At 62.6% G+C, this 922,746-nt stretch carries 843 protein-coding genes, 20 tRNA genes, 2 other RNA genes, 1 pseudogene and 4 riboswitches (1 of these 870 only partly in view); of the genes and pseudogenes, 576 read left to right on the top strand and 290 right to left on the bottom strand.

Annotated features, from left to right (window positions below):
• Positions 1–51 precede the first annotated feature (51 nt).
• The 4 genes from LDN85_RS16445 to LDN85_RS16430 all read left to right on the top strand — a co-directional run bounded on the left by LDN85_RS16445 (position 52) and on the right by LDN85_RS16430 (position 4,830).
• Positions 52–264, top strand: coding sequence for a DUF4177 domain-containing protein (locus LDN85_RS16445; protein ID WP_011775776.1), 213 nt, complete (start codon positions 52–54; stop codon positions 262–264).
• Positions 265–627: 363 nt separating this feature from the next.
• Positions 628–2,256: a TROVE domain-containing protein gene (locus tag LDN85_RS16440; protein ID WP_223943544.1), complete on the top strand. Its 1,629-nt coding sequence runs from the start codon at positions 628–630 to the stop codon at positions 2,254–2,256.
• Complete coding sequence (locus LDN85_RS16435; RefSeq protein WP_026541193.1) at positions 2,246–2,458, top strand: hypothetical protein; 213 nt, start codon at positions 2,246–2,248, stop codon at positions 2,456–2,458. The genes LDN85_RS16440 and LDN85_RS16435 overlap by 11 nt, the downstream gene beginning before the upstream one ends.
• A 164-nt stretch (positions 2,459–2,622) precedes the next feature.
• Positions 2,623–4,830, top strand: coding sequence for a S8 family serine peptidase (locus LDN85_RS16430; protein ID WP_223943543.1), 2,208 nt, complete (start codon positions 2,623–2,625; stop codon positions 4,828–4,830).
• 42 nt (positions 4,831–4,872) lie between these two features.
• Here the strand turns inward: LDN85_RS16430 and LDN85_RS16425 are convergent, their stop codons facing one another.
• The gene (locus tag LDN85_RS16425; protein ID WP_223943542.1) at positions 4,873–5,085 is read right to left on the bottom strand and encodes a hypothetical protein; all 213 of its coding nucleotides are present in this window, start codon (positions 5,083–5,085) and stop codon (positions 4,873–4,875) included.
• 78 nt (positions 5,086–5,163) lie between these two features.
• Positions 5,164–6,198 (bottom strand): type IV toxin-antitoxin system AbiEi family antitoxin, encoded by a 1,035-nt coding sequence (locus LDN85_RS16420; RefSeq protein WP_223943541.1) that lies wholly within the window; start codon positions 6,196–6,198, stop codon positions 5,164–5,166.
• 156 nt (positions 6,199–6,354) lie between these two features.
• On the opposite strand from LDN85_RS16420, the gene LDN85_RS16415 reads away from it, so the two are divergent.
• The 5 genes from LDN85_RS16415 (at position 6,355) to LDN85_RS16395 (ending at position 12,610) form a co-directional block, all read left to right on the top strand.
• Positions 6,355–7,227, top strand: coding sequence for an MBL fold metallo-hydrolase (locus LDN85_RS16415; RefSeq protein WP_051421556.1), 873 nt, complete (start codon positions 6,355–6,357; stop codon positions 7,225–7,227).
• A 307-nt stretch (positions 7,228–7,534) separates the two neighbouring features.
• A complete protein-coding gene (locus LDN85_RS16410; RefSeq protein WP_223943540.1) occupies positions 7,535–8,557 on the top strand; it encodes a hypothetical protein in 1,023 nt (340 codons plus the stop codon).
• Positions 8,558–8,654: 97 nt separating this feature from the next.
• Positions 8,655–10,250, top strand: coding sequence for a cell wall anchor protein (locus tag LDN85_RS16405; protein WP_223943539.1), 1,596 nt, complete (start codon positions 8,655–8,657; stop codon positions 10,248–10,250).
• A 150-nt stretch (positions 10,251–10,400) separates the two neighbouring features.
• Positions 10,401–11,618: an MFS transporter gene (locus tag LDN85_RS16400; protein WP_223943538.1), complete on the top strand. Its 1,218-nt coding sequence runs from the start codon at positions 10,401–10,403 to the stop codon at positions 11,616–11,618.
• Positions 11,619–11,677: 59 nt separating this feature from the next.
• Complete coding sequence (locus LDN85_RS16395) at positions 11,678–12,610, top strand: hypothetical protein (RefSeq protein ID WP_139183422.1); 933 nt, start codon at positions 11,678–11,680, stop codon at positions 12,608–12,610.
• 88 nt (positions 12,611–12,698) lie between these two features.
• Here the strand turns inward: LDN85_RS16395 and LDN85_RS16390 are convergent, their stop codons facing one another.
• The gene (locus LDN85_RS16390) at positions 12,699–14,240 is read right to left on the bottom strand and encodes a M28 family peptidase (protein ID WP_223943537.1); all 1,542 of its coding nucleotides are present in this window, start codon (positions 14,238–14,240) and stop codon (positions 12,699–12,701) included.
• Between the two features lie 105 nt (positions 14,241–14,345).
• Positions 14,346–15,692 (bottom strand): acyltransferase, encoded by a 1,347-nt coding sequence (locus LDN85_RS16385; protein ID WP_223943536.1) that lies wholly within the window; start codon positions 15,690–15,692, stop codon positions 14,346–14,348.
• A gap of 221 nt (positions 15,693–15,913) precedes the next feature.
• Here LDN85_RS16385 and LDN85_RS16380 point away from each other — a divergent pair, with 221 nt between their 5' ends.
• Positions 15,914–16,186, top strand: a complete 273-nt coding sequence (locus LDN85_RS16380; RefSeq protein ID WP_026541185.1) for a hypothetical protein — start codon at positions 15,914–15,916, stop codon at positions 16,184–16,186.
• A 137-nt stretch (positions 16,187–16,323) separates the two neighbouring features.
• On the opposite strand, the gene LDN85_RS16375 is transcribed toward LDN85_RS16380, so the two are convergent.
• Positions 16,324–17,235, bottom strand: a complete 912-nt coding sequence (locus tag LDN85_RS16375) for a phosphatase PAP2 family protein (protein ID WP_223943535.1) — start codon at positions 17,233–17,235, stop codon at positions 16,324–16,326.
• A gap of 154 nt (positions 17,236–17,389) precedes the next feature.
• Here LDN85_RS16375 and LDN85_RS16370 point away from each other — a divergent pair, with 154 nt between their 5' ends.
• The 4 genes from LDN85_RS16370 to LDN85_RS16355 are packed head-to-tail and all read left to right on the top strand — an operon-like array spanning position 17,390 to position 22,123.
• Positions 17,390–18,808, top strand: a complete 1,419-nt coding sequence (locus LDN85_RS16370) for a sugar ABC transporter substrate-binding protein (RefSeq protein WP_026541183.1) — start codon at positions 17,390–17,392, stop codon at positions 18,806–18,808.
• Positions 18,805–19,770 (top strand): sugar ABC transporter permease, encoded by a 966-nt coding sequence (locus LDN85_RS16365; RefSeq protein ID WP_026541182.1) that lies wholly within the window; start codon positions 18,805–18,807, stop codon positions 19,768–19,770. Before LDN85_RS16370 ends, LDN85_RS16365 begins: the two co-directional genes overlap by 4 nt.
• Positions 19,771–19,778: 8 nt before the next feature.
• Positions 19,779–20,651, top strand: coding sequence for a carbohydrate ABC transporter permease (locus LDN85_RS16360; RefSeq protein WP_223943534.1), 873 nt, complete (start codon positions 19,779–19,781; stop codon positions 20,649–20,651).
• A gap of 32 nt (positions 20,652–20,683) precedes the next feature.
• Positions 20,684–22,123, top strand: coding sequence for a glycoside hydrolase family 32 protein (locus LDN85_RS16355; protein WP_223943533.1), 1,440 nt, complete (start codon positions 20,684–20,686; stop codon positions 22,121–22,123).
• A 311-nt stretch (positions 22,124–22,434) separates the two neighbouring features.
• Here the strand turns inward: LDN85_RS16355 and LDN85_RS16350 are convergent, their stop codons facing one another.
• Both LDN85_RS16350 and LDN85_RS16345 read right to left on the bottom strand, forming a co-directional pair.
• Positions 22,435–23,487, bottom strand: coding sequence for a LacI family DNA-binding transcriptional regulator (locus tag LDN85_RS16350; protein ID WP_223943532.1), 1,053 nt, complete (start codon positions 23,485–23,487; stop codon positions 22,435–22,437).
• Positions 23,488–23,545: 58 nt separating this feature from the next.
• The gene (locus tag LDN85_RS16345; protein ID WP_026541178.1) at positions 23,546–24,187 is read right to left on the bottom strand and encodes a DUF2510 domain-containing protein; all 642 of its coding nucleotides are present in this window, start codon (positions 24,185–24,187) and stop codon (positions 23,546–23,548) included.
• Positions 24,188–24,289: 102 nt separating this feature from the next.
• Between LDN85_RS16345 and LDN85_RS16340 the strand changes: the two genes are divergently transcribed.
• The 5 genes from LDN85_RS16340 to menD all read left to right on the top strand — a co-directional run bounded on the left by LDN85_RS16340 (position 24,290) and on the right by menD (position 30,920).
• Positions 24,290–24,898, top strand: coding sequence for a hypothetical protein (locus LDN85_RS16340; RefSeq protein ID WP_223943531.1), 609 nt, complete (start codon positions 24,290–24,292; stop codon positions 24,896–24,898).
• A gap of 61 nt (positions 24,899–24,959) precedes the next feature.
• Positions 24,960–25,976: an o-succinylbenzoate synthase gene (locus LDN85_RS16335; RefSeq protein ID WP_223943530.1), complete on the top strand. Its 1,017-nt coding sequence runs from the start codon at positions 24,960–24,962 to the stop codon at positions 25,974–25,976.
• A 78-nt stretch (positions 25,977–26,054) separates the two neighbouring features.
• Entirely contained in the window at positions 26,055–28,145 is a 2,091-nt protein-coding gene (locus LDN85_RS16330; protein WP_223943529.1) for a PhoX family phosphatase, read from the top strand.
• 243 nt (positions 28,146–28,388) lie between these two features.
• On the top strand, positions 28,389–28,964 hold the full coding sequence (locus LDN85_RS16325) for a heme-binding protein (RefSeq protein WP_223943528.1): 576 nt from the start codon (positions 28,389–28,391) through the stop codon (positions 28,962–28,964).
• Positions 28,965–29,210: 246 nt separating this feature from the next.
• On the top strand, positions 29,211–30,920 hold the full coding sequence (gene menD / locus LDN85_RS16320; protein WP_223943527.1) for a 2-succinyl-5-enolpyruvyl-6-hydroxy-3-cyclohexene-1-carboxylic-acid synthase: 1,710 nt from the start codon (positions 29,211–29,213) through the stop codon (positions 30,918–30,920).
• Between the two features lie 88 nt (positions 30,921–31,008).
• On the opposite strand, the gene LDN85_RS16315 is transcribed toward menD, so the two are convergent.
• The 4 genes from LDN85_RS16315 to LDN85_RS16300 all read right to left on the bottom strand — a co-directional run bounded on the left by LDN85_RS16315 (position 31,009) and on the right by LDN85_RS16300 (position 35,005).
• Positions 31,009–31,797, bottom strand: coding sequence for an amino acid ABC transporter ATP-binding protein (locus LDN85_RS16315; protein ID WP_026539661.1), 789 nt, complete (start codon positions 31,795–31,797; stop codon positions 31,009–31,011).
• Positions 31,798–31,808: 11 nt separating this feature from the next.
• Positions 31,809–32,600, bottom strand: coding sequence for an amino acid ABC transporter permease (locus LDN85_RS16310; protein ID WP_026539662.1), 792 nt, complete (start codon positions 32,598–32,600; stop codon positions 31,809–31,811).
• Between the two features lie 93 nt (positions 32,601–32,693).
• Complete coding sequence (locus LDN85_RS16305; RefSeq protein WP_026539663.1) at positions 32,694–33,491, bottom strand: ABC transporter substrate-binding protein; 798 nt, start codon at positions 33,489–33,491, stop codon at positions 32,694–32,696.
• A gap of 158 nt (positions 33,492–33,649) precedes the next feature.
• Positions 33,650–35,005 (bottom strand): isochorismate synthase, encoded by a 1,356-nt coding sequence (locus LDN85_RS16300; protein WP_223943526.1) that lies wholly within the window; start codon positions 35,003–35,005, stop codon positions 33,650–33,652.
• Between the two features lie 91 nt (positions 35,006–35,096).
• Here LDN85_RS16300 and LDN85_RS16295 point away from each other — a divergent pair, with 91 nt between their 5' ends.
• Genes LDN85_RS16295 through LDN85_RS16285 form a run of 3 tightly spaced genes read left to right on the top strand, consistent with a single transcriptional unit; the run spans position 35,097 to position 38,344 of the window.
• The gene (locus tag LDN85_RS16295; protein ID WP_026539665.1) at positions 35,097–35,858 is read left to right on the top strand and encodes a demethylmenaquinone methyltransferase; all 762 of its coding nucleotides are present in this window, start codon (positions 35,097–35,099) and stop codon (positions 35,856–35,858) included.
• 29 nt (positions 35,859–35,887) lie between these two features.
• Complete coding sequence (locus LDN85_RS16290; protein ID WP_223943525.1) at positions 35,888–37,231, top strand: geranylgeranyl reductase family protein; 1,344 nt, start codon at positions 35,888–35,890, stop codon at positions 37,229–37,231.
• A gap of 9 nt (positions 37,232–37,240) precedes the next feature.
• Positions 37,241–38,344 carry a polyprenyl synthetase family protein gene (locus tag LDN85_RS16285; RefSeq protein ID WP_026539667.1) on the top strand — a complete coding sequence of 368 codons (1,104 nt, stop codon included), beginning with the start codon at positions 37,241–37,243 and terminating at the stop codon, positions 38,342–38,344.
• A 126-nt stretch (positions 38,345–38,470) separates the two neighbouring features.
• On the opposite strand, the gene LDN85_RS22010 is transcribed toward LDN85_RS16285, so the two are convergent.
• The 4 genes and pseudogenes from LDN85_RS22010 to LDN85_RS16270 form a co-directional block, all read right to left on the bottom strand.
• Positions 38,471–38,935 (bottom strand): DUF559 domain-containing protein, encoded by a 465-nt coding sequence (locus tag LDN85_RS22010; protein ID WP_346347068.1) that lies wholly within the window; start codon positions 38,933–38,935, stop codon positions 38,471–38,473.
• Between the two features lie 324 nt (positions 38,936–39,259).
• Positions 39,260–39,340 (bottom strand): annotated as a pseudogene (locus LDN85_RS22005) (hypothetical protein); the annotation flags it as partial.
• A gap of 385 nt (positions 39,341–39,725) precedes the next feature.
• Positions 39,726–40,151 (bottom strand): hypothetical protein, encoded by a 426-nt coding sequence (locus tag LDN85_RS16275; RefSeq protein WP_026539669.1) that lies wholly within the window; start codon positions 40,149–40,151, stop codon positions 39,726–39,728.
• Between the two features lie 13 nt (positions 40,152–40,164).
• Entirely contained in the window at positions 40,165–40,836 is a 672-nt protein-coding gene (locus LDN85_RS16270) for a trimeric intracellular cation channel family protein (protein WP_026546391.1), read from the bottom strand.
• Between the two features lie 63 nt (positions 40,837–40,899).
• On the opposite strand from LDN85_RS16270, the gene LDN85_RS16265 reads away from it, so the two are divergent.
• The 10 genes from LDN85_RS16265 (at position 40,900) to LDN85_RS16220 (ending at position 51,497) form a co-directional block, all read left to right on the top strand.
• A complete protein-coding gene (locus LDN85_RS16265; RefSeq protein ID WP_026539671.1) occupies positions 40,900–41,604 on the top strand; it encodes a CbiX/SirB N-terminal domain-containing protein in 705 nt (234 codons plus the stop codon).
• 153 nt (positions 41,605–41,757) lie between these two features.
• Positions 41,758–43,500 (top strand): nitrite/sulfite reductase, encoded by a 1,743-nt coding sequence (locus tag LDN85_RS16260; protein ID WP_026539672.1) that lies wholly within the window; start codon positions 41,758–41,760, stop codon positions 43,498–43,500.
• Positions 43,497–44,237, top strand: a complete 741-nt coding sequence (locus tag LDN85_RS16255; RefSeq protein ID WP_223943523.1) for a phosphoadenylyl-sulfate reductase — start codon at positions 43,497–43,499, stop codon at positions 44,235–44,237. The genes LDN85_RS16260 and LDN85_RS16255 overlap by 4 nt, the downstream gene beginning before the upstream one ends.
• Positions 44,234–45,241, top strand: a complete 1,008-nt coding sequence (gene cysD / locus LDN85_RS16250) for a sulfate adenylyltransferase subunit CysD (RefSeq protein WP_026539674.1) — start codon at positions 44,234–44,236, stop codon at positions 45,239–45,241. The genes LDN85_RS16255 and cysD overlap by 4 nt, the downstream gene beginning before the upstream one ends.
• Entirely contained in the window at positions 45,242–46,660 is a 1,419-nt protein-coding gene (locus LDN85_RS16245) for a GTP-binding protein (RefSeq protein ID WP_223943522.1), read from the top strand.
• Positions 46,661–46,758: 98 nt separating this feature from the next.
• Complete coding sequence (gene mmuM / locus LDN85_RS16240; RefSeq protein ID WP_223943521.1) at positions 46,759–47,712, top strand: homocysteine S-methyltransferase; 954 nt, start codon at positions 46,759–46,761, stop codon at positions 47,710–47,712.
• Positions 47,713–47,867: 155 nt separating this feature from the next.
• Positions 47,868–49,019: an ABC transporter substrate-binding protein gene (locus LDN85_RS16235; RefSeq protein WP_223943520.1), complete on the top strand. Its 1,152-nt coding sequence runs from the start codon at positions 47,868–47,870 to the stop codon at positions 49,017–49,019.
• 95 nt (positions 49,020–49,114) lie between these two features.
• Positions 49,115–49,846, top strand: coding sequence for an ABC transporter ATP-binding protein (locus LDN85_RS16230; RefSeq protein ID WP_211712002.1), 732 nt, complete (start codon positions 49,115–49,117; stop codon positions 49,844–49,846).
• Entirely contained in the window at positions 49,836–50,780 is a 945-nt protein-coding gene (locus tag LDN85_RS16225) for an ABC transporter permease (protein ID WP_223943519.1), read from the top strand. The genes LDN85_RS16230 and LDN85_RS16225 overlap by 11 nt, the downstream gene beginning before the upstream one ends.
• A gap of 177 nt (positions 50,781–50,957) precedes the next feature.
• Positions 50,958–51,497: a hypothetical protein gene (locus tag LDN85_RS16220; protein ID WP_223943518.1), complete on the top strand. Its 540-nt coding sequence runs from the start codon at positions 50,958–50,960 to the stop codon at positions 51,495–51,497.
• Positions 51,498–51,607: 110 nt separating this feature from the next.
• Here LDN85_RS16220 and LDN85_RS16215 read toward each other — a convergent pair whose 3' ends face one another.
• Positions 51,608–52,225, bottom strand: coding sequence for a DUF305 domain-containing protein (locus LDN85_RS16215; protein WP_223943517.1), 618 nt, complete (start codon positions 52,223–52,225; stop codon positions 51,608–51,610).
• A 692-nt stretch (positions 52,226–52,917) separates the two neighbouring features.
• Between LDN85_RS16215 and LDN85_RS16210 the strand changes: the two genes are divergently transcribed.
• Positions 52,918–53,475 (top strand): dihydrofolate reductase family protein, encoded by a 558-nt coding sequence (locus tag LDN85_RS16210; protein WP_026539682.1) that lies wholly within the window; start codon positions 52,918–52,920, stop codon positions 53,473–53,475.
• Between the two features lie 50 nt (positions 53,476–53,525).
• Here LDN85_RS16210 and LDN85_RS16205 read toward each other — a convergent pair whose 3' ends face one another.
• From LDN85_RS16205 to LDN85_RS16190, 4 genes are all read right to left on the bottom strand, one after another.
• A complete protein-coding gene (locus tag LDN85_RS16205; RefSeq protein ID WP_026539683.1) occupies positions 53,526–53,942 on the bottom strand; it encodes a hypothetical protein in 417 nt (138 codons plus the stop codon).
• Positions 53,943–54,162: 220 nt separating this feature from the next.
• Positions 54,163–54,690, bottom strand: coding sequence for a hypothetical protein (locus tag LDN85_RS16200; protein ID WP_026546380.1), 528 nt, complete (start codon positions 54,688–54,690; stop codon positions 54,163–54,165).
• 107 nt (positions 54,691–54,797) lie between these two features.
• On the bottom strand, positions 54,798–55,328 hold the full coding sequence (locus LDN85_RS16195; protein ID WP_155854051.1) for a hypothetical protein: 531 nt from the start codon (positions 55,326–55,328) through the stop codon (positions 54,798–54,800).
• A gap of 17 nt (positions 55,329–55,345) precedes the next feature.
• A complete protein-coding gene (locus tag LDN85_RS16190; protein ID WP_026539686.1) occupies positions 55,346–57,265 on the bottom strand; it encodes a hypothetical protein in 1,920 nt (639 codons plus the stop codon).
• 143 nt (positions 57,266–57,408) lie between these two features.
• Here LDN85_RS16190 and LDN85_RS16185 point away from each other — a divergent pair, with 143 nt between their 5' ends.
• On the top strand, positions 57,409–58,446 hold the full coding sequence (locus tag LDN85_RS16185; protein ID WP_223943516.1) for an LLM class flavin-dependent oxidoreductase: 1,038 nt from the start codon (positions 57,409–57,411) through the stop codon (positions 58,444–58,446).
• On the opposite strand, the gene LDN85_RS16180 is transcribed toward LDN85_RS16185, so the two are convergent.
• Together LDN85_RS16180 and LDN85_RS16175 are read right to left on the bottom strand one after the other, a co-directional pair.
• Positions 58,443–61,160, bottom strand: coding sequence for an aminotransferase class I/II-fold pyridoxal phosphate-dependent enzyme (locus tag LDN85_RS16180; protein WP_223943515.1), 2,718 nt, complete (start codon positions 61,158–61,160; stop codon positions 58,443–58,445). The two genes, LDN85_RS16185 and LDN85_RS16180, sit on opposite strands and share 4 nt — an antisense overlap.
• Before the next feature lie 28 nt (positions 61,161–61,188).
• Positions 61,189–62,619 carry an amino acid permease gene (locus LDN85_RS16175; protein WP_223945477.1) on the bottom strand — a complete coding sequence of 477 codons (1,431 nt, stop codon included), beginning with the start codon at positions 62,617–62,619 and terminating at the stop codon, positions 61,189–61,191.
• Positions 62,620–63,006: 387 nt separating this feature from the next.
• On the opposite strand from LDN85_RS16175, the gene LDN85_RS16170 reads away from it, so the two are divergent.
• The 6 genes from LDN85_RS16170 (at position 63,007) to LDN85_RS16145 (ending at position 70,673) form a co-directional block, all read left to right on the top strand.
• Positions 63,007–64,623 (top strand): helix-turn-helix domain-containing protein, encoded by a 1,617-nt coding sequence (locus LDN85_RS16170; protein WP_223943514.1) that lies wholly within the window; start codon positions 63,007–63,009, stop codon positions 64,621–64,623.
• 5 nt (positions 64,624–64,628) lie between these two features.
• Positions 64,629–65,540 carry a glutaminase gene (locus tag LDN85_RS16165; protein WP_026539691.1) on the top strand — a complete coding sequence of 304 codons (912 nt, stop codon included), beginning with the start codon at positions 64,629–64,631 and terminating at the stop codon, positions 65,538–65,540.
• Positions 65,541–65,555: 15 nt separating this feature from the next.
• Entirely contained in the window at positions 65,556–66,365 is an 810-nt protein-coding gene (locus LDN85_RS16160; RefSeq protein WP_223943513.1) for a DNA alkylation repair protein, read from the top strand.
• Between the two features lie 90 nt (positions 66,366–66,455).
• A complete protein-coding gene (cobA, locus tag LDN85_RS16155; protein WP_026539693.1) occupies positions 66,456–67,733 on the top strand; it encodes a uroporphyrinogen-III C-methyltransferase in 1,278 nt (425 codons plus the stop codon).
• 20 nt (positions 67,734–67,753) lie between these two features.
• The gene (locus LDN85_RS16150) at positions 67,754–69,220 is read left to right on the top strand and encodes an FAD-dependent oxidoreductase (protein WP_026539694.1); all 1,467 of its coding nucleotides are present in this window, start codon (positions 67,754–67,756) and stop codon (positions 69,218–69,220) included.
• 88 nt (positions 69,221–69,308) lie between these two features.
• The gene (locus tag LDN85_RS16145) at positions 69,309–70,673 is read left to right on the top strand and encodes an MBL fold metallo-hydrolase (RefSeq protein ID WP_223943512.1); all 1,365 of its coding nucleotides are present in this window, start codon (positions 69,309–69,311) and stop codon (positions 70,671–70,673) included.
• Between the two features lie 9 nt (positions 70,674–70,682).
• Here LDN85_RS16145 and LDN85_RS16140 read toward each other — a convergent pair whose 3' ends face one another.
• The 3 genes from LDN85_RS16140 to LDN85_RS16130 all read right to left on the bottom strand — a co-directional run bounded on the left by LDN85_RS16140 (position 70,683) and on the right by LDN85_RS16130 (position 74,192).
• Positions 70,683–71,363: a FadR/GntR family transcriptional regulator gene (locus LDN85_RS16140; protein WP_026539696.1), complete on the bottom strand. Its 681-nt coding sequence runs from the start codon at positions 71,361–71,363 to the stop codon at positions 70,683–70,685.
• On the bottom strand, positions 71,360–72,634 hold the full coding sequence (locus tag LDN85_RS16135) for an MFS transporter (RefSeq protein WP_026539697.1): 1,275 nt from the start codon (positions 72,632–72,634) through the stop codon (positions 71,360–71,362). The genes LDN85_RS16140 and LDN85_RS16135 overlap by 4 nt, the downstream gene beginning before the upstream one ends.
• Before the next feature lie 115 nt (positions 72,635–72,749).
• Positions 72,750–74,192, bottom strand: coding sequence for a PucR family transcriptional regulator (locus LDN85_RS16130; protein ID WP_026539698.1), 1,443 nt, complete (start codon positions 74,190–74,192; stop codon positions 72,750–72,752).
• Positions 74,193–74,336: 144 nt separating this feature from the next.
• Between LDN85_RS16130 and LDN85_RS16125 the strand changes: the two genes are divergently transcribed.
• Together LDN85_RS16125 and gabT are read left to right on the top strand one after the other, a co-directional pair.
• A complete protein-coding gene (locus tag LDN85_RS16125) occupies positions 74,337–75,767 on the top strand; it encodes an aminobutyraldehyde dehydrogenase (protein WP_026539699.1) in 1,431 nt (476 codons plus the stop codon).
• Positions 75,768–75,826: 59 nt separating this feature from the next.
• A complete protein-coding gene (gabT, locus tag LDN85_RS16120) occupies positions 75,827–77,182 on the top strand; it encodes a 4-aminobutyrate--2-oxoglutarate transaminase (protein ID WP_026539700.1) in 1,356 nt (451 codons plus the stop codon).
• A gap of 180 nt (positions 77,183–77,362) precedes the next feature.
• Here gabT and LDN85_RS16115 read toward each other — a convergent pair whose 3' ends face one another.
• Positions 77,363–79,774 carry a polysaccharide lyase 8 family protein gene (locus tag LDN85_RS16115; RefSeq protein WP_223943511.1) on the bottom strand — a complete coding sequence of 804 codons (2,412 nt, stop codon included), beginning with the start codon at positions 79,772–79,774 and terminating at the stop codon, positions 77,363–77,365.
• Between the two features lie 307 nt (positions 79,775–80,081).
• Positions 80,082–81,152, bottom strand: coding sequence for an EamA family transporter RarD (rarD, locus tag LDN85_RS16110; protein WP_026539702.1), 1,071 nt, complete (start codon positions 81,150–81,152; stop codon positions 80,082–80,084).
• Positions 81,153–81,270: 118 nt separating this feature from the next.
• Here rarD and LDN85_RS16105 point away from each other — a divergent pair, with 118 nt between their 5' ends.
• The 6 genes from LDN85_RS16105 (at position 81,271) to LDN85_RS16080 (ending at position 89,078) form a co-directional block, all read left to right on the top strand.
• Positions 81,271–82,719 (top strand): FAD-dependent oxidoreductase, encoded by a 1,449-nt coding sequence (locus LDN85_RS16105; protein ID WP_026539703.1) that lies wholly within the window; start codon positions 81,271–81,273, stop codon positions 82,717–82,719.
• Positions 82,720–82,868: 149 nt separating this feature from the next.
• The gene (locus LDN85_RS16100) at positions 82,869–84,212 is read left to right on the top strand and encodes a GAF domain-containing protein (RefSeq protein WP_223943510.1); all 1,344 of its coding nucleotides are present in this window, start codon (positions 82,869–82,871) and stop codon (positions 84,210–84,212) included.
• 96 nt (positions 84,213–84,308) lie between these two features.
• Positions 84,309–85,832: an aldehyde dehydrogenase family protein gene (locus LDN85_RS16095; protein ID WP_026539705.1), complete on the top strand. Its 1,524-nt coding sequence runs from the start codon at positions 84,309–84,311 to the stop codon at positions 85,830–85,832.
• A 95-nt stretch (positions 85,833–85,927) separates the two neighbouring features.
• A complete protein-coding gene (gene adhP, locus LDN85_RS16090) occupies positions 85,928–86,950 on the top strand; it encodes an alcohol dehydrogenase AdhP (RefSeq protein WP_026546362.1) in 1,023 nt (340 codons plus the stop codon).
• On the top strand, positions 86,950–87,366 hold the full coding sequence (locus LDN85_RS16085) for a DUF779 domain-containing protein (RefSeq protein WP_026539707.1): 417 nt from the start codon (positions 86,950–86,952) through the stop codon (positions 87,364–87,366). The genes adhP and LDN85_RS16085 overlap by 1 nt, the downstream gene beginning before the upstream one ends.
• A gap of 158 nt (positions 87,367–87,524) precedes the next feature.
• Positions 87,525–89,078: an amino acid permease gene (locus tag LDN85_RS16080; protein ID WP_223943509.1), complete on the top strand. Its 1,554-nt coding sequence runs from the start codon at positions 87,525–87,527 to the stop codon at positions 89,076–89,078.
• Positions 89,079–89,163: 85 nt separating this feature from the next.
• Here LDN85_RS16080 and LDN85_RS16075 read toward each other — a convergent pair whose 3' ends face one another.
• The 4 genes from LDN85_RS16075 to LDN85_RS16060 all read right to left on the bottom strand — a co-directional run bounded on the left by LDN85_RS16075 (position 89,164) and on the right by LDN85_RS16060 (position 92,736).
• Positions 89,164–89,799: a DUF2461 domain-containing protein gene (locus tag LDN85_RS16075; RefSeq protein ID WP_223943508.1), complete on the bottom strand. Its 636-nt coding sequence runs from the start codon at positions 89,797–89,799 to the stop codon at positions 89,164–89,166.
• A gap of 130 nt (positions 89,800–89,929) precedes the next feature.
• Positions 89,930–91,411: a catalase gene (locus LDN85_RS16070; RefSeq protein WP_026539710.1), complete on the bottom strand. Its 1,482-nt coding sequence runs from the start codon at positions 91,409–91,411 to the stop codon at positions 89,930–89,932.
• A 14-nt stretch (positions 91,412–91,425) separates the two neighbouring features.
• Positions 91,426–91,902, bottom strand: coding sequence for a Fur family transcriptional regulator (locus LDN85_RS16065; protein WP_026539711.1), 477 nt, complete (start codon positions 91,900–91,902; stop codon positions 91,426–91,428).
• Between the two features lie 30 nt (positions 91,903–91,932).
• Positions 91,933–92,736, bottom strand: coding sequence for a hypothetical protein (locus LDN85_RS16060; protein WP_223943507.1), 804 nt, complete (start codon positions 92,734–92,736; stop codon positions 91,933–91,935).
• A 92-nt stretch (positions 92,737–92,828) separates the two neighbouring features.
• On the opposite strand from LDN85_RS16060, the gene LDN85_RS16055 reads away from it, so the two are divergent.
• Entirely contained in the window at positions 92,829–94,100 is a 1,272-nt protein-coding gene (locus LDN85_RS16055; protein WP_026539713.1) for an MFS transporter, read from the top strand.
• A 109-nt stretch (positions 94,101–94,209) separates the two neighbouring features.
• Positions 94,210–95,079 (top strand): zinc metalloprotease HtpX, encoded by an 870-nt coding sequence (gene htpX / locus LDN85_RS16050; RefSeq protein WP_026539714.1) that lies wholly within the window; start codon positions 94,210–94,212, stop codon positions 95,077–95,079.
• A 5-nt stretch (positions 95,080–95,084) separates the two neighbouring features.
• On the opposite strand, the gene efeB is transcribed toward htpX, so the two are convergent.
• From efeB to LDN85_RS16030, 4 genes are all read right to left on the bottom strand, one after another.
• Complete coding sequence (efeB, locus tag LDN85_RS16045; RefSeq protein WP_026539715.1) at positions 95,085–96,515, bottom strand: iron uptake transporter deferrochelatase/peroxidase subunit; 1,431 nt, start codon at positions 96,513–96,515, stop codon at positions 95,085–95,087.
• Positions 96,512–97,684, bottom strand: coding sequence for an iron uptake system protein EfeO (efeO, locus tag LDN85_RS16040; RefSeq protein ID WP_026539716.1), 1,173 nt, complete (start codon positions 97,682–97,684; stop codon positions 96,512–96,514). The genes efeB and efeO overlap by 4 nt, the downstream gene beginning before the upstream one ends.
• 107 nt (positions 97,685–97,791) lie before the next feature.
• The gene (gene efeU / locus LDN85_RS16035; protein WP_026546354.1) at positions 97,792–98,646 is read right to left on the bottom strand and encodes an iron uptake transporter permease EfeU; all 855 of its coding nucleotides are present in this window, start codon (positions 98,644–98,646) and stop codon (positions 97,792–97,794) included.
• Positions 98,647–98,842: 196 nt separating this feature from the next.
• Positions 98,843–99,334 (bottom strand): YajQ family cyclic di-GMP-binding protein, encoded by a 492-nt coding sequence (locus LDN85_RS16030; RefSeq protein WP_017200185.1) that lies wholly within the window; start codon positions 99,332–99,334, stop codon positions 98,843–98,845.
• Between the two features lie 182 nt (positions 99,335–99,516).
• On the opposite strand from LDN85_RS16030, the gene LDN85_RS16025 reads away from it, so the two are divergent.
• Both LDN85_RS16025 and LDN85_RS16020 read left to right on the top strand, forming a co-directional pair.
• On the top strand, positions 99,517–99,783 hold the full coding sequence (locus LDN85_RS16025) for a hypothetical protein (protein ID WP_026539718.1): 267 nt from the start codon (positions 99,517–99,519) through the stop codon (positions 99,781–99,783).
• A gap of 128 nt (positions 99,784–99,911) precedes the next feature.
• Positions 99,912–99,993: transfer RNA gene (locus tag LDN85_RS16020), tRNA-Tyr, on the top strand.
• 88 nt (positions 99,994–100,081) lie between these two features.
• On the opposite strand, the gene LDN85_RS16015 is transcribed toward LDN85_RS16020, so the two are convergent.
• A complete protein-coding gene (locus LDN85_RS16015; RefSeq protein WP_223943506.1) occupies positions 100,082–100,855 on the bottom strand; it encodes a potassium channel family protein in 774 nt (257 codons plus the stop codon).
• 136 nt (positions 100,856–100,991) lie between these two features.
• Positions 100,992–101,213 carry a hypothetical protein gene (locus LDN85_RS16010; RefSeq protein ID WP_223943505.1) on the bottom strand — a complete coding sequence of 74 codons (222 nt, stop codon included), beginning with the start codon at positions 101,211–101,213 and terminating at the stop codon, positions 100,992–100,994.
• Positions 101,214–101,389: 176 nt separating this feature from the next.
• Here LDN85_RS16010 and LDN85_RS16005 point away from each other — a divergent pair, with 176 nt between their 5' ends.
• Positions 101,390–101,935, top strand: coding sequence for an acyl-CoA thioesterase (locus LDN85_RS16005; protein ID WP_026539721.1), 546 nt, complete (start codon positions 101,390–101,392; stop codon positions 101,933–101,935).
• Here the strand turns inward: LDN85_RS16005 and LDN85_RS16000 are convergent.
• From LDN85_RS16000 to LDN85_RS15990, 3 genes are read right to left on the bottom strand one after another with little or no spacing between them, the layout of a single operon-like run.
• Positions 101,932–102,732, bottom strand: coding sequence for an ABC transporter permease subunit (locus LDN85_RS16000; protein WP_223943504.1), 801 nt, complete (start codon positions 102,730–102,732; stop codon positions 101,932–101,934). The two genes, LDN85_RS16005 and LDN85_RS16000, sit on opposite strands and share 4 nt — an antisense overlap.
• Positions 102,725–103,801 (bottom strand): ABC transporter ATP-binding protein, encoded by a 1,077-nt coding sequence (locus tag LDN85_RS15995; protein WP_223943503.1) that lies wholly within the window; start codon positions 103,799–103,801, stop codon positions 102,725–102,727. Before LDN85_RS15995 ends, LDN85_RS16000 begins: the two co-directional genes overlap by 8 nt.
• Positions 103,798–104,475, bottom strand: coding sequence for a TetR family transcriptional regulator (locus tag LDN85_RS15990; RefSeq protein ID WP_223943502.1), 678 nt, complete (start codon positions 104,473–104,475; stop codon positions 103,798–103,800). The genes LDN85_RS15995 and LDN85_RS15990 overlap by 4 nt, the downstream gene beginning before the upstream one ends.
• 135 nt (positions 104,476–104,610) lie before the next feature.
• Here LDN85_RS15990 and LDN85_RS15985 point away from each other — a divergent pair, with 135 nt between their 5' ends.
• Positions 104,611–106,449, top strand: a complete 1,839-nt coding sequence (locus LDN85_RS15985) for a GDSL-type esterase/lipase family protein (RefSeq protein WP_223943501.1) — start codon at positions 104,611–104,613, stop codon at positions 106,447–106,449.
• Positions 106,450–106,531: 82 nt separating this feature from the next.
• The gene (locus LDN85_RS15980) at positions 106,532–106,909 is read left to right on the top strand and encodes a thioredoxin family protein (protein ID WP_026539724.1); all 378 of its coding nucleotides are present in this window, start codon (positions 106,532–106,534) and stop codon (positions 106,907–106,909) included.
• Between the two features lie 104 nt (positions 106,910–107,013).
• Here LDN85_RS15980 and LDN85_RS15975 read toward each other — a convergent pair whose 3' ends face one another.
• Positions 107,014–107,292, bottom strand: coding sequence for an antibiotic biosynthesis monooxygenase (locus tag LDN85_RS15975; protein WP_026539725.1), 279 nt, complete (start codon positions 107,290–107,292; stop codon positions 107,014–107,016).
• 83 nt (positions 107,293–107,375) lie between these two features.
• Between LDN85_RS15975 and LDN85_RS15970 the strand changes: the two genes are divergently transcribed.
• Positions 107,376–109,052 (top strand): AMP-binding protein, encoded by a 1,677-nt coding sequence (locus LDN85_RS15970; RefSeq protein ID WP_026539726.1) that lies wholly within the window; start codon positions 107,376–107,378, stop codon positions 109,050–109,052.
• Positions 109,053–109,061: 9 nt separating this feature from the next.
• Here the strand turns inward: LDN85_RS15970 and LDN85_RS15965 are convergent, their stop codons facing one another.
• Positions 109,062–110,033 (bottom strand): 3-methyladenine DNA glycosylase, encoded by a 972-nt coding sequence (locus tag LDN85_RS15965; protein WP_026539727.1) that lies wholly within the window; start codon positions 110,031–110,033, stop codon positions 109,062–109,064.
• A gap of 141 nt (positions 110,034–110,174) precedes the next feature.
• Between LDN85_RS15965 and LDN85_RS15960 the strand changes: the two genes are divergently transcribed.
• From LDN85_RS15960 to LDN85_RS15945, 4 genes are all read left to right on the top strand, one after another.
• Positions 110,175–110,567, top strand: a complete 393-nt coding sequence (locus tag LDN85_RS15960; protein WP_026539728.1) for a VOC family protein — start codon at positions 110,175–110,177, stop codon at positions 110,565–110,567.
• A 51-nt stretch (positions 110,568–110,618) separates the two neighbouring features.
• Positions 110,619–112,004, top strand: coding sequence for a cystathionine beta-synthase (locus LDN85_RS15955; RefSeq protein WP_026539729.1), 1,386 nt, complete (start codon positions 110,619–110,621; stop codon positions 112,002–112,004).
• Positions 112,005–112,079: 75 nt separating this feature from the next.
• Positions 112,080–113,249 carry a cystathionine gamma-synthase gene (locus LDN85_RS15950; protein ID WP_223943500.1) on the top strand — a complete coding sequence of 390 codons (1,170 nt, stop codon included), beginning with the start codon at positions 112,080–112,082 and terminating at the stop codon, positions 113,247–113,249.
• 4 nt (positions 113,250–113,253) lie between these two features.
• Positions 113,254–114,516, top strand: a complete 1,263-nt coding sequence (locus LDN85_RS15945; RefSeq protein WP_223943499.1) for a glycosyltransferase 87 family protein — start codon at positions 113,254–113,256, stop codon at positions 114,514–114,516.
• An 89-nt stretch (positions 114,517–114,605) separates the two neighbouring features.
• Here the strand turns inward: LDN85_RS15945 and LDN85_RS15940 are convergent, their stop codons facing one another.
• Positions 114,606–116,723: a phospholipase C, phosphocholine-specific gene (locus tag LDN85_RS15940; protein ID WP_223943498.1), complete on the bottom strand. Its 2,118-nt coding sequence runs from the start codon at positions 116,721–116,723 to the stop codon at positions 114,606–114,608.
• A gap of 184 nt (positions 116,724–116,907) precedes the next feature.
• On the opposite strand from LDN85_RS15940, the gene LDN85_RS15935 reads away from it, so the two are divergent.
• Positions 116,908–117,441, top strand: coding sequence for a helix-turn-helix domain-containing protein (locus LDN85_RS15935; protein WP_223943497.1), 534 nt, complete (start codon positions 116,908–116,910; stop codon positions 117,439–117,441).
• A complete protein-coding gene (locus tag LDN85_RS15930; protein WP_223943496.1) occupies positions 117,438–118,865 on the top strand; it encodes an MFS transporter in 1,428 nt (475 codons plus the stop codon). Before LDN85_RS15935 ends, LDN85_RS15930 begins: the two co-directional genes overlap by 4 nt.
• A 132-nt stretch (positions 118,866–118,997) precedes the next feature.
• Here LDN85_RS15930 and LDN85_RS15925 read toward each other — a convergent pair whose 3' ends face one another.
• Genes LDN85_RS15925 through LDN85_RS15910 form a run of 4 tightly spaced genes read right to left on the bottom strand, consistent with a single transcriptional unit; the run spans position 118,998 to position 125,294 of the window.
• Positions 118,998–122,084 (bottom strand): glycoside hydrolase family 2 TIM barrel-domain containing protein, encoded by a 3,087-nt coding sequence (locus LDN85_RS15925; protein ID WP_223943495.1) that lies wholly within the window; start codon positions 122,082–122,084, stop codon positions 118,998–119,000.
• Positions 122,084–122,998 (bottom strand): carbohydrate ABC transporter permease, encoded by a 915-nt coding sequence (locus LDN85_RS15920; protein ID WP_026539736.1) that lies wholly within the window; start codon positions 122,996–122,998, stop codon positions 122,084–122,086. The genes LDN85_RS15925 and LDN85_RS15920 overlap by 1 nt, the downstream gene beginning before the upstream one ends.
• A complete protein-coding gene (locus LDN85_RS15915; RefSeq protein ID WP_026539737.1) occupies positions 122,995–123,963 on the bottom strand; it encodes a sugar ABC transporter permease in 969 nt (322 codons plus the stop codon). The genes LDN85_RS15920 and LDN85_RS15915 overlap by 4 nt, the downstream gene beginning before the upstream one ends.
• Positions 123,960–125,294 carry an extracellular solute-binding protein gene (locus LDN85_RS15910; protein ID WP_026539738.1) on the bottom strand — a complete coding sequence of 445 codons (1,335 nt, stop codon included), beginning with the start codon at positions 125,292–125,294 and terminating at the stop codon, positions 123,960–123,962. Before LDN85_RS15910 ends, LDN85_RS15915 begins: the two co-directional genes overlap by 4 nt.
• 149 nt (positions 125,295–125,443) lie before the next feature.
• Here LDN85_RS15910 and LDN85_RS15905 point away from each other — a divergent pair, with 149 nt between their 5' ends.
• Positions 125,444–126,055 carry a TetR/AcrR family transcriptional regulator gene (locus tag LDN85_RS15905; RefSeq protein ID WP_223943494.1) on the top strand — a complete coding sequence of 204 codons (612 nt, stop codon included), beginning with the start codon at positions 125,444–125,446 and terminating at the stop codon, positions 126,053–126,055.
• Positions 126,056–126,085: 30 nt separating this feature from the next.
• Here LDN85_RS15905 and LDN85_RS15900 read toward each other — a convergent pair whose 3' ends face one another.
• A complete protein-coding gene (locus LDN85_RS15900; RefSeq protein WP_223943493.1) occupies positions 126,086–127,261 on the bottom strand; it encodes an acyl-CoA dehydrogenase family protein in 1,176 nt (391 codons plus the stop codon).
• A gap of 132 nt (positions 127,262–127,393) precedes the next feature.
• Between LDN85_RS15900 and LDN85_RS15895 the strand changes: the two genes are divergently transcribed.
• Complete coding sequence (locus LDN85_RS15895) at positions 127,394–128,773, top strand: glycosyltransferase 87 family protein (protein WP_223943492.1); 1,380 nt, start codon at positions 127,394–127,396, stop codon at positions 128,771–128,773.
• A 246-nt stretch (positions 128,774–129,019) separates the two neighbouring features.
• On the opposite strand, the gene LDN85_RS15890 is transcribed toward LDN85_RS15895, so the two are convergent.
• Genes LDN85_RS15890 through LDN85_RS15880 form a run of 3 tightly spaced genes read right to left on the bottom strand, consistent with a single transcriptional unit; the run spans position 129,020 to position 132,542 of the window.
• On the bottom strand, positions 129,020–130,546 hold the full coding sequence (locus LDN85_RS15890) for an APC family permease (RefSeq protein ID WP_026539745.1): 1,527 nt from the start codon (positions 130,544–130,546) through the stop codon (positions 129,020–129,022).
• Entirely contained in the window at positions 130,543–131,748 is a 1,206-nt protein-coding gene (locus tag LDN85_RS15885) for a glutathionylspermidine synthase family protein (protein ID WP_026546336.1), read from the bottom strand. Before LDN85_RS15885 ends, LDN85_RS15890 begins: the two co-directional genes overlap by 4 nt.
• Before the next feature lie 2 nt (positions 131,749–131,750).
• Positions 131,751–132,542 carry a Tat pathway signal protein gene (locus tag LDN85_RS15880; protein ID WP_223943491.1) on the bottom strand — a complete coding sequence of 264 codons (792 nt, stop codon included), beginning with the start codon at positions 132,540–132,542 and terminating at the stop codon, positions 131,751–131,753.
• 152 nt (positions 132,543–132,694) lie between these two features.
• Between LDN85_RS15880 and LDN85_RS15875 the strand changes: the two genes are divergently transcribed.
• From LDN85_RS15875 to LDN85_RS15835, 9 genes are all read left to right on the top strand, one after another.
• Complete coding sequence (locus LDN85_RS15875; protein WP_223943490.1) at positions 132,695–134,209, top strand: ATP-binding protein; 1,515 nt, start codon at positions 132,695–132,697, stop codon at positions 134,207–134,209.
• On the top strand, positions 134,206–134,880 hold the full coding sequence (locus tag LDN85_RS15870) for a response regulator (RefSeq protein ID WP_223945476.1): 675 nt from the start codon (positions 134,206–134,208) through the stop codon (positions 134,878–134,880). The genes LDN85_RS15875 and LDN85_RS15870 overlap by 4 nt, the downstream gene beginning before the upstream one ends.
• Positions 134,881–134,940: 60 nt before the next feature.
• Positions 134,941–135,594: an MOSC domain-containing protein gene (locus LDN85_RS15865; RefSeq protein WP_223943489.1), complete on the top strand. Its 654-nt coding sequence runs from the start codon at positions 134,941–134,943 to the stop codon at positions 135,592–135,594.
• Between the two features lie 391 nt (positions 135,595–135,985).
• Complete coding sequence (locus LDN85_RS15860) at positions 135,986–138,205, top strand: DEAD/DEAH box helicase (protein WP_026546331.1); 2,220 nt, start codon at positions 135,986–135,988, stop codon at positions 138,203–138,205.
• A gap of 195 nt (positions 138,206–138,400) precedes the next feature.
• Positions 138,401–138,919, top strand: coding sequence for a LysM domain-containing protein (locus LDN85_RS15855; protein ID WP_026539752.1), 519 nt, complete (start codon positions 138,401–138,403; stop codon positions 138,917–138,919).
• Positions 138,920–139,080: 161 nt separating this feature from the next.
• Positions 139,081–139,152: transfer RNA gene (locus LDN85_RS15850), tRNA-Thr, on the top strand.
• 62 nt (positions 139,153–139,214) lie between these two features.
• Positions 139,215–139,288: transfer RNA gene (locus tag LDN85_RS15845), tRNA-Met, on the top strand.
• A 65-nt stretch (positions 139,289–139,353) separates the two neighbouring features.
• Positions 139,354–140,010, top strand: a complete 657-nt coding sequence (locus LDN85_RS15840) for an NAD(P)-binding oxidoreductase (RefSeq protein WP_026546330.1) — start codon at positions 139,354–139,356, stop codon at positions 140,008–140,010.
• A gap of 116 nt (positions 140,011–140,126) precedes the next feature.
• Entirely contained in the window at positions 140,127–141,698 is a 1,572-nt protein-coding gene (locus tag LDN85_RS15835; protein WP_026539754.1) for a Na+/H+ antiporter, read from the top strand.
• Positions 141,699–141,767: 69 nt separating this feature from the next.
• Here the strand turns inward: LDN85_RS15835 and LDN85_RS15830 are convergent, their stop codons facing one another.
• Positions 141,768–143,000 (bottom strand): ROK family protein, encoded by a 1,233-nt coding sequence (locus LDN85_RS15830; RefSeq protein ID WP_223943488.1) that lies wholly within the window; start codon positions 142,998–143,000, stop codon positions 141,768–141,770.
• A 272-nt stretch (positions 143,001–143,272) separates the two neighbouring features.
• Here LDN85_RS15830 and LDN85_RS15825 point away from each other — a divergent pair, with 272 nt between their 5' ends.
• From LDN85_RS15825 to LDN85_RS15805, 5 genes are all read left to right on the top strand, one after another.
• Positions 143,273–144,550 carry an extracellular solute-binding protein gene (locus tag LDN85_RS15825; RefSeq protein WP_223943487.1) on the top strand — a complete coding sequence of 426 codons (1,278 nt, stop codon included), beginning with the start codon at positions 143,273–143,275 and terminating at the stop codon, positions 144,548–144,550.
• A 23-nt stretch (positions 144,551–144,573) separates the two neighbouring features.
• Positions 144,574–145,548: a sugar ABC transporter permease gene (locus LDN85_RS15820; RefSeq protein WP_026539757.1), complete on the top strand. Its 975-nt coding sequence runs from the start codon at positions 144,574–144,576 to the stop codon at positions 145,546–145,548.
• The gene (locus LDN85_RS15815; protein WP_091549877.1) at positions 145,548–146,423 is read left to right on the top strand and encodes a carbohydrate ABC transporter permease; all 876 of its coding nucleotides are present in this window, start codon (positions 145,548–145,550) and stop codon (positions 146,421–146,423) included. Before LDN85_RS15820 ends, LDN85_RS15815 begins: the two co-directional genes overlap by 1 nt.
• Positions 146,424–146,499: 76 nt before the next feature.
• Positions 146,500–148,254, top strand: coding sequence for a glycoside hydrolase family 13 protein (locus tag LDN85_RS15810; protein WP_223943486.1), 1,755 nt, complete (start codon positions 146,500–146,502; stop codon positions 148,252–148,254).
• A 23-nt stretch (positions 148,255–148,277) separates the two neighbouring features.
• Entirely contained in the window at positions 148,278–149,237 is a 960-nt protein-coding gene (locus tag LDN85_RS15805; protein ID WP_223943485.1) for an aldo/keto reductase, read from the top strand.
• Between the two features lie 96 nt (positions 149,238–149,333).
• Here LDN85_RS15805 and LDN85_RS15800 read toward each other — a convergent pair whose 3' ends face one another.
• The 4 genes from LDN85_RS15800 to LDN85_RS15785 all read right to left on the bottom strand — a co-directional run bounded on the left by LDN85_RS15800 (position 149,334) and on the right by LDN85_RS15785 (position 153,180).
• The gene (locus tag LDN85_RS15800; protein WP_026539761.1) at positions 149,334–150,266 is read right to left on the bottom strand and encodes a TauD/TfdA family dioxygenase; all 933 of its coding nucleotides are present in this window, start codon (positions 150,264–150,266) and stop codon (positions 149,334–149,336) included.
• A gap of 87 nt (positions 150,267–150,353) precedes the next feature.
• Positions 150,354–151,265, bottom strand: a complete 912-nt coding sequence (locus LDN85_RS15795) for an ABC transporter permease (RefSeq protein ID WP_223943484.1) — start codon at positions 151,263–151,265, stop codon at positions 150,354–150,356.
• Positions 151,265–152,152, bottom strand: a complete 888-nt coding sequence (locus LDN85_RS15790; RefSeq protein WP_223943483.1) for an ABC transporter ATP-binding protein — start codon at positions 152,150–152,152, stop codon at positions 151,265–151,267. Before LDN85_RS15790 ends, LDN85_RS15795 begins: the two co-directional genes overlap by 1 nt.
• 2 nt (positions 152,153–152,154) lie before the next feature.
• On the bottom strand, positions 152,155–153,180 hold the full coding sequence (locus tag LDN85_RS15785) for an ABC transporter substrate-binding protein (protein ID WP_223943482.1): 1,026 nt from the start codon (positions 153,178–153,180) through the stop codon (positions 152,155–152,157).
• Positions 153,181–153,550: 370 nt separating this feature from the next.
• On the opposite strand from LDN85_RS15785, the gene LDN85_RS15780 reads away from it, so the two are divergent.
• From LDN85_RS15780 to LDN85_RS15750, 7 genes are all read left to right on the top strand, one after another.
• Positions 153,551–154,414, top strand: coding sequence for a CoA ester lyase (locus LDN85_RS15780; RefSeq protein WP_026539765.1), 864 nt, complete (start codon positions 153,551–153,553; stop codon positions 154,412–154,414).
• 2 nt (positions 154,415–154,416) lie between these two features.
• Complete coding sequence (locus LDN85_RS15775) at positions 154,417–155,328, top strand: DUF2797 domain-containing protein (RefSeq protein ID WP_026539766.1); 912 nt, start codon at positions 154,417–154,419, stop codon at positions 155,326–155,328.
• 148 nt (positions 155,329–155,476) lie between these two features.
• The gene (locus tag LDN85_RS15770) at positions 155,477–155,701 is read left to right on the top strand and encodes a DUF3188 domain-containing protein (RefSeq protein WP_026539767.1); all 225 of its coding nucleotides are present in this window, start codon (positions 155,477–155,479) and stop codon (positions 155,699–155,701) included.
• Between the two features lie 75 nt (positions 155,702–155,776).
• Positions 155,777–156,226 carry a MaoC family dehydratase N-terminal domain-containing protein gene (locus LDN85_RS15765; protein WP_026539768.1) on the top strand — a complete coding sequence of 150 codons (450 nt, stop codon included), beginning with the start codon at positions 155,777–155,779 and terminating at the stop codon, positions 156,224–156,226.
• A gap of 2 nt (positions 156,227–156,228) precedes the next feature.
• Positions 156,229–156,666 (top strand): MaoC family dehydratase, encoded by a 438-nt coding sequence (locus tag LDN85_RS15760; protein ID WP_026539769.1) that lies wholly within the window; start codon positions 156,229–156,231, stop codon positions 156,664–156,666.
• On the top strand, positions 156,663–158,033 hold the full coding sequence (locus LDN85_RS15755) for an MFS transporter (protein WP_223943481.1): 1,371 nt from the start codon (positions 156,663–156,665) through the stop codon (positions 158,031–158,033). Before LDN85_RS15760 ends, LDN85_RS15755 begins: the two co-directional genes overlap by 4 nt.
• A 9-nt stretch (positions 158,034–158,042) precedes the next feature.
• The gene (locus LDN85_RS15750) at positions 158,043–159,110 is read left to right on the top strand and encodes a UDP-N-acetylmuramate dehydrogenase (protein WP_026546318.1); all 1,068 of its coding nucleotides are present in this window, start codon (positions 158,043–158,045) and stop codon (positions 159,108–159,110) included.
• A gap of 177 nt (positions 159,111–159,287) precedes the next feature.
• Here the strand turns inward: LDN85_RS15750 and LDN85_RS15745 are convergent, their stop codons facing one another.
• Positions 159,288–159,767 carry a hypothetical protein gene (locus LDN85_RS15745; protein WP_026539772.1) on the bottom strand — a complete coding sequence of 160 codons (480 nt, stop codon included), beginning with the start codon at positions 159,765–159,767 and terminating at the stop codon, positions 159,288–159,290.
• 85 nt (positions 159,768–159,852) lie between these two features.
• On the opposite strand from LDN85_RS15745, the gene LDN85_RS15740 reads away from it, so the two are divergent.
• A complete protein-coding gene (locus LDN85_RS15740; RefSeq protein ID WP_026539773.1) occupies positions 159,853–160,983 on the top strand; it encodes a winged helix DNA-binding domain-containing protein in 1,131 nt (376 codons plus the stop codon).
• 100 nt (positions 160,984–161,083) lie between these two features.
• Here LDN85_RS15740 and asd read toward each other — a convergent pair whose 3' ends face one another.
• The 10 genes from asd to LDN85_RS15690 form a co-directional block, all read right to left on the bottom strand.
• Complete coding sequence (gene asd, locus LDN85_RS15735; protein WP_026539774.1) at positions 161,084–162,238, bottom strand: aspartate-semialdehyde dehydrogenase; 1,155 nt, start codon at positions 162,236–162,238, stop codon at positions 161,084–161,086.
• Between the two features lie 117 nt (positions 162,239–162,355).
• Positions 162,356–162,580: an NF038396 family protein gene (locus LDN85_RS15730; RefSeq protein WP_026539775.1), complete on the bottom strand. Its 225-nt coding sequence runs from the start codon at positions 162,578–162,580 to the stop codon at positions 162,356–162,358.
• Positions 162,581–162,582: 2 nt separating this feature from the next.
• Positions 162,583–163,200 (bottom strand): dihydrofolate reductase, encoded by a 618-nt coding sequence (locus LDN85_RS15725; RefSeq protein WP_026539776.1) that lies wholly within the window; start codon positions 163,198–163,200, stop codon positions 162,583–162,585.
• Complete coding sequence (locus LDN85_RS15720; RefSeq protein ID WP_026539777.1) at positions 163,197–164,000, bottom strand: thymidylate synthase; 804 nt, start codon at positions 163,998–164,000, stop codon at positions 163,197–163,199. Before LDN85_RS15720 ends, LDN85_RS15725 begins: the two co-directional genes overlap by 4 nt.
• Positions 163,997–164,389, bottom strand: a complete 393-nt coding sequence (locus LDN85_RS15715) for a GntR family transcriptional regulator (protein WP_026539778.1) — start codon at positions 164,387–164,389, stop codon at positions 163,997–163,999. The genes LDN85_RS15720 and LDN85_RS15715 overlap by 4 nt, the downstream gene beginning before the upstream one ends.
• Positions 164,386–166,038, bottom strand: a complete 1,653-nt coding sequence (locus tag LDN85_RS15710) for a hypothetical protein (RefSeq protein ID WP_155854554.1) — start codon at positions 166,036–166,038, stop codon at positions 164,386–164,388. The genes LDN85_RS15715 and LDN85_RS15710 overlap by 4 nt, the downstream gene beginning before the upstream one ends.
• Before the next feature lie 73 nt (positions 166,039–166,111).
• Positions 166,112–167,080 (bottom strand): NUDIX hydrolase, encoded by a 969-nt coding sequence (locus LDN85_RS15705; protein ID WP_026539779.1) that lies wholly within the window; start codon positions 167,078–167,080, stop codon positions 166,112–166,114.
• A 9-nt stretch (positions 167,081–167,089) separates the two neighbouring features.
• A complete protein-coding gene (locus LDN85_RS15700; protein ID WP_026539780.1) occupies positions 167,090–169,339 on the bottom strand; it encodes an RNA degradosome polyphosphate kinase in 2,250 nt (749 codons plus the stop codon).
• A 103-nt stretch (positions 169,340–169,442) separates the two neighbouring features.
• A complete protein-coding gene (gene mshD / locus LDN85_RS15695) occupies positions 169,443–170,414 on the bottom strand; it encodes a mycothiol synthase (RefSeq protein ID WP_026539781.1) in 972 nt (323 codons plus the stop codon).
• A gap of 257 nt (positions 170,415–170,671) precedes the next feature.
• A complete protein-coding gene (locus tag LDN85_RS15690) occupies positions 170,672–171,370 on the bottom strand; it encodes a response regulator transcription factor (protein ID WP_026539782.1) in 699 nt (232 codons plus the stop codon).
• 260 nt (positions 171,371–171,630) lie between these two features.
• Between LDN85_RS15690 and LDN85_RS15685 the strand changes: the two genes are divergently transcribed.
• From LDN85_RS15685 to LDN85_RS15655, 7 genes are all read left to right on the top strand, one after another.
• Positions 171,631–172,365 carry a hypothetical protein gene (locus LDN85_RS15685; protein WP_026539783.1) on the top strand — a complete coding sequence of 245 codons (735 nt, stop codon included), beginning with the start codon at positions 171,631–171,633 and terminating at the stop codon, positions 172,363–172,365.
• 166 nt (positions 172,366–172,531) lie between these two features.
• The gene (locus LDN85_RS15680) at positions 172,532–173,131 is read left to right on the top strand and encodes an FABP family protein (protein WP_026539784.1); all 600 of its coding nucleotides are present in this window, start codon (positions 172,532–172,534) and stop codon (positions 173,129–173,131) included.
• Positions 173,132–173,194: 63 nt separating this feature from the next.
• Positions 173,195–173,917, top strand: a complete 723-nt coding sequence (locus LDN85_RS15675; RefSeq protein ID WP_026539785.1) for a flavodoxin family protein — start codon at positions 173,195–173,197, stop codon at positions 173,915–173,917.
• Positions 173,918–173,972: 55 nt separating this feature from the next.
• The gene (locus LDN85_RS15670) at positions 173,973–175,058 is read left to right on the top strand and encodes a folate-binding protein (protein ID WP_223943480.1); all 1,086 of its coding nucleotides are present in this window, start codon (positions 173,973–173,975) and stop codon (positions 175,056–175,058) included.
• Positions 175,055–175,480 carry an ankyrin repeat domain-containing protein gene (locus LDN85_RS15665; protein ID WP_035760456.1) on the top strand — a complete coding sequence of 142 codons (426 nt, stop codon included), beginning with the start codon at positions 175,055–175,057 and terminating at the stop codon, positions 175,478–175,480. Before LDN85_RS15670 ends, LDN85_RS15665 begins: the two co-directional genes overlap by 4 nt.
• A gap of 122 nt (positions 175,481–175,602) precedes the next feature.
• Positions 175,603–176,232: a PadR family transcriptional regulator gene (locus LDN85_RS15660; RefSeq protein ID WP_223943479.1), complete on the top strand. Its 630-nt coding sequence runs from the start codon at positions 175,603–175,605 to the stop codon at positions 176,230–176,232.
• Positions 176,216–177,736, top strand: a complete 1,521-nt coding sequence (locus LDN85_RS15655; protein ID WP_091549903.1) for a DHA2 family efflux MFS transporter permease subunit — start codon at positions 176,216–176,218, stop codon at positions 177,734–177,736. The genes LDN85_RS15660 and LDN85_RS15655 overlap by 17 nt, the downstream gene beginning before the upstream one ends.
• Before the next feature lie 71 nt (positions 177,737–177,807).
• Here LDN85_RS15655 and LDN85_RS15650 read toward each other — a convergent pair whose 3' ends face one another.
• The 5 genes from LDN85_RS15650 to LDN85_RS15630 form a co-directional block, all read right to left on the bottom strand.
• The gene (locus tag LDN85_RS15650) at positions 177,808–178,557 is read right to left on the bottom strand and encodes a GNAT family N-acetyltransferase (protein WP_223943478.1); all 750 of its coding nucleotides are present in this window, start codon (positions 178,555–178,557) and stop codon (positions 177,808–177,810) included.
• Positions 178,558–178,574: 17 nt separating this feature from the next.
• Positions 178,575–179,600, bottom strand: a complete 1,026-nt coding sequence (locus tag LDN85_RS15645; protein WP_026539790.1) for a 6-phosphofructokinase — start codon at positions 179,598–179,600, stop codon at positions 178,575–178,577.
• A 193-nt stretch (positions 179,601–179,793) separates the two neighbouring features.
• Positions 179,794–180,042, bottom strand: coding sequence for a PspC domain-containing protein (locus LDN85_RS15640; RefSeq protein WP_026539791.1), 249 nt, complete (start codon positions 180,040–180,042; stop codon positions 179,794–179,796).
• Between the two features lie 31 nt (positions 180,043–180,073).
• Entirely contained in the window at positions 180,074–180,475 is a 402-nt protein-coding gene (locus tag LDN85_RS15635; RefSeq protein WP_223943477.1) for a hypothetical protein, read from the bottom strand.
• 1 nt (position 180,476) lies between these two features.
• Positions 180,477–182,066, bottom strand: a complete 1,590-nt coding sequence (locus LDN85_RS15630) for a PspC domain-containing protein (protein ID WP_223943476.1) — start codon at positions 182,064–182,066, stop codon at positions 180,477–180,479.
• Between the two features lie 125 nt (positions 182,067–182,191).
• Between LDN85_RS15630 and LDN85_RS15625 the strand changes: the two genes are divergently transcribed.
• The gene (locus LDN85_RS15625; protein WP_223943475.1) at positions 182,192–183,955 is read left to right on the top strand and encodes an ATP-binding protein; all 1,764 of its coding nucleotides are present in this window, start codon (positions 182,192–182,194) and stop codon (positions 183,953–183,955) included.
• Positions 183,952–184,626 (top strand): response regulator transcription factor, encoded by a 675-nt coding sequence (locus tag LDN85_RS15620; protein WP_026546303.1) that lies wholly within the window; start codon positions 183,952–183,954, stop codon positions 184,624–184,626. The genes LDN85_RS15625 and LDN85_RS15620 overlap by 4 nt, the downstream gene beginning before the upstream one ends.
• Positions 184,627–184,923: 297 nt before the next feature.
• Here the strand turns inward: LDN85_RS15620 and LDN85_RS15615 are convergent, their stop codons facing one another.
• Positions 184,924–186,153 (bottom strand): pyridoxal phosphate-dependent aminotransferase, encoded by a 1,230-nt coding sequence (locus LDN85_RS15615; RefSeq protein WP_026539795.1) that lies wholly within the window; start codon positions 186,151–186,153, stop codon positions 184,924–184,926.
• A 252-nt stretch (positions 186,154–186,405) separates the two neighbouring features.
• On the opposite strand from LDN85_RS15615, the gene LDN85_RS15610 reads away from it, so the two are divergent.
• From LDN85_RS15610 to rplL, 9 genes are all read left to right on the top strand, one after another.
• A tRNA-Trp gene (locus LDN85_RS15610) sits at positions 186,406–186,478 on the top strand.
• Between the two features lie 80 nt (positions 186,479–186,558).
• Positions 186,559–186,840, top strand: a complete 282-nt coding sequence (gene secE, locus LDN85_RS15605; RefSeq protein ID WP_024817604.1) for a preprotein translocase subunit SecE — start codon at positions 186,559–186,561, stop codon at positions 186,838–186,840.
• A gap of 114 nt (positions 186,841–186,954) precedes the next feature.
• A complete protein-coding gene (nusG, locus tag LDN85_RS15600; protein WP_026539796.1) occupies positions 186,955–187,809 on the top strand; it encodes a transcription termination/antitermination protein NusG in 855 nt (284 codons plus the stop codon).
• A gap of 130 nt (positions 187,810–187,939) precedes the next feature.
• Entirely contained in the window at positions 187,940–188,371 is a 432-nt protein-coding gene (gene rplK, locus LDN85_RS15595; protein WP_011775609.1) for a 50S ribosomal protein L11, read from the top strand.
• A gap of 132 nt (positions 188,372–188,503) precedes the next feature.
• Positions 188,504–189,211 carry a 50S ribosomal protein L1 gene (rplA, locus tag LDN85_RS15590; RefSeq protein WP_026539797.1) on the top strand — a complete coding sequence of 236 codons (708 nt, stop codon included), beginning with the start codon at positions 188,504–188,506 and terminating at the stop codon, positions 189,209–189,211.
• 120 nt (positions 189,212–189,331) lie between these two features.
• Positions 189,332–190,438 carry a GNAT family N-acetyltransferase gene (locus LDN85_RS15585; RefSeq protein WP_026539798.1) on the top strand — a complete coding sequence of 369 codons (1,107 nt, stop codon included), beginning with the start codon at positions 189,332–189,334 and terminating at the stop codon, positions 190,436–190,438.
• Positions 190,417–191,586, top strand: coding sequence for a GNAT family N-acetyltransferase (locus tag LDN85_RS15580; RefSeq protein WP_081733226.1), 1,170 nt, complete (start codon positions 190,417–190,419; stop codon positions 191,584–191,586). The genes LDN85_RS15585 and LDN85_RS15580 overlap by 22 nt, the downstream gene beginning before the upstream one ends.
• Before the next feature lie 301 nt (positions 191,587–191,887).
• Entirely contained in the window at positions 191,888–192,490 is a 603-nt protein-coding gene (gene rplJ, locus LDN85_RS15575; RefSeq protein ID WP_026539800.1) for a 50S ribosomal protein L10, read from the top strand.
• Positions 192,491–192,566: 76 nt separating this feature from the next.
• The gene (rplL, locus tag LDN85_RS15570; protein WP_011775604.1) at positions 192,567–192,944 is read left to right on the top strand and encodes a 50S ribosomal protein L7/L12; all 378 of its coding nucleotides are present in this window, start codon (positions 192,567–192,569) and stop codon (positions 192,942–192,944) included.
• Positions 192,945–193,077: 133 nt separating this feature from the next.
• Here the strand turns inward: rplL and LDN85_RS15565 are convergent, their stop codons facing one another.
• Together LDN85_RS15565 and LDN85_RS15560 are read right to left on the bottom strand one after the other, a co-directional pair.
• Positions 193,078–193,563, bottom strand: a complete 486-nt coding sequence (locus tag LDN85_RS15565) for a YbaK/EbsC family protein (protein ID WP_026539801.1) — start codon at positions 193,561–193,563, stop codon at positions 193,078–193,080.
• A 47-nt stretch (positions 193,564–193,610) separates the two neighbouring features.
• Positions 193,611–194,810, bottom strand: a complete 1,200-nt coding sequence (locus LDN85_RS15560) for an acetyl-CoA C-acetyltransferase (RefSeq protein WP_026539802.1) — start codon at positions 194,808–194,810, stop codon at positions 193,611–193,613.
• Between the two features lie 487 nt (positions 194,811–195,297).
• On the opposite strand from LDN85_RS15560, the gene rpoB reads away from it, so the two are divergent.
• From rpoB to tuf, 6 genes are all read left to right on the top strand, one after another.
• Positions 195,298–198,804, top strand: a complete 3,507-nt coding sequence (rpoB, locus tag LDN85_RS15555; protein ID WP_026539803.1) for a DNA-directed RNA polymerase subunit beta — start codon at positions 195,298–195,300, stop codon at positions 198,802–198,804.
• A gap of 103 nt (positions 198,805–198,907) precedes the next feature.
• Entirely contained in the window at positions 198,908–202,807 is a 3,900-nt protein-coding gene (locus tag LDN85_RS15550) for a DNA-directed RNA polymerase subunit beta' (RefSeq protein ID WP_026539804.1), read from the top strand.
• A gap of 416 nt (positions 202,808–203,223) precedes the next feature.
• Positions 203,224–203,598 carry a 30S ribosomal protein S12 gene (gene rpsL / locus LDN85_RS15545; protein ID WP_009358312.1) on the top strand — a complete coding sequence of 125 codons (375 nt, stop codon included), beginning with the start codon at positions 203,224–203,226 and terminating at the stop codon, positions 203,596–203,598.
• 1 nt (position 203,599) lies between these two features.
• Entirely contained in the window at positions 203,600–204,070 is a 471-nt protein-coding gene (gene rpsG / locus LDN85_RS15540) for a 30S ribosomal protein S7 (protein WP_003803829.1), read from the top strand.
• A 69-nt stretch (positions 204,071–204,139) separates the two neighbouring features.
• A complete protein-coding gene (fusA, locus tag LDN85_RS15535; RefSeq protein WP_026539805.1) occupies positions 204,140–206,254 on the top strand; it encodes an elongation factor G in 2,115 nt (704 codons plus the stop codon).
• Positions 206,255–206,485: 231 nt separating this feature from the next.
• Positions 206,486–207,676: an elongation factor Tu gene (tuf, locus tag LDN85_RS15530; protein WP_011775598.1), complete on the top strand. Its 1,191-nt coding sequence runs from the start codon at positions 206,486–206,488 to the stop codon at positions 207,674–207,676.
• A 169-nt stretch (positions 207,677–207,845) separates the two neighbouring features.
• On the opposite strand, the gene LDN85_RS15525 is transcribed toward tuf, so the two are convergent.
• A complete protein-coding gene (locus tag LDN85_RS15525) occupies positions 207,846–208,040 on the bottom strand; it encodes a hypothetical protein (RefSeq protein ID WP_223943474.1) in 195 nt (64 codons plus the stop codon).
• Positions 208,041–208,268: 228 nt separating this feature from the next.
• On the opposite strand from LDN85_RS15525, the gene LDN85_RS15520 reads away from it, so the two are divergent.
• Together LDN85_RS15520 and LDN85_RS21940 are read left to right on the top strand one after the other, a co-directional pair.
• Positions 208,269–212,462 carry a hypothetical protein gene (locus LDN85_RS15520; protein ID WP_223943473.1) on the top strand — a complete coding sequence of 1,398 codons (4,194 nt, stop codon included), beginning with the start codon at positions 208,269–208,271 and terminating at the stop codon, positions 212,460–212,462.
• A gap of 28 nt (positions 212,463–212,490) precedes the next feature.
• On the top strand, positions 212,491–212,616 hold the full coding sequence (locus LDN85_RS21940) for a hypothetical protein (protein ID WP_256378464.1): 126 nt from the start codon (positions 212,491–212,493) through the stop codon (positions 212,614–212,616).
• 33 nt (positions 212,617–212,649) lie between these two features.
• Here the strand turns inward: LDN85_RS21940 and LDN85_RS15515 are convergent, their stop codons facing one another.
• Entirely contained in the window at positions 212,650–214,083 is a 1,434-nt protein-coding gene (locus LDN85_RS15515) for a GH1 family beta-glucosidase (protein ID WP_223943472.1), read from the bottom strand.
• Between the two features lie 395 nt (positions 214,084–214,478).
• Here LDN85_RS15515 and rpsJ point away from each other — a divergent pair, with 395 nt between their 5' ends.
• The 28 genes from rpsJ (at position 214,479) to map (LDN85_RS15375) (ending at position 232,995) form a co-directional block, all read left to right on the top strand.
• On the top strand, positions 214,479–214,787 hold the full coding sequence (rpsJ, locus tag LDN85_RS15510) for a 30S ribosomal protein S10 (RefSeq protein WP_003803825.1): 309 nt from the start codon (positions 214,479–214,481) through the stop codon (positions 214,785–214,787).
• A 17-nt stretch (positions 214,788–214,804) separates the two neighbouring features.
• Complete coding sequence (gene rplC, locus LDN85_RS15505) at positions 214,805–215,455, top strand: 50S ribosomal protein L3 (RefSeq protein WP_026539807.1); 651 nt, start codon at positions 214,805–214,807, stop codon at positions 215,453–215,455.
• Between the two features lie 4 nt (positions 215,456–215,459).
• Positions 215,460–216,077, top strand: a complete 618-nt coding sequence (gene rplD / locus LDN85_RS15500; RefSeq protein ID WP_026539808.1) for a 50S ribosomal protein L4 — start codon at positions 215,460–215,462, stop codon at positions 216,075–216,077.
• Entirely contained in the window at positions 216,074–216,379 is a 306-nt protein-coding gene (gene rplW / locus LDN85_RS15495) for a 50S ribosomal protein L23 (RefSeq protein ID WP_011775593.1), read from the top strand. Before rplD ends, rplW begins: the two co-directional genes overlap by 4 nt.
• A gap of 29 nt (positions 216,380–216,408) precedes the next feature.
• Positions 216,409–217,248 carry a 50S ribosomal protein L2 gene (gene rplB, locus LDN85_RS15490; RefSeq protein ID WP_011775592.1) on the top strand — a complete coding sequence of 280 codons (840 nt, stop codon included), beginning with the start codon at positions 216,409–216,411 and terminating at the stop codon, positions 217,246–217,248.
• A gap of 12 nt (positions 217,249–217,260) precedes the next feature.
• Entirely contained in the window at positions 217,261–217,542 is a 282-nt protein-coding gene (rpsS, locus tag LDN85_RS15485; protein WP_011775591.1) for a 30S ribosomal protein S19, read from the top strand.
• A 38-nt stretch (positions 217,543–217,580) separates the two neighbouring features.
• Positions 217,581–217,946: a 50S ribosomal protein L22 gene (gene rplV, locus LDN85_RS15480; RefSeq protein WP_223943471.1), complete on the top strand. Its 366-nt coding sequence runs from the start codon at positions 217,581–217,583 to the stop codon at positions 217,944–217,946.
• The gene (gene rpsC, locus LDN85_RS15475; protein ID WP_011775589.1) at positions 217,947–218,768 is read left to right on the top strand and encodes a 30S ribosomal protein S3; all 822 of its coding nucleotides are present in this window, start codon (positions 217,947–217,949) and stop codon (positions 218,766–218,768) included.
• Complete coding sequence (gene rplP / locus LDN85_RS15470; protein ID WP_003803795.1) at positions 218,769–219,185, top strand: 50S ribosomal protein L16; 417 nt, start codon at positions 218,769–218,771, stop codon at positions 219,183–219,185.
• A gap of 2 nt (positions 219,186–219,187) precedes the next feature.
• Positions 219,188–219,508, top strand: coding sequence for a 50S ribosomal protein L29 (rpmC, locus tag LDN85_RS21970; protein WP_014922387.1), 321 nt, complete (start codon positions 219,188–219,190; stop codon positions 219,506–219,508).
• Positions 219,505–219,801 (top strand): 30S ribosomal protein S17, encoded by a 297-nt coding sequence (rpsQ, locus tag LDN85_RS15460; RefSeq protein WP_011775587.1) that lies wholly within the window; start codon positions 219,505–219,507, stop codon positions 219,799–219,801. Before rpmC ends, rpsQ begins: the two co-directional genes overlap by 4 nt.
• A 353-nt stretch (positions 219,802–220,154) precedes the next feature.
• Positions 220,155–220,523 carry a 50S ribosomal protein L14 gene (gene rplN / locus LDN85_RS15455; RefSeq protein ID WP_003803789.1) on the top strand — a complete coding sequence of 123 codons (369 nt, stop codon included), beginning with the start codon at positions 220,155–220,157 and terminating at the stop codon, positions 220,521–220,523.
• 3 nt (positions 220,524–220,526) lie between these two features.
• Positions 220,527–220,886, top strand: coding sequence for a 50S ribosomal protein L24 (rplX, locus tag LDN85_RS15450; protein ID WP_026539810.1), 360 nt, complete (start codon positions 220,527–220,529; stop codon positions 220,884–220,886).
• Positions 220,886–221,464: a 50S ribosomal protein L5 gene (rplE, locus tag LDN85_RS15445; RefSeq protein ID WP_026546299.1), complete on the top strand. Its 579-nt coding sequence runs from the start codon at positions 220,886–220,888 to the stop codon at positions 221,462–221,464. Before rplX ends, rplE begins: the two co-directional genes overlap by 1 nt.
• A 78-nt stretch (positions 221,465–221,542) precedes the next feature.
• On the top strand, positions 221,543–221,941 hold the full coding sequence (gene rpsH, locus LDN85_RS15440) for a 30S ribosomal protein S8 (protein WP_011775584.1): 399 nt from the start codon (positions 221,543–221,545) through the stop codon (positions 221,939–221,941).
• 18 nt (positions 221,942–221,959) lie between these two features.
• A complete protein-coding gene (rplF, locus tag LDN85_RS15435) occupies positions 221,960–222,496 on the top strand; it encodes a 50S ribosomal protein L6 (RefSeq protein ID WP_026539812.1) in 537 nt (178 codons plus the stop codon).
• Positions 222,497–222,499: 3 nt separating this feature from the next.
• The gene (rplR, locus tag LDN85_RS15430; protein WP_011775582.1) at positions 222,500–222,883 is read left to right on the top strand and encodes a 50S ribosomal protein L18; all 384 of its coding nucleotides are present in this window, start codon (positions 222,500–222,502) and stop codon (positions 222,881–222,883) included.
• Positions 222,884–222,912: 29 nt separating this feature from the next.
• On the top strand, positions 222,913–223,584 hold the full coding sequence (rpsE, locus tag LDN85_RS15425) for a 30S ribosomal protein S5 (RefSeq protein WP_026539813.1): 672 nt from the start codon (positions 222,913–222,915) through the stop codon (positions 223,582–223,584).
• Positions 223,585–223,586: 2 nt separating this feature from the next.
• Complete coding sequence (gene rpmD / locus LDN85_RS15420; RefSeq protein ID WP_026539814.1) at positions 223,587–223,793, top strand: 50S ribosomal protein L30; 207 nt, start codon at positions 223,587–223,589, stop codon at positions 223,791–223,793.
• Positions 223,793–224,275: a 50S ribosomal protein L15 gene (gene rplO, locus LDN85_RS15415; RefSeq protein WP_035760461.1), complete on the top strand. Its 483-nt coding sequence runs from the start codon at positions 223,793–223,795 to the stop codon at positions 224,273–224,275. Before rpmD ends, rplO begins: the two co-directional genes overlap by 1 nt.
• Positions 224,276–224,462: 187 nt before the next feature.
• Positions 224,463–225,773, top strand: coding sequence for a preprotein translocase subunit SecY (gene secY / locus LDN85_RS15410; protein WP_026539816.1), 1,311 nt, complete (start codon positions 224,463–224,465; stop codon positions 225,771–225,773).
• 5 nt (positions 225,774–225,778) lie between these two features.
• Positions 225,779–226,348 carry an adenylate kinase gene (locus tag LDN85_RS15405; protein ID WP_172324492.1) on the top strand — a complete coding sequence of 190 codons (570 nt, stop codon included), beginning with the start codon at positions 225,779–225,781 and terminating at the stop codon, positions 226,346–226,348.
• Positions 226,349–226,628: 280 nt separating this feature from the next.
• Positions 226,629–227,501: a 3-oxoacyl-[acyl-carrier-protein] synthase III C-terminal domain-containing protein gene (locus tag LDN85_RS15400; protein WP_238324843.1), complete on the top strand. Its 873-nt coding sequence runs from the start codon at positions 226,629–226,631 to the stop codon at positions 227,499–227,501.
• Entirely contained in the window at positions 227,498–228,310 is an 813-nt protein-coding gene (locus LDN85_RS15395) for a glycosyltransferase family A protein (RefSeq protein WP_223943470.1), read from the top strand. Before LDN85_RS15400 ends, LDN85_RS15395 begins: the two co-directional genes overlap by 4 nt.
• A 2-nt stretch (positions 228,311–228,312) precedes the next feature.
• Positions 228,313–229,491 (top strand): cytochrome P450, encoded by a 1,179-nt coding sequence (locus LDN85_RS15390; protein ID WP_035760462.1) that lies wholly within the window; start codon positions 228,313–228,315, stop codon positions 229,489–229,491.
• Positions 229,484–231,226 carry a class I adenylate-forming enzyme family protein gene (locus LDN85_RS15385; RefSeq protein ID WP_026539821.1) on the top strand — a complete coding sequence of 581 codons (1,743 nt, stop codon included), beginning with the start codon at positions 229,484–229,486 and terminating at the stop codon, positions 231,224–231,226. The genes LDN85_RS15390 and LDN85_RS15385 overlap by 8 nt, the downstream gene beginning before the upstream one ends.
• Positions 231,223–232,134: an NAD-dependent epimerase/dehydratase family protein gene (locus LDN85_RS15380; RefSeq protein ID WP_026539822.1), complete on the top strand. Its 912-nt coding sequence runs from the start codon at positions 231,223–231,225 to the stop codon at positions 232,132–232,134. The genes LDN85_RS15385 and LDN85_RS15380 overlap by 4 nt, the downstream gene beginning before the upstream one ends.
• A 33-nt stretch (positions 232,135–232,167) precedes the next feature.
• Positions 232,168–232,995: a type I methionyl aminopeptidase gene (gene map, locus LDN85_RS15375; protein ID WP_026539823.1), complete on the top strand. Its 828-nt coding sequence runs from the start codon at positions 232,168–232,170 to the stop codon at positions 232,993–232,995.
• A gap of 117 nt (positions 232,996–233,112) precedes the next feature.
• Here the strand turns inward: map (LDN85_RS15375) and LDN85_RS15370 are convergent, their stop codons facing one another.
• The 3 genes from LDN85_RS15370 to LDN85_RS15360 all read right to left on the bottom strand — a co-directional run bounded on the left by LDN85_RS15370 (position 233,113) and on the right by LDN85_RS15360 (position 236,445).
• A complete protein-coding gene (locus LDN85_RS15370; protein ID WP_223943469.1) occupies positions 233,113–234,459 on the bottom strand; it encodes an ABC transporter substrate-binding protein in 1,347 nt (448 codons plus the stop codon).
• A gap of 61 nt (positions 234,460–234,520) precedes the next feature.
• Entirely contained in the window at positions 234,521–235,462 is a 942-nt protein-coding gene (locus LDN85_RS15365; protein ID WP_223943468.1) for a carbohydrate ABC transporter permease, read from the bottom strand.
• A complete protein-coding gene (locus LDN85_RS15360) occupies positions 235,459–236,445 on the bottom strand; it encodes a sugar ABC transporter permease (RefSeq protein WP_223943467.1) in 987 nt (328 codons plus the stop codon). Before LDN85_RS15360 ends, LDN85_RS15365 begins: the two co-directional genes overlap by 4 nt.
• A 377-nt stretch (positions 236,446–236,822) precedes the next feature.
• On the opposite strand from LDN85_RS15360, the gene LDN85_RS15355 reads away from it, so the two are divergent.
• The 8 genes from LDN85_RS15355 (at position 236,823) to LDN85_RS15320 (ending at position 242,177) form a co-directional block, all read left to right on the top strand.
• Positions 236,823–237,839 (top strand): P1 family peptidase, encoded by a 1,017-nt coding sequence (locus tag LDN85_RS15355; protein ID WP_223943466.1) that lies wholly within the window; start codon positions 236,823–236,825, stop codon positions 237,837–237,839.
• Positions 237,840–238,033: 194 nt separating this feature from the next.
• The gene (gene infA, locus LDN85_RS15350; RefSeq protein WP_011775571.1) at positions 238,034–238,255 is read left to right on the top strand and encodes a translation initiation factor IF-1; all 222 of its coding nucleotides are present in this window, start codon (positions 238,034–238,036) and stop codon (positions 238,253–238,255) included.
• A 72-nt stretch (positions 238,256–238,327) separates the two neighbouring features.
• Entirely contained in the window at positions 238,328–238,441 is a 114-nt protein-coding gene (gene rpmJ, locus LDN85_RS15345) for a 50S ribosomal protein L36 (RefSeq protein WP_011775570.1), read from the top strand.
• A 196-nt stretch (positions 238,442–238,637) separates the two neighbouring features.
• Complete coding sequence (rpsM, locus tag LDN85_RS15340; RefSeq protein WP_011775569.1) at positions 238,638–239,015, top strand: 30S ribosomal protein S13; 378 nt, start codon at positions 238,638–238,640, stop codon at positions 239,013–239,015.
• Positions 239,016–239,066: 51 nt separating this feature from the next.
• Complete coding sequence (gene rpsK, locus LDN85_RS15335) at positions 239,067–239,468, top strand: 30S ribosomal protein S11 (protein WP_014922380.1); 402 nt, start codon at positions 239,067–239,069, stop codon at positions 239,466–239,468.
• A 149-nt stretch (positions 239,469–239,617) separates the two neighbouring features.
• Entirely contained in the window at positions 239,618–240,628 is a 1,011-nt protein-coding gene (locus LDN85_RS15330; RefSeq protein WP_011775567.1) for a DNA-directed RNA polymerase subunit alpha, read from the top strand.
• Between the two features lie 66 nt (positions 240,629–240,694).
• Complete coding sequence (gene rplQ, locus LDN85_RS15325; protein WP_223943465.1) at positions 240,695–241,255, top strand: 50S ribosomal protein L17; 561 nt, start codon at positions 240,695–240,697, stop codon at positions 241,253–241,255.
• Between the two features lie 31 nt (positions 241,256–241,286).
• Positions 241,287–242,177 carry a tRNA pseudouridine synthase A gene (locus tag LDN85_RS15320; RefSeq protein ID WP_223943464.1) on the top strand — a complete coding sequence of 297 codons (891 nt, stop codon included), beginning with the start codon at positions 241,287–241,289 and terminating at the stop codon, positions 242,175–242,177.
• A gap of 125 nt (positions 242,178–242,302) precedes the next feature.
• Here the strand turns inward: LDN85_RS15320 and LDN85_RS15315 are convergent, their stop codons facing one another.
• The 9 genes from LDN85_RS15315 to LDN85_RS15275 all read right to left on the bottom strand — a co-directional run bounded on the left by LDN85_RS15315 (position 242,303) and on the right by LDN85_RS15275 (position 250,283).
• Complete coding sequence (locus LDN85_RS15315; protein WP_223943463.1) at positions 242,303–243,181, bottom strand: type II secretion system F family protein; 879 nt, start codon at positions 243,179–243,181, stop codon at positions 242,303–242,305.
• Between the two features lie 11 nt (positions 243,182–243,192).
• Positions 243,193–244,137, bottom strand: a complete 945-nt coding sequence (locus tag LDN85_RS15310) for a type II secretion system F family protein (protein WP_223943462.1) — start codon at positions 244,135–244,137, stop codon at positions 243,193–243,195.
• Positions 244,137–245,456, bottom strand: a complete 1,320-nt coding sequence (locus tag LDN85_RS15305) for a CpaF family protein (protein WP_223945475.1) — start codon at positions 245,454–245,456, stop codon at positions 244,137–244,139. The genes LDN85_RS15310 and LDN85_RS15305 overlap by 1 nt, the downstream gene beginning before the upstream one ends.
• 119 nt (positions 245,457–245,575) lie before the next feature.
• Positions 245,576–246,775 (bottom strand): AAA family ATPase, encoded by a 1,200-nt coding sequence (locus LDN85_RS15300; protein WP_026546286.1) that lies wholly within the window; start codon positions 246,773–246,775, stop codon positions 245,576–245,578.
• A complete protein-coding gene (locus LDN85_RS15295; protein WP_026546285.1) occupies positions 246,772–247,539 on the bottom strand; it encodes an RcpC/CpaB family pilus assembly protein in 768 nt (255 codons plus the stop codon). The genes LDN85_RS15300 and LDN85_RS15295 overlap by 4 nt, the downstream gene beginning before the upstream one ends.
• A 55-nt stretch (positions 247,540–247,594) precedes the next feature.
• The gene (locus tag LDN85_RS15290) at positions 247,595–248,539 is read right to left on the bottom strand and encodes a pilus assembly protein TadG-related protein (protein WP_263422065.1); all 945 of its coding nucleotides are present in this window, start codon (positions 248,537–248,539) and stop codon (positions 247,595–247,597) included.
• A gap of 80 nt (positions 248,540–248,619) precedes the next feature.
• Positions 248,620–249,027, bottom strand: coding sequence for a TadE family protein (locus LDN85_RS15285; RefSeq protein WP_026546283.1), 408 nt, complete (start codon positions 249,025–249,027; stop codon positions 248,620–248,622).
• A 94-nt stretch (positions 249,028–249,121) separates the two neighbouring features.
• The gene (locus tag LDN85_RS15280) at positions 249,122–249,316 is read right to left on the bottom strand and encodes a Flp family type IVb pilin (RefSeq protein ID WP_026546282.1); all 195 of its coding nucleotides are present in this window, start codon (positions 249,314–249,316) and stop codon (positions 249,122–249,124) included.
• A 322-nt stretch (positions 249,317–249,638) separates the two neighbouring features.
• Entirely contained in the window at positions 249,639–250,283 is a 645-nt protein-coding gene (locus LDN85_RS15275) for a prepilin peptidase (RefSeq protein ID WP_026546281.1), read from the bottom strand.
• 287 nt (positions 250,284–250,570) lie between these two features.
• Between LDN85_RS15275 and rplM the strand changes: the two genes are divergently transcribed.
• From rplM to glmM, 3 genes are all read left to right on the top strand, one after another.
• On the top strand, positions 250,571–251,014 hold the full coding sequence (rplM, locus tag LDN85_RS15270; RefSeq protein WP_024817563.1) for a 50S ribosomal protein L13: 444 nt from the start codon (positions 250,571–250,573) through the stop codon (positions 251,012–251,014).
• A 39-nt stretch (positions 251,015–251,053) separates the two neighbouring features.
• Positions 251,054–251,560, top strand: a complete 507-nt coding sequence (rpsI, locus tag LDN85_RS15265) for a 30S ribosomal protein S9 (protein ID WP_035760464.1) — start codon at positions 251,054–251,056, stop codon at positions 251,558–251,560.
• A gap of 156 nt (positions 251,561–251,716) precedes the next feature.
• A complete protein-coding gene (glmM, locus tag LDN85_RS15260) occupies positions 251,717–253,081 on the top strand; it encodes a phosphoglucosamine mutase (RefSeq protein WP_026539840.1) in 1,365 nt (454 codons plus the stop codon).
• A gap of 66 nt (positions 253,082–253,147) precedes the next feature.
• Here glmM and LDN85_RS15255 read toward each other — a convergent pair whose 3' ends face one another.
• Together LDN85_RS15255 and coaA are read right to left on the bottom strand one after the other, a co-directional pair.
• Entirely contained in the window at positions 253,148–254,017 is an 870-nt protein-coding gene (locus LDN85_RS15255; RefSeq protein ID WP_026546279.1) for a M15 family metallopeptidase, read from the bottom strand.
• 1 nt (position 254,018) lies between these two features.
• Positions 254,019–254,990 carry a type I pantothenate kinase gene (gene coaA, locus LDN85_RS15250; RefSeq protein WP_026539842.1) on the bottom strand — a complete coding sequence of 324 codons (972 nt, stop codon included), beginning with the start codon at positions 254,988–254,990 and terminating at the stop codon, positions 254,019–254,021.
• Positions 254,991–255,129: 139 nt separating this feature from the next.
• Here coaA and glmS point away from each other — a divergent pair, with 139 nt between their 5' ends.
• The 8 genes from glmS to LDN85_RS15210 all read left to right on the top strand — a co-directional run bounded on the left by glmS (position 255,130) and on the right by LDN85_RS15210 (position 267,818).
• Complete coding sequence (gene glmS / locus LDN85_RS15245) at positions 255,130–257,013, top strand: glutamine--fructose-6-phosphate transaminase (isomerizing) (protein WP_026539843.1); 1,884 nt, start codon at positions 255,130–255,132, stop codon at positions 257,011–257,013.
• A 4-nt stretch (positions 257,014–257,017) separates the two neighbouring features.
• A complete protein-coding gene (locus tag LDN85_RS15240) occupies positions 257,018–257,365 on the top strand; it encodes a holo-ACP synthase (protein WP_011775548.1) in 348 nt (115 codons plus the stop codon).
• 17 nt (positions 257,366–257,382) lie between these two features.
• A complete protein-coding gene (locus tag LDN85_RS15235) occupies positions 257,383–258,960 on the top strand; it encodes an NAD(P)H-hydrate dehydratase (protein WP_223943461.1) in 1,578 nt (525 codons plus the stop codon).
• A 68-nt stretch (positions 258,961–259,028) separates the two neighbouring features.
• Positions 259,029–261,311, top strand: a complete 2,283-nt coding sequence (glgX, locus tag LDN85_RS15230; protein ID WP_223943460.1) for a glycogen debranching protein GlgX — start codon at positions 259,029–259,031, stop codon at positions 261,309–261,311.
• Entirely contained in the window at positions 261,308–263,620 is a 2,313-nt protein-coding gene (gene treY / locus LDN85_RS15225; RefSeq protein WP_223943459.1) for a malto-oligosyltrehalose synthase, read from the top strand. The genes glgX and treY overlap by 4 nt, the downstream gene beginning before the upstream one ends.
• A 54-nt stretch (positions 263,621–263,674) precedes the next feature.
• Complete coding sequence (gene treZ, locus LDN85_RS15220; protein WP_223945474.1) at positions 263,675–265,444, top strand: malto-oligosyltrehalose trehalohydrolase; 1,770 nt, start codon at positions 263,675–263,677, stop codon at positions 265,442–265,444.
• Positions 265,445–265,524: 80 nt separating this feature from the next.
• Positions 265,525–266,562 (top strand): L-glyceraldehyde 3-phosphate reductase, encoded by a 1,038-nt coding sequence (gene mgrA, locus LDN85_RS15215; protein ID WP_223943458.1) that lies wholly within the window; start codon positions 265,525–265,527, stop codon positions 266,560–266,562.
• Between the two features lie 170 nt (positions 266,563–266,732).
• Complete coding sequence (locus LDN85_RS15210; protein WP_026539849.1) at positions 266,733–267,818, top strand: inositol-3-phosphate synthase; 1,086 nt, start codon at positions 266,733–266,735, stop codon at positions 267,816–267,818.
• A 224-nt stretch (positions 267,819–268,042) separates the two neighbouring features.
• Here the strand turns inward: LDN85_RS15210 and LDN85_RS15205 are convergent, their stop codons facing one another.
• Complete coding sequence (locus LDN85_RS15205) at positions 268,043–269,731, bottom strand: formate--tetrahydrofolate ligase (protein ID WP_223943457.1); 1,689 nt, start codon at positions 269,729–269,731, stop codon at positions 268,043–268,045.
• Between the two features lie 102 nt (positions 269,732–269,833).
• Positions 269,834–271,078 (bottom strand): D-inositol-3-phosphate glycosyltransferase, encoded by a 1,245-nt coding sequence (mshA, locus tag LDN85_RS15200; RefSeq protein ID WP_026546274.1) that lies wholly within the window; start codon positions 271,076–271,078, stop codon positions 269,834–269,836.
• Between the two features lie 137 nt (positions 271,079–271,215).
• Here mshA and LDN85_RS15195 point away from each other — a divergent pair, with 137 nt between their 5' ends.
• Positions 271,216–271,734, top strand: a complete 519-nt coding sequence (locus tag LDN85_RS15195) for a GNAT family N-acetyltransferase (RefSeq protein ID WP_026539852.1) — start codon at positions 271,216–271,218, stop codon at positions 271,732–271,734.
• On the opposite strand, the gene LDN85_RS15190 is transcribed toward LDN85_RS15195, so the two are convergent.
• Entirely contained in the window at positions 271,715–273,109 is a 1,395-nt protein-coding gene (locus LDN85_RS15190) for a 6-phospho-beta-glucosidase (protein WP_223943456.1), read from the bottom strand. The two genes, LDN85_RS15195 and LDN85_RS15190, sit on opposite strands and share 20 nt — an antisense overlap.
• Before the next feature lie 66 nt (positions 273,110–273,175).
• On the opposite strand from LDN85_RS15190, the gene LDN85_RS15185 reads away from it, so the two are divergent.
• Genes LDN85_RS15185 through tsaD form a run of 6 tightly spaced genes read left to right on the top strand, consistent with a single transcriptional unit; the run spans position 273,176 to position 278,498 of the window.
• Entirely contained in the window at positions 273,176–274,270 is a 1,095-nt protein-coding gene (locus LDN85_RS15185; protein WP_223943455.1) for a carbohydrate kinase family protein, read from the top strand.
• Positions 274,271–274,329: 59 nt separating this feature from the next.
• A complete protein-coding gene (gene alr, locus LDN85_RS15180; protein WP_223943454.1) occupies positions 274,330–275,601 on the top strand; it encodes an alanine racemase in 1,272 nt (423 codons plus the stop codon).
• Positions 275,598–276,182: a tRNA (adenosine(37)-N6)-threonylcarbamoyltransferase complex ATPase subunit type 1 TsaE gene (gene tsaE, locus LDN85_RS15175; protein WP_223943453.1), complete on the top strand. Its 585-nt coding sequence runs from the start codon at positions 275,598–275,600 to the stop codon at positions 276,180–276,182. The genes alr and tsaE overlap by 4 nt, the downstream gene beginning before the upstream one ends.
• Positions 276,182–276,853 carry a tRNA (adenosine(37)-N6)-threonylcarbamoyltransferase complex dimerization subunit type 1 TsaB gene (gene tsaB / locus LDN85_RS15170; protein WP_223943452.1) on the top strand — a complete coding sequence of 224 codons (672 nt, stop codon included), beginning with the start codon at positions 276,182–276,184 and terminating at the stop codon, positions 276,851–276,853. The genes tsaE and tsaB overlap by 1 nt, the downstream gene beginning before the upstream one ends.
• On the top strand, positions 276,853–277,356 hold the full coding sequence (gene rimI / locus LDN85_RS15165) for a ribosomal protein S18-alanine N-acetyltransferase (RefSeq protein ID WP_223943451.1): 504 nt from the start codon (positions 276,853–276,855) through the stop codon (positions 277,354–277,356). Before tsaB ends, rimI begins: the two co-directional genes overlap by 1 nt.
• The gene (gene tsaD, locus LDN85_RS15160; RefSeq protein ID WP_223943450.1) at positions 277,353–278,498 is read left to right on the top strand and encodes a tRNA (adenosine(37)-N6)-threonylcarbamoyltransferase complex transferase subunit TsaD; all 1,146 of its coding nucleotides are present in this window, start codon (positions 277,353–277,355) and stop codon (positions 278,496–278,498) included. Before rimI ends, tsaD begins: the two co-directional genes overlap by 4 nt.
• 48 nt (positions 278,499–278,546) lie before the next feature.
• Here tsaD and LDN85_RS15155 read toward each other — a convergent pair whose 3' ends face one another.
• Positions 278,547–279,698 (bottom strand): glutamate--cysteine ligase, encoded by a 1,152-nt coding sequence (locus LDN85_RS15155; protein WP_026539860.1) that lies wholly within the window; start codon positions 279,696–279,698, stop codon positions 278,547–278,549.
• Positions 279,699–279,880: 182 nt separating this feature from the next.
• Between LDN85_RS15155 and LDN85_RS15150 the strand changes: the two genes are divergently transcribed.
• From LDN85_RS15150 to LDN85_RS15140, 3 genes are read left to right on the top strand one after another with little or no spacing between them, the layout of a single operon-like run.
• Positions 279,881–281,029, top strand: a complete 1,149-nt coding sequence (locus LDN85_RS15150; RefSeq protein ID WP_223943449.1) for a GTP-binding protein — start codon at positions 279,881–279,883, stop codon at positions 281,027–281,029.
• A 29-nt stretch (positions 281,030–281,058) separates the two neighbouring features.
• Positions 281,059–281,181, top strand: a complete 123-nt coding sequence (gene ykgO, locus LDN85_RS15145; RefSeq protein ID WP_223943448.1) for a type B 50S ribosomal protein L36 — start codon at positions 281,059–281,061, stop codon at positions 281,179–281,181.
• A gap of 51 nt (positions 281,182–281,232) precedes the next feature.
• The gene (locus LDN85_RS15140) at positions 281,233–282,045 is read left to right on the top strand and encodes a shikimate 5-dehydrogenase (protein WP_223943447.1); all 813 of its coding nucleotides are present in this window, start codon (positions 281,233–281,235) and stop codon (positions 282,043–282,045) included.
• A 4-nt stretch (positions 282,046–282,049) separates the two neighbouring features.
• Here LDN85_RS15140 and LDN85_RS15135 read toward each other — a convergent pair whose 3' ends face one another.
• The gene (locus LDN85_RS15135; RefSeq protein WP_223943446.1) at positions 282,050–283,279 is read right to left on the bottom strand and encodes a class I SAM-dependent methyltransferase; all 1,230 of its coding nucleotides are present in this window, start codon (positions 283,277–283,279) and stop codon (positions 282,050–282,052) included.
• A gap of 67 nt (positions 283,280–283,346) precedes the next feature.
• Here LDN85_RS15135 and LDN85_RS15130 point away from each other — a divergent pair, with 67 nt between their 5' ends.
• From LDN85_RS15130 to LDN85_RS15110, 5 genes are all read left to right on the top strand, one after another.
• Positions 283,347–283,709, top strand: coding sequence for a hypothetical protein (locus tag LDN85_RS15130; RefSeq protein ID WP_223943445.1), 363 nt, complete (start codon positions 283,347–283,349; stop codon positions 283,707–283,709).
• 191 nt (positions 283,710–283,900) lie between these two features.
• On the top strand, positions 283,901–284,197 hold the full coding sequence (gene groES, locus LDN85_RS15125) for a co-chaperone GroES (RefSeq protein ID WP_011775524.1): 297 nt from the start codon (positions 283,901–283,903) through the stop codon (positions 284,195–284,197).
• Between the two features lie 86 nt (positions 284,198–284,283).
• Complete coding sequence (groL, locus tag LDN85_RS15120) at positions 284,284–285,897, top strand: chaperonin GroEL (protein WP_026539865.1); 1,614 nt, start codon at positions 284,284–284,286, stop codon at positions 285,895–285,897.
• Positions 285,898–286,072: 175 nt separating this feature from the next.
• Positions 286,073–287,707, top strand: coding sequence for a helix-turn-helix transcriptional regulator (locus tag LDN85_RS15115; RefSeq protein WP_091549983.1), 1,635 nt, complete (start codon positions 286,073–286,075; stop codon positions 287,705–287,707).
• Positions 287,708–287,880: 173 nt separating this feature from the next.
• Positions 287,881–289,041, top strand: a complete 1,161-nt coding sequence (locus LDN85_RS15110) for an FAD-dependent oxidoreductase (protein ID WP_223943444.1) — start codon at positions 287,881–287,883, stop codon at positions 289,039–289,041.
• Here LDN85_RS15110 and LDN85_RS15105 read toward each other — a convergent pair.
• The gene (locus LDN85_RS15105) at positions 288,954–289,931 is read right to left on the bottom strand and encodes a DUF389 domain-containing protein (protein ID WP_223943443.1); all 978 of its coding nucleotides are present in this window, start codon (positions 289,929–289,931) and stop codon (positions 288,954–288,956) included. The two genes, LDN85_RS15110 and LDN85_RS15105, sit on opposite strands and share 88 nt — an antisense overlap.
• Positions 289,932–290,169: 238 nt before the next feature.
• Here LDN85_RS15105 and LDN85_RS15100 point away from each other — a divergent pair, with 238 nt between their 5' ends.
• From LDN85_RS15100 to LDN85_RS15085, 4 genes are all read left to right on the top strand, one after another.
• Entirely contained in the window at positions 290,170–292,227 is a 2,058-nt protein-coding gene (locus LDN85_RS15100; protein ID WP_223945473.1) for an acyltransferase family protein, read from the top strand.
• Positions 292,224–294,302 carry an acyltransferase family protein gene (locus LDN85_RS15095; protein ID WP_223943442.1) on the top strand — a complete coding sequence of 693 codons (2,079 nt, stop codon included), beginning with the start codon at positions 292,224–292,226 and terminating at the stop codon, positions 294,300–294,302. The genes LDN85_RS15100 and LDN85_RS15095 overlap by 4 nt, the downstream gene beginning before the upstream one ends.
• Positions 294,303–294,502: 200 nt before the next feature.
• A complete protein-coding gene (gene guaB, locus LDN85_RS15090; RefSeq protein WP_026539869.1) occupies positions 294,503–296,014 on the top strand; it encodes an IMP dehydrogenase in 1,512 nt (503 codons plus the stop codon).
• Positions 296,015–296,102: 88 nt separating this feature from the next.
• Positions 296,103–298,001, top strand: a complete 1,899-nt coding sequence (locus LDN85_RS15085) for an ABC transporter ATP-binding protein (protein WP_223943441.1) — start codon at positions 296,103–296,105, stop codon at positions 297,999–298,001.
• Here LDN85_RS15085 and LDN85_RS15080 read toward each other — a convergent pair.
• Positions 297,998–298,648, bottom strand: a complete 651-nt coding sequence (locus tag LDN85_RS15080; protein WP_223943440.1) for a hypothetical protein — start codon at positions 298,646–298,648, stop codon at positions 297,998–298,000. The two genes, LDN85_RS15085 and LDN85_RS15080, sit on opposite strands and share 4 nt — an antisense overlap.
• Before the next feature lie 182 nt (positions 298,649–298,830).
• On the opposite strand from LDN85_RS15080, the gene LDN85_RS15075 reads away from it, so the two are divergent.
• The 7 genes from LDN85_RS15075 (at position 298,831) to LDN85_RS15045 (ending at position 310,283) form a co-directional block, all read left to right on the top strand.
• Positions 298,831–299,967 (top strand): GuaB3 family IMP dehydrogenase-related protein, encoded by a 1,137-nt coding sequence (locus tag LDN85_RS15075; protein ID WP_026539871.1) that lies wholly within the window; start codon positions 298,831–298,833, stop codon positions 299,965–299,967.
• Between the two features lie 167 nt (positions 299,968–300,134).
• A complete protein-coding gene (locus tag LDN85_RS15070; RefSeq protein WP_091549996.1) occupies positions 300,135–301,889 on the top strand; it encodes a glycerol-3-phosphate dehydrogenase/oxidase in 1,755 nt (584 codons plus the stop codon).
• Positions 301,890–301,937: 48 nt separating this feature from the next.
• On the top strand, positions 301,938–302,426 hold the full coding sequence (locus tag LDN85_RS15065) for a PTS sugar transporter subunit IIA (protein WP_026539873.1): 489 nt from the start codon (positions 301,938–301,940) through the stop codon (positions 302,424–302,426).
• Positions 302,427–302,838: 412 nt separating this feature from the next.
• Positions 302,839–303,747, top strand: a complete 909-nt coding sequence (locus tag LDN85_RS15060) for an SURF1 family protein (RefSeq protein ID WP_026539874.1) — start codon at positions 302,839–302,841, stop codon at positions 303,745–303,747.
• Positions 303,744–304,244 (top strand): DUF3817 domain-containing protein, encoded by a 501-nt coding sequence (locus LDN85_RS15055; protein WP_017200326.1) that lies wholly within the window; start codon positions 303,744–303,746, stop codon positions 304,242–304,244. The genes LDN85_RS15060 and LDN85_RS15055 overlap by 4 nt, the downstream gene beginning before the upstream one ends.
• A gap of 119 nt (positions 304,245–304,363) precedes the next feature.
• Entirely contained in the window at positions 304,364–305,953 is a 1,590-nt protein-coding gene (gene guaA, locus LDN85_RS15050) for a glutamine-hydrolyzing GMP synthase (protein WP_223943439.1), read from the top strand.
• Positions 305,954–306,119: 166 nt separating this feature from the next.
• On the top strand, positions 306,120–310,283 hold the full coding sequence (locus tag LDN85_RS15045) for an AAA family ATPase (protein ID WP_223943438.1): 4,164 nt from the start codon (positions 306,120–306,122) through the stop codon (positions 310,281–310,283).
• Positions 310,284–310,309: 26 nt separating this feature from the next.
• On the opposite strand, the gene LDN85_RS15040 is transcribed toward LDN85_RS15045, so the two are convergent.
• The 3 genes from LDN85_RS15040 to LDN85_RS15030 form a co-directional block, all read right to left on the bottom strand.
• Positions 310,310–311,116, bottom strand: a complete 807-nt coding sequence (locus LDN85_RS15040) for an RcpC/CpaB family pilus assembly protein (protein ID WP_026539877.1) — start codon at positions 311,114–311,116, stop codon at positions 310,310–310,312.
• A 69-nt stretch (positions 311,117–311,185) separates the two neighbouring features.
• Positions 311,186–311,458, bottom strand: a complete 273-nt coding sequence (locus LDN85_RS15035) for an FmdB family zinc ribbon protein (protein WP_026546253.1) — start codon at positions 311,456–311,458, stop codon at positions 311,186–311,188.
• A 154-nt stretch (positions 311,459–311,612) separates the two neighbouring features.
• A complete protein-coding gene (locus LDN85_RS15030; RefSeq protein WP_223943437.1) occupies positions 311,613–312,263 on the bottom strand; it encodes a 5-formyltetrahydrofolate cyclo-ligase in 651 nt (216 codons plus the stop codon).
• 128 nt (positions 312,264–312,391) lie between these two features.
• On the opposite strand from LDN85_RS15030, the gene galU reads away from it, so the two are divergent.
• From galU to LDN85_RS14995, 7 genes are all read left to right on the top strand, one after another.
• On the top strand, positions 312,392–313,297 hold the full coding sequence (galU, locus tag LDN85_RS15025; protein ID WP_026546252.1) for a UTP--glucose-1-phosphate uridylyltransferase GalU: 906 nt from the start codon (positions 312,392–312,394) through the stop codon (positions 313,295–313,297).
• Positions 313,298–313,304: 7 nt separating this feature from the next.
• Positions 313,305–313,916: a GNAT family protein gene (locus LDN85_RS15020; RefSeq protein ID WP_026539881.1), complete on the top strand. Its 612-nt coding sequence runs from the start codon at positions 313,305–313,307 to the stop codon at positions 313,914–313,916.
• 145 nt (positions 313,917–314,061) lie between these two features.
• The gene (locus LDN85_RS15015; protein ID WP_035760470.1) at positions 314,062–314,946 is read left to right on the top strand and encodes a hypothetical protein; all 885 of its coding nucleotides are present in this window, start codon (positions 314,062–314,064) and stop codon (positions 314,944–314,946) included.
• 6 nt (positions 314,947–314,952) lie between these two features.
• Positions 314,953–315,753: an NAD(P)H-binding protein gene (locus LDN85_RS15010; protein WP_223943436.1), complete on the top strand. Its 801-nt coding sequence runs from the start codon at positions 314,953–314,955 to the stop codon at positions 315,751–315,753.
• A 37-nt stretch (positions 315,754–315,790) separates the two neighbouring features.
• Positions 315,791–315,863 (top strand) — tRNA-Ala (locus LDN85_RS15005).
• A 252-nt stretch (positions 315,864–316,115) separates the two neighbouring features.
• Positions 316,116–316,802 (top strand): helix-turn-helix domain-containing protein, encoded by a 687-nt coding sequence (locus tag LDN85_RS15000; protein WP_223943435.1) that lies wholly within the window; start codon positions 316,116–316,118, stop codon positions 316,800–316,802.
• Entirely contained in the window at positions 316,795–317,613 is an 819-nt protein-coding gene (locus LDN85_RS14995) for a hypothetical protein (protein WP_223943434.1), read from the top strand. The genes LDN85_RS15000 and LDN85_RS14995 overlap by 8 nt, the downstream gene beginning before the upstream one ends.
• Before the next feature lie 171 nt (positions 317,614–317,784).
• Here the strand turns inward: LDN85_RS14995 and LDN85_RS14990 are convergent, their stop codons facing one another.
• Positions 317,785–318,432, bottom strand: coding sequence for a hypothetical protein (locus LDN85_RS14990; RefSeq protein WP_051420676.1), 648 nt, complete (start codon positions 318,430–318,432; stop codon positions 317,785–317,787).
• A gap of 682 nt (positions 318,433–319,114) precedes the next feature.
• Here LDN85_RS14990 and LDN85_RS14985 point away from each other — a divergent pair.
• The 6 genes from LDN85_RS14985 to LDN85_RS14960 all read left to right on the top strand — a co-directional run bounded on the left by LDN85_RS14985 (position 319,115) and on the right by LDN85_RS14960 (position 323,393).
• A complete protein-coding gene (locus LDN85_RS14985; RefSeq protein WP_026546247.1) occupies positions 319,115–319,657 on the top strand; it encodes a PadR family transcriptional regulator in 543 nt (180 codons plus the stop codon).
• A gap of 4 nt (positions 319,658–319,661) precedes the next feature.
• Positions 319,662–321,374, top strand: coding sequence for an AarF/UbiB family protein (locus tag LDN85_RS14980; protein ID WP_223943433.1), 1,713 nt, complete (start codon positions 319,662–319,664; stop codon positions 321,372–321,374).
• Positions 321,375–321,485: 111 nt separating this feature from the next.
• On the top strand, positions 321,486–322,010 hold the full coding sequence (locus tag LDN85_RS14975; RefSeq protein WP_091550009.1) for a universal stress protein: 525 nt from the start codon (positions 321,486–321,488) through the stop codon (positions 322,008–322,010).
• On the top strand, positions 321,997–322,440 hold the full coding sequence (locus tag LDN85_RS14970; protein WP_223943432.1) for a CrcB family protein: 444 nt from the start codon (positions 321,997–321,999) through the stop codon (positions 322,438–322,440). The genes LDN85_RS14975 and LDN85_RS14970 overlap by 14 nt, the downstream gene beginning before the upstream one ends.
• Positions 322,437–322,808 carry a fluoride efflux transporter CrcB gene (gene crcB / locus LDN85_RS14965; RefSeq protein WP_223943431.1) on the top strand — a complete coding sequence of 124 codons (372 nt, stop codon included), beginning with the start codon at positions 322,437–322,439 and terminating at the stop codon, positions 322,806–322,808. The genes LDN85_RS14970 and crcB overlap by 4 nt, the downstream gene beginning before the upstream one ends.
• 54 nt (positions 322,809–322,862) lie before the next feature.
• Complete coding sequence (locus LDN85_RS14960) at positions 322,863–323,393, top strand: ferritin (protein WP_026539891.1); 531 nt, start codon at positions 322,863–322,865, stop codon at positions 323,391–323,393.
• Positions 323,394–323,431: 38 nt separating this feature from the next.
• Here the strand turns inward: LDN85_RS14960 and zapE are convergent, their stop codons facing one another.
• The 4 genes from zapE to LDN85_RS14940 are packed head-to-tail and all read right to left on the bottom strand — an operon-like array spanning position 323,432 to position 326,603.
• On the bottom strand, positions 323,432–324,640 hold the full coding sequence (gene zapE / locus LDN85_RS14955; RefSeq protein WP_223943430.1) for a cell division protein ZapE: 1,209 nt from the start codon (positions 324,638–324,640) through the stop codon (positions 323,432–323,434).
• Positions 324,637–325,632, bottom strand: a complete 996-nt coding sequence (gene corA / locus LDN85_RS14950) for a magnesium/cobalt transporter CorA (protein ID WP_026539892.1) — start codon at positions 325,630–325,632, stop codon at positions 324,637–324,639. Before corA ends, zapE begins: the two co-directional genes overlap by 4 nt.
• A gap of 10 nt (positions 325,633–325,642) precedes the next feature.
• Positions 325,643–326,068, bottom strand: a complete 426-nt coding sequence (locus LDN85_RS14945; RefSeq protein WP_223943429.1) for a DUF1761 domain-containing protein — start codon at positions 326,066–326,068, stop codon at positions 325,643–325,645.
• A 10-nt stretch (positions 326,069–326,078) separates the two neighbouring features.
• On the bottom strand, positions 326,079–326,603 hold the full coding sequence (locus LDN85_RS14940; protein WP_026546240.1) for an Lrp/AsnC family transcriptional regulator: 525 nt from the start codon (positions 326,601–326,603) through the stop codon (positions 326,079–326,081).
• Positions 326,604–326,775: 172 nt separating this feature from the next.
• On the opposite strand from LDN85_RS14940, the gene LDN85_RS14935 reads away from it, so the two are divergent.
• The gene (locus LDN85_RS14935) at positions 326,776–328,011 is read left to right on the top strand and encodes an MFS transporter (RefSeq protein WP_223943428.1); all 1,236 of its coding nucleotides are present in this window, start codon (positions 326,776–326,778) and stop codon (positions 328,009–328,011) included.
• A gap of 22 nt (positions 328,012–328,033) precedes the next feature.
• On the opposite strand, the gene LDN85_RS14930 is transcribed toward LDN85_RS14935, so the two are convergent.
• Genes LDN85_RS14930 through LDN85_RS14920 form a run of 3 tightly spaced genes read right to left on the bottom strand, consistent with a single transcriptional unit; the run spans position 328,034 to position 330,507 of the window.
• Complete coding sequence (locus LDN85_RS14930; RefSeq protein WP_026539896.1) at positions 328,034–328,540, bottom strand: Lrp/AsnC family transcriptional regulator; 507 nt, start codon at positions 328,538–328,540, stop codon at positions 328,034–328,036.
• A gap of 46 nt (positions 328,541–328,586) precedes the next feature.
• A complete protein-coding gene (locus tag LDN85_RS14925) occupies positions 328,587–329,246 on the bottom strand; it encodes a TMEM175 family protein (protein ID WP_223943427.1) in 660 nt (219 codons plus the stop codon).
• 31 nt (positions 329,247–329,277) lie between these two features.
• The gene (locus LDN85_RS14920; protein ID WP_223943426.1) at positions 329,278–330,507 is read right to left on the bottom strand and encodes an MFS transporter; all 1,230 of its coding nucleotides are present in this window, start codon (positions 330,505–330,507) and stop codon (positions 329,278–329,280) included.
• Between the two features lie 124 nt (positions 330,508–330,631).
• On the opposite strand from LDN85_RS14920, the gene LDN85_RS14915 reads away from it, so the two are divergent.
• The gene (locus tag LDN85_RS14915; protein WP_223945472.1) at positions 330,632–331,606 is read left to right on the top strand and encodes a LysR family transcriptional regulator; all 975 of its coding nucleotides are present in this window, start codon (positions 330,632–330,634) and stop codon (positions 331,604–331,606) included.
• On the opposite strand, the gene LDN85_RS14910 is transcribed toward LDN85_RS14915, so the two are convergent.
• Positions 331,581–332,612, bottom strand: a complete 1,032-nt coding sequence (locus LDN85_RS14910; RefSeq protein ID WP_223943425.1) for a nitronate monooxygenase — start codon at positions 332,610–332,612, stop codon at positions 331,581–331,583. The genes LDN85_RS14915 and LDN85_RS14910 overlap by 26 nt on opposite strands.
• A gap of 41 nt (positions 332,613–332,653) precedes the next feature.
• On the opposite strand from LDN85_RS14910, the gene LDN85_RS14905 reads away from it, so the two are divergent.
• The gene (locus LDN85_RS14905; protein ID WP_026539901.1) at positions 332,654–333,589 is read left to right on the top strand and encodes a BadF/BadG/BcrA/BcrD ATPase family protein; all 936 of its coding nucleotides are present in this window, start codon (positions 332,654–332,656) and stop codon (positions 333,587–333,589) included.
• A gap of 81 nt (positions 333,590–333,670) precedes the next feature.
• On the opposite strand, the gene LDN85_RS14900 is transcribed toward LDN85_RS14905, so the two are convergent.
• Positions 333,671–334,702: a pirin family protein gene (locus LDN85_RS14900; protein ID WP_223943424.1), complete on the bottom strand. Its 1,032-nt coding sequence runs from the start codon at positions 334,700–334,702 to the stop codon at positions 333,671–333,673.
• A 50-nt stretch (positions 334,703–334,752) separates the two neighbouring features.
• Between LDN85_RS14900 and LDN85_RS14895 the strand changes: the two genes are divergently transcribed.
• The 10 genes from LDN85_RS14895 (at position 334,753) to LDN85_RS14850 (ending at position 344,364) form a co-directional block, all read left to right on the top strand.
• Positions 334,753–336,549 (top strand): beta-galactosidase family protein, encoded by a 1,797-nt coding sequence (locus LDN85_RS14895; RefSeq protein WP_223943423.1) that lies wholly within the window; start codon positions 334,753–334,755, stop codon positions 336,547–336,549.
• 30 nt (positions 336,550–336,579) lie between these two features.
• Positions 336,580–337,032: an NUDIX hydrolase gene (locus tag LDN85_RS14890; RefSeq protein ID WP_091550025.1), complete on the top strand. Its 453-nt coding sequence runs from the start codon at positions 336,580–336,582 to the stop codon at positions 337,030–337,032.
• 36 nt (positions 337,033–337,068) lie between these two features.
• A complete protein-coding gene (locus LDN85_RS14885; RefSeq protein WP_167332876.1) occupies positions 337,069–337,227 on the top strand; it encodes a hypothetical protein in 159 nt (52 codons plus the stop codon).
• Positions 337,228–337,254: 27 nt separating this feature from the next.
• Positions 337,255–338,436 carry a ribosome small subunit-dependent GTPase A gene (rsgA, locus tag LDN85_RS14880; RefSeq protein WP_223943422.1) on the top strand — a complete coding sequence of 394 codons (1,182 nt, stop codon included), beginning with the start codon at positions 337,255–337,257 and terminating at the stop codon, positions 338,434–338,436.
• A 154-nt stretch (positions 338,437–338,590) separates the two neighbouring features.
• Positions 338,591–339,685, top strand: a complete 1,095-nt coding sequence (locus tag LDN85_RS14875; RefSeq protein WP_026546230.1) for an ABC transporter ATP-binding protein — start codon at positions 338,591–338,593, stop codon at positions 339,683–339,685.
• A complete protein-coding gene (locus LDN85_RS14870) occupies positions 339,685–340,425 on the top strand; it encodes an ABC transporter permease (RefSeq protein WP_026539907.1) in 741 nt (246 codons plus the stop codon). The genes LDN85_RS14875 and LDN85_RS14870 overlap by 1 nt, the downstream gene beginning before the upstream one ends.
• Complete coding sequence (locus tag LDN85_RS14865) at positions 340,422–341,165, top strand: ABC transporter permease (protein WP_026546229.1); 744 nt, start codon at positions 340,422–340,424, stop codon at positions 341,163–341,165. The genes LDN85_RS14870 and LDN85_RS14865 overlap by 4 nt, the downstream gene beginning before the upstream one ends.
• Positions 341,162–342,118, top strand: a complete 957-nt coding sequence (locus LDN85_RS14860; protein WP_026539909.1) for an ABC transporter substrate-binding protein — start codon at positions 341,162–341,164, stop codon at positions 342,116–342,118. The genes LDN85_RS14865 and LDN85_RS14860 overlap by 4 nt, the downstream gene beginning before the upstream one ends.
• Before the next feature lie 120 nt (positions 342,119–342,238).
• Entirely contained in the window at positions 342,239–343,459 is a 1,221-nt protein-coding gene (locus LDN85_RS14855; RefSeq protein ID WP_026546228.1) for a pyridoxal phosphate-dependent aminotransferase, read from the top strand.
• A gap of 47 nt (positions 343,460–343,506) precedes the next feature.
• Positions 343,507–344,364 carry a polyphosphate kinase 2 family protein gene (locus tag LDN85_RS14850; protein WP_223943421.1) on the top strand — a complete coding sequence of 286 codons (858 nt, stop codon included), beginning with the start codon at positions 343,507–343,509 and terminating at the stop codon, positions 344,362–344,364.
• Between the two features lie 145 nt (positions 344,365–344,509).
• Here LDN85_RS14850 and LDN85_RS14845 read toward each other — a convergent pair whose 3' ends face one another.
• Entirely contained in the window at positions 344,510–344,761 is a 252-nt protein-coding gene (locus tag LDN85_RS14845) for an exodeoxyribonuclease VII small subunit (RefSeq protein ID WP_026539912.1), read from the bottom strand.
• 42 nt (positions 344,762–344,803) lie between these two features.
• A complete protein-coding gene (gene xseA / locus LDN85_RS14840) occupies positions 344,804–346,081 on the bottom strand; it encodes an exodeoxyribonuclease VII large subunit (RefSeq protein ID WP_091550029.1) in 1,278 nt (425 codons plus the stop codon).
• 178 nt (positions 346,082–346,259) lie between these two features.
• Between xseA and LDN85_RS14835 the strand changes: the two genes are divergently transcribed.
• Complete coding sequence (locus LDN85_RS14835) at positions 346,260–347,123, top strand: hypothetical protein (RefSeq protein WP_223943420.1); 864 nt, start codon at positions 346,260–346,262, stop codon at positions 347,121–347,123.
• A 24-nt stretch (positions 347,124–347,147) separates the two neighbouring features.
• Entirely contained in the window at positions 347,148–348,233 is a 1,086-nt protein-coding gene (locus tag LDN85_RS14830) for a 4-hydroxy-3-methylbut-2-enyl diphosphate reductase (RefSeq protein ID WP_223943419.1), read from the top strand.
• 73 nt (positions 348,234–348,306) lie between these two features.
• Here the strand turns inward: LDN85_RS14830 and LDN85_RS14825 are convergent, their stop codons facing one another.
• The gene (locus LDN85_RS14825) at positions 348,307–349,587 is read right to left on the bottom strand and encodes a DNA recombination protein RmuC (RefSeq protein ID WP_223943418.1); all 1,281 of its coding nucleotides are present in this window, start codon (positions 349,585–349,587) and stop codon (positions 348,307–348,309) included.
• Between the two features lie 125 nt (positions 349,588–349,712).
• Here LDN85_RS14825 and ychF point away from each other — a divergent pair, with 125 nt between their 5' ends.
• Positions 349,713–350,798 (top strand): redox-regulated ATPase YchF, encoded by a 1,086-nt coding sequence (gene ychF, locus LDN85_RS14820; RefSeq protein ID WP_026546223.1) that lies wholly within the window; start codon positions 349,713–349,715, stop codon positions 350,796–350,798.
• A gap of 31 nt (positions 350,799–350,829) precedes the next feature.
• Here the strand turns inward: ychF and LDN85_RS14815 are convergent, their stop codons facing one another.
• The gene (locus LDN85_RS14815; RefSeq protein WP_223943417.1) at positions 350,830–351,936 is read right to left on the bottom strand and encodes a site-specific integrase; all 1,107 of its coding nucleotides are present in this window, start codon (positions 351,934–351,936) and stop codon (positions 350,830–350,832) included.
• Positions 351,914–352,534, bottom strand: a complete 621-nt coding sequence (locus LDN85_RS14810; RefSeq protein ID WP_223943416.1) for a helix-turn-helix transcriptional regulator — start codon at positions 352,532–352,534, stop codon at positions 351,914–351,916. Before LDN85_RS14810 ends, LDN85_RS14815 begins: the two co-directional genes overlap by 23 nt.
• A 63-nt stretch (positions 352,535–352,597) precedes the next feature.
• On the opposite strand from LDN85_RS14810, the gene LDN85_RS14805 reads away from it, so the two are divergent.
• The 11 genes from LDN85_RS14805 to LDN85_RS14755 all read left to right on the top strand — a co-directional run bounded on the left by LDN85_RS14805 (position 352,598) and on the right by LDN85_RS14755 (position 358,612).
• Positions 352,598–352,819, top strand: coding sequence for a helix-turn-helix domain-containing protein (locus tag LDN85_RS14805; protein WP_223943415.1), 222 nt, complete (start codon positions 352,598–352,600; stop codon positions 352,817–352,819).
• Positions 352,820–353,070: 251 nt separating this feature from the next.
• Positions 353,071–353,343 (top strand): hypothetical protein, encoded by a 273-nt coding sequence (locus LDN85_RS14800; RefSeq protein WP_223943414.1) that lies wholly within the window; start codon positions 353,071–353,073, stop codon positions 353,341–353,343.
• Between the two features lie 2 nt (positions 353,344–353,345).
• The gene (locus tag LDN85_RS14795; RefSeq protein ID WP_223943413.1) at positions 353,346–353,693 is read left to right on the top strand and encodes a hypothetical protein; all 348 of its coding nucleotides are present in this window, start codon (positions 353,346–353,348) and stop codon (positions 353,691–353,693) included.
• A gap of 85 nt (positions 353,694–353,778) precedes the next feature.
• Positions 353,779–354,921, top strand: a complete 1,143-nt coding sequence (locus LDN85_RS14790) for an AAA family ATPase (RefSeq protein WP_223943412.1) — start codon at positions 353,779–353,781, stop codon at positions 354,919–354,921.
• Entirely contained in the window at positions 354,918–355,109 is a 192-nt protein-coding gene (locus tag LDN85_RS14785; RefSeq protein WP_223943411.1) for a hypothetical protein, read from the top strand. The genes LDN85_RS14790 and LDN85_RS14785 overlap by 4 nt, the downstream gene beginning before the upstream one ends.
• Before the next feature lie 2 nt (positions 355,110–355,111).
• Positions 355,112–355,285 (top strand): hypothetical protein, encoded by a 174-nt coding sequence (locus tag LDN85_RS14780; RefSeq protein ID WP_223943410.1) that lies wholly within the window; start codon positions 355,112–355,114, stop codon positions 355,283–355,285.
• Positions 355,282–356,223, top strand: a complete 942-nt coding sequence (locus LDN85_RS14775) for a hypothetical protein (RefSeq protein ID WP_223943409.1) — start codon at positions 355,282–355,284, stop codon at positions 356,221–356,223. The genes LDN85_RS14780 and LDN85_RS14775 overlap by 4 nt, the downstream gene beginning before the upstream one ends.
• Positions 356,220–356,642 carry a hypothetical protein gene (locus tag LDN85_RS14770; protein WP_223943408.1) on the top strand — a complete coding sequence of 141 codons (423 nt, stop codon included), beginning with the start codon at positions 356,220–356,222 and terminating at the stop codon, positions 356,640–356,642. Before LDN85_RS14775 ends, LDN85_RS14770 begins: the two co-directional genes overlap by 4 nt.
• Complete coding sequence (locus LDN85_RS14765) at positions 356,642–356,848, top strand: hypothetical protein (protein WP_223943407.1); 207 nt, start codon at positions 356,642–356,644, stop codon at positions 356,846–356,848. The genes LDN85_RS14770 and LDN85_RS14765 overlap by 1 nt, the downstream gene beginning before the upstream one ends.
• 9 nt (positions 356,849–356,857) lie before the next feature.
• A complete protein-coding gene (locus LDN85_RS14760; protein WP_223943406.1) occupies positions 356,858–357,616 on the top strand; it encodes a hypothetical protein in 759 nt (252 codons plus the stop codon).
• Positions 357,617–357,835: 219 nt separating this feature from the next.
• Entirely contained in the window at positions 357,836–358,612 is a 777-nt protein-coding gene (locus tag LDN85_RS14755; RefSeq protein WP_223943405.1) for a hypothetical protein, read from the top strand.
• Here the strand turns inward: LDN85_RS14755 and LDN85_RS14750 are convergent.
• A complete protein-coding gene (locus tag LDN85_RS14750) occupies positions 358,609–359,064 on the bottom strand; it encodes a hypothetical protein (RefSeq protein ID WP_223943404.1) in 456 nt (151 codons plus the stop codon). The two genes, LDN85_RS14755 and LDN85_RS14750, sit on opposite strands and share 4 nt — an antisense overlap.
• Positions 359,065–359,119: 55 nt before the next feature.
• On the opposite strand from LDN85_RS14750, the gene LDN85_RS14745 reads away from it, so the two are divergent.
• Together LDN85_RS14745 and LDN85_RS14740 are read left to right on the top strand one after the other, a co-directional pair.
• Positions 359,120–359,386, top strand: a complete 267-nt coding sequence (locus tag LDN85_RS14745) for a hypothetical protein (RefSeq protein ID WP_223943403.1) — start codon at positions 359,120–359,122, stop codon at positions 359,384–359,386.
• Between the two features lie 120 nt (positions 359,387–359,506).
• The gene (locus LDN85_RS14740; RefSeq protein WP_223943402.1) at positions 359,507–359,671 is read left to right on the top strand and encodes a hypothetical protein; all 165 of its coding nucleotides are present in this window, start codon (positions 359,507–359,509) and stop codon (positions 359,669–359,671) included.
• Between the two features lie 56 nt (positions 359,672–359,727).
• Here LDN85_RS14740 and LDN85_RS14735 read toward each other — a convergent pair whose 3' ends face one another.
• Positions 359,728–360,303, bottom strand: a complete 576-nt coding sequence (locus LDN85_RS14735; protein WP_223943401.1) for a hypothetical protein — start codon at positions 360,301–360,303, stop codon at positions 359,728–359,730.
• A 64-nt stretch (positions 360,304–360,367) separates the two neighbouring features.
• Here LDN85_RS14735 and LDN85_RS21935 point away from each other — a divergent pair, with 64 nt between their 5' ends.
• The 6 genes from LDN85_RS21935 to LDN85_RS14705 all read left to right on the top strand — a co-directional run bounded on the left by LDN85_RS21935 (position 360,368) and on the right by LDN85_RS14705 (position 367,870).
• The gene (locus LDN85_RS21935; RefSeq protein WP_263422064.1) at positions 360,368–360,502 is read left to right on the top strand and encodes a hypothetical protein; all 135 of its coding nucleotides are present in this window, start codon (positions 360,368–360,370) and stop codon (positions 360,500–360,502) included.
• An 842-nt stretch (positions 360,503–361,344) separates the two neighbouring features.
• The gene (locus LDN85_RS14725; protein WP_223943399.1) at positions 361,345–362,043 is read left to right on the top strand and encodes a hypothetical protein; all 699 of its coding nucleotides are present in this window, start codon (positions 361,345–361,347) and stop codon (positions 362,041–362,043) included.
• 349 nt (positions 362,044–362,392) lie between these two features.
• On the top strand, positions 362,393–364,030 hold the full coding sequence (locus LDN85_RS14720; protein ID WP_026546220.1) for an ABC transporter substrate-binding protein: 1,638 nt from the start codon (positions 362,393–362,395) through the stop codon (positions 364,028–364,030).
• 210 nt (positions 364,031–364,240) lie between these two features.
• The gene (locus tag LDN85_RS14715) at positions 364,241–365,170 is read left to right on the top strand and encodes an ABC transporter permease (RefSeq protein WP_026546219.1); all 930 of its coding nucleotides are present in this window, start codon (positions 364,241–364,243) and stop codon (positions 365,168–365,170) included.
• A complete protein-coding gene (locus tag LDN85_RS14710; RefSeq protein ID WP_051420672.1) occupies positions 365,160–366,143 on the top strand; it encodes an ABC transporter permease in 984 nt (327 codons plus the stop codon). Before LDN85_RS14715 ends, LDN85_RS14710 begins: the two co-directional genes overlap by 11 nt.
• A gap of 11 nt (positions 366,144–366,154) precedes the next feature.
• Positions 366,155–367,870 (top strand): ABC transporter ATP-binding protein, encoded by a 1,716-nt coding sequence (locus LDN85_RS14705; RefSeq protein WP_223943398.1) that lies wholly within the window; start codon positions 366,155–366,157, stop codon positions 367,868–367,870.
• A gap of 194 nt (positions 367,871–368,064) precedes the next feature.
• Here the strand turns inward: LDN85_RS14705 and LDN85_RS14700 are convergent, their stop codons facing one another.
• Positions 368,065–368,907, bottom strand: coding sequence for an SGNH/GDSL hydrolase family protein (locus tag LDN85_RS14700; RefSeq protein ID WP_223943397.1), 843 nt, complete (start codon positions 368,905–368,907; stop codon positions 368,065–368,067).
• Between the two features lie 283 nt (positions 368,908–369,190).
• On the opposite strand from LDN85_RS14700, the gene typA reads away from it, so the two are divergent.
• The 5 genes from typA (at position 369,191) to LDN85_RS14675 (ending at position 374,881) form a co-directional block, all read left to right on the top strand.
• The gene (typA, locus tag LDN85_RS14695) at positions 369,191–371,107 is read left to right on the top strand and encodes a translational GTPase TypA (RefSeq protein ID WP_026539952.1); all 1,917 of its coding nucleotides are present in this window, start codon (positions 369,191–369,193) and stop codon (positions 371,105–371,107) included.
• A 33-nt stretch (positions 371,108–371,140) separates the two neighbouring features.
• Complete coding sequence (locus LDN85_RS14690) at positions 371,141–371,557, top strand: hypothetical protein (protein ID WP_223943396.1); 417 nt, start codon at positions 371,141–371,143, stop codon at positions 371,555–371,557.
• Positions 371,558–371,876: 319 nt separating this feature from the next.
• Positions 371,877–372,203, top strand: a complete 327-nt coding sequence (fdxA, locus tag LDN85_RS14685; protein ID WP_018776555.1) for a ferredoxin — start codon at positions 371,877–371,879, stop codon at positions 372,201–372,203.
• A 14-nt stretch (positions 372,204–372,217) separates the two neighbouring features.
• A complete protein-coding gene (gene dapC / locus LDN85_RS14680) occupies positions 372,218–373,366 on the top strand; it encodes a succinyldiaminopimelate transaminase (protein ID WP_091550039.1) in 1,149 nt (382 codons plus the stop codon).
• A gap of 231 nt (positions 373,367–373,597) precedes the next feature.
• On the top strand, positions 373,598–374,881 hold the full coding sequence (locus LDN85_RS14675) for a citrate synthase (protein WP_024817462.1): 1,284 nt from the start codon (positions 373,598–373,600) through the stop codon (positions 374,879–374,881).
• An 88-nt stretch (positions 374,882–374,969) separates the two neighbouring features.
• Here LDN85_RS14675 and galE read toward each other — a convergent pair whose 3' ends face one another.
• Positions 374,970–376,013, bottom strand: a complete 1,044-nt coding sequence (galE, locus tag LDN85_RS14670) for a UDP-glucose 4-epimerase GalE (protein WP_223943395.1) — start codon at positions 376,011–376,013, stop codon at positions 374,970–374,972.
• Positions 376,014–376,093: 80 nt separating this feature from the next.
• On the opposite strand from galE, the gene LDN85_RS14665 reads away from it, so the two are divergent.
• Together LDN85_RS14665 and LDN85_RS14660 are read left to right on the top strand one after the other, a co-directional pair.
• Complete coding sequence (locus tag LDN85_RS14665) at positions 376,094–376,720, top strand: TetR family transcriptional regulator C-terminal domain-containing protein (RefSeq protein ID WP_223943394.1); 627 nt, start codon at positions 376,094–376,096, stop codon at positions 376,718–376,720.
• Between the two features lie 107 nt (positions 376,721–376,827).
• The gene (locus LDN85_RS14660) at positions 376,828–377,439 is read left to right on the top strand and encodes a hypothetical protein (protein WP_026539957.1); all 612 of its coding nucleotides are present in this window, start codon (positions 376,828–376,830) and stop codon (positions 377,437–377,439) included.
• A 19-nt stretch (positions 377,440–377,458) separates the two neighbouring features.
• On the opposite strand, the gene LDN85_RS14655 is transcribed toward LDN85_RS14660, so the two are convergent.
• A complete protein-coding gene (locus LDN85_RS14655) occupies positions 377,459–378,301 on the bottom strand; it encodes a hypothetical protein (RefSeq protein WP_026546212.1) in 843 nt (280 codons plus the stop codon).
• Between the two features lie 14 nt (positions 378,302–378,315).
• The gene (gene dapD / locus LDN85_RS14650; protein WP_026546211.1) at positions 378,316–379,341 is read right to left on the bottom strand and encodes a 2,3,4,5-tetrahydropyridine-2,6-dicarboxylate N-succinyltransferase; all 1,026 of its coding nucleotides are present in this window, start codon (positions 379,339–379,341) and stop codon (positions 378,316–378,318) included.
• Positions 379,342–379,428: 87 nt separating this feature from the next.
• On the opposite strand from dapD, the gene dapE reads away from it, so the two are divergent.
• Complete coding sequence (gene dapE / locus LDN85_RS14645) at positions 379,429–380,583, top strand: succinyl-diaminopimelate desuccinylase (RefSeq protein ID WP_223943393.1); 1,155 nt, start codon at positions 379,429–379,431, stop codon at positions 380,581–380,583.
• Between the two features lie 76 nt (positions 380,584–380,659).
• On the opposite strand, the gene LDN85_RS14640 is transcribed toward dapE, so the two are convergent.
• The 4 genes from LDN85_RS14640 to LDN85_RS14625 form a co-directional block, all read right to left on the bottom strand.
• Positions 380,660–381,553, bottom strand: a complete 894-nt coding sequence (locus LDN85_RS14640; protein ID WP_026539961.1) for an amino acid ABC transporter permease — start codon at positions 381,551–381,553, stop codon at positions 380,660–380,662.
• Positions 381,550–382,200, bottom strand: a complete 651-nt coding sequence (locus LDN85_RS14635) for an amino acid ABC transporter permease (protein ID WP_026539962.1) — start codon at positions 382,198–382,200, stop codon at positions 381,550–381,552. Before LDN85_RS14635 ends, LDN85_RS14640 begins: the two co-directional genes overlap by 4 nt.
• A 92-nt stretch (positions 382,201–382,292) precedes the next feature.
• Positions 382,293–383,168: a glutamate ABC transporter substrate-binding protein gene (locus LDN85_RS14630; RefSeq protein WP_026539963.1), complete on the bottom strand. Its 876-nt coding sequence runs from the start codon at positions 383,166–383,168 to the stop codon at positions 382,293–382,295.
• A 74-nt stretch (positions 383,169–383,242) separates the two neighbouring features.
• Entirely contained in the window at positions 383,243–383,998 is a 756-nt protein-coding gene (locus tag LDN85_RS14625) for an amino acid ABC transporter ATP-binding protein (RefSeq protein ID WP_026539964.1), read from the bottom strand.
• 163 nt (positions 383,999–384,161) lie between these two features.
• Between LDN85_RS14625 and LDN85_RS14620 the strand changes: the two genes are divergently transcribed.
• The 4 genes from LDN85_RS14620 to LDN85_RS14605 all read left to right on the top strand — a co-directional run bounded on the left by LDN85_RS14620 (position 384,162) and on the right by LDN85_RS14605 (position 387,051).
• The gene (locus tag LDN85_RS14620) at positions 384,162–385,001 is read left to right on the top strand and encodes a TIGR00730 family Rossman fold protein (RefSeq protein WP_026539965.1); all 840 of its coding nucleotides are present in this window, start codon (positions 384,162–384,164) and stop codon (positions 384,999–385,001) included.
• Between the two features lie 26 nt (positions 385,002–385,027).
• Positions 385,028–385,360: a DivIVA domain-containing protein gene (locus LDN85_RS14615; RefSeq protein ID WP_026539966.1), complete on the top strand. Its 333-nt coding sequence runs from the start codon at positions 385,028–385,030 to the stop codon at positions 385,358–385,360.
• Positions 385,361–385,437: 77 nt separating this feature from the next.
• Complete coding sequence (locus LDN85_RS14610) at positions 385,438–386,655, top strand: hypothetical protein (protein ID WP_223945471.1); 1,218 nt, start codon at positions 385,438–385,440, stop codon at positions 386,653–386,655.
• Between the two features lie 228 nt (positions 386,656–386,883).
• Complete coding sequence (locus LDN85_RS14605; RefSeq protein WP_064721643.1) at positions 386,884–387,051, top strand: DUF3117 domain-containing protein; 168 nt, start codon at positions 386,884–386,886, stop codon at positions 387,049–387,051.
• Positions 387,052–387,115: 64 nt separating this feature from the next.
• Here the strand turns inward: LDN85_RS14605 and LDN85_RS14600 are convergent, their stop codons facing one another.
• The gene (locus LDN85_RS14600; protein WP_026539968.1) at positions 387,116–387,748 is read right to left on the bottom strand and encodes an O-methyltransferase; all 633 of its coding nucleotides are present in this window, start codon (positions 387,746–387,748) and stop codon (positions 387,116–387,118) included.
• 239 nt (positions 387,749–387,987) lie between these two features.
• Here LDN85_RS14600 and sigE point away from each other — a divergent pair, with 239 nt between their 5' ends.
• From sigE to LDN85_RS14585, 3 genes are read left to right on the top strand one after another with little or no spacing between them, the layout of a single operon-like run.
• Positions 387,988–388,611: an RNA polymerase sigma factor SigE gene (gene sigE / locus LDN85_RS14595; protein WP_026539969.1), complete on the top strand. Its 624-nt coding sequence runs from the start codon at positions 387,988–387,990 to the stop codon at positions 388,609–388,611.
• 7 nt (positions 388,612–388,618) lie between these two features.
• Positions 388,619–389,530, top strand: coding sequence for a hypothetical protein (locus LDN85_RS14590; RefSeq protein WP_223943392.1), 912 nt, complete (start codon positions 388,619–388,621; stop codon positions 389,528–389,530).
• Between the two features lie 31 nt (positions 389,531–389,561).
• Positions 389,562–389,963, top strand: a complete 402-nt coding sequence (locus LDN85_RS14585; protein ID WP_223943391.1) for a Sec-independent protein translocase TatB — start codon at positions 389,562–389,564, stop codon at positions 389,961–389,963.
• 86 nt (positions 389,964–390,049) lie between these two features.
• Here the strand turns inward: LDN85_RS14585 and LDN85_RS14580 are convergent, their stop codons facing one another.
• From LDN85_RS14580 to LDN85_RS14570, 3 genes are read right to left on the bottom strand one after another with little or no spacing between them, the layout of a single operon-like run.
• Entirely contained in the window at positions 390,050–391,177 is a 1,128-nt protein-coding gene (locus tag LDN85_RS14580) for a P-loop NTPase (RefSeq protein ID WP_223943390.1), read from the bottom strand.
• A gap of 4 nt (positions 391,178–391,181) precedes the next feature.
• Positions 391,182–391,910, bottom strand: a complete 729-nt coding sequence (locus LDN85_RS14575; protein ID WP_026546205.1) for a DUF1003 domain-containing protein — start codon at positions 391,908–391,910, stop codon at positions 391,182–391,184.
• Positions 391,891–393,174: a CBS domain-containing protein gene (locus LDN85_RS14570; protein ID WP_026539974.1), complete on the bottom strand. Its 1,284-nt coding sequence runs from the start codon at positions 393,172–393,174 to the stop codon at positions 391,891–391,893. The genes LDN85_RS14575 and LDN85_RS14570 overlap by 20 nt, the downstream gene beginning before the upstream one ends.
• Before the next feature lie 76 nt (positions 393,175–393,250).
• Here LDN85_RS14570 and LDN85_RS14565 point away from each other — a divergent pair, with 76 nt between their 5' ends.
• On the top strand, positions 393,251–394,090 hold the full coding sequence (locus LDN85_RS14565; RefSeq protein WP_026546204.1) for a general stress protein: 840 nt from the start codon (positions 393,251–393,253) through the stop codon (positions 394,088–394,090).
• A 101-nt stretch (positions 394,091–394,191) separates the two neighbouring features.
• Here LDN85_RS14565 and LDN85_RS14560 read toward each other — a convergent pair whose 3' ends face one another.
• Positions 394,192–395,775: an aminopeptidase P family protein gene (locus tag LDN85_RS14560; RefSeq protein ID WP_223943389.1), complete on the bottom strand. Its 1,584-nt coding sequence runs from the start codon at positions 395,773–395,775 to the stop codon at positions 394,192–394,194.
• 80 nt (positions 395,776–395,855) lie between these two features.
• On the opposite strand from LDN85_RS14560, the gene LDN85_RS14555 reads away from it, so the two are divergent.
• Together LDN85_RS14555 and LDN85_RS14550 are read left to right on the top strand one after the other, a co-directional pair.
• Entirely contained in the window at positions 395,856–396,701 is an 846-nt protein-coding gene (locus LDN85_RS14555) for a PHP domain-containing protein (protein ID WP_223943388.1), read from the top strand.
• Between the two features lie 13 nt (positions 396,702–396,714).
• A complete protein-coding gene (locus tag LDN85_RS14550; RefSeq protein WP_223943387.1) occupies positions 396,715–397,323 on the top strand; it encodes a MarC family protein in 609 nt (202 codons plus the stop codon).
• A gap of 82 nt (positions 397,324–397,405) precedes the next feature.
• Here the strand turns inward: LDN85_RS14550 and LDN85_RS14545 are convergent, their stop codons facing one another.
• From LDN85_RS14545 to thiE, 5 genes are all read right to left on the bottom strand, one after another.
• On the bottom strand, positions 397,406–398,284 hold the full coding sequence (locus tag LDN85_RS14545; RefSeq protein WP_026539979.1) for a site-specific DNA-methyltransferase: 879 nt from the start codon (positions 398,282–398,284) through the stop codon (positions 397,406–397,408).
• An 8-nt stretch (positions 398,285–398,292) separates the two neighbouring features.
• Positions 398,293–400,023 carry a DEAD/DEAH box helicase gene (locus tag LDN85_RS14540; RefSeq protein WP_026539980.1) on the bottom strand — a complete coding sequence of 577 codons (1,731 nt, stop codon included), beginning with the start codon at positions 400,021–400,023 and terminating at the stop codon, positions 398,293–398,295.
• 278 nt (positions 400,024–400,301) lie between these two features.
• Positions 400,302–401,810, bottom strand: a complete 1,509-nt coding sequence (locus LDN85_RS14535; protein ID WP_223943386.1) for an RNB domain-containing ribonuclease — start codon at positions 401,808–401,810, stop codon at positions 400,302–400,304.
• Between the two features lie 110 nt (positions 401,811–401,920).
• Positions 401,921–402,877, bottom strand: coding sequence for a TM2 domain-containing protein (locus tag LDN85_RS14530; RefSeq protein WP_223943385.1), 957 nt, complete (start codon positions 402,875–402,877; stop codon positions 401,921–401,923).
• Positions 402,878–403,047: 170 nt separating this feature from the next.
• Entirely contained in the window at positions 403,048–403,731 is a 684-nt protein-coding gene (gene thiE, locus LDN85_RS14525) for a thiamine phosphate synthase (RefSeq protein ID WP_026546199.1), read from the bottom strand.
• Positions 403,732–403,758: 27 nt separating this feature from the next.
• Positions 403,759–403,877, top strand: a riboswitch (TPP riboswitch).
• Here thiE and thiO point away from each other — a divergent pair.
• From thiO to LDN85_RS14510, 3 genes are all read left to right on the top strand, one after another.
• Positions 403,870–405,126: a glycine oxidase ThiO gene (thiO, locus tag LDN85_RS14520; RefSeq protein ID WP_223943384.1), complete on the top strand. Its 1,257-nt coding sequence runs from the start codon at positions 403,870–403,872 to the stop codon at positions 405,124–405,126. It overlaps the preceding riboswitch by 8 nt.
• 37 nt (positions 405,127–405,163) lie before the next feature.
• The gene (gene thiS, locus LDN85_RS14515; protein ID WP_026539984.1) at positions 405,164–405,400 is read left to right on the top strand and encodes a sulfur carrier protein ThiS; all 237 of its coding nucleotides are present in this window, start codon (positions 405,164–405,166) and stop codon (positions 405,398–405,400) included.
• A gap of 3 nt (positions 405,401–405,403) precedes the next feature.
• Positions 405,404–406,201 (top strand): thiazole synthase, encoded by a 798-nt coding sequence (locus LDN85_RS14510; protein WP_223943383.1) that lies wholly within the window; start codon positions 405,404–405,406, stop codon positions 406,199–406,201.
• Positions 406,202–406,288: 87 nt separating this feature from the next.
• On the opposite strand, the gene LDN85_RS14505 is transcribed toward LDN85_RS14510, so the two are convergent.
• The 3 genes from LDN85_RS14505 to LDN85_RS14495 are packed head-to-tail and all read right to left on the bottom strand — an operon-like array spanning position 406,289 to position 407,640.
• A complete protein-coding gene (locus tag LDN85_RS14505; RefSeq protein WP_026539986.1) occupies positions 406,289–406,591 on the bottom strand; it encodes a hypothetical protein in 303 nt (100 codons plus the stop codon).
• A gap of 39 nt (positions 406,592–406,630) precedes the next feature.
• Complete coding sequence (locus LDN85_RS14500; protein ID WP_026539987.1) at positions 406,631–406,855, bottom strand: DUF3107 domain-containing protein; 225 nt, start codon at positions 406,853–406,855, stop codon at positions 406,631–406,633.
• Between the two features lie 50 nt (positions 406,856–406,905).
• Positions 406,906–407,640 (bottom strand): TetR/AcrR family transcriptional regulator, encoded by a 735-nt coding sequence (locus LDN85_RS14495; RefSeq protein WP_026539988.1) that lies wholly within the window; start codon positions 407,638–407,640, stop codon positions 406,906–406,908.
• A 6-nt stretch (positions 407,641–407,646) separates the two neighbouring features.
• Between LDN85_RS14495 and moeB the strand changes: the two genes are divergently transcribed.
• Positions 407,647–408,849: a molybdopterin-synthase adenylyltransferase MoeB gene (gene moeB / locus LDN85_RS14490; RefSeq protein WP_026546196.1), complete on the top strand. Its 1,203-nt coding sequence runs from the start codon at positions 407,647–407,649 to the stop codon at positions 408,847–408,849.
• A gap of 37 nt (positions 408,850–408,886) precedes the next feature.
• Positions 408,887–409,873, top strand: a complete 987-nt coding sequence (locus LDN85_RS14485) for an SDR family NAD(P)-dependent oxidoreductase (RefSeq protein ID WP_223943382.1) — start codon at positions 408,887–408,889, stop codon at positions 409,871–409,873.
• Between the two features lie 9 nt (positions 409,874–409,882).
• Here the strand turns inward: LDN85_RS14485 and LDN85_RS14480 are convergent, their stop codons facing one another.
• A complete protein-coding gene (locus LDN85_RS14480) occupies positions 409,883–411,205 on the bottom strand; it encodes a glutamyl-tRNA reductase (protein WP_026539991.1) in 1,323 nt (440 codons plus the stop codon).
• Between the two features lie 158 nt (positions 411,206–411,363).
• Here LDN85_RS14480 and hemE point away from each other — a divergent pair, with 158 nt between their 5' ends.
• The 9 genes from hemE to hemL all read left to right on the top strand — a co-directional run bounded on the left by hemE (position 411,364) and on the right by hemL (position 421,269).
• Positions 411,364–412,479 (top strand): uroporphyrinogen decarboxylase, encoded by a 1,116-nt coding sequence (hemE, locus tag LDN85_RS14475; RefSeq protein ID WP_026539992.1) that lies wholly within the window; start codon positions 411,364–411,366, stop codon positions 412,477–412,479.
• Positions 412,480–412,511: 32 nt separating this feature from the next.
• On the top strand, positions 412,512–413,954 hold the full coding sequence (gene hemG, locus LDN85_RS14470; RefSeq protein WP_026546194.1) for a protoporphyrinogen oxidase: 1,443 nt from the start codon (positions 412,512–412,514) through the stop codon (positions 413,952–413,954).
• A gap of 72 nt (positions 413,955–414,026) precedes the next feature.
• Positions 414,027–414,728, top strand: a complete 702-nt coding sequence (gene hemQ, locus LDN85_RS14465) for a hydrogen peroxide-dependent heme synthase (RefSeq protein ID WP_026539994.1) — start codon at positions 414,027–414,029, stop codon at positions 414,726–414,728.
• Positions 414,725–415,948 carry a ferrochelatase gene (locus LDN85_RS14460; protein ID WP_223943381.1) on the top strand — a complete coding sequence of 408 codons (1,224 nt, stop codon included), beginning with the start codon at positions 414,725–414,727 and terminating at the stop codon, positions 415,946–415,948. The genes hemQ and LDN85_RS14460 overlap by 4 nt, the downstream gene beginning before the upstream one ends.
• Positions 415,945–416,943: a hydroxymethylbilane synthase gene (hemC, locus tag LDN85_RS14455; protein ID WP_223943380.1), complete on the top strand. Its 999-nt coding sequence runs from the start codon at positions 415,945–415,947 to the stop codon at positions 416,941–416,943. Before LDN85_RS14460 ends, hemC begins: the two co-directional genes overlap by 4 nt.
• Positions 416,930–417,808, top strand: a complete 879-nt coding sequence (locus tag LDN85_RS14450; RefSeq protein ID WP_223943379.1) for a uroporphyrinogen-III synthase — start codon at positions 416,930–416,932, stop codon at positions 417,806–417,808. Before hemC ends, LDN85_RS14450 begins: the two co-directional genes overlap by 14 nt.
• Entirely contained in the window at positions 417,805–418,785 is a 981-nt protein-coding gene (gene hemB, locus LDN85_RS14445) for a porphobilinogen synthase (RefSeq protein ID WP_223943378.1), read from the top strand. Before LDN85_RS14450 ends, hemB begins: the two co-directional genes overlap by 4 nt.
• On the top strand, positions 418,785–419,897 hold the full coding sequence (locus LDN85_RS14440; RefSeq protein WP_223943377.1) for an LLM class flavin-dependent oxidoreductase: 1,113 nt from the start codon (positions 418,785–418,787) through the stop codon (positions 419,895–419,897). Before hemB ends, LDN85_RS14440 begins: the two co-directional genes overlap by 1 nt.
• Positions 419,898–419,949: 52 nt before the next feature.
• Positions 419,950–421,269, top strand: a complete 1,320-nt coding sequence (gene hemL / locus LDN85_RS14435; RefSeq protein ID WP_026546189.1) for a glutamate-1-semialdehyde 2,1-aminomutase — start codon at positions 419,950–419,952, stop codon at positions 421,267–421,269.
• A 101-nt stretch (positions 421,270–421,370) separates the two neighbouring features.
• Here hemL and LDN85_RS14430 read toward each other — a convergent pair whose 3' ends face one another.
• The gene (locus LDN85_RS14430; protein ID WP_026546188.1) at positions 421,371–421,640 is read right to left on the bottom strand and encodes a hypothetical protein; all 270 of its coding nucleotides are present in this window, start codon (positions 421,638–421,640) and stop codon (positions 421,371–421,373) included.
• Between the two features lie 43 nt (positions 421,641–421,683).
• On the opposite strand from LDN85_RS14430, the gene LDN85_RS14425 reads away from it, so the two are divergent.
• Positions 421,684–422,673: a glycoside hydrolase family 3 N-terminal domain-containing protein gene (locus tag LDN85_RS14425; protein WP_026546187.1), complete on the top strand. Its 990-nt coding sequence runs from the start codon at positions 421,684–421,686 to the stop codon at positions 422,671–422,673.
• 113 nt (positions 422,674–422,786) lie between these two features.
• Here the strand turns inward: LDN85_RS14425 and LDN85_RS14420 are convergent, their stop codons facing one another.
• The 4 genes from LDN85_RS14420 to LDN85_RS14405 all read right to left on the bottom strand — a co-directional run bounded on the left by LDN85_RS14420 (position 422,787) and on the right by LDN85_RS14405 (position 426,285).
• Positions 422,787–423,524 carry an amino acid ABC transporter ATP-binding protein gene (locus tag LDN85_RS14420; protein WP_026540002.1) on the bottom strand — a complete coding sequence of 246 codons (738 nt, stop codon included), beginning with the start codon at positions 423,522–423,524 and terminating at the stop codon, positions 422,787–422,789.
• Positions 423,521–424,285, bottom strand: coding sequence for an amino acid ABC transporter permease (locus LDN85_RS14415; protein ID WP_026540003.1), 765 nt, complete (start codon positions 424,283–424,285; stop codon positions 423,521–423,523). Before LDN85_RS14415 ends, LDN85_RS14420 begins: the two co-directional genes overlap by 4 nt.
• A 12-nt stretch (positions 424,286–424,297) precedes the next feature.
• Positions 424,298–425,248 (bottom strand): ABC transporter substrate-binding protein, encoded by a 951-nt coding sequence (locus LDN85_RS14410; RefSeq protein WP_026540004.1) that lies wholly within the window; start codon positions 425,246–425,248, stop codon positions 424,298–424,300.
• A 326-nt stretch (positions 425,249–425,574) separates the two neighbouring features.
• Positions 425,575–426,285 (bottom strand): 3'-5' exonuclease, encoded by a 711-nt coding sequence (locus tag LDN85_RS14405; protein WP_026540005.1) that lies wholly within the window; start codon positions 426,283–426,285, stop codon positions 425,575–425,577.
• A gap of 66 nt (positions 426,286–426,351) precedes the next feature.
• Here LDN85_RS14405 and LDN85_RS14400 point away from each other — a divergent pair, with 66 nt between their 5' ends.
• The 3 genes from LDN85_RS14400 to LDN85_RS14390 are packed head-to-tail and all read left to right on the top strand — an operon-like array spanning position 426,352 to position 433,645.
• Positions 426,352–426,768, top strand: coding sequence for an MGMT family protein (locus LDN85_RS14400; RefSeq protein WP_223943376.1), 417 nt, complete (start codon positions 426,352–426,354; stop codon positions 426,766–426,768).
• Positions 426,765–430,115, top strand: coding sequence for an ATP-dependent DNA helicase (locus LDN85_RS14395; RefSeq protein WP_223943375.1), 3,351 nt, complete (start codon positions 426,765–426,767; stop codon positions 430,113–430,115). Before LDN85_RS14400 ends, LDN85_RS14395 begins: the two co-directional genes overlap by 4 nt.
• Positions 430,112–433,645, top strand: coding sequence for an ATP-dependent DNA helicase (locus LDN85_RS14390; RefSeq protein ID WP_026540008.1), 3,534 nt, complete (start codon positions 430,112–430,114; stop codon positions 433,643–433,645). The genes LDN85_RS14395 and LDN85_RS14390 overlap by 4 nt, the downstream gene beginning before the upstream one ends.
• A 49-nt stretch (positions 433,646–433,694) precedes the next feature.
• Here the strand turns inward: LDN85_RS14390 and LDN85_RS14385 are convergent, their stop codons facing one another.
• Entirely contained in the window at positions 433,695–434,996 is a 1,302-nt protein-coding gene (locus LDN85_RS14385; RefSeq protein WP_035760484.1) for a macrolide 2'-phosphotransferase, read from the bottom strand.
• A 171-nt stretch (positions 434,997–435,167) separates the two neighbouring features.
• On the opposite strand from LDN85_RS14385, the gene nudC reads away from it, so the two are divergent.
• Genes nudC through LDN85_RS14370 form a run of 3 tightly spaced genes read left to right on the top strand, consistent with a single transcriptional unit; the run spans position 435,168 to position 438,894 of the window.
• Complete coding sequence (gene nudC, locus LDN85_RS14380) at positions 435,168–436,157, top strand: NAD(+) diphosphatase (protein WP_026546183.1); 990 nt, start codon at positions 435,168–435,170, stop codon at positions 436,155–436,157.
• Positions 436,154–438,286, top strand: coding sequence for an ATP-dependent DNA helicase UvrD2 (locus LDN85_RS14375; RefSeq protein ID WP_026540011.1), 2,133 nt, complete (start codon positions 436,154–436,156; stop codon positions 438,284–438,286). Before nudC ends, LDN85_RS14375 begins: the two co-directional genes overlap by 4 nt.
• Complete coding sequence (locus tag LDN85_RS14370) at positions 438,286–438,894, top strand: YgjP-like metallopeptidase domain-containing protein (protein WP_223943374.1); 609 nt, start codon at positions 438,286–438,288, stop codon at positions 438,892–438,894. Before LDN85_RS14375 ends, LDN85_RS14370 begins: the two co-directional genes overlap by 1 nt.
• A gap of 63 nt (positions 438,895–438,957) precedes the next feature.
• Here the strand turns inward: LDN85_RS14370 and LDN85_RS14365 are convergent, their stop codons facing one another.
• Positions 438,958–440,406 (bottom strand): zinc-dependent metalloprotease, encoded by a 1,449-nt coding sequence (locus tag LDN85_RS14365; protein ID WP_223943373.1) that lies wholly within the window; start codon positions 440,404–440,406, stop codon positions 438,958–438,960.
• Between the two features lie 210 nt (positions 440,407–440,616).
• Between LDN85_RS14365 and LDN85_RS14360 the strand changes: the two genes are divergently transcribed.
• From LDN85_RS14360 to LDN85_RS14340, 5 genes are all read left to right on the top strand, one after another.
• The gene (locus tag LDN85_RS14360; RefSeq protein WP_223943372.1) at positions 440,617–441,753 is read left to right on the top strand and encodes a S16 family serine protease; all 1,137 of its coding nucleotides are present in this window, start codon (positions 440,617–440,619) and stop codon (positions 441,751–441,753) included.
• 126 nt (positions 441,754–441,879) lie between these two features.
• A complete protein-coding gene (locus LDN85_RS14355; protein ID WP_026540015.1) occupies positions 441,880–444,876 on the top strand; it encodes a UPF0182 family protein in 2,997 nt (998 codons plus the stop codon).
• Positions 444,877–445,038: 162 nt separating this feature from the next.
• Positions 445,039–445,112: transfer RNA gene (locus LDN85_RS14350), tRNA-Met, on the top strand.
• Positions 445,113–445,611: 499 nt separating this feature from the next.
• Positions 445,612–445,685, top strand: a tRNA-Met gene (locus tag LDN85_RS14345).
• A 123-nt stretch (positions 445,686–445,808) separates the two neighbouring features.
• Entirely contained in the window at positions 445,809–446,621 is an 813-nt protein-coding gene (locus LDN85_RS14340; protein ID WP_091550088.1) for a GntR family transcriptional regulator, read from the top strand.
• A gap of 98 nt (positions 446,622–446,719) precedes the next feature.
• On the opposite strand, the gene LDN85_RS14335 is transcribed toward LDN85_RS14340, so the two are convergent.
• Complete coding sequence (locus tag LDN85_RS14335) at positions 446,720–447,508, bottom strand: PspA/IM30 family protein (protein ID WP_026540017.1); 789 nt, start codon at positions 447,506–447,508, stop codon at positions 446,720–446,722.
• A 98-nt stretch (positions 447,509–447,606) separates the two neighbouring features.
• Entirely contained in the window at positions 447,607–449,673 is a 2,067-nt protein-coding gene (locus tag LDN85_RS14330) for a TPM domain-containing protein (RefSeq protein ID WP_026540018.1), read from the bottom strand.
• Between the two features lie 320 nt (positions 449,674–449,993).
• Between LDN85_RS14330 and LDN85_RS14325 the strand changes: the two genes are divergently transcribed.
• The 6 genes from LDN85_RS14325 to LDN85_RS14300 all read left to right on the top strand — a co-directional run bounded on the left by LDN85_RS14325 (position 449,994) and on the right by LDN85_RS14300 (position 456,610).
• Positions 449,994–451,757, top strand: coding sequence for a trypsin-like peptidase domain-containing protein (locus LDN85_RS14325; RefSeq protein WP_223943371.1), 1,764 nt, complete (start codon positions 449,994–449,996; stop codon positions 451,755–451,757).
• A gap of 276 nt (positions 451,758–452,033) precedes the next feature.
• The gene (locus LDN85_RS14320) at positions 452,034–452,837 is read left to right on the top strand and encodes an electron transfer flavoprotein subunit beta/FixA family protein (protein ID WP_035760560.1); all 804 of its coding nucleotides are present in this window, start codon (positions 452,034–452,036) and stop codon (positions 452,835–452,837) included.
• Positions 452,838–452,851: 14 nt separating this feature from the next.
• Complete coding sequence (locus LDN85_RS14315) at positions 452,852–453,805, top strand: electron transfer flavoprotein subunit alpha/FixB family protein (RefSeq protein ID WP_026546178.1); 954 nt, start codon at positions 452,852–452,854, stop codon at positions 453,803–453,805.
• A gap of 5 nt (positions 453,806–453,810) precedes the next feature.
• Entirely contained in the window at positions 453,811–454,590 is a 780-nt protein-coding gene (locus LDN85_RS14310) for a PIG-L deacetylase family protein (RefSeq protein ID WP_026546177.1), read from the top strand.
• A 74-nt stretch (positions 454,591–454,664) separates the two neighbouring features.
• Positions 454,665–455,210 carry a gluconokinase gene (locus LDN85_RS14305; RefSeq protein ID WP_026540023.1) on the top strand — a complete coding sequence of 182 codons (546 nt, stop codon included), beginning with the start codon at positions 454,665–454,667 and terminating at the stop codon, positions 455,208–455,210.
• Positions 455,207–456,610, top strand: a complete 1,404-nt coding sequence (locus LDN85_RS14300) for a gluconate:H+ symporter (RefSeq protein ID WP_091550093.1) — start codon at positions 455,207–455,209, stop codon at positions 456,608–456,610. Before LDN85_RS14305 ends, LDN85_RS14300 begins: the two co-directional genes overlap by 4 nt.
• An 83-nt stretch (positions 456,611–456,693) precedes the next feature.
• Here the strand turns inward: LDN85_RS14300 and LDN85_RS14295 are convergent, their stop codons facing one another.
• The 4 genes from LDN85_RS14295 to LDN85_RS14280 all read right to left on the bottom strand — a co-directional run bounded on the left by LDN85_RS14295 (position 456,694) and on the right by LDN85_RS14280 (position 459,803).
• Complete coding sequence (locus LDN85_RS14295; protein ID WP_223943370.1) at positions 456,694–457,542, bottom strand: anti-sigma factor; 849 nt, start codon at positions 457,540–457,542, stop codon at positions 456,694–456,696.
• Position 457,543: 1 nt separating this feature from the next.
• Positions 457,544–458,260: an ECF RNA polymerase sigma factor SigK gene (gene sigK / locus LDN85_RS14290; protein WP_091550095.1), complete on the bottom strand. Its 717-nt coding sequence runs from the start codon at positions 458,258–458,260 to the stop codon at positions 457,544–457,546.
• Between the two features lie 76 nt (positions 458,261–458,336).
• Positions 458,337–458,804 (bottom strand): tRNA (cytidine(34)-2'-O)-methyltransferase, encoded by a 468-nt coding sequence (locus LDN85_RS14285; protein WP_026540027.1) that lies wholly within the window; start codon positions 458,802–458,804, stop codon positions 458,337–458,339.
• Positions 458,805–458,858: 54 nt separating this feature from the next.
• Complete coding sequence (locus tag LDN85_RS14280; protein ID WP_026540028.1) at positions 458,859–459,803, bottom strand: J domain-containing protein; 945 nt, start codon at positions 459,801–459,803, stop codon at positions 458,859–458,861.
• A 120-nt stretch (positions 459,804–459,923) separates the two neighbouring features.
• Between LDN85_RS14280 and LDN85_RS14275 the strand changes: the two genes are divergently transcribed.
• The 4 genes from LDN85_RS14275 to LDN85_RS14260 all read left to right on the top strand — a co-directional run bounded on the left by LDN85_RS14275 (position 459,924) and on the right by LDN85_RS14260 (position 463,627).
• A complete protein-coding gene (locus LDN85_RS14275) occupies positions 459,924–460,853 on the top strand; it encodes a YegS/Rv2252/BmrU family lipid kinase (RefSeq protein ID WP_223943369.1) in 930 nt (309 codons plus the stop codon).
• Between the two features lie 134 nt (positions 460,854–460,987).
• A complete protein-coding gene (locus LDN85_RS14270; protein ID WP_035760488.1) occupies positions 460,988–461,662 on the top strand; it encodes a hypothetical protein in 675 nt (224 codons plus the stop codon).
• Positions 461,663–461,697: 35 nt separating this feature from the next.
• The gene (locus LDN85_RS14265) at positions 461,698–462,375 is read left to right on the top strand and encodes an ArsR family transcriptional regulator (RefSeq protein WP_026540031.1); all 678 of its coding nucleotides are present in this window, start codon (positions 461,698–461,700) and stop codon (positions 462,373–462,375) included.
• A gap of 22 nt (positions 462,376–462,397) precedes the next feature.
• Positions 462,398–463,627 carry a cysteine desulfurase family protein gene (locus tag LDN85_RS14260; protein ID WP_026540032.1) on the top strand — a complete coding sequence of 410 codons (1,230 nt, stop codon included), beginning with the start codon at positions 462,398–462,400 and terminating at the stop codon, positions 463,625–463,627.
• A gap of 11 nt (positions 463,628–463,638) precedes the next feature.
• Here LDN85_RS14260 and LDN85_RS14255 read toward each other — a convergent pair whose 3' ends face one another.
• A complete protein-coding gene (locus LDN85_RS14255; RefSeq protein ID WP_026540033.1) occupies positions 463,639–464,874 on the bottom strand; it encodes an FAD-dependent oxidoreductase in 1,236 nt (411 codons plus the stop codon).
• Positions 464,875–465,048: 174 nt separating this feature from the next.
• Between LDN85_RS14255 and mnmA the strand changes: the two genes are divergently transcribed.
• Complete coding sequence (gene mnmA, locus LDN85_RS14250) at positions 465,049–466,170, top strand: tRNA 2-thiouridine(34) synthase MnmA (RefSeq protein ID WP_035760489.1); 1,122 nt, start codon at positions 465,049–465,051, stop codon at positions 466,168–466,170.
• Positions 466,171–466,294: 124 nt separating this feature from the next.
• Complete coding sequence (locus tag LDN85_RS14245; RefSeq protein ID WP_155854571.1) at positions 466,295–467,920, top strand: hypothetical protein; 1,626 nt, start codon at positions 466,295–466,297, stop codon at positions 467,918–467,920.
• 38 nt (positions 467,921–467,958) lie between these two features.
• Here LDN85_RS14245 and LDN85_RS14240 read toward each other — a convergent pair whose 3' ends face one another.
• A complete protein-coding gene (locus LDN85_RS14240) occupies positions 467,959–468,786 on the bottom strand; it encodes a caspase family protein (protein ID WP_026540036.1) in 828 nt (275 codons plus the stop codon).
• Between the two features lie 247 nt (positions 468,787–469,033).
• Between LDN85_RS14240 and LDN85_RS14235 the strand changes: the two genes are divergently transcribed.
• From LDN85_RS14235 to LDN85_RS14220, 4 genes are all read left to right on the top strand, one after another.
• Positions 469,034–470,662: an ABC transporter substrate-binding protein gene (locus tag LDN85_RS14235; protein WP_026546165.1), complete on the top strand. Its 1,629-nt coding sequence runs from the start codon at positions 469,034–469,036 to the stop codon at positions 470,660–470,662.
• Positions 470,663–470,789: 127 nt separating this feature from the next.
• Positions 470,790–471,881: an ABC transporter permease gene (locus LDN85_RS14230; protein WP_223943368.1), complete on the top strand. Its 1,092-nt coding sequence runs from the start codon at positions 470,790–470,792 to the stop codon at positions 471,879–471,881.
• 2 nt (positions 471,882–471,883) lie between these two features.
• The gene (locus LDN85_RS14225; protein ID WP_223943367.1) at positions 471,884–472,906 is read left to right on the top strand and encodes an ABC transporter permease; all 1,023 of its coding nucleotides are present in this window, start codon (positions 471,884–471,886) and stop codon (positions 472,904–472,906) included.
• On the top strand, positions 472,903–474,609 hold the full coding sequence (locus LDN85_RS14220) for an ABC transporter ATP-binding protein (protein ID WP_026546163.1): 1,707 nt from the start codon (positions 472,903–472,905) through the stop codon (positions 474,607–474,609). The genes LDN85_RS14225 and LDN85_RS14220 overlap by 4 nt, the downstream gene beginning before the upstream one ends.
• Before the next feature lie 82 nt (positions 474,610–474,691).
• Here LDN85_RS14220 and LDN85_RS14215 read toward each other — a convergent pair whose 3' ends face one another.
• Complete coding sequence (locus tag LDN85_RS14215) at positions 474,692–475,348, bottom strand: NAD(P)-binding domain-containing protein (protein WP_223943366.1); 657 nt, start codon at positions 475,346–475,348, stop codon at positions 474,692–474,694.
• A 182-nt stretch (positions 475,349–475,530) separates the two neighbouring features.
• Here LDN85_RS14215 and LDN85_RS14210 point away from each other — a divergent pair, with 182 nt between their 5' ends.
• Entirely contained in the window at positions 475,531–475,920 is a 390-nt protein-coding gene (locus LDN85_RS14210) for a chorismate mutase (protein ID WP_026540041.1), read from the top strand.
• 2 nt (positions 475,921–475,922) lie between these two features.
• A complete protein-coding gene (locus LDN85_RS14205; RefSeq protein WP_223943365.1) occupies positions 475,923–476,957 on the top strand; it encodes a hypothetical protein in 1,035 nt (344 codons plus the stop codon).
• Between the two features lie 51 nt (positions 476,958–477,008).
• On the opposite strand, the gene LDN85_RS14200 is transcribed toward LDN85_RS14205, so the two are convergent.
• From LDN85_RS14200 to LDN85_RS14175, 6 genes are all read right to left on the bottom strand, one after another.
• Positions 477,009–477,740 (bottom strand): DUF4166 domain-containing protein, encoded by a 732-nt coding sequence (locus LDN85_RS14200; protein WP_223943364.1) that lies wholly within the window; start codon positions 477,738–477,740, stop codon positions 477,009–477,011.
• A 24-nt stretch (positions 477,741–477,764) separates the two neighbouring features.
• A complete protein-coding gene (locus LDN85_RS14195; RefSeq protein ID WP_223943363.1) occupies positions 477,765–479,057 on the bottom strand; it encodes a DUF58 domain-containing protein in 1,293 nt (430 codons plus the stop codon).
• A gap of 194 nt (positions 479,058–479,251) precedes the next feature.
• Entirely contained in the window at positions 479,252–480,370 is a 1,119-nt protein-coding gene (locus LDN85_RS14190) for a MoxR family ATPase (protein WP_223943362.1), read from the bottom strand.
• Positions 480,367–481,581, bottom strand: a complete 1,215-nt coding sequence (locus tag LDN85_RS14185) for a DUF4350 domain-containing protein (protein WP_223943361.1) — start codon at positions 481,579–481,581, stop codon at positions 480,367–480,369. Before LDN85_RS14185 ends, LDN85_RS14190 begins: the two co-directional genes overlap by 4 nt.
• The gene (locus LDN85_RS14180; protein WP_223943360.1) at positions 481,578–482,267 is read right to left on the bottom strand and encodes a DUF4129 domain-containing protein; all 690 of its coding nucleotides are present in this window, start codon (positions 482,265–482,267) and stop codon (positions 481,578–481,580) included. Before LDN85_RS14180 ends, LDN85_RS14185 begins: the two co-directional genes overlap by 4 nt.
• Positions 482,264–483,430 (bottom strand): glycerophosphoryl diester phosphodiesterase membrane domain-containing protein, encoded by a 1,167-nt coding sequence (locus tag LDN85_RS14175; protein WP_223943359.1) that lies wholly within the window; start codon positions 483,428–483,430, stop codon positions 482,264–482,266. Before LDN85_RS14175 ends, LDN85_RS14180 begins: the two co-directional genes overlap by 4 nt.
• Before the next feature lie 498 nt (positions 483,431–483,928).
• Between LDN85_RS14175 and mtrA the strand changes: the two genes are divergently transcribed.
• The 7 genes from mtrA to secA all read left to right on the top strand — a co-directional run bounded on the left by mtrA (position 483,929) and on the right by secA (position 494,443).
• Complete coding sequence (gene mtrA / locus LDN85_RS14170) at positions 483,929–484,603, top strand: MtrAB system response regulator MtrA (RefSeq protein ID WP_035760565.1); 675 nt, start codon at positions 483,929–483,931, stop codon at positions 484,601–484,603.
• Positions 484,575–486,581: an MtrAB system histidine kinase MtrB gene (mtrB, locus tag LDN85_RS14165; protein WP_223943358.1), complete on the top strand. Its 2,007-nt coding sequence runs from the start codon at positions 484,575–484,577 to the stop codon at positions 486,579–486,581. Before mtrA ends, mtrB begins: the two co-directional genes overlap by 29 nt.
• A gap of 2 nt (positions 486,582–486,583) precedes the next feature.
• The gene (locus tag LDN85_RS14160; RefSeq protein WP_223943357.1) at positions 486,584–488,296 is read left to right on the top strand and encodes an LpqB family beta-propeller domain-containing protein; all 1,713 of its coding nucleotides are present in this window, start codon (positions 486,584–486,586) and stop codon (positions 488,294–488,296) included.
• Between the two features lie 84 nt (positions 488,297–488,380).
• Positions 488,381–489,466, top strand: a complete 1,086-nt coding sequence (locus LDN85_RS14155) for a phosphoribosyltransferase family protein (RefSeq protein WP_081733248.1) — start codon at positions 488,381–488,383, stop codon at positions 489,464–489,466.
• 143 nt (positions 489,467–489,609) lie between these two features.
• Entirely contained in the window at positions 489,610–490,338 is a 729-nt protein-coding gene (gene raiA, locus LDN85_RS14150; RefSeq protein WP_026540050.1) for a ribosome-associated translation inhibitor RaiA, read from the top strand.
• Between the two features lie 29 nt (positions 490,339–490,367).
• A complete protein-coding gene (locus LDN85_RS14145) occupies positions 490,368–491,615 on the top strand; it encodes a crosslink repair DNA glycosylase YcaQ family protein (protein WP_091550115.1) in 1,248 nt (415 codons plus the stop codon).
• 86 nt (positions 491,616–491,701) lie between these two features.
• Positions 491,702–494,443 (top strand): preprotein translocase subunit SecA, encoded by a 2,742-nt coding sequence (gene secA / locus LDN85_RS14140; RefSeq protein WP_026540051.1) that lies wholly within the window; start codon positions 491,702–491,704, stop codon positions 494,441–494,443.
• 132 nt (positions 494,444–494,575) lie between these two features.
• Here the strand turns inward: secA and LDN85_RS14135 are convergent, their stop codons facing one another.
• Complete coding sequence (locus LDN85_RS14135; RefSeq protein WP_223943356.1) at positions 494,576–494,998, bottom strand: Rv3235 family protein; 423 nt, start codon at positions 494,996–494,998, stop codon at positions 494,576–494,578.
• Positions 494,999–495,136: 138 nt separating this feature from the next.
• The gene (locus tag LDN85_RS14130) at positions 495,137–495,907 is read right to left on the bottom strand and encodes a LysM domain-containing protein (protein ID WP_026546155.1); all 771 of its coding nucleotides are present in this window, start codon (positions 495,905–495,907) and stop codon (positions 495,137–495,139) included.
• 149 nt (positions 495,908–496,056) lie between these two features.
• Between LDN85_RS14130 and LDN85_RS14125 the strand changes: the two genes are divergently transcribed.
• Positions 496,057–496,623, top strand: a complete 567-nt coding sequence (locus LDN85_RS14125; protein WP_026546154.1) for a hypothetical protein — start codon at positions 496,057–496,059, stop codon at positions 496,621–496,623.
• A gap of 18 nt (positions 496,624–496,641) precedes the next feature.
• Here LDN85_RS14125 and LDN85_RS14120 read toward each other — a convergent pair whose 3' ends face one another.
• Positions 496,642–496,863 carry a helix-turn-helix domain-containing protein gene (locus LDN85_RS14120; RefSeq protein ID WP_026540055.1) on the bottom strand — a complete coding sequence of 74 codons (222 nt, stop codon included), beginning with the start codon at positions 496,861–496,863 and terminating at the stop codon, positions 496,642–496,644.
• Positions 496,864–497,016: 153 nt separating this feature from the next.
• Between LDN85_RS14120 and LDN85_RS14115 the strand changes: the two genes are divergently transcribed.
• From LDN85_RS14115 to LDN85_RS14100, 4 genes are read left to right on the top strand one after another with little or no spacing between them, the layout of a single operon-like run.
• Entirely contained in the window at positions 497,017–497,661 is a 645-nt protein-coding gene (locus LDN85_RS14115) for a flagella basal body P-ring formation protein FlgA (protein WP_026540056.1), read from the top strand.
• A complete protein-coding gene (locus LDN85_RS14110) occupies positions 497,658–498,968 on the top strand; it encodes a P-loop NTPase (RefSeq protein WP_223943355.1) in 1,311 nt (436 codons plus the stop codon). The genes LDN85_RS14115 and LDN85_RS14110 overlap by 4 nt, the downstream gene beginning before the upstream one ends.
• 57 nt (positions 498,969–499,025) lie before the next feature.
• The gene (locus LDN85_RS14105; protein ID WP_223943354.1) at positions 499,026–503,882 is read left to right on the top strand and encodes an NAD-glutamate dehydrogenase; all 4,857 of its coding nucleotides are present in this window, start codon (positions 499,026–499,028) and stop codon (positions 503,880–503,882) included.
• Between the two features lie 31 nt (positions 503,883–503,913).
• The gene (locus LDN85_RS14100) at positions 503,914–505,383 is read left to right on the top strand and encodes a PAS domain-containing sensor histidine kinase (RefSeq protein ID WP_026540059.1); all 1,470 of its coding nucleotides are present in this window, start codon (positions 503,914–503,916) and stop codon (positions 505,381–505,383) included.
• A 161-nt stretch (positions 505,384–505,544) separates the two neighbouring features.
• Here LDN85_RS14100 and LDN85_RS14095 read toward each other — a convergent pair whose 3' ends face one another.
• Positions 505,545–505,793: a WhiB family transcriptional regulator gene (locus tag LDN85_RS14095; RefSeq protein WP_003804966.1), complete on the bottom strand. Its 249-nt coding sequence runs from the start codon at positions 505,791–505,793 to the stop codon at positions 505,545–505,547.
• Between the two features lie 238 nt (positions 505,794–506,031).
• Here LDN85_RS14095 and LDN85_RS14090 point away from each other — a divergent pair, with 238 nt between their 5' ends.
• Positions 506,032–506,532: a hypothetical protein gene (locus LDN85_RS14090; protein ID WP_026540060.1), complete on the top strand. Its 501-nt coding sequence runs from the start codon at positions 506,032–506,034 to the stop codon at positions 506,530–506,532.
• 64 nt (positions 506,533–506,596) lie between these two features.
• Here the strand turns inward: LDN85_RS14090 and LDN85_RS14085 are convergent, their stop codons facing one another.
• Positions 506,597–510,769, bottom strand: a complete 4,173-nt coding sequence (locus tag LDN85_RS14085; protein WP_026546151.1) for an FtsK/SpoIIIE domain-containing protein — start codon at positions 510,767–510,769, stop codon at positions 506,597–506,599.
• 216 nt (positions 510,770–510,985) lie between these two features.
• On the opposite strand from LDN85_RS14085, the gene LDN85_RS14080 reads away from it, so the two are divergent.
• From LDN85_RS14080 to LDN85_RS14035, 10 genes are all read left to right on the top strand, one after another.
• Positions 510,986–511,576: an acyltransferase gene (locus LDN85_RS14080; RefSeq protein ID WP_223943353.1), complete on the top strand. Its 591-nt coding sequence runs from the start codon at positions 510,986–510,988 to the stop codon at positions 511,574–511,576.
• Positions 511,573–512,664, top strand: a complete 1,092-nt coding sequence (locus LDN85_RS14075) for a DegT/DnrJ/EryC1/StrS family aminotransferase (protein WP_026540063.1) — start codon at positions 511,573–511,575, stop codon at positions 512,662–512,664. Before LDN85_RS14080 ends, LDN85_RS14075 begins: the two co-directional genes overlap by 4 nt.
• A complete protein-coding gene (locus LDN85_RS14070) occupies positions 512,664–513,650 on the top strand; it encodes a Gfo/Idh/MocA family oxidoreductase (RefSeq protein ID WP_026540064.1) in 987 nt (328 codons plus the stop codon). The genes LDN85_RS14075 and LDN85_RS14070 overlap by 1 nt, the downstream gene beginning before the upstream one ends.
• Before the next feature lie 186 nt (positions 513,651–513,836).
• Positions 513,837–515,021, top strand: a complete 1,185-nt coding sequence (gene glf, locus LDN85_RS14065) for a UDP-galactopyranose mutase (RefSeq protein WP_026540065.1) — start codon at positions 513,837–513,839, stop codon at positions 515,019–515,021.
• On the top strand, positions 515,018–517,021 hold the full coding sequence (locus LDN85_RS14060; protein ID WP_026540066.1) for a glycosyltransferase: 2,004 nt from the start codon (positions 515,018–515,020) through the stop codon (positions 517,019–517,021). The genes glf and LDN85_RS14060 overlap by 4 nt, the downstream gene beginning before the upstream one ends.
• Before the next feature lie 2 nt (positions 517,022–517,023).
• Positions 517,024–517,881 carry an ABC transporter permease gene (locus tag LDN85_RS14055; RefSeq protein WP_026540067.1) on the top strand — a complete coding sequence of 286 codons (858 nt, stop codon included), beginning with the start codon at positions 517,024–517,026 and terminating at the stop codon, positions 517,879–517,881.
• On the top strand, positions 517,882–518,613 hold the full coding sequence (locus LDN85_RS14050; RefSeq protein ID WP_026540068.1) for an ABC transporter ATP-binding protein: 732 nt from the start codon (positions 517,882–517,884) through the stop codon (positions 518,611–518,613). It abuts the gene before it with no gap.
• Between the two features lie 72 nt (positions 518,614–518,685).
• On the top strand, positions 518,686–520,794 hold the full coding sequence (locus LDN85_RS14045; protein WP_223943352.1) for a DUF6541 family protein: 2,109 nt from the start codon (positions 518,686–518,688) through the stop codon (positions 520,792–520,794).
• 2 nt (positions 520,795–520,796) lie between these two features.
• Positions 520,797–521,282 (top strand): GtrA family protein, encoded by a 486-nt coding sequence (locus LDN85_RS14040; protein WP_026540070.1) that lies wholly within the window; start codon positions 520,797–520,799, stop codon positions 521,280–521,282.
• Positions 521,283–521,285: 3 nt separating this feature from the next.
• Positions 521,286–522,242: a glycosyltransferase family 2 protein gene (locus LDN85_RS14035; protein WP_026540071.1), complete on the top strand. Its 957-nt coding sequence runs from the start codon at positions 521,286–521,288 to the stop codon at positions 522,240–522,242.
• A 65-nt stretch (positions 522,243–522,307) separates the two neighbouring features.
• Here LDN85_RS14035 and LDN85_RS14030 read toward each other — a convergent pair whose 3' ends face one another.
• A complete protein-coding gene (locus tag LDN85_RS14030) occupies positions 522,308–525,643 on the bottom strand; it encodes a chitobiase/beta-hexosaminidase C-terminal domain-containing protein (protein ID WP_223943351.1) in 3,336 nt (1,111 codons plus the stop codon).
• Positions 525,644–525,958: 315 nt separating this feature from the next.
• Between LDN85_RS14030 and LDN85_RS14025 the strand changes: the two genes are divergently transcribed.
• The 3 genes from LDN85_RS14025 (at position 525,959) to LDN85_RS14015 (ending at position 528,946) form a co-directional block, all read left to right on the top strand.
• The gene (locus tag LDN85_RS14025) at positions 525,959–526,774 is read left to right on the top strand and encodes a hypothetical protein (protein ID WP_051421467.1); all 816 of its coding nucleotides are present in this window, start codon (positions 525,959–525,961) and stop codon (positions 526,772–526,774) included.
• A gap of 185 nt (positions 526,775–526,959) precedes the next feature.
• Positions 526,960–527,403, top strand: coding sequence for a hypothetical protein (locus tag LDN85_RS14020; protein ID WP_223943350.1), 444 nt, complete (start codon positions 526,960–526,962; stop codon positions 527,401–527,403).
• A gap of 196 nt (positions 527,404–527,599) precedes the next feature.
• Positions 527,600–528,946, top strand: a complete 1,347-nt coding sequence (locus LDN85_RS14015) for a hypothetical protein (RefSeq protein WP_223943349.1) — start codon at positions 527,600–527,602, stop codon at positions 528,944–528,946.
• Positions 528,947–529,026: 80 nt separating this feature from the next.
• Here LDN85_RS14015 and LDN85_RS14010 read toward each other — a convergent pair whose 3' ends face one another.
• Complete coding sequence (locus tag LDN85_RS14010; protein ID WP_223943348.1) at positions 529,027–531,417, bottom strand: GH25 family lysozyme; 2,391 nt, start codon at positions 531,415–531,417, stop codon at positions 529,027–529,029.
• 644 nt (positions 531,418–532,061) lie between these two features.
• Here LDN85_RS14010 and LDN85_RS14005 point away from each other — a divergent pair.
• The 14 genes from LDN85_RS14005 (at position 532,062) to LDN85_RS13940 (ending at position 543,654) form a co-directional block, all read left to right on the top strand.
• On the top strand, positions 532,062–533,285 hold the full coding sequence (locus LDN85_RS14005; protein ID WP_026540076.1) for an ATPase, T2SS/T4P/T4SS family: 1,224 nt from the start codon (positions 532,062–532,064) through the stop codon (positions 533,283–533,285).
• Positions 533,285–534,139: a type II secretion system F family protein gene (locus tag LDN85_RS14000; RefSeq protein ID WP_026540077.1), complete on the top strand. Its 855-nt coding sequence runs from the start codon at positions 533,285–533,287 to the stop codon at positions 534,137–534,139. Before LDN85_RS14005 ends, LDN85_RS14000 begins: the two co-directional genes overlap by 1 nt.
• Positions 534,136–535,092, top strand: coding sequence for a type II secretion system F family protein (locus LDN85_RS13995; RefSeq protein ID WP_026540078.1), 957 nt, complete (start codon positions 534,136–534,138; stop codon positions 535,090–535,092). The genes LDN85_RS14000 and LDN85_RS13995 overlap by 4 nt, the downstream gene beginning before the upstream one ends.
• Before the next feature lie 67 nt (positions 535,093–535,159).
• A complete protein-coding gene (locus LDN85_RS13990) occupies positions 535,160–535,399 on the top strand; it encodes a hypothetical protein (RefSeq protein WP_026540079.1) in 240 nt (79 codons plus the stop codon).
• A 39-nt stretch (positions 535,400–535,438) separates the two neighbouring features.
• Positions 535,439–535,828, top strand: a complete 390-nt coding sequence (locus LDN85_RS13985; RefSeq protein WP_026540080.1) for a TadE family protein — start codon at positions 535,439–535,441, stop codon at positions 535,826–535,828.
• 124 nt (positions 535,829–535,952) lie between these two features.
• Positions 535,953–536,345 (top strand): hypothetical protein, encoded by a 393-nt coding sequence (locus tag LDN85_RS13980; RefSeq protein WP_309803149.1) that lies wholly within the window; start codon positions 535,953–535,955, stop codon positions 536,343–536,345.
• Positions 536,342–536,815, top strand: a complete 474-nt coding sequence (locus LDN85_RS13975; protein WP_223943347.1) for a pilus assembly protein TadG-related protein — start codon at positions 536,342–536,344, stop codon at positions 536,813–536,815. Before LDN85_RS13980 ends, LDN85_RS13975 begins: the two co-directional genes overlap by 4 nt.
• 63 nt (positions 536,816–536,878) lie before the next feature.
• Positions 536,879–537,997: a peptide chain release factor 2 gene (prfB, locus tag LDN85_RS13970; protein ID WP_026540083.1), complete on the top strand. Its 1,119-nt coding sequence runs from the start codon at positions 536,879–536,881 to the stop codon at positions 537,995–537,997.
• 275 nt (positions 537,998–538,272) lie between these two features.
• A complete protein-coding gene (gene ftsE / locus LDN85_RS13965; protein WP_026540084.1) occupies positions 538,273–539,037 on the top strand; it encodes a cell division ATP-binding protein FtsE in 765 nt (254 codons plus the stop codon).
• Positions 539,034–539,948 carry a permease-like cell division protein FtsX gene (gene ftsX, locus LDN85_RS13960; protein ID WP_026540085.1) on the top strand — a complete coding sequence of 305 codons (915 nt, stop codon included), beginning with the start codon at positions 539,034–539,036 and terminating at the stop codon, positions 539,946–539,948. The genes ftsE and ftsX overlap by 4 nt, the downstream gene beginning before the upstream one ends.
• 55 nt (positions 539,949–540,003) lie before the next feature.
• Positions 540,004–541,419, top strand: coding sequence for a M23 family metallopeptidase (locus LDN85_RS13955; protein WP_026540086.1), 1,416 nt, complete (start codon positions 540,004–540,006; stop codon positions 541,417–541,419).
• 75 nt (positions 541,420–541,494) lie between these two features.
• Entirely contained in the window at positions 541,495–541,965 is a 471-nt protein-coding gene (gene smpB, locus LDN85_RS13950) for an SsrA-binding protein SmpB (protein WP_026540087.1), read from the top strand.
• 91 nt (positions 541,966–542,056) lie between these two features.
• Positions 542,057–542,425, top strand: a transfer-messenger RNA (tmRNA) gene (ssrA, locus tag LDN85_RS13945).
• Positions 542,426–542,670: 245 nt separating this feature from the next.
• Positions 542,671–543,654 (top strand): trypsin-like peptidase domain-containing protein, encoded by a 984-nt coding sequence (locus LDN85_RS13940; protein ID WP_223943346.1) that lies wholly within the window; start codon positions 542,671–542,673, stop codon positions 543,652–543,654.
• Between the two features lie 8 nt (positions 543,655–543,662).
• Here the strand turns inward: LDN85_RS13940 and LDN85_RS13935 are convergent, their stop codons facing one another.
• Positions 543,663–544,037 carry a hypothetical protein gene (locus LDN85_RS13935; protein WP_223943345.1) on the bottom strand — a complete coding sequence of 125 codons (375 nt, stop codon included), beginning with the start codon at positions 544,035–544,037 and terminating at the stop codon, positions 543,663–543,665.
• A gap of 37 nt (positions 544,038–544,074) precedes the next feature.
• Between LDN85_RS13935 and LDN85_RS13930 the strand changes: the two genes are divergently transcribed.
• Positions 544,075–545,523: an MFS transporter gene (locus LDN85_RS13930; protein ID WP_223943344.1), complete on the top strand. Its 1,449-nt coding sequence runs from the start codon at positions 544,075–544,077 to the stop codon at positions 545,521–545,523.
• A gap of 51 nt (positions 545,524–545,574) precedes the next feature.
• On the opposite strand, the gene LDN85_RS13925 is transcribed toward LDN85_RS13930, so the two are convergent.
• The 7 genes from LDN85_RS13925 to LDN85_RS13895 form a co-directional block, all read right to left on the bottom strand.
• Positions 545,575–546,288: a metal-dependent transcriptional regulator gene (locus LDN85_RS13925; RefSeq protein ID WP_026540092.1), complete on the bottom strand. Its 714-nt coding sequence runs from the start codon at positions 546,286–546,288 to the stop codon at positions 545,575–545,577.
• Positions 546,289–546,297: 9 nt separating this feature from the next.
• Positions 546,298–547,122: a class I SAM-dependent methyltransferase gene (locus tag LDN85_RS13920; RefSeq protein WP_223945470.1), complete on the bottom strand. Its 825-nt coding sequence runs from the start codon at positions 547,120–547,122 to the stop codon at positions 546,298–546,300.
• Between the two features lie 204 nt (positions 547,123–547,326).
• Positions 547,327–548,736 carry an aminotransferase class V-fold PLP-dependent enzyme gene (locus tag LDN85_RS13915; RefSeq protein ID WP_223943343.1) on the bottom strand — a complete coding sequence of 470 codons (1,410 nt, stop codon included), beginning with the start codon at positions 548,734–548,736 and terminating at the stop codon, positions 547,327–547,329.
• Positions 548,737–548,767: 31 nt separating this feature from the next.
• Positions 548,768–548,881: riboswitch (SAM riboswitch) on the bottom strand.
• Positions 548,882–549,063: 182 nt separating this feature from the next.
• Positions 549,064–549,876: a histidinol-phosphatase gene (hisN, locus tag LDN85_RS13910; RefSeq protein WP_223943342.1), complete on the bottom strand. Its 813-nt coding sequence runs from the start codon at positions 549,874–549,876 to the stop codon at positions 549,064–549,066.
• A gap of 55 nt (positions 549,877–549,931) precedes the next feature.
• Positions 549,932–551,047 (bottom strand): ribosome small subunit-dependent GTPase A, encoded by a 1,116-nt coding sequence (locus tag LDN85_RS13905; protein ID WP_026540096.1) that lies wholly within the window; start codon positions 551,045–551,047, stop codon positions 549,932–549,934.
• 2 nt (positions 551,048–551,049) lie between these two features.
• The gene (gene aroA / locus LDN85_RS13900) at positions 551,050–552,429 is read right to left on the bottom strand and encodes a 3-phosphoshikimate 1-carboxyvinyltransferase (protein ID WP_223943341.1); all 1,380 of its coding nucleotides are present in this window, start codon (positions 552,427–552,429) and stop codon (positions 551,050–551,052) included.
• A gap of 6 nt (positions 552,430–552,435) precedes the next feature.
• Positions 552,436–552,951: a DoxX family membrane protein gene (locus LDN85_RS13895; protein WP_026540098.1), complete on the bottom strand. Its 516-nt coding sequence runs from the start codon at positions 552,949–552,951 to the stop codon at positions 552,436–552,438.
• Positions 552,952–553,132: 181 nt separating this feature from the next.
• Between LDN85_RS13895 and LDN85_RS13890 the strand changes: the two genes are divergently transcribed.
• Both LDN85_RS13890 and rsrA read left to right on the top strand, forming a co-directional pair.
• Complete coding sequence (locus LDN85_RS13890) at positions 553,133–553,927, top strand: sigma-70 family RNA polymerase sigma factor (protein WP_026540099.1); 795 nt, start codon at positions 553,133–553,135, stop codon at positions 553,925–553,927.
• A complete protein-coding gene (rsrA, locus tag LDN85_RS13885; RefSeq protein WP_026540100.1) occupies positions 553,924–554,184 on the top strand; it encodes a mycothiol system anti-sigma-R factor in 261 nt (86 codons plus the stop codon). Before LDN85_RS13890 ends, rsrA begins: the two co-directional genes overlap by 4 nt.
• 309 nt (positions 554,185–554,493) lie before the next feature.
• Here rsrA and LDN85_RS13880 read toward each other — a convergent pair whose 3' ends face one another.
• The 5 genes from LDN85_RS13880 to LDN85_RS13860 form a co-directional block, all read right to left on the bottom strand.
• Positions 554,494–555,108 (bottom strand): PadR family transcriptional regulator, encoded by a 615-nt coding sequence (locus LDN85_RS13880; RefSeq protein WP_223943340.1) that lies wholly within the window; start codon positions 555,106–555,108, stop codon positions 554,494–554,496.
• The gene (locus tag LDN85_RS13875; RefSeq protein WP_223943339.1) at positions 555,108–555,962 is read right to left on the bottom strand and encodes a DUF4097 family beta strand repeat-containing protein; all 855 of its coding nucleotides are present in this window, start codon (positions 555,960–555,962) and stop codon (positions 555,108–555,110) included. The genes LDN85_RS13880 and LDN85_RS13875 overlap by 1 nt, the downstream gene beginning before the upstream one ends.
• A 73-nt stretch (positions 555,963–556,035) precedes the next feature.
• On the bottom strand, positions 556,036–557,310 hold the full coding sequence (locus LDN85_RS13870; protein WP_223943338.1) for a serine hydrolase domain-containing protein: 1,275 nt from the start codon (positions 557,308–557,310) through the stop codon (positions 556,036–556,038).
• Between the two features lie 2 nt (positions 557,311–557,312).
• A complete protein-coding gene (locus LDN85_RS13865; RefSeq protein ID WP_026540104.1) occupies positions 557,313–557,912 on the bottom strand; it encodes a GDSL-type esterase/lipase family protein in 600 nt (199 codons plus the stop codon).
• Between the two features lie 139 nt (positions 557,913–558,051).
• Positions 558,052–561,864, bottom strand: coding sequence for a multifunctional oxoglutarate decarboxylase/oxoglutarate dehydrogenase thiamine pyrophosphate-binding subunit/dihydrolipoyllysine-residue succinyltransferase subunit (locus LDN85_RS13860; RefSeq protein ID WP_026540105.1), 3,813 nt, complete (start codon positions 561,862–561,864; stop codon positions 558,052–558,054).
• 489 nt (positions 561,865–562,353) lie between these two features.
• Between LDN85_RS13860 and LDN85_RS13855 the strand changes: the two genes are divergently transcribed.
• The 5 genes from LDN85_RS13855 to LDN85_RS13835 all read left to right on the top strand — a co-directional run bounded on the left by LDN85_RS13855 (position 562,354) and on the right by LDN85_RS13835 (position 567,738).
• Positions 562,354–563,703, top strand: a complete 1,350-nt coding sequence (locus tag LDN85_RS13855) for a hemolysin family protein (protein ID WP_223943337.1) — start codon at positions 562,354–562,356, stop codon at positions 563,701–563,703.
• Entirely contained in the window at positions 563,700–564,770 is a 1,071-nt protein-coding gene (locus tag LDN85_RS13850; RefSeq protein WP_026540107.1) for a hemolysin family protein, read from the top strand. The genes LDN85_RS13855 and LDN85_RS13850 overlap by 4 nt, the downstream gene beginning before the upstream one ends.
• A 103-nt stretch (positions 564,771–564,873) precedes the next feature.
• On the top strand, positions 564,874–565,878 hold the full coding sequence (locus tag LDN85_RS13845; protein ID WP_223943336.1) for a zinc ABC transporter substrate-binding protein: 1,005 nt from the start codon (positions 564,874–564,876) through the stop codon (positions 565,876–565,878).
• 135 nt (positions 565,879–566,013) lie between these two features.
• A complete protein-coding gene (locus LDN85_RS13840; protein WP_175493331.1) occupies positions 566,014–566,847 on the top strand; it encodes a metal ABC transporter ATP-binding protein in 834 nt (277 codons plus the stop codon).
• Complete coding sequence (locus tag LDN85_RS13835) at positions 566,848–567,738, top strand: metal ABC transporter permease (RefSeq protein WP_223943335.1); 891 nt, start codon at positions 566,848–566,850, stop codon at positions 567,736–567,738.
• An 11-nt stretch (positions 567,739–567,749) separates the two neighbouring features.
• On the opposite strand, the gene LDN85_RS13830 is transcribed toward LDN85_RS13835, so the two are convergent.
• Positions 567,750–568,217 carry a Fur family transcriptional regulator gene (locus LDN85_RS13830; protein WP_026540111.1) on the bottom strand — a complete coding sequence of 156 codons (468 nt, stop codon included), beginning with the start codon at positions 568,215–568,217 and terminating at the stop codon, positions 567,750–567,752.
• 94 nt (positions 568,218–568,311) lie between these two features.
• Here LDN85_RS13830 and LDN85_RS13825 point away from each other — a divergent pair, with 94 nt between their 5' ends.
• The gene (locus LDN85_RS13825) at positions 568,312–568,965 is read left to right on the top strand and encodes an MBL fold metallo-hydrolase (protein WP_223943334.1); all 654 of its coding nucleotides are present in this window, start codon (positions 568,312–568,314) and stop codon (positions 568,963–568,965) included.
• Here LDN85_RS13825 and LDN85_RS13820 read toward each other — a convergent pair.
• A complete protein-coding gene (locus LDN85_RS13820; protein WP_223943333.1) occupies positions 568,962–570,044 on the bottom strand; it encodes a PLP-dependent cysteine synthase family protein in 1,083 nt (360 codons plus the stop codon). The genes LDN85_RS13825 and LDN85_RS13820 overlap by 4 nt on opposite strands.
• A 75-nt stretch (positions 570,045–570,119) precedes the next feature.
• Between LDN85_RS13820 and LDN85_RS13815 the strand changes: the two genes are divergently transcribed.
• From LDN85_RS13815 to LDN85_RS13805, 3 genes are read left to right on the top strand one after another with little or no spacing between them, the layout of a single operon-like run.
• A complete protein-coding gene (locus LDN85_RS13815) occupies positions 570,120–571,058 on the top strand; it encodes a sulfurtransferase (RefSeq protein WP_223943332.1) in 939 nt (312 codons plus the stop codon).
• Positions 571,058–572,206: an NAD(P)-dependent alcohol dehydrogenase gene (locus tag LDN85_RS13810; protein ID WP_223943331.1), complete on the top strand. Its 1,149-nt coding sequence runs from the start codon at positions 571,058–571,060 to the stop codon at positions 572,204–572,206. Before LDN85_RS13815 ends, LDN85_RS13810 begins: the two co-directional genes overlap by 1 nt.
• Entirely contained in the window at positions 572,203–572,631 is a 429-nt protein-coding gene (locus tag LDN85_RS13805; RefSeq protein WP_223943330.1) for an HIT family protein, read from the top strand. The genes LDN85_RS13810 and LDN85_RS13805 overlap by 4 nt, the downstream gene beginning before the upstream one ends.
• A 60-nt stretch (positions 572,632–572,691) precedes the next feature.
• Here LDN85_RS13805 and hrpA read toward each other — a convergent pair whose 3' ends face one another.
• The 3 genes from hrpA to LDN85_RS13790 all read right to left on the bottom strand — a co-directional run bounded on the left by hrpA (position 572,692) and on the right by LDN85_RS13790 (position 577,977).
• On the bottom strand, positions 572,692–576,645 hold the full coding sequence (gene hrpA, locus LDN85_RS13800; RefSeq protein WP_263422063.1) for an ATP-dependent RNA helicase HrpA: 3,954 nt from the start codon (positions 576,643–576,645) through the stop codon (positions 572,692–572,694).
• A gap of 13 nt (positions 576,646–576,658) precedes the next feature.
• Complete coding sequence (locus LDN85_RS13795) at positions 576,659–577,651, bottom strand: WYL domain-containing protein (protein WP_223943329.1); 993 nt, start codon at positions 577,649–577,651, stop codon at positions 576,659–576,661.
• Positions 577,652–577,806: 155 nt separating this feature from the next.
• Positions 577,807–577,977, bottom strand: coding sequence for a hypothetical protein (locus LDN85_RS13790; RefSeq protein WP_167332875.1), 171 nt, complete (start codon positions 577,975–577,977; stop codon positions 577,807–577,809).
• Positions 577,978–578,058: 81 nt separating this feature from the next.
• Between LDN85_RS13790 and LDN85_RS13785 the strand changes: the two genes are divergently transcribed.
• A complete protein-coding gene (locus LDN85_RS13785) occupies positions 578,059–579,027 on the top strand; it encodes a helix-turn-helix domain-containing protein (RefSeq protein WP_223943328.1) in 969 nt (322 codons plus the stop codon).
• A 31-nt stretch (positions 579,028–579,058) separates the two neighbouring features.
• Here LDN85_RS13785 and LDN85_RS13780 read toward each other — a convergent pair whose 3' ends face one another.
• From LDN85_RS13780 to LDN85_RS13755, 6 genes are all read right to left on the bottom strand, one after another.
• The gene (locus LDN85_RS13780) at positions 579,059–579,361 is read right to left on the bottom strand and encodes a protealysin inhibitor emfourin (protein WP_026540119.1); all 303 of its coding nucleotides are present in this window, start codon (positions 579,359–579,361) and stop codon (positions 579,059–579,061) included.
• 78 nt (positions 579,362–579,439) lie between these two features.
• Positions 579,440–580,480 carry a M4 family metallopeptidase gene (locus LDN85_RS13775; protein WP_035760499.1) on the bottom strand — a complete coding sequence of 347 codons (1,041 nt, stop codon included), beginning with the start codon at positions 580,478–580,480 and terminating at the stop codon, positions 579,440–579,442.
• Between the two features lie 156 nt (positions 580,481–580,636).
• Positions 580,637–580,709, bottom strand: a tRNA-Arg gene (locus tag LDN85_RS13770).
• Between the two features lie 118 nt (positions 580,710–580,827).
• Positions 580,828–582,330: an oxidoreductase gene (locus LDN85_RS13765; RefSeq protein ID WP_223943327.1), complete on the bottom strand. Its 1,503-nt coding sequence runs from the start codon at positions 582,328–582,330 to the stop codon at positions 580,828–580,830.
• Positions 582,327–583,199, bottom strand: a complete 873-nt coding sequence (locus LDN85_RS13760; RefSeq protein ID WP_223943326.1) for an FAD:protein FMN transferase — start codon at positions 583,197–583,199, stop codon at positions 582,327–582,329. Before LDN85_RS13760 ends, LDN85_RS13765 begins: the two co-directional genes overlap by 4 nt.
• 4 nt (positions 583,200–583,203) lie before the next feature.
• A complete protein-coding gene (locus tag LDN85_RS13755) occupies positions 583,204–583,689 on the bottom strand; it encodes an FMN-binding protein (RefSeq protein WP_223943325.1) in 486 nt (161 codons plus the stop codon).
• A 217-nt stretch (positions 583,690–583,906) separates the two neighbouring features.
• Between LDN85_RS13755 and argS the strand changes: the two genes are divergently transcribed.
• From argS to LDN85_RS13630, 25 genes are all read left to right on the top strand, one after another.
• Entirely contained in the window at positions 583,907–585,571 is a 1,665-nt protein-coding gene (argS, locus tag LDN85_RS13750) for an arginine--tRNA ligase (RefSeq protein ID WP_026546124.1), read from the top strand.
• A gap of 4 nt (positions 585,572–585,575) precedes the next feature.
• Entirely contained in the window at positions 585,576–587,048 is a 1,473-nt protein-coding gene (lysA, locus tag LDN85_RS13745) for a diaminopimelate decarboxylase (protein WP_223943324.1), read from the top strand.
• On the top strand, positions 587,041–588,357 hold the full coding sequence (locus tag LDN85_RS13740) for a homoserine dehydrogenase (protein ID WP_026540126.1): 1,317 nt from the start codon (positions 587,041–587,043) through the stop codon (positions 588,355–588,357). Before lysA ends, LDN85_RS13740 begins: the two co-directional genes overlap by 8 nt.
• The gene (thrC, locus tag LDN85_RS13735; protein WP_026540127.1) at positions 588,358–589,461 is read left to right on the top strand and encodes a threonine synthase; all 1,104 of its coding nucleotides are present in this window, start codon (positions 588,358–588,360) and stop codon (positions 589,459–589,461) included. It abuts the gene before it with no gap.
• Positions 589,462–589,463: 2 nt separating this feature from the next.
• A complete protein-coding gene (thrB, locus tag LDN85_RS13730) occupies positions 589,464–590,438 on the top strand; it encodes a homoserine kinase (RefSeq protein ID WP_026546120.1) in 975 nt (324 codons plus the stop codon).
• Between the two features lie 304 nt (positions 590,439–590,742).
• Positions 590,743–592,941: a transcription termination factor Rho gene (rho, locus tag LDN85_RS13725; RefSeq protein ID WP_026546119.1), complete on the top strand. Its 2,199-nt coding sequence runs from the start codon at positions 590,743–590,745 to the stop codon at positions 592,939–592,941.
• A gap of 252 nt (positions 592,942–593,193) precedes the next feature.
• Entirely contained in the window at positions 593,194–594,267 is a 1,074-nt protein-coding gene (prfA, locus tag LDN85_RS13720; RefSeq protein ID WP_014922181.1) for a peptide chain release factor 1, read from the top strand.
• Positions 594,268–594,299: 32 nt separating this feature from the next.
• Positions 594,300–595,172: a peptide chain release factor N(5)-glutamine methyltransferase gene (gene prmC, locus LDN85_RS13715; RefSeq protein ID WP_026546118.1), complete on the top strand. Its 873-nt coding sequence runs from the start codon at positions 594,300–594,302 to the stop codon at positions 595,170–595,172.
• 12 nt (positions 595,173–595,184) lie between these two features.
• Complete coding sequence (locus LDN85_RS13710) at positions 595,185–596,129, top strand: L-threonylcarbamoyladenylate synthase (RefSeq protein ID WP_223943323.1); 945 nt, start codon at positions 595,185–595,187, stop codon at positions 596,127–596,129.
• Positions 596,126–596,911: a WecB/TagA/CpsF family glycosyltransferase gene (locus LDN85_RS13705; protein WP_223943322.1), complete on the top strand. Its 786-nt coding sequence runs from the start codon at positions 596,126–596,128 to the stop codon at positions 596,909–596,911. The genes LDN85_RS13710 and LDN85_RS13705 overlap by 4 nt, the downstream gene beginning before the upstream one ends.
• Positions 596,912–597,868 (top strand): glycosyltransferase, encoded by a 957-nt coding sequence (locus tag LDN85_RS13700; RefSeq protein WP_223943321.1) that lies wholly within the window; start codon positions 596,912–596,914, stop codon positions 597,866–597,868. It begins immediately after the preceding gene.
• Between the two features lie 282 nt (positions 597,869–598,150).
• Positions 598,151–599,263: an MraY family glycosyltransferase gene (locus LDN85_RS13695; protein ID WP_026540134.1), complete on the top strand. Its 1,113-nt coding sequence runs from the start codon at positions 598,151–598,153 to the stop codon at positions 599,261–599,263.
• Positions 599,264–599,382: 119 nt separating this feature from the next.
• Positions 599,383–599,874, top strand: a complete 492-nt coding sequence (locus tag LDN85_RS13690; protein WP_091550167.1) for a hypothetical protein — start codon at positions 599,383–599,385, stop codon at positions 599,872–599,874.
• Positions 599,861–600,196: a hypothetical protein gene (locus tag LDN85_RS13685; RefSeq protein ID WP_223943320.1), complete on the top strand. Its 336-nt coding sequence runs from the start codon at positions 599,861–599,863 to the stop codon at positions 600,194–600,196. Before LDN85_RS13690 ends, LDN85_RS13685 begins: the two co-directional genes overlap by 14 nt.
• Positions 600,197–600,277: 81 nt before the next feature.
• Positions 600,278–601,078, top strand: a complete 801-nt coding sequence (atpB, locus tag LDN85_RS13680; protein ID WP_026540137.1) for a F0F1 ATP synthase subunit A — start codon at positions 600,278–600,280, stop codon at positions 601,076–601,078.
• A 78-nt stretch (positions 601,079–601,156) separates the two neighbouring features.
• Positions 601,157–601,360 carry an ATP synthase F0 subunit C gene (gene atpE, locus LDN85_RS13675; RefSeq protein ID WP_009356484.1) on the top strand — a complete coding sequence of 68 codons (204 nt, stop codon included), beginning with the start codon at positions 601,157–601,159 and terminating at the stop codon, positions 601,358–601,360.
• A 56-nt stretch (positions 601,361–601,416) separates the two neighbouring features.
• Entirely contained in the window at positions 601,417–601,974 is a 558-nt protein-coding gene (locus LDN85_RS13670; protein WP_026540138.1) for a F0F1 ATP synthase subunit B, read from the top strand.
• A complete protein-coding gene (locus tag LDN85_RS13665; RefSeq protein ID WP_026540139.1) occupies positions 601,974–602,801 on the top strand; it encodes a F0F1 ATP synthase subunit delta in 828 nt (275 codons plus the stop codon). Before LDN85_RS13670 ends, LDN85_RS13665 begins: the two co-directional genes overlap by 1 nt.
• An 85-nt stretch (positions 602,802–602,886) precedes the next feature.
• The gene (gene atpA / locus LDN85_RS13660; protein WP_026540140.1) at positions 602,887–604,524 is read left to right on the top strand and encodes a F0F1 ATP synthase subunit alpha; all 1,638 of its coding nucleotides are present in this window, start codon (positions 602,887–602,889) and stop codon (positions 604,522–604,524) included.
• A 76-nt stretch (positions 604,525–604,600) separates the two neighbouring features.
• Positions 604,601–605,491, top strand: a complete 891-nt coding sequence (locus LDN85_RS13655) for a F0F1 ATP synthase subunit gamma (protein WP_026540141.1) — start codon at positions 604,601–604,603, stop codon at positions 605,489–605,491.
• A gap of 84 nt (positions 605,492–605,575) precedes the next feature.
• Positions 605,576–607,027 carry a F0F1 ATP synthase subunit beta gene (atpD, locus tag LDN85_RS13650; protein ID WP_026540142.1) on the top strand — a complete coding sequence of 484 codons (1,452 nt, stop codon included), beginning with the start codon at positions 605,576–605,578 and terminating at the stop codon, positions 607,025–607,027.
• 1 nt (position 607,028) lies between these two features.
• Positions 607,029–607,313 (top strand): F0F1 ATP synthase subunit epsilon, encoded by a 285-nt coding sequence (locus LDN85_RS13645; protein ID WP_026540143.1) that lies wholly within the window; start codon positions 607,029–607,031, stop codon positions 607,311–607,313.
• 10 nt (positions 607,314–607,323) lie between these two features.
• Entirely contained in the window at positions 607,324–607,755 is a 432-nt protein-coding gene (locus LDN85_RS13640) for a DUF2550 domain-containing protein (protein ID WP_026540144.1), read from the top strand.
• A gap of 5 nt (positions 607,756–607,760) precedes the next feature.
• The gene (locus LDN85_RS13635) at positions 607,761–609,059 is read left to right on the top strand and encodes an alpha/beta hydrolase-fold protein (RefSeq protein ID WP_223943319.1); all 1,299 of its coding nucleotides are present in this window, start codon (positions 607,761–607,763) and stop codon (positions 609,057–609,059) included.
• Entirely contained in the window at positions 609,041–611,557 is a 2,517-nt protein-coding gene (locus tag LDN85_RS13630) for a DUF2156 domain-containing protein (RefSeq protein ID WP_026540146.1), read from the top strand. The genes LDN85_RS13635 and LDN85_RS13630 overlap by 19 nt, the downstream gene beginning before the upstream one ends.
• Positions 611,558–611,722: 165 nt before the next feature.
• On the opposite strand, the gene LDN85_RS13625 is transcribed toward LDN85_RS13630, so the two are convergent.
• The 3 genes from LDN85_RS13625 to nucS form a co-directional block, all read right to left on the bottom strand.
• Positions 611,723–611,926: a cold-shock protein gene (locus tag LDN85_RS13625; RefSeq protein ID WP_018776337.1), complete on the bottom strand. Its 204-nt coding sequence runs from the start codon at positions 611,924–611,926 to the stop codon at positions 611,723–611,725.
• Positions 611,927–612,185: 259 nt separating this feature from the next.
• Positions 612,186–613,439, bottom strand: coding sequence for an N-acetylglucosamine-6-phosphate deacetylase (gene nagA, locus LDN85_RS13620; RefSeq protein ID WP_223943318.1), 1,254 nt, complete (start codon positions 613,437–613,439; stop codon positions 612,186–612,188).
• A 45-nt stretch (positions 613,440–613,484) separates the two neighbouring features.
• A complete protein-coding gene (gene nucS / locus LDN85_RS13615) occupies positions 613,485–614,180 on the bottom strand; it encodes an endonuclease NucS (protein WP_026540148.1) in 696 nt (231 codons plus the stop codon).
• A gap of 57 nt (positions 614,181–614,237) precedes the next feature.
• On the opposite strand from nucS, the gene LDN85_RS13610 reads away from it, so the two are divergent.
• On the top strand, positions 614,238–614,570 hold the full coding sequence (locus LDN85_RS13610) for an ATP/GTP-binding protein (RefSeq protein ID WP_223943317.1): 333 nt from the start codon (positions 614,238–614,240) through the stop codon (positions 614,568–614,570).
• 18 nt (positions 614,571–614,588) lie between these two features.
• Complete coding sequence (locus LDN85_RS13605; protein WP_223943316.1) at positions 614,589–615,383, top strand: alpha/beta fold hydrolase; 795 nt, start codon at positions 614,589–614,591, stop codon at positions 615,381–615,383.
• Positions 615,384–615,401: 18 nt separating this feature from the next.
• On the opposite strand, the gene LDN85_RS13600 is transcribed toward LDN85_RS13605, so the two are convergent.
• Positions 615,402–616,694 carry an AI-2E family transporter gene (locus LDN85_RS13600; RefSeq protein WP_026540151.1) on the bottom strand — a complete coding sequence of 431 codons (1,293 nt, stop codon included), beginning with the start codon at positions 616,692–616,694 and terminating at the stop codon, positions 615,402–615,404.
• A gap of 202 nt (positions 616,695–616,896) precedes the next feature.
• Here LDN85_RS13600 and LDN85_RS13595 point away from each other — a divergent pair, with 202 nt between their 5' ends.
• The 8 genes from LDN85_RS13595 to LDN85_RS13560 all read left to right on the top strand — a co-directional run bounded on the left by LDN85_RS13595 (position 616,897) and on the right by LDN85_RS13560 (position 626,463).
• Positions 616,897–618,657 (top strand): hypothetical protein, encoded by a 1,761-nt coding sequence (locus tag LDN85_RS13595; RefSeq protein ID WP_223943315.1) that lies wholly within the window; start codon positions 616,897–616,899, stop codon positions 618,655–618,657.
• Positions 618,658–618,694: 37 nt separating this feature from the next.
• Positions 618,695–619,708 (top strand): tetratricopeptide repeat protein, encoded by a 1,014-nt coding sequence (locus tag LDN85_RS13590; RefSeq protein WP_026546113.1) that lies wholly within the window; start codon positions 618,695–618,697, stop codon positions 619,706–619,708.
• Complete coding sequence (locus LDN85_RS13585) at positions 619,708–620,808, top strand: NADH:flavin oxidoreductase/NADH oxidase (RefSeq protein ID WP_223943314.1); 1,101 nt, start codon at positions 619,708–619,710, stop codon at positions 620,806–620,808. The genes LDN85_RS13590 and LDN85_RS13585 overlap by 1 nt, the downstream gene beginning before the upstream one ends.
• A 40-nt stretch (positions 620,809–620,848) precedes the next feature.
• The gene (locus LDN85_RS13580) at positions 620,849–621,805 is read left to right on the top strand and encodes an ABC transporter ATP-binding protein (protein WP_035760501.1); all 957 of its coding nucleotides are present in this window, start codon (positions 620,849–620,851) and stop codon (positions 621,803–621,805) included.
• The gene (locus tag LDN85_RS13575; protein ID WP_026540156.1) at positions 621,787–623,358 is read left to right on the top strand and encodes a hypothetical protein; all 1,572 of its coding nucleotides are present in this window, start codon (positions 621,787–621,789) and stop codon (positions 623,356–623,358) included. The genes LDN85_RS13580 and LDN85_RS13575 overlap by 19 nt, the downstream gene beginning before the upstream one ends.
• An 87-nt stretch (positions 623,359–623,445) precedes the next feature.
• Positions 623,446–624,228 (top strand): glucosamine-6-phosphate deaminase, encoded by a 783-nt coding sequence (gene nagB, locus LDN85_RS13570; RefSeq protein ID WP_026540157.1) that lies wholly within the window; start codon positions 623,446–623,448, stop codon positions 624,226–624,228.
• Between the two features lie 8 nt (positions 624,229–624,236).
• Entirely contained in the window at positions 624,237–624,575 is a 339-nt protein-coding gene (locus LDN85_RS13565; protein ID WP_026540158.1) for a DUF3039 domain-containing protein, read from the top strand.
• Positions 624,576–624,687: 112 nt separating this feature from the next.
• Complete coding sequence (locus LDN85_RS13560) at positions 624,688–626,463, top strand: DEAD/DEAH box helicase (protein ID WP_026540159.1); 1,776 nt, start codon at positions 624,688–624,690, stop codon at positions 626,461–626,463.
• Between the two features lie 100 nt (positions 626,464–626,563).
• On the opposite strand, the gene LDN85_RS13555 is transcribed toward LDN85_RS13560, so the two are convergent.
• The gene (locus LDN85_RS13555; RefSeq protein WP_223943313.1) at positions 626,564–627,190 is read right to left on the bottom strand and encodes an isochorismatase family protein; all 627 of its coding nucleotides are present in this window, start codon (positions 627,188–627,190) and stop codon (positions 626,564–626,566) included.
• Entirely contained in the window at positions 627,190–628,518 is a 1,329-nt protein-coding gene (locus LDN85_RS13550; protein WP_026540161.1) for a nicotinate phosphoribosyltransferase, read from the bottom strand. The genes LDN85_RS13555 and LDN85_RS13550 overlap by 1 nt, the downstream gene beginning before the upstream one ends.
• A 37-nt stretch (positions 628,519–628,555) precedes the next feature.
• Between LDN85_RS13550 and clpS the strand changes: the two genes are divergently transcribed.
• The 6 genes from clpS to rdgB all read left to right on the top strand — a co-directional run bounded on the left by clpS (position 628,556) and on the right by rdgB (position 632,923).
• On the top strand, positions 628,556–628,918 hold the full coding sequence (gene clpS, locus LDN85_RS13545) for an ATP-dependent Clp protease adapter ClpS (protein ID WP_026540162.1): 363 nt from the start codon (positions 628,556–628,558) through the stop codon (positions 628,916–628,918).
• Positions 628,911–629,477 (top strand): DUF2017 domain-containing protein, encoded by a 567-nt coding sequence (locus tag LDN85_RS13540; protein ID WP_026540163.1) that lies wholly within the window; start codon positions 628,911–628,913, stop codon positions 629,475–629,477. Before clpS ends, LDN85_RS13540 begins: the two co-directional genes overlap by 8 nt.
• A 64-nt stretch (positions 629,478–629,541) precedes the next feature.
• Positions 629,542–630,612 (top strand): glutamate racemase, encoded by a 1,071-nt coding sequence (gene murI / locus LDN85_RS13535; protein ID WP_035760504.1) that lies wholly within the window; start codon positions 629,542–629,544, stop codon positions 630,610–630,612.
• Positions 630,609–631,406, top strand: a complete 798-nt coding sequence (locus tag LDN85_RS13530) for an MBL fold metallo-hydrolase (protein ID WP_026540165.1) — start codon at positions 630,609–630,611, stop codon at positions 631,404–631,406. Before murI ends, LDN85_RS13530 begins: the two co-directional genes overlap by 4 nt.
• 99 nt (positions 631,407–631,505) lie before the next feature.
• Positions 631,506–632,264 carry a ribonuclease PH gene (gene rph, locus LDN85_RS13525; protein WP_011775233.1) on the top strand — a complete coding sequence of 253 codons (759 nt, stop codon included), beginning with the start codon at positions 631,506–631,508 and terminating at the stop codon, positions 632,262–632,264.
• Entirely contained in the window at positions 632,261–632,923 is a 663-nt protein-coding gene (gene rdgB / locus LDN85_RS13520; protein WP_026540166.1) for an RdgB/HAM1 family non-canonical purine NTP pyrophosphatase, read from the top strand. The genes rph and rdgB overlap by 4 nt, the downstream gene beginning before the upstream one ends.
• 99 nt (positions 632,924–633,022) lie before the next feature.
• Here the strand turns inward: rdgB and LDN85_RS13515 are convergent, their stop codons facing one another.
• Positions 633,023–633,781, bottom strand: a complete 759-nt coding sequence (locus LDN85_RS13515) for a VTT domain-containing protein (protein ID WP_175493349.1) — start codon at positions 633,779–633,781, stop codon at positions 633,023–633,025.
• A 131-nt stretch (positions 633,782–633,912) separates the two neighbouring features.
• Between LDN85_RS13515 and LDN85_RS13510 the strand changes: the two genes are divergently transcribed.
• The 5 genes from LDN85_RS13510 (at position 633,913) to LDN85_RS13490 (ending at position 637,688) form a co-directional block, all read left to right on the top strand.
• Positions 633,913–634,314, top strand: a complete 402-nt coding sequence (locus LDN85_RS13510) for a GntR family transcriptional regulator (protein WP_223943312.1) — start codon at positions 633,913–633,915, stop codon at positions 634,312–634,314.
• Entirely contained in the window at positions 634,311–635,243 is a 933-nt protein-coding gene (locus LDN85_RS13505) for an ABC transporter ATP-binding protein (protein ID WP_026540169.1), read from the top strand. Before LDN85_RS13510 ends, LDN85_RS13505 begins: the two co-directional genes overlap by 4 nt.
• Positions 635,240–635,926 (top strand): hypothetical protein, encoded by a 687-nt coding sequence (locus tag LDN85_RS13500; protein ID WP_091550187.1) that lies wholly within the window; start codon positions 635,240–635,242, stop codon positions 635,924–635,926. Before LDN85_RS13505 ends, LDN85_RS13500 begins: the two co-directional genes overlap by 4 nt.
• 97 nt (positions 635,927–636,023) lie before the next feature.
• Positions 636,024–637,034, top strand: a complete 1,011-nt coding sequence (locus LDN85_RS13495; RefSeq protein WP_223943311.1) for an exonuclease domain-containing protein — start codon at positions 636,024–636,026, stop codon at positions 637,032–637,034.
• Positions 637,035–637,127: 93 nt separating this feature from the next.
• The gene (locus LDN85_RS13490; protein WP_223943310.1) at positions 637,128–637,688 is read left to right on the top strand and encodes a DUF4395 domain-containing protein; all 561 of its coding nucleotides are present in this window, start codon (positions 637,128–637,130) and stop codon (positions 637,686–637,688) included.
• A gap of 6 nt (positions 637,689–637,694) precedes the next feature.
• On the opposite strand, the gene LDN85_RS13485 is transcribed toward LDN85_RS13490, so the two are convergent.
• The gene (locus LDN85_RS13485; RefSeq protein ID WP_223943309.1) at positions 637,695–638,765 is read right to left on the bottom strand and encodes an ADP-ribosylglycohydrolase family protein; all 1,071 of its coding nucleotides are present in this window, start codon (positions 638,763–638,765) and stop codon (positions 637,695–637,697) included.
• An 83-nt stretch (positions 638,766–638,848) separates the two neighbouring features.
• Between LDN85_RS13485 and LDN85_RS13480 the strand changes: the two genes are divergently transcribed.
• From LDN85_RS13480 to LDN85_RS13455, 6 genes are all read left to right on the top strand, one after another.
• Positions 638,849–639,205, top strand: coding sequence for a DUF202 domain-containing protein (locus LDN85_RS13480; RefSeq protein ID WP_026540174.1), 357 nt, complete (start codon positions 638,849–638,851; stop codon positions 639,203–639,205).
• Positions 639,206–639,218: 13 nt separating this feature from the next.
• Positions 639,219–639,569: a DUF202 domain-containing protein gene (locus LDN85_RS13475; protein ID WP_223943308.1), complete on the top strand. Its 351-nt coding sequence runs from the start codon at positions 639,219–639,221 to the stop codon at positions 639,567–639,569.
• Positions 639,570–639,753: 184 nt separating this feature from the next.
• Complete coding sequence (locus LDN85_RS13470) at positions 639,754–640,701, top strand: aquaporin (protein WP_223943307.1); 948 nt, start codon at positions 639,754–639,756, stop codon at positions 640,699–640,701.
• 71 nt (positions 640,702–640,772) lie between these two features.
• A complete protein-coding gene (locus LDN85_RS13465; RefSeq protein WP_026546098.1) occupies positions 640,773–641,945 on the top strand; it encodes an exonuclease SbcCD subunit D in 1,173 nt (390 codons plus the stop codon).
• Entirely contained in the window at positions 641,942–644,971 is a 3,030-nt protein-coding gene (locus LDN85_RS13460; RefSeq protein ID WP_223943306.1) for an SMC family ATPase, read from the top strand. Before LDN85_RS13465 ends, LDN85_RS13460 begins: the two co-directional genes overlap by 4 nt.
• Before the next feature lie 86 nt (positions 644,972–645,057).
• A complete protein-coding gene (locus LDN85_RS13455) occupies positions 645,058–646,419 on the top strand; it encodes an MFS transporter (RefSeq protein ID WP_091550199.1) in 1,362 nt (453 codons plus the stop codon).
• A 6-nt stretch (positions 646,420–646,425) separates the two neighbouring features.
• Here the strand turns inward: LDN85_RS13455 and LDN85_RS13450 are convergent, their stop codons facing one another.
• Positions 646,426–647,403: a helix-turn-helix domain-containing protein gene (locus LDN85_RS13450; protein WP_026540180.1), complete on the bottom strand. Its 978-nt coding sequence runs from the start codon at positions 647,401–647,403 to the stop codon at positions 646,426–646,428.
• 236 nt (positions 647,404–647,639) lie between these two features.
• Here LDN85_RS13450 and LDN85_RS13445 point away from each other — a divergent pair, with 236 nt between their 5' ends.
• Complete coding sequence (locus LDN85_RS13445; RefSeq protein ID WP_026540181.1) at positions 647,640–649,115, top strand: APC family permease; 1,476 nt, start codon at positions 647,640–647,642, stop codon at positions 649,113–649,115.
• Between the two features lie 76 nt (positions 649,116–649,191).
• Here LDN85_RS13445 and LDN85_RS13440 read toward each other — a convergent pair whose 3' ends face one another.
• Together LDN85_RS13440 and LDN85_RS13435 are read right to left on the bottom strand one after the other, a co-directional pair.
• Positions 649,192–649,992, bottom strand: a complete 801-nt coding sequence (locus LDN85_RS13440; protein WP_223943305.1) for a MoaF C-terminal domain-containing protein — start codon at positions 649,990–649,992, stop codon at positions 649,192–649,194.
• A 123-nt stretch (positions 649,993–650,115) separates the two neighbouring features.
• Entirely contained in the window at positions 650,116–650,862 is a 747-nt protein-coding gene (locus LDN85_RS13435) for an IclR family transcriptional regulator (protein WP_035760506.1), read from the bottom strand.
• 130 nt (positions 650,863–650,992) lie between these two features.
• Here LDN85_RS13435 and LDN85_RS13430 point away from each other — a divergent pair, with 130 nt between their 5' ends.
• Positions 650,993–652,327 carry an MFS transporter gene (locus tag LDN85_RS13430; protein WP_223943304.1) on the top strand — a complete coding sequence of 445 codons (1,335 nt, stop codon included), beginning with the start codon at positions 650,993–650,995 and terminating at the stop codon, positions 652,325–652,327.
• A 71-nt stretch (positions 652,328–652,398) separates the two neighbouring features.
• Here the strand turns inward: LDN85_RS13430 and LDN85_RS13425 are convergent, their stop codons facing one another.
• On the bottom strand, positions 652,399–653,067 hold the full coding sequence (locus tag LDN85_RS13425; protein WP_223943303.1) for a phosphoribosyltransferase family protein: 669 nt from the start codon (positions 653,065–653,067) through the stop codon (positions 652,399–652,401).
• Positions 653,068–653,153: 86 nt separating this feature from the next.
• Here LDN85_RS13425 and LDN85_RS13420 point away from each other — a divergent pair, with 86 nt between their 5' ends.
• Entirely contained in the window at positions 653,154–653,567 is a 414-nt protein-coding gene (locus LDN85_RS13420; protein ID WP_026540186.1) for a MarR family transcriptional regulator, read from the top strand.
• Positions 653,568–653,665: 98 nt separating this feature from the next.
• Here the strand turns inward: LDN85_RS13420 and LDN85_RS13415 are convergent, their stop codons facing one another.
• The 5 genes from LDN85_RS13415 to LDN85_RS13395 all read right to left on the bottom strand — a co-directional run bounded on the left by LDN85_RS13415 (position 653,666) and on the right by LDN85_RS13395 (position 658,461).
• A complete protein-coding gene (locus LDN85_RS13415; RefSeq protein WP_026540187.1) occupies positions 653,666–654,493 on the bottom strand; it encodes an alpha/beta fold hydrolase in 828 nt (275 codons plus the stop codon).
• Between the two features lie 4 nt (positions 654,494–654,497).
• Entirely contained in the window at positions 654,498–654,827 is a 330-nt protein-coding gene (locus tag LDN85_RS13410) for a biotin/lipoyl-containing protein (protein ID WP_223943302.1), read from the bottom strand.
• Entirely contained in the window at positions 654,820–655,893 is a 1,074-nt protein-coding gene (locus tag LDN85_RS13405; RefSeq protein ID WP_223943301.1) for an alpha-ketoacid dehydrogenase subunit beta, read from the bottom strand. The genes LDN85_RS13410 and LDN85_RS13405 overlap by 8 nt, the downstream gene beginning before the upstream one ends.
• Positions 655,886–656,938: a thiamine pyrophosphate-dependent enzyme gene (locus LDN85_RS13400; protein WP_051420653.1), complete on the bottom strand. Its 1,053-nt coding sequence runs from the start codon at positions 656,936–656,938 to the stop codon at positions 655,886–655,888. The genes LDN85_RS13405 and LDN85_RS13400 overlap by 8 nt, the downstream gene beginning before the upstream one ends.
• 137 nt (positions 656,939–657,075) lie before the next feature.
• Positions 657,076–658,461, bottom strand: a complete 1,386-nt coding sequence (locus LDN85_RS13395; RefSeq protein ID WP_223943300.1) for an amino acid permease — start codon at positions 658,459–658,461, stop codon at positions 657,076–657,078.
• A 174-nt stretch (positions 658,462–658,635) separates the two neighbouring features.
• On the opposite strand from LDN85_RS13395, the gene LDN85_RS13390 reads away from it, so the two are divergent.
• The 6 genes from LDN85_RS13390 (at position 658,636) to LDN85_RS13365 (ending at position 665,186) form a co-directional block, all read left to right on the top strand.
• Positions 658,636–659,109: an Lrp/AsnC ligand binding domain-containing protein gene (locus tag LDN85_RS13390; protein WP_026540192.1), complete on the top strand. Its 474-nt coding sequence runs from the start codon at positions 658,636–658,638 to the stop codon at positions 659,107–659,109.
• 137 nt (positions 659,110–659,246) lie between these two features.
• A complete protein-coding gene (locus LDN85_RS13385; protein ID WP_026546087.1) occupies positions 659,247–659,957 on the top strand; it encodes an NUDIX domain-containing protein in 711 nt (236 codons plus the stop codon).
• Positions 659,954–661,261: a quinolinate synthase NadA gene (gene nadA, locus LDN85_RS13380; RefSeq protein ID WP_223943299.1), complete on the top strand. Its 1,308-nt coding sequence runs from the start codon at positions 659,954–659,956 to the stop codon at positions 661,259–661,261. Before LDN85_RS13385 ends, nadA begins: the two co-directional genes overlap by 4 nt.
• 35 nt (positions 661,262–661,296) lie before the next feature.
• Positions 661,297–663,144 carry an FAD-binding protein gene (locus LDN85_RS13375; protein ID WP_223943298.1) on the top strand — a complete coding sequence of 616 codons (1,848 nt, stop codon included), beginning with the start codon at positions 661,297–661,299 and terminating at the stop codon, positions 663,142–663,144.
• Positions 663,137–664,009, top strand: a complete 873-nt coding sequence (nadC, locus tag LDN85_RS13370) for a carboxylating nicotinate-nucleotide diphosphorylase (RefSeq protein WP_223943297.1) — start codon at positions 663,137–663,139, stop codon at positions 664,007–664,009. Before LDN85_RS13375 ends, nadC begins: the two co-directional genes overlap by 8 nt.
• A gap of 7 nt (positions 664,010–664,016) precedes the next feature.
• Positions 664,017–665,186: a cysteine desulfurase family protein gene (locus LDN85_RS13365; protein WP_223943296.1), complete on the top strand. Its 1,170-nt coding sequence runs from the start codon at positions 664,017–664,019 to the stop codon at positions 665,184–665,186.
• Positions 665,187–665,240: 54 nt separating this feature from the next.
• Here LDN85_RS13365 and LDN85_RS13360 read toward each other — a convergent pair whose 3' ends face one another.
• From LDN85_RS13360 to LDN85_RS13350, 3 genes are all read right to left on the bottom strand, one after another.
• On the bottom strand, positions 665,241–665,726 hold the full coding sequence (locus LDN85_RS13360) for a GtrA family protein (protein WP_223943295.1): 486 nt from the start codon (positions 665,724–665,726) through the stop codon (positions 665,241–665,243).
• Positions 665,727–665,743: 17 nt separating this feature from the next.
• Entirely contained in the window at positions 665,744–666,592 is an 849-nt protein-coding gene (locus LDN85_RS13355; protein WP_223943294.1) for a fumarylacetoacetate hydrolase family protein, read from the bottom strand.
• A gap of 133 nt (positions 666,593–666,725) precedes the next feature.
• A complete protein-coding gene (locus tag LDN85_RS13350) occupies positions 666,726–667,337 on the bottom strand; it encodes a DM13 domain-containing protein (protein ID WP_223943293.1) in 612 nt (203 codons plus the stop codon).
• Positions 667,338–667,500: 163 nt separating this feature from the next.
• On the opposite strand from LDN85_RS13350, the gene LDN85_RS13345 reads away from it, so the two are divergent.
• Positions 667,501–668,697, top strand: a complete 1,197-nt coding sequence (locus LDN85_RS13345) for an SLC13 family permease (protein ID WP_223943292.1) — start codon at positions 667,501–667,503, stop codon at positions 668,695–668,697.
• On the opposite strand, the gene LDN85_RS13340 is transcribed toward LDN85_RS13345, so the two are convergent.
• Positions 668,694–669,362: a DUF1684 domain-containing protein gene (locus LDN85_RS13340; RefSeq protein ID WP_026540202.1), complete on the bottom strand. Its 669-nt coding sequence runs from the start codon at positions 669,360–669,362 to the stop codon at positions 668,694–668,696. The two genes, LDN85_RS13345 and LDN85_RS13340, sit on opposite strands and share 4 nt — an antisense overlap.
• A gap of 54 nt (positions 669,363–669,416) precedes the next feature.
• On the opposite strand from LDN85_RS13340, the gene LDN85_RS13335 reads away from it, so the two are divergent.
• A complete protein-coding gene (locus tag LDN85_RS13335) occupies positions 669,417–670,286 on the top strand; it encodes a hypothetical protein (RefSeq protein ID WP_223943291.1) in 870 nt (289 codons plus the stop codon).
• Between the two features lie 71 nt (positions 670,287–670,357).
• Positions 670,358–671,164, top strand: coding sequence for a transglutaminase family protein (locus LDN85_RS13330; protein WP_223943290.1), 807 nt, complete (start codon positions 670,358–670,360; stop codon positions 671,162–671,164).
• On the opposite strand, the gene LDN85_RS13325 is transcribed toward LDN85_RS13330, so the two are convergent.
• The 7 genes from LDN85_RS13325 to bcp all read right to left on the bottom strand — a co-directional run bounded on the left by LDN85_RS13325 (position 671,161) and on the right by bcp (position 680,257).
• The gene (locus tag LDN85_RS13325) at positions 671,161–671,628 is read right to left on the bottom strand and encodes a MarR family winged helix-turn-helix transcriptional regulator (RefSeq protein ID WP_026540205.1); all 468 of its coding nucleotides are present in this window, start codon (positions 671,626–671,628) and stop codon (positions 671,161–671,163) included. The genes LDN85_RS13330 and LDN85_RS13325 overlap by 4 nt on opposite strands.
• The gene (locus LDN85_RS13320; RefSeq protein WP_223943289.1) at positions 671,628–672,752 is read right to left on the bottom strand and encodes an LLM class flavin-dependent oxidoreductase; all 1,125 of its coding nucleotides are present in this window, start codon (positions 672,750–672,752) and stop codon (positions 671,628–671,630) included. Before LDN85_RS13320 ends, LDN85_RS13325 begins: the two co-directional genes overlap by 1 nt.
• 149 nt (positions 672,753–672,901) lie before the next feature.
• Positions 672,902–676,138: an efflux RND transporter permease subunit gene (locus LDN85_RS13315; RefSeq protein WP_223943288.1), complete on the bottom strand. Its 3,237-nt coding sequence runs from the start codon at positions 676,136–676,138 to the stop codon at positions 672,902–672,904.
• A 67-nt stretch (positions 676,139–676,205) separates the two neighbouring features.
• A complete protein-coding gene (locus LDN85_RS13310) occupies positions 676,206–677,711 on the bottom strand; it encodes a malate:quinone oxidoreductase (RefSeq protein ID WP_091550236.1) in 1,506 nt (501 codons plus the stop codon).
• Positions 677,712–677,790: 79 nt separating this feature from the next.
• A complete protein-coding gene (locus LDN85_RS13305; RefSeq protein ID WP_175493351.1) occupies positions 677,791–679,443 on the bottom strand; it encodes an ABC transporter substrate-binding protein in 1,653 nt (550 codons plus the stop codon).
• A 204-nt stretch (positions 679,444–679,647) separates the two neighbouring features.
• Positions 679,648–679,729: transfer RNA gene (locus tag LDN85_RS13300), tRNA-Leu, on the bottom strand.
• Between the two features lie 54 nt (positions 679,730–679,783).
• A complete protein-coding gene (gene bcp, locus LDN85_RS13295) occupies positions 679,784–680,257 on the bottom strand; it encodes a thioredoxin-dependent thiol peroxidase (protein WP_026540210.1) in 474 nt (157 codons plus the stop codon).
• Positions 680,258–680,342: 85 nt separating this feature from the next.
• Here bcp and LDN85_RS13290 point away from each other — a divergent pair, with 85 nt between their 5' ends.
• Positions 680,343–680,819 carry a MarR family transcriptional regulator gene (locus LDN85_RS13290; protein ID WP_223943287.1) on the top strand — a complete coding sequence of 159 codons (477 nt, stop codon included), beginning with the start codon at positions 680,343–680,345 and terminating at the stop codon, positions 680,817–680,819.
• 103 nt (positions 680,820–680,922) lie between these two features.
• Here the strand turns inward: LDN85_RS13290 and LDN85_RS13285 are convergent.
• The 4 genes from LDN85_RS13285 to LDN85_RS13270 all read right to left on the bottom strand — a co-directional run bounded on the left by LDN85_RS13285 (position 680,923) and on the right by LDN85_RS13270 (position 683,712).
• Positions 680,923–680,998 (bottom strand) — tRNA-Lys (locus tag LDN85_RS13285).
• A 190-nt stretch (positions 680,999–681,188) separates the two neighbouring features.
• A tRNA-Lys gene (locus tag LDN85_RS13280) sits at positions 681,189–681,264 on the bottom strand.
• A gap of 118 nt (positions 681,265–681,382) precedes the next feature.
• Positions 681,383–682,492 carry a PQQ-dependent sugar dehydrogenase gene (locus LDN85_RS13275; protein ID WP_223943286.1) on the bottom strand — a complete coding sequence of 370 codons (1,110 nt, stop codon included), beginning with the start codon at positions 682,490–682,492 and terminating at the stop codon, positions 681,383–681,385.
• Positions 682,493–682,545: 53 nt separating this feature from the next.
• The gene (locus LDN85_RS13270) at positions 682,546–683,712 is read right to left on the bottom strand and encodes a hypothetical protein (protein ID WP_223943285.1); all 1,167 of its coding nucleotides are present in this window, start codon (positions 683,710–683,712) and stop codon (positions 682,546–682,548) included.
• Between the two features lie 181 nt (positions 683,713–683,893).
• Here LDN85_RS13270 and LDN85_RS13265 point away from each other — a divergent pair, with 181 nt between their 5' ends.
• From LDN85_RS13265 to metG, 9 genes are all read left to right on the top strand, one after another.
• Positions 683,894–684,826: a LysR family transcriptional regulator gene (locus LDN85_RS13265; protein WP_223943284.1), complete on the top strand. Its 933-nt coding sequence runs from the start codon at positions 683,894–683,896 to the stop codon at positions 684,824–684,826.
• Positions 684,827–684,950: 124 nt separating this feature from the next.
• Positions 684,951–686,669 carry a dihydroxy-acid dehydratase gene (gene ilvD / locus LDN85_RS13260; RefSeq protein WP_223943283.1) on the top strand — a complete coding sequence of 573 codons (1,719 nt, stop codon included), beginning with the start codon at positions 684,951–684,953 and terminating at the stop codon, positions 686,667–686,669.
• A 294-nt stretch (positions 686,670–686,963) separates the two neighbouring features.
• The gene (locus LDN85_RS13255) at positions 686,964–688,868 is read left to right on the top strand and encodes an acetolactate synthase large subunit (RefSeq protein WP_026540215.1); all 1,905 of its coding nucleotides are present in this window, start codon (positions 686,964–686,966) and stop codon (positions 688,866–688,868) included.
• A gap of 2 nt (positions 688,869–688,870) precedes the next feature.
• Entirely contained in the window at positions 688,871–689,383 is a 513-nt protein-coding gene (ilvN, locus tag LDN85_RS13250) for an acetolactate synthase small subunit (RefSeq protein ID WP_021470923.1), read from the top strand.
• A gap of 67 nt (positions 689,384–689,450) precedes the next feature.
• Complete coding sequence (gene ilvC / locus LDN85_RS13245) at positions 689,451–690,476, top strand: ketol-acid reductoisomerase (RefSeq protein ID WP_026540216.1); 1,026 nt, start codon at positions 689,451–689,453, stop codon at positions 690,474–690,476.
• Between the two features lie 290 nt (positions 690,477–690,766).
• Positions 690,767–692,365: a phosphoglycerate dehydrogenase gene (serA, locus tag LDN85_RS13240; protein WP_223943282.1), complete on the top strand. Its 1,599-nt coding sequence runs from the start codon at positions 690,767–690,769 to the stop codon at positions 692,363–692,365.
• Positions 692,366–692,580: 215 nt separating this feature from the next.
• Positions 692,581–695,391 carry an FtsX-like permease family protein gene (locus tag LDN85_RS13235; protein WP_223943281.1) on the top strand — a complete coding sequence of 937 codons (2,811 nt, stop codon included), beginning with the start codon at positions 692,581–692,583 and terminating at the stop codon, positions 695,389–695,391.
• Complete coding sequence (locus tag LDN85_RS13230) at positions 695,388–696,143, top strand: ATP-binding cassette domain-containing protein (RefSeq protein ID WP_026540219.1); 756 nt, start codon at positions 695,388–695,390, stop codon at positions 696,141–696,143. The genes LDN85_RS13235 and LDN85_RS13230 overlap by 4 nt, the downstream gene beginning before the upstream one ends.
• Positions 696,144–696,177: 34 nt before the next feature.
• Complete coding sequence (gene metG, locus LDN85_RS13225) at positions 696,178–697,737, top strand: methionine--tRNA ligase (RefSeq protein WP_091550243.1); 1,560 nt, start codon at positions 696,178–696,180, stop codon at positions 697,735–697,737.
• 101 nt (positions 697,738–697,838) lie between these two features.
• On the opposite strand, the gene LDN85_RS13220 is transcribed toward metG, so the two are convergent.
• The 4 genes from LDN85_RS13220 to LDN85_RS13205 form a co-directional block, all read right to left on the bottom strand.
• A complete protein-coding gene (locus tag LDN85_RS13220; protein ID WP_223943280.1) occupies positions 697,839–700,307 on the bottom strand; it encodes an ABC transporter permease in 2,469 nt (822 codons plus the stop codon).
• A 2-nt stretch (positions 700,308–700,309) separates the two neighbouring features.
• Complete coding sequence (locus tag LDN85_RS13215; protein WP_223943279.1) at positions 700,310–701,104, bottom strand: ABC transporter ATP-binding protein; 795 nt, start codon at positions 701,102–701,104, stop codon at positions 700,310–700,312.
• A gap of 88 nt (positions 701,105–701,192) precedes the next feature.
• Positions 701,193–701,906 (bottom strand): response regulator transcription factor, encoded by a 714-nt coding sequence (locus LDN85_RS13210; protein WP_026546067.1) that lies wholly within the window; start codon positions 701,904–701,906, stop codon positions 701,193–701,195.
• A gap of 3 nt (positions 701,907–701,909) precedes the next feature.
• Positions 701,910–703,094, bottom strand: a complete 1,185-nt coding sequence (locus LDN85_RS13205; protein ID WP_026546066.1) for a histidine kinase — start codon at positions 703,092–703,094, stop codon at positions 701,910–701,912.
• A gap of 124 nt (positions 703,095–703,218) precedes the next feature.
• Between LDN85_RS13205 and LDN85_RS13200 the strand changes: the two genes are divergently transcribed.
• From LDN85_RS13200 to LDN85_RS13155, 10 genes are all read left to right on the top strand, one after another.
• Complete coding sequence (locus tag LDN85_RS13200; protein WP_223943278.1) at positions 703,219–704,271, top strand: 3-isopropylmalate dehydrogenase; 1,053 nt, start codon at positions 703,219–703,221, stop codon at positions 704,269–704,271.
• Between the two features lie 118 nt (positions 704,272–704,389).
• Entirely contained in the window at positions 704,390–705,502 is a 1,113-nt protein-coding gene (locus LDN85_RS13195) for a branched-chain amino acid aminotransferase (RefSeq protein ID WP_223943277.1), read from the top strand.
• Positions 705,503–705,830: 328 nt separating this feature from the next.
• On the top strand, positions 705,831–706,631 hold the full coding sequence (locus tag LDN85_RS13190) for an MBL fold metallo-hydrolase (RefSeq protein ID WP_091550252.1): 801 nt from the start codon (positions 705,831–705,833) through the stop codon (positions 706,629–706,631).
• A gap of 23 nt (positions 706,632–706,654) precedes the next feature.
• A complete protein-coding gene (locus tag LDN85_RS13185; protein WP_091550253.1) occupies positions 706,655–707,431 on the top strand; it encodes a fumarylacetoacetate hydrolase family protein in 777 nt (258 codons plus the stop codon).
• A 132-nt stretch (positions 707,432–707,563) separates the two neighbouring features.
• Positions 707,564–709,084, top strand: coding sequence for a glutamate--tRNA ligase (gene gltX / locus LDN85_RS13180; RefSeq protein WP_223943276.1), 1,521 nt, complete (start codon positions 707,564–707,566; stop codon positions 709,082–709,084).
• Positions 709,085–709,098: 14 nt separating this feature from the next.
• A complete protein-coding gene (locus LDN85_RS13175) occupies positions 709,099–709,827 on the top strand; it encodes an HAD family hydrolase (RefSeq protein WP_223943275.1) in 729 nt (242 codons plus the stop codon).
• Positions 709,828–709,984: 157 nt separating this feature from the next.
• Positions 709,985–710,056: transfer RNA gene (locus LDN85_RS13170), tRNA-Gln, on the top strand.
• A gap of 126 nt (positions 710,057–710,182) precedes the next feature.
• Positions 710,183–710,258 (top strand) — tRNA-Glu (locus LDN85_RS13165).
• Positions 710,259–710,364: 106 nt separating this feature from the next.
• Positions 710,365–712,146 (top strand): dynamin family protein, encoded by a 1,782-nt coding sequence (locus LDN85_RS13160; RefSeq protein WP_223943274.1) that lies wholly within the window; start codon positions 710,365–710,367, stop codon positions 712,144–712,146.
• Positions 712,143–713,771, top strand: a complete 1,629-nt coding sequence (locus LDN85_RS13155) for a GTPase (protein ID WP_223943273.1) — start codon at positions 712,143–712,145, stop codon at positions 713,769–713,771. Before LDN85_RS13160 ends, LDN85_RS13155 begins: the two co-directional genes overlap by 4 nt.
• Positions 713,772–713,800: 29 nt before the next feature.
• On the opposite strand, the gene LDN85_RS13150 is transcribed toward LDN85_RS13155, so the two are convergent.
• Both LDN85_RS13150 and LDN85_RS13145 read right to left on the bottom strand, forming a co-directional pair.
• Positions 713,801–714,337, bottom strand: a complete 537-nt coding sequence (locus LDN85_RS13150; RefSeq protein ID WP_223943272.1) for a DUF1697 domain-containing protein — start codon at positions 714,335–714,337, stop codon at positions 713,801–713,803.
• A 7-nt stretch (positions 714,338–714,344) separates the two neighbouring features.
• Positions 714,345–715,064, bottom strand: a complete 720-nt coding sequence (locus tag LDN85_RS13145; RefSeq protein WP_014922101.1) for an IclR family transcriptional regulator — start codon at positions 715,062–715,064, stop codon at positions 714,345–714,347.
• Positions 715,065–715,186: 122 nt separating this feature from the next.
• On the opposite strand from LDN85_RS13145, the gene leuC reads away from it, so the two are divergent.
• From leuC to LDN85_RS13115, 6 genes are all read left to right on the top strand, one after another.
• The gene (leuC, locus tag LDN85_RS13140; protein WP_223943271.1) at positions 715,187–716,638 is read left to right on the top strand and encodes a 3-isopropylmalate dehydratase large subunit; all 1,452 of its coding nucleotides are present in this window, start codon (positions 715,187–715,189) and stop codon (positions 716,636–716,638) included.
• 10 nt (positions 716,639–716,648) lie between these two features.
• Positions 716,649–717,257: a 3-isopropylmalate dehydratase small subunit gene (gene leuD, locus LDN85_RS13135; protein ID WP_026540234.1), complete on the top strand. Its 609-nt coding sequence runs from the start codon at positions 716,649–716,651 to the stop codon at positions 717,255–717,257.
• Positions 717,258–717,466: 209 nt separating this feature from the next.
• Positions 717,467–718,792 carry a UDP-N-acetylglucosamine 1-carboxyvinyltransferase gene (murA, locus tag LDN85_RS13130; RefSeq protein ID WP_026540235.1) on the top strand — a complete coding sequence of 442 codons (1,326 nt, stop codon included), beginning with the start codon at positions 717,467–717,469 and terminating at the stop codon, positions 718,790–718,792.
• An 11-nt stretch (positions 718,793–718,803) separates the two neighbouring features.
• The gene (locus LDN85_RS13125) at positions 718,804–719,577 is read left to right on the top strand and encodes a lysophospholipid acyltransferase family protein (protein WP_026540236.1); all 774 of its coding nucleotides are present in this window, start codon (positions 718,804–718,806) and stop codon (positions 719,575–719,577) included.
• A complete protein-coding gene (locus LDN85_RS13120; RefSeq protein ID WP_223943270.1) occupies positions 719,574–720,626 on the top strand; it encodes an NAD(P)H-dependent glycerol-3-phosphate dehydrogenase in 1,053 nt (350 codons plus the stop codon). Before LDN85_RS13125 ends, LDN85_RS13120 begins: the two co-directional genes overlap by 4 nt.
• A complete protein-coding gene (locus LDN85_RS13115; protein ID WP_223943269.1) occupies positions 720,626–721,762 on the top strand; it encodes a D-alanine--D-alanine ligase family protein in 1,137 nt (378 codons plus the stop codon). Before LDN85_RS13120 ends, LDN85_RS13115 begins: the two co-directional genes overlap by 1 nt.
• 40 nt (positions 721,763–721,802) lie before the next feature.
• Here the strand turns inward: LDN85_RS13115 and LDN85_RS13110 are convergent, their stop codons facing one another.
• On the bottom strand, positions 721,803–722,312 hold the full coding sequence (locus tag LDN85_RS13110; RefSeq protein ID WP_026540239.1) for a DUF3515 domain-containing protein: 510 nt from the start codon (positions 722,310–722,312) through the stop codon (positions 721,803–721,805).
• 122 nt (positions 722,313–722,434) lie between these two features.
• Here LDN85_RS13110 and LDN85_RS13105 point away from each other — a divergent pair, with 122 nt between their 5' ends.
• From LDN85_RS13105 to rsmD, 4 genes are read left to right on the top strand one after another with little or no spacing between them, the layout of a single operon-like run.
• Complete coding sequence (locus LDN85_RS13105) at positions 722,435–723,448, top strand: thiamine-phosphate kinase (protein ID WP_223943268.1); 1,014 nt, start codon at positions 722,435–722,437, stop codon at positions 723,446–723,448.
• 22 nt (positions 723,449–723,470) lie between these two features.
• The gene (locus tag LDN85_RS13100; protein WP_026546053.1) at positions 723,471–724,544 is read left to right on the top strand and encodes a DAK2 domain-containing protein; all 1,074 of its coding nucleotides are present in this window, start codon (positions 723,471–723,473) and stop codon (positions 724,542–724,544) included.
• Positions 724,534–726,789 (top strand): ATP-dependent DNA helicase RecG, encoded by a 2,256-nt coding sequence (locus tag LDN85_RS13095; RefSeq protein ID WP_223943267.1) that lies wholly within the window; start codon positions 724,534–724,536, stop codon positions 726,787–726,789. The genes LDN85_RS13100 and LDN85_RS13095 overlap by 11 nt, the downstream gene beginning before the upstream one ends.
• 51 nt (positions 726,790–726,840) lie before the next feature.
• Positions 726,841–727,407, top strand: a complete 567-nt coding sequence (rsmD, locus tag LDN85_RS13090; RefSeq protein ID WP_026546051.1) for a 16S rRNA (guanine(966)-N(2))-methyltransferase RsmD — start codon at positions 726,841–726,843, stop codon at positions 727,405–727,407.
• Between the two features lie 12 nt (positions 727,408–727,419).
• Here rsmD and LDN85_RS13085 read toward each other — a convergent pair whose 3' ends face one another.
• Positions 727,420–728,055 carry a fused MFS/spermidine synthase gene (locus LDN85_RS13085; RefSeq protein WP_223945468.1) on the bottom strand — a complete coding sequence of 212 codons (636 nt, stop codon included), beginning with the start codon at positions 728,053–728,055 and terminating at the stop codon, positions 727,420–727,422.
• Here LDN85_RS13085 and LDN85_RS13080 point away from each other — a divergent pair.
• Positions 728,023–728,181: a hypothetical protein gene (locus tag LDN85_RS13080; protein WP_223943266.1), complete on the top strand. Its 159-nt coding sequence runs from the start codon at positions 728,023–728,025 to the stop codon at positions 728,179–728,181. The genes LDN85_RS13085 and LDN85_RS13080 overlap by 33 nt on opposite strands.
• Before the next feature lie 29 nt (positions 728,182–728,210).
• Here the strand turns inward: LDN85_RS13080 and LDN85_RS13075 are convergent, their stop codons facing one another.
• Entirely contained in the window at positions 728,211–729,476 is a 1,266-nt protein-coding gene (locus tag LDN85_RS13075) for an aminotransferase class I/II-fold pyridoxal phosphate-dependent enzyme (protein WP_026540245.1), read from the bottom strand.
• 35 nt (positions 729,477–729,511) lie between these two features.
• On the opposite strand from LDN85_RS13075, the gene coaD reads away from it, so the two are divergent.
• From coaD to LDN85_RS13030, 9 genes are all read left to right on the top strand, one after another.
• Entirely contained in the window at positions 729,512–730,012 is a 501-nt protein-coding gene (gene coaD, locus LDN85_RS13070; protein ID WP_026540246.1) for a pantetheine-phosphate adenylyltransferase, read from the top strand.
• 166 nt (positions 730,013–730,178) lie between these two features.
• Positions 730,179–730,706, top strand: a complete 528-nt coding sequence (locus LDN85_RS13065; RefSeq protein ID WP_081733237.1) for a DUF177 domain-containing protein — start codon at positions 730,179–730,181, stop codon at positions 730,704–730,706.
• Between the two features lie 33 nt (positions 730,707–730,739).
• Positions 730,740–730,943, top strand: coding sequence for a 50S ribosomal protein L32 (gene rpmF / locus LDN85_RS13060; protein WP_011775139.1), 204 nt, complete (start codon positions 730,740–730,742; stop codon positions 730,941–730,943).
• Between the two features lie 23 nt (positions 730,944–730,966).
• Positions 730,967–731,677 (top strand): ribonuclease III, encoded by a 711-nt coding sequence (gene rnc / locus LDN85_RS13055; RefSeq protein ID WP_026540247.1) that lies wholly within the window; start codon positions 730,967–730,969, stop codon positions 731,675–731,677.
• A 6-nt stretch (positions 731,678–731,683) separates the two neighbouring features.
• Positions 731,684–732,667, top strand: a complete 984-nt coding sequence (gene mutM, locus LDN85_RS13050; RefSeq protein ID WP_026540248.1) for a bifunctional DNA-formamidopyrimidine glycosylase/DNA-(apurinic or apyrimidinic site) lyase — start codon at positions 731,684–731,686, stop codon at positions 732,665–732,667.
• 46 nt (positions 732,668–732,713) lie between these two features.
• Entirely contained in the window at positions 732,714–732,866 is a 153-nt protein-coding gene (locus LDN85_RS13045) for a hypothetical protein (RefSeq protein ID WP_155854572.1), read from the top strand.
• Positions 732,863–733,582 carry a hypothetical protein gene (locus LDN85_RS13040; protein WP_223943265.1) on the top strand — a complete coding sequence of 240 codons (720 nt, stop codon included), beginning with the start codon at positions 732,863–732,865 and terminating at the stop codon, positions 733,580–733,582. The genes LDN85_RS13045 and LDN85_RS13040 overlap by 4 nt, the downstream gene beginning before the upstream one ends.
• An 84-nt stretch (positions 733,583–733,666) precedes the next feature.
• On the top strand, positions 733,667–734,890 hold the full coding sequence (locus LDN85_RS13035) for an MFS transporter (RefSeq protein ID WP_223945467.1): 1,224 nt from the start codon (positions 733,667–733,669) through the stop codon (positions 734,888–734,890).
• Positions 734,887–735,915 carry a hypothetical protein gene (locus tag LDN85_RS13030; protein WP_026546045.1) on the top strand — a complete coding sequence of 343 codons (1,029 nt, stop codon included), beginning with the start codon at positions 734,887–734,889 and terminating at the stop codon, positions 735,913–735,915. Before LDN85_RS13035 ends, LDN85_RS13030 begins: the two co-directional genes overlap by 4 nt.
• A gap of 164 nt (positions 735,916–736,079) precedes the next feature.
• Here the strand turns inward: LDN85_RS13030 and LDN85_RS13025 are convergent, their stop codons facing one another.
• Positions 736,080–740,969 carry a DUF4082 domain-containing protein gene (locus tag LDN85_RS13025; protein ID WP_223943264.1) on the bottom strand — a complete coding sequence of 1,630 codons (4,890 nt, stop codon included), beginning with the start codon at positions 740,967–740,969 and terminating at the stop codon, positions 736,080–736,082.
• A gap of 356 nt (positions 740,970–741,325) precedes the next feature.
• Between LDN85_RS13025 and smc the strand changes: the two genes are divergently transcribed.
• A complete protein-coding gene (smc, locus tag LDN85_RS13020) occupies positions 741,326–744,904 on the top strand; it encodes a chromosome segregation protein SMC (RefSeq protein WP_223945466.1) in 3,579 nt (1,192 codons plus the stop codon).
• A 20-nt stretch (positions 744,905–744,924) separates the two neighbouring features.
• Positions 744,925–746,130: a signal recognition particle-docking protein FtsY gene (gene ftsY, locus LDN85_RS13015; RefSeq protein ID WP_026540254.1), complete on the top strand. Its 1,206-nt coding sequence runs from the start codon at positions 744,925–744,927 to the stop codon at positions 746,128–746,130.
• A gap of 77 nt (positions 746,131–746,207) precedes the next feature.
• On the opposite strand, the gene LDN85_RS13010 is transcribed toward ftsY, so the two are convergent.
• The gene (locus LDN85_RS13010; protein ID WP_223943263.1) at positions 746,208–747,428 is read right to left on the bottom strand and encodes an MFS transporter; all 1,221 of its coding nucleotides are present in this window, start codon (positions 747,426–747,428) and stop codon (positions 746,208–746,210) included.
• 261 nt (positions 747,429–747,689) lie between these two features.
• On the opposite strand from LDN85_RS13010, the gene LDN85_RS13005 reads away from it, so the two are divergent.
• On the top strand, positions 747,690–749,021 hold the full coding sequence (locus tag LDN85_RS13005) for an ammonium transporter (protein WP_223943262.1): 1,332 nt from the start codon (positions 747,690–747,692) through the stop codon (positions 749,019–749,021).
• A complete protein-coding gene (locus LDN85_RS13000; protein WP_011775128.1) occupies positions 749,018–749,356 on the top strand; it encodes a P-II family nitrogen regulator in 339 nt (112 codons plus the stop codon). The genes LDN85_RS13005 and LDN85_RS13000 overlap by 4 nt, the downstream gene beginning before the upstream one ends.
• 91 nt (positions 749,357–749,447) lie before the next feature.
• On the opposite strand, the gene LDN85_RS12995 is transcribed toward LDN85_RS13000, so the two are convergent.
• Complete coding sequence (locus tag LDN85_RS12995; RefSeq protein ID WP_223943261.1) at positions 749,448–750,848, bottom strand: glucose-6-phosphate dehydrogenase; 1,401 nt, start codon at positions 750,846–750,848, stop codon at positions 749,448–749,450.
• Between the two features lie 167 nt (positions 750,849–751,015).
• Here LDN85_RS12995 and ffh point away from each other — a divergent pair, with 167 nt between their 5' ends.
• Complete coding sequence (gene ffh, locus LDN85_RS12990) at positions 751,016–752,596, top strand: signal recognition particle protein (protein WP_091550278.1); 1,581 nt, start codon at positions 751,016–751,018, stop codon at positions 752,594–752,596.
• 65 nt (positions 752,597–752,661) lie between these two features.
• Positions 752,662–753,384: an alpha/beta hydrolase gene (locus LDN85_RS12985; RefSeq protein ID WP_223943260.1), complete on the top strand. Its 723-nt coding sequence runs from the start codon at positions 752,662–752,664 to the stop codon at positions 753,382–753,384.
• Here the strand turns inward: LDN85_RS12985 and thiC are convergent.
• Positions 753,367–755,241, bottom strand: coding sequence for a phosphomethylpyrimidine synthase ThiC (gene thiC / locus LDN85_RS12980; protein WP_026540260.1), 1,875 nt, complete (start codon positions 755,239–755,241; stop codon positions 753,367–753,369). The genes LDN85_RS12985 and thiC overlap by 18 nt on opposite strands.
• Positions 755,237–755,344, bottom strand: a riboswitch (TPP riboswitch). (Overlaps the previous gene by 5 nt.)
• Before the next feature lie 84 nt (positions 755,345–755,428).
• On the opposite strand from thiC, the gene LDN85_RS12975 reads away from it, so the two are divergent.
• The 17 genes from LDN85_RS12975 to LDN85_RS12895 all read left to right on the top strand — a co-directional run bounded on the left by LDN85_RS12975 (position 755,429) and on the right by LDN85_RS12895 (position 768,907).
• Positions 755,429–756,508 carry an amidohydrolase family protein gene (locus LDN85_RS12975; protein WP_026540261.1) on the top strand — a complete coding sequence of 360 codons (1,080 nt, stop codon included), beginning with the start codon at positions 755,429–755,431 and terminating at the stop codon, positions 756,506–756,508.
• A gap of 121 nt (positions 756,509–756,629) precedes the next feature.
• Positions 756,630–757,457, top strand: coding sequence for a VOC family protein (locus LDN85_RS12970; protein WP_051421479.1), 828 nt, complete (start codon positions 756,630–756,632; stop codon positions 757,455–757,457).
• 101 nt (positions 757,458–757,558) lie between these two features.
• Positions 757,559–757,996, top strand: coding sequence for a hypothetical protein (locus tag LDN85_RS12965; RefSeq protein ID WP_026540263.1), 438 nt, complete (start codon positions 757,559–757,561; stop codon positions 757,994–757,996).
• Between the two features lie 236 nt (positions 757,997–758,232).
• Positions 758,233–758,652 carry a 30S ribosomal protein S16 gene (rpsP, locus tag LDN85_RS12960; RefSeq protein WP_017199647.1) on the top strand — a complete coding sequence of 140 codons (420 nt, stop codon included), beginning with the start codon at positions 758,233–758,235 and terminating at the stop codon, positions 758,650–758,652.
• A 1-nt stretch (position 758,653) separates the two neighbouring features.
• The gene (locus LDN85_RS12955) at positions 758,654–758,896 is read left to right on the top strand and encodes an RNA-binding protein (protein ID WP_011775119.1); all 243 of its coding nucleotides are present in this window, start codon (positions 758,654–758,656) and stop codon (positions 758,894–758,896) included.
• A gap of 131 nt (positions 758,897–759,027) precedes the next feature.
• Positions 759,028–759,582, top strand: a complete 555-nt coding sequence (rimM, locus tag LDN85_RS12950) for a ribosome maturation factor RimM (protein ID WP_026540264.1) — start codon at positions 759,028–759,030, stop codon at positions 759,580–759,582.
• Entirely contained in the window at positions 759,583–760,383 is an 801-nt protein-coding gene (gene trmD, locus LDN85_RS12945; RefSeq protein WP_223943259.1) for a tRNA (guanosine(37)-N1)-methyltransferase TrmD, read from the top strand.
• A gap of 264 nt (positions 760,384–760,647) precedes the next feature.
• The gene (gene rplS, locus LDN85_RS12940; RefSeq protein ID WP_014922079.1) at positions 760,648–761,001 is read left to right on the top strand and encodes a 50S ribosomal protein L19; all 354 of its coding nucleotides are present in this window, start codon (positions 760,648–760,650) and stop codon (positions 760,999–761,001) included.
• A 79-nt stretch (positions 761,002–761,080) separates the two neighbouring features.
• Positions 761,081–761,755: a signal peptidase I gene (lepB, locus tag LDN85_RS12935; protein ID WP_223943258.1), complete on the top strand. Its 675-nt coding sequence runs from the start codon at positions 761,081–761,083 to the stop codon at positions 761,753–761,755.
• Complete coding sequence (gene lepB, locus LDN85_RS12930) at positions 761,756–762,640, top strand: signal peptidase I (protein WP_223943257.1); 885 nt, start codon at positions 761,756–761,758, stop codon at positions 762,638–762,640.
• 197 nt (positions 762,641–762,837) lie between these two features.
• Complete coding sequence (locus LDN85_RS12925; RefSeq protein WP_223945464.1) at positions 762,838–763,494, top strand: ribonuclease HII; 657 nt, start codon at positions 762,838–762,840, stop codon at positions 763,492–763,494.
• Positions 763,495–763,585: 91 nt separating this feature from the next.
• Positions 763,586–763,930, top strand: coding sequence for a DUF2469 domain-containing protein (locus tag LDN85_RS12920; RefSeq protein WP_026540269.1), 345 nt, complete (start codon positions 763,586–763,588; stop codon positions 763,928–763,930).
• A gap of 103 nt (positions 763,931–764,033) precedes the next feature.
• Entirely contained in the window at positions 764,034–764,399 is a 366-nt protein-coding gene (locus LDN85_RS12915) for a YraN family protein (RefSeq protein WP_175493332.1), read from the top strand.
• On the top strand, positions 764,400–765,947 hold the full coding sequence (locus LDN85_RS12910; RefSeq protein WP_223943256.1) for a YifB family Mg chelatase-like AAA ATPase: 1,548 nt from the start codon (positions 764,400–764,402) through the stop codon (positions 765,945–765,947).
• A complete protein-coding gene (dprA, locus tag LDN85_RS12905; protein WP_223943255.1) occupies positions 765,944–767,176 on the top strand; it encodes a DNA-processing protein DprA in 1,233 nt (410 codons plus the stop codon). The genes LDN85_RS12910 and dprA overlap by 4 nt, the downstream gene beginning before the upstream one ends.
• 62 nt (positions 767,177–767,238) lie before the next feature.
• Positions 767,239–768,165: a tyrosine recombinase XerC gene (locus LDN85_RS12900; protein WP_223943254.1), complete on the top strand. Its 927-nt coding sequence runs from the start codon at positions 767,239–767,241 to the stop codon at positions 768,163–768,165.
• Positions 768,166–768,403: 238 nt separating this feature from the next.
• Positions 768,404–768,907, top strand: coding sequence for a DUF3145 domain-containing protein (locus tag LDN85_RS12895; protein WP_026005636.1), 504 nt, complete (start codon positions 768,404–768,406; stop codon positions 768,905–768,907).
• A 137-nt stretch (positions 768,908–769,044) separates the two neighbouring features.
• Here LDN85_RS12895 and LDN85_RS12890 read toward each other — a convergent pair whose 3' ends face one another.
• The 6 genes from LDN85_RS12890 to aceE all read right to left on the bottom strand — a co-directional run bounded on the left by LDN85_RS12890 (position 769,045) and on the right by aceE (position 777,154).
• The gene (locus tag LDN85_RS12890) at positions 769,045–770,280 is read right to left on the bottom strand and encodes a beta-ketoacyl-[acyl-carrier-protein] synthase II (RefSeq protein ID WP_026540274.1); all 1,236 of its coding nucleotides are present in this window, start codon (positions 770,278–770,280) and stop codon (positions 769,045–769,047) included.
• Positions 770,281–770,412: 132 nt separating this feature from the next.
• Positions 770,413–770,658 (bottom strand): acyl carrier protein, encoded by a 246-nt coding sequence (locus LDN85_RS12885; protein ID WP_011692310.1) that lies wholly within the window; start codon positions 770,656–770,658, stop codon positions 770,413–770,415.
• A gap of 118 nt (positions 770,659–770,776) precedes the next feature.
• Positions 770,777–771,838: a beta-ketoacyl-ACP synthase III gene (locus tag LDN85_RS12880; RefSeq protein WP_026540275.1), complete on the bottom strand. Its 1,062-nt coding sequence runs from the start codon at positions 771,836–771,838 to the stop codon at positions 770,777–770,779.
• On the bottom strand, positions 771,835–772,764 hold the full coding sequence (locus LDN85_RS12875; protein ID WP_223943253.1) for an ACP S-malonyltransferase: 930 nt from the start codon (positions 772,762–772,764) through the stop codon (positions 771,835–771,837). The genes LDN85_RS12880 and LDN85_RS12875 overlap by 4 nt, the downstream gene beginning before the upstream one ends.
• Positions 772,765–772,852: 88 nt before the next feature.
• Positions 772,853–774,097, bottom strand: a complete 1,245-nt coding sequence (locus tag LDN85_RS12870; protein WP_026540277.1) for a helix-turn-helix domain-containing protein — start codon at positions 774,095–774,097, stop codon at positions 772,853–772,855.
• A 255-nt stretch (positions 774,098–774,352) separates the two neighbouring features.
• Positions 774,353–777,154 carry a pyruvate dehydrogenase (acetyl-transferring), homodimeric type gene (gene aceE, locus LDN85_RS12865; RefSeq protein WP_223943252.1) on the bottom strand — a complete coding sequence of 934 codons (2,802 nt, stop codon included), beginning with the start codon at positions 777,152–777,154 and terminating at the stop codon, positions 774,353–774,355.
• Positions 777,155–777,535: 381 nt separating this feature from the next.
• Between aceE and LDN85_RS12860 the strand changes: the two genes are divergently transcribed.
• From LDN85_RS12860 to LDN85_RS12830, 7 genes are all read left to right on the top strand, one after another.
• Positions 777,536–777,955 (top strand): DUF3052 domain-containing protein, encoded by a 420-nt coding sequence (locus LDN85_RS12860; protein WP_026542347.1) that lies wholly within the window; start codon positions 777,536–777,538, stop codon positions 777,953–777,955.
• Positions 777,952–778,455, top strand: coding sequence for a peroxiredoxin (locus LDN85_RS12855; RefSeq protein ID WP_223943251.1), 504 nt, complete (start codon positions 777,952–777,954; stop codon positions 778,453–778,455). Before LDN85_RS12860 ends, LDN85_RS12855 begins: the two co-directional genes overlap by 4 nt.
• The gene (locus LDN85_RS12850; RefSeq protein WP_223943250.1) at positions 778,452–779,408 is read left to right on the top strand and encodes an NAD-dependent protein deacetylase; all 957 of its coding nucleotides are present in this window, start codon (positions 778,452–778,454) and stop codon (positions 779,406–779,408) included. The genes LDN85_RS12855 and LDN85_RS12850 overlap by 4 nt, the downstream gene beginning before the upstream one ends.
• A gap of 55 nt (positions 779,409–779,463) precedes the next feature.
• A tRNA-Val gene (locus LDN85_RS12845) sits at positions 779,464–779,536 on the top strand.
• Positions 779,537–779,655: 119 nt separating this feature from the next.
• Entirely contained in the window at positions 779,656–779,946 is a 291-nt protein-coding gene (locus LDN85_RS12840; protein ID WP_035761159.1) for a hypothetical protein, read from the top strand.
• A 232-nt stretch (positions 779,947–780,178) separates the two neighbouring features.
• On the top strand, positions 780,179–780,973 hold the full coding sequence (locus tag LDN85_RS12835; RefSeq protein WP_026542351.1) for an IclR family transcriptional regulator: 795 nt from the start codon (positions 780,179–780,181) through the stop codon (positions 780,971–780,973).
• A 175-nt stretch (positions 780,974–781,148) separates the two neighbouring features.
• The gene (locus tag LDN85_RS12830) at positions 781,149–782,507 is read left to right on the top strand and encodes an MFS transporter (protein ID WP_223943249.1); all 1,359 of its coding nucleotides are present in this window, start codon (positions 781,149–781,151) and stop codon (positions 782,505–782,507) included.
• Positions 782,508–782,615: 108 nt separating this feature from the next.
• Here the strand turns inward: LDN85_RS12830 and LDN85_RS12825 are convergent, their stop codons facing one another.
• On the bottom strand, positions 782,616–783,119 hold the full coding sequence (locus tag LDN85_RS12825; RefSeq protein WP_223943248.1) for a hypothetical protein: 504 nt from the start codon (positions 783,117–783,119) through the stop codon (positions 782,616–782,618).
• A 100-nt stretch (positions 783,120–783,219) separates the two neighbouring features.
• Entirely contained in the window at positions 783,220–784,287 is a 1,068-nt protein-coding gene (locus LDN85_RS12820) for a D-2-hydroxyacid dehydrogenase (RefSeq protein WP_223943247.1), read from the bottom strand.
• Positions 784,288–784,357: 70 nt separating this feature from the next.
• Between LDN85_RS12820 and LDN85_RS12815 the strand changes: the two genes are divergently transcribed.
• From LDN85_RS12815 to LDN85_RS12805, 3 genes are read left to right on the top strand one after another with little or no spacing between them, the layout of a single operon-like run.
• Positions 784,358–785,269, top strand: coding sequence for an NAD(P)-dependent oxidoreductase (locus LDN85_RS12815; RefSeq protein WP_223943246.1), 912 nt, complete (start codon positions 784,358–784,360; stop codon positions 785,267–785,269).
• 32 nt (positions 785,270–785,301) lie between these two features.
• Positions 785,302–786,072, top strand: a complete 771-nt coding sequence (locus tag LDN85_RS12810; protein ID WP_223943245.1) for an SDR family oxidoreductase — start codon at positions 785,302–785,304, stop codon at positions 786,070–786,072.
• Positions 786,072–787,118, top strand: coding sequence for an L-idonate 5-dehydrogenase (locus LDN85_RS12805; RefSeq protein ID WP_223943244.1), 1,047 nt, complete (start codon positions 786,072–786,074; stop codon positions 787,116–787,118). Before LDN85_RS12810 ends, LDN85_RS12805 begins: the two co-directional genes overlap by 1 nt.
• A gap of 3 nt (positions 787,119–787,121) precedes the next feature.
• Here the strand turns inward: LDN85_RS12805 and LDN85_RS12800 are convergent, their stop codons facing one another.
• The gene (locus tag LDN85_RS12800; RefSeq protein ID WP_223943243.1) at positions 787,122–787,850 is read right to left on the bottom strand and encodes an FCD domain-containing protein; all 729 of its coding nucleotides are present in this window, start codon (positions 787,848–787,850) and stop codon (positions 787,122–787,124) included.
• 251 nt (positions 787,851–788,101) lie between these two features.
• On the opposite strand from LDN85_RS12800, the gene gndA reads away from it, so the two are divergent.
• On the top strand, positions 788,102–789,538 hold the full coding sequence (gndA, locus tag LDN85_RS12795; RefSeq protein WP_014922062.1) for an NADP-dependent phosphogluconate dehydrogenase: 1,437 nt from the start codon (positions 788,102–788,104) through the stop codon (positions 789,536–789,538).
• 163 nt (positions 789,539–789,701) lie between these two features.
• Positions 789,702–790,541 (top strand): oxidoreductase, encoded by an 840-nt coding sequence (locus tag LDN85_RS12790; RefSeq protein ID WP_223943242.1) that lies wholly within the window; start codon positions 789,702–789,704, stop codon positions 790,539–790,541.
• On the opposite strand, the gene epsC is transcribed toward LDN85_RS12790, so the two are convergent.
• The 3 genes from epsC to msrA all read right to left on the bottom strand — a co-directional run bounded on the left by epsC (position 790,538) and on the right by msrA (position 792,690).
• A complete protein-coding gene (gene epsC / locus LDN85_RS12785) occupies positions 790,538–791,122 on the bottom strand; it encodes a serine O-acetyltransferase EpsC (protein WP_026542360.1) in 585 nt (194 codons plus the stop codon). The genes LDN85_RS12790 and epsC overlap by 4 nt on opposite strands.
• Positions 791,123–791,163: 41 nt before the next feature.
• Complete coding sequence (cysK, locus tag LDN85_RS12780; RefSeq protein ID WP_024817121.1) at positions 791,164–792,099, bottom strand: cysteine synthase A; 936 nt, start codon at positions 792,097–792,099, stop codon at positions 791,164–791,166.
• 66 nt (positions 792,100–792,165) lie between these two features.
• Positions 792,166–792,690: a peptide-methionine (S)-S-oxide reductase MsrA gene (msrA, locus tag LDN85_RS12775; protein ID WP_026542361.1), complete on the bottom strand. Its 525-nt coding sequence runs from the start codon at positions 792,688–792,690 to the stop codon at positions 792,166–792,168.
• A gap of 135 nt (positions 792,691–792,825) precedes the next feature.
• On the opposite strand from msrA, the gene LDN85_RS12770 reads away from it, so the two are divergent.
• The gene (locus LDN85_RS12770; protein ID WP_035761162.1) at positions 792,826–793,755 is read left to right on the top strand and encodes a Nif3-like dinuclear metal center hexameric protein; all 930 of its coding nucleotides are present in this window, start codon (positions 792,826–792,828) and stop codon (positions 793,753–793,755) included.
• 90 nt (positions 793,756–793,845) lie between these two features.
• Positions 793,846–794,583, top strand: a complete 738-nt coding sequence (locus LDN85_RS12765; RefSeq protein ID WP_223943241.1) for a C4-type zinc ribbon domain-containing protein — start codon at positions 793,846–793,848, stop codon at positions 794,581–794,583.
• A gap of 31 nt (positions 794,584–794,614) precedes the next feature.
• Here the strand turns inward: LDN85_RS12765 and LDN85_RS12760 are convergent, their stop codons facing one another.
• Positions 794,615–795,376, bottom strand: a complete 762-nt coding sequence (locus tag LDN85_RS12760; protein ID WP_223943240.1) for a peroxide stress protein YaaA — start codon at positions 795,374–795,376, stop codon at positions 794,615–794,617.
• Between the two features lie 58 nt (positions 795,377–795,434).
• On the opposite strand from LDN85_RS12760, the gene rnpB reads away from it, so the two are divergent.
• From rnpB to LDN85_RS12740, 4 genes are all read left to right on the top strand, one after another.
• An RNA gene (gene rnpB / locus LDN85_RS12755) (RNase P RNA component class A) lies at positions 795,435–795,826 on the top strand.
• Positions 795,827–796,125: 299 nt separating this feature from the next.
• Positions 796,126–797,577, top strand: a complete 1,452-nt coding sequence (locus tag LDN85_RS12750) for a glyceraldehyde-3-phosphate dehydrogenase (RefSeq protein WP_263422097.1) — start codon at positions 796,126–796,128, stop codon at positions 797,575–797,577.
• 74 nt (positions 797,578–797,651) lie between these two features.
• Positions 797,652–797,861 (top strand): hypothetical protein, encoded by a 210-nt coding sequence (locus tag LDN85_RS12745; protein ID WP_026542367.1) that lies wholly within the window; start codon positions 797,652–797,654, stop codon positions 797,859–797,861.
• A gap of 116 nt (positions 797,862–797,977) precedes the next feature.
• Entirely contained in the window at positions 797,978–798,778 is an 801-nt protein-coding gene (locus tag LDN85_RS12740; protein ID WP_026548225.1) for an HNH endonuclease family protein, read from the top strand.
• On the opposite strand, the gene LDN85_RS12735 is transcribed toward LDN85_RS12740, so the two are convergent.
• The 4 genes from LDN85_RS12735 to orn form a co-directional block, all read right to left on the bottom strand.
• A complete protein-coding gene (locus LDN85_RS12735) occupies positions 798,763–799,602 on the bottom strand; it encodes an acyltransferase domain-containing protein (RefSeq protein WP_223943238.1) in 840 nt (279 codons plus the stop codon). The genes LDN85_RS12740 and LDN85_RS12735 overlap by 16 nt on opposite strands.
• Positions 799,603–799,605: 3 nt before the next feature.
• Positions 799,606–800,178, bottom strand: coding sequence for a peptide deformylase (gene def, locus LDN85_RS12730; RefSeq protein WP_223943237.1), 573 nt, complete (start codon positions 800,176–800,178; stop codon positions 799,606–799,608).
• 124 nt (positions 800,179–800,302) lie between these two features.
• A tRNA-His gene (locus tag LDN85_RS12725) sits at positions 800,303–800,378 on the bottom strand.
• Positions 800,379–800,510: 132 nt separating this feature from the next.
• Complete coding sequence (gene orn, locus LDN85_RS12720) at positions 800,511–801,104, bottom strand: oligoribonuclease (RefSeq protein WP_026542371.1); 594 nt, start codon at positions 801,102–801,104, stop codon at positions 800,511–800,513.
• A 189-nt stretch (positions 801,105–801,293) separates the two neighbouring features.
• Between orn and mptB the strand changes: the two genes are divergently transcribed.
• On the top strand, positions 801,294–802,847 hold the full coding sequence (gene mptB, locus LDN85_RS12715; RefSeq protein WP_026542372.1) for a polyprenol phosphomannose-dependent alpha 1,6 mannosyltransferase MptB: 1,554 nt from the start codon (positions 801,294–801,296) through the stop codon (positions 802,845–802,847).
• Between the two features lie 25 nt (positions 802,848–802,872).
• On the opposite strand, the gene LDN85_RS12710 is transcribed toward mptB, so the two are convergent.
• Positions 802,873–803,556 (bottom strand): DNA alkylation repair protein, encoded by a 684-nt coding sequence (locus LDN85_RS12710; protein ID WP_223943236.1) that lies wholly within the window; start codon positions 803,554–803,556, stop codon positions 802,873–802,875.
• A gap of 150 nt (positions 803,557–803,706) precedes the next feature.
• Here LDN85_RS12710 and map (LDN85_RS12705) point away from each other — a divergent pair, with 150 nt between their 5' ends.
• The gene (gene map, locus LDN85_RS12705) at positions 803,707–804,474 is read left to right on the top strand and encodes a type I methionyl aminopeptidase (RefSeq protein WP_223943235.1); all 768 of its coding nucleotides are present in this window, start codon (positions 803,707–803,709) and stop codon (positions 804,472–804,474) included.
• Between the two features lie 144 nt (positions 804,475–804,618).
• Here the strand turns inward: map (LDN85_RS12705) and LDN85_RS12700 are convergent, their stop codons facing one another.
• Positions 804,619–805,218 (bottom strand): single-stranded DNA-binding protein, encoded by a 600-nt coding sequence (locus tag LDN85_RS12700; protein WP_223943234.1) that lies wholly within the window; start codon positions 805,216–805,218, stop codon positions 804,619–804,621.
• 219 nt (positions 805,219–805,437) lie between these two features.
• Between LDN85_RS12700 and LDN85_RS12695 the strand changes: the two genes are divergently transcribed.
• A tRNA-Arg gene (locus LDN85_RS12695) sits at positions 805,438–805,513 on the top strand.
• Positions 805,514–805,552: 39 nt separating this feature from the next.
• On the opposite strand, the gene LDN85_RS12690 is transcribed toward LDN85_RS12695, so the two are convergent.
• Positions 805,553–805,990 (bottom strand): SRPBCC domain-containing protein, encoded by a 438-nt coding sequence (locus LDN85_RS12690; protein ID WP_223943233.1) that lies wholly within the window; start codon positions 805,988–805,990, stop codon positions 805,553–805,555.
• A gap of 90 nt (positions 805,991–806,080) precedes the next feature.
• Positions 806,081–806,314 carry a hypothetical protein gene (locus LDN85_RS12685; protein ID WP_223943232.1) on the bottom strand — a complete coding sequence of 78 codons (234 nt, stop codon included), beginning with the start codon at positions 806,312–806,314 and terminating at the stop codon, positions 806,081–806,083.
• Here LDN85_RS12685 and LDN85_RS12680 point away from each other — a divergent pair.
• Together LDN85_RS12680 and ettA are read left to right on the top strand one after the other, a co-directional pair.
• The gene (locus LDN85_RS12680) at positions 806,304–806,573 is read left to right on the top strand and encodes a hypothetical protein (RefSeq protein ID WP_043433339.1); all 270 of its coding nucleotides are present in this window, start codon (positions 806,304–806,306) and stop codon (positions 806,571–806,573) included. The genes LDN85_RS12685 and LDN85_RS12680 overlap by 11 nt on opposite strands.
• 56 nt (positions 806,574–806,629) lie before the next feature.
• Entirely contained in the window at positions 806,630–808,312 is a 1,683-nt protein-coding gene (gene ettA / locus LDN85_RS12675; RefSeq protein ID WP_026542378.1) for an energy-dependent translational throttle protein EttA, read from the top strand.
• A 109-nt stretch (positions 808,313–808,421) separates the two neighbouring features.
• On the opposite strand, the gene LDN85_RS12670 is transcribed toward ettA, so the two are convergent.
• A complete protein-coding gene (locus LDN85_RS12670; protein ID WP_026542379.1) occupies positions 808,422–809,327 on the bottom strand; it encodes an acyl-CoA thioesterase II in 906 nt (301 codons plus the stop codon).
• A gap of 63 nt (positions 809,328–809,390) precedes the next feature.
• Here LDN85_RS12670 and LDN85_RS12665 point away from each other — a divergent pair, with 63 nt between their 5' ends.
• Positions 809,391–810,062, top strand: a complete 672-nt coding sequence (locus LDN85_RS12665; protein ID WP_223943231.1) for a hypothetical protein — start codon at positions 809,391–809,393, stop codon at positions 810,060–810,062.
• 3 nt (positions 810,063–810,065) lie between these two features.
• Here the strand turns inward: LDN85_RS12665 and LDN85_RS12660 are convergent, their stop codons facing one another.
• Both LDN85_RS12660 and LDN85_RS12655 read right to left on the bottom strand, forming a co-directional pair.
• Complete coding sequence (locus LDN85_RS12660) at positions 810,066–810,542, bottom strand: globin (protein WP_026548215.1); 477 nt, start codon at positions 810,540–810,542, stop codon at positions 810,066–810,068.
• Positions 810,535–811,233: a mechanosensitive ion channel domain-containing protein gene (locus LDN85_RS12655; RefSeq protein ID WP_026542382.1), complete on the bottom strand. Its 699-nt coding sequence runs from the start codon at positions 811,231–811,233 to the stop codon at positions 810,535–810,537. The genes LDN85_RS12660 and LDN85_RS12655 overlap by 8 nt, the downstream gene beginning before the upstream one ends.
• Positions 811,234–811,320: 87 nt before the next feature.
• Here LDN85_RS12655 and LDN85_RS12650 point away from each other — a divergent pair, with 87 nt between their 5' ends.
• A complete protein-coding gene (locus LDN85_RS12650; protein WP_223943230.1) occupies positions 811,321–812,346 on the top strand; it encodes an epimerase in 1,026 nt (341 codons plus the stop codon).
• On the opposite strand, the gene LDN85_RS12645 is transcribed toward LDN85_RS12650, so the two are convergent.
• Both LDN85_RS12645 and pepN read right to left on the bottom strand, forming a co-directional pair.
• Positions 812,343–812,822 (bottom strand): OsmC family protein, encoded by a 480-nt coding sequence (locus LDN85_RS12645; protein WP_026542384.1) that lies wholly within the window; start codon positions 812,820–812,822, stop codon positions 812,343–812,345. The genes LDN85_RS12650 and LDN85_RS12645 overlap by 4 nt on opposite strands.
• A gap of 57 nt (positions 812,823–812,879) precedes the next feature.
• Positions 812,880–815,441 (bottom strand): aminopeptidase N, encoded by a 2,562-nt coding sequence (pepN, locus tag LDN85_RS12640; RefSeq protein WP_223943229.1) that lies wholly within the window; start codon positions 815,439–815,441, stop codon positions 812,880–812,882.
• Between the two features lie 134 nt (positions 815,442–815,575).
• On the opposite strand from pepN, the gene LDN85_RS12635 reads away from it, so the two are divergent.
• From LDN85_RS12635 to LDN85_RS12625, 3 genes are all read left to right on the top strand, one after another.
• Positions 815,576–816,580, top strand: coding sequence for a hypothetical protein (locus LDN85_RS12635; protein ID WP_026548211.1), 1,005 nt, complete (start codon positions 815,576–815,578; stop codon positions 816,578–816,580).
• A 121-nt stretch (positions 816,581–816,701) separates the two neighbouring features.
• The gene (locus LDN85_RS12630) at positions 816,702–817,142 is read left to right on the top strand and encodes a ribose-5-phosphate isomerase (protein ID WP_167332905.1); all 441 of its coding nucleotides are present in this window, start codon (positions 816,702–816,704) and stop codon (positions 817,140–817,142) included.
• Positions 817,142–818,029: a DNA-formamidopyrimidine glycosylase family protein gene (locus LDN85_RS12625; protein ID WP_223943228.1), complete on the top strand. Its 888-nt coding sequence runs from the start codon at positions 817,142–817,144 to the stop codon at positions 818,027–818,029. Before LDN85_RS12630 ends, LDN85_RS12625 begins: the two co-directional genes overlap by 1 nt.
• 111 nt (positions 818,030–818,140) lie before the next feature.
• Here LDN85_RS12625 and LDN85_RS12620 read toward each other — a convergent pair.
• Positions 818,141–818,214 (bottom strand) — tRNA-Gly (locus tag LDN85_RS12620).
• 128 nt (positions 818,215–818,342) lie between these two features.
• Here LDN85_RS12620 and LDN85_RS12615 point away from each other — a divergent pair.
• The 6 genes from LDN85_RS12615 to LDN85_RS12590 all read left to right on the top strand — a co-directional run bounded on the left by LDN85_RS12615 (position 818,343) and on the right by LDN85_RS12590 (position 823,610).
• Positions 818,343–818,417: transfer RNA gene (locus LDN85_RS12615), tRNA-Pro, on the top strand.
• Between the two features lie 69 nt (positions 818,418–818,486).
• Positions 818,487–819,869 (top strand): trigger factor, encoded by a 1,383-nt coding sequence (gene tig, locus LDN85_RS12610; RefSeq protein WP_026542389.1) that lies wholly within the window; start codon positions 818,487–818,489, stop codon positions 819,867–819,869.
• A gap of 239 nt (positions 819,870–820,108) precedes the next feature.
• The gene (locus tag LDN85_RS12605) at positions 820,109–820,732 is read left to right on the top strand and encodes an ATP-dependent Clp protease proteolytic subunit (protein ID WP_026542390.1); all 624 of its coding nucleotides are present in this window, start codon (positions 820,109–820,111) and stop codon (positions 820,730–820,732) included.
• Between the two features lie 39 nt (positions 820,733–820,771).
• Positions 820,772–821,431 carry an ATP-dependent Clp protease proteolytic subunit gene (locus LDN85_RS12600; RefSeq protein WP_026542391.1) on the top strand — a complete coding sequence of 220 codons (660 nt, stop codon included), beginning with the start codon at positions 820,772–820,774 and terminating at the stop codon, positions 821,429–821,431.
• Positions 821,432–821,613: 182 nt separating this feature from the next.
• On the top strand, positions 821,614–822,903 hold the full coding sequence (gene clpX, locus LDN85_RS12595) for an ATP-dependent Clp protease ATP-binding subunit ClpX (RefSeq protein ID WP_026542392.1): 1,290 nt from the start codon (positions 821,614–821,616) through the stop codon (positions 822,901–822,903).
• Between the two features lie 80 nt (positions 822,904–822,983).
• Positions 822,984–823,610 (top strand): DsbA family protein, encoded by a 627-nt coding sequence (locus tag LDN85_RS12590; RefSeq protein ID WP_026548209.1) that lies wholly within the window; start codon positions 822,984–822,986, stop codon positions 823,608–823,610.
• A gap of 34 nt (positions 823,611–823,644) precedes the next feature.
• Here LDN85_RS12590 and LDN85_RS12585 read toward each other — a convergent pair whose 3' ends face one another.
• Entirely contained in the window at positions 823,645–824,520 is an 876-nt protein-coding gene (locus LDN85_RS12585; RefSeq protein ID WP_026548208.1) for a DNA-formamidopyrimidine glycosylase family protein, read from the bottom strand.
• A 338-nt stretch (positions 824,521–824,858) separates the two neighbouring features.
• The gene (valS, locus tag LDN85_RS12580) at positions 824,859–827,480 is read right to left on the bottom strand and encodes a valine--tRNA ligase (protein ID WP_223943227.1); all 2,622 of its coding nucleotides are present in this window, start codon (positions 827,478–827,480) and stop codon (positions 824,859–824,861) included.
• Between the two features lie 71 nt (positions 827,481–827,551).
• Between valS and LDN85_RS12575 the strand changes: the two genes are divergently transcribed.
• A complete protein-coding gene (locus LDN85_RS12575) occupies positions 827,552–828,343 on the top strand; it encodes an SDR family oxidoreductase (RefSeq protein ID WP_223943226.1) in 792 nt (263 codons plus the stop codon).
• Here the strand turns inward: LDN85_RS12575 and LDN85_RS12570 are convergent.
• The gene (locus LDN85_RS12570; RefSeq protein WP_223943225.1) at positions 828,340–829,383 is read right to left on the bottom strand and encodes an endonuclease/exonuclease/phosphatase family protein; all 1,044 of its coding nucleotides are present in this window, start codon (positions 829,381–829,383) and stop codon (positions 828,340–828,342) included. The two genes, LDN85_RS12575 and LDN85_RS12570, sit on opposite strands and share 4 nt — an antisense overlap.
• A gap of 329 nt (positions 829,384–829,712) precedes the next feature.
• Here LDN85_RS12570 and ileS point away from each other — a divergent pair, with 329 nt between their 5' ends.
• From ileS to ndk, 4 genes are read left to right on the top strand one after another with little or no spacing between them, the layout of a single operon-like run.
• Positions 829,713–833,021, top strand: a complete 3,309-nt coding sequence (gene ileS, locus LDN85_RS12565; RefSeq protein ID WP_223943224.1) for an isoleucine--tRNA ligase — start codon at positions 829,713–829,715, stop codon at positions 833,019–833,021.
• Between the two features lie 3 nt (positions 833,022–833,024).
• Positions 833,025–834,386 carry a folylpolyglutamate synthase/dihydrofolate synthase family protein gene (locus LDN85_RS12560; RefSeq protein ID WP_223943223.1) on the top strand — a complete coding sequence of 454 codons (1,362 nt, stop codon included), beginning with the start codon at positions 833,025–833,027 and terminating at the stop codon, positions 834,384–834,386.
• Positions 834,387–834,388: 2 nt separating this feature from the next.
• Positions 834,389–834,841 (top strand): DUF4233 domain-containing protein, encoded by a 453-nt coding sequence (locus tag LDN85_RS12555; RefSeq protein ID WP_026542400.1) that lies wholly within the window; start codon positions 834,389–834,391, stop codon positions 834,839–834,841.
• A 54-nt stretch (positions 834,842–834,895) separates the two neighbouring features.
• On the top strand, positions 834,896–835,315 hold the full coding sequence (gene ndk / locus LDN85_RS12550) for a nucleoside-diphosphate kinase (protein WP_026542401.1): 420 nt from the start codon (positions 834,896–834,898) through the stop codon (positions 835,313–835,315).
• Positions 835,316–835,395: 80 nt separating this feature from the next.
• On the opposite strand, the gene LDN85_RS12545 is transcribed toward ndk, so the two are convergent.
• Positions 835,396–836,076: a vitamin K epoxide reductase family protein gene (locus LDN85_RS12545; protein ID WP_026542402.1), complete on the bottom strand. Its 681-nt coding sequence runs from the start codon at positions 836,074–836,076 to the stop codon at positions 835,396–835,398.
• A gap of 485 nt (positions 836,077–836,561) precedes the next feature.
• Here LDN85_RS12545 and LDN85_RS12540 point away from each other — a divergent pair, with 485 nt between their 5' ends.
• The 12 genes from LDN85_RS12540 (at position 836,562) to LDN85_RS12485 (ending at position 850,093) form a co-directional block, all read left to right on the top strand.
• A complete protein-coding gene (locus LDN85_RS12540; RefSeq protein ID WP_223943222.1) occupies positions 836,562–839,786 on the top strand; it encodes an Rne/Rng family ribonuclease in 3,225 nt (1,074 codons plus the stop codon).
• A gap of 137 nt (positions 839,787–839,923) precedes the next feature.
• A riboswitch (TPP riboswitch) is annotated at positions 839,924–840,021 on the top strand.
• The gene (thiD, locus tag LDN85_RS12535) at positions 840,012–841,529 is read left to right on the top strand and encodes a bifunctional hydroxymethylpyrimidine kinase/phosphomethylpyrimidine kinase (RefSeq protein WP_223943221.1); all 1,518 of its coding nucleotides are present in this window, start codon (positions 840,012–840,014) and stop codon (positions 841,527–841,529) included. (Overlaps the previous riboswitch by 10 nt.)
• A gap of 378 nt (positions 841,530–841,907) precedes the next feature.
• Positions 841,908–842,216 carry a 50S ribosomal protein L21 gene (gene rplU, locus LDN85_RS12530; RefSeq protein WP_018777818.1) on the top strand — a complete coding sequence of 103 codons (309 nt, stop codon included), beginning with the start codon at positions 841,908–841,910 and terminating at the stop codon, positions 842,214–842,216.
• Positions 842,217–842,278: 62 nt separating this feature from the next.
• Positions 842,279–842,542 (top strand): 50S ribosomal protein L27, encoded by a 264-nt coding sequence (gene rpmA / locus LDN85_RS12525; protein WP_003803426.1) that lies wholly within the window; start codon positions 842,279–842,281, stop codon positions 842,540–842,542.
• Between the two features lie 155 nt (positions 842,543–842,697).
• The gene (obgE, locus tag LDN85_RS12520; RefSeq protein ID WP_026548199.1) at positions 842,698–844,284 is read left to right on the top strand and encodes a GTPase ObgE; all 1,587 of its coding nucleotides are present in this window, start codon (positions 842,698–842,700) and stop codon (positions 844,282–844,284) included.
• A complete protein-coding gene (proB, locus tag LDN85_RS12515; protein ID WP_026542407.1) occupies positions 844,274–845,455 on the top strand; it encodes a glutamate 5-kinase in 1,182 nt (393 codons plus the stop codon). The genes obgE and proB overlap by 11 nt, the downstream gene beginning before the upstream one ends.
• Complete coding sequence (locus LDN85_RS12510; protein ID WP_026542408.1) at positions 845,452–846,816, top strand: glutamate-5-semialdehyde dehydrogenase; 1,365 nt, start codon at positions 845,452–845,454, stop codon at positions 846,814–846,816. The genes proB and LDN85_RS12510 overlap by 4 nt, the downstream gene beginning before the upstream one ends.
• An 82-nt stretch (positions 846,817–846,898) precedes the next feature.
• A complete protein-coding gene (locus LDN85_RS12505; protein WP_026542409.1) occupies positions 846,899–847,141 on the top strand; it encodes a hypothetical protein in 243 nt (80 codons plus the stop codon).
• A gap of 55 nt (positions 847,142–847,196) precedes the next feature.
• On the top strand, positions 847,197–847,820 hold the full coding sequence (nadD, locus tag LDN85_RS12500; protein ID WP_026542410.1) for a nicotinate-nucleotide adenylyltransferase: 624 nt from the start codon (positions 847,197–847,199) through the stop codon (positions 847,818–847,820).
• Between the two features lie 7 nt (positions 847,821–847,827).
• Positions 847,828–849,438: a hypothetical protein gene (locus LDN85_RS12495; RefSeq protein ID WP_223943220.1), complete on the top strand. Its 1,611-nt coding sequence runs from the start codon at positions 847,828–847,830 to the stop codon at positions 849,436–849,438.
• Positions 849,439–849,497: 59 nt separating this feature from the next.
• Positions 849,498–849,902, top strand: coding sequence for a ribosome silencing factor (rsfS, locus tag LDN85_RS12490; RefSeq protein WP_026542411.1), 405 nt, complete (start codon positions 849,498–849,500; stop codon positions 849,900–849,902).
• Between the two features lie 115 nt (positions 849,903–850,017).
• Positions 850,018–850,093, top strand: a tRNA-Ala gene (locus tag LDN85_RS12485).
• A gap of 129 nt (positions 850,094–850,222) precedes the next feature.
• Here LDN85_RS12485 and LDN85_RS12480 read toward each other — a convergent pair.
• Positions 850,223–850,813, bottom strand: a complete 591-nt coding sequence (locus LDN85_RS12480; RefSeq protein WP_026542412.1) for a ScbR family autoregulator-binding transcription factor — start codon at positions 850,811–850,813, stop codon at positions 850,223–850,225.
• Between the two features lie 388 nt (positions 850,814–851,201).
• Between LDN85_RS12480 and LDN85_RS12475 the strand changes: the two genes are divergently transcribed.
• A tRNA-Ala gene (locus tag LDN85_RS12475) sits at positions 851,202–851,274 on the top strand.
• A gap of 62 nt (positions 851,275–851,336) precedes the next feature.
• Here the strand turns inward: LDN85_RS12475 and LDN85_RS12470 are convergent.
• The gene (locus LDN85_RS12470) at positions 851,337–851,714 is read right to left on the bottom strand and encodes a cupin domain-containing protein (protein ID WP_026548197.1); all 378 of its coding nucleotides are present in this window, start codon (positions 851,712–851,714) and stop codon (positions 851,337–851,339) included.
• A 202-nt stretch (positions 851,715–851,916) separates the two neighbouring features.
• Here LDN85_RS12470 and LDN85_RS12465 point away from each other — a divergent pair, with 202 nt between their 5' ends.
• From LDN85_RS12465 to LDN85_RS12445, 5 genes are all read left to right on the top strand, one after another.
• Positions 851,917–853,047: a class I SAM-dependent methyltransferase gene (locus LDN85_RS12465; protein WP_051420994.1), complete on the top strand. Its 1,131-nt coding sequence runs from the start codon at positions 851,917–851,919 to the stop codon at positions 853,045–853,047.
• Between the two features lie 224 nt (positions 853,048–853,271).
• Positions 853,272–854,471 carry an ROK family protein gene (locus LDN85_RS12460; RefSeq protein ID WP_035761165.1) on the top strand — a complete coding sequence of 400 codons (1,200 nt, stop codon included), beginning with the start codon at positions 853,272–853,274 and terminating at the stop codon, positions 854,469–854,471.
• A gap of 88 nt (positions 854,472–854,559) precedes the next feature.
• Positions 854,560–855,888 carry an extracellular solute-binding protein gene (locus LDN85_RS12455; RefSeq protein WP_223943219.1) on the top strand — a complete coding sequence of 443 codons (1,329 nt, stop codon included), beginning with the start codon at positions 854,560–854,562 and terminating at the stop codon, positions 855,886–855,888.
• The gene (locus tag LDN85_RS12450) at positions 855,885–856,754 is read left to right on the top strand and encodes a sugar ABC transporter permease (protein WP_026548194.1); all 870 of its coding nucleotides are present in this window, start codon (positions 855,885–855,887) and stop codon (positions 856,752–856,754) included. Before LDN85_RS12455 ends, LDN85_RS12450 begins: the two co-directional genes overlap by 4 nt.
• The gene (locus tag LDN85_RS12445; RefSeq protein WP_026548193.1) at positions 856,751–857,629 is read left to right on the top strand and encodes a carbohydrate ABC transporter permease; all 879 of its coding nucleotides are present in this window, start codon (positions 856,751–856,753) and stop codon (positions 857,627–857,629) included. The genes LDN85_RS12450 and LDN85_RS12445 overlap by 4 nt, the downstream gene beginning before the upstream one ends.
• A gap of 38 nt (positions 857,630–857,667) precedes the next feature.
• On the opposite strand, the gene LDN85_RS12440 is transcribed toward LDN85_RS12445, so the two are convergent.
• Entirely contained in the window at positions 857,668–857,871 is a 204-nt protein-coding gene (locus LDN85_RS12440) for a hypothetical protein (protein WP_223943218.1), read from the bottom strand.
• 176 nt (positions 857,872–858,047) lie between these two features.
• Between LDN85_RS12440 and LDN85_RS12435 the strand changes: the two genes are divergently transcribed.
• Genes LDN85_RS12435 through LDN85_RS12410 form a run of 6 tightly spaced genes read left to right on the top strand, consistent with a single transcriptional unit; the run spans position 858,048 to position 863,121 of the window.
• Positions 858,048–859,055: a MoxR family ATPase gene (locus LDN85_RS12435; RefSeq protein ID WP_026542420.1), complete on the top strand. Its 1,008-nt coding sequence runs from the start codon at positions 858,048–858,050 to the stop codon at positions 859,053–859,055.
• 12 nt (positions 859,056–859,067) lie between these two features.
• Entirely contained in the window at positions 859,068–859,997 is a 930-nt protein-coding gene (locus LDN85_RS12430) for a DUF58 domain-containing protein (protein WP_026548192.1), read from the top strand.
• Positions 859,978–860,448, top strand: a complete 471-nt coding sequence (locus LDN85_RS12425) for a hypothetical protein (RefSeq protein ID WP_223943217.1) — start codon at positions 859,978–859,980, stop codon at positions 860,446–860,448. The genes LDN85_RS12430 and LDN85_RS12425 overlap by 20 nt, the downstream gene beginning before the upstream one ends.
• Positions 860,439–861,419 carry a vWA domain-containing protein gene (locus tag LDN85_RS12420; RefSeq protein WP_026548190.1) on the top strand — a complete coding sequence of 327 codons (981 nt, stop codon included), beginning with the start codon at positions 860,439–860,441 and terminating at the stop codon, positions 861,417–861,419. Before LDN85_RS12425 ends, LDN85_RS12420 begins: the two co-directional genes overlap by 10 nt.
• Entirely contained in the window at positions 861,416–862,420 is a 1,005-nt protein-coding gene (locus LDN85_RS12415) for a VWA domain-containing protein (protein ID WP_026548189.1), read from the top strand. The genes LDN85_RS12420 and LDN85_RS12415 overlap by 4 nt, the downstream gene beginning before the upstream one ends.
• A complete protein-coding gene (locus tag LDN85_RS12410; protein WP_026548188.1) occupies positions 862,417–863,121 on the top strand; it encodes a hypothetical protein in 705 nt (234 codons plus the stop codon). Before LDN85_RS12415 ends, LDN85_RS12410 begins: the two co-directional genes overlap by 4 nt.
• Before the next feature lie 96 nt (positions 863,122–863,217).
• Here LDN85_RS12410 and LDN85_RS12405 read toward each other — a convergent pair whose 3' ends face one another.
• Together LDN85_RS12405 and LDN85_RS12400 are read right to left on the bottom strand one after the other, a co-directional pair.
• Positions 863,218–863,721, bottom strand: coding sequence for a DUF2004 domain-containing protein (locus LDN85_RS12405; protein WP_026542426.1), 504 nt, complete (start codon positions 863,719–863,721; stop codon positions 863,218–863,220).
• 50 nt (positions 863,722–863,771) lie between these two features.
• Entirely contained in the window at positions 863,772–864,737 is a 966-nt protein-coding gene (locus LDN85_RS12400; protein ID WP_026542427.1) for a LysR family transcriptional regulator, read from the bottom strand.
• Between the two features lie 396 nt (positions 864,738–865,133).
• Between LDN85_RS12400 and nrdH the strand changes: the two genes are divergently transcribed.
• The 4 genes from nrdH (at position 865,134) to nrdF (ending at position 869,161) form a co-directional block, all read left to right on the top strand.
• Positions 865,134–865,376 carry a glutaredoxin-like protein NrdH gene (nrdH, locus tag LDN85_RS12395; RefSeq protein WP_011775022.1) on the top strand — a complete coding sequence of 81 codons (243 nt, stop codon included), beginning with the start codon at positions 865,134–865,136 and terminating at the stop codon, positions 865,374–865,376.
• Positions 865,377–865,439: 63 nt separating this feature from the next.
• The gene (nrdI, locus tag LDN85_RS12390; protein WP_026548187.1) at positions 865,440–865,910 is read left to right on the top strand and encodes a class Ib ribonucleoside-diphosphate reductase assembly flavoprotein NrdI; all 471 of its coding nucleotides are present in this window, start codon (positions 865,440–865,442) and stop codon (positions 865,908–865,910) included.
• A gap of 32 nt (positions 865,911–865,942) precedes the next feature.
• Positions 865,943–868,063, top strand: a complete 2,121-nt coding sequence (gene nrdE / locus LDN85_RS12385; RefSeq protein WP_026542429.1) for a class 1b ribonucleoside-diphosphate reductase subunit alpha — start codon at positions 865,943–865,945, stop codon at positions 868,061–868,063.
• A 123-nt stretch (positions 868,064–868,186) separates the two neighbouring features.
• On the top strand, positions 868,187–869,161 hold the full coding sequence (gene nrdF, locus LDN85_RS12380; protein WP_011775019.1) for a class 1b ribonucleoside-diphosphate reductase subunit beta: 975 nt from the start codon (positions 868,187–868,189) through the stop codon (positions 869,159–869,161).
• 67 nt (positions 869,162–869,228) lie between these two features.
• Here the strand turns inward: nrdF and LDN85_RS12375 are convergent, their stop codons facing one another.
• Positions 869,229–870,590 carry an HNH endonuclease signature motif containing protein gene (locus LDN85_RS12375; RefSeq protein WP_223943216.1) on the bottom strand — a complete coding sequence of 454 codons (1,362 nt, stop codon included), beginning with the start codon at positions 870,588–870,590 and terminating at the stop codon, positions 869,229–869,231.
• A gap of 238 nt (positions 870,591–870,828) precedes the next feature.
• On the opposite strand from LDN85_RS12375, the gene LDN85_RS12370 reads away from it, so the two are divergent.
• Positions 870,829–871,422: a dienelactone hydrolase family protein gene (locus LDN85_RS12370; protein ID WP_155854159.1), complete on the top strand. Its 594-nt coding sequence runs from the start codon at positions 870,829–870,831 to the stop codon at positions 871,420–871,422.
• 18 nt (positions 871,423–871,440) lie between these two features.
• Here LDN85_RS12370 and LDN85_RS12365 read toward each other — a convergent pair whose 3' ends face one another.
• Positions 871,441–872,529, bottom strand: coding sequence for a PDDEXK nuclease domain-containing protein (locus LDN85_RS12365; RefSeq protein WP_223943215.1), 1,089 nt, complete (start codon positions 872,527–872,529; stop codon positions 871,441–871,443).
• A gap of 60 nt (positions 872,530–872,589) precedes the next feature.
• On the opposite strand from LDN85_RS12365, the gene LDN85_RS12360 reads away from it, so the two are divergent.
• Together LDN85_RS12360 and LDN85_RS12355 are read left to right on the top strand one after the other, a co-directional pair.
• Positions 872,590–873,084 carry a DNA alkylation repair protein gene (locus LDN85_RS12360; RefSeq protein ID WP_223943214.1) on the top strand — a complete coding sequence of 165 codons (495 nt, stop codon included), beginning with the start codon at positions 872,590–872,592 and terminating at the stop codon, positions 873,082–873,084.
• 67 nt (positions 873,085–873,151) lie between these two features.
• The gene (locus tag LDN85_RS12355) at positions 873,152–874,666 is read left to right on the top strand and encodes an FAD-dependent oxidoreductase (protein WP_223943213.1); all 1,515 of its coding nucleotides are present in this window, start codon (positions 873,152–873,154) and stop codon (positions 874,664–874,666) included.
• Here LDN85_RS12355 and LDN85_RS12350 read toward each other — a convergent pair.
• Positions 874,663–875,655: a hypothetical protein gene (locus tag LDN85_RS12350; RefSeq protein ID WP_223943212.1), complete on the bottom strand. Its 993-nt coding sequence runs from the start codon at positions 875,653–875,655 to the stop codon at positions 874,663–874,665. The two genes, LDN85_RS12355 and LDN85_RS12350, sit on opposite strands and share 4 nt — an antisense overlap.
• 135 nt (positions 875,656–875,790) lie before the next feature.
• Between LDN85_RS12350 and LDN85_RS12345 the strand changes: the two genes are divergently transcribed.
• Genes LDN85_RS12345 through LDN85_RS12335 form a run of 3 tightly spaced genes read left to right on the top strand, consistent with a single transcriptional unit; the run spans position 875,791 to position 877,863 of the window.
• The gene (locus LDN85_RS12345) at positions 875,791–876,279 is read left to right on the top strand and encodes a VTT domain-containing protein (RefSeq protein WP_026548182.1); all 489 of its coding nucleotides are present in this window, start codon (positions 875,791–875,793) and stop codon (positions 876,277–876,279) included.
• 31 nt (positions 876,280–876,310) lie between these two features.
• Positions 876,311–877,114 (top strand): thioesterase family protein, encoded by an 804-nt coding sequence (locus tag LDN85_RS12340; protein ID WP_223943210.1) that lies wholly within the window; start codon positions 876,311–876,313, stop codon positions 877,112–877,114.
• The gene (locus LDN85_RS12335) at positions 877,114–877,863 is read left to right on the top strand and encodes a lipoate--protein ligase family protein (RefSeq protein WP_223943209.1); all 750 of its coding nucleotides are present in this window, start codon (positions 877,114–877,116) and stop codon (positions 877,861–877,863) included. The genes LDN85_RS12340 and LDN85_RS12335 overlap by 1 nt, the downstream gene beginning before the upstream one ends.
• Positions 877,864–877,912: 49 nt before the next feature.
• Here LDN85_RS12335 and LDN85_RS12330 read toward each other — a convergent pair whose 3' ends face one another.
• From LDN85_RS12330 to LDN85_RS12320, 3 genes are all read right to left on the bottom strand, one after another.
• A complete protein-coding gene (locus LDN85_RS12330) occupies positions 877,913–878,545 on the bottom strand; it encodes an MBL fold metallo-hydrolase (RefSeq protein ID WP_223943208.1) in 633 nt (210 codons plus the stop codon).
• The gene (locus tag LDN85_RS12325) at positions 878,542–879,627 is read right to left on the bottom strand and encodes an S-(hydroxymethyl)mycothiol dehydrogenase (protein WP_026542440.1); all 1,086 of its coding nucleotides are present in this window, start codon (positions 879,625–879,627) and stop codon (positions 878,542–878,544) included. The genes LDN85_RS12330 and LDN85_RS12325 overlap by 4 nt, the downstream gene beginning before the upstream one ends.
• A gap of 149 nt (positions 879,628–879,776) precedes the next feature.
• On the bottom strand, positions 879,777–880,037 hold the full coding sequence (locus tag LDN85_RS12320) for a mycoredoxin (RefSeq protein ID WP_223943207.1): 261 nt from the start codon (positions 880,035–880,037) through the stop codon (positions 879,777–879,779).
• Positions 880,038–880,205: 168 nt separating this feature from the next.
• Between LDN85_RS12320 and LDN85_RS12315 the strand changes: the two genes are divergently transcribed.
• Positions 880,206–880,952: an SOS response-associated peptidase gene (locus LDN85_RS12315; RefSeq protein ID WP_026548178.1), complete on the top strand. Its 747-nt coding sequence runs from the start codon at positions 880,206–880,208 to the stop codon at positions 880,950–880,952.
• 2 nt (positions 880,953–880,954) lie between these two features.
• On the opposite strand, the gene LDN85_RS12310 is transcribed toward LDN85_RS12315, so the two are convergent.
• On the bottom strand, positions 880,955–881,344 hold the full coding sequence (locus LDN85_RS12310) for a hypothetical protein (RefSeq protein WP_223943206.1): 390 nt from the start codon (positions 881,342–881,344) through the stop codon (positions 880,955–880,957).
• Positions 881,345–881,390: 46 nt separating this feature from the next.
• Positions 881,391–881,927, bottom strand: coding sequence for a TetR family transcriptional regulator (locus LDN85_RS12305; protein ID WP_026548176.1), 537 nt, complete (start codon positions 881,925–881,927; stop codon positions 881,391–881,393).
• A 52-nt stretch (positions 881,928–881,979) separates the two neighbouring features.
• On the opposite strand from LDN85_RS12305, the gene LDN85_RS12300 reads away from it, so the two are divergent.
• The 7 genes from LDN85_RS12300 (at position 881,980) to pdxS (ending at position 891,537) form a co-directional block, all read left to right on the top strand.
• The gene (locus tag LDN85_RS12300; protein WP_223943205.1) at positions 881,980–883,041 is read left to right on the top strand and encodes an FAD-dependent monooxygenase; all 1,062 of its coding nucleotides are present in this window, start codon (positions 881,980–881,982) and stop codon (positions 883,039–883,041) included.
• An 82-nt stretch (positions 883,042–883,123) separates the two neighbouring features.
• Complete coding sequence (locus tag LDN85_RS12295; RefSeq protein WP_223943204.1) at positions 883,124–883,468, top strand: DUF6504 family protein; 345 nt, start codon at positions 883,124–883,126, stop codon at positions 883,466–883,468.
• A gap of 4 nt (positions 883,469–883,472) precedes the next feature.
• Positions 883,473–886,973, top strand: coding sequence for a DNA polymerase III subunit alpha (dnaE, locus tag LDN85_RS12290; RefSeq protein ID WP_223943203.1), 3,501 nt, complete (start codon positions 883,473–883,475; stop codon positions 886,971–886,973).
• Positions 886,974–887,115: 142 nt separating this feature from the next.
• A complete protein-coding gene (thrS, locus tag LDN85_RS12285) occupies positions 887,116–889,125 on the top strand; it encodes a threonine--tRNA ligase (protein ID WP_026548172.1) in 2,010 nt (669 codons plus the stop codon).
• 19 nt (positions 889,126–889,144) lie between these two features.
• Complete coding sequence (locus tag LDN85_RS12280; protein ID WP_026542449.1) at positions 889,145–889,738, top strand: HIT domain-containing protein; 594 nt, start codon at positions 889,145–889,147, stop codon at positions 889,736–889,738.
• Positions 889,728–890,363 carry a phosphatidylinositol phosphate synthase gene (gene pgsA, locus LDN85_RS12275; protein ID WP_026542450.1) on the top strand — a complete coding sequence of 212 codons (636 nt, stop codon included), beginning with the start codon at positions 889,728–889,730 and terminating at the stop codon, positions 890,361–890,363. The genes LDN85_RS12280 and pgsA overlap by 11 nt, the downstream gene beginning before the upstream one ends.
• A gap of 247 nt (positions 890,364–890,610) precedes the next feature.
• Entirely contained in the window at positions 890,611–891,537 is a 927-nt protein-coding gene (pdxS, locus tag LDN85_RS12270; protein WP_017197521.1) for a pyridoxal 5'-phosphate synthase lyase subunit PdxS, read from the top strand.
• A gap of 155 nt (positions 891,538–891,692) precedes the next feature.
• Here pdxS and LDN85_RS12265 read toward each other — a convergent pair whose 3' ends face one another.
• A complete protein-coding gene (locus tag LDN85_RS12265) occupies positions 891,693–893,705 on the bottom strand; it encodes a M3 family metallopeptidase (RefSeq protein ID WP_223943202.1) in 2,013 nt (670 codons plus the stop codon).
• A gap of 73 nt (positions 893,706–893,778) precedes the next feature.
• On the opposite strand from LDN85_RS12265, the gene LDN85_RS12260 reads away from it, so the two are divergent.
• Positions 893,779–895,044 (top strand): CapA family protein, encoded by a 1,266-nt coding sequence (locus LDN85_RS12260; protein ID WP_223943201.1) that lies wholly within the window; start codon positions 893,779–893,781, stop codon positions 895,042–895,044.
• Between the two features lie 3 nt (positions 895,045–895,047).
• Here the strand turns inward: LDN85_RS12260 and LDN85_RS12255 are convergent, their stop codons facing one another.
• Both LDN85_RS12255 and LDN85_RS12250 read right to left on the bottom strand, forming a co-directional pair.
• A complete protein-coding gene (locus LDN85_RS12255; protein WP_026540838.1) occupies positions 895,048–895,791 on the bottom strand; it encodes a glutamine amidotransferase in 744 nt (247 codons plus the stop codon).
• The gene (locus tag LDN85_RS12250; RefSeq protein WP_223943200.1) at positions 895,788–897,119 is read right to left on the bottom strand and encodes a Mur ligase family protein; all 1,332 of its coding nucleotides are present in this window, start codon (positions 897,117–897,119) and stop codon (positions 895,788–895,790) included. The genes LDN85_RS12255 and LDN85_RS12250 overlap by 4 nt, the downstream gene beginning before the upstream one ends.
• 102 nt (positions 897,120–897,221) lie before the next feature.
• On the opposite strand from LDN85_RS12250, the gene pdxT reads away from it, so the two are divergent.
• The 9 genes from pdxT (at position 897,222) to LDN85_RS12205 (ending at position 907,057) form a co-directional block, all read left to right on the top strand.
• Positions 897,222–897,923: a pyridoxal 5'-phosphate synthase glutaminase subunit PdxT gene (gene pdxT, locus LDN85_RS12245; RefSeq protein ID WP_223943199.1), complete on the top strand. Its 702-nt coding sequence runs from the start codon at positions 897,222–897,224 to the stop codon at positions 897,921–897,923.
• A 3-nt stretch (positions 897,924–897,926) separates the two neighbouring features.
• Positions 897,927–898,682, top strand: a complete 756-nt coding sequence (locus tag LDN85_RS12240) for a YebC/PmpR family DNA-binding transcriptional regulator (RefSeq protein WP_026540835.1) — start codon at positions 897,927–897,929, stop codon at positions 898,680–898,682.
• 44 nt (positions 898,683–898,726) lie between these two features.
• Positions 898,727–899,305 (top strand): crossover junction endodeoxyribonuclease RuvC, encoded by a 579-nt coding sequence (ruvC, locus tag LDN85_RS12235; protein ID WP_026540834.1) that lies wholly within the window; start codon positions 898,727–898,729, stop codon positions 899,303–899,305.
• 93 nt (positions 899,306–899,398) lie between these two features.
• Positions 899,399–900,046 carry a Holliday junction branch migration protein RuvA gene (gene ruvA, locus LDN85_RS12230; protein WP_026540833.1) on the top strand — a complete coding sequence of 216 codons (648 nt, stop codon included), beginning with the start codon at positions 899,399–899,401 and terminating at the stop codon, positions 900,044–900,046.
• Positions 900,039–901,115, top strand: coding sequence for a Holliday junction branch migration DNA helicase RuvB (gene ruvB, locus LDN85_RS12225; protein ID WP_026540832.1), 1,077 nt, complete (start codon positions 900,039–900,041; stop codon positions 901,113–901,115). The genes ruvA and ruvB overlap by 8 nt, the downstream gene beginning before the upstream one ends.
• A gap of 145 nt (positions 901,116–901,260) precedes the next feature.
• Positions 901,261–901,644: a preprotein translocase subunit YajC gene (gene yajC, locus LDN85_RS12220; protein ID WP_026540831.1), complete on the top strand. Its 384-nt coding sequence runs from the start codon at positions 901,261–901,263 to the stop codon at positions 901,642–901,644.
• A 114-nt stretch (positions 901,645–901,758) separates the two neighbouring features.
• Entirely contained in the window at positions 901,759–903,510 is a 1,752-nt protein-coding gene (gene secD / locus LDN85_RS12215) for a protein translocase subunit SecD (protein ID WP_026540830.1), read from the top strand.
• Positions 903,511–904,500, top strand: coding sequence for a protein translocase subunit SecF (gene secF, locus LDN85_RS12210; protein ID WP_026540829.1), 990 nt, complete (start codon positions 903,511–903,513; stop codon positions 904,498–904,500).
• 163 nt (positions 904,501–904,663) lie between these two features.
• On the top strand, positions 904,664–907,057 hold the full coding sequence (locus LDN85_RS12205; RefSeq protein ID WP_026540828.1) for a bifunctional (p)ppGpp synthetase/guanosine-3',5'-bis(diphosphate) 3'-pyrophosphohydrolase: 2,394 nt from the start codon (positions 904,664–904,666) through the stop codon (positions 907,055–907,057).
• On the opposite strand, the gene LDN85_RS12200 is transcribed toward LDN85_RS12205, so the two are convergent.
• The 3 genes from LDN85_RS12200 to LDN85_RS12190 form a co-directional block, all read right to left on the bottom strand.
• Entirely contained in the window at positions 907,054–907,683 is a 630-nt protein-coding gene (locus tag LDN85_RS12200) for a hypothetical protein (protein WP_026546890.1), read from the bottom strand. The genes LDN85_RS12205 and LDN85_RS12200 overlap by 4 nt on opposite strands.
• A gap of 98 nt (positions 907,684–907,781) precedes the next feature.
• Positions 907,782–909,437 (bottom strand): DUF349 domain-containing protein, encoded by a 1,656-nt coding sequence (locus tag LDN85_RS12195; protein WP_223943198.1) that lies wholly within the window; start codon positions 909,435–909,437, stop codon positions 907,782–907,784.
• Between the two features lie 66 nt (positions 909,438–909,503).
• On the bottom strand, positions 909,504–910,304 hold the full coding sequence (locus LDN85_RS12190; RefSeq protein WP_026540825.1) for a peptidylprolyl isomerase: 801 nt from the start codon (positions 910,302–910,304) through the stop codon (positions 909,504–909,506).
• Between the two features lie 209 nt (positions 910,305–910,513).
• On the opposite strand from LDN85_RS12190, the gene hisS reads away from it, so the two are divergent.
• The 3 genes from hisS (at position 910,514) to LDN85_RS12175 (ending at position 914,715) form a co-directional block, all read left to right on the top strand.
• Complete coding sequence (gene hisS / locus LDN85_RS12185; RefSeq protein ID WP_026540824.1) at positions 910,514–911,869, top strand: histidine--tRNA ligase; 1,356 nt, start codon at positions 910,514–910,516, stop codon at positions 911,867–911,869.
• Positions 911,870–911,993: 124 nt separating this feature from the next.
• Positions 911,994–913,787, top strand: coding sequence for an aspartate--tRNA ligase (gene aspS, locus LDN85_RS12180; RefSeq protein ID WP_026546889.1), 1,794 nt, complete (start codon positions 911,994–911,996; stop codon positions 913,785–913,787).
• 88 nt (positions 913,788–913,875) lie between these two features.
• A complete protein-coding gene (locus LDN85_RS12175) occupies positions 913,876–914,715 on the top strand; it encodes a GNAT family N-acetyltransferase (RefSeq protein WP_223943197.1) in 840 nt (279 codons plus the stop codon).
• On the opposite strand, the gene LDN85_RS12170 is transcribed toward LDN85_RS12175, so the two are convergent.
• A complete protein-coding gene (locus LDN85_RS12170; protein ID WP_026546887.1) occupies positions 914,712–915,308 on the bottom strand; it encodes a Vms1/Ankzf1 family peptidyl-tRNA hydrolase in 597 nt (198 codons plus the stop codon). The two genes, LDN85_RS12175 and LDN85_RS12170, sit on opposite strands and share 4 nt — an antisense overlap.
• Before the next feature lie 42 nt (positions 915,309–915,350).
• Between LDN85_RS12170 and LDN85_RS12165 the strand changes: the two genes are divergently transcribed.
• The 6 genes from LDN85_RS12165 to ruvX all read left to right on the top strand — a co-directional run bounded on the left by LDN85_RS12165 (position 915,351) and on the right by ruvX (position 921,947).
• Positions 915,351–916,892, top strand: a complete 1,542-nt coding sequence (locus LDN85_RS12165) for a replication-associated recombination protein A (protein WP_026546886.1) — start codon at positions 915,351–915,353, stop codon at positions 916,890–916,892.
• Positions 916,893–917,126: 234 nt separating this feature from the next.
• The gene (gene rpsD, locus LDN85_RS12160) at positions 917,127–917,747 is read left to right on the top strand and encodes a 30S ribosomal protein S4 (RefSeq protein WP_026540819.1); all 621 of its coding nucleotides are present in this window, start codon (positions 917,127–917,129) and stop codon (positions 917,745–917,747) included.
• 156 nt (positions 917,748–917,903) lie between these two features.
• Complete coding sequence (locus LDN85_RS12155; protein WP_026540818.1) at positions 917,904–918,278, top strand: DUF948 domain-containing protein; 375 nt, start codon at positions 917,904–917,906, stop codon at positions 918,276–918,278.
• Positions 918,279–918,330: 52 nt separating this feature from the next.
• Entirely contained in the window at positions 918,331–918,561 is a 231-nt protein-coding gene (locus tag LDN85_RS12150) for a hypothetical protein (protein WP_026546885.1), read from the top strand.
• Positions 918,562–918,675: 114 nt separating this feature from the next.
• Positions 918,676–921,354 carry an alanine--tRNA ligase gene (alaS, locus tag LDN85_RS12145; RefSeq protein WP_026546884.1) on the top strand — a complete coding sequence of 893 codons (2,679 nt, stop codon included), beginning with the start codon at positions 918,676–918,678 and terminating at the stop codon, positions 921,352–921,354.
• A gap of 2 nt (positions 921,355–921,356) precedes the next feature.
• Positions 921,357–921,947, top strand: a complete 591-nt coding sequence (ruvX, locus tag LDN85_RS12140; RefSeq protein ID WP_026540815.1) for a Holliday junction resolvase RuvX — start codon at positions 921,357–921,359, stop codon at positions 921,945–921,947.
• Between the two features lie 365 nt (positions 921,948–922,312).
• On the opposite strand, the gene LDN85_RS22000 is transcribed toward ruvX, so the two are convergent.
• The gene (locus LDN85_RS22000; RefSeq protein ID WP_346347049.1) at positions 922,313–922,651 is read right to left on the bottom strand and encodes a hypothetical protein; all 339 of its coding nucleotides are present in this window, start codon (positions 922,649–922,651) and stop codon (positions 922,313–922,315) included.
• On the opposite strand from LDN85_RS22000, the gene mltG reads away from it, so the two are divergent.
• Positions 922,634–922,746, top strand: partial view of an endolytic transglycosylase MltG gene (mltG, locus tag LDN85_RS21995; protein WP_346347048.1) — the beginning only. 1,027 nt of this gene lie beyond the right edge of the window; only the first 113 of its 1,140 coding nucleotides appear in the window; the start codon lies at positions 922,634–922,636; its stop codon lies beyond the right edge, outside the window. The two genes, LDN85_RS22000 and mltG, sit on opposite strands and share 18 nt — an antisense overlap.

Here is a 922,746-nt window from a genome sequence, read left to right as displayed (position 1 = left end):
GCAACCGGCCACTAAAGAGTTGGCTGGCCAGCAAAGAAGGAAGTGGTGCAAATGCAGCAATACGTCGTTCTCCAAGTGATTCTGAAAGAGAAAATGTGGGGCGCCGGTTCCGGCAATCTTCCCTCTTTGGAAAAGGCCATCAACGATCAGGCCGCCAAGGGCTACCGGCTGCACACCATCACCACTGCCAGCAGCGGGAGTAAGGGCGTGATCGGCGGGGGCGACCGCATTCAGGCGACCATGGTGTTCGAACGCATTGGGTAGGGCCTTCCGACCGTTCCGATTTACCTCGCTTTGCCCCTTCCGCCCGGGGGTGTAATGCATTACACTCCTATTAGTGAGTGGGCCGGAAATTGTCGGTTAACTGGTTTGCAGGTTCGATCCCTGCCCTTGCCGCCTTGACTTGTCGGGGCGGTAAGAGATCCGGCGGTTACCAACACGTCTACTCGCGCGAAACTGAAAGTGGCGGCGGGCCGGAGAGACTCGGTTACCTCTGTTATAGGACCCAAAGGTCGCGGGTTCGAATCCCGCCCGGAGTTCGCTCCGGTAGCTCAGATGGTTAGAGCGCTGGGCATCCCGGGACTCACAAACATGCCCGCCGCCACTTTCACTAATGGGAGGATTACTGTGGCCGATGCACTAAGCGCAATTAACCTACGGGCTACGCCCCAGTCGCAGCCCTCTGATTCACGCCAGGTTCCCAACAGCGCCGGCGGTCATGCCTTCATAGTTGCGCCCTTGGAGCGCCTGCGTCGCTTTCTGGTACTTGGCACCGACGGCGGCACATACTACGGTTCCGAGCACGCCCTGACGGTGGAAAACGCCGACGTCGTTCTCGGATGGGCTCGCGAAAGGACCGCCGAACTTGTGGACGAGGTTGTCTCGATCTCCACGGCCGGGCGCGCACCGCGGAACAATCCGGCACTCTTCTGCCTGGCAGCTGCCACGGCTCTGGGCGATCCGGATGGCCGGCAGCTCGCGTTGTCGGCTCTGTCCAAGGTGGCTCGTACCGGAACCCATTTGTTCCTCTTCGCCGGATATGTGGAGCAGTTCAGGGGCTGGGGACGGGGCCTGCGCCGCGCAGTTGCTGACTGGTACGTCGCCAAGCCAGTGGACGAGGTTGCCTACCAGGCTGTGAAGTACAGGCAGCGCGGCGGGTGGACGCATAGGGACCTTCTACGCCTGGCGCACCCCTCTACAACAGAAGCGGACCGGAAGCAGCTCTTCGACTGGATCTGCGGCCGCGGCACTGATGGCCCGCAGATCATTGAGGGGTTCGAGAAGGCTCAGGCTGCCTCGACGCCCACCGAATGGGTCGCCCTTCTGGAGGACTACCAGCAGTTGTCATGGGAAATGCTGCCAAACGCTGCCCTGAGGGAACCGGCTGTGTGGACCAAGCTTCTGAATAACGGCATCCCGCAGACGGCACTGATGCGGCAGCTACCTCGGCTGACGCGCCTCGGCCTCCTGGCGCCGATGTCCGAAACGCTCGACGCCGTCACCGGCCAGCTTACGGACAGCACCAGGCTGCGTAACGCCCGGGTCCATCCAGTCAATGTGCTGGTGGCTGCCCGTACCTACGCTTCTGGCTCGTCTGCACGCGGAAAGTCCTCGTGGGAACCGGTGGGACAGGTAGTTGATGCCCTTGACGCTGCCTTCTATGCTTCCTTTGCCACCGTAACGCCTGCCAACAAGCGGACGTTGCTCGCCTTGGACGTATCAGGCTCAATGACCATGCCCGTCTCGGGTTTGCCAATTACAGCCCGGGAAGTCTCGGCGGCGATGGCTTTGGTGACAGCAGCAACGGAGCCGAAGACCACCACTCTCGGCTTTACGTCCAACTCGAGCAATGCGAAAAAGGGTCTGTTCCAGCGCAATGTGCCACTGGATGGGATCTCGCCGCTGCCAATTTCGTCCCGGCAGAGGCTGGATGACGTTCTCAACACGATCTCAGGGCTGCCGTTCGGCGGTACCGACTGTGCCCTCCCGATGTTGTGGGCCATGGCCAACAAGGTCAAGGTGGACACGTTCGTCATCTATACGGACAACGAGACGTGGGCAGGACGCATTCATCCACATGAGGCTCTGCGCAGGTACCGGGAATGGTCCGGGATTGATGCCCGACTGGCCGTGGTCGGATTGACGTCCACTGACTTCAGCATCGCCGATCCTTCCGATCCGGGCATGCTGGACATTGCCGGCTTCGATGCGTCGTTGCCCACATTGTTGAGCGACTTTTCGGCCCGTGTCATCTGACTCAAGCATTCAACAGGCCCGCGAGCATCACCGCCGCGCTGCCGATGCCCTTGCGCTCGCGGAAAGGCATCGGCAGCAGCGGGATGCATTTATTCGCCGCGCCCGCCAGGAAGACCCGGCCCGCTGGTCCTACGCAGCCTTGGCTGCGGCCGTCGGCTGCAGCAAAGAACTGATCGCCGCCATCGTCAAAGGCCGTGTCTGAAGCCTCGGCTTTATGGGCCTCGCTTCGCCGGCACAGTCACAAACTGCGATTCTTACCACTTAAAGCCGGGAGTCAGCATACAATTCCTTGGGGGTCAACTGGTGGTCTCCAGTTGCCCGCAATCAGCCGCTCAGGGTTTGTTGCGATGTCCCAAGGATGCCCCGATGGTAAATGACACCCGAATCCGGTCCCTGAGAGCTGCAGGTCTGGCGCTCACTACTCTTCTGATCGGTGGTGGCTTGGCGGTCCAGCCGGCCGCAGCAGACACCGTGGACATTGTTCCGGCAGGGCCCCAGGTCCTGAAGCCCGCCCCCGAATCTCCCACGGATCAGTTCATTGTGGGAATGAAGGATGCAACAGCCCAGTCCGCCGACAAGGCAGTGCGCGATGTTGCCGGCAAAGCCGCCACCGCCCTTGGCGCTGTGGCGGAGACCTCCCGCCTGAACGCCACTGGCGGACATGTCATCAAACTGGACAAGTCGCTTTCGGCCGCCGAATCTGCCCAATTCGTCAAAACTTTGCGCACGGATCCATCGATTTCCTACGCGGAGCCCGATGACATCATGCATCCCACTGCTGATGCGAGTGACCCCGGGTTCCCCGAGCAGTGGAACCTGAAGGGTCCGAACAGCATCAATGCCGCGGGGGCTTGGGATTACGTCAAGGGCGAGAACGTTGTTGTTGCCGTGGTGGACAGTGGGATCACCCGGCACGAGGATCTGGATGCGAACGTCCTGCCCGGCTATGACATGATCTCCTACGCCGAAGACGCACGGGACGGCGATGGCCGTGACCCGGACCCCACCGATCAGGGTGACTGGGAGCCTGCCGGCGTGTGCGAGGTTGGAAGTCCGGCTCAGAACTCGTCCTGGCATGGCACCCATGTGGCCGGGATCATCGCCGCTGTTGCCAACAACGGTCAAGGCGTCACCGGTGTTGCACCGAATGCGAAGATCCTTCCCGTCAGGGCGCTGAGCTACTGCGGCGGCTACACCTCCGACATCGCGGACGCCATCATTTGGGCCGCGGGCGGAGTTGTTACCGGAGCGCCGGCCAACCCCAACCCGGCCCGTGTCATTAACCTGAGCCTCGGCGGTATCAAGCCCTGCTCTGCTACGTACCAAAACGCCATCAATTTTGCGCGCAACGCTGGCGCTGCTGTTGTGGTTTCGGCAGGAAACTCCAACCGTCCCGCTGCCGATGCAAGCCCGGCCAACTGCGAAAACGTCATCACCGTGGCCGCCAGCAACGCCTCCGGTGCCCGCGCCCAGTACTCAAACTACGGTAGTGCAGTGGACGTCACGGCCCCTGGCGGCGACATGAGCCAGGCTGCCGAAAACGGAATCCTGTCTACCTTCAACTTCGGAAAAACCACCAGCGCCGGATCTGCCTACGCCTGGATGCAGGGAACCTCCATGGCGGCTCCCCAGGTTGCCGGGCTGGCGGCGTTGCTGATCTCGGCCGAGGGCAGCAGCCTCACACCCGCGCAGATAGAGCAGCAACTCAAAGCCACCTCACGGCCACTTCCGGCGGGATGCCCTGCCGGCTGCGGTGCCGGCCTTGTTGATGCGAATAAAGCACTCGCCACGTACGGCGGCGGCGCCCCGGTCAACAGGAGGAAAATCACCGATTTCGACGGCGACTCCCGCAGCGACGTCCTGGCCCGCGACTCCAGCGGCCGGTTGTGGCTGTACTCGGGCAACGGGTACCTCGGCTGGCTCGGCGCCCGTCAGATCGGTTCGGGCTGGAATTCAATGACCGCTATCGAGTCTCCCGGTGACTTTGACGGCGACGGCAATGCCGATGTCCTGGCCCGCGATTCCAGCGGTCGGTTGTGGCTTTACCCGGGCAACGGATCCGGCGGTTGGCTTCCTGCCCGACAAATCGGATCCGGCTGGAACGTCATGACGGCCATTGAAGCTCCCGGAGATTTCAATGGGGACTACAAGGCCGATGTTATTGCCCGCGACTCCGCCGGCGTCCTGTGGCTCTACCCGGGCAATGGCTCGGGTGGTTGGCTTCCTGCCCGCCAGATCGGCCAGGGCTGGAACGTTATGACGGCCATTGAAGGTGTGGGTGACTTCAACGGAGACGGCAAGGCAGACGTTGTGGCGCGCAACGGCTCCGGAGCGCTTCTGCTGTACCCGGGCAATGGCTCCGGTGGTTGGCTTGCAGGAGGCCAGATCGGCCAGGGATGGAACATCATGACCGCCATCGAATCTCCCGGCGACTTCAACGGGGACGGCACCGTGGACCTTCTGGGCCGCGCCAGCAACGGGGACCTGGTTCTCTACGGTGGCAACGGATCCGGCGGCTGGATCTATGCCACTCAGGTGGGATCCGGATGGAACATCATGACGGCAATCCTCTGAAATACCTCCGTCGGCGCCATTGGCGCCGACGGAGGTATTTCGCTAATAGCCCAGGCCCTTCGTCAGCGCCGAGAATCGGTCGACGGCTTCGGAACGCCTGTCGATTAGCATTTCCGGGAACAGTCCGCGGTGAAGGTCGTTGACAAACCGGTCAACGTCGAGACCATGGACCTTGTCCATGAGCCTGGCGTGTTCTTGGAATTCAAGAACAGATGCCAGATGCCTCCCGAACAGTTCAGTCAGAGTCTTCGACATGTCATGACCGTAAGCAGCGAGTAGATCGCGGTTACGTCTGTTTGTTGGAGTATGGACTCTAAAACCAAGCCCAACGGATCAAAGTGAGCCGCCGCGTAGCCACTGAAGTTCAGGTTCCTCTTGGAGGTAAGCACGGGCTGCCTCCTGTTCACGTTGATCGAGTGATGAGCTTAGATCGGCGTACACAAGGAGGGGCGGCGCCGTGTTTTGTTCGCCGGCTCTATGTGGCCCTTCGAGGAATTCGGCTGGTGGGCTTCTCCAGAATTTTTTGCGTACCTCGACGTTTGGCGATTCGCTCTTCCTAAGTCTGGAAGCTCGAACCAAATCGTCACTGAGCTCAGCAACGTAGGCGGCTCCTATGCGCGGCCTGATGAGCCATGGAACTGCGAATCCCCCTCCGAGAGTCGTGTTGGCCTCCAAAACCTCAAGAAGCGGTGTTTCCATTGTGGCTATGTGCAGCGACGGACCGAGTCTATTGCGATAGGCAGCCAGCCAAGCGTGGGCGATGATTGACCGTCCCGAACCCATCCAGCGGCGGCCATGCACCATCTCGATTTCTTCAAGGTGGCGGAGGGTGCGCGGGACGAGTCCGAGGGAGACCCCGGCGACATCAGCAATGAGCCTGGACGGTGCAGCAAGAAGCTTGGGCCAATTAAGTATGCAAAAGACCAGCTGGGCAGTTTTCGTTGAGGTGAGGTCAATGCTGCGGCCCTTATTGTGCTCTCGAAGCCAGGCTTTGGATACCCCATCCGAGTTGCCCCCCGGGAGGCCTTCAACTTCAAGTACTACGCCGGGAGAACGAAGACTCAGCCGTCCAGTGAGATCGGCGTGGTTGATGGAGAGTCTGCGAAGTTCCGAACTCGTGGTCGGCCCGATTTTGGGGGCCAGTACGAAGTCGGCGTCCGCATCGCGAGCAACCTTCGTGATGAGGCTGATCGGCAGGGGGTATTGAGCGATTTCGATACAGGTTTGGGTGAAAGCGAGTCCATCGAGCGAAAAGAACAGCAGATAGGTTGGAAGATCTGCGCTGGTCTTCGGCGGACCCAGATCAACCCGCCACCCTCTTTGGCGGAGCACCTCTTGGAAGGAGTGGAACATCGAGCCTGTATCCATGTTCAATATTCTAACTCGTTCAATGGCATTGAACAGTGAGAAATTTTGAACAGGTACCTGCCTGCGATTCCGTCCTATGTTCCGCTCCCTCCCAGCTTTCCGTGGGTAGAGTAGAGGCCTGAACATCGCCGGATTGCACTGTAAACGGAGAATCAATTGTCAGCTTGGCTAGAACTCGGTCCCAACAACTACGTCCTGGAAACCGAGGGGTCTTTACTGAACACCGGCCTCGTGGTGGGCTCTGAACTTGCCATGGTCATTGACACCGGCTGCGGCCCTCGCCAAGGCAGGGAGATTCTCGCAGCAGTCCGCGAAAAGACGCAGTTGCCGCTGGTGGTTGTGAACACCCACGCCCATTACGACCACTTCTTCGGCAACGCCGTTTTCGCGGACGACGGCGTCACCGAGTTTTGGGCACACGCCAACTGTGCGGCGACTATCGAGAAAGACGCCGACAACCAGCGGCGTTTCGTAGCCACCAACGAACCCGAGATGGCAGCGGGGGAGGGTGACGCCGTCGACGTCGTTGTTCCCAACGCCCTGGTGCACGACCAGCCTGTACTGGTGGACCTTGGCGGGATCACCGCCACGCTCTTCTACCTGGGCAGGGCCCACACCGACGGCGACCTCCTGGTCGGTACCAGCACCACTCTTTACGTGGGCGACTTGGTGGAGCAGGGGGCGCATCCGTCGTTCGAGGACTCATACCCTGAAGAGTGGGCAGACGCCTTGCGCCACATCTCGGCCCTCCGCCACCGCTACGAGTTCCTGGTCCCGGGTCACGGCAAGCCCGCCAGCGACGAGTTCGTCAAGACCATGGCAGACACCATGAGCACGGCTGTCCGCCAAGCCACTCAGTCCATTCGGGACATGCCATCGGACGCAACCAAAGCCATCCCAGTCCTGCCCTATGGTCCTGAACAGTCGCGATGGTTCATCAAGAGGCTTCAGGAAACCAACGCCCAGGGACGGGCATCGCTGGCTGCCCCCGACTTTGGACCAGGCAAAACAGGTTCATATCCTTCGTAGCAAGGTTCCTTACAAATTTGTCACTTGTTTACTCCCGGCCATGGACTATTCGGTGACTCCCGTCCTAGGATGAAGGCGACCATTCGGTTCGCGACTACCTGGGGGTGTCGAGATGAAGGGCACACGCGTATTCCCGCGTGCTACCACCATTCTCCGCTCAGTCATGATCGCTGGAGCCGGAACGGCACTCTGGATGACACTCTCCGCAACAGGTGCCAGCGCTGACTCTGGGGCCGCGGATAACCACTCACTTCTTGGCGGGATAACGTCCTCCACGTCGTCCGCTCTATCCTCAACGACCGATACTATGAGCAGCACCATCACCAAAACGACCAAGACGGTGGGTGCTGCCACAGTAGTGGCTACGGACGCCGTCGGGTCTGTTCAACAAGCAACTGTTGCCCAAGCGACGGCGTCCGCCATCAGTGTTCCGATCCCGGACGTACCGCTGCCTTCGCCACTTAAGGCAGTGGTGGCTTCACAGCCGGTTCCCGTTCCTGTTCCAGCCGTAACGCCAACCGTGGAGCGCGTGGGAGGGGCTGTAGACGAAATCGTCGGAGCCGTGCCGGCAGTCAACCGGGTGGTTCCAGGGCAGACCGTCGGAAGCGTTGTGGATACCGCCCTGGTGCCAGTGACCGGAACCGTGGACCAGGCAGTCTCTGCAGTTGTTCCGCCGGTCAACGAAGCACTGGAAACTGTTGCCCTGGAACCCGTCACCGACATCACCAAACCCATCGTTCAGCCCATCATCGACGTAGTGGACGATGTGGTTGACCAAGGGCTTCCCCCGGCCGGCTCCGTCATTTCGCCGACTGTGCCGGCCCTTCCACCTTTGCCCGGGGACACCGTCACTGTGCCGCCGGCAGCACCCTCGGGAGACGCGGCGCCAGGCGAAGGCGTCCTTCCGGATTCTGCCGTAGTCGGTTCCCCGCACGTACCGGCAGCGCTCGAAAGCGTTGTCGACGAGCGTGCAGCTGCGGGAACTGAACCCGCTGCTCGAATCAGCGCTTTGGGTTCAGCCAGCACGCTGGCACCGACGCAGTCCATTTCCCGCACGTTGGGTTCTGCGGGCCAGGAACATGCCGTCGAAGTCCGTTCGACCCAGGAGCCTGCAGCCCCCGTAGGCTTGCCGGCCGGCCCCGGAGCAGTGCCCGCCGCCCTCGCAGGAGCGGGGTCCGGCAACTCCCAAAATGGTCCGCCCAGCCCCGCGGCTGCCTTCCTTCATGGCGCATTGATCATCCCAGCAGATTCCCTCGCCGGCCTTCTTGGGGTCAGCGATGAACAGCATCCAAAGCCGGTTTCATTTGATCCCGGCTCCTCTCCTGACTAGTTCCCCAGCCCGCTGCGCAACAGCACGCAGCCGACGGCAATTCGGGCGATCCGTCAACGGACGCCTTCGGGAACAAGACCTTCAGGAGAAGATCACAATGAATACGACCCTACGCAAGTGCCTCCTCGGCACGTGCTTTGCCGGGGGCATGATTGTCCTCAGCGCAACCGCGGCCAATGCTGCGGACACCACCTCCGGGAAAGATGGACTCCTTTCCGGTACACAAGTCATAGCGCCGGTTACAGCGCCGATCACCACTGGCGCCACCTCTCTGGGACTGTTGGGGGATTCAGCAGCTACGGCGTCCACGCCGGGAACTGCAGGAGGTTCGGGCAAGGCGCCTTCCGCTACTACCAATGGCTCCAACAGCATCGGCTCCGGGACGCAAGTCATTGCCCCGGTCACGGTGCCCATAAGCCTGGGCTCGTCGTCAGTGGGTCTGCTGGGGGGCTCCACTGCGACGAGCTCAGCCACACCTGCCGCGCCGGCAGCGGCAACAGGTTCGACGCCGGCCGCCGGGACAAGTGGTTCCGGCGGCATCGCTTCGGGAACCCAAGTGGTGGCGCCGGTAACGGTGCCTGTCACGGTTGGGTCTACGTCTGCCGGTGTTCTGGGGGATTCATCAGCCGGCACTGTCCCAGCGGCATCAAATCCAGCACCAGCTCCTGCACCGGCTCAAGCGCCGGCGCAGGCAACCACGTCGGGGGGAGAGTCAATTGCATCCGGCGCTCAGGTAGTGGCTCCGATATCGGTCCCTGTTAACATCGGAGCCACTGCCGTGGGAATAGCTGGCGATTCTGCAGCTGCCTCCGGTTCTTCTGCCGCTGCCGCTCCCGCTGTTCCCGCTGGATCTTCTTCGGGTGCATCGACAAGTGGTTCGGATGGGGTTGCTTCGGGGACGCAGGTGGTTGCCCCGATTACTGCTCCGGTGAACTTGGGGTCCACGGCTGCCGGTGTGCTGGGTGATTCGTCGGCCACGAGCACCGGCACCAGTGGTGGTAGTGCTCCTGCCGGTACGACCGGTGGCAGCACAACCTCCGGCAACGGCGGAATTCTCTCCGGTACGCAGGTGGTTGCCCCGGTTACTGCTCCGGTGAACCTGGGTTCCACGTCTGCCAGTGTGCTTGGTGATTCGTCGGCCACGAACGCTGGCACCAGTGGTGGTAGTGCTCCTGCCGGTACGACCGGTGGCAGCACAACCACCGGCAACGGCGGAATTCTCTCCGGTACCCAGGTTATCGTTCCGATTAGCGCACCGATCACCGTAGGGTCCACCGCGGTGGGTGTCGGTGGTGGCTCGACCGGCACAGTGAATCCTCCGGTTGTGACCCCTCCGGTTGTTGCGCCTCCGGTTGTGACCCCTCCCGTTGTTGCTCCTCCTGCAGTGAACCCGCCGGTTGTGACCCCGTCGGTTGTTAGCCCTCCTGCAGTGAACCCGCCTGCCAGTGGCCTCGTCCCCGGTGGTAACCCCGGGATCGTTACGGCGGGTGTCGGCACCCAAGCAGCCACAATTGTCGCCGCTGGTTCCACCCAGGGTGCGATGCCCGCGGCAGTCTCCACCGCCGTCGGAAGTTCCACAGCACTGGCGGCTACCGGAGTAAACGGAACGTTTGTTCTGTGGGCAGGAGCCATGCTCCTGATGGGGCTCGTGTTGGCAGCAGGTGGACGCCGGAAGGCAGCCAGCCTGCGGTAACCCGGGGCAGGTGATTCCACTTCGTAAGCAGTTGTTGCGGCTCCGACTCCCGGAGCCGCAACAACTGCGGGCCGCACTGCCGGCCGGGTACGCATTGAGGAACGTAATGCTGGGCCCGACTGCAGTTACGGCAGTCCTAGGATGAAAGGGATGACCAAGACCCAGACGACCCCAACGTTCAGCCTACGCAGTGTTGCCTTGCCGGCCTTTGGGCCCGCGCTGCTTTTCTGCATTGGTGAAGGGGCGGTCTTGCCCGTTATTGCCCTTTCGGCCCGTGACCTTGGGGCTTCCGTCGCAGTCTCGGCCTTGATCGTGACCCTGATCGGGCTGGGTTCCTGGATTTTCAACATTCCGGCCTCGATCATCACGGAGAAGTTCGGCGAACGATGGTCGATCGTTGGCGCCGGAGCTTTGGGTGCCATCGCGCTGGGTGCCGCAGCGTTCGCACCGCAGATTGACGACGGCCTGTGGCTGTTGGCAGTCTCCATGACCCTCGTGGGAATGTCGGCCAGCGTCTTCAATCTGGCGCGGCAGAAGTTCCTCACAGAGGCGGTTCCGGTTCTCTACCGAGCCCGTGCGCTCTCCACCCTTGGAGGCGTGACCAGGATCGGCATCTTCATTGGACCCTTTGTTGGTGCCGGCGTTATGCAGTTCGCAGGGATCAGCGGCGCCTACTGGGTGGGCTTTGCGGGCATGATGGCGGCCGCGGCTTTGTCGCTCACCATCCCGGACCTGGTGTCTCCCGGAGCGTCCGACGGCGGCCCCCGGCCTCCAGCGTCCACGTTGCGGAGCGTCGCGGTTTCCCATGCGGGCGTGTTCCTTTCCGTGGGATTCGGGATCCTGTTGCTGAGCGCCCTGCGGGCCTCGCGGCAGGTGGTCATCCCGTTGTGGGCGGATCATTTGGGGCTCGATGCGACCCACGCTTCACTGCTGTTCGGACTATCCGGTGCGATCGACATGCTGGTGTTCTATCCAGCCGGGAAGCTCATGGACAGGAAGGGCAGGCAGTGGGTGGCCATCCCATCCACGCTGATTATGGGCTCGGCCCTGATCCTGATTCCCTTCACCGCAGGGTTTGTGCCATTGCTGCTGGTTGCGCTGTTGATCGGGTTCGGCAACGGCATCAGTTCCGGACTCATTATGACCCTGGGCGCCGACTTCTCCCCGGACAACGGGCGGAGCCACTTCCTGGGAATATGGCGCTTCATCGCCGACTCGGGTGCGACTGGGGGACCGGTGCTGCTCTCCGGGCTGACGGCCGCCATTTCGCTGTCAGCAGGGATCTGGGCAACAGGCGTCCTGGGCTTCGCAGCGGCAGTGGTGTTCGCCGTCGCAATTCCAAGGTTGAAGCACCGGCGGAACTACTGACAGGCTTGGAGGGGGGACGGAATTCCGGGGTCCTTGGCCGTCGCGGCTAGACTACCGTGGTGCCAGAAAACCCAGTTGTCCAAACTCCGACACCCGCCAGCTTCCCGGACCTCCAGACTTTCCTTTCCGCTGACGAGGTTCCAGCAGGGCAGATTGAGATCCAGCACCAGGGCTTGCCGCTTGAGATCCTGAACATCCCTGCCGACTCCGATACCACCTTGGTGTGTTTTCACGGAGCGGCAGAAAAAGACGTCCGACTCCCGTGGTTCCTGGGACAAGGAGTTACGGCCGGCCTACCCGTCAACCGCATCTTCATCTCAGACCCCAGCTTGCGTAAATCCGCTGACTTCAATCTGGGTTGGTACGCGGGCTCAAAGGAGCAGCCGGACCTACAGGAGACGTTGGCCGATGTTGTGCGGCGCGTTGTAAGAGACACTGGCGGGTACAACCTGGTGTTCTTCGGCAGTTCCGCAGGTGGTTATGCCAGCCTGGCCTTGTCGAGGTTCTTTCCCACATCGCTGGCGCTCGCCGTCAATCCGCAGACATCCATTTCCCGCTTTTACCCGGGCGCGGTGGAGCGCTACATGAAGTATGCCTGGGAGATGGACGGCCAGGATATGTCCGAGTTGCCGGCCAGCGTGGCTCATAACCTGATTCCGGCGTACTCTGCCGGCTTCAGCCACACCGTGGGCCTAATCCAGAACGCCAAGGATTGGTTCCATATCCAGAAACACCAACTGCCGTTTGTTGATGTGGTTGGTGACTCCGAAAATCTTTTCATGCTGATGGACCGGTGGGGGCCTGAGACTGGAGATGGACACATCCCCCCGCCCAAAGAACTCATCAGGGCCGTCTTCGAAGAGTTGTCGACCTGCCACGGAGACTGGCGGGCTGGCCTTGCTGCTGCAGGCTTCCAGACCCAAACGACTCGTCAGGACGTCAAGCGTCGAGTGTTGGATACCGCTCCACCCAAGGCCGCTACTGAAGCTTAGGTCTTTCCCGAAAAGCACGAACAGCAATCGGCCGCAGCGCAACCCCGTAGGGCTGCGCCGCGGCCGTTGTCGTATCGATCCAGAGCGACTAGCGGACTGCCTGGTTGCCCTTGAACTCGAGCTTCAGGTTGCCCGTGCCCTTAGCGGTGCCGTTCACCGCGGATTGGGTTTGCGCGAAGACCAGCGTGGAGTGGGCAATAGCGTCGGCCATCTGCTCCAACACCGCGGTGTCGAGGTTGGTGATGTCATCGCATGCCTGGTGGTAGCAGGGGTCGTAGGCGGCCCCTGCCGTGCCGCCATAGATTGCCGCCTGCTCCGCTGACTTGATTTCTTCGGCACCGGTGAAGAGGCCTCCGGCCGGAATACCGTTTTCGATGAATCCGAAGTAGTCGGACCGGCCATCAAACTCGGTAGGCTCCGTTGCCAGGCCCTGGGATGCGAAGTAGTCCAGGAACACCTTCTCGATCACCGCCGAGCCGTTGGGGCCAGCGGTCCCAAGCGGTTTGCCGTCGCCGTCGTAGACGAACCGGACCGGGTTGGGTGAAGCCACCATGTCGAAGTTGAGGTTGACGGCATGGGCTTTCAGTTCACTCTTGCTCAGCTGGGAGACGTAATAGTCCGAGCCAATCAAGCCGTCTTCCTCGCCGCTCCACCAGGCAAAGCGAACACGGTTTTCGGGGGAAATTCTGAGCGCAGCAAACTGGAGGGCCGTCTCAAGGATGGCTGCTGACCCGGAACCGTTGTCATTGATTCCGGGGCCTTCAGCCACGGAATCGAGGTGGGCTCCCACCACCACCGTGCGGTCTGCACGGCCGGCTGTATCTGCCAGGACGTTGAAGGTTTCGATCGGCTGCGTAGTGCCCTCAACCACGATCCGTACCGAGGCCCCGGTGAGGCCGGCCAGTTCCTCGCCCACAGCGAAGCTTGTGCCTACTGTTGGCACGGTCACTTCGGGGTTGTCGGCCGTCGGAGCACCAAGCGTTCCATCCAGCCGCGACAGCCTGTCATCGGCGTCGCCCTGGTTAAAGATGATGACGCCCGCGGCCCCGGCGGCCTGGGCGTTCGCGGCCTTGGTGTTGAAGGGGCACGTTCCGCGCTGGATGAGGGCGATGTTTCCTGCCACGAACCCGCTGAAGTCTGCAGCCTCACATCCACTGGTAGACGCACGGTCACCCGTGAGATTAATGTCCACTGGAGTCACCGTTGCTGTCACATCACCGAAACCCGAGTAGGACATTGCCGCGAAATCATCCTCGGTGTACGTCCGTGGGGTAGGTGTAACCCGCGCGAAGGATTCACTGGCCAGGTTGAACTTAAGATATTCGAAGTACTGGCGTTGCGGCACGTAGCCTGCCGCCCTCAGTTGCTGCTCGATGTACTCTGCCGAAGCCACATGCCCCGTGGTCCCTGCTGATCGCGTGCCGCCATTGGCATCGGCAATCGCTTGGAGTTCTTCGAGGTGGCCAACTATCGCCTGGGCGGTGACGGCATCGCGGAGGGCCTGGCTGTCCGTCCCTTTGGCAGCCAGGGCGGGCGGCGTTATTGCTACGGCAAGAATGGCGACGGTGGCCATTCCTGCCGCGAGGGCAGAGGTTCGGTTTTCAATGCGTGGTTTTTGCCTTGTATGCATTTCATGCATCTCCCTGTGGGGACCCGGTAATTGGGTGGCCGGGTGCGGTAGCGCAGAATCTACCCCGCAGGAGCGCGCTGGTGAAGGCTTGTTTTTTCGCGCTGCTCAGGCTTCGGTGCGTCCGGCAGGATGCGTCGACTTCCATGACCGGCTGGGGACTTTCCCGGTGACAAGAGCCACGGCGATCACCAACAGGACCATGCCCCACGTCGCATTGGTGACATCGAGGCCCTGCCGCATCACCACGAAGGGCGGGATGATCGCCAGGATGGTTCCGACCGCAATGCGCCACATGGAGGGACGCAAAGCTCCCGGAGCCAAGGCGGTGCCGGCCAGCTCCAACCTGACCAGGGGCGTGGAAACAAGCAGCACCAGAGCCCACGCCGCAACATAGAACAGCGGCCGGCTGAGCCACCACTCGGTGCTGGCGGGCTGGGGGAATGGCAGTCGCAGAACCAATGCGATCCCGAACATGGCAATGATCAACGGCAGGTGCCACAGGTAGATGGTCATGGCCCGGCTGCCCACGACGAACATCACTTTCTGCACCCAGCCCACCTGCACGCAGCGTTGCAACACCGGATACACGGCCTTCACCAGCAGAACGTGCGCCAGGCCCACCAGCACCAGCGGGAACATCGGCGGGTTTTGGCTGGTCAGCATGTCCACAGGGTAGGGACCCGAGTAAGTGAGCGGAACCAACGCCCCATAGCAAGCAACTGCTGCCAACAGCAGCTTCCAGCCGGCAAAGCGGTCAAAGAACCCATCCGCGTAAAAGAAGCCCAACTGCTGCAGAAGTCCCCACACAAACACCATGTTCAGCAGCCCGATCGGATTGGAGTCGAAGCCCCAGGGGTTGTGCTCCAAGCCCAAGCGAAGGACATCGACGACGACGGCGCCCGCGGCCAGCGCCGCGATGGTCCGGTAGGGTGCCAGGCCGTGGAGCTTCGCCATGGTGGGAACCGTTGCCTGGCAGATCAGGTAGGCAGCAAGGAACCACAGCTGAACTCCGGCGCCCGAGGCGATAACCGAAAGAAGGTCGCCTGGCACGCCCGCCGCCGTCGCGCTCCACAGCGCAACCGTGAGGAACGCATAGAGGGCAACCGTGGGGCGAACCAGCCGGAGCACCCTGTTCCGCAGGTAGTCTCCGGCGTCGCCACCCTTGCGCTGTAAGCTCCGCCATGAGGTGAGCGAGGCGAAGCCACCAACCACGAAGAAGAGCGGCATGACCTGGCCGAACCACGTACCTTGAGCGAACCAGCTCAGGGACGTCAGCGGATTGCCGACGCCGATGCCTGCGGAGTCCACGCTGATTCCCATCATCAGCAGATGGACGGCAACCACCGCAAACATGCAGGCCACGCGGATGAAATCGACCACGAGGTCCCGGGACCCGGGAATGTGCGCAGAGGCGGCTCTGCTGTTTGAGGCGGGCTTGAGGGCGGAAGACATGGGGTTCTCCTGGGAAGTGCCATTGTTAGTACATCGAGTGGACTAACTGTAACCCATGGTGGCCGGTGCGTCGACCTCATTGGTCAAATATCTGGCCGGGGCCGGGTCAAGATCGCCCCGACCGGGCTTAGCCTTGAAGAGGGCACGCGGCCCTGACAACCCGGGCATCACTCCGGTGCACCTGCGCACTCCACGAATCCACCCCCGACCAATGAAGGGCAGTGCTGATTGTTGTGCACATCAAAGAATTCTGGGACCAACTCTCGCCGGACACGCGACAGTGGCTCATCGACAATCCGGGAACCATGATTGTGCCGCGGACCGTCACCGCCATCATTAATGGCGAGACGGGGGAGGGGAGTGCGGTTGACGCCCACGGCGGCACGCAGCTCACCGATGAGGACCGGCACTTTATTCAGGAACAGGCCAGGGTTCACGGCTCCGCTTCTCCAGGGGAGCCAAAGTTTTTCGATTCCGTCGGTCCGGAGGACTAGGCTCCTGACGCTTCGCACCCGTTGACGCTCCCTGCTCCCGCGACCACTGGTGCGGTGGGCGGTTAAGGGTGCGTCGCCGTCGTGGTTGTGGTGCGGTGGGCGCCTAGGGGTGCGCCGCCGTCGTGCGTGAAGAGGTTCTAGTTCTTCCGGGCGGCCAGGCCGAAGAGCCAGGTGCCGCCGAGGGCCGAGAGGTAGCCGGCGATCACGATGAAGGCGGTGCCGGCCCAGAAGTAGTCGATGGTGCTGTCGGTGCTCAGGCCGGGCATGACCTGCAGCAGTGAGTACGCGGCCACAACGCCTGCCACCACCAAGGCGATCACTGTCAGCCACACCCACAGTCGCGACGCGGCCCAGTGCTCGCCGTAGCCTTTCCAGACGTTCCAACTGCTGCCCGTGCGGAGGATCAGCCAGCCGGCGGGGAGCATGACGGCGCCGACCACAAGGAAGGCTGCGACCACATCGGCCGGACGGTGCCATTGGTTGATCAGGGTGGAGACGCCGGTTGCAACGGCGAAGGTGCTGCCGAGGAAGCCGGCCAAGGGGCGCCATCGTGGCGAAACCATGAGGAACACCGCAGCCGCGGCGGAGGCGGCAAGGGTGGTGTGCCCGGAGGGGAGCGAGTTCAGTTCCAAGGTCTGGACGCCGCGATCGGGCCGGTCCGGGATGAGGAACTTGAGGATCTGCGTGGCGGCGTTTGCTGCGACACATGCAGCAACGGCGATGCCGGCAGCCTTCCAGCGGCGGCGGGCGATGGTAACGAAGAGAACCATGATCGCAGCGATAGCAAGGGACATCATGGGGAGCATGTCCAGGAATTCCGTGGAGGCCCTGCCTGCTGTTCCGCCCAAAACGGTGGCTTCTACCAGTGCCGACTCGTCAATGAACTGGCCCATGGTGGTGCGCACAAAGAAGTAGTACGTCGCGGCCAGGCCCACCATGCTGGCGATGGTGGCCAGGATGAAGAGAAATCCTGTTCCTACGCCTGCAGTGGGCTTGTGAACCGGCCGGTTGCTCGACCTCCCGCTGGTGCGGAATTGCTGGGAACTCATTCTGTCTAGGGTGCCACAGTTCTCTGGAAGGCCCGTGTGAGTGGCGCCCCAGCGTGGCGGACAAAAGTGAGATTCTTGCAACATTCACGTGACGGTTGACACGTGTTAGGTCCTGGTTTAAGCTTCCTAACACGTGTTAGGGAAGGGAAGCTACATGTCGGGAACCAATGGGGCTTTGCGTCAATTCACACGCAGAAGTGCCCTTACAGCCCTCGGCGCCGGGATTGTTGGAGTAACCGCGGCGTCGTGGCCGCGCTTGACCGGTGCTGACATCCCCGGCCGCGGAGACAACAGCCTCAGCATCGCCATCATGGGCACCGCGGCAGATGCGGCAGCCCGCCAGAAGGTCATTGACGCTTTTGCCAAAGTCCACCCCGAAATCAAGGTCAAGGTCCAGGCGATCCAGGCCGTGGACTGGAAGGACTTCTTCACCAAGATCCTGACCATGGTAGCCGCGGGCACTCCGCCGGACGTGGTGTATGTGGCAACCGAAGGCGCCCAACTCTTCGCGGAAAAGCTCGCCCATCCCCTGGACGAGTACCTGCGCCGGGACGCGGACCACATGAAGGAGTACTTCGAAGACGTCCACCCCAGCCTGGTGGAAGCGTTCATGTACAAGGGCAGCCTTTTCCAGCTCCCCATCGACTGGAATGCCGCGAACATGTACTACAACACCACCGCGCTCACTAAGGCAGGCCTGGAACGCCCTGCCGACAACTGGACGCACACCGATTTCCGCAGCACCCTCGCTGCGATGAAGAAGGCCAATCCCAAGGACTTCACGCCGTACTACTGGACCAACCGTCTCTTCGGCGGCGTAGTGCCGTGGCTCTACGCCAACGACACCAGCTTCCTGAAGGAAACCAAGTCCCCGGGCGGCGAATGGCTCTGGGACGGCTTCTACGCCAACCACCCCTCCCGAGGCCTCCGCTCCGGCGGCTACCAATGGCTGGAGCCCAACGCCGACGATCCCCGGGTCTTCGAATCCTTCGACTACCTCCGCGGACTGGTCAAGGATGGACTGGGTGTCCGGCCGGAGGAAGGCGGCGGCAGCGCACTGATCGGCCTCTTCGCCTCCAACAGGATAGGTACGACGCCGGCGGGCGGTTATTGGGTGCAAGGCCTCCACGAGGCGGGGATGACCAAGGACGACTTCGACGTTCAGTTCTTCCCGAAATGGCGGGGCCAGCGCCACCAGTTCGGCACGGCCGGCTACGCAATCATGAAAACCGCCAAGGATAAGGACGCCGCCTGGGAATGGGTGAAGTTCAGCTCCAGCCGCGAAGCGATGCAGATCGTCTTCCCCACGCCGAACACCACACCCGCGCGACGCTCCATGGTCAATGAGCAGCTTTACGCAGGAACCGGTCCACGGAACTGGAAGGTCTTCTACGACACCCTGGACAAGTTCCCCACCACAGGTCCCATTCCGGCGCCACCCCAGCAGGCCGCCGTCGAAACCGCCCTGATGAAAAACGTGAGCCTGGCGGTCAGTGGAGACGAGCGTCAACTCAAGGACGCCCTCAACTCCATGCAGCGTGACCTCGAACTCGCCCTGAGGAGGCAGCCATGAGCACCGCAACCAGTACGCCTACGGGCACGGGGAGCGAGCCGGGCCGTCGCCAGGCCGCCCACAAAGACGGACAAGTCTCCAAGCGTGGCCGCGTGCAGCAACGCTGGCTGCCGTGGGCTTTCCTGGCACCGACCATCGTGGGCATGGGCATCTTCACCCTGCTGCCGATCGTCGCATCGATTGCGCTCGCATTCTTCCGCTGGGACATCATCTCAGCGCCAACGTTCGTGGGTTTCGACAATTTTGCCGAGGTAGTCCAGGACCCCACCGTCCGGGTTTCGTTCCTGAACACCATCGTGTTCGTGGTGGTGGCCGTGGCACTCCAGCTTGGACTGGCACTCGGCCTGGCCATCATGGTCCAGGAGAAACTTCCGTCATGGCTCCGGGTCTTCTTCCGCTCCGCCTTCTTCTTCCCGCTGATCCTCTCAGCAGCCTCGGTATCGATCTTTATGCGGTACCTCTTCAACGAGCAATTCGGCGTGGTGAACTGGCTGCTTTCCCTTATTGGCATCCCTGCGGTCCCGTGGCTGACGACGCCAACCGGGTCGGCCGCCGTCGTGATTCTTGTCTATGTGTGGCAGAACTTCGGGTTCTCGTTCCTGCTGTTCATCGGTGGACTCGCCTCCATTCCGGTGGAGACGTATGAGGCGGCCTCGATCGATGGGGCCACCGGCTGGCGCAAGCACTGGTTTGTCACCCTGCCGCTGCTGAGCCCCACCACCCTGGTGGCCTCGGTCATGGCCATCATCAACGCGCTGCAGGTGTTCGATCAGCCCTATGTCCTCACCCGCGGCGGACCCGGTGATTCAACGCGGACAGCCGTCATGGTCATTTTCGAGTCCGCATTCCAGCGGTTGGAGTTCGGCGAGGCCTCAGCGATCGGCGTGATCCTGACCCTGATCATCATGGCCATCACTGCCGCGCAGTTCCGGCTCAGCAAACGATTCGTCTTCTACCAGTGAGGCCCGCCATGACCACCATCCAAGAACGTGTCACCACAACGGCACCTCTAGTCACGCGGAAGAAGCGCGACTGGTCTGTGGCCATCCGCGTCGTTGTCCTGCTGATCGCGTCCGTCTTTATCCTGGGGCCGGTGTTGTGGACGCTGTCCACCTCGCTGCGACCGCCGTCGGAATCCTTCCAGCTGCCGCCGGCGTTCCTGCCGCTGAATCCGGACCTGACGTCCTACGAGCAGGTGTTCAAGCAGCTCAACATCGTGGCGCTGGTAGTGAACAGCGCGCTGGTAACCGGCCTGATCGCGGTGGGGCAGATGATCACCGCAGCCCTGGCCGGCTACGCCTTTGCACACCTTCGCTTTCGCGGACGCGGTGCACTGTTCTCGATCGTGCTGGCCACCATGATGGTGCCCGCGCAGGTCACGATCGTGCCCGTGTTCATGCTGATCCGCGGCGTCGGACTTTCCGACACGCTGCTGGCACTGATCATTCCGGCCATCCCGACGGCGTTCGGCACCTTCCTGATGCGCCAATACTTCATGGGGTTGCCGGGTGAGCTCGCTGAAGCGGCCGCGATCGACGGCGCCTCGCCTTGGCGGACCTTCCGCTCCGTGTACGCGCCGTTGGCCATGCCGGGCCTGGCGATCGTGGGCATCCTGGCGTTCAACTTCCACTGGAACGAGTTCTTCAGGCCGCTCATCATGACCATTTCCGAGCAGAACTTCACCCTGCCGCTGGGCCTGGTCTCACTCCAAGGCAACCTCGGCACCGGAAGCATCTCGGTGGTCCTTGCCGGCGTTGTCCTCTCCATGATTCCCGCGCTGGTGGTGTTCATGTTCGGCCAGCGCGCGCTGCAGGACGGGCTCACTGCCGGTACGGGCAAGTAGGTTCTTTTTCATCGCTTTTGAAAGGGGTTCCGTTGACGGACCTTGCATTCTCTTCCTCCCTGGCTGCTGCTGCCACACACCCGGATCCCGCGTTCCCGCGCTTTCACCCGCGGCCGGCCCAGGGCTGGATCAACGATCCCAACGGCATCAGCTACATCGACGGCCGGTATCACGTGTTCTTCCAGTACAACCCTTTGTCCGCGAGGCACTCGCAGATCACCTGGGGGCACATGAGCTCCGTTGATTTGGTGCGATGGGAGGAGCATCCCGTGGCCCTTTCGCCCCAGGCCGGCGGGCCGGATTCTGCGGGTTGTTGGACGGGCGTCGTAACGCTGGACGATGGCGTACCCACTGCCTGCTATTCCGGCGTCAAGGACCACGGCGGACACTCACAAGTGGTGATTGCCCGGGGTTCTGCCGATCTGGTGACGTGGGAGCAGGACGGGCACGTTGCCGCGTCCATGCCCTCCGATCCCTTGGTGACCGCAGTCCGCGATCCTTTCATCTTCCACTTCAACGGCGCCCGCTACGCCATGCAAGGTGCGGGTCTGTCCGATGGCCGCGCGGCTTTGCTGTTGTACACCGTGGACTCCCTTGACGATTGGAAGTACCAGGGGATCTGGCTGACCACCGCTGATCCCGTGGCCGCTGCCCACACCCCCGCTGAGATCTGGGAATGCCCGCAGCTGGTGGAGGTGCCACTCTCTTCAGGCGGCTCCACTTGGGTCATGATGTTCTCCTTGTGGCTCTCCGGAGACGACCACGAGCACGCCAATGGTGTGGGGTACCTGACCGGCTCCTTGTCCGAGGATCCTTCGTCCGGGCTGCCGGTATTTGCGCCGTCCTCCGGTGGGAAGGCAGACCTTGGCCGCGACTTCTATGCCCCGCAAATTGTTCAGCTTTCCTATTCCGCTGGTGGTGAGGCTGCTTCTGCTCTCTTGTGGGGGTGGGCCAACGAAGGTCCCGGCCGTGACGGGCGGCGGGGCCGCACCCAGGAAGAAATCGACGACGCCGGGTGGTCGGGTGTGTTGACGCATCCCCGCGTTTTGTCGGTGGCTGAGGGGGTGCTGGTGGTTGCTCCTGCGCCCGAAGTTCTCGCATACCGGGGTGCTGCTGTGGCTTCGGGGGCTACGGGATCTGTTGCTGTGCCTGCGTTTGCCGAGGTGCTGGTGCGGGGTGGTGCTGGTTCCGTGGCTGGAGCCGCTGCCGGTGCCTTGGCCGGTGCTGGCGCCGCTGCCGGTGCCGTGGAATTGGTCCTGGGTTCCGGTGCCGACGCGCAGGTGGTCTACTCAGGATCCGTTGTTGCAGGGGAGGAGCTCCGGATCTTCATTGATGCTTCCCTCGTTGAGGTGTACCGCTCGGGCTCTGTGGTCACCACTGTTCGTGCCTACCCGGCTCCGGGGGAGGAATGGCAGCTCACCCTGCCCCACGGCGAGACTGCCGACGTGTGGGAGTTGAGCCTTCCCGCCTAGGCGGCAGGCCGGCGTCGTGCGCTGTTAGCTCCTGACCCCGGCGCGCTGCTGTGTTGTGGGGCCTGGTGTGCTGGGTTTGGGGGTGTCTTTGGGTGCGGAGTGGGCCTCGCAAGGTCCGCGGGTGTGTTGTGGGGCCCGGTGTGCAGGGTTTGGTTGTGTCTTTGGGTGCGGAGTGGGCCTCGCAAGGTGGGCGACTGTGTTGTGGGGCCTGGTGTGCAGGGTTTGGGTGTGTCTTTGGGTGCGGAGTGGGCCTCGCACGGTGGGCGACTGTGTTGTGGGGCCTGGTGTGCAGGGTTCGCGACGCGAAAGCCTCAGCGAGTAGGCGCCGGCCCGGTCGATTCCCGGGTGACCAAGCGGCAAGGGACCATCGTTTCAACGGTGGTCCCTTTTCCGGTGTGGTCCGTGGCTTCGATCATGTCCAACAAGGTTGTCATGGCTGCACGCCCGATCTCCCGCAACGGCAACGCCATGGTGGTGAGTGCGGGAACCATGGTGTCGGCGATCCGGGTCTCGTCGTCGTAGCCCATGATCGAGAGGTCCTCGGGAACGCTGAGTCCCAGACGCGCTGCGGCGAGGGTTACCCCGATAGCCAGGCGATCATTCGCGCACATGATGGCCGTGGGCCGATCGGCCGGGGACACGCCGTCGAGCAGTTTCATGGCGCCGCGGAAGCCGGCGTCGATATCCCAACCGGCCATGAAGATCCGGTCCCCCCGAACCGGGATCTCGGCCGCGGCATGTGCATCGCGGTAGCCCTGCACACGGAGCGGTGCGGCCGGAGAATCTTCGGATCCGGCTAGGAGGGCAATGTCCCGGTGGCCAAGCTCCAACAAATGCTCAGTGGCCTCCCTGCCGCCAGCGACCTCGTCCGGAATGACGTGATGCAATTGCGGCTCAGGTTGGTCGTCGTAGCAGTTGGCCAGGACCGAGGGGACACGGAGCATGCCGTGCGGAATCTCGATGGGTTTCAGGCCCACCGTGACATACATCAGCCCGTCCACCTGCCGGTCCAGGAGGGTTTCAATGGCGCTCGCATCCCTGGCGGCATCGCGCTCGGTATCCATGACCACGGTGACAAAGCCGCGGCTGCGGGCGACGTCGTCCGCCCCGCCAATGATGTTGCCGTCGAAGGGGCTGACCACCACTTCATCGGAGAGGATGCCGATCACCCGTGAGCGCTGGTTGCGCAGGCTGAGCGCGATCGCGTTGGGGGAGTAGTTCAGCTCAAGTGCCGCTGCCCGGATGCGATCCTGGCTCTCCTTGGCTACGTTCCCATCCCCCCGGCCGTTCAGAACCAGTGAGACTGCGCTCCTGGAGACGCCCGCCCGTTTGGCGACGTCCAGTGCGGTGGCCTTGCGGTTCATGGGTAGTCCTTCCGTCTTTGACAGCAGTCTACCTAACGCGTGTGAGGCTTCCCGGTGCCTAGGTCGGCAGTGAAGAACCGAAGGAAGACATCATGTTCTGCATCATGTTGGAGGTCCAAATGCCGGCCACCACCATGCTGATCACAAAGACGCCAATGGTGATCCAGACCGGCAGCAGCCCTCGTTTGGGAGCCACTTTGTTGACGATCACCGAGCGGCCAATCACGTAGACGGCCGAGTTCAGGAATGCCCAGGCCCAGTGGAAAGGACGCACGACGCCGGACCTCGCCAACCGCTGATAGTCCAAGTACGCGAAGAACACCGACAGGCCATAGATCACGAGGCTTGAGCCCATCAGCAGGAAATACCCGGGCGTGTACATCGAGAACGGGTCCATGGTGGTGACACCCTGCCGCGTGGTGATGACACGGAACTCAGGCTGCCAGGTCAACATGAACAGCACCGAGACCAGAGGGAGCAACGTGATGGCCCAAATGAAGGGGTTGTAGACAGGTGTCTGCTCGCTGATCGGGGTACGCGGAGCCTTGAACGGCTGTTGGTACTGCACCTGCTGCGGAAACTGCTGCGGAGCCTGGTGGGCAGTCCAGGCATGGCCGTCCCACCAACGGACCAGGCGCGGATCCGATGGGTCCGGGTACCAGCCGGGAGGTGTCGCGGAGCCGGGCGTTGATTGAGTCATATCTCCCCCACATTGAGTCGTCTTCCGAGAATATCGCGATTGCCCTCTCTCGGTTGCCACCCGCCCCTCCCCAGTGCCACCAAGGTGGTGTATGGATGGAGCATGAGCTTCTTCGACGACCTCCCTGAGCCTCCCGAGCGGGCCCGTCAACCGCAGCCGCTCCGGCCGGGGTGGGCCGGACCGCCGTCGGACGAACTGCCTGGTGTGGTCACGGCAGGTGGGTTTGTCCACCAGAGCCAGCGGATGGTGGCGGCGCTGAAACTGGTGGAGGTCTACTCCACCGGATGCCTGCTGGATCTTGTCTGGTCCGTTCGGCGCAGGGACGAATCAGACCAGGAATGGCGGGAGATCGTGGAGGAGAGCTACAACCACCCGCGCTCAAGCCTGGACACCAGGGCGGGGTTGGAACTTGGAGTGGCTTTGGCGGACGGACATAAAGCTGTTGCGGCGATTCACGGACCGGCCTCCTTCGAAGATACCGGGGACGTCACCGGGCCGGTGCTGACAACCCTGGGTGGGGGCGGGGGAAGCAACAACACAGACTACGTGCAGTTCACCGGCCGCTACTGGCTGTGGCCGTTGCCGTTGGACGGGGACACTACCCTGGTGGCCCGGTGGGATGCGTTGGGAATGCCGGAAAGCTCCCTTGAATTATCCGGTGTCCAACTGGGCGAGGCATTGGGCAGGGTCCGGAACTACTGGATGGAATAGCTTATCCACATAGCCTCATCGGCCTGCCCGGGGGCCAAGTGGGCGCCGGTACAGTGGCAACATGCCTGCACTTCCCTCCCTCAAAGAACTCATCGATTCCGCCCACGTAGTCTCTCTGCCCATGCGCGTGAAATTCCGCGGCATCATGGAGCGCGAGACCCTCATCCTTCGAGGGCCGCTGGGCTGGGGCGAGTTCTGTCCCTTCCCCGAATACGACGACGACGAGTCTTCCCGCTGGCTGGCCGCAGCCTTGGAAGCTGGGTGGATTGGGTTCCCTACTCCTCTAAGGGACTCCATCCCGGTCAACGCGACGGTCCCCGCCGTTCCGGCAGAGCGTGTGCCGGAGATACTGGCCAGGTTCGGGCGCGTGGATGCGGTCAAGATCAAAGTAGCCGAGCGCGGACAGTCGCTAGGGGACGATCTTGGACGTGTACGGGCAGTTCGCGAGGCACTGCCGGAGGCCGCCATCCGCGTCGATGCCAACGGGGGATGGGACGTAGGGCAAGCAGCAGAGGCCTTGGGCAAGCTCTCGGCTTTAGGACTTGAGTATGCCGAACAACCGGTTCCCACCATTGAAGGACTGGCCGAGGTCCGTCGCCGGCTCTCGGACGCCGGAACACCGGTCCTTATCGCTGCGGACGAGAGCGTACGCAAGGAAGAGGATCCACTTCGGGTAGCCAGAGCCGGTGCCGCGGACCTGATCGTGGTCAAAGTCGCTCCGCTCGGGGGAGTCCGTCGGGCGTTGGAGATCGTCGAGCAGGCCGGACTTCCCGCCGTCGTCAGTTCTGCCCTGGACACTTCCGTGGGCATCCGCGCCGGGCTCGCGCTCGCAGCTGCACTGCCCACCCTTCCCTATGCCTGCGGGCTTGGGACTGTTTCGCTGTTCACCTCGGATATCACGCTGGACCCGCTCGTGGCCGACGACGGCGCCATCCACGTGCGCGAGGCCGTCGCCGATCCCGGGCTGCTTGAGCAGTATGCGGCCTCAGCGGAACGTCGCGAATGGTGGCTGGAACGGCTTGGCCGGGTGTACGCCGTCCTGGCGGGAAACAAGCACCCTTTGTTCACCGTTTCTTAACCGGGGAGACCTCTCAGCTTCGGTTTCCGCTGAAAAGCTCAGCGGGAACCTCGTACATCCTCTGGAAGGTCTTCCCCCATGTCTGAAACCACCGGACGCACGTTTCCGCTGCTCCCCATGCTCGGCCACACCAAGGGCAAGCGCAGCGCGGTCACCTGTGCACTGAAGTGCGACAACGCCTGCTCGGGCGATGTCTGCAACACCAGCGCCAACGGCTACTTCCGGGACATCGCCTCAACAGCCATGTCCCGTCGGGCCGCCCTGGGCCTAGGCGCCGCAGGTGCGCTCGCCGTCGTGTTCGGTGGTGCCTTGACCGGTGGAGATGCCGCTGTTGCCGACCCTGGCAACGGACTCGCCGATGCCGCCAAGAAGGGCTTTGATAAGTCCAAGCTCAAGTTCACAGCCATCAAGCCCGTGGATGCTGCAGTGGACGCTTTCACGGTCCCCGAGGGGTTTGACTGGAAGCCCGTCATCCGTTGGGGCGATCCGCTCTTCGCCGACTCTCCGGCCTTTGACCTGAACGCACAGACGGCTGCAGCCCAGTCACGCCAGTTCGGATACAACAACGACTACACCGACATCCTGCCCATCCCGGGATCCAAGGACCGCCGCGCCCTGCTGTTCACCAATCACGAGTACACCAACGAGAACATCATGCTGCCCGAAGGCTTCGACCCCGCCGAGGGACGTGCCATTGGCCGCGCCGGTCACGGTCTGGCTGTTGTTGAACTGGAGCGCAAGAACAAGAACAAGCCGTGGAACTACATCCAGGGCGCACCCTTGAACCGCCGCTTCCTCACTGACACCGTCTACGAGCTGACCGGCGCCGCAGCAGGCACCAACCTGGTCAAGACGATTGACGACCCGGCAGGCCGCTGGATCAAGGGAACGCTGGGCAACTGCTCCGGTGGCACCACCCCGTGGGGCACCATTCTCTCCGGCGAGGAAAACTTCAATGGCTACTTCGTGGCCCCTGGAACCAGCGACGGCGACAAGCGGTACGGTCTCTCCGCCAAAGCAACCGCCCGCCAGTGGGAACTTGACGAACCCCGTTTCGATACCCGCAACTCCGGCTACGCCAACGAAACCAACCGCTTTGGCTGGATCGTGGAAGTGGACCCGTTCGACCCCACGTCCACGCCCAAGAAGCACTCGGCAATGGGGCGCTTCAAGCACGAGGGCGCCAACGTCATCGTGGCTCCTTCCGGACGCGTAGTGGCCTACATGGGCGACGACGAGCGCTTCGACTACCTCTACAAATTCGTCTCCAAGGGCAAGTACCGGGCCGGCGACTCCAAGGAAGCCCGCAAGAACAACATGGGGCTCCTCTCGGAGGGCGACCTCTACGTAGCCAAGTTCACCGGAGATTCGCCTGCTGCCGAGATCGATGGCACAGGAAAGCTCCCCGCTGACGGCGCTTTCGACGGCACAGGGGAGTGGCTGCCGCTGGTGGTCGACGGTAAGTCCGCTGTGCCGGGAATGTCCGTCCCCGAGGTCCTGGTTTACACCCGCCTGGCAGCCGACAAAGTTGGCCCCACCAAGATGGACCGTTGCGAAGACGTCCAGCCCAACCCGCTCACCGGCAAGGTCTATGTTGCCTGCACCAACAACTCAGACCGCGGCAAGGCAGGCAAGGAAGGTGCAACGGAGGTCAACCCGCGCACCCTGAACCGTGATGGACACATCGTGGAGATCACCGAGGGACGCGAGCAGACGGGTACCAAGTTCAACTGGAACCTCTTGCTGGTGGCCGGTGACCCCGCCAAGAACACCTCCACCTACTTCTCCGGATTCCCGGTGGAGAAGGTCTCCCCGATTTCCTGCCCCGACAACGTGGCTTTCGACTCTGTGGGCAACCTCTGGATCTCCACCGACGGCGCCCCCGGCACCATCGGGTACGCGGACGGCCTGTTCAAGGTCACCCTCGAAGGTCCTGAGCGCGGCAAGGTGGAGCAGTTCCTCGCCGTTCCCCGCGACGCCGAAACCTGTGGCCCTGTCATTCACGACGAAGAGCGCACCGTGTTCGTCGCCGTGCAGCACCCGGGCGAGGACGGCTCGTTCGCTGCTCAGAACTCGTTCTTCCCGGATTACGTCCCTGCCGGTGGTGTCCCGGCTGCCGGTGCGGTTCGGGCTCCGCGTCCCTCGGTGGTTCAGGTCTTCCGGAAGTAGGGTCTGCCTCTTTCGGCGGTGAGGTCTGCTTCCGAAAGCAGGGTCTGCCTGATTCTTGAATGACGAATGCTCCCCTCCCTGGAATCCCGGGAAGGGGAGCATTCCCATTTCCGACCCAACCCCTCTTTCACGTCCCCCGTGTTTGGGCCAATCCCTCTTTCAGGTCCCCGGTGTCTGGGCCAAACCCTCGCTCACGTCTACCTCTGCCAAGACAAGCGACTGCGGCGTAAGCTCGGTTGCACCATGACTGAACAGCAGCCGTACGATCTGGTCCAGAAGTATCCCCACTTCGAACTGCGTCGCTATCCCGCGCATGTTCTCGCCGAGGTTCAGGTGCACGCCACTTTTGATCGCGCCGCCAACCAGGCCTTCCGATACCTCTTTAATTACATCAGCGGCAGCAACACGGCTCAGCAGAAGTTATCCATGACCGCCCCCGTTATCCAGGAGTCTGGTTCCTCCGAGGAACTGGTCATGACGGCACCGGTACTGCAGACAGGCCCTGCCCCGGGAAGCCAAGACGAAGACTACGTTGTAGCCTTCGTCTTGCCGGCCGGACTGAAGGCGGAAAATGCCCCTGTCCCGGATGAACCCAAGGTCAAAATCCGCGAGGTGCCCGGGGCGTTGTCTGCTGTCGCCCGATTCACAGGCAATGGAACTGCCTCGGCCTTTCAACGCCACACCGCGGCACTGCACGAGGCCCTTCAACTGGCTGGTCTGACACCCATCGGTTCGCCCAGGTTCGCGCGTTTCGACCCTCCCTTCAAACCCTGGTTCCTGCGCCATAACGAGGTAGTCCTCGACGTCGAAGAACGCTAACGGCTGGGATGTGAGTGAGGGTTGGCTGGTGGGGCAGGGGATGTGAGTGAGGGTTGGCTGGTGGGGCAGGGGATGTGAGTGAGGGTTGGCTGGTGGGGCAGGGGATGTGAGTGAGGGTTGGCTGGTGGGGCAGGGGATGTGAGTGAGGGTTGGCTGGTGGGGCAGGGGATGTGAGTGAGGGTTGGCTGGTGGGGCAGGGGATGTGAGCGAGCGTTGGCGGACTGGCTGCCCCAATAGACTGGAGCGGTGACTTCCCAGTACTCTCTGACATCCATCGGTGCCGCCAGGATCGCCGTTAAGGCACTGCTCGACGGCGGTGTGCGGCATACGGTGGTGTCGCCGGGTTCGCGCTCGGCACCCATGGCCTACGCTCTCGCGGAAGCAGAAGCTGCGGGCAAGATTCAGCTCCACGTCCGTATTGACGAACGCGACGCTGGATTCACAGCGCTGGGCCTGGCCCTTTCCACCCAGGCTCCGGTTGCCGTGCTGACTACGTCCGGAACTGCAGTGGGCAACCTCCTGCCGGCCGTCATGGAAGCCAACCATTCCGCCGTTCCCGTGGTGGTGATTTCCGCGGACCGCCCGGAAGAGCTCCACGGAACCGGGGCCAACCAGACCACCATCCAACTGGACCTTTTCGGCGATCACGTGAGATTCGCCGTCGACGTCCCGGCAGGTGACGATCCCCAGAAAGCCGTTGCCACCGCGCTCTACGCAGCAACCGGCGCCCTCGCGGACACTCCTCCCGGTCCTGTCCAAGTGAATCTCGCCTTTCGCGACCCACTGACACCGGCCGACGACGACGCACTGTCGGCCGCTGCTGGACACGGCGTGTTCCACTACGACGCCGGTCCTCAAACGCTGGATCTTCCGGCGGCACCGGAGCACTTGGCAGAGCGACGAACCGTGGTCCTCGCCGGTCACGATGCCGGCCCGGTGGCGGAAGCGTTTGCCCGTGCCCATGGTCTGCCGCTGCTCGCCGAACCGTCCTCCAACGCACGTTTCGGACCGAACGCCGTGGGTCCGTACCGGGTACTGCTGGAACACTTCGGACCCGGATCAAGATCGCCGATCCAGCGGGTTGTCCTGTTTGGCCGGGCCACCCTTTCCCGGCCCGTGGCTGCCCTTCTTGCCCGGGAATCTGTGGAGGCGGCGATCTACCAGCCTGTTCCTGTGGCTTGGTATGAGGCCGGGCGCCGTCGCGAAACGCCGATCGAGACCCTTCCCGAGCTCGCTGAATTCGCCGGCCGAGGCTCCGCGGAATGGTTGGACTCCTGGCTCTTGGCTGGTGCCGCGGCCCAACACGCCCTTGACGGAGTGCTCGCGGGGGAGGTCCTCGCCAACGGGCCATCGGTTGGCGCCGCTGTTTGGGAGCACTCCCGCGGACAACTGGTGCTTGGGTCCTCCAACGGAATCCGTGACGTTGACCTCGCCGGACAGCCCCATACCCAACCCATCGCATCGGTGTATGCCAACCGTGGCCTCGCCGGCATCGATGGCACCATCGCCACCGCCACCGGAGTCGCCTTGGGCAGCGGACGCGAAACCACCGTCCTCCTGGGCGACGTTACGTTCCTCCACGACGCCGGGGGACTGCTGCTCGGCCATGGCGAACCGGTGCCGGACCTGCGGATCGTGGTGCTCAATGACTCAGGTGGGGCCATCTTCAGCCTCCTGGAGCACGGTGCCGTGGAGGACTCAGGCGCCTATGGCACCGCCGTCGAGCGTCTCTTTGGCACCCCGCACTCAGTGGACATTTCGGCACTCGCCGCGGCCTACGGCGTCGGACACCGAACGGTAAGCACGACGGCGGATCTCACCGAAGCGCTCAAGCCGCCGCTCAAGGGGCGCACCATTGTGGAGGTTCGCGTGGACCGCGGGGGCCTGCGTGCGCTTCATACGAGGATCAAGGAAGCAATTTCGGCTGCGGTGGGCCAAGTCCTGACAGCTGGCTGAGCCCGCCCGGAATGGCCACCTACGCAGAAACGGGCGGGCACCACCCAAGAAGAGTGTTGCCCGCCCGTCAGCGTGGGAAACGAATGAACTAAGCTTCCTCGACACCAATGTGCGTGGGGTCCAGGACGCGGCGCAGGAATTCCTTGGTGCGCGGCTGGGTGGGGGCGCTGATGACGTTCTCCGCGGGCCCTTCTTCCACAACAACACCGGCGTCCATGAAGACAACGCGGTCGGCCACTTCGCGGGCGAAGCCCATCTCGTGGGTAACAACCAGCATGGTCATGCCTTCCTGGGCCAACTTGCGCATGACGGCCAGGACGTCGCCCACGGTCTCGGGGTCCAGGGCGGAGGTGGGTTCATCGAAGAGCATGAGCTGCGGGTCCATGGACAGCGCACGTGCAATGGCTACGCGCTGCTGCTGGCCGCCGGAGAGCTGGTCCGGGAATCGGTCGGCGAGGTGTCCCAGGCCAACGCGCTCCAGGTTGTGGCGGGCCACTCCGGCTGCCTCGGACTTGGATCGCTTGAGGACCTTCATCTGCGAGATGGTGCAGTTGTCCAGGACACTCAGGTGCGGGAACAGGTTGAAGTGCTGGAACACCATGCCAACACTCTGACGCATTTTGTTGAGGTCCACGTCGGGGTCCGTTGCCTCGAACTTGCCTACGTTGATGGTGCCCGCGTTCGGGTGCTCCAGCAGGTTGACGCAGCGCAGGAGGGTGGACTTTCCCGAACCCGATGGCCCGATCAAGCAAACTACCTGGCCCGGCTCAACGGTCAGCGAGATGCCCTTGAGGACTTCGTTGCTGCCATAGGACTTGCGAAGGTCCTTGATGTCCACGCCCGCGGCGCGGACTGTGCTGTTTACGACGTCGTTCATGACTGTCCTGCCTATCGCTTCGTCCGCGCGGAGCGGCTTTCGAACTTCCGTGCCAGGAGGCTCAAGGGGATGGTGATGACCAGGTAGAAGGCACCGGCGACGAGCAGCGGAGTCAGGCCGGCACCGAGGCTTGAGATGCCGTCGCGGCCAAATTTGGTGAGCTCGTACTGCGAGGCGGTGAGGCCCAGGACGTAGATCAGCGAGGAGTCCTTGGTGAGCAGGATGATCTCGTTGGTCAGGGGCGGCAGGACGATCTTGAACGCCTGGGGGATGACGATGGAGATCATGGCCCGCCAATGCGGCATGCCCAGGGAACGGGCGGCTTCCATCTGGCCTTTCGGCACAGCCTGGAGGCCTGCGCGGAGGGTTTCAGCAATGTAGGCCGAGGCCACCATGCCCAGCGAAACCATGACCACGATGTTGACGTCCCACTGGACGCCGAAGGCCAGGGGAACGCCGTAGCCGAAGGCAATGAAGACCAGCAGTGCCGGGACGCCGCGGAAGAACTCGATGTAGCCGGTGGCAAGCCAGCGGTACAGCGGGAACGATGAGAGCTTCATGAGGGCAAGCAGGAGACCGCCGGACAGGCCTACCACGAACGCCAGGGCCGTGTAGATAAGGGTGTTTTTGAGGCCCACCAGGAAAATGTCCGGGAACATCGGCCCGATCTTGGCGAAGTTGAAGACGCTGGTGCCAATCGTCTTCCAGTCCACAGCAAGGATCACTGCGGCCAGGACGACGACGAAGATTCCCGCCTGGACGTACAAACTGACTTTGGCTCGTTGACGTGCAGTCATTGCCATGGTGTTCTCACATTCATGTTGCGCAGGTGGGGCCCCGAAACAACGTGTCGTTTCGGGGCCCGCCTGCGTGGATCTCGGGAGCCGGGGCTCGGACTACTTGGTGGCTTCGCCGAACCAGGTGGTCTCGAACTTCTTCAGTGAGCCGTCGTCGGTGATGCGCTTCAGCGTGGCGTTTACAGCGTCCGCCATGGCCGTGTTGCCCTTCTTGATGGAGATGCCCAGCTTCTCGCCCGTTGCGTAGTCTTCAACGCGCTTGAGGTTGGAGTCGTCCTTGATGGCGTAGCCGAGGACGGACTGGTTGCCGATGGCGGCGTCGATGGTGCCGGCCTTGAGGGCCTGGACCAGGAGGCCGGAGTCTTCGAACTGCTGCGCGTCGATGCCCTTGTCCTTGGCGTACTGGGCGCCGGTGGTGGCCTGCTGGACGCCCACCTTCTTGCCCTTGGCACCATCGATGTTGCTGATGCCGGAGGACGAGGTGGCCACGAGGGTCAGGTCGTCGTCCAGGTACGGGGTGGAGAAGTCCATGACGCTCTTGCGGACGTCCGTGATGGAGATCGAGGAGATGGAGACGTCGCAACCGGTCAGTGCGGTGCCGGTCTCGATTGCTTCGAAGGAGCTGTCCACCACGTTGAGTTCGGCCTTGACGTCCTTGGCGATCTCTGCGGCGATGTCCATGTCGAAGCCTACGATCTTGCCGTCCTTCTGGAACTCGAAGGGTTCGTAGGGAACGTCCGAGCACACCGTGAGCTTGCCGGCGTTGATGAGCTTCAGGCCCGAGGCATCCGAAGCCGCCGGGGTGGACGAGCCGCCACAAGCGGTGAGGGCCAGGGCGCCGGCCGCGAGTACGGCGGCAATCTTGGTGCCGGACAGAACCGAACGGGAGATCTGCATGTTGTTTACCTTTTGTTGCGGTGGATGCTGAACTGAGTCGGTTTTAGTGTATCGCCGAACGTGAGATGTGCATCACAGGAAACTTAGTTTCACTATTGGATAACTAGTTTACGCACTTATCAACCAGTAAAGCAGAAGCGCTGTCCGGGATCCCAGATTCAGCGGCGAATACCCAGGGCCTCAAGCATCGGGCGGAACTTCGCCCACGTCTCGGCCAGTTCGGCCTCGGGCTGCGAGCCTTCAACAATTCCGCATCCCGCGTACAAACGAACCGTGTTGGCGTCTTCGATCACTGCACCGCGCAGGGCGATTCCCCACTCGCCGTTGCCGGCGGCGTCGAGCCAGCCCACCGGTCCGGCGTACGGTCCCCGGTCCAGGTGTTCGAGCTTGCGGATCAAGGCGCCGGCAACCAATGTCGGCGTTCCGCAGACGGCGGCGGTGGGATGCAAAGCGTTGATCAGAGCCAGGCATGTGGGCACGTGGCCCTCAATATCGGCCAACTCCGCCTTTACGTCAGAGGCAAGGTGCCACACATTGGGCAGTTCCAGAATGAAAGGCTCACTGTGCGAATTCATCGCCTCCGAGAAAGGAGCCAGCTGCCGGGTCAGGGAATCAATCGCGATCTCGTGCTCGTGCCGCTGCTTCTCCGATCCGGCCAGGACGCGCTCCGCGTACTCCATGGGGGAGCCGTCCAAACCGTCAGCGTCGCGGCGGTCGAGGGTTCCTGCCAGCACGCGGGCCTGGGCTGTGCGGCCCTCCACTTGAATCAGCATCTCCGGCGTTGCGCCCACCAGGCCGTCCACGCCGTACGTCCAGCATTCGCGGTACCTGGCTGCCAGTTGGCGGAGTACCTCCGCAGCGTTCACGCCCTCCGGAAGGGTAGCGACGACGTCGCGCGCCAAAACAAGCTTCTCCAGGTTCCCGGCGCGGATCTCCTCCACGCCGTTGGAAACAGCCTGCATCCAGGCGGCCTCGCTCAGGGAACCTGAACTCAAATGACCGGCGGAACCGTCCGCCATGACCGCCTCCGGTGAGGGCACGACGTCGGAGCCTCCTGCCGCTGAGTCCTCGCCGTTTGGTTCCGGCTCGGTCAGCCAGCGGTGCACGGAGGCGAGGACGCCCGCCTCGGTAAGGGGTGCGCCGTTGAACGTTAATTGGGTAGCCCAGGCGCGGCCATCACGAATCCCCACCACCAGCTCAGGGAGGATCAAACGGGAGACGTGCGGGGAGGTTTTGGAGAAGGCGAATGAGCCGAATGCCACAGGACCGGTGCCTGGAAGCTCCACGTGGTCAGTGATTTCGGCCTCAAGAATGAGGTGCCGCCACCAGATATCGGCCTCGAGGAAACGCTCGGGGCCGGTGGCATTGAAACGGGTCAGCTCGCCGTAGCCCACCAGACCGGCTTCGCGCCGGGACCAGCAAAGGACGTCGTCCCGGACCAGAAACGACGGCAGCCCCCCGGAGGATGATTCAACATCGAGGGGGACTGTCAAGGTGCGGAGCGTGCTCGTCATGATGGAACAACAGTACTCCCGCCGACAACCAGAATCTGAGCCGACTTCTACAGCGCAGCAAAGTCGGCTGAATGTCTGAGACAATTACAGGGTGAACCGAGCATCCTTGGAAAAGCGTCCGGACGAAGTTGCGACGATGTTTGATGATGTCGCCCCAAAATACGATGTCGTCAATGATGTCCTGTCCATGGGGCAGACGCGCCGTTGGCGCCGGATCGTCGTTGATGCGGTGGATGTCAAGGCGGGCCAGAAGGTCCTGGACCTTGCCGCCGGAACCGGAACCTCAAGCGAACCCTATGCGGATGCCGGCGTGGACGTAGTGGCCTGCGACTTCTCCCTGGGCATGCTCAAAGTCGGCAAGCGCCGCCGTCCGGACATCGACTTCATTGCCGGTGACGCCACCAACCTGCCGTTCGCTGACAACAGCTTCGATGCCTCCACCATCTCCTTCGGCCTGCGGAACGTCGTAGAACCCCGCAAGGCCCTGGAGGAAATGCTGCGCGTCACCAAGCCGGGCGGACGCCTGGTCATTGCCGAGTTCTCGCACCCTGTGGTGCCGCTGTGGCGCAACCTCTACACCGAATACCTCATGCGTGCGCTCCCCGCCATCGCCACCAAGGTCTCCTCCAACCCGGACGCCTACGTATACCTTGCCGAGTCCATCCGCGCCTGGCCGGACCAGGACCACCTCGCCCAGTGGCTCAGCGAAGCCGGTTGGACGGACATCACGTACCGCAACCTCAGCGGCGGCATCGTCGCCGTGCACCGCGCACAGAAGCCCGCCGAGCACCGCGAAAGTGTTCCCGTGGCCAAGCTTCGCCGCCAGATCAAGCCGCGCCAACAGGCCGGCTGACCCCGTACAGCCTGCTGATTTAGGACGACGTGAAAGTACTGATTGTTGGCGCGGGCCCGGCTGGGTCCACCGCCGCGTATTACCTCACCCAGGCGGGCATCGACGTCACGGTGCTGGAAAAGACCTCCTTTCCCCGTGAAAAAGTGTGCGGCGACGGCCTCACGCCCCGTGCCGTCCGGGAGATCCAGAAGCTTGGACTTTCCCACGCTGTGGAGGACGGGTGGCGCCGGAACAAGGGCCTTCGCCTCATTGCCGGCGGACGCACCATTGAGCTGCCCTGGCCCGAGGTTTCCGACTTTCCCACTTACGGCTTGATTCGAACACGGCTTGGCTTCGACGAGTCCCTGGCCCGGCACGCCGAGGCCGCCGGCGCCGTCGTGCTTGAACGCCACAGCGTTACTTCCGCCCTCACTTCCGACGACGGCCGTGTCATCGGCGCCCGGGCCGCCATCCTTGACGAGTCCGGACGTAAGACGGGTGAAACGCGCGACTTCCACGCCGACGTCGTACTCGCCGCCGACGGTAATTCGACCCGAACCGCAGTGTCGCTGGGGATGCATAAGCGCGACGACCGTCCTCTGGGCGTCGCGGTGCGAACCTACTTCACCTCCCCGCGCCACAACGACGACTGGATGGAAGGCTGGCTGGAACTTCCCGGCAAATCCGGCAAACCGCTGCCCGGCTACGGCTGGGTCTTCGGTGTCGGCGACGGTACCTCCAACGTCGGGCTCGGGATCCTGAACTCTTCCAAGGAATTCGGCAAGCTCGACTACAAGCAGGTCCTGCGCGAATGGACCGCCGGCATGCCCGCCGAGTGGGGCTTCACTCCCGAAAACCAAGTGGGCGAAATCCGTGGTGCCGCGCTGCCCATGGGCTTCAACCGCACCCCGCACTACTCATCAGGCCTGCTTCTGCTGGGCGATGCCGGCGGCATGGTCTCCCCGTTCAACGGCGAGGGCATTTCCTACGCCATGGAGTCCGCACGCTTCGCGGCCGAGTTTATTGTTGACGCTTCCGCCCGCTCTGCCTCGGCCGGTTGGTCAACGCACGACGCCGACGCTCACCTCTCACGGTACGCAGACTATGTGCGGGACCAGTGGGGATCGCACTTCACGCTGGGCCGCGCCTTTGCCTCCCTCATCGGCAAGCCGGCAGTGATGAAGCTCGCCCTGCGCACCGGGATGCCGATACCGGTGCTGATGCGCTTCGTGGTCCGCATGCTTGCCAACCTCACCGACCCTGCTGCGAAAGGCTTCGAAGACCGTGTGATCCGGGTCCTCGAGATGCTGGTTCCGGCAACGTCCAACACTTCATCTGCCCGTGCGCTGACGCCGGCAGGCTCCAACACCGCGGTTTCCGCACCAACTAGTTAGGGTTAACCCGTGACGAACTCTGCCGAACACAGCTGGACGCATGCCGGGCACGGTCTGCGGGACACTGTGGAGCCTGCTCCCAACACCACCGCGATCGCAACGGGACTCCAGCTGCCCGCCGGTTTCGCCGCAATTGCCGGCGATGCCGAACTCGGGCCTGCCATCACCACCAACCTCGCACGGGTGGAGAAGAAGCTTCGCGAAGCCATCTCCAACTCGGACCCCCTGGCTGATGCGACGTCGCGTCACCTGGTGGAAGCCGGGGGCAAGCGCATCCGTCCGCTGCTCACCCTGCTGTGTGCCCACCTTGGCGATGCCTCACGCCCCGAGGTTGTCCAGGCGGCAGTAGTTGTTGAACTCACGCACCTCGCAACGCTCTACCACGACGACGTGATGGACTCCGCCCCCTTCCGCCGCGGTGCTCCCACGGCCCACGAAGTCTGGGGCAACTCGGTGGCCATCCTTACCGGCGACCTCATCTTCGCCCGTGCTTCCATCCTTGTTTCCGAGCTCGGCTCCCGTGCCCTGGGCATCCAAGCCCGCACCTTTGAGCGTTTGTGCCTCGGCCAGCTCCACGAAACGGTGGGCCCGCGCGAAGACGAAGATCCCGTGGAGCACTACCTTTCCGTCATCGCGGACAAGACCGGTTCCCTGGTGGCAGCGTCCGGGCAGCTCGGTGCGATCTTCGCCGGTGCCGATGAAGCCTATGAGGACCTGCTGGTTGAGTACGGCGAGAAAGTGGGTGTGGCCTTCCAGCTTGCCGACGACGTCATTGATGTCACCGGGGTAAAGGTCAAGTCTGGAAAGTCCCCGGGCACCGACCTCCGCGAAGGTGTGCCCACCCTGCCTGTGCTGCTGCTCCGCCGTGACGCCGCTGCGGGGGATGCCTCGGCCATTGCGTTGCTTGAATTGATCGACGGCGACCTGTCCTCCGACGAAGCCTTGGCTGAGGCCGTTGCCGGCCTGCGTGAGCACCCCGTCACCAACGAGTCCTGGAAAATCGCGCGCCAGTGGTCCGCCGAGGCCGTCGCTGCCCTGGCTCCGCTGCCCGAAGGCGTAGTGAAGGCCTCGTTGACCAACTTCGCACATGCCGTGGTGGACCGCAGCAGCTAGTCCTTCCTTCAAGGCGTGTCTTCCTGACCTTGTTTAGGCTCTCGGCGGCCGCTATGCACCCTCTTTGGGTTGCGTAGCGGCCGTCCTCGTTCCAAAGAAGGTCAAGTCGTCACGGCAAAGCCCGGATCACGACGCCGGCACCCACTTTGGCGTCCAACGCGAGGGTCCGAAGTGGCCGGCTTCCCTGATGGTCAGGACTTCAAGCACCTCAGCCACCATCCTTTCTGGATGGTGAACGACGTCGGAGTAGTAGTAGCGAAGGACAAGGAAGCCGCCTCGCAGGCTTGCATTGTTCCGGTAGTGGTCCTTCTTCACTTGCCTGCCTTCCAAGTGGGTGCCGCCGTCGAGCTCGATCACCAAGGAACCGTTGATAAGGCAGTCGACTTCACCGACTCCGGGTAGCTGAACGTGCATCTTCACCGTGAGTCCTGCCGCGGTGAAGTGGGTGTGCGCCAAGACTTCCAGCAATGAATCTGCCCTGGGAAGGACCAGCCCCAAGATCGCCCGGGCCCGCCCATTCCGAGGTCCGGTCAGCTTCGACCTCAGGTAATCCGGGCTCAGCAGCGCCTGACTCACAGCGCTCTGGACCATGACCAAGGACTCAAGCTTCGGCCTGCAACGGAGTGCGTGCATCAGAACGTCGGCAACGCCGGCAACTGGTAGGTAGGAATGCGGGGGATGGGTTATACAGGCGTGGTCAACAATGCCGGGCTTGGGGAGGCCGTTGCCGCAGCTCAGGTGTAGGGCTTCAGGTTTTCGAAGTGTCCAAAGGCCATGGAACCTTGCCGCCGAGACGCAGGTAAGGCGGCCATTCGCGCGAAAGGCGGCGACGACGTCGGAGTCCGCTCCTTGAGTGACGTAGACGCCTCGCTGCAATTTTGTGATCGACCCTGAGCTCAACGCTGAGGCCAGAGTCCTCTCAGAGAAGCCGGCACGCTTCAAGTCTGCAGTCCTGGCTACACCGTGTCGGGAGCGAAGGAATTGAGGGAGGTCCATCAAACCATGGTTGCTGCGAAGACGATGCCCCAGCACCTGCTTTTCAGCCTATGTGGACAACTGCACTGGAGCGTAAAAAGAACCCGCCATCCTTGAATATTCATTGACCCCAAGAGTTGCGCTTGTGACAGGATTGTCATAAGCTATTCACGGATCCACTAAATGCCTCCGGTGGGTCTGATGCGAACGGAGATTGTGGTCCCGGTTCGGTGCAGCGTATGACTCGTAACGTTGCAACGAACCGGGGCCATTCCGTTTTAACTTCAAAACTCCGTGGCGTCCTGACCTTCTTTGAACACAGAACAGCCCCTATGCAACCAATTGCGGGTGCATAGGGGCTGAAAGTACTTCAAACAGGGTCAGGAACCCACGTGGGCACTGAAAGTTAGTCTTCGTCGTCGTTGAACGCCCACTCGAACATGTCGAACACGAATTCAGAGAAGGTGCCCTCTTCACTCTTCCACTGGCCGCGGGCGTTGTTGCGGCGCCACACGATGGGGTCCGGGACGCCGAGGTCGGCCGTGCGGAAGCCCCAGGTGAACTGCTCTTCCTCGTCCTCAAGGAACATGAGGAAACCTTCGTCGTCCACCTCGAGCTCTTCGGGATCCCAGAAGTAGTGGTAGGCCTCCATGAGGTCCTCGCAGCCACCGATCGCGAGGTAGAACTCGCGCAGGACCAGCGGGATGGTGAAGGAGTGATCGGCGAGGGCGTCATCCAGTTCGTCCGGTGTGAGGCCGTCTTCTTCCTGCCATTCATCCTCGAGATACTTTGGGACCAGCGCGCGGAACTTCTCGAGGAACATGTCAGTCATGCTCTTATCCTAGCTAATCCCGGGCACCCGAAATTGCGCCCGGCCCGGCGCCGGGACGGTGCCATCCGCGGACGGCCAGTGGTACGTGCCAGCTGCGTCGCCAGGCTGTGACACGGAAGGCGAAAACAACGCCGGCAACTACGCACGCCGTGAGCCCGGTAAAGGTCCCCAAATTCCACAGCAACGTGGTGAGCCCGGCCCCAACAAATGCGGGGAGCGCATAGAGATCGCGGGCATTGAACAGCGTAGGGATTTCGTTCGCCGTGATGTCGCGCAGGAGCCCTCCGCCCACAGCAGTGGTGACTCCCAGGAGGATCGCTGCCACAGGATTCATCCCGGCAGTCAGTGCCTTGAGCGTTCCAGTGATGCAAAACAAAGCCAGCCCGCCGGCGTCGAACAAGGTCAGCAGCGACGTGAAGCGCTGGACCGAGGAGAACAGGAAGTAGACCAGCATCGCAGCGAGCAGCGGGGGAGCGAGGTAGGCCGGATTGGTGAAGGCTATGGGCGGCCCGGCGTTGATGATGATGTCGCGGATCACGCCGCCGCCCAGGGCCACGATGGAGCCCAGGAGCACGGAGCCCACAATGTCGAACTGTTTGCGGGCAGCCAGCAGGGATCCTGAGACCGCGAAGAAGAACACGCCAACCAGGTCGAGCCAGAGAAGGACGATGTCGATGGAAATCAAGTGGACGGGTTCTTTCTGGATACGACTCTCAATGGATGCTGGCTCAACGTTACGCTAGCTCCCATGAACAGCCCCGTTTTGATCGCTTGCGCCCACGGAACCCGGAACGCCGAAGGGCAAGCTGCCATCCGGCAGGTCATGGCCGACATCGAAGCCCTCCGCCCCGGGTTGCAGGTGGTAGAGGCATACGTTGACGTGCAGGAACCTGAGCTGGGCGGCGTGGTGGAGGGCCTGCCCGAGGGGACTCCCGCCGTCGTCGTACCGCTTTTGCTCTCCACCGGCTTCCACATCAAGGTGGACGTGCCCAAAGCCATCAAGGCCCGGCCCGAGGTCGTGGCTGCCAGGCCGCTTGGACCCGATGCGCGGCTGGCTGAGTTGTTGGCCACCCACCTGCGCGCGGCCGGGCTGCAGGAGAACGACGGCGTGCTGCTGGCTGCCGCTGGATCCTCCCTACCGGACGGCTCGGTTGATTCGGAGGAGCAGGGGCGGCTGCTCGGAGATCTGCTGCCCAACAAGGTGCGGGTGGCCTATGGCGCCAGTGCCCAGCCCACAGTGCCCGACGGCGTCGCCTCCTTGCGCGAAGAACTCGCCGCCGACGGTGGGACAGGCAGGGTCTTCATTGCCTCGTACCTGTTGGCTACCGGCTATTTCCACGACCAGTTGGCGAAGGCCGGCGCGGACGTTGTTGCGGCGCCGCTGTTGCCGTCGAAGGTGCTCGCTGAGATCGCGCTGGAACGGTATGACGCAGTGTTGGAAAGGCTCTCCTAACCTTTATCCGCGCGGAAAAGTGGCTGTAAAGGCCTGCACAAACCAGGCCCTCCGGACAAGGCCGCGGGCGTGTTCGTGACGAAATGTTTCCCTAGGTGACTTAGCATTTCCGGACCTTTGCTGGCTAAATCTGGCCAGACCTACAGTCGATGTATGACAGATACAGCTGTAGCCGGTGCGTCCTCGGACACCGCAGTTCCCTCGCGTCCGGCGCGCACCCGCCCTGCCGCCAAGCCCCACGGCCAGTGGAAGGTTGACGGCACCGCTCCACTGAATGCCAACGAAACCTGGAAGCAGGAAGACAACGGACTGAACGTCCGTGAGCGCATTGAGTCTGTCTACTCCAAAGAGGGCTTCGATTCGATCGACGGGACGGACCTTCACGGCCGCTTCCGTTGGTGGGGCCTCTACACCCAGCGCAAGCCCGGGATCGACGGCGGCAAGACCGCAACGCTTGAACCGCACGAGCTCGAAGACAAGTACTTCATGCTGCGCGTGCGCATCGACGGCGGCGCCCTGACCACCGAGCAGCTTCGCGTCATCGGCCAGATTTCCGTGGACTTCGCCCGCGGCTCGGCCGACCTCACGGATCGCCAGAACATCCAGCTGCACTGGATCCGAGTCGAAGACGTGCCGGAGATCTGGCGCCGCCTGGAGTCCATCGGCCTGTCCACCACCGAAGCGTGCGGCGACGTTCCCCGCGTCATCCTCGGCTCCCCGGTTGCGGGTATCGCCAAGGACGAAATCATCGATCCCACACCGCTGATCCACGAGCTCGCCGAGCGGTTCATCGGTGACCCCGAGCTGGCCAACCTGCCGCGCAAATACAAGACCGCCATTACGGGCCACCCGTCCCAGGACGTGGTGCACGAGATCAACGACTTCGCCCTGGTGGGCGTCGTCCACCCCGAACTTGGCGCCGGCTACGACCTTTGGGTTGGTGGCGGACTCTCCACCAACCCGCGCCTGGCCGAACGCCTCGGTGTGTTCGTTTCGGCGGATGTTGCCGCTGAAGTATGGCTCGGCGTGACCAGCATCTTCCGCGACTACGGCTACCGCCGCATGCGCACCAAGGCCCGCCTGAAGTTCCTCATGAACGACTGGGGACCGGCCAAGTTCCGCCAGATCCTTGAGGATGAGTACCTCGGCTTCAAGCTTCCCGACGGCCCCGCCGCTCCCAAGCCCACGGCTCCCGGTGACCACATCGGCGTTCACGAGCAGAAGGACGGCAAGTTCTTCATCGGTGTGACCCCCACTGTTGGCCGCACCTCCGGCGAAGCGCTGGTCACGTTGGCGGACACCTTGGAGAAGCACGGTTCATACCGCCTGCGCACTACTCCTCACCAGAAGCTGGTCATCCTGGACGTCGCCAAGGAGCAGGTCGAGCCGCTGATCGCCGAACTGGACACCTTGGGCCTCTCGGCACGTCCGTCCGTGTTCCGTCGCGGCACCATTGCATGCACGGGCATCGAGTTCTGCAAGCTGGCCATCGTCGAAACCAAGGTCACCGCGGCAACGGCCATCGCTGAGCTGGAGCGTCGCCTGGCCGACCTCGTGGAAACCAAGCAGCTGCCCTCGGCACTGTCCCTCCACATCAACGGCTGCCCGAACTCCTGCGCACGCATCCAGACGGCCGATATCGGCCTGAAGGGCATGATGCTGCCCACGCCCGACGGCGACCCCACCCCGGGTTTTCAAGTCCACCTCGGTGGCGGGCTGGCCAACAACGAGCGCGAGGAAGCCGGTCTGGGACGTACCGTCCGCGGCCTCAAGGTCACGGTGGAAGACCTGCCCGATTACGTGGAGCGCGTGGTCCGTAAATTCGTCGCCGTGGGCGCCGAAGGCCAGACCTTCGCAGAGTGGGCACACTCGGCAGATGAAGGAGATCTCCAATGAGCACAAATCAGCGAGTGGCGGCATCGCCTGCCGCTGCCCTCCGCTCCCACGAGGAACTCAAGGCACTGGCTGAGGCCGGCGCCGCTGAACTCGGTTGGAATGCCCCTGCCCAGGACGTCATCGCCTGGGTTGCCCGCAACTTTGAGCTGCCCACGGTAACGGTGGCCTGCTCCATGGCCGACGCCGTCCTGCCGGCCTTGGTCGCGGACCAGCTTCCCGGCGTCGACGTCTTGTTCCTGGAAACCGGCTACCACTTCAAGGAAACGTACGAGACCCGCGACGAAGTCGCAGCGAATCTCCGCGTCAACGTGGTGGACGTCCTTCCGGAGACCACCGTTGAACAGCAGGACCGCCTGCTCGGCAAGGACCTGTTCGCCCGCGACCCCGCCCAGTGCTGCGCGCTGAGGAAAGTCCAGCCCCTGCGCCGCTCGCTGGCCGGCTACGAGGTCTGGTTCACCGGAGTTCGCCGCGACGAGGGACCCACCCGCACCAATACCCCGGTGGTCACCTGGGACGAGGGCTTCGGCCTGGTCAAGGTGAACCCGATGGTGGACTGGACCTTCGATCAGCTGATCGAGTACTCCGAGGACAACATCCTTCCCGTCAACCCCCTCCTGAGCCAGGGCTACCCGTCCATCGGCTGCCAGCCCTGCACCCGCAAAGTGGCCCCGGGTGAAGACCCCCGAGCCGGCCGCTGGGCAGGTTCCGACAAGACAGAATGCGGACTACACACATGAGCACCCAAACAACCAGCGAGGACCTCGAGTTGAACCAGTTGCAGAGCGAGGCTGAGGGGTCCGCCGCGGCGTGGCGGGCATCGCGAAGCGGGCACGGCGGACCCTCAGGCGAGCGACTCTCCAGCTTGGACACCCTCGAGTCCGAGGCCATCCATATCATCCGCGAGGTGGTTGCCGAGTTTGAGAAGCCTGCGCTGCTGTTCTCCGGCGGCAAGGACTCTGTGGTCATGCTGCACCTGGCCACCAAGGCGTTTTGGCCGGGCAAGGTTCCTTTCCCCGTCCTGCACGTGGACACGGGCCACAACTTCCCCGAGGTCATCGACTTCCGGGACCGCACTGTTGAGCGACTTGGTTTGAAGCTGGTTGTTGGTTCAGTCCAGGAATTCATTGATAGCGGCGAGTTGGCCGAGCGTGCCGATGGCACCCGCAATCCGCTGCAGACTGTTCCGTTGCTTGATGCGATCCAGAAGAACAAGTTCGACGCCGTCTTCGGCGGCGGCCGCCGTGACGAGGACAAGGCCCGCGCCAAGGAACGCATCCTGAGCCTCCGCGACGAATTCGGCCAGTGGGACCCGCGCAACCAGCGCCCCGAGCTGTGGAACCTGTACAACGGCCGCCACACGGTGGGCCAGCATGTCCGCGCGTTCCCCATCAGCAACTGGACCGAGTTGGACATCTGGCGTTACATCGAGCGCGAGAACATCGAGCTCCCGGGCCTCTACTACGCCCATGAGCGCGAAGTTTTCGCCCGCGACGGCATGTGGCGCGCGGTGGGCGAAGTCTCCCAGCCGCTGCCCAACGAGGAAGTCATCACCAAGCTCGTGCGCTACCGCACAGTGGGTGACATGTCCTGCACAGGTGCCGTCGAGTCCGACGCCCGCACCGTGGCCGACGTCGTAGTTGAAGTCGCTGCCTCCACCCTGACCGAACGTGGCGCCACCCGAGCAGATGACCGCATCTCCGAGGCCGCCATGGAAGACCGCAAGAAGGACGGCTACTTCTAAATGAGCACCGAAACACTGGCTGCCGGGCTCGAAACCGCCCTGCCCACAACACTGTTCCGTTTCGCCACCGCCGGATCGGTCGACGACGGCAAGTCCACTCTGGTGGGCCGCCTCCTTCACGATTCCAAGGCAATTCTTGCTGACACGCTCGACGCCGTTGCCCGCACCTCTGCGGACCGCGGCTTCGGCGGCGAGAAGGGCGGGATCGACCTCGCCCTCCTGACCGACGGCCTACGTGCCGAGCGTGAGCAAGGCATCACCATCGATGTGGCCTACCGCTACTTCGCTACCGACCGCCGCAGCTTCATCCTGGCGGACTGCCCCGGCCACGTTCAGTACACCAAGAACACGGTGACCGGCGCGTCCACTGCGGATGCCGTCGTCGTACTCATTGACGCCCGCAAGGGTGTGCTGGAGCAGACCCGCCGCCACCTTTCCGTTTTGCAGTTGCTGCGCGTTGCCCACGTGATTGTGGCCGTGAACAAGATCGACCTCGTGGACTTCAGCGAGCAGGTGTTCCGCGACATTGAAGCGGATGTGCAGAAGGTTGCCCGCGAGCTTGGCTTGGGTCGTGAAGATTCAAATGCTGGCGGGGTTACAGATCTTTTCGTGGTTCCTGTCTCCGCCCTTGACGGCGACAACGTGGTGGACCGCTCAGAGCGCACGCCTTGGTACACCGGTCCTGCGTTGCTGGAGGTCCTCGAATCCCTCCCGGCCGCTGACGAGCTCGAGGCCGACCTGGAGAGCTTCCGCTTTCCGGTCCAGCTGGTGATCCGTCCCCAGGGTGCCCTGGCTCCGGATGCCGTTGCTGCCGGCCTGGATGTTGAGGCGTACCGCGATTACCGTGCGTACGCCGGCCAGATCACGGAGGGTTCGGTCAAGGTTGGCGACGAAGTCAGTGTCATCAGCCCGGGCCACGAACCGCGCACCACCACGGTGATCGGCATCGACTTCGCCGGCCAGTCGTTGGATGAGGCCGCAGCTCCGCAGTCGGTGGCTGTCCGCCTGGCTGACGAGATCGACATCGCTCGCGGCGACACCATCGCCGCTGCCGGTACGGTCCGCGAAAGCACTGCAGACCTGTATGCGTCGCTGGCTTGGCTCTCACCGAAGCCTCTCCGTGAGGGCCAGAAGGTCCTGGTGAAGCACGGTACGCGCACTGTCCAGGCCTTGGTCCGCAACGTCACCGGCAAGCTGGATCTGGCCACATTCAACGTGGAGCCGGCATCCAACCTTGAGCTCAACGACATCGGACACGCACAGCTCCGGCTCTCTGCTCCGCTGCCGTTGGAGAACTACCTGCACCACCGCCGCACCGGCGCTTTCCTGGTGATCGACCCCATCGACGGCAACACCCTTGCCGCCGGCTTGGTGAAGGACCACCCGGGCGACCACGAAGACGAACGTTACGTCATCTAGGGTCACACGTAGTCACAAAACCGCAGCTTGTTCGCGACTCCTCACGTTGTACGGCGGGAATTTCGGACAAGCTGCGGTTTTCTTTTTGGGAAGGACCCATGCCACAGAACACCACGCTCAGCACTCTCCTCAACGCCGGCAAGGACCTGGTCCTGGATGGAGCTTTGGCCACGGAATTGGAGGCCCACGGCTGCGATCTGGAAGACGCTTTGTGGTCCGCCAAGGTCCTGCTGGAGCAGCCGCATCTGATCAAGCAGGTCCACCGCGACTACTTCGACGCCGGTGCCTCCGTAGCGATCACGGCCAGCTACCAGGCCACTCCGCAGGGCTTCGCGCGGCGTGGGCTGTCCGTTGACGAATCGTTGGAGTTGGTGGCGTTGAGTGTCCGGCTGGCCGACGAAGCCCGGTGCGAAGCCTTGGCGGAGGGGTCTGCGAGCGGCCCTTTGCTGGTGGCCGGATCCGTAGGTCCCTACGGCGCCTACCTTGCCGACGGCTCTGAATACCGCGGGGATTACACGCTTTCTACCGCGGAATTCCAGAATTTTCACCGCCCCCGTATTGCGGCGCTGGTGGAGGCCGGCGCGGATTTCCTGGCGTGCGAGACGCTGCCGTCGTTCGCCGAAGCGGAGGCCCTGTTGGCGCTCGTGGCGGAGTTCGACGTCGAATCCTGGTTTACGTTTACGCTGCGGGACAGCGGCCACATCAGCGACGGAACGCCCCTTGCGGACGTGGCAGCGCTGCTGCGCGCGGAACCGCGGGTGGCCGCCGTCGGGGTTAATTGTGTGCCGCTGGAACTGGTGACTGACGCGCTGGGCGCTCTGCAACAAGCCTCCGATAAGCCGTTGGTGGCCTACCCGAATTCCGGAGAGACCTACGACGCCGTGACCAAAACATGGAGTCCGTCGGAGGGCGTTCAGGGCACTGGAACCTTGGCCGGCAACGCAGCTGCTTGGCAGGACCGGGGCGCCCATCTCATAGGTGGCTGCTGCCGCACAACTCCGCGCGACATTGAAGCCCTCGCGGTGAATATGACGTCACGTGAACCTGCGTGAACCTTGATTTCTACGGGATTGAAGCCGAAATATGACAGTCCCTACTGTGAAGGCATGACCTCTCCGGAATGGTCCTTGCTTGCCCTTGACGGGCGATGTCACGGGGCCTGATCTTCGCCCCGCTCGCATCCCACATCTTCTAAGGACCCACCCTCATGTCGAACACTCCCGAGTCACCGAAACCCGATTCCGGTACCACCCGCATTGTCGCCGGTGAGACCGCATCCAAGCCCAAGCGCCGCCGCACAGTAGAGATCGCCCTGGCCGTCGGCTTGGTGCTGCTGATCGGTGCAGGTGCCGCGGTTGCTTCCGCTGTTTCGCAAAACAACCAGGCGGCCCCGGCGCCCACCACGTCCCCGGCAGCTGAGCTCAAGCTCGGCTACTTCAGCAACGTCACGCACGGACCGGCGCTGGTAGGTACCAGCAAGGGCCTGATCGCCAAGGAACTCGGCGATACCAAGCTCAGCACCCAGGTCTTCAACGCCGGGCCCGCCGCGATCGAAGCCCTGAACGCCGGCGCCATCGACGCCACGTACATCGGCCCGAACCCGGCCATCAATTCCTTCGTCAAGAGCAACGGCGAGTCCATCAGCATCATCGCCGGCGCAGCGTCCGGCGGTGCGCAGTTGGTGGTCAAGCCGGAGATCAACTCGGCGGCCGACCTCAAAGGCAAGATCCTCAGCTCCCCGCAGCTCGGCGGAACCCAGGACGTCGCGCTCCGGGCCTGGCTTGATGGCCAGGGCTTCAAGACCAGCACCGATGGCAGCGGTGATGTGAACATCAACCCGACCGAGAACGCCCAGTCGCTGAAGCTCTTCCAGGATGGAAAGCTCGACGGCGCGTGGTTGCCGGAGCCTTGGGCCTCCCGACTGGTGCTTGAGGCCGGGGCTAAGGTCCTTGTGGATGAGAAGGACCTGTGGGAAAACGGTGACTTCACCACCACCATCCTGATCGTGAACAAGAAGTTCGCTGCAGAACACCCTGAAACTGTGAAGGCACTGCTCAAGGGCCACGTGGAATCCGTGAACTGGCTCAACTCCGCCTCAGCGGCAGACAAGGCAACCACCATCAACGCTGTCCTGAAGGACACGGCCGGCAAACCGCTTCCGGCCAACGTGATTGAGCGGGCGCTGCAGAACATCAAGTTCACCACCGACCCGCTGGCCGGAACGTACAAAAAGCTCCTGGATGACGGCGTGAAGGCCGGAACCACCAAGCAGGCCGACATCAACGGCATCTTCGACCTCCGCACCTTGAACGAGGTTGAAGGCAAGAAGACCTCGGCTGCAGGTCTCGGCCAGGACTAAGCAGTAACAGGCTGGTCCGCTTCCCTCCCCTTGGGCGGGAAGCGGGCCGGCCTTCAGCCACATCAGCTCTACCAATCAACATGAAGGACGGGACCATGCCAGTCGTACTCGAGAACCTGGGCAAGCGCTTCGGCGACGGCGCTCCGGTGCTGGACGACGTCAACGCCACCATCGCCCAAGGCGAGTTCGTGGCCCTCCTCGGTGCGTCCGGCTGCGGCAAGTCCACCCTGCTGAACATCATGGCGGGACTGGAAAAGCCGACGTCGGGCGCCCTTGAAGTCCCCAGCGACGGCGCCGCCTTCATGTTCCAGGACGCGTCCCTCTTTCCGTGGTTGACCGCCCGCGGCAACATCGAACTCGCGCTGCAACTGGCCGACAAGTCCAGCACCAAGGCGAGCCGGCGTGCCCGCGCCACGGAGCTGCTCGACCTGGTTCACCTGGGCGGCGCCGGCGATAAGCGTCCCCACGAGCTTTCCGGTGGCATGAGGCAGCGCGTGGCGTTGGCCCGTTCACTGGCCCAGGACCGGCAGTTGCTGCTGATGGACGAGCCCTTCGCTGCCCTGGACGCCATTACCCGCGACCTCCTGCATGATGAGCTCGAGCGGATCTGGAAGGAAACCGGCCGGACCATCGTGTTCGTGACCCACAACGTGCGCGAAGCCGTGCGACTGGGTCAGCGCGTGCTGCTTTTGTCCTCCCGCCCCGGCCGTGTGGTGGCCGAGTGGGAGGTCACCGAGGAACACCGTACCGATGCCGGTCGCGCTGGGGAACTGACCGGAGTAATTACCCGCCGCCTTCGCGAGGAGATCCGCCGCCATGCCAAGTAACCCCCTCACCACCGAAGAGCGGACCCTTCCCGTGACCGAATCCAAAGAGCACATCACTTCGCCGCTGCTGAAAGGCAACGCCTCGGAGCTCCGCGACCTTGAAGCCGGCCTGGACAACCTGCAGTCGGACAATGGCCGGAAGAGGGGCATCGAGTGGAAGCGGGTGCTGCTGCCCGTCGCCGCGTTGGTGGTCCTGATCCTTGCGTGGCAGCTCTACGTTTCCTTGGAGTTCAAGCGGCGCGACCTCGTGCCCGGGCCCCTTGACGTACTCACCCAGTTCGTGACGATGTGGGGAGAAGGCAAAGTCCAGGAAGCGGTGTGGACTTCCCTGCAGCGTGGTGTCATCGGCTTCCTGATCTCGGTGGTCATCGCGACGCCCGTTGGTCTGTTGCTCGCCCAGGTTGCTCCTTTGCGCCGGGCGTTCGGGCCGCTCATTTCCGGGCTGCAGGTCCTCCCGTCCGTGGCATGGGTTCCGGCCGCCATCATCTGGTTCGGCCTGACCGATGCCACCGTCTACTTCGTGGTGTTCATGGGTGCCATCCCGTCCATCATCAACGGCCTCATCTCAGGTGTGGACCAGATCCCGCCCCAGTACCGGAGCGTCGGAACGGTGCTTGGCGCCAGCCGGCTCCAGATGGCGTTGCAGATTGTGCTGCCCGCAGCACTTCCCGGCTACATCAGTGGTCTGAAGCAGGGCTGGGCTTTCTCCTGGCGCTCCCTCATGGCCGCCGAGATCATCGCGGTGGGCGGCACCATTGGCTTCGGGCTGGGCTCACTGTTGGATCAGGGCCGGCTGTTGTCTGACATGACCATCGTGATGTCCGCGATCCTGCTCATCCTGTTCGTAGGCATCCTGATTGAGCTTCTGGTGTTCGGACCGATCGAGAAGCGCCTCCTGCAGCGCCGGGGCTTGCTGGCGGGCAGCAGCCGCTAACCATTGGAGTTTTTGTACACGTAATTCCCTTAAGAGTGCTTCTTAGGGGCATTACGTGTACAAAAACTCGCCCTTCCCGGCCGGATCTGGTTTCGACCCGGACCACATGCTACGTTGCCACCAGCCTTTGCATTTGGGGGAGGCGATTCCCGGGAGTCGTGTGAAGGGTGGCAGGTCATGACCAGGCAGCAAAGAACACTGGTGTCGGTTGCTGTAGCTGCACTGCTTTCCGTGACGTCGTGTGCAGCGCCGGCCCCGCAGCCGGATGCGGAAGCTAAGGCCGCTGTTCAGACTCTTATCGAGCGGGCAATCGACCGCAGGAATCATCAAGTTGTCCCCGGCTTCTCCTCCACTCAGGAGGAGATCAGTCAGGATTTCGTGCCGGACGCAGTTGAGCGTATTGAGCTGGAGTACGGACAGCTCCACCAACGCAGGGACGCGATTGCTCCCCATGGCGTCCTTTTGACGGACAGCGGCTCGGAGATCACCATCAAGAAATTCACCATCACCGATGCCGGCGCCAACATAGAGATTTCGGAGCAGACACAGCTGGAACACGGTCCGGTGAACGGCGTGCAAGGCCCCAGCGAAGGCTACGTCTACGACCAAAAAGTTGAACTGGCAAAATCCGGGGAAGGCTGGAAGATCGTCAGTATCTCCCCTCTCAGGCCGGGCAAGCCTTACCCGACGACAATTGTTGATCCAGACACGCTTTAGGCGCTCGGCACTTCGCGTCGGCCGCTGCATAACAGTCGACTTCCGGACGGCGAGCAAAGGCTCGACGGCGACCTCCCGCCGTCGAGCCCTTGCGTCGCCAGACGGTGAGGTTAGAGTCCGGTCAGCAGATCCCGCATTTCCCGAATCTCTGCTTCCTGCGCCGTGACGATGTCCTTGCCTAGCTGGACGGCCTCCGGGTTCTTGCCCTGGGCTATCTCGGTTTTGGCCATGGTCACAGCACCTTCGTGATGCGCGATCATCTGCGTGAGGAAGAGCTTGGCCGCGTCCACACCCTGGGCATCCCTAAGCTTCTGCAGGTCCGCCTCGCTCAGCATGCCGTCCATGCCGTGGCCGCCATGCGCCGAGGATCCCATGACAGGCACGTTCCAGCTGTTCAGCCAGCCCGTCATCTTCTCTATTTCGGGTGCCTGCGCGTCTTTGATCTTCACGGCCAAGGCGGTTACTGAGGCCGGGATGTCAGCCTTTGCCAGCATGGCATCGGACATCTCCACCGCTTGGGAGTGATGGGGGATCATCATTTGGGCGAACATGGTGTCCGCTGCGTTGTGCCCGGCGTCGCCGCTGTTCGCAGAGGGGCTGATGGAGGGGCCGGAACTTCCATGGTCCATGCCTGGCATGGAACCGGAGCCAGGGTTCGAAGCGCAACCAGCCAGGGCAAGCAGACCTGCGAGAGCCGCTCCGGTCACAGTGAAGTGAGTTCTGTTCATGAGTAAAAGTCCTTTGCATTTCGGGCGGCGGTGATAATCAGCCGCCCGGTAGTCAGCAGATGGTGAATGGATGTGCGGTCCCGGCTGTTACCGGACCATCCAGTGCTCACGTACGGCTGATGCAGAGTAGCCCGGGTGTAGGACCGTGGGGTTGGTAGGACCAGGACGGAAAAATGGTGGGCAGTTCCCACGCTGCAGGGGTGACTTCGCCTGTCGTGCCGGGTGGGGGAGCGCTCAGGGAAGCTGTTGTGAGGGATGGGATGCAACTGGCAGCCTGAGTGCAGGAGCAGGTTCCAAATTCCGTGCCGTGATCGTCGCCAGCCGAGGCGCCGCTCACCTCAAGAGAAGAGCCGTGCGCATGGTGGGACGATGAGGTGCCCACTACAGGTGATGCCGCATGAGTCCCATGCGATCCACCTGCCCCATGGGAACCGCTGATGATGTGCATTCCGAATATGCCTGCAATGACGGCCGTTACCAGAAGTAGAAGCAACGCCCGCCCGAGGAGGGCGGCACGAGGTTGAGGGGACAGCTGCTTGCTCATGATGCTTCACCACCTTCGTCCACTTCCAGTGGTGACAGTATACCCCCATAGGGTATCTGAGAGCGATGCGTTATTGTTGGCGATCCTGGCCCTATGCATTCCTCCGATTTCCGGTGCGCTATTGCGATTCGAGGCCTAGAATCGTCGAATGGGCCTTCTAACGTTCAGCATCAACGTCACGCTTGATGGTTGCGTGGACCATCAGGAGGGCATCGCCGACGACGAGACGCACGCCCACTTCACGCGTCTCCTGGATCAGAGCGGCGCAATGCTCTGGGGCCGGACTACCTACGAAATGATGGAGGTCTACTGGCCCTTGGTTGCCCGCGGCGAAGTAGAAGCGCCGCCAGCCCTACGCGAGTGGGCGATCACCTTGGAGGGAAAACCCAAGTACGTCGTTTCCACAACGCGGAGCGACTTCCCCTGGACGAACAGCCACCGGCTCGTCGGCGAACTGGGTACGGCCGTTCAGGAACTCAAGGACAGGACTCCCAAGGGGGTGCTTGTCGGCAGCGGGAAACTAGCAACAGAGCTGGACCGACTGGGCTTGATCGACGAGTACAAATTCCTCATCCACCCCATGATCACAGGCCACGGACCCACCCTTTACCAAGGCGGACTGCCCAGCACCCGGCGCCTTGAACTGATCTCGGCCGAGCCGCTCAGTAACGGAGCGGTGGCGATGCATTATCGCCGGGCTGTCTGACGAATGTGCAGGCAACATGACAACGCCAAACATCCCCATGAACTCCGGTTCTAGAAATCTCCACCGGGATAGATGCCCTCGGGCAATGTGAAGCACTCAGATCCTGATGCAATACGGATTTCGTTTGGAGACAATCCTTCGGAGACGATGTAACTCTCCCCTGGAGCAGGCGGGTCGATTTGGATTCGATAGTTCTCGTTTATATTTCTATCTACGGACACATTTAAGCCATTCGCACGGTAGTGGGCTTCGATGTCCTTCACGACCAACTCGATTTTGGTTCCTTCAGCTACCGTGACCGTGGTTGAAGCATTCCAGTTGTGCTGCGTCTTGTCGCAGGACAGAAGCACGCCCTTCTTCTTCTGATCAATCGAGATGACAGCATCTTTTGGGATCAGCGCGACGATCTCCAGTTGTATGGCTTGTGTGTGGGCTTTAGCTTCCTGCCAGGTCAGTTCAGATTTCATCGGTTCACCCTGTGTTACAGCAGGCGTTGGCACAGTCGACTGGATTGAACCCGTGTTGGGGTTTCCAGCACAAGCGGCGAGCCCGATCGAACCTGCCACCAGCCACAACGCCATGGCACCGCGACGCGCTCTCATCGAGCCGTACTTCCCAGCATGCACTTGGGCACTTGCCCGTTGTCCACGCTGTACGAGGTGATGAGGTTGTGGTTGTTCATCGGATCTAGAAATCCCCGCCTGGGTAGATGCCCTCGGGCAGTGTGAAGCATGGCGAGCCCGAATCGATCCAAATCTCATTAGGTTTTACGCCTCCACCGACGAGGTAATTCTCCCCAGGAGCAGGTGGATCGATTTGGACCAGTATCATTCCGTCTATATCCGCATCGGCTGACACCTTGAGTCCATTCGCCCGGTAGTGGGCTTCGATGTCCTTCACGATTGAATCGAATTTGGTTCCGTCGGCTACCGTGATGGTCGTGGAGCCCTTCCACTTGTGCTGCGTCTTGTCGCAGGACAGAAGCACGCCCTTCTTCTTTTGATCGATCGAGACAACCGTGTCTTTCGGGATCAGGGCGGCGATCTCCAATTCCATGACTTGGGCTTTGGCCTTCGCTTCCTGCCAGGTCAGTTCGGCTATCAACGGTTCCTCCTGTGTATCACTGGCAGTTGGCACGGTTGACTCCGTCGAACTCGCGCTTGGGTTTCCGGCGCAGCCGGCAAGCCCGATTGAAACGACCAGCATCAACGCCACGGCGCCGCTCCGAATCCTCACCGAATTGCACTTCCCAGCATGCACTTGGGCACGTGCACGTTGTCCTCGCTGTACGAGGCGAGGAGGTTCTGGTTTTTCATGAGGATCTAAAAATTCCCGCCCGGGTAAATACCTTCTGGCAACGTGAAACACTCAGAGCCCGAATCAATGCGGATCTGGTTTGGGGCTAACCCTTCGGCGACAATGTAGTTTTCATCGCTCGTATTGTGAGGGCTTATCTGGACTTCGTATGATCCTCTGATATCAAGCCTGTCCTCGACGACGTATTGTCCACTCTGATAGTGGGTTTTGATTTCTTTCAGGATCGGCTCGATTTTGGTTCCTTCGGTGACCGTGATTGTCGTTGAACCATTCCAGCTGTGTTTGGTTCGGTTGCAGGACAGAAGCATGCCCTTCGTCTTCTGATCGATCGAGATAACGGCGTCTTCAGGGACTTGGGCGGCGATCTCCAGTTCCAGAGCTTGGGTATGAGCTTTGGCATCCTGCCATGTCAGTTCAACTTTCACCGGTTCCTCCTGTGTTTTGGTGGCGCTTGGCACAGTTGACTCTGTCGAACTCGTATTTGGGGTTCCGGCGCAACCCGTAAGCCCCATGAGGCCCGCCAGCAACAACGCCATGGTGCCGCGTCGCCCTATCATCGAGTCACAATTCCAAGCATGTCTTTGAGCGCTTTCTTGTTGTCTTTGCTGTCGGAGGCGATGAGGTTGTGGTTTTCCATGAGGATGTTCCCTTCTTCGACGGTGTTAATCGCCCTAAGTTGGTCGTCGTGGGGGCCGCGGTAATAGTGCTGTTCGAACTCATCCCGATGAATGGGGTTATTTCCATCCCACACCACCCCTCTCTTCGTGATGAGGTTGGGAACTCCCTGACCATGGACGAGCAGATCATAGTAGTACAGGTTCGAGTATTCCGTGGTTGGCTGTGGTTTCCAGTCCGGGAGCATTCCGGCCCCGGCGAGGGATATTACTTTGTCATATCGGGCTCCGGCGACTTCGGAGCTGGTGAGGTTCGCCAGGCCCCAGCTGTGTCCGATGCCGGTTTGTTCGGCACCGTTCAGGTAGGGGTCAGTGCGCATCCCGGTCTCGAAACCTGCCAGTTGCTGCCCCGAGGTGCGTGCGAGTTTCTCATCGTTCGCCTCACCAATTCTCGCCAGGTTGGGGCCGCCGGCGGTGTCCGCCTCTCCGGGGAACCGCCCATCCTTGTAGACGAATGCCACCGTCCCCGGCACGTTGTTATTGAGGTATCTCGAGACCTGCTGTACGCCGCCTGTGTAGAAAATGTTCATTCCGGTGAAGGTTCCTGGAACGTAGGTGATCACGTGCCGTGTGTCGGGGCCCGGGGTGCCGATCATTTCCACGATCCGGGACTGGTCCCGGTCATAGAGGTAAAGCTGAACTTGCCCAGCTTCCGCCTGCTTCAGATAGGCGACCTCATTTTCCAGCATTTTTGTTCGGTTCGGGTCGTGGTGTGCTTGCCCGATCCCCGACAATTTCCGGGCTGTTTCCAGGTCTTTCTCCGCCGCGCGGAGCAGGCTTGGCGCGTTCAACTGGTTCGCCCGGACCCTAGCCAGTGCGGGCATCCCGTCCAAAGCGCCGAACATGGCCGGAGCCGCAGCCAGCAGCAGCTCCTGTACCTGCGTGAACCCGGACTCGTTCACTGCAGTGTGGGCTCCCGTTTTCATGCCCGCCCACCAAGCCCCGATTTTCGATGGGTCCATGCCTCGCAGGGTCTGCTGCCATCCGGGTATTGTGGCCAATGCCTTCACGTCAGCCTCGGAGGCAGTGGACAAGTAGCTCAGCAGAGCCACACCCGATAAGGACATCGGCACCGTGGCAAGCACCAGAAGGCCGTTCGATACCGTTACCTGTCCGACGTCTCCGCTGCCACCGGCAGCGCGGAACGTCGAAGCGATGTCGGAAAGCCGGGTCGCGTCCTGATGGTTGTCTTCCAAGAACCGTCGCAGCCCGCCACGGACAGCGTCGAGATCAGAGTGCACCCAGGAGCACTTGTCCTCGAACTCGGACCCAGCTGCACTGACTCTGTCAGCCGCACCCCGGTCTGAGCCGTCCTGGATCCTGAAGGTTGACACTGCGGATTCCAAGGTGTCCGGATCAGCGGAACTCGCCCCAGCAGTGCTTCCACTCGCCCAGACACGCAACCCCTGCCGCACAGTGTTCACGCTCACCACCGGACGGTCAGTCTCCTCCATCGACGGGCGCGGCCCCACATTCACTCCAACACCCCCGCCAGCACGCACCCAGCCGGAGGCAAGCACCCACTCCGTCACGTCATCCAAGCGACGCTGCTCAACCTCCGCGGCGCTCTTCGCATCCTGGACCTGACGGGCAACATCTTCCAACATATGGACCAGCTCCGAACGGGCCGCCCGTTCAGCGGCAACGTTCTCCCGGAAACAGTCAGCGAACACGCCCCGGAATTCCGTAAGGGCAGCCGTCGAGAGCGATTCCCGTCCGCCGAGTTGATCCTGCAAGGTACGCGCTGCGTCTCGACATGCACCGATCAAACGATCGGCAACCCCCGTGTCGAAATTCATTTTACTCCATCAAATAGATAAACCGCCGAGGGCTCCACTATACCTAATGCACTCGACGGATTCTTAATCACTTTCGGAAGACGCTGAGAGGCGGACGAGGGGGTCCGTGGAATTCTCCGGGCCCTCGCGGAGTTGTCCCGAACATGCACAACAAACGGATCGGTTTCCTCTCCTTCGGTCACTGGGCCCGAGTCCCGGGTTCCCTCGTGCCAACGGCCGGCGAGGCCCTCAAACAGGGAATCGAACTGGCGGTAGCTGCCGAGGAACTGGGAATCGACGGAGCGTTCTTCCGGGTGCATCACTTCGCCCGGCAGCAAGCATCGCCCTTTCCACTGCTGAGCGCTATTGCGGCACGGACCAGCCGGATCGAAATGGGCACCGGCGTGATCGACATGAGATACGAAAACAGCCTCTACATGGCCGAGGAAGCAGCAGCCACGGACCTCATCAGTGATGGGCGGCTGCAGCTCGGAGTGAGCCGTGGTTCACCCGAACCCGCACGGAACGGAGCAGCCAACTTCGGCTACGTCCCCGAGGACGGTGAGGACGGTGGCGACATGGCCCGCCGCCACACTGCATTGTTCCGCAAAGCCATCGCCGGGCACGGGGTGGCCGAAGCGGACCCGCATTACGCCGGCGGGGCCACAGGTTTGCTGCCCATCCAACCCCAGTCACCCGGCCTCCCTCAGAGAATCTGGTGGGGCGCCGGAACCCGGAAGACTGCAGTCTGGGCAGCAGAGCAAGGCATGAACCTCATGAGTTCAACCCTCCTCACCGAGGACACCGGTGTTCCTTTCGACGAACTGCAGGCAGAGCAGATCCGGATGTTCCGCGAAGCCTGGGCGGCCGCAGGGCACGACTTTGAACCAAGGATTTCCGTCAGCCGCAGCGTGATTCCGATCGTCGATGAGCAGGACAACCACTACTTCGGTCTGCGTGCCCAAGCGGACAGCCAGGACCAGGTAGGAATTCTCGACGGCGCGTTGTCCCGCTTCGGGAAAAGCTACATCGGCGAGCCGGATCAACTGGCGGACGAACTGGCGAAGGATTCAGCCGTGCAGGCAGCCGATACGGTCTTGCTCACAGTGCCCAACCAGCTTGGCGTCGACTACAACGCCAAGCTGCTGGGCAATGTCGCCAAGCACGTCGCCCCTGCTTTCGGTTGGAGCGACAAAGTCTAGGACGCCACCGCCACCAGCTCGAGAACAGAAGACGAAGCAGGCTCCGCGAACACCCGGTACCCCCGTTCATGATCGAACCCGTGTATTTCACGCGTATCCAAAGCAGCCATGAATTCGAGGGTTTGCCGGGTAATCACCTGCCCCGGGACCAGGATGGGGAACCCGGGCGGATACGGCGTAACGAACCCTGCCGAGACCACTTCCTGTCCTTCGGCCACGGCGGAAGCCACCTCAGCCGCGGACAGGTACACCGTGGAATCGGGCTTGTAACTCTCAAAGTAAGCGGCCCGGATGTCCCCGTCCTCACAGGAATCATCCACACGGAAGCGTGCGGCAAAGGTGCTGAAATCCGGGAGCGGGGGAGTCGGGCGGGAAGCGTCGGAGGCGCCAGGTAGCGTCCGAGCCCGCGCCGAAGGATGCGGGTTCTCAAAGCCTTCAGCGAGTTTCACCAGGACCTCGATCAGGTACGCCACGGAGCTTCGGGACGTGCCGATGTTGGTCATGAACAGCACAGTGTTCCGTGAGGTCTTGTTCACCTGGATGCCGTGATCGTCCATGAGGTAGCTGTGGCGGAAAGTGTCGCCGTCGATCCCTGTTTTGCTGATGTCCAGCGTGAGGCGGCTGGGATCGATGACGAACTCGTCCCGCTGCCAGGCGTCCTCCAGCTCTGCCAGCCCATCCCGCAGCGGCATGCTGGAGCCGGTTTCCCTATAGCGCGGACCGATGAGGTCCCGCGAGGAAAGCACCCGGAAGTACTTCTTCAGCAGGGGATGCCGGGCCACGGCTTGGGCCACGGATACGGCAAGGTCGGATTGCCGTTGCACCAGGCCGAAGCCTTCCAGTTCCACCTGTCGTCTGCCAATGTCCAGGGACGCCAGAATCTGGTAGTTGGGGGAGGTGGACGTGTGGGTCATGTACGCCTCGCGGAAGGACTCCCGGTTGGAGCCGGCGAAGTCCTGGTCATACACGTGGATCATGGAACCCTGCCGCAGCGAGGTCAACGTTTTGTGGGTTGACTGCGTTGCGTAGACCCGGAGGCGTGCCTTGGCAGGATCCGGAATCAGCCTGGTGTTGAGCCAGGCTTCGTCATCAACGGGTTCGCCGGTGACCGGGTCATGAAGGGCGGCGGCCTGTTTCGCATACCGTGCGGCGTAGGCAGGATCGCTGAAGGAAGCTTCCAGGGCGGCTGCTGCCGCCATGCCGGTTCGACGGCGGTACACCGGATGGGAGCGGGCGAAGGCAAACCACGCCTCGTCCCACAGGAAAACCAGATCCGGTTTGATGGCCAGGCATTCCTCCATGACCCTTTCGACGTCGTACACAACGCCGTCAAAGGTGCAGTTGGTGAGGGTCACCATTTTCACCTCGTGAAGCCGGCTTGCCCGCCGGTACTCCAGGAGCCTGCGCTTCAGGCTGGCCAGCGGGACAGCACCATAAAACGCGTACTTGTCCAGGGGATAGGCATCCAGGTACGAAACGCGGGCACCGGCAAGCACAAAGGCGTAGTGGTGCGATTTGTGGCAGTTGCGGTCCACCAGCACAACATCGCCCGGGGCAAGCAGGGACTGGTGCACGATCTTGTTGGCCGTGGATGTGCCGTTGGTGACAAAGTAGGTTCGTTGCGCACCAAAGGCCCGGGCGGCGAGTTCCTGTGCGCGTTTGATGGACCCGTGCGGATCCAGCAAAGAGTCCAGACCGCCCGAGGTGGCGGACGTTTCGGCCAACAGCAGGTTTGTCCCGTAGAAATCGGCCATGTCCCGGATCCACGGTGACGTTCCTACAGACGCACCCCGGGAAATCGGCAAGGCGTGGAAGACGCTGGCCGGGCGGCGGCTGTAGTCCTGCAGCGCCGTGAAGAACGGTGTTTCGTAGCGTTCGGCCACGCCGGACAGCAGTGACAGATGCAGGTCCAGATGATCCTGTCGCCGGAAAATCCGCCGGAACTTCCTGGTGAGGGATCCCGCCAGGGACTCGATGGAAACCCCTGCCACCAAGTAGACGTCCAGTTCCGGCCGCAGCCCGGAAATTGCATCGGCCAGCGCAAGAATCCGTCTGATGGGTCGCGAGTCCTGCAAGTCTGCGGAGGTATGCCGGGCCAGGAACCTCCGGAGGTCGCTGCCCAACAGATGGGAGCTGCGGAGGGAGAAGCCCGGGCGAAGAACAACGGACTGGATATCGGGGTTCAGCATGATGGCCACCAAGGCATCCTCATAGCTGGGAACCACGTTGACCGTGTACGTGAACGCATCCGAAGGGCGGCGCTGCGCAGCCATGGTGTTCTTGAGCGCTTCGGCTTCTTCAGGCTCCATGGTGTCCACCACCAGGACCTCAAAGCGTGGCCGCTCCGCCGGCTCGGACTGGTCGACAACTTCCTCGTCCACCGTTTCCCCGCGCGGCACCGCAGCTGTTTCCCCAGCAGAGGCGAGCGGAAGGTGATCCAAACCGCCCAGAAGCTGGAGCGCGGCCTGGGGTTCGCCGTCGTCGATTAATTGGCGCAACTGGGCCACGGCGTTGACTCCGGGCTCTGCCCAATACGGTTCCACCGCTGCCAGGAGGGCAAAGGTCCTATCGATCTGGGACAGCAAACCGGACTCCTGGTGTCGGGCCGAGGCGAGCTGCCTGAGGGCGTATCCCAAAAACTCCCAAGCGTCGGCACGGGAACGCCAGGCCCTGCTGGGGGTGCCGATTTTGGGGGACGGGGAAGGGGTGCTCATGTGTTTCACTTTCAAACTGAAAAGGGGTCTAGGACGTCAGGGCTGTACGGATGCGGCCGCGATACGCATACCAGCCGGCTATCAGCAGTGGCGCCAACACCAGCAACGAGGCCAGCACCCAGCGGCCCGTTTCCGAGAACCCCATGGTGACCAGGACAAAGGCCAGGAATCCGAGGGTGAGATAGGAAGTGAAGGGCGCTCCGAAGAGCCTGAACGCAGGCCGCACCACTTTGCCGTTGCGGACCCAGTGCTGGAGCTTGATGTGGCACAACATGATGGTGGCCCAGCCGCCGATGATGCCCACCGCCGAGACTTCCAGCACGATTTCAAAGACCTGGGATGGAACGACGGCGTTCAAGCCGACACCCACCAGAGTGATGACCGCTGTCAGTAGGATGCCGCCGTAGGGCACCCCGGACTTACTGATCCGCCCTGTGAATTGCGGAGCCGAGCCATTGACCGCCATGGAGCGGAGGATGCGGCCGGTGGAATAGAGGCCGGCGTTGAGGCTGGACAATGCCGCGGTGAGGACCACGAAGTTCATCACGGATGCGGAGATGGCTCCGGCCTGTGGATCACCGAGATGCGAGAAGAAGGTGACAAACGGAGATTCGCCGGCTTTGTAGGACGTGAAGGGAAGCAGGAGCGAGAGCAGCAGGACTGAGCCCACGTAGAAGACCCCGATGCGGATCACCACGGTGTTCACGGCCTTGGGCATCACCTTGTGGGGTTCGGCGGTTTCGCCGGCCGCGGTGCCCACCAGTTCCACAGCTGCATAGGCAAACACCACGCCGCTGATGGCCAGGAGCGGTGCCACTGAGCCCATGGGGAACATGCCACCGTTCTCAGCGATGACGTTGAAACCCGGAACGCCAACATCCGTCCGGCCGCCGAAAACAATGAAGCAGATTCCCACCACGAGGAACGTCACCAGGGCGCCCACCTTGATCATGGCGAACCAGAACTCCATCTCACCAAAGATCTTCACGGACACCAGGTTCAGGGAGAGCACCACTACCAAAGCGATCAATGCGATCAGCCACTGCGGGACGTCGTTGATGGGTGCCCAATATTGGCCCCAGAACTTCACGTAGAGGGCTACGGCGGTGACGTCCACAATGGAGGTCATGGCCCAGTTCAGGAAATAGAGCCAGCCCGCGGTGTAGGCCATTTTCTCGCCGTAGAACTCGCGGGCATAGGAAACGAACGAGCCGGAGGTGGGGCGGTACAGCACCAACTCGCCGAGTGCCCGCAGGATCAGGAACGCGAAGAATCCGCAGACGGCATAGACCAGGACCAGCGCGGGTCCGGATCCGTTCAGGCGGCCTCCGGCGCCCATGAAGAGCCCGGTGCCGATCGCACCGCCAATGGCGATCATCTGGATCTGCCGGGGCTTAAGGGTTTTGCGGTAGCCGCTTTCCTCCGGGGCGAAAGCGTTCGACGGCGGACTGGCAGCCAGGTCTGTTGGGGAAGAAAGGGTTTGTGTGGACGCAGGGGTGGGTATCACTTCGGGGGTCTCCTTTGACTCCGTTGCCACCTCGGGTGGCTCAATACTCCACAACGTGGGGCTGGCTGCGTCGCAGTTATGCCTGAAATTGGCCGCGCTGCAGTCAGTCTTTGTGGTGTGTGGGACAGTCACCAACTCTAGGTCGCCGCCGTCGACAACAAATTGGCTGGCGAACCAAATTCGGGGCCCGGCTCTTGTGCCGGGGGGACAACACTGGTGTTCTGAAGGGCCGGTAATGTTTCTCGCTGTGCGTGCCTGCGCACATGTACCGGCGGCGCCCTCAATGGCGAGGAAGCGTACTGCTGATGGAACTGATGTGGAGAGGAAGCGATAGCTTCGTTGAAAGCCCTGGAAATTGACGACGACGGCGTCGTCACCCTATTGAGCGATGTCCTCGAAGACCTGGGTGTCGGCAACGCCCGGTTGCTGCTGGCCCCGGCAGAGGACAACAGAACCGTTCGCGAAACTGTCATTGTTGATGCTGAAGACGACGACGAGATCCGCCCAGGGGCCTTGGTCATGTTGATCGGCGTTCGCGGGCGTGCGGCGCTCCCTGCGCTCCGCCGCATCATGGCGGGCCGTCCCACAGCAGTTGCTGTCAAGGGCAGTGAACGCGAGTTGGAAGCCGTGGCCGAGTTGCTCCAACCGACCGGCATTGGACTGGTGGCGGTCGCCCCGGGGCTCCGCTGGGATAAGTTCGAGAGCATCGCGCTGGACCGGGTCCGTGAGAACGATGTGCCCGGGGAAACCCCCACGTCAGTCCACCGCGATCTGTTCGCGATCGCCCAAACCACGGCCACACTGACCAATGGCCACGTGGTGATCGAAGATCCGGGCAACAGGGTCCTTGCCTACTCCCCGGCGTCCAATGACGTTGACGAGCTCCGCCGGTTGTCCATCCTGGCGCGGCGTGGCCCTGAAAAGTACCAGAAACTCCTCAAGGAATCAGGAGTCTACAAGCACCTCCAAGCTACTGAAGCACCTGTTCACGTAGAGGCCAACCTCGAGGCCGGGCTTCGGGAACGTGTGGCGATCGGCATTCACGCCGGCAGCCGGGTGATGGGGTACATCTGGTTGCAGGAAGGTGTTGAACCACTGGCGGCCAACACGGACCGCATCATGGTGGGTGCGGCCAGGCATGCGGCCATTGAGCTGGTACGGCACCGCAATGAGCAGTCGCAGTCGATGCGCGAGGACCGGGTGTCCAGCCTGCTCAGCGGCACGGCGCAAGTCCATTCCCAGGCCCAATCCGCGGGCATCGATCCCGCCAAGCCAGCGGCGTTGGTGTTGATCTCCGCAGGAGGGCTGAGCCAAAGCGCGGCCGGTCTGCAGCTGCGCAGGGGGGAACTGTCCAAAGTGGCATCGATCCACGCCGCTGCATACCGGCCCGGCGCGGTGGTAGGAGCCCTTGGCATGGAAACGGCCATCATCCTCCCGGACGTGGACCCGCAAAAGTCCCTGCCCGCCATCAACCGGCTGGTCAACACGATTGTTCGTGATGCCACCACGCACCTTCACTTCCAGGTGCAGGCAGCAGTGGGTCCCATCGTTCCGCGCTTGGATGCCCTGCATGCCACCCTTGATCACGTTCGCAGCGTCCTTAAAGTCATGGAAGCAACGCCGGACGTCCGTGTGGCCTCTTACAGCGACGTGGAAACAACAGTCCTGACCAGGGAATTGTTGGAGCTGCTCGAATCCCGGACCACCCTGCGTCATGCAGGAATCACCCGGCTATGCGGTCGCTACCCGGAATTCGCCCTGACCCTCCTGACCTACCTGGAGTTCTTCGGAGACGTGAACCGGTGCGCCGAGGAATTGGCGGTCCACCGCAACACTGTTCATTACAGGCTGCGTCGCGCTTGCGAAGTGGCCGGGCTGGATCTGCAATCCGCAGATGAACGCTTACTGGCACACCTCCAGATCAGGCTCTGGACCTATGCAGGGACCAAGGGCTAGGAACCATGGATATCCAGAATCTCCTCGACGACATCGTCGGGGCCGTGCAGCCGCATGTCGGCCAAGGCAACGTCGCTGACTACATCCCCCAACTGGGAGCCGTGGACGCCCAACAATTCGGCATATCCGTCGCCACTCGTGAGGGCGAGGTGTATTCAGCCGGAGACGCCCACGTGGACTTTTCCATCCAAAGCATCTCCAAGGTCTTTGCGCTCGCCTTGGTACTGGCATTCGACGGAGACAGTATTTGGAAACGGGTGTTCCGGGAGCCCTCCGGCAACCCCTTCAACTCACTGGTCCAGTTGGAGAGTGAAGACGGCATTCCCCGGAACCCCTTCATCAACGCCGGTGCAATCGTGGTGACGGACCGCCTTCTGAGCCTGACCGGAAACGCAGCGTATGCCGTGCGGGATCTGATGCGTCAGGAAACCACCAAGGACAGCATCGACACCGATCAGCAGGTGGCCGGCTCCGAACTGGCCAACAGCCACCGCAACGCTTCCTTGGCTCACTTCCTGGCAAGCTGCGGCAACCTGGAAAACCCGGTGGAGGACGTCCTGGATTCCTATGCAAAGCAATGCGCGCTCGCCATGACCTGTGAAGACCTTGCACTCGCAACCCGGTTCCTTGCCTCCAACGGCTTGGGCGCAGACGGGACGCTGTTGCTCTCTCCGGCGCAGACCAAGAGAATCAACGCGGTCATGCTCACGTGCGGGACGTATGACGCCGCTGGCGAATTCGCATATCGGGTGGGACTTCCGGGCAAGAGCGGCGTGGGCGGCGGAATCGTGGCCGTGGTCCCGAACAAGTGCTCCATCAGCGTGTGGAGCCCTGGGCTGGGACGATCCGGGAATTCCGTGGCCGGGGTCGCAGCGCTGGACGAATTCACCACCCGTACCGGCTGGTCGGTGTTTTAGGCGCATGATGGAGGCATGACCCCCAAGGACGGAAGAGGGCCCAAGGGCGGGAAGGCCCCCAACGACCGCAAGCCTGCCGCGCCGGCGCCGGGAACCGAGCCCACCGCCGTCGCGTTCTTGGAGCGCCTGAAAATCCGCCAGTCGGATGTCGAGCAAGCCAAATACCGGCGCTATTTCAAGACCGGCAAGGGCGACTATGCCGAGGGCGACTTCTTCATGGGCGTCCGCATGGGCGAGGTTTTCACACTGGCCAAAGAGTTCGCGACCATGTCCCTGGAAGATATCGAGATGCTCCTGGAGCAAGACATCCACGAGGCCAGGGCCGGTGCCGTGAAGATCATGGCTCTCCAAGCGCAGAAAAAGAAGACCACGGAAGAACGGCGTCGGGAACTTTACGGGTTGTACCTGCGGAGGCAGGATCGCATCAACAATTGGGACCTGGTGGACCTAGGCGCTGGGAACGTGGTGGGCGGATGGCTGCTGAACAAGCCGCGCGACCCGCTCTACAGCCTGGCCCGGTCGCCGAACATGTGGGAGCGCAGGACGGCCATTGTTGCCACCTCGGCGTTCATCCGTGAAGGCCAGTTGGATGACACGTTCGCGATCGCCGCCCTCCTGCTCGGAGACAAAGAAGACCTCATCCACAAAGCCGTGGGCGGGTGGGTTCGCGATGCCGGACGCAGCAGCCGCGAACGCTTGCTGGCCTTCCTGGACGAGTACGCGGCAACCATGCCCCGCACGTCTCTTCGTTACGCGATCGAGCACTTGGGCAAGGAGCAGCGGAGCTATTACCTGACGCTTAAAGACAGGGTTTCTTCCGGCTAAGCATGGAATTATGTGACGTTGGATTACCCAGCGTTACCGGGTGTTTCCGAGTCTTTGAAGCATGTTACGGGGCCGCCCTACAGTTTTTTCATGGCAATACAGGACATTTACCCCACCGCGCTGCGGCTGCTCGGCCGCCCCGTGCTGGTGGTCGGCGGCGGCCCCGTTGCGTCGCGCCGCGCCAAAGGACTGCTCGACGCCGGTGCGAAAGTCACCGTGGTCGCTCCCGTTGCCACCGAAACACTTCGCGGGCTCGCCGCTTCCGGCCTCCTTACCTGGGAGCAGCGCGAGTACCGCCAAACCGACGTCGACGGCGTCTGGTTCGTTCAGACTGCTACTGGCACTCCCGCCGTGGACACCCAGGTCGCAGCCGACGCCGAGGCGCAGCGCATCTGGTGCGTCAACGCCTCGGACCATGAAGCATCGGCCGCGTGGACACCCGCGGTTGCCGTGGTGGACGACGTCAAGATCGCCATCAACGCCGGGGGAGACCCACGCCGTGCCATGGCCCTTCGGAACGCAGTTGCCACGGCCCTCGAAACCGGGGACCTTCCGCTGCGCCGGCACCGTAAGCCGGACGCAGCTGGAAAGACTCCGGCTGGTTCTGTCGCTCTGGTGGGCGGCGGGCCCGGCGACTCAGGGCTCATCACCGTCCGCGGCCGTCGCCTGCTGGGCCAGGCCGACGTCGTGGTTGCCGACCGTCTTGGCCCACGGGAGCTGCTCAACGAACTGGCGCCCGACGTCCGGGTGATCGAGGTCGGCAAGACCCCCGGGCACCACCCCGTGCCCCAGCTTGAGATCAACAGGATCCTTGTAGAGGAAGCCCTCAAGGGCAACCGGGTGGTCCGCCTCAAAGGCGGGGACCCCTACGTCCTGGGACGCGGCGGTGAGGAAGCAGAATTCTGCCGGCAGAACGGCGTCGAGGTTGAAGTGGTGTCCGGCGTGACGTCGGCAATTTCCGTTCCCGCTGCCGCAGGAATCCCGGTGACGCATCGCGGCCTGGCCAAGGGCTTCAGCGTGGTGACCGGCCACGAAGAGCTCTCCGAGGTCCCCGCACGCCCGGATCACACTGTGGTGTTGCTCATGGGAGTGGCCCAATTGCGTGATTCCGCGGCTGAACTGGCAGGCTCGGGTCTGCCTTTGGACACACCAGTAGGTATCGTAGAGAACGGGTATTTGCCGGACCAGCGCGTCACCATCGGCACTCTGGGGACCATCGCGGACCAGGCGGAAGCCGTCGGCGTGGCCAACCCGGCGGTCATCGTGATCGGCGATGTTGTCCGTGTCAGCCCCTTTGCACCGCAGCACTTCAAGACCGCTGACTACAGCACTATTACCCCCAACCGTCCCCGCGTCCGCAGTAACTGAGAAGAAGAAGGAACACAGCCGTGTCAATTAGCACCCCCGTAGGTTCTGCGGACCGTCCGCTTCGCGTCGCCGTCATCGGCTCCGGCCCGGCCGGCGTTTACGCAGCGGACATCCTGACCAAGAGTGAGGCCGTCAAGAGCGGCGAACTCACCGTCAGCATCGACCTCTTCGACCGCTACCCGGCACCTTACGGCCTGATCCGCTACGGCGTTGCTCCGGACCACCCCCGCATCAAGGGCATCGTCAACGCCCTGCACAAGGTCCTGGACCGTGGCGACATCCGTTTCTTCGGCAACGTGGACTACGGCACGGACATCTCCATCGAGGACCTCCGCAAGCACTACGACGCCGTCATCTTCGCCACGGGCGCCATCAAGGACGCCGACCTGAACATCCCGGGCATCGAACTCGAGGGTTCCTTCGGCGGCGCAGACTTCGTCTCCTGGTACGACGGACACCCGGACGTTGCCCGCGAATGGCCGCTGGACGCCAAGGAAATCGCCGTCCTGGGTAACGGCAACGTCGCCCTGGACGTCGCCCGCGTCCTCTCCAAGCACGCCGATGACCTGCTGGTCACCGAAATCCCGGATAACGTTTACGCCGGCCTGAAGAACTCGCCGGTCACCGACGTGCACGTCTTCGGCCGCCGCGGCCCTGCACAGGTGAAGTTCACTCCGCTGGAACTGCGTGAACTCTCGCACTCCAAGGATGTAGACATCATCCTCTACGCCGAGGACTTCGAATTCGACGAAGAGTCTGATCGCCAGGTCCAGACAAACAACCAGACCAAAACCATGGTTGGCACACTGACCAACTGGATCGCCGAGCAGCCCGAGGACCTCTCCGAGCTCACCGCTTCCCGCCGCCTGCACCTGCACTTCCTGCACAGCCCGGTGGAAATCGTGGACTCCCCGGAAACCCCGGGCAAGGTTGCCGGCATCAAGTTCGAGCGCACCGAGCTGGATGGCACAGGCAACGCCCGCGGTACCGGCGAGTTCATCGACTACCCGGTCCAGGCTGTGTACCGCTCCATCGGCTACTTCGGTTCGGCCCTGCCGGACGTCGAGTTCGACCACAAAAAGGGCGTCGTCACCAACGACGGCGGCCGGGTCCTTGACGCCGACGGCCAGCACGTTCCGGGCCTCTACGCAACGGGCTGGATCAAGCGCGGTCCGGTTGGCCTCATCGGCCACACCAAGGGCGATGCCCTCGAAACCGTCACGTACTTGTTGGAGGACCGCGAAAACCTGCCGGTCGCCGAGGTTCCCGCGGCAGACGCCGTCGTGGATCTTCTCGATTCCCGCGGCGTGAAGTTCACCAGCTGGGAAGGCTGGCTGGCCCTGGACGCCCACGAACTCGCCCTCGGCGCAGCAGCCACCGAGGCGGGCACGTCCCACGGTGTTGAGGTCAAGCGTGAACGCATCAAGGTGGTGCCGCGCGAGGACATGGTCAACATCTCCCGCGATGGCGTAGCGGCACAGGTCTAGTTTTCCGTTTGCGGGCGGGGTCACTCCTTGGGAGTGGCCCCGTTTCTGTTTTTAGTCCCCTTCATTGCGCCCGGTTGTACCCTGAAGCATGGATGTCGTGGTCATCGAAACTCCCCAGTTGGGGGACCGCAGCTATTTGGTGCACGACGGCTCCGTGGCCTTGGTGATTGACCCTCAACGGGACATTGACCGGGCTGAAAAGGCTGCCCGTGACGCCGGTGTCCGGATCACGCATGTGGCCGAAACGCACCTGCACAATGACTACGTCACCGGCGGTTTGGTCCTGGCGGAGAAGCACGGTGCCGCGTATCTGGTGAACGCGGCGGATGAGGTTTCGTTTGTGAGGGTTCCCGTCACCGACGGCCAGGTCCTGCGCGTCGGCAGGCTCGCGGTTTCGGTCGTTGCGACGCCGGGCCACACCCACACGCACCTTTCGTACGTGGTGCGGGATGACACGCACGACGGCGGCCGGGAGGCTGTGTTTTCCGGCGGCAGCTTGCTCTACGGTTCAGTAGGGCGGACGGACCTGGTCTCCCCTCGTGACACTGCCAAGCTGGCCCATGACCAGTATTCGTCCGTGCGGCGCCTGGTGGATGCTTCCCGTCCGGAGGCTGCGCTGTACCCGACCCATGGCTTCGGTTCGTTCTGTTCGATCGGGCCCGCGAGCCATCAGGAATTTTCGACAATTGCTGAGCAGGCAGAGTCCAACCATGCCTTGACCGATTCCAGCGAGCACCACTTCGTCTCGGAATTGTTGGCGAACATCACTGCCTATCCTGCGTACTACGCCCACATGAGCCCGCTGAATGCGGCCGGACCGGGCCGACCGGACCTCACACTTCCGGACTCAGTTGATCCTGAGGAACTGAGCCGGCGGTTGAGGGCAGGGGAGTGGGTGGTGGACCTCCGCCACAGGGTGGCATTTGCGGACGGCCACCTTCAAGGCAGCGTGGGCTTCGAATATGGCCGCGGTGACAACTTCACCAGCTACCTGGGTTGGGTGATCCCCTGGAACCAACCGCTCACATTGCTGGGCCCGCTCAGTGAGGTTGAAAAGGCGATCCGTGACTTGGCGAGGATCGGCATCGACAGCCCGGATGCCGCCGTCGGGCCTGAAGCCGTTTTGTTGGCCGCCGACCATCCCCGGACGAGCTATGGGCACGGAGACTGGAACCTCTTTGCAAGCGAGCGGAAGCCGGAGGACTTGGTGCTGGACGTCCGGCGTCCGGACGAGTTCACCACTTCCCATATCAAGGGTGCGCTGAACGTGCCCGTCTACGAGCTCCTCGGGAGGATCACCGAACTGCCGGATCACAGGACCTGGGTGCACTGCGCCACGGGATACCGGGCGAGTGTCGCCGCAAGTCTCCTGGACCGGGCCGGACGGGAGGTTGTCCTGATCAATGCCAGGTTCAGGGACGCCGCCGGGGCCGGCGTTGAAACAGTGCCGTAAACAGAAAAGCTACCGCGGCGCCTTATCCGAGCAGTAGTCCAGGTTCCGGTACACGCTCTGGATTGCGGCCTCCGGATCATGGGCTTCAAGGGCGTCAACCAGTTCGTCATGGCCCTCGCGTGGAATGCCGTTGAAGCCGTCCTTGCGCTGCTGGCGGAGGAGGTCGTTGTGGAACACTCCGCCGAACGAAACGTACAGCTGATGCAGCAGGGGATTGCCCGATGCCAGTGCGACCCGCTCGTGGAACTCCCAGTCGGCGCTGGCCCACGTGGGGTAGTCCTCGGCCTGCCAGGCGTCGTGGCGGAGCGCAAGGAGGCGGCGCATCTCGGCCAGGTCCTCGGCGGTGGCGTGTTTGGTGGCGAGGCGGGCCGCCTGGGTGTCCAGGCCAAGCCGGACCTCAACGATATGTTCCTGCGTGTGCTCCAGGTACATGCGCTGCGCCGCGCCGGACATCTCGCTGTTTGCCCGGACATAGGTGCCATCGCCGCGACGTACTTCCAGCATGCCCGAATGGGCCAGTGCCTTGATTGCCTCGCGCAAGGTACCCCGGGAAACGCCCAAGGTGGACATCAGCTCAGGTTCCGCGGGGATCCGCTCCTGGAGCGGCCACTCGCCGGACTTGATCATGTCCCGCAGCTTGGCGGTGATCTCCTCGGCAAGGGCCGGGCGATGCGAAGGGGTCAGGGTCATGCTGTCCTCGGTCCGGTCTTGGTGGCAGTGCGCTTGCTGGTGAGCAAGTGGCAGGTAACCATGAGAGCCACGGCCACGACCGACAACAGGCTCAGGGGCAGCACCCAGCCGCCGGTGGCGCTGTGGAGCAGGCCCATGCCAAACGGGCCGATTGCCGCAATCAAGTATCCCAGCGATTGGGCGATGGTGGAGAGCGCGGTGGTTTCCGCCGTCGAGCGTCCACTGCGGCTGATGATCACCAGAACCAGCGGGAAGATGCCCAAGCCGAAGCCGAACAGGACGGCGGGAACGACCGCCAACGACGTCGGCAGCCAGACCATGGCGGCGATGGCCAGCAAGGTTGAGCTGCTGGCCAGATACAGCGCGGGGCGGAGCATGCCGGGGCGGGAACCGAAGGCGAGCAGGATCATGCCGGCAGCGACGGAGACCAGCTGCATCACGCCGAACTGGAGACCACTTTCGGAAGCGCTGAGACCCTGCGAGGTCAGAATGTAGGCGAACCAGCTCATCACGGCATATGCCAGGAAAGCCTGGAAGGTGAAGATCGCGGTGATGAGGATGCCCAGGCGGGTACGCAGCAGCGGCCACATGGAGACCCGGGGCCGATCAATCCTGGTGGCGTTCCGGTGGGTGTGCAGGACTATGGGCAGGAAACCGAGGAGGGCTGCGACACCCAGCAGGCCCCAAGCCGCCAAGCCCATGGAGGGCGAGCCGAGTTCCTGCGCCAAGGGAACACTGACGACCGCGGCAAAGGTGGCGCCGCCGGACATGGTGAAGGTGTAAAGGCCCGTCATCATGGAGGTGCGCTCGGAGTAGTGTTCGCGGATGAAGGACGGCATGGCCACGTTGCACACTGCCAGGCCGGACATTGCCAGGACCGTGCCGCCAAGCAGTGCGCCGGTCACCGGAACCCCACGCACCAACAAACCACCGGCCAGCAATGCCAAGGCGATGGCGATGGCTTTCTCTACGCCTACGCGGCGGGTCAGCCAGGACGTTCCCAAACCTGCAACCGCAAAGCACAGGAGCGGGATGGATGGCAGGATGGACGCCACCAAAGCACCGTAGCCAAGGACCTGCTGCAGTTCGTGGAACAGTGCTGCGGCGCTGGTGATGCCTGCGCGTAGATTCAAACCGATAAGGACCACGGCAATAATGCCGACGACGGCGACCACGCGCGTTTTGGGGACCGCCTGCGCAGACAGGGCCTGGGCAGGGCCAACGGTAGGAATGTTTCCGGTGCTGGGGGTAAGGGGAGTAGTCGCTGCCATATCTAAAGGTTAGACGTTTGACGTCTAAAGTCCACAGTTTTGTGGTGAAGCTCTCCGCTGGAACTCGAAGCTTTCCGTTGGAACCTATGGGGACGCTGCGGAAGTTGAGGGACGCTCAGCGGGGGTTGCGGGAACCGAGGCGCTGGACAGCCAAAGCCAGCCAAAGCTGCACGCGGTCCTGCGTCTGCGAGGGGTCGTAGCCCGTCAGTTCAGTGATCTGGGCCAAACGGTAACGGACCGTGTTGCGGTGCAAGGTGAGGGCTTCAGCCACGGCTGCCACCGAGCCGTTGTGGTTCAGGTAGCTCTCCAGGGTGGCCACCAGTTCGGCACCGTGGGCGGCGTCGAACTTCCGCAAAGGCGTAAGGGATTCGCTGGCCATGTCTGCCAGGGGAACGTCCTCACTGGCGAGCAACAGCGAGGTCAGGCTCAGGCGCTCCGGCTCGTTGACCGGCAAGCCGTGCGCCACGGCGTCGCGCGCTTCAAAGTAGCTCCAGCGCAAACCGTTCGGCTTGGTGTAGGCGCCCCCGATCCCAATGACGGCGTGGATACCGGCTTCCTGCAAATGATCGCTGAGGCTCTTGGCCAGAGCGGTAGCCGAGGTACCGTCGTCGCTGATGACCGTTACCAGGTCCTTCCCGACGACGGCGCTGACGCCCGCTTCCAGCGCCTGGGGCAGTGAGATGCTGACCAGTTGTTTGTGGTGGGCCGTGGACTCGGCAACCAGCACCACATTCTTCCGGGTGCTGTTGATGCCAACGCCGGCCAAACGCCGGGCCGCCTCAATGGTCTCCAAAGTGCCGTGGATGACGTCGTCCAGCACCTGGCCGGCCATGGCCCGCTGGGACTGGCGCTGCTTGACCATGTTGTTCAGTTCCACGCTGATGAGGTTCTGCGCATAACTGACGATTCCCGAGTCCACAAACGGCTGCCTCAACCAGAGCGTGCAGGCGTCCCTGCGGCCGGTGGGAATCGGGTAGGACGCCCAGCCATCCGCCGTCGGCGCCGGTTTTCCCGCAACACTGTTGTACAACTGCGCGCTGAACTGGGTGAGCACAACGTCCGTGCGGAGCATGCTGCCCAGTTGCTTGAGGAGTTCGTTCAGGCCACCGCCGGTGAGCAGCGAGCGGGCCAGGATCTGATGTCCCGCCAAGAGGCGCTCAAGGTTGGAGTAGTGGTCCGCCGAGTGCGACTCCGCCACCAGTTTTCCGATGGCAATGAAGGGGATCTCGTAGGGCACCTGCACCAGTGGAAGGCCCCAGCGGTTTGCTTCTGCAATCAGTGCCTCCGGAACTGCCTCATGGGTAAGGCCGATGCCGAAGCCGATGCCCACTGCGCCGGCCCGCTGGACCTGACGGACAAAGCGCCTCTGGTCCGCGGCGCTCTTGAGGCGCAGGCCGGTGGTGAGGACCAGTTCCCCGCCGCTGAGGAAGCGCTGGGGATCCTCCAATTCCGTGACGGCAACCCAGCTGATGTCCTGGTTCCAGGTGGTTTCGGCCAGGCCGGCCTGACGGAGTTTCAGGGAGGGGACAGCGACGAGCGAAGCGAGGGACATTGCCATGCTTAAAAGCCTAACCCGGCGCTGGTCAAGCGCACTAAGCCGAGGCCTCCTCTGTGTGCAGCTGACTATTCCTTGGACCCCCTCCCTGGCATAGGCTCTGATCAGCTAAAACCCATGCCCAGACACCGAAAGAGGTTGCACACCGTGGTTCAAACCTTGCAGAACTTCATCAACGGCGAATTCGTTACGCCGGCAGGTACGGGTCTTCTGGACATCGTGAACCCCACCAATGGGGAAATCGTTGCCAAGTCGCCCATTTCGGTGCAGGCCGACGTCGATGCTGCAATGACCGCAGCAGCTGAGGCCTTCAAGACGTGGAAGCACGCCACCCCCGGACAGCGCCAGCTCATGCTGCTCAAGCTCGCCGACGCCGTGGAAGCCAACAGCGACGAGCTCGTTGACGCCCAGCACCGCAACACCGGGCAGGTTCGCTCCCTGATCGCCTCCGAAGAAGTTGCCGCAGGCGCAGACCAGCTCCGCTTCTTTGCCGGTGCCGCACGCATCATGGAAGGCAAGTCCGCAGGCGAATACTTCGAGGGCCACACCTCCTACGTACGCCGTGAACCGATCGGCGTCGTAGCCCAGGTTGCCCCGTGGAACTACCCGTTCCTCATGGCCATCTGGAAGATCGGCCCCGCACTGGCTGCTGGCAACACCATCGTCCTGAAGCCCTCGGACACCACCCCGGAATCCACCTTGGTGCTGGCCCGCCTGGCCGGCGAGATCTTCCCGGCCGGTGTCCTGAACGTGGTCCTTGGCACCGGTGAGACCGGCGCCATGATGGTGGACCACAAGGTTCCCGGCCTGGTTTCCATCACCGGTTCCGTCCGCGCCGGCATCGCCGTTGCAAGCGGCGCAGCCAAGGGACTCAAGCGTGCACACCTGGAACTTGGCGGCAAGGCTCCGGCCATCGTCTTCAAGGACGCCGACATCAAGAAGAGCGCCGCGGCCATCGCCGAGTTCGCATTCTTCAACGCCGGCCAGGACTGCACCGCCATCACCCGCGTGTTGGTGGAGGACTCCGTTCACGACGACGTCGTGGCAGCCATGGTGGAACACACCAAGACTCTGCACACCGGTTCGCAGAACGACGAAGAGAATTACTTCGGCCCGCTCAACAACGTGAACCACTTCAACGCCGTCACCTCGGTAGTGGAGCACCTTCCGGCCAACTGCAAGATCGAAACCGGTGGCCACCGCGCAGGGGAGAAGGGCTTCTTCTTCGAGCCCACCATCATCTCCGGCGCCAAGCAGACCGATGACATCGTGCAGAAGGAAACCTTCGGCCCGGTCATCACCGTCCAGAAGTTCAGCACCGAAGCAGAAGCGCTCGAGCTCGCCAACGACGTCGAATACGCCTTGGCGTCCAGCGTCTGGACCACCGACCACGGAACGGCAATGCGCATGAGCCGTGACCTGGACTTCGGTGCGGTCTGGATCAACACACACATCCTCCTGACGGCAGAGATGCCCCACGGCGGCTTCAAGCAGTCCGGCTACGGCAAGGACCTCTCCATGTACGGCGTGGAGGACTACACGCGCATCAAGCACGTGATGTCTGCACTAGATGCATAACGCAGTTGCGTAGCGCGTCCGCCCCACCCGTACGAATTTCCCAGAAAGGCAACCACCCCATGACCACCACCGCGAACGAACTCTCGTACCGCATCGAGCAGAAGCGCAACATCAACGGCGCTTTCCCCGGCCCCAAGTCGCAGGCACTTGCCGAGCGTCGCTCCGCCGTCGTTGCTGCCGGCGTCGCCTCCGGCGTCCCCGTCTACGTTGAAGACGCCGACGGCGGCATCATCCGCGACGTCGACGGCAACTCCTTCATCGACCTCGGCTCCGGCATCGCCGTGACCAGCGTCGGCGCGTCCGACCCCGCCGTCGTCGCTGCCGTCCAGGAAGCTGCCGCGCACTTCACGCACACCTGCTTCATGGTCACCCCGTACGAGGGCTACGTTGCAGTTGCCGAGCAGCTCAACCGCCTCACCCCGGGCGACCACGCCAAGCGCACCGTGCTGTTCAACTCCGGCGCTGAAGCCGTGGAGAACGCCGTCAAGGTTGCCCGCCTGGCCACCGGCCGCGACGCCGTCGTAGCTTTTGACCACGCCTACCACGGCCGCACCAACCTGACCATGGCGCTGACTGCCAAGGCCATGCCGTACAAGACCAACTTCGGCCCGTTCGCGCCCGAGGTCTACCGCATGCCCATGAGCTACCCGTTCCGTGAAGAGAACCCGGAGATCACCGGTGCCGAGGCCGCCAAGCGCGCCATCACCATGATCGAAAAGCAGATCGGTGGCGACCAGGTTGCCGCCATCATCATCGAACCCATCCAGGGTGAAGGTGGCTTCATCGTCCCGGCCGAAGGCTTCCTCCCGGCATTGTCCGAGTGGGCCAAGGAAAAGGGCATCGTCTTCATCGCAGACGAGGTCCAGTCCGGTTTCTGCCGCACCGGCGAATGGTTCGCCGTTGACCACGAAGGCGTTGTCCCGGACATCATCACCATGGCCAAGGGCATCGCCGGCGGCCTCCCGCTGTCCGCCATCACCGGCCGTGCAGACCTGCTCGACGCCGTTCACCCCGGCGGCCTCGGCGGCACCTACGGTGGCAACCCGGTTGCCTGCGCCGCAGCACTTGCAGCGATCGACACCATGGAGCAGCACGACCTCAACGGCCGCGCCCGCCACATCGAAGAGCTCGCACTGGGCAAGCTCCGCGAACTGGCTGGGGAAGTTTCCGTAGTTGGCGACATCCGCGGCCGTGGCGCCATGCTGGCAATCGAGCTGGTCCAGCCCGGTTCCAAGGAGCCGAACGCCGAGCTCACCAAGGCCGTTGCCGCCGCCTGCCTCAAGGAAGGCGTCATCATCCTGACCTGTGGCACCTACGGCAACGTCATCCGCCTGCTCCCGCCGCTGGTCATCAGCGACGAACTGCTGATCGACGGCCTCGAGGTCCTCGCAGCAGCCATCAAGGCGCACGCGTAAGCTTCACCGCTTCGCACACAAGGAGGGCCGGGTTCATTCGTGAACCCGGCCCTCCTTTGTTTAACTCTCGCCGCCGTGTTCGCGGGAGACCGTCGAGATCGCTGGAAGTTTCCGGCGGTCCTCGCAGTGTTCCCGCGAACTCGGCGAACCAACCGCAGGACGCACGACGGCGGATCGCGCCTAGGTGCCCAGCGTCAGGTTCTTCTGGTGGCCGTGTCCGTCCAACTGGACCTCGATGACGAGCGGAGTGGTGCTGACCAAAGTCACTCCGGCATCGGAATCCGCCAGCTTGCTCCACGCCCCATCCACGGTGATCCGCACAGAGGACTGGGTCCGGGACGGATCAGCCACGGAGAGCCCGAGCTTGTCCCCGGTCATCTGTGCCGCCACGGTGCATGGCCCGGACACCGAGTAGCCGCCACCGGAACCTGCAGTGAAGAAGTTGGCCATGACCAGTTGATCCTTGGCTACCTCCACCATTTGGACCTCCGCGGAGTTGGCCAGGACTTTCACCCCGGGATTCGCGGACTGGGAGAAATTGTCAGAGTGGCTGGCAGCGGGAAGCACCATGTAGGCGTAGCCGGACCCCACGGGATCTTTGCCATGACGATTCGTGATGGTCACATAGTCCCGGGTCACGGGATCTTTGGTGCCGCCGGTGTCCGCCCCTGAATTGATGTCGAACCACGAGCCCGTCCGACGGATCACGGCCACTTCAGTGCTGCCGGAAACCCCTGGCGCTTCCAGGAACACGTAGCCGCCATGGCCTTCTACATGCACGGACCGCTTCACAGCCACGGCGGCGTCTCCGGCCGCCATGGTCCTGTTCCGGGAATCGGTGCGCAGCGCAGGAACGGCACCGGCCGCGAAGGACCTGTTTTCCACCGTGGTCTGCACGGCCGAACCCCCGGTACCGGTAATACCCGCACCGAGGCAGACCACTGCGTCGTCCAGGAAGAACCACGATTTCCGGCCGGACAGGGTCTTGTTGTGGTTGAGGTGGTCCATGCCGACGACGCCCCAGCGGCCATCCACGGTCAGCCCGCCGGCAAATGCTTGGAAAGCGCGGGGAATTCCGGTGCCCGCACCCCCGGCTCCGCTGACCCTCGCCTGGTCATTGACGGTGGTTCCGGGAAGTGAGTACGGATCCACAGTCGGCCAGAAGTCTGCGCTGAACTGGGACGGATCCTGCCGTGTGTAGAGGAATGTCATCCCGTCGCCCTGATACCAACCAAGGTTGTTCTCGCTGTTGCCCCATTCGAAGCGGCCTATGCGCTTGGAGGAAAGGTTCACAGTGCAGCCCCACTGGGGGCGGTGATGGACCAGCCTGTCCTGGTCAGCGAACATACGGCTGTAGACGGGCGCCGGTGCCGCAGTTACGGCAGCGTCGGACAGGACGCCCAGGGACAACAGGGACTTTGCCAGGCTCTGGGTTGGATGCCCCACGAGTTTCTGGTCCGCGCAGCGTTCCAGCCAGCCCTTGGCCAAGGCCAGGAACCGCGACTTGTAGGGTTCCTCGCAGCCCGGGGCCAGCAGCAGGACTGCTGAGATGAGCCCAAAGCCGCTGACGTAGTCGGGCTCGCGCTGCCTGGAGACAGCACGGCCGCGGATGGTGTCCATGATCCGTCCGTCCCACACGAACGGGGCATAGGTATCCTCCACGGCGTTGAGGAGCACGGACTGCTTGGGGTCGTTGACTGCCCAGGTACTGCCGCCCAACATGGCGATGATCTCAGCGATTCCGGCCAGGGCCACCACTCCGTAGGTTCCCGCGTAGGGCAGGTAGGAGTGCTGGACGTAGGAGCCGTCAGCATAGAAGCCGTCGCCGCTGGTTACGTACGTGAAGACGCTGTTGACCCCGCCACGGACGGTGTCGCTCAAGGCATCCCTGCCCAGCGCTATTTCACTATCCTTGTTGTCCAGGATGCCCCGCATGCAGCAGGCCAGCGATTTGTCCACGCGGTTGGCGCCGGTCTCTGCCAAGGATGTGGCACGTCCGCGCCAATTCGGGTTGGGCGCGAACCAACGGACGGCAGCCAACAATGACGTGCGGAGAGCTTCCGGAACTTCAGCGTAGAGGAGCGTCAGGATGTCCACGGTCTTCCGGGGCACGCCGATCTCCCAGAACCACCAGTTGCCGGCTGCCTTCACGGATGGCTTGTAGGCGGTGTCACTCAGGAGCTGCAAGCCCGCAACAATGTCAGCGGCCAGCTCCGGGCTGCCCGCATAAGGGTTCCCCGGAACGGCGTATCCAAGTGCCATGTCATAGAGGCGGTTGAAATGCAGGCCCATGTTGCCCGTGGCATCGGCCGACTGCCCAATGCCGGTCAGCGGTATGTCGCTCCACAGCGAGGTCCGGGCGGCCGACTTGTCCATGGACTCCCACCACTTCGCGGCGGTCTGGCCCATTCCTTCCAACTGCGCGGCGAGCTCGGGAATGTCTGCGGCGCTGCGGCCCCCGGTCAGCACCATCCGCCGTCGATCAATCAATTCCTGCAGTCCGGAAGCGGCAAATGATGGCACGGCCTGGGAAAGCAGCGCACCCGCGACGGCGGCGGCCGCGGCGGTGCGGAAGAGGGTCCTGCGACTCACTGCTGGTCCATTGAAGTTCAAAACTGCTCCGTTCAAAACTGTTGCCCCGGGTTCCCCGCCCACCCTTCGCACCCAGCGCGAGCTGCGCGAACCGGGCGAGCTGCAATGGCGGCGGGGGCGTCGGGTGGCCAGGGCGGGATGGGTGGACGTGGTTGGGAAAAGTTTCCGCAACCTTATGTCCGGTTCCCTGCCCTCTCAACAGAAATGAACAGAACTGCACAACACGTACTGGACTAAAACAACGCGGGGTCACTTATGGCCCCTTAAGCGCCGTCGAAGGGGCCATAAGTGACCCCGCGTTGCAGAACTACCCGGCAGCAGCCAGCCGGGCCTGCTTCTTCAGCACGGAGTTCTTCCGCGTAGTCCGCAGCATGTCGATGGTGAGCAACACCAAGGCCAACCACACCACGCAGAAGCCGATCCAGCGGGCAGTGGTCATGGTCTCGTTGAACACGGTCAGGGCGACCACGAACTGAAGAACCGGCGCGAAATACTGCAGCAGGCCTATGGTGGTCATCGGCAGACGGCGGGCTGAAGCTCCAAAGAAGAGCAAAGGCACGGCCGTGATGACGCCCGAAGCCACCAGCAACCAGAGGTGCCCCGCTCCCTGGGTGGTCAGCGTGGCAACTCCAGTGGCGCCCAGCACCACCATGGTGATCGCGGCGAACGGAGCCAGTACAACGGTCTCAACGCTCAGGCTCGTCAGGGCGTCAACCTTGGGGCCAACACGCTTCTTCACGAAACCGTACAAACCGAAACTGAAAGCCAGGATCAGGGCAATCCAAGGAAGCTGACCGTAAGAGAACGTCAGGACCCCCACGGCGACGAAGCCGATGCCCACCGCTGCCCACTGCAAGGGGCGCAGCTTTTCCTTCAGGACAAAAACGCCCAGGAGGACAGAAACCAGGGGATTGATGAAGTAGCCCAGTGAAGTCTCAACGGCATGGCCGGTGGTGACCCCGAAAGTGTAGGTCAGCCAGTTGATGGCAATAAGGCCGGCTGCCAAGGCCAAGGGCCCGAAAACTGAACGGTCCTTCACGGCTGCGCCGAACACCCGCCAAGCCCGGGTAATCGTGATGAGCAGTGCACAGAAGATCAAGGACCAGACAACCCGGTTTGCCACGATTTCCACGGCGCTGGCCGGCATCAGGACATAGAAGTAGAGGGGGAGGAGCCCCCACAGGCCGTAGGCACCGATTCCGAAGAGGATTCCCGCTGTCGACTCGCTCCGCACGGGCTTGCCGGCACCGCGGGCGGGTTTGCCGCCGACCCCGGCAGTCGTCGTCGTGGGCTGGTTTGAAGAGGAAGAGCTGGCAGTTATCTGATCCGGAGTCGACACATTGTCGCCAACACCACGTGTGCCCGCAATATTCCGCAATCTTGGTGAATTTCCGTGACTCCTGCCATATAAGCGTCCGGGCGTAGGGTCGACATCTAGAATTGGAATCTGCGCGCCCCACCAACGGGCGTGGCTCACTGCTTCGGAAGGGCTAACGGTGTCCAACTCAGCCGCAACAACCCCCAATCGTCCGCTGCGCGTGGCGATCGTTGGTGCAGGACCAGCAGGCGTGTACGCCGCGGACATCCTGACCAAATCCAACGAGGTTAAGGACGGACATGTGGAGGTCAGCATTGATCTCTTCGAGGCCTATCCGGCACCGTACGGACTGATCCGCTACGGTGTGGCTCCGGACCACCCGCGGATCAAGGGGATCGTCAATGCGCTGCACAAGGTTTTGGACCGCGGCGATATCCGCTTCCTGGGCAACGTGACCTACGGCAGGGACCTCACCCTGCATGACTTCCGGGCTTTCTATGACGCCGTGATCTTCTCTACCGGTGCCATCAAGGACGCCGACCTGAATATCCCCGGTGTTGAACTTGAAGGATCCTTTGGCGGCGCGGACTTCGTCTCCTGGTATGACGGACACCCGGATGTTCCCCGCGACTGGCCGCTCGATGCCAAGGAAATCGCGGTGATCGGCAACGGCAACGTGGCTTTGGACGTGGCCCGAATGCTGGTCAAGCACCCGGAGGAATTGCTGGTCACGGAGATCCCGGACAACGTCTACGCAGGACTGAAGAAGTCGCCGGTGACAGACGTTCACGTCTTCGGCCGCCGCGGTCCGGCGCAGGTGAAGTTCACGCCGTTGGAACTGCGCGAACTGTCCCACTGCAAGGACGTGGACATCGTCCTTTACCCGGAAGATTTCGAGTTCGACGAAGCCTCGGACGAGGCCATCAGGACGAACAACCAGATCAAGACCATGGTCAACACCATGACGAACTGGCTGGTGGAGGAGCACGCCGAGTCCGAGCAGCCCTCCTCCCGTCGCCTGCACCTGCACTTCCTGCACAGTCCGGTGGAGATCCTGGATTCGCCGGAGACCCCGGGCAAGGTCTCGGGGATTAAGTTCGAGCGCATGCAACTGGACGGAACGGGCAACGTCAAGGGCACGGGGGAGTTCATCGAGTATCCGGTCCAGTCGGTGTACCGGGCCATCGGCTATCACGGTTCGCCGTTGGAGGAGCTTGAGTACGACGCCCGCCGCGGCGTCATTCCGAACGACGGCGGTCGCGTCCTGGGTGCCGACGGCGAGCCCGTGCCGGGAATCTACGCCACGGGCTGGATCAAGCGCGGACCGGTGGGGCTGATCGGCCATACCAAGGGCGATGCATTGGAGACCATCGGATTCCTCCTCGAAGACCGGCTCAACCTGCCCCCGGCGGAGAACCCGGATCCGCAGGCCATCATTGATCTCCTGGAAGAACGGGGGATCGAGTACACCACCTGGGAAGGCTGGAACAGGCTCGATGCCCATGAGGCCGCGCTGGGTGCTGCCTGGACTTCCGCCGAAGGATCGGCTGGAGAAGGCGGGGGTGTGGTCCGAGAGCGCATCAAGGTTGTTCCGCGCGAGGAAATGATCCGGATCTCCCGCGGCTGACAAGGCGTTTTTGTACAGCTGATGCCCTTATTCGGCTGCTTTAGGGGCTTCATCTGTACAAAAACTCCCTTCCCCGAACTAGACTTCTCGATACTGTCCCGCCCACCACATGTGCAGAGCACTGTCATAGCGGACTACCAGGGAGTTCGATGAGGAATCCAGTCCATCCGCCGGTTCCAGGCAGCGAGGCCGCGGAGTTGCTGCAGAAGCGTGCCCTCTCAGGCCATGAGCGCTTGGATTCCTTGCGTCTCGGAGTGCCCGAAGACATCGCCGGATTGCGGCGCCTGGTCCGTGAATCCTGGCAGAGGTCCGCGAGCCTGCAGGCCAACCCGGACGTCGCTGAAGCTCCGCTCGCCATGGACCGCGATGAGCTGGAGGAGTACCGCCGGCAGCACCCTTTGGCCACCATCATGCCCGTGATCAAGAAGCTCCTGGTTCAGCCCAGCCATGACAGTGGCCTGTTGGTGGCAGTGGGGGACGACGTAGGACGGCTCTTGTGGGTGGATGGCGATCCTGTGATGCAGCGCCGCGCTGAAAGCATGATGTTCGTGGCGGGCGCTGACTGGTCTGAAGCGTCCGTAGGCACCAGCGCTCCCGGGACCGCGCTGGCCCTTGACCGCAGCATCCAGATCTCGGGGGCGGAACATTTCAAGCGCTCTGTCCATCCTTGGAGCTGCACTGCTGTTCCCTTCCATGATCCCGATTCCGGGGCGGTCCTGGGCGTTGTGGACATCACCGGCACTGAAACGGCGGTGGCGGCGCACACCCTTTCCCTGGTGGAGGCGACCGTTGCGGCAGCCCAGGCCCAGCTGCGCATTGAACGTTTGACGCTGGCGGCCGCAGTCAAGGACAAACCCCGACGCCGGAGCGCGGCTGCCGCTTCCAGCCACACGCTGTACCGGAACAGCCTGCAGTTGTTGGGCCGAGACCAGGCCCTGCTCAGCATCGACGGCCGGACAGTGTCCTTGTCCGCCAGGCACAGCGAGATTCTGGCCATCCTGAGCAATCATCCCGCTGGACTTAGCGCGGATGACCTCTGCGCCCATTTGTATCCGGGCGACGGCTCGGCGGTCACCCTGAGGGCTGAGATGGTCCGCCTCCGGAAAGTCATCCAGGAACTCAGCCCGGGGGCGGTCCCCGAGTCGCGGCCTTACCGTTTGCCGGTCGATTTGCTGCCCGACTCCGGGCAGGTCCTCAGTTGCCTTCAGCGCGGCGCGCACCGCATTGCCTTGGAAATCTACAAGGGCGGGCTTTTGCCACGTTCGGAGGCGCCCGGCGTCGTGCAGTTGCGTGAGAGGGTCTCGCACTTGCTGCGCGAGGCGCTGCTCAGTGACGGCAGCGTGGATTCGCTCCTCAAGTACGCGGAGCTGCCGGAAGCGAAGTACGACGTCGACCTCCGCCTGGCCGTGTTGAAGTTGCTGCCGCCGCGCTCACCCAAGCGGGCCGCCGTCGTCGCTGATCTTGAACGCATCGACAGGGAAATGAAAGCGTGAGCTGACTCACATGGTTGCAACGTAGCTGCAACCTCCCCGCTCTTAGGCTCGGATCAATGGCGACAGCCACCGTGATTCGCAGCAAAGGAGCTAGCAATGACTGTTTACGCACAGCCGGGTGCCGAGGGTTCGAAGGTCACTTTCAAGGACCGGTACGAGAACTGGATTGGCGGCGAGTGGGTTGCCCCGGTCAAGGGCGCCTACTTTGAGAACATCACTCCGGTGACGGGCAAGGCTTTCTGCGAAGTTGCCCGGGGCACGTCCGAGGACATCGAACTGGCGCTGGATGCCGCCCACAAGGTTGCGCCTTCCTGGGGCAAAACCTCCGCCACCGAGCGCGCGGCCATCCTGAACAAGATTGCCGACCGCATTGACGAGAACGTGGAACTCCTCGCTGTGGCCGAAACCTGGGACAACGGCAAGCCCGTCCGCGAAACCCTCAATGCCGACATCCCGCTGGCAGCGGACCACTTCCGCTATTTCGCTTCCGCAGTCCGGGCTCAGGAAGGCCACCTCTCCCAGTTGGATGAGGACACCACCGCCTACCACTTCAAGGAGCCGCTGGGCGTGGTGGGCCAGATCATCCCGTGGAACTTCCCGATCCTCATGGCCGTCTGGAAGCTTGCACCGGCACTCGCGGCAGGCAACGCCGTAGTTCTCAAGCCGGCCGAGCAGACGCCCACGTCAATCCTGGTCCTCATGGAGCTCATCGGTGATCTCCTTCCCGCTGGTGTAGTGAACGTCGTCAATGGCTTCGGTGTAGAGGCGGGCAAGCCGTTGGCTTCCAGTTCCCGCATCCGCAAGATCGCTTTTACGGGTGAAACCACCACCGGGCGCCTCATCAGCCAGTACGCGTCAAACAACCTCATTCCGGTCACTCTGGAACTTGGCGGCAAGAGCCCCAACATCTTCTTCGACGACGTCGCGGACCAGAATGACGCTTTCTATGACAAGGCCCAGGAGGGCTTCACGCTCTTTGCCTTCAACCAGGGCGAAGTCTGCACCTGCCCGTCCCGAGCACTGGTCCAGGAAGGCATCTACGACTCCTTCATGACCGACGTTGTGGCCCGGACCAACAGCATCATCCAAGGCAACCCCCTCGATACCGAAACGCAGGTTGGCGCCCAGGCATCCAATGACCAGCTGGAGAAGATCCTCTCCTACATCGACATCGGAAAGCAGGAGGGCGCCAAGCTCCTTACCGGCGGTGCCCGGGCCGAGTTGTCCGGCGATCTGGCCGGCGGTTACTACGTCCAGCCCACCATTTTCGAAGGCCACAACCGGATGCGCATCTTCCAGGAGGAGATCTTCGGCCCGGTAGTGTCCGTCACCAAGTTCAGCGATTACAACGACGCCATCGGCATCGCCAATGACACCCTCTACGGCCTTGGTGCCGGAGTGTGGTCGCGCAACGGAAACGTCGCCTACCGTGCAGGCCGTGAAATCCAGGCCGGCCGCGTGTGGGTCAACAACTACCACGCCTACCCGGCAGGTGCCGCCTTCGGTGGCTACAAGTCCTCAGGTATTGGCCGTGAGAACCACGCCATGATGCTGGACCACTACCAGCAGACCAAGAACCTCCTGGTCAGCTACAACGAGAACAAGCTCGGCTTCTTCTAAAAGTTTTTGTACAGCAGATGCCCTTCTGGAGTGGTTTTAGGGGCATCAGCTGTACAAAAAGTCCCATCATTCGTCCCGATCAAAGGAGATCGTCAATGACCAGCACCATGCAAGCAGCAGTAGTTACCGAATTCGGAACCGACCTGACGGTCAAGGAAGTGGAACGCCCGACGCCGGGTCCCGGCCAAGCGCTGGTCCGCCTCATCACCTCCGGGGTATGTCATACAGACCTCCATGCCGCCGAAGGGGACTGGCCCGTCAAGCCAACGCCGCCGTTCATCCCGGGCCATGAAGGAGTGGGCGAAGTGGTGGCGCTGGGGGAGGGTGTCACCGACGTTGCCGTTGGCGACATCGTGGGCAATGCCTGGCTTTGGTCTGCCTGCGGGGACTGCCAGTATTGCCGGACAGGGTGGGAAACCCTGTGTGAGTCGCAGCAAAACGGCGGCTACAGCGTGGATGGCTCGTTCGGCGAGTACATGTTGGTGGATACCCGCTTCGCGGCGCGCATCCCGGAAGGTTCGGATCCGGTGGAGGTGGCGCCGGTCCTGTGTGCCGGCGTCACGGTCTACAAGGGCCTGAAGATGACAGAAGCCAGGCCGGGCCAGTGGGTCACCATCTCCGGTATTGGCGGATTGGGGCACATTGCGGTGCAGTATGCCGTGGCAATGGGCTTCCGCGTCGCTGCGGTGGATATTGCCGATGACAAGCTGGCACTGGCCCGCGAGCACGGCGCCGAACTGACGGTCAACGCCCTGCATGAGGACCCGGCGGAGGTCATCCAGCGTGAAACGGGCGGTTGCCACGGTGTCTTGGTGACCGCAGTCCACCCTTCGGCTTTCGGCCAAGCTATCGGGATGGCACGTCGCGGCGGAACGATTGTGTTCAACGGTCTCCCGCCGGGAGATTTCCCGGCGCCGATCTTCGAAATCGTCCTCAAGGGACTCACTGTCCGTGGCTCAATCGTGGGAACCCGGCAGGACCTCGAGGAAGCGCTTGACTTCTATGCCCAGGGAAAGATCAAGCCAACGGTCTCAACCAGGGAACTCTCCGAGGTCAACGCGATCTTCGATGAGATGAAGCATGCCAAGATCGACGGCCGTGTGGTGCTGAAGTTCTGATGCACAACATCAGCTTGGAAGCCGCGGTGACGCTGCCCGGGGAGACTTTCTCCCGGGTGGCGCTCACCGCGGTGTCCGTGGAATTGCTGGGCAAGCTCTGGGAACAACACGGACCGCTTATGTTCCACCAGTCCGGTGGCTGTTGCGACGGATCGGCCCCCATGTGCTACCCGGCGGGGGAGTTCCTGACCGGCGATGCCGATGTCCTCCTGGGCCGCTTCGACATCGGAACCGGAGAAGAGCCGCGGCCGCTCGAGTTCTGGATGTCCAAGGAGCAATTCAATTACTGGTCCCACACACATCTGACCGTGGATGTTGTCACTGGCCGTGGCAGCGGATTCTCCGTTGAATCACCCGAGGGTAAACGGTTCCTGATCCGTTCCACCCTCATGGACTGGGACGTTCCCAGCCTTTGAGCAGGTGTGACGGGGGCAACGCGTCCCCGTCACATCAGCCCCAGCAGTCACGGGCTCCGTGGGTTCGTCTCACTATCTGGGATAAATATGGTCGTCCATTGGTCGGACACTATTCTTGATGAGTCCTATACCACTCCCATCCAGAATGTGGCATTTTTATGAACATTTTCAGGACCAAGTCGATCGAGCAGTCGATCGCCGATGCCGACGAACCCGGTCGTAAGCTCAAGCGCAGCCTGAGCACCTGGGACCTCATGATCATGGGCGTCGCCGTTGCTGTCGGCGCCGGGATCTTCTCGGTTGGCGCCAAGGCCGCTGCAAACTTTGCCGGCCCCGCCGTCACCATTTCTTTCGCCATCGCCGCTGTCACCTGCGCTTTGGCCATCATGTGCTACGCCGAGTTCGCCACCGCGATCCCCGTGGCCGGTTCCGCCTACGTTTTCACGTACGCCACCATGGGCGAAGTCCTTGCGTGGATCATTGGCTGGAACCTCATCCTTGAGCTCTTTACCGCAGCAGCGGTGATCGCCAAGTACTGGGGCATCTACCTCAGTACGGTGTTTGGGCTGATGGGCGTGGATATGCCGCCCTCGATCCAGGTAGCCGGGATTGACCTCTACTGGGGCGCCTTCCTCATTGTTGCGATCTTCACCGTTTTGCTGGTGCTGGGGACAAAGTTGTCCGCACGCGTTGGCAACGTCTTTACGTTGATCAAGATCGCCGTAGTGCTGTTCGTGATCGTTGTTGGCTTCAGCTATGTGAAATTCTCCAACTACACCCCCTTCGTTCCGGCTTCGCAGCCTACCGACGCCGGTGCTGCCGACGTCATGAAGCAGTCCTTCTTCGGCTTCCTGACCGGCGCTGCTCCGGCCCAGTACGGCACCCTCGGCGTCTTCGCCGGCGCAGCCTTGGTGTTCTTCGCCTTCATCGGCTTCGACGTGGTGGCAACCTCAGCAGAAGAGGTCAAAAACCCGCAGAAGACCCTGCCGCGCGGTATCTTCGGTGGCCTTGCGGTGGTTACGCTGCTGTACATCCTGGTCTCCCTCGCGTTGACGGGCATGGTTTCCTACACGCAGCTGGCCGAGGTAAAGAACCCAACCCTGACCACAGCCTTCGAGGCCGTGGGCAACACGGATGCTGCCAAGGTCATCGCGTTCGGTTCCCTGGTGGGCCTGACTACGGTGATCATGGTGCTGCTCATGGGCCTGTCCCGTGTGGTCCTGGCCATGAGCCGCGACGGTCTCCTGCCGCGTTCACTGTCCAAGACCAGCGAAAAGCGCTCCACACCGGCCCGCTTGCAGATCATCTGTGGTGCAGCCGTGGCCCTCGTGGCAGGCGTCACCAAGGTGGACCTGCTCGAGGAAATGATCAACATTGGAACACTGTCCGCATTCGTGATGGTCAGCCTGGGCATCCTCGTGCTGCGCAAGAAACGCCCGGACCTCAAGCCCGCCTTCCGGGTCCCGTTCGGCAAGGTCCTGCCCTGGGTATCGGCAGTCCTCTGCTTCTACCTCATGACCAACCTGGCCGTGGAAACCTGGATCTTCTTCGCGATCTGGCTGGTCATCGGTATGGTCATCTACTTCGCCTACGGCCAGCGTCACTCGCGGCTCAACGAGAAGTTTGCCGCCGCCAAGGCCTCGGTGAGCGGGGCTCCCGCAAGCCCCGAGCGCAAGGGTGACGAGGACGAGGACAGCTACACCAAGGTCTAGTCCAATCCCCGCAGCTTGTCAGACAGCTGCGATTGCGCAGCTTCACAAAGCGCCCGGAAACCATGGGTTTCCGGGCGCTTTGGCGTTACGGCGCCGCATGCTCGCTTACCCAATCAACCAGTGGCCTCAGCACTTCCCATCGGGCAGCGATCTCATCCTTGGCTGCGGGAGTGGCCAACCAACCAGGTTCACCCACCTCAACGCCCGCTGACAGGGACTTGTGCTTGAGCAGTTCCCCGCGGGGATGGTCCTTGTCGAAACCCCGCGGAACTGTCTTGAGTTTCTCGCCCTCGATGGCGAAGCCGGCTGCTGCCAGCGCATCGATGATCTCCTGCAGTTCCAGTCCGCTGTCAGGAGCATCCACTGCGGCCCGGAACCGCGCCAGTTGGGCCGGGGTGTGGGAGTGGTAGCCGCCACCGATCAACAGTCCGTCGGCACTGATCTGAAGGTAATAACCGACGCCTTCCTGGCCTGCAGCGAAGGCCCCTTGGGCAGTCTTGTACGGTGACTTGTCCTGGGAGAACCGCACATCACGGTTGGGGCGAAAGATCTTAGCCGGGCCGAACTGCGGCTCCAACTCCGCAAGGAGGGCAGTCAGCGGCTCCTTCACTTCGGCGTCGTACGTTGTTTTATGCTCCAGCCACCACTCACGGTTGTTGTTCTCTTCAAGCTCGGCGTAAAAGCGGAATGCGGCAGTAGGGATTCCTTCGAATGTGCTCATAGAAGGATCCTAGGGACGCCACTGCCGGCCCAGCCATAGTCCATGGCAGCTATGTGGAAAAACAAAAAGATCACCCCGCCGCGGAGATCCGCAGCGGGGTGATCAGGTAAAGCAGTGGAGCAAAAGACGCTTAGAGCTTGTTGGCTGCTTCGGCGTCGGACTCGGTCTGGCCTGCACCGAGGTTGGCGCGGAGCTTGGCGCCGAGCTCGGAGTCAACGTTGGTCCAGTACTGGATGGCACGTTCCTTGATGTCGGCGTTCTTCACGCCGCCAACGGCACCGGTGATGGTGTCCAGAAGGCGGGCCTTGGCGGCGTCATCGTAGACCTCGCGGTACAGGGTACCGGCCTGGCCGAAGTCGTCGTCCTCAGCGTGCAGGGTGTGGGCGGAGAGGGTGAGCTCGCCGTCGTTCTCCCAGCCACCGGCCGGCGAAGTGGGCTCAACAGCAGCCGGGCCACCTACAGAGTTCGGTGCGTAGACCGGGGTGGAGGGGGAGTTGAACAGGAAACGGCCCTGGCCATCCTGGCTGTAGTTGTTGACCTGGTTCTTGGGCTGGTTCACCGGGATCTGGGCGTGGTTGGTGCCCACGCGGTAACGGTGTGCATCGGCGTAGGAGAAGATGCGGGCCTGCAGCATCTTGTCCGGGGAAGCGGCAATGCCCGGTACGAAGTTCGACGGCGCGAAGGTGGCCTGCTCGATCTGCGCGAAGTAGTTCTCCGGGTTCTTGTTCAGCTCCATGGTGCCCACGTGGATCAGCGGGTAGTCAGAGTGCGGCCACACCTTGGTGAGGTCGAACGGGTTGAAGCGGTACGTCTTGGCGTCCTCGTAAGGCATGACCTGGACGTGCAGTTCCCAGGAGGGGAAGTTGCCGTCGGCAATGTTCTCCTGGAGGTCGCGGATGTAGAAGTCGGCGTCCGAGCCGGCAAGCTGCTCAGCCTGGTCGCCGGTGATGGTCTTGACGCCCTGGTTGGACTTGAAGTGGTACTTGACCCAGAAACGCTCGCCGGCGGCGTTGATCCACTGGTACGTGTGCGAGCCGTAGCCCTGCATTTCACGCCAGGAAGCCGGGAGGCCGCGGTCGCCCATGAGCCAGGTGACCTGGTGGGCAGACTCGGGGGAGAGGGTCCAGAAATCCCACTGCATGTCAGCGTCACGCAGGTGGCTGCCCGGGAGTCGCTTCTGGGAGTGGATGAAGTCCGGGAACTTGATGCCGTCGCGGATGAAGAAGACGGGGGTGTTGTTGCCAACGAGGTCGTAGTTGCCCTCGGAGGTGTAGAACTTCACGGCGAAACCGCGGGGGTCGCGCCAGGTATCGGGAGAACCGTTCTCGCCTGCAACGGAGGAGAAACGGATCAGCATGTCCGTCTCAACGCCCGGCTGCAGGAAGGCTGCCTTGGTGTAGGCCGAAACGTCCGAAGTGGTCTTGAACGTACCGAATGCGCCGCCACCCTTGGCGTGCACTACACGCTCCGGGACCCGCTCGCGGTTGAACTGTGCGAGCTTTTCCACCAGGTAGTGGTCGGTGAGGATGATGGCACCGTCAGCGCCGACGGACTTCGAGTGCGCGTCGGAGGTTACGGGGGCACCTGACTGGGTTGTTGAAATGGCAGTCATTGTTCTCCTTTTTCTTATTTCTCAGTTACGGAAGTTACGGGAAGCTGTTGTTTGGACTGGCAGTCCTGGCAGATGCCCTGGTACAGGACATCGGCGATCTGTATGGTCATGGGCTTGGAATTCTCATCCCAGTGCGGGGTGAGGCACGGTGCGTGTCCCACGGCGCAATCCACGTCCTCCACCTTGCCGCAGCTGATGCACACGGCGTGATGGTGGTTATCGCCCACCCGGGTTTCATAGAGCGCCGGGGAGTGCGGAGGTTCGAAGCGGCGCAGCATCTCCAGGTCCGTGAGGTCGCTGAGCACTACGTAAACGGACTGCGCCGTCAGTTCAGGAAGCTCTTTGCGGGCAGCGGCAAGAATGCCTTCTGCCGGAGAATGCGGATGGTGCTGGACTGCGGCGAGCACTGCCAGCCGCTGTTTGGTCACACGCCGGCCGTGGGCATGCAGGGCTGCTGCCCATTCTGCTTGCTCGGCGGTGTGATCTGTCATGCATTCATTGAAACACTTATTTTGAGGAGTTCACAATAAGGCAAGGCTAACTTCCGGTGAACTCATGAAATCTTCCAAGGGATTCTCCACTTCGGCAGCAGATCTTCCCAGCGCATGGATCCTCAGCGGGCTCCCGGAATTCCCGCCTTCCAACGCCACGCAACTGAACCCGATGGCACCCCCGGACCGGGGAAGTGCGGCCAGGGCGGCACCGATGGCCAACAACTCGGCCGTCATGACCTCGCTGATCTCATGCACCGCCCTGACAGGTTCCAGCACAGTGTGGCGTGGTCCTGCATCCACGGCCCGTACCAGCCCGGTAAGGGGCCCAGCATCAGCAACGGACCCGGCGTCAGCAACGGGCCCGACGGCGGCACCCGCCTCTGCGCCTGGGCCCAGCGCAGTTTCGGGCCGGGCCAGCCGCAAGGCCTCGCGCAAGGCCGCGTCGGTGGCCTCCATGTCGTGGTCCGCTTCGCCGGTCCGGCGGTGGGCCGGAAGCGACAACTGGTATCCCGGCGTCGTGGTTTCTCCGTCCCACCGGCCAAACAGGTGGAAGGTGGGCGTCGATGATTCCGCCACCGGCTCCCCGATTGCTGAACCCAAGGGATGCCACTGGTGGGCAAACATGATGGCGCATCGTGTGGCACCCAGGACGTCGGCCAAGGCGGCGCGGACCAAGCGGTGGCAGAAAAGCCAGTCGGCGGCTGAGGGATGGGCAAATTCGGTTGACGGGTCGGAGAGCCTGATCAGCACGTGCCCGGCGGTGAGGGGGTGGCGAGGCCTGGCAATCTCCCAAAAGGCCGAACGGTACAGCAATTGTCTCGACGTGAGCATGTCAACTCCTTCCCCCGGGTGAGCCTACCAAGCGGAGCACCGCAGGTGGGAGGAAAGCGTTGGGCGGTCCCGTTGCTCGTTAAGGTAGGACGGTGGCGAAACTACTGGCAGACATCACCCCGCTCAAGGAAAGCCCGGCGTTCCGGCGCCTGTGGCTCGGGGCATCGGTGGCGGCCATCGGAACCCAGCTGACTCTGGTGGCGGTCAGCCTGGAGGTGTACCGGCTGACCCAGGAGAGCTTCTATGTGGGCCTTCTGGGGATCTTCGCGCTGGTCCCGCTGGTGATTGCAGGGCTCTATGGCGGTTCTGTTTCCGATGCCTATGACCGTCGCAAAGTAGCCATCATCGCCTCCCTGGTCCTATGGGCAACCACCGCCGGGTTGGCCCTGCAGGCATGGCTGGAGATCGGCAATATCTGGGTCCTCTACGCTTTGGTGGCCATCCAAAGTGGAGCCCAGGGCATCAATGGCCCCGCCCGCAGCGCCATCATTCCGCTGTTGGTCCGTAAGGACCTTCTTCCCGCAGCCAATGCACTGAGCATGTTGACGTTCGGCCTGTCCATGACCGCCGGACCACTCCTGGCCGGTGTTCTGGTGGCCACCATCGGGTTCGGCTGGACCTACACGATCGATGTCATCAGCTTCACTTTCGCCCTCTGGGGGCTGTTCAGGCTCCCGCCCTTGCCGCCGTCGAAGGATGCCGTGCGGCCGGGGTTGCGGTCCGTGGTGGAGGGCTTCCGCTTCCTGGGCACCCGCCCCAACGTACGCATGACCTTCATCATCGACCTCATCGCCATGATCTGCGCACAACCCCGGGCTTTGATGCCGGCCATCGGGGCGGTCATGATCGGCGGAGGCGAAACCACAGTTGGCGTGCTCCTCGCGTCCACGGCCGTCGGGGCTTTTCTTGCCGGGCTGTTCTCCGGACCACTGGGACGGGTGCGGAAACAGGGCAGTGCGGTGGTGTGGTCCGTCGTAGGTTGGGGCGCCTCCATTGCAGGTTTTGGACTGGTGGTCCTGCTGGCCGGGGATGCAGGCCGCGACGGCGTGACGCCGTGGCTGGTACCGGCGGCCTTCTGCTGTGCCCTCGCCGGTATTTCCGACTCCATCAGCGCAGTCTTCCGCACCACCATCCTGCAGTCCGCTACACCGGACCACATGCGGGGGCGGCTCCAGGGTGTGTTCATCGTGGTGGTGGCAGGAGGACCCCGGGTGGGGGATATGCTGGCCGGCGGCGTCACCCAGTTCCTCAGCGAGGGTGGTGTCCTGCTCATCGGCGGAATCCTCTGCATTGTCCTGGCGTGGCTGGCTTCGCGGATTCAACCCGGGTTCGTTGCCTACGATGCAAGGCACCCGGTGCCATAGTTCTGCCGGCCACCCCGCCACCGTAGGCTGGGAGCGGAACACGACGACCGGCGTCGGCGTTAATCCGTGCAAGACCCTGCAAGAGCCGACGAAAGAGGCAAGAGCAACCGTGCATAAACACAACAATGGACTCAAGACCGCGGCACTCTTCGGTGTGCTGTGGGCGGTGTTGTTGGGTTTGGGCGCCATCATCGCAGCAGGGACGCGCAGCACTGCGCCGATCTGGATCATGGCGTTGATTGGTGTGGGCACCACCGCCTACGGGTACTGGAACAGCGACAAGATCGCCATCCGCTCCATGGCCGCCTACCCGGTCTCAGAGGCCCAGGCTCCGCAGCTGTATCAGATCGTCCGGGAGCTTTCCGTACGGGCCAACAAGCCCATGCCGCGGATCTACCTTTCGCCCACCATGACCCCCAACGCCTTTGCCACCGGCCGCAATCCCAAAAACGCCGCCGTGTGCTGCACCGAAGGGATCCTGCACCTGCTCGATGCCCGGGAGCTCAGGGGAGTTCTCGGCCATGAACTGATGCACGTTTACAACCGCGACATCCTGACCTCGTCGGTGGCTGCCGCGGTAGCCGGAGTCATTACGTCCGTGGGCCAAATGCTGCTGATCTTTGGAAGCGGCGACAGGCGCAACGCCAACCCCCTGGCCACCATCGCCATGGCACTGCTGGCACCGTTCGCGGCGTCGCTGATCCAGATGGCCATCTCCCGCACACGCGAGTTCGACGCCGATGAGGACGGCGCCGAGCTCACCGGCGACCCGCTGGCACTCGCCTCAGCCCTGCGCAAGATTGAATCCGGCGTCACCCAGTTGCCGCTCCCGCAAGACCAAAAGCTCGTCAACGCCTCGCATTTGATGATCGCCAACCCGTTCCGTGGCGGTGGCATGCGGCGCATGTTCTCCACGCACCCGCCCATGAAGGAACGGATCAGCAGGCTGGAGCGGATGGCCGGCCGCCCGCTCTTGTAAGAGGCCTAGGCGAACAGCCCTTCGCCAATGAAGCCGCCCTGCTGCACGCCAGGAGGCACCGCGAAGAGTCCCGAGCCAGTGTGCTTCAGGTACTCCACGGACAGTGTGTCGCCCTTGGCCAGGGCCAGCTGCATGGGGACATAGTGGGTCCGGGGGTCCTTGACGAACGCGATGAAGAACAATCCGGCGTCCAAGTGGCCCAAACCGTCCGAACCGTCCGTGAAGTTGTAGCCGCGCCGCAGCATCCTGACCCCCGCGTTCTGGTCCGGGTGGGCCAGGCGCATATGCGAGTCCATGGGGATCAGGGGCTCGTCGCCGCGTCCCTTGAGGCCGAAGTCGGGAGCGGTGAACTCGTCCCCGCCGGAAAGCGGTGCCCCTGCGCCTTTGGTCCGGCCGATCAGGCCTTCCTGCTCCCGCAGTGAAGTCCGGTCCCAGATTTCGATATGCATCTGGATCCTGCGGGCCACCAGGTAGCTGCCACCGGTCATCCATTGCTCGCCTGCGGGGCCGGCACCCACCCACACGTGCTCGTCAAGAAGTGCGTTGTCTTCGACCTTGAGGTTGTTGGTCCCATCCTTGAAACCGAACAGGTTCCGGGGCGTTACCTGTGCCCGTGAGGTGGAGGATGTGCGTCCAAATCCCAGCTGCGACCAACGGACCCGCACCTTGCCGAAGCCGATCCTGGCAAGGTTGCGGATGGCGTGGACGGCAACTTGGGGATCGTCCGCGCAGGCCTGGATGACGATGTCGCCGCCTGTCCGGCCCGGCTGGAGATCATCGCCGGGGAAATGCGGGAGATCAATCAAGGCCTCCGGACGGCGGCCGTCCAATCCGAACCGCGCCTTCCCATCCTTCTCGAACAGTCCTGCACCGAAACCGAACGTCAGCGTCAGCTTGGCTGCAGCCAGGTCCAACGCCTCGCCGGTGTCCTCCGGTGGAGCATCGTAAGGACCGTCCACGGCACCTGTCTTACCCGTGGGGCTGCCGCTGGACATGGCCTCGGCCGCGGCCGTCCAGTCCTTGAGGAGCTTGATGAGCTCCTTGCGGTCCTCCGTGGTGACATCAAAGGCAGCCATGTGCAGACGGTCCTGGGCGGGGGTGGTGATGCCTGCCTGGTGATCGCCGAAGAACGGAACCACGGCCTCCCCGGCATTGGTTTCCGCAACGGCCGGTCCTGCCGTCACAACGTCATGCCCGAGGAACCCGGCGGCCAGTCCAGCTACAGCCCCGGCACCGCCTACACCCGCCAGGGAGAGGAGGCCCCGGCGCGACATACGGGAACTGCCCGCAGCAGCGTCGGCCGGCTTGCCGCCGTCGGACGCTCCTTCAGCGGTGACGACGGCGGCAGGCGCGCCGGAACGCTCGACGCCGGTGGCCTCACCAGGGCGTTCAGTATCGGGACGCTCTTCGGTGTGCCCGAAGGGGCAGCCACTCATAGCACCACGGCTGCGGTGAGCTTGGAGAGGGGCTCACCCAGCGAATCAACCAAGGCCGCAAGCTGCTGCACCTGTTCCTGGCTCAGCTCGTTGTAGTACACGAAGCCCTCGCCCTTGGCGTGCTTCTTTAGCTCGGTTTGCAGGGCCGTGAATTTCTCGTCCAGGGACTTGGCCAGTTCAGCGTCTTTCTGCTCCAGCGCCGGCTTCAGGTTCTCGAAGGCGATGCGGGCGCCGTCAACGTTGGCCTGGAAGTCCCAGAGATCGGTGTGGGACCAGATCTCCTCTTCGCCGGTGACCTTGCCGGTGGCAACTTCATCCAGGAGTTCCTTGGCGCCGTTGCCCAGCTTGTCTGCGGTCAGTTCAACCGTGCGGGTGCGGGTCACGAGATCCTCGGTGTCGGTGACCAGCTGAGTGGAAATGGCCGTGCGCTCAGCCGGGGTCATGGCCGTGTACTCAGCGGGCGGGAAGAGGTCCTTCTCTGCGCGGTGCCAGCCGGTCCATTCCTGGCCCGGCTCAAGGTCTGCCTCGCGGGCGTCCAGCTTGGGGTCCAGGTCTCCAAAGGACTCAGCTACGGGTTCGATCCGCTCCCAGTGCATGCGGGTGGAGGCGTAAAGGTCCCGGGCTTTGGCTGCATCGCCGGCAGCGAATGCCTCAGCGAAGGCCTTGGTGCCCACGATCAGCTGCTCTGACTGGTCCTTGACGTACGCGGCGTACTGCTGGGTCCCGTTGTCCAGGAGTTTCTGGAAGTCAGCATCGACGCTGGGCTTGCTGCCGGATTCGGTGACCTCGAAGGACGCGCGGATGCCTTCGCCCTGCATCCCGGGCTTGCACGCGGTGTTGTACTTGCCGGCCGGAGCGGTGACCACCAGGTTGCGGGTGATGCCGGGGCCGATGTTCTCCACTTCGCCCAGGATCCGCAGGCCGTCCTCGGCCAGCAGGTAGAACTCGGTGACTTCGGTGCCCTCGTTCTTCACGGCAAAGGTGAGGTTTCCGCTGGGGGCGGTCCCGGTGGAGACCTTGCACTCGTTGGCCGTGCTGCTGACCTGGATGGGGCCATCCGCGGCTGCTGCCGTCTTGGTGTTGTCGGTGCAGCCTGAAAGGGCCAGCGGCACTGCAGCGGCCGCGCCGATCACGGCAAGAGTCCGGCGAAGTCTGGGTGATCCGAGCATGGGTGGGTCCTTTAGTTGAACGTAGCGCGTGGGGGAAGTTGCCAGGAAAGCTGGGGTGCCGTTGCGGCTGCTGTGCTGTTTAGGCTGCGGCGACGGCGGTTGCGCCGTTACGGCTGTGCGGCGACGGCCGGGGCCGCGGTGATGCCGGCGACCTTGGGCCGGGGCGTTCGGTTTGCCCGGACATAGAGGAAGAGCACCGGGACGACATAAAGCACCCAGGCCGCCGCTTCCAGCCACGTGGTGGCGGGGGAGAAGTTCAGTGTGCCCTTGAGCAAGGTGCCATACCAGGACGACGGCGGTATGGCTGCGGAAACGTCGAAGGCCAGGTTGTTCAGGCCGGGCAGGATTCCCGCCTCCTGGAGATCGTGGATGCCGTAGGCCAGGACGCCGCCGGCGATGATGATCAAGCCCACGCCCGTCCATGTGAAGAAGCGGCCCAGGTTTACCTTCAAAACGCCTCGATGCAGGAGGTAGCCCAAACCAGCGGCCGTGATCAGGCCAAGTAGCGCGCCCAGTAGGGGCATGCTGGTTTCACCGGTGGCCTGGGCTGCAGCCCAGATGAAGAGCGCTGTTTCCAGGCCTTCCCGGCCTACGGCCAGTGCCGCAACAATCACAAGTCCCCAGGCGGCGCCGTCGGCTGCCTTATCCACTTGGGACCGGAGTTCGCCGCCGAGGCTGCGTGCTGTGCGGGCCATCCAAAAGACCATCCAGGTGACCAGCGCGACAGCCACGATGGAAAGACCGCCACCGATCGCTTCCTGGGCCTCGAAGGTGAGACCGCGGGGGCCGAAGGTCAGCAGAGCACCAAACCCCAGCGAAATGGCGACGGCAAGGCCGACGCCCATCCATACCCGGGGGATCAGGTGCCGCCTGCCGGTCTTGATGAGGTAGGCCATCAGGAGGACCACTATCAGTGATGCCTCGAGGCCTTCGCGCAGGCCGATCAGGTAATTGGCGGTCATGGAGATTTTCTTTCGCTAAGGGGAGCCGTACTTAGGCTCGCCTAAGGAAAAAGGATACTGTGGCTTGGCTATTACGCAAACTAATCGTGTCCTAATGCGCTGGCTCATTACGACAGTCGGTGTAGTTTAGGGCAGCAAAAAGCCGGGATGCCGGCCCTGACAAGGGCCCGTATCCCGGCTTTGCGGATGACGCCCCTTAGCTGCGGAAGTTCACGAACTGAAGGTCGGCCTCTTCGAACTTCTTCAGGATGTTCATGGTCTCCTGGAGGTCATCGCGGGACTTGGAGGTGACGCGGAGTTCGTCGCCCTGGATCTGGGACTTGACGGACTTGGGGGCTTCATCGCGGATGATCTTGTTGATCTTCTTCGCGATGTCCTGGGCGATGCCCTCCTTGATGGTGCACTCAAGGCGGAATTCCTTGCCGGAGGGGAAAGGCTCGCCCTGGTCCAGTGACTTCAGGGAGATGCCACGCTTGATCAGCTTCGACTGGAAGACATCCAGGACAGCAAGGACGCGGTCCTCGGAGTTGGCCTTCATGAGGATCTTTTCGCCGCTGAAGTCGATCTCTGCACCGACACCCTTGAAGTCGTATCGCTGCGCGATTTCCTTCTGGGACTGGTTCAGCGCGTTGGCGACCTCTTGCTTGTCTACCTTGCTGACGACGTCGAATGTGGATTCGCCTGCCATGACTCTCCTTAGGTTGGGGGCCCTGTGAGGGCGGGTTGGTCTGGCATCCAGCCTAGTACGGAAGCCGCCACTTGCGACGGTGGAGGACTTTCACAGTTCGCTCACAGCGCATGCAGGGTTGGAACCGAGGTGCCGGGTTGAGAGTTGTACCTGTTGGAAGAACGCGTCGTCGGAGGATCAGCATGAGCAGCAAGGCCGTCCAGTCCATCAGCAAGTCCGCATCTGCAGCAGCGGGCTCCATCGGTACGGCCGCTGTTGCCGCCGCGAGTGCTGTTGCCGCAGCGGCTGTTGCTGCCTCGATCGTACTGAGCCCCGTGCCCGATGCCAGTGCACGCATGGACGGGGTGCACGCGGACCTGCTGCGGGCTGTTCAACTCAACCAGATCACTGCCGAGCAAGCCGAGAAGTTCGAAGCGAAACTCGCCGGCCGGATCCTCGGGGAAGCCTGAAATACCGCGAAATACCGGGTGTCTGTCCCCGATTAGATTCTTCGCAGAAAGTTCTGTAAGGTTGTCTCTGCCTTCGGTTACCGGATCTAAAAGAAACGGTGTCCGGAAGTGATCTTCTTTTGAAGTTCGGCAGATTACCCGAGCGGCCAAAGGGGGCTGACTGTAAATCAGCTGGCAACGCCTACGGGGGTTCGAATCCCTCATCTGCCACCCAGAGAAAATCCCCGGAACCACTGGTTCCGGGGATTTTTTTGTGCCCGTCAAACCGTCAGGCCACGCGTTCCAGGGGGAAACCAACCTAAACCCCGTGCTCACGCCTGAATTCGTTGGCTTCCCGGAGTTCGGCGATCTCCATCCGCAGGGCCGCAATCTCGGACACAAGGTCGGCCATTTCCGCGCGAACAGGTTCCTCGGCTGCTGCGGCTTTCACCTCGGCCGCCGCTGCCACGCCCTCGGCATTCTCCTCGATCCGCTGAACCAGCCATGAAGCGATGGAAGCTGTGACAATACCCAGCACCGCGATGCCGCTCATCATCAGGGCAGCGGCAACGATCCTGCCGATGGGGGTCACGGGGTACAGGTCCCCGTAGCCGACCGTGGTGATGGTAGTAACGGCCCACCAGGCGGCGTCACCGAAATTGAGGATCTTGGCTTCGGGATCGTTCTGTTCGACATCCAGCACGGCCAGAGCGCCGATGAGGATGAGCATCGCAGCTGCTCCGGCCACATAGGTGGCAACCCGTCCACGCAGGGTTTCGCCCACGGTGCGCTGGAGTACGGAGAGCAACGTGACCAGACGCAGCAGCCGCAGTGGACGGAAAAAGGGGAGTACCACGATCAGGAGTTCGTGCAGGTTCCAGAGGAACCAGCGCATCCTGTCCTCGGCAAGCCAGAGGTTGACGAAGTAGTCCAGCGCGAAGATGCCCCAGGTGATCCAGAGGACAATCTCGAACGGCATCGCTGCAGGGCCGTCCACCCTGCCGATGACCTGCCAGGCATAGGCGGTGAGGAAAATCAGGGCCGTGGCCATGAGGGGCCATTCCACCAGGTCCCGGTATCGCGCTTGTGTCATAGGGGAATACTAGCCACCACGGGCCCAGCTACCCCGGACCGGACCCGGGAGGGGGAGCTGCAAGGGGCGTGAAGTGGCTCAGGATGGGGCTGCGAACCGGATCTGCGGGGAACCGCAGGCAACAGCAGACGACCGCTCAGGCGGCCGGGGCTTCCAGCCAGTATCCGTCGAGGTGGTGGATCAGCTGCCTGCCGAGGCCGCCCTTGAGCTGGATCCACAGGGTGCTGCGGTCCTCTGTCATACCGTCGATGGTTCCCTCGATGCGGTTGCCGCGGGCATCCCGAAGGCAGACGCTCTGATGGCGTGAAAGTTCGGGCCAGACTTCGCCCTGTGGCCTGGTGGTTTGCAGCGTGCTCAAAGGGTCCCCCTTGTATGGTCATTCATCGGATGAGTTTCAGATATTCTGCACCTCTTTGATGAACCGGTGGTAAACGTTAGTGCAAACGTTGGACATACAGCAGGGCAAGCACTATTGACCGTCCACCATGCGGTCATGGCCTTCCACCTCAAGTTACCCGCGGGTAACATTGGGGCATGCATCTGCTTCTTCGCACCCTCATGCTGCTCTTTACCTCGGCCAAGCGCTCTCCCCTGGGAGTCTGGGAAGAGTCCTCTTTGCCCCTGAAAGTGCTGCCCACGGACATCGACATTGCCATGCACGTCAACAACGGCATGTACTTTTCGCTCATGGACCTCGGGCGTTTCGACCTCATGGTCCGCAGCGGGGTCTGGGCCAAGATGCGCAAGAGGGGATGGAGCCCGGTGGCTGCCGGCGAGACCATCGCTTTCCGGAAGTCCCTCAAACTCTGGCAGCGCTACACCATTGAAACGCGCATCATCGGCTTGGATACCAAGGCCATCTACTTTGAACAGCGGATGGTGGTGGACGGCGAGATCTATGCGCGGGCACACATTGCCACACGGCTGGTGGCCAAGGGCAAGCCGGTCACCCAGGAAGAGATCATCGCCGAATTCGGTGCGCCCCCGGCGGACCTTGAATTGCCCGAATGGATTCATGAATGGCGTGAGAACAATGCGCTCCCGGGAGCGCGTCGGCCTGCCCCGCACCTCTGGAGCTAGACACCCACATCCCGGTGGCGCAGGGCCAGGGCTCCGCACAAAATAAGGGCTGCCGAAATGCCGAAGAGCCCTGAAACTGCACCCCAGTCGGCGCCGTTGGCCACGGGAGAATTGCCGTAGGCCCAGTGGTACGGCGAGAGATTCAGCAACCACTCCACGTCAGGACTTTGCCGCCCCACGGCGTTGAACACATAGCCGAGGACGGCGACGGCGGCGCCCGCAGCCACCGCATAAATCTTCCGGCCGGTCAGCGCTCCTGCACACAGCGCGGCGGTTCCGCTGAGCAGGGCAAGTGCGGCAAACAGCAGGACTGCTCCGGCGAGATGTCCGACGTCGATGCCCAGTTGGGAGGGACCGTTCAGTCCCAGCACCAACAGGAAGACAAGGACCGAAAGAACCGCGATCCGGATCAAAATGGCGAGTGCGCGTTCCAGGACTACCTGTACACGCGTGACGCTGTGGGCGAGGGTTAGTTCCAGCAGCCCTGATTCTTCGTCGCCGCCTACTGCCGCTGCGCCCCAGCCAACGGAAGCCATGGACATCAGCAGGAAGCCGATCAGGCCGAACATGGTGGCTTGCGTATAGCCGGGACCTGAGGCGATCTGATCGTAGTTCAAGGCTTTGGTCATCTCGGCTGGAAGCGCGTTGATCAGGTCCTGCATTTGCGCGCTGCCGCCGATCGAGGGGTAGAGCGGCAGGTACAGCATGCACGCCGCCGTCAGGCCCAGTGCCCAAGCCAGCGTCGAGCGCCAGGAGTCGGTCAGGGCTTTGGTGAAGAGGGGCAGGATCCTAGGCACGGTGTGCTCCTTCGGGCCGGACGGGAGAGCCTGCATTGTCCGCCGAAACGGCCGGGCCGGGAGAACCCGTGGAAACGGCCGGGCCGGACGAACCCGTGGAACCCGCGGGCCCCGCAGCCCGCGAATCAGCGGTCCCTTTGCCGGCGCTTCCCGTGTAGAGGGTCAGGACGGCCTCTTCAAGATCGGGTTCCTCAAGGACCAGGTCCGTCAGGTTCAGCCGGGCCAACTCCTGGATGAGGGGCTGGACGTGACCGGAAAGCCTCGCCGTGGCCACCACCGTCCCGGCAGCGTGGCCGTCGGCTGGGAGCTCCCGCACCTCTGCGTTGGTGACGCCCGGCACCCGGGCCAGCAGCGCTCCGACGTCGTTCGCGGTTGTTCCTGTGCTGTTGAAGCGCAGTTGCCGCACGGCAGCCATCCGCAGCGCCTCCACCGTGGACACGGTGGCGATTTCTCCGTCGCGGAGGATGGCAACGGCGTCGGCTGCTTGTTGGACCTCGCTCAGGACGTGCGAGCTAAGGAAGACCGTTGCCCCGGCGGCCACTGCCTCGCGGACCATGGCATGGAAAACCTGCTGTACCAAAGGGTCAAGGCCGCTGGTGGGCTCATCCAGCACCAGGAGTTCGGGCTTGTGCATGAAGGCCTGCAGCAACCCCAGCTTCTGCTTGTTGCCTTTGGAGAGCTTCCGGGTTTGGCGGTCCAGGTCCAGGTTCAGGCGGTCCGCGAGATCGTTGACGTGGCGGGGGTCCACGGGCCCGCTGATGGCGGCAAAGTGATCCAGCGTGCGGCGGCCGGTGGTGCGGTTCTCCAGGTGCAGCTCGCCGGGGAGGTACCCGATCCTGCGGCGTAGGGAAGTGCCTGCTCGGCGCGGATTTTGTCCGAGTACCGAGATGGACCCCTCGCTGGGGCGGATGATGTCCAGCAGGCACCGCATGGTGGTGGTCTTGCCAGCCCCGTTGGGCCCGATGACGCCGAACACCGTTCCGGCTTCCACCGCGAAATCGAGTCCATGCAGGACCTCGCGGTGACCGAACTTTTTGCGCAAACCCTCGACGACGATTGCCTGGGTCACGGGGCATGCTCCCTTCCTTGGTTGGTGGTTCCTTGCTGCAGCGCCTCGCGGGCCCCATCAAGGAACCGCGAATCCGTGTAGAAGCCGTGGGTGTAGATCTCCAGGGCGGGCAGGGTCAGTTGCCGCAGCAGATCCGGTCCGATCCCGTGGGGTTCGGGTGTGGCGGCCCCGAGCGACCTTGAGAGGTGCCTGCCCAACATGAGGATGGACAGGCTGTTGGAGGCAATTACGACGGCGGTGGACCGGACGTCGTCGAACCGGCGGATGGTTCCTGCCTCGATGCCGGCATTGATGATGTCGTGGGTTTGCCTCACCACGGCGTCGAAGAAGGCATCTCCGGCGTCTGATTCGTCGCTCAGCGATTGGCGGATGTAGGCGATCTCATGGGCGTACTGCTCCGGGTTGCCCATGTAGTCCTGGATCAGCTGGCGCGTTGATGCGGGGTCGGACTTGTCGCGGCCCTGGCTGGCTGTTTGGGCGAGGACGTGTTGGTCGCAGGCGGCGCGAAGGCCTTCCTTGCTGCCGAAGTGGTGGATGACCAGGCCAGGGCTGACCCCCGCTGCCTGGGCCACGGCGCGGACTGTGGCGCGGGTGAAACCATCGCGGCCGAAAAGTCCGATGGCGGCGTCGCGGATGCGGGCCCGGGTGGTGAAATCCTCTGCGCTTGAACGCATGTTTAAAAGACTAAACACCTGTTCAGTCCGGATCAAGGGTTCCTGTCATAACGATGTGACACCATTGGCTGGGTCGCCGGTGTGGAGAGTGCCGGCGTCGAAGATACTTGCCTCAGCGGTTGGATGGGGCAGCAGGTGGGGGTTGATGCAGTGGGCTTGAGCAAGACGGCAGCGGGGCCGGTACGTCGGTGGTTACTGGGCGCGGTTGCCTTGGCATTGCTGGTTCCCGGCTCGCTCGGTGCCCCGGTTCCCGCGCAGGCCTCCACACCGCCTGTCACCGGCGCAATCGGCAACCTCTACAACACCAGCGCCTGGGCACGAAGCGTACTGCTCCGCCCTACCAGTGCCGAGGAATGTTCAGGCAGCGGGAGCACCAGCGGCTGCGTGCAACGGTTCGCGGGAGGGGACATTGCCTGGTCCCCGCGCACCGGCGCCCGGGTGGTAGTCAACGGACCGGTCCGCACCTCATGGTGGGCCGCGGGCGGTCCCTCAGGCTTACACGGCTACCCTAAGACCGATACCACCAGTGGGCTCCGCAACGGAGGGTCCAAGCAAAGCTACGAACGCGGCGCCATTACCTACTCACCGGGCACCGGCGCCCAGCGGACCAGCGGATCCATCCATCTGGCCTGGGGCCGTGCCGGCTTCGAGACCGGGTACCTGGGGTACCCGGTAACCGCGGAAAGCACTGGACTGCGCGACGGCGGTGCCTGGCAGGCATTCGAACGGGGCTTTGTGGTGTGGTCGCCGGCCACAGGGGCGCATCCGTCCATGGGCGCGATTCGCGAACGTTGGCGTCAGTCCGGGATGGAAGAGGGCGAGCTGGGTTACCCCGCCACGGACGAGGCACTGGGCCTGAAGAACGGCGGCTCATCCCAGCAGTACCAGCGCGGCACCATTCTCTGGTCACCTGCTACCGGGGCGAAAGCAGTCACCGGCGCAATCCGAAGCTACTGGTCCTCCACAGGGGGCCAAAACGGAGCGCTCGGATATCCAGTGGGTGAGGAAGTGCGGCAAAACAGCTTTGTTTACCAACTCTTCCAGGGTGGGACGGTTTATTGGTCCGCTGCTACCGGAGCACACTCCACCACCCATGGCGATGTCCACAACCGCTACAACGCACTGGGCGGGGCGGCCGGGCAACTCGGGCTGCCGCTCACGGACAAGCTTCCCCATGCCGGCGGACTCGTGCAGCAGTTCGCCAATGGCTGGCTGGTGTGGGGGCCGGCAACGGGTGCCCGGATCGTAGGACACCCCACGTATACAGTGTGGTCCGCCAACCCTGGCGAGTTCGGCTGGCCTGTCCGCGATACCTGGACGGACACCAGGGGAACCCATGTGGCCTTCCAGAAACTGGAAACCATCTGGAACGACGCCACCCAGGAGCTCTACTCGGCCGAAGCCGTGGACGCGTCCACGGTGGTTTTCCTGGGCGACTCGCAACTGGACCTGGACTCCTGGGGCGAGCAAGGTGCCCGCATGGCCGGGTATCCGCGCCAAGTAGTCAGAAGCATCGGTGGGATTGGTTACGTATCCGGCAGTCCCGCCGTCGGGGGTGGTTCTGCCACCGATGCGCTGGCGCAGGACCGGATCCTCCTGCCGCAGGGAAATCCCGGGCTGGTAGTGGTGACCCTGGGCGGCAACGACGCCCGGATCGGCGCCACGGATGCAGCCATCCTGTCCCAGGCAAATCGGCTGTGGGACGAACTCCGGCGCAAGTATCCGCGCAGCATCATCCTGATCAATGGAGTCTTGTCACGGTATGACGCCAGCCATGCCCAACGCCGGTGGGTGGACGGACTCGTGACCCGGGAGGCCGCACTTCGCGGGTGGCCGCGGATTTCCCTGGCCGGTACGGCAACCATCGCCGGGGCAGCCGGAGACTACCTCGACGGCAACCACATGAACCAGACCGGCCACAACAAAGTGGCTCCGCTCTACGCGTCGGCGCTGAAGTACGTGCTGGGTAAGTAGTTGCTTTATTCCCGGTAACGCGGGAAGCGAACAGGTCACCCCTGCACGGGACATAGCGGGCAGGGTCGCGTACCGTGGAACCATGGCTACAGTTGACATCACTGGAGAACAGTTCGCATCGACCATCGAGGACAATGACATTGTCCTGGTGGACTTCTGGGCTGCCTGGTGCGGCCCGTGCCGCCAGTTTGCCCCCACCTACGGGGCAGCTTCGGACAAGCACGCCGACGTCGTTTTTGCGAAGGTCGACACCGAGGCCGAGCAGCAACTGGCCGCAGAAGCCGGGATCACGTCCATCCCCACACTCATGGCTTTCCGCGAAAAGGTCTTGGTCTTCTCCCAGCCCGGTGCCCTCAACGGCCAGCAGCTTGAGCAGGTCATTGAAGCGGTGAAGGGATTGGACATGGAAGAGGTCCACGCCCACGTTGCCAAGTCGCGTGCCGAGGCCCAGGAAAACTAAGACCCAACGGCGGTTCGACACCGAATTCGCCGGAAATGCATCGAGGTCGCCGGAAAATTCCGGCGACCTCGATGCTTTAAGGCGTTCTCGCAGTTTTGCGGCGATTAGAGCCGTTCGAGCTTGACGGGCTCAGCCAGCAAAGCGCTGAGGGACTCGTTCAGGTCCTGGACGGCGATTCCCTTGGAGTGCTTCTCGAGAAGCTCCTCGGATTCCCAGCGCTCCGTGAGGACGAGCTTGTCCTCGGTAGCTTCGGTGAGCTCGTAACGGATGCAGCCGGGCTCGTTCACGACCTCGTCGATCGCGATTTCCAAAGCGAGCTTCACTCGGAAGAACTCGCCTTCGTTGGGGATGAACGTGGCCTGCAGGTCAATGGGTGCACTCATGGATCCAACCCTACCGGCAGGACACGGCCCCGCTGGAGGTGGTTACGGTTCTGTTGCGGCCCGTCCCTTGGTAGCGTTCCGTCATGTTGTCCTACACTGCCGGAGACACTGACGTCCCGTTGCTCGAAGAGACCATCGGCGCCCACTTTGAGCGCATCGCCGCACAATTTCCTTTGCGGGACGCCCTCATTGAAGCCGCAGCGACGCCTGGTGGTGACGCCCGCCGGTGGAGCTACGAAAAACTGAACGACGACGTCAACCGCCTCGCCCGGGCACTGCTCGCCACCGGCGTGGCCAAAGGGGACCGGATCGGGATCTGGAGCCCGAACTGCGCCGAGTGGACCATCCTGCAATACGCGACAGCCAAGGTCGGGGCGATCCTGGTCAACGTCAATCCGGCGTACAGGAGCCACGAGCTGGAATTCGTGGTGCGGCAGAACGGCATGCGGATGCTGGTGGTTGCTCCTTCAGATAAGCACAGCGACTACGTGGGCATGGCCAGGGACGCTGCGGCGGTCTGTCCGGAACTCCGGGAGATCGTCTTCCTCCCGGGGGACCCTGAACTGGAGTTGGCAGCGGGCGAACCCGAAGCCAGCCACGAGATGAGGTACGCAGAACTCCTCACCCGGGCCGACGGCGTCGGGCCTTCCGCTGTCCAGGACCGGATGGCCGAACTTGACCCGCACGAGGCCATCAACCTGCAATACACCTCGGGCACCACGGGGTTTCCCAAGGGTGCGACGCTGACCCACCACAACATCCTCAACAACGGGCACTCGATCGGCCGGCTCCTGAAGTACACCGAACATGACCGCGTGGTGATCCCGGTACCGTTCTACCACTGCTTCGGCATGGTCATCGGAAACCTCAATGCGCTCAGTTTCGGGGCGGCCACCATCATTCCCAGCCGCGGATTCACTGCCTCGGCAGCGTTGGAAGCAGTGCAGGATTTCGGCGGAACGTCCCTCTACGGCGTGCCCACCATGTTCATCGCAGAACTGGCCCTGCCCGATTTTGCTTCCTACGACCTCTCCACGCTGCGCACCGGCGTGATGGCAGGCTCCCTGTGCCCCATCGAGGTGATGCGCCGGGTGATCGATGAGATGCACATGGTGGACGTGGCCATCTGCTACGGAATGACCGAGACTTCGCCCGTGTCCACCATGACCCGGCCGGGGGACACCCTGGAGCAGCGGACCACCACGGTGGGACGGACCATGCCGCATCTGGAGAGCAGGATCGTGGACCCGGGGACCGGGGAAACAGTGGAACGGGGCGTCATTGGGGAGCTGTGCACCCGTGGCTATGCGGTCATGAGCGGTTATTGGGGACAGCCGGAGAAAACTTCCGAAGCCATTGACGCGGAAGGATGGATGCACACAGGTGACCTCGCCCGCATGGACACGGACGGCTACCTGGTGATCGAGGGGCGCATCAAGGACATGGTGATCCGCGGCGGGGAGAACATCTACCCACGGGAGATCGAGGAATTCCTGTATCTGCACCCGGATATCCAGGATGTGCAGGTGATTGGGGTGCCTGACGCAAAGTACGGCGAGGAACTCATGGCATGCATCATCCTCAAACCCGGGGCTGCCCCACTCACGCCCGAGGACCTGGCCGCGTACTGCCGGGGGAAACTGGCCCATTACAAGATCCCCCGCTACGTGGATGTGCGTGAAAGCTTTCCCATGACAGTCTCCGGCAAGGTCCGGAAGGTGGACATGCGTCAGGAAGCGGTATCCCGCCTGCACCTCTAAGCAACGCTTTTAGTGGCGCCGGTGATCCTGAACCGTCATCCGTGGCCCGAAGGTGGGTTTGCGGAAACCACTGAGGTACAGCATGCGGACCAGCCTCTGCCTCTGTCCGCGCCAGGGCTCCAGGAGTTCCAACATGCCCGCGTCGTCGGTCTTCCGACCTGTCAGTGCGTAGCCCACGTAAGAGGCCAAGTGGTAGTCACCCACGGAAATCGAATCCGGGCAGCCGTGTGTCCGCTGGACTACCTCCGACGCCGTCCAGATGCCGATCCCTGGAATCGTCTGCATCCCGGCGCTCGCCTGCGCCGGATCAAGGCCTGCCAGCCGTTCAAGCGCGACGGCGGACTGCAGCGCCCGCATCACCGTGGCCGAACGCTGTGGCCCAACCCCGGCCTTGTGCCACTCCCATGACGGAACTGCCAGCCACTGCCGGGCAGTGGGAGGCACCAGCAACCCCGCGGGAGCCTTGCCGGGGGCAGGGGTTCCGTACCGGTGCATCAGGTACCGGTATCCACGACGTGCCTCCAGCGTGGTGACCTTTTGCTCCAGAATGGTGGGCACCAGGGAGTCAACCATGCGCCCGGTGGAGGGCAGCCGCAAAGCCAGGTTCCGGCGTCGTGCTTCTGTGACCAGGCGGGGGAGCGTGGCGTGGAAAGCGGGCTCATCAAACGGAGACCAATCGTCGTGGGCGCCCAAAAGCCTGGGCACCCCCGCAATGGCGTCGCCGGCCCCAGGGCCCCACGCTTGGGCGTCCACGAAGCATTCGTCGCCCAATCCGCTTGCCGACAACCTCAGCGAGACCGGCCCGGAATCCGCGGTGAACGCCATCCAGAAGCCGTTGGATTGCGCGGCGAAGGACGGGTCCCCGTTGCCCCGCATGAGCGGAAACATGGTCTGGTCCAAGCGGAAGGCGCCGCCCGGATGCCACCTGACGGCCGCGTCCGCCGCGGCCGCAACAACGGGCGGGGCGTCTGCGATGGTCATGTTTTTATGGTCCCACGTCCGGCTGACAATCTGCTGTCCGGACCCCTTACGGCAGGCAGCCGCCCGGGTCTAGACTCCCTGGTGTGGCGTGGGTGGGCCGCGCCATACGCCATGAAAAACCAGGTACAAGGAGCGCGAACCATGGCCGCTATAGTGCACTTCGAGATTCCTACGGACAACACAGACCGGGCAAACACCTTCTACCAAAGTGCCTTCGGCTGGAACCTGAGCCCCATGCAAGGGATGGATTACACGATCGCCATTACGGCACCCTCCGATGAACAAACAGGTACGCCAACGGAGCCGGGGGCCATCAACGGGGCACTCTTTCCCCGGACGGACGCGCTTAAGACCCCGATCCTGACCATCGACGTTGAGGACATCGATGCAGCGCTGGCACACGTGGAATCAGCCGGCGGCACCGTGGTCCAAGCCAAGGACGCGGTGCCCACCATGGGCTGGTATGCCTACTTCAAGGACACTGAGGGCAATGTCCTGGGTGTGTGGCAGACCGACACGTCCGCAGGCACCTAGCCAACGGGGCGAAAGCAAGCCGGGCACCGGGCAGGCGGTAACTTTGTACTTATGAAGTACGCCCAGTCCGTGTTGGACCTCATCGGCAATACGCCCCTCATCAAACTCAACCACGTTACGGAGGGCATCAAAGCCACCGTCCTGGTGAAGCTCGAGTACGTCAATCCCGGCGGATCCATCAAGGACCGGATCGCCGTGAAGATGATCGAGGATGCGGAAAAGGACGGCCGGCTGCAGCCGGGCGGAACCATAGTTGAGCCGACGTCGGGAAACACTGGAGTGGGCTTGGCGCTGGTAGCCCAGCAAAAAGGCTATAAGTGCATTTTCGTGGTGCCTGACAAGGTGGGCGAGGACAAACGCGCCGTCCTGCAGGCGTATGGCGCCGAGGTCGTGGTGACGCCCACGGCAGTGGCTCCGGACAGCCCGCAAAGCTACTACGGCGTTTCAGACCGCCTGGTCAGCGAAATCCCCGGGGCTTTCAAACCTGACCAATTCTCCAACCCCGCCGCCCCCGGCAGCCACTACGAGTCCACGGGCCCGGAAATTTGGCAGGACACTGACGGCCGGGTCACGCACGTGGTCATCGGCGCCGGAACCGGCGGCACCATCACCGGCACTGGCCGCTACCTCAAGGAAGTCTCCGCTGACCGTGCGGAGTCCGACGGCGGCCCGGTCAGGATCATCGGCGCGGATCCGGAAGGTTCGGTCTACTCCGGCGGCACCGGCCGGCCCTACTTCGTTGAGGGCGTGGGCGAGGACATGTGGCCCGCCAACTACGATCCCTCCGTTGCGGACGATGTGATCGCAGTTTCCGATGCCGACTCGTTCTCCATGACCCGCCGCCTTGCCCGGGAAGAGGGCCTGTTGGTTGGCGGTTCCTCCGGCATGGCCGTCGTAGCAGCACTGCAGGCCGCCAAGGACCTGGACGAGTCCGCTGTTGTAGTGGTGATCCTGCCGGATTCCGGCCGCGGCTACCTGGCCAAGATCTTCAACGACCAGTGGATGCGCTCCTACGGCTTCCTCTCCGGCGGGGAAGAGTCCTCGGTGGGGGAGGTCCTCAAGTCCAAGACGGGCGAAATGCCCGACCTCGTCCACATCCACCCCAACGAGTCCGTCCGTGACGTCATCAACATCATGAACGAGTTCGGCGTCTCCCACATCCCGGTCCTGTCACAGGAACCGCCGGTGGTCATGGGTGAGGTCTTGGGGGCCGTGGATGAACGCAGCCTCACCAGCAAACTGTTCCGCGGCGAAGCGAAGCTGATGGACAAGATCTCCGAACACATGGGTGCACGCCTTCCGGTGATCGGCTCCCTGGAAACCATTTCGGCCGCGCGCGAGCTGCTGTCCGACGTCGATACCGTCATGGTGACGTTCGCGGGTGCCCCGGTGGGCATCCTGACCCGCCATGACCTCCTGGCCTACCTGAGCAACTAGGCGCAACCCACGCCAAGGCGTCCGGTCCCAGCCGGCGCCGTGAACCATCCGTCCCACGAACCACGAGGAGCTTCCATGTCTGCCACCAACAACACCGGGTTCAACACGCGCGCCGTCCACGCCGGACAGGCCTTCGAGCCCAGGACCGGTGCTGTGGTGCCTCCGCTGCACTTCAGTTCCACTTATGCCCAGGACGGGATCGGCAACTTGCGTTCCGGTTACGAGTACGGCCGCGGCGGGAACCCGACCCGCGATGCCCTGCAGGAGCAGCTTGCCGCGTTGGAAGGTGGCACGGCCGCGTTCTCGTTCGGCTCCGGCCTGGCGGCCGAGGACTCATTGATCCGTGCCGTGGCGCGCCCTGGAGACCACATCGTCCTGGGCAACGACGCCTACGGGGGCACGTACCGCCTCATTAACCGGGTCCTGGGTGACTGGGGCATCGGCAACACCCCGGTGGACATGTCGGATCTCGACGCCGTCGCGGCCGCCGTTGCTGCCAACAACACCAGGATCGTCTGGGTGGAGACGCCGTCCAACCCCATGATGAAGATCACCGACATTGAAGCGCTCGCCGCTGTAGCGCACGACGCCGGTGCCCTCCTGGTGGTGGACAACACCTTCGCATCTCCCTACTTGCAGACCCCGCTCGCCCTGGGTGCCGACGTGGTGGTCCACTCCACCACGAAGTACATCGGCGGCCACTCCGACGTGGTGGGCGGTGCCGTTGTGGTCAAGGACGCCGGGCTCGCGGAGAAGATCGGTTTTATCCAGTTCGCCGTGGGCGCGGTCTCGGGTCCCATGGATGCGTTTCTCACCACCCGTGGGCTGAAGACTTTGGGCGTTCGCATGGACCGCCACAGCGATAACGGCCAGGCAGTGGCCGAGTGGCTGCTGCAGCGCCCCGAGGTGGAAGCAGTGCTCTACCCGGGACTGCCTGACCACCCCGGCCACGAGCTCGCTGCCAAGCAGATGAAGAAGTTCGGCGGCATGGTCTCCGTGCAGTTCAAGGGCGGCGAGGCAGCGGCACGCACGGTGGCCGAATCAACCTCGGTATTCACGCTGGCCGAGTCCCTGGGCGGCATCGAGTCCCTGATGAACTACCCGTCGGAGATGACCCACGCCTCGGTGAAGGGCACCGAGTTGGCCGTACCCGTCAATCTCCTGCGCCTGTCCTGCGGGATCGAGGAAGCCGAGGACCTGATCGCTGACCTTGAACAGGCCTTTGCCAAGATCAGCAACGGCTGACACTGTGGCTTCTCCTTCACAAACGGTGGCTTCCACCACGCAGCGGGGCTGGATCCTCACTGTGGCCGGTGCCCTGACCCTCGCCGTGGCTGTGTGGTTCCTCTATACGGACTACGAGCCTGCGCTGAATGACTTCGAGGTCTACTTTTACGGCGGTGGCAAGGTCCTGGAAGGCGGCGACCTTTACGCGTTCCGGGAGGGGCTGCCGTTCACCTATCCGCCGTTCGCAGCGTTGCTCTTTACGGTGTTGGCGGCAATGGGCTTCTTTGGGGGCAGCATGGTGTTCATCCTTGCTGCCTTGGTGGGCGCCGCTGTGGTTGCCGCCTGGCTGGCGCGGCACTATTTCGGCTTGAAGACCTGGCGTGAGGCGTTTGCCGACTACCGCTTCCGGACCACGGCTTTGGTGGGGGCAGGTGCCATCCTGCTGTTGGGACCTTGGCGGGATACTTTTGTCTTCGGGCAGATCAATATCATCCTGATGGGCGTGATCCTGGCTGATTTCGCCCTCCACGGCAAGGTCCGCGCAGGTGAAATCCGGTGGCCCGCAGGCTTGTTGATTGGCTTGGCGGCAGGGGTGAAGCTGACTCCTTTGGCCTTTGGCCTGTATTTCCTGGTGCGCCGCGACTTCAAGGCGCTGGGGTGGATGGCTGCGGGTTTCTTTGGCTCCATCGCCCTCGCCTGGGCTGTGCTGCCCCAGGCCTCCGTGGACTTCTGGACGAAGATCCTGCCCGACACCGGCCGTATTGGCGGACCGGCGTACGTTGACAACCTTTCGGTCAAGGGACTCCTGCTGCACTTTGGAATGCCGGACTCTACCCTCACCAACGTGGTGTGGATGGTCCTGTCCCTCGGGCTGGTGGTCCTTGCCGGCCTCATCATCAAGTGGGCGGTGGACGCTGAGGAGAACTTCATTGCAGTATCGGCAACCGCCATTTTGATGCTCCTGATCAGCCCTGTCTCCTGGTCCCACCACTGGGTCTGGGTTGCTGTCGCCCTGCCCAGCATGGCTTTCGCCATGCACCGGGTACCGTCACGATCGGGCCGGATGCGCACCGCCGGATGGGTGATCGTGGCGTGCTCCACGGTGGCTTTCTTCATGACGCCCAAGAATCTTGCCGTATGGGCGGGCGCTGCCGAGTGGGGCAAGGACCCGCAGACCCGATGGCAGCTCATGATTTCCAGCCTGGGTGTGGTGTGCGGAATTGCCATGCTGGTCTATTGGGCTGTGGCATATCATCCCTCGCGGACGCGAAAGCCCGTAGCCTAGCCCTGCATCCGGCCCCTGTCCGCCAGCCCCACCCGGGGGGCAAAATGCGCGGTTTGCGCGGCGAACAAGGGCCGGAGCGGTTGGAGCCCCTAGCCTGAGATGCCGTCCCGGCCGTCTTCCTCACGCCCGGTCAGGCGCCTCCTGAACGAGGCGTCATCGGCCGAGGTGAGCTGAAGGTCGTACCAACCCTCCACGGTGTCCCAGCCAATCTTCCTGGATTGTCCGGGCTTGAGCTTCACGGTCTGGTGGTCCTCGGCGTACTGAAGGGATTCCACCTTCACGGTCACCGGCACCGTCCCGTTGTTGCCCAGCTCCAGTTCCACGGCTTTCCTGCCGCGGCGACCGGTCACGGTGACGTCGACGCCGGACGCGGCGCCCGCCGTCGTGCCTTTCAGTTCGTACTGGTACCGGTTGGGGCCGGTGACGACGACGTCGAACGCGCCGGCGGTGACGGGGAGTTCCACCTTCTGGCTTCCGAGCACGTCCACGTGCCGGGGTTCTGTGACCTCGCCGGCGTGGCCGTACACCGTGAAGTGGGTGGAGCGGGTTCCCTGGTTGGTCAGTGTCAGGGCCAGGGCTCCGGTTTGGACGGTGGCCGAAACCCGGGGCCGGTAGGGGAGCGGGCGGGCCGGGCGGCTGCCCGTTTCCTGGACGGGGGCTACCTGCTCGGAAGGGGGATTCGGGCGCCAGCGGCTGATCTTGGCAGGCACTGCCGCTGGGTGGTCAAGAACTGGAGGAGTGCCCGGGGACGTGAAGTTGAAAACGCCGGTCAGGTCACCGCAGACCTCGCGGCGCCAGGGCGAGATATTCGGTTCCGCAACGCCGGTCCAGCGTTCCAGGAAGCGGAGCACCGAGGTGTGGTCGAAGATTTCAGAACTGACGTAACCGCCAACGGTCCACGGCGAAACCACGGTCATGGGTACGCGGGGTCCCAATCCGATGGGCCGGGCGGTGGTCCAGTCCGTGGACTCGCCCGACGCCGGTCGCGGCTGGACGGGCGGTGGGACGTGGTCAAAGTAGCCGTCGTTTTCGTCGAAGTTCAGGAAAATTGCCGTGCTGTCCCAGGTGTCCGGGTTGCTGGCCACGATGTCCAGCAGGCGGTACACAAAGTTTGCGCTGCCCACAGGAGTGGAAGCGCCCGGGTGCTCGGAATCGGCTGCCGAGGGCACCAGCCAGCTGACCTGAGGCAACGTTCCATCGGAAATGTCCGTGCCGAGGCGTTCCAGAAGGGTGTTGGGACGGCCACGCCACATGGCTTTGTCGAACAGTGCGCGCTCGGCATCCGTGAGGGCGGCGCGGCCCTTCTCCAATTGCGCGAGGAGCCGGTCCTGCTCGGCGGGTGTTTTGTCCTGGAGCCGGTCGTAGAACTCCTCGGTGGTGCGAAGGTTTCCGTCCACCTGGGCAAGCATCTTTCGGCCGATTGCCTTGAAGGTCTGGAAGTACTCGACCGCGTTGTCCGTGAAATTGTCCCAATCCTGGTAGATCTTCCACCCGACCCCTTGCTGCTCAAGGCGTTCGGGGTAGGTGGTCCAGTCATAGCCACCGTGGTCGTAGCCGTAGGCCGCATTGGTGACGGCTCGTTTGGAGCTGCCTGGCTCAGTGCCCGTGGTGCCGCTCCAGAGGAAGTTGCGGTTGGGGTTGGTGGAGCCGTTGACGGAGCAGTGGTAGGCATCGCAGATGGTGAAGGTGTCGGCGAGCTCGTATTGCAGTGGAATGTCCTGGCGTTCGTAGAACGTCATGGTGGAAGCGCTCTTGGCTGGAACCCACTGATCGCACCAGCCGTTGTTCCACGCCGTGGTGGTTCCGTTGAAGGAGTGGTCCAGATCGCCCAGGTACTGGATGTCCGTACCGGGCCTGCCGGCGAGTTCGGCGGCCTTCCGCAGGGAAAAGGGCAGCACGTCCCCGCCGGTGGCACGTGGCTGTTCGAACATGGACTTGCCGCTGCGCAGGCGGGTGACGGCTTGGTCCCCATAGCCCCGCACGCCACGCAGCGAGCCGAAGTAGTGATCAAAGGAGCGGTTCTCCTGCATCAGGATGATGACGTGCTTGATGGACTGGAGGCTCCCCGGCGGGGTTGGTTTGGCCATGGCAGCTTGGACCGATGGCGGCAGGAGGGAACCGGTGGCTGCGAGCGCCGTCGCTGCAGCTGCGGTGCCGAGGAAGCCGCGGCGGGACAGTCCGGACGCATCGGTTGAACGATTAACCATATCAGGGTTGTTCGAGGACATTCAGGGGTGCCTTCGTGGTCAGAGGTGACCGGGCCAGCCTAATCAGCGCTGGTGAACCCGAGGTGAAAGCGGAGCAAACCGGCGGGGTGTGTCGCGTACGTCACATTCGGGAGGGGCGCTGGATGCCTTGGCTTTCTTGAGAGAAGTCAGCTACTTTGGGCTCATGCCTCTTCGTTCTGACTGGTCAGCACGCCCGTGCAGCCTGGCCCGTGGCCTCGATGTCCTTGGCGACCCCTGGGGAAGCCTGGTCCTGCGCGAGATCTTCTTGGGCAACGGCCGGTACGAGGCCATCAAGCAACAGCTGGAGGTTGCAGACAACGTCCTGAGCAAGAGGCTCGGCTGGCTTGTCGAGTCAGGCCTGCTGGCCCAGCGCCCCTATCACGACGGCATCCGCACCCGGCAGGAATATGTCCTCACACCCAAGGGCGAGGACGCCCTGCCCGTCCTGAACGCCATTATCATCTGGGCCGGGAAGAATCTGGACGCACCCCACGATGGGCCGCACATGAAGGTCATCCACACAGACTGCGGGGAGGCAACAACGTCAGCTGACACGTGCACCCACTGTGGTATCCACCTGACTGCAGCCAACACCAGCTGGCACAGCTTCAAGCGCAGCAACCATCCCTTGCCACTGGCCGTGGCACCACAAGAAAACCACACGAGCGATTCCCCTGAAACGGAGATCCCCGCATGACAGCTCCCGACGTCACCGGGGCACCGCCGGAAAAGAAGGCATCCACCAGCAAGCGCCGTCGGCTCCACCCGGCCTGGTTCGTGGCCGCAGTGGCATTCCTCGCTTTGGTGGGAGCTGCGGGTTTCCGTGCAGCGCCGGGCGTGCTGATGGTCCCGCTGCAGGAGGAATTCGGCTGGTCCACCACGGTGTTGTCGCTGGCGGTCAGCATCAATCTGGTCCTGTTCGGGCTGACGGCACCTTTCGCTGCAGCCCTGATGGAGCGCTTCGGCATCCGCCGGGTCACCTCGTTGGCGCTGTGCCTCATCGGCCTGGGCTCTGCCCTCACGGTGTTCGTGAACCAGTCCTGGCAGATCCTGCTCACCTGGGGGTTGCTGATCGGCCTCGGCACAGGCTCCATGGCACTGGTGTTCGCGGCCACCATCGCCAACACGTGGTTCGCCAAGAGCAGGGGACTGGTGATCGGCATCCTGACCGCAGGCAGTGCCGCGGGCCAGTTGGTGTTCCTGCCCTTCATCGCTGCGCTGGCCCAGAACCCGGGCTGGCGGGGAGCCTCGCTGCTCATCGCCGCCGGTGCGCTCGCCGTGGTCCCGCTGGTGCTGCGGTGGCTGCGTAACTCACCCGCCGACGTCGGGGTCCTGCCGTACGGGGCGGAGGAACCCGCCGTGGGCGAAACCCGGGGCAACCACAACGACGCCGGATCCACCCCGGCGCCGGCCGGAACGCCCGCCCCGGTGCTGGCTGGCACGCCGGCCGCTATTGCCGAGTCGCCTTCACTTGTCCCGCCGAAGGACTCCGCCAATGCCGCCGTCCGGGCCCTGCAAGTCCTGAAGCGGGCCAGCAAGGTGCGCACTTTCTGGGCTCTGGCTGCCGGGTTCGCTATCTGCGGAGCAACCACCAACGGACTGATCGGCACGCACTTCATCCCTTCGGCGCACGATCACGGCATGCCCGAGACCACTGCTGCCGGTTTGTTGGCCGTCGTCGGGATTTTCGACATCGTGGGGACCATCGCCTCAGGGTGGCTGACCGATCGCTTCAATCCCAAGATCCTGCTGGCGGTGTACTACCAGTTCCGCGGGATCGGGCTGCTGGTGTTGCCGCTGCTCCTGGGCTCCTCTGTTGAGCCGAGCATGATCATCTTCGTGGTGGTTTATGGGCTCGACTGGGTGGCCACTGTGCCTCCCACCGCTGCGATCTGCCGCTCGGTGTTCGGCGCGGACGGCTCAGTTGTTTTTGGCTGGGTGTTCGCCGCCCACCAACTCGGTGCAGCCGTGGCCGCCTTGATGGCCGGCTTCATCAGGGATGCCACCGGGCACTACAACTACGCCTGGATGGGAGCAGCTGCCATGTGCACCGTGGCCGCAGTGATCAGTGCCACCATCCGGAAGGACGCCGTGAAGAAGGAACCCGCCGCGGTTGCCTGACTTGCCCGGATGCTTGGTTGCCTGACCCGCCGCGGTTGCCTGACCTGCCCGGTGCCCGAATGCAGTTGTGAGGCCCGCTCTGCGCGCTATTCGCTCGATAAACCATGCAGAGCGGGCCTCACAACTGGGGTTTCAGCCCGCCTCAGTGATCCGGAACGTCAAGGTCCGCGCTTCCGGACGCAACGCGTAGTCCGGCCACACATCCGGTCCGCAAGCCCTGGACCCAAGGCCGTGCTGGGCAGCATCAAGATAGAGGTAGCTGCCCTGGCTTGCCGGCAACTCGTGCGGGTGATCCGCCGCTGAGACTTCCTGCGCAGTGTGCCTGGTGAGCGTAAAACCGGGCAAGCGGCCGCGGGAGTCCGGGACGGCGTCGAGTTTCAGCCACGGGGAACCTGCCTGCTGCAGGTCAACCGACCGGACAGCACTGCGATGTCCCGATTCCTGCGGTTTGGCGTACGGCACCGTGAGCTCGTCAATGCCCGCCGAGTATCGTCCCACCAGCGTGGCATGCATGCTGTCGGGGTACGATTCCCGAGGTCCCGTGCCGAACCAGGATGCCCCGTCAACGGATGCAGGAAGCTCAAAACGGAGCCCCACGCGAGGCCAAATGATGTCCCAGCCAGTGCTGGGGACGATGTCCACGCGCAGGAACAGTTCCCCGCCGGAGAGCTGCCAGTTTTCCTCGACCGTGACCCATTGGGAAGCATCGGCGGCGGCGTAGCGGGTCTGGACCACCACCTCGGATCCGCCGGCTGAAACCTTCTCCACCCTTGCCGTGATCCGGTCCAGGCCGGCAGCACGCCAGACCGTTTCCATGGATGGGGCAGCAGTGCCGTTTCCGTTGTTGAGCCACGGATCGGCGTGGTCGTAGCTCCCGCGGCCGGCGCCGGCGTCGTTGTCCGTAGGGGCACGCCACAGTTCCAGCCGTGGTCCGGACACGGGCAGCCCTGCGAGGGAGGCCAGCCGGCCCGCCTCGAAGACGGCCGGGCCCAAGGAAAGGGTCCCTTCCACGTCCACGTCCCCACGCGCCGCGGATGTCCCGGGACGCGGAACCCTCAATGCTGCGGGGGCTTCGGTCATCTCCAGCTGCGCCGCCGACACCACGTGCCCGGCCTCAGCCCAGCCTGTGTCCTTGCGGAGGACAGCCTCCACAGTCAGCCAGTACTCACCCGCTTCCATGGCAGCGAAATCCGGGAGCTCAATGCGCGCAGTGCTTCCCGCAGCAAGCTGGCCGCCTTCCTGTGTGAGGATGTCCAGTTCGCCGGAATCAAGCCGGACACCATCCAGCTCAGTGCGCCAACGCAGGACCACGTCCGATGCATCTGCCGTATGCCGCAGGTTGGCGACGGAGACGAAACGGCGGGTACCGGCGTCGGACGCTTCCGTGGAGAAGCCCAACCGCAGGGGAGCGACGATCTGTTTGTATTCATGGAGGCCAGGGCTGGGCGTCGAATCGGAGAGGACCATGCCGTCCATGACGAAGTTGCCGTCGTGGACAACCTCGCCGAAGTCCCCGCCGTAGGCGAAGAATTCAGTGCCATCGGCCGTGGTTGTGCGGATGCCGTGATCACGCCATTCCCACACGAACCCGCCATGAAGCCGCGGGAAGCGGTCCACCAGGTCCTCGTACTGGTCGATCGCACCCGGACCGTTTCCCATGGCATGGACGTACTCGCACAGGATGAACGGTTTGGTACGCTGCCGGGCGGACTCCGCCGCGGAACACCCGAGCAGGAGTGATCGGGAGTCATCCCGGCCGATCGCCTCAGTTTCCGGAACCGAAGAGTACATCCGCGAGTAAACGTCCGTGTACGCACCGGTGTAGTCACCTTCGTAGTGGACAGGCCTGCCGGTGTCCCGGGCATGGGCCCACGCGGACATCGCTGCCAGGTTGGCGCCGGTCCCGGACTCGTTGCCCAAGGACCACATGATGATTGAGGGGTGGTTCTTGTCCCGCTCCACCGTGCGTTCCATCCGGTCCACGTACGCCTCACGCCACGCCGGATCGTCGCTGGGATTGCCCACCCAGCTATGCCGTTCAAAGCCGTGCGTCTCCAGGTCGCATTCGAGGATCACCCAGAATCCCATCTCGTCGGCGATGTCCAGCAAGCGCGGGTGCGGTGGGTAGTGGCTGGTGCGGATCGCATTGACATTGAACTGCTTCATCAGGGCGAGGTCGGCACGGGCAAAGTCTTCGTCAAACACGCGGCCGCGGTCGGGATGGGTTTCATGGCGGTTCACACCGTGGAACACCACCCGCCGTCCATTTACCAGGAACCGGTCACCCTTGATCTCCACTGTGCGGAAGCCCAGCCGAAGCGAGATGGTCTCACCCTCGCTGTGCACGGTTGCGTTATAGAGGCGCGGAACCTCGGCGGACCAAGGTTCGACGGCGGTGATCGCCACCGGGGCGACGTCGGCCGGGGAGTTCCAGACGACGTCGACGTCCAGCTCCGGAACGGACAGCCGGACCGGGTAGGCGGCCTTGTCCGCAGTAATCTCGGGGTCGATGACCCCGGCACCCGCGGTGTAGGAGGTCCGGAGCCAGACGTCGTCGATGCCATTGTTGGGGCGGACCTGGAGTGTGACGTCGCGGAAGATGCCGGGCATCCACCACTGGTCCTGGTCCTCAACGTAGCTCGATGCCGACCATTGATGGACGCGGACCGCAATCACGTTATGCCCGGTGCGAAGGGCCCCGGTCACATCGAATTCCTGGGCCAGCCTGCTGCCGGTGCCTACACCGACTTCGATGCCGTTGAGCCACACCTTGTAACGGGATTCGACGCCGTCAAAACGCAGCACCGTCTTCTGGGCGTTGTTCCAGCCTTCCGGCACTTCGAACGAGCGGCGGTAGTCACCTGTCGGGTTCTCATCCGGGACGTGCGGGGCATTGGTGGGGAAGGGGAACTGCACGTTTGTGTAGATCGGGCGCCCGTAAGCACCCTCGCCCTCCAGTACCCAGTGCGCGGGAACCGGGATCCGGTCCCAGCCGGTGTCGTCCAGGGTTTCCTTGCCGACTCCTTCGACGGCCTCGCCCGGGGGAAGGACGCCGCGGCCGCCTGCTGTGCCGGGAGCCCCGGGGAGAAGCCGGAACCGCCATTGGCCGTTGAGGGACAGGGTGGGGGCGTCAGTGTGCAGCCAGGAGCGGGCCGGGACCCTGTTCCCGGTACCCGGAGCGGTATCGGTGATGTAGTGGACCTCGGGTGACGGGATCATTACTTGACGGCTCCTTCTGTCAGCCCACCGCGCCAGAAGCGCTGCAGGACGATCATGGCGATGCTGAGGGGAATGATGGAGAGCAGCACTCCGCCGGTGGTCAGTTCATAGAATTCAGGCAAACGGTCAACCTGGCTCAGCCAGTTGTTCAGTCCGAGCGTGATGGGGTAGAGCTCAGAGTCGGACAACATGACCAGGGGAAGGAAATAGTTGTTCCAAATGCCCACCAACTGGAACAGGAACACGGTGACCAACGCCGGGGTCAGTACCTTGAGCCCGATGGTGTGGAAAATCCGGAGTTCTCCGGCGCCGTCGATCCTGGCCGCCTCGATCAACGAAGTATCTACGGTGGCCTGGGCATAGATCCTGCACAGGAACAGGCCGAAGGGGGAGACCAGCGAGGGCAGCAAGACACTCCAGTAGGTGTTCGCCAGGCCCATCTGGCTGAACAGCAGGAAGAGCGGCAAGGCAGTGGCCGTGCCGGGCACCAGCACGCCGCCCAGGATGGTGCCGAAGACCAGGTTCCGTCCCCGGAACTGGTACTTGGCCAGCGCGTAGCCACCAGCGGCAGCAAAATAGGTGGCAAGGAGTGCGCCGACGCCTGCGTAGATCGCGGAGTTCAGGAACCAGCGGCCAAAGATGCCGTTGTCATAGCTGACCACGCGGCCTATGTTCTCCCACAGGGAGAACGTCGGGGCGAACCAGAAACCGTTGGTAGAGAAGAGATCGGCCGTGGACTTCGTGGAGGCCACGAAGACCCAGTACACGGGAATGAGGAAGTACAAGGCCACCACCACCAGAAGTGAAGTGACAATGATGGTCGATGACCGGCGTCGTCCGGCTGAGCGGTCAGGGCCTGCGGAAGGTTTGCTGCGGACGGCGGTGGAGGTGGGCTTCGTGGCGGTGGCGGTCATGAGGACTTCCTGTTCGTCAGTGCGAGGAAGGCGAAGGACAGGGCAAAGGCGGCCACGGCGATGATGACCGACTGGGCTGCGGCGACGTTGTAGTCGTTGTAGGCAAAGGCCGTGGTGTAAGCACTGAGGTTAGGCGTGTACTGGCTGTCGATGGCCGGAGCCACAGTCTTGAGTACCTGTGCCTCCGCGAAGAGCTGCAGGGTTCCGATGATGGAGAACACTGTGGTGAGCATGAGCGCAGGACGAATGAGGGGCAGCTGGATGCTGCGCGCCACGCGCCAGGTGGAAGCACCGTCCACCTTGGCTGCCTCATAGAGTTCCACCGGAATGGCCTTCAGCTGCGCCACGATGATCAGCATGTTGTAGCCCGTGTAGCTCCACGTGACGATGTTGGCGATGGACCACAGCACACTGTTCGCACCGAGGAAATCGGGAGTCAGGCCCACCACTTTGGCGGCATCGAAAAGAGGACTGAGGCCGGGGACATACAGGAAGGACCACAGGATGGTCGCGATGACACCGGGGACGCCGTAAGGCAGGAAGTAGGCGGCACGGAAGAATCCAGGCCACTTTGCCGAGGCCGACTCGAGCATGAGGGCCAACGCGGTGCACAGGACGATCATGACCGGCACCTGCACCACGCCGAACAGGAGCATCCTGCCAATTGAGGCAACAAAGCTGCCGTCAGCCAGGGCCTGGGCGTAGTTGCTGAAACCGGCAAACTCACTGCTCACGCCTGCTTCGCCGAAGAGCCCGCTGCGGGTCACTTTGGTGAAACTGGACATGATGGCCACCACGATGGGCAGCAGGAACGTGAGGACGAAGAGGGCCAGGAATGGTGCCAGCAGCACCCAGGGAGCCCGGGCGGCGGCGCCGTTCCGCTTGCCGGCCTGTTTGATCTGTTTGCCTGAGCGGTTTGCGGTGGCGGGACGCTGCACGGTAGGTGAGGTGCGGGTGGTCGTCATGCCGTTTCCTTCCGGATGGTAAGGCCCTTGTTCTTGAAAACGCTGATGATCTGCTGCTCCGAAGCGGCAACGGAATCCACCAACGAGGTACCGAAGGCCTTTTTGCGGAAACCGTCGCTCAGGATGTTGAAGGACTGCTGGGTTACCGGCCACCAGGACCAGTCCGGGTTCTGCTGCTTGGTGGCAGGGACGAATACTTCCTCGTTATAGCGTTGGCCACCGAAGAACGCCGAGGGCTGTTGGCGGTCAGTTCCGATGAAGTCGGGGTTGGGGGACCAGCCAATGCCGCTGTTCTTGATCTGGGCGTCGATGCCCTCCTTGGACGTGGTCAGCCACACCGCGAACTCAAGTGCTTCCTTGGGGTGCTTGCTGTTGGCCAGGACCGCCGCCGTGGAACCGCCGAGGTAACTTGAGCCGAAGCCCGTATCGCCCCACGTGGGCATCGGGGCGGCCCGCCACTTTCCTTCGGAACCACTGACTCCCTGGACCAGGGCATCGCCCCAGCTGCCGGTGATGGTAGAGGCAATGCCACCCTTGGCCGCGGCCGCGAACCAGCCCGGTGAGAAGGCGCCGTACGCGGTAGTGACGAGGTCGGCGTCGATCGCTTTATCGAAGAAACGCGCCGTGTTCAGCGTCGCCTCATCGGTCATGTTGATGACCCAGCCGTCCTCCTCCGGACGCAGCCACTGCGCACCGGCCTGTCCCGCGAAGGAAGCAAACGGGGAAGCATCGCTGATGGGGAAGCAGTCCAGGTAGCTGTCCACGGAACGAAGTTCGGCGGCCAACGCGGCCCACTCGTCCCAGGTTTTCGGGTTGCTGCCGCCTACCTTGTCCAGGATGGCCGGCTGGTAGAACATGCCCATGGGGCCGGCGTCCTGGGGGATGCCATAGACGCCTCCGGTGTAGCTGACCTGCTTCCACAAGGTGGGGTCGTAGAGGTGGGCGTGTTCGTTGGCGCCGTAGCGGGAGATATCCACCAGGCCATTGACCAGCATGAACTCGGGGATGGAGCGGAACTCGACCTGCGCAAGATCAGGCCCACCCCCTGCTGCCAGGGCAGAGTAAAGCTTCTGGTATCCGCCGGAGTTGCCGCCGGGGATCCACACCACATCCACCTGGATGTTCGAATTCTCAGCGTTCCAGACGTCGGCGACCTTTTGGAAATCCTTGAGCCAGGCCCAGTAGGTGAGCCGGACGGGCTCTCCTGCTGCGGGGATGGTGGGCGCGGCGTTGACGGACTGCGTTCCAGGAGTTGCGCATCCGGCCAGCAGGCCCATGGCTGCTGTGCCCAGGCCTGCGCCCAGGAGTTGTCTTCGCGTGAATGGGGTCATGAGCCTTCACCTCTTCGTGTCAGGTTGACGATGACGCAGGCCTGGATCCGAGGGTCCCGCCGCGGCAAGTGTGACCACGGTAACAGAAAATTCGAGTAGTTACTCGAATTTCATTTTTGACCCGTAACACGCATGTACACTGGCTAGCCATGACCACAAAGGACGTGGGCCGCGCAGCGCGGCGGGGCCCCTACGCAAAATCCGAAGAACGGCGCCGCACCATCCTGGACGCTGCCCACGAGGTGTTTGCTGCCCACGGGTATCGTGGCGGATCGTTGCAGGATGTCGCTGACAAGGTGGGTCTGAGCCAAACCAGCCTGCTGCACTATTTCCCGTCAAAACGCGATCTGCTGATGGCAGTCCTTGAGCGCCGCGATGAAATCACCGGCGACGCTTTCCCGGACGACATGGAAGAGGGCCTGGTTGACTCGGTCATCCGAACGGCGCTCTTCAACGAAAACATTCCCGGCGTGGTGGAGCTCTACATCGTCCTCTGCGCGGAGTCCGTCACCGATTCCCACCCCGGGCGGGTGTACTTCACCGAACGGTTCGACCGCCTGCGCAAGAGTTACGCGCTGCGCTTTGCCGAACTCGCCGCCGAGGGCAGGCTCCGTCCCGGAGTTGATCCTGATGAAGCTGCCATGTCCCTGGTTGCCCTGTGGGACGGGCTCCAGACCCAGTGGTTGCTGGCCCCGGACGAGGTAGATGTGGCGAAGGGCCTGCGCGGCTACTTCAACCTTGTGGTCCTTCCCGAACCCTGACCCAACCCAACTGCCACTTACCTGGGTGGGTCAGCCGCGGAAGGCCCCGATGCCGGTGATGTGCTGGCCCAGGATCAAGGTGTGCACTTCATCCGTGCCCTCATAGGTCCGCACGGATTCCAGGTTGTTGGCGTGCCGCAGGGGAGAGTAATCGAGCGTGACACCGTTGCCGCCAAGAATGGTGCGGGCTTCCCGGGCGATCTTGATGGCCTCGCGGACGTTGTTCAACTTGCCCAGGGAAATCTGCTGGGGTTCGAGGCGGCCGGCGTCCTTCAGGCGGCCCAGGTGCAGCGCAAGCAGGGTGCCCTTCTGGATCTCCACGAGCATGTTCACCAGCTTCTCCTGGGTGAGCTGGTAGCCGGCCAGCGGTCGGCCGAACTGAAGTCGGGTTCCGGCGTATTCCAACGCGGCTTCGTACGAGTCGCGGGCAGCCCCCATCGCACCCCAGGCAATCCCGTAACGGGCCTCGTTCAGGCAGGTGAACGGTCCGCGAAGTCCAGCGGCACCCGGGAGGATGGCCTCCGGACCCAGCTCGACGCCGTCGAACGTTACGTCGCATTGAACCGAAGCCCGCATGGAGAGTTTGGGTTCGATCGGCGTCGCTGCGACCCCGGCTGTTCCGGCGGGCACAAGGAAGCCCCGAATGCCCTCGCCAGTGTTCGCCCAGACCACCATGACATCCGCGATCGAGGCGAGCCCGATCCAACGCTTGGCACCATCCAAGACCCAGCCATCAGTCGTTTCACGGGCGAAGGTGGTCATGGACGACGGGTCGGAGCCCGCGCTGGGTTCGGTCAGCGCGAAGCACCCGATCAGTTCGCCGGCGGCCATCCGCGGCAGCCACTGCTCCTTCTGTTCCTCAGAGCCCCACCGATGAATGGCCGTCATGGCGAGGGAACCCTGCACCGAGACGAACGTACGGATCCCCGAATCGCCGGCCTCCAGTTCCATGGCGGCCAGGCCATAGTCGACGGCGGTCCTGCCCGGGCAGCCGTAACCCTCCAGATGCATGCCCAGGACGCCGAGCTCGCCCAACTCCGGGGCGATTTCGCGGGGAAAATGGGCGTCCTCGTACCAGCGCGCGATGTTCGGACGGATGCGCTGCGCGGTGAAATCACGGACTGTTTCACGAAGAGCCAGCTCGTCCACGGTCAGCAGTGAGTCCAGGGCCAGGACGTCGGAGGTGTTCGTCGTTGAATCGCTCATTCCAGCATCCTAGGGTGCAGGCCGGCGCAGTGGGTCATGGCAAGCCACCGGCACATGGAGCCCCTTCAGTAGTATGGAGGCGGGGGCAGCACACTTCCCCCGTTGCGCTTTGGTTAACTTGGGGGATTTTGCATGGCACTGCCTGACGTCGATTTAAGGTCCAAGGCGGAAGCCGCACCACCGCGCACCGGGGCTTCGCGGTCCTCTGTTGCCCTTCGCCTGCTGCCGCTGTTTGTCTTGGCTGTCCCGGTCTGGTTGATGCTCGCGGACTGGGCCAAACAAGGCCTGGACTTCAGCGTCTACTGGTTCGGTGGAAGCATCCTCAACCAGTCAGGAACCTCTCCTTCGGACCTTTACGGTCCAACCGTCGCCTCGGCAGGAGGCCCGCAACTGCCGTTCACGTATCCGCCGTTCGCCGCACTGGTCTTCGGTTTGCTGGCACGGTTGCCACAAGCGTCGGCACTGCTGGTGTTCAACGTCGCCGGTGTGGCTCTGGCTGCCTGGGTGGCGGTCACGATCGTCCGGTACTGGTCTTCCAAACCCGATCTGCGCAGCGCCCTGTCCTCGACCAAGAGCTGCTGGATTGCAGCCGGACTGTTCCTCGCGGTCCTGCTCCTGGGACCTTGGCGCGAAACCCTGGCGTTCGGACAGATCAACATCATCCTTATGGGCATGATGGTGATCGACCTCCTGGGCGGGTTGTCCAAACGGCTGCCAAAGAGGCTTTCCATTGGGTGGGGGTTCCGGGGTACAGGCTTACTGGTGGGGGTCGCCGCGGGCATCAAGCTGACGCCGTTGGTTTTCGGCCTGTACTTCCTGATGCGCAAGGACTGGCGCGGGTTGGCGAACATGGCTGTGGGTTTCGCCGGCACGGTGTTGCTCGGCTGGTTGCTGAGGCCCGCTGAATCCCTGCAGTTCTGGCTGGAAATCCTTCCCGACACTTCCAGGATTGGCGGCGCCGGCTACGTGGACAACCTTTCGATCAAAGGCGCCCTCCTGCATTTCGGTGTCCCGCACGACGCCGTCAACCTTCCCTGGATGGCATTGAGCCTGGCCACGGTGATCCTGGCGACGGTGCTGGTCAGGACGGCCAGCGCCCAGGGCGCCCGCGTTATCGCCATTTCGACGACGGCACTTGCCATGCTGCTCATCAGCCCGGTCTCTTGGTCCCACCACTGGGTTTGGATGGCCGTTGTCCTGCCGGCGTTCGCCTGGACCATCAAGGAGACGCCCGCCCGCTACAAGGCCCAACGCGCAGTGATGGGTGCCGTGCTGGCCGTATCAACACTGGTGTTCTTCTTCTCACCCAAAACCATCGGCACCGTCCTGGGTTCCCCCGACCTGAATGTCCAGACGCCGGGTCTGTGGATCATGGCCTCGAGTGCGGGCGTATTCTGTGCCGTGGCCATCCTGGTGTGCTGGTTCGTGGTGCTGCGGCGCCACGCGGTCAGGATCGAAGATGTTCCGGATGTGCCCACCCGGCTGCGTCAGTGGGCCTCGCGGCAACGCTGAGCCTGCCCGCCTTCGGGGAACGAACGCTGAGGCTGCTCTCGTTCAGGAACGGAAGCAATCGCACGGCAGGGAGTACGGAACGGTAGGGAGTACAGAGGAGTACAGAAAGGGCCGGAAACCACGCGGTACGGGTTTCCGGCCCTTCTTGTCTAAAGCGGCCCGGTCTGTCGAGGCCGGGATGCCCGGGACCTCCATGGTGTCCAGGTCATCCATGATGTCCGGGCAGGGCAGCCCGTGGAGCAACGGCTACTCGCCGCGGACCACCGCAACCTCGGGACGCTCGCCGGTGAAGTAGCCGCGGGTGGACGGAGCGAAGCGGCAGACGACGGCCAGCACCACGCCCAAAGCCAGCAGCAGTACGCCGCTGACGAACGCCCCACCGATGCCGAAGATCTGCGTATCTCCGTAAGCGGGGTCCCACATCTGCACGGCCGAGATGAAGAACGCAGCGGTCAAGGACAGCGCGCCCAGGAACGGCAGGATGCCACGGAACCAGAGGTTGCGGGCAGAGTCCCGGAGCGTCGAGCGGAAGAACCACACGCAGGAGAACCCGGTCAGGGCGTAGTAGAACGCGATGAACAAGCTGATGGCGCTGATGGAATCGGACAGCAGGTTTTCGCTGAGGAAGCTCATGGCCACGTAGTACACTACGGCCACCGCTCCCATGACCTGAGTGGAGAAGCCCGGGGTCATGAAACGCTCGTGGACTTTGCCAAAACGGGCCGGCAGCGCACCGTGCACTCCCATGGACAACGTTCCGCGCGCGGTGGGCAAAATGGTGGTTTGGGTGGAGGACAGGACCGACGCCAGCACAGCCACAACAATCAGCCAGCCCCACGGGCCCAGCACGACGTCCTTCATGGCCAGGAAGACGTCGTCCTGGTTGGCCTCGTTGCCCAGGCCAATGCCGTCGGTACCGATCGTGGCGTACATCATCACCAGCAGGGCCACGGAAACGTAGATCGCCACGAGCACGGATGCTGAGATAACAGCGCCACGTCCGGGCGTCTTGGCCGGGTTTTCCGTCTCTTCATTGAGCGCCAGGCAGGTATCCCAGCCCCAGTAGATGAACAGGGCCAGCAGGACCCCGTGGACTACGGCGCCGGGATCGGCAAATGCGCCGGCCGGGTTGAACCATTCGAAGTCGAAGGCCTGTCCTTCAGGGGCGCCACCGGCGATCCTGAAGACGATGGCCACCGCGAAGATGCCCAACGAAATGTACTGGATGTAGGTCAGGGTGCGCTGGACGTGTTCGCCCAGCCGGATGCCGCGGTGGTTCACGTACGTCATGAACACGATGAACAACACCCCGGTGGCCGTAACCAGCCAGGTGTTATCGGCCAGGGAACCGTCACCGATCAGCAGCCACAGGTACTTGCCGGCAATTTGCGCCAGGTTGGCCAGAACCACGATTCCGGCAAGGGCCACGCCCCAGCCGCCAAGCCAGCCGGCCCAGGGGCCGAACGCTTTGCGGGCCCAGAAAAACGTGGTGCCGCAGTCAGGCATGGCACTGTTGAGTTCGCGGAAGGCATAGGCGATGAACAGGACCGGGATGAAGCCGAGGATCAGGATCAACGGAGTGTAGTTGCCGTTGACGGCAACAATGAGGCCCAGGGTAGCCGCCAGGGAATAGACCGGCGCCGTGGAGGCCAGCCCCAGCATGACGGAGTCTCCAAGATCAAGGATCCCGGCGTGGAGGCCTTTGGAAGGTACGACGGCGGTACGGTCGCCGCCCGCTGGGCCGCCACCCGGCGTCGAGGTTTCAGTGCTCATAGTGCAGCTCCGTAGGAAGTAGCAGTGGGCGCGATGGGCGCCGGGGCGTCAATGGTATTGGGGACAAAGCGGCAGAAGTAATCCGTAATGGGGCCATCCGATTCGCGGATGCCGCAACCGACGGACTCGCCATCCACCACCCAGAGACCCAGGACGGGATGGTTGCCATCAAAGTCAGGCAGGGAGTGGTACTGCTGGAAGCACCAGCCTTCACGTCCGTAACCGCCGGGCTGCTGGATCTCAATGCCCGGGGCGTGGATGCGGATGTTGTCGCCCTCGCGTCCGTGCAGCGGCTTGGCCACCCATTCCTTGAGGGGACCGGGATCGCCAAGGTAGGCGGGCAGCAGGTTCTCGTGGTCAGGGTAGAGATGCCACAGGGCAGCCAGCAGCGCCTTGTTGGACAGCAGCATCTTCCAAGCCGGCTCCACCCAGCGCGGATTGTGGGCGCGCTGCAGGAGGCGCTGCCCGAATGGCTCCTTCATCATCAGTTCCCATGGGTACAGCTTGAACATGGTGCTGATCATGAAGTTATCCAGGTCCACAAACCGGTTCAGGTTGGGGTCCCAGCCGATGTCGGACATGTTGATGCCGATGGTGGTCCAGCCACCCTGGCTTGCCACGTCGCGCATATAGGCAGCCGTCATCCAGTCCTCGCCGGATTCCTCAGCCTCCGAGTGCGCAACATGGAGGGTGCTCATGCCGGTGCGGAACTGCAGTTTCTTCCATTGCCGGATCAAGGCCTCGTGGATACCGTTCCACTGGTCTTTTTCCGGGAAGACGTCCTGGAGCCAGAACCACTGGGCCACGGAGGCCTCGATCAGCCCGGTAGGGGTATCGGCGTTGTATTCCAGCATTTTGGCCGGACCGCCTTTGCCGTCGTAGATGAAGTCGAAACGACCGTAGACATCCACGTCGGCAGCCAGGAGGGACTCACCGGCCAGCTCCAGTGCTTGCTGCCCGATGCCGAGATCGCCCATGGCTCCGGTTGCCAGGTACTTGGCAGCTTCCAGGCACATGATGTGCATGTCTTCCGCGGTTTTCTCGAGGGTCTCCACCTCGTCCACGGTGAATTCGTAGTATGCCGATTCGTTCCAGTATTCGATCTTCCGGCCATTGGGCATGGTGGTAGTGGAAAATACCAGGCCCTGTTCTTCGATCTTTTGCTTCCAGTCCGGCCTGGGCACGGAGGGCAGTCGACGCACGCCTAGCCTCCCGAGCTTCCGCCGCTTTTGGAACTGCTGCCAAAGCCGCCGCGGCTGACCGTGCCGCCCTTGGTGCTGTAGCCCGTGGAGGACTTGGCTCCTGTGGGAACGTTCTTGGTGTAACTGGGGTAGGCGGTGCGGTTCTGCCCCACAGCAGGCACGCTGGCGCCCCGGGAGTAGAAGTACCAGGCGTAGACACCGGAGCTTCGGCCTGCCGAGCTGCTGTTGTCACACTGGTTGTCGTCAACGCGCTCGCCGGTTTCCTCATTGAAACAAACCTGCGCGTAGTCAGCTTCCTGCTCGTTGCTGGCAACGATTGCGGTGATGGTTCCGGCCAGCAGCGCTGTCACGCCGAGGCCGACCACTACGGTACGACGCTGCGAGCGCTTCTTCTTCTTGGCAGCCTCGGCCTCGCCGCGTTCGCGTTCCCGGGCGAAGGGATCCACTACTGGCAGTGGCTGGCCCGGCTGGGGTTGGCCTGGCCGGGGTGCTGCGCCGGAGGGGGCTCCCGCAGGCACCTTCTTGTTCTTCGCAGCCTTGCCCTGGCGGGTAGGCGGCTGGTTGCCCTGTTGGTTGCCCTGCTGGTTGCCCTGCTGATTGCCCGCTTGGCTGGGTTGCTGGTTTCCCCCTTGTCCGCCGTCCTGGACGGGGGTGAACAGCTCCGGGTGGAGGTCGGGTTTGGGCACCTGCCAGGGTGGGGGCTTGGGCGGATTGTTGCCCGCTCCAAAGTCCGGGTTGTTGTCCCTGCTGCCGCCATTATTGCCGGATGCGTCAGGGCTGTCTTTCGGGCCCATATATATCCCCCTGGATAGACCGTTGATGTGCCCGGCGCCACGCCGGACCAGAATGCTCAGAGCAAGCCTAGTCCTTGCAGGCGGCGCAGGCACGGCTGACAGACGTAATTGGGGACAACTCCCCATTGTGGCAAGCGTGTAAGGATGGAGCCATGGCGGCACCAACTGCGGAGAGCAACGGCGACGACGGCGTGTTGCTTCGGCTCCCGCCGGTGCACGGCATTGGCCGGAACCGGGTCATCGCCGGCCTGGTGCTGGCATTGCTGCTGCCGCCCGCCGTCGAAATTCTGGTGACGGTCTTTGGCTTCCGCAACTTTTCCATGATCATGCTGCTCCAACTTGCCGTGGCGGTTGCTGTTGCCGCGATCGGCGGGTTGTGGCCGGCCGTGGTGGCCGCCGTCCTGGGCAGCTTCCTGCTCAACTATTTCTCTGCCGATCCGGTGGGCTCATTGTCCATTGCCGATCCCACGACGTTGTTCACATTGGTGGTCTTCCTTGCGGTGGCCTGTGGCGTTGCACTTGCCGTGGGCCTGGCTACCAGGCGCGCGCAGGAAGCGGCGCGTTCGGAAGCCGAAGCCACTGCCTTGAGCGGGTTGGCCCTGCGGATCCTGAGTTCGGACGGAAGCCTGGAAACGTTCCTGGAGAAGGTCAGGGCCAACCTCGGGATGGAAGCGGTGACGCTGTTGGGCACTGCAGCAGCGGGGGCGCCCTCCCTTCCGGGTGCATCTCCGGTCTCGCAGGTCCTGGCCAGCGCCGGCCCGAATCCGCCGGTGACCCATGCCGCGGCCGATCATGCCGCCGTCGTTGATCCCCAGTACACGCTGTTGCTGCGCGGGGGAGCGTTGTCCCCGCAACGCCAGCGGCTGCTGGCAGCGTTCGGTGCCTTGGTGGTGGCTGTCCGGGAGCGGCAGCAGTTGGTGAAGAGCCGCCGGGACAACGTCCGGCTGTCCGAGGGCAACAAGATGCGGACATCGATCCTGCGGGCGGTGTCCCATGACCTGCGGACACCCCTGGCCGGCATCAAGCTCGCCGTCAGCAGCCTGCGGCAGGAGGACGTGGATTTTCCTCCGGACGTGGAGCGGGAGCTGTTGGAGACCATCGAGGACTATGCGGACCGCCTTGACCACCTGGTGGACAATCTCCTGGACATGTCCCGGATCACCGCTGATGCGGTGAATCCGCTGCTGGGCGGCATCGTCTGGGCCGAGGTACTGCCGCAGGCGTTGCGCGGAGTTCCAGCACGGCATCTCCGCAATGAACTTCCGCCCAATCTTCCCCCGGTCCAGGCCGATGCGGGCATGCTGGAGCGCGTGGTGGCCAACATCGTGGAGAACGCCGTAAAGTACGCGCCGGACTCGGATGTGGTCCTGACGGCTAGAACCGGCGCCGGAATTACCGTGGGAGACAGGCCGGCCGGTGAACTGCGGATCGTTGATCATGGCAGGGGAGTGGGCCGGGAAGACGTCCTCACCATGTTCCAGCCGTTCCAGCGCTTCGGCGACTCCGGGGGACCAGGGCAAAGCAGCGGCGGCGGGATCGGCTTGGGACTGGCCGTGGCCAAGGGGTTCTGTGAGGCCATGGGCGGCAGGCTCGATGCCGAGCCGACGCCGGGTGGCGGCTTGACCATGGTGGTCACGCTTCCGCTGTGGACCGGTGGCCCGCAATGACGCTGGTGCTGATCGTTGAGGACGAGGCCCGGATTGCCCGCGCCATGCAGATCACCCTCCAGGCCCATGGCTACCAGGCGTTGTCCGTGGGGAGCGGCGCCGAGGCCCTGCAGGCTGTCGCCAAGCAACCCGTGGAGATCGTGGTGCTGGACCTTGGGCTGCCGGATATGGACGGCGTGGAGATCATCCGCCGCATTCGCGGGTGGAGCAGCATGCCCATCATTGTGCTTTCCGCCAGGCACGCCTCCGAGGACAAGGTCGAAGCGCTCGACGCCGGTGCGGACGACTACGTGACCAAGCCCTTCGGTTTGGATGAGCTGCTGGCCAGGCTCCGGGTGGCCTCACGCCGTGTGGTCACGGGCCAGGAAGAACCAACGCTGGCCACCGCCGATTTCATGGTGGATTTGGCCGGCAGGAAAATCGTCAAGGACGGCGCGGAAGTCCGGTTGACGCCCACGGAATGGAACATCCTGGAGCTCCTGGTCCGCAACAAGGGGAAGCTGGTGAGCCAGCAGCAAATCCTCACGCAGGTTTGGGGGCAGGCCTATGCCAAGGAAACCCAATACCTGCGGGTCTACATTGCCCAGTTGCGCCGGAAGCTGGAGCGCGATCCTTCAGAGCCACGCCATCTGCACACCGAAGCCGGCATGGGCTACCGTTTTGATCCCTGAACTTTGATCCCTGAACCGAAAACCCGCACTTTGGCTTGGGACCGTCCGTAGACTGTTGCCATGAACGCTGCTTCCCTCCTGGCCGTCTGCCGTGTCCACCAGCTGCTGCCTGATACCGGCAACGTGGGAGTCACGGCCATGGACAAGCGTCCGGTGGAAGGGCCGGTCAAGGTCCACAAGCTGGGGCTGCACGGTGACGTCCAAGCCAACCGGGTGGACCACGGCGGCGAAGACCAGGCACTGTACGCCTACTCCCAGGCGGATGCGGACTTCTGGGCAGCCGAACTGCAGCGGGAAGTACCGGCAGGCCTCTTTGGCGAGAACCTGCGGGTGTCCGGCATCGAGGCCACCGGCGCCGTGATCGGTGAACGGTGGAAGATCGGCCTGGACGTGGAGGTTGAGGTCACGTCCCCGCGCGTGCCCTGCGCTACCTTCCAACGGGTACTGGACGAGCCGCAGTGGGTGAAGCGGTTCACGCAGGCGGGCCGGGTCGGCACGTACCTGAGGGTGATTAGGACCGGAACCATTTCTGCCGGGGACCATATCCACCGTACGTTCGTTCCCAAGCACGGCATCACCGTTGGCCAATGGTTCAGCGAACCTGATCCTGAACTGGTGCAGATCCTGTTGGACGCCGAGGCTGACGGGGAAATCCGTTTGCAGGAGGACTACCACCCGGTCTTTGAAAAAGTACTCCGGAGGAACGGACTCTAGGGCCGCATGGATGGCCGCCAGGGTGTGTGTGAACAAGCTCACCAGGAATTCGCGGACTCTGGAGTCGCGGTGACAGGCACCTGTGCCCTACACTTGAAACATCCCCCACTCCGGAAATCCCTTTCTCCTGCCCAATTCTTGAGGCAGGACTGGTAAGTGTTGGGGCCCGCAATTGTGTGCGGGCATTTTCATAGGGAGAGCCGGCTAAAGAAAACGCTGTACAGACTGCTGGGATAGCAGCCAAGAGATGCAGCGGGAAGTCCTGCCATGGGATTGCGATAGCGCCGGACTTCTTGCGAAAGCAGGGCACTTTGCCTGTTTTCGCGACGAGTAATGCGGCCAAGCCCAACCGGGCCGCGCCGACTGCCCTATGGATGAGGAATTTCCCCCTATGACCGAAAATCTCAACGAAAACTTCGACGCCCAGACCACTGAGTCCGCAGAGTCCGCTGTTGCAGCAGAGACTACCGCCGAAGCTGAAGCACCGGCTGCTGCCGCTGCCCCCGTCGAGAACGCTGCACCTGAGTCCGCAGCCCCCACTTTCACTGAAGCTCCTGCCTTCACTGAAGCTCCTGCCGCCAAGGCAGAAGCAACCGAGCCTGCTGCCCCCAAGGCAGAAGACGAGGAAGAAGAAGGCGTCCGCTTCGTCGATCTTGGCATTGATGGCCGCGTCCTGGCCGCCCTGCAGGATGTCGGCTACGAGAAGCCGTCCCCCATCCAGGCAGCCACCATTCCGCTGCTCCTGGAAGGCCGCGACGTCGTCGGCCTCGCCCAGACCGGTACCGGCAAGACCGCAGCATTCGCTGTTCCTGCCCTGTCCCGCCTGGCCGAACTCCATGACCTCAACGGCCCCTCACGCAAGACCCAGGCACTGGTCCTGGCCCCGACGCGTGAACTCGCCCTCCAGGTTGCCGAGGCGTTCACCTCCTACGCCAAGCACATAGACGACTTCACCGTCCTTCCCGTCTACGGTGGCTCGGCTTACGGCCCGCAGCTTGCCGGCCTGCGCCGCGGTGCACAGGTTGTTGTCGGTACCCCGGGCCGTGTGATCGACCACATCGCCAAGGGTTCCCTGGACCTCTCCGAACTCCAGTACCTGGTGCTGGATGAAGCCGACGAGATGCTGCGCATGGGCTTTGCCGATGACGTTGAGCAGATCTTCCAGCAGACCCCGGAGAGCCGCCAGGTTGCCCTGTTCTCTGCCACCATGCCGGGCCAGATCCGCCGCATGTCCAAGCAGTACCTGAACAACCCTGCTGAAATCTCCGTGAAGTCCAAGACCACTACGGGTGCCAACACCAAGCAGCGTTACCTCCAGGTCATGGGCCCGCACAAGCTGGACGCACTGACCCGCATCCTCGAGGTTGAAGAGTTCGACGGCGTCATCGCCTTCGTGCGCACCAAGATGGCTACCGAGGACCTCGCCGACAAGCTGAAGTCCCGCGGTTTCCAGGCTGCCGCCATCAACGGCGACATCCCGCAGCAGCAGCGCGAGCGCACTGTTGACGCGCTGAAGGAAGGCCGCATCGACATCCTCGTGGCCACCGACGTCGCTGCCCGTGGCCTTGACGTTGAGCGCATCAGCCACGTCATCAACTACGACATCCCGCACGACACCGAGTCCTACGTGCACCGCATCGGCCGCACCGGCCGTGCAGGCCGTTCCGGTGACGCCATCCTCTTCATGACGCCGCGCGAGAAGTACCTGCTGCGTTCCATCGAGAAGGCAACCCGCCAGCCGGTGGAGCAGATGCACCTGCCCACCGCCGAGACCGTGAACACGCTGCGCCTGGGCAAGTTCGCCGAGCGCATCACCGAGACCCTCGCGTCCGAGGATGTAGCAGCGTTCCGCGACCTCATCTCCTCCTACGAGGAAGAGCACAACGTTCCGGCAGCTGAGATCGCTGCTGCCCTGGCCGTCATGGCGCAGGGTGGACAGCCCTTGCTGGTCAAGGAACTGCCTGCAGCTCCCGAGTACCAGAAGCGTGAGCGCTCCAAGGACGGCTTCGGCTCCCGTGGCCCGACCCGCGCACTCACCGAGGGCAATGCCACCTACAGGATCGCCGTCGGACGCCGCCAGCGCGTCATGCCGGGTTCCATCGTGGGCGCCATTGCCAACGAAGGCGGCATTTCCTCCGCACAGATCGGCGGGATCGACATCCGCTCGGACCACTCCCTGGTGGAGCTTCCGGCAGACCTCAGCCCCGAGCAGTTGCGTGCACTGTCCCGCACCCGCATCGGTGGCGAGTTGATCCACCTCGAACTGGACAACGGACGCAAGCCCAGCGGCGACCGTGGCAGCTACCAAGGTGGCGGCGGCGGTGGACGTGGCGGCTATGGCGACCGCGAGAACCGTGGCGGCGGCAACTTCAAGGGCAACGGCGGCTTCAAGAAGGACTTCCGCAAGTCCGAAGGCGGCGAGCGTACCTCCGCTGACCGTGGTGGCCGCTCGTACAGCGACCGCTCTGAGCGCACGGCAGGCAGCTTCGGCGACCGCGACCGTGGCCAGGCCAGCGGCTCCCGCTTCGGCGGTCACGGTGACGGCGCCCGCAAGCCCCGCAGTGGCGGCGAAGGCGGACACCGCGATTTCAACCGCAAGGGCAAGTGGTAAACACTTCCAAGTGGTAAACACCTCCAAGTGGTAAACACTTTCTTGGTGATCATCACCCAGTAGTTCCCATCAGGGGGCCGGCTTTCGAGCCGGCCCCCTGACGCGTTTAAGCCCTGTTTCCGGGTTCCATGGGACGGTGCTCCGCCGTACGATCGAGTCACGGCTGAACATACGCAGAACGCAGGAGGATGCTCCATGGGATTGCTGGACAACGTGAAGAAGAACCTGGGATTCGGCGGAAAGCAGCCAGGTGAAAAGGATCACAGGGAGCACGCTGCGCCCGTTGCCCCCGAAACGGCAGGGGAGGATGCAGCAGCCCAAACGGCCGTGAACCAGGCCGCCGAGGATGCTGCCGCCGTCGAGGTTTCAACCGCGGACCGGGAGGCTGCGGAGGCTGCCGCAGCCCAAGCTGCTGAACAACAGGCGGCAGCGAATGCCGCAGCAGCCCAGGAGGCGCGTCAGGAGGGCTTGGAGCCCGAGGCCCCGGAAGTCCAGCCGCAGGCGCAGGAAGCAGCCGCAGAAGCCGCAGCAGGGGCCGGACAGCAGGGGCCGGTGGCTCCACGCGTCACGGAGGTGGTTGTGGAGCAGGGAGACACCATGAGCGGGATCGCGGCGCAGTTCGGGGTGGATCTCGGAGCGCTGATTGCCACCAACGCCGACACCGTTCCCAACCCGGACCGGATCTACCCGGGGCAGGTGTTGCGACTGCCCTGACTGGAGCAATCAAAGAGCCGTGGCAGGTGCAGCGGCACTACCAAAGGCGCGAAAAATAGATCAACAAAACCTCGTCTTCGCAAATTGTGTCGGCGCTGATTTTCCGCGTTCTTTCGCCGATTTGTAGCTTCTGAAAACGTCCGGTAGAGTATTTACTCGTTGCCCCCCTAGCTCAGTGGTAGAGCGCGTTCTTGGTAAGAACGAGGTCACCGGATCGATTCCGGTGGGGGGCTCTGAATGAGGGCCTGTGTCAAGGCGGTTTTTGACCGGCTTGGCACAGGTTTTTCTCATTCGTGGCGGTGTAGCTCAGTTGGTTAGAGCGCACGACTCATAATCGTGAGGTCGGGAGATCGAGCCTCCCCACCGCTACAGAGCAAGACCCCGCAGCTTTCGCCTGCGGGGTCTTTTTTCGTTCCGTGGGACAGAATGGGTCCATGAGCCGAATCGCAATTATTGGTGGCCACGGGAAAGTGGCCCTGCATCTGTCCCGCATCCTCAGTGGCGAAGGTCACGAAGTCACGTCGTTCATCCGAAATCCCGACCATGTGGCCGATGTCACCGAAACCGGCGCCAACGCCCAGGTGCTGGACGTGGAAAACTCGACGACGGCGGAACTCGCCCAGGCGTTCGAGGGCCAGGACGCCGTGGTCTGGTCCGCAGGAGCCGGCGGGGGCAATCCGGACAGGACGTACGCCGTGGATCGGGACGCGGCCATCCGCTCGATGGACGCGGCAGCCACGGCCGGGGTCCAGCGGTACGTGATGGTGTCCTACATCGGCGCCGCAAAGGACCACGGAGTCCCCGCGGACAACCCGTTCTTTGCCTACGCGGAGGCCAAAGCGGCCGCGGATGACTACCTGCGCGCCACCGACCTCGACTGGACCGTCCTGGGCCCGGGAACCCTCACCGACGAGCCCGCCACAGGCCTGATCCAGACTGACCCGGAGAACCCCGGCAACGGCACTCAGACCTCCCGGGCCAACGTTGCTTTGGTGACCGCGGCAGTCCTGGAACTTCCCGGCACCATCCACCGGACCATCGCGTTCAAGGATGGAAGCAACGACGTTGTGGATGCCCTCACCGAAGGCTGACCCGGCCCTGGAGCCGCCACCCCGCGTGGACTGTCCGCACCGGCGGGATATGTTTGTAGGGAACTTTTTCGGCTTCGCCCGGGGGAGGGCCTTACAACGTCTGGGGAAGCAGGAATATGGATCAGTTGGCGCTCATTGTCGGGTTGCTGCTTGCGACGGTGGTGGCAGTGGGCCTGGGGGACCGGCTCAGGCTGCCGTATCCGGTCCTGATGCTCCTGCTGGCTGTTGCGCTCACCTTCATCCCGGGCTTTCCCGAGTTTGAAATCTCGCCCGAGCTGATCCTGCCGATCTTCCTTCCGCCGCTCTTGTTTGCCACTGCCCAGAAGAGTTCCTGGGCTGTGTTCCGGGTCAGGTGGCGGACGCTGCTGCTGCTGGCCGTAGCCCTCGTGGTTGTGTCCACTGCTGTAGTCGCCGGTGCCGCCTGGCTCATGATTCCGGGCATCGGTATCCCGGCGGCGATTGCCCTGGGCGCCATGGTGGCACCTCCTGACCCCGTGGCCGTCGAGTCAGTGGCAGGCCGCGTGCACATGCCGCGCCGGCTCACCACCGTCCTCCAGAGTGAGGGGCTCTTCAACGACGCCGCGGCAATCGTCATTTTCCAGGCGGCCGTGGCAGCCACCGTATCCGGGAAGGAAGTGGGCCCCGAGGTCATCCCGCAGTTTGTCATCGGAGCCGCTTTGGCCGTCCTGATCGGCATCGCGATGGGTTGGCTGACCAAGGTCATCACCAAGCTGGTGACGTCCATGGTGGCCCGCAGCGCCGTCACCTTGGTGGTGCCGTTCGCGGCTTACATCCTGGCCGAAGAGCTTCACGCCTCAGGTGTGGTGGCCGTCGTCGTGACTGCCCTGGAACTCCAGCGCCATGCGCGTCCGCAGGACGCCGCCGAGCGCGTCACCAGGACAGCGTTCTGGGACGTCGTGGAACTGCTGGCCACCGGGCTGGCCTTCGGCTTGGTGGGGCTCGAGATCCGCCACGTCATCCGGGACGAGGGGACGGCGATCTTCGGGATGATCGGCATGGCTGTGATCATCTGCATCCTGGTATTCGTGGTCCGCTTCCTCTGGCTTGGCCTGCTTGCCTTGACGGCCCGCAGGCGCAGGAACCTCCTGCAGCCCACGTCCCCCAAGGAAGTGCTGATCCTGACCTGGTGCGGCATGCGCGGCCTGGCTACCCTCGCCTTGGCGTTGGCTTTGCCCCTGACATTGCCTGACGGCAGCGAATTCCCCGCGCGGCACGAGATCCTGGTCATTGCCTGCGCCGTCCTGCTGGCCACGCTGGTGCTCCCAGGCCTGACCCTTCCGTGGCTCATGCGGGTACTGAAAGCTACCGAAGACGGTTCACACGAGCAGGATGCTGCAAAGGTCCTGGCCAAACGGGCCCAGTCCGCGGCCGTGGCGGCGCTGAAGGACCACGACCTGATGAAAGAACTCCCGGCAGAGAAGGTGGCGCTGGTCAAGGAGAAGATGCGCCGGCTCCATGCCGAGCTCCTGGACGGCACGCTGCAGAACGAGTCGGTTGCCGAGAAGCGGAAGCGCGGACGGGAGCTCTCCATCGCAGTGCAGACCATCGCGTTGGATGCTGCCCGCCAGGAAGTGGTGGCTGCCCGGAACGAGCTGGGTACTGATCCGGAAGTGGCAGACCGCGTGCTCAGGCAACTGGACCTGCGGACGATGTCTATGCCGGAGTAGGCCTGGGCCGGGGCGGGTCTATACCGGGGGGACGCCTATACCGGGAGCAGGCTTGTACCGGGGGCAGGCCTACACCTGACTCGCCGCTGCCGCGTGCTGGGGCAATGAAGCGGGGTAGAGGTCCAAAGCGTGGTCTTCCACGTAGTCCAGGGCGTGACGTACCGCTCCCAGCGAGACGATGCCCTCGCCCAGGGTGGAGGTGGCAAGGCGCGGTGGAGTGAAGGTGAAGTCCGGCAATTGCTTTTCCATGCCGGGGATCAGGGCATGGGCGGAGGCCGCGACGGCGCCTGCGATCACCACCAGGTCGGGGTTGACCAAGGTGCTGATCGAGCCGACTGCCCGGGCCATGCGATGCGCCAGGCGTTCGAGGGTGTCCAGGGCGGCGGTGTCACCGTCGGCTGCGGCATTGAACACCATCTCTGCTGTCAGCGCTTCAGGATCATTGCCACAGAGTTCCCGCAGCTTGGAGGTTGAGGCTGAGCCCATGGCTTCCTGGCCCCAGAGGACTGCATAGTGGGCTATCCCGTAGGTGTCGCCCACGCCGTCAACGTTGTCCAGGTAGCCAAGTTCTCCAAAGCCACCGAGCTGGCCATGGAGCAGCCGGCCGGATTCGAGGATTCCGGCTCCCAATCGGTCCCCGGCGAGCATGACCACGAGGTTGTCCACTCCTTGGGCTGTGCCCAGCCAGCGTTCTGCGAGGGCAGCGAGGTTGGCGTCATTTTCCAGGAGCACATGCCAGCCATGCCGCTCGGAGACGATCCTGCGGACGTCGAAGGATTTCCAGAATTCCTGGACCGTGAGCACCTCTCCCTCGCGGCTGACAGGGGCGGCCACTCCCGCGGAAACGGCAAGAACGGTGTCGGCGGAGACCCCTGCTTTCTCCAAAGCATCAGCGGCGATCCTGTCCAGTACGTCGGCGCGTTCCTTGGCTGGGACGTTGTAGGTGCGGAAAGGCATTGTGACCTGGGAGAGTGGGGTCCCTGCCATGTCGGCCACAATCGCCGTGATCTTGTGCGCGCCAATGTCGATCCCCAGGACACTGGCTGCGCTGTCGTCGAAGATGAAGCGCCGGGCCGGCCTGCCCTTGACGTAGTCGCCGGCGCCCCGCTGGTTTTCGAGCTCCTGAAGCCATCCCAGGCGGACCAGTTCGTCGCAGATTGAGATGACCGTGGCGCGCGAGAGCCCGGTGCTGTCCATCAGTTCCGTGCCGGTAAGGACTCCGGCTCCCCGCATTGCCTTGAGCATTGCGCTGGCGTTCACTCTGCGTACCAGTTGTGTTGACGGTGCCGTCCCGGTCTGCATTCGGCGCTCCCACTTTCCCAGCCGCTCGATCTGTCTGATAGAGCGGTCTCTCTAAATTTAGTGCATAAATTTAGAGAGACCGGGCATCTCGGCAAATGACGTCAAATATCGGCAGAAGCTTGACCCTGTGGCGCCCATCACTCACCATGGTTAGCGATAGGTCATAAATTTACGTCCTATCTAAACTTCCCGCGGTGCTGTTCAGGAGTGCCGCGCGATGTCATAGCGGCCACTGAGGTCCGCAAGACGAAAGGGCTACGGTGTCGGTGAAGATGACACGCAGGAAACACTTCGCGGTGATGGGAACGGGGCTGGCACTCATAGCCGGTCTCCTCTCCGGCTGTTCCGGGGCCTCGTCCCACGAACACGAATCGGGCAGGGAAACAATCCGTTTCACGTTCAGCAAGCGGGAAGCAATTGGTTTCATGACCAAACTGGTTGCCGACTACAACGCCTCCCAAGGCGGGACGAAAGTGGTACTGGACACGTCCGGCGTCGACGTCGTTTCCGCAAGTTTCGTTCGCGGCAATCCACCGGATATCGCCCTTGCCAACTACAACATGGAGACGTCCCGCTTTGTTCAACGTGGTGCGTTGAGTGACTTGTCCGGGACGGATGCCGCCTCCCGCATCCGCGGTGACCTCAAACCCCTGATGGAACAGTACGGTTCCTACCAGGATCGGACCAGTGCCCTACCGTACTCCGTGATGGCCTCCTCGGTGATCTACAACAAGGAGATCTTCGCAGCCAACAACATCAAGGTGCCCACCACCTGGAGCGAACTGATCGCGGCATGCGAGAAGTTGAAAGCTGCGGGAGTAACGCCGTTCTATGCCACATGGAAGGACGATTGGACCATCGCACAGGGATGGTTCGACTACTCCGCGGGCGGCCAGATGGACACCTTGGACTTCTTCGACAAACTCGCTGACGAAGGCGCGGATGTGGGCCCCGGGTCTTCTGTCTCGTTCCTAAAGGACTTTGAGCAGCCCGTTGAGAAGATGTTGACCCTTGCGAAGAACTACGTCAACAAGGATGCTGCCAGCCGGGCCTACGGTGACGGGAACCTGGCTTTCTCCCAAGGCAAAGCCGCCATGTACCTGCAGGGTCCCTGGGCCTTCAGTGAGATCGCCAAAACGGCCCCTGACCTGGAGCTTGGAACCTTTCCCCTGCCGATGACAGAAGACCCGCGGGACCTGCGCGTCCGCGTGAACGTGGACCTGGCGGCCTGGATACCCGAGGCGTCCAAACACAAGGAAGCGGCGCGGGACTTCCTGGAGTACCTGTACCGGCCGGAAATCATCGAGGCCTACAACAAATCCCAGTTGGGTTTCACCCCTACCAAGGACTCCGCCGTAGTCCCCGATCCCCGGATTGAGGGGATGGTGCAGTACTACGACGCGGCCCAGGTGTACCAGGGACCATCGGTGTTGGTGCCCCGCACCATCCCGATCATGAACTACACCCAAGCACTTGTGTTCGGCGCGAACCCGGAAACCACCCTCAGCACACTCGACGCAGATTGGGCGCGCCTGGCGTTCCGCCAGTAGTGCCGGACCAGGGAGTCAACATCATGTCCATCATCACCACCTCCACGACACCCGGGCAGGGCGGCCCGCGCCAGGCGGGCCTACAGCGCGGCAGCCGGAAGCGCGGTCACTCACACCCAAATCCCCGGCGGGGAGGCAGCAAGCGCCGGGTCGAGCCCATCTTCTACATCTTCCTGCTGCCCAGCCTGATCCTGTTCACTTTGGCCATCACCGTTCCGGGCATCATCGGAATCTTCTTCAGCTTCACCAACTCGATCGGCATTGGCGATTGGGACTTCGTAGGCCTGACCAACTACATCGCGATCTTCAGTGATCCCGCCATCCTGCAGAGCTACCTCTTCACCTTCGGCTTCTCGATCGTTACGGTCATTGCCGTCAATCTGGTGGCTTTTCTGCTGGCTGTGGGTCTCACTGCGCGAATCCGGATGAAGACGGCGTTGCGGACGGTCTTCGTGATCCCCATGGTGGTCTCGGGCATCATCATCGCCTACGTCTTCAATTTCCTGTTCTCCAACTCGCTGCCCTCGCTCGGTGCCGCGGCCGGGATCCCCTGGCTGGAAAGCAGCCTGCTGGCCAATCCGGACTTTGCATGGGTAGCAGTTGTGCTGGTGACGGCCTGGCAGGCTGTGCCTGGCGCGCTGCTCATCTATATTGCGGGCCTTGTGGCAGTGCCTGGAGATGTCTACGAGGCCGCTGAAATTGATGGCGCGAGCAAATTCCAGCAATTGGTGAAGATCACTCTTCCGTTGGTGGCCGGTTACGTGGTCATCAATATCATTCTGGGGTTCAAGGGCTTCCTCAATGCCTACGACATCATCGTGGGGCTGACAAACGGAGGCCCGGGAACCTCAACCAGAAGCATCGCGATGACTGTCATCTCGGGCTTCAACGGCGGTGACTACGCCTACCAGATGGCCAACGCCACGATCTTCTTCGTGGTGGCCATCGTGATCTCTCTCGTACAGCTTTCGCTGACCCGTGGACGGAATGCACTGTAATGACCAACGAATCGATGACCACTAAGCCAGCCTCAAGCAAATCCGGCTCTGCGATGGAGCGGGTGAACTGGCCGGCCACCACCGTGCTGGTCCTGTGCGCGGTGACTGTGCTTCTGCCCCTCTACGTCACGGTCTCCATGGCGTTCAAGACGCAGGGCCAGGCTGTGGATGGCAACGCTTTCTCGTTCCCGGCCCCCATCAGCTTCGATGGCTTTGTGCAGGCCTGGACACTGACCAACTTCCCTGTGGGTGCCGGCGTGTCCTTGCTTGTGACTGCGGGGACGGTGCTGGCCACCATCATCCTGGCGGCATTTGCCTCCTACGCGATCGTACGGAACTGGGAACGCCGCCTGTTCCGGTACTCGTTCTTCTATTTGCTGGGGGCGATGTTTATTCCGTTCCCGGTGGTGGCACTGCCCCAGATTCAACTCACGGGCCGCCTGGGGCTGGACAATCCGTTGGGAGTGATCCTGCTGGCCACCATGTTCCAGCTGAGCTTCAGCGTGCTGCTCTTCACCGCGTTCCTGAGGTCCATCCCGATGGAACTGGAGGAAAGTGCCAGGATCGACGGTGCCACCACCTGGCAGACGTTCTGGAAGCTGATCTTCCCGCTGCTTGCGCCGATGAGTGCCACGGTGGGGATCTTCGCATTCCTCTATGCATGGAACGACTTCATGATGCCCTCGCTGATCATCTCCGATCCGTCCCTGCAGACGCTTCCCGTGCGGCAGAACCTTTTCCAAACGCAGTTCAGCAACAATTACCACGTGTCCTTCGCCTCCTACCTGATGGCGATGGCCCCGGCGATCATTGCCTACCTGTTCACGCAGCGTTGGGTGATGGCAGGCGTGACCCAGGGCGCTGTGAAGGGTTAGGCCTGTTGACCTGCAACGTCCGGCCGTTTCATACTGGTCCGGGATATAAATTTAGATACTAAATCAAAGGAGTTTCGTGAGCACCTCGGCCACTCAGGCACACCGTACCGAAGCAGACCGCATGACCGACCCACATTGGTGGCGCCAGGCCGCCGTCTACCAGATCTATCCCCGCAGCTTCCACGACGCCAACGGGGACGGACTCGGAGACATCAAGGGCATCACTGCCAAGGTTCCCTACCTCAAGGAACTCGGCATCGACGCCGTATGGCTGAGCCCGTTCTACCCCTCGGCGCTCGCTGACGGTGGCTACGACGTCGATGACTACCGCAACGTGGATCCGAAGCTGGGAACCCTTGAGGACTTCGACGAAATGGTCGAGGCCCTGCATGCGGCGGGTATCAAGATCGTGGCGGACATCGTCCCCAACCACTCCTCGGACCGCCATGAGTGGTTCAAGGAAGCGCTGGCTTCCCCCAAGGGATCGGCCGCCCGTGAACGTTACATCTTCCGTGATGGAAGGGGAGAGAACGGTGAGCTGCCGCCCTCGGACTGGGACTCCGTCTTCGGTGGACCCATCTGGGACCGGATCACCGAGCCCGACGGTACGCCCGGACAGTGGTACATGCACATCTTTGCCAAGGAGCAGCCGGACTTCAACTGGGAAAACCCGGAGGTTCGTGAGGACTTCCTGAAGACCCTGCGATTCTGGTCCGACCGCGGCGTTGACGGTTTCCGGATCGACGTAGCCCATGGCATGGCCAAGGACCTTTCCGAGCCGTTGCCCATGAAGGCGGATCTGGAAGCCAAAGCCCATGGCACGGATGGTTTCACCGACGGTTCCCACCCGTTCTGGGATCGCGATGAAGTGCACGAGGTCTATGCCGAGTGGCGCAAACTCTTCAACGAGTACAACCCGCCCCGCACCGCCGTCGCCGAGGCTTGGGTCCATGAGTCCCGCCGTGCCCGCTATGCAAGCCCCGAAGGGCTGGGGCAGGCGTTCAACTTCGACCTCCTGCAGTCCGACTACGACGCTGCCGCCTTCCGGAAGATCATCACCGACAACCTGGTGGCGGCCAAGGAGTCAGGGGCATCGTCCACCTGGGTCTTTTCCAACCACGACGTCGTCCGCCATGCCACCCGCTACGGCCTGCCCAAGGGTGGTTCCGTTGCCCAGGGAACCAATGCTGCACAGGACATCACCGGCGGCGAGCCCAAGGGCCAGGACGGCAAGGGCTGGTTGCTGGCCGGCGCACCGGCCGAAGAGCTCGACGTCGAACTTGGCTTGCGTCGTGCACGCGCCGCGACGCTGTTGCTGCTTGCCCTCCCCGGTTCTGCCTACCTCTACCAGGGTGAAGAGCTCGGCCTGCGTGAAGTCGCGGAGATTCCGGACTCAGAACGCCAGGACCCGTCCTTCTTCCGCAACCCGGGAGTGGAGATCGGGCGCGATGGTTGCCGTGTGCCGCTGCCCTGGACCGTAGAAGGCCCGTCCTTCGGCTTCGGTGCAGGCAAAGCGCATCTTCCCCAGCCGGAGTGGTTCAAGGATTACGCAGTATCCACGCAGGAAGGCGTGGAAGGTTCCACGCTGGAGCTCTATAAGAAGGCACTGCACCTGCGCAGCAAGCTCCAGACAGCGGAGGAACTTCAGTGGGTGGAAACCGGGAACCCGGACGTCCTGCACTTCAGCCGCCCGGGTGGCTGGCACGCCGTCACCAACTTCGGCAGTGAACCGGTTGAACTGCCTGACGGTGACGTAGTGGTAACCAGTGAACCCCTGGAGGATGGCAAGCTGCCTTCAGATACCACCGCGTGGATTGTCAGCAGCGACTAAGCGCTGAGGACAATACTGAAACCATGACGAATGCGAACGGGCGGGGACGCCTCATATACGGCTGCATGGGACTCGGCGGCCCCTGGGACGGCACATCCTACGGCGCCGCGGAGATCGATCAGGCCGCTGCGGTGGTTGAAGCTGCACAGGGGATTGGTGTTGGACTTTTCGACCATGCGGATATCTATCGCAGTGGAAAGTCCGAGGCCGTCTTTGGTGAAGTCCTCGCCCGTTCGCAAGGTCTGCGGGAAAAGATCCAGCTGCAGACCAAATGCGGAATCAGGCTGGGGGAGCGCGGACTCCAGACGCATTATGACCTCAGCCGGGAAGCCATTCTGGAACGGGTCAACGGGAGCCTCAAACGACTCCAGACAGATTACGTGGACGTGCTGCTGCTGCACCGGCCCGATCCCTTGATGGACCCCCGTGAGGTGGCGGACGCCGTCGGGCAGTTAATGTCCGAAGGCAAGGTGCGGCAACTGGGCGTGTCCAACATGTCCGGTGCGCAAATCGCGTTCCTGCAGGACCAGTTGGAGACCCCGATCGTGGCGAACCAGCTGGAAATGAGCCTGCTCCGCCGGGATTGGCTGGAGAGCACTGTGCTGGTCAACCACGCAGACGGGCTGGGGTTCAGCTTCCCGCACGGAACCCTGGAACACTGCATGGCTCAAGGAATCGAACTTCAGGCGTATGGTTCCCTGGCCCAGGGGCGATATACGGGTGCACCGGCTGCGGAGTTGTCGCCTGCGGAGTCGGCGGCCACGGAGATGCTTGAAAAATTGGCGGGGGAGAAGAACACCACGCCGGAGTCAGTGCTGCTGGGCTGGCTGATGAAGCACCCCGCCGGCATCTCGCCGGTGATCGGCACTACCAATCCCGGGCGCATCAAGGCATGCGCCGATGCCGCCTCAGTTGCCGCCACAATGACCCGTGCCCAGTGGTACGGATTGTGGGTGGCAGCCCGGGGGAGCAACATCCCCTAACCCCGGTTTTAACCCAACTGAGTCGCAGTTGTGCGCGTTATGGCCTCTGAAAACGCGCTCACTGCGACTCAGTTGGGTGGGGACAGCAACACATGGCTACGATGCGCTGCTGATCGGAGCCACCACGGAGTAGGTGCTCGAATCACCCTGCAACGCCTGGCTGGGCTTGCCATCGATACCCACCGGGATGTCCCCGGCAATGGTCACGCGGTTGAGCTTGCGCGGCTGGCCGTCGTAGTTGTCCGGGGCGTAGTGCTGGGTGATGCGGTTATCGAACAGGACAACCTGGTTGGGCTCCCAGTTCACCCGGACCACGTTCTCCGGACGCGTCACGTACGCCTGCAGCAGGCGGATGATGTCCTTTGATTCCGTATTGGACAAGCCCACAATCCGGAGCCGCTGCGCGAAGCCCCCAATGAACAATCCGCGCTCGCCGGTCAGGGGGTGGACCCGCACCACGGGGTGGGCGGTCTCGAACTTCAGGCGGGTGAACTCCTTGCGGCGCTCTTCGGCGTTGGAGTGCTCCAGGTTCTTCGGGACGGAGTAGTCGTAGTCGTTGGTGTGGATGGCCCACAGGTTGTCCGCGAAGCTCCGCAACTCCTCCGGGAGGTCCTGGTAAGCGCCGGCCGAGGAAGCAATCAGCGTCTCGCCGCCATAGGCAGGGAGATCGATGCTGCGCAGAGTTGAAGCCTGCGGCGGGTTCACCACGAAGGTGACGTCCGTATGCCAGTTATTGGCCGAGCCGTTCTCACTGTCAACCGGCAGGACATTTTCCTCGCCCTCCACCGAGGCCACCGTGGGGTGCGCTTTGGTCAGTGGCCCGAAGTGCGAGGCGAACTTCACCTGGGCCTCGTCACTGAAGATGTTGGCCTCCCGGAACACCAGTGCCTTGTGCTCGTTGAGCGCGGCCCTGATCTGCGCGACGGTGTCCTCACTGAGGTCTCCGCTGATATCCAGGCCACGGATTTCGGCGCCGATGCGGGAGCCCAGCTTGGCGAACCCGAGTTTGGTTTCGGTAATGACGGTCATGGTTCATTCCTTACTTGTTGTGACGGTTGCGGCAGATGCCGCGGGTTGGTTCCAGGAAGCCGGTTGCTTCCAAGAAGCGGGGTGGTTCTAGGAGGCAGCACCAACAGCAGTGCGCCAGCGGGAGAAATGGCGTTCAAGGGCCACCAGCAGGAAGTTCACGCCGAGGCCCAGCAAGGACACCGTAAGGATGCCGGCGTACATGTCCGGGATGAGGAAGCTGCTTTGGGCGTTGACGATCAGATAACCCAGCCCTGCCTTGGCTCCCACCATTTCCGCGGCGATCAACACCAGGATGGAGGCCGTGCCGGCCATCCGGATACCGGTGAAGATCGTGGGAACCGCAGAGGGCAGGATGACCTTCTGGAAAAGCCTGAAGCTGTTCAGTCCCAAAGAACGGGCTGCCCTGATCAGTAGCGGATCCACGGTCTTCACGCCGGCGATGGTGTTCAGCAGCACCGGGAAGAACGCGGCGTACGCCACGATGCTGATCTTCGATTCCTCGCCGATTCCCAGCAACAGCGTGAAGACCGGCAGCAGTGCAAGTGCAGCTGTGTTGCGGAACAGTTCCAGCAAGGGGTTCAGGACCGAGTTCAGCCGCCCGTACCAGGCAATGAGCAGCCCCAGGGAGACACCCGCCACCAGGGCCGCGCCGAAGCCAGCCACCGAACGGGTGAGGCTGGCCGCGATGTGCCCTTGGATTGTGCCGGCTTCGAAGAGCTTGCCCCAGGCCAGCAGCACCTCGTGCAACGGCGGCAGGAACACCCGGGTGGAAGGACTCGCCAAGTAGGTCGGTCCAAGCTCCCACAGTGCCAGGAACGCCAGGACGGCTGCGGATTTCCAGGCGGCTGAACCGGCCGCGGCGGCCAGGCGTCGCACTTTGCCGGGCGCCGGCGTCGTGCGTTCGGCTCCATCCTGCGGTGAAGATTCGACGGCGGCCGTTGGGTCGGCCGGGGAACCCGTCTTGGGCGGGGCTTCTTTTTGAATGAGCGTGGTGGTCATCAGGCCGCGCTCCTTTCCGGGGTGGCTACGGGCTCGTCGGGTGCACTGCCGTCCGGCAGGATTTTTCGGTGGCCGGCGTCCTGGGCACGTCGGACTTCGTCGTGCAAAAGGGTCCAGACCTGGTGGCGGTGTTTGACGAAGGCGGGGTTGGAACGGATGTCCTCCTCGCCGTCACGGTCCGGGATTCTGATGTCCACGATTTCCTTGAGCCGGCCCGGCCTGGCGCTCAGGACAGCAACGCGCTCGCCGAGGTAGACGGCCTCATCGATCCCGTGGGTGATGAAGACGATGGTCTTGCCCGTGGTTTTCCAGATCCTGAGGAGTTCGTCCTGCAGTTGCTCGCGGGTCTGGGCGTCCAGGGCGGCGAACGGCTCGTCCATCAGCAGGACGTCCGGCTCATAGGCCAGGCTCCGGGCGATGGCTACGCGTTGCTTCATCCCGCCGGAGAGTTCGTGCGGGTAGCGGTCCTCGAAACCGGCCAGGCCTACAAGTGCCAGGTATTCGCTGGCTTTCGCAGCCCGTTCACGGCGGTTCAGTTTCTTGCCGTCCGGCCCTGCGCCTTCCAGGCCAATGGAAACGTTGGCCGATGCCGTCCGCCAGGGGAACAACGCGTACTGCTGGAAAACGACCGCACGGTCCTTGCCCGGTCCTGTGACCGGTTTGCCATTCACCAGCACCTCGCCGGAGGTCGGTGTTGAAAGACCGGCCAGCAGGTCCAGCAAAGTGGTCTTGCCCGAACCGCTGGGTCCTACCAGGGTGAGGAATTCACCCTCGCGGACATCCAGGCTCAGGGAGTCGATGGCGGTGAGGCGGGTGGCACTCGTGGTTTTGGTGGCCCGGACCGTGAATTCCTTGGTGACGTTCCGGAGGCTGATTTTCGCGGTCATGGCTATCCCTTCTTTGCTGCGAGATCGTTGAATTCGTTGGTGTAGTACTTCGATGGCGTGAGTTTGTCCTTCACGATTCCCGACGCGTTCAGCCAGGCCTCCCAACGGGTAAAGTCCTCGTCCTTGATCACGCCCGCGTCCGGGACTCCCGGGCTTTTCCAGAACTTAAGGTTCGCGGTGCTCTCATTGCGGCCGCGGCTTTCGATGATCTTGGTAAAGCGGGCAACTACCTCGTCGCGAGGGGTTTCAGCAGCCCACTTGATCGCTTTGGCAACGCCGGTGGTGAAAGTGCGGGTGGTGTTCGGGTTCTTGGCGATGAAGTCGTTCCGGAACACGATCTGTCCGCCGGCGAAGGTGCCGAACAGCTCAACATCGCTGAAGAGGGACCTCAGTCCGCCGGCTTCGATGGCCCGGTCCTGCAGCACACCGCCGAGGGTTCCGGCGTCCACCTGTCCGCGGCGGATGGCTTCTTCGGTGTCGTTCGGGGCCAGCGGGACCAGTTGGACCTGCTTGATCTCCTCGGAGCTGAGCCCGTTCTTGGTCAGCCAGGTGTTGATGACGGCCTCATGGTGCGCGCCCAGGGTGTTGACGGCGATCTTCTTGCCGATCAGGTCGCGGGGCTCTTTGATGGTGCTGTCGGCCTTCACGTAGTACCCGCTGAACGTTTTTTCGTCCGAGCCGTAGTAGTTGGTGACGGCCTTGACGGGTGCACCGGCTTCGATGAGCTTGACCACCGCTCCGGAGAACGCGCCGCCGAAATCAGTCTGGTTGGTCGCCGCCGACTGGATGTCCTGCGGTCCGCTGGTGGTGTTGCCAACCCAGTTCAATTTGAGGTCGCCCAGGTATCCGAGGTCTGCGGCGAGTTCGGGGAACGTCACGTTGTTGGCCGAGCCTTGGTAGCGGAGTTCCTTCACTTCGTTTCCGGCCTGGTTGGCTTGTCCGGCTTCGGCAGCGCCGCCGCAGCCGCTGACCGTCAGCGCTAGTACGACGGCGGCCGCGACGCTCAGCAGGGGCAGGTGCAGTTTCATGGGAGCTACTTTCGATGGATTGCAGGTGTTGGGCGGGCCGGTTTGCTGGGAAACGTCTGCAACGGCTTGGGAACGATGAAAGCCCATTTCGACGGCGGGTGGGAAGTGTCCGGGTAACGGCCGGAAACGCTGCGAAACAGCCCGAAACAGGACGAAATCCTGGGCCTTCCCTGGCAACCCGGGGACACAAAGACGCTGCGTTGAGCCCTGTGAACAACAGCGACAAGTGAGCTGTGCATGACTGGCGCGTACCGCCGTCGTGCGTTCATACTGCGGGACTCCACAGTCATATGGGGTTTAGTTCGTATTGATCCTCACAACCGGGCTGATTTCTTCGCTCTGTGAGCCGCCGGGCGGATACGGTAGATACATGACGTCTAGCATCGCCGCCGAATCGGTTCGGCCTACCCGCAATATTCCCGCCGACATCGCCCGTTCATGGCTCCTGGTGAACGCCATGAAAACGGAGCTTTTTGACGAATCCGCGGGTTCACGGGCAGACGCCATCATCCTTGACATCGAAGACGCCGTTGACCCTTCCCAGAAGGATGCCGCACGCGAGAATGTCGTGAACTGGCTGGCCGCCGGCGGTCAGGCCTGGGTCCGCATCAACGATGCCACCAGCCCCTTCTGGGCCGACGACCTCGCCGGACTGCGCGGCACCCCGGGCTTGCTCGGCGTGATGCTGGCCAAGACCGAATCCGCAGACCAGGTCACTGAGTCCTACCACCGCATGGACGGAAAGACTCCCGTGGTCGCCCTGGTTGAGTCCGCCCTCGGCATCGAGGAAGCCAACCACATTGCCCGCGCCCAGGGTGCGTTCCGCCTCGCTTTCGGCTCCGGCGATTTCCGTCGCGACACCGGCATGGCAGCAACCCCCGAAGCCATGGCCTACCCGCGCGCCAAACTGGTTGTCGCCAGCCGCGTGGGCAACCTCCCGGGCCCCATTGACGGCCCCACGGTTGGCACCAACCACCCGATCCTGCGTGAGCAAACCGGCATCACCGTCACCATGGGCATGACCGGCAAACTGTGCCTGGCCATTGACCAGACCACCGTGATCAACGAGGTCATCAGCCCCACACCGTCGGACGTCGCATGGGCCACGGACTTCATGAACGACTTCGAAGCCAACGGCCGAGTCATCCGCGACGGCTCCGACCTCCCGCGTTTGGGCCGTGCCGAGAAGATCATGAAGCTGGCAGTGGCATTCGGAGTCCAGCCCTCCCTGTAACCATGCTGGTTCATGGAGTCGCATGGGACTCCCCGTCGCCGGCCTTGCGTTTGTTCCCGCCTGCGGGGGAGTTCACTGATGTTGCGTTGGCCCGGGGCTCAGCCCTGGGCCTGCGCGTTTTTCCGGGTCTGTGGTGCCTGGGCCACACCAAGGTCCACGGTCCGGGGGAACGCACCCATGTCCCGTGCCGCGGCAGTTCCCCGGCTGAGCGTGGGAAACAATGCGGTGCTTGCTTTGCGCGGGACGACTCCCGGCTGATGCATGATTTCCACCGGGGAAACCCCGTTCCTGCTGGCCTTCGTGCCTATTTGATGCAGCCGCACTGGCTCTATGTGGCCACCTTCGCCAACGGTGCCACCAAGGTGGGGACAGCCTCGGCCCCGCGTAAATGGAACAGGCTTGCCGAGCAGGGTGCCGTGCATGCTTCCTATGTGGCCCACGCCGGGGACGGCCGCGTTGTGCGCATTCTCGAGGACATGGTTACGCACGAGCTCGGCCTCGTTCAGCAGGTCCGGTCGGCCGCCAAAGTGGCCGGACTGGTGGAGCCGCGTGCCGCCGTCGAGCTTTTGGCGTTGAACCGCCGGCACGCCGGACGTGTTCGCGAGCTCCTGGCAGGCCTCACGATGACCGGCTACTCCGTTGTGGAGGAAGAGTGGGAACGGCCTGGGCTGGCACGGCCGCTCTGTACCGCAGGTGCGGGCCGCCACCCCTACCCGGCAACGTTCGACGCCGGCGGGCACGGCCTGAGGGTCCAAGCGTTGTCCGGTGCGATCGCCCTGGCCGGTCTTCCTGACGTTTCAGGGAACGAGGTGGAAGGCAGCTTCGTGGCGGATCTTGGCGCGTTGAAGGGCCGGAAAATTGAGTTTGGCCCGTACCTCACCGAAATCCCGGCGCTGCAGGACTCCTTGTTCTAGTTCCCCCGCCGAGGGGCGACATCTCTGCCCACCGAGGGGCGACTTCTCTGTCCGCCGAGGGGCGAGTTCTCGGCTGTATGGGCCCCTCTTTCCCTTGAGAGCCAACCCCTCGGCAACCCACCCACAACCCCACCGGTAGACTTGGACGGTGCTGGAACAATTTTGGGCTACGGCCTCTACGTCTTACAAAGTGCTGGTTTTCAGCGCCATGGGGCTGATCGCGGTCGGGCTCATCCTCTCCATTATCGGGAACACCTCCGGCAACCAAGGGCTGGCGTTGGCCTCATTGCCCGTCATCGGTGCGGGCCTGCTCCTTCACGTCACAGGACTGGTCATCCGGGGCCAGAAGATCCGCAAGAGCTACAAGAAGTAACCCGTTCGTCGAACTTCACGTTCCCCCGAATCCACGATCTGCGCCCAAGCTCCCTTGGCCCGATAGGGTTGGAGCATGAGTATCAATCCGGACCTGCAGGGCCGAAGCTACCCTGCCGCAGAGGTATACGACGTCGGTCGTGAAAAGATCCGCGAGTTCGCCAAGGCTGTCAAAGCCGGCAATCCCGCGCACTTCGATGTCGAGGCAGCCAGGGCCTTGGGGCACAGCGACCTCGTAGCCCCGCCAACATTCGCCATCATCGTCGCCCAGCGTGCTGACGCCCAACTGGTGGAGGACCCGGAATCGGGGATCGATTTCTCCCGCGTGGTTCATGCTGACCAGCGCTTCACGCACCACCGGGCCATTGTTGCCGGCGACCAGCTGGTGGCCGAACTCCATGTCGATGGCGTCCGGGCCATGGGCGGGGGAGCGATGATTACCACGCGCTCGGAGATTTCAACGGTGGACGGCGAGAAGGTCGCCACTACCACCTCATCCATCCTGGTCCGCGGAGAGGGACAGTAACCATGAGCCCCACATTCGAAGAACTGACGGTCGGCCAGGAAATCGGCAGCCGCAGCATTGACGTCACCCGCCAGGACCTGGTCAAGTACGCAGGCGCCTCCGGCGACTTCAACCCCATCCACTGGAACGAAGCCTTCGCCACCTCGGTGGAGCTGCCGGGCGTCATCGCGCACGGAATGTTCACCATGGGTGCGGCCGTGCAGCTGGTGAGCGACTGGGCAGGCGACCCCGCCGCCGTCGTCGATTACCAGACCCGCTTCACCAAGCCCGTCCTCGTAACCGACACGACCGGAACCGATGACGCCGGCGCTGTCATCGACGTCACCGGTGTTGTGGGAGCGCTCGACGCCGATGCCCGCACCGCGCGTATCGACCTCACCGTGGTTGCGGCGGGACTGAAGGTCCTCATGAAGTCACAGGCGGTTGTGAAGGTCTCTTGAATCAACAGAACACCTCGCAACACCGCAGCAAACCGCGCGCCACATCGACTGAAATGTCGCGGTGGCGCGCCGCTGTTCTTGCCTCCTACGCGGCCAGCGGCATCGCCTTTGCCACGTGGGTCTCCCGCCTGCCCGCCATTCGTGATGGATTGAACCTGACGCCGGGCGGCATTGGCCTCTTGCTCATGTGCATGACGGTGGCCTCGTTCATCTCCATCTCCGCCTCCGGCCTCATCGTGCTGCGGCTTGGCCCCAAGCTGACCACGAGGATTGGCAGCTGCATGGTGGGTGCCGGCCTTGTCACCGTGGGTGTCGGCACCTCCATTGCGGCAAACCCCTTGGTGGTGGCAGCAGGCCTGGTAATCCTTGGTTTGGGGACGGCCAGTTGGAACACCGCATCCAACGTGGAAGGTGCTTCGCTTGAGCGCGAGCTGCAGCGCCACATCATGCCCCACCTGCATGGTGCGTTCAGCTTGGGAACCGTCGCCGCTGCTGGTTTCGGTGCCTGGGCCGCGGCCATCCACATGCCGGTGTTCTGGCATTTCCTGATCTCGGGCCTGGTAGTGACGACGTCGGTGGTGACGGCAACTTTCTGGTTCCGCGCAGAAAAGACCGCTGCAGCTACGCAGACGTTCCGCCCTGAGGAAACCGACACTTTCCAGGATCCGTCAACGGGACCTCTGCCTATCATTTCCCGGAATCCGGGTGACACCTCCCGGAACCCGGACACTGGGCGGGAAGACCGCAAAGCCCCGGTTCCACTGGACAGCAAGAGGCTGGTGGCCCTTGCCTGGCGTGACCGCCGGACGCTGCTGATCGGCGTCCTGGTCCTTGGCTTGGCCTTGGCCGAAGGAGCTGCCGGGGATTGGGTGGCGCTGGCACTGGCTGACGGCTACGGTCAGACCGACGCCGCAGGTGCTGTAGGTTATGGACTGTTCGTCACGTTCATGACCATCGGCCGTTTCACGGGCACAGTGATCCTTGACCGTTTTGGCCGGGTAGTGGTGATGCGCTGGTGCTCGGCGACCGCCGTCGTGGGTTTGGCGCTTTTTGTCTTCTCGCCCGTTCCCTGGCTCGCGTTCGTTGCCTTGGCCATCTGGGGGCTTGGAGCCTCGCTGGGGTTCCCCGTGGGGATGTCGGCTGCGGCAGATGACCCCGTCCACGCCGCTGCCCGGGTCTCAGTGGTCTCCACCATTGGTTACGGCGCCTTCTTGTGCGGCCCTCCGCTGCTGGGACTGTTGGCTGAACATTTCGGCATCCTGCATTCACTGCTGGCCCCGTTGGTGTTGCTGGTGGTCAGTTTCTTCCTGGCGCCCCTGGCCGGTCAACAGGCGGCAAAGTCCGCGGAGCCCAAGGAAGCCCGTTAGGCTTGATTGGTGACCCAAACGCTGCTTTCTGAATTGACCACTGCTGCCGTTGGTGGCCCCGCGGGCACCTTTATTGAGGCCCGCACTGAGGCTGAAATTATCGACGCCGTCCGGTCGGCCGACGCTGCAGGTGAAAGACTCCTCATCATCGGTGGCGGCTCCAATTTGTTGATCTCCGACGACGGTTACCCCGGTACGGTGCTGAAGATCGCCTCGGAGGGGTTCACAGTGAATTCCGAAGACAGTTGCGGTGGCGTGTCGGTGGTTGTGCAGGCCGGACACAACTGGGACGCCCTGGTTGAACATTCCGTGCTGCATGCCTGGTCCGGACTGGAGGCATTGTCCGGTATTCCGGGATCAACTGGCGCAACCCCCGTGCAGAATGTGGGTGCCTACGGTGCTGACGTTTCACAGACCATCGCTGCTGTCCGCACCTGGGACCGCGAACGCAACGCAGTCCAGACGTTCACCAGCTCCGAACTCAAGTTCGGATACCGCGACTCCATCCTGAAGCAGACCACGGTTGAAGGATCACCGCGCTACGTGGTGCTGACCGTGGAGTTCCAGTTGCCGCTGGGCCGGATGAGCGCCCCCATCCGCTACGCCGAGTTGGCCCGGGTTCTGGGCGTGGAGCCGGGCAAGCGTGCCTACTCCAACGATGTCCGCAGGGAAGTCCTTCGGCTCCGCGCGTCCAAGGGCATGGTCCTTGATGCAGCAGATCGTGACACCTATTCCACCGGCTCGTTCTTCACCAACCCGATCGTGCCGGCAGAACGGGCCGCTGAACTGCCGGAGAACGCACCCAGGTACCCTGCCGGTGACGACGGACAGGTGAAGCTCTCCGCCGCGTGGCTGATCGACCAGGCAGGGTTCGGCAAGGGCTTTGGCCTGGAGGAAGCGAGCGTTTCGGGCGGCCGGGCGTCCCTGTCCACCAAGCACACCCTCGCCATCACCAACAGGGGGACAGCTTCGGCCGCGGACATGGTGGCCATCGCGCGGGAGGTGAGGTCCGGCGTCGTCGGGCGTTTTGGTATTGAACTCCACCCGGAACCATTGCTGATCGGCCTCTCCCTCTAAAGCGCCGCCCGCGAGGGGTTGGATCTCGGGGGAATAAGGCGATTTTTCGGTTGAGATCCCGCCCCTCGCCGCACGCCGCCCCTCGGCGCACGCCGCCCCTCGGCGCACGCCGCCCCTCGGCGCACGCCGCCCCTCGGCGCACGCCGCAGCGCGGCCAAGTGCGCGACGCCGGCGACCCTAGCGCGTCCGCCGCTCGGCGATCGGCAGGATCTTGTTGAGCAACAGGAACGTGAGGCCGCAACTGACGGAGCCCAGCAAGAAGATCTGGCTGAACGCGATACTTTGCGGCGATGGTCCACTGGGCATGAACAGGCCGGCGGCTGCGAAACCCACCAGGCCCAGGAGCATGACAATGGCTCCCAGCAGGAAGCTGCGGACCTGGGCGGCGGCGGTTGGGTAGAACCACGGCTCGGGGGCGTCGTCGTCGCGGTCGGAGACGGGTTGGCAGATCGCTGCGGTGCCGATGAGCAGGGCAGCTGCCGCGGTTGCTACGAGGCTGACTGTCTGGATGGCCTGCATCGAGGGGGAAAGGCTGACGCCCGTTCCCACCGCGACCACCAGGCCCGCACCAAGCCCCGCGAGCGTGCAGAACCAGCCGGCGGTAGCCAACCACCGGCTCATCGGCCGCACAAACGGGGCAAGATCTCCGAAAAGCATGAATCCATCCTAGGATCCGCTGCTGGGTAGGGGCTGGGAGGCGCGGCAAGGTTCCCTGTGCATGCCTGCCCTTTTAGGATGAAGCATGCCTGCAGCCCTCAAAAGTCCCAGTCCCCGTGTGATGGGCCGTTTGCGGCTCGTCAGCCAAGGCCTGCTGGGTGGTGGCTTCCCCTCGGTTGCCGACGCCGTTCGTTGGATGACCGCCATGCAGGCCCAGGACCTGGGCCATGCGCTGTGGGCTGTCGGGCAGCGGGTTCCCGGCACCCATGCCTCGGATGTCCGGGCCGCACTCGACGCCGGGAGCGTGGTCCGTTCCTGGCCCATGCGGGGTACCCTTCACCTCCTGGCCCCTGAGGATCTCCGCTGGATCCTGGGCATCACCAGTGACCGGCTCATGTCCGTGGTGGCCGGCAGGCATCGTGAACTGGGCATCACGCCGGACGACATCAGCCATTGCCGGGACATCGCCTTCAAGACAGCGGAGTCCCTGAAGGCCGGGGGTGCGCCCGGAGCGAGCCGTGAGCAGTTGTTCCAGGCCTTTGAGGAAGCAGGCCAGGCCACCAAAGCGCAGCGGGGGATCCACTTGCTGGGGAGTCTGTGCCAGCGTGCGTGGCTGGTTCAGGGGCCCATGGCTGCGGCCAGCGGGAAGGCAGGCTTGCAGCAGCTGTTTGTGCCGTTTGAGGACTGGATCCCCGAATCCAGGGAGCTTGGCCGCGAGGAAGGCATAGCAGAATTGTTGTTCCGCTACGTCAGGAGCCACGGACCGGCGACCATCAAGGACTTCTCGTGGTGGAGCCAGGTCCCGCTTCTTGAGGCGCGGGCGGCCCTGAAGACCCTGCATGGCCGGCTGGTTGAGGTGCCGTTGGGCGGCAGCAGTTATTGGGTGTCGCCGGAGACTGCTGCGATGCTCGACGACGGCGTCCCAGGGTCGCGCTCGCTGCTGGCACTTCCTGGCTTCGATGAGTACCTGCTCGGCTACCAGGACCGGAGCCTGGTGCTGGCTCCCGAGCATGCCGGGCAGGTGGTGCCTGGCAGGAACGGCGTTTTCAAACGCATCATCGTATCCGGCGGAGAAGTGGTGGGAACTTGGGTCAGGACCATGAGCGGCAAGTCAGTGGGCGTCGCACCCGAGCCGTTCGCCGGGCAATTGGGGGCTGCCGCTGAGCGCTCCTTCCAAGCCCAGGGCAGGGCGTACGTGAAATTCATGGCCGGCTGAACAGGCAACCGGGGGCCATAAATACACCGACAACGCGAAAACCCGCTGTTCCGAGGCCGTGAAGCAACGGAACAGCGGGTCAGCAGCGGGTTGGAGCAGCCTAGAGCTTGCCCGTGGCGATGTTGAGCATGCGGCGCAGCGGCTCGGCTGCACCCCACAGGAGCTGGTCGCCAACTGTGAAGGCGCTGATGTACTCCGGGCCCATTTCGAGCTTGCGGATACGGCCCACGGGGATGTCCAGGGTTCCGGAGGCTGCCACGGGGGTCAGGTCCGCCATGGAGGCTTCCTTGGTGTTGGGAACAACCTTGGCCCACTCGTTGTCCTTGGCCAGGAGGTTCTCGATTTCGGTCACGGACAGGTCTTCGCGCAGCTTGAGCGTCAGGGCCTGGGAGTGCGAACGCATGGCGCCGATCCGGACGCAGAGTCCGTCCATGGCGATGTGGTCCTTGCCGGCCGTTCCGTTGCCGGTGCCGAGAATCTTGTTGGTTTCGACGCCGGCTTTCCACTCTTCCTTGGACTGGCCGTTGCCGAGGTCGGCATCGATCCAAGGGATCAGTGAGCCGGCCAGCGGCACGCCGAACTGGGTGGCGTCAACGCCGGTGCGCTGTGCAGCGAGGACCTTGTGGTCGATTTCAAGGATCGCCGACGCCGGATCCTGCAGTTCGCTGCTGACCTCGTTGTTGAGGGTGCCGAACTGGTTCAGGAGTTCACGCATGTGACGGGCTCCGCCACCGGAGGCAGCCTGGTACGTCATGGAGGTTCCCCACTCCACCAGGTTGTTCTTGAACAGGCCACCGAGGCCCATCAGCATGCAGGAAACCGTGCAGTTGCCGCCGATGAAGTCCTTCACGCCCCCGGACAGGCCGGCGTCGATGACATCGCGGTTGATGGGGTCCAGGACGATGATCGAGTCATCGTTCATGCGCAGGGTGGAAGCGGCGTCGATCCAGAGGCCGTCCCAGCCACGGCTGCGAAGTTCGCTGTGGACCTGCTTGGTGTAGTCGCCGCCCTGGGCGGTGACAATGATCGGCAGCTTGGCCAGGGTCTCAATATCGAACGCGTCCTCGAGCTTGCCGGGGTCGCCGGCGGCAGAGTCCAGGAAGGACGGGGCCGCACCTCCCGCGTTCGAGGTGGAGAAAAATACCGGGTTGATGTTGGCGAAGTCGTTCTCTTCCTGCATGCGCTGCATCAGGACGGAGCCGACCATGCCACGCCAACCGACCAGTCCAACGGACGGATTAGCTGCTGTAGTCATTGAACAAGTCTAGACTTTCGGAGCAAACCGCCGCTGTTGATTACGTCACGCACGCAACGGGCGGGCACCACGAGTTCCCAGGTGCCGCGCGGCAGCCGGCCGCGGCTTCAGCGCTTCTTAGAGGGCGCCGGCGTCGTGCTCTTCAAGCAAGAGGGCTTTGCGCTTGCGCACGGCGAAGAAGGCACTGAACGTAAATACCTGCGTGACAACGATCAGCACGATGATTCCGGCGATCTTGTTGCCGCCCAGGATCATGGTCAGTCCCACAATGGCGGAGATCAGGGCGAAGAGCGGCAGCAGCATATAGCCCAGCACAAACAGGGTTTCGGGTTTCTTCAGCATGCTCAGCTCTCTTGGCTTTCCTGGGTTGCGTTTCGGCGCCACGTAGTGAACCGGTAGTTGGTGCCGTTCTTGGCGGTGAGCCAGCCCTCGGACGGGGCTACGGCGTCGAAGGTCCAATCATCGCCGAGTTCGGGAGCGAAGGTGTCGCCCTCCGGATCGGCGTCGATGATGGTGATGACGGCCAGGTTTGCTATCTCCATGGATTGTCCAAAGATTTCGCCGCCGCCGATGATCCAGACTTTTTGGCCACCGGGCGCGAACTGCGACTCCAGGAGGGCCGCGTCCAGTGATGAAACCACGACGGCGCCCTGGGCCTCGGGCGTGGACGCCCAGTCTGCGTTGCGGGTCACCACAATATTGGTCCGGCCCGGGAGGGGACGGTACTTTTCCGGGAAGGACAGCCACGTCTTGCGGCCCATGATGACGGGGTGGCCGGTGGTGAGTTGGCTGAAGTGCTTGAGGTCCTCGGGGAGGTGCCACGGCATGGAGCCGTCCTTGCCGATCACGCCGGACTTTGTCTGCGCCCACACCATGCCGATGCCCGTCATGCGCGCGGCGGTCTCCTGGGTGAAGATGACGCCGGGAAGCTGGGAGGGAGTCCCGGGGGAAGTCGTGCTCATACGGCGATCGGGGCCTTGATGGTGGGGTGGTGGCGGTAGTCCACAACCTCGAAGTCGTCCAGGGTGTAGTCGAAGATGGAGTCCGGCTTCCGGAGGATCTTCAGTTGCGGGTACTCGTAAGGCTCACGGCCGAGCTGCTCGGCAACCTGGTCCACGTGGTTGTCGTAGACGTGGACGTCTCCGCCGGTCCAGACGAATTCGCCCGGCTCCAGGTCCAGTTGCTGCGCCACCATCCGGGTCAGCAGTGCGTAGGAGGCAATGTTGAAGGGAACGCCCAGGAACGTGTCGGCGGAGCGTTGGTACAGCTGGCAGGACAGTTTCCCGTCTGCGACGTAGAACTGGAAGAACGCGTGGCACGGAGGCAACGCCATGTCCTTGAGCTCGGAGACGTTCCATGCGGACACGATGTGCCGGCGCGAATCCGGGTTGGCGGCCAGGTTGGCCATGAGCTCGGAGATCTGGTCGATGTGCCCGCCGTCGGGGGTTGGCCAGCTGCGCCATTGGACGCCGTATACCGGGCCGAGCTCGCCGTCGGCGTCCGCCCATTCGTCCCAGATGGAGACGCCTTGGTCCTGCATCCACTTCACGTTCGAGTCGCCGCGCAGGAACCACAGGAGCTCTACCGCCACGGACTTGAAATGGACCCGCTTGGTGGTGATCAGCGGGAAGCTCCCGGCAAGATCGAACCTCAACTGGCGGCCGAAGACGCTGCGGGTTCCGGTTCCGGTGCGGTCCGACTTGTGCGTGCCGTTGGCCATGACGTCGCGCAGGAGGTCTTCATAAGGGGTGGGGATGCTCACGAGTCCAGCTTACTGGTCAGCCTGCCTCGAACCAGATCTATGAGAGTGTCGTCACCAATGCCGGCACCCCTGGCCGTCCGGATCAAGCCGTCGACGGCGGCCATCACCGCAGCGTCCGAACGGACAGTCCCGTGGGGCGCGGGAGGCGGGCCGACGACGACAGTCCCGTTCCGGCGTCGTGATTCAATCAGTCCGCCCTGCTCCAGCTCCTTATAGGCGCGCGCCACGGTTCCCGCTGCGATGCCGAGGTCAGCGGCCAGGCTGCGCACCGTGGGCAAGCGGCTCCCCGGTTCAAGGATGCCCACTGCTATGAGGGAACTGAGTTGCCGGCGGATCTGTTCGTACGGCGGAACAGGATCGGAGAGGTCCACAGTGATCCCGGCCGTCATTGTGCGTGTTCTCCCTGCTTGGCCGCGTGACCCCGTGGAATGGTCCGGAAGAGCCGCCGCACCGGTGTCAAGGCGACCAGGGCCCCGAGGACGATCAGGACCAGGCCAATGCCCACCGCGGGGCTCGGGCCGATCGGATCCGGGCTGGGTGCGGGCGGGAACACTTCGTACCAGGCGTTTCCAGTACTGACCAGCAGTACGCCGGCCTGCGCCAGGGCATACGCCGCCAGCGTCCGCACGATCCTGTAGATGCTGATGGCACGGAGCGCGGAGTCCAGTCCTGCATTACCGCCTGCCTCGGGGATACCACGACGACGACGCACAGTCAGGATGGCACCGGCCCCGGCCAGGGCAACCACTGCGGAGAGAAGGGCGACGGCGGGCCAGGCCTTGGGACCGAACGGTTTCACTTCCCCGGCAACGGCGAAGGCAACTGCCAGTGCCAGTACCACGGCGCTGGCTATGGCAAAGGACAGCAGGCCCCTGGAGACGGGTTGCCGCGGCCAGTGGCGTGGAGCCTCGGGCGTGCCGTAGTTCCTGGCGGTCAGGAACTCGCCCGCAGCAATGGTTGCAAGGAGCAGTAAGGCCACTATGGCCGTCAGGGCGGGAAAGGACCACGCGGCGGGTGGTAGCGGAGGAAACAGGATGAGTGCGTAGCCGGCCGCCAGGGCGATGCCGCCCACCACGCCCAGGGCTGCTCCGACGGAAATGCCCAACCGGGCAGCGGGGTGGGTGCGGGGATCGGCGCGGAGGGTGGCGGCGCTGGTGGTCTTGGCCGCTTGGTGCAGCGACGGCAATTCCGGGACCCGCCAACCCCACATCATGAGGAGCACCACCATGTTGACCAGGCCCAGGATGTTGAACCACGACGATTGCCAAAGTGCTCCGGGTGCGGGCTGGGCCGCGAAGTTGCCGGCGATGGCAGCCAGGCCGGCCGCGATGGTGGCCACTGTTCGAAGCAGCCGGTTGGTGGCGATGATCCGGAGTGTTCGGTTGTCGTCGCCGTCGAGGGTTTCCAACTGGCGGCGGCGGGCGGTCAGGAAAAGTACCAGCACGGTTCCCAATGCCAGGACCAGCAAGGCCCCGCCGAGCCAGGCTGCCAGCTCTACTCCGGGAATGCGGCCGTCCTGGCCTTGACCCACGTACCCGTTGTCCGGATACGCACCGCCCTGAGGAGGCGCCTGGCCCGGGGGTGTCGGCAGTACCGGCGTGTGGCCCGGGAGGGTCCCGATCCACGCAATGACCAGCGCTGCGACTGCGAAGATTGCTGCGGTGGTCCAAGCAAGCTTTCGGGGAAGGAAGTCGCGGATCCTGCGGACGGTGAGTTCAGCGTATCTGCGCGGAGCTTTCGGTGCCGGGTAGCTCAACTGCCCCAAGGCATGAACCGTGAGGCAGGCAGCGATCGGCCAGCCCAGGGCCGTGGCGATCTGGTCCGCAGTTGCGGGGGCGCTGGATCCCATGGGATTTGCGCGCATGATCCCGGCGTTCATGGCACCCTGCAGTGAGCTGGCCATCCACCCGATGATGCCCACCCATAATCCGTGCGAGGCAACGGATTGGGCATCGGGCTTGGACCAGACCTGCATGCGCAGGAACAAGTACACGATGATGGCGCCGACTACCGGCGCCAGGAAAAACAATGTTGGCACAACAACCACAGCAAGACCCCCACATCTTTTGTATCAATCTACTGATACAAAAGTGCGGGGGTCAAGCTACTGCCTAGTCGTCGAAGGGCTTGACCTGCTCCACGGAAACAATCTTCCGCCCGGAACCACGCGCTACCTGACAGACGATCACTTCGCCCGGCGTCAGGTACGGGTCCGATGCCGGTAGCAGGGCTTTCAGGCCCTGCGACATATGTTGTCCCAGCTGTTTCAGGGCAGTGGGAAGCGCAGGGCGGTGTGTGCAGACGGCGATCGGAACCTGTTTGTCGAACAGGGCCTCCACCGCTGCCGCCGTCTTCTTGGGGGAGCGCTGGTGGCTGTGTTCGGTCAAGGCTTCCACCAGTTTGACCTTTGCCCCACTGGCCTTGGCATAGGGGGCGATGGTGGCAACGCAGCGCGCCCAGGGGCTGGTGACCACGCGCTGCGGTTTCCACACGCCCAGGAGACGTTGAACGGCAACTGCCTGCCGCTGGCCCGTCGCTGCCAACGGACGGTCGCCCTCGGCTTTGGTCCAGGAAGACCGCGGTTTTGCCTTGGCGTGACGGATCAGCACCAGCGGCCATGTGTCCAGTTCGCCCCGGACGTGCGCCTTCTCCAGGTACTCGAGCGGCTCCACATCCGTTGGGTTGCTCAGGAACGAGGCCGCCCTGTCGGGACTGCACCACATGACGCTGTCCACTTCCTTGCCGTCCGGCCTGAGCTGGGCTCCGTTGACCCGGACAGCCCAATACCGGACAATCTTCAAACCGGCAGAGACGTGGTAATGGATTGCGGGAAGGGGGATGCCCAGCGGTGCCTGGAGACCTATCTCTTCCCACACTTCACGGGCAGCGCACTCAGGAACCGTTTCGCCGGCGTCGAGCTTTCCTTTCGGCCAGGACCAATCGTCATACCGCGGCCGGTGGATGAGGAGTACCTCAAGGGCACCCTTGTTGAGCCGCCACGGAATAGCGCCGGCTGCGACAACAGCCACCGGCTCGCCGGGGTGGTCAGTCTGATCCGCCACGGGGGTATCGCTGTTCAAGTGCTTCCTCTACCGCCGTGCCGATGCGCGCTGCCGCGAGCGGGATTCCAGGAGCCAAGACTGCATGTCCAGCAACGGGTTGCCGTCCCCATCCTGGTGATGCCGCGTCCAATGGCCCTGGTTGTCCAAGTGCCAGCTGGCAGTATTGTCATCCACGTAACGGCTCATGAGGTCCATGACTGTTGCGGTATCTTCCTTGCTGGCCAACTGCACCAAGGCCTCCACGCGACGGTCCAGGTTGCGGTGCATCATGTCCGCCGAGCCGATGTACACCACGGGATCGCCGCCGTTGCCGAAGGCGAACACGCGGGAGTGCTCAAGGAAACGCCCCAGGATGGAGCGGACTGTGATGTTCTCACTCAGGCCAGGCACGCCGGGGCGCAGCGAGCAGATGCCGCGCACCACCACATCAACTCTCACGCCGGCCTGCGAAGCGCGGTACAGGGCGTCGATGATGGCTTCGTCCACCATGGAATTGACCTTGATCTGCACCAGGCCAGGGACGCCGGCGCGCGCATTGCGGATTTCGGTTTCAATCCGCTCCACCAAGCCCGCACGGACCGAACGCGGAGCAACGAGCAGCCTCTTGAAGGTGGACTTCGGCGCGTAGCCGGAAAGCTGGTTGAACAGCTTGGAAAGGTCCTCGCCCACTTGCTCGTTGGCAGTCAGCAGGCCAAGGTCCTCGTAATACCGGGCTGTGCGCGGGTGGTAGTTACCGGTGCCGATGTGGCAGTAGCGGCGCAAGCCATCCACTTCCTGGCGGACCACCAGCGACAGCTTGCAGTGGGTCTTCAAACCCACAATGCCGTACACCACGTGGACGCCGGCCTGCTCCAGCTTGCGTGCCCAGGAAATATTGGCCTGCTCATCGAATCGGGCTTTGATTTCCACCAGGGCCAGCACCTGCTTGCCCGCCTCTGCGGCATCGATCAGTGCGTCCACAATCGGGGAGTCGCCGGAGGTCCGGTACAGGGTTTGCTTGATCGCCTGCACCTTGGGATCCGCCGCTGCCTGCTCCAGGAAAGCCTGAACCGAGGTGGAGAAGGAATCGTACGGGTGGTGGAGCAGGATGTCCCGACGACGCATGGCCGCAAAGACGTTGGCTGCCTTGGACGTCTCGGATTCGTTCAGGTACCGCGAAGTGTGCGGAACGTGCTTGGGGTAGTGGAGATCTGCCCGGTCGATGTTGCTGATCGCCGACAATCCACGCAGGTCAAGGGGTGCCGGCACGGAGTAGACCTCCGACTCCTCCACTCCCAGTTCCCGGATCAGCAGCGCCTTGATGTTCGGGTTGATGTCCGTGGTGACTTCCAGGCGGACCGGGGGGCCGAAGCGGCGGCGCAGCAGTTCCTTCTCCAGGGCCTGGAGGAGGTTCTCGGCGTCGTCCTCTTCGACTTCCAGGTCCTCGTTGCGGGTGACGCGGAAGGTGTGGTGCTCCAGGACCTCCATGCCTGGGAAGAGTTTGTCCAGGTGGACGGCGATGACTTCTTCCAGGGCGATGAAGCGGGCTACCCGGCCGGGGATGGCACCGGCCCGGGGTCCGTCCACCGAAATCAGGCGCGGGAGCTGGTCCGGCACCTTCACGCGGGCAAAGAGTTCCTTGTCGCTGATCGGGTTGCTCACGATCACTGCAAGGTTCAGGGAGAGTCCTGAGATGTACGGGAAGGGGTGTGCCGGGTCCACAGCCAGGGGGGTCAGGATGGGGAAGACCTTCTCCTGGAACATGATGCTGATCCGGTGGCGCGCATCTTCATCAAGTTCGTGCCAGTGCATGAGATGGATGTGCTCATAAGCCAGTGCCGGACGGATCTGCTCGGCAAAGACCCGCGCGTGGCGTTCCTGCAGCTTGTGGGCTTCCTCGCCGATCTGCTCCAGTACCTCGATGGGGCTCAGCCCCGCGGGGGAGGGCACGGCCAGCCCGGTGGCGATACGGCGCTTGAGGCCTGCCACCCGGACCATGAAGAACTCATCCAGGTTTGAGGCAAAGATCGAGAGGAAGTTGACGCGTTCCAGCAGGAACAGGTCCGGGTCCTCGGCGAGTTCAAGCACGCGGGAGTTGAACGCCAGCCAGCTGAGCTCGCGGTCCAGGAAGCGGTCCGGGGTGATGTCGCCTTCGGGCTCAAGGCTCGGCGCGAATTCCGGAATGTCGATGCGGTCCTGGGTGGCCCGCGAGGCCGGCACTTCCGAGGATCCGAAGCGCGGGGGCAGGGTTGCCCCCTTCGAGGTGGATCCGGCGGTGCCGACGGGGTCCGGCTGCATGGGGTTCTCCTAAGCTCAGGACGGGGTTTCCTCCCACATTACAAGCAATTGGGCTGCCCGAATCATAGATGTCACCGGCTTTCCGTCCGGCAATCACCCCTGGTTAATTTTTGGTTAAAGGTCCATACATCACATCGGTATCCCAGCGGACGAAGCCGAGTTTCTGATATAGGGCTACCGCAGCCTGGTTGTCGGCGTCCACGTACAGCATGACGGCGTGCAGGCCTTTGTCCTGGAGATGCTTGATTCCGGCCACCGTCAGGGCCTTGCCCAGTCCCAGTCCTTGGGCTTCGGGAGTAACTCCCACTACGTACACTTCGCCGATGGCCGGGTGCGGTCCCTGCCGGGGATGGACCTTGGTCCAGTGGAAGCCCAGGAGCTCGCCGCCGGCATTGACGGCCAACAGGAACCCTTCGGGATCGAACCAATCTTCGGCCTTCCGGGCTTCGAGGTCCGCCAAAGTCATCGAACCCTGCTCGGGGTGGTGGGCGAACGCGGCACGGTTCGCTGCCAGCCATGCCTGCTCGTCCTGGCCCGGCACGAAGGCGCGCAGCGACACGCCCTCCGGTAGGCCGGCATCGGGCAGTACCGAAGCGGAGGACATGAGCCGCATCTTCCACAGCTCCCGCACGGCCTGGTAGCCGAATCGGGCGGCGAGTTCGGCAGCGGCCTCATGGTTCCCGTGGGACCACGCACTGAGTCCCTCCAGGCTCCGCTTGCCCTGCAACCCGCCCAGCAGCCTTCCCGCCACGCCCTGGTTGCGGTAGCTCGGGTGGACAGCCAGTTCCAGGACACCGCTGGAGTCAGGCGCTTCAACGACGACGGCGACACCCGCCAGATCGTCGCCGGTGGCAGGATCGGAGTCCTCGTCGGGGGCGTACAGTGCCAGGGTCAAGACGGAGTGGTCCCCGGAATCTGCGCCGCGCAGCATGACCAGGGTCTGCTCAGAGAAGGGCGGGTTGCCATCTGACTCCTCTGCGGCTGCGGCGAGGGTCTTGACGTCCTTGAGGAGATGGGGGTCCAAGGCGCCGGCGATGATCAGGACGGGCCAGTTTTCCGGGTGCGCGTGACTCATGATGCAAGGCTATACGTCCAAGGCAAGCCCTGTGATTTGAAGTCCGGGGGGAACGGCGGTAGTCTCGTTATCTCGCTCGGCTTTGCGGCTTCTTATGAAGTCAACCAGTCAGTGCAGGGGGGATCCACCAGTGGGGTGGCCTCGATACGTTCGACCCGTATGTCCTCCACTTTGAAACGAAAGAGGCCGGAATCCGCAGGGATTCCGGCCTCTTTCGTATTATGCTGCGGTTTCCCGTGGCTTCCGGGAGCCTGCGGTCAGGCTTCGGACAGCTCGTCATCGGGCAGTCGCACCAGCGTGAGCCGGTAGCCCACGTTGCGGACCGTGCTGATGAGGTTCTCGTGATCCACACCCAGCTTGGCGCGAAGCCTCCGGATATGGACGTCCACGGTCCGGGTGCCGCCGTAGTAGTCATAGCCCCAGACTTCGGTCAACAGCTGCTGGCGCGTGAACACGCGGCCCGGGTGCTGTGCCAGGTACTTCAGGAGTTCGAATTCCTTGAAGGTCAGGTTCAGGGGCTGGCCGCTGACGCGGGCGGTATAGCTCGCTTCGTCAATAACGACGCCGGCCGCACGGATCTCCGTTTGGGTTTCCTCTTCACCGGGAACCGCCCGGGCCATGGCAAGGCGGATACGCGCTTCAACCTCGGCGGGGCCGGCGGAATCGAGCACGATGTCATCCACTGCCCATGCATTGGAGACGGCAGCCATGCCGCCTTCGGTGAGGATGAGCATAAGGGGGGCGCTGAGTCCGGTTGCCTTGAGCAGTTGGGTCAGCGATCGGGCGCCGACCAGATCCTTGCGGGCGTCCAGGAAAACGATGTCCGTGGGATCGGTTTCAAGCAGGGCGGTGGGTTCTGCCGGGAGGATGTGTACGCGGTGGTTCAGCAACTCCAAGGCAGGCAAAATGTCCACCGATGAGCCGGTGCTGTTCGTCAGGAGCAGGATGTGCGACATAGTTCCTCCAATGGGCTGTACGCGCATCATCGGGCGTCGAAACCGGTAATTCCCGGCCGGTCACAGCGCATTGGCAGCCTCTGCCCGTTGTAACGGGATCAAGGCCAATACAGTGCGCCGTTGAAGTCTGAGTATACCCATCAGTGCCCTGCGACACATGGATTCGTGACGGGCGTGCACCGGAATTACGACATATTGGGCCGGGTTAAGGCAGGATTGTCGAGAGGTCGTAAGGCGCATCGGATTGAGGTCGGCACACAGTGAAGTCTTGGAGCATCGGGGTATTCGGACTCGTGGCGCTTACCGCCATCGTGGCCAGCACCTTCGTTTCCCGGGAGGCCATGGTGGGTGTCGGCGTTGCCGCATCGGCGGCCGTGGGTATCGGCTGGCCGCATTTCCTTGGCGTTCCCGCAAAGAAAACCCTGGCGTCAGTGATCGGGTTGGCTGGTGCGGGATCTGCCGTGTCCGCCGCCTACCTGCCGGCTCCCGGATTCCTGGAAGGAACGCCGGCCTTCATTGCCTTGGGGGTGATGGCGGTCTTCGTGGTCCAGCTCGTCCGCGGCACAGGGCAAGCGCAGCGGCTGGAATCAACCCTGGGATGCTGCGCCGGTGTGCTCCTGAACTGCCTTGGTGCAGGGTGGATTGCCGGGGCACGGTTCAACGGAGTCAAGGAAATGGTGGTGGTGGCCGGCCTGAGCGCAGCGGTCGCCCTGTTGGTGGGAATCATCCGGTGGCCCGACCGCATCGTGGCTCCGCTGGGTGTGGTCATGGCCGGACTCATGGGTCCCCTGGCCGGTCTTGTATTCTCTGATATCGCAGTACTTCCTGCGGCGTTGGTGGGCGTAGTGGTTGGCTCCGTCCTTGTCTGCTTCCGCCGGATGACCACCCTTCGGCGCGGACGCCTGAACATCCGGGCGGCAGTGGGAATGGGTGTTGCGCCTGTCTGGGCTGTGGGGGCCTTGGTGTACTTCATAGACAAACTACTCATCTACTAACGGTTAGGATGGCATCATGTCTGTACTCGCATTTGAAATCTTCTTCCTCGTTCTCCTCGGCCTGGCCAGCGTTGCCATGGCATGGTTTGCGGGCTTTGTCGTATACCGCCTTTTCAAGGGCCAGAAGTAAATTCTCTGATCCTGCTCTCCAACAGAGGTAGTCGTTGTGCCTATTGAGATCCCTACCGACCTGACGCCCGAACTCGTCCCCCTTTCCTGGCTCATTGGTGAGTGGGAAGGCCGCGGCCGGCTCGGCAGCGGCGACGAGGATTCCGAGCATTTCGTCCAGCACGTCTCCTTCACCCATAACGGGCTCCCGTACTTGCAGTACCGGGCCGAGACCTGGCTCAGTGATGACGCCGGTGAAAAGCTGCGGCCGTTGACCGTTGAAACAGGCTTCTGGGCCCTGGAGCGGAAGCTCGAAGAGGGCGACGGCGGTCCCGGACTTATCCCGGCGGACATCGTTCCGGTGCTCAAGACAGCCGACGAAGTCGAAGAACGCCGCAACAAAGACGGTGGCTTCGATATCTCGGTGTCGATTTCGCATCCCGGTGGAATTACCGAGCTCTACTACGGCCAGATCAAGGGGCCCCAAATACAGCTCAGCACCGACATGGTGATGCGGGGAAGCCACTCCAAGGAGTACACGGCAGCTACCCGGATCTTCGGCCTGGTTGATGGGAACCTTTTGTGGCGCTGGGATGTTGCCGCAAGCGGCAAAGCCCTCGAAGCGCATGCCTCGGCGTTCCTGAACAAGGTTTCCTGACACTTCCTGACCCCAGGAGCATCACCTCAAGTTCCAGCAGTCGCACGGCAGAAGGAGCAGACAGTGAACAACCACGTCAGGCCTGAGGGATATGGCGGCCTCAAAGCTGTCTTCTTCAACGGCACCCTGAAACCTTCGCCGCAAACCAGCAACACTGATGGGCTCATCAGGATCAGCCGGGACATCATGGAGAAGCAAGGTGTCACCACCAAGCTTTTCCGCACCGTGGACCATGACATCGCCAGTGGTGTCTATCCGGACATGCGCGAGCACGGTTGGAAAACGGACGAGTGGCCGGAGATCTACCCTGAGGTCCGGGACGCCGACATCGTGGTGGTGGCCGGGCCTATCTGGTTGGGGGACAACTCCTCCCAAACCAAGAAGCTCATCGAGAGGCTTTATGCCCATTCCGGCGAGCTGAACAGCAACGGCCAATGGGCGTTCTACCCGAAGGTGGGCGGCTGCCTCATCACGGGCAACGAGGACGGCATCAAGCACTGTTCCATGAACGTGTTGTACAGCCTGCAGCACATCGGCTTCACCATCCCACCCCAGGCCGACGCCGGGTGGATCGGGCCTGTGGGGCCGGGTCCCAGCTACCTGGATGAGGGATCAGGTGGCCCGGAGAGTGACTTTACCAACAGGAACACCACATTCATGACGTGGAACCTGCTCCACATGGCCAAAATCCTCAAGGATGCCGGGGGTATTCCTGCCTACGGCAACCTGCCCGCGGAATGGAAAGCCGGTACCCGGTTCGACTTCGAAAATCCGGAATACCGCTGACCGGAAATATTGCCGCACCCGGAATACCGCTGAACTGCAAGGACTTCTACTACATATGACTTACTCGAGCCCTCTCTTGTCGCGCCCTGGCGCCGTCGAGGACACCGGCCTGGATGCCGGCGTCGCTGCCCACTACGGGGAGCCGCTGCGTGAGCAGCGCGCACTGGCGGCCGGAACCGCCGTCGTCGACCTCTCGCACCGCGGTGTGGTGACCGTGTCCGGACCCGACAGGCTGAGCTGGCTTAACACGCTGTCCTCGCAGCAGCTCACCAACCTTCAGCCCGGTGTCGCCAGCGAACTGCTGCTGCTCAGTGTCCAGGGCCGCATCGAGTTTGACGCCCGGGTCATTGACGACGACGGGACCACCTGGCTGATCGTGGAAACCGCGGAAGCGGCGCCCTTGGCTGAGTGGCTCAACAAGATGAAGTTCATGCTCCGCGTCGAGATCGAAGACGTCTCGGAGCAGTGGGCAGTGGTGGGTTCCACCAAGCCGGTGGAGCAGTTCTCCCAGCGCCTGGTGTGGGAGGACCCGTGGCCGCGTGTCAGCCCGGGTGGTTATGCGTACAGCATCGTTCCGGAGGAGTCGCACCCGGGACTTGAGCGTCCCTGGTTCGAATACCTTGTCCCGGCCGCGGAACTGGAGAGCGCCGTCGAGGGCCTTCCCCTGGCAGGTGCCTTGGCGGCTGATGCGCTGCGGATCGCTGCCTGGCGTCCCCGCCTGGGTGCAGAGACCGACGAGAAAACCATTCCCCATGAACTGGATCTGCTGCGGACCTCCGTCCACCTGAACAAGGGTTGCTACAAGGGCCAGGAGACGGTTGCGCGGGTGCACAACCTGGGGCACCCGCCGCGTCGGCTTGTTTTCCTGCAGCTGGACGGTTCACAGCACACCCTTCCCGCAGTGGGCAGTGTCGTATTTGCCGGGGAACGGAAGGTGGGTACTCTGACTTCTGTGGCGCAGCACTTCGAAATGGGACCCGTGGCCTTGGCCGTGGTGAAGCGGTCCGTTTCGGCGGAGGAAACCCTGACGGTGATGGATGGCGAAGAGCCGTATGTCGCTGCCCAGGAAGTGATCGTCGCCCCCGACGCCGGCCAGGTTGTCGGGCGCCAGACCGGATTCCTGAAGGGACCCCACCGATGAGCCACTTGAACCCGACCCCAGGTTCCGAGCCCACCAACCCGGCAGTGGCCGACGACGAAACGTTGGCACTCGCCCACGCCCTTTTCGATGCCGCCCGCGAAGGCAATACCGAATTGCTCCGCGGGTACTTGGCTGCCGGGGCACCGGCCACGCTGACCAACGCCGCGGGTGATTCCCTGCTGATGTTGGCCGCCTACCATGGGCACGCCGAAGCCGTGCAGGTGATCCTCCACCACGGCGCCGACGCCAATGCAGCCAATGACCGCGGCCAGACGCCCCTTGCCGGAGCGGTCTTCAAGGGTTATACGGATGTGGCCCGGGTGTTGCTGGACGCAGGAGCAGACCCCGACGCCGGAACCCCCTCCGCGCGCGAGGCTGCGGCGATGTTCGCCAGGGCCGAGATCCTGGCCCTTCTGGGCTGACGGTTCCTCCCTGACGCCAGCCAGGAAGCAGGCCCGGTCGCTTGGCGGCCGGGCTTACTTGTGCCCATATATTCCATGTGGAATAGTTGTGGTGGAATATACGCGACGGAAAGGGGCCCACCATGCCCAGGATTTCCGATCTGACGCCCCTGGGTGTCGCATCCCTGGCCCTTCTGGCCGAGGAACCCATGCATCCGTATGAGATGTACCAACTGCTGATGGCCCGCCATGAAGACCGGCTGGTCAAGGTTCGCCCCGGAACGCTGTACCACGCAGTGGACCGGCTCGAAGACAACGGCCTCGTGGAAGCCACGGGAACCGAACGTGAAGGAAACCGGCCCGAGCGGACCTTGTACCGGATCACCGATGCCGGGAAAGACGCGCTCGATGACCGGCTCAGGGCCATGCTTTCCACCCCTGTCAACGAGTACCCGCTGTTCCCGCACGCCATTGCGGAGGCGCACCATTTGCCTGCCGCCGATGTGATGGAACTCCTGGAGGAACGGGTGGTGGCCCTGGCCGCGGACCTTGACTTCCTGCTCCGTGCGGAGGCCGTCGTCACGGCCAAGGGACTGGATCGCAAGTATTGGATAGATATCAGCTACCAGCAGGCAATGCGCAAAACGGAGATCGCGTGGATCCGCGGCCTCCTCGAGGAGTTGGGCAACGGACACCTGCCCTGGGACGAGTCCCTTGCCGCTCCACCGGAACTTTCAAACAAGCCAAAGGAATCCCTTGGAAAACGTAGCTAAGCCATGGCCCGCGCTGTGGTCACTCGTTGTGGGCTTCTTCATGATCCTTATCGACACCACCATTGTGTCGGTCGCGAATCCGCGGATCATGGAGGGCCTCAACACGGACATCAACGCGGTCATTTGGGTCACCAGCGCCTACTTGCTGGCGTACGCAGTACCCCTTCTCATTACCGGCAGGCTGGGGGACCGGTTTGGTCCCAAGAACCTGTACCTGATCGGCCTTGTAGTCTTCACGCTGGCATCGTTGTGGTGCGGCCTCTCCGGTGATGTCGGCATGCTGATCGCGGCACGGGCTGTCCAAGGCCTGGGCGCGGCAATGATGACTCCGCAGACAATGGCCGTCATTACGCGCATCTTCCCCCCGGACCGTCGTGGTGCCGCCATGGGACTGTGGGGAGCTACAGCCGGCATGGCCGTGCTGGTTGGCCCCATCCTCGGCGGCGTGCTGGTGGACAGCCTTGGCTGGGAGTGGATCTTCTTCGTCAACGTCCCCATCGGGATCGTGGCCTTCATCCTCGTGACGCGTTTCGTGCCGAAGCTGACCACCCACACGCACTCGTTCGATGTCCTCGGCGTAGTCCTGTCCGCCGTGGGCATGTTCCTGCTGGTCTTCGGTATCCAGGAGGGCCAAACCTACAAGTGGGGAACAGTCACCGGCTTCGTCACTGTGTGGGGCTTGATCATCACAGGACTTGTGGTGCTGGTGCTCTTCGTTCTCTGGCAGTGGTGGCTGGAACGCCGCGGCGGGGAACCGCTGCTGCCGCTCGGCCTGTTCAAGGACCGGAACTTCTCACTGGGCAACACCACCATCATGGCGGTTGGATTCACGGTGACCGCCTTCCCGTTGCCCACCATCTTCTACTATCAGACGGTGCGCGGCCTGACACCAACGCAGTCGGCGCTTCTCATGATTCCCATGGCAGTCATTTCCGGTGCCTTGGCGCCGTTCGTTGGCAAGCTTATTGACCGCGCCAACCCCCGGTACTTCGCATCCTTCGGCCTGGTGTGCCTGGCCGGCGCCTTGTTCTGGACCGCCTCACTGCTGGGACCGGACACCCCCATCTGGATGTTCCTGCTGCCCAGCGCCCTGCAAGGTGTTGCCAACGCCTTCATTTGGGGACCGGTGTCCAATGCCACCACCCGCAACCTGGAGCCCCGGCAGGCCGGTGCAGGTTCCGGTGTTTTCAACACCACCCGCCAAATCGGTGCAGTCCTTGGCTCGGCGGCCATTGCTGCGTTGATCCAGTCGAGGCTCTCCGCAGAACTGCCCGCAGCGCCTGCCGGCGCACCGGTGGGCGAGGCGTCCATGGGTGGGGCATTGCCGGAAGCCCTTCATGCAGGATTCTCGACGGCGATGAGCCAGTCCATCCTGCTGCCCGCCTGTGCGGTGCTGCTCGGCGCCGTGGTTGCACTGTTCTTTGGCAAACCGAAGACCGTGCAGGGCTGGGGAGGCGAGTCCGAACCAGCGGCCACAACCGCCAAGGCTGACCTGAACTCTTAAGGGTTTTGGTACACCTGACGCCCCTAAGGAGCCTTCTTAGGGGCGTCAGTTGTCTTGGAACCTGGTGGGAGTCAGCCGAGAAGGACGCTCGCATGGAGCCCGCCAGTGGCAAAGCCAAGGCTGCGGGCCATAGCGAGTGCTCCGGTGTTGCTGACATCTGCCTTCCATTGCAGGGTCAGCCCTGCGGCGAGCGCTTCGTGGGCAGCGATGGATGCAGCCAGTGTTCCCAGGCCCCGCCGACGCCAGGGGGGTGCCACCAACACACCCATGTTGGCCAGGATGCCTTCCCATTCGGTGTAGGCCCCGCAAGCCACGGGGGTGGGGGGAGCCTCGTCGGGGTGCATGATGGTGAACCGGTGTTCCAGGCCCTGGAGTCCCACCTCATTGACGTCATCCGGAGGGCACAGCGATTCGAGGCTGATCGCTTCCGGGTTTCCCTGGGAGACGGTGAGGTCCTCGGAGGGTTGCTGCAACGGCAAATCGTCGGCGAAGAACAGGGCAGTCGATCCCAACCCGTGCCCTCCGTGCGACCGCGTCAAGGTCAGCAGCGTGACGTGTTGTGCCAGTTCGGTATCGGGAAGTCCGACGGCGGCGTCCAGGGCCCATTGCGGCCCCACCAGTGCTGAAACCCCGAAGAGCCTGAGGAACACCACGGCACTTGCGGATTCGTCCACGCGGGTGATGCGCTGTGCGGGGTCGCCTGCGTCCGTCGATGAGGTGGCAAGCCTGTCCGCGGCGGTGGCGAAAGCGTCGTCGTCGAGCCCCAAATGGCGAGCCCACGCCAGCTGGATGATGGCAGCGGACGTGGGCTCAAGAGTCATGGATTCAGCCTAGCCGACTAGCCGAAAAGCACTGACGCTTCGTCGTAGCGGTGCTGGGGCACGGTCTTGAGCTTGCCCAGGGCTTCCTCGAAGCCCACGTGGGAAATGTCCGTGCCCTTGAGGGCCACCATGGTGCCCCAGCGTCCGTCCACAACGGAGTCAATCGCTGCCATGCCGAGGCGGGTTGCCAGCACACGGTCGTAGGCGGTGGGGACACCGCCGCGCTGGATGTGGCCGAGGATTGTTGCGCGGGTTTCAATGCCGGTGCGGGCCTCAATCTCGGGGGCCAGCTGGTCAGCGATGCCACCAAGCCGCGGCCGCCCAAAGGTGTCCAGGCCGCGTTCGGAGTGCGGGGACTCCATGTGCTCGGGTACGAAGCCCTCGGCAACCACCACCAGCGGTGCACGGCCACGGTCGTGGGCTTCCTGGACCCATTCGGTGATTTCCTCGATGCTGACCTTCTGCTCCGGGATCAGGATGGCGTGCGCACCGGAAGCCATGCCCGAGTGGAGGGCGATCCAGCCAACGTGGCGTCCCATGACTTCGGCGATCATGCAACGGTGGTGCGATTCGCCCGTGGTGCGGAGGCGATCGATGGCCTCGGTGGCGATCTGAACTGCGGTGTCGAAGCCGAAGGTGTAGTCGGTGGCATCGAGGTCGTTGTCCACGGTCTTGGGGACTCCGACAATCTTCAGGCCGGCGTCGGTCAGGCGTTTCGCCGCTGCCAGGGTGCCCTCGCCGCCGATGGCGATGATGGCGTCGATGCCCAGGCGTTCCATGTGGGCTTTGATGACGTCCGGTCCGCCGCCGTTTTCGAACGGGTTGGTGCGGGACGTGCCCAGAATGGTGCCGCCCTGCTTGGCAATGCCGCGGACCATGGTGCGGGGGATGTCAATGACATCACCTTCCACAACACCGCGCCAGCCGTCCCGGAAGCCCACAAATTCCTGGCCGTGGATGGCGATGCCCTTCAGGACTGCACCCCGGATTACTGCGTTGAGGCCGGGGCAGTCGCCACCGCTGGTAAGAATGCCAATTTTCATGTTTGCTCACTCATGGCTTGGAGGAATACGTGCAGAGCGCCACGCTGAGCTCCCCATGATTGTAGACGGGCATGTGGGGTGGGACACAAACGGTTACTTTTGAACCCGCCGGTGCGGTATTGGAAACATCGTCGAAAACGAAGGAAGCGCCCCGCCGGGAGACGGGGCGCTTCACAGGCTTTGTGACCGGCAGCTACCGGGAACGTTGGCTGATGAACGATTCCAGGGCGATCTTGTTGTTCTGGTCCGGCAGGAGCAGCCAGCCCAGGATGTAGACCACGAAGGCAGGGCCGGGCAGCAGGCAGAAAAGCAGGAATGCTACCCGCACATATGCCACGTCCACCCTGAGTTTGGCAGCGATTCCTCCGCAGATGCCGCCCAGCCAGCGCTGCGGTCCACGCTTCAGGCCGAAGCCCCTGACGATGCTGAAGAACTTGTCCATGGCTACAGACTTCCCTGTTGTGGTTGCTTTGTCACTTCGTAGTGGTCACTTTTTTTGAACCCTTGCGGGCCGAGAGGAGTCCTCCGACCACCAGGGCCGCTCCTGCACCGATCATCAGGCCGATCAGCACGTACGTGCCGTTCAGTGTCACCCAGCCAAGCGTTGAGATGACGATCAGGGCAGCGAGCGCTATCACGATCAGCCCCCACACCACGGTGCCGATCCGGGCCTGCCGGGGCTCGTCGTCCTCTGCAGGCTCCACCTGGAAGCTTCGCTCCAACGGTGGCGTGAGCGGGATTTCCTGGAGCCGCGGTTTGGGCAAGGCCTGTGAGGGACGGGTTTCCTTCGGCAGGGACTCCGTGGGGGTCGTCTCCCGCGGCAGGGGTGCTGTGGGCTGGGTGTCGTCGCCTTTGCCGGATTCGTTGGTGCTCATGTCAGTTTCCTTCCTGGATGGTCACGTTGCTGAACGTGCCGTCGATTTCCACCACGAGGTTGGCGCCGGGCTTTCCTGTGTTGTAGAGCGTCCGCCCGTCCTGGAACCGGCCGCCGCGGTCCGAGCCGCGTTCGTTGAGGTTGCCGAACGTCATGTCTGCCCTGACTTCAACGGGAACGTCGTCGGGAATGATCACTGTGACGTTGCTGGCCGTTGCGTCCACGGGGATCTGGACTTCAGTGACAAGCGGGGGATTCAAGGTGATATTGCTCAGGTCCAACACCCCTTGGGCGCCGGTGACGTTGATGCCCAGCCGGGCCTGGTCCAGGCTGGTGGGCGCCCAGTTCACGTCGTGGAAGGTAAAGCGGTCCCCGTCCCGGGGTACCACGTTGAAGATTCCGCCAATGATCAGGGCAACGACTGCGAGGAATCCAAGGAAACCCGAAGTCCTGCCCCGGAGCCCTGCAACCAGGATGCCCAGACCGAGGACTGCGGCGCCGGTGGCCCACACCACGGCGTTGGCGGAGTTGCCCAAGTCAATGACGTTGCCGGCGTCGAGGGCTTTCAACGTACCGCCTGCCAGCAACGCAGCACCGGCGGAAACTGCCACGATCGCAGCCCCGGGGCCCTTGCGCTTGGGGGCGGCAGGCTTGGGCTGCCAATCCTGCGGGCCGCTGGGGCCTTGCGGCGGGCGGGGGCCGGAGGTATTGGACTGGCTGCGCGACCCTGCCGGGGCATAGGCAGCTGAGGGGGTGTAGGGGCCGGAGCCGGCCGGAGTGTACGGGCCCGACGCCGGCACGGCGCCGGCACCATGTCCGTGGTGTTTGGTCCCGGGTTGGCCGGGGCCGTAGACAGGGACGCCGGTGTTGGCTGCGGCCGGGGCTCCATAGGCCGTAGAGGAACCGTAGGTGCCCGCCGGCCCATAGGCGGCCTGTGATCCGGCGGTGCGTCCGTAGGCAGCGCTTCCGTAGGCGGTGCTGCCAGGTGCCGCAGGGTAGTTCTGCTGGCTCGTGGATGGTGTCGGGCTACCCTTGGCCGTCTTGTTGCGTTGGACCAGAAAGTAGATGAGGTAAAAGATGCCGCCCATCCAGAACAGCGTCCAGAAGAGACCGGGCAGTCCATCCCATCCCCAGCCCCAGAATCCGCGGCCCAGGCTTGGAAGCCCGATGATCGTAGTGATCAACGCGCCTGTCATGCCCCCGGACCAGCGGCCCGCGGCGGCTTCCTGGACATGGATGCGCCCGTCAGGTTCAGGCAGCAGCGCCCAGGCGATGCCGTAAAGCAGCACGCCCACGCCGGCGAAGACCGCCAAAACGATGAAGATGCCCCTGACAATCAGGGGGTCGATGCCGAAACGGTGGGCAACACCGCTTGCGACGCCGCCAATCCAACGGTCCGGTCCGCGGCGGATGCCCTGGTTGCGGATCCAGTCGAAGAAGTTCTCCTGGGACGTTGCCGGGGCGGCGCCGGCCGGCGGGTAGCTGCCGGTTGCGGGACCTGTGCCCGCGGAAGTGCCGGCGGCGGGCTCATGCTGTGAGCCGGGGGCGCCTGGTGTTCCGGGTTCCTCTGGATTCATGCTGTTCGCGTTCATACTTCGATCCTGCCGTCCGGCCCGTCCTCCCCTCTACTGGGGGATACCCTGAATGATCCCTGAGTGGCCCCCGAACAACGCTGGTTTCCGGTCCGGGTCACCCTGATCCGTGTTTGGATTGGTACATGAGAACCGCTGTACAACGCCCCGTGCTGGTCCGCAGCAGCGACCGCATGATTGCCGGCGTCTGCAGTGGCCTGGCCGATCATTTGGGCTGGCCGGTCAAGTTTGTGCGGCTTGGCATGATCCTGGCGTGTTTCGCCGGCGGCGCAGGCGTGGCCTTTTATGCGTGGCTGTGGACCATGGTTCCTACCGCGGACGAGAACGCCAAGCGCAATGCCCGCCGCCCGGCGTCGCCCATTGCTCCTGCCGTGAGCCTGCCGCCCGCCGGTGGAACCCTGAATGCAGCTGGTAGAGCAGTTGCGTTCCCGCCGGGCGCGGTAAGCACCCAGCCTTCGAACGCGTACGACGCCGGACACTCACTGTCGGCGTCCGGAGCACCTCCGGTCTCCGGTCCTGTCGGTGGCCCTGTTCCTGTCGGTGGTCCTGTTCCTGTCGGTGGGCCGTTTCCACAGGTAGGCACCGGGAATCCTGGCTTGGGTGGTTCCGCCACGGGCCACGAGCCATTCATTGAAGCAGCCGGCAATTCGGGACCCGGCGGCTTGGGATCCAGTGGTTCGGTATCCGGCGGCCTGGGCTCCGGCGTCGGTTCCGTTCCGGGGGGTGGCGCGGTTTCGGCCGATGAGCGCGCAGGATTCGGCAGTCCTTCGGCCGCCTGGGACTGGGCAGGCAGAAGCGGCGAGGGCACTTGGTCGTCATGGTTTTCCACGCGGCGCGTCCCGTACGGCAAGGAAATCCTGTTGGGCGCAGCCCTGCTCCTGGTGGCCGCTATCCTGATCGCACGCCAGTTCGGCGTCGAGGTTCCATTGGGGACCCTGATACCAGCAGCAGCTATCCTGGGCGGCGCGGCCATCGCATGGATGCAGCTGGATGAAACCCGCCGTGCCGGCCTGGTGGACAAGACGAAGGCCGATCAGGCCGGCGGCTGGGTCCGGCTGGCGGCCGGCTTGGCGCTGGTGGTGGCCGGTGTCCTGGTCATGGTGTCGGGCTCGGGCTCGTGGGAACAGACGTGGCTTGCATTGCTTGCCTCGGTAGCAGTCCTCGGCGGCGTGGCCTTGGTGCTGCTTCCCTGGGGACTGAAGTTTTGGAAGGACCTGGAGACAGAACGGGCCGGCCGCATCCGTGAGACAGAGCGCGCCGAGATCGCAGCCCACCTGCACGATTCCGTGCTGCAGACACTGGCCCTGATTCAGCGCAGGGCCGGATCCGAACAGGATGTGGTGCGGCTTGCCAGGGCGCAGGAACGTGAACTCCGGTCCTGGCTGTTCAGTGATCCCGCCAAGGAATCCGGCCTTCTGGCCGACCGCATCAAAGCCGTTGCAGCGGAAGTCGAAGACTCCCAAGGCCACGCGGTGGAGGTCGTAGCGGTAGGTGACACCACCATGACCGAACGGCACGAGGCCATGGTCCAGGCAGCCCGTGAAGCGATGCTCAACGCGGCGCGGCACGGTGGTGGGACAGTATCGGTGTATGTGGAGAGCACGGCGGGCACTACGGAGATCTTCGTCAAGGACCGCGGCCCCGGCTTCGACCTCGATGCTGTTCCGGACGACCGGCTGGGTGTCAAGGAATCCATCATTGGCCGGATGAAGCGGCACGGCGGCACCGCCACCATCAACAGCAGCAGCGACGGCACCGAGGTCCGCCTGGCCCTGCCCTCCGCCAATGGCGAGGCGGGCGACCAGCGGAACAGTGAAGCCCGGAACAGTGAAACCCGGAACAGTGAAACCCGGAACAGTGAAACCCGGAATGGAGAAGCGAAATCATGAGCACCAACCCCCAGAGTGGTCCAGGACGCAGCGTACGGGTGGTGATCGTGGATGACCACACCATTTTCCGGTCGGGGCTGAAAGCCGATCTCGATGACCGCATGGACGTCGTGGGAGAAGCCGGAACGGTGGAGCAGGCCATTGAGGTGATTGCTGCAACCCGTCCCGAGGTGGTCCTCCTCGACGTCCACCTTCCCGGCGGGCTGGGCGGTGGTGGACGCGAGGTCATTGCGGGATCGGCCGCTTTGCTGGGAAACACCAGCTTCCTGGCGCTCAGTGTCTCCGATGCCGCGGAGGACGTAGTCTCCGTGATCCGTGCAGGCGCCCGCGGCTACGTCACCAAGACCATCTCCGGCAAGGAGATTTCCGACGCCGTCATCCGTGTGGCCGACGGTGACGCCGTGTTCTCACCCCGGCTGGCAGGCTTCGTGCTGGACGCGTTCGGCACCGCTCCGGCAGATATCGCGGACGACGAACTGGATAAACTCTCAGCCCGCGAACTCGAAGTCATGCGGCTCATCGCCCGCGGCTACAGCTACAAGGAAGTGGCCAAGGAACTGTTTATTTCCATCAAGACCGTTGAGACGCACGTGTCGGCCGTCCTCAGGAAGCTCCAGCTCTCAAGCCGGCACGAGCTCACCAAGTGGGCCGCCGAACGCCGCCTCCTCTAACCGGACGCTTCCTCCAAGGCTCGCTCACATCCCCCGGGGTTTTCGGGGATCCTCACTCACGTCTCCCGGGGTTTTCGGGGATCCTCTCTCACGTCCCCTGGGGTTTTCGGGGACCCTCGCTCACTTCCCCTCGGGGTTTCCGGGGATCCTCTCTCATGTCCCCCGGGGTTTTCGGGGATCCTCTCTCACGTCCCCCGGGGTTTCCCGGGACCCTCGCTCACGTCCCCCGCCTTAAAAGCAAACGCTCTTCCACCATTCACGGTGGAAGAGCGTTTGCGTTGGCTACTGGCCTACTGCCTACTTGGCCTTGCCCAGGAATTCCTGAATACGACGGACACCTTCGGCGAGGTCCTCATCGCCGAGGGCGTAGGACAGCCGGACATAGCCCGAGGGCCCGAAGGCTTCGCCCGGAACAATGGCAACTTCGACTTCGTCAAGGATGAGCGTGGCAAGTTCAGCCGAGGTCTGCGGCCGGACGGGACCGTTGGAGGTCTCGAATTCCTTACCCAAGAGTCCGCGGACGTCCGCGTAGACGTAGAAGGCGCCGGTCGGCGTCGGGCATTCAACGCCTTCAATGGCGTTCAGGCCGGCAACGATCGCTTTACGGCGGCGGTCGAACGCAACCTTCATTTCATCGACGGCGGTCAGCGGCCCCGTGAGGGCAGCGGCGGCGGCGACCTGCATGATGTTCGAGACGTTGGAGGTGGCGTGCGACTGCAGGTTGGTGGCTGCCTTGATGACGTCAGCCGGGCCAATCATCCAGCCCACGCGCCAACCGGTCATGGCATAGGTCTTGGCCACACCGTTGAGGATCACGACTTTGTCGCCCAGTTCCGGGGCTGCGGTGGCGATGGAGGTGAACTCAACGCCGTCGTAGGTCAAGTGCTCGTAGATCTCGTCCGTGACAACCCAAAGACCCTTGGAAGCGGCCCATTTACCGATCTCCGCAACCTGCTCCGGGCTGTACACGGCGCCGGTGGGGTTGGACGGGGAAACGAACAGCAGGATCTTGGTGCGGTCGGTTACAGCGGCTTCAAGCTGTTCGACGGTCACCAGGTATCCCTGTTCCGGTCCGGCGAAAACCTCAACGGGCACACCGCCGGCGAGGCGGATGGCTTCGGGGTAGGTGGTCCAGAACGGGGTGGGAATGATGACCTCGTCGCCCGGATCCACCAAGGTGGCGAAGGTGTTGTAGACGGCTTGCTTGCCACCGTTGGTCACCAGCACCTGGGAAGGGTCAACCTTGTAGCCGGAGTCCCGCAGGGTCTTCTCCGCGATGGCTTTCTTCAGCTCGGGGAGGCCGCCGGCGGGGGAGTAGCGGTGGTACTTCGGCTGGCCGGCAGCTTCAATGGCGGCCTGGACGATGTAATCCGGGGTGGGGAAATCGGGTTCCCCGGCACCGAAACCGATCACGGGACGGCCCGCGGCCTTCAGTGCCTTGGCCTTGGCGTCAACGGCAAGGGTGGCGGACTCGGCGATGGCGGAGATTCGCTGTGAAATGCGGGCGGTAGTTGTTCCGGCAGACATCTATGTACCGTTCTTCGCAGGCAGCTCGTGGGCTGGATGATGGGATTCGACGTAAACTACCTTATGCTGTTCTGCGGACCTCCCGGGTGCCTGCCGGACTTTGTGACTGATAATGCTGGTCACAGGTTTTTGGGGCTGGGAGGACCGGATTTGGGCCGGTTCGACTATCGCGAAATTCTTGCGTAGACTGGTTCACCGGTGTTGAAAAGCACCACAGGCTGAAGTGCGGCCTGAAACATGGATTCGATCCATAGGGTAGTGGCGCAATTGGTAGCGCAGCGGTCTCCAAAACCGCAGGTTGCAGGTTCGAGTCCTGTCTGCCCTGCGCAAGCTGTCCCGGCGGAAACGCCGGGGCACGCGCAGCAACCATGGCTCTGATCAGAGTCGGGTCAACGACTTTGCAAGGTGAGTGAGGATCAGGTGACCGAAACAGCTGCCAGCAGCTCTAAGGGCCGTCCCGCCAAGAAAGCCGATCGCGGCTTCTTCGCCCGTATTGCTCTCTTCGTCCGCCAGGTCATTGGTGAACTGAAGAAGGTCGTTGCCCCCACCCGCAAGGAACTGATCAATTACACGCTCGTGGTGCTGGTGTTCGTGGCCATCATGATGCTCATCGTCACCCTTCTGGACCTGGCCTTCGGCACGGGAGTCAGCTGGGTCTTTGGTGGGTCAGGCGCTACGGACCGCTAAGCGGATCTGTCCGCAAACTGTGTGGAATTCCTTGGTTATTCAGGAATTGCGCGGGGTTTGCGGAATTGAGCCATTTAAATAGGCATGTTAGGCAATGAGGAAGCAGGAGACCAAGTGTCTGAGCAGGAGCTCGAGGTAAACGAGACTGAGCTGGAAGCAGCCGACGACGCCGCAGCTGAGGCTGTGGAAGAGTCCGAGGTTGATTCTGCTGCGCCCGAATCTGCCGACGCCGACGATTCCGAAGAGGACTTCGAAGCCGACGTGGACGACGAGTCCGATGATGCGTCCGGCGATGTCGCAGATGATGACGACGCTTCGGAAGAGTCCGACGGCGACGACCTCGCAGCCGCTGCTGCTGCAGCGCCCGCTGACCCGGCTGAAGAATTCAAGGCCAAGCTGCGCCGCCAGGAAGGTGACTGGTACGTCATCCACTCCTACGCAGGTTACGAGAACCGCGTAAAGGCCAACCTCGAGACCCGCATCCAGACCCTGGACATGGAAGATTACATCTTCGAAATCCAGGTCCCCATGGAAGAGGTTGTCGAGATCAAGAATGCGCAGCGCAAGGTGATCAACCGCGTTCGCATCCCCGGTTACGTCCTGGTCCGCATGGACCTGACGGACGCCTCCTGGGGCGCCGTTCGCCACACCCCTGGTGTTACCGGCTTCGTGGGCAACGCCCACAACCCCGTTCCGCTGCGCCTTGACGAGGTCTTCTCCATGCTCGCCCCGGTCTTCGAAGAAGAGCAGGCAGAGCAGGGCAAGCCGGTCAACAAGCAGAACCAGGCTCCCGTGGCCGTCGACTTCGAGGTCGGCGAGTCGGTCATCGTCAAGGAGGGCCCGTTCGAGACCCTTCCGGCGACGATCTCCGAGATCAAGCCCGAGTCCCAGACCCTGGTGGTCCTGGTCTCGATCTTCGAGCGCGAAACCCCGGTGACGCTCGCATTCAACCAGGTCACCAAGATCTAGCTGATTCCAAAATTTCGCTCCGGTACTGCCTGCTTAGCAGTTCGGGAGCGGCCGGCCGCCTCGCCATGGCGGCCAAAAACCTGGGACGCGCTCCTGTGCCCCAGGAAGCTATTGAGAGAAGGACCCTACATTGGCTCCCAAGAAGAAGGTCACCGGCCTCATCAAGCTGCAGATCCAGGCAGGTGCCGCTAACCCGGCCCCGCCGATCGGTCCTGCGCTTGGCCAGCACGGTGTCAACATCATGGAATTCTGCAAGGCGTACAACGCTGCAACGGAATCCCAGCGCGGAAACGTTATCCCGGTGGAAATCACGGTCTACGAAGACCGTTCCTTCACCTTCATCACCAAGACCCCGCCGGCTGCAGAGCTCATCAAGAAGGCTGCAGGCGTCGCCAAGGGTTCAGCTACCCCGCACACCGTCAAGGTTGCCAAGCTGACCCAGGCACAGGTCGAGGAAATTGCTTCCACCAAGATGGAAGACCTCAACGCCAACGACATCAAGGCTGCTGCCCTGATCATCGCCGGCACCGCCCGCTCCATGGGCATCACCGTAGAAGGCTGATTCCAGCTTTTTACCCGCCGGGCAACCGGCATCTGAAACATTTGAAATGTCGCAGGATCCTTGCCGGATCCACGACTGTGGCAGGGCCCAGCGCGGTCCGCAGACCACAACTGCACAAGGAGAAACAGCAGCATGGCAAAGCGCAGCAAAGCATATGAGGCAGCCGTAGCCAAGATCGAGGCAGACAAGGTCTACGCCCCGATCGAAGCCATCAACCTCGCGAAGGACACCAACCCTTCCAAGTTCGACGCAACCGTTGAGGTCGCTTTCCGCCTGGGCGTTGACCCGCGTAAGGCCGACCAGATGGTCCGTGGCACCGTCAACCTGCCGCACGGCACCGGTAAGACCGCCCGCGTCCTCGTTTTCGCAACCGGTGACAAGGCTGAAGCAGCAATCGCTGCAGGCGCCGACTTCGTTGGTTCCGATGACCTGATCGAAAAGATCGCAGCCGGCTGGACCGACTTCGACGCCGCAGTGGCAACCCCTGACCTCATGGGCAAGGTTGGCCGCCTCGGTAAGGTCCTCGGCCCGCGTAACCTCATGCCGAACCCGAAGACCGGCACGGTTACCCCGGATGTCACCAAGGCTGTCAACGACATCAAGGGTGGCAAGATCGACTTCCGCGTCGACAAGCACTCGAACCTGCACTTCATCATCGGCAAGGTGTCTTTCGACGCCAACAAGCTGGCCGAGAACTACGCAGCAGCACTGGAAGAGGTTCTTCGTTTGAAGCCGTCCGCTTCCAAGGGCCGCTACATCCAGAAGGCTACCGTTGCCACCACGTTCGGTCCGGGCATCACCGTTGACCCGAACGTCACCAAGGTTCTCACCGACGCGTAAGCTTCGGGAGCACTGGCTCTGAGAAAAGGACCGTCCGGCTTAGCCGGGCGGTCCTTTTTCTTGCCCGGATGTTGCCGCCCGCCCTGTTCGCAGCCCAAGGTGGGCCGTAGGCTGTGGTGCGTGTCGTCGTCGAACTCTTCCGAAAATGGCGGGCTGTCCGTCGAACGCATCCGCGTGCCCGACAAACCCGGCGGAGAATCCCCGGAATTCCAGGCGTTCCATCGACTGAACGTGGAGCATCACATGGAGCTCTGGGGCAACGCTGACCGCTGTGCCACCCTGACGGAGGCAGCCGTCTTCTGGCGCGGGAGTGAATACGAGGAACGGCAGGTGTTTCTGGCGTTTCTCGGTGATGCTGTGGTGGGCAGCGGCACGCTGACGCTGCCACTGAGCGAGAACACGACGACGGCGGGCGTGGACGTCCTTGTCGCCGCACCTTTCCGGCGGCGCGGGTTTGGGTCCGGGATACTCAACGTCCTCGAACAGCTGGCGAAGGACCGCGACCGCATCTCTTTTGACGGCTATTGCGGGGAACCGATCGGGCCGGTGCTGGCGGGCGCAGAGTTGGTGAAGGCTAAATCCGGAACGGGTGGTGTCCCATCGGACAACCCCTCCACGCGTTTTGCCCTTCATCACGGATATTCGCTGGAGCAAGTCGAAACGAACAGCACGTTGGGCCTTCCCGTAGCGGAAACGGTGCTGGGCACGCTGGAAGATGAAGCGATGCCAGGAGCTGCGGGGTATAGCGTCATTACCTGGCAGGACCGGTGCCCCGAGGATCTGGTGAAGGTCTTCGCGCGCCTCAAGAGCCTGATGAGTACGGAAGTGCCCATCGCCGGGTTGGGCTGGGAAGGCGAAGAATGGGATGCCGTACGTGTCCGCCAGGAAGAGTCCACATGGAGTGCAAGCGGCCTTGATTGGGTGGTTGCGGTTGCGCGCCACGATGCCACGGGTGAATTGGCTGCCTATACCGTCCTCACTCACCGTGGGGCGATGCCGGCGGTGGTCTTTCAGGAGGACACACTGGTAGCCCCTGGACACCGTGGGCACCGCTTGGGGATGCTGGTCAAGATCGCCAACCTTCGCCGTGCGATGCAGCTTTGGCCGGACGCCACGTCGGTTATGACATGGAACGCCAATGAAAACCGGCATATGCTGGCCATTAATATCGCCCTGGGATTCAAGCCCTCCGGCTTGGAAGGCGAATGGCAGAAACGGTTGGGATGACTGTAGACGAGGCAAAGACCGTTCATGTCGAGCAGCTGTGGGTGCCTGACACCCTGGACAGCCCCGATGCCGCTGATTTCCTGGACGCCGTGGAAGTGGGCCGGCGGGTAAGGATGGAGACCTGGGGGAGTGACGATCTCGCCTATACCCCGCTGGAGAAACTCCTGGAGTTCTCCGATCCTTATGAGCGCCAGATCATCCTGGTGGCCAAGGTAAACGGAACGATTGTGGGCACCGTGGACATCGCCTTGCCCCTGACGGACAACATGGACCTGGCCGAGTTCACCCTTGACATCCTGCCTGAGCATCAAAGCCAGGGCGTCGGGCGCCAATTGCTCGAGGCTGCGGAGGAGTTGGCCCGGGCGGAGGGCAGGACCATGATCCTGGTGGACACCAACCATCCTGCAACATCCCTGACTGAGGTTCCCGAAGACCAGTTGATCCCTGGAAGCGGTGCAGGCTTTGTGCCGGTCAGCAGCCGGGAAGTGGATTTCGCCAAACGTGCCGGCTATACGCTGCAGCACATTGAGCAGTTCAGCTCCTGCATACTGCCGCTGGATTCCAAACTGGTTGGTGACCTGCAGTTGGAGGCCGAGGAAGCCAACGGTGGCCGTTATGCGCTGCACCACTGGACTGACCGATGCCCGGAACCGTGGCTTGAGGCCGTCGCCGAGTTGGAGAATGCGGCCGGTGAGGTGGTTCGCGACGAGGGGGACGAAGAAGCTCCTGAAGTGGAGGCAAGCGGCATGGTGTTCGACCCCGCCGTCCTTCGCGAAACTGAAGACGCAGCCCTGGCGCAGGGCCGGCGCACGGTGGTCACCGCCGTCGAACATGTCGAGACCGGAAGGCTGGTTGGCCTGACAACCATCAGCGTGCTGGCCCATCGCCAGGACGTGGTGTTCCAGGACGACACCTTGGTCCTCCAGGAACACCGGGGCAACAAGCTGGGCCTGCTGATCAAAGTGGCCAACATGGAGAGGCTCAGCGAGCAGTTCCCGGACGCCCGGGTGATCTACACCTGGAACGCACCGGAGAACCGTTACCTCCTTACGGTGAACAAGCAGTTGGGATTTACGACGGCGGGCGTCACCGGACTCTGGCAAAAGGAACTTCCCGGACGGGGCAAGGACACGACGTCGTCGGACTAGTCCGCCCCCGATTTGGTTTGGGGAACACTCTCCCGTAACCTTGAAGTACCAAAGACCGTCGGTTGATGGGAATCCACTCTTTCGGGCACAGCTCAATTCTGCAGTTGCGCCCGAGGGACCACAGTGAATTCCTTGACGAAGGACCCTGAACATAGGGCGGCCGGCGCAGGTGAACGAAGCAAGTCTCCACGGATTCAGTCTGTGTTGAGCCAAGCCCCGTGCATCTGCGCGGGGCGTTTTTAGTTTTAGCTCTCGTGAGCGGGGACCCGGAAGACCGGCTTTATTCCCCGGAAGGAGGGTTATGACAACGCCTAGCAAGGTTTCCGCTGTTGCGGAGATCACCAACGATTTCAAGGAATCGAACGCGGCTGTCCTGACCGAATACCGCGGGCTCACTGTTGCACAGCTCAAGGAACTGCGTGTTGCGCTCGGCCAGGACACCAAGTTCTCGGTCGTCAAGAACACCCTGAGTGCAATTGCAGCCAAGGAAGCTGGTGTTGATGCATTCAACGATCAGCTCGCCGGCCCTACTGCAATCGCCTTCATCAAGGGTGACGCTGTTGCTGCTGCCAAGAGCCTGACGGACTTTGCCAAGGCCAACAAGCAGCTGGTTATCAAGACCGGCGTCTTCGAAGGCAAGGCATTGGACGCAGCAGGAGTTGCCGCACTGGCAGCCCTCGAGTCCCGCGAACTGCAGCTTGCCCGCGTTGCTGGTGTCCTCAAGGCTCCCGCATCCGCTGCTGCACGCATCATCGACGCCCTGCGCCTCAAGCTTGAAGAAGAGGGCGGCGCATCTGCACCGGCCGCTGAAGAAGCTCCGGCTGAAGAGGCTGCTGTTGAGGCTGCTGCTGAAGAGGTTGCGGCTCCGGCCGAAGCCGCTGAAGCTGCAACCGAAGAGAACTAAGTTCTCCCCCCAATCAAACTCCGGTGCACGGAGCGGCCTGGTCCGCGCCTGTACCAACTAATGGAAGGACGCCACCATGGCGAAGCTCAGCAACGAAGAGCTCATTGAAGCTTTCAAGGAACTGACCATCATCGAGCTCTCCGAGTTCGTCAAGCTCTTCGAAGAGACCTTCGAAGTTACGGCTGCTGCTGTTGCAGTTGCCGGCCCCGCCGCTGGCGGAGCTGCTGAAGCTGCTGAAGAGAAGACCGAATTCGACGTCGTTCTCGAAGCTGCTGGCGACAAGAAGATCGCAGTGATCAAGGAAGTTCGCGCCATCACCTCCCTCGGCCTCAAGGAAGCCAAGGACCTGGTTGACAGCGCACCGAAGGCTGTTCTCGAAGGCGCCACCAAGGAAGCTGCCGAGAAGGCAAAGGCTCAGCTCGAAGAAGCCGGTGCAACGGTTACCCTCAAGTAACTCGTTCCTGCTTGTGGACGCCCCGTCCTCTCCTGCGAAGGAGAAGGCGGGGCTTCCTGCTTTTAACTGCAACGCAGGGTCACTTATTACCCGATAAACCCCCCTTGAGGGGGCCATAAGTGACCCCGCGTGGCTATTGGAGGGGTTCGCTGATGTCCGCCACCACCGCGCCGAGCGCGGCTGTGAGTGCGTCTGCATCCACGAAGGCACTGCGTCCGTGGGCGCCGGCTCCCATGGAGATGCGCCGGCCCGTGATACTGGCGTCCGCGTACACGGGCCACGGCGTCGTGCTGCCGAGCGGTGTGATGGTTCCCCGTTCATAGCCGGTAGCGGCCAGCGCAACGTCAGCATGGGGGAGTGAGAGCTTGTTGACCCCCACCAGTGCACGCAGCTTCGGCCAGGAGATCTGGCGGTCCCCTGGAACCAGGGCGAACAGGAAGCTGCCATCGCGGTGCTTGACCACCAGCGACTTCACGATGTCTGCCGGGCTGATGCCCAGGATCCCGGCGGCTTCTTCCAGGCTGCGGGCTGCTGGACGCTCGACGACGTCCACGTCCAGTCCGCGGGCGGCAGCATCGGACAGGAACCGTTCGGCCCCGTCCGTCACAGGATCATTCACGTCGTTTCTCCTCGTCTGCGGATTGGGACTCAGCCCCGGTTCGATCGTCAGTCGCGGTACAGGAGCAGGGCTTCACCTTGGCCGCCACCGCCGCACAGCGAAACAGCGGCCTTGCCTGTTCCCCTGCGCTTGAGTTCGTGGGCGGCATGCAACGCGAGCCGCGCTCCGGATGCTCCAATGGGGTGGCCCAATGCGATGGCGCCGCCATGGATGTTGCACTTCTCCAGCGGGTAGCGCAGGTCCTTGAGGGACTGGACTGCCACAGAGCCGAAAGCTTCATTGATTTCAATAAAGTCAAGGTCTTCCGCTTCCCAGCCGGCCCTTTTCAGTGCCTGGGCAATGGCATTGGATGGCTGGGAGTGCAGCGAGTTGTCCGGCCCGGCAACCTGGCCGGGCTTGCCGACCACAGCCAGGTAGTCCAGGCCGTTGTCCTCGGCGAAGCGTCGGCTGGTCAGAACCAGCGCGGAGGCTCCGTCGGACAGGGGAGAGGAGTTGCCGGCCGTGATGGTGCCGTCCGTAGCGAATGCGGCCTTGAGCGGGGCCAGGGTCTCCAGCGTGGTGTTGGGCCGGACGCCTTCGTCGGTGCTGAGTACCAGTGGATCACCCTTGCGCTGCTTGACGCTCACCGGAGCAATTTCGACGTCGAACGTTCCGTCGGCGATTGCGGCAGCGGCACGCTGGTGGGAGGCAGCGGCCACTTCGTCCTGGGATTTGCGGTCAATGCCAAGTGTCACGTTCTTGGTTTCCGTGGACAACCCCATCGACTGCCCGTCGAAAGCGTCCGTGAGGCCGTCGTGCGCGGCAACATCCAAGGCCTGGACGGCACCGTATGTCCAGCCTTGGCGCGAACCCGGCAGGAGGTGGGGCGCGCGGGTCATTGATTCCTGACCGCCTGCAACCACCACTGTGGCATCTCCGCTGCGGATCATTCGTGCGGCATCGATGACTGCAGTGAGCCCCGAGAGGCACACCTTATTGATGGTTACTGCGGGGATGTTCCAGCCCACCCCCGCGGCAATGGCGCTCTGGCGGGCCGGGTTCTGGCCGGCTCCTGCCTGGAGGACCTGCCCCATGATCACGGCGTCCACTTGTTCTGCTTTCACGCCGCTGGCCGCGAGGGCCGCGGTGATGGCATGCGCGCCAAGGTCGACGGCGGTGAATCCCGCCAGTTGCCCGTTGAGCCGGCCCTGTGGGGTGCGGGCAGCGGCAAGGATGACAACGTCATTGTCGTCAGCGGAGTTGGTCATGGTCTCTCTTCCGATCCGGGAGTGGTGTTGCAAGGCTATCGCGGGGCGTGCGCCAGCCTACCCTTTCAACGGCTGTGCCCGCTGCTGCATTCCGTGGCCGGCAGGCGGGAACGGTGAGGGATGCGTCGTCGGGACGGGACTGCCTCCTGTACTGACAGTTGGACTGCCTGCCGACGCTGCAGAGTCAGCCGGCTTAGGTGCCTGCAGCAACGGTGCTTGCAATCACGGACGATCTGGGGTAGACAGGAAGGCTGCTTTGCCGTATTGTAGATATTTGCGTCTTCCCTGTTAACCTTCAGCCTTCATATAGCGGTGGGCTTTACCTCTCAGCTGCGCCATTGACGTGCCGTTCCTTAACGTGCATAGCCAATGAGTGGACTGGGTCCGGGTCATATAGCGGAACCGGAATAAGTATCCTGCGGAGCACTCTGCGGGATGCAAACGGGGGAGATCTGAAAACGCCTGAAGGTCTGTGGAAGGATCCCTCTTGGTCGCCTCGAGCACCTCTAATAACGAAACCGCTAACACGGCAAGCACCGATGGTGCCACCCGCCGCCTCTCATTCGCAAAGATTCACGAACCGCTTGACGTTCCGAATCTTCTCGCCCTGCAGACGGACAGCTTTGACTGGCTCGTCGGAAACGAACGCTGGCAGGCGCGGGTAGCGAAGGCTGTCGAGGAGGGCGACCTCAGCGTCGCCACCACCTCCGGACTTGCCGACATCTTCGAAGAGATCTCCCCCATCGAGGACTTCCAGGGCACCATGTCCCTGAGCTTCTCCGAGCCGGAGTTCGCTGACCCGAAGTACACCATGGCCGAATGCAAAGACCGTGACGCCACTTACTCGGCACCGCTGTATGTCAAGGCCGAGTTCATGAACAACAACACGGGCGAAATCAAGCAGCAGACCGTGTTCATGGGCGACTTCCCCCTCATGACTGAAAAGGGAACGTTCGTCGTCAACGGCACCGAACGTGTTGTTGTCTCCCAGTTGGTCCGTTCGCCGGGCGCCTACTTCGAGCGCACTGCTGACAAGACCAGTGACAAGGACATCTTCACTGCGAAGATCATCCCGTCCCGTGGTGCATGGTTCGAACTCGAAATCGACAAGCGCGACCAGGTCGGCGTTCGCCTCGACCGCAAGCGCAAGCAGTCGGTCACGGTTCTCCTGAAGGCCCTCGGCTGGACCGAAGGCCAGATCCTGGAAGAGTTCGGCCAGTACGACTCCATGCGTGCAACGCTGGAGAAGGACGCCACCGAGACCCGCGAAGACGCGCTTCTGGACATCTACCGCAAGCTGCGTCCGGGCGAGCCGCCCACAGTCGAGGCTGCCCAGTCGCTGCTGGACAACCTGTACTTCAACGCCAAGCGCTACGATCTTGCCAAGGTTGGCCGTTACAAGATCAACCGCAAGCTCGGCATTGACCGCTCCCTTGGTGACAAGGAAGCGTCGGTCCTGCACGTTGAAGACATCGTCGCCATGATCAAGTACCTCGTTGCGCTTCACGCCGGCGAGAAGTCCCTCATGGGCAAGCGCGATGGCGAAGACCACGAGCTCCGTGTTGACGTCGACGACATCGACCACTTCGGCAACCGTCGCATCCGCGCCGTGGGCGAACTGATCGAGAACCAGGTCCGCACCGGTCTTTCCCGCATGGAACGCGTCGTCCGCGAACGCATGACCACGCAGGACGTAGAGGCCATCACGCCGCAGACGCTGATCAACATCCGTCCCGTTGTTGCAGCCATCAAGGAGTTCTTCGGAACCTCCCAGCTGTCGCAGTTCATGGACCAGAACAACCCGCTCTCGGGTTTGACCCACAAGCGCCGCCTGTCGGCACTTGGCCCGGGTGGTCTGTCCCGCGACCGTGCAGGCATGGAAGTTCGAGACGTTCACCCGTCCCACTACGGACGTATGTGCCCCATCGAAACTCCTGAAGGCCCGAACATTGGTCTGATCGGTTCGCTGGCCTCCTACGGCCGCATCAACCCGTTCGGCTTCATCGAGACGCCGTACCGCCTGGTTTCCGAAGGCGTCGTTTCCGACGAGGTCCAGTACCTGACCGCCGACGACGAAGCTGAGGTCCTGATCGCACAGGCCAACGCTCCGCTGGATGCTGACAAGAAGTTCTCCGAAGAGACCGTCCTTGTCCGTGCCCGCGGTGGTGGAGGCGAGCCCGTTCTGGTTCCGGCCGGCGAAGTCCAGTTCATGGACGTTTCCCCGCGCCAGATGGTGTCCGTGGCAACCGCCCTGATCCCGTTCCTCGAGCATGACGATGCAAACCGCGCACTCATGGGTGCCAACATGCAGCGCCAGGCCGTGCCGCTGGTCCGTTCCGAGGCTCCTTTCGTGGGCACCGGCATGGAGCGCGCAGCAGCCGTCGACGCCGGTGACGTTGTCATCGCGAAGAAGGCAGGTGTGGTCACCGAGGTTTCCGCCGAGCTGGTTGTCATGATCAACGACGACGGCACCGAGACCAACTACCGCATCAACAAGTTCGCCCGTTCCAACCAGGGCAACTGCTACAACCACCGCGTACTGGTCAACGAAGGCCAGCGCCTGGAAGTTGGCGGCATCATCGCTGACGGTCCCGCAACGGACCAGGGTGAACTGGCCCTCGGTAAGAACCTCCTCGTGGCATTCATGTCATGGGAAGGCCACAACTTCGAGGACGCCATCATCCTGTCGCAGCGCATTGTTGCTGAGGACGTTCTTTCCTCCATCCACATCGAGGAGCACGAAATTGATGCCCGCGACACCAAGCTTGGTGCCGAGGAAATCACCCGTGACATCCCCAACGTGTCCGAGGAAGTCCTTGCAGGCCTGGACGAGCGCGGCATCATCCACATCGGTGCCGAGGTTGAAGCCGGCGACATCCTGGTCGGAAAGGTCACCCCTAAGGGTGAAACCGAACTGACCCCGGAAGAGCGGCTCCTGCGCGCCATCTTCGGTGAGAAGTCCCGCGAAGTCCGCGACACCTCGCTGAAGGTGCCCCACGGCGAGTCCGGTACGGTCATCGGCGTGCGCGTCTTCGACCGCGACAACGACGACGAACTGCCCCCGGGCGTGAACCAGCTGGTCCGCGTCTACGTTGCAGCCAAGCGTAAGATCACCGACGGCGACAAGCTCGCCGGCCGTCACGGCAACAAGGGTGTTATCTCCAAGATCCTCCCGATCGAGGACATGCCCTTCCTTGCAGACGGTACCCCGGTGGACATCGTCCTGAACCCGCTTGGTGTTCCGGGTCGAATGAACGTTGGACAGGTCCTGGAAACCCACCTCGGTTGGGTTGCCAAGACCGGTTGGAAGATCGAAGGCGAGCCTGAGTGGGTCAAGAACCTGCCCAACCTGCCCCGTGAAACCGGCCAGACCACCGTTGCCACTCCGGTGTTCGACGGCGCCCGTGAAGAAGAAATCACTGGCCTGCTTGACTCCACCAACGTGACCCGCGACGGCGACCGCCTGATCGATTCCTCCGGCAAGACCCGTCTGTTCGACGGCCGCTCCGGCGAGCCGTTCCCGGACCCGATCTCCGTCGGTTACATGTACATCCTGAAGCTCCACCACTTGGTGGACGACAAGATCCACGCGCGCTCCACCGGCCCGTACTCCATGATCACCCAGCAGCCGCTGGGTGGTAAGGCCCAGTTCGGTGGCCAGCGCTTCGGTGAAATGGAAGTGTGGGCGCTCGAAGCTTACGGTGCCGCCTACACGCTTCAGGAACTCCTCACGATCAAGTCTGATGACATCCATGGTCGTGTGAAGGTCTACGAAGCCATCGTCAAGGGCGAGAACATCCCTGAGCCTGGCGTTCCCGAGTCCTTCAAGGTCTTGATCAAGGAAATGCAGTCGTTGTGCCTGAACGTGGAAGTTCTTTCCACCGACGGAACCACGATCGAAATGCGTGACTCTGATGACGCAGTCTTCACGGCTGCGGAAGAACTGGGCATCGATCTGTCTCGTGCAGAGCCCAGTTCCGTAGAAGAGGTCTAGCAGCTGTTCCGGCGGGCAGCCTCAACCACTGTCCGTCGGAACAACTCCCTCTTCCCGTAACCAAGACTTCAGAATTTAGAGAACAAGAGAGAACAGGGACCATATGTCCAGCGAATCCTCCTTCGGCCTCATGCAGATCGGCCTCGCCACCGCGGAAGACATCCGCGGATGGTCTTACGGTGAGGTCAAGAAGCCGGAAACCATCAACTACCGCACGCTCAAGCCCGAGAAGGACGGCCTCTTCTGCGAGAAGATCTTCGGCCCGTCCCGCGACTGGGAATGCTACTGCGGCAAGTACAAGCGCGTCCGCTTCAAGGGCATCATTTGCGAGCGTTGTGGCGTTGAAGTCACCCGCGCCAAGGTGCGCCGTGAGCGCATGGGCCACATTGAACTGGCTGCGCCTGTAACCCACATCTGGTACTTCAAGGGCGTTCCCTCGCGCTTGGGCTACCTTTTGGACCTGGCACCGAAGGACCTTGAAAAGGTCATCTACTTTGCTGCCTACATGATCACCAGCGTTGACACCGAATCCCGTCACGCCGAACTGCCGAACCTCCAGGTCGAGCACGACCTCGAGAAGAAGCAGATGGTGGACAACCGCGACAGCGACATCGCCACAATCGCCCGCGATCTTGAAGACGAGCTTGCCCGTCTCGAAGGCGAAGGCGCCAAGGCTGCCGACAAGAAGAAGGCCCGCGACTCTGCTGACCGCCAGATGGCGAACGTCCGCAAGCGTGCCGACGCCGACATCGAGCGCCTCGAGCAGGTCTGGGACCGCTTCAAGAACCTCAAGGTCGCTGACCTTGAAGGTGATGAAGGCCTCTACCGCGAACTGCGCGACCGCTACGGTCTGTACTTCGAAGGCTCCATGGGTGCCGAAGCCATCAAGAAGCGTCTTGAGACCTTCGACATGCAGGCTGAGGCTGAGTCGTTGCGCGACACCATCCAGAACGGCAAGGGCCAGCGTAAGACGCGTGCCCTGAAGCGCCTGAAGGTTGTCAACGCGTTCCTGACCACCAACAACAGCCCGCTCGGCATGGTTCTTGACGCCGTTCCGGTGATCCCGCCGGAACTGCGCCCGATGGTCCAGCTTGACGGTGGCCGCTTCGCGACCTCCGACCTCAACGACCTCTACCGCCGTGTGATCAACCGCAACAACCGACTCAAGCGTCTGCTTGACCTCGGTGCTCCGGAGATCATCGTCAACAACGAGAAGCGCATGCTTCAGGAAGCTGTTGACAGCCTCTTCGACAACGGTCGTCGTGGCCGTCCCGTCACCGGTCCTGGCAACCGTCCCCTGAAGTCCCTGAGCGACATGCTCAAGGGCAAGCAGGGTCGTTTCCGCCAGAACCTCCTCGGCAAGCGCGTTGACTACTCCGGCCGTTCGGTCATCGTGGTTGGCCCGCAGCTGAAGCTGCACCAGTGTGGTCTGCCCAAGCAGATGGCCCTGGAGCTCTTCAAGCCGTTCGTGATGAAGCGCCTGGTTGACCTCAACCACGCACAGAACATCAAGTCGGCAAAGCGCATGGTCGAGCGTTACCGTCCGCAGGTCTGGGACGTTCTGGAAGAGATCATCACCGAACACCCGGTGCTGCTCAACCGTGCACCTACCCTGCACCGCCTCGGCATCCAGGCCTTCGAACCGCAGCTTGTGGAAGGCAAGGCAATCCAGCTTCACCCGCTGGTTTGTGGCGCCTTCAACGCTGACTTCGACGGCGACCAGATGGCAGTCCACCTGCCGCTGAGCCCGGAGGCCCAGGCCGAAGCACGCATCCTGATGCTGTCCTCGAACAACATCCTGAAGCCGTCCGATGGCCGTCCGGTGACCCTGCCTTCGCAGGATATGATCATCGGCCTGTACCACCTGACCACCAAGCGCGTCGGTTCTGCCGGCGAAGGCCGTATCTTCTCCTCGGTTTCGGAAGCCATCATGGCTTACGACGCCCGCGATCTGCACCTGAACTCCCAGGTCAAGATCCGTTTGGATGACTTCGTGCCTTACGCAGGATGGGAAGCTCCGGAAGGTTGGGAGCCCGGTCAGCCGGCTCTCGTTGAGACCTCCCTGGGACAGGTCATCTTCAACCAGACACTGCCTGAGGATTACCCCTGGGTAGAGGCTGTTGCCGACAAGGGCGAACTGTCCCGGATCGTCAACGACCTCGCCGAGCGCTACCCGAAGGTTGTTACGGCGGCAACGCTGGACAACCTCAAGGACGCAGGCTTCTACTGGGCCACCCGTTCGGGTGTCACGGTTGCCATCTCCGACATCGAGGTGCCTACTTCCAAGCCTGCCATCCTGGCCGGTTACGAAGCCATGGCTGCCAAGATCCAGGGCCAGTACGACAAGGGCCTGATCGACGACGACGAGCGTCGCCAGGAACTGATCGAAATCTGGAACAAGGCAACCAACGAGATCGCCCAGGCGATGCGTGACAGCCTGTCCCCGATGAACACCATCAACCGCATGGTCTCCTCCGGTGCACGTGGTAACTGGATGCAGGTCCGCCAGATCGCGGGTATCCGTGGTCTTGTGGCCAACCCGAAGGGCGAGATCATTCCGCGCCCGATCAAGTCCTCCTACCGCGAGGGCCTGTCGGTGCTGGAATACTTCATCGCCACGCACGGTGCCCGTAAGGGTCTGGCCGATACCGCTCTCCGTACCGCCAACTCGGGTTACCTGACCCGTCGTCTGGTGGACGTTTCGCAGGACGTCATCGTCCGCGAAGAGGACTGCGGTACCGAGCGCGGTCTGCTCACGCCGATCGCCGTGCCGGATTCCAACGGTGAGCTCGTCCTGGACGAGAACGTCGAGAACAGCGCCTACGCACGTACGCTGGCTGTCGACGTCGTCGATGCCCAGGGCAACGTCCTGGCTGCCGGCGGCACCGACTGCGGCGACGTCGTTATCGACCAGCTGCTGGCTGCAGGCATCACCGAGGTCAAGGTCCGCTCCGTACTCACCTGTGAGTCCAAGGTCGGCACCTGCGCGCTCTGCTACGGCCGTTCGCTGGCCACCGGCAAGACCGTGGACATCGGCGAGGCCGTGGGCATTATTGCCGCACAGTCCATCGGTGAGCCCGGTACGCAGCTGACCATGCGTACGTTCCACACCGGTGGTGCTGTTTCCGCCGGTGGTGGCGACGACATCACCCAGGGTCTGCCCCGTATCCAGGAGCTCTTCGAAGCCCGTACTCCGAAGGGTGTCGCACCGATTGCTGAAGCAGCCGGCCGCATCACCATCGAAGAGTCCGAGCGCCAGATGCGCCTGGTCATCACTCCGGACGATGGTTCCGAAGAGATTGCCTACCCGGTACTGCGCCGTTCACGTCTCCTCATCGAAGATGGCGATCACGTCAGCGTCGGCCAGAAGCTGATCAACGGTCCGGTGGACCCGAAGCAGGTTCTGCGCATCATGGGTCCGCGTGCTGCACAGAAGTTCCTTGTGGACGAAGTCCAGGGCGTTTACCGCAGCCAGGGTATTGGTATCCACGACAAGCACGTCGAGGTTATCGTCCGCCAGATGCTGCGCCGCGTGACCGTCATCGAATCCGGCGACTCCGACCTGCTCCCCGGTGAGCTTGCAGAGCGCGCCCGCTTCGAGGACGAGAACCGCCGCGTCGTGTCCGAGGGCAAGTCCCCGGCTTCTGGTCGTCCGGAACTCATGGGTATCACCAAGGCTTCCTTGGCTACCGAGTCCTGGCTGTCGGCAGCTTCCTTCCAGGAGACCACCCGCGTCCTGACGCAGGCGGCCATGGAAGGCAAGAGCGATCCCCTGCTCGGCCTGAAGGAAAACGTCATCATCGGTAAGCTCATCCCGGCTGGTACGGGCCTGCCCCGCTACACAGAGGTCACTGTGGAGCCGACGGAAGAAGCAAAGGCAAGCCTGTTCACGGGCCCCAGCGCTTTCACCGACTTCTCCTATGACGCCCTGGGTGGCGACGGTGCTCCCGAGTTCCACGCCATCCCGCTGGATGACTACGATCTCGGCAACGACTTCCGCTAAACCGGTAAGTTGACGCTGTAAAGGCCGGACCCCGCACTCTTGAGTGCGGGGTCCGGCCCGTTAACGCGTGCGCCTTTCGCGCGTTGACCCGGGGGAGTGGAAGACGACGGCGGCAGCCCGCTTCCGCCGTCGGCCTCCATACACCCGATTAAGGCCTCAGATCAAGCCGTGCTAGACTTTTGGTAATTGTTCTGTGTGGCAGTGGATGAAGGCCGCCGCAGCATCATTTTGGTTTTGTTCTCATGGTGCTGGGTGGAGCCTGTTTCCGGGTTGCGGGCAACATGCGCAACGAATGCCGCACTTTTGCACGCCTACCGGAGTTTCGGCCGGCTGCACGAGCAACGCCAAAGTTCCCACGTTTACCCAGGCTGGCGCCTGTGTGTGGGGGCAGAGATCAAACAACGGAGAACACGAAAGTGCCTACGATTAACCAGCTGGTCCGCAAGGGCCGCACGCCGAAGGTCTCCAAGACCAAGGCTCCCGCGCTGAAGGGCAGCCCGATGCGCCGCGGTGTTTGCACCCGCGTTTACACCACCACCCCCAAGAAGCCGAACTCGGCTCTCCGTAAGGTGGCACGTGTGCGTCTCAACGGTGGCGTGGAAGTAACCGCTTACATCCCCGGTGTTGGCCACAACCTCCAGGAGCACTCCATCGTGCTCGTCCGTGGTGGTCGTGTGAAGGACCTTCCGGGTGTCCGCTACAAGATCGTCCGCGGCGCACTCGACACCCAGGGTGTCAAGAACCGCAAGCAGGCCCGCAGCCGTTACGGCGCAAAGATGGAGAAGAAGTAATATGCCTCGCAAGGGTCCGGCCCCGAAGCGGCCGCTAGTTTCCGATCCCGTTTACGGCTCCCCGTTGGTCACTCAGCTGATCAACAAGGTTCTTGTCGACGGCAAGAAGTCCACCGCAGAGCGCATCGTTTACGGCGCACTCGAAGGTGCACGTGCCAAGTCCGGCGGCGACCCCGTTGCCGCTCTCAAGAAGGCCATGGACAACGTCAAGCCTTCCCTCGAGGTGCGTTCACGCCGTGTTGGTGGCGCTACCTACCAGGTTCCGGTTGAGGTCAAGCCGGGTCGCTCCACCGCTCTCGCTCTGCGTTGGCTCGTGGGCTACTCCAAGGCCCGCCGCGAGAAGACCATGACCGAGCGTCTCCAGAACGAAATCCTGGATGCCTCCAATGGTCTTGGTGCCGCTGTGAAGCGTCGCGAAGACACCCACAAGATGGCCGAGTCCAACAAGGCCTTCGCACACTACCGCTGGTAAAAACTTTCCGGACGCCGCCGGCTCACTGAGCCGGCGGCGAACGTGTAGTCCATCCGAAAGGGAGACCCCGTGGCACAGGACGTGCTTACCGACCTTAATAAGGTCCGCAATATCGGCATCATGGCCCACATCGATGCCGGCAAGACCACCACTACCGAGCGCATCCTGTTCTACACGGGTGTGAACCACAAGATCGGCGAGACGCACGACGGCGCTTCGACGACCGACTGGATGGAACAGGAAAAGGAACGCGGCATCACCATCACGTCTGCCGCCGTGACTTGCTTCTGGGACAAGAACCAGATCAACATCATCGACACCCCGGGCCACGTTGACTTCACGGTTGAGGTTGAGCGCTCCCTGCGCGTCCTCGACGGTGCAGTTGCAGTGTTCGACGGCAAGGAAGGCGTGGAGCCGCAGTCCGAGACTGTTTGGCGCCAGGCTGACAAGTACAACGTTCCGCGTATCTGCTTCGTCAACAAGATGGACAAGCTGGGCGCTGACTTCTACTTCACCGTAGACACCATCATCTCCCGCCTTGGTGCCAAGCCGCTGGTCATGCAGCTGCCCATCGGCGCCGAGAACGACTTCATCGGTGTTGTTGACCTGCTCGAAATGCGCGCCCTGGTTTGGCCTGGCGACGCTAAGGGTGACGTCACCATGGGCGCTTCCTACGAAGTGCAGGAAATCCCGGCGGACCTCCAGGCCAAGGCCGAAGAGTACCGTGCACAGCTCGTTGAGACTGTGGCCGAGGCTTCCGAAGAGCTCATGGAGAAGTACCTCGAAGGTGAAGAACTCACCCTTGAGGAACTGAAGGCCGGCATCCGCAAGATGACCATCAACTCCGAGCTCTACCCGGTGTTCTGTGGTTCTGCCTTCAAGAACCGCGGTGTCCAGCCGATGCTTGACGCCGTTGTTGACTTCCTGCCGAACCCGCTCGACGTCCCGCCGATGATCGGTCACGATCCCCGCGACGAAGAGAAGGAACTGACGCGTAAGCCTTCTGCTGACGAGCCGTTCTCGGCCCTCGCCTTCAAGATCGCTGCGCACCCGTTCTTCGGTCAGCTGACCTTCGTCCGCGTGTACTCCGGTCACGTTGAGGCCGGCGCCCAGGTGGTTAACTCCACCAAGGGCAAGAAGGAACGTATCGGCAAGCTGTTCCAGATGCACGCCAACAAGGAAATGCCCGTTGAGGGCGCTACCGCCGGCCACATCTACGCAGCGATCGGTCTGAAGGACACCACCACGGGTGACACCCTGTGTGATGCCAACAACCAGATCGTCCTCGAGTCCATGAGCTTCCCGGAGCCCGTGATCTCGGTTGCCATCGAGCCCAACACCAAGGGTGACCAGGAGAAGCTCTCCACGGCCATCCAGAAGCTCTCCGCTGAGGACCCGACCTTCCAGGTCTCCCTCAACGAAGACACGGGCCAGACCATCATCGCCGGCATGGGCGAGCTTCACCTGGACATCCTGGTGGACCGCATGCGCCGCGAATTCAAGGTCGAGGCAAACGTCGGCAAGCCGCAGGTTGCTTACCGCGAAACCATCAAGCGCGCAGTCGAGCGTCATGACTACACGCATAAGAAGCAGACCGGTGGTTCGGGTCAGTTCGCAAAGATCCAGATCGCGATCGAGCCCATGGACACCGCCTCCGGCGAGCTGTACGCATTCGAGAACAAGGTCACTGGTGGCCGCGTTCCGCGTGAATACATCCCGTCCGTTGACGCCGGTATCCAGGATGCACTGAACGACGGCGTCCTGGCCGGTTACCCGGTTGTCGGCATCAAGGCCACGCTGATCGATGGCGCGTCCCACGATGTTGACTCCTCGGAAATGGCGTTCAAGATCGCCGGCCGTATGGCTTTCAAGGAAGCTGCACGCAAGGCGAACCCTGTTCTGCTTGAACCGCTGATGGATGTTGAGGTCCGCACACCTGAGGAATACATGGGTGATGTTATTGGTGACCTGAACGCCCGCCGTGGCCAGATGCAGTCCATGGAAGACGCAGCAGGTGTGAAGGTTATCCGTGCACACGTTCCGCTGTCCGGCATGTTCGGCTACATCGGTGACCTCCGGTCCAAGACCCAGGGTCGCGCTGTGTACTCCATGACGTTCAACAGCTACGCGGAGGTCCCGAAGGCAGTAGCCGACGAGATCATCCAGAAAACCCGCGGCGAGTAATCTCCCGGTAACGGATGCAATTCCGGAATCGGGAAGGCATCTAAGCGCGTGAGGCGGGGCTGCGGCGAGAGCCGCAGCCCGGCCCCTGCGCAAACAGGCTCGAGGAACTACTATTGGTTCCTGAATCTGCAATTTCACCAAAACCAAGCCCCCAAGTAGACTTGCTAAAGTTTCTGCCGCGAAAAGCGCGGCCGAGGAGCACTTCACTTGAAATCGTTCTAGGAGGAACCTGTGGCAAAGGCAAAGTTCGAGCGGACTAAGCCGCACGTCAACATCGGCACCATTGGTCACGTTGACCACGGTAAGACGACGCTGACTGCCGCCATTTCCAAGGTGCTGTACGACCAGTACCCGGATCTCAACGAGCAGCGCGACTTCGCGTCGATTGACTCTGCTCCGGAAGAGCGCCAGCGCGGTATTACCATCAACATCTCCCACGTGGAGTACCAGACCGAGAAGCGCCACTACGCACACGTAGACGCCCCGGGTCACGCTGACTACATCAAGAACATGATCACCGGTGCTGCCCAGATGGACGGCGCAATCCTCGTGGTTGCTGCAACCGATGGTCCGATGGCTCAGACCCGTGAGCACGTTCTGCTCGCCCGCCAGGTTGGTGTTCCCTACCTGCTGGTCGCACTGAACAAGTCCGACATGGTTGATGACGAAGAACTCCTCGACCTCGTCGAAATGGAAGTTCGTGAGCTCCTGAGCTCGCAGGGCTTCGATGGCGATGAGGCTCCGGTTGTTCGCGTTTCCGGCCTCAAGGCTCTGGAAGGCGACCCGGTTTGGGTCAAGTCCGTCCAGGACCTGATGGCAGCTGTCGACGAGTCCGTTCCGGACCCCGTACGTGACCGCGACAAGCCGTTCCTGATGCCGATCGAAGACGTCTTCACGATCACCGGTCGTGGCACCGTTGTTACGGGCCGCGCCGAGCGTGGAACCCTCGCCATCAACTCCGAGGTTGAGATCGTCGGCATCCGCCCGATCCAGAAGACCACGGTTACCGGTATCGAGATGTTCCACAAGCAGCTCGACGAAGCATGGGCCGGCGAGAACTGTGGCCTCCTGCTCCGCGGTCTGAAGCGCGACGATGTCGAGCGTGGCCAGGTTGTCGTCAAGCCGGGTTCCATCACCCCGCACACCGACTTCGAGGCTAACGTCTACATCCTTTCCAAGGACGAAGGCGGACGTCACAACCCGTTCTACTCCAACTACCGCCCGCAGTTCTACTTCCGTACCACGGACGTAACCGGCGTTATCACCCTGCCGGAAGGCACGGAAATGGTTATGCCTGGCGACAACACTGAGATGACCGTTGCGCTCATCCAGCCGATCGCTATGGAAGAGGGCCTCGGCTTCGCTATCCGCGAAGGCGGCCGCACCGTTGGTTCAGGACGTGTCACCAGCATCATCAAGTAGTCACTACTTGTAGATCTGTGACCTTCCGGCCCAGCCGGTAGTCATTCAGGAAGAACCCCACCGTTTCGGCGGTGGGGTTCTTTTTGGTACTGTTACTCTATCGATTGGATAAACGCGGGGGAGTGTGTCGACTGCCCGTGACGTCAAGGAGTGGCCCATGGAAGTCCTGCTAGTACTGATACTCCTTGCTGTCTCGTGGGCGGTGGGTAATGCCATAGGGCGGGGTCGAGGGCGGAAAGAAGCCACCGCCGCCGTAGCCATGGTTCAACAACAACGTGCCTATCAGGCGGGCTACTTGGCCGGCCATATGGCGGGTTGGCGCGATGCCGAAGCCAAGATGCAGGGAGCCGTTCCGGGGTCTCAAGCGCCTGCTCCTCCGGGGCCAACAGTTTCGCCGGCAGGCGGCCCCACCGCGCCTCCTTCGCCACCATTGCATCCTCCAACACACGTGGGTGCACCCTTCGACGCGCCTGCCCCCAGGCCGACGTCCAATCAGTCACCCCTCCTGCCTCCCGCGTTTCCGGCGGCACACGTGGGTGCGCCCTTTGCAGCCCCGGTCCCCAGTCCGGCGTCGGGTTCCCAACCTCCCTCGGTGCCGCAGCGTCCCGCGACGGTACAGCCGCAACCGGCAGTGCGCCAGCAGGTTCCCATTGCGCGGGAAACTCCGGAGGCGGCAGCCGCGCGCAAAGCCAAGCGTGACCAGCAGAACATCAACATCACGCTCTACGTCGCCAGTCTTCTGCTGGTGGCAGCCGGTGCCTTGTTCGTCGGGACAAGCCTGCCGGAACTGTTCCGTTTCGCAGGCATCTGTTTCATTACCACCCTGTTCTACGTCGCCGGGTTGATCATCCACGCCAAACTGCCGCGCCTGCGTCCTGCCGCAATTGCGTTCGTTGGAACGGGCTTGGCCCTGATCCCCGTAACAGGGCTCGCCATGTACAACTTCGTACTGCCCAACGGTCCGGCAGCATGGCTGGTGACCTCAATTTTGGGGACCGCCGTATATGCCTACACAGCAGTACGGCTGGACAACAAGGTCCTGGCCTTCCTTTCCCTCAGTTTCGTTGTCTCGACAGCCTGGTCCGGAGTGTCCGTGCTCGGCGGCGCTTTGGTCTGGTATTTCACGGCGTTGATTGGAATCGCCATTGTGCTCACGTTGGGAGCGTTGGTTCGACCCAGGTGGTTGCCGCCGCTCTATGTCCGTCCGCTGATGGTGCTCCATCCCTATGTGGTTCCCTTGGTGGCGCTGGCTGTGACGGTCACCCCACAACTCCTTGCCCGGGGCGAATACCCGCTGGTCATGTTGATGTGTGGCACCTACTTTGCCGTGATGGCCTTCATTCCGAAGGCCCGGTACAGGCTGCAGCACGTCTACGCGGCGCGCATGGCCCTGACGCTGGCGTTGTTGGGACTGGTGTGGGACACCACTTCGGATGTGAGTACGGTGCTGTTTGCGGCAGTCATTTGCTGCGGCGTTCAATCCTTGGGAGTTGCTTTTGGGGGAGGGGCCCTGAAGCTGCGGCACTGGTGGAACGACGCCGTGTCCTGCTTGGGCCTGCAGTTGGCCACCGCTGCCGTCCTCACAGTGGTGTTGGGCCTCGGGACCTATGAACTGCCAACGTATCTTCCGCTCGCTGCCACGATGGTGACGGCAATGCTGGTGGGCTGGAAGCTGGGCGCCGGAACCGAGTTTGCGCCCGCAGTTGTCCTCACGGTGGCCCTGCCGTTCATGGGCCTGCTGGGCGCGTGGCCGGTGTCGGCATTGCTGGCATCCGCCGCCCTGTATTGGTCTGTGCGGGCGGCCGTGCATCCGGTCTCCTTCAGGCCTGTGCTGGTCCTAGCAGCACGAACAGCGGCAACGGCGGCGGTGCCCATCGCAGTTGCCGGTATCTTCCCGGACAGTCCGGACAGGATTGCCGTTTCCTTGGTTGCCCTCGTTGCAGCAGCAGCTGCGCAGCAACTGGCCAGTGCGTGCCTGAAGCGTGCGGGGGTGGAACTGCTTGCTCCGCAGGCTACACTTTCCGGGTTCTGGGGGCTCGCTGCAGCAGGCTTGCTGGTTCTGCCATTGGTGGACCGTACTGCCGGTCATCCCTTCATTGTCACGGCCGTGCTCCTGGTGTTGTTTGCCGGTGTGGCCTCTGGTGCATTGTTGTTTCCGCCGTCACGGCAGGACAGCGCTGCGGCGGGGAGTTGGCGCCCTACCCTCGGCGAAGTCGTCGCCCCGGCGTCGGTCATGGTTGCTGGAGGGGTTGCGTGGGCCGCCGTCTCAATGGCGTTGGCAAACGTGGTGCTCCTGGCAGCGGTGGCGTACTTTGCCGCCACCGCCCTCCGAATTCCCGCTTCCTTCCACCGCCAGTCCTACTGGTGGCTGGCACGGGTGGCAGGTACCGTCCTGGCCGGTTCGGCCTACCTGGAGGCGCTGCGGCGTGGTTGGAGCGTTGGCGTCGCCGGCGAACTTCCCACTGTGGCGTTGGTGGTAGCAGGAGTGGCGGCTCTGCAACTGGTCCTGCCGCTGCAGCAAAATATCCGCCGACGCTTCCCGCACGCTTCCATGGTGGATGCCTACGTGGTGGTAGCGGTGATGGCCGGAGCGGCGACCATCCTGACAGTTTCCGCCGGCTCGGGAGAGCAGTTCCTGCGTGGGGGTTGGCAACCCGGGGTGGTGGCAATTTCGACTGCTCTCGCGGCAGTTCTCTGCGGCGTAGTCCTGAGACGGCACCCGGCGGCCTGGATCTTCGCGCCCGTGACCCTCGGGCTGCTCCTTGCCCTGCGCTTCGGAAGTGTCCGGGATGTGGAGATTCTCCTAGGAGTCTTCGCAGCCTACAGCGGCTTCATGGTGGCAGTGGAAAAGGGCCGCTACGTTCGTGGCGCCTACATGCTGGGCCTGCGTGTTTTGTCCTTGGCTTTCATCGGAGTCCTGGTGGGCGATCTCTCAGAGTCGACCACCACGGTTTCCATGACCATGGCCGTGGTCCTTGTGCTGCAGCACGCAATCACGTGGATCCAACGCAGCCGAGGCCTGGACATTGCCTTCCAGCAGTCGGCGGTCTGGGCTGCTTTGGCGGCCCAGCTCCTGTTGCCCGCGGTGTACCTGCTCGCGGGATCCTACGACGGCGGTGGCCGTTGGGTGGTTATCGTCCAGTTGGCGCTCTCCGCAGCCTCCGCCGCGATCGTTTGGCGTCTCCTGGGCGTCCGGGGATCCCAATACTTCAGTGCCGCAGCCATGGCAGGGGGCGTGATTGCTGCCGGACCGTCCCTGGCGTTCCCGGCGGGCACATGGTTGTTCCAACCACTTCTGGACAGGGCACAAGTGCCGGTGGTGCTTTTGGGGCTTGCCGTCGTGATTGTGGTTGCCCGGGTTGTGTATGCCGTCATCCGCGCCGGACAAACCCCAGCCCACGTTGCCGAGCGCTGGTTCTGGTTCATTGCATCGCTTGCCTTCGTCATGACCGGGGGCCTGTTGGCCCTTGACGTCTCAAACGCCCTGACCGGGCTGGCGGTGCTGGTCCTCGCAGCAGTGCTGTTCGCTGCCTCGCATGTTGAGCAGTTGCCGGCGATGTACCTCGGTGCCGCCCCGTCCGTGCTGGTGGGCGCCGTTCCCGCCGTCGACGGTTTGCTCCCGGGTGCTGCACTTGGAGTGTGGAGCGATTACGCACCTTGGCTCGTAGGTGGTGTTGGTACGGCCGTGCTTCTTTACGCGATGAAGTGGCTGGGCGGGGCTGCGGTTCTCCTGCAGCCGTTGCGGCGAAATGCCCTCGCGGCAACAGCGGCCGTAGCCCTGGCTTCATCGGCCACTGCTGGGATGATTCGTGATCAGACGTCCTGGGTGGGATTTGTCCTGGTGGTCGCTACCGGTGTGTTGATTGTTGTTGAGACGCCCTTCAATAAATGGTTGACGGGTGAAGTAGCGGCGCTGGTCTCCCTGGCAGCCCTTCAGCGGGCTGTGCTCTTCGTTGGCGACGCCGCACCGGACTGGTTCTGGGCAGTGCAGTGGTACGTCCTGGCCGCGGCTGTTTTAGCAGGGATGCGCTACATCAAGGGGCAGCGCAGCGAAGGCCTGCTCCGGCTCTGCATTGCCGCGGGTCTGCTGTCGACGACGTCTTTGGGAACCATCTTCGGCGGGACCGCCCCCCAGCAACTGTATGTCCTGGTAGGGCACGCGGTGCTTCTTGTTGCCGGGTTGCTGCTGGCCGAGAGGGCCATGGTGTGGTGGGGTGCTGCAGGCGTAGCGCTCAGCGTTATGTGGGCGCTGCGTTCGTACGCGTTCGCCATGCTTGCGTTGGTCGCCCTGGCACTGATTGTCCTGGCCGTTTGGCGCCTGAACAGGAAGCCTCAGGCACCTGCAGGAGGTGCGGCCCCGGGTAGTGGGCCGGGTGGTGCTCCGGGTGGGGTGGCTCCGCAGGGTGGTTGGTCGGGCGGTGTGCCTTCCCAGGGCGGATGGTCGGGTGGCGTGCCGCCGCAGGGTGGTGTGCCTAGTGGTGGGCCAGGTGGTGTGCCGCCGCAGGGTGGTGTGCCTAGTGGTGGGCCAGGTGGTGTGCCGCCGCAGGGTGGTTGGTCGGGCGGTGTGCCTGGTGGTGTGCCGCCGCAGGGCGGTTGGTCGGGTGGCGTGCCTGGTGGTGTGCCGCAGCAGGGCGGTTGGTCGGGTGGCGTGCCTGGTGGTGTGCCGCAGCAGGGCGGACGGCCGGATGGTGCCAGCCCGGACAGTGCATCGGCGCAGGACGGTCCACCGAACAATGCCATGCCTGGCCCCACCCCGTGGGGACAGGAGAAGGACGGAATCCGATAATCTGGCAGTCTACGAAGAGGAGCGCAGTATGGAATTCCTGATTTTCCTGGCAGTCATTGCCGCAGTCGGTGGTGGTGTGCTGTGGGGCCGCAAGAACTTTCGGAGCGAAATTGAGCGCGCCAAGCGGATCCGGCGTGCCAACAAGAACAATTAGCCCGTCGTTTTAACCTGGTTGGGTGGTGAGGGCTCACGGTTCACGGCTACGTGCCCTCTCCAGCGCGCGCAGCCAGTAATAGGATTCTTTGGGTGTCCGTTCCAAGGTGTGGAAGTCGACGTGGACCAGCCCGAAGCGCTGTGAATAGCCTGCGGCCCACTCAAAGTTGTCCAGAAGTGTCCAGACGTAATAGCCGCGCAGATCCACATCCTCGGCAATCCCGCCCGGGCCGGTTGCGGTCAGGGCGTGGCCAAGGTGCTCGGCGAGGTAGGAGATGCGGTTGGTGTCCTGGACCGGGCCGTCAACGTGGGGCGGTTCCGGAAAACTGGCACCGCCTTCGGTGATGTAGAGCGGGGGAAGGGCCTCTCCGTACCTGTCCTTCATCTCCCTTAGCAACAACGCCAGATACTGCGGTGCAACAGGCCAGCCGAATCCGGTGGTGTCGTACTCCTGGTACGCCGCCAGGTGGAACGGGACCTTGGTCATCTCGGGAGAGGTTCCCGTGGGGATCTCCGCCGGGCCCGGACCCGCAGCGACCTTGACGGGGTAGTAGTAGTTGAGTCCGTAGAAATCCAACGGCTGGCTGATCAGCTCGAGATCGCCGTCGTGGACAGTACCAAGGGAGCGGAACCAAGGTTTCATGGGCAGGGGTGGCCTGGGGTACTGGCCAAGGAGTATGGCATCGGCATAGATGCGGTTGAGGATCAGGTCCAGCGCCTGCGCCATCAGCCGGTCGCCGAGGCTGGTGCCGGCGGGCTCCACGGGGCAGTGCATGTTGGATACTCCGATCTGTCCTTTGACGCCCGCATCACGGAGGGCGCGTACCGCCATTCCGTGCCCCAGCAATTGGTGGTGTGCCGCCGGCAGGGAATCGAACAGGAGTTGCCGGCCCGGGGCGTGCACCCCCAGGGAGTACCCCTGCACCGTGACTGACACGGGCTCGTTCATGGTGACCCAATGATCCACGCGGTCTCCGAACCGTTGTGCAGCGGCGGCGCAGTAAACCGCAAAGCGCTCGGCAGTATCACGGTTCATCCACCCGCCGGCGTGCTCCAGTTCCAACGGGGTATCCCAGTGGTACAGGGTAGCCATGGGGGAGATGCCTGCGGCCAGGAGTTTGTCTATCAGCCGGTCGTAGAAATCCAACCCGCGCTGGTTGACTGAACCTTTGCCGCCAGGCTGGATCCTCGGCCAGGACAGCGAGAAACGGTAGGAGTCCACGCCGAGTTCCTGCATCAAGGCGATGTCTTCATCAGCGCGGTTGTAATGGTCGCACGCTACGCTGGGGGAGCCGCCGTCGACTATTGCTCCTGGCTTTTCCGCAAACGCATCCCAACCCGAAGGGCCACGGCCATCGGCCGTCAGTGATCCTTCAATCTGGAAAGCAGCCGAGGCCACTCCCAGCGTGAAACCGGGGCGCAGCCGCGCGGCCAGATCTTCCACCGAGCCTGAATCCTGGACCGTCATGCACCCATCTTCCTCAGGCGCAGACCGCCGGGCAATGGCCCTGCAGGGGGCTCTTCCGCCTCCGATTGGCCTTTACCCCATATTTCCGCCATACTGGATGAGTTGTTCAAGCGCTTCTTCGTGTCCCGATCCGGATAATGCCGGGTGTCAGGGTCCAGGTTGAAGCCCAAACATAACCCTGAACCCCATGGAATGCGGTCGAGTCTGCGTGGAAATCGCGACACGCCCGACCGCGGGGGTCGGTGCGCCGGCAGGTTGAGGAACCCGGAATATCCGGATTCAGCTTGTGCGGCGTGTGGTGGTAAAACCTCAAACGCTTCGGCGGCCACATCAACAGGTAAGTAAACAGAGCAGCCCTAACTAGAGCAGCACTAGCTGAAAGAGAGTCAGGCGACATGGCGGGACAAAAAATCCGCATCCGGCTGAAGTCATATGACCACGAGGTCATTGATGTTTCAGCGCGGAAGATCGTTGAGACGGTCACGCGCGCAGGCGCAACGGTAGTCGGCCCGGTGCCGCTGCCCACGGAGAAGAACGTTTACTGCGTTATTCGCTCTCCTCACAAGTACAAGGACAGCCGTGAGCACTTCGAAATGCGTACTCACAAGCGTCTGATCGACATCATCGACCCCACGCCGAAGGCCGTCGACTCGCTTATGCGTCTCGATCTGCCTGCAGACGTGAACATCGAAATCAAGCTCTAGGGAGGTGCTGAGAGACTATGACCGCAACCCGTAACGTAAAGGGCCTGCTGGGCACGAAGCTCGGCATGACCCAGGTCTGGGACGAGAACAACAAGCTCATCCCGGTAACTGTTGTCCAGGCTGACTCCAACGTCATCACCCAGCTGCGCAACGCAGAGGTGGATGGCTACGTCGCCGTACAGATCGGCTACGGCCAGATCGACCCCCGCAAGGTCACCAAGCCGCTGGCTGGTCACTTTGAAAAGGCCGGCGTCACCCCTCGCCGCCACGTCGTCGAACTGCGTACCGCAGACGCCGCATCCTACGAGCTGGGCCAGGAGCTCTCTGTTGAGATCTTCGAAGCCGGCCAGAAGATCGACGTCGTCGGCACCTCAAAGGGTAAGGGCTTCGCCGGTGTTATGAAGCGTCACGGCTTCCACGGCGTTGGCGCTTCCCACGGTGCCCACAAGAACCACCGTAAGCCTGGCTCCATCGGTGGCGCATCCACCCCGAGCCGCGTCTTCAAGGGCCTGAAAATGGCCGGCCGCATGGGCGCCGAACGTCACACCACGCTGAACCTCACCGTTCACGCTGTTGACGTTGAGAAGTCGCTGCTCCTTATCAAGGGTGCCGTTCCCGGCGCCCGCGGCCAGGTCGTACTCGTACGCACCGCCGTGAAGGGAGCCTAGTTCAATGACTAGCACTGTCAAGGTAGACCTGCCTGCAGAGATCTTCGACGTCCAGACCAACGTGCCGCTGCTGCACCAGGTCGTCGTCGCACAGCTCGCTGCTGCACGCCAGGGTACCCACAAGACGAAGACCCGCGCCGAGGTTTCCGGTGCAGGTCGCAAGCCGTTCAAGCAGAAGGGTACCGGCCGCGCCCGTCAGGGTTCCATCCGTGCTCCTCACATGACCGGCGGTGGCGTTGTCCACGGTCCGACCCCTCGTGACTACAGCCAGCGCACCCCCAAGAAGATGAAGGCTGCTGCACTCCGCGGCGCCCTGTCTGACCGCGCCCGCAACGGCCGCATCCACGTCATCGCTGAACTGGTAGCCGGCACCAAGCCGTCCGCCAAGGAAGCACTGGCTTCGCTGCGCTCCGTTACTGAGCGCAAGAACCTGCTCGTTGTTATCGAGCGCGCCAACGATGTTGCTGCACTGTCCGTGCGCAACCTCCAGGATGTTCACGTTCTGTACGCAGATCAGCTGAACACCTACGACGTGCTTGTCTCCGACGACGTGGTCTTCACCAAGGCTGCTTTCGAGGCGTTCGTCGCTGACAAGGCAAAGAACGAGGAGGCCTCCAAGTGAGCGTGACCACCATCAAGGACCCGCGCGACGTCGTGCTTGCACCCGTCGTTTCGGAAAAGAGCTACGGTCTGATCGACGAAGGCAAGTACACCTTCCTGGTGGACCCTCGCTCGAACAAGACCGAGATCAAATTGGCCGTTGAGAAGATCTTCTCGGTCAAGGTTGACTCGATCAACACCATCAACCGTGCCGGTAAGCGCAAGCGCACCAAATTCGGCTGGGGACAGCGCAAGAGCACCAAGCGTGCAATTGTCACCCTCAAAGAAGGCACAATCGACATCTTCGGCGGTCCGCTCGCGTAGCGGAGACCACTTTAACGAGGAAATAAATTATGGGAATCCGTAAATACAAGCCGACTACCCCGGGCCGTCGTGGCTCGAGCGTAGCCGACTTTGCTGAAATCACGCGATCGACTCCGGAAAAGTCGTTGCTGCGTCCGCTGCACAAAACAGGCGGCCGTAACAACTCCGGTAAGATCACCACCCGTCACAAGGGTGGTGGGCACAAGCGCCAGTACCGTCTGATCGACTTCCGTCGTCACGACAAGGACGGCATCAACGCCCGCGTTGCCGAAATCGAGTACGACCCGAACCGCACGGCTCGCATCGCACTCCTGCACTACGTTGATGGCACCAAGCGTTACATCATCGCCCCCAACAAGCTGTCCCAGGGTGACTTCGTCGAGGCTGGTCCCGACGCTGACATCAAGCCGGGCAACAACCTGCCGCTGCGCAACATCCCGGTTGGTACCGTAATCCACGCAGTTGAACTGCGTCCGGGTGGCGGCGCCAAGATGGCACGTTCCGCAGGTGCTTCGGTACAGCTCGTTGCCAAGGAAGGCCGTTTCGCCCAGCTGCGTCTGCCCTCCGGTGAAATCCGCAACGTTGACGTGCGCTGCCGCGCAACCGTCGGCGAGGTCGGCAACGCCGAGCAGTCGAACATCAACTGGGGCAAGGCCGGCCGCATGCGCTGGAAGGGCGTTCGCCCGACCGTCCGTGGTGTAGCCATGAACCCGGTTGACCACCCGCACGGTGGTGGTGAAGGTAAGACTTCCGGTGGACGTCACCCGGTTAACCCGAACGGCAAGCCCGAGGGCCGTACCCGCCGTCCGAACAAAGAGAGCGACAAGCTTATTGTTCGTCGCCGCCGTACTGGCAAGAACAAGCGATAGGAGCCTGGACACATGCCACGCAGCCTGAAAAAAGGTCCTTTCGTTGACCAGCACCTCTTTGTGAAGGTCGCACGGGAAAACGATAAGGGCACCAAGAACGTCATCAAGACCTGGTCCCGCCGTTCGATGATCATCCCCGACATGCTCGGGCACACGATCGCCGTACACGACGGACGCAAGCACATCCCGGTGTTTGTCACAGAGTCGATGGTCGGGCACAAGCTCGGCGAATTCGCTCCCACGCGGACATTCCGCGGCCATGTTAAGGACGACCGTAAGGGCAAGCGCCGCTAGGCGCCTGACTTTACGTCTTAGACGAGAGAAGGAAAGCAATGGAAGCCAAGGCTATTGCGCGTCACATCCGCGTAACGCCTATGAAGGCCCGGCGCGTCGTCAACCTTGTTCGTGGTAAGCAAGCGAATGAGGCTCTGGCAATTCTGAAGTTTGCCCCCCAGGCAGCTTCGGAGCCGGTATTCAAGGTACTTCAGTCGGCAATGGCCAACGCACGTGTCCTCGCGGACCGTGACGGCGTTGCATTCGACGACAGCGACCTCTTCATCACCGCAGCATTTGTTGATGAAGGCCCGACCATGAAGCGGTTCCAGCCGCGTGCCCAGGGCCGCGCCTACCGCATTAGGAAGCGGACCAGCCACATCACGCTGGTTGTCGCAACCCCGGAGAAAGAGGAGGCTCGCTAAGTGGGACAGAAAGTAAACCCGCACGGGTTCCGACTCGGCATCACCACCGACCACGTTTCGCACTGGTTCGCTGACAGCACCAAGCCCGGACAGCGCTACAAGGACTTCGTCCGCGAGGACATCAAGATCCGTCAGCTCATGTCCACCGGCATGGAGCGCGCCGGCATCGCCAAGGTCGAAATCGAGCGCACCCGTGACCGTGTCCGCGTGGACATCCACACGGCACGCCCGGGCATCGTCATCGGCCGCCGCGGCGCAGAAGCAGACCGCATCCGCGGCGAGCTCGAAAAGCTCACCGGCAAGCAGGTTCAGCTGAACATCCTCGAGGTCAAGAACCCCGAGATGGAAGCACAGCTTGTTGCCCAGGGCATCGCTGAGCAGCTGACTTCCCGCGTGGCTTTCCGCCGTGCGATGAAGAAGGCAATGCAGTCCGCACAGCGTGCGGGTGCCAAGGGCATCCGTGTTGCTTGCTCGGGTCGTCTGGGTGGCGCAGAAATGTCCCGCTCGGAGTTCTACCGCGAAGGCCGTGTGCCCCTGCACACCCTCCGCGCGAACATCGACTACGGCTTCTACGAAGCCAAGACCACCTTCGGCCGTATCGGTGTGAAGGTTTGGATCTACAAGGGTGACGTAACTGCCAAGGAACTGGCTCAGCAGGCAGCTGCTGCTCCGTCCCGTGGCCGTGCAGGAGACCGTCCGGGCCGCCCGGGTGGCGACCGCCGTCGTCGTAACGACCGTCCGGCAGCTGAGGCAGCACCTGCTGCCGTTGAAGCACCGGCCGCTGAAGCTGCTGCTCCTGCAGCAGAAGGAGGACAGGCTTAAATGCTTATCCCACGTCGAGTCAAGCACCGTAAGCAGCACCACCCGGGTCGTTCCGGCGCTGCTACGGGCGGCACCAAGGTCAGCTTCGGTGAGTACGGTATCCAGGCTCTGAGCCCGGCATACGTAACCAACCGTCAGATCGAGTCCGCTCGTATCGCGATGACCCGCCACATCAAGCGTGGCGGCAAGGTCTGGATCAACATCTACCCGGACCGTCCGCTGACGAAGAAGCCTGCCGAAACCCGCATGGGTTCCGGTAAGGGTTCTCCGGAATGGTGGGTCGCAAACGTCAAGCCGGGCCGGGTTCTCTTCGAACTCTCCGGTGTCAATGAAGAGGTAGCTCGCGAGGCCCTGCGCCTGGCAATCCACAAGCTCCCGTTGAAGGCACGCATTGTGCGTCGCGAAGGTGGTGAATAGAAATGGCAGTAGGGTCGAAGGATCTCGCACCCGCACAGCTGGACGGTTTCGACAACGAGCGTCTCGTTGAAGAACTCCGCAAGTCCAAGGAAGAGCTGTTCAACCTGCGTTTCCAGTCCGCCACCGGACAGCTGGAGAACCACGGTCGCCTGCGCGCGGTAAAGAAGGACATCGCACGCATCTACACCGTTCTGCGTGAGCGCGAGCTGGGCATTCGTGCCGAGGTTGCCGCACCGGTTGTGGAAGCCAAGGAAGAAAAGAAGTCCAAGAAGGCTGCCAAGGCTGAAAAGGCCGAGGTTGAAGCTGGAGAGGACGCCAAGTGAGCGAGAAGGAAACTGTGACGGAAGCAGCAGCCAGCGCTGAACAGCGCGGTTACCGTAAGACGCGTCGCGGCTACGTTGTCTCTGACAAGATGGAAAAGACCATCGTTGTTCAGGTTGAAGACCGCGTGAAGCACGCTCTGTACGGCAAGGTTATTCGCCGCACCTCGAAGATCAAGGCTCACGACGAAGAGAACACCGCCGGCATCGGCGACCTCGTTCTCATCTCTGAGACCCGCCCGCTCTCCGCTACCAAGCGGTGGCGTCTGGTGGAGATCCTCGAAAAGGCCAAGTAAATCCAACGTCAGGCTTGCCTGGCAGTGATTCACTGGAAAGGTCCGTGTTCCTTTGGGAATGCGGGCCTTTCCGCTTGTCCGGACGTTTCGGCTTCGGGCTGAAAACGTGCTAGGATATTGAGTTTGTATGGCGCCACTTGTGCGTCATCAACTACCTCGTAAACAATCGTGCCGCTGCATACTGCCCCGCGCAGAGTTTTCTGCAAGGGAAGCTGATGCTTGTGGCACGGGCGTTTAGGCCTGTACTGGCAAAATCCAGGCAGGTCAAGAGACACCCCGATCAACCGTTCCGCAAGGCTCATTCCGTATGCATGATTTCGGTCTGAGAACCGGCGCGACGCAAGGAGTAAAAATTGATTCAGCAGGAGTCGCGACTCAAGGTCGCCGACAACACGGGTGCTAAGGAAATCCTTACCATTCGCGTTCTCGGTGGATCCGGTCGTCGCTACGCAGGCATTGGCGACGTGATCGTCGCTACCGTCAAGGACGCTATCCCTGGCGGAAACGTAAAGAAGGGTGACGTCGTCAAGGCTGTCATCGTTCGTACCAAGAAGGAACGCCGCCGTGCGGATGGTTCCTACATCAAGTTTGACGAAAACGCAGCTGTGATCCTGAAGAACGACGGTGACCCCCGCGGTACCCGTATCTTCGGCCCGGTTGGTCGTGAACTTCGCGACAAGAAGTTCATGAAGATCGTTTCGCTGGCCCCGGAGGTGCTTTAGTCCATGGCTAAGATCAAGAAGGGTGACCTCGTTCAGGTCATCACCGGTGCCAAGCAGGAACGCGGCGGAGACCGCGGCAAGCAGGGCAAGGTTCTGCGCGTATTCCCGGACACCAACCGCGTGCTGGTAGAGGGAATCAACCGCGTCACCAAGCACACCAAGGTCGGTCAGTCGCAGCGCGGCACCAAGACCGGTGGCATCGAGGTTGTTGAAGCCCCGATCCACGTTTCCAACGTTGCTCTGGTTGACCCGTCGACCAAGAAGCCGACCCGTGTTGGTTTCCGTCTCGACACCGTTGAGAGGGACGGCGCTACCAAGACCGTCCGTATCCGCGTGTCCAAGGCCACCGGGAAGGACATCTAATGACTGAGACTCTCGAGACTCCAGTGAAGATCGTTCCGCGTCTGAAGACCAAGTATGCAGAGACCATCAAGAAGTCCCTGCAGGAGGAATTCAGCTACGCGAACGTCAACCAGGTTCCCCGCCTGGTCAAGGTTGTAGTGAACATGGGTGTTGGAGATGCCGCCAAGGACTCCAAGCTGATCGACGGCGCTGTCCGCGACCTCACCCTGATCACCGGCCAGAAGCCGCAGGTAACCAAGGCCCGCAAGTCGATCGCACAGTTCAAGCTGCGCGAAGGCATGCCGATCGGTGCACACGCAACTCTGCGTGGGGACCGCATGTGGGAATTCGTGGACCGTCTGGTTTCGCTGGCTCTGCCGCGTATCCGTGACTTCCGCGGCCTCAACGGCAAGCAGTTCGATGGCAACGGCAACTACACCTTCGGTCTGACCGAGCAGGTTATGTTCCACGAGATCGACCAGGACTCCATCGACCGCGTTCGCGGTATGGACATCACGGTCGTCACCACCGCCAAGACCGATGACGAAGGCCGCGCGCTGCTCAAGGCGCTTGGTTTCCCGTTCAAGACCGAAAACTAACTACGTGACAGGTCCGTCTTCGCAGGCTCTTGAGAGCCGGCGCAGCGGAAACCGGTACGAGGAAGGGCTATAGCCCAAATGACTATGACAGATCCTGTCGCAGACATGCTCACGCGTCTGCGCAATGCAAACTCGGCATACCACGACACCGTGTCCATGCCGTACAGCAAACTGAAGGCACGCGTTGCCGACATCCTGAAGGCAGAAGGCTACATTGCCGGCTGGAAGGAAGAAGACGCCGAGGTTGGCAAGAAGCTGACCATCGACCTGAAGTTCGGTCCGAACCGCGAGCGTTCCATCGCTGGCGTCCGCCGCATCTCCAAGCCGGGTCTCCGCGTTTACGCGAAGTCCACCAACCTGCCGCACGTGCTGGGTGGCCTGGGTATCGCAATCCTGTCCACCTCTTCCGGCCTCCTGACTGACAAGCAGGCCGGCAAGAAGGGCGTGGGCGGCGAAGTCCTCGCGTACGTCTGGTAACGGGAAAGGAAGAGAATAATGTCACGTATTGGACGTCTCCCCATCACCGTTCCTGCCGGAGTTGAGGTCAAGCTCGATGGCTCCGTCATCAGCGTCAAAGGTGCCAAAGGCGAGCTGAGCCACACTGTGGCCAGCCCGATCGAGGTTACCCAGGAAGAGAACACCCTGACGGTCACCCGCCCGAACGACGAGCGCAACTCGCGTTCGCTGCACGGCCTGACCCGCACCCTGATCGCCAACATGATCCAGGGCGTTACCGAGGGCTACGAGAAGAAGCTTGAAATCGTTGGTACTGGTTACCGCGTTCAGGCCAAGGGTTCTGACCTGGAGTTCGCTCTGGGCTACAGCCACCCGGTTAACGTCTCTGCACCCGAAGGCATCACCTTCGTAGTAGAGGGTCCGACCAAGCTCTCTGTTTCGGGTATCAACAAGCAGCAGGTCGGCGAGGTTGCTGCCAACATTCGCAAGCTGCGCAAGCCTGACCCCTACAAGGGCAAGGGTGTCCGTTACGCCGGCGAAGTCATCCGCCGCAAGGTCGGAAAGGCTGGTAAGTAAACCATGGCCATCGCAATTAACAAGAAGCGTTCGAACAAGAGCAAGTCTGCTGCACGCAGCCGTCGCCAGCTTCGTATCCGCAAGCGCATCACCGGTACGGCTGTACGTCCTCGTTTGGTCGTCAACCGTTCGGCACGTCACGTATTCGTCCAGGTTGTCGATGACAGCAAGGGTGTAACCGTGGCTTACGCTTCCACCCTGGAAGCTGACCTTCGCGCATTCGACGGAGACAAGACTGCCAAGGCCAAGCGCGTCGGCGAGCTCGTTGCAGAGCGCGCCAAGGCTGCAGGCGTCGAGGCTGTTGTCTTCGACCGTGGCGGTAACAAGTACCACGGCCGCATCGCCGCCGTCGCTGACGGTGCTCGCGAAGGTGGGCTGGCACTGTGACCGTTGAAAATAACGAAAAGGACATTCAGGTGACTGAAGCTGTAGCTGCTGAAGCAACTGAGACCGCACCCGCTGCCGATGACCGCCGAGGCGGACGTCGTGGCGAGCGCGGCGACCGTGGCCAGGGCCGCGGCGACCGTGGTGGCCGTGGTGGCCGCGACGGCGGTCGTGAGGCTGAGAAGAGCCAGTTCGTAGAGCGCGTTGTCACCATCAACCGCGTTGCCAAGGTCGTCAAGGGTGGTCGTCGCTTCAGCTTCACCGCTCTCGTCGTCGTCGGTGACGGCAACGGAATGGTCGGCGTGGGCTACGGCAAGGCCAAGGAAGTTCCCGCTGCTATCGCCAAGGGCGTTGAAGAGGCCAAGAAGTCCTTCTTCCGCGTTCCCCGCGTTGGCAACACCATCCCGCACCGTGTGCAGGGTGAGGCTGCTGCAGGCGTAGTCCTGCTGCGTCCGGCTTCCGCCGGTACCGGTGTTATCGCCGGTGGTCCGGTCCGCGCGGTATTGGAGTGCGTGGGTATCCACGACATCCTCTCCAAGTCGCTCGGTTCTTCCAACGCGATCAACATCGTTCACGCGACCGTTGCCGCTCTGAAGCAGCTCGAAGAGCCCGCTTCCGTGGCTGCCCGCCGTGGCCTGCCGCTGGACGAGGTTGCTCCTGCTGCTCTGGTGCGCGCGCTCCAGAACCAGAAGGCAGGTGTTTAGTCATGGCTAAGAACCTGACTCCCTCCGACGCCCAGTTGGAGATCACCCAGATCAAGGGCGTCATTGGCGCCAAGCAGAACCAGATCGCCACCCTTCGGTCCCTCGGACTCAAGCGCATCGGACACACTGTTGTCCGCACCGCTGATGCCGTGACCGTTGGAATGCTGAACACGGTTCCGCACCTCGTGAATGTAGAGGAGGCGAAGTAATGGCAGAGAACAAGACCGCCGCAGAGACTGCTGAGAAGCAGAACGCTCTGAAGGTCCACCACCTGCGTCCCGCCCCGGGTGCCAAGACCGCCAAGACCCGTGTTGGTCGTGGTGAAGGCTCCAAGGGTAAGACCGCTGGTCGCGGTACCAAGGGTACGAAGGCCCGCTACCAGGTAAAGGCTGGCTTTGCCGGCGGCCAGCTGCCGCTGCACATGCGCCTGCCGAAGCTGCGCGGCTTCAAGAACCCGTTCCGGGTTGAGTTCCAGGTTGTAAACCTGGAGAAGCTCAACGAGCTGTTCCCGGAAGGTGGCGCTGTCACCGTTGAGTCCCTGGTTGAGAAGGGTGCCGTTCGCAAGAACCAGCCCGTGAAGGTGCTTGGCACCGGCGACATCACCGTCAAGGTTGATGTTACGGCCCACGCATTCTCCGCCAGCGCCTCGGAAAAGATTGCCGCAGCAGGCGGAAGCACCACTGCTCTCTAAGAGTCAGCGGGGCTGATGCCCGTAGCAAAAAAGGATCCCGGTACGCGGGGCTTCGGCCCTGTGTACCGGGATTTTTTTCGTGGTTGTGGACTCTCGATTATTACGACGGCGTCACAAGCAGTTAGACTCGGTTGTTGGGTTTCATTGAGCCCCATCACATCCTTGTACTTTCTACTCAGGAGGACGCTTGCTAAGCGCATTCGGCCGGGCGTTTCGGACGCCTGATTTGCGACGCAAGTTGTTGTTCACGCTGGGAATCATCACAATCTTCCGCTTGGGAGCTTTCATCCCCTCGCCTGGTGTGAACTACCAGAATGTCCAGCAATGCTTGAACAACGGTGAAACCTCGCAGGGCATCTACCAGCTGGTGAACTTGTTCAGCGGCGGCGCGTTGCTGCAGGTCTCAGTCTTTGCCTTGGGCATCATGCCCTACATCACGGCGAGCATCATCGTTCAGTTGCTTCGGGTGGTCATTCCCCGGTTCCAGCAGCTCTACGAAGAGGGTTCATCGGGACAGTCAAAGTTGACCCAGTACACCCGTTACCTCACCATCGCCTTGGGCCTGCTGAACGCCACCACGCTGGTGTCGCTGGCCCGCTCGGGTCAACTGCTCCCGGGCTGCAACCTGCCCATCATTCCTGATGAGAGCATCATCGCGACCATCCTGATCATCATCACGTTGACGGCCGGTACCGGCCTCATCATGTGGATGGGCGAGCTCGTCACGGAAAAGGGCGTGGGCAACGGTATGTCGCTGCTCATCTTCACTTCCATCGCGGCCAGCTTCCCCGGCTCTCTCGGATCCATTTGGGAGACCAAGGGCCCGGGCACATTCTTTACCGTCCTGGCGGTTGGTTTGCTGACTGTGGCATTGGTTGTGTTCGTGGAACAGTCCCAGCGCCGGGTTCCGGTCCAGTATGCCAAGCGCATGATTGGCCGCCGCACGGTGGGTGGAACCAGCACCTACATTCCCATCAAGGTGAACATGGCCGGCGTCGTGCCCGTCATCTTCGCTTCCTCCATGCTTTACCTGCCCGGACTGATTGCGCAGTTCAACCAGCCGGCAGCAGGGGAGCAGATGGCTCCATGGGTTGAGTGGATCAACAACAACCTCACCCGTGGCGACCACCCCATCTACATGGCGCTTTACTTTGCCATGATCGTGTTCTTCACCTACTTCTACGTGGCCATCACCTTCAACCCTGAAGAAGTGTCGGACAACATGAAGAAGTACGGCGGGTTCATTCCGGGCATCCGGGCGGGTAAACCGACCGCGGACTACCTGCAGTACGTGCTTTCCAGGATCACCTTGCCGGGAGCCCTCTACCTGGGCTTCGTGGCGTTGATTCCGCTGGTTGCACTCGTCCTGATCAATGCCAACCAGAACTTCCCGTTCGGTGGCACGTCAATCCTGATCATGGTGGGTGTCGGCCTGGAAACCGTCAAGCAGATTGATGCGCAGCTACAACAACGTCACTACGAAGGGCTTTTGCGATGACGAGAATGCTGATCATTGGACCTCCCGGTTCGGGCAAGGGTACACAGGCTGAGCGGATTTCCGAGCGCCTCGGCGTAGTCGCCATCTCCACCGGCGACATCTTCCGTGCCAACGTCAAGGGCGAAACCCCCTTGGGCATCGAAGCCAAGAAGTACATGGACGCAGGCGACTTCGTTCCGGACAGTGTTACGAACGACATGGTTCGCGACCGCCTGAGCCAGAGCGATGTGGAGAACGGCTTCCTCCTGGACGGCTACCCGCGCACCACTGCCCAGGTTGATTACCTGGACCAGATCCTCGCCGAAGGACAGCAGGAGCTCGACGTCGTGCTCCAGCTGACCGCCGACGACGAAGAACTGGTTACCCGTCTCCTTGGCCGTGCCAAGGAAACGGGCCGCTCGGACGACAACGAGACCGTGATCCGTCACCGCCTCGATCTGTACCACGAGCAGACCGAAGCCGTTGTGGCCAAGTACGCCGAGCGTGGCATCCTCACGCAGGTTGATGGCATTGGCGGTATCGATGAAGTTACCGATCGTGTCCTCACGGCGATCGAGTCGGCCAAGGCCGTCTAGCTTGTTTTCCACATAGCCGGATTACCCGGCTCTGGAGCTAAGGGTGTGTCCCGTACCATTGGTGCGGGGCACACCCTTTTCGTTTCGCGGCTGACTATTGGGGGACCGCATGCACACTGCTTTATCCAGGCACAGCCGGATTTCGGGGCTCGAGGTTTACCTGCCGTCCGGACGGTTGGACACGGCCACTGTCGAGCGCCGTATTGGTGAGTGCAGTCCAGGGTTTCGGGTCCCGAAGGGGCTGATAGGACGCGTTACGGGCATCCGATTCCGGAGCGTCATGGCTGATACCGAACAAGCCTCCGACCTCGCGGCAAACGCTGCTGCCAAGGTTATGGCCGGGTGCGGACTTCAGGCTCCGGACGTGGACCTCCTGATTTTCGCTTCAGCCAGCCAGGACATGGTGGAGCCGGCTACAGGGCACATGGTTGCGGCAAAGCTGGGGCTCGCCTGCCCCGTAATGGACGTGAAGAACGCCTGCAACAGTTTCCTCAACGGTGTGGAGGTAGCGGACTCCCTGATCGCCACCGGACGCTACCGCCGAGTTGTGGTGGCCACTGGCGAATCCCCGTCGAGGGCGGTCCGATGGACAGTTCCGGACTTCGAGACTTTTGCGTCCGGCTTTCCGGGTTACACCATGAGCGACGGCGGTGCCGCAGTGTTGCTGGAGGCGGCAGACCCGGAGCCACAAGGACCCGAAGGAGCGGCCGGAATCCTGTCCATGGCATTCACTGCCCGAAGCAGCCACTGGTCCGTGGGAACGCTCTCGGCAGGCGGATCGGCTTTTCCCCGCGACCCGGAGGCCAGCTATTTCAGCATGGATGGCGAGAAGCTGAAGGACGCATTCCTCGATCTGGGGTCCGGGCTCCTCGACGAAACCCTTGACCGGCTTGGGTTGTCATGGACGGATTTCGCCGTGGTGTGCGTCCACCAGGTCAGTGCTCCGTACCGCGATATCTTTGCCAAGCGCGCGGGTGTCCCCATGGAATTGCTGGTCCCTTCCGTGGAGGACTTCGGCAACCTTGCCTCGGTCAGCCTTCCCCTGCAACTGAAACTGGCAATGGACAGTGGGCGGTGTGGACCGGGAGATCTCGTGGCCTTGGTGGGCCTGGCCGGCGGCGTGAGCCTGGGCATGGCTGTGGTGCGGCTGTGACGGCCGTGAACCCGCAGCCAGGAACGGTGAACATGGCGTCGGCGGGCACGGATCCCACCAGGCCGCTGTGCATCGCTGTTCCGATGCTGAACGAGGAAAAATTGGTACGTCAGACCCTGGTGTCCCTGGCGGCACAGGAGTTCAAGGACTTCACTGTGGTGGTTGTGGACAACGGTTCCACTGACAGCAGCTGCAGCATCGTGGCAAAGTTCGCCTCGGATCATCCAGAGATGGATATCCGCCTCCTGGTTGAGGAGCAGAAGGGTACCGGCGCGGCAGCGGACACCGGCATGCGGTTCGGTGTGGAGCACGGCGCCATATGGTTGGCCCGCACCGATTCCGATTGCCTCGCCGCCCCTGACTGGACTTCAAGGATCATGGCTGCGTTCGAGGACGGGCTGGAACTGATCGCCGGCCAATTGAATCCGAGGCTTGATGAGGGGATCAGCGCAGGCGAACGTCGAATGATGTTGCTTGCGGTGGAGGTCGCTTCGTTCTTTGGTCGCATCCGTCCCGGGAACAAGGGCGAGGGCTACTTGGGGCCCTACCAGATGCTCCCGGGCTGCAACATGGCCATCACTTCGGACATGTATCACCGCAGCGGCGGATTCCCCCGGTCCAGTATCGAGGACCTCCATGAGGACAGGGCCTTGTCCAACCAGGTAAGGAAGCTGACACGGAACTACGCCCTGCGACGCGATGTTGTCGTTTTCGGCTCGTCGCGCCGTGTCAAGGCCTGGGGCTTGAAGAACACCTTGGCATGGTACGCAGACCACCGGTACCGGCCCGAACATGTGGATATCCGTTGACGGTGGACCGATCCACTGCCGGGCAATGGGAACGGCGCATTCACCGGGGCGCCCATCCGCTGCTTTATCCGACGATCCGGGGCTTGGGGAGCCTGAAGCCGGTGGTGAGGCTTCCGGGTGTGGGGGTGTTGGTCAGCGAAGCGGCTTTGGTCCGTGAGGTTCTTATGGACCAACAGAGGTTTATCAAGAACGGACCCTCCGGCTCGGGTGCCCTCTGGACTCCTGTTGTTGGCCCCAAGGCCTTGGTGAACATGGATGGCGAAGAGCACAAGAGATTGCGGCAGCGCCTGAGTGATCTGTTCACACCGCGATCGGTAGCCGGGATAGTGGAACCCGCAGCGTCAGCCTTCGACTCACACTTCTGCAAGGCACTGGACGCGGGGCGTTCAGTTGATGTGGTGGACTGCGTCAAGGATCTCGCCGGGGGAGTGATCTCCCGTATGCTGGGGGTGCCGGACGACGCTCCTGGCAGGCTTCCCAACAAGGAGCTTTTCAATCTTGGCTCTTCGATCTCCTCCCTTGTCCGCCTGGGCCGCCCTACCCTGACGGTGCGGCAGATCGCCAAGGGCCGTTCCGCCGTCGGAGTCCTGGCCGGACCGGCCAGAACGGCATACCGGGAGAGTGATCCAGGGACGTTTCCCGGAAGGCTCCGGGAACTGGGAATGTCCGAGGACGAGGCCATGGGCATCATCAGTGCTTTTGTCATGGTGGGCACCGAAACTTTGGTCTCCTTTCTTCCGCGGATGGTGGCCCTCCTCAACGACAGCGGTCGGGTTGAGGAACTGGCCCGGGACCGAGCGCTGCTTCCTGCCGCAGTCAATGAGGCGCTGCGCTTCACGGTGCCTTCGCCGATGATGCTCAGGGATGCGGTAGCGCCGGGATTCATCGGGCAAACCAAGGTTCGCGCGGGAGACCGCATTCTCTTGTCCACCATCCACGCAGCCAAAAGCCTGCGTGGTTTCGATCCCGACGCGGCCGTGCCCCCGGAAGCGCGCCAGTTGTGGTTCGGTGCCGGTGCACACTTCTGTATTGGCATGCCCTTGGCCATGGCCGAGATCAATGCCGCTCTGGACGTGCTGCTGAACCGGTACCTTCAGCACCCTTGGACCATCTCCAACCGACGTATCAGCAGGGGCGTTCTCATTCCGGGATACAAGAGTTTGGAGTTGGCGAATGCCTGAGGCGACTGTTGAACCGGCACCCGCTGCCGACTTGATCGCTGCCGTGTTTTCGGCAGCGGAACGGTTCCCGGAACACCCTGCAATCACAGCCCCGGGTAAAGTCCGCCGCATCAGGGTCAGGTGGGGCGCCGATCGCGTGAAGCCCGGACACACCATCACTTACCGCGAACTCGTGGACGGGATCGAGGCTACGGCACGCAGTCTGAGGGAAGACGGGTTCGGCCCAGGGGAGCGCATGCTGTTCTCCGTGCGGCCCAGCCCCGCAGCGTTCACCCTCGCCTTGGGTGCCGTGCGTGCGGGTGGCTCGGTGGTGTTTATCGACCCGGGGATAGGTCCCGCGCTCTTCCGGGACCGTGCCGGCCTCGCATCGCCGCGCTGGGCAGCGGCTGAGTCATTACTGTATGCACTGAGCACTAAAAGCCCGCTGCATCCGGTGGCCCGGAGCAGGGGTCTCCTCCTTCCGGATTACGGTGCCATGGACGTGCGCCACTATTACTCAGGTCCGTGGCTGCCGGGTGTACCCAGGGGCGCAACCCCTGTCAGGAACCTGGCAACAAGGAACGGGGTAGAGGAAGTATGGGACGCCGGCGTTTCCAGCCACGGGCAGGGCGCATCGGCCCAGGAGGCAGTGATTATCTTCACCTCGGGGACCACCGGCGCTCCCAAAGGAGTGGTCCACACCCGGGGATCGCTCGCCGCGGGGTTTGAACAACTCACCACGCGCTGCACCTTCAATGAAGGTGACAGGGTCCACTCCGAGCAGCTCATGATGGGGCTGCCGGCCCTCATCGCGGGTGCGCACTGGACCATGCCGGCGTACGGGTTTTCCGCCCACATCGACCCTCTTCGGCTTGCCGCCGAGCTTGGGCCTGTGGCTGGCAAAAAGACAGCGTACGACGGCGCCACCCACCTTTTCCTGGTGCCGTCACAGTTGGCGCCCATCCTGGATTCGATCGAGGCCGGTACGGTCAGGCTGCCTGCTTCCCTCAGGACGGTCATGCTTGGGGCGGCGCCGGTTCTGGCACCATTCCTCAAACGCGCCGTTCACTTGCTCCCCGGCATCGACTTCAAATTGATCTACGGCATGACCGAAGCGCTCCCCATCTCCATAGCCGACGGACACGAGAAACTGGCCTTCGCCTCAGGAACAAACGCGGAAATAACGGCCCCCGACGGAAGCGGTGAAGGTGACTTCCTCGGGGAGCCGCTTCCCGCCGTCGGAATCCGGGTGGCTGAAGACCATGAACTGTTTGTTCGAGGTCCCAACGTGTGCCACGGCTATCTGGGTGAGGAGCCGATGGTGGAGCACGCCACCGGGGACCTGGTCCGGCTTGACCACGGCAGCGGCAATGACAACGGCAGCGCGCCGAGGTTGGTGATGATCGGACGGAAGAAGGACATGATCATCCGGGGGAAGACCAACATCTACCCGGCGCTTTATGAGCCCGTCATCGCCGGCGTCCCTGGGGTCCGGCAGGCAGTGATGGTGGGCGTCGCCGATGAGGTCGGAGATGAGGCAGTGTGGTTGGCCGTGGTGGGATCAACCGGCGAAAATCCGGGCACGCTGGTGTCGAGACTTGCCCGTGAACTGCCAAGGCTTATCGATGAATCCGCCCTCCCGGACCATATTGAAGTTTTGGATTCCATCCCGTCGGGCGGCCGGCACAGGAAACCCGACCGTGCAGCATTGCGGCAGGAGTTCGCAACACGCTCCCAGCCAAAGGCGGCACTATGAGGATCGCGGTCACCGGTGCCACAGGATTCATCGGAGGAGCCGTAGCCGGCGCAGCGGAGGCGCGGGGGTGGGAAGTGGTTCGCTTCGCCAGGCAGCGCACGGCCGGACTGGACTACTGGGACCTTACGGGTCTTCCGCCCGCCCGGCTTCCCCGTGTTGACGCGGTGGTGCATGCCGCAGCACATGTTGCCGATTGGGGTGCTCCTCCGGTCTTCCACCGGTCCAACGTCCTGGGTACGCGGGCCGTTGCAGAGGCTTTCGCAGGAACCCGCCTGGTCCACATCTCAAGCTCCAGCGTCTACCCATGGTGGGAAGCATGCATCAACAGGGCTGAGGACGAAGTAGCGACGCACCACCTGAACGCTTACGGACGCAGCAAGGCGCTCGCCGACGTCGAAGCCCGTCGTCACGGCAATGCCGTGGCACTGCGCCCCCACGGTGTCTACGGGCCAGGTGACCGGACGCTGTTGCCGCGTCTGATCGCCAACATCAGGCGCAGTACTTTGCTCAGCGTCGGACATGCCAGGGTCAAGCACCAACTGACCCACGTGGAGAATCTGACTGAAGCCGTCCTGGCCTCCTGTCGATCCGAAGTCCGGGGTGCAGTGAACGTGGCCGATGCTGAGCCGGTTGAACTGGGCGCAGTGCTGCGGCAGGTCCTCGACGCCTCTGGACTGGAGGGAGTGAATATCAGGTATCTCCCGGAACCTGCGGCCATGGCCATTGCCGGAGTTTCGGAGGCGATTGCCCGGCTGGGCGGCCGGAATCCGCGGCTCACCCGGTACGCGGTCAGCCAACTCGGGCGTGAGCGGACCTACTCCTTGAATCGACTCCGGCAGGAGCTGGGAGTCGAGCCAATTTCGACCACAGTGGCCGATGCGGGAAAATGGTTCAAGCACGGAGCATGATTGGCTCCATCAGCAAATCTTCCAGAGGAGAACATGGCGTTCGGTCAGCCCCGCATTGAATACAAGACCAACGAGCAAATGCGCAAGATGCAGGAGGCCGGGCTTGTCCTGAGCCGAGCACTTGACGCTGCAGTTGCGGCGGCCAAGCCGGGCGTCACCACCAAGGACCTGGACGGTGTTTTTGCCGAGGTCCTCAACGACGCAGGAGCCAAGTCCAACTTCCTCGGCTATCACGGCTTCCCCGCAACCATCTGCACCTCCGTCAACGAGGAAGTGGTCCACGGGATCCCTGGAAACAAGATCCTCAACGACGGTGACATCATCTCCATCGACGGTGGCTGCATTGTGGACGGCTGGCATTCCGACTCGGCCCGGACGGTCATTGTCGGTGCAGCCGATCCCGAAGACCAGCGGCTCTCCGACGTTACCGAGGCTGCCATGTGGCGGGGTATTGCCGCCCTCGCCAAGGGAAAGTTTGTCGGCGATATCGGCAACGCCATTGATGATTACGTGTCCTCGGTCCAAGGCAAGCCGTTAGGCATCCTTGAAGACTATGTAGGGCACGGCATTGGTTCGGAAATGCACATGGCACCGGATGTGCTGAACTACCGTACCGGCCACCGCGGACCGAAGATCCGCCCCGGTCTGTGCCTGGCCATTGAGCCCATGCTGGTCCGTGGCGGCATCGAGACCGCCACCCTCGACGACGACTGGACCGTGGTCACCACAGACGGCAAGCGTTCCTGCCAGTGGGAGCACTCCGTAGCCGTGCACGAAAAAGGCATTTGGGTCCTGTCCGCACCGGACGGAGGCGCCGCGCAGTTGGCGCCGCTCGGCGTCGTGCCTGTACCGATCCCGTAACGCCTGTACCTATGCCGTAATCCCTGCACCGCTCCCGTAAACCTGGAGCCGTACAACCCTAAGCACAAGAGCCGGGCTGCCTCAGCAGCCCGGCTCTTGTCATGCCTGAAGGAGGATTCAGCCCTTCAGCTTGGGCTGCACGTCCTTGGTGTAAATGCCCTCGAGCGTTTTCTTCAGCTCCGTCATGGTTGCCTTGACGTCGCCCTGCTGCGTGAGGATCTTGGCCGCTGCCTTGGCCATCTCCTGGTCCGCGCCCGGAAGGAATACCCGGGCGTTGTCCTGGACCTTGGTCACAGAGAGTTGGTCCATTGCGGTCTTGATCTGCGGGGTCGCTGCGAGAACAGCGGACATGTCGGCTGAAAGGCGCGTGGGCATGTAGCCGGTTGCGGCGGAGAAGGCGGCCGTGTTCTCAGGCTCGGTCATGAACTTCAGGAACGTGGCTGCAGCGAGCTGTTCCTCCTTGGTGACGCCGCTTGGGATACCGAGACCGGCACCACCGGTCGGGCACACTCCGCTGGCTACCTCGGGACCGCCTGGAAGGAAGCCGACGCCCACATTGAACTTGGCTGCCTTCAGTACACCCAACAGGGAACCGGTGGAGGAAATGGTGGATGAGGTGATACCTGCGGCGAAGTCGTCCGCGGCTTCCTTGGAGGAAACACCGGCCCACGCATCCTTATAGATCGAATCCTGGGCCCATTGCAGTGCCGCGACGGACTCAGCCGAGTCACAGGTGATGTCCCAGTCCTTGGACCAACTGCCGCCCCAGCCCCACAGGTTGTTCTGCAGGGTCCATCCCGCGTATCCGGCAAGCGCGGGATAGATGTAGGCGTACTGCGCGCCGGAGGTGGCCTTGAGCTTCGGAGCCCATTCTGCGAATTCCTGCCATGTGGCCGGTGCACGGTCCGGGATGCCCGCGGCCTTGAAATGGTCCTTGTTGTAGTAGAACAGCGGGGTGGACCTGCCATAGGGGAGGGCCCACTGCTTGTCGTCGTACTTGTAGTCGTCCACCAGCGACTTCTGGAAGTCATCGATCTTGATGTCCAGCTGCTTCACCAGTCCGTCCAAGGGGATGATGCTGCCGTTGGAGAAGTAGCGGAACCACCACACGTCCGAGAGCACCACCAGGGCCGGGAGACCGGTCTTCGCGGCCTGCGACGTCTGGAACTTCTGTGCAATTTCCTCGTAGTTCGCGCCGGCCGTGACCAGGTTGACCTTGATCTCCGGGAACTTGGCGTGGAACTTCTCAATGATTGCCTTCTCCACGTCCTGCGACTTGCCTGGGTGGTTGGTCCAGAAGTCAATGGAGGCGGCCGGCTTCACGCCATTGAAGTCGATCCCTGCAGTGTCGACGACGCCTGCCGGGCCCGCCGTCGAAGGCCCACCGCAAGCGGCAAGTGCTGCTGCTCCGGCGCCGAGTCCGGCCAGGCCCAGGAAATGTCGGCGGTCAAGGTTGGTATGCATGGTGCTTCCTCTCAATAACTCTTTACTGGTGTTTCGATGCGAATGGTGCGGAAGGGAGAAATCAGCCGGTGACGCTGCCTTGGGTCAGGCCGGCCACGATGTAGCGCTGGAGTGCTGCGAACACCAGGAGGATGGGGACGATCACCAGTACGGCTCCGGCCATGAGGATTCCCCACCCGGCGCCATTGCTTTCGGAGTTCTGCAGCAGCGTCAGGCCCACAGGCAACGTCATGGTTTCGGGGCGGTCGGTGATGATGAGCGGCCAAATGTAGTCGTTCCATTCGCTGACCACTGTTACCAATGCCACGGTGGCGATCGACGGCACCGAGACCGGCACAATGATCTGCCACAGCCGCCGCCAGTGGCCGGCCCCATCAATTTCCGCGGCTTCCAGGATCGACGGCGGCAGCGTCAGGAAGTGTTGGCGCAGCAGGAAGGTGCCAAATGCCGTCCCGAGGCCGGGGAGGATGATGCCCCATAAAGTGTTCTTGCCACCCATGCCTGCGATGAGGATGTAGTTGGGCAGGATGGAGACTTGGGCCGGGACCATGAGGGCCACCAGGATCAGCACGAAGATCACGTTCTTGAACGGGAAGCGCACGAACACCAACGCATAGGCGGTCAGAATGGCCAGGATGACTTTGATGGATGAACCGATCAGGGTCACGATCAGGCTGTTGGCGAAGAACTGCGCAAACGGGACAGTGGACAGCGCCGTCGCGTAGTTTTCCAGGTTGAGCGACTCCGGCAGCAGCTTCAGGTCCATGGTGACGATCTCGCCCGGCTGCTTGAAAGAGCTCAACAGCATCCACAGCAGGGGCAAAAAGACCACCAATGTGGCGATGATCAACGGAACGTAGCCGGTTGCCACAGTCTGGAGCAGGTTCGCGCTGGAGAAGGGACGCGGCCGCTGCTGCGGCTCCTGGCTCGCTTCCTGCTGTGGGTCCGGTGAAGGCGCGGGGTCCGGTGAAGGCACGACGGCGGTGGGTGAGGTTGCGCTCATGAGTAGTGGACCTTTCGCTCAACAAACCGCAGTTGGAGGACCGTGATGATCAGCAGGATGGCGAAGAGGACCACTGAGATGGCGGCCGAATAGCCGGCACGGTTATATGCGCCGAATGCTTGCAGGTAGGCCTCGTAGATCAACGTGCTGGTGCCATTGCCCAGCGGCGTCATGATGCGGATGAGGTCGAACGCCTGCAGGGAACTGAGCATGGTGGTGATCAGCAGGAAGAACGTGGTGGGAGAGAGCAGCGGCAGGGAGATGTTGAAGAAGCGCCGCACGCTGTTTGCCCCGTCAAGCGCTGCAGCTTCCATGACATCTTGGGGAAGGGACTGGAGCCCGGCGAGGTACACCACGGCGCAATAGCCCAGGTTCTTCCACACGTAAACGATGATCACCATCACCAAGGACAACTGGGGATCGTTGATCCACTGCGGGCTTTGCTGGCCAAACGCCTGAAGAATCCAGGCCAGCACGCCATAGCCGGGATCGAAAATGAACAACCACACCAACCCGACGCCCACCCCGGACAGTACATAAGGAGCAAACACTGCGGACCTCGCGAAGGTGGTTCCGCGGACTCTGGAGTTCAAGGCAAGGGCAACCAGCAACCCAAGGACCATGGAGCCACCGACCGTCACCAACGTAAAAATCGCCGTAGTGCCAAGAACCTTGCCTGCGTCCTCGCTGGTGAAGAACGTGACATAGTTCTGCAGCCCCACCACCGTGGCTGACGCAGAACCCAGCGTCCAATCCAGCGTGGAGTAATAGATGTTGTTGATCAGGGGCCAGTACGTGAAGGTGCCGATCAGCACGAGGTTCGGCAAAGCCATGGCAAGGAAGACCAGGAAGTCCTTCCGGCTGCGGCCTGACCAGCGTCTCCTGGCCGGGAGGTCCTTGGCCGGCTCAAGCGGCGGGGCCGGCGGTTTTGTCTCTGGCCTGCCGGCAGGCGCAGTGCTGCTGTGGATCTGTCGGGTAGTCATGGGTCACTTACGTTTTCGGGCGAACAGGGGCGCCAGCTCCCGGACCGGGGCGGCGAAGACAGGCTTAGCTCACCACATGCACAGCAGGGGATTGGGCCAAATTGGTGCCCCGTAGCGATAGTTGTCTTACACTTCCCAACCCGTTTACCCGGCGTTACTCGCTGGTTCGTATTCGAGGCCGGGCTCCCACTTTGCACCTGCGCCCACCCTGCGGTGGGGCCGAACCCCTCGGCGCGCTCGGTCGTTCCTCCCCAACGGCGCCCTAACCTCGCAAGCTCGGCCAGGGAACCCGGCCGTCGTGGGCCCACCTTGGACGCGCGCTGCCGGGGTCCAGCCCTACCGCAGTTTGTTTGGGTCCGCAGGGGGAGAATGGAGCCATGAATTCGATCACCGATGTTGCGGGCATACGGGTTGGGCATGTGCAGAGGGTGGGGGAGGGCTGGTTGTCCGGAGTGACCGTGGTGCTGCCTCCCGTGGGGACTGTTGGCTCCGTGGATGTTCGTGGTGGGGGTCCGGGGACTCATGAGACCGACGCGCTGGATCCGACCACCCTGGTTTCCACTGTGGATGCCGTGGTGTTGACCGGAGGCAGTGCTTTTGGGTTGGCCTCGGCTGGCGGGGCGCAGTTGTGGTGTGAGGAGCAGGGCAGGGGGTTTGCTGTTCCGGGGACTGTAGTGCCGATTGTGCCTGCCGCGGCCATCTTTGACCTCGGGCGCGGCGGCGACGTCAAGGCGCGACCCGACGCGGACATGGGTTACCAAGCGGCCGCCGCAGCGTTCGCCTCAGGTGACCATGCCGCCGTCGAACGTGGAAACGTGGGTGCCGGGACGGGGGCGGTGGTTGCGCGCGGCCAGTACAAGGGCGGGATTGGAACGTCGTCGATCACTCTTGATGGCGGAGTGGTCATTGGGGCTATTGCAGTGGTGAACGCGCTCGGCTCGCCGTTGTTTGGCCCTCCGGACCTGAAGTCCTCTGCGGGCTCGGTCGTTCCTCCCTTGGACGCGCGCCGCCGGGCTCCAGGCCCGGAGGGCCAACGGGAAGCGCCATTGACGGCCCCGCCGCAGGGACTCAACACCACGCTCGTGGTGATCGCTACCAATGCCGTGCTGGACGCGGCTGAGTGCAAGCGGACTGCCTCGGCCGGGCATGCGGGCTTGGCACGGGCCCTGGATCCGTCCCATACCCTGGCGGACGGTGACACCGTATTCGCCCTGGCGACCGGCGCCGTCGGGCTTGACCGCAGTACCGAACAGGCGCGGCAGATTTCGCTCATAACACTCCAAAGCGCCGCGGCGGAAGCCGTCAGGCTGGCGATACTCGACGGCGTCCGGGCTGCGGAAAGTGTCTCGACTACGGCAGGCGAATTCCCGGCTTTCAGGCCTGCGGGGGAGTGACGGCGGCCGACCCTTGCGCTACCATGGACGGATTTAACTTTCCGGCCTGATTGGCGTAGAGTTATTTGTTGGTTGTCTGTGCAGCCACGCCCTTTTTGGTGTCGTGGCTCCAAGGTGGCCAAGCAAACAAAAAACGTCCGCTGGATCTTCGGTGCCTACTGAAGGACGGCGGCAAACAACAGTTAGCGGAGGATATGGCCAAGAAGGACGGGGTCATTGAGATCGAGGGCGTTGTGACTGAGGCGCTGCCCAATGCGATGTTTCGTGTTGAGCTCACCAATAAGCACGTCGTTCTCGCACACATCTCTGGGAAGATGCGACAGCACTACATTCGAATCCTCCCCGAGGACCGGGTAGTGGTTGAGCTGAGCCCATACGACCTCACACGTGGTCGTATCGTCTACCGCTACAAGTAAATTGCTGGGCGGCCAGGCAACAGTGCCTAAGCCGCTCCAGCAGATCAACTGCAAAACACGCAAAGGAACGCCATGAAGGTCAAGCCGAGCGTCAAGCAGATCTGCGACAAGTGCAAAGTGATCCGCCGTAACGGCCGGGTCATGGTGATCTGCGAGAACCCGCGCCACAAGCAGCGCCAGGGCTAATTCCCCTTCCGGGAATCAGCGCCCGCAAGGGCAAACCTGGGTTGCTAGCCCACGCAAGTAAATAAAGGCAGCACAAGCTGTGCCAGGACTGCATTTCAGAGCCTGGTCAGCGAACCCCCGGTCGGAGGCTGGGGCCACACGGAACGTGTGGGTGTACTGCCTACGACCTCCGGTTTATTCAAGGAGTACCGCCACTATGGCTCGTCTCGCTGGCGTAGACATTCCCCGCGAAAAGCGGTTGGAAATTGCGCTTACTTACATCTACGGCGTGGGCAAGACCCGTGCACACGAAACCCTGGCTGCCACCGGCATCAGCGCTGACGTTCGCGTCAAGGACCTGACTGACGCCGAACTGGTCCAGCTGCGTGACTACATTGAAGGCAACTACAAGGTTGAGGGTGACCTTCGCCGCGAGGTAGCCGCTGATATCCGCCGCAAGGTAGAGATCGGCAGCTACGAAGGCCTGCGCCACCGCAAGGGCCTGCCCGTACGCGGACAGCGTACGAAGACCAACGCACGTACCCGCAAGGGTCCGAAGCGCACCGTCGCCGGCAAGAAGAAGGCCGGACGTTAATCCCTCGGGATTGACCTGGTTTTCCCCCGATAACTTTCTGTAGGAGAAACAATGCCCCCGAAGACTCGTGGAGCGGTTCGTAAGCCGCGTCGCAAGGATAAGAAGAATATTGCGCTTGGCCAGGCGCACATCAAGAGCACCTTTAACAACACCATCGTGTCCATCACGGACCCGAACGGTGCTGTCATCTCATGGGCTTCCGCCGGTGAGGTTGGCTTCAAGGGCTCCCGTAAGTCCACCCCGTTCGCTGCCCAGATGGCTGCCGAAGCTGCTGCAAAGCGCGCTCAGGAGCACGGTCTGCGCAAGGTTGACGTATTCGTCAAGGGCCCGGGTTCCGGACGCGAAACCGCAATCCGTTCACTTCAGGCCGCTGGCCTCGAGGTTGGCTCCATCCAGGACGTCACCCCCAGCGCCCACAACGGTTGCCGCCCGCCGAAGCGCCGCCGCGTCTAATTAGGTCTTCCCTGCCTGACCGGCCGGGCCTGCTATGGATGGTTTCGATCATCCATCAGCATGGCCCGGCTGGTCAGGCTGGAAACCGAAGCCGATTTCCACCACCTGTGTTGCGTCATATAGCGGATGCTCGCCGAAAGGAAACCTAAGTGCTCATTGCACAGCGCCCCACCCTGTCTGAAGAAGTTGTATCCGAGAACCGCTCCCGTTTCATCATTGAACCGCTGGAGCCGGGCTTCGGCTACACCCTCGGAAACTCCCTCCGCCGTACCCTGCTCTCCTCCATCCCCGGTGCCGCTGTAACCAGCATCCGGATCGATGGCGTGCTGCACGAGTTCACCACGGTTCCGGGTGTCAAGGAAGATGTCACCGAGATCATCCTGAACATCAAGAACCTTTCGGTTTCCTCCGAGCACGATGAGCCGGTTGTTGCGTACCTGCGCAAGCAGGGCCCCGGAGTCGTCACCGCCGCGGACATCGCTCCGCCGGCCGGCGTCGAATTCCACAACCCGGATCTGCACATTGCCACACTGAACTCGAAGGGCAAGTTCGAACTCGAACTGACCATCGAGCGCGGCCGTGGCTACGTTTCGGCAGCTCAGAACAAGTCCGGCGACTCCGAGATCGGCCGCATTCCGGTCGACTCGATCTACTCGCCGGTCATGAAGGTAACTTTCCGCGTGGAAGCTACCCGTGTTGAGCAGCGCACCGACTTCGACAAGCTCATTGTCGACGTCGAGACCAAGCAGGCAATCGCCCCGCGCGATGCTGTTGCTTCCGCAGGCACCACCCTGGTGGAACTGTTCGGTCTGGCTCGTGAGCTGAACACCGCAGCTGAAGGTATCGAGATTGGCCCGTCGCCGACGGACGCTGCCCTGGCAGCTGACATGGCTCTGCCGATCGAGGATCTGGACCTCACCGTCCGTTCCTACAACTGCCTCAAGCGTGAGGGCATCCACACCGTGGGTGAACTCGTTGCCCGCTCCGAGGCTGACCTGATGGACATTCGTAACTTCGGTGCGAAGTCCATTGACGAGGTCAAGGCAAAGCTCGTCGAACTGGGTCTGTCCCTCAAGGACTCCCCTCCCGGTTTCGATCTCGCAGCCCGCGCCGCAGCCATCGAAGAGGACGACGCCGCGTTCAGCGACGACGAGCTCTAAACAGCAGATCTTGGCCGCCGGGTCCAGCGATGGACCTGACCGGCTTACATAACAGGAGAAATAACTATGCCTACCCCCACTAAGGGTCCGCGCCTCGGAGGCGGCCCGGCTCACGAGCGCCTGATGCTCGCGAACCTGGCAGCTGCTCTGTTTGAGCACAAGCGCATCACCACCACGGTCACCAAGGCCAAGCGCCTTAAGCCGTACGCAGAGCGTCTGGTCACCTTCGCCAAGCGTGGCGACCTCGCTTCCCGCCGCCGCGTTCTCGGCCTGATCAGCGACAAGGGCGTTGTCCACGAGCTGTTCACCGACATCGCCGGCGCCGTTGCCAACCGCGATGGTGGCTACACCCGCATCACCAAGATCGGCAACCGCAAGGGCGACAACGCTCCCATGGCTGTCATCGAGCTCGTTCTCGAGCCGGTTTCCCCGAAGCAGGCCGTTGTTGCTGAAGCAACGGCTGCCGCTGCCAAGGCTGCTCCGGCTGCCGAAGCTCCGGCTGCTGAGGCAGAGGTCGTAGAGACCGAAGCTGCTGAAACCGAAGAGGCTCCGGCCGCTGAGGCAGAGGTTGCTGAAGCTGAAGCTGCTGAAACCGAAGAGGCTCCGGCCGCTGAGGACAAGAAGTAATTCACTGAATTCTTCACAGTAGACTTAGTCTATGAACGAACGAAAACCCGCTGCCCCCGTTTTGGGGGGCGGCGGGTTTTTGCGTGTCCGGCTTGATCTCTCCTACGACGGCGGTCCTTTCAACGGGTGGGCATTGCAGCCGGGTCTCCGGACTGTTCAGGGCTCTTTGGAAGAAGCACTGGCTCTCTTGCTGCAACGGCCGGTCCGTGTGACGGTTGCCGGCAGAACTGATGCCGGCGTCCACGCCCGCGGGCAGGTGGTTCACCTGGACCTGACCGAAGCCGAGTGGCTGTCACTGCCGCGCGGGCACGAACTCGATCCCGGCGTCGCGCTCTTGCGGCGGCTCCGTGGCGCCTTGAGCCGGATTCTCGGTGACCTTACGGGGGCCGTTGAAGTGCACGACGCCGGCCTGGCGCCCGAGGGCTTTGACGCCCGCTTTTCTGCCTTGTGGCGTAGGTACAGCTACCGCATCGCCGATGGCCCGGAGCGGTGGGACCCTGTCCTGCGGGGGATTACCCTGTGGCACAAGACTGCGCTGGATGTTTCGCTGATGAACCAAGGCGCTGCGGCTTTGCTTGGACTTCAGGATTTCCGTTCCTACTGCAAGCCACGGGAAGGTGCCACTACCATTCGTGAGCTGCAGAAGTTCACCTTTGACCGTGCCGGCGATGGTGTCATTGTTGCCACCGTTCAGGCTGATGCTTTCTGCCACAACATGGTGCGCTCCTTGGTGGGGTCTGCGCTGCGTGTGGGGGAGGGCTTGGAGTCCCCGGGCTGGTTGCACTCCCGGCTGCTGGAACGCAAGCGGGACGCCAAGTCCGTTCTGGCCGCACCCCACCCGTTGGTGCTGGAAGAAGTTGCCTATCCAACGGACGCCGAGCTGCTGGCCCGGGCTGAGCTGACGCGGGCGCGACGACAGTAGTTCTTTCCGTTGGGGTCCGGGCATTGGAGGACCCCCTCCCGGCTCTGGGTACCGGAAGGGGGCCGTTGTGGCACTCCGTGGTCTGGGATCCGCGAAGTGCCGGTCTATTTCCAGCGGGGGAGCCTTTACGAAAAGGCCTCTATGATCCTGATGACCGCTGGCCCCAGAAGGACTATGAACAGCACTGGAAAGATGCAAAACAACAGCGGAAAAAGCACCTTGACCGGCAACTTCTGGGCCTTTTCCTCGGCATTCTGCCGTCTTTTCACGCGGGCTTGCTTAGCCTGGGCGCGTAGTACGTTGGCTATTCCGATGCCGTACTTGTCCGCCTGAATGACGGCCAGGACGAAACTGCGAACGTCCGGTACCGAGCACCGATCTGCAAGAGCGTCATAGGATTCCTGTCGCGGGCGTCCTACTTGGATGTCCTGCAGTGTCCGAATAAGTTCCTCCGCAAGAGGGCCGGTTCCTTGTGCTGATGCGCGCTCCATTGCGGATTCAAAGCCGAGGCCGGCCTCTACGGAAATCAACATCTGATCGAGTGTGTTCGGAAATTCAAGCTTGATGGCATCCTGCCGTTTGATACCGACGTTGTAGATCAGGAGGTCCGGCAGGAAGTAAAGGAAAATGGTGAGGAACAGTCCAAGCCCAACGATGGCCGGGACCGGGCTCAGCAAGAACAGAAGAGTTCCGCCAACGGCTCCTGCGAGGGCCAGAGTCGGTTTCAAAGCGATGAGTTTACCCAGAGGCATTGATTGTGGACGCCCGGCGAGGGCCAGCCATTGATCCAGTTTCGCTTCATAACTGCCTGGAGTGAGCTTTCGGGCAACTTCGAGCAGGACCAGTGGGCGCCGCACGATGGAACCTGATCCTGAAGCGAAGCCCGAACCAAGGTTGGATTGAATCGCAACGATGCCTTTGCGGTCCGCAGTCGTTAGCGTCCAGATGAAATATGCCAAAGGCACAATAATGAGGGCGATAAGAGCCCACACAAATGGTGACATGACCGGGTCTCCTAGAACTTGATTTTCACAGTGCGGTTCATCCAGAAACCGCCGATGGTAAACATCAACAGGCTCAGGACGATCATGGCGATGCCTAATGGACGCTCAACGAAGAGTCGGATGTAGCCAGGGTTGATAACTGTCAGCACCAATGCCACGGCAACGGGCAACGCCATGAGAATCAGGGCAGACATTTTGCCTTCCGCGCTGAGAGAACGAACGTGCCCCTTAATTTCACTTCGTTCCCGCATGGTTCCCGCTACTTGTTCCAATACCTCCGCAAGGTCCCCACCAACTTCGCGATTGATCTGGATGGCTTGTCCTATCCAGCGGAAATCCTCGCTGTCCATACGCGCTGCGCACTCTTCGAGGGCCCGTCGAGGGTCCTTGCCAATCCTTACTTCGTTGACAATGCGGGCGAGCTCTTCCGATGTCGGCGCCTGTGATTCAAGGGCGGAAGCTTCCAAGGACCTCATGATGCTATGGCCTACCCGCAGGCCGCCGATCAGCATCTGGATCGTATCCGTTAGTTGCATCTCGAATTTGCCCCGGCGCTTCTCTGTCTTAAGGACAAGCATCAATTTGGCGCCAATAGGAGCAGCCAGGGCAAGGAGGATGCCGACAACGGGGCTGGCCAGTAACCAGCCCAGGGCGCCGAGGATCAGGGCTGCGATGACGACAATGACAGTCACGTCTGCGGGCGCCTGTTTGACGCCTGCCCTGTAGAGAACCTCGCGGTTGAAAGGACCGCCGGATTTACCGATGAAGATTTCAACGATGCGAACTGCGGACTCTGAGATGTGCCCTACTGCCGAACTGTCCTGCGGCAATTCGGCACGGCGGCGCTCGACCGGGATAGGGCCGTTCCGGGGTTTCAGTACGACGGCCACCAGGAGAACGAGAGCTGCCATGCACAACGCGATGGCTAGACCGAAGAGGGCTGGAGAATCCATCATTATCGCCTCCCTGCCGGTATTGACGTGACACCGAAGGTCGCCGGCGATACCTGGATGCCGAGTTCCCCAAAGCGGTCCAGGAAGCGGGGTCGAATACCTGTGGGAATGGCTTTGCCCAGGAAGCGGCCTTGGGCGTCCAAGCCTGCGGAGTAATCGAAGAGGAAAGCATCCTGCAGCGTCACGACGTCGCCTTCCATCCCTTGCACCTCCGTGAGGTGGGTTATCCGTCGGCTCCCATCGCGCAGGCGGGTCACTTGAACAATGAGGTCCACGGCGGAGGACACTTGCTCGCGGATTGCCCTAAGCGGGAGATCCATTCCGGCCATGAGCACCAGCGTCTCCAAACGGGCAATTGCATCGCGGGGGGAGTTGGCATGGACGGTGGACAGCGATCCGTCGTGACCAGTGTTCATTGCCTGCAGCATGTCCAAAGACTCGCCTCCACGAACCTCACCAACGATGATTCTGTCAGGGCGCATACGGAGCGAATTCCGCACGAGGTCCCGGATGGAGATGGCTCCCTTGCCTTCGATATTGGGTGGCCTGCTCTCCAAGCGGACGACGTGGCGTTGCTGGAGCTGCAGCTCCACCGCGTCCTCGATGGTGACGATTCGGTCGGATTCGGGAATGAAGGAGGACAGCACGTTGAGCAGTGTCGTCTTTCCGGTGCCTGTGCCGCCGGAGACGATGACATTTAATCTTGCCCGGACGCACGCACTCAGCAGCTCGGCGATTTCCTGGCTCATGGATCCCCATTCGATGAGGTTCCGCACAGTCAGTGGAACGTGGCTGAATTTCCTGATGGTCAGCGAAGGGCCATTGACAGCCAAGGGGGGAATGATCGCGTTGACACGGGAGCCGTCTTCCAGACGGGCATCCACCAAGGGGGACGACTCGTCAATACGGCGGCCGACCTTCGAAACGATCCTCTCGATGACTTTCCGCAGATGCTCATCTGAACTGAACTGCAGCTCTGTCAACGCCAGCTGTCCATGTCTCTCCACGTAGATCTGGTCAAAGCGGTTCACCATGACTTCGGTGACGGAGGGGTCCTCCAGCAATCGCTGCAATGGACCGTAGCCCATGACTTCGTCGGAAATCTCGCGAATAAGCCTCCGACGTTCCTCAGGGGATAGAGGTACCTGCTCATCATCGATAACGGCCGAGAGTTCCTCTACCGCAAAGGACCGCAGGTCCTCTTCAGTCGATGACGTATCGCCCATCCGGTTTCCGAGGCGTGTGAAGAGCGAAGAGGCGGCGCGCTGTTTGAGTCCCGCCAGTGCATCCACTGCCGGAGCGGTAGGGGTACCCCCCAGGATCGGTGACGAATTGGACGGTGATCCGCCCCCGTTTCCGCCTGAGGTGAAATCTCCCGATTCGGATACTGTGGAGCCAACTGCATGGAGTGGGTTGTTTTTTGAAAGCCTCTCAGACAGTTTCACGACACCACCACCCTCCGGTGCAGTTTGGTTTGGGGCGTTGATTCCAACTGAGGATCGAATCGTTGCACCAGTTTCCGCAGCCCTTTGATTGAGGCGTCCCTGGCGGTGCCTTGAAGGACAGGAATGCCGCGATTCGTGGAGTAGGGAAGTGTCTTTGAACGAGGTATCACGGTGTCAATGGGAACACCTATGGTGGCCTCAACATCCTGGACGGAAAGACCGCTCTTCCTGTCCGCGAAGTTCAGGACGGTGTGGCGTCCTTGAGGTAAGAGCTGGAGCTCCTTCAGCACACTGAAGCACTTCCGGAGACCCCTGATACTCGGAACATCCATCCCGCAGACCCAGACGCCGTCAGTAGCCAACTCCAGGGTCGCCAGGCAGTGTTCACCAAGACCCGGTGCGGTGTCCACCACGACGTACTTGAACTCGGTAGCCAATTGGTTAAGGAGCCGGGTCACGTGTTCGGCGGTGATGTAGTCCGAATCCGATGGCTTTTGAGGAGCACACAGGGCATAGATTCCAGCGGGATGGACTGTCAAGAACGCCTTCAGCACCATCGAGTCCTGGGCTGCTGCTCCGTGCACGGCTTCGGTGATGGAGTGTTCCGGTTCCAGCAAGAGGCCGGAGGCAACATCTCCGAATTGCAAATCCAGGTCCACGATCACCACGCTCATAGGTGCGACTGTGCCCAGCCCGATGGCCAGGTTGGTGGCAACGGTTGTCTTGCCTACGCCACCTTTAGGCGACATGACGGCAATGACCCGGCCACGCTCCTGCCCGGATTCGGCAGCAGGCTTCATTCCGCGTCGCCGGCTGGCAGCTGCCAAGCAAGCACGCTCCAAGAGGACGCGAAGCTCGTTGACGTCGGCTTCAGGTGCCACCACGTCCCGGACTCCGGCATGCATGGCTTTTAGGACAACGTCCGCAGTTGGTTCGGCGACCATCAGCAGGCTGATTTCGGGATACTGAAGGTCAATCACTGTGGCCAGTTTGAAGGCATCGTCGGGATTGACGCCAGGGCCGAGGATCATGACTTCAGGCGGGGCTCCAGTCAGTTGCTCGAAAATATCGTCGGTGCCGGCTTGGAGCACGGCGGGTGACAATGTTTGTAGCTCACCATGCAGGGCTCCGGAAATGGCTTGTCGAATCCGGGCTTCAAAGTCCCGGACGGCGGTGATGGCTACGAAGCGGCTCATTGGACCAGCCCTCCAAACGTGGTGGTTGGGGGATCGCTCTTGGCGGTCTTGTCTGTCTGCTTGGAAAGCCAAAGAGTGCCGAACTCTGCACCAAAAACCATCTTGGCGGCGTTGGCGTCGCTCAGGGCCACCGTGACGTACGCCGAACCGTTGGGAAGTGCGACGGCCTTTTCAGTGCCGGCTGACTTTTCGGCATCGGGGGCCGCCTGCTGAACCGCGGTGACCAGGACGTCGTGATAAAGGAGCTCAGTGAAGTCTTTCCAGCCCGTCATACCTGCGGGCAGATTGGCTCCTGCAGGGACAGCCTCGTCCAGTTTGAAGGAGGCGAAGACAGTCACTGTATCCCCGGCCTCAACCCGCCCTCCGAGCATGCGCTCCGGAGCAAGAACAAAGGTTGCTTCCTGCAAGCCCTCCGGGACAGGAACAGTTCCAGGGACAAGTTCCTTGGGGCTGACCAGCTTGACTCCCAACAACTGTTCCCCGGGTTGAAGATCCGAAGAGGTAACTTTGCCCTTTTGATCAGTGAGGGCGCTAATGGTGCCTGGTGCAACTGCTGACTGCGGCAAGGTTTCGGTTTTGAGCTTGGATTGAAGCTCCTCTGCCTTGGTGCCGGCGGGAATGCGTTCTTTAACAACAAGTACTGATACGGGATCAAGCCCTTGCTGCGCCCGCTTGTCGGCCCCCTGAACATAGGTGACCAGCAAGACGGTGCCAATGACTGCCAAAAGCAGTGCAGCAATGCCTCCCAGTAGGCGTGTTTTCACTTTGTAACTCCCTTCGAGTTCTCGTGAGGTTCCTTAGTAGACGCTCGTTGAGCATTTACTCGGTGAGCGTCACGACCGACGCTCCATAGTTGGGGATGCCGCCCGAAACCTGCGAACCTTCTTCGAGAGTCACGAAGCGGGAAAAGAATCCCTGGATAGCCCTGCAATTGTTGGTGCAGCTTGGAGCAGCCGGGTCCAGGTTTTGGCCGCCATCGAACTTGTACCCAGTCACTTGGAAGGCTGCGAAACCCACCAGTGTGTACTTCGTCTTGTTGCCGTTCTGGGCCGCCGTCTTGAAGAGCGGAATCAACGCGGGTTGATCCATGATGTGGGCAAGCGCGGATGCGCAGGTCGCCCCGTTGGGAAAGTGGTTCCCAGGTTGACCCTGGACGGCAGCACTAATGGAGATATCCGTGGTGCAGCCGGAGTTGGTTGCCAGCCATCCAAAGCCCCCGGGCTGATAGCCGTTTTGAGCAACACATCCACCAACTGCGGGTGCATTTGTGTCATATCTTAAGGTCACGTGTGTTGGAACGGGGTCACCTGAGAAGTTCCCGGTTGAGTTCAATGAGGCCAACTGGGCAGGCGACAAGTACTTCTTGAAGACACATTCGCTCACCGTCCAAGGCAACGTCGTTGCGCTGGTGGGCGCGCCCCACGAAGCCTCAGCCAAAGCCCCGACCTGTTCGGTTTCGACACCCAGAACCCGGGCGAAGAACAGTGAGAAGCTGTTTTGTCCGTTGGTGTCCCGGGCATTCGTCACAACGCGGACTGTCGTGGAAGCGGGAAATGTCACAGTTGCACCGCTGGTCGAATCGTTCGCGTTGTCATTTGCGAAGCTATTGGCAGTGGAGCTGCTGTTGGCGCAGCTGCCTTCGGCGCAATCTGTCGCAACGGCGAGGGCCGCAGCGTCCGCCCCGTTCTGGAGCTGTGCCTTCTCGGCATAGAGTGCTCCGACATCTACAGCCAGGGCTGCGAATCCCAGGAGTGCGACCATCATGCCGGCAACAATGACGGTGGTGGCGCCACGTTCACTACTGTCCTTGTCAGTTGTTGCGCGGATCCTCCGTGAAATTTGAATTAGCCACCGCATCTCATCACCCCGACCCCTGTCATGTTCAGTGGAAATATTCCGGAAGGACCGAAGAAGCCTGAGTCCAAGAATCCTGACATGGAGGGAAGTGACACGCTGGTTGTTACTTCGACGTTTGATCCAGGTGCACAACTGGACGCATTGTTGGTGACGGTGACGCCCAGGCCTTCAAGAGCCGGCGCTCCGGCCAGGGCTGCTCCTGTAACGTCCAGGGCACCTTCGTCATAGTGAACTGCGGCGTAGCGGGCGCCTTCGCGAGCTGCTTGTGTCAGGGAAACCTGGACATTGTACGCGCGCCCAAACTCCATGATTCCCAGGAGAATCAACAACAGCAGGGGAAGCACAATGGCCATTTCGACGGCAGCCGCCCCTCGTTCCCTTGTCTCCGATTTCATGTTCTCTCCAGTCCCAGATCCGGGTAGAAACCGTGTTAAAGAAGTTTGGTTGGTCTCGACTCATCGATGCCGAGACCAACCAAAGTTGATACCGCTACGGGGTGAGGTCGAGGCCGTTGAAGAGCGCCAGTACCTGGTTGCCGAGGGCAAATACGGCGAAGATGCAAAGTGCCGCGATGCCGGCGACCATGATGCCGTATTCAACCATCGTCGCGCCCTTCTCTTCGGAGGTGAGGCGGGCCTTGACGCCGGCAATGTACGAGGTAACAGAAAGCATAAAAGCAGACATTGGAAAATCCTTCCCAGAAAAATGATTTGCGAAACAGGTTATAGGTCCAGCAAATTATCGGAATTTGCTTCGACTTCCGAACTACCCCCATGTTGCCTTTAGCGGTCCGGAATTCGATGAGATAAGAATTCACCCTGGGAGGCAGCTGCGACAATGCGTAGCCGTACTCGACTTGCGGGAGGGCTCGCTACCCGCGGCCACTCAAAGAAGGTGGCCAGTACTCAGTTCTGGAGTAAAAAGGGGTCGAAACTACTTGGTTTCGAAAGCTGCCTTATTAATTGGGGGAGTGGCAGACCCGGAGTTAAGTGCGTACCCAGTCAGGTCAGTTCATGACCAGGGCAACGCTGATGGCCGCGATGATCATTGCCGGTCCGTGGGCTGTTTCCTTAGGCTTTTCCGCGCGTCGCAAGCGCAACATCAGTACCGTGAGCACCCCGCCCACCACGAATCCCAGTAGTCCCCCGAAGAGTACTTGCTGCCAACCCAAGTACCCCAAGTACAGTCCCAGGGGCGCGGCGAGCTTCACATCGCCCATTCCGATGCTTCCGGGCGAAAGAAGGCCAAGAATTAAGTAGCCTGCGAACAAAATGGCCCCTCCTGCGAGGGCCCGGAAGAGTTCCGGCCATCCAGGGGCAAGGGCCGCGGACGCCGCAAGGAGCAGCAGCCCGCCGCCAAGAAGCATCAATATAAGGGTGTTGGGCAGCAAATGCAGGGCGAAGTCGATCCGCGAAAGTTGCACGCCAAGAACGGCCAACAAAAGGAAAGCCGGCAACTCGGGAGAAAAGCCAAACCGCCATGCGAGCAAGCCGAACAGCAGCGAGGTGACAGCCGCCGTCGTGGTCCGGATCCTTAGTGGAGGGAGGCTGCCGAGCCGCGGCAGCCTCGCCGAGATGAGCCACTCGGCGGCCGGGCTTAGGAGGAAGCCGGCGAGGGCGATAACGAAGGGAAAGGCGGCCCCGTCGGTCATGTGCTCTCCCTTAATCAGCGCGCTGCCCCCAGGGGCGGTTACCCCATTTTGACCCGGACGCCCCGTTGAAGGTATTGTTTAGAGTCGTTGTGCGTGTCCTATCTCGATGACACATGCCTTGCGGGGGATCCAGTTGCAGGATCGCTAACTCCTGGGGCATATCGAGATCCTGGGATGACTGGTACATAGAGCCCTCACCTCTGCTCCGGTAGCGCATACATAGTAGGTACACGCCTCACTGCGTGTCGCCTAAAACATGAACGCCAGAACAAGAACGAGGCAAAACCGTGCGTACGTACACCCCGAAGCCCGGCGATATCAACCGCCAGTGGCACGTCATTGACGCCACCGACGTTGTCCTTGGTCGTCTTGCCAGCCAGACCGCAACACTGCTGCGCGGAAAGCACAAGCCGACCTTTGCGTCCCACATGGACATGGGCGACTTCGTCATCATCATCAACGCTGAAAAGGTTGCCCTCACCGGCGCCAAGCTGGAGCAGAAGCGCGCATACCGCCACTCCGGTTACCCGGGCGGCCTGACCTCCGTCAACTACGCCGAGCTGTTGGAATCCAACCCGGTTCGCGCTGTTGAGAAGGCCATCAAGGGCATGCTCCCCAAGAACTCTCTCGCTGCACAGCAGTTGGGCAAGCTCAAGGTCTACCGTGGCGCTGAGCACCCCCACGCTGCACAGCAGCCGAAGACTTTCGAAATCACCCAGGTCGCCCAGTAGTCCTGGCCACCAACTAAACTTTTTATTACAAGGAGAACCGTGGCTCAGAACGAAGAACTGACCGCCGAAGCCGTCGAGGCTGAGGAAACCCTCACCAGCTACACCTCTGAAAGCACATCTGCTGAAGATGCGCCCAAGAAGGAGCGCCCGGCACTGACCGTTGCCGGTGCAGCTGTTGGCCGTCGCAAGGAAGCCGTTGCACGCGTTCGCGTTGTTCCGGGTTCCGGCAAGTGGACCATCAACGGCCGCACGCTGGACAACTACTTCCCGAACAAACTGCACCAGCAGGATGTCAACGAGCCCTTCAAGATCCTTGATCTTGAAGGCGCTTACGACGTTATCGCCCGTATCCACGGCGGTGGCATCTCCGGCCAGGCCGGTGCACTGCGTCTCGGTGTTGCTCGCTCGCTGAACGAGATCGACGTCGACAACAACCGCGCCACCCTCAAGAAGGCCGGTTACCTGCGCCGTGACGCCCGCGTCATCGAGCGTAAGAAGGCTGGTCTCAAGAAGGCACGCAAGGCCCAGCAGTACTCCAAGCGTTAATCTGCTTGGCCCCCTTGCGGGGGTATCGAAAGCCCGTTCCGCCACTTCGGCGGGGCGGGCTTTCGCCGTTAAACACCCACCGTTGAAGCCCGTCCATATGACGCTCCGACACGCCCCTGAACTGATGGTGTCCCGTAGTCGTCTAAACTTGAGCCGATGTCTAGATTATTTGGAACAGATGGCGTGCGCGGTCTCGCGAACGGATTGCTCACCGCCGAGCTGGCTATGCAGCTCGCACAGGCCGCCGCCGTCGTACTCGGCCATGACCGCACAACCAATGGCAAGCGGCCGCGCGCCGTCGTCGCCAGGGACCCCAGAGCGAGTGGCGAGTTCCTCGCAGCCGCCGTGGAAGCCGGGCTTTCCAGCTCCGGAATCGACGTCTATGACGCCGGTGTTCTTCCCACCCCTGCGGCCGCTTACCTGGTGGCAGACCTCGACGCCGATTTCGGCGTCATGCTCTCGGCCTCCCACAACCCCGCGCCGGACAACGGGATCAAGTTCTTCGCCCGCGGCGGCCAGAAGCTCCCGGACCACGTCGAAGACGCCATCGAGGCACAGCTTGGCAAAGAGCCGCAGCGCCCCGTGGGAGCCGACGTCGGACGCATCCAGCGCTTCTCCGACGCTGAGGACCGCTACATCGTGCACCTGCTGGGTACGCTGCCCAAGCGCCTGGACGGCCTCAAAGTAGTCCTCGACTGTGCCCACGGTGCAGCGAGTGGTTGCTCGCCCCAGGTGTTCAAGGACGCCGGCGCTGATGTTGTAGTGATCGGCGCTGAGCCGGACGGCCTGAACATCAACGAAGGTGTGGGCTCCACACACCTGGGCCCGCTGAAGGAAGCCGTGGTCAAGCACGGTGCAGATCTTGGGGTAGCCCACGACGGCGACGCCGACCGTTGCCTTGCCGTGGACCACGAAGGCAATGAAGTGGATGGTGACCAGATCATGGCCATCCTCGCGCTGGCCCTCAATGATGCAGGGAAGCTCAAGGACAACATCCTGGTGGCCACGGTCATGAGCAACCTCGGCCTTAAGATTGCCCTCAAGAACGCCGGCATCACCATTCGTGAAACCGGCGTCGGCGACCGCTACGTCCTGGAAGAAATGCGCGACGGCGGCTACAACCTTGGCGGGGAACAGTCCGGCCACGTGATCTTCTCCGACTACGCCACCACAGGCGACGGCGTCCTGACCGGCCTGCAGCTCGCGGCGCAGGTCGCCCTGACCGGCCGCAGCCTCAAGGAACTCTCCACGGCCATGACCAAGCTCCCGCAGCTGATGATCAACGTCAAGGGCGTCGACAAGGCCCGCGCCGGCACCGACGAAGGCGTGGCAGCGGCTGTTGCTGCCGCCGAGCTGGAATTGGGTGAGACCGGCCGCGTGCTGCTCCGCCCGTCAGGTACTGAAGCTTTGGTCCGTGTCATGGTGGAAGCCGCTGATATGGAAACAGCTGAGCGCATCTGCAACAGTCTTGCCGCAGTGGTCAAAGAACGACTGGGCGTGTCCAGCGAAATGACCGTCTAGGAAGTTTGAATGAGCATCGGCCCGCACCCTGGACGCCAGGGGAGCGGGCCGACGCTGTTTAAGGGCTTAGAGGTAGTCCGGGGCTGCTTCGAGCCCGAAGTACTCTTCCAGGGTGGCAATGCCGCGCGTGGCCATGTCGGTTGCCGCTTCCACGCCGATATACCGCAAGTGCCAGGACTCGTAGAAGTACCCGGTGGTGTCGTGGAGCATCCAGGGATAGCGGACCACAAAACCGAACCTGTGGGCGTTGGCCTTGGCCCAGACCGCCGAGGGCTGCTCAGCAAAGCACGGCTGGAAGCTGCAGGCTCCACCCCCGTCGCCGATATCGAAGGACCAGCCCGTCTGGTGCTCGGAGTGACCCGGGCGGGCTGAGGCGCGGTCCGCAGCCGCCTGCCCCGTGCTGGCGACGTACCCTCCGTACGTGGCCACTTGGGTGGAGTAGGAACGGTAGCCCGAAGCCAAGGTCATGATGATGCCCTCTGTTGCCGCCGCGCCGAACATCTTTTCCGCGGCAGCCGCCGTCGTGCTGTTAAGCAGGGAAGCTTCGCCGCTGACGGCGAGTCGGACCTTCGGCTGGACCAAATCGGCCGGGACGAAGTCCTGAGGGATCAGTGGGCGGTGCTTGTTGACGATCACCCAAGGGCTGGCGGGGTCAGTGAGGGAATGCTGGGGTGCAACGGCGCTGGACGGTGCCGAACTGGATGGTGCCGCGGTGGGGGACTCCGCGCTGGGGGACGGGGAAACAGCCGCAGACTCCGTAGCGGGGGCGCTGGAGGGGGCTGCAGACGGCGCAGCGGCTTCACTGGCGGCGTTTGCAGCTACGGGGGAGGGGACAGCCTTCTCAGGTGTGCACGCAGCCAATGCCGCCATTCCAGCTCCGGCGGTGAGCAAGCCTGTAAAAACGCGCCGGCTCGGGAGCTTATGGGAGTCGGCCACGCTAGACCTTCCTCAGCAGCATCCGGCGGATGGAGTGGTCTGCGTCCTTGGTCAACACCAATTGGGCGCGCCCGCGTGTTGGCAGCACGTTTTCTTCGAGGTTTGGTTCGTTGATGCGCTTCCAGATGCCGCGTGCGGTGGATTCGGCGTCGTCATCGGACAGCGTGGCGTAGCGGTGGAAGTAGGATTCCGGCTGCGCGAATGCGGTGGTGCGCAGTTTGCGGAAACGGTCCACGTACCATTCCTCGATGTAGGAGGTTTTGGCGTCCACGTAGATGGAAAAGTCGAAGAAGTCGCTGACTGCCAGTCCCTGCTTGCCGTCCATGCGGGGACGGGCGGGAGCCAGGACGTTGAGACCCTCGACAATCAGGACGTCGGGACGCCGCACCACGACTTCCTTCCCCGGCACGATGTCGTACGTTACGTGGGAATACCACGGCGCCCGCACTTCTTCCGCGCCACCTTTGACTTCGGAGACGAAGCGAAGCAGTCCGCGCCTGTCGTAGGACTCGGGAAAACCTTTGCGCTCCAAAAGGTGCCGGCGCTTCAGCTCGGCCAAAGGATAAAGGAATCCGTCCGTGGTGATGAGTTCCACATTGGGGGTCCCGGGCCAGCGCCGCAGCATTTCGCGGAGCACGCGGGCGATGGTGGACTTGCCAACGGCCACTGAGCCGGCGACGCCGATCACGAACGGTGTGCGCTGGGTCTGTTCGCCCAGGAACGTGGTGGTGGCTGCATGGAGCTGGTGCGAAGCCTGTACATACAGGTGCAGGAGCCGGGAAAGGGGGAGGTAGACCTCCCTGACTTCCTTCATGTCCAAGGGGTCGCCGAGTCCGCGGAGACGGAAGATGTCCTCTTCGTTGAGGGGCTGCTCCATCTGCGCTGCAAGCCTGGACCACGTTTGACGGTCCAGCTCTACAAACGGGGAAGCGCCGTCGCCATTAGCTTCGGTGCGTTGCAAAGTCACGCTCATGATTCTGCCCTCCGCGAGGCGGAACAGGAAATGCGCGACGACGGGAGGGTGAATTGTGAGGGTTGGACATCATACTGGCAAGGGGAAGAGCTGGGATGTCCCACGTCAGTTGTTTGCGCTAGCCGTTAGGCTAGTACCCATGTGTGGAATCGTAGGCTATGTTGGCAATTCGTCTCGCAAGGCAGCTGGTCACAGCGCCCTTGACGTCGTCGTGGAAGGGCTGCGTCGTCTTGAGTATCGCGGCTATGACTCCGCTGGCGTCGCAGTGGTGGCTGACGGGAAAATCTCATCCCGTAAAAAGTCCGGCAAGCTGAGCAACCTGATCGGTGAACTGGAAGCAAATCCAGTTCCTGAATCCCTGACCGGCATCGGCCATACCCGTTGGGCTACCCACGGTGGCCCGACCGACCGCAACGCGCACCCGCACCTTTCCGATGGCGGCCGCCTTGCACTTATTCACAACGGCATCATTGAGAACTTCGCTGAACTCAAGCAGGAGCTCCTGGCAAAGGGCGTTACCTTCGAGTCCGAAACCGACACCGAAGTTGCCGCCGCGCTTGTTGGCGATATCTTCCGCACCCAGCTCAATGGCGACGGCGGAAACCTCACCGAAGCGATGCGCCTGGCCTGCCAGCGCCTTGAAGGCGCCTTCACCCTTCTTGCAGTCCACGCAGACCAGCCCGACGTCGTCGTAGCTGCCCGCCGCAACTCCCCGCTGGTGGTTGGCCTGGGCGAAGGAGAGAACTTCCTCGGCTCGGACGTCTCCGGCTTTATCGACTACACCCGCCGCGCCGTGGAACTGGGCCAGGACCAGATCGTCACCATCACCGCGGACTCCGTGGAAATCACCGACTTCTTCGGCGCTCCTGCCGAAGGCAAGGAATACCACGTCGACTGGGACCCGGCATCGGCCGAAAAGGGTGGCTTCAACTCCTTCATGGAGAAGGAAATCCACGATCAGCCTGACGCTGTTGCACAGACCCTCCTGGGCCGCTCGGACCTCGATGGCAAGCTGACGCTGGACGAGGTCCGCATCGACCCCGAACTCCTCAAGCAGGTTGACAAGATCATCGTGCTCGCTTGCGGCACCGCGGCTTATGCCGGCCTGGTGGCCAAGTACGCGATTGAGAACTGGTGCCGGATCCCCACGGAGGTGGAGCTCGCCCACGAGTTCCGCTACCGCGATCCGATTGTGGACTCCAACACCCTGGTGGTTTCCATCAGCCAGTCCGGTGAGACCATGGACACCCTGATGGCCGTCCGCTACGCCCGTGAACAAGGCGCCAAGACGATCTCCATCTGCAACACCAACGGTTCCACCATCCCGCGCGAATCCGACGCCGTGCTCTACACGCACGCCGGCCCGGAAATCGCGGTTGCCTCCACCAAGGCATTCCTGGCGCAGATCACGGCCGCTTACCTCCTGGGCCTGTACCTTGCCCAGCTGCGCGGCAACATCTTCTCGGGCCAGATCAAGGACGTCCTGGCGGACCTCAACAAGATCCCCGCCAAGATCCAGCACATCCTGGACAACGCAGGGCCCCTGCGCGAGCTCGCGCGCAGCATGAAGGACGAAAAGTCCGTGCTGTTCCTTGGCCGTCACGTGGGCTACCCGGTTGCCCTGGAAGGCGCCTTGAAGCTCAAGGAAATCGCCTACATCCACGCTGAAGGCTTCGCTGCCGGCGAGCTCAAGCACGGTCCGATCGCCCTGATCGACGATGGCCAGCCGGTCTTCGTCGTGGTTCCGTCCCCGCGTGGCCGCGACTCCCTGCACTCAAAGGTCGTCAGCAACATCCAGGAAGTCCGTGCACGTGGTGCGCGCACCCTGGTCATTGCCGAAGAAGGCGACGAGTCGGTCAAGGATTACGCAGAGCAGGTCTTCTACGTACCGGAGACGCCCACCCTGTTGATGCCGCTGCTCACCACTGTTCCGCTGCAGATCTTTGCCGCTGAATTGGCCGGCGCCAAGGGCTACGACGTAGACCAGCCGCGCAACCTCGCCAAGAGCGTGACCGTAGAATAACGCCATGATTGTTGGCATTGGCGTAGACGTCGTAGACATCGAGCGGTTCGGCAGGCAGCTGGAGCGGACGCCCGGGCTCCGGGATCGGCTGTTTGTTCCTGCCGAACGGGAATTGAACACCCGTTCCCTGGCTGCCCGTTTTGCGGCCAAGGAAGCCGTGGCCAAGGTTCTGGGTGCCCCCGCGGGCATGAACTGGCAGGACTGCTGGATTGGCCTCGATGAGAACGGCCCCACGGTCCAGGTCAAGGGCACGGTGCTGGCAGTGGCTGAGGCCAAGGGCGTCAAGCGCTGGCACTTGTCCATGAGCCATGACGGTGGCATTGCCACGGCCACTGTGCTCGCCGAGGGCTAAGCGGACTCTCAAGAACAATGATCAGCGCCTTCACCGGACAACAGATCAGGGATGCGGAACAACCGTACCTGGACGCCGGTGGGGGCGCTGTTCTCATGCAACGGGCAGCCTATGGGCTGGCCCAGGCCGTAGCACGCGAAGTCAGGACACGGCGCCGGCTGGCCGGTGCCAGCGTCACCGTCCTGGCAGGCAAGGGCAACAATGGTGGCGATGGCCTCTTTGCGGCAGCGCTGCTGGCACGCCAGGGAATGCGCACGACGGCGGTCCTCGCCGCTGCTGAAGTCCATCCCGAGGCGTTGGCAGCCTTCAAGGCAGCCGGTGGTCGGACCCTCTACCTCGAGCCGGGGAACGCTGAGGAACTCGCAGTCGTATGCGCAGGAAATGACGTGATCATTGATGCCCTGCTTGGCACGGGTGCCCGTGGAGGCCTCCGTGGGACCTCCGCGGAACTTATTGCTTCCCTTCAGGAACTGCGTCCCGCCTTGGTAGTGGCCTGCGATCTGCCCAGCGGGCTGGATGCCACCACAGGCGAAGTCCACTGGCCTGTGCTGGATGCGGACGTTACGGTGACGTTTGGCGGCGTCAAAGCAGGCCTCATGACCGACCCGGGGGAAGGCTGTTCGGGCCGGGTCCAGGTGGTGGACATCGGCATTGAAGAGTTGCTCGAATCCACCCGGCCGGAGCTCCGCCGCCTCACTTCTGCAGAAATTTCCGCAGTGCTGCCCCGTCCCGGACGCCGGGCACACAAATACACGCGGGGTGTCCTGGGCGTTGTGGCGGGCTCGGTGCGGTTTGCCGGTGCCGCTGTCCTGGGCGTCCATGCGGCGGCCCTCGCGGGCGCCGGGATGGTGCGTTACGCCGGTCCCCAAGCGGTAGCGCAGTTGGTGCTGGCCAAAACCCCGGAAGCTCTGTGGGAACCGGAGAAACCCGGCCGGGTCCAAGCATGGTTGCTGGGCTCCGGCGTCGATGGGGAAGAGCAGCTTGAGCGGGCCAGGTCCGCTGCTGCGACTGCCTTGGCCGCGGATCTGCCCGTGGTAGTGGATGCAGGTGCTTTAAGCCTCCTGCCGGACCACTGCCCGGCCCACTGGATCCTGACGCCACACGCTGGAGAACTGGCCACTCTCCTCGAGTCGCTGCCCTCAACCGGTGAGATGGCCGTGACGCGGGAGGACGTGGAATCGCGACCGCTGCACTGGGTACGTCAGGCCGCACAACAAACCGGCGCCACGGTGCTCCTGAAGGGAGCCACCACACTGGTGGCGTCGCCGTCGGGCGTTGTTTTCAGCCAGTCCGAAGGCACGGCCTGGATGGCGACCGCAGGCAGTGGCGATGTCCTGGCCGGTATCCTGGGCGCTTTGCTCGCCCAAAGCGCGGAATCCATCAAGGACGACGACGGCGCATATGCCGGCCTGGGCCTGGACGTTGAGGACCGCTGGGCTGCATTGGCTGCCGTTGCTGCGAGCCTTCACGGGCGGGCTGGATCGCAGGCTTCGGAAGAATTCAACGGAGGGCCCCTTACAGCTTCCGCGATCATGTCGGCGATACCGCGTGTGATTGGTTCGCTCAGCGCGGAATACGACCGAACAAGACCCTAAGGTTACTGTCGTTGTCGGGGTCATGAGTAGGCTTGCAACAGTTGTTCGCATCATCAAGAGGAGAACGCATGGAAGTCTGGCCTGGATCGGCTTATCCGCTGGGTGCCACCTTTGACGGCACCGGCACCAACTTCGCGCTGTTTAGCGAGAAGGCCGAAAAAGTGGAATTGTGCCTCTTCGACGACGACGGCGGGGAAGTCCGCGTAGAAGTTACCGAGGTTGATGGTTACGTATGGCACTGTTATCTGCCGCAGGTCCAACCCGGACAAAAGTACGGCTACAGGGTGCACGGTCCTTACGACCCCGACGCCGGCCAAAGGTTCAATCCCAATAAGCTGCTGCTGGATCCTTATGCAAAGGCCATCCACCGGCAGATCGACTGGGATCCATCCTTGTTCTCCTACAACATGGATGACCCGGACTCCCGCAATGACGAGGACTCGGCACCGCACATGATGCTGGGTGTCGTCATCAACCCGTTCTTCGATTGGGACGGCGACAAGCTGCTGCGGATTCCATATCACAAGTCCGTGATCTACGAGGCCCACGTCAAAGGCCTTACCCAGATGCATCCCGAGGTGCCGGAGGAGCAGCGCGGCACGTATGCCGGCGTCGCGCACCCGGCGGTTATTTCCCACCTGCAGAAGCTGGGAATCACGGCGATCGAGCTCATGCCGGTGCACCAATTCGTCAATGACGGCATCCTGCAGGACAAGGGCCTGAACAACTACTGGGGCTACAACACCATTGGGTTCTTTGCCCCCCACAACAGCTACAGCTCCAAAGGTGACACTGGCCAGCAGGTCCAGGACTTCAAGGCCATGGTGCGGGCACTGCACACCGCCGGAATCGAAGTCATCCTTGATGTGGTCTACAACCACACAGCCGAAGGAAACCACCTTGGACCGACCCTCTCGTTCAAGGGAATCGACAACTCCGCGTACTACCGCCTGGTGGAAGACGACCAGAAGTACTACATGGACTACACCGGCACCGGCAACTCACTCAATGTCCGCAGCCCGCACTCCCTGCAGTTGCTGATGGACTCCCTGCGGTACTGGGTCACCGAGATGCACGTGGACGGGTTCCGTTTCGACCTCGCATCCACGCTTGCCCGCGAATTCTACGATGTGGACAAACTCTCCACATTCTTCGAACTCATCCAGCAGGACCCCGTGGTTTCCCAGGTGAAGCTCATCGCCGAACCATGGGACGTTGGTCCCGGCGGCTACCAGGTGGGCAACTTCCCGCCGCAATGGACCGAATGGAACGGCCAGTACCGCGACACCGTGCGTGACTTCTGGCGCGGCGAACCCTCAACCCTGGGCGAATTCGCGTCCCGGCTCACCGGCTCCGCGGACCTTTACGAGCACTCGGGCCGCCGCCCGGTGGCATCGATCAACTTCGTCACTGCCCACGACGGTTTTACCCTGGCGGACCTCGTCTCCTACAACGAGAAACACAACGAGGCCAACGGCGAAGGCAACAACGACGGCGAATCGCACAACCGCTCGTGGAACTGTGGGGCCGAAGGTCCCACGGATGATCCCACTGTCCTTGGCTTGAGGGCGCGCCAGCAGCGCAACTTCATCGCCTCGCTGTTCCTGTCTCAGGGCGTCCCCATGCTCCTGCACGGCGATGAACTCGGCAGGACCCAGAACGGCAACAACAACGGGTACTGCCAGGATTCGGAACTGACCTGGATCAACTGGGACAACGTGGACCAGCCCCTGATCGAGTTCACGGCCGCCGTCAGTGCCCTCCGGGCCAAACATCCGAGCCTGCGTCGCAGCCGCTTCTTCGACGGCAGGCCGGTCCTGCGAGGCGAAGGCGAGCGACTGCCCGACATCGTATGGCTTGACGCGGACGCCAGCACCATGAGCCCGTCGGACTGGGATGAAGCCTTGGGTCGGTCCGTTGGCGTATTCCTCAACGGTGATGGCATCCATGGCCAGGACACGCAGGGCCGTCGCATCACGGACGTCAACTTCCTGCTCTATTTCAACGCAGACCAGGAAGAAGTCGGCTTCCGGATTCCTTCGGATGAGTACGCCGCAGCCTGGGACGTCATGATCGACACCGCCGGAGAAGGTGCTGAAGCGGGAGTGGTCAAGCCCGACCAGATCCTGATGGTCGGCGGGAAGTCCTTGGTGGTCCTGCGGGCCCACAGCACTCCGGAAATTGAACCCGACCACTCCGTGGCGGCCTCCCTTGCTGCCCTGACGCAGACCAGCACACCGGAAAACGCGTCCATCACGGCTCCTGCCGTGACATCGCTGCCTTTCGACTACAAGGACTCCGCACCCGAGGGGACCAATGACGAAGGTGACGGGAAGAAGGCGGATTCATGAAGACACCCGTCTCAACCTACAGGCTCCAAATCCGCGCTGGTTTCACTCTCCAGGACGCAGCGGATCTCACCGGATACCTGCGTTCGCTTGGCATCGACTGGGTTTACGTCTCCCCGATCCTGACCGCGGAAGAGGGTTCGGATCACGGCTATGACGTGACCGATCCTTCAACCGTCGATCCTTCCCGCGGAGGCCCTGAAGGGCTTTCGGCGCTGTCCAAGGCGGCGAAGGAAAAGGGCCTTGGCGTCCTGGCTGACATCGTGCCCAACCACATGGGTGTTGCTTCACCGAAGCAAAATGCCTGGTGGTGGCAGTTGCTGAAGGAAGGCCGCGGTTCAAAGTACGCGGAGGCCTTCGACGTCGACTGGGACTTCGGCGGAGGCAAGATCCGCATCCCTGTACTGGGAAGCGATGACGACCTTGACGGGTTGTCGGTGGTGGACGGCGAACTGCGCTACTACGATCACAGCTTCCCCCTGGCCGAGGGGACCTATACCTCCGGGGACAACCCGCGGGAAGTCCATGCACGGCAGCACTATGAACTGGTGGGTTGGCGCCGGGCGGACGCTGAGTTGAACTACCGCCGGTTCTTCGCCGTCAACACCCTCGCCGGGCTGCGTGTCGAAATCCCTTGGGTCTTTGACGAGTCCCACGAGGAGATCGTTCGCTGGTTCCGCGAAGGACTGGTGGACGGGTTGCGGATCGACCACCCGGATGGGCTCGCCGACCCCGAGGGTTACCTCGCCCGGCTGCGGGAAGCAACCGGTGGGGCCTACTTGCTGGTCGAAAAGATCCTTGAACCCGGAGAAGAACTGCCGGACACCTTCGAGTGTGAAGGGACCACCGGCTACGACGCCCTTGCCGACGTCGACAGGCTCTTCGTGGATCCGGCCGCAGAGGAATACCTGAATTCCCTCGACGCCAGGTTGCGGGACGCGGAATCCCCGGCGAACTACGCTGCGATGATCCATGGGACCAAGCGCCGGATCGCCGACGGAATCCTGCGTTCGGAAATCCTCCGGTTGGCGCGATTGGTGCCACCGTCCATGGACTTGCCGGCGGAGAAAGTTGCCGATGCGATCGCCGAAGTCATCTGCTGCTTCCCCATTTACCGCACCTACCTTCCTTACGGCAAGGATGTCCTGGCCGAATCAATCCGTCGTGCCGGGGAAAGCCGTGCTGACCTCAATGAGGTGCTGGAGCTCCTGACGCCACTGCTGATGGATTCCTCCGGTGCTTTGGCACAACGTTTCCAGCAGACCTCCGGAATGGTCATGGCCAAGGGGGTGGAAGATACCGCCTTCTTCCGTTACAGCCGGCTGGGGACCCTTACCGAAGTGGGAGCAGATCCGACGGAATTCGCGGTATCCACCGACGTCTTCCATAGGCGGATGGCCCGCAGGCAGCAGGCTTTGCCGCTCTCCATGACCACACTGAGCACCCATGACACCAAGCGGAGCGAGGACGCAAGGGCCCGTATCTCGGTCATCTCCGAGGCCGTCCCTGAATGGGAACTGTTCCTGGGCACCGTCCAGGAGTTGGCCCCCATCCCTGACGGTCCCTTGGCTGCCCTTGTATGGCAATCGATCGTCGGTGCCTGGCCTGCAGATCGCGGACGCCTGCAGTCCTACGCCCTGAAGGCTGCACGTGAGGCGGGGAATTCGACCAACTGGACCGACCCCAACCAGGAGTTCGAACGTCACCTGGCGGCCGCCGTCGACTCCGTCTTTGATTCGCCTGAAGTTGGAGCAGCCTTGACCAACTTTGTCGCTGAGCTGGAACCCCATGGAACATCCAACTCATTGTCGGCCAAGCTGGTCCAGCTGACCATGCCCGGTGTGCCGGATGTCTACCAGGGCACCGAATTCAGGGACGGTTCCCTCACCGACCCGGACAACAGGCGCCCTGTCGACTTCCAGGCTCGTATAACCGCGCTGGCGGAGTTGGACAACGGGGCCTCACCGGCTTTCACGGATGAGGCGGCCAAGCTGTTGGTGGTGTCACGGGCACTGAGGTTGCGGCGTGACCGGCCTGAACTCTTCAGCGGATACACGCCGGTAGGAGTGCACGGGGCCGCAGCCGGCCACGTGGTGGCCTTTGATCGCGGCGCTGCCGGCCGCGGTGCCCTCACTGTGGCCACGCGCCTGCCCAAACGGCTTGCCCGGGAAGGTGGCTGGCGGGGCACCGCAATCGAGGTATCCGGAAACGTCCGTGACGAACTCACCGGAGCCACGTACGGTGCCGGCAACATCTTGTTGGAGACGCTGCTGGAAAAGTATCCCGTGGCCTTGCTGGTCCCCACCGACTGACCCCACATCAAACCATCACTGCAACGCACGCTTGAACACGCATAAGGGAGCATGATGCTGGAGCACGCTGCTGGAAAAAACCGCTACGACGTCTGGGCGCCGAACGCTGATTCGGTCCGGCTTCTTGCCGACGGGCGCGAATACCCGATGGAACACCACGACGCCGCCGCCCCCGGTTGGTGGCGGGCGCCCGCTGAGGCGCCCGGCCAGGAAGGCGACGGCGTGCCCTATGGGTACATCGTGGACGGCGAGGGGCCATTCCCGGACCCGCGTTCGAGGCGGCAACCGGAAGGCGTTCACGGTTTGTCCGTCACCTTCGATCCCTCCGTCCACCAGTGGCAGGACTCCGGGTGGAAGGGCCGGCCGCTCAAGGGAGCTGTCATCTACGAGTTGCACCTGGGCACCTTCACCCCTGAAGGGACACTGGATGCTGCCGCCGCCAAACTGGACTACCTGGTGGACCTCGGTGTGGACTTCATTGAGTTGCTGCCGGTCAACGGCTTCAACGGCGTCCACAATTGGGGTTACGACGGCGTTCTTTGGTACGCGGTCCACGAGCCCTACGGCGGCCCGGCAGCGTACCAGCGCTTTGTTGATGCCGCCCATGCTGCCGGCTTGGGCGTCATCCAGGACGTTGTCTACAACCACCTTGGGCCAAGTGGGAACTACCTGCCCAAATTCGGTCCCTACCTGAAGTCGGGGGAGGGAAACACCTGGGGTGACTCCGTTAACCTCGACGGCCCCGGCTCGGACGACGTCCGGCGCTACATCCTGGAAAACGCGGCCATGTGGCTGCGGGACTACCACGTGGACGGGCTCCGCCTTGATGCGGTACACGCTTTGCGTGACGAGCGCGCCGTGCACATCCTCGAGGAGTTCGGGGCACTGGGTGATGAGGTCGAAGCCGAAACCGGGGTTCCCCGGACAATGATCGCCGAATCGGACCTGAACAATCCGCGGCTCATCTACCCGCGCAAGGACAACGGTTACGGGCTCGAAGGCCAATGGAGCGATGATTTCCACCACGCAGTGCACGTCAACCTCAGTGGCGAAACCACTGGCTACTACGCGGACTTCGACTCACTGGCCGTGTTGGCAAAGGTCCTGGAACGTGGGTTCCTCCACGATGGCAGCTACTCCAGTTTCCGTGGGCGGCATCATGGCCGGCCTATCCGGCGGGACCTTGCCCACCCGTCGGCACTGGTAGTCTGCCTGCAGAACCACGACCAGATCGGCAACCGGGCAACCGGTGATCGGCTCACGGCGTCGTTGTCATACGGAAAGTTGGCCATTGGGGCAGTGCTGACCATGACGTCCCCCTTCACGCCTATGTTGTTCATGGGCGAGGAGTTCGGAGCTTCCACACCGTGGCAGTTCTTCACCTCCCACCCGGAACCTGAGCTTGGAAAGGCCACAGCGGAAGGGCGGATCAAGGAGTTCGAACGCATGGGATGGGACCCCGCTGTGGTGCCCGACCCACAGGACCCGGAGACGTTCCAGCGTTCCAAGCTCAAATGGGATGAAGCAGGCGAGGGAGACCACGCCCGCTTGCTGCAGCTGTACAAGGATTTAGCACAGCTGCGCCGGGACACTCCCGAGTTGGTGGACGGCGGCTTCGGTGAGACTTCGGTTGAGTTCGACGACGACGAACACTGGCTGCAGATGTCCCGAGGCACTGTCCGTGTGATCTGCAACTTCGGCGACGATGCACTCGGGACGCCACTGAGCGGCAGCATCCTGCTGGCTACTGACGGCGAAGCAGTCCTGGACGAGGGGACGCTGACGCTTCCCGGCGGAAGCGCCGCCGTCGTGCGCGTCCAGTAAGTCTTCCAAACTGAAGGTGACGGCGCCCACATAGCGGACGGCGCCGTCACCCCGGTTTGCGCAGTGGCAGGATGGTACGTATGACTTATTCGGCTGCGGAAAACCGCTACGAAACCATGCCCTATCGCCGTGTTGGACGCAGCGGACTCAAGCTCCCTGCCATTTCGCTGGGCCTCTGGCACAACTTCGGCGATGACAAGCGCTTTGACGAACAGCGTGCCATCCTGCGCCGGGCGTTCGATCTTGGTGTGAACCACTTCGACCTCGCCAACAACTATGGCCCGCCCGACGGGTCGGCGGAGACCAACTTCGGGCGCCACCTCAAGGATGACTTCAAGCCCTACCGCGATGAACTGGTCATCTCCACCAAAGCCGGCTACTACATGTGGCCCGGCCCGTACGGTGAGTGGGGATCCCGGAAATACCTGATCTCCAGCCTGGACCAGTCGTTGGAGCGAATGGGCCTGGACTACGTGGACATTTTTTACAGCCACCGCCCGGACCCGGAGACGCCGCTGGAAGAGACCATGGGCGCGTTGGATTACGCGGTCCGGTCCGGCAAGGCGCTGTATGCCGGAATCTCGTCCTACACACCCGAGCAGACCATCGAGGCTGCCCGGATACTGAAGGAACTCGGCACGCCACTGCTGATTCACCAGCCCAGCTACTCCATGCTGAACCGGTGGACCGAGAACGGATCCCCCAATCTCTACGAGGCCTTGGACCAGGTGGGGGCAGGCTCCATCGCGTTCTCGCCCTTGGCCCAGGGCATGCTGACCAACCGCTACCTCAACGGTGTTCCGGCCGACTCGCGGGCGGCGAAGGAACGATTCCTCTCCGAATCCCAACTGACCGAGGAAAAGCTGGACCGGGTCAGGGGCTTGAATGCCATTGCTGAGGGACGTGGGCAGACCCTCGCCCAGATGGCCATTGCCTGGATTCTGCGTGACCAGCCCAAGGGCTCCCCGGTGACCTCTGCGCTTGTTGGTGCGTCCAGCGTCGCCCAGCTTGAAGACACGCTCAGCGCCATCAGCAACTTGGAGTTCACCACGGATGAATTGACGGCGATTGACGAATTCGCTGTGGAGTCGGACATCAACCTTTGGGCGGGGAAGTAGCCTCCAAAGTACCGCCATAAAACTGCAGGGGCCGGCCGGGAACAAAGCCGGCCCCTGCTGTGTTGGTTACAATGCAAGAGTGCGCCGAATGGCGCCGTGCCAATCAGTCGTGCCCTGGACTCAGTCAGGGCTGCGCCTGGCATATGAGGTTTAGTCTCAAGAGGAGTTCCGTGTCTTCACATCCGATTCGTGTTGCCATTGTCGGCGTAGGTAACTGCGCTGCATCGTTGGTCCAAGGTGTTCAGTACTATCGCGACGCTGACCCCAAGGCCACGATCCCGGGTCTGATGCACGTCGAGTTCGGCCAGTACCACGTCAACGACGTCCAGTTCGTTGCTGCTTTCGACGTTGACAGCAAAAAGGTTGGACTGGACCTGGCCGACGCCATCGGCGCCAGCGAAAACAACACCATCAAGATTGCCGACGTTCCCGCCACCGGCGTAACGGTCCAGCGCGGCCACACGCTCGACGGCCTGGGCAAGTACTACCGCGAGACCATCGTTGAGGCACCCGAGGAAGCCGTGGACATCGTCGCAGCGCTGCGCGAGGCCAAGGCCGACGTCATGGTCTGCTACCTGCCCGTTGGCTCGGACCAGGCTGCAAAGTTCTACGCCCAGTGCGCGATCGACGCCGGTGTGGCGTTCGTCAACGCCCTGCCCGTGTTCATCGCAGGAACCAAGGAATGGGCTGACAAGTTCACCGAGGCCGGCATCCCGATCGTGGGCGATGACATCAAGAGCCAGATCGGTGCCACCATCACGCACCGCGTCATGGCCAAGCTCTTCGAAGACCGCGGCGTGACGCTGGACCGCACCTACCAGCTCAACGTCGGCGGCAACATGGACTTCAAGAACATGCTGGAGCGCGACCGCCTGGAATCCAAGAAGATCTCCAAGACCCAGGCTGTGACCTCCAACGTTGAGGCCGAACTGCACGCGGACGACGTCCACATTGGGCCGTCGGACTACGTGGCTTGGCTGGACGACCGCAAGTGGGCCTTCGTGCGCCTCGAGGGCCGCAACTTCGGCGACGCACCGGTGTCCCTTGAATACAAGCTTGAGGTCTGGGATTCCCCGAACTCGGCAGGTGTCATCATCGACGCCATCCGTGCGGCCAAGATCGGCCTGGACCGCGGCATCGGCGGCCCGCTGCTTTCCGCGTCCAGCTACTTCATGAAGTCGCCCCCGGAGCAGTTCAACGACGACCTCGCCCGCGATAAGGTCGAAGCCTTCATCCGCGGCGACATCGAGCGCTAAACACTCCCGTTTTACCAAACGCCCCCGTATCCATTACGGGGGCGTTTGTCGTTTCCCGAACCTTCTCTCACGTCCTTCCGGTTTGGGGCCGACGCTCGCTCCCTTTTCTCAAGAGAGTGAGAGAGCGTGGGGCTGGAGGGCAGGGGGATGTGAGAGAGCGTGGGGCTGGAGGGCAGGGGATGTGAGAGAGCGTGGGTCTGGAGGGCAGGGGATGTGAGAGCGGGTTAGAAGAGGCCGGTGGGTTGACCGTCGGCGTCCACGTCCATGCGCATCGCGGCCGGTTCCTTGGGCAGTCCCGGCATGGTCATGACAGCACCGGTCAACGCCACGATGAAACCGGCGCCGGTCTTGGGAATCAGTTCGCGGACGTGCACCGTGAAACCCTTGGGAGCGCCGAGCCTGGAAGCGTCATCGGTGAAGGAGTATTGGGTCTTGGCCATGCAGACAGGGAAGTCGGACCAACCGTTTTTCTCGATCTCCGCCAGTCGCTTCAGGGCCGGAACCGAGAAGTCGACGCCGTGCGCCCCGTAGATCTCCTGCACAATGGTCCGGATCTTGTCCTCCACAGGCATCTCCAGCGGGTAGAGGTGGTGGAAGTCCGACGGCGCGGACAAGGCGGCTGCAACCTTCCCAGCAAGACCGTCACCGCCGTCGCCTCCTCCGCCCCGGCCCCAGACATCGGCGACGGCGGCCTCGACGCCTTCCGCGGCGCACCAGTCGAGCAGCCACTCCAGTTCCTCCGGGGTGTCCGTGGCGAATTTGTTGATGGACACAATGGGGGAGATGCCGAACTTGGACACGTTGCGGACATGCCTCTGAAGATTCTCCACCCCGGCAGCAACGGCCTCGACGTTGGGTTCGCTGAGTTGGTCCTTGGGGACCCCGCCCTGCATCTTCAGGGCGCGGATCGTCGCCACCACTACGACGGCGGATGGCGCCACCTGGGCGATTCTCGCCTTGATGTCCATGTACTTTTCCGCGCCGAGGTCTGCCCCGAACCCGGCTTCTGTGACCACGATGTCGGCTAACTGCATGGCCGTGCTGGTGGCGATCAGGGAGTTGCAGCCGTGGGCGATGTTGGCGAACGGGCCACCATGGACCAATGCAGGGGTTCCGGCGATGGTCTGGACGAGGTTTGGTTTGATGGCGTCCTTCAACAGCATGGTCAGTGCGCCTTCGACACCGAGGTCCGCTACGGTGACCGGCGAGCGATCGTAGGTGTAGCCAAAAGTGATCCGGCCCAGCCGTGCGCGGAGGTCGTCCAGGTCTTTAGCCAGGCAGAAGACCGCCATGATTTCGGAGGCCACGGTGATGTCGAAGCCGTCCTGCCGCGGTACGCCCTGAACAGGTCCGCCGAGGCCGATCACCACTTCCCGCAGCGAGCGGTCGTTCATATCCAGCACGCGTTTGAATGTCATGCGGCGGGGATCGATATTGAGTTCGTTGCCTTGGAAAATATGGTTGTCCACCAGGGCCATGAGCGCGTTGTTCGCGGAGGTGATCGCATGGAAATCGCCGGTGAAGTGCAGGTTGATGTCGTCCATGGGAAGCACCTGGGAGTACCCGCCGCCGGTGGCTCCGCCCTTCATCCCCAGGATCGGCCCCAAGGAGGGCTCGCGAAGGGCAATCATCACGTTGTGCCCTGCGCGGGCCAGGGAGTCGGCCAGCCCCACGGTGGTGGTGGACTTGCCTTCGCCTGCCGGGGTGGGGGACATGGCGGACACCAGTACTACCTTGCCGGGGGTCTTCCCAGCGGGAAAAACCAGCTTTGACGGATTGATTTTGGCCTTGTAGGGCCCATACAGCTCAAGGGCGTCCTCGGTGATGCCTGCGCGTCGGGCAATGTCCACGATGGGCTGGATAGTGGCTTTGCGGGCAATTTCAAGATCGGACAGGACCTTGTTTTCAGACATCGTCGTCCTTTGGCTGGGTATGCCGGCAGCGGGGTGGTGCTGCAGGCGTTGGTTCGCTGTGCGCGTCAATCTACCAGTCGAGACGGCCGAACCGGCGAAGACTCAGCGCCGGGGAACCAGCAGGCCGCCCACTGCTTCGCGGTAGCTTTCAAGCGTGATGGCTGCTGTCCGTTGCCATCCGAAGGATTCGGCGTGGGTTGCGGCCAACCGTCCCATGTCTTCACGGGTCTGGACGTCGTCGTAGAGGTCCTCCAAGGCGTCTGCCCAGTCGGAGGGGTCGTGCCCGTCCACCAGCATGCCCGTCCGGCCATCGGAAATGGCCCGTGACAGTCCGCCCACGTTGGTGGCCACCACTGGTGTACCGCACGCTTGTGCTTCCAAAGCGACCAAACCGAAGGATTCGCTGAAAGAGGGCATGACCACGACGTCTGCGGAGCGGAACCAACCCGCCAGTTCAGGTGCCACCACAGGCGGGCGGTGCGTCACGACGTCGGCCAGTCCGGCGTCGTCGATGATGTGTTGGAGATTGAAGTCCTTGGCACCGCTGAGGGAGCCCAGAATGGTCAGCTCGAGATCGATGTCGGGTCGGCGCTTGCGCAGGATCCCAGCGGCCTTGACGAACACCTGGGGGCCTTTGAGCCGCTGGATCCGCCCGGCGAAGAGGATATGGAAACTGTCCGGCCTGACTCCGCGCAGGGACCGTGACTTCCGCCGGAACGAGGGCGTAAAGACCTTGAGGTCGACGCCGGGCGGGGCCACGTCGATCCGGTCAAGATCGGCACCGTAGTGCGAAACCAGTTCCTCGGCCTCGGCTGGAGTGTTGGCGACCAGCCGGGTAGCGCCGTCGACGATCCGCTGTTCGCCCTCTTCGCGGCGCCGGGGCTCGGGGCGTTCGCCGGATTCGAGGACAAGATTTTTGACCTTGGCCATGGTGTGCATGGTGTGCACCAGCGGCACGCCCCATAGCCCTGACAGTTCCAGCCCGGCCACGCCGGACACCCAATAGTGTGAATGGATGGCATCGTAGCGGCCGTGCAGTTGGCTGCCGCGGATCATGTCGATCTGTTCCACCATCTGGTGCAGGAGGGCCGGCAGCTCTTCCTTGGGGACTTTGCGGCGAGGCCCCGCCATGACGTTATGGACGCAGACGCCGGGACCTGGATGTTCGACGGCGGGTTGGCCGGCTTTGGTGGATCGGGTGAAGATCTCCACTTCCACCCCGGTCTCCGCCAGCGCCATGGCCAGGGCCCGCACGTAGACGTTCATCCCACCGGCATCTCCGGCACCTGGCTGCTCCATGGGGGAGGTATGCAAGGACAGGAACGCCACACGACGGATCAACGGCACCGCATTCCTCCTGACACGAACAGCAAAACAGCAAACACGCCTTTGCCCTGCAGAAAACACTACTCCTGCCGTCCACTGCCTCCGAAGGTGCCAACACACAGCTGCGGGCAGCACCACCGCTGGACGGGGCTGCTAGCGTGGCGGCTGTGAGCGAAGAACAGACTTTCGACATCCGCCAAGCCATCCCCGCGGACTGGCCCGGGATCTGGGCCATCCTGGAACCGGTGATCCGTGCCGGTGAGACCTTTACCTGGGACCGTGACACGTCCGAGGAAGCGGCCCGGAGCAAGTGGATCAAAGACGCTCCCGGCCAGACGTTCGTGGCCGTAGCCAGGGACTCGGGCGTGATCCTTGGAACAGGAGAGTTCCACGCCAACCAGGCCGGCGGCGGCAGTCATGTAGCCAATGCCGGGTACATGGTGGGAGCCAACCACTCAGGCCAAGGTGTTGCCCGCGCCCTTTGCGCCTATTCGTTGACTGAAGCGAAGGCTGCAGGCTTCTACGCCATGCAGTACAACGCCGTGGTGGAGAGCAACGTCCGGGCGGTGTGGTTGTGGCAGTCCATGGGCTTCCGGATCCTGGCGACGGTGCCTGAGGCATTCGATCATCCGGAGATCGGCTACGTGGGCCTGCACGTCATGTACCGGAAGCTGTAGGCCACCTCCACAGCCGGGCGAGTTCGGGAAACGCTGCCTCGTATCCGGTGAGGAGTTGTTCTCCCAGCTCCGCCGTTCCGATCAAAGGGTGCGCCGCGAAGGCATCAACGGCAGCACTGCGCTCGCCGTGCACCACAGCACGGATGGTCAGCCGCTCCACCTCTTTGACGTGCTGCATGAGGGTGAGGAATTGGCCGCCCGGCCGTTCCTGCGCAAGCGGCCACGCGCCGTCGGGCGTCACCTCACAGGGAACCTCGACGACGGCGTCGGCCGGCAACCCGGGCACGGCCACCTTGCCCGCCGGACCAGCAGGCGAGACCGGCGCGTTGGGAACGTTCAGGATCAGCTGGGCAGATCCACCCCCGGACAACGCCCGCATCACGGACAGTGCTACCCGCTCATAGCCACCGCCGGCCAAGTCGGACTCGTCCCGTTGCTCACCGTGCGTACGGGCTTCAGCCAGGTAGCCTTCCTCCCGGGACCTGCGGGCACTGTCCCACAGCTCAAAGGGATGAGTTGCCCGCACCAGGGCAGGGTAGAGGGAACTCTGCTGGTGGTGGATTGATGCACCCCGGGTTTCCTGCTGCCGGCGGATCGCATCGGTGGCCCGGGCTGTTTGGTAGTAGTAGTACAGGTATTCGTTGGGCAGGCAGCCAAGCTGCAGCAGGGTGTGCTGCCCAAACAACCTGCCTTCTTCGATGGTCTCGAGCGCAGCGTGGTCCGCCAGCAGCCCGGGCAGCAGGTCCCGCCCGCCGGGAGCCAGCCGATACAGCCAGCCGAGATGGTTCAACCCGAAGTAGCCCACGCCGTCGAGACTTCCTTCTGCCACCGGGGTGCCGGCAGCACGTGCCGCCCGATGGACCAGGCCCCCGGCGGAATCGCAGATGCCCACCACCTTGCGTCCGAACACCGGGCCCAAAGCTTCGGTCACCATGCCTGCGGGGTTGGTGAAATTGATGAGCCATGCCTCGGGGCAATGCTGCCGCATCGCTTCGGCGAGTTCCAGCATGCGGGGAATGGTCCGCAGCGCATAGGAGATCCCGCCCGCGCCGGTGGTTTCCTGGCCCAGCAGGCCAAGATCCAAGGCCACGCGTTCGTCGGCGATCCGCCCGGCAGTGCCGCCGGGACGGATTGCCGCGAACACCGTGTCCGTTCCGGCCAGGGCCTCCGGCAGGTCAGAGGAAACCACGACGACGGGCGCGGAACCTTCCTCGGAGGCCATGTCGCGGACAACCGCTTCAATGGCTGCCAGGCGGGCCTCGTCCACGTCGTAGAGCACCAGCTCGTCCACCAGCCCCGCGAAGGGACCCACGCACAAGGCCCTGTAGATAAGGGGTACCCGGAAGCCGCCGCCACCGGCGATCATGAGCCGCATGACCGAAGTCTATGCAGGCCTTACGGATCTATGCAGCCCCGCGAGGATCGGCGTAGTCTGCGATGCATGGACGCTATGCCCCAGCGACGATTTGATCCACTGGCTTCCCTGCGCTCCGATGCCGACCAGCACTGCGACCTCCTCCTGACAGGAACGGTCTTCCAGGACATTATTTTCACTGGCCTGCCGCACTCGCCCGAACCCGGCACGGAGGTATGGAGCGAGGGGATGGGCAGTTGCCCCGGCGGGGTGGCCAACCAAGCCATCGCCGCTGCCAGGCTGGGTTTGCGTACAAACCTTGCCGCGACCTTCGGGGATGACGGCTATGGCGACTACAACTGGCAGATCCTTGAAAGCCAGGAACACGTGGACCTGTCATTGTCGCGAAAGGTTCCGGGCTGGCACTCGCCCGTCACCGTTTCCCTGTGCGTGAACCAGGACAGGTCCATGGTCACCAACGGGCACCCGGCGCCCATCAGTTCCTCCGAACTGATGGGCAAACCACCCAAGGCGCTCGCCGCCGTCGCTGACCTCGGCGAAGAACTGGAACCGTGGATGCTCGCGGCAAAGGATTCCGGCACCAAACTCTTTGGCGTAGTGGGGTGGGATCCTACGGGGGAGTGGTCCGAACGCCGGCTGGATTTGCTGGAGAACTTCCATGCCTTCCTGCCCAATGCGCCCGAGGCCATGGCCTTCACCGGCAAAGCGGACCCGTGGGCTGCGCTGTACTCCCTGGCAGACCGCGTTCCCGTAGCAGTGGTGACGCTCGGACCGCAGGGCGCCGTTGCCGTGGACTCGGAGACCGGCGAGGAAGAATGGGTGCCCTCCCTCCCGGTCTCCGCCTACGATCCCACCGGCGCGGGCGACTGCTTCGGGGCGGCGTTCATTGTGGGATGCCTGGCGGGGTGGAGGCTGGGGGACCGGCTTCGCTTCGCCAACCTGTGCGCCTCGCTGGCGGTCCAGGAGGTGGGCGGCTCGTTGGCGGCCCCCGGGTGGGGGGACATCGCCGACTGGTGGCAGCGGGCCAACGCGCGGAAGGAACGCCAGTCCAGCCAGTGGCTGCGGCGGTTCGCGTTCCTGGAACCGATCGTGAAGGACATCCCGGCCGAAGCCCAGCGCCGGGCCAGGGCAACGATCGCACATTTGTCGGACGCACAGTAGCGAGGGCCGGGAAAGCGCGCAGTTAACCCGAATTCACCGGCCCTACTAGAATCTCTAGGGTGACTTACGAAGCAGCTGCAGATATCGGTATCGGGTCGAAAGCCTCCATAGCAAAGTCGGCGGTGCTGGAACGCTCCGCCGTGATCGACCTCGAAGCCGTGCGGCACAACGTTCGCCAGTTCGTCGCCATCGCATCTCCCGCTTCGGTCATGGCTGTGGTGAAGGCTGACGCGTATGGCCACGGGGCCGTCCAAGTAGCCCGCGCAGCGCTCGACGCCGGGGCCGCCTGGTTGGGCGTCGCGCACATTTCCGAGGCACTCGCCTTGCGCGCCGCCGGGGTCGATGCTCCTTTGCTGGCCTGGCTGCACACCCGGGAGAGCAACTTCCAAGCGGCAGTCGCCGCCGGCATCGACGTCGGAATTTCCGGCTGGGAGCTGGACGCCGTAGTGGCGGCAGCGCGTGAACAGGAACGGCCTGCGCGGGTTCATTTGAAAGTGGACACCGGGCTGGGCCGTAACGGATGCACCATTGCCGACTGGGACCAGTTGGTGGGCCAGGCCATGGAATACCAGGACCAAGGCCTGCTGCGCGTGGTGGGTATCTTCTCGCACCTCGCAGTGGCTGATGAGCCGCACCGTCCCGAAACCGATGAGCAACTGGCCGTCTTCCGCGAGGCGATAGCCATGGCCGAGGATGCAGGGGTGGACACGGAAGTACGGCATATCGCCAACACTCCGGCCACACTGTCCCGCCCGGACTCACACTTCGACCTGGTCCGTGTTGGCCTCGGCATTTACGGACTTTCGCCTTTTGAGGGCGCTACCTCCGCGGAACTTGGCCTGCACCCGGCCATGACGGTCCGCACGCTGCTCTCCAACTGCAAGAAGGTGCCGGCAGGCCAGGGTGTCTCCTATGGCCTGAACTACCGCACCAGCGGGGAAAGCACGCTGGGCCTGGTCCCGCTGGGGTACGCCGACGGAGTTCCGCGCGTTGGCACCGGCGGTCCTGTCCGCATCAATGGCGTCAACTACCCTGTGGTGGGCAGGATTGCCATGGACCAGATGGTGGTTGACCTCGGAGCGCTGACGCCGGAAGAGGCAGCAGGGTTCAAGGGTGCCGAGGCCGTCATGCTTGGCGACGGTGCCGACGGCGGACCCACGGCTGACGATTGGGCTGCGGCCGCGGGAACCAACAACTATGAAATCGTCACCCGCATCAGCCCCCGGGTCCCGCGCAGCTACGTCAACGAATTGCCGCCCCCGGCCGAGGTCCACAAGGACGCCAACCAAACCAAGGCTGCCAACCAAGCCACAGAGACGGCAGCGCTGTGAGCGAACCGCAGTGGGAGCGCACTCTGACGGTCACGACGGCGGAGCAGACGCACGCCCTCGCGGCAGCCTTGGGTGAGGTACTTGAGGCCGGGGACCTCCTGGTCCTGACCGGCGAGCTGGGTGCAGGCAAGACCACGTTCACCCAAGGACTGGGCGAAGGCCTGGGCGTACGTGCGGGCATCATTTCCCCCACGTTTGTGCTGGTACGCATCCACCCCAACCTTGCTGACGGACCGCGGCCCGGTGGTCCGGACCTGGTCCACGTCGATGCGTACCGGCTGGAATCCTCAGCCGAAATCGACGACATCGATCTGGAGAACACTTTGGACACGGCTGTCACTGTGGTGGAGTGGGGCCGGGACAGGGTGGAGCACCTCTCGGACAGCCGCCTGGAGATTGACCTGCACAGATCTGTTGGTGGGGAGAGCCAGGCAACAACAAACCCACCAGGCGGCGACGTCCTGGACTTCGATACCGATGACGACGACGAGCCCCGCACCCTCGTCTTCCGTGGATACGGACCCCGCTGGGCCGAGGCCCCGCGAGTCCTTGAAACCGCGTCACAGGAGAGGAGCAACTGATGCTGATCCTGGCCATTGATACCTCAGCGGTTGCAAGTGCTGCGCTGATTTCCGACGACGCCATGGAGGGCGTGGTGGATTCCTTCGCTACGGAGGACACCCGCAGCCATGCCGAAGTCCTGGCTCCCAGCATTGAAAAGCTCCTGGCCGGAGCGGGCGTCACGGGCGCCGATATCGACGCGATCGTCACCGGCGTAGGTCCTGGCCCCTTTACGGGATTGCGCTCCGGAATCGCCACTGCCAGAACCTTGGCTTTCGTCTGGAACAAGCCGTTGCATGGCGTGATGAGCCTTGATGCGATTGCCTTGGAGGTGGCGGAGTCCACCGCTGCAGCTGCCGAGTTCCTGGTGGCCACGGATGCCAGGCGCAAGGAGGTCTACTGGGCGCGATACACGCTGGCCGACGGCCAGCTGCCGGTGCTTGTTGACGGACCGCACGTGGGGTTTGCCGCCGACCTTCCGGACCTGCCGGTTTTTGGTGCCGGAGCAGGCTTGTATGCCGATGTCCTGAAGGCCAACGAGGACTTCTCCACAGCCCAGCCTCACGCAGCCTCACTGGGCCAGTTCGCCTTGGCTAAGCTCGCGGCCGGTGAGCCGTTGCTGGACTCCACTCCGCTGTACTTGCGGGAATCCGATGCCCAGGTGCCCGGGCCCCGGAAGCGTGCGCTCTGATGGGACGAATAGTCTCACCCAAGCTTGAGCTCTCAGGGGTTTCCCTGCGGGACATGACAGAGGCCGATATCCCGGTAGTGGAGTCCTTGGAACGCCGGCTGTTCCCTGTGGATGCCTGGCCCCTGCAGATGTTCTTCGACGAACTCGCGCAGCCCGAAACCCGCCGTTATGTAGTTGCCGAGGTCGCGGGGGAGATCGTGGCTTACGCCGGATTGATGTGCATCGAACCGATCGCGGACGTCCAGACGATCGCCGTCGTGCCTGAATTCGAAGGAAAGGGCATCGGCTCCGCTGTCCTGACCGAACTCATCACCGAAGCGCGGCGCCGGCGTGCCGCTGATGTGCTGTTGGAGGTTCGGGCGGACAACCCCCGAGCCCAGCAGTTGTACCTGCGCTTCGGTTTCGAGCAGATCCATGTCCGTCCCCGCTACTACCGGGACGGCACCGATGCCCTGATCATGCGGCTTGAACTGAATAAACCCCACGAAGGAGCAACAGCGTGAGCGGCGCTAATCCGGAACTGCCCAAGCAGCCATTGGTGCTCGGCATCGAGTCCTCGTGCGATGAGACCGGCGTCGGGATCGTGCGGGGCACCAAGCTGCTGACCAACACCGTGTCCTCGTCCATGGAAGAGCATGTTCGCTTCGGCGGGGTCATCCCCGAGATCGCCTCCCGCGCCCACCTGGACGCCTTTGTGCCCACGTTGCAGGAATCGCTGCAGGAAGCCGGCGTCACCCTGGACGAGATTGATGCCATTGCTGTCACCTCGGGTCCGGGCCTTGCCGGTGCGTTGATGGTGGGTGTCTGCGCGGCCAAGGCGCTGGCCGTTGCCACCGGCAAGCCGCTGTATGCCATCAACCACTTGGTGGCGCATGTTGGTGTGGGGCTCCTTGATCGCAAGTCGGCGCAGGATGGCAAGCACGACGCCGGTGCTGCCGCCGGCCTGGGTGCCGGGAGGTTGCCGAAGAACCTCGGGGCACTGCTGGTATCGGGTGGGCACACGGAAATCCTGCGTATCCGGAGCATCACTGACGACGTGGAGCTGCTGGGTTCAACCATCGATGATGCCGCAGGGGAGGCCTATGACAAAGTGGCCCGCATCCTCGGCCTCGGGTACCCGGGTGGACCGGCCATCGACAAGCTGGCACGCCAGGGCAATCCCAAAGCCATCCGTTTCCCGCGGGGCCTCTCGCAGCCGAAGTACATGGGCACTGCCGGGGAGAAGGGACCGCACCGCTACGACTGGTCCTTCAGCGGCTTGAAGACCGCCGTGGCCCGATGCGTTGAACAGTTCGAGGCCCGGGGCGAGGAAGTGCCCGTGGCAGACATTGCTGCGGCTTTCCAGGAAGCCGTGGTGGACGTCATCAGTTCCAAGGCCGTCCTGGCGTGCAAGGAACATGGCATCACTGATGTCCTGCTTGGTGGTGGAGTGGCAGCGAACTCCCGGCTAAGGGAACTGACCGGGCAGCGCTGTGCTTCAGCCGGGATCACCCTCCACGTCCCTCCGTTGGACCTGTGCACGGACAACGGCGCCATGGTGGCTGCCCTTGGGGCCCAGCTGATCATGGCAGGTGTTGGGCCGAGCGGAATTGGCTTTGCCCCCGATTCCTCCATGCCGGTAACCACGGTGTCAGTGCCCGCTTAGGTTCCGCTCCCTCGCAGGACGGTACCGGCGGCCGCGTGATCCGGATAATTACGCGTCCGGGCCCTTGCGCATCTGCTGTACCAGGTCCATGACCACGGCCTGCAGGTCGCCGTTGTGTTCAGCAGCGACGCGGCGTTGGCGCTGGTAGCTGGCTCCGCGTTCGATGATCTTCAGGACGTCGGCGAGCTCTTCGGAACACCCGAGCTTTGCTGCCACCGGTTCCAGCCGGGCCACCGTTTCCGCGAGGTGTTCGGTGACCAACTGCTCGTTGCCTTGGGCATCCAGGATGATGATGGCTTCCATGCCGTACCGGGCGGCACGCCATTTGTTTTCCTGCACATGCCAGGGCGGCATGGTGGGGATGCTGCCGCCGGCGTCCAGGGTGGAGGAGAACTCGTCCACCAGGCACTGGGTCAGCGCGGCAATGGCGCCCACTTCTTCCAGCGTTGCCAAGCCGTCGCAGATGCGCATTTCGATGGTGCCCAGGTTGGAGACGGGCCGGATATCCCAGCGGATCTCGGACGTGGAGTCGATCACTCCCGTGGTGAACATGTCCTGGACGTAGGACTCGTACGCCTCCCAGGTTTCGAACTGGAAGGGCAGCCCGGCGGTAGGGAGCTGCTGGAACATGAGGGCGCGCTGTGAGGCATACCCGGTTTCTTCCCCTGCCCAGTACGGGCTGGAGGCGGACAGTGCCTGGAAGTGCGGGAAGTAGTTGACCAAGCCGTCCAGGATGGGGAGGACTTTGTCGCGGTGGTCGATGCCCACGTGGACGTGGACGCCGTAAATGACCATTTGCCGGCCCCACCATTGGGTCCGTTCGATCAGTTTGGCGTAACGCTCTTTGTCCGTGACGGGTTGGAGCAGCGGCGGGCTGAAGGGGTGGCTTCCGGCGCAAAAGACTTCTACGCCCATGGGATCCGTGACTTCGCGGACCGCGGCGAGGGACCTGCCAAGGTCTTCCTTTGCGTCCTTGACGGTCTCGCAGATGCCGGTGACCAGTTCCACGGTATTGAGGAGAAGCTCGCGCTTGATGTGGGGGTGTTCGTCGTCCTCATTGAGGTCCGGGTGGTTGGCGGCGACGCCCTTCAGGACATCGTTGGCTACCGATACAAGTTCTCCGGTGCGTGCATTGACGAGCGCCAACTCCCATTCCACACCCAGTGTCGATTGCCTGGATGGCGCAAAATCAATCTGCACGTAGTCCCCTCAGTCCTTCAGTCCCCGCATTGGTTTGTCACAGCCGGGCACGATTCCCCGCTGTGGGGCCGCCAGCGGTCGGATCAAGTCTAATGCAGCGTGAACCCCCGGGATATCGGCGTGAACCAGCCCGAAATCCTTGACTATTTGCTAATGAGAACAATTAGCAATACACTCGACCCATGCACCTCACAGTCGTCAGTTCCCTGGACAGCCAATGCCGTGAGGCCGCCACCATCCGGCTTGGCCGGACCCACCAGAACTCCGTGGTGGTCCTCCACGATCTCCTTGACGGTTCCCTTGTCCTCCGACGCGTCTATCGGGACGGACGCCTCTTCGAGCGCGAAACCACGGTGCTGGAGCACGGTTGCCTCAGCTGCACCGTCCGGCTTGATGTTGTTCCGACGGCGGAACGGCTCGGCGCGTGCGGCTTCGACCACGTGGTCCTTGGCCTGCCCCCGGGAGTTGCCGCGGGGATGGCCGTCGCAGAGCTGCACCGTGGCCTCAGCCGGCCGGCCGTGATCGACAACGCGGTGCTCGCCATTGATGCGGCGGACCTGGATGACCACATCTGGGATCGCCACACGCTCTACGAATCCGGCTTTACGTCCACGCCCCAGGACGAGCGCACCAGCGGCGAATTCCTGATCGGTGAGTTCGGCCAGGTCGATACCGTAATGGTCTTCCCGGGACTCGGAGCGGTGCTGACGGGAGATCAGCGTGAAGGATCAGGCCCTTGGCGTGTTGGTCTGGAACTGCTGGGGCAGTTGGCACCCCACGCCAACGTCGTAGGGCCGGCCGGGGAATTCCGGCCGGGATGCTTTGACCATGCCGAAGCAGCGGCACGCAACCGGCCCGGCGTCGTGCGTGTGCCGTTGGACGAAACGCCGGGTCCCTTCCGGACCGTGCTTCACAAAACCGTCCGCCCCCTGCACCCGGGGCGCTTCCGGGACGCACTGCCGCAACTGGCGATCGGAACCCACTGGCTGCGTGGCCGCCTGTGGATCGCGTCCGCACCCACGCGGCGCATCGCCGTCCAGGGGATAGGACCCAGGGTCTGGCTGGAAAGTACCGGAAACTGGCTGGCCGATTCTGTTGATGCGGCCCGTGGCACGGAATCCGCCAAGGAAACCGGCGACGTCGACGCCTTCCTGGACTGGCACCCTCACCACGGTGACCGCGGCACCGTGCTGGCCATCACCGGACGCTCCGAAGACATCGACCCGGCGGAAATCCGCGGGCTTCTGGACAGATGCCAACTGACGGAAGCCGAAATGGAGCTGGACTCCGGGGTCTGGGAGGACCCCCTGGAACTCAGCGACGCCCTCTGAACCAAACACCCAACAGAAGGAGAAACACCATGAAGGTCAAGAACTCACTGCGTGCCCTCAAGAAGATCCCGGGCGCACAGATTGTGCGCAGGCGGGGACGTACATTCGTCATCAACAAAAACAACCCGCGGATGAAGGCGCGTCAGGGCTAACCCGGCCGCGGGATCAACGCGGGAGCGTGAAGGCCGTTGTTTAATGGGGGAATGCCAATCCTGAACAAAGACATGTCCCTGTGCATTTCGCTGGCGGCCAGGCCCAGCAACATCGGGACCAGGTTCCATAACTATCTCTACGATCTGCTCGGCCTGAACTTTGTCTACAAGGCATTCGCCCCGGCGGACATCACGCTCGCAGTGGCTGGCATCCGCGGCCTCCCCATCCGGGGTGCCGCGGTGTCCATGCCCTACAAGGAAGCCGTCATCCCCCTGGTTGACGTGATGGACCCATCAGCCAAAGCGATTGATTCGGTGAACACCATCGTCAACAACGACGGCGTCCTCACCGCCTACAACACCGACTACATCGCTATAGCCCGGCTCCTGAAGGACCATCAGGTCCCCAACAGCCACACCGTGCTGCTCCGCGGTGCCGGGGGCATGGCCAAGGCCGTCGCCGCCGCCCTCAGGGACGCCGGGTTTACTGCAGTGACCATCGTGGCGCGCAACGAAACCAGTGGCCGCGCGCTCGCGGACCTTTACGGATTCGGCTGGCAGGACGACGTCAACGGCTCAACAGCGGATCTCATCATCAACGTCACCCCGCTGGGCATGGCTGGTGCGGACGAAATGGCCCAGGCCTTCGACGACGCCACCATCGCCGCAGCGCAGGTGGTATTCGACGTCGTGGCACTGCCCTCGGAAACGCCGCTCATCACCGCCGCACGGAACACCGGCAAGAAGGTCATCACCGGGGCCGAGGTCATCGCCATCCAGGCCGAAGAACAGTTTGTGCTTTACACGGGTGTACGCCCCAGCGCCGGGCAGGTCCGCGAGGCCTCGGAGTTCTCGCGGCGCTGACGGCTCAGGCTTTTACCGGGTCCACCACGACAACCACTTTGTCCTCGCCGATCCTGGTGAGGACCAGGGTGGCTGTTTTCGCGCCCTTGCCCTTGACGGGTTTGGCTGGAAGCAGTTGCTTTCGCAGCTCTTCGGGAGTCACGGCCGTGCCGCGCTTCTTGATGTCCAGCACGGTGATGCCCTTGGTCTTCACCCAGGCTTTGAGGGCCTTGACGTTGTAGGGCATCACTTCGAGGACCTTATAGGCGCGGGCAAAAGGAGTGTCGTGCAGTTCCGGCGCGCAGATGTAGGCGATGTGCTCGTCCAGCAGGTGCCCGCCCAGGCGTTCGGCGACGTCGGCCACCAACCCTGCGCGGATCACCGCACCATCAGGTTCGTAAAGGAATCCCTCAACGGGCCCGACGCCGGCTGCCGGGCCGCCGTCGAACTCCTCGCCGCTGGTGATTTCCGCGGCGCCCTGGCTGCCGATGACCAGTGCCGCCCGACGCACGCCGGGGCGGGCCACGGCATTGAACCACAAAGTCACTTCGGTGACGTCGCCGCCTACTGAAACCCACTGGGCCTCACAACCGGAGGGAACGGAGTCATGGGGGATGCCGGGCCCCATTTTGACGCCGATGGCGCGTCCGGTAGTTGCCAGCTTTTCAACGAAGGACAGCGGGGGAGAGAAAGCCTCAGGGTCCCAGATGCGTTTTGTTCCCGAGGTTGAGGTGGTCCGGCGGGCAGGGTCCAGCCACACGCCGTCGATCCCGTCCATCTCTACGGACGTCGCATCCGAGTGCACCACCGTGGCGTGCGGGAAAGGCATGAGGTTGATGGTGGCGCAGGCAGCCGTGGTTTCATCCATTTCAACGGCGGTGACAGCAATGTCCATGGATGCCATGGCCATTGAATCAGCGCCGAGCCCACAACCGAGGTCTGCAACGTGGGAGATTCCGGCTTTCACGAAGCGTTCGGCGTGCCGGGCGGCCACGTTCAACCGCGTTGCCTGCTCCAAGCCGGCCTGGGTGAACAGCATCTGCCGGGCAAACTCTCCGAACTTTGCCTCTGCCCGGGTGCGCAGCCGGGATTGCGTGAGGACTGCGGCCACCAATTCGGGGGAGTGGCCGGCCTTGCGGAGGTCGGCGTTGACACTGAAGGCATCAGCCTCGCGGTAGGGCCCCAACGAGGCCAGGAGTTCCCATCCTTCAGTAGTCAGCAAGGGTGCGATCTGTTCCTGCGGTGCGTGGGGCATGCCATCAAGCCTAACGGCGCGGCACTTGGGAACGTGACGGACGAATCAGCCGGATAGGGTTGTTTGCATGGAAGATACCGCAGCCCCGCAGCCCTCCACCGTGATGAAGTTCGCGCGACCCGCCCTGATAGCGGGGGTCGTGATTGCCGTGGTCTGCATCGGCCTGCTGATCATCATCTTTGCGCTGGATTCCTTCAACGCGGCCACCTATTCGGTTGCGGGCAAGAGCGTCAATGATGCCACGGACGAGGCCCGGGGCATCCGCGAGCTCTACAGCGGCGCCCGTACAGGCGGGATTATCACCCTGGTGATTTCCGGCGTCGTTGCTGTTGCGGCCGGAGTGCTCCTGTACCTGAACCGCGGCAATACGCCGCTGGATGAGGATGACGACGGCCAGAACTACGATTTGGACGACCTCACAGGCCGGTGACCGACGTTCACCCATGACGAAATGCTGGCACTCACCTTGACCGAGTGCTAACGCTTACATAGAGTCTTGTTAGCACTCTCCCCCGGAGGGTGCTAATCACGCCAAGCGTCTTCCGGCACCGCGACGACGGTTGTACGCTCCGGCACCCTAGTTCTTAGTCCATGAATCAGCTCATGAAAAGGAGAGTCCGAGTGTCGGTCTCGATTAAGCCTCTTGAGGATCGTATTGTTGTTCGCCCGCTCGAAGCAGAGCAGACCACGGCTTCCGGCCTGGTCATTCCGGACTCCGCACAGGAGAAGCCGCAGGAAGGCGAAGTTGTTGCAATCGGCCCCGGCCGCTTCGATGACAACGGCAACCGCGTACCGGTTGACGTAGCTGTTGGCGACGTCGTCATCTACTCCAAGTACGGTGGAACCGAAGTCAAGACCGGCGGCAACGAGTACCTCGTTCTGTCCGCCCGCGACGTCCTTGCGATCGTCGTAAAGTAACTTCCCGGAGCCCCGCGCCGCCGTCACGTTGGAAATCACTTCCGACCGCCGGCGGTGCGGGTTTTCTGTCTTGAAAGGACACAACCATGGCAAAGCAGCTTGCTTTTAACGATGCTGCCCGCCGGTCTCTTGAGGCCGGTATCGACAAGCTCGCCAACACTGTCAAGGTGACGCTTGGCCCGCGCGGCCGCAACGTCGTGCTGGACAAGAAGTGGGGCGCTCCCACGATCACCAATGACGGCGTGACCATCGCCCGCGAAGTCGAACTTGATGACCCCTACGAGAACCTTGGCGCACAGCTGGCCAAGGAAGTAGCCACCAAGACCAACGACGTCGCAGGCGACGGCACCACCACGGCCACCGTGCTGGCACAGGCCCTGGTCAAGGAAGGCCTGCGCAACGTTGCTGCCGGCGCCGCTCCGGGCGAGATCAAGCGCGGCATCGAGGTTTCCGTTGAAGCCGTCGCAGCCCGCCTCCTGGAGAACGCCCGCGAAGTCGAAGGCACCCAGGTTGCCAGCGTCGCAGCCATCTCCGCGCAGAGCGACGAAGTCGGCGAGCTCCTCGCCGAAGCGTTCGGCAAGGTTGGCAAGGACGGTGTCATCACCATTGAAGAGTCCTCCACCACGCAGACCGAACTGGTACTGACCGAGGGCATGCAGTTCGACAAGGGCTACCTGTCCCCGTACTTCGTCACCGACGCAGAGCGCCAGGAAGCCGTCCTCGAGGACGCCCTCATCCTGATCAACCAGGGCAAGATCTCCTCGCTGCAGGACTTCCTGCCACTGCTGGAGAAGGCCCTGCAGGCCAACAAGCCGCTCTTCATCATTGCCGAAGACATCGAAGGCGAAGCCCTCTCCACACTGATCGTCAACCGCATCCGCGGCACGCTCAACGTTGTTGCCGTCAAGGCTCCGGGCTTCGGCGACCGCCGCAAGGCCATGCTCCAGGACATCGCCACGCTCACGGGCGCACAGGTTGTTTCCCCGGACCTCGGCCTGACCTTGGACTCCGTTGGCCTGGAGGTACTCGGTACCGCACGCCGCATCACGGTCACCAAGGACAACACCACAATCGTTGACGGCGCCGGCTCGGCCCAGGACGTGGCTGACCGTGTTGCCCAGCTTCGTGCCGAACTCACCCGGACGGACTCCGACTGGGACAAGGAAAAGCTGCAGGAACGCCTGGCCAAGCTTGCCGGCGGCATCGGTGTCATCAAGGTCGGCGCAGCCACTGAGGTTGAGCTGAAGGAAAAGAAGCACCGCATCGAGGACGCCGTTTCCTCAACGCGTGCAGCCCTTGAAGAAGGCATCGTTTCCGGTGGCGGTTCCGCTCTCATCCACGCCCTCAAGGCATTGGACGAGTCCCCGGCCGTCAAGGCACTGGAGGGTGACGCAGCAGCAGCTGTGGGCATCGTCCGCCGCGCCCTGGTCCAGCCCCTGCGCTGGATCGCCCAGAACGCCGGCTTCGACGGCTTCGTTGTTGTTGCCAAGGTCTCCGAGCTGGAAGCCAACCACGGTTTCAACGCCAAGTCCGGCGAGTACGAGGACCTGATCGCCGCCGGCGTGATCGACCCCGTCAAGGTCACCCGCTCCGCACTCCGCAACGCCGCCTCCATCGCTGCCCTGGTTCTCACCACCGAGACCCTGGTTGCCGAGAAGCCGGCTGAGGAAGAAGACGCACACGCAGGCCACAGCCACTAACAGCCTGTTTTACTGAAGCCCCGGTCACGTTTGTGGCCGGGGCTTCGTGCGTTTCCGCCGGCAGCACCCCTCCCGCCTGGTGAGACTATTGTGGGCGTTCGACGGCGGCGGTAACCTGACGCTACCAAGGCGGCTCGGGCATCTACCGGGCAGCCACCACCCGCAGGGGCGGGCCATGACAGCTCCGGACACAAACTTGGACCTGGGGCGCTCCGCATTCCGTGAGCGCCGCTGGAGCGATGCACTCGATTGCCTGGCCCGCGCCGATTCCGAGGCCGGCCTCCCGCCCCAGGACATCGAGCTGGCGGCTTCGGTGGCCATGCTGCTTGGCTTGAACGCCCAGAGCATCGAATACCTGGCAAGAGCCCACGACGAATTCCTGACAATGGGCGACACCGACAGCGCTGCCCGCTGTGCTGCCTGGCTGGTCATGTTCCTCATGGACATGGGTGAACAAGCACGTGGCAACGGCTGGTTGTCCCGTGCCCGGCACCTGCTGGACGGCATGGCCGGACCATGCGCGGCGGAAGGGTACCTCCTCATCCCTGCCGCGCTGGCGTCGCTTCGTGCCGGCAACCCCCAGACCGGCCATGAGCTGTTCAGCAGGGCCCTGAATCTGGGCCAATCCTTCCATGACAACGACCTCCAGGCGCTCGGGCGGCTCGGAGTGGGTACCTCATGCGTTTCCCTTGGACAGGTGGAGGAAGGACTGCTGCTCCTGGACGAAGTGATGGTTTCGGTCACCTCAGGGGAGGTCTCTCCCATCCCTTCGGGCATTATCTACTGCGCGGTCCTGGGCAGCTGCCGACTCTCGCATGATGTCCGGCGTGCCCACGAATGGACTTCGGCGTTGGAACGTTGGTGCGGGGAACGCCCGGACATGGTGATGTTCAGCGGACAATGCCAGGCCTACCGGGCTGAGCTGCTCATCTTGCATGGCGCATGGGACGAGGCGCTTTCTGTGGCGCGTTCGGCCGAAGGCAGGGTCAGGAAGGGCGACCCCGATGCGACGTTCGGGGCCTGGTACCAGCAAGCCGAAGTCCTGCGCCTCAGAGGATTCTGGGATGAAGCGGCCAAAGCATATGCCACGGCGGCGGGGACTGGCTTTGAGCCGGTACCGGGAATCGCGTACCTGCAGTTGGCGCAGCACAAGGAATCCCAAGCCCAAACCACTATGCGGCGGGCCTTGGCCGGCGCGGACACGGTCAATCGCCGCCGTTTGCTCCCCGCCGCGGTGGACATTGAACTGGCACTGGGGGACGTGGGTGCGGCCAGGGCCCTGGCGGACGAATTATCCGAGCCACTGCATGACGAAAGCCGGCCGTTGGAATTGGCGCTGGCTTCCCACGCGGGCGCGCAAGTATCCCTGGCCGAGGGCGACCCCACAGCTGCCCTCCGTCAGTCAAGGAGTGCTTGGCGGATCTGGTACAGCCTTGAGGCCCCCTACCAATCAGCCCGATGCCGGGTGCTTGCCGGCCGTGCCTGCGCCATGCTGGGCGACCCCGACTCGGCGGCCATGGAGTTCGAAGCGGCAAAAACCGAGTTCGCGGATCTGGGAGCAACACCGGCGTTGGCGGAAGTCCTGGAACTGGCCGGCGAAAAACCCAGAGGACAGTCCTCACTGACGGGCAGGGAGATGGAAGTCCTGCGCCTGGTGGCCGCTGGACACTCGAACCGCGCCATCGCCCGGGAGCTGTACCTCAGCGAAAAGACCGTAGCCCGGCACATGGGCAACATTCTTTCCAAGCTTTCCGTGCCATCCAGGGCAGCTGCCACCAGCTATGCCTTTGAACACGGCTTGATCCACTGATCCCTCTCTCATTTCCCCTGCCGTTCGGCCGGACGCTCTATCACCTAATGCGCAGAATTACCCATGTCGTTGGGAAGCCAATGGGCCATTCTGCCGACGCGGAGGGAGGCGCTGGGATCGTAGCTTGGCTGTATCAGGACCCCCAAGATCCAAGAACGGAAGGAAGACCAGCCATGGACTCGCAGCAGCAACCAGACCAGACGAACACAGTCCAGCAGCACACCGACTTGGACACCGTGATCGTGGGCGGTGGCCAGGCCGGACTCGCACTCGCGTACTGGTTGGCCAGGGAAGGCCGGAACTTCCTCATAGTGGATCAGAACCCACGGCCAGGAGATGCCTGGCGTCAGCGCTGGGACTCCCTCAAGCTGTTCACACCCGCCAAATATGACGGGCTTCCGGGCTGGCCCTTCCCCGGAGACCGCCTTGCTTTCCCAACAAAAGACCAACTGGCCGATTATCTGGAGGACTATGTCCGCCGCTTTGACCTTCCTTTCTTGGCCGGCGTTCACGTAGAGGAAATCAGGGCCGAGGGTGGAGGTTTCGTTGTCCGGGCGGCCGAGCATACGTGGCGCTCGCACAATGTGGTGATTGCCACCGGCGGACACCGTCTGCCTCAACGGCCTGCGTTCGCAGGAGAGCTGGATCCCGGGGTTCTCCAATTCCATTCACAGGACTACAAGAACCCCGGGCAACTGCGGGACGGAACTGTGCTGGTGGTGGGTCTTGGGAATTCCGGCGCGGAGATCGCCCTGGACGTTGCCGGTTCGCACCACACGGTGCTGGCCGGAAGGCCCAGCGGCGAGATGCCTGTGAAGCACGGCCGCGCAGCAGCCCGTTTTGCCCTGCCGGTGGTCAGGTTCCTTGGCGTCCACGTCCTGACGCTCAACACGCCGATCGGGCGAAAGGCTGCTCCGGGGTTCAAGTCCATGGCTGCGCCGCTGATCCGGACCAAGACCAAGGATCTGCTGGCCGCCGGGGTTGTGTTGGGCCCGAGGCTGGCAGGGATTTCTGATGGTGTCCCGGTTCTGGATGACGGGACCCGGCTGGAGGCCGCGAACGTCATCTGGTGCACCGGCTATCACGAGGATTACTCATGGGTGAAGCTGCCGGTCTTTGACGATCGTGGCGAGCCCCTGCAGACAAGGGGCGTGGCCCACGAGGTTCCCGGCGTCTACTTCATCGGCCAGGAGTTCCTGTTCGCGGCAGCCTCGGCAACGCTGCCTGGGGTATGCCGGGACGCCCGTTACCTGGCCCGCCGACTGGCTATGGAACGTCGTCCGGAGCGGGATGGCCGCCGGGGCAGTGAAACCCGCTTGCCGATGACCCGGTAAAACAGCAACACGGCAGCGGCTGCTGAGACGATGCCCACCAGGTTGAGGACCAGTTGCATGGCGGAGCCGGCCGCCTGGCTGTATTCGCCCAGGACCAAGGCCACGGCAACGTACCCTGCGGCGGGCACAGTGGTGACAGAGATGAAGACGCCCACCAGGGCCGAGGACCTGTGGCTGATCATGGACAACATGCCTGCTGCTCCCGCCAATGCGGCCACGATCAGTGAGTACGGACCTGGATGGTAGATGAATTCCACCGCCGAACCTTGCTCCAGTGTGTTGTCCGGGAACAACCCAAGAGGCACGGAGACCCATGCGGCCAAAGCAGCAACCACCATGGCCAGGGGAAAACCCACGGCCAGGGCGAGCAGTGAGCCGCGTACCAACCGCCACTTCCGTTCCACCAGCCCCACAGCCAACGCGGCGAGCGGCCCGAACTCGGGACCCACCACCATGGCGCCCACAATGGCGATGGTTGAATCGGTCACAATCCCGATGGCGGCCAGCTGAGTCGCAATCACCAGGAACGCCAGGAAACTCCATGTCAGTTTGGAGTCTTCGCCCGTCTGCGTGGACACTTCGTCCCAGATAACGGAGTCGGCCGATTCACCGGGAGCCTCTTCCTCGGCGTGGTCGGCCCGCTCGGACAGAACGAGGTCCGGTGAGGAGATGGAGATCGACCCGTAGTCGGGCACTTTGAGGGCGTGCAGCCGTTCTATCAGTTCTTCCGCGGATTCCCGGGCAATTTGGACAGTCATCACGTCGCCGGGAGGGATCACCGAGGCGCCCTTGAAGACGGCTACCTCCGCAGTTCCGGTCTGGCCGGAGCAGCATTGAAGGACGGCATCGGCCAACTCCTCCGGCACGCAGATGCGCAACTGTACGATCATGGGGTTCCTTCCGTCGACCCGGCTCCAGCGTAGTTGCGTCCGGTTCCCTTTCCAGCCATTCAGGCACAGGCCACGCACACGCCACGCACAGGATGGACAGGGAAAATGCAGAGCGGGATCGGTCCTGATTGACCTATGAAGACCGGTCCCGGGAAGGGTCCCGACTGGGTTGGGGCCGCCAACCCGCGTATGATTGATGCTTTGTGCCACAGCTTTTGAGGAACTGCCTAACGTGACTATGCCAACGCTCCCAGCACCTGCCCGCGCCGGCAGGCGGCCTTCCGGACCCGTTGCAAAGTCGAAATTCCGCCCTGAGATCCAAGGTCTGAGGTCGCTCGCCGTCCTGATGGTGGTCAGTTACCACATCTGGATCGGCCGGGTTTCCGGAGGCGTGGATGTCTTCCTCCTGATCTCTGCCTTCCTTATGACGCTGCAGTTCACCGGCCGTTTTAAACAGGGCCGCCCCATGGATCTTGTGCGGCACTGGCTGCACCTGTTCCGGCGGCTGCTTCCCGCCGTCGTGGTGGTACTCCTTGCTACGCTGGCGGCGACGTTCGCCTTGCTTCCGCCCACACGCTGGGTGGAGGTGGTCCACCAGGCGTGGGCATCGCTGTTCTACTTCGAGAACTGGCTCCTTCAGGGCCTGGCCGTCAACTACTACGCAACCGACCACAGCCTGGCCAGCCCGCTGCAGCACTTCTGGTCCCTTTCCATCCAGGGCCAGGTGTTCATTCTGTGGCCTGTCATTTTTGCCACCGTCGCAGTTCTTTGCCGCCGGTTCAGCCTCAGGTACAGGGCCACCCTCGCCTACGTTTTTGCGGTCATCTTTGCTCTTTCCTTGACGTACTCCGTCATCTTCACGGCCACCAACCAGGCAGTGGCGTACTTCGATACCTTTGCGCGCCTCTGGGAGTTCGCCCTGGGCACGTTGCTGGCGCTGGTTCTCCCGGGTTTGAACTTCGCCAAGCCAGTGCGCGTGGTCATGGGATGGGTTGGCGTCGCGGCCATGCTCAGCTGCGGTGTCCTGCTTCAGGTGCAGACGGCATTTCCCGGGTTCGTTGCGCTGTGGCCTACGCTGGCCGCGGTTGCCGTGATTGCTGCGGGCCAGAGCGGGAGCCGTTTGGGCGTGGACAGGATCCTCAGTTCAAAGTTCCTGGTCCGGCTCGGTGACAATTCCTACGCCCTGTACCTGTGGCACTGGCCCATCCTGGTGATCGCCTTGGCCTGGAGTGGCAAGGACCATGCCGGCTGGCTCTCGGGAACAGTGATCATTGCTTTGTCCCTGGTCCTGGCGTTCCTGACCACCAAGTACGTGGAGAAGCCGTTCCGGGAATGGAAATGGCCTGAGGTCAAGCGCCGCCGTTCGGTCATCGCGATTGCAGCGTGCCTGGCCGTGGCGTGCGCACCACTGCTGGGGTTCCAATACAAGCAGGACCTGGACCTCAAAGCCGCCCAGGCGCAGGCATTCAATGACAACCCCGGCGCCCACGCGCTGGTTCCCGGTTACGTGGACCTGGTCAGCGATGGCGCCAAGACACTGCCCACCGCTGAGCAGCTTCCGGAAGACTGGGCAACGTTGTCCGGCCCGTGCGAGGGCGATGCCAAGCCCGGGGACAAGCAATTGCAGGACAAGTGCCAGCAGAACGATGTGGGGGAGGACGCTGACCGGGAGATCCTGGTGTTGGGCGACTCCCATTCCCAGCAGTGGCTTGCTGCCCTTGCTCCGCTGGCGGAGGCGGAGCACTGGAAAGTGACTGCGCTGTTGCTGGGCGGATGCCACTTCATGCCGGAGAACCCGGACGCCGACGCCGGTTGCAATGACTTCAATGCTGCCGCTTTCCGGTACGCGGCGGAAAAGTCTCCGGACACAGTTTTCATGGTGGGAACCATGGCGTCCCCGTCCTCGCCGGATGAGCAGTTGATCTACGGCTTTGACCAGACCGTGACCAACTTCAACGATTTGGGCATTGAGGTGGTGGCCATCCGCGACAACCCCCGTTACGACTACAACGTCACCGAGTGTGCCTTGTCCAAGGGCGTGGACAGTGCCGACTGCAAGTCCGACCAGCCAGAGGTCCTTGCCGCTGAAAGCCCCTTCGCGGCAGTGCAGGGAACATTCGGCAACGCGGCCTTCCTGGACATGACCGACCTCCTCTGCGACGGCATCACTTGCCCCAGCGTGGTGGGAAACGTGTTCGTGTATCTGGACGACAACCACCTGTCCAGGACATACGTCACCAGCATGGCTGAAATGTTTGAGGAAAGGTGGTTTGCCGCTACGGGGTGGCAGCGATGATGGACACGCCTACAGCGGCGGCACCCGCCGGGAAGAAACGCACGACGCCGAAACCCGGCTTCCGTCCGGAAGTCCAGGGCCTGCGCGCCCTGGCTGTGGTGATGGTTGCGGCGTACCACATCTGGCTTGGCCGCGTCTCGGGTGGAGTGGACGTATTCCTGCTCATCTCGGCCTTCCTGCTCACCCTGTCCTTTACGCGCAAACTCGAGAACGGGAAGCCATTGAGGCTCCTGCAGCATTGGCTGCACGTCTTCAAGCGGCTGCTGCCCGCCGTCGTCGTGGTTTTGTTGGGAGTCCTGACCGCCACCTGGGCCTTCATTCCGCAAAGCCGCTGGCCCGATGTCCTTGCCGAGGCGTGGGCTTCGCTGCTGTACCGGCAGAACTGGCAACTGGCTGACACAGCCGTTGACTACTACGCACAGGACCATTCAGGGGCGAGCCCGCTCCAGCACTTCTGGTCCCTGTCCGTCCAAGGACAGGTCTTTGTCCTGTGGCCGCTGGTCTTCGCCGGTGTTGCGTTGCTGCAGCCGCAGCTGGCCAGGCTATTCCCCGCCCGGAAGGCCGTCTCCCATCGGACCATCCTCTTTTGGGTGTTCGGGCTCATCTTCGCTGCGTCCCTGATGTTCTCCATCGAGGAAACCACCAACAACCAGGCGGTAGCGTACTTTGATACCCGTGCCCGCCTGTGGGAATTCGCCCTTGGTTCCATGCTTGCCCTTGCTCTTCCCTACCTCAAGCCCGGACGACGACTCCGCGTTTTCCTTGGCTGGGCAGGAATCACAGCGATGCTGGCCTGCGGGCTGGTCCTTACCGTTGACCGTTCATTCCCTGGTTTCATTGCGCTTTGGCCTACCCTGGCCGCAGCAGCGGTGATCATTGCCGGACAGAGCGGGAGCCGTTTCGGCGTGGACCGGATCCTCAGCTCACGTCCGCTGGTTGTGGTGGGGGACAACTCCTATGCCCTTTACCTGTGGCACTGGCCGGTCCTGGTGTTCTTCCTGCTGGTTTCCGGCACCACATCGCCGAACCTCCTTCAGGGGTTGGGGATCATGGCCGCGTCCATGGTGCTCGCCCTCGCGACCACCAAGTACGTCGAAGTTCCCCTGCGCCGCTGGGAGTGGCCTGACGTCCGGTCCTGGCGTGCCGCCGTCGTCATTGCCGCCTGCGGTGCGTTGCTGGCGCTGCCCGTCACCGCCTGGCAGGGGGCCATCGCCTCCGAAAGTGCCGCGATCGCCGGCCAGCCCAAGGAACTGACCCCAGGCGCGGCCGCGCTGTCTCCGGAGTTCGTCGGCGAACCCACCCAGGAGGCGATGATCATCCCGGCGCCGGCTGCGATGAAGGACGAATGGGCTGATATTGACGGGCTGTGCACGGGGGACAACGTGCCCTCGGATCCCTTGCTGGAGGGATGCCTGCAAAACGACGAACCCGAGGAAGTTACCAAGGAGATCGTGGTGCTTGGCGACTCGCACGCCCAGCAGTACATGGCTGCGCTGGGGCCGATCGCCAAACAGCACGGGTGGGAAGTAGTGACGCTGTTGAAGGGCAGTTGCCGCTTTGGCGCGGAATCTCCCGAACGGACCGCCGAATGCAACGAGTTCAACAAGGCGAGTGCTGCCTACGTCATGGAACACCGGCCCGATGCTGTGTTCACTGTGGCCTCGCTGACCCATGCCACGGCACCTTTCGAGACTGAAGTCCCTGGCTACCTCGAAGGGATCCAACCCTTCACCGATGCCGGAATTGACGTTGTGGGCGTCCGCGACAACCCCCGGTTCAGCATCAACATGCCAGAGTGCGTGCAGAAGAAGGGCCCGGATTCCCCTGACTGCAATGCCCCGCTTGAGGAGTCCCTGGCCGCGTCCTCGCCCCTGGACGACTACGTGGGCAAAGTGGACCGGCTCTACCTGATGGATATGAGCGACTTCATCTGCGAGCAAGGCACCTGCCCGGCAGTGGTGGGCAATGTCTACGTCTACAAAGATGACAACCATCTGACCAAAACCTACGTGCAAAGCATGATCCCCATGTTCGAGCAGCGGCTCCTGGCTGCCACGGGGTGGTCCGGCAGCTAAGTCCAGTGCCGTTGCTCACACTGGGCCTTCGCGGAATATGGCGATCGGCGCGAAGGTTCTAGTATTTATCCAATACCTTCTGCACACGCAATTTCCGCACAGGTACCTTATGCACAGGCCAGTCCCGTAATGACGGGCTGGTCATCAGTTGCAACCCCTACCAGTTAAGCCCCCGGAACCCAGGTAAGAGGCGCACACTCATGACCCAGCCCGAACACGATCCCTTTGGCTTTGTTGGCCTGACGTACGACGACGTCCTGTTGCTCCCGGGCCACACCGACGTCATCCCGTCCGACGCCGACACCTCCTCCCGGATCTCCAAGCGAATTTCCGTCCAGACGCCGCTGTTGTCCGCAGCGATGGACACGGTGACCGAGTCCCGCATGGCCATCGCCATGGCCCGCCAGGGCGGTTTGGGCGTGGTTCACCGCAACCTGTCCATCGATGACCAGGCCGAGCACGTGGACCGCGTCAAGCGCAGCGAATCGGGGATGATCACCAACCCGCTGACCATCGGCCCGCAGGCCACGTTGCAGGAATTGGATGAACTCTGCTCCCGCTACCGTGTTTCGGGCCTCCCCGTGGTGGACACCGACGGGCGCCTGCTGGGCATCGTGACCAACCGCGACACCCGCTTCATTCCGGAATCGGAATTCCCGCTCCGCAGCGTCAGCGACGCCATGACCAAGATGCCCCTCATCACCGGGCACGTGGGCATCAGCCGCGAGGAAGCCTCGCACAAGCTCGCCACCAACAAGATCGAAAAGCTCCCCCTGGTTGACGAGCAGGGCCGCCTGAAGGGCCTCATCACCACCAAGGACTTCACCAAGGCAGAGCAGTATCCGCTGGCCACCAAGGACGACGAAGGCCGCCTCCGCGTGGGCGCAGCAATCGGCTTCTTCGGCGACGGCTGGGAGCGCGCCATGAAGCTGATCGACGCCGGCGTGGATGCGCTGTTCGTTGACACGGCCAACGGCCACTCGCAAGGCGTGCTGGATATGATCCGCCGGCTGAAGTCCGATCCGATTGCTGCCCACGTGGACATCATCGGCGGACAGGCCGCCACCCGTGAGGGTGCCCAGGCACTTATCGACGCCGGTGCCGACGGCATCAAGGTGGGCGTGGGCCCGGGCTCCATCTGCACCACCCGTGTGGTGGCCGGAGTCGGTGTCCCGCAGATAACCGCGATCTACGAGTCCGCCAAGGCTGCGATCCCTGCCGGCGTTCCGCTGATCGCCGACGGCGGCCTCCAGTACTCGGGCGACATCGGCAAGGCGCTGGTTGCCGGCGCCGATACCGTCATGCTCGGATCCCTCCTGGCCGGCTGTGAAGAGTCCCCGGGCGAACTCATCTTCGTCAACGGCAAGCAGTTCAAGAGCTACCGCGGCATGGGCTCCCTGGGCGCCATGCAGTCCCGCGGCAAGAACACGTCCTACTCCAAGGACCGCTACTTCCAGGCCGACGTCTCCGGTGACGACAAGCTCATCCCGGAGGGCATCGAAGGCCGTGTGGCTTTCCGGGGCCCGTTGGCTTCGGTGGCTTACCAGCTGGTGGGCGGACTCCGCCAGACCATGTTCTACACCGGTGCCCCCACCATTCCCGAGCTCAAGGCCCGCGGCAAGTTCGTCCGCATCACCCCGGCCGGCCTGAAGGAATCGCACCCGCACGACATCCAAATGACGGTGGAAGCCCCCAACTACGGCTCCCGCTAAACAGATACTGTTCCCCGCGGAATTTCCGCGGGGAACAGTTGTTTAACCTAGAAGCATCAATGTCGGCGCACGGGAATAGGCTGGGCACATGTCAGAGAAGCCCGCGCAACCGCGGCACCCGGAGTCACTTCGGGTGACCCCTGTCCAACCCGGCAAACCGCCGCCGCGCAAGCTGGCCTTGCGGCCGTACGCACGCGCCGTCGGGCAGGTCCTGAAGGTCAGCTTCAAAGCCTCACCGGTGGCGGTCATCATGAAAGTCCTCGGTTCGGTCATTTCGGCCACCCTGCCGCTGGTGACCACCTACTTCGCCGCGTTGACCACTACCGCCCTGGCGGCCGGTTACGCAGGGGATCCCGACGCCGGTCCGCAGGCCATCCTGTACGTCATCATCACCGCTGCGCTGGGGTTGTTCTGGGGTGCCTTCAGCAGCGTGGACCGCTATATCCAGCAGCTCATGAGCTTCAAAGTCGGCGCGATCGTGGGCGACATGATGTACCAGCGATTCCTGGCCCTTGAATTCTGGCGCTATGACGACAAAGAGACGGTGGACCTCTACGACCGTGCCAAGCGGTTCTCCGACTCCTATGCCCGCGTCCTGGACCGGATAGCGGCCATCTTCACCCAGCTCGTCTCGGTGATCCTCGCCATCGGTGCGTTGTTGTTGGTGAGCTGGTGGATCGCCGTGATCGTCCTGGTCGCGATCGTTCCCAGCGTCTACCTCCAGTTCAAGCTCTCCCGTGAACAGATCGCCCACTGGAACACCCAGGTTGATTCCCGGCGCCAACGGCGGATGATCGAGCAGAACCTCCTGCGGCCCCAGCACATCGCCGAGATGCGGCTGTACGGCATCGTTGGATATCTGATGGACCTTCGCTCCCGGTTGAGGGACGCCGATGAGCGCAGGCGCCTGGACTTCCAAAAACGGTACATTCCCAAACAGCTCGCGGCCGATGCCCTCCAATATGGTGCCGAGGTGGTGTCGCTGATCTGGGTGGTCGGGCAGATTATCGCCAGGGCCCAGCCCGTTGGCCAGTTCCTTTATGTCCAACAGATCGTCAGCCGCGCACTGTCCACGGCCAACAACCTGGTGTCCTCGCTCAGCTCCATTGACGAAGATCTGGCCAACCTCAAGGACTACGAGTTGTTCATGGCCTTGCCGGTACCCAGCGGGCACGAACCACCGCTTGCATCCTCGCCCTCCATGGTGGAAATGCGGGACATCCGGTTCAGTTACACGGGCAGCGAGATCGAGGTCATCAAGGGCATTTCGATGACCATCAGGGCGGGCCAGCACATCGCAATCGTGGGGGAGAACGGCGCCGGCAAGTCCACGCTGATCCGGATCCTGGCCGGTTTGTACAAGCCTGATTCCGGTCAGGTCCTGTTGGACGGCAAGGACCTGGCCGGGGTTGATGTGACCAGTTGGCACCGGCACCTGGCGGTCCTGAGCCAGGAATTCCTGAAGTACGAATTCGCCACCGCGGCCGAAAACATCTACCTCGGGGACGTGGACCTGCCCCGCGATGACCTTCGTATCCGCAGGGCAGCTTCAGACGCCGAGGCCATGGAATTCATCAACAAACTGCCCAATGGACTGGAGAACCACGTCAGCAACTGGATGGAGGATCCGCGCGGGCGCAAGGGAAGCGGGCTCTCAGGCGGACAATGGCAGCGGCTGGCGATGGCCCGCAACTTCTATCGTGACGCCTCGTTCATGGTGATGGATGAGCCCACCTCTGCCATTGATGCCCTGGCCGAACACCGGATCTTCACAAGGCTTTTTGCTGACCGCAGCAGCACCATCATCGCCATCAGCCACCGCCTCGCCACCATTGAAAAGGCGGACATCGTCTACATGCTCGAAGACGGACGCATCGCCGAGCAGGGCACCCACAAGGAACTGGTTGCGCTTCGTGGCCGGTATTTCCGGATGTTCGAGTCCCAGCTATCAGTGGACGAGACCAGCCGGACGGCTCCTGAGACCTAGAGAGGTCCGTATCCTGCATCGCCGTAAGGATCACGCCACGTAGCGAGGTCCTGTTCCAGCAGCGCCCGGAAATGGGGATCGGCTGCAGCTTTGCGGCGAAGCGACTCCCTCGAACGGCCCGCGATGGTGGCCGGGACGATGATTGCCGCCACAAGGAGGCACACCATGAACGTAATAACCGCGGCCAGGGTCAGCAACGCGGCAGGATCCTGCCATGTGGACGGTTTGGCCGTGAAGGCGAACAGTCCGATGAAAACGACCAGGACGAACCCTGCGAATGACAACGCGCCACGCAAGTTCCCGGGCCCACGATTGACGATCAACCGGCCAGTTCGCGGCAACCGGTCGCGCACCCGTGCGTAGAAGACGGAGCAGAGTACGGTGATTGCCGCTCCGGGGAGGCCGAAGGAAGGAACTGGCACCAGCGTGCCCAACCGGATGGCGAGGATGACGCCCAGGAGGATGAGGACTGCCCCCATGCCAATGCCGGCGGCCCAAGCGCCCATGTAGGAACCTCTCGCATCAGCGATCTCCCGAAGCCGGGAGCGGGCACCGGCAGGGGTTATTGCCGCGAGTTCGGTCGATAGCCAATAGTCCAGGGGCCGGGCGGCGTGGGGGAGAGGGGCTGGGCCTGTCTGGTAGCTCACGCGGGATACTGCTCCAGGGCTGCCCGGAGTTTTCCGGTCGGCAATCCCGGTGGCTCAATGCCGGCTCGGTAGAATCCAGGCGTCATGGGTCCCCCTTCAATGATGTGCTTGGCACACTTTATGAAGTTTTTACTTTATTTGCCGAATCGGGGTTCCGGGAGGGGTCCAGTAAAGTAAGAGCCGTGACTTATGAGATAGAGATTGGCCGAGGCAAGCGTGGGCGTCGTGCCTACTCCCTGGATGACATCGCAATCGTCCCGAACCGCCGTACGCGTGACCCGAAGGACGTCTCTGTCTCCTGGCAGATCGACGCCTACAAGTTTGACACCCCCGTGATCGCTGCTCCCATGGACTCCGTGATGTCCCCGGACACAGCCATCGCTTTCGGCCGCCTCGGCGGCCTTGGCGTCCTGGATTTGGAAGGCCTGTGGACCCGCTACGAGGACCCGCAGAAGGTGCTCGACGAGATCGCCGGCCTTGCCGACGAAACCAGCAGCCCCGCCGTTACCCGCCGCATGCAGGACCTTTACAAGGCACCCGTCCAGCCGGAACTCATCAGTTCCCGCCTGGCCGAAATCCGTGCCGCCGGCGTCACTGTAGCCGGCTCCCTGACCCCGCAGCGCACCCAGGAACACTACAAGACCGTGGTGGCTGCCGGCGTCGACATCTTCGTTATCCGTGGAACCACGGTTTCAGCTGAGCATGTCTCGAAGAATCACGAACCCCTGAACCTCAAGCAGTTCATCTACGAACTCGACGTCCCCGTGATCGTTGGCGGTGCGGCCGGCTACACCCCGGCGCTGCACCTCATGCGCACCGGTGCGGCCGGAGTCCTGGTGGGCTTCGGCGGCGGCGCTACCACCACTACCCGCCGGGCCCTGGGCATCCATTCGCCCATGGCATCTGCCATCTCCGACGTCGCTGCGGCCCGCCGCGACTACATGGACGAGTCCGGCGGCCGTTACGTCCACGTCATTGCCGACGGCGGCATGGGAAGCTCCGGTGACATCGTCAAGGCCATCGCCATGGGGGCCGACGCCGTCATGCTCGGCAGTGCCCTTGCACGTGCGGAAGAAGCACCCGGCCGCGGCTGGCACTGGGGTCCGGAAGCCCACCACCTCGAATCTCCCCGCGGCGACCGCGTCAACGTCGGAACCGTCGGTCCGTTGGAAGAGGTCCTGTTCGGCCCCGGACACCACACCGATGGCACGTCCAACCTGATCGGTGCGCTGCGGCGTTCCATGGCAACCACCGGCTACTCGGACCTCAAGGAGTTCCAGAGGGTCGACGTCGTTGTCTCGCCTTACGCGGGCAACTGATAACCAAGCGCTGAAAGCCCCTGTTGACTGCCGATTCCGGTCGGAGCCAACAGGGGCTTTCTTGGTTGTCCGGGATTCTGCCTTCCTGGCCGGCATTGCCCTGCCCAAGGCGGCGGGCAGCAAGTAGGGTAGGGGATTACCAGCTGTTGCGTTTGAGGAGGGGTCCGATGAGCAATGCCGCAGGCGGTCCACAGGCGGGTTCTCCGGGAGCGCTGAGCCCGGAATCCCGTGCCGCATCGATCGAAGTCCTGAAATCCACTGCCGAGGCCGGCAAGGAGCTGGACATCCTCATCGTTGGTGGGGGCGTGGTGGGAGCCGGAGCTGCCCTGGATGCCGTCACACGTGGGCTTACCGTGGGTATCGTGGAGGCCAGGGACTGGGCGTCAGGTACTTCCTCCCGGTCTTCCAAGCTCATCCACGGAGGCCTCCGATACCTTGAAATGCTTGATTTCGGCCTGGTCCAGGAAGCCCTCCAGGAAAGGGGACTGCTGATTCAGCAGATCGCACCCCACCTGGTGCGCCCAGTGCCCTTCCTATACCCGCTGACGAGAAGGTTCTGGGAGCGTCCCTACGTCGGTGCGGGCATCATGCTTTACGACACCCTGGGGCTGACCTCCGGGCACAGCCGCGGCGTTCCCATGCACAAGCACCTCTTCAAGCGCGGAACCCTGCGCGCTGCCCCCAGTTTGAAGGACGACGCGTTCGTGGGTTCCATCCGCTACTACGACGCACAGGTGGACGATGCCCGCCTGGTAGTGAACGTGGTCCGGACCGCGGCCCACTACGGAGCCCATGCCGCCAACCGGCTGCGCGTGGTGGACTTCCTTCGCGAGGGCGAACGCGTAGTGGGAGCCAGGCTCGAGAACCAGGAAGACGGCAGCGTTTTTGACGTCAGGGCAAAGCAAGTGGTCAACGCCACCGGAGTCTGGACCGATGAAACACAGGCCATGGTCACCGACCGGGGCCAACTCAAAGTCCGCGCCTCCAAGGGCATCCACCTGGTGGTGCCCCGCGACCGTTTCCAGTCCACGGTTGGCTTGATCCTGCGCACGGAGAAATCCGTTCTCTTCGTTATCCCATGGGGCCGCCACTGGATCATTGGCACCACGGATACGGACTGGAAACTGGACAAGGCCCATCCGGCGGCCTCCAGCAAGGACATCGACTACGTCCTGGAGCATGTCAACAAAGTCCTCAAGCGCCCGTTGACCCGTGAAGACGTTGAAGGGGTCTACGCCGGCCTGCGGCCATTGCTTGCCGGGGAGAACGACTCCACTGCCAAACTCTCGCGTGAGCACGTGGTTGCCCATCCCGTGCCCGGGCTCGTGGTGGTGGCCGGCGGCAAGTACACCACCTACCGCATCATGGCCAAAGACGCAGTGGACGAGGCAACAAGGGCCATGGACGAGCGGGTTCCCCCGAGCTGCACGGACACCATCCCCTTGCTGGGAGCGGAAGGCTTCAAAGCCGCCTGGAACCGGCGGGGGCGTTCGGCCGAGGAAGCCGGCGTCCACGTTGCCCGGGTTGAACACCTGCTGAACCGGTACGGATCCATGACGCCGGAGGTACTTGAACTGATCTCCGCACGCCCTGAACTGGGAGAGCCCCTGCCCGGTGCCGATGACTACCTCGCCGCCGAGGTCGTCTACGCAACAACGCACGAGGGCGCCCGTCATGTCCACGACGTTTTGACGCGACGAACACGGATCTCGATCGAATCGTGGGACCGGGGTGTGGCAGCGGTCCCTGTAGTAGCTAAGCTGATGGGAGAAATCCTTGGCTGGAGCGAGAATCAGCGCGAAAGCGAAATCAAGCACTACCTGGCACGCGTGGACGCTGAACGGCTCAGCCAGCAGCAACCCGACGACGAATCGGCCGATGCCGCGCGCATGGGAGTGGATGACATCGTGCCCCTTCGCTGACCAGCTCAGGAAAATGGGGCCGGAAGGCCACACTGGAGGGAACACGACTTGGCAGAACCACTTGACCGGTATGACGCGGAACTGACCACCCCGGACACCGTCATCCTTGAACTCGTCGCAGAGGACAAGATCGACGCCGCTGCCCAGCTGGCCCATAAGCTCCACGCTGCCGGCAGGATCACCAACCTCGAAGGCTTCCTGGAACAGGTGCACTCACGCGAGCACCAACTGGCCACAGGACTTCCCGGCGGAATCGGGCTTCCGCATGCCCGAAGCGAATTCGTGGACAGGATCTCCATCGCAGTGGGTGTGACCAAGTTCGGCCACGCCCTGGACTTCGGGGCAACTGACGGTCCGGCGACGTTGATCCTCCTTATCGCCACCCCTGCCAGCTCGTTCTCCGACCACCTGGAAGTTCTGGCCACGCTGGCGCGATCCTTGTCCAAGGAATCCTTCCGCGAGTCACTCCGGCGCGCCCATGATCCCGAGGTCATCTCCGAGCTCATCAACTCCAGCCTGGTGTTCTTCGACCACTAGAGATTGGGGCAGGCCCTTTCGTGTCGACTCCGTTGCCACGCAGGGACCCGCCTGCCCCACTCTAGGGCAGGCCCTTTCGTGTCGACTCCGTTGCCACGCAGGGACCCGGCTGCCCCACTCTAGGTCAGGCCCTTTCGTGTCGACTCCGTCGCCACGCAGGGACCCGGCTGCCCCACTCTAGGTCAGGCCCTTTCGTGTCGACTCCGTCGCCACGCAGGGACCCGGCTGCCCCACTCTAGGGCAGGCCCTTTCGTGTCGACTCCGTCGCCACGCAGGGACCCGCCTGCCCCACTCTAGGGCAGGCCCTTTCGTGTCGACTCCGTCGCCACGCAGGGACCCGGCTGCCCCACTCTAGGGCAGGCTGACCTACCTCGTTTCGTTGTTCTACAGCCGGACGAAGTACGGTTAAGGGGTGTTGAAAACCGCGTTGAAACCCCGCTGGATCGCAGGACTGGTCTTTGCGCTTCTGCTGTCCGGGGTGTTTGTGCTGCTCAGCCAGTGGCAGCTCAGCCGGTCCGCCCAGCACGAGCCCCCGGCGCCGTCCAGTGTTGAAGAAGTCAAACCGCTGGTGGACGTCCTTAAACCCGGGCAGTTCTTTCCCGGTTCCGTTTCGGACCAGATGGTCACGGCTACGGGAACCTACGATCCCGCCAAACAGGTTCTTGTGGAAGGTCGCCTTTACAACAACCAAAAGGGCTTCTGGATCGTCTCGGCCTTCGCCGTCAACAACGCTCCGGCCCTGAGCGGTGTTGCGGCCTCACCCCAAACGTGGATTCCTGTGGCCCGAGGCTGGGTAGCCGACGCCGCCCAAGCCGGCCCGCCGCCGTCGGGCATCATCACGGTGACCGGCCGCCTTATTCCCTCTGAAGCTCCAGTTCCAAACGTCGACGCCGGTCCAGGCCGTGCGTCAGCAGTCTCTTCCGCCGAGCTCATCAACATCTGGGAAGTGTCCAGCTACCCGGGGTTCGTCGCAGCGACGTCGGAAGTGTCGGGCGGAGTCACCCTGCCGCTCGGCGACGACGTAAAGGCCCTCAACATCCCGCCTCAGCCGCCTGCAGAGAAGGTCAACTGGTTGAACCTTTTCTACGCCGTGGAATGGGTTGTCTTCGCCGGGTTCTCCCTCTTCATCTGGTGGCGCCTGGTCAAGGACGACTACCGTCGCGACCTCGAAGAGGACGAGGACTTCGAAGACTACGAGGATGAAGAAAGCGGAGAAGGCGACGGGCACGAAGACGGCGAACGCGTCTCCTATCCCTCGGAGCGTCCCGGGGCCACCACAGAACCTACAAGCCCAGAGCCAGAACAAAAGGTGCAGCAATGATTGAGCCAAAACCGGCCATCCAGCCCGAACAATCCGGACCCAAGCCCAAGAAGCGGCGGTTTGGCGGAACGGAAGCCCAGATCCGTTCGGCGCTGAAGTTCTACAAAGTCATGGCCTACCTCACCGGTGCCATGCTGCTGCTGCTGTGCGCCGAACTCATCGCCCGTTACGGGTTTGGAGTTTCGCTGTTCGCAGGCGGCACCAACGCCGTGACGGGTCAGCCCTTTGGTTTTGGCTTCGCCGAATCCGAGCCCAAGGGAGTGATTGGCGGATTCAACATCTCCACCTCGGTGTTGATCGTGCACGGTTGGATGTACGTGGTCTACCTGGTCTCCAACTTCCGCTTGTGGTCGCTCATGCGCTGGCCGTTCTCCAAGATGGTCCTGCTGGCCTTGGGCGGTGTGATTCCGTTGCTGTCCTTCATTGTGGAGAAGAAGTTCCACGCCCAGGTGGAAGCTGAACTGGCCGCCAACCCCCAGGCATCCAAGCGGTACTAGGACACCGCCGGCCCAACGTGCAGCAATGCATGTGAGATGCCTTACGGCAAGGGGCGTTTTGGCCCCCTGCAGGCTTCGCGGACGTGCACCGGGACGGCCCGGCAAAGTAGTCTTGTCTGGTGACTACTCCCACCGCACCCCAAACTTCCCAGAAGCCGGTGCTGGTTGTTGACTACGGTGCCCAGTACGCGCAGCTGATTGCCCGCCGCGTCCGCGAAGCGAATGTGTATTCGGAAATTGTTCCGCATACCTTCACCACCGAGCAGCTTCTGGCCAAGAACCCGGCAGCCATCATCCTTTCCGGAGGGCCCTCAAGCGTCTACGCAGAGGGTGCCCCGTTCGTGGGTGCTGACCTCTTCGAGGCCGGCGTTCCCGTGTTTGGCATCTGCTACGGATTCCAGGCTATGGCCAATGCCCTGGGTGGCAAGGTAGCCCAGACCGGTTTGCGGGAGTACGGTGCCACCGAAGCCCTGCTGGTAGGTGACGCACGCTCCATCCTCGATGGCGTCCCGGCGTCCCAGAACACCTGGATGAGCCACGGCGACTCTGTTCACGAGGCCCCCGAGGGCTTCGAGGTCCTGGCTACCACGGCCGGAGCTCCGGTAGCTGCCTTCGCCAATGACGAGAAGCGCCTTTACGGTGTGCAGTGGCACCCGGAAGTGAAGCACTCTGTCCTTGGCCAGCATGTTCTGGAGAACTTCCTGTTCAAGGGGGCCGGCCTGAGCCCCAACTGGACCACCGGCAACATCCTCGAAGAGCAGGTGGAACGGATCCGCGAGCAGATCGGGGACTCCAAAGTTATCTGTGGCCTCTCCGGTGGCGTCGACTCCGCTGTAGCTGCGGCTTTGGTCCAGCGCGCCGTTGGCGACCAGCTGACCTGTGTCTTCGTTGACCACGGCCTCCTGCGTGAAGGCGAAGCCGAGCAAGTCGAGCGCGACTTCGTGGCTGCCACGGGCGTCAACCTCTACGTCGCCAATGAGCAGGAGCGCTTCCAGTCGGCTTTGGCCGGCGTCAGCGACCCCGAAACTAAGCGCAAGATCATTGGCCGGGAATTCATTCGTGCTTTTGAAGAAGCCGAGCGGGCCATCATCGCCCAGGCTGCTGCCGAAGGCGAGAAGATCAAGTTCCTGGTTCAGGGAACCCTGTACCCGGACGTCGTCGAATCAGGCGGCGGCGAAGGTGCTGCGAACATCAAGAGCCACCACAACGTGGGTGGGCTTCCTGAGGATTTGCAGTTCGAGCTCGTCGAGCCGCTGCGGGCCTTGTTCAAGGATGAAGTGCGCGCTGTTGGTGCCCAACTTGGCCTGCCGCAGGAAATCGTCGGACGCCAGCCGTTCCCGGGCCCGGGCCTCGGAATCCGTATCGTGGGCGAAGTAACCAAGGAACGCCTGGACCTGCTGCGCAAGGCCGATGCCATTGCCCGCGCCGAACTCACGGCCGCAGGGTTGGATAACGACGTCTGGCAGATGCCGGTTGTCCTCCTGGCCGATGTCCGCAGTGTTGGTGTCCAGGGTGACGGCCGTACGTATGGCCACCCGATCGTGCTGCGTCCGGTGTCCTCCGAGGACGCCATGACGGCGGACTGGTCGCGGTTGCCTTATGACCTCCTCGCCCGGATCTCCAACCGCATCACCAACGAAGTTGATGGAGTGAACCGCGTGGTGCTGGACGTCACCAGCAAGCCACCGGGAACCATCGAGTGGGAATAGCATTCTAAAGTGGCCGGCTTCCTTTGGGAGGCCGGCCATTTTGCTTGGACCCCCGTAGTGCCGTGGTCCTCGGAATTTGGCAGGCACCTGTGAAATGACGGCGAATTTCGCGTCGGAACAGCGTTGCGGTCCGGACTGCCAAGGTATTCCCGCTACCCTCGAAGGTATGCCGGTATGGTCCAAGGCGTCTAAAGCTAGTACAGAAAAGAAGGCAGAAGTTGTGTCATTAGGTCAAGGCCAGGAAGAGGGCTCCGAAGAGCTCCGTAAATGGCTGTCTGGTCTTAAGCCCGTCACCGGGGCGGACACGATGCTGCGTTTCGTCAAGACGCCGGAGGGCGCCATCGATCTCAGCAACGCACACCCCTCGGGGTTGGCGCAGTTGCTGGCAGGTCGAAGGACGCGCCTGTCCACCTTGATCCGGGACAGGCAGCAGTACTTGGTGGCAGCCCGCGCCGCCCGAAATATCAGGTCCAAGATCTTCGAGCTGAGCAACGATCGCGGTATTGAGGCCGGATATTTGTCGGCAGGGACCGTAGTGTGGACCTCTGCTGTTGGTGGAAAGCCCCAACGCGTTTCCGCACCCGTCATGCTCGCTTCGATCATCCTGACCATCAGGCCGGGCGAAGACGACTTCGAGCTTCAGCTCACCGAGCAGGCACGGATGAATCCTGCCTTGGTCCGCCACCTGAAATCGGTCCATGGCATCGTCTTCGACGTCAACGCAGTGGCGCGCATGGCCTATAACACCGCGCGTTTCGATCCCCAGCCGGTGCTGGACCGGCTGGCAACACTCGTCCAGCCGATTCACGGTGCCGAGGTGGAGTTCAACTTGCTGGTCACCACCCTGGCTGACCTGTCGGGCAACCTCGATGATCCGTGGATCAACATGAACAATCCCACCGTTGCGGCGCTTGCTGTTGCAGCCAACGGTGGTGACATTGAGCCTGAGCCGATCAAAGCCGGCCGGTTCCCCAGCCTCGATCTTCGTGATCCGGCGGATGAACTCCTGCTGTTGGACGCCGACACGGACCAGCAGTACGTTGTGGATGCCGTCCGCGCCGGGGATTCCCTGGTTGTCAGCACCCCGCCGGGCAGCGGGCAGACCCAAACCGCCATCAATGCGATCGGTGCGCTGGTCAGCGAAGGCAAATCCGTGCTGGTGGTAGGTGACAGGCAGTCCAGCCTGGCAGGACTCTCCGCGCATCTGGAATCGCTCGGCCTTGACTCCATGCTGTTCCGCCCCGGCAACGGGACCACTCCGCAGCAGCTCAAGGGCCAATTGGTCCGGGCCATCATGCGCAACGAAAAAGCGCTTGAACCCCAGCTGGGCAATCTGCACCAGACGTTGACCGGGCACCGCCACGCCTTGATGGACCATGTGGCCTCGCTGCACAACGTCCGTGAACGGTGGGGGTGCTCTCCCTACCAGGCCATGCAATCACTGGCAGAGCTGACATCCATCCACCCCGCGCCTTCCACCACTGTCCGCCTCAAGCGCAGCGTCCTGGACAACATCAAGGACCGGGAGGAACTGGCAGGCCGCCTGCGCCGGGCAGCGGAGCTCGGCAGCTTCAGCCGGGCGTCCACTTCCAGCCCTTGGTACGGCGCACGCCTCGTCACGCGCAAGGAGACCGAAGAAGCCCAACAACTCGCGCGCCTGGCAGAGGAGAAGCTTCCTGTCCTGCGGGACAGGATGAAGCAGGTTTCCGACCACGCTGAAATCCGGCTGGGAGATACTTTCACCGAATGGGGTGCACAGCTCGAACTGCTCATCGCCGTCCGGGAAAGCCTGGATAAGTTCACCCCTGATATCTTCGACCGGCCGGTACACGACCTTATTTCCGCGACCGCCAGCTCCGCCTGGCGCCGGGAGCGGAACCTGGAGATGCCCTCCATGCAGCGGTCCCGCCTGCGCCGGGTAGCGAAGGAATACGTGCGGCCCGGCGTGCACATCGCCGATCTGCACAGTTCCCTTGTCCTGGTTCAGGAGCAGAGGGCCCTGTGGGCAGGCTACGCCACCACGCAGCGCCACCCCGCAGTGCCTTCCGGGCTCGCTGATCTTGGTGTCCTTTACAGGGAACTTGACGATGTCTTGCACCGCCTCGGTGCCTCGCTCAAGCACACCAGCGCCGGTGGCTCCCTGCACGGCACCCCGTATCTGGAACTGATGGAGCGGTTGGAACGGCTTGTTGCAGACACGGCAACACTGGAGACCCTTCCCGAGCGGACCCTCCTCATCGAGGAAATGCGCGAGCACGGACTCGGTGAATTGTTGTCCGACCTGGCTGCCCGCGAAGTTCCTGCCACTTCCGTGGCCGCCGAACTGGACCTGGCCTGGTGGCAGTCCGCTTTGGAAGCCATGATCAGCGGGGACGACTACCTTGCGATGTCCGACGGCGATTCCCTGCGTCGCCTTGAAGCCGAATACCGGCTTGCAGACCAGGCGCACATCGCCAGCGGTGCCGCCCGCCTCCGGTGGCAGTTGGCGCAGAAATGGCGCCAGGGGCTCCAAGAGCACCCAAGGCAGGCGGAATTGCTGCGTGCCCTGCTGAAGGACGGCCGGGTCACGTTGCCTGCGCTCAGTGCCCAGGCGCCGGACCTGGTGCCGCTGCTTGTGCCTGTGTGGTCGGTCAGCCCCTATCTCCTGACCGGTGTTCTTCCGGCCGAGCAAAAGTTTGACGCCGTGGTGGTGATTGACGCCGAATCCACCTCGCTGCAGGCTGTCCTCCCGGCCATTGCCAGGGCCAAGCAAGTGGTGGCCTTCGGTGATGCGAAGATTGCCCATGCACGGACCTTCAGCGTTGCCGTGGAGCCGCCGGTTGCCGGCGTTGCAAGCCACGAGAACGTCGACAGCGCCTTCAAAGCACTGGCAAGGGTCCTGCCAACCTGGCAGCTGAACTGGGTGTACCGCGCAGTGGACGAGGACCTGATCCTTCAGCTGAGCAAAAACTATTACGACGGTGGCCTGCGCCGCCTGCCCGACGGGAACTCCGTCACAGGGCTGGACCGCTCCATCCTGGTTGAGTACATTCCCGATGGCACTGGCCTTCCCGGGGCTGACCACGAGGGCGTCGAATCCGTGACAGCAGAGGTCAACCGCGTGGTGGACCTTGTGTTCGAACACGCCAGGCTGCGGCCCCGCACGTCGTTGGCGGTTGTGACGGCCAGCCTGCGCCATGCTGCCCGCATCGGCGAGGCGATCAGGCTGCAACTGCCCAACCATCCGTTGCTGTCCACCTTCTTTGGCGCCGGCCCTGAGTCTTTCCGTGTGGTGGACCTGGAGCGTGCCCAAGGCCTGGTGAGGGACCACGTGATCTTCTCCCTCGGATACGGGCGCACCCCGCACGGCCGGGCACTGCACTCTTTCGGGCCGCTGTCCGCTGAGGGTGGCCGTAACCGGTTCGCCTTGGCCATGACCCGCGCACGGCGTTCGATGCATGTCCTGAGCTGCTTCCGTCCCGAGGACCTTGACCTTGACCGGCTGGCTCACGGCGCCGTGGACTTCTACGAGCTGCTGGACAGGGAGCTTTCGGGAAACAGCAATCTTGGTACCCCCGCTTCCCGTGCGGTTGCCAGTGAGCAGGCTCTTGGCGAGGATCCTTTGGTGGCTGACCTTGGAGAACGACTGAGGGCCCGCGGTGCCCGTGTTTGGCATCTCTATGATGGCGTGCTGGACATTGCTGCTGCCGCTGATCCCGTTCATACGATTGGCCGGGAGGGCGCGGAAATCCCGACACCTGTTGCCATAGAATCCGATGGAACCGAGCGCTATCGCCGGATGAGTGTCCGCGAACGCAGCCGGCTTCGTCCGCAACTGCTGGAGCGCATGGGGTGGCGGTACATGTCCCTGTGGACCATTGAGGTCTTCACGGATCCTTCATCCTGCGCGGATCGCATCGGTTCCTACCTTGGGCTGGAGAACCACATTCCGCGGTCGACGTCGCCGGAGCATGGCTTCCTGGACATGGACGTTGAACAATTGAGTGCGGACAAAGGGCAGCCCACATTTGCTCCGAGTCCGGCGCGGGAGGACCAGGGTCAGCCTGGCGAAGCTGCCGGAAACGAAGACAGCTACGCAGACAACGGGAAAGAAGCAGTACTGATGGAACAAGCAACCGGTCCCGAAGACGAGGTTGGGGTCGAATCTACAGAACCAGTCGCCGATGCCGATGATGAGGCCTCGGAGGCTAGGAGCGCGGCAGCCAAGCCCGGCTTGAGTGGCATTCTTCCCACCAAAGCCGCGGAAGATGATCCCCGCCGATGGGGAGACGAGTCCGGCTACGACCATGAGCAGTGGTTGAAGGAACAAAAGCCTCCGCACTGGGGCTGATCTTCCACCACCATGCGGCTCGCCCGTCACGGGGTGACCAGAACAAAGAAAAGCTTGCCTTGCGTAGATGCGCCGGCAAGCTTTTCTGCTTGTTGGGGATCCGCGGCTACCACCACCAGTCCTTCCGTGTCGTTGGTGCCCAACCATTCGCCGGCTTTGCCGCCGTGGGCTGAGGTCCAGAGCACAGGTAACGGACCTGCCAGTACCTGGGGTTGCCGTGATTCGTCATAGGAACCGGACGCTGTCAGGACCACGGTGACCAACTGGCCGGGGGAGAGCAGCTGGATGGAGGACGGGTCGGCCATCCGCAGGGGAACGGCCGCCGTGCCCACCGGTGATCCGGTGAGGAGCCCGGGGCCCAGAAGGCTGGATTCCGTGGGAATCTGACCCCGGTTCAAAGGTGCAGCCAACTGGCGGCCAACAAGGGCCCCGCCATCCGAGATCGCCCCGGTTAGGGCGAAGTCACGGGGTATGCCCATGGTGGTGAAGTCAGACTCAGCGAGAGTAGCTCCCGTTGGGAGGTCGCGGGCGGCTACCAAAACGCTGACCCGCAGCTCCGGGGCCGGGGTCAGCTGTTGGACTGCGATGCCGGCGGCCAAGCACAGCAGGAGGGCAACGGTGAGGCGCCTGTTCCGGGCAATCCACGAGCCAATCCTTCGCCGCTTGCCCCGAGGGGTGGAATGATCCGGCGGGCGATGGAACCTCGTGGGCCTGTTACGGCCCGGAGATTGGTGCCCAGGATTCGCGGAGGGAACCGGGCGCGAAGGACCGGTGGTTGCTGACGCTGATCGACGGGCGCGGGCAAGGAGGGCGCTTCGAGACTGTTGTGGCATGACGCCACGCTAGCCACTCGCCGGGACGCCTGACAGGGACCCAGCGGCGTATGTGGAAAAGGTGGGGAGTCAGCTCGCTGCAGCTGCGGGGGCCGGGGTGGCTGCAGGGGCAGAGGATGCCGCAGCGGGTGCTGCCGGTGCCGCTGAGACGGTGCTTCCCTTGGCGTCACGGGAATCAGTCCGGTAGAAACCCGAGCCCTTGAAGACGACGCCGACGCTGTTGAACTTCTTGCGAAGGGCGCCTTTGCACTCAGGGCACTCCGTCAGGGAGCTGTCAGAGAATGACTGGACGATGTCAAAGGCATGGTCACAGTCTTTGCAGGCGTATGCGTATGTGGGCACTGAGTTCCTCCTTCAGGACAAAGTTCAGGTCCTGTGCAGCGTGGCGAAGATTGTACTTCGCATTAGCAGTCGCAGGGCCTGAGTGCCAATTCTATCATCCGGCTCCGTCCCGTGCGCCAGCAGATGTGCCGGACCTCACCAGCAGGCAGTCTCCTCAGGCTGTTCCTCCAGCGGTGCCCGGGTCCGCCGCGCTGCTGTGCTCTTCCCTGCTGTGGAGTTTGACCACGCCGGATGGCGTCAACACCTCCCGCACGGGGCGGTCGAAGGCCTCGGCGGGAATCGAACCTGCCGGCAAGAGGTCGTCGTCGTACACCACCGCAATGGTGGGCGGCCGCGAGCCCGAAGTGTCCAGGCCCTGGAGGAGCCGATCGTAGTAGCCCCCGCCCTGGCCAATCCGGTTGCCATCCCTGTCCACAGCCGTGGCGGGCATGAAGATTCCGGCGGCTCCTGCCACAACCTGGCTTTCCAGGCGTTCACCCTCGGGTTCGTCAATAGGGGCATAGGACGAACGGACAAAGACGGTGGACGGCGTCCAGTAGACCCAGCTCAACTGCCTGCCGGGCTCGCAAACGGGAAGGAGGATCCGGTGCCCTGCCTCGTACAGGGAGTGGATGAGGGGCTTGGTGGGCGGCTCAAATGCGACGCCCACGTAGACGGCAAAAGTGGCCGGTGCGCCGGAAGTGGCTGCTGCGGCCCATGCCGTTCCATGCTGTGCAAGGGACGTGCCTGCGGCGGCAATCTGCTCGGGGGTGAGGCCCCGCCGGTGGAGGCGCCGGGTGCTGCGGATGTCTTCCTTCGATGCCATGGGTGTCCGATCGTGAGGTTCGCCTGGTGCTGGTCCGGCAACAGAAGCTGCCGTCGGGTCCACAGAAAAGTCTTCCCGGCGCGGCGAGGGTTTAGCCGATGATGTGTTCCTTCCGTTACATTAGTCCGGTGACTCTCGATAACAATGCTGTCCGTAAGGCCGTCATCCCCGCAGCGGGTCTTGGCACCCGGTTCCTGCCTGCAACAAAGGCGATGCCGAAGGAAATGCTGCCCGTGGTTGACAAGCCAGCCATCCAGTACGTCGTCGAAGAAGCGGTCAAGGTTGGCCTGCACGACGTCCTGATGATCACCGGGCGCAGCAAGCGCGCCCTGGAGGATCATTTCGACCGCGTGCCGGCGCTGGAAGCGACGCTGGCTGAAAAGGGCGATACCGCCAAGCTTGAGGCCATCCAGTCCGCCACCAACCTCGGTGACATCCACTACGTCCGCCAAGGCGACCCCAACGGCCTCGGCCATGCAGTCCTTCGTGCAAAGCAGCACGTCGGCCACGAGCCCTTTGCTGTTCTCCTGGGTGATGACCTCATTGACGCCCGCGACAACCTCCTGAGCGACATGATCGCCGTCCAGCAGAAGACCGGCGGGTCCGTGGTTGCGCTCATCGAGGTGGAACCCTCCAAGATCAGCGCCTACGGTTGCGCCGACGTCGAAGAGATCGGCGAGGACGGCTACGTCCGCATCAAGCAGCTCGTGGAGAAGCCTTCCCCGGAAGAAGCGCCGTCCAACCTTGCCGTGATCGGGCGCTACGTGCTGCACCCGGCCGTGTTTGACGTCCTGGAGAATACAGCTCCAGGCCGTGGCGGGGAGATCCAGCTGACTGACGCCCTCGAGGTCCTTGCGGCCGGTGAAGGTGAGGGCTACGGCGTGTACGGCGTTGTCTTCCGCGGCCGCCGTTACGACACCGGCGATAAACTCAGCTACCTCAAGGCCTGCATCGAGCTTGCCTGCGAACGCGAGGACCTTGGTCCTGAACTGCGTGAGTGGTTGCCGACCTTCACTGCCTCGCTTCCCAAGTAACCTCAGGATGTACGGCTCTGCGATCTGGCCGGTGACGCTGGAGAGCGGTGACCTGCTTCTTCGACCCATCCGATACCGCGATAAGCGGGAGTGGTCCGAAGTCCGTTCGCGGAACAGCGAATGGCTTGCTCCCTGGGAGGCGTCCAACCCGGCACCGGGTGGGCGCCTGCCCAGTTATCGGCAGATGGTGGCCTCGCTGAACTACCAGGCGCGTCAGTCCACTGCGTTGCCTTTCCTCATTGTTGAAAGGACCCCGGGATTCCGGGAGCCGCTCATCGTCGGGCAGCTGACCGTTTCTTCCATTATTTGGGGATCGGCCATGATGGCCACGCTGGGTTACTGGGTGGATAAGGGCCGGGCGGGGCAGGGTATTGCTCCGACAGCGGTGGCCATGGCAACCGATCACTGCTTCAAGGTGTTGGGCCTTCACCGGATGGAAATCAACATCAGGCCCGAAAACAAACCCAGCTTGCGGGTAGTTGAGAAGCTCGGTTTCCGCGATGAGGGGTATCGGGAACGGTACCTGCACATCAACGGCGAATGGGCTGACCACCGCTCCTTCGCCTTGACAGCGGACGAGGTTCCTGAAGGCCTGCTACGTCGGTGGCTCAGGGGATAAACGGGCAGGTCATGGGCCGTTTTGTCCGTATATCCAGTCATTTGCGGACTCGACGACGACACACCGGCCGCAATGCCGGTGCACCCGGTGATTTGCTTCTACGGTTTTGAATGTGGACTTCCCTCTCAGCAGCTCAGTGATACTCGTGGTCACTGTTGCGCTGTGGATGGTCTGGGTGGCGCCCTACGTTCTCCGGAACAGGCGCCAACAAGTCCAAACGGCCACTGTTCCAGCAGAGGCGATCGACGACGAACCAGACGAACCGCAGGCAGGGGTGGTACTGACTTTGGCACCTCAGCAGGAGAAACCGATGGAGACCATGCACAGCAAAGCACAGGCGTCGCCCCAGGAATCCCGCGTGGCTGAATCGTCGCTCCGGCCAGCGCCCACCACTCCCTTCACCATCCGCTATGCCCGCCTGACCTTGGCGTTGGCAGGGCTTGCCTTGCTGGTGACTGCGGCGGTTTCGGGCATCCTCCTCATTTTCGGTGCGGGGTCGTTCTGGCTGCCGTTGGTGTCCTTCATTGGTGCGGTCCTCGCTGTCGTGACTTTGCGCAAGCTCGCCCTCAGGGATCTTCGCGAACGCCGGGCCCGCCGCGCCGCACAGGCAGCGCCCATCCCGACGCCCGCACGCTACTTGCCGAAGGAACCGGTTCTCGAGGCGAAGGAAACAACGGTCTTCGACGCCGAAGCGGCCAGCCGTGAAGCTGCGCGTTTGTCTGCTGTCGAACTCCGCCAGGCCGCGCTGGCTGTTGCCGTCGCCGCAGGGGACACCTCGGCGCAAGCCGCCGAAAACACCAAAGGTTCCAGCTGGGAGCCTGTCGCCGTCCCCAAGCCCACCTATGTTGAGGCCGCGAAGGCGCAGAGGCCTGCGCCCGAGCCCCTGGACCTTCCGGAAGCTCCCAAGCCTGTAGGCAAGCCGGTCCTGAAGCAAAGTGCGGAACCAGCGGAGCCCACGGCAGCGCAGTCCGCAAAAAGCCAGAGCGCGCTCAGCAACCTGGACGACGTCCTGCAGCGCCGCCGCGCCTAGTCCCGCATGGCCATCATCTGTGTCGCGGGCGGTACAGGCCAGGTCGGAAAGGAAGTTGTCCGGCTTGCTTCTGCTGCCGGTCACACGGTGATCTCCTTGTCCCGCCACGTGCCGCCTCCCGGTTCTGCGAAGTATTACGACGGCGTCACCTACCTTGCGGGCGACGTCACCACCGGCGAAGGGCTGGCAACCGCATTGGCGGGCGCCGACGTCGTGATTGACTGCCTTGAAGGTCAGTTCGGCAAGGCACAGCGAAAATTCGCCGACGGCGGTGCCCGGCTTCTTGCCTTGGCACACCGTGCGGGGGTCGGAAGGGCGGTGGTGCTGTCCATCATCAACTGTGACAAGAGCACCTACTCCTACTACGCTTCCAAGGCTGCCAAAGAGCGCAAGTACTCTGAGTCACCGCTGGAGACGGTGGTGGTCCGGGCAACTCAGTTCCACGGCTTGGTTGCGGCGATTTTTGCCGCTGGAGCGAAGGTGCGCCTGATTCCTGTGTTCAGGGGCGCCAGCTTCCAGACCATCTCTCCGGTGGACGTTGCCGTAGCCCTGCTCGATGCCGCTTTGGAGAGCGCGTCTCCGGAGCGTCACCGTCTTCGAACAGTAGTTGGCCCGGAATTGCTCACCATGCGGCAGATGGCGGAGTCATGGAAAAGGGTCACCGGCACGCGTGGCCGGATCCTGGAAGTGCCGCTGCCCGGTGCGATGGGCGCGTTCCTCCGTGTCGGCAACAACCTGATCCCGGGGCGGAAGGACGGCAAGGAGACGTTCGTGTCGTGGTTGGAAAAGCGTCGGGAAAGTTTGTAGCCTAGGGACACTGGCCGGTCGGATACGGACTGGTCCAGGGGCTATAGCTCAGTTGGTAGAGCGCTTCGTTCGCATCGAAGAGGTCAGGAGTTCGAATCTCCTTAGCTCCACAGATGGCGGTGCTTCTTGACCTGTCACCAGTTACGAATCCCGGAGGTCTTCGACGCGGCATCCGTGTCGGAACATGCCAGCGCCCTTCTGCTCTGTGTGCCTGCCGTCGAACCTTCCGTGTTGTGCGTCGTCGCCGTAGCGCTCACCCACAACAAGCTTCCGAGACTGTGGATGCCCCGCTGCAAACTCCGAGCGTCTGTCGCTCATCTTCAAATATTGACACTAAGCCCCACGACTGTAGGGTTTAGTGTATGTACAAGAAGGAGATGACTGTCGCGGAGGTCGGGGGCAGGCTTGGCATTACTCGTGCCTCAGTTCATGACCTGGTCGACTCTGGACAGTTGACGGCCAGTGGCAGGGCTGGCCGTATGTTGCTCATCGATCGGTCGTCGGTGGAGCGCTTGGCCATCGCCGGCACCCGTCGTGGCCGTGCTTGGACGGCCAGGACTGCCTGGGCTGCCTTGGCGCTGCTCTCTGGCCAGAACCCCACTTGGATCAGTGCCTCGGAGAAGTCCCGGTTGAAGGGCCGGTTGCGTGAGTTGGACGCCGACGCCGTTTTTGTTCTTGCCCGGAACAAGGACAAAACCCATCGCTATAGGGCGACCCCGGACGGGCTGGCGGCACTTAACGATCACCTGATCCCCAGTGGTGCATCGGCCATGCGCGAGGAGTCCATTGCAGGGACCTTCGGGATGGCAGGTGGGAGCGGGACTGCCGAAGGCTACGTCATGAGCGGAGACGTCTCCGCCCTCGCGGACGCGTTCGGCCTGGTCGAAGATCCCGACGGCAACGCCATCATTCATGAAGTCGATTTGGGCGAACCCTTCGTCGACGGCCGGGCCCCGGTGGCGGCGATCGCCGTAGATCTCATGTGCTCGCTGGCGACCCGCGAACGCAGCGCAGGGCAACGTGTCATCAATGGCCTTCTCCATGTCTGAGGCGGGACTTGACGCCGCCGAACCAGCAGGTGTCCGCGAGTCCTGGGACGTGCCCGTTCCTCCGGGAGGTTGGGGGACTCCGTGGCCACAGTGTGTGGAACTGGCCAGGGCACTGCCGTCCACTCACTGGACTTTGGTCGGTGGGCTCATGGTGCAGCTGCACGCCGCGGCCGCTGGTCTTGCCGTCTCCCGGCCAACAGCGGATGTCGACATCGTGCTGCACATTGAGACCGGCGCGGCGACGACGGCGACAGCCAGTGCGGTCCTGAACCAGCTCGGGTACACCCTGGAGAAATCCATCTCTCAAAGCGCACCAGCCCACCGTTTCCTCCGCGGCCAGCAGCAGGTCGACGTGATGGTGGCCGACCATCTGGCCCCGGCGAAGATCCCGACGCTCGGCGGTCGTAAACCGTTCCAGGTATCCGGCGGCACGCAGGCGCTGCAACGGACGGTGAACTGCCGGATGACCGTCGACGACGACGGCGAACCGGCCCTCATCAGTATCCCGAACGCCCTCGGGGCGCTGGTCTTGAAGGGAGCGGCCTACCGCGAAGACTCCCGGGAAAGGGAGCGGCACCTCGATGATGCCGTCGTTCTTTGCGCGACCATCAGAACACCCCTGGTCACGGCGGCCCAGATGAAAGGCAGCGATAGGTCACGGGTTCTTTCCCTGCACAAAGAACTGGCCGACCCGGGGCACCGATCATGGCAACTGCTGGACCCAGCCGACCGGACACCGGCCATGGACGCACTCCGCATACTTGCCGCCAATCACAGCCTCCCGCCGGCCAACCGGCTTAAATTCGGCTGATGACGTCGAGGAGCGGCTGTCGAATAGCTATGGTCAGAAAATCCCGGCCATTGCGATTTGACGCGCGGATTATCTGCCCCTGAGTTGACACCAGGTGATGAAAGTAGGCGGTCAAGGCATCCCGACCATTGTCACTCAGGAACTCCCGCGACCAGAAGGTGCTGGTGGCATCTAACCTGCGAACTCAAAGTCGATGGTGATGCTGGGATCGATGCTTGCGATGATTCCGGAATAAAACCCCCTGGTCTGTTCCTTAAGCGCTGCCTCGTTTTGTGTGATGTATTCCTGCTTGTTCTCGTCACTGAGGATGTTATTGATCATGCGAGTCTGAACAGCTGGAGGTGTCAGCCAGCTAAGCGCGTTGCTGCTCTCTAAGGGGTCCTCAAAAGCGGGATCTTCGAAGCCGATGCCAATGAATTTCGGGACAGTCACCCGGTACGACGTTGGGCCACTGGGTTCGATCTTCACCTGTGTCCCATCAATGCCTAATTTTGCGTCGAACTTGTACTGGAGCAGTGTTGTTTTCTCGCTCGCGGGTACAGCCACTCCAAAAATCTCTCCATTGCTTTCATGCCTCGCGACACCCTCGATATGAAGGGTGAGCAATGCGACCTCTTGCACACGCGTGACGGCCTGAACCACTTGCGAATCGCGTTCGTTCGAGCTGCTGGTAAACAGCGACTTGAGAGCAAGAACGTTAAGCCCACCGGATGCAAAAGATGCCCCTGTTGCTGCGACAATAATCGCGACGAGCAGCAGGACTGGCCAAAGCAGAACTTTTGCTTTGAAAAAGTTCTTGATTGCCCTAAGGAAGTTCATGTCGATTCAGTCTCCAGTTTCGTTCGACGTCGAAACGCCTTCGGAATTGAGCGGGGGAACGGCAAAAAAGATCACTGTTTGAAGTCACCTCGAACCATATACGTCAGCGGGAACTGCTCTGTCATGGCGCCCCGTTGGCCCCTGAATATGAAGCTGCGAGCCAACACTTGTGGTAGCCGGGCAACAATCGTTGGTATGGGAAGTTCGTCTCTGCAACGGCACTCCAAGCGTGAGGTCTTGGACCAAGGAAACTTCAATCCCGTGGGTAACCACTGAGGTGTGTTTGCACCGGGAAAGAGGTCAGGAGTTCGAATCTCCTTAGCTCCACATTCAGCCCTCCGGCTTTCATGCCCGGCAAGTAGTGGCCCCTTCCCAGGCAAGCAAAAGACGAGTACCAACTACTCGTGTGCCCACCCCTCCGTTTCGCCTTTACTGAACCCAGCGGAGCCCACGCAACGGCCAATGATCCCCCTCGTTCGCCGGGGCTGCCCCAAGGTTCCGCAGCGGGGGCCGGACGGCATCACCCCAGAAGTGCTGTCCGGCCCTGCCCACAAGAGCCTGAGGCTTGAGCACACGGCCTCCTCATTTCCCATTGATGGTCCTTTTCGTTGTTTTGGAACCGCGCGGGGGTATATCGTTAACTATCGTTTAGTATCGTTCGCGATTGATTGAGGTGAGCTTGATGCACAATTCATTCCCTGCAAACGGATTTATGGGCAACAACCTGGACGGCATGTGGCAGGCCGTTGAAGAGTTTCGATCCCGGTTCGAGAAACGTTCAGGAACCCGCGCCGGCCGCGGCGAACTGCGAACGGCGATCCTTGCCCTCCTCGCTGAGCGTCCCATGCACGGTTACCAGATCATTCATGAAATCGAGGACCGCAGCGGCGGCAGTTGGAAGCCGAGTGCTGGTTCGGTCTATCCCACACTGCAATTGCTCGCAGACGAGGGCTTCGTCAGCGCCGAGGAATCCAGCGGACGCAAGATCTACTCCCTGACCGAAGCCGGAAGGGAAGATGTGGCAGGTTCTGAGACCTCTGCACCCTGGGATTCCCTGGGTACCCCATCAAGCCCGGGCTTCGCCGCATTGCCCAAGGCGGGAGTGGACCTGGCACAGGCTGCGGCACAGGTTGGCCGTACCGGAACGCCGAAGCAAGTCCAGGAGGCTGTGACGGTGCTTGAGGAGGCCCGCCGCCGTCTGTATTCGATCCTCGCCCAGGACTGAGGGGGTGACGTCGGTTCGGCCCGAACGGATTGATTCCACGAGGGGCACAGGGAATCCCCGTGCCCGCTATCGTCGGATCCTGCGATTCGCCGCGTGGCATTTGGCGGTCACATGGTGGTTTGAGCTGTTTCTGCCCAGGGTGGGCTTGCGCCGCCTGACCGAACGGAACCGCGCTGCCAGGATGCGCCGCTTCGCCCGGCGGTTTCATGGCCTTGCGGTGGACCTCGGGGGACTGATGATCAAGGTTGGCCAGTTCATGTCGTCCAGGCTTGATGTGCTGCCACCGGAAATTACCGCAGAGCTGGAAGGGCTTCAGGACGAAGTTCCGCCGGTTCCGTTTCCCGCCATCCGGGCCTTGGCCGAGGCCGAACTTGGCGCGCCCTTGGAGTCGGTCTTTGCCTCGGTCGAGGAGACGCCAATCGCGGCAGCATCACTGGGACAGGCGCACCGGGCCAAGCTCCTGGCCGGCAATGCCGAGGACACCGGCCTCAGCAGTGTGGTCTTCAAGGTGCAGCGGCCCGGCATCGCCGGGATTGTCGACGTCGATCTCGCTGCGTTGCGCAAGGTGGGAGGCTGGCTGAGCCGTATCCGCCTCGTCTCCAACCGGGCAGATGTGCCCGCCCTCATCAAGGAATTTGCGCAGACCAGCCTCGAGGAAATCGACTACTTGAATGAGGCAGCCAACTCCGAGCGTTTTGCTGCTGACTTCGCCCACGACGCACGGGTGACGGTCCCTGCCGTGGTCTGGGAGCGGACCACCCGCCGTGTGCTCACCCTCGAAGATGTCACTGCCATCAAGATCACCGACGCCGGTTCGCTTCGCCTGGCCGGCATCGACCCGTCCGAGGTGGCACCGGTATTCGCTTCGGTGATGTTTGAGCAGTTGTTCACCAACGGTTTCTTCCATGCCGACCCCCATCCCGGCAATATCTTCGTCACGCCGTCCAATGATCCATCCAGCGAACATCCCTGGAAGCTGACGTTCATTGACTTCGGCATGATGGGCGAGGTCCCGGTCAAGACGCGCAGCGGCCTCCGGAAGCTCCTCATCGCCGCTGCCTCAAGGGACGGCAAGGGCATGGTGACGGCCATCAGTGATGTGGGAGTGCTGATGAAGTCTGCCGATACCGCGGAGCTTGAACGGGCCATGACGCAGCTCTTTGCCCGGTTTGGCGGCATGGGTTTCGCCGAGCTTCGCGATGTTGACCCGCGGGAGTTCCGCGAATTCGGCAATGAGTTCGGCAGCGTGATCCGCTCCCTTCCCTTCCAGCTGCCCGAGAACTTCCTGCTCATCATCAGGGCCATGTCACTGACCTCGGGGGTGTGCAGCTCGCTGGATGCCCGCTTCAACTTGTGGGACTCCGTGGAACCATACGCTGCTCAGTTGCTGCGGGACGAGCGCGGCAACCTGATAAACGATGTCGCATCCCAAACACTCGAAGCCGCCGCCATTGCCCTGCGCCTGCCCAAGAGGCTGGACGGGCTGGTGACGCGGGCCGAAGAAGGTTCGCTCCAGGTGGGCAACCGGCGCCTGGAGCGCCAGATCGCGCGGCTTCTCCTGACGGCCCGGCGGGCAGTCGCGGCGCTGGTTTTCGGCGCGTTGCTGATTGCCGGAGCCATCCTTCGGGCGGACGATCCCGGATTGGGCAACGTGCTGATGATCGGCTCTGTCCTTCCCTTGCTGTACGGGTTATGGTCGGGCCGGAGCCGGCCCTGAATCCAAGTCCGCCGCCCATCGGGAGTCGCGCGGCCTTGGCTCTGCATCGACTCCTGACCAGGCAGCATTTCCCTCACCGGGCAGCGTAGAACCACGCCGTAGACTTTCCCTGTGACAGAGACTCCTGCTCCGCGTTCCGAGGCCCCCACCAGTGCGGCCGGCCCCATCCTGGTTGGCGTCATGCCGGGGCAACACCCAGTGGTCCTCGAACAAGCGGCAAGTGTTGCAGCCAGCGCCGGGCTTCCGCTGGTGTGCGCCTACGCGGACGTTACGGTGTATCCGGTGGACGGCACCACTGGGGGGCCGGCCGCGCCGATCGACCCCGATGGGGTTGATGAGGATCCTCACGCGATTCCCGAATCCCTCACCAAAGCCCTCCACGATTATTTGGACGGCACGCCAGTTCAATGGTCGCTGGTCCATCTGGCGGGGGAGCCTGCCCGCGCCTTGGCCCGTGAAGCGGAGGACACCGGAGCGTCCATGATCGTGGTGGGTACCCGTGAGCACAAGCTGGCCGCGGCGATGAAGGAACTGACAGCTGGCTCGGTGGCCCGCCACTTGTTCCACCGCCAGGAACGGCCCGTGCTGGTTGTCCCCGTCAATCCCCGGATCCCCACCGACGATGCCGAGGACTAAAGAGCACAGCTCCGTCCATCTCCGGGGCAAGTTCATCGCGATCGTGGCAGCAGGCGGGGTGTTCGGAGCATTGGCGCGGTACGGCCTGGGGCTGGTGATTCCCGCGCCCGGTGCGTGGCCGCTTCCCACCCTGCTCATCAACCTTTCGGGCGCCCTGGCCTTGGGCGCGCTGCTTGAGGGACTTTCCCGAAGGGGGCCCGACGTCGGCAACCGCCAGGTCCTGCGGCTCGCCTTGGGTACGGGTTTCCTGGGTGCCTACACCACCTACAGCACGCTGGCCTTAGACGCAGTGCACCTGTTTACTGCCGGGGCGGCTGTTGCCGCCGCAGGGTACCTCGCGGCGAGCTTGTTGGGCGGGGCCGCAGCAACCACTGCCGGTATCTGGGTGGGCGCCTGGCACCACAGGCGCGGAATGGGGCCTCGATCGTGACGGTCATCCTTCTTGCCCTGGCAGGTGGGCTGGGCGCGGCGGTACGGTTCGTCGTCGATGGCTTCCTCCGGTCACGCCTGAAGACTGCCTTCCCGTGGGGCACGGTGGCCATCAATGTCTCGGGTTCGCTGCTGTTGGGTTTCCTGGCTGGACTGGTCATGCGCGGGCAGGCACCGGATTCCCTCCTCCTCATTCTCGGAACAGGTTTCCTGGGCGGCTACACAACCTTCAGCACTGCCAGCCTTGAGACGATCCGGCTGGTTCAAAGCGGGCGCACGGCGTTGGCGGTCATCAATGGGTTGGGGACCATGGCGGTGAGCGTCCTGGCGGTCGCAGCGGGTGTGTGGATCAGCGTGGCGCTGCCCTGAGCAGTGGCGAACCTCACCACCGGAAGAGGCATGGTCCGCCTGTAGGATCGAGCCATGGCTAAGAAGACTTTCAATGAGCTGTTGTCCGCCCAGGTCGCGAACGAGTTTGCCGCCTCCCAGCAATACATCGCAGTAGCTGTGTACTTTGATGGTGAAGACTTGCCGCAGCTCGCCCGGCACTTCTACCGTCAATCCCTTGAGGAGCGCAACCACGCCATGATGATGGTCCAGTACATGCTGGACCGCAACGTGCACGTGGAGATCCCGGGCATCGCCCCCGTCCGCAACAACTTCACCAACGCCAAGGAACCCATCGCGCTGGCCCTGGAGCAGGAAAAGGAAGTCACCCGGAACATCGAGGAGATGTTCCGCGTTGCCCGCGCCGAGGGAGATGCTTTGGGCGAGCAGTTCATGCTCTGGTTCCTGAAGGAGCAGGTTGAGGAAGTAGCTTCCATGACCACGTTGCTCAACATCACGGAGCGGGCCGAGAACCTCTTCGACATCGAGAACTATGTCGCCCGCGAAACCGTCGGCGACGGCGGACAGGACGCTGGCGCCCCGTCCGCAGCCGGCGGCGTCATCTAAGAGCAAGACCGGCATCGTTCGAAGGGGCCGCCGGAAGCTTAGCTTCCGGCGGCCTTTTCGCTGCCCGGGAGAGTGCCATGGCCACCGCCCGGTAAATTGCCCGGGGAAGTGTCCGCACCATGGTGGTCCTGGAAACGATCCAACAAGGACAGCCGACTCGCTATCCGTGCCAGGTCCACCGGCAAAACAGATGAATCACCACCGGACGCCTCGATATCCCAGTCCAAAGGTCCTTTGCCGATCAGGAACAGCGTGATGTCCTGGTCGTGCAGCACGTCCACCACGTTGCTGAAACGCTGCCAGGCAGGTGCCGAGGCCGGGTCATTCCCTGCAGGGGAGGGGACGTTATCGATCACCCAGGTCTTGTAGGTCCCGGCCAACACCAGGAAGTCCGCTGTTGAAGTCAGCCCGCCGCAGAGTTCCTCAAAATCCACCCAGAGGAGATCGGGGTCCGAATTCCTGACCACCACCGGTTGCGTGGTGGGGCTCAGCACGCGGCTTTGTGACGGTGCCGGCCTGAAAAGGCCCAGGCGCCCCAACTGCCCGGCCGTGCCGGGGGAGATGATCCGACCCGAGCGGAACGCATCAAACCCGGTGGCGGGAGCCGTTCCCTTCGCTGGAAACCGGCGGAAGTCCGAGGCGCCGCTGATTTCCACGATGTCCATCATCTCTTTGATGGCCTCGATGGTGGGAAGGAAATGCTCATGCCAGAGGGGATTGGGCAGGAGTTCCTCCGGGGCGTAGTTCGAGGTCACCACCAGGGGGACGCGACGCTGCGCAGCAGAACGCAACAACCGGGCAATAAACATGCCATCGCCAACGTCATGGACATGGAATTCGTCGAAGAAAAGCACGTCGATGCCATCGAGCAGCGCATCCACGGACTGCTGGATGGCTGTTCCGTTGCCGGTCTCCAAACCATGGGTTCCGGCATGCAGCCTGCGGAAGAAGTCGTGGAAGTGGACACGCCGTTTCCGTGCGTCCAACCGTCCATGGAAGCTGTCCATCAACCAGGTCTTGCCCCGGCCCACCGGTCCATGAAGGTACAGGCTCCGCGGCGCCTTCCGGGAAAGCGCACGACGACGGCCCGTCAGTTGGGCGCCGAAGGCCGCCAACCGCTCGGCTGCCTGCCGCTGACTGGGCTCAAGCGCAAAACCCGCCCGTCCGGCGTCGTGCTCCATGCCCTCAAGCAAGGTGCGCAGGGTGTCCCGGGCCGAACCCGGAACTGGCCTCAACAGAGGCGTCACAGCCAGCCTTTGCGCTTGAAAATGAGGTACATGAGCAGGGCTGCACCGAACATGAGCCCCACCGCCAAGGGATAGCCATAGTCCCAGTGCAGCTCGGGCATATGGTCGAAGTTCATCCCGTATACACCTGCCACGAAGGAGGGTGCAAAGAGGATGGCAGCCCAGGAGGAGATCTTCTTGACTTGCTCGTTCTGCGCGGCGCTGGCCTCGTTTTGGCGGTTGGCAGTCAGTGTGCCATCCAGGGTGAGCGCGTTCTGCAGCAGGTCCCGGAACGAGTTCACGCGGGAGATAACCCGCTGAACGTGGTCCTCGACGTCGCGGAGGGAGCGCTGCAGCTCAATGTCCACGCCATACTTTTCGAATCCCTTTTCCAGAAGCGCCATCATGTCCGGGAGGGGTTGGATGGCCCGCTGGAACTGGATCACTTCACGGGCAAGTTCGTAGATGCGGCGGGAAACGGCGCTGTCGCCGCTGAAGAGCTGGTCTTCGATTTCGTCGATGTCGTTCTCAAGACCCGCCACAACCGGCGCGTAGTCATCCACTACCTGGTCCAGGAGCGCGTACAGCACAGCTTCAGGCCCATGGCAGAGAAGGTCCGGACGCGTCTCCAGCCGGTGCCGGACCCGGGCGACCCCTCCGGTTTCAGCGTGCCGGATGGTCACCACGAAGTTTGGCCCCGTGAAGATGTGCAGCTCGCCGAATTCCACCGTCTCGGTGTCATCGAGGTATCTGGCCGGGCGGAGAACAGTAAACAGGTTGTGGTCGTACCGCTCAAGCTTTGGCCGCTGGTGCGCGGACACAGCGTCTTCGACGGCGAGGTCGTGGAGCCCGAATTCCTGGGCGACGGCGGCCATCTCGTCTTTCGTGGGACGGTACAAGCCGATCCAGGCCATGCCGCCGTGTTCCGCCAAGGTCTCGAACGTTTGCTCAAGACTGTGCGGTGTGGCTGTGCGGACGCCGTCTACATATACGGCGTTGTCAATGATGGTCACTGGTTGAACGCTACTGCATGGCTCCGATGATGGCGCCCGCAATGGTCATGGCAACGAGGTCGTGGCCCGAATCAATCACTGTTACTGCGGTGGGTCGGCCCGCGAAGCCATTGTGGATCACGTGGCCGCCGGCGCGGAAGACGAGGGCGGCGATGAGCGCGAAGAAACCGCCGGCCCAGAAAGTGTTGAGTTCCAGGGCGCTGATGAGCACAGCCAGGAGGATGCTGGTCAGGGCAGCGGCCACCATCATGGGAACCCAGATTCCTGCGCCGCCTTCAATGTTTTTGAGGTCCTCTTCGGTTTTGCCGATGGCTTGCATCCACCTGCGGCCCAGCACGGCCGGCATGTACCAAACGAAGCCGATGACCATGCTTGAGACGAAGGCCAGAAGTACAGCGAACCAGTTGATTTGGGAGATGTGTGAGAGCCAATCCATTCCTGAAATCCTAGTCTGTTCGAGCCTGGGAACCCGGGCTCTGGCTCTCCTGCCTTGTCCGTGTTGGCGCTGCGGACATCCGTTCGATCAGCGGCTCTGTCCGGTACGGAATGTGGGTATGGAGGGCGAGCACGGTTTCCGTGCGGATGACGCCTTTGGTGCGAAGGACAGACCGCAGCGCCGACTGCAGGTTGTGCGTGTCCGTGGCCACGACGCGGCACCACAGGTCGCCGCGCCCTGAAATTTCGTGGACTTCAAGGACCTGGGGGATCAGGCGCAAGGCGCCTATGACGCCGTCGAGCTCGCGGTGTGTCACCTCAATGGTGACAAAAGCGACGACGTCGTAGCCCACCTTCTCGAGGTCCACCTCCCTGCCCGCGGCATGCAGCACTCCGGACCGAAGGAGGCGCTTCACCCGGCTCTGGGCTGTATTGCGGGCAATGCCCAAAGTATCGCTCAACTCGGCGATTTGGATGCGGGGGTCCTTGATGAGTTCCAGGAGGATTTTCAGGTCCATGGGGTCGAGGGTGTTCAAATGGTCACTCCAGCTCACTTAGGTGGTCCTACTTTGATTCTTTTGCTCAATCTTTGCATCTTTTTATCGCGCGGAGATCAGCACTATTAGATTCTGTTGCCACTAATACTTTGCCGGATTGTGCTTCCCACAAGGAACCCACCATCCGGCCACCGAGCCCGAAGGCATGGAAATGACTGTCTTGAGCGAACTCCGCATGCGTCCGGTTACCGCCGACCGCTGGGGATGGGATGCCTCCACCACCGCCAGGCTGGTCCTGACCGGCGTCGTGATCTTCACCTTGCTGGTGGGCGCCAACTTGGCCACTCCGCTGTATCCGCTGTTGCAGGCCAGGCTCGGCATGACGTCATTGGATGTGACTGTCGCATTCTCCAGCTACGTCCTGGCGCTGGTCGGTGTCCTCATGGTGGCCGGCCACTGGTCGGACCACATCGGGCGCCGGGCCGCGTTGGTCCTGGCCGTTCTTGTGGGACTGGTGGGTGGCGTGATCTTCGCCAACGCCGGCTCGCTGGTTGCCTTGTCCTTGGGCAGGGCGCTTCAGGGAGTTGCAGTGGGACTGGCAACCGGAGCCAGTTCTGCGGCTTTGCGGGAGCTTCTCCCACAGCGACCCGAGTGGGCCTCACGGTTTACGTTGCTTTCCTCTGCAGGCGGCGTGGCCGCTGGTCCCGCCATCGGCGGACTCTTGTCACTCCTGCCGGACCCTACCCGGACTCCCTATTACGTTCACTCGGCGGTCCTGCTTGCAGCATTGATTCCCCTGTGGCTCTTGAAGGCCCGCCCCGCGATAGCTCCGGCGGCAGGTCCAAAGCCATTGAAGGTCCTCGCCCCGCGGAAGCCATCGATCTCCCACGATGCCCGTGGGGCATTCTGGATGGCCGCCGCCACCGGGTTCCTGAGCTTCGCAGTCTTCGGATTTTGCCTGTCGTTGGCACCCGGGTACTTCGCCGGTGTGGTCCACGTGGACTCGCGGCCACTGATCGGGTTGCTCGCAGGAGTCACACTGGGCGCTTCGGCGCTAAGCCAGTTGCTTGGTACCCGTGGACGCTTTGTGGTTCCAGTGGCGCTGGCCGTCCTGGGTGTCTCGGTTGTCCTGGTGGGTGCTGCCGCCGCCTGGACAAGCCCGTGGTTGCTGGTGGCAGCGAGCATCACGGCAGGCATGGGCCAGGGCATTGCGTTCCGGCAGGTCTTCAACGAGGTCGCCGGGAAGGTTGAAGCCGCCCGCCACGCACAGGTCATCAGCACCGTCTACGTCATCACCTACTTGGGCAGCGCAGTTCCGGTGATTGGGCTGGGACTGGCTGTCTCGGCACTTGGCCTGCAGGCCGCCGTCGTGGGCTTCACGCTCCTGTGCGGAGTTGCTGCGTTCACGCTCGCGGTCATCTCGCTGCGGAGCGCTGTTCGTTCCTGACGGTTTGCGCCGCCACGGCGCACTACTCAGGCAGCGGTCCGCGGTTGCCTGGTATGTGCTGGAAGACCATGGTGGTTTCCGTGTGGCCCACTACGGGATCCGTGGCGAGGTTGTCCAGGAGCCAATTGCGGAGGTCGTCAGTATTTGCGACGGCGATGTGCAACAGGTAGTCCACGGATCCAGTGGTGTGGAACGTGGAGATGACCGCCGGAAGTTTGGGAACGCGGGCCGTGAAGCGGTCGATCTGGTCGCGGTCGTGGGCGCGAAGACGGACAGCGATGAGGGCCTGTACGGAGCGTCCGATCGCAGGCAGGCTCAAGACGGCTTCAAAGCCTTCAATGATGCCGCGCTCGGAGAGGGCCCTGGTCCGCATCAAGGCCGTGGAGGGGGCGATTCCCACGAGCTCAGCCAACTGCTTGTTGGAGATACGGGCGTCATCGACCAATGCTGCGAGGATTCGTTCATCGATCGCGTCCAGCGGCTCTGCGCTGCCCGGGCTTGACCGAACATTCTTCGTGGGGTTGGACACCGATCCTCCTGAAATTGCCTTTCATCCATCCTAATCGGTGAAATGTTCAGCGACTATCGTGAGGCGGGCGTGGGGTGGACGTGCGGCGGACCCATCGCCGGTCCAGCCGTTGGAGTGGCTCACTGAGCAGCATCAGCAGCAGGGGCCAGTTTCCTGCACCCGGGATGACCAGGGACAGGATCAGCGAGGCCAGGAACAACGCCGAGACGATGCCGCTGGCTCGAATCCCTGATACTGCCTCGGCTTCGTCCATGGCGTGGAGGTCCGGGTGGGACCGCAAATAAGTACGGGCCAAGAGGAGCACGAAGCTGGTGGCAAAGAGCGTCCCGATGTACACCAGCGGCTGGGCCCAATCGGAGGCCATCTGGGTGGACAGCGAGGTTGCCACCGGCATCACCACGATGGTGAACATCCAAGCGACCGTCAACCACAACAATCCTGAATCCACGCGCTTGACGCTGCGGAAAAGCTTGTGGTGCTGGACCCAGAACACTGCGATGAGGACAAAACTCAACACGAAGCCGAGCACAGCGTACTGTTCTTCCTCCAGCCATTGGGCAGTGGTGCCCTGGTGGTCGGCCAGTTCACCGACGCTCTCCATCAACGGAAGAATCAACAACGTCAAGGCAATCGCCACCACGGCATCCGTAAACGCCTGCAAACGCTCCGGTGACGACAACTCCCGGCTTTTTGGGACCTGTGTCATGCCTCCGATTGTAGGGGCAGGCCGGCCGAAATCACGGGGAGTGGCGCGGCGGGCGGTGCACCACCCAGGTGACCGCCGCCGTCGTAGATGAAAGGGCGATCACTCCCAACGCCAGGGCCGGCCAGCCGAACGCCTGGAAAGCGAGCCCCCCAGCCCAACCTATGACGCTCGAACCCAGGTAATAGGAAAGGTTGTAGAGGGACGCAGCCTGAGCCCGGCCTGTGGTCGCCAAGGCTCCGGTCCACCCGGAACCAACGCTGTGAGCGGCGAAGAAGCCGCCGGTAAAGATCACGAGCCCGGCCAAGGTGGCAGCGAGGTTCTCCACCAAGGTCAGTGCCAGGCCCGCGGACATAACGCCGATTCCGGTCACCAGCATGTTGCGCCTGCCAAACCTGGTAGTCAGTCCAGCGGCACATCGTGAACTCACGGTCCCGGACAGATACGCGAGGAAGATCAGGCTCACAACGGTGGCCGGAAGTCCGAAGGGTTCGGCGTGCAATCGAAAACCCAGGTAGTTGTAGACCGCCACGAAACCGCCCATGAGAAGGAAGGCCTGCAAGTACAACGAGAACAGCTTGGGATTGCTCGAGTGCCGTTTAAGGGTCCTGAGCGCTCCCCGGAATCCCAGGGCCGGGGCGGGAGTGAAACGTCGTTGCCGGGGGACGAGTACCAGGAACAGCACAGCGGACACGGTGGCCAGCAAGGAGACAGCCAGGGTCGCGGCACGCCAGCCCCAAAGTTCCCCCACCGGGCCGGCCACCAGCCGTCCCGCCAAACCGCCCAGGGTTGTCCCTGCCACGTAGGTTCCTGCTGCCAGAGCCGTGTGTACTTTGGTCACTTCCTCATTGAGGTAGGCGATGGCTATGGCCGGTATGCCGCCCAGAGCCATGCCCTCCAAGGTGCGCAGAGCCAGCAACAGGGGCACGGTGGGCGCCAAGGGCACCAGCAGCCCCAGCAGTGTCGCTGCTGCAATGCCGATGGCCATGGCACGCACGCGGCCGATCCTGTCTGCCACAAAGGACCAGGGCAGCACTGTGACGGCAAGGCCTGCAGTGGCCAGGGAAATACTGAGCGCCGCCTCAGCGGCAGTGATGTTCAGCTCTCCGGCCATCAGGGGCAGGACAGCCTGGGTGGAGTACAACTGGGCAAATGTCGCGACGCCGGCAAGCGCCAATGCTGCAAGGACACGCCTGTAGCCACGGGAGCCTTTGGCATGGCCGTCCCAGGTTCCTGCATTGCCAGTGGCGATGGTGTTGGTCACCCGGCAAGGTTAGGACCATGGCAACTCCGCATTCCAATGCATGGTTTACCTACAATTGATGCAAGAGAGCATCAATTGAGCCTGTTGAGTCATGAGCCGGGCCGCCGGCAAAGGGGAGAACACCATGGAGCCGGACCATCATCAGCTCATCCAACTCCTTCCCCTGCTGCCGGTACTTGCCGAGCTGGGCCGCACAGAGCACATGACAGAAACCGCCGAGGTCCTCGGCGTTCCACAGTCAACGGTTAGCCGTGCGGTGGCGCGGGCCAGTGCCATTGTGGGGGCCGATCTCCTGGTTCGCGACGGACGGGGCATCCGGCTCACCCCTGAGGCCAGGACCCTGTTGCCCTACATCGAAGCCGCGCTGGAGAATTTCCAGGCCGGGCTGGACAGGGTCAGGCACGAGTCGGACGTCGTCAGGGGACGGATCGGCGTTTCCTTCCAGCACACCTTTGGCGAAGCGACACTTCCGCTGCTGATCAGTGCCTTCCGTGGGCGCCATCCGCATGCGGTCTTTGAGCTTTGGCAGGGTCCGCGTGACGATTGCCTGAAGCAGTTGGCCGGCGGTGGGATGGACTTCGCCCTGACTGCGCCCATAGCCCCCGAAGGCAAGGGCATCCGGTCCCTTCCGCTCTACCGCGAGCCGCTCAGGGTGGTCCTGCATTACCGGCACGCTTTGGCTGGGCGGACCAGTGTGCACCTCAAAGAACTGCGACACGACCCCTATGTGACACTTCCTGCCGGAGTTGGTCTGCGCGCGCTGGGCGAGACGCTCCTGCGCGAGGCCGGTTTCCGCCCGCGGATCGCGTTCGAAGTCCAGGAATCCACCTCCGCACGCGGCCTTGTTTCGGCGGGCCTGGGGTTCGCCATCCTTCCCCCTGCCGGCCCAGGGTCAGGAACAGGTCAGCTCCTGCCCGAAGCCGAACTGGGGTTGGTAGAGGTGCCCATCGAATCGGACCTGGCCTTCCGGCAGATCGGCATTGCCTGGCGGGAGAGAAGTTTCGAGCCCGAGGCCGTGCGGCTTTTCCGTGAACTGGTGGTTGCCGAGGGCGGGGAACTGTTGGCGGAGCTCGTCAGAGCCCGTTCAGGTACTCCCTGACCACGTCAGTGGCCGAGCCTTGCCGCGCCCGCTGCCAGCCGGTGCCCGCCCACAGGTTCAGTCGCTGCGGATCCCCGGCCGCCGACGAAGCCGCCCTGACCGGTGCCGTGAGGTGATGGATGGCAGGGTATCCCTCAGGGGCGTCCTGGTGGTCACGAACAAAGTCATTGACCAGTGATCGGGCCATCCTTCCGGTGAACGCACGGGTCATGGCTGTTTGCGTAAACGCAGGGTCTCCCAACGCGTCCTTGTGCGGTTGCCGGGCGCCACTCTCGGTGGTCCGCACCAGTGCCGTGCCGATCTGCGCGGCCGACGCACCGGCCTCCAGCACCTCACGCAGACCTTGGCTGTCCATGACGGCCCCGGCCGCGATCAGGGGAAGGCCGACGGCGCCACGCACCTGGGCGAGCAGTTCCGCCGTCGTGCGGGCTTCTTGTCCCCGCCGGGCAGGCAGGAAGGCCGCAGTATGCCCTCCGGCAGAGTTGTGTTGCACCGCAAGGGCGTCAGGGCCTTCCTCTGCAGCAGCAAGAGCTTCCTCGGCACTGGTAACACTGGAAATGACCCGGCTGCCCGCTTTTTGCAAGGCCCGGACCACCGGCTTTCCCGGAAGGCCGAACGCGAAGCTGACAAACTCCACGGGGTCCGCGATCAGGGCATCGATCTTGTCCTGCCAGGCGTCGTCATCGTCGAGGCGGAGGGGTGGCAGCGCCACCCCGTATCGGGCAGCCTCAGGTTCCAGCTCTGCACGGTAGGCCTCGATCCGAGCCACAGCCTCCCTGTCGGGTGGGAGCTGCCGCAGGTCAGGGACAAAGACGTTCATGCCAAAACGAATGCCCAGGGCCCTTGCCGCAGCAATCTCGGCAAGCATGGCGTCCGCTCCCTTGTAGCCCGCGGCAAGGAACCCGAGTCCGCCGCCCTCATGAACGGCGCGCACCAACGCCGGCGTCGACGTTCCGCCCGCCATGGGAGCTGCAATAAAGGGTGTATGGAACAGGGAATATGGCATGTGCAGTTTCTCCTCCGGACGCTCCAAGCTAGTCTTTCACGGTGAACAATCTTGACTCGGCCCAGCATTCCCCTGCCCCCGCGGAAACCTTGAGCGGAACGGTGATTGGGCTCGATATCGGCGGCACCAAGACCCGTGGCGTGCGGTTCCAGAACGGCACGCCCGTCCGGGATGAAAGCGCCGGCAGCTCCAATGTGCAGAACGTCAGCAGGGAACAGGCAGCAGCCAACCTTGCCGAACTGTTCGGCAAAATCGGTGGCGGCGGGATCGACGAGGTTTACGCCGGTGCCGGCGGGATCGATACGGACGAAGACGCACAGGCGCTCGCAGACCTGATCGCCCCCCATGCGCCCGGGGCCCGCATCACTGTGGTCCATGATTCCCGCTTGCTGTTGGCGGCCGGTGGCGCCAGTGCCGGTGTTGCCGTCATCGCCGGTACAGGCTCAGCCGCGTGGGGAAAGAACGACGCCGGCGAAGAGGCCCGCGCAGGTGGCTGGGGCTACCTCCTGGGCGATGAAGGAAGCGGCTATTGGCTGGGGCGTGAGGCCGTACGGCACAGCCTGAAGCGCATGAACCAAGGTCTGGAGCCCGATGAGCTCAGCCAGGCCTTGTTGGACGCGTGCGGGGTGGATGAACCCGGCAAGCTGATCGCCTTGTTCCATTCGCCGGACACCGGTCGCCGCTACTGGGCACAGCAGGCAAGGATCGTGGTGGAAGCCGCCGCTGCCGGAGACGGGGTCAGCAGGGCAATGGTGGCCCAGGCAGGCCAGGACCTGGCTGATCTTGCCGAACAGGCCGTTCGGCAACTGGGCCTGGACGGTCCAGTGATTCTCGGCAGCGGACTGGGCATGAACGTCCCGCTGCTGCAGGAAGCCTTCAAGGCAAAGCTGGCCGAACGTGGCATCACTGATGTCCGCATCCTCCAGCAGGATCCTGTGTTCGGTGTGCCGCGGCTGGTGGCCGAGCAGCGCCGTTAGGGGAGTTTTGTACCGCCGATACCCAAACATCGCGTGGGGTATCGGCGGTAGTGTGACTCAGCCTGGGACTCAGTCCTGGACTCAGCCGCGGGTTCTGGGGCGCAGCTTGACGCCTGGCAGCGGGGGAGCGGGAATTCGTCCGGCCTCCGGTCCGGCGTCGGGCCCGTGGCCTTGGACGTGCCCGAAGCGTGAGGTGGCGGCAGCGGCGTCGTCGAGCAAACCCTCTGCCTCCCATTGTTCGCGGGCCTGTTCCACTTCCTCGTGCGTCCGCCCAACGAAGTTCCACCACATGAGCAGGTCTTCACCGAACGGCTCGCCGCCCAGGAGCATGAAGCGGGTGTCGGGTTTTGCTTCCACGCTCAGAAGCGATCTACCTGCGCCCAAGTAGGCCAACGGGCCGGCCTCGACATCCTGGCCGTCAATGACAAGTTGGCCGTCCAGGACCAACACGGCGTGTTCGAACTCCGGTTGCAAAGGCAGCTCAAGGGTTCCAGTGCCGGTGATATCGGCTCCAAGAATGGGGCTGAACATGGTGGCGGGGGAGCGCTGGCCCGCAAATTCCCCCACCATCACTGTGGCGGTGAAACCCTGGCCCACCGCCACGGGCAGGTCCCGGACCTGCTCGAACGACGGCGCCCGGTGGCGATGCTCTTCGGGCAATGCAACCCACAGTTGCAGCCCACGGGAGACAGGCAGCTGTTCCACCAGCGGGCTTGAACTTGATCCGCTGGTGGCGGGCAGGACTGAGAACTCCGAGTGCGAGATTCCATGGCCCGCGGTCATGATGTTGAGCTCGCCTGGCCGGACCACGACATCGCTGCCCACGCTGTCCCGGTGCCTGACGGCCCCTTCGAGGGGCCACGTGACAGTTTGAAGGCCGCTGTGCGGGTGGGGCAGGACGCTCATGGCCACCCGGTCCGGGCCAAAACTGTCCAGGAAGCACCACGCACCCACAGTAGGCAGCCCACGTTGGGGCAGGGTCCGCATGACGTTCATGGCCCGGACACCGCCGAGGGGAACTTCGCGTTCGGGCCACAGCTGCACGCATGGCCCCTGACCTTCGTGGGCCGCCGGACATACTTCCTGGGCGGGGGAAGTATCAAGATTGGTCATGTGATCATCGCCTGTGCATAAATGTTGGAAATTGAGCTAATCTGTTCCACGTGAACAACGCCCTCCTGAGCTACCACGACGCCGTCCTTTACCGTTCGGGTGAACCGTATCGCATCCTCGCTGGAGCCATCCACTACTTCCGCGTGCACCCGGACCTGTGGCAGGACCGGCTGCGTCGCCTCAAAGCCATGGGCGCCAACACCGTGGACACTTACGTTGCTTGGAACTTCCACCAGCCTAAACGCGACCAGGCCCCGGACTTCAGCGGCTGGCGTGACATCGGGCGTTTCATGGACCTCGCTGCCGGGGAGGGCCTGGACGTCATCGTCCGTCCGGGGCCCTATATCTGTGCTGAGTGGGACAACGGGGGTTTTCCGGCTTGGTTGACCGGCATTCCCGGAATCGGCCTGCGCTGCATGGACCCCATGTTCACTGCGGCCATCGAGGAATGGTTTGACCACCTCCTGCCGATCGTGGCAGCACGGCAGGCTTCGTCAGGAGGCCCTGTGGTGGCCGTGCAGATAGAAAACGAATACGGCAGCTACGGTGACGACCACGAATACATCCGATGGAACCGGCGGGCCCTGGAAGAGCGGGGCATCACCGAGATGCTCTTCACTGCCGACGGCGGCACCGACTACTTCCTCGACGGCGGCTCGATCGACGGCACCTGGGCCACCGCCACGCTGGGAAGCCGGGGCGATGAAGCCATAGCCACCTGGCAGCGGCGCCGCCCCGGAGAGCCGTTCTTCAACGTTGAGTTCTGGGGAGGTTGGTTCGATCACTGGGGCGAACTCCACCACCGCCGCGACGCCGATGACGCGGCAGCGGAAGCACGCAAGATGCTCGATGCCGGCGGATCGCTCTGCGCTTACATGGCTCACGGAGGGACCAACTTCGGCCTCACCTCGGGCAGCAACCACGACGGCACCATGCTCCAGCCCACGGTCACCAGTTACGACTCCGACGCTCCGATCGCGGAGAACGGCGCCCTGACGCCGAAGTTCCATGCTTTCCGAAAAGAATTCTTCCGTGCCCAAGGCATCGAAGAACTCCCGGAACTCCCAGTGGAATTGCTGGCGGATTCTCCCGTTATTCCGGCCCAGTCACTGCCACTGGGTAGCGGGCAAGGCCTGCTTTCGATCGTCCGGAACGCGGGGATTGCCGTTGCCAGCGTCAAGCCGCTGAGTTTTGAGCAGCTGGGACTGGACGCCGGCTTGGTGTTGTATTCAGCTGAAGCCATCCTGCCCGGACAACCCGGGATGCCCGTTGAAAGCCGGCTCAAGATCACCGGCCTTAATGACCGCGCCTATGTATGGGTGGATGGTAATTTTGCCGGTGTCCTTGATGACGTCACCGGTGCCGAAGGGCTGTTGGTTACCGGCACGGGTGTTGCTGCCAGGCTTGAGATCCTCGTGGAGAACCTGGGTCGGATCAACTACGGTCCTTTGACCGGACATGGCAAAGGCATCCTCGGCGGCGTCCTCATCAACCAGCGATACACCTTCCACTGGACGCAGACTCCGGTGCCATTGGCCGAGTGGACGCAGGACCACCTGGATGTCCTGTCCGGAGTCGAGTTCGAGATTGGCGAGGCGGCCGATACCTACATCGCTTTGCCGGATTCGGAGAAGGGCTTCGTCTGGCTCAACGGCTTCCTGCTCGGCAGGTACTGGAACAAAGGCCCCCAAGTAACCCTTTACGCACCCGCTCCGTTGCTTAAGCCCGGCCGTAACAGCATCAAGGTGCTCGAACTCGGAAAGCCGGGGACCGTCGTCGAACTTCGCGAGGCGCCGGATCTGGGTCCGGTGGAAGCCGGCCCCATCGAGGCGGCCGAACTTCCCTAAGGGAGCCGGACAGGCAATTATGCTGGCACCATGACCCTGCAGTTCGACACCCGCCCAGCCGCGTACGCCGTAATGATCCGGGAAGGGAAGATCCTGCTGGCCTATTGGAAGCAGGATGGCAAAGAAGGGTGGACACTTCCCGGCGGAGGGTTGGACCTCGCTGAACATCCTGTGGACGGCTGCCGGCGCGAAGTTTTCGAGGAAACCGGCTACGAAGCGCGTATTGATCGCATGCTGGGTATCGACGTCGGCCACTGGCCCGGCGATGTCCGCCCGGATGGCTCAGTCAGGGACTTCCAGGCCTTGCGCCTGGTATATGAGGCCACGGTGGTGGGCGGCGAACTGACCCACGAGGTAGATGGAAGCACCACCCATGCTGCTTGGGTTCCGCTGGACGACGTCGGCAAACTCAACCGGGTTTCTTTGGTTGACACTGCCTTGCGGCTCCACCGGGAGCGCCCGGTAAATGGGAAGCTCGACTAAAACCGCGGAGCCTGGGACTAGCCAAAGTTGCGCGCCTTGGCTACTCTGAACAACGTTGCCGGCTTTTTGGTTGCCGGCCTGGATGCCGAGGAGGTGGATTTGATGATTGCCATGATCTTGCGTGCCCCGCTGCCCGTTGCAGCGCGCCGTCATCAGCCCATCATTCCTGTCCCGGCATCAGCCAGCCAAAGCTAGGCGGCCGGACCTCATCAGAGGCTTCCATTGAAAACTTACGCTTCAATAAGCGACCCATCTTTCAGCCCGGCATCAACCAAGCAACGTCCCGCCAGGGGACCAGTAGAGTACGGCTACACCGATAAAACCGCGGAGCTCTTCCGCGTCCACACTCCACCGGAACAGCAGGAAAACTCCAGCCCGGGCCGTATTGTGCGCCTGGACCGCAACCGGGTGCTCGTAGCGTCGGCCGACGGTCTGCTGCACTTGCCCTATCCAACACAGGGTCCGGTACCTGCTACCGGTGACTGGGTCTGGCTGGGCCATAACACCGCGGGTGAGCCTGCCGTCGTCGAGGTTCTTCCCCGGCAGTCGGCGCTGAGCCGGAAACGCGCCTTTGAGGCCTCCTCCGAGGAACAGGTCCTTGGCAGCAACATCGACATTGTGGCCGTAGTGGTGCCGGTGGACCGTCCCCTGACCCACAACCGTCTTGAGCGGACGTTGGTTGCGGCGTGGGATTCCGGTGCTACGCCGCTGGTGGTCATCACCAAAGCCGACCTGGCCGATCTGGCTGACGACGTCGTGGGGGAGGTCATTCTGCAGGCTGCAGGAGTGGAGGTGGTGACCACTTCTGCAGAGCAAGGGGACGGGCTCGATGAACTCCTGCAACACATACCCACTGGTGCAACCCTTGTCCTGTTGGGTCCTTCCGGTGCAGGAAAATCAACGCTCATCAATGCCCTTGCCGGCCATGAGGTCCAGCAAACCGGTGCGGTCCGGGCAGGTGACGGCAAGGGCAAACACACCACAACCTCACGTGAACTGGTGCCACTGCCCGGCGGTGCGGTGCTGATGGATACCCCGGGCGTCCGTGGTTTTGGACTCTTTGACGCGGACGAGGGCATGGAGGAGATGTTCGGCGATCTTGAAACTCTCTTCGCCCAATGCCGCTTCGGCGACTGTGCCCACCAAGCGGAGCCGGGCTGCGCGGTCCAGGAGGCGCTGGCGGAGGAAACACTGGATCCCCGGCGTTGGGCCAGCTACCAGAAACTGCAACGTGAGTTGGCTGCGCTGGCCCGGAAACACGACGCAGCAGCCCGGCGTGCGTACCAGCGCGAATGGCACCAAAAGGTCATGTCGGCGGACCGCGGCCAGCGCGCGGCGGAAAGGTACAGGCACGACCAAGCTGAGGCACGGGGAGGCAAAGCAGGCAAACGGCGGAAGCGATGAACATTGCCGATTCATTACAGAACTCGTGGCGGCGCTGACATCGTCGGTGGTGCTGGCTACGCTGGGTGAAGATTGCTTTGCAGCCAAGTAATAAGAGTGCATATGATCATGTGGCTCTACCGATGTTCTCCACCACAGATAGGTAAGCCCGGGTATGGCCGAAGCCATGATTGAGTTCAAGAGCGTCACCAAGCAATACCAGGGTGGGCAGCCGGCCGTGGACGCTCTCAGCATGTCCATCGACAAAGGCTCCATCACCGTGTTTGTTGGCCCTTCGGGCTGCGGCAAGACCACATCCCTGCGCATGATCAACCGGATGGTGGAGCCAACCAGCGGAACCATCACCGTTGGGGGCAAGGACGTTTCGCAGGTTCCCGCCCCGGAGCTACGCCGCTCCATGGGCTACGTCATGCAGTCATCGGGCCTGCTGCCGCACCGGTCGGTGCTGGATAACATCGCTACAGTCCCGCGGCTCAACGGGGTATCCAAGTCCGATGCGCGCAAACGCGCAGAGGAATTGCTCGACGTCGTGGGGCTGGCTTCGGTTCTTGGCAAGCGCTACCCGTCCCAGCTCTCAGGTGGCCAGCAGCAGCGCGTCGGGGTTGCCCGGGCGCTCGCTGCTGATCCACCCGTCCTGCTGATGGATGAACCCTTCAGCGCGGTTGATCCAGTGGTCCGTGACGAACTTCAGCAGGAGCTCCTTCGCCTGCAACGGGAACTGGCTAAAACCATCGTCTTTGTCACCCACGACATCGATGAGGCAACTGTTCTTGGCGATAAAGTTGCCGTCTTCGCCGTGGGAGGAAAACTGGCTCAATATGCTGCGCCGGAAGAAATCCTTCGGGCGCCGGCCAACGACTTCGTCGCATCCTTCGTCGGGCGCGACCGCGGCTTCAGGCACCTTGCTTTCAATACAGCCGATGCCGTCACCCTGCACCCGGTAACCATGGTCAGCCCTTCGGCTGGTCATCAGGCGGGCCGGGCATCGGGGGAGTGGGCCTTGGTAGTGGACGCCGACTCCCGCCCGCTGGGATGGTCCTCTCCGCGTGACGGCGCGGGTTTGATCCCGGGCGGTTCGTTGTTCCGCAAGGGAGACACCCTGCGCCGCGCCCTGGACGCGGCGTTGTCCTCGCCGTCGGGTCTTGGCGTAGCAGTGGACGACGACGGCCGCGTTGCCGGAGTCCTGAAGGCGCCCGAAGTCCTGGCCCTCATTGAAGAAGTCCGGCACCACAGGGAGGACGCCACCTGATGGAGTGGTTCCTCGGCAATACCGGCCTGGTTTTCGGGTTGGCTGGGCAGCATATGGTGCTCGCCATCATTCCCATGGTCCTTGGCCTCCTGATTTCCATCCCGTTGGCCCAGCTGGCCCGGGCCAACAGCACGCTCCGCTCCGTAGTGGCTACTGCCACCTCGCTGCTGTACACGATTCCTTCCCTGGCTTTGTTCATCATCCTTCCCACCATCCTGGGCACCCGGATCCTGGACCCCCTGAACGTGGTGGTGGCCTTGACGATTTACGCCGTAGCCCTGCTGGTCCGTGCAGCGATGGACGCCTTTGATTCGGTGGACGACGACCTCCGGAATGCAGCCGTGGCCATGGGCTTCAAACCCCTGGCGCGCTTCTTCCAGGTGGACCTGCCGTTGTCGCTGCCGGTGCTGTTTGCCGGACTCCGGGTGGTCTCGGTCAGCAACATTTCGCTGGTCAGCGTCGCGGCGCTGCTGGGCGTGGGAAATCTCGGCGTCCTTTTCACCGACGGGCTGCAGCGGACGTTCGTCACCGAGGTAGTGGTGGGCATCATTGCCATTCTGGTGCTGGCACTGCTGATGGATGCGGTGCTGGTGGTTCTGGAAAGGCTTCTGACTCCCTGGACCCGCGCAGCCGGTGGACAGTCCTCCCGCACCGACGCCAACACCCTGCTCACTGAGCCCAAGGCCGGACCCCGCGTGGCGAAGTCGGGCCTCCGCCCGGATCCGGGGGCGTCCGCATGAATATCTTTGCCGAGACGATTGCCTGGCTCATTGACCCCAAGCACTGGACCGGCAGCGGTGGCATTCCCACCCGCGTCCTGGAACATCTCCAGTACAGCGCACTGGTCCTCCTCATTGCGGCCGCCATCGCCGTCCCCATCGGTCTCTTCATCGGGCACACAGGCCGTGGACGCGTGGTCGCTGTTGCCGTGGCCGGTGCGCTCCGGGCGCTCCCCACGCTCGGGTTGCTGGTGCTGTTTGCGTTGCTCGCCGGCAGCGGTTTGATGCCACCGGTGTGGGCGCTCGTGATCCTCACAGTCCCGCCGCTGCTTGCAGGTACTTACGCCGGTATTTCCAGTGTGGACGCCACGGTGGTGGATGCTGCCAGGGCCATGGGCATGACCGAGCTGCAGATCCTCTTCCGCGTGGAACTTCCCAACGGCCTGCAAGTCATGTTCGGCGGAATCCGTACTGCGGTGTTGCAGGTCATCGCAACCGTTTCCGTGGTGGCTTACCTGCCCCTCGGCGGGCTGGGCCGCTATTTGTTTGACGGACTCGTCCTGCAGGATTTCCCCAGGATGCTTGGCGGTTCCCTGCTCATCGCCGGCCTGGCCATCGCGGTGGACCTGATCCTCGCCGGCGTGCAACGGCTGGTCCTCTCCCCGGGCCTTACCCTCGACTCAAACGGCAGCCACAAGGCAGCCGACGATCTCACAGCCGCGGCTCCAGCCGGGGCTGCCGTTCAAGGAGGTACACCATGAAGAACCCCGTCCCCATGACCCTTACGCGCCGTGGTCTCGGCGGCCTCGCAGCCGGACTGGGTGTGGCCCTTGCGTTGAGCGCATGTGGCGGCAGCCCGTTGGCCACACCGTCCACTTCGGCTTCGGGCGGTTCCGCTGCCGGTGGCTCGCTGGTGGTTGGATCGGCTGACTTCCCGGAAAGCCAGGTCATCGCCGAGATCTATGTTGGCGCCCTCAACGCGGCAGGACTCACTGCCACGTCCAAGCCCAACATCGGCTCCCGTGAGATCTACTTCAAGGCTGTCCAGGACGGCTCCGTGGACCTCGTCCCGGACTACTCCGGCAACCTCCTCTCCTTTGTGGATACCGAGGCAGCGGAAGTATCAGCCGAGGACGTCTACAAGGCCCTTCCCGGCAAACTTCCGGACGGCTTGGCAGTGCTGGATGCTTCCAAGGCCGAGGACAAGGACGCCATGGTAGTGACCAAGGCGACGGCCGAGAAGTACCAGTTGAAGTCCATCGAGGACCTGGCCAAGGTGTGCAAGGACTTCACCATGGCAGCTCCGGCCACGTTCGAGACGCGCTCGTACGGCTTCCCGGGGCTGAAGAAGAACTACAACTGCGAGCTCAAGGGACTGCAGCCGTTCAGCGACGGCGGTGGCAACCTGACCCTGCAGGCGCTGCTTGAGGACAAGGTCCAGGTGGCCGATATCTACACCACCACCCCGTCCATCGTCGACAACGACCTCGTTGTTCTTGAGGATCCCAAGAACAACTTCAAAGCCCAGCAGGTCCTGCCGCTGGTCAAGGAGGACAAGATGACGGACAAGGCCAAGGAAGCGCTCAACAACGTCTCCAAGATCCTCACCACCGATGACCTGATCAACCTCAACCGCGCGGTCAGCGGTGACCAGAAGCAGGCTCCCAAGGATGCCGCCGCTGCGTGGCTCAAGGACAAGGGCATCGTTAAGTAACGCCTTTTCAATACCGTGCACGACGGCGGTGACGGACCCGTGCGGGCCCGTCACCGCCGTCGTCGTATGTGTGAGTTAAGTCTCAACTGAAGTGCATCACCCGTGTGGCATATTTGAGGAATGGCGAAATTCAAGCAGTCCACCAAACTTCATAATGTCCTCTACGACATCCGTGGACCGATTCTTCAGGCCGCCCAGCAGATGGAGGCGGAGGGTCACAGGATCCTCAAACTGAACATCGGAAACCCAGCCCCGTTTGGTTTTGAAGCGCCTGACGCCATTTTGGTGGACATGATCCGCCACCTTCCCAATGCCCAGGGTTACAGCGATTCCCGCGGAATTTTCTCGGCCCGGACCGCAGTCTCGCAGTACTACCAGACCCGTGGCATCCAGAACATCCACGTAGATGACATCTACCTCGGCAACGGGGTCAGCGAACTTATCACCATGTCCCTCATGGCCCTTCTTGAAGATGGCGACGAGGTCCTGATTCCCACCCCGGACTACCCCTTGTGGACAGCTTCCGTAGCCTTGGCCGGTGGCCGCCCGGTGCACTACCTCTGTGACGAGGATTCCGGCTGGCAGCCCGATCTTGAGGATATGGAAGCCAAAATCACGCCGCGAACCAAGGGCATCGTGGTGATCAACCCCAACAATCCCACCGGCGCCGTGTACCCGGAAGAGACACTCAAGAAGATCGTCGCCCTCGCAGAGAAACACGGACTGGTCCTCTTCGCCGACGAAATCTACGAGAAAATCCTTTACGAGGACGCCGTCCACATCAACCTGGCCGGCCTCACCGGCGACGATGTCCTGTGCCTGACATTCAGCGGGCTCTCCAAGGCCTACCGCGTCTGTGGCTACCGGGCCGGTTGGATGGCCATCTCAGGGCCGAAGAAGGACGCTGCGGACTACCTCGAAGGCATCAACCTGCTGGCCAACATGCGCTTGTGTGCCAACGTTCCCGCGCAGCACGCCATCCAGACTGCCCTGGGCGGGTACCAGAGCATCAACGACCTCATCCTGCCCGGCGGCAGGCTGCTGGAACAGCGCAACAAGGCCTATGACCTCCTGAATGCCATTCCCGGAGTGAGCACCCAACAGGCCAGGGGCGCCCTGTATCTGTTTCCGAAGCTGGACCCCGAGGTCTACCACATCCGCGATGACGAGAAATTTGTCCTCGACCTCTTGAAGGAACAGAAAATCCTGGTTTCCCACGGACGGGCCTTCAACTGGGTGCGCCCGGACCACTTCCGAATGGTCACCCTGCCCAACGTCAAGGACATTGAAGAGGCCATTGGCCGCATGGCGGACTTCCTGTCGAGGTACCCGGGGAACTAGCCTGAGGTCCATGGCCGTTCCACGAGGGCGCGGCCCTGCGGAAAGGCATGCCGGTGGCTGCAGTTGAGTTTGCCAAGAGTCCTGCTGAGGTATTGAGGGTCGGGCCAGGATTCACGCTCGCCAGTGTGGACCCTGGCTCCACCCCCGGATATCCGGGCGCGAAAGCTGATGGCAAGGCCTTGCTGGGAGCCCAGGACGCACGGCTGGCAGAACTGCAGGAGAAGCTCTTTGCCCAAGGCCGGTTCGGGAGCACCAAGAGGCTGCTGCTGATCCTGCAGGCCATGGATACGGCAGGCAAGGGCGGCATCGTCAGCCACGTAGTCGGCGCCATGGACCCGCAGGGTGTTCAACTGCGCGCCTTCAAGGCTCCCACTGACGAGGAAAAATCCCATGACTTCCTGTGGCGGATCGAAAAGGAAGCTCCCGCTGCCGGGATGGTGGGAGTTTTCGACCGTTCGCATTACGAGGATGTCCTGATCCATCGGGTGCACGGATGGGCCGACGCTGCGGAGCTGGAACGCCGCTACGCCGCCATCAACGACTTCGAGGCCCGGCTCGCGGACCAGGGCACCACCATCGTCAAAGTCATGCTCAACATCAGCAAAGACGAGCAAAAAGAGCGGCTGATAGCGCGCTTGGATGACCCCAGCAAGCACTGGAAGTACAGCAGTGGAGATTTGGCCGAACGCGCGTTCTGGGACGACTACATGGATGCCTACAGCGTGGCGTTCGAGAAGACGTCAACGGACATAGCGCCCTGGCACGTGGTCCCGGCCAACAAGAAGTGGTACGCACGCATCGCTGTGCAACAGTTGCTGATCGATGCCCTTGAACGCCTCCAGCTGGACTGGCCAAAGGCCGGGTTCGACGTAGCAGCCGAACGCGCACTGGTGGTGGATTCCTAGGACTCCCCTCCGAGGGCTGCCCGGTGCTGCGCGGCTTGGCGTTAGTGCGCTGCTTGGACGTTGCTGCGCGGCTTGGACGTTGCTGCGCGGCTTGGACGCTGCTACGCGGCTGGGCGTTACTCCGCTGCTTGGACGTTAGTGCGCGTTACTGGGCGGCAGCACCGGCGTCGTTGCTTGCGTCCCGGGCTGTGGCCAGGCGTTTGCGGGCGCCTTCCAGCCAGTCCTCGCAGCGTTTGGCCAGGGCTTCGCCCCTTTCCCAGAGTGCCAGGGATTCTTCCAGGCTGGCACCTCCGGCTTCCAGGCGGCTAACAACGCCCATGAGCTGTTCGCGTGCTTCCTCGTAGCTCAAGGAATCCAAGGATTCCGGTGAAGATGCGGATGAGTTGTTCTCGGTCATGATGTCCTTTTGTGTTCGGTAGTGACGATGGTGACCGATTCATCAACGGTCCACGATGTGTCCTTGGCCTGTGGACACTGCCCTGAAGCGACCTTCGGCTACTCGAATGGCCAGGGAGGTTCCTTCAGGGGCTTCCTCAGGACTGCTGACCACTGTGTGCCCGGCTTGGTCCTCGCCAACAATCTGGACCACGGCATAGCCACGGTCCAGTGTCTTTTGCGGGGAGAGGGCCCTGACTTGTGCGCGCAGGTGATGGACCTGGTCCAGGGCGCGGGCAACGGCAGTGCTGACGGCTGAATGGGAGCGGCGCTGCAGGCGATGGATGTCTTCGGCCCGGGCGTCCACCATCGAGGCCGGGGTGGCCAGCACCGGCCGTGACTTCAATGACTGCAGCCGGTCCGATTCCCGGTCCACCATCCTGCCGATGCTCCGGCGCAAGTGGTCCCTTGCCTGCCTCACCATGGCCAGTTCCTCGGCCACGTCAGGAACTATCCGCTTGGCGGCATCGGTGGGCGTCGACGCCCGAAGGTCCGCCACGTCGTCAAGGATGGGGCGGTCGGCTTCGTGCCCGATCGCGCTGACAACCGGAGTGGTGGCCGCCGAGACCGCACGGATGAGGTCCTCGTTGCTGAACGGAAGGAGGTCTTCCAACGCGCCGCCCCCGCGTGCCATGACAATGACGTCTACCTGGGGGTCGGCGTCGAGCTTCTTTAACGCCGCGATGATCTGGGCGACGGCGGTATTGCCTTGGACGGCAACCTCACGGACATCGAACTCGACCGCGGGCCAACGCAGCGCGGCGTTGCGCAGGACGTCCTTTTTGGCGTCGGAGTCGCGGCCCGTGATGAGGCCGATCCGGTGGGGGAGCAGGGGCAGCTTGCGTTTACGGGAGTCGGCGAACAGTCCTTCGGCTGCCAGAGCCTGCCGGAGCCGCTCGATCCTGGCCAGCAAGTCGCCCAGGCCCACAGGGCGGATGTCTTTGACGGACATGTTCAGCCGGCCCGTCTTGACCCAGAAATCCGCCTTGACCAAGGCAACTACGCGGGAACCGCGTTCGAGGGGGACCTTTTGGCGATCAAGCACCGTGGACCACACCGAGGCAGGAAGGGAAATTTCGGCGTCAACGTCCCGCAAGGTCAGGAAAGCGTTGCCGCCCCGGCGGTTCAGTTCAATGACCTGCCCCTCGATCCACGCCGCGGGTGCCCTTTCAATATGGGCTTTGAGCTTCCGGGAGAGCAGTTGCAGCGGCCACGGGTTGTCCGGGCTTGTTTCAGCCGCTGTTCCCGGCAAGGTGGATTCGGGTGTGGCTTCAGCGGACATGCGTGGTCCGTGCCCGTTCCGGTCTCCGTGTCTGTTGCTGCATGATGTGTCCTTGCTCGGGGATGCGGCTTTGGTGGCGGCCGCTTTCCAACTCTATCCATAGCTTCCCAACCCGCCCCGACATTTTTCCTATCATGTGGACAGACCTAGGATGGTGGCACAGCCGACGACCCTGAGGATGACCTTGCGTACATTTGTTTCAGCATTGGGAGTGATCCTCGCCGTTCTTTTGACAGCCGTCGCTGTCCCCGCGGCCTGGGTGGACCAAAACATCGTCAAAGAAGAGGGTTTCGTCCGGATTGCCGGCGGGCTGGGCAATGATCCCGAATTCCAGAACCGTCTGGCTGCCGCGGCGGTTGGAACCTTCGAGTCTTCCGTTGATCTGCCTGGACCTCTTCAGTCCCTTGCGGCCGGAGCACTTCGGAACGCGGCCACGGGGATGCAGTCCTGGAGCGATTATCCCCAGGCCTGGGAGGAAACCGTGCGGAGCAGCCACAGGCTGAACTTTGGGACCGCGGCCCCTGGCGACGGGTCGGCTGCATCCACGACGCTCGTCCTGGATATCGGGCCGCTTGTCAGGCTGATTCGCGACCATTTCGCCGAAGCGACACGCATCCGTCTTGATGTTCCCGCCGAGAGCCTCGAATCCCTGGGCGAACCTTCACATCGGCAGCTTGTGGAGCGTGTGGCAGCCTATGCACCGTTGTGGTGGGTGGCTGCTGCCGGGGCGCTGGTTTCTGCCCTCCTGGCTTTGGTTGCTGCCCGACGACGCTCCCTGGTGTTGGCTTTCCTGGGGCTTGGCGGCCTGGCTTTGGCGGCGCTTTGGTCCGTGGGTGCAGATATGGCCGGTGGCATGGTCGGAAATCTTGCCAGCGCCAACGATGTTGCAGAACTCTTCAAGAACGAGTTCCTCACCACCGCGCGCAACGGCTTTGGTCAGTGGGTGGGGGTCGCGGCCCTGATCTCCGGAGCCATCCTGGTGGCGGGCGTCATAGCGGCAGTGCTCACAGGGCGACGAGGGTCACGTTCGGCCCGAAGCTAAAGGCTGGGCCGGTAGCATGGATGCATGACCAGCACAGCAGTTTCCATTCCTATGCCCACGGTGCCCCGCAGACGGCGATCTCCGGAAGAGGTACAGGCAGCGGCGCCCGTGACGGGTCCCAAGAAGGTTCTGCTGGCGGCCCCGCGAGGGTATTGTGCCGGCGTGGACAGGGCAGTCATTGCTGTTGAGAAGGCCCTGGAGCACTACGGTCCTCCGGTCTACGTCCGCAAACAGATCGTGCACAACGTTCACGTGGTCAGCTCCCTTGAAGAACAAGGAGCCATCTTCGTTGAGGAAACAGACGAGGTCCCGGAAGGCGCCTTGGTCATTTTCTCTGCCCACGGCGTATCTCCGGCCGTGGTCCAGTCCGCTGAAGACCGTGGCCTTCGGACCATCGACGCAACCTGCCCGCTGGTGACCAAGGTCCACAAGGAAGCCGTCCGCTTCGCCAAGGACGACTACGACATCCTGCTGATTGGCCACGAAGGCCACGAGGAAGTCGAAGGAACCGCCGGGGAAGCGCCGGAACACATCCAGATCATCAACGGGCCCCACGAGGTCGATAAGGTCACCGTGCGCGACCCCGAGAAGACGATCTGGCTTTCCCAGACAACCCTGAGCGTGGATGAAACCATGGAGACGGTCCGACTCCTGAAGGACAGGTTCCCCACCCTCCAGGATCCGCCCAGCGACGATATTTGCTACGCCACCACCAACCGCCAAGTGGCTATCAAGAAGATTGCGCCCCAGGCAGACCTCGTGATCGTGGTGGGTTCAGCCAATTCGTCCAACTCCGTGCGGCTGGTTGAGGTTGCCCTGGAGTACGGTGCCAAGAGCTCCTACCGCGTGGACTTCGCCAACGAGGTAGACGAAGCCTGGTTCGAGGGTGTCGCCACAGTTGGCGTCACCTCCGGTGCCTCCGTTCCGGAAGTGCTGGTTCAGGATGTCCTGCGGCTGCTGGCTGACTACGGCTACGGCGAGGTCCAGGAAGTGGTGACGGCTGAGGAAGACCTGCTGTTCTCGCTTCCGAAGGAGCTGCGGGCCACCCTGAAGAAGGCCGGCGACGTTACACGTGCGCTTGGCGGGCGCGGAAACCGCTCCACGACCTAGAACAACAGATGTAATCTGGCCAGCCCGTAGTGGTTGCCGTCCTAAGGACGGGAACCACTACGGGCTGCTTCGTTTAAGCGGCAGACTCGCGGTCTTCTTCATCCATGTCACTGTGATGGCCGAGCGATATCTGCTGTTCGTGGGGTTCCACGGCCAGAAGCTCCGGTGCAGCCAGAGTGCGGGGGACTGCCTCTACTGACATGGGCGCGGCAAGACCGGCTTCGTCCATGGTGTTGAGCTTGCGTGCTGTCGGAAGGACCCGTGCCTCCAGCGTTCCCACCATTGCGTTGTAGCGGTCCACGGACGTTTTCAGGGAGCTGCCCAGCTTGCCCACATTTTCGCCCAGGGTGCCCATGCGTTCGTACAGTTGCTTGGCGAGCTCGAACAGTTCATGCGCGCTGTCCGTGAGGACGTCCTGGCGCCAAGTGAAGGCTACAGACTTCAGGACCGCGAGCAAGGTGCCAGGCGATGCCAGCACAACGTTCCTGGACAGGGCATATTCCAGGAGTGCCGGATCTGCCTCCAGGGCTGAGGCCAGGATGGACTCAGCAGGGAGGAAACAAATCACCAGCTCAGGGGAGTTCCCGGGGATGTCCCAGTACTTCTTGCCCGCCAAAGCATCAATGTGGGCCTTCAAGGCTTTGGCATGGTTGGCCAGCAAAGTCTTTGAATCATGGTTATTGGCCGGCGCTACGGACTCCCCAAAGGAACCGTCGCCGTGCATCTGTTCCTGCGCGGCCAGGTAGGAAGCCAGCGGGACTTTGGCGTCAACCACCAATTGCTTTCCCCCCGGCAGCTGGACCACCAAGTCCGGGCGAAGCGTGTTCTCGGTCCGGCCCGAATGGACTTGCTCGTGGAAGTCCACATGTCGCAGCATTCCGGAAGCCTCCACCACCCTGCGGAGCTGAACTTCGCCCCACTGGCCGCGGGCACTGTTGGAGCGAAGGGCCGAGGCCAAGGCATGCGTGGACCGCAGGAGTTGCTCGTCGGACAGCCTGGCATCCTGGAGTTGCTGGGCAAGCTGGCCGTATTGTTCCACCCGGTCCCGTTCCAACAGCGACACTTGCTGCTGAACGGCCGTCAGCTTCTCAGCGACCGGAGCGAGGGCACGCAGAACACTGCCGTCCGAGTTCCTGGACGCGGTCAACTCGCGGTTCTGTGAGAACAAAAGCCGCCGTTCGGCGTCGGCTGCTGCAAGCTGCGCCGTCACCTCCGAGAGGCGCGCCGAAACGGCATCGAAGTCTTCCTCCAAGCCTGCGCCCCGGCGCCGAAAGACAACGTAGCCCGCTGCCAGGCCTACGGCGGCGCCGATCAAGAGCATCAGCAGGGCCAAAACCAATCCAAATCCATCCATGAGGCAACCCTGTCACAGGGCTACGACAGTTTTAGTGAGGCTGCATGGGTGACACTGCCCTCGTGGGCGCCCTTCGCGGCCACCAACACGCGGCGATGAGGTTCCAACGGGTAGAATCAATGCTCGTGGCTCTTACTATTGGCATCGTCGGACTGCCCAACGTCGGCAAATCAACTCTTTTCAACGCACTGACCCGCAACCAGGTGCTCGCAGCGAACTACCCGTTCGCAACGATCGAACCCAACGTCGGCGTCGTGAACCTTCCGGATCCCCGCCTGGCAAAGCTGGCTGAGATCTTCGGTTCCCAGAAGTTGCTGCCCGCTCCTGTGTCCTTCGTTGACATCGCCGGCATCGTCAAGGGTGCCTCGGAAGGTGAAGGCCTGGGCAACAAGTTCCTGGCGAACATCCGCGAGGCCGAGGCCATTGCCCAGGTTGTCCGCGTATTCGACGACCCCGATGTCATCCACGTTGATGGCAAGGTGGATCCGCGTTCCGACATGGAGACCATCAACACCGAGCTGATCCTGGCCGACCTGCAGACCATCGAAAACGCCATCCCGCGTATCGAAAAAGAAGTCAAGATCAAGAAGCGCGAAGCTGCCGAGCTCGCCGCGATCAAGGCCGCCCAGGCAGTTCTGGAACGCGGAGACACCATCTTCTCCTCGATCAAGAGCGACAAACTGGAGATGGAGCACCTCAAAGAACTCGGCCTCCTGACCGCCAAACCCTTCATCTACGTCTTCAACGCCGATGAAGGCATTCTTGGTGACCAGGAAAAGCAGGATGAACTGCGCGCTTTGGTCGCCCCGGCTGATGCTGTCTTCCTTGATGCCAAGCTTGAGTCCGACCTCGTTGAACTGGACGAGGAAGAAGCCCGCGAGATGCTGGAAATGAACGGCCAAAGCGAATCCGGCCTGGACCAGTTGGCACGCGTTGGCTTCCACACCCTTGGGCTGCAGACCTACCTGACGGCCGGCCCCAAGGAAACCCGCGCCTGGACCATTCGCCAGGGTGACACTGCGCCCCAGGCCGCCGGCGTGATCCACTCCGATTTCCAGCGTGGCTTCATCAAGGCCGAGGTTGTCTCCTTCGATGACCTCATCGACGCCGGTTCCATGGCCGAGGCAAAGTCCCGCGGCAAGGTCCGGATCGAAGGCAAAGAGTACGTGATGGCCGACGGCGACGTGGTGGAGTTCCGCTTCAACGTGTGATTTAGCCCGTTTTCCCGCTTGTTTGCTGGGGTCAGGCTTGTCGAGTCCGCAGGGAGTCCGCAGAAATGCCGAGGGCGTCATCCATCATGGCGCCGGCTGCGGATCTGGTGCGGTCTTCGGCGGTCGGCCACAGGTGCGCGTAAGTGTTTAGCGTGGTGGTTGCCTTGGAATGGCCCAATGCCCGCTGCACTGTTACGACATCGCAGCCGGCAGCAATCAACCCTGATGCATAGAAGTGCCGCAGGTCATGGAGTCTCACAGCTTCAAGACCTGCGGCCTTTACTGTTTTGCGCCACCAATAGCCCGATGTGTTCTGATGCGGAGGCAGGCCCTGATCCCCAATGAACAACCACTGCTGTTCCCCGTGGATTCCAACGTGCTGCACGTGGGCGGCGAGGATCTGCACGAGCCCGTCAGGAATGTGCACAAGGCGCTCAGAACCGTATTTCGGCAACGTGATGGTCACCTCGCCCTTGCCTGCCCGCTGGACTTGCCTCTGAACGGCCAGGGTGCGGCGCAGGAAATCAATATCTCCGAGTTGAATTGCCGCCGCCTCGCCCAAGCGCAGGCCTGCGAAAGCGCACATTGCAACGAACGGCTTGAACCACGGCTCCGCAGCTCTTAGGAGGGCGCCGACATCCGCGGGGGAGGGAATGCTCATTGCGTGCTCGGCCTTGCGGGCACGGGGCAGCGAGACGCCGTCAGCGGGGTCCGTGGCAAGCATTCTGTCATTGCGTGCACCACGCAGCACAGAGCGGACATTGTTAAAGCGTGTCTTGACCGTTCCAGGCGCCAAGCCGTCCTGACTCATCTTCTTCACCCACGCCTCAACGTGTGAGCGTTTCAGGTTGCGGAATTCCACATCAGCGAACGAGCACGAGCGGACAGCTAAGCTCATGGCCTTGGATGTTCCAGCAGCCCAGAGCTGCCTAGTGGACCAATCTTCAAAGAACGATGCTAGGGTGACGCGGCCCGACTTCGGATCCACATAGCTGCCAGTGACGACGGACGCGGTTACCTCGTCCAACCAGCGCTGAGCGTCGATCTTCCGCGGGAAGTGCCGCGCATGTTCCTTGCCGGCTTCATCTCTGTAACGGGCTCGCCAGGAGCCATTTTCACGCTTCTGGATGCTCGCCATCGGACACCTCGTCTTCGCCTACCGACACGAGCCCTGTCACAAAGCGCCGGATGAGATCCTTGAGGGCATCCGCCTCCGCTTGGTTTTTAGCAACAACAACTTCGGTGTCAGGCCGTGCATTTATCTGCTCCATTCGGCTGCCGACCCAATCAAGGTACTCATCGGCGTTTGCGGGGCGTCCCAGGTTATCGTCATCCAACTCGACCAGCAGTTCCGGATGTGCTTGAAGGTAATCGTTTACGTGCCCAAATGCCGCAAGGAAGTCTAGGGCTGCATCTGAAAGCTGTCCCATCATCAGGTTCGCGTAGCGCCGCCTTGTCCTGAACTCCTGCTTCTCCGTCCTTGCTCCGCTAATGAGTAGATCTATGTCCACATTCAGGACATCAGAGATGATTAGCGCCTCATTGAGTCGAAGGGCGCGAGACCCGCTCTCAATCCGCGAAACAGCCGACGCATCAATCGCCATGCCCCTGTCCGTTAACTTCTTCGCAAAAGCCCTTTGGCTCATGTCATTAAGGGAACGTAAACGGGCTACCTCAGCGCCAAAAGTTTGCTCAACGGTCGGCCCGGTAGTGGTTGCTTCTGATGGCTGTTGCATGTTGAACATCGTATTGCGTTGACAGCATGATTGTCCACGTGTCACCATGTTGTTAGGGGGAACATGGTGTTTCCTTTTGAACATGAAGGGGTAACTGTGGAGGTCGCAAAACTATTGACTCTGACCGAGACCGCAGAGCGACTGAGGAAAACACCAGCGTCACTTCGCTGGATGATCCATGCCGGCACGGCGCCCAAGTCAGCTCTCATCGGAAACCGCCGATTATTTCGCGAGTCCGATATCGCGGATTACATCAGCCAAGCATTCGAGCAAAGCGCCGCGTGATGTTCGATGGCTACCACGGTCAGGAGCACCACGGGGACAAGCCCCATCACTTTTGACCTCGTTGGCCCAGACCTGGTGATGATCACGTTGGAAGACCAATCCACTCAGATCTATCGGACCAGCGAAATACTCGCGGCTATCAGCCCACCAAGCTGACGCGAAAACACCTGACCGCCCCCTGCGGGGAGCGGAACAGAATGCTTTACCAAACCACCAAAAAAATCTGATCGACAAGAGAGTTTTTTATCAAAATGAATATTTCCACGCAGCACGAAGTCACCGCGGTCCCGGCTGGATACGAACTCAGCTTCGACCACACCGAGCCCGTCTGGTACGGCCCCGAGTACGGCAGCACCTCTGCCTCCTGGGACTTTTCCGGGTTTTCCATCCAGTTGGTCGCGGAACGCGGGGAACACATCGAAACCCTCACCCTCGAACAAGCGAAAGCAAAGCTGCTGCGCATCGACGAGGAAAAGGAACAACTGACAGGAATCCTCCGACTCATGGGCGAGATGGTGGCCTAACGATGATCAGCAAGAAAGTAGTTATCGACGTAGCCCGCTTCGATAACAGCATTCGCGGTTCAGTGTCCTACAACCCCACAGAACTTGACCGTCAACATGCCTGGGACATCTCGCGGCTCCCACGCGGGGCAGTCCTGGAACTCCTGGTTCACAGCTACAGGCCATTCCGGTACCCCACCGACTACGGGCCGGCGATGTACCCAAACCCCCATGCGTGGGGAAGGGCCGGTGATCTTCATTTGATCATCACCGCTGATTCGAACGAAGTTGCCAGCGATTGGGAATCCCTTTTCCTAGACCAGATAGCAAGTCCGCAACTAGACAACCAGGCCGGTGTGAAAGCGGCCTAACAACTCACCGTCCGGCCCCTGGGAGCAGCAGGGGCCGGACACCAAGACAAACCAATAGACGGTCACAACCACGACTAGGACTGCTATGCACCCGAAAGACCACCCGCTGCTCCCCGAACCAACCAGACCCCAAGAAACGCCGGACTACTTCCGCCGCGAAGCATTCGAAGACGAATCAACATCCAAGCTCAAGAGCTCCTTTACTGGCGCGTGGCTGTTGGAACAGGTCTTTCCACTGCTTGTCTATGTTGTGGACGGCATCATTCCCGAAGGGCTGACGCTCCTAGTTGCTGCCCCCAAGATCGGTAAGTCATGGCTTGTCCTTGGGATCGCCATCGCAATCAGCACGGGACAGAAGGTTCTAGGCTGCGTCGCAACCAAAGCCGCGCCCGTCCTATATCTGGCGCTGGAAGATGGTCCGAGGCGGCTGCAATCGAGGCTCCGGACATTGGGCGTGACAAGCCTCAGCAATAACCTGACGTTCCTAACGGACGTTCCCCGCGGGGACATGGTTGAAACCATCCGTGAATTCATGGATCTGCACCCCGGTAAGAACCCTGTGGTCATCCTCGACACGCTAGGCAAGGCCATGCCTTCCGCTGTGGCAGGAGAAACCCAGTACGACCGCGACTACCGGGTTATGGGAGCCCTCAAGCGTCTAGCGGATGATAACCCCGGCTCAAGCGTCATCATCGTGCACCATACCCGCAAGATGGACGGCGCCGACTTCCTGGATGCAGTGAGTGGAACCCAGGGCATCGCTGGGGCTGCGGACACAATCCTGCTGTTGAAGCGCTCCCGCCACGAAACGCAAGCGCAGCTACAAGTAACCAGTCGCGATGCAGCGGAAGGCGAATACATCTTGGAGCAGGCCGGCACCGGTAAGTGGGTGCTAGCTGGCGGATCCCGAGCTGAGGCGGCGAAAGCAGCTACCGACGCTAAGACAACCGATGGAGTAAATGACCGCATGGCCGAGGTCATCCAACTGGTCAATAGATACCCGGAGGGGATGAAGGCAAAAGACGTTGCGACACTCTTGCACCTCGAAGACTCGACAGCGCGTGTATACCTCCGAAGGGCGTTCGAAGCAGGACGGATCAGCAACCCATCAAGAGGCCTCTATACCCCTGTTACATCTGTTACAAGTGTTACTTCCGAGCCTGAACTGTTCGAAGAAGTAACACAAGAAACACATGTAACACCCCTATCTGGGGAGGTTGCGGCGTGACTAGATCCTCAGCTTCATACGAATCCGAAATCCGGTACTGGCGGGAAATGGCGCTCATCTACCATCAGCAGATTCAAGCCGCCAAGCGAACACCGGAACGCCACTACGGCAGAACCGCGCTTCATCGCGATCCCACGGGAAACGCCGCCGTCAATGCAGTCGAAAAAGAACGCAAAAGGAAGAACTGACCATGCCCTACGACTACAGCCACAAACAAATTTCCCAATACGACTGGCCGGCGATGGCGACCACTTACCGGCTTAAGTTCGAGCACGCCCAGCAGGAAGCAACCCACTGGATGCGCCGTGCACAAGCCGCCGAAGCCCAACTGTCCATGTACCAGCAGCGAGAGAGGCAAGCATGACTGAATGCACCCCCGCAGCCGGCAACCCGTGCCAGGAGTGCCCATTCCGGCAGAGTAACGCCGGCAGGGAACACACAAGCGGCAACTATGACGACCAGTTCATAGCTGACTGGCGCGGCATCGCGAACGGCGGATTTTTCGCCTGCCACGTCTTCGCCCCGGACATTCACCTCCATGACGAAAGCACGAAAGCCATGGGATACGTGACACCCATCGAAACAGGGGCACGTCCAGAATGCGCAGGCTCGACCCTAGCTATCGCACGGGAGCTGGAAGTAGCATCCACCTACAGCAGCCATGCTGAGTACATCCAGGCACGCCCTACCGGCCTCTCCCAGACAGCCCTAAAAACGCTGAGCAGCCGAATCAAGGGCGAAACCGGGCCGGAGTTCATCACCCCCGAAAGCTTCGATGCTGACCTCATCCGAGACCCAGCAACAGACGTTGACGTGACCTCGCCCTACTGGGTGTTCGGCATCGCAGGCGTGGAACGCATGTTCAATGTCATGGGTGAACCGCCAACATACGAGGCTATGCACCGGGCTAGTTCACTACGGCTGGCAGATGGCACAGATACCACCGTGGACACTCGGATACGTCCACTCCTGGCAGCGATGAGTAACGCCGGTATTCAGACAATCAGTTCATGCCAGAACTTCCGTGAAGTCATAGACGCGAGATTCCCCGAGCGGCTGCCGTTCCTCCTGGAACCCGACCCACAGGAATTCCAGGTGCACTACAAAACGGCAATGGAGACAGCCGGCGCCTATGTACGCTTCCAGATCAACACAACGGCAGGCCAACAATTCCTCGCAGCATCGAAGCAACGAGAAACAGTCACTTCCCAGCAGTCAGGCGACGTGGCACAAATCGACTTCCCACTCACCGAGCTACTGCCCCTCACGGAAATCGTGGCGGCCCATCGGAGAAGGAAATGACAAGGCGAACCCACGTTGACCCAAGCACCCCCGATAAGCCGCCCGCCGCCGAACCCTGCTACGAATGCCCATTCCGGACCACCAACGAACACAAGCAGATCACCTACGAGGTAGATGGCATCAACGAATTCGCCCGCATCTGGTGGGAGATCAGCCGCCAAGGCAGAACCTACGGATGCCACATGGCCGAACGCGACTGCGCAGGCGCCGTCAACATGATCGCCAACGAACTCGAAAAGCTTCAACGCTATGCAACCTGGGATCAGTACCACGACGCAAACCCTCTCGGACTAGCTCCCGAACTGATTGGCCCTTTTCTTGCCAAGTTCAGCGGTCGGGACAAGGGGAAGATCCCTGTCGCAGACCCCAACAGGATCATTTTGCAGATACTCGCAACTAAGCAGAAAGCCACTAACTGATGTTTACCAGCCAGCCCGATTTCTTTGACCGCAACACCCAGGACGGCAAACGCATGGCCGTGCGGCCTGCAAAGCTCACCGCACCAGACGGGCAGCAAGTCCCAGGCGTAGCGATCTTCAACGGCAAACACCTCAAGTTCTGCATCACCGCGACAGACGCCATTCGCCTCGCCAACGACATCGCAGACACCCTCGAAAACAACTAAGGACACACATTGCTTAACCCGAACCTCACAAACGTCGTCATCGCATCCCTACGGGCAGCCGGCATCACACCGCCAGAGCTGACCCCCATCCGACCATTCCCCAAATCCCAGGCAACGATGGAAGACCTCATTGAGATTCTTCTTGCCAGCGAGTACGAGGACCCCTACCAGGATCCAAAGGCCATCGCCCTCGCATCCCAGCTCTACATCCAGTCACTAGGGCACCTCGACCAAGGGCACTACCAGCGAGAACGGCAACGCCAAGCCTCCGACCTCGAAGCCCACACAGACACCTTGCTGCGGCAGCTACAGGAAGCGTTCAACAAGACGGCAAAGAGCCTCACCAAGCACGCCGAACACATCAAGGGCGCAGAACACCCCGCAATCATCGACGTGCGCACCGCCGACCGCGGCACCGCAATGGCAGCAACCAACGTCATCCAAGAACTCATGGCCCTTGAGAACATCATCAAGGCATGGGGTGACCTGTGGACCGCGCTAGGCGAGAACTCCTACGGAGTTGAACGAGGCAAGCCCTTCACATTCATGAACCCCAACGCGCAACAGTGGGAAGACCTGCGACGCAAACCCACCATCTGGGAAGCAGTCCGCAGCGGCATAGCCCTCACCCTTGCAGACAGCCCCGCACATGTCAGCGAACGCTTCCAAGCCATGATCAACAACGAACAGGCAGCACTCGAAGCACTCTGGGAAAGCAAACACACCAGCCTGCTGCCGGCAGAAGGTTACGGAACATTCAAACCCTAGCCTGACCAATTGAACCCCACCCCGGGGACCCCCCAAGCCCGTCTCTTCTGCCCCTCTGGGTGTAGGCACGGTCTCTCTCCGGGGTTTTTTTCCCAAATGAACCGGCCTCTTGGCTGTCTGGTTTGAGGCCGGTTCTGCATATCTGAACAAGCATCACCCAACGGAGCCCGCACGTGGCGGGCTTTTTAACACCCAAAATCAGAATTGGAGACATCTTAAATGGGTCAGATCAACGACCTCAGCCAGGGCAACCTTGGCGACATTTGGCGCGCGATTCGCGCGTTGCAGTATGCGACCCCTCAGAACAACATGGCTATTGGCCGGGGTAAAGGCCTGTCAATATATGACGGTGGTTCGATCACGATTGAGAATGGTGGGCTAAGTGTTACTGGCTCGGCTACTATCTCTGGGACGCTGAATGCGGACGGCGTTATTGACATGTCGGGCACGTTCACGGCCACGGGCGAGGTGAATCTGAATGGCCCTACTGACATCAACGGGCCGACGACTGTTGCCGGCAACATGACTTCGACAGGCACGTTTACTCAGAACGGCCCGACGGACCTCAACGGCATAACGACGGTTGCGGGTGACACAACCGTGGCGGGTGACTTCAGCGTAAATGGGCCGATGAAGACGACCAGCACGCTGTCTGTGGAGGGTGTGACCACGCTCAAGAACGATCTGAACGTGACAACCGGCAAGGTAAATGCAGGGGGAATGACAATCGATCCCGGATTGTTCGGTGGCAGTGTGCAATTCAGTGAAGGCGGTTACCTGTCAGGTACAGCATCAGGACCACAGCTCACTGGTCCCGCGGGTAACTCGTTCGTCTTCACCAGGAGTGGCAAAGCTGGACTGCAAGCCGCAGCCATCGACCTCATAGGGGCCGTGGAGGTTCAAGGCGCATTGAAGGTCACGAGTCCCGGCACGGTCACGGGCGTCACCCCGAATGTCTACATGGACAGCGCGGGAAACCTGCGCAAGATCAACTAAAGGTTGTCGGTGTTGTATTCGGTGCAGAAGTTCCGGCTGGCATATACGGCTACGGCGACACCGTTAGTTCGCTGAATGTCGTTTTCACCGGCCAGCGCGCCTATCTCGGTGTAGGTCATTCCTTGCGCGAACAGGCTGCACGCCTGAGCTGCACCTACAAGCAGTGTTTCGTCTGAGGGGCGTACACCGTCGCGCCAAGCATTGAGTGAGTTTTTCACGCCGTTGAGGTATTTGGCTTTGGTGCTCTCGTCCGTAAAGGCGGGCGGGAGCGCCGTAGTCGGCACTGGCGCGGCAAGGAAGGGCGCCGCAGTGGCAGTTGGTGTTGGGCTGACTGTCGGTGCAGGTTCGGGCATTGCCGGCGTAGAGACGGCGGGTGCTGCTTCATTTCCGGCAGTTGAACATCCTGTCAGGGCAAGCGACACGAGCAGGATGAGCCCCCAAGTTTTCCTCATGTTCCGAATATTAACCGGAACAGCCACCAATTAAAACCAGAAGGATCAAAAAGACATGGCGTACATCATTTACCAGGGCCAGAACATCGCGATTCCGGACAACGTGAAGATAGACGAGCTAGCTGACGGACTCAAGGCGATGCAGAACAGCGTCGCCTACTCCTGGCTGACTCTCAACCTTGCAGGGACCGAGCCAAAGCGGGTCCGTCTCATGGTTGGTCCCGGTATCCCCATCGGAATCGTCGGTGACCCCTTAGACGGTCATGAACCTAATCTCTCAGATGACAGCCTCGCTGAATTTGTAGCAGACTCCGAGGGCTAATCCTCCCTGACCGCTGGGGGAAAGCCCTCTTGGTCCGTAGCTGAGTTAAGGCTGCTACGGGCCAAGGCGGATCAGCTAGAGTGCAATGGCATCTGTAAATCTTGGGGAAAGGACCCGTCCATGCAGAAATTCACGATCAACAAAGGCTTCGACGAAGAGCAAACCGTAGAAGCAGAGACCTACGGTATCCAGGATGGGTACTTTCACTTCGCTGATGAAGAAAGGAAGCGCGTTTTCTCCATCAGGACCGAGCGCGTAGCCACAGTGGAACGAGCACAGTCCTAGTCGTCCAGACAGCAAGAAGCCCCCGCCTACAGCTACAAGGCGGGGGCTTCTTGCTCTTAAAAGGGCAACCGATTCCGGATACGCGCCCGCAGGCTCGCTGGCTTTGGGTTCCTTTTGTCGTGTTCGGCCTTGAGCGCGTCGTAGTCCCCGTTGAGTACTTGCATGCCGGCCTTGTCCCATTTGCCGCGGTAGTTCTTCCGGCCCGTGGTTACCACAGGAACGGCATGCTTGGGTTTGCGGCCATGCTCAATCAACTTCTCCGCTAGACCTTGAGAGCTGACGACGTAGGTGATACTGGCGTCAGGGGCCATCGTCGCCGGAAGCGTGACAGTGGGTTTGAAGCTCTCTTCCGTATGGACGAACACCTTTCGAGCGATCCTGAAATGGACTCCATCAACGACTGCGGAACCGGTGAGGCCCCTGTTTGTGGCACGGATGCCAATGTTCCACTGTTGACGGCCACTTGTTGTTACGAATGACGTGGCCTTCACTTTCAAGTTCGCCCTATCTCTGCGCCGTGACCACCACGTATAAGCAAACGTCGCTACTGAGATGACTATGGCTGCGATGGGCAGCGGATCGTCCCACCAAGGTTTTCCTACAAGCTCGACTTGTATAACGTCTGTCCACATAAGGCATCACTTTAACGGACCAGGGGAAAGGTGGCTGTCGTACCCCACATGTATCGTCCCAGCCATGGCGAAGTTTGATCGGGATAGTTTCCAGAAAATGATGGATGAACTCAACGCGGAGGACCGCGGAGCCGTGGTTGTGCGCAGCCCGTTTGAGGACATGGAGCCGGATCCGGAGTACCTACCGCGCAGGGAATGATGCACATTTTTGCAGATCGACTTGCGCGAGTGTGCAGATGTGTTAATGTTATTGCAGATCAGACGTGGTGGTTTGATGAAAACGCTTTGAAGGGTCCGTTGCCGTGGTAGGCGCGGACCCTTCGGCGTATCCGGGCATACTAGTTCCCGTGACTCTCCTAGACGCCCGTATCGGGTATATCATCAGACGCCAACGCAAGTACTTGAAACTGAGCCTCAATGAATTGGGGGCAATGATTGGTGTTGATCACTCGACGCTGACGCAGTACGAGGGGGGCACTCGCCGCGTACCGTACGAGCGGGCCGAACTACTCGCCCTGGCGTTGGGGTTAGACATAAGGCTGATCGACCGGACGGAATTACAGAGCGGGCCGCCCCCGAAGCTTCACCGTGAATCCAAAGTAAACGTGGGGCCTATTCACAAGGGTTGTGTGTGCAAAGGTGAGTGCACTCAGGGGGAGGTGCCCGAATTCTTGCTTTGATGGTTGCGGCAGTCCGCAGAAAGTCCGCAAGAGGTCCGCAAAAGGACGATTCCGTGCAGTCGGAGCCAACTACACGAAGCCCTAGAATCCGCGGTTCCCAACTCCCCTCAACGGCGGACCAATATATAAGGTACGTTCCGCTTCAACGTCTAAGGTCATGAGCCGCGACAGGAATCCCCGATCCACGGCTGGCCGCCGCCAGCACTCTTCGGGCACAGATGAAGTAGCTGGCTGGGCCTTCCGTGGGAGCTCCGCGATAGGCACGGCCCTGCCAGCGGTGACTACATTGCCTCCAGCGCATTGGTGGTTCTGGTCATATTTGTGGCGGTATTCCCTGCGCATATGCATCCCAGGCAGTGCCATGGGAATGTTCTTCGGGTACCTGGACAGCACCGGCTACAAACTACACACGGATGCGGAGATGGTGGCCAACATTGGCATGTTCGGCCTCATGTTCGGAAGCCTTAGCCAGATCATTGCCTTCGTGGTTGCCTTGATTGCGTTTTTCGTGGGGAGGCCCGCCCGTCGGCAGTGGGCTGCTTACCGGCGAGCGGGTTGGACCACCACCGAGTGCCGGTCCGCGTACTTGCTTCAAAAGCAGGAGGCGGCCGCTCTTAGGCTGAATTCCCGTCTCCGCGGACCCGGGCTGGCCCCTGCACAGGCTCCGCGTCCAATGACGCCTCGGCCGCGCAGGAAGCCGTCATTGATGGGTCGGGTTGGGCTTGGGCTCGCCATTCTCATGCCAGCACTCCTGATCTTCATTCTTCTTGGTCCTTGGTTGGACTCGAAGGATGTCCAGACATTGGAGTGCGAGGTTGTGGCCGCAGAGCCGGCAACGAGTTCGGGCGGGACCAGAGGGGGAGCCTCGACTGCCTCCGTCCTGGTAAAGACGTCCAACTGCGGGACGCTTGGAGTATCGCACGGCGTTACTTTCGAGAACCGGGACGAGGTGGCGTCGAGTTTCACTATTGGCGCGACCTATGGTTTCGATATCGGCTGGTATAGCCGCACGTTCTTCAGGAATGGGGTTCAGTCGGTTCGGGGGTACCGGCTCATCTGACCTGAGCCGGCACAGCACAACTGACAAGGCATTCGCAACATAAGCCACGCGGTATCTCAAAGGACCTTGGTTCGACAGAACCAGGGTCCTTTTTCGCGATTAAAGCGTCCTGTCCTGCTGTCAGACAGCGAATGCTACCACCGGGTAACGTTTGACTTGAAATCCGCGGCAATTTAGGCATGTGTAGGTTGCGGAACGGTTACAGTTTGGCCAGCAAGTCCCAATATCCGGACACAATGTGGGTAGGCTTACACTCACATGTAGGCAACGTCACAGTAGGAAACTGTGCCTGTGCCTGGGGGATGTCACGAACTTCCCCTGCTCAACTCCACGACTCATAGGAGGCGGAATGCGTTTCTCGCGCACTTCCAAAGCTCTAGGCGTAGCGGCGATCATCGCCCTCGCAGCTACCGGTTGCGGTGGCGGCGGCAGCAACGACTCCGGTACATCGGCGGGCGACCCGAACAAGGTCATCATTGCCGACGGCTCAGAGCCGCAGCGCCCGCTCATGCCGGCAGACATCAACGAAGTCGGGGGCGGCAAGATTGCCACGCTGATCTTCTCCGGTCTCGTCAGCTACGACCCTTCCGGTAAGCCCGTCAACGAGTTGGCGGAGTCCATCGAAGCGCCGGACGCACAGAATTTCACCATCAAGATCAAGAAGGACCAGAAGTTCACCAACGGCGAGGCCATCACGGCCAAGACCTTCGTGGACTCGTGGAACTACGGCGCTGCGGCTAAGAACGCCCAGTTGAGCGCCACCTTCTTCGAGAGCATCAAGGGCTACGACGAAACCAGCGCAGAGGGTTCCACTGTAGAGACCATGTCCGGATTGAAGGTTGTGGACGACACCACCTTCACCGTTGAGCTCAAGCAGCCTGAATCCGACTGGCCGCTTCGCCTTGGCTACACCGCATTCATGCCGATCCCATCAGCCGCCCTGGCCGACCCGAAGACCTACGGCGAAAAGCCGGTAGGCAATGGCCCGTACAAGATGGCCGAAAACGGCTGGCAGCACAACGTGCAGATCCAGCTTGTACCGAACGCGGACTACAACGGTCCCCGCAAGGCGAAGAACGGCGGCGTGACGTTCAAGATCTTCCAGAACGACGACGCTGCCTACCAGGATCTCCTGTCCAACAACCTGGACATCCTTCAGGTCATCCCCACGAGCGCACTGAAGAACTTCAAGTCGGACCTGGGCGATCGTTTCATCGAGAAGCCCTACGCAGGTAACCAGACCATCGCTATCCCGGAGTACCTTCCGGAATGGAGTGGCGAAGCTGGCAAGCTCCGCCGCCAGGCTATCTCCATGGCCATCAACCGGGAAGAAATCACCAAGGTGATCTTCAGCGGCGGCCGTCAGCCGGCAAAGGACTTCACTGCTCCCGTCCTGGACGGTTACAGCGACAGCATTCCGGGCTCGGACAACCTGAAGTTCGACGCCACCAAGGCCAAGGACCTCTGGGCCAAGGCAGATGCCATCCAGAAGTGGGATCCGAACACGGCCTTCACCATTGCCTACAACGCTGACAAGGGTGGCCACAAGGCTTGGGTTGAGGCTCTGACCAACCAGCTCAAGAACAACCTCGGCATCAAGGCAGAGGGACTTCCGTTCGCAACCTTCAAGGAAGCACGCGATCTTGCAACCACCGGCAAACTGACTGGTGCAATCCGTGCCGGCTGGCAGGCAGACTACCCGTCGCTGTACAACTTCCTCGGCCCGATCTACAAGACCGGCGCTGGCTCGAACGACGCCCGTTATGAAAACCCGACCTTTGACAAGGCGATTTCCGACGGACTGTCTGCACCTTCGGTTGCCGAGGGTAACAAGGCCATGAACAAGGCCCAGGAAATCCTGCTGCAGGACCTTCCCGCTATCCCGCTGTGGTACCAGGTATCACAGGGTGGCTGGAGCACTGGCGTCACGAATGTTGACTACGGTTGGGACGGCGTCCCGCTGTACTACAACATCACTGGCAAGTAACCGCGAAACGGCGGCGGAGGTGCTCAGCTGAGCGCGTCCGCCGCCGTCTCACGTTGCAAATCAATGACGCCCAACTCCGGTTGGGCGTCCTTGTGCAGGCCTACTTTGCCTCGGCATGGACCGTTTGCACATCAGACGAAAAGGTTCTTCGATGAACAACTCCGCTGCACCCCTGCACAGGGTGCCTGCTGATCGAGGTGTGATGCGCTGATGGCCACATACATCCTCAAACGATTCCTCCAGCTGATCCCTGTTTTCCTGGGAGCTACACTGCTGGTCTACTTCCTGGTCTTCAGCCTTCCTGGCGACCCCATTGCCGCGCTCTTTGGCGATAAGCCTGTTAATGAAGCGGTCGCGGCCAAGCTGCGTGCCCAGTACAACCTGGACCAGCCCTTCATCATCCAGTATTTGCTTTACCTGAAGAGCATCTTCACTTTTGACCTTGGACAAGACTTCTCCGGTCGGCCCATCGCGGCAGTCCTCGGCGAGGTTTTCCCGGTTACAGCCCGCCTTGCAGTGATGGCTCTCATCTTTGAAGCCGTCTTCGGTATCGCTTTCGGTCTTGTAGCTGGTCTTCGCAAGGGGAAGTTGTTCGACGGCACCGTTCTGATCGCTTCGCTGATTGTCATTGGCATCCCGATCTTCGTGCTGGGCTTCATTCTTCAGTTCTTCATCGGTGTGCAGTTGGGTTGGGCGAAACCGACTGTCAGTGCTGCCGCAACAGTGCAGGACCTGATATTGCCGGCAATTGTTCTTGGCCTGGCATCCTTCGCCTACGTTCTGCGATTGACTCGAACCAGCGTGATCGAAAACATGAACGCCGATTACGTTCGTACAGCGACCGCTAAGGGCTTGTCCCGTTTCAGGGTTGTCAACGTCCACATTCTGCGGAACTCGCTGATCCCAGTTGTGACGTTCCTGGGGGCAGACCTCGGCACCCTGATGGGTGGAGCAATTGTTACTGAGGGCATCTTCAACGTTCCCGGCGTGGGCAACAGGCTTTATCGGGCCGTCTTGTCGGGTGAAGGTCCCACCGTGGTCTCCATTGTCACCGTGTTGGTGTTGATCTACTGTCTCTCCAACTTGCTTGTTGACCTCCTTTACGCCTGGCTTGACCCGAGGATCCGCTATGACTCCTGAAAGTAACCTGACCGGGCAGGACACCTCCCGGCGACACATCGAGCACTTTGTTGCCGACCTGGACGAAACGCCCCTCCAGGCCACCGACAAGGTCAAGGAAGACAGCGCTCCGTCAAGCCTTTGGGGTGAGGCATGGAAGAACTTGCGCAAGCAGCCGCTGTTCATCATTTCGGCCATCATGATCCTGGCCGTCGTCGTGGTATCGCTCTTCCCTGGCTTGTTCTCGCAAATTGATCCCTCAAATGAGGCCTGCCAGTTGGCAAACTCGGATGGCGGACCTACCAGTGGGCACCCGCTGGGCTTCACACAGCAGGGCTGTGACGTCTATGCCCGTGTCATCTTCGGTACTCGTTCATCGGTTACCGTCGGTCTGTTCACTACTATCGGCGTCGTTCTATTCGGCGGCATTGTTGGTGCCCTCGCGGGTTACTACGGTGGCTGGGCGGATGCCCTCCTTGCACGCCTGACGGACATCTTCTTCGCATTGCCGCTGATCCTCGGCGCCATTGTGATGATGCAGCTCCCCGTTTTCCGTGCCAACCGCACAGTGTGGACGCTGGTGTTGATCCTGATTGTCTTTGGCTGGCCTCAGATCGCACGCATCACCCGCGGTGCTGTGATCGAGGTGAGAAACGCCGACTTTGTCGTAGCCGCTCGTTCGCTTGGTGTCTCGCGCTTCCGTTCCCTGTTGCGCCACGTGCTGCCGAACTCACTGGCTCCGATCATCGTCGTGGCAACGATTTCCCTCGGCACCTTCATCGTCGCTGAATCAACCCTCTCCTTCCTTGGAATTGGGTTGCCACCCAGCGTTATGTCCTGGGGCAATGACATTCAGGCAGCTCAGGCTTCCTTGCGCTCAAACCCCATGCCGTTGCTGTACCCGGCTATCGCGCTGTCGATCACAGTCCTGAGCTTCATCATGCTCGGCGATGCCCTCCGTGATGCCTTGGATCCCAAGGCCCGCAAACGATGAAAGGCGAAGCCATGAGCTCTCCGGTTCATATCAAGGAAGAAGTCGCCGGCTCGGAGCGTCCGCTGCTGGAGATCAGAAACCTCGCTATCAACTTCACTACGAGTAATGGTGAAGTCAACGCAGTGCGGAATGCCCACCTAACGGTCATGCCCGGTGAGACTGTAGCGATTGTGGGTGAGTCAGGCTCAGGAAAGTCCACATCGGCCCTGGCCGCGATCGGTTTGCTCCCCGGCAATGGGCGGGTCGCCGGCGGAGAGATTCTCTTTGACGGCGAAGACATTGCACATGCCAGCGAGAAGCGAATGATCGAGCTGCGTGGAAACTCAATCGGCATGGTTCCCCAGGACCCTATGTCCAACCTGAATCCCGTATGGAAAATTGGTTTCCAGGTCAAGGAAACTTTGAAAGCCAACGGGCTTCCCTCCGGGCCCGAAGATGTTGCCAAAGTACTCTCTGAGGCGGGCCTGCCTGATGCCTCACGCAGGGCTAAGCAGTATCCGCACGAGTTCTCCGGCGGCATGCGCCAACGTGCGCTCATTGCAATCGGGTTGTCGTGCCAGCCACGACTCTTGATCGCGGATGAACCAACTTCGGCGCTTGACGTCACCGTTCAGCGACAGATTCTGGATCACTTGGACAAGATGACTTCCGAACTGGGCACGGCTGTTCTGCTCATCACCCACGACCTCGGCCTTGCAGCCGAGCGCGCGGACAAGGTGGTTGTCATGTACAAGGGGCAGGTAGTGGAGTCCGGCCCGTCACTTGAGCTGCTCCGTAATCCGCGCCACCCTTACACGAAGCGACTGGTTGCGTCGGCGCCGTCGTTGGCTTCGCGACGAATCCAAGTGGCAAAGGAACAGGGCCTCGAATCGGAGGAACTGCTGGCCCCTACCGAGCCGGTAGTTGTTGAGGCGGCTCTTCCCGAGGAGGTTCTGAAGGTTGAAAACCTGACCAAAGTCTTCAAGCTTCGCGGAGGCATCGGCAAGGCTACGGATTTCACGGCTGTGGACTCTGTCTCCTTTGCCGTCAAACGAGGAACCACAACAGCGATCGTTGGGGAGTCCGGATCCGGCAAGTCGACCGTGGCGCAGATGGTTCTTAACCTGCTTGAGCCGACGTCAGGGAAGATCATCTTCGACGGCGTCGACACGTCCACGCTCAACAGCAAGGACCTGTTCAAGTTCCGCCGGCGCGTCCAGCCCATCTTCCAGGACCCTTACGGTTCGCTTGATCCGATGTACAACATTTTCCGGACCATCGAAGAGCCGTTGCGGACACACAAGATCGGCAACAAGGCCAGCCGCGAAAAGAAGGTCCGGGAGCTCCTGGACCAGGTGGCACTTCCGCAGTCCACAATGCGCCGCTACCCCAACGAACTTTCCGGTGGGCAGAGGCAGCGCATCGCCATCGCGCGCGCCTTGGCGCTGGACCCGGAAGTCATCATCTGTGACGAGGCTGTTTCGGCCCTGGACGTCCTGGTCCAGGCACAGGTGCTGAACTTGCTGGCTGATCTGCAGGACAACCTTGGCCTGACGTACCTGTTCATTACCCACGACCTTGCGGTTGTTCGCCAGATCGCGGATCACGTCTGCGTCATGCAAAAGGGCAAGCTTGTGGAGACGGGCAGCACGGATGACGTCTTCGACAACCCTCGCGAAACCTACACGCAAGCACTCCTGGATGCGATCCCGGGTGGTTCGCTGCTGTTGCCGCCGGAAGTGGCCTGACCGGCGTCGTACGTTCAAGAAGCCGTTCACAACAAGAGCCGGTGGGTTCCGAAAGGAAACCACCGGCTCTTGCCGTTAAAACGCTTGTTGCGGGGCCCGCTTTGCGCGTCTCAAGGCCCATGAACCGAGCAGAGCGGGCCTCACAACGCCAGCCGCGGACGACGCCACAACGCAGGAGACGACGACGCCGCGGGCTACTTCGCCGGGATGGCGCTGTCCGGGCGTGCAGTGAGGCCCAGGGCGCCGAGCTCCTTCGCCAGAACCCCACCAAGCTTGGCGTGGCCGGAGGGTTTGAGGTGCACCCCATCCTGGAGATCGCCTACGGCGTTGTAGCGGGTGAGCCAGTCGCCCGTGCTGACAAAGGGAATCCCGTGTTTCGCAGCGATACGTCCAAGGAGGGCATCGACTTCCGTCCGACGACCCCCACCATTGTCAGCCCCGCGTGCCAAGGTGCCGATCATGGCGACGGCTGCGCCTGGGTAGCGCTTCTTCAAGGCGGCCAGCAGGCGCTCGGCGTTACTGGTGATCTGTGCGTCCGTTGCCTTCTGGGAAGCGTCGTTGCCGCCGCCCTGCACCACGATCAACGGCGGATCTCCATAGGGGAGTATCCAGTCTCCGCGCTGCAGGGCGTCGATGTAGTTGCCTGTTTTGCCGTTGGAGGCCACAAAGCCCGTGCCGCCCATGCCCACTACCAGCAACTTGTAGCCCAGGGCTGCGATGCCTTGCTGCGGCCACGAGTCCTTGGGCATGGCCTGGGAGTCGCCGATCAGTACGGCCGTGTGGCGCACGTCGGCGAGCACCACTTCATTGCGGTTGTTCGCCGGGTTCTTGTAGAGCGAGCCGACAGGCAGGTCCAAGGCTCCGGGGGCCTGAGCGGCCCGCAGGGGCGGGGCAGCGGCTGTCTGGGCGGGCCCGGGCGCAGCAGATCGGGTGGGTGTGGAAGCGGGGTTAGTGGGGCTGGGTCCGCAGCCTGTTGCCAGAACGCCGATGGCGATCAATGGTGCGAGCAGGCGGAACGCGGCCGAAGATTGTCGCATCAATGGGTCTCCGTGTGGCACTGGTTCTGCAGCAATCATGAGGCACAACGAACAGAAAATCCAGCATCTGGAGTAGCGGTTACTAAAGCGTGACGATATGTGAGCAGCACCACATTCGGCAGGTCAATGGCTTGCTTTTTAGGCTGGGAAATGCAACTGCGTTTAGACTGGATGCAGGTGCCCTGTGTCCCGGGGTCTTTTCGCTGTGTGTTCCGATCAAGTCGATCAGGTATGCGCGCGGATACAAACAGCTGACTTCACCACTGAATCGAGTCATTAACGCATGTCTGAAACCATCACCAACACTGCGTCGCGGAGCGATCTGCGCAACGTCGCGATCGTCGCACACGTTGACCACGGTAAGACCACCCTGGTCGACGCCATGCTCAAGCAGACCAACTCCTTCGCTTCCCATGGTGAGGTTGAGGACCGTGTCATGGACTCCGGTGACCTGGAACGCGAAAAGGGCATCACCATCCTCGCCAAGAACACCACGGTTGCCTACAACGGCCCGTCGTCCAACGGCGAGACCATCACCATCAACGTCATCGACACCCCTGGCCACGCCGACTTCGGTGGCGAGGTAGAGCGCGGCCTGTCCATGGTTGACGGAGTCGTCCTGCTGGTCGACTCCTCCGAGGGCCCGCTGCCGCAGACCCGCTTCGTGCTCCGCAAGGCCCTTGCTGCGCACCTGCCGGTCATCCTCCTGGTCAACAAGACCGACCGTCCCGATGCCCGCATCGATGAGGTCGTCCACGAGTCCATGGACCTGCTCCTTGGCCTCGCTTCCGACCTCGCCGACGAAGTTCCGGACCTGGACCTCGACAAGGTCCTCGAAGTTCCCGTCGTCTACGCTGCCGCCAAGGTTGGCCGCGCGTCCCTGGACCAGCCCGAGAACGGCTCGGCACCGGAGAACGAGGACCTCGAGCCCCTCTTCAAGACCATCATCGAGCACATCCCCGCTCCGACGTACAACCCGGACGGCGTGCTGCAGGCACACGTGACCAACCTGGACGCTTCGCCGTTCCTTGGCCGCCTTGCCCTGCTTCGCATCTACAACGGCACGCTCCGCAAGGGCCAGACCGTTGCCTGGGCACGCGCCAACGGTGAGCTCAAGAACGTCAAGATCACCGAACTGCTCGCCACCAAGGCACTGACCCGCGTTCCGGCCGAGTCCGCTGGACCCGGCGAGATCGTCGCCGTCGCCGGCATCGAGGAAATCACCATTGGTGAAACCCTCACCGACGCCGAGAACCCGCAGCCGCTGCCGCTGATCACCGTGGACGATCCCGCGATCTCCATGACGATCGGTATCAACACTTCGCCGCTGGCCGGCAAGGTCAAGGGCGCCAAGGTCACGGCCCGCCAGGTGAAGGATCGCCTGGACAAGGAACTGATCGGTAACGTCTCCATCAAGGTTCTCCCCACTGAGCGTCCCGACGCCTGGGAAGTCCAGGGCCGTGGCGAGCTCGCGCTTGCCATCCTGGTGGAGCAGATGCGCCGCGAAGGCTTCGAGCTGACCGTGGGCAAGCCGCAGGTAGTCACCAAGACCATCGACGGCAAGTTGCACGAGCCGATGGAACACATGACCATCGATGTCCCCGAGGAATACCTTGGCGCCGTCACGCAGCTCATGGCTGCCCGCAAGGGCCGCATGACCAACATGGCCAACCACGGCACCGGCTGGTGCCGCATGGAGTTCATCGTCCCTGCGCGTGGCCTGATTGGCTTCCGTACCCGGTTCCTGACGGACACCCGTGGCGCCGGTATCGCTGCGTCCATCTCCGAAGGCTACGAGCCGTGGGCCGGTCCGATCGAATACCGTACCAACGGTTCGATGATCGCTGACCGTGCCGGTGTTGTGACGCCGTTCGCCATGATCAACCTGCAGGAGCGCGGTTCCTTCTTCGTCAAGCCCACCTCCGAGGTTTACGAAGGCATGATTGTTGGCGAGAACTCCCGCGCTGATGACATGGACGTGAACATCACCAAGGAAAAGAAGCTCACCAACATGCGTGCCGCTTCCTCCGATACCTTCGAAAACCTGACGCCGCCGCGCGACCTCACCCTCGAAGAGTCCCTCGAATTCGCCCGCGAAGACGAGTGTGTCGAGGTAACTCCGGAATCCATCCGTATCCGCAAGGTCATCCTGGACTCCAACGAGCGCGCCAAGGCCAACCGCGCCCGCGCCAAGTCCTAGCCCGCACTGACTGACGCAGTCAAAGGCAGCTGAATGAAGAGGGGAGCCGTTGGTACGGTTCGTGGCATTGCCGCGGCCGTACTGGCGGCTCTTTTCGTTGCCATTGCGGGAACAGGCCTGCACCGTCAGGTGGTGCAAGTGTCAGGCGTCGAGGTCCCGTGGGGTGTTGCAGCGGCCCTGCTGCTGCTGGCATCGGTGCAACTGTGGCTTGCTGCCTGGTCCCGCTCAATAGTCCCGACGGCGGTAGCCGGCGTGGTGACCTATGCCGCCGTCGGCGTCTTCTCATCAGCCGGAGCCGCCAAGCAGCTGATACTGGGCGACGCAGCAGGCAACGTATGGGTCTTTGGTATCGCTGCAGTCACGCTGGTCATGCTGGTGGCTGCGAGCCGCCTGCGTGCCGGATGGACTGCCGCCGGGGCGGTGGCGGGGGAACCTCTTTCGCCGCGATGACCATGGCCAAAGGAATTTCGACGTCGGAGGTGCGGGTCCGTACGGTGCAACTGTTTTCGCCGGCGTCCAGCAGGTAGCCCAGGGCGTCGGTCAAGCCGTCGTCGATCCTGTACCGGACCACCACCCGGATACCTGGCTCCGCGGTGAGTAGGAATTGTCTGGGCGGCAAATGCGGGGGAGTCACCGTTTCATACTAAGACGCGGGCTAGGTTGGCGTCATTGCACTGTTGGATAATAGGCTCGGAAGTTCAGTGCCCGGCATGATGCCGGCCGTATTACCCCGGTCATCGCCGGGACAAACTGTGGAGAGGTCTGGGACGTGACGTACGTAATCGCGCAGCCGTGTGTGGATGTCAAGGACAAGGCATGTATTGAAGAGTGCCCTGTCGACTGCATTTACGAAGGTGAGCGTTCCCTCTATATCCACCCCGATGAATGTGTCGACTGTGGTGCCTGCGAACCTGTGTGCCCGGTGGAGGCCATTTATTACGAGGATGACACTCCGGAAGAGTGGGCCGACTACTACAAGGCCAACGTTGAATTCTTCGACGACCTCGGTTCCCCGGGTGGAGCAGCCAAGATCGGCAACACGGGTAAGGACCACCCGTTCATCGCCGCGCTGCCCCCGCAGAACCAAGACCACTAAAGGCGGTAGCTTCGTTGATTTCCGCGGCACCGGCTTTCGGCCTGAACCTGCCTGACTACCCGTGGGAGGCCATGGCGCCGTATGTTGCCACAGCTTCGAAGCATCCGGGCGGCGCAGTAAATCTTTCCATTGGAACGCCAGTGGACCCCACTCCGGGGCTTATCAGGGATGCCTTGGCAGCGGCAGCGGACGCCCATGGCTATCCCACGGTGCATGGTACCGAAGCCCTGCGCCAGGCCGTAGTGGACTGGTTCGCCGGCCGCCGCGGAGTTCCGGGCCTGGATCCCAAGGACGTCATGCCAACCGTGGGCTCAAAAGAGCTTGTCGCGTGGCTGCCATTCCTGCTCGGCCTCAACGCCGGAGACGTCGTGGTGCGGCCTACGGTTGCTTACCCGACCTACGACATCGGCGCCTCACTGGCAGGCGCCACAGCCGTTGCTGCCGATGACCTGGATGAACTGGATCCGGCCACCCGTGCCAAGGTCCGCCTGATCTGGATCAACTCTCCGGGGAATCCAACGGGCAGCGTCCGGGATGTCGAGTCGCTGCGCAGGATAGTGGGCCAAGCCCGTGAGCTCGGTGCAGTGGTGGCATCGGACGAGTGCTATGCCGAACTGGGCTGGGGCGAGTGGGATGTACAGCGCGGGGGAGAAGCTGTCCCCAGCATTCTTGATCCCCGCGTCACCGGCGGTTCCACGGATGGCCTGCTCTGCGTGTACTCGTTGAGCAAGCAGTCCAACCTCGCTGGTTACCGTGCCGCCTTCGTCGCGGGAGATTCCGCCATCGTGGCCAACCTGGTCAACAGCCGCAAGCACGCAGGGATGATCGTTCCCTACCCCGTGCAGGAAGCGATGCGCGTCGCCCTCGGCGATGTCGGCCACGTGATGTCACAGAAAGACCTCTACCGCGGCCGCCGCGAGAGGATTGTCCCTGCCCTTGAGCAATTCGGGCTGAAAATCCACGAATCCAAAGCCGGGCTCTACCTCTGGTCCACGGCCGGCGAAGCCACCTGGGATACGGTGGCACGGTTCGCCGAACTTGGGGTCGTCGTGGGGCCGGGCGTTTTCTATGGAGATGCCGGGAACGGTTTCATCCGGGTGGCCCTGACGGGCACTGATGAACGGATTGACGCCGCAGTGGAACGGCTGGCCACAGCCTCATAACATTGCTGTGACTTGCGCCACTATCAGCGCCATTCCGCCAGTAACCCGACGGCACGGATTAGTTCCGGAGGGTTACTGGCGGTAGCTTTTAACTGACTATCAATGGTGGCCTTCTCTAAGAAAGCACTTCGGCCGTTGGAGCCCTGCAACAGCAGGGTCAAGGGCGGCGGCACCAGAAGTTGGTTGGACAAGCGTTCGATAGAGGCCCAAAGGCCTCATGAAGGGGACTCCATGACTGAGACCACCAGCGCAACACTGCGCCATGCCGGCGGCGAACTCGAACTGCCGCGCATCAAGGTTGTAGAAGGAAACGAAGGTTACGACGTTTCCAAGCTGCTGAAGCAGACGGGCGCCGTTGCCTATGACCCCGGCTTCATGAACACAGCGGCCACCACCTCGGCCATCACCTACATCGACGGCGACGCAGGAATCCTGCGTTACCGCGGTTACCCCATCGAGCAGCTCGCGCAGCACTCGAGCTTCCTCGAAGTTTCCTACCTGCTGATCTACGGCAACCTCCCCACTCCCACGGAGCTGGAAGAGTTTGACCAGAAGATCCGCCGTCACACCCTCCTGCACGAAGAGCTCAAGGGCTTCTTCGGCGGGTTCCCGCGTGACGCCCACCCCATGCCGGTGCTCTCCTCGGCAGTTTCCGCGCTGTCCACGTTCTACCAGGACTCGTTGGATCCCTTCAACGCGGAGCACGTGGAAGTATCCACCATCCGGCTCATGGCCAAGTTGCCTGTCATCGCGGCCTACGCCCACAAGAAGTCCATCGGCCAGCCGATGCTCTACCCGGACAACTCCATGAACCTGGTGGAGAACTTCCTTCGGTTGAGCTTTGGCCTCCCGGCCGAGCAGTATGAAATGGACCCGGTAGTCGTCAAGGCGCTGGATCTCCTGCTCATCCTGCACGCAGACCACGAGCAAAACTGTTCCACGTCCACCGTTCGCCTGGTGGGTTCGTCCAACGCGAACCTCTTCGCTTCGGTGTCCGCAGGCATCAACGCCCTCTTCGGCCCTGCCCACGGCGGCGCCAACGAGGCCGTGCTGAAGATGCTCCGCCAGATCCAGGCCGACGGCATCAAGCCCGAGGACTACATGGAGAAGGTCAAGAACAAGGAAGACGGCGTCCGCCTCATGGGCTTTGGGCACCGTGTCTACAAGAACTACGATCCCCGCGCCAAGATCATCAAGGCAACGGCCCACGAAGTTCTCGGCAAGCTCGGCGGCAACGACGAACTGCTGGACATCGCCATGCGCCTGGAAGAGAAGGCCCTGGCTGATGACTACTTCATCCAGCGCAAGCTGTACCCGAACGTTGACTTCTACACCGGCCTCATCTACAAGGCCATGGGTTTCCCGGAGAAGATGTTCACCGTACTGTTCGCCATTGGACGCCTCCCGGGCTGGATTGCCCAGTGGCGCGAAATGATCAACGATCCCCAGACCAAGATCGGCCGCCCGCGGCAGCTCTACACAGGGGAGCCGGAGCGCAACTACCCGGCCAACTGACACGGCAAAAAAGGTCAGTAACGACGACGGCCGCTCACCTCGCGCGAGGTGAGCGGCCGTCGTCGTTGGTAGCGGAGGCTTCTGCAGCCTAGGCGTTGTTTGCCGCGGACGTCGCAGCAGAAGCGTTGTAGCCGTAGGGGTTGTTCTTCTGCCAGCGCCAGTGATCCTCGCACATCTGGTCCACGGTCTTGGTAGTTGACCAGCCGAGGTCGGCCAGGGCAGAGGAAGCATCGGCCCAGAAAGCCGGGAGGTCTCCTGCACGGCGGCCGGTGATCTCGTACGGGATCGGCTGGCCGACTGCCTTTTCGAAGGACCGCAGGACTTCCAGGACGGAGGAGCCGCGGCCGGAGCCAAGGTTCCAACGCCGGACGCCGGCCCGCTCGGCGATGTAGTTCAGGGCTGCTACGTGGCCGTCGGCAAGGTCCACCACATGGATGTAGTCGCGCTGGGCGGTGCCATCGGGGGTGTCGTAGTCGCCGCCGAAGACCATGAGTTTCTCGCGGCGTCCCACAGCCACCTGGGCAATGAAAGGGACAAGGTTGTTCGGGATGCCCTGGGGGTCCTCGCCGATGCGTCCGGACGGGTGTGCGCCCACCGGGTTGAAATAGCGCAGCAGTGCGATATGCCAGCGGTCGTCCGCATTGCCCAGGTCCGAGAGGATGTCCTCGATCTGTTCCTTGGTCCGGCCGTACGGGTTGTTGGCGCCGATTTCCATCTTTTCGATGTAGGGGATGGGGTTGTGCTCGCCATACACGGTGGCCGATGAGCTGAAAACGATTGAACGCACGTCGTGCTTGTCCATGGCCCGGAGCAGGTTCAGGGTGCCCACAATATTGTTGTAGTAGTAGGCCAGTGGTTCCTGGACGGATTCTCCCACGGCCTTCAGGCCGGCGAAATGGATCACGGCGTCGATTTGGTGCTGCTCGAACACGGCCTCGACCGCAGGCTCGTCAACCAGGTCAACCTTGTGGAACGCGGCAGTCTTGCCGGTAAGCTCCGAGACCCGGCGGAGGGATTCCTCGCTGGAATTCACCAGGTTATCAAGCACGACGACGTCGTGGCCGGCTTCCTGGAGGGACAAAACGGTGTGGGAACCGATGTAGCCGGTGCCGCCCGTGACAAGAATTTTCATGGTCTCTACGCTATCGGAAAGTGGAGCCACGCCGCTCAGTGTTGAGCGGTGTTGAAGCACATTTGTGCTAAAAACAATTAGTGCCCAAAATTGTTGATGCCGAAGCCCGGCGCCAGGAAGTTGTCCAAGCCGTTTTCCGGATCATTGCCAGCGATGGCTTGGAACGGGCGTCCCTCCGGGAAGTAGCGGATGAGGCCGGTCTGGCCGTGGGCTCGGTCCGGCACTACTTTGCCAGCAGCGACGACCTCCTGGTGTTCTCCTTCGGCGCTGTCATTGACCGCATTGCTGCACGGCTGGAAGAATCCCTGGCACTCGTCGAACAGGAGCCGCAGGGAAGCCCGGAACAGCATTCTGCAGTGGTGAACTTCCTGGGCCAGTTCCTGCCCCTGGATGAGGAGCTCGCCGTGGACGCCTGCGTGTGGATGGCCTTCAGGCACGCAGCACGGATCAAACCTGTCCTGGCAGCCGAAGCCGAGCGCAGCCACCGCACCGTAGCTGCCGCCGTCGGGCGCTTGATCATGCTCCTGAACCCCGGAGGGGCCGATGCCCAACAAACCCTGGTTACCGAGGCTGAACGGCTCCTGGCCACGATGGACGGCCTGTGCATGCACGCCCTGCTGCAACCGGACTGGATGACAGCGGAGATGTGCAGCGATGTCATCACTGCCCATCTCCATTCCCTGTCCGGCGCACCCGCTGCCGGTTAGGGAGCGGGTGCCCATGCCTCAGCAAAGCAATGAAATCCGCCCCTGACGTCGCGTCCCAACGGGAATAGACTGGGAGATGTCGGCACCCTGCCAAGGGAGGAATTCGTATGCACGAGTCAGGTGGCCCGGGTTGGCGCATCACTATGGACACGTCCGGGCCGATGCTCATCGCCCTGTACCTGCGGGAGATTGCCGGCCTGGATGGTGCGGGAACGCCGAGCCTGTCACATGCAGCCCCCAAAGTCCGGCACGCAGACCATAGCCACCTCACCTCGGACGTCGGCGGCATCCACGCCCTCAAGACCGAATGGGAAGCCTGGTGGGAAAGCCTGCTCAAGTCCTACCCCAACCCCGCCTCCGAACTGGCGCCACCCAGCTTCAAGGCTTTCGGTAACTCCCCGGCACTGCAGCGGGTGCTGCAAGCCCACTTTGGCTCTGCTTTGGGTTGGGCCACTGACAGGATTGACGAGTACGCCGAGATCGAGGCTGCCCGTGAGGTCAACGGTGTGACCCAGGTCCTCAATGAAATGGTGGAGGACAGGCTCTTGGAAGTCGGCCGGAGTTCGCGTGACTTTGAATTAACCATCATTGAGTTGCCGCTGAACGAGCCGCGTGCCTGGTATCTGGAGCCCAGCACCATGATCATGAGCCACAAGCTCTTGTCCGAGCCGGATGTTTTCCGGAGCTATGTTCAGCCGGTGGTGGAGATCCTCGCCTAAGCAGCGGAAGTGCAAAAACCTACGTGGCAGGTGCGGAAACGGTAATGGTGACCGCCCCGGAAGGAGCCGGAGAAACCTGCCAGCCGTCACGTTTTTCCCGGTTCCAGGCCTGGCCCCCAACATCCACCTGGGTAATTGACAGCGTTTTGGCGTTTGCCACAGCCCAATGCGCAACGGCCCAAGCTTGAGTGCCGGTGATGTCCAGTTGCACCGAGCGGCCTTGGACGGTGGCCGGCAGGGTGCCGAAGGCCGTGCTGAGTTCGTCGACGACGGCGGCAGGATCGCCCGCCGCTTCGGGCATGCGCAGTTCGCAGCTCAGTGCCGCCTCGGAGTGCCCGGTAAGCGCAGAAGCGAAGGCCCTGCCCATGCCTTCGTGCTGGGCGTAGGCCCGTGGGAAGGCCGAGCGTTGAACGGCTTGGGCGGCCTGGGTGATTTCCATGGATTCATAGCCAGCGACCTTGACCAGACCGTCAAAGAACGCGTTCGCGGCGTAGGTGGGGTCCATGACCTGTTCCTCGGTTCCCCAGCCCTGGGAAGGTCTTTGCTGGAACAGGCCGCGGGAGTCAGGCCCGGCGTCGTCGCCGTAATTGATGTTCCGCAGCCTGGATTCCTGCATGGCCGTAGCCAACGCAATGGTTGCTGCCCGGGGTGGAAGTCCGCGCTGGACGGAGATGGCAGCGATCAGGGAGGCATTGGCGGCCTGATCCGTGGCCAGCTCATGGCTTTCAGTGCCGACAACAGCGAAGCAGCGCTCCGTGACCAGGGTCTCGGAGCGCTGCAGCACTGCGGCTATTGCGTAAATGGCACCTGCTACCAGTGCCAAAGCCAGCACCGCAACGATGCCGAGGCGGAACCGGCGCATTGGTTGATCTCCTGCTAGTTGGCGTGGAGGGCCTCGTTCAGCTCCACCGTCTGGCCCTTGCGCGGAAGGACTTCCACGCCGCCTGTGGTGGAGTTGCGGCGGAACAGCAGGTTGGGAACGCCGGAGAGTTCCACAGCCTTGATGATCTTGCTGGTGTCCTCGCCGTTCTCGTCCTTGGGGCCGGGAACGCGGACGCGGGTACCGGCGGTGACGTACAGGCCGGCCTCCACTACGGAGTCATCGCCGATGCTGATGCCCACACCGGAGTTGGCGCCGAGCAGCACCCGCTCACCCAAGGCAATCTTTTCCTTGCCGCCACCGGAGAGCGTGCCCATGATGGACGCGCCGCCGCCAACGTCGGTGCCGTCGCCGGCTACAACGCCGGCGGAGATGCGGCCTTCCACCATTGAGGTGCCCAGGGTGCCGGCGTTGAAGTTTACAAAGCCTTCGTGCATCACGGTGGTGCCTTCGGCGAGGTGCGCACCCAAACGGACGCGGTCGGCGTCGGCAATGCGCACGCCGGTGGGAACCACGTAGTCGACCATGCGCGGGAACTTGTCCACGCCGTAGACCACCACGTTGCCGCGCTTGCGCAGGCGTGCGCGGGTCAGTTCGAAGCCGTCCACCGCGGCCGGGCCGAAGTTGGTCCAGACCACGTTGGGCAGCTTGCCGAAGACGCCGTCCAGGTTGATGCTGTTGGGCTTGACCAGTCGGTGGGAGAGGAGGTGTAGACGCAGGTACGCGTCGGCAGTGTCTGCCGGGGCGGCGTCGAGGTCGATCTGCGCGAAGACAACTTTCTGCTCCGTACCGCGGTCAGCATCCTGGCCTTCCTCGGCAAGTGCGGTGAGCGCGGGATCGGCGTTCCCGACGTCGCGCAGGGACTCGGCGGCAACGCCCAGGGCAGGCGCGGGGTACCAGACGTCCAGCACGGTTGCTTCCCCGGAAGCCGAGGTGGCGATGGTGGCCAGGCCGAAGCCGTAGGCGGATCGGTGGTTGTCGGACGCGTTTGCGGGCGCAGCAGAGGAAGCAGTTTCAGTCATGGGGCAAGTCTATCCAGCAGGCAGAGGTCGGTTAAAACCCGTCTCATGCCAGAGAAGTCGCAATACGGGTGCAACTTGGTGGCCCGGATGACCAAGAATGGTAGATATTGTGGACGGGTGACCCTGAACCCTGCTCCCGCCCTCCTTGACCTGCGCCAGGACGTTGCCTTGCTGACGGCCGCGATCATCGACTTCAACAGCGTCTCCGGCAACGAGACTGAACTCGCGGACGCCGTTGAGGCAGCTTTGCGCGCCATCCCTGCCTACACGGTGATCCGTGACGGCGACGCCATCATTGCCCGGACCGAACTGGGCCGGCCCGAACGCGTCATCCTCGCCGGTCATCTGGACACTGTGCCCCTGCCGACGGTTGACGGTTCGCTGGGAACTGTCCCGGCCACCTGGGAATCCGGTGTTCCCGGTGAGGGTGTGCTGTACGGGCGGGGGACCACCGACATGAAAGGCGGCGTCGCGGTCCAACTCGCCCTTGCCGCAACACTGTTCGACGACGACCGCCAGCCGGACAAGGACGTCACGTTCGTCTTCTACGACCATGAGGAAGTGGAAGCGGTCAAGAGCGGCCTGGGAAGGCTGGTCCGGAACCACGGGGACAAGTTGGAGGCTGACTTCGCAATCCTCCTGGAGCCCACGCACGGTACGGTGGAAGGCGGCTGCAACGGCACCAGCCGGTTTGAGGCCACCACCATCGGCGAAACAGCACACTCAGCGCGGGCATGGATGGGCGTAAATGCCATCCATGCAGCAGCCCCCATCCTGGCCCGGCTCGCCGCTTACCAGCCGCAAACCATCAACGTGGACGGGCTCGATTACCGTGAGAGCCTCAACGCGGTGAAGATCAAGGGTGGAACCGCCGGCAATGTCATCCCGGACCGCTGCGTGGTGGAAATCAACTACCGCTTTGCCCCGGACAAGACACCGGACCAGGCCGAGGCCCATGTCAGGGACTTGCTGGAAGGATTCGACGTCGTCCGTACGGACGCTGCTGCCGGCGCGAGGCCCGGACTCAACCACCCCGCAGCCGCGTCCTTCGTTGCCGCAGTAGGTGCTGAGCCCAAGCCCAAATACGGTTGGACCGACGTCGCGCGTTTCAGCGAACTGGGTATCCCGGCGGTGAATTTCGGCCCCGGCGATCCCCTTCTGGCGCACAAGGACAACGAGCACGTCGACGCCGACGCCATCCGTGAGTGCCTCCGCGCACTGAGGACGTGGCTGGCGCCGTAGTCTGCCGGCTTCCTGAACTGGGCATAAAGAAGGTCCGCAGCCTGGTGGCTGCGGACCTTCCTAGTTTGGTCCAGGACTACTTCTTGTCCGGTCCTTCTACCGAATCCTTGGCGATGGGGTCGTTTCCGCCCACCATCAGGCCGGTGCGAAGGCTCGGGGCAGCAACGCCACCGGCTGCCTTCTTGGAACCGCGGCGCTCGATCATGATCGCAATCCGCGAGACGGTGAGGTTGATCAGGATGTAGATCGCGGCACCGACGAAGAAGGCCGGGAACAGGAAGTCCGGACCCAGGAAGTCGGCCATGATCTGGATCTTCCGCAGGAGTTCCTCATAGCCCACGATGTAGCCAAGCGAGGTGTCCTTGAGCAGGACCACCAGCTGTGCGACCAACGAGGGCAGCATGCGGCGGACAGCCTGGGGGAACTCGATGGACATCCGCGATTGGAAGCTCCGCAGGCCAATGGCGAGGCCGGCTTCGCGTTGACCCTTGGGCAGCGACTGGATGCCTGCACGGAGGATTTCGGCGAAGATGGCGGCGTTGTAGAGGGTCAAGCCCACCACTACGGCCTGGAACTGACCGGTTGCGAAGACCAGCAGCACGAACAACATCATGAGGACCACGGGCATGCCGCGGAGGAACTCAAGGACCACCTGGGTGGGAATGCGGACCCAGGCGATCAGGGAGATCCTCAGCAGGCAGAGCGCGATGCCCAACGGGAAGGCAATGACTGCTGCGACTGCGGCTGCGGCCAGCGTGGACAGGATGCCCTGGCCGATCAGGCTCCAGACATCCGGTGCCATGGGACCGTAGAAGATTTCCCAGCGGTCGGCGTCGAAAATTCCCTGCTGCGCGAGGGTCATGACCGCAATGGCAAGGATGCCAAGAATGATCAGGATGCCCGCTGCGGAGCCGATGAGCGAATAGAGGCGGGCCTTGGGCCCGGGGACGTCGTACAGGACCGAAGTCATCGGGCAATCGCCACCTTTCGTTCAACAAAGTGCGCCAGCAGGCCCAGCGGAACCGTGATCAGGAGGTAGAAGAAGGCCACCCCGAGGAGGATCCAGAGGACCTGGTCACCGTAGTCGTTGGAGAGCTTGCGGCCGTAGCCAAAAAGCTCGAGGACGAAGAACGCGCCGGCCACTGAGGAGTTCTTCACCAGTGCGATCAGGATGTTGATCAACGGCGGGATAACGGTACGGACGGCCTGGGGAAGGACAATGAAGCCCAGGACCTGGGTAAAGGTCATGCCGATGCTGCGGGCAGCTTCGGCCTGGCCCACGGGCACGCTGTTGACACCGGAACGGACGGCTTCGGCGATGAAGGCGGCCGTGTAACTGCTCAGCGCGATGATGGCGGCAACTTCGAACTGTTCGAACTTAACGCCCAGCCGGGGGAGAACGATGGCTGCGAAGAAGAAGATGATGGTCAATGGGGTGTTACGGGCGACTTCAACATAGAACATGCTGAAACCGCGCAGCGCAGCCACGGGGGAAACCCTCATGGCCGCCAGGAGTGTGCCGACAATGAGGGCAATGATTCCTGAAATTACGGAGAGATAGAGGGTGCGGAGAAATCCGTCCCAGTATTCGGGGAGGCTTGCTATGACGGCGTCCATGGCTTCCTTTGGCTGCAGCTAATCAGGGAACAGGGTCCTGGAGTCGTCAACTGCCGCCACCCGGGTGGGCGGCGGCAGTCAACGGATCCCGACTAGTAGCGGTTGATCGCAGGAAGTTCAGGAGTGGTCTTGATGACCTTGCCTGCAGTGGCTTCCCAAGCCTTCTTGTAATCGCCGTCCTTCTGGAATGCCTCGAGCTGGTCGTTGATCCAGTTGCGGAAGACGGTGTCGTCCTTCTTCAGGCCGATGCCGTAAGGCTCCTTGGTGAAGGTTTCATCCGAAGCAAGCTTGAAGGCATCCGGCTCCTTGTCCACGTAGCCGGCGAGGATCACGTTGTCCGTGGTGACTGCAACAACCTGCTTGTTGCGCAGCGGCTCCAGGCAAGCGGTGTAGGTTGCAGCGGGAACAACTTCAGCGCCGTACTTCTCCGCGATGGTCTTGGCGGGGGTGGACCCGGTGACGGAGCAGACCTTCTTGCCCTTGACGTCTTCAGGCTTGGTGATGGAGTTGTCGTCCTTGTTCACCAGCAGCGCCTGGCCTGCTTCGTAGTACGGTCCGGCGAAGGCGACCTTTTCCTTGCGGGCGTCGTTGATGGTGTAGGTGGCGATGACCAGGTCAACGCGGCCCTGCTCGATGAACGATTCGCGGTTCTGGGAGACGGTCTCTACCCATTCGATCTTGTCCGGAGCGATTCCCAGCTTGGCGGCGATTGCCTTGCCCATTTCAACGTCGAAACCGACAGGCTTGCCGTCCAGGCCCTTCTGGCCGAACAGGGGCTGGTCAAACTTGGTACCGATGGTGATCTTCTGCGCCTTGTTCAGCTTCTCCATCGTGGTGCCGGCTTCGAAGCTGGCCGAGGCAACAGGAGTGGTGGTGGTGCTGCCGCCGCCGCATGCGCTCAGCGAGAGGGCGAGGGCTGCGGATGCGGCCACCAGGAGTGATTTCCTCCGGGTAATGAAAGCCTTCATGACATTCCTTTCATAGATTGGCCGTCTTGCGGCCTGGGTGCGGTCTTTACGGCCTGGGTGCGGGCGGTAAAGAGCTAGTGGGTCAGGAGCTTGGACAGGAAGTCCTTGGCTCGGGTGCTCTTGGGGTTGGTGAAGAATTCCTCGGGGGTGGCATCTTCGACAATTTGGCCGTCAGCCATGAACACCACGCGATCGGCAGCCTTGCGGGCGAAGCCCATCTCGTGGGTGACGACGATCATGGTCATGCCCTCTTTGGCCAACTGGATCATGACGTCGAGGACTTCGTTGATCATTTCGGGGTCCAACGCGGACGTGGGCTCGTCGAACAGCATGACCTTCGGCTTCATGGCGAGGGCGCGTGCGATGGCCACACGCTGCTGCTGGCCGCCGGAGAGCTGCGCAGGAAGCTTGGGGGCCTGGTGACCGACCCCAACACGCTCCAGGAGGGCCATGGCTTCCTTGTCGGCCGTGCCCTTGGCCACGCCCTTGACCTTGATGGGACCCAACGTGACGTTCTCAAGAATCGTCTTGTGGGCGAACAGGTTGAAGGACTGGAAGACCATTCCGACGTCGGCACGTAGGTGTGCGAGGTCCTTGCCTTCTTCGGGAAGCTTCTTCCCGTCGATGGCGATGTCGCCGTCGTCGATGGTTTCCAAACGGTTGATGGCACGGCACAGCGTGGATTTACCGGAACCGGAGGGCCCGATAACCACTACCACTTCACCCTTCTTGACCTGAAGGTTGATGTCCTTGAGGACATGGAGTTGACCGTAATGCTTGTTGACGCCATTCAGGGAGACGAGGGCATCGCCGGACGCTTGAGTAGTCATACGACGAATCTAGCGAACAAAGAAGCAAATATGACCACGGTCACGGCAACTTCCCCAAGATCGTGACTGAACAGAAACCTGCCCCACAGCGAGATACCAGACTGCAATGCAAGAAGCGGGTCGCAGCAACGGGGCAGGCAGGTGAAAGCGCTAGCCTTGTGCGATGAGCATCAGCCAGCACCCAGTACCCCGCCCGGATGCCAACGGCCAGGTCAGGGCCACCCAAGTGCCCCTGCCCTCGGACATCGCTCCGGCCAAGCACAAGGGCTCCTTGGAGCTTCGCCGCAAACAAGCGGATACGGGGATGTCTGATCAACATTTGCTCGATACCAGCGGCGCCGGACAGTTCATCCACACCGATCCCTGGCGTGTCTTGAGGATTCAGAGCGAGTTCGTGGAGGGCTTCGGAGCCCTCGCGGACCTGGGTCCTGCGGTCAGCGTGTTCGGCTCTGCCCGGACCAAGCCCGGAACCGAGTACTACGAGATGGCCGTGGATGTGGGGCGCAAGCTCGCTGAAGCAGGCGTTGCCGTGATCACCGGCGGCGGTCCCGGCTCCATGGAAGCGGCCAACAAGGGTGCCGTGGAGGGCAACGGAATCTCCGTGGGCCTGGGAATCGAACTTCCCTTCGAGCAGGGACTGAACCAGTGGGTGGACCTGGGGATCAACTTCCGCTACTTCTTCGCCCGAAAGACCATGTTCGTCAAGTACGCACAGGGCTTTGTGGTCCTGCCCGGCGGCCTGGGCACCCTTGACGAGCTTTTCGAAGCCATGGTGCTGGTCCAGACCCGCAAGGTCACCTCGTTCCCCATCGTTCTTCTGGGGGTCCGGTTCTGGGGGCCCATGATCGAGTGGATCCGGGAGACCTTGGTGGCTGAGGGCATGGTGTCCGAAAAGGACCTCGACCTGATCCAGCTGGTGGATGACCCCGCGGACGCTGTGCACCGCGTTCTGCACGGCGAACCGCTGCCGCCCACCCCCAACGGAAACCAGCGCCCGGAATAGCCGGCCGTTTCTGGCACGATGGACCTGTGAGCTTTTTCCTGGTGTTTCTCGCGATCGTCATCGTCGGCGCTGTGCTGTACCTCGGAGCCGGGATCGTCCGGGGACGCCCCGTCGGGGCCGGCCTTGACGAGCCCGTACCCAACCTGCCCCCGGTGGTGCTGCCGTCCAAGGCCAAACCGTCCGACGTCGACTCCCTGCGTTTCGCCCTTGGCCTGCGCGGCTACCGCATGGACCAGGTTGACCAGGTACTCGATGATCTCCGGGACCAATTGCAGGCCAAGGACAGCGAGATCGAACGGCTCAGCGCGCTGGCACAGCCACGGCTTGAGGATGGCGGAACCGGCCGGATCAACCTGTGAACCGCCCGGCCGGGAGCAAAGCCGGGCTGGGGCCCGCGGAGCGGATCTCCCGCTCCGCAACAGCAGCCACCGCAAGAATGGCGGCATGGCCGTGGTGGGTCCAGGTGTCCTTGGTCTTCGTGGCGGCCAGGCTGGTCAGCGCGTGCATCTTCATGGCCGCGGCCATTCACCAGGGCACCAGTCCGTGGTTTCCGCCCGCACCGGATTATTGGAACTTCATCACCATCTGGGACGGGCGCTGGTACCAGGAGGCAGCGGACAAAGGCTATCCCGCAGAGCTTCCCGTGGACGCCAACGGCGTCGTCAAGGAAAACGCCTGGGCCTTCTACGCGTTGTTTCCTTTCCTGGCCAGGGGCTTGTCTGCCATCACCGGGATGGGGACGTTGCCCGCCCTGACGGCAATTGCCATGCTGGCCGGCCTCGGGGCGGCCCTGGTCATCTACCTGCTCTTCCGAGAATTCGCAGGCCGGCGGTCGGCAATGTGGGGCGTTATCTTCGTTTCCACCTTCCCGGTCTCTCCAATCCTGCAGGTCCCGTACGCGGAATCGTTGAACCTGCTGCTTCTGGCGGCATCGTTACTGCTCGTGGTCCGGCGCCGCTATCTTGCCGCCATTCCCGTGGTGCTCCTGATGTGTCTGTCCAGGCCCACGGGCGTGCCGTTTGCCGCGATGCTGGGTCTGTTGTTCGTTGGGCGGTTGTGGCAACGGTACCGGGAGTCGTCCACGGAGCTTCCAGGCAATGGCGCCACCGGAACAACGGGCAGAAACAGGGAATCGACGTCCACCCGCAGCCTGGTATCACTGGCCGTCCTCGTGGTCGCCACGGGCCTGGCGGCTGTGGCATGGCCGGCCATCGCGTGGGCCGTCACGGGAGATCCGACCGCCTATACGCGCACTGAAACGGCGTGGCGAGGCCATGATCTTGTGCCGTTCAAGCCGTGGTTCGATACCGGCCGTATGTTGTTCGGTCCGGTGCTGGGAGTACTGGCACCCTTCGTTTTCACAGGGCTCTTTGTCCTGGTGATGGTTTCCAGGCCCGTCCGGGCGATCGGAACGGAGCTGCGGCTGTGGTGCGCCTGCTACATGGGCTACCTGCTGGTCTTCCTGCACCCTCAGACCAGCACGTTCCGTATGCTCCTGCCGTTGTTCCCCCTGGCCCTCGGCGCGGCCCTGCTGTCCAAATCCAAGGCTTACCGGGGCACCGTGGCGACCATGTTCATCCTGCTCCAGATTGTCTGGGTGGTATGGCTGTGGGCATGGGCCCAGTTGCCCGGGGGAGGCGACTATCCGCCCTGACGTGGAGCTATGCCGGGGAACGGCAATATGTACAACGCCCGGACAAATGGCGTGCTGATTAGCTTACGGGCGGGTAAGTACGGGATAATGGTCTACGAGCAAGGACAAAGCACCTAAAAGTGCCCGGCCAAGGCGGCCTCCCAAGCGTTGCCGCCGGCTGCAATTGCGATGCGGATCCAGCCCGGACGGGTTGGGCGTGACTTGGGACAAATGGAGGGGATTTTCCTAATGGCGGCGATGAAACCACGTACTGGCGACGGCCCGATGGAAGTTACCAAAGAGGGACGCAGCCTGATCATGCGTGTGCCGCTCGAAGGCGGAGGACGGCTTGTTGTCGAACTCAACGCCGCTGAAGCGGAAAACCTCAAGGAATGCCTCGTAGGCGTCACCGAATAGATCTACCAAGCAGGGCCCGGCTGAGCCGGGGCCCTGCTTTTTGGTTTAAGGCAGGGCTGGTGCCTTACCTCTTGACAGCTACCAGCAGTCCATCGCCGGTGGGAAGCATCGCTGAAGCGAGCCGGTCGTCGTCGCGGATTGCCTTGCCGATCTGGCGCAGCACCACGGTTGTGGAATCGCGTGCTGCCGGATTGGCGACCCGGTCCTTGTCCAGGGCATCGTTGATCACCAGTGTCCCGCCTGACTTGAGGAGGCGGATGGCCTGTTCAACATACTTGGGGAAGTTGGGCTTGTCGGCGTCGATGAACACGAGGTCATAGGCAGAATCGGTAAGCCGCGGCAGGACGTCGGCCGCGCGGCCTGAAATGGTGCGCGTGCGGTTGGCAGGGCTGCCGGATTCAAGGAACGCCTCCCTGGCCGCCTTGAGGTGTTCGACGTCGACGTCGATGGTGGTCAGGACGGCCTGCGGGCTCAATCCGCGCAGGAGGCAGACGCCGGACACCCCGGCCCCCGAACCGACCTCGACCACGGTCTGTGCCTTGGACGCCGCAGCCAGGACGGTCAGCACCGCACCTACGCCGGGGCTGATGGGCGTGACTCCGAGCTCGAAAGAGCGTTCCCGGGCGCGCAACAAGACGTCATCCTCAGCAGGCAGATCTTCTGCATAGGACCAGCTGCTTGACTTGTCGGCACTCATGAAGGGTTTCGCTTTCCGCGGGTAGGGGTGGTTGTACCAAGACTACTGTGTAAGCACCGGGAAAGCCGCTGTTGGACGGCCGCCCCGGCCCTTGTGTCCGGGACAGTTTTCAGCCCTGCGGGAAAAACCAGCACCAGTCAGGAAATTCCCAGACAACCTTGGGATGATATTGCTCCGGCCACCCATGAGGCAGCCGGCGCCGAAGGACTCGGTGAACAACATTTTGAGGGGAGTGGACGATGCCGGCATCGCATGCTGCGCCAGTCCAAACATCGGAGAGCATTGAGGGCGTTGCCGACTGGGTCATGCCCAGCTGGGAGGAAGTGGTTTCCAACCACTCCGCCAAGGTTTATCGCCTCGCCTATCGCTTGACGGGCAACAAATTCGACGCCGAAGACCTTACGCAGGAGGTCTTTGTCCGGGTTTTCCGTTCACTCGAGAACTTCAAACCGGGGACATTGGACGGCTGGTTGCACCGCATCACCACCAACCTGTTCCTGGACCAGGCCCGTCGCAAGAGCCGGATCCGGTTCGATGCCCTTGCCGAAGACGCCGATTCCCGCCTGCCTGGCCGCGAACCGGGGCCCGAACAGAGCTTTGAACACAACAATCTTGACCTGGATGTCCAGCGTGCTTTGGAAGAACTGCCGCCTGACTTCCGCGCCGCCGTCGTGCTGTGCGACCTTGAAGGCCTCTCCTATGACGAGGTCGCAGAGGCGTTGGGTGTGAAGCTGGGAACCGTCAGGTCCCGCATCCACCGCGGCAGGACCATGCTGCGCGAGAAGCTTGCCCACCGCGATCCCCGTCCGGCAGAGGCCCGCAAGCCACGCCTGAAGATGCCGCGCATCGCAAGTATCCTCTAGGACGTCGATGCCTCGACATCCCCGCCGTCCGGGACTGTTTTCCCGGCACAAGCTGGCTGCCCTGCGCCACACACGAAATCCCGATCATGTCCGGGAATGCGCTGAGTGCCGCAGTGCCCTTCGCCGGGAACGGCAGTACCTTGAACGCCTACGGGGCGCTTCGGTGCCCGAAGCCAGCCAGGATCTTGCCACGCGGCTGATTCAGCATACTGAACGCCTCGCCAACGAGCCGGATGAACATCTGGAGGCCAGGTCAACGCCAGGCGAAATGCGCCGTGGACTTCGCGTTGCCGCAGCTGCGGCCGGTACTTTGGCTGTCAGCGCCGGCGCCCTGGCGTTGTCGGCCTACGTCGTGGCCGGCAACGACGTTCCCCAACTGAGCGCCGGCAGCGACGTCGGTGCCCTCGCCGGAGCCTGGACGGGAAACCCTGTGGGAAGCATGGCGGGCCCCACGTTCCGGGCAGGGAGCACGGTCAGCCTGGACGCTGCCCAACTGGATGCCCTGCGGGAAGAAGGGTGGGCATGCCCTGAGCTTGCGGGGATGGGCTTCACCGTGGTCTCTGCCCACAGCACCATGTACAACGGCCACCCTGCAGTGGAGATCAGGCTGGAAAACAACGGCCACTACGCCACGATCGTGGAGGAGCACCTGCCAGCCGCCCAGTCCGGGCAGGGCACCACCACGTCCGCGCGGTTATCTGTCACGCAGGGGAGCCCCTGGAAGGCCGTCTACACCATGCCTGCGGCCGTGATCAGCTACGTCTCCGACCTCCCAGCCGATGCCGCGGATGACGCCGTTCCTGAAATCGTCAGGGCAGGCGAATCCATGGCAGCTTCACACCCCAACGAAGGAACCGAGGCCTGGTACGCGCGACTGCTGCGTGGGCTCCAGACCCTTCTCCGTCCCGCTGGTTTATGAGCGGCACCACAGACAAGGTAATCTTCGTAGCGTGTTTGGAATCAACGGCCCGGAGTTCATACTCCTTCTGATTATCGGCGTACTCGTCATCGGTCCCAGCCGTTTGCCCGAATACACTCAAAAGCTTGCCAACTTGGTCAAGGAAGTCCGGCGGATGGCTTCCGGTGCGCGTGAGCAGATCAAGGAAGAAGTCGGCATCGACATCGATGAGGTCGACTGGAAAAAGTACGATCCGCGCCAGTACGATCCGCGTCGCATCATCAAGGATGCGCTGCTGGATGACGACACCAAGCCAGTGAGCGCCGGAGCGCCCGCCGTGGCCGCTACGGCAGCCGCCGCAGCATCGGTCGAGACCAAGCCAAAGGCTCCCGCCAGGGTGATTGAGCGGCTTGCAGAAGGCGAAGCTGCGCCCTTCGATACCGAAGCGACCTGATCAGAGCCATTCCCTGAGGCGAACAGGGGCGGCGGTCACCTGACTGCGGACACCAGGAAACGGTCGCCTGACTGCGGACACAGGTCCTAGCGGGGTTCGATGCCCAGCGACAATCCCGACAATCCCCGCGGCCGGGATGCAAGGCCCGAGGCGATGTGCTGCATGGCCTTCGCTGCGGCCGTTTCCGGGGCGGCCAAGACCACCGGGTTCCCGGCATCGCCGCCTTCCCTCAGCCGGATGTCCAAGGGGATCTGGCCAAGTAGAGGAACATTGCCGCCGACTGCGGCGCTCAAGCGCTCCGCCAGGATGGCACCGCCGCCGCTTCCGAACAATTCCATCCTGCCGCCGTCGGGCATTTCCAGGAACGACATGTTCTCGATCACCCCGGCCACCTTCTGCCCGGTCTGCGTCGCGATGGTTCCGGCACGCTCGGCGACGTCGGCAGCAGCAGCCTGGGGGGTGGTCACCACAAGGATCTCGGCGTTGGGCAGGAGCTGGGCCACGGAAATGGCGATGTCACCCGTCCCGGGCGGCAGGTCGAGGAAAAGGGCATCCAGATCGCCAAAATAGACGTCGGTGAGGAACTGCTCCAGTGCCCTGTGCAGCATGGGACCACGCCAGGCCACCGGCTGGTTGCCTGCCACGAACATCCCAATGGAGATGACCTTGACGCCATAGGCCACCGGCGGCAGGATCATGTCATCCACCTGGGTGGGCTTTTGCGTGATGCCCATCAGGGCGGGAACAGAGAAACCATGGACGTCGGCGTCAACTATGCCCACGCGAAGACCCTGGGCGGCCAAGGCACAAGCCAGGTTGACGGTGACCGAGGACTTGCCTACGCCGCCCTTGCCGCTTGCTACGGCGTAAACCTTGGTCAGGGACCCCGGCTTGGTAAAGGGTATGCCGCGCTGGCCGCCTGGTCCGCGGAGCTGTTTCTTCAGTGCCTCGCGTTGGGCCGGGGTCATGACCTTCAGTTCCACGTCCACGGCCGTGACGCCGTCGAGTTTGGACAGAGCCGCAGTGGCGTCCTGGGTGATGGTCTCCCGAAGGGGACAACCGGCGATGGTCAGCAGGACAGCGACGCTAACGGTCCCGGTGTGGTCGGAGGAGACCGATTCCACCATCCCGAGCTCGGTGATCGGGCGGCGGAGTTCGGGATCGATGACGGTTGCCAGGGCAGCATGGAGCTCCTCGGCAGATGGGGCGCTCATGTTCTCAAGCCCGGCTTTCAGGGGTTTCAGGCGAGGGTTTTGCCGTGGAGTGTTGTGGCCCAGTGGGCCGCGGCTGACGGACTTTGGGGATCTGTTGCGTGCGGGGACCGCGGGACTTGTCCCGTTTGTCCTTGAGTTTGTCCTTGACCTTCTCGCCGGGAGACTCAGTTCCATCACCGGCATCGTTCTCGCGCAGCTCTTCCTGGGCATCAATGATGTCCTCCAGGAGGCTGCGGAGTTCGGCGCGGACGTAGTCACGGGTGGCTACTTCGCGCAGGGCGATGCGCAGCGAGGCCAGTTCCCGGGTCAGGTACTCGGTATCGGACAGGTTCCGTTCGGCACGCTGGCGGTCCTGCTGGAGGGAGACGCGGTCGCGGTCATCCTGGCGGTTTTGGGCCAGGAGCAGCAGGGGAGCGGCATAGGAGGCCTGGAGCGACAACATGAGGGTCAGCAGGGTGAAGCCCAGCTCCATCCGGTCGAACTGCCACTCCGTGGGCGCGAACGTGTTCCAGACCAGCCAGAAGACACAAAAGATGGTCATGTAGACCAGGAAGGTCGGCGTCCCCATGAAGCGGGCGAAACCTTCCGTTGCGTTCCCGAATGCGTCCGGGTTGGGAGAGAACTTCGGCAGGATCCGCTGGCGGCCGCTCAGTGGCGTGTCAAGGCTGCTGCTGGAGCGTCCCGGCGACTTGGGGGATCGGGTGGCGTTGTTATCAGCCAATGCGGCCTCCAAGTTTCCTTATAGGGGCGTCGTCCTCATGGGCTCGCCAGTCATCCGGCAACAGGTGATCCAGCACGTCATCAACAGTCACCGCCCCGACAAGGCGGCCGTCGTCATCGACGACTGGAAGGGAATTGAGGTTGTAGGTGGCCAAGGTCCGGGCAACTTCGCTGATGTGGGCCTGGTCCGACAACGGTTCGAGGTTTTTGTCCACGAGGTTGCCCAGCGGTTCCGGTGGCGGGAAACGTAAAAGCTGCTGGATATGCACTACGCCCAGGAATCGGCCCGTGGGTGTCTCCAAAGGCGGCCGTGCGATGAAGATGGAAGAGGCCAGCGCCGGGGAAAGTTCTTCGCGGCGGACGTGGGCCAATGCTTCGGCAACAGTTGCTTCGGGCGGGAGGATGACCGGGACCGGGGTCATCAGACCGCCGGCGGTGTCTTCGTCGTACTCCAGGAGGCGGCGGACGTCCTCTGCTTCCTGGGGTTCCATGAGCTGGAGCAGTTCCTCTGCCTGGGCGGAGGGGAGCTCGGCCAGGAGGTCGGCGGCGTCGTCTGGGTCCATCTCTTCGAGGACGTCGGCTGCGCGCTCCACATCCAGGGCTGAGAGGATCTCCACTTGGTCGTCTTCCGGGAGCTCCTGGAGGACGTCGGCAAGGCGCTCGTCCTGGAGTTCGCTGGCTACCTCGAAGCGGCGTTTGTCGCTCATCTCCTGGAGGGCCTCGGCGAAGTCGGCAGGCTTAAGGTCCTCGTGTGTTGCCACGAACTGGGTTGCTGCCTGGGGTTCGTTGTGGGCCCCGGTCTGGGCGTCAGCCCAGTCAATGATCAACGTTTCGTTCCGGCGGAGCCTGCTCAGGGGCGACAACGAGTGGCCCCGGCGCACGAACAGCTTGCTGACAAACCAGTCCTTGGACCGGTGCTGGTCCATGGCGATGTCCTCGATGGTGGCGTCGCCGGAACCATCCGCCAACGTCACACGGCGGTCGAACATCTCGGCAACCACCAGTGTTTCCGCGCCGCGCTGCTCGAAGCGGCGCAGATTGACCAAGCCTGTGCAGATGATCTGCGTCTGGTCGATTGAGGTAATGCGCGTCATGGGCACGAAGACGCGTTTCTTGCCCGGTACCTCCACCACGATGCCCACCACGTGCGGAGCGCCCCGGGTCCCGCGGGAGAGCACCACGACGTCGCGCAAGCGGCCCAAACGATCACCCAAAGGGTCAAAGACGTCCAAGCCGAGCAGGCGCGCGACAAAGACGCGTGAAGGATGTGTGCTCATGTTTACAGGCTACCGAGTCTGCTCTCTTTTAGCTGAATTCCAGCCAGTTCACATGTCCATGGGACACAATGGGGCTATGTCTAACATTTTTGGTGGTCCCAAAGCCGTTGAGGAATCCCGCAGCGTCCCCCAGGGCGACACCGTGGGCTCATACACCTCGTATTTGGATGCCCAGAAGGCGGTGGACTACCTTGCTGACCAGCAGTTCCCGGTGCAGTTGGTGTCGATCGTGGGCAATGACCTCAAAATGGTGGAACGGGTGACCGGGCGCCTCAGCTACCCGAGGGTGGCGCTGTCCGGAGCGTTGAGTGGTATGTGGTTTGGCCTCTTCGTGGGTGTGATGCTGTCCTTCTTCACCCCGGCAGGCGGCCCTTTCTCCATCATCACCTCGGTCCTGATGGGTGCGGCCTTCTTCATGTTGTTCGGGATCGTCACCTACGCCACGCAGCGTGGGAAGCGCGACTTCACGTCCACCAGTCAAGTGGTGGCCACAAATTATGACGTCATCGTCGCCATGGAAGCCGCCCATGAAGCCCGCCGCTTGCTTCAGCAGCTGCCCATGAACCCGGCACAGGCAGCAACGGCGCAGGCCACCCACTACAACCCGCAGAACACGCCGGTGCAGCAACCCGGTCAAGCTCCTGAGCGGCCTTCCACGTGGAACGACCCCTACGGCCAGCGCGGTCCCGAGTCCACCGCTGGCGCTCCCCAGGGACAGAACGCACCCGCCGGGACACCGGGCCCTGCCGCCCAACAGCCCGTGCAGAACCCGGCACCGGCGGCTGTGCGCTATCCCGACCTCCCGGACGGCCGTCCGCAGTACGGCGTCCGCGTCACCGAAGGGCAGAACCCGCCGCAGAACGGGCCCCGGGAGGACGGACAGGAGTCCGGCCCGGAAGGCTCGCCCAAGCACTAGGCGATCACCCGGCAGGCCCGCCCAAGGGCTGCGTACAAGAGCACAAAGGAAGGCCACCGGATAACCGGTGGCCTTCCTTTATGCGCACTGGAGCAGGGTCTTTAGCCCTGCGCGTCCTGGTAGATGCCTGCCATCCACGCCTCGACGTCCTCTGCCTTGCGGGGCAAAGCGGCGCTGAGGTTCACGGGGCCATCAGCAGTCATGAGGATGTCGTCTTCAATGCGGACGCCGATTCCTCGGTACTCCTCGGGGATGGCAAGGTCCTCGTTCTTGAAGTAGAGGCCAGGCTCGATCGTGAAGACCATGCCTTCGGTGAGGATGCCGTCGAGGTAGAGCTCGCGCTTGGCCTGGGCGCAGTCGTGCACGTCAAGGCCGAGGTGGTGGCTGGTACCGTGCGGCATCCACCGGCGGTGCTGCTGGCCCTCGGGGCTGATGGCTTCTTCCACGGAGACAGGCAACAAGCCCCACTCGGCGAGGCGCTCGGCCAGGACCGTGGTGGCGGCCGTGTGGATGTCGCGGAACTTCACGCCCGGCTGTGCAGCCGCGAATCCGGCGTCGGCAGCGTCCAGCACGGCCTCGTAGATCTTGCGCTGGATATCAGTGAACGTGCCGGTTGCAGGCAACGTGCGGGTGACATCTGCGGTATACAGGGAATCTGCCTCGACGCCGGCATCCAGGAGCAGGAGCTCTCCGGCGTTGACGGTACCCGAGTTGCGGTTCCAGTGGAGGACCGTGGCGTTGTTCCCTGAGGCTGCAATGGTGTCGTAGCCGAGCTCATTGCCTTCCTCGCGGGCACGGGCAAAGAAGGCGCCTTCAACAACGCGCTCGCCACGCTTGTGGGTCAGTGCACGGGGCAGGGCACGGACAACATCGGCGAAGCCCTCCACGGTGGCCGCCACGGCGACCTTCATCTGTTCGATTTCCCATTCGTCCTTGATCAGGCGCAGCTCGGAGAGTGCTTCACTGAGCTTTTCATCAAGGGCGTCGAGCTCGCCGAGGTCCAGGTTTTCGGGATCCTTGGCGGTGTTGTACCGAGCGGTGTCCACCAGTGCGTCAATGTTCTCGTCCACCTTGCGGACCAAGCGGATCGAGATGCCGCCAATCTCCGGGGCGCCAACGTTCTTGGTGATGGCCATTTCCAGCTCGGAGATGTGCGCGGTGGGCAGGCCCAGGCGCGCTTCGAACTCAGCCAGGGTGGGGCGGGCGCCGATCCAGAACTCGCCTGCGCGGGAGTCCGCATAGAACTGTTCGGTATCGCGGCCGGCCAGCGGCCGGAAGTAGAGCGTGGCAGTGTGGTGACCGCCGTCGTCGCCCTTTCCTTCAGCCACCGGCTCCAGGATCAGGACGGCGTCCGGCTCGTGGTCAAGGCCCAAACCGGTGAGGTGGGCGAATCCGGAGTGCGGGCGGAAACGGTAGTCGCAGTCGTTGGAGCGGACCTTCAAGGGACCCGCCGGGACAACAAGCCGTTCGCCCTTGAACAGTTCGGAGATGGTACGACGGCGGCGGGCGGCATGGTCTGCGACGGCGTCACGCGCAGGGGTCACCTGCGGGGCCGGTGCCCAATTGCTTGCCATGAATGCCTTGAAGGCATCCGATGTGGGCCTCTGTGAGCGGTTGTTGACGCGCTCTTGCAGCGGCTGGGAATTTGAGGAATCCATGTTTTGGGTGTTTTCAGCATCGTTCACCGTTACATCGTCCCACCAGTTCGGTGAGGAGGCCAACGGCGCAACCGGCCAAGAAGGCCCACATCCCCTAGGCTGGGAAAGTGAGGATAGACCTGCATGCGCACTCCAATGTTTCCGACGGAACCGAGACCCCGGCGGGGGTGATCATTTCTGCTGTTGCCGCGGGCCTGGACGCGGTGGCGCTGACGGACCACGATTCCACCGATGGCTGGGATCCGGCCGCTGCAGCCGCCCGCGAACATGGCATTGCCTTTGTTCCGGGCATGGAGATTTCCTGCCGGACCGAACAAGGCATCAGCGTCCACCTGCTGAGCTACCTGCATGATCCCTCACACGCGGGTCTCCTGGAGGAAATCACCAAGTCCAAGGATGCCCGGCTGACCCGTGCCGAGCACATGGTCACCTTATTGTCTGAGGATTATCCCTTGACATGGGACGACGTCATCCACCACGTGGCCCCCGGCGCAACAGTGGGACGCCCCCACATTGCCGATGCCCTGGTTGCCGCCGGGGTGGTCGCGGACCGTACCGAGGCCTTTACCTCCATCCTGACATCACACTCGCGGTACTTCGTGCAGCACTATGCGCCGGACCCCGCTGTCGCCGTCGAGCTTGTACGCGCCGCCGGCGGTGTTCCTGTCTTCGCCCATCCCGTGGCGTCGTCCAGGGGAAGGATCGTGGGGGAGGGGACCTACCGGGACATGATCGATGCCGGGCTGCTGGGCCTTGAGGTTGAACACCGGGACAACCCGGAGGACGGGCGGGCCTTCCTGCGGACATTGGCTGCCCGGCACGGCCTGCTTATCACGGGGTCATCGGATTACCACGGCGCGGGCAAGCCGAACCTGCTGGGCGAGAACACTACCTCGCCCACGGTACTGGCCCGGATTGAGGAACTGGCAACAGGCAGCACCGTTATTCGTTGAAAGGGGTCCCTGAGTGGATTTGCAGCTGCTCGCCTCGGTGATCGTCACGCTGTTCGTGATCATGGACCCGCCCGGGACGGTCCCGATCTTCATGTCCTTGACGGCCCAAATGTCGGCCAGGGACCGCAACCGCTCGGCCTTCCAGGCACTGCTGGTGGCCACAGGCGTGATTGTGGTGTTCGCGATTTTTGGCCAGTCGATCCTCAACTACATGCATATTTCGCTGGCTGCCTTGCAGGGTGCCGGCGGACTGTTGTTGGTCCTCATTGCCTTGCAGCTGCTGACCGGCTCCACCAGCGGCGAGGAAAATGCGGCCAAATACAAGAATGTGGCCTTCGTGCCGCTGGGCACCCCACTCATGGCCGGTCCCGGCGCGATTGTTGCCGTGATGGTGTTCGTGCAGCAGTCCGGCCAGCTATCTGAGTACCTGGCCGTGGGGCTTGGAATTGCCGTGGTGTTGGCCTCGCTGTACCTGGCCATGCGGTTCGCGGGCGTGGTGCAGCGCGTGCTGGGCGAGAACGGCGTGGAGCTTGTCACCCGGATTGCCGGTTTGCTCCTTTCGGCCATTGCCGTCCAGATGATCGCGGATTCCGTGACAGCTTTCGTGCAAGGCGCAGCCTGACGCGCTGAAACCCCGACTCAGCCTTGCCTAAATCGGCCTCGCCATAAATCGGCCTCGCCATAAATCGGCCTCGCCAAATTGGCTAGAGGCTGCTTGGCTGGACCTCATGGAACACGGCCTTGCTGCCCAGCCGTTTCCGCATGACCTCAATGGCCTGTTCATTCTGGTCCACGCAGACAAAGCTGCGGCCAAGCTTCGCTGCCACCGCTCCCAAGGTCCCTGATCCGGCGAAGAAATCGAGGCACCAGTCACCTTCGCGGCTGGAGGCCGAAACGATCCTGCGGACCAGGCCTTCGGGTTTTTGGGTAGGGTAGCCGGTCTTCTCGCGGCCCGTGGGGGAAACGATGGTGTGCCACCAAACGTCGGTGGGCAGCTTGCCGAGCTCGCGCTTGGCGGGGGTCACCAGGCCGGGGGCCATGTACGGTTCGCGGTCCACTTCGGCGTTGTCGAAGTGGTACTTGGCGGGGTTCTTCACGTACACCAGGATGTTGTCGTGCTTGGTAGGCCAACGGTTCTTGGCCCGGGCGCCGTAGTCGTACGCCCAGATGATCTCGTTCAGGAAGCATTCCCTGCCGAAGATGGCGTCAAGCATCACCTTGGCGTAGTGAACCTCGCGGTAGTCCAGGTGCAGGTACAGGGTGCCGTCGTCGGACAGCAGCCGCCAGGCCTCGACCAGTTTGGGTTCCAGGAAGGACCAGTAGTCGCTGAAGGCGTCATCGTAGCTGTGCAGGGCACCCTTGATGGTGTCGTAGGAGCGGCCCTTGAAGCCCACGCGATCGCCGTCGCCATCAGCGTTGCGCACCATGCGGGTTTCCTGGCGGCGCTGAACCCGGCCCGTGTTGAAGGGCGGGTCCACGTAGATGAGTGTGAAGGCGCCGTCCGGCAGCGTAGGGAGGAACTCCGCGTTGTCCGCGTGCACCACCAAATTGCCGCCGTCCGGCGCCCAAACAGTTTCAGTCATTGAGGTTTTTAGGCCTCGGCGCTGCCGGACTGGGCAGCTGCGGTTTCACCGGAAACCACTTCGCCGTTGCGGCGGCGCGTGCGCGTACGACGCGTCCGGGCAGGCTTTTCTGCCCCGTCGGTCGCAGCTGTGCGGCTTTCCGAGGCGCCGGCTGCGGGGGCTGCTTCAGCGTCGGAGGTACGACGGCGGCGCGTACGGTTGCGTCCGCCCTCACCCTTGGATTCGCTTGAGTCACTGGACTCGCCGGAGACACGGTCGTTGTTCCTGGCTTGCCGTCCACGGCCGCTGTCACGACCGCCGTCGCGCTTGCCGTCACGTCCGCCGTCGCGGCCCGAACGACCGGAGCCGGCGTTCTTCTTGCCGGTCTCGCCGAGGTCTTCAAGGACCTCCGCGTCGACGCCGGCGAGGACACGCTTATTGCGCGGCAAACGGCCCTTGGTGCCCTCCGGGATGTCCAGGTCGGAGTAGAGGTGCGGCGAGGAGGAGTAGGTTTCCACCGGCTCGGGAACGCTGAGCCCCAGGGCCTTGTTGATCAGGCCCCAGCGAGGCATGTCATCCCAGTCGACAAACGTCACTGCGGTGCCCTTGTTGCCTGCGCGGCCGGTACGTCCCACACGGTGCAGGTAGATCTTTTCGTCTTCCACGCACTGGTAGTTGATGACGTGCGTGACGTCATCGACATCGATGCCGCGGGCTGCGACGTCTGTGGCCACCAGGACGTCCACCTTGTTGTTGCGGAAAGCGCGGAGGGCTTGCTCGCGGGCACCTTGGCCGAGGTCGCCGTGGATGGCTGCGGCAGCAAAACCGCGGTCAACCAGTTCCTCGGCAACTTTGGCAGCGGTGCGCTTGGTCTTGGTGAAGATGATGGTCCGGCCGCGTCCGCGGGCCTGGAGGATACGGGCTACGACCTCAGTCTTGTCCATGCTGTGTGCACGGTAGATGAGCTGGCGGATGTCCCGTTTGGTGAGGCCCTCGTCGTTGGGATCAGCGGCGCGGATGTGGGTGGGCTGCGTCATGTAGCGGCGAGCCATCGCGATGACCGGGCCGGGCATCGTCGCCGAGAAGAGCAGCGTCTGCCGGACGGCGGGAGTACCGGCAATCAGGGTCTCGACGTCCGGGAGGAAGCCGAGGTCCAGCATTTCGTCGGCCTCGTCAAGAATGACCATCTTGACGTTCTTCAAGCTCAGGTGCTTCTGCTTGTAGAGATCGATCAACCGGCCAGGGGTGCCGACAACGATTTCGACGCCCTTCTGCAGGGCATCGACCTGGGGCTCGTAGGCACGGCCGCCATAGATGGTGGCGATGCGGGCGTTGCGCTTGCGTGAGGCGGTCTGGAGATCGTTGGCTACCTGCACCGCGAGTTCACGCGTGGGCACGATGACCAAGGCCTGGGGTGCACCCGGAACGGCAAGCTTTTCAAAGCCCGCATCGTCGCGGCCGACTACGCGCTGAAGGGCGGGAATGCCGAAGCCCAACGTCTTGCCGGTACCCGTCTTGGCCTGGCCAATGATGTCGTGGCCGCTCAGGGCCACCGGCAGGGTCATGGCCTGGATGGGGAAGGGGTGGGTAATCCCGGCGTCAGCCAGTGACTCTACAATGTCCGCACGGACGTTGTAGTCCGCGAACGACTTCTCTTCGATCTCGTGGGGCGTCTCATCCGAGGTGATCGTTTCCTCGGGCTCGATGGTTTCAGTTCCGGTGGAGTCCGTCAGGACTTCATGGGTGTGCAATTCACTCACAGGGAGTTTCCTTATTCATTTGGGCATTGGCGCTGCATGCTCAACGGGGGCGGCGGAGCCGTACCGGAGCACGAACGGGCGCGCAAGCAAATCCAGTGGAAGCCGATCGCGGGCTATCTAAGTACTGGCACTGGTGACCAGTTGGTACATCTCAAGATCGCGTAGGGGCGGGCTTGTTGAATTCAAAAAATCTACTGAATCAACGACCGGGCATCCATTACTACAGTTCCAGTCTATCCTCTGGGAGCCATAAAGCCCGGATCGCCCGTCCCAACGCGTTACTGCATCAGTTCGAACCTGATTTCCCGGCTGGCAATATCGGCCTTGACCAAGCGGACGCGAACCTTGGTTCCGGATTCCAGTTCGCCGTCGCAGCGGGCCGTGACGGCGGGTTCTGCGATCTGGACAGTTCCGTAGGGGCCACCGCCGTTGGTTCTGTTGCCGTTACTGCCGTTGGCGTTATTCCCGTTGCCGTTGGCGTTGTTCCCGTTGGCGGGCTTGGAACCTGAAATCACCACGGCATCGAATTCCTGGCCAACGTGGTTTGCTACCAGTGCCGCTTCCACGGTGTCCAGTGCTGCACGCTCAAGCCGCCCCGCCAGTTGGTCCGAGGATGCCATGATCTCGGGCAAGGAGGGCAAGGCTTCACGGGCCCAGCCTGGAATGTCCCTGTTGTTGCTCAGTGCCTCGCAGATCACCAGGACGAATCTGTCGATGAGGCGCCGCAATGGTGCTGTTGTGTGGGCGTAGGGAGCTCCAATGGCCGCCTGGATGACGGTGTCAGGGACTTCGCCGTCGAAAGGCGTGTAACCGGCACCCCTGAACAGCATTCCCGCAGAGTGCAGGATGGCCAGTTGCCGGGGGTCGGACGCATCAAGGGTCCGCAAATACTCGCCGTAGGTGACGTGGCCGTCCCACGGCTTGCCCAAGGCGGTGGTTTGCCGCTTGAAGTGCTGCAGCGAACGTTCGTCCGGGGCGGGCATTGTGCGAAGGATGCCCACTTTTCCTTCGAGCATCAGTTGGGCGGCGGCCATGCCGGTCATCAAGGAGATCTGGGCGTTCCAGTCCTCCACCGGCAAGGAGGGAGCTGCGACGATCCTGTACCCGCCGCCGTCGGTTGCCTGCACGATTTCCTGTTCCGGCATGTTCAGGCTCGCGCCTCCACGCTGCCTTTCCAGTTCAACCCGTTTCAGTCCCACTTCTTTAAGGAGCTGCAACACAGGCGGGGCCGTGTTGTCATCGATTTGCTGTTGGGCGCCCTTGTAGCTCAGTTTGGCCCGGCTGCGGACCGCAGCCCGGGACAGGCCCACGGAGACGACTTCGGCCGTTGCGTTGAGGTCGAAGTTCCACACGAAGGCACCGCAATCCTGGCCGGCCAGCAGGCTGCCGGCATTTTCGCTGATGACCTCCGGGTGCAGGGGAATGCGGCCGTCGGGCGCATAGAACGTCTGTCCGCGGTGCCGGGTCTCGGCATCAAGTGCACCGCCTGGAACCACGAAGGACGGCACGTCGGCAATGGCGTAGAGGACCTTGTAGCCTTCTCCGGCGCGATCGATGAACAGGGCCTGGTCCAGGTCAGTGGAGGTCGCGGGATCGATGGTGACAAACGGAATGTCCCGCAGATCCTGCTCCGGCAACCCATGGGTTTCCACGGCCTGCTGTGCCTCGGCCACTGCCTCCGCCGGGTAGGCAGAAGGGAGTTCCAACTCCGTCCTTAGGGCCGCAAGTGCTTCAGCAAGCTGGTCCGAGGAGTCGTCTACGTTTGGCGCTATCCGATGATGTGACACGAAAATCAGGGTAGCCCGAAACCAGCGGATAGTCTTCGCCGCCGCACGCAAAAGCCCGTTGCTCCGAGGAGGCAACGGGCTTTTGGCACGGCTGTTGGCCTGGTAGGGGGTTAGCCTGCCGGGGTCAGGGTGAAGCTGGCTGCTTTGTCGCCAACGTCATTATTGATGACCACGGTGGTGGGGCCGTTCTTGATGTCGAAGGCAATGACGCCCTGCTGGATGTCTCCGGCGGCGACCTCACCGGAATTCAGGCCACCCATTTCGCTGCCAAGCAGGATCCGGTCGCCCTTCTTGCCCTCAGCGTCGAAGGCTTCGAAATTGGTGAACGTGGCGAAGCTTGATCCGGCGGTGGTCTCCCAGGAAACCTCCACCAGGAGGAACCCTCCATTAAGAGGCTTCATAAAAGCCATTTCGGGAATCTCGGTGGTGTATCCGGAGTCAAGGACTGTGACTTTGACGTCGTTGCCCTTGGAGACGGTGATGTCAAAGGAATTTCCGGCAGTGGCAGCGCCCTGGGACGGGACCGGTGCCTCTTGGGAGGCCGATGGGACGGCGGGGAGGGGCGTGGACTGTCCTTGGACGGCGGCAGCCACCAAGGTCAGGGACAACACTGTGGACAGGATTCCAAGAATCAGGCCGGCGAACCAGACGACGAGCGTGATGATCCACGCCTTCTTCTTATTTTCCGGATAGCCCTGCAGCGGGCGGCCTTCCTTATCCCGTGCGTTGCCGGTCAGTGTGATGATGAGGTCCACGATGGACCAGATGCCGAGCCCACCCGCCGTGAGCAGCTTGGCAATGCCGGTGCCGATCTTGCCCAGGTAGAAACGGTCAACACCGAGGCCACCCAGAAGCAAGGACAGGATCCAGGTGACCATGAAGGACTTTGCCGGAGCACCCGTGCCGGGAACACCGTAAGGGCTGGAGGCCGGATCAGGCTGATAAGTGGATTGCGGCCCGCCCTGGTATTGGCCCTGGTATTGGTTGCCGTAAGCACCGGGTGCGGGCGGAACTGGCGGGGCAGCATTCCCGTTCCCGGGCGCGGGAGGGTAGCTCGGATTGCTCATGGATCATCCTTCGGGGGAGTGGGTGCGAGGGGAGGACACGTGGCCTGCGGGCAGGCTGGACAGTCAACTCACTTCGACTCAGCCTAGTAGGACCACCGTGGGCGGCAGCAAATCTTCGCCAAGGGGCTTGTGGACAGCCTTCCGGGACCACCCGCCGCGCAATGGCCGGCTCAGGCGGCGTCCAAGGCCTCCAGCAGCGACTTCGCGGCCGTCGTCGGATCCGTCGCTTCGGTGATGGCGCGGACCACAACGATCCTGGTGGCTCCGGCAGCCACTACCTGTTCGACGTTGCTGAGATCAATCCCTCCGATGGCAAACCAGGGCAGGTTCACGGCGCCGCCTGTGGTCTCCCCGGCCCGTTTGCCTGCTTCTGCGGCATATGTGACCAAGTCCAATCCCACAGCTGCGCGGCCCGGTTTGGTAGGTGTTGCCCAGAGGGGACCAACACAGAAATAGTCCAGGCCACCCTGGCCCGGCGAGGCTGCGATTGCCGCGTTCACTTGCTCGGGAGAGTGGGTGGACAGGCCGATCGTGACCGGCTGCGGCAGCAATGTCCTGGCCACTCCCAACGGCAGGTCCTTTTGCCCGATATGGAACACGGGAGCCCCGGAAACACTGGCAACATCGGCACGGTCGTTGACGGCCCAGAGCCGTCCGTGGCGTTCGGCAACTCCGCGCAGGACGGCAAGGAGCTCCAACTCTTCGGCAGCTTCCAGGGTTTTGTCGCGCAGCTGGATGATGTCCACCCCACCGGCAAAAGCGGCGTCCACAAAGTCTTCAAAATCGCCTTGCCGTCTCCGGGCATCAGTGCACAGGTATAGGCGGGCGGTGGCGAGGGCGTCAGTCGGGGTCATGGAAACCAGCGTAGTTCCTCTAAACTGGGCACGTACTGCGGGAGCCGCGACGTTCGTTATATGACCGTCCGGCTGAGAGGGCTTCAGCGCCGACCGCTTGACCTGATCCGGCTAGTACCGGCGTAGGGAAGGAAACGAATGGCAGATTCCGGCCATCCCCAACTCCAGGCAGACGTGGCCGTCATCGGCGCAGGCGTGATCGGACTCGGCATTGCCCACCAAGCACGCCGGCTGGGCCGCTCAGTGGTGGTCATCGATCCCGCGCCCGCTACGGGAGCCACGTATGCTGCCGCTGGAATGTTGGCACCGGTAAGCGAGTTGCACTACCAGGAGGAAGACCTTCTGGACCTGATGCTCGAATCGTCCCGCCTGTGGCCCTCCTTTGCCGCAAGCCTGGGTCACGGAGGACGGGACACCGGATACCGCACGACGCCGACGCTGGCCGTAGGTGCCGATGCCGCGGACCGGAAGGCGCTGGCAGATCTGCGTACGGTCCAGCTTGCTGCCGGTCTTGGGGTTGAGCCCCTGACCTTGCGTGAGGCCCGCGAACGCGAGCCGCTCCTGAGCCCGCAAATTTCCTGTGCCTTCGACATTCCCGCAGATCACCAGGTGGATCCCCGAAAGCTGGCCTCATGCCTCATCGCAGGGTTGGCAGACCACGCAGCCGGCGACTCCACCTGGGTCCAGGGCGCCGGGAACGGGTTTGCCGTTGCGGCCAAGGCGACACGATTGCTCTGGCAATCCGGTCGTGTCACGGGAGCCGAACTTGAGTCCGGGGCCACAGTCCTGGCCAAAGAAACCGTAGTGGCCAACGGACTGGGGTCATCTGAGCTTGAGGGCCTTCCGGACGGGCTGACCCTCCCTGTGCGGCCGGTATACGGCGACATCCTCAGGCTCCGGGTGCCCGGACACCTGCGCCCCCTGCTCAGTTCCACTGTCCGGGGGATGGTCCGCGGAGTACCCGTTTACATCGTGCCCCGCGACGACGGCACCGTGGTCATCGGTGCTACCCAGCGGGAGGACGGGCTCTCAGCATCCTCCAATGCCGTCTCCGCAGGTGGCGTCTACCAGTTGCTGCGGGACGCCCAGGTGCTGGCTCCCGCAGTGGCCGAACTCGAACTGCTCGAAGCAACAGCCCGGGCCCGCCCCGGAACGCCGGACAACGCCCCGTTGCTGGGACGCGCGGCCGGCCCCACCGGGGACGTTGAAGGTCTGGTGGTCGCTACGGGCTTCTTCCGGCACGGTGTCCTCCTGACACCGGTAGCCGCAAAAATCGTGGGCGGGTTGTTCAACGGTTCATCAGACCCCAGGTGGGACCCCTTCCGCCCCGACCGTTTCAGTGCAACCCGGGGTCACTTGTGGCCCTTTGAAGCCTCCGCAGTGGGCCATAAGTGACACTGCGTTGCCTTAATCCCGAGAACAAGGAAGCAGCATGAACATCAAACTCAACGGTTCCGATCACGCCGTGCCGGAGGACGCGTCCGTCAGCACCTTGGTCACCGCTGTCACCGGCCGCGCCCTGGACCACAGCGGACAGGCGGCCGACGGCGGCAAGCTGGGTATCGCCGTCGCCCGCAATTCCGAGGTGGTACCGCGCAGTCAATGGGCCGCGACGGCGCTCGCCGACGGAGACGAACTCGAACTTGTAACAGCAGTCCAAGGAGGCTGAACCATGACTACGACAAATACTGAGGTCCGTACCGACGCCCTGGTGATCGACGGCGTCGGGTTCGGCTCCCGCCTGATCATGGGTACCGGGGGTGCCCCGAGCCTGGACGGCCTTGGTGCCGCGCTGCTCGCATCCGGAACCGAGCTCACCACCGTGGCCATGCGCCGCTACTCCCCGGCGGAAACGGGATCGCTCTTCCAGCTCCTGGTGGACCACGGGATCCGTGTCCTGCCCAACACCGCCGGCTGCTTCACGGCCAAAGACGCGGTGATGACTGCTGAATTGGCGCGTGAGGCGCTGGAGACTGACTGGGTGAAGCTGGAGGTCATCGCTGACGAGCACACGCTTCTCCCCGATGCCGTGGAACTGGTCGAGGCAACGGAACAACTGGTCAACCGGGGATTCAAAGTCTTCGCCTACACCAACGACGACCCCGTCCTGGCCTTGCGCCTCGAAAATCTGGGAGCTGCCGCTGTGATGCCCCTGGGCTCGCCCATCGGAACCGGACTGGGCATCCTGAACCCGCACAACATTGAACTCATCGTCTCCCGGGGCTCGGTCCCAGTGGTGCTCGACGCAGGAATTGGGACGGCCTCCGATGCTGCCCTTGCCATGGAACTGGGGTGCGACGCCGTGCTGTTGGCCACCGCGGTCACCCGGGCGCAGAACCCGGTGCAGATGGGCGAGGCCTTCAAACATGCTGTGATCGCGGGCCGGCTGGCCAGGCTGGCGGGCAGGATTCCCCGGCGTGAGCACGCTTTGGCGTCCTCGGCCATGGAGGGCCGGGCGGAGTTCCTCTAACGGTGACTGCTTAAACAACAGTGAAGGATTAAACAACAGTGACCGGCGCCCCAGGGCGTCGGTCACTGTTGTTTGTTCTTGCGGCTGCTAGAGCCTGAGCGCCTTGGTCAGGGCAGCGGTATCGTGCTGCGTGCGGACCCGGCCCAGGTAGACCACAACGCCTGCAGCTGCGGCTGTTCCCAGAACGATGGGCAGCACCCACGGAATCCAGGTGGCCCCGGGCTGATAGCCCAGTCCGGCGCTGATGAACGCAATCCAGCTCAAGGTGCCCACAGTCGCCGAAACTCCGGCAGGCAAAGCGACACCGTATTTGCCGTGCCTTTTGTCGTTGGCCCACACGATGAATCCGGTGGCAACGGTGGCCAGGACCACAACGACGAGTGAAAGCATGAAGACTCCTTAGCGGACTGCGTTGGTTGGGCCGGTGCCCTAGAGGGCGCCGAAACCGACGCGGCGGACTTCCTCGGCGCCGATCTCCACATAGCCAAGGACGCTGCCGGGAACAATGATCTGGCGGCCCTTTTCGTCGGTCAGGCGCAGTTCCGAGCCCTTGGACACGGCCTCTGCCACGATCTTGGCCACGGCGTCTGCATCCAAAGCGGATTCGAGCACGATTTCACGGCCAACGTTCTGAATGCCGATCTTTACTTCCACAGCAAGGCCTCCAAGCCAATCAAGTTGTAAGTCTGTCCTCTATTTGTAGCCTAGGACTCTTTGGGGAATCGACTGATTCCGCGCCAAGCTAAACGATAGATCAGATCACTGGCCACATCGAGGTCAAGGTTTCCGTCTGTTTCAAGCCAGTAGCGGGCGCTGACCTGCGCCATTCCGGCCAGGCCGCGGCCCAGGAGCTGGGCCTCCAAAGGAGGCAGCTTGGTGTCCTCGGCAATGACGTGGGCCACCGCATCAGCGAACGTCTTGTTGAAAGTCTCCAAGCGGGAACTGACGTCGGGATCGTTGATGAGGTCCGACTCGAAGACCAGCCGGTGGGCCTGGTCGTCATCGGCGATGAACCGGTAATAGGCGCGCATGACGGCCTTCACGCGCTCTTTGTTGTCCGAAGTGGAGTTCAAGGCGCTGAGCATCAGCTCTGTCAGCGTGGCCAGGTGGCTGTCCAAAAGGGCCATATAGAGCTCGCGCTTGGACGGAAAGTGCTGGTAAAGCACCGGCTTGCTGACGTGGGCGGCTTCAGCGATTTCGTCCATGGCCGCACCATGGAAACCGTTGGAGACAAAAACTTCAAGTGCGGCATTCAGCAACTGTGCGCGGCGCTCGTCGCGCGGCAATCTTGGTGAACGGGTTGAAACAGCCCGTTCCTGCTTGGCCGGTACCCCGTCGTGTGCCCTTGTGCCGTCAGCCACAGTCTGCCGCCTTTCCTTTGCAGTTATGACCACTCTACCGGTGGGTAATATGACCGGGCGGCATCGGCGGGCATACATTGGGGTATGGCCTCAATTGTTGCTGCCCGCCCTGCTGCGCCCGCTGTCCTGCCGCCCTTGGTTGAACCTGCCGCCGAACTCACGCCGGCCGAGGTGGAGCGATACTCCCGGCATCTCATCATTCCCGAAATCGGCGCCCTGGGCCAACGCAGGCTCAAGAATGCGAAGGTCCTGGTCATAGGCGCCGGCGGATTGGGTTCTCCGGCGCTGCTGTATCTGGCGGCGGCAGGCGTTGGCACCCTCGGAATCGTGGACGACGACGTGGTGGATCTCACCAATTTGCAGCGCCAAGTCATTCACGGCGTCAAGGACGTGGGAATCCCCAAAATCGAATCCGCCCGTGACGCAATCGCCGGGCTCAACCCCCTGGTCAACGTGGTCCTGCATAACATCCGGCTGGACTCATCCAACGCCCTGGAGCTGTTTGCCCAGTACGACCTCATCCTGGACGGCGCAGACAACTTTGCCACCCGGTACCTCGTCAACGACGCCGCTGCCATCCTCGGGAAGCCTTACGTCTGGGGGTCCATCTTCCGGTTCGACGGCCAGGTCAGTGTCTTTTGGGCCGAGCATGGTCCGACCTACAGGGACCTCTATCCTGAAGCTCCTCCTGCCGGGTCGGTACCGTCCTGCGGCGAGGGCGGAGTCTTTGGGATGTTGTGCGCAGCGGTGGGGTCGCTGATGGTGACCGAAGCCGTGAAGCTGATCACCGGCGTCGGGCGTTCATTGCTGGGCCGGGTGGCCCTTTTTGACGCGCTGGGCGGCAGCTGGCGCGAAATCAAGGTCTCCAAGGACCCGGAAGCCGAACCCATCACGGAACTGACTGACTACGAGGCCTTTTGCGGTGTGACGCCACCGGCGGCAACCGACCAGGACCATACTGTTTCGGCCAAGGACCTCTCGCGGATGCTGGCAGAGCGCCAGGCGGGGGAGAGGGATTTCGATCTCGTGGACGTGCGCGAGTCCGGCGAGCACAGCATCGTCAGCATCGATGGCTCTGTCCTCATCCCGCAAGGCCGCATTCTCTCCGGTGAGGCGTGGGCGGACTTGCCCCAGGACAAGGACATTGTTTTCCACTGCAAGGCCGGGACACGCTCGGCCGCTGTGCTGGAGGCGGCGCAGAAGGCCGGGTATACCCGCGTCAGCCATCTCGACGGCGGAATCCTCGCCTGGGTGCGGGACGTCGAGCCGGGCAAGCCAGTGTACTGATCGTTGCCCGTTCCCGGCGGATCTGCGAAGCTCAACCATGAGCGAAGAATGGACAGAAACCCCGCAGCACCCCATCGACTCCGGATTCGGGCACGGTTCAACAGCCGCAGATGTCATTGAAGGCATTGACCTGACCGGCAAGAGCGCAATTGTCACAGGCGGATACTCGGGCCTCGGTTTGGAGACTGTGCGTGCCTTGGTCTCCGCCGGTGCGGAAGTCACTGTCCCTGCCCGCCGGCCTGAACACGCCAGGGGTGTCCTGCAGGAAGCGGGCCTCACCGATGTTGGCGTGGAGCACCTGGACCTGGCAGACCAGTCCAGCGTCAAGGAATTTGCCGCACGGTTCCTCGCCGGCCATGACACGTTGGACATCCTCATCAACAACGCTGCCATCATGGCCAGTCCGGAAGAACGCGTGGGTCCTGGCTGGGAAGCGCAGTTCGCTACCAACCATTTGGGCCATTACACCCTGGTGAATGAACTGTGGCCGGCCCTGGCAGCGTCCGGTTCGGCCCGCGTCGTCTCCTTGTCCTCCACAGGACACAAGCTCTCACCAATCCGTTTTGAGGACATCAACTTTTCCGCCGGGTATGAAAAGTGGCAGGCCTATGGCCAGGCCAAAACCGCAAATGCCCTCTTCGCGGTGGAATTGGACCGCCGCGGACAGAGCTCCGGCGTGCGGGCTTTCGCCGTGCATCCAGGGGGCATCATGACAGAATTGCAGCGCCATTTGCCCAAGGAAGAAATGGTGGCCGCAGGGTGGATGGATGCCGAAGGCAACCTGCGGGAAGGGTTCAAGTCACCGGAGCAAGGCGCAGCGACCTCCGTATGGGCAGCGACTTCCCCTGCGCTGGCAGGCAGGGGCGGTGTCTACTGTGAGGATTGCGATGTCGCCAGGCCCACGGACAAGAATTCACCGCTGGCCCGCTACCAGGGAGTTGACGCTCACGCCGTGGACAGGGCAGAGGCGACAAAACTATGGAATCTGTCGGCGGAAATGACTGGCGTGAATGCCTTCGGATAAGGGGGAGTTTCAGGCGCTTTCGGAGCGCAGCTGCTGGTGGTCCACGGGGCATTCCGCGGCCGGAGCGGCAGCCTGTGGTTGTTCCACCTGGATCCCGTACAGGGCCTCGAGGGCTGCAACGTAATCGTCCTGCTGACCGTTGGCGGCAAGTTCACGCGCCCGGACGGTGGGGATGTGCAGCAGCTGCTTGACCATGCGGCGCAGCGCGAACTCCACTTCCTCGGCGGCGGCAGTGCAGCCATGCCGGGCGCGGACCTTTTCCATTTCCGCGTCCAGGACGTTCATGGTGTGGCGGCGAAGAGCCACGATGGCCGTGTCCACGGAACGGGCTTCGCGTTCAGACTCGAAGGATGCCGCAGCGCCGGTGACGATTGCGCTTGCCTGGGTCAGGGACTCTGCCTGTTCCTGCGGTGCTGCGAGCCGTACGGACTCCAGCGTCAGGAGTTCGACGCCGTCGAGTTCGCCCACCGCGGGATCGAAGTCGTGGGTGAGGGCGAGGTCAATGGCAATCAAAGGTTTACCGGAGTGGGCCCGGACGCGCGCAAGTTCTTCAGCTTCCACGCGGTTGTCCGATCCGCTGCAGCCGATCATGACGTCCGCTGCGGCAACAGCGGCGGGAAGAGTCCCGGCGTCGAGCGCTGTTCCCCCGCGGGTGGCTACGAAAGCTTCCGCACGGCCGGACGAAGAGTAGACGGAAACATCGGTGCAGCCGCGTTCACGCAAGAGCGACATGGTAGCGCCGGCGTAGGCTCCTGTTCCGAAGACCACCACTTTCTTGGCGGACCAATCGTCGTTCTCAGCGAGGTCGGTGGCAAGGTCCAGCGCGACGGATACGATCGAGAGCCCGCGGGAGCCGAGCGCGGTTTGCGCACCGACGTCCTTGGCCGTCTTGGACGCCGCCTGGAAGAGGCGCACCAGGCCGGAGCTTGCGGTGCCTTCCTGCTGGGCGGTGATCAATGCCCGGCGGACCTGGCCGGCGATCTCGCGTTCACCCACGACGGCGGAATCCAGGCCGGCGCTGACGGCGAAGAGATGCCGGGTGACATCCGAACCGGTGTTCGTGGCGAAAGAGCGGGAGACAAGTTGCTCGTTGAGGCCGCTGAGTTCGCTGATCTGCGAAACTAGGGCCGAACGGGCAGCTTCAAGGTCAGCGCCGTTGGCTGTTTCGCCATAGATTTCGTAGCGGTTGCACGTGGCCAGGACCACGGCGCCGGAAACCACGGAGGAGTCCGTCAGGGCTGCCGAGGCAAGCTCAGAGGAACCGTTGCTCAACTGAGCGACGGTTTCGAGGTCGATGTCGGCGTGTGTAGCCACCAATGAGAAAAGAACCACAGCACCCCAATCATAGCTTTTTCGTAGCCCGGTAGAACAATATGGCACCGTGGCGATCCACACGCACCGGCGTGATCACCGCCACAGCGGCCTGTGCGGAGCCTTGCATGACAGCTTGTCGTTATCTTTTGCCCCGGATTTTGGGCACAATCGAAGGCATGACTTCTAGCTCGGCAGCATCCCAGAGTACGGCCTCCAACGCCCCGGCGGGAACCCTCGGCGCCAACCACCCGCTGAAGGACGGCCGCACCTCGGATTCTCCGTTGATCACGGCCTACCGTGGCGGCACACCGACCCGCAGGCCCGTATGGTTCATGCGCCAGGCGGGCCGCTCACTTCCGGAGTACATGAAGGTGCGCGAGGGCGTGGCCATGCTCGACTCCTGCCTGCGCCCGGAGCTTGCATCCGAAATCACCCTCCAACCGGTTCGCCGCCACGACGTGGATGCGGCCATCTTCTTCTCCGACATTGTGATTCCGCTGAAGCTGGCCGGTGTCGGCGTGGACATTGTCCCCGGCGTCGGGCCGGTCCTGGATAAGCCGGTACGCACGGCCGCCGACGTCGCAGCCCTGCCCACGCTGACGTGGGAGGCGCTCGAACCCATCCGTGAGGCCGTCCGGCTTACTGTCGCCGAACTCGGCAAGACACCACTGATCGGCTTCGCCGGTGCCCCCTTCACCCTTGCCGCCTACATGGTGGAAGGCAGGCCGTCCCGGGACCACCTTGGCCCCCGGACCATGATGCACGCCGATCCTGAAACCTGGGCGGCGCTGGCCAATTGGGCCGCCGACACCTCAGGGATGTTCCTGCAAGCCCAGCTCGAAGCCGGCGCTTCGGCTGCGCAGCTCTTTGACTCGTGGGCCGGTTCCCTGGGCCTTGCCGACTACCGGAAGTACGTGGCTCCGGCCTCGGCGCGGGCACTGGACCACGTCCGCGGCCTGGGTGCTCCCTTGATCCATTTCGGTACCGGCACCTCCGAGCTCCTGGTCGCCATGCGCGATGTCGGTGTTGACGTGGTGGGAGTCGATTACCGGCTGCCCCTGGATGAGGCCAACCGCCGGCTCGGCGGCACCGTGCCGCTGCAAGGCAACATCGATCCCGCACTTCTCTCCGCTCCGTGGGAGGTTCTTGAAGCCCACGTCCGCGAGGTCATTGCGGCCGGGGCCCATGCGCCGGGCCATGTGCTGAACCTGGGCCACGGCGTGCCTCCGGAAACGGACCCCACCGTCCTGACCCGCGTGGTGGAACTCATCCACTCCATTCCTTCGGAGTAAGGCCAATGCGCGGGGGGCACCCTACGCCCGGAATGGCATCGGACGCACCGGCAGCCCTTGTGGTGGGCGGTGGCATTTCGGGACTGATCGCGGCCCGGGAGCTTGCCATGTCGGGCTTTGCCGTCACCGTCCTTGAGGCCGGCCCCGCCTGGGGTGGCTGCGTGGGAAGCCATGTTGTGGCCGGGCTGAGCCTGGACAGTGGCGCGGAATCCTTCGCCACCCGTTCCCCGGCTGTTGCAGGCCTGGCCCGCGAGCTTGGCCTGGCGGACATGATCGTGGCCCCGCACCCTGGAGGTGCGTGGGTCCAACTGCCCGATGGGCCGCAGGAACTTCCCAAGACCGGAGTCCTGGGCATTCCGGCCAATCCCTTGGATCCGGAAGTCCGCCGCTCCCTGGGCCTGGCAGGAGCGGTGCGGGCTGCGCTTGACCGTTGGCTCCCTGCCTCTGTTGGCACCTCCTCGGAGGTCACCAGTGTTTCTGCTCTGGTTCGGAAACGCATGGGCAAAAGGGTTCTTGAGCGGTTGGTATCCCCGGTGGTTGGAGGTGTCCACTCGGCCGATCCCGGTCTCCTGGACGTCGACATGGTTGCACCCGGCCTGAGGGCAGGGATCCGGAAGCATGGCTCGCTGGCTGCCGCCGTTTCGGCGCAGCGCAAGGCCGCTGCCGGATCCGTTTCCGGCCCTGCCAAGGCGGGGTCCGCCGTCGCGGGCTTGAAGGGCGGCATGAACACCCTGGTGGCTGCACTCGTGGAAGACCTGCGCGTGCGCGGCGTCGCATTGTTGGCCGGTCGGCGCGCTGACGCTGTGGCGAAGACCCAGGATGGATGGCAGGTAACGGCCGGCGGTTCCACTTACGACGCCGGCCGGCTGGTGGTGGCGCTCGACGGCCCTTCTGCCGTTGGGCTTCTGGAGCCGTCCATGCCGGAGCTGTCCGCGTTGCGGCCTGCCCCCGGACCTTTGGTGAGCCTGGTGACGATGGTGGTGGACCTGCCTGAGCTTGATGGCAGGCCGCGCGGTACGGGCATCCTGGTGGCGCCGCAGACTCCCGGCATTAAAGCGAAGGCGCTGACCCATGCAACAGCCAAATGGGACTGGTTGGCCGGCGAGGCCGGTCCGGGGACCCACGTGCTGCGGCTCTCCTATGGCCGGCGTGAAGAAGCCGGTGGGGGAGCAGACATCGTCATGGATGACGAATCGCTCCTGGCTGCGGCCTTGGAGGACGCCTCTGCCCTCTTGACGGTGCCCGTTGTACGTGCCGACATTGTGGACTGGGACGTGGTGCGATGGGCTGGTGCTTTGCCGTTCGCCGCCGTCGGTCATAAACAGCGCGTCGGGCAGGTGCGCGCGATCTGCGCTGCTGTGGATGGATTGACGGTAGTTGGGGGCTGGTTGGCGGGCAATGGCCTGGCAGCGGTGGTGGCCGATACGAGGTCCCAAGTGGCTGCTGCAACCTCCCGCGAGTCCACTGGTATGTGATTTACCTCACTTCTACGCGTTGTAGAACTGATCCGTTTCGACTTAGGGGCCGGCACGGGGCAAACTTGAACCATGAGCCACACTTCTGCCGAATCTGTCACTAAAACTGCTGAAACCGAAGAACAGTTCTACACGCTGTGGACGGTCTTCAAGCGCTCGGCCGACGTCCTGCGCAGCGGCGATGCTGCCCAGGAATTCGAAGCCCTTGCGGAGAAGCTCGCGGAGGGCGACGTGATCCTGCGCGGCAGCTACGACGTCTCGGCGATGCGCTCCGACGCCGACATCATGGTGTGGCTCCATGGCCCCAAGCCCGAGGACCTGCAGTCCGCCGTCCGCTCCATCCGGCGCAGCAAGCTCTTCGCCGGAACGGAGATCGTCTGGTCCGCCATGGGCGTGCACCGCGAAGCTGAGTTCTCCAAGAGCCACGTACCCGCCTACGCCCGTGGCGTCGAGCCGAGCACCTGGCTCTGCGTCTACCCGTTTGTCCGTTCGTACGAGTGGTACCTGCTCCCGACGGACGAGCGCGGCAAGATGCTCCGCGACCATGGCCTGCTGGGACGCGAATTCCCGCAGGTCATCTCCAACACCGTTTCCTCCTTCGCGCTCGGTGACTGGGAATGGATCCTTGGCCTCGAGGCACCGGAGCTGGTGGACCTGGTGGATTTGATGCGCCACCTGCGGGCCACCGAGGCACGCCACCACGTTCGCGAAGAAGTCCCCTTCTACACCGGCCGCCGCGTGACGGCTGCCGAGATTGCCGAGGTGCTCGCATGAACCAGCCCGTTATCTCCACAGCACCAAACGCTGTCACCGAGCGTGGGCGCCAGGAGCCCAAGCGATACGACGCCGTACTGCTGGCGTCCTTCGGTGGTCCCGAAGGCCAGGATGACGTCATTCCGTTCCTGCGCAACGTCACCCGTGGCCGGGGCATCCCGGATGAGCGGCTCGAAGAGGTCTCGCACCACTACCGCGCCTTCGGTGGCATCAGCCCCATCAACCAGCAAAACCGCGAACTGAAGGCTGCCATCGAAGCCGAGCTGGCCCGCCGCGGTATTGAACTGCCGGTCCTCTGGGGAAACCGTAACTGGGATCCGTACATCGCCCCGGTCCTCCAGGACGCCTACGACGCCGGACACCGCCGGCTCCTGATGCTCACCACCAGCATCTACTCCTGTTACTCCAGCTGCCGCCAGTACCGCGAAGACATCGGCGTTGCCCTGACGGAAACCGGGCTGGACGGCAAGCTGCAGGTGGACAAGATCCGCCAATACTTCGACCACCCCGGCGTAGTCCAGCCCTTCCTGGAAGGTACCGCAGCGGGCTTGGAAGAGATCCGTGGCAAACTCGCTGCGGCCGGCGAGGATGACCCGGATACGAAAATCCGCGTCCTGTTCGCAACCCACTCCATCCCCACGCGGGACGCCGAGGCGGCAGGCCGGTCCGAGGACGAGCCGCGCGAATTTGCCGAAGGTTCGGCTTATGCTGCCCAGCACTTGGCCAATGCCCAGGCCATCATGGATGCTGTGGCTCCCAACGTTGCCTGGGACCTGGTGTACCAGTCCCGTTCCGGTGCCCCGCACATCCCCTGGCTCGAACCGGACATCAATGACCACCTCGAGGAAATCGCCCCTGCAGGTGTCCGCGGTGTTGTCATCGTTCCGCTGGGCTTCGTCAGTGATCACATGGAAGTTGCCTGGGACCTTGACACCGAAGCGCTGGAAACCTGCAAGAACCTGGACATCGAAGCCACGCGCGTTCCCACTCCGGGAACCCATGCCGCCTTCGTGTCCGGCCTGGTTGACCTGATCTGCGAACGCACGGTGGAAAACAACATCGCCGAGCGTCCCCACGTGACGGACCTCGGACCCTGGTACGACGTCTGCCGCCCCAACTGCTGCGAGAACTTCCGCGGCGCGAAGCCGGTTATTTCAGAAGTCGGAACCACTGTGGGTCTTGGCCATGACGCCTATCCTGCAGCGGAGGCCGCCAAGTGACCGTACGCATCGGCACCAGGGCCAGCAAGCTGGCTTTGACGCAGACGCAGCAAACGGCAGACAAGCTGGCCGCTGTTGGCGGGTTCCCGGTGGAACTGGTCCACATCAAGACCGAGGGCGACGTCAAGACAGGTTCCCTGTCCCAGATGGGCGGAACGGGCGTGTTTGTTGCGGCCTTGCGTGACGCCTTGCTGGCCGAGACGTGCGATGTCGCCGTCCACTCCCTCAAGGACCTGCCCACGGGGGCAGCCCTGGGACTGAGTATCGCCGCAACACCTAAACGGGTGGATGTCCGCGATGTTCTGTGTGCACGCGAGGGGATGACACTCTCCGAGTTGCCCGGCGGGGCCAAGGTGGGCACGGGTTCACCGCGCCGTGCGGCCCAGCTCCGGGCAGCGCGGCCGGATATCGAAGTCCTGGACATCCGCGGCAACGTCGATACCCGCCTCGGCAGGGTTCCCGGCTTGCCGGGAAACCTCACGGAGGAAGTAGTGCCGGGCAAGTCCTGTGACCTTGATGCCGTGGTGTTGGCAGCTGCAGGTTTGGAACGCATGGGCCGGCTGGACACGGTCAGCGAGTTCTTCGACACCACCGTGATGCTCCCCGCGCCCGGTCAGGGTGCGCTGGCCATTGAATGCCGCACCGATGACGCTCCGCGCCAGGACGGGTCCGCTGACGGCTCGAGCGGAGTCCTGGCCCAGGCGCTTGCCGCGTTGGACGACGACGACACCCGTTTGGCCGTTACCGCCGAGCGTGCCGTGCTTGCCAGGCTCGAAGCGGGGTGCGCTGCTCCTGTAGGTGCTTACGCTTTCCGCAAGGGCAGCATGCTGCACCTTGAAGCAGTGGTCTGCGCGGTGGACGGTACCAAGACCGTGCGGGAGAAGAAAGCCACCGATGGGCTCACGGAAGTGGGCGCCACGTTGCTCGGCATCGAAGTGGCTGAGCTTTTGCTCGCTGCCGGTGCCGCGGAGATCGCGGACCTTGCCGCATCCTGAACAGCCTGATCCCCAAGGGTTGAACGGTCGGCGCATCCTGATTACCAGGAGCGCCGACCGGGCCAGGGACCTGGCCTCACTCCTGCACAGCCGCGGCGCCGCCCCCTTGGTTTTGCCACTGATCGATTTCGAGCGTGCCAAGGACCAGCGGGCCCTGGACTCCGTTCTTGACCGCCTGGCCGCGGGTGACTTCGACTGGCTGGTGATCAGCAGCATCACCAGCGCCAAAGTCCTCCTCGAAAAAGCTGCCCAGAGGGGAACGACGCCGGCAGGCCTGGTCCCTGCCACTACCAGGGTGGCCACCATTGGGCCCACCTCGGTCCGCATGCTCGAATCCATCGGCCTCACGGTTCATCTTGCGCCTGCCGGGCAGCAGTCCGCCGATGGTCTGGTGGAACTGTGGGAACCGGGGCCGTCCCGGGTGCTCCTGCCCCAAGCCGACATCGCAGCACCTGGGCTGCGCGAAGGCCTGGCCTCCAAAGGCGCGGACGTCACCGCGGCCGTCGCCTACCACACAGTGGACTACCCGGCCCGGGCGGAACTCCGCCTCGAAGCGGAACTGCCGGACGTCGTCGGGGGTTCCGGTAAGGCTCTGCCGCCGACGCTCAACCCGGAAGAGGCCCGGGATGCCCTCCAAGCCGGGGCTGTGGACGCAGTGGTGGCGGCCTCACCCAGCGCCGCGCGGCGCATTGCTGAGACCTTGCTGCCGCTGGGCAGATGCCGGCTGGTAGCCATAGGGCGTCCGACGGCGGCTGAAGCCACCCGCCTGGGCCTCACCGTAGCTGCCACCGCCAAAGAACCAACTCCGGACGGCATCGTGGCCGCCTTGGAATCTGTTTTCGCCAACGAAGGGAACCCACAATGAGCTTTCCGAACCATCGTCCCCGCCGTCTGCGCACAACTCCTGCCATGCGCAGGCTTACCGCGGAGAACCGGCTGGCACCGGCTGACCTGATCCTCCCGGCATTCATCCGGGAAGGCCTCACGGAACCGAGCCCCATCAGCTCAATGCCGGGGGTAGTCCAGCACACCACCGACTCCCTGAAACGTGCTGCGGCCCAAGCGGTGGAGCTCGGCGTGGGCGGCATCATGCTGTTCGGCATCCCAGCGGTACGCGACGCCCAGGGCACGGCTTCCCTTGACCCGGAAGGCGTCCTGAACAAGGCCATCCGCGATGTCAAGGCCGAGGTGGGCGATGACCTGGTCATCATGGGTGACGTTTGCCTGGATGAGTTCACCGATCACGGCCACTGTGGTGTCCTCGACGCCGCTGGCTACGTGGACAACGATGCCACGCTGGAAATCTACGGACAGATGGCAGTAGCCCAGGCCGATGCCGGGGCGCATGTGCTGGGCCCGTCGGGCATGATGGATGGCCAGATCGCCGTGATCCGCCAGGCTTTGGAAGAAGCCGGCCACAAGAACACCGTGGTCCTCGCCTATGCCGCCAAGTACGCTTCGGCCTTCTATGGACCGTTCCGTGAGGCAGTCGATTCCCAGCTCAAGGGCGATCGCAGGACTTACCAGATGGACGCCGCCAACCGTCGGGAAGCCGTCCTGGAAGTTGAACTTGACCTTGAAGAAGGTGCCGACATGGTGATGGTCAAACCTGCCATGAGCTACCTGGACATTCTGGCCGACGTGGCCGCGATGAGCCCGGTGCCGGTCTCGGCCTACCAAATCTCCGGCGAGTACGCCATGATCGAAGCGGCTGCGGCCAACGGCTGGATCGACAGGCGCGGTGCCATCACCGAATCCGTCCTGGGGATCAAGCGCGCCGGAGCCGATACCGTGCTGACCTACTGGGCCTCCGAACTCGCAGGCTGGCTGAAGGAGTCCTGATGACATCCGTTCCCTCTGACCCTGATGTGTCTTTGGACCCCGCTGTTTCCCCGGATCCAGTGGCGCCTGTAACGGCCAACGAAATTCTCCTGGGCTTGAATACTTTCGGCGACGCCGGTGTCGACGCCGATGGGAATCCCAAGGAACACGCCCGGGTCCTGCGTGAACTGCTCGAAGAAGCAAAGCTGGCGGACGCCGTCGGGATCCATGCCTTCGGGGTAGGGGAGCACCATCGCCGGGACTTCGCAGTGTCAGCGCCGGAGGTCTTCCTTGCCGCTGCTGCGGCTGTGACCTCCCGCATTCGGCTGGGCTCGGCTGTCACCGTGCTGAGCTCGGATGATCCGATTCGTGTATTCCAGCGTTTCTCCACCGTTGATGCGCTGTCCAACGGCAGGGCCGAGGTAATGCTCGGCAGGGGCTCGTTTGTTGAATCCTTCCCGCTGTTCGGCCTTGACCTGGCCGACTACGAAGTTCTCTTCGAGGAAAAGCTGGAGCTTTTCGACAAGGTACGTGCTCAGAAGCCGGTTCATTGGGAAGGCCGCACCCGTCCCAACGTCAATGGGCTGCAGGTGTACCCCAAATTGCAGCATCACCTGCTGCCCACCTGGATTGGTGTGGGCGGAACACCGGAGTCCGTCCTCCGTTGCGCGGAATATGGCTATCCGATCATTTTCGCCATCATCGGGGGAGAACCCCGCCGCTTTGCCCCCTTGGTGAACCTTTACCGTGAAGCGATGGCAAAGTACGGCCACCCCATGCGGCAGATCGCAACGCATTCGCCCGGTTATATTGCCGATACCGACGAAGGTGCCCGGGAAGAGCTTTTCCCGCACTGGCTCGACCAGCGGAACAGGATCGGTGCCGAACGCGGCTGGGGTCCGGGCAACCGGGGCGAATTCGAGGCCATGTGCGGCCCCGAGGGCGCGCTGTACGTCGGATCGCCGGAGACCGTGGCGCAAAAGATCGTCCTGCTCAAACGGAATCTGGGCGTGGACCGCTTCGACCTCAAATACAGCAACGGGACGTTGCCCCACCAGTCCATGATGCGCTGCATCGAGCTTTACGGTACCGAGGTGGCCCCGAGGGTCGCCGAGCTGCTGGCCTCCGCCTAGCGCGTGCCCGGCCAACCACTGCTGCTCCTGAATCACTGAAAGAATAGGAACCATGACTTCCAATACCCCTGTCTCCGATCAGCTGTTCGACCGTGCCCGGTCCCTGATGCCCGGTGGCGTGAACTCCCCGGTTCGTGCCTTCGGATCCGTAGGCGGTAACCCGAAGTTCATGGTTTCCGCCAAGGGCGCCTACCTCACCGATGCCGATGGCAAGGAGTACGTGGACCTGGTCTGTTCCTGGGGACCTGCCCTGCTGGGCCATGCGCACCCGGCCGTGCTCGAGGCCGTTCATGCAGCTGTGGACAGGGGACTGTCGTTCGGTGCTTCGACACCGGATGAGGCCAACCTGGCCGAGATCGTCAAGGAACGGGTGTCCGCCGTCGAGCGTCTCCGCATGGTCTCAACCGGCACTGAAGCCACCATGACCGCCGTACGCCTGGCACGGGGCTTCACCGGCCGGAACCTCATCATCAAGTTCGCCGGCTGCTACCACGGCCACCTGGACGGACTGCTGGCAGCGGCAGGTTCCGGCGTTGCAACCCTGGCACTCCCAGGTTCGGCGGGTGTCACCGCGGCGACGGCGGCCGAAACCCTGGTTCTGCCCTACAACGACCTCGCTGCCGTAGAGGCTGCCTTCGCCACCCACGGCAACAACATTGCCGCCGTCATTACTGAAGCCGCTCCTGCCAACATGGGCGTCGTCACCCCGGGAGAGGGCTTCAACGCAGGGCTGTCCCGCATTACCAAGGAACACGGTGCACTCCTGATCGTGGACGAAGTCCTCACCGGTTTCCGTACGGGCTACTCGGGCTACTGGGGCCTCACCGGACGCCAGGAAGGGTGGGCGCCGGACCTGCTCACCTTCGGCAAGGTCATCGGCGGCGGAATGCCGACGGCGGCCCTGGGCGGCCGCGCCGACGTCATGGACTACCTCGCGCCGGTTGGCCCGGTGTACCAGGCGGGCACACTGTCCGGTAACCCGGTAGCCATGGCCGCCGGTGTGGCAACGCTCAGCAACGCGACGCCCGAGGTCTACGCCTACGTCGATGCCCGCTCGCTTGAACTCTCCGCGGCACTTTCCTCAGCCCTGGATGCTGCCGGCGTTGACCACTCCATCCAACGGGCAGGAAACCTCTTCTCGGTTGCTTTTGGCACCTCGGCCCACGGCGTGCACAACTATGACGACGCCCAGGCCCAGGAGAGCTTCCGCTACGCGCCGTTCTTCCACTCCATGCTGGATTCGGGCGTTTACCTCCCGCCTTCGGTCTTCGAGGCCTGGTTCCTGTCTGCCGCCCACGACGACGCTGCGATGAACCGTATTTTCGAAGCCCTCCCGGCGGCCGCCCAGGCTGCTGCCGGCGCCACTGCCTGATATGGCGCCGATGCCCCGGCCACGTGCGGAAAAGCACAGGGCCGGGGCATCGCAGTCTTCACACGGGGTAGGCTCGTAGGTGGAAACCCACCCCCAACGAACTAACGGTTTACCATGCGCAAGACCCAGACATTTGCATCTTTTGGTGTGAGCATCGCAACGGCTGGAGCTTTGCTCGCCTTGGCGTCCGGCTGCTCAAGCGGCAGCGGAAGCACGGCGGCGTCCCCAACGGAAGGGACGGCGTCGACCTCTGCTTCTCCGCCCCCAAGTTCTCCCCGGCCGGTAACGCCGGCACCAGGAACCACGACGGCGACACCGGCGCCATCCGCCGTTCCCACAGCGTCTGCCGCGCCCGCTACGAGTGCGCCCACTGCTGCCGAGCAACAGTTGGCGAAGCTCAGCCTTGAGCAGAGAGTGGGCCAGCTGTTTATGGTGGCAGCCAAAGCCACCGGCGCTGAGCCGGGAACCATGCAGGCACTGAAGGAATACCACGCAGGCAATGTCTATCTGAGTGGTCGCAGCAAAGCAGGCAGCGCCGCCACCGCTTCCGTGGTGTCTTCCCTGACGGGCACAGTCTCCGCCGGGACCACCGGCGGTGTGCCGCTTTTCGTAGCCACCGACCAGGAAGGCGGGTATGTCCAGGTTCTTTCGGGTCCGGGATTCTCAACAATACCCACGGCCCTGGTTCAGGCAGGGGCCGGGCAGGCAAAACTCCGGGCTGACGCTGCCGTGTGGGGCAAGGAGCTTCGGAGCGCCGGGATCAACGTCAATCTAGCCCCTGTGCTGGACACTGTCACCAGCCCGGAATTTGCTCCTTCCAACGCCCCCATCGGCCACTTCCAACGCGAATACGGCTATGCGCCCGGAACGGTTTCGGCGCTCGGCAATGCCTTTGCCGATGGCATGAAGGATGCGGGCGTAGCGCCTGTAGTGAAGCACTTCCCCGGTTTGGGCAAGGTGGTTCCCAACACGGACGTGACCAGTGATGTCAGGGACACCTCCACCACTCGGCAGGATCCCGCCCTGGAGCCCTTCAAGGCCGCCATCTCCTCCGGCACCCGGTGGGTCATGGTTTCAAACGCCTACTACGACAAGATCGACCCCGCAAACATCGCACCGTTTTCGCCAACCGTCATGGACACGATGTTGCGGAAAGACGCCGGCTTCACCGGAATCGTCCTCTCGGACGATCTCTGCAGCGCCGCGCAATTGGAAGCCTGGTCGGATGCGGACCGCGCCCTGAACTTCTTTGGTGCCGGCGGAACCATGTTGGTGTGCGCGGATCCTGCGAGTATTCCCGCCATGCACCAGGCAGTGGTTAAGAAGGCCCAGGCAGATGCCTCGTTCCGCGCGAAGGTCGATGCCGCGGCCCTGACCGTGCTGCGGGTCAAAGCCGGGCAGTGATCGCAGCCGGGCAGTGATTGCAGGGGGCTGTGATCACAGCAGGGCCAATGCCACAGCAAAGAACCCCGTCTTCGCAACGAAGACGGGGTTCTTTGGGCTGGTGCTTTTTTTGCCTAGAGGACGTCCGACAGGAAGCCCTGCAGGCGTTCCGTTTGCGGATTGGTGAAAAGCTGCTCCGGAGGTCCGGATTCCACCACCACGCCGGCGTCCATGAAGGTCACCACATCGGAGACGTTGCGCGAGAAGCCCATCTCGTGGGTCACCACCACCATGGTCATGCCGCCTTGGGCCAGGTCGGTCATGAGGGCAAGAACGCCCTTGACCAATTCCGGGTCCAGCGCAGAGGTGGCCTCGTCAAAGAACATCACCTCCGGCTTCATGGCCAGGGCACGGGCGATCGCCACGCGCTGCTGCTGGCCACCGGAAAGGTTTGCCGGACGCGAGTCGGCCTTGTGCTTCAGGCCCACAAGGTCCAGTTGGGACAGGGCCTCGTCGCGCGCCTGCTCCTTGGACATGCCACGGAGTTTGCGCAATGCCAGCGAAATGTTCTCAGCCACGGTCTTGTGGGGGAACAGGTTGAACTGCTGGAACACCATGCCGATCCGGCGACGCAGTTCGTCCGGATTGTCCTTGAGCACAGAACGTCCGTCCAGCAGGATGTCGCCCTGGTCGGGTTCGATGAGGCGGTTCATCACGCGCAGAAGGGTCGACTTGCCTGAGCCGGAAGGGCCGATCACGGAGGCCGTGGTGCCTTTCTCGACGTGCAGGTCAATGCCCCGCAGCACGTGGTTGCTGCCAAAGGACAAGTGGATGTTCTTTGCAGTTAATGTGCCGGATGCGAATTCACTCATGCCTGCGCTCCTTTTCCTACCACGGCTGCTGCCTCATCCGGTTCCTTCTTCTCCGGCTTGCCGGAGCGCATGCGGGCGTCGATCCAGTTCACAAAATGCGTGAGCGGGATGGTCAGCGCGAGGTAGAAGATGGCGGCAGCAACGTACGGGGACAGGTTTCCGCTGTTGGCGGCGGCGTCCTTGCCGATCTGGAAAATCTCGCGTTCCGTGGCCAGGAGGCCCAGCATGAACACCAATGAGGATTCCTTGATCAGTGCAATGAACTGGTTTACCAGGGCCGGAAGGACCCTGCGGATTCCCTGGGGTACTACCACCAGGCGCATGGAGGAGCCGTAGCTGAATCCGAGGGCACGGGTCGCTTCGAGTTGTCCCTTGTCCACGCTCTGGATGCCGGACCGGAAGATCTCGCCGATGTACGCGCCGGACATCAACGACAACGCCGCGATAGCCATGGGGTAGGGGCTGGTGGAGCCCGTCAGTTCACGAATGATGGGGCCGAAACCGAACCCGATCACCAGAATGGTCAGCACCGGAGGAAGCCCGCGGAGAATGTCCGTGTAAATGCGGGCTATCCACCGTGCTGCTGCGTTCCGGGAAATCCCCATCAGGGCGAGCAGCATCCCGATCGCGGTCCCGATGATGCCGGAGACGACAGCCAGGACGATGGTATTGGGCAGGCCGACGGCGAACATCTTGGGAAGGACTTCGCCCATTGCCTCCCAGTCAAAGAAGGTCTCGGCAAGTTGATTGAGGATATCCATGGAACGCCTTGTTTACTTGGCGGGGAGCTGGACGGCCTTGCTGCCCGGCTTCCAGCCCTGGGGGGTCTGCTCGGCAGCAGTCGGACGGTCCTTGTACCACTCGGCTGTGAGCTTGGCCCAGGTGCCGTCGGCAATGACGGCATCCAAGCCGGAGTTCAAGGCGTCGATCAGCGGCTGGTTGTCCTTGTTCACTGCATAGGCGGTGAAGTTCTGGGTGTTGACAACCTTCTCGGCGATCTTGGTGTTGTCGCCTTCCTTGACCTGGCCTTCAGCCTGCTGGGAGGGAGCGACCCATGCGTCGATCTGGCCGTTCTTCACGTTGCCGTAAACGGTGTTGTAGTCAGGGAAACGGACGGGCTCGATCTTGAGCGTGTTCGTCATGTAGTCATCCTGGACGGTGCCCTGGACAACGCCGATGCGCAGGCCTTCCTTGACGTCGGCGAAGCCGCCCACCTTGGAGTCGCTCTTGGTCACGATGGCCATGTAGCCGAAGTCGTAGCCGTTGGTGAAACCGACTGTCTTACGGCGTGCGTCGGTGGTGGAGATCGAGGAGGATCCGACGTCGAACTGCTTGTTGCCCACCTGGGAGAGCAACGCGGAGAAGTCGGTGGATGCGAACTCAACCTTCAGGCCCAGCTTGTCGCCGATGGCGCGGAGGAGCTCGTTGTCATAACCGGTGAATTTGCCCGAGGGGTCAATGAAGATGTTCGGCGGGGCATCGGAGAGGGTGCCCACGCGCAGGGTGCCGTCGGTAATGAGGCCCAACTTGGACTTGTCGATCTTGTCCAGCGGGGTTACCTCGGCGGTGGTGAACGTGTCCAGGGACTTCTGGTCGCTGCCGGCCAACGCATCGGTGGGCGAACCGCTGGGCTCGGAAGTTCCACCGCCACAAGCTGCCAGGGAAATCACCAGGGCTGCGGCCACGGGGGCAACAGACAGCCACTTAGGGGCTTTGAATTTCATGAAGAAATCACTTTCATCGGGTCACGAAGACGTTTCACGGTGGGCGGGGAATGTGGCAACCGAAAGGAAGGGTGGCTGCCCTAGCAGACTTCAACCCGCCAAACTTAATTATGTCACCCGCCCACCGGGGCAGCGTGAATCGAACAAATGATTGCTCGCCATCGATTTGGCCGAACAAAGTTCCCTTGGGTGAGTCCTCGGGTTCCGGACTATTCCGCCAGCCGGTGCGTGTGTGGAATCCGCACGCGAAGTGGCTGGCCTTTGGGGTTCCCGCTGTTTCGTGTGACATGCGTCGCAGAATGCAACCCCGTGGGAGGAAGCTTTGGTTAGAAGCCGCCCCGACCCGCATCCTCAGGCGGCAGGACCGGCCACTCGCCCTCGATAACTGCGGTGGGTTTGCTGCGCCGCAAATACTGCTGGAAATCGGCGGCCTGGGACGCGGCCCAGTCTACTTGCAACTGGTGGAGTGTGGACGCAGGCATCTGCAGCTTGGGGAACTTGCCGGCCATTGCATCCAGGACGCGGAGGGTGGCGAGCGCATCCGCTGCGGAGGTGTGGGCGTTGGTCAGGTCAACCCCGTATTCCTCGCACAGGGCAGTCAGCGTGCGCTTTCCCTTGCGGTAGCGATCCACTTGTTTGTTCATGACATAGGGGTCCAACACGGGGAAGCGGCTCAGTTGCGGCACTCCATAGCGTGCAGACTCAGCGGCCAGCACGGTGAAGTCGTAACTGGCGTTGAAAGCGATGACGGGAGTGCCGGCGTCGAAAAGTTCCTGGAGAACCGCGGCAACTTCACGGGTGACTTCTGCCGCCGGACGGCCTTCTGCCCTGGCCTTCTCCGTGGACACGCCATGGACTTCACTGGCTTCAAGGGGAATCTCAACGCCCGGGTCAGCCAGCCACTCGTGCTCGGCAATGAGTTCTCCGTGGTCATCGACAACGGTGATCGAAGCGGTGACGATGCGGGCTGACCGCGAGTTCTTCCCGGTGGTCTCGAGGTCGAATGCGGCGCGGGAGAGGGTGTTCCAGGAGCTCATGTCTTCAAGCTACCGGCTGGGTCCGACAGTCTTTGGACGCGACACTCCTGCCGTTACGCTGAACACATGCGGATGGAGTATGTGACGGCGGTTTTGGCCGTTGTGGACCTCGTTCCTCCCGGTTCGGCGGTTTCCTACGGGGATGTCGCAGAGCTTCTTGGTGCCGGCGGGCCGCGACAGGTTGGGGCAGTCATGAGCCACTACGGCAGCTCCGGGGCCTGGTGGCGGGTCCTGCGGGCCAGCGGCGAGGCACCCTCCGGGCACGAAGTCGAGGCACTGAAGCACTACCTGGAAGAATCGACGCCGCTGCATGGCGCCTTTGAGGCCTTCTCCAGGACGGGAGAAGGCCGTTGGCGCGTTGACCTGGCAACGGCGCGATGGGCACCAGGGGAAGCCGATTTTGATCAACTGGATGTGATCTCGGACCAGTTGGAGCGTCAACTCCATAAATTGTCGGTGCCCGATGATGAAATGACTGTGTGACCGCCACTCCTGCCAAGACCCGCCCAGCACCAGCTGCTCTCCGCCTGCTGCCCCCGCGCGAGACCCACTACGCGGCCCCCGTTTTGTCACCGGACCAAAGTGCCGTCGTTTCGCTGCGGCAGGGCAGTGGCCCTGTTCTGGTACCCGGTGGTCCCGGAACCGGAAAATCCACCGTGCTGGTCGAATCGGCGGTACGCCGCGTCCGGGAGGACGGCCTGGATCCTGAACGGATCCTCATACTTGCCCCCGGACGGCATGCCGCCGCGGCCCTGCGGGATACTTTTACCGGGCGGCTGGACCGGAGTCTTAGTACGACGCCGGCACGTACTTGGGCGTCGTACGCGTTCGACGTCATCCGGCGGGCCAAAGCCGAGGGCGTCATACCGCTGGGCCGACCCCCTAAGCTCCTCTCCGGTCCGGAACAGGATCTCATCATCAAGGAGCTGCTTGAAGGGCACTCCCGCTCGGGATTCGAATTGCCTTGGCCGGAGGATCTCAACGCGGCCCTTCCCACCCGGGGCTTCCGGCACGAAATCCGCCAGTTGTTCGACCGCATCATTGAGTCCGGGCGTACTGCAGAGGACCTGGTGGGACTCGCCTACGAATGCGGAAGGCCTGATTGGATGGCCGCGGCCCAGCTGTACAGCGAGTACCGGGACGTCCTGGACCTCCGTATGCCCGAGGCCTTCGACCCCGCGGGAATCATCACCACGGCGCGGCAGATCTTCCAGGACTCGCCGGAATTCCTGGCTGCGGAACGGGACCGGCTCCAACTGATCCTGGTGGACGATTCCCAGGAGTCCAATCCTGCAGTATTTGAACTCCTGGCCGATGTCGCCGAGGGAAAGGACGTGGTGGTCACCTACTCGCCGGACACTGTGGTGCAGGGCTTCCGTGGTGCCCGTCCTGATCTTGTGGCAGAACTGCCTTCCCTGCTGGGAGGCATGCCGGGCGTGGTCCACGAGCGTCCTTTGTGGTTTACCCACCGGCACGAGCCCTCGGTAGCGGAAGCATGGACACGTGTTGCGGCACGCATTTCCCAACGTTCCGGCGGCCAGCTTGCCAGGCGGCTGGAGCAGCCGCCTGGCCCGGACGCCGCAGGAGAGGCCCGCGGCAGTGAAGGCAGGGTTGAAGGACATGTCCTGCCGTCTGCCGTCCATGAGCTGAGATACGTTGCCCAGCGGATCCTGGAAGCTCAACTGAGGGAGCGGCGGGAGTTCAGTGACATTGCCGTGATCGTGCGCAATGGCGGCCAGATTGCGCAGATGCAGCGTTATCTCAGCGGCCAGGGAATACCGGTGCGTGTTCCGGTGGCGGACTCGGCTGTCCGCGATGAGGTGGCCGTCCGTCCGCTGCTGGAGGCCTTTGCGATTGTCCTTGACCCGGCCAAGCTGTCTCCGGAAACGGCCGTCTCGCTGCTGACATCGCGCATTGGAGGAGCCACTGCCATTGAACTGCGCCGGCTCAGGCAATCGTTGCGACGCGAGGAACTCCTGGGTGGAGGCGGCAGGTCCAGCGATGCCCTGCTGGTCGAAGCACTGCTGGAACCCGGGGCCCTGGCGTCCTTGGGAATCGAAGGCAGCTCGGCCCGCCGGCTTGCCCGCATGATTGCGGCAGGATCCAAGGCCGCAGCCGAGCCGGGCGCCAACGCGGAGTCGGTCTTGTGGGCTTTGTGGCAGGCCACCGGTTTGTCATCACGCTGGGCCGAGATGGCGCTGGAGGGCGGCAACGCCGGCGCACGGGCCGATCGGGACCTCGACGCCATGATGGCACTGTTCCATACCGCCGAACGCTTTGTGGACCAATTGCCGGGTTCCGGTCCCGAGCAGTTCCTGGACTATCTCCTGAACCAGGAACTTCCCATGGACACTCTTGCCGCACGTGCCCAGTTGGAGGCGTGCGTGGAAATCATGACCCCAGCCAGTGCTGCGGGCCGGGAATGGCCTGTGGTGATCGTCGCCGGTCTCCAGGAAGGCGTCTGGCCGAATACCCGGCTGCGCGGCGAACTCCTCGGCAGTACCGTTTACGCCGACGCTGTGGAGCATGGAGTGGACTACGCCGTCAGCCGGGGCCCCTTGAGCAGGCTCAGGGACATCCGTTACGACGAACTCAGGAGTTTCTCAACGGCAGTTTCCCGGGCCCGGGAGGTCCTGATCTGCACAGCGGTGTCCTCGGAGGATGACCAGCCCTCGGCTTTCCTGGATTATGTTGCCCCTTTGGAATCAGGGCAGTACAAACGCGACTACACCTTTGTCGAGCGTCCCCTGACTCTCAGGGCCCTTGTTGCCGAGCTGAGGCAGCACGCACAAGCGGTCACCTCCTCTACGGGGGAAGCCGGTGGAAGCGCGGCCAGCCAGGAAGCCGCGCGGATACTGGCCCGGCTCGCCAGCTCAGAACCGCCCGTTCCCGGTGCCAACCCCGATACCTGGTGGGGCCTGGCCCCGCTGAGCTCGGGGGAGCCGGTGGTCCCCCCGGGGGCTACCGTGTCCGTGTCCCCATCCAAGGTTGAAGCTGTCCATAAGTCCCCGCTGGACTGGTTCGTGCAGGCTGCCGGGGGCGAGGCCGCCACCGACTTCGCGCGCAGCCTCGGAACCCTGGTCCACAGCATCGCCCAGGAAATGCCCGAGGCCTCTGGTTCGGAGTACGTAGCCGAACTTGTCCGCAGATGGCCAACCCTTGGCATGAAAGAGAACTGGGAGGGCAGGCTCGACTTCCAACGCGCGGAACAGATGGTGCGCAAATTGGCGCAATACGTCCTCGTCATGCGCAGCGAGGGACGCAGCTTGCTCGCTGTGGAACATGACTTCGAAGTCCAGCTTCCTGATGTCTGCCTGGATGCTTCGGGCTCTGCAGATCCTGAAGCGGACTTTACCCGGCATGCTGTGCTTCGGGGTCAGGTGGACCGCCTGGAGGTTGATGACCAAGGCCGGCTTGTTGTGGTGGACCTCAAAACCGGCAAGCGGCAACCAGGCAAGGCAGAAGTTGCCAGGCACCCGCAATTGGGTGCATATCAGGCAGCGGTGCTAAGAGGAGCCTTCAAGGACGCAGGAACCTCAGAGGAAGCCACCGACTCCGGATCCAACACCGAACATGAAGGCTTTGCCCCGGGCGGCGCGGTGCTGGCCCACCTGGGAACAAAAACAAAGACGCCGGCAGTTCAGCAACAGGACCCCTTGGATCCTTCAGCGAACTGGGCGGAGGAACTGGTCAACGAGGCTGCTGCCTTGATGGCAGGGGCCTCCTTCGAAGCACGTCATGATCCTGGCAAGAGCGGGCATGGTGGCCATGGATGCCGCCTTCCGGATGTTTGCCCGTTGTGCGCCAGAGGAAAGCAGGTCACCGAATGACAACCGAAGTCCTGGACGGAGTTGCCGCTACACAACCCGGCACTATTGGCGGCGCGTTTGTTCCTGAGCCCCGGTTCACTCCCTCTGAACTGGCTGACATCCTTGGCGAGAAAAACCATCCCACTGCCGAACAGTCGGACATCATCGCCTCTCCGCTGTCCCCACGGTTGGTGATCGCCGGAGCCGGCTCCGGCAAGACCGCAACCATGGCGGACAGGGTGGTGTGGCTGGTCGCCAATGGGTGGGTCCGCCCGGAGGAAGTGCTTGGTGTGACTTTCACACGGAAGGCTGCCGGCGAACTGGCCAGCCGGATCCGGAGCAAGCTGGCCACCCTCCAGCGCATCGCAGCAGAAGATGACGGCAGCATCGGATTCCCGGAGGGGCTGCTGGGGGCTGACGACCTCGAACCCAAGGTCTCCACCTACCATTCCTACGCCAGCGGAATAGTGTCCGATTATGGACTCCGGCTGGGCATCGAGCGGGACGTCGTCCTGCTTGGCGGAGCCCAATCCTGGCAGCTGGCCAGCGAAGTAGTGGAAGCCTACGACGGAGAGTTCGAGCATTTCACCGCCGCCAAGTCAACCTTGGTCAACGCTGTCATCCAACTGGCGGGGGAGTGCGCCGAACACCTTCAGGATCCCGGCACAGTGCGCAACTGGGTGCTGGAGCGCGTGGCCACCTTCGAACAGCTTCCTTATCTGGCGGGAGCAAGCAAGAATCCCACCACGGCTGCTGCCTCACTCTCCGCCATGCTCCGGACCCGCGCCAGTGTGGCAGACATGGTGGTGCGCTACCAGGAAGCCAAGCGGCAACGCGGTGTCCTTGACTTCGGAGACCTGGTTGCCCTGGCTGCCCGGATCGCCAGCGACATCCCTCTCGCAGCAACCACCGAGAGAGCCCGGTACAAAGTGGTTCTCCTGGACGAATTCCAGGACACCTCCCACGCCCAGTTGGTGCTTTTTTCGCGTCTTTTCAGCCAGGGCCACGCCGTCACTGCAGTGGGTGATCCCAACCAGTCCATTTATGGGTTCCGTGGGGCTTCAGCCGGACAGCTTTTCCACTTCGTGCAGGAGTTTCCCGTCAAACACGTGGGTACAGGGGATGGCGCCGAGACCTTTTCAGTGGCTCCAACCTCGTACCTGACCACCGCCTGGCGGAACGGAAGGAACATCCTTGCGGCAGCCAACACCATCGCCGCACCTTTGAACAAGGCAGCTGCAACGGACGGCCCTGCGGGGGATCGGGATGCAGCGGGAGATGTCTCCGTCCCACCGCTGGTTCCGAGCCCGGCGGCAGTCGACGGAAGTGTGGTGATTGGACGATTCAGCACCGACGAGGACGAAGCCGCGGCCATAGCCCGCGATGTCCGCCGCTATCAACGGACCGTCTTTGAGGAAGAGAAGGATGGCACGCCCATCAAGCCGACCATGGCCGTCCTGTGCCGCCGCCGTGCACAGATGGAGTGCTTGCGCCGGGAATTCGAGCTGCAGGGAATTCCGTACGAGATCGTCGGTCTCGGCGGATTGTTGGACACACCGGAAATCGTGGATCTTGTGGCCACCCTGCGTGTGCTGGCCGATCCCGGGCGGTCCGATGCCTTGATGAGGTTGCTGGCCGGGGCCCGCTGGCGCATTGGCCCGGCGGATTTGATGGCCTTTAACGACTGGTCACGTTTCCTGGCCCGCCGCCGGTCAAATCCTGGCACGGCTTCTGAACCCATGGATGAAAACGAGGAACCAGCATCGGTGGTGGTTGAAAGCGATATCACCGATGCCTCAAGCCTTGTGGAGGCCCTTGACTACCTGCCAAAGCCCGGATGGACCTCCAGGAACGGCCGTACCCTCAGCAGTACCGCCCTGGAACGGCTGGACTTCCTGGCCTCGGAGCTGCGATCCCTGCGCACATACATCGGGGATGACCTCACTACGCTCCTTGGTGAGGTTGAGCGTGCCATGCTCCTGGATATCGAAGTAGCTGCAAAGCCTGGAACCACTATCCACCAGGCCCGGCGGAACCTTGATGCATTCCAGGATGCCGCAGCGGGATTCCTGCAGACATCCCAGCGTGTCGATCTCTTGGCTTTCCTGTCATGGCTGGAGGCAGCGGCATCCGAAGAAGGTGGATTGGACCTCGCCCCCGTGGAGACCAACCGGGAAGCCGTGCAGCTGCTTACCGTCCATGCCTCGAAAGGGCTGGAGTGGGACGTTGTTTTCGTTCCGGGCCTCAACGCAGGATCGTTCCCCAGTACCAGGGATTCACGGTGGAGCAGTGGAGCTGCGGCCCTGCCATGGCCCTTGCGGGGTGACCGTGCAGACCTCCCGCAGTGGGACTTGGACCAGCCTGACCAGAAGGGGTGGCTGGATGCGGAAAAAGATTTCAAGTCCGAGGTACAGCACCACGGTGAGGCCGAGGAACGGCGGCTCGCCTACGTCGCCTATACCCGGGCAAAATTCGTCCTATGCGCATCCAGCGCTGCCTGGAACGGTTCGCGTTCCGGAATGGCCGGGATGTCCGCATTCCTTGCAGACTTGGCGCCTCTCGCGGGAGCTGCTGGAGTCGCCGCAGACGGCGGCCGGGGAACCTCTGCAGTTCAAACAGGGTCAGCGGTGGTCCATCCTGGGTCCGTGGCCGAGGAAGCACTCCCGGAGGAAAGCCCCCTGACAGCCGCGCTTGAAGTTGCAGGGTTCCCTTACGATCCCCTTGAAGGTCCTGTCGACCCCCGGACGGGCGCACGCCTCAGGTTGGTTCCCGGGCGCCGGGTCGTCATGGACCAGGCCGCAGCAAATGTCCGTGCCTATCTCGCCGATGCCTCTTGTGAGGCCCAGGTCCCTGGGCTCACGGGCCCTGCGGCGAAATGGTCTGAAGAGGCAGAACTCCTCCTGGACCGCCAACAGCGGGGCCGGACCACACAGGACGTCCACCTTCCCAGCCATATCTCTGCATCACTGTTCGTTGACCTTGGCGCCGATCCGGGTGCGGTGCTTTCCCAGCTCCGCCGGCCGGTGCCGCGTGAACCGGGCATTTCGGCCCGCAAAGGCACGGCCTTCCACGCGTGGGTTGAGGAGTATTTCGGGACTACCGGCATGCTGGACCTGGACGAGGCCCCGGGCTCGGATTCCCACATCGACGAGGCCTACGGTTTGGACGACATGGTGGCGGCATTTAAAAAGTCCGAGTGGGCCCAGCGCGCGCCCGCCTTCGTCGAGGTGCCAGTGGAAACGCGGATCGGCGACGTCGTGGTCCGAGGACGTATTGATGCCGTATTCCGCGACGCCGATGGCCGCTGGCAACTGATCGACTGGAAAACCGGACGACGCCCTGCGGGTCGGCAATTGGCGACCCGTGCCGTGCAGCTGGCCGTTTACCGGTTGGCTTGGGCGCGCCTGAAGGGTGTGCCCCTCGAGGAAGTCAGCGCCGCGTTCTACTACGTAGCCGATGACTCAGTGGTCCGGCCCCACGATTTGGGCACAGCCGAAGACTTGGAACAGATCGTGGCCACGGCGTTGGAGTCAGGCAGCCTGGGTCGGTAGATCAACGGTGGGAGTGGCAAGGACCGATGCGTTTCAGGACCGATGTGTTCTAGGAGCGATCGGCCGTATGGAGCGGAGTTACGTTCACCACGCTGATTGCGGCGGTGGACGTGTCATCCGGGTCGTTGGTTCCCGATGAGACGCGGCCTTCGGTCGGGGGCAGCCCACCCGCTTGCGCGGCGTCGTCCGCTGTTTCGGTGCCGTCGGTCGGCCCAGGCGCTGCCGGTGCCGGCTTGCTGGCGTCCACGGGCGCCGATGCGCTGGCGGCCGCCGTCCCCGGCTCCGCGGCAGGTGGTATAGCTGCCACCGTAACCGGCGATCCGGCGTCGGGAATCACCGCAACACTGACCGCAGGGATCGCACCAGCCGGAGCGCCGGCAGCCTGTGCTTCAGCCGCCTCATCCTCTGCGGCCCTTGCCGCTTCTTCGTCACGCCGCGCTTGTTCATCAATGTCATCCGAGAGCGTCTGAAGCATTGACTCCGCCTCCGCCGTCATGCTCTGGTGCCCGGCGGCCATTGCCTTGACCAAATACTGGGCCAGGGCGAACTCGGCCAACAGCGCTGCCCTGCGGAGCAGGTGCATGTCCGGTTTCTCACGCCTTGCCTGGGTGTAGTGGTTCAGTACGGCGTCCACGAATGAGGCTTCGTTGGAAGCCACCAACCATGCAAAGTCGTCCGCTGGATCACCAATACGGAGGTCGGTCCACCCTGTCAGGGCCGTGACGGAATCGTCCTGCACCATGAGGTTGTCTTCGTGGAGGTCGCCATGGACCACTGAGGTGTTGAACCGCCACAACGCCACATCTTCAAGGGCGTGTTCCCATCGCCGGAGCAAGGTGGCCGGAATCTTGCCGGTGGTAGCAGCCTGGTCCAGTTCGTTGAGCTTGCGCTGCCGGAATTCGTTGGCAGAGTAGCTTGGCAGGTCGGCGTTGGTCACCAAGGTCAACGGGAGATCGTGGATGGCGGCCAGAGCCGCACCAATCTCACGGGCAAGGGCAGGACTGCCGGCCGAGAGCTCTTCGATGGAGAGCACAGCGCCCTGGAGGTGGGTGTAGACAAAGGTGGTCAAGGCGCCTTGGCGCACGGTGCCGGCCACGGTCGGCACATGGAAGGGCAGCTCGGCACGAATGGCAGGAGCGAAAGCGCGCAGCACCATGAACTCGGTTTCCAACCGGGTGCTGGCCTCAGGATGGCGCGGCGAACGGACGCGCCAACGTTTCCCATCGGCATCGAGCAGCAACGCCGAGTCAAAGTCGGCGTCATCGTCGGGGGAAAAGGCTGTAGCCGTCGGCGCCAGGCCAGGCACCGCCGCGGTTGCTACAGCGGCCAGTTCGAGCGGTGTTCTTCTCACCTTCCCAACGGTAGATTGAGTGTGGCCTGTGGTCATGATGCAGTGCGGCGAGTCTTCAGATCCGCCATAAAACAGGACATTTCTGTGCACGATTGATGCCGGAACCGGGTGCGTCCACAAGGGGGACCCTCCCAAATGTTTTTTGTCGGTACGAGTCAGTACGGTAGATACATGAGCTATTCGGAGTCACCGGCGCTGGCAAACCACCTGATGGACACTGTTCTTCCAGTCCGCCCTGCCATGGTGGATCGTGGCTCCGGGGTGCGGATGAAGCCGGGCATGGTGGATGACCTCATCGCTTCCGGTACTGCCAAGGCCATGGTTATTTCCCAGCGCCAGGCTCTGGTGACCGGTGACGGACTCTGGTTCGGGGACGCCACGTCGCTGTGGAATGCCCTGAGCGGAGCGGATTACGGCGCCACTACCGCTGTTTACCTGGGAACCACTTTGGAATCGTCGTCTTTGCCTGAAGGCACGGCCGTCCTGCTGTTTACCTCGGATGAACCGCCCGCGCCAGGCAATGCCACAGTGCCGGCCGATGCCCGATGGGCAGGTTTCCGGGATGTCGCCGCGAGTTTGGACGCCAGTGATACTGCGCTGTTCATCGAGGCCAGTGCAATCTCCAACTGGCACGCCACACACACGCACTGCCCCAAGTGTGGACATCCCACTGACATTGAGGCAGGTGGATGGGTGCGCCGTTGCCCCAAGGACAATTCAGAGCATTACCCTCGGACGGATCCCGCCATCATCGTGACAGTAGTTGGCCCTGACGGCCGGTTGCTCCTGGGCGGTGGTGGTCCCACGGACGCCAGGAACTATTCCACGCTCGCAGGTTTCGTGGAGCCCGGCGAGTCGCTGGAACAGGCGGTTGTCCGGGAGATTGCCGAAGAAGTGGGCGTTCGCGTGTCGGCATGCCAGTACCTCGGTTCTCAATCATGGCCATTTCCCGCGTCGCTGATGCTGGGCTTCACCGCCACCACTGAAGACTCCGTTGCCCGGCCGGACGGAGTTGAAGTCACGAGGGCACGCTGGTTCAGCCGTGAAGAGTTGCAGGCAGCTGTCTCCAGCGGTGAGATCACCATCTCCACGCGCCTGTCCATTGCCCGTTCCTTGATTGAACATTGGTACGGCGGCGTCATCGAAGACCTCCAGCCGTGACAGAAGACATTTTCGACGCCGGTGGTTCACTTGAGGAACGCATCCTCGGCGGCTTGGATGAAGAACAGCGTGAAGTAGCAAGTACCTTGACGGGTCCCCTGTGTGTTCTCGCGGGGGCGGGCACGGGAAAGACACGTGCCATCACCCACCGCATAGCTTACGGAGTCCACTCCGGCGTCTACAGCCCCCAGCGCTTGCTGGCCGTGACGTTTACGGCGAGGGCAGCAGCGGAAATGCGCAGCAGGCTTCGGGACCTCGGCGTGGCGAATGTCCAAGCCCGGACTTTTCACGCTGCCGCCCTCAGGCAATTGCAGTTCTTTTGGCCACAGGCCATTGGCGGCACTTTGCCGAATCTGCTGGACCACAAGGCCAACATGATCGCCGAGGCTTCGCGCAGGCTCCGGCTCAGCACTGACCGCGCAACCATCCGGGATTTGGCCGCTGAAATTGAGTGGGCCAAAGTCTCCATGCTGACGCCCGCCAATTATCTTGAGAACGCGCAGGACCGTGGAACACCAGGCGGGTTTGACCTGACTGCGGTCTCAAGGGTTTTCCAGGCGTACGAGGATATCAAGACCGACAGGAACGTCATCGACTTCGAAGACGTCCTGCTGATTACGGTGGGAATTCTCCAGGAAGATCCGAAAGTCGCCGCCACCGTCCGCGAGCAGTACCGACACTTCGTGGTGGACGAATACCAGGATGTCTCGCCGCTGCAGCAGCGGCTCCTGGACCTGTGGCTCGGCGGGCGCAACGAGTTGTGCGTGGTCGGCGATGCCAGCCAGACGATCTACTCCTTTACGGGAGCCTCACCCAAGCATCTCTTGGGATTCAAGGCACAGTTCCCGGATGCCACCGTAGTTAAGTTGATCCGCGATTACCGGTCCACCCCGCAAGTTGTGAAGTTGGCCAATGACCTTCTTGGGTCCCGGCGAAGCGGTGGACCCGTGGCAGATGCTGCCTGGGCACCTCCGCTCAAACTCGTCGCCCAAAGACCAACCGGTCCAGAACCGCGCTTCATGGAATGCCCGGATGACGAAGCCGAGGCGGCGGTGGTGGCAGGCCGGATCCAAGAACTGCTCGATACCGGGGTCAAAGCCAGCGAGATCGCAATCCTGTTCCGCACCAACGGCCAGTCCGAAGCCTACGAACAAGCACTGGCTTCAGCCGGCATTGGATATCAGCTTCGCGGAGGCGAGCGGTTCTTCGCCCGCAAGGAAGTCCGGGACGCCATCCTTCAACTGCGTGCCGCAACCCGGGCCGTCGCCGAAGGACCCCAGGAGCCACTGGGACAGATCGTTCGCGACATTGTTGCATCGCTTGGCTACACGGACGCAGCACCGCACAACGGGGGAGCCCTGCGCGAACGTTGGGAATCCTTGGCAGCGTTGGTTGCCTTGGCAGATGAACTGGCCGTCAGCCGCGGCGAGGCCTTCACCCTGGCCGAGTTCGTCAACGAGCTTCAGGAACGCTCGGTCGCACAGCACGCCCCCACCGTCCAAGGCGTAACACTTGCATCCCTTCACGCGGCCAAGGGGCTCGAATGGGACGCCGTGTTCCTGGTGGGCCTCAGCGAAGGACTTATGCCCATTTCCTTCGCAGACACACCGGAAGACGTTGACGAGGAACGGCGGCTGCTTTATGTCGGGATCACCAGGGCGCGTGAGCACCTCAATTTGTCCTGGTCCACTGCCCGAACTCCGGGTGGCCGAGCCAATCGCAAGCCATCCCGCTTCCTTGACGGACTCCGACCCAACTCAGTGGCCTCGGCAAACGCCCGCAGCAAGACAGGTCCCGTGCGCCGAAAAGCCGCCGCACCGGCGTCGTGCAGGGTATGTGGAAGCATGCTCGCCAGCGGGGCCGAGCGCAAGGTGGGACGATGCAACCAGTGCCCGCCGACATATGAGGAACAGACATTTGATGCGCTAAGGCAGTGGCGAAAGGACGAAGCGAAGTCCGCCGACGTCCCCGCCTATGTCGTTTTCACCGATGCGACGCTCACGGCAATCGCTGAGGCGAAGCCTTCCTCGCTGGAGGAGCTGGCCCGTTTGGCGGGCATTGGGCCATCCAAACTTGAGCGCTATGGCGAGGCTGTATTGGCGGTCCTGACCGAAAGCTCGGAACTCTGATGGCTCGCCGGTCGGCTGCGGAGCCTGATGTTCCCTTGGTCACCGAGGACGGCGCTCCCGTAGTAGTGCGCCGCTCGAGCAGGAGGCGCAGGACTGTTGCTGCCTTTTGGGAAGACGGGAAAGCAGTAGTGGCCATCCCGGCCAGCTTCACCAAGTCCCAGGAACGGGAGTGGGTCCACCGCATGCTGGCCAAGCTGAAGAAGCAAGGTGAGCAGCGGCCGGGCAAGGGCCGGCAGCGTCCAGCTACCGACGAAGCCCTTGCTGAGCATGCGGCGCACCTTTCGCGGACTTATCTGGGCGGGCGTGCCGTCCCTACATCCGTGCGGTGGGTCAGCAACCAGAATTCGCGCTGGGGTTCTGCCACCCCGGCGGACGGCACCATCAGGCTATCGAACAAGCTGCAGCCCATGCCGCAGTGGGTCATCGACTACGTCATGGTGCATGAGCTTGCGCATTTGCTGGTGGCGGGGCACAACGCAGACTTTTGGCGGCTGGTGGACGCGTATCCCGAGGCGCAGCGTGCCAAGGCGTTCCTTGAGGGCGTTGCTTTTGTCACGTCAAGGGGCCTCCAGCCGGACTCAACCCCAGCGACGGAGACCGGGGTTTAAAGCAGCAACGGCCGCCATGGACATGGCGGCCGTTGCTGCGTGGTCTGCGGCTTCCGTGCTTGCTTACTTGGCCGGACCCTCGGTGTCGGTGTCTTCGGGTTCAGCTTCGCTGTCCGGCACCTCATCCGCGGCCGAACCTTCTGCCTCGGAGTCCTGTGGGTCGGTGCTGTCATAGCCGCCGCTGAGCAACTTTTGCAGGGCATCGTCCACTTCACTGTCGCTGGCTTCGGCCAGCCGGCGGCGCTCGGAGAAGCCCTTGGGGTCGTCCAGGTCTTCGCCGGTGGGCAGCAAATCCGGGTGATGCCAGATGGCGTCGCGACCCGCGATGCCGCGTTCTTCCTTGAGCGTTGCCCACAGAGTGGCGGCTTCCCTGAGCCTGCGGGGACGCAATTCCAAGCCAACAAGGGAGGAGAACGCATGCTCGGCCGGGCCGCCGGTGGCACGACGACGACGAACGGTTTCCCGAAGCGCGGTGGCAGAGGGAAGGACTTTGTCCGTGGCCTCTGCAGTGAGTTCGTCCACCCAGCCTTCAACAAGTGCGAGGGCGGTTTCGAGCTTCTCCAAGGCAGCAGTTTGAACCGGCGTGCGCTCGGGGGTGAAGACGCCTTGCGAAAGCGCCTCCTGGATTCCCTCAGGGTTGCTGGGATCAAGGTCCCGCGCCAGGTCTTCGATACGGGACATGTCGATGTGGATGCCGCGGGCATAGGCCTCAATCGCACCCAGCAGGTGGCCACGCAACCATGGCACCTGGACGAACAACCTTGCGTGCGCTGCTTCACGGACGGCAAGGAACAGGCGTACATCGTTCTCAGGGAGGCTTAGGCCTTCCCCGAACTTGGCGACGTTGGCCGGCAACAACGCCATTTCCAGGTCGGCCAAAGGAACGCCGATATCGGTGGAGCTGACAACCTCGGCAGAAAGCGCCCCGATGGCCTGTCCCAGCTGCATTCCGAAGATCGCACCGCCCATGTTCTGCAGCATGGACGAGGCGCCGCCCATCATGGATTTCATTTCCTCGGGCATCTGCTGCGTGAGCGCGTTGGACAGGGCATTGGCGACGCTGTTGGCAACGGGTTCGGTCAGGCGTTTCCAGGTGCCCAGGGTCGCTTCCACCCATTCCGCACGGGACCAGGCACGGCCGATCAGTCCGGTGGCGGAAAGATCTGTCACGGGGTCCAACCAAAGTTCGGCAAGCCTGAGGGCTTCGTCGATCTCCCGGGCCTGGACAGCGCTCACCGAAGGATCGTTACCGGCCGCTGCAACCCGGCGCGCATTCTCGTGGGCCAGCTGCCAATTCACGGGCCCGTCCGAGGTGGAGCTCATCATGGCCTGGACCTGGGCGAACATCTGCTGGAGCAGTTGGGGATCGTTGGGCAAGCCGGCGGCCTTGGCCAGCTCGGCGGGATCGATGTTGCCCATGCCCTGGCCACCCATCAGGTTCTGCAGCATTTCTGCCAGCGGGTCCTTGGGAGTGTCGTCGTCGTTGGACGGATTGTTGGGGTTGGATGTCATGGTGCCGCCGATCGTCGAACTGGCTGGTGATCTCTTTCACCGTACCCCGCGGCCGGAACGCTGTCTGCCTGCATGCGGCGTAGTTCGCTCTAGGCAAAGCAGCCCGCGAACGCCGGACCGCGTACTGTTGATGTTTGGTATGTGCCGCTGCCGTATTCGGTGGCAACAGCCGTGGAACCGGTCACGCAATGCCGGCATAGAGAGGCCTCAATGCTTACTTCGCCCAGCCCCGAGGGCTCATTGGACCCGCGTCAAACGTCCGACGCCGGTCCCTCCCCAGTGCCTCCGGCACCAGCGCGGGACAACAGGTACATGATCATGGTGATCTCGGGTCTTTTGGCGTTGGGACTCGGCATTGGCGCTGCGGCGCTTCCCGTTCCCTATGTGATCGAATCGGCCGGACCTACCTTCAATACCTTGGGTAAGGACGGCGATAAGCCAGTCATCACCATTTCCGGACGGGAATCCTTTCCGGCAAACGGCAACCTGGATCTCACCACGGTGGTCTTGACCGGCGGTCCCAAGACTCCCGCAACCATCTTTGACGTCTTCCGTGCATGGATGGACAGTTCCAAGGCCATATATCCGGAGGAACTGATCTATCCCAAGGGCACCACCGCAGAACAGACGGTGCAGGAGGGGGAGATTGCCATGGAGACTTCCCAGGAGAATGCCTTTGCTGCCGCCTTGCGTGAGTTGGACATCCCGTTCGAGCAACGACTAAACGTCGCGGGCCTCTCGGAAGCGTCCCCTGCTGCCGGCAAGATCCAGGAGGGCGACCTCCTGAAGTCCATCAACGGCAAGGCCATCACCTCGATGAGCGTGATCCAAGCTGAACTGGCCGCCGGTGCAGGGGCCCCGGCGGTTGTTGTGGTGGAACGGAAAGGCGCTGCCGTAACGGAGACCATCACTCCCACCAGGAATTCGGCCGACCGCTATGTACTGGGTGTGCTGCTCGCCAGTGACTTCACGTTCCCCTTCGACGTCAGCATCTCCCTTGAGAACGTGGGCGGCCCCAGCGCGGGCATGATGTTTGCCCTGGGTATCATCGACAACCTCACGCCGGGCGACCTTACGGGCGGAAAACACGTAGCCGGCACTGGAACGATCACAGCAGATGGTGCCGTGGGTCCCATCGGCGGCATAGCCCAGAAGATGATTGGCGCCCGGCAGCAAGGGGCCACGATGTTCCTGGCTCCGGCCGCCAATTGCTCCGATGTCGTTGGCCATGTTCCCGATGGATTACAGGTAGTCAAAGTCGAAACATTGGCCGATGCCAACTCCGCTGTGGAGCGGCTTGGGTCGGGAGAAGACACGGCGGGCCTTCCCACCTGCACAAACAACTAGACTGGCGGTGGAACTTAGCTCCACCGCCACTCGTGGCATATATGACGGCCTCCGCCATATCCCAGCGGCAGAGAATGTCAACCACTCGCATACCGACTGTTCACTGACACCAATGAGGTACAGAGTTTGTCCCGTCCCGCCAGCTCCAACCCGCCCGGAAGATCACCGCTGAGACGAGGTGCCCTGACTCCGACGCTCATTGTCGTGGCAGTGGCCGTCGTCGGGTTCATTTTCTTCGCCAATGTGTGGACCGACGTCCTCTGGTACCAGCAGCTTGGTTTCTTCGAAGTGTACATACGCGAAAACCTGGCCAGGATCATCACGTTCCTGATCGGCTTCGCCATGATGTTCGCCGCTGTTTTCTTTGCCATCAGGATCGCCTACCGCTCCCGCCCCGTCTACGCTCCGGATGCGGAATCGCGGGACAACCTCAACCGCTACCAGGCCCAGCTTGAGCCTGTACGCCGGGTTGTCATGATTGGCCTTCCCATCCTGTTCGGCCTGTTCGCGGGCAGCGCGGCGGCCAGCCAATGGCAGAAGGCCTTGCTGTTCTTCAACCAGGAGCCATTCGGCCAGACGGATCCGCTGTTCAACCTGGATATCAGCTTCTACCTGATGTCCCTTCCTTTCCTGGGCTTCGTCACCGGATTCCTGATCAGCATTGCCGTTGTCGCCGGCATTGCCGGAATCCTGACCCACTACCTTTACGGCAGCATCCGCCTGATGGAGCGCGGTATATTCACCAGCCGCGCCGCCCAGATCCACATCGCCGTGACCGGTGCGCTTTTCCTGGTCCTGCTGGGCGTCAACTTCTGGCTCGATCGGTACACCACTGTCCAGAGCAACTCCGGTCGCTGGGCGGGTGCCCTCTATACAGATGTCAATGCTGTGGTTCCCACCAAAGCCATCCTGGCGGTTGCCGCCGGGCTGGTAGCCATCCTGTTCATCATTGCCGCAGTCATCGGACGCTGGCGCCTCCCGGTGATCGGTACTGCGATGTTGGTCATCACTGCCATTCTGGCCGGCGGGGTGTACCCGTGGGTCATCCAGCAGTTCCAGGTCCGTCCTTCCGAGAACACGCTGGAAAAGGAATTTATTGACCGAAACATCAAGATGACCCGGGCCGCCTATGGCCTGGACCAGATTGATGTCTCGGCCTATAACGCAACCACTACCGCCACCACCGGCGCACTGGCGGCAGATGCGCAAACCACGGCCAACATCCGGCTTTTGGACCCGAACCTCATTTCCTCAGCGTTCGCCCAGCTGGAACAGTACCGCCCGTACTACCAGTTCCCGCAGACCCTTAACGTGGACCGCTACATGGTTGACGGCAAGGTCCAGGACACCGTGATCGCTGTTCGCGAGCTGAACCCGGACGGATTGAGCGCCAACCAGCAGACGTGGGTCAACAGGCACATTGTCTACACTCACGGCTACGGTGTGGTTGCTGCCAAGGGCAACAAGTTCACTGCTGACGGAAAACCCGAGTTCCTGCAGTCCGGCATCCCGTCCAACGGCGTGCTTGGCAACGACACCACGTACGAGCCCCGCATCTACTTCGGCGAAAACTCTCCTGAGTACTCCATTGTGGGTGCACCTGACGGTGCTCCGAACCGTGAACAGGACCGACCCGCAGGCAGGGAAGGTGGGGGAGAGACCCAGTACACCTTCAGCGGCAACGGTGGACCCAACGTAGGCAACTGGCTCAACCGGATCCTGTACTCCATCAAGTTCCAGTCCTCGGATCTGCTGCTTTCCGATGGTGTCAACGCCGAGTCCCAGATCCTTTACGAACGCAATCCGCGCGAACGCGTCGAGAAGCTGGCTCCGTACCTGACTGTTGACGGCAACGCCTACCCGGCCGTTGTTGATGGACGCGTGAAGTGGATTGTCGACGGCTACACCACCAGCCAGTACTTCCCGTACTCCCAGCCGCAGCAGTTGCAGAACGCCACGGCCGACTCCCAGACGAACGCAGGCCGCACCGTGGCCTTGCCGAACAGCTCGGTCAACTACATCCGCAACTCGGTCAAGGCCACCGTGGATGCTTACGACGGTTCGGTCAACCTGTACGCGTGGGACGATCAGGACCCCATCCTGAAAGCGTGGCAGAAGGTCTTCCCGACCGTCATCAAGCCATACTCGGAAATGTCCGGCGATCTCATGAGCCACGTTCGCTACCCGGAGGACCTCTTCAAAGTCCAGCGCGAACTTCTCGGCCGTTACCACGTGACAGACCCGGACAGCTTCTACCAGAACAACGATGCTTGGAGCGTTCCGAACGATCCCACCGTTTCGGAAGCCGTCAAGCAGCCGCCGTTCTACATGTCCCTGCAGATGCCCGACCAGGAGAAGCCGGCCTTCCAACTGACCTCCTCGTTCATTCCGCAGACCGTCAATGGCAGTGCCCGGAACATCCTGTACGGATTCCTGGCTGCCGACTCCGACGCTGGAAACGAGAAGGGCGTCAAGGGGGAGAGCTACGGCAAGCTTCGGCTGCTTGAACTCCCCACGGACACCCAGGTCCCGGGACCGGGACAGGCACAGAATAAATTCAACTCCGATCCCACCGTCTCCCAGGCGTTGAACCTCCTCCGGCAGGGTGCTTCGGATGTGCTGAACGGCAACCTGTTGACGCTGCCCGTAGGTGGTGGCCTGTTGTACGTGCAGCCGGTCTACCTGAAGTCCACGGGTGAAACGTCCTACCCGACGCTGCAGCGTGTTTTGGTGGCCTTCGGTGACAAGATCGGCTTTGCGCCCACCTTGGACGAGGCACTGGACCAACTGTTCGGTGGCAATTCCGGCGCCACAGCCGGAGATGCCGACAACAATGGCCAGACGCCTACCGCGCCTCCGGGAACCACTGCGCCGCCTACTGGCCCGACCGATGCCAAGGCTGACCTCAAGGCAGCCCTGGACGAGGCGAACAAGGCGATTACGGACGGCCAGGCCGCCTTGGCCAAGGGCGACTTTGCAACTTATGGCGCCCAGCAGGCCAAGCTGTCCGAGGCCTTGAAGAAGGCGTTGGATGCGGAAACGCGTCTTGGCGCCACAACTGCCCCGACGGCGACCCCCGGTGCCAGCCCCAGCGCCACACCGTCACCTTCTCCGAGCAGCTAGGCAGGGCAGCCACGCGGCTGCGTGGCTGAACAGCGACTGATAAGGGCCGGTGCCCGTTCCCTGCAAAGGGGGCGGACACCGGCCCTTTTTGGCGGGGGAGACGCACATCACGCAGTCAGGATTTGGTCTCCCCTTCACCTGCCGGTAATGTTGTTCTTGCGACGCGGGGTGGAGCAGTTCGGTAGCTCGCTGGGCTCATAACCCAGAGGTCACAGGTTCAAATCCTGTCCCCGCAACTGGAGAAAAGGTCCGGATCAGTAATTACTGATCCGGACCTTTTGTTTTCCCTCAAACCCTCCTTGGAAGACGCGGCCCTCGCACGTCCCCCTGGGTTTGTTGGGACGCTCTTTCATGTCTCCCGGGGTTAGGCGGGACCCTCTTTCATGTCCCCCTGGGTTTGGGCCTGACCGTCTCTCATGTCCCCCTGGGTTTGTTGGGACGCTCTTTCATGTCTCCCGGGGTTAGGCGGGACCCTCTTTCATGTCCCCCTGGGTTTGGGCCTGACCGTCTCTCATGTCCCCCTGGGTTTGTTGGGACGCTCTTTCATGTCCCCCGGGTTTGAGTCTGACCGTCTCTCATGTCCCCCCCGGAGTTTGGGCGCGACCCTTTGGCAGGATCACGGTGATGCTGCGCCCTCTTGCAGGTTGGCGGTAGGGGAACGGTGAGTGATCTAGGGCACCTTTGGTGCTATTTGGTCGGAAGGGCCGCGGAGGTGCGGTAGTGTTGTTCTTGCGACGCGGGGTGGAGCAGTTCGGTAGCTCGCTGGGCTCATAACCCAGAGGTCACAGGTTCAAATCCTGTCCCCGCAACTGGAGAAAAGATCCGGATCAGTTTTCACTGATCCGGATCTTTTGTTTAAGCGGCCTTCGGGGTAACGGGTGCTAGCATCAAGTCCGGATTCGCTGAGGCAGGAAATTGGAGGGGACGGCCCCATGGTCAATGAAGACGTCAGGTCCGGTCCCACTAGGGAAGTCCTGGAACGGGACAGCCCTGTGGCCGTCTACCAGCAGGTGGCCGACGTTCTGACGGATCAGGTCAGCCGTCTGGAACCGGGATCGCGGATACCCACGGAAGAGTCGCTGATGGACGAGTACGGCATCAGCCGGACTACAGTCCGCAAGGCAATCGAAACGCTCGTCGTTAAAGGGTTGCTGGTCCGCAGGCAGGGCAAGGGAACATTCGTGATGGCACAGCGGCCGGTCAAAATGCTGAACCGGTTGGCGCCCTTCATGGAAACGTTCACCGCGGCAGGGATGAAGACTGTCAAAGGGCTGATCGAATACAAATGGATGGAAAAAGACAGGACCGTGCCGGCAAAGCTGGTCTCCGATGACAATCTTGTCCTGGTGATCCGCCGATCATATTCAAGTGCCGGTTGGCCTTATGCCATTGCGGAGATCTTTATCCCCTCGCATATAGGACGGCACATCAGCCTCGCCGATGCAGAGAGGAACTCCATCTACCAGGTCATCCAGGATAGGACGCTGAAGCCGCTCCAGCGCGCTGAAATCACCGTGACCATGCACGAGCCCCCGGAGCACCTTGCAGACGCCCTCAACGTCCGTGGCTTCGCGATGGTGCCACGGCTGGAGCGGACGACCCTGGGCGCTCACGGGGAGGTTCTGGAATGCACGGTGACGTACTTCCATCCCAAGGGTTTCGAGATCCGCGCCGAAGTGGCAACGGACGTCAGCCCGGGGCAGGACTCCGCCGCCGTGCCCCACTCAGGGCAGCAAGCCCCGTAGTTTCGACCATTGCACCCAAGACCAATGGGCCGGATCCTTTCAGGATCCGGCCCATTGGTCTGTTCAGCGATATGTCACGGCCAAGCGGGCCGGGGGGTCTAGAGCTTGTCGAAGTCGGCTTCGTCGATGGTAGAGCCCGTTGCTGCAGGAGCTCCCGCGCCGATGGCCGGCTTGGAACCGCCGGACTTCAGTGCTGCGAGGCGGGCCTCGATCTCAGTCTGCTCTCCGAGGTCCTCGAGCTGGTTGAACTGGGCGTCGAGGCTCGAGCTTGCAAGCTCCTGCTGGCCCAGGACCTTGGCCTCTTCGCGGCGGATCTTCTCTTCGAAGCGGCCGACCTCGCTGGTGGGATCCATGATGTCGATGCTCTTCAGGGCGTCGTGGACCTGGGACTGTGCAGCCGCGGTCTTGGAGCGTGCAACGAGCTCGTTGCGCTTGGCAGTGAGCTGGTTGAGCTTGTTCTTCATCTGGTCGAGACCGGTCTTGAGCTTGTCCACAACCTCGGTCTGGGAGGCAATGCTCGGCTCAGCTGCTTTGGCCTCGGATTCCGCAGTCATCTGACGCTGAATGGCGACCTTGGCAAGGTTGTCGAACTTCTGGGCATCAACCGAATCGCCGGCGGAGCGGTACTCGTCGGCCTTCCTGGACGCGGCGAGGGCTTTGTTGCCCCAGTCCTGGGCGTTCTTGATGTCCTCGTTGTAGTCCGCCTGCAGCATCCGGAGATTGCCGATGGTCTGGGCCACGGCTGATTCGGCCTCGGCAATGTTGTTCGTGTAGTCGCGGACCATCTGGTCCAGCATCTTCTGCGGGTCCTCAGCCTGGTCCAGCAAGGCGTTGATGTTTGCCTTGGCGAGCTGTGAGATCCGACCGAAAATGGACTGCTTAACCATGGTGTTGCCTTTCGTCCTGCTCAGTGGTGCCACTGAAATCAGTGATCAGTTGTTGTACCGCTTCTATGCGGGGCATTGACCCCACTTAGTCTGTCTGGCTAGAAGCTGCCGGAGTCTCCGCCGCCGAAGTCGCCTCCGCCACCACCCCAGTCTCCGCCGCCGCCGGAATCGCCACCGAAGAAGCCTCCTCCTCCGCCGCCGTCGTTATTGCCGCCGCCCCAGCCGCCTCCGCCGCCATTGAGGATGGAGTTGATGAGGATGCCGCCAAGGATGGCGCCGCCAAGGCCACCGCCGCCTCCACCGCCACCGCCGAACATGCCACCGCGGCCGTAGCCCTGCCCCTGGTCTGCATAGCCGAACTGATCGACGTCGGACTGGGCAAGCTGGGCGGCCTGCGCGGCAAGCGAATGCGCCTGCTGGGCGTAGGTCAGCGCCGTGACGGGATCATTGCGGGAAATGGACAGGGCGTAATCCAGGTTTCGCTGAGCCTCTGCCAGCCTGGTCCGGGCTTCAGTACCAACGCCACCTCGCCGGGCAGTGATGTAATCGGACGTGGCGCTGATCTGCGCTTGGGCAGCCATGATGGTCTGTTGCAAGGATGCCTGGGCCCGGCGCGCCTGTTCCTGCTGGTCACGGATACCGGACAGCGACTGATCCAGCGCCTGGTGTGCGGACTCCACGCGGCTGAGAGTAGCAATGGGGTCGATCTTTCCACCCTGGATCTCAGTCTTCACCTGGGCCAAGGCAGCTTCCACGCCGGCCACGGGGCCGGCAAGCTCGGGGTGTTCGCCCGATTGGATCATGGCCCGTGCCTGGGCAAGGTCCTGGCTGGTCTCAGCAACAGCTCCTTCCAAGGATGCCCGGGCCTCATCCAAGCTGCCGGCAGTCTTGGAAATGGCATCGATCAGCACGTTGGTTTGGTGCAGGCTTTCCTCAGCGGCCCGAACGGCTACTGCCGCCATGCTGTTCTCGCCTGCGGTGAGCTTCTCTTGGGCTGCGGCAACGGCGTTCTGCACGAAGGCAAGACGCTCTTTGGCCTGCAGGATGTTGTCAGAAACCTGGGTCAAGGCAGACTCGGCATACTTGACCCGTAGGCCCGCGAGGGATTGTTCCGCGTTGGCGATCTTTGAATCCGCGTCCTTGGCTCCTGCCGAAACGGCGGCCAAGGCTTGGGGAGCATTCTTTTCCAGCTCGCGCAGTGAGTCGAAATCGGCCTTCTGGTCACGCAGCGATGAAAGCGCTGCCTCGGACCGGCGGATGATTTCGCCGAGCCAGCTCCGCTGCTGCTCTTCGGTGTCCGGGATATGGTCGTCCAACTGCTGCTGAAGCTTGAACGACTCCGTCATATGGGCCTTGGCTTCTTCCAGCGCTTTGGTGAAGTTGCCAATTGCGGCATCACCGTACTGCGCCTGGGCGAAGCCGAGCTCCTGCTCACTGGACTTGATGGCGTCGTCGGCCTCGATCAACAGCGAGCCGCTCTTCTGTCGCAGTTCCGGAATACTCAATCCGGCGAGCGGATCAAGCTGTTCGCCCTGTGGTCCATAGCTGGCGCTGACGGCTTTGGTGCCGCCCTTCTTGCGTCGGTTCCGGAGGTACAGGTAGGTGCCGGCACCTCCGGCGGCCACAACGCCAACCCCGACAAGGACGCCGACGCCGGCGTTCCCGCTGGGCACCGTCCCGCTTCCACCACCTGCGGCATCGCCGATGGCGGCAGCTGTGTCTATGGCTGCCTGGGCGTAGTCCTTCTTGCCGCCTGCCAGATTGGCAACGACGGCGTTCTGGGCAATTGCCGACTGCTTCGAGTAGATGGAGCTGCCCGAGTTCAGGGCGAAGTTGTACTGTCCAGCCGTGGAAATTGCCAGGATGGCGTCCGGTTTGCCCATGAGCTTTTTCTTGGCGACGGCCTCAGTCCATTGTTTGGGGTCCGTCGGGTTTTCGAAGGAGTCCACCGTGACCACGTACAGGTTGTACTTGTGGTCCTTGAGCGTCTTTTGGATGGCTTCCTGGACTTCACCTTTTCGGCTTCCCAAGACATTGGCGTCGTCCACGATGTTCTGCCCGGACGGAATGGTCACCGGATCGGTGGCCCAAGCAGCTGTCGCCGGGAACGCCAGCAATCCAGCCACGCCAATTCCGGCGAGTACGCGTTTAACTATTGACCGCATGTGCAACCCTTCAGCACGTCTGCGACTGGAACAAGGCGTACCAATCGTCACAGAATGCTCAGCGCCCCCACGCATGGTGTAAAGCCGCAGGTCGCTGTGGCAATTCCTCTTGATTCTATGGTGCACCCCATGCTCCGTCCACAGGGGTGAATATGCCACCAGCGAAATATAGGAGAGGTCGGGATTGTTCAGCCGTTGAGGACAATTCGGCAGGTCTGTTGCAGCCCGGCCGGACCTTTCAGGAAGCTCCCAGCGAACGTCCGCTTTTGTTCCAGTTACTGGGTACATAGTTGTTGGAGACGAGGACGAAAGGAAGACCCATGACGGAGAACCCAGCGCAGGGCACCGCACCGGAGAACCGCGAGCCATCCGAGCCGCGGGAGACAACCGGCGGGCACAGCGACGCCACAGCCACCCAGCAGCAGCCGGCCTGGACTTCAGGGCAGGAGAATGCCGGTCAGGAAACTGCAAATCATGAAACTGCGGGGCATGGCCACGGGGACACCCACGCCACCACCCCCTTGCCGGCCTACCAGCCGCCTGCAGCCGACCAGAGCGCCCAAACCTACCAGGGCGCCCAGGCCGGCGCGCAAGCGCACCACGCAAGCCAGCACGCTGCCCCGGCCCAGCACTCGCCGCAGCAGTACACGGCCCAGCACCCCGGACAGCACACCGCTCCCGCCCAGGCCTCCGGCCAGCCCAACGCGACCACGCAGCAGCCGCAGTACTACGGCGTTCCGCAGCAGGATCCGTCCCATCGTCCCAGCTACCCGCAGCACCAGCCGTTCTACGGCGGAGGCGCCGGCCCCCAAGGACCCCAAGGCCCCCAGGGACCTCACGGCCCGGGCACGCAGCACTCCCCGGCCACCAATGGCCCTGCCAAGCGCAAGCCCGCTTTCGGCGTGGGGACCTTGGTGGCGAGCATGCTGGCGGCGGGCTTGATCGGTGGCGGTGTGGTGGCCGGAAGCAATGTGCTCTGGGACCAGCCGGCTCCGGCAGCGTCAACGAGCGGGCAGTCCAGCACTGTCATCGTCAACAACAAGGATGACGTCAACGTCATCACCGCTGCAGCTGCCAAGGCTTCGCCCAGCGTGGTCACCATCAAGGCAACCAGCGGCAACGAGGGCGGAACCGGTTCCGGCATCATCCTTGATGACCAGGGCCACATCCTCACCAACACGCACGTCGTAACGCTCGACGGCGCCACGGCCAATGCCGCGATTGAGGTCCGGACGAGTGACGGGAAGGTCCTCAAAGCCACCGTTGTTGGCACGGATCCGCTCTCGGACCTGGCCGTGATCAAGGTCAGTGATGCGTCCGGGCTGGTTCCTGCAACGCTCGGAGACTCTTCCAAGATCAACGTGGGGGACACCGCCGTCGCAATCGGTTCGCCTTTGGGCCTGACCGGTACCGTGACGGACGGAATCGTCTCCACGCTCAACCGCACCATCAGCGTTGCCTCCTCCGCTGTTCCCGAGGGCACGCCGGACGAAAGCCAGGGTGGCGGCGAGGGCTTCCAGTTTGCGCCACCGAACGGTGGCCAGAGCCAGGCCACTGCCAATGAGGGTTCGATCGCCATCAACGTCATTCAAACCGACGCTGCGATCAACCCGGGCAACTCCGGTGGTGCGCTTGTGAACAGCAAGGGTGAAGTCATTGGGGTCAACGTCGCCATCGCATCTGCGGGCAGCGGAACCTCCGATTCTTCCACTGGAAACATCGGCGTAGGTTTCAGCGTGCCGATCAACCATGCCAAGAGGGTGGCCCAGGAGATCATCGACAACGGCAAGGCCAGCCACGGCCAGTTTGGCGTGTCGGTTCGGTCCAAGTCCTCCACCGGCAGCAACTCGGGCTTCTCTGTGGGTGCAGAGGTTGCCGCAGTGACCAGCGGTTCGGCCGCGGCGAAGGCCGGCCTGAAGGTTGGCGATGTCGTGACCAAGTTCGGCGATTACACCGTCAGCGATCCAAACCAGTTGACCGCAGCGGTCCGCGAGCAGACGGCAGGTGCCAAGGTCAAGGTCACCATCCAGCGGGGCGGCCAATCGCAAGAGGTCGAAGTTACCCTCGACGCCGCGCAGCAGTAGGCGGCAGCAAAAGCGCACGACGGCGGGCGTCACCTCACTGGTGCCGCCCGCCGTCGTGCTGCGTCGGGTAAGCCGGGGTATCGGCTGCGGCGCCGCTGGCGTCGGCAGCCGGAGGTATCGGGAGTCATCCTAAACAGTGCTTAACGCTGGGAGTGGTTTTCTGCGGGCAATATGCTTAGCTAGGACGAGCCCACGCGCTGGGCAATTCACGGCCACGCTGTTGCGGTTGGCCGTCCACAAGCATGGAAGGCTGCTTCGAAGACAGTGGAAGAGACATTGAAGATTGTCGTTCTGGTCAAGCACGTCCCGGACGCGCAGTTCGACCGGCACATCACCGGACCTGGCAACACAACCGACCGTGACGAGAGCATCTTGTCCGAGCTGGACGAGTACGCGCTCGAGGCAGCGCTGCAGCTAGCCGAAGAACGTGGCGGACCCAAGGCCGGCAACGAGGTCATTGCGCTGAGCATGGGCCCGGCAGGCGCGGTCAACGCCGTCAAGAAGTCGCTGCAGATCGGCGCGTATTCGGGCGTCCACCTCAGCGATGACGCTCTGGCAGGCTCCGATGCCGCTGCCACCTCGCTGGCACTGGCTGCCGCCATCAGGCATCTGTCAGCCGACGGCCGCCCGGTGGACCTGGTCCTGACCGGCATGGCGTCCACCGACGGTGAGACATCGTTGATTCCGTCCCAGTTGGCCGAGCGGCTGCAGTTCCCGCAGGTCACTTTCGCTTCCACCCTGGAAGTTGCAGGCAACCAGGTCACTGCCCGCCGGGATGCCGGTGCCTTCTCGGAAACCGTTGAAGCGCAACTTCCGGCCGTCGTTTCGGTGACCGATCAAATCAATGAGCCCCGCTACCCCAACTTCAAGGGCATCCTCGCGGCCAAGAAGAAGAAGATTGCTTCCCTGTCACTTGCCGACATCGGTGTGGACGCCTCGCAGGTGGGCCTGGCTGGTTCCTGGACCGTAGTTGAGGCCGCAGAGGCCCGACCGCCGCGGACAGCCGGCACCATCATCACCGACGACGGCGACGCCGGCATCAAGCTGGTCGACTTCCTCGCCGCACAGAAGCTGCTCTAAAGGGGATCGCAACCATGGCAAACGCACTTGTTTTCATTGACAACCCGGGAGCGGCTCTGAAGAAGAGCAGCCTCGAACTCCTCACCATCGCCCGCTCGCTGGGGGAGACCGCCGTCGCGTTCACCGGTGAGCTGAACGACGACGTCGCCGCCACCTTGGGTGCCTACGGCGTCGGTACGGTTTACCAGCCGTCGACGCAGGACCTCGAGAACTATCTGGTTGGCCCGAAGGCCGCTTACCTTGCTGCTGCGGTGCAGAGTTCGGGAGCCACGGCTGTTCTCCTGGACAACTCGCCCGAGGGCAAGGAAATCGCGGGCAGGCTGGGTATCAAGCTCAACGCGGGCGTCATTACCGACGTCGTAGGCGTGGAGGCTGACGGCACAGCGCACAAATCGGTCCTTGCAGGCTCGTACAACACCACCGCGAAGGCCACCACCCCGGTGACGGTCCTTTCCATCAAAGCCAACAATGTCGAGCCCGCCCCGGCCGAAACTGCGGGAACCCCGGAAGTTGCCACGGTTGAGTTGCCGGCGGATGCCGCGGCCAACTCTGCACGCATCGCTTCCCGGTCCGAGAAGCCTGTCAGCGGCAGGCCGGACCTCAGCGAAGCACGCATCGTCGTGGCCGGTGGCCGGGGCGTGGACGGCGACTTCGGTCCGGTTGAAGAACTTGCAGATGCCCTGGGTGCGGCAGTGGGCGCATCCCGCGCCGCCACGGATGCGGGCTGGATCGGCCATGACGCGCAGGTGGGCCAGACGGGTGTGACCGTTTCACCCCAGTTGTACATTTCTGCAGGCATCTCCGGAGCCATCCAGCAGAAAGCCGGCATGCAGACCTCCAAGGTCATCGTGGCCATCAACAAGGATGCCGAATCACCGGTATTCGAGATCGCCGACTACGGCATCATCGGCGACCTCTTCAAGGTTCTCCCGCAAGCCGCTGCCGAGATCAAGAAGCGGAAAGGCTGATCCCTTTGTCTACTGGCGTATCGTCAGCGAAGAGCCCGTTCGACGCCTCCACGGAGCGCGTCGAGCGGGTGCTTTGTTTTACCGCCCATCCTGATGACATCGATTTTGGTGCCGCCGGTACCATCGCCGCCTGGACGGCTGCCGGGGTGGAGGTCAGCTATTGCATCATGACCGACGGCGACGCCGGCGGCTTTGATCCGGTGGACAGGGAACGGATTACCGAGCTCCGCACCGGGGAGCAACAGCGGGCCGCTGCCCTTGTGGGCGTCAAGGAGATCCACTACCTCCACGAGCTCGACGGCTACCTTGAGCCGACACATGGCGTCATCAAGCAGGTGGTGAAGCTGATCCGGGAAGTCCGGCCGGACATTGTGCTGACCATGCATCCGGAGCGGAACTGGGACCGTCTCCAGAAGAGCCACCCGGACCATCTGGCCGCCGGCGAAGCAGTCACCCGGGCTGTCTATCCTGCAGTGGAGAATCCCTTTGCGTATCCGGAACTTGCCGAAGCAGGCTTGGATGCCTACAAGCTGCCGTGGCTGTGGTTTATCTGCAGTCCGGACGCCAGGGAGAATCACTTTGTTGATGTGTCGACCCATGTCGATGCCAAGCTGGACGCCATCCGGGTCCATGCGAGCCAGCACCCGGACATTGAGGGCATGGAGCGTGTTGTCAGGGGTCAGATGCTGACGAACGGACAGCGCGCGGGTCTGCCTGCCGGGACCAGTGCAGAAGGCTTCCATGTGGTGTCGGTCAACGGGTCCGGAACCATAGCCGGCTTTTAACATTGCCGTGGTGTTACCCGTGTCATATGCTTGATCTCGGTTAAATCATATTTATTCGAGGAAGGCAGACTTTGATGGCGAAGACTGCGCAACAACCTGTACTGGTAATTATGGGAGTTTCCGGCTCCGGTAAATCAACCGTGGCCGGAGTCCTGGCCGGAAAGCTTGGCTGGGACCTTGCCGAAGGCGACGACCTTCATCCCGAAGCGAACGTCGCCAAGATGCACGCGGGACAAGCCCTCAGTGATGAGGACCGCTGGCCTTGGCTGGGCATCATCTCGGCCTGGATTCGCGAACACGTAGAGTCCGGAACTCCGGCGATCATTACCTGTTCGGCATTGAAGAAGAAATATCGCGATGTCCTTCGCAGCGAAGGTGTGGTGTTCGTCTTCCTGCAGGGGAGCAAGGACAAGATCTCCGACCGCCTGGCCTCAAGGCACGGCCATTTCATGCCGCCTTCGCTCCTTGAGTCCCAGTTCGACGCGCTGGAGGAACCGACTGAGGACGAAAACTACATCTCGTTGTGTGTTTCGGCCTCCCCGGCTGAGGAAGCCGACGAAGTCATCGAACGGCTCGGCCTCCGCCCCGCAGCCGCTGGCAGCGAAGCGACCGCCTCGTGAGCGTCCTGGAAACCGCCACGCAAGTACAGGAATGGACCGGGCACGACACCCGGCTCCTGGTAGTAGCTGCTCTGGGCATTGCCTTGATCGTGGTGCTGATTGCCAAACTCAAGTTCCACCCGTTCCTGGCCCTGGTGCTGGGGTCTGCCTTCGTGGGCCTGGCTTCGGGCGTGGAACTGGGCAAGGTCATCACCAACTTCGAGGACGGCGTGGGCGGTGTCCTCAAGGAAGTCGGGCTGCTGATTGCGCTCGGGGCCATGCTCGGGAAGCTCCTGGCGGATTCCGGTGGTGCCAACCGCGTGGTGGATACCCTGTTGGCCAAAGCCAGCGGCAACAAGCTGGTCTGGATGATCACCCTGGTGGCCGTGATCATCGGCTTGCCCATGTTCTTCGAGATCGGCCTGGTCCTCCTGCTCCCGGTGATCGTCCTGGTGACGCAGCGTTCGAAAATGAAGCTGATGCGGATTGCGATCCCGGCACTGGCTGGTTTGTCTGTGCTGCACGGCCTGGTGCCGCCGCACCCCGGCCCCTTGATTGCCATCAGCGCCGTGAAGGCCGAGCTCGGAACGACGCTGGGTTTGGGGATCCTGGTAGCGATTCCCACCGTCATCATCTGTGGGCCGCTCTTCTCCCGGCTGGCCGCACGGTGGGTTCCGGTTGATGCGCCCGCCGTAGCAGGTGGAATCGACACCCAGCACGCTGCAGACATGAGTGAAGTCAAACGGCAACCATCGTTCCTGGTGACCCTGCTGACCATCATCTTCCCCGTAGTGCTGATGTTGCTGAAGGCCTTGGGCGGCATCATCTGGCCGGACCCTGCGACGGCACCTGCCCTTCGGATCTTCTTCGACTTTGTGGGCCAGCCTTTGGTGGCCATGACGCTGGCTGTGTTGGTGGCCATGGTGACTTTCGGGTATGCCGTAGGTTTCACCGGCAGCAGGATCACGGCAAAACTGGGCGAAAGCCTCGGGCCGATCGCGGCGATCCTCCTCATCGTGGGTGCCGGCGGAGGCTTCAAGCAGACGCTGATCGGGGCCGGCGTGGGCGACGCCGTCAAGAAGTGGGCTGAGGGCGCCAATATGTCCGTCCTCGTACTCGGCTTCATCGTTGCGGTGGCACTCCGCCTTGCCACAGGATCGGCGACGGTGGCCACAGTGACGGCAGCCGGCATCGTGGCGCCGCTGGCGAGCAGCCTGAGTCCCACTCATGCTGCCCTGCTCGCCCTGGCAATCGGCGCAGGATCCCTGTTCCTCTCCCATGTCAACGACGCCGGTTTCTGGTTGGTCAAAGAACTGTTCGGACTCACCGTCGGGCAAACGTTCAAGACCTGGTCCGTTATGGAAACGCTGATTTCGGTGGTGGGATTCGGGTTCGTCATGCTCCTGTCCCTGGTGTTATAGCTGCCTGTTGAAAAAAACAAAACGCCCGACGGCGGTCATCCCCGAGGTGGGACGGCCGCCGTCGGGCGTTAGGTGCTTTTACTTCAGGCGCTCAGTGCAACCACCAGGACAGGGTCCGTGGTGGGGGCGCTTGATCCGCCCGTGGGTTCCACGGTGATCGCTACGGACGAGGCTGAGGACAGGCCCTTCACCACGGCCGGCTTGGAGAGAGTCTGGGCATCCATGGTTCCCTGCGGTACCGGTGCTGAACCGTCCTTGGGCAGGGTCCACAATTGGTACACCTTGCCCGCCGGAGCCGGGGCCACGCCATCCATGAGGACCACGAAGGAGTCCTTGGCCGAAGAAGCGGAAATGGTAGCCGTTCCGCCGCCGGGAACCGGTGCGGACTTCTGCTGGACGTCCTGTGCCTGCAGCACCTGGTTGACGGGGTCGTTTTGGGTGGAAACGTAAGCTCCCACACCAATACCACCAAGGGCGATCACTGCTGCTGCGGCCGCGCCCACGATCCAACGACGGGCCCCACCGGCCCCGCTGCGCTCCCCGCGTTTTGCCCTCGCAGCGGCCAGCTCATCCAATACCGGAGGTGCAGGCTCAGTGGCCGCCGGTTCAGTGGCCGCCGTTCCGGCGAAGGGCTCAGCCGGCGCTTCATGGGAGATGCGCTGCATGATGGTGTCAAAAAGGGCGGCCGGAGGCTCCTCCTCGGGCGCGAAGCTGACGGCCAGGGTCTCCCTGGCTGCACGGACGCGTTCGTGGAATTCCCGGCTCTCCGGAGCATCCCGGAGGTAGGAATCGATCATGTCCCGTTCGTCATCATTGATGGCGTCCAAGGCATAGATCTCAGCAAGTTCGAGTACACGGCCCTCGGCGAGGTCGGTTGCGATGTCGTTGGCAAACATTCTGCGGATAAAGCCTCCACTGGTGTTTTCACTCATTTCAACCCACCCCCAGGCAGGTCTTCAAGCGAAGCAGCCCGTCACGGATGCGGGACTTGATGGTGGGGACGGCAGCGCCCAAGTGCTCGGCAACCTCCCGGTAGGTCAATCCGCCGTAATAAGCCAGGCGGACCGATTCGCGCTGGGTGTCCGTCAGCGTGCCGAGGCAACGGCTGACTGCTTCGGCTTCGAGGTTGGTGTCGGCTTCTTCGGCTACCAGGTCACGGTCCGGGTCCTGGCTTGCAGCGCCGTATTTGGCCTCACGATCCGTTGCGGCCTGCACGGCCCGCACACGGTCAATGGCCCGGCGATGCGCAATGGTCATCAGCCACGCCAGCGGCGTGCCTGCGGAGCGATCGAACTTGGCTGCGCCTTGCCACACTTGGATAAACACTTCCTGGGTGGCGTCTTCGCTGAGGTCGGGGTCTATGAGGACGCGCTTGGCCATGCCGAAGACACGCCGTGAGGTCAGGCGGTAGAACTCGGCAAAAGCCTGTTGGTCGCCGGAAGCCATGAGCTCAAGCAGGCCGGTGAGCTGCGAATTCACATCTGTCGCGGTGCCTGTAGCTTCAAAGACCGGTGGGCCGGGGGTGTTGGGGATGTCCATCACCGTCCAGCATATGTCGTCGCGTTTGAAACCGGCAGCACCACCGTGTGATGTTGCGGGCGCGGCGGTGCAGCGGTTCACTGATATCGCCCTGGTCTGCAGCGCGCTCACGTAAGCTCCCTCAACGAATGTCCCGGCAGGATTTGTCCTGCATCAGGTATTCGGTGCTGCGGCGCCTTTGGATGGGCTACACCTTGGCTCCGGCGAATCCGTTCTGCCGCCAGGCCTCGAACACGGCAATCGAAGCAGCGTTGGCCAGGTTAAGGGAGCGCAGTGATGGCTTCATGGGAAGGCGGACGCGGGCTGTGACATGGGGGTCGTTCTTCAACCAGTCCGGCAGGCCAACAGACTCGGGCCCGAACATCAGGACATCACCCTCGACGTAGCTGATATCGGTATAGGACGTTTCGCCGTCGGAGGTGTAGGCAAAGACGCGTTGCGGTTGCAAGGCCTCCCATGCGGAGTCGATGTCTTTGTGGACGGTGACTACGGCAAGGTCGTGGTAATCAAGGCCGGCGCGGCGCAGTTTGGCATCGGAAAAGTCGAAGCCGAGGGGCTCCACCAAGTGGAGTTCGGCTCCCGTGATGGCGGCCAGGCGGATGGCATTGCCCGTATTGCCCGGGATTTCAGGAGTGTGGAAGAGGATGCGGAACACCCGCCCATCCTATCGGTCAGTGCCGTCGGGCCCGGGCAGGAGCCCAGGTGGTGCCTAGTGCATCCCGCGCAGCAGGCGTGCCAGCACCGGCACCACTACGGTGTTCGGAGCTGGCCCCGAGCTGAGGAACTGCTTGAGCCCCCTGGCCAGTCCGGCGCCATTGACCACTTCCACGGCGTTATGGCTGGATTGGCCCTTGCCATACTGATCAATCACCGGTTCGTGCAGGTTGCCATCAGGGCTGTGCAGGACCACCCATCCGGTGACGTTGAGTTCAGGGAAGATGTCCTGCATGTGCCGGACGATGTGTGCCAGTTGCGGGGGAGCGACGGAACGGCCGCCGTGCCGAAGGGAGTGGCCGTCCCAGGAGTACGCACCCTTGGGAAGCAGCATGGAGCCTACCAAGGCCAATCGGTAACCGGAGAGCACGGCGTGGTCAATGTGGTTGTTGTCCGAGGGTGAGCGGAGGCCATTGATGAGCCGGGCTGCTGGAATGGCCGGCAGCACCTGGCGGCTGATGAGCTGGACGGTGCGCATTTCACGTTGGATCCGCGCTTCGGCTCCAAAGATGCCCCGCTTCCGGGGGAGCCCATGGACCTGTTGCGCGGCTTCGGCCTCGGAAATGAGCGGGACCTCGTTGGGATCCTCAAACGCAGGGACGTAAACGGGTGGATCACCGGCGGTGTTCCGCTGGGTCTGGGGACGCCTGACGTTCCCGGTGGCGAAGGGACCCGGTGCTGAGGTGCCCGTGTAGTCCCCGGGACGGGGCTGGCTTACCCCGGATGCTCCGCGGGCGTAGCGGCGGTCGTACTCAGCCCTGCGCCGGGGGTCGATCAGGGTTTCGTAAGCCAGGGTGACACGCCGGAACATCTCCGCTTCTCCGCCGTGGTCGGGGTGCGCCTTCCGGGCAGCCTTGCGGTAGGCGACCTTGATCTCCTTGTCCGTCGCGGTGACGGAAACACGAAGAACCTGATAGTGCGAACTGCTGCCCTCGGCCAAGCACGGGCCCTTCTCTCAAAGTGGTGCGCTCCAGGGGAGACGCGGTACTGGCAAGTTTATCCAGCCACTATGTGAACGTTGGTACCGGGGCGGGTGGTTCCCGCTGGCATAATTCACGCTGTGACCCCACCGGCAGCCGATAACCCCTCCAGCACGCGGGGAACCATCGCTCTGGCGATCAACCCGGCTGCCTCCTTTGGCCGCACCCGCCTTGCCGGGGACCATGCCGCAGCCCGGTTCCGCGCCGCCGGACGTGACGTCGTCGTTCTCCAAGCGGACGGGTACAGCGGGCTGCGGCAACTCGTCGACCAGACCCTGACCCGCCGGGAAGTGGGCGCCCTGGTGGTGGTGGGAGGCGACGGCATGGTCCATCTGGGGGTCAACGCGCTCGCCGGATCCGACATTGCCCTGGGCATAGTTCCCAGCGGAACGGGGAATGACGTTGCCCGGCTCCTTGGAATGCCGCTTCACGACACCGCCGCGGCCTGTCGCCTCATCCTGGCCTCGATGGCCGCAGGAGGAAGGCGGATCGACGCCGGCCGGGTTGTCTCGGATGGCCGGACCAGCTACTTTGCCGGAGTTCTCTCGGCCGGGTTCGATGCCGCAGTCAACGAACGGGCCAATTCGTGGAGGTGGCCGCGAGGAAAAAGCCGCTATAACCTTGCGATGCTCAAAGAGTTGGGTTCGTTCCGAAGGATCGACTACACGGTGACGGCGGACAACATGACTTGGCGCCAGCCGGCGCTGCTGATCTCAGTGGCGAACGGGCAGTACATCGGCGGTGGCATGCGGATTACACCGGAGGCTTCGCCCGAGGACGGCCTGCTGGATCTTTTTGTGGTCAAACCGTTGTCGCGGCTCCGGTTCCTTGCTGTTTTTCCGAAAGTATTCGCCGGCAAACACACCGGCCACCCTGCCGTGCAGATCACGCGCGTACAGAAGGTGCGGTTGGAGGCAGAGGGCGTAGTGGCCTACGCCGACGGCGAGCGCATCGGTCCGTTGCCGGTGGACGTGGATGTTGTTCCGGGCGCTGTGCGGGTCCTCGCGTAGGCGGGCCTGGCGGCTAGACTCGATCGCGGCAGATGGCCTGCTTTCTGTCCTGGCAGGGTGATGTCCCGGCAGGTTAATGAATCGGCATGGTGGCGTCAGGGCAGGTTGATGGATCGGCACGGTGATAAGGAGCGATGGTGACGCGAAACGTTCGACGACGGGTGGCTGGGATTGCTGCCCTGGGAGCCGCCGCCATGGTGGCCGGCTGCACCGTCAACGTTCCTGATCCGGCGGCGCCGAAGCCGTCGCCGTCGGAGTCCACGCTGGCGACGCCCACCATCACCCCCGGGCATGATGCTGCCGCGGTTGCGGCGAAAGACTTGCCCTTGACGGCTGGAGGTACGTTGGCTGCAGGGGACCCTGTGACCGTTTCCACCCGGTTGGAGGAAGTTCCGGGGTGGACTGTGGTGCATTCCGGCCTTCAAGGCGAAGTGCGGTATCGGAAGGGTGACGGCTGCACTTTGGCCATCAGGGTCAGCGTCAACCAGGGTCCCTTGGTTGTGGCGGGAGATGACGCAGCCTCCACCAAGGAACTCTTCCACTACCTTGATCCGGGCATTGCGACCGAACGGTTGAAGCCGGTGTCCCTGCGTTGGGGACAGGATTCGGATAAGCCCCAGCATGCCGTGGAGTTCCTCGGCTTGGAATCCCCGGCAGCCTCGGGCGGTAACGCCGCTGTTGTCATGGCGAGGTTGTTCAGTGCTCCTGCGTCTTCGGTGTTCGTTTCGGTGGCCTGCCCGGATGGGGCGTTGTTGGAGAAGGCGCGCGCCGAGGTGGCCGCCCAGCTTGTGGTGGTCCCGCCAAATTAAGCAGCGTTCCTTGTTTTTAGAGTTACCCTTGCTCCATGAACGGCCTCACCTGGCTCCAGCGGCTTTCGGCGGTAGCTTCGCTGAACGACACCTGCCGCAGGGACCTGTACAACTACGTCAAGCGTGCGGGCCACGCGGTGGGGCGTGACGAGGCCGCCCAAGCCATGGCCATACCGCGCAGCACAGCGTCCTTCCACTTGGACAGGTTGGTCCGGGATGGATTGCTGAGCCCGCAGTTCCGGAAAACGGCGGACAAAGCAGGGCCTGGTTCAGGGCGCCCTGCCAAACTCTACGTACCCGTGGTGGACGAGGTGGGAGTCTCCGTTCCGCCACGACACTACGATCTTGCAGGGGACCTCCTGGCCTCCGCCATTTCGCACTCGGCAACGGCGGACGTCCCTATCGCTGAGGCTCTGGCGGAAGTCGCAGCCACCAAGGGGCGGCGGATCGGAGGCGATGGGGATTTTGCAGCCACCCTGGCCGGCCTCGGATACGAGCCTGTGCCTGATGGCGAAGGCGGATACAACCTGCTGAACTGCCCGTTTCATCGGTTATCCCAGGAGCATCGGGAGGTGGTGTGCGCCATGAACGGCGCTTTCCTCTCCGGAGTCGCCGACACTTTGGCCGCTGATGCCGTCGAAGTGGTGCCAGACCTGGGACCGGGCCACTGCTGTGCGCGGATCGTGACGGCGAACCAAACCCCGCCGTCCTAGGCCCCGCCGGTAGAATGGCAAGGTGCCTGTATACCTCGACCACGCTGCCACCACGCCGTTATCGGCCGAAGCGCTCGCCGTCATGACGCGGGAGCTTGCGCGAACCGGAAATCCGTCCTCACTGCACGGAGCGGGTCGTCGTGCCCGCCGCGCCGTAGAGGACTCCCGTGAAATGCTTGCCGCTGCAGCCGGAGCGCATCCCTCGGAGGTCATTTTCACCTCCGGCGGAACCGAGGCGGACAACCTGGCTGTCAAGGGCTTGTTCTGGGCCCGCCGGGACGAGGACCCGCGCCGGACGCGGATCCTTTGCTCCGCCGTCGAACATCACGCCGTTCTGGACACCGTCGAGTGGCTGGAGCGCCACGAGGGCGCCGACGTCGTGTGGCTTCCGGTCGATGGGTCCGGCGCGGTGCGGCTCGAGGTCCTTGAGCGGGAGATCGCCAGGGACCCGGAGTCAATTGCGCTTATCACCGTGATGTGGGCCAACAACGAGGTCGGAACCATCCAGCCGGTCGCTGGGATCGTTGAGCTCGCCAAGCCCCACGGAATACCGGTCCACTCTGACGCCGTCCAGGCTTTTGGGTCCGTCCCCGTGGATTTCCGGGGGAGCGGGCTGGCGGCAATGTCGGTCTCAGGGCACAAGCTTGGCGGTCCCGTGGGCGTTGGTGCCCTGTTCCTTGGCAGGTCAGTGAAGCTGACGCCGGTCCAGCACGGTGGTGGCCAGGAACGGGATGTTCGCTCCGGAACGCTGGATACGCCGGCCATTGCAGCTTTCGCCGCAGCGGCCCAGTCCGTGACACAGAGCCTGTCCGAAGAGCGCAGGCGGCTCAGCGCCTTGCGCGATCAGCTGATCGAGGGCGTTATGGCGGCCGTACCCGAGGCAGTGCTGCGCGGTGCTGCGGGCGAGGGGCGACTGCCGGGAAATGCACACTTTACCTTCCCGGGATGCGAGGGCGATTCGCTCCTTTTCCTCCTGGACCTGGCCGGGGTCGAATCTTCCACCGGCTCTGCCTGCACGGCAGGGGTGCCGCGGCCATCCCATGTGCTGTTGGCGATGGGCCTGGATGAGGACACGGCCCGCGGGGCACAACGCTTCACCCTGGGCCACAGCTCTACGGACACGGACGTCGAAGCGCTCCTGAAAGCCCTTCCCGAGGCCTGTTCAAGGGCCCGGCAGGCGGGCATGGCCGGTCACGAGTCCAGCATCCAAACTGCGGCAACAGTGGCGCGGCAGGGATCGCACACGTCCTGACGGCCTTGCGCCTAGCCGGGAACCAGCTCTTCCAAGGGCACTCCTGGATCCGTGAGGCCTGCAACGTCAACGCGGACCCGCCCGGAAATCAGGGCTTTGACCGGCTTCTGCACCTTTGTTTGGTTGATGCTCATGCCCGCCACCACCAGGCCGTCGTTCAGCCAGAAAGCCATGAAGCCGGCATCGGCCGTCGAGCCACGGATTACTGGTTCAATGCCTGTGGCCAGGGTCGGGAATCCCCAGTACTCCATACTGAGCTCGAACTGGTCTGTGTAGAAGTAGGGGATGACGTCCAGCACGGCAGCCTGGCCCAGCATGGACTTCGCCGCAACCTTGCCGCCGTTGAGGGCATTTGCCCAGTGTTCGCTGCGCTGGTGTTCGCCCGTGAAGGGATGCAGGGCGTTCGCCGCGTCGCCGGCGGCGAAGACGTCCTGGGCGCTGCTGCGGAGCCCGGCGTCAACCAGGATCCCATTGCGGAGGGCAATGCCCGCTGAACCGGCGAGGGAAGTATCCGGGACAACCCCCACTGCGATGATGACGACGTCCGCCGGAATCGTTTCGCCCGTACTCGTACGGACCGCTGTTGCCCTGCCCTCGCGCCCCTCGATACCAGCGGCGCTCGCAGGAAGACGGAAATGCACGCCGTGGGAAGTGTGGACCCGCTGGAAGCAGGCACCAAGCGCGGGCCCGATGGCTGCGCTGAGGGGAATATCTTCCAGGCCCAGGAGCGTCACGTCGTTCCCGTAGGTGCGCGCCGCTGCGGCCAGTTCCATGCCAATCCAGCCTGAACCGATCATCACAACGTTGCGCCCGCCGTCGGCCAGCAGGCCGCGCAGCTTCAAGCTGTCCTCAAAAGTCCTGAACGTCATCACTCCCTGAAGTTCAGAACCCGGCAGCGGGATGGTCCGCGGCAGTGCCCCGGTTGCCAGGAGCAGCTTGGAGTAGCCAAGAGTTCGACCCGTTGCCAGCACTACCTCATGGTTGCGGGTGTCGACTCCGTGGGCAGGACTGGCGAGGAGGAGTTCGACGTCGTTCCGGGCGTACCAGTCCGCCGGAACCACTTCTGCGGTGTCCGCGCCGGCCTTGCCAAGGAGGAATTCCTTTGACAGGGGCGGACGGATGTAGGGATTCCGGTTTTCGGCGCCCACCAGCGTGATGGGTCCCTCGTAGCCCTCTGCGCGCAGTGTCTTGGCTGCGGTGGCACCGGCCAGTCCCGCGCCGGCAATAACCATTCGTTCCTGTGCCATGTCCACTCGTTTCTAAAACCAGTTCTCTTGACTTTAGAATCCTTGGCGGGGCCGGTCAAGGGATTTAGTGCAGCCGTGGTAAAGCACGCTAGAATAGACGGGCACGTCGGCTGGTCTGATCCGGACCAGTAGCCACAGCCCCAACAGAAAGCCAGCATGCGAGTACTTGCAGCAATGAGCGGCGGAGTGGACTCCGCCGTAGCCGCCGCCCGCGCCGTAGAGGCCGGACACGACGTCGTCGGAGTCCACCTCGCGTTGTCGCGCATGCCCGGCACCCTGCGTACCGGAAGCCGGGGCTGCTGCACCATTGAAGACTCCCGTGATGCCTGGCGGGCCTGCGACGTCCTTGGAATCCCTTACTATGTGTGGGATTTTTCGGAGCGCTTCAAGGAAGACGTTGTCCAGGACTTCATTGATGAATACGCTGCCGGCCGGACACCGAACCCCTGCATGCGATGCAATGAACGCATCAAGTTCGCGGCCCTGCTGGAAAAGGCCATCGCACTGGGCTTCGACGCAGTCTGCACCGGGCACTATGCCAAGGTGATCGAGGACGCCGACGGCAACCGTGAACTCCACCGCGCAGCCGATTGGGCCAAGGACCAGAGCTACGTCCTGGGTGTCCTGACCCATGAGCAGCTCAAGCACTCCATGTTCCCGCTGGCAGAGACCCCCTCCAAGGCAGAAGTACGTGCTGAAGCCGAGCGGCGGGGCCTGTCCGTGGCCAACAAGCCGGACAGCCACGACATCTGCTTCATTTCCGACGGCGACACCCGTGGCTGGCTGGCCGAGAAGATCGACATGACTACCGGTGACATCGTGGACGAAACCGGCGCCAAGGTCGGCGAGCACCCCGGTGCCAACGCGTTCACAGTGGGACAGCGGCGCGGTTTGAAGCTGGGAACCCCGGCCGCTGATGGCAAGCCCCGCTTTGTCCTGGAAATCCGTCCCAAGGAAAACAAAGTGGTGGTGGGGCCGGAGGCACTGCTGGCCATCGACGAGATCCGCGGCATCAAGGTTTCCTGGGCAGGCCTGCCCATCGCCGAAGTCGAGACGGGCGCAGAGTTTGATTGCCATGCCCAGGTAAGGGCGCATGGGGATCCCGTTCCGGCGCGAGCCCACGTGGAGACCGTCGATGACGACTCTGGAGTGCAGCGTGCAGAGCTGGTTGTCACCCTGACCGAGCCGCTCCGCGGCGTGGCTCCGGGGCAGACCGTAGTCCTGTACCAGGGCAGCAGGGTTTTGGGGCAGGCGACCATCGACGCCGCCCGTTCCCTTCAGCGCGTGGCTCTCTAGGAGCAATCCGGTCCAGGGCCCATTCCCGCCACAGCCATTGCCACCGGAATGGGGCGCCTCCATACTGGCCTAAGCAGCGCTTCCGCTGCGGTATTTGGGGTCCGCATTCGGGACGGCGATGACTGTGGCATTTCCAAAAAAGAGCCCGGGAGACATCAAAGCCGGGCAGATGGTCTCAGTGACCGTTCTTGCCGAGGGGCCGATTGGCGCCCCGGGAATGGCGCCGCTGACTGCACAGGTCCGGATCCCGGTAGAACGCCTGAGGCGTGGTCCCACGGGTCATCGCTATGCAATCCACATCAGGAAGTGGCGAGGAACCTCTGTGTCCCCGGTGACCCTGACGCAGCAAGGTGATCCCTGGAAGCTGGTTTCCGAACCCCCACCGGCCGGTTTGCGTGAGCTCCTTGATGACACCCGCTTCCTGGCCCAGCACGTCTATGGCGTGGCCATGAGCACCTTGGACATCTTCGAATCAACCCTCGGCAGGCGCATGCCGTGGAATCCGGAAGGGCGGGTGGTCCTCAAAGCCAGGGACCTGATCACCGCCACCGACACCGGCTACGAGCGGGGCACCAACATCATCCGCTTCGGTTCGGTGGACCGGATGGGTTATAAAGTACCCACAGCCCTCTACCGTGACATTGTTGCCCACGAGGTGACCCATGCCATCCTGGACGGATTCCGTCCCGCGTGGGCGGACCAGATGGCCACCATGGAGCAGTTGGCCATGCACGAGGCGTTGGCCGACATCGTAGCCATCCTTTCGGTCTTTTCTTCCCGGGACATCGTCTCGCGGCAACTTGAAGCGGCCGGTGGCGGCTTTGAGGCCGGGCAAGTAGTGGACGATGTGGTCCTGATGCGGTCCCTTTTCGATTTTGCCCGCGATCTCTTCGCCCGTGGACCATTGCGGGAACCGTTCATAGGCGCCGTGCCCGAAGACTGGCAGTCCCTTCCGGAACCGCATGCGAGGGGGGCCGTGGTGGTGGGGGCGGTGCTCCGGGCGGTCCAGCGGCTGTGGTCGGAGCGGAACGCGCGGTTCGGAGACAACCAAAGCCTGCAACAGAAGGCCGAATCAGGCTCGATAGTGGCTACGCGTGTCCTGCGCATGGTGATCCGTGGCCTCTCCTACATGCCACCGGTCGACGTTTCGTGGCGGGACCTGCTTCGCGGCATCATCGCGGCCGACCTCGACATGGTTCCCGAAGACAACCATGGATACCGTGAGGCACTCCAGGCCGAGTTCTCCGGAATAGGCATACGCAGGGTGTCCATTAACAACATCAGCGGCGTGGACAGCTACCAAGGGCTCCGCTACCCCATCAGGTTGTCGGCCCTCGGCTCCGATCCCCAGGAGGTGCAGCGATTCGTCTGGGAGAATCCGCGGCTTCTGGAGGCGGCGCGGCTGGAGCGCCGCACGCCCTTGAGCTCCACGCGGGTACGGACCTCGGAGCGTGTGTCCCCGGACGGTTTCATCATCTCCGAGATCGGTGCATCTTTCATCCAGACCGTCCGGATGAGCCGCAGGGAAGCTTATGTGCGCCTCGGCCTGAAAACCCGGAGGGAATTCGTTGACATCCGTGGGGGAGGGCTGTTGCGCTTCGATGCCGGGGGCAGATTGGTATACGCAGCGCTCAAACCGGTGATGGACAGGGAACGGCAAGGACAACTGTTTGGTTCGGACCAGCACCACGATGCCGAAGAGGCCGCCTCCTCGGGAGTCCGGGACAAGTTCCACGCCACCGGCAGCTGACAACCGAAATTTACGTCCGGGCGGAGAAGGAGCGGCGGTCAGGCACCCCAGGCGGCGTTTCGTGCGTGCTTGGAAGCTTCCAGCTGTGCAACCTGGTCGAAGCCGCCGGACTTGAGCCCCTTGCTGACCTCTTTGAGCAGGGCCGCACGCCCCAAGGTCCGGTCACCGTGCAGGGACTTGACCAAATTGTAGGTGAACGCGCCGTTGTAGCGGCCCTCCATCAAGGCATCGGCGGCGGTTTGATCAGACCGGCAAGCTGCCATGAGTACCGGGGTAGAGAGCTTGGCCGCTTTGACCAAGTCCCGCAGGGTCCGCGTTTCCAGATCCTCGTTGGCCACAACAGCGCGTGGCGTCGGTGCCGGCAGAAAGCGCGGACGACGACCGGGGATCAAGTCCAAGGACTTCAACCCGGTACCGCTGTGGCAGGTATCGAGGACCACGTCCATCAAAACGCCTTCCGGAAGGCGCGAAAACGCTGCTGCCAGTTCGTCGTCCGAAATGACGGTGTCGGGATCCCAGGAGTCACCGGCGTCATTGATGTCGTAGCACGCGAATGCCTCATCAAGGCTGTCGTCTTCGTCTCCGCTGTTGTCCGGGATCTGGGTCCCGTGGCTGGAGAAGGTGAAGACGATGTGGTTGGCAGCGCCCGAGACCGCAGCGTCAACCAATTTATTGAGTTCGGCCATGACGTTTTTCTTCGCAGCGCCGGCGTCGCGAAGGACCGTGATCGAGGACCGGTCGAAGCCATAGTCCTTCTCCAACATCCCCGCCAGATCCTCGGCGTCGTTCACACAGCCGTTGAGCCAACTGGCTTGGGGCAGGAACTTGAACTCGTTGATCCCTACGCACAATGCTGCCTTGCTCATGTGGCTGTCCTTTGTGCCGACTTTCAGTGAGTGGAGACTCGGAATAAACCATATTCCTGAGCTCCACCCCGGGCAATGGTTTGCCGAAGCCGGACCGAAGCTACTGGAAAGTAAATTTTGTGTCTCAAATCACTGTTTTGAGGGTTCGCCCCGTTCGAAGTCTGGTTGAATCGAGGCACTAAGAGTGTGCGCCGTCACAAATATCCCACGGCGGCGCGCCGAATCCATCGAACAGAAGGTTCACCAGATGGCAATGAACAAGAAGGCCCTGCACGGCGTTATCGCGCTGGCGGGCATCTCCGCGCTCGCCTTGACGGCATGCACGGGTCCCTCGGGCGGCGGCTCCTCGTCCGCCCCGGCAGCCGCGGGCCCCATCGCCTACGGCACCACAGACAAGGTCACGTCGCTTGACCCGGCAGGGTCTTATGACAACGGTTCGTTCATGGTGATGAACCAGATCTACTCCTTCCTATTGAACTCCAAGCCCGGTGGAGCCGAGCCGGTCCCGGACCTGGCGGAATCGTCGTCGTTCACGGCTCCGTCCGAGTACACCGTCAAGCTCAAATCCGGCCTGAAGTGGGCCAACGGCCACACCTTGGATTCCAAGGACGTCAAGTTCTCCTTTGACCGGCAGGTGGCCATCAACGACCCCGCCGGCCCGGCATCGTTGCTGACGAACATCGAGAGCGTGAGCGCACCGGACGCCACCACAGTGGTGTTCAAGTTGAAGAACGCCAACGACCAGACTTTCAGCCAGATCCTTAGCAGCCCTGCCGCGCCGATCGTGGACGACGAAGTCTTCCCGGCCGACAAAGTCCTGTCCGACGACGAGATCATCAAGGCCAATGCTTTCTACGGCCAGTACACCATCGACAGCTACAAGAAGAACGAGCTTGTCAGCTTCAAGGCGTTCCCGGACTACCAGGGCGTCCTGGGCAAGCCGGCCAACGATGCTGCCACCATCAAGTACTACGCCAGCCCCACCAACCTGAAGCTGGAAATCCAGCAGGGAGCCATCGACGTCGCCTTCCGCAGCCTCAGTGCCACGGACATCGATGACCTCCGGAAGGACTCCAAAGTCAAGGTCCTCACCGGGCCTGGCGGCGAGATCCGCTACATCACCTTCAACTTCGACACCATGCCCTATGGAACCAAGGCAGCCGGCGCAGATCCGGCCAAGGCATTGGCCGTCCGCCAGGCCGTGGCCAACCTCGTTGACCGCCAGGCCATCGCAGACCAGGTCTACAAGGGCACGTACCTGCCGCTGTACTCCAACGTTCCGAGCGGATTCCTTGGTGCGAACGAGTCGTTCAAGGATGCCTACGGTGATGGCGGAAAGCCAAGCCTGGACAAGGCCAAGAAGGTTTTGACCGACGCAGGAATTACCGAGCCTGTGGCACTGAACCTGCAGTACAACCCGGACCACTACGGCGGATCATCCGGAGATGAATACGCAATGGTCAAGGAACAGCTGGAGAAGTCGGGCCTCTTCACCGTGAACCTGCAGTCCACGGAATGGGTCACCTACAGCAAGGCCAGCCGCGCCGATGAATACCCGTTGTTCCAGTTTGGCTGGTTCCCGGACTTCAGCGATGCCGATAACTACCTCACTCCCTTCTTCCCGGAGGGCGGCTTCCTGAAGAACCACTACAACAACGCCACGGTGAACGACCTCATCGGCAAGCAGTTGACTGAGGCTGACAAGACCAAGCGGGAATCAGACATCAAGGATGTCCAGAACGCCCTCGCCAAGGACATTTCCACGCTGCCCCTGCTCCAGGGTGCACAGGTGGCGGTAGTCGGAAGCGGCGTGAATGGTGTCGACAAGACACTGGACCCGTCCTTCAAGTTCCGCCTGGGCGTCATATCCAAGTAACCGCACCAACGTGACCAGAAGGCAGGCGGGACACTGATCCGGTGTCCCGCCTCCTTTGCTGACCACCATCTTGGCCGGCACGCATGAGCCAACCCCGCGCAATCCACGGGCAGGAATACAGGTAATAATGACAACACTTATAGAGGTACCCGAGGCCGAGCCCGGGATAGTTGCTCCCAAGAGCAAGTCCAAAGCCGGGGGAGGGCTTGGCAGATACATCGTGATCCGGTTCTTCCTGATCATTCCCACCGTCTTCATCCTTGTGACGCTGGTGTTCTTCCTGATGAGGGTCATTGGAGATCCCATCACGGCATCCCAGGGTGGCCGGCTTCCTCCGGACGTCCTGGCCCAGCGCATCCACGACGCCGGCTACGACCGTCCCATCCTGGTCCAGTACTTCGAATACATTGGCCAACTCCTGACGGGCAATTTCGGCACCACCATCACTGACCGGCGTCCAGTGGTGGAAGTACTGACCACTTTCGGAGCAGCCACCCTTGAACTCTCCATCAACGCACTGATCGTCGCCCTGCTGGCAGGTATTCCCTTCGGCCTCATTGCGGCCCAACACCGGGATAAGACTCCCGACGCCGTGCTGCGGTTCTTTGCGATCCTTTGCTACGCGACGCCCGTCTTTTTTGCCGGCCTGCTCCTCAAACTGACATTTTCTGTGTGGCTGGGCTGGTTCCCGGTGGCCGGGCGGGCGTCCACCCGGACAGAACTGACCATGAGCGGCCTGGCAGCGCCTTCAGGAATTTATTGGCTGGATGCCCTCCGCAGCGGCAACTTGACCGCGTTGGGTGACATCGCTTCCCACGCCGTCCTTCCGGCCCTTGCCCTCGGCCTCCTGACGGCCGGGGTCTTCCTGCGCCTGGTGCGTACCAATGTGATCGGTACGTTGGGAAAGGACTACGTCGAGGCAGGGCGCTCCAGGGGAGTCAGTGAGTTCCGGCTCGTGACCAAGCACGCCTACAAGCCTGCACTGATCCCCATCATCACCGTCATGGGGCTGCAGATCGCGTTGATGCTGGGCGGGGCCATCCTGACGGAAACCACCTTCGAATGGAAGGGCCTGGGGTATCAATTGGTGCAGTATCTGAACGCCCGCGATTTTGTGGCCGTCCAGGGAATCGTGGTCCTGCTGGCCATCATTGTGGCCGTAACCAACTTCATCGTGGACATCATTGCCGCGCTCATCGATCCCCGAGTGAGGTACTGACCATGAGCACTCCATCGCTGACAGCACCCAAGCAGCCCCTGCTCCACCGGCTGCCTGTGGTCTCGCACTTCAAGAAAAGCGTCGGCCTCCAACGCGGCATGCTGATCGTAGGCCTCGTTCTCACAGGGCTGTTGATCCTCACCAGCATCTTCGCGCCATTGCTCGCACCCTACGGCTACTCCCAACTCAGCGACGCTTCCGGTTCCTTTCCCACGCAGGAGGCACCGGGCGGCAAGCACCTGCTGGGAACCACAGTCAGCGGCTATGACGTTCTGTCGCGGGTGATCTGGGGATCCCAGACGGCCGTTACGGTCATTGTCGTCGCCGTTGCCATGTCCCTTTTCCTGGGTGTCGCCCTGGGTTTGCTCAGCGGCTACTTCGGCGGCTGGCTGGACCGCATCCTGGTAGTGGTGGCAGATGCCATCTATGCCTTCCCCACGTTGCTCCTGGCCATCGTCATCTCGATCGTCATCAGCAAGGGCCAATCCAGTTTCTGGGGCGGTATCTTCTCCTGTGCTTTCTCCATCACCGTGGTTTTCGTGCCGCAGTACTTCAGGGTGATCCGCGCCGAGACCATCCGGCTCAAGGCTGAACCATTCGTCGAGTCTGCGAAGGTGCTGGGCGCGTCCAGCATGCGCATCATCGGGCGCCACATCTTCAAGAACGCCACGCGGACACTGCCGCTCATGTTCACCCTCAACGCCTCCGAAGCGATCCTCACCCTCGCGGGGCTCGGGTTCCTGGGGTTCGGCATCGAACCTACCTCTGCTGCCGAATGGGGCTTTGACCTGAACAAGGCGCTGGCTGATACATCCTCCGGCATTTGGTGGACCGGCGTGTTCCCGGGCATCGCCATTGTGCTCACCGTCCTGGGCCTGACCCTGGTGGGCGAAAGCATCAACGACCTCAACGATCCCCGGATCCGCGGACGCAAACGGGCAGGCGGAACGCCGGCTGCGCCATCTGCAGCCCCGGCAGCACCAACAACGGCGGCCTCAGAGCCCGAAGAGGCAGGTAAGCCATGACCACCAACCTTGGACACATGTCAGGGAAGTCCGTCAACGCTGAACCCGTTCTCAGCATTGACCGGCTCCAGGTAACGTTCGCGACGGACGGCGGGGATGTCCACGCCGTCAAGGACGTGAGCCTCACCGTGAACTCCGGCGAGGTTGTTGCGATCGTCGGGGAGTCCGGATCAGGCAAGACGGTCACCGCCAAGACCATCCTGGGCCTGCTGCCGGAAACTGCCATAAGCTCCGGCGCCGTGGTGATCAACGGCAACAACGTGATCAGTGTCAGTAAAGCCGCCTTGCGTAAAATCCGCGGACGCGATGTTGCCATGGTGTTCCAGGAGCCCTCCACAGCCTTGAACCCGGTGTTTACCGTTGGTTGGCAGATTGCTGAAGGAATCCGGGCCCACGCCACGGACGGAAAACGGGTCTCCGCCAAAGAGGCCAGGCAACGCGCTGTTGAGGCCCTGCGCAAAGTAGGAATCCCGGATCCAGAAACCCGCGTCAACTACTATCCGCACCAATTCTCCGGCGGCCAGAAACAGCGTGTAGTCATCGCGGCAGCGCTGGCCCTGAACCCCGGCCTCATCGTCGCCGACGAGCCGACGACCGCCCTGGATGTCACGGTCCAAGCCGAGATCCTGCAGCTGCTCCGGGACCTGCGGGACAACTACGGCACCTCCATTGTGCTCATTACCCACAACATGGGCGTGGTAGCCGATCTCGCGGATCGGGTAGTGGTCATGTACCAAGGGGACGTCGTGGAGGAAGCACCTTCCCGTGTCCTCTTTGCCGAACCAAAGGTGGACTACACCAAGAAGCTGCTTGCCGCCGTCCCGCACCTGGGCCGTCATTCGGCCTCCGAAGGTGCCCGTGGCCGGCTCCACCAAGACGGCAAGATCCTGGTGGAAGCCAAGAACCTCACCATTGAGTATCCGGGCAGGTTCGGGCGCAACGGATTCAAGGCCGTAGACAACGTCAGCTTTACTGTCTCGGAAAATGAGGTCTTTGGCCTGGTAGGGGAGTCCGGCTCGGGCAAATCCACCATTGGCCGGGCCATCGCGGGCCTGAACCGGGCTACGGGCGGCAGTTTGAAGGTTCTCGGCTACGAGATGCTGGACTTCAAGGAGCGTTCCTTCCGGCCGCTTCGCAAGGAGATCGGCTTCGTTTTCCAGGATCCGGCGGCCTCGTTCAACCCGCACCTGACCATCGGTGAGTGCGTCGCGGAGCCGTTGATGATCCATACCAAACCAAGCGCGGCCGAGGCGAGGAAAAAAGTCGGTGAGCTGCTCGAATCAGTCCAATTGCCGGCGTCGTACGCTCAGCGGTATCCGCACGAGCTGTCCGGCGGACAGCGGCAGCGTGCCTCCCTGGCGAGATCGCTGGCATTGAACCCCCGCCTCCTCATTGCCGACGAACCAACCTCTGCCCTGGACGTCTCGGTGCAGGCGAAAGTCCTGGACCTGTTCAAGGACATCCAGGAGCAGTTCGGCTTTGCTGCCCTGTTCATCAGCCACGACCTCGCAGTGGTGGACATGTTGTCCCATTGGGTGGGCGTGCTGTACAAGGGCCAACTTGTGGAGCAGGGGATTGGCAACCACGTGATGGGCTCACCGCAACACGACTACACCAAGCGGCTCATCGCCTCGCTGCCTGTACCCGACCCTGACGAACAAGCACGACGGCGGGAAGCCCACCGGGCGCTGCTGGGCGGCTAGCTGCATTGCCGGCGGACCCGCAAAGTCCGTGAAAGGCACGCCCCTGGTGGGGCGTGCCTTTCCTGTGCGGGAGGAGCCGGCGCTATTCAGAGACGATGCCGATGTTGAACATTTTTCCGTGGGGCTGCTGCATAAAGATCCGCAGCCACAGCGGCAACCACATCTCCATTCCGCGGGCGGCGTCGAGGCCGCCCAGATCCCTGATGTGCCCGGGCGCCCAGCCAAATTCCTGGAGGAGATCCGAAACACGGGACTTTGCGGCAGGATCGTTGCCTGCCATGAAAATATCGTGGGATCCGGGCAGCCTCGAGGGCTCCACCATGACCGGTGCGCTTACCGTGTTGAGCGACTTGACTACCAGGACATCCGGGTAAGTCCGCTGAATTGTTTCGGCGATGCTGTCGGTATTGCACACGGTCAATGACGGAGGGAACCCACTCGAAGAATCCAGGGCATTGGAGACGTCCAACAGGATTTTGCCGTTGAGGTTTGCTTCGCCGGCCTCAGCCAAGACAGCGAGGCTGACTGTCCCCGGGGTGGCATTGACCACCAATTCTGCTTGCTCAGCTGCCTCGGCAAAAGAGCCGGCATGGGCTCGTGACCCTGCCTGGGCGGCCCATTCCTGCCCCTTTGGATTGCCGGATTCGCGGGAGCCCATGGTGACTTCATGGCCCAACGACACCAGCTTGCCCGCGAGGGCGTGCCCCACCATGCCTGTGCCCAGAACAGCGATTTTCATGGTGACTCCTTTGCCGAACCTGCAGTGATGCTGTCATTGTGCTCCGAAACCGGCCTCGGGGGATACTGCCATCATTGCAGGGGCGTGCGTTCGGTTTGCCCCGGTCTGCGCCGCCCTGCGGCGGTCCGAGGCGCAAAAGTAACACCCACGTGCGCACCGTCCGGCACCATAGACTGGGACGCATGACCGAGCAGAACAACGCCCTTCCCGATGCCGCCGATTCCTTCAACCCGGCTGCGAGTTCACTGGCCGGCCAAGTGGACAGCGCCGTCATGGATGAGTTGCTGTCCATCCGGTCCAGTATCGACAACATCGACGCGACCCTGGTCTTCCTGCTCGCCGAGCGCTTCAAAGCCACGCAGAAGGTAGGAGTCCTCAAGGCCACCCATAAGCTTCCCGCCGGAGATCCGGGCAGGGAATCAGCCCAGATTGCCCGCCTCCGCCGGCTCGCCGAAGATGCGCACCTGGACCCGGCGTTTGCCGAGAAATTCCTGAACTTCATCATCAGCGAAGTGATCCGCCACCACGAGGCAATCGCCGAGGACCACCAGATTTCAAGCCAGCAGGTTTGACCATGGCAGCAGTGAATGACCCGCGCGCCAGCGCAACCGCACTGGGGCCATGGCCTGGCAACGACCCTGCGGAGGCAAACCGAATCATCCGGGGCGAGCTGGGAGATCCACACCTGCCCTTCCTTCCCGAACTTCCGGACCGTGGCGTTGGCTCGGATGCCGTGGGCCGGTCCGGGACTTTGCTGGTGGACCTTGCACTCGATGTCCAGCCACACGGCTGGCGACTCGTGGACCGACCCGGGAAGGATGCCCAGCGCGCCCGCTCCGCCCTCTCCACTGATATCAACGTCCTGGCCGATATCGCCGGCACCGAGGATGTTTCCGCAACGGAACTCAAAATCCAATTGCTTGGCCCCCTGAGCCTGGCAGCCAATTTGTACCTTCACAATGGCGAACGGGCGCTCCTGGACTATGGCGCCAGGCGCGATATTGCAGAGTCCCTGGCTGCCGGGGTCGCAGAACATGTGCGCCGCGTCGGCGCAGCAGTACCGGGTGCAGGCATTGTGGTCCAACTGGACGAACCTGACATTGCATCCGTCATGGCCGGAACCATCCCGACGGCGAGCGGGTACAGGACACTGCGATCGGTCCCGGGCGAAGAAGTCACCGGGGCCTGGCGGTTGGTGATCGAGGCACTGAAGTCCGCCGGCGTCGTCGAGGCTGTGGTGTCCTTGCCGGAAATAGAAGCACCGATCGAGCGGGTCCTGGCAGCTGGAGCCGACGGTGTTGCACTGCCCCTGCGGGCGCTGACCGCCCGTCAATGGGAACAGCTGGCCGGTGCAGTGGAAAGCGGCAAACGCCTCTGGGCCGGTGCCCTGCCTACCCATAATCCAAGCGCTCAACTGCCGCGTACCTCGGAGATCGTGGAAAGTATTTGGAAGCCCTGGCGCCAGCTCGGACTGCCGGCATCGGCTCTGACAGGGCTCCGCGTCACACCCTCCACAGGACTGGCAGGCTACAAGCCGTCAGCGGCAATGGAAGTGCTGGCCAGACTCACCCAGGTGGCTGACGGACTTGATCAACTGGCCCAAGGCTGACGTGAGCGTCCGGGAAGACCTCTTAGCAGATGCTGATGCCGTGCCCGGCGGTCAAATGCGTCGTTCCCAACGGTCCGGTTCTGCGTATCGAGGCAGCGTAGTGCCAGGAGCTGTTCCCGGCAGATAGGGCGCAAGCCGGTAATCGAAGCGGCCTGCATAGACCAGGACCAAACCGACTTGCGGCTGGATGACTTTGACCTGGATCCGGTGTTTGCCCTCGGCGCTGTCCCACCATTGCTCCGCGTAGGCGCGCGCGTCCAGGGCGGCCGGCAACGGTATGCGCAGCGGCCCGAGGAGCAGCCGGCTGGATCGGGAGACACCACGAAGCCGGCCCTCGGCAGTGACACTGACATCCAAGTCGGTCACAAGCCGCCTGTACCGCCCTACGTGGTCCACCAGGCGTGCCTGGGTGTTTCCTTCCTGCCCAGGCCCCTCGTTCCCTTGCAGCACGGCACTTGTCGTGTCATGGAAGAGCCTGGTCCGCGCTGGAAAGTAGATTTCCCGGCGCGCGGTCAGCGCAGGTCGTCCAAATGGATCCACGTGCGCATGGTTCTCGATCCTGAAGCGGATGCCCTCACCGTACTCGGGAAAAAATGCTTCTTCGCGTCCTGTGAGGGCGAGCGGGGGACGCAGCCACTTCTGCTTGCAACCCACCACATCAAAGACGCCTTCGCCTATGCCGTAGTAGCCGGAACCTGCCGCCAGTGAAAAGTACTCCTGAAGCTCGGGTGCGAGCTTGGTGAAGTCATCGCCGAGTGCCAGCTTGTAGATAGGGGTGTTCATGGCCGTCCTTTCCGGAAACGGGAACTAGAGCCTTCCGGCAGCTTTTAGCCGGATGTAGGTATCCGCGAGCAGTGGTGGAACCTCAAGGGGCTCGGCGTCCACCACTTCGGCGCCCAACTGCCGTAGCTGGGCTGTGACCGCGGCCCGTTCCAACAGGGCACGTTCGGCCGCCGCGGCCCGGAACACCTGGCTTGCCGTGGTTCTCTCCTCTTTCATTGCTGCCAGCAGTGGATCCCTGACGGACGCCACCACCACAACGTGCTGTCGCGACAACTGTGCCACCGTAGGCAACAGGCCCTCCTCGGGGGCACCGCCGTCGAGCGCTGTCAACAGCACCACCAGGGACCGGTGGGCCGAGACTGCCCTTACCTGTCCCGGGACCTGCTGCCAGTCCAGTTCAATCAGTTCAGCCTCCAAAGGGGCCATGGCCTGGACCAATTGGCCGAGCATGTTTCCTTTGGATGCCGACTCCACCCTTGCACGCAACCTGCGGTCATAGGCGAGGAAGTCAACCCGGTCCCCGCCGCGTTCGGCCAGCACCGAGAGCAGCAATGCCGCTTCGATTCCGGTATCAAGACGGGGCTCGTCCTGGATCCTGGCCGCCGCAGTGCGTGAGGTATCCAGGACGATGACCACGCGCCTGTCACGTTCCGGACGCCAGGTCCTGACCACCACCGAGGTGCGCCGGGCCGTAGCCCGCCAGTCGATGGAGCGGACGTCGTCACCGCGGACGTAATCGCGCAGGGAATCAAATTCCGTTCCTGCTCCCCGGATCTGCACGGCAGCCTTGCCGTCCAGTTCCCGGAGCTTGCGGAGCTTGGAGGGCAAGTGGCGTTTCGAGTGAAAGGGAGGCAGGACCCGCAGATGTCCGGGCAACCCACGGGTGCGCTGCCTGGCGGCCAGACCCAACGGTCCCCAAGACCGGATGGTGATGTGGGGGCTTTCCAGGTCGCCGCGGCGGCGGGGAACCAAGGCCACCCGCATGCGCCGCCGCTCGCCCGGAGGAACCACCAGCGACTGGATGTTATTGGTGGCTCCGGCAGAAGGCTGCCAGGCATCCCTGATGTTGGCCCGCAACTTCCTGCGCGTGGGGTTGGCAACTGTAACAACGGTCTCTGCCCGGCCCTCCAGCGTCACATTTCCCGGGTGCCCCCGGTCCAGGGCCAGGCCTGCAGGAGAAGCAGCCAGGAGCAGGTCGAGGATCAGCAACAGCAGCAGTCCCATGGCTACGAACAAGACAGTGTTCCAACCCGGAAACAACACGAAAGGAAGCAGCCCGGCGAGGGCCAGCAGGACGAATCGGCCGGAAACCGCCACTCAGTCCGCCTCACTCTGGGCCGCGCCGGAACCCATGCGGCAGCCGGTGGCCCCCTTCGATCCGGGGCTCCGTGGTTTGCCGGGGCGCCCTGGTGTGCCCGGGGACCGTTGCATGCCGGGGCGTCCTTGGGTATCGGGGCGCCCTTGGGTATCAGGGCTGCCTTGGGCGCCGCCATTCATGCGGGCATCCGGAGTCACCGAGGCACCGGAACCGATGCAAGGATGCTGCCCAGGACGTCGTCGACCTGGATGCCGTCCATCTGTGCTTCGGGACGGAGGCCCACACGGTGCCGCAGGCAGGGCAAAGACAAAGCCTTGACGTCGTCAGGGGTGACGAAGGACCGCCCGGACAACCATGCCCACGCCTTGGACGTATTGAGCAGCGCCGTGGCACCGCGGGGGGAAACCCCGAGTTGGAAGGACGGTGCGGACCTGGTGGCACGGACAACGTCAACAATGTACGCGAGGATTTCCGGGGCCACCGCTACGTGGGCAACGGCGGCCTGCGCGGCGGAAAGCTCTGCCGCGCCCGCCACCGGACGGACACCGGCAGCTGCGAGGTTCCTCGGATCGAAGCCGGTGGAATGGCGTCGAATGACCTCGATCTCCTCGGCCCTTCCTGGCAACGGCATTGTCAGTTTCAGCAGGAACCGATCAAGCTGCGCCTCGGGCAGGGGATAGGTGCCTTCATACTCCACGGGGTTCTGCGTCGCAGCTACGATAAACGGGCTCGGCAGCGGACGCGAGACTCCATCAACGGAAACCTGGCGTTCCTCCATGGCTTCAAGGAGCGACGCCTGGGTCTTCGGTGGTGTCCGGTTGATTTCGTCCGCAAGCATGATGTTGGTGAAAACGGGGCCTTCACGGAAGGTGAACTCCGAGGAGTGGGAGTCATAGACCAACGAGCCTGTGACATCACCCGGCATGAGGTCGGGGGTGAACTGGACCCGCTTGGTGTCCAAACTCAGTGCGGTGGACAACGCCCTCACCAGCAGGGTCTTGGCCACGCCGGGGACTCCTTCCAGCAAGACGTGGCCGCCGCATAGCAGGGCAATGAGCATGCCCGTCACGGTGGGATCCTGCCCCACCACGGCTTTGCCCACTTCGTTGCGCACATTCAGCAGGGACTGCCGGGCGGGGTTTTCCTGTGTGCTGCGGTGCCCGTTTCCTGAGGGATCCCCTTCTTGCCGCACATTTTGCTGCGCGGAGTGGTGGGGCGGCGCGACCTGGTCCGGTGCGGCACCCTGGTGGGGTGCGCCGCCACCACCCTGTTGGCTGTTGCTGTCCGTGTAGCTGTTCGGCTGGCTGCTCATCGGGTGGTCGCCTCCTGTTCGATTCGTTCGATCTGTTGTGCCCATTGCACCAGTTGTCCTTCGTTCTCCGGCCTGAAGTCGAGGAGCACGAACCTGACTTCCGGGGCCGGCTGCCCCATGTGCCCGGCCGAGGCGTCCACAATTGCCTCCGGGGTGGCCTCTGTTCCCAGGTTGAAATGCCGGGCCAGGCGGACCAGTGTGCCTGCCCGCAGGTTGTCGGCTGCGCGCTCCACTGCCCGCGAGTCCTGATAAAGACGCGCCCTGCCTTCCGCCGTCTCGGCAGCCTTCACCACCACGGGAAGTGGCTCGAAGACCAGCGGGCCCATGCGCCGGCCCCGCCACGCTATGGCCAGGAGCACCACGATTCCCATCCACGGTCCAGCGAACGCAAGCCAGCGGGGAGCCAACTCGTTGAGGGTAGGGGTTGAGTCAGTCGCGGAAACGTCTCCCACGCCGGGCAGGTACCACACCAGGTTCTGGTCCTTCCCCAAGGTCCGCAGCGCGAGTGCTGCATTGCCTTCAGAGGCCAGATGCTGGTTGTCGAGCAAGTCGGTACTGCCCAGCACCACCACCCTGCCGTCCTGGGATGCAGCATAGATGCCGGATCCCTTGGCCGCGGCCGGGTAGCACACCACAGGTCCGGAATAGATGGCGCCTTGGGCGGAGACTTTGCCGGCCACGACGGCATCGTCCAGGTCGCAGCGGGGTTCAAGAACCGTTGTCGCTTCAGGAACCACCCCGCCCGGGCGGAAACCCTGCTCCAGCGCGTTCAATGTCCTCAGCCGCGGGGTGACCAGTACCACGTGCTCCACGGCGTCCGTAATGTCTTCAAGCTGTGTTCGGTCCAAAAAACCGCGGGGGTCGTAGATGAGGACGGTAGCGTCGTCCCTGTCGGCCACCTCGTCCATGGTCTTCGCGAAGGTATCGGTCGATGCGACCGATACACCGTGATCCGCCAGGATTTCAGCCACCGCCATTGCACCATTTGGCGCTGGGTTCCGGGCGGACAAAGGACGGGGATCTTTTGCGCCCGACACACTGGAGATTGCCAGGTAGGTTACCAGCCCAGCCAGGACGACGCCGATCAGGATCCAAACCAGGTGTTTCCGGAACCAGGTACGGAGGCTTTTCCCTGCCGTCTTCCCAGCCGACTGCTGGGGAGCGGGAGCTTCACCGTGGGTCGTGGTGTCTGCCACCGTGGAAGTAGTCATCGCGGCACCGCGAAACCTGCGTGGGCCTGTCCGGCGAAGTCAGGCTTCATGTCAAGGAGGTCTGCATCGAGCCTGCGGACGGACTCATAGTCCGGAGCCGTTGCCCCCTGCTCGCCGTAACGCACGGCATCGAAAAGGAGCGCGGCTGCGTCCAGCCGGGACTGCGCGGTGCCAAACACCTGCCCCAGCTGGGTTGCCGCTTCGTCAGCGGTCCGCCCGGGACGGGCATCAACGATCTCCCGCTCTTCGGCGGAGCGGACAATCGCCCTGAACTGGTCGACGACGGCGGACGGCCAGTCGCCGTCGTCGGCTGCGGTTGCCGCGCGCTTCCTGTAGCCCTCCGAGTCCAGGCTGCTGTCACCGCCGTAGATGTCCGATCCAGCGGCTTTTCGGCGGGCGTTCAGTCGGGGCCGGACCACGATGACCGCAGCAATGATGAGTGCAAGGGCCAACGCGATCATGAGCGGAACTGCAAGATCCGGTCCTTGACCCGATGCGTCGCCTTCCAGGGACGACAACCAGTCGAGGAAGTCGCGCCACCATTGGTCCAGCCAACCGGGTTGCGCGTCCGGGTATTGGGGTTTCGAGAGTTCCTCGGCCGCCCATCGCCGCGCCTCTTCACGGTCCGGTGTCACGGGCGGCTCCTGGGCCGCCCACATGGTGGGTTGCAGTGGAATAGTCCTCATGCCGGCGGCCACGGCCCGGGAGGCGCGGCAGGGGGCTGTCCGCCCTGCGGCGGCCAGGGCCCGGGAGGCGCGGCAGGGGGCTGTGTGCCCTGCGGCGGCCAGGGCCCGGGAGGCGCGGCAGGGGGCTGTGTGCCCTGCGGCGGCCAGGGCCCGGGAGGCGCGGCAGGGGGCTGTGTGCCCTGGGACGGCCAGGGCCCGGGAGGCGCGGCAGGGGGCTGTGTGCCCTGGGACGGCCAGCCTTGATTCCGGGTCGAAGCGCCGGAGTGAGGACCCAGGACCGACGGACTGCCAGGGATTCCCTCGGGATCGTCTCCGGTTTCCATCAGCCTCATAAGCTCAACATCCAAACCATCACGGCGCATGCGCAGATCCATGTAGATCAAGGCGAACACGGAGGCCTGGAAAGCAAACGTCACAGACCCCACAAGCGCACCGATGGCTGAGGAAATCACAGTGGTGACCACCAGGCTGGAGGCTATTGCCTCGGCGTCGGGGTGGGGATTGACTACCCCGCCAACAGCCGTAGCTGCCAAGGACGCGGGGATCTGGACGATCTGGGCAATGATGCCCACCATGATCGCCACCACCAAGGTGATGCCGAAGATCCGCCACCAGTTGTTTTTGGTCAGCTGCCAGGACCTCAGGAGTCCGTCGTAGACACCTGTCCGCTCAACGACGATCGCGGCGGGCGCCAGCATCAACTTCAGCCCGATCCAGACGAACAAGACCACCGACCCAAGCCCAAGAGGCAGGACAACCAGCAAAGCCCCGGGCCCCATGGCAGTGAAGAGCAGAACGGCAATACCCACCACTGCGGCGGCGGCGAGCAGCCCGCCGAGGGTCAGGAGGACTGCGACACCCAACAGCGGCAGGATTCTCCTGCCGGCCAACTTCCACATCTGCTTGAAACCCGTCCGCCGGTTCAGGACCGAGCGCGCCACGGGCACCACCAGGACGCCTTGGAGTACCGAACCAAGAAAACCGATCAGGACCGAGACACCCAACGTGCTCGCCATGATGGCGAGGAAGGGGCCCATGGCCTCGTTGAAGTCAGCCTCTGAGTTGACTGATTCAAAGGACATGGTCAGCTGGAACATTCCCAGCGTGACAATCCCAATGAGCACGGCACCGATGGCCTGCACAATAAGCGCAGAACCGAACATGGAAGCCGCATTGCGGCGGATTGTCTGGAAAGAGCCGTCAAGGATTTCGCCGAATTGCAACGGCCGCAGCGGGATAACGCCCGGCTTGGGCGGAGCGACATAGAGGGGTTGTCCATACGGTGGACCCGGTGGCCATCCCGGCGCCGGTTGTCCTTGGCCATACTGGCCGCCGCCTTGAGGGGCTGCCCATGCCGGGGGACCACCCCATTGGGGTTGGTTTCCCCACGCTGGCTGGTTGCCTGGTGAGGCACCCCGGCCGTGCTCTGGTTGTGACAAAATATCCTCCCCATAAGACCCGGCCCGCCGACGTCCGACGTCCCCAAACGCGCCTTGGCCCCCAGCCTATAGGCCCGCCGTCGTCCCTCATAGCCTGACGCCCGGGCAGCCACGGCAGGCAGGCCACCACGCATGTGCAGTACGGTGGAACTGCCCTTGGAGCGCCATGCCGTGCGCTGTGCCCAACGGGACAAAGACTTGGTGATAAGGGAATATATAACTATGAAGGCACGCATTCTGGTAGTTGACGACGACGAAGCACTCGCAGAGATGATTGGCATCGTCCTGCGCAATGATGGTTTCGAGCCGGTGTTCTGCGCAGACGGTGGCCAGGCGTTGGAGATCTTCCGCTCTTCCAAGCCGGACCTTGTGCTGCTGGACCTGATGCTGCCCGGATCCGACGGCATCGAAGTCTGTCGCCAGATCCGCGGTGAATCCGATGTGCCCATCGTTATGCTGACGGCAAAGTCCGATACTTCCGATGTGGTCCGGGGACTGGAGTCCGGAGCCGACGATTACGTGCCCAAGCCCTTCAAGCCGGCTGAACTGGTGGCGCGGGTCCGTGCGCGACTCCGTCCCGGCGACCAGAAGGCCCCCGAAACGCTGCGCATCGCCGACGTCACCATAGACGTCGCAGGCCACCTGGTCACCCGCGGCGGCGACCGGATTTCGCTCACCCCCCTGGAGTTCGACCTCCTGGTGGCACTGGCGCGCAAACCCTGGCAGGTTTTCACCCGGGAGTTGCTCCTCGAACAAGTTTGGGGCTACCGGCACGCCGCGGACACGCGCCTGGTCAACGTCCACGTCCAGCGCCTGAGGTCCAAGATCGAACGCGACCCGGAGGCGCCCGAGGTCGTTTTGACGGTGCGTGGTGTCGGATATAAAGCAGGTTCCTGAGTCCCCGGCCGGCAAAGCCGGCATGGCAGAAGGAGACCTCGGGACCAAGGGTCCAGAGGCGGCCGGAGTCGACCATTCGACCCCGGCCTTGCCACCGACCCCCGAAGCGACTGGCGAATCGTCCTCCGGAGGCCCCGATCAACCGGACCCGAAGCAGCCGGGCCGGAATACCCGCACCTTGCCATGGCTCCTTTCCCGCGCACGGATCTGGACACGGCGCGGACTGATCCTTGTTTTGCGGGTCTCACGCCTTGTGTCCATTGGAGTCCGGCAGATCAAACCTGGGCTTCGCTACCTTTGGCGCTCGGTGCTGCGCCGGTGGCGGCGGTCCCTTGAGTTCCGTACCGTCCTGACCACCCTTCTACTGGCCGTGACATCCTTTGCGATAGTGGGCGCCTACCTGTCCAACCAAATTGCCAACAACCTTTTCCAGGAGCGGCTCGCCCAGGCAGAGTCGGAGACCCGATACAACGTCAAACAGGTCCAGGACACGTTCGACGGCGCGCAGGTCACCGATCAGTCCAGCGTCATTACGTTGGTCTATGACACCCTGACGGCCGTGGAGGGCCGGGGTTCGGTCATCCAACGGCGCTACGTGTTCGAAGCAAAGCCAGAGCAGACAAAACCCCGTAACCGCTGGGTCGAGTCGCGCGCTTCGGACCAGTTGACGGTCCGGGTCATACCTCCCGAGCTCCGGAAAGCCGTGCAGGAGGGTGGCAAGCAGCAGTTTTGGGCCTCCACGCAGTTCCCTGTAGGCAATGAGGACCGCCCGGGCATCGCCGTCGGAAACCTGGTGACGTTCAACGGCACCTCCTATGAGCTCTACCTGATTTACGACCTCAACACTGCCCAGCAAACGTTGGACGAAATCCAGAACGTGCTCTGGGCCGGTGGAGCTGCACTGGTCCTGATGATCGGGGCGATCGCCTGGTACGTGACGCGCAACGTGGTCAGTCCTGTGAGCCACGCTGCGGTGGTCTCCGAAAAGCTCGCGGCCGGCCAGCTCCAGGAGCGCATGGTGGTCAAGGGCGAGGACGAGGTAGCGAGGTTGGGCGCTTCCTTCAACCACATGGCTGCCAGCCTCCAGGAGCAAATCACCCAGCTGGCCACTTTGTCGCAAATGCAGCAGAGATTCGTTTCCGACGTCTCGCATGAGCTTCGTACCCCGCTGACCACTGTCCGGATGGCTGCCGAAGTGCTCTTTGACGCCCGTGATGACTTTGATCCCATGAACAAGAGGTCAGCCGAACTGCTCTACCACCAGGTTGAGCGGTTCCAGTCCCTGCTCTCGGATTTGTTGGAAATCTCCCGCTTCGACGCCGGGGCAGCAGTCCTGGATGCAGAACCCCAGGACATCTTCCAGGTGATCTCCCATGTCATGGAAGGTGCGGCACCTGTTGCAGCAGAATACGGCTCCGAGGTCCGGCTGAATGCCCGGCAAAAGAGCATCGTGGTGGAGATGGACTCCCGGCGGATCGACCGGATCCTTCGCAATTTGTTGCTGAACGCCCTGGAACATGGGGAAGGGAAACCGATCCACATCTCAGTTGCAGCCAACCATGAGGCCGTTGCAGTGTCGGTCCGGGACCACGGCATCGGGATGACCCAGGCAGAAGCAGCCAGGGTGTTCGATCGTTTCTGGCGGGCCGACCCCGCCCGTGCCCGTACCACCGGAGGCAGTGGCCTGGGCCTGTCCATTGCCGCAGAGGACACCAAACTGCACAATGGTTGGCTTCAGGCGTGGGGCCGCAAGGGATCGGGTTCGAACTTCCGGCTGACACTTCCCCTCCGGCAGGGAGGCACCATTGTGAAGTCTCCGCTTCAGCTTGAACCGGCCGATATTGAATTCCCCGGGACCGGGAGCGCGAACGAGCGGCACATGCTCATTCTGGACGCGGACTCCGGAGCAGGCCTGCAGCGCCAGCGCCCGGACGCCGCGAAGTCTGCTCCTGACGATCAAGCGGGGAGGGAGGCGTGAGCATGACCGGGCCAAGGCGCCGGCGGGCGTTTCTTGCGGTTCTTGCTGTCCTGATGGTGCTGCTGGCTTCCTGTGCCCAGATTCCGCGGTCCGGGCCCGTCGGTAAAAGCAAGGACGAAGGTGCGGGCAATCCCAACGCACCGGTCTTCTTTCCTGCTGCCCCGCGTGCGGGATCGAGCCCGGAGACCGTGATCGAGGATTTCTACATGGCCGGCAGCGGGTATGAGGATGACTACCCTGTTGCGCGCCAGTACTTGACCCAGGCACAGTCCGTTACATGGAAACCAGACAAGCGGGCCATTGTTTTCCGTGAAGCACAGGTAGTCAAATCAGCTGGGGAAAATGAGTACCTCTACGAATTGGACGTTGCGTATTCGGTTGACGCCGATGGCGTGGCCACGCAATTCCCGCCGGGTACCAAGGAGACCATTCCGCTGACCCTTGAGCAGGTGGAAGGCCAGTGGCGGATTTCGAAGGTGCCCGACGGTACGGCCATACCGGAAGAAACGTTCAAGGTAATTTATGGGGCATTCCCCATCTACTTCTATGACCCCACGTTTACCTATGCCGTGCCCGACTACCGTTGGTTCATCAAGAAGAACACCGTCAAGTCCATGACTTCAGCGGTGCTTGCAGGGCCGGCTCCGTACCTTCGGGGTGCAGTGGTCAGTGCCTTCCCGTCCGGGATGAAACTCGCACGCGAATCCGTGCCTGTGGTGTCCGGGTCTGCGCAGGTCGATCTCTCCGCCAAGGAACTGTTCGATGCCTCGGCAGAGGACCGCCAGAGGATGCAGAACCAATTGGCTCTGACCTTCCGGGACCAGCCTGATGTCATCAACGTCCAGCTTCGCGCCGATCAGGACCTTGTCCGGGTTGAGGACAACGGAACAGTCTTGCCTCCTGTAGTGGACAAGAGCGTTCCGGCCCGTCAGATAGCTGTCAGCAACGGCGATCTGGTGCGGTATGAAAATAACCGGATGACTCCGCTTCCGGACATGCAACCAGTGTCCGGCCTGGGCCCCCACTCGCCGGCTGAATCGCCTGTTTCCCAAACGGCGGCGTTCCTTAACGGGGACAAGACAACCCTGTATGCGATTGAACCCGGTCAGCCGGCACGCCAGTTGACCACCAGGAGCACTCTCACAGGGCCTTCCTTCAGCCCCCACGATTGGGTTTGGACAGCCGGGCCGGGCGCCAACGGAGCGGCCGAAGTGGTGGCTTTCAAACCCACGGGGGTTGCCCCGGGCATGGCCATTCCCAATGTCACCTTGACTCCGGCTTGGTTGTCCGGACGGACCGTCAAGGACTTCAGGGTTTCCCGGGAAGGGACCCGGGCGCTGGTCATTTCCCAGGCAAACGGCAAGTCAACGGTGCAGATTACCGGAATAGTCCGAAATGCCGACGGCGTTCCCAAGGACCTCACTGCGCCCATCACCTTGGTCAGCAGCGGCTCGGTTGACCAGGGTGTCTGGGTTAACAGTTCAACAGTGGCCGTGATGTCTGGATCGGCCAGTGGAACCGTGGTCCCTGAACTGCTTTCGCTGGAGTCGGGCGAACCACAACAGTTGGCTCCGTGGGACGGCTTGACCAGCCTCAGCGCCGGCAATGGCTCGGAGCAGATTTACGGTCAATCCGAGGACGGCGTGTTCCAACGGGTAGGAAACGGCTGGGAACTCCAGCTTAAAGGACCTACGGAGCCCGCTTTCCCCGGCTGACCAGGGAGCAGATAGAGTCCGCGTTGTGCACATAGGGTGGGGCATGCCTTTCCGTCGGGTTTGGTTCCCTGCATGCTTGCTGCCATGACCAGGGCAGAAAAGGAAACCAGGGACGGCTCCTTCGGGCCGCACAGCACTGCCATGGCTACCGCTCTTGACCAGCACGGCTTCCGGGAGCTTCGTGCGGCTACCCGTGCCAGGCAGCCACGGCGGGACCAAGACCCCGACCTCCACCCGGTGGATCCTGTGCAGGCTCGTCGGCGTGCTCCTGACCGACAGCCTCTTGGCCGCTTCCTGGCGGTGCTTCAAGGCACTGCCACTGACCTGCTGGGCCTGCTGGTGCCTGTGGATTGCGTTTGTTGCTCTGCGGAAGACACCGTGTTGTGTGCGGCCTGTGCCAAGCGGGTCCGACAACTCTGCAGCCGGCCGTTCCGCGCAGAACAGGAGTCGCCCGCCCTGGTTGGGTTCGATGGCGCGGCAAGGATGGGAGTTGTTGCCGCTGGGCCCTACCGTGACGAACTGGCCCAGTGCATCCTCTCTTTCAAGCACTTGGGCCAGTGGCGCTTGGCCGGGGTCCTGGCGCATTGTCTTGGCAACGCGGTGCGGCGGGCCATTGGTGATGAATCCGGATTCTTCCTTGTGCCGGTTCCTACAAGTGGCCGGGCCTACCGAAAAAGGGGATTCAGTCCGGTGCATCTCTTGCTTTTCGTCGTGCGGATACGACGCATGCTGCCCCAGTGCACAAGCCTTGACGCTTTGGAAAAGCGAGTTATTTCACCGGCATCCGCGGTCCGAAGGGACTCGCTTCGAGACCTTCTGGAGCGGACCGCCGGCTTTCCGGGCAGGAAGGGGACACGGCACTCCGGTGCAGGCCAGAAGGGACTGGGAAGAGGTGCCCGGGCCAGCAGGGTCCGTGGATCCATGCGGGTAAAAGGCCGATACCTCCAACAAATCAAGGGCAGGAAATGCCTTCTTGTAGACGATGTGCTCACCACCGGCGCGACCCTTGCCGAAGCAGCCCGGGCAGTGGAAGCTGCGGGCGGTGTGGTCTGTGGCGCCGTTGTCCTCGCGGCCACGAGGCCACCAGCCTACGCTTCCAACTCCATAGGGCGCGATCCGGATGAAGTCTTCAAGACTCAATCAAAAAATAAGCGAGCAAAGGATGAATAACGCGTGACGATGAACTAACGTCGGTTGTGGGTACCAAGAATAGATGTACCTGTCGATAGCGGCTCGGAAAGGGGCTCGACTGTCCGTCAGACAAGCCCCCAACAGCGTCGTTGTCGTGTCACCTGAGTTATTTGGAGGGCACCATGGAGTTCATGATCAGCGGACGAAATCTCACAGTTTCCGACCGCTTTCGCGAATACGCCGGCGAGAAAATCTCGAAGATTGAGTCGCTGGGGGATAAGGTCCAGCGAGTCGACGCCAAGGTTTCCAAGGAAACCAACCCGCGGCAGACGCCGGGCCAGCTCACCGTTGAAGTGACAGTCCTGGGCCGGGGCCCCGTCATCCGTGCCGAGGCCACAGCCGACGATAAATTCGCTGCCTTCGATCTGGCATACAACAAGCTTCTTGAGAGGCTTCGGCGCGCGAAGGACCGGAAAAAGGTCCACCACGGCCGCCACACGCCGAAGGCCGTGCGCGAAGCCACTGCAACACTGGAACCAGCCAGCGCGAGCGAACCGCTCTACCTCGAAGCAAGCAATCACCAGGACCCCGCGCCGGCGGCAGATGAGCGTTCTCCCTATGAGATCGAGAACGACATTCCGGCAGGCGACTCGCCCGTCCTGATCCGCCGGAAAGTCTTCCCCGCTGCTTCCCTGACGCTGGATGACGCTGTGGACAACATGGAACTCGTTGGCCACAACTTCTACCTTTTCCTGGATAAGGAAACCAATGCGCCCTCGGTCGTCTACCGCCGTAGTGGTTGGACCTACGGCGTGATCACTCTCGACTCCACCTGTGAACCCGGCGAGGAAGCCGTGGAAGAGAAAATCCACGCCTACCGTTCCGATGACCAGGCGTCCACCGCAAAGTAAGGCATTATTGCCCGTATGAAGGGACTTCCATGACCGCTTCGCTGAGCCTCTCAGAGGCACGGCGGATCGCATTGGCAGCTCAAGGATTGGCAAAAATCCGGCCCGCCGGCCCCGTGACAGCACGGGCGGTGGGCCGGACTTTTGCCCAACTCCAGCTTGTTCAGATCGATTCCGTGAACGTGGTGGCCAGAAGTCACTACCTTCCCTTCTTTTCCCGGTTGGGCGACTACGACCCCGGGATCCTGCACACGATGGCAGGTCGAAAGCCGCGCCGGATGATGGAGTATTGGGCGCACGAGGCGAGCTTTATCCGCCCGGAGCATTTTCAAGACCTTCTGGTGTGGCAAAAGCGGTCGTGGGTGGGAGCCCACCACCTTGAACCGCATGTCCGCCAGGATATGGAAGACCGCGTTCTGGCCGCCCTCAGTGCAGGACGCCCTATGACTGCCTCGGAACTTACGGCTGAACTCGGGCACGAGGAGGCAGCTGACCGTGGCAATTGGGGATGGAACTGGAACATCGTTAAGCGGGTCCTGGAGCACCTGTTTGAACAAGGACGCATCTCGGCCGCGTCGCGGACACCGCAATTCGAGCGTAAGTACACCCTGACCTCCAGGGTTGTTCCTGACATTGCCGCGCCCTCGGGAACTGCCGAGGACTCGCTCGACCGCCTGATGGATGCTGCCGCCCAAGCCCACGGAATCGGCACTGTCCGCTGTTTTTCGGACTACTTCCGGACACCTGTGAAGGCAGGAGCGGAGTCGGTCCGGCGGTTGGTCCAGGCAGGCCGCCTCCTGCCAGTGTCGGTGCGTGGTTGGGACAGGGAAACCTACAAGCACATCACCGCCAGGGTGCCACGCAGGGCTGAAGGCCGTGCATTGCTGAGCCCTTTTGACTCGTTGGTCTTTGAACGGCGGCGACTTGAGGAATTGCATGGTTTCCATTACCGGATAGAGATCTACACTCCCGCGGCCAAGCGTCAATTCGGGTATTACGTACTCCCGTTCCTTCTCAGGGACGGAATCGTGGCACGGGTGGATCTGAAGGCAGACCGCGCAACCGGCCGCCTTCTGGTGCGCTCGGCGTTTGCTGAGCTTGGTGCTCCAGCCGATACCGCCGTCGAACTTGCTGCCGAGCTGGAACTCATGGCGGGCTGGCTCAGGTTGCAGGACGTCGTGGTGTGGCCGGTGGGGGACCTCGCAGGCGATCTCGCCCAAGCCGTGGCTGATCGCGCTGAAGGACGGGGTGGACCCCTTGGCCACCGGCCAGTCCGCTGAGAGGTGAACGCGGCCACGTGGTGCTGGTCTCTCCCGTAGACTGAAACAGCCAGAATTCGGCAGCATGAGACTGGGAGCAATTTCACGTGGCATCACTAATCGAAAAACTTCTCCGCACGGGTGACAAAAAGACACTCAAGCAATTGCGGAACTATGCCGATTCCATCAATGCCCTGGAAGACTCCTTCAAGTCCTTCACGGACGCCGAACTCCGCGAGGAAACCGACCATCTCCGGTCCCGCCACCAAGACGGCGAGACCCTGGAAGCGCTCCTCCCGGAAGCATTCGCCGCTGTACGTGAGGCCTCTTCCCGTACCTTGGGCATGCGCCACTTCGATGTCCAGCTGATGGGCGGCGCTGCACTTCACCTGGGCAACATCGCGGAAATGAAGACCGGTGAAGGCAAGACCCTCGTGGCAACCGCGCCCGCGTATCTGAACGCGCTGGCGGGCAAGGGTGTCCATGTTGTCACGGTCAACGACTACCTCGCCGAATACCAGTCCGAGTTGATGGGCCGCGTTTACAGGTTCCTGGGCCTGACCAGCGGTTGCATCCTGTCCAACCAGGATCCCGCGGTCCGGCGGCAGCAGTACGCTGCGGACATCACTTATGGAACCAACAACGAGTTTGGTTTCGACTACCTGCGCGACAACATGGCCTGGGATGCCAGTGAACTCGTTCAGCGCGGACACAATTTCGCGATCGTCGATGAAGTCGACTCCATCCTGATTGACGAGGCCCGTACTCCGCTCATCATTTCCGGCCCTGCCCAAGGCGACACCAACCGCTGGTACAGCGAGTTCGCAAAAGTCGTTCTCCGCCTGCAACCCGAAGTCGACTACGAGGTCGATGAAAAGAAGCGCACGGTGGGCGTACTCGAAGCCGGTATCGAAAAGGTTGAGGACTACCTCGGAATCCAAAACCTTTACGAATCCGCCAACACCCCCCTGATCGGCTTCCTCAACAACGCCATCAAGGCCAAAGAGCTTTTCAAGCGCGACAAAGACTACGTCATCCTCGACGGCGAGGTCCTCATTGTCGACGAACACACCGGCCGTATCCTCGCCGGGCGTCGCTACAACGAAGGCATGCACCAGGCCATTGAGGCCAAGGAAAATGTCGAGATCAAGGCCGAGAACCAGACGCTCGCCACCGTGACACTGCAGAACTACTTCCGCATGTATTCAAAGCTCGCCGGCATGACCGGCACGGCCGAGACTGAAGCGGCTGAGTTCATGAGCACCTACAAGCTGGGTGTGGTGCCCATCCCCACCAACCGGGACATGCAGCGGATCGACCAGCCGGACCTTGTTTACAAGAACGAGGTCGTAAAGTTCGACGCCGTAGTGCAGGACATCGCCGAGAGGCACGAGAAAGGCCAGCCGGTGCTGGTAGGCACCACCAGCGTGGAAAAGAGCGAGTACCTCTCCAAGCTGTTGGCCAAAGAAGGTATCCGGCACGAGGTGCTGAACGCCAAGAACCATGCACGTGAAGCCTCGATCGTTGCGCAAGCCGGACGAAAAGGCGCCGTTACCGTTGCAACCAACATGGCAGGTCGCGGTACTGACATCATGCTTGGCGGCAACGCGGAATTTACTGCCATTGCAGAGCTGGCGAAGCGTGGACTCGATCCCGAGGAAAACTCGGAGGAGTATGAGGCGGCCTGGCCCGAGGCGCTTTCTGCCGCCAAGCAATCGGTCAAAGATGAGCACGAAGAAGTCCTGGACCTTGGCGGGCTCTACGTTCTGGGAACTGAGCGGCATGAATCCCGCCGGATCGACAACCAGCTGCGCGGCCGTTCAGGACGTCAAGGTGACCCCGGCGAATCCCGTTTCTATCTTTCCCTGACTGATGACCTCATGAGGTTGTTCAATTCGGGTGCGGCCGAACGGCTCATGAACAGCTCCGTGCCCGATGATGTCGCGCTTGAATCGAAGCTGGTCTCCCGTGCCATCGCCTCTGCCCAAGGGCAGGTGGAAGGTCGCAACGCTGAACAGCGCAAGAACGTTCTCAAGTACGACGACGTCCTCAACCGGCAGCGTGAAGCGATCTATGGCGACCGCCGCCGTATCCTTGAGGGCGACGACCTGCACGAGAAGGTCCAGTTCTTCCTTGAAGACACCATCAACGCACTCATCGAGGCAGCCACTGCCGAGGGAACAGGCGACGATTGGGACTTCAACCAGCTGTGGGCCAACTTGAAGACGTTGTACCCGGCCACGGTGACGGCCGAAGAGATCATCGAGGAAGCCGGTGGAAAGTCCCGTGTCACTGCCGATTTCCTGAAGGATGAGATTCTTTCCGACGCCCGACTGGTTTACCAGGCCCGTGAAGAGGCCATTGGCTCCGAGAGCATGCGCGAACTGGAACGACGTGTTGTGTTGTCGGTCCTGGGACGTAAATGGCAGGAACACCTTTACGAGATGGATTACCTGAAGGAAGGTATTGGTCTCCGGGCGATGGCCCAGCGTGATCCCCTGGTGGAGTACCAGCGCGAGGGCTTTGTGATGTTCCAGTCCATGATGGAAGCCATCCGTGAAGAGAGCATCGGATTCCTTTACAACCTTGAGGTGGAAGTAACGCCGGCCGAGGACGTGGTGGTTGCCGACGACACCGCCGCCGGGACGCACACTGAACATCATGAACCGCAGATTCGGGCAGCGGGCCTGCAGGCGCCGGAGAAGCCGGCGCAGTTGCAGTACACCGCGCCGGGTGAAGATGGTGGGACCCAAACCCGCGTCGAGGGCCGCACGTCCGGTCGTTCCGGCAATCCGGCCAAGGCAGCCGGCCAGGAGCAGCGCAAACCTGCCAAGAAGAAGCGTCGCTGATCCTCTGATGTAGTGGCCGCAACTGGCATTGCTGGTGGCATGCCATGAAAGGGCTGGTCAAAGAATAGGGCGGGCCCCGGACTTAGCGTCCGGGGCCTGCTTTTTTGTTGTCCGCGGATGGCTGCTCCGGGGTCAACCGATTTCCAAAGCCGTAACCCGCCACACTCCATCCAACCGTTCCAGTCTCATGGCCACAGCGCGGCATCTTTGTTCTTCGGCAACAACAATGCTTGCCTCGCAGATGTCCTCGGTGATTGAGCAGGCTCGAACAGAGCGGACCATAGGGCTCCGGTGGGGATGAAGGTTTCCCCGGACCCTGGCGGCGTGCTTCCGGGTGAGGGCAGCCCTGTGCTGCAGGGATAGATAGCAGTCAGGATCAAGGGAACGTGAGAGCTGGGTCAGGGCGCGGGTACCTGCCAGAACCTCCAACGCTGCCTGCGCGATACTGCGTGCAACCAGCCGAACGTCAATGTCCGAACTGTTCGAACCGTAACCGGGAGATGGTCGTTGGGAGTTCTGGCGGTCCGTGGGCCGGCTCGCGGTCGCAACGGTCATGGTCATACCTCAGGCATTCACTACATGAACCCGGGCGTGGGGACGCCCTGTTCTGGTGGCTTCTGCTGGGATGACGCTTGTGTTGCTTGTGGGGGACCCCTGAGCGGGTCACGTTTTTAGTAGTCGTTTACCGGATTGTCAGCCCGGCAAGGGCGGCCGCAGGACCTGGCCCGGGACCAACACTGAAGGATCCTCGCCAATGACCGAACGGTTGGCGGCGTGCCACTTGGGCCACAACAGCGCGACCTCGACATCGGTTGAAAGGGGACCCAGCCGTGACGCTGCAATAGACCAAAGAGTGTCTCCTGACTTCACGACGACACCGGATTCTTCTGGAGGGATCCCTTGTCTCATCGGCGACCTGCTGAGAAGTCCGGGATCGGCGAGGGGAGGCTGGGGCTTCCACCGTGGATCAAGGGAGTTTGCCTTGGCGATGGACCCGGTTTTCTGCAAATCGGGAGCGGACCCCGCAGCGGGCTTGGGAGTCCAGGCAGGGTGCGGAGAGGTTCGGCTGTTGACAGCTGTGGGTCCCCAGCCGGGCTCGGGTAGGGGAGCGGACGCCTGGGCCATAGTGGCACCCAGGAGATTCAAGCTCAGGACCGCTGCGGCAATCCGCAGCATAAAAGCAGGGCTGAACTTTGCCAGGGCATTGGCGCTGGCCTTCTTTCCCCTACGGTGCAAAAGCGATGCGAAGAATGCGAGCACAAATGAGAGAATCCACCACGCCACCAGTGCTGCACCAGCACCGTTCGCGATGAAACCGATCAGGTCCTCAATGGAGATGACTTGGTTGTGGTGATCCGCTGACCGCCATTGATCCAAGAGCATGGTGCCCACGTAGAAAAGCAGCAGCCCAAGTCCCAGGATTGTCCCGGCGAGGCAGGCGTCGCTGCGTACTGTTCTTGCCACTCAAAGCCCCCAAGCTCCGTTTGATGCAGTTTGATGCATTTTGACATCGTTAGGCCTATTCTGAACACGTTGCAGCCGTTCTGTCCAATCCGGATCGCCGGATAACGCCATATTCGCTCCGTCTTCATGTTGCAGCCTAGTCTGACTACATGAGATGGGACTCTCTCTTTGACGATCTGGACGCACAATTTTCTGCCGGGCACGCCCTTTCGGCGGAGTCCGAGATCACTGAGCGGTCCAGGGTGGAGCTTGCCGGGATCGAATTGGGTGATCGGCTCCGTGGTGCAGCTGGCTCAGTGATTACACTGCTTCTCGCCGACGACACCGTCCTGGAAGGGGTGGTGAGGCGTGTGGGCGGTGACTGGCTGGTTGTGGCTGAGGGGTCCAAGCAATGGTTGGTGCCATTCGCTGCAGTTCTGACATTCCGGGGCCTGGGGAGATTGGCCTTGAAACCCGCCTCGACGATTCTTGGGTTACCCGGGATCGCATCCGTCCTCAGGGCGCTGGCCATGGACCGGTCCGAGCTGGTACTTCACTTGGTCGCACCAGCCGGAACTGCCGTGAAGATCAGGGGTGTCATAGACAGGGTGGGCCGGGACCACCTTGATATTGCCGTTGTCCGGGACGGTGAAGCGCGGCGGGCGGGAAACGTGGCCTCGGTCATGACTGTCCCGTTCGGCGCTGTTGCAGCTCTGTGCTCATACCCCGGCTGGTAACTACCGTCGCGGATACGCCTAGGGCTGGCCGGCCTTGGCTCTTGCCTCCTGGATCATGCGGCTTGCTTCGGCATAGCGGTCCTGGATGTATTTTTCCAGCATCGTCTCCTCAATGCGCCACTGACCCCGCCCTCCTACTTGGATGGCTTTCAATTCGCCGCTGCGCACCAGGGCATAGGCCTGTGGGGAATTGATTTGAAGTTGTTCGGCGACATCCGCCAGAGTCAGGAATCGGGGCATGGCACCATTTTGCCACCGTTGGACTGCTTTTGGTGCGTTTATCCACAGTTATGGCTACTTTGTGGTCAGTGGCTTTTGCCTCGTGGGAACGGCCGGTAAGAATGAGGGAGCGGGTCCATTGACCTGCCATAAGCTCACCGGGGGTAGCAGGACATGGGTCAAGGGGCAGTGGTCGCTGCAGCAAGATTGAAGAAGCCGTCGTGGAAGGATCCCCGGCTGCTGATCGGCATCCTGTTGGTACTCGTCTCCGTTGCCGGCGTCATCGCCCTGGTTGGCTCGGCAGACAGAACGACGCAGGTCTACACGGCGCGCGAAGAAATCGCAGTTGGCCAAGCGGTCACCATGGCGGACCTCTCGATTGCCAATGTGCGCCTGGACGATCTTGAGTCCGGGTACGTCACCGTAGAGGGCGGCTGGGCCGACGGCCGGGTAGCTCTGCAACGGGTCGCGAAGAACCAGCTTCTCGCCAAGGAAAGCCTGGGGCAGGCCGATGCGCTGAACCGGAAGCCTGTCGCTGTTTCCGTCGAAGGGGAACTGCCTGTTCAGGTCGTTGGAGGTGCGCGGGTCGACGTCTGGGTTGCGTTGCCCGGTTCAAGCAGTGCGTTTGATGAGCCGCATTTGCTGCTGCCCAGCGCCGAAATTGCGCAGGTGGTGTCTGGACCCGTTGGTTTGGGAGCATCCAAAACCACCCAGATCCTTGTCCTCGTGACGGATGAGCAGATGCCCAAGCTGTTGGGTGCACAAGCGAATAAGGCCAGCATTTCAGTGGTGTGGAATCCGGCGGGACTGAACCCATGAGCATTCCCGTGGTTACTGTAGGTCCCGCGCAAGAGGCAGTAGTAGGCGGGCTGGAGGGCCTGCATGGGCCGGTGACGGTGGTCAGGCGCTGTTCGGAGCTTGCCGAGCTTATGGCAGCCTGCCAGAGCGGTCTTGCCATGGCAGCCGTTGTCGCGGAGGGCTGTGACGAACTAACCACTACCTTGGTGGATCGGCTCGGGGCAGTCGGGGTCTCGGTCGTGGCGCTCACGGATGACCCGGTCGAGGCCGGGCGGCTGCACTCCATTGGAGTTGTTGTGGCCGCTTCAGGCATAGCACCCTCCGTGCTCGCGGCAAGAATATCCGAGGCGGTAGGGGGCGGTCACGCACGGGCCCTGCTCGGCTCGGGCCAGGACTCAGGTTTCGCCGATGTCGGAGGTGGTCCGTTATCGGTACCAACTCCTGAAGTTGAACAGGACCCGCAGGAGGGTTCGGGCCAGGTGCTTGCCGTGTGGGGGCCCATTGGGTCCCCCGGCAGGACGCTGCTGGCGGTCAACATCGCTGCCGAGTTGGCGGCGGAAGGAAAATCCGTCGTTCTCGTCGATGCCGACAGCTATGGCGCCAGCGTGTCTGCTGTCCTGGGGCTGTTGGACGAAGCCGCGGGTCTCGCCCAGGCCTGCAGGCTTGCTGACCAGGGGATCCTTGACGCGGAAGCGCTGAAGGCCGCGGCGGTTCCAGTATTCACGAAAGAATTCTCCTTCCGGGTGCTGACGGGGACCACGCGTGCGGACCGATGGACAGAGCTGAGGGCTGCTGCGATGTCCCGCGTCCTTGAACGGGCCAAGGAAGTCTCGGATGTCGTGGTGGTAGACACCGGATTTTGTCTCGAATCGGATGAGGAACTGAGCTTCGACACCATGGCTCCACGCAGGAACGCGGCAACTTTGCGGAGCCTGGAAATGGCTGATGTGGTTTTCGCTGTGGGAGCGGCAGACGCCATCGGAGTACCGCGGCTGGTCCGTGGCCTGGCCGAAATGCAGGCAGCTGTTCCGGACGCATCGGTGCGGGTGGTCCTTAATAAGGTCAAAAAGTCGGCCGTGGGTTATGCGCCAAGGCAGCAATTGGCGGAGGCGTGGGAAAGGTTTGGGCCGGGGCTGGGAATCGACGCCTACCTGCCGGCGGACCCGATAGCTTGTGATGCAGCCTTGCTCTCCGGGTCCGTTCTCTTGGAATGCGCACCCGAATCGGCACTTCGACTTGCCATTGCCAACCTTGTCTGTGCGCCTGTCCAGCAAAAGGCGAATTCCTTTGGCCGAAATACCAGAGCCGCCCGCCTACATAAGCGCTAGGCTCAAAATGTGGGCTGCAGAGTCGCAGCAATCAACATGTGATGGAGGCGTTTGTAGATGTCGTCAGGATCCAGCGTGGAGGATCGGTCTGAAGCAGCAGTTGTCCGTGAAGGTTTCTTCGGTGACTACTATGAACACCTCGCAGAGGAGGACGCACGCGCCTATTCGGCTGAGCTGCTGATCTCGCGGGCGACAAATCACAAGAAAGTCGCCCAGTCGCGGATGCCGGGCAACGCCGTCGTCGAAATTTCCGGTGAAGCTGACCGAGGTGTCGTGTATATCGTCACCGACGACATGCCTTTCCTCGTGGACTCAGTGAACGCAGAACTCGTTCGTCAAAACTGCGCGATCCGGCTTGTCATGCACCCATTGTTCGTAGTCACCCGCGACCGTGTTTCCGGGGAGCTCCGGAACATCTCCCGGGTCCCGTCCAACGTCGGTATTTCCAGTGGCGACACCGCTGCACTTCCAAGCGTGGCCCATCTTTTGGGTGACGGCGACAACTCCTCGCACATGGAATCCTGGATTGCCGTTGAGATTGACCGTGTCAGCGACGACGCCCGTGCAGCATTGGTCGAAGGACTCCAGCGCGTTCTGGGCGATGTCCGTGCAGCGGTCGAAGACTGGCCCAAGATGCGCAGTAAGGCACTTGAGCTCGCCGAAGCTCTTGGGGGCATCTCACACCCTGAGCAGATCGCCGAACTTCGCCAGGCGCAGGATCTCCTGCGCTGGCTCGACAACGGCAACTTCACTTTCCTCGGATACCGCGAGTACGACCTCGTGGACCAGGATGGCGAGGACGTTCTGCAACTCCGTGAAGACAGCGGCCTTGGGCTCCTGCGCGCCGGGGACGCCACGCGCCAGGTTCAACACCTCACAGACGCCGGACGAAAACGCGCCAGGGAAAAGCGTGCCTTGGTCATTACCAAAGCCAATTCCCGGTCGACTGTCCACCGGCCCGCCTACCTTGACTACATCGGAGTCAAGAGCTTCGACGCCCAGGGCAACGTCAATGGGGAACGGCGTTTCATCGGGCTGTTCGCAACAAGCGCCTACACCGGTTCCGTGCGCAACATTCCGATTGTCCGGGACAAGGTGGATGCTGTTCTGCGCAACGCCGGGTTCCCGATCGACTCCCATTCGGGCAAGGACCTCCTGGGCATCCTTGAGACCTACCCGCGCGATGAACTGTTCCAGATCGAGATACCGGACCTGGCGGCAACCGCTACTGGAATCCAGCGGTTGCAGGAACGACGCCGAACCAAGCTGTTCCTTCGCCCTGACATCTACGGCCGCTTCATGTCGGCCGTGGTGTACCTGCCCCGGGACCGTTACACCACCAGCGTTCGCCTTCGGATCGAACAGGAACTCCGGGAAACCTTCCAAGCCGAGAGCATCGATTACGAGGCCCGGATCACTGAGTCTGCCCTGGCCCGGGTCTTTTTCAGGATCCGGCTGCCGCGCACCGCTGAGCTGGCCGAAGTCAACGTTGCCGAGCTGGAACACCGGCTCATGAGGGCATCCCGTTCCTGGAGTGAAGGTATCACCGAGGTCCTCCGCGAGCACCGGTCGGCAGAGAGCGCCGACGTCCTGTCCGCGCTGTGGGCAGAGGCATTTCCCGCAGGCTACCGCGTGGACTACGAAGTTGAAGACGCCCTGGAGGACATCGAGCGCTTCGAAAAGTACGGAGCCGAGGCTGAAAGGGCGGGGGAGGCACCGAAGCAGGTCAAACCCGGGGTACACGTGTACCTGCCTGAAGGTGCCGGCGAAGCTTTGGAGGAGGACGCCCGCGTCAAGCTCTACCTCATGGAGCCTAAGAGCCTGAGCCAGATCCTTCCCTACTTCCACAACCTCGGCCTTGAAGTTTTGGATGAACGTCCCTTCGAGATCGAAACCTCCGATCACCGTGACTTCTTCCTTTACGACCTCGGACTTAAGTACCCTGCCGGCGTCGACCCCCTTGCTACGGGGGAACTCTTGAGCGATTCCTTCGGTGCCGCCGTGACGGGATCCGTAGAGTCGGACAACTTCGACCGGCTGGTGCTGCGTGAAGGAATGCATTGGCGTCAGGTAGTGGTCCTCCGCGCCTACGCCAAGTACATGCGGCAAATGGGGAACACCAACTCCTTCGGTTTCATCGCCGACACTCTCTTGGGCAACCCCGATGTAGCCCGTGGCCTGAACGAGCTCTTCTCCGCACGGTTCGACCCCGCGGTACCTGAAGAACTTCGGTCCGAACGCCAGGAAGCGGCACGGCTGGCCTTGGCCGAATCCATCGAGCAGGTGGCAACGTTGGACGCTGACCGTGTCCTGCGTACCTTCGTGAACCTCATTGAGTCCACCCTTCGGACCAATTACTTCCAGAACAAGGAATACCTCAGCTTCAAGCTGGACCCGACGTCGATTGACGGGCTGCCTTTCCCGCGCCCCATGTATGAGATCTGGGTTTACTCACCCCGGGTTGAAGGCGTGCATCTGCGTTTCGGCAAGGTCGCCCGCGGTGGTCTCCGCTGGTCCGACCGCCGCGAAGACTTCCGCACCGAAATCCTTGGCCTGGTGAAAGCCCAGACCGTCAAGAACGCTGTGATCGTTCCGACGGGTGCCAAGGGAGGTTTCTTCGCAAAGAAGTTGCCCAAACCGGCGATCGACCGGGCAGCCTGGATGGCGGAAGGAATCGAAAGCTACAAGACCTTCATCCGGGGCCTGTTGGACATCACTGACAACCTGGTGACCTCAGCGGACGGCGAAAGGCTCGTCCCGCCGTCGGACGTTGTTCGCCACGACGGCGACGACTCCTACCTTGTGGTGGCAGCTGACAAGGGAACTGCGACGTTCTCCGACACCGCAAATGGACTCGCAGCCGAGTATGGGTTCTGGCTGGGAGACGCCTTTGCCTCGGGCGGCTCGGTGGGCTACGACCACAAAGCCATGGGAATTACAGCCCGCGGAGCATGGGAATCAGTCAAGCGGCACTTCAGTGAACTCGATCTGGATACACAGACCGAAGAATTCACGGTGGTCGGTGTTGGTGATATGTCCGGTGACGTCTTCGGCAACGGAATGCTGCTGTCCCGTCACATCAGGCTGCTGGCCGCCTTCGACCACCGCCACATCTTCCTTGATCCCACACCGGATGCCGCAGCATCATTCAAGGAACGTCAGCGGCTGTTCGAACTGCCCCGGTCTTCCTGGGATGACTACGACCGTTCACTCATCAGTGAAGGTGGGGGCGTCTACCCGCGCCAGGCCAAGACCATACCGGTTTCCGACCAAGTGCGTAAGGCGCTGGGCCTGCCCGACGGCACCACACAGCTGAGCCCGCCTGAACTCCTTCGCGCGATTTTGCTGGCTCCGGCGGATCTCCTCTACAACGGCGGCATCGGAACCTACGTCAAGGCAAGCACAGAAACACATGCGGCCGTAGGGGACAAAGCCAACGACGCCATTCGCGTGGACGGGCGTGATCTGCGGGTCAAGGTTGTGGGAGAAGGTGGAAACCTCGGCTTGACGCAGCGTGGGCGCATCGAAGCTGCCCTGCAAGGGGTCATCCTCAACACTGATGCAATCGACAACTCGGCCGGTGTGGACTGCTCCGACCATGAAGTGAACATCAAGATCTTCGTGGACCGCATGGTCGCTGCCGGCAAGCTTGAGGCAGCAGAGCGGGCCGGGTTCCTGGCAGACATGACGGACGAGGTGGGACGACTAGTCCTCCAGGACAACATCGACCAAAATATCCTGTTGTTGAATGACCGGACGCGGGTTGCCGAGTGGAGTCCCAGCTATGAGCGGCTGATGGATTGGTTGGAGAAGTCCGCCGATCTCAAGCGTGATCTCGAAGCTCTGCCCACCACAGAGACGCTTCGTGCAAGGCTGGAACAAGGTCAGGGCCTGACATCGCCTGAACTGGCAGTCCTGGCGGCTTACGCCAAGATCGAACTCGGCGCGGCACTGCGTGATAGCAACCTTGCCGACGACCCTTGGTTTGCGGAGACCATCCGGAACTACTTCCCCAAGCAGTTGCGCGAGAAGTTCGACGCCGAACTGGACACCCACCCGCTGCGCCGCGAAATCATCGCAACCGTAGTGGCCAACGACATCATCAACCTGGGCGGCATAACCTTTGCCTTCCGCGCCATTGAAGAAACATCGGCCAATGAGGTCGCAGTTGCCAAGGCATTTGTTGCCCTGCGCGAAATTTACGATCTCGATCCCATGGTGGCGGAGTTGAATGCACTGCCCGCATCGTTCCCGACTGAGCACTGGAGCGAAGTCCACCTGGATATCCGCCGGCTGCTCGACAGGGCCGTTCGATGGATCCTTGGGCAAGGAATGGCATCGCAGCCGATTTCCGAGGTTGTGGAATCGTTCAAGCCGATGCTGGCTCCTTTGCGGGCCAAATTGCTGGACTACCTCCGCGGCGAAGACAAGACACGCATCTCGGGTTGGCTTGAGAAAGCACGCAGCTGGGATTTGCCCGAACACCTTGCCCACAGGTGGGCAGAGCTGTTCGAAAGTTACGCGCTGTTGGATATTGCCAGGATCGCCCAGACCGGCGGTGGCAGCGTCGAAGCCGTCGCACACGTCTATTACACGGTGTTCAACCGCTTCCACGTCGATTCGTTGCTGGAACGGATCAGTTCACTGCCGCGTGATGACCGCTGGCAGGCCCTGGCCAGGGCTGCCCTTCGCGACGACCTTTATTCAACTGTCGCGGATATGACGATGTCGGTGCTTGAGTCTACGGAGTCAGGCGCCTCCGCTGAAGATCGCCTGAAGGCCTGGGAAGGGCAGAATGCCGAGCAACTCGGCCGTGCCAAGACCATGTTTGACGAGGTCAACGCGCTCGAAGCCGACGACATGGCTTCACTGTCGGTAGCATTAAGGCTCTTGAGGTCAATCGTTCGACGCTAGGGGCAATCCCGGCGTCGCAAATGGAGGTGCAGTGGCAATCTTTACAGACCCCATCAGGGAACACGCTGATTTCGGGCCTGGGGATGCCGAATGGCTGCACCTCCTCGTCGGTGACTGGCAGATGGTCGCCGACCTGGCATTCGCGGACCTTGCTTTGTGGTTCCCGCACCCGGAGTTCGGTTATATAGCCCTCGCCCACGTCCGTCCGTCGACATCCCATACGGTGTTTCATGCGGACTTCGTGGGTGAGGGCATCCGTTCCGATCTCCGCCCGCTGGTGGACAAGGCATGGAACAGCCGCTCGATCGAACGCTCCAGCGAAACAAGCTGGAGCAGCGAGATGGCCCTGCGTGTTGAAGCTGTTCCCATGGTGCGCAATGGCAGGACGCTGGCCGTCGTGACATCCCACATGGATTTGTCCAGCTCACGCATGCCCTCGAGGCTGGAACTGACATACCGTCAGTGTGCCTATGATCTCCTCCGCATGGGCACGCTGGGACTCTGGCCGGACTTCGCATCTCCCACAGGATCACGCCGTGGCGCACCACGCGTGGGGGACGGGCTCATCAGACTGGACGCCGAGGGGATTGTTCAGTACGCGAGCCCCAACGGTGTATCGGCTTTCAGGCGACTCGGCGAAGTTGAGTCGCTTGAGGGACGGTCACTGGCGGAAGTCACTGCCGGGCTCCTTAAGGACCGCCGGATGGTGGACGAGACACTGCCGCTGGTTGTCACCGGACGCATGCCTTGGCGGAGCGAGATTGAGTCCCGCGGCGTTAGCCTTTCCCTGCGTGCCATTCCCTTGCGCGATGAACAACACCGTTTCGGTGCCTTGGTCCTGTGCCGGGACGTCTCTGAACTGCGGCGCAGGGAAATGGAGCTCGTCACCAAGGATGCCACCATCCGCGAGATCCATCACCGGGTAAAGAACAATCTTCAAACTGTTGCGGCCCTCCTGCGCATGCAATCGCGCCGCATGGTCAGCGACGAAGCGAAGCAGGGCCTGGAACAAGCGATGCGGCGTGTGGCCACCATTGCCCTCGTCCATGAAACCCTTTCCCAGGGGTTGACGCAGAGTGTTGATTTTGATGAGTTGATAGGTCGGCAGTTCCGGCTCTCAGCCGAGGTCGCATCGCCATCCCAGCAGGTGCGAACCGAACGCTCCGGGTTGTTCGGTGAACTGCCCAGCGATTTCGCCACACCATTGGCCCTGGTCATTAACGAACTGGTAACCAATGCCGTGGAGCATGGCCTTGAGGGGCGCACAGGGACCGTATGGCTCCTGGCTGACCGGGCCGACGGAGACGGAAATGATGAATTCCTGACCGTGACCATTGCCGATGACGGTGTTGGCTTGCCGGATGGTCAGTACACCGAGGGCCTGGGTTTGCAGATTGTCCGCACGCTGGTGACAAGCGAGCTCGGTGGATCCATCCAATGGAGCCCGCGCGATGGGGGCGGGACCGCCGTCGAAATCGTATTGAACCTGGCCCGAGCCTGACTTTTGACTGTGATTGGCCACGAAACATGGGGGAGCGCACACAGGGCCAAGGTTTAACTAAAGAACCTTGCCCACCAATAATGGAGGGCGCACGCAACGCCGAGGTTTAACAAAAGAAGGCCGCGGACCAAATGGTCCGCGGCCTTCTTTAGTATTTGGGTCTAGGAAGCGCGACGAGCGCGGGCAGCGCGACGCTTCAGAGCGCGACGCTCATCTTCACTCATCCCGCCCCAAACGCCGGCGTCTTGTCCGGACTCCAACGCCCACTGCAGGCAGGTGTCCACTACGGGGCAGCGGCGGCAGACGCTCTTGGCTTCCTCGATTTGCAGAAGTGCTGGTCCGGTGTTGCCGACTGGGAAGAAGAGCTCCGGGTCCTTGTCGAGGCAGGCTGCGCGGTTACGCCAATCCATGCTGATCAGTCACTCCATTCGTGAGAACTAGATAGGCCTTTTGTGAAAACATTCACGAGAGGCTCCAAAGGAAAGGGGCCCGCATGGGCCCCCTTGGTCGTCTGAGTCAAGCGTTTCATGTTAACGCCTTGTAAACAAGGGGTGTTAGTGGTCGAAATGCCCGGAATCCGTGAGCGATGCATCACATCAGCCGCCAGTGCCCTCACTGCTAGACGACTATGTCCGGTAGTGTGCCAGTGTGTCAAGACCTCCCGTAAACCCATCCCAGCCCGCTTCCGGACAGCAGCCGGGTGAAAATTCCGATGCGCAGGCAAACGACGAAATGAGCAATTCCACAGCGGGCCGTCGGCCCCGTGGGGTCGCGGTAATTTCAGCCGTTGTCCTTCTCGAAGCCCTGGCCCTGATGGGTGCAGCGGCTTGGTACGCGTACCAACTCCTTACCGGTGCTCCGGTGCTGACCTTCTGGGGCGCCGTTTTCACGCTGGGGCTGCTCTTGGCCTTCTCCGTGTGGCTGTTCGCGGTGGGCCACTTTCTTTTCCGTGGATACCGTTGGACCCGGGCAGCGGCCCTTGTGGCACAGTTGTTCGTCCTCACCATAGGCTTTCCCACCATGACCGGCGGTCTCGTGGTGCCGGGTCTGGCCATGATCATCCCCGCCATTGCGGCGATCGTTTTCCTTTTCCACAAGGACGTCATTGCCTACGCCTCGCGCACCGGCGGCACGTCCGGGGTCCTCTAGCTTGCCCGGTTGGGGGACCTGGTGGGCCTCAGTTGCGGGGCTTGGTGGGCCTCGGTTGGGGAACCTAATGAGCCTCAGTGGGGGAACAGAAGTCGCCAATCGCAGGAACACCTGATGTAAGAACTGCTTGAAACGGCAGTATGTCTCCGCCCTCCACCACATAGCCGCGCCCGGGCCGCATTGGGCGCTCCGTTTCCAGGCGGACACCCAGGAGTTCGGCATCGTGCGGAGATCCCGGTGCAAGAACCAACCCCATCCGGGCTGTCTGGAGCTCGCGCGCCAGCGGCAGTTGTTGGATGAGCGCCGGACCGGGAGTGGCCGTCATGACGATGCCCCGGACCTTCCCGCTCAGGGCAGTGATGGCCTGACGCCCATGGGTGCCCAGTGAGTCGGCGTCGTCCACCAACAAAATACTCTGCGGGTCCAGGTTTTCAACCTCCTGTGCGGTAGTAGACCAGAAGCAGTCCGGAGACGTTCCCACCGGCGGTTCAACCCAGGAAACGGCAGGATTCAGGCGACGCAGTGATGCCAAAGCCGTGCTTTTTCCAGACCGGGCGCCGCCAAGGATGATGCTGGAACCTTTTAAGCGAAGAGGCAGCGAAACGGGCAACGCTTCGTCGCCCCCGACTCCGATCCACAGTGCACCGTCCGATATTCCTCCGGCAGATCGCACCGTAATGCCGGACTCCTTGAAACCATCACAGAATTCCTGTTCGTCCAGCCGATCAGGAAGTGGTCGCAGGCGGAAGGGCGGCTTCTTAAGGGGAAGGTGAGCGAACGGCCAGGGTCCCGCCTCCGGGGCGTCAAGAAACTGCGACACCACAACGTCTCCGTCTACGAAGTTGCCTGTGGCGATGGCCCGCCCTGGATTTGGCTCCACTTCCGGAAGCCGGGGCCAATGGAACCGTGCCTCCTCGGTGGAGCCCAGCGGAAAATAGGCCCGGTTCTGAATCGCCGCAAAGAAGCGCGCCCCGACCAGCTCCCGCTCCCCGCAAATCAACACGGTGATGCCCAGGGACCGCCCATCACGCACAATGTCCTGCAGCAGGCTTTCTGCCCAGGCCGAAGGCCCGGCGCGGAAGGCAGTTGCCCACGAGCACCACCCAGTAATGATCAAAGCGAGGGGATCGTCGGTCTTCGCGGACTCACTGATGTTGCGCCTGCGGTCCATTTCCCCGGCAAAGCGCTTCAGGACGCGGGCAGCAAGCGGCAACTGATGGAGGCCGGCCAAGGCCCCCACTTCCCTTTGCCCGAGGACGTCGCCGAGTATCCCGGCCCCATCCAGGACGTAGGAATGAGGCTGGGAACCTTGAGTTGCCAGCATGGCCGAAACCGCCCTGAAGCAGGAGTGCATTCCGCTCGTAGGGCTCCCGATCATGGCAAGATGCCCGTCCTTGGTGGGGGACCATTGCAGGGTTTCCACGACTTGCCGTGTCGGTTTGTCTACCCAGGCCAATGGACCGATGCTCCAAGGCTCTGTTTCAATGCGGGCGGGAATAGCGCTGGTGGCATCCCTGTGGACGGGAAGCTTGGTGTCGGGCACGGGGAACAGAACTTCGGCCCAGGGAATGGCTGATGGCAAGGGCGCCGCCACAGGTTGGCGGGGGAGGGAACCGCCGTGGCGGTGCCATGCGTCCTTGACAGCGGCCAAAAGCTGCCGGACACCCTCATCCGCGATTGAATCTGCCTGATCGCGCAGAGGGTCCGGCAACGGGCTCTGTTGGAGCGGACCACCGTTGAGTACGAGGGTGGTGGCATGGACCAGCCGCGGAACGCCAACTCCGGGACCACCAGTAACCAACGTGCCGTGGGGAACTGCCAGTGACGCGGACTGGAACTCTTCGGGGACACTTGAGGCCCGGACCAGATAGGCCCTTCCAGGAATGTCCGCCGGTATCGATGCTGCGACCTTGGAGTTGATGATGTCCGTGGACTCCGCTTCGGATTGCACCCTCAGGGCGATGCTTGAGGCAACGTTTGCCCGGATATCGGCGGTCAATGCGCCCTGGGGGCGCTGGGTGGCCATGACGAGGTGGATTCCGAGGGAACGGCCGATGGTGGCTACCCGCATGAGTTCGCGGAGGGCGCCGGGAGCCTCCTCAATGAGCATGCGGAACTCGTCGATGACCAAAACCAGATGAGGAATCGCAGGATAGTTGTCCGCCGCCGCGCGGTGGTATTGGTCCAGGTCCGTGACTTCAGCGGCGGCGAACAACTCCTCGCGGTACCTGATCTCGCTGCGGAGCGAAGTAAGGGCCCGATCCAAATGGTGCCTGCCAAGATCGGTCAACAGGCCAACGCAGTGGGGCAGTCCTGCGAGCGGGCGCAATCCGGAGCCGCCTTTGAAATCGATGAAAAGAAAGGTCGTGTGCTCGGGGGAGTACGTCAAGGCCATGGATGCCACCAGGGTTCTCAGCAGCTCGGACTTTCCAGAACCCGTGGTGCCGGCCACCAGGAGGTGCGGGCCGTCGCGCTTGAAGTCGAATGTCAACGGCCCGTGGCGGTCCTGGCCCAGAACGGCCGCAAGCCCTGGTACCTTGGCATTCCCTTCCCAGCGAAGAAGAACCCGTCGGGTCCCGAAAGGAAGAAGCGCAGCCAAGGCGCACTGCTCAGGAACAGACTGTTGGGGTACGGCGCCTTGGTGACGACCCTGCGACGACATGCCGCGGCAGAACGCATCGAAAACACCCATCGGGACGAGGTCCGGAACGAAGTTGCGGCGCTCGCCGGCGACTTCCAGGGTTCCCTTGGTCCCGGAGTGGGAAAGCTTGATCAGCGGGCCGGAGCGTTCATCAGATGGGCCACAAAGGACCACCTGCCACCCGTTCCGTTCTGCAGCGCCAAGAACCAGCTTCAAGGAGTTCTTGTCTTCGCTTGCCGTGTGCTCGATGATGACCAGCAATCCACGCGTACCGCTCACCGGCCGGCGAATAGAGGCCAGGGCGGCCTCGTATGTGGTCGCAAGTGTCACCCCCGGCAGGAATCGGGCGCTTAGCGGCAGCCTTCCGACACTCCCCAGGACGACTACCGGCGTCTGTGCAGCACCAGGGAAGGCGGCCATTTGCATCATCATGAAACGCAGCAAGGAATCAACGTGGTGGTGAGGCCCGTCAAGTACCACAGTGGGAAGTTCCGGGTCCAAGGTCACTGCGGCTGATCCGATTTCCGGCGCGTTGAACGTTGGATCATCAGGTGCCAACCGGATATTCGCCATGGCGTTGGCAGTTCCCAGCCGTATCCAGGTACCGGGCTCAACGAGTACGGGTGCCCCGGCGAGGCGGCCTGGCGGTTGGAAGGACGACGAACCGGGCTCCGCAGGTGCGCTCCGGGCATCTGGCGCGGCAGCTGTGGAGCCCCCGGATGCCATCACGGCCAACTCCGCCGCGGAAGGGGAACATCGTTGCCGGCGAACCAGATCCTCTTGAGCAGCCCTTGCCACAGCCGCTGCGCAGTCCCGGCGGTTCTTCCGTCCTGCAATGAAGGGGACCAGAAGGGTGAGCGCCGAGATGGCGGTGAATCCCAGATACATCCACATTCCTGTGGCAACGGCCAGTCCGATGCCCGCGATGAGCGGCAGAATCGCGGTAAGAATGATCGCCGCGCGGTTTCCCTGCCGGCCGGCATGCGCCACTTCCAGGGGTTCTTCCACGGACCGGCCGGCATCCTTGGAAATTTGTGGCAGCAGACTCGTCTCCGTGGTAACGGAGAATACGGTGTTGCCGCAGAGAATTCTTGATTGCGATGTCACGGCGGCCTGCCGGACAGGCCGCCCATCCACGAAGGTCGGGTTGCCGGCACCTTCCCGGCTAAGGGTCATGGCTGTGCTGGAAACATCCAGAACGGCGTGCTCCCTGGACATGCCGGGATCGGGCAGGGAAATCTCTGCGGTGCCGCGGCCAATCCGGAACCGGCCCCGATGAATACGGAATACAGCCCCTGCACTGGGCCCGGAATGAACGAGCAATAACAGGGGCAGGGGCAGGGGCAATGGGGCGGCGGCCTGCCGTGGTGCAGGGCCATCGACGATGATTGCGCCTGACACCAAGGGAGGACGGCCTACTGTCATCTCCGATATATCCTGTCCATCCACTTCCAGCGGACCAGTCCCGCGCTCCTCCCCGAGGATTGACTGAAGCCTGGTCCCGGATGTACCCGCCGGGACCTTGATGGTCAGCTCCTCCGGAGCCGAAGAATCCGCAGCCGCCGGTCCCCTCACCAATGTGCATTCCAACGTCATGGCTTCCGTCTTCCCTTGATCTGTGAAACTCCGGCCCTTCTTTGTGGGCCTTACACCTGACCGTATGGGTGGTCCGGCCACGCCGCAGCCCCTTGCAGGACGTATGTGGACAAACGGGCATCGATCTTCGCGGATGGCCCTTGACGCTGCGGCATGGTGTCTCCGCTAAGATGAATCTCGTTGTCGCGTGTGCTCAATGAGGAAGGACCTTCACCGGTGATAGTGGTTGCAGAGAGCGCCGATGTTTCAGACAAGGCGGTAATTGGTGATGGATCAAAGATTTGGCATCTTGCCCAAGTCCGCGAGCAGGCCGAGCTAGGCGTCAATTGCATCGTGGGACGAGGTGCCTACATCGGCACCGGGGTCAAGATGGGAGACAACTGCAAAGTCCAGAACTATGCACTTGTCTACGAGCCCGCGGAACTGGAAGCCGGTGTGTTCATTGGCCCGGCAGTTGTGCTGACCAACGACACCTACCCCCGAGCTGTAGGCCCCGACGGCAGCTTGAAGAGCGCCCATGATTGGGAGCCGGTTGGCGTCACCATCCGGGAGGGCGCCTCAATCGGTGCCCGCGCCGTGTGCGTCGCGCCCGTGACCATTGGTCGGTGGGCCACAGTTGCCGCTGGAGCGGTAGTGGCCAAAGACGTCCCGGATTTTGCCCTGATGGTCGGAGTCCCGGCCAAGCGTCATGGCTGGGTCGGCAAGGCCGGTTTCCCGTTGCAGCGCAGCGGTGAGAACTGGGTGTGTCCGGAAACCGGCGCAACGTATGTTGAACAGAACGAGACCCTTCGAGAGGTAGAGGCATGAGCCCCGAATTCATTCCCCCCGCCAAACCCATCATCGGCGATGAAGAGCGCAAGGCCGTTGATGCCGTGTTGGCTTCCGGCCAGCTCGCCCAAGGCACGGAGGTAGCCTCTTTCGAGCAGGAGTTCTCCCAGGTCCTCCTTGACGGCAGGGCAGCGGTAGCTGTTAACTCCGGCACGTCCGGCCTGCACCTTGGCCTTTTGGCTGCCGGTATCGGCGCTGGGGACGAGGTCATTGTTCCGTCCTTCACCTTCGCGGCGACCGCCAACTCGGTGGCATTGACGGGTGCAACTCCGGTTTTTGCCGACGTTGATCCCGACCACTACACGTTGGACCCGGCATCCGTGGAGTCGAAGATCACGGATCGTACCGCTGCGATTATGCCGGTGCACCTCTACGGCCACCCGTTTAACGTGGATGCAATTGGCGCCCTTGCCTCCAAGCACGGCGTCAAGGTCTTCGAGGACGCGGCACAGGCCCATGGCGCAGCGGTCAACGGACGCAAGGTTGGCACCTTCGGAGACTTCGCCATGTTCAGCCTTTACCCCACTAAGAACATGACGTCCGGTGAGGGCGGCATGGTCAGCACTGGACTGGACGACGTCGAGCGTCGGCTCCGCCTGCTGCGCAACCAGGGCATGGAGCGCCAGTATGAAAACGAACTGGTTGGTTTCAACTGCCGGATGACCAACATCCATGCCGCCATTGGCCGCGTCCAGTTGACCAAGGTCAACGGCTGGACCAAGACCCGTCAGGAGAACGCGGCATTCTTTGACGCGAACATCGAAGGCGTCGTCACGCCGAAGGTCGCTGAGGGTTACGAGCACGTCTACCACCAGTACACGATCCGCATCGCTGAAGACCGCGACGGTTTCGCCAAGGCCCTCCGCGAAGAATACAACGTCGGTTGCGGAGTCTATTACCCGATTCCCAACCATCGCCTTGCACCTTTCCAGACCTCCGATGACCTCCCCGTCACTGAAGAGGCCGCTGCCAGCGTCCTGTCGCTGCCGGTACACCCGTCACTGAGCCAGGATGACCTGGACCGGATTGTTGCAGCCGTCAACGCTGTGGCCAAGGCGGGCAGCTAGTGGCAAATCTGCGCGCAGGCCTCATCGGACTGGGAATGATGGGGCGCCACCACGCCCGTGTCATTCGTGAGCTTGAAGGCGTTGATTTGGTTGCCGTAGCCGATTCCTTCGGCGACCCCCACAACGTTGCCGACGGCCTGACGGTCTTCTCCACGGTTGAGGAACTCATCGCTCAGGGCATCGACATGGCTGTCGCGGCAGTGCCCACCATCCTGCACGAGGAAGTGGCACTCCAGCTCGCCGAGGCTGGCGTTCATTGCCTCGTGGAGAAACCGATCGCAAATGATTCCGAGTCCGGCCGGCGCATTTCTGAAGCCTTTGAATCCAGGGGCCTCATCGGCGCCGTCGGGCACATTGAGCGGTTCAACCCGTCCCTGCAAAGCCTCCGGGACCGGTTGGAGAACGGGGACCTGGGCGACGTCTACCAGATCAGCACGCGGCGCCAGGGACCGTTCCCGGCCCGCATCGCCGATGTCGGCGTGGTCAAGGACCTCGCAACCCATGACATTGACCTCACGGCCTGGCTGGCCCAGAGCAACTTCGTCAATGTCGTTGCCCACACTACGTCCCGCAGCGGCCGCGAGCATGAAGATATGGTCACGGCCATCGGCCACCTCAAGAGTGGTGTTGTGACCAACCACATCGTCAACTGGTTGTCGCCCATGAAGGAACGCACCACAGTGGTTCTCGGTGAACGCGGAGCGTTCATTGCTGACACCATTTCCGCGGATCTGACCTTCGTGGAGAACGGTACGTTCCAGACGGACTGGGATTCCGTCGCGGCGTTCCGTGGAGTATCCGAGGGATCCTCGACTCGCTTTGCGCTTGCCAAGCGGGAACCCCTCAAAATGGAGCATGAGGCATTCCGTGATGCAGTTCTCGGAAAGTCGCTGAACATCGTCACCATGGCCGAAGGCCTTGAGACCCTGAGGGTCGCAGAGGCCGTTTTGGAATCCGCGAAATCCGGCTCAGTCATCACTCTCTGAGCACTCCGGATCAAGCAAAGCACCAAGGGGAGGTTGGCCGCCGGCCAACCTCCCCTTGCCGTTTCCCGGTGCGGCCCGTCGCCACCATGCCCCGCCCCGGATACAGGGAACCCGCGTCATGTCGGGTAGCCTTGACCAGTAGACGTGGGCATTTCTGTGCCCGCACGCCAATACACAGGAGAGTTTGTGAACGCTGATCTCGTCGTCGTCGGCTCGGGTTTCTTTGGCCTGACCATTGCAGAACGCGCCGCTACCGAGTTGGGGCTGAAGGTCGCGGTGCTCGATCGCCGCCACCATATTGGAGGAAACGCCTACAGCGAGAACGAAGCGCAGACGGGAATCGAGGTCCACCGCTATGGTGCCCACCTCTTCCACACGTCGAATGAACGCGTTTGGGAATACGTGAACCGCTTCACCCAGTTCACGAGCTACCAGCACAAGGTGTACACCAGCCACAAAGGCGAGGTGTACCCGATGCCCATCAACCTGGGCACCATCAACCAGTTCTTCCGGTCGGCAATGAGCCCCACCGAAGCGAAAGCACTCATCGCGGAGCAGGCCGGTGAATTGGCCGGTACCGATCCGCAGAACCTCAACGACAAGGGCATCCAGCTGATTGGCCGCCCCCTGTACGAGGCATTCATCAAGCACTACACAGGCAAGCAGTGGCAGACGGATCCCAAGGACCTGCCCGCTGAAATTATTTCCCGGCTTCCAGTCCGGTACAACTATGACAACCGGTACTTCAACGACACCTATGAAGGTCTCCCGGTTGACGGTTACACAGCCTGGATTGAGCGGATGGCGGACCACCCCAACATCGAGGTCGTCCTGAACACGGACTTCTTCGACGACGGCGAATATGGCCGGTCTTCCGTTCTTGGCCAGGTTCCCGTCATTTACACCGGCCCGGTGGACCGCTACTTCGACTACGCCGAGGGCGACCTGTCATGGCGCACCATCGACCTCGAAGAAGAAGTACTTCCCATTGAGGACTTCCAAGGCTGTTCTGTGATGAACTACCCGGACGCTGATGCAGCTTTCACGCGCATCCACGAGTTCCGCCACTTCCACCCTGAGCGTGACTACACCAAGGACGCAACGGTCATCATGCGCGAGTTCTCACGCTTCGCTGAAAAGGGCGATGAGCCGTACTACCCGGTCAACACCTCTGATGACCGCCAGAAGCTGCTCGCCTACCGTGACCTTGCCCGCGGCGAGAAGTCCGTCCTCTTCGGCGGCCGCTTGGGAACTTACAAGTACCTCGACATGCACATGGCCATTGGCTCTGCCCTTTCCATGTACGACAACAAGATCAAGCCGCACTTCACTGGCGGCGCCAAGCTTGAAAGCGGGGGAGTGGACGCATGACGGCTACTACGAACGAAAGTCAGAAGACTGCGATGACCACCACGGATGACCTGGCACCGGCCAAGGAAAACCTGCGCATAGTTCAGCGTGTTGTTTTCCCCGCCAACCGCGACCTCGACACCCTTCCCCTGTACGTCGACCCGGACACCAGCAAGGTGAAAAAGGAAGATGGCGACAGCAGCGCCGTCGTGCAGGCCGTTGGCATGACGCGGAAGCTGCACCCCGAGGACATCCTGGGCCGTGGTTCCGTGCAGGTCCGCCGAGGCGAGCGGCTCTCCTTCGGCTCCTATTTCAACGCTTTTCCGGCCAGTTACTGGCGGAAGTGGACCGTTGCCACCAAGACAGTCCTGCACCTTGAAACAGAGGGCGAGGGGACGGTCATTGTTTACCGCTCCAACGCACGCGGCGCCTCGCAGCGTGTTGACTCCATCCTCGTTGAGGGCACGGCCAGCAATGACTTTGAGTTGACGTTGGCGCCATTCGGCGACGGCGGCTGGTACTGGTTCGACCTCATCGCAGGCGGCGATGGCATGACACTGAACAGTGCGCACTGGTCGGTTCCGGATGACGGACGCCCCCAGGGCCGCGTGACGCTGGGCGTCACCACGTTCAACCGCGCAGACTACTGCCTCGAGACGATCAAGTCGATCGACGCCGACGCCGGCTTGAGGGAGATCCTCGCCGAGCTGATCATCGTGGACCAAGGCAACAAGAAGGTCGCCGACGAAGCCGGATTCGATGCCGTCGCAGCGTCCATGGGTGACCAGCTCCGGATCATCAACCAAGGCAACCTCGGTGGCTCCGGGGGCTTCGCCCGCAACATGTACGAGATGGTCGTTTCCGACAAGAGCGACTACGTCATGCTGCTTGACGATGACATTGAGCTAGAGACCGAGGGCGTCATGCGCGCCGTGGCGTTCGCTGACCTCTGCCGCAAGCCCACCATTGTTGGTGGCCACATGTTTGACATGTACAACAAGTCAGTACTGCATGCCTACTCCGAGGTAGTGAACTTCTACCGCTTCCTGTGGGGCCCCGTAGAGGGCCTGGGCAACCATGACTTCTCATCTGCCGGCCTGCGGTCCACCCCCCAACTGCACAGGCGCTGGGATGCTGACTACAACGGCTGGTGGATGTGCCTTATCCCCAAGACCGTGGTGGAGACCATTGGCCTCTCCCTCCCCGTCTTCATCAAGTGGGATGACGCTGAATACTCACTGCGCGCCCGGGCTGCCGGATACCCCACGGTCACTCTCCCCGGTGCAGCGGTCTGGCACGTCTCCTGGGCCGACAAGGACGATTCAGTTGACTGGCAGGCCTACTACCACGAGCGCAACAGGCTCATCGCGACGCTCCTGCACTCACCGTTCCCCAAGGGCGGACGGATCCTGCGCGAAAGCTTGAACACGGATGTCAAGCACTTGGTGTCCATGCAGTATTACCCTGAGCAGGCGCGGATCATGGCCCTGCGTGACGTCCTCGAGGGGCCAGGCAAACTGCACCAGCAGTTGCCCACCACCATGCCCAAACTGCGCGCAATGCGCGAGGAATTCCAGGACTCCCAGGTCAAGACGGATCCAGGGGCCTTCCCGGAGGTCTTCCGTAAGCGTCCGCCCAAGAAACCCCAGTCCTACAAGCAGCCAGGCGCACTTGGCCTGCTGCCCTGGGCTGTGAAGACCGTCCTGAAGCAAACCCTGGCCCCTGTGCGTGACTCCGCCAAGGAGAACCCCGAGGCGCAGGTAGCGCACCAGGATGGCAAATGGTGGAGCCTGGCGCACCTGGACAGCGCCGTCGTGTCCAACGCGGACGGCACGGGAGCCTCCTGGCACCTGCGTGACCCCAAGCTGGCCCGCCAGCTCGTGGTGGAATCGGCAAAACTGCACGCCCAGCTCTTCTCCAATTGGGAGTCCCTGCGTGCGCAGTATCGTGAAGCCCTTCCTGAGATCACGTCGATGGACTCCTGGCGGGAAACCTTTGAAAAGTCGGAGCCCGGCAAGTAGCGATGTCGAACTCCACTGATACGTATGCAGTTCCGGGGGTGGGCGCCGGACTGCTGGACGTCTACCGCCGGCGGTACCTGCTCAAACTGATTGTCCGCAAGGAGCTCCGTGTCCGCTATCGCGGCTCGGTGCTGGGTTTGGCGTGGTCCTACGTCAAGCCGTTGGTCCAGTACGTGGTCCTGTTTTTCGCCTTGGGCATCGTGTTGCGCGTTGGGGACCAAATTCCCAACTACGCGCTTTACATGTTCTCCGGCGTCATTGTGATCAACTTCTTCTCCGAGGCGTTCTCGAACGCCACCCGATCCATCGTGTCGAACGCGGCGCTGGTCAAGAAGATTTATCTTCCGCGTGAGCTGTTCCCGGTGGCCTCTGTATGGGTGGCCGCCGTGCACTTCCTGCCGCAGTTGATCGTTCTGCTGGCCGCAGCCCTCCTGAGCGGATGGCATCCGGACCTCATGCAGCTCTTTGGCGCCCTCCTGGGGTTCGTCATCGTGGCTGTCACGGCTACTGGCCTCGGACTGCTGGCCGGTGCCATCAATGTCTTTTTCCGGGACGCTGAGAACATCGTCGACATGCTGATGATGATCGTCACCTGGACATCGCCGGTTCTGTACGACTGGACCATGATCCGCCGCCTGGCAGCTCCGTGGGTCTTGACGATCTACCAGCTGAACCCCATTACCGTTGCGGTGGAACTGTTCCATTGGGCGTTTTGGTACCCCACCGTCAATCAGCCAGTCGAATTGCCCCCGCACCTCCTGGTGACGGGCTTCATCGGCCTGGGCATGGCGGCGCTGTTCCTTGTTATTGGCCAGATCGTCTTCCGACGGCTCGAGGGCCACTTTGCGCAGGAGGTCTAAATGGGTGCTGCAGTAATCGTCAAGGGCCTGAAGAAGACCTTCAACCTCCGCCATTCGCACTCCTTGAAGGAAACGCTGGTGTGGCTTGTGAAGGGGCGCAAGGGGGACCTCACCAAGAAGTTCGATGCCCTGCATGATGTCAGTTTTGAGATCCAGCCGGGCGAGACCGTGGCGTTGCTGGGCTTCAACGGTTCGGGTAAGTCCACGCTTTTGAAGCTCATTTCCGGAGTCATCCTGCCCGACCAGGGGACTGTACGAACCAAAGGCAGGGTTGCCGGCTTGATCGAGGTAGGCGCCGGTTTCCACCCGGACCTGTCCGGGCGTGAAAATGTCTACCTCAACGCCGCCATCCTGGGTATGACGGAGCAGGAGATCCAAGAGAAGTTCGACGATATCGTTGCCTTTTCCGAGATCGAACAGTTCATCGATACCGAAGTTAAGTTCTATTCCTCGGGGATGTTCCTCCGCCTCGCCTTTGCAGTGGCAGTTCACACCCAGCCGGACATTTTCCTCGTAGATGAAATCCTTGCCGTGGGTGATGAACCTTTCCAGAGGAAGTGCTTGGCGAAAATCAAGCAGCTCTCGGACGAGGGGCGCACTTTGGTTGTGGTCAGCCATGACCTCGACATGATTTCCCGGATCTGCGATCGGGGCGTGGTGTTGTCCTCCGGAACAGTCCAGTTCGAGGGCCCGGCCGATCAAGCTGTGGCGTGGCTGCGGGAACGTAACTAACCGCGTCCAATTGCAAAGAGTCGTCTGTCAACGGATGGCTGGTGGAAGCATCTAAGAAAGGCGATCGTAGGAATGGGTATCGGCCCGCTGCTGTTGTGTGTACTCCTGATCGTTGTGTTGTGGTGGGGTCCAGGCTGGATCCTGGGCGAAGCTTTGGGTGTTCGCCGCGTATTGCTCCCCGTAGTGGCACCGTTGCTGGGAATGGGCGTTTTGACCGTCATCGGTGTCATGGGCAACGCGCTGGGACTGAGCTGGCAGTTGCTTCCGGTGACTGCTGTCCTGCTGGTCCTGTCTGCGCTCCTGTTTGCTGTGAGGATTGCGCTGAGGCGCTATTTCCCGGATAAGTTCGGGGTCCCTGCCCAGCCGCCTGTCTTCGGAAAACAGGGCTTTAAGGGCTCGTGGTGGATCCTCCTCGCCGGCCTGGCCGCCGGCGGTGTTGTTGCGGCGGTCTCATGGATCGTGGGTACCGAAGGCCTCCAGGGGATCAACCAGGACTGGGATATTCCCTGGCACGCCAACATGATCCGGCTTATTTCGGTGAACCACGAATGGGATCCGAGTGTCGCCGGCAACTTTGCCTACTACGACACCACAATTCCTGAGGCTCCGATCCGGAGCTACCCGATTGCCTTCCATGCGGTGTTGTCGCTTTTCTGGCCGATGAGCGGCGTCAGCATCCCGGTATTCCTGAATGTCTTTGTCCTGGTGATGATGGCAGTTCAACTCCCCTTGAGCACCATGGCCTTGACCATGCTGGTCACCCGCCGTCCGGTTGCCTTGGCTGCCGCCGCAGCCGTTTCCGGCTGGTTTACCGTATACCCGTACGATCTCCTCTGGCGTGGCCCGCTGATTCCATTCTTTGCAGGCATGCTGCTGGTGGGCCCGTTTGCCCTGCTTGCAGTCAGAGGGGCAGTGGAACGGCAGAAGTTCTGGATCCCTGGCATAGCCTTCGGAGCGGTAGGACTGATAGCAGTCCATCCTTCGCTCGCCTTCGTGGTGCTCCCCGTACTGATTTTCTGGTTGCTTTCCGCGCTGATCCGCCGCAAGGGCAGGATCCTTGGCATCACCGTTTACCTTGCAGTCTCCGGTGTTCTGGCAGTGGTCCTTGGCTGGCCGATCATCGCCCAGATGCTGAAGGAATCAGAACGCGTCTCCAAGCAGGTTTGGGCCGCGGACACCGACCGCAACGGCGCAATCCAAAACATCATCTTCCTGAACCACGGTTCCATGGCCATGCCGATCCTGACGGCCCTTGTGGCGCTCGGCTGCCTGGCGGTAGTACTCAGAATCCGGATGTGGTGGTACTTCGGTCCTGTCCTGGCTTTCGCTTTCCTCTCGGTCTACACCATGGGAACGGACAACCCGCGCTTCATGACCCTGACAGCCCCGTTCTACGACGACCAATGGCGTATTTTCGGTATCCTCGTCATGCTCCTGGTGCCCCTTGCGGGCTTGGGAGTAGCGCAGCTTGCCGAAGGCATTGCCTGGCTGATTGAAAAGGTGCGCAGCAGGTCGGCTGGCACCACTGCGGATGGAAGCAAAGCCGGTCGCAGGCCAAGCCACGTGGTCACTGCAGTTGCCGCCGCGGCAGTGCTCCTTGTCAGTGGTATTGCGGCCATCCCTTATTTCAAGCAAAACGCCCAACGCATCAACATCAATACCAAGGTGGACGGTGCCACGTTGAGCGCGTCCGAAGTCGGGCTGCTCAGCAAGATGGACCAGTACGTGCCACAGGATGCCACCGTCCTGAACGACTCCTGCGACGGTTCAGTCTGGATGTACGCACTGGGCAACCGCATGCCCATGATCCGCCACTTCGAAATCCTTCCCACGAACCGCCAGTTGTTGGTGCTTCAAAAGCTTCCCGAGCTTGCCACGGATTCAGAGGCGCGGGACGCAGCCGCTGAATTGGGCATTGAATGGGTGTACATTGCCGATGGCCGGATCCGGGCGTGGGACGAGCCAAAGGCGGGATTAACCCAGCCTGACTCCATTCCCTACCTTCAACTTGTTGTCCGGGAAGGCAATGCTGCGCTGTACAAGATCGACTGGTCGCAGCTGCCCGGAGGCAAAGAAGCATTTGACGCCGCTGCCAAGGACCGGATCCAACTCGATGGTGTCGCGGGGATCCTCGAGAACCGGAACCCCGATGGCATTGCACCGCTCGGAAGGATCTGCTGATTATGAAGGCATTCATCTCCAAGTTCCTGGCGTCCAGCCTGTTCAAGTTCCTCCTGATCGGCGGCCTGAGCTTCCTCCTGGACCTCGGTCTGCTGGCCCTGTGCTACCAGGTCTTCGGATGGCCGCTATGGCTGGCGACCGGCGCAGGCTTCTGGGGCAGCTTCTTCTTCAACTACTTCCTGCAGCGACACTTTGCCTTCAACGGCGGAGGAACAGCTTTGGGCGGCGTCCTCCGCTACTCAGGGCTGCTGGTTTTCAACACCCTCGCCGTGATGGGCATAGTTGAGCTGTTCCAGTTCATCGGTGCCGGATACGTGGTGGGTAAAGTGGTGGCGACCATCGTGACCATGGGATGGAACTACTTTATTTACAAGCACTGGGTCTTCCCGCAAAAGAAGCAAACGGACAGCGGCAGCGAACTCTCAGATGGCCAGTCGGATACCGACGCGCCAACACCGAAACTCACACCAAACAGCAGCGAAGGATAATCGATGTATCGAGGCGTTCGAATTGCCGCGGTAGTACCGGCCTATAAAGAAGAAAACCACATTGCACAGGTCATCGAAACGATGCCTGATTTTGTTGATGACATCGTGATCGTCGATGACTGCAGCCCGGACGATACCTCGGGGGCTGCACGTCGCGCCGACGACGGGAGGGTCACCTTGATCCGCCACGAAGTCAACCAGGGTGTTGGTGGTGCTGTCCTGACGGCGCACAAGGCCGCCATGGAACTGGGGGCCGACATCAACGTGGTAATGGCCGGTGACGCCCAGATGGATCCGGACTACCTGCCCCAGCTCCTTGACCCGGTGGTGGATGGTTACGGATTCGCCAAAGCCAATCGCTTCTTCTCAGGTGAATCATTCGCGGGGATGCCGGGTTACCGGATCTTCGGCAACATTGTGTTGTCCTTCATGACCAAGCTTGCTTCGGGCTACTGGCACATCTTCGACCCGCAGAACGGCTACACGGCCATTCGCACCGAGGTCCTGCGCCGCCTCCCCATGAATAAGGTGGCAGCTCGCTACAGCTTCGAAAACGATCTCCTGATCCACCTCAACATCCTTGATGTACCGATTGTGGACGTTCCGATTCCGGCTGTTTACGGCAACGAAGTCTCCAGCATCAAGCTCCGCAAAGTCATTCCTGAACTTCTTGCCATGCTTTTTGGCGGCTTCTGGCGCCGTATCTGGTGGAAGTACATGGTGTGGTCGTTCTCCGCAGTTGCCCTCCTGCTGATCGCCGGTATTGCCCTCATCGTCATGGGCCTTGTGGCCGGTATCTGGGTGCTTGCAGCAAGCGTTGGATCACCGACGGCGGGATCAGTGATGCTGGCTGTGGTTCCCTTTGTCCTCGGCGTCCAGATGCTGCTGGTCTCCCTGCAATTGGATATCCAGGCAAGCCCGAACAGGCCCACCATGCATCCGATGAAGGAACGAACCTAAGCATGTGCTGAATCAAGGAGGGGCCCGGACGCATAAGCGTCCGGGCCCCTCGTTGTCCCACCTCCCTACGGCAGGGAAGTGAAACCTCCCCAGCCCCAGCCCACCTGGCTGCGGGAGAGCCACCCGGACGTCCCGTTCCCTGGGTACAGGAACAGGTTGCCGCCGGCGTCACGTGCGAGGACGTCATTCTTGCCGTCTCCGTTGAAATCGCCCGGTCCGAGGATTGCGGTCATTCCACTCCAGCCGCTACCGACTTGGACCCGGCTGAGCCAGCCGCCGGTGCCGTTTCCGGGGTAGAGCCAGAGGATCCCCGAGGTGTCACGGGCCAGGACATCGGTCTTGCTGTCGCCGTTGAAGTCACCGGTGCTCAGGATGGCATTCATGGAATTCCATCCGGTGCCGATTTGGGCGCTCGAAGCGAAGCCGCCGGTGCCGTTCCCTCGGTAAAGCCACAGGATTCCGGCAGAGTCCCTGGCGATGACATCGGCCTTTCCGTCGCCGCTGAAGTCGCCCGGTGCCAGTATCAGTGTCATGCCTGCCCAGGCTGTGCCGGCCTGGACCCGGGGCTGGAGGCCTCCTGACCCATTCCCAGGGTAGAGCCACAGGACGCCGTTGGTGTCCCGTGCCAGGACGTCACTGCGTCCGTCACCATTGAAGTCCTTGGTGGGGACGATCGCATTCAATGAGTTCCAGCCTGTGCCGAGCGAGCGCTGGGTCAACCAACCTCCGGCACCGTTGCCCGGGTAGAGCCACAGGGTTCCTGCGTTGTCGCGTGCCACGACGTCGTTCTTTGTATCACCGGTGTAGTCCTTCCAGGTATTCGTCGGCGGTGCAGTCACGGTGTAGGCCTGCGTTGCGATGGCCGAACTGTTGTTCGAGGTGTCAACGGCAAAGTACTTCAGCGTCATGGCAGCGGTCAGCGTGATGGCCGTGGAGTACTTGTTGGCTGCTGTAGCCGTAGGATTCGTGCCGTTGGTAGTGAAGTAGATGCTGGCACCCGCCTCATTTGCCGTCAGGGTGATTTGCTGGTTGGCGGGGTAGCTGCCCGCAGGCGGTGCCACCGTAACCACCGGAGGTGTTGTGTCCAGCACCGTGTAGACCCGTGTGAGTAGTGCGGAGGCATTTCCGTAGGCGTCCACAGCAACGGCTTTCACTGTGGTGTTGCCGGTCAGCACGATCGGGTTGGTGTAGGCAGACGTGCTTCCCGTGGCAGATGTCGCCGGCGTGCTGCCATCGGTGGTGTAGAAGATGCTGCCCGGTTCGCTCGATGACATGGTCACTGGTTGTCCCGAGGCGTATCCTCCAGCGGCCGGCGCCACGGTCAGGGTGGGTGCAGTGTTGTCCAGCACGTAGGTCTGGGTTGCGACGGCCGAGGAGTTTCCTGCCGTATCCCTTGCAAAGTACTTAAGGGTCAGGGAGGTCAAGGGAAGAGGGCCGGAGTACACCGGACTCGACGTCGTAGGCGTCGTACCATCTGTGGTGACGTAAATGGTGGCGGCCTCATTGACGGACAACGTGATGGACTTACCAGCGCCGTAGGTGCCGGCAACCGGATCCGCAGTGACAACCGGCGGAGCCGTGTCGGCGGCAAACACGGTGACGTTCCTCGTGGCAGTAGAGGTGTTTCCTGCGTTGTCCCTTGCTTCAACCGTGAAGCTGACGGGACCGCTTGGAACGTTGGTGTAGGCCTTGGGCGAGGTGCAGGCCGTGTAGGCATTTGAGCCCAGCTTGCACCGGAATCCAGCAATGTCCGTAGCAGTTGAAGCGAAGGTGAATGAGGGCGAGATGCCCACCGTTGCTCCTTCTGCCGGCGAACTGATCGATACCTGGGGTGCGGTCAGATCGGCAGTCACGGTCACAGAGGCGACGGGGCTGACGTTGCCTGCCATGTCCGTGGCCCGAACCCGCAGCACATGTTGACCTGCTGTGGCCAGGCTCAGGACCTGTCCGTTGCTGCAGGCTGTAAAAGCCGTGGTGGAATCCACCGAGCAGGACAGGGTCGAGTCGGTATCTGAAGTGACCCCCAGGACAGGGGAGCCGTTGACGGTTGCGTTGGCAGTAGGTGAGGTGATAACCGGGGCTGCAGGAGCCGTGACGTCGACAGTGAATGCCCGTGATACCGGGAGGCCGGTTGGTGCCGCCCGCACTGAGAACGTGTAGGCCCCGTTGGCCAGAGCCGTGGACGGTGTAAACGTTCCGCCGGTGCACACCTGCCACACCGGCGTCGCGGTGCTCAACTGCAGACTGCATTCAAGCGCGCCGCCCGGAGGTGTTGAGGCTACCGTGAACGTTGGCGTGGAATCGTTGGTGAAGGCGGGGTTGGCAGCCTGGGTTCCGTTTGCCGCCGTCGGACCGCTGACGATGGATGGAACAACGCCTCCCAAGGCGAGCAGCCTGCCGCGTTCAGCGGGCTTCGCGGGGTCCAGCTGTCCCGGGTCTTCCATGACCAGGAGTTTGCCATCACGCATGGTCAGGCCACCGATCTTGCTGAAGCCGAGGGCCCATTGGTTGTTGACGGTGTCCGTGCTCAGGTCAATCCTGGTGATCGTGTCCTTGCCGGCATCAGCTGTGGTTGTTCCACCGCCGGTTCCCGTGTAGAGGACCAGGGGTGATTGCCAGTCGTAGAAGATCGCCGTCGGCTTACCGACGTTATAGAGGGGCGTCGGGACATAGTTGGTCAGGACACCGTCGTCCGGAGCCGTAAATACTGTCAGTCCGGTAGTTTCGGCGACGTACACCACAACATTCCCCGCGCTGTTGCGGTGCGTGGCCGCAAGGCTGAGGGATTTGGAGTTTACCGATGCGATGGATTCGATGCTCGGATGCAGCGCCGTGGGGTCCACGATCTTCACGATCGACCGGGCGTTGGCGAACGAGAGGTAGATATTGCCGTCCGGACCGTCGCTGACGGCGTTAGGCCGCAGGTCGCCGTCAAAGATGGTGAGGGCACCGTCGTATTTGAACAGCCCGCTGCCAGTATTCCAGAGCGCCCGTACGACGTCGGAACTTCCGACGGCGGCATCAGGAATGAATGCGATTTCGTCGCCATTGCCGTGGCTGGCAGGGGAGGGATCGATCATGGCCGGCGTACCGGCCAGGGCCGGACCATTGGCGTGACCTGGAAGTGTCCCGCCCAGGCAGGTGTTTGTTTCCAGTCCACCCGCGGTTGCACCGGATGCCTCTGTTACGCGACAGAATCCTGCGCGTGCATCGGAAACCCACAGGCGTCCGGCAGGATCCACCACAGTGCCGGCAGCATTGGTCAGACCGGTGGCCACAGTTTGCCGTGCTTGGTCCGCAAAAGCCGGGCCCGCCGTCAGCACCCCGGTAAGCGCCGCCGTTGCCAGGCTGGCCGTTGCCAGAATTGCCGTGAGCCTGTTGCGTTGCCGGCTTCCGCCCACCGGGCCTGCTGAAAGGTGACGAGGAGTTTTATGAGCGGTTCTTGAGCGACCGGCGAAGGCAAGACATGCCAAACCAAGCTGAAGAACACTGCGATTGCGCGTGTCCACCGAGGGATCCCCACTTCATTCGGATGCTCCCCAGCTCCGCATGCATTGGTTATTCGCCCCACGCCGTTTCCGGCTGCGTCTACGTACATCTTCCACCAATTTTCACATTTGTCACTACCAAAACCGGAAGATGTCCTCAGCGGGTCCCGGAACCAGTCAGTCTTGACCACGCAACGGGCGCACCCCACGATTGAGGTGGAGGCCATAATGCGCAGACTGTTCCTGATGGCGGTACCCATGGCGTTGGTGCTGGCGGCCTGCACGGTGCCTTCGGCCGGACCAACCGCAGGAACCGGGTCGTCGGCCACCAGCAGTGCAGGCGCCACCGCCGGACCCGGCCAGCCGCCGTCGTCCGCTCCGGCCAGCGGAAACGTCCAGGGCAGCGGTAAACCGCGCGGTGAGGCTCCGCCGGCGGGCGACGACGAACCGGGCCGCTTTTCCTACCGTTGCACGAGCCTTGATGCCTCGCCTGAAGTTCAATTGTCGAGTCTGGCGGAAGTCTGGGCTGCCACCAATTACACGCGATTGGATTCGTGCGAGGTCGCTTTTGCAGCAGACGGGCCCTTTGAACCCACACCCCGGGAAGCCGAAGCGATTTCAACAGCCGGCGCCCAAGGAGGGACGGCTGATGACGCGTTGGCAACCATGCTGGATGTCCTTCGCCTCTGCACCAGGATCAGTGACGAAACCGGTCCCGGGGGATTTGCCGAAGCAGGCAGGGGGCCATTGCTGGCAGCGGCGGAATTCTGTCCGGATGCTCCCCAGGGGAAGATCCTTGCTGCGTGGGCAGAAGGTGGCCGGGTGGGTGATGGATCCTATGTGGCAGGCGAAGACGTGGAGCCGGGGGAGCTGCAGTTGGTGAAACCATCCGATGCGGGCGGCGGATGCACCTGGTCCGTCACCGCTGCCGATGGGTCCGTTGTTGCCAGCGGCAGCCTCATCGAGGCCGGAACCACGGTGGAAGTGCAACCGGGCCAAAAATTCACTAGTGACAAATGCGGAATTTGGGGGAAGATGTACTAAGACGCAGCCGGAAACGGCTTGGGGCGAATAACCAATGCATGCGGAGCTGGGGAGCATCCGAATGAAGTGGGGATCCCTCGGTGAACATGCGCAGGCGCAGTGTTCTTCAACTCGGTGTGGCAAGTCTTGCCCTGGCCGGTTGTTCAGGAACCAAAGTAGATACGTCCCAACCAGCCGCACTCGATATGGCACCAGTCGTTGCGAACGACGACAAAGTTGCCGTTGAGCGTCCAGAACCCTTGATCCGGTACCAATTCACCTGCACGGCGGCCGATGGCAGCCTCATTGGCAAGTTTTCCAGCCTTGAAGAAGTGTGGGCTTCCACCCGGTACATGCACATCACCGACTGCCAAGTGGACTATGTCGGAAGCGGCCCGCACGTCCTGACGCCGGAAGAGCGGGCGGCTGTTAACGCGGCGATTGCCGCAGGAGCTCCGTCCGGACAAGAATCCGCTTTGTGCTTGCTCATCATCAAGGCCTGTACCCGAACGGACCACAGAACGCTGTCAGCTTCACTTGCCGGCTACGGCATACCTGTGGTCAAGGGGGCTTTGACCTTGGCGCCGCTGGCTCCGCAGGCTGCCCAACTCACCAGATGGCTTAAGACGGCGGCGCCTGGCCAGTCCTGAAAACCGGCAGGATCTTCCCACCCCCGGGGGGATTCGTCAGCCGGATTCAGTCCCTTCCAACCACACAAAACTGCGGGATCACATGGTCTAATGAAAGTGGTCTCACGTATTGGCTGTTCAGCGTATCCGGGAAACGAAATTCTGTTGGGAAGCCAACAAAGATTACCCGTTACGCACAATCAAGGAGTGATCTTTTATGGCGTTCAGAATTGGAACTGCAAGCGCTGACATAACGCCGTCGCTGAGCACCAATCCCTACATGGCCGGATATGGTTCAACCGACGGAGGACGGGAGGCCACCAGCAGTTCGCCCTTTGAACCGCTGTATGCGCGGGCGATTCTTATCTGGGAAGACGCCAATCCCCACATCATCATCAGCCTGGATGTCCTGGCGTTGCCACGGGCGATGCATCAACGGATCCGCGACAGGATCATTGACCTTGCTCCATGGTCCAGCAGCGACATCCTGATCCAGGCAACACATACGCACAATGGCCCGGCGCTGATTGATACGCTCCACCCATTCATGGCATATGGGCTTGCAGACCTGGGCTTGGTGCGTTCCTATAGTGCGGACCTTGAAGACACTATTGTGAACCTCGCGCAGGAAGCATTGGACGCGGATGAAACGGCCGTGACCTTCGACTACAAGGTGTCGTCCCAAAGTTTCTCCGCCAACCGGGTAGGGCTGCCGTACACCGAAACGGCTGTTCCCATTCTTGTGGCCCGGAGGGGCAACGGAACTCCGGCGGCAGTGATCTTCAGCTATGGGTGCCACCCCATCAGCGCCGGGCTTCGAACACTCTTTGACGGCGACTTTGCCGCGGGAGCCTGCAATTACATCGAAAACCGGAACCCAAATTGCTTTGCGATGTTCATCCAGGGTCCCGCCGGAGACCAGGATCCAGGCGGAGTTCGCAGTTGGCAACTGCGGGACCAGCATGGGGATGCCCTGGGCGCCACCGTGCACACCAATATGCAATCCGCCGGGCGGGCCTTGAGCGGGCCCATGGTTACGCGCTACCAAGAGGTCCAGTTGCCGCTGGACATCACCCCGACAGCAGGCAACCTGGCTGCAGTCCGGGCATCCTACGTAGCCCGCCTTGCCAATCCGAACGGCCAGCCACAGTGGTATCAGCGGCATGCCCAGGTCATGATCGGCCGGATCGACAGCAACAGTTTTGATACATCCGTGCCCTCACCCTTCCAAGTGTGGAAATTCAACGGAAGCCCCCAATTGAAGATCGCCATGATTGGCGGTGAACTCGTCAGCGGGTACGCTGCATATTTCCGTGGACGGAACGGCGGTACCAACGGAATCATTGTTGGCGGATATGCAAATGAATCATGCTGCTACATTCCAAGTAATGAGTTTTTCCCGCCCTTTATGCCGCTTGGCAGTTACGAGGGCGGATGGGAACCTGATTTCCCGGGAATCGCTGGCGGCTCCATGACGGTGTACGGGCATTTGGCACATTTCAAGGCGGGCACCAACGGAGTGGAGACAACGTTGGTCAATGCCATGAATGCCTTGCTCGCCTAGGAAGTGTCTGCATTGATTGCCGAAGCCGGCCCAGGAAATTCCTGGGCCGGCTTCGGCAACTTTATTTGCAGTGCCTCCCGCTACTTGGCGGCGGGCGAGAGAATTGTCAGGCTGCTCCAGCCCGTTCCGATTCTGGTTGGCGTTCCCCAGGACCTGTTGGAGCCCACGGGGTAGTACCGCAATTCCCCGTCGGTGGTCCGGGCGATGATGCCCAATGAGCCCGCTCCTGCGAAACCGCGGATGGCGCCGAAGCCGGAAATCACGTTCCACCCGGTGCCCACAACGCCGGCAGCTTCCTGAATGAAGTTTCCGGTGCCGTTCGAGCGGTACAGCTTGAGATCGCCGGTGCTCGTTTTGGCAAGGAGGTCGGCATTGGAGTCCTTGTCGAAGTCCACCTGCGTGATCTCCATGCCTGTCCATCCGACACCTATGGATATCCCGGTGGAAACGGTTCTTCCCGTGGGGTTGTTGAAGTAGTACAAACGGCCGGTGGCGTCGTACCCGACAATCCCGGGGTGTGCGTCAGCTTTCTTCCACGTACCTACGCTCAGTGTCCAGTCTTTCCAGTTGCTCCCAAGCGAGATCGCCGATCCGAAGCCGCTGCCGTTCCTGCCGGGGTATACCGTCAAGCGGCCATCGGACCATTGCGCCACGATGTCCAGGGCTCCGTCCCCGTTCCAGTCTGTAACGAAGCCTGCTTTCAGGCCCGACCATCCCGTGCCGATGAGGTCTTCCGGCATCAGCGCAGTGGTACCGGTGCCCGGGTAGCGGTAGAGGTTGGCGTCGGGCCTGACTGCCACGATGTCCTCCGGGTCGATGCCCAGGGTCGACTCAACATCAAGTGGCGCACCGCTGATGAGGCTTGCGTCATCCCACCCAACACCGATGAGGCTGCGGGTGTCCCAGGAGCCGGAGTCGGCCGGGTAGTAGTAAAGGTCGCCATTGGATGCCCGGGCGTGGAGTCCCTGGGAATCCGCGCCCTTGAAGTTTGTTGACGAGCTCACTGCCGTCATGCCGCCCCAGCCGGAACCGATGACTCGTCCGGGCTCGCTGATGAAGCTGCCTACGCCGTTGGAGCGGAACAGCCGAAGGGTTCCATCGGTGGTGCGTGTGACGATGTCCTGGTTGCCGTCTCCGTCGAAGTCGATCTGGTTCAGTTGGTGGCCACTGAAGCCGGTCCCGATCAGGACGCCGTTCCCCAATCCGCCGCCGGCAGTGTTCGAGTACCTGTAGAGATTGCCTTGGTAGTCCTGTCCGATCACTCCGGGATAGGCGTCCTTGTAGTTCCACCAGCCCACCGTCAGGGACATTTCCTGCCAGCCGGAACCGACTTGGATGGGCGCGTAGAAAGAACCTCCGGGAGCGCCACGGAAAACCTTAAGAGTCCCATCGGACCACTGGGAGAGGATGTCCTGGACGCCGTCCTGGTTCCAGTCCACTACGTAAAGCGCCTTCGCACCGGACCAACCTGAGCCTATGTTCACTGGCCCGGTGATTCTGCCGGCTCCGTTCGCCGGGAAGGCATCCAGGCGTCCTGCCGCGCTGGTGGTCAGGATGTCCGCAGCGGACTTGATGGAGGGGTTTGAGGGATCCGGGACCCCACGGGCGAAGGTCCGCAGTTGGTCGTAGCTGCCGTTGAAGATGTTCGAATCGCCCTCGAAAGGACCGGTACTGCTGTACTGCCACATGGTGTAGTCGCCCCAACTGACCGGCATGGAGCCAGGAGAGTTGGTGGGGTTGTTCCAATAGGAAGCGATCCATAGGGGGTAGCTGCCGAAGGTGGTATTGCCAACGCACGTGTTCCACCAGTCCGTGGTGCTGTAAATGACCGGGAAGCGGCCGGTAAGGGCCTTGACGGTGTTGCCAAAGTCGGCTGCCCACTGGCCCAACTGCGCTTTGGACATGTCATAGCAGGTGTTGCCGAAGTAGAACCCATTGATGGTCCGCCCTGCGTAGGGGTTGTATTCGATGTCCAGGACAGGTGGGAGGGTGTAGCCGTCATCGGTCCAGCCTCCACCGTTGGCCACGAAATACCGGGCCTGGTCGGCACCCGAGGACCAGTTGGGGATGGCGAAGTGATAGGCGCCGCGCACCATTCCAACGTTGCGGGATCCGTTGTACTGCTGGGTGTAGTTTTCGTTGAGGTAGTAATTGCCTTCCGATGCCTTGACGTACGCCCAACGGGACCCTTGGTTCCATTGGCTTTGCCAATTCACGTTCCCTTGGTGGGCGCTGACATCCTGGCCGGCCACGCCGATGGAGGGCCGCCAGTGGCCGGGGTCCGCTGCCATGGGCACGGCGGCGCTGATGGTGGCCCCTGCTGCACGGGAGCCTGGGGCTCCAGAAGCCTCTTTGCCCTGCTTGGCCGCGAGGACACGGGGAGACCTTTGCCCCATTTCCGCTCCGCCTGCCGGGATGGCGGCACGCATCGCAGCTTTCATCGCTTCTGCGTCAGGTGCGTTGTCGGGCATGGCCTGTTTCCCGGTCGGCTGCTCCCCGGACGCGCTGCCGGATCCGGCCGCGGGAAGCGGCAGTTCAGCGGGTGAAGGCACGACGGCGGGTATCGGCTGCTGCTGCCCCGGCGCCTGTGGCGTCGTCGCGGAGGGTTCACTGCCAGGGCTGGTCGCGGGGGAGGGGCCGTTAACCGGTTGGGGTCCCTGCCCCGGACTTTCTGACTGAGCCTCCGATGGTGGAGCTGGACGCGGTCCGGGGGTCTCCGCCCAAGCCGGTGATCCCAGGCAAGAGCCTGCTGCGAGGGCGATCGTCAGCGCTATGCCGGCCCGGGCCAGCCTGGTGCGGCGGGACGGTTCACTTGAACGTCTTTTCATCTTCATATCCGGCCCTGTACCGCGGCTCAGCGGCGCATGGGGTGGCTTGCGGACAAGCTCCGGGGCGGGCGCTTGCGCATGAGACCAAAGGCCAGCTCCTAACGGGCTTTACCCTAACATCCTGAAACTGGAGTGACTAGTGGGATTGAGGTTGCTGAGGTGACTGCTGATCCTCACTTATCCACATACCTCCTCCACCGGGTTGAAGGGGTGTTGGTGCTCACTTAGCGTGGGTGAGGCGGGAGGCTCCTCTCGTTTTGGGACGCTTTGTGGTGGTTGGGGAAGAAGTGGACGCTGTAACGATTGTTGAGGGAGAAGTCCGGGAGCTTATCCGGCGCAGGGGGCTGGATCCCCTCGAACAGGCCTCGGACGTGAAACTTCTGGTGGAAGCGGCAGTCAATGACTACGACGAGCGGGCGCTGCTGGGTCCACTGCCTTCCCTGGGCCACCTCGAGACAGCCCGCCGGCATATCTTCGACGCCGTCGCCGGTTTCGGACCGCTGCAGCCGCTCCTGGACGACGCCGCCATTGAAGAGGTATGGATCAATGCGCCGCACGAGGTCTTCGTTGCCCGCAACGGCGAATCCGAACTGACAGCCATCAGCCTCACCGAGCAGCAGGTCAGGGACCTTGTGGAAAGAATGCTCAAGAGTTCAGGACGCAGGCTGGACCTGTCCTCGCCGTTCGTCGATGCCGCCCTTCCCGACGGTTCACGGTTGCACGTCGCCATCCCGGACATCACCCGGAAGCACTGGGCGGTCAATATCCGGAAGTTCATTGCACGGGCAAGCCGGCTGGAGCATCTTGTCGAACTTGGAAGCCTCACGCCCCAAGCAGCGCGCTTTCTGGGCGCAGCTGTGGCCAGCGGACTCAACATCCTCGTTTCAGGTGCCACGCAAGCAGGGAAGACAACCATGTTGAACTGCCTGGCGGCGCACATAGGTTCCCGTGAACGTGTGGTCACGGTGGAAGAGATCTTTGAATTGCAACTTCCCTTGCGCGACGTCGTTGGCTTGCAATGCCGGCAACCCAACCTGGAAGGAGAAGGGGAGATCCCACTGCGGCGGTTGGTCAAAGAAGCATTAAGGATGCGTCCGGACCGGTTGGTAGTGGGAGAGGTCCGTGAAGCGGAAAGCCTGGACATGCTCATTGCCCTCAACTCCGGCCTGCCGGGTATGTGCACTGTCCATGCCAATTCAGCCCACGATGCCGTGACCAAGATCTGCACACTCCCGCTCCTGGCGGGGGCAAACATATCCAGTGCCTTCGTGGTGCCCACAGTGGCCTCATGCATCGATCTCGTGGTTCATTGCAGCCGCCATTCAACGGGACGCAGGCAGGTGACCGAGATTCTGTCCCTCGGACGGAGGGTCGAAAACGGAATCATCGAGTCTTCCGGTGTGTTTGGCATGGTTGGTTCACAACTGCTGCCGCGGGCAAACTCCATGCCTTCCGCGGAGAAGTTTGCCCGGGCGGGCTTCGACGTCGCCGCACTGCTGGAACTGAACTGATGGGGTCCCTCCTTGGCATCCTCCTTGGCCTGGGCGTCTTCCTCGTCTGGTGGTCCGCGTGGGCCATGCCGCCGACGGCCCCCAAGGAAAGTGTTCCTGGTCGCCTGGAGCTCCTGCTCACCTCAGCGGGCATCGAAAAAGTGACGGGTGGGGGACTTCTCCTCACCTGCGCCGGCGTCGGTCTTCTGGCGCTGCTGGTCTTCTTTGTCCTCACTGGATCACCGCCGGTGGCCGCCTGCTTCGGCCTCTTTGGTTCGTGGGTTCCCTTCGCTGCGGTCCGTCGGCGGGCGCGCAAGCGCCGGGCAGCGCTCCGGCAATTGTGGCCGGACGTTGTAGACCACTTGCGCTCAGCCATCCGGGCCGGTCTTGCCCTCCCCGAAGCGCTCATCCAACTGGGCTACAAGGGACCGGAGGAACTTCGCCCGCTGTTCCTGGACTTTGGGGCGGACTACAGGTCCGGCGGACAGTTCGAAGCCGCGTTGAACAGGTTGAAAGCACGGCTTGCAGACCCTGTGGCGGACCGCATCATCGAAGCCCTCCGAATGACACGCGAAGTAGGTGGCTCGGATCTGGGGCGGATGCTGGGAACGCTCTCGGGGTTCCTGAGGGATAGTGCACGCACTCGAAGTGAACTCGAAGCCCGCCAGTCATGGACAATCAACGCCGCACGCCTTTCGGTGGCAGCACCATGGATCGTCCTGGTGGTTATGGCAAGCCGACCGGAAGCGATGCAGGCCTATAACTCGGCCACAGGGGTCGTGGTCCTGCTCGGCGGCCTGCTGGTATCAGTCCTCAGCTATTCGGTGATGCTGCGTGTTGGCGCATTGCCCGAGGACCAGCGGGTGTTTCGATGAGCACCAACACTGCGTTCGCCGTGCTCTGCGGGCTGCTTCTTGGGGCGGGCTGCTGGTTGATCCTGGTTCGGTTACCCTTCATGCGCGGGAACAGCTTCTCTGATCGGATCGAGGCCCAACTAAGGTCCAGGAACCTCGAATCGCGGCTGCTCCGTACGGCAACCCACAACCTCACACCTTTTGGGCCGCTGGAAAGGATAGTTCGCCCGATCATCGGTGACGCCGTCAGATACCTGTCGAGGTTCAACGTCGGAACCGCAGCAGTGGCCAAGAGGTTGGCGCGGTCAGGTTCTTCGAAATCCCCCTTGGACTTCCGGGCAGAGCAGCTCCTGTGGGCCGGCGCAGGCTTTGTGGCTGCCCTTGTCCTTGTAGTGGCCAGCGCCGTAGTGGCCAGCGCCGCAGCCGGCCAGTTCAGCCCGCCGTTCCTTCTGGTTTGTGTCATCTCCGGCGCAGCGGGCGGGTACTTGCTCCGCGATTACGTTTTGGGTCAACGCATCAGGAAGCGGGAATCGGCGATGCTCTCAGAATTTCCGAGCCTCGCAGAGTTGATGGCGCTCGCCGTTGCAGCAGGTGAGAGTGCCATGGGAGCAATGGACAGGGTGAGCCGCAGTTCCAGCGGGGAACTCTCTGCAGAATTTGCCTTGGTCCTCGCGGATGCCCGCTCCGGTAAGTCCCTGCCCGAGGCGCTGCAGGCTTTCTCCACCAGGTCGGAGCTGCCGCCCCTGGTCAGGTTCTTTGACGGCCTCGTGGTCGCAGTGGAGAGGGGAACGCCCCTCGCCGATGTCCTCCGGGCCCAGGCCGCGGATGTCCGCGACTCCGCCAAGCGCGAGCTCATGGAGTCGGCAGGCAAAAAGGAGATAGCCATGATGGTGCCCGTTGTGTTCGGGGTGCTCCCGCTCACGGTCATTTTTGCTGCCTTCCCGGCAATTGCCGCCTTCGAAATGATCCTTTGAGCGCCCACAACCGCATCTGCCCAAACCACAAATGTATCCGCACCGCACTACTACCCGAACGGAACCCATGAATCACATTGCAGGAAGACTGTCCACAGCTTCGATCCTGGTCCTTGGCTGCATCCCGTGGCTGACGGCGATCACCCTGAGGGCGATACCCCGTCACGAAGACCGTGATCGGGGTGACGTTCCCGGTTGGGTCATGATCACACTGATGTCCGCCATTCTTGTCGCCGGACTTCTTGCCGTTGCCACACCGGCACTGAGCGGGATGTTTGAGCAGGCAATGAGCAAGGTGGGCAAGTAGGGAATGTGGTGCAGCCCCGCCGTTGCTGCATCTTTTGCCATGGATCGGCCGCCGGGAGTCCCGGAAGAGCGCGGCTCAGCCGTTGTGGACTTTGTCTTGGTCGGGGCGTTGCTGACTGTGTTCTTCATGGCGGTCATTCAGCTGACCTTGGTGCTTCATATACGCAACACGCTCATTGACGCCGCGGCTTCCGGCGCGGCTTACGGAGCGCTTGCGGACCGCACGCAGGCCGATGCCCAAGTGCGGACCACTGAACTGATTCAGACGGCGTTGAACAGCGATTACTCGCAGGACGTTTCTTCTTCCATCGTCACTGTCGAGGGCGTTCTTGCCTTGGAGGTGACGGTGAAGGCACCGCTGCCTGTAGTCGGGCTGGTGGGTCCGGGTGGAGTGCTGGAGGTGAAGGGGCATGCGGCGCTCGCCGGCTAAGGCACTCATGAGTGTGCAGGACTCCTTCCTGCGAAGGTTTCGTGAGGCAGTGTGCCGTCCCGTCCCCACGGCTGGGACGGTCTGTGACAGCTGGGCGGCTTTACAGGGACAAAGGGGCAGCGCCGTGGTGGAATTTACGTTCCTGGCGGTACTGCTCATGGTTCCGGTGGTCTACTTTGTCGTCACGGTGGGCCAGATCCAAGGAGGGGCATTTGCGGTGGTAGGGGCTGCCGACCAGGCCGCCAAGGTGTTTGTGAATCGTACGGACGCACAGAGCGCGAGGGCTGCAGCTGAAGACACGGTTCTTCTGGCCATTAAGGACTACGGTCACACAGCGGACGAAGCCGGTGTTGACATCGCATGCGATCGAGTCGACTGCTTGTCTGCAGGAGCGCACGTGACGGTGACCGTTCGTTTGGATATAGCTCTGCCACTGGTGCCATTCGCGGACCCGCTGCAGATGAACGCCGCCCGGCTGAGTGCGTCGTCGACCCAGGTTGTGGGGCAGTACCAGTGACATCGCCCCACCGTCGCGGCTGGTGGCCTCCGACGGGCAAGTCACCGGAAGAAGGCCAGATCGCCGTTCTCATCATCGGCTTCGTTGTGCTGGCGCTCCTTCTGGCAACGGTGGTCATGGCAGTCTCGGCGGTCTACCTGGAGCACAAGAAGCTTTTGTCCCTGGCGGACGGAGCTGCCCTGGCCGCTGCCGGCTCCTTTGTGGTGGCCGATCTGGGAGCCGGGAGCCGGCCCGGCCTTTCGTTGGTGGACGAGCGGGTGCGCGCCGGGGCTGCGTCCTACCTGGCCACCAGTGGCGCCTCTTCCCGTCATGACCGGCTTACGTTGGACGGCCGTACTGGCAGCGAGCCAGGGGGTACGGCCGTAGTGGTGGTCACCGCTGTGGCCCATCCTCCCGTGATCAGTTTCCTCCTGCCCGATGGAATCCTGGTTGAGGCGCGGTCTGTAGCCCGGTCATCGCTGAGCCAGTAATGGTCCGGCATGAAAGAACGGGCCGTCGGGGGAGCACGATCGATAGCGTACGCTGGGATGACCATGGCTGAGATAGATTTTCCCGCAGAAATCCGCGCACTTCGCGCAACTTACAGCTCCATCGAGAATGTCACCGATGTTGATGCCCTTAAAGCTGAGATCGCTGAACTGAGCGAGCAAGCCGGAGCCCCGGACCTTTGGGACGACCCGGCTTCCGCCCAGGTGATCACCTCGAGGTTGTCGCACCGCCAGTCCGAAGTTGAGCGTCTTTCCAAGCTCGCTTCCCGGATCGATGATCTGGAAGTCCTGGTGGAACTGGGCCAGGACGAGGGCGACGACGACTCCATGGCAGAGGCTGCAAAGGAGTTGTCGTCCATTCGCAAAGCGCTGGCGGAACTCGAAATCACCACGCTGTTGTCGGGCGAGTACGACGAACGCGAAGCTGTGGTAACCATCCGTGCAGGTGCCGGTGGCGTGGATGCGGCAGATTTCGCCGAAATGCTGATGCGGATGTACCTGCGCTGGGCCGAACGCCACGGGTACCCGACAACGGTCATGGATACTTCCTATGCCGAGGAAGCGGGGCTTAAATCCGCCACGTTCGAGGTCAAGGCTCCGTACGCGTTCGGCACTTTGAGCGTTGAAGCGGGAACACACCGTTTGGTCCGAATCAGCCCGTTCGACAATCAGGGCCGCCGGCAAACGTCCTTCGCGGCAGTGGAAGTCATTCCGTTGATTGAACAGACGGACTCCATTGAAATACCGGACAACGAAATCCGCGTGGACGTCTTCCGCTCCTCGGGGCCAGGTGGCCAGTCGGTAAACACAACTGACTCGGCAGTCCGGTTGACGCACATCCCTACTGGCATTGTGGTCTCGATGCAGAACGAAAAGTCACAGCTTCAGAACCGGGCAGCGGCCATGCGGGTGCTTCAGTCCCGCCTCCTGTTGGTCAAGAAGGAACAGCAGGACGCCGAAAAGAAGGCATTGGCCGGGGACGTCAAAGCGTCCTGGGGCGACCAGATGCGCTCCTATGTCCTCAACCCGTACCAGATGGTAAAGGACCTGCGCACGGAGCATGAAGTGGGCAACACCTCGGCTGTGCTTGATGGCGACATCGACGACTTCATAGACGCTGGAATCCGCTGGCGCACCGGCAACCGCAACGCGGCAGCCAACTAGGACCCCGGCAGCCAACCAGGACCCGGCAGCCAACGAGGGCCCGGCAGCCAACCAGGACCCGGCAGCCAAACGGCGAACCAACCTCGGGGATTCCCGGGCCGGCATCCGGTCATGCCGGGCGCCGGATTCCGCGACACGCCTGCCAAAGCCAGCTAAACCCGGCATGTGCGTGCGTATAGTCGAGTGGCCGGTGCTCTCACTTCCCCCATCGAAAGCCCGCGCTCCGGCTGTTGGACTGGGCGACTATGTCATGTCCGGCGGGGTTCTAAAGGGCCATGATCAGATTTGAGAATGTCACCAAGGTCTACGAGCAGAATGCCCGACCGGCGCTCGACTCTGTCAGCCTTGAGATCAACCGCGGCGAATTCACCTTCCTCGTAGGTGCGTCGGGCTCGGGCAAGTCCACTTTTCTTCGCTTGATCCTGAAGGAAGACAAAGCCTCGTCCGGATCTGTCTACGTTGCCGGGCAGAACGTTGCGAACATTTCGAGCTGGCGTGTACCCAAGCTTCGTCGCGGCATCGGCGTTGTCTTCCAGGATTTCCGGCTGCTCCCGCAGAAGAACGTCTTTGCCAACGTTGCCTTCGCGATGCAGGTCATCGGCAAGAGCCGCTCGATCATCCGCGAAACAGTTCCTGAAGTCCTCAAGACCGTGGGGCTGGAGGGCAAGGAACGCCGCATGCCCCATGAGTTGTCAGGTGGTGAGCAGCAGCGCGTGGCGATCGCCCGCGCCGTCGTGAACCGTCCCGGCATCCTGCTGGCGGACGAACCGACCGGCAACCTTGACCCCATCACCTCGATGGGCATCATGGGGGTCCTGGACAAGATCAATCAGAATGGCACCACCGTGGTCATGGCAACGCACGACGACGACATCGTCAATGAAATGCGCCGCCGCGTGGTGGAGCTCAAGAACGGCAAGGTCATCAGAGACGAAGCCAAGGCGCTCTACACCTCCATGATTCCGGTGGTTGGTGAATCACGCCGCCTGCGGGATGCCAGCGGCGAGGAACTCGACCGTGCACAGGGGGCGCAGCTGTGAGGCTCCTGTTTATCCTCGGGGAAATCGGCAGCGGACTGCGCCGGAACCTTTCCATGGTCATCTCCGTAGTGCTGGTGACCTTTGTTTCCCTCACGTTCGTAGGTGCGGCGGGAATGCTGCAGATGCAGATCACCCAGATGAAGGGCTACTGGTACGACAAAGTCCAGGTGGCCGTTTTCCTCTGCAACGACGGTTCGACGGCGGTCGGCTGCGCTTCCGGTCCGGCCACCAAGGAGCAGCAGGAGAACCTGCAGGCAATGCTCGAATCTCCGGCCGTCAAGCAATACATCAACGATTTCCAGTTTGAATCCCAGGCTGAGGCCTACACACACTTCAAGGAACAGTTCTCGAATTCGCCGATTGTTGACTCAGTCTCCGAGGACCAACTTCCTGCTTCGTTCCGGATCAATATGAAGAACCCGGAAAAGTACCAGATCATCAGTGAGACGTTCTCGTCACAGCCTGGCGTCGAGACGGTGAGCGACCAACGGCAGGTCCTTGAACGCATCTTCTCCTGGATGAATGGGGCGTCTGTGGCTGCGATGGGCGTAGCAGTAGTCATGATCTTCTGCGCGGTCCTGCTGATCACCACAACCATCCGGCTCTCCGCCTTCAGTCGACGGCGGGAAACCGGGATCATGCGGCTTGTCGGTGCTTCCAAGACAGTCATCCAGCTGCCCTTCATCCTGGAGGGCGTAATCGCTGCCGTGGTGGGGGCGGTCCTCGCCTCGGTGACGCTCTGGTTGATGGCGCATTTCTGGCTGAACGGCGAACTGTCGACACAGTTCCTCAACACTCCCTTTATTTCCTCTGCCCAAGTACTGGTGATTGCGCCTGTGCTGATTGCCTTGGGTGCAGGCCTGGCCGGGATATCCTCTCTTTTGACCCTCCGGCGATACTTGAAGGTCTAGCGATGACCGCCAAAGCCCGATCACCCTTCATGCTGACAATCGAAAAGGACTCCTGATGACCGCGTTGGACCCGATCTCCCTGCGCCGGCGGCTCGCGTCGGGCAATGCTCGGATTATGGGTGCCGTGCTCGCAGTGGGCCTGGCTGTCAGCCTCCTGTCGGGCGCTCCCGCTGCCCGGGCCGACAACCTTGAAGACCAGCAAGCCGCGCTTGAAGCCGAAGCTGCAAGGGTCCAGGCATCCCTGGAATTTGTTGATGCCAACATCGCCAAGGCCGCCGGCGACCTCGTCATTTACCAAGGCCGCCTTCCCGGTGCCCAGCAGGCTTTGCTTGAAGCGCAGGGACGGGTGGCAAGCGCGGTTAAGGAAGTTGAAGCTTTGGCGGCCAGGGTCGAACTTGCCCAGCAAAACAAGGCCAAGATCACCGAGCAGTTGGAAAGTGATAAGCAGAAGATCACCGACACCAAGAAGCTGATCGGCCAGATAGCGTCCCAGGCGTACAAGTCCGGCGGCGTCCCCACGAACATCGCCCTTCTCTTCGGATCCAGCGAATCGGGTAACCTGACCGAGTCCATGGACTTGGCCGACCAAGCCATGCGCAGCCAGAACGCTGCGATGACCAAGCTCACCCAGCAGAACGCCACCAACGTCAATTCCCAGGCAAGGCTCGTAGCGGTCGAGGAAGAGATCCAGGACCTCAAAGCTAAAGCAGACGCTGCGCTGCAACGCGAGAAATCGGCAAGGGACGAGGCTGCGAACAAGAAGGCCGAAGTCGATAAGCTCATCGAGGACACCACCCGCCTCAACGGGCAGCTGCAAGCGGCAAAGCCGGGAATTGAAGCCAACCTGGCCCGGGTGAAGGCTGAGCAGAACACCGTAGCTGCTGAGATCGTGGAGCGCGACCGGAAACTCAGGGAAGCGTGGGAAGCCGAGCAACGCCGTCTCGCTGAAGAAGCTGCTGCTGCCGCGGCGGCTGCCGCTGCAGCCCAGGGCCGGCCTGCTCCGCCGGAACAGCCCTATGTTCCGCCGGCAGCGGGTTCACCGTCCGCGTTCGGACTGCGTCACCCCTTTGCCAGCTACGTTCCCATCACGTCCGGATTCGGTTGGCGCGCAACGCCCCCAGGGACTATCGACTTTTACGGTACCGGCGGGTACATGCACACGGGCATCGACTTCGGTGCGGCCTGCGGTACTCCCGTCTACGCAGCGGCTGCAGGGGAGGTCTTCAATTCCGGGTGGAACTCGGCCGATGGTGGCGGATGGCGCGTGAAGTTGTCCCACGGAGTGGTCCAGGGGAATTCACTGACCACCATCTACTACCACAACAGCAGCATTGTGGTCTCAAACGGCCAGCGGGTCTCGGCCGGCCAACTTATCGCCTACTCGGGAAGCACCGGCAACTCGACCGGATGCCACGCACACTTCGAAACGTGGTTGAACGGTTCCGCCGTGGATCCCATGAACCTTCTCTAGGGCACCCAACGGCGCGGGGCTGCCTCGCCGCTGGCGTACACTAGTTGAAATCCGCATCTAACAAGGAGTTCTACCGTGCCCAAGGAAAGTGGCCGTAAGGTAGTGGCCACCAATCGGAAGGCCCGGCATAACTACCATGTCCTGGACACCTATGAGGCCGGTATCGCCCTCATGGGAACCGAGGTGAAGTCCCTCCGCGAGGGGCATGCCTCCATGGTGGACGGCTTTTGCACCTTCTACAACGATGAGTTGTGGATGGAAGGTATCCATATCCCTGAGTATCACCAAGGGAGCTGGACGAACCATGCCGCGCGCCGGCGTCGTAAGCTCTTGCTTCATCGCGAGGAATTGGACAAAATCTCGCAGAAGATCCGCGAGTCGGGTTTCACCGTGGTACCGCTCCAGCTCTACTTCCTGGACGGACGGGCCAAAGTGGAAATCGCCATTGCCCGCGGTAAGAAGGACTACGACAAGCGTCAAACCCTGCGTGAACAGCAGGACAAGCGTGAATCGCTGCGTGAACTGCGGGAACGCAACCGCCGGTAGGGAATGTACCGCCGTGTGGATGCGTTATGATGGATAGTCCGAAGGGAACTCGAAGTAATCGAGGCTTCCATCGGGTTTGGTAACAAAATACGGGGATGATCGGTTTCGACGATGTTAGTCGCGACAGGTGAAGCGGGCCGAGGATGCAGAATTATCTCGTAAACGCTGTCTGCAAACCAATAAGTGCCGAATCTAAGCGCACTGACTTCGCTCTCGCTGCCTAAGCAGTAAGACAGTCCGTCAGCCCGGGGTTGCTATCGCCCCGGTTCCTGGCGTCATTTAGATAGCCACTGCTGTTTGCCTTCGTCATTGAGGTAAACGGGACTCTTAGATGACTGGGCCCGGATCAGCCACCTGTTCGCAGGATGGCTGGGGCCGAGAAAATCCGACGCGAACTGCGCCCGGAGAAGCCCTGACAAAACGACATCGGACGGGGGTTCAATTCCCCCCATCTCCACCCCAAGGAAAGCCCCCGGATCCTCGTGATCCGGGGGTTTTCCCATGTCCGGAGCGGGAGCGGGAAGGGGAAGATCCGGAGACAGAGTCCGGAAGGACAGGACCCGCAGGGAAGTGCCGAACCCTACCCGCTGGATCCCCGTGACCCCGTTCACCCACGGCATACTGCGCCAAGGACTACGGGCGGAGGAATCCCCGTTGAAGTGGGTAAGCACCCAAACCGGGCGCAGCGGTGGCAGGAGGCATGCGGTGAACACTGGGCCTGAACTCGAATCACTGGACTCCGGGGAGGAGCCCGCGCTGGATGCCTACTCGAAGATTGTGATCGACGTTGCGGAGTCGGTGACACCCCATGTTGCAGCCATTGAGATGACCAGCACCGGCCGGCGCGGCCGCATCCTCAGGGGCAGCGGCTCTGCCGTGGTCTTTACTGCCGGGGGATACATGCTCACCAACGCCCATGTTGTGTCCGGCATCCGGAGCGGCAGGGCTGTGTTCGCCGACGGCAAGAACTCCGACGTGGAGTTGGTGGGCGCCGACCCGTTGTCCGACCTCGCTGTCATCCGCGGCCTGAAATCCACGCCGCCACCGGCAGTTTTAGGCAACGCCGAAACCTTGCGGGTGGGCCAGTTGGTGATCGCCGTGGGCAACCCGCTTGGTTTGGCAGGCTCGGTGACTGCGGGCGTGGTCAGCGGCCTGGGCAGGTCCATTCCCGTCCGGGCAGGTGAACACCGGCGGGTCATAGAAGATGTTATCCAAACCGACGCCGCCCTTAACCCGGGGAACTCCGGGGGAGCGTTGGCGGATACGCACGGACGCATCGTAGGCATCAACACCGCCGTGGCAGGACTGGGACTGGGCTTGGCGGTCCCCATCAATACCACCACCAGACGGATCATCGAATCCTTGCTGAGGGATGGCCGGGTGCATCGTGCGTACTTGGGGTTGGTGAGTACTCCCATCCCGCTGGACGCCAGTGCCGTGGTCCGGACCGGGCAAAAGGAGGGGTTGCGCGTAGTGGAGGTGCTTCCGGGGTCGCCGGCCGAGATCTCTGGACTCCAGCCCGGAGACATAGTGCTCCGCGCCAAGGGGCGGGCAGTATCGAGTGCAGAAAGCCTGCAGAAGCTGCTTTTCGAGGAAGCGATCGGGGAACCGTTCCCGCTGACGGTCCTCAGGGAGGGCCGGGCCCTTGAACTCCTGGCCGTGCCGTCGGAGATGGAACAGCAGCAATAAGCGGCAGGCTAGGCTTTGCTCTCCGGAACATCAACGACGCCCACAAAACGGCTGCCGACACCTTCATATTCGCTGCGCACTTCGCCCAGGAAGAGCTTGGGGAGGTCACTGTTCCGGTGGGTGCCGCAGTACACGAAGGAAAAGTCCGGCCACCACTTCTTGGGGCGGATAGCCTCGGAATAGCCGCAAACAGCACAGGTCAGATGGACCCAGACAGGGCGTTTACCGGTGCGGTTGGCCCTGGACTGCACCAGCCAAGCCGGCGGATTGTCCTGCATATCGCGCAACTCTGCCTCGGAGAGCCGGGACGGAATACCGTGGCGTTGGGCCATTTCCATCGAAATATCAAGGGCCAATGCGGCATCACGTCTGCTAATCACCATTCAACGATACGGGACTTACCGGGCGTAGGCTGTGCTCATGACTGACGCAGCGCCCTTGCTACCCAGTACGCCGCTACAAAAGCGCGTGTTGGCGGTAGCTATTGTGGCGTCCTTCATCGCAATCCTTGACGGATTTGTGGTGAATCTCGCACTGCCTGCCATCGGGCGGGAACTGGGCGGCGGCCTGGTTATCCAGCAATGGGTGGTGGACGCTTACCTCCTGACATTGGGCGCCCTGATCCTGGTGGCGGGCTCCTTGTCCGATCATTTCGGCAGGGCACGAATACTGGAATGGGGGCTTGCAGGCTTTGCTGCGACCTCGGTTTTGTGCGGCCTGGCCTGGACGGGGGAAGTCCTTGTGGTTTCAAGGGCACTCCAGGGAATTGCCGGCGCCCTGTTGGTTCCAAGCTCGTTGGCCATGATCATCACATCCTTCTCCGGGCCTGCCCAATCCAAAGCGATCGGCCAGTGGTCCGGATGGACCAGCGCTGCAGCCATCGTCGGCCCCTTGATTGGCGGAATGGCGGTGGACCTTCTTTCCTGGCGCGTCATCTTCTTCATCAATGTCATCCCCGCCATTGCGATCTGGCCCATGCTGGCCGGCCTCCGCGCATCCGATGCAGCGAGGGACAAGAGCAAACGCATCGACTACCTCGGGGCCTTCCTGGCCATGGTGGGCCTTGGTGGTCCGGTGTTTGCGTTTATCGAGCAAGGCCGGATGGGTTGGGGCAGTGCCCAGGTGTGGGTGCCCCTGGCTGTAGGCATCGTGGCCATGGCCTTGTTCCTGTTCCATGAAGCCAGGACAGATGAGCCGATGCTGCCGCTGAGGTTGTTCGCGATCCGCAATTTTGGCTGGGGCAACCTTGCAACGCTTGCCATCTACGGCGGAATTTCGCTGGGGTTCTTTGTGCTGGGCATCTACCTTCAGCAGGTCGGAGGAATGGCCGCTACGGTTGCGGGGATGGCGTTGCTCCCGGGCACGGTCATCCTGATGATCGGGGCATCCTATTTTGGCGGACTGGCCGGCAAGTACGGTCCCCGTTGGTTCATGACAGCAGGACCTTTGCTGTGTGGTGTGGGTTTCCTGATGTCCCTGTCCATCCAGGAGCCCTTGAACTATTGGACCCAGGTACTGCCCGGGCAGATCGTTTTCGGACTTGGCCTGGCCACCCTGGTGGCGCCGCTGACGGCCGCGATCCTTGGTGCAGTCCCGCCGGCGGAAGCGGGCATCGGTTCGGCAGTAAATAACGCGGTAGCCCGCATCGCCGGGTTGATCACCATCGCCTTTGCCGGGCTGATCGTAGGACCGGTCTTCAGCCGGGAGGGCTTGTACAACGCGCTGTTGGTCACAGCGGCACTGTTCCTGACCGGGGCGGTGGCGTCCGCCGTCGGGATTCGAAACCCTGCCAGGGTCACCGCGCCCGCCGATGATGGGGAACCGGTGGCAGCACCCGACGACGACGAAGCGGCCGGGCAGCGCGACTGACCTTCCGGAGTGCCCGGGTCAGGCCACGCCAATGCCAATCCCTGTCCAGGGTCAGCGGCCCTGGAGGACGCAGCCTTCGTGAACCCCGGCGCTTTGAACCCACAGCGCCGAGGCCACTTCGTCGGCGAGATCGAATTCACGGCCCTTGACCCCGGATCCGATCCGCACCACCAAGGCACCCCCGAATGGTTTGCGTCCCATCACTTCGACCGGGGCGTCCAGTGCAATGTCTTCGGCAGCGAGGTACCTGAGGAGTTCAGGGTTCTCATCGCTGATCCGGGTGATACGGCCCGAATGGCCTTGGTCGAGCTCGATCATGCGGTAAGCGTGTGGAAGATCAACCGAACCGTCTGCCGACGGGATGGGATCTCCGTGCGGATCCCGGACGGGATGGCCCAGTTTGGCGGACATGCGCTCAATGAAGGTATCCGAAACCGCATGCTCCAGCATCTCGGCTTCGTCATGGACCTCGTCCCAGCTGTACCCGAGTTCTTCCACCAGGTAGGTCTCGATGAGGCGGTGGCGGCGCACCATGGCCAGTGCAAGCCGCATGCCGGCAGGGGTCAGGCGGATGGCACTGTACGGTTGGTGGTCCACCAAGCCCTGGTCCTTGAGCTTCCGGACCATTTCGGACACGGAAGAATTGGCCACACCAAGGCGCTGGGCAAGCTGGGAGGAGGTAATCGGCTTGTCTTGCCACTCCGTATAGGAGTAGATGACCTTGACGTAGTCCTCGATCGAGGAGGAGGGCGTACTGGTCTTCACATCCCAAGCCTACCGTGGAAGGGGTCCGGAGTTCCTGGATGCACGCCACGTCTGGGTCACGTACGGCACCTTGATGGTCTCTTCGGCCACGAATCCGAGGTGCTCGTAGAGGTACCATTCCAGGTTCCCCATCACTTTGGCCCTGGTGGCATCGTTGGCCCGGAGGTAATAGCTCCGGGATTTGGTCAACTCCATGATGTCGTTCGGCGTCAAGGCGTCCTCCCACCGGGTGAAGTGACTTTCCAAGCCGGTGAACTCCGGGCCGACGACTGGCCGGAAGCCGGGCTTGTGGACATCCCCTGCATGCATGATGCGCGAGAGCCGATGAACCCAGGCGACCTCGGTATCCAACTGGTTCCAGATCAGGCCCAAGGTGCCATGCGGCCTCAGGATCCGGGCAATTTCCGTACTCGCTGCGAGCGGTTCGCACCAGTGCCAGGCCTGGGCGACACTGACGACGTCGAATGCTGAGTCCGCCAGTCCGGTTGACTCGGCAGTTCCCTCCAACGCGACGACGTTGGGGTGGGACTTCCGCAGCTGGTCCAGCATGTCGGTGGAAGGATCGACGGCGGCAACGTCCAGTCCGCGCTCCACGAGCAGTGCCGTGAACTTGCCCGTCCCCGCTCCGATGTCTGCGGCTGTCCCGGCTCCTTCGGGAACCAGCCACTCGACGGAGTCCAGGGGATACCCGGGCCGTACGCGATCGTAGTGCTCTCCGCCATCCTGGAAGCTTTGGCCGAATTCATGGCGGCGGTGGGCATGAAGCTTGGGTCCACGTGGTCCGGCCGGTGCGGGAATGGCGGGCCGCCCGTTCGAGGCAGCCGTAGAACGTATCGCCACCAAAGACTCCTTCACAGGCTCGCCAAAAAGGTACCCTACGAATTTACCGCAGCGGACACGACCTGATGCCCCGCGTCCGGGAAGCCCACCGGTCCCAATGGAGCGGCTTGCCCCACGGTGATGTCTTAGTCGGCGGTGATGTCTTGGTCCGCGGTGGCGCTGTAGTCGACGGTGATGTCTTAGTCGGGCGGGGGCGCTTTAGTCCACAGTGCAGGGAGCGGCACCAGCTGTGCCGGGAGTATTGGGAGCCCACTCGGGGTAGGTGCGGTGGTCATTGGCAGGTACCCAGCGGCCTTCGTCCACCACGTAGTCCCAGCCAAGTCCGTTGCCCTTGAGGTTCTCGATGCCCGCCAGCAGCCTTGTGGCGTCCTCCAAACGGGAGCCAACGCCAAAGCTTGCACGTAGGGATCCCGAGGGAAGGCCCAGGCGCTTGAGCAACGGGTGGGCGCAGAAGCGGCCGTCCCGGAGGCCAACGCCGTGCTCGGCAGCCAGGTAGGCGGCGACCAAACCGGCGTCGAATCCTTCCACGGAGAAGTTGACGACGCCAATGGTGTCCACGGAGTCGGAGAAGATCCGGTGTACCGTCACTCCCTCAATGGCCTCAAGACCGTCCACCAGGTAGGAGCGGATGGCGGCCTCGTGGGAGTGCCAGGCCTCCTGGTCCAGTCCGGCGAGGACCTGCGTCGCCCGTGCAAGGGTTGCGGCGCCGAGCACGTTGGGGGAGCCGCCCTCGTGACGGGCGGGTCCGGTGGCCCAACTGACGGAGTCCAGGCGGGCTTCACGGACGGCGCCTCCACCGGCCAGGTGCGGGGTGCCGGCGTCGAGCCAGTCCGGACGGCCCACCACTACACCGGCACCGAAGGGCGCGTACAGCTTGTGGCCCGAGAAAACGATGTAGTCGACGTCGGCTTCGGTGATGTTGATCCTGCGGTGGGGTGCCAGCTGGGCTGCGTCAACCACGATCCTGGCGCCGTACTCATGTGCCAAGGACGCGAGTTCGGCTATCGGGAGGATCTCGCCGGTGACGTTCGAGGCGCCGGTGACTGCGAGGAGGCTGACCCCGCCCTGCGCCAACTCGGCGCGGAGCTTGTCCAGCGTCGCGGCCAGCGTGGAGGCCGCTACCACGCTGCGGTGCGGTACGCCTTGCCAGGGGAGCAGGTTGGCGTGGTGCTCGATGTCCAGGTAGAGGACTTCGCCGGAGAACGTGCCATCGGTCTGCGGAAGGCAGCCGGCCAAAAGGTTCAGGGAATCGGTGGTGTTCCGCGTAAAAATGACGGAATCGTCCGGGCGCCCACCCACGAAGTCGCGCACGATGTTGCGCGAGTTCTCATAGACCGAGGTACTGATCTGTGAAGCATACCCAGCGCCGCGGTGCACGCTGGCGTAGTAAGGCAGGACCTCGTTGAGATATGCCGAGACGATGGTCAGTGCCGGAGCCGATGCTCCATAGTCCAGGTTGGCGTAACGAACGTGGCCGCCTTGGATCAGCGGGGCCTGCAGCTCGGCGCCTGTGACCGCGGCGAGCGGGCGGATTGCAGCAGCTGCCGGTGACGGGGCTTCTTCGACAAAGGAAGGAATGGCGTTGGCATCGAACGTGACAGTACTCATGGGACCTCATTCAAGAGGGACCCCCATAGGGGATCCGCGCTTGCCGCATCCGTTCCGGACCGGCCGGGTCGTCACCCGGGGCACCCCACCGCGAATGGAGGGTTGCCGGCCAGCAAACCGGGGTTTAGCGCTGGCACTCGTGACCTGTAAAAAAGGTTAGGGCACCTCCAGCGGCCCTCCAAAGTCGCTGCGCAATGTTAAGCACTTTGTTACGTCAGGCTTGTAAAACGGAACTTTGGCGAAGAAAAAACGGCAGACGCCCACCAAAGGGGGCATCCGCCGTCGAATATTCGCTGAAAGGACCTAAATGTTGCCAGCGGACTGGAACTAGAGGAGATCGTCCAAACCTGGGTTGAGACGCTTGAGTACCTCTGAGTGCAGGATTGAATTGGTCGCCAGTGCGTTGCCGCCGAAAGGGCCGTCCTCGCCTTCAAGGGAGGTAAAGCGGCCACCGGCCTCAGTCACGATCGGGACGAGGGCTGCCATGTCGTAGAGGTTCAGTTCGGGCTCGCAGGCGATGTCCACGGCACCCTCGGCGACGAGGCAGTAGGACCAAAAGTCACCGTAGGCGCGGGTTCGCCAGACGTCCTCCGTCAGTCCAAGGAACTCGTCCAGGTTGCCGCGTTCCTTCCAACCGGACAGGCTCGAGTACGACAACGAGGCATCGGAGAGCTGGGTGACGTTGGAGACCTTCAACCGCGTGGCCGCAGCCAGGGACCGGCCCATGTAGGCACCCATGTCCTTGGCGGCCCACCAGCGCTTGCCCAAGGCGGGGGCGCTGACAACACCCACTACCGGTTCTCCCTCATCAACCAACGCGATCAACGTAGCCCACACCGGTACACCCCGGACAAAGTTCTTGGTGCCATCGATGGGATCAATGATCCAACGGCGCGAGCCATGTCCGCTGCTGCCAAATTCCTCACCCAGGACTGCATCGCGGGGACGCGAACGCGAGAGTTGACCCCGGATGGCTTCCTCGGCCGCTTTGTCAGCGTCAGTGACAGGGGTGAGGTCGGGCTTGGTTTCGATCTTGAGGTCCAAAGCCTTGAAGCGATCCATGGTTTGGGCGTCGACGGAATCAGCGAGGACGTGGGCAAGGCGCAGGTCATCGTTGTAGGTGGAAACGGGATGGGTCATGCCACCAAACTATCCTGAAACACTCGTTGCAGGGGGGAGGTGAAGCCCCAAACGATCAGTTGACGGTGCCCAGTTCCTTGGTCTCTTTTGCTTCCAACCGTGGGTCCGCACCCAGCAGCCGGCGCAGCGAAGCCAACCGCGCCACACCCGACGGTCCGGCATGGCCCTCGTTCACCCATGAATCCAGTCCACAGTTGATGGCGGTGGCATCGTGCTTGCAGCCCCGTTCGCAAGCCTCGGTTCCAGGCTCGAGATCCGGGAAGGAATGCAGAATCCGGTCCGGATCCACGTGGGCAAGGCCGAAGGACCTGATGCCGGGAGTGTCGATGATCCAACTGCCGGCCGGGGCGTCGGAAAGTTTCAGGGCCAACGCGGAGGAGGAAGTATGCCGGCCACGGCCTGTGACGGCATTAACGCCGCCGGTTGCCCGCTCTGCCCCCGTCAGGGCATTGACCATGGTGGACTTGCCGACGCCTGAATGGCCGAGCATCACGGTGACTTTTCCGCCGAGGTGGGAGCGCAGCTGGGCTACGGCATCCCTGTCCAGGCGGGCTGAGAGGCCGTCGTCGGATCGGGCGTCGATGCCGCCTGCTTCGGAGTCGGCGGTGCGGCTGATGATCACCGGGAAGTCCAGGCTGAGGTAGTTGGCGAGCAGTTCCGCTGGATCCTTGACATCCGCCTTGGTGATAAGAAGCAACGGCTCAATGCCGGCGTCATAGGCTGCCACCAGGGCGCGATCAATGAACCCGGTGCGCGGTTCGGGGTTGGCGGCCGCCACCACAATGACCAACTGATCGGCATTGGCCACCACTACCCGTTCGATCGGGTCGGTATCGTCGGCACTGCGGCGCAGGAGGGTCCGCCGTTCTTCCACCCTGACCAGCCTCGCCAGGGTGTCCGGCGATCCGGAGACGTCGCCCACCAAGGCCACGAAGTCCCCGGGTACTACCGGGTTCCGCCGCAATTCGCGGGCACGGGCAGCGATAACGACGCGGGCGTTCGCGGAATCCTCGTCCACAATCGCCCTGTAGCGCCCACGGTCAACGGTGATGATCCGGCCAATAACCGCGTCATCGTAGCTGGGCCTGTCCTTGGTCCTTGGCCTGGACCCTTTTTTGTTGGGTCGGATCCGGACGTCGGACTCATCCCAGGAGCGTGCATCACGGCCCATGGTCAGTTGTTCTCCACCGTGGTGCCGGAGATGGTTCCCACCATTCGGGCCCACATTTCAGGAAACTCCGGCATGGTCTTGGACGTCGTGGCGATGTCTTCGACCTGGACGCCCTCGACGGCGAGGCCCAAGATGGCTCCTGCCGTGGCCATGCGGTGGTCAGCGTAGCTGTGGACGACCCCGGCGTGCAGTGTGGCTGGTCGGATGATGAGGCCATCGGCGGTCTCTTCTGCGTCGCCGCCCAAGGCGTTGATTTCGTTGACCAGTGCTGCGAGCCGGTCTGTTTCGTGGCCACGGAGATGGGCAATTCCGGTCAGCCGCGAGGGGCCATCGGCCAGTGCGCACAAGGCCGCCACCGTGGGCGCGAGTTCACTGGTTTCGTCGAATTCCGAGCCCTTGACCACCGGGCCGCCCGTCACCGTAAGAGTCCCGTTTTCCAGCGTGACGGTGGCTCCCATGGCAGTGAGGATGGACCGCCACATATCGCCGACCTGGGTGGTTCCGGCCGGCCAATTGGGGATGCGGACAGTGCCCCGCGTTGCCAGTGCCGCGGCCAGGAAGGGCCCGGCGTTGGAGAGGTCCTGCTCGATCCTCTGGTCGAACGCCCGGATGGGGCCGGGGGACACCCTCCAATGGTTGGGCACGGAGTCATCAACGCTGACACCAACGCTGCGGAGGACTTCCACGGTCATGGTGATGTGGTCCAGGCTGGGCACGGGCTTGCCGACGTGTTCCAGGTGGAGTCCTTCGGTGAACCGCGCCCCCACCAGCAGCAGTGCGGAGACAAACTGCGAGGACGCACTGGCATCGATCACCAAATGGCCGCCCCGGACTTCGCCGGTGCCTTCCACGGTGAAGGGAAGAGCCGACGGCGTCCTGCCGCCCTCTGCTGCAACAGGGACACCGAGGGCAATCAGGGCCTCAATGATGGTTCCCATGGGCCTGTTGCGGGCGTGGGGGTCGCCGTCGAAGACGGTAGCTCCGGCGCGCAAGGCGGCCAGCGGCGGTACGAACCGCATGACGGTACCTGCAAGGCCGCAGTCGATGGCTGTTTCAGCACTACCTGCAATGACGGCAGCAGGCTGCATCGGGGTGATTTCAAGATCCGGTCCGTAGTGGCCATCGCCGGACACTTCGGTGACGGTGGCCCCCAATTGCCGCAGTGCCTGGATCATCAGGGCTGAGTCACGGGAGTGCAGCGGAGCACGGAGGCGCGATGGACCGTCCGCCAAAGCCGCCAGCACCAGGAATCTGTTGGTCAGCGACTTTGAACCAGGTACCGTCACCGTGGCGTCCACGGGGCCCCTTGCGAAGGGGGCCGGCCAGAGTGGCAACCCGTCGGCTTTGGTAGGTCCGGTGTGTGCGGCGGTGGTACCTGTCATGCTTCCTTATGCTCCAACTGCGTTGTCTACGGCCTTGCGTACTGCTTTGTCCGCGCGTTTGATCTGCTTGCCCGTCACCTTTTTGGCATCGGCGGCCAGGTGCTCCGCCCGCCAGGCGATGCTGGGTCGTCCGTCGGTATCAACCGCGGCCAGCAGCACGCCACCAGTGAGGGAGATGTTCTTCAGCAGCTGGGCCTTGCGGGCGCTGCGGCCTTCCTTGCTGCTGATGTCCGCTGAACGCCATTCCACATAAGAGTTCAGCGCCGAGGTTACTGCCAGCACTGTGGCGGCGAAACGGGAGAGTTTACCCAAACCGAGCAGCGCTCCTGCTCCCAGCTGGGCACCGCCGATGAGGCGTGCAAGGGTTTTTTCGTCCGCTTTGAAAGGCAGGGACTCCGAGGCCCGCCGAAGAACGGGCGAGAGCTGCTTGGCGGTGTCGTCCGCGTTCCTGAGCTTGTCCAGACCTGCTACGACGAAGCTGGACGCGAGCATCGGCCGCGCGAGAAAACGGATAACAGACATGTCTTGCCTCCTGGATGGCTTGCCACACTATTTCAATGAGTGTTGTGTTCAAGGGGTGCAGTCCGCTCTAGTCTTGCACCTTTGCGGAATATTTACCCAGCGGCGGCCGTTGTGAACTAATGGTGCGGTGGAGACCGGACTGCGGCAAGGTGTTGCCGCCTTGGTGAACGGAGTTGATTTTTTGACTTTGGTTAAGGACCGTGTGGTTCTACCGGAGCACGGGTACGGCCCACAGCCGGATTCCCCGCAGCTGACAGTAGACTTGGCAACGATGAGCACCACGGAACCGGCCGCAGCGGCCATGTACCAGGCGGCCGGCGCGGAAGACGCAGCGGCCGCACCCGACGTCGACGTCGCTTCGGAGACTTCCGAGCAACGGCGGGAGCGCTTCGAGCGTGACGCCATGCAGTATGTGGACCAGTTGTATTCGGCTGCCATGAGGATGGCACGAAACCCTTCGGATGCGGAGGACCTGGTCCAGGAGGCCTACACCAAGGCGTTCTCGGCTTTCCACCAGTACAAGCCAGGGACCAACCTCAAAGCCTGGCTGTACCGCATCCTGACCAACACCTACATCAACCTTTACCGGAAGCGGCAGCGCGAGCCGCTTCAGTCCAACTCGGACACCATCGAGGATTGGCAGCTGGCCAAGGCAGAGTCGCACACTTCGGCCGGGCTGAGGTCCGCCGAAACAGAGGCCCTGGACCACCTGCCGGACTCGGACGTCAAGAACGCGTTGCAGTCCATACCGGAGGAGTTCCGGCTGGCTGTCTACTTTGCGGACGTCGAGGGCTACGCGTACAAGCAAATATCAGAAATCATGAACACTCCCATCGGCACGGTCATGTCACGGTTGCACCGCGGCAGGAAGATGCTGCGGGACATGCTGGCGGACTACGCCACCGAACGGGGCTTCAGGGCCCAAACCGAAGATCAGGCCGCGGCCGGAAGCAACAATCAGGAGAAAGAGAAATGAGCGACTGCCAGGGATTGGGCGATTGCGACGATACGCGGATGCAGCGGATCTACGAGTACCTAGACGGCGCATTGACCCGCGAGGACCTCGGAGAGATCAAGCAGCATTTGGACACCTGCGAGGAATGCTCCGAGCAGTATGACCTGGAGTGCCTCATCCGCACCATGGTCAAGCGGTCCTGCACAGAGTCAGCGCCGGAGAACCTCAAGAACTCCATTCTGGACCGGATCCATTCGATCAAGCCGGTAGAAGCCTGACCAAAGCCGCTGGCCAACACCAAAGCCTCTGGCCAACAATGCACGGCCAACGCCAAGGGCCCCGGAAACCTCATGGTTTCCGGGGCCCTCGCTCTTAAGCCTGTGACACTAAGCCGCTGGCTTAGGTGTTGGGACGCTTGCCGTGGTTCGCGCCGCCGCGCTTACGGTCACGACGCTTACGTGCACGCTTGCTCATAGCTGGCCTCCTTCAATGATTGATACTCAATAGAGCTGCCCTCCAGTTTCGCACATCAAGGTGCCGGGTCGCGAACCGGGAGCCGTCCTGCCCAGCCGGAAGCCAGGTCGGCATCAATTCCGCAGGGAATTCCGGATCGAGATACGTGCCTGTTCCAATACCGTGCGCACTGTTTCCAGCGCCAGCGGCGTCAGCGGCTCCGAAGCGCCATGCAGGCGCAACTCCACCCGGATGTCGTCCCTGAATGACTGGACCATCAATTCTGCTTCTTTCAACAGGCGTTGGCCCTCGGGGGTGTATCCCGCAGACCTGCCCCGGACGGGCGCGGAGGTTGCAGTGCTGCGCGCCGCCTCGGCGGTGGCAGCGAGGTCCGCCCGCAGCCCCCGCATATTGGTCCTGATGTCTTCGCGCAAGTTGTCGGCGAGCCGCCTGACGGAGGCAGAGATGGTATTTTCGACGTCGGCCACTTCCTCCCGCCGGCCGTTCAGCTCGGCGAGGCCGGCGTCCGTGATGAAGTACTTGGTGCGGCGCCCCTCGGTTTCGGTGGACACCAGCCCTTCTTCCTCCAGTTTCCCCAAGCGTGGATAGATGGTTCCAGCGCTGGGGGAGTATGTGCCGCCAAAACGGTCACCCAAGGCCTTGATCAGTTCATAGCCGTGCTTGGGGCCCGCTTCCAGCAGCGCCAGCAGGTACAGGCGCAAGGCGCCGTGTGCAAAGACGGGAGGCATCAGAGGCCGGCTTCCCCGGTGGCCCGCAGGTTGTTCTCCGGCGCCGGTGCCGGTGCTGAGCCGTGCATGATGTAAGTCTTGCCGGAGACCGTGTTGGTGCGCACCACCATGAGTTTCTCGTCGGGGCCAACGATCGTATGCACGTTGCTGCCTGGCTGGGCATACATCATGTCGTCGATCACGACGCTCCCGCTGGCGGATTTTGCCACGATGTCCAGGCCGACGTCGTGGGGAAGCCTGATGGTCAGGTCGCCCGAGACGGAGTTTGCCCCAAGGTCGTTGGTGAAGTCCTGGAGGTCAAAACTGAGGTCGCCGCTGACTGTGCTGGCCCTGACGTTCTTGAACTTGCCCGAAGCGGTCACCTCGCCGGAGACGCTCTTGGCGGTCAGGACGCCGTCGTGGTTTCTGACAATGACCTCTCCACTGACGGTGTTCACATGCAGTTCGCCGGTGGTGCCGTCTGACATGACGGAGCCGGAGACGGTGTTGAGGCGTGTGCGTCCGCTGATTCCGGAAACCAAGCCGTCGCCGCTGACCGTTCCGGCCTCAACGTCCACACCGGGTGGGAGGGCGATCCCGACCACCACAGAGTTGGTGCTGGTGTTGTTCACAGTGCCCATCAGGTTGCGGAACCAGCCTTGCGGACCCTGTAACTGATGGCGCACTTCAAGCCGGCCGTCCACGAGCGTCACCGTCAGCGGGTCGCCGGTGATTTCAGTGATCTCGATGCGGACGGATGGTTCGTCGTGGGTCATGACGTCGAAGCGGCCTTTGACGATTCCCAGTTTGAGCGAGCGGACGTCGTCCACGTCTATCGTTTGCGGACCCGTTACGGTCCATAGTTCTTCAGACATGATCCCTCCAGATGCGATATATCGCGTTGATGAGATCACGATATATCGCAAGTTCTCCGAAGGCAAGGCCTTGTCAGGGAGCCGATCGATACAACTTGCCGATGAGCGCCCGGGCAATGGTAGTGGCGGGGTCACGCCCGTCGGCCGCCGGCGCCAGATTGGTCCACACCACCAATGACACGGCGTTGACAGGGTCATTGCCCATGAAGGTGTTGAAGCCGGGCAACTCCCCGGTGTGCCCGTACAAGTTGCCAAACTTCGCTATTCCCAGGCCGTACGAGGCACCACCGGGTTTGTCCGGATCGGTGGGGGTGAGGCTCTCAAGACGCTTTTTCTGGAGCTCGGCTCCCAGGAGTTTGCCGTTGACAAGGGCTTCACCCAAAAGCTTGAGGTCCCGGGCAGTGGAGATGCCCGATCCGGCGGCCCAGGCCCATGACGGATTGACGTCGGTGACGTCGTTGGGTGCCAAGGTACCCGCGGTCGCTTCCTTCTGCATGTCCTCAGGAAGAGCCGGGGTGGTCATGGTCAGGACGTTGTCGCCGTAGAAATATCCTTGGGGGTGGGGTTCCGGAATGGCGTTGGAGGAAGCCTCGGGAAAAACTGTCCCCTTGAGTCCGAGGGGCTCGAAGATCCGCTCCTTGAAGAGGGTTGCGAGCGGCTTTCCCTCAGTTTTCTCGGCGATCAGGCCCAAGAGGACTGTGTTGGTGTTCGAGTAGTGAAAGCCGCTGCCGGGTGCGAAATACGGTGCGTGGGCGAACGCCAGGGCGAGGAGTTCTTCCGGCTTCCAAACTCTCTGCGGATCCTGGTCCATGGCAGTGTTGAGTTCGAGGGTTTCGGTGTAATTGAACAACCCACTGCGCATGGTCAGCATCTGTTCAAGGGTGATCGCATCCCCGTTGGGAACGTCGGGGCGGTACTTTGATACCGGATCACCCAGAGAAAGCTTGCCTTCCTGCACCAGTTGGAGGACCACCGTCGTGGTCCAGGTTTTGGTCACCGAACCTACCCGGATATGGTCCTCGGGCGTGACCTCGCGTTCAGCACCCCTGGTTCCCGTACCGTAGGACGCCGTGAGCGACCCGCCAGGAGTCTCCAACAGCACTACTGCGCCGGGCGCCAGGACCTCTTTGGCTGCCCGTTCGAATTCCGTCCGCAATGTTCCGGCGTCGAAGGCCTGGAGCGCACCGGAGCCTGAAGTGGCAGCCGATGGGGAAACAGCTGACGAAGCCTGTGACGATGATGACTCAGGGGCCGGTGGACCGGAACTGCAGGAGACTGTGGCCGCCAGGGCCACCGCGGTGACCACTGTGAATGCTGCTCTGGCAGAAACCTGCGTGTTCCGCGTCATGGCTACTCCGGTTGAGCGATATTAAGCCATTGGAACCAGCCACGGTGCAGGACAAGCCACGCTATCAATCCGTAGCCTGCCTGGCCCGGTGTTCCCCCATTGGCTGCGAGGTCCGTCCTCCACTGCTCATGATTGAGCAAGGGAGAGAACGTGTCAACGTAGTGGTGGTTGCGCCGGGTGGTCACATCGGCAAAGGCCGTGTTGAGTTCTGCCAGGCGTTTGTTCCGGACGGGATCCAGCGTGGGAGGCGGTCCCACTACGAAGACCTCCACACTGCTGTGCGAGGCGCCGTCCAGGATGTTGGCAAGGTTCAAACGGCTGCGCGCCGTGGAAAGGCCGAATTCCAGGTCACGGCCCGAAAGTCCGATGACCAGGCGGTTTTCGTGCGTGTCGCTGAAACGCCTCCCGGCTTCGTCCTGCCACCTGGCCGCCAAGCCTTCCGTGCCTTCCATGGGGCAGGGGAGCGGGAAACTTTCCACCACGACGGAGTCCTGGGGCGTACGGGCCAGCACTCGTCCGAGCCAACCCAAGGCGCGGGGATCCCCCAGGCCCGCGAGCAGTTCATCTCCTACAGCTGCTATACGCAGCTTCCTGTCTTCCACGGTTACCTCTTCACACTCGTTACGGTCCTTGCACGGTTTACCGGATCATTGGCCGGTTCTGCAACCGGATACCTGTCCCATTAAACAGAACTGCCCGGCCTGAGGGGCGCATTCACTCCTCAGGCCGGGCAGTTTCGCTTTACTTGCGTTCGAATGCCTGCTTGATCAGGGCATCCTGCTCAGCGGCGTGGCGCTTCATGGAACCGGCCGCCGTGGAGGCAGACGCCGGGCGGGAGACCAGGCGGAGCTTGCGGTCAAGCTCCGGTGCCAGGTTCAAGCCCATGAACGGCCAAGGTCCCTGGTTTGCCGGTTCGTCCTGTGCCCAGACGATGTCAGCGTTCGGGTACTTGGCCAGCTCGGCATCAATCTCGGCCTTGGGCAGCGGGTACAGCTGCTCAACGCGGATGATGGCAGTGGACGTGTCACCGGACTTCTGTCGGTTGGACAGGAGGTCGTAGTACAAGCGACCCGAGACCAGGATGACCCGGTCAACGTTTGCCGGCTGTACTTCGGGATCGGCAATGACCGGACGGAATCCGCCAGTGGTGAAATCTTCGACGGCGGATGCGGCGCCCTTGAGGCGGAGCAACTGCTTGGGTGTGAAGATGATCAACGGCTTGCGCGGACGGCTGTAGGCCTGGCGGCGCAACAGGTGGAAGTGCGAGGCAGCAGTCGTGGGGTTGGCCACGATCATGTTGTCCTCGGCGCACATCTGCAGGAAGCGTTCGATGCGGGCGGACGAGTGGTCCGGCCCCTGGCCTTCATAGCCGTGCGGAAGCATGAGCACCAGCGAGGAACGCTGGCCCCACTTTTGCTCAGCCGAGGAAATGAACTCGTCAATGATGGTCTGGGCGCCGTTGACGAAGTCGCCGAACTGCGCTTCCCACAGGACCAGGGCGTCGGGGCGTTCCACTGAGTAGCCGTATTCGAAGCCCATTGCTGCGTATTCGGACAGCAGGGAGTCGTAGATCCACAGCTTGGCCTGGTCATCGGAGAGGTTGCCCAGGGGCAGCCACTCGTTGCCGTTGGCGCGGTCGTGGAACACGGCGTGACGCTGCACGAACGTGCCGCGGCGGGAGTCCTGGCCGGCCAGGCGGACGGGTACACCCTCCATGATCAGCGAGCCGAAGGCTGCGATTTCTCCGAAGCCCCAGTCGATGCCGCCCTCACGGGACATCTGCTCACGCTTCTCCAGGAGCTGCTTGAGCTTGGAGTGAACCGTGAAGCCATCCGGAATTTCGAGGTGGGCCTTGCCGATGCGGGCGAGGGTCTCAGCGGAAATGGCAGTTGACGCCGGGGAGTTGGTGCCGAAATCAGCCTGCTGGGCAATGGGACGCTCGATGTCCGAGACCGCAGCGGAATCCGCTGTGATGATCGGGATCGGTGAGGTCTGCGCTGCGTGCGTCTCGGCGAAGACACGCTCGAGGCGCTCCTGGTAGTCGCGGAGCAACTGCTCTGCTTCTTCCTCGGTGATGTCGCCACGGCCGATCAGGGACTCCGTGTACAGCTTGCGTACGGAGCGCTTGGCTTCGATCAGGTTGTACATGAGCGGCTGGGTCATCGAGGGGTCGTCGCCCTCGTTGTGGCCACGGCGGCGGTAGCAGACCATGTCGATGACAACGTCCTTGTGGAAACGCTGGCGGAACTCGTAGGCGAGCTGTGCAACGCGTACAACGGCCTCGGGGTCATCACCGTTCACGTGGAACACCGGTGCCTGGATCATCTTGGCGACGTCGGTGGAGTACGTGGACGAACGCGATGACGACGGCGCGGTAGTGAAGCCCACCTGGTTGTTGACGATCACGTGGATGGTACCGCCGGTGCGGTAGCCACGCAGCTGCGAGAGGTTGAGGGTTTCAGCCACAACACCCTGGCCGGCAAACGCGGCGTCACCGTGGACCATGATGGGCAGGACGGGGAACGACTCGCCCTGGTCCAGCCGGTCCTGCTTGGCACGGACGATGCCCTCGAGGACGGAGTCCACGGCTTCCAGGTGGGAAGGGTTGGCGGCGAGGTAGACCTTGGTCTGCTTGCCGTTGTCCGAGGTGAAAGTGCCTTCGGTGCCAAGGTGGTACTTGACGTCGCCGGAACCCTGGACCGAGCGGGGGTCCTGGGTACCTTCGAATTCGCGGAATACCTGGGCGTAGGTCTTGCCGGCAATGTTGGTCAGCACATTGAGGCGGCCACGGTGGGCCATGCCAATGGCAACCTCGTCCAGTCCGTCGTCGGCTGCATCAGAGATGACGGCGTCGAGCAGCGGAATCAGCGACTCGCCACCCTCAAGCGAGAAACGCTTCTGGCCGACGAACTTGGTCTGCAGGAACGTCTCGAATGCCTCTGCTGCGTTGAGCTTGGAGACGATGCGCAGCTGCTCTTCGCGGCTCGGCTTGGAGTAGGGGTGCTCCAGCTGGTCCTGGAACCACTTGCGTTCTGCAGGTTCCTGGATGTGCATGTACTCGATGCCCGTGGTGCGGCAGTAGGCGTCGCGCAGGACACCAAGGATGTCGCGGAACTTGAGTTGCGGCTTGCCGCCGAATCCGCCGGTAGGCCATTCGCGGTCCAGGTCCCACAGCGTCAGGCCGTAGGTCAGGACGTCCAGGTCCGGGTGCTTGCGCTGGACATACTCCAGGGGATCGGTGTCCGCCATGAGGTGGCCGCGCACGCGGTAGGAGTGGATCAGCTGCTGGATGCGGGCAACCTTGTTGATCTCATCGGCAGGGTCCACCTGGAGATCCGGGCTCCAGCGAACGGGTTCATAAGGAATACGCAGAGCTTCAAAGATCTCGTCGTAGAAGTTCTGCGCGCCCAGCAGGAGCTGGTGGACCAGCTTGAGGAACTCGCCGCTGCCGGCACCCTGGATGACGCGGTGGTCATAGGTGGAAGTCAGCGTGAGGATCTTGCTGATGGCGTTCTGGGCGATGATCTTCTCGCTGGCACCCTGGAACTCAGCCGGGTAGTCAAGGGCGCCGACGCCGATGATGGCGGCCTGGCCCTTGGAGAGGCGGGGCACCGAGTGCACGGTACCGATGCCACCGGGGTTGGTCAGGGAGACCGTGGTGCCGGCGTGGTCGTCTGCGGTCAGCTTGCCGGCGCGGGCACGCTTGATCAGGTCTTCATAGGTGTGCCAGAACTCAGCGAAGTCCATGGTCTCGGCCTTCTTGATGTTGGGAACCATCAAGAGGCGCGTGCCATCGGGCTTGGGCATGTCAATCGCGATGCCGAAGTTGACGTGTGCAGGCTGCACGGCACTGGGCTTGCCATCGATTTCGTCGTAGTAGACGTTCATCGACGGGAACTGGGACAGTGCACGGACAACCGCGTAGCCGATGAGGTGGGTGAAGGAGACCTTGCCACCGCGGGCACGGGCAAGGTTGGAGTTGATGACCACCCGGTTGTCGATCAGGAGCTTGGCGGGAACTGCCCGGACACTGGTGGCGGTAGGTACTTCAAGGCTGGTCACCATGTTGGTGGCGATGGCCTTGGCCGGTCCCCGGAGGACGGAAACTACGTCTTCCTCAGGTGCCGTGGGCGCCTTGTTGCTCTTGGGCAGCTGGGCAGGAATGGGCTGGGCCGTGGTTCCGGCTGCGGGCTTCTTTGAACCGTCCCGGGCAACAGTGGCCGGTGCTTTCTTCGCCGGGGCAGGTGCCGCCGGGGCAGGTGCCGCAGGAGCGGCGGGTTCCGCGGCAGCGGCCGGAGCGGCCGGCGCCGATGCCGGAGCCGCTGCAGCAGGAGCTACTACGGGAAGTACTTGGGTAGGGGGATTGGCAGCTGAGGGAGCTGCGGAGGATCCGTTGGAAGAAGTGCCGTCAGCAGAAGCAAAGGATTCAAAGAGCGGCCACCACTTGGTGTCGACCGAATTCTTATCCTGTTGGTACCGCTCGTACAGTTCGTCAACGAGCCACTCGTTTCCGCCAAATTCCTCTGGTAGACGGTGGCTGGGCTGCTCTGGCACTTGAAATACGCCTCTTCCATGAGTGTTGTTTTCCCGCTGGCCAAAGTTGCTTTTCCGCAACAATGGGCACAGGGTCCGGGTCCCGCGAACTCAGACCCCTGACAGTCTAGTTAGGATCGTTGGTTAACTGCCAATAGTGGTGACCTAAATCATGTTGCGGCTGACTTAGTGGGATGTCCCGGCTTTTGGTCGCGTGGTTAAGCCCGCTGTTGGAGCCGCCGCGGGGCAGGACTGTAGACTGGAACCCTTATGGACAGTAAATCTAGGTGCCGGCCTGGGAACTGTCGGGGGAGCCAAACTGGCAACTCCGCACAGCGTGCCCGTCGAGCCGGCAATACCCGTTCACATGCCCATCACGCGCCGGCCTTCGCTGCCGGTGGTTCTTCGGACCATGCGTCCGCGGGACCCGACCAGCCTCCGCCGGGGCGAATCCCTGCGCTGAAGGCGCCTTCCCCATTGCACGTGCCCACTCTTGGAGTGATGCACTAAGTGGAATGGATACTTCTCCTCGCCGGCTTTGCTTTGATTCTGGGCACCGGCTTTTTTGTAGCAGTTGAGTTTTCCCTGGTTGCCTTGGACCAGGCGAGCGTACAGCGTGCGGTCGACAACGGTGACCAGGCTGCAGCCCCGTTGCTGAAGTGCCTCAAATCGCTGTCCACCCAACTTTCCAGTTGCCAGCTGGGTATCACCCTGACCACGTTGCTGACCGGCTTCGTCATGGAGCCGTCCTTGGGGCAGCTTCTCGGCGGCCCCCTTGCTTCCCTGGGGCTTTCCCCGGAGGCGGCGCATTCGGTGGCGTTGGTCCTGGCTATGGCTGTGGCCACCCTCTTGTCGATGCTGATCGGCGAATTGGTACCCAAGAATATGGCCATTGCACTTGCCTTTCCCTTGGGAAAGCGCCTGGCCCGCCCGCAACTGCTGTTCACGGCCGTCTTCAAGCCCGCCATCGTGGTGCTGAACGGTTTCTCGAACAAGGTCCTCAATCTGTTTGGACTTGAAGCCAAGGAAGAGATCTCAGGGGCAAGGACCCCCGCCGAGCTCGCTTCCCTCGTGAGGCGTTCCGCTGAGCTGGGGACCCTGGACGCCGGTACTGCCAACTTTGTTGCCCGAACCCTGAACTTTTCCGGGCGCACGGCAGCTGACGTCATGACACCGCGCATCCGCATGGAAACGATCGACGCCGACCAGCCGGTATCGGACATCCTGGACGCCGCACGGCGCACTGGATACTCAAGGTTCCCGGTGATTGGTGATTCCACTGACGACATCCGCGGCGTAGTCCATGTCAAGAAGGCAGTAGCCGTGCCGGCAGAGCGCCGGGGCAAGCTTGAGGCCGGCGCGATCATGACCGATGTCCTGCAGGTTCCCGAAACCATCCACCTGGATGCACTCCTCGCCGAACTGCGCGAAGGTAACCTCCAGCTCGCGGTGGTACTGGATGAGTACGGCGGAACGGCTGGGATCACTACCCTTGAGGATCTGGTGGAAGAAATCGTGGGCGAGGTCGCTGACGAGCACGACAAAGTCCGCCCGGGAGTGCTTCAGAGCGCGTCCGGCGACTGGTACTTCCCCGGGCTGTTGCGCCCGGATGAGGTGTCCGAGCAGATCCCCAACCTCACGGTTCCTGACGAATCAGCCTACGAAACGGTGGGCGGCTACGTCATGAGCCAACTTGGCCGTATTGCCCGGACAGGGGACGTCGTGGACGCGGTAGGCGGGACGCTTACTGTGACCAGGATGGATGGGCGCAGGATTGACCGTATCTGTTTCCATCACGTGGAGACGGATCAGTCCAGTCCTGAGGACGCAGAGAACCGTCATGAAGCAGGTGCCGTATGAGCGACTGGGTAGGAATTCTCTGGCTCGTCGTTCTCCTGATCGGCAACGCCTTCTTCGTTGGGGCCGAGTTCGCCGTCATGTCCGCGCGCCGGAGCCAGATCGAGCCCTTGGCCGAAGCCGGATCCAAGCGTGCGCAGACAACCCTGCGGGCCATGGAGAATGTCTCGTTGATGCTCGCCTGTGCCCAGCTGGGCATCACGGTTTGTTCACTCCTGATTCTCCAGGTGGCCGAACCTGCCATCCATCACCTGCTGGCAGAACCCCTTGAGCTGGTGGGCGTTCCTGTTGAATTGGCAGACATCATTGCCTTTGCCATTGCTTTGTTGTTTGTCACGTTCCTGCATGTGACCTTCGGGGAGATGGTTCCCAAGAACATCTCAGTCTCCGTGGCCGATAAAGCCGCGCTGCTGTTGGCGCCTCCGTTGATGTTCATTGCGCGCCTGGTGAACCCGATCATTTGGACACTCAACTGGCTGGCCAACCACATCCTGCGGCTGATGAAGATCGAGCCCAAGGATGAAGTGTCCTCATCGTTCACTTTGGAGGAAGTGCAGTCCATCGTCCAGGAGTCCACACGGCACGGATTGGTGGATGATGAAGCGGGCCTGTTGAGTGGTGCCTTGGAATTCTCAGAGCACACGGCCTCGCACATCATGGTTCCCCTGGACAAGCTGGTGGTGCTGAAAACGGCGTCCACCCCGGTGGACCTGGAGAAGGCGGTCAGCCGCACGGGATTCTCCCGTTTCCCCATGGTGGACGACGACGGCGAACTCGCCGGGTATCTGCACGTGAAGGACATCCTGTCCATCCCCGATGAGGGGCGCAGGCATCCCATTGCCGAGGGGCGTATCCGTTCCTTTGCCAACTTGGCACCGGATGACGAAATTGAGCAGGCCATGTCGGTCATGCAACGTACCGGTTCCCATCTGGCCCGCGTGATCGGTGCCGGGGGAGAGACCCAGGGTGTCCTGTTCCTTGAGGACGTCATTGAGCAGTTGGTCGGTGAAATCCGCGACGCTACCCAGGCGACGGGTATCCGCCGCTACGGAGATCAGCAAGTGAAGTAGCACCGGAGTCGGGACGGCGTCGATCGCATGGATCGGCGCCGCCCCTGTCTAAATAGGAATCATTCCCATTTAGGGCTACACTGAAGTCCGACAGTAATTGTGTTTGATTCTCATTTTGAGTAGATCCGAGGTCCTTGTGCGTCGTTCCGCCGCCCGCCTGTCCATCGCCGCTTCCGCTGGGATGGCCGCCCTGTTGCTTTCTTCCTGCGCCGGCACCGCGGGTGCCGGGAGTCCTTCCTCATCCTCCGGATCCATTGAAGTGGTCACGTCCACCAACGTCTACGGGGATGTGGTGAAGGCGGTTGGCGGCGACAAGGTCAACGTCAATGCCATCATCACCAAGACCAGCCAGGACCCGCATTCCTATGAGGCAAGCGCCCAGGACAAGCTGGTTATTTCCAAGGCCAAACTGGTGGTGGAGAACGGCGGCGGCTATGACGAGTTCCTTCACAAAATTGCCGATGAGACCAAGGTTGGCCACGACAACATGATCAGTGCCGTGGAAATCTCCGGGCTCGCCCCGGAAGAAGACGCCCACAGCGCCGAATCCCAGAGCGAAGAAGGCCATACCCACAACCACGGCGGGTTCAACGAGCACGTCTGGTACAGCCTGGACACCATGGGCAAGCTTGCCGATGCAGTTGCGGCCAAGCTCGGCAGCCTCGACGCGGGATCGGCGGCGACATTCACAGCCAATGCCGAAGCATTCAAGACCAAACTCGCTGACCTCACCGGAAAGCTTGACGCCGTCAAGGCCGCAAATGACCACGCTCCGGTTGCTGTAACGGAACCCGTCCCGTTGTACCTCCTGGAAGCCGCCGGGCTGGAAAACAAGACCCCCGAGGCCTACAGCGCTGCCATTGAAGAGGAATCCGACGTTCCGGCCGCCGTCCTGAAGGAAACCACGGACCTTCTCAGCAACAAATCAGTCCGGTTCCTTGCCTACAACGAGCAGACGGAGGGACCCCAGACCGAAACCGTCAAGCGGGCCGCTGAAGCTGCCGGCGTGCCGGTGGTGAACTTCACCGAGACGCTTCCTGACGGCAAGGATTACCTCCAGTGGATGTCCGACAACGTGGAATCAATTTCCTCCGCTCTCAAGAAGTAGCATTTCCCGACACCCGGGTGCGGTGAAGGGCCCTGTCAACGTCCTAAGATATTCAGGATGGCTGCGGGGCCTTTTGCCTGCCACCAGTACAGCCGTGAACACCAGCGGCGCAATTGACTGCGTTCCCAGCAGCGCATGGATCGAGGACATCTTTTGACACCGGTAGTGAGCCTCCGCGGAGCGAGCCTTCAGTTCGGCAAGAGGACACTGTGGCGGGACCTGGACCTCGACATCAATCCCGGCGAGTTCTTCGCTGTCCTCGGACCCAACGGCAGCGGCAAGACCAGTTTCCTCAAAGTCCTCCTTGGACTGCAGGAGCTGCATTCAGGGACTGTATCCCTGGGCGGCCACCCTGTGGAGCGCGGCAGCAAGCGGATCGGCTATATCCCCCAGCAAAAGTCGTTTGCTCCGGACACCCCCTTGCGTGCACGGGACCTGGTGGGACTGGGGATCGATGGACACCGGTGGGGCATGCGGCTCTCGGCCGGGAAGGTCAATCCGAAAATAGACGAACTGCTGGAACTGGTTGGAGCTTCCGACTACGCCAAAGTGCCTGTGGGCCAACTGTCCGGCGGAGAGCAGCAGCGGCTCAGGGTGGCGCAAGCGTTGGCAACCGAACCGCAGGTGCTCCTGTGCGATGAGCCATTGCTTTCCTTGGACCTGCACCACCAGCAGGGCGTCAGCTCCCTGATCAACAAGCAATGCCATGAGCGGAACAGTGCAGTGGTTTTCGTGACCCACGAGATCAACCCGGTGATCGACTACGTCGACAGGGTTCTTTACCTCGCCGGCGGCCAGTTCCGCATAGGTGCCCCCAAGGAAGTCATGACGACCGAAGTTCTTTCGGAGCTGTACGACAGCCATGTCGAAGTCATCCATACCAACGGAAGGATCGTCGTCGTCGGTCTTCCAGACGCCACCACGCACTTCCATGACGATGCCCATGCAACTGCCGGGGAGGAGTTCTAGTTGGACCTGGAAACCATTCTGCAAACCATCTTCAACTTCGAGAACTATGGCGAGTTGCTGGTCCTGGTCCAGAACTCCATTTGGGCCGGAGCGGTGCTGGGTCTGTTGGGCGGGCTGGTGGGCACGTTCGTGATGAAGCGGGACCTGGCTTTTGCCGTCCACGGCATCTCCGAATTGTCCTTCGCCGGTGCTGCGTTCGCCTTGCTGATTGGTGCCGACATCATTTTCGGATCACTGATCGGTTCGGTGGCTGCCGCTGTCCTGCTGGGATTCATGGGCGTCCGGGCGCGGGATAAGAACTCCATTATTGGTGTCATCATGCCGTTCGGCCTGGGGCTGGGCATTCTTTTCCTGGCACTGTATGAGGGCCGTGCGGCCAACAAGTTCGGCCTGCTCACCGGCCAGATTGTTTCAGTGGACGCCGTTCAGCTGCAGGTTCTTGCCGGGACCGCTGTGGTGGTGATGGTCGCCCTGGCGGCAATCTGGCGGCCACTGAGCTTTGCCAGCGTGGACCCGGAAATGGCTGAGGCCAGGGGAGTCCCGGTCCGGGGGCTGGCCATCGGGTTCATGGTGCTCCTGGGTGTCAGCGTGGCGCTGTCCATCCAGATCGTCGGGGCCCTGCTGGTACTTGCGTTACTGATTACGCCGGCAGCAGCCGCGCTTCGGGTCACTACCTCGCCACGATTGGTGGTGCTGCTCAGCGTGGTCTTTGCCATGACGGCGACGGTCGGCGGCATCCTCCTGGCCCTCGGCAGCCGGATTCCCATCAGCCCGTACGTCACCACGTTGTCATTCCTGATCTACGTGGTGTGCCGGGTGATCGGCCGGGTCAGGGCCAACAGGGGACTCAACGGCAGGGTCTCCCGCGACCAGCCCGCAGGCGCCCTCTAAGGGGTTCCCGCCTAAAGTGTGCCGGCAGCCTTCCGGGCAGTGCACTCAGGGCATAGGCCGAAAATTTCCACGGTGTGGGCCACCTCGGTAAAGCCGTGTTCGGCAGCGGTTCGTGCCGCCCAGGTCTCGACGGCGGGCGCCTCCACTTCCACGGCCTTGCCACAGTTGCGGCACAGAAGGTGGTGGTGGTGGCCGGTGACGTTGCATCGCCGGTAGACGGCTTCGCCTTCACCGTTGCGCAGGACATCAATCAGCCCGTCATCGGCCAACGATTGAAGAATGCGGTATGCCGTGGCCAGCGATACCGAGATGCCCTTGTTCTGCAGGAGCCGGTACAGTTCCTGGGTGCTGACGAAGTCGTCCAATTCGTCCAGTGCGGCGCTGACGGCCAAGCGCTGCTTGGTAACGCGCTGCTCCTTGACCCCGCTGGTGGCCGGCGCCGAGGGGCCGGTCGTGGCGGAATTGGTGCCGTGTGGCATTGAAGGACTCATTTCCCTGGGGATGCTGGCAAACCCCAATTTTACCAGCAGGGAAGGCTTGGAAACTCTCAGCCGGGGGTCCTAGGCTTTGGTCATGTTGCTCACCAAATACACCCACGCCTGTGTCCGGTTGGAGAAAGACGGGAAGGTCCTGGTCATCGACCCCGGTTCCTTTTCCGAGTCAGGGGAAGCGTTGACGGGTGCCCACGCCGTCCTCATCACGCACGAGCACAACGACCACATTGACCAACCCGCCGTGGTCTCCGCGCTCCGCAGCGACGCCGGGCTTGAAGTCCATGCGCCGGAGGGGGTTGCAGCGGCACTCAGGGAGGAGGGCGACATCGCAGCCCGGGTCCATACCGCCGTGCCGGGTACCGACTTTGAGGCTGCCGGCTTCAGCGTGCGCACGTTCGGAGGCCAGCACGCGGTGATCCATGCGCAAATCCCTGTGGTGGCAAACATCGGATACCTGGTGGATGGGAACGTTTTTCACCCCGGTGACTCGTTCGTGGTCCCGGATGGGATTGACGTCAAGACACTCCTGGTGCCCATCCATGCCCCGTGGTCCAAAGTGGGGGAGGTTGTTGACTTCGTGATTTCGGTCCGGGCCCCCCGGGCGTTCCCGGTCCACGATGCCCTGCTCAACGACATCGGAAGAGGCTTGGTTGAAGGCCATGTGACCCGCATTGGCGCCCGCTACGGGACCCGCTATGAGCATCTTGCCCCAGGTGGGTCCGTAGAGGTCTAACCGGTCCACGCACCTGTGTCGTGGAACCGCTCCAAGGTTGCCTCGTGCGGGGTGGGGTCCAGTCCCTTGGCAGCCAGCCACCCGGCGTCGTAATAGCTTCCGGCATAGCGGTCGCCGCCGTCGCACATCAACGAAACGATGCTGCCCCGGCGGCCCTGGGCCACCATCCCTGCCACCAACTGCCAGACGCCCCACAGGTTGGTGCCCGTGGAGGGCCCTGCGTGCAGCCCTGTGAGTTTCCGGAGGTGGCGCATGGCTGCCACGGAGGCGGCGTCCGGAACTTGGATCATGTGGTCGATGACGGCCGGCACGAAGCTCGGCTCGGACCGCGGCCGGCCAATACCCTCGATCCGTGACGGCAAGCCGGTCGCTGCGGCGGCGTCTCCGTCGCGCCATGCCGGGTAGAAGGCGGAGTTTTCCGGGTCCACCACCGCAAGGCGGGTGGGGTAGCGGTTGTATCGCAGGTAGCGGCCGATGGTTGCGCTGGTTCCGCCGGTTCCCGCACCCACCACAATCCACTCCGGGATGGGGTGTTCTTCCAGGGAGAGTTGATCGAAAATCGACTCCGCAATGTTGTTGTTGCCCCGCCAGTCCGTTGCGCGTTCCGCGTGGGTGAACTGGTCCATGTAGTAGCCGCCGGAGTTCCTGGCGGTCTCTTCCGCCACCGCGTAGACCTCCGAGGCGTGGTCCACCAAAAGGCAGGCGCCGCCGAACTCCTCGATCAGGGCGATCTTTTCCGGACTGGTGGTTTTTGTCATCACCGCGATGAAGGGCAAACCGATGAGGCGGGCAAAATAAGCTTCGGACACTGCCGTGCTGCCGCTCGAGGCCTCAACGATGGTGGTTCCCTCGGTGATCCAGCCGTTAACCAGGCCGTAGAGGAACAAGGACCTCGCGAGCCGGTGCTTGAGGCTGCCGGAGCGGTGGGTTGACTCGTCCTTCAGGTACAGCTGGACGCCCCAGTGTTCGGGCAGCGGGACCGCATAAAGGTGCGTGTCCGCCGAACGGTTGTTCTCGGCCTCGATTTTACGGATGGCTTCACTGGCCCATGCCCTGTCCTGAATGCACGAATTGCTCACCGGATAAGCCTAGGCTGGAATCCGGGCGCCGACGGCAACGCCGGCCCACCTGCGGCAGAAATGAAGGAGAAATCGATGGCCACGCTGATAAGTGCCCCGGAACTGCGGGATCGTCTCGGTTCACACGATCGTCTCGGTTCAGGGGTGCGGACTGTGCTCCTGGATGTCCGGTGGGTGCTCGGCCGGACGGATGGACACAGCGAGTACCTGGCAGCGCACCTTCCCGGCGCCGTGTTCGTGGACCTTCCCACTGAGCTGGCCGATCACGCCGGGCCGGGTTTTGGCCGGCACCCGTTGCCCCCGCCGGAACGGTTCCAGGATGCAGCGCGGCGATGGGGGATCAACGACGGCGACACCGTGGTTGCGTACGACAACAGCGGGAGCATGGCTGCGTCACGTGCTTGGTGGATGTTGCGGAACGCCGGCCTGGAGTCCGTCTACCTGCTCGACGGCGGCCTGGCCGCCTGGCGCACGGCCGGCTACCCCGTTGAGACAGGCGAGGTTAGGCCCGCCGTCGGGAATGTTTCCCTTGGCGAGGGCATGATGCCGGTCATCAGCGAAGCCGAAGCCGGGCAGTGGCACCACCATGGAGTGTTGCTTGATGCCCGGGCGGGGGAGCGCTACCGGGGCGAAGTGGAACCGATCGATCCACGGGCCGGGCACATTCCCGGCGCCGTGAGCGCCCCCACCACCGAAAACATCTCGGCCGAGGGAAAGTTCCTGCCAGCCGAAGAACTACGCCGCCGCTTTGACGCGCTGGGCCTGGGTGGGGCCTCTGCCGTGGCGGTCTATTGCGGATCCGGCGTAACGGCGAGCCATGAGATCGCCGCGCTGCACATCGCCGGGTACAAGGCCGCCCTCTACCCGGGGTCCTTTTCCCAGTGGTCCACCAACACTGGGAACCCTGTGGCTGTGGGCTGTGAGCCGTTGGAGGAGCCCGCTGATGGCGATGGCCCAACTGGCTCAACCGGCCCAACTGGCACAAGCAGCGTCGGCGGGAGTAGCGTCGGATAATGACTCCTGGACGACCAGTACCCCCGCCCCTTGCCAAGCCCATCACTCCGGACACCAGCGGAACCGGAAGCGCCACCTTGGCTGCAGCGTACGGTGCCACATCTCCGGACAGCGGCTTGGTGCCCCTGACCGTTGCCCGGCGGGCGCCGACACCTGATGACGTAGAGATCGCGATTGAGTTCTGCGGCTTGTGCCACTCGGATGTCCACGCAACGCGGGGTGAATGGCGGGTTCCGCCGTACCCGCTGGTTCCAGGCCATGAAATTGTTGGCCGGGTAACCCGCGTGGGTTCCGACGTCAAGGAGTTCGCTCCAGGGGACCATGTGGGTGTGGGCTGCATGGTGGATTCCTGCCGGGAATGCGAGAGCTGCCTGGAAGGCCTGGAGCAGTATTGCGAACGGGGCAACGTCGGCACCTACGGGGCAGCGGACCCGCGGCAGGGCGAGGCAATCACCCAAGGCGGCTACTCGACGTCGATCGTAGTGGACCGCCGTTTCGTGTTGCGCGTCCCGGAAAAACTCGACCCCGCAGCTGCAGCTCCTTTGCTGTGCGCCGGGATCACCACCTATTCACCGCTGCGCTACTTCGACGTCGAAGAAGGGGACGCCGTTGGGGTGGTGGGTTTGGGCGGTTTGGGTCACATGGCCGTCAAGATCGCCAAGGCCATGGGTGCGGAGGTTACGGTTTTCACTACCTCCGAGTCCAAATTCGACGCTGCCCGCCAGCTGGGGGCCGATCACGTGGTCCTGTCCAAGGACGCGGACGCCATGGAAACTGCCAACCGGAGCATTGACGTCATCATTGACACGGTTGCGGCACCGCATGACCTCAACCCCTATTTCCGCACGCTTCGTTTGGACGGCGCACTCTTCCAGCTGGGCCTTCCGGCCGATGACATGCCGCCTGTCAGCCCGGGGCTGCTCATCCGCCGCCGGCTTGCCTATGCAGGTTCGCTGATTGGCGGAATCGAGGAAACACAGGAAATGCTTGACTTCTGTGCTGAACACGGGGTTGCCAGCGACATCGAAGTGGTGCGGGCCGAACAGCTGAACGAGGCCTATGACCGAATGGTGGCCGGCGACGTCAAGTACCGTTTTGTCCTGGACACTTCAACACTCCAGGAACCAGCCGAAAGGGCAGACGCATGAGCACGCTGTTCACCAAGATCATCAACGGGGAGATTCCGGGGCGCTTTGTCTGGAAAGACCAGGACGTGGTGGCGTTCCTGACCATCGCGCCCATCACCCCCGGACACACGCTGGTGGTGCCCCGCGAAGAGGTTGACTCGTGGACCCACGCCAGTCCTGAACTGCTTGCCAATGTCATGGATGTTGCCCAAAGCATCGGGAAGGTCCAGGAGGAGCTGTTCGACGCCAAACGCGTGGGTGTCCTGATGGAAGGCTTCGAGGTTGACCACCTGCATGTCCACGTGTGGCCTGCCTACTCAACGGCCGACTTCGAAATCCACAACGTGGACCACAACCCGGATCCGGCTGTCATGGACGCCACCGCCGTGAAGCTCCGTGCCGCCCTGCGCTCGGCCGGCCACGGAGACGCCGTCCCACAGGATTGAGGGTCCAACAAACTTAACCCGGCGGTGCTGAATCGGCACCGCCGGGTTTTTTGTCCCCAGCTAGGCCGGAGCCAAGGCCTGGTTCAGTGCTGTCCGGATACGCTTCTCAGAGACCGAGTACGCGGTTCCAAGTTCCACTGCAAAGAGGCTGACCCGCAGCTCTTCGATCATCCAGCGCACCCGTGTTAACTCAGTGCCGGCGCGGCGTCCCGGGAGGAGTGCTGAAACGGCGTCGTCGTAGTCGTCCTCGAGCGCCTGCACGACAGCCATGTTGAGCCCATCGCGCTGGACGTTGCCGGGAAGCTTTTCCAGCCGCTTCTCGATCGCCTGCAAGTATCGCGGCAACTGGCTGAGCTGGGCATAGCCCGTCTGTGCCACAAAGCCGGGATGCACCAACTGCTCCAGCTGCGACTTCATGTCATTGAGGGCACTGATGAGCGGCAGGCTTGCGTTGGACTTCAGCTCCTTCTGGATGCGTCGCGTACTGGCCAGAACGCGTTCGACGACGGCCGTCACCGTGAACACGGTATCGATCAGTTCCGCACGGACCACTTCATACAACGCATCGAAGGACTTCCGGTCCCACGGCAGTTCCTGGGGCGTCAGTTTGTCGATGGCAGCCAGGGCGCAGTCCGCAATCAAAGCACTGACGGATCCGTGCGGGTTTTGGCTGAAGGTCAGTTTTTCCATGTTGCTCAGGTGCTCCAGCACGTAGCGGTCAGGAGGCGGAATCCGCAGGGCCAGCAGCCTGATGACGCCGCCACGCATGGCGGCTTCCTGTTCTGCCTTGGTCTGGAAGACCCGCAGGGCCACAGTGGTTCCTTCGTCAACCACTGCCGGGAAGCCTGTGACGGAGTGGCCCTTGACAGTACGCGTTACCTGCCGTTCCACAGTCCCGAAGTCCCACTCCGTGATGCCGCTGCGTTCAGCCACTGCAGCATCAGTCCGGCTTCCGGAGGCAGCAGTGGCGTCGGGTCCCTGGCCGTTTGCCGTGCGCGCCGCACCGGAAGCCTTGCCGGCTTTGGCACGTGCGGTAGTGGCCGGGGTAGCGCCAAGGGATTCGGCGATTGCGCGGCGTGTGGCAGGGGCAAGCCTTTCCTGGAGCCCGGCAAGGTCCTTGCCTTCGTCCAGGACCTTCCCCTTGCTGTCCACCACCTTGAAACTCACCCGCAAATGCGATGGCACGGCATCCCAGTTCCAGGAACCGGGGGGAATAACATGCCCACGGAGGCGGCGAAGCACCAGCTCCAAAGACGGGTCCAGCTCATCGGCAGCCGGGTCAAAGTCCGCTTCAAGGGCAGCAGTTGCCTGCCGGGCCACATCAGGGGCAGGGACGAAGTTCTTCCGCACCTGCTTGGGCAGCGACTTGATCAGTGCCGTGACAAGCTCCACGCGCTGGCCAGGTATCTGCCAACGGAACGGGGCATCGTCCAACTGGTTGAGGAACAACACAGGGACCTCGGCGGTGACACCGTCCGATGGGTTGGGGGCAGACCCCGGTGCAACGGGATGGAATTCGTAGCTCAGGGGGAGCTCGAAGCCCTTGTGCAGCCAGGTCTTGGGATAGGCGGAGTCGTCCAAGGCATCGGCGTCCTCGCTGATGAGCAGCGATTGGTCGAAGTCCAGCATTGTGGGATCGGACTGGCGGGCGTCCTTCCACCACTTGTCAAAGTGCCTCTCGGAGACCACTTCCTTGCCCACGCGTGCGTCGTAGAACTCGAACAGCGTTTGGTCGTCCACCAGGATGTCGCGGCGTCGCATGCGCGTCTCGAGTTCTTCGATTTCCTGCAGCAGTGCCCGGTTACGGTGGAAGAACTTGTGGTGGGTTTTCCACTCGCCCTCCACCAGGGCGTGCCGGATGAAAAGTTCGCGCGAGAGTTCAGGATCCACCCGGCCATAGTTGATCCGGCGCTGGGGAATGATCGGCACGCCGTAGAGGGTGACCTTCTCATGGGCCATGACTGCGCCTTGGCGGGAGGACCAGTGGGGTTCGCTGTAAGAGCGCTTCACAAGGTCCGGAGCCACCTGCTCAGCCCACAGGGGATCGAACTTGGCAGCGACCCTGGCCCACAACCGGCTGGTTTCCACCAGTTCAGCTGCCATGACAAAAGTCGGAGACTTCTTGAACAATGCCGAGCCCGGGAAGATGGCGAAGCGGCTGCCCCGCGCCCCGGCATACTCACGCTTGCGCTCATCCAGCAGGCCAATATGGCTCAGGAGTCCCGAGAGCAGGCTGATGTGGATACCCTCGTAGTTGCCCACGGGATCGGCTTCGCGTTTGTTGTCCAGGGCGATGCCCAAGGGCTTGGCCAGTTGCCTGAGCTGCGTGAAGAGGTCCTGCCACTCCCTGACCCGCAAGTAGTTGATGAACTCGTTGCGGCACAATTTCCGGAACTGGGTGGAGGACAACTCGCGCTGCTTCTCCTGGATGTAGTTCCAGAGATTGAGGAAGCCGGTGAAATCGGAAAGCTCGTCACGGAAGCGCGCGTGCTTTTCCGAGGCCAGTTGCTGCTTGTCCGTTGGCCGTTCACGGGGGTCCTGGATGGTCAGTGCCGCGGCAAGGATCATGACTTCTCGGACACAGCCGCGCTTGCCGGCCTCGACAATCATGCGGCCCAGCCGGGGGTCCACCGGCAACTGGGCAAGTTTTTGCCCGACGGCGGTGAGGCCGCTGCCGCTGCGGCCGCCGCCACTGCCGTCACCTGACTTGGGTGAACTCAACGCACCGAGTTCGCGAAGGAGCGTGACGCCGTCGTTGATTGCCCTGGAATCAGGCGGCTCCACGAACGGAAAGTTCTCCACGTCCTTGGGACTGCGGGCCACGCCCATGGCGGTCATCTGGAGGATGACGGCTGCGAGGTTTGTCCGGAGGATTTCCGGATCCGTGAACTGCGGACGCGACTCGAAATCTTCTTCCGAGTACAAACGGATGGCGATGCCCTCGGACACACGCCCGCACCGGCCCGAGCGCTGGCTGGCCGAGGCTTGGGACACCCGCTCGATCGGCAGGCGCTGGACCTTGGTCCGGTGGGAGTAACGGGAGATACGGGCGGTCCCGGTGTCGATCACGTACTTGATCCCCGGGACGGTCAGCGAGGTTTCAGCCACGTTGGTGGCCAGGATGATGCGCCGTTTGCCCCCGGGATTGAAGACACGGTGTTGCTCCTGAAGGCTCAGCCGGGCAAAAAGTGGAAGGACTTCGGTCCCGCCCAGGCGGCGGTTGCTCTGGATACGCCCGTTGATGGCTTCGGCGGCGTCGCGGATTTCGCGCTCACCGGAGAAGAAGATGAGGATATCGCCGGGTGCTTCCTTGGCGAGCTCGTCCACGGCGTCACACACCGCGTCCAGGGGATCCCGGTCCTCTTCGAGTTCATCATCCGAGCTGTCCTCGTCGCCGCCGGCAGGCTGGGACAACGGCCGGTAGCGGATCTCCACCGGATAGGTACGGCCCGAGACCTCGATGATGGGGGCGGGCTCTTCTTCGCTTCCGAAGTGCTTGGCAAAGCGCTGGGGATCGATGGTGGCCGAGGTGATGATGACCTTCAGGTCGGGGCGCTGGGGGAGGATGCGTTTGAGATAGCCCAGGATGAAGTCGATGTTGAGGCTGCGTTCGTGCGCCTCATCAATGATGATGGTGCTGTATTTACGCAGCAGTTTGTCACGTTGGATCTCCGCGAGGAGGATGCCGTCAGTCATCAGCTTGATCTTGGTGGCCGCACTGACCTCGCCGGTGAAGCGGACCTGGAAGCCCACTTCCTGGCCGATCTCAACCTCCAGCTCAGAGGCAATGCGCTCAGCCACGGTACGGGCCGCCAACCGGCGGGGCTGGGTATGGCCGATCAGGCCCTTGTCTCCAAGGCCAAGTTCGAGGCACATCTTGGGGATCTGGGTGGTCTTGCCCGAGCCGGTCTCGCCGGCGATGATGGTCACCTGGTTGGCGGCGATGGCCGCCATCAGATCCTCGCGGCGCTCGGAGACGGGCAGCTCAGCGGGGTAGGAAATATGAAGTGTCATGGCTGCTGCCAGTCTACTGTGGCTGCGGTTCCGCGTCCGCGTCCTCCGTCACAGTGCCCGCTGCGGCAGAAAGCCGGAAGGAAAGGTGGCGGGCGAAGGACCTGAATTCCTCCGGCTCAAGGATCTCAAAGTCCATGTCCAGGGCGGCAAGATAAGCCGCCGGGGCGGCCAGGTTGTCCCATCCTGAGCGCAGGATGGTTGCTCCCGGACCATCGGCGGTCAGCGTCGCGTACTGCGGGCTGACGACGGCGGCCACCTCCGCCAAGGGCTCGTTAAGCCGCACCACGACGTCAAACCTGTAGGGGGAGCGGGTGATGGACTGCTGCACGTAGGCTGCCAGGTCCTCGGCGGGCAAGGCACGGGGCGTATATCTTTTTCGTTCGGACGGCAGTGAGGCGAAACGGTCGGCGCGGAAGGTCCGCCAGTCTTCCCGGTCCACGTCCCAGGCCACCAGGTACCAGCGCCTTCCTGTGTCGACCAATCTGTAGGGTTCCACGAGCCGGCGTGCAGCCTCGCCTTCGGAGGTGACGTAGTCAAAGGAAATCTGGCGCCGGTCCGAGATCGCCGCTGAAACCACGGTCAGCTGTTGCGGATCAACCGTGGCCGCATTGCTGGGCAAGGTGGTCACCGCTGCTTTCAGCATGGCGAACCTGGGGCGGAGCCTCGATGGCAGCACCTGTTCCAGTTTTGCCAAGGCGCGTACAGAGGCCTCGCCAATCCCGGCTACGGGTCCCGCGGCTACGGAATTCAGTCCCAATGCCACCGCCAGCGCTTCGTTGTCGTCCAGCAGCAGCGGCGGCAGTTGTGCGCCCGCTCCCAACTGGTAGCCGCCTGCGATTCCCGGGGATGCATGGATGGGATACCCAAGGTTGCGCAGCTTGTCGATGTCACGGCGCACGGTCCGTTCGGTCACGCCCATGCGGTCCGCGAGTGCCGGTCCCGTCCACTCCCGGCGCACCTGCAACAAGGACAGCAGTTGAAGGAGCCGGGCGGAGGTTTGGATCATGGAAGTGAATCTAGTCCATATGCGGGATGTTGAGCCCTCGCCGCGTGGGCCGGCGAAGGAACGCCCGCCGTCTGGGGAATCTGCGCAGAATTCCGCGAACGGCGGGCGTCGGACGGGTGGTGGGCATGCGAGGAGATGCAGTTTCCCGGCATGTCCTAGTAAATGCGGGGGTTCCAGTACGGCGTGCTGGGAGCCTCGAAGGCACTCCAGGGTTCCTTGGACTCAATGGGCGGGTTGTGGCCGCGGCCGTCCTTCAACAAGGCTGAGACGGTGGCTGCGACGGAGGTGATAAGGACGATGAAAAGGATGATTCCGAAGATTTCCATGTCTCAAGCCTGCTCCTGTGGAACGCCTGGAAACAGTGGCAGAAATGCCCCATTTAGATAATTTTCTGCCACACTGGAAACATGTTGAAATCAGTGGCAGTGATCGTGGTTCCCAACTTCTCGGTCTTCGAATTCGGCACGGCTTTCGAGGTCTTTGGCATCGACCGGACGGACAGGGGCGCCGGCGTTCCGGCTTTCGACTTCCGGGTGGTTGCACCCGAGCCGGGGGATATCCTCATGAAGTCCGGTCTGTCCCTTCATGTGAACCTCGGCCTCGAAGCAGCAGCCGATGCAGACCTCGTCATCATGGCGCCCTTCGGCCGGGACCAGGAACTCCCGGAGTCGGTAATGGAAACCCTGCGCAATGCCCATGCCAGGGGCGCGTGGGTGATGTCGATTTGCTCAGGCGCCTATGCACTGGCGCGGGCAGGGCTGCTGGACGGACGCCGGTGTACCACCCACTGGCACTACTCGCAGGACCTCGCCGGCCGATACCCCTCGGCGATCGTGGATGAGAACGTCCTCTATGTACAGGACGGGACCATCATCACCAGTGCCGGGACAGCGGCGGGGATCGATGCCTGCCTGCACCTGGTCCGCGTTGAACTGGGAGCCAATGTTGCAGCCGCCATAGCGCGCGACATGGTGGTTCCGCCGCATCGCGATGGTGGTCAGGCCCAGTTCATCGACCGTCCCATGCCCCGCTGCGGGTCCGCGCCCATGGAAGAACTCCTCCGGTGGATGGTGGAACACCTCGACCAGGAACACAGCGTGAACGAGTTGGCGGCCCGCCTCCATATGTCGCCAAGGACCTTCGCCCGGCGCTTCAGGGCCGAGACAGGTACTACTCCAGCCGCCTGGTTGAATTCCCAGCGGGTGCTCAGGGCCCAGGAGCTGTTGGAGAGCACGGAGCTGAACATTGACGAGATCGCCAGGGAAGCGGGATTCGGGCATTCGGTGCTACTCCGCCACCACTTCACGAAGGTGCTGGACACGAGCCCGCAAAGTTACCGGCGCGCGTTCCGGGGCCAGTTGGCGGAGGCTATTTAGGGGCGCCAAGGACCAAGGCGGGCGGGGTCTTTCAGCGCCTTCCCCCGAGCCGGCCGCGGGACTCGGACCCCTCGGCCTTGGCACACTCCACCAGTTCCTGCCAAGGCCCTGTGACAGCGCGGTCCGGGAGGGTTGCGCGCCGCTGGCCTGCCCTGATGGAGTACATGAACCGGTCCGGCTCGTTGGCTGCCCGTGCCTGGCTTTTGGCTTCATCCCAAGGGCAAGCCTCCACCATGGGGACCCATCGTTCCTTGTCATCAGGGGAGACTGCGTCCACGCTCCAGACGCGTGTCATCGCTGCAATTCCCCCACTGCGTTGGACGGTGATCTTCATGGCCGGCTGCTTCTCGTTCGACGTTTTCCGTCAGTCAGCCAGCGGGACCGCACCAAGCCGTCCGGTCCCGCCATCCGACTAAACCTTGACCTTCACAGTCTCCCATGCCTTCAGGACGGCGTCATGCTCTGCCGAGCCTGAACCGAAGAGGTCCACGGCGGTAGCTGCGGTGGTCTTGGCAAATTTGCCAAAGGTGCAGGTCGCCGGGAGCAATCCGCTTGTCAGCGTGCTGTACCAGATCTGTCCGGGCGCTTCCCACGCCGCCCCGCCCAGTTCCGAGGCCACCACGTAGAAAGCCTTGTTGGGGATGCCGGAGTTGATATGCACCCCGCCGTTGTCGGCGCTGGTGCGAACGTAAGTGTCCATGGAATCCGGCTGCGGATCCTTGCCGAGGATGTCGTCATCGTAGGCGGTGCCCGGTGCTTTCATGGAGCGCAAGGCAGCGCCTTGGACCTGGTCGGTGAAGAGGCCTTCGCCGATGAGCCAACTGGCACTCGCCGCAGATTCCTGTTTCAGGTATTGCTCCACGAGGACGCCGAAAACGTCCGACATGGATTCGTTGAGTGCACCGGCCTGGTTCCGGTATGCCAGGTTGGCAGTGTACTGGGTGACACCGTGCGCGAGTTCGTGGCCTATAACGCTGACGGACTTGGTGAAGCGCTGGAAGATCTGTCCGTCACCGTCGCCAAAGACCATCTGGGAGCCGTCCCAGAAGGCGTTGTCATAGAGCTTCCCGTAGTGGACGGTCGCATCAAGGGCCAGGCCGGCGTCGTCGATGGAGTCCCTGCCGAAGATCTCTCCATACAGGCGGTGCGTGCTTCCGAGGCCATCGTAGGCCTCATTGGCAGCGGTGTCCTCCACGGGCTCCGCGCCTTCCTTCCGGACAACCCGGCCGGGCAAGGCCTCTGAAGAACCGGCGTCGTAGATGGTCCGCTTGGGTGGTCCGGGCTTGGCCTGGCGGGCACTGGGCGGAGCCGGGGGAACGGGCGCGGTGCGGATGGCCTGCAGGTTCTTGATGTGCACCAGCGACTCTTTGGCGGCTCTGGCCACGGCCCGCAGCCGTGGCTCGTCCTGGGCGGCAATCTTGCGAAGCATGTACGGCGGTACGATCGAGCACATCACGGCAAACCCCTTTGGCTATCGGAAAGACCAACTGAATTCAGACTAGGAGCAGCCGCAGACAAAATTGCGGTGCATGCCCGGCAAGCCTTGAACTGATAGCGGGTAACCGGCACACATAAATACCCCGCCAGCGAACTGGCGGGGTATTCGTTGTGCCCTCGATAGGATTCGAACCTACGGCCTTCTGCTCCGGAGGCAGACGCTCTATCCCCTGAGCTACGAGGGCATCCAGGGTTCCCTCCGTTGCCGGTGGGACGTCCTAGAGCTTAGCAGCCACTGAGCCGCAAATGAAAACCCGGCTCTCCGCCGGCAAGCTCTGCCGTGGACCATCTGCTCTCCGGGGATCAATACCCGGCAAATGAATCCACGTGGACACGCCGCGCCCCGGCAGAACGGGCCGCGGCGCGCAGCGAATCGACGCTCGCCGGTGACCCGGAAACGAAGACTTCGCGTTCCCCGATGTCAGGCACCAACTCCTTGAGTCGGGCCGCATCGATCCTGGCGGCGCCGGCGTCGGTCATGAACTCCGGCGGAGCGGAACCGTCGGCCAACCTGGCAATTACCGTGGCCCCTGAGGCCTCCAACTGCTCCACGCCGGCCAGTTCCTCCCGGCTTTTGGCGAGGTAGAGAACCACGGTGTCACGTGCCGGCGCATCTGCGGCCAACTGTGAGAGGAAGGGCGTGATACCGATGCCCGCAGCCATCAGCAGGACCGGCCGCCCGGCGTCGTGCGGTAAAAGAAAGTCTCCGCCCACGGCTGTGGCCGAAAGCTTGTCTCCTGGCTGCAAAGCCAGCAGTGCCCGTTTTGCCGTGGACAGCGGCTCGGCGGTCCCGACGCCGAACGTCAGCTCACCAGCCCCCGGGGGGCTTGTGATGCTGAAGACCCGCCTGCGGCCCTTGCCGTCGGAGGCGGAGTGCGGGAGGTTGAGTTCCATGAATTGCCCGGCCTCGAACCGCACAGGGCGCTGCGGCTCAAACCGGAACTCCGTAGTGCCAGGGGTCAGGGCCCTGGCACCTTTGAACGTCAGCTCAACCCCGCCGCGCTGGCCCAGGAAGAACGCCACAAGGTTGCCCAGCAACAACGCCAGTTCGGGGGAGTTGGCGATGAACCCGAAATTATAGGGAACCGCAAAAACAACGCCCACGACGCCGGCAAGCGCCAACTGCTGCCAGCGCCGGGGCGGGAGGGTAAGGGGTTCGGAAAGCATGAAGCCCACGAAGAACAACAGGGGCCGCTGGGCGAAGGACTGCCACAAGGCCTGCCCGAACGTCATGCTGCGGCTCATCAGTTCCACGGTGATAATGCCGGCAGCCACCACCAGGAACACCGTGGCCATGAGCATTTTGCGCGTGCGGTACAGGACAAGCAGCACGCCCGGGACCAGCAGCCAGAGCATGGCCGGGGTTGCAGCCCACCACGTGGCAATGTTCAATCCCGTCAGGCCCGTGACAAACGCGCCGGCCGCGGCAGGATTGAAGATGTGCCGCCCCCGGAATGCCAGCGCGTACTTGGAGACGCTCGCTACCAAGCAGGCCAAGGCAACACCGGTCATGTCCGTTATCCCGAACGCGGGCCAGAACAGGAAATAGAGCAGCAGCCCCGTAATCAGGGAGGACTCCGTGTGCGGCCTGACACGGAAGACGGCGGCCAACAAGCGGTTGGAGGAATAGGTCACCCCAAGGCAGAGCACCAAATGCACCAGCATTTCCGGAAGCCCGAAGGTCAGCCAGCCCAGGACGTTAAGCACCATGCTGTAAGCCACCAGCACGGCCAACACCCATAGGATCAACCGGTACATCGTGAGGCGTCCCAACCACGTATCCACCCGGGACTTAACGGCAATCATGAGAACAGTCTCCCCTCGAAACTCTCCGAAAACGTGGCGGCACCACTGGAGGACACCCTGAGCCAGGCGACATCGAACTCCTCCTGCAAACGGGCCGGTTCAATCATGAACAGGGCAGTAGCCACGGCATCGGCCACCAGCGCGCTCGCAGCCATGGTCCAGGTGGCCACTGTGGTGTGAATGGGTTTGCCGGTGGTCCCGTCCAGGACGTGGTGCAGCCCATCTCCCCAGGCGCGCCGGTTGGAAGCGGAGGCGCAGAGCGCGGAATTGTTCAGTTCAACAGTTCCAATGGCTTGGCCCGGGTTATAGGGATGCTCCAAGGCGACCATCACGGGATGGGTCCCCGAGTGGAGCATGTCGCCGCTCCCATCCACCAGGAAGTCGGAATGGCCCTTTGAACGCAGGACCCCACCCAGCAGGTCCACCAACTGGCCCTTTCCTGCTGCCCCCACGTCCAGGACCACCGGTTCGGTGGCAGCCAGGGAAGTACCAGTCCACTCGAGGACATCTTCCCAGCGTGGCGGGGCCTGGGGACTTCCGGCGGGCACCAGGGAGTACTGGGGATCGTAGCCAAGCCGTTCCAGGCTGCTGCCGATGAGCGGGCTCATGGTTCCCCCGCTGAGCCGATACAGGGTGTCGTAGACCTGATGAAGGGCTGTTGCGTGGCCGGGCAACGTGATCCTGCCCGGCCCACGGGACAGGCCGGACACCAGGGAGTCCGGCCTGAACCGCGAATAGGTCCGGTCATACTCACTGACTGTTTCCAGCAGTTGGTGCCGCACGGCCGGTACCAATGCCTCCGGCGTCGAAACTTCCCAGCGCGTCCCGATGCCGTCAAAGCTGAAGGAGGCCCAGTCCGGGTGCGGCATGGTGCTACTTGGCCTGGGACTTGATCTGTTCCACGGCGTCATTGAAGCCGCCGGAGGTCAAGGAGGAGCCGGCCACCTTGGAGACGTTCAGTTCATCGATGTTCTTGCCGACAATCTGTGCCGAGATTCCGCCAGCGAACTCGCCTTGGAACTTCTTGGTGTTGGGGTTTGAGGGGTGGGTGGTGATGTTGACTGCTGAAACTTTGTCACCGGCCAACGTCAATTCCACGCCAACGGTCTCCTGGCCGTTGGGGGAGGTGTACGTGCCGTCGGCGCTGTAGGTACCGTCCTTATAGGTGGATGTTCCCGCCGCGGCTGAGCCGGACGAAGAAGAGGTGGGGCTTGTGGTGCTCGCCTGACCGCCGTTTTCGGCAGCCGGCGTGGATTCGGCGGCCGGCGATTGCGAAGAAGGGGCGCAGGCGGCCACGGCACCGATGAGGGAGAGGCCGGCAAATCCGGCGTAAATGCTCTTGCGGAGTGGCGTAGTCATGGTTCTGCTCGTTTCAACTGGACAAGAATCGGTCATGGGGCTGGTGCTCGCAGGAGGGCGGACCAGGCCGCCTCCTACGTGTTCACAACGTTGAATTCAGCGTAATGGTTCAGTCTGTGCCACCGGGCTCTCATGGCTGTGCCCCGCCCGTGACGTGACTATCCACATAAGGAACCCCCAATTCCGCGACTTTGCAGGCCCCCGGTAGGCTAGATGCGTGACTCCCGAAGAACTCTCTGCTGCCATATCCGCCTGCCTTAAGGACGCCGTCTCCAGCGGCGAAATCGCCTTGACGGAATCTGCCGTGCCCGAATCCGTGCGGGTGGAGCGACCCAAGAACCGGGATCATGGAGACTGGGCCACCAACATCGCCCTCCAGCTCTCCAAGCAGGCAGGCATGAATCCGCGCGAATTCGCCGGTATCCTCAGCAACCATCTGCAAGGCATTCCCGGCGTCAGCGGCGTGGAGATCGCAGGTCCCGGATTCCTCAACATCACTGTGGATGCCGCCACTGCCGGCGCCCTTGCCAAAGCCATCGTCGAGGCCGGAACCAGCTACGGAACCAACCAGGCGCTCGCAGGCCGCGTGGTGAACATGGAGTTCGTCTCGGCGAACCCCACAGGGCCGCTGCACATCGGGCACACCCGTTGGGCCGCACTTGGTGATGCGATTGCCCGTGTCCTGCGTGCTTCCGGCGCCGACGTCACCGCTGAGTACTACATCAACGACGCCGGCTCGCAGATGAACGTCTTCGCCAACTCGGTCCTCTCCCGCCTGCACGGCCGCGGGGTGCCCGAGGGCGGATATCCCGGTGAATACATCCGCGAACTTGGCGACGAAGTCCTCAAGGCGCACCCGGACATCCGTGAACTGACGGATGAGGCCGCCCTGCCGGTGATCCGTGCTGCTGCCTATGAGGCGCAGATGGCCGATATCAAGACCACCCTGGCGGAATTTGGTGTCCACTTCGATGTCTTCTTCTCGGAGAAGGAACTGCACGACGCCGGTGCGATCGAATCAGCCGTCTCCCGCCTTCGCGAACAGGGCCACGTCTTTGACGACGGCGATGCCGTATGGCTGCGCACCACGGACTTCGGTGACGACAAAGACCGCGTCATGATCCGCGCCAATGGCGAACCCACCTACTTCGCCGCGGACGCTGCCTACTACCTTTCGAAGAAGGACCGCGGATTTACCGAGAAGATTTACCTCCTCGGCGCGGACCACCATGGATACATCAACCGGCTCAAGGCCATTGCAGCCTGTGCCGGCGATGACCCGGAGGTCAACATCGAGGTCCTCATCGGCCAGTTGGTCTCGGTCAACGGCGCAAAGCTGTCCAAGCGTGCGGGCAACATCATCGAGCTCAAGGACCTTATTTCCTGGCTCGGCAAAGACGCTGTCCGCTATTCCCTGGCGCGTTTCCCCGCCGACTCACCTCTGACGTTGGATCCGGAACTGCTGAAGAAGCACAGCAACGAGAATCCTGTGTTCTATGTCCAGTACGCCCACGCCCGTTCCCGCGGCACAGCACGCAACGCGGCCGAGGCCGGAGTGGAGCGCCAGGTTGATGGCGTGGATGCCTTCGACGCCTCGCTCCTGGATCACCCCACGGAAAACGAGCTCCTTTCCTACCTGGGCAGTTACCCGTCCATCGTGGCCAAGGCCGCCGAGCTGCGCGAGCCACACCGGGTGGCACGCCACCTTGAGGTCATCGCCGGGGCCTATCACCGTTGGTACGACGCCTGCCGGGTATCGCCGCAGGGTGATGATCCCGTCCTGGACGTGAACCGCACCCGGCTTTGGCTCAATGACGCCACCAGCCAGGTACTTGCCAACGGACTCGAACTGCTGGGCGTCTCGGCGCCGGAACGGATGTAGGGCAATGAACACAGCCGCTGATCACGCTTCTCCGCTTGCCCCCGAATGGTTGGCCGTCCCAGGGGACCTCAACGCACTTCAAGCGCCCATGTGGGCTGCCGGGGTTGAAAAGAACGACGCCGGCGAGGTCACCGTTGAAGGCGTCTCCGTCAGTGAGCTCAAGGAGCAGTTCGGAACTCCGCTGTTCGTCATGAGCGAATCGGACTTCCGTGCACGGGCCAGGGCTTTCAAGGATGCCTTCGATGCCGCCTTCGCTGACATCTGCGGGGGAGTGGATGTCTACTATGCAGGAAAGTCCTTCCTGTGCACCGCTGTGGCCAGCTGGGTGGCGGAAGAGGGCCTGCGCCTGGATACGTGTTCCGGAGGCGAACTCGCTGTCGCTGCCCGCGCTGGAATTGATGGCTCCAACCTCGGGTTGCACGGCAACAACAAGTCCGACGCCGAGATCAATCGCGCCCTGGACATGAAGCTGGGCAGGATCGTTGTGGACAGCCTCGACGAACTCGAGCGCGTTGCCAAGGCAGCTTCGAGCCGCGGCGAGGCTGCCAAGGTCATGCTGCGCCTGACTCCCGGCGTCCATGCCCACACCCATGAGTTCATCGCCACGGCCCACGAGGACCAGAAGTTCGGTCTGTCCATGGCTGAGGACTCCACGGAAGAAGCCGGCCTTTCAGCAGCCGAGGAAGCTGTGGCAGCAGCCACCTCCTACCCGGGCATCGAATTGCTGGGCCTGCACTGCCACATCGGCTCGCAGATCTTTGAGCCGGACGGTTTTGCCGTTGCAGCGGAGAAGCTTCTGGGCTTCCTTGCCGCCATGCAAGCCAAGTACTCCATCGTCTTGCCGGAATTGGACCTCGGTGGCGGCTACGGCATCGCCTATACCCCTGTTGACACGCCCCGCCCGCCAGCGGAGATCGCAGAGGCCATGGCCGCCGTCGTGCGTTCGACGTGCGCTGAACTGGACATCAAGCCGCCGCGCATCTCCATCGAACCCGGTCGCGCCATTGTCGGCAGCACCACGTTCACCCTGTATGAAGTGGGCACGCTTAAAACCGTCCGTGTCGACGCCCCAGGGGCTGAAGACGAACACAAGAACGTTACGCATCCGCGCCGGTATGTGTCGGTGGACGGCGGGATGAGCGATAACGCCCGTCCAGTGCTGTACGACGCGGATTATTCGGCCATTTTGGCCTCGCGTGACTCCTCGGCGGCTCCGCAGCTGTCCCGCGTAGTGGGCAAACATTGCGAGAGCGGCGACATAGTTGTTAGAGATGTATATCTGCCCGCGGATGTGGCAGCCGGTGATTTGCTCGCAGTACCGGGTACCGGCGCCTACTGCTGGGCCCTCTCCAGCAATTACAACTACCTGGCACGGCCTGGCGTTGTCGCTGTACGCGACGGAGCTGCCCGGCTGATTGTCCGCGGGGAAACCGAAGAAGATCTCTTGAACCGCGACATGGGAGTGGCGAATGTCTGAAGTGCGAACCTTGAAGGTGGCCCTGCTGGGCTGTGGCAACGTTGGGGCCCAGGTCGCGCGGATTCTGATTGACGACGCCGAGGCCCTTGCTGCCCGCAGCGGCGCCCGCCTGGAACTGTCCGGGATCGCCGTGCGCACCATCGATGCTCCGCGTGACGTCGAGCTGCCCCGTGAACTCTTTACCACCGATGCCGACACCCTGGTCAAGGATGCCGACCTCGTCATCGAACTGATGGGTGGCATTGAGCCGGCGCGTTCGCTGATCCTGACGGCGATCCAAAACGGCGCCTGCGTTGTCACCGGCAACAAGGCCCTGTTGGCGCAGGACGGACCGACCCTGTACGAAGAGGCCGACAAGGCCGGGGTCCAGTTGTCTTACGAGGCCGCAGTGGCCGGGGCCATCCCCATCCTGCGTCCCATCCGTGACAGCTTGTCCGGCGATCGCATCACCCGGGTCCTCGGCATCGTCAACGGAACCACCAACTTCATCCTTGACCAAATGGACACCACTGGAGCGCAGTTCGCCGACGCCTTGGCCGAAGCCCAGCGCCTCGGTTACGCCGAAGCGGACCCGACTGCCGACGTCGAGGGCCATGACGCAGCAGCCAAGGCGGCCATCCTGGCTTCGCTGTCCTTCCACACCCGTTTCTCCCTGGACGATGTGTACTGCGAAGGCATCACCAAGGTCAGCGCCGCTGATATCGCTTCTGCCAAGGAAGCCGGATTCGTCATCAAACTGCTGGCGATTGCCGAAAAGATCGACTCCTCCGACAACGGCAGTGGCATTTCAGTACGCGTCCATCCCACACTCCTGCCCCGCGAACACCCGCTGGCAGCGGTGCGTGGCGCCTTCAACGCCGTCTTCATCGAGGCAGAGAACGCCGGTGAACTGATGTTCTACGGCCAGGGTGCAGGCGGAACCCCCACGGCCTCTGCCGTTCTGGGTGACCTCGTTTCCGCAGCACGCCGATTGGTCCTGGGCGGTCCCGGCCGCACGGAAACCACCACCGGACACGTCCCGGCCCTGGCCATCGACGCCTCCACCACGAGCTACTACATCGGCTTGGACGTCGCCGACCAGGCCGGTGTTCTGGCCCGGATCGCCCATATCTTTGCGGAAAACGGCGTCTCCATCGAGATCATGCGTCAGACGATCCACCGCGACTCCGGGTCGAACGTGGCCTCGGCTGAGCTCAAGATCGTGACGCACCGTGCATCCGAAGCTGCACTCGCAGCAACCGTCGAGGCCGTCAAGGGCCTGGACGTCATCAATTCTGTGACATCCGTACTGCGGGTAGAAGGAGTCTAAGTGGCTCACCAATGGCGCGGAGTAATCCGCGAATACGCTGATCGCTTGCCTGTAACGGAAGCCACCAAGGTCATTACCCTCGGTGAGGGCGGAACGCCCTTGGTCCACGCCCGGCAGCTCTCCGAGCTCACAGGCTCCGAGGTGTACCTCAAGGTTGAAGGCATGAATCCCACGGGATCCTTCAAGGACCGCGGCATGACCATGGCCATGACAGCGGCAGTTGAAGCCGGAGCCAAGGCAGTGGTCTGCGCTTCCACCGGAAACACCTCCGCCTCTGCAGCTGCCTACGCCACTGCTGCGGGCCTGAAGTGCGCGGTGCTGGTTCCCGAAGGCAAAATCTCCATGGGCAAACTGAGCCAGGCTATCGCCCACGGCGCTACTTTGCTGCAGGTCGACGGCAACTTCGACAACTGCTTGGATATTGCCCGTAAGCTCGGCGAGTCCTACCCGGTATTCCTGGTCAACTCGGTCAACCCTGCCCGCATCCAGGGCCAGAAGACAGGTGCTTTCGAGATCGTCGATTCGCTCGGTGATGCTCCGGACATCCATGTGCTGCCAGTTGGAAATGCCGGCAACATCAGCGCCTACTGGAAGGGCTACAAGGAGTACTCCGCGCCCTTCGAGACCGCCAACGGAACCCTGCCGGCCGTCGCAACCAAGACGCCCATCATGTGGGGTTTCCAGGCTGCAGGCGCGGCACCGTTCGTCGCCGGACATCCGATCACCGAACCGGACACCATCGCAACCGCCATCCGCATCGGCAACCCCGCCTCATGGGACACGGCTGTTGCTGCCCGCGACGAATCCGGTGGACTGATTGAGGCCGTCACGGACGAGGAAATCCTTGCAGCCCACCGCTGGCTGTCAGCCAAGGAAGGTGTCTTCGTCGAACCCGGCTCAGCGGCCGGCGTCGCAGGCCTGATCAAGAAGCATGCTGCAGGCGAGGTTCCTTCGGGAAAGACCATCGTCATCACGGTTACCGGTCACGGCCTCAAGGACCCGCAATGGGCTCTCCGCACCGAGGATGGCCATGATGTCCAGCCCGTCAAGGTGCCCAACGACGTCGTCACCGTTGCCGCAGAACTGGGACTGGAAGAAAAATAAGAGTGGAATCAACGCAGCCCACCGCGACTGATCGTGCGTTCGTCGCGGCAGGCCAGCGGCTGACGGTCAAGGTCCCCGGTACAAGCGCCAATCTGGGCCCTGGCTACGACAGCCTTGGCCTGGCCTTGTCTATTTACGACACCTTGACGGTAGAAACCCTGAGCACCGGAGAGCTTGAATTCGAGCTCTCCGGTGAGGGCGCCGAAACCCTTCCCCGGGATTCCAGCCACCTGGTGGTGCGCGCCATTGATCTTGCCTTGGATCGCCTTGGTTACCAGCACTCCGGACTGAAAATCACCGCGGACAATGTCAATCCCCATGGTCGTGGCCTCGGATCATCGGCTTCTGCCGTAGTGGCCGCAGTGACGGCCGCCAATGCCTTGGTGCCGGAGGGATCGCGGAAGGATCGCGACTGGATCCTTCAATTGACCAGCGAGATGGAGGGCCACCCGGACAACGTCGCACCCGCCATTTTCGGCGGACTGGCGCTGTCCTGGCAGGACAGCGAGCAGTACAGCAGTACCAAAGCAGACGTTGCTCCTTCGGTCATCCCGGTAGTCGCAGTCCCGGACTTTGAATTGTCCACGGAGACTGCACGTGGGTTACTCCCCGCTTCAGTGGGCCATCATGCTGCTGCCATGAATTCCGGACGTGCTGCACTGCTGATCCACGCGCTCACCTCGCAGCCGGCCTTTCTGTTGCCCGCTACCGAGGACTACCTCCACCAGAGCTACAGGGCACAGGCCATGCGCCCCAGCGCCGACCTCATCTCGGCTCTTCGTTCTGCCGGCCATGCGGCCGTTGTTTCCGGCGCAGGTCCCACTGTCATGGTGCTGGCCAACGGTCCTGGCGAAGCCGCCGTTGTCGAGGAATTCATTGGGTCCTACACGGAGTCCAACACACCCGGGATTGGCTGGCGCGTGATGACGCTGGCTGTGGACGTTCAAGGTGCTAGAGTGGAAGTGCACCGCCGGTAAAGCCGCGGGCAGTTCCCTGATTTTGGATCTCGGTGTTTCGCCGTACCTTTCGTCAACTGTGCCAACGTTGGTGGTGTCGTCTCTTTCCGGCCTGTCTCAGGTGCCGAGAATTCTCTCTGTTCCCTGAAAAAGCAGCCGGCTGTCCGGGTCACCGGCTCCAGTGATGACGATCAGTATCCGGCCCTGTTGGCCACAATCCATCAGGCACGGCCGAAATCACCGGCTGCAGATCTGAACTGCAGCCCAGAACAAATCATCGCGTCCAGCTCTCGCTCTGGACGCCGTCGAGGGGGAAGGATCCTTCGTGACAGAAACCACTGAGCTGGCTTCAGCTGTGGACACAACATCTTCTGCTGCTGAGTCGTCAACGGCAGCAACCACCAAGAGCAGCGGCCTTGCAGGCCTTAAGCTCGCCCAGCTTCAGGCTCTCGCGAGCCAGCTGGGCATCTCTGGGGGATCGCGGATGCGCAAGGGGGATCTGGTTACCGCCATTTCCGCCCACCGTGCCGGAACCTCCACTACCAAGGCACCTGCCAGGGCCAGTGCCCAGGCAAAGGGTTCCACCTCGGCGGCCAAGGAAGCCCCGGCAGTGGAAACCAAGGCTGCAGCGGAGACCAAGGGCAAGGCTGCCGAAAACAGTGCCGCTGCGGATGCAGCTTCCGAGGCTCCGGCCCAGGATGCTCCCCGCGGACGTGCCCGTGGCCGTAGCCGCCGCGCTACCAGCGACGGTGTCGTAGCCGCTGCTGCACCTGCCGAAAACACGGCTGCGCCTGCTGAAAACGCAGCTGCGCCGGTTGTCGAAGCTCCGGCAACGCCTGAAGCGGGGGAGACCGGCACCGAGCGTCGCCAGCCCCGTACCCGCAACCGCCGCCGCGGCGAAGCTGCTGCAGCACCCGCTGAAGCAGCCGAAGCACCTGCCGCCGAGCAGCGTGAGCAGCGCACCGATCGCGCCGAGCAGCGTGAGCAGCGCACCGACCGCACGGAACAGCGTGAGCAGCGCACCGACCGCGCCGAACAGCGTGAGCAGCGCACCGACCGCACCGAGCAGCGTGAGCAGCGCACCGACCGCACCGAGCAGCCCGATTCGGGCGAGCAGCGCGAACGGCGTGAGAACACCCGTGGCCGGCGTGAGGACAACAACGACGGCGACGACACCGGCAACCGCCGCAACCGCCGCAACCGTCGTGACCGCAACGACCAGAACGACCGCAACGATCGCCGGGGAGGTCAGGACAGCCGCGACGGGAACACCCGCAGCGACCGTTTCCGCGACCGCAACGAACGTCGCCGTGGCCGCGCGCAGGGTCCGGACGTCGACGACGTCGAGGTCACCGAGGACGACGTCCTGCTGCCCGTAGCAGGCATCCTGGACGTTCTGGAGAACTACGCGTTCATCCGTACGTCCGGTTACCTCCCCGGGGCAAACGATGTCTACGTTTCCCTGGCACAGGTCAAGAAGTACAACCTCCGCAAGGGCGACGCCGTCGTCGGCGCCATCCGTGCACCCCGCGACGGCGAAGACCGCAGCCAGCAGTCAGCCCGCCAGAAGTTCAACGCGCTGGTTCGCGTCACTTCCGTCAACGGCAAGACTCCGGAAGAACTCAAGGACCGGGTCGAGTTCGCCAAGCTCGTGCCGCTGTACCCGTCCGAGCGCCTCCGCCTTGAAACTGACCCCAAGAAGATCGGCCCGCGTGTCATTGACCTCGTGGCCCCGATCGGCAAGGGCCAGCGTGGCCTGATCGTCTCCCCGCCGAAGGCCGGTAAGACGCTCATCCTGCAGTCGATCGCGAACGCCATCACCACCAACAATCCTGAGGTTCACCTCATGATGGTTCTGGTTGACGAACGTCCCGAAGAAGTTACGGACATGCAGCGCACCGTCAAGGGTGAGGTCATTGCTTCCACCTTCGACCGCCCCGCAGATGACCACACCACGGTTGCCGAACTTTCCATCGAACGCGCCAAGCGCCTCGTTGAAATGGGCATGGACGTTGTAGTCCTCCTGGACTCCATGACCCGCCTGGGCCGCGCCTACAACCTGGCAGCACCGGCCTCCGGCCGAATCCTGTCCGGTGGTGTGGACTCCGCAGCCCTGTACCCGCCCAAGCGCTTCTTCGGTGCTGCACGCAACATCGAAAACGGCGGCTCACTGACCATCCTGGCAACGGCCCTCGTCGAGACCGGCTCCAAGATGGACGAAGTGATCTTCGAAGAGTTCAAGGGCACAGGCAACATGGAGCTCCGCTTGTCCCGCCAGCTGGCAGACAAGCGCATCTTCCCGGCCGTGGACGTCAACGCGTCCGGCACGCGCCGCGAAGAGAACCTGCTCTCGCCTGAAGAAGTCAAGATCATGTGGAAGCTGCGCCGCGTCCTTTCGGGCCTGGAGCAGCAGCAGAGCCTTGAGCTGCTGACCAACAAGATCCGGGAGACGCAGAGCAACGTCGAGTTCCTCATGCAGGTTCAGAAGACCACGCTCGGAGCGAAGTCGGACAACGACAAATAGCTGTGCTCTAACCGCTCAAAATATGCCGGCCCAGCCCCTACGCCGGGTAGCTTCCGATTTACGATCGAAAGCTACCCGGCTCCGGCAGGCCCGAAGCCACTCCCTGGCCGGCATATTTTGAGCGGTCCTTGTTTAAGGACTCCGTGGCCCGACACCACGTGAGGTCAGAAACGGCCCAGTGGGCCCAGGATGGGCTGTGCGTGACCCCACGATGCAGTTATTAGACTTGTAGAAGTCGAAAGAGGTTTGAAAATGTTTGAGTCCGTACAGGGATTGCTTGATGAGCATGCTGCCATCCAGGCGCAGCTGAGTGATCCTGCTGTCTATGCCGATCAGTCTGCGGCCCGGAAATTGGGGCGGCGCTCTGCCCAGCTCCAGGGCATCGTGGAGGCTTACAACAAGTGGCGCGGGCTCAATGACGATCTGGAAGCGGCCAAAGAGATGGCTGATGAAGATCCCGAATTCGCTGCGGAAGTTGTGCAGCTGGAGGAGCAGATTCCTGCGGCGCAGGAGCGTCTGCGCCGTCTGCTGATTCCGCGTGATCCCGATGATGCCCGCAACGTCATCCTCGAAGTCAAGGGCGGTGAAGGCGGCGATGAAGCTGCTTTGTTCGCCGGCGATCTTCTTCGCATGTACATGCGCTATGCCGAATCACGGGGTTGGAAGACCGAAATGATTTCAGCCACGGAGTCGGATCTTGGTGGCTACAAGGATGTTGCGGTGGCCATCAAGGGCAACTCGAACGACCCTGCTCAGGGTGTCTTCGCGCGTTTGAAGTTCGAAGGCGGCGTGCACCGCGTGCAACGTGTGCCCGTGACCGAATCGCAGGGCCGGATCCACACTTCGGCCGCCGGCGTACTGGTGCTCCCTGAAGTGGACGAGCCCGAAGAGCTCGAGATCAACCAGAATGACCTCAAGATCGATGTCTACCGGTCCTCGGGTCCGGGTGGCCAGTCCGTGAACACCACCGACTCCGCCGTACGCATCACCCACTTGCCCACGGGCATCGTGGTGGCCATGCAGAACGAGAAGTCACAGCTGCAGAACCGTGAAGCAGGCATGCGTGTCCTCCGTGCCCGCCTCCTGGCGCACCAGCAGGAACAAATCGATGCCGCCAACTCGGAGCAGCGCAAGTCGCAGATCCGTACCATGGACCGTTCGGAGCGCATCCGGACCTACAACTTCCCGGAAAACCGTATTGCGGACCACCGCACCGGGTACAAGGCGTACAACCTTGATGCGGTCATGAATGGCGACCTGGAGCCCGTCATCCAGTCGGCCATCGAGGCGGACGAACAAGCACGCCTGGACGCAATCGGCGAATAGCGCCGCGCCCAGATCAACAGCAGAGTAGATCCATGACGTTTTACCAGGGCCAGAGCCTCGCGGACGCAGTTCGCGAGGCCACTGCCGTTCTCTCCGACGCCGGTGTGCCAACACCACGGGTGGATGCAGAATTGCTGGCCGAACACCTCCTCGGCGGAGGACTGGGACGCTTGCGGGCCATGCTTCTGGGTGACACTGCCGCCCCGGATGGCTATGAAGAACTGGTTCGTGAGCGGGCGGGCCGCGTCCCGCTGCAGCACATCACCGGTGTCGCCTATTTCCGGTACCTTGAATTGCGCGTAGGCCCCGGCGTTTTCATACCCCGCCCGGAAACGGAATCGGTGGTCCAACTGGTCATTGACCGCCTCAAGGGAATGCCGAACCCCAAAGTGGTGGACCTTGGCACCGGATCCGGAGCAATCGCCGGCTCGATTGCCCACGAGGTGCCCGGCGCCGACGTCCATGCCGTGGAATACAGTACTTTCGCGCATGCCTGGGCTGCTAAGAACCTGGAACCACTGGGCGTCACGCTCATACAGGGCGACCTCAGGGATGCGCTGCCCGACCACAACGGAACCTTCGACGTCGTCGTTTCCAATCCCCCCTACATTCCGGCAGAGGCGATTCCCACAGAACCGGAAGTCGCGCTGCACGACCCTCCCGAGGCACTGTACGGTGGGGGAGCGGACGGCATGGAACTCCCGACGGCGGCTGCAGCCTCTGCGGCCCGGCTCCTGAAACCCGGCGGCTACTTCGTGATGGAACACGCCGAAGTCCAGGCAGGCTGGATTGCCGGGATGCTGCAACGCACGGGACGTTGGAATGACGTCACCACACACTTCGACTTGAACGGCAAGGAACGTGCCACCAGCGCGGTGCTGGCAAGCGCCGCCTCTGATGAGTGAAAGAATAGCGCTGTGACCACAACCTACAACTGCACTTCCGATGACCAGCGGGCTGAAGGACTTCAGCACGCCCAGCGTGCCATCAGTGAGAAGAAGTGCATCGTGCTGCCGACGGACACTGTGTACGGCATTGCCGCCGACGCCTTCTCTCCCTTGGCTGTGACCATGTTGCTGGCCTCCAAGGGACGCAGCCGGCAGATGCCTCCTCCTGTCCTGATTCCCAGGATCAACGCCCTGGATGGCCTCGCTACGGACGTCCCTGCCGATGCCCGTGCGCTGGCACAGGCATTTTGGCCGGGCGGGCTGACCTTGATCCTGCACGCGCAACCATCCTTGGATTGGGATCTGGGCGACACCAAGGGCACCGTTGCCCTGCGGATGCCCGATGACCAGATCGCGCTGGAACTTCTGGGGCTCACGGGTCCCTTGGCTGTCTCCTCGGCCAACCGCACCGGCCAGGAGGCAGCGCAGACTGCCTCCGAAGCCCGCATGCAACTGGCCGAATCCGTAGAGGTTTATCTTGAGGGCGGATTCCGGCCCGTGGAAGGTACTGCGGCGCTGCCGTCCACGATTGTGGACGCAACTGCCACCCCGTTCCGCGTAGTGCGCCAGGGAGCCATTCCCCTGGAAAGCCTCCGGGCCATAGTCCCCACCATTCTGGGCTTTGGCGAGACTGTTTCCACCGAGGTTGCGGAACCTTCAGCAGCCGATGCTGTTGCGGCGGCTCCGGAAGCGGAACAGGCTCCGGAAGCAGAAAAGGCCCCGGAAGCAGAAAAGGCTTCCGAAGTGGTTGAGACTCCGGAAGCAGCAGATCAGGCTGTCGTAGAGACTCCGACGGCGGGCGACGCACCGGCCGAGGTGACCGGGGCCGCCGTCGTCGAAGCCGCACCCGAAGAGGCCCCGCTGCCTGCCGGCGATGGGGAACCGCAGGCCACACAAGAAGCCAAATCCGAATGATTCCGGACCGTCAGCGCGTCCCCGTCCTTGACGTCGACGCTACTCCGTTGCGCGTCAATGACCTTATTGATGCCATGGGTGGACTCATTGCTGCGGGAACCAAGAGCACGGTGCTCGGCCACAACCTGCACAGCATTACGCTGTTTCATTCCTGCCCCGATGTCCGTGCCCTCTACGGGGAAAGCTCGATCGTCCTCCTTGACGGCGCTCCGGCCACGTTGCTCTGGGGTCTCTCGCGTCGTCGCCGGCTGCCTCCGTTGGATGAGGGGGCCATGGCGTACCGGCTGGGTTCCATGGACTGGATCCCTGAGCTGGGAAAGGTCCCGGGATTGCACCGGGTTGCTGTTGTTGGTGCCGGCCGTGAGGCCAACACCGAGGCTGTTGCCCGTCTGCGGTCCATCATTCCCGGAGCCACAGTGGACGGCATGCCCGGCGAAGGTTGGGACGACGCCCTCGAGGAAGCCGTAGTGGGATGGCTGGGCACCTTCCGGCCACAACTGGTGTTGATCGGGCTGGGAATGCCGCTCCAAGAGCATGTTCTGCGTCGCAGGCTGAACGAGTTGCCGCCGGCTGTCTATTGCGCTGTCGGCGGAGCGATCGAACAGGTTGCCGGTATTCAGAAACTGGCGCCGCGTTGGTTGGGACGCTTGGGGCTCGAATGGGCCTGGCGGCTGGTCCTGCACCCGGACAGGGTTGCCTACAGGGTTTTTGTGGAGCCATGGAAGCTCGCAAGCCTGCTGGTTCGGCGCCGTATTCAACCACCCACGACCAAAGGCAAGTAAATGACGTCCCAAGCTGTCGTGGTCGCCGTTGTGGTGACCTATAACCGCCGAGAACTGCTCCAAACCACGTTGTCCGGCATCGCGGCCGGCACCCGGGTGCCGGACGCCGTCGTCGTGGTTGATAATGCCTCAACGGACGGAACCGCAGGGTTCCTCCGGGACTATCAAGGGCCGCTGGTGACGGACGTGGTTACGCTGGGCACCAATGTGGGCGGAGCCGGCGGGTTTGTGGTCGGCATGGAACGCGCGCTGCTGGATCACGGTGCGGACCACGTCTGGATCATGGACGACGACACAGAACCGCAACCGGCCGCTCTTGCCGAAGCCTTGGAGGTTTCCGCTGCCTATGAGCAGGAAACCGGAGACACGCCGGCCTTCATCGCCAGCCGCGTGGTCTGGACCGATGGCCGGGACCACCCCATGAACCGCATGCGGCCCCGGTTGGGTGCCAGCGAGGAAGCACGCAGCGCCGCCGCCCGGGTCGGTGCCACGCAGATCCGCAGTGCTTCCTTTGTGTCAGTGGTGATCCGCGCCGAGGAAATCAGGAAGCATGGGTTGCCGATCGCGGATTACTTCATCTGGAATGACGATCTTGAGTACACGGCAAGGGTCTCGCGCAAGGGAACGGCGCTGACCACCGAAGCGTCGGTGGCCAATCACCACACCAAGGTTTTCGGTGATGCCGGTGCCGACCCCGGACCCCGCTTCTACTATGAGGTTCGGAACAAGCTCTGGGTCTATACACGTTCGCGCGCCCTGGCACCGTGGGAGAAAGTCCTTTTCACCGGCGCGTCGGTGCGCAACTGGACCCGCACCATCGCAGCCTCTCCCAACCGCAAAGTCCTGCTGGGAGGGCTCATCAAAGGCCTGCGGCACAGCTTCAAAGCACCGCGCTCCAACGCTGAAGTGCTCAAGGGAATTTACGCGTTGCGGAACATTCAGGAGCCGGTCAGCTGACAGTTGCGCAGCCTTGATCCCGGCCGGGAAGGCGGGGACCAACGGCTGTGTCACAGGGGGGTCACGGCCGTTGGCATTAGTATCGTGACTAGAGTCCACAGAAATCCCGCAACATTCGGCACAGCCGGTGCAGGCATGGCGACGGAGTAGTTCCATTTATCCACAGACAGAATTCCACACCTCAAGGTGCCCGGAAACCATCGGCTTTCCCGCGACGCGCCGGCTGCGTCCGCTGGTCACCGTTTCCGGAACAGAGGGCAGGCAGCTCCCGGGAGCCGCATCATGATCATGTATCTGCTGATGGCACTCACGGCTGCCGTGGTGTCCTATGCGGGAACGTGGGGCGCCCGCGTGGCTGGAAACAAACTGCGCCTGTACCGTCCCATCCGCAGCCGCGACATGCACTCGGCCTTGATTTCCAAGCTCGGGGGGTTGGGGATCTTCGTCGGGTTCTTCGCTGCCCTGGTAGTGGCCAGCAACTCATTCTTTGTCAAGGACATCTTCAGGCACAACGATGCACCTTGGGGGATCCTGGCCGGTGCCGTTGTGATCGTCGCTGTGGGAGTGGCCGATGACATCCTGGACATCCGATGGTGGATCAAACTGCTGGGGCAGGCGGCCGCAGCCTTCATCGTGGCAATCTGGGGCGTCAGAATGTCCGTGGTGCCCTTCATCCCTGAGCCGATATTCCTGGAGTCCGAAGTAGTCCAGATCGTGCTGACTGCCGGGCTGATCGTCACCACAATGAACGCCGTCAACTTCATTGACGGCTTGGACGGACTGGCAGCGGGCGTGGCCATCATTGGCGGCGGCGCCTTCTTCCTCACCGCCTACTGGGTGCACCGGAACAATCCGTCCACGGACAACTCGGACCTCGCCACACTCCTGATGGCCATCCTGGTGGGCAGTTGCATCGGGTTCCTGCCGCACAACTGGTTTCCCGCAAAAATCTTCATGGGTGACTCGGGGGCCATGCTCATCGGCCTGCTCATGGCCTCAGCCGGCGTGGTAGCAACGGGACAGATCGGGTCCGGCCTCTATGACCGTGCCAACGGTATCCCCACCATCGTCCCGATTCTGCTGCCCTTCGCCGTCCTGTCCCTTCCCCTCCTCGATTTGGGGATGGCCGTCGTCCGAAGGACAGCCAGGGGGCAATCCCCGTGGTCGGCAGACCGCGGGCACCTCCACCACAAGCTGGTGGACCTTGGCTACTCGCACCGCACCGCCGTCGTGATGCTTTACGTCTGGACATGCATCCTGGCTTTTGGCGGCGTCGCATTCGCCGTCTTCCCGTGGCAGATTGTGCTCATCGTGATCATTGCGGCAGCCCTCATCATGGCCGCCGTGACAGCATGGCCCTACTTCACGCGTAACTCGTCGCGGCCGGGGGAGTAGTTATTACTCCTGGTTATCGTCACAGTTCTATCTCATGTAGAATTCTTACTGCGGACAGTCACTCGCCCGTATCCCCACTTTGAGAATATGGCACCTGTGCCACGAGGATTGGTATCCCCATGACATCCAACGCCGAAACCGGACGCCCGTCCGGTAAACGTGGTGTTGGAGTCTCCGGTGAGACACCGAAGCTTTGGCTTAGATTGCTCTTCTTGAGTTCCGCCGCATCTTTGGCCGGACTGGTCATTACGAGCATCGTGGCGGGATTGATCAACGGCAGCAAGGGCGCCTTCTCGGTGGTCTTTGGCGGCGGGCTCGTCATGGCCTTCTTCGCAATAAGTCTCCTGATCGGACACTTCGTTGGACGCAACAATCCTTCTGGCGCCGTTGGTCTTTTCGTAGCTACGTACTTTGTGAAGGTCGTCGGGTTCGCCATTGTGCTCTTTGCGATCGGCACCCCCGAATGGCTCCACAGTCGGTGGTTCCTCATCGGTGCGGTTGTATCCGTTGTTCTTTGGCAGGCCGCAGAAATCTACGGTTTCAGCAAGGCCCGCCTTCAGATCTACAACGATCCCGAAGAGCAGGAGGGTGGCCCGGATGTCTCCGCGTAAGCGTTATTCTCGCCCGCCTGCGCAAGCCCAGCAACCTGCAAAAGCCAATGAAACGGCGCAAGCCGGGAGCGACGGCGGATACAACGCCGGCATCGCCGTCTTCAGCTACATCGTTGGCGGGATCATTGTCTGGAGTTTGATAGGCTGGGGTCTGGATAATCTGTGGGGGACCCGCTGGATTGTGCTCCTTGGCGCTCTGCTGGGAGCCGCAGGAGGGTTCTATCTTTCCCATATGCACGGCCTCACCAGGCAAAGCTCCTCTTCTGGCGAGAGCAACGCAGACAGCGGTCCGTCCACGGACGGGGACAGTAATGCCAAATAATTTCACATGGAATGCGGATGCGTCCAACGCCGCCGGATTCCAACCAATGCCCAATGATGGACACAGCAGAGAGGAAACGCGTTGATCGCGCTTGCGCTCCCCGCCCAGGATTCGGGGTCATTCACCCCACCCGGAATCGACGAAATGCACCTGCCGGCAATCCTGCCTTGGGGTGCGCACGACGGATTCTCCAAGCAGATGCTGCTGGTGATCCTTTCGGTCGTCATTATCGCTACATTCTTCATCCTCGCTGCACGTAAGCAGCAGCTGGTTCCCGGCAAGCTGCAGTTCGCCGGTGAGATGGCCTACGGCTTCGTCCGTAACAGCATCGCCAAGGACATCATCGGCGGCAAGGACTTCATCAAGTACGTCCCGCTGCTGTTCAGCTTGTTCTTCTTCATTCTGGTGAACAACATCTACGGCGCCATTCCGGTCATCCAGCTCCCGAGCTTCTCGCACGTCGGTGGAGCTTACGTGCTGGCCGGCATCGTGTACTTCACCTGGATCATCATCGGCATCAAGAAGAACGGCCTGAAGTACTTCAAGCTGGCCACCGTTCCTTCAGGGGTTCCGTGGTACATCCTTCCGATTGTTGTACCGATCGAAATCATCTCCAACTTCCTGGTCCGCCCTGTGACGCACAGCCTCCGTCTGTTCGCGACCATGCTGGCCGGCCACTTGATCGTCATGCTCGCCGGATCCGGTATCGAGTATCTGGTCATGCAGGAAAACGTCCTCTTGAAGGGCACCTCGGTTCTGGTCCTCGTAGGCGCCGTCGCCATGTACATGCTTGAAGCTTTGATCATGGCCCTGCAGGCGTACGTGTTTACCCTGCTGACTGCGATCTACATCGAAGGCGCCTTGCACGCCGACAGCCACTAGGCACCAAAAACTTCCCCTGATGGGGATTGAAGTAAACCAAACAACCTGCCACATGGGTGGCATCTTGAAAGGAAAAAAATGGAAGGCAATCTCAACCTCGTAGGTTACGGTCTGTCCGCAATCGGCGGTGGTATCGGTGTGGGTCTCGTATTCGCGGCTTACATCAACGGTGTTGCTCGTCAGCCGGAAGCTCAGCGTGTGCTGCAGCCGATCGCGTTCCTTGGTCTGGCTCTGACCGAAGCTCTCGCCATCCTCGGCCTCGTCTTCGCTTTCGTTCTCTAGTCTTCGGATTTAGAACAAAGCGAATTCCGCAACCGAGTAGATAGGACGGGTGAAATATGAATCAGCTGATCATCTCAGCCGCCACTGAAGGCGAAGAGGCCGCCAACCCTCTCGTTCCCAATGTTTGGGAAATGGGCGTCGTCCTCGTCGGCTTTGCGGTCCTCCTGTACATCGTGGTCAAGTTCATTGTCCCGATGTTCGAGAAGACCTTCGCAGAGCGCGCCGAAGCAATTGAAGGTGGCATTGCAAAGGCCGAAGCGGCCCAGGCGGAAGCTTCTGCAGCTCTTGAAGAGTACAAGCAGCAGCTCACCGATGCCCGCGCCGAAGCCAACCGTATCCGCGAAGAAGCACGCGCCGAAGGCGCCCAGATCCTTGCGGACCTGAAGGCCAAGGCTGCAGCAGAGTCTGCACGGATCACCGAGCAGGCACACGCTGCCATCGAATCGGAGCGCCAGGCAGCTGTTGTCTCGCTTCGTTCCGAGGTAGGCACCCTGGCCACTACGCTGGCCGGCCGCATCGTTGGTGAAGCACTCACCGACGACCAGCGCGCCGCACGCGTTGTGGACCGCTTCCTTGCAGATCTGGAGACCCAGAGCGCAGGTGCAGCTAAGTAATGGCAGGTATATCGAGCGAATCGCTGACCACAGCACTGGCGCAGTTGGAAGCCAAGCTTCCCTTCGCCTCGCTGCAGTTGGCTAAGGACCTCTTCGGAATCCTGGGAACGGTGGACAGCTCGGCTGGCTTGCGCCGCGCCCTGACTGACCCGTCCCGTTCCGGTGACGAGAAGTCGGCGCTGGTCAAGCAGCTGGTTGGCGGAAAAGTCTCCGCTGATGCTGCTGAGATTGCAGGCGGATTGGCCAGCTCGCGCTGGGCATCGGCACGCGATATCGGCGATGCACTCGAGACGCTTGCCGCCACGGTTGTCATTGCCGTAGCTGAAAACAAGTCGGCCGTTTCTGCCTCCGGTATCACGGGGCTGGAAGAGCTGGAAAACGATCTGTTTGCCTTCAACCAGGCCGTCGCCTCCAGCCACGAAGTACAACGTGCTCTGTCTGAGCCGCAGGCATCGCCTGCGGCAAAGATTGCACTGGCTGAGAAGCTTGTTCCTGGCAGCAGCGAGGAAGCAAAGGTTCTCATCAGCCAGGCAGTGACGCAGCCGCGCGGTGTCAAGCCGAGCAAGCTCGTCGAGTCATTCGCCAAGCTTGCAGCCAAGCGTCAGCAGCGCTGGATTGCAACTGTCAGCGTTACCCGTCCGTTGACGGAAACGCAGGCCAGCCGTCTGCAGGCCGGGCTTGACGCCCTGTATGGCCGCGAACTGAAGGTCAACCTCAATGTTGACCCTGCACTGATCGGTGGAATCCGCGTCCAGGTAGGTGACGAAGTGCTCGACGCTTCGGTTATCGCCCGCCTGTCCGAGCTCCGCCGCCAGCTCGCTGGCTAGCGAAGACAAAGCACAACTTAACTGATATAAAACCCGGTCATCGTGAGCAACGATGATCACGAAAACAGGAGAGCAGGGACTGCAGATGGCCGAATTGACCATCAACGCCGACGACGTCCGTAATGCGTTGAACGAGTTCGCGGCGTCCTACGAACCCGGTAACGCAGAGCGCGTAGAGGTTGGTCGTGTGACCACCGCAAGTGACGGCATCGCCCGTGTTGAGGGTCTTCCCTCGGTCATGGCGAACGAGCTGCTTCGCTTCGAAGATGGCACGCTGGGCCTGGCCCAGAACCTTGACGTCCGCGAGATCGGTGTCATTATCCTCGGTGACTTCACCGGTATTGAAGAAGGCCAGGAAGTTCACCGTACCGGTGAGATCCTGTCCGTTCCGGTTGGCGACGCCTTCCTGGGTCGCGTTGTTGACCCGCTGGGCCAGCCGATCGATGACCTCGGCGAGATCAAGGCCGAAGGCACCCGTGCACTGGAACTCCAGGCACCGGGCGTTACCGAGCGCAAGTCGGTTCACGAACCGATGCAGACCGGCCTCAAGGCTATCGACGCCATGATCCCGATCGGCCGCGGCCAGCGTCAGCTGATCATTGGTGACCGCCAGACCGGTAAGACCGCCATCGCAGTGGACACCATCATCAACCAGAAGGCCAACTGGGCTTCTGGGGATGTCACCAAGCAGGTTCGTTGCGTTTACGTTGGTGTCGGCCAGAAGGCTTCCACCATCGCAGCCGTGCGCCAGACCCTTGAGGACCACGGCGCACTGGAGTACACCACCATCGTGGCGTCTCCGGCATCTGACCCCGCCGGCTTCAAGTACCTGGCACCCTACGCAGGCTCGGCCATCGGCCAGCACTGGATGTACGGCGGCAAGCACGTCCTGGTGATCTTCGATGACCTGTCCAAGCAGGCCGAAGCCTACCGCGCCGTGTCCCTGCTGCTGCGTCGTCCGCCGGGACGCGAAGCCTACCCGGGTGACGTCTTCTACTTGCACTCCCGTCTGCTGGAGCGTTGCGCCAAGCTCTCCGACGAGCTCGGTGCAGGCTCGATGACCGGTCTTCCGATCGTCGAAACCAAGGCAAACGACGTCTCCGCTTACATCCCCACCAACGTGATCTCCATCACCGATGGCCAGATCTTCCTCCAGTCGGATCTCTTCAACGCCAACCAGCGTCCTGCTGTTGACGTTGGTGTGTCTGTCTCCCGCGTTGGTGGCGCTGCACAGGTCAAGTCCATGAAGAAGGTCTCCGGTACCTTGAAGCTGGACCTGGCGCAGTACCGCGACATGCAGGCATTCGCCATGTTCGCCTCTGACCTGGATGCTGCTTCCCGTCAGCAGCTGACCCGTGGTGCACGCCTGATGGAACTGCTGAAGCAGGGCCAGTACTCACCGTTCCCGGTTGAGAACCAGGTTGTTTCCATCTGGGCCGGTACCAAGGGTTACCTCGACGACGTTCCGGTTGAGGACATCAGCCGCTTCGAGTCCGAGTTCCTGGAGCACCTTGCGCACAAGTCCTCCATCCTGACCACGCTGGCCCAGACCAACGTCCTGGATGACGACACCGCTGCAGCCTTGACCGAAGCAATCGTTTCCTTCAAGAAGGGCTTCTTCGGAGAAGGCGACAACCACTTGGTTGGCGCCGGCCACGAAGAGCACGCAGCGATCTCCGGCGGCGACGTCGACCAGGAAAAGATCGTCAAGCAGAAGCGCTAGTTCCGATTACCTGCCCTGCCGGGGTCCGAAAGGGCCCCGGCAGGGCAGCAGATCGGGAACATAGGAAAGGATAAGTATGGGAGCCCAGATTCGGGTCTACCGTCAGAAGATCAGCTCGACGACGTCGATGCGCAAGATCTTCAAGGCGATGGAACTGATCGCTACCTCGCGCATCGGTAAGGCCCGCGCCCGCGTAGCAGCTTCACTGCCCTACGCGAACGCGATTACCCGCGCCGTTTCTGCTGTCGCAACTCAGAGCGAAATCGACCACCCGCTGACCACCGAGCCGGAGCAGATCCGCCGCGCCGCAGTCCTGATCATTACATCGGACCGTGGCCTTGCAGGATCGTATTCCGCGAGTGTGCTCAAGCAGGCTGAAGGTCTCACCGAGCTTCTTCACGCAGAAGGCAAGGAAGTCAAGGCATACCTGGTTGGCCGCAAGGCCCAGGCGTACTTCGATTTCCGCAACCGGTCATACACCCGTGTATGGACCGGTGGCACGGACGCCCCGGAATTCGAAACCGCACGGGAAGTCGGAGCTGCACTTCTCGAAGACTTCTCCACTGACTACGAAGAGGGTGGCGTGGATGAGATCCACGTCGTATACACCCGCTTCAAGTCCATGGTGACGCAGGAGCCCACGGTCATCCGTTTGCTCCCGCTCGAGGTCGTCGAAGAGGAAGCAGTTTCGGACTCCGAGCTGCTGCCGTTGTACGAGTTTGAACCGGAAACAGAGCAGGTGCTTGACGCACTGCTTCCGCGTTACATCGAGTCCCGCATCTTCGCAGCCATGCTGCAGGCCGCAGCTTCCGAGCTCGCAGCCCGCCAGCGTGCCATGAAGTCGGCCGGTGACAACGCTACGGATTTGATCAAGAAGTACACGCGCCTTCGCAACACGGCCCGCCAGGCCGAGATTACGCAGGAGCTTTCCGAAATCGTTGCCGGCGCCGACGCCCTCGCGTCCTAGCCTGCACCGGATTCGGCTCGAAGCCGCACCTGCAACAAACAGATAAACTTAACCCCACGCCATCTACTGAGTGAAGTGAGAGAGATGACTGCCACTGCTACCGAACACGTAGCAACGGCCGGTGCCACCGGCCGCATTGCCCGTGTTATTGGTCCGGTTGTCGACGTCGAATTCCCGGCTGACGCAATCCCCTCGATTTACAACGCTCTGACCACTGAGATCACTCTCAACGGCCAGACGAAGACCATCACGTTCGAGACCTCCCAGCACCTGGGTGACAACCTCGTCCGCGCCATCTCCCTGCAGGCAACCGACGGACTCGTCCGCGGCACCACCGTGCAGGACTCCGGTGCTCCGATCTCCGTGCCCGTCGGCGACGGCGTCAAGGGCCACATCTTCAACGTCCTCGGCAAGCCGCTGGACGTCGATGAGTCCGAGATCAAGGCTGACGCCTACTGGCCGATCCACCGCAAGGCTCCGGCCTTCGCCTCCCTCGAGGGCTCCACGGAGATGCTCGAGACCGGCATCAAGGTCATCGACCTTCTCACCCCGTACATCAAGGGTGGAAAGATCGGCCTGTTCGGTGGCGCCGGTGTTGGCAAGACCGTTCTGATCCAGGAAATGATCACCCGTGTTGCCCGCAACTTCGGTGGTACTTCCGTATTCGCCGGCGTTGGCGAGCGTACCCGTGAAGGTAACGACCTCTGGGTTGAAATGGAAGAGGCAGGCGTCCTCAAGGACACCGCCCTTGTGTTCGGCCAGATGGATGAGCCGCCGGGAACGCGTCTGCGCGTGGCCCTGTCGGCCCTGACCATGGCGGAGTACTTCCGCGATGTCCAGAACCAGGACGTGTTGCTCTTCATCGACAACATCTTCCGCTTCACCCAGGCAGGCTCGGAAGTTTCCACGCTGCTCGGCCGTATGCCGTCCGCCGTGGGCTACCAGCCCAACCTTGCTGACGAGATGGGTCTCCTCCAGGAGCGCATCACGTCCACCAAGGGTCACTCCATCACGTCGATGCAGGCCATTTACGTGCCGGCTGATGACTACACCGACCCGGCCCCGGCCACGACCTTCGCACACCTGGACGCGACCACGGAACTTTCCCGTGAAATCGCATCCCGTGGTCTGTACCCGGCCGTTGACCCGCTGACGTCGACCTCCCGCATCCTGGATCCCCAGTACATCGGCAAGGACCACTACAACACGGCTGTCCGTGTTAAGCAGATCCTGCAGAAGAACAAGGAACTCCAGGACATCATCGCCATTCTCGGTGTTGACGAACTCTCTGAAGAGGACAAGATCGTCGTGTCACGTGCACGTCGTATCCAGCAGTTCCTCTCCCAGAACACCTACACCGCCAAGCAGTTCACCGGCGTCGAGGGCTCCACCGTGTCCATCAAGGACACCGTGGAAGGCTTCACCGCCATCTGCGACGGCGAGCTGGACCACATCGCAGAGCAGGCGTTCTTCAACGTCGGTGGCCTGGATGACGTCGAGCGTCAGTGGGCCAAGATCCAGGAACAGACCAAGTAGTATGGCTGAGCTCGAGGTTGAGATTGTCGCAGCGGACCACTTCGTGTGGTCCGGCGCGGCCAAGATGGTGAAGGCCCGCACCAGCGATGGTGAAATCGGAATCCTGCCGGGCCACTCGCCCCTTCTGGCCATCCTGGCCGAGGGCGAGCTGGCAATCCAGCCGGTTTCCGGTGACCGTATTGCGGTAGTGGTCGACGGCGGGTTCTTCTCCGTTGACAACGATCGCGTGGTCATTGTTGCTGACAACGCCAAATTGGGCGAAGCGGCTACAGCGGGGATCCGATAGCACGACCTTGATGGACGATTCCCTTATTCCGTTCATCGCCCTGGCAACAGCGTTTACGTTGCTGATCATTTCACTGTGCCTGTTCGGGGTGCGCCGCTTCAACCTGCGGCGTGCCCTGGGCACGGTAGACGCCTCCATTTGCATGGCTGGAAACAGCTGGCAGATGGGGGTTTGTCGTTATCAGGACAATGAGCTGGAGTGGTTCCGCTTGATGTCCCTGAGCGTGATCCCCAAGCATAAATTCACACGCAGTTCGCTTGAACTGCTGGGCCGCCGACAACCCACGGAAGACGAACTCGTCAGGGTACAGCCCGGCGTCGTAGTGGTTGAACTGCAGTACGAAGGCTCGAAGTTCATGCTTGCCATGAATTTCGACGCGTATGCAGGCTTGTCATCCTGGCTGGAGGCCGGTCCGGTCGTCGGCGTTGGCACCTGGCGTTAGGCGCCATGGATCTATTTTCCGACCTCAGCCTGGTGGATGGTCCGTTCCTCTGGTTCAGCATCGCTTGCGGTGCTGCCGGCGGGGCGTACCTTCTATGGAGGCGTGGTCGTTCGTGGCCGCTGGTGGTCGTAGCTGCGTTGGCGGTTTCCATCGGCATTGTTGCCCTGGTTCACTGGATCCTGGTGGACCTCATGGCCACCTTTTCCGAGAACCTGCCTTTTGAAACGCTGGCTTGGTCGGTGCCGGCCGTCGCTGCCATCCTCCTCTGCGCAGTTCGCCTTCCCCGCAGCAGGGTCCGGGGGCGCACGTTCAGCGTCCTGGCGATGCTGGGAGTAGTCCTCCTCAGCGCAGTCCAGGTGAATCTCTATTTTGGGCTGAACAATTCGGTAGCAGATTTGCTGGGTACAGCAGTGGCCCGCATCCAACCATTGGAGGCCGGTCTCCAACGGAGCCCGGGAGCAAAGCCCGGTCCGTTGCCTGCAGCCTGGAAATCACCGGACTCCATGCCGCCGGGCGGGATGCTGCGCAAAGCACAAATTCCAGGAACCATCTCCGGATTTACTGCACGGGATGCGTATATTTATCTTCCCCCTGCCTACCTGACCGATGCCCGCCCTGCGCTGCCTGTGCTGGTCCTGTTTTCCGGGCAACCCGGTGGACCGGCCGACTGGCTGACTGGCGGGCAGCTCCGCACGCAGCTGGACCGTTTCGCCGAAGCGCACCATGGAATTGCCCCTGTCACGGTGGTGGTGGATCCCAACGGCTCGAGCAGCGCCAACACCATGTGCATGGATAGCTTGATTGCCCCTGCGGACACCTATCTTTCCCAGGATGTTCCTGCGTGGATCCACTCCACCCTTGACGTTTCGCCTGACCCCAAACAATGGGCAGTAGGTGGTTTCTCGTTCGGAGGCACATGCGCCCTGCAGATGGGTACTGCCCACCCGGAGCTCTTTCCTACAGTGCTGGCGTTTTCCGCGGAACGGGAACCCGCCTTGGCCAAGGATCGCAACAAGACCATTCAGGACTCGTTCGACGGCGATGTGGCGGCTTTCGAGTCCAAGACCCCTTTGGTGCTCCTGCAGGAGCGCAACTTCGCGGGAAACGGCGTCTACCTCACCGCTGGTGAAACCGACCACGAATTCACCGACTACATGCATGAACTCGCAGGGGCGACAAAGACGGCGGGCTTCACAACCGAGGAACATTCCATTCGGCACGCCGGGCATTCCTGGGATGCCGTTGTCCGGGGGATGCCGGGAGCATTGGACTTCCTCGCAGATCGCTGGGGGTTGACGCGGTGAGCCTTGCCATCAACGGTGTGATCAAGCCTGCGTTGCAGCAGGCAGGGAGGCATCTTCGGGCGACGCCGTTCACCCTGGTGGTGCTGGCTTTGTTTGTCATATTGTCCCTTGCCTCCGGCAGCTTCCTGTCGGGTCCACCGGAGCCGTGGCTGGCCTTTGCCGGGGTGTCCCTGGATGGCCTGCGGTCCGGTGAATGGTGGTCCATCTGGACGTCATTGTTCTTCACCACCAACCCCTTGGCTTATGTCACAGCCATCCTGATGTTCTTGTTCCTCCTGGGCCTGGCCGAGCGGCGTCTGGGATCGCTCAGGGCAGCAGGCGTGTTCCTGGGCAGCCAGTTTGCCTGTGTGACCGCTTTCCTCCTGGTCACCCAGGTGGCGCAGTATTCCGATGATGGCTGGTTGTCGCGAATGGCCGATACCCGGCTGATAGGCCCCTATGGCGCGGTTTTGGGCACTGCGCTGGCTGCCAGCGCGCTGCTTCCCACCTTGTGGCAACGGCGTTTGCGCACGGTGGCTATCTCGGTGTCGTTGCTTCTGGTCTTGTATGTTGGCCACGCCGAGACCGTCGTGGGTTTCCTGGGGGCTCTGATCGGCCTTGCCGCGGGGTGGTGGATGCAAAGCAGCAACGGGCATCTTTATCTGCATCGCTCCACGGGCAGGGAGGTCAGGAACCTTCTTGCCCTGACGATGGCAATCTTTGCTGTTGGCCCCATAGTGACCGCAGCTGCCAAGAGTCCTTCCGGTCCCCTCGCGTTGTTGCGCGACGTCATCTTGAATCCCTTGCCTACGTTGAGCCAGCTGGAAAGCAACTGCGGGGGAACCATTGATGTGGCGTGTTTGGAAGTGGGCCGACAGGCCTATACGGGCCCTTTCGGTTTGGCGCTTGCCGTCGTGCCGGTAGTGCTGCTGCTCATTTGTGCTGACGGCATGCGCCGTGGTCGTCGGCTTGCTGTGGGGATTGCGATCAGTGTCCAACTGGTGGTGGTCGCGTTGTCGGCAATTTACCTGGGTCTCTTCGCCGGGATGCCGAGGCTCCAGGGACGTCCGCACGTGCCCATGTTGAACACGGCTGTAGTTCATCTCCTGCCCCTGGTTCTGGTGCCGCTGGTGTTGGCGGTGCTTCTCTTTGCCTACCGCGGCCACTTCCGTGTGGTGTCGTCGGACCGCCTGAGGCGACGGATTTTTTGGCTGGTGGGCTTGACCGGGGCCGGCCTTGGCCTCGCCTATACGCTGGTGTGGCTGGCTTCCGGTGGCATGGACCGCGACGACGGCTTGCTGGGCCTGGCTTCTGAGCTTGCCAGGCAGTATCTTCCGGTCCCGCTACCGGGCGTCTACCGGAAGGTCTTCGCTGAACGTGATGTGGTGGAGGTTTTCCTCTTCTCCTACTCCGGCACTGTTTTCTGGCTGGTGGCACTCGTAGGCGTGTGGATCCTGCTGATTCGTGGGCACCATTCCGGTGGGCTCGATCATCAATCCCGTGAGAGGGCCAGGTCCTTGGTCAAGGCAGGGGGCGACTCCCTGTCGTGGATGGCCCTCTGGGAACCCAACAAGTACTGGTTCAATGCTGAAGGAACCGGGGGAGTGGCGTACCAGGTCCACGGCCATGTGGCCTTGACCATGGCTGGTCCTTTTGGGCCCGCTGTCCACCATCTCGACACTGCCAGGGGCTTCCTCGATTATTGTTCCCAGCAGGCGTTGATACCCTGCCTCTACTCCTGCACCGATGAATTGTGGGCCATGCTCAGCGCGCGCGGTTTCCGCAGGGTCTCGGTGGCCCAGGAAACCCGTCTGCGGATCAGGGACCTTGAGTTCCGCGGCAAGGAATGGCAGAACGTCAGGACATCGCTGAACCGTGCCAGGAAGCTTGGTATCACCGCCATTTGGGGCCGCTACTCCGAACTTCCCCCCGGCGTGCGCTCCCAGATCTCAGAAGTCTCCGAAGAGTGGGCCGCGCAGAAGAAGATCCCGGAAATGGGTTTCACTTTGGGTGGCTTGGACGAAGTCGAGGACGATGACGTCCTTTGCTGCGCCGCTGTGGATGATGCCGGCTTCGTGTACGGGGTCACCAGTTGGCTGCCGGTCCATGAAGATGGCCGGGTAGTCAGTTGGACGTTGGACTTCATGAGGCGCCGGGGTGACTCCTTCCCTGGAGTCATGGAGTTCCTCATTGCCTCCGCCATCCTCCACCTGCGCAGTTCCGTGGAGGTTATCTCGTTGTCGGGCTCGCCTTTGGCCCGGGAAAAGGGCGAAATCGAACAGCAGGCAGAGGGCCTGGCAGGAATTCTTGATGCGGTTGGGCAAGCACTGGAACCAGTTTATGGATTCAGGTCCTTGGCTTCCTTTAAGTCGCGTTTCCAGCCGGAGTACCGAACGCTGTACATGTATTACCAGGACCCGCTGCACCTTCCTGCAATGGGCCGTGCACTCACCCGGGCCTATCTTCCGGGATTGTCCGTACGGCATTCTGCGCGGTTGCTCCGAACCCTTGTTGCCTGAATAGGCAAGGGCCATTCAGAACCGCGGTTTCTGCTTTCTTCACGGTTAGTAACAGCAGTTGTTGGGATATCAGACATTACTGTCCTTAAACACGTTGACCCCGGCATGAAAGCCGGGGTCAACGTGTTTGTTGAATCTGCAACCAGCAGAATTCAACGGGTAAGACTAGACGACGGTAACGCCGGTTGCCTGGGGGCCCTTGGCGCCCTGGCCGATCTCGAACTGAACGCGCTGGTTCTCATCGAGGGTCTTGAATCCGCCGGTCTGGATCTCGGAGTAGTGAACAAAAACGTCCCCATCCGAGTCATCCGGGGTGATGAAGCCGAAGCCCTTTTCAGCGTTGAACCACTTGACGGTTCCCAGTGCCATGTATTTCTCCTCATTGTGGAACATCAGTCCGATACACCTCGTACCGGCTTTGTTACTCCGCGAGAAGACCTTGGATTCCATCCGGGCGGACCCGGATTGGTTTCGCAGGAGCTTCACGCTCGCAACTCGTCTTGCGAGCATGAAAACCACCTACACAAAGACTGCTACAACACTTTCATGTGGCCTGCCGCAGGTCAACGGTCTTTTGGGCAATTCGGGAAAATTTTCGGTAAAAAGAAGGTAACGCAGCAGCAGCGAATTAGCTCTGGGACAACCAGATGCCGTTGCGCATCACGCCGGTGAGTTCCAGGTCCCCGTCGGTAACAACAACGTCTGCGCGCAGTCCGCGGCGCAGTCCGCCAATTTCATCCGAAAGGCCCAGGACAGCTGCGGGCACAGCTGTAGCGGAGCAAATGACATCGGGAAGAGCGACGCCGGCACTTGCCGTTTTGCGAACGACCTCCAGGAGGGTGGCGGTGCCGCCGGCGATGGATCCGGTGGCATCAAGGGTGGCAACGCCGTCGCTGACCGTCACGGGGGAGGGGCCCAGCATGTAGCTGCCATCGGAAAGGCCGGCCGCCGCCATGGAATCGGTCACCAGGACGATGTTGGCCGCTCCCACCAATTGGAAGACCGTGGCCACCATGCTGGGGTCCAGGTGCGTGCCGTCGGCGATGAGTTCCACCACGGCTTTGCCTTCCTGGGCCATTCGAAGGCACGCTGCCACCGGGCCTGGGGCGCGGTGGTGCATCGGTGGCATCCCATTGAAAAGGTGCGTCACGGTGGGAAGCGAGCTGACGCCGTCGAACCCTGCTGATTCCAGCCCCTCGCGGGCGGCAGCCAGCGACGCAGCAGCGGTGGCGTCGTCGCAATCGGTGTGTCCCAGAGACGGGGTCACGCCGTGGGACGTCATCAGGTCAACCAGTGCCGCGGCACCCGGAAGCTCAGGCGCGTAGGTCATGGTGGCCAGCTTGCCGGCTGCGGCGCCGACGAGTTCCTCCATGAGGTCCAGGTCCGGTTCCAGCAAATATTCCGGGTTCTGGGCTCCACAGCGGGCATGGGAAAGGAAGGGGCCTTCGAGATGAATTCCGGCAACAAGGCCTTCAGCGGCCAGCTTCACGTACAGCTGGATGCCACGGAGGAGGTCTTCCGGGGGTGCGGTCACCATGCTGGCAAGGAACGTCGTGGTGCCCGAACGGTGCAGGAAATCCACGGCCTGGCGCGCCGAGGCCTCATCTCCGCCAGGAAAATCCCCGCCGTTTCCGCCGTGGCAGTGAACATCCACCAGTCCTGGAATGAGGTAGCTGCCGCTGGGAACTCCAAGCCGGACAGCGCTCTGGAAGCCTTCGAAAGCTGCCGGATCAAAGCCGTCCGCAGGTCCGGCGTAGGCAATCCTGTCGCCTTCAATGGCAACAAGGCCGTCCTGAACCACCTCGCCATCGCTGACGATCGTGCCTTTGATGATCTGGTGGCTCGGCGCGGAAGAAGTGGGCAAGCGATCTGCGGCAGTCATGCTGTTGATTCTAGTGGCCTGCGGCACAGGTGCCTGGGGAAGAGGCTAGAAGAGCCGGGACTCACTGTCATCCACGCCGCGCATGGCGTCATAATCGAGCGTTACGCAGGCAATGCCGCGATCGTTCGCCAGGACCTTCGCCTGCGGCTTGATCTGTTGGGCGGCGAAAATGCCACGCACAGGTGCCAGCAGGGGGTCGCGGTTCAACAGCTCCAGGTACCTGGTGAGCTGCTCGACGCCGTCGATGTCGCCGCGTCGCTTCAGTTCTACGGCAACTGTGGCTCCGTTGGCGTCCCGGGCAAGGATATCCACCGGTCCGATCGCCGTGAAGTACTCACGCCGGATGAGCGAGTAGCCGGTTCCGAGTGTCTCGATCTGCTCAGCGAGGAGCCGCTGGAGATCGGCTTCCACTCCGTCCTTGATCAGGCCGGGATCTGTACCGAGCTCGTGCGAGGTGTCATGCAGCTGCTCGTAAATGTTGATGATCAGGCGGTCATCGGTCTTGGCGGACTGGACGGTCCACTGTTCCACGACGCCTTCCTCTACGTCGGTCTCCTCCGGCGTCGTCACCCGCAGTGTGGCCGGGGGACTCATCCAGTTCAGCGGTTTGTAGGAGCCGCCGTCCGAGTGCACCAGCACGGAGCCATCGGCCTTGACCAGCAGCAGCCGGGTGGCGAGGGGAAGGTGGGCCTTGAGGCGGCCAACGTAATCAACAGAACAACGGGCTATGACGAGTCGCACCCGCTCCACATTACCGTCTCACCATCTGCAACAGGGTGGCTGGGGCAGAATGGAAGCATGCCCCGCTCCAACCGACCTCGTCGCAACGCGTCCAGCGCACGCTCCGGCAAGTGGGCCGAGCCGGTATCCGAGATTGACCTGGAACGGGCAAGGGGCGGAATTGCCCGGCGTGAGAGCGCCCCGGATGGTGACTGGATGGTCAGGACCATGACGGCCAAAAAAGCGGAGAAGCAGTACATTTGCCCCGGCTGTTCCACCGCAATCGTCCCAGGCATCGCGCATCTGGTGGTGTGGTCCGACAGCCACCTGTTCGGTCAGGCCGCAGGGCTGGCCGAACGCCGGCACTGGCACACCAATTGCTGGACCGGCAGGACCTACCGCTACCGCTGATTCGCTAGGCTGGGAACCATGACTTTCGACCCCGCCTCGTTCGTATTTACCCCGCAGGCTGCCCCATCGGAGATCCGCGCTTCGACTGTCCTGCCCGCCCGCCGCGAGAATGTGGAGTTCACCACAGAGGACGGCAAGGTGTTGCTGGGCGAGTTGGCACTTCCGGAATCCGGCGAGATCACCGCGACGCTCATTACTCTCCATCCATTGCCGACCCACGGCGGGTTCATGGATTCCCACGTCTACCGGAAGGCCTCCTACAGGCTCCCGGCGCTGGCCGGAGTGGCTGTGCTGAGGTTCAACACGCGCGGCACCCAGTCTCCCCGCGGGACCAGCGATGGAGAATTCGAAGAAGGCATCGGGGAGCGGTACGACGTAGAGGCGGCGGTACGGTTTGCTGTTGAGCGGGGCCTGCCGAACCGTTGGCTGGTCGGTTGGTCCTTTGGCACGGAACTTGCCTTGATGTACGGCGCTGTGCAGCCGGTGGCTTCGGAGATCGAAGGGGCCGTGTTGTTGTCCCCGCCCTTGCACCGGGCCACGGATGTCCACGTGAAGGAGTGGGCGGCATCCGGGAAGCCGCTCACGGTCCTGGTGCCGGAACACGATGACTACCTGCAGCCTGCCGAAGCAGCCCAGCGGTTCAGCCTTGTCCCGCAGGCCCGGCTTGTCGGCGTCGACGGCGCCAAGCACCTGTGGGTGGGGGAGAAGTACGCCGCGCGCGTCCTGAACGAGATCGTCGACGACGTTACTCCAGCAGGTGCCGGCGTGGACGGCCTGCCGCGTGATTGGGCCGGGCCTGTGGCCAACGCCTAACCCCGCATTGCGGGGCCGTCAGTGCCGGTCTTGGCGGACGATGAAAACTTCCTTGATCAGCAGCATGATCGCCGCGGCGGTCGGGATGGCGATCAGGGCACCCAGGACACCGAGCAGGCTGCCGCCGGCAATCACCGAGATCACAGCAACGGCGCCGGGGACGGCCACGGCTCGCTGCATGATGCGCGGAGAGATGAAGTACGCCTCGAACTGAAGGTAGGCGAAGTAGGCGATCGCGTAGACCACGGCAGTCTGCCACCCCGCGGTGAGGGAGACCAGGATGACCACGACGGCGGCGATCAGGCCACCTACCAGCGGAATGAAGGCGAGCAGGGCCACCACGAAAGCAAGCAGGACGCTGAACGGGATGCCCAGGATGGTCATCACAATGAAGGCGAAGATGGCGTTCAGGAGGGCAACGCAGGCCTGGCCGATCACGTAGTTGCCCACGGAATCAGTGATGGCCTCGGAAAGGGCCTCAACCCGGGGACGGCGTGAACGGGGGGCCAGGCGGTAGGCCCACTTCTTCATGGAGGGGAGCGCAGCCAGGAAGTAAAGGCTGAGGACCAGCACAATCAGCGAGCCGAACAGGCCGTTGGCAACTGTGGATCCGAAACCAACGACGCCTCCGAAGATGCCGCCCATGGCCTCGGGATCCTTGACGAACTTGTCCAGTTCCGTGGTGATGCGGTCACGGACGCCAAACTGGCTGTCGGCGTTGCGGAAAAAGTCCGAGTCAAGGAACCCGCGGATCCATTCCGGGGCCTGGCGGACAATTTCCGATACCTGCTCAACAATCGTCGGGATCAGGGTGGCGAAGAACCCGGCCACGGCCAGGACGAGGGCCGAAACGGAAATCAGGATGCCCGCAGGGCGGGGAACCCGCCGGGACTCAAGCCAGCGGACCACGGGGTCAAGCCCCAAGGCTATGAAGAGTGCGGCAACAATCCACAGGATGAGCTGGGTGGTATTGCTGGCGATATAGAACACTGCCAATGCAATCCCGACGCCTGCGGTCCCCATGAATCCGACATAGAGCGGGTGCTGGGAGGACATGCGTGGCCCGGGCGCTCCGAAGCCGTGGTCGTCCTCGGAACCGGGCCCCCTGCGGCCTTCTTCGGATTCGTCTTCCGGTGGCATTTCGAACCGGACGCGGGTGCGGGCTCCGGGGATGGGCTGCCTGAGCCTGCGTCCCAAGGCGGCGAGGCGTCCGGTGCGAACCGGAACCGTTGCGGCGGTGCCGTCCGAGGGAGCGTCCACCGCACTTGACCCGGTCTCATCGGAGGGACGGGGCTCCAAGTGGTCTTTCACGCGGTTTTGCTGCCTTTTCACTAGTGGTAAGGGGCTGATTCAGGCGCTAAAGGGCCCGGATATCATGATCATCGCCACACTATCAGGAGCGCGGAATGGCGCTGCAGCGGCGCGGTGGCGGGCTTTTGGGGATGTTGCCCCGATCACCCCGATCTGACTCTCTGATAACAAAACGGTTACCCTTGAAGTTCAACGACCGCTGATGATAGGTGATCCTGTGCGTTTGAAGACTGCAGCCTTGCTGGTGCTGCTGGGCCTGCTGACGATGCTGGCCGGCATTGGCCAGCTGACTTTCTGGGCCCCCTCCGAGACCGTAACCGCCTCGGTTCCCAGTGATACCAAAGCTGCCCCGCTGACGGTGATCGACCAAAAGTTGATCGCCCTCCATGACGGGCCAGTGAAGATCAAGATCCAGGGCGAAGGCAACTTCATGGTCGCCACCGGACGCCCCGACGACGTCGATGCCTGGGTTGGCAAGACCGCCCACACCACCGTGACGGGCGTGTCGGCAGACCAGAAGTCACTTGAGGCAACCTCGGTGGACGGTGAAGCAACGGCACCTTCCCCGGCCGGATCGGATCTGTGGGTCAGCACCGAAGACGCCAGTGGCGAGCTGGACTACACCTGGAACCCGCCTGCCGATGGCGAGTGGTCCCTGCTGGTAGCTGCAGACGGAACCCAGCCCGCGCCGTCGTCTATTTCCATGACTTTCCCGAACAACGCCACCACCCCTTGGGCCGTGCCGCTGATTGTTCTGGGCATCATCATCATCCTGGTGGGCGCTGCCCTGCCGTTCATAGCCAAGGCCCTGTCCAACCGCCGCAAGGACGGCCAGGACGACGAGCCGCACGATGACGGGGAAGCCACCACCACGCTTCCCGTCCAGTCCGGCTCAAGTGAGGCAAACCGCCGCCGTGGCCCGGAAACCGAAGGTCCTGCACTCCGGGTTACCGCCATCGCTGCTGCGCTGGCAGCGGTCATGGTAGGCGGCACGGCTGTCGCGGCCCAAGCCACCACCACCCCGGAGGCCACCTCCACTTCTTCCGCAGCAGCTCCTGCCGAAGGCGACGGCGGCACTCCAGTCCTCCTGGAATCCCAGCTGCAACGGATCCTCGAACAGGTCGCAAGCACAGTGGATGCTGCTGACGCAGCGAAGGACGCAGCCAAGCTGGCTCCCCGCGTGGACAAGATGGAACTGCAGATCCGCACGCAGAACTACAAGATCCGCACCGCGGTATCGGCTTACGAAGCACGGATGCCCGTGCGGGCCACAAAACTCCAGAGCAGCGTCATCAGCACCAAGCGCGAGTGGCCCCGCACGGTCTTTGCCCTGACCCAGGGCGAAGGCAACGTTGTGCCGCAGGTCCTGACACTGGTCCAGCTCTCGCCGCGCGAAAACTACAAGCTGTGGGGCAGCGCTCCGTTGCAGCCGGGCACCAACTTCCCGTCGTTCCCTGTTCCCCGCGAAGGAACTGAACCAGTACCTGCCGGCGACAACACCGGTTTGGCGTACAGCGGCAACGAGGCTTTGGGCATTCTGGCTGAAATGCTGACCACGCCTGACTCCCCGAACCGCAGCAAGCTTGCTGACGGCCAGGCCTCCCCGTACATCGCCGGTGCTTTGGCTTACCAGGCAGACACCGTGAAGAACGGGACCAGCGCCAACTTCAAGTTCACCCACACCCCGGTGACCAACCAGACCGTGGTGCTGCGCACTGCTGACGGCGGTGCATTGGTGGTGGGACGCCTTGACTTCGCTTTCGAAGGCACGCCCAAGGCGGCTGGGGACAAGCTCCTGCTTGAGGACGATTCCGCCGTCTTTGCAGGCGGAAAGGAAACCACCACGGGTATGGTGCTGAACTTCGCCGAGTCCGTAGCGGTGTACATTCCGCCGGCAGGATCCGCTGATCCCATGAAGCTCGTGGCGGCCACCCGCGGCCTGGTCGGGGCCAGCTTCAAGTAGGCAATTGCGCTGCAGGGCAGCGGCTAGAGTGGATGGTATGAGTTCGCCCGGATACCGACCCACTCCAGCCGCTGCCAGCCAGCTCAACCTTCGCGGCGCCGTAGACCTCTCGTCACTGCGCCGCCCGGCCGCGCCTCCCGCGCCACCGGCCTCCGGCCCAGTCGACGCCGGTTCGCCCGACGCAGGCGCCCCCAACGGTGATGACACCGGCGGCGGTGCCGGCAAGGCACCCCTGAGGGTGGATGCCACAGAAACAAACTTCCAGGACCTGGTGCAGTTGTCAGCCCAGATTCCTATCCTCTTCCTCCTGTGGTCCCGCTATGCGCCGGAATCGCCTGCAGTCCTTGACGCAGCCCAGCGCGTGGTGGAAAGTTACGCCGGCCGGCTGGTACTTGCCGCGGCCGACGTCGACGCCTTTCCCCAACTGGCCCAGGCCTTCCAGGTCCAAGCGGTTCCCACCGCCGTAGCAGTGGTGAAGGGCCAGCCCGTTCCCCTGTTCCAAGGTCCTGCCGACGACGCCCAGATCAAGGACCTCGTGGAGGAACTCCTCAAGGTGGCTGCGGCCAATGGGGTTACCGGAAGCATCGGGGACCCCGGAGATCAGGGCGAAGAGGCTGAGCCTGAGCCTCTCCCGCCCCTGCACCAGGCAGCGATCGACGCGATCGAGGCCGGTGACTATGCCGCGGCGGCAGCCTCTTACAAGCAAGCCCTTTTGGAACAGCCGGCCGACGCCGACGCCAAAGCCGGTCTGGCACAGGTTGAACTGATGGCCCGTTTGGAAAGCCTCTCCGCTCCCGATGCCGAGGCCCTGCGCGATCTTGCCGCCCGGGAACCGGACAACATTGATGCCCAGCTTGCCGTAGCTGACCTTGATGTTTCGGGTGGGCACATCGAGGATGCGTTCAGCCGGATCATTACGTTCATCGGCAGGAATTTCGGCCCGGAACGCGAGACGGCCCGCGTCCGGCTCCTTGAGCTCTTCGAGGTAGTCGGCACCACCGACCAAAGGGTGGCCAAAGCCCGTCAGGGACTGGCGAGGGTTCTCTTCTAGTGCCGTCCGCGCTGTTCTCCCCGCTGCAGCTTCGTTCGCTCTCCATTGCGCACCGTGGGTGGGTTTCACCCATGTGCCAGTACAGCTGCCATCCGGAAACCGGTGAGGGCGTACCCAACGACTGGCATCTGATGCACCTGGGTTCTTTCGCCGCCGGGGGTGCCGCTTTGATCATGAGCGAGGCCGCAGCGGTGAACGCCGTGGGCAGGATCAGCCCGTTGGACGCGGGACTGTATTCGGATGAACAGGCTGCGGGATGGGAACGGATTATCGATTTTGTCCATCGGCATGGGGCCGTGGACTGCAGGATCGGGGCCCAGTTGGCCCATGCGGGCCGCAAAGGATCAACGTACTGGCCGTTCGCTGACAAGTCCGGTTCCGTAGCGCCTTCCGACGGCGGGTGGGCCACCGTTGGACCCGCCCCGCAACCCTTCGATGGCTATGCGGCGCCCGAAACCATGAGCGAGGAAGACATCCTTGGCGTGGTGGAGGACTTTGCTGCCGCGGCCGCGCGGGCCGTTTCTGCCGGCTTTGACACGGTGGAGATCCACGGGGCCCACGGATACCTGTTGCACCAGTTCCAAAGCCCCCTCATCAATACCCGCACGGACAGGTGGGGCGGGAGCGAGGACGGCCGGAACAGGCTGATGCTCGCCGTGGTGGATGCAGTCCGCAATACCATTCCCGACTCCATGCCGTTGCTGTTGAGAATCTCCGCTACCGACTGGGCGGACGGGGGAGTGGACCCTGCGGCGTCAGCGCGGCTGGCCCAAGCGGCAGCAGCGCGGGGCGTCGACCTCGTGGACGTCTCGTCCGGTGGCGCCGTGGCCCACCAGAAGATCAGGGCTGTGCCCGGCTACCAGGCCGGGTTTGCCGAACAGATCAGGCGCGACGCCGGTGTCCCCACAGCTGCGGTGGGGCTCCTGACCAGTGCTGCCCAAGTTGAGGACATTGTTGCCAACGGCAGGGCGGACGCCGTCTTCATGGCCCGCGCGGCCCTGCGCGATCCCCATTGGTGGTTGAGGGCTGCCTACGAGCTGGGCCATGACATCGCTTGGGTTCCGCAGTACCAGCGGGCCGTCCCCCGCCACGGCTTCTAGAACCGCCACCGGCCCTGCTGCGCGAGGTTAGGCTGGTCACATGACGGAACCACGCCATGAACCCACGCCCACATCCGCGCCGCCGCAGTATGCCGCGCCGGCACATGATCCTGCAGCACAGCGGGAAACTGCAGCACAGCAAGAAACTGCATCACTGACTGAACCCGCGTCACTGAATGACCCTGTAGCACAGCAAGACTCCGCAGCACTGAATGCCCCTGCAGCATCGGGAGCGCCGGCGCCGTTGTCCGCATTGTCCATCCGGGGCCTGGCCAAGCGCTTCGGGGAGAAGATCGCCGTCGATGGAGTCAGCCTGGAAGTGCCGGCCGGATCCTTCTATGGGATGGTCGGCCCCAACGGTGCAGGAAAGACCACCACGTTGTCGATGGCAACCGGGCTGCTCAGGCCGGACTTCGGCACAGCCTTGATCCACGGCGTCGACGTATGGGCCCGCCCGTTGGAAGCCAAGAAGCTCATGGGTGTACTGCCTGACGGTGTACGCCTTTTCGACAGGCTCACCGGCGAGCAACTGGTGACGTACTCCGGTCTCCTTCGCGGCATGGACCGCGAGGTCGTAGGAGCACGTGTTCCTGAGTTGCTGGCTGCCCTCGACCTTGAAGCGGACGCGGGCTCCCTGGTGGTGGACTACTCCGCCGGTATGACGAAGAAGATCGCACTGGCCTCCGCACTCATCCACGCACCGCGGCTCCTGGTCCTTGATGAGCCTTTCGAATCGGTGGACCCTGTCTCGGCCGCCAATATCCGCGGCATCCTGGAGGGTTACGTCTCTTCCGGAGGCACGGTCATTGTTTCCAGCCATGTGATGGACCTCGTGCAGCGCATGTGCAGCCACGTAGCAGTGGTGGCCGGTGGGCGGGTCCTGGCTGCGGGATCCGTGGACGAAGTCCGCGACGGCTCCACGCTGGAGGAACGTTTCGTCCAGTTGGTGGGCGGCGGACACCGAACGGAGGGCCTGGAATGGTTGCGCACCTTCTAAGCCTGAAATGGCGCCTGCTCCTGAATGGGTTCAAGCGCAGTCCGTGGCAGCTGGTGGGCATGGCCCTGGGGCTTCTTTACGCGTTGGGATTGTTGGTCCTCCTGGTTGGAGGCCTCATAGCACTGCGGTGGGCCGATCCTGAGATCGCGCACACCGTAGTGGTATTGGGTGGAGCGGCCACAGTCCTGGGGTGGGCCATCATCCCGCTCGTAGCTTCGGCGGCAGACATGACTTTGGATCCTGCGCGGTTCACAACCTTCGCAATTCCTTCCAAGCAACTGCTGACGGGCCTCGCATTGGCCGGTTTCATCGGAATTCCCGGCCTGGCCACTTTGATTGCCGCGCTGGGAACGGTGGGAACGTGGTGGCGCAGTGTGCCGGCCGTTTCCGGAGCATTGCTGGGCGCCGTCCTGGGTGCCCTGACGTGCATTGTTTTGTCCAAGGTGGTCACGACGGCGACAGCCGGCCTGGCGGCCTCCCGGCGTTTCAAGGATGTCAGCAGCATCATTGTCTTCATTCCCTTGGTCCTGCTGGGTCCGATCATGATGGGCGTGGTGGAAGGTGTTCGCGGCAGCGCCGACTACCTTCCGGTGCTGGCCCGAACGGTGTCCTGGACTCCGCTCGGTGCGGCCTGGTCCCTTGGCGGGGACCTCGAGGCGGGCAATGCGGGTGCGGCGGGACTGAAGTTCCTGATTGCGGCGGCGACCATTGCGGGGCTCCTGCTGTGCTGGCATGTGCTCCTCAAGCGCGCGCTGGTGACGCCCGCATACTCCGGAGGAACGGCCAGGAAGGGCGGAAAGCTGGGCCTGTTCGGCCTGCTCCCCGGCACTCCGTCCGGGGCCGTTGCTGCCAGGGCCCTGATCTACTGGTTGAAGGATCCGAGGTACGCGGCGTCACTGGTGATTGTCCCGATGTTCCCCATCCTCTTCTTCTTCAGCGGCTCGCAGAGCGGCAGCTACGGTTTGCTCATGATTCTTGGGCCGCTGACTGCTTTCGTCATGGCATGGTCCATTTGCGCCGATGTCTCCTACGACAACACGGCATTTGCGCTCCACCTGGCGGCCGGTGTCCGGGGAGTCGATGACAGGCTAGGGCGGGCTTTGGCCTGTCTGGCCATATCCCTTCCGATAGTGCTGATTTTCACGGTGGGGCCCCTCTTTGTGACGGGGGATTGGCAGTGGCTGCCGAACCTCATGGGCCTGTCCCTCGGAACCCTCTTCACGGGCCTGGGTCTGTCTTCGGTGATTTCGGCCCGTTACAACATTGCCGTCCCCTTGCCGGGAGACAGCCCGTTCAAAAAGCCGCCGGGAAACGTGGCCCAGACCCTGGCCGTCCAAGCGGTGGGCATGGGTGTCCTGGCGCTCCTGCTGGTTCCGGAGCTTGCGCTCGTTGCAGTCCAGGCTTTCACCGGTGGGCCGGAGGCTGGTTGGATCAACCTGGTGGCGGGCCCGGTCCTGGGCATCGTACTGTTCGTCGTGGGTGTCCGCCTGGGTGGAAAATGGCTGGATGCACGGGGTCCGGAGATGTTCGCCCAGCTCAGTGTGAACCGTTAGCCGCGTAATAACCATGCCCATAGGTGGGACATGGGATAACGTCTCTGTCAGATAGCTCGAAGACCCTTACCAAGAAAGGCCGTGACGATGGAAGTTGTCATTCTCCCTGGCACCAAGCAGATCGGTGCGCTTGCAGCCGATGCCATTGAAGCGTTGGTCCGCCGCAAGCCCAATGCTGTTCTGGGCCTTGCCACGGGGTCCTCGCCGCTGCCCGTCTATGACGAACTGGCGCGCCGCTACGATGCCGGGGGACTGGACTTCAGCCAGGCCCATGGTTTCGCGCTCGATGAATATGTGGGCTTGGAGGCCGGGCACCCCGAGTCCTACCGCGAGGTGATCCGGCGCGAATTCACCAACCGGGTGAACATCAAGCCGGAGAACGTCCACGGGCCGGACGGTGCTGCCGAGGACCTGGAAGCAGCCTGCCAGGATTATGAGGATGCCATCAAGGCCGTCGGCGGCGTGGACCTCCAGATCCTGGGCGTGGGCACTGACGGGCACATCGGCTTCAACGAGCCAGGATCCTCCCTGGCGTCGCGGACGCGGATCAAGACACTGATCGAGCAGACCCGCAAGGACAACGCCCGCTTCTTCGACAGCATCGATGACGTTCCCCACCATGTGGTGACGCAGGGACTGGGGACGATCATGGATGCCCGGCATGTGGTGCTGGTGGCGACGGGTGCCCAAAAGGCGCAGGCTGTCCGCGATTTCGTCGAAGGCCCCGTGGCGGCGATCTGCGCTGCATCGATCCTCCAGATGCACCCGCACGCAACAATTTTGGTGGATGAGGCAGCCGCGTCATCGCTGAAATTGGCCGATTACTATCGCCACACGTTCGACAACAAGCCGGAGTGGCAGGGCATCTAGACGGTAAGATGTTTGGCATGACTACGCTTCCTCCGGATCCATTCGAAAACGACCCCATGCGCGAGCTTTCCGGAGCCGGAACGTCCACTGCCACCATTGAGCGCGAAGAAACGCGCCAGGAAGTGGAACCCGGCGACCGCGAGCGTTTTTCCCACTACGTCCGCAAGGAAAAGATCATGGAGTCGGCTTTGACCGGCGAACCGGTCATTGCCTTGTGCGGTAAGGTCTGGACACCCGGACGTGATCCCCAGAAGTTCCCGGTCTGCCCGGAGTGCAAGGAGATTTACGAAGGCCTCCGCCCCGGCAACGACGGTGGAAACAACGGCGGCCCGGGCAACTCCAAGTAGTGGGTGGGAAGAGAACACAGGTCCCTTCTGATCGTCACAGTTGCCTCCTCCAACCCGGCTTCTTAGCCGGGTTGGAGGCCATGGGCGCTGCCATCAGGCCGGGGGAGCCAGCATGACAGAAACACTTTTCGGCGGCCCATCCCTGCCTCCGGCGTACCCGGAACGGGCCGCCTGGGGCACTGCGCCCAAGCTCCGCGCCTGGCAGCAGGAGGCGCTGGACCTCTACATGACCCGCAACCCCAAAGACTTCCTTGCCGTGGCTACCCCTGGTGCCGGTAAGACTACTTTTGCGTTGCGGATTGCCACCACCTTGCTGGACAGCGGTGTGGTCAACAGGATTACCATCGTTGCCCCTACCGATCACTTGAAGCGTCAGTGGGCTGACGCCGCAGCCAAAGTCGGGATCGCCATCGACCCCAACTTCAAGAACTCCGATGGCCAGCATGGCCGTGGTTTTGTTGGCGTCGCAGTGACTTACGCGCAGGTGGCGAGCAAGCCCATGTTGCACCGCGCAAAGACCGAAGCGGCGCGTACCTTGGTGATTTTGGATGAAATCCACCACGGCGGTGAAGCGCTCTCCTGGGGTGATGGCCTGCGTGAGGCCTTTGATCCTGCCGCGCGGCGCCTGTCGCTGACCGGTACGCCGTTCCGTTCGGATACTTCGCCCATTCCCTTCGTCGAATACGCCGAGGACCGCGACGGCATCAGGCGTTCAAAGGCCGATTACACCTATGGTTACGGCAATGCGCTGAGGGATCACGTGGTCCGTCCCGTGCTCTTCATGGCCTATTCGGGCCAGATGCGGTGGCGCACCAGTGCAGGCGACGAGATGGCTGCTTCACTGGGTGAAGCAGCTGTCACCAAGGACATCACCTCCCAGGCGTGGCGTACTGCGTTGAACCCCACCGGGGAATGGATCCCCGCCGTTCTCGCCGCGGCGGACAAGCGCCTGGGCGAGGTCAGGCGGACAGTGCCCGACGCCGGTGGCCTGGTTATTGCCACGGACCACGACGACGCCCGCGCCTATGCGGGCCAGCTCAAGAAGATCACAGGCCAGTCGCCCACGGTGATCCTCTCGGACGACTCCAAGGCCTCGAGCAAGATCGAGGAGTTCTCCGCTGGGGACCAGCGCTGGATGGTTGCCGTCCGCATGGTGTCCGAAGGAGTTGACGTCCCGCGTCTTTCTGTCGGTGTGTACGCAACCTCAACCTCCACTCCACTGTTCTTCGCCCAGGCTGTGGGTCGTTTTGTGCGTGCCCGCAAGAGGGGCGAAACTGCGTCGGTCTTCCTTCCGTCGGTGCCGCCGCTGATGATCCTCGCCAACACCATGGAGGCCGAGCGTGACCACGCCCTGGACCGTCCGGAGAAGGACGAGGATGGTCTCTTCAATCCCGAAGAGAACCTCATGGCCGAGGCCAACCGCGAGGACAAGGCATCGGATGAACTGACCAAGGGCAAGTTTGAAGCGCTGGACTCCCAGGCCTCTTTTGACCGCGTCCTTTTTGACGGCGGCGAATTCGGCACCGGTGCGGACATCGGTTCCGATGACGAGCTGGACTTCCTTGGCATTCCCGGGCTCCTGGACGCCGAGCAGGTAGGGACGCTGCTGCGTCAGCGCCAGCACGATCAACAGTCGCGGAAGAAGCGTCAGTCGCCGCTGGCCGCTGCTGCCTCTCCCGCTGTGCCTGACCACCGGATGCTCATGGATCTGCGAAACGAGCTGGCCAAGAACGTCGCCGCCTGGGCTGCCCGAACCGGTACCCCGCATGGGGTTGTCCACACCAAACTTCGTGAAGTGTGTGGCGGTCCGGCGGTCGCCCAAGCCAACGAGGAGCAATTGCAGGCCCGTTTGCGCAAGCTCCAGGATTGGTTCATCGGCAGGAAGTAGCGGAACCGTCATCCCTCAGATACGCCAAAGGGCGCCGCGGTTGCGGCGCCCTTCGGCGTATCTGCTGCGGGCCTTCCGTGTCTGTTCAGAAAGCGGCAGCTCAGTCGCGTTCGACGTCGACGCCGGCTGCTTCCATCTCGTCCAGCGCATCGGTGAGGTCTTCGGCGATTCCGGCCGTAAGGCCCGCGATGACGGTGGTGTTGTAGCCGGCCTGAACGGCATCAAGTGCCGTTGACTTCACGCAGTAGTCGGTGGCCAGACCCACCACCACAACGTCCTCGACGTCGTGGCTTTGCAGCCAGTCATCGAGCCCGATCGCATCCTCCTCGAGGACCTCGGCTACGGTTGCACCGGCCTTCAGGTCTCCGGTAGGGACGTCATCTTCGGGCGCGAGGACCCCTTCAAAGCCGGAGTAGGCCGCGGTGTATTGTCCCTTGCGGAAATAGGCCTGGATGTACTCGGGGTCGAGGTCTTCGTGCAGTTCCGCGCCCTTTGTCCGCGCGCGGCAGTGCGGAGGCCAGGAATCCACCATGTCGGGGTCATCCGAGAAGTGTCCGCCCGGTTCGATGTGCCAGTCCTGCGTGGCAACGATGTGGTCGAAGTGCTGCTGGTTGGCATCAACATACTCGGTGATGGCTCCGGCGATTGCTGCGCCGCCTTCAACGGCGAGGGTACCGCCCTCGCAGAAGTCGTTCTGGACATCAACGATGATCAGGGCACGGGACATCAGTTCTCCTCGTAGACAGTGGGAATGGCGGCCTCGCCGCGCTGGAGGCGGTTGACGACGGCGGGCAGCTCGGCCATGGTGGCCGTGTGCCTCTCCTTGGCGCGGATCACGCCTTCGGGCCCGGTCCATCCCGGGAGGACCTCGCCGTTCTTGACGAATTGGTGCAGAAGTACGCGGTCGTTGCCGTCGTCCTGGGGCCGATGGCCGATGCCCACCACCTCTTGGGTGGCGCGGCCGCGGTCATTGAGTTTGCGCAGGGCGTACTTCCGTCCACCCACGCTGGCTTTGTTCTTTGCGGCCTTGGCCACTGAAATGAACTCGCCGGAATCGTTGGTACGGCTCACCAGTTTGTAGACCATGCTGGCCGTGGGAGCACCGGAACCGGTCACCAGGGACGTGCCCACGCCGTAGGAGTCCACCGGGGCCGACTGGAGGGCAGCGATGGCGAATTCGTCAAGGTCCGAGGTCACCACGATCCTTGTGTTGACGTTGCCCAGGTCATCCAGCAATTGCCGGACCCACTGTGCCTGGGCAATCAGGTCCCCGGAATCCAGGCGGACTGCACCGAGCTTGTCGCCGGCCAGTTCCACGGCAGTGCGCACCGCGGTCTCGACGTCGTAGGTGTCCACCAGCAGCGAGGTCCCGGGTCCGAAGGTCGCGATCTGCGCTTCGAAGGCTTCCCGCTCGGTGTCATGGAGCAAGGTGAAGGAGTGGGCTGCCGTGCCGACCGTCTTGATGCCGTAGCGGCGTCCGGCCTCCAGGTTGGAGGTGCTGGCGAAGCCGGCGATCACGGCGGCGCGCGCTGCCGCCGTCGCCGATTCTTCCTGGGTCCGACGGGAGCCCATCTCGATGCAGGGGCGGGTGCCCGCTGCGGAGGTCATGCGTGAAGCGGCGGAGGCAATGGCACTGTCGTGGTTGAGGACGGACAGGATGTAGGTCTCCAGGATGCAGGCTTCTGCGAAGGTGGATTCGACGATCAGGATGGGGGAGTTGGGGAAATAGGCGTCGCCCTCGGCGTAGCCCCAGATGTCGCCGCTGAACTTGTAGTCTGCCAGATAGTCCAGTGTTTCCTGGTTGACCACTTTGTTCTGCTGGAGGAATGCGAGCTCGGCGTCGCCGAAGCGGAAGTCGGCTATGCCCTCCAGCAGGCGCCCCGTGCCGCCCACCACGCCGTAGCGCCGGCCGTCCGGCAGCCGCCGGGCGAAGGCTTCGAAGACCGAACGACGATGCGCGGCGCCCGAATGCAAGGCGGCCTGAAGCATGGTCAGTTCGTAATGGTCGGTGTACAAGGAAGTTGCGGGGTGGTCCCAGGACGTGGCTCTACTCACGAATTCACTCTAGTGCGAGCCGCCATAGAATGGACAGATGAGCCCCAGCGTTGCGTATGGCACGGACATCGATGAGCGGACCAAAGCTGCAGAGCAGTCCGCCACCGATGTCCTGACCGCCCCTGATATCCCGTGGAACCTTGTGATCTGGAATGATCCGGTGAATCTGATGAGCTACGTGAGCTTTGTCTTCCAGAGTTACTTCGGCTATTCCGAGTCCAAAGCCCACAAGCTGATGATGGAGGTCCACAAAAAGGGCCGCTCCATCGTGGCCCACGGAAGCAAGGAACAAGTGGAGCAGCACGCGGTAGCCATGCACGGTTTTGGCTTGTGGGCCACCGTGGAGAAGGCCGCGAGCGGAAACGAAACACCCGGAAAGGGCGGCCGCCAGCGTGGCTAAGGCATTCAAGTACGGACTCAAGGGCATCACGGGATACCTCGAACCCGCTGAACGGGACCTCTTGCGCGGATTGCTGGACGACGTCATTTCCATGTTGGAGCAGGACGTCAAGGAGAACGAGGACCCCCTGGCGGCCCTCATCGGCCTGGACATGGACGTCAAGCAGCCCAGCGACCGTGCGCTGCTGCGGCTGCTGCCCAACGTCATGAAGGACGACGACGGCGGCTCGCTGGAGTTCCGGCAGCTCACCGAACGCTCGGTGCGGGAAAACAAGATCGGAGCCCTGAGGGCCGCGGCCATGGGGCTGGACAAAGACGACCTGGTCCTGACTCCAGAGGACGCCACGCGGTGGTCCATGGCCCTGAACGACGTCCGCCTGGTCCTCGCCGAACGCCTGGACATCCGCGATGAAGCTGACGCCGAACACATCCACAGCATGCAGGACTGGAGCCAGGCCGAAGACGTGGAAAGTTACCTGGCCCTGGTCTACAACTTCACTACCTGGCTGCAGGAGTCCCTGGTACAGGCCATGATGGCGGCAAGGCAGGGGAAATCCTGATCCGGACGGCCAAGTGCTGCTCCTGCCGTGTGACACATCAGACACGAGGCGGAGACCACAGGTAATGGCCGCACACCAAGGGAAGCCTTATTCTCGAATAATTATGACTTCAGCATCGGGTTCACCAAGCGGCGCCCTGGGCTCTGACGCCCCCATCAGCACGGGGGAACTTGTCGGCACGCGCCCGATCGGCATTTTCGACTCCGGAGTCGGCGGGTTGACCGTTGCGCGCTCCATCATCGACCAGCTTCCCAACGAGTCAATCCTCTACGTAGGTGACACTGCCAACGGCCCTTACGGTCCCCTTCCCATCGCCGAGGTGCGGGCCAATGCTTTGGGCGTGATGGATGAGCTGGTGGATTCGGGCGTGAAGTTGCTGACCATTGCCTGCAACTCCGCCTCCGCCGCCGTGCTCCGGGATGCGCGGGAAAGGTATACGGCCCGCTATGGCATTCCGGTCATCGAGGTCATCCAGCCGGCCGTGCGGCGGGCTGTCGCGGCTACGCGTTCAGGCAGGATCGGCGTCATCGGAACCTCAGCCACTGTTGGGTCCCGTGCCTACGAAGATACTTTCGCTGCTGCTCCTGACCTCACCATCACCTCAGTGGCCTGCCCGGCCTTCGTGAACTTCGTGGAGGCTGGCATCACCACCGGACCTGACCTTCTCGCTGCAGCCAACGAATACCTGGAGCCGCTCAAGGAAGCCGGAGTGGACACAGTGGTCCTCGGATGCACCCACTACCCGTTGCTGACCGGCGTCATCTCCTTCGTCATGGGCGAGGACGTCACGCTGGTTTCCAGTGCCGAGGAAACAGCCAAAGACGTGTACCGCGCCTTGGCCAACCATGGCATCCAGCGGACGGAGCCCACCACGCCAAGCCACGAGTTCATTGCCACTGGAGATGCTGCCCAGTTCGAGACCCTCGCCCGCCGTTTCCTGGGACCGGAGGTCCTCTCGGTGAAGCACGTGGACCATGTGGCGGCGCAGTACCCCACCGGCAGCCTGGCCCGTATTACGCCCGAGATGTTGGAAGCGGCACGCTCCGGAACCGGCCTGTCCCGGCGCTCGTACTTTGTACAGCCGGATCCGGCCGTCAACGCCGGCGCGGGCAACACCCTGGGGCGTGGATTGTGAAACTCACCATTGTGGGCTGCACGGGCTCATTCCCCGGACCCGGTTCCCCGGCGTCGTGTTATTTGGTGACCGCGCATGACGGTGAGCGCGAATGGAAGATCGTCATGGACCTGGGCAGCGGTGCTTTGGGTGCCATCCAGCGTTACACGGATCTGGAAGACATTGACGCAATCTTCCTCACCCACCTCCACCCGGACCACTGCATGGACCTCTGCGGACTCCACGTGGCCGTTCGCTGGAAGCCAGGCGGATGGGGGCGGGACCGGCTCCCGGTCTGGGGACCTGCCGCTACGGCGGACCGGATGGCCACAGCCTATGGCCTGGATTTGGATCCGGGCATGCACGAGGAATTCGACTTTACCCACTGGGCCGAACGGCAACCTGTCACTGTGGGCCCCTTTACGGTGACCCCGTTTGCCGTAAACCACCCGGTGGAAGAGGCCTACGCGTTGCGTGTGACTGCCACCGAGCCCGGCAAGGACGGTGTGGCGGTTACGAAGGTCCTGACGTACTCCGGGGACACCGATTCCTGCCAAGGCCTGGAGGATGCGGCCAAGGGCGCGGACTTGTTCCTGTGTGAAGCGGCGTTCGAGGAAGGCCGGGACGATGACGTCAAGGACGTCCACCTCACCGGCAAGCGTGCGGGGGAGGCAGCAACGAACGCTGCTGCCAGGAGGTTGCTGTTGACCCACATTCCGGTATGGACTTCACAAACCAAGGTCCTGTCCGAGGCGAAACCGGTCTTCGCCGGCGACGTCGCCGTAGCTGTCGCAGGAGTGCATTACACGATCTAGTCGAAGGATCCAGTAGAAGGATCCAGTCGAACGATCCAGCCTGGAAGGCGCCGGCCAGTGCGGGCGCCGGGGGTGTCCGGGCTTGGCTAAGCTTGGAGCATGACTTCTGAAGCTACAGCCACCCCCGTCATCCGTGCCGATGGCCGGACCCCAGACCAATTGCGCCCCATCAGCATCACGCGCGGCTGGTCCAAGCAGGCCGAAGGTTCGGCGCTGATCGAGTTCGGCAACACCCGGGTCCTGTGCACAGCTTCCCTGACCGAGGGCGTGCCGCGCTGGCTTAAGGGCGAAGGCCGCGGCTGGGTCACCGCGGAGTACGCCATGCTGCCCCGGGCTACGAACACCCGATCGGACCGCGAGTCCGTGAAGGGCAAGATCGGCGGCCGTACCCACGAAATCTCACGCCTGATCGGGCGCTCACTGCGCTCGATCATCGACACCAAGGCGTTGGGTGAGAACACCATCGTGCTGGACTGCGACGTCCTGCAGGCCGACGGCGGCACACGCACCGCTGCCATCACGGGTGCTTATGTCGCGCTGGCTGAAGCCATCCGCTTCGCCCGGGAGAACAAGCTGATCGCGCGCAACGCCGAGCCGCTGGTGGACACCATCGCAGCGGTCTCCGTGGGAATCATTGACGGCGTGCCCATGCTGGACCTGCCCTATGTGGAGGACGTCCGGGCCGAGACGGACATGAACGTTGTGGTCACCGGATCCGGAAAGTTCGTCGAGGTCCAGGGCACCGCTGAAGGTGCTCCCTTCGACCGCGACGAATTGAACGCACTGCTGGACCTGGCCCTGCTGGGCACCACGCAGTTGTCAGCCATCCAGCGCGAAACCCTGGCCGAGGCCCCGTGAGCGGCACGGCAGCAACCGCGGCTCCGCGCCTTGTCCTGGCTACCCACAACAAGGGCAAGCTGAGGGAACTCAGGGAGTTGCTGCGGGACCAGGTACCAGGACTCGACGTCGATACCCAGGTGGTGGACGCCGCTGCGGCCGGTGCCCCGGACGTTGCGGAAACCGGCGTCACCTTTGCCGAGAACTCGCTCCTGAAGGCCCGCGCCGTCGCGGAGGCTACGGGTCTGGTCGCGATTGCCGATGATTCCGGCTTGGCCGTCGATGTTCTGGGCGGAGCCCCGGGCATCTTCTCGGCGCGTTGGTCCGGAACCCACGGGAACGACACCGCCAACCTGAACTTGTTGCTGGCCCAGCTCTCTGATGTTCCGGACGACTTCCGTGGAGCTGCGTTTGTTTGTGCTGCCGCTTTGGCTGTGCCGGGCTCCGATGGCATCGCCCATGAAACCGTCGAATACGGCCAGCTCGAAGGGACGCTCCTGCGTGAACCCCGGGGTGTGGGTGGCTTCGGCTACGACCCCGTGCTGCAGCCGGCCGGCATGGACCGCAGCTGTGCAGAACTGAGCCCGGAGGAGAAAAACGCCATCAGCCATCGCGGCCAGGCGTTCCGGGCACTGCTTCCCGCGATCGTCTCGGCTTTGTCCGGCCCCGGTTCGCAGTAAGCTCTGCGTCAGCAAAAAAGGCACCCCGCCGATGCGGGGTGCCTTTTTTGCTGTTCCGGGCTCCAGGCGCGGCCTGTGCCTCGGAGCGGCTGTGAAGCCTCAGTGCTCCTGCTTGCCGCCCTCGTGTTCCTCGATGAACTCCTCCACGGGGTCCCCGCCTCCGGCAGCCGCACGGCGCTTGGCCACGAATCCACGTCCAATCTCAATGAAGATCGGGATGACCGAGATCAGGACGATCACAATGAAAATGATGTCGATGTTGTTTCCGACCCACTCGAACTGGCCAAGCCATGCACCGAGCAGGGTCACTCCGCCGCCCCAAAGGACAGCGCCGATGACGTTGAAGAGGAAGAACTTGCGCTTATCCATCTGCGCAACGCCCACGATGACCGGCACGAAGGTCCGGATGATGGGAACGAAGCGGGCAAGGATCAAGGCCTTGCCACCGTGCTTTTCAAAGAACGCGTGGGCGCTTTCGACGTTTTCCCTCTTGAAAAGCCGTGAATCAGGCTTGTTGAAGATGGCCGGGCCGGCCTTTGACCCTATGAGGTAGCCAGTCTGGTTGCCGATGATGGCAGCGACGATGATCAGGCCGCACATGGCGAAGAGATTGAATTCGATGGCACCGGTGGAGACCAGCAGCCCTGCCGTGAACAGCATCGAATCACCCGGCAGGAAGAAACCCACCAGGAGGCCTGTTTCTGCGAAAACGATGGCGCAGACCAGGAGGATCACCCAGGGTCCCAGCGGTGAATCGCGGAGGAAGACGTCAGGGTTCAGCCAGTCCGGCAGGAACGAAGCCATGGAGGGTTGAACCGGTCCCGCACCCCCGATGGTGGATACGGCAAGGTCGTTTATCGCAGAAAAGATCACCCAACAAGCCTACTTGACGGCCGTCGTCGTGATTTTCCCGGCGCGAGCCTTGACTCCTGCTTCACTGCTTGTATGGTTAGTTACATGAGTAACGAACCAAAGAGGCGGTGGTGCTCATGATCGATGACAGCAAGCCGATCTTCCTTCAGATCGCAGAGCTCATCGAGAACGGAATCGTGGACGGAACCATGGCCGAAGAGTCGCAGGTGCCCTCCACCAACGAGTTTGCTGCCTTCCATCGGATCAACCCGGCGACCGCCGCCAAAGGCGTCAACCTGCTGGTGGATTCAGGAATTCTGTACAAGCGCAGGGGGATAGGGATGTTCGTAGCAACAGGGGCCCGCGCCCAGTTGATAGCGCGCCGCACCGAAGAATTTGTCGAGCAATACGTCAAGCCGCTGGCTTTGGAAGCCCGGAAGCTGGGCATTACGGCCGAGCAGCTGAACACCATGATTGAACGCACCTCCGGGCTTGTACCGGAAACCGGGACAGACAAAGAAAGGAGCGCGGCCCTGTGAACGAGACCATCGTCGAGGCCCGTCACCTGATCAAGCACTACAAAGACCTCAACGCACTGGACAACGTCAACCTCAGCCTCTCCGCGAACCGTATCTACGGCCTGCTGGGGAGAAACGGCGCCGGGAAGACCACGCTGATGTCCATCCTCACCGCCCAGGCCTTTGCCACCTCCGGGGAAGCACTCGTCTTTGGCGCCAGCGCCTATGAAAATGACGCCGTGTTATCCAGGATCTGCTTCATCCGGGAATCGCAGAAGTATCCGGACGATTTCCAGCCCCGCCACGCTTTCCGCTCTGCCGCCCTGTTCTACAAGGACTGGGACCAGGGTTTCGCGGACCGGCTGGCCGAAGACTTCCAGCTTCCCCTCACACGCCGCATCAAGAAGCTCTCACGGGGGCAGTTATCCGCCGTCGGGGTCATCATCGGCCTCGCCTCCCGCGCAGAACTGACCTTCTTCGATGAGCCGTACCTGGGGCTCGACGCCGTTGCCCGGCAATTGTTCTATGACCGCCTGGTTGAGGACTACGCCCGGCACCCGCGAACCATCATCCTCTCCTCCCACCTGATCGATGAGGTAGCAAACCTCCTGGAGCACGTAGTGGTGATTGACCGGGGCCGGATCATCATGGACGCCGATGCCGAGGAGATCCGGGGTTCGGCCGTCACGGTATCCGGCTCTGCCGAAACGGTGGATTCGTTCCTCAGCGGCAGGAAGGTCCTGCACCGCGAAACGCTCGGATCCCTGGCGTCGGTGACCGTGGACGAGGTGTTGGATCACCGCGAACGCACCGAGGCCCGGGAGTTGGGGCTTGAACTGTCGCCGGTTTCCTTGCAGCAGTTGGTGGTGCGAAAGACCATGGCCGGCGCCGACTCTGCAGGGACGCCGAGTGGCGACTTCGCCGATGACACGATGGAGGCACGACGATGAGCAGGACCATGGCAGTTGCCCGGATGCAGCTGATCAACAAGTGGACGTACATCGGGTGGCCGTTGACCATCCTGGCGGCTTCCTTCCTCATGTCGCTGGCCATCTTTGCGCTCATACCCGTCACCGAAGGGAAAAACGGCGGCGGCAGCCAGGCGCCCCTGTGGTACTTCCTGGTCCTGGGAATCCAGAGCATGACCCTGGTGTTCCCGTTTTCCCAAGGACTGAGCATCAGCCGCAAGGCTTTCTACCTGGGAACCCTGGGCTTGTTCTCGCTCATCGCGGTGGGCATGACGGTGCTCTACATGCTCGGCGGCGTCATTGAAAAAGCCACCAATGGCTGGGGTGTCTACGGCTACTTCTTCAACATCCCGTGGGTCACGGACGGTCCGTGGTACTCCACTGCCGCGTTCTTCTTCGTGGTGATGATGTTCATGTTCATCATCGGGTTTTGGTTCGCCACGGTCTTCAAGCGCTGGGGGACCACCGGGACGTTAATCTCGACCCTGGGTACCGGGCTGCTCCTGATTGGTGTGGCCGCCTTGTCCACCTTGCTTCAATGGTGGGGAGCGATTGGGGCCTGGTTTGCCCAGCAGAGCCCCCTGAGCATCAGCGGCTGGGCAGCGCTGCTGTGTGTGGTCCTGGCTGCCGGCTCCTACACAACCCTTCGCAAAGCCACCCCATAGAGGTCAACGTGTAGCGTTCGCCACAATACTGGCCTGGAGAGGCCGCCCCGCCGCGGAAATCGGCAGGGGCGGCCTTTGCCGGCTGTAACCTTGTCCAGTGGCATTGGACTTTACGGCGATCGACTTTGAAACAGCCAACGGCTTCCGGGGGTCGCCGTGTTCGGTGGGCCTGAGCAAAGTCCGCGGCGGAGTCGTGGTGGAAGAAGCGTCCTGGTTGATGCGCCCCCCGGAGAACCACGACCACTTTGAGTTCCACAACACCCGCATCCACGGGATCAGGGCCGAAGACGTTGCCGGCCGTCCACGGTTCGGTGAACTCTTTCCCGAAATCGGTGCGTTCATCGGCAGTGACGTCCTCGCAGCCCACAACGCAGCCTTCGACCTCGGAGTCATCCGTTCCGGCCTCGAAGTATCAGGGCTCGCCGGCCCCGCCTATGACTATGTCTGCACTGTCATGCTTTCCCGGCGCTGCTACTCCCTGGTGTCCAACTCCCTGCCGTACGCCGCGGAAGAAGCCGGGGTGCCCCTGGTCAACCACCACGATGCGGCGGAGGATGCCCGGGCCTGCGCTGGAATCCTGGTGGACATCGCCCGGCGGAACAACGCGAACAGCATCGCCGAACTGTATCTCTCCTTGGGCCTTAACCTTCCCCAGCAGCCTGCGTTCGATCCCTCCCAAGGTCTTTCCAAAGCCACCCGTTCTGCGCTCGCAGCCAGGATGGGAGGCGCTGGTGAAGCTGCGCCGGACCGTGCTGCCGGAGGTCCCAGTGGATGGTCGGCCTGGCCCGAGGAAGGCCCCAATCCCTTACCGAATCCCAGCGCGGAGCCCGGGCACCCCTTGTACGGACAGACTGTGGTTTTCACCGGGGATCTTGCCATCACCCGGCCTGAAGCCAAAGTGCGTGCCGCGGAGATGGGAGCCCGGCCCGAGAGCAGGGTGACGGCAAGGACCACCGTGCTGATCGTCGGCGACGGTTTTGTGGCCGGGGACCTGCGTGCCGGTCGACTCACGGGCAAAGCCAAGCGGGTGCTGGAGCTCCATGCCAAGGGCCAACAAATCGAGGTTGTCTCCGAAGGCGAATTCCTGCAGATGGTGGGCGGGGGCTAAGCCCTGACCGCGGACGGCGGGAATGGACACGGCAATGGTCACACTGCGCAACAATGCTTCCCGCCCGATGAACTGCGCTCCTAGCCTTGGTGGATGACCAAGCTTCCCTTTCACCCGTTGCAGTTGCGTGGGCACGATGATGCTGCAGGGGCTGAATCACACCGCAGGACTGATTGGCGTGCCGTTTTCGCGTTCCCCAATCCCGTGAACGACTACGCTGCCCGCATCACCGCCGGGCTCGTGGTGGTTCTGGCCGGGGCAACACTCGTGACGGGCTGGGGATGGGGCTTGGCGGTACTTGCCACAGGTTTTTGGCTCCGCGTGCTTTTTGGTCCCCGTGTTTCCCCGCTCGCGCTGCTTTCGGTTAAAGTGCTCGCACCCAGGATCGGGCACGTGAAGCTCGTTGCCGGCCCGCCCAAGCGCTTTGCCCAGGGCATTGGCGCCGCCTTGACCAGTGCCGCCGTCGTGCTGTTCTTCACCGGCCACCAGCTCGCTGCCTGGGTCCTGCTGGCTATTTTGATCGTGGCGGCCTCGCTGGAGGCGTTCGCCGGCTTTTGCCTGGGCTGCGCAATTTTCGGCTTCCTGCAGCGCCGCGGCATCATTCCCGAGGCTGTTTGCGAGGCCTGCAACAACGTGGCGCTTCGCAGCTCATAGCTCCCGTTATCCGGTAGTGACGGCCAGAAGCCTCTCTCCCATACCACGGATGACCTCGGGGGCTTCCAGGGCGGCGAGCCAGTCGGCAGGGAGGCATTCTTCGCCGTAGAAGGCCCCCAGGATGTTGCCGGCGATGGATCCGGTGGAGTCGCTGTCACCGCTGTGGTTGATGGCAACGGCCACAGCATTGCCGAAGTGCTCCGCTGGTGAAGCGCCACTCGTGGCCAGCACGGAGTACAGTCCGACGGCGAGTGCCTCCTCGGCGACCCAGCCCTCACCGAGCGCTGCGGTGAGCTCTTCGGGCTTCAGGACGGGGGATTGCTGCGACAACTGCAGGGCAGCCTCCAGCCGCTCGCCAAGTTCCGGCGCTTTGGTGGGAACACCGTTTACGTAGCTGAGGGCTGCGGTTGCGGCATCAAGGATGCCGCTTCCGGCCACGATGTTGTGGATCAATAAGCTGAAGGCCGCTGCGCTAAGCCGCGCTGAAGGATGTCCGTGTGTCAATGAAGCAGCGTCGGAACTCAGCTTGTAGACAGCCTCCCGCGGGATGTGGGGGACCAGTCCAAAGGGTGCTGAACGCATCACCGTGCCGCATCCCTTGGAATCAGGATTCACCGGACGGGCTACCGTGCCCATCTCCCCGGTAGCCAGGCCGCTCAGGCAGGCATTCCCGGGTGCCCTGCGGTGCCGGAGCACTTCCTGGGCATCGATCCACCGGGGTTGGGGTGCGGGTGCGGAGGAGGAAACAGCGACGTCCTGGGTGTTGAGCCACCGCAGGTAGGCAAGCCACAGGCAGGCGATTTCGTCCGCAGCCACGCCATCGTTGGCCCATTCAAGGGCTTCGACCAGGCCGTCAACGGTGTAGAGCGTCATCTGGGTATCGTCCGAGAAGTGGCTGCCGCCGTCGAGCTGTCCAAAGCCAATCAGGCCGGCAGGGCCGTACTTTGCACGGATCGCTTCGATGGATTCAAACTCCACAGCATAGCCAAGGGAATCACCCAGCGCGCCACCTAAAAGTGAGCCATGGACACGGGATTCGAAGGACGGCGCTACACGGGAGGAAGGTTCAACACTCATGCCAGTAACTTACCGTGCCCGCGAACGCCCGCTGATATGGTGGGGAAGCTGCCCGGCACCGATGAAACCTTGGAGGAACCTGCGTGCGTGAACCTGCTTGGCGACGATCCGGCAAGACACCTGATTACCGGTTCTCGCTTGCCAACGAACGCACTTTCCTCGCCTGGATCCGTACCTCCCTGGCCCTGCTTGCCGGCGCCGTAGCAGTTGACCAGCTGGCTCCCAACATCGCGCCGGCTCCGGTTCGGCTGGTCCTTTGCGTCCTTTTGGCATTGGTCGGCGCAGGTTTGGCCGCCTTGTCCTACCGCCGGTGGGGGCACATGGAAGCGGCAATGCGCAACGATCAAGCGCTTCCCTTCTCCCGTGTCATGTTGTTCATGACCATAGTGGTTGCCTTGGCAGCCTTCGCCTTCGCGGTACTGATCCTGGTGGCCCGGTGATAAAGGACATCCCTTGAGTGCCGACGTCCGCGATCCCGGCCTTCAACCGGAGCGGACCACGCTGGCGTGGCGCCGGACCCTGATCTCCCTGGTGGTGGTGGACCTTTTCATTTGGCGGAGTTGGTTGACGTCGGAGCCGTCCACGGGCACCCTTGCCCCCGGGCTCCCGGGGCTTGACTACCAAGGCCTCTGTGCGCTCATGTCAGCTCTTGCCACCGTCGTCCTCGCCTCCGTGGTGTGGATTCGATCACGCCAGCTCCAGGCCGGGAACGCCGCTGCTTCCCCGCAGTTGGTCCTGGTCAGCACCGTGGCCGTGGTGTGCCTTGGTGCAACTGCGATCGCCGCCATAGCTTTGGGCGGCTAAGCTCGAAGGCAGGATTCAGCAACCGCCCAGACTCGGCTGGCACAATGCTCAGAGCTTTGGACTTCCAAACGGCGTACCTGCGCCAAGGATGCGCCGGGCAGCAAGCAGCACTGGACAAGTGCGCGCAGCACGCTTCGGGGCCGGCCGGGACGCCTCCCTGACCAACGTTAAGGACACATTCGACATGACCTCTCCTGTTCAGGCCACTTCCGAACCCCAACCGGGGCTTTTTGCCCGCTTGTCGGCTGAGGCATTGGGATCGATGTTCATTGTCGTCGTGGCGGTGGGTGTCGGGATTTTCTCCAACCCGGGCGGGGCACCTGTCCCGGTTGCCCTGGCGGCTGGCCTGACAGTGACAGTTGCCATGCTGGCCTTCGGGCATGTGTCCGGTGGCCACTTCAATCCGGCCATCACCCTCGGCAACCTGGTTGCGGGCAGGATCCGGGCCATCGCTGCCGTGGCCTACCTGGCGGCCCAGATCGTTGGAAGCATCGCTGGTGCTGCCCTCGTGTACTTCGTGGTGACCACCGTCCCCGTGCTGACGAACGCCCGCGCTGCCTTCGACGTGGTGGCTCCTGGCTTCGGGGAGCACGCACCGGCCCAAACGCAGATGGCGGGGGTCCTGATGGTTGAAATCCTTGGTTCTGCCCTGCTTGTTGCGGTTTTCCTCGGAGCGACCGACGGCCGCCGGGCTGTTCCCGCAGTGGCTCCCTTCGCCGTAGGCCTTGCCATGGTGGTGTTGCTCCAGCTGGGGCAGGTCCTGGGCAACCTTCCCTTCAACCCCGCACGGGCAACGGCCCAGGCTTTCTTCAGTTCACCTTGGGCCATTGAGGGCCTGTGGCTCTTCTGGGTGGCACCGCTGATGGGCGCGGCGCTGGCCGGTCTCGTCTTCCGTGGTTTCCAGGGCCTTACCGCCGCCAACGGTGCCGGGACCACGGATGAGCAGGCGGGCGCTGTTGACGGAGTCCACGATGAATTCGATACCGACCAGGATGTGACGGTAGAGGCGGCCGAAACCGCTGATGCCAAGGTCCAGGACGCTTCGCCGGGCAAGAGCACGGTCAGCCGGGCACCTGCCCCTGCTGCCGCCGCAGATGATGCCCGTGATTTCTTCGACGGTAAAAAGGGCTGACTGCCGGACAGGATCGACGCCGGACGGCCCGCCTCCGCTTTATTGTCGGTGCCCCCGGTTAACTTGGGATTATGCGGTTACTTCACACTTCGGATTGGCACCTCGGCCGGTCATTTCACGGCGTTGGCATGCTTGAAGCCCAGCGCGACTTCGTGGACCAATTGGTATCGGTTGTCCAGGCCAAATCCGTTGACGTCGTCCTGATCGCAGGTGATGTCTATGACCGCGCCTTGCCGGGCCTGGACGTGGTGAAACTCCTCGATGATGCCTTGGTCCGGATCTCCCATGCAGGTGCCGCCGTGGTTTTGACCAGCGGCAACCACGACTCCGCCATCCGGTTGGGCTTTGCGTCCCGGCTGTTGGAGCGTGGGGGAGTGCACCTCCGGACCCGGGTTGAGGACCTGGACGTGCCGGTGGTCATGCCATTGGGGCCGGACCCTGGCAGCGGGGACGTGGCCATTTACGGGATTCCCTATCTGGAGCCCCGGCTGGTGGCTGAACGGATGGGCGTCGAAACTGCCAACCACTTCGATGTCACCTTGGAGGCTGTGGAACGCATTCGGCGTGATGTGGAGCGCCGCCGGGAAAACGGACCGGTCCACCCTGTAGTCCTCGCCCACACTTTCGCCAGCGGAGGCATCACCTCGGACAGCGAGAGGGACCTCAGCATCGGCGGACTGGGGGCTGTTCCATTGGATCTTTTTGAGGGCTTCGCCTACACCGCACTGGGGCACCTTCATGGCCGCCAGGAACTTGCGCCGAACGTCCGATACTCAGGTTCGCCGCTGGCCTACTCTTTCTCCGAGGCCAAGCACCGCAAGGGCGCCTGGCTGGTGGACATCGACGCCGACGGTGAAGTGAAGGTCGACGAGGTTTTGTGGGAAGCTCCCAAACCGTTGGCCATCCTGCGCGGCACGCTGGATGACCTGATGGCGTCAGGGGAGCATGCATGGGCGGAAGCTGCTTACTGCCAGATCACGTTGACGGATGCACAACGCCCCGCCCAGGCGATGGAGAGGGTGCGAACCCGTTTCCCCGACACCTTGGTTCTGGCCTTCGACCCCGAAGGCGGCGAAGCCGTGGCCAAGACCAGCTACAGCAGCCGGCTCGCCGAGGCCGAAGACGACCTCGACGTCTGCTGCGGCTTCCTGGAACATGTCCGGGGACGCGCTTCAGGCGAGGCCGAGGAAACCGCCCTCAAGGAAGCCCTTGAAGCTGTGCGATTGGAGGAAGCGGAGCTGTGAGAATCCATCGTTTGGACATCGAAGCCTTCGGTCCCTTTGCCACGCCCCAGCACATCGACTTCGACCAACTGAGTGCCCAGGGCCTCTTCCTGCTGAACGGCGCTACCGGTGCCGGGAAAACCAGCATCCTGGATGCCATCTGTTTTGCCCTCTACGGCTCCGTCCCGGGTGCACGGCAGGAAGGAAAAAGGCTCCGCAGCGACCACGCGGCCCCGGGCGCGGAACCACGCGTGGTGTGTGAGTTCTCCGCTCGTGGAAGGCGTTTCGAAGTAACGCGCTCGCCCGCGTGGGATCGGCCCAGCGCCCGTGGGCGCAACGGCTTCACCACGCAACAGGCCAAGACGCTGCTCCGCGAAAGGGTGAAGGGCACCTGGGAAGAGAAATCCTCCAGGAATGATGAAGTAGGGGCCGAGCTTTCCGACGTCCTGGGAATGGACCGGGAGCAATTCACCAGGGTAGTCATGCTGCCACAGGGTGATTTTGCCGCCTTCCTCCGGTCCAAGGCAGGGGACCGATTGGAACTGCTCCAAAAACTGTTCGGCACCCAGCGCTTTGAAGCTGTTGAGCGCCATCTGGCTCGGCAGGCCGTTCTCGCTGCCGGGGCCGTCCAGGAGAACACAGCGGAACTGACCATGCTGTTGGACAGGGTTGCCGCCGAACGGCAACAGCTGGGGACAACCCAGGCCGGGCCGGGGGATTCCGAAGGTGCCTCTGCCACCATCGTCGCAGGGCAAGATCCCGAGGAATGGCTGGCCGGGGTGGAGGACGAAGCCACGGCCGAGTGGCAGCGCCGTCAGGACCATGCCGCAGAAGCCGGGTTTTTGGCCACGCGACTCGCAGCCAAAGCCGTGGAATCACAGGACAAGGCTGCGCGCCACGGGCGTCTCGCCGCTGCGATGCAGCGGCGGGTCCTTTTGGAGTTGGCCGCTCCCCGCGCGCAGGAGAACAGGGAAAGGCTCGGCCGGCATCGGCGTGCCGCCGTTCTTAGCGGCCAATTGGATGCCGTGGATTCGGCAGCCCGCAAAGTCGAGGCTGTCGCTGGGCTAGCGGCCGGTATTCGCGCAAAATTGGACGCAGCCGGTATTGACCCCCAGAACCCTGCCACATCCCTGGAGAGCGTCAAGGCAAGTTGCGCCGTGCTGGAGGCACGTCTTCCCGATGAGCAGCGCCTGGAAGGTATCGCAACACGGCTTTCAGCCAAACGCGCAGCGTCGGCCGAACATGCTGCTGCAGCTGAAGCGGCACGCTCCGCATTGGACCAGCTTCGCGACGAAGCGGCTGATGTGGAGTCGCAGATTACGGTCCTCGAACCTGTAGCAGGGAAGCTGGCAGAGCTGGAAAGGGAAGCTGCGGCGGCCACCGAACTGGTGGAGATTGTGGCCCGCCACGCCACTGCTGCCGAAGATTTGGAGGACATCACCGGGAAACATCTCCGTGCCCGGACCGTATCCCAGGATGCCCGCCAGCAGTGGCTCGATCTGAGGGAGTTGCGCCTTGCCAATGCGGCGGGAGAGCTGGCAGCAGCCTTGGAAGACGGTTCGCCATGTGCCGTATGCGGCAGCACGGACCACCCTAACCCAGCTGCCGCAGTACGTTCGGCCCTCTCGCTCGCCCAGGAAGAGGAAGAGCTGAAGGAGCTTTTCGATACCTGCGAGAAAGCCGAGGCCAAGCTTGCAGAGCAGGTCTCCGCGGCAGCCCAGGTTCTCGCCGGCCTGAAAGCACAAGGAGGCTCTGCGGACGCCGCCGACGCCGGGACGAAGCGTGAGGATGCCAGGAAGGCCCTCTCGGAGGCCCGAAAGGCAGAAGCTTCCTTGGAGGTGCTGCGGAGCCGTCACAAGTCCCTTGACCGGCGCATCGCACTGGTGGAGGAAGAACGCGCCGGCTCCCTCTCGGCCGCTGCCCAGGCAGCTTCCGAGGTGGGGTTGTTCGAGGAACAACTCACTGAACTGGAAACCGAACTCTCCGGCTTGAGGGGTGGCTTCAAGAGCCTGCGCGAAAGGTTGGAGGCCCTGTCGGCTGAACGCACTCTGCTGCAGCAGGCCGCTGATGCTGATCGGGACATCGAAAGCGCAGCACAATCGCAGGCGGATGCCTTTGCCTCCCTTGACCGCGCGTTGCCGGAATCCGGATTCGGGTCTGCGGAGGAAGCACGTCGTGAACTCCTGCCGCCGGCCGATGTTGTTGGCCTTGAAAAGGACCTCACCGATTTCGACGCTGAGTCTTCCCGGCTCGACGAGCTGTTTGCCGGTGAGGACCTGGTCCTGGCCGCGAAGGAAGCGGGCATTGGCGAGCTTCCCCTGCCAGAGGCGGAACTTGACGGCCTGGAACAGTTGGCTGCCGAGGCTGCCGACAAAGCACGTGAGGCCGCCGTTGCAGCAGGGTTGGCTGGAAAGTCGGTCCAAGCTGTTGTCCGGCTCAGGGCTGAGTACGGGGTGCTCGCCCAGTCGGGCAAGGAGCCGCGGAAAAAGGCCCGGCTGCTGGCAGAGTTGGCAGACACGGTGCGGGGAGCCGGTGACAACAGTTACCGGATGAGCCTGAACACGTATGTTCTGGCCGCGCGACTGGAACAAGTGGCCATCGCCGCCTCGGAGCGGCTTGTCGCCATGAGCGATGGCCGATACACGTTGCAGCACACTGACGCCAAGGCAGCACGGGGTGCGAAGTCGGGACTGGGTCTGGAAGTGGTGGATGAGTGGACCGGCCAGCACCGCGACACCTCGACCCTTTCCGGCGGGGAGTCTTTCATGGCCTCGCTGTCCCTTGCCCTCGGCCTTGCCGATGTTGTCCAGCAGGAGGCCGGTGGCGTGGATATTGAGACGCTGTTCGTCGATGAAGGCTTCGGCAGCCTCGACGAGCAAGCACTGGAGCAAGTGATGGATGCTTTGGAAGGACTGCGTGATGGAGGCAGGGTTGTTGGCCTGGTAAGCCACGTGGCCGAGATGAAGCAACGCATCACCAGCCAGGTGCAAGTAGTCAAAGGCCGGCACGGATCCACGGTGCGCATCGCTGAAGCGGTGCCGGCCTAGGACATATCCGATAGACTTAACCCGTTACACCGGGTCGCGCGCATCGGGAGGAGGGACGATGCGCATCCTTTAGCGAACCCGGATTAATGGAAAAATCTTCAGTGGCCTCCCAGCCCCTCCCTTCTGCGACCTCACGCCCATCACGCCTGCCTGGCCGTTTCGCGCGGCTTCCCGAGTTGGCAGGACCTGGTTTCCTGCCCTTGGGCCTCTTCGCCCGGCTTCCCCTGGCCATGCTCACCGTCGGAACCCTGACACTGGTCACCGCCGTCAGCCAGTCCTACGCCATTGGCGGCATGGCTGCCGGGGCTGTTGGCATCGGTTCTGCCCTTGGCGCGCCGGTCCTTGGTTCCCTGGCTGATCGCGCAGGTCAGCGGATAGTGCTTCTCGTGGCCGCGGTCATCAACGCATTGGCTGTTGCCGGATTGCTTGCCGCGGCGTACCTCACCCCGGCCTACGGTTCGGCAGGTGATGCCGCAGTCGTCCTGGTGGCGGCTTTCATGGCCGGTGCGAGCTGCCCGCAGGTTGGTCCGATGGCAAGGGTCCGCTGGATGGCACTGACCACCCGCAACCTTTCCCCCTCGGCCACCAGTGGAAGCAAGAGCGTGGCATCAAACCGTGCCGATCTGGATACCGCGTTGTCCTATGAGGGCACCGCTGACGAAGTGACGTTCGTCCTCGGACCTGCGTTGGTGGGTGTCCTGGCCAGCATGGTGGCGCCGTGGCTGCCACTGGCCCTGGCAGCGGTCATGACCATCACATTGGTGCCGGCTTTCGCCGTCCACCCCAGCCAGCATGCAGTGGTTCCCGCACCCCGCAAGCCGGCGCCCGGCGTCGTGCCTTCCGGTGATGGGGCTGCGCAAACGGGTCCGCAGCGGCGCAACCGTTGGGCTGGAGCAGTAGTGGCCGTTCCGGTCCTTGCCATGGTGTGCATGGGTACCTTTTTCGGGGCGACCCAAAACGCGCTGAGCGCCTATTCAGCGCAGTACGCAACGGCCGAGATCGCAGGTCTTTTGTATGCCGTGATGGGTCTGAGTTCCGCTGTGGCGGCTCTGTCCGTAGCCTTTTGGCCGCAACGGTTCAGCTTGGCCTCCCGTTGGGTCGCGGCTGCACTTGCGATGTCAGCATTGTCGTTCCTGCTCCTGTTGCCCGCCGGTATCTGGCCAATGGTCTTTGTCTTGCTGATCCTGGGTATTCCCGTGGGCCCGGTGATGGTCACCGTGTTCAGCATCGGCGGAGTGGTGGCGCCGGCGGGTCGCATGGCCACAGTCATGACGGCCCTGGCAAGTGGAATCGTTGCAGGTACCGCGTTAGGTGCCTACCTGGCGGGGCAATTGGCCCAGACACAGGGGCCCGGTGCGGCCTTCGTGGTTTCGATGGCAGCCGCGGCGGGCCTTCTGGTGCTCGGCGTCCTGACATCCTTGGTGATGAAAAGCAGGCCTCAGGCGTAACTCCAGCTACCGGGGTTCGCTGCGGTATCCGGTGGGGGAATTCCCGAAAGCTGCGCGGAAGATGCGGCTGAAATGGGCGGCATCGGTGAAGCCCCACCGCGCCGCGATTGCCGTGACAGCTCGATCCGCCAGCACCGGATCCCTGAGGTCCCGCCGGCAACGTTCCAGTCGCCGTTGCCGGATGGAGGACGCCACCGTGGTCCCGATTTCCTGGAAGAGGTCGTGCAGATGCCGCGTGGAAATGTAATGGGCAGCGGCAATGGTCCCGGGGGAGAGCTCGGGGTCACCGAGGTTGGCCTCGATGTAGTCATGGATTCGGCCCAACAGCAGCAGGTGCGGATCCCTCCCTGTCTCGATCAGTTGATCGAGTTCACCGTTGAAAAGCGTGGTGACCAGGTCCAGGGCGTTGTGGACCAACCGGAGCCCGTTGGTGCCGGAGAGGGCTTCGAGGTTATCGGCCAGCTTGACCAGGAAGGGGCTGATGAGTTCGCCCAGGCCCTCATCGCCCGGAATGCGCAAGGCCGTCACATGTCCCATCGCTTCAGCGGGCAAGTCCAGCAGGACGTGCGGGAACATGAGCACCAAAGTGCGGAAGTCGTCGTCGAACGTTAGTTGGTACGGGCGGGAGGTGTCGTAGATGGAGAGATCGCCGGGGAGCAGCACGGCCTCGCGTTCGTCCTGAACCAGGCGGCCCGATCCCGCCAATTGGATGCTGAGTTTGAAGAAGCGTCCTGCTGACTTGGCAATCAGTTCCGGTGTGCGCTGGACAGTGTGGGGACCGGCGGTAATTTCCACTACGGAGATTTGTCCCAGCACGCGTGCCCGCATTGTTCCGTGGAAGGACGCTGCCTGGAACGAGGAACTGACCGGACCCGTTGCCAGCAGTGGCACAAAGGAGGTGGAGATCGCCTTGCTCCACTCCTGGAACGACTCCGCCACGATGGTTTCCACGGTTGCGGGGCCCGTATCAGCCGCGACGGTCATCGAACTCCTTCTAAGTGGCCCGCGGCGCCGCTGCCACTGATGCCGGGAATGCCCGGTTGTGCGGACGTGAGCTTGCCCACGATTCTACACCGGGCGCCCCGTGCGTCCGTGCTTGCGTGCTCCGACAAACACCCTGCCGTGTGAGACAAGTCACGCAGGGACCATGCGGTGGAAGATTGCGGAATGACAGACATCGTGCCGCGCAATCTCCCGTGGCACCGAGGCAGGAGCACACTATGAGCGTGGACAACCCCGTCAAAGGCAAGGCCGCTGGAGCCGTAGGCACCAGGAGGCGTCTGGGCGTACCGGCAGTAACCTTCATGATTATCGCGGCCTCGGCACCGCTGACCGTGCTCGCGGGTGGAGTAACCACCACCTTCGCCGTTACCGGGGTCACCGGTGTCCCACTGTCCTTCCTGATCCTGGGCGCAATCCTGGCTTTGTTCGCTGTCGGTTACGCCGCAATGAGCCGCTACGTCACCAACGCCGGGGCGTTCTACGCCTACATTGCCCAAGGCATTTCCAGGCCGGCCGGTGTGGGGGCATCACTGATTGCCCTCATGGCCTACAACCTCATGCAAGTGGGCATCTACGGCTTGTTCGGCTTCACCGTCTCATCGCTGTTGTCCGCGCGGCTTGGTATCAGCGTGCCGTGGTGGATTCCTGTGCTGGTGTGCATCGCAATCGTCGGATGGCTGGGAGTGAACAGGGTGGATCTGTCCGCCAAGGTGCTGGGCGTCCTGGTCGCCCTGGAGTTCCTGGTGGTCATTGCCTACGACGTCATCAGCCTCGCAGTAGCGCCCGAAGGCATCAGCGCAGCAACCTTCAGCCCCGAAAGCCTGTTCGTTCCCGGGGTTGGAGCAGTCCTCTCCTTCGGTATTGCCGCCTTCATGGGTTTCGAATCCGCGGCCATCTACGGTGAAGAGGCCAAGGACCCCAAACGCACCGTGGCCCGGGCAACGTTCTCGGCCGTTGGCATCATCGCTGTCTTCTACGCAATCTCCGCTTGGGCCATGACCGTAGGCGCCGGCCCCTCCGCTGTGATTGAGGCGGCCACCACCAATGGGCCTGACATGATCTTCGCCTTCCTGGGCACCCATGGCGGCGTCCTGCTCAGCGACATTGCCCAGATCCTCTTTGTCACCAGCCTCTTCGCCGCACTCGTCAGCTTCCACAACGCCGTAGCCCGCTACTTCTTCTCCCTTGGACGAGAGCGTGTCCTGCCGTCGGCGCTGGCCAAGGTGCGGGCCGCCAGCGGGGCACCCTTTGCCGGTTCGCTGGCACAGACGGTCATTGCCGTCGTCGTAACCATTGCCTTTGCCATTGCCGGCTCCGGCTCGGAAATGGGCGAGCTGTATCCCGTCCTGACCATGTTTACCTGGCTCACCAACAGTGGTGCCATGGGGCTTGTGCTGTTGATGGCCGTGGTCTCTGTGGCAGTGATCGGATTCTTCCGCCGCCAGCAGCACGGGGCAAGCCTGTGGGTCAGGGTGATCGCTCCCGGCCTGGGGTTCGTGCTCCTGGCGATCGTCTTTGTGCTCATCATGGCCAACTTCAACGTCCTGCTGGGGCAAACCGAGTCAACGGCCGCCTCGTTTGTCCTGCCGATGCTGGTGCTGCTGCCCGGAGTTGTTGGACTCATCTGGGGCCTGCGTCTCCGGCGCTCGCAGCCTGCACTGTACGCCCGGATCGGCCATGGTTCCGAAGACTGAGAACTGTCCTTGATCCAGAAGGAAGCCCCGGCGGTTGTTTCGCCCGCCGGGGCTTCCTTGTCCTGTTTCCGTGGAGCTAGATTCCCATCGCCGGGTTGAGCCCGGGGCTGTGCCGGCTGATGCTGATCAGCCGGCCGTGAGCGCCGAAAGTGAAGTGCACCGGCGCGATGCCCGCCTCGTCCCAACCGAAGAGACTGCCGTGGGACCGGATGGCATGGGGATCACGGTGGTCCGCAATGGTCACCGATCCGCACGGTATGACTTTCTCGCGCCACGTGAAGACGAAGATTCCGGGGCGGATCTGAAAGACGGTATTGGAGTCCGTGTCCGCCAATCCGCGCTCGGGACCTGCCAGGCATTGCCAGGTGTACCAGGTGGGGCTGAGATAGATGTGCTCATAGGCGTGGGATTCGCTGTAGACCCATTCAACGCGCCGCCCAATGAGTGCGTTGCTTTCTGAAATTTCGGCCCCCGTGGGATGGTGGCCATCGAGCGTCCCGGGGCGGAAATCGTGCTGGACGGCCACACTCGACGCTGTTGCCCTGCCCAGTGCGGCACCAATGTACAGCGCCCTGCCGTGCAGCAGGTCCAGGACCAGGGAAACGGCGAGTCCGGGATCCTGGGTGCTCTGCCATTGGACGTAGTACAGTTCCTCGGCCACCAGGAAGGCCTCATAGGGTGCGGTTCCTGACTGGCCGGCCGCAGCCCACTGAACTTCTTCGTCATCGAAGCTGAACGTCATGGGGCCGCCGTCATTGCTGAGGGAGAACTGCTTTCCTGCCAGGTCCTGCACGGTGGGCGCCTTGTTGGCGTCGAAGCCGGGGGCCAGGCCGTCCAACGGCAGCCAGTTGGAGGTGTCTAGGAGATTCAGGCTCATGGGTTCCTTCTCGGGCTCGAAAGAAGGACCGGACGGCATGTCCGGTCCTTCTTTCGAGTATTCAGTTCCCGTTGCTGCCGGTCTTGTGCTGTGGGGCACGCCACTTGACCTGCACGGAAAGGTTCAAGCCAGCTGGCTCTCAATGCGTGCCGCACTGGCCGCCAGTGCTTGGCCAACGGCGTCAGGGTCTTGGTCCAGGCGGATATAGACGACGGCGATCGCGGCGGGCCGTCCGCCGGGGACCCTGATGGGGGCGGCAATGGAGGACAGTCCGGCGATGACTTCGTCGTGGCTGGTGGCGTAGCCCAGGCGGCGCGCCTGATGGGCTTCGGGGCGGTAGGGGTTTCCGGCGCCCATCTGCTGCCAGCGTTCTTCGGTCATGGTGGATTGAATGGCGATTCCGGGAGCGCCGGTACTGACCGGGTGGCGGCTTCCGGGGTGCTGGGCCAGCGCAGCGCCGGCGTGCCGCGGTTCAACGGTGACCAGGGTGACGCACTCTTGATGGTCCCAGACGGCCACGAAGGCCGTCATGTGCAAGGTGTTGGCGAGTTGGGTCAGTTCCGGCAGTGCGGCGGTTTGCAGGTTCCGGGAGACGCCACTGGCAAGGACTGCCAGCCCGGGCCCGGGTTGTACCCGCCCGGAGTCATCGCGCACCAGGAGGGAATGGTCCTCCAGGGTCCGGAGAATCCGGTAGGCCACGGAGCGGTGCACCCCGAGCGCTTCGGTGAGCTCGGCAATGGTCAGTGGATGGTCGGCGGCCGCGAGGATCTCCAAGGCGCGGATTCCCCGTGACAAGGTTTGCGACGGCGGTGCTTGTGCCGCCGCTTCCGTTGGAGGGTGGACATCGCTGCGGGGATTCATGCGAACCATCCTATGTTGGTGCGAACTTCCCGAGGGCTGTGCTTTGGGTCACAGAATGTAGTATTCTTTCCTAACTGACCGTTCTGTCGGTTAATGCAAGTCAAATGCCGACCAGTCACTCTCACCCCATGGAGTTCCAATGACCGCAACTTCCACTGTCGACTCCCAGTCAGGACCCAGCAGTAAGCGCGAAGAGCGCCGGGTACTGGCCGGGACGCTGGTAGGCACCACCATTGAGTGGTACGACTTCTTCATCTTCGCCCAACTCACGGCAACACTGCTGGCACCGCTGTTCCTCTCTCCCTTGGAGAAGTCCAACCCCGGAGTCGCCCAGCTCTTGTCGTTCGCCACGATCGGCATCAGCTTCCTGTTCCGTCCCCTCGGGGCATTCGTCGCCGGACACCTCGGCGACAGGATGGGCCGTAAAGCCGTCCTGGTCATGACATTGGTCATGATGGGTGCAGCCACCGCCCTGATCGGCTTGCTGCCCACCTACGCCACCATCGGCGTCTGGGCTCCGGTGCTGCTGATCACGCTCCGCGTGGTCCAGGGCTTCTCCGCAGGCGGTGAGTGGGGCGGTGCCGCCCTCATGGCCGTGGAGCACGCACCGGTCAAAAAGCGCGGACTCTTCGGCGCCTACCCGCAGATCGGTGTGCCCATCGGCATGATCCTGGCCACCGGCCTGCTGTTCATCCTTCAGACGGCCATGTCCAAGGAAGAATTCGCCTCATGGGGATGGCGTGTGCCGTTCCTGCTGTCCGTAGTCCTGATCGTGGTGGGCTACCTCATCCGCCGCGCCGTCGGTGAGAGCCCGGTCTTCAAGGAGATTGCCCAGCGCAAGGCTGAAAGCAAGGCGCCCTTGGGTGAGCTCTTCCGGAAGAACAAGAAGGAAGTTGTTCTCGCCGCTTTGATCTTCATTGCCAACAACGCCGCCGGGTACCTGCTGATTGCCTTCTTCATCTCCTACGCCACACGTACGCTGAAGATGCCCACCCCGCAGGTTCTGCTCGCCACCACCGTTGCCTCGTTCGGCTGGCTCATCTTCACCATGGTGGGTGGCTGGTTGTCGGACAAGATCGGACGCGTCAAGACCTTCCTGATCGGCTATGGATTGGTTTTCGCCTGGATGATTCCAATGTTCGTGTTGATCGATTCCAAGGACATCGTGCTCTACGGAACCGCCCTGTTCGTCCTGACGATCGGCCTGGGTCTGTCCTACGGTCCAATGTCCGCCATGTACGCCGAGATGTTCCCTGCGCAGGTCCGCTACTCCGGCATCTCCATCGGGTACGCCCTGGGTGCCATCCTGGGCGGTGCCTTCGCACCCCTGATCGCCCAGGCTCTCCTGGACTCCACCAAGTGGTCCGGTTCGGTGGGCTTGTACATCATGGGGCTGTGCATCATCTCCGCCGTGGGCGTGATCCTCGCCAAGGAAACCCGCGGCCGGCCGCTGGGCTACAGCGTCCACCACTAATTCGGGAAACTGCAAAGCGGGTGCGGTCCACAACGGACCGCACCCGCTTGTGCGTTGGAGAACGACGGCCGCTAGGGGCGCCGGCCGGCCCCGGCACCTTCCAGCCGGCTGACGACGTCGGCGTCGGTCAACTGCCCGAAGTGTTCGTAGAAGGCGCCAACAGCATGGAACTTTCCGGGTGTGTGCAATGCCATGACAAAGTCGCAGACCCGGGCCAGCGACGTCGAGGCTTCCAATGAGGCGACAGGCACGGCGGCAATGACCGTGCGTGCCCCGGCTGAACGAACAGCTTCCACGGCCGCCCGCATGGTGGCCCCGGTGGCCAGTCCGTCGTCGGCCAGCACCACCGTCTTTCCGCGAAGATCGTGCCCGGTGCCAGGATAGGCCTGCGCACGCCGGAGCAGCTCGGACCGTTCGTGTGCCTCCACCGCATCCAGCGCGGACTGGGAGATTCCGTGGGCGAGGATAAGTTCCTTCAGTGGCCTGTTGACGATCCGGAGAACATCCCCTTGTGACCACGCCAGGGCGCCGAAGGCGGTCTCGTCGCGGCCGGGGATGCCAAGCTTGCGTACCAGGATGGCACCGTAGGGCAGGTACAACGCGTTTGCTGCCGCAGCGGCCACGGGAACGCCACCGCGGGCCAGGCCCAGCACTATGGTGTCCGGCTGCTCCCGGAGTTGGGGGAGGGCTTCAGCCAGGCGTCGACCGGCTTCCGCACGGTCCTTGAAACGCATGCCCATCTGCTCCACTTCCACGTAATTCGTTGCCGTTCCAAGCCTACCGTCCAGACCTTGCCCGGCGGCGTATCCGCTGAAAGCATGGGCTTGTGAACAAGCCCATCGGATATTGGATCAAGAGGCTCGACGCCGCGTTGGAGGCCCAGCTGGACAGCATCCTGGCCCGGATCAAGCTCAGCCGGCGTCAGTGGCAAACCCTCAGCGTTCTGTCCGAGGGGGCGATGCTTCCGGACCAGCTGGAGGAAACCTTGCGTCCTTTATGGGGGAACGATATCCGGATGCGGGAGAGGGAGCTCGCGGCGTTGGTTGGCCGGGGCATGATCACCATGATTGATGACCGGCTGGTCCTTAGTGACCGTGGTCGGGAGAAGTTCCATGAAGCCCAGCGGTTTGTTGAAGCCGCCCGAGAGGACCTGTCCATGGGCATCGGGATCGACGAGTACGCCATGGCGTTGAGCGTGCTGGAGCGCATGAGCCTTAACGCGGAGCGGCTGGCCCGCTGATTACGCGGTGGTTGAAGTCGCGCGTGTGGGCACTTCACACCCATATTTTCCCCAACATGGGTGTGAAGTGCCAACCCGGCGCAAACTTGTCCCGCGGATCAGACGCCAAGGAACGCGATGGCGGCTTCCTTGAACGCACGGCTGGTGATGACGTTGGTGTGGGTCCGCCCGGGGATCACCAGGGTTTCCACCAGTCCGCCCCGCTTACCGGCAATGGCCGCGAGCTCCGGCATGGTGGCTGCCCGTTCGTCCTTTTCGCCGGCCACCAACAACAGGGGCATATGCGGGGCTGCTTCGGCGGGATCGAAAGGTTCTCCCTTGACGGCTTCGATGAGGGACAACATGGCGAACAGGTTGTTGCTGGGAAGCATTTGCGCCATCCTCAGCAGCCCTGCGGTGGATGCGTCCTCCACAGGCGTGCCGTCGGAGAGGTGCCGCTGGGCGGCCGCGAGGTCGAAGGCAGCCAGAGGATCCGCTGAGCTTGGGCCACCGAGGACGATCCGGTGGACCAAGTCCGGCTGGGTGGCGCCAAATTCCCAGGCCAGCCGTGAACCCAGAGAGTAGCCAATGACGTCCAGCCCCGTGGACGGATCACCCTCGCGCAGGGGCCGGGCACCGGCGTCGGTCACTATCTGCAGAAGGTCCGCGCGAATGCGGCTGGGCGTATATGAGTCCAGATCCTCCGGGGAATGGCTCCGGCCGTGGCCGGGCAGGTCGACGGTGATCACCTGGCGGCCCGCGTCCTGGAGGGCAGTGATCCAGCCGCTGTCCTCCCAGTTCAGCTTGCTGGAAGAGGAGAAGCCATGGATCAGCAGGACAGGGCGCAAGCCGGCGTCAGTGGCGGATTCATGCACGGCCACGAACAGGCCGGGGTCGGTGCCCTCCACGGTGTGCCGGTGTTGTTCCACGGTGTGCCTGCCGGTCATGGTCTCAGTCCTCATCGAGTACGGCGCTCAGGCGGACCCGGCGCTTGGGTGCTTCGTCCTTCGGAACAGTGCCCACGATCCCGGCGGTGTCGTCCGGAACCTCGAACACGATCAGCGGCTCGCCCACATTGATGGTCTCACCGGGCGCCCCGTGAATACGCACCACTTTACCTGCCTGGGGGCTGGGCAACTCGACGGCCGATTTGGTGGTCTCAAGCTCCACGATCGCTTGGTTGCGTTCCACCTGCTGACCGGGTTCAACCAGCCACTCCAGCACAGTTGCTTCGATGAGTCCCTCGCCGAGATCGGGGAGGGGGAACGAAATTTCAGCCACGGCGGTACTCCAGTACGCGTTGGATCCCAAAGAGGATGCGGTCGATGTTGGGGATGTATTCGTCCTCCAGGTCTCCGGAGGGATAGGGCACGTCAAAGCCGGTGACCCGCTCCACCGGCGCCTTGAGCGTTGCGAAACAGCTCTGCGTGATGAGTTGGGCCACCTCGGCGCCAAGTCCGGAAGTCAGCGGCGCTTCATGGACGACGACGGCGCGCCGCGTCTTTCCGACGGACCTCGCCAGGGCCTCGGCGTCAATCGGCTTCAACCAGCGCAGGTCCAGGACCTCGACGTCGATCCCGTCCTCGGCGGCCAGTTCAGCAACCTGCAGGCATCGGGACACCATGGCGCCCCATGCCACCAGCGTGAGGTGCTTGCCCTCCCTGGCCACGCGGGCGCCGGTGGGGCTGCCGCCGCCGGAGGTGCAACCGTCGTGGATTGCCTCACCGGGAGTCGCGGTGGTGACGTCCACCGGCCCCTTTTGCCAGTAGCGCGACTTCGGCTCCATGAAGATCACCGGATCCGGGCGGGTGGCGGCGTACTTGAGCAGGTGGTAGGCGTCGTGCGGGGTAGCAGGGGAGACAACTTTGAGTCCGGGCACATGGGCAAAGAGTGCCTCAAGGCTTTCGCCGTGGTGTTCGGGCGCTCGGATGCCGCCGAAGCTGGGCACGCGCAGTGTAATGGGCATGGGCAATGTGCCCCGGCTGCGGTAGTTCATCCGGGCGATCTGGCAAATGATCTGGTTGATGGCCGGATAGGCGAAGCCATCGAACTGGACCTCGGGAATGGGGTGGAAGCCGGCCATGGCAAGGCCCACGGACATGCCCAAAATGCCCGACTCGGCCAGCGGGGTGTCGAACACCCGGTCCTCGCCGTACTTGGCCTGCAGGCCGTCCGTGATGCGGAAGACGCCTCCCAGCCGGCCGCAGTCCTCGCCGAAAATGACGGTCCTGGCATTCTCGGCCAGGAGCTCGTCCAATGCCCGGTTGAGGGCCTGTTGCATGGACAGGTGCTCGACGCCGGCTGTGCTGTCCACGTTGGGGTGCAGCCCGGTGATGGTCTCAGACATGTTCGGACTCCTCGCGCCACGCGGTGGCCTGGGATTGAAGGGAAGGGGTGGGCTCCTGGAAGACCATGCTGAACATTTCCGCGCCGGGACGTGCGCCGAGGTCCGCGATTCCGGCGCGGATTGCCTCTTCTTCCTGCTCAGCCAAGGACTGGGCCTCGGCGAAGAAGGCCTCATCGGCCACTCCTTCGGCCAGCAGGCGCTGTTTGAAGCGCTCCAGGGGATCCTCGCCGGCGTCCAGGCGTTCCTCCTCCAGGGTGCGGTAGCGGCCGGGGTCGTCAGCTGTGGAGTGAGGGCCGCGCCGGTAGGTCATGGCCTCAATGACCACCGGGCCGTTCCCTGCTCGGCAGTGGGCGAAAGCGGAACGGGTAGCTTCGTAGACGGCTACGACGTCGTTGCCATCTACCTGCAGGGACGGGATGCCGTATCCGGCTGCGCGGGCTGCCACGGAGCCGCCTGCCACCTGGCGTTCGGTGGGGACCGAGATGGCCCACCCGTTGTTCTGCACGAAGAAGACCACGGGGGCCTTGAAGACAGCGGCGAAGTTCATGGCCTCATGGACGTCGCCCTGGGAGGAAGCGCCGTCGCCGAAGTAGGTCATGGCCACCCCCAGTCCGTCTGTTCCCGGGCCGGTGAGGGTCTGGCCGTGGGCCCAGCCGACTGCATGGAGCACGGATCCTGCCACCACTGCCTGGATGGGGGCGAACCGTGATTCCAGGGGGTTGTACATGCCGCCATGCCAGGTGGCTTTGTGGGTGGACATGTAGCCCACCATGTCCAGTCCCATGGCCCGGGCAACGCCCATTTCACGGTATGTGGGGAAAACGAAATCGCGGGTCCGGTCCACGGCATAGCCGCTGCCTACCTGTGCGGCTTCCTGGCCGAGCTCCGGGGCGTAGCCGGGAATGATGCCTTGGCGTTGCCAGGCGACCGCTGAGGTATCCAGGTGCCGGACTGCTGCCATCAAGGTGTACAGCTCACGGAGTTGATGGTGCGTGAGCGGGGCCGCGTCGTCGTCGACGGCGGCCAGCACGGGTTTGGTCGTCATGGTTGTGACCCTAGTCACCGATTGTGGTTGTGCGCAATCAGCACAGTTCAAACGAAACACTTTGTACAAGTTGGGCATAAAAAGAAGTCCTGCACAGTACAAACTGTGCAGGACTTCTTAGTTGTGATGAGCAGGTGTTACTTCGCCGCCGTGCTGTGGCGGGCGGCTTTGGACTTGGCGTTGATAAAGCAGCCGGCGGCGATGGCCAGGATCAGGATGAACGTTCCGACCAGTTGTCCGGCGCTTTCCGGGTTGGCAAAGCCCACCACCAGGATCAGGCCCAGCAGCACAAGTCCCAGGATGGTCAGGAACGGGAATCCCTTCATCCGCAAGGGCAGTTCGGTGCCATCCCGGTCTGCCCTGCGGCGAAGGATGAATTGGGACACCAGGGCAGTTCCCCAGACCACCAGGCAGGTGGAGCCCACAAGGTTCAACAGTGCCGGCAGGATCTTCTCCGGGAACAGCAATTCCAGGACCGTGGCGATGAAGCCGAAAGCAACCGAAATTCCGACGGCGGCAACGGGAACCTTTGATCCGCTCAGGCGGGAGAGGAAACGCGGAGCTTCGCCGCGCTCTGAGAGGGAGAAGATCATGCGGGAGGCGCCGTACAGGTTGGCATTCAACGCCGACAGCAGGGCCACCACGGCCACCAGGGTGATGGCTGCACCGGCGCCCGGAATTCCTGCGAGGTCCAGCACTCCGGCGAACGGGGACTTGAGTCCCTCCGAGCCCACAGGCAGGACGGCGGCGATGACGAAGACGGAGCCGATGTAGAAGACCAGGATGCGCCACACCACTGTGCGGATGGCCTTGCCGACGCTGTGGGCGGGGTTCTCGGTTTCTGCTGCGGCAACGCTGACGATCTCGGTGCCACCGAAGGCGAAGATCACCACGAACAAGGCTGCTGCGATTCCGCCGATGCCGTTGGGAGCAAAGTCGCCGAAGGCCGAGAGTCCGGGGGAGGGAACGTTCGGGAGCCAGCCGAACAGCAGGGCGGCACCAATGAGCAGGAAGATCACGATGGCAGCGACCTTGAGGATGGCGAACCAGAATTCAAACTCGCCAAAGTTCCGCACGCCCACCAGGTTGATGCCGGTGAAGACCACCATGAACACCAGGGCGAGTATCCACACCGGGATGACGGGCCAGATCGAGAACAGCAGTCCTGCTGCGCCGAGGGCTTCGGCGGCGATGACCACCACCAGTTGGAGCCACCACAGCCAGCCGATGGTTCCGCCGGCAGTCTTGCCCATGGCCTTTTCCGCGTACACAGAGAAAGCGCCGCTGTTGGGGTTGGCGGCCGCCATCTCGCCCAGCGCCCACATGACCAGGATGATCAGGGTGCCGGCGACGAGGTAGGAAATGAGCACTGCCGGACCTGCAGCCTGGACCCCTGCCCCCGAGCCGAGGAAGAGGCCGGCGCCGATCGCACTGCCCAATCCCATCATGGTGAGCTGGCGCGGCTTGAGCGAGTGCCCGAGGCCTGATGTTGGGGCAGGAGCCGCGATGGACTTCGTTGTCATACGTGTCTACCTTCTATGGATTGCATGCTGGTTTGGCGTGTTGGCCTCATGGGCTTGGCACGCAGGCGTCGACGACGCAGCACGAGCCGTGGAATAATTCTCGCAGTTTGTAAGATACATCACTTTTTGCTCTAGCGATGTGATGGGTACGAATCCCCGGGGACAGGAACTTTGATGCTGGTCGATGCGCTTGATGCAAAAATTGTACGTTTCTTCACTGACTCGCCACGATCCTCAGTGCTGGAGGCTTCCCGCGTGCTCAAGGTCGCCCGTGCCACGGTGCAGTCCCGGATCGACAGGATGATCGAAAACGGGGTCATCGGATCATGGGTTCCCCAGCCGGATCCCGCCAGCTTTGGGTTTCCGGTGGTGGCGTTCTGTTCGGTCACGATCACCCAGGAGATCGGCCACGACGCCATCATTGAAAGCCTGGGTGCCATCCCGGAAATCATCGAGGTCCACACGGTGACGGGAAACTCGGACCTGATGGTGAGGATCGCAGCACGGTCCAACCCGGACATGCAGCGGGTGCTGGACGCCATGATCGCCACCAAGTCCGTGGTCAGGTGCTCATCGGTGATTGTCCTGAACAGCCACATACAGGGCCGTACCCTGCCCCTGATGGAAGCTGCCGCTAAGGCAGTGTGACGTAAAGCATTTTGCTTGCCGCCCCTTGAGTCGTACCATTAGTTCTAGTCAACATGACTTTAACTAGCTTTCCGGTGTACATGACTGTCTGGTGTACACCGAGGGCTCCTGACGGCGATGAAGCGAGGTGAAACGCCGTGAACACGAACTCAGCCAATGTCGCCGAGAGGCGGCTCGCGCCGCCGTCGTTGGCTATCTCCACGGTGATTTTCGCCCTTCGCCCCAGTGAAAAGTCGGGCCGGCCCACCCTGTGGCTGCCGCTGGTCCGCCGTATCCGTGAGCCGTTCAAGGACATGTGGGCGCTCCCGGGCGGACCGCTGGCCCACGACGAATCCCTCCAGGACGCAGCCTCAAGGAACCTCCGCGAAACCACGGGACTGGCGCCCCATTACCTGGAACAGCTCTACGCCTTTGGCGGACTCCACAGGTCGCCCACCCAGCGGGTGGTTTCCATTGTGTACTGGGCGCTGGTGCAACCCACGGAAGCTGCCCTCGCTGACGAGTCCGAGAACGTGCGTTGGTTCCGTGCAGACCGGCTTGGGGAACTGGCCTTCGATCACCAGGCGATCGTCGACTACGCCCTTTGGCGGCTCCGCAACAAGATGGCCTACGGTTCCATCGCCTACCACTTGCTGGGCGAGTTCTTCACGCTCGCCCAGGTCCGCGAAGTCTACGAGGCCGTGCTGGACCGCCCGCTCGATCCCGCAAACTTCCGCAGGCACGTCAAGGCAACACCGGAAATAGAAGAAACCGGTGAATACCTGCAAGGCGGAAAACACCGCCCACCACGCCTCTACCGCTTTACCGGCACCCCAGGCCTCGGGCCAGACAACAGGAGTACACCATGAGCAGCGTCAATACTGCCGTCCAGCTGATCACCCGCGAGGAAGCCGAAAAGGGCCTCTCCCGCGCGGGATCCACGTGCAGCCCCGCACTGGCCAGGGGCCCCTGGGAATATGACCTTGCCGAAGCCCTCGCCGGCGAACCAGCCTACGGCCCCGGTGCTTCAAGCGATGACGTGGCACCGAAAGCCACGCCACGCCAGGGCCAGTTGCCCGAAGAGTACAAAAAGGCCTCCGACGCCGAACTGGACGCCCGCATCCGGGCCGCCAAAGCGACTCTCGGGGACCGGGCCGTCATCCTGGGCCACTTCTACCAGCGCGATGAAGTCATCCAGTACGCGGACTTCGTGGGCGACTCGTTCCAGCTGGCCAATGCAGCGCTGACCAAGCCGGACGCCGAAGCCATCATCTTCTGCGGCGTTCACTTCATGGCCGAGACAGCGGACATCCTCTCCACCCCGGACCAAGCCGTCATCCTGCCGAACCTCGCCGCAGGCTGCTCCATGGCTGACATGGCAGACGAAGACTCAGTGGAAGAATGCTGGGAACAACTTGAGGAAATCTTCGGCACGGAGCCGGACGCGTCCGGACGTGTACCGGTCATTCCGGTCACGTACATGAACTCCTCAGCTGCGTTGAAGGCGTTCTGTGGGCGCAACGGCGGAATCGTGTGCACGTCCTCCAACGCCAAGGTCGTCCTGGAGTGGGCCTTCGAACGCGGTCAGCGGGTCCTGTTCTTCCCCGACCAGCACCTGGGCCGCAACACCGCCAAGGCACTCGGCGTGCCGCTTGAGCAGATGCCCATGTGGAACCCGCGCAAGGAACTCGGCGGCAACGACGAACAGGTCCTCCTGGACTCCCGCGTCATCCTCTGGCACGGCTTCTGCTCGGTCCACAAGCGCTTCAACGTAGGACAGATCGAGAAAGCCCGGCAGGACTTCCCAGGGGTCAACGTGATCGTCCACCCCGAATGCCCCATGGAGGTAGTGGACGCCGCCGACTCCGCCGGTTCCACCGACTTCATCAAGAAAGCCATCGCCGCCGCCACCGAACCCACCACGTTCGCCATCGGCACCGAGATCAACATGGTGAACAGGCTCGCCGCCGAAAACCCGCAGCACACCATCTTCTGCCTCGACCCCGTCATCTGCCCGTGCTCCACCATGTACCGCATCCACCCGGGGTACCTTGCCTGGGTCCTTGAGGAGCTCGTGGAAGGACGAATCGTCAACCGCATCACGGTGGATGACTCCGTGCAGGACAACGCCAAGATTGCGCTCGAGCGCATGCTGGCAGCCAAGCCGGCCTAGCCCGGCCACACCGGACCAACCGAATCGAGCCCCACATGACAACAGAGAGCCTTGCCCGCGGCCCCGCGCCCCGGCGGCTGGTGGTCGTCGGCAGCGGTATCGCAGGACTGTACTCAGCCCTGCTTGCCGCTGAAGCCGGGGCGGAAGTGGTGTTGCTGACCAAGGGTGCCCTGGCGGACAGCAACACCTACTACGCCCAGGGTGGCATCTCCGCCGTCCTGGACGAACCTGCACCCGGTGATACTGTGGCGGCCCACATCGCCGACACCCTCAAAGCCGGGGCCGGCCACTGCAATGAAGAAGCCGTTCGGGTCCTGTGCACCGAGGCCCGTATGGATATCGCCGGGTTGGGTCGGTTCGGTGTCCAGTTCGACCTCGATGACCAAGGCGATCCCGCCTTGGGCCTGGAAGCTGCCCATTCAGCCCCGCGTATCCTGCACGCCGGGGGAGATGCCACCGGTGCCGGAGTGGCCGCAGCCCTGATCCGGACCGTGCTGGATTTCCAAGCCGCAGGAAAGATCCAGGTCATCGGCCACGCACACGCCACCTCCCTGGCTCTGGGCGGACACCAAGGCAGCCGTGTGGTGGGAGTAAATTTCCTCCACGACGGACGCAGCCTCGGGGTCCATGGCGACTCCGTCCTGCTCGCTACGGGCGGAGCGGGGCAACTGTTCGCCAAAACAACCAATCCATCTGTTGCAACGGCTGACGGACTGGCGTTGGCATGGCGGGTTGGTGCCGCCGTCGCGGACCTCGAATTCTTCCAGTTCCATCCCACCTGCATGGTGCTGGACAAGGAAGCCAGGGAGGCCGAGGGCAACAACGATCCCTTGCTCATCTCCGAAGCAGTCCGGGGTGAGGGGGCCATCCTGGTCGATGCCGCCGGTCATCGCTTCATGCCGGACTACCACCCCGACGCCGAGCTCGCGCCCAGGGATGTGGTCTCCCGCAGCATCGCCCTTCACCTTGCGAAACTTGGTGACCCCAACGGTCACGTCTACCTGGACGCCACCGTCATTGAGCACCAACGCGGCGGCGGCTTCCTGGCCAGGCGCTTCCCGAACCTCAGTACGCGCACGCGCCAGGCGGGCGTGGACTGGACCCGCGACCTGGTTCCCGTGGCACCGGCTGCCCACTACTGGATGGGTGGGGTGGTGACGGATCTCTACGGCCGGACCTCTGTTCCCGGATTGCTCGCTGCCGGTGAGGTGGCTTGTACCGGTGTGCAAGGAGCTAACCGTCTGGCAAGCAACTCCCTGCTCGAGGGACTGGTGTTTGGGCGGCGGGCTGTTGAGGGGTTTTTTGGTTCGTTTGGTGCCTCGACGGACGGAGTCCCTCTGCGTGCTGACTCGGCCGCGGGCGGCCTCGCTTTTACGCACGCTGCCGGGACCCCGTCAGCCGACCAGAGCGACCGCAGCGCTCACGCGACAACGGCGCTGCCGGGGCCTCCGGCGCCGCTGGATGAGCTTGATGCTGACCTGCCCGCTCCTGTTTCCTGGGAGTTTGAGAGCTTGCCGGGGCCGGGGGCTCGTGAGGCTTCGTTTGCTCGGGCAGGGGTGTTTTCGAGGGGGTCCTTGCGGCGGCTGATGACTGCCAAGGCAGGGGTTTTGCGTGATGGCGCACTGCTGCGGGAGGCCGGTGTGGCGTTGGTTGCCTGGGCTGGAGAAGTGCAGCCGTTGAATGTTCCTGATTCCCTCGATGTCCGTGTGCATGAGGACTCGAATTTGTTGTTGGCGGCCCAGCTGCTCCTTCATGCGGCCCGGGAGCGCCGGGAGTCGTTGGGGGCGCACTACCGCAGCGACAGCATGACGGAGCCGGCCGTCGTCGAAGATTTTGACAAGCGTTACACCATGAGCCGGAAAGTGAGCCTCGTCCATGACTAACCTGACCCTCCCCGCAGCGCCCGTGCGGGACATCCTGGAACGGGCGTTCGCGGAGGACGCTCCCAGCGGCGACATCACCTCGCAACTGCTCATCCCCGCCGACGCCCGGGCAACCGCGGTGTTGAATGCGCGCGTCCCCGGTGTCTTCAGCGGCGGCACCGTGTTCCGTGACGCCATGAAGCTCGTTGACCCGGATACCGAGGTAGACCTGCTGCTGGGCGACGGTGAAGCGTTCGACGCCGGGACGCACCTTGCCAGGGTCAGCGGCAGCGCCCGCTCGGTGCTGCTGGCCGAACGCGTCGCATTGAACCTGGTGCAGCGCATGAGCGCCATCGCTACGAAGACCGCGGAATTTGTGCGTCTGGTGGAAGGCACCCGTGCCCGGATCACTGATACCCGCAAGACCACGCCCGGCCTTCGCGTCCTGGAACGATACGCTGTGCGCTGCGGTGGCGGGGCCAACCACCGCTACAGTCTCTCGGACGCCGTACTGGCCAAGGACAACCACCTGGCCGTCATGACCGGCGGCGACTCCGCAAAACTGACGGAACTGCTGATCGCCGCCAAAGCACAGCTGGGCCACACCACCCACTTTGAGGTAGAAGTGGACCGGGCCGAACAGATCGAACCTGTCCTGGCCGCTGGAGTGGACACCATCATGCTGGACAACTTCTCCATCGAGGAACTCCGCGCCGGAGTGAAACAAGTGGACGGCCGCGCCATCGTGGAGGCAAGTGGCAACGTCAACATCGCCACCGTAACGGAAATTGCCGCTGCCGGCGTAGACGTCATCTCCATTGGTGGGTTGACCCACAGCGTGAGCGCTCTGGATCTCGGTCTCGACGTGGTCCTGGAGACAGCCTGAGGCACCCATGATCTTCCTCGACGCCGCAGCCACCACCCCCGTTCGCCGCGAGGCACTTGAGGCCATGTGGCCGTACTTGAGCGGTGAGTTCGGCAACCCCTCCAGCCACCACACCCTGGGCGAAGCCGCAGCAGCTGCGCTCGCCGGAGCCCGTGCAGGTGTCGCGAAGATCCTCAACTGCCGTGCTGGCGAGGTGACTTTCACCTCAGGAGGCACCGAGGCGGACAACCTGGCCGTCAAAGGCATTGCACTGGCCAGGCGGTCCGCTGATCCTTCGCTGAACAGGGTAGTCATCAGCGCAATCGAGCATCCAGCCGTGGAGGAATCGGCGAGGTATCTGGAGCGGGTGCACGGTTTTGTTGTGGACGTCCTTCCCGTTGACTCTGAGGGGCTGGTCTCCATCGAGGGTCTGCGTGCGGTGGCAGGACCGGACACGGCGTTGATCAGCATCATGTACGCGAACAATGAGATCGGAACGGTCCAACCGATCACGGCTCTGGCTGCGGTGGCGCGCGAACACGGAATCCCCTTCCATACCGATGCAGTCCAGGCCGCCGGATGGTTGCCCCTGGACGTCAAAGCGCTCGGGGTGGATGCCCTGAGCTTGTCCGGGCACAAGCTCGGTGCGCCCAAGGGTTCAGGTGTGCTGTTCACCAAGGGCCGGCTCCGGGTGGAACCACTCGTTCACGGCGGGGGACAGGAACGGGGCAGGAGGTCCGGGACGGAGAACGTGGCCGGCGCCGTTGCCTTGTCCACCGTACTGGCGTTGTCAGGTGCCGAGCAGCCGGAACAGGCAGCCAGGGTCTCCGGTCTCAGGGATCAGTTCATCGAACGGGTCCTGGCCGGCGTGCCGGGAGCTGTGGTCACTGGCCACCGGCTGCAGCGTTTGCCATCGGTAGCGTCCTTCTGTTTCCCGGGTACCAGCGGCGAATCGGTTCTGCTCGAACTTGAGCGGCTGGGCGTGGTGTGCTCCAGCGGCTCGGCGTGCGCTGCAGGATCCGATGCCCCCTCGCCCGTGTTGGTGGCCTTGGGAATAGCTCCCGAGACAGCCCAGACGGCAGTCCGTTTCAGTTTCCCTCCAACAGTCACCGGCTCCGAACTGGAGCAGGCCGCGGACGCCGTGGAAACCGCCGTCGGGCGTGTTCGGAACCTTGCCTCCCCTCAAGGCGACAACTGAAGCCGGCCTGAACGGCTGCGGTGCCGGCTGGCCCCACAACGGCTGCACGGCCGGCTATACGTGCCGCGCTCGCCGGAAAATCCAATGCCTCAGCAGGGTAAACCGGACCGCGGTGGCCACGAAGCCGGACAGGGTTGTGGTCCACAGCTCTTCGGTGACCGTGGCTTCGGGCCGGAAGAGGTGCAGCAAACCCAGGCTGCCACCGGTGATGACCAAGGCGATGGCAATCACCAGGACCCCGCTGAGGTGATCCCGGGTGCGCTTCTTTTTCCCCGTGATCTTGAAAGTGAGCCTGCGGTTCAACGCCGTGTTCATCAGCGAGGTCACAATCAAAGCCACGGCGTTTGCCAGCTGGGGGTCAATCCACGGACGCAACAACGCGTAGATCGCCAGCGAGCTCGCGGTGCAGACTACACCCACCCCGGTAAAGCGGATCAATTGCCGCACTACGGGGTATTTCAGGACCCCACGGTGGCGTGTGCGGGGTGGTTTCTGCGGGGGAGACGGGCGTAGCTCAGTGGCGTCCGCAGCTGTCTCCATGGCTTAAGCCTGACACACTACGCCGGAAGGTCTTCCCAGGAAGCGCCGGTAACGGGGTTCCGGAGCTCGCCGATTCCCTCAACCCGGCACACCACGGTGTCGCCTGGTTGGATGCGGGCGCACTCGGCGGGGAAGCCCGTCAGCACAAGATCGCCGGGCTGGAGGGTCATGAAAGAGGTCAGGTAAACAAGGATCTCGTCCACCTTCCAACCCAGGTCAGCTGAACTGGCGGTCTGGAGTTCATGGCCGTTGTGGACGATCCCGATTTCCAGGTTGGAGACCTCAAGATCCGTGACAATCCATGGACCGACTGGAGTGAAGGTGTCCTGGCTTTTGGCGCTGATCCAGAGTTCGTCGGTTTTCTGCAAATCCCTTGCCGAGACGTCGTTGCCGATGGTGTAGCCGAGAACCGCCGAACGCGCCGTTTCGGCAGTCAAACCGCGGGCGGGGCGCCCGATGACCACCGTTAGTTCGGCTTCAGGGTCGACGTAGCCCACCGTGGAGTCCAGTTGGATGGCCTCGCCAGGGCCGATCACACTCGAGGCGGCCTTGTGGAATGCCTGGGGCGGCAGGTCGCGGCCCGGTTGGCCTGTGTTGTGCGCCATGCCCAACACATTGACGGGGACGGCCGGTTCCAGGAAAGTGAATGAGCCTTCCGTGACCGTCGCACCGGTCTCCCAGCCGTCCCGCGCTGGACTGGCGGTGTTCGCCCGGGATGACGGGAACGGCGAATGGATCACAGTCCACTCCCGGCCGGCATCGGAGCCGAAGTCCCGGGCGTCATTGGCCACGAAGAAGTGCTCATCGGCTGAGAGCGGCGGGACGGGCCGGACACGGGCAATACGACGAGGGAGGCGTGAAGTCATGATGACATCCTACGTCCTCTGATGCGTTGTGCCGGTGTTCCGGACCCGCGTTACCTCTTGTGGCTGTTCTTGTAGCAGTTCTGGTGGCAGTTGCGCGATCATCCGGGATAGGCAGGGGCGGCTTCGCTGCGCCTCAGGCCAGCGGCGCAGATCCGAAAGCTACACTGAAGCGATCGCACCACAGGACCACCGACGCCAGCCCACTGACGTCAGTGCCGGCGGGAATGGCGTAATTGTGGTTTCCATGGGTGGCCTTGATACTGCCGAGGTCCACGTAAGCCCCTGAGCGGTATTTGAACCAGTCACCGCCTGCCTCCAGGCTGCTGAGCCACACCTTGACATCGGGTCCGTCGCTGCTGGCCAGGTTCTCGAGGCGCAGTACGTGGCTGCCGTCGGGCAACGCCAACAATTGCGCGGAGCCGGTGGTCTCATGCTCCTGGGATTCGAAGGCGCCGCTCTTGAGAATCGCCGGGCTTGGGATGGGATTGGTGGGCAGGGGACTGGTGGGCTGGGGGTTGGTGGGCTGGGTCGCGGTGTTCCCAGGTGACGCAGCCGCCGTCCCACCACCCGATGATGTGTTCGCCGGGCCTTCCACAACAGGCAGGGCCTCGTTGACGTTGCTGCTGGTGAAAATCCGCCACGGTTGGAAGAGTGCTGCCCCTGCCATCACCGCTGCCAGGACCATCACTGCGATCACTGCGGCAAGAGCCCTGTGGGAGCGAATGAAAATCCGGATTCGGTTCATGGATCAAGCCTAGGCTTCGGGGGACAGCACAACCGCGTTCCATTGCTTACGGTCCCGTGACGGCTTGTGCCCCGGCTGGGTGTGAATGGACGGGTGTGTGAACGGACGGGGAAAGCAGAGCGCCTGGGGGAGAATCCCAGGCCCCGGGCTTAGAATCCGATTCATGCGCCTGGCGATCATCGGATTGGTTCTCCTCGTGGCAGGCGTGGTAACCGTTGCCACGGGCGTTTTGCCGTGGCACGAAGTAGCCGTCCTGGTAGACCGGGTGGCGCCCATCCTGGCGTTCGTTGTTGCCATGACCGTGGTCACCGAGCTCGTCAGTGAGGCAGGGACTTTCCAGTGGATTGCCCGGCGACTCCGGAGATGGGGTCGTGGCCGTGGTGTCCTGTTGTGGTTGCTGCTTGCGCTGTTCGCCGTCCTGAGCACGATCTTCCTGTCGCTGGATACGACGGCGGTCCTGCTGACTCCGGTGGTGGTCACCGTAGCCCGCCAAGCCGGGTTGCCCGTCCTGCCCTCGGCGTTGACCACGGTGTGGCTGGCGAATACGGCGAGTCTGTTGCTGCCGATTTCCAATCTGACGAACCTCCTGGCGCAGCACAATCTGGGTGGCATCAGCCCGGCACAGTTTGCCCGCCTGATGTGGGCTCCGTCCCTGGCGGCAATTGTGGTTCCGTTGGTGTTCGTTGCAGTGGTGTTCCGGCGCGAGCTGCGCAAGACCTACGCCTTGGATTCCGCACGACCCGCCCCAGGGCCAACATCGGCCGCCGCCCCTGATCGGGTGCTGCTGGGTGCCAGCGCCGTGGTCCTGGTTCTCCTCTTGCCGGCCCTGGTGTCCGGTGCGGCGATCTGGATTCCGGCCACCGCCGCAGCCTTGGTGCTGGCGGCGTTTTTCGCCATTCGGCGCCCGAAAGTGCTTAAGGTGACGCTGATTCCGTGGTCGCTGCTGCTTTTTACGTGCGGCCTTTTCCTGGTGGTCGAAGCAACCCAGTACCTTGGAGCTTCCGTGTTGCTTGGGCAGGTGGCAGGGGAAGGAAGCGGCTTCGTCGAACTGCTGAGGTTGGCCATGACAGGTGCGCTCGGATCCAATGTGGTCAACAACCTGCCTGCTTATCTTTTGGCCGAGCCGCTGGCAGGAAGTCCAGTGCGGATGGCTGCACTCTTGATAGGTGTCAATGCAGGACCCCTGATCACGCCATGGGCTTCCCTGGCCACCCTGCTGTGGCACGATCGCCTGGTCCGGATGAACGTGTTGATCAAGTGGAAGGGTTACGCGGTGTTGGGCTTGATCGTGGCCCCGTTGACCATAACGGCGGCCATCGCGGCCCTCGCAGTCGTTGGCCCAGGAGGGGTGTTTGGCTAGCCCAGGTAGAGTTCGCCCACGGGAATGTCTGTGGCCAACCGGTTGTCCGGTCCTGCCAAGGGGCACGCCCAAGCCTCGTTGTAGGCGCAGGAGGGATTGTAGGCAAAGTTGAAATCCAGGATGAACTCCGGTTCACCGGAGGAGCTCCTGGTGCCGTGGAAAGAGCCCTTGACCGTGTCCAACAGGTACCGACCCGCCCCGTAGCTTCCGCCATCCTTGCCAGCGGTTGTGTCACGGAACGGGACAAAGATCCCGCCGCCGTAGCTCCTGAGCCGCCACACTGCCAAAGAGCCCAGTTCATCCAAGTCGAAGGTGCCGATCCTGACAAACGGCACAACGCCGTCGGTGCCTGTCTCAACATTCATTTCCTGCCCGGATCCGTCAGGGAGCAACACCGCGTGCCTGCGGAAGGCGGGGTCGTAGTCAGCCGTACGCAGTCCTGAAAAGGAGGCCTTCATCCCGGCCGTCAGCGCGGATGCCGGATGGGTGGCAAACATCAGGTCCCGCTCCTGGCGCCAGAAAACGTGGGCGTCGAAAGGATTGGTGGCTGCAAGTTGACGCACTTTGTCGTACAGGGCGAACGTCCGCAGGCGCCAGTCGGCTATATCAACCGCTGACATGGTGGGGATGTCGTCCTCGAAATAGTCCTGCTGATCGGGAGCCATACCCACAGCCTAACCCTGTGCGTGTCGCGGTATCGCCGCCGATAGGCTGGGGCCATGATCGGCATCATGAACCTGAAGCGCGTTCCGGTGAAGCTCGCTGCCTTGGTCCTTGCAGGGACGGTCCTGGCCGCAACGGCATCTTGCTCGGCTGAAAACAAGGGACCGCAGGTTACCTCCACGGCAACGTCGAAGCCGAACAGTTCGGAGTCGGGCACGGGGGCGCCGACGGAAAGCACGACGCCGGAGCCTGGTACCGCCGTTGGCTCACCCTCGGCAACACCGGGCCCGGAGGGCCAGGCGGCTTCGTCGGGGGCGGCCGGCGCCACGCCGGGTCCCGCATCAACGGCGCTTTCATGGAAGACCTATACGGATCCGGCCAAGAGCGTCAGTTTCGAACTGCCCAGGGATTGGATTGCCCAGTCGGTGACTCCCGAGCCGGGTTCTTTGCCGTCAGCAGTGAAGGTCGAAGTCAAGGACGGTGCCGGGAAATACGTTGCCACCCTCCAGACCGGCCTGCCGCCGTCTGCTCCGGTCGATTGCCCGGCCGGACAAGCCCGGCCCTATGTAGTGATCAGCAGCGTACCTTTGGACATTCCGCATGCCGATGGGCCGGACACCATTGATCCACGGGCGGTTTTCCGGGTGATCCAGGGATACAAATTCTTCGGCTCGTATGGCATCACCAATACGGTGGCCGGGGCTGACGGGCAATCGTGCGAACTCAGGAACCGGGTGCTGGGACCGGATGGGAAAGGCGACTATTCCTTTGGGGACATCCCCGTGCTCCATGCATATTCTGCCGACGAGAAGGTGGCCCCGGCCAAGTCCTTCGACACTCTTGACCTCGCTGCAAAGTATGCGGTACACGGTTCTGAATTCGCCAATGTCCAGCGGATGCTACTGTCTCTGAAGGTCAATCAATAGCCCAGGCGATTGGCTGGTTCACACATACGGCGGCGTTGGGGGCTTCCCGTCGCAACACACCCCGGAGATCAATGGAACGCAACGTTGCTGCCACGCTCGTTTTCAAGACCGCAGCCAACACCAAAGTAGCCATGGCCATAGCCGTGGCCCAAAATTCCGGCTACGACTCAGTGACCGAAACCCTGTCCATCACGGCGGCCGGTGGGGAGCTTCCCTTTGCCGAACTCAGCGACCACCACGGCGGACGCTTCCACTACCTTGAGTTCACCGAGCCCAGTGAAGTGACCGTGGAGTACAGGGCAACTGTCCACGGCGTTGGCATCCCCGAAACCTCCAATCCCATGGAACTGATCCGCTACGTCCGGCCCAGCAGATATGCGGAGTCGGACAGGCTGCTGCCTACTTCCTATGCCGAGTTCGGAAACCTGCAAGGCGTTGAACTGCTTCAGGCTGTCCGCGACTGGGTCAACGGTGAACTCCGTTACGTCAGCGGTTCTTCGCGGGGTACTGATGGAGCCGTGGAAACGTTGCTGCACCGCAAGGGCGTGTGCCGCGATTTTGCCCATCTGGCGATCGCCCTGCTGCGGGCCAAAGACATTCCCGCGCGGCTCGCGGCTGTGTACGCTCCCGGGCTGAGTCCCATGGATTTCCATGCCGTTGCCGAAGCCTACGTTGACGGCGCCTGGTACATCATCGATCCCACAGGCCTTGCTCCGCGCGAATCCATGCTGAGGATCACCGCCGGCCGGGATTCCTCGGACACGGCGTTCCTGTCCACCGTAGGCGGCAGCCTGACGCTGAAGACACTCAATGTCAGTGCTTCGGTCAATGGCGAGCTCCCGGTGGAAAACCTCCGGGAGCTCGTCAGGCTTCGCTAATGTCCGGCCACCGAGGCGCGGAGTTTTTCGGTCAGGCGGAGTAGTTCGCGCTGTTCTTCGGGTGTGAGGGCGGGCCCCACCAAGTGGGCGATGTCCCTCACATGGTCCCGTCCGATGGCTTTTTGAAGCTCGCTTCCGGCCTCGGTGAGTGAGAGCAGCACTCCGCGGCCGTCGTCGGGGGCTGCCGTCCGCTCCACCAATCCGCGCTTCTCCAGGCGATCCACCAAACGGCTCAGGCTCGACTGGCTCAGCAGAACCTTGTCGTTGATCTCATTGAGCCGCAGCTGGCCGGAAGGGCACTTGGACAACGTGAAAAGGACGTCGTATTCCTTGACGGGCAGGGTCTTGAACGCCGGACCTGACTGAAGTTTCCGCATCACCGCCACCTGGGAGCGGAAGAGCGACTCCCAGGTTTCGGCGGCGAGGCGAACGGCGGAGGACCCAGCGCCCGTTGGACCGGACATCAGGCGTCCTGCCCCGCGGCACCTGCAGTAGCGGATTCGCTGACCTTTACCTCCAGCGAAGCGGCCACGCGTGATGCGTGGGTCGGAGCGTCCGGTACGTGGGCGGGCTTCATGGCGGCGTACTCCTTGCGCAGGACAGGAAGGACTTCCTCGCCAAACAGGTCCAGCTGCTCAAGCACGGTCTTCAGGGGAAGTCCGGCGTGGTCGATCAGGAACAACTGGCGCTGGTAGTCGCCGAAGGCCTCACGGAAAGTCAGCGTCTTTTCGATGACTTCCTGGGGGCTTCCCACGGTCAGGGGCGTTTGGGAGGTGAAGTCTTCCAAGGACGGTCCATGGCCGTAGACCGGTGCGTTGTCGAAGTACGGGCGGAATTCCTTCACCGCGTCCTGGGAGTTCTTCCTCATGAAGAACTGACCGCCGAGTCCCACAATTGCCTGGTCTGCCTTGCCGTGCCCGTAGTGCTCGTAACGCTCACGGTAGAGGCCGATCAGCTGCTGGTAGTGCTCCTTGGGCCAGAAGATGTTGTTGGCGAAGAAGCCATCGCCAAAGTACGCGGCAACTTCCGCGATCTGCGGTGTGCGGATTGAACCGTGCCACACGAACGGGGCGACGCCGTCGAGGGGGCGCGGCGTGGAGGTGAAGTTCTGCAGAGGCGTGCGGAACTTGCCCGACCAGTTGACGGTGTCCTCATCCCACAGCTTGCGGAGCAGGCTGTAGTTCTCAATGGCCAACTCAACGCCGTCCTGGATGTTCTTGCCGAACCAGGGGTAGACCGGTGCAGTGTTGCCGCGGCCAAGGACCAGGTCCACGCGGCCGTCGGAGAGGTGCTGAAGCATTGCGAAGTCTTCGGCAATCTTCACAGGATCGTTGGTGGTGATCAGTGTGGTGGCCGTGGACAGCGTGATGCGCTCGGTCTGGGCAGCGATGTAGGCCAACGTCGTGGTGGGGGAGGAGGAGAAGAACGGCCGGTTGTGGTGCTCGCCAAGGGCATAGACATCCATGCCGATTTCTTCGACCTTTTTGGCGATGGCAACGGAGGCCTTGATGCGTTCGTTCTCCGTGGGTGTGCGGCCCGTGGTGGGGTCAGCTGTGATGTCGCTGACGCTGAATACGCCGATCTGCATGATGTGCCTTTCTCCCTGCCCGAGGTCCCGGGCTCTTTCAACAGTGTACCTCAAACTAGATGCATTTGCATGTATCGATACCTGTAACAGGGCAGGGCCGGGAATTGTTCCCGGCCCTGCCCTGTCATGGAGTTTGTTGGCTGTGGCTGCTATTCGCCGGGGTTGTGGGCAGCGCGGCGACCCTTGACCCTGGGAATCATCCCCGTGGTCCAATCCTGGAATTCATCGGAGGAGCCACCGGCCGCGTTTCCTGCCGGGGCGGCTGTTCCGCTTCCGGATTCAGGTGCCGGCTTCTCCTTCAAGGCCTTCAGCAAGTCTTTCTTTTCCCTGCGTCCCTCCACCAGTTTGTAGAGGACCGGGACCAGCACCAAGGTCAACGCCGTGGAGGAGACCAGGCCTCCGATCACCACGATCGCCAGGGGCTGTGAAATGAAGCCGCCGCCGCCGGTAAGTCCCAATGCCATGGGCGTCAGTGCGAACACCGTGGCCAACGCCGTCATGAGGATGGGGCGGAGCCGCTGGCGGGCGCCGTGCGTAATGGCCTCCGCGACGTTCATGCCGGGGCTGCCATCGTGGGGCTTGCGGTACTGGTTGATGAGGTCAATGAGGACAATGGCGTTGGTGACTACGATGCCTACCAACATCAGCATGCCGATCAACGAGGGCAGGCCCAGCGGAACACCGGTCACCAGGAGCAGGCCTACCGCTCCCGTTGCCGCGAACGGCACGGAGACCAGCAGGATCAGGGGCTGGATGAGTGACTTGAACGCTGCCACCATGATCACGTACACAATCGCGATGGCTGCCAGCAGTGCCAGGCCCAACTGCCGGAACGACTCCGCCTGCTGGGTGGTCGCACCTCCGATGGTGGCTGTAACCCCGGCCGGAAGTTCCAGGGATGCTAGGCGCTCCTGGACCGCGGCGCTGACGCTGCCCAGGTTGGAACCCGACGGCGTGACGGTCACCCGCGCTGTACGCTGCCCATTGCTGCTGGTGATGGACACAGGAGTATCAACCTGCTCGACGGCGGCGATGGTCTCCAGCGCCACGCCACCCCGGGCTGTGGGGAGCTGGAGCGCCCGCACCGAAGCAATGCTGGTGAACCGTGTGCCCTCACCGATCTGCACAGGGTAGTCGTTGGTATCGATGCGCACGGTGCCGGCAGGGATGGGGCTGACGGTGGAAGCAAGGAAGGCCCCAACCTGCTCCTCGGTCAATCCGGCGGCCACGGCCTTGGCGCGGTCAACGCGGACCTGGACCACTGATTGCTTGGAGGCCAGGTTGGTGGCTACCTCCGAACTGCCGGGCACTCCTTCCATGGCCTTCACCGTGGCGTCGCTGGCCGTTTGGAGATCGGCGGAGTTCGCTGCCCGGATAGTGATGTCCACCGTGGAAGATGTGCCGAATCCACCTTGCTGGGACCCGACAGTGATCTTTCCTGCCGCGCCTTGGAGCTTGGAGCGGACCTCATCCTGGAGCTTGGCCTGGTTCACTTTCTCATCAGTCACAATGGTGAACGTCGAGTTGGAGGAACCTGTGGAGGTCAGGGCGGCGAAGCCTGTCTGGGCGTTTCCGGAGGTGACCTGCACGTCTTTGATGCCGTTGATGCCCTTGAGGGAATCCTCGATCTTGCTTGCCTCATCGCTTGTGGTCTGCAGGCTCGTGCCGGCTGGAAGCACTTGGCGTACGGTCATGCTGTTCTCGCCGGAGCGGCCCAGCAGGTCAGTGGCCAGGAGCGGTGAAACGGCGACCGTTGCCACAAGGATCAAGGCGGCGGCGGACAACGTGATAACCGGGTGTTTCTGTGTTTTCGCCAGGATTGGAAGATAGCCGCGCTGGAGCCTGCTTCTTTCCTCGGCTTCCCGGGCTTTTGCCGCAGCTTCCCGGAGGGAAGCCTGGGTCGCCGCTCCCTGTGTCGGGGAAGCGAGGAACCAGTAGGCCAGGACCGGCACGATCGTGAGCGAGACCAGCAATGAGGACAGCAGGGCGATGGTCACTGTGAGGGCGAAAGGCCGGAACAGCTCCCCGGCCAGGTCTCCCACAAAGGCAATGGGCAGGAAGACGGCAACGGTGGTCAACGTCGAAGCGGTGATGGCCCCGGCGACTTCCCTGATGGAGGTCAAGATGGCTGTCAGCTTGTCTTCGCCGTAACTGAGGTGCCTCTTGATGTTCTCGATCACCACGATCGAGTCGTCAACCACGCGCCCGATCGCAATGGTCAGGGCACCCAAGGTCAGGATGTTCAGCGAATAGCCCGTGGCCGAGATGCCGATGAAGGTAATCAGCAGGGACAGCGGTATCGAAACAGCGGTCACCAAGGTCGATCGTACGGACATGAGGAACACCATGATGACGGCCACGGCGAAGCCCAGTCCAAGGAGTCCTTCGGTGGTGAGGTCCTTGATGGACTTCTCAATGAACGGAGCCTGGTCGAAGACCGGTGTGAACGTTGCGTTGTTGCCGAGTTCTTCCTGCATAGGTGCGATCGCGTCCCGCACGGCATGGGAAATCGCCACGGTATCGCCCTCGGGCTTTTTGGTGACGGACAGCGCCAGCGTCGGCTTGCCGTTGGTGCGCGTAATGGAAGTGGCGGCGTCGTCTTCGATGCTGACATCGGCTACCGACCCGATAGTGGCCGCGGTCTTGGCGCCGGCCAGGGGAAGCCCCTTGATGATCTCCAGCGAATCAACCGGACTTCCGAGCTGGAGGGACAGCGTCTTTCCCTGGTCCTCGATGGTGCCCACGGGGACCAAGGTGCCATTGTTCTTCAAAGCACTGCTGATGGCCTGGATGGACGCTCCAGTAGCGGCCAGATCCGCCGGACGCGGCTCGATCAGGATGTGCTGGCTGGCTCCGCCCGTGACGTCGGCGCCGCGGACTCCGTCGATCTTCTGCAGCCGGGGAACGCTCAACCGCAAGAGGTCCGCGTTGAGTTCGCTCAGCGGTTTGTCCGAGGACACGGCCAGGTAGACAATCGGGAAATCGCTGATGTTCCCGGCAATGGACTGTGGCTCGACGTCGGCCGGCAGAACCCGCTTGGCGTTCGAGATGGCCCGGTCAATCTGGTTGCGTGCCCGGTCAAGGTTGGACCCGTAGGTGAACACCATGGTGATTTGCGAAACACCGTTGCGGGAGGTCGACGTGGTGGACTCCAGCCCCTCAACACTGTTCAGTGCTGTTTCCAGGGGCTGGCTCAATTGCTTGTCCACCACCTCCGGAGAGGCGCCCGGCATCGAGGTCACCACAGTGATCTGCGGGAACTCGATGGACGGTATGAGTTCCTGCTTCAGGGATCCCATGGTGATCACGCCGAACACCGCAGCGAAGACGGTGATCAGCGCGATCAGGGCCCGGTTTCCCAGAGAAAGCTTGGCCAGGCGGAACATTGCATTGACTCCCAGGGTCTACGAAACGATTCGTCTGACGGGAACCGGCCGCAGCCCCGGGTATGGCCTAGCTTTGGACGGCGTTTGCCACTTCGAGTTGCAGCGAACGCGCGGTGCTTGCTTCGAGTTCGGCAGCGAGCTCAGGGTTCTCGTTGAGCTTGACGCCGTAGCCGGGCATCATGTCCTTGAGCTTGGACTGCCAGCCCTTGAAGTTCTTCGGGAAGGACTTCTGGAGCAGTTCGATCATGATTGGTACAGCAGTGGAGGCTCCCGGAGAGGCACCCAGCAGTGCGCCAATCGAACCATCGCGGGAGGCAATGACCTCGGTGCCGAACTGCAGGACGCCACCCTTCTGAGGGTGCTTCTTGATGATTTGTACACGCTGGCCGGCCGTGATCAGTTCCCAGTTACCACCGGCAGCTTCCGGGTAGTACTCGCGCAGCGCCTCAACCTTGGCCTCATGGCGCTTGGCCACCTCTTTGATGAGGTAAGCGGTGAGGTCCATGTTGTCCTTGGCTACAGCCAGCATGGGAATGATGTTTCCCGGCCGGATGGACAACGGCAGGTCCAGGTAGCTGGAGGTCTTCAGGAAGTTGGTGGAGAAACCGGCGTACGGGCCGAACAGCAGCGAACGCTTGCCGTCCACGTAGCGGGTGTCCAGGTGCGGTACGGACATGGGCGGCGCTCCTACGGATGCCTGCCCGTACACCTTGGCGCTGTGCTGGGACGTGATGGCGTCGTCCGTGCAGCGGAAGAACTGGCCGGAAACGGGGAAACCGCCGTAGCCCTTGCTCTCGGGAATGCCGGAAGCCTGGAGGAGGTGCAGGGCTCCGCCGCCGGCCCCGACGAAGACGAACTTCGCATGGATCCGGCCGTGCTCGCCGGACTTGTGATGCTTGATGGAAAGGTCCCAGCCGCCACCTGCAGCCCGGTTGATGTTGGTGACGTCGTGGCCGTAATTGACCTCGGCGCCGCTGTCCTGCAGGTAGGTGGTCAGCTCACGGGTCAGGGCGCCGAAATCGACGTCGGTGCCTTCAGCAGCCCGGGTAGCGGCAACCCGTTGCTTACGGTCGCGTCCCTTGACGATCAGGGGCGCCCACTTGGCAATCTGGTCCTGGTCCTCGGTGTATTCCATGCTGCGGAACAGTGTGTTGGGCTTCAGTGCCTCGTACCGGGTCTTGAGGAAGTCCGCGTGGTCGTCGCCAATGACGAAGCTCATGTGCGGAACGGTGTTGATGAAGCCCTTGGGGGAACCGATAACGCTGCTGTCCACGAGGTGGGACCAGAACTGGCGCGAGAGCTGGAACTGCTCGTTGATGTGGAGGGCCTTGGAGGGGTCCACGGAGCCGTCTTTGGCTGCGGGCGAGTAGTTAAGCTCACACAGCGCGGCATGTCCGGTGCCGGCGTTGTTCCACGGTCCGGAGCTCTCAAGCCCCGCTTCGTCGAGTCGTTCGAACAGGGAGATGGTCCAGGTGGGTTCGAGTTGCTTGATGAACGCACCAAGGGTGGCGCTCATGATTCCGCCGCCAATAAGGACGACGTCGGCATGTTGAGTCTTGGAAATGAAGGTCACGATCAATCTCCGTTAGCGGCGGCACTGGCTGTCACAGAATATCCCCGCGCAGACCCAATACTGAAATTGCGGGCAATCGTCAAGGCTTTAAGCGGACGTTCGTGAAAACTTCGTTGAGGACCGGTGAAGCCGGGTAGCTTTCCACCTTGTTGGACAGCGCCAACGCCGAGATGGGGAAGGCGATGGGCACTGCCGGGACCGAGGCTGCGATTTCGGCATTGATGGCCTGGTACTGGGCGTTGCGGTCGTCACCATCAGGCATGGCGCGTGCCCGTTCGATTTTGTGGAATACTTCTGAATCCGCATAGCCGAACTCGGCGCGTTTCTCGCCGAAGAGCGGCCCCAGGAAGTTGTCGGCGTCAGCGTAGGAGCCGTTCCACCCCAGGAGGTGCAGGCCGCGGTCTCCGGCCGACTGGACCCGTTGCAGGTAGCCGCCCTCCCAGTCCACGGGCACCGGCTTGATGTTCAAGCCCACGGCAACCAGCTGGCGGCTGATTTCAGCGTAGATCTTCTCCGGAGTGGGCATGTAGGCGCGGGTGGCATTCAACGGGTAGTAGAACTTGATTTCCTCGCCCTTGTAGCCCGCCTTTTCCAGCAAGGCCTTGGCTTTATCGGGGTTGTACCCCAGGGAGGGGGCATTGTTGTTGAAGCCGCTGAGCTTGGGCGGCACGAACTGCGAGGCCTGGGCCGTGTTGTCGATGAAGAACCGCCGGATCAGTGTTTCTTTATCGACTGCCATTTCGATTGCCTGCCGGACCTCGAGCTTGTCCAACGGGGCTGTTGCCTGGTTGATCCCGAGGTACATCACGGAGAACGGATCGCGCTGGATGATCTGCACGCCCTTCTTTACCAGTTGGTCAAACGTGCTGGGGGTGACCAGGTCGTAGGCATCGATCTTGCCGTCCAGGAGGGCTTGCTGACGCGTTTCGGCGCGGTCGTAGGGAATGAAGTTGATGGTTGCTATCTGGCCGCGGTTGCCCCAGTAGCCCTTGTAGGTGGCCAGGGTGATTTTATTCTCATCCCAGGCACTGAATTCATATGGGCCCGTCCCCACGGGGTGGCTGGCGTAGGCGGACACGGCCTGGCCGTTGAGGGTCTGGTCCAGCACGTTCGCTTTTTGTGCTTCCAGGGCCGTGGGCGAGGAAATGGCGAAGGCGGGAAGGGTCAACGCCTGGAGGAAACCGGTGAAAGGCCGCGTCAGGTTGATCTGGACGTCAGTGGCAGAGACCACTTTGCAGTCTTTGAAGATGGAGAACACGGGTTCGTCCGAGTAAGCCTTGAACACCCCTTGGAAAGAGATCCCGGGAGCTTGTTTCCGGAGCTCGGAGGAAAAGGTGAACCAGCGGTTGAAGTTTGCGCAGACAGCTGCAGCGTCAAGTGGGGTGCCATCGTGGAAGGTTACTGCGGAGCGGAGCGTGAAATCGTAGCTGAGCCCGTTGTTGCTGTCTTTCCACTCCGTGGCCAAAAGGGGAGTGGTCTCACCTGTGGCGCCATCGACGCCCACCAGTCCTTCGAGGACCTGGCGGGTGACCCGGTAGGACTCTGAATCCGCGGTCATGGCGGGATCGAGCCCAAGGGGCATGGAGGCAGTACCGAAATTGAAGGTGGCAGCAGGCTCTGCGGGAGCTGTACTGCTGGAAGACGAAGACGGCGCAGATCCCGGCGCTCCTGTGCATGCTGCCAGCCCTAAAACCGCTGCTGCAGCTACGAACTGTACGGTCAGTCGCCGCATCTTGCTGCTTGCCACTCTTGTCCCCTCAAGCCGGTCGGAAGTGCTGTGGCCGGCTTTGCCAGACCGCATTCCAGTCTAGTTGAACCTCCTGAGTGCACTTCCCAGCGCATTTTCAGGAAGCTGTCCCCGCTGCTTGAGGAAAAAACACCCCCGATTGCAAAATCGGGGGTGTTCTATGTGGTCCATTCACTGCCTTTGATGCTGTGCGCAAGGGGGGACTTGAACCCCCACGCCCGAAGGCACAGGAACCTAAATCCTGCGTGTCTGCCAATTTCACCACTCGCGCCGGCTGATGGCCGGCGCCCCAGGGGCGGCCCGCCATCGGCCTCCAGTGTACCTGCTAGTTGTCCAGCTTGAGGTCCCTGCGGAGCTTGGCAACATGCCCGGTTGCACGCACGTTGTATTGCGCCAGGGACACTTTTCCTTCGGGATCCACCACCACCGTGGACCGGATCAGTCCCATGTAGGTCTTGCCGTAGTTCTTCTTCTCGCCCCAAGCCCCGTAGGCCTCAGCCACAGCATGGTCCTCGTCCGAGAGGAGCGGGAAGGTCAGTTGTTCTTCGGATGCAAACTTCGCCAGTGCTTTGACGGGATCGGGAGAGATGCCAACAACCTCATAGCCTGCAGCCTGCAGTGAAGCCAGGGTGTCGCGGAAGTCACAGGCTTCCTTGGTGCAGCCGGGGGTTGATGCTGCCGGATAGAAATAGACGATGGTTTTGCGTCCGCGGAAGTCCGCCAAGCCAACGCTTTTACCGGTTTCATCCAGAAGTGAGAAGTTCGGGGCGACGTCGCCCGGGATAAGTCGTTCTGCCACAATATGCTCCTAGCTGGGGATCGCGATTTCCCAGTTTAGTGGGGTGAAGCCGCACTGGCTCCCCGTCCGCGCATATACTGTCGGCATGCCAGATATGGAGAGATGGCCCACCACCCGATTGCTTTCGACAGCTGCGCGCCTGGTGGAAATCTCGTGGAACGAAAAATTGAAGTCCATCGGCCTTACCCACGCCGGGGTCATAGCCATGCAGGTGCTTGCTGCCAAAGGTGCAATAACGCAGGCAGCATTGGCCGAAGTTGCGCGGGTCAAGGCCCAGACAATGGGTACCACTCTTGCGCGGTTGGAGCTGCACGGGCACATCACGCGCCAGCGCAGCGACTCCGACCGCAGAAGCCACGTGGTGACCCTTACGGATGCCGGCAGTGCAGCGCTTGCCGAAGCGGTAAAGCTTGAGCAGGACGTCCTGTCTCCGGTTGCCGTTGATACTGCACGGTTGCGTGAGGAGCTGAGGATCGTAGTCCGGGGGCTGGCTGGTTTGCCTGCTCCCGAGCAGGAACCCAGCGAAGGCGCAGCTGACGCAGCTGACGCAGCACAGAGCTGACTTACACCAAGGCCCAGACCGAGGCGTTCCTGCCCGGAGCGCCTCGGCCAGGCCAAACAAAAAGGCTCCGGATCGTTTTCACGATCCGGAGCCTTTTTGTTATTGGTGCACCCCCCGGGACTCGAACCCGGAACCCATTGATTAAGAGTCAATTGCTCTGCCAGTTGAGCTAGAGGTGCAGCTGTTGACCAAGTCTTCGATGAATTCGCATTCCTCGTTGAGCTCCGCAACGAGGAATAACTCTACACGAGATTTGGACTGTTCAAAACCAAAAGGAGTGGGGGAGTGATGCATGCCATGACGGGGTGATTCCACGGTGGAAGGAGAAATAAAAAAAGCCCTGGAGTGAAAATCACTCCAGGGCTTCCTTGGTGCACCCCCCGGGACTCGAACCCGGAACCCATTGATTAAGAGTCAATTGCTCTGCCAGTTGAGCTAGAGGTGCAGCTGTTGAATTCGACCAACCTTTGGGGCTTTTGTTTCCCCGGCGATCTCCGCAACGACATGAAACTATACACGAGATCCGCCCAACTGCGAAATCGACCCGTACAGGGTGGCCGGCGCTAGGGCGAGACCCTCAGAATCAGCGCAAAGTCGGGGTTCCGGTTGTTACTGATCACCCACAGGGTGCCGTCGGGGGCCCGGGCAACATCCCTGAGGCGCCCATATTGTCCTGTGAAATAAGCCACAGGTTTTCCTGCCGTCTCTTCGTCGAGCGGCACGCTCCACAGCCGTTGGCCACGAAGGGCACCTGTGTAGGCCACGTTGCCAACAATCTCCAGTCCGCTCGGAGACGCTTCGGACGTTGAAGGCCACACCACCTTGGCATCAATCAGGCCGCTCCTGCCCGGAGCTCCGGTCACAGTGGGCCACCCGTAGTTGCCACCCGGGGTGATCAGGTTCAATTCATCATCCACGTCAGGTCCGAACTCGCTGGCCCATAGCCTGCCCTCGTTGTCCCATGCCAGTCCTTGGACGTTCCTGTGCCCGTAGCTGAACACGGGATTGTCGCCGAAGGGATTGCCCGGGGCAGGCCGCCCATCAGGGGTAAGGCGCAGGATCTTGCCGCCCAAAGCGTTGATGTCCTGGGGCTGTTCCCGCCGCTGTGAATCCCCCGTGCCTGCATACAGGAAACCGTCTGGACCAAAGCGGATCCGGCCGCCGTTGTGGGTGGATGCCTTGGAAATTCCGGAGAAGACAACCTCCGGCTCGCCCAGGGACAACGAGCCATCCGGGCCCTGCATCAGGGTCATCCTGGCAATCCGGTTGTCGGTGGCGGAGGTGAAGTACGCATACAGCCAGCGGTCACTGCCGAAGGATGGAGACAACGCAAGGCCCAGGAGGCCGCCTTCACCTCCCGGTTCGACGCCGGGAACCTCACCTACCGTACGGGCCTGCCCGTCCCTGATCGCTTTGACTTGGGCGGAGTCGCGCTCGGACACCACTGCTGTTCCGTCCGGGAGGAACACCACCGACCACGGCAGCTGCAACCCGACGTCGAGCTTTTCAGTGACGACAGGAGTCCCGGGTCCATCGGGGCTGGAGCTTGGGTTTGGCGTCGCCGCTGTTCCTGGCGCTGACGGGCTGCCCGTACAGCCTGCCAGCACCAGGGCAATGGCACAGGCCGGAAGGAACGCGCGCAAACTGCGTGCTGCCCGTGCGTGCCTGCCCATCGACGTCACCATCAGATCGCTGTAACCCTCAGAAGCCCTGCTGGATAGACCCTTCAGTGCCGGCTGCGCCTGGGAGGCCTGAAGCCGGCGGCCTCAGCGTGGGCCGCCGATTCGAACCACACGTCTGCGGCAACTTCTTCATAGCCTGCGGTGTCTTCGTCGTAGTACGTCATGGCCGTTGCGCTGGCCTTCACGGGGTAGGCGTCGGCCTGAGTGCTGGAGGAGCCTGTTCCGTAGGGGTGGTCGGCGGCGAGGTGACCCGATGTTGCGGGGTCCTCCGCTGCTGCGGACTCGGCGCCCGGCAGGGTGGGGGAGTGGACGTCCGTGTATTCGTGATGGTGGACAGGGGTGCCGGACGAGTCCGTCCAGGACGTTTCCCACTCGGCCTTGTCTGCCGACTCAGACGTCGCTGCAGTGGCATCCTCGCCTGCAGGCTCATCCTTGGCCGGAAGCGCCGAAGCACCGGCGGGCTCCGAAGCTCCGGCTCGATCCGCAGTGCCGGCATCCCAATCGTCAACGTCGCCGGCATCGGCCGAGTGCACCGTTGCGCCGCTGTTGACTGTGTCGCTGTTGACCGTGTCGCTGGTGACTGTGTCGGCGGCGACTATGTCTGAGTTGACTGTTGGTTCTGCCACCACGGGTTCCCCGACCTCCGGTTCCTCCACCACCGGAGCAGCAATGACAGGCTCATCCACAGTGAGGCCAGGCGTGGCGGCCGGCTGCGGTTCCGTAGACATGGCTTCGGGCGAATCCCGGACTTCACCCATGGGGGAGGTGCGATCAGCGCCAGCGCCAGCGCCAGCGTCAGCGTCACTGTCAGTGTCGGTGACAGGGCCAGCGCCAGCGTCAGTCACAGTGCCACTCTCAGTGGACAGCGCGGCGTCGGCCGCTTCCTGGTCCCTGCGCGCTTTGAGCTGGGCAGGTTCATCTGCCAGGGACTCGTCCACTGCAGGTGCCGGGTCCTCAAATGGCTCCCCGGATGGCTCCCCGGCGGTGGGACCGCTGCCCTCTGCGGCAGCTTTGCCCAGGTTGGTGACGCCGGCAAGTCCGGCTACTCCCGCCGCTGCTGCGGCCGTATCCGGCAGGGAAGCGGTGTTGGCGGGTTCCATTGCCGCGGGTGCTTGAGTCGAGGAGGAATTACGTGATTTGTTGCGGTTCAATAGCCACCAAATAATGGCAACGACCAACACAATGACAATGACCCAAATTATCCAGTCCATGTGGATGCCCTTCTGCTCACAGGGGTGCAGTTCGTGGTGTTCCTGACGTTACGTGCCTCCCCATGGGCTGTCCAGCGTTTGACCTGCTGTTCCATGGAAATTTGCCGCCCCTGCAGGCCATAATTCCGGCGCCGGAAATGGCTGGAAAGCCAATTCCTCCGGGGTCGCCTAGGCTGGCTGAATGGATTTCAAGAGGCTGCAGATTCTGCGCGAGTTGGCAGACCGGCAAAGCGTCGGTGCCACAGCTGAAGCAATGAATGTCACGGCTTCTGCCGTCTCGCAGCAATTGAAGACACTGCAGGCGGAAATCGGTGTTGTGCTGGTGGAAAAAGTCGGCCGGGGCGTCCAGTTGACCGAAGCTGGATATGCCATGGCGGCCGCTGCTGCGGACATAGCCACTGCAATGGCGCGCGCTGAGTCCACCATCGACACCTACAGGAAAGGCTGGCAGACCCGTGTCTCGGCGGCTTTCTTCCCCAGTGCCGCCGAAATGCTCCTGCCCGGGGTGCTGCATCGGGTATCCGCGGTGGAAGGGCTGACTTTTGACGCGTACTTCGAAGACCCGGGAACCGCCCACTTCGCGCCGCTGGTGGCGGACTACGACATTGTCCTGGCCCACAGCGTGGATGGGCCGGACGTATTTGCCCGCCAAGGACCGACGGTTGTCCCGCTGCTCGAAGAGGCCCTGGACGTCGCCATGCCCGCCGGACATCCGCTGGCAGCGAAGGCACGTTTGAGCCCGGGGGATGTGGTTGACTACCCGTGGATCGGCGTGCCGGAGGGGTTTCCCTTCGACACTGTCCTTCGCCAGATCGAGCTCCATGCAGGCCGTCAAGCCAGGCGCGGCCAGCGGTATCCGGACCTGCGGGTATTGGAAGCGCTGGTGGTCGCCGGCCACGGGATCTGCCTCCTGCCGCGCTATACCGCCCGGGCCAGTGCCCGGCGTGGACTGGTGCTCCGGCCGTTGACTGACGTGAAAGCCAGCAGGAGCATTGTTGCCCTGTCCCGTCAGGAGGTTGCAGCCAGGGGCACAATCGCCATGGTCCTTGACATGCTCAGGAACGAGGCCGCGGCGATCGCCAGGGAGCTCCAGGATGCTCCCGGGCGAACCTGAACCCCCGGACAGCCGGGGGCCGGACCACAAGGGAACGCGCCGGTGTCCTGCAATATTCGGCCGATCCCGCTTAACGCGGCAGCGAACAGCGGTGGCCGGGCCTGCGTACCCATAGACTTTGGTCATGAGTGACACTGAGATTGCGACACACACCACGCCGGATATCAAGCCACGCAGCCGGGTGGTCACTGACGGCATCCACGCTGCACCTGCCCGTGGGATGTTCCGTGCAGTGGGCATGGGGGACGACGACTTCGCCAAACCCCAGATCGGCGTCGCCAGTTCCTGGAATGAAATTACCCCCTGCAACCTCTCCCTTAACCGGCTTGCACAAGGCGCCAAGGAAGGCGTCCATGCCGGTGGGGGCTTTCCCATGCAGTTCGGCACGATTTCCGTCTCGGACGGCATTTCCATGGGGCATGAAGGCATGCACTTCTCTCTGGTTTCCCGCGAAGTCATTGCCGACTCCGTGGAAACGGTGATGCAGGCCGAACGGATCGACGGTTCGGTCCTGCTGGCCGGTTGCGACAAATCACTTCCCGGAATGCTGATGGCTGCTGCCCGCCTGGACCTCGCATCGGTGTTCCTCTACGCCGGGTCCATCATGCCCGGCTGGGTCAAGCTTGAGGACGGCTCGGAAAAGGAAGTCACCCTCATCGATGCCTTCGAAGCTGTCGGTGCCTGCGCTGCAGGCAAGATGAGCATGGAAGACCTCACCCGGATCGAAAAAGCCATTTGCCCGGGCGAAGGTGCCTGCGGCGGTATGTACACGGCGAACACCATGGCCTGCATCGGCGAAGCCTTGGGGATGTCCCTTCCCGGTTCCGCCGCCCCGCCTTCGGCAGACCGGCGTCGTGATGACTTCGCCCGTAAGTCCGGGGAAGCGGTGGTGAACCTGCTGCGCCTGGGGATCACAGCCCGGGACATCATGACCAAGAAGGCCTTTGAAAACGCCATTGCGGTAACCATGGCTTTCGGTGGTTCCACCAATGCCGTCCTGCACTTGCTGGCAATTGCCCGCGAGGCAGAAGTCGAGCTGACCCTTGATGACTTCAACCGTATCGGTGACAAGATTCCCCACCTTGGCGACCTGAAGCCTTTTGGCCGCTACGTCATGACCGATGTGGACAAGATTGGCGGCGTTCCCGTCATCATGAAGGCACTGCTCGACGCCGGCCTGCTGCATGGCGACTGCCTCACCGTCACCGGCAAGACCCTCGCCGAGAACCTCGCCTCCATCAACCCGCCGGACCTCGACGGCAAGATCCTCCGGGCGCTGGACAACCCCATCCACAAGACCGGCGGCATCACCATCCTCCACGGCTCCATGGCACCTGAAGGCGCAGTGGTGAAGAGCGCCGGCTTCGACGCCGACGTCTTCGAAGGCACCGCCCGCGTATTCGAGCGTGAACAAGGCGCCCTCACTGCGCTGGACAACGGCGAAATCCATAAGGGTGACGTGGTGGTGATCCGCTACGAAGGCCCCAAGGGCGGCCCCGGCATGCGCGAGATGCTGGCCATTACCGGCGCCATCAAGGGGGCAGGGCTGGGCAAGGATGTCCTGCTGCTCACCGATGGCCGGTTCTCCGGCGGCACAACCGGACTCTGCATTGGCCACGTTGCCCCTGAAGCGGTCGACGGCGGTCCCATCGCCTTTGTGAAGGACGGGGACCGCATCCGCGTCGACATCGCTGCACGCTCGTTCGACCTCCTGGTGGACGAGGCGGAGCTCGAAGCCCGCAAGGAGGGCTGGGAGCCGCTGCCGGCGAAGTTCACCAAGGGTGTCCTTGCCAAGTACGCCAAGCTTGTCCACAGCGCCTCAACGGGGGCGTACTGCGGATAATTCCTGTCTGGGACTCCGGCTGCCGCAGGGCCGCCGGAGTCCGGCAGGCGGACATGGCTGTCCAAATAGTGAGATACGATAGTGGTCAATTGACACGTATCTCACTTAGAGGGAACACTGAACGCATGATCACATTCGTTACCGTCGGCGTCGTCGTCCTTACCAAGCGCGTGGCTTAGCCCGACTGGTAACGAACCGTCACGCGCAAACCCCTCGAAGAGCCGGAAGGCTGAGGGGTTTTTTTATTCCCCCAAGCAAGACCCATCTATTGAAGATCCACTAAGGAAGAGTCCGATGAGCAAAGGATCGCCGATCAGCCCCTCGCTGATGGCTGCAAAGTCCGCTGGAGCCCACAAAGCTCCGGAAAAGGTCGACCGTACGGCTGAGGCCGTCGTCGTCGACGCTGCTGCACCTCTCTCTCCTGTACTTGGGCCGAACACCGTTGTACCCCCAACGGTGATGTCCGGCTCGCAAGCAATTGTCCGCTCGCTCGAAGAACTCGGCGTGGACGATATTTTCGGTTTGCCCGGTGGCGCGATCCTGCCCACCTACGACCCCTTGATGGCCTCCAGCATGAATCACATCCTGGTCCGTCACGAACAGGGAGCCGGCCACGCCGCGCAAGGCTACGCCATGGTTACCGGACGGGTTGGAGTTTGCATCGCCACCTCCGGCCCCGGTGCCACCAACCTCGTTACCGCCATCATGGATGCCCACATGGACTCCGTGCCGATGGTGGCCATCACCGGACAGGTCTCCAGTGGAGTCATCGGCACCGATGCCTTCCAGGAAGCTGACATCGTGGGTATCACGATGCCCATCACCAAGCACTCGTTCCTGGTGACGGACCCCAACGACATCCCGCATGTGATGGCCGAGGCATTCCACCTCGCCTCCACGGGTCGTCCGGGCCCGGTCCTGGTGGACATCGCCAAGGACGCCCAAGTGGGCCAGATGACGTTCTCCTGGCCTCCGAAGGTGGACCTGCCGGGCTACCGTCCCGTGGTGCGTGGACACAACAAGCAGGTCCGCGAAGCTGCCAAGCTGATCGCTGCTGCCAGCAAGCCCGTGCTGTACGTCGGCGGCGGCGTGGTCAAGGGCCATGCCTCGGCCGAACTCATGGAACTTGCCCTGGCTACCGGCGCTCCCGTGGTTACCACCTTGATGGCCCGTGGTGCTTTCCCTGATTCGCACCCGCAACATGTCGGCATGCCCGGTATGCACGGCTCGGTCTCCGCCGTGACCGCACTTCAGCAAGCAGACCTCCTGATCACCCTTGGGGCCCGCTTTGATGACCGCGTGACGGGCGTGCTGAAGACCTTCGCCCCGTTTGCCAAGGTCATCCACGCTGACATCGACCCGGCTGAGATCTCCAAGAACCGCACCGCCGACGTCCCGATCGTTGGTTCGGTCAAGGAGATCATTCCCGAACTCACCGAAGCCGTGAAGACGCAGTTTGAATTGAGCGGAACACCGGACCTGGATTCCTGGTGGGCCTTCCTCGGCAACTTGCGCGATACGTACCCGCTGGGCTGGACCGAGCCGGAAGACGGACTCACCGCACCGCAGCGCGTCATCAAGCGGATCGGTGAACTCACAGGTCCCGAAGGCATCTACGTTGCCGGCGTGGGCCAGCACCAGATGTGGGCTGCCCAGTTCATCAAGTACGAACGGCCGCACGCCTGGCTGAACTCCGGTGGAGCAGGAACCATGGGATACTCGGTTCCGGCGGCCATGGGTGCCAAGGTCGGTGAACCGGATCGCGTGGTCTGGGCCATCGACGGTGACGGCTGCTTCCAGATGACAAACCAGGAACTGGCCACCTGTGCCATCAACAACATCCCCATCAAGGTGGCCATCATCAATAACTCCTCGCTGGGCATGGTCCGCCAATGGCAGACGCTGTTCTACGAGGGCCGCTACTCCAACACGGACCTGAACACAGGCCACGACACCGTCCGGATTCCGGACTTCGTGAAGCTGGCCGACGCCTACGGTTGCGCTGCACTGCGGTGCGAGCGTGACGAGGACATTGACGCCACTATCCAGAAGGCACTCGAGATCAATGACCGCCCCGTGGTCATCGACTTCGTGGTCAGCCCCAACTCGATGGTGTGGCCCATGGTGCCTTCAGGTGTCAGCAATGACCAGATCCAGGTTGCCCGCAACATGACCCCGGAATGGGAAGAGGAGGACTAGGCATGACCCGCCACACACTGTCCGTTCTGGTAGAAGACAAGCCCGGCGTGCTGACCCGCGTGGCCAGCCTGTTTGCCCGGCGCGCGTTCAACATCAATTCCCTGGCTGTGGGACCCACCGAGGTCCCTGGCATGTCCCGCATGACGGTTGTCGTCGACGCCGACGGCGACCTGATCGAGCAGGTCACCAAGCAGCTCAATAAGTTGGTCAACGTCATCAAGATCGTTGAGCTGACTTCCGAATCTTCCGTACAACGTGACCACATCCTGGTCAAAGTACGTGCGGATGCCGCGACACGCCTGCAGGTTACCCAGGCTGCAGACCTGTTCCGTGCCGCAGTCGTCGACGTGTCCACAGACTCGTTGGTGATCGAGGCAACCGGTACCCCCGAGAAGCTCGCCGCACTGCTTTCAGTGCTCGAGCCGTTCGGCATCCGTGAAATCGTGCAGTCCGGCACCTTGGCCGTTGGACGGGGATCCCGCTCCATGAGTGACAGGGCGCTCCGCTCCGCGTGAGCAGAACGTCCAGTACCGCAGCACCACAATCAATATCTAAGAAAACCACTCAAGAGGAGTTACGCAAGTGACTGAAATGTTCTACGACGACGACGCAGACCTGTCGATCATCCAGGGCCGCAAAGTAGCCATCGTTGGCTACGGCTCCCAGGGCCACGCCCACGCGCTTAACCTGCGCGATTCCGGCGTCGAGGTTGTTATTGCGCTGAAGGACGGCTCCAAGTCGGCCGCCAAGGCAGAGGACGCCGGCTTCACCGTCAAGAACGTTGCGGACGCCGCCGAATGGGCAGATGTCATCATGATCCTGGCACCGGACCAGCACCAGCGCGCGATCTACAACGACTCCATCAAGGACAAGCTGACCGAGGGCAAGGCACTTGCTTTCGCCCACGGCTTCAACATCCGCTTCGGCTACATCGAGGCTCCGGCCGGCGTTGACGTCATCCTGATCGCACCGAAGGCGCCGGGCCACACGGTTCGCCGCGAATTCGAAGCCGGCCGCGGTATCCCGGACATCATTGCAGTGGAGCAGGACGCCTCAGGCTCGGCCTGGGACCTGGCGAAGTCCTACGCCAAGGCTATCGGTGGTACCCGCGCCGGTGTCATCAAGACCACCTTCACCGAAGAGACCGAAACCGACCTCTTCGGCGAGCAGTCCGTTCTTTGTGGCGGCGTTTCCCAGCTGGTCCAGTACGGCTTTGAAACCCTGACCGAAGCCGGCTACCAGCCGCAGATCGCCTACTTCGAGGTCCTCCACGAGCTCAAGCTCATTGTTGACCTCATGTGGGAGGGCGGCATCGCCAAGCAGCGCTGGAGCGTTTCGGACACCGCAGAGTACGGCGACTACGTCTCCGGCCCGCGCGTCATCACCCCCGAGGTGAAGGAAAACATGAAGGCTGTCCTCGCCGACATCCAGAGCGGTGCGTTCGCCAAGCGCTTCATCGACGACCAGGACAACGGCGGTACCGAGTTCAAGGAACTTCGCGCCAAGGCAGAGCAGCACCCGATCGAAGAGGTCGGCCGCGAACTGCGCTCCCTCTTCTCCTGGCAGCAGCAGGACGCTGACTACGTTGAAGGTTCCGCAGCCCGCTGATCCTTCGGCGCCGGCCTAAAGGCCTCCGCCACATAACGACGCGCCCGCCCGGTGGACAAAGCCGGGCGGGCGTTGCCGTATCACCGGCATTGCGACCATGTTTTCATCAGCGGCCTTGGCTGTGAACTTCTTCACAACGGCCGCCGGCCCGGCCGTAACATCCCCCGCCGGCAGCGGAATCCCGGCCCGTATTCGATATTCTGGGCTGGTCCCGGCGCCGTGCCCCGGGCCACGCATCCGCTCCTTGTCCAGTCCTGTCCCAAAAGTTGTCCAAAGTAAGGTGCCTCCCCGTGTCAGCCAGCAAACCCGTCGTCCTCCTCGCCGAGGAACTTTCGCCCGCCACAGTCGAGGCTTTGGGCCCGGACTTTGAAATCCGACAGACCGACGGCGCAGACCGTTCGCAGCTGCTGTCCGCAATCGCCGACGTCGATGCCATCCTGGTCCGCTCGGCTACCCAGGTGGACGCCGAAGCCATTGCCGCCGCGAAGAACCTGAAGGTCATCGCCCGTGCCGGCGTCGGACTGGACAACGTGGACATCAAGGCCGCCGCCACGCAGGCAGGCGTCATGGTGGTCAACGCCCCGACGTCCAACATCGTCTCCGCAGCCGAGCTGACCGTTGGCCACATCCTCAGCTTGGCACGCCACATTCCGCAGGCGAGCTCCGCGCTGAAGAATGGCGAGTGGAAGCGCTCCAAGTACACGGGCATCGAACTCTTCGAAAAGAAGATCGGCATCATCGGCCTGGGCCGCATCGGTGCTTTGGTGGCAGCGCGCCTGCAGGGCTTCGATACCCAGATCCTGGCGTACGACCCCTACATCACCTCGGCCCGTGCCGCCCAGCTGGGCGTCAAGCTGGTCACCCTGGACGAACTCCTGGAGAATTCCGACTTCATCACCATCCACATGCCCAAGACGCCCGAAACAGTGGGGATGCTGGGCGCTGATGCTTTCCGCAAGATGAAGGAAACCGCCTACGTGGTCAACGTAGCCCGCGGCGGCCTCGTGGATGAAGAAGCACTCCACATTGCGTTGAAGGAAGGCCAGATTGCCGGAGCCGGCGTTGACGTCTTCGTCAAGGAGCCCAGCACCGACCTGCCGTTCTTCGAGTTCGACAACGTCATCGTGACTCCGCACCTGGGCGCTTCAACGGACGAAGCCCAGGAGAAGGCCGGGGTTTCCGTGGCCAAATCGGTTCGCTTGGCCCTTGCCGGTGAGCTGGTGCCCGACGCCGTGAACGTCGCCGGCGGAGTCATCGCCCCGGATGTCCGCCCGGGCATCCCGCTGATTGAAAAGCTGGGCCGCATCTTCACCGCACTGACGCACGCTTCGCTCACCCAGATCGACGTCGAAGTTGCAGGCGAGATTTCCTCGCTGGATGTCAAAGTGCTCGAGCTTGCTGCACTGAAGGGCGTTTTCGCCGATGTGGTCACCGAACAGGTCTCTTACGTCAACGCCCCTGTGATCGCCGAACAGCGCGGCATCAACACCCGCCTGATCACCACTCCGGATGCTGAGGACTACCGCAACGTCCTGACCATCCGTGGTGCCCTCAGCGATGGCTCCCAGATCTCCGTAGCCGGAACCCTCACGGGTCCCAAGCAGGTGGAAAAGCTGGTGGGCGTCAACGGGTACGACGTCGAAATCCCCATCAGCGAGCACTTGGTGGTGGTGGCCTACGCGGACCGTCCCGGCGTTATCGGCACCATCGGACACATCCTGGGCATGAACAACATCAATATCGGCGGCATGCAGGTTGCCCGCCAGACCGAAGGCGGCCAGGTTCTTGCCCTGCTGACCATCGACAGCTCCGTGCCACAGCAGGTCCTGGAAGCCATCAAGGCCGGCATTGGCGCGGACATGGTCCGGGAAGTGGACCTGGAGGACTAGGACTTTACCTGATTTCCATCAGCTGAGTTCGCGTGCCGGCGACACACCTTTGGCACGCTGGAGTGGCCGGTCTGCTTACAATGGCTGGGTCCGGGATTCGGACCCGGCAGCAGGCCGGCCACAACTTTTGCACCTACAGCCCGGTATTCCCTTGTGTCTTTTGAGGAGTTCCGGACTTTGCGTGCGCGCCCGCAATCAAGGTCTCAGGGAGCCCAATGAACGCCGTCCAAAGGTTCATCAGAAGCCGTGTGCTGCTGCTGACCGCGGCCATTTTGATCGTCGCTATGTGCTTGTCCGTCCTCGTCCAAAGCCAGTCGCAGGCTGCTTTGAACAGGACAGTGGATGAGAACTCGCGGGGTCTCTACGACATCCTGGTCCAGGCCAAGCCTGACCAGGACCAAGATGGCGACGGCGGTGCATTGATCCAGCCGGAAATCGCCAACGGCCAGGGCGGGATCAGCTTTGAACAGCTGGAAAAGATCCGCACCATGGGCCAGACGGCGGTTGCCGCCCCCATCAGCCTGGTCTCCCGCGTTTCGCAGAACCTTGAGGCTCCCCGCCTCAACGCCATGGACTACCTCGGCTACAACGCCGGCCTGGCCGGGGCTGTGACAGCGGGGGACCCCTCGGCCATGGATTCCAGCAAATGGCCGGCCGCCGAATCGGTGTTGTCCGATACGCCCAAGAAGTACCGGCTGACCGCCTCGGCCACGAGCTCCGACGGCGTGAACCAGCAAACACTCTTCAAGACCAGCGCAGAGGGCACCCTGGGCAAGGGCCGCTTGATCCAGGAGCAGGCTGCAGGCGGCTCCAACGTCAGGATTGCCGGACCCGAAGGTGAGACCGGGGTCAAGTTCCCGGCTCCCGCGCTTGGCTCCGAGCACAACCTGTTCAACCTCTCCGTAGCGCTGCCACTGGCACCTGAGGTGACCGAGTCCGTCGTCGCGGTTGACCCGGCGGCCGAGAGGGCGCTGCTGGGATCCGCAGGCGACTTCCTGGCGCCCCTCGAGAAGGCCCCGCCGGCTGATGCACGTGACGCCGGAGCAATCGGGCGCCACTTCGAAAGCCTCTTCACCACTGGCCTGAGCATGGACCAGTTGGAGGAGGGCCCCGACTTCCTGGGCGTCAAGCTCAAGTACTGGGCGCCGCTGATGACCCAGTACCAGCAGGCAAAGCGTGACGGGTTGCTGACCGACGATTCCCAGGCGATCCCGCTCATTGTCCGTTCCGGCACCTCCCTTGACCTGCAGTACTCGGTCAAAATCGAAGAACTGGACGCCGGCGGCAAGGTGGTCAACGAGGTCGGCACGGTCACGCGCAGCCTGGACAAGGATTACCTCCCGTTTGTCTCCAAGTCCCCGTTTGCCCTCGAATGGCCAGGCTCCACAGACCACAGCAAGCTGCTGGGGAGCACCGCTTCCTTCAGCCAGGGCCTGTACAACCCGGCAACCTGGAGCGCAGCATTCGCCGCTGCGCCCAAGTACAAGGACGGCGACGAAGCCTCCAATGGCGCCTCGGACAAGAGCGCGACGCCGGGGGACTGGGTTACGGTCAACCGTCTCCCGGAGAAGTCTTCCTTTGGTGCAGCCGTGGACCAGACCCAACGGAAGCCTGTTGATGAGCGCTCCTACCGGGAAGACCTGGAAACGGGCAAGAAACCGGCGGCACCGCTTCCCATGGTTTATGGCACCTTCGACCCCGCAGCCGTGCAGTCGGCAGCCGGTGATGTCAACAAGCTCCCCCTGGGCGGCTACGACCCCACTCCGATGACCCTCACCAAGGACGCTGAGGGCAAGGATGTAGCAGGCACGGAATTGAAGCCTTCGTTGAGCGCTACGGGGCTGGTCAGCCAGTCTGCCGGTGCCATTACCGACTACTACGGCCTCGCTGCAGCCCGCGGCTACGACACCAATGCCGACGTCATCGACGCCATCCGGGTCAAGGCTTCGGCTACCGGTAACTGGAAGACTGCCCAGCCTGAGGTGGAGAAGCTGGCCACCCAGATCCGTGAGCTCGGGCTGGAGGCCACCGTGGTGGCCGGTTCCGCACGCGAAGATGCCAACATTTTCGTCCCCGGCTACAGCAAGGACGACGCCGGCAAGGAATCACCCCTGGGCACCGTCCAGCAGTCTTGGGTCCGCCAGGATGCAGCCGACGCCGTCTCCGGTTCGCTGACCGGTACCAACATCACCCTGCTCTTCCTGACCCTGTTGGGCGCAACGCTCCTGACCGGCGCGTCGACGGTCAGCTACATCAGGCAGCGCCGGAGCGAAGCCGGCATTCTCAGGGCGATGGGCTGGACGCAGAAACGCATCCGGTCCTGGGTCCTTGAAGAATTTGCCGTAGGCGCGGCAGCCCTCGCTGCCGCCGGAGTCATCCTCAGCCTGCTCAGTTGGAACATCGCCACCGTGATCGTTTCAGTGACCATGCTGATCATCTACTGTGGAGCCGCCTGGCTGGCTGCCCAGCAGCTGCGCCACCGCGTGGTGATCGACCAGGAGCCGCAGCACGATGACCGCCTTGTAACGGTGGACTCTCCGTTGACCTTCGCCAACAGGCAACTCACCACCAACCGGTTCAACTCCATCTCCCTTGCGGTGGCGGTAGGTGTGTTCGGGGCTGCAGTAGGTGCCCTGATCGCGCTGCTGATCGATATTCCGCGGGCGGCCGGTGCCAGCGCCCTCAGTGGCCTGGCCGCTGCAAGCATCGCCTTGCCCAGCGTCATCCTGGCAGTCTTCGGAGTAGTGGTTGGCCTGCTGCTGACCCTCGTGACCGGTCGCTTTGAACTCCACGCCAAGCGGGAGTACCTCGGTACGTTGAAGGCCATGGGCTGGAACCCGGACATGCTGGGCCAGGTCCGCTTCTTCGAGAACGCCCTTGTAGGCACAGTGGCACTTCCCCTCGGCGTCCTCGGCGCCCTGGGACTCGGGTTGCTGCTGGCACCCTACGCGGCCCTGTGGGCCGGATTGGCCGGTCTGCTGGCCGTAATTTGCTGGATTCCGATTGCAACGAAAGTAGTCAAATGACTGACAAACTCAACCCCGAGCTGACGGCCACCCCGGAATCCACGGAAGAGTCGCTGCAGACCCGCGCCAACACGATCGTGAAGGCCGCTGACCACGCAACTCCCTTGGAACTGAGCCGCGTGACCATCCATTACGGTGGCGACAAAGGCGGCGCCGAGGAAGTGGACGTCGTCGACGACTTCAACCTCACCCTCCACGCCGGTGAGATGCACTGCATCGCCGGCCGAAGCGGTTCCGGCAAGACGAGCATCCTGACGGTGAGCGCCGGACTGACGCTCCCGACGTCGGGCAAGGTCTTTTGGGAGGGCCTGCCTCTGGAGACCATGGGCGATGACGAAATCGCCGACCGTCGCCGTGCACTCATCGGATATGTGGACCAGGGCGGCGCCTTGATCGACGGCATGAGCGCCCTGGAGAACGTCCTGCTTCCCGCCGTGCCTGACGGCGAAGTGGAGCAGCGGACCGAGATGGCCAAGGACCTCCTGGACCTGGTGGGCCTGGGACGCCGCATGCGCCACCGTCCCGCCCAGCTCTCCGGTGGTGAACGCCAGCGTGTGGCTATTGCCCGTGCCCTGATCCTGGGTACCCGCGTACTGGTGGTGGACGAGCCCACGGCCAGCTTGGACCGGGCCGCGGCCAACCGCATCATCGGGATCCTCAAGGACACCACCAGTGATGGCATCGCCGTGCTGGTGGCCTCCCACGACCACGAACTGGTCCGGCTCAGCGATACGCTGACGGAACTAAACTAAGCTATTTCATCCTAAATAAAGGTAACTTCTTAGAGTGACGTCTCCAGAGAAATCCCCGTTCTACATCACCACCGCAATCAGCTACCCCAACGGCGTGCCGCACATCGGCCACGCCTACGAGGTCATTGCCACCGATGCCATGGCGCGTTTCAAGCGCCTTGACGGCCATGAAGTGTTCTTCATGACCGGGACGGACGAGCACGGACTCAAGATGCAGCAGTCTGCCGAGAAGGAAGGCATCACTGCCAAGCAACTCGCGGACCGCAATTCCGCTGCCTTCCAGCAGATGAGCAAGGACCTGGGTATCTCCCACGACCGTTTCATCCGCACCACCGATCCCGATCACTATGCCGCTTCCCAAGCCATTTGGAAGAAGATGGAAGCCAACGGCGACATCTACCTCTCCAAATACGAAGGCTGGTACTCGGTCCGTGACGAGGCGTACTACGTCGAGGACGACACCGTAGTGAAGGATGACGGGCTCCGCTACTCCAAGGAGACTGACACCCTGGTCACCTGGACTGCTGAGGAGAGCTACTTCTTCCGGCTCTCCAACTACCAGGAAAAGCTTCTCGAGCTGTATGAGGCTCAGCCTGAATTCGGCGCACCGCAGTCCCGCTTCAACGAGGTCATCAGCTTCGTCAAGCGTGGTCTTGAGGACTTGTCGATCAGCCGCACCACCTTCGACTGGGGTGTTCCTGTTCCGGGCGATGAGAAGCACGTCATGTACGTCTGGGTTGACGCCCTCACCAACTACCTCACCGGCGTTGGCTACCCGGATATCGAGTCTGAATCCTTCAGGAAGTTCTGGCCCGCTGACGTCCACGTGATCGGCAAGGACATCTCGCGTTTCCATGCCATCTACTGGCCTGCGTTCTTGTTGAGCGCCGGACTGGAGCTGCCACAACGCGTCATGATCCACGGCTTCCTCACCAACAACGGCGTCAAGATGTCCAAGTCCCTCGGCAACGTGGTGGCCCCCCAGGATTTCGTAGCCCAGTACGGGCTGGACCAGTGCCGGTACTTCTTCCTCCGCGAAGTTCCTTTCGGTGCTGACGGCAACTACAACCACGAGGCAATCGTGGGCCGCATGAATTCGGACCTCGCCAACAACTTCGGAAACCTTGCCCAGCGTTCGTTGTCCATGGTGGCGAAGAACTGCGAAGGCAAGGTTCCGGTACCGGGCGCCTTCACTGCGGAGGACACTGCCTTGCTGGCACAGGCGGGGGAGTTGCTGGAGACAGCCCGCTCCGCCTTTGACAAGCAGGAATTCAGCAGGGCGCTGGAAGCCATCTGGACCGTGCTGGGCGACACCAACGCCTACTTTGCCGAGCAGGCCCCGTGGGTCCTGCGGAAGACGGACATCGAGCGTATGAACACGGTCCTGTACGTCACGTTGGAGGTAGTGAGGATCGTGGCGATCCTCGCCCAGCCGGTCATGCCGTCGTCGTCCGCCAAACTGCTTGAGGTGCTCGGCCAGGCCGAAGGTGAGGCCAGGCAGTTCGCCGCAATCGCCACGCCGATCGTTGCGGGCACACAGTTGCCGGCTCCGGCACCCGTCTTCCCCCGCTACGAGGAGCCCGCCGAGGCGTAAACCCTCTCCCACCTAACGGGCATCAATAAGAAACGCTCTCTCACTTCCTGCCGGGAAGTGGGAGAGCGTTTCTTATTTCAGGGGGATATGTGAAAGAGGGTCTAGGCGGTAGCCAGTCCCTCCACCGGGGAAAGTCGCGCCGCCCGCCGGGCCGGGATGACCGAGGCCAGCAGACCTGCCACCACAGCTACGCCAAAGACGGCGGCCAGTTGCAGCCACGGCACGGCCGGAACAACACTCGCTACCCCGCCCAGGGTTGCCTGTGCCCCGAGCCAGCCGTAGACGATGCCCATTCCCGCACCCATGATGGCGGCCACGCCGGCGACCAGTACGGCCTCGATGGCCAGCATTCCGCGGAGCTGGCCTTTGGTGAGGCCCAGCGCCCTGAGTAGCGAGTTCTCCCGGGTCCGTTCCAGGACCGAGAGGGACAAGGTGTTGGCCACCCCGATCAAGGCAATGACTACGGCCACACCCAGCAGCCCGGTGACAACCAACAGCAGCACGTCAATGATGCTGTTGAACGTCACCCGCTCGATGGCGGCCCCACTGACCGTGCGCTCCTGCACACCCAATGCCGCAGCAATGTCCTTCTGAAGGGCCTGCACTCTGTCCGTGGAGACCGAATCATCCAGTTTCACCCACACCATGGAGGCGGTTTCAGGCAGCGCAGAGGCAGGAATGCTGGAACTCTCCACGAACGCCGGAACGTGGCGGGTGCGCAGTACCTTGGCATCAAGGGACACGCTGCCTGCCGCAGTCGCGATGCTGGCAGGTCCTTCCGGAGAGTCCTCGGGAAGGTAGAGGGTTCCGGGACCAGGTTTCAGGTTGTTATCGCGCAGGACTTCCGCGGCATCGGCGGCGGAGATGCCATAGATGGTCTGGCCGCCGTCGGGGGTTGTTGTATCGCTGAGTGTTCCCACCGGTTCCAGCAGGACCGCCGCGCTGACGCCGTCGAGCCCTTTGATCCTCGCCAAAGCCTGATCGTGATCGCCTGAACCATCCACCGCAGTCTGGGCGGAAAGGTCCACAGGGTAGTTCTCGGCGAGGGTGTCGTTGAACGCCTGCCGCGAGGTGGCCGCTCCGGTCATCATGAGCGAGACCAAGGTGACGCCAATAAGCAGTGCCGCAGCCGTCGCCGAGGTGCGGGCAGGGTTGCGTGTGGCGTTCACGGCGGCGAGCTTGCCCGGCACTCCCGCCGGTGCCGCGAGCCGGCCTGCTACGGCAACAACTGTGGGGATGAACAGCGTGGAGCAAAGGAGAATGCCCACAAACGAGGCAGCGCCGCCCAGCAGGGCAACGCCCAGCGAGACGTTCACGCTGCCGTACGCCAGCGCCGCGGCGCCGCCCAGCAGGGTCACCAGCCCCAGGACCAGGCGCACCTTGCCCCGTTTGTTCCGGACGGACGCGTCATCGCTGGGGCGCAGCGCAGCAAGGGGCGCGACGGCGGTGGCCGCCTTTGCGGGAACCAGCGCCGCGACCACAGTCAACACTGTTCCGGCGACCAAGCCGGCAACAATGGCAGACGGTGGGACAGCCAACGTCGCAAAGGCCTGTTCCGGCTGGGACCTTGCCCAGGCAATCAGCCCGGTCATCAGGCCTGCAGCGGCCAGGACGCCCAGCACCGAGGACAGGAAACCAACCACCAAAGCTTCGAGCATGACCGAGCCGCGGATTTGTCCCCGGCCTGCTCCCAGGCACCGAAGAAGGGCCAGCTCCCTGGTTCTCTGGGCCACCAGAACGGAGAAGGTGTTCGCTACCACCAACGTGGAGACAAGGATGGCCACGCCGGCGAATGCGAGCAGCACTATGGTCAGCTGGTCCTGCCCCGCGCTCAGCATGGCCACAGTGGATGTGACCTTCTCCTGGGCCGTTTCCAGTACAGGAGATGCCGCTCCCGCCGCCTCCATCCGATGGGTGATGTACTCCTTGGCCGCCGCCGCGTCTTCGCCGGACTTGAGTGAAAACTGAACCCCGGTAAACCCGGCTCCGGCGTCCTGCACCGCGTTCAGGACGGCATCTGAGGCCACCAACTGTGCTGCCGAGGAGGAGAAAGGATCATTGGTGGCCTGGATCAGGCCGGTAATGCTGACTTTGGCGGTCTTGACAGGTCCTGCTCCGCGGAGTTCAAGCATGCTCCCCACGGACAGTCCAAGATGCTCAGCGGTCTTGACATCGATCACTGCCTCCGACGCCTTTGATGGCATGGAGCCGCTCTTCAACACAGCGCCCTCCAAGGATGCCGGCGCTGCGTTGCGAAGCCGCCCGTACTGCTCACCGCCGCCGGCTTCGAACATGACATAGGTGGACCGCTCGGCGTAGCTGTCCTCCACTGAAGGGGCGGAGACGGCAGCGTCCACAGCTGCCTGGGTAAACGCTTCGCCGTTCCTGGATGATGCAACCAGGTCGGCGTTGCGGTACGACTCGCCGATGCTGGCGCCCAGGGAGGCATTCGTGCTTGCACCCACCATCAGCGTCGCGGAGAGGAACATGACGGACAACATCACCGCGAGTCCGATGGCGACGAAACGCCGGAAATGCGTCGTCAATTGGGAAACGGCAACACGCAGCATGCTCAGGCCCCCAGTTTGCCGAGGGCTGCCAGGACCGAGTCCGCGGTGGGATCATGGATCTCGCCCACCAGCCCGCCGTCGCTCATCAGGACCACGCGGTCGGCATAGCTGGCCGCCACGGGATCGTGGGTGACCATGATGATGGTCTGGCCCATCTCCTGGCTGCTCCGGCGGAGCAATGCCAGCACTTCACCGCCGGCTTTGGAGTCAAGGTTGCCCGTTGGTTCATCGCCGAATACGACGTCGGGACGGGTCAGCAAGGCCCGGGCTACTGCCACGCGTTGCTGTTGCCCGCCGGAAAGCTCGTGCGGGCGGTGCTTGAGCCGGTCCTTCAGGCCCAGGGTGTTGACAACGGTATCCAGCCACGCGGCGTCGGCGGTGGTCCCCGCCAAAGCCAGCGGAAGGGTGATGTTCTGCTCGGCCGTCAACGTGGGCACCAAATTGAAGGCCTGGAAAACGAAGCCGATCCTCTCCCTGCGGAGCGCCGTGAGCTGACGGTCGTTCAGGCCCGTCAACTCCGTGCCACCGAGGACAATGCGGCCCGAGTCCGCTGTATCAAGGCCCGCAAGGCAATGCATCAACGTGGACTTGCCGGAACCTGAGGGCCCCATGATGGCCGTGAACTTTCCAGCATCAAAGCTCACCGAGACCTTGTTCAGTGCGGTGACAGTGGTATCTGCGCGGCCGTAGCTTTTGCTCAGCTCGTGGGCCTCGACGGCGGGGCGGGCCTGGGCCGCGTCGGAGCCCTTGGGCCGCTCGGTTCCTGACGGGTGGGAGAGGTGCGTGAATGTTGACATGCTTTCACGCTATGTTCTGCCATGGCCCTACAGGATCGGGCCAAGGGCCCATTGTCCGGCGGCGGCCCTCATACCCAGGTCGGAGATGCTAGGACCCAGGGGCTACAACGCCGGTCTCATAGGCGATCACCACTACTTGCACCCGGTCCCTGGCCCCCAACTTGGCAAGGATGTGCCCCACATGGGTTTTCACTGTGGCTTCCGAGAGGAACAGCCCCGCGGCAATCTCGGGATTCGACTGTCCCTGGGCGATCAGCTGGAAGACCTCGCGCTCGCGGGTCGTCAGGCGCTCGACGGCGGCAGCATGCACGGACTGCTCCGGCGTCTGTGTCCTCAGCAACGGTGCCACATGGTCCAGCAAACGCCTGGTGGTGGAGGGAGCTATCACCGCATCCCCGCGGAAGACGGTGCGGATGGCTTCCAGTAGTTCTTCGGGTGGGGCATCCTTCAGGAGGAACCCGCTGGCCCCGGCCTGGATGGCTGCCAGCGCGTACTCGTCCAGGTCGAAGGTAGTCAGCACCACTATTTTGACTTCCGCCCGCTGGGAGCCTGAAGGCTGTGCTGCGGCCTGTTCCAGGATGCGGCGGGTTGCCTCGATGCCGTCCATGCCCGGCATCCGGACATCCATGAGGACAACATCGGCGGCGGTGGCTGCCAACGCCTGGACAGCCTCGATCCCGTTACCGGCCTCGGCTACGACCTCAAGGTCCGGCTGGGAATTGATGAGCATCCCAAAACCGGACCGCACCAACTGCTGGTCATCAACGAGCGCCACCCTGATGGGCGCAGGAACTTCTGCCATTGCTTAAGCCTCCGAATACGGGATGAATGCAGACACGCGGAAACCGCCGCCCTGTTCCGGGCCTGCTGCCAAGGAACCATCGTAGAGGGAGACTCTCTCGCTCATTCCCAGCAAGCCATTCCCACCGCCAGGTGCCGGCGGATCAGCAGCGGCGCCCCGGCCGTCGTCGAGGATGTCCAGCTGCAGGCCCCGGGCCTGCCATGTCAAAGTGACGCCCGCCTTCGCTTGCGGGCCGGCGTGCTTCATGACGTTGGTGAGGGCTTCCTGGATGATGCGGTACGCCGTGAGCTCCGCTCCGGCAGGCAGCGCCCGGCGGGGAACGCCGCTCTGTTCAAAAGCAACTTGAAGGGTGGCGGCCCGGAACCCGAGGAGCAGTTCGTCCAGGTCCGAGAGTCGCGGCTGCGGGCGGGTGGGGGAGTCGTCGTCGGAGCGGAGTACTCCCAGCAGCCTGCGCATTTCGCCCAGGGAGTCCCTGCCCGTGGCAGCAATCGTGGCCAGGGCTTCAGTTGCGAGCTCGGGCTTAGCGGCGGCAGCGTACCTCGCTCCATCGGCCTGGGTGATGATCACGGACAAGGAATGCGCCACGATGTCGTGCATCTCGCGGGCAATGTGGGAACGCTCATCCGCGGCGGCCAGTTTCCGTTCCTGCAACTGCTCCACTTCCAGGCGCCGCGTCCTGTCCTCCAACGCCTGGAGCTGGAGCCTGCGTACCCGGGTGAGGTCTCCCAGCGTCCAGCTGACCAGCACCAGCATCCAGATCAGGACGGTGTACAGCGTGCCGATGGTCAGGCCCATGATTCCCGACTCCACAGTGGTCGAGAACAACCGGGTGGTGAGCATGACGCCGCCTGCGAGGCCGGCAATCAGGACACTCCGGCTGGCCCAGGCAGGCCCGTAGGCCGCGGTGGCGTAGATGACCAAAGGGACGGCGATTTGGCCTGCCACTGGTTCAGCGCCTACCGCCCACTGGATCAGGCACACCAGGATCACTGCGCCGGCCGCCAACTCCGGCCGCGTGCGTCGCCAGGCGAGGGGGAGCAGGAGGCTGCAGGACAACAGTGAGAGCCACGGACGATCAGCAAGGAGGTAAACCGGGCCGAAGAGCAGGATCAGCAGGCACGTTGCCGTCAGGTCAACCATGAAGCGGTTGATCCGGAACCATTCATAAACCGCATGCCTTCTATCCACGTTTAGACTCTATGCGGTGGTTCCCATGGCGGGCATCATGCTGTGGTCTGACTCCCTGGCATGGAAGTGTTCGCAGAATGAGACGATTTTGACCAGCATGTGGATTGCTTGGCTAGATAGAGCTATGAGTGCAACGTCCATCAATCTCGCTGTCATCCCTGGCGACGGCATTGGCCCCGAGGTCATCGCCGAAGCCGTCAAGGTCCTCGAAAAGGCCGTAGCCGCCGAAGGCGTTGCCCTTGAACTGACCAACTACAAGCTCGGTGCCCAGCACTGGCTTGAAACAGGCGAGACCCTCCCGGACGAGGTCCTGGCGGACCTTCGCACCCGCGATGCCATCCTCTTCGGCGCTGTGGGAGCGGCCCCGGGTGATACCCGCATCCCCTCTGGCATCATCGAACGCGAGATGCTGCTCAAGCTCCGCTTCAGCCTGGACCACTACGTGAACCTGCGCCCCTCCCGCCTGTACGGCACTGTCGGCAGCCCCTTGGCAAACCCCGGCACGATTGATTTCATCGTGGTCCGCGAGGGCACCGAAGGTCCGTACGTGGGCAATGGCGGGACGTTGCGCGGTGGCACCCCCCACGAGGTCGCTACCGAGGTCTCCCTCAACACGGCCCACGGTGTGGAGCGCGTTGTCCGCGATGCGTTCCGTCGTGCCAACGAGCGCCAGCGTAAGCACGTCACGCTCGTCCACAAGCACAATGTGCTGGTTTTTGCCGGACACCTGTGGAAGCGCACTGTTGAAGCGGTGGCCCAGGAATTCCCCGAGGTCACGCACGACTACCTGCACATCGACGCCGCCACCATTTTCATGGTGACCGACCCCGCGCGCTTCGACGTGATCGTTACCGACAACCTCTTTGGTGACATCCTCACCGACCTCGCCGCAGCCGTGACCGGCGGCATCGGCCTGGCGGCATCGGGCAACATCAACATGGACCGCACAGCGCCGTCGATGTTCGAGCCCGTCCACGGCTCCGCTCCGGATATCGCCGGACAGCAGAAAGCCGATCCCACCGCGGCCATCCTCTCCGCAGTGCTCCTCCTGGACCACCTTGGCTACACCACGGCGGCCCGCAAGATCGAGGCGGCAGTGGTCGCCGACGTCGAAAGCCGCACCGGCGAGCCACGCAGCACAGCTGCCATCGGCGATGCCATCGCGGCCGCACTTTAGGCCCAATACTCAGGCGTAAGCTTGTGTTGAATTATTTACCTGCTTCCCTGGTCCATCGCTGAACCGCACCCTTTTTAGGGCCGGTTCGCCCTGCCAGGTAGCTGACTGTGGAGGAAACATGACTCAGACTGCCCATGGCGTCGAATTCAGCCAGCAGCTTTCGGAAACCCCGAAGTCTGTTGAGGAGCGTGCAGCCATCCTGGCGAACCCAGGCTTCGGCGACTACTTCACCGACCACACCGCCGTCGTCGACTACAAGGTTGACGCCGATGGCAATGGCGGTTGGCAGAATGCCCGGATCGAGCCCTACGGACCGATCTCCCTGGACCCGTCTGCGGCGGTGCTGCATTACGGCCAGGAAATCTTCGAGGGCCTCAAGGCCTACCGCCACGCAGATGGTTCCGTCTGGACCTTCCGTCCCGAGGCCAACGCAGCACGCTTGAACAAGTCCGCGCGCCGCCTCGCACTGCCTGAGCTGCCCGAGGAGTTCTTCCTGGGTGCCATCCGCGAGTTGGTCCAGGCTGACAAGGAATGGGTTCCTTCCGGTGACGGTGAAGCCCTCTACCTGCGTCCGTTCATGATCGCCACGGAGGCGTTCCTTGGTGTGCGTGCTGCCCGTGAAGTGTCCTTCCGCGTTATCGCTTCTCCCGCAGGAAACTACTTCGGCGGCGAACTCAAGCCTGTTTCCATCTGGATCTCCCGCGAATATGCCCGTGCCGGCCGCGGCGGGACCGGTGCTGCCAAGTGCGGTGGCAACTATGCTGCTTCCTTGATCGCGCAGCAGGAAGCCGAAGCGAACGGGTGCAAGCAGGTACTGTTCCTGGACCACTTCAACGACGACGCCGTGGAAGAACTCGGCGGCATGAACGTCTTCTTCGTGATGAAGGACGGCTCGCTGGTCACTCCGGCCCTCAGCGGCACCATCCTTGAAGGCGTCACCCGCATGTCCGTCATCCAGGTGGCCAAGGACATGGGCCGCGAGGTCACCGAGCGCAAGATCACCCTCGATGAGTGGCGCGACGGCGTTGCCTCCGGCGAGATCACCGAGGTCTTCGCTTGCGGCACCGCCGCCGTGATCACTCCGATCGGTGTGCTCAAGGACGCCACCGAGTTCATCGGTTCTGAGGACGCGACGGCGGGCGAGACCACCATGGCCATCCGCGAGCAGCTCCTGGGCATCCAGACCGGCGAGGTCGAGGACACCCACGGCTGGCTGACCCGCCTGGTCTAGCTTCCGGAGCGTTTCGAAACGCCACGGCACGACGGCGGCCCTTCCCTTGGCCATCAAGCGGAAGGGCCGCCGTTCTGCTGACGCGACGCTCTTGCCGGTCCCCTTGGGTTGGGCGCGACGCTCTTGCCGGTCCCCTTGGGTTGGGCGCGACGCTCTTGCAGGTCCCCTTGGTGTGGGCGCGACGCTCTCACCTATCGGCGGTCGGATGGGGGATGTGAGAGAGGATCGGTCGGTAGGGCGGGGGATGTGAGAGGGGATCGGTCGGTATGGCGGGGGATGTGAATGAGCATCGGTTCGGTGCCAAGATGGGAGCGTGACTTCTGAATCAATGGCGAACACCGGCAACGCACCAAGCGGCGAGACCTCTCCCCTGCAGCGCAGCAGCGGGCTGACCCGTTTCCGGCTGGCTCCTAACCCGGGCCCGATGAGCCTGGACGGCACCAATTCATACGTCATCGGAGCTCCAGGCTCCAGTCGCGTGGCAGTGGTGGACCCCGGGCCCGAAGATGAGCAGCACCTGGCAGCGCTGGCAGCGGCGGGCACTGTGGACGTTGTCCTGATTACTCATCGGCACGCCGACCATACTGAAGCGTCAGCACGCTTCCACGAGCTGACGGGAGCGCCGGTCCGCGCCGTTCTGCCTGAGCACTGCCACGGCGGCGAGCCCCTCAGGGATGGGGAAGTCCTGACTGCAGGGGGCGTGGAAGTCCGCGTTGTTGCCACCCCTGGCCATACATCGGACTCGGTGTGTTTCCATCTTCCCGCCGACGGCCCCCACGGCTCTGTCCTGACAGGCGACACCATACTGGGCCGCGGCACCACAATTTTGGATTATCCCGATGGCCGGTTGGGCGATTACCTTGCAAGCCTGGACAAGCTTGAGGCACTCGGGCCGGCTACCCTCCTTCCCGCGCACGGCCCCGTGCTCCCGGCCCTGGACGATAAGTGCCGGGAGTACAGGGATCACCGTGGTCAGCGCCTCGACCAAATCAGGGCAGCGCTGAAGCAGTTGGGCGGTGGCGCTTCGATCGGGGCAGTCACCGATGCCGTGTACCCCGACGTCGACCCATCAGTGCGGTGGGCGGCAGAGACTTCCGTTGCCGCCCAGTTGGATTACCTCAGAAGCTAAACCCGGACTGTAGGCTTGAGCCCATGCGTATCGCCCGGTTTGTAGTTGATTCTGATCCCCTTTACGGCGTTGTTGAAGGCGAGCCCGGCAGTGAGGAAATCACTGTCATCAACGGCGACCCCTTCTTCAACGGCGTTGAACGTACCCATTTGAAGCACAAGCTCGAGGACGTCCGGCTCCTGGCTCCGATCATTCCCCGCAGCAAGGTCATTGGGGTCGGCCGGAACTTTGCCGAGCACGCCGCTGAACTGGGCAATGAAGTTCCCCAGCAGCCCTTGTTGTTCCTGAAGCCCAATACCTCGGTGATCGGTCCGAACGATCCCATCATCCTCCCGGAGTTCTCGGAGGAAGTTTCCTTCGAAGCGGAACTGTGCGTGGTCATTGGCCGCATCTGCAAGGATGTCCCGGAGGATCGCGCGGACGACGTCATCTTTGGGTACACCTGCGGCAACGACCTCACTGCCCGCGATGTCCAAAAGACGGATCTCCAGTGGGCGCGCGCCAAGGGGTTCGACACCTCGGCACCGCTTGGCCCGTGGATTGAAACCGAGCTCGACCACGAGGATTTGTCCATCCAGGGACGGCTTAATGGTGAACTTCGCCAGGACGGCAGCACCAACCAGATGATCCGTGGCGTGCGCGAACTCGTCTCGATCGTTTCCCACGCCTTTACCCTGCTCCCCGGCGACGTCATCATGACCGGTACGCCGGCCGGCGTCGGGCTGGTGAGCGAGGGCGATCGCTTCGAAGTGGAGATCGAAGGCATCGGCCGGCTCTCCAATCCGGTGGTTCGCCGCTAGGCTCAAAGCCAGCGGAACCTCAAAACCCAAGGCCCGACGGCGGCACCCGCCTTTCGCACGAAAGGTAGGCGCCGCCGTCGAGCGGTTGGGTCGAAAACCGAGCCGGCCCCAAGCGGTAAAGTTGGACCTACTATGACTACTGCTTCTGCGTCGAACGCTGCCTCCAGCGCTATTCCTGCCGTCAACGCCGACACTCCGGTCCGCGTCCGATTTTGCCCCTCGCCTACGGGGACTCCGCACGTTGGCCTGATCCGTACCGCCCTGTTCAACTGGGCCTACGCACGCCACACCGGCGGCAAATTGATCTTCCGCATCGAGGACACGGACTCCGCCCGTGACAGCGAGGAGAGCTACCACCAACTGCTGGACGCCCTGAAATGGCTCGGCATCAGCTGGGATGAGGGCGTGGAAGTGGGCGGACCGCACGAGCCGTACCGCCAGTCGCAGCGCGGCGACATCTACCAGGACGTCATCGCCAAACTCAAAGCCGGGGGACATGTCTACGAGTCCTACTCCACCCCCGATGAGATCGAGGCCCGTCACAAAGCTGCCGGCCGCGACCCCAAGCTGGGCTATGACGGATTCGACCGGCACCTGACGGATGAGCAGCTGGCACAGTTCAAGGCCGAGGGCCGCGAAGCTGTCCTGCGCCTCCGCATGCCGGATGAGGACCTGACGTTCAACGACCTTGTCCGTGGTGAGATTACCTTCAAGGCGGGTTCAGTTCCCGACTTCGCTGTTGTTCGCGCCAACGGAGCTCCGCTCTACACCCTGGTGAACCCCGTGGACGACGCCCTGATGGGCATCACCCACGTACTCCGTGGCGAAGACCTGCTGAGCTCCACGCCGCGACAGATCGCCCTGTACCGTGCGCTCTACGCGATCGGTGTGGCCGAGTACATGCCCGAGTTCGGTCACCTGCCCTACGTGATGGGCCAGGGCAACAAGAAGCTCTCCAAGCGTGATCCCGAGTCCAGCCTGTTCCTGCACCGGGAGCGCGGCTTCATTCCGGAAGGCCTGCTGAACTACCTCTCACTGCTGGGTTGGTCGTTGAGCGCGGACGAGGACATCTTCACCGTGGAGCAACTGGTGGCCAACTTCGACATCCATGATGTCCTGGGCAACCCCGCACGCTTTGACATCAAGAAGGCCGAGGCCATCAACGGTACGCATGTCCGTTTGCTGGCTCCGGAAGACTTCAAGGAGCGCCTGGTCCCGTACCTCCGCGCTGCAGGGTTCGTGGGGGAGATCCTTACCCCGCGCCAGGAAGAGATTCTTGCCGAAGCAGCCCCGCTGGTCCAGGAGCGCATCACCCTTCTTGGCGAGGCTCCCGAGATGCTGGCGTTCCTCTTCAAGGCCGACGACGCCATTGACGTGGCGGATGACGCCCGGAAGGGGCTCCCTGCCAATCTGGACGAGGTCCTTGACGCTGCCCTGGCCGCGCTTGAGCCCATCGGGGACTGGACTGCCGAGAACATCCAGACTGCCCTGAAGCAGGCACTCGTGGAAGACCTTGGGATCAAGCCCCGCGCCGCTTTCGGTCCCGTGCGCACTGCCATCTCCGGCCGCCGCATCTCCCCGCCTTTGTTCGAGTCAATGGTGATCCTGGGCAAGGATTCTTCCTTGGCCCGTGTTCGCGCCTTCCGCGGCTAAGGGCGGCACACGTCATGGCGATCGCAAGCTCCTTCGGCACTATCCGCGGTGTCCTCTTCGACATCGATGACACCCTGGTGGACCTCGAGTACGCCATGACCACAGCATTGCGTGACGTCAGCGAACATCTCCTGCCCGGCCTGGACCAGGCCGGGTGGGTGAAGTTCGGCCGCATCTTCACCCACGAGACCACGCACTTCTATGACCGATACCTGGCCGGGGAGCTGACCTTCAACGAGCAGCGCCTGCTTCGCGGCAGGGCTGCTTTGGGTCACTTTGGCGTGGAGCTCGACGACGGCGAGGATGCACAGGCATGGGTGGCTGAGTACCACCAGCGCCAGACGGCGTATGTGAGGGCCTTTGAAGATGTGGCAGGGGTGCTGGATGCCCTTGATGCCGCGGGTGTCCCTTATGGTGCCGTGAGCAACAACGTGCACGACTACCAGCGGGCCAAACTCGATGGCGCCGGCCTTTCCAGGATCAAGGTCCTGGTGGGAACGGATACGGTGGGCGTGCCCAAGCCGGATCCCGCCATTTACCTTGAGGGTGTGCGTCTGCTCGGCACTGCTCCAGGGGAGACCCTGTATGTCGGCGACAACAGGCTGCTGGACGCCGACGGCGCGACGGCGGCAGGTTTGGTTGGCGTGTGGCTTAACAGGACAGGAGAGGTCGTGGAGGAGTTCGCGGGCCGGCAAGTGGACTCATTGTCGCGGTTGCTGATGAAGGCTTCGACTGCGGTCTAAGCCCGCTGCCGGGCAGTAAAGAATCGTGTGATGCAGGTAACGGCTTCTCGATTTGTGCAGGTGGCAAGACTCCGGTAGAGTCATTACTCGTGCTGAGGGGCACGGAGGGAAAAGCAGAGGGAAACCGAAGCGCGGAACTCCGGTCCAAAAGTCACTTTGGGATATGGTGTAATTGGCAACACTACGGTTTCTGGTACCGTCATTCTAGGTTCGAGTCCTGGTATCCCAGCTCTGATTATCCGCGTGAATTCGCTGGAAAATCGGAACCTCCGAGTCGCTGAAGCGATTTGGAGAGAAGCTGAATATATGAAATACTCATTCAGCTTGATCACCGGAAACGGTGAATAAAGTGCAAGGCCCCATCGTATAGCGGCCTAGTACGCCGCCCTCTCACGGCGGTAACGCGGGTTCGAATCCCGCTGGGGTCACCACAGAATCCCCCGGAACCACGGTTCCGGGGGATTTCTTTTTGCCTCCGTTATGCACATGGCGCCAGCCGCGCGCCCCGAAGGTGGATCCGGCTGGCATGATGATGCTGTGACCGCAAACGAAGACCCGGCAGCTCTCCGGAAAGCCCCCGTAGCTCAAGGCGCGGCAGCCGCCGTCGAGGCCTTGGAAGCTGCCCGTGCCGAATTGGCGCTCACCACCCTTCCACTCGCGATCCAGGATGCTCCCGAGGCCCGTCAATGGATCCGTGAATCGCTGGCGCAACTCGATGATTACATCATTCCCCGCTACCGCAGCCTCGACGCTCCGCTGCTGGCCGTCGTCGGCGGTTCCACGGGTGCGGGGAAATCCACGCTGGTCAACGCGCTGGTGGGATATCCCGTGACGCGGGCCGGGGCCATCAGGCCAACCACGCGCCAACCCATCCTCCTGCATCATCCCCAGGACGCCGGCTGGTTCGAAGGCCACCGGATTCTTCCCAGCCTTGAGCGCATCCGGGGGACTGTTTCCTCGCGTCCAGTGCCCGCCACCGAGGCAGGCGCCGCTCCGGACGCCCAAGCGATCACCTCTCTGGTACTGGTGGGCCATGACGCTGTGCCTCAGGGCATCGCGCTCCTGGACGCACCTGATGTCGACTCAATTTCCGATGACAACCGCAGGCTTGCCGGGCAGTTGCTCGCCGCGGCGGATCTCTGGGTGTTTGTCACCACCGCCAACCGCTATGCCGATGCCGTTCCCTGGCGGCTGCTCCTGGACGCGGCGTCGCGCGATATCACCGTGGCCGTGGTCCTGGACCGGGTGCCGGCGGCGGCGGAAGAAGAAGTACGGGCAGACCTCAAAGCCATGCTGGACCGGCAGGGGCTTGCCGAGGCAGAGCTCTTTGTCGTGCCGGAAAGCGCCTTGGACGATCTGGGCATGCTCCCGGATGAATCGGTGGCAGCGCTGCGTGAGTGGCTCGCAGCGCTGGCAGCGAATGCGGCGGGCCGGGCGGACGTCGCCCGGCGCACCCTTGATGGAGCCGTCAAAGCCGTCGGCGTCCGGTTGGAGGGCATCGCCGGGGCAGCGTCAGCACAGGATGCTGCTGCGGATGAACTCCGGAAGATGTGCATCCTGGAATATGAAGACGCCCTTTCCCGCATTCTTGAGGCCACCAAGGATGGCGCACTCTTGCGTGGCGAAGTACTGGCCCGGTGGCAGGACTTTGTGGGCACTGGAGAGTTTTTCCGGGCCCTGGAGCAGAATATCGGGCGGATGAGGGACCGTATGGGGGCGTTCTTTCGGGGGGAGCCTGCCCCTGCGGTGAAAGTGGAGACCGCCATCGAGACCGGACTGCAGGCTGTGATCCTGGATGAAGCGACCAACGCAGCAGAGAACGTGGACAGCCGTTGGCGATCCGGATCGGCCGGCCGGCACCTGCTTGGTGCCGATGACCTCTCCGGAACAAGCGAAGGTTTCGATGCAAAATCCGCAGCCGCCATCCGCTCCTGGCAGGAAGGGCTGATGGGGATGATCCGAACCCAAGGGCAGGGAAAGCGAACCCAGGCGCGCTGGTTGTCCTTTGGCGTGAATGGCCTGGGCGCTGCGCTGATGGTAGTGGTGTTCTCCATGACTGCGGGCTTGAGCGGGCTGGAGATCGGCATCGCCGGCGGTACGGCCGTAGTGGGTCAGAAGCTGCTGGAGGCGGTGTTCGGTGAGGATGCCGTGCGTCGCCTTGCACAGCAAGCCCGGGATGACCTGCACACGCAGTGCCAGCGGCTATTGGATGATGAACGGCAGCGTTTCCTGGACCGCCTTGAAGCGGTGCATCCGCGTTCCGGGAACCAGTTGGCCGGACATGCCAAGACCCTGCGCCGCTTGGCAGGAGCCGCATGAGCCGCCACGGCCAGGTCCGCGAGGCCTCCCAGTTGCAGCGCAGGCTGGAGGCCCTTAATACGGCCCGCGAACTCGCAGAAGGCGTGCTTCCGGACGAGAACCTTCAATCGGTCTACGAGGTCTTGGAGCGAGCCACCTCCAGGCGCTCCTTATCGGCCGGACACACGGTGGTGGGATTTTTTGGGGCTACCGGGAGCGGGAAGTCCTCTCTGTTCAATGCCGTGTCAGGAAGCGACCTCGCAACAGCGACGGCGCGGCACCCCACCACCTCGGCGCCGCTGGCGGGAATATGGGGTGAGGAGGGCAGTGGCCCGCTGCTCGACTGGCTCGATGTCAAGGAACGCCACGCGCTGCCCTCGGTCCCTGGGTTGGCCGACGCTGACACCGGCCTGGTTCTCATGGATCTTCCGGACTTCGACTCCACCAGGGAGGAAAACCGGGAGATCGCGCAGCGCATGGTGGGCATGGTGGATGTCCTGGTGTGGGTCCTGGACCCGCAAAAGTACGCCGATGCCGCCGTGCACAACGACTTCCTTCGGCCCATGGCTTCCCACGGGGCCGTCACCCTGGTGGTCCTGAACCAGATGGACAAGCTCAGCGCGGGCGACGCTTCTGCAGTCATGGAGTCCCTGAAAGGCATCCTGGCCCGTGACGGTCTGGGCAGCGTCCGTGTAGTGGGTGCGTCAGCGCTGACGGGCGACGGCGTCCCTGCCGTCCGTGCGGCCATCAGGAACGTCGTGGTCCAACGGGAAGCAACAACGCGGAGGCTGGCAGCGGACGTCCTCAAAGCAGGTACGGAATTGGCAATCGCGTCCGGCGACGGTGAAGCCCACGGCATCACAGCGGGCGCCAAGGCGCGGCTGGCATCCGAACTGGCGACGGCGGCAAACGTACCGGTGGTGGTGGACGCGGTCCAAAGGTCCTTCGCAAGGGAATCAGCCCGAAGGACGGGGTGGCCGGTGACGCGTTGGTTGCTTCGGTTCCGACCGGACCCCTTGCGGAGGCTGAACCTGGGGCGAAAGGACACCCGTCCCGAACTAAGCAGGACCTCACTGCCTCCGGCCAGCGCGCCGGAGCGGGCACGCACCGATGCTGCCGTCAGGGATTTCGCGGATGCGGCGTCCGCTGGTGCTCCGGGGCCGTGGCGCGCAGCAATCCGCGCAGCCGCACGCGACGGCAGGGAACAACTGCCCGATGCCTTGGATCAGGCAATTGCCGGCACCGACCTCAAGGCAACACAGCGGCCACTGTGGTGGGTGCTGTTCAACACGCTCCAGTGGCTCGCCTTGGTGCTGGCCGTTGGTGGGCTTGGCTGGCTCGGTGTGCTGGCGGCGCTGGGCTACTTCCAGATGCCCGTGCCGGAGGTGCCGCGGACTGAGGGTTGGCCGTGGCCCACCTTGATGGTGGCCGGGGGAGTGCTGCTGGGAATCGTCCTCGCCATAGCAGGCAGGATTGTGGGCGGATGGGCGGCAAAGGCGCGGGCAGCCCGGGCAGCGAAGAGGTTGAAGGCCGCAGTGGCTGCCGTTGCCGGGCAACGGATCGTGGAGCCGGTGGACGTAGAGATCACGCGGCAGAAGGCCTTCAACGCTGCACTGAAGGTGGCACGTTCTGCCCCAGTACGCTGAGCTGGAATCGTTGAGCCGGAGTCGCTGAGCTAGAGGGCTGCTGCTGCATCCCTGACTTTGATGAGGGTGCGCAGGTTCCGGGTGGTTGTACTGGCTTTGTAACGTGATTTGGCGGAGAGCTTGCTGAAGGGGCTGTCCAACGTGCCGCCTGCCGGGGCCAGCCACGCCGATGCTTCGGGTCCGAGCCGCACCTGTTCCACGCCGCCCAGGGCTTCGCCGGCCTCAAAGAGTTCATCGAGCATGGCGGTATCGGAAGCCAGCGTTATGTAGCTGTGCGTGGACTTATCGTCAGCCGGATAGGGGCAGGCATCCACCAGTTCGCCAACGCGCGCTGCTGTGAGCACCACCACCCAGGCGTCGTAGTCGAAGCTCGTTCGCAGGCATTGCTCGAACTGCTTCTTGACTTCCCGGGCGCTGAGTTCACTTTGCAGCACCACGTTTCCGCTGGCCAGAAGGGTCTTGACCTTGGCGAACGGATAATTCTGGAGGGCGGCTTTGAGCTCGGCCATCTTGATGTTGATGCCACCGACGTTGATGCCGCGGAGGAAGACGGCGTAGTTCTCCATGGCGGACCTAGTCGTTGTTCTTCCGCAGCGCTTCGGTGAGCACCCGGGCGGCGTTGCAAACTACTTCGGCGTGCAGGCGGCCCGGCTGGCGGGTCAGCCGCTCAATGGGACCAGAAATCGAGACGGCCGCAATGACCCGGCCGGACGGTCCGCGGACGGGAGCGGAAACCGAGGCGACTCCAGGCTCGCGTTCGCCGAGGCTCTGACCCCAGCCCCGGCGTCGTACTCCCGCCAGTACGGTGGGCGTAAAGCGGGCGTTTTGCAGCCCTTCCAGGAGCCTGTCGTGGTCCTCCCATGCCAGCAGGACCTGGGCGGCGGAGCCGGCCTTCATGGACAGCTGCGTGCCAACAGGAATGGTGTCGCGCAAGCCAATGGGGCGTTCGGCTGATGCCACGCAGACACGCCAGTCACCTTGCCTGCGGAAAATCTGGGCGCTTTCACCGGTGGCGTCGCGCAACTGGATGAGGACCGGTCCAGCGGAGGCGATCAGCCTGTCTTCACCGGCGGCCGAGGCCAACTCCACCAGGCGGCTGCCCAGGACGAAGCGTCCTTGGATGTCGCGGCTCACCAGACGGTGATGTACCAGCGCCAGCGCGAGCCGGTGAACCGTGGGCCGGGCAAGGCCCGTAGCCGCTACAAGTTGCGCGAGTGTCGTAGGCCCGGCCTCGAGGGCGTCGAGAACCTGGGCCGCTTTATCAATGACACCGACTCCACTAGAATTGTCCATGTAATGATATTGCCGTCTCAATATCTGAGATGCAAGTTCTTTAGCTGGCCTATATCGCAGCGATGCTGCTTCAGTGGACAAAGAACAACGCAACAAGCCAAACGCAGTGAAGGGAGCAGGCCGTGGGAAAGACACTGGCCGAGAAAGTCTGGGACGCGCACGTAGTGCGCAAAGGTGAAGGCGAAGGAGCCAACGCCCAGCCCGATCTTCTCTTCATCGACCTTCACCTGGTCCACGAAGTGACCTCACCGCAGGCTTTTGAAGGCCTGCGGCTGGCCGGGCGGCCGCTGCGCCGTGTCGACCTCACCATCGCCACCGAGGACCACAACACTCCCACGCTGGACATCGACAAGCCAATTGCCGACCTCACCAGCCGCACCCAGATTGAAACGCTGCGGGCCAACTGCAAGGAATTCGGCGTACGCCTGCACTCCCTGGGTGACAAGGAACAGGGGATCGTGCACGTCGTCGGACCGCAGCTGGGGCTGACCCAGCCGGGCATGACTGTGGTTTGCGGCGACTCCCACACCTCAACGCACGGAGCCTTCGGTGCCTTGGCCATGGGCATCGGCACGTCCGAGGTTGAGCACGTCATGGCAACCCAGACGCTGTCCCTGAAGCCGTTCAAGACCATGGCCATCAACGTTGAAGGAACCCTTCGTTCCGGTGTCACGGCCAAGGACATCATCCTGGCCGTCATTGCCAAGATCGGCACCGGCGGTGGCCAGGGCTATGTCCTGGAATACCGTGGTTCCGCCATCCGGGCACTGTCCATGGACGCCCGCATGACCATCTGCAACATGTCCATCGAGGCCGGTGCCCGGGCAGGCATGGTGGCTCCAGACCAAACCACCTACGACTACATGCAGGGCCGGCCCCATGCGCCCGAAGGCGCCGACTGGGACGCCGCCGTCGAGTACTGGAACACGCTGCACACCGACGAGGACGCGAGGTTCGACGTCGAGGTGGACCTGGACGCCGACACCCTGGAGCCGTTCGTGACCTGGGGTACCAACCCGGGCCAGGGTGTTTCCCTTTCGGCCAAGGTCCCGTCCCCTGAAGACTTCGGCGACGAGAACGCCAAGGCTGCGGCCGAGCGCGCGCTCCAGTACATGGGCCTGGAAGCAGGGACCCCCATGAAGGACATCCGCGTGGACACGGTCTTCCTTGGATCCTGCACCAACTCCCGCATCGAGGACCTCCGCGCCGCTGCGGACATCATCCGCGGCCGTGAGAAAGACCCCCAGGTCCGTATGCTGGTGGTTCCCGGCTCGGCCCGTGTCCGACTGGAAGCCGAAGCGGAAGGCCTGGACAAGGTCTTCAAGGAATTTGGCGCCGAATGGCGTTTCGCCGGTTGCTCGATGTGCCTGGGCATGAACCCGGACCAACTGGAGCCGGGAGAGCGCTGCGCATCAACGTCCAACCGCAACTTTGAGGGCAGGCAAGGCAAGGGGGGACGCACCCACTTGGTCTCACCTGTTGTCGCTGCGGCCACAGCCGTACGTGGCACGCTGAGCTCGCCGTCGGACCTTGAGTCCGCCACGGCCGGCAGCCTGACCGGAACAGCAGTCTAGGAGGATCATCATGGAAGCATTCACCACCCACACCGGGATCGGCGTGCCGTTGCGCCAGAGCAACGTGGACACCGACCAGATCATTCCTGCCGTCTACCTCAAGCGCATCACGCGAACCGGCTTCGAAGACGCCCTGTTCGCTGCCTGGCGCAAGGATGAGTCATTCATCCTCAACCAAGCCCCGTTCAATGCCGGCTCAGTGCTGGTGGCCGGACCCGACTTCGGAACCGGCTCATCCCGCGAGCACGCTGTCTGGGCGCTGAAGGACTACGGTTTCAAAGCCGTACTTTCTTCCCGGTTTGCCGATATTTTCCGCGGAAACTCCGGCAAGCAGGGTTTGCTCGCCGCACAGGTGGCGCAGGATGACATTGAACTCATCTGGAAGGTCCTGGAGAACGCCCCCGGCACCGAAGTCAAGGTGGACCTGGTCAGCAAAACCGTGGAGTGCGGCAATGTTGTTGCTCCCTTCGACATCGACGACTACACCCGCTGGCGCCTCCTGGAAGGCCTGGATGACATCGGCCTGACCCTGCAGCACGAGGAAGACATCACCGCTTACGAGGCCACGCGGCCTTCCTTCAAACCGAAGACGCTTCCTGCGAAGGTTGAGGCTGGCTAAAGCCTTCAACCAAGGCCGCACAGCGGCAGATTGTGGACCGGTGGGCACCGTGAAGGACTGCCCGCCGGTCCTTTTTCGTAGAGGGCCCGCTGAGGCCCGGTACGGCCGGCGCAGGGTGCGTCCATTTCGGTTCGGTAACGCAAGCTTCTATGCTTAGCTGGAGCCTTTGTAAGTTTGGGGGGCGAGTAGTCGTGAGGAAACCGGTATAGATGAGTAGTGTTCTGACAATCCGCGGTGGCGTCCCATTAACGGGACGAGTGACCGTTCGCGGTGCCAAGAACCTGGTGCCCAAGGCCATGGTGGCGGCGTTGCTGGGCAGCGAACCATCGGTGCTGAGGAACGTGCCGGAAATCAAGGATGTAGAGGTTGTCACCAGCCTGCTGCAGCTGCACGGAGTGACAGTGGTGAAGGACCCCGTTACGGGTGACCTCACCTTGGATCCCAAGGATGCCAAGACTGCCTCCAGTACGGCCATTGACGCCCATGCCGGGGATTCCCGGATCCCCATCCTGCTGTGCGGGCCCCTGATCCATGCCATCGGGGAGGCCTTCATCCCCGATCTGGGTGGTTGCAAAATCGGGGACAGGCCCATCGATTACCATCTCGATGTGCTCCGCCAGTTCGGTGCCGTGGTGGAAAAGCGCCCTGGCGGGATCCACATCTCCGCACCGCACGGCCTCCATGGAGCCAAAATCTCCCTTCCCTATCCTTCGGTTGGCGCCACCGAGCAGGTGCTGCTGAGCGCAACACGGGCAGAAGGAATCACTGAACTCATCGGGGCTGCAACGGAGCCCGAGATCATCGACCTCATTGCGGTCCTTCAGAAAATGGGCGCCATCATCAGCGTCCAGACCGACCGCACCATCAGGATTGAGGGCGTCAAGGACCTCCGTGGGTACAACCACCGTGCTCTGCCGGACCGCAACGAGTCCGCATCATGGGCCTCGGCTGCATTGGTGACCCGGGGAGACATCTTCGTTGAAGGTGCATCCCAGCGGGACATGATGACTTTCCTGAACACCTACCGCAAAGTCGGTGGCGGGATGGACATCGGAGACGACGGCATCCGCTTCTACCACCAGGGCGGCAAGCTCTCCCCGCTGGTGCTGGAAACGGATGTGCACCCCGGCTTCATGACTGACTGGCAGCAGCCACTGGTAGTGGCGCTGACCCAGGCCGAGGGCGTTTCCATCGTGCACGAGACGGTGTATGAGAACCGGTTCGGCTTCACCGAGGCGCTGGCCCGCATGGGAGCAAACATCCAGGTGCACCGTGAGTGCCTGGGCAGCGTCCCATGCCGGTTCGGTCAGCGGAACTTCCTTCACTCCGCCGTGATTTCAGGACCCACTCCGCTCCGTGGCACCGATATTGATATCCCGGACCTCCGGGGCGGCTTCAGCCACCTCATCGCGGCACTGGCAGCCACCGGCACCTCCAGGGTTACCGGCATCGACATCATTAACCGCGGGTACGAGCGCTTTACCGAGAAGCTGGCCGGCCTGGGTGCCGATTTCGATATCACCACCACCAAGTAGCGGGGGATCCTTTGAAGGAATCGGCCAAGAGCCGTGCCACATTCGTGCTGCTGGCGGGCCTGGCTCGTCCGTTGATGAACCTCGTGATGGCCAAGAAGTGGGAAGGTGTTGAAAACCTTCCCCCGGGTGGTTTCATCGCGGCGCCCAACCACTGCACCGAGATCGATCCCATCGTCATTGGGCACATGGTCTACAACCAGAAGCGGCCACCGCACTTCCTGGCCAAGAAGGGGCTTTTCAAAGTCCCCGTGCTCGGAGCACTGCTGGCAGCCACCAAGCAGATACCGGTTGAACGCTCGACGGCGGGAGCGAACCGTTCGCTGCAAGTCGCCAAGGAGGTAGTGGACGCCGGTGGTGCGATCATCATCTATCCCGAAGGCACCCTGACACGGGATCCCGATCTGTGGCCCATGAAAGGCCACACCGGAGCAGCAAGGCTTGCTCTGCAAACCGGTGCGCCTGTTGTCCCTATGGCGCACTGGGGAGCGCAGGAAGTCTTCCCCCGTTATGCGAAGCGTTTTCACATTTTCCCGCGCAAAACAGTACGGGTCCTGGTCGGGAAGCCGGTTGACCTCAGTGCCTTCGCCGACCGTCCGATGGATCGCGCCACGCTGACTGAGGCAACCGAAGTCATTATGGACGCCATCACGGGCCTGCTGGCGACGCTCCGCAACGAAGACGCTCCTGCTGAACGTTGGGATCCGGCTGTTCACAAACAGTCAAAACATGGCCGTTTCGTCGAGCGCGGAGCCTCCGACGCTCCGGAACCCGAGGAAGGTAAATGACCATTATCCAAAGCCCTGCCCGGACCCCGGACGTCGTGGCGGTTTTGGGTGCCGGATCATGGGGCACCACCTTTGCCAAAATCCTGGCCGACGCCGCGGAGGCCGCCGGCGCTGAACGCAGCATCCGTATCTGGGGCCGCCGTCCCGGGGTTGTGGAACAGATCAATTCACTGCACCGCAACCCGCAGTACCTCAAAGACATTGAGCTTCCGGCTTCCGTCACCGCCTCCACTGACGTGGCGGAGGTGCTCAAAGACGCTGCTTTGGTGGTCCTTGCTGTTCCTGCCCAGTCGTTGCGGCCACAACTGGGCGAGTGGAAGCCCTTGCTGGCCCCCGACGCCGTGGTGGTTTCCCTGATGAAGGGATTGGAGCTGGGCACTGATGCCCGGATGAGCGAAGTCATCGCACAGGAACTGGGGCTTCCTGCCGACCGTGTAGCAGTGGTTTCTGGCCCCAACCTTGCAATGGAGATTGCCCGTGAGCAGCCCACAGCGTCCGTGGTTGCCTGCAGCGATGCCGATACTGCCGCTGCCATAGCGTTGTCCTGCACAGCGCCGTACTTCCGGCCGTACACCAGCACGGATGTGGTGGGTGTTGAGATCGGCGGGATCGTCAAGAACGTCATTGCCCTCGCCGTGGGTATTTGCGAAGGCCGGCAGATGGGTGACAATACCAAGGCTTCGGTCATCACCCGTGGACTTGCGGAAACCTCCCGGCTTGCCCTCGCCCTCGGCGGCGAAGCCCACACCATGGCCGGTCTGGCCGGCCTCGGTGACCTGGTAGCCACCTGTTCATCGGCGTTGTCGCGCAATCACACTGCGGGCCGTTTGCTGGGCGAAGGGCTGACTTTGGAACAGGTCGCAGAACAAATGACCCAGACTGCCGAAGGAATCAAGTCCGGCCCGGCTGTGCACGAACTTGCCGGCAAACTGAACGTTGAAATGCCCATTACGGCAGCCGTGGTAGCGGTGCTGGAAGGCAGAATGTCCGTTGATGACCTGGGACCACGTTTGCTGGCCCGGGCACTGAAGTCCGAAGGCGACTACTGATGGTGACAGATCACTCCACCCCCGCAACCAACCGCCCCCGCGTGGCGGTTCTTTTCGGCGGCCGCTCCAGCGAACATGCCGTCAGTTGCGTCACCGCGGCCGGGGTCATGGGAGCCATCGACAAGAACAAGTACGACGTCATTCCGATCGGCATTGCCAAGTCGGGGCAATGGGTGCTGGCCCCGGCTGACACCAGTGAGTGGTCCCTCAGCGCCGCAGCACTGCCTGAAGTGCCGGCGTCGGAAAAGACCGTGACCCTGGCCGAAGTGGGCGGTGAGCATCAACTGGTCGTTACCGAGCCCAACGCCATTCCCCAGGAGTTGGGCTCCGTGGACGTTGTGTTCCCGCTTCTTCATGGCCCGTGGGGCGAAGACGGAACCATCCAGGGCCTGCTGGAACTTTCCGACACCCGATATGTCGGGGCCGGGGTCCTGGCTTCTGCGGTGGGCATGGACAAACACTTCATGAAGGTGGTCTTCGAGTCCGCCGGACTAAGCGTCGGACCGTACATTGCTGTTACGGACCGGGACTGGCTTACCGACGCCGAGGCCGTCCGTAAGCGCGTGGACAAACTTGGTTTCCCGGTGTTCGTCAAGCCTGCCCGGGCAGGTTCGTCCATGGGAATCTCGAAAGTGGATTCCCTGGAAGGGCTGGACGCCGCGATCGAAGAGGCCCGCAGGCATGACCTGAAACTCGTGATCGAAGCCGGCATTGTGGGCCGTGAGATCGAATGTGCCGTACTCCAAGGACGCGGCACGGACGCGCCCCGGACGTCCATGCCCGGTGAAATCGCGGTGGCAGCAGGAGAGCACCAGTTCTATGACTTCGCTGCCAAGTATGTTGAAGATGGAGCGGCGGCGTTGAGTTGCCCGGCCGACATGCCCGAAGAGGCCATCAGCCGTGTTCGCGAACTTGCTGCCCTGGCATTCGATGCGGTGGGAGCCGAGGGGCTTAGCCGCGTGGACTTCTTCTACACCCCGGCCGGCGAGCTGATCATCAATGAGATCAACACCATGCCGGGATTCACGCCCAAGAGCATGTATCCGCAAATGTGGGCGGCATCCGGGCTGGCTTACGGCGATTTGATCGACGAATTGATACATCTGGCCCTGAACCGCAAAACGGGTCTGCGCTGACGCGCGCCTGCTGAACTGACAGGCGGGCCCGCTGACCGCATTACTTACCGGCGGGCAGGTTCTGCAGGTCCTCCTGGCCAACGCATTTGCCGGTTGCCTTGATCTTGCCGACAGCAGCCGCGAGCTCGGTGAGTACGGTTGCGGAGCTGATGTTCGCTGCCTCCAACTTGACCGGATCAATCAGGATCTCGGTGGCAGGTTCGCGGCCAAAGGTGGTCAAGGTGTACACGGGGTCACCTTCTTTGATGACCCAGTCGATGTCGTTGACGCTCACGCAGCGGTCGGTGGTGGGCCCGGGTACGTTCACTCCGCAGCGCAGGATAACCTGCGACGGTTCACCCCATGCCGCAGTGGCCTGGCTGTTGGTCTTGCGCAGTGCGGCATCGCCGATCTGGTCCGGCAGGGCAACCATCATCGGTGCGCAAGCAGGATTGGCGGCGTCTGTGGCGGCCGTGACATCAACGGTGGGTGAACACGCTGAGAGGGCGAGGGTGGCCGCGAGGGCCGAAGATACGCCCAGGGCTGTCCGGCGGAGGGTCTTTCGGTGCATTCATCCAGCCTATCCCGGGCGGGCTCGAGGGCAGATTCCGGTATCGGAGGTCACATTCCCCCCGATGCCGGGGAACCTGCGCACGTCATTATCCTGTCGGTGGATCGCGATAGCGTAGAGCCGTGCCCGCAGAACAGTTGACCGTCCAAGACCTTTCGGAATCAGAGCTCCTCGCCAGGATCTTTCCGCGCCTGAACCACAGCCCGGGCATTCTCCTGGGCCCTGGAGACGATGCTGCCTTGGTAGCGGCCCCGGATGGCCGCAGTTTGATTTCCATCGACACCCAAACCCAGGACCAGGATTTCAGGCTCGAATGGAACAACGGTTACCGGACCACCGGCTACGACGTCGGCTGGAAGGCTGCGGCGCAAAACCTCAGCGACATCAACGCCATGGGCGGCAGCGCCACTTCCCTGGTTGTCAGCCTGACAATGCCCCCGGATACTCCTGTGGCTTGGGTGGAGGCTTTTGCCGACGGTCTCACTGCGGCCATCGTCGGCTTGGGCGCTCCTGATTGTTCCGTTGCCGGGGGGGACCTTGGGCGGGGCCGCGAGCTGTCGGTGACGGTCGCCGTCGTCGGAAGCCTTGGGGGCTTGCCGCCTGTGCTGCGATCCGGGGCCAAACCCGGCGACGTCGTGGCAATTGCGGGGACCTTGGGGAGGGCCGCTGCCGGCTGGGCATTGTTGGAAAGCCGACATCCGATGCAGAGCCTGGATACCGAACTGCAGGCCCTGGTGGAAAACCAGTGCCGCCCCCAGCCCCCTTTGGCAGCGGGACCCTTGGCGGCGCGCGGAGGTGCAACTGCCATGATGGATATTTCCGACGGCCTGGTCCGGGACGGCGGCAGGCTCGCTTCGGCCAGCAACGTGACCCTCAACCTTGACCCCGTGGCCTTGAAGGTCCATGCCTTGCCGCTGGAACCGGCCGCTCTTTTACTGGGCTGCGAGGCGTTGCCCTGGGTCCTTGGCGGGGGAGAGGACCATGGATTGCTGGCCACCTTCCCAGCCGGAATTCAGCTACCGGCGGGGTTCACTGCGATAGGCTCAGTTGAAGCCGTTGTCGAGCCGCCAGGCAGGGGCGTCCGGATTGCCGGGCAAGCTGTTGACACCGTTGGATGGGATCACTTTGCAGACTAAGATCGCCGCGAATGCGCACGCCATGAAACGCTGGCTCGGCAAGGCGGAGGTGGTCCTCGGCAACCACAGCGATCGCCTCAACGCGATCAACATCTTTCCTGTAGCCGACGGCGATACCGGCACCAATCTCTATCTCACAGTCCGTGCCGCGGTTTCCGCCTTGGGCGGCACCGCCCCGGACACCACGGAAACGGGTACAACGGAAACGGGCAACGACGTCGGCGCGGTCCTCTCACGTGCAGGCCAAGCTGCCATGGAGCAGGCCCGGGGCAATTCGGGCACGCTGTTCGCGGTCTTCCTCTGTGCTGCTGCCGAGCCACTGGCCGGTAAATCCCGGCTCAGTGCGCCCTTGCTGGCAACAGCCCTGAACCGGGCCCAGATCCGCGCCTGGTCAGCGCTTAGTGAGCCTGTAGCCGGAACGATGCTCTCGGTCCTGGAAGCGGCATCGGACGCCGCGCAGGCCGTGGACGCCTCGCAGAACGCAGACGACAGCAATCACGCCCTTGGCCTTGCACTCGATGCCGTTGTGGAAGCTGCCTACCAGGCCGTCATCCGTACTGAGGGCGAGCTCGCCCAGCTCCAGGAAGCCCGCGTGGTGGATGCCGGTGGCGTTGGCATGCTGCTGATCCTCGATTGCCTGCGGGCGGCGGTTCTGGGCGAAGAACTCCAGGACGAACTCCTGGACGGTCTTCACGGGTATAAGCTGCAGGACCCGCACATCCACGAGCGTATGCCGGCCGATGATGGTGTGGAGGTCATGTGCACCATCAACCTGTCCCCTTTGAACGCAGCCATCCTGAGGCAGCGTCTTGATGAGATGGGTGATTCGGTCATCATGAGCCAAGTGGGCGGCGCACGGAGCCAGGATGATGATGACGAGGAATCCACGGTTGAAGCCAGCTACCGGTGGAGGGTCCACGTTCACGTTCCGGACCCCGAGCCGGCAGTAGCGCTGATTCGATCCCTGGGGGAGCCCACGGACATCGCTGTCAGCCAACTGGCCCTGCCCGGCACCGGCGGCCACAGGCCAGCCGAAGCTGAGTCCGGTGACCCGCAGGAGTCCGGCATTACAGGCCAGTCACGGCATGATTACTGAGCTGGAACTTCCCCTCGAGCGCAGGATCGGCAAGAGGTCTGCAGCAGTCATCGAGAAGCACTTGGGGCTCAAAACTACCGGTGCCTTGCTGAACTATTTCCCGCGCCGGTATCTGAGCCGTGGGGAGCTGACGCCCATCAGCAACCTTCCGCTGGATGAAGAAGTCACCCTGATTGCCCGGGTCCTGTCCAACACGACGCGCCAGATGCGGGCACGACGCGGCTCCATTACCGACGTCGTGGTGACCGATGAAGCCGGTGGAAGCGGGGCTCCGGGCACCCTGAAAGTCAGCTTCTTCAATGGTTTCAGGGCCAAGGCGGAACTTCAGGCCGGCCGCAGGGCCATGTTCTCCGGCAAGGTGACCCGCTACGGTGGTGCGCTGGGCCTGACCAATCCGGATTTTCTGTTGCTGGATGAGGACCCTGAAGCCGAAGGTTCCATGGACCCGGAAAAGCTTGCCGCCATGCCGATTCCGGTCTACCCGGCAACCGCCAAACTCACCAGCTGGTCAATCCATAAGGTGATCACGGCCCTGCTCCAAACCATGGATCTCGATGCCCTGGAAGATCCGCTTCCTGCAAGCATCGTCCGCAGGGATGGGCTGCTCAGCGTGGCCGAAGCCTACCGCCTGATCCATTCGCCGGAGACGGCGAAGGACTGGCAGCGGGCGCAGGAGCGCTTCAGATACCAGGAAGCACTGGTTCTGCAGACAGCCTTGGCCAGGCGGCGGGCCCAGCTCGCAGCGGAGGAAGCCACTGCCCGCCGTCCCCGCCCGGACGGATTGCTCAGCAGCTTCGACCGGAACCTGCCGTTCACCCTCACTGCCGGCCAGTCCGCCGTCGGGAAGACGCTCGCTGAAGAACTGGCCCGGGATACACCCATGAACCGGCTGTTGCAGGGGGAAGTAGGGTCTGGAAAGACCATTGTTGCCCTCCGGGCCATGTTGCAGGTTGTCGATGCCGGAGGCCAGGCCGCTTTGCTGGCACCAACCGAAGTTCTGGCCGCCCAGCATTTCCACTCGATCCGCAGGACCTTGGGGGTTTTGGCACGGGACGATGTCTTTGGCGGGGCAGGAATGCTCGGCGGGGACGCCGGGCCGGACTCGGTCCAGGTGACGTTGCTGACAGGCTCCATGCCGACGGCGGTCCGCAGGCAGGCCATGTTGGACGCTGCCTCGGGAAATGCCGGGATCGTCATTGGCACCCATGCCTTGCTTAGTGACAAGACCAGCTTCCAGGACCTTGGCCTGATTGTGGTCGATGAGCAGCACCGTTTCGGCGTGGAACAGCGGGACGCCCTCCGGGCCAAGGCCCAGCGCCCGCCGCATCTGCTGGTCATGACGGCAACCCCTATTCCCCGGACCGTGGCCATGACGGTTTTCGGAGACCTTGAAACTTCGATCCTGGATGAGCTTCCTGCCGGTCGCGCTCCCATCTCCACGCATGTGGTGGGGCTCGCGGAGAACCCCGGCTGGGTGGACCGCATCTGGAAGCGGTCGCGTGAAGAAGTTGAGTCGGGCCATCAGGTGTATGTGGTGTGTCCCAAGATCGGAACGGACGACGACGGCGACTTCAGTCCCGGAGAAGCCGAACCAAGCGACTCTGACCTCTCGGACGAAGGATCCGCGCGCGAGCTCGCATCGGTGGCTGCCGTCGTCGAGAGCCTGCTGCAGGAGCCCTCGCTGTCCGGTGTCCCCGTGGCGCCGCTCCATGGCCGGCAGGACCCTCAGTTGAAGACCGAAACCATGGCGTCGTTCGCGGCCAACCAGGTCAAGGTGCTGGTTTCCACCACCGTCATCGAGGTGGGCGTGGACGTCCACAACGCCACGTTGATGGTGATTCTGGACGCGGACCGTTTCGGAATTTCGCAACTCCACCAGCTCCGCGGCCGTGTTGGCCGTGGCGGACTGCCAGGTACCTGCTTGTTGGTGACCACCTTGGAACCGGGCCACCCGAGTCGTCGACGACTTGAAGCAGTGGCATCCACCACCGATGGTTTTGAGCTTTCCCAGGAAGATTTGAAGCTGCGCCGTGAAGGCGACATCCTCGGGGCCTCGCAATCCGGCGGACGTTCCACACTGAAATTGCTTCGGGTCCTGGAGCATGAGGACATCATTGCCCGCGCCCGGACGGACGCCCAAGGCCTTGTTGCAGAGGATCCTGCCCTCCAGCACCAGCCTGGCCTCGCTTCAGCAATCGACGAATACTTGAACCCCGAAAAGGAGGCGTTCCTTGAACGTGGCTAGAAATCCAGGTTCCGGCGGCCCACGGGGTGCCTCGGCCCCGGGAGCAGATCTGTGAGCCGGATTATTGCCGGAGTGGGTGGTGGGAACCCGCTGGCCAGTGTCCCTGGTACCGCTACCCGGCCCACCACTGACCGCGTCAAGGAGGCCCTTTTTTCCCGGCTGGAATCTTTGGCAGTCATTGACGACGCCCGGGTCCTTGATCTCTATGCGGGCTCTGGAGCCTTGGGTGTAGAAAGTGCCAGCCGTGGTGCACGCAGCGTGGACCTGGTGGAATTCGATGCCAAAGCCAGCGATGTTTGTCAGCGCAACGCAGACTTGGTCAACCAACTTCTGGGCGGCAAGAAAGTCTCCGTCCACCGATCCAAGGTCGAGTCGTTCCTGGAACGGGTCCGCGAAGGCGGCGTGTGGGACTTGGTCTTCCTTGATCCGCCATACCCCTTGGACGAACCGGCCCTGACCGCGGTGCTGGAAAAGCTGGCGCCGCACTTGGACGAGGGAGCCGTGGTGGTTGTGGAGCGGAGCTCGCGGAGTCCTGAACCGGCCTGGCCTGGGACCATGGACTGTTTCGCCGACAAGAAGTACGGCGAAACCAAGCTGTGGTTTGCCGAGCCGGCTTAGGGGCAGCGGTGCCTAGCCGGCGATCTTGTCCAGGTCCATCCCTGTAAGGACGGTGGCTGGATGCGGGCCGCGGGCCAGCAGCTCTGCTGTCCATTCCGGGGACCATTTCCTGCCAGTGCCCACAAGAATGATGTTTCCGGGGTAGCGGCCTTCAAACATTCCCGTCTCTGCGAAGGCGGCCACATCGGGCATGGCCTGGCGCAAGGCAGTCACCTGGCTCTTCACAAGGGTCAGCGCAGGTTCATCTCCCACGTTGACGATCAGTACCCCGTCAGGGCCCAGGCGTGCTGCAGCTTCTTCGTAGAACTCTTTGCACGCAATATGTTCCGGCGCGTCCGGCCCGGAGAAGATGTCAAGAATCACGACGTCGAAACGCGCCCCGGCGTCCAGCTCCGCCAGGGCCTCGCGCGCGTCGCCGATGTGGGTGGTCAACGTGGTGCCTTGTGGCATGGGAAGTTTGAGGAGCACGAAGTCAAGGAGCTCGCGTTCCAATTCAACGGCGTATTGTGCTGAACCTGGGCGGGTTGCCTGGATATAGCGGGCAAGGGTCAAAGCCCCCGCACCCAGATGAAGGGCACGGATGGGTTCCCCGGGCTCAGCGGCCAAATCCACCACGTGGCCAATCCTGCGCAGGTACTCATAAAAGATCTCCCGCGGGTCCGCGAGGTTGACGTGCGATTGTTCGGCACCGCCGATGCTGAGAATGAAGCTGCCCTCGATCAGGGTATCGGCGTCGATGGTGGCGTGCTGCCCCGTGGTCCGGAGGTAGCGTGAGGCGACGTGTGGTCCAGGGCCGGTGGTACTCAGAGCCGGTCCCGGAGTGAAGAGAGGCGTTCTGCAGCTTCTTCAAGCACGGCGGTCTTTTTGCAGAAGGCAAAGCGCAGCAGGCTGCGGGTTCGCTCCGCTCCCTCCGGATGGCAGAAGACAGGCACCGGAATTGCTGCCACGCCCACCAGCCCAGGCAGCCGCCTGGCGAGGTCCACGGAATCCCTGATGCCTAGGGGGGCCGTGTCCACGTTGATGAAGTAGGTGCCGCTGGGGACATGGACGCCGAATCCGGCGGCCCGCAGTCCTTCGGCCAGGATGTCGCGTTTGCTTGCCAGGGTCGCGGCAATACCGGTGTAGAACTCGTCGGGAAGGCCCAGCCCAACGGCAATGGCACCTTGGAATGGTGTTCCCGAGCTGTAGGTCAGGAACTGCTTTACTGTGCGCACAGCGGAGACCAGGTGTTCGGGCCCGCTGAGCCAACCGATTTTCCAGCCGGTGAAGGAAAAGGTCTTTCCGGCGGAGGAAATGGTGATGGTCCTGTCCGCTGCTCCCGGAAGGGAAGTGACAGGGATATGGTCCACGCCAAAGGTCAAGTGCTCGTAGACCTCGTCGCTGACAATGATGGCGTCATACCTGGCTGCGAGTTCGACGATCTTTGCAAGGACCTGGCGGGGAAAGACCGCGCCGGTGGGATTATGCGGATTATTCAGCAGGACAACCCGGGTGCGGTTGCTGAAGGACGCTTCAAGGGCCGAAAGGTCGGGGAGGAAATCCGGAGCCAGCAGGGGAGCGGTGACGTGGGTGGCGCCGGCCAAACCAATGATCGCTCCGTAGGAGTCGTAGAACGGTTCGAAGGTCAGAACCTCGTCACCTGGCTGGATGAACGCCAACAGCGAAGCAGCGATCGCTTCTGTCGCGCCAGTGGTGACAAGGACCTCGGTGTCCGGATCCGGAGCCAGCCCGTAGAACCGCTGCTGGTGTGCTGTGATGGCTTCCCTCAAAGCGGGAAGGCCCTTGCCGGGTGCGTACTGGTTGGCCCCCGCGGCAATGGCGGACTGGGCTGCCGCCTTGATCTCGGCAGGGCCATCCTCATCCGGAAACCCTTGGCCGAGGTTGATGGCTCCGGTCGAGACGGCGAGGGTGGTCATCTCCTCGAAGATGGTCACTCCCAACCCTCCCCCGGGGGAGAGGAGGTTGGCTCCGGTTGCTGCCCGCTGCCAGGGTGCCGGGCCGGTGCCCGGGACCTGCCCGGAGCTCGTATCGAGGGAAGGGCTGATGCCTGCGGATGCCATGTCTGCCATGGTATCCCGGCGAAGCTATGGGGTAGGTTCGTCTCATGAGACGAGCGGTATGCCCTGGATCCTTTGACCCTATCCACAATGGACATCTCGAAGTCATCGCCCGGGCTGCGGGCTTGTTTGACGAAGTCATTGTGGCCGTGTCCACCAACTATGCCAAGAAGTACCGGTTCAGCCTGGAAGACCGGATGGAGATGGCACGTGAAACGCTGGCGTCCCTTCGGGGAATCATCGTCGAACCGATGGGTGAAGGTTTGTTGGCTGAGTACTGCCGCCACCGGGGTGTGTCTGCCATCGTCAAAGGCCTCCGCTCATCCTCTGACTTCGACTACGAACTTCCCATGGCTACCATGAACCGCCAGTTGGCCGGCGTCGAAACGGTGTTCCTTCCTGCCGAAGCGCATTACGTCCATTTGTCCTCGACACTCATCAAGGAAGTGAACGTGCTGGGCGGGGATATCTCTGATTTTGTCCCCAAATCGGTGCTCAAACGGCTCCTCGCTGGCGAGCCTGCAACGGAACACCCGCGCAAAGGGTAGGCTTGATGGGTACCTCGCGCCCTTTCGCGGAGTGCCCCAAGCTGAAACCACCGCGCATTCGTGCGCGCCCGGCGTCGGTTTGAGTCCTCAAGCGTGATCAGGCTAAGATGGTACGTCGGTCATATGTTCTACAGGAGTTCTCATTAAGCGAGATGCAAGTTCGCCCTTGGCGCTGGTAGTCAAGGACCTTGGACGCAGTCCAGGGACCATGCGGACACTCAACGAGCATGTACCTGCACCGAGTGACCTTGGTGTGGCGCTCATTGGCGTGAAGGAAGGCTCAGATATTGAGCTGGATCTTCGCCTTGAGGCCGTACACGAAGGAATTCTGGTATCCGGCACCGTCATCGTCGAAGTAACCGGCGAGTGCGGCCGATGCCTGGATCCCCTTGCGTATGACCTTGAAGTCAATGTGCAAGAACTTTTCTTCTATGAAGGCGTTGAGCTTTCGGGCGGAGAAGACGATGAAGAGCAACGTCGAGTCGAGTACGATCTGATCGATCTTGAGCCGGTGTTGCGGGACGCAGTTGTCACCATGCTGCCGTTCCAGCCGGTGTGCCGGGAAGACTGCCAGGGTCTGTGCTCCGAATGTGGAGCGCGCCTGGAAGACGAGCCGGGGCACCACCACGAGGTCATTGACCCTCGCTGGGCTGCCCTAGCTGATCTGGCTAAGACTGACCGGCAAACCGATTAGTAAGTGTTCGTCTAAGAGAGAAATGAGATAGCCGTGGCTGTTCCCAAGCGGAAAATGTCTCGCGCAAATACACGCGCCCGCCGTGCCCAGTGGAAGGCAACTGCCCCCAACTTGGTCAAGACCATCGAAAACGGTCAGGTTACTTACAGCCTGCCGCACCAGGCAAAGGTCGTTACTGACTCTGCCGGCACCGCGCTGTTCCTTGAATACAAGGGCCGCAAGGTCGCAGACGCCTAATCTGCCGTACAGGCTGACTAAGGATGTCTTCAACTGAAGAGCTTCTGAAGCGTCTCGGTGTCTCGATTGACACCGAGACGCTTCGTCTTGCTCTGACACATCGCTCATACGCGTATGAGAACGGCGGGATTCCCACCAACGAGCGCCTTGAGTTCCTCGGCGACTCCATCCTGGGATTCTCCGTCACTGATTCTCTTTACCGTGAGAACCCCACGCTTCCTGAGGGCGAGCTCGCCAAGCGGCGTTCCGCCGTCGTCAGTACGCGTGCGCTGGCCGGGATCGGCCGGGAAATCGGTGTTGGCGAGTTCATCTACCTCGGCCAAGGCGAGAAGCTGACCGACGGTAAGAACAAGGCCTCCATCCTGGCTGACACCATGGAAGCCCTGATCGGCGCCACGTACCTCTCAAACGACATGGAAACCGCACGTCAGCTGGTCATGCGCCTGGTAGGCCCGCTCCTGAAGGATGCCGGAGCCCTCGGTGCCGGGACCGACTGGAAGACGAGCATCCAGGAACTGACTGCCAGCAGGCAACTCGGTGCCATCCACTACGCCGTGGAAGGTTCCGGACCCGATCATGCCCGTACTTTTGAAGCCGTGTTGAATATCGGCGGCACTCCTTATGGTCGTGGCTCCGGTCATTCCAAGAAGGAAGCGGAACAGGAAGCGGCTGCTGATGCCTGGCGCGCGCTGAACGCCTTGGACCCGGCCCCGACCGGACCTGCTTCCACCTGATCCCACATGCCTGAGCTTCCTGAAGTAGAGGTGGTGCGCCGCGGTTTGGCCCGTTGGGTCCGCGGACGTTCCATTACCGGGGTGGACGTCATTGATCCGCGTTCCATCCGAAGGCACGCCCTCGGAACCGAAGACTTCATCGGCAATCTTGAGCATGCCACGGTGCTGGACGTAGTCAGGCGGGGCAAATTCCTTTGGATGCCCCTGGCTGTGACCGGCACGGACGACGCCCCAGGCGACCTCACCGAACCGGCGGCAACCGCCCACCTCCCGAAGGTGGCACTCATGGCCCATCTGGGAATGAGCGGGCAACTGCTGATGCAGGACCCGGCCGTTCCGGACGAAAAGCACCTCAAAGTCAGGATCAGGCTCAGTCCTGCCGAGGACATGCCGGAGCAGTTGCGGTTCGTAGACCAACGGATTTTCGGTGGCCTGTTCGTGACGTCATTGATCCCCACCTCCGACGGCGGCCCGGGTGGCCTCGGAGAAACGCCCCTGCCTGAGATCGCAGAGGAAGCCGCGCACATTGCCCGAGATCCGTTGGATCCATACTTTTCTTTTGATCTCTTCTACCGAAAGATCAAGAACCGCAAGACGGGCATTAAAAGGGCACTTCTGGACCAGTCGGTCATCTCCGGGATCGGCAACATCTACGCAGATGAAGCCTTGTGGAGTGCCCGGCTCCACTACGCACGGGCCACGGACACCATGCGCCGTGCTGACGCCGGGCGGTTGGTGGATGCCGTCAGGGACGTCATGCAGGCCGCCCTGGCTGCGGGCGGTACAAGTTTCGATTCCTTGTATGTCAATGTCAACGGCGACTCCGGGTATTTCGCCCGCTCGTTGAACGCTTACGGCCGCGCCGGCGAATTATGCGTCCGGTGTGAGGGACAGGGTTTGCACACCATCATGAAGCGGGAGCAGTTCATGAACCGTTCCTCCTACACCTGCCCGGTGTGTCAGCCCCGGCCCCGGAATGGACGTTGGTAGGGCCAGGACTGTTCCGGAATCCGGATCGCAATGGCAGACTGTCCCCATGAACAGCTTGGCGCTGCGAATCGCCATCGCAATGATCAACGACAAGGCCAACGCCACCACAATGCGGGTGGCGTCAGTTCTACCTGTGGCCGTTCCTGATTCGGGACCACAGAGCCCCTTCCGCATCGCAGCCGGCCCAGGAATGCCATGATGGCGCGGCGGCTGGTCATAGCGGGTATATGCCTGGCTGTGTTGATTGCCGCCGTGGCCATTGTGCTCGACCAGCTGGCCAAGCCCGGAGCCACTTCGGCGCAAAGCCCTTCATCGTCCACTTCAAGCCCGGGTACGGGTGCCGGATCCACCGGCACACAAACGCCCACCTCCGGCAGTTCGGCGTCGGGGGCTGGAAACGGCGGCGCAGAGGGCAGCCCTGCTGCCGGCGGCAGCGGCAACAGTGGTACTGAGGGAAAAACGGGAGAACCCACCGCCAAGCTCCTAGAAGTTCTTCCACCGGTCACCGCCACACCAACGGGTTTGCCGGCACCATCTGCCCCGGCTCCGCTCATCACCGGGGCGCTTCCCCAACCAGGGAGTGTTTCGGGTGAATTGGTGGACGGCTGGCCGGGAGACGTTGTTACGTTGCCCTCCGGAACCACCATTGGCTCTACTTCGGTGTCCACTTCCGGTGACATCCTGCAGCTCACAGCGGATGGCATCGTGGACAAGCCACGGGCCGAGGTCCTTGACTCCTTCCGACAATCGTTGGTCTCTCGTGGCTTTTGGTCCGAAGAGGCCCCTGCTGCGGACGGGTCTGTGGCGGCCCGTTTTGTGCGCGGCCCGGACACGGTAACCGTCTCGGTATCCACCACCGGGACGGGCGGCTCGCGCTTCCAACTGTTGGGCAGCCTGCACACGAGGGCGGGATAGGAAATTATGTACATCTCGCTCTCGGACCGCAGCGGCGGTAAACGGAACAAGTCAACGAACAAGTCAACGGCACTGGCAGCGGAAGTGCCGTTCCGTTTGTCCCCCGTCATTTTGTGGCTGGGCATCGTGAGTATGGTGACCGACGTTTCTTCGGAATCCGTCACGGCAATCCTTCCCTTATATGTCACCGGATTCCTCGGACTGTCCACTATTGCCTTCGGTTTCATCGACGGAATCAACCAGGGCGCGAGTGCGATCGTCAGGATTGCGGCCGGGTGGGCGGCTGACCGGACCGGGCACCCTAAGCGCATAGCACTTGCCGGCTATGGACTATCCATGGTGGCCAGGATTGGTTTCCTTTTTGCCGGTGGTTTTTGGTTCGTTGCGGCGATAGTCACCGGGGACAGGATTGGAAAGGGCATTCGGACGGCCCCACGGGATGCGTTGATCACAGTTTCGGCCCAGCCTGAACATTTGGCACGGTCCTTTGGCGTTCACAGAATGCTGGACAACATTGGGGCTGCAGCCGGGCCTTTGATCGCCTTCTTTGTCCTGTTGATGATTCCCAATGGTTTCAGCACCGTCTTCGTGGTGTCGCTCGCCTTCGCCGTGATAGGCGTTGCCGTCCTGGCATTGGTGGTTCCGGACATCCGTGCTCTTGGCGCCAAGACCACGGAGGGGCTCGACGGCAGGCGGCTCTTCGCCTTTTCCTGGAGCCATTTGAAGGAGCCCGGACTGGGCAAATTGTTGATCGCCGCAGGTCTTCTTGGCTTGGTGACCATCGGTGATGGATTCATCTACCTGGTATTGCAGGACAGGGATTCGTTCGCCGTGCAGTGGTTTCCGCTGCTGTTCGTCGGCACGAATGTGGTGTTCCTGGCCTTCGCGGTGCCATTGGGACGGCTGGCTGACAAGGTAGGCAAAGTGCCGGTTTTCGTGGGTGGGCATATCGCTTTGCTGGCAACGTACCTTCTTGCTGCTGTACCTTTCGGGGGCTTGTGGGGCACGGTGGGATGCCTGGTGCTGTTGGGCGCGTTTTACGCTGCAACCGACGGCGTCCTGGCCGCCTTGGCAGGCCAGCTCACCCCCGCAGGAAAACTTGCCACCGGAATTGCCTCAGCACAAACGGTGGTGGCATTGAGCCGCATGGCCGCCTCCGCGGGCTTTGGCGTGCTCTGGTTCGCACTCGGTGCCCCGACAGCGATGCTGCTGGCAAGCGTTCTCCTGGCTTGCGCGGTGCTGGCTGTGGCGGTGATCCTGCGGAGCGCCCGGCCTGCAATACACCAGGACGCAGGCACTGCAGGATGAGTGGGACCCTGGCCGGCAGCAAAACCCGATGGACCGTCCTCCTAACCGTGACCGCGCTGGTGCTGGTCGTGGCGGGGATCTATGCTGTGGGCGCCTATCAACGGTTTGAAGAGAGCCGGACCGCAGCTTCCTCCGTGGGAGTCACGGCGGGCCAGTCACTTCCGAACGTTCCTTTCGTCCTTTTCCGCAACACAGCCTCAGGCCAGGGCTATGGCAGTGCGGCCACAGTTCCCCTGTCCGCTCCGGGCGGTCCACGGGCTGTGAGCGAACAGGAATGCGACCGCGTCTATGGGACAGCCCAAAACGTGGTGTGCCTGAAAACCAACCGCGGCCTGGTCACCTCATTTGAAGCCGCAGTCCTGGACCGTGACTGGCAGCCCCAACGCTCATGGGCTCTCCCTGGCATCCCCAGCAGGGCCAGGGTCAGCGCTGACGGCTCGATGATTGCCACGACGGTCTTTATTACCGGACACTCCTACGCCGCTTCGGGATTTTCCACGGCCACGGAGATCAGCTTGCCCGGTGGAACGTCCGGGAACTTGGAGGACTTCGCGTTGTTGGTCAACGGCGAGCGCCTGGCAGCAACGGACAGGAACATCTGGGGAGTGACCTTCGCTCCAGGCCAGAGCGACGTCTTCTACGCCACAGCGGCGTCCTCAGGCCGCATTTGGCTGGTTCGGGGAAGCTTGTCCGCCAAGACACTCACCGCCATCCACGACCAAGTGGAATGCCCGTCCATTTCACCTGACGGCACGCGCATCGCTTATAAGAAGAACGACGGCGGCGGGCTGGTTGCCCATTGGAAGGTCGCCGTCCTTGACCTCGCGTCAGGGCAGGAAAGCGTTCTTTCGGAGCAGCGCAGCGTGGATGACCAGATCGAATGGCTGGATGGGAAGAACTTGCTTTACGGCTTGCCGGATGACGCAGTGGAAGGTGACAGCAACATCTGGCAACTGGGCACCGAACCAGGCTCGCAACCCAGCCTGTTCATAGCCCATGCGTGGTCCCCAAGCGTTGTGCGCTGAGCCCCACTCGGTGTCGACACCAATAATGGGTAGTTCACCGCCGGGCGGAACTCCTGGCCGCCCGGCTTCGTCCCGTCGTGGTGCGCCGCTGAGAGAGGGTGGCTGTAGTGCGCCGCTGTAGTGGTACCCCGCTGTAGAGAGGCGCCTGTGGTGCGCCGGCTGACTCAGCAGGTACCCAACAAGCCGCAGAGGAGTCCGCCTGACTGCGTCGGACTCGGGCTGGGTGAGGGACTCGGTGAAGCAGTTGGCGTGGCCGTCGCCGTCGCCGTTGGCGTAGGAGTAGGAGTAGCGGTGGGGGACGGGGCCGCGGTCTGCTGTGCCGGTGCTGTGGTGGAATACACCACATCAACAAAGTAGTTGGTGGCGTTCCAGGAGTTGGCAGGCATCACACCCCCGGATCCGTACCGGTAGCGCCCGTTGTTCGGGCCACTGGCTGTGAACACCCCGCTTGTGTAGGTCTGGTTGAAGAACGCAGAGGTATAGGAGTAGCGGCCATTGGGTGCCCGGTAGGACACCACGTAGGTTTGGCCTGTCACCAACGCCACCGGGGCAGCCAGTGTAGCGGTCTGCCAGCCAGTAGCTGTTTCATTGGTGAAGGTCACCTGCGCCAGGCGCGTACCGGCCGAGTTCCACAGCGAACCTACGTGGGTTCCGGTGTTGCCGGCCCCCTTGTAGAAACGAATCCCCGTCACATTCCCTGCCTGCGAAACACTGAACGCGGTGCCAAGTTCCACCGGCATGAAGTCGCTCGCGGTCACTGTTTGCGGTGTCAGCGAGCCAAAGATCGTTGACAGCTGGACGGTGGGAGCCGCCGTCGTGAATTGCCAGTTGCCGGCCGGGAAGGTTTGCCCCTGCTGGGAGACGACGTTGCCCACGTTGGCCGTGACCACTGAGCTGTTCGGCAGCGCCGCAGTGGGGGTGAACGTGATGGTCCGGTTGTCGGCGGAAAGGGCAGCTGACCCCGCCACGGGGTTGCCGTTGGCTGTCAGGGTGAAAGTCGCTCCCGGGTTGATGGCGGCCGAGAAGGTGATGGAGGGCTTGACGTCCGTTGGGATGCCGGTGGCGCCAGGGGCGGGTACCTGTTCGGTGACTGTCAGCGGCTGCACAGCTGTAGCGAACACCACATCCACCAGGTAACTGGAGGTCGATGATGATGCCGGGAAATCAGTGGTGTAGCTGAAGGCTCCCGAGTCATTGGCGGTGCGCAACGGTCCGCTGGTCAATCCTGCACCAAATCCGCCGGCGGTGTATGAGTACTTGCCCGTGGGGGCCTTATAGGCGGCCACGTACTCGGTGTCGGCTTCGATGCTGACCGGTTGGCTGAAAGTGACAGTCTGCCACCCGGTACTTGATTCGTTGGTGAAGGTAGCGGTGGCCAGGAGTTGTCCCGCGGCCGTGTAGAGCGATCCCGTGTGGGTGCCTGTGTTGCCGGCGGCTTTATAGAAGCGCACCCCGGTGATCTGCCCGGCAGTATCGCTGGCGAACCGCACACCGAGGGACAACGCAACTCCGTCATTCGCATCAGGGGTGGTGGGTGTCACGGTGTCCTGGTACAGCGTGCACGGACAAGCACCCGGTGTGCGCGGCGCGGGAACCGTTGCGAACGTCCAGGTTCCGCCGGCGGACATGGGTTGACCTGAGACCGAGGTTGCCGTCACTGTCGCCGTGTAGGTGGTACCTGCGGCCAGTGGAGCAGTAGGAGTGAAGGTGACTTTGCGGGTGGCGGAGTCGTAGGCAGTCGTGCCCGCTACGGAGGTCCCGCCGCTCGCTTTCAGCGCCAACCCTACGCTGGACGCCACTGCGGCCTCGGACAGCACAGCGCTCACGGCGGTGTTCAGGGGAACACTCGAAGCGTTCGGCAGCGGCGAGTGTGAGCCGACTGTGAATGCAGGATTCGGCACGGTCACCACCACGTCCACCAGGTAGCTGGCGGTCGATCGTGAAGCGGCGAAGTCACCGCTGTAGGTGTAGGCACCTGCATCAGATGCTGCCCGCAACGGTCCAACACTCATCCCTGACCCAAAGCCGTTGGCTGTGGCCGAGTAGGTACCGGTCAGCGACTTGTAGGAAACGATGTATTCCGTGTTGGCTGCCATCGGGACCGGTTGGCTGAACATCGCTGTCTGCCATCCGGAAGCACTTTCATTGGTGAACGCCACTGTCGCCAATTGCTGGCCCGCAGCGGTGTACAGGGCGCCATTGTGGGTGCCGGTGTTCCCGGCGGCCTTGTAGAAGCGGATACCGAGGACTTCACCAGCGGAAACACTGGAGAATCTAACCCCTAGGGTCAAGGGCACGCCTTCACGCAGTTCGGCAATCCCCGGAGTGACCGAGTCATCGAAGAGGCTGCATGGACAAGCGCCCGGAACCGGCAGCGTGGCAGCAGTGGTGAAGGACCAGGTCCCGCCTGCCGTGACGCCGCCGCCGATCGAATCGGTTCCGGACAACGTCGCCGTATATTGGGTGCTGAATGCCAAGGCGCTCGACGGCGTGAAGGTGGCCCGCCGCGTCGCGGCGTCATACGCCGTCGTTCCTGCAACAGGACCCGAGGACGACTGCAGCGCCAACTGGACGCTGGCCGTAGTGACCGGCTTGGAAAACACAGCGCTTACCTTGGTGTTCACGGACACGCTCGACGACGACGGAATGGGCGTTTGGCCCGAGACGGTCATGGGGGAGCTGTCTACCGTGCTGAAGAGCGCGTCCGCGAAGTAGTTGCCACCGTTGAAGCTGGTGGTGGGGAACCCTGGAGAGGTGCTGTAAACCCCTGCAGGTTCAGCTCCGAAACCACCAGCAACCTTCAAAGGCGCGTCCGTGGAACCGAAGCTCGCCCATTGGTAGTCCTTGGTGGCATAGTGCCCGTTGGGAGCCCAATAGGAGGCGGTATATTTCTGTCCCGCTGCTACAGGCACTGCTTGGCTGAACAAAGCAGTCTGCCAGCCGGATGCAGTTTCATTGGTGAACGTGGCCGTGGCCAGGCGCTCGCCGGTTGCACTCCACAATGATCCGGTGTGCGTGCCTGTGTTGGCGGTGCTCTTGTAAAAGCGGACGCCTGTGATGAAGCCGTCTATTGACGGGGTGAACCGCAGGCCCATTTCATAGGCTCCACCGTCACCGGAGTCTTTGACCACAGGAACCGTTTGGCCAAAAACGCTGTAGGGACCACTGAGGGTCAGGTTCCTGGTGACAGCGGCACCGATGTTGGCGCTGTCGTCGATGGCCCGTGCCTGGATGGTGGCTGTGGAGAAACCCTTTTGTATGTAGGTGTAGCTCCAGCTTTGCTTGCCCGTGGCGGGGTGCCACGTGGTTCCGCCGTCTGTGGAAACCTCGACTCCGGCCACTACGCCGCCTACGTCGGCGGCCGTTCCGGTGACGGTGACGCTGCTGCCTTGTGCCACGGTGGCTGCATTGGCCGGCGTGGAGATGGCGGCGGTGGGCTTGGTGGTGTCGGTGCTGGCTGCTGCAGCCACCAGCCCGGCAGCACGGGTGGCGGGCTGGGCGCCCATGTCGGCGAGGATGTTGACCTGGGCCTGCCTCATGCGGGAATCAGCTGGTGCACCATTACCGTCGTGCTCCTGGTCAAGGCCCCAGGTCCACTGGACGCTGCCTGCGGAGAAGACCAGGGCACCGCTGGCCGCGCGGTAGAGGGTGAGGTTATGCGTGGTGGTTCCTGCAGCCACCGTGTTCCCGAAGTCCTGGAGATATTGCGGAACGCTGCCTACCGTGGTGGACAACCGGATGAGGCCCGCCGGCCGGAATCCGTTGTCCAGGTCTTCGTCTGATTCGTATCCGACAGTATGGGGGGCCAGAGCTGCAGAGGAACCGGCAGCCATCGAAGCCAGGGTTGTGTTCCGCCAAAGCCTGGTCTTGCCCTCGTCTGCTTTCACTGTGACCGGCAGGTCCGAGAAATTGGACATGTATTGCGTACCTGTCAGGCCATTCTCGGGCAGGCCGCCTCCATTTGCCTGGGCCGCGAAGCGGGGATCACGCCAGGTACCTGTCCACTGGGCTGTGGGATCAATCTTTTCGTTGGCCCAGGTTTCCTTGTAACAGGTCAGGGTGCGGTTGGCTGCACCATCCACTGACGAAGGCTCAAACCGTGTCCGCCAGTACATTTCATTGCCCGAAAGGAATTGGAGATTGACCCCCGCATCCCGCGCAGCCGTGACGTTTGCCCGTTGCGGCCCGGACCAATACTCATCGTGGCCGACAGAGAGGAACACCTTGTGGGTCAGCAGTTCGCCGCCGCTGCGGTCAGCATCGAGGCCGCTGATGTAGCTGACGTCGTAGCCGTTCTGTTCCAGGAAGCGCACCATGGGGTATTCATTGGCGAAATAGAAGTCCCGGCCATCAGGCCCACCCCGGGTTGCCACGGGACGGTTGTAGCTGACCTTGTAGGCGCGGCCATTGACTCCTTGGTAGAAGTCGGCGCCGCCATAGGAGTTGTAGGCCTGCCACGTCTGGTCAGCGGTTTGGAAGATGACGGCAGAACGGTTGCCGTCGTTGCGGACAATGAACGTGATGTGGCTCATGCCGCCGGTATCGGGGCGCCGAAGGACGGCAATGTAGACACCGGACACGGCCGTGGTGGGTACCTGCCACGTTGCCGATACCGCCCACGTGCCGCAGTCATAGATTCCGGTGGCGACATCAGTCCGGCACGCGGGCTGGTTTTGCCGCAGGACCGACGGCGTGACATCGGCAATCTTGCGGGCACCGTTGCCTCCGTACCACCCTGTCCGGTAAATCGCGATGGTGTAGTTGGATGCGTTGGTGTCCACCTTGAAACGGATGGGTTGGCCGACGTTGACGCTGATATCGGTGGAGAATCCCTGGATGCTGTCATCTCCGGCACCGTTGATGTCCCACTCCGAGGGCGGACTTCCGGGTTTGGAGTTCTCACAGACCACTGGATTGACCACGGGGTCGCAGGGTCCCGCTGCGACGGCGGCTGGCACCGCGAGAGGCAGGAGTGAAGCGACCATCGCCAGGATCAAGGGCACTAAGAAGCCCTTGAGGACTCGCTGGGGTCGGTTGGCTGAAGTACCGGGCATCAGAACTCCTGGAGGTGGCGCGCCGAAAATGCGTACATGGGTCCGCGTTTTTCACGCACGGTCCCTGCTTGCCGCTCCCCAGCCAGGGTCAAACCAAGATCTTCAGTTATGAAACACGGGTATTTATCCTTGGCTCGAAGTTCCGAAGATCGGGACCGGATCCAGCTGTAAGTGAACTTCTGCCCACCTTGCAGCCGGATCACCGGAACGAACAGGCCAAGTAGCCCTTGGCAGGAGTGTAGGGGTGTGGCTGGCCGTCCACAAGGAGTTCCGGCAACGGATCCATGAATTTCGCTCAAACGGCAGTAGATTTAGGGGATACATCCGCCCGGGACACCCAGGAGAACCGAAGCGCCTTGCACTTGAAAAGTTTGACTGTCCGAGGATTCAAGTCCTTCGCGTCGGCAACGACGTTTGACTTTGAGCCCGGCGTCACTGCTGTTGTCGGTCCCAACGGATCAGGCAAATCCAACGTGGTTGATGCCCTGGCCTGGGTGATGGGCGAGCAGGGTGCCAAGACGCTGCGTGGCGGCAAGATGGAAGACGTCATCTTCGCCGGAACATCCGGCCGGCCGCCCCTGGGCCGCGCCCATGTGTCATTGACCATTGATAACGCCGACAACGCCTTGCCCATCGAATACAGCGAAGTCACCATCTCCAGGACGCTGTTCCGGACCGGCGGCTCAGAGTATGCCATCAACGGCGCGCCCTGCCGCCTGCTTGATATCCAGGAACTGTTGTCCGATTCCGGCCTGGGCCGGGAGATGCACGTCATTGTGGGACAGGGGCAACTGGACCGGGTCCTCCATGCCACGCCGGAGGACCGTCGGGGCTTCATTGAGGAAGCTGCGGGTATCCTCAAGCACCGCCGCCGCAAGGAAAAAACTGTTCGGAAACTTGAAGCCATGCAGGCAAACCTTGCACGGCTCGGTGACCTCACTGCGGAAATCCGCCGCCAACTGACACCGTTGGGCAAACAGGCCGAAATCGCCCGGCGGGCACAGACGGTCCAGTTCGATGTCAGGGACGCCAAGGCACGCCTCCTGGCCGATGACCTGGTGCAGCTCACTACCAGCCTTGAACAGGATGTTGCCGACGAGGCAGCGTTGAAGGAGCGGCGGCAGGTGGTGGAGGCGGAGCTGGGAACCGGACGCAGGCGACAGGCTGCACTGGAGCAGCAGGCTGCAGAAGCCACCCCGAAGCTTAACGCCGCGCGTGATCATTGGTACCAGCTCTCCGCCGGCCGGGAGCGCCTGCGTTCCCTGGGCTCGCTGGCTTCTGAACGCCGCCGGCTTCTGGGCTCCTCCGAGGCTGCGCCGGACACCGGCCGGGACCCCGAACAATTGGAACGCCAAGCTGCCCGGGTCCGCGAAGAGGAGTCTGCGCTCCAGCACGACATCCTTGCCAAGCAAGCGGCGCTTCTTGAAGCCACCGTGGCAAAGGACGCCGCCGAGGCCGTGGCCGCGGCGGAGGACAAGAGACTGACCGCCATGTTGCGGGCCGCTGCCGATCGACGGGAAGGGTTGGCCAGGCTTGCAGGCCAGGTAGCTGCTGCCCGGTCCAGGGCCGAGGCCGCCGAAGCCGAACGGGGCCGGCTCAGGGAATCCCTGGCTTCCGGTGACGAACGGCGCCGGAAGGCCCAAAGCGAGTTCACTGCCCTTGAATCCCAGGTGGCATGGGTTGAGGACGGCGAAGAAAGCCTTGACGCCGACTACGAAAATGCCAACGACGCCCTGGACGCCGTTCTGACCGAAATCGAGGAACTGAAGACCGCGGAACGGGAGGCCGTGAGGGAGCGCGATGCCTTGACGGCACGCCGCGACGCCCTCCAGCTTGGGCTCAACCGCAAGGACGGTTCGGCCAGCCTCCTCTCAGCGGAAGGGATTCTGGGGCCTTTGGCTGAGTTGGTGGCTATCGAGCCCGGGTTCGAGGCTGCCATCGCTGCTGCACTGGGCAGTGCCTCGGACGCCCTGGTGGCGGCAAACACCGGCGACGCGCTGGCAGCCATCGCCTCGTTGAAAGAGGGCGACGCCGGCCGCGCGGCACTTCTCCTGGCCGACGGAACCGGCGGGGGTACTGACGCCGGCGCCGAGGTGGCGCTTCCGCCCGGCGGCCGCTGGGCAGCCGACGTCGTGAAGATTTCCGATCCCGCAGCGCAAGGCGCGTTGTCCTTGCTGGTGGGGACCGCCGTCGTCGATGATCTTCGGTCAGCCGCCCAACTGGTCAAGGAACACCATGACCTTAAGGCCGTCACGCGTGACGGTGACATGGTCACCTCCTTGACCGTCACCGGCGGATCGGCCACGGCACCGTCCCTCCTTGAAGTCCAGGCTGCAGTTGACGACGCCGTTGCCCGCCTTCATGAGGTCACTGCCCGCCTGGAGCGTGGCCGGTTTGCACTGGCCAATGCCCAGTCCCGCCGGGCCGAAGCCCAGGACCGCGCCGACGCTGCCTTGGAGCGCTTGCACGAGTCCGACGCCCGTCTGGCTGCGGTAGCTGAGCGCCTTGGCCACCTCAATTCCGTCCTCCGCAGCGCCGTGGGCGAAAGTGACAGGCTCGCCGCTTCGATGGCAAAGGCCGAGGCAAACATCGCCGAGGCGCAGCTTGACCTTGAGGTCGCCGCGGAGAGGCTCGCCGCCGCCCAGGAAGCTCCCGACGAAGAGCCATCGACGGACCAACGCGACGAACTCGCCGCCCAGGCCAGGGTTGCCCGCTCAGTCGAAACAGAAGCCCGGCTGGCTCTGAGGACCGCAGAGGAGCAACTGGGCGCCATCAGCAACCGGGCAGCATCCCTTGAACGGGCAGCGGCAACGGAAAGGCGTGCCCGCGAAGAGGCTGCCCGCCGTGCGCAGCGGCGGCGTGCCCAGGCACAACGTGCAGCGGCTGTGGCCTCAGCTGTGGAACAGGCACTGCGGTTCATCGATGTCTCCGTGGACGTTGCAGGCTGGGATCGCGATCTGGCAGAGCAGACCCGGGAGCGGCTGGAGGCGGAACTGACCCAGGTCCGGACGAGCAATGAAGCCCTCGCCCGGGAGCTGGCCGAACTGACGGACTCGGTGCACAGGGACGAGATGGCCCGAACACAGCAGCGTCTCCGTATTGAGGCGCTGGAGACGCGTTCCATCGAGGAACTTGGGTTATCCGCAGAGCAACTCGTTGCCGACTATGGCCCCGGGCTCCCTGTTCCGGTGCCCGCCGGAGCAGCCACGGACAAGTGGGCCGAACTCAGGGCACCGGTGGACGAGCACGGCGAGGCCATTGTTGAAGGCATTCCCTTTGTCCGGGCCGAGCAGGAAAAAAGGCTCAAGAAAGCGGAACGCGACCTGGCCGCACTGGGCAAAGTAAACCCACTGGCGCTGGAGGAGTTCGCCGCGCTGGAGGAACGGCACCAGTTCCTCAGCTCCCAGCTCGAGGACCTCAAGTCCAGCCGCAAGGACCTGCTGGACATCATCAAAGAGGTGGACGCGCGTGTGCAGCAGGTCTTCACCGAGGCTTTTGCCGACACTTCGGCCCAGTTCGACCACGTCTTTGCCCGGCTCTTCCCCGGTGGCGAGGGCAAGCTGGTGCTCACGGACCCGGATGACATGCTGACGACGGGAATCGAGGTGGAGGCCAGGCCCGCCGGCAAGAAGATCAAGAGGCTCTCCTTGCTCTCCGGTGGTGAACGGTCCCTGACGGCCGTGGCGCTGCTGGTGGCGATTTTCAAAGCCCGTCCTTCGCCGTTCTATGTGATGGACGAGGTCGAAGCTGCGCTGGACGACACAAACCTGGGCCGGCTCATCACCATCTTCGAAGAATTGCGGGAGTCCAGCCAACTGATCGTGATCACCCACCAGAAGCGCACCATGGAAGTAGCTGACGCCCTATACGGTGTGACAATGCGTGGCGACGGTGTCTCCACTGTCATCAGCCAAAGGCTCGGTGCCGGGGCTTAGCTTTATGAGAAGGTAGGGGTGTGAACGATTTCCTACCCATAATTCTGTCCATTCTCGCTGCCCTTGTGGTGGTCGGCGGACTCGTACCGGTTCTCCTGAAGGCCCGGAAGTCGGGGGCGAAGTACCCCGGCACCCGAGATGCCAACGACCCCCCGCAGTCCTCGGCAGCAGGCGGCGGAACCCTGGTGGAGGACCGCCCGGACGCGGTTAAGGCCCCGGCTCCAACCTTTGACGGAACCGTTGAGGGGGCCGATGTCCCGGACGACGCCGCCGGGCTCGAAACCATCGCCATTGATACGCCCGCGCCGGTGGAGGGCCGCCTGACCCGCCTGCGTGCCCGCCTGGTCAAGTCCAACAGCATCCTGGGCAAGGGCCTCCTTGCGCTGCTCTCGGGCGACAAGATCGATGAAAACGTGTGGGACGAGGTCGAAGAGACCCTCCTGCTGGCCGACCTCGGCACCGAACCCACCCTGCAACTGGTGGACGCCCTGCGTGAGCGCGTCAAGGTCCTCGGCACCCGCAGCCCCGAAGACGTCAAGGCGATGCTCCGCGAGGAGCTCATCAAGCTGGTGGATCCTTCCATGGATCGTTCCCTGAACGTCCAGCGCAAGGGCGACCGCCCCGCCGTCGTTCTGGTTGTTGGCGTCAACGGCGTGGGCAAGACCACCACGGTGGGCAAGCTGGCACGGGTGTTGGTGGCCGAAGACAAGGATGTCCTGCTGGGTGCCGCTGATACGTTCAGGGCAGCAGCGGCCGAGCAGTTGGCAACCTGGGGCCAGCGCGTTGGCGTGCCCACGGTGAAGTCCGACATCGACGGCGCCGACCCCGCCTCCGTGGCCTACGAAGCGGTGAAGGCCGGCATCGATCAGGAAGTCGACGTCGTGATGGTCGATACCGCCGGACGCTTGCAGAACAAGACCGGCCTGATGGATGAGCTCGGCAAGGTCAAACGGGTTATTGAGAAGCTGGCCGAGGTTGATGAAGTCCTGCTGGTCCTGGACGCCACCACCGGGCAGAACGGTCTCAACCAGGCCCGTGTCTTTGCCGAAGTAGTGAACATCACCGGCATCGTGCTGACCAAGCTCGACGGAACCGCCAAGGGCGGCATCGTAGTGGCCATCCAGAAATCACTGGGCGTGCCCGTCAAACTCATCGGCCTGGGTGAAGGACCGGATGACCTGGCGCCGTTTGACGCCGAAAGCTTCGTGGACGCACTGCTCAACTAGCACGCCCCAGTCCTGCGCATTGCGCTGGCCGGCAGCAGTGGTTCTCCCCGACAACCCGGGAGGGCCGTTGCTGCCGGTCAGTTTTTTGCTTTAAGGGGCTCCCGTGCCGGCAACCACGCCGCAGAGGCGAGCAGGAGGACGCCACCTGTGATGCCAAATGCCCAGCCATAACCCAGTCGGTCGGCGAGCAAGCCGGCTGCGACCGGCCCGATAATGGCCCCGGTGTCCGCCGCCATCTGAAAGACTGCCAGTACCTTGCCGCCCGAGCGCCCCCGGCCAATGACGTCGGCGACGGCGGCCTGCTGGGCCGGGCCCAGCACGCCGGACCCGAACCCCGCCACCGCCGAGGCAACCAGGAATCCGGTCAGGTCAGTGGTAAGCCCGATGACACCGGTGGCCACGCCGGTGATGACCAGACCCGGGATCAGCAATGGCTTGCGCCCCCAGGCGTCGGCCAAACGCCCGGAAAAAGTCAGCGCCAGGGCGTTGCCGACGGCAAAGATGGCCAGTGCCCACGCTGCCGTTTCGGGTTTGGACTGCAGGACAGCAACCGCGAACAGCGGAATGGTGGCCATACGGACGCCGAACGTCACCCAGCCGTTGCTGAAACTCGAGAACACTGCCGCACGGTAAGCGGAGTCGGAGAGGGCTTCCTTAAGGGTCATGGCCGGCGCCGGTTGTGTATCTTCCGCGGCGTTCCCTTCGCCGCTGAGCATTGTCCGGACCACCAAAGCGGCCACGAGGAGGGCCCCTGCGTAGGCCAGGAAAGGGACACGGAGCCCGAAGCCTGCCAGAAGTCCGCCCACGACCGGTCCCAGCACACTGCCGATCAGAAACGCCGAGGCGTACGCGCCGGAGACCCGGCCCCGCCTTTCGGGGGGTGCGAGGCGGATGAGCAGGCCCATGGCCGCGACAGTAAACATGACCGACCCGGCCCCGCCGAGGCCCCTGAAGACCAACAGTTGCCAGTAATCCTGGGCAAACGCGCACGCCGCTGTGGACACCGCCACAATCAGCAACCCGGACACGTAGACATTACGTTCCCCGAAACGTCCGATCAGGGCGCCGCCCGCCGGAGCAAACACCAGGCGCATGAACGCGAAAATGCTCACGATCACAGCGGCTGCGGTAGCGCCGACGTCGAAGGTGGTGGCAAATTGCGGCAGTACGGGCGCCACCAGTCCAAAGCCGAGGGCGATCAGGAAAGCTGCGGCCAACATCACCTTGATATCGCGGGTCAAGGGCTCTTTCTCCTGCCGGATCCTTGGAGCTTTGACGGATCTGGGCGACTCGGTCATACGGGGTGGGTCCTTGCGGGTAGTGAAGGTCAATGGAGGGACGGAGGGTCAAGAACGGGTATTTTCCTGAGAAGTCCGACGCCTGAAACATATCCGTAACACCGGAGATATGCACCATTTACGTTGGGGAGGTTGTTGTAACCGGCGCGCAATATAAAACCTGCGCAGGTGAAACACGGCGGCACAAAACTCTTAAGCAGGACGCAAACGGCGTCAGGACAGCGGTTGAACCGCAGATCTAGCAAGAGAGGAACGTGCACCATGGAACTTACCGCAGGTCACGTATGGGTCATGGTGGCGGCGGCGCTTGTGCTGTTCATGACACCTGGTCTGGCATTTTTCTACGGCGGCATGACACGCGCCAAAGCAGCCTTGAACATGATGATGATGAGCTTCATCTCCATCGGCATCGTTGGGGTTGTCTGGGTGCTGTGGGGCGCCTCGATGAGCTCCGGTGAAGGCTTCCTGGAAATCGTGGGCAACCCGTTCGCTTCCTTCGGCCTCATGGGAGTTGAAACCACTCCGGACGCCATGATCAAGATCGGCTATGCAGCCACCTTCGCCATCATCACCGTTGCCCTCATCAGCGGCGCGATCGCTGACCGGGCCAAGTTCGGTGCCTGGAGCATCTTCGTTCCGGTCTGGGTCACCCTGGTTTACTGCCCGCTGGCCTACATGGTCTGGGGCGGTGGGCTCTTCGGCCCGGAAGGCGCGATCGGCAAGGCCCTCGGCCCGGCCATTGACTTCGCCGGCGGCACCGTTGTGCACATCAACGCAGGTGTAGCCGCACTGGTCCTGGTCCTCATCATCGGCAACCGCCGCGGCTTCGGCAAGGACCCGAACCACCGCCCGCACAACATCCCGTTCGTGATGCTCGGCGCTGCAATCCTCTGGTTCGGCTGGTTCGGATTCAACGGCGGTGCAGCAACAACCGCCGAACAGGCGGGCCTTATCTGGATCAACACCCTGGCAGCCCCTGCAGCAGCCATGATCGGCTGGCTCATCACCGAACGCATCCGTGACGGCCACCCGACCTCCCTTGGCGCAGCATCGGGTGTAGTAGCCGGCCTGGTAGCAATCACCCCGGCCTGCGCCAACGTTGACCCCATCGGCGCCCTCGGCCTCGGTGTTGTCGCCGGCGTTGCCTCAGCCCTGGCAGTTGGCCTGAAGTTCCGTTGGGGCTTCGATGACTCCTTGGATGTTGTGGGCGTCCACCTCGTCTCCGGCATCATCGGCACCGTGGCACTGGGCTTCATCGCCAAGTCCACTGACGGAGTCGGCGGCGGCCTCTTCTACGGCGGCGGCTGGACCCAGATGTGGGCACAGCTCGCAGCAGCCGGCATCGCCATTGCCTACTCGGCCATCATGACGGCCATCATCGCCTTTGCCATCCACAAGACCATGGGCTTCCGGGTCTCAACGGAACAGGAGAACGTTGGCGTAGACCTCAGCCTCCACGCAGAGACGGCCTACGAATTCGGAGTCAACGGCCACGGCGGCAGCTTCCAGCCGCTGCACAACGCAGTTATCGGAAAATCGGAGACCGCTGCGGCCAAGACCCCCGCAGAAGGCAAGGAGAGTGTCCAGGCATGAAGCTCATTACAGCGATCGTCCGTCCCGAAAAGCTTGAAGCAGTCCGGGAAGGCCTCGAATCATATGGGGTCCAGGGCCTGACGGTCAGCGCGGCCAGCGGCTACGGCCGCCAGCGGGGATACACCGAGGTGTATCGCGGAGCCGAATACAACGTGGACTTGCTGCCCAAAATCCGCATTGAAGTCCTCGCCACGGACGAGCAAGCAGATGACATCCTTGATGTCCTGATCGCCAGCTCGAACACCGGACGTGCCGGTGACGGCAAGGTCTGGACCGTGGATGTCTACGAAGCAGTCCGGGTCAGGACCGGGGAGCGCGGCGCGGCCGCAATCTAAGTCCCTCGCGAACAAGATCCTGAGCCGAACACAGCGGGCCGGGTACCAGTCAAGGTACCCGGCCCGCTGTTTTGTTCTCTTTGTCCCGGCTTTACTCCACGACGGCGGTGGGCCAGGCCGCCGGACCCGCGCCGCCGGCGTCGTACTCTTCCAACGGGACGTCACCGGCCTCCCAGGCGCGAAGAACCGGCTCGATGATCCGCCAGCAGTCCTCTGCCGTATCCCCGCGGACCGACAGGAGGGGATCGCCGTTGAGAATGCCTTCCAGCACTTCCCCGTACGGCAACATTCCGGCTGCATTGAGTTCTGTCACAAGGCTGGCACGGTCCAGTGTGAAGATGTCGCCGGGGCCGTTGACGTCCACGTCCAGCTGGAGCACGTCGGGACCGAATCCAATCCGCAGCTGGTTGGGGGAGTCCACGCCGGAGAATCCCCGGGGCAGGTGGGGCACCGGGCGGAAGGTGATGACGGCCTCCTTGCGCCGGCGTCCCATTGCCTTGCCGGAGCGGAGAATGAAAGGGACCCCCTGCCAGCGCCAATTGTCTATTTCCACCCGGACTTCAGCCAGGGTTTCAGTGTTGCGGGCAGGATCCACGCCGTCCTCGGCAGCGTAGTCCGGCACGCTTCGTTCCCCAAGGGTTCCGGCCGTGTACCGCGCCCGCCGCGTGGTGTCCGCGAAGGGTGCCTTGATGCTGCTGGCCCGCAGGACCGTTGCCACGGCGTCGCGCAGGTCCCGCTCCTCGATGGTTGCGGGTGCGTCTATGGCCAGGAAGGCCATGATGTGCAGGAGGTGGCTCTGGATCATGTCCCGGAGCGCGCCGGCGGTGTCGTAGTAGCGCGCACGTCCTTCCAGGGCCAGGTCCTCGTCGAAGACGATCTCCACTTTCTCGATGTGTTCGCGGTTCCACACCGGCTCCAGGAACCGGTTGGCGAATCGAAGGCCCAGGATGTTCAGCACCGTGGCTTTGCCCAGGAAGTGGTCAACCCTGTGGATGTGGTCCTCCGGGACCAGGGCCGCCAGCGTCTTGTTCAACTCGTGCGCGGATTCGGTACCCGAACCAAACGGTTTTTCCATCACCAGGCGCGTACCGGCGGGGATTTGTTCCCGGCGGAGTACCTCGCACGCTTTCTGGCTGATGTGCGGAGGCAGGGCGAAGTAGATGGCGATGGGACCCTCCAGGGTCGCCAGGAGCTCCGCCAGGGGCCCGTCCGCCGTGACATCAAGCTGGTGGTACTCGGTGGCGCCGGCCACGGTTTCCAGTGCCCCGCGGCCGGCATCGTTTGCCGTGCCTGCGGCTGCTGCGAAAGCCCCGCTGACCCGCTCCCGCCACTGTTCAGGAGTCCACGGATCCGAGCCCGCGCCCACCAGTCGCAATCCCGGGGCCCTGCCGGAGGCCAGCAGGCCGGCCAGGCCGGGCAGCAAAAGCCTGCCTGTGAGGTCCCCGGACGCGCCGAGGATGAGCAACGTTTTTACAGTTGTTTTACTGGTCACTGTGCCAGCATGCCATCTTGCAGGTCCGACTTGGTACCCTAGATAGTCGAGTCCCCTAGTCGATTCAGATTTGTTGGGTTGAGACATGTTTGCTGGGGGCAATCGTCAAGACTCTGGTGTGCCGCATTGGCCGCCATTAGAAGACCATCGAAAGAAGTGCACGGCGCGTGTTCAATTCACTCTCTGACCGGTTGACAGCAACCTTCAAGAACCTTCGTGGCAAGGGGCGCCTCACCGAGGCTGATGTTGATGCCACAGTCCGGGAGATCCGCCGCGCCCTGCTGGACGCGGACGTTGCAGTGTCCGTGGTCCGTGAGTTCACCGGCCGCGTTCGCGAGCGTGCCCTGGGCGCCGAAGTTTCGGGTGCCCTGAACCCGAGCCAGCAGATCGTGAAGATCGTCAACGAGGAACTCGTGGAGATCCTCGGTGGTGAGACCCGCCGCATCCGCCTGGCCAAGACCGGACCCACCATCATCATGCTTGCCGGCCTTCAAGGTGCAGGCAAGACCACCCTCGCCGGTAAGCTGTCCAAATGGCTCAAGGCCCAGGGCCACAGCCCCATGCTGGTCGCTTGCGACCTCCAGCGTCCCAACGCCGTCACGCAGCTCCAAGTGGTTGGCCAACGCGCGGGCGTCCCCGTGTTCGCTCCCCATCCCGGTGCCACCTCCGAGCTGGAGCACCCTGCCGGTGACCCCGTCGCCGTCGCGAAGGCCGGTGTTGAGGAAGCGCGCCAGAAGCTGCACGACGTCGTGATCGTTGACACCGCCGGCCGCCTTGGCGTCGATGCCGAAATGATGGACCAGGCCCGCCGCATCCGTCAGGCGATCATCCCCAACGAAGTTCTCTTCGTGATCGACTCCATGATCGGCCAGGACGCTGTCAACACGGCGATGGCGTTCGATGAAGGCGTCAACTTCACTGGCATTGTGCTTTCCAAGCTCGACGGCGACGCCCGCGGTGGCGCCGCGCTGTCCGTTGCGTCCGTCACCGGTAAGCCCGTCATGTTCGCCTCCACGGGCGAAGGCCTGGACGACTTTGAGCTCTTCCACCCCGACCGGATGGCTTCGCGCATCCTGGACATGGGTGACGTTCTGACCTTGATCGAACAGGCCGAGAAGGCTTGGGACAAGGATGAAGCCGCACGGATGGCGAAGAAGTTCGCCGACCAGGAAGACTTCACCCTGGATGACTTCCTCGCCCAGATGCAGCAGATCCGCAACATGGGCTCCATGAAGAAGATGCTCATGATGATGCCGGGTGCGCAGAACATCCGCCAGCAGCTGGAGAACTTCGATGAGAAGGAAATCGACCGCGTCGAGGCGATCGTCCGGTCCATGACGCCGCACGAGCGTGTTGCTCCCAAGATCATCAACGGCTCACGCCGTGCCCGTATTGCCAAGGGTTCAGGCGTCCACGTCTCCGAGGTCAACGGCTTGCTGGAGCGCTTTGCCCAGGCCCAGAAGATGATGAAGAAGCTGGCCCAGGGTGGCGGCATGCCTGGAATGCCCGGAATGCCTGGCCTTGGAGGTCCGGGCGGAGGCCGCAAGGGAGGCAAGAACGCGCCCAAGAAGAAAGCCCGCTCCGGCAACCCGGCCAAGGCTGCCCAGGAATTGCGTGATGCCGAAGCCAAGCGCGCCAACGCAGCCTCGGCGGCACCCTCCGGTGCAGCTTTTGGCCAGGGTGCGGCCGACTTCGACCCCTCATCGCTCAACCTTCCCAAGGGCTTCGAGAAGTTCCTCGGCAAATAGGCCGTGGCCGGCATCCCAACCGCGTCCGCAGTTGGGATGTCAGGGCCGTGGAATAGGCTGAACCAATGCATAAGCAGCGCGTAGTCTTCGTTCACGGCCTGGGCAGCTTCGGTGCTGCTGCATGGCCGAAACTGCACGGCATGGCCCTGGCTTATGACGCGCTTTTCCTGCGCCGGCACGGCTTTGACGCCGTAGCCGAGCCCGTGGAATCGAGCGTTGCCGCGGACGTGGCCATTGTCATCAACGCCCTTGCGGATTCGAGGGGCGGCCATGTGGTGGCGCACGAGCAAGGTGCCATCTCTGCCATGTTGGCAGCGATCGAACGTCCGGACCTGGTGCATTCGCTGGCCTTGGTGGAGCCTGCTTGCCTTTCCCTGACGGCCGAGCTCCCAGCCACAGCTTCCCACCGTGCCCTCATGGAACCGCTGTTCGATGTGCGGGACCAGCTCAACGACGCCGATTACCAGCGTGAGTATTACCGCCGGGCGTTCTCTGCCGAAACCGGGGGATTGGACTCTCCCGAAGCACGGCGTTCGGCCCGCAGGCTCAGGCTCCAGGCTCCGCCGTGGGAAGCGCCGCTGCACATTGTGCCCGGTGTTCCCACCCTGGTCCTCACGGGTGGATGGGAGCCTCTTTATGAGGAAATTGCCGGTTATCTCCAGGAAACCGGCGCCCTCCGCCGCGTCGCAGCGGGAGGACACCGGCCCCAGGACTCAGTGGACGGAGATCACATCATCCGTTCCTTTGTTGCCGACGTCGGACGGGCCCTGTCAATCCAGGCTTCCTGAGCCGGCCTTGACGGTGGCCTTGCTTCCCGGTACCTGAGGTTCCGGCAAATAGACCTTTCCGCCCGAGGCCAGGAATTCCTCGCTCTTGCCGCGCATCCCGCTGTACATTTCGGCGATCGCTTCCTGGGCCTTGGCCGATCCGTATTCGTCGCGAATGTCCTGGCTGATGCGCATGGAGCAGAACTTGGGGCCGCACATGGAGCAGAAATGGGCTGTCTTGGCCGGTTCTGCCGGCAGCGTTTCGTCGTGGAAGGCTTCAGCCGTTACGGGGTCCAGCGAAAGGGCGAACTGGTCGCGCCAACGGAACTCGAACCGTGCCTTGGACAGGGCATCGTCGCGCTCATGGGCGCCGGGGTGTCCCTTCGCGAGGTCCGCGGCATGGGCTGCGATCTTATACGTAATGACGCCGGTCTTGACGTCGTCTTTGTTCGGGAGGCCCAGATGCTCCTTGGGAGTGACGTAGCAGAGCATGGCGGTGCCGTACCGGGCGATCTCGGTGGCTCCGATGGCCGAGGTGATGTGGTCATAGCCAGGAGCGACATCGGTGACCAGCGGCCCCAGCGTGTAGAACGGGGCACCTTTGCACAGTTCCTGCTGCCGTTCCACGTTCTCCCTGACCAAGTGGAACGGCACGTGTCCCGGTCCTTCCACCATGACCTGGACATCGAACTCCCATGCGCGCTGCGTGAGTTCGGCAAGGGTGTCCAGCTCGGCAAACTGGGCGGCGTCGTTGGCGTCGGCGGTTGCGCCCGGACGCAGGCCGTCACCCAGGGAGAAGGCGACGTCGTATCGGGCGAAGATTTCGCAGAGCTCGTCAAAATGCGTGTAGAGGAAGTTTTCCTGATGGTGCGCCAGGCACCAGCCGGCCATGATGGAGCCGCCGCGTGAGACGATCCCCGTGACCCGGTTGGCCGTCAGCGGGACGTAGCGCAACAGCACCCCGGCGTGGATGGTCATGTAGTCCACGCCCTGCTCGCATTGTTCTATGACCGTGTCACGGAAAATCTCCCACGTCAGCTTGTTGGCTTCGCCATTGACCTTCTCCAGCGCCTGGTAAATAGGGACGGTTCCGATCGGAACAGGGGAGTTGCGGATGATCCATTCACGGGTGGTGTGGATGTCATCGCCGGTGGAGAGGTCCATGACGGTATCGGCGCCCCATTGAGTGGCCCACTGCAGCTTGTCCACTTCCTCGGCAATGGAGCTTGTCACGGCAGAGTTGCCGATGTTGGCGTTGATCTTCACAAGGAAGGCTTTGCCGATGATCATCGGCTCGGACTCGGGATGGTTGATGTTGCTGGGAATGATTGCCCGGCCCGCTGCGACCTCGCTGCGGACCAGCTCAACGTCACAGTTCTCCCGCAACGCGACGAACTGCATCTCCGGGGTCACCATTCCCTGCCTGGCATAGTGCATCTGTGTCACGGTTTTACCCTCGACGGCGCGTCGCGGCTCGGGTTTGGCACCCTTCCATTCCGCTGTTGCTTCCCCGCGACGAACCGCAGACCTGCCGTCGTCGAGCAGGTTGCGTTGCCGTCCGCGATAGGCCTCGGTGTCGCCTCGGCGTTCGATCCAGGCTGCCCGGAATGGTTCCAGCCCCATCACCGGATCGCTGCCCGGTCCCGCCGTGCGGTACACCTGGAACGGCTCGTTGGCATCGCCGTTGGGAGAGGGTTCCAGGGCGATTTCCGTCACGGGAACCCGGATTCCATTCTCCGGGTCCTCACGGTAGGCAAGGGAGTGGGATTTCAATGATTGGGTCACGGATTCCGGCGTGATTGCTCCGGTGCTGGATGGAATATCGTCCGTGCTGGACGGGTTTTGGGCAGGGCTGTGCTGTGTACTGGTGGTGCTCAATGGACTGCTCACTTCCTTCGCCGGCATTACCCGGACAGGTTCAACGGTCGCAGACTGCCTCAGTCCGATCTCAGCCCCTGCAAGGGCTCCCGTGTGGTCGTAGACGAAGCTACCACAGCTCCCAACGGGCCCGCAGTCACATGAGCATCCCAGCTCCGAAGGCGCTGCTGCGGACTAGGCTTTTCCCATGGCCACCATCGAATTTTCCGGACCCGTGCTCGTCTCAAGCAGCGAGGAACGCCACGGAATGTGGTCCGTGGACGGCACTTTGACCTTTGTGCGCCCTGCGAAGGCGCCGGACCGCGTCCTGGATGGCTGGGTCCTGCCCGGCTTTGTTGACGCCCACTGCCATATCGGTTTGGGCGTGGGCGGCGCCGTTGACGAGCAGGCCACTCTTGCCCAGGCCCAAGCTGACCTCGACGCCGGGACGCTGCTGATCAGGGACGCCGGATCACCCAGTGACACCCGCTGGGTCCAGCAGCGTGCGGACTTGCCCCGCCTTATCCGGGCCGGCCGCCACATTGCCCGTAGCCGGCGTTATCTCCGGGGCCTGGGTCATGAAATTGATCCCGGTGACCTCGTGGAGACAGTTCGGAAGGAAGCCCGCGACGGCGATGGCTGGGTGAAACTGGTAGGGGACTGGATCGATCGCGGCGTGGGAGATCTTGCTGCTTCATTCCCTGCCGCAGTGGTCAGGGATGCGATCTCCGCCGCCCACGATGAGGGTGCCAGGGTGACGGCCCATTGCTTTGCCGAGGACACGATCGATGACATGTTGGACGCCAACATCGATTGCATCGAGCACGCAACGGGCCTGCTTCCGCGGCACCTTCCCCGTTTGGTGGAGCAGTCGGTGCCGATCGTTCCCACCCTGGTCAACATCGCCACGTTTCCCGACATCGCCGCACAGGCTGCGCCGAAGTTTCCCCACTATGCAGACCACATGGTCCGTCTGTGGGAGCGGCGGCGCGAGCGGGTGCTTGAAGCCTTTGAGTCCGGAGTGGAAATTTACGCGGGCACAGACGCCGGCAGCGTGATCAAGCACGGCAGGATCGCCGATGAGATGAAAGAGCTGCACGACGCCGGCCTGCCGCCGGAGGCGGTGCTGGACGCTGCAGCGTGGCGTGCCCGGGCGTGGCTGGGAGAGGACGGTATCAGCGAAGGGGCCAGTGCCGACGTCGTGCTGTGTTCGGAGGATCCGAGGCAGGACCTGCAGACCGTCGCCAACCTCTCGCACATCGTCCTTCGCGGTTCTGTAGTCCGTTAGGAATAAATTGAAGCTTCAAGTAATTTAGTCTATGTAAGGTGTCGACGAGCGGCGCCGCGGACCAGGGAGCTTTACATTGACCACACCACTGAGCCAGGATCTTCTGCCGGCCGAACTCACCATGGGCACCGTGATGCTCAAGGTAGGTGACATGAAGGTCATGAGTGACTACTACCAACGGGCCCTCGGCCTGGAAATCGTGGCCGAGCAGGACGGCGGGCTCTACCTCGGGCGCGTCGGAAAGCCTGTGGTCCACCTTGCGCCGGCGTCGGGCCTCCGGATTCCAAGCCGCGGGGAAGCCGGTCTTTTCCACACGGCCATTCTGTTCCAGGACCAGCCGTCCCTGGCGGCAACGATTGCAACCGCCGCCGAATATGAGCCCCGCGCCTTTGCCGGCAGCGCCGACCACTTGGTCAGCGAAGCGTTCTACTTCACCGATCCCGAGGGCAACGGCATTGAGCTGTACTACGACAAGCCCCGCGAATCCTGGCAGTGGGATGGCAAGAACGTGGTGATGGACAACGTGGCCCTGCCGCCGCAGAGGTTCCTGCAACAGCACCTCAACGAAGCTGCAGTCACCGGCCAACACCAGGCGGCGGCGGGAATCGGACACGTCCATTTGCAGGTGGGCGACGTCGGCACTGCACGGAAGTTCTACGTGGAGACCCTCGGGTTTGAGCAGACCGCAGGCTGGCATGGGCAGGCGCTGTTCGTCTCCGCCGGTGGCTACCACCACCACATGGCGATGAATGTCTGGAACAGCCGTGGCGCCGGACCCCGGAAGGACACGCTCGGCCTCGGTGAAGTACTCATAGAGGTTCCTGGCGCAGACGACATCGCTTCCCTTGCGGATCGACTCAAAACCGCCGGGGTGCAGAACCATCACACCGGCGCCGAGCTTCGCTTCGAAGATCCTTGGCGGAACAAGCTGCGGGTAGCGGTCCGCTAAGCTGCGGCGCGCGTGCTGCACTAGGCTGGACGGTGATGGCGCGGAACCGTTCGGGTTGCGTGCCGCCGCCCCGTCAGCACGAAGGAATGAGAGTACTTTCCATGGGCTTTGCCGAAATCTTTGTAGCCACCCACGATGAAGCACTCAAGAGGGCAGCCGCCCTGGACAAGGGCGCGGATGTCACCGGCCCTGCCGTAAGGATCGAGGGCATTACCGACTTCGAAGTGGAGCAGTTGGGAGACCTGGCCGGCCAGGCAGTCCACGCAGCCGGTGCCGACTACGAACTCGCGCTGGTTGACGTCACCAGCGATGCCCTCCTGGGCGTTCCTGAGGCCATGGTGACGGCGCTGGCCGAACTGCTCACCTATGAGAGCGAAGGCGACGCAAACGTCCTCGACGACGTTGCTGCCGCCTGGGCCGCCCAGGACGATATGCCTTTCGACGCCGCCCAGTCCCGCCAGTACGTCCAGCAGTTGGCTGCCTTGGCAACCGACGTTGAAAAGGTGGAGCGTTCCGGGCTCTACGTCTGGTCCGAATAGCCGCGGGCGCGGGTCCGGGCGTGCCCTTGCTTGCACTGCAGGTGGGCAACAACACACCGGCCCGCGGGGCGTAAGTCGTATTTGCTCCGGGCATCTGGCACAATAGACAGGTACTCGATCGGTGCGGCCCCTCTCTCCGTGCTCGTATCTTGTCCTTCGAACCGTCCAGTATGGCCCGCCCCACGGGTGCAGAACGTCGGGTTCACCTCGTTTCAGAAACAGGAGTGACCACAAAAGTGGCCGTAAAGATTCGCCTTAAGCGCTTCGGTAAGATGCGCGCACCGTACTACCGCATTGTCGTCATGGATGCCCGCGCCAAGCGCGATGGCCGTGCCATTGAAGAAATCGGCAAGTACCACCCCACCGAAGAGCCGTCGTACATCGAGGTCGCTTCCGAGCGCGCCCAGTACTGGCTTTCCGTTGGCGCCCAGCCGACCGAGCAGGTTGCCGCGATCCTCAAGATCACCGGTGACTGGCAGAAGTTCAAGGGCCTCCCGGGCCAGGAAGGCACCCTGAAGACCAAAGCTCCGAAGGAAGCCTTCGTAGCACCGGAGAAGGGTTCCGTCATCATTCCGGAAGCCATCACCAAGAAGGCCAAGAAGGACGAAGCGGAAGCTCCGGCCGAGGCTGAAGCAGAGACCACCGAGGCTGAGTAAGTTGCTGGCAGAAGCGCTCGAGCACTTGGTCCGTGGGATCGTTGACAGCCCTGAGGATGTCAAGGTCAGTGCCAAGAACAACCGCCGCGGGGAATCCCTTGAGGTGCGTGTTCACCAGGAGGACCTCGGACGGGTGATCGGCCGCCAAGGACGGACCGCACGTGCATTGCGCACTGTGGTTGCGGCCTTGGCTGGTGGCGAGCAGGTCAGGGTCGACGTCGTCGACACCGACCGTCGCCGGTAACGCGCTCAGCACTGCTTGTCTTAAGTCCGGCCCCTTCACCGAATATGGTGGAGGGGCCGGATTGCTTTATCCACCATTTCACAACCGTGGCTGCCCGGCGGCGCGGGCACAACAAGAATTCAGAGGAACCCATGCAGCTCCAGGTGGCACGGATCGGCAAACCCCACGGTATCCGCGGCGAGGTGACCGTACAGGTACTTACCGACACACCGGCTGAGCGCTTCGTACCAGGAACCGAGTTCATCGTGGAGCCTGCCTCGGCGGGCCCCTTGACCATCCGCAGTGCCCGGTGGAACAAGGACATCCTGCTGTTGGGTTTCGATGAGATTGCGGACCGCAATGCGGCCGAAGTCATCCGTGGTGCCAAGCTCTTCATCGAAACCGAAGAACTTGAGGATGAAGACGACGACGAAGGCTGGTACGAGCACGAACTCGTTGGCCTCGATGCACGGGTCGGTTCACAGGTAGTCGGCAAGGTTGCGGCCCTGAACACCATGCCGGTCCAGGACCTGTTGATGGTCAAGACGGACGATGGCAAGGAAATACTGGTCCCCTTCGTCGAGGAAATCGTGCCGGAGGTCAACGTTGAGGACGGCTACATCCTGATCACTCCGCCTGACGGGCTCTTTGAAGTCAATGATGACAACGCCGGAGAGCCCGCGGACGGCGCAGGGGATGAATCCTGAATGAGGATTGATGTTGTCAGCATCTTCCCGGAATACCTCGCTCCGCTGGAGCTCTCCCTCATAGGGAAGGCCCGCCAGGACGGTCTGCTCGAGCTCAACGTCCATGATTTGCGTGCCTTCACCACCGACAAGCACCGGACTGTGGATGACACGCCCTATGGCGGCGGAGCCGGAATGGTGATGAAGCCTGAGCCGTGGGCCCAGGCCCTTGAATCGGTGGCAGGGGCCAGTGAAGGCTCCAAGCCGGTTCTGATTGTTCCCTCGCCGGCGGGGGAGAGGTTCAACCAGGCGCTGGCCTATGAGTTGGCCGAGGAAGAGCAGCTCGTCTTCGCCTGCGGGCGCTATGAAGGAATCGACGAGCGGGTCATCGACTGGGCGCAGGACCACTTCACTGTCAGGCCGGTCAGCCTGGGCGACTACGTGCTCAACGGTGGTGAAGTGGCCGTGCTGGCCATGGTCGAGGCCATCGGCCGGCTCCTGCCCGGAGTGGTGGGCAACCCGGAATCCCTGGTTGAGGAGTCCCATTCCGATGGCTTGTTGGAGTACCCCGTGTATACCAAGCCTTCGGCGTGGCGTGACCATGACGTCCCTGCCATCCTGCTCAGCGGCAACCACGGAAAGATCGCCCAGTGGCGGCGCCACGAGCAATTCCGGCGGACGGCAGAGCGCCGTCCGGACCTTTTGGAAGAGTTCGACGCCGGTGCGTTGAGCCGCGCTGACCGCAACGCCCTCGCTGAGCTTGGATACGACGTCATCGAAGGCCGCCTGCGTCCCCGGCCCGGTGGCGACGTTACAAACTGAGGTCCGCTGCCGCCGTCGAACGTTCAGCAGTCCCGGCAGTTGGCCCGACGGCAGCGCATATGGCAGAATTAACCCTTGTGTCTACTGGGCTGACACCTGCCACAGGGGGAGTTCAGCCAACAGTCGGACAACCCGGCGGCGCCAATCAGTGGCGGAGCCGGACACTAAGAAACTTCGGCGGAGATTTCCGGTTGCCTTTTGTGCCCGGGCTTGTCCGCCGTAACCCAAAGTGAATGACCTGTGGCGTTCACCAGGAGTGGATTAATGCATATCCTCGATAGCGTAGATGCAGCCTCGCTGCGTAACGATGTTCCCGAGTTCCGCGCGGGTGACACCCTCAAGGTTCACGTCAACATCATCGAAGGCAAGAACTCCCGTGTCCAGGTATTCCAGGGCTTCGTCCTGGGCCGCCAGGGTGACGGCGTTCGCGAAACCTTCACCGTGCGCAAGGTTTCCTTCGGTGTCGGCGTAGAGCGTACCTTCCCGGTACACTCCCCGATCATCGACAAGATCGAGGTCGTCACCAAGGGTGACGTCCGCCGCGCCAAGCTTTACTACATGCGCGCACTGCGCGGTAAGGCTGCGAAGATCAAGGAAAAGCGCGACTTCGCCAAGTAAGTCCTGCGACTTACCAACGGGTCCAGGATTCGTGCCCGGTAGTTCCGGAGCAATCCGCAACGCAACAGGGATACGAGTCATGGACACAACAGAACGCCAGCCCCGGAAACAGGGCTGGCGTTTTGTTTTCCTGGCACTGGTCCTGGCCATAGCCATCAGTGGACTGGTCCGGTCGCTGTGGCTTGACGTCTACTACATTCCGTCCGAATCCATGGAACCCCTCCTCGGGACGGGGGACAGGATCCTGGTGTCTCGGACAGCTTTCACTTCCGAACCCATCCGCCGCGGTGACATCGTGGTCTTCGACGGCCGCGGCTCGTTCGCTCCGCTGAGCAGTGGACAAGGCCCGTTCGTTGACGCCGTATCTGCCGCGAGCCAGTGGTTCGGGTTGACCGGCAGTGACACCACGTACGTCAAGCGGGTCATCGGAGTTGCAGGAGACCATGTCCAGTGCTGCGATTCAGGCGGCCTCCTCACAGTCAACGGCCAGCCGCTTGAGGAACCCTATGTTTATCCCGGGGATGAAGCCAGTAAGCAGAAATTCGATGTCGTAGTGCCTCAGGGCCGCCTCTGGCTCATGGGTGACCACCGTTCACGTTCTGCCGACTCCCGTGGGCTGCTGGGCGCACCGGGCGGCGGTATGGTTCCTGTGGAACGAGTGATTGGCCGACCGGTCCAGATCATCTGGCCACTTGATAGATTTGCAGAAATGCCTCGCTCTCCGCAGGCCGAAACATCGAAGAACGGACAGTAGATGCCGGACAAAGCTCCAGAGAATCCCGAGCGGTACGACGACGACGCCCGGGCCTCGGACGGAACGGCAAGTACCGCCGGAGTGGCTGGTTCCCGCCTGCCCGATGACGGTTCCAGTGCGAACGCCGAGCCTCCAGTTGCCGCAGCCGGCAGCAACGACGGCAAAGGCGACGCCCCCGGTGGCGCCCACGCGCTGGAGAAGCCCCGCAAAAATCCTGTACTTGTGTGGGTCAAGGAGATCGTCACAGTGGTGGCCATCGCGCTGGTGCTGTCCTTCCTTCTGAAGACGTTCCTTTTCCGGGCGTTCTACATTCCGTCGGAATCCATGGAAAGCACCCTGGATGTCAACGACCGCATCTTCATCAACCTCCTGGTTCCTGAGCCCTTCGCACTGCAACACGGCGACGTCGTGGTGTTCAAGGACTCCCAGAACTGGCTGACGCCGGTTGCCAAAGAGCCTGCCGGCCCCATGGACTGGGTAGGGGATGCCTTGGAGTTCGTGGGTTTGGCGGCCGACAACACCGATCAGCACCTGGTCAAGCGCGTCATCGGTCTTCCCGGGGACCACGTAACTTGCTGCGACGCCCAGGGGCGCGTCAGCGTCAACGGGGTCCCGCTGGAGGAGACCTACATCAATCCGGCCGAGATACCGCAGCCAAACCCTTTCGACATCGTTGTTCCGGAGGGCAAAGTGTGGGTGATGGGCGACAACCGAAACCACTCGGCCGACTCCCGTGCCCACCAGGAGACCAACGGCGGGTTCATTAACATCGAGGACATTGAAGGCCGCGCCACGGTCATAGCCTGGCCCGTCAACCGCTGGACCTACCTCGACAACTTCCCGGACGTCTTCAAGGACGTCCCGGCAGGAACTGCAGGGAAATAATGGCCAGGGCAATCACAGACCCGGAGGGCAAGGCTGCAGGCAAGACCCCTGCCGTGTCCACGGGTTCGGCCGCAGCCGTGCCCACGGGGCGGGCCGGAGCAAGGTCCACGGGCTCGGCCGCAGCCAGGAACAAGGCCAAATCCGGCGGCAAGTCAAAGCCCAAGGCAAAAAGTCCTGTTGGTTTCCCCACCCTCGAGGTGGAGCGATCCTTCCTGTCGCCCGGAGTACGGTTGCTGGCCGGCGTGGATGAGGTGGGGCGTGGAGCCCTTGCCGGACCTGTCAGTGTAGGAATTGCCGTGGTCAACCTTGAGGATCACGGATTGTTGGCCGATGTCCGGGACAGCAAGCTGCTCAAGCCGGAGGACCGTGACAGGTTGGAACCCCTGGTCCGTGATTGGGCCGTTGCGTCGGCAGTGGGTCATGCCTCGTCACGGGAGATTGACGATATTGGCATCATTGCCGCGTTGCGCCTGGCAGGCACGCGTGCCTGGTTGGAGATCCTGGAAGGTGGCATTACTCCCGACGTCGTCCTGCTCGATGGCAGCCACAACTGGTTGTCGCCGGACGTCCAAGCCTCCCTCTTTGATGAGCCCGCGCTCGGGCCGTGGTGCGAGGCCCCTGTGCATACCCGGGTCAAAGCGGATATGAGTTGCCTCAGTGTCGCCGCTGCCAGTGTCCTGGCCAAAGTGGCCCGGGACCGCATCATGGTGGACCTTCACTCCGAGGTCCCTGCCTACGGGTGGAACGAAAACAAGGGATATGCCACCTCCGCCCACAGGGACGTGATCCGGCTGCAAGGGCCCAGCGCTTACCACCGGACCAGTTGGAACCTGACGGGGCCGGAGACCGACTGAGCAAGCCCGCCAAGGTATCGCGCCTGGTCTGGCCGCTGCACGCAGGGCCTCGGTGGCGCGTCCCGGCCGGCAGATAGTGCAAGATGGAACTATGAGCGCCGAGGACCTTGAGAACTATGAAACCGACATGGAGCTGCAGCTCTACCGCGAGTACAGGGATGTTGTCGGGCTGTTCAGCTACGTGGTGGAAACAGAGCGCCGCTTCTACTTGGCCAACCATGTAGACCTTCAGGCACGCAGCGCAGACGGGGAGATCTACTTCGACCTGACCCTGCAGGACGCGTGGGTATGGGACGTCTACCGTTCGGCCCGTTTCGTGAAGAACGTCCGCGTCATTACCTTCAAGGATGTCAACGTTGAAGAACTGCCCCGCAGCGAAGACCTGTCCTTGCCCAAGGATGGCGGGCTGGGTGACCTGGGAGATCTCGGCAACTAGCGTGTGAGCCTTCCTCCACAGCATTGATCCTGGCGGGTTTACCCACATAGCCCCGTGCGCCCCTGCCGTTTGCCGCCCCCAGCCGGAAGGCTGGTAAGCGGAGGTGGTGGTCATGAGATCAAAAGACCTGCTGGGCCGGAATGGCGAAGCTTTGGCGGCCGGTTTCCTGGAAACACAGGGAATGCGGATCGTCGACCGGAACTGGCGATGCCCGGACGGTGAAATTGATATCGTCGCGATCGACGGCGACACCCTGGTGGTGGCGGAAGTAAAAACCCGCCGGAGCCTGGACTACGGACATCCTTTTGAAGCAGTGGGGACTGCCAAGTTGGCCCGGCTCCACCGCTTGGCTTCTGCCTGGTGCCGTGAACATGAGCTGAAGGCACCGCGCAGGCGCGTTGACGTCGTGTCAGTAATTGACAACGGCGAGGACGAACCGGAGCTTGACCACTTGAGGGGTGTGGGCTGAGTGGGCGTGGGTCGCAGCTACTGCGTAGCGCTTGTGGGGCTCAACGGCTACATCGTGGAGGTTGAGGCAGATATTGGCCAGACCCTCCCAAACTTCGTGATTTTGGGGCTTCCCGATGCTGCTTTGAACGAAGCCAAGGAACGAATCCGGTCGGCCGCCCAAAACTCAGGGATCCCCCTGAGCCGGCGTAAGATCACCGCCAACCTCATACCTGCATCCCTCCCGAAACGGGGTTCGGGATTTGATCTCGCCATTGCCATGGCGGTTCTTCGCGCCGCCAATGACGTGCGCTCCATCGGCCGGACGGTCTTCATCGCCGAACTGGGCCTGGATGGCCGCTTGCGGCCCGTCCGCGGCATCCTGCCGGCAGTAATGGCAGCAGTCCAGGCAGGCTATCCCGATGTAGTGGTGGCTGAAGCAAACGCCATGGAGGCTTCCTTGGTCCCCGGCGCCAACGTCCGCGGATACAAGACGCTCGCCAGGCTCGCTTTCGACTTCGGCGCCGACCCCAAAGAGCTGGCTCTGGACTATGATCCCGGGAGCGGCACCCTGCCTGGCGAAGATGAGGACGTCCAAGGCGCCGTCGTGCCGGACCTCTGTGATGTCTCGGGCCAAGGCGAGGCACGCCGCGCGCTTGAGGTCTCTGCCGCCGGTGGCCATCACATGCTGTTGACCGGCCCGCCGGGTGCCGGAAAGACGATGCTGGCTGAGCGCTTGCCGGGGCTGCTCCCGGATCTGGCAGACAACGCTGCCATGGAAGTGACGGCCATCCACTCGTTGGCCGCAGTGCAGTCCTCTGCCGTGCGGTTGGTTCGAAGGCCACCCTTTGAGAATCCGCATCACAGTGCCACACCCGCTGCCATCATTGGTGGTGGATCCGGGCTTCCCCGACCCGGCGCAGCGTCACGGGCGCATCGCGGGGTCTTGTTCCTGGACGAAGCCCCGGAGTTCGAGCGTCGGGTGCTCGATGCCCTCAGGCAACCGCTGGAGAGCGGCGAACTGGTGATTCACCGCTCGGCTGGAACTGCAGCCTACCCTGCCCGTTTCCAGCTCATCCTGGCGGCCAACCCTTGCCCGTGCGGGAAGGCGTCGGGCAAGGGCATGGACTGCACCTGCACCGCCATGATGAGGCGACGCTACTTCGGGAGAATGTCGGGACCGCTGCTGGACCGGGTTGATATCCAGCTTCAGGTTGAACGGGTCTCCTTGGCCGATTTCGGGCAAGCAGGAACAGACGAAGAAGACACACGCACCGTAGCGGCCCGCGTCCTGGCGGCGAGGGCAATCCAGCTGGATCGCTTGCGGTACCTGGGGCTCGAAACCAATTCACAGGTTCCAGGCCGCACTCTGCGGGGTGAGCTGCGGCTGCCGCCGGGGACCACCCGGATCCTGGACACGGCGTTGGAACGAGGAACGCTGACGGCCCGCGGATACGATCGCGTGCTCCGGCTGGCCTGGACGCTGGCAGACCTGGGACATGGCGGAACACCAACTGCCGATCACATCGGCCAAGCGCTGGGGCTGCGGCAAACGGCGGCCGTGACATGAGGGAAATTGAAACGAAAGGAACCAGGCCAATGGCCGTAGTGGCGACGCAGGACAAGGAACGGATTGCCCGGGCAGCGCTCGCCCGGCTCATGGAACCCCAGGACTCTGTGGGCCTTGCCTTGGTGCGGTCTCTCGGTGCGGTTGATGCCCTGGGTGTCGCTACCGGGGAACTGCCGACCGGCCCGGCCTTGGAGAAGGAGATCTCGGCCCTCCTTCTCGAAGCCGGAGGACCATCCACCTGGGCCGGGCTCAAGGCCAGTCTTCGCCGATGGGCGCCACGCATCAAAGACCTTGCCCCGGATCGCGACCTGGAGACAATGCGGCGGCTTGGTGGGCGTTTGATCATTCCCGGCGATGAGCTGTGGCCGGAGCAACTCTCCGATCTCGGTCTCCAGGAGCCGCTCTGCCTCTGGTGGCGGGGCCAGGAGCAGCCGCTGCCCCCTGTTGGTCGAACCATTGCCCTGGTGGGGTCGAGGGACAGTACGAGCTACGGGGCATCGGTCACAGGCGATTTTGCGTACGCCTTGGCCCAGCGTGGCTACACAGTGGTATCCGGTGGTGCCTATGGCATCGATGCCCACGCGCACCGTGGGGCACTCGGTGGTGGGGCAGCCAGCCTGCCCACCATTGCTGTGATGGCCGGCGGTGTGGACCGTTTCTATCCCTCGGGAAATGACGATCTTCTCCGGGCCGTAGCCACCCAAGGCGCTGTTGTCTCGGAAGTGCCGCCGGGATCCGCTCCAACCCGTTACCGCTTCCTGCAGCGCAACAGAATCATCGCAGCCCTGGCATCGGTCACGGTGGTGGTGGAGGCGCGGTGGCGTTCAGGGGCGCTCAATACGGCACATCATGCTGAATCGATCGGCAGAGTTGTTGCGACGGTTCCCGGGTCCATCCACAGTGCGAATTCGGCTGGCTGCCACCGCCTGCTCCGGGAAGGAGGAGCCATCTGCGTCACGGACGCTGGTGAGATCACTGAGCTGGCCGGTGCCATCGGAGAATCCAACAGCGGGGCAGCAGACGTCGAATCAGCCATACACGATGGCTTGTCGCTTGAAGACCTCATCCTCCTGGATGCCCTCCCGCTCCGATCCGCAAGCTCGGTGGAAAAGCTGACGGTGGTTGCCGGCCTGAGCCCGGATGCCGTGCGGGCAGGTCTGGGGCGGCTGGGGCTTATGGGTTTGGCCAGCTCGGAACGGGGTGCCTGGAAAAGGGCTGGAAACACCTAAGCCGTTCCGGAACATCATGTTGATCCGGCCTGTTGGCCCCTGATGCTGGCAAAGTGGGGTAAGTGGACGGACAATCACTGCCAGCATCGATGCTCAGCGCAATGGAGGGCTTTCGCCGATATCTGGAAGGCGAAAGGGCGAGGTCTGCGCACACAGTACGCGCCTACCTTGCCGATGTAGAGAGCCTCCTGGGATTTGCCGTGCAGGAGGGCATCGAAGAGCTCGGCCAAGTGGAATTGGGCTCGCTGCGGCGCTGGCTTGGCGCACAGAGTGAAGCGGGATTGGCAAGGGCCACGTTGGCCCGGCGGGCAGCTACGGCCAGGTCTTTCACCGCGTGGGCATTGCGGGAGGAGCTCATTGCCGTGGACCCCGCGGTCCGTCTTCAGGCACCCAAGCGGGACAAGTCCTTGCCCGGCGTCCTCCAGCAGCAGCAGGTGACCCGGATAGTTGATGACCTTAACGCTGCAGCGGCAGACGGCGGCCCCATGGCAGTGAGAAACAGGGCCATGGTGGAACTCCTCTACGCCACCGGAGTTCGAGTCGGCGAGCTTGCCGGCTTGGATGTCGATGATCTGGACCCTGACCGGCGGACACTCCGGGTTCTGGGCAAGGGAAACAAGGAACGGACTGTCCCCTACGGGGTTCCCGCAGCTGTGGCAATCGATGACTGGCTTCGCCGGGGACGCCCCGCAGTGGTTACCTCTCACAGCGGACCGGCACTCTTTTTGGGAGTGCGGGGAAACCGGGTTGATCCACGCCAGATCCGGGCCGTGGTCAGCGAACTGCTGCAGGCTTTGGGCGACACTTCGGCCACAGGACCGCACGCACTGAGGCACAGCGCAGCTACCCACCTTTTGGATGGGGGAGCGGACCTGCGTGCCGTGCAGGAAATTCTTGGACACAGCAGCCTGGCAACCACGCAGATTTACACTCACGTGTCGGTGGACAGGTTGCGGAAGAGTTACCAGCAAGCGCATCCCAGGGCGTAAGTACGATCGCCGAAGCAGCGCACTGGCGGAAACGGGCGCCGTACGGCAAAATAAGAGCACCACGGGGAAACCTTCAATTCACAGTTGAGGGTTACCCCTGTGCCAAGATCGTCAGTAGTGCTTCACACAATTCAATAGCCTGTCAGGGCCTGCAAGAGTCACTTGGCATCCGGCAGCAACAGCAAACATCCAGGCAGAGGTCGTTGGGGAAGACGTACCTACAGCTATGGAGGATGGAATGTCTGTTGCAACAACCCGCGGTGTCCTGTTTGTGCACTCGGCCCCTACGGCACTCTGCCCGCACGTTGAGTGGGCCATCGGATCGGTCGTAGACAAGCGGACCGATCTTGAGTGGACCCCTCAACCTGCCGCGCCTGGAATGTTCCGGGCAGAGTTGTCGTGGACCGGGACTCCCGGTACCGGGGCGCAGTTGGCATCAGCCCTTCGGGGTTGGGCGCATCTGCGCTACGAGGTAACCGAAGAACCGAGCCAGGGAGTGGACGGAGCCCGTTGGTCCCACACCCCGGAGCTCGGAATTTTCCACGCCGTCACGGATGTCCATGGCAACATCATGGTCACCGAGGACCGCATCCGTTATGCCTACGAATCAGGTGCAGGGGACCCCTCGGCTGTCTACCATGAGTTGTCCCTGGCGCTGGGTGAAGCCTGGGACGAGGAACTTGAACCGTTCCGGCACGCCGCAGAAGGCGCTCCCGTCCGCTGGCTGCACCAGGTCGGCTAGAACGCCGCCGCAGCTGAGGCCGGCAGCTTCGCTGAAGTGTTCGACGCCGGCAATTTCCATAGCAACGAAAAGGGCCCCACCGGATGGTGGGGCCCTTTTCACGTCTCACTTAGTCAATGCCCGCAGGCAACCGACGCTTAGACGTTCCTGACTGCGATGACGGCATTGTGTCCGCCGAAGCCAAAGGAGTTGCTCAGCGCCACGATGTCACCGGACGGAAGATCACGGACGGACGTCACGACGTCGAGGGGGATCTCAGGATCCTGGTTTTCAAGGTTGATGGTCACCGGTGCCTTGCGCTCGTAGACGGCGAGCACGGTCAGCACCGCTTCAACAGCCCCTGATGCGCCCAAGAGGTGGCCCATCTGCGACTTGGTAGCGGAGACCGCCACATTGTCCACATGAGTTCCCAGAGCGGCACGCAGGGCCGTGTACTCAGGTTTGTCGCCCACCGGAGTGGACGTTGCATGGGCGTTGACGTGGACGACGTCTTCGGCCTGGATGCGGCCATCGAACATGGCAGCCTTCAGCGCCCGGGTGGCACCAAGCCCTTCGGGGTCCGGGGCGGTGATGTGGTAGGCATCCGCGGTAACGGACGTTCCAGCCAGTTCGGCGTAGATCCGGGCGCCACGGGCAAGGGCGTGTTCCTCGGCCTCGAGGACCAGCGCGCCGGCGCCTTCACCCATGACAAAGCCGTCGCGGTCGATGTCGTACGGGCGGGAGGCACGCTCCGGTTCGTCGTTGCGGCGGGACAAGGCCTGCATGGAGGAGAACGCAGCCATGGGCATCGGGTGGATGGCAGCCTCGGCGCCACCGCACACCACAACGTCTGCTTTGCCCGAGCGGATCAGGTCAAGGCCCAGGTGAAGGGCTTCAGTTCCGGAGGCGCAGGCCGACACCGGGGTGTGGGCTCCCGCACGGGCTCCGAGGTCCAGGCTGACCGCCGCTGCTACACCGTTGGGCATGAGCATGGGAACGGTCATGGGCAAGACCCTGCGCGGACCCTTTTCCCTGAGCGTGTCCCACGCATCAAGGAGCGTCCATACGCCGCCGATGCCGGTAGCAAAGGCTACTGCCAGCCGGTCGTGGTCAATGTCTTCAAGGCCGGAGTCAGACCACGCCTCGCGGGCAGCGATCACGCCAAACTGCGTTGAGGGGTCCATGCGCTTTGCCTCTACGCGGCTCAGGACCTCAAGTGCCGGCGTCGAGCACCGGGCAGCAAAGTGGACGGGGAGGTCATACTTGGCCACCCACTCGTCGCCGAGTGTGCGGGCACCGGAGACCCCTTTCAGCGCGTTCTGCCACATTGTGGGTACGTCGCCGCCGATGGGAGTGGTGGCCCCCAGACCGGTTATGACTACTTTGCGTGCCATGCGATCACTCTCTGTCGGATAGCCGTCCCGCCTGAAGCATTACAAGGGGAGGCAAAAAAATCTTTGGGTGTTACTGCGGCTGTGCCGGGCGCGAAGGATGGAGATCCCGGCCCGGCACAGCTGGTGTCAGGACTAGGCCTGTGCGTTGGCGATGAAGCTGACGGCGTCGCCGACGGTCTTGAGGTTCTTGACCTCTTCGTCCGGGATGCGTACGCCGAACTTCTCTTCAGCGTTGACAACGATGGTCATCATGGAGATGGAGTCGATGTCCAGGTCCTCGGTGAAGGACTTGTCGAGCTCTACGGCTTCGGTGGCGAGGCCCGTCTCTTCGTTGACGATTTCAGCCAGGCCGGCCAGGATTTCTTCGTTGCTAGCCATTGTTGGCTCCTTTTCTTGTTGTACCGGCTACTGCCGGAAAGGGGGCAAACCGCGGGTTGCGGTTTGGGTTTGTAAGTCGTATTCAGTTGGCTGGTGAGAACCCGGGATGATTCCCGGTCTACGGCAGAACCACTACTTGGGCACCGAAGACCAGCCCGGCGCCGAACCCGATCTGAAGGGCCAGGCCGCCGCTTAGCCCAGGGTTCTCCTGAAGCAAGCGGTGCGTTGCCAACGGGATGGACGCCGCGGACGTGTTGCCTGCCTGGGCGATGTCACGGCCGATGACAACGGATTCGGGAAGCTTGAGCTTCTTGACCATCTCGTCGATGATCCTCATGTTCGCCTGGTGCGGAACGAAGGCCGCGAGGTCGCTGGCTTCAATTCCGGCTGCGTCGAGCGCCTGCTGGGCGACCTTGGCCATTTCCCAAACTGCCCAGCGGAACACGGTCTGGCCATCTTGCCGGAGTGTCGGCCAAACATCCTGGGTGGCCGAAAGAATGGCGGGATCGTCGATTTCGTCAGAATGCCTTGCGGATTCGCCCAGTTTCTTGACGTCTTCGAGGGAGTGGGTCATGCCGATGGCGTCCCATTTGCTGCCGTCCGAGCCCCATACCGAAGGGCCGATGCCCGGTGTGTCGGACGGACCGACCACAACGGCGCCTGCGCCGTCGCCGAGGAGGAATGAGATGGTGCGTTCATGGTTGTCGATGACATCGGAGAGCTTTTCCGCGCCGACAACCAGGACGTACTGGGCTGCGCCGGAACGCACCAGGGCGTCGGCCTGGGCAACGCCGTAGCAGTATCCCGCACAGGCGGCCGAGATGTCGTAGGCAGGTGCCGGCGTCGCGCCCAAACGTTCGGTGAGGGCCGCAGCAGCCGAGGGAGTGGCGTAAGGGTGTGTCACGGTGGAGACAATCACGGCGCCGAGTTGGGACGCTTCGATTCCAGCTTGCTGGAGTGCCTCCCGCGCAGCGCCTTCAGCCATGTCGATCACGCTGATGTCGGCAGCAGCGCGGTGGCGGGTAATGATGCCGGTGCGCTGGCGGATCCACTCATCCGAGGAATCGATCCACTGGCAGACGTCTTCGTTGGTGACGATGACATCGGGACGGTAGGCGCCTATGCCGAGGATGCGCGCATTCTCGTTGACAACAGTTTTGTTCAGCACGGGAGTGCTCATGCCTGTCCCTCCAATTCTGCGAAGAGCGCCAGGGCCGCGGACAGGTCATCCGGGGTTTTGACGGCGACGGTCTTGACTCCGGGCATGCCGCGCTTGGCAAGGCCGGTCAGGGTGCCGGCAGGGGCGAGTTCGATGACGCCGGTGACGCCGCGTCCCACCATTGTCTCCATGCACTTGTCCCAGCGGACCGGGCGGGAAACCTGGGCGATCAGGCTGTCGACGGCGGCTGGCCCGGCTGTGACTTCCTGGCCGTCGTGGTTTGACAGCAGTGGAACCGTGGGGTTCTGGGGCGAAAGCGAGGGTTTGAGGGCTTCAAGTGCGCTGACTGCAGGTGCCATGTGGGCGGTGTGGAAGGCGCCTGCAACCTTGAGCGGAATCACGCGGGCCTTGGCCGGGGGATTTTCGGCAAGTGCCTTGAGCTGGTCGAAGGTACCTGCTGCGACGGTTTGTCCGGCTCCGTTGACATTTGCCGGCGTTGCGCCAGTGGCTTCGATGGCTGCCAATACTTCAGCGGGGTCTCCGCCCACCACTGCACTCATGCCCGTGGGGGTGACCGCGGCGGCAGCAGCCATGCTGTTGGCGCGTTCCCGCACGAAAGTCATGGCCTCCGCTTCCGTCAGGACACCGGCCAGAGCCGAAGCGGTGATTTCGCCGACCGAGTGGCCGGCGAGGATCACCGGCAGGGTGCTGAGTTCGACGTCGAACAGCGACGTGGCAGCAACGAGTCCGGCCGCAACGATCAGTGGCTGGGCCACCGCAGTGTCCTTGATGGTTTCTTCATCAGAGGTGGTGCCGTGGGCCTTGAGGTCAATGCCTGCGATCTCGCTCAGGTTGGCCAGTTGGCCTTCGACGGAGGGGAGTTCCAGCCAAGGGGCCAAAAATCCGGGGGTCTGGGAGCCCTGTCCAGGGCAGACGATTGCAAGCACGTATCCAGCTTTCCAAATTGCCACGTGATCCACTGGTGTTTTGGTACACCAAGCTCACTGGGTCAGTTTGTAGGAAGTCTACAACGGTTCAGTTCTGTGAACGCGACGCATGACGCTCGGCAGCGGCTTTCGGTTGGGCCGAAAGCCGTCCTACTACCAAGGCGGTTTGGAGCACAAAAGCCTCCCTGGGAAGGAGTGGATCCCAGCCCGTGACGTCGCACACACGCTTCAAACGGTAACGCACAGTGTTGGCATGGACGAACAGTTCACGTGCCGTGGCTTCCAGGGAGTGGCCCAGTTCAAGGTAGGTCCCCAAGGTCTCCACCAGGCCATTTGAGGCGGCCAGCAAGGGACGGTAAATATTCTTGATCAAGGACCTGCGTGCCGCGTCGTCACCGGAGACAACGCGCTCGGGAAGCAGGTCGTCGGCGGCAACGGGTCGCGGGGCGGAGGGCCAGGCGCGGGCGGCAGTGAGGCCCGCGAATGCCGCTTGGGCAGAGCTGCTGGCCTCCAGCAGGGACCCGGCCTCAGGGCCGTAGACCACAGCGCCCGGGGCGAAAAGTTCGCTGAGTTTGAGGTAGGCAGTATCGCGGTCCTGGACGCCGCCAAGGATCAGGATGAGTCGGTCACCCTGAATACCCACCAGGGCGTCCTCGGCAAAACGTCCGGCGGTGCGCCGCAGTTCACTGACGTAGCTGGCACTGGGTTCCGACGGCGAGTTGCCCACCATCACCGTGAACCGCTCCTGGGCTTTCCACCCCAATGCGGCGATCCTTGACCGCAAGGCATCGGTGTTCTCACCACGAAGGATGGCGTCCACGATCAGTGCCTCCAAGCGGGTATCCCAGGAGCCCCGGGACTCGGCAGCCCGGGCGTAGACGTCCGCGGCAGCAAAAGCCACCTCCCGCGAATACCGCAGGACCGCTTCACGCAGTGAGGGCTGATCGGATTCCGGGGCGATCACCGGAACCTGGTCCTCCACCACTTCGACCACGATGCGGATCAACTGCAACGCCTTTTGCAGGCTGATGGAGCGGGTCAGTTCGGTCGGGGCATTGCCGAACACATCGGTAAGGATCCATGAAGGCGAGCTGGGCCGCTCATACCAGGTCACAAACGCCGCGATGCCGTTCTGTGCCACCAGACCCAACGCCGAGCGTTCATCGGAGCTCAAACGGCTGTACCAAGGCAATGACTTCTCGAGCTGCCGCATGGTGCTGGTGGACAATTGGCCCACGTTGGCACGGAGTTGACGCAGAGTTTCGGCCTTTTCCGGCGACAACGCCTGGGTTGCTGCCTTGCGCTTGGTGGTGGTTTTGCTCGGCTCTGCCATGGAATGAGCATACGGCCCATCCCGGACAAGCTCCATTTGTGAGAAGGCTACAACTCGCGTTGTTGCTGATCACAGGTGCGGGAGCCGTCTTCGGCCATGTTTGCGTCGCGCTGCCTGGCTGAACCATCACCACATGGTTAAACCACGACGGCGGCTGCCACCTTTCGGTGGAAGCCGCCGTTGCGTTGGTGCTGGCATTCCCCGCTGCCGGACTATGTCCCGGGGTTCGCCTGCGGGTGGTGCTGCCTGCAGTTGTTAGGCGTCTCCGCCTGCACCGCCGGTGGTGCCGGCATTTACATCCAGGAGCCGGTACTTCTCGATGGCCTTTTCCAGGGCACCTTCTTCAACTTCTCCCTTGGCGGCGAGGAGTTGGAGGGTTTTGGCGACGATGGAGTGGGTGTCGTTTTTGAAGTAGCGGCGTGCGGCTTGGCGGGTGTCGGAGAAGCCGAAGCCGTCTGCTCCGAGGGAGGCGAAGTCGTTGGGGATGAATTGGCGGATTTGGTCGGGGACGGCTTTCATGTAGTCCGAGACTGCGATGACTGGTCCGGTGGTGCCTGCGAGTTGTTCGGTGATGAACGGGGTGCGGGCGGGTTGGCCGGGGTTCAGGAAGGCGTGTTCTTCGGCGGCGAGTCCGTCGCGTCGGAGTTCGTTCCAGGAGGTCACGGAGTAGACGGTGGCGGCGACTCCCCAGTCGTCGTTGAGGATCCGGGCGGCTTCGAGTGCCCAGGGTACGGACACGCCGGAGGCGAGGATGTTCGCGGTGGGCCGGTTGCTGTTGTTCCCGTCTCCGGTGGGGGCTTCGGCGAGGCGGTAGATGCCTTTGAGGAGCCCGTTGATGTCGAGGTTTTCCGGTTCCGCGGGTTGGGTGATGGGTTCGTTGTAGACGGTGAGGTAGTACATCACGTTACGGTCTTCACCGGTGCCGTCTGTGTTGTTTTCGCCGTACATTTCTTCGAGGCCGTGGCGGATGATGTGGCCGATTTCGTAGCCGTAGGCGGGGTCGTAGGTTTTCACGGCGGGGTTGGTGGAGGCCAGGATGGGGGAGTGTCCGTCGGCGTGTTGGAGTCCTTCGCCGGTGAGGGTGGTCCGTCCTGCGGTGGCGCCGATGATGAAGCCGCGGGTCATTTGGTCTGCTGCGGCCCAGAAGGAATCGCCGGTGCGTTGGAAGCCGAACATGGAGTAGAACACGTAGATCGGGACCAGGGGTTCGCCGTGGGTGGCGTAGGCGGTGCCGGCGGCGGTGAAGGCTGCGACGGCTCCGGCTTCGTTGATGCCGGGGTGGATCAGTTGTCCGGCGGGTGATTCTTTGTAGGCCAGGACGAGGTCGCGGTCCACGGAGAGGTAGTTCTGGCCTTTGGGGTTGTAGATTTTCGCGGTCGGGAAGAACGCGTCCATGCCGAAGGTCCGTGATTCGTCCGGGACGACGGGCACGAAGCGTGCGCCGAAGTTTTTGTCCCGCATGAGGTCCTTCAGGAGCCGGACGAAGGCCATGGTGGTCGCGGCTTGTTGTTTGCCGGATCCGCGTTTGGCTACTTCGTAGGACTTCGCTTCGGGCAGGGTCACGGGGGTGTGTTTGCGGCGGCGTTCGGGGACGAACCCGCCAAGTTCTGCCCGGCGGTCCATGAGGTATTTGATTTCCGGGGCGTCCATGCCGGGGTGGTAGTACGGGGGCCGGTAGAGGTCAGCGTCGAGTTGTTCATCGCTGATGGGGATGCGGAGGTGGTCACGGAAGGCTTTGAGGTCTTCCATGGTCAGTTTCTTCATCTGGTGCGTGGCGTTGCGGCCCTCGAAGTGCGGGCCCAGGCCGTAGCCCTTGACGGTTTTGGCCAGGATGACCGTGGGTTTGCCCTTGAACTCGGTCGCTGCCTTGTAGGCGGCGTAGACCTTGCGGTAGTCGTGGCCGCCTCGTTTGAGGCCCCAGATCTGTTCGTCGTCCAAGTCCGCGACCATGTCCTTGGTCTGCGGGGATTTACCGAAGAAGTGTTCACGGACGAACCCGCCGGACTCGGCCTTGTAGGTCTGGTAGTCACCATCGGGGGTTTCGTTCATGATCTTCACCAACGCCCCGTCTTTGTCCGCTTCCAGGAGGTGGTCCCATTCGCGGCCCCAGACGACCTTGATCACGTTCCAGCCCGCGCCGCGGAAGAACGCTTCGAGTTCCTGCATGATTTTGCCGTTGCCGCGGACCGGTCCGTCCAGGCGCTGGAGGTTGCAGTTGATCACGAAGTTCAGGTTGTCCAGGTTCTCGTTCGCGGCGAGCTGGAGCAAGCCACGGGACTCGGGCTCGTCCATTTCCCCGTCACCGAGGAACGCCCAGACCTGCTGGTCCGAGGTGTCCTTGATGCCACGGTTCTGCAGGTACCGGTTGGACTGGGCCTGGTAGATCGCGTTCATCGGGCCGATACCCATCGACACGGTCGGGAATTCCCAGAAATCATGCATCAACCGCGGGTGCGGGTACGAGGACAGGGCATGGCCGGCCTTGGACTTTTCCTGCCGGAACCCGTCCAAATCCTCTTCCGTGAGACGGCCTTCCATGAACGCGCGGGCGTACATGCCAGGGGAAGCGTGGCCCTGGAAGAACACCTGGTCCCCGCCACTGGGGTGGTCCTTGCCGCGGAAGAAGTGGTTGAACCCCACCTCGTACAGGGTCGCGGCACCGGCATAAGTGGAGATATGCCCGCCCACACCAATATCAGCCCGCTGCGCACGGTGGACCATGACCGCGGCGTTCCACCGCATATACGCCCGGTACCGGCGCTCGAACTCCTCGTTACCCGGGAACTCTGCTTCCTGGTCCACCGGGATCGTGTTCACATAATCAGTGGTCGTCACCATCGGCACACCCACCGACCTCGCGCCGGCACGCTGCAACAACGAACGCATAATGTACTGGGCACGCTCGGTACCCTGCTCCGCGATCAACGCATCAAGGGACTCAATCCACTCAGCGGTCTCTTCCGGATCACGATCAGGCAGCTGGGCAGTCAACCCGCTGAGGATGTGTGAGGTCTCTTCTCCTGCAGCCACGTCCAACCTTCCTTTAGGCGCATGCATCGGCGCCTCAGGTCTGGCAGGGTATCTGCCCGTCGTGAACGCGTCGTGTGCGACATCTCGGTTTCAACAGCCCGGTCGGATGCGCCGGGCAGGTCTTGTGAGCGCTTGGCTGCCCAGTAGAATTCATCGGGGCGATCGCCCTGCAGCCAGAGCGCTCATGGCCACTCTAGCTTTCACTGCCCTGCGATGCGTAGCCGTGGGCCCCGAGGGGCGTTGTATGTCACATTTCGGCGGCCCGCGTGACCGAAAGCACGTGGTTGTCAAAGCCCCGAAACGCCCCCGGTAGTGCGGAATGTGGCCTGCGGCAGGGACAATGGCTTGAAGCACACGCCCAAAGGGTGTTGGCTGTTAGTAATGGAAGTCACTTCAAAAGGAGGAAACGTGAGCGAGGCCGACGCCGCCACATCGGTAAATGTGGCGGAACGAATGGGTTTCAAAGATGGGGATCTGATTCAGGAGCGCGGCTACGACGACGACGTCGACTTCGACTTGCGTGACGACATTGAAGATGTCACGGGCTCTGAGCTGCTGGATGAAGACGACCACGACGTAGTAGATGCCGTTGTCTTTTGGTGGCGGGATGGCGACGGTGATCTGGTTGATGCCCTGATGGATTCGCTCACGACACTGAAGGAAGGCGGGGTTGTCTGGGTACTGACCCCTAAATCAGGCCGAGACAACTATGTTTCCCCGGCTGACATCCAGGACGCGGCCCCCACGTCCGGGCTGCACCTGACTACCTCCGCAGGGGTGTCGAAAGACTGGAGTGCCACCCGACTGGTGCCGAAGAAGAACAAGTGATCGATGTCCGACTGGCCCCGGCTCCAGCGGTGACACCGCAGCCGGGCCAACCTGCCCCGGACTTCGAGTTGGTCAACCAATTCGGTGAGCCTGTCCGACTGTCCAATTATCGGGGCAGGAATGTAGTCGTGGTGTTTTACCCCTTCGCATTCTCAGGCATCTGCACGGGTGAACTATGTGAGATCCGCGACAACATTGCGGCGTTCGAAGATTCGAACGCCGTGGTTCTTGCGGTCTCAGTAGACAGCAAGTTCACCCTTCGCGCTTATGCCCAACAGGAAAGCTATGGCTTTGACCTGTTGGCCGATTTTTGGCCTCATGGTGCTGTAGCCCGGACGTACGGAGTTTTCGACGACGTCAGTGGCATGGCGTTGAGGGGAACGTTCATCATCGATGCCGAAGGCATCATTCGCTACGTCGTTGTCAATCCACGCGGCCAGGCGAGGGACTTGGCTGAGTACCGCCAAGCACTCGCGGCGCTGGACGGGCACGGAGCATGACTGACCACCGGCCCGGAGTCGGCATGACAGGTTTTGCCAGCATGGCTCCCGCGCCGGTGTCTCAACTGGATCCCGGGGAAGTCACTGCCGTCAGGCAAGCCGCAGGAATTATTGCGGGAAAGCGTCTAGCTGTCCTGACTGGCGCCGGACTGAGCACCGACTCCGGCATCCCGGATTATCGAGGTCCTGGTTCTGCGCCCCGTAATCCCATGACCTTCCAGGAGTTCATCGGCAGTGAAGCCAACCGGAGGCGCTATTGGGCCCGGAACCATCTGGGATGGTCCCATTTGAGGCACGCGGACCCCAACGCAGGACATGCGGCAGTGGCTCTGATGGAGCGCAGGGGACTGATGACCGGCCTCATTACCCAAAACGTGGACAGGCTTCACGAGGACGCGGGCAGCGTCAACGTGGTGGATTTGCACGGCCGTTTTGATCAGGTGGTTTGTTTGGAGAACGGGCACACCTTCAGCAGGGGGCTCATTGCAGCCATCCTGGAGGAGATTAATCCCGGGTTCCTTGAAGCCGCGATGGAGTCCGGGCTCGTGGAAATGGCCCCGGATGCTGATGCCACAGTTGAGGATCCGGAGCTGATCACGTCATTTGTCATGGCTGTCTGCCCCCGGTGCGGGGGGACGCTCAAGCCAGATTTCGTCTATTTTGGCGAAAACGTGCCCAAGGACCGGGTGGAGCGCGCCTATGCCATGGTGGATCAAGCTGAGGCGCTCCTCGTGGCGGGATCATCGCTGACGGTCCAGAGCGGGTTGCGCTTTGTGCGCCATGCAGCAAAGGCCGGGAAACCTGTGCTCATCATCAACCGCGGAACCACCCGGGGCGATGACTTCGCCACGATGAAACTCGAGCTTGGAGTCAGCGGGGCCTTGGACTATCTGGCCCGGAACCTGCCTGACCTTCCCAGCGGGAATTCGCCGATTGGCATTTCTCCCAATTGATCATGTAGAGTCATTGTTCGTTGGTTGAAGCGCTAAGGCACTGAAGCCGCAAGATGGGTCTTTAGCTCAGCTGGTAGAGCGCCACGTTTACACCGTGGATGTCATCGGTTCGATCCCGGTAGGACCCACAAAGTGAAACCCCGTCAATCCAGGCCTTGCGGCTGGGATTGGCGGGGTTTTTGTATTCCCGGGCCGCAGTGGCCCGTCCAGGGACATAATGTCAGGGCCCGCTCTTAGTGTCCTCTCCATGGAGCACGTGTATATCCGCAGCAGCGCGCAAGGAACACCGGTTGTGGTCGTCAGGGGAAGCCGGGAGTGGCAGATCGTCGTGGAGCCCGTGCGTTGGTTTGAGCGCATTCCCTGGTGGGAGCAATCACGGCGGATGCCGAGGGGACAAGGCCGCGTGGATGTGGAGGTCTGGCAAGTCCAGGTCCGTTTGGGAAACAATGTGCGGTCCGGCATCGCTACATGGGAACTGGTGCGGGACGGTGCAGGTGGGGGCTGGAGCCTCCGGGGCGAAGAAGTGGCCGCGGCCTAGCTTTCCGCGGGGAAATGGATGAGCTCTCCACCACGACTATTGGGGGATGCCGCGGTGGAGAGCTCGAAAATGAATATACAGCGAACTTTTGGGTTTGAAAAGCCGGGCATGGCCATATGCCCGGCCCCGCAGCTGATCGTACGTGAAGAGGCCGATTCTGCCACGGCCCTGCCACTATGATGGGAAGTGTTCAGCTGATTGAACGTAATGAGAGTTCTGACGAAGGAGAATCATGGCAGATTCCCGCACCACCCGTTCTGAAGGGCTGGGCGCTTCGTCGCCGGCGCCGGCCGTGACCCGCGCAGCCGCAGTGCTTGACGCTCTGGCGGGATCTTCATCAGGGCGGCTGACGCTGAGCGACCTTTCCCGTGAACTCGGCATCCCCAAATCATCCACGTCCAATCTCTTGCTGGCATTGGAGGAAGCCCGCCTGATCACCCGCCAGGGCGGAGACTTTGCCTTGGGGCGGAAGCTGGTGGAGCTCGGGGCGGCCTACCTTAGCCGCCTCGATGAAGTTCAGGAGTTCTACAAGTACTGTGAGCAGGCCCCGACGCTTTCCGGCGAGACGGTGCGCATCGCCATGCTCGATGGCGACCACGTGATCTACCTGGCCCGGTACGAGGGGCACCCGGCAGTGAGGCTGACGTCCAACATCGGTGACAAGATGCCTGTGTCCCTGTGCAGTGTAGGAAAAGCCCTCCTGGCACAGCTGCATGATCACGACATTGAGACCATGTTCCCTGATGGCATGGAACTTCCGGTGATGACCCCCAATTCTCTGCGAACCACTGAAGAGCTCAAATCACAGATAGCCGACATCCGGAAGCAGGGATTCGCGTTCGAAGACGAAGAGTCCACGGTAGGCGTGGTTTGCCTGGCAGTGCCCGTACCAACGCACGGTGCCCACGGCCCAAGCCTGGGGTTGTCGGTAACTGCCCTGAAGGCGACCTATTCCCAGGAGCAAGGGGCATTGATGGTTAAAGAGCTCAAGGAGTTGGCCCGCTCGCTGGGCAATCCCATGGGGTAGCGGCTGGTCAATCAACTCACTCAACTCAAGCACTCAATCAACTCCATCAGATTAAATCTGATTACAACCTTGGCAGTTGGTTCAACAAGCTGTACGCTGTTCATCATAGTGATCTTGGCGGTTATGCCATCACTATCTCGCCGGGCCAACGGGGGCCTGGGGTGATTTTGAGGGAGTGCTTGTGATAACTCGTACTAATGCACAGATTGCAGCTGAGGCTGACGATGCTGTGGTTGCGCCGGAACAGCTGCGCCGGGCTACCTTGGCCAGTTCGGTTGGTTCAGCCTTGGAGTACTACGACTTCTACATTTATGGTCTGGCTTCCGCGCTGATTTTTGGCCCATTGTTCTTTTCGCCTCTCGGCCCGGACGGTGCTTTGATCGCCTCCTTCGCCACATATGGTGTCGGTTTCGCCGCCCGCCCCTTTGGTGGGTTGATCTTTGGCTACATCGGGGACCGGTTCGGCCGGAAGATGGTTCTGATCCTGACCATCGCTTTGATGGGTACAGCAAGCTTCGCCATTGGGTTGCTGCCCACCTTCGAGCAGGCCGGAATGCTCGGCGCTGTGCTGCTGGTGACGTTGCGAATCATCCAGGGACTCGGTGCCGGCGCCGAGCAGGCAGGCGCCACCACGCTGATCTCCGAGGTAGCTCCGCGTCGTCGTCGTGGGTTCTTCGCCTCGTTGCCATTCGTGGGCATCCAGTTGGGAACCCTTCTGGGCGCGGGGACGTTTGCCTTGATCGCCATGGCTGACAAGGAAGTCCTGCAAGGTTGGCTGTGGCGCGTACCGTTCCTGGCAAGCTTCATCCTGATTGCTGTGGCCATCTTCATCCGCCTCAAGCTCAAGGAGACTCCTGCCTTCCAGGAGTTGGAAAAGCACAAGAACGTGGTCAAGAACCCGATCGGTGCGCTGTGGAAGCACTCCAAGAAGAATGTGCTCCTGGGCATTGGGCTCCGTATGGGAGAAAACGGCAACTCGTCCATCTACTCGGCGTTGCTGGTGTCATTCATGAGCATGCCCGCCGGTGTCTTTGCCGGAAACAACTCGATTGGTCCTGTGGGCCTGTTGATCGCCGCAGGCTTTGCTGCAGTCCTGGTGGTGACGTTCGGTGCACTGTCCGATAAGTACGGCCGTGTTCAGGTGTACCGTTACGGCGCACTCTTCCAGGCAATCATTGCTGTTCCTGCCTTCTACTTGGTCACTTTGGGCAACGTCACCCTCGTATGGGTTGTCATGGCTGTGGGCATCGCTATCGGTGTCCAGTCAATGCTCGGCCCCCAGTGTGCGCTGCTTCCGGAACTCTTCGGCTCCCAGTACCGCTTTACCGGTGTGGCAATGAGCCGCGAGATCTCAGCCGTCCTGGCTGGTGGCCTCGCACCACTGCTGGGTGCGCTGATGTTGGCAGCGACCAACCACTCGTGGCTGGTGTTGGCTATCTACTCACTGGTCCTGGCGCTCATTTCCTTCGTCACCACGTTCTTCACCCCGGAGACGGCGGGCCGCGACCTCGTCAGCACAGAAGACGCCAAGTAGCGTCCCGGCACAACTGCGTCCGGCACAACTGCGTCCGGCACAACAGCAGCGCGGCACCCTCCACTCGGAGAGTGCCGCGCTGTTGTCGTCCAGGTTGCTTTCAACGTCCTATTCCGGTTCGGCCCGCGTCGGCCTGAATACCTTGCCCGAAAGGGGAGCGGTGGCGAACCATCCCGTACCTTCACCGGGCGCGCGGGCGGCAAGGGCCTGGAAGGCTCTCTCCTTCTCTGCCTGTGCCGCAGCTGCAAGGGCGTCGAAGGCAGCAACGGCGGTGGCGTTGGGCGCCTTCGTCCCATGGAATCGGCGTGCCTGCGCGCTATCCCCGTAGGGCTTGAATTCAACTTCGTAGCCGTCGCCTAGTTCGTCCGCCACCCGCTGGGCCAGGCGCTGACCTTCTACGGTGTACTTGGCAGCTCTTTCCGTTGACTTCCAGGTAAAGTCCCGAGTCAAGGAATCGTAGTAGAACTGTTCCCAGTCCCGGAGTTCATGCACCAGTTCCTCCGTAAACCCGGTGAGGGAGTACTCGATGGGAACATCAAGCCAGAGCGCCGTATCCCCGTAGTCCGGAAAGAAGCGCACCACAGTGCGTTGCGGGATCTCCGAGGCGTTCATGTGGCGATGCTACGCCGTCCGATACAACAAAGGCACGGCCAAAACTGCCATGGCCGTGCCTTTGCACTGAACTTACGTAAGCCCGTGGGCGAACCGAGGATTAGTAGAAGTGGATGGGGTCCACCAGGTGGGGCAGTTCGCCGCCGGCCAGGAAGGTACGAAGGTTGCTGCAGAACCGTTCCGCGATGAGGCGGTTCTCGGCGGCGCTCAGGGCGGAAGTGTGCGGGGACACCAGGACCTTGGGGTGGCTCCACAGGGGACTGTCCTGGGGGAGTGGTTCGACGGCAAAGACGTCCAGGCAGGCATAGGAAACCTGTCCGTTGTCCAGTGCTTCAAGCAGGGCGTCCTCGTCCACCACCGTTCCGCGACCCACATTGACGAATACTGTTCCGGGCTTCATGGCGTTGAAGATGTCGTTATTGAACAGCTTCTCCGTGTAGGGGGTGCCGGGAAGGGTGTTCACCACAGCATCGGCGTCGGCGAGCAATCCGGGCAGGCCGTCGTTATCGGTGACCTCATCAATGCCCTCGATGGCCCCGACGTTGCGTTTGGTGCCGCTGACCTTCATCCCGAGGGCGCGCGCAATCCGTGCTGTTTCCATCCCGATTTCCCCCAGGCCGGCAATGACCAGTTTGGAGCCATTGGCCAACTTGGTGGGGGTGCGCAGCTCGGGCCAGGATTTGGCTGCCTGGTCCTGTGTCATCTCTGCGCTGCGCTTGAAACCGCTGAGGATGCCGAACGCGGAGAACTCGGCCAACGGAAGTGCATGGACTCCGGCTGAGGTGGTGACGTGGAACTTCTGCAGGGTTTCGGTATCCAGGCCTGAAGCCTTGACCGCTCCACCGGCTCCTGCGGCCATGGCGTGGATCCACGCCAGGTGCGGGTTCTCCACAGCGATGCGCGCCAGGCCGGCGGGGCTTTCGTTGGGGAAGCCGTAAAGAACCTGGGCCCGGTTCAGCATGGCCCAGTAGCGTTCCTCCTGCTCGGGCGTCCGCTTGAAAGCGGGGTCGCCGGCATGATCGGCCGGGAAGCGCTCCGGAGGGAGCAGTTCGGGATCGTAGAGAACTGTTACGGAGGGATCTACAGCGCGGATCAGCTCTACGTGCTCTGCTTCGAGCGGCACAGCGATGGCGATGGTAAGTTCATCAGTCGTCATAGTGTTCATCATACTGAATGGAGGCTAGGATATTGAACAGTTTCCTGAAGATGAACCACAAAGAAGTGAGGTGTTACCTGCAGTGATCAGCAAACGTGTGGGCTTCGTGGGCCTGGGACTCATGGGAGCGCCCATGGCCGCCAACATCGCCCAAGCCGGATGGAACATCACCGCCTGGAACCGCTCTCCGGCCGCCTTTGACAACCTCCCCAACGTTGGGCGGGCGGAAAGCGTTGCTGCACTGCGCGACGAAGAGGCGATGATCTTCATGCTTCCCGACCTTCCCTTCATCGAAGAAGCTGCTGTGGACCTGCTTGAATCATGGCGGAACGAACCGCCCAAGCCGGGTACCGCCGTCGTCATCATGAGCAGCGTCTCGCCAACAGGGGTCCAGCAGTTCGGGGAGGCCGTACACCAGGCAAGCCACGGCAACGCGGCAGTGGTGGACGCCCCGGTCAGTGGCGGTACGGCTGGTGCGGAAAGCGGAACCCTGGCCATCATGGTGGGCGGCTCCGAACCCCAATTCCAGGACCTGTTGCCGCTGCTTCGTGCCATGGGAACCACTGTCCGGAGGATGGGCCCCCTCGGGGCGGGTTCGCTTGCCAAAGCCTGCAACCAACTGATTGTCGGAACCACGACGGCGGCACTTGCCGAAGCGGCCGAGCTCGCCGAACGCTCCGGCATGGATGTGCAGGCCCTCTTTGACGTCCTGTCCGGAGGGCTGGCCGGCAGCCGGGTGCTGGACAACGTTGGCCCCCGCCTGGCCGCCAAGGACTATGCGCCCACCGGCCCCGCCAAGTTCATGCATAAGGATCTTGGCTTTGTCCTGGGCAGCGCGGCAGCCGTTGGCTCGGCCGTTCCCTTGGCGAGCGCAGCCCTTGACCTCTACGCCGAACTCAAACGCCAGGGCCTGGGCGACCAGGACCTTTCAGTGGTTCGTCAAACCATCGCAAACCTGAGCGGCGAAAACCAAGTTTCGTCCAACATCAACTAAACGGCGCAACGACAAAGGAATGAAGAGCAAACATGACTGGACCTTTTGATCTGACCGGGCGGGTTGCCTTGGTGACAGGCTCAAGCAGGGGAATAGGCAATGCCCTGGCCAGGGGATTGGCCGATGCCGGGGCCACGGTGGTGTTGAACGGCATCAACCCGGAACGGCTGGAAGCTGCCCACGCAGCCATGGCTGCCGACTATCCCGCCGCCCAGGTGCACAGCCGCGCCTTCGACGTCACGGACGCCACCTCCGCCGCTGAGGGCGTTGCCTGGATAGAACAGAACGTCGGCCCGTTGGAGATCCTGGTGAACAACGCAGGAATCCAGCACCGCGTCCCCATACTGGATTTGGACGTCAAGGACTGGGACCGGGTCATCACCACGGACCTGACCAGCGCTTTCCTGGTAGGCAGGGAAGCTGCCAGGCATATGATTCCCCGGGGACGGGGAAAGATCATCAATATCTGTTCGGTCCAGACGGACCTGGCCCGTCCCACCATCGCCCCCTATGTTGCCGCCAAGGGCGGGCTGCGGAACCTGACCCGCGCCATGACGGCTGAATGGGCCGCCTCCGGCCTGCAGATCAACGGCATAGCACCGGGGTACATCCACACAGAAATGACGCAGAACCTGGTGGACGATCCCGACTTCAACTCCTGGATCCTTGGCCGCACCCCTGCCAACCGCTGGGGAACAGTGGCTGATCTCGCCGGACCAGTGGTGTGGCTCTCATCGCAGGCATCCAACTTTGTCAACGGCCAGACGATCTTCGTCGACGGCGGAATGACGGTGGTGGTCTGATGGGCATCACTCTTCCGGCTTCCGGCCCCGCTGTGGTGGCCCACGGCAAAGGCGATCTCCGCATCGAGGATATTCCGCTCACTGCCCCAGGACCCGCCGAGGCGATCGTTGAGATCGCGTACGGCGGCATCTGTGGCTCGGACCTCCACTACTGGTTGCATGGCGCCGCAGGAGAATCGATCCTCAAAGATCCCATGGTCCTTGGACACGAGATTGTGGGAACAGTGCTTCAGCAGGCAGCGGATGGTTCGGGCCCCGCCGCGGGTACTCCGGTGGCCGTCCACCCCGCGACTCCGGCGGCCGGTGATGCCAGATATCCGGAGGACCGGCCCAACCTCTCGCCGGGCTGCACGTACCTGGGCAGTGCTGCCCGGCATCCGCATACCGACGGCGCATTCAGCCGCTACGCCAACCTGCCCTCCAGGATGCTCCGCCCGCTGCCGGCAAACCTTGACCTCCGTACTGCCGCGCTGGTGGAGCCCGCCAGCGTCGCCTGGCATGCCGTCTCCCGCGCCGGAGACGTCGCCGGAAAGTCGGCCCTGGTCATCGGCAGCGGCCCCATCGGTGCGCTCGCCGTCGCCGTCCTCAAGCGCGCCGGCGCGGCCAGGATCGTCGCCGTGGACATGCATGACAAACCATTGGAGATTGCCCGTGCTGTTGGCGCCGACGAGGTCCTCAAGGGCGACCAAGCCGAGGCCATTGCGGCGGTGGATGCCGACGTCGTCATCGAATCCTCGGGAAGCCACTTCGGTCTCGCCTCGGCCATCAAGGGTGCCACCCGTGGAGGAAAAGTGGTGATGGTTGGCCTCCTGCCCTCAGGCCCGCAGCCGGTTTTTATCTCCCTTGCCATTACCCGCGAGCTGGAACTCCTTGGCTCGTTCCGTTTCAACGACGAAATTGACCACGTTATTACAGCTTTGGCGGACGGCTCGTTGTTTGTGGACCCTGTTGTGACCCACGAATTCGACCTCGCCCACGGCCTGGAGGCCTTTGAGGTGGCCAGGAACTCCGCGGAGTCCGGAAAGGTCCTGTTGAACTTCGGCTAGCTGTCAGTTCCTGGAGACGGGGACGAATACGCGGGGCTGGTCATCCCAACTGGGTGCCAGCTCCGCAATGGTCTGCCGCATGATCCTGGCTGCGGCGTCGCGCGCTACCGGGCCGTCACCGGCGTCGATGGCGTGGGCGACGTCCATGTGCCATTGGAGTGCCTGCTTCTGGGGATGCTCGGGCATGAGGCCGTGCACCGTACGGCCGGTGAGCGTCTCGGTGACCTGGCCAATGAGGTTGGCGAACATCTCATTGCCTGAACCCGACAGCACCAGGGCGTGGAAACGGATATCGAGGTCCAGGAACGTTGCCATGTCGCCGGCATCGCCGGCTTCCTTCATGGCCAGGGATATCTGCACCAGCTCCTGACGGAGGCTCTCCGGTGCATTGCCTGCGGCCAGTTCGGCGGCTACAGGCTCGACGGCGGAACGCAGCTCCGCGAGTGATCGCAGCTGGGCGCCCCGCCCCTCGCCGGCCAGCCGCCAACGAATGACCAAGGGGTCGAACGGATTCCAGCGGTGGGCAGGAAGGACCCTGATGCCCACCCGCTTGATGGTCTCCACGAGGCCGAGCGATTGCAAAACGCGGACAGCTTCACGGACTACCGAGCGGGAGACCTTGAGTTCGTCTTCCAGGTGCTCCGCCAACATCACATGGCCGGCAGGCAAGGCGCCGCCGACAATCCGGGTTCCCAGGTGCTCGACGGCGCGGTGGTGGAGGCTGGTTGACATAGAGGTAAGCATAATGGCGCGGAGAGCGCGCGCGTGCAGGATCCGGCGTCACATGCCCGTCCTTGCCGGAGCCGGATCCGGCGCGCGTCATAGACTGTTTATGACGCGGGGAGCTTCCACAACGTGGGCACCGCTTTCCCGCCCACGGTTTTAATACGTATGGTTTATTACAGCCCCTGGTTTTGAAATCGCTTCCTGCATGCCCCGGAGGGTGCGCGGAACTGTTTGCACACGAACGAATTGGAGTTTTGATGTCAGCACACATCGGTGTCACCGGCCTTGCGGTGATGGGCGCCAACCTGGCCCGCAACCTCGCCCGCAACGGCTTCACCGTGGCTCTTCACAACCGCTCCGTTGAAAAGACTGACGCCCTGCTCGAAAAGCACGGCACCGACGGCGACTTCATCCGCACCGAAACCCTGCAGGAACTCGTCGACTCGCTCGAAAAGCCCCGCCGCGTCCTCATCATGGTTAAGGCCGGCGCTCCGGTGGACAACGTAATCGAGCAACTCGAACCGCTGCTCGAAGCCGGTGACATCATCATTGATGCCGGTAACTCCCACTACGAAGACACCCGCCGTCGCGAAGCCGCGCTGGCCAAGAAGGACCTGCACTTCGTAGGCGTCGGTGTGTCCGGTGGCGAAGAAGGTGCCTTGAACGGCCCGTCCATCATGCCCGGCGGCTCGCGTGAGTCCTACGACGCCCTCGGTCCGCTGCTGGAAAAGATTTCGGCAAAGGTCGACGGCGAACCCTGCTGCGCATGGATCGGCACCGACGGCGCCGGCCACTTCGTCAAGATGGTCCACAATGGCATCGAATACGCCGACATGCAGGTCATCGGTGAAGCATTCGACCTCCTCCGCTCCGGCGCCGGCATCGAGCCCGCCGAGCAGTCCAAGATCTTCGCTGAATGGAACAAGGGCGATCTGTCCTCCTTCCTGATCGAAATCTCTGCCGAGGTCCTGGGCCACGTTGACGCCAAGACGGGCAAGCCGTTCGTGGACGTCGTGGTCGATGCTGCAGGCCAGAAGGGCACGGGCCGCTGGACGGTCATTTCCGCCCTGGAACTTGGTTCCCCGGTCTCCGGCATCGCCGAGTCCGTCTTCGCCCGCGCACTCTCGTCCCAGACCGAGCAGCGCAAGCTTGGCCAGGAACTGCTCGCCGGCGAAGAAGCCTCCGTGGAAATCCCCGAGACTTTCGTCGAGGACGTCCGCCAGGCACTCTACGCCTCCAAGCTGGTCTCCTACGCCCAGGGCCTGGACATGCTGACCTCCGCTGCCAAGGAGTACGGCTGGGACCTCAAGCTGGATGAAATCGCTTCGCTCTGGCGTGCCGGCTGCATCATCCGTGCAGAGCTGCTCAAGGACATCACCAAGGCCTACGCAGCCGAGGAGAAGCCCGCAAACCTGCTGTTCGCACCGGCCTTCACCAAGGCCATCGCCGAGGCACTCCCGGCGTGGCGCCGCGTGGTAGCCACGGCAGTTCAGCTGGGCATCCCCGTACCGGTGTTCTCCTCCTCCCTGGCCTACTATGACGGCCTGCGCCGCAAGCGCGTCGCTGCTGCCCTGATCCAGGGCCAGCGCGACCTCTTTGGTGCCCACACCTACGGCCGCGTGGACACCGAGGGCACGTTCCACACGCTCTGGGGCGAAGACAAGTCCGAAATCTCGGCAGTCGACACCCACTAGCATCGCGTTCACCGTCAAAGGCCGGCCCACCCCAGTTACGCTGGGGTGGGCCGGCCTTTGCCGTATCTGAACTGCCCAGCCGTTCCTGAACAGCCCTGCCGTTGCTGAACAGCCCTGCCGAACCTGAACAACCCAGCCGTACCCGAACAGAAGGAGAGCCGTGATGGCATCACGCGTTGCGCTCGTCACTGGCGCATCCACAGGAATCGGTTTCGACACCGCGATCGCCCTCCGGGCCGCAGGATTCACGGTCTACGCCGGCGCTCGACGGGTCGATAAAATGGAGCCGCTGGCCAGCCGCGGCATCACGGTGTTGTCCTTGGATGTCCAATCGGAAGAATCAATGGCGTCGGCAGTGGCATTCATCGAAGCGGCCCATGGGCACCTTGACGTGCTGGTCAACAATGCCGGTTACGGCTCCTATGGCTCACTTGAAGAAGTCCCGTTGGCCGAGGGGAGGCGTCAGTTCGAGGTCAACGTCATGGGCCTGGCAAGAATGACCCAACTCGTGCTCCCTGCAATGCGCAAGGCACGTGCAGGCCGGATCATCAACGTGACGTCAATCGGTGGAAAAATATATGAACCGCTGGGGGCCTGGTATCACGCAACCAAGTTCGCCGTGGAGGGTATGAGTGATTCACTGCGCCTGGAACTGAAGCCGTTCGGCATCGACGTCGTGATCATCGAACCATCCGGGACCAAGAGTGAATGGGGCACCATTGCGGGGGAGGGGCTGCTGGCCACGTCCGGCGACGGGCCCTACCAGCAGCAAGCCCATGTTGTTGCCGCTGCGCTGGCGTCGACCGCAGGTGAAGGCCACATCTTGTCCACACCGGCACGGGTTGTTGCAAATGTGATCGTCCGGGCCGCAACGGCAAAACGCCCCAGGACCCGCTACCCGGTGGGCAGGGGAGCCTGGAGCGTCCTGGCGCTGCGAAGGATCCTTCCGGACCGGGCCTTCGATGCCGTCTTCTGGAATTTCTACAGAAGGCTCGCTGGCTAGATCCGGTACTCGATGTAATACTCTGCCGGGTCCACGGCCGGCTTCGTTTCTGACCGGGCATCGCGGTGCCGCCACGTGGCCGGAATGCCGGTGATGATGGACTCCGGAGGCGCGTCCTTGACTACCACGGCATTGGCGCCGATCGCGCTGCCGGCCCCGATGGTGATAGGGCCAAGCACCTTCGCCCCGGCGCCGATGGTGACACGGTCCCCGATGGTGGGATGCCGCTTGACTTTGGCCAGTGATCGTCCGCCCAGCGTTACACCGTGGTAGATCATCACGTCTTCGCCGATTTCGGCGGTTTCCCCGATCACCACACCCATGCCGTGGTCGATGAAGAACCTGCGGCCAATGGTGGCACCAGGATGGATTTCGATACCCGTCATGAACCTGGCCAGCTGGGAGATCAAGCGCGCCGGAAAACGAAGCGCCGGGTTCTGCCACAGCCGGTGCGTTACCCGGTGGGCCCAGATGGCGTGCAGGCCGGAGTATGCGAAAAAGTTCTCAAAAGATCCTCGAGCCGCCGGGTCGTGTGACCGGGCGGCGTCGAGGTCTTCCTTAAGCCTTGCGAAGAAGCTCACAAAGACCTTTCTACAGGAAATGAAGGAATGCAGGCGTCGTGTCAGCCGCGGATGTCGTCGAAGAGCACAGTGGAGATGTAACGCTCTCCAAAGTCGCAGACGACGGCAACAATCAACTTGCCGGCGTTCTCAGGACGCTTGGCAAGCTCGAGGGCACCCCACACGATGGCACCGGAGGAAATGCCACCGAGGATGCCTTCACGGGCTCCGAGTTCACGGGCAACGCGGACGGAGTCTTCCAACGTGGCATCCAGGACTTCGTCGTAAACATTGGTGTCCAGGATTTCGGGAACAAAGTTGGCGCCAATGCCCTGGATCTTGTGGGGTCCCGGAGCGCCGCCGTTGAGGATGGCGGAGTCCTTGGGCTCGATGGCCACAATCTGTACGCCGGGCTTGCGTTCCTTAAGTACCTGGCCGACGCCGGTGATGGTTCCGCCGGTGCCTACGCCCGCAACGAAGATGTCCACTTCACCGTCGGTGTCTTCCCAGACTTCCTCGGCGGTGGTGGCGCGGTGGATGGCCGGGTTGGCTTCATTGGCGAACTGCTGCGCCCAAATGGAGTTCTCGGTGTTGGCAACGATTTCCTGGGCCTTTTCGACGGCGCCGCGCATGCCTTCGGATCCGGGCGTCAGGACGATCTCGGCACCGTAAGCGCGCAACATGACGCGGCGCTCTGTGGACATGGTCTCCGGCATGGTCAGGATGACCTTGTAGCCACGTGCTGCGCCCACCAGTGCCAAGGCGATGCCGGTGTTGCCGGAGGTACCTTCGACGATGGTTCCGCCGGGCTTCAAGGCGCCGGACTTTTCGGCAGCGTCAATGATGGCCACACCGATGCGGTCCTTGACGCTGTTGGCCGGGTTGTAGAACTCGAGCTTGACCGCAACCGTGGCGTCGAGGCCTTCGGTGAGCCGGTTCAAACGGACCAGCGGAGTGCGGCCTACCAGCTGCGTGACGTCGTCGTAGATCCTTGCCATGAAAATTACGCCTATCTCTGAAGAGGGAATGCTGAGGTCAGCCTAACCAGCCGGATCGAAACACCGCTAAGCAGTAAGCCATGCAGAGTAATATTTCCGGGCCTTTGCCAGTTTCGGGTTAATAATCACCTGGCAATATCCCTGGTACGGGAATTTGGCGTAGTAATTCTGGTGGACTTCCTCGGCCTCATGGAATTCGGGGAGCCTGCTGACCTCGGTCACAATCGGATCGGACCACAGGGCCTGGGCCCGCTCGATGGCCTCCTCGAACAACACCTTTTCTTCCGTGGTGGTGTAGAACATCGAGGACCTGTACTGGGTTCCAACGTCATAACCCTGCCGGTTCAAGGTGGTGGGGTCATGCAGGGCAAAGAACATGTCCAGGATGACCTCTTGCGGAACTATGGTCTCGTCGAACGTTACTGCCACCACTTCGGCATGCCCCGTAGTTCCGGAACAGACCTGGTAGTAGTCGGGGTTGCGGACATGGCCGCCTGTGTAGCCCGAGACAACCGAGCTGACACCGCGGGTTTTCTGGTAAACGGCGTCCAGGCACCAGAAGCAGCCACCGCCAAGTACGAAAGTTTTCATGTTCTCTTCAATGGATGGGAGGGCTTGATGATTCCCGCTTCACCTTACGGGAGAATTACGGCACCTGGCAGGTACTTCGGGCGAGCGGACCACCTCATCCGCCGTCGGAGGTCCGAAGTAGGGAAGAATAAGAGCATGGAAGCAGTAAACACCGGCATTTCTGATGCGGATTCGGTCGACGATGACCAAACAGTTGAAGAGGACCAGACAGGTGCCGCCAGCGGTGATCCCACGCTAGGCCAGGTCTTACTGGCGGTTGAGGAACTCTGGCCTGAGTCATTGGCGGAGGACTGGGACGAAGTGGGCTTGGTGGTAGGGCGCCCCAACGTTCCCGTTACCAAGGTCCTTTTTGCGGTGGACCCCACGTTGGATGTTATTGATGAAGCCATTGAGTGGGGCGCCGGGTTGTTGATTACCCACCATCCGCTGCTCCTTAAAGGGGTGAATTCGGTAGCCGCCACCTCGGCAAAGGGCCTGGCGGTCCACCGGTTGATCGAGGCCGGGACCGGACTCCTGACCGTCCATACCAACGGGGATTCCGCCGTCGGAGGAGTTTCGGACGTCCTTGCCGACGCTTTTGGACTTGAGAACGTGTCCCCGCTGACACCCGCTGCCAACGGCTTGCCTGAAGAAGGCATAGGCCGGGTGGGCGACCTGCCGGAACTCGCCACCCTCGGCGACTTTGCGGCGAGGGTCTTCGAAATGCTTCCGGCAGTGGCCGGTGGTGTCCGCGTTGCCGGGGACAAGGACGGACTGGTCCGGCGGGTCGCCGTGTGCGGTGGGGCCGGAGACAGCCTGTTCGACGCGGTGCGTGCCAGCAACGCCGACGTGTATGTCACCGCGGACATGCGCCACCATCCGGCCTCGGAAGCCCGTGAGGGAGCAAGCAACGGGCGCCCCTACCTGATTGACGTTTCGCATTTTGCCAGCGAATGGCTTTGGCTGCCCGCCGCAGCCGAAGCGCTGGGAAACGTCCTAGCGGACCAAGGCTATGACGTCGAAATCCGCGTCAGCAGCACCAACAGCGATCCTTGGGACTTCATACTCACTCCCGGCGGGGACTAGAGTCTAGAAGGATACGGGCAGCCCCAACAGAACGGGGTTGATCCGGCCGGAACTGATCCCCAGGCCCGGCAGCGACAAGCGGAGGTAAGCGTGGCGAAAGCAGCACCGGCAGAACAACTGAAATTGCTTGAACTGCAGGGGCTGGATGCCAAGCTTAAATCGCTGGCCGGTCGTCGGCGGGTCTTTGAAACCGATCCCCGGATCAAGGACCTCACGGATGCGCTGACCGTTGCCAATGGTGAACTCGGCGCGGCAAAGGTGGCCGTCCGTGACGCCGAGGCTGAGCTTCGGCGTGCGGAGGCGGACGTGGAGCAGGTTGCCACCCGGATCGAACGTGACGAAACGCGGCTTAACAGTGGCACGGGACTGTCCAAGGACCTGGTGGCACTTCAAAATGACATCGCCTCGCTGAACAAGCGCCGCTCGGACCTTGAGGACGTTGAACTTGAGATCCTGGAGCGGCTGGACACGCTGCGTGAGCGTCAGGCCGCCCAGCAGGCGATTGTCGATGACATCCAGGGCTCCTTCGGCAGCATCCGCGCTGAGCTGGATGAAGCCATTGCCGAGATTGCAGCTGAAGAAACCGTGGTTCGGGGCCAGCGCGCAGCGTTCGCCGACACCCTTGATGCCGGGCTGCTGGCAGTGTACGAGAAGACCATTGCCAAGCGTGGCGTCGGTGCTGCGCGCCTGTTCCACGGCAAGTCCGAGGGCTCGGGCATGATGCTCAGCCCCGGCGACCTTGCCGAGGTCAAGGCCGCAGCCGAGGACGAGATCGTTTTTTGCCCGGACTCAGGGGTCATCCTGGTCCGTTCGGCCGAGTGGAACTGACCGGGCCCCACCTTTCCCGGCCCATGCCCGGCTAGGTCAGGATGATGTTCAGCGCGTGGGGCTTGCGGGCCGTGCCCTCAACCAGTTCCGCAGTCCACACTTCGCCGGCAGCCTTCAGGAGCTGACCTGGAGTTGACGGGGCTTTGCCGCGCCTGGTCAACAGGTGCCGTGCCAACTCACCGCGTGTGTGCTTGGCAAAGTGGCTGACCACGGTGCGCTTGCCGTTTGCCTCATTGAAGACATTGACATTGACGGTCTGCGCCGCCGGGGGAGCCCAGGCCGCGGCGTAGGTGCTGGAACGGCAATCGACCAGGAGTTCCCCTTCGCTGCGCGTGGCGAGTGCAGCGTTCAGTTGCGGCTTCCAAAATGAGGCGAGGCGTCCGACGTCGGGCAGTGCCGTTCCCATGGACAGCCGATAGGCGGGCACGTGGTCGCCAAAGCCGATGGCGCCCCACAGGGCTGAGACCACCAGGATGGATTCGGTGGCCTTGCGCCGCTGCGTGGGAGTCATGCTGTTATAGCCCAAGGCGTCGTAAAGAACACCCGAATAGACCTGGTGCGCCGGCGCTGCCGGTTCCGCGTTGAGCCGGGTATTACGTTCGACGTCGTCCCGCAGCGAGGCTCCGACGCCCAGCAAAGCGAGTGCGTCCTCGTGCGCGCTGACTGTACCCAGGGCCTCAAGGACTTTTGCCCGGTAAGGATTCAGCTCCGGAAAACTGAGGGACTCCCACTCGATGGCGGGACCTTTGGCAGCGGGGGTCTTGCCTTCGGAAGGCGGAAGCAGAATCAGCACCAGCCGATATTACCGCCGGACTTCGGCCGGTCCCAACGCCGGTAGACTGGACGGCGGATGGGTCGACCAGGCGGTCGCGCGTCACGAAAGTGGCTCGAGGAACGTCCGGGCTCCGCAGGGCAGGGTGGTGGGTAACGCCCACTCGGGGTAACCCGCAGGCCAGTGCCACAGAGAACAGACCGCCTGCGCTGCGCGATGTTTTCATCGTGCGGCAGCAGGTAAGGGTGAAACGGTGGTGTAAGAGACCACCAGCTCCCTGGGTGACCGGGGAGGCTAGGTAAACCCCACCCGGAGCAAGGCCAGACAGGACACGTTTGAGGGCTGCCCGCCCGAGTGTCCGGGTAGGCTGCTGGAGGGCGTCGGCAACGGCGTTCGTAGATGGATGGCCGCCACTCCTTTTCCGGTAACGGAAAGGGATGACAGAACCCGGCGTATCGGTCGACCCATCCATTTATGACCGCCACAATAGCGGCGTGTGAGTGATTTCACGCCTCCGGGCGGCCTACGCTCCCGCCTTCAGCCCTAGAATGGTTACTGAACGTAGATGTTCTGCCGCCGGGACTGCGTTCGCAGCCGGCGGATTTTCTTTGCTCTCGTTCAAGGCGCTGTGGGTGGACCGAAGCCCGCCGGCGCATGTGCCGCAGGACTACTCCGGGCGGCCGCTGCCATCTGCATACGAGGACGTATGTGGTTGACCCAAGGAAGGTAGTTCTGTGAGCCAGACGTCAGATTCTTGTCTTGATAAGTGGATGGGCCGGGAGGCCCTCGCCGAGGCCATGATTCCGGTGATCGGCCGGTTGTACCGGGAAAACAACGTGGTCACCAGCATTCACGGCCGCAGCCTGATCAACAAGTCCACCATGAACATCCTTAAGGCGCACCGTTTCGCCCGCCGGATGAGCAACCACGAGCTCCTGCTCGAAGAGACCGCCCCCCTGCTGAACGCCCTGTCGGAGCTGGAACTCGGCGCGGCAGCCATTGATATTGCACGACTGACCGAGAAGTTCCGGGCCGAAGGCAATGGCGCCTCCCTGGATGAGTACCTGCGTGCAGAGCTTGCTGAGATCGTTGGCAAGCGCGGCGCTGACGACCGCACCAGCACCGACGTCGTCCTCTACGGCTTTGGCCGTATCGGCCGCCTCCTGGCCCGCATCCTTATTGAAAAGGCCGGTGGCGGACACGGCCTGCGGCTCCGCGCGATTGTCGTACGCAAGGGTGCGGAGAATGACCTCGTCAAGCGCGCCAGCCTGCTGCGCCGCGACTCCGTCCACGGATCCTTCGAGGGCACCATCCGCGTTGACGAGGAAGCCAACACCATCACCGCCAACGGCGTGCAGGTCCAGGTCATCTACTCGGACAACCCCGCCACGGTTGACTACACGGCCTACGGCATCAAGGACGCCCTGGTGGTGGACAACACGGGCCGCTGGCGTGACGCTGAGGGCCTGTCCCAGCACCTGCAAAGCAAGGGTGCTGCCCGCGTCCTGCTCACCGCACCGGGCAAGGGCGAGCTGAAGAACATTGTCCACGGCATCAACCACCGGGATATCGCGGACGACGACAAGATCGTCACCGCTGCTTCCTGCACCACCAACGCCATCACCCCGGTGCTGAAGGCCATCAACGATAAGTTCGGCATCATCCACGGACACGTCGAAACCGTGCACTCGTTCACCAATGACCAGAACCTGATCGACAACTTCCACAAGGGCGATCGCCGTGGACGTTCCGCTGCGCTGAACATGGTCATCACCGAAACCGGTGCTGCCAAGGCCGTCGCCAAGGCTCTCCCGGAACTTCAGGGCAAGCTGACCGGCAATGCCATCCGCGTTCCCACGCCGGATGTCTCCATGGCCATCCTGAACCTGAACCTTGAAAAGGGCACCACGCGCGATGAGGTCAACGACTTCCTCCGCGAGATGTCCCTGCATTCGGATCTGCGTAAGCAGATCGACTACATCGATTCTCCCGATGTTGTCTCCACGGACTTCGTCGGATCACGCCGCGCCGGCATTGTCGACGGACTCGCCACGATCTCCAACGACAAGAACCTCGTTCTCTACGTTTGGTACGACAACGAGTTCGGGTACTCCTGCCAGGTAGTCCGCGTCATGGAGGAGATGGCAGGCGTCAACCCGCCGTCGTTCCCGGCGCGCGACGTTGTGGCTCCGATCGCGGTTCTCGAAGCGGCCGGCGCCTAGGCACTCCGGAAGTATTCACGGGTTTCCCGGCTGTGTCACTGGCATCGGCCGGGAAACCTGACCAAAATGGGTTCATGGAAAACGAATCGACTCTGGAGCACGAAACCACACTGGAACATGCGCTTGATGTGGCCCGCGCCAATCACAAACAAGCCCAAAAACTCCTGGATCAGGCTGTCGCAGCCAATGCCTCCGGTGACGTCCCGGACCAACGGGTTGAGCAACTGCGCGGACTCCTCGCTGTAGCAACAGAGGATTTGCAGCGCGTGATGCGCGAGCAATAAACCCGGAATTCAGCCCTCACGGTGTGACTTCTCCTACACACTGTGGAACCGGCTCTTTCTGTCGGGGCCTTGTCCTACGCTCGTAGGACCTGCCTGCCCCCACTGGATGGAGTCCCTTGAGTATCACCTGGTCCGCCTACAAGCGCGCCCGCCGCAGATCCCGGCAAGCATGGACAATCCTTGCGCTGTCTGCCGTCACCGTCGTGGGCGGACTCTCCTGGTTCTTCAGCACGGGCCAATTTGACGCCGCAAGTCCGTCGCTGGCGGGACCCAGTGAAGCTCCCGTCTACAACCCCCTCTGGATGAAGCCCGTGCAAGGAGCCGCACCGGTGGCTGCAGGGGACGCCGCTGAGGCCTTGGATCGACTTCCGGTCAAGGGCCGGGCTCCCCAGTCCAACTACGATCGGGCAGCTTTCGGACAGGCCTGGGCCGATGCCGACAGGAATGGATGCGATACCAGGAACGACATCCTGCGGCGTGATCTCTCTGCGGTCGAGTTCACCGAGGGATCTTCCTGCAAGGTGGCCGCCGGCACGTTCCACGAACCCTACACCGGCGCACAGGTTACTTTCCGACGAGGACAGGACACCAGTTCGTCCGTCCAAATAGACCATGTGGTTGCGCTGGCTGACGCCTGGCAAAAAGGTGCACAGCAGCTGACCCTGCAGCAGCGCCGGATATTGGCCAATGATCCTTTGAACCTGATTGCGGCGGACGGGCCGGCGAACGTCAAGAAGGGCGCAGGCGACGCCGCGACCTGGCTGCCGGCGAACAAGAACTTCCGCTGCCACTATGTAGCCCGGCAAATTTCCGTGAAGACCGCTTATAAGCTCTGGGTGACCCAGGCTGAGAAGGACGCCATGAAAGGCGTTCTCTCCTCCTGCCCGGGTCAACAGACGATCTACAGCTCGAGGTGACCGTGCCCCAACTGCCAGGTGCCGCCGTCGTCGATTCTTTCAAGGACCACCCGCTGAAGTGAGGTGTCCCTGGGGAGCTTGTCCAAGTCCTGGATTCCGCGCTGCCGGAAGGTGAAATAGACGGCGTCGGTGGGGGCATCAGAGCACCGGTCCACCGTGAAGCGCCGCGCGAAGGAGGCAATGTTGCTGCCCGGGAGTCGCTCGGCAAGGTAAGGATCCAGCATCCAGGAATCACACGTTGCTGCTGATGCAGGTTTATCAGGGAAGTACCTGGGGAAGAATAATTTTGCCTCGGCAAGGCTTGCATCCACCAGTGCGGGGGAGAGTCCGCCGTCCTCGGGGATGTGCACGCCGAGCACCCAGCCTTGATCCGCCGTAGGCGCGCCCGAGTGGTTTGGTTCCTCCGAACTGCGGACCAAATGGAACTGCAGCCGTCCAAGCCTGAACAGATTCCCGGCCATGTGCAGAGTCAGCCAGGCCCACGTGTCGAGGCCGAAATGGCCGTGGACGCGGCGGTTAATCCGCAGTTGCAGTCCTACGTCGGCCAATGACGCTGCCGATACCTCCGGACTGATACCCAGGCCCAGATGATAAGCGTGGACAGTGGGGGAGAAGCGGAGCAGGGCTTCGATCCAAACTGTCTCACTGGCGTTATCGGCCTTGATGCTGTCCAGCGGGAAGGTGCCAAGCCGTTCTTCCATGGCGGCCACGGCGAACAGCACCGCTTCACTGGGCTGGGTTGCCAACAGGGCAGTGCATTCTTCGGCGTCTTCGCCGGTAATGTCCAGGAGTTCGAACAGCTCAGCGTGCGTTGTTGAAGCCATGGCTTAGTGTCCGAAGGGGTCGGGATCGACGCCAGGCATCCAGGTCAATCCCGGAACGCCCCAGCCGTGCTTCTTCGCTTGCTTGAGGGCCTTCTTTGAGTACCTGTCCACCAGCCGGTTGACGTACAGCTTGCCGTCCAGATGGTCGTACTCGTGCTGCAGGATCCTGGCGAACCAGCCGGTCGCTTCAAAGTCCACCGGGTTGCCATCACCATCGAAGCCCTGGACGCGCGTCCACTCAGCCCGCTGCAGGGGGTAGTACTCACCCGGGAAGGACAAGCAACCCTCCACGTGCTCATCAGGATCGGGAAGAGCCCCAGAAACCTTGGAGAGGGTAAGAACGGGGTTGACCACCACGCCCTGTTCGGGAACGTCGTCATCATTGGCGTACTTGTAGACGAACAGTCGCTTGCCTACGCCAATCTGAGGGGCTGCGAGACCCACGCCGTTGGCGGCGTCGTTGGTTTCGAACATGTCCGCGATGAGCGCGCGGAGTTCGTCGTCGAAAACCTCCACTTCGCTGGCCCGGCGATGCAATACGGGTTCGCCCCAAATGGTGACTGGCAGGACGGTCATGTCAGGTCTTCCTTATCGATCACTGAGGTTCAGGGCGGTACAGGTGCGCCTGAAGTTAAAAGCAAAGGCCGCACCGGATAACCGGTGCGGCCTTTGTGGAAACCGGCTCTGCAGCCAATCTCGGTGGGGTGAGCTACGGGGGTTGAACCCGCGACCTCCTGGACCACAACCAGGCGCTCTGCCAACTGAGCTAAGCCCACCATGTGCCTTTTGGGGCTGAACCGTTTGACCGGCTTTCCTTCAAGGCAACGACAAATAGCTTACCTGCTGTTTTGGGGTGCAAAGTCCACTTTTGCCGGTTTTGGCGAAAAAACCTTGAAAAATGGTGCAGATCACACTGATTCGGTGGATCCCAAGGTCTCTGCGGTGGCTACGACGTCCTTGGAGATGCGCTGTGCCGTAGCAGTGTCCGGTCCGGGAGCGGGCACGAAGACGGCTTGCCGGTAGTAGCGGAGTTCGTCAATGGAGTCCTTGATGTCGCCAAGTGCCCGGTGTCCGCCGTGCTTGGCAGGTGACTGGAAGTAGGCGCGCGGGAACCACCGCCGCGACAACTCCTTGATGGTGCTGACATCGATGACGCGGTAGTGGAGGTGTTCGACGATGTTTGGCATGTCCCTGGCCAGGAACATCCGGTCCGTTCCCACGGAGTTTCCGCCCAAGGGCGCCTTGCGGGGATCGGGAACCCACTTCTCGATGTACTCAAGAACCTCGGCTTCAGCCTCGGCCATGGTCTTCCCGTAGGGAAGTTCATCAAGAAGTTTGGAGCGGGTATGCATGTCCCGTACAAAATCATTCATTTGTTCCAGGGCGGCATCGTCGGGCTTGATAACGACGTCGACACCGTCGCCCAGGATATTGAGCTCGGAATCGGTCACCAGCGCCGCAACTTCGATCAGGGCGTCGTTCTTCAGGTCCAGGCCGGTCATTTCGCAGTCGATCCAGACGATGCGTTCATTAGTAATAGGCACGCGCCCAGCCTATCCTTCAGGCGCTTCGGAATGCTCTGATGGTACGATTTTTGAGCGCGGCAGTGTCTTTTTCTTCCTGTCGCTGAAAGCCCCAAAGACGCTGAATTTCTCCCGGATATACCGGGTGAACGATTGGATGACGACCACATGACGGTGCCAGTACCCGCCGCCCAGAAGGCAGGGACAGCAGCGCCGACGGCGAATGCTGCTGCCGAGGTTGATAATGCCCGGTCGCCACTGATCGCCGGTTTCATCGGCTCCATGTTCATGGTTTTCGGGTCCCTGGGTGTGGGCTGGTTAGCTCCGGTTTCAGAACTCCGGCGGTTGCCGCTCTTCATCTGGATGCGTACTGAAGGCGTGGGCGTCGCCCTCTCAATTGTCCTGCTGGCTGTGGGTGGAATGCTGCTCGTCCGGGCTTGGCTTCGACTCGGCCAGCGCGTCCGGGTGTGGGGACTGGAAGCCAGGAAAGCAACGCTCCAGGCCGTGGCTGCGTGGGGTTTGCCCATGATGTTCACAGTTCCCCTCTTCAGCAGGGATGTGTACGCGTACATCGGCCAAGGCCGCCTGATGGTCGAAGGCATCAATCCCTACGAGAATGGGATTTCCGCGCTGCCCAACTACTTCCAATTGGGCGCGGACAAGATGTGGACAGAAGCGCCTGTGCCCTACGGGCAGTTGTTCCTGTGGATCGAGCAGTTCGTGGTCTGGGTGACCAATGTCCAACCCGAAGCAAGCATCATGCTCTTCCGGCTGGTTGCCCTGGTGGGCATCGTTCTCTGCATCATTTATGTGCCCAAGCTTGCGGAGCTCCATGGAGTAAACCCGCACAGGGCGCTGTGGTTGACGGCCGCAAACCCGCTCTTCCTGACCAACTTCATAGCCAGCGTCCACAATGACGCGCTCATGATCGGCCTGGCTCTCGCGGGCCTGTACTACTGCGCAACACGCCGTGTGATCCTGGGGTTGGTGCTGGTGACCCTCTCCATCTCCGTGAAGCCGATTACGGTGGTGTTCCTTCCGTTCATTGGGCTCTTGTGGGCAGGCAAGGGGGCATCCTGGCCACGTAAGTTCCTTTTCTGGTTCTTGACTGCCGGGCTGAGCTTCGGACTGTTGTATGCCATGAGCATGGTCAATGGATTCGGATTCGGTTGGATCAACGGCCTGTCAGCCCCCGGCAGTGTCTGGATCTGGTACGCCCCCATCGGCCTGATCGGACTGGTGGTGGCTTCGATCTTCAACGTCTTCGGGCTGGACGGCTGGGGCATGGCCAAATGGGTCTACGATGCCGGCAAGATCTTGATGGTGGGCGCTATCGCCTGGCAGGTCTTCCGTGGTGACTACGACCGCCTCATGCGCCGGCTCACTTTGGCATTTGCCGCCATTGTGATTCTGGCGCCGATGATCCAGTCCTGGTACGTGGTGTGGTTGATTCCGCTGTTCGCAGTTACCGGTATCCGCAATGACTGGCAGGTCAAAGCCGTCTACTTCGTGGTGTCGTTCTTTATGGTCTACGCCATTTCGGACCAGTTGGATGTCTTCCCGTACCTCCAGAGTGAAGACCTCGGCCTCGCCCTGACGTTGGCCCGGAACGCGGCCGCCATCATTGCCTTGCTCTTCGCCGTGTACTTGATCTTCGTTGACCCGAAAACCAAGAGCTTGTTCCGCAAGCAGGATGAACCAGGCCTCCGTCCCATCATCTGAGCCGGGTTGACGTTGCTGCGCGGAATCAGCGGGACGACAGAAGCCGGGTACCCTCGCGTAGGGACAATGGGCTCAGCGATGTTGAGTTGTCCGCAGCGAACGCCCGTACCCATTCAGGATCTGACTTGCTGTATTCGCGCAGCGCCCAACCGATGGCTTTGCGGATGAAGAATTCCTTGTCGTCCATGTTGTGGTTGATAACTGCGGCCAGCAGGGCGTGATCGGTCCTGGTCTTTGCCCCCAACTGGGCAGTTATTGCGGCACGGCGGATCCACATATCCCGATCCCTGGCCCAGCCGAGGAGCAGGGGCGTCATGATTGGCCTATGGGCAAGCAACAGCGCGCAGATCCGGTGCGCCACTCCATCGACGAGGTCCCACCAGGCTCCCGTCCGGATGATTTCCTCGTAGACCGGCAGCATCTCCAGGTCCTCTTTCACCAGCCTCAGGCCCGTCAAGTCAATGGCTGCATACCGTTCCTCCCGTGCCTTCGCTTCGCGCCACAGCTGCAGGACTGCACCCCGCAGTTCTGGTGGGGTTGAGGGAGGAAATTCCTTTACTGCGGCTTTGACGCCGCTTCGCACCTCCGGGACCCTGACACCGAGCGAGGGCATCTCCGACTTCATGTAGGCCTGGGCGCCAACGGCCCGTTCAGCGTCGCCCGCGTCGCGGAGCGAGGAGCGGATTGATTCCACCAGTTCCTTGGTCATGCGTCAACTGTAGGACCGGTGGGGCATCGTTCGTCTTCCGGACAACGCTTGGGCACCGCCAAGGCCTTGCCGTGTGGCCGTAAAGTGGGCAGGGTGGAGCAGTCGGCCGCGCAAACCCCCTGAAGGATGCCCAGCAACGGAGGACCTTGGATGTCAATGCTGAAGACGCCCGAGCAGATAGAGCTGATGCGCGAGGCCGGCCGCGTGGTGGCCAACGCGCTGTCAGCGGTCAAGGAGCACGCTGCAGTGGGCGTCTCCCTCAAGGAACTCGACGACGTCGCGGCGGCAGTGATGTCCGACGCCGGGGCCAGGCCGGCATTCCTCGACTATCACCCCCGGTGGGCTGCCGTCCCATTCCCCGGCGTGATCTGTGCCAGTGTCAATGACGCCGTAGTCCACGGGATCCCGAACGGCTACGTGCTTGAAGACGGCGATCTCCTGAGTGTTGACTGCGGCGCCTTTCTCGACGGGTGGTGCGGAGACGCAGCCGTCAGCTTCATAGTGGGGGAGGGTAATCCCTTGGATCAGCAGCTCATTGATGCAACCGAAGCCGCCCTTGCAAGGGGTGTGGAAGCCGCCCGTGTGGGCAACAAAATGGGTGACCTCGCCTACGCCATTGGTGGTGAAGCCAAACGGGCAGGGTACGGGCTGCTGGCCGATCACGGCGGACACGGTATCGGCCGGACCATGCACGCAGAACCACCGGTGCCCAACATCGGAAGGCCGGGGCGGGGCATGAAGCTCGAGGACGGGCTGGTTATTGCCATCGAGCCCATGCTGATTCTTGGTGGAAAGGACGATTACTACCACGATGAAGACGAGTGGACCCTGCGATCGGCGAACGGACAGAGGGCGGCCCACAGCGAGCATACGGTTGCCATCACCGCTGACGGCCCATTGATCCTGACACTGCCGTAAATCGGATACACCACTGTGGCGATTTCACGGTGCAGCCATGCAACAACTGACCGCCCTGACAGCGGCCCGGATGCGTGTCCCCGGCAAAGGGCGAACCACCGGCCCCAGCACCGGATAGTTCGCCCTTGCTCCGGAACAGCTCGTTCAAACGCCTGCGCCCACCAGCTCTCCTGTCGTGGTGTTCACCATCAAAGGGCCTGTTCCCTCGGGATCGTCCATCCCGGCCGGCACTGACTCGTCCTCCGGGGGAGCTTGTTCAGCCTCCTCTGCCTCCCACTCGCTGCTGCTCCCGGCGCTGACCGATGCCGGGTCGGCCAAGGCCTGCTCCGATGGCGAAATGCCGGCCGCAGCGGAGTCTGCAGTGGTGGAGTCCGCTGGGGCCGAGGTGCCGCTCATGCGGGTGAAGTTGGCAGAGCCCCACATGAGGTCGTGCCCCACGGACTCGGCATCGATCTCCGCCACATGATAGACGCGGCCTTCATGTTCCCATTGCCTCAACCGCAGCCTTCCTGCGACCAAAACGCGCTGTCCCTTTTTGATGCTGCACCCCACATGCCCGGCGAGGAACCGGAACGATTGCACGGTGTACCAATTGGTGTTGCCATCAACCCAAGTGTTGTTCGCCCGGTCATATCGTCGTTCGGTGGTTCCCAAACGGAAGGATGCTGTTGCCGTGCCCCGGGTAGTAGTGGAACTCTTAACCTCCGAGGCCACGAAACCCCGAACGGTGATCATGTCATTCATTGATGGTCCTTCTGGATGTAGGAAGTGCCTGTCCGGCTCCTTCAGCTTCGTCCAGCAAGGTCGTCCAAAGCAGTGCCCCGTTCGCCTATGTGCATAACCCGGGCGAAGATGCCCCTGTGGAGGGCGGGACGACAACGGTGCGGACGTGGCTGGCCATACCGCGATCGCACTGTAAACTCTTTGTGGCGCCCGCCGCCCATAGCGGTGGGATGCCAGTGCGCCCCAGTAGCTCAGGGGATAGAGCAGCGGCCTTCTAATCCGCCGGTCGGGGGTTCGATTCCCTCCTGGGGCACCACCGCATCCCCCTGGACACGATTCCAGGGGGATGCTCTCTTTATTGCTTCGCCTCAAGGAACTCCTTGAGGTTCCCCAATACCAGCGTCCATGTCTTGGTGGACTGTGCAACTTCTTCGGCGCTGGAATTGTTGCCCTGCGTGATGGTCACGGTTGTTCGGCCATCGGCGCCGGCAACGTCATATTCCACGGTGTGATGGTTCGCGGGAACGTCAGGAAGCCCCGAAGCGGGACTGTAGTGCGTGGTCTTCAGCAGCTTAGGGGGATCGAAGGCAAGGACTATGCCTTTGTCCTCATACGCGGTGCCGTTGTACTCGCCCGAGTACGTAATCGGCTCTCCCACCCGCCAGGATGTTGTCACGTTGGTTCCCAGGAAGTACTCCCTGATGAGGGAGGGGTCGGTAAGTGCCTCCCAGACTTTTTCAGGCACGGCGTCGATGGTGGTTGATGCAACGGCATCAGGGGTTTGCTCACTCATGGTGGTGTTCTCCATTCCGCAATCGGGACAACTAAATCCTCTTCATCTGAACGCTACGCCGGTCATCGCGCCACGTGAATGGCACAATGGCTAAGTGATAAGCAGGGGAACGATGCCGTCGGACGGCAAGTCAGCAAGGGCCGGAAGAATCCGCGGATCGGCGTTGTCGCTGGTAGTGGCCGCAATGGTGGCGATGACCGGCTGCTCGGCAACTCCGGCGTCCCCGGCACGGGCGGGAACAAATCCGGCGCCTTCCGCTTCCCTGCAGGGCACAGCGCCCGTCGACCCGGCCGTTGCCGCAACGACGACAACAATGGAAACCACGCTGAAAAGCCTCGTGGCCGCCAACCCCAAACCGGACCAGGAAGCTCTGCGTGCGGCGTTGGTCTCCGCAGGGATCCCGAAGGCCAATGTAGAAGTCTCGGTCAGCCGTACGCCCACCGGCCTGGACGTGGATGCGATGGAGGCTGCGGCCTTAGCAGGCAAGAGCTGCGTCATGGGGCAGATCCGTGACGGCGGAGTCGTGGTGTCGGTCCTGCCCGTCTTGGCTACCGGCAAATGCTTCGTGGGAGACGCCCGCTAGCGACGCCGCGGGGCACGAATGTGAGTTAAGCAGGCCTAGCCATTAGATTTAAGGGCATGGCGGAATTCATTTACACGATGACCAAGGCTCGCAAAGCCGTTGGCGACAAACTTATTCTGGACGATGTCAGCATGTCGTTCTACCCTGGCGCGAAGATTGGCGTCGTCGGACCGAACGGTGCTGGCAAGTCCACCATCCTGAAGATCATGGCCGGACTGGACACCCCGTCAAACGGCGAGGCCCGCCTGAGCCCCGGCTACACCGTGGGTATCCTCCTGCAGGAGCCGCCGCTAAACGAGGAAAAGACTGTCCTGGGCAACGTCCAGGAAGGTGTAGGCGAGATCTACGGCAAGATCCAGCGTTTCAATGAGATCTCCGAGGAAATGGCCAACCCGGACGCGGATTACGAGACGCTCCTGGATGAAATGGGCAAGCTTCAGGAAGCCATTGACGCCGCTGACGCCTGGGACATTGACTCCCAGCTCGAACAGGCCATGGACGCTTTGCGTTGCCCTCCGGCCGATGCCGATGTCACTGTCCTGTCCGGTGGTGAGCGCCGCCGCGTTGCTCTGTGCAAGCTCCTGCTCCAGAAGCCTGACCTGTTGCTCCTCGATGAGCCCACCAACCACTTGGACGCCGAGAGCGTGCTGTGGCTGGAACAGCACCTTTCCCAGTACCCCGGTGCTGTCCTCGCCGTGACCCACGATCGCTACTTCCTTGATCACGTAGCGGAGTGGATCGCTGAAGTTGACCGCGGCCACCTGTACCCGTATGAGGGCAACTACTCCACGTACCTGGAGAAGAAGAAGGCCCGCCTCGAGGTCCAGGGCAAGAAGGACGCCAAACTGTCCAAGCGCCTGACCGAGGAACTTGAGTGGGTGCGCTCCAACGCCAAGGGCCGCCAGACCAAGTCCAAGGCCCGTCTGGCCCGCTACGAGGAAATGGCTGCCGAAGCCGAGCGCACGCGCAAGCTGGACTTCGAAGAGATCCAGATTCCGCCGGGACCGCGCTTGGGTTCCTTGGTGATCGAAGCCAAGAACCTGAAGAAGGGCTTTGATGATCGCGTCCTGATCGAGGACCTGTCGTTCTCCCTGCCCCGCAACGGCATCGTGGGCGTTATTGGCCCCAACGGTGTTGGTAAGTCCACGCTCTTCAAGACCATCGTCGGCATGGAGCCGTTGGACGACGGCGAGCTCAAGATCGGCGAGTCCGTGAAGATCTCCTACGTGGACCAGTCCCGTGGCGGCATCGATCCCAACAAGTCCCTCTGGGAAGTTGTTTCGGAAGGCCTGGATTACATCCAGGTAGGCCAGGTGGAAATGCCCTCGCGCGCCTACGTTTCGGCCTTTGGTTTCAAGGGACCGGACCAGCAGAAGAAGGCCGGTGTCCTTTCCGGTGGTGAGCGTAACCGCTTGAACCTGGCGCTGACCCTCAAGCAGGGTGGCAACCTGCTGCTGCTTGACGAACCTACCAACGACCTCGACGTCGAGACCCTGAGCAGCCTTGAGAACGCCCTTCTCGAATTCCCGGGCTGCGCTGTAGTGGTATCGCACGACCGTTGGTTCCTGGACAGGGTAGCTACCCACATCCTGGCCTACGAAGGCGACGAGGAGAACCCGTCCAGGTGGTACTGGTTCGAGGGTAACTTCGACTCTTATGAGGAAAACAAAGTGGAGCGACTCGGCCCCGATGCCGCCAAGCCGCACCGCGTCACGCACCGCCGCCTGACCCGCGACTAGAAACCCGTCGCGAAGGCACATAACTAGAAAGGCCGGCCCCTCGGGGGCCGGCCTTTCCGGTTTAACGCCTCGGCGTGAACTCCCGGCAGATCGCCGGGGCCTCGAAAGCCTAGGGGATGCGGACCATGCCTTCCTGGGCGACGGTGGCAACATGCAGGCCGTCGCGGTTGAAGATGCGACCCGTGGCCAGCCCGCGCGCACCTTGGGCGCTGGGTGACTCTTGGACGTAGAGCATCCATTCGTCCACCCGCACGGGTCGGTGCCACCACATGGCGTGGTCGAGGCTGGCGACGCTCATTCCGGGCGTCATCCATGCAAGGCCGTGGGCGCGGAGGATGGGCTCGAGCAGCGTGTAGTCGCTGGCGTAGGCCAATGCTGCCCGGTGAAGGTTGGGGTCATCGGGCAGGGGACCCATGGTTTTCATCCACACGGCGTTGCGGGCTACGTGCTCGGTGGGAGCGGACACGTACAGTGCCGGATCGATGTGACGGACGTCGAAGGGGCGCTCGGATGACATATGCCGCGCCATGGGGTGGTCGAAGTGCGAGAGCAGTTCCGCGGTGCTGGGCAGTGATTCAGGGTCCGGGATGCCCTCGGGCATGGTGGCTTGATGGTCCAGTCCGGTGTCTTCAACCTGGAAGGAGGCGATCATGGACAGGATGGGCACGCCGTCCTGGTAGGCGTGAACGCGCCGGGCAGAGAAGGAACGCCCGTCCCGCAGCCGTTCCACTCCGAAGGTGATCGGTTTGTTGGCATCACCGGGACGCAGGAAGTAGCCGTGCATGGAGTGCGCCACCCTGTCCGGTTCCACGGTGCGCATGCCGGCCATCATCGACTGCGCCAAAACCTGGCCGCCAAAAACCCGGTGCCGGGGCTGCTTCTGGGATGGGCCAAGGAAGATATCCTCATTGGTCCGGGCACCGTCAAAATCACCAAGGTCCAGCAGGCCGATCAGCACATCCATGGGGTCTTCTGCGGGTGCTTGAACTTCAAGGCCAGCGTTCGTCTCAGTCATGGTTCGACTTTAGACGCCGCCCCGACCCCTCTCAACCGGGGACATGCCGGTAGAGTCGATGATGTGACAGACGTCTTGACCCAGTCCTTCCGCTTCGCCGATCCCCGCGACCTCGCTGACTTGAAAACCTTCGTGACGCGCGCCAAGAGCATCGACGACGGAGCCATCCGCCTCCAGGCCGCGGGCAGTGTTCTGGCCGCCTACGTGTGCGTCCTTCGCCCTCGCATCCTGGGTGAGTCCACCCCGACGATCCTCGGCCTGCGGACCATGGCCCTGGCTGAGGATGCCCACGCCGATGTCACGGTGACGCTGTCTTCGGTCATGGACCGGTTGGCGCGCTCAAGTGCCGATGACGTCGAACTCCCCATCCCGCCGTCGACCGTTTCGGAGTCCTGGGCCGGCGTTGGCGCGCCCCGCTCAGGTTGGGAAGCGCAAGGATCAATGCTCGACGCCGACCTCAAGTCAGCGGCTGAGGCGGGCATTGCCGAGGTGGCCGGCGTTATTCCGGCTTTGGCAGGTGCCGCAGTGGTCAACAGTGCCAGGGCAGCGGTGTGGGGCCGCGAGCTTCCCGGAGGTGGAGGCCTCCCTGCAGGTGCAGCCTTCGCAGCTTTCGGCCTCGGATTTTTGGGCGACGCACAGCAGAAGGTCTTCCGGAACGGCCGCTGGTTCCGCCTGAGCGGCCCCCGCGGCCATGTGCTGGTCCGCACCGGTGCGGGCCTGGGAATCGGCTTCTAGGACTCAGGCGCCGGACGAAGGACTGTTGACCATGGTCAGGGCAGCCCGTTCCATGTAGTCCCACAAAGTGCCCTCATGCAGCGGGGAGAGCTCCAGTGAGTCCACCGCCGTCCGCATGTGGAACAGCCAGCGGTCCTTGGCTTCAGGGGTTACCTGGAAGGGCATGTGGCGCATGCGCAACCTCGGGTGGCCCCGTTCTTCGCCGTAGGTGGTGGGACCGCCCCAATACTGCTCCAGGAACATCAGGAAACGGCGTTTGGCCGGGCCCAGGTCTTCCTCGGGATACATGGGCCGCAGCAGGGGATCCGTGGCAACTCCGTCGTAGAAGACGTCGATCAGCTTCACGAAGGTCTCGTGACCGCCCACTGCAGCGTAGAAGCTGTCCGTGTAAGCAGGCTGGCTGAAGGGATCGTTCTGCATCAGCTGGCGACGAGGACCTGCATGCGGCGCCGGGGCTTGCCCGTCCGGGGTATTACTCATTGGACTTCTCCTCGGCTTTGGCGACGCGCGGCGCGCCTGCTGTGACAGGGGCGGCTGATGCGCCGGGTTGATCGGTGGCGTCCGGAGTATCCAGCGGTACGTAGTCCCCTTGGGAGCGGTTGCCCACGCGGAGGATTTCGCCGTTGCGCAGGTACCAGATGGCTCCGTCTTCGGCACGGACCCGGGTGATGCGCAGGCCCACCGACTCAACGGTACCAACCACTTCGCTGGTGACGATGACATCGCCGATTCCGTACTGGTCTTCGATAGTGATGAAGATTCCCGCGAGGAAATCGCGGATCAATTGCTGGGCGCCGAAGCCGATGGCGACACCCAGGATGCCAACGCTGGTGAGCAGTGGTGCCACGTCCACGTTCATGTATTTGAGGACATAGATGATGACGATGACCACCACCACGACGCTCACAAGGCTCGTCAACAGTGTGCCGATGGTTTCAGCGCGTTGGGAGCGCCGCTCATGGTCAAGGGCCCGGATGGCCGGTTGCACCCATTTGAAATGCGGTTTCTTGAAGAAGGAACTTCCGGCCGATACCCGCCGGGTGATGCGTAGAATAACGAACCGCGCAACGATCCAGACGCCCAGGCCAACGCCCAAGGTGATGAGGATGGAAACGAGATCGATCTTTTCGGGTTCCAAAGTGACAATTTCTGCCAGGGGGATGGAGGTCAAGGGTGAATTTCTCCTTGTCGTCGGCCCGTGTTCGCCGGGCGCGGAACACTCTGTCCACCTACAACCCTAGCGCCGTAGCGTGACTGTATGCGCATCCTGGTCCTGGGCGGTACTGCCTTCCTGTCCGCAGAAATCGCCCGGCAGGCTCTTGCTGCCGGGCACGATGTCACTTGCATTGCCCGTGGTTCCTCAGCGCACCCGCCCGACGGCGCCACCTGGGTCAGGGGCGACCGCGCCATGGGTGCGGCGGCTTATGCAGGGCTCGGCGGCCGGTGGGACGCAGTGGTGGAGGTATCGAGGGAACCAGTGCAGGCAGGAGAGGCACTGGATGCCCTGGGCCCTGCTGCCGGGCACTGGACGTTTGTCTCCAGTTGCTCCGTCTATGCCGACCATTCGGTGCCCGGCGCCGATGAGGGCGCGCAGCTTCTGGAGCCGCTGCCCGCCGGAATCGCCGGCACCCCGGAGACCTACGGCGAATCCAAATCCGCGATCGAGCAGCTGACGCTGGCCAGGGTGGGGGAGAAAGCACACATCGTGCGGGCCGGACTCATCAGCGGCCCGGGGGACGGTACTGACAGATACGGTTATTGGCCTGCCCGCTTCGCGGCAAACAACCACCCGGTGCTGGTCCCGAACATTCCGGACGACTCCACGCAGATCATCGATGTCCGGGATCTGGCGGCGTGGATCCTGCAATCGGCAGTGGAAGGCCTGGTGGGGACTTTCAACGCATTGGGAGATGTGGTCCGGTTCGAGGATTACCTCGCGGAGTCGCAGCGGGCGGCAGCCGGCGCAGTCGGTGACGCCGTGGACAATGTTGTGCCCGTCGACGTTGTGCCCGTCGACGAACAGTGGCTCGTGGAGCAGGGAATCGAATACTGGGCAGGTCCGGATTCACTTCCCCTGTGGCTGCCGGCGGACCATGACGGGTTCCAGTCCCGGACAAACCGTGCTGCCCGTGAGCGGGGAATGGTGCTGCGGCCATGGCAGGAAACCCTGGCAGCGACCCTCGAGGATGAAAGGCGCAAGGGGCTGAACAGGGAACGCAAAGCCGGCCTCAGCCGCGATACCGAACAACGGCTCGTGGCACTATGGCGGGCCCGGCAGCGCTAGGCGGCGGCCGTCGTCGTGCTTGGTTCGTGCAGTACGGGGAAGTTGACGCTGCGGGCGATGAAGCAGACCTGGTTGGCCTCGTGATGCAACTGCTCCATCACATCGGCGTGTGCGGGATCGGCAACAGCGACACGCGGTTTCAGCGTTACGCTCTCAAATTGGCCGCTGCCGTCTTTGTTGAGTTTCATCAGGCCCTCCGCTGCGTCCTCATAAGCGGTAACCACCACACCGTGTTTGACGGCGACATGGAGGAACGAGAGCATGTGGCATTGCGAAAGGGCTGCCAGAAGCAATTGCTCGGGGTTGTAGCGCGACCTGTCACCGTGGAAGGTGGGATCAGCAGACCCCTGCAAACTGGGCAGGCCCGGAATCTCGATCTCATGGTCCCGTGAATAGCTCCGGTAACCGGCCGTGCCCTCGCCGAGGTTTCCGGTCCAGCGGACGGTCAGCGCATAGTGGTGTTCGTTCAGGCCCATGCGGACAGTCTAGCCAGATGGCATTCACTGTCCGCACGGGCCCCACAGGATCCCTGCCTAAACGTCAGCTGCCCGTGCCCGGAGTGCGCGCGCCACGCCGTCGCGGTTCTCCAGCATCATCCGGCGAAGGGCGGCGCTGTCCTCGGGCAAAGCCGCCAGGAACCTGTCCGTGCGGTCCACCGTGTCCTGGGTGGTGAGCTGGGCAGGGTAGAGCCCCACCACGATCTGCTGCGCCAGGGCATGCGTACGCTCTTTCACAATTGCCGGCACGGCGTCAAAGTACTTTTCGGCGTAGGGCTCCAGGAGGGAAGTGTCCGGGACGCGCATGAACCCGGCCACCGCGGAAGCCTGCAGGGCATTGGAGAGTTCTCCGGTCACCACAATTGCCTCCCACGCAGCCGCCTTGGCTTCCGCGGTGGGGATCGCAGCTTTCGCCTGGGCGGCGGCATTCTGGCCGTTGGAGGTGTTGTCCCGGTCGAGTTCGGCGTCGATCCGTTCCTGGCCCTGGCGTCCGCCGGCCACCAATGCGGTCAGCAGCTCCCACCGCATGTCCTGGTCCACTGTGAGACCTTCCAGCGTTTCGGTTCCGTCCAGCAGGGCCTGGATGCGGTCCAACTGTCCGCCGCTGCGGGCGAGCTGGGTGAAGGACTTGGCGAATTGGAGCTGGGCGTCCGAGCCTGCCTCCACTGAGGATGCGAGCTCCCAGAGCCTGTCAGCCGCTGCCGTGGTGGCCGCGGCCTTGTGTTCGGCGGCGACGTAGTAGGTCAACGTGGTGGCGAGTTGGCGAAGCTGGACCAGGATGACCGAGGAATCCGTTTCGTGGGCAATGTTGGCTAGGACCAGGTCCACGTAGCCGCGTGCGGGGGTTTCGCCGTCCCGGGCTGCATCCCAGGCTGAACCCCACACCAGCGTGCGTGGCAGGCTGGCTGCGAAGTCCTTCAGGTGTGCCTTTGCCGTGGCCAGGGAGTACGGATCCAGACGGACCTTTGCGTAGGCGAGGTCGTCATCATTGAGCAGGATCAGGTCAGGACGTGCCTTGCCCACCAAGGCAGGGACCTCCGTGCGCGGGCCATCGACGTCGAGCTCCTCACGGTGCGTACGTTCCAGCTTTCCTTCACCGGAGAGCGAGTAGAAGCCAACTGCGAGCCGGTGCGGACGAAGGGTGGGCTGTTCCTCGATCGCGGTCTGCAGGATCGAAAAACCGGTGATGGTTCCCTCAGCATCGACGCTCAACTCCGGAGCGAGGGTATTGACGCCGGCTGTCTCGAGCCAAAGTTTGCCCCACACGTCCAGATCGCGTCCGCTGGCGGCTTCAAGCTCCACCATGAGGTCGGAGAGTTCGGTGTTCTTCCAGGCGTGCTTGGCGAAATAGGTGCGGACTCCGGCCATGAACTGCTCCGGACCCACCCATGCCACCAATTGCCTGAGCACCGAAGCGCCCTTGGCATAGGTGATGCCATCGAAGTTCACTTCCACGTCTTCGAGGTTGTTGATCGCGGCAAAGATCGGGTGGGTGGTGGGCAGCTGGTCCTGCTTGTAGGCCCAGGACTTTTCCACGGATGCGAAAGTGGTCCACGCGCGGTCAAATTCGGTGTTCTCCACAGCGGCAAGGTGGGACATGTATTCGGCAAAGGATTCATTGAGCCAGAGATCGTTCCACCAGCGCATTGTCACCAGATCCCCGAACCACATGTGTGCGAGCTCGTGCAGGACCGTGATGGCACGGCGTTCGATCTGGGCTCCGGTGACCTTTCCGCGGAACACGTAGCCCTCAAGGATGGTCACGGCGCCGGCGTTTTCCATGGCGCCGGCGTTGAACTCCGGAACGAACAACTGATCGTACTTTTCGAACGGGTAAGGGCAGCCGAATTGGGCTTCGAAGAACTCAAATCCTTGACGTGTCAGGGTAAAGATGTTCTCCGCGTCCAGGTACTGCATGAGGGACTTGCGGGCAAAGACTCCCAGTGGGATGACGCGCCCGTCTGAGCTGGTGACCTCGGACCGGACCGACTCGTAGGGCCCGGCGATCAATGCGGTGACGTAGGAGGACAGCCGGGGGGTAGGCGCGAATTTCCACACCGACCGGCCGCGGCCGTCTTCACCGGCGGGTGCCTCAAGGGGTACCGGGGTGGGGGAGTTGGAGATGACATCCCAATGCGAGGGCGCGGTAACGGTAAAGGTGAAGCTTGCTTTGAGGTCGGGCTGCTCAAAGACGGCGAACATACGCCGGGAGTCCGGAACTTCGAACTGGGTGTAGAGGTAGACCTCGCCGTCCACGGGGTCAACGAAGCGGTGGAGTCCTTCGCCCGTGTTCATGTACGGAGCGTCCGCCACAACTACGAGTTCGTTCCGGGCAGCAAGGTCCGGGAGCTGGATGCGTACTCCGTCCGAGACCTCCGCAGGGTCCAGTTCCGTCCCGTTCAAGGTCACGCTGTGCACCTTGGCTGTGATCGCGTCGATGAAAGTTGAGGATCCCGGCGTTGCGGAGAACTTGACCTCGGTGGTTGAACCGAAGACCTCCGGGCCCTTGGTCAGGTCCAAGGTGACGTTGTACGACTCGACAGTGAGCAGTTGGGCGCGGATCGCGGCTTCGTCGCGCGTGAGGTTCAGGCCTGGCAAGTGGTGCCTCCGGAAGTTTCTGGGGTGTCCCGGCCAATCGCGGCCGGACGATGGTGTGAAGTCATTCTTTCACTCCATGGCTGGAAGGCAAGGACGGTACACCACAGTGTCGTCCCGCGGAGTAGCGTTGGCTTATGGGATCGTTCCGGGACACTGTCGATTTCCGCGCCTTGAGGTTCGCGATTGCCTTTCCGTTGCTCCTCTCGGCCGGCTTCGTGGTGTGCGCCCAAATGCTCCGGAATGACCTTCCCAATCCTGTGGCCGTTATGTGGAACGCCGACGGCGGCACTTCGTTCGCGCCCTTCGGCGCCTATGTTGCCGGCGGCGCAGCCCTCATCGCCTTCTGCGGTTGGGCGGTCTTCCTGCAGGCGGTTTCGATTACCCGGCCCGTTGTCATGCGTCGAGTCATGATGGGCCTTGGCCTGACAGTGAGCCTTTTCATCACCACTGTGGTGGCGGCCGGGCTGGTGGGGCAGTCCGGGTTGTCCGAGGCACGCGAGTCCCATGTGGACCCGATCGTGCTGGCCATGGGCAGCGGGGCGGCGGTTGCACTCGGTGTGGTGATGATGTTCGCGTTCAAACCTGACCCACGCTGGACCCGCGAGGACGACGTTGCCCTCCAGCAGGAGCTGACGCTCTTGGAAGATCCGGATCTGGCCCGGGACACGCTGCGTTTATGGGTCCATGCCCGGAGTTCGGTTTTCATCATGATCATTGTCTCCGCCGTGTTCCCCGCTGCCCTGATCGCGGTGGTTGTCCCTTGGCTCGGTGCCTTGGTGGCAGTGGCAGCCTTGGTCGGTGCGGGATTCCTCTTTGCCCGCGTGCGCGCCGACAGGGGAGGCCTGCAGGTCTTTGCCGGCGGCATCCTGCGTGTCCTGACCGTCCCCGCCGTCGAAATCGCCGCAGCAGCTCCGGCAGAGGTCAAAGCCGCTGACTATGGTGGATGGGGCTGGCGGCGCCATGATGACGCCACCGCAATGCTGGTCAGCAGTGGACCCGCCGTCGTCGTCAGGAAACTCAACGGAGGCAGGGTAGCGCTCAGCGCCGGTTCCCAGGCATCGGCGGACAAACTCGCCGGTATCCTCAACCGGGCAGCCCGCCGGGCCCGGGATGACGGACAGTCCAACCAAGCCCGGTAGCGGTACCCTAGGTAGCGCATCCCTCATCGCCGCGCCCCGGCCAGTTGCCGCACCGCGCCCCAGAAAGAATGGACTTCCTGTGACTACACCCCGCGTCCACATCGCTACCGACCACGCCGGCATGGAACTCAGTGCCCACCTGGTCAGCCACCTCACGGCCAAGGGCTATGAAGTGGTGGATCACGGACCCAAGGAGTACGACGCCCTGGATGACTACCCCTCCTTCTGCATTAACGCCGGACTTGCCGTCGTGGCAGACCAGGAAGCCGGTGTGCACGCCTTGGGAATCGTCCTGGGCGGCTCGGGAAATGGTGAGCAAATTGCCGCAAACAAGGTCAAGGGTGTCCGGGCTGCACTTGCCTGGAACCTGTCCACCGCCAAGCTGGCCCGGGAGCACAACGACGCCAACGTCGTCGCTGTTGGCGGCCGCCAGCACTCGGTTGAAGAAGCTACCGAACTCATTGAAGCCTTCCTGCAGGAACCGTTCAGCAATGATGAACGCCACGTACGCCGGATCGGAAAAATCGCGGTGTACGAAACCACCGGCGAAATCGTCGAGTAGTGCCCGAGGGGCATTCGGTCCATAGGCTGGCCCGCCAGTTCCAGGATGTTTTTGGCGGCCGGCGCCTGGACGTATACAGCCCGCAGGGCCGGTTCGCTGCAGGTGCCCAGCTCCTGAGCGGGCACACCATGGTTGAAGCGAACGCCCATGGAAAGCAGCTCTTCCTGCGGTTCGACCACGGGCACTTCCTTCACGTGCACCTGGGTCTTTACGGCGCCTGGAGCTTTGGCGGAGACAGTTCGTTTACCGGCGCGTCCAGCATTGGCGCGCCCCGACGTATCGGCGAACGGGAAACGGGCCCTTCTTCCGCCGACGACACGTATACCGGGCCGCCTCCTCCCGTGGGAGCCGTGCGTGTACGCCTGGTCTCGGACCATGGCTGGGCGGACCTCCGCGGTGCCACCACCTGTGCTGCCATCACGCCGGCAGAAGCGGCCGTGGTCATGGAGCGGCTGGGTCCGGACCCGCTGCATAACCGGCCAGGCGACCGCGAAGAGTTCATCCGACGCCTGCGGCGTCGTAAAACGGCAGTGGCCCTGCTGCTGATGGATCAGTCCGTCCTTGCCGGGGTGGGCAACATCTATCGCGCGGAAGTGCTGTTCCGGCAGGCGGTGGATCCCTGGACGCCGGGTACCAGTATCGATGCTGAAACGGCCGGCCGTCTCTGGGATGACACGGTGGACACGATGTCCGACGGCGTCCGCGAAGGACGGATTGTTACGACGCCCCCTGCGCTGTGGACGGGTGGGGCCGGAACAGCGCCCGACGCCGATGCCCACTTCGTCTACAAGCGGAACGGGCTGCCCTGCCGCGCCTGCGGGACGTTGGTGGGCGTGACGGAGATCGGGGCACGCAAGTTGTATTGGTGCCCCGGCTGCCAGTTGTAGCAGCAACGAGGTGTAGCAGCAGCGAGGTCTAGTAGCAGCCCTGTAGCAGCAGCAACCCGGTGCAGCAGAAACAAAAAACGCCCCGATCCGATGGATCGGGGCGTTTTCCCTTGGAGGGGACGACGGGAATCGAACCCGCGTAATCAGTTTGGAAGACTGAGGCTTTACCATTAAGCTACGTCCCCAGGACGGATCTCCCTGTTCAGGACATCTTCCCGGTGGCTGTTCAAGCCGGGTACAACTAAACCTAATTCCGGCGGCGGTGTCAAATGTGCATTCCTGGCCCGCTTGCCCGTAGACTGTCCTGTGCATTCGGGGTGTAGCTCAGCTTGGCTAGAGCGCCTGCTTTGGGAGCAGGAAGTCGCAGGTTCAAATCCTGTCACCCCGACTCTGTGTTTGTGTCCGCCTCAGGGACGCGACAGAACCCCATACCCACAAAATCAGGAGTACTTAGACTGTGAAGAGCGCTGTCGAGAACCTCACCGCAACGCGGGTCAAGCTCAACGTTGAGGTTCCCTTTGAGGAACTGAAGCCGAGCATCGATGCCGCGTACAAGACCGTTGCTTCGCAGATCCAGGTCCCCGGATTCCGCAAGGGCAAGGTTCCCACCAAGCTGATTGACCAGCGCGTTGGCCGCGGCTACGTCCTGGAGACGGCCATCAACGATGGCCTCAACGGCTGGTACCAGGCTGCAGTTCAGGAAACGGGCGTTCGCCCCCTGAGCCGTCCCGAGGTTGAAATCACCGAGGTCCCGGACCCCACGTCAACCGATGGTGAGCTCAAGTTCCAGGTGGAGATCGATGTCCGCCCCGAGATCGAACTCCCTGACTACGCCGGCATCAAGGTCGAGGTCGCTGCAGCAGAGTCCTCCGACGCTGATGTTGAGAAGTCCCTCGACGAACTGCGTGGCCGTTTCGGCACGCTGAAGTCCGTTGAGCGCCCCGCCAAGAACGATGACTTCCTGACCATCGACATCACCGCCACCATTGATGGCGAAGAGATCGATTCCGCAGCAGGCCTGTCCTACCAGGTTGGCGCCGGCACCATGCTTGAAGGCCTGGACGAAGCCGTGACCGGCCTCTCTGCTGACGAGGAAGCAATCTTCGACACCACCCTGGTGGGTGGCGACCACGCCGGCGAGTCCGCCCAGGTGAAGGTTGTTGTCAAGGCTGTCAAGGAGCGCGAGCTCCCCGAGGCAAACGACGACTTTGCACAGCTGGCCTCCGAGTTCGACACCCTTGCCGAGCTCCGCGAGGACCTCGCCAAGCAGGCTGCCGACTCCAAGGTAGTCGAGCAGGGCGTAGAAGCCCGCGACAAGGTCCTGGACAAGCTCGTTGAGCTCGTAGAGGTACCGGTTCCGGATTCCGTGGTCGAAGAGCAGATCGAAGCTCACTTCAACCCGGAGAACGCCCACGGCGAAGGTGACCACGACACCGAGGAGCACCGCGCGGAGGTCAAGGCCAACACCGAGCGTGCGTTCCAGAACGAGATCATCCTTGATGCCATCGCGGACAAGGAAGAAGTAGATGTCAGCCAGAACGAGCTGATCGACTACATCGTCACCACCGCAAGCCAGTACGGCATGGATCCCAACCAGTTCGCCCAGATCATTGATCAGAGCGGCCAGGTTCCGATGATGGTTTCCGAGGTCCGCCGCCGCAAGGCTCTGGCCGTTGTGCTGGGCCAGGCAGAGGTTGTCGACTCCGAAGGCAACAAGGTTGACCTCACCGACTTCGTACGCCCTGCCGGCGAAGCAGCAGCCGAAGAGGCCGCCGCTGTCGAGGCTCCCGAGGAAGCCGACGCTCCCGCAAGCGACGACCCCGCAGCAGTGAAGTTCTAACAGCAGCAATGAAGTTCTAGCAGCTGCTCCCACCGGCCCCGGATCTCCTGATCCGGGGCCGGTTTGCTTTAAGGCCGAACATGGGCACTCTTCGCAGACGTGCGCCGTCAGCGAACAGCGCGATTCCGGCGAACAAATCGCCTCCGAAAACGGTTAGTGTCCAAGTAGTGAAGTTCAGTGAGGTCACTGGCACCAGCGAGAGGTAAGTACTTATGTCACAGCAATCAGAGGCTCCCCGGATGGCAACTGTCGATCCCGCAGCCCAGGACAACTACATCTACAACCGCCTGCTGAAAGAGCGCATTATCTGGCTCGGCTCTGAAGTCCGTGACGAGAACGCCAATGCAATCTGCTCCCAGCTCCTCCTCCTCTCGGCCGAAGACCCGGAGAAGGACATCTACCTTTACATCAACTCCCCGGGTGGGTCCGTGACGGCCGGCATGGCCATCTACGACACCATGCAGTTCATCCCGAACGACGTCGTCACGGTCGCAACGGGCCTGGCAGCATCCATGGGCCAGTTCCTCCTGTCCTCCGGCACCAAGGGCAAGCGCTACGCCACCCCTAATGCCCGCATCCTGATGCACCAGCCCTCCGGCGGCATCGGCGGCACGGCCTCGGACATCAAGATCCAGGCAGAACTGATCCTGCACATGAAGAAGGTCATGGCGGAACTCACGGCTGAACAGACCGGTCAGTCCGTGGAGACCATCCTCAAGGACAACGACCGCGACAAGTGGTTCACGGCCGCCGAGGCCCTGGAGTACGGCTTCTTCGACAAGATCTCGGCACACGCCGGTTCTGTTGCCGGCGGCGGCGGAACGGCCAACCAGTCGGGCGCTGAGTCGAACTCCGAAAACTAACCGGCACAAAGAACCACTGAAACCCCAGGAGTAAAGAACATGAACTACAACTTCGGATGGTCTGCCGGTAATCTCCCGTCCAGCCGCTATGTCCTGCCTCAGTTCGAAGAGCGCACGCCTTATGGCTTCAAGCGCCAGGACCCGTACACCAAGTTGTTCGAGGACCGCATCATCTTCCTCGGCGTCCAGGTGGACGACGCTTCAGCTGATGACATCATGGCCCAGCTGCTGGTCCTCGAGTCGACGGACCCGGACCGTGACATCACCCTGTACATCAATTCCCCGGGTGGTTCGTTCACGGCCATGACAGCCATCTACGACACCATGCAGTACATCCGTCCGGAGATCCAGACCGTATGCCTGGGCCAGGCTGCCAGTGCAGCTGCCGTCCTGCTCGCAGCCGGCACTCCGGGCAAGCGGCTGGCACTGCCGAACGCACGGGTCCTGATCCACCAGCCGGCTCTGTCCGGCGGCCAGGGTGGGCAGGCTTCGGACCTCGAGATCCAGGCTGCGGAAGTCATGCGCATGCGCACCTGGCTGGAGGACACGCTGGCACACCACTCCGGCCGCACGTCCGAGCAAGTCAACAACGACATCGAGCGGGACAAGATCCTCACGGCGGCTGACGCCCTGAGCTACGGCCTGATCGATCAGGTTCTTGACTCCCGGAAGATCAAGCCCCAGGCAATCTCCCGGTAGCACACGGAATTCGACGCCGGTGCGGTTCGCGAAATATGGACCGCACCGGCGTTCTGTTTCCACCCAAGCTGCCCATTGTGACCTAGAGTGGATGTTGTCACGGTGGTGCCAGCCGCGGCTTGGCCGCACACTTGAGTACGGCGCGGAGCCGCATCACCCGCATGCAACGAAGGGATTCCCACATGGCTCGGATTGGCGAGAGCACGGATCTGCTGAAGTGTTCTTTCTGCGGAAAGAGCCAGAAGCAGGTACGGAAGCTGATTGCCGGGCCCGGTGTCTACATCTGCGATGAATGCATCGAGCTGTGCAACGAGATCATCGAAGAGGAACTCGCTGAAGTTTCCGATCTCGGCAGTTTCGAGCTGCCCAAGCCCCGTGAGATCTTCGATTTCCTCCAGGAATACGTCATCGGCCAGGAACCTGCCAAGCGGTCGCTGGCGGTTGCTGTCTACAACCACTACAAGCGCATCCAGGCAGGCCACGCGCCCAAGACCGGCAGCCTTGGTGAGGGTTCGCATCACGAGGATGTAGAGATCGCCAAATCCAACATCCTGCTCATCGGTCCCACTGGTTGTGGCAAGACCTATTTGGCCCAGACCTTGGCCCGACGACTGAACGTGCCCTTTGCTGTAGCCGATGCCACCGCCCTGACTGAAGCCGGCTATGTCGGTGAGGACGTCGAGAACATCCTGCTCAAGCTCATCCAGGCTGCGGATTATGACGTCAAAAAGGCCGAGCAGGGCATTATCTACATTGATGAGATCGACAAGATCTCCCGCAAGAGCGAGAACCCGTCCATCACCCGGGACGTTTCCGGTGAAGGCGTACAGCAGGCGCTCCTGAAGATCCTTGAGGGGACGGTGGCATCGGTACCCCCTCAGGGCGGCCGCAAGCACCCCCACCAGGAATTCATCCAGATCGATACCACCAATGTGCTGTTCATCGTGGCCGGCGCCTTTGCAGGCCTTGAAGACATCATTGGTTCACGGTCCGGCAGGAAGGGCATTGGCTTCGGTGCTCCGCTGAACGAGGCACGGGACAACGTTGATAGTTACGGTGAGGTCATGCCGGAGGACCTGCTGAAGTTCGGCCTGATCCCGGAATTCATCGGCCGCCTCCCTGTGATTACCACCGTTTCCAATCTGGACCGGCCGGCGCTGATCCAGATCCTGTCCACCCCGAAGAACGCGCTGGTGAAGCAGTACCAGAAGATGTTCCAGCTGGATGGGGTGGAACTGCAGTTTGATGATGACGCCTTGGACTCCATCGCGGACCAGGCGTTGGAACGTGGAACGGGTGCCCGTGGACTGCGGGCCATCATGGAAGAAGTGCTCCTGCCGGTCATGTTCGATCTGCCCAGCAGGGACGACATCGCCACTGTGGTCATAACAGCTGACGTTGTGCTGAAGAAGGCGCAGCCCACCATGATTGCCCATGATGTGGTGGCCAAACGGCGGAATAAGTCGGCATAGCCTCCTGTTGCCCATAACAAGACCTGGTTCCATAGGGGCCGTCGTCATGCCACCCATACACCTTTTTAGAGGAGTTCCCTGTGTCCGAACAGACTGCCGAAGAGACCGTCAACAAGGCTGATTTCTGGTTTGACCCCGTTTGCCCGTTCGCGTGGATCACTTCGCGCTGGATCGGCGAGGTGGAGCAGGTTCGGGGCATCGAAACCCAGTGGCATGTCATGAGCCTGTCGGTACTCAACGAGGGCCGCGACCTCCCCGAGAGCTACCGGGCCATGATGGACGACAGCTGGGGACCGGTCCGCGTGATCATCGCCGCCCAGGAACTTCACGGCAGCAGCTACGTCAAGCCTTTGTACGACGCCATGGGTGAGCAGATCCACCACGAAGGAAACAAGGACCGCGCATCGGTCATCCAGAAGGCCCTCGCCGACGTAGGCCTCCCCGCAGACCTGGCGCGCTTCGCCACTTCAGATGAATACGATGCCCGGCTGAGGGAAAGCCACGAAGCCGGAATCTCACTGGTGGGCCAGGACGTCGGTACCCCAGTAGTAGCGGTGAACGGCACAGCGTTCTTCGGCCCGGTCCTTACCCGGATCCCCCGGGGAGAAGAAGCAGGGAAGCTCTGGGATGCCACGGTTGCTTTGGCTGCATACCCCCACTTCTTTGAGTTGAAGCGCAGCCGCACTGAAAGCCCTGAATTCAACTAGCCCTGAATTGAACGAGGCAAGCCCAAGGGCCAAACTACTTTAGGAACCGGGACGTCCGCCGGTCAGCCAGCACCTTTCCATTGGTCTGGCAGGTAGCACAGTATTGCAGGGAGGTGTCCGCGAAGGACACCTCCCTCACTGTATCCCCGCACACGGGGCAAGGAAGACCGGTGCGTGCATGGACCCGGAAGTTGCTGCGCTTGGTGTCTTTGAGCTCGCTGGATGGTTTGCCTGCTGCTGCGTTGACGGCTCCCACCAGAATCTCCTGCATGGACTCGTAAAGCCGTGCCACCGTTGCCTGGTCCAGTGACTTGGCGATGGCAAAGGGAGATATCTTCGCCGCATGGAGGATTTCGTCGCTGTAGGCGTTTCCGATGCCGGCGATGACACTTTGGCTTCGAAGCAATCCCTTGACCTGTTGTGAACTGGCCCCAAGGATTGCAGCCAGCGCTTCCTGGTCGAAGTCCGGGCTGAGTGGCTCTGGCCCCAGTGAAGCTATTCCCGGCACATCCTGGGGATCACGCACCACGTAGATGGCCAGGCTCTTCTTGGTTCCTGCTTCCGTCAGGTCCACCCCGATGTGTGCCTCATCCTCAGGGCGGTGCAGCAAAAGCCTTGCAGAGATGTTGCTCTTGCCCATTCGCAGTCCGGCAGAGGATGGATGTTCGGTGTAGCGGACCCATCCGGCTTTAGCCAGGTGGAAGATAAAGAACAGGCCATCGACGTCTACGCAGACGAACTTGCCAAGGCGCCGCACACCTTTGACGGTACGGCCCTCCAGCAGGCTGTAAGGCGGGTCCGCAGTCTTTAGCGCAGAGAAGGAATTGATGCGGACCTCGTTGAGCACGGCGCCGCTGAGTTGGGTGTCCAGATACATGCACAGGCCGTGCACTTCGGGGAGTTCCGGCATGGTCAATACTCTGCCACACGAAGCCTTGGACGTGCAGGAAAACTACAGGTTTGTAGTTCTGCGGAAGGTCTTGTGCATGGCTGCCAGCAGGACAACAATGGTTCTTACCCACTTCGAAAGAAGCGGGATACGGAAACCAAAGATTCAGTGATTGCAACCAACGCAGCCTTCGGCAAAGTTGGAAGCAGGCTACCAGTGATGAGGTAGGAAGACCTGAAATTCCAAGGATTCCGCCAGACTGTTAGGACATCACCAGACAGCCGAAAAGTCGAAGCCCCACCAACGGCAAAACGCTGATGGGGCTTCCCCTTTGCCCTGGAACGGGAGGACGCCGCTCGCTAGGACGCGGTGGTCTCCTCAGCCGGCGCCAGCACGACGTCGGCCACGGTGAGGTCGCCTTCGCCTGACTGGAGGGTGATCTCCTGGGCGTTGGCGGCCGCTTTCAGGTCGCCCAGGCCGGCCTTCAACTGCGCTACCAGGACCTCTGACGCGGTGATGGATGCCGAAAGCACCTCGGTGCGCTGCTTGACCTTGGCCTCGGACTTTGCCTTTCGGATGCCGCTGAGCGCGATGCCCACGGTACCCAGCATGGTGGTGTCGCCGTCGGTGATTTCCAAGGCGGCGGGCCATTCTGCACGGTGGACTGATCCTGCTCGCCACCAGCCCCAGACCTCTTCGGTAGCGAAAGGCAGGAACGGGGCAAAGAGCCGCAGGAGCGAGTCCAGGGTTGTCGCCAGCGCGGCCAGGACGGAGGCTTGCTCGGTCTCACCGGCGGCACCGTAGGCGCGGTCCTTGATGAGCTCGACGTAGTCGTCCGTGAACTGCCAGAAGAATGACTCAGTGATCTGGAGCGCACGGGCGTAGTCGTAGTTTTCGAACGCCTTGGTGGACTGCGCAACGACGTCGGAGAGCTGTGCAAGCAACGCACGGTCCAGCGGGTTGGTCAGGACAGAGAGGTCGTCGGACACTACGGAGTTCTCCGTGGCGCCGAGGTTCAGCACAAACTTCGAGGCGTTCAGCAGCTTGATGGCCAGGCGGCGGCCGATCTTCATCTGCGCGATTTCGTACGCAGTGTCGGCGCCGAGCTTGGCTGAGGCTGCCCAGTAGCGGACCGCGTCCGAACCGAATTCCTTCAGCACATCGGTGGGCACCACAACGTTGCCCTTGGACTTGGACATCTTCTTCCGGTCAGGGTCAAGGATCCAGCCCGAAATGGCCGCGTGCTTCCATGGGGCGTTCTTCTGCAGGGCGTCGGCCCGGACGGCAGAGGAGAACAGCCAGGTGCGGATGATGTCGTGGCCCTGCGGACGGAGGTCGAAGGGGTAGACCTTGGCGAACAGGTCCGCGTCCCGGCTCCAGCCACCCACAATCTGGGGGGTGAGGGAGGACGTGGCCCAGGTGTCCAGGACGTCGGCGTCACCGGTGAAGCCGTTGGGCTGGTCACGCTGTGCTTCTTCGAAACCGGGAGCAGCGTCCGCGGCAGGGTCTACCGGCAGCATCTCATCCGAGGGAAGGATGGGGTGGTCGTAGTCCGGGTTGCCTTGGGCATCCAGGGGGTACCAGACGGGGATGGGCACGCCGAAGAAGCGCTGGCGGGATACGAGCCAGTCACCGTTCAGGCCGGCAATCCAGTTCTCGTAGCGGGAACGCATGAAGGCCGGGTGGAAGGTAATTTCCTGTCCACGGCCGATCAGTCGTTCGCGGCGTTCTTCGTCCCGGCCACCGTTGCGGATGTACCACTGTCGGGAGGTGACAACCTCAAGGGGCTTGTCACCCTTCTCGAAGAAGTTCACGGGGTGGGTGATCTTCTTGGGCTCACCGTCCAGGAGATCGGCTGCCTTGAGCAGCTCAACAACGGCTTCCTTGGCGGAGAAAGCAGTCTTGCCGGCGATAGCGGCGTAGGCTTCCTTGCCGGCGTCGGTGGTGATCCACTCTGGCGTCTCGGCAATGATGCGGCCGTCGCGGCCCATGATGGCGCGGGTGGGAAGCTGCAACTCGCGCCACCAGGTGACGTCGGTCAGGTCGCCGAAGGTACACACCATGGCGATGCCGGAGCCCTTGTCTGCTTTGGCCAGCGGGTGGGCCTTGACTTCAAGCTCTACGTCGAAAAGTGGCGACTTCACGGTCTTGCCGAACAGCGGCTGGTACCGTTCGTCGTCGGGATTTGCCACCAGGGCCGCGCAGGCAGCCAGCAGTTCCGGACGGGTGGTCTCGATGAAGATCTTGTCGCCGTCTTCGGTGAAGAAGGGGTAGCGGTAGTAGGCACCGGCGACTTCGCGGTCCTCAAGCTCTGCCTGGGCTACAGCCGTCCGGAAAGTGACGTCCCACAGCGTGGGCGCCTCGGCCATGTAGGCATCACCGGCAGAGAGGTTGGCCAGGAAAGCGCGCTGGGATACGGCGCGGGAAGTGTCATCGATGGTGCGGTAGGTCAGGTCCCAGTCCACGGACAGGCCAAGGGTCTGGAACAGGTTTTCGAAGACTTTCTCGTCCTCAACGGCGAGTTCTTCACACAGTTCGATGAAGTTCTGGCGCGAAACGACGTCGAAGTCGCGCTGGTTCTTTGCAGGCTGTGCCGGGGGCGTGTAGTCGGCCTTGTAGGGGATGGCGGGATCGCAACGCACACCGTAGTAGTTCTGGACGCGGCGCTCGGTAGGCAATCCGTTGTCATCCCAGCCCATGGGGTAGAAGACGTTCTTTCCGGTCATCCGCATGTAGCGGGCCTGGACGTCGGTCTGGGTGAAGGAGAACATGTGGCCCACGTGGAGCGAGCCGGATGCCGTGGGCGGGGGAGTGTCGATCGAGTAGACCTGCTCCCGGGTGGTGTCCGGATTGAACTTGTAGGTTCCTTCATTCAGCCAGCGCTGCGTCAAAGCAGCCTCGAGGCCCTCCAGGGCCGGCTTATCGGGAACGTTGATGGGGGCGGTGGCGGGCGTGTCTGTACCCTGCGTTGATTCAGCCATGGGTCAATTGTTTCATGGCCCGGCGTTACAACCCGCCGCGGAACGATGCGGCCCCCGGATAAGGTGGTGGCATGACTTTGGCAGCGCACAACACTCCTTCAGGGCAGAACGCAGAAAACAACACGACAGCCGTCGTCACTGGCGCCAGCACCGGCATCGGAGAGGCCACGGTGAGGGCGCTGGCTGACGCCGGATGGACCGTCTTCGCAGTGGCCCGGCGTGCCGACAGGCTCAAGGCCCTTGCTGCCCAAACAGGTGCGGTGCCCTTCCCTGCCGACATCACCGAGGACGACGACGTCGCTGCCTTGCTCGCGGCCGTCACCGAAGCCGGGGGTGCCGGCACGCTGATCAACATCGCCGGCGGTGCACGGGGCGCCGATACCATCGCCAACGCCGACACCGATGACTGGGACTGGATGTATCAAGTAAATGTCCTGGGAACCATGAAGATCACCCGTGCCTTCCTGCCCATGCTGCGGGACAACGGCGAAGGGACGGTCCTGAACCTGACCTCAACGGCAGGGCTCTCTGCCTATGAGGGCGGGGCCGGGTACAACGCCGCCAAGTTCGCCCAGCACGCCATGACCAACGCCCTGCGGCTGGAAGAAGTGGGCAATAACATCCGTGTCATCGAGGTAGCGCCAGGGCTGGTCCACACCGAGGAGTTCGCCCTGAACCGGCTGGGCGACAAGGACGCAGCAGCCAAGGTCTACGCCGGGGTGGACAAGCCCCTGACCGCCGAGGACGTGGCGGGCGTGGTGGCGTACTCAGTGTCGTTGCCCCACCACATCAACCTCGACCAGATAGTGATCCGGCCCGTGGCGCAGGCCGCAAACCACAAGTTGATCCGCAAGGAAAGCTAGCCTGCCGGGATGGCCAGCGTGGCCATGATGGCGGCGTGATCGGTGCCAGGAACCTTATGGACTGCGTAACCGCTGCTGCTGATCCGGGGTGAGGTCACCAGGTGGTCGATGACAATGCCCGGCAGCGGTGGCCCTTCCATGGGCCAGGTGGGGGAGAACCGCGCACCTGAGGCTATGCCGGCGTCGACCAGCTTCCTGCCGTCCTGGCCCGCCGGGGCGGTATCGAGCACTGCCCTGAACTCATGGTGATCGAAGGTGGCGTTGTAATCGCCCACCAGCACGTGGTTCCCCGGCCGGGCCGCCTGCCTGGCCACCTTCTCCAAGTCACTGCGCCACTGGTCAATCCGTTCATCGACAGGTGGAAGGGCATGGACATTCGTGAGGTTCAGAGCCGCCGGGGACGCAGCGCCGGAACCGGATACCAGTACCCGGGTGACATCCATCCGGAAAGGTGTATCCGGCAGTTGACCTATGGCCTCAAGAGGGAACACCGAATACACGGCACCCCCGGAAGCGTCATCGTTGGGATGGCTGAGGCGGTTCGGCAGAACCTCATCCATGCCTGCGGCACTGAGTGCGTCTTCGAGCCGCTGCGTATGCTCCTGAAGTGTCAGCAATTGGACGCCGTTATCGCGGACCAATTGCACTACGGTTCCCGCGTCCGCCTCACCGTACTCAGAGTTGAGGCTCATCACCTTCAACGAAACTGTGCCTATGCCAGCAGGCAACGTTTCCGCTTTACCCGCGTCCAGTGGAAACAGCCACAGCAATTGCAGAGCCAGCAAAGCCGACGTCATGATGATCACCCACAGGCGACGTCCCACCACAGCAAGCACCAAGGCCAGGGCCGCCGGCAACACCACCCACGGTGTGAAAGACAGCAATTGCACCACCAACAAGGGCCACTCGATCGGGACCGCCCGGAATATCGACACTCCCGCCACGGGCAGCAGCATCACCAGGGCCAGAACCGACCAGGCGATGGATGCGGTCCGCCGGCGCGGCCGGGTTGCCTGAACGGCGGGAGCGGAAGGCGTCATGGGGTCGAGTCTATGTACCAGCCCGGGAAGTGGGCTCCATCCAAGGGATGAACTCCCGGGTAGAGCAAGGCGGTGCGCTGCGGCTAGACTTGAAGGACCAGCTTTGACCCGGCCATCACCGGTGAGCTTCCGGAAGAACAGTACTGACCACCTTCGCCGGTGGACAGGGCCCAGTAGAACCGGACGGGTAAGCCCGTCACAGCAGTAATGAGAGGCCGGAATCCAGTATTCCGGTAAGTGAGGTGGTACCGCGGTACCTGCGCAGCCGACAGGCAGCACAGAAGCCGTCCTCGCATCCTGACAGTCAACCAGCTATCACAGGATATGAGATGACCCACTACCCCAAGGCCTCAGCGTCTTCGTCCGGCACGCACGGCGTGTCCGCTTCCGTGAAGTTCCCGGAAATCGAAGAACGCATCCTCAAATACTGGGAAGAAGACGGCACCTTCCAAGCCAGCATCGACCAACGGGATGCCGGCAAAGACGGCAGCAACGAGTTCGTCTTCTACGATGGCCCTCCCTTCGCCAACGGACTCCCGCACTACGGCCACCTGCTGACCGGCTACGCCAAAGACCTCGTGGGCCGGTACCAGACCCAGCGCGGCAAGCGCGTGGAGCGCCGCTTCGGTTGGGACACCCACGGACTCCCGGCCGAACTCGAAGCCATGAAGCAGCTGGGCATGACGGACAAGACCCAGATTGAAGCCATGGGCATCGACAAATTCAACGACGCCTGCCGCGCCTCGGTCATGAAGTACGCCAACGAGTGGAAGGCCTACGTCACCCGCCAGGCCCGCTGGGTGGACTTCGAAAACGACTACAAGACGCTCAACGTCGAGTACATGGAGTCGGTGCTCTGGGCCTTCAAGCAGCTGCACGAGAAGGGCCTCACCTACAACGGCTACCGTGTCCTCCCATACTGCTGGAAGGACGAGACGCCGCTGTCCAACCACGAGCTCCGCATGGACGACGACGTCTACAAGAACCGCCAGGACCAGACAGTCACAGTCACGTTCCCCATCAAGGCCGGGGACACCGAACTCTCCAAGTCGCTCGCAGGCGTCCAGGCGCTCGCCTGGACCACCACGCCCTGGACGCTGCCCACCAACCTGGCGCTCGCCGTCGGGCCTGGGATCTCCTACGCGGTCCTGCCTGCAGGACCCAACGGTGTGAAGGCGGCATCCGCCGAGGCTCCGGTGACGGGCAGCTTCCTCCTTGCCGCTGACCTGCTGGGGTCCTATGCCAAGGACCTGGGGTACGACGACGCTGCTGCCGCGACTGCCGCCGTCGTCTCGACCCATACGGGCACCGAGCTGGCAGGCCTTGAGTACGAGCCCCTGTGGAACGACTTTGCCGACACCGAGAAGTACGGCACCCAGAACGCCTGGCGTTTCCTGGTGGCAGAGTACGTCACCACCACTGACGGTACGGGCATCGTCCACCAGGCTCCGGCCTACGGCGAGGATGACCAGAAGGTCTGTGAAGACGCCGGTATCCCCGTGGTCCTGTCCGTGGACGAGGGCGCCAAGTTCCTGCCGCTGTTTGCTCACGGTGAGCTTGCCTCGATCGTCGGCCTCCAGGTCTTTGACGCCAACAAGCCCATCACCCAGGTTCTCCGTGCCGATGGCCGCCTCGTCCGCCAGGCCAGCTACGAGCACAGCTACCCGCACTGCTGGCGCTGCCGGAACCCCTTGATCTACCGTGCCGTGTCTTCCTGGTACGTAGAAGTCACCAAGTTCAAGGACCGCATGTCCGAACTGAACCAGGAAATCAACTGGATCCCCGGAAACGTCAAGGACGGCCAGTTCGGCAAGTGGCTGGACAACGCCCGCGACTGGTCCATCAGCCGTAACCGCTATTGGGGCTCGCCCATTCCGGTGTGGCAGTCCGATGATCCCGAGTACCCCCGGACCGACGTCTACGGTTCGCTGGCCGATCTTGAAGCGGACTTCGGCCGGCTCCCCATTAACAATGAAGGTCAGGTTGACCTGCACCGTCCGTTCATTGACGAACTGACCCGTCCGAACCCGGACGACCCCACAGGCAAGTCCACCATGCGCCGCGTGGAGGATGTTCTTGACGTGTGGTTCGACTCCGGGTCCATGCCGTACGGCCAGGTTCACTACCCGTTCCAGAACGAGGAATGGTTCGACACCCACAACCCTGCCGATTTCATCGTGGAGTACATCGGCCAGACCCGTGGCTGGTTCTATATGCTGCACATCCTTTCCACGGCCCTGTTTGACCGTCCGGCGTTCCGCAACGTGATCAGCCACGGCATCGTGCTCGGCTCAGACGGCCAGAAGATGTCCAAGAGCCTGCGCAACTACCCGGACGTCTCCGAGGTCCTTGACCGCGACGGTTCCGACGCCATGCGATGGTTCCTCATGTCCAGCCCCATCCTCCGTGGTGGCAACCTTGTTGTCACCGAGCAGGGCATCCGCGACGGCGTTCGCCAGGTCATCCTGCCGCTGTGGAATGTGTACAGCTTCTTCACGCTGTACACCAATGCTTCGAACGTAGTGGATGGGAAAGCGGCCGGTTACGAGGCGAAGCTCCGCTACGACGGCTACACCGACACCCTAGACCAGTATCTCCTGGCCAACACCGGGGACCTGGTGCGGAACATCACCGCCAGCCTGGACAGCTACGACATCTCCGGTGCCTGCGATGAACTGCGCAGCTACCTGGACATGCTCACCAACTGGTACGTCCGCCGCAGCCGGCAGCGCTTCTTTGATGAAAACGTTGACGCCTTTGATGCGCTCTACACCGCCTTGGAAGCAGTATGCCGCGTATCTGCATCCTTGCTGCCGCTGGTTTCCGAGGAGATCTGGCGCGGGCTGACCGGTGGCCGTTCCGTGCACCTGGCTGACTGGCCCGATGCTTCGCTGTTCCCGGCAAACGCCGAACTGGTTGAAGCCATGGACCGCGTCCAGCAGATCTGCTCCACCGGCTCCAGCCTTCGCAAGGCTGCGAACCTGCGCGTCCGCTTGCCGTTGCAGGAACTGACGGTAGTGGCACCTGGTGCAGACGCGCTGGAAGGCTTTGCCGCCGTCGTCGCCGATGAGCTGAACCTGCGCTCCGTGCGCTTGCTGGATGCTGCAACCGCGTCGCCGGAAGAATTCGGCATCGAGCAGAAGCTCGTGGTGAACGCCCGGGCTGCCGGACCTCGCCTGGGAAAGAACGTGCAGCAGGCCATCAAGGGATCCAAGTCCGGTGACTGGTCCGTCAGCGAGGCAGGTGTGGTGGTGGCAGGTGGCCTTGAGCTCGAGCCACACGAATACACGCTGGAGACTGTGGTGGCTGAAGGGGCCGGAGACGGCAGCGCTGCCAAGAAGGCAGTAGCCGTACTGCCCGGCGGAGGTTTTGTGGTCCTGAACACGGAGGTTACTCCGGAACTTGCAGCTGAGGGGCTGGCGCGCGACATGGTCCGTGCCATCCAGCAGGCACGCAAGGACGCCGGCCTCAACGTGAGCGACCGCATCCGCACGTCCGTGGAGGCTGCACAGGATGTGGTGGATGCACTCGAAGCCAACGCGGAGCTGGTCAAGACCGAGACCCTGACCTTGGAACTTGAGGTTTTGTTGGCCAGTGTCGACGAGCCGCAGGTCACCGTCGTGAAGGCAGGGGCTTGATCCATGACTGACGAATTCTCGGTTGAAAGCGTCTACGCCGAACTTCTGGGCCGCGCGCCGGAAAACAAGATGGAGCCGCGCCTTGCCCCTTTGTTCCGTGCCATGGACGTGCTGGGGGAGCCGAACAAGGCCTACCCGATCATCCACATCACCGGTACCAACGGCAAGACGTCCACTGCCCGCATGATTGAGGCCGGGCTGCGTGCCCACGGCCTGAGCACCGGCCGCTATACCAGCCCGCACCTGTCCAAGGTCACCGAGCGAATCAGCATTGACGGCGAGCCGGTGCCGGACGCAACGTTCGTGCGTATCTGGGATGAGATCCGCCCGTACCTGGAAATCGTGGACAGTGAGCTCGAAGCCGACAACCAGCCGCGGCTGACCTACTTCGAATGCCTGACCATTCTTGGCTTCGCGGTGTTCGCCGATCAGCCTGTTGATGTAGCAGTCATCGAAGTTGGCTTGGGTGGCATCACCGATGCCACCAACGTCGGCGACGGCCAAGTCTCGGTCATCACGCCGATTTCGCTGGACCACACGGACCTCCTGGGCGACACCACCGAGGACATTGCCTACGAAAAGTCGGGCATCATCAAGCCCGGAGGGTTCCTGGTCAGCGCCGCTCAACCGGTGGATGCAGCACAGGTCCTGTTGGCGAAAGCCCGTGAAGTGGATGTGCCGTTCCGCTTCGAAGGTGTTGAGTTCGGTGTCGAATCCCGCAGTGTCGCCGTGGGCGGACAGGTCCTGACCATTCAGGGACTGGCCGGACGCTACGAAGACCTCCTGCTGCCGTTGCATGGCGCCCACCAGGCCGAAAACGCAGCAGTCGCAATAGCAGCGTTGGAAGCGTTCTTCGGCGGGGGAGAGAAGGAACTCGACGCCGACGTCCTCAAGGAAGCCTTTGGGACAGTAACCTCGCCGGGCCGCCTCGAAGTTGTCCGTACTGCACCCACTGTGGTGGTGGATGCTGCGCACAACCCGGACGGGATCCGTGTTTCCGCCGAAGCCATCCAGGAGGCCTTCAGCTTCAGCAAGCTGGTGGTGGTGGTTGGCGTTCTTCGGGAGAAAGACGCGGAGGAAATCCTGAAGACCCTCAAAGAATCCCTGGGCGGACTGGCCGGCGAATTCTGCTTCACCCAGTCAAACTCTGCGCGTGCCGTTCCGGCAGCGGAACTGGCCGAACTCGCCGTCGACCTCGGTTTTGGTGAGGACAACGTCCACATCGCCGAGAAGCTCGACGACGCCCTCGAATGGGCAGTGGAACGCGCGGAATCCAACGATGACCTGGCAGGCGGCGTCCTGGTGACCGGCTCCATCACGGTGGTGGCCGAGGCCAGGATCCTGCTCGGAAAGGCCGGTGCTTGAGCATGGCAAAAATGACCAAGGCGCAGCGTGAGTGGCGGCCCGGCATGCCCAAGAAGCGCCGCTCCACCAAAGTGATGTTCGCATCCACCGTGCTGCTTCTGGAAGCCTTCGTCGCGTTCTTCGGCACCCTCGCTGTCTTCGGATTGCGGCGCGGGGAAGTGGCTCCGGGCATCATCCTGGGCGTGGGCATTGCCCTGAGCGTGGTGCTGGTGCTCGCCTGCGCCGTGTTGTCCAAACCTTGGGGAATCGCAGTGGGCTGGGGCCTGCAGCTGGTGCTGATCCTCACGGGCTTTGCCGAACCCATGATGTTCATTGTGGGAATCCTGTTCGCCATCTGCTGGTGGTACGGGATCCGGGCAGGTATGAGGATCGACCGTGAGGTAGCCCAGCGGGACCGTGAGCAGGCGGAATGGAATGCCGCCCACGGTGACAAAGCAGACCCGCAAACCCCGTAAACTGGCTGGGAAACCACCGAACACAAGCCACTGAACAATTACATTGGAGCAACTGTGAGCATTGAACGGACCCTTGTCCTGGTCAAGCCCGACGGCGTCGCCCGCAACCTGGGCGGAACCATCCTCGCCCGGATCGAAGCCAAGGGGTACACCCTGGCTGAGCTGAAGAAGGTCAACGCCACCCGCGAGCTGCTGGAGCAGCACTACGAGGAGCACGTAGGCAAGCCGTTCTACGAGCCACTGGTTGAGTTCATGCTCAGCGGACCGGTCATCGCCGCAGTCTTCGAAGGGCACCGCGTGATTGAAGGCTTCCGCTCCCTGGCCGGGACCACAGATCCCACGACGGCAGCACCGGGCACCATCCGTGGCGACTTCGGACGCGACTGGGGCCTGGCAGTCCAGCAGAACCTTGTTCACGGCTCGGATTCCGTAGATTCGGCAGAGCGCGAGATCAAGATCTGGTTCCAGGACTGATATCGCCCCGCCGTATTACAGATAAGGCCAATGTTCTTCGCGAACATTGGCCTTATCTGTCACTTCGGGAAAGATTCTCCCTAGGCGTTTGAACCCACGAAGATGTGGATGAAGGAGAAAAAGATGGTGGCGATGACGGCAACGTACAGGAGCGCCACGATGATCCAGCCCGAGTCGCCCAGCAGCTTTGCCAGGGCAGGCGGGGCCTTGATGACTCCGTGGGTGATGTTACGAATGGTCACCCAGACAAACAACGGAATCATGGCTGCCCACACCACCATGCAGAACGGGCAGAGTACGTGGATGGCGTAAAGGGCCTGTGACCACAGCCAAACAACGAAGGCAAAGCCGAGGGTAACTCCGGCCTGGAGGCCCAACCAGTAACCCCGTGAGAACTTCGCGCCCGCCAGAATGCCCATTGCCGTGGTGATGATGACGGCAAAGGCGACAATGCCGATGAACATGTTGGGGAATCCGAACACCGAACTTTGCGGTGTCTGCATGACGGCGCCGCAGGAAACCCACGGGTTCACGTCGCACACCGTGACGTGGTTGGGGTCCTTGAGGACCTCGAGTTTCTCCAGAACCAAGGCTCCCGAGGCAAGCCACCCGATCACTCCGGTAATGAGAAGCAGCAGGGCAAAGGGCTTGTCCCGGGCAGTCCGGGGGATCGGGGACTGTTGCGGCCCTGCCGGCGTGGACAAATCATCCGCGGAGTTGGTGGACTGGTGTGCCAGGTTTCCCCTGGCTGTGCTCGGCATCGCGGATCTGGTCCTTTTCAACGTATGGTCCGGCCTTGCCGGTATGGGCTCTTGGGAGGATTGTAACTCCGGAGGCTGGACAGTACCCCCAGCTTCCGGCTGCGGCGGCTCCGTTGAACCGCACGACACAGCGCCCTACCGTGGGAAGGTGAACGGGTGTGAGACAATGAGCATGGCCGGAACCCGATCCACATTCGGAATCCGGTCCGGTGACTTTGTTCCCAAGACCGCCAGTATGAGCTGGGCATGCCTGGATCCAGTGATCCTTGGAAGGCCCGCCATGACAATGGACGGCACCTGGTTGTGGCAGCAGAACAACGGGTTTCAGAACATTGGCGCCGGCCTTCCAGGGCTGCCGCACCCCAATGATGGTGCGAACCGGAAGGCATACTACCGACTTCTGTCAACGCCTGCGGGTTTTGACAATATTTGCCCCACTGGGCACCGGATGTGGCGGTGTCGCTGGGGCAGGAGTGTTGCCACATATGGATAATGACCAAGTTGTAGCCGTTAATGACGAGGCAGCTCCCGCGGAAACTGCGGAAGCGCCAAAGAAAGCCACCCGGACCCGGCGCAAGGCTGCGCCCAAAGTCGCAGCCGGGGTAGAAGCGCAGGCCGCCGAAGCACCTGTGGTTGAAGCCGGCGAAGCCGCCACAGCACCGGAAGCCGCCGAAGCTCCCGCTGCGCCCGTTCGGCGTACCCGCTCACGTAAGAAGACCGAACCTGCCGAGCCACTGCCGGGCTTGGGCGAGGAAGTTGCTGCCGCGCCGGAAGCCGCTGCAGGGAACCAGCCCGAAGCCGTTGCCGAACCCGCACCCGAAAAGCCGGTCCGCCGTCGTCGTACTGCCAAACCCAAGGCCGAGGCAGAAGCGCCGGTGGTTGGGGAAGCAGCAACCGTTGTGGAGGCCGCGGCGGAAACCGCCGTTGAACCCACGACGCCGGACGCCGGCTCCCAGCCAGCCGCGCCTGCCGCTGAAGCAGCCGGGACCGCAGCAACCCCTGAGACGGCTCCCCTTGAGGAAACCCCGGAGGAAGCTGCCGCTGCAGGTTCGTCCTCGCTCTTCCTGGAGCCTGTTTCCATCACGTCAATGATTTTCCAGGCCCCGGATCTCACCACTGTTCCCCGTGTAGCAGCCGTGGAGGAGAAGGAAGAAGAGCCGGAGGAAGAAACCGGATCCGGCGCAGAGGATGAGCTGGAGGATGCCGGCAGTCGTCGTCGCCGCCGGAGCCGTGGCCGCCGTGGCCGGCGCGGAACCGAGCGCGAGGAAAACGAGACCGAAGAGGGTGCCGAGTCCGAGGACGAAGAAGCTCCGGTTGCTGAAACCTCGGACGAAGGTGTCACTTCCCGTCGCCGCCGTCGCCGCCGCCGTGGTGACCAGGACCTTGAACTGACCGGTGGAACGGATGACGACCCGCCCAACACAGTGACGCGCGTCCGTGCCCCGCGGCCCATGACGGAGACTGCACCATCGAACCGTGTTGCCAGTGTCAAGGGTTCCACCAGGCTTGAAGCGAAGAAGCAGCGTCGTCGTGAGTCTCGTGAGACCGGACGCCGCCGCCAGGTGATCACCGAGGCCGAGTTCCTGGCCCGCCGCGAGTCGGTGGACCGCCAGATGATTGTCCGCCAGCGCGACGACAGAATTCAGATCGGTGTCCTGGAAGACGGTGTGCTTGCTGAGCACTTCGTTTCCAAGACCCAGCAGGATTCCCTGATCGGCAACGTATACCTGGGCAAGGTCCAGAACGTCCTGCCGTCCATGGAAGCTGCCTTCGTGGACATCGGACGCGGCCGCAACGCCGTCTTGTACGCCGGTGAAGTCAACTGGGATGCCGTCAACCTCGAAGGCCAGCCGCGCCGGATCGAGAACGCCTTGAAGTCCGGCGACTCTGTGCTGGTCCAGGTCACCAAGGACCCCGTAGGCCACAAGGGTGCCCGCCTCACCAGCCAGATCTCCCTTCCCGGCCGGTATCTGGTGTACGTTCCCGGTGGTTCCATGACCGGCATCTCCCGCAAGCTTCCCGACGTCGAACGCAACCGCCTCAAGCGCATCCTGAAGGACCGCCTGCCAGAAAACGCCGGCGTCATTGTCCGCACGGCTGCCGAGGGCGCATCCGAAGAGGAACTGACGCACGACATCAACCGTCTGCGCGCACAGTGGGAAGGCATTGAGGGACAGGCCTCGTCCACCAAGGTCCTGGCTCCGGAATTGCTTTACGGCGAGCCGGACCTGACCATCAAGGTGGTACGTGATGTCTTCAATGAGGACTTCTCCAAACTGATCGTTTCCGGCGACGACGCCTGGGACACCATTGAGGCATACGTTACCTACGTTGCCCCTGACCTGGTGGGCCGCCTTGAGAAGTGGACCAAGGACCAGGACATCTTTGCTGCCTGGCGTATCGACGAGCAGATCCACAAGGCACTGGAACGCAAGGTGTTCCTCCCCTCGGGCGGTTCGCTGGTCATCGACCGCACCGAAGCCATGACAGTGGTAGACGTCAACACCGGTAAATTCACCGGCAGTGGCGGCAACCTCGAGGAAACGGTCACCAAGAACAACCTCGAAGCCGCTGAGGAAGTTGTCCGCCAGCTTCGCCTCCGTGACATTGGCGGCATCATCGTCATCGACTTCATCGACATGGTCCTTGAGTCCAACCGCGACCTCGTCCTCCGCCGCATGGTTGAGTGCCTGGGCCGCGACCGCACCAAGCACCAAGTAGCCGAGGTGACGTCCTTGGGCTTGGTCCAGATGACCCGCAAGCGCATGGGCACTGGCCTCCTGGAGGTCTTTGGTGAGCAGTGCGAGCATTGCGCCGGCCGCGGCGTCGTCACCCACGACGAACCCGTTGAGCACCGCCGCGCCAACGTTGTGGCCGCTGAGCAGCACCGTCCCCACACCGAGGCCCAGCAACCCGCAGCACGGACGGAGCGCAAGCGTCGCCGCGGCAAGGGTGGCGGACAACCCGTCGCCGAGGCCCCCGCGCCGGTCCACACCGCACCGCCCGCTCCGGCTGCAGCTCCTGTTTCGACCGAGCCGCAGGACCCGGCCAAGCAGGCCAAAGCTGAGGCCACCCGGGCGGCACTGGCCACCATCGCTGCCGCCGCGCACGCAGCCCACCTGCACGACGACGAAGTTCACCGCGCGGAGGAGCAGGCACGGGCAACCGGTCAGCAGCAGGCAAGCGCCGGGCAGGCAGCCCGGAGCGAGGCTGGAGAGCCGGCCTCACGTGAATCAGAGCGGGAAGCAGCTGTCCGTGAAGCACGGTCCACTCCGGTCCTGCGTTTCGGTGGCGAAGAAGTAGCGCTGCCGATCGGTGAACACCACGAGGAACCGCCGGCAGCCAAGCCGGCCATGAGCCTGGACCTCCTTGCAGAGGCCTTCTCACACCTTGGCGCGGCTCCTGCCGAAAAGCCGGAAGAAGTACTCCCTCCCAAGGCAGCTGCCGCACCCGCGGTCGCCGTAGCCAGGCCTGCGGATGCAGGCCATGATGCTGCGTCGACGTCGGGCACCCGCCGTGGGCGTCGCAACCGCAGCGCCAGCCGGGCGCAGGGCGCCGCCAACGAAACCAGCGTCGAGCACCACGAAGCTACTGCTTCAGCTGCCGGTGGAACATCGCACGAGGCCAAAGCACCTTCAGAGCCAGCCACGAAGGCCGCGTCCGCGGAGCCCATCATCCTTGGGGTGGGCGTACCGGCCTCCGAGCTCTAGTATTTCGACAACAAAGGGCCCTGCAGTAGACCGTCGCCGACGGGTACTGCGGGGCCCTTTGCCGTCCGCCCCAGCGGTCATATCCGGTCTTCAGCGTGGCGAAGTTCCACGGCCGCTGTGCATCCCGGCTACGCTGGTGGACTGACACGGGGTGCCGGGCATTGGGCCAGGCTGAGACCAGACCCGTTGAACCTGTCCGGTTAGCACCGGCGAAGGGATGTCCCCATGACGTTATCGTCGTACTCTCCTGTGTACCCTCTGGCCGTTTCCGGACGGGAAACCCCCCGGGTGCTGAGCATCGCAGGCTCGGACCCGTCCGGTGGTGCCGGTATCCAGGCTGATCTGAAGAGCATTGCAGCCCACGGCGGCTATGGCATGGCGGCATTGACCGCGTTGACGGCGCAGAACACCAAAGGAGTCAGCGCGGTCCATGTACCCCCGGTGGAATTCCTGCGGCTGCAGTTGGAGGCCATCAGCACGGACATCGCCATCGATGCCGTCAAAATCGGGATGCTCGGTGACGCAGCGGTCATCGATGAGGTCCGCCGCTGGCTCGAGGAGGTGCGCCCCGCCGTCGTGGTCCTTGACCCGGTGATGGTGGCTACCAGTGGTGACAGGCTCCTGCAGGGATCCGCCGAGTCGGCTTTGCGTGCCCTGCTTCCCTTGGCTGACCTCATCACGCCCAACCTCCCCGAACTTGCCATGCTGTTGGGGGAGGCTGAGGCGGCCGACTGGGCTTCGGCATTGGACCAGGGAAAACGACTCGCCGCTGAGTGCGGCAATACAGTCCTGGTGAAGGGCGGGCACCTGGCGGGGTCCGAATGCCCGGACGCGCTGGTGAACACCAGCGGACTCCTGAGCCAGGACGTCATTGAGGTAGCCGGCCCCCGGGTGGATACACAGAACAGCCATGGCACAGGATGCTCGTTGTCCTCGGCGCTGGCCACTGTCCAGGCCCGTACCGGCGACTGGGAAGTGTCCTTGCGCGAGGTCAAACCGTGGTTGCTTGGGGCCTTGCTCAAGGCTGACAGCCTCGAGGTGGGGCTCGGAAACGGTCCGGTCCACCATTTTCATCACCAGAGGGTCCTGAGGCGTGGGGATTTTGCCGCGACGCTCTGGAAGGAAGCCACTGTGGAGCTGGAGGCAATCTACAAGCTCGGGTTCATTGAGGGCCTGAAATCGGGCAAACTCCCGGAAGCTGCGTTCAACTACTACCTCGCCCAGGACGCCATCTACCTCAACGGGTACTCCAGGGTGCTGGCGCGTGCAGGCGCTCTGGCCCCCAGCGAAGAAGAGCAACTGTTCTGGGCGAAAGCCTCGCAGCAATGCCTTGAGGTGGAATCGGAACTGCACAGGAACTGGCTCAGCACCCGCGAGGCATCCTCGGGGACCGGGCCGGTCACCAAGTCCTACGTGGATCATCTGCTGGCGGCCTCGGCCAGCGGCAGCTACCCCCTGGTTCTCGCAGCCATCCTGCCCTGCTATTGGCTGTACGCGGAGGTTGGCCAGCAGCTCAATGCGGCTTTTGTAGAGGCAGGGTCCCCGGCAGGGCACCCCTATGCGGACTGGCTCCGGACCTATGCCGACGAGGACTTTGCCGCGGCCACCAGGAATGCGATCAACTTCACTGACGCGGCTGCAGCTGCAGCGTCGGAGGGGGAGCGGGCGGCCATGGTGGAGGCTTTTGCCTTGTCCTGCCGCTACGAGACGGCGTTCTTCGATGCCCCCGGAGTTTTTGCCTGAGGGCTGTGGGAGAGGGCTTTTGGACTGGATCCGCAACTCGCCCACAGCGCGTCGCGGACCCAATCACGCTAATCGGCCTCAAACCCTGTAGGCTGTATGGGCACGGTGCCGGGAGAGTCCGTTTCATCTGGTGACGCAAGTCACGTGGTAGCCTCCGGACCCGGCCTCATTTGCAGCTGAAGGTCAAACTAGCGTAATCTTGATCTTCGGTGCTTACGCCAACACTTGGGTTATGCCCCTTGGAATTGTTCATGGGATGACTCGCGGACTTCGATCAGAAGTCCACGGCGTTGAGGCACAGCGCGAACCAAGCCTGATTCCGGTTCAAGGTTCCGCACGCAAATTTAGTTATAAACGTCGAGAGAAGTGAGTACCCAAGTGGTGTACGCGATTGTCCGCGCAGGCGGCCGCCAAGAAAAAGTTTCCGTTGGAGACTACGTAACGCTTAACCGCGTCCCCGGTGGAGCCGGCAGCACGCTTGAGCTGCCCGCCTTGCTCCTGGTTGACGGCGACAAGGTCACCTCCGCAGCTGCGGAACTGGCCAACGTCAAGGTTACGGCTGAGATCCTCGAAGACCTTCGTGGTCCGAAGATCGTCATCCAGAAGTTCAAGAACAAGACCGGCTACCGGAAGCGTCAGGGTCACCGTCAGGAACTGACCAAGATCAAGATCACCAGCATCGCGTAACTTTCGTTACCCGCTGTTCAGGTTTTTCAGTTTCCCCAGAAATTTAGAGGCAGGCATTTCACATGGCACACAAAAAAGGCGCGAGTTCCACTCGCAACGGTCGTGACTCCAACGCACAGTACCTGGGCGTCAAGCGCTTCGGTGGTCAGGTAGTTTCCGCAGGCGAAATCATCGTTCGCCAGCGTGGCACCCACTTCCACCCCGGTGCAGGCGTTGGCCGCGGTGGCGACGACACCCTGTTCGCCCTGCAGGCCGGTGCGGTTGAGTTTGGTACTCGCCGCGGCCGTCGCGTAGTGAACATCGTTGCTGCTGCAGCTGCAGAGTAACAACAAGTTCTGAACCGGTGGAGCGGGCCAAACGGCCCGCTCCACCGTTCTTTTAACCGCATTACAATCGACTAGGGCGCTTTGGGCGCGCTGGTTTTTGCAACAACGCTGGCAACAGCAACAAACGCTGTAGGACAGCAAATGAGGAGATCCACGTGGCTAGCTTTGTAGACCGGGTAGTACTGCACGTATCCGGCGGAACCGGCGGCCACGGCTGTGTCTCTGTCAAGCGGGAGAAGTTCAAGCCCCTCGGTGGCCCTGATGGCGGCAACGGCGGCAACGGCGGCGATGTCATCCTCCGGGTATCCGCCCAGACCACCACCCTGCTTGACTACCACCACGCACCCCACCGCCACGCCACCAATGGTGGCCCGGGCATGGGTGACTGGCGCGGCGGCAAGAACGGCGAGACCCTGATCCTTCCGGTTCCTGATGGCACCGTGGTCAAGACCAAGGACGGGGAAGTCCTGGCTGACCTCGTGGGCGAGGGTACTGAATTCATTGCTGCTGCAGGCGGCCAAGGCGGTCTTGGCAATGCCTCCCTTTCGTCCCAGAAGCGCAGGGCTCCCGGGTTTGCGCTGCTCGGTATCGAAGGCGAATCCAGCGATATCGTCCTGGAATTGAAGTCCATCGCCGATATCGCGCTGGTCGGCTTCCCCTCCGCCGGCAAGTCCAGCCTCATCGCTGCCATGTCTGCCGCCCGGCCGAAGATCGCCGATTACCCCTTCACCACCCTCATTCCCAACCTTGGTGTGGTCCAGGCCGGAGATATCCGCTTCACTATCGCCGATGTTCCGGGGTTGATTGAGGGCGCCAGCGAAGGCAAGGGCCTTGGCCACAACTTCCTCCGCCACGTTGAGCGCTGCGCCGCACTGGTGCACGTTCTGGACTGCGGAACCCTTGAATCGGACCGCGATCCTTTGTCCGACCTCGCCATTATCGAGGCGGAATTGGAGAAGTACGCGGTTGACATGAGCTACGCGGGAGTTGACGGCGAAGTCGTACCGCTCAACGAGCGCCCCAAGCTTGTGGTCCTCAACAAGGTTGACCTTCCTGATGGCAAGGACATGGCCGAGTTCGTCCGTCCGGACCTGGAAGCACGCGGCTACCGTGTCTTCGAAGTCTCAGCTACCAGCCATGAGGGCCTGCGCCAGCTCGGATTTGCGATGGCCGAGATCGTCAAGGCTGCCCGGGATGCTGTGGCAGTCGCACCTCCCAAGGTGGCCCCGCCCGTCCTCAGGCCGCGCGCAGTCAACGAATCCGGCTTCAAGATCCGCCGCGAAGAAAAGAACCTCGAGCCGCTGTTCCGCGTCCTGGGCGAAAAGCCCGTGCGGTGGGTCAAGCAGACCGACTTCACCAACGAAGAGGCCATTGGCTACCTTGCAGACCGACTGGCCAAGCTGGGTGTTGAAACGGAGCTCTTCAAAGTTGGCGCCAAGCCGGGCGATACCGTGGTCATCGGTGAGGACGACGGCGTCGTGTTCGACTGGGAGCCCACCATGATGGCCGGTGCCGAACTCCTGGCCACCCCCCGTGGTACCGACATCCGCGTTGCCGACATTGGCGATCGCCCCACGCGTTCGCAGAAGCGTGATGAGCAGATCGAGCGCCGCGAAGCAAAGGCAGCCGCGCGTGCAGAACTTGAAGCCGAGCGCAAGGCAGGCATCTGGACCGAATCCGTCAGTGGCCGCCGCGCCCAGACTGTGAGGGAGAGCACCCTGGACTCCGGTGATGACGACTAGGACCATCGACGCTCCTGGCACCGCCGAGGGCCTTGAACGCCAGGCCCTCGCCACCGCCAAGCGCATTGTCGTCAAGGTCGGTTCCTCTTCCCTGACGAGCATCAAGGGCGGTATTTCGGAGAAATCCCTGGCAGGCCTGGTTGATGCCTTGGCAGAGAAGCGCAATGCCGGCACCGAAATTATCCTGGTTTCCTCCGGGGCAATCGCCGCTGGCCTGGCTCCCTTGGGGTTGGCCAAACGGCCAAAGGACCTGGCAACGCAGCAAGCTGCTGCCAGTGTGGGCCAGGGACTGCTGATGGCCCGCTACACGCAGGCCTTCAGTGCCCATGGCGTGACGGTCAGCCAAGTGTTGTTGACCGCGGACGACCTGATGCGCCGCACCCAGCACACCAATGCCTTCAGGGCCCTGGACCGGCTGCTGAACCTCGGCGTAGTGCCGGTGGTAAATGAGAACGACACTGTGGCTACCCACGAGATCCGGTTCGGCGACAACGATCGCCTGGCCGCTTTGGTGGCACACTTGGTCCGCGCCGATGCCTTGGTGCTGCTGTCCGACGTCGACGCCCTCTACGACGGTCCGCCGTCCCAGGGTGCCAAGCGTATTCCGCTGGTCCAAGGTCCCCAGGATCTCGCCGATGTGACCATCGGCAAGGCCGGCAAGGCCGGCGTCGGAACAGGTGGAATGATGACCAAGGTTGAGGCGGCCTCGATCGCGGCCGGCTCCGGCATCCATGCCCTGGTAACGTCCACCGCCAATGCCGCAGCCGCCTTGGCGGGGGAGGACGTGGGGACCTGGTTCTCGGTCAACGGCAACCGCAAGCCCGTCCGGCTTTTGTGGTTGGCGCACTTGGCTACGGTTCAAGGACGGTTAATGCTCGACGACGGTGCGGTCAAAGCCGTACGCGAACGGCATAGGTCACTCCTTCCTGCGGGCATTTCGGAGGTAAGCGGTGACTTCGAAGCCGGCGACCCCGTGGAGATGGTGGCACACGACGGAACCGTGGTGGCACGTGGGCTGGTGAACTACTCCTCGGACGAACTTCCACGCATGCTGGGGCGCACTACCCAGGAGCTCGGGCAGTCGATGGGCCGGGGCTACGACCGCGAAGTTGTTCATGTTGATGATTTGGTGCTCCTGCGGACGTCCCGCTCATCTAAACTTGGAGCATGACTGAAGCGCTGACCCCTGATGCCCCTGTGATCTCCGACGTTTCCGGTGCTGCCGGTATCACGCCGGAGAACCCTGTGGCAGGAGGTGCTCCGCTCTCCCCGGAGGATGTCCAAGCCGCAGTCCACGCCATTGCCGACCGTTCCCGTAAGGCCGCCCGCCGCATGGGCCAGGCAAACCGCGCCTGGAAGGACCGTGCGCTGCGCGCCATTGGAACTGCCTTGGTGGAGAACCGGAAACATGTTTTGGAGGCCAACGCCAAGGACATCGCCGTGGGCCGCGCCAATGGGACGTCGGCAGCACTCCTGGACCGATTGACCCTGACGCCTGCCCGGATTGACGGCCTGGTCGCCGCGTTGGAGAACCTTGCCGGTTTGCCCGATCCCGTGGGAAACGTGGTTCGCGGGCAGACGCTCCCCAACGGCCTCCGGCTCCGGCAAGTCAACGTGCCCATGGGCGTGGTAGCCGCAATCTACGAGGCACGCCCCAACGTCACAGTCGACATCGCCGGCCTGGCCCTGAAAAGCGGCAACGCCGTGATCCTCCGTGGCGGCTCCGCTGCTGCGAACACCAATGAAGCGCTGGTGCGGATCCTTCGGGAAGCACTGGACTCGGTGGGCTTGCCGGCCGATGCTGTCCAGACCGTGGACCAGTACGGCCGCGAAGGCGCCAACGTGCTCATGCGTGCCCGCGGCCGCGTGGATGTCCTCATACCCCGTGGTGGGCGCGACCTCATCCAGACGGTTGTGACCAACTCTGCCGTGCCCGTCATTGAAACAGGCGAAGGCAACGTCCACATCTTCATCGATGAGTCGGCAAGTGAAGAAATGGCCGTGGAGATCCTCCTTAACGCCAAAACGCAGCGCCCCAGTGTCTGCAACACGGTGGAGACCTTGCTGGTGCACTCCCGTGCAACGGTGCTTCCTGCTGTCGCCAAGGCCCTGCGTGCACATGGGGTGACGCTCCATGTGGATGAGAGGATTGCCGCTGCGTTGGGTGGGGACGTTGAAACCGTTCCCGCGGACGACGACGACTGGGCCACCGAGTACATGGACCTTGACCTGGCGGTAGCCATGGTGGACAACCTGGATGAGGCACTCCACCACATCCGCACGTGGACAACGGGGCACACCGAGGCGATCCTCACCAACAACCTCGCGAACGCCGAGAAATTCATCGCGGAAATAGATTCTGCAGCGGTGATCGTGAACGCTTCCACGCGGTTTACCGACGGCGGTGAACTGGGACTCGGTGCCGAGGTCGGCATTTCGACGCAGAAGCTGCACGCGCGCGGTCCCATGGGACTCACTGAGCTGACTACCACCAAGTGGATCGTCCAAGGCGAAGGCCAAGTCCGCAGCTAGCAACGCGGTAACATAGAACAGAAGTCCGGAACGTCGGGAAGCCCCGCCGTGCAAAACCTTTGAGAACCAACTAGGGGAGAAGATGCTGTTTCAGCAGATCGCCACGTCCATTGCCGCCGAAACTGAAGGCGGCGGCCACGAGGAACTCGCACCCCTGTGGGCAGAGCCGTGGGTCTTTGGCATCGTGATGTTCGCGTTCCTGCTTGTCCTCATGTTCGTCACTCTTTCCTACACCAACCTGGGCAACCGCCACGAGGCTGTTGAAGAGCACGCTGACCCGCACCGCCAGCACCCGAACAAGCACACCCACGGGCAGGGCCACTAACATTATTGCCGCAACACCACGTGGGGAGTCGGGGCGCAGGCTCCGGCTGGGCGTGATGGGTGGAACGTTCGATCCCATTCATCACGGCCACCTTGTGGCTGCCAGTGAAGTAGCAGCCAAGTTCGGACTCGACGAAGTGGTTTTCGTGCCCACGGGACAGCCTTGGCAGAAATCTCACAAGCTCGTCAGCGAGCCGGAGCACCGGTACTTGATGACAGTGATCGCCACGGCTTCCAACCCGAGGTTCACAGTGAGCCGGGTGGACGTTGACCGTCCCGGGCCCACGTTTACCATTGACACCCTTCGTGATCTTCGGGCCCAGCGTCCAGATGCAGACCTGTTCTTCATCACCGGAGCTGATGCCCTGGCCCAGATCCTGTCCTGGAAAGATGTGGACGAGTTGTGGTCCCTGGCGCACTTTGTCGGGGTCACCCGTCCCGGACATGAACTGAACGACCTCGGGCGAACTGATGACGTCAGCTTGCTCGAAGTCCCTGCCATGGCGATCTCTTCCACGGATTGCCGCATCCGCGTAGGCGCAGGCAACCCTGTCTGGTACCTCGTGCCTGACGGCGTGGTGCAATACATCGCAAAATATGGACTGTACGCACCCCAGCCTCCAGCCGGGGAGCTGACGCCAGCACTATCCGGATCAGACGACCAAGCACGTACTGAATGAGTTTTTAATGAGCAGCCAGGAACAGCGACCCATCCGCAGCAGGCGTGAGCTTCGCCGCGCCCGGGAAGAGCAGGCTGAGGGCACGGCACAGCCAGAGGCATCAGCGCAGCAAGAGGCGACAGCGAAACAAGATGCAGCTGCCCAGTCAGCCCAGCCGAGCGGCCCAGCCCAGCCGAGCGGCGCTGCCCAGCCGAAGACGCCGGCTCAGCCGAGCGGCGCTGCCCAGCCGAGCAGCCCAGCCCAGCCGAAGACGCCGGCAACGGCCGCCGCCGTGGACCCGGTGTCGCCCGCCAAAATCAACACCGGTGACGGCTCGGATCGTCCAATAACCCGCAATCGCCGGGCCGCTGATGGTCCCGTGGATGCAGTAGGAACCGCAGCGCAGGAGCGATCCTCGCAGGTCCGGGCACGTGACCGTGCAGCTCTGCGGACCATCAAGGAACTTGCGGACAAGGAAGAACAACTTTCCGGCGGCGGGCCTCCCACCCGGCGTCAGCTCCGACTTCAGCAGCTTCAGGCCGAGGTTGCTACGTCGATGAATCCAATCGTTCCAGCAGCGGGTTCAACGCAGGAAGCGGCCAAACCTGGTTCCCCGACGCCCGAGGCCGGAAAAGCTGACGCGCAGGCGGCCGGCAACCCCAAGGCAGCCAATGCCCAGCCTGGTCCAGTCCAGCCGGGTTTGTCCAAGTCCGACGCCGCCAAGACCTCGGCTCACCAGCCCGGTTCTGCCAAGCCCGACGCCATCAGGACGGAGGGTGCAAAGCCCGGTGCGGCACAGCCGGATTCTGCACAGCCCGGTTCGGCACAGCCGGATTCTGCACAGCCCGGTCCGGCACAGCCTGAGGCCGTCAACGCCGGAGCCGCCCAAGGGCCACTCCAAGACAAAGCCCCTGAGGCCGCTGCGGAATCCGGGATGTCCGTCGAGCAGGCGCTGGCTGTCCGTGAATTGATTGCCGCGCAAGTCCAGAACCAGACGGCCAAGCTGGAGCACATTGCCGAGCAGGATCCGTTGGCTGTTGATCCAACGGTACTGGCGGAGCAGATTGCTTTGGCCGAGCGTGCGGCGGTCCTGAACAAACGTGCTGCAGCCAAGCAAAAGCTCGCCGATCAGCACCAGGCCGAGCAACAAAGGGCCGGGCAACAAAAGGCCGAGCACACCAAGTCTGGCCAGGCCAAGTCGCAGGCGGCCAGTTCCGGTCCGTCCACCGCCAACAACCTGGCCATGGTGACTCCTTTGGAGTTCGTCAAGGTTCCTGGTGTTGAGCGCCCGGTCATGAAGCGTCCCAGCACCACCTTTGTGCCCCTGATTACCTCAGCAGGTCCAGCAGTGGACCAGCCGCAGGTCAAGAAGCCGGCTTCCCGGGGCCGTGCAGGAGTTCTTGCCCGTGCTGAAGCTGTTGCCAGGTCGGCCAGGAAAAAGCCTGTTGCCCCAGTAGAGCCCAGCGAAGACACGCAGCGACCACCAATTTCCGCCAGCACCGCTTACGGGCTGGATCCATTGGACGCCAATACGGCGGGACTGGCCAGGGCGCAGCGCAACAGGCTCCTGCAGTACGGTGTTTTGGCTTTGGGCCTGGTTGCGCTCATCGTCGGCATCATCATGATCACCAGCGGCTAGTTCCGCTTTATCCCCGGCATACGCCACATCAAGGCCACAGGCCACAACAAGGAGTCCCCGTGTCTGCACATGAACAATCCATCACTCTCGCCCGCCACGCCGCGCGTGCCGCTGCCGATAAGCTCGCCGAGGACATCGTAGCCCTGGATGTCAGCGAGCGGTTGGCGCTTACCGACATCTTCCTGATTGCTTCTGCTCCTACGGAGCGCCAGGTCAATGCAATCGTGGATGGCATTGAGGAAGAACTTCTCAAGCAGGATCTTCGTCCCGTACGCCGCGAGGGTCGCTCGGAGGGCCGCTGGGTTCTGCTCGATTACGCAGACATCGTGATCCACGTCCAGCACGCTGAGGATCGGGTGTTCTACGCCTTGGAACGCCTCTGGAAGGACTGCCCTGTAGTTGACCTGGAGCTCGGTGACGACGCCTCGGCAAAGGCTGTTTCTGCGGAGGACTCCGAGCGCTAGGGAATGACGGCAACCGAATATTCCCGATTTGGAATTTTCGGAAATGCTGTTCTAAGATATTTGAGTTGCTTCGGCGCGGATGGCTGAAATGTTGACCGCGAAGCAGCAAGAATATGGGGCTGTGGCGCAGCTGGTAGCGCACCTGCATGGCATGCAGGGGGTCAGGGGTTCGAGTCCCCTCAGCTCCACCATCAAGGGTCCTGCTTTCCTCAAGGAAGGCAGGACCCTTTTGCTGTCCCCGGAAGGTAGCTTTACGAACTGCCCCCGCGGCGCGAACTGCCCCGGCGGCCGAAGCAAGGCTCCGCCTTGGACGCGGGTGTTTACTTGTCGGCGCCTGACGCCAATGCCGGCAGCATGAACTCCCACATCTGCTCGATTCTTGCCATGACATCGTCCCGCCCGGTGAGGACCTCGGAGACCATCTGGACTCCTGTAAATGAGGAAACCAGGTAGCGGGAAAAGGCTGCAGCGTCCAGGTCGGCCCGGACATCGCCCTCCGCCTGGGCTTGGACCAGCAACTGCTCGGCCGTGGTGATCCAATCCTGGTAAGGGCCGGATACGTCAGCTTGGAAGGCGGAGGCCTCGAAGGTGAGTCGGATACCACCTTGCACAATGGGGACATCCAAAAGTTGCTGCCCGAACATTCTGCAGAGTCCGATGAGTTTTTCCAGGGCCGGGTTGTCGGAGGATGCAATGTCGGCGCCGGCAGCCTGTACCAAGGCGTGTTGCTCGTCGATCACGGCCAGGGCAAGGTCCCGTTTGGAAGTGAAGTGAAAGTAGAGTGCGCCTTTGGTCACGCCCGCACGTTTGGTGATGTCGGCCAGGCTGGCGTTTCCGTACCCGATGTCCGCAAACACCCGTGCCGCACCTTCGATGACTGCCAGGCGGGTGTCCTGTGCACGTTGCTGCATCGGCGGTGAGTGACCTTTCCAGTAATTGCGCGGGACGCGATGATCCGCGGGCATTGCCCGGGCGAAGTGCTGCGGGAACCCCATAACGCTATCATCGGCCCTATTCCGTTCCCTCAATTAAACCGACTGAACGGTTTGGTTTCTGGAGGCATGGATCTTAGACTTCTTGGGGAGCGGGCTGTTTACAGCGCGCCCGACGGCAGCCCGTTTGGGGGAGGCGCGGTGGTTTCGTCCAGCGCGCCTTGGCTGCCGGACGCCACAATCAAGGGCCGTCATCAGTGTGAGGCGGTTCACTCGCAGGCGATTTCTCTTCTCGGGGGATTGTGGTTAGTATTGACGAGTTGCTTCGACGGGAAGAGAAAAACTTCGCCAAGGAGTGAACAATTCCGGGGCTGTGGCGCAGCTGGTAGCGCACCTGCATGGCATGCAGGGGGTCAGGGGTTCGAGTCCCCTCAGCTCCACTTCGGAAAAAGACCCCGCTCAATTGAGCGGGGTCTTTTTGCTTTGCCTGGAAGCAGCAGGCCTATTCAGGTCGCTTGGCGAATTCGGCACCGCTGACGAACTCGACACCCTGGAACGGCTGGTCGCCAACTACGTGGGCGTTGTGTCCCGGTGGGATCGAGTAGGAATCGCCGGCGGTGATACTGACCCGGCCGCCGTCGTCGGTTTCAACGTCCAGCGTGCCGGAAACGCAGAATCCCACATGGCTCAATTGGCAGGAATCGGTACCAACTATTGGTTTGATGCAGTCGGCCCAGTTCCAACCCGGTTCAAAGGTCATACGGCCGATTGTGTAGTCTCCCACCGTGACAAGATCCAGCACCGTCTTTTCCGGGCGCCGGGCTTCATCGGGAGAGTTGTGGGACTTTACTTCAAGGTTCGTGACAACATTGACACTCATGGCTTCTCGCAGGGGAGGGGGAGCCGGAATGGGGAATGGTCCCGGTGCCTGGCTCCTTGGCCACCGCGACGCGTGCCTGCCGCCGGTGTGATGGGTTCACCACGTGTGGGGACAACCAGGTGTTTGAGTGCTGCACTCTCAGGGTCCTCCCAAGCACTGGCAAAGTCGAGTCAAAAACGCAACGAAAGTGAGAACCTGCATCGTGACGGCATTGGAATTGGACGCTGTTTTTGGCTCGCTGAGCAGGGTCCCTGACGTTGCGGCGGAGAACTTGCTTGCCTACGACGCCACGGATCGCCTTCTGTTGGAAACTGCGGCCGGAATGTTCGAGGACGGCTCGGAATTGGTAGTGGTGGGGGACCGTTACGGAGCCCTGACACTGGGAGCCCTGGCCGGGCTCGGTGTCGGGCATGTCCGTGTCCACCAGGATCTGGCCACCGGAAGGCTCGCCTTGGAGCGCAACGCAGCCGCAACAGGTTTGGAAGGCCGCTTCACGCAGCACGGGTTGGATTCGGATTTGCTGGCCAACGCCGGATTGATCCTCGTCCAACTGCCGAAGTCACTGGCTGAACTGGAGGAAATTGCCGATGCCGTGGCACGCTTCGCAGCCAAGGATGCGGTGGTCTTGGCAGGTGGCCGGGTCAAGCACATGTCCGTGGGTATGAACGCGGTCCTTGAGAAGTACTTCTCCTCCGTCCAACCCCAACTGGCCCGGCAGAAATCCAGGGTGCTCATTGCCCGGGACCCCAAAGATGCTCCGGACACGCCCCCTTTCCCCGTGGTGGAACCGTTGCCGGAGCTGGGAATCACGGTGTGTGCCCATGGGGCAGTCTTCTCCGGCGCGCGCCTTGACATCGGGACACGCTTCCTTCTGACGTACTTCGAGATGATGCCGTCAGCACGCCGCGTGGTGGACCTGGGGTGTGGCACCGGAATACTGGCCACCATGTATGCCCTGCGCCATGAAGAGGCCAACGTGCTGGCAACTGATCAATCCGCTGCTGCGGTTGCTTCGGCCCGCGGTACCGCCGATGCCAATGGTGTGGGGGAGCGGGTCGCTGTCCTGCACGATGACGCGATGTCCACGCTGGGGCCCGGCAGTGCGGACCTCATCCTGCTGAACCCGCCTTTCCATGTTGGGGCCAGCGTCCATGCGGGAGCAGCCCTTAAGATGTTCGAAGCAGCCTCGCGGATCCTGGCGCCGGGTGGTGAGCTGTGGACCGTCTACAACAGCCACTTGCAGTACCGCGGCCAGCTGGAAAGGATGATCGGGCCGACGTCGGAGGTTGGCCGCAATCCGAAGTTCACGGTGACGCGCAGCCGCAAATCCTGAGGCCACCGTCATCAAGCCACGGTCCGGGGAGCTGTCACATACAATTCAGGGGCATTGTTATCAAGCCCTGACCCGGGCGCCAGCGTGTGCTCGTATCCGCGGGGGCACGGGTATCGTACGATGCAGACACAGACTAAATTCGACGAAGTTTTTCCGAATGACGAGGGGCATCAGTGACTGAGATCCGGCAGCCGACACCGAGGCGCGGAACGAATCTACCCCGTATGGGGGACTTCAATCTGACCGTCATTCTGGAGGCGATCCGGCGTTCGGCGCAGGGACTCAGCCGCGTGGAGCTGGCGCAGATTGTTGGACTTTCCCCCCAAACCATTTCCAATATTTCCCGGCGCCTGCTGGATCAGCAGCTGATTGTCGAGGCAGGCAAGGAAGGTTCGGGTCCGGGCAAGCCGCGGACCATCCTGCGGTTGAACCCTGCCGGTATGTATGCCGTGGGCGTTCATCTGGACCCTGCCGTGATCACTTTCGTAGTCCTTGACTTGTTGGGCGACGTTGTCCGGCATTCCCGGATGTCCACCCCTGGCGGGGACCCCGCCGACGTCATCACCAGCATCGCGGCGCAAATAAAGGTTCTGGTGGAAGAGTCGGGCGTAGATGCGTCCAAGATCGCCGGACTTGGCGTTGCTGTCCCCGGCCCGATAGATCTGGATGAAGGTTCCGTTGTGGAGCCGCCCCTGTTGACCAGATGGAACCGGGTGCGTATCCGTGAAGCCCTGAGCGAGGCCACCGGTCTTGAGACCTTGGTGGACAAGGACGTCACCAGCGCGGCTGTGGCCGAGACCTGGGCAGGTGGCGCGAGCGGTGCCGGCAGCTTTGTCTTTATGTACATGGGTACGGGCATCGGTTGCGGAATTGTGCTCAACGACGAAGTGGTCCGTGGAACGTCCGGCAATGCCGGAGAGATCGGTCACATCGTGGTTGACCCTTCGGGCCCGTTGTGTGATTGCGGGCTGCACGGTTGCGTCAAGTCATCCTGCATCCCCCAGGTCCTGGTCGCCGAGGCCGAAGCAGCCGGGGTCCTGGATGGTCGCCGTGAGGGCAGGGACGGACCCGAGGTCCAGGAGCGTTTCGCCGAGCTGTGCGACGCGGCTGACGCCGGGAACAAGAAAGCAATTGCCATCCTGGACAAGTCGGCCACCCTCGTGGCCCGTGCTGTGTCGGTGGTGACCAATACCTTGGATGTTGAGCGCGTGGTCTTCGGTGGTCCCTTCTGGGGCCGGATGGCGCCTTACTTCCTGGAGCGGGTGCCGGAATTGCTGGACAGGAACAATGCTGCCCGGATGATTCATGACCTCGAAGTTGTAGGAACCGGAGTGGGCGAGGATGTGGGCGCAATCGGCGCCGCGTGCCTCGTCCTGGAGCACATGCTGGCACCGCGTGCCCAGCGGCTCCTTCTGGAAGGCTGATTCAGTACTGCGTTTGACGGATTGGAGCACCATGGGCCGCCCGATGAAGTTAGCCGGTTTGAGGCATGTGGCGGGAAGGCTCGCCGCCATGGTTTCAATCGCCGCCGTGGTTGTGGCAGCCAGTTCCTGTTCACCAACGCCTGACGCGGCAGGGAATAAAACGCTGAAGATCGTCTATCAAAAGACGGATGCCTTTACTGCCCTCGACGCCGTCATGCAGGACGCCAAGAAGGAGTTTGAGGCCGCCAACTCCGGTGTGGCGGTGGAGCTTCAGCCCATCCAGGCAAACGATGACGACTACGGTACCAAGCTCGCCTTGGCGCAGCGTTCAGCGGACACCGCGCCGGATGTCTTCTACGAGGACACCTTCAAGGTCCGTTCGGATGTCGACGCCGGATACCTCCTTAAGCTTGATCCCTACCTTGAAAAGTGGGATGACTGGTCCCTGTTCAACGATGCTGCCAAGGCCGCCGGCCGTGCAGATGACGGCAGTATTTACGCGGTGCCTCTGGGTACGGATACCAGAGCCATTTGGTACAACAAGAAAGTCCTCCAAAGGGCAGGTATTTCCTTGCCCTGGCAACCTAAGTCCTGGGAGGACGTCCTGACCATGGCCCGTACGGTGAAGGCATCGGATCCGAACGCGATCGCCTTCAATATGTATGCGGGCAAGGGAACCGGCGAAGGTTCTGTCATGCAGGGGTTCTATGAGCTTCTGTATGGGACCGACAGCACTTTGTATGACGTGGATGCAAAGAAGTGGGTGGTCGGCTCGCAGGGATTTACGGACTCGCTGGCTTTCCTGAAGACCCTGTACGACGAGAAACTCGCAGTGAGCCCTGCCGAGGCCCTGGATGCCAACATCTGGAAGAAGGTCTTTGGCGAGTGGTTCCCCCAGGGAAAACTGGCAGCCACCGTGGAAGGTTCCTACGCGCCGTCGTTCTGGCAGAAGGGCGGCACCTACGAATGGGCCGGATATGAGCAGGACATGGGCGTCGCCATGTTCCCCACCCGTGATGGTCAGGAGCCCGGAGGCGTCAGTATGTCCGGTGGCTGGACGCTGGCAGTAGGTGCGAACAGCAAAAGCCCTGACCTCTCCTTCCAGTTCCTCACCACGGCGTTGAACAAGAAGAACGCGCTGGCCTATGACATCAATAATTCACAGATTGCTGTCCGGACCGATGTTGCCGCAGAAGCTGATTATCTGGCTGCCAACCCCTTTGTGAAAGATGTTTCGGACCTGGTGGCAGTGACCCACTACCGGCCGGCCACTGCCGACTACCCGAAGATCTCCACTGCCGTCCAGGTGGCCACAGAGTCAGTGATCACTGGCAAGCAAAGCCCCGAGGACGCTGCGGCGGAATACGATGCCACCGTTCGCCGGCTTGTTGGTGAGGACAAGGTCCTGGAGAAATGAGCATGCGCCGCGTCCTGCGGCTTCTGCCGGTGGTTCCCTCCATTTTGCTGCTGGTGATCTTCCTGCTGGCTCCGGTGCTGTGGTCCTTTTACGCGTCCTTTACTGACGCCGCGTTAACGGGCAAAGCGGCGAGGGATCCCCAGTGGGTGGGCGCCGGGAATTATCTCCGGATGTTCGGAGACGATTCGTTTCCGCTTGCGGCGTGGCTGACAGTGGTGTTCGTCGCCGCATCTGCGGTGCTGGGCCAGAACGTCCTGGGTTTGCTGATAGCGCTGCTGATGACGCGATCACACAGACTGGTCTCTTCCTTGGTGGGTACAGCGGTGGTTTCAGCGTGGGTACTCCCGGAAATCGTGGCGGCGTTTGCTGCTTATGCCTACTTCAACCGGGACGGAACGCTGAACCAGATGATGGGCGTGGTGGGCATCGAGGGGCCGGATTGGCTGTATTCCTTTCCCCTGGTGGCGATCATCCTGGCCAACACCTGGCGCGGCGCGGCCTTCTCCATGCTGGTGTATCGGGCTGCGCTGGCCGATGTACCGATGGATATTTCCGAAGCAGCCCTGATGGACGGCGCCCGGGGATGGCAAAGGCTCACCTTCATCACCCTGCCGTTGATCCGGAACAGCATCACCACCAACCTGATGTTGATCACGCTCCAAACGCTGGCAGTGTTCACGCTTATTTGGGTGATGACGGCGGGCGGCCCGGCCAATGCCAGTACTACGCTGCCTGTTCTGGCGTACCAGGAGGCGTTCAAGTTCGGCGACATCGGATATGGCACAGCGGTGGCCTCCGTGCTGATCCTGTTGGGTATGGTCTTCGGCGCCATTTACGTTCATCTGTTGCGGGAGCGGCGCCCATGACCGCCCAAGGACTGCGAGCGCGCAGAACCAGTACAGGCACGACGACGGGTGGCGGCTCCCGTTCCCGGGCACGGCTAGGGGCGAATATCGCCTTGGTGCTGATCGGGGTGTGCTTCGTGGCGCCCCTGCTGTGGTTGCTGTTGGCTGCCGTCGATCCCCAGGCCGGCTACCGGACCAAGGTGCCGTCGTCGCCGTCGGGCGCCAATTTCAGCGCCGTGCTGACTCCGGAGCTGCTGTTCCAGCCGTTGGCCAACAGTTTTTGGTTGTCTGCCGGGACAGCTGCGGTGAACCTCGTGGCCGCGGTGCTTGCCGCGTATCCCTTGTCCAGGTACCAATCCCGGTTCAACAAGCCGTTCATGTATACGGTGCTGTTCGGTACCTCGTTGCCGGTGACAGCAATCATGGTTCCGGTGTACGGGTTGTTCGTCCAACTTCATCTCTTGGATTCGATGCCGGCAACCATATTCTTCATGGCCACCACCACGCTGCCCATGGCGATCTGGATGACCAAGAACTTCATGGACTCGGTCCCTTTGGAGCTGGAGGAAGCGGCGTGGATGGATGGGGCATCGCCCATGACCGCGCTGCGCACCGTTGTCCTGCCACTGATGAGGCAAGGGCTCGGAGTGGTGTTCATTTTCGTCTTCATCCAGGCGTGGGGGAACTTCTTTGTTCCGTTCATCCTGTTGTTGTCGCCGGACAAGCAGCCGGCGGCGGTATCCATCTTCAGTTTCTTTGGCCAGCATGGGGCGATCGCCTACGGCCAGTTGGCGGCGTTTTCGATCCTGTATTCGGTCCCGGTGCTGGTGCTCTACGCGCTGGTGTCACGGGGACTGGGTAACTCCTTTGCCCTGTCCGGGGCCATGAAGGGGTAGCTGGAGCCAGAAGGGGTAGCTGGAGCCAAAGGGGGTAGTCAGTCGATGTCCTCCACGATCACACCGTAGGGGATGGATTCGTCCAGGTGTGCCTGGTGGCCGGTGGAGCCGGTGTTGTAGACGATCCTTACGCCGTGGCGTTCATCGGCGGCGGACTGGAGGAGGACGGGCCGTACTGCGTCAATGACGTGTTGGTCCTGGGCGGCGAGGTAGTTCTGGTAGGCGGCTGGTAGCTGATGCATGGCAAAAGGATAGACCTCGAAAGGCTGCATGGGGAGGGGTCCCCATTGCGGCCCTGAACAGGGAGGGCTTGGATAGAGTGGCCCGTGCAGGGTCGTGCATCAGGTACCAGGTATCGCGTATAAGGTACCGCGTGCCGGAACTGCCCGGGATCAGAGAAGCCAGCGAGGGGACCAGAGTGCAACAGACCACAGCCACGGCCGGAATCGACGCACCGGACATGGCCCGTGCCCAGCAGCTGGTGGGGAGCATCGTGCGGAGTTTCGAGAACAAGGTGGTTGGCCAATCAAGGCTTCGTGAGACCTTGGTCATCGGGTTGTTGACCGGCGGCCACGTCTTACTGGAAAGTGTTCCAGGCCTTGCCAAGACCACTGCCGCGCAGGCCATTGCGGAGTCCGTCAGTGCAGAGTTCCGCCGCATCCAGTGCACACCGGACCTGCTGCCCAGTGACATTGCGGGCACCCAGATTTTTGATGCGGCCAAGGGCACTTTCGTCACCCAGCTGGGCCCGGTCCATGCCAACATCGTCCTGCTGGATGAAATCAACAGGTCCAGTGCCAAGACGCAGAGCGCCATGCTGGAGGCCATGCAGGAACGGCAGACCTCCATCGGTGGTGAGTCCTATCCTTTGCCGCAGCCGTTCCTGGTGTTGGCAACACAGAACCCGATCGAGCAGGAGGGGACGTACAGGCTGCCCGAAGCCCAGATGGACCGCTTCATGCTTAAGGACGTCCTGGACTATCCGAGCCCGGCCGAGGAAGCCGAGGTCATCCGACGGATCGACGCCGGGGTGTTCGATGCCGGGCAGAAACCGCCGGCTGCTGCTTCCCTGGACGCCGTGGTCCAGGTCCAGGAACTCGTGAAGCGGGTTTACATCGACCCTGCCATCGTCAGGTACATCGTCGGCCTTGCCTATGTCACCCGCCATGCCTCCCAGTACCTGGAGCCCCGGCTGGCCAACTTGGTGGAGTTCGGCGCCAGCCCCAGGGCCAGTATTGCCTTCAGCCAGGCGGCACGGGCGCTGGCCCTGCTCAACGGCCGGGACCACGTGATTCCCGAGGACGTCAAGAGCCTTGCCCACCGCATTCTGCGTCACCGCATCATTCTGGGATTCGATGCCGTGGTGGAAGGTGTCCCGGTGGAGGCCGTCATTGATGCCGTCGTGGCGTCCGTCCAGACACCGTAGCGGGGACAACGAGTGCTCAGCCTGCTTCGCCGGGTCAAGTCGAAGATGTTCATCTTCGCCCACCGGCGGACCCTTACCCTGCTTGATGGCGAGTACGGCTCTGTCTTCAAAGGCCGCAGCCTGGACTTTGACGAGCTTCGGGCCTACGTGCCCGGAGATGAAGTCAGGGACATTGATTGGAAGGCCACCGCACGGCACGGCTCGCCCCTAGTCAAGCGGTATGTTGCGGTCCGCCGGCATTCAGTGCTGTTGCTGGTGGATACCGGCAGGACCATGGCCGCCCAGGCGTTGTCCGGTGAATCGAAGAAGGACCTCGCCGTTCATGCTGCCGGGGTCCTGGGCTATTTGGCGTGCCGTCACGGTGACGACGTCGGCCTGCTGCACGGCAATGGAACCACAAGCCGGTATGTCCCGCCGCGCAGCGGTGAGGAGAACCTGGAACGACTCCTGCGGGAGGTGGACTCGAGCATTTCGGACCAGGGGCCGGCCAGTTCCCTCGCGGAGCAACTGGACTACGTCCTGCGGTACCTCAAGGGACGCCTTCTCATTGTTGCCATCGCGGACGAGTTCATGCCCGACGCCCGCACTGAGAGCCTGATGCGCAGGCTTCGAGCCAGACACGAAGTCCTCTGGCTCACCATCCGGGACGCGGACCTTGCGCCGGTGGCCGGCCACGAATCCCCGAACAGTACCGATGTGGGGACGGGACAGGTCATTCCAGCGCCCTTGGCCGGGAACCGCAAAATCCAGGCAGCCTACGAAGCTGCCATGGCCGAACGCGCAGAACGCCGCAGCTCCATCTTCCGCCGATTAGGCATAGCCGAGGAACAAGCCTCAGGCAGTGCCGACGTCCTGCCCGCTGTCTTTGCCCTCCTGGAAAAGCACCGCTCGGGTGCAGTGCCGTCCAAGGACGCCGCCGGGGGTGTCAGCCGTGCAGGATGACGCCGGTTTCTACGCGCCACTTCAGTACCAGCCGCTCTGGTTCTGGACCGGGTTGCTGATAGTGCTGTTGGTGGTTGCCTGGTATGGCTGGATCTTCCGCCCAGCCCGCCGTAAACCACCTGCAGGTGCGGAAATGCCACAGCCGGACCTGGACGCGTTGCGATCGGCGTGCCTCACGGCGATCGACGCCACCGCAGAGGACGCCGACGCCGGACGCGTGCCAGTGCGCGACGCCCACCAAAGACTCAGCTTCCTCGTGCGGGAGTTCGCCGGCGCGGCCACAGGCCTGCCCGTCACCTCCATGACGTTGGAGGAGCTGCGCCACCAAGGGCTTGATCGACTGGCCGAAGGGATAGCAGGAATCTATCCCAACGAATTTGCCCGTGTCCCGGTCCACCCCGTACAGCACTCAGCAGCGGTTGCACGGCAGGTGGTGTCCGGATGGAACTAAGCTACTGGTGGATGCTTCCCCTTGCCGCCGCAGCAGTGGTCATCAGCGCCTGGCTGCACCATCGTCGTCGTACTCCACAAACCCGGCCCATCGCACACGGTGACCGGCTGACGGCCCTCCCTGAGTATCAGGACGCGCTCCGCAGGCACAGGAGGCGGCTGCTGTGTGCAGTCATACTCGGAGCGGTGTTCCTCGGCGCCACGGCTACAGCGGCCGCGAGACCCCTCACGCGCACCACCGAGGTTCCGGAAATCCGGAACAGGGACATCGTGCTCTGCCTGGACGTGTCCGGATCCATGACCAGCACCGACGCCGCAATCGCCAAGGTCTTCCAGGAACTCGCCAAGGAATTCGACGGCGAGAGGATCGGCATGGTGATCTTCGACAGCAGCAGCGTCCAACTCTTTCCCCTCACGGACGACTACGACTACGCAGCCCAGCAACTTTCCGAAGCGCGGGAAGCCCTGGACAGCGGGGCAGGATCCTTCTTCGACGGCACCTGGAACGGCGCCGGTTCTTCCTTGATCGGAGACGGCCTCGCCTCCTGTGTGCAGAGCTTCCCCGAGGACACAGCCTCCGCCGATCCCCAGCGCTCACGCTCAGTAGTGCTCGCCACTGACAACTTCCTCTCCGGCGAACCGATCTTCACCCTGGACGAAGCGGCAGCCCTGGCCGTCGCCAAAAACGTGAAGGTCTACGCGATGAACCCGAACGACCTCGACTACGGCAAGCAAGCTGACGAACCCGGGACCCAACTGCGCGCCGCAGCCGAGCGAACAGAGGGGGCCTACTACACCGTAGACAGTGCTGACGCCGTGGCCGGCATCGTCGACAAAGTCCAGGAATCCGAGGCCACAAGCTACCTTGCAGCTCCGCAGGCAGTAGTGGCCGACGCTCCCGCCTGGCCCCTCGGCATTGCACTGCTCGCAGGAACAGGCATGCTGGTGCTCGGCAGGCGGATGGAACCATGACCTTCGCACCGATCATCCCGTGGCCACTGCTGGTACTGGCGCTCGCCGTCGTATCGGTGTTCACACTGCTGCCCCTGGTGCGGGAGCGCCGGGGACCGAAGCAACCAGCGCGGAACCTGAAACCGGCCGCCTTGCGGGGTGCCGCCGTCGTCCTCCTGCTCCTAGCCCTGCTCCGACCGGGCTGGCCCGGGGGACAAGCCAATACCGCCACAGCGGAGATGGACGTGTTCTTCGTGGTGGACACCAGCACCAGCATGGCCGCCGAAGACTACAACGGCTCCGCTACCCGCCTGAGCGGTGCCCAGCGCGACGTCATGGCAATCGCCACAGAGCTCGCCGGCGCCAAATTCTCGCTCATCACCTTCGACAACACAGCCACCGTCCGCATGCCCCTCACCCGTGACGCCACGGCGCTCCAGACCGCCATGACCACGCTCCAACCCCAAAACGCCCGCTACGCAAAAGGCAGCAGCGTCACCGGTGCAGCACAACTGCTCAAGGAGCAGCTCGCTGCCGCAAAGGAGCAACACCCCGGACGGCCCGCCCTGGTCTTCTACGCCGGCGACGGCGAAAACACCAGCACCGAACGGCCACCGGCCATGGACGCAGCCAACGTAGCAGGGGGAGCAGTCCTCGGGTACGGCACCCCCCAAGGCGGCCGCATGAAGGAAAGCCCGGACGCCGACGCCGGCTATCTCAAGGACCGCAGCTCCGACACCGCACAGGATGCCGTTTCCCGCATCGACGAAGAGCAGCTTCACTCCATTGCCGAACAACTCCACCTCCCCTATGCACACCGAACCGGCACCGAGCCTGCATCGGACATGCTCGGCAAAGCCCAGCCAAGTGCCCTGACCGTGACTGACGCAGACACTCCCGGACGCGTGGAGCTCTACTGGCTGCTCGCCCTCGCGGCCTTCCTGCTGGCACTGCATGAACCGCTGCGCCATCTCGCCGCCCTCCTGAACCTCCGCCCCGCACCAAAGGAGCGAACCCGGTGAACAACAATCGACGACGCCGACGCCGCCGGCTTGCGCTGTGGTCCGCCCCACCGGCCCTCTTGGCGCTCGCAGTTTCGGCGAAATTGCTGAGCTTGGGCGCCTTGGGCAATGCAGCGGCCGAGTCCTATGCCGCCGGCCAGGGTAGCAGCGTGGAGAAAGCGGCAGAATGGCTCCAGGTCGCGAACCTCGTGGAGCCGCATAAGGCGTTGTTCGCTTCGGGGGACGCCCAGGTGCTGGCAGGTGACTTCGCTGCTGCACGGGCTGATTTTGAGGCTGCGTTGCGCGCGGGGCCGGGTGACGACGAATGCAAAGTCCGGGTCAACCTGGTGCTCAGCATCGAGAAATTGGGAGACGCTGCCGGCGAGGGCGATGCTGCAGCCCGGCTGTTTGCCGAAGGGCTTGCAGCTGCGAACGCATCGCCGCCGCAATGCCATGCTGATGGTCCCGCGAACGCCGCAGGGGAGGGCGCCGCCCTTGATGCGGCCGGGGAGCGGCTCAGTGCGAAAATCGCCGAGGGCCAGTCGCGCAATGGCGGACCCCAGCAGCCCTCCGGCAAATCGCCGTCCGCTCCTGCACAGGAACAACTCAAACAGCTGGAGCAGAGTGCGCAGCAGGCCCAACGCGAGCGCTCTGAAGGGCAGGAACGCGGAGAATACCTGAGAAGCCCTGACGACGGTCCGCGCGTTGACAGGCCCTGGTGAGCTTCAGCGACTTCAATCCGTACGGCCACCTGCGGCGCGGCGGCCGATCACCAAGAAGGTGACCGGCCGCCGTCGTACGTTTTTAATCCCTGCTTGCTACTCCCAGAGGATTTCGTCGTCCACCACGCCGTCCTCGTCCGCTGCGACCACCAGGAGCTCGTCGGTGAAGCGTGATCCGAGCGTGAAGTCCAGGACGAAATAGCGTTCCGGCTGTCCGGGGTAGATGGCGACGTGGCCGAGCTTAAGTGCTTTCAAGAACACATCGTTGGTGAGCTGGCCCTTGTCCCGGACGCCGAAGACCGATTCCAGCTGCTCATCCTTGAGCTGCGAGCTGTGGAAATGCAGGAACTGCTGAGGGTTGGTGCCGTCTTGGTCGAGCTCGTCGGCGATCATTTCCCTGACTTGGTCCACCAACTCGGGCAGGAAGCGCAAGCGGTAGTCCACCTTGCGCATGGCGGCCTCGTCAAAGTGGTCGTGCGCAGTGACATTGAGGTCCAGCTCCAGTTGGTTGCCGGCGAGCTCGTGCCTCGCGACGAAGCAATGTTCACTCCCGTGGTTGAGCTCAATCTCCCCAAAATGCTTGCTCGCTACCTTGCCCATGTGATCAATCTAACCCCATCAACCTACTGGTTCCAGCACTTGGGGATATTTCACCTACGCCGTTGCGGACCCTTGACAGGCGCGGTTTTCAGGGGGTGAAGTCCGCTCTTGCCGGAGGTGTCCCTCAGGGTGTCGGCCAGCAGCTGTGTGAACAACTGCACTTGGGCGGTCCGCTTTTCGTTGATGAGCAGGGCAAAGACGTTTCGTGCCAATCGGATGTCCGGAACATCGAGGACCACGACGCCGGATGGCCGGTTCCGGAGCGCCAGTTCGGGTACCAGCGAGGCGCCCAGCCCGGCGGCCGTCATTTCCAAGCTGGCATGGAAGTCGTCACTGTAGGCCACCACGCGGGGGTGGAGGTTGCAGCTGGCGAACAGGCGCTCGATCACCAGTGCGTCACTGGTGCCTGGGTGGTGGACGATCCACGGCATATCGGACAAGTGTGCTGCCTCGATTTCTGCATCCTCCCGGATTTTCCATGAGGCCGGCAGCACCACGCGGAAGTCGTCGTCGCCGATCCATTGCCGTTCCAGGGAGTGGGGCCACGCCAGGCCGGACTGTCCCACTTGGTACACCAGTGCTACATCCAGTTCGCCGCCGCTGCGCAGTCCCTGGATGGTTTGGGCCGGCTCTGCCACGGAGACGCGCAGTTCAATGCCCAACCCGTTCCATCGTTCGTTCCGCAGGATCTCCGGCAGTACGTAGGTGGCAAGGCTCGGGAAGATGCCCAGCCTCAGTTCCTGGGCGGGGGAGTCGTTGGTTCTCGAGGCCGCTGCCATAAGGGCTTCGACGTCGGTCAGTACCTTCGAGGCGTGCCGGGTCATGGTCACGGCCGCCTCCGTAGGGACAACGCTGCGGGCCGAGCGTTGGAAGAGTTCGACGCCGGTATCGCGTTCCAGCGCGGCCATCTGTTGGGAGACTGCCGAGGCCGTGTAGCCAAGCTGGGCGGCGGCGGCAGCGAAGGAACCCAAACGGGTTACTTCCATCAGCGTCCGGAGGTGGTGGAGATTGACCATCAGCAGATTTTAGCTGTTCGCCACGCCACATTTTCAAAGTGTCACGACACGCCGTATCCCGGCGACACGCTGGAGATTAAATGTGGCTAAGTAGTCCACAGGGTGTGGATGACATCTCTCAATTTGGCGGAATCACGGACATTTTGAGGGCCCTTGCCTGTGGACGAGCGGTGGATTGAATGACATACTTGTAATACATCATCTTGGGGTTCCAGTTCTGCTCTTGCACTACATGTAGTATCGATTTACGGATTGAGCGGGAAAGCAGCCCAAGCCAAAATCAGAGCGTGTTGGCTGTCACGGCAGCCCGCGGGCCGGTATCGGATTCAGTAGTTAGTTCCGGTTGAGCCCGCCAGATACGAAGAGCGACAGACTTCAACTAAGGGGACAGGGATCATGACCGTAACGGTTTACACGAAGCCGGCCTGTGTTCAGTGCAACGCAACCTACCGGGCACTCGACAAGAAGGGCATTGCCTACCAGAGTGTCGACATCTCCCAGGATGCCGAGGCCCTCGAGCGCCTCAAGGCACTGGGCTACATGCAGGCTCCGGTTGTCGTAACCGAGCAGGACCACTGGTCTGGTTTCCGCCCGGACAAGATCGAGGAACTGGCCCAGGCCGTTTCCTCCGTGGCCTAAGTTTCCATTCAAACTTCGCCACCACAGCACACTAAGAATTCCTCTGTAGACGAGGTGACTCCCATGGCAACGCTGACAGCGGCAACCGTACGCAAGGCGACGGAAGCTGTCACTACGAGGAGTCACCTCATCTACTTTTCCTCGACCTCCGAGAACACCAAACGATTCGTCCGGAAGCTGGGCAGGGATGCGGCTCGTATCCCCTTGTACGCCCAGGACGCTCCTCTTCTGGCACTTGAACCTTTCGTTCTTGTCCTGCCCACTTACGGCGGAACGAACGGCGAAGGTTCCGTGCCGAAGCAGGTCATCAGATTCCTGAACGATCCAAGGAACAGGAAACTGATCCGCGGTGTTATCGGAGCAGGGAACACGAACTTCGCGGACAACTACTGCGCGGCCGGGGACATCATCTCCGTCAAGTGCAAGGTGCCGCATCTTTATCGGTTCGAACTTATGGGAACACCCGAAGACGTAGACCGAGTGAATCAAGGATTGGAAGAGTTTTGGACACAACTGTCGCAGAAACAGAAGTAACCGGGAGCGCTGTGGACACGGCCAAGAAGCCCCTGCCTGAGGCTTATAAGGGCTTGGGTTATCACGAGCTCAACGCCATGCTGAATCTGTACGGACCGAACGGCGAAATCCAGTTCGAAGCCGACCGTGAAGCAGCGCACCAGTACTTCCTGCAGCACGTGAACAACAACACGGTGTTCTTCCATGACCTGGAAGAGAAGCTCGACTACCTGGTGAAGAACCAGTACTACGAGCGCGAAACGCTCGACCAGTACACCATGAACTTCATCCGCGACCTCTTCAACCGCGCCTACAAGAAGAAGTTCCGCTTCGAGACCTTCCTTGGTGCCTTCAAGTTCTACACGTCCTACACACTGAAGACGTTTGACGGCAAGCGCTTCCTGGAGCGCTACGAAGACCGTGTCTGCATGGTTGCCCTGCATCTGGCCCGCGGCAACGAGGACCTGGCCAACCGCCTCGTCGATGAAATCATTGACGGCCGCTTCCAGCCGGCAACCCCCACGTTCCTCAATGCCGGCAAGGCGCAGCGCGGCGAGCTCGTCTCCTGCTTCCTGCTTCGCATCGAAGACAACATGGAGTCGATCGCCCGCGCCATCAACTCCGCCCTTCAGCTCTCCAAGCGTGGCGGCGGTGTTGCCCTCTCGCTCACCAACATCCGCGAGCACGGTGCCCCGATCAAGCAGATCGAAAACCAGTCCTCCGGCGTGATCCCCGTGATGAAGCTCCTCGAAGACAGCTTCTCCTACGCCAACCAGCTCGGTGCCCGCCAGGGTGCAGGTGCCGTCTACCTGCACGCCCACCACCCGGACATCCACCGCTTCCTGGACACCAAGCGCGAGAACGCTGATGAGAAGATCCGCATTAAGACCCTTTCCTTGGGCGTTGTGGTTCCGGACATCACGTTCGAGCTCGCCAAGAAGAACGAGGACATGTACCTCTTCTCGCCGTACGACGTCGAGAAGGTCTATGGTGTTCCGTTCTCCGATATTTCGGTGACCGAGAAGTACTACGAGATGGTTGACGATTCCCGGATCAAGAAGACCAAGATCAGCGCCCGTGAGTTCTTCCAGACGCTCGCGGAGATCCAGTTCGAGTCCGGCTACCCGTACATCATGTTCGAGGACACCGTGAACCGGGCCAACCCGATCGACGGCAAGATCACCATGAGCAACCTGTGCTCGGAGATCCTGCAGGTTTCCTCGCCGTCCATCTACGCCGAGGACCTCAGCTACGAGACCGTCGGCAAGGACATTTCCTGCAACCTCGGTTCCATGAACATCGCCAAGACCATGGATTCGCCGGACTTCGGACTCTCCATCGAGACGTCCATCCGCGCCCTCAGCGCTGTGTCCGACATGTCCTACATCAACTCAGTTCCGTCCATCGCGCAGGGCAACGCCCAGAGCCACGCGATCGGCCTGGGCCAGATGAACCTCCACGGCTACCTTGCCCGCGAGCACGTCCACTACGGTTCCGAAGAGGGCCTGGACTTCACCAACATCTACTTCTACACGGTGCTGTTCCACGCCCTGCGTGCTTCAAACCGCCTGGCCATCGAGACCGGCCAGAAGTTCGGCGGCTTCGAGAAGTCCACCTACGCATCCGGTGAGTTCTTCGACAAGTACACCGAGCAGGAATGGGCTCCGGAGACGGACCGCGTCAAGGAACTCTTTGCCGGCCACCACATCCCCACCCAGGATGACTGGCGCGAGCTGAAGGCCTCTGTCATGGAGCACGGCATCTACAACCAGAACCTCCAGGCCGTGCCGCCTACCGGTTCCATCAGCTACATCAACAACTCCACGTCCTCCATCCACCCGGTGGCCGCGAAGATCGAAATCCGCAAGGAAGGCAAGATCGGCCGCGTCTACTACCCGGCTCCGTACCTGACCAACGACAACCTGGAGTATTACCAGGATGCCTACGAAATCGGCTACGAGAAGATCATCGACACCTACGCCGCTGCTACGCAGCACGTGGACCAGGGCCTGTCCCTGACGCTGTTCTTCAAGGACACCGCCACCACGCGCGATATCAACAAGGCGCAGATCTACGCATGGCGCAAGGGCATCAAGACCCTCTACTACATCCGTCTCCGCCAGCTCGCGCTGGAAGGGACTGAGGTTGAGGGCTGCGTTTCCTGCATGCTCTAGTCAACCGTTATCGGCTGACTCTCGGCGGCCTCGGCTGCACCCAAAACTAAAGATTACGACGGCGGGCCACCACCCGCCGTCGTAGGCTTATCTCAAGAAAAACCATCGCTTAAAGGGGATGAAATGACCGAAAAGGTCAAGCTGCTGACACACGTCGAGGCCATCAACTGGAACAAGATCCAGGACGACAAGGACGTGGAAGTCTGGAACCGGCTGGTCAACAACTTCTGGCTCCCGGAGAAGGTGCCGCTGTCCAACGACGTCCAGTCGTGGCATACCCTGACGCCGGATGAGCAGCAGCTCACCATGCGCGTTTTCACCGGCCTGACGCTCCTGGACACGATCCAGGGCACGGTCGGCGCTGTCTCGCTGATCCCGGATGCGATCACGCCGCACGAAGAAGCTGTGTACACCAACATCGCCTTCATGGAGTCGGTGCACGCCAAGTCGTACTCGTCCATTTTCTCCACCTTGTGCTCCACCAAGGAGATTGACGACGCCTTCCGCTGGTCCCTCGAAAACGAGAACCTGCAGAAGAAAGCCCAGATCGTCATGGACTACTACCAGGGCGACGATCCCCTGAAGCGCAAGGTGGCCTCCACGCTGCTGGAGAGCTTCCTGTTCTACTCGGGCTTCTACCTGCCCATGTACTGGTCCTCGCGCGCCAAGCTCACGAACACGGCCGACCTCATCCGCCTCATCATCCGCGACGAGGCCGTGCACGGTTACTACATCGGTTACAAGTTCCAGAAGGGCTTGGAGAAGGTATCCGAGGCCCGCAAGCAGGAAATCAAGGACTACACGTTCGAGCTCCTCTTCGAACTGTACGAAAACGAAGTCCAGTACACCCACGACCTCTATGACGGAGTCGGCCTGGCCGAGGACGTCAAAAAGTTCCTGCACTACAACGCCAACAAGGCCCTCATGAACCTCGGCTACGAGGCCATGTTCCCGGCTTCCGTCACCGACGTGAACCCGGCCATCCTGTCGGCCCTGTCCCCGAACGCCGACGAGAACCACGACTTCTTCTCGGGCTCGGGCTCCTCCTACGTGATTGGCAAGGCTGTCAACACGGAAGATGAGGACTGGGAGTTCTAAGTCGTCTATTAGTCGACCACCAAGAGGCGGGCAGCGAGCAATCGCTGCCCGCCTTTTTCGTGCCTGGTCATGTTCTGGAGGGTCGGTGTCCGGGTAGTGGTGGGGCTTTGGATTGGTAGGTGTGTCCGGTGGGGGTGCTGATGCTCAGGGTGTGGGTGTCTTCGGGTAGGGGTGTGGCGGCCCAGCCGGGGTTTTCTTTGGTGTGGTTGCATGCTTCGCAGAGCCCTGCTGCGTTGTCCAGGGTGGTGGTCCCGCCGGAGTGCCACGGTACGACGTGATCGATGTGCCGGATGGGCGCGTCGCAGTACGGTGTCCTGCAGGTATGGTCGCGGGCTTCGATGAATCGACGGTGCCGGTGCGGGAAGAGCCTGGCTTTGGAGTCCATGGCCAGCAGCTCACCGCTTTCGGGCGCGGTGTAGAGCCGCCGGAGCCAGACCTTGAACTCCTGGTCCTGTTCGGGTGCCGGCTGTAGGTCCTGTGCTGCGGCACCTCGTACTGGTGTCTCTTCTGCTGCGCCGATCAGGGTTCTTGCCCAGGGTGCGGGGACGATGCCGTAGCCGTGGAGCCGGGCGGGTTCGGAATCGCTTTGGAACAGGGTGCGGTCGGTCATGACGACTTGGAGTTCAACCCCGGAGATCCCGCCGGGGGTGCCGGTGGTCCGTTCAACGAGGGTGTCGGCCATGACTTGGCCGCGGGTCCTGGGGTCACCGCTGGACCGGGCAGAGTCAGCGCTCCGGGTCAGTGCCGCGTACACGGCCACGCCTTGGCCGACCGGAAGCAGCGCGGTCAGGTACGTCATGGTGTCCGGTGCCGGTCTGAGGCTGACGGTTCGTTCCGTCGCGGCGTGGCTGGCGCGTTGGGCCACGGACCGTGGGTCACGGCGGTACGCGGCAGCTTTCGCGGCGGCGATGATGGCTTTGTCTCCGGCGCCGTCGAAGGTTCCGGTGTCGGGGGCGAGTTCGGCGTCCACCGCGGCCCGGTCTTCCACGGACAGGCAGGCTGTTTCCTTGACCAGCAGTGTGGCCCGCCACTCGTTGAGCAGGCCTTTGTTCAACGCCGCCAGGGTTCGAGGCATCTCCGTGACCAGGGCTTTGGCGAGGCCCAGCAACCGTGAGCCGCGGTTCGGTGATTCCCGACGCGCCAGCGCTACCTGCGCACCGACACCCTTGCCACGTTCGGCCGCAGGTACTCCCGCTTCGGCCTGTTCAGCGCGTTGGGCCAGATCAAAGGCCACGGCAATCTGGGCCTGCAGACCGGAGATGGCCGACTTCATCTCCTCCAGCATCCGCAATTGAGCAATCAGGTCACCGCTGATGGTCCCGGGCTGAGCCACACCCCGGGACAAGGGCTGCGCTACACCACGGGACAAAGAAACAGCAGGCACAGCAGACACCGTTGCTTGTGCTTGCCTTTCCCCGATCTGCTTCATGCTCCAACTCTCGCAGGAGGCACTGACATTATTAGACCGCCTGACTGGCCGGGTGAGTTCGGTTCCCACGTTGATTTCCCGCAACCAGCATTGAACTACCTCAAGCACCCTCCAGCAACGAGACGCACCCTAAAAGCAGGACTACGGGACCTCGCCTCCAGTTGTCGACCCAGCTGTCCCGCCCTTGTCCGCATCTCCATATCAGAGGAAGATCTTCGTCACAGCCGGGAGGTTTGCCATGGTGCAGCTGGAGAAGTTTGAAAAGTACTTGATTGAAGAGTTCTACGATGACTTTCGCACCGGTGAGATGTCCCACAAGACGTTCACCAGACGGGTCGCGTTCATAATAGGGGAGTATGACCGCGTCTGCGGCGGCCATGACCCTGGTGGGCTGTACACCGGACGAGGCGCCCAGCGGCATGTGGACGATTTCAAGGGCGCCTTCGAGTACCTCAATGGTCAGGACTTTGTCGAAGAGGGCCGCGTCGCCATGATCGGGTTCTGCTTCGGGGGCGGCATCACCTGGCAGGCAAGCACCGAGATCCAAGGACTCAAAGCAACATCCGCCTTCTACGGTCCCGCACCAGATCCGGCGAAAGTCCCCACCATCAAGCCGGCAGTCTTTGGCGTCTACGCGGAGAACGATGCGCGTATGACCGGCTCCATGCCCCAACTCCAAGAGGCCTTGGACAAGACCAGCGTCAAGCACCAGCTCAAGGTGTACCCCGGAGTGGACCATGCCTTCCACAACGACACCAGTGAGCGCTATGTGAGGGCCCAAGCCACGGCAGCCTGGAATGACACCCTGGCCTGGTTCAGGGACAACGTCTGAACCGCCCTACCAGAGGACTCAGCCCTGCAACCGCGCAGCCTCGCTGGCCAACTCGGCCTCCAACGTCTCGATGCTCGGCAGGCTGGCCACCAGTTCGTCCGGCAAGGAGTCAGCGAGGGAGGTTTTCCACTCCGCAATGCCCACGGGAGCGTTGAACCCACGGAGTGCGTACTCGGCCACCACGCTGTTCTTCTCCTTGCACAAGAGCAGGCCGATGGTCGGCTTGTCATCCGGATGTGCCATGAGGTCATCCACCGCCGCCATGTACATACCCAGTTGCCCCAAGAACCCGGGTTCAAATTTCACGGCCTTCAGCTCGATCACCATGTAGCAGCGCAACTTCAGGTGGTAGAAGAGGAGGTCTGCGAAGAACTCGTCGCCGGCAATCTCCAACCGGACCTGCTCGCCCACAAAGGCGAAGCCCTGTCCCAGCTCCAACAGGAATTTCTCCACGTGTTTCACCAACTGCAGCTCCAGGTCCCTTTCGGTGTGCCGATCACTCATGGACAGAAAGTCGAAGACGTAGGGATCCTTGGTTGCCTGCTGTGCGAGATCCGAATCTGCAGGGACCATGGTGGAGGCAAAGTTGGTGATGGCTTGCCCCGAACGCTCATGCAAGCGGGTTGAAATCTGGTGCGTCAGCACGTTGCGGGACCATCCGTGTTGGGCAGCTGCCGCGGCGTACCAAAGGCGTGTGGCGGCGTCGTCGAGCTTTTCCAGCAGTGCGATCTGGTGGTACCAGGGCAATGTTGCAAGCGGCGCTTGCAACTTTGGGAAGTCAGGCCAGGCCTGCGCGAAGCTCTTCATGTACCTCAAGTTCCTGGGGGAGAAGCCCTTGGCTTCCGGGAACCGGGTCCGGATGTCGGCAGACAAACGGGTGACCACCTTGGCGCCCCAGCCTTGCTCGGATTCGCGTTCGGCGAGCTGCCGGCCAATGCTCCAGTAGGAATTCAACACCTCACTGTTGGCCGCAGCCATCGCCCGGGTCCTGCCAACGCGGACCTCTTGGGCCACAGTGTTAAGCAAAGTGGGATACCAGTCGGGCATGGACGAAGCAGCCGGGACACCCGGAAATGATGCTTCGGTGGCGAGCTCTTGGGAAGGCACGGTGCTCCTGTCGGTTGCTGGTGTGACCACGCTAAACGGAGGCACTGACAAAATAGACGTGTGAGCGAAGCCGGTGAATTCATGGACCACACGCTGCAGATGGAATCCACGTGGGAGAAAGCTGCCGAGGCCAGCGAGCGTCTTGGCGGGGCGCTGAAGGTGTATGGCGCATCCGTGGGTGCCGTGCGGGGAACCGTGAGGGACACGCTCAAGCGGTACAAGAACCTGGACCATGACGAGATCACCGCCTTGAGTTCCGAACTCTGGGCCGAACCTGTGTTTGAACGGCGGCTTGCAGCAGTGGTTCTGCTGCAGACCAAATCAGGCATCCTGGTCAACACCGATCTCACCCGCATTGAAGGTTTTATCAGGCAGGCCGGGACCCGCGAACTGGTGGATCCTCTGGCCGTAGACGTCGTCAAACCATTGATGGCACGCCTGGAGGGCCAGGCGAAGGAACGCTCCGAACGCGTACTGGAACGGTGGGCGGCAGACCCGGATCCGGAGCTGCGGCATGCGGCGGCCCTGGCGACGGGGACCACCCCTACCCCTTGATATGCACCAGCGACCCGCCTAGCGTTTCACTCACCACATGCCAGTGAATTGAGAGGCAGGCTAATCGATGAAATCGCTGTGGTTGGACCGGGAATCCCGCTTCATGTCCGACTCAATCCCCGAGGAAAAGCATTTTGACACCATCGTGGTGGGCGCCGGGCTTACGGGCATGGTGGCCGCCCTGCTGTTGTCCAGGTCCGGGCAACGCGTGGCTGTGTTCGAAGCCCGAACACTTGGTGCAGTAACCACCGGCAACACCACCGGCAAGCTGAGCCTCCTCCAAGGTGGAGCGCTGTCGGCCTTGCGCAGCCAGTACTCCCTGAAGGTAGTGCAGGCTTACGTGGAAGCCAACAAGACCGGGCAGTCCTGGCTGACGCAGTACATGGAGCAGCAGGGCATCCCGTTCCAGCGCCGCACGGCGGTTACTTTCGCAACCACGGACGACGGCGGTCAACGGCTCCGGAAGGAGGCTGCGGTTTCGCGGGACGCAGGTTTGGACGTGCACTTCAGCCGTGATGCTGGCCTGCCGTTTCCCGTGGTGGAAGCCCTGGAACTTGATGGCCAGGTCCAGATTCACCCCATGGAAGTGCTGGAGACCCTCGCCCGGGACATCCGGGACCACGGCGGCGTGATCGTCGAGGACATGCAGGTGCAGAACGTCGGCTCGGAGCAACCCATGGAGGTCTCCACCCGCAAAGGAACTTTCACGGCGGACACTGTGGTGATTGCTACGGGCATCCCCATCCTGGACCGCGGCCTGTACTTTGCCAAACTGGAGCCCAACCGGTCTTACGCGGCGGCGTTGAAGGTGCCCGGCGACATTCCGAAGGGAATGTACTTGTCCATCGATTCGCCCACCCGTTCCCAGCGCACACAACCCACGCCCGAGGGGGAGTTGCTTCTGGTCGGCGGCTATGGCCACACGGCGGGTCGGGCCACGTCTCCGCAGTCCCACCTTGATGACTTGCTCGGGTGGGCAACGCAGCATTACCCGGGAGCAGAGGTCACCCACACGTGGTCAGCCCAGGACTACCAGGCCACCAACCTGATGCCCTTCTTCGGCAAGCTTCCCCGGGGCCGCGGCCGGATCTTCTTCGGCACGGGCTACAACAAATGGGGGATGAGCAACGGTGTGGCGGCCGCACTTTCCATAACTTCGGACATCCTGGGCGGCCAGTCCGACTGGGCAACCGTCATCCATCATCGCGTTACTTCGCCCCAGGGCGCGCTCCAGGCTGTCCGCCTCAACGCCTCCACCACCAAACGGATGGTGGAGGACAGGGCAAGGATCAAGGCAAATCCTGAAATCACCGATCAAACCCGCCCCGCGGAAGGAACGGGCGTGGTGGGCCTCTACAAGGGTGAGCCGGCTGCTGTTTCCACGGTGGATGGCAATGTGTGCATGGTTTCGGCGAGCTGTTCCCACTTGGGTGGCATTGTGAGCTGGAACGATGCCGAAAAGTCCTGGGACTGCCCGCTCCACGGTTCCCGGTTCACGCCGGAGGGTAAGTACCTCGAGGGCCCGGCTACGCATCACTTGCAGAAGTCGCCGGTCAAGCCTCCTGCCAAGAAAAAGGACTAGGTCAGCCGTTCGACGCGCCGCCGCGCTTGGTCGGCGGCGCGTCGTTGCTGCGTGGCGGTCCTGACGGCACGTTTCTTGTTCAATTCCGCGGTTTCGGCATCACGGGTGATGCCAATGAGTTCGGCCTCAAGGGCGGCCAGACGCTTCTTGGCCTCTTCGATCCCTGACTTGATGCCCGAACGACGCCCGGCCAGTTCGTTGACGGTGTCCCACGCTTCGGAGGCTGACGATTCTGCCTCCTTGGCTGCTTGGTCCGCGGCCTCGAACTCTTTGCGGGCATCCTCCAGTGCAGCTTGCTGCTTGGCGGCACGCCGATCGGCCAGGGATGTCGCTTCGTCCTTAACGGATTTGCGGTTGGGTTCTTTCTCTTTGGACGGAACGTTTTTGGAGGGCGGAGAGCTCTTGGAACGTGCTGCTGTTTTCTTCCCGGCCGCGCCCTTCGCAGGTGTTCCTTCGACGGAGAGCTGTCCAGCCTCGTCGTCGGGGCCTGCTGCTGCGATCGCCCCCGTCAGATCCACTGCCTCGAAGCCGCTGCCGCTAAGACCGCGGATCAGTCTGCCTGTCCGGACCGCGGCGCCGGCCCCGGGATCGGCCATTGCCGCCCTGAACGTCTGCTCTACATCTGCTGCTGCAGCAGCGCTGAGTGGAGCGCCCAGCTCCGAAGCCAGGTCCTTCGCCGCATGGACTGCTGTTGTCAGGTGGCCTTGGCGTTGCTGCCCGAGTTCGCGGAATGCTTCGGCGTCGCCCTCCTCTTGGGCGGTTCGCAGCGAAACGCCAAAGCGTACGACGCCGTCAATCACCTCAGGCTTGTGAATGGCCAGCATGTTGATGGCCCAGGCGCCTGCAGCCGGTTTGGGCAGGCTGCCGATTTCCTTGGCCAGGTCCTTGGCGCCGGTATCCTTCGCTTTCCGGACCAGTGCTGTTCTCCCGGCCGTGAAATCGCGGGGCGGCACGGCGTAAAGCTCCTGGGCGGCGTCACGGAGGTCCATGCACTCATCCTAGGGTCAGCAATGGCCCATCCCAGGGGCAACGCTGATCCGGGGGATGCGCTGGTGCCGCCGGTTGAGCGTCAGGGGCCGAAGCCGGGTCTCCACTGGGTCGTTGCTTAGGGTAGCCTAATTCGAGTGGATCAGATCATGAGTTTGCCTTTCGGCGTCGCCCTCGCGGCGCTCTTTGCGATTGTCATGATCCGGGTCAATGTCACGTATTGGATCGGGCGGGGAGCTGTTGCCGGGCTCGCGCATACCCGCTTCGGCAGTTCTTTGGAGCGCCCCAAAGCAGCCCGTGCCCAAGCCCTCATCCAGCGGTGGGGACCATACGCCGTCGTGCTTTCCTTCCTTACCATTGGGCTGCAGACTGCCATCAACCTCGCTGCGGGGGCAGCGCGCATGCCCTTGCGAAGGTACCTGCCCGCAGCAATTGCCGGTTCTGTGATGTGGGCGTTGCTCTATGCCACCATCGGGCTTGCCGCCTTGGAAGCCTGGCTTGCGGTTGCGGCGGCGTCTCCCGTTGGCGCCGGGCTGGGAGTGGCTGCGGTGGCTGCCGTTGTTGTCTGGGTCGTGCTGGTCCGTCGACGTCGGGAAAGGGCCAAATCAGCGGATACAGTGGTCTGAGTTCTACTGCTGGATCGGCGAAAGGCTCGGGTTGACTACTGCATTACCGGAACTGGCGGACGGCGATTTCTATTACCAATCGTTGGGCCAGGGCCGCTACAGGTCCACGATCCATGCCCAGGGTGCGTGGAATCCCCACGAGCAACACATGGCCCCGGCCTCGGGCATCATTGCCGATGCCCTGGTCCGCCATGAGCCCAGGGACGATGTCCGCATGGCGCGGATCAGTTACGAAATCCTCGGGCTGATTCCCGGCGGCGAGTTCCAGGTCGCCACCTCAACGCTGAGGCCGGGAAGGACCATCGAGCTCATTCAGGCCGAACTCTCCGCCGGCGGCCGTGTTGCCATCCGTGCCTCGGCGTGGCGGATGGTCACCAGCGATACCAGTGCCGTAGCGGCAATTGAGGACCAGCCCATGCCGGCGCCCGATGAATGCAAGCCGTGGGAGGGTGCAAGTGTGTGGCCCGGCGGCTACATCCGCTCCTTGGAAATGCGTTTGGCCGAGGGCCACCGGCCCGGATCAGGCAAGGTTTGGATCCGCACTTCGCACCCTCTGACCGATCAGGACGACACCACGGACCTGGCGCGTCTGATGGGGTTGGTGGATACCGCCAACGGCATCGCTGCCCGGGTTCCCCCGGGCGAAAACAGCTACATTTTTCCCAACGTCGATCTTCAGATCCACATGTACCGGGCTCCGTCCGGTGAATGGCTGGGGCTGGACAACAAAGTCTCCTTCGGTGGTGACGGCATCGGGCTGACCTCTACGGTCCTTCACGATGTCAGCGGGCCGTTTGGCAGGGCCGAACAGATCCTGACATTGAGGAAGAGCTGATGGCGGACTCTCCTGCAGGGGCCCGCCGGCTCAGGGTCTATCGGCAAGGCGAATCGATGGGAGCGGCAGGAGACCTCGACTTTGCCCTGGCGCTGTTGCAGCGTGCCCGCAGCGGGCAGCTGGGTCCTTCGCTTCGCCTGTACCGTCCGCAGCCCACCGTTGCGTTCGGGCAACGGGATGCGAACCTTCCTGGATTCCCGACTGCCGCCGAAGCCTGCCGGGAGCTTGGATTCGAGCCATTGGTTCGGAAGGCGGGTGGTCGCGCTGCCGCCTACCACCAAGGAACGCTGGTGATTGACCACATCGAGCCTCATCCGGATGCGATCGTGAGGGCCAAGGCCAGATTTTCGGAGTTTGGTGAATTATTGGCCGGCGCGCTTCGCAGCGTTGGTGTCCATGCCGCCGTCGGCGAAATACCGGGGGAGTATTGCCCGGGCGAGTTCAGCGTCCACGGCGAGGACCCGGATTTTCCTGCGCACCGCATCAAGCTCATCGGCACGGCACAACGCGTGGTGTCCGGTGGTTGGCTTTTCAGCTCGGTGATTGTGGTGGAAAACTCCAAGCCCATCCGTGAGGTGCTCTCTGCCAGCTATGCCGCATTGGGGCTTGAATGGGATCCGGCAACCGCCGGTGCAGCCAATGACCTCCTGCCGCATTTGGATGTCCAGACCGTGGAGGACGCGGTGGTTGAGGCCTATCGTGGGTACGCGGAAATCCTCGACGGCGACTTCCGGACCCTGACGGGTTAGGGACGCGGGTCCCCTTCCCGCCAGGCCACGGGATTCAGTAACGTCCGGGTCAGTGACCGCGGGCGATCCATTCGTCCAGGTGCGGCTTTTCCCCTCCGATGGTGGTGGAGTCGCCGTGACCGGTGCGGACCACTGTCTCTTCGGGCAGGGTGAGCAACTTGGTCCTGATGGACTCAATGATGGTGGGGAAGTCGCTGTACGAGCGTCCCGTTGCGCCGGGGCCGCCCTGGAAGAGCGTATCTCCGCTGAAAAGCGTCCCTTCGCTGGGAACGTGGAAGGAAACAGATCCCGGGGAGTGCCCGGGGGTGTGGATTGCCTTCACTGTTGCACCGGCGATTGTGAACTCGTCGCCGTCCACGATTGCTGCATCGGGATCAGTTTCGGGGAACACGGCATTCCAGAGCATCCAGTCGTCCTGGTGCAAATGAATGGGAGCTTTGGCCAGCTCCGCGAATTCACCGGCTGAACGGATGTGGTCGTCATGGCCATGTGTCAGCAAGATGCCTTTGACGCTGCGGCCGCCCACGGCCTGGTGAATTGCTTCGGGGTTGTGGGCTGGGTCGATGACGATGCATTCGGAGTCGTCCCCGATGATCCAGACGTTGTTCTCAACGTCCCAGGTGCCGCCGTCGAGGGAGAACGTCCCTGAGGTAACGACGTGATCGATGGTCAGCGCGCTCACAGTTCAACCACCGATCGCAGGACGGCACCGTGGTGCATCTTGTCGAATGCTTCTTCGACTTGGTCGATGGTGATGCGCTCGGTCACAAACGCGTCCAAATCCAGCTTGCCCTGCTTGTAGAGGTCAACCAACATGGGGAAGTCCCTGGAGGGCAGGCAGTCGCCGTACCAGGAAGATTTCAGCGATCCGCCACGGCCGAAGACGTCCAGCAGCGGCAGCTCCAGGGTCATCTCGGGTGTGGGGACACCTACCAGGACAACCGTGCCGGCCAGGTCCCGGGCGTAGAAGGCCTGCTTGTAGGTTTCAGGACGTCCGACGGCGTCGATCACCACGTCAGCGCCGAATCCGCCGGTGAGGGCCCGGATTTCCTCGATGGGGTCGCCCTTGGAGGAGTCCACGGTGTGCGTTGCACCAAGGTCCTTGGCGCGCTCGAGCTTTTTGGCGTCGATGTCCACGGCGATGATGGTGGTGGCGCCGGCAAGCGCGGCACCGGCGATGGCTGCTACACCGACGCCGCCGCAGCCAATTACGGCAACCGAGTCGCCCCGTTTGACCCCGCCGGTGTTGAGCGCTGCGCCCAAACCTGCCATGACGCCGCAGCCGAGCAGCCCGACTGCGGCGGCATCGGCGTCGGGGTCTACTTTGGTGCACTGCCCGGCGGCGACGAGGGTCTTTTCGATGAAAGCGCCGATGCCCAAGGCCGGTGAGAGCTCCGTGCCGTCTTCGAGGGTCATCTTCTGGGTGGCATTGTGGGTGTTGAAGCAGTACTGCGCCTGGCCGCGGTTGCAGGCCCGGCAGTTGCCGCACACGGCACGCCAGTTCAGGACCACGCGGTCTCCGGGGGCGACGTCGGTGACGTCGGGCCCTACTGCGCTGACGACTCCGGTGGCTTCGTGTCCGAGCAGGAAGGGAAAGTCGTCGCTGATGCCGCCGAGCTTGTAGTGGAGGTCGGTGTGGCAAACACCGCTGGTGAGGATGTCCACCAGTGCTTCGCCGGGGCCGGGTTCGGGAACCAGGATTGTTTCGAGGGTTGCGGGTGCGCCTTTGGAGCGGACGACGACACCTTTGACTGCGTGGACCATGGAGATGTTCCCTTCGGGGCTCGCGGAGAGCGGGCCCTGTTAAAGGCAGCAAGGCCCGCTGCGGATTCCCAATCTGTCTATCACAGGTGGCAGACAGTGTGTGGATTGTTCCGTTGCGGGCCTTGGCGCGGTTAAGCCGGGAGCTTGCGTTATACGGTGACCAGGCGCTTCTCAACCTCTGAGGCTGAGGGGTTGGTTGCCGAGGTGCCGTCCGGGAAGAGAACGGTGGGGACGGTGCGGTTGCCTCCGTTGAGCTGCTCGACGAGTTCGGCCGTGCCGTCCACTTCTTCGATGTTGATCTCGGTGTAGCCGATTCCCTTGGCGTCCAGTTGCTTCTTCAGGCGGTTGCAGTACCCGCACCAGGTGGTCGAGAACATGGTGATGGTGCCGGAGTCGGGAGTGAAGTCCACAGAGCTCTCCTCAGTATTTGGTCGTTTGCGCGGAATGGTTCGTTGTTATCAACCGTAACCCGCGCCCAAATAATTCCCCGTTGCCCGCGAAGCCGGGTTACGTCGGATCTTGCGCTGGTGCGTTCTGCCAGGAGAAGGCAGACTGTTGGCATGTGTGGACGTTATGTAATGGCCCGTGCGGTGGGGGACCTGCTCGCCGATTTCGATGCCGAACTTGAAAACGAAGTTGCCCTCGAAAAGTCCTGGAATGTAGCACCCACAGATGCTGTTCCGATCGTCCTGGAGCGGCTGGTGGACGAGCACCTGAAGCGCCAGCTCCATGTTGCCAAGTGGGGGCTGGTGCCATCGTGGGCCAAGGATCCCAAGGCCGGTGCCCGGTTGATCAACGCCCGCAGCGAGACCCTCCTGGAGAAGCCCTCCTTCAAAAAGGCAGCCGTAGCCCGCCGATGCGCTGTTCCGGCTGATGGGTATTACGAGTGGAAGAAGGGCGAGGGCAAGAACAAGCAGCCCTACTATGTGCACCCGGGTGATGGCCAGGGCCTGGTGTTTGCCGGGTTGTATGAGTGGTGGCGGGACCAGTCGGCGCCGGCTGACGATCCCGGGCGTTGGTTGTTGTCCATGTCCATCCTGACGGCGGATACTCCTACTGCTGAATCTGCCCGGACCAGGCGGAGTGCTTCAGTGTTTGATGAGCTCACGGCCCTGCACGACCGCGTGCCGTTGCCGATGGACAAGGACACCATGGAGGCCTGGTTGGATCCCCGGGAGAAGGACGCTGCGGGATTGGTGGAGATGGTCCGCTCAAAGGCGCACGATGCCGCCGCCGGTTGGACGTTGGATCCTGTGGGCAGTGCCGTGGGAAACGTCCGCAACAACTCCCCGGAGCTCATTGAGCCGGTGGAAGGCCTCTTCTAACCTCAGAGAGCCTCGGTCACCGGGACGCCGGACTGGAATTCGCGTCCGTCTGCTTCGCTGAAGCCCGTCATGACGTGGCCTTTGCTGAGCCCGTGGATGGCTGACATGGGGAAGTTTCCGGTGATGACATTCCCGGAATGCTCCACGCCTTTGATGTCGTAGTTTTCCTCGGCGCTCAGGGAGTGGTTGAAGGAGTAGAACGAGATCGCCTCTCCGTTCATGAACTCAATGCCCAGCCTGCGTTGGGAGGAATAGTCCTCACTGGCAGCAACCAGGCCCACGACGTAAGCGCCGGAGCCTGGTATGTTCCCATCGATTTCGAACCGTGCCACCAGGTTCTCCTCCGATGCCGTGATGTTGACCTGCTTCAGGAGTGCGTCATTGGTACTCATGGCACAATCCTGCTCTGTGGACCCGCTGCCGTCCACCCCTTGACTTTCATCCTTCCAGCAGGCGCCGGATGTTCCCCACGATGGACAGCCTGTCAACGTCCTGGCCTTGGCGTGCGGTCAGCAGATGCATGGCGAGGCCATCACCGTAGTCGGCTACCGACTCGGCGCGGGCCCTGGCATCGGGCACGTTGAGGTGCTCCAGGATGTAGGCCAGTCCGGAGATCATTCGTTCGTGGCCGGCTGCAACCACGCCGGGCTGATCCAGGGCAAAGGCGAACCTGGCCCGGGTGAGGTCTGCATTTTCCAGCGCGAGTCCCATGAGGGCGCTGGTGAGTTGTTCGGCGAGGTCCGCTACCGACGTCGGCCTCTCCCGCCCGCGGTGCTGAAGCAGGAGGTTGTCACGTTCCTCGACGCGGTCGACGGCGGCACTGACCAGCGCTGCGCGGTTGCGGAAATAGTTCGAGGTGGTTCCAACGGCCACGCCGGCATGGGCGTCGACGGCCCGGTGCGTGAGGCCTTTGAGGCCTTTGGCCGCGACGACCGCAAGGGCGGCGTCGGCAAGTTCTGTTCGTCGGTCCGGCATGGCGAAAGTCTAGCTTCAAGACCTATCTCTACTACAAATGTAGTAGTACAGTGTGGCCATGGAAAAAGTGGACATCATTGGCGGCGGAATTGCCGGACTGGCGCTCGCGGGAAGGCTTGACCCCGGCAGGTTCGCAGTCACGGTTTACGAGCAGCGACCTGAACTGCCCACGGTCGGAACAACCCTGGCCATGTGGACCGAAGCACAGCAAGCGCTGGCCGAGCTGGGGATCCTGGGAGCCGCGCGAAGCCGGGGAGCCATCATCAAAACAGGAGCACTCCGCAGCCCGGCCGGAGAACCCCTGCTTTCCATGGAGGGGGAGGGGCTCATGGGGATTTCCCGCCCTGAACAGCTGACACTGCTTGATTCCGCCGTGCCGAAAACCGTACGCAGGGTGAACGGACGCGTGGAGGACCTCCCGAAAGATGCGGCACTGACCGTGGGTGCGGACGGGGTCAACAGTGTTGTAAGGCGTGACTATTGGGGTAAGCGAAGTGGGGCCAGGCCGACGCCGTTCCTCGCCGTCCGCGGAGTCATACCGGAACCTCCCGCCACCGGTGACATCGGCGAGTATTGGGGGCGGGGGGAAATCTTTGGCCTGGCGCCGGCCGGAAACGGAACCAACTGGTATGCCTCCTTCCGCTCAGATGACAGCCTGGACAAAGTGGACGTCGCTGCTGCCCTTGAACTGACCCGCCGCCGGTATGCCCACTACTCGCCGGCAGTGCTTAGGGTTTTGTCCCTGGCGTCGCCGAAAAACTCACTGGCCCAACGCATCTGGACCACGCCGCCCATGAGGCGCTATTCACGGGGCAAAGTGGTGTTGCTCGGGGATGCCGCACACGCCATGACCCCCAACCTTGGCAGGGGCGCCTGCGAAGCACTTATCGACGCCGTGACCCTGGCCGGGCTCCTCAATGAAAAGCCCTTGGACGCGGCGCTCGCCGCCTATGGCAGGAAGCGGGTGCCAAGGACGCAGCAACTTCGCCTCGCATCCTCACTCATGGGAAACATCGCCCTCGCCCAGGGACTGCAACCATGGCGTGATGCCCTCCTTAAGCAGGTGGGCAAGCAGGTGGCACGGTCCAGGAAGAAGGCCGAAACTTCGAAGTAGGTTTTGCATCCGGCCCGGCGTAAACTGGATTTATTCGAACATACTTTCGAATTAAGGAAACCAGTGCAAACGGGGTGAGGATATGGGGCTGTTCAGCGAGTCCGTGGAAGTCGGCTGCACGGAAACGGGCCAGCCAAACACCGTCCAATGGAAAGGAACGCACTACTCAGTGTGCAACCCCCCGGAGCGCTGGTACGAACGACGCCAATGGTGGCTTGAAGAAAGCCGCGCCCCCTTGGGAACCGGAGCAGGCCTGGTGGACCACGAAATATGGCGCGTCCAGCTCCAACCCCTCCACACAGACGCCACAGCTGCAGAACCCATCACCCTTGACCTCGTACGCCACGTCAACAGCGGGCGATGGCGGCTCCTTCGCATCCACGCTGCTGCGCCCGCACGTGCAGTAGAGCCCGACGAAGCAGCGTGAACCCTTGAGCTTTACCCACCTGCACGTCTCCACGGCCTTCAGCGCACACTATGGCGTCTCCTGGCCCGAGGAACTCGCCCAAGCAGCCGCAGCAGACGGAGCCACCGCACTGGCATGTACAGACCGTGACGGCTTGTACGGCACCATCAAACACCTCAAAGCATGCATGGACGCCGGCATCGATCCCATCGTCGGGGTGGACCTGGCAGTCTTCGACGACGACGGCGACCACCGCACCCAAGTCGCGGGCCGCGTCGTCGTCCTCGCCCACGGCAACAACAACGGCGCCGGCTACCGCGCACTCTGCAGGCTCATCTCCGACGCCCACGCCCGAACCTCAGGCAAAGCCGGAGGAACAATCCCCACGGCCATCACCCGCAGCGAACTGGCATCAAGGACACTGGACCCCCAAACCCTCAAACCCGTGCTGACAGTCCTGATCGGACCCGACTCAGATGTTGGACAGGCCATGGGAGGCCGAAAATACCTCAGGCCCAGAACACTCTTCAAACAGTGGATTGACGCCATGCCTCCCGGAACCGTCGTAGCTGAAGTCGTCACCCACCTCAGCGCCCCCGGAGAACCACTCAGCACCGCCCATGCCGTACGGATGCTCAAGCTGGCCCTCGAATACAACATCCCCGCAGTCCTCACCAACGCCGTACGCTATTGCGCCCAAGACGGCGCCGCCACGGCAGATGTCCTGGATTCCGCACGCACCCTCAAATCCCTGCCCGAACTCTCAGCAGCCCCCATGCTCCAACCAACAGGGCAAGGATGGCTGAAAACCGCTGGCCACATGCTCCAACTCGGCAAAGAAATCATGACAGCAGCCGGACAGGGAAAAGCTGACCTCCATAAACTGCTGGCCAACACCGAAGCGCTCGCCGACAAATGCCGCATCAACCCCATCTTGGACATGGGTTGGAAGAAACCCGTGGTTCCGGAAGCCTCCATCATCGGCATCGACACCGATCCCATGGTGGAACTCACCCAGCGTTGCCACGCCGGAATCACCAAGAGGTTCCCCGGCATCACAGGAGAAGCCGAAAAGCAGGTGCGCTCGCGGTTGGAACATGAACTGGGCATCATCGCGCGGCTGGGTTTCGCTTCCTACTTCCTCACCGTTGCAGAGGTATCCAGGATGATCCTCGACATGGGCGTCAGGGTAGCGGCCAGGGGGTCCGGCGCCTCCAGCCTGGTCAACTACCTGATCGATATCAGCCAGGTGGATCCAATCCGCCACGACCTCATTTTTGAACGATTCCTGTCTGGTCGCCGATCCACCCTTCCGGACATTGATATAGACGTCGAAAGCGCCGAAAGGCACAACGTCTATCGAAAGATTTTTGACCGCTTCGGCTCTGAACGCGTCACCCTCATGAGCATGCAGAACGGATACAGGGCGAGGGGGGCTGTTCGGGACGCGGGCCTCGCCTTGGGTATGGACGATGGTGAAGTCGGCGAAATTGCCAAGCAATTGTGGAGGTTCTCAGCCCGCAAGTTCCGTGAGGCATTGGTTGAAAAGCCGGAACTGCGCTCCTTTGCAGGCCGGGTGGAACAAAGGGGCCTGGAGGAAAACCAGCAGCTCGATCTCCTGGTGGACCTTACCGAAAGGTTGGACCGGCTTCCCCGGCACATCTCCATGCATCCATGCGGAGTGATTTTGGGTGATGCGACCCTCCTTGACCGCACTCCGGTCCAGCCCAGCGGATTGGGACTGCCCATGAGTCAGTTCGACAAGCACGACATGGATCCCATGGGAATGCTTAAGCTCGATGTCCTGGGCGTACGCATGCAAAGTGCCATGGCGTTTGCTGTCCGGGAAGTCATTCGCCTTCATCCTTCCAAAGCTGAGGTTGTGGCTGCGGGGCGGCATCCTGTGGAACCGGGAGGGACAGGTCCGGACTTTATCGCCGAGGACGGCAGGATCGACCTCAACGCAGTTCCTTTCGACGACGAACCCACTTTCGAGCTGATCCGGAGCACCCACACACTGGGTTGCTTCCAGATCGAGTCCCCTGGTCAGCGGGAGCTCATTGGAAAGATGGCGCCCCGGGAATTCAATGACCTCATCATTGATATCTCGCTCTTCAGGCCCGGGCCCATGAAATCGGACATGGTGCGGCCCTTCCTGGAACACCGGCACGGGTTTGCTCCGGAAAAATATCCCCACCCGGACCTCAAGCCGGCGTTGCAGGAAACGCATGGAGTGACCGTCTTCCATGAACAGATCCTCAAGACCTTCCATGTCATGACCGGGTGCGGGCTGGACAGGGCTGATGAGTTCCGGCGGGCATTGGGCGACGAAGTCCTTGAGCCGGGAGTGGAGAGCTACTTCCGACGCAAGGCCATCAAGAAGTATTCACCCGAGGTGGTGGATGCAGTGTGGGGAACCTTGAAGGCCTTCGGCAGCTTTGGGTTCTGCAAAGCCCATGGAGCAGCCTTTGCTGTGCCCACCTATCAATCTGCTTGGCTGAAAGCCCACCATCCGGAAGCCTTTCTGGCCGGACTATGGGAACACGATCCTGGAATGTACCCAAAGCGCCTCCTGGTGGCAGAAGCACGCAGGTTGGGCATCCCCATCCTGCCCTTGGACATCAACCGCAGCCAGGCCGAATACCGGGTGGAAAAAATCCAGGACGGTCCCCATCACGGCAAACTCGGGATCCGGTTGAGCCTTACGGGAATCTACGGCCTGTCGGGAGCTGAGCTCAAAAGAATCGTGGCAGGCCAGCCCTTTGATTCCCTGGCTGACCTCCGGGCGCGCGCCAGGGTAAGCAAGCCCAACATCAAGAGGCTTGCCCAGCTTGGGGCTTTTGATGCCCTTCATCATGACTCCGGGGGTAAAGCCAACAGGGCTGACCTTGTGCAACACCTCCAGGCCCTCCAAAGCAGCCCGTCCAAAAAGGCTGCCGACGTCATTGAAGGGCAATTGTCATTTGCCTTTGGTGATGTTGAGCTCCGGAACCTGGCTCCGGAACTTCCCGAGCCTTCCATGGTGGACAACGTCAGGGCAGAGCTTGACCTGATGGCCGTCGATGTCAGCGAACACCTCATGGACAGTCACCGTCCATTGCTGGACAAGCTGGGAGTCACCACTGCAGATAAGCTCCTTGGTCTTCGAAACGGGACCGAAGTGCTGGTGGCGGGAGTGAGGGTCGCCACCCAGACCCCGCCCATGCGTGGTGGCAGGCGTGTGGTCTTCATCAGCATCGATGACGGTACTGGTTGCGTGGATTCCGTCTTTTTCCATGAAGCGCAGGAAGAATCCGGACCCCTGCTGTTTGGTACCCGTTTGCTGCTGATCCGCGGAACCACCAGGCGGACAGGTCCCAAAGGCATCAGCATCAGCGCCACCAAAGCCTGGGATTTGAGCCGGCCCGAAACGTTGCCCTATGCCGAACCCGTTTCATCCGGAGGTGCCCTGCCGGATGAATACACCCACAGGGGAGCATTGCATGGCATCTCCAGGAACCTCGCCATCACTGGCCTGGGCAGCTGAACGGGCAGCTGAACGGGCGGCTGCTTGGGCGTCGGCGCGCTGCTTTGGCCGCCCCCGCTGAAGCAGATACGATTGACGGTGGCTGGCTGTGGTCCCCGTACGCCACAAGCTATGAAGCCTTAACCATGAATAGGAGACACCCGTGTCAGATGCCCAACAGATCACCCTCATCGTCGATGGCGAAGAGACCAAGGTGACGGAAGGGACTACCGGCGCGGAACTCTTCTTCGAGCGCCGCGACGTCGTTGTAGCCCGTGTCAACGGAGTGTTGAAGGACCTTGACCAGGTCCTCACCGAGGGCGCGGACGTCGAAGGCGTCACCATCGATTCCCCTGATGGACTCAACGTCCTCCGCCACTCCACAGCCCACGTCATGGCGCAGGCTGTGCAGCAGTTGCGCCCCGACGCCAAGCTTGGCATCGGCCCCTACATCACTGACGGCTTCTACTTCGACTTCGACGTCGCTGAGCCGTTCACCCCTGAGGACCTGCGCACCCTGGAAAAGATGATGCAGAAGATCATCAACCAGAACCAGAAGTTCGTCCGCCGTGTGGTTACTGAAGAAGAAGCCCGCGAAGCAATGTCCAACGAGCCCTACAAACTGGAGCTATTGGGCAAGAAGAACGACTCAACCGACGCCGCGGAAGGCGTCAATGTTGAGGTCGGCGCCGGCGACATCACTATCTACGACAATGTGGATCGCAAGAGTGGCGAAAGCATCTGGTGCGACCTTTGCCGTGGTCCCCACCTGCAGAACACCAAGATCATCTCCAACGCCTTCGCATTGACGCGTTCCTCCGCTGCCTACTGGTTGGGCAACCAGAACAACCAGCAGCTCCAGCGCATCTACGGAACCGCCTGGCCAACCAAGGAAGCACTCAAGGCCTACCAGGAGCGGATTGCCGAAGCTGAGCGCCGCGACCACCGCAAGCTTGGCGTGGAGCTTGACCTGTTCTCCTTCCCTGACGAGCTTGGCTCGGGCCTTCCGGTCTTCCACCCCAAGGGCGGCATCATCCGCAAGGCCATGGAGGACTATTCCCGCCAGCGCCATGTGGATGCCGGCTACGAGTTCGTCTACACCCCGCACATCACCAAGGGCCACCTCTACGAGGTTTCCGGACACCTTGACTGGTACAAGGACGGCATGTTCCCCGCGATGCAGGTGGACGCCGAATTCAACGAAGACGGCAGCGTGCGCAAGCCGGCCCAGGACTACTACCTGAAGCCGATGAACTGCCCCATGCACAACCTGATCTTCCGCTCACGCGGCCGATCCTACCGCGAGCTTCCGCTGCGCCTGTTCGAATTCGGATCGGTGTACCGCTACGAAAAGTCCGGCGTTGTCCACGGCCTGACCCGCGTCCGTGGCATGACACAGGATGACGCCCACATCTACTGCACCCGCGAGCAGATGAAGGACGAGCTCACCACCACGTTGAACTTTGTGCTGGGCCTCCTCAAGGACTACGGCCTGGACGACTTCTACTTGGAGCTCTCCACCAAGAACGAAGAAAAGTTCGTTGGTGACGACGCTGCCTGGGAGGAAGCTACCCGCACGTTGTCCGAGGTTGCCGCTGCCTCCGGCCTGGAACTGGTGCCGGATCCGGGTGGAGCTGCCTTCTACGGCCCCAAGATCTCGGTGCAGGCCAAGGACGCCCTCGGCAGGACCTGGCAGATGTCCACCATCCAGCTGGACTTCAATCTGCCGGAGCGCTTTGAGCTTGAGTACCAGGCTGCGGACGGGACCCGGCAACGCCCGGTCATGATCCACCGGGCACTCTTCGGATCCGTGGAACGCTTCATGGGCGTCCTCACGGAGCACTACGCAGGTGCGTTCCCGGCATGGCTCGCCCCCGTCCAGGTCGTGGGTATCCCGGTGGCCGAGACGTTCAACGACTACATGTTCGACGTCGTTGGGCAGCTTAAGGCAGCAGGCATACGCGCCGAAGTGGATATCTCCTCTGACCGCTTCCCCAAGAAGATCCGCACGGCCAGCAAGGACAAGATTCCCTTCGTCCTAATCGCCGGTGGCGAGGATGCAGAAGCCGGTGCTGTTTCGTTCCGCTTCCGCGACGGCAGCCAGGACAACGGCGTGCCCGTGGCGGAAGCGGTCCGCAGGATTGTGGACGCCGTCAAGAACCGCGAGAGCTGACGGAACGGACAAAGAGACGGTGCAGGAGAACACAGACGCGACAACCGGGATTCCGGGCGACGCCGAGGTAACCGATGACTTCGGACTTGCGGGCGTGCCGGACGCGTTTCAGCGCCTGTGGACTCCGCACCGCATGGCCTACATCAAGGGCGGGCAGGATCAGTTCAAGAACAAGGACGACTGCCCGTTCTGTGTAGGACCCACACGCTCGGACGAGGAATCGCTGATCGTGCACCGGGGAAGGACCTGCTATGTGGTCCTGAACCTTTTCCCGTACAACCCGGGGCACTTGCTGATATGCCCCTACCGCCATGTCCCTGACTACACGGACATCACGGTGGAGGAGACGGCAGAGTTCGCCGACCTCACCCAAACCGCCATGCGGGTACTGCGGAAAGTGTCAAACCCCAGCGGCTTCAACCTTGGGATGAACCAAGGCGTCACCGGTGGCGCGGGAATCGCAGCGCATCTCCACCAGCACGTGGTTCCGCGCTGGGGTGGGGACGGAAACTTCTTCCCCATCATCGCCCAGACCAAGGCCATCACGCAGACGCTGGACGAAGTCCGCAAGCTCGTGGCCGAAGCCTGGCCGGGGGAGTCGAATGCTCAATAGGCATGCGCGCGGCTTCTTCACATCACTTTTCACACCACTTGCGCGTTGGCTCCTCAAGATCGGCGTGTCCCCGGATGCGGTGACCATGGCCGGTACCGCCGGCGTCATCCTGGGTGGCTTGGTGCTGTATCCCCTCGGCCACCTGTGGTGGGGCTCCGTAGTGGTGGCCTTCTTCGCTTTCTCCGACGTCGTTGATGGAATCATGGCACGGCTTCAAGGCAGAAGTGGCGGTTGGGGCAACTTCCTGGATTCCACCCTCGACCGTTTGGCTGACGGTGCAATCTTCGCCGGTATCACCATCTGGTTCTTCACCCGGGGTGAGGATCCGGCGATCGGAACAGCCGCCGTCGTCTGCCTCGTTCTTGGCATGGTGGTCTCCTATGCCAGGGCCAAAGCCGAGTCCTTGGGCTACCAGGCCAGCGTGGGGATCGCAGAGCGGGCCGAACGGTTGGCGTCCGTTCTGCTCATCACCGGCCTGACCGGGCTTGGGCTCCCTCCAGTGGTGCTGTTCGGCACCTTGATCCTGCTGGCACTGGCAAGCGTGGTGACCATCATCCAGAGGATGTCCACCGTGCACCGCCAGGCGATGGCCGAGACCGGCGGGACCCCCGCCGGCCAGGGCTAACCGCAGGCCAGCGGACAGGGAACTGGCAAACGGCCAAACCCGTCCCTTGGCTGTTGTGCACCTGTCCTACCACAGCCCCGTTTGTTGCCCTCCGGGCAGGTAATGAATGTACTGCCACCACGGAACGTGCGACTACTATTACTAGTACTTGGTCACCCTGACCTGAAACCCGGTGTGCGCTGATTGCGGTCGTGTGGCTGCGCGCGCCTCCGGCAAGAAGGTCGTTTATCTACCCATAGGGGTTTTTGTGTCTACACCAGATGTAAGCAACGAAGCCGGTTCGTCCGCGAACAGCGTCACGGGCAGCAGCCGCGTCAAGCGGGGCATGGCGGAGATGCTCAAGGGCGGCGTCATCATGGACGTCGTTAACGTCGAGCAGGCCCGCATCGCCGAGGATGCCGGTGCCGTGGCTGTCATGGCGCTCGAGCGAGTGCCTGCCGATATCCGCGCCCAGGGCGGCGTGTCCCGCATGTCGGACCCGGACATGATCGATGCGATCATCGCCGCGGTGTCCATCCCGGTCATGGCGAAGGCCCGCATTGGCCACTTCGTTGAAGCCCAGGTCCTGCAGTCCCTCGGTGTTGACTACATCGACGAGTCCGAGGTCCTGACCCCGGCCGACTACATCAACCACATCGACAAGTGGAACTTCACCGTCCCGTTCGTTTGTGGTGCCACCAACCTTGGTGAGGCGCTGCGCCGCATCAACGAGGGCGCGGCGATGATCCGTTCCAAGGGCGAGGCCGGCACCGGTGATGTTTCCAACGCCACCGGGCACATGCGCAAGATCCGCTCGGAAATCGCCAAGCTCGCAGCCCTTCCCGAGGACGAGCTGTACGTTGCGGCCAAGGAACTGCAGGCCCCGTACGAGCTGGTCAAGGAAGTTGCCGCCACCGGCAAGCTCCCCGTCGTGCTGTTCACCGCCGGCGGCATCGCTACCCCGGCTGACGCTGCGATGATGATGCAGCTCGGCGCCGACGGTGTGTTCGTCGGTTCGGGCATCTTCAAGTCCGGCAACCCCGCAGAGCGCGCCGCCGCCGTCGTCAAGGCAACCACGTTCCATGACGATCCCGATGTCATCGCCAAGGTCTCCCGCGGCCTCGGCGAAGCCATGGTGGGCATCAACGTCGACGACATCCCGCAACCCCACCGCCTCGCAGAGCGCGGCTGGTAGGTCTCACTTAGGGTTCCCGCCAAGGCGGGTACCGATCCTCTGCGTGCTATTCCCCGCTGCCGCTGCCGCGATTCTGATGGTGGCCAGGGCGGGGGCCCTTTTACGCACGCTGCCGGATCGGTACCCGTCTTTCGGCTTTAAAGCTCGGGTTCTGTTTAATCCAGTCCCCGGCGTTTGAGGAGGGGTTCCAGCTTGGCATCCCTGCCTCGGAAGGCCCGGAAGGACTCCAACGGGTCACGGCTGTTTCCCCGGGAGAGCAGCTCCGAGCGGAAGTGATCTCCGTTGGCCCGGGTCAGGCCGCCATTTTCCTTGAACCATTCCACGGTATCGGCATCCAATACCTCGCTCCAGATGTAGGAGTAATAGCCTGCCGCGTAGCCTGCGCCGGCGAAGATGTGCTGGAAGTAGCCCGTCCGGTACCGGGGCGGAATGAGCGGGTGCGCGATGCCGGCGTCGGACAGGGCCTTGGCTTCGAACGCTATGACATCGTCCGGGACCTCAGCTTCTGCCAGTACGTGCCAGGCCAGGTCCAGCAGGGCCGCCCCAAGGTACTCGGTGGTGGCAAAGCCTTCGCCCCAGAGGAGTGAGTCATTGAGCTTGTCCACTGTGGCCTGGGGGAGGGATTCCCCGGTGGAGAAATGGCGGGCATAGTTGGCCAGGATGTCAGGCCACATGATCCACATTTCATTGACCTGCGAGGGGTACTCCACAAAGTCGCGCGGGACGGACGTTCCGGAGAAGCGCGGATAGGTCACGTTCGAGAACAGGCCGTGCAGTGCATGGCCGAACTCGTGGAAAACCGTCCTGACTTCATCAAGGGTCAACAGCGTGGGCTCGCCGGGGGCAGGCTTGGTGATGTTGAGGTTGTTGATGACCACGGACTTTGTGCCCAACAGCCCGGACTGTTCCACCAAGGAATTCATCCAGGCACCCCCGCGCTTGGACTCCCGGGTGTAGTAGTCGCCCAGGAACAGGCCAAGGCCGCTGCCGTCCTGATCCCGGACCTCCCAGACGCGCACGTCCGGGTGGTAGCCCTCAAGGTCCCCACGTTCGTGGAAAGTTATCCCGTAAAGTCCGGTAGCTGCGTGGAATATGCCGTCTGTCAGCAAGGTCTCCAGGCTGAAGTACGGGCGCAGCGCCTGCTCGTCGACCTCGAACTTGTCCTTTCGGACACGGGCGGAGTAGTAGGCCCAGTCCCATGGTTCCAGGTCATGCCCGGCCGAGGCAGCCAGGGTCTCGGCTTCGGACTGGGCGTTCCTGACGGCCGCCGGGGCCAGCTTCCCCAGCATGGCCTTGACCTCGCCGAAGTCCGGTGCGGTCTGCCGGTCCACTACCAGCTCGGCATAGTTGGCGAAACCGAGGAGTCTGGCCTTTTCCGCGCGCAACCGGACGGTAGCTCCCACAAGCTCACGCGTGTCCAGGGCTCCGCCGTTGCTGCCTCGCGCGAGGGACGCTTCGTACAAACGACGCCGGATGGCCCGGTTCTCCAGCGAAGCAAGGGCAGGTTGGTTGCTGGGTTGGATGAGCGTGAGTAAGTATTTGCCTTCGTGTCCGGCCGTTTTGGCTGCCTCCGACGCACCGGAGACGTCTTCAGCCGGCAGCCCTGCCAGGTCTGCGGCGTCGTCGAGCAGCAGGGCAGCTGACTTCATGCCTTCTTTGACCCGCTGGCCGAATTCGGTTCCCAGCCGGGAGAGCTCTGCGTTGATTTGCCGCAGGCGTTGTTGTCCGGCGGCATCAAGCTGAATGCCGGACTGCCGGAACTCCTTCAGGTATTCCTCAACCAAGCGCGTTGATTCCGGGTCAAGATCCGCAACGTCGATCGCGGCGAAGCGTTCATACAGGGCGCGGTTCATGTAGACGGCATCCTGGTGCGCCGAAAACTTCGGCGACAACTCTGTTTCAAGGGCTTTGATTTCATCAGAGGCGTCTGCCGAAACCAAGGTGAAAAATGCTGCAGCAGCCCTCTCCAGAAGTTGTCCCGAACGTTCCATGGCTACGGCCGTGTTCTGGAAAGTCGCCGGATCCGGGTTGTCCGTGATGGCACTGATGTCCTGCAGGTGCCCGGCCAGGCCGGCGTCGACAGCTTCTGCGTAGTGTCCGGTGTTGATGTCGGCGAAAGGCGGAAGTCCGTAGGGCAGCGGGCTGGGGCTCAGGAGGGGATTGGTCATGAAGTGACTCTTTCACGTAAGAATCGTGTCCTCAAGGGTGGCACGCCCCGGCCGGCCCTTCTTCCGCCGTAGGATGAAAAACATGGGGAACATCACATCCAAGGCAGGGCGGATACGTCATTCACGGGCCGCACTTCTCATGCTGACGGTAGTTGCTGCGTTCTCCGTGGGCGCCTGCGGTGTCATTGCCGAAACCGAAAACCAGAACCGCAGTGCTGCCGCTAGTGCTCCCGCTTCGGAGTCACCAACACCTACTCGGACCCCGGCGCCCAACCCCACACCGGGCAAAGGCCCTGCCTGTCCCGAACTTCGCTGCACCTCCATCACCGTAACCGGTGACATGCTGGTCCACACCCAACTGTGGCAACAGGCAAGGGCCGACGCCGCGGCGGCCGGCCTCCCGGGATATACGTTCGTCCCCCTCCTCGAAGGGCAACGGCGCTACATCCGTAACAGCGATCTCGCGATCTGTCATCAGGAAACACCTGTCGCCACCCCTGATGGTCCCTTCTCGGCCTACCCGTCGTTCAACGTTCCCCCGCAGATCATCGCGGCCTCAAAGGACATCGGCTACCAGGCGTGCACCACAGCCAGCAACCACACCATTGACCGGGGAACCGACGGCCTCCTGCGGACCCTCGATGCCCTCGACGCAGCTGGGCTGAAGCACACCGGTTCTTATCGGACCGAAGCGGCTTCCAAAGAAATACTGATGCTTGAAACGGACGCGGCCAAGGTCGCCGTGATCATTGGTACGTACGGCCACAACGGGCAGATCCCCGAATACCCCTGGCTGGTTGACGAGCTGGACCCGGCAGCGATGATCGCCAAGGCTACGCAGGCCAGGGCCCAGGGCGCGGACATAGTCCTCGGAGTGATGCATGCCGGTGACGAGTACGCCAGCGAAGCGAATACCCAGCAGCAGGACGTTGCGCACGCGCTGGTGGACAGCGGCCAGTTCACCATGATCTATGGGCACCACACGCATTCGGTACTGCCGATCGAGAATTACAAGGGCACGTGGATTGTGTACGGGCTGGGCAACGGGATCACCGAGTTGTCGCCTTGGTATGTGGTCAACAATGAAGGATTGCTGGTCAGGGCCCAGTTCAGCCAAAACACAGCCGGAACCTGGACGGCTTCTGATCTTGCCTGGGCACCGTCGGTCATAGTCCGTGATCCCTACCGGTGGTGTTCGGTGGCCAGCGACGCTCCGCAGGGAGTCTGCGCATCACCGGCAGCCGACGCTGCCACCTATCAACGGACCAAGGCGGTGGTTGAGTCCATGGGCGCCGCCACCGCAGGCGCCCACGAACTGTTGATCACCAAGGAAAAGTAGCGCCTACCGCGGACGCTTTGCGGCGTGTTCGCGCGCGAGGCGGGCGTAGTCGTCGTCGGGCGTTCCCGGCACGAAGGTCCCGTACTTTCGCTCCGCCGCTGTCCGGATGAGGAAGTCGGCAATTGCCGGATTCTTCGGCAGCAGCGAACCGTGGAGGTAACTGGCCACCACGTTGTTAAACCTCGCGCCCTCGTGCCCGTCTTTGCTGTTGTTGCCGGCACCCTTGGTGACAGTCCCGAGGGGTTCGACGCCGGGACCAAGGGTGGTTTGGCCGCTGTGGTTCTCGTAGCCCATGATGTCGCCGAACTCGGCCGACTTCATGATCACGTTGCCGATCAGCCGTTCATCCGTCCCGTGGGTTTCGACATCCAGGATCCCGATTCCGGGAATGACCGGCCCGGCGCTGGTCTTGAAGAATTTCCCAAAGAGCTGGTAGAGACCACAGATCACCAACATCGGCGCACCGTCATCGGCCAGTTCCCGGAGATGGTCCGCCCGTGCCTGGAGGTCGTCCTGGATGACCACCTGTCCGCTGTCCTGCCCGCCTCCACCGACCACGATGTCAATATCTGCGGGAAACTCGTCACCCACGTTGTACTCAAGCAGTTCCGGCGTGTATCCGTGCCACTTGATCCGTTGTTGGAGCACCAAAGCGTTCCCCCAGTCCCCGTAAATGTTCATCTCCCGGGGATAGAGCTGGAGGACACGGAGGGTTCCCTTGCTGGGCTGCTGTGATTCCGAGGTCATGAGACCACCTCCACTATGGTGATTTTGGCGAGTTCGCGACGAATGGCAAGCATGGACGTGTAAGTGCAGAAAATCCGTTTGGGCTTGCCGCGCGAGCCGTTGATGAAGGTGCGCAAAGCGGCGGTAATGTCCGGTTCCACTGTGCCGAAGGGAACTTCGTCGTACTGCAGCCGCAGGGCCATGTCGTACGCGCGGACGCCGGTGAGGACTTCCACCCCATCCTCGCGCAACGACTCGAACTCAACGTCCCAGAGCCACGACATATCCCTGCCGTCTGCGTAGTTGTCGTTGATGGCAATCATGGTGGCGTAGCCGCCTGCCGGGAAGGACTTGAGTCCGAGGCGGAAGCCACTGGGGTTCTTCACCAGGACCAGTTCCAGGGGTTGTCCATCGACGGTCAGGCTTTCACCGCGTCCAAAGGCGGGAGCAACGTCGCCCAGGGCTTTGACCAATTTGGGAGTATCAACCGGGCCGGTACCCAGGACAGCGCGCGCCAGCGACAAAGCGGCAGCGGCATTGAAGATGTTGTAGACGCCACGCAGCTTCATGGCGGTACTGACAGTTTCGCCGTCGAACTCGAAGTCAGCGTCCTGCGCACCTACCCGTCGGAGTACGACGTCGGCAGCCGGCAGGTCTACCGGCTCGCCTGCCGCGGCGGCCACCGAGGTACCGGACGGTGATGGTCCGGAGCCGGCGGTCCGCATGTCGTCATCATTGGGAAAAGTGCTGCGCAGGGACTCGTCAAGGCCGAAGTAACGGATGACGGGGTGATGGGGCGCATCCGGGACGTTGATGACATTGGAGATTCGGGCTACCCGCGGATCCTCGCGGTTCAACACCACCGTGTCCGTCGTCCTGGACGCGATGTGCTCGAGCAAGCGGGCCGTCTTGTCGATTTCTCCAAAGCGGTCCAACTGGTCACGAAGGACATTGAGCAGGAGGCTGTACCGGGGCTGGACCTTGTTGACGAAATGCACCGCATGGGCTTCGTCGAGTTCAAGGATGGCAATGTCCGCATCGAGGCGTCCCCGCCAGTCCACCTCACCGAGGAGGGAGGCTGCCACGCCGCGGGTGAAGTTGCTTCCGCTGCGGTTGGTGAAGACCTTGAGGCCTTGGCTTTCGAGGAGTTCCACCACCATTTTGGTGGTGGTGGTCTTGCCGTTGGTGCCACTGACCACTGCCACGCCGTGGGGGAGCGAGGCCAGCGTTCGCTGCATGAAGCCGGGATCGATTTTCTCGACCACCAGGCCGGGAAAAGCTGATCCTCCGCCCCGAAGCCGGGACAGTGTGCGGACCAGCTTGCCGAGGGGGACGCTGAAGGAAAGCATGCTCTGTAATATATCCCAGTCAGGGCATGGAACCCGGCCCGGGGTGGGTGCCCCGAGGACGCGGAAGACCCCGGCCAAGGCGCAGCGCACTATGATGGATCAATGACCAACCCCCTTTCCGACGCTTCAACGCGCGTGGGTTCAGGACTCAGGATCGGCGTTCTGGCACTCCAGGGCGACTTCCGCGAGCATCTCCACGCCGTCGAGGCCGCTGGAGCCACTGGCGTAGGCATCCGTCGGCCATCCGAGCTGGACGACGTCGACGGCCTGATCATCCCCGGCGGCGAATCCACCACCATCGACAAATTGTCGCGGATCTTCGAATTGCGCGATCCCATCCAAAAGCGCATAGCGGACGGTCTTCCCGTCTACGGTTCCTGCGCCGGGATGATCCTGCTGGCCAATGAAATCGCCGACCCCGCCAAGGATCTTGACGGCGATCCGCAGCAAACGTTCGGTGGCCTGGACATCACTGTGCGGCGAAACGCCTTCGGACGCCAGCGCGAATCCTTCGAGACGGACCTTGATTTCAAGGGCCTGGACTTCAGCGCAGGAGAGGCCGGCGTCGATCCCGTCCACGCCGTCTTCATTCGCGGGCCGTGGGTGGAGCGCGTTGGCCCCGACGTTGAAATCCTGGCGCAGGTCGATCCCGACCACGCCGGCCACACTGATGCTTTGCACGGAGTGGCTAGAATTGTTGCAGTGCGCTCGGGCCACCTGCTGGCCACCTCCTTCCATCCGGAAGTGACCGGGGAGAAGCGCGTGCATGAACTCTTTATTCGAATGATCAGAGGAGAAGCGTAAAGCATGTCAGGCCACTCCAAATGGGCGACCACCAAGCACAAAAAAGCCATCATTGACAGCCGGCGTGCAAAGTCGTTCGCGAAACTGATCAAGAATATCGAAGTTGCTGCCCGTATGGGCGGACCGGACCTCGCCGGCAACCCCGGCCTGGAACTGGCCGTTACCAAGGCCAAGAAGACTTCGGTACCCAACGACAACATCGATCGCGCCATCAAGCGCGGAGCGGGCCTCACGGGCGAGGTCGTGGATTACACCGAGATCATGTACGAAGCCCGCGGCCCCCAAGGCTCGGCACTGCTGATCGAATGTCTGACCGACAACAAGAACCGGGCGGCATCCGAAGTCCGCCTCGCCATTTCCCGCAATGGCGGCACCATTGCCGACCCCGGTTCCGTCAGCTACCTCTTTGCCCGGAAGGGCGTAGTGGTCCTGCCGAAGAACGGCCTCAGCGAGGATGACATCCTGATGGCTGTACTGGAAGCCGGAGCCGAAGAAGTGAAGGACAGCGGCGAGAACTGGGAAATCCATTCGGAGCCCTCCGACCTCCAGGCCATCCGCGATGCTCTCAAGGAGGCCGGCATCGACTACGAAACCGATGAGGCCGAATTCGTTCCGTCCATGCAGGTGGAGCTCGACGTCGATGGCGCCAGGAAATTCATGAAGCTCGTCGATGCCTTGGAAGACCTGGACGATGTCCAGAACGTCTACAGCAACGCCGACCTCAGCGAGGAAGTACAGGCTGCCCTCGACGCCGACTAGGCGGGGCGGCATTCACCAGTGGTACAAAACAGGAAGGCCCGGACTTGACTCTTCGCGTATTAGGAGTCGATCCGGGCCTCACCCGTTGCGGCATAGGCGTTGTGGACATCGAGCGGAACCGCAGGGCCACCATGGTGGCAGTTGGGGTGGTGGGCACCTCTGCGGACCTGACCCTGGACAAGCGCCTGTTGGTGATCGCGGAAGCGATCGATGAATGGCTGGACCGGCACGAGCCCGATGTCGTCGCCGTCGAACGCGTCTTTTCGCAAATGAACGTCAGCACGGTAATGGGCGTGGCCCAGGCCTCCGGCGTCGTCATTGCCGCTGCAGCCCGTCGCGGCATCCCGGTAGCCCTGCACACGCCCTCCGAGGTCAAAGCTGCGGTAACCGGCAGCGGCACTGCGAACAAGGAGGCCGTCACCAAGCTCGTGACCAAGATCCTGCGACTCAGTGCTGCACCCAAACCCGCCGATGCCGCCGACGCCCTGGCACTTGCCCTCACCCACGCATGGCGGGCGGGCAGCGGAATGGGTGCGGCCGGTGGAGCCTCCGGGGCCGGTTCGCTGACGCCGGCCCAAAAGGCCTGGGCCGATGCCGAAGCCAAAGCGCGCCGCGCACGGTGATTTCCGTGCGCTCTTGCTAGGGTATTCGTAGATATGTTCGGATAGTCCACTTGGGCCGTTCCCAGTTGACCGCAATCTTTCAGGAGCCGGGTCTTGATCAGTTTTCTCCGTGGAACCGTAGCCCACGTGGGTTTGTCCACCGCCGTCATTGACCTCAACGGTGCTGGAATGAGCGTCTTCGCTACTCCGCAGACCCTGAGTCACCTCAAGGTAGGAACCGAAGCGAAACTCTTCACGTCCATGATCGTCCGTGAAGACTCCCTCACGTTGTTCGGTTTCGCCGATGATGATGAACGCGAAGTCTTCGACGTCCTGCTCAGCGTCAGCGGTGTAGGACCGCGGCTGGCGCTTGCTGTCCTTGCCGTCCATGAACCTGAAGCCATCCGCGTTGCAGCGCACACAGGCGACGGCAAGGCATTCACCAAGGTTCCCGGCATCGGGCCCAAGGTGGCGGGTCGTATTGTCCTGGAACTCGCCGGCAAGCTGGTTCCGCACGGCACCGGCTCCACTGCAGCTGCTGCCCAGGTTGCTGCGAACGCTGAATGGAAGCCGCAGGTAGTCGCCGCAATGACCAGCCTGGGGTGGTCCGAGAAGGACGCCACCGGCAGCATCGACAAGGCCATGGCGGACACTCCGGAGCTGGTTGAGGCAGGAAACGTGGCCCAGATCCTTCGAGCTACGCTGCGGTGGCTGGGCCAGGACGGCGCCCGCGCCGGCAACCGCGTAGGCAGCCGTGGCTGAGCAGTCACTCGTCAACGGGGGAGAGGAGCCGGAAGAGCGGGTCATTGAAGCCGCTCTCCGCCCTAAGAACCTGCATGACTTTGTTGGCCAGCACCGCGTCCGTAAGCAGTTGGCCCTTGTCCTTGAGGCGTCAAAAATGCGTGGACGCAGTGCCGACCACGTACTGATGTCCGGCCCTCCGGGCCTTGGCAAGACAACTCTGGCCATGATCATTGCCGCAGAAATGAATGCACCATTGCGTATCAGCAGCGGTCCCGCCATTCAGCACGCCGGTGACCTCGCAGCCATCCTTTCTTCGCTGTCGGAAGGGGAGGTCCTGTTCCTGGATGAAATCCACCGGATGTCCCGGCCCGCAGAGGAAATGCTCTACATGGCCATGGAGGACTTCCGGGTGGACATCGTGGTGGGTAAGGGTGCGGGCGCCACCGCCATACCACTGGAGTTGCCCCCCTTCACGCTGGTGGGGGCCACCACCCGTGCCGGCCTCCTGCCCGGCCCTTTGCGTGACCGCTTCGGTTTTACCGGTCACCTCGAGTTCTACTCCGTTGCCGAACTGGAACTGGTTCTTCGGCGATCTGCCGGCCTTTTGGACCTCAAGGTGAACTCGGCCGGATTTACCGAAATTGCCGGACGATCCCGTGGTACGCCCCGTATTGCCAACCGCCTCCTTCGCCGGGTCCGTGACTGGGCCTTGGTCCACGGCATTGACCAGATCGATGCCCGGTCCGCCTCGGCTGCTTTGGACATGTACGAAGTGGATGCCAAGGGCCTCGACAGGCTGGACCGTTCCGTGCTGGAAGCACTCATTACCAAATTCAACGGAGGTCCCGTGGGGCTGTCCACCCTGGCCATTGCCGTGGGGGAGGAACCCGAAACGGTGGAGACCGTTGCCGAGCCGTTCCTGGTTCGTGAAGGTCTCTTGGGACGCACGCCCCGGGGCCGCATTGCAATGGCATCGGCCTGGACACACCTTGGCTACGCCGTCCCGGCAGGTGTCTTCGGCCAGGAAGCGCTTGCACTCTTCGGCGAGGACGAAAACCACGCTGAAAGCGTAGATACCATCGGTTAACACGCCCCGTTCAGCTTTTCCCTCTAGACTGGTATGACGCTCGGCACGTTCGAGTCCTTGATCCATGCACCCGCCCCGCGGATTTGCCAGGGACGTTGCCGTGAACCAAAACGTAAGTACAGAACGGAACTTCCCTGTGGATCCAATGACCATATTGCTGTTCGTCATGCTTGGACTCTTTGTCTTCATGATGTTCCGCCGCAACAAGAAGACCCAGCAGCAGCAGGCTGAGATGCAGTCCAAGTTCGCTCCGGGCGTCGACGTCATGACCAGCTTTGGTCTCTTTGGCCGCATCGTCTCCATTGACGAAGCCGAGAACAAGGTTGTCATCGAGCTTTCCCCGGGCAACCTGGCTACGGTCCACCGCCAGGCGGTTACCAAGGTAGTCGAGGCGCCTGTCGAGGAAGCCCCTGTCGTTCCGGACGACGCTTCTTCCCTCACTACCGCAGATGCTGAAGCTCCTGCCGCAGTTGAGACGCCCGAAGAAACCATTGCGCGCCTCAACAAAGAGGATAAGAAGGACAACTAGGATCGTCAGGCGCGGCACCCCCGCGCAAGGCAACTTCTACGGCAGCTGAGAGCCGCCGGCAAACGCTCACCAGTGTTGGCCGGCGGCTGTCCGGCGATAACAGGAAGATCGATAATGGCACGGACCGGCCCCAAAAATTCAGCCCGCAGGGTGCTGACCTGGCTTGGAGCAATATTCGTTGTACTCACCGCTGTCCTGGGTGGCGGAGTTTTGACTGGCAATGCCAGCTGGGCTCCAAAACTTGCCCTGGACCTCGAGGGCGGCACCCAGATGATCCTGGCGCCCAGGGTCGAGGGATCCAGCGATATCAACGAAGAGCAGCTCAACCAGGCAGTTGCCATTATCCGTCAGCGTGTTGACGGCTCGGGCGTTGCCGAAGCGGAAATCAGCACCCAGTCCGGCCGCAACGTCGTGGTCAGCCTCCCGGGGACGCCTTCCAAGGAAACCCGCGACTTGATCCAGGCCTCGGCCGACATGAACTTCCGGCCGGTCATCACCTACGGTGATCCTGCAGCCATCCCTGTCGAATCGCGCACGCCCGAAGACCAGCTGAACAAGCCCACCGCGGAGCCGGCGAACGCAAGTGATACCAACTGGATCACTCCCGAAGTCCAGAAGGAGTTCGAAGCACTAGATTGCGTCAATCCTTCGACGGAAAGGCGCGAACGCTCCGATCCCGCCAAGCCCCTGGTCACCTGTGAAGCTGCCACGGCCACGACTCCCGCCATCAAGTACATCCTTGGTCCGGTAGAAGTCCGGGGCCAGGACATCAGTGACTCCACCTTCTCCCAGGTACAGGGCGCCCAGGGTTCGGTCACCAACTCCTGGGGCGTGAACATCGTCTTCAACGGCGATGCCACCGAGAAGTTCAAGGCCGTCACCGAGCGGCTCAACCAGTACTACGTTGCCGCGCAGGCGCAGGGCCAGGACGACCCCAAGTCCCAGTTCGCCATCGTCCTGGACGACAAAGTCATTTCGGCTCCGCGTTCCTTGGCAGTCATCACTGATGGCCGGCCGCAGATTACCGGTAACTTCACGCAGGCCACCGCCAAGGCACTGTCCGACCAGCTCCGCTATGGTGCGCTGCCCATCAGCTTCGAGATCCAGTCGCAGGAGCAGATTTCCGCTACCCTTGGTGGGGATCAGCTTCGCCTGGGCCTGCTGGCAGGCATCATCGGCTTGCTGCTGGTGGTTGTCTACTCGCTCTTCCAATACCGGGCCCTTGGCCTGGTTACCATCGCCTCGCTGGTGGTGGCCGGTGTCCTGACATATCTGGCCATTGCAATCCTCGGCTGGACAGAGAATTATCGGCTCTCCCTTGCCGGTGTTGCCGGTTTGATCGTTGCCATCGGACAGACTGCTGACTCGTTCATCGTCTATTTCGAGCGCATCCGCGACGAACTGCGCGAGGGCCGTGGTCTGGTATCGGCGGTGGAGAACGGCTGGAAGCGCGCCAAGCGCACCGTACTGGCCTCCAAGGCCGTCAACCTCCTGGCTGCCCTTGTCCTGTACTTCGTTGCCGTCGGCAACGTACGTGGCTTTGCCTTCACCTTGGGCCTGACGGCCCTTGCCGACCTCCTGGTCGTGTTCATGTTCACCCATCCCATGCTTCAGGTCCTGGCACGTACCAAGTTCTTTGGCGAAGGACACCGGTTCTCCGGGCTGTCTCCGGACCGGCTTGGTGCAATTCCGCTGTATCGAGGCGCTGGGCGGCTCCGTACTCCCGCTGAGAAGCCGACGCCCGTCCGTGGACGGAACGCCGGTGCTGCAGCCGAGGCTGAGCGCCGCATGACCATCGCAGAACGGCGCCTTGCCGAGAAGGGCCAGCTGACTGGTTCCTCCAAGGCAACCAAGGAGGAGAAGTAAATGACTACGAGCTTCGCAACCTTCGGCCATGAGCTCTACACGGGCAAGCGCTCGTACAATTTTGTCGGCTCGAAGAAAATCTGGTTCATCATTGCGGCAGTCGCCGTGGCCCTCTCCATCCTGATTCCGGTGGCCAAGGGAGGCTTCAACCTTGGCATCGAATTCCGTGGTGGGTCGGAGTTCACTGTTTCCAACGTGAGCACCACTGATGCTGCCCTCGGCGAGAAGGCCGTGCACGACGTCGTACCCGGTGCCATCCCGCGCGTGGCCAACGTTGCCGGCAACACCATGCGTATCCAAACGGATCAACTGACGGACGACGAGACCAACCGGATCAAGGACGGCCTCACCAGCGCCTATGGCGTAACCGAGAACGAAGTGACATCTAACTTTGTTGGTCCCACCTGGGGGCAGGATGTCACCAGGCAGGCACTCATTGGCCTGGTGGTCTTCGTGGGCTTGGCGGCCATCCTGATGGCCCTGTACTTCAGGACCTGGAAAATGTCCTTGTCTGCCCTGGTGGGCATGCTTGTCACCATGTTCACCACGGCGGGTGTTTACGCACTGAGCGACTTCGAAGTGACGCCGTCGGCCATCATCGGCTTCCTGACGGTCCTGAGCTATTCGCTGTACGACACCGTGGTTGTCTTCGACAAAATCCGTGAAAACACCTCGGATATCGCCACCTCAACGCGTCGTACGTTCGGCGAAGAAGTGAACCTGGCCGTCAACCAGACGCTGGTCCGTTCCATCAACACCATGATGGTGGCGGTGCTCCCTGTGGCAGCGATCCTCTTTATCGGTGCCGGGCTCCTGGGCGCGGGCACGTTGCGCGACCTTTCGCTGGCATTGTTCGTGGGTATCCTCATCGGTACTGCAGCGACCATCTTCATCGCCGCGCCCCTGTATGCCTGGTTGCGCCAGGGTGAACCGGAACTGGTGAAGCAGGCCCGGAAGGTAAGCCACCGCAGGGCCGAAGCCACCGTATAGCTTCCCTGCAACGCCTCTGTTGGACCAAAGAGCCGGCCTCCCCACATGTGTGGAGGCCGGCTCTTTGACTTGCCCGACTTCCCGTCATGTGCCCTCCATTTGCAGAAGCATTCACTTGCGGGAATAGACTGGGAGAATTAAATCGGTTGTGAGGGGTACTTCTGTGGAAGAACGTGCGACGTCGGCACCACCGGCGGGCGGGGAGGACGGCCACAATGCTGTGGCAGTCCCGGCAACAAGCATGGCTGGACGGACTGCGGGAGCTGTTCCGGTTGATACCCCTGGCGTGCGTCCCACATTCCCCGGACGGCGGGAACGTACCCGATCAAGGCTGGCGCGTCTGACCGGTCGGGGCGTGGCTCCTTACTCGCCGATCCTGGAACCTCTCCTGCGCACGGTGCGCGCCAACAACCCCAAAGAAGACTTTGACCTGATCCAGCGGGCCTTTACGGTTGCGGAACGAAGCCACCAGGGACAGAAACGCAAGAGCGGTGATCCCTACATCACCCATCCCGTGGCCGTCGCCACCATCCTGGCCGAGCTGGGCATGACAGGTACCACCCTGGCAGCGGCATTGCTTCACGACACCGTGGAGGACACCCCGTACACCCTGGCTGACCTGACGCGGGATTTTGGTCCCGAGGTCGCCATGCTGGTGGATGGAGTGACCAAGCTGGACAAGGTCAGCTTTGGTGAAGCCGCGCAGTCCGAGACCGTCCGCAAGATGGTTGTGGCCATGGCCAAGGACATCCGGGTCCTGATGATCAAACTGGCCGACCGCCTTCACAATGCACGTACCTGGCGTTTTGTTTCGGCTGAGTCATCCTCCCGCAAAGCGCGTGAAACGCTGGAGATTTTCGCACCCCTGGCGCACCGCCTTGGCATGAACACCATCAAGTGGGAGCTCGAGGATCTCTCCTTCGCAGCCCTGTACCCCAAGGTCTACGAGGAAATCGTGCGCATGGTGGGGGACCGGACTCCTGAGCGCGAGAAGAGCCTCAGTGTCATCCGTAACCAGATCGCCGATGACCTGCGGACGGCGAGGATCAAGGCGACCATCACCGGCCGTCCCAAGCACTACTACTCCATCTACCAAAAGATGATCGTCCGGGATAAGGACTTCGACGACATCAACGACCTCATGGGTGTCCGCGTCCTGGTTGACTCGGTCCGGGATTGCTACGCAGCACTGGGTACCCTGCATTCGCGATGGAACCCCCTTCCGGGCCGGTTCAAGGACTACATCGCCATGCCCAAGTTCAACATGTACCAATCGCTGCACACCACGGTGATCGGCCCGGGCGGCAAGCCCGTGGAAATCCAGATCCGTACCCATGAAATGCACCGCAGGGCAGAGTACGGCGTGGCAGCGCACTGGAAGTACAAGGACCAGCCCAACCGCACGGCCCAAGGCCCGGGCAGCCCTCGCGATGGGGACATGGGCTGGTTGAGGTCCTTGGTGGATTGGCAGCAGGAAACCTCCGATCCCGGAGAGTTCCTGGACTCCCTGCGCTATGAGATCAACGCGCGCGAAGTTTTTGTCTTCACCCCCAAAGGTGAGGTCATGGCCCTGCCCGCGGGATCGACTCCTGTCGATTTTGCCTACGCGGTCCACACCGAAGTTGGCCACAGGACCATCGGTGCCCGCGTCAACGGGAAACTGGTTCCGCTCAACAGCGAGCTCAACCACGGCGACTGGGTTGAAATCTTCACGTCCAAGGCCGAAGGGGCCGGCCCCAGCCAGGACTGGCAACACTTCGTCAAGTCGGCGCGTGCACGCAACAAGATCCGCCAGTGGTTCACCAAGGAACGCCGCGAGGAAGCCATTGACCGCGGAAAGGACATGCTGACCCGTGCAATGCGGAAGCAGAACCTTCCGTTGCAGCGACTTATGACGCACGACGCCTTGTCCGCCGTGGCTGAGGATTTCCACTATGTCGATATCTCCGGGCTGTACGCAGGGGTTGGTGACGGACATACCTCCGCGCAGTCGGTGATGGAAAAACTCGTCGAGCACTTGGGCGGCCACGAGACACCGGACGAAGACCTCGACGAAGTCAGCATTCCTACGCAGGTTGCCAAGTCCAAATTCTCCGATTCCGGCGTCATCGTCCGCGGTGTTGGCGACGTCTGGGTCAAACTGGCCCGCTGTTGCACCCCCGTCCCGCCGGATCCCATCCTGGGGTTCGTTACCCGCGGCTCAGGCGTTTCCGTGCACCGGACGGACTGCACCAACGTTTCCGGGCTCCGGGACCAGCCGGACAGAATTGTGGAAGTTGAATGGGCTCCCACCCAATCGAGCGTCTTCCTGGTGGAAATCCAGGTGGAGGCATTGGACCGTAAGTCCCTGTTGTCGGACGTGACGCGGATTCTGTCCGAGAACCACGTCAATATCCTTGCTGCCTCGGTGCATACATCAAGCGACAGGGTTGCCATATCGAAGTTCGCTTTCGAGATGGGCGATCCCAAGTACCTCCACCACGTCCTGAATGCCGTACGCCGCATTGATGGTGTCTTTGATGTCTACCGAACCACTGGCAACAGGAGACGCAGCTAGCCGGCTGCAAGCCGGGTGAGTGTGGCCAGGGCACGTCGTTTGTGCGGAACCCTGGGCGCGGCTTCTACGGCGAGCATGAGGAGCCTCAGGCGGATGCCCAGGTCTTCCTTGGCCAGCAGCCGCCTCAGGGTGGGCAGTGCCCTGTCGCTCTCGACATGAAGGGCGATGTCGGACGCGGTGCGCAACGGACTGCTGACCAGCATCCCGCCCAGGCTTACAACGTCCATTTGTCCGAGCCGGACCTCGTGGAGGCTGCATGCCGTGCTTCCACGCAAGCTTGAAATGCGGTGCTTGGCATCCACCAGGAGCGAGAGATGCTCCGGAGGTTTGGCGCAGCCGTAGATCCACGCGGCTGTGAGCCGGCCGGCAACGACCTTGGTCCGGATACGTTCAGGAACGGTCAAGGCCGCCGCGCGCGCCCGGAGGCGATGGGTGACAGCAGTACCCGGCGAGGCGTAACTCTTCCCGTAGAGCGGCAGCAGGATGCCATCAAAGGCCATGCTCTGGAGTTCGTTCCACGTAAAGATCCGGTTGGGGGAGTAGAGCTCCGGGATGACCGGCTCCGATAAATGCTGGGCGGCGGCAAACTGGGCGGCGGCAAGCGGGGCGGCGGCAACGGGGTCCATCCACTGATCATTGCGTGCACCCGTCCAAGCAGTACAGGCTCCGTTCCGGTTATGTGGATAACCGGAACGGAGCCTGCGGTAGTGCAAGTCCAGAAGTGCTAGGCGAGGTCGCTTGCCGAGCGCTGGATCTGGTCCAACCAGGCCTGGCGGGCCTCCAGAGCCTCACGGGCAGCCTTGATGCGGCGCTGGTCGCCCGCCTTCTCCGCCTTCTCAAGGTCATCCTTCAGGCCGGCGATGGCGGCTTCGAGCTGGGAAAGGGCACTGTTCGTGCGTGCCTTGGTCTCCGGGTTGCTCCGGCGCCACTTCTCTTCTTCGGCTTCCTTGACCGCGTCCTCAACCTTGCGCAGTCCCGCCTCGATCCGGCCCATGTCGCCACGGGGAACCTTTCCGGCGTCTTCCCAACGGTCCCTGATGGACTGGAGGGACTTCTTGGCTGCGTTGAGGTCCTTGATCGGCAGCAGGGCCTGTGCCTCGGCCACGAGCTGTTCCTTGACTACCAGGTTGGCTGTGTACTCCTGGTCGATCTGGTCGTTGGCGGCCTGGCGGTTGCTGAAGAAAACGTCCTGGGCGGCGCGGAAGCGTCCCCACAGGGCGTCGTCATCCTTGCGGCTGGCACGGGGCGTGGCCTTCCATTGGTCCATCAACCGACGGTATTCGCCGGCGGCAAATCCCCAATCGGTCGATGAGGAGAGGGCTTCGGCTTCCGCGATAAGGGCTTCCTTGGCGGACTTGGCAGCCGAGTTATTGCTGTCCAGCTGCGAGAAGTAGGCGCGGCGGTGGCGGTCAAAGACCGTACGGGCCGAACGGAACCGCTTCCACAGGGCGTCCTCGTTGCTTCGGCCCAGGCGTACGCCGCTCTTCTGCGCCGCCTTCCAGGTTTCAAACAATTCGTTCATGCGGGCGCTGGAGGTCTTCCACTGGATCTGGGCAGGATCCTGCCCGGCAATGGTCTCTGCCTCGGACACGATCGCTTCACGCGCTGCGAGTTCGCCCGCCCGCACGGCTTCGTGTGCTGCCTTCTCCGATTTTTCCAGCTCCACGATCTGGGTGGAAAGGGCATCCAAGCGTGCTTCGGCGGAACGGATGTCGCCCACCATGGTGCGCTCTGCGAGTTGCTCGCGAAGATGGGTGACAGTCTTTTGCATGTCCGTGGCCGGAGCCTTGGATTCTACCCGGTGTTCCAACAGAACTACCTGGGCAATGATGTCGTCGAACTTCCGTGCAAAGTAGCCCAAGGCCTCATCGGGGCTGACTCCCGGATACTGGCCGACCGGGATTTCCTCACCATCGAGCGTCAGGAACACATGGCCATCACCTTCAGCGCGGCCCCATTTGGCGGCCTCGGCAAGGGAGGCGGCGGACACGGCCGGAGCGGCAGGAACGACGGCGGCCGGTGCCTTGGGGCGCGCGGCAAACGCTGCGGGCGTGGGGACCACGGATGGTGTCGGGCGCGGTGCGGCCGGTTCTGTTGCCACTGATTCGGGCCCCGGGGCTGGAACAGCTGCCGGCTCCGCTGCGGGCGCCGGTGCCGGCTCCCCTGCGGGCGCCGGTGCCGGCTCCCCTGCGGGCGCCGGTGCCGGCTCCGCTGCGGGCGCCGTTGGCTCGTCCACAGGAGCTGCCTCGTCAACGGGTGCTTGTTCTGGTGCAGCTGCCGGCGCGACGGTGGTTTCGGCAGGGTCGGGGCTCTTGGCCTCGACTGCCTCTTCTTCGTTGGCCTCTACTGCTGTTTCGTCGGATTTCTGACTGTCTGTCACCGCTAAAAGTCTTTCGCTTGGAGGGACTGCTAAGGTAATGCACCCCGGGCCGGGGCCAAGGGCTGGTTACTTCAGAGAAAACGAGTCTATCGTGACAGGTGCCACAGGGGCGCCGTCAGTGCTGCTTTGGCCGCTTTTCAGGCCCGCGGCCGCGATGTTGGTGACCACGTCCAGTCCGCTGGTTACCTTGCCCACAATGGTGTATCCGCCGGCGGTGTCAGCGGGAATGGTGGTGTCCTTGTAGACGATAAAGAACTGGTGCCCGTTGCCGTAGGCGTTGTTGCCACTGCGGGCCACGGCAATGGTTCCCGCCGGGTACTTGTTGTCAGCAGGGGTGTTTTCGAGGGGGCCCCACCGGTAGTTGGGGTCATCCGCACCGTCTTCGGAGGTGGCGCCGCATTGCAGGACCCCGAACGTCTCCGACGTCGTCAGGCGGTGGCAGAACTTCCCTTTGTAGTAATTGGCGTCGCCCAGCGACTTGAAAACCGCTGCCGCCTGGGGTGCTGCCGTTCCATTGAGTTCTATGCCCACCACGCCGCTGTTCAGCGCCAACTCACCGGTGAAGGTCTTGCCCGCTGCGGTATCCGGGCTGGGAACATCGGCACTGTTGGATGCCGGTGCGGACGGGGAGGCAGAGGGAGAGCTGAGTCCGGCTTCTGCCGCCGCAAACTCTGCCTCGGTCGGGTTGGAGCTGAAGGCCGTCAGTTGAAGCACGACGGCGAGGACCACTGCCGCTGAACCCGCACCGATGGCGATGGCGTTGTCGCGTTTGCGCCGCTTGCCCTGTTCCTGCCGCAGGGCACGCTTGGCTTCCATCTGCCTGATGCGCCGTTTCGCTTCGCGGTCATCCCGCGACCTTGTTGCCAAGAGTCCTCCTGATTGTGTCCACTTTCCGGGGCAGCCGACAGGAACCCGGGCTTGCTGCATTAGATGTGCACGCGCGGAAAGCATAAACTGGCTGCCGCACATAGTTTATGCATGACCGGCTGGACGCCCGCGGTGTAAACGCCGAACGGGCGTTTTAAAAGCTGCGGGTGCCAGGACAGCGTCAATTTCTTCGAGGAGACATTTCCACCATGGCACGTACCGCCTCCCTGTCCGGATTCCCCGAGTGGCTTCCCCAGGAGCGGTTGGTGGAGCTCCATGTGCTGGATACGCTCCGCAAGACGTTCGAGTTGCACGGGTTCTCCTCCATCGAGACCCGCGCGGTAGAGACCGTGGGACAACTGCTCCGCAAGGGCGAAATCGACAAAGAGGTCTATGGGCTGAGCCGGCTCCAGGACGACGACGGCGAGTCTGCCAAGCCAAACGGATCGGATAAAGCAGATCCCAATGCCCTGGCGTTGCACTTCGACCTCACTGTTCCGTTCGCCCGCTACGTGGTGGAGAATGCCGGCTACCTGGCATTCCCTTTCCGTCGCTACCAGATTCAGAAGGTATGGCGTGGGGAGCGGCCGCAGGAGGGCCGTGCCCGTGAATTCACCCAGGCGGACATCGATGTGGTGGGCGATGGCGACTTGCCGTTCCGTTACGACGTCGAGATTGCCCTGGTGATCGCCGAGGCCCTGGGCGCATTGCCCATTCCGGATTTCCGGCTCCGCATCAACAACCGGAAATTGGCAGAAGGTTTTTACCGCGGCATCGGCCTGACGGACACTGCCGGAGTCCTGCGCAGCATCGACAAACTGGAAAAGATCGGTGCCGACAAGGTGGCCGGGCTGCTCAAGAGCGAGCTCGGCGCAACGGAGGAACAAGCTCGTTTGGCCCTCCAACTGGCCGGCATCCGCACCGAAGATGCCTCGTTCGTCCAGGAGGTCCGGGCACTGGGAGTCGCCGACGACCTCCTCGAGGAAGGCCTGAACGAGCTGGAGCAGGTCATCCAGGCGGTCGTCCAGCGTGCACCCGGCAAGGTGGTTGCCGATTTGAGTATTGCCCGTGGACTGGATTACTACACGGGAACTGTGGTCGAAACGGTCTTGGTGGGCCACGAGCAGCTTGGCTCGATTTGCTCCGGTGGCCGATACGACGCCCTCGCCAGCAAGGGCAACCGCAAGTTCCCCGGCGTCGGGCTGTCCATCGGTGTGACGCGCCTGGTTTCGCGCATCCTCAGCCAGGAACTGGCAGTGGCCACACGGTCGGTGCCCACGGCAGTCCTGGTTGCCCTGAACACCGATGAGAGTTGGTCTGCGGCCCAGGATATCGCTGCCCAATTGCGGGGGAGGGGCATCGCGACCGAAGTTGCAGCAAAGGCCGAGAAATTCGGCAAGCAGATCAAGTTTGCCGACCGCCGCGGCATTCCGTTCGTGTGGTTTACCGACGACGACGGCAAGCACCAGGTCAAGGACATCCGCACCGGTGAGCAAGTGGATGCCGACCCTGCCATCTGGACGCCGTCGGAAGAGGACTTGCACGTCCGCGTCACCACCGCCTGATACAGGCATCGCTTACAGAAATAGCTGGCTCCGCCCCTTGGCGGGAGCCGTGGCCGGGGCGGGTAAACTCGGACGGGACCGTCTTTGCTGCGGTCCCTATAAATTTCATGCTGAAAGGAATGCTGTGCTGCGCACACATGACCTCGGATCACTTCGCTCCGAGCACATTGGACAAACCGTTACCCTGGCCGGCTGGGTGGGCCGCCGCCGTGATCACGGTGGCGTTGCATTCGTTGACCTGCGTGACGCGTCCGGTGTCGCCCAAGTGGTGGTCCGTGAGGAAGAGGTCTTCCATGGCCTGCGGAACGAGTACGTCCTGCAGGTGACAGGTACCGTCAACAAGCGTCCCGAAGGCAACGAAAACCCGGCTCTGGCCACGGGCGACATCGAGGTCATCGCTGAGACGGTAGTGATCCTCAACACCTCGGAGCCCCTTCCGTTCCAGATCGACGAACACGTTGAAGTCGGCGAGGAAGCCCGCCTGAAGCACCGTTACCTGGACCTTCGCCGTCCGGGCCCCGCCCGCAACATGCGCCTGCGTTCAGAGGCCAACCGCGTGGCCCGTGAACTGCTGCACCAGCGCGGCTACGTCGAAATCGAAACGCCCACGTTGACGCGTTCGACGCCGGAAGGCGCCCGCGACTTCGTTGTTCCGGCACGCCTTGCTCCGGGTTCCTGGTACGCCCTGCCGCAGTCGCCGCAGCTTTTCAAGCAGCTGCTCCAGGTTGGCGGCTTCGAAAAGTATTACCAGATTGCCCGTTGCTACCGCGATGAGGACTTCCGCGCGGACCGCCAGCCGGAGTTCACCCAGTTGGATATCGAAGCCAGCTTCGTGGACCAGGACGACGTCATCGAGCTGGGCGAAGCAATCGTCAAGGCTCTCTGGCAGCTGATCGACGTTGAGGTTCCCACGCCGATCCGCCGCATGACCTACCTGGATGCCATGGCCAAGTACGGCTCCGACAAGCCGGACCTTCGTTTCGGCGTGGAACTGACGGAGCTCACTGAGTTCTTCAAGGACACCAACTTCGGTGTCTTCAAGGCCCCCTATGTTGGCGCAGTGGTCATGCCCGGCGGAGCCTCACAGCCTCGCCGGACGCTGGACGGCTGGCAGGAATTCGCCAAGCAGCGTGGACACAAGGGCCTGGCCTACGTCCTGTTCAAGGAGGACGGTGAACTCGCCGGCCCCGTTGCCAAGAACCTCACGGAGGCAGAGCGCGACGGCCTGGCCGACGCCGTCGGTGCCAAGCCGGGCGACTGCATCTTCTTCGCCGCCGGGGAGAAGTCGGCAGCGCGCGCGCTGCTCGGCGCTGCCCGCGTGGAGATCGGCCACCGCACCGGGCTGATCGATCCCAACGACTGGGCATTTGTCTGGATCGTGGATGCTCCCATGTTCGAGCCCGCCGCTGCGGCCGTTGCCTCCGGTGACGTTGCCGTGGGTGGTGGCCAATGGACGGCTGTGCACCACGCGTTTACCTCCCCGAAGCCCGAGTTCCTGGACACCTTTGACAAGGACCCGGAGTCCGCGCTCTCCTACGCCTACGACATCGTGTGCAACGGCAACGAGATCGGCGGCGGTTCCATCCGTATCCACCAGCGCGAAGTGCAGGAACGCGTGTTCCAGCTCATGGGCCTGGACAAGGAAGACGCCGAAACCAAGTTCGGCTTCCTGCTTGAGGGCTTCAAGTACGGCGCGCCTCCCCACGGCGGAATGGCCCTCGGCTGGGACCGTGTAGTGGCCTTGCTGGCCGGCGTGGAGTCCATCCGCGATGTCATTGCCTTCCCGAAGTCGGGCAACGGCTACGACCCCCTCACGGCTGCTCCGGCGCCGATCACCCCGCAGCAGCGCAAGGAGGCGGGCGTGGACTTCAAGCCCGAATCCAAGCCCGCAGCAAAGCCGGACGCCGCGTCCGAATAAGTAGCAGCCAATGGCCCTCCACTCCGGTGGAGGGCTTTTGGCATTTCCGTGTCCGGCTCCTTTAGCGACTGATGAAAGGTCTTGCCATATGGCGGTAGGGCAGGCATTCCTGGAAAATCTCATGGACAAGGCATGGCCGGCCCTTGAGCGTGAAGAGCTTGTACTCGACGCTGCGGCGGAGTGGGTGCTCCGCGCTTCCAACGGTGTGACGCAGCGGGCCAATTCCGTGTGGCCGGTCAACAGTGCAGGGGGAGGAGGCAGCAGCGACGCAGGCCCTGCTCTTGACGCAGGCCCTGCTCTTGACGCGGCGGCCGGCCTTGAACGCTCGGTCCGGGCTGCTTCGGAGTGGTACAGGCGCCGCCGGCTTCCCCTGATCTTCCAGGTGTTCGACGACACCGGTAATGCTGCCCTTAATAGTGTCCTTGACCGGCAGCGTTTCACCAGGCAGTCCGAAACCAGGATTATGGTCCGCGGCGTCCAGGACGTGCCGCAGGGATCATCAACGGTGGAACTCCTCGATCTTCCCTCCGCCGAGTGGCTCCATGTGTGGTGGTCAGTTGACGGCCGGGGTGGTGACGCCGAATTGTCGGTCGCCCACAGGATCCTCACTGCCTGCCCGGCCCTGTACGCCATGGTGAGGGACGACGACGGCGTCCCCGCCGCCGTCGGACGTCTCGCCCTGGTGGACGGCTGGGGAGGCATTTACAGCATGGCGACCTCAGGGACCCATCGCAGGCGAGGCTATGGGGCGCAGGTTCTGGCCTCCTTGTTGCATGCCGGCGCCGGGCGGGACCTCAGGGGATTCTGGCTCCTTGTTACTGCTGCCAATCATGGGGCGCAGTCTTTGTATTCCCAGGCCGGATTTACCCCCTACGGCAGCTATCTGTACCGGCAGGCTCCCCTGAAACGGGCTCCTGGCGGCTGCTAGCCCACGGGGTCGGTCACGGTGATCCGAACTGAGCAGGCGTCGGCTGCCGCTTTCTGCAGGCCAGCGGCTTTGACGTCCTGAACGTCCAGGAAGGGCAGCCTGGTTCGGCCCGTGAACGCTTTAAGGGCCGGTTGCGCGAGGACCTGATCCACCAGGGCCCTGTCTCCGCCGGGAACGATGTACTCCACTACATGTGCGGCAAAGATCCTGGCTGCATGCTCTGCCGTTGACCTGGCATCAATGAAGCGGTTGCCGCTCTTGGAAGCGAGGATGGTGGTGCCGCCCGCCGAGGCTACAACATAGCCGCCGCGGCGCACCAGAACCAAGCCCAGGCCTCGCTCCTGGGCGGCCAGTGAGGCAAGGCGCTGGAGCTCGTTTGGCCCCCTGCCCGGACGCCCGTCCGCAGGCCACGGAGCCCTCAGCAGTGCGGTGGCGCCGTCGGCCGCGCGAAGGAGCAGGCCGGCGTCGTCGAAATCTTCCACGACAGGGCCGTGGCTAGCCGCGAACCGATCCGCCCAACCGGCCAGCCTCGCGGCGGAGACCAAGGCTGTCCGCGTGGCGTGCCGGCGCGGAGCTGATGTTCGGCGGTCCATGGTGGATGTCTCCTTTGCTGGAACTATGAGTAGCCTATCCATGTGGAAGATCTCTTTGGTGCCGGTGCTGACAACGACGACGAGTCGGAAGACCTGCCCGCCGCGCCGCATTCCCTCCGGGGCCCATCCGATGCCCACTGGATGGCCTCCCAGCGCAGTCCCCTCGCAGTACGGATGCGCCCCCGTACCCTCGATGACGTAGTGGGCCAGCAGCATCTGCTGGGCCACGGTTCCCCGCTTCGGCAGTTGGCAGCCGGTGCTGAGGCTGCCGGGCCGGCGGGTCCCAGCTCCGTGATCCTTTGGGGGCCACCGGGAACCGGCAAGACCACCCTTGCCCATGTCATTGCCCGCGGGCCAGGGCGCAAGTTCGTTGAACTTTCCGCCATCACCGCCGGCGTCAAGGATGTCCGGCGCGTCATGGACGAGGCCTTGACGGCCCGGGACCTCTATAAGAAAACCACCGTCCTGTTCCTGGATGAGATCCATCGCTTCAACAAGGCCCAGCAGGACGCCCTGCTGCCTGGTGTCGAAAACCGGTGGGTGGTGCTCGTTGCCGCCACCACCGAAAACCCGTCCTTCTCGGTGGTCTCCCCGCTGTTGTCGAGGTCGCTGCTGCTGACGCTCAAGCCGCTCACCGATGAGGATATTTCGGGATTGCTGCAACGGGCCGTCGCCGATGCCCGCGGCCTTGCCGGACGGGTGGAGCTCAGCGGCGAAGCCCTGGACCACCTCGTCCGCCTCTCCGGAGGCGATGCCCGCCGGGCGTTGACCGCGCTCGAAGCCGCCGCCGGGGTAGCGTTCGGTGACAGCGCCGCCGTCGGACTTTCCGTTGCGGACGGTGCCAGTGCCGCTCCCCGGGAGGGCCTGGAAGCTGACGGGCCCGAACAGGCGGGGACAGACGCCGACGACGAACCAGGAATCGGGAACGACGACGCAGCTGACGCTCCGGTTCTGGTGGAGCTGCGCCATACGGAGCGCGCCCTGGACTCCGCGGCCGTTCGCTACGACCGGGCCGGCGACCAGCATTACGATGTGGCCAGTGCGTTCATCAAGTCCATCCGGGGCTCTGATGTTGATGCTGCCCTGCACTACCTGGCACGCATGCTCGAAGCGGGGGAGGACCCGCGGTTCGTGGCACGGAGGATCGTGATCTCGGCCGCTGAAGACATCGGCATGGCCGATCCCACAGCCTTGCAAACGGCGGTGGCAGCGGCGCAGGCAGTGCAATTGATTGGCATGCCCGAGGGCCGGATCGTTTTGGCCGAAGCCGTGGTCCACCTGGCCACCGCACCAAAGTCCAATGCTGCTTACATGGGCTTGAACAAAGCGGTGGCCGATGTCCGCGCAGGATTCGGTGGCGGTATCCCCATGCACTTGCGTGATGCCCACTATCCCGGCGCCAAGCAACTGGGCCACGGCAAAAGCTACAAGTACGCGCACGATGAACCGCACGGGGTGGCAACCCAGCAGTACCCGCCGGATGATTTGGTGGGCAAGGACTATTACCAGCCCACCAATAACGGAGCCGAACGCGATATCGCCGCCCGGCTGGAACGGCTCCGCAAGATCGTGCGTGGGGAGTAGGGCCGTTGGCGCAGGGTCCTTGCAGTCCTTTCCATGGCGGGGGACCCAGGACGTCAACCAGCTGGTGCGTGGTAGGATGGATCCTTGTCTGGCATGGCCCGACGCACAATCCCACTGAAGATTCCTTCATGAGTGCTGTGCGCCCGGGCTAGTAGCAAGAGGCAGCGGTTGGCCGATGCTCTCCCTGATGGAGGCCAGTAACACTGACACACCGCAGTAATTGGAAGGACACAAGTGGCTAACAACACTCGTGCTCGCCGTACCGCACGCCTTTCGCGTGCACTCGGCATCGCTCTGACCCCCAAGGCCGCCAAGTACATGGAGCGCCGCCCGTACGGCCCCGGTGAGCATGGCCGTGCCCGCAAGAAGCAGGACTCCGACTACGCCGTACGTCTGCGCGAAAAGCAGCGTCTGCGCGCCCAGTACGGCATCCGCGAAGCCCAGATGACCCGTGCCTTCGAAGAAGCACGCCGCACCAAGGGCCTGACCGGTGAAAACCTGGTTGAGCTGCTGGAAATGCGTCTGGACGCCCTCGTGCTCCGTGCAGGCTTCGCCCGCACCATCGCACAGGCACGCCAGCTGGTTGTGCACCGCCACATCATGGTTGACGGCATCCGCGTGGACCGCCCGTCCTTCCGCGTTGGCGAAGGCCAGCTCATCCACGTTCACAGCCGCTCCGAGGTCATGCCCCCGTTCCAGGTGGCAGCTGCAGGCGCACACGTTCTGAACAACGTTCCGCCGTACCTGGACGTCAAGATTGACGCCCTGCAGGCACGCCTGGTTCGTCGCCCCAAGCGCTCTGAGGTCCCCGTGATCTGCGAAGAGCAGCTCGTCGTCGAATTCTACGCTCGCTAAATTCGTACAGCGCATCAAAGAAGCCCGTGGCACATGCCGCGGGTTTCTTTGTCTGTAAGGTACCGCTCCAAAGTGGGTAAGGTACTGGGGAGGCCTTGTCCGAAGCCGCTGGGCGGCAGGTGCAAGGCAATGCAACAACCCTAGGAGAAGAGTTCTATGTCTGGTGGCGACATCGCCGGCCTCATCGCAGCAGGAGTCTTCGCGCTCCTTGTGTTGTTGTTGGCTGTGCCTATCTTGAAGCTGGGCGGCGTTTTTGACGAGGTCCGGACCTCCATCCGGTCCATCAGCGACGGCGCCACGCCCCTGATGGATGAAGTGACCGCTACGGTTTCCACCACCAACCAGCAGCTGAAGAAGGTTGACGGCATCGCCTCGAACGTCTCCGACGCCTCAGCCAACATCTCCGCCCTGTCTTCGCTGGTGGCTGCCACGGTGGGTTCTCCCTTGATCAAGGTCGCAGCGTTCAGCTACGGCGTGCGTTCGGCATTCGCCGGTCGTCGCGCCCCTTCCTCCGGCCGCCGCAGCCGCTGAGCAGATCAGTTGCCGGATCAAGCAGCCGCAAACTAAAGGAAGACAAAACCCCATGAAAAGAATTGTGTGGATGGGCATCGGAGTCGCCATTGGCGTCATTGCCTTGCGGAAGATCACCGAGGCCCAGGCGAACATTGGTCCTGACGGCCTGAACCGCGCCGTGGGCCGGATGGCCGACGGCTTGTTTGATTTTGCCGACGCAGTCCGGACCGGCATGCACCAGCGCGAAGAGGACCTTCGGGCAGCGCTGGGCATTGACGACGCCGGGGCGGGGCGTCGATAGCGGAGCGGTTCGCTCCCACGCCCGCAACAGGGCAGAATGGAAAACTGCGGAACGGCATCAGCCGGTACCGCGCACCTTACGTGCAGTGAATTGAGAAGGGTAAGTAATCAGCTAATGAAGTCGCAGGAGATCACCAAGCGCTGGGTGGACTTTTTTGTCAGCAAGGGCCACACCGCCGTTCCCTCCGCGTCGCTCGTTTCAAGCGACCCGTCCCTTCTCTTCACCGTGGCCGGAATGGTGCCGTTCATTCCCTACCTGACTGCCCGCGAAGAGCCCCCCTACAGCCGTGCAACGAGCGTCCAGAAGTGCATCCGCACCGGGGACATCGAAGAAGTGGGCAAGACGGCCCGCCACGGCACGTTCTTCCAGATGTGCGGCAACTTCTCCTTTGGCGACTACTTCAAGGAAGACGCCATCAAGTTCGCCTTCGAGCTGCTCACTACGAGCACTGACGACGGCGGCTATGGGCTGCCTGCCGAGCGCCTGTGGGTGACCGTCTACGAAGAAGACGACGAAGCCAAGGAGCTGTGGCTCAAGAACACCGGCATCCCCGCCGAGCGCATCCAGCGCATGGGTAAAGCCGACAACTACTGGTCCACCGGCCAGCCCGGCCCGGCAGGGCCCTGCTCGGAAATCTACTATGACCGCGGCCCCGCCTACGGTATCGAGGGCGGCCCGCTGGCCGATGAGACCCGCTACATCGAGATCTGGAACCTGGTATTCATGCAGTACCAGATCGAGAACGTCCGCTCCAAGGTGGATTTCGACATCGTTGGCGAGCTCCCGCAGAAGAACATCGACACCGGCCTTGGCATGGAGCGCCTGGCGATGATCCTCCAGGGCGTCGAGAACATGTACGAGACCGACCAGGTCCGCCCGGTCATCGACAAGGCTGCCGAACTGTCCGGCCGTGAGTACACCTCGGCCGAGTCGCCTGAAGATCCGCACCACACGGACGATGTCCGCATGCGTGTGGTGGGCGACCACATCCGCTCTGCCCTGATGCTGATCGCCGATGGCGTTTCACCCTCCAACGAGGGCCGCGGCTACGTGCTGCGCCGCCTCATTCGACGTGCTGTCCGGGCCATGCGCCTGCTCGGCGTCGAAAAGGCCTGCTTGCCGGACCTGCTTCCCGCATCCCGCGACGCCATGAAGGGCGTCTACCCGGTGGTCGAGACGGATTTCGCCAGGATCAGCCGCATTGCCTACGCCGAAGAAAAGGCGTTCCTGCGCACCATCGCTTCGGGCACCGCCCGTCTTGAGGATGCCGTCACCGAATCGAAGGCTGCCGGTGTTCCGCTTTCCGGCGCCGATGCCTTCGCCCTGCACGACACCTACGGCTTCCCGATCGACCTGACCCTCGAAATGGCTGAAGAGGCCGGACTCAAGGTGGACGAGGCAGGCTTCCGTGCCCTCATGCTCGAGCAGCGCCAGCGTGCACAGGCCGATGCCAAGGGCAAAAAGGGCGGCCACGCCGATCTCAGCGCCTACCAGGAACTCCTGGGCAAGGGCGAGACCGTCTTCACGGGCTACGACGAACTTGAGGGTGAGTCCACTGTCCGCGGAATCGTCAGCGGTGGACGACCGGTTGCGCACGCCTCAACGGGCGATGAAATTGAGTTGGTCCTCAACGAAACCCCGTTCTACGCCGAGGCTGGTGGCCAGTCCGCTGATACAGGCCTTATCACCGGCGACGGTTTCGTGGTCGAAGTCCTGGACGTCCAGCGGCCCATCAAGGGCCTGAGTGTGCACAAAGCGATTGTCCGCGAAGGCGAGATTGCCTCCGATGCCCTGGTGCGCGCCGCCGTCGACCGTGAACGACGCCATGCAGCCGAACAAGCCCACACCGGCACGCACATTGTGCATGCTGCCTTGCACCAGATCCTTGGCCCTGAAGCCACCCAGCGCGGTTCCTACAACAAGGCCGGTTACCTCCGCTTCGACTTCGCCTGGGGTGAGGGGCTGAGCACTGCCACGCGTTCGGAAATCGAAGAGGTCTCCAACATTGCCATCCGGAACAACTACCGGGTGGATACCAAGGTCATGGGCCTGGCCGAGGCCAAGGCCCTGGGCGCCATGGCACTGTTCGGTGAAAACTACGGAAGCGAAGTCCGCGTCGTAGAGATCGACGGCGCGTGGTCCCGTGAGCTGTGCGGTGGCACCCACGTGTCCAACACTTCCCTTATCGGCAGCCTTTCACTGCTGGGCGAGCAGTCCGTTGGCTCCGGAAACCGCCGCGTGGAGGCCTTCGTCGGCCTGGATGCTTTCCGTCACCTGGCGGCTGAGCGCGCGCTGGTGACCGAGCTGACAGAACTTCTGAAGGTTCCCTCGGGGCAACTGGCGGATCGTATCTCCAGCACACTGAGCAAGCTGAAGGCCACGGAGAAGGAACTCGACCGCCTGCGCAAGGAGCAACTGACCGCTGCTGCGGCAAACCTGGTGGGCACCGCCAAGGATGCTGCCGGCGTGCGCGTTGTTGCCCACGATGCCGGCCAGGTCGGTGGGGCCGACGATCTCCGCAACCTTGCCTTGGACCTCCGCAGCCGCCTCGGCTCCGAAGCTGCCACAGTAGCCGTTGCCGGCGTCAGCAATGACCGCCCCGTGATCCTCATTGCCACCAATGAGGCCGCCCGCGAAGCCGGAGTGAAGGCCGGTGCGCTGGTTCGCCTGGCTGCCGGCATCCTCGGCGGTGGCGGAGGTGGCAAGGACGACGTTGCCCAAGGCGGCGGCGCCGACGCTGGGAAGGTCTCTGAGGCCCTCACAGCGGTGGTGGATGCGATAGCCAAGCGCTGACGGTGGCTGAAAGTACTGACGGTGGCGTCTACCCCCGGGGCATCAAACTGGGGGTAGACGTCGGAACCGTGCGTGTGGGCGTGGCGATCTGCGACCCCGACGGGATCCTGGCAACACCCTTCAAGACCGTTGCACGCGATTCCAAGAAGAACTCGGACGTCCGTGTTGTGGTCAAGCACGCCGCTGAACTGCCTGCCGTGCAAATCTTCGTAGGCCTTCCCCGCACCATGAAGGGTGAGGAACGTGCTTCAGCCGACATGGCGGTTTCGTATGCCGGACTCCTCGCCGACGAGCTTCAGCGGGTCGGTTTGGACATCCCTGTGAGCCTCGTAGATGAGCGGTTATCGACCGTGACGGCGCACCGCAACCTGCACGAAGCTGGCATGAGCAGCAGGAACCACCGTAAAGTGGTTGATCAGGTTGCCGCTGCTGGAATACTTCAGCACGCAATCGACATGCAAAAAGCCAGAGGAACGGACGTTGGCCGCCGAGTGCAGGCACCGGCGCAATCCGAAAAGCCCAGCAGTGCCCCAACGCTGCGGGCTGCCTCCGGCAGTGAACCCGATTCTTCTACGAGGGGACTGCAACTGTGAGCCCGGTCAACAACGACCCCTCCAGCGGTACCGCCGGCGGCGGCATGCCGCTGACCCGCAAAGAGCTGCGGGCGCGGGAACGATTCCTCGCCACGCAGAACCACAACGTCGTACCCGTTCCCGAAGCGACACCTGGAGAGGCCGCTGAGGCCGCTGCCTCGGCAGAAGGTGGGACTGAACTGCCCCGTCCAGTTCCCGCCGTGACACCCGCGCCGGTTGCGCCACCAGTTTCGGCCGCTCCACCGGTGCCTGCCGCTCCTCCCGTTCCCACAGCGGAGCCCGCTTCGGCTGCAACGATTCCTGCTGACGGGCCCGCCGCGCAGTCCGGTCACGAGTCGGTCGGCCATGAACCATCCGCTGACGATTCAGGTGTTGCGATCCAGCCGTCCGATGAGGTTCCGGGGGAGACTCACGCTGCTGACCCCGGGCAGGGCGGGGTTCACCAGGACGCGGCAGGGGAACATCACGGGTCCACAGTCCACGCTGATGACCATGATGGGCATCCTGCTGATGGGCTTCACCATGGTGAACACCCTGTGGACGGGATCCACCACGATGGGATCCACCACGATGACCTTCACCATGATGAACACCCCCTGGAAGGGATCCACCACGACGGGATCCACCACGACGATCTTCACCACGACGAACACCACGTGGACGAACTTCACCACGACGAACACCACGTGGACGAATTTCACCATGACGATCAACACCACGACCTCATCGCGCCAATCGAGCAATCAGCCTCAACCAAGGCCGCGGCCAAGAAGGCCCGGCGCCGCCGTCGTGTCCTTGC

This window comes from Arthrobacter sp. StoSoilB20, from assembly GCF_019977295.1.
Taxonomy (GTDB): Bacteria; Actinomycetota; Actinomycetes; order Actinomycetales; family Micrococcaceae; genus Arthrobacter; species Arthrobacter nicotinovorans_A.
The sequence above is the reverse complement of the archived record's forward strand: the minus strand, read 5'-3'. Positions and strand labels throughout refer to the sequence as shown.

Coding starts and splice junctions, on each gene's coding strand:
- LDN85_RS13580 (WP_035760501.1), top strand. CDS start 620,849: ATGACGGAACCACGCCATGAACCCACGCCCACATCCGCGCCGCCGCAG.
- LDN85_RS14835 (WP_223943420.1), top strand. CDS start 346,260: ATGACCTTGCGTACATTTGTTTCAGCATTGGGAGTGATCCTCGCCGTT.
- LDN85_RS15085 (WP_223943441.1), top strand. CDS start 296,103: ATGTCAGAGAAGCCCGCGCAACCGCGGCACCCGGAGTCACTTCGGGTG.
- LDN85_RS14305 (WP_026540023.1), top strand. CDS start 454,665: ATGGCGAAGACTGCGCAACAACCTGTACTGGTAATTATGGGAGTTTCC.
- LDN85_RS14745 (WP_223943403.1), top strand. CDS start 359,120: ATGGCGTACATCATTTACCAGGGCCAGAACATCGCGATTCCGGACAAC.
- LDN85_RS12440 (WP_223943218.1), bottom strand. CDS start 857,871: ATGCATCAGCTACCAGCCGCCTACCAGAACTACCTCGCCGCCCAGGAC.
- LDN85_RS13850 (WP_026540107.1), top strand. CDS start 563,700: ATGAGCGACTGGGTAGGAATTCTCTGGCTCGTCGTTCTCCTGATCGGC.
- efeB (WP_026539715.1), bottom strand. CDS start 96,515: ATGAGTGGCTGCCCCTTCGGGCACACCGAAGAGCGTCCCGATACTGAA.
- LDN85_RS13955 (WP_026540086.1), top strand. CDS start 540,004: ATGACCGCGTTGGACCCGATCTCCCTGCGCCGGCGGCTCGCGTCGGGC.
- LDN85_RS15970 (WP_026539726.1), top strand. CDS start 107,376: ATGTTGTCCTACACTGCCGGAGACACTGACGTCCCGTTGCTCGAAGAG.
- LDN85_RS15760 (WP_026539769.1), top strand. CDS start 156,229: ATGAGCCCCACATTCGAAGAACTGACGGTCGGCCAGGAAATCGGCAGC.
- nrdI (WP_026548187.1), top strand. CDS start 865,440: ATGGCAACGCTGACAGCGGCAACCGTACGCAAGGCGACGGAAGCTGTC.
- LDN85_RS14160 (WP_223943357.1), top strand. CDS start 486,584: ATGACCGGGCCAAGGCGCCGGCGGGCGTTTCTTGCGGTTCTTGCTGTC.
- LDN85_RS15900 (WP_223943493.1), bottom strand. CDS start 127,261: ATGAGCGATTCAACGACGAACACCTCCGACGTCCTGGCCCTGGACTCA.
- LDN85_RS16275 (WP_026539669.1), bottom strand. CDS start 40,151: ATGACTGACATGTTCCTCGAGAAGTTCCGCGCGCTGGTCCCAAAGTAT.
- LDN85_RS14960 (WP_026539891.1), top strand. CDS start 322,863: ATGGCTAAGAAGACTTTCAATGAGCTGTTGTCCGCCCAGGTCGCGAAC.
- LDN85_RS14675 (WP_024817462.1), top strand. CDS start 373,598: ATGACTGAGACCACCAGCGCAACACTGCGCCATGCCGGCGGCGAACTC.
- LDN85_RS12890 (WP_026540274.1), bottom strand. CDS start 770,280: ATGGCACGCAAAGTAGTCATAACCGGTCTGGGGGCCACCACTCCCATC.
- LDN85_RS13360 (WP_223943295.1), bottom strand. CDS start 665,726: ATGGAGACAGCTGCGGACGCCACTGAGCTACGCCCGTCTCCCCCGCAG.
- LDN85_RS15855 (WP_026539752.1), top strand. CDS start 138,401: ATGGGATTGCTGGACAACGTGAAGAAGAACCTGGGATTCGGCGGAAAG.
- LDN85_RS16325 (WP_223943528.1), top strand. CDS start 28,389: ATGACTGAACAGCAGCCGTACGATCTGGTCCAGAAGTATCCCCACTTC.
- LDN85_RS12895 (WP_026005636.1), top strand. CDS start 768,404: ATGTCTGTTGCAACAACCCGCGGTGTCCTGTTTGTGCACTCGGCCCCT.
- LDN85_RS14750 (WP_223943404.1), bottom strand. CDS start 359,064: ATGAGGAAAACTTGGGGGCTCATCCTGCTCGTGTCGCTTGCCCTGACA.
- LDN85_RS13440 (WP_223943305.1), bottom strand. CDS start 649,992: ATGAGCCTGAATCTCCTAGACACCTCCAACTGGCTGCCGTTGGACGGC.
- LDN85_RS13625 (WP_018776337.1), bottom strand. CDS start 611,926: ATGGCACTGGGAACCGTCAAGTGGTTCAACGCTGAAAAGGGCTTCGGC.
- LDN85_RS14045 (WP_223943352.1), top strand. CDS start 518,686: ATGGGTATCGGCCCGCTGCTGTTGTGTGTACTCCTGATCGTTGTGTTG.
- LDN85_RS13330 (WP_223943290.1), top strand. CDS start 670,358: ATGGAACGCAACGTTGCTGCCACGCTCGTTTTCAAGACCGCAGCCAAC.
- LDN85_RS16180 (WP_223943515.1), bottom strand. CDS start 61,160: ATGAGCACCCCTTCCCCGTCCCCCAAAATCGGCACCCCCAGCAGGGCC.
- LDN85_RS12790 (WP_223943242.1), top strand. CDS start 789,702: ATGGCATCACGCGTTGCGCTCGTCACTGGCGCATCCACAGGAATCGGT.
- LDN85_RS15925 (WP_223943495.1), bottom strand. CDS start 122,084: ATGATCCCGTCACCCGAGGTCCACTACATCACCGATACCGCTCCGGGT.
- LDN85_RS14125 (WP_026546154.1), top strand. CDS start 496,057: ATGAGATGGGACTCTCTCTTTGACGATCTGGACGCACAATTTTCTGCC.
- LDN85_RS12635 (WP_026548211.1), top strand. CDS start 815,576: ATGGGATCGTTCCGGGACACTGTCGATTTCCGCGCCTTGAGGTTCGCG.
- LDN85_RS12820 (WP_223943247.1), bottom strand. CDS start 784,287: ATGATGAACACTATGACGACTGATGAACTTACCATCGCCATCGCTGTG.
- LDN85_RS13275 (WP_223943286.1), bottom strand. CDS start 682,492: ATGGGCAGGCACGCACGGGCAGCACGCAGTTTGCGCGCGTTCCTTCCG.
- LDN85_RS16195 (WP_155854051.1), bottom strand. CDS start 55,328: ATGGCGTTGTTGCTGGCGGGCCTCATGGGGCTTACGGGTTGCGCCGGA.
- LDN85_RS12575 (WP_223943226.1), top strand. CDS start 827,552: ATGACTTTGGCAGCGCACAACACTCCTTCAGGGCAGAACGCAGAAAAC.
- rpmJ (WP_011775570.1), top strand. CDS start 238,328: ATGAAGGTCAAGCCGAGCGTCAAGCAGATCTGCGACAAGTGCAAAGTG.
- LDN85_RS15140 (WP_223943447.1), top strand. CDS start 281,233: ATGCCAATCCTGAACAAAGACATGTCCCTGTGCATTTCGCTGGCGGCC.
- LDN85_RS12415 (WP_026548189.1), top strand. CDS start 861,416: ATGACCTTCGCACCGATCATCCCGTGGCCACTGCTGGTACTGGCGCTC.
- LDN85_RS12460 (WP_035761165.1), top strand. CDS start 853,272: ATGGGGGACTTCAATCTGACCGTCATTCTGGAGGCGATCCGGCGTTCG.
- LDN85_RS12735 (WP_223943238.1), bottom strand. CDS start 799,602: ATGGCTTCAACAACGCACGCTGAGCTGTTCGAACTCCTGGACATTACC.
- LDN85_RS16350 (WP_223943532.1), bottom strand. CDS start 23,487: ATGAACCGCAAGGCCACCGCACTGGACGTCGCCAAACGGGCGGGCGTC.
- LDN85_RS13320 (WP_223943289.1), bottom strand. CDS start 672,752: ATGCAGATCGGCGTATTCAGCGTCAGCGACATCACAGCTGACCCCACC.
- LDN85_RS13880 (WP_223943340.1), bottom strand. CDS start 555,108: ATGCCTCCCGTCTTTGCACACGGCGCCTTGCGCCTGTACCTGCTGGCG.
- LDN85_RS14180 (WP_223943360.1), bottom strand. CDS start 482,267: ATGAGGACTATTCCACTGCAACCCACCATGTGGGCGGCCCAGGAGCCG.
- rplO (WP_035760461.1), top strand. CDS start 223,793: ATGGCAGAGAACAAGACCGCCGCAGAGACTGCTGAGAAGCAGAACGCT.
- LDN85_RS12335 (WP_223943209.1), top strand. CDS start 877,114: ATGGCGGACTCTCCTGCAGGGGCCCGCCGGCTCAGGGTCTATCGGCAA.
- nagB (WP_026540157.1), top strand. CDS start 623,446: ATGGAAGTTGTCATTCTCCCTGGCACCAAGCAGATCGGTGCGCTTGCA.
- LDN85_RS15730 (WP_026539775.1), bottom strand. CDS start 162,580: ATGCTGAAGAAACCCGAAACCCTGTTTGTGCTGGGCTATATGCTGCTG.
- LDN85_RS15670 (WP_223943480.1), top strand. CDS start 173,973: ATGACTTACTCGAGCCCTCTCTTGTCGCGCCCTGGCGCCGTCGAGGAC.
- rplX (WP_026539810.1), top strand. CDS start 220,527: ATGGCTAAGATCAAGAAGGGTGACCTCGTTCAGGTCATCACCGGTGCC.
- LDN85_RS12650 (WP_223943230.1), top strand. CDS start 811,321: ATGCGCATCCTGGTCCTGGGCGGTACTGCCTTCCTGTCCGCAGAAATC.
- nadC (WP_223943297.1), top strand. CDS start 663,137: ATGACTAACCTGACCCTCCCCGCAGCGCCCGTGCGGGACATCCTGGAA.
- LDN85_RS14690 (WP_223943396.1), top strand. CDS start 371,141: ATGAAGAGGGGAGCCGTTGGTACGGTTCGTGGCATTGCCGCGGCCGTA.
- LDN85_RS16145 (WP_223943512.1), top strand. CDS start 69,309: ATGGATGTCGTGGTCATCGAAACTCCCCAGTTGGGGGACCGCAGCTAT.
- rimM (WP_026540264.1), top strand. CDS start 759,028: ATGCAGCTCCAGGTGGCACGGATCGGCAAACCCCACGGTATCCGCGGC.
- LDN85_RS13740 (WP_026540126.1), top strand. CDS start 587,041: ATGTCTGAAGTGCGAACCTTGAAGGTGGCCCTGCTGGGCTGTGGCAAC.
- LDN85_RS13075 (WP_026540245.1), bottom strand. CDS start 729,476: ATGGCAGACATGGCATCCGCAGGCATCAGCCCTTCCCTCGATACGAGC.
- prfB (WP_026540083.1), top strand. CDS start 536,879: ATGGCTGAGATAGATTTTCCCGCAGAAATCCGCGCACTTCGCGCAACT.
- LDN85_RS14805 (WP_223943415.1), top strand. CDS start 352,598: ATGGTGTTTCCTTTTGAACATGAAGGGGTAACTGTGGAGGTCGCAAAA.
- LDN85_RS13705 (WP_223943322.1), top strand. CDS start 596,126: ATGATTCCGGACCGTCAGCGCGTCCCCGTCCTTGACGTCGACGCTACT.
- LDN85_RS14945 (WP_223943429.1), bottom strand. CDS start 326,068: ATGGATTGGCTCTCACACATCTCCCAAATCAACTGGTTCGCTGTACTT.
- LDN85_RS15010 (WP_223943436.1), top strand. CDS start 314,953: ATGGCCATCATCTGTGTCGCGGGCGGTACAGGCCAGGTCGGAAAGGAA.
- LDN85_RS12450 (WP_026548194.1), top strand. CDS start 855,885: ATGAGCATGCGCCGCGTCCTGCGGCTTCTGCCGGTGGTTCCCTCCATT.
- LDN85_RS15150 (WP_223943449.1), top strand. CDS start 279,881: ATGCACCTCACAGTCGTCAGTTCCCTGGACAGCCAATGCCGTGAGGCC.
- LDN85_RS15790 (WP_223943483.1), bottom strand. CDS start 152,152: ATGACCGCGAAAATCAGCCTCCGGAACGTCACCAAGGAATTCACGGTC.
- LDN85_RS13455 (WP_091550199.1), top strand. CDS start 645,058: ATGGAAAAATCTTCAGTGGCCTCCCAGCCCCTCCCTTCTGCGACCTCA.
- infA (WP_011775571.1), top strand. CDS start 238,034: ATGGCCAAGAAGGACGGGGTCATTGAGATCGAGGGCGTTGTGACTGAG.
- LDN85_RS15765 (WP_026539768.1), top strand. CDS start 155,777: ATGAGTATCAATCCGGACCTGCAGGGCCGAAGCTACCCTGCCGCAGAG.
- LDN85_RS16390 (WP_223943537.1), bottom strand. CDS start 14,240: ATGCATACAAGGCAAAAACCACGCATTGAAAACCGAACCTCTGCCCTC.
- LDN85_RS13790 (WP_167332875.1), bottom strand. CDS start 577,977: ATGGAAATCTTCGGAATCATCCTTTTCATCGTCCTTATCACCTCCGTC.
- yajC (WP_026540831.1), top strand. CDS start 901,261: ATGACCATATTGCTGTTCGTCATGCTTGGACTCTTTGTCTTCATGATG.
- rplQ (WP_223943465.1), top strand. CDS start 240,695: ATGCCTACCCCCACTAAGGGTCCGCGCCTCGGAGGCGGCCCGGCTCAC.
- LDN85_RS14890 (WP_091550025.1), top strand. CDS start 336,580: ATGACCCTGCAGTTCGACACCCGCCCAGCCGCGTACGCCGTAATGATC.
- LDN85_RS12510 (WP_026542408.1), top strand. CDS start 845,452: ATGACTGAAGCGCTGACCCCTGATGCCCCTGTGATCTCCGACGTTTCC.
- LDN85_RS15820 (WP_026539757.1), top strand. CDS start 144,574: ATGTCCATCATCACCACCTCCACGACACCCGGGCAGGGCGGCCCGCGC.
- atpA (WP_026540140.1), top strand. CDS start 602,887: ATGGCCGAATTGACCATCAACGCCGACGACGTCCGTAATGCGTTGAAC.
- LDN85_RS14230 (WP_223943368.1), top strand. CDS start 470,790: ATGACAACACTTATAGAGGTACCCGAGGCCGAGCCCGGGATAGTTGCT.
- cobA (WP_026539693.1), top strand. CDS start 66,456: ATGGCAATACAGGACATTTACCCCACCGCGCTGCGGCTGCTCGGCCGC.
- LDN85_RS14735 (WP_223943401.1), bottom strand. CDS start 360,303: ATGTGGACAGACGTTATACAAGTCGAGCTTGTAGGAAAACCTTGGTGG.
- LDN85_RS14910 (WP_223943425.1), bottom strand. CDS start 332,612: ATGCCATATTCCCTGTTCCATACACCCTTTATTGCAGCTCCCATGGCG.
- LDN85_RS14085 (WP_026546151.1), bottom strand. CDS start 510,769: ATGACGTTGGAATGCACATTGGTGAGGGGACCGGCGGCTGCGGATTCT.
- LDN85_RS16135 (WP_026539697.1), bottom strand. CDS start 72,634: ATGGCAGCGACTACTCCCCTTACCCCCAGCACCGGAAACATTCCTACC.
- LDN85_RS13145 (WP_014922101.1), bottom strand. CDS start 715,064: ATGGACAATTCTAGTGGAGTCGGTGTCATTGATAAAGCGGCCCAGGTT.
- prmC (WP_026546118.1), top strand. CDS start 594,300: ATGACGTTTTACCAGGGCCAGAGCCTCGCGGACGCAGTTCGCGAGGCC.
- LDN85_RS16315 (WP_026539661.1), bottom strand. CDS start 31,797: ATGAACGACGTCGTAAACAGCACAGTCCGCGCCGCGGGCGTGGACATC.
- LDN85_RS15835 (WP_026539754.1), top strand. CDS start 140,127: ATGGATCAGTTGGCGCTCATTGTCGGGTTGCTGCTTGCGACGGTGGTG.
- LDN85_RS13670 (WP_026540138.1), top strand. CDS start 601,417: ATGAATCAGCTGATCATCTCAGCCGCCACTGAAGGCGAAGAGGCCGCC.
- LDN85_RS16210 (WP_026539682.1), top strand. CDS start 52,918: ATGGGCCTTCTAACGTTCAGCATCAACGTCACGCTTGATGGTTGCGTG.
- LDN85_RS16225 (WP_223943519.1), top strand. CDS start 49,836: ATGCCAAGTAACCCCCTCACCACCGAAGAGCGGACCCTTCCCGTGACC.
- LDN85_RS15915 (WP_026539737.1), bottom strand. CDS start 123,963: ATGACGACCACCCGCACCTCACCTACCGTGCAGCGTCCCGCCACCGCA.
- LDN85_RS13000 (WP_011775128.1), top strand. CDS start 749,018: ATGAAGCTCATTACAGCGATCGTCCGTCCCGAAAAGCTTGAAGCAGTC.
- LDN85_RS15235 (WP_223943461.1), top strand. CDS start 257,383: ATGATCAGCGCCTTCACCGGACAACAGATCAGGGATGCGGAACAACCG.
- LDN85_RS13445 (WP_026540181.1), top strand. CDS start 647,640: ATGAGCGTGGACAACCCCGTCAAAGGCAAGGCCGCTGGAGCCGTAGGC.
- LDN85_RS14110 (WP_223943355.1), top strand. CDS start 497,658: ATGAGCATTCCCGTGGTTACTGTAGGTCCCGCGCAAGAGGCAGTAGTA.
- LDN85_RS14755 (WP_223943405.1), top strand. CDS start 357,836: ATGGGTCAGATCAACGACCTCAGCCAGGGCAACCTTGGCGACATTTGG.
- LDN85_RS12745 (WP_026542367.1), top strand. CDS start 797,652: ATGGAAAACGAATCGACTCTGGAGCACGAAACCACACTGGAACATGCG.
- LDN85_RS16085 (WP_026539707.1), top strand. CDS start 86,950: ATGCACAACATCAGCTTGGAAGCCGCGGTGACGCTGCCCGGGGAGACT.
- LDN85_RS15365 (WP_223943468.1), bottom strand. CDS start 235,462: ATGAGCGCAACCTCACCCACCGCCGTCGTGCCTTCACCGGACCCCGCG.
- LDN85_RS15290 (WP_263422065.1), bottom strand. CDS start 248,539: ATGATGGTCGCACTCCTGGGATTCGCAGCCCTGGCTGTAGATGTCGGA.
- LDN85_RS15830 (WP_223943488.1), bottom strand. CDS start 143,000: ATGCAGACCGGGACGGCACCGTCAACACAACTGGTACGCAGAGTGAAC.
- LDN85_RS16070 (WP_026539710.1), bottom strand. CDS start 91,411: ATGACTGCCATTTCAACAACCCAGTCAGGTGCCCCCGTAACCTCCGAC.
- pdxT (WP_223943199.1), top strand. CDS start 897,222: ATGACCAACCCCCTTTCCGACGCTTCAACGCGCGTGGGTTCAGGACTC.
- LDN85_RS14055 (WP_026540067.1), top strand. CDS start 517,024: ATGTCGAACTCCACTGATACGTATGCAGTTCCGGGGGTGGGCGCCGGA.
- LDN85_RS12305 (WP_026548176.1), bottom strand. CDS start 881,927: ATGCCGGACCGACGAACAGAACTTGCCGACGCCGCCCTTGCGGTCGTC.
- LDN85_RS14925 (WP_223943427.1), bottom strand. CDS start 329,246: ATGACACAGGTCCCAAAAAGCCGGGAGTTGTCGTCACCGGAGCGTTTG.
- dprA (WP_223943255.1), top strand. CDS start 765,944: ATGAGGGAAATTGAAACGAAAGGAACCAGGCCAATGGCCGTAGTGGCG.
- LDN85_RS12645 (WP_026542384.1), bottom strand. CDS start 812,822: ATGGGCCTGAACGAACACCACTATGCGCTGACCGTCCGCTGGACCGGA.
- LDN85_RS13810 (WP_223943331.1), top strand. CDS start 571,058: ATGACTCCTGGACGACCAGTACCCCCGCCCCTTGCCAAGCCCATCACT.
- LDN85_RS16360 (WP_223943534.1), top strand. CDS start 19,779: ATGACCACCATCCAAGAACGTGTCACCACAACGGCACCTCTAGTCACG.
- LDN85_RS15740 (WP_026539773.1), top strand. CDS start 159,853: ATGCCTGCAGCCCTCAAAAGTCCCAGTCCCCGTGTGATGGGCCGTTTG.
- LDN85_RS13195 (WP_223943277.1), top strand. CDS start 704,390: ATGACTCAGACTGCCCATGGCGTCGAATTCAGCCAGCAGCTTTCGGAA.
- LDN85_RS12825 (WP_223943248.1), bottom strand. CDS start 783,119: ATGAACGCCTCGGAGATCCCGCAACGCACTGTGGTGCGCTTCTTTCCG.
- LDN85_RS15635 (WP_223943477.1), bottom strand. CDS start 180,475: ATGAGCACCAACGAATCCGGCAAAGGCGACGACACCCAGCCCACAGCA.
- LDN85_RS13555 (WP_223943313.1), bottom strand. CDS start 627,190: ATGTCCCGTGCCCTGATCATCGTTGATGTCCAGAACGACTTCTGCGAG.
- hemL (WP_026546189.1), top strand. CDS start 419,950: ATGACTTCCAATACCCCTGTCTCCGATCAGCTGTTCGACCGTGCCCGG.
- guaB (WP_026539869.1), top strand. CDS start 294,503: ATGACCCAGCCCGAACACGATCCCTTTGGCTTTGTTGGCCTGACGTAC.
- LDN85_RS15095 (WP_223943442.1), top strand. CDS start 292,224: ATGATGGACACGCCTACAGCGGCGGCACCCGCCGGGAAGAAACGCACG.
- rpmC (WP_014922387.1), top strand. CDS start 219,188: ATGGCAGTAGGGTCGAAGGATCTCGCACCCGCACAGCTGGACGGTTTC.
- LDN85_RS16375 (WP_223943535.1), bottom strand. CDS start 17,235: ATGAGTTCCCAGCAATTCCGCACCAGCGGGAGGTCGAGCAACCGGCCG.
- LDN85_RS15960 (WP_026539728.1), top strand. CDS start 110,175: ATGGCCGCTATAGTGCACTTCGAGATTCCTACGGACAACACAGACCGG.
- LDN85_RS14565 (WP_026546204.1), top strand. CDS start 393,251: ATGTCTAACATTTTTGGTGGTCCCAAAGCCGTTGAGGAATCCCGCAGC.
- LDN85_RS13345 (WP_223943292.1), top strand. CDS start 667,501: ATGCGCCTGGCGATCATCGGATTGGTTCTCCTCGTGGCAGGCGTGGTA.
- LDN85_RS14510 (WP_223943383.1), top strand. CDS start 405,404: ATGACTACGACAAATACTGAGGTCCGTACCGACGCCCTGGTGATCGAC.
- LDN85_RS15645 (WP_026539790.1), bottom strand. CDS start 179,600: ATGAAAATTGGCATTCTTACCAGCGGTGGCGACTGCCCCGGCCTCAAC.
- nagA (WP_223943318.1), bottom strand. CDS start 613,439: ATGACTGCCGCAGATCGCTTGCCCACTTCTTCCGCGCCGAGCCACCAG.
- LDN85_RS15000 (WP_223943435.1), top strand. CDS start 316,116: ATGTACAAGAAGGAGATGACTGTCGCGGAGGTCGGGGGCAGGCTTGGC.
- LDN85_RS13010 (WP_223943263.1), bottom strand. CDS start 747,428: ATGACCGAGTCGCCCAGATCCGTCAAAGCTCCAAGGATCCGGCAGGAG.
- rplB (WP_011775592.1), top strand. CDS start 216,409: ATGGGAATCCGTAAATACAAGCCGACTACCCCGGGCCGTCGTGGCTCG.
- LDN85_RS13825 (WP_223943334.1), top strand. CDS start 568,312: ATGTTGCTCACCAAATACACCCACGCCTGTGTCCGGTTGGAGAAAGAC.
- LDN85_RS13155 (WP_223943273.1), top strand. CDS start 712,143: ATGAGCCGCCACGGCCAGGTCCGCGAGGCCTCCCAGTTGCAGCGCAGG.
- LDN85_RS15515 (WP_223943472.1), bottom strand. CDS start 214,083: ATGACGGTCCAGGATTCAGGCTCGGTGGAAGATCTGGCCGCGCGGCTG.
- LDN85_RS13315 (WP_223943288.1), bottom strand. CDS start 676,138: ATGTTCCGCCTGGCCAAGCTTTCTCTGGGAAACCGGGCCCTGATCGCG.
- rplR (WP_011775582.1), top strand. CDS start 222,500: ATGGCCATCGCAATTAACAAGAAGCGTTCGAACAAGAGCAAGTCTGCT.
- LDN85_RS14235 (WP_026546165.1), top strand. CDS start 469,034: ATGGCAATGAACAAGAAGGCCCTGCACGGCGTTATCGCGCTGGCGGGC.
- LDN85_RS22010 (WP_346347068.1), bottom strand. CDS start 38,935: ATGGTCCAGAGCGCTGTGAGTCAGGCGCTGCTGAGCCCGGATTACCTG.
- LDN85_RS13645 (WP_026540143.1), top strand. CDS start 607,029: ATGGCTGAGCTCGAGGTTGAGATTGTCGCAGCGGACCACTTCGTGTGG.
- LDN85_RS12240 (WP_026540835.1), top strand. CDS start 897,927: ATGTCAGGCCACTCCAAATGGGCGACCACCAAGCACAAAAAAGCCATC.
- LDN85_RS16245 (WP_223943522.1), top strand. CDS start 45,242: ATGAGCACCGAAACACTGGCTGCCGGGCTCGAAACCGCCCTGCCCACA.
- LDN85_RS13395 (WP_223943300.1), bottom strand. CDS start 658,461: ATGACAACGAAGTCCATCGCGGCTCCTGCCCCAACATCAGGCCTCGGG.
- LDN85_RS12840 (WP_035761159.1), top strand. CDS start 779,656: ATGGAGCACGTGTATATCCGCAGCAGCGCGCAAGGAACACCGGTTGTG.
- LDN85_RS14610 (WP_223945471.1), top strand. CDS start 385,438: ATGGCGGCATGGCCGTGGTGGGTCCAGGTGTCCTTGGTCTTCGTGGCG.
- LDN85_RS15550 (WP_026539804.1), top strand. CDS start 198,908: ATGTCCAGCGAATCCTCCTTCGGCCTCATGCAGATCGGCCTCGCCACC.
- LDN85_RS13100 (WP_026546053.1), top strand. CDS start 723,471: ATGAAACGCTGGCTCGGCAAGGCGGAGGTGGTCCTCGGCAACCACAGC.
- efeO (WP_026539716.1), bottom strand. CDS start 97,684: ATGCTCGGATCACCCAGACTTCGCCGGACTCTTGCCGTGATCGGCGCG.
- LDN85_RS12445 (WP_026548193.1), top strand. CDS start 856,751: ATGACCGCCCAAGGACTGCGAGCGCGCAGAACCAGTACAGGCACGACG.
- LDN85_RS15280 (WP_026546282.1), bottom strand. CDS start 249,316: ATGTCTGCTTTTATGCTTTCTGTTACCTCGTACATTGCCGGCGTCAAG.
- LDN85_RS12630 (WP_167332905.1), top strand. CDS start 816,702: ATGGAACTCAGTGCCCACCTGGTCAGCCACCTCACGGCCAAGGGCTAT.
- LDN85_RS14390 (WP_026540008.1), top strand. CDS start 430,112: ATGACAACCGAAGTCCTGGACGGAGTTGCCGCTACACAACCCGGCACT.
- rpmA (WP_003803426.1), top strand. CDS start 842,279: ATGGCACACAAAAAAGGCGCGAGTTCCACTCGCAACGGTCGTGACTCC.
- LDN85_RS12420 (WP_026548190.1), top strand. CDS start 860,439: ATGGAACTAAGCTACTGGTGGATGCTTCCCCTTGCCGCCGCAGCAGTG.
- LDN85_RS12600 (WP_026542391.1), top strand. CDS start 820,772: ATGAACTACAACTTCGGATGGTCTGCCGGTAATCTCCCGTCCAGCCGC.
- secD (WP_026540830.1), top strand. CDS start 901,759: ATGGCACGGACCGGCCCCAAAAATTCAGCCCGCAGGGTGCTGACCTGG.
- LDN85_RS12480 (WP_026542412.1), bottom strand. CDS start 850,813: ATGCAGCAACGTGCACAGGACACCCGCCTGGCAGTCATCGAAGGTGCG.
- LDN85_RS16205 (WP_026539683.1), bottom strand. CDS start 53,942: ATGAAATCTGAACTGACCTGGCAGGAAGCTAAAGCCCACACACAAGCC.
- LDN85_RS21940 (WP_256378464.1), top strand. CDS start 212,491: ATGGAATTCCTGATTTTCCTGGCAGTCATTGCCGCAGTCGGTGGTGGT.
- LDN85_RS12260 (WP_223943201.1), top strand. CDS start 893,779: ATGAAAAACATGGGGAACATCACATCCAAGGCAGGGCGGATACGTCAT.
- LDN85_RS14870 (WP_026539907.1), top strand. CDS start 339,685: ATGGAGTGGTTCCTCGGCAATACCGGCCTGGTTTTCGGGTTGGCTGGG.
- LDN85_RS16305 (WP_026539663.1), bottom strand. CDS start 33,491: ATGCAGATCTCCCGTTCGGTTCTGTCCGGCACCAAGATTGCCGCCGTA.
- LDN85_RS14810 (WP_223943416.1), bottom strand. CDS start 352,534: ATGCAACAGCCATCAGAAGCAACCACTACCGGGCCGACCGTTGAGCAA.
- LDN85_RS12690 (WP_223943233.1), bottom strand. CDS start 805,990: ATGAGTGAGCAAACCCCTGATGCCGTTGCATCAACCACCATCGACGCC.
- LDN85_RS12965 (WP_026540263.1), top strand. CDS start 757,559: ATGGGCTTTGCCGAAATCTTTGTAGCCACCCACGATGAAGCACTCAAG.
- LDN85_RS15625 (WP_223943475.1), top strand. CDS start 182,192: ATGAGAACCGCTGTACAACGCCCCGTGCTGGTCCGCAGCAGCGACCGC.
- LDN85_RS14240 (WP_026540036.1), bottom strand. CDS start 468,786: ATGAGCAAGGCAGCATTGTGCGTAGGGATCAACGAGTTCAAGTTCCTG.
- adhP (WP_026546362.1), top strand. CDS start 85,928: ATGACCAGCACCATGCAAGCAGCAGTAGTTACCGAATTCGGAACCGAC.
- LDN85_RS15870 (WP_223945476.1), top strand. CDS start 134,206: ATGACGCTGGTGCTGATCGTTGAGGACGAGGCCCGGATTGCCCGCGCC.
- hemB (WP_223943378.1), top strand. CDS start 417,805: ATGAGCTTTCCGAACCATCGTCCCCGCCGTCTGCGCACAACTCCTGCC.
- LDN85_RS16215 (WP_223943517.1), bottom strand. CDS start 52,225: ATGAACAGAACTCACTTCACTGTGACCGGAGCGGCTCTCGCAGGTCTG.
- rimI (WP_223943451.1), top strand. CDS start 276,853: ATGGGACGAATAGTCTCACCCAAGCTTGAGCTCTCAGGGGTTTCCCTG.
- LDN85_RS14705 (WP_223943398.1), top strand. CDS start 366,155: ATGAGCTCTCCGGTTCATATCAAGGAAGAAGTCGCCGGCTCGGAGCGT.
- rplD (WP_026539808.1), top strand. CDS start 215,460: ATGACTAGCACTGTCAAGGTAGACCTGCCTGCAGAGATCTTCGACGTC.
- LDN85_RS13210 (WP_026546067.1), bottom strand. CDS start 701,906: ATGGCAGAAGTTCCTGCGCCCATCAGGGTGGCGCTCGTTGATGACCAG.
- ilvD (WP_223943283.1), top strand. CDS start 684,951: ATGAGTGACACTGAGATTGCGACACACACCACGCCGGATATCAAGCCA.
- LDN85_RS16385 (WP_223943536.1), bottom strand. CDS start 15,692: ATGTCTTCCGCCCTCAAGCCCGCCTCAAACAGCAGAGCCGCCTCTGCG.
- LDN85_RS14845 (WP_026539912.1), bottom strand. CDS start 344,761: ATGACCGAGAACAACTCATCCGCATCTTCACCGGAATCCTTGGATTCC.
- LDN85_RS12315 (WP_026548178.1), top strand. CDS start 880,206: ATGGCCCGTGCGGTGGGGGACCTGCTCGCCGATTTCGATGCCGAACTT.
- LDN85_RS15630 (WP_223943476.1), bottom strand. CDS start 182,066: ATGAACGCGAACAGCATGAATCCAGAGGAACCCGGAACACCAGGCGCC.
- clpX (WP_026542392.1), top strand. CDS start 821,614: ATGGCTCGGATTGGCGAGAGCACGGATCTGCTGAAGTGTTCTTTCTGC.
- LDN85_RS14120 (WP_026540055.1), bottom strand. CDS start 496,863: ATGCCCCGATTCCTGACTCTGGCGGATGTCGCCGAACAACTTCAAATC.
- LDN85_RS13325 (WP_026540205.1), bottom strand. CDS start 671,628: ATGTCCGGTCCAACGGGCGCTGGGTCCTCCGCCGTTCGCCTCGCCGCC.
- LDN85_RS15895 (WP_223943492.1), top strand. CDS start 127,394: ATGGCACTGCCTGACGTCGATTTAAGGTCCAAGGCGGAAGCCGCACCA.
- LDN85_RS16060 (WP_223943507.1), bottom strand. CDS start 92,736: ATGCTCACGTCGAGACAATTGCTGTACCGTTCGGCCTTTTGGGAGATT.
- map (WP_026539823.1), top strand. CDS start 232,168: ATGGCGTTCGGTCAGCCCCGCATTGAATACAAGACCAACGAGCAAATG.
- LDN85_RS14635 (WP_026539962.1), bottom strand. CDS start 382,200: ATGGACGCCGTCATAGCAAGCCTCCCCGAATACTGGGACGGATTTCTC.
- LDN85_RS14340 (WP_091550088.1), top strand. CDS start 445,809: ATGGTCAATGAAGACGTCAGGTCCGGTCCCACTAGGGAAGTCCTGGAA.
- tsaB (WP_223943452.1), top strand. CDS start 276,182: ATGCTGATCCTGGCCATTGATACCTCAGCGGTTGCAAGTGCTGCGCTG.
- LDN85_RS16425 (WP_223943542.1), bottom strand. CDS start 5,085: ATGTCGAAGACTCTGACTGAACTGTTCGGGAGGCATCTGGCATCTGTT.
- LDN85_RS13995 (WP_026540078.1), top strand. CDS start 534,136: ATGAGCACCAACACTGCGTTCGCCGTGCTCTGCGGGCTGCTTCTTGGG.
- LDN85_RS16445 (WP_011775776.1), top strand. CDS start 52: ATGCAGCAATACGTCGTTCTCCAAGTGATTCTGAAAGAGAAAATGTGG.
- LDN85_RS16165 (WP_026539691.1), top strand. CDS start 64,629: ATGGATATCCAGAATCTCCTCGACGACATCGTCGGGGCCGTGCAGCCG.
- LDN85_RS13655 (WP_026540141.1), top strand. CDS start 604,601: ATGGGAGCCCAGATTCGGGTCTACCGTCAGAAGATCAGCTCGACGACG.
- LDN85_RS13610 (WP_223943317.1), top strand. CDS start 614,238: ATGCCCCGCTCCAACCGACCTCGTCGCAACGCGTCCAGCGCACGCTCC.
- LDN85_RS12560 (WP_223943223.1), top strand. CDS start 833,025: ATGACTGACGAATTCTCGGTTGAAAGCGTCTACGCCGAACTTCTGGGC.
- LDN85_RS14765 (WP_223943407.1), top strand. CDS start 356,642: ATGTTTACCAGCCAGCCCGATTTCTTTGACCGCAACACCCAGGACGGC.
- LDN85_RS14415 (WP_026540003.1), bottom strand. CDS start 424,285: ATGGATATCCTCAATCAACTTGCCGAGACCTTCTTTGACTGGGAGGCA.
- LDN85_RS14720 (WP_026546220.1), top strand. CDS start 362,393: ATGCGTTTCTCGCGCACTTCCAAAGCTCTAGGCGTAGCGGCGATCATC.
- lysA (WP_223943324.1), top strand. CDS start 585,576: ATGAACACAGCCGCTGATCACGCTTCTCCGCTTGCCCCCGAATGGTTG.
- LDN85_RS14460 (WP_223943381.1), top strand. CDS start 414,725: ATGAACCAGCCCGTTATCTCCACAGCACCAAACGCTGTCACCGAGCGT.
- LDN85_RS15880 (WP_223943491.1), bottom strand. CDS start 132,542: ATGGGCCCGAAAGACAGCCCTGACGCATCCGGCAATAATGGCGGCAGC.
- LDN85_RS12310 (WP_223943206.1), bottom strand. CDS start 881,344: ATGAGTACCAATGACGCACTCCTGAAGCAGGTCAACATCACGGCATCG.
- LDN85_RS13340 (WP_026540202.1), bottom strand. CDS start 669,362: ATGGCTCCCGATCAGCAGGACTATTTCGAGGACGACATCCCCACCATG.
- LDN85_RS14915 (WP_223945472.1), top strand. CDS start 330,632: ATGGAGCCGGACCATCATCAGCTCATCCAACTCCTTCCCCTGCTGCCG.
- LDN85_RS15955 (WP_026539729.1), top strand. CDS start 110,619: ATGAAGTACGCCCAGTCCGTGTTGGACCTCATCGGCAATACGCCCCTC.
- LDN85_RS14600 (WP_026539968.1), bottom strand. CDS start 387,748: ATGAGTGCCGACAAGTCAAGCAGCTGGTCCTATGCAGAAGATCTGCCT.
- alaS (WP_026546884.1), top strand. CDS start 918,676: ATGAAGTCGCAGGAGATCACCAAGCGCTGGGTGGACTTTTTTGTCAGC.
- atpE (WP_009356484.1), top strand. CDS start 601,157: ATGGAAGGCAATCTCAACCTCGTAGGTTACGGTCTGTCCGCAATCGGC.
- clpS (WP_026540162.1), top strand. CDS start 628,556: ATGAGCCCCAGCGTTGCGTATGGCACGGACATCGATGAGCGGACCAAA.
- LDN85_RS14995 (WP_223943434.1), top strand. CDS start 316,795: ATGTCTGAGGCGGGACTTGACGCCGCCGAACCAGCAGGTGTCCGCGAG.
- LDN85_RS14485 (WP_223943382.1), top strand. CDS start 408,887: ATGAGCGAAGAATGGACAGAAACCCCGCAGCACCCCATCGACTCCGGA.
- LDN85_RS15805 (WP_223943485.1), top strand. CDS start 148,278: ATGACGAATGCGAACGGGCGGGGACGCCTCATATACGGCTGCATGGGA.
- LDN85_RS14295 (WP_223943370.1), bottom strand. CDS start 457,542: ATGAGTGAAAACACCAGTGGAGGCTTTATCCGCAGAATGTTTGCCAAC.
- glgX (WP_223943460.1), top strand. CDS start 259,029: ATGGAAGTCTGGCCTGGATCGGCTTATCCGCTGGGTGCCACCTTTGAC.
- treY (WP_223943459.1), top strand. CDS start 261,308: ATGAAGACACCCGTCTCAACCTACAGGCTCCAAATCCGCGCTGGTTTC.
- LDN85_RS16345 (WP_026541178.1), bottom strand. CDS start 24,187: ATGACTCAATCAACGCCCGGCTCCGCGACACCTCCCGGCTGGTACCCG.
- LDN85_RS14590 (WP_223943392.1), top strand. CDS start 388,619: ATGCCTCGACATCCCCGCCGTCCGGGACTGTTTTCCCGGCACAAGCTG.
- LDN85_RS13150 (WP_223943272.1), bottom strand. CDS start 714,337: ATGGAGAACTACGCCGTCTTCCTCCGCGGCATCAACGTCGGTGGCATC.
- LDN85_RS13200 (WP_223943278.1), top strand. CDS start 703,219: ATGAGTGCAACGTCCATCAATCTCGCTGTCATCCCTGGCGACGGCATT.
- LDN85_RS15785 (WP_223943482.1), bottom strand. CDS start 153,180: ATGAAACTGCACCTGCCCCTGCTGAGCGTCGCGGCCGCCGTCGTACTA.
- LDN85_RS12175 (WP_223943197.1), top strand. CDS start 913,876: ATGGCGGTAGGGCAGGCATTCCTGGAAAATCTCATGGACAAGGCATGG.
- LDN85_RS16235 (WP_223943520.1), top strand. CDS start 47,868: ATGTCGAACACTCCCGAGTCACCGAAACCCGATTCCGGTACCACCCGC.
- rpsM (WP_011775569.1), top strand. CDS start 238,638: ATGGCTCGTCTCGCTGGCGTAGACATTCCCCGCGAAAAGCGGTTGGAA.
- LDN85_RS14215 (WP_223943366.1), bottom strand. CDS start 475,348: ATGAAAATCGCTGTTCTGGGCACAGGCATGGTGGGGCACGCCCTCGCG.
- LDN85_RS15840 (WP_026546330.1), top strand. CDS start 139,354: ATGAGCCGAATCGCAATTATTGGTGGCCACGGGAAAGTGGCCCTGCAT.
- LDN85_RS14780 (WP_223943410.1), top strand. CDS start 355,112: ATGCCCTACGACTACAGCCACAAACAAATTTCCCAATACGACTGGCCG.
- LDN85_RS14210 (WP_026540041.1), top strand. CDS start 475,531: ATGACCGAGCAGAACAACGCCCTTCCCGATGCCGCCGATTCCTTCAAC.
- LDN85_RS14440 (WP_223943377.1), top strand. CDS start 418,785: ATGACATCCGTTCCCTCTGACCCTGATGTGTCTTTGGACCCCGCTGTT.
- LDN85_RS16025 (WP_026539718.1), top strand. CDS start 99,517: ATGAGCAGCAAGGCCGTCCAGTCCATCAGCAAGTCCGCATCTGCAGCA.
- LDN85_RS15795 (WP_223943484.1), bottom strand. CDS start 151,265: ATGACCACCACGCTCATTCAAAAAGAAGCCCCGCCCAAGACGGGTTCC.
- LDN85_RS12555 (WP_026542400.1), top strand. CDS start 834,389: ATGGCAAAAATGACCAAGGCGCAGCGTGAGTGGCGGCCCGGCATGCCC.
- LDN85_RS14050 (WP_026540068.1), top strand. CDS start 517,882: ATGGGTGCTGCAGTAATCGTCAAGGGCCTGAAGAAGACCTTCAACCTC.
- LDN85_RS14040 (WP_026540070.1), top strand. CDS start 520,797: ATGAAGGCATTCATCTCCAAGTTCCTGGCGTCCAGCCTGTTCAAGTTC.
- hisN (WP_223943342.1), bottom strand. CDS start 549,876: ATGACCCATCCCGTTTCCACCTACAACGATGACCTGCGCCTTGCCCAC.
- LDN85_RS12255 (WP_026540838.1), bottom strand. CDS start 895,791: ATGACCTCGGAATCACAGCAGCCCAGCAAGGGAACCCTCCGTGTCCTC.
- hemE (WP_026539992.1), top strand. CDS start 411,364: ATGACTTCTAGCTCGGCAGCATCCCAGAGTACGGCCTCCAACGCCCCG.
- LDN85_RS13560 (WP_026540159.1), top strand. CDS start 624,688: ATGACAGAAACACTTTTCGGCGGCCCATCCCTGCCTCCGGCGTACCCG.
- LDN85_RS16005 (WP_026539721.1), top strand. CDS start 101,390: ATGCATCTGCTTCTTCGCACCCTCATGCTGCTCTTTACCTCGGCCAAG.
- LDN85_RS14625 (WP_026539964.1), bottom strand. CDS start 383,998: ATGACTACTCAAGCGTCCGGCGATGCCCTCGTCTCCCTGAATGGCGTC.
- rpsH (WP_011775584.1), top strand. CDS start 221,543: ATGACTATGACAGATCCTGTCGCAGACATGCTCACGCGTCTGCGCAAT.
- LDN85_RS14360 (WP_223943372.1), top strand. CDS start 440,617: ATGCTTACTTCGCCCAGCCCCGAGGGCTCATTGGACCCGCGTCAAACG.
- LDN85_RS15285 (WP_026546283.1), bottom strand. CDS start 249,027: ATGAAATCGGAGACAAGGGAACGAGGGGCGGCTGCCGTCGAAATGGCC.
- LDN85_RS12680 (WP_043433339.1), top strand. CDS start 806,304: ATGGAAACCACGCTGAAAAGCCTCGTGGCCGCCAACCCCAAACCGGAC.
- LDN85_RS15725 (WP_026539776.1), bottom strand. CDS start 163,200: ATGAGCACGACTTCCCCCGGGACTCCCTCCCAGCTTCCCGGCGTCATC.
- LDN85_RS14370 (WP_223943374.1), top strand. CDS start 438,286: ATGGCTCGCCGGTCGGCTGCGGAGCCTGATGTTCCCTTGGTCACCGAG.
- LDN85_RS12455 (WP_223943219.1), top strand. CDS start 854,560: ATGGTTTCAATCGCCGCCGTGGTTGTGGCAGCCAGTTCCTGTTCACCA.
- LDN85_RS13635 (WP_223943319.1), top strand. CDS start 607,761: ATGGATCTATTTTCCGACCTCAGCCTGGTGGATGGTCCGTTCCTCTGG.
- thiO (WP_223943384.1), top strand. CDS start 403,870: ATGGCAGATTCCGGCCATCCCCAACTCCAGGCAGACGTGGCCGTCATC.
- LDN85_RS13785 (WP_223943328.1), top strand. CDS start 578,059: ATGTTGAAATCAGTGGCAGTGATCGTGGTTCCCAACTTCTCGGTCTTC.
- LDN85_RS15905 (WP_223943494.1), top strand. CDS start 125,444: ATGACCACAAAGGACGTGGGCCGCGCAGCGCGGCGGGGCCCCTACGCA.
- rnc (WP_026540247.1), top strand. CDS start 730,967: ATGTCTTCAACTGAAGAGCTTCTGAAGCGTCTCGGTGTCTCGATTGAC.
- LDN85_RS15620 (WP_026546303.1), top strand. CDS start 183,952: ATGAGCACCAACCCCCAGAGTGGTCCAGGACGCAGCGTACGGGTGGTG.
- LDN85_RS12265 (WP_223943202.1), bottom strand. CDS start 893,705: ATGACCAATCCCCTCCTGAGCCCCAGCCCGCTGCCCTACGGACTTCCG.
- LDN85_RS13190 (WP_091550252.1), top strand. CDS start 705,831: ATGGCGAACACCGGCAACGCACCAAGCGGCGAGACCTCTCCCCTGCAG.
- LDN85_RS12405 (WP_026542426.1), bottom strand. CDS start 863,721: ATGGGCAAGGTAGCGAGCAAGCATTTTGGGGAGATTGAGCTCAACCAC.
- LDN85_RS13270 (WP_223943285.1), bottom strand. CDS start 683,712: ATGGACTGGATAATTTGGGTCATTGTCATTGTGTTGGTCGTTGCCATT.
- prfA (WP_014922181.1), top strand. CDS start 593,194: ATGTTTGAGTCCGTACAGGGATTGCTTGATGAGCATGCTGCCATCCAG.
- LDN85_RS14545 (WP_026539979.1), bottom strand. CDS start 398,284: ATGACTGAAACTGTTTGGGCGCCGGACGGCGGCAATTTGGTGGTGCAC.
- gabT (WP_026539700.1), top strand. CDS start 75,827: ATGACCACCACCGCGAACGAACTCTCGTACCGCATCGAGCAGAAGCGC.
- LDN85_RS15355 (WP_223943466.1), top strand. CDS start 236,823: ATGAATTCGATCACCGATGTTGCGGGCATACGGGTTGGGCATGTGCAG.
- lepB (WP_223943258.1), top strand. CDS start 761,081: ATGGACACAACAGAACGCCAGCCCCGGAAACAGGGCTGGCGTTTTGTT.
- LDN85_RS14495 (WP_026539988.1), bottom strand. CDS start 407,640: ATGTATGCCCGCCGATGCCGCCCGGTCATATTACCCACCGGTAGAGTG.
- map (WP_223943235.1), top strand. CDS start 803,707: ATGTCAATGCTGAAGACGCCCGAGCAGATAGAGCTGATGCGCGAGGCC.
- LDN85_RS14220 (WP_026546163.1), top strand. CDS start 472,903: ATGACCACCAACCTTGGACACATGTCAGGGAAGTCCGTCAACGCTGAA.
- LDN85_RS14790 (WP_223943412.1), top strand. CDS start 353,779: ATGCACCCGAAAGACCACCCGCTGCTCCCCGAACCAACCAGACCCCAA.
- LDN85_RS14185 (WP_223943361.1), bottom strand. CDS start 481,581: ATGACTACTTCCACGGTGGCAGACACCACGACCCACGGTGAAGCTCCC.
- LDN85_RS13870 (WP_223943338.1), bottom strand. CDS start 557,310: ATGACGCGGAACACGCAGGTTTCTGCCAGAGCAGCATTCACAGTGGTC.
- LDN85_RS15950 (WP_223943500.1), top strand. CDS start 112,080: ATGTCTGCCACCAACAACACCGGGTTCAACACGCGCGCCGTCCACGCC.
- LDN85_RS14420 (WP_026540002.1), bottom strand. CDS start 423,524: ATGAGTGAATTCGCATCCGGCACATTAACTGCAAAGAACATCCACTTG.
- LDN85_RS13905 (WP_026540096.1), bottom strand. CDS start 551,047: ATGGGCCGTGATGCACGCTCCTGGGATGAGTCCGACGTCCGGATCCGA.
- LDN85_RS15930 (WP_223943496.1), top strand. CDS start 117,438: ATGACAGCTCCCGACGTCACCGGGGCACCGCCGGAAAAGAAGGCATCC.
- orn (WP_026542371.1), bottom strand. CDS start 801,104: ATGACCGGCCTGGACCTGAAGAACGACGCCCTGATCGAAGTTGCGGCG.
- LDN85_RS12805 (WP_223943244.1), top strand. CDS start 786,072: ATGGGCATCACTCTTCCGGCTTCCGGCCCCGCTGTGGTGGCCCACGGC.
- LDN85_RS13985 (WP_026540080.1), top strand. CDS start 535,439: ATGGATCGGCCGCCGGGAGTCCCGGAAGAGCGCGGCTCAGCCGTTGTG.
- thiS (WP_026539984.1), top strand. CDS start 405,164: ATGAACATCAAACTCAACGGTTCCGATCACGCCGTGCCGGAGGACGCG.
- LDN85_RS16185 (WP_223943516.1), top strand. CDS start 57,409: ATGCACAACAAACGGATCGGTTTCCTCTCCTTCGGTCACTGGGCCCGA.
- LDN85_RS14205 (WP_223943365.1), top strand. CDS start 475,923: ATGGCAGCAGTGAATGACCCGCGCGCCAGCGCAACCGCACTGGGGCCA.
- LDN85_RS14015 (WP_223943349.1), top strand. CDS start 527,600: ATGGCGTTCAGAATTGGAACTGCAAGCGCTGACATAACGCCGTCGCTG.
- nadA (WP_223943299.1), top strand. CDS start 659,954: ATGAGCAGCGTCAATACTGCCGTCCAGCTGATCACCCGCGAGGAAGCC.
- LDN85_RS14145 (WP_091550115.1), top strand. CDS start 490,368: ATGACCGCTTCGCTGAGCCTCTCAGAGGCACGGCGGATCGCATTGGCA.
- LDN85_RS14175 (WP_223943359.1), bottom strand. CDS start 483,430: ATGTTCGGTTCTGCGCTTATTGTGCAGGCCATCGGTGCCGTGCTCATT.
- LDN85_RS13605 (WP_223943316.1), top strand. CDS start 614,589: ATGACTTTCGACCCCGCCTCGTTCGTATTTACCCCGCAGGCTGCCCCA.
- sigE (WP_026539969.1), top strand. CDS start 387,988: ATGCCGGCATCGCATGCTGCGCCAGTCCAAACATCGGAGAGCATTGAG.
- LDN85_RS13350 (WP_223943293.1), bottom strand. CDS start 667,337: ATGAACCGAATCCGGATTTTCATTCGCTCCCACAGGGCTCTTGCCGCA.
- LDN85_RS13435 (WP_035760506.1), bottom strand. CDS start 650,862: ATGGTTCGCATGAATCCCCGCAGCGATGTCCACCCTCCAACGGAAGCG.
- gltX (WP_223943276.1), top strand. CDS start 707,564: ATGACTACTGCTTCTGCGTCGAACGCTGCCTCCAGCGCTATTCCTGCC.
- hemQ (WP_026539994.1), top strand. CDS start 414,027: ATGAGCCACACTTCTGCCGAATCTGTCACTAAAACTGCTGAAACCGAA.
- LDN85_RS14225 (WP_223943367.1), top strand. CDS start 471,884: ATGAGCACTCCATCGCTGACAGCACCCAAGCAGCCCCTGCTCCACCGG.
- LDN85_RS12155 (WP_026540818.1), top strand. CDS start 917,904: ATGTCTGGTGGCGACATCGCCGGCCTCATCGCAGCAGGAGTCTTCGCG.
- LDN85_RS13355 (WP_223943294.1), bottom strand. CDS start 666,592: ATGACTTCACGCCTCCCTCGTCGTATTGCCCGTGTCCGGCCCGTCCCG.
- LDN85_RS16410 (WP_223943540.1), top strand. CDS start 7,535: ATGAGCAGCACCATCACCAAAACGACCAAGACGGTGGGTGCTGCCACA.
- LDN85_RS14855 (WP_026546228.1), top strand. CDS start 342,239: ATGGCGAAATTCAAGCAGTCCACCAAACTTCATAATGTCCTCTACGAC.
- LDN85_RS14900 (WP_223943424.1), bottom strand. CDS start 334,702: ATGACCAATCTTGATACTTCCCCCGCCCAGGAAGTATGTCCGGCGGCC.
- LDN85_RS13895 (WP_026540098.1), bottom strand. CDS start 552,951: ATGTCTGTTATCCGTTTTCTCGCGCGGCCGATGCTCGCGTCCAGCTTC.
- coaD (WP_026540246.1), top strand. CDS start 729,512: ATGAGACGAGCGGTATGCCCTGGATCCTTTGACCCTATCCACAATGGA.
- LDN85_RS13780 (WP_026540119.1), bottom strand. CDS start 579,361: ATGAAGATCACCGTCCAACGCAGTGGGGGAATTGCAGCGATGACACGC.
- LDN85_RS14990 (WP_051420676.1), bottom strand. CDS start 318,432: ATGAACTTCCTTAGGGCAATCAAGAACTTTTTCAAAGCAAAAGTTCTG.
- LDN85_RS13265 (WP_223943284.1), top strand. CDS start 683,894: ATGGATTTCAAGAGGCTGCAGATTCTGCGCGAGTTGGCAGACCGGCAA.
- LDN85_RS15665 (WP_035760456.1), top strand. CDS start 175,055: ATGAGCCACTTGAACCCGACCCCAGGTTCCGAGCCCACCAACCCGGCA.
- LDN85_RS15650 (WP_223943478.1), bottom strand. CDS start 178,557: ATGACTCTTGAGCCCACGTCCGCTGCCATCATCCAGCTGGCGTGGGCT.
- LDN85_RS16015 (WP_223943506.1), bottom strand. CDS start 100,855: ATGACACAAGCGCGATACCGGGACCTGGTGGAATGGCCCCTCATGGCC.
- LDN85_RS14850 (WP_223943421.1), top strand. CDS start 343,507: ATGCCGGTGGCTGCAGTTGAGTTTGCCAAGAGTCCTGCTGAGGTATTG.
- LDN85_RS16030 (WP_017200185.1), bottom strand. CDS start 99,334: ATGGCAGGCGAATCCACATTCGACGTCGTCAGCAAGGTAGACAAGCAA.
- efeU (WP_026546354.1), bottom strand. CDS start 98,646: ATGACCGCCAATTACCTGATCGGCCTGCGCGAAGGCCTCGAGGCATCA.
- LDN85_RS14035 (WP_026540071.1), top strand. CDS start 521,286: ATGTATCGAGGCGTTCGAATTGCCGCGGTAGTACCGGCCTATAAAGAA.
- LDN85_RS12810 (WP_223943245.1), top strand. CDS start 785,302: ATGACTGGACCTTTTGATCTGACCGGGCGGGTTGCCTTGGTGACAGGC.
- galE (WP_223943395.1), bottom strand. CDS start 376,013: ATGAAAATTCTTGTCACGGGCGGCACCGGCTACATCGGTTCCCACACC.
- LDN85_RS12295 (WP_223943204.1), top strand. CDS start 883,124: ATGGGGCTGTTCAGCGAGTCCGTGGAAGTCGGCTGCACGGAAACGGGC.
- rpsK (WP_014922380.1), top strand. CDS start 239,067: ATGCCCCCGAAGACTCGTGGAGCGGTTCGTAAGCCGCGTCGCAAGGAT.
- LDN85_RS12920 (WP_026540269.1), top strand. CDS start 763,586: ATGAGCGCCGAGGACCTTGAGAACTATGAAACCGACATGGAGCTGCAG.
- LDN85_RS14800 (WP_223943414.1), top strand. CDS start 353,071: ATGAATATTTCCACGCAGCACGAAGTCACCGCGGTCCCGGCTGGATAC.
- LDN85_RS14095 (WP_003804966.1), bottom strand. CDS start 505,793: ATGGATTGGCGTAACCGCGCAGCCTGCCTCGACAAGGACCCGGAGCTC.
- murA (WP_026540235.1), top strand. CDS start 717,467: ATGAGTAGTGTTCTGACAATCCGCGGTGGCGTCCCATTAACGGGACGA.
- LDN85_RS13590 (WP_026546113.1), top strand. CDS start 618,695: ATGAGTTCGCCCGGATACCGACCCACTCCAGCCGCTGCCAGCCAGCTC.
- LDN85_RS13230 (WP_026540219.1), top strand. CDS start 695,388: ATGACTGACAAACTCAACCCCGAGCTGACGGCCACCCCGGAATCCACG.
- LDN85_RS15045 (WP_223943438.1), top strand. CDS start 306,120: ATGCCGGTATGGTCCAAGGCGTCTAAAGCTAGTACAGAAAAGAAGGCA.
- LDN85_RS16335 (WP_223943530.1), top strand. CDS start 24,960: ATGCCTGCACTTCCCTCCCTCAAAGAACTCATCGATTCCGCCCACGTA.
- rplV (WP_223943471.1), top strand. CDS start 217,581: ATGGAAGCCAAGGCTATTGCGCGTCACATCCGCGTAACGCCTATGAAG.
- ilvN (WP_021470923.1), top strand. CDS start 688,871: ATGACCCGCCACACACTGTCCGTTCTGGTAGAAGACAAGCCCGGCGTG.
- LDN85_RS14060 (WP_026540066.1), top strand. CDS start 515,018: ATGACGGCTACTACGAACGAAAGTCAGAAGACTGCGATGACCACCACG.
- ileS (WP_223943224.1), top strand. CDS start 829,713: ATGACCCACTACCCCAAGGCCTCAGCGTCTTCGTCCGGCACGCACGGC.
- LDN85_RS14075 (WP_026540063.1), top strand. CDS start 511,573: ATGAGCCCCGAATTCATTCCCCCCGCCAAACCCATCATCGGCGATGAA.
- LDN85_RS16365 (WP_026541182.1), top strand. CDS start 18,805: ATGAGCACCGCAACCAGTACGCCTACGGGCACGGGGAGCGAGCCGGGC.
- typA (WP_026539952.1), top strand. CDS start 369,191: ATGTCTGAAACCATCACCAACACTGCGTCGCGGAGCGATCTGCGCAAC.
- LDN85_RS13185 (WP_091550253.1), top strand. CDS start 706,655: ATGCGTATCGCCCGGTTTGTAGTTGATTCTGATCCCCTTTACGGCGTT.
- def (WP_223943237.1), bottom strand. CDS start 800,178: ATGACCGTCCTGCCAGTCACCATTTGGGGCGAACCCGTATTGCATCGC.
- LDN85_RS14000 (WP_026540077.1), top strand. CDS start 533,285: ATGGGGTCCCTCCTTGGCATCCTCCTTGGCCTGGGCGTCTTCCTCGTC.
- xseA (WP_091550029.1), bottom strand. CDS start 346,081: ATGTCCGCTGAAGCCACACCCGAATCCACCTTGCCGGGAACAGCGGCT.
- nrdF (WP_011775019.1), top strand. CDS start 868,187: ATGACCGAAAAGGTCAAGCTGCTGACACACGTCGAGGCCATCAACTGG.
- LDN85_RS13930 (WP_223943344.1), top strand. CDS start 544,075: ATGACTGACGCAGCGCCCTTGCTACCCAGTACGCCGCTACAAAAGCGC.
- LDN85_RS13365 (WP_223943296.1), top strand. CDS start 664,017: ATGATCTTCCTCGACGCCGCAGCCACCACCCCCGTTCGCCGCGAGGCA.
- LDN85_RS15115 (WP_091549983.1), top strand. CDS start 286,073: ATGACAGCTCCGGACACAAACTTGGACCTGGGGCGCTCCGCATTCCGT.
- rpsJ (WP_003803825.1), top strand. CDS start 214,479: ATGGCGGGACAAAAAATCCGCATCCGGCTGAAGTCATATGACCACGAG.
- LDN85_RS14315 (WP_026546178.1), top strand. CDS start 452,852: ATGGCAAACGCACTTGTTTTCATTGACAACCCGGGAGCGGCTCTGAAG.
- LDN85_RS12200 (WP_026546890.1), bottom strand. CDS start 907,683: ATGGACCCCGTTGCCGCCGCCCCGCTTGCCGCCGCCCAGTTTGCCGCC.
- LDN85_RS13415 (WP_026540187.1), bottom strand. CDS start 654,493: ATGACCGGCAGGCACACCGTGGAACAACACCGGCACACCGTGGAGGGC.
- LDN85_RS13375 (WP_223943298.1), top strand. CDS start 661,297: ATGACAACAGAGAGCCTTGCCCGCGGCCCCGCGCCCCGGCGGCTGGTG.
- ftsE (WP_026540084.1), top strand. CDS start 538,273: ATGATCAGATTTGAGAATGTCACCAAGGTCTACGAGCAGAATGCCCGA.
- LDN85_RS12150 (WP_026546885.1), top strand. CDS start 918,331: ATGAAAAGAATTGTGTGGATGGGCATCGGAGTCGCCATTGGCGTCATT.
- secF (WP_026540829.1), top strand. CDS start 903,511: ATGACTACGAGCTTCGCAACCTTCGGCCATGAGCTCTACACGGGCAAG.
- LDN85_RS13390 (WP_026540192.1), top strand. CDS start 658,636: ATGCTGGTCGATGCGCTTGATGCAAAAATTGTACGTTTCTTCACTGAC.
- LDN85_RS15110 (WP_223943444.1), top strand. CDS start 287,881: ATGGACTCGCAGCAGCAACCAGACCAGACGAACACAGTCCAGCAGCAC.
- LDN85_RS13485 (WP_223943309.1), bottom strand. CDS start 638,765: ATGAGTGTTGAACCTTCCTCCCGTGTAGCGCCGTCCTTCGAATCCCGT.
- LDN85_RS13255 (WP_026540215.1), top strand. CDS start 686,964: ATGAGCAAAGGATCGCCGATCAGCCCCTCGCTGATGGCTGCAAAGTCC.
- LDN85_RS15990 (WP_223943502.1), bottom strand. CDS start 104,475: ATGCGTTCAAGCGCAGAGGATTTCACCACCCGGGCCCGCATCCGCGAC.
- rpsS (WP_011775591.1), top strand. CDS start 217,261: ATGCCACGCAGCCTGAAAAAAGGTCCTTTCGTTGACCAGCACCTCTTT.
- LDN85_RS15865 (WP_223943489.1), top strand. CDS start 134,941: ATGAACGCTGCTTCCCTCCTGGCCGTCTGCCGTGTCCACCAGCTGCTG.
- LDN85_RS12325 (WP_026542440.1), bottom strand. CDS start 879,627: ATGGTCCACGCAGTCAAAGGTGTCGTCGTCCGCTCCAAAGGCGCACCC.
- LDN85_RS16330 (WP_223943529.1), top strand. CDS start 26,055: ATGTCTGAAACCACCGGACGCACGTTTCCGCTGCTCCCCATGCTCGGC.
- LDN85_RS13425 (WP_223943303.1), bottom strand. CDS start 653,067: ATGGGCATGCGTTTCAAGGACCGTGCGGAAGCCGGTCGACGCCTGGCT.
- rplS (WP_014922079.1), top strand. CDS start 760,648: ATGCATATCCTCGATAGCGTAGATGCAGCCTCGCTGCGTAACGATGTT.
- LDN85_RS12170 (WP_026546887.1), bottom strand. CDS start 915,308: ATGGACCGCCGAACATCAGCTCCGCGCCGGCACGCCACGCGGACAGCC.
- LDN85_RS14985 (WP_026546247.1), top strand. CDS start 319,115: ATGCACAATTCATTCCCTGCAAACGGATTTATGGGCAACAACCTGGAC.
- LDN85_RS15700 (WP_026539780.1), bottom strand. CDS start 169,339: ATGCAGCCGGACCCCGTCGGCACCGCCGGATCCACCTCGAAGGGGGCA.
- LDN85_RS16260 (WP_026539672.1), top strand. CDS start 41,758: ATGACAGATACAGCTGTAGCCGGTGCGTCCTCGGACACCGCAGTTCCC.
- ykgO (WP_223943448.1), top strand. CDS start 281,059: ATGAAGGTCAAGAACTCACTGCGTGCCCTCAAGAAGATCCCGGGCGCA.
- LDN85_RS14530 (WP_223943385.1), bottom strand. CDS start 402,877: ATGAGCAATCCGAGCTACCCTCCCGCGCCCGGGAACGGGAATGCTGCC.
- mnmA (WP_035760489.1), top strand. CDS start 465,049: ATGAGCGGCGGAGTGGACTCCGCCGTAGCCGCCGCCCGCGCCGTAGAG.
- LDN85_RS14200 (WP_223943364.1), bottom strand. CDS start 477,740: ATGAACACCCCTATCTACAAGCTGGCACTCGGCGATGACTTCACCAAG.
- proB (WP_026542407.1), top strand. CDS start 844,274: ATGACGACTAGGACCATCGACGCTCCTGGCACCGCCGAGGGCCTTGAA.
- LDN85_RS15780 (WP_026539765.1), top strand. CDS start 153,551: ATGACGTCTAGCATCGCCGCCGAATCGGTTCGGCCTACCCGCAATATT.
- LDN85_RS14020 (WP_223943350.1), top strand. CDS start 526,960: ATGGCACCAGTCGTTGCGAACGACGACAAAGTTGCCGTTGAGCGTCCA.
- LDN85_RS15320 (WP_223943464.1), top strand. CDS start 241,287: ATGAACGAACGAAAACCCGCTGCCCCCGTTTTGGGGGGCGGCGGGTTT.
- LDN85_RS12585 (WP_026548208.1), bottom strand. CDS start 824,520: ATGCCGGAACTCCCCGAAGTGCACGGCCTGTGCATGTATCTGGACACC.
- LDN85_RS13290 (WP_223943287.1), top strand. CDS start 680,343: ATGCCAGATATGGAGAGATGGCCCACCACCCGATTGCTTTCGACAGCT.
- LDN85_RS16080 (WP_223943509.1), top strand. CDS start 87,525: ATGAACATTTTCAGGACCAAGTCGATCGAGCAGTCGATCGCCGATGCC.
- LDN85_RS12350 (WP_223943212.1), bottom strand. CDS start 875,655: ATGGACCTCCGTGACGCCGCCCAGGAGCTTTACGCCGTGCCGCCCCGC.
- LDN85_RS16430 (WP_223943543.1), top strand. CDS start 2,623: ATGGTAAATGACACCCGAATCCGGTCCCTGAGAGCTGCAGGTCTGGCG.
- LDN85_RS13490 (WP_223943310.1), top strand. CDS start 637,128: ATGACCAAGCTTCCCTTTCACCCGTTGCAGTTGCGTGGGCACGATGAT.
- LDN85_RS14580 (WP_223943390.1), bottom strand. CDS start 391,177: ATGAGCGCCCCATCTGCCGAGGAGCTCCATGCTGCCCTGGCAACCGTC.
- rplA (WP_026539797.1), top strand. CDS start 188,504: ATGGCAAAGCGCAGCAAAGCATATGAGGCAGCCGTAGCCAAGATCGAG.
- LDN85_RS13795 (WP_223943329.1), bottom strand. CDS start 577,651: ATGATCCAAACCTCCGCCCGGCTCCTTCAACTGCTGTCCTTGTTGCAG.
- hemG (WP_026546194.1), top strand. CDS start 412,512: ATGGCATCGGACGCACCGGCAGCCCTTGTGGTGGGCGGTGGCATTTCG.
- LDN85_RS14605 (WP_064721643.1), top strand. CDS start 386,884: ATGGCGGCGATGAAACCACGTACTGGCGACGGCCCGATGGAAGTTACC.
- LDN85_RS14115 (WP_026540056.1), top strand. CDS start 497,017: ATGGGTCAAGGGGCAGTGGTCGCTGCAGCAAGATTGAAGAAGCCGTCG.
- LDN85_RS15185 (WP_223943455.1), top strand. CDS start 273,176: ATGGACGCTATGCCCCAGCGACGATTTGATCCACTGGCTTCCCTGCGC.
- rpsG (WP_003803829.1), top strand. CDS start 203,600: ATGCCTCGCAAGGGTCCGGCCCCGAAGCGGCCGCTAGTTTCCGATCCC.
- LDN85_RS14135 (WP_223943356.1), bottom strand. CDS start 494,998: ATGACCGTTGCGACCGCGAGCCGGCCCACGGACCGCCAGAACTCCCAA.
- LDN85_RS14025 (WP_051421467.1), top strand. CDS start 525,959: ATGCGCAGACTGTTCCTGATGGCGGTACCCATGGCGTTGGTGCTGGCG.
- LDN85_RS15315 (WP_223943463.1), bottom strand. CDS start 243,181: ATGTCACCATTTGTGTGGGCTCTTATCGCCCTCATTATTGTGCCTTTG.
- LDN85_RS15300 (WP_026546286.1), bottom strand. CDS start 246,775: ATGAGCCGCTTCGTAGCCATCACCGCCGTCCGGGACTTTGAAGCCCGG.
- LDN85_RS12970 (WP_051421479.1), top strand. CDS start 756,630: ATGGGCACCGTGATGCTCAAGGTAGGTGACATGAAGGTCATGAGTGAC.
- LDN85_RS15240 (WP_011775548.1), top strand. CDS start 257,018: ATGATTGTTGGCATTGGCGTAGACGTCGTAGACATCGAGCGGTTCGGC.
- LDN85_RS16255 (WP_223943523.1), top strand. CDS start 43,497: ATGAGCACAAATCAGCGAGTGGCGGCATCGCCTGCCGCTGCCCTCCGC.
- LDN85_RS15690 (WP_026539782.1), bottom strand. CDS start 171,370: ATGTCGCACATCCTGCTCCTGACGAACAGCACCGGCTCATCGGTGGAC.
- LDN85_RS13030 (WP_026546045.1), top strand. CDS start 734,887: ATGAGTGGGACCCTGGCCGGCAGCAAAACCCGATGGACCGTCCTCCTA.
- LDN85_RS16370 (WP_026541183.1), top strand. CDS start 17,390: ATGTCGGGAACCAATGGGGCTTTGCGTCAATTCACACGCAGAAGTGCC.
- LDN85_RS15190 (WP_223943456.1), bottom strand. CDS start 273,109: ATGCGGCTCATGATCGCCGGTGGCGGCGGCTTCCGGGTACCCCTTATC.
- LDN85_RS13120 (WP_223943270.1), top strand. CDS start 719,574: ATGACCATTATCCAAAGCCCTGCCCGGACCCCGGACGTCGTGGCGGTT.
- LDN85_RS13110 (WP_026540239.1), bottom strand. CDS start 722,312: ATGCACCGAAAGACCCTCCGCCGGACAGCCCTGGGCGTATCTTCGGCC.
- LDN85_RS15875 (WP_223943490.1), top strand. CDS start 132,695: ATGGCGGCACCAACTGCGGAGAGCAACGGCGACGACGGCGTGTTGCTT.
- LDN85_RS13755 (WP_223943325.1), bottom strand. CDS start 583,689: ATGACTACGCCACTCCGCAAGAGCATTTACGCCGGATTTGCCGGCCTC.
- aroA (WP_223943341.1), bottom strand. CDS start 552,429: ATGACAGGTACCACCGCCGCACACACCGGACCTACCAAAGCCGACGGG.
- LDN85_RS14010 (WP_223943348.1), bottom strand. CDS start 531,417: ATGCCCGACAACGCACCTGACGCAGAAGCGATGAAAGCTGCGATGCGT.
- LDN85_RS22000 (WP_346347049.1), bottom strand. CDS start 922,651: ATGGTGAAATTCGTCCACGTGGTGTTCGTCGTGGTGAAGTTCGTCCAC.
- LDN85_RS13215 (WP_223943279.1), bottom strand. CDS start 701,104: ATGTCAACATTCACGCACCTCTCCCACCCGTCAGGAACCGAGCGGCCC.
- gndA (WP_014922062.1), top strand. CDS start 788,102: ATGTCAGCACACATCGGTGTCACCGGCCTTGCGGTGATGGGCGCCAAC.
- LDN85_RS13405 (WP_223943301.1), bottom strand. CDS start 655,893: ATGTCTGAGACCATCACCGGGCTGCACCCCAACGTGGACAGCACAGCC.
- LDN85_RS13565 (WP_026540158.1), top strand. CDS start 624,237: ATGTTTGGCATGACTACGCTTCCTCCGGATCCATTCGAAAACGACCCC.
- LDN85_RS14875 (WP_026546230.1), top strand. CDS start 338,591: ATGGCCGAAGCCATGATTGAGTTCAAGAGCGTCACCAAGCAATACCAG.
- LDN85_RS12800 (WP_223943243.1), bottom strand. CDS start 787,850: ATGTCAACCAGCCTCCACCACCGCGCCGTCGAGCACCTGGGAACCCGG.
- LDN85_RS15980 (WP_026539724.1), top strand. CDS start 106,532: ATGGCTACAGTTGACATCACTGGAGAACAGTTCGCATCGACCATCGAG.
- LDN85_RS16405 (WP_223943539.1), top strand. CDS start 8,655: ATGAATACGACCCTACGCAAGTGCCTCCTCGGCACGTGCTTTGCCGGG.
- LDN85_RS14330 (WP_026540018.1), bottom strand. CDS start 449,673: ATGCGGTCAATAGTTAAACGCGTACTCGCCGGAATTGGCGTGGCTGGA.
- LDN85_RS16100 (WP_223943510.1), top strand. CDS start 82,869: ATGAGGAATCCAGTCCATCCGCCGGTTCCAGGCAGCGAGGCCGCGGAG.
- LDN85_RS12660 (WP_026548215.1), bottom strand. CDS start 810,542: ATGAGTAATACCCCGGACGGGCAAGCCCCGGCGCCGCATGCAGGTCCT.
- LDN85_RS13830 (WP_026540111.1), bottom strand. CDS start 568,217: ATGCCACACGGCACCAATTCCGCCACGACCGGCCCCTCGGCGCCGGCC.
- cysD (WP_026539674.1), top strand. CDS start 44,234: ATGAGCACCCAAACAACCAGCGAGGACCTCGAGTTGAACCAGTTGCAG.
- LDN85_RS13500 (WP_091550187.1), top strand. CDS start 635,240: ATGAGCAGGACCATGGCAGTTGCCCGGATGCAGCTGATCAACAAGTGG.
- LDN85_RS13400 (WP_051420653.1), bottom strand. CDS start 656,938: ATGACGACCAAACCCGTGCTGGCCGCCGTCGACGACGACGCGGCCCCG.
- LDN85_RS13765 (WP_223943327.1), bottom strand. CDS start 582,330: ATGATTGCCGTTAAGTCCCGGGTGGATACGTGGTTGGGACGCCTCACG.
- LDN85_RS13025 (WP_223943264.1), bottom strand. CDS start 740,969: ATGCCCGGTACTTCAGCCAACCGACCCCAGCGAGTCCTCAAGGGCTTC.
- LDN85_RS15890 (WP_026539745.1), bottom strand. CDS start 130,546: ATGAGCACTGAAACCTCGACGCCGGGTGGCGGCCCAGCGGGCGGCGAC.
- LDN85_RS13305 (WP_175493351.1), bottom strand. CDS start 679,443: ATGCGGCGACTGACCGTACAGTTCGTAGCTGCAGCAGCGGTTTTAGGG.
- LDN85_RS15615 (WP_026539795.1), bottom strand. CDS start 186,153: ATGTCTGCCGGAACAACTACCGCCCGCATTTCACAGCGAATCTCCGCC.
- msrA (WP_026542361.1), bottom strand. CDS start 792,690: ATGAAAACTTTCGTACTTGGCGGTGGCTGCTTCTGGTGCCTGGACGCC.
- LDN85_RS14630 (WP_026539963.1), bottom strand. CDS start 383,168: ATGAAGGCTTTCATTACCCGGAGGAAATCACTCCTGGTGGCCGCATCC.
- LDN85_RS12985 (WP_223943260.1), top strand. CDS start 752,662: ATGCATAAGCAGCGCGTAGTCTTCGTTCACGGCCTGGGCAGCTTCGGT.
- LDN85_RS16340 (WP_223943531.1), top strand. CDS start 24,290: ATGAGCTTCTTCGACGACCTCCCTGAGCCTCCCGAGCGGGCCCGTCAA.
- LDN85_RS13045 (WP_155854572.1), top strand. CDS start 732,714: ATGAACAGCTTGGCGCTGCGAATCGCCATCGCAATGATCAACGACAAG.
- LDN85_RS14325 (WP_223943371.1), top strand. CDS start 449,994: ATGACGGAGAACCCAGCGCAGGGCACCGCACCGGAGAACCGCGAGCCA.
- LDN85_RS14700 (WP_223943397.1), bottom strand. CDS start 368,907: ATGCGACAATCTTCGGCCGCGTTCCGCCTGCTCGCACCATTGATCGCC.
- LDN85_RS14400 (WP_223943376.1), top strand. CDS start 426,352: ATGCGGATGGAGTATGTGACGGCGGTTTTGGCCGTTGTGGACCTCGTT.
- mmuM (WP_223943521.1), top strand. CDS start 46,759: ATGCCACAGAACACCACGCTCAGCACTCTCCTCAACGCCGGCAAGGAC.
- LDN85_RS13470 (WP_223943307.1), top strand. CDS start 639,754: ATGACCTCTCCTGTTCAGGCCACTTCCGAACCCCAACCGGGGCTTTTT.
- LDN85_RS14505 (WP_026539986.1), bottom strand. CDS start 406,591: ATGCTTTCACTCGTCGTTGTGGTCCTGGCCACCGTTGCCACCGGATTC.
- LDN85_RS12570 (WP_223943225.1), bottom strand. CDS start 829,383: ATGACGCCTTCCGCTCCCGCCGTTCAGGCAACCCGGCCGCGCCGGCGG.
- rplF (WP_026539812.1), top strand. CDS start 221,960: ATGTCACGTATTGGACGTCTCCCCATCACCGTTCCTGCCGGAGTTGAG.
- glmS (WP_026539843.1), top strand. CDS start 255,130: ATGTGTGGAATCGTAGGCTATGTTGGCAATTCGTCTCGCAAGGCAGCT.
- LDN85_RS12835 (WP_026542351.1), top strand. CDS start 780,179: ATGGCAGATTCCCGCACCACCCGTTCTGAAGGGCTGGGCGCTTCGTCG.
- LDN85_RS15940 (WP_223943498.1), bottom strand. CDS start 116,723: ATGGTTAATCGTTCAACCGATGCGTCCGGACTGTCCCGCCGCGGCTTC.
- LDN85_RS15020 (WP_026539881.1), top strand. CDS start 313,305: ATGTACGGCTCTGCGATCTGGCCGGTGACGCTGGAGAGCGGTGACCTG.
- LDN85_RS14255 (WP_026540033.1), bottom strand. CDS start 464,874: ATGGCACAGGAACGAATGGTTATTGCCGGCGCGGGACTGGCCGGTGCC.
- LDN85_RS13815 (WP_223943332.1), top strand. CDS start 570,120: ATGGCCACGCTGATAAGTGCCCCGGAACTGCGGGATCGTCTCGGTTCA.
- LDN85_RS15800 (WP_026539761.1), bottom strand. CDS start 150,266: ATGACCGTCATTACCGAAACCAAACTCGGGTTCGCCAAGCTGGGCTCC.
- LDN85_RS13040 (WP_223943265.1), top strand. CDS start 732,863: ATGATGGCGCGGCGGCTGGTCATAGCGGGTATATGCCTGGCTGTGTTG.
- LDN85_RS14365 (WP_223943373.1), bottom strand. CDS start 440,406: ATGACATCCAACCCCAACAATCCGTCCAACGACGACGACACTCCCAAG.
- LDN85_RS15385 (WP_026539821.1), top strand. CDS start 229,484: ATGCCTGAGGCGACTGTTGAACCGGCACCCGCTGCCGACTTGATCGCT.
- LDN85_RS15130 (WP_223943445.1), top strand. CDS start 283,347: ATGGAAGATACCGCAGCCCCGCAGCCCTCCACCGTGATGAAGTTCGCG.
- LDN85_RS15580 (WP_081733226.1), top strand. CDS start 190,417: ATGGCAGAAACGGTTGGGATGACTGTAGACGAGGCAAAGACCGTTCAT.
- LDN85_RS15275 (WP_026546281.1), bottom strand. CDS start 250,283: ATGACCGACGGGGCCGCCTTTCCCTTCGTTATCGCCCTCGCCGGCTTC.
- treZ (WP_223945474.1), top strand. CDS start 263,675: ATGCTGGAGCACGCTGCTGGAAAAAACCGCTACGACGTCTGGGCGCCG.
- LDN85_RS13335 (WP_223943291.1), top strand. CDS start 669,417: ATGATCGGCATCATGAACCTGAAGCGCGTTCCGGTGAAGCTCGCTGCC.
- LDN85_RS14710 (WP_051420672.1), top strand. CDS start 365,160: ATGACTCCTGAAAGTAACCTGACCGGGCAGGACACCTCCCGGCGACAC.
- glmM (WP_026539840.1), top strand. CDS start 251,717: ATGTCTAGATTATTTGGAACAGATGGCGTGCGCGGTCTCGCGAACGGA.
- LDN85_RS13775 (WP_035760499.1), bottom strand. CDS start 580,480: ATGTGCTCGATCGTACCGCCGTACATGCTTCGCAAGATTGCCGCCCAG.
- LDN85_RS12540 (WP_223943222.1), top strand. CDS start 836,562: ATGGATAATGACCAAGTTGTAGCCGTTAATGACGAGGCAGCTCCCGCG.
- LDN85_RS12770 (WP_035761162.1), top strand. CDS start 792,826: ATGGAAGCAGTAAACACCGGCATTTCTGATGCGGATTCGGTCGACGAT.
- dapE (WP_223943393.1), top strand. CDS start 379,429: ATGACCAAGAATGGTAGATATTGTGGACGGGTGACCCTGAACCCTGCT.
- moeB (WP_026546196.1), top strand. CDS start 407,647: ATGGCCTCAATTGTTGCTGCCCGCCCTGCTGCGCCCGCTGTCCTGCCG.
- LDN85_RS14935 (WP_223943428.1), top strand. CDS start 326,776: ATGACTGTCTTGAGCGAACTCCGCATGCGTCCGGTTACCGCCGACCGC.
- LDN85_RS16130 (WP_026539698.1), bottom strand. CDS start 74,192: ATGGCAATGTCCCTCGCTTCGCTCGTCGCTGTCCCCTCCCTGAAACTC.
- LDN85_RS16220 (WP_223943518.1), top strand. CDS start 50,958: ATGACCAGGCAGCAAAGAACACTGGTGTCGGTTGCTGTAGCTGCACTG.
- LDN85_RS14865 (WP_026546229.1), top strand. CDS start 340,422: ATGAATATCTTTGCCGAGACGATTGCCTGGCTCATTGACCCCAAGCAC.
- LDN85_RS14770 (WP_223943408.1), top strand. CDS start 356,220: ATGACAAGGCGAACCCACGTTGACCCAAGCACCCCCGATAAGCCGCCC.
- LDN85_RS16420 (WP_223943541.1), bottom strand. CDS start 6,198: ATGGATACAGGCTCGATGTTCCACTCCTTCCAAGAGGTGCTCCGCCAA.
- dapD (WP_026546211.1), bottom strand. CDS start 379,341: ATGACTGAAACTGCTTCCTCTGCTGCGCCCGCAAACGCGTCCGACAAC.
- LDN85_RS14410 (WP_026540004.1), bottom strand. CDS start 425,248: ATGAAATTCAAAGCCCCTAAGTGGCTGTCTGTTGCCCCCGTGGCCGCA.
- LDN85_RS15370 (WP_223943469.1), bottom strand. CDS start 234,459: ATGCATACCAACCTTGACCGCCGACATTTCCTGGGCCTGGCCGGACTC.
- aceE (WP_223943252.1), bottom strand. CDS start 777,154: ATGCATGCGCCTAAAGGAAGGTTGGACGTGGCTGCAGGAGAAGAGACC.
- LDN85_RS15860 (WP_026546331.1), top strand. CDS start 135,986: ATGACCGAAAATCTCAACGAAAACTTCGACGCCCAGACCACTGAGTCC.
- LDN85_RS12885 (WP_011692310.1), bottom strand. CDS start 770,658: ATGGCTAGCAACGAAGAAATCCTGGCCGGCCTGGCTGAAATCGTCAAC.
- LDN85_RS14815 (WP_223943417.1), bottom strand. CDS start 351,936: ATGGCGAGCATCCAGAAGCGTGAAAATGGCTCCTGGCGAGCCCGTTAC.
- LDN85_RS13935 (WP_223943345.1), bottom strand. CDS start 544,037: ATGGTGATTAGCAGACGTGATGCCGCATTGGCCCTTGATATTTCGATG.
- LDN85_RS14190 (WP_223943362.1), bottom strand. CDS start 480,370: ATGAGCAGCCAGCCGAACAGCTACACGGACAGCAACAGCCAACAGGGT.
- LDN85_RS14570 (WP_026539974.1), bottom strand. CDS start 393,174: ATGAGCACACATCCTTCACGCGTCTTTGTCGCGCGCCTGCTCGGCTTG.
- LDN85_RS12870 (WP_026540277.1), bottom strand. CDS start 774,097: ATGGCAGAGCCGAGCAAAACCACCACCAAGCGCAAGGCAGCAACCCAG.
- hrpA (WP_263422063.1), bottom strand. CDS start 576,645: ATGACACTTCATATTTCCTACCCCGCTGAGCTGCCCGTCTCCGAGCGC.
- murI (WP_035760504.1), top strand. CDS start 629,542: ATGGCCGCACACCAAGGGAAGCCTTATTCTCGAATAATTATGACTTCA.
- LDN85_RS14775 (WP_223943409.1), top strand. CDS start 355,282: ATGACTGAATGCACCCCCGCAGCCGGCAACCCGTGCCAGGAGTGCCCA.
- LDN85_RS13690 (WP_091550167.1), top strand. CDS start 599,383: ATGACATCCAACGCCGAAACCGGACGCCCGTCCGGTAAACGTGGTGTT.
- rplL (WP_011775604.1), top strand. CDS start 192,567: ATGGCGAAGCTCAGCAACGAAGAGCTCATTGAAGCTTTCAAGGAACTG.
- LDN85_RS15070 (WP_091549996.1), top strand. CDS start 300,135: ATGAGCAATGCCGCAGGCGGTCCACAGGCGGGTTCTCCGGGAGCGCTG.
- thiD (WP_223943221.1), top strand. CDS start 840,012: ATGACGTTATCGTCGTACTCTCCTGTGTACCCTCTGGCCGTTTCCGGA.
- LDN85_RS13840 (WP_175493331.1), top strand. CDS start 566,014: ATGGATCGAGGACATCTTTTGACACCGGTAGTGAGCCTCCGCGGAGCG.
- LDN85_RS14105 (WP_223943354.1), top strand. CDS start 499,026: ATGTCGTCAGGATCCAGCGTGGAGGATCGGTCTGAAGCAGCAGTTGTC.
- LDN85_RS15100 (WP_223945473.1), top strand. CDS start 290,170: ATGCCAACGCTCCCAGCACCTGCCCGCGCCGGCAGGCGGCCTTCCGGA.
- LDN85_RS15815 (WP_091549877.1), top strand. CDS start 145,548: ATGACCAACGAATCGATGACCACTAAGCCAGCCTCAAGCAAATCCGGC.
- LDN85_RS14405 (WP_026540005.1), bottom strand. CDS start 426,285: ATGAGCTCCTGGAACACCCTCTCCCGCGCCGCATTCGACCTCGAGACC.
- LDN85_RS13695 (WP_026540134.1), top strand. CDS start 598,151: ATGATCATGTATCTGCTGATGGCACTCACGGCTGCCGTGGTGTCCTAT.
- cysK (WP_024817121.1), bottom strand. CDS start 792,099: ATGGCAAGGATCTACGACGACGTCACGCAGCTGGTAGGCCGCACTCCG.
- LDN85_RS14155 (WP_081733248.1), top strand. CDS start 488,381: ATGACCAGGGCAGAAAAGGAAACCAGGGACGGCTCCTTCGGGCCGCAC.
- LDN85_RS14640 (WP_026539961.1), bottom strand. CDS start 381,553: ATGACTTCGGTCCTGTACGACGTCCCCGGGCCCAAGGCCCGCCTCTAT.
- LDN85_RS12670 (WP_026542379.1), bottom strand. CDS start 809,327: ATGACTGAGACGAACGCTGGCCTTGAAGTTCAAGCACCCGCAGAAGAC.
- mtrA (WP_035760565.1), top strand. CDS start 483,929: ATGAAGGCACGCATTCTGGTAGTTGACGACGACGAAGCACTCGCAGAG.
- LDN85_RS14620 (WP_026539965.1), top strand. CDS start 384,162: ATGAGCATCAGCCAGCACCCAGTACCCCGCCCGGATGCCAACGGCCAG.
- LDN85_RS15745 (WP_026539772.1), bottom strand. CDS start 159,767: ATGCTTTTCGGAGATCTTGCCCCGTTTGTGCGGCCGATGAGCCGGTGG.
- LDN85_RS13115 (WP_223943269.1), top strand. CDS start 720,626: ATGGTGACAGATCACTCCACCCCCGCAACCAACCGCCCCCGCGTGGCG.
- nudC (WP_026546183.1), top strand. CDS start 435,168: ATGAGCTATTCGGAGTCACCGGCGCTGGCAAACCACCTGATGGACACT.
- pgsA (WP_026542450.1), top strand. CDS start 889,728: ATGCTCAATAGGCATGCGCGCGGCTTCTTCACATCACTTTTCACACCA.
- raiA (WP_026540050.1), top strand. CDS start 489,610: ATGGAGTTCATGATCAGCGGACGAAATCTCACAGTTTCCGACCGCTTT.
- LDN85_RS15400 (WP_238324843.1), top strand. CDS start 226,629: ATGGCTGATACCGAACAAGCCTCCGACCTCGCGGCAAACGCTGCTGCC.
- LDN85_RS13575 (WP_026540156.1), top strand. CDS start 621,787: ATGGTTGCGCACCTTCTAAGCCTGAAATGGCGCCTGCTCCTGAATGGG.
- mptB (WP_026542372.1), top strand. CDS start 801,294: ATGACGGTGCCAGTACCCGCCGCCCAGAAGGCAGGGACAGCAGCGCCG.
- LDN85_RS12975 (WP_026540261.1), top strand. CDS start 755,429: ATGGCCACCATCGAATTTTCCGGACCCGTGCTCGTCTCAAGCAGCGAG.
- LDN85_RS15030 (WP_223943437.1), bottom strand. CDS start 312,263: ATGGCATCGAAGGAAGACATCCGCAGCACCCGGCGCCTCCACCGGCGG.
- LDN85_RS15380 (WP_026539822.1), top strand. CDS start 231,223: ATGAGGATCGCGGTCACCGGTGCCACAGGATTCATCGGAGGAGCCGTA.
- LDN85_RS13450 (WP_026540180.1), bottom strand. CDS start 647,403: ATGACCGTCGCGGCTGATACGGGCCCCGCAACCGTGGAAACCATCGTG.
- LDN85_RS12605 (WP_026542390.1), top strand. CDS start 820,109: ATGGCAACTGTCGATCCCGCAGCCCAGGACAACTACATCTACAACCGC.
- LDN85_RS14830 (WP_223943419.1), top strand. CDS start 347,148: ATGACCAGCACAGCAGTTTCCATTCCTATGCCCACGGTGCCCCGCAGA.
- LDN85_RS21935 (WP_263422064.1), top strand. CDS start 360,368: ATGGCGAAGTTTGATCGGGATAGTTTCCAGAAAATGATGGATGAACTC.
- ettA (WP_026542378.1), top strand. CDS start 806,630: ATGGCGGAATTCATTTACACGATGACCAAGGCTCGCAAAGCCGTTGGC.
- LDN85_RS14795 (WP_223943413.1), top strand. CDS start 353,346: ATGATCAGCAAGAAAGTAGTTATCGACGTAGCCCGCTTCGATAACAGC.
- LDN85_RS15040 (WP_026539877.1), bottom strand. CDS start 311,116: ATGCCACAACAGTCTCGAAGCGCCCTCCTTGCCCGCGCCCGTCGATCA.
- LDN85_RS12495 (WP_223943220.1), top strand. CDS start 847,828: ATGAGCAGCCAGGAACAGCGACCCATCCGCAGCAGGCGTGAGCTTCGC.
- LDN85_RS16140 (WP_026539696.1), bottom strand. CDS start 71,363: ATGACCCTGACCCCTTCGCATCGCCCGGCCCTTGCCGAGGAGATCACC.
- LDN85_RS16400 (WP_223943538.1), top strand. CDS start 10,401: ATGACCAAGACCCAGACGACCCCAACGTTCAGCCTACGCAGTGTTGCC.
- LDN85_RS16310 (WP_026539662.1), bottom strand. CDS start 32,600: ATGGCAATGACTGCACGTCAACGAGCCAAAGTCAGTTTGTACGTCCAG.
- LDN85_RS14265 (WP_026540031.1), top strand. CDS start 461,698: ATGAACGGCCTCACCTGGCTCCAGCGGCTTTCGGCGGTAGCTTCGCTG.
- LDN85_RS12355 (WP_223943213.1), top strand. CDS start 873,152: ATGAAATCGCTGTGGTTGGACCGGGAATCCCGCTTCATGTCCGACTCA.
- LDN85_RS12880 (WP_026540275.1), bottom strand. CDS start 771,838: ATGAGCACTCCCGTGCTGAACAAAACTGTTGTCAACGAGAATGCGCGC.
- rplP (WP_003803795.1), top strand. CDS start 218,769: ATGCTTATCCCACGTCGAGTCAAGCACCGTAAGCAGCACCACCCGGGT.
- rpmD (WP_026539814.1), top strand. CDS start 223,587: ATGGCTAAGAACCTGACTCCCTCCGACGCCCAGTTGGAGATCACCCAG.
- LDN85_RS15640 (WP_026539791.1), bottom strand. CDS start 180,042: ATGGACAAGTTCTTCAGCATCGTCAGGGGCTTCGGCCTGAAGCGTGGA.
- LDN85_RS14335 (WP_026540017.1), bottom strand. CDS start 447,508: ATGGTTAAGCAGTCCATTTTCGGTCGGATCTCACAGCTCGCCAAGGCA.
- leuD (WP_026540234.1), top strand. CDS start 716,649: ATGGAAGCATTCACCACCCACACCGGGATCGGCGTGCCGTTGCGCCAG.
- LDN85_RS13685 (WP_223943320.1), top strand. CDS start 599,861: ATGTCTCCGCGTAAGCGTTATTCTCGCCCGCCTGCGCAAGCCCAGCAA.
- rplE (WP_026546299.1), top strand. CDS start 220,886: ATGACTGAGACTCTCGAGACTCCAGTGAAGATCGTTCCGCGTCTGAAG.
- LDN85_RS13915 (WP_223943343.1), bottom strand. CDS start 548,736: ATGAGTACTGTCACGTTCGATGCCAACGCCATTCCTTCCTTTGTCGAA.
- LDN85_RS13430 (WP_223943304.1), top strand. CDS start 650,993: ATGACCGCAACTTCCACTGTCGACTCCCAGTCAGGACCCAGCAGTAAG.
- LDN85_RS12505 (WP_026542409.1), top strand. CDS start 846,899: ATGCTGTTTCAGCAGATCGCCACGTCCATTGCCGCCGAAACTGAAGGC.
- LDN85_RS14270 (WP_035760488.1), top strand. CDS start 460,988: ATGGTGACGCGAAACGTTCGACGACGGGTGGCTGGGATTGCTGCCCTG.
- hisS (WP_026540824.1), top strand. CDS start 910,514: ATGGCACGTACCGCCTCCCTGTCCGGATTCCCCGAGTGGCTTCCCCAG.
- LDN85_RS13665 (WP_026540139.1), top strand. CDS start 601,974: ATGGCAGGTATATCGAGCGAATCGCTGACCACAGCACTGGCGCAGTTG.
- LDN85_RS13465 (WP_026546098.1), top strand. CDS start 640,773: ATGCGGTTACTTCACACTTCGGATTGGCACCTCGGCCGGTCATTTCAC.
- LDN85_RS15205 (WP_223943457.1), bottom strand. CDS start 269,731: ATGTCTGAAAACAAGGTCCTGTCCGATCTTGAAATTGCCCGCAAAGCC.
- LDN85_RS15920 (WP_026539736.1), bottom strand. CDS start 122,998: ATGACCGCCACCGCCACGAAGCCCACCTCCACCGCCGTCCGCAGCAAA.
- LDN85_RS15775 (WP_026539766.1), top strand. CDS start 154,417: ATGCTGGTTCATGGAGTCGCATGGGACTCCCCGTCGCCGGCCTTGCGT.
- LDN85_RS14715 (WP_026546219.1), top strand. CDS start 364,241: ATGGCCACATACATCCTCAAACGATTCCTCCAGCTGATCCCTGTTTTC.
- LDN85_RS15825 (WP_223943487.1), top strand. CDS start 143,273: ATGACACGCAGGAAACACTTCGCGGTGATGGGAACGGGGCTGGCACTC.
- LDN85_RS14740 (WP_223943402.1), top strand. CDS start 359,507: ATGCAGAAATTCACGATCAACAAAGGCTTCGACGAAGAGCAAACCGTA.
- LDN85_RS14655 (WP_026546212.1), bottom strand. CDS start 378,301: ATGCGCCGGTTCCGCCTCGGCATCGTTGCGGTGCTGGCTTTGGCACTG.
- LDN85_RS15975 (WP_026539725.1), bottom strand. CDS start 107,292: ATGAGTGCACCCATTGACCTGCAGGCCACGTTCATCCCCAACGAAGGC.
- LDN85_RS13005 (WP_223943262.1), top strand. CDS start 747,690: ATGGAACTTACCGCAGGTCACGTATGGGTCATGGTGGCGGCGGCGCTT.
- LDN85_RS15965 (WP_026539727.1), bottom strand. CDS start 110,033: ATGACCATCGCAGACGCCCCGCCCGTTGTTGCGGCCGCGGCGGACGCG.
- LDN85_RS12710 (WP_223943236.1), bottom strand. CDS start 803,556: ATGACCAAGGAACTGGTGGAATCAATCCGCTCCTCGCTCCGCGACGCG.
- LDN85_RS14725 (WP_223943399.1), top strand. CDS start 361,345: ATGGGAATGTTCTTCGGGTACCTGGACAGCACCGGCTACAAACTACAC.
- LDN85_RS12400 (WP_026542427.1), bottom strand. CDS start 864,737: ATGGTCAATCTCCACCACCTCCGGACGCTGATGGAAGTAACCCGTTTG.
- nrdH (WP_011775022.1), top strand. CDS start 865,134: ATGACCGTAACGGTTTACACGAAGCCGGCCTGTGTTCAGTGCAACGCA.
- LDN85_RS13700 (WP_223943321.1), top strand. CDS start 596,912: ATGACGTCCCAAGCTGTCGTGGTCGCCGTTGTGGTGACCTATAACCGC.
- LDN85_RS16300 (WP_223943526.1), bottom strand. CDS start 35,005: ATGACGAGCACGCTCCGCACCTTGACAGTCCCCCTCGATGTTGAATCA.
- LDN85_RS12375 (WP_223943216.1), bottom strand. CDS start 870,590: ATGAAGCAGATCGGGGAAAGGCAAGCACAAGCAACGGTGTCTGCTGTG.
- LDN85_RS15935 (WP_223943497.1), top strand. CDS start 116,908: ATGCCTCTTCGTTCTGACTGGTCAGCACGCCCGTGCAGCCTGGCCCGT.
- LDN85_RS12750 (WP_263422097.1), top strand. CDS start 796,126: ATGGGCCGGGAGGCCCTCGCCGAGGCCATGATTCCGGTGATCGGCCGG.
- LDN85_RS15405 (WP_172324492.1), top strand. CDS start 225,779: ATGCTGATCATTGGACCTCCCGGTTCGGGCAAGGGTACACAGGCTGAG.
- LDN85_RS13095 (WP_223943267.1), top strand. CDS start 724,534: ATGATTACTGAGCTGGAACTTCCCCTCGAGCGCAGGATCGGCAAGAGG.
- LDN85_RS13640 (WP_026540144.1), top strand. CDS start 607,324: ATGGACGATTCCCTTATTCCGTTCATCGCCCTGGCAACAGCGTTTACG.
- rsrA (WP_026540100.1), top strand. CDS start 553,924: ATGAGCGACTGCCAGGGATTGGGCGATTGCGACGATACGCGGATGCAG.
- rph (WP_011775233.1), top strand. CDS start 631,506: ATGACTTCTGAAGCTACAGCCACCCCCGTCATCCGTGCCGATGGCCGG.
- LDN85_RS15910 (WP_026539738.1), bottom strand. CDS start 125,294: ATGACCCCATTCACGCGAAGACAACTCCTGGGCGCAGGCCTGGGCACA.
- LDN85_RS16230 (WP_211712002.1), top strand. CDS start 49,115: ATGCCAGTCGTACTCGAGAACCTGGGCAAGCGCTTCGGCGACGGCGCT.
- rplC (WP_026539807.1), top strand. CDS start 214,805: ATGACCGCAACCCGTAACGTAAAGGGCCTGCTGGGCACGAAGCTCGGC.
- LDN85_RS12850 (WP_223943250.1), top strand. CDS start 778,452: ATGACTGACCACCGGCCCGGAGTCGGCATGACAGGTTTTGCCAGCATG.
- nadD (WP_026542410.1), top strand. CDS start 847,197: ATGGGTGGAACGTTCGATCCCATTCATCACGGCCACCTTGTGGCTGCC.
- LDN85_RS16075 (WP_223943508.1), bottom strand. CDS start 89,799: ATGAGCACATTCGAAGGAATCCCTACTGCCGCATTCCGCTTTTACGCC.
- atpD (WP_026540142.1), top strand. CDS start 605,576: ATGACTGCCACTGCTACCGAACACGTAGCAACGGCCGGTGCCACCGGC.
- LDN85_RS16190 (WP_026539686.1), bottom strand. CDS start 57,265: ATGAATTTCGACACGGGGGTTGCCGATCGTTTGATCGGTGCATGTCGA.
- LDN85_RS12545 (WP_026542402.1), bottom strand. CDS start 836,076: ATGCCGAGCACAGCCAGGGGAAACCTGGCACACCAGTCCACCAACTCC.
- LDN85_RS16160 (WP_223943513.1), top strand. CDS start 65,556: ATGACCCCCAAGGACGGAAGAGGGCCCAAGGGCGGGAAGGCCCCCAAC.
- LDN85_RS14860 (WP_026539909.1), top strand. CDS start 341,162: ATGAAGAACCCCGTCCCCATGACCCTTACGCGCCGTGGTCTCGGCGGC.
- coaA (WP_026539842.1), bottom strand. CDS start 254,990: ATGAGCGTGACTTTGCAACGCACCGAAGCTAATGGCGACGGCGCTTCC.
- LDN85_RS12700 (WP_223943234.1), bottom strand. CDS start 805,218: ATGAATGACATGATCACCGTTCGGGGTTTCGTGGCCTCGGAGGTTAAG.
- LDN85_RS12250 (WP_223943200.1), bottom strand. CDS start 897,119: ATGCTTTCCTTCAGCGTCCCCCTCGGCAAGCTGGTCCGCACACTGTCC.
- LDN85_RS14660 (WP_026539957.1), top strand. CDS start 376,828: ATGCACGAGTCAGGTGGCCCGGGTTGGCGCATCACTATGGACACGTCC.
- LDN85_RS15135 (WP_223943446.1), bottom strand. CDS start 283,279: ATGCCCCACGCACCGCAGGAACAGATCGCACCCTTGCTGACTACTGAA.
- LDN85_RS16265 (WP_026539671.1), top strand. CDS start 40,900: ATGAACAGCCCCGTTTTGATCGCTTGCGCCCACGGAACCCGGAACGCC.
- LDN85_RS15105 (WP_223943443.1), bottom strand. CDS start 289,931: ATGATCGTACAGTTGCGCATCTGCGTGCCGGAGGAGTTGGCCGATGCC.
- LDN85_RS13595 (WP_223943315.1), top strand. CDS start 616,897: ATGATAGGTGATCCTGTGCGTTTGAAGACTGCAGCCTTGCTGGTGCTG.
- LDN85_RS13875 (WP_223943339.1), bottom strand. CDS start 555,962: ATGTCTGAAGAACTATGGACCGTAACGGGTCCGCAAACGATAGACGTG.
- LDN85_RS13805 (WP_223943330.1), top strand. CDS start 572,203: ATGAGCACGCTGTTCACCAAGATCATCAACGGGGAGATTCCGGGGCGC.
- LDN85_RS16095 (WP_026539705.1), top strand. CDS start 84,309: ATGACTGTTTACGCACAGCCGGGTGCCGAGGGTTCGAAGGTCACTTTC.
- groL (WP_026539865.1), top strand. CDS start 284,284: ATGGCAAAGCAGCTTGCTTTTAACGATGCTGCCCGCCGGTCTCTTGAG.
- LDN85_RS14825 (WP_223943418.1), bottom strand. CDS start 349,587: ATGGATGGATTTGGATTGGTTTTGGCCCTGCTGATGCTCTTGATCGGC.
- LDN85_RS15560 (WP_026539802.1), bottom strand. CDS start 194,810: ATGACCAACTCCGCTGACGACAATGACGTTGTCATCCTTGCCGCTGCC.
- LDN85_RS12470 (WP_026548197.1), bottom strand. CDS start 851,714: ATGAGTGTCAATGTTGTCACGAACCTTGAAGTAAAGTCCCACAACTCT.
- LDN85_RS13760 (WP_223943326.1), bottom strand. CDS start 583,199: ATGCCGCACCCGGACTGGGCCTCCTTCAGCTTTGACGGCATCGGGACG.
- lepB (WP_223943257.1), top strand. CDS start 761,756: ATGCCGGACAAAGCTCCAGAGAATCCCGAGCGGTACGACGACGACGCC.
- LDN85_RS12370 (WP_155854159.1), top strand. CDS start 870,829: ATGGTGCAGCTGGAGAAGTTTGAAAAGTACTTGATTGAAGAGTTCTAC.
- LDN85_RS16065 (WP_026539711.1), bottom strand. CDS start 91,902: ATGACAGATCACACCGCCGAGCAAGCAGAATGGGCAGCAGCCCTGCAT.
- valS (WP_223943227.1), bottom strand. CDS start 827,480: ATGGCTGAATCAACGCAGGGTACAGACACGCCCGCCACCGCCCCCATC.
- LDN85_RS14970 (WP_223943432.1), top strand. CDS start 321,997: ATGCCGAGGACTAAAGAGCACAGCTCCGTCCATCTCCGGGGCAAGTTC.
- mgrA (WP_223943458.1), top strand. CDS start 265,525: ATGACTTATTCGGCTGCGGAAAACCGCTACGAAACCATGCCCTATCGC.
- LDN85_RS15660 (WP_223943479.1), top strand. CDS start 175,603: ATGCCCAGGATTTCCGATCTGACGCCCCTGGGTGTCGCATCCCTGGCC.
- LDN85_RS15715 (WP_026539778.1), bottom strand. CDS start 164,389: ATGACGGCCGGGATCACTGTGGACCTCTCCGATCCTGTTCCGCCGTAC.
- LDN85_RS15055 (WP_017200326.1), top strand. CDS start 303,744: ATGATTGAGCCAAAACCGGCCATCCAGCCCGAACAATCCGGACCCAAG.
- LDN85_RS13175 (WP_223943275.1), top strand. CDS start 709,099: ATGGCGATCGCAAGCTCCTTCGGCACTATCCGCGGTGTCCTCTTCGAC.
- LDN85_RS15310 (WP_223943462.1), bottom strand. CDS start 244,137: ATGATGGATTCTCCAGCCCTCTTCGGTCTAGCCATCGCGTTGTGCATG.
- LDN85_RS13990 (WP_026540079.1), top strand. CDS start 535,160: ATGAATCACATTGCAGGAAGACTGTCCACAGCTTCGATCCTGGTCCTT.
- asd (WP_026539774.1), bottom strand. CDS start 162,238: ATGACTACAGCAGCTAATCCGTCCGTTGGACTGGTCGGTTGGCGTGGC.
- trmD (WP_223943259.1), top strand. CDS start 759,583: ATGAGGATTGATGTTGTCAGCATCTTCCCGGAATACCTCGCTCCGCTG.
- thiE (WP_026546199.1), bottom strand. CDS start 403,731: ATGACCCCGACTGACGCCCTCGCCACCGCCCGCCTATACCTGTGCACT.
- mutM (WP_026540248.1), top strand. CDS start 731,684: ATGCCTGAGCTTCCTGAAGTAGAGGTGGTGCGCCGCGGTTTGGCCCGT.
- LDN85_RS15360 (WP_223943467.1), bottom strand. CDS start 236,445: ATGACTACCCGACAGATCCACAGCAGCACTGCGCCTGCCGGCAGGCCA.
- LDN85_RS13510 (WP_223943312.1), top strand. CDS start 633,913: ATGATCGATGACAGCAAGCCGATCTTCCTTCAGATCGCAGAGCTCATC.
- LDN85_RS13235 (WP_223943281.1), top strand. CDS start 692,581: ATGAACGCCGTCCAAAGGTTCATCAGAAGCCGTGTGCTGCTGCTGACC.
- rplJ (WP_026539800.1), top strand. CDS start 191,888: ATGACAACGCCTAGCAAGGTTTCCGCTGTTGCGGAGATCACCAACGAT.
- mshD (WP_026539781.1), bottom strand. CDS start 170,414: ATGAGTCACGCGCACCCGGAAAACTGGCCCGTCCTGATCATCGCCGGC.
- LDN85_RS13220 (WP_223943280.1), bottom strand. CDS start 700,307: ATGCTGCGTGTTGCCGTTTCCCAATTGACGACGCATTTCCGGCGTTTC.